871 protein-coding genes, 18 tRNA genes, 1 other RNA gene and 10 pseudogenes (2 of these 900 cut by a window edge) are annotated in these 914,590 nt (G+C 61.3%); 522 read left to right on the forward strand and 378 right to left on the reverse strand.

The features are described 5' to 3' along the window. From HJD22_RS10640 to HJD22_RS10675, 8 genes are all read left to right on the forward strand, one after another. On the forward strand, nt 1–528 hold the 3' end of the coding sequence (locus HJD22_RS10640) for a urate hydroxylase PuuD (protein ID WP_208655273.1). It extends 678 nt beyond the left edge of the window; the window shows 528 of its 1,206 coding nt (coding positions 679–1,206); its start codon lies off the left edge, out of view; its stop codon occupies nt 526–528. An 81-nt stretch (nt 529–609) separates the two neighbouring features. Then, entirely contained in the window at nt 610–1,362 is a 753-nt protein-coding gene (locus HJD22_RS10645) for a GntR family transcriptional regulator (RefSeq protein WP_208656845.1), read from the forward strand. 305 nt (nt 1,363–1,667) lie between these two features. Next, nucleotides 1,668–3,299, forward strand: a complete 1,632-nt coding sequence (locus HJD22_RS10650; RefSeq protein WP_208655272.1) for an ABC transporter substrate-binding protein — start codon at nt 1,668–1,670, stop codon at nt 3,297–3,299. Nucleotides 3,300–3,352: 53 nt separating this feature from the next. Beyond that, on the forward strand, nt 3,353–4,306 hold the full coding sequence (locus tag HJD22_RS10655; RefSeq protein ID WP_208655271.1) for an ABC transporter permease: 954 nt from the start codon (nt 3,353–3,355) through the stop codon (nt 4,304–4,306). Between the two features lie 18 nt (nt 4,307–4,324). After that, nucleotides 4,325–5,221 (forward strand): ABC transporter permease, encoded by an 897-nt coding sequence (locus HJD22_RS10660; RefSeq protein ID WP_208655270.1) that lies wholly within the window; start codon nt 4,325–4,327, stop codon nt 5,219–5,221. Further along, a complete protein-coding gene (locus HJD22_RS10665; protein ID WP_208655269.1) occupies nt 5,218–6,303 on the forward strand; it encodes an ABC transporter ATP-binding protein in 1,086 nt (361 codons plus the stop codon). Before HJD22_RS10660 ends, HJD22_RS10665 begins: the two co-directional genes overlap by 4 nt. Beyond that, a complete protein-coding gene (locus tag HJD22_RS10670; RefSeq protein ID WP_208655268.1) occupies nt 6,300–7,322 on the forward strand; it encodes an ABC transporter ATP-binding protein in 1,023 nt (340 codons plus the stop codon). The genes HJD22_RS10665 and HJD22_RS10670 overlap by 4 nt, the downstream gene beginning before the upstream one ends. 43 nt (nt 7,323–7,365) lie before the next feature. After that, nucleotides 7,366–8,028 carry an aspartate/glutamate racemase family protein gene (locus HJD22_RS10675; RefSeq protein WP_208655267.1) on the forward strand — a complete coding sequence of 221 codons (663 nt, stop codon included), beginning with the start codon at nt 7,366–7,368 and terminating at the stop codon, nt 8,026–8,028. A 96-nt stretch (nt 8,029–8,124) separates the two neighbouring features. On the opposite strand, the gene HJD22_RS10680 is transcribed toward HJD22_RS10675, so the two are convergent. Next, nucleotides 8,125–9,810, reverse strand: a complete 1,686-nt coding sequence (locus tag HJD22_RS10680; RefSeq protein WP_208655266.1) for a catalase — start codon at nt 9,808–9,810, stop codon at nt 8,125–8,127. A 327-nt stretch (nt 9,811–10,137) separates the two neighbouring features. Here HJD22_RS10680 and puuE point away from each other — a divergent pair, with 327 nt between their 5' ends. The 9 genes from puuE to HJD22_RS10725 all read left to right on the forward strand — a co-directional run bounded on the left by puuE (nt 10,138) and on the right by HJD22_RS10725 (nt 20,480). Further along, on the forward strand, nt 10,138–11,076 hold the full coding sequence (gene puuE / locus HJD22_RS10685) for an allantoinase PuuE (RefSeq protein ID WP_208655265.1): 939 nt from the start codon (nt 10,138–10,140) through the stop codon (nt 11,074–11,076). Between the two features lie 135 nt (nt 11,077–11,211). Continuing rightward, nucleotides 11,212–12,054 carry a MurR/RpiR family transcriptional regulator gene (locus HJD22_RS10690; RefSeq protein ID WP_208655264.1) on the forward strand — a complete coding sequence of 281 codons (843 nt, stop codon included), beginning with the start codon at nt 11,212–11,214 and terminating at the stop codon, nt 12,052–12,054. 266 nt (nt 12,055–12,320) lie between these two features. After that, complete coding sequence (locus tag HJD22_RS10695; protein WP_208655263.1) at nt 12,321–13,925, forward strand: ABC transporter substrate-binding protein; 1,605 nt, start codon at nt 12,321–12,323, stop codon at nt 13,923–13,925. A 15-nt stretch (nt 13,926–13,940) separates the two neighbouring features. Beyond that, entirely contained in the window at nt 13,941–14,894 is a 954-nt protein-coding gene (locus tag HJD22_RS10700; protein ID WP_208655262.1) for an ABC transporter permease, read from the forward strand. 172 nt (nt 14,895–15,066) lie between these two features. Beyond that, nucleotides 15,067–15,918, forward strand: coding sequence for an ABC transporter permease (locus HJD22_RS10705; RefSeq protein ID WP_208656844.1), 852 nt, complete (start codon nt 15,067–15,069; stop codon nt 15,916–15,918). Between the two features lie 11 nt (nt 15,919–15,929). Then, entirely contained in the window at nt 15,930–17,027 is a 1,098-nt protein-coding gene (locus tag HJD22_RS10710; protein ID WP_208655261.1) for an ABC transporter ATP-binding protein, read from the forward strand. A gap of 107 nt (nt 17,028–17,134) precedes the next feature. Further along, nucleotides 17,135–18,139 (forward strand): ABC transporter ATP-binding protein, encoded by a 1,005-nt coding sequence (locus HJD22_RS10715; protein ID WP_217267752.1) that lies wholly within the window; start codon nt 17,135–17,137, stop codon nt 18,137–18,139. 191 nt (nt 18,140–18,330) lie between these two features. Then, a complete protein-coding gene (locus HJD22_RS10720) occupies nt 18,331–19,551 on the forward strand; it encodes a CapA family protein (RefSeq protein ID WP_208655259.1) in 1,221 nt (406 codons plus the stop codon). Between the two features lie 653 nt (nt 19,552–20,204). Next, a complete protein-coding gene (locus HJD22_RS10725; RefSeq protein WP_208655258.1) occupies nt 20,205–20,480 on the forward strand; it encodes a transposase in 276 nt (91 codons plus the stop codon). 233 nt (nt 20,481–20,713) lie between these two features. Here HJD22_RS10725 and HJD22_RS10730 read toward each other — a convergent pair. Continuing rightward, nucleotides 20,714–20,914: pseudogene (locus HJD22_RS10730) on the reverse strand (transposase); the annotation flags it as partial. Nucleotides 20,915–21,001: 87 nt separating this feature from the next. Between HJD22_RS10730 and HJD22_RS10735 the strand changes: the two are divergent. From HJD22_RS10735 to HJD22_RS10750, 4 genes and pseudogenes are all read left to right on the forward strand, one after another. After that, nucleotides 21,002–21,217 (forward strand): annotated as a pseudogene (locus HJD22_RS10735) (transposase); the annotation flags it as partial. An 18-nt stretch (nt 21,218–21,235) separates the two neighbouring features. Continuing rightward, a pseudogene (locus tag HJD22_RS10740) lies at nt 21,236–21,839 on the forward strand (IS630 family transposase); the annotation flags it as partial. 107 nt (nt 21,840–21,946) lie between these two features. Beyond that, nucleotides 21,947–22,783: a bifunctional allantoicase/(S)-ureidoglycine aminohydrolase gene (locus tag HJD22_RS10745; RefSeq protein ID WP_208656843.1), complete on the forward strand. Its 837-nt coding sequence runs from the start codon at nt 21,947–21,949 to the stop codon at nt 22,781–22,783. 17 nt (nt 22,784–22,800) lie between these two features. Beyond that, nucleotides 22,801–23,289, forward strand: a complete 489-nt coding sequence (locus tag HJD22_RS10750; RefSeq protein ID WP_208655256.1) for an ureidoglycolate lyase — start codon at nt 22,801–22,803, stop codon at nt 23,287–23,289. A 2-nt stretch (nt 23,290–23,291) separates the two neighbouring features. Here the strand turns inward: HJD22_RS10750 and HJD22_RS10755 are convergent, their stop codons facing one another. The 4 genes from HJD22_RS10755 to HJD22_RS10770 all read right to left on the reverse strand — a co-directional run bounded on the left by HJD22_RS10755 (nt 23,292) and on the right by HJD22_RS10770 (nt 27,656). Then, the gene (locus tag HJD22_RS10755) at nt 23,292–24,785 is read right to left on the reverse strand and encodes a sodium:solute symporter family protein (RefSeq protein WP_208655255.1); all 1,494 of its coding nucleotides are present in this window, start codon (nt 24,783–24,785) and stop codon (nt 23,292–23,294) included. Between the two features lie 136 nt (nt 24,786–24,921). Beyond that, a complete protein-coding gene (locus tag HJD22_RS10760) occupies nt 24,922–25,314 on the reverse strand; it encodes a RidA family protein (RefSeq protein WP_208655254.1) in 393 nt (130 codons plus the stop codon). Nucleotides 25,315–25,346: 32 nt separating this feature from the next. Further along, nucleotides 25,347–26,789, reverse strand: a complete 1,443-nt coding sequence (locus HJD22_RS10765) for an amidohydrolase family protein (RefSeq protein WP_208655253.1) — start codon at nt 26,787–26,789, stop codon at nt 25,347–25,349. A 3-nt stretch (nt 26,790–26,792) separates the two neighbouring features. Further along, nucleotides 26,793–27,656, reverse strand: a complete 864-nt coding sequence (locus tag HJD22_RS10770) for a MurR/RpiR family transcriptional regulator (RefSeq protein ID WP_208655252.1) — start codon at nt 27,654–27,656, stop codon at nt 26,793–26,795. Between the two features lie 115 nt (nt 27,657–27,771). Here HJD22_RS10770 and HJD22_RS10775 point away from each other — a divergent pair, with 115 nt between their 5' ends. From HJD22_RS10775 to HJD22_RS10830, 12 genes are all read left to right on the forward strand, one after another. Then, the gene (locus HJD22_RS10775; RefSeq protein WP_208655251.1) at nt 27,772–29,004 is read left to right on the forward strand and encodes an amino acid deaminase; all 1,233 of its coding nucleotides are present in this window, start codon (nt 27,772–27,774) and stop codon (nt 29,002–29,004) included. Nucleotides 29,005–29,161: 157 nt separating this feature from the next. Further along, the gene (locus HJD22_RS10780) at nt 29,162–30,358 is read left to right on the forward strand and encodes a CaiB/BaiF CoA-transferase family protein (protein ID WP_208655250.1); all 1,197 of its coding nucleotides are present in this window, start codon (nt 29,162–29,164) and stop codon (nt 30,356–30,358) included. A gap of 35 nt (nt 30,359–30,393) precedes the next feature. Next, a complete protein-coding gene (locus HJD22_RS10785; RefSeq protein WP_208655249.1) occupies nt 30,394–31,197 on the forward strand; it encodes an enoyl-CoA hydratase in 804 nt (267 codons plus the stop codon). A gap of 62 nt (nt 31,198–31,259) precedes the next feature. Beyond that, complete coding sequence (locus tag HJD22_RS10790) at nt 31,260–32,249, forward strand: tripartite tricarboxylate transporter substrate binding protein (protein ID WP_208655248.1); 990 nt, start codon at nt 31,260–31,262, stop codon at nt 32,247–32,249. Between the two features lie 133 nt (nt 32,250–32,382). Then, the gene (locus HJD22_RS10795; protein WP_208655247.1) at nt 32,383–32,823 is read left to right on the forward strand and encodes a tripartite tricarboxylate transporter TctB family protein; all 441 of its coding nucleotides are present in this window, start codon (nt 32,383–32,385) and stop codon (nt 32,821–32,823) included. A gap of 28 nt (nt 32,824–32,851) precedes the next feature. Further along, nucleotides 32,852–34,366 carry a tripartite tricarboxylate transporter permease gene (locus tag HJD22_RS10800; RefSeq protein WP_208655246.1) on the forward strand — a complete coding sequence of 505 codons (1,515 nt, stop codon included), beginning with the start codon at nt 32,852–32,854 and terminating at the stop codon, nt 34,364–34,366. Between the two features lie 2 nt (nt 34,367–34,368). After that, nucleotides 34,369–34,800 carry a PaaI family thioesterase gene (locus HJD22_RS10805; RefSeq protein ID WP_208655245.1) on the forward strand — a complete coding sequence of 144 codons (432 nt, stop codon included), beginning with the start codon at nt 34,369–34,371 and terminating at the stop codon, nt 34,798–34,800. After that, nucleotides 34,793–35,569: a sulfite exporter TauE/SafE family protein gene (locus tag HJD22_RS10810; RefSeq protein WP_208655244.1), complete on the forward strand. Its 777-nt coding sequence runs from the start codon at nt 34,793–34,795 to the stop codon at nt 35,567–35,569. The genes HJD22_RS10805 and HJD22_RS10810 overlap by 8 nt, the downstream gene beginning before the upstream one ends. Nucleotides 35,570–35,613: 44 nt before the next feature. Further along, entirely contained in the window at nt 35,614–36,303 is a 690-nt protein-coding gene (locus HJD22_RS10815) for a GntR family transcriptional regulator (protein ID WP_208655243.1), read from the forward strand. Nucleotides 36,304–36,347: 44 nt separating this feature from the next. Further along, a complete protein-coding gene (locus HJD22_RS10820; RefSeq protein ID WP_208655242.1) occupies nt 36,348–37,256 on the forward strand; it encodes a dihydrodipicolinate synthase family protein in 909 nt (302 codons plus the stop codon). A 17-nt stretch (nt 37,257–37,273) separates the two neighbouring features. Then, nucleotides 37,274–38,458 carry an alpha-hydroxy acid oxidase gene (locus HJD22_RS10825; protein ID WP_208655241.1) on the forward strand — a complete coding sequence of 395 codons (1,185 nt, stop codon included), beginning with the start codon at nt 37,274–37,276 and terminating at the stop codon, nt 38,456–38,458. A gap of 31 nt (nt 38,459–38,489) precedes the next feature. Next, on the forward strand, nt 38,490–39,641 hold the full coding sequence (locus tag HJD22_RS10830; protein ID WP_208655240.1) for a mandelate racemase/muconate lactonizing enzyme family protein: 1,152 nt from the start codon (nt 38,490–38,492) through the stop codon (nt 39,639–39,641). 172 nt (nt 39,642–39,813) lie between these two features. On the opposite strand, the gene HJD22_RS10835 is transcribed toward HJD22_RS10830, so the two are convergent. Both HJD22_RS10835 and serA read right to left on the reverse strand, forming a co-directional pair. After that, entirely contained in the window at nt 39,814–40,770 is a 957-nt protein-coding gene (locus HJD22_RS10835) for a rhodanese-related sulfurtransferase (protein WP_208655239.1), read from the reverse strand. A 147-nt stretch (nt 40,771–40,917) separates the two neighbouring features. After that, a complete protein-coding gene (gene serA, locus HJD22_RS10840) occupies nt 40,918–42,168 on the reverse strand; it encodes a phosphoglycerate dehydrogenase (RefSeq protein WP_208655238.1) in 1,251 nt (416 codons plus the stop codon). 314 nt (nt 42,169–42,482) lie between these two features. On the opposite strand from serA, the gene HJD22_RS10845 reads away from it, so the two are divergent. From HJD22_RS10845 to HJD22_RS10865, 5 genes are all read left to right on the forward strand, one after another. After that, nucleotides 42,483–42,752 (forward strand): exodeoxyribonuclease VII small subunit, encoded by a 270-nt coding sequence (locus tag HJD22_RS10845; RefSeq protein WP_208655237.1) that lies wholly within the window; start codon nt 42,483–42,485, stop codon nt 42,750–42,752. Next, nucleotides 42,749–43,639 (forward strand): (2E,6E)-farnesyl diphosphate synthase, encoded by an 891-nt coding sequence (gene ispA / locus HJD22_RS10850; protein WP_208655236.1) that lies wholly within the window; start codon nt 42,749–42,751, stop codon nt 43,637–43,639. Before HJD22_RS10845 ends, ispA begins: the two co-directional genes overlap by 4 nt. Before the next feature lie 16 nt (nt 43,640–43,655). Continuing rightward, entirely contained in the window at nt 43,656–45,563 is a 1,908-nt protein-coding gene (gene dxs / locus HJD22_RS10855) for a 1-deoxy-D-xylulose-5-phosphate synthase (protein ID WP_208655235.1), read from the forward strand. Nucleotides 45,564–45,949: 386 nt separating this feature from the next. Further along, a complete protein-coding gene (locus HJD22_RS10860; protein WP_208655234.1) occupies nt 45,950–47,299 on the forward strand; it encodes an NTP/NDP exchange transporter in 1,350 nt (449 codons plus the stop codon). Further along, nucleotides 47,296–48,240, forward strand: coding sequence for an aldo/keto reductase (locus tag HJD22_RS10865; RefSeq protein WP_208655233.1), 945 nt, complete (start codon nt 47,296–47,298; stop codon nt 48,238–48,240). The genes HJD22_RS10860 and HJD22_RS10865 overlap by 4 nt, the downstream gene beginning before the upstream one ends. 149 nt (nt 48,241–48,389) lie before the next feature. Here HJD22_RS10865 and HJD22_RS10870 read toward each other — a convergent pair whose 3' ends face one another. After that, the gene (locus HJD22_RS10870) at nt 48,390–48,728 is read right to left on the reverse strand and encodes a hypothetical protein (RefSeq protein WP_208655232.1); all 339 of its coding nucleotides are present in this window, start codon (nt 48,726–48,728) and stop codon (nt 48,390–48,392) included. Between the two features lie 161 nt (nt 48,729–48,889). Between HJD22_RS10870 and HJD22_RS10875 the strand changes: the two genes are divergently transcribed. Continuing rightward, nucleotides 48,890–49,522, forward strand: coding sequence for a glutathione S-transferase family protein (locus HJD22_RS10875; RefSeq protein ID WP_208655231.1), 633 nt, complete (start codon nt 48,890–48,892; stop codon nt 49,520–49,522). A gap of 20 nt (nt 49,523–49,542) precedes the next feature. Here the strand turns inward: HJD22_RS10875 and HJD22_RS10880 are convergent, their stop codons facing one another. Continuing rightward, nucleotides 49,543–50,202, reverse strand: a complete 660-nt coding sequence (locus HJD22_RS10880; RefSeq protein ID WP_248730216.1) for a hemolysin III family protein — start codon at nt 50,200–50,202, stop codon at nt 49,543–49,545. A 2-nt stretch (nt 50,203–50,204) separates the two neighbouring features. After that, entirely contained in the window at nt 50,205–50,840 is a 636-nt protein-coding gene (gene ribA, locus HJD22_RS10885; RefSeq protein WP_208655229.1) for a GTP cyclohydrolase II, read from the reverse strand. A gap of 221 nt (nt 50,841–51,061) precedes the next feature. Between ribA and hemE the strand changes: the two genes are divergently transcribed. From hemE to phnE (HJD22_RS10940), 11 genes are all read left to right on the forward strand, one after another. Further along, the gene (gene hemE, locus HJD22_RS10890; RefSeq protein WP_208655228.1) at nt 51,062–52,129 is read left to right on the forward strand and encodes a uroporphyrinogen decarboxylase; all 1,068 of its coding nucleotides are present in this window, start codon (nt 51,062–51,064) and stop codon (nt 52,127–52,129) included. A gap of 20 nt (nt 52,130–52,149) precedes the next feature. Next, the gene (locus HJD22_RS10895) at nt 52,150–52,524 is read left to right on the forward strand and encodes a VanZ family protein (RefSeq protein WP_254280821.1); all 375 of its coding nucleotides are present in this window, start codon (nt 52,150–52,152) and stop codon (nt 52,522–52,524) included. Between the two features lie 254 nt (nt 52,525–52,778). Then, the gene (locus HJD22_RS10900; RefSeq protein ID WP_208655226.1) at nt 52,779–53,807 is read left to right on the forward strand and encodes an amino acid ABC transporter substrate-binding protein; all 1,029 of its coding nucleotides are present in this window, start codon (nt 52,779–52,781) and stop codon (nt 53,805–53,807) included. 115 nt (nt 53,808–53,922) lie between these two features. Continuing rightward, nucleotides 53,923–55,113: an amino acid ABC transporter permease gene (locus HJD22_RS10905; protein ID WP_217267845.1), complete on the forward strand. Its 1,191-nt coding sequence runs from the start codon at nt 53,923–53,925 to the stop codon at nt 55,111–55,113. 9 nt (nt 55,114–55,122) lie between these two features. After that, on the forward strand, nt 55,123–56,223 hold the full coding sequence (locus HJD22_RS10910) for an amino acid ABC transporter permease (RefSeq protein WP_208655225.1): 1,101 nt from the start codon (nt 55,123–55,125) through the stop codon (nt 56,221–56,223). A gap of 68 nt (nt 56,224–56,291) precedes the next feature. Next, a complete protein-coding gene (locus tag HJD22_RS10915) occupies nt 56,292–57,020 on the forward strand; it encodes an amino acid ABC transporter ATP-binding protein (protein ID WP_217267846.1) in 729 nt (242 codons plus the stop codon). A gap of 12 nt (nt 57,021–57,032) precedes the next feature. Further along, complete coding sequence (locus HJD22_RS10920; RefSeq protein WP_217267847.1) at nt 57,033–57,428, forward strand: Rid family detoxifying hydrolase; 396 nt, start codon at nt 57,033–57,035, stop codon at nt 57,426–57,428. Between the two features lie 402 nt (nt 57,429–57,830). Then, complete coding sequence (phnD, locus tag HJD22_RS10925; RefSeq protein ID WP_208656841.1) at nt 57,831–58,826, forward strand: phosphate/phosphite/phosphonate ABC transporter substrate-binding protein; 996 nt, start codon at nt 57,831–57,833, stop codon at nt 58,824–58,826. A gap of 55 nt (nt 58,827–58,881) precedes the next feature. Beyond that, nucleotides 58,882–59,688 carry a phosphonate ABC transporter ATP-binding protein gene (gene phnC, locus HJD22_RS10930; RefSeq protein ID WP_208655222.1) on the forward strand — a complete coding sequence of 269 codons (807 nt, stop codon included), beginning with the start codon at nt 58,882–58,884 and terminating at the stop codon, nt 59,686–59,688. After that, nucleotides 59,675–60,493, forward strand: a complete 819-nt coding sequence (gene phnE / locus HJD22_RS10935) for a phosphonate ABC transporter, permease protein PhnE (RefSeq protein ID WP_208655221.1) — start codon at nt 59,675–59,677, stop codon at nt 60,491–60,493. The genes phnC and phnE (HJD22_RS10935) overlap by 14 nt, the downstream gene beginning before the upstream one ends. Then, a complete protein-coding gene (gene phnE / locus HJD22_RS10940; protein ID WP_208655220.1) occupies nt 60,487–61,296 on the forward strand; it encodes a phosphonate ABC transporter, permease protein PhnE in 810 nt (269 codons plus the stop codon). The genes phnE (HJD22_RS10935) and phnE (HJD22_RS10940) overlap by 7 nt, the downstream gene beginning before the upstream one ends. Before the next feature lie 16 nt (nt 61,297–61,312). Here the strand turns inward: phnE (HJD22_RS10940) and HJD22_RS10945 are convergent, their stop codons facing one another. Continuing rightward, on the reverse strand, nt 61,313–61,798 hold the full coding sequence (locus tag HJD22_RS10945; protein ID WP_208655219.1) for a hypothetical protein: 486 nt from the start codon (nt 61,796–61,798) through the stop codon (nt 61,313–61,315). A 275-nt stretch (nt 61,799–62,073) separates the two neighbouring features. Here HJD22_RS10945 and fdhF point away from each other — a divergent pair, with 275 nt between their 5' ends. The 5 genes from fdhF (at nt 62,074) to HJD22_RS10970 (ending at nt 70,185) form a co-directional block, all read left to right on the forward strand. After that, entirely contained in the window at nt 62,074–65,049 is a 2,976-nt protein-coding gene (fdhF, locus tag HJD22_RS10950; RefSeq protein WP_208655218.1) for a formate dehydrogenase subunit alpha, read from the forward strand. After that, nucleotides 65,049–65,534 (forward strand): DUF1641 domain-containing protein, encoded by a 486-nt coding sequence (locus tag HJD22_RS10955; protein WP_208655217.1) that lies wholly within the window; start codon nt 65,049–65,051, stop codon nt 65,532–65,534. The genes fdhF and HJD22_RS10955 overlap by 1 nt, the downstream gene beginning before the upstream one ends. A gap of 20 nt (nt 65,535–65,554) precedes the next feature. Continuing rightward, the gene (locus HJD22_RS10960; protein ID WP_208655216.1) at nt 65,555–65,983 is read left to right on the forward strand and encodes a host attachment protein; all 429 of its coding nucleotides are present in this window, start codon (nt 65,555–65,557) and stop codon (nt 65,981–65,983) included. Nucleotides 65,984–66,176: 193 nt separating this feature from the next. Next, nucleotides 66,177–68,066, forward strand: coding sequence for a methyl-accepting chemotaxis protein (locus HJD22_RS10965; RefSeq protein ID WP_208655215.1), 1,890 nt, complete (start codon nt 66,177–66,179; stop codon nt 68,064–68,066). Then, entirely contained in the window at nt 68,056–70,185 is a 2,130-nt protein-coding gene (locus HJD22_RS10970; protein WP_208655214.1) for a methyl-accepting chemotaxis protein, read from the forward strand. The genes HJD22_RS10965 and HJD22_RS10970 overlap by 11 nt, the downstream gene beginning before the upstream one ends. A gap of 29 nt (nt 70,186–70,214) precedes the next feature. Here the strand turns inward: HJD22_RS10970 and HJD22_RS10975 are convergent, their stop codons facing one another. Next, nucleotides 70,215–71,141: a LysR family transcriptional regulator gene (locus HJD22_RS10975; RefSeq protein ID WP_208655213.1), complete on the reverse strand. Its 927-nt coding sequence runs from the start codon at nt 71,139–71,141 to the stop codon at nt 70,215–70,217. A 196-nt stretch (nt 71,142–71,337) separates the two neighbouring features. On the opposite strand from HJD22_RS10975, the gene HJD22_RS10980 reads away from it, so the two are divergent. After that, nucleotides 71,338–72,114, forward strand: a complete 777-nt coding sequence (locus HJD22_RS10980; protein WP_208655212.1) for a ferredoxin--NADP reductase — start codon at nt 71,338–71,340, stop codon at nt 72,112–72,114. Nucleotides 72,115–72,175: 61 nt separating this feature from the next. Here the strand turns inward: HJD22_RS10980 and HJD22_RS10985 are convergent. From HJD22_RS10985 to HJD22_RS11000, 5 genes and pseudogenes are all read right to left on the reverse strand, one after another. Continuing rightward, nucleotides 72,176–72,593: pseudogene (locus HJD22_RS10985) on the reverse strand (integrase core domain-containing protein); the annotation flags it as partial. A gap of 11 nt (nt 72,594–72,604) precedes the next feature. Further along, nucleotides 72,605–72,738, reverse strand: a pseudogene (locus tag HJD22_RS17850) (IS3 family transposase); the annotation flags it as partial. A gap of 122 nt (nt 72,739–72,860) precedes the next feature. Then, a complete protein-coding gene (gene glnK / locus HJD22_RS10990; RefSeq protein WP_208655211.1) occupies nt 72,861–73,199 on the reverse strand; it encodes a P-II family nitrogen regulator in 339 nt (112 codons plus the stop codon). A 144-nt stretch (nt 73,200–73,343) separates the two neighbouring features. After that, nucleotides 73,344–74,594 (reverse strand): ammonium transporter, encoded by a 1,251-nt coding sequence (locus HJD22_RS10995; RefSeq protein WP_208655210.1) that lies wholly within the window; start codon nt 74,592–74,594, stop codon nt 73,344–73,346. A gap of 91 nt (nt 74,595–74,685) precedes the next feature. Next, entirely contained in the window at nt 74,686–75,024 is a 339-nt protein-coding gene (locus HJD22_RS11000) for a P-II family nitrogen regulator (protein WP_208655209.1), read from the reverse strand. A 275-nt stretch (nt 75,025–75,299) separates the two neighbouring features. Here HJD22_RS11000 and HJD22_RS11005 point away from each other — a divergent pair, with 275 nt between their 5' ends. Both HJD22_RS11005 and HJD22_RS11010 read left to right on the forward strand, forming a co-directional pair. Then, nucleotides 75,300–75,641 carry an accessory factor UbiK family protein gene (locus tag HJD22_RS11005; protein ID WP_208655208.1) on the forward strand — a complete coding sequence of 114 codons (342 nt, stop codon included), beginning with the start codon at nt 75,300–75,302 and terminating at the stop codon, nt 75,639–75,641. A gap of 61 nt (nt 75,642–75,702) precedes the next feature. Continuing rightward, nucleotides 75,703–77,211 (forward strand): YifB family Mg chelatase-like AAA ATPase, encoded by a 1,509-nt coding sequence (locus HJD22_RS11010; protein ID WP_208655207.1) that lies wholly within the window; start codon nt 75,703–75,705, stop codon nt 77,209–77,211. Between the two features lie 13 nt (nt 77,212–77,224). Here the strand turns inward: HJD22_RS11010 and HJD22_RS11015 are convergent, their stop codons facing one another. Continuing rightward, the gene (locus HJD22_RS11015) at nt 77,225–77,716 is read right to left on the reverse strand and encodes a hypothetical protein (protein WP_208655206.1); all 492 of its coding nucleotides are present in this window, start codon (nt 77,714–77,716) and stop codon (nt 77,225–77,227) included. Continuing rightward, nucleotides 77,713–78,711 carry an alpha/beta hydrolase gene (locus tag HJD22_RS11020; protein WP_208655205.1) on the reverse strand — a complete coding sequence of 333 codons (999 nt, stop codon included), beginning with the start codon at nt 78,709–78,711 and terminating at the stop codon, nt 77,713–77,715. The genes HJD22_RS11015 and HJD22_RS11020 overlap by 4 nt, the downstream gene beginning before the upstream one ends. 207 nt (nt 78,712–78,918) lie before the next feature. On the opposite strand from HJD22_RS11020, the gene HJD22_RS11025 reads away from it, so the two are divergent. Both HJD22_RS11025 and HJD22_RS11030 read left to right on the forward strand, forming a co-directional pair. Beyond that, the gene (locus HJD22_RS11025; RefSeq protein WP_208655204.1) at nt 78,919–81,093 is read left to right on the forward strand and encodes a malate synthase G; all 2,175 of its coding nucleotides are present in this window, start codon (nt 78,919–78,921) and stop codon (nt 81,091–81,093) included. A 136-nt stretch (nt 81,094–81,229) separates the two neighbouring features. Beyond that, nucleotides 81,230–81,643 carry a PaaI family thioesterase gene (locus HJD22_RS11030; RefSeq protein ID WP_208655203.1) on the forward strand — a complete coding sequence of 138 codons (414 nt, stop codon included), beginning with the start codon at nt 81,230–81,232 and terminating at the stop codon, nt 81,641–81,643. Here the strand turns inward: HJD22_RS11030 and HJD22_RS11035 are convergent. Continuing rightward, the gene (locus HJD22_RS11035; RefSeq protein WP_208655202.1) at nt 81,619–82,011 is read right to left on the reverse strand and encodes a DUF423 domain-containing protein; all 393 of its coding nucleotides are present in this window, start codon (nt 82,009–82,011) and stop codon (nt 81,619–81,621) included. The genes HJD22_RS11030 and HJD22_RS11035 overlap by 25 nt on opposite strands. A 105-nt stretch (nt 82,012–82,116) precedes the next feature. Between HJD22_RS11035 and thiS the strand changes: the two genes are divergently transcribed. The 3 genes from thiS to trmB are packed head-to-tail and all read left to right on the forward strand — an operon-like array spanning nt 82,117 to nt 83,939. Continuing rightward, complete coding sequence (gene thiS / locus HJD22_RS11040; protein ID WP_208655201.1) at nt 82,117–82,317, forward strand: sulfur carrier protein ThiS; 201 nt, start codon at nt 82,117–82,119, stop codon at nt 82,315–82,317. A 42-nt stretch (nt 82,318–82,359) separates the two neighbouring features. Next, on the forward strand, nt 82,360–83,157 hold the full coding sequence (locus HJD22_RS11045) for a thiazole synthase (RefSeq protein ID WP_208655200.1): 798 nt from the start codon (nt 82,360–82,362) through the stop codon (nt 83,155–83,157). A gap of 35 nt (nt 83,158–83,192) precedes the next feature. Beyond that, nucleotides 83,193–83,939, forward strand: a complete 747-nt coding sequence (gene trmB, locus HJD22_RS11050; protein ID WP_208655199.1) for a tRNA (guanosine(46)-N7)-methyltransferase TrmB — start codon at nt 83,193–83,195, stop codon at nt 83,937–83,939. A 210-nt stretch (nt 83,940–84,149) separates the two neighbouring features. Here trmB and HJD22_RS11055 read toward each other — a convergent pair whose 3' ends face one another. Next, the gene (locus HJD22_RS11055; RefSeq protein ID WP_208655198.1) at nt 84,150–85,064 is read right to left on the reverse strand and encodes an AEC family transporter; all 915 of its coding nucleotides are present in this window, start codon (nt 85,062–85,064) and stop codon (nt 84,150–84,152) included. A gap of 118 nt (nt 85,065–85,182) precedes the next feature. Here HJD22_RS11055 and HJD22_RS11060 point away from each other — a divergent pair, with 118 nt between their 5' ends. Both HJD22_RS11060 and HJD22_RS11065 read left to right on the forward strand, forming a co-directional pair. Then, nucleotides 85,183–85,695, forward strand: coding sequence for a hypothetical protein (locus tag HJD22_RS11060; protein WP_208655197.1), 513 nt, complete (start codon nt 85,183–85,185; stop codon nt 85,693–85,695). After that, on the forward strand, nt 85,692–86,291 hold the full coding sequence (locus tag HJD22_RS11065; protein ID WP_208655196.1) for an SCO family protein: 600 nt from the start codon (nt 85,692–85,694) through the stop codon (nt 86,289–86,291). The genes HJD22_RS11060 and HJD22_RS11065 overlap by 4 nt, the downstream gene beginning before the upstream one ends. A gap of 3 nt (nt 86,292–86,294) precedes the next feature. Here the strand turns inward: HJD22_RS11065 and HJD22_RS11070 are convergent, their stop codons facing one another. The 6 genes from HJD22_RS11070 to HJD22_RS11095 all read right to left on the reverse strand — a co-directional run bounded on the left by HJD22_RS11070 (nt 86,295) and on the right by HJD22_RS11095 (nt 91,833). Continuing rightward, the gene (locus HJD22_RS11070) at nt 86,295–87,338 is read right to left on the reverse strand and encodes a PHB depolymerase family esterase (protein ID WP_208655195.1); all 1,044 of its coding nucleotides are present in this window, start codon (nt 87,336–87,338) and stop codon (nt 86,295–86,297) included. Nucleotides 87,339–87,342: 4 nt separating this feature from the next. Next, nucleotides 87,343–88,029 (reverse strand): FKBP-type peptidyl-prolyl cis-trans isomerase, encoded by a 687-nt coding sequence (locus tag HJD22_RS11075; protein WP_208655194.1) that lies wholly within the window; start codon nt 88,027–88,029, stop codon nt 87,343–87,345. Nucleotides 88,030–88,132: 103 nt separating this feature from the next. After that, nucleotides 88,133–89,416 carry a TRAP transporter large permease gene (locus HJD22_RS11080; RefSeq protein WP_208655193.1) on the reverse strand — a complete coding sequence of 428 codons (1,284 nt, stop codon included), beginning with the start codon at nt 89,414–89,416 and terminating at the stop codon, nt 88,133–88,135. A gap of 28 nt (nt 89,417–89,444) precedes the next feature. Next, on the reverse strand, nt 89,445–90,017 hold the full coding sequence (locus HJD22_RS11085; protein ID WP_208655192.1) for a TRAP transporter small permease: 573 nt from the start codon (nt 90,015–90,017) through the stop codon (nt 89,445–89,447). A gap of 181 nt (nt 90,018–90,198) precedes the next feature. Further along, nucleotides 90,199–91,212 (reverse strand): TRAP transporter substrate-binding protein DctP, encoded by a 1,014-nt coding sequence (dctP, locus tag HJD22_RS11090; RefSeq protein WP_208655191.1) that lies wholly within the window; start codon nt 91,210–91,212, stop codon nt 90,199–90,201. Nucleotides 91,213–91,311: 99 nt separating this feature from the next. Then, the gene (locus HJD22_RS11095; RefSeq protein WP_208655190.1) at nt 91,312–91,833 is read right to left on the reverse strand and encodes a TIGR02444 family protein; all 522 of its coding nucleotides are present in this window, start codon (nt 91,831–91,833) and stop codon (nt 91,312–91,314) included. Nucleotides 91,834–91,896: 63 nt separating this feature from the next. Here HJD22_RS11095 and HJD22_RS11100 point away from each other — a divergent pair, with 63 nt between their 5' ends. Further along, the gene (locus HJD22_RS11100) at nt 91,897–93,846 is read left to right on the forward strand and encodes an ATP-binding cassette domain-containing protein (RefSeq protein WP_208655189.1); all 1,950 of its coding nucleotides are present in this window, start codon (nt 91,897–91,899) and stop codon (nt 93,844–93,846) included. 3 nt (nt 93,847–93,849) lie between these two features. On the opposite strand, the gene dtd is transcribed toward HJD22_RS11100, so the two are convergent. The 3 genes from dtd to thiD all read right to left on the reverse strand — a co-directional run bounded on the left by dtd (nt 93,850) and on the right by thiD (nt 96,159). Continuing rightward, nucleotides 93,850–94,287 (reverse strand): D-aminoacyl-tRNA deacylase, encoded by a 438-nt coding sequence (dtd, locus tag HJD22_RS11105; protein WP_208655188.1) that lies wholly within the window; start codon nt 94,285–94,287, stop codon nt 93,850–93,852. A gap of 78 nt (nt 94,288–94,365) precedes the next feature. Continuing rightward, the gene (locus HJD22_RS11110) at nt 94,366–95,211 is read right to left on the reverse strand and encodes a universal stress protein (RefSeq protein WP_208655187.1); all 846 of its coding nucleotides are present in this window, start codon (nt 95,209–95,211) and stop codon (nt 94,366–94,368) included. Between the two features lie 135 nt (nt 95,212–95,346). Further along, nucleotides 95,347–96,159, reverse strand: coding sequence for a bifunctional hydroxymethylpyrimidine kinase/phosphomethylpyrimidine kinase (gene thiD / locus HJD22_RS11115; RefSeq protein ID WP_208655186.1), 813 nt, complete (start codon nt 96,157–96,159; stop codon nt 95,347–95,349). Nucleotides 96,160–96,222: 63 nt separating this feature from the next. Here thiD and HJD22_RS11120 point away from each other — a divergent pair, with 63 nt between their 5' ends. Beyond that, on the forward strand, nt 96,223–96,654 hold the full coding sequence (locus HJD22_RS11120; protein WP_208655185.1) for a YqaA family protein: 432 nt from the start codon (nt 96,223–96,225) through the stop codon (nt 96,652–96,654). A 35-nt stretch (nt 96,655–96,689) separates the two neighbouring features. On the opposite strand, the gene HJD22_RS11125 is transcribed toward HJD22_RS11120, so the two are convergent. The 5 genes from HJD22_RS11125 to HJD22_RS11145 form a co-directional block, all read right to left on the reverse strand. Continuing rightward, nucleotides 96,690–98,093 (reverse strand): TRAP transporter large permease subunit, encoded by a 1,404-nt coding sequence (locus HJD22_RS11125; RefSeq protein ID WP_248730229.1) that lies wholly within the window; start codon nt 98,091–98,093, stop codon nt 96,690–96,692. Nucleotides 98,094–98,104: 11 nt separating this feature from the next. After that, nucleotides 98,105–98,656, reverse strand: a complete 552-nt coding sequence (locus tag HJD22_RS11130) for a TRAP transporter small permease subunit (protein WP_208655184.1) — start codon at nt 98,654–98,656, stop codon at nt 98,105–98,107. A gap of 111 nt (nt 98,657–98,767) precedes the next feature. Continuing rightward, nucleotides 98,768–99,568 carry an endonuclease/exonuclease/phosphatase family protein gene (locus HJD22_RS11135; protein ID WP_208656839.1) on the reverse strand — a complete coding sequence of 267 codons (801 nt, stop codon included), beginning with the start codon at nt 99,566–99,568 and terminating at the stop codon, nt 98,768–98,770. Nucleotides 99,569–99,600: 32 nt separating this feature from the next. After that, the gene (locus HJD22_RS11140) at nt 99,601–100,233 is read right to left on the reverse strand and encodes a thiol:disulfide interchange protein DsbA/DsbL (protein ID WP_208655183.1); all 633 of its coding nucleotides are present in this window, start codon (nt 100,231–100,233) and stop codon (nt 99,601–99,603) included. Between the two features lie 211 nt (nt 100,234–100,444). Beyond that, nucleotides 100,445–101,062 (reverse strand): cytochrome c, encoded by a 618-nt coding sequence (locus HJD22_RS11145; protein ID WP_208655182.1) that lies wholly within the window; start codon nt 101,060–101,062, stop codon nt 100,445–100,447. A 273-nt stretch (nt 101,063–101,335) separates the two neighbouring features. Here HJD22_RS11145 and yihA point away from each other — a divergent pair, with 273 nt between their 5' ends. Beyond that, entirely contained in the window at nt 101,336–101,962 is a 627-nt protein-coding gene (gene yihA / locus HJD22_RS11150) for a ribosome biogenesis GTP-binding protein YihA/YsxC (RefSeq protein WP_208655181.1), read from the forward strand. Between the two features lie 81 nt (nt 101,963–102,043). On the opposite strand, the gene HJD22_RS11155 is transcribed toward yihA, so the two are convergent. The 6 genes and pseudogenes from HJD22_RS11155 to argH all read right to left on the reverse strand — a co-directional run bounded on the left by HJD22_RS11155 (nt 102,044) and on the right by argH (nt 107,438). Then, on the reverse strand, nt 102,044–102,976 hold the full coding sequence (locus HJD22_RS11155; RefSeq protein WP_248730218.1) for a tyrosine recombinase XerC: 933 nt from the start codon (nt 102,974–102,976) through the stop codon (nt 102,044–102,046). After that, on the reverse strand, nt 102,969–103,688 hold the full coding sequence (locus HJD22_RS11160) for a DUF484 family protein (RefSeq protein ID WP_208655179.1): 720 nt from the start codon (nt 103,686–103,688) through the stop codon (nt 102,969–102,971). Before HJD22_RS11160 ends, HJD22_RS11155 begins: the two co-directional genes overlap by 8 nt. Before the next feature lie 37 nt (nt 103,689–103,725). Beyond that, on the reverse strand, nt 103,726–104,559 hold the full coding sequence (gene dapF, locus HJD22_RS11165) for a diaminopimelate epimerase (protein ID WP_208655178.1): 834 nt from the start codon (nt 104,557–104,559) through the stop codon (nt 103,726–103,728). Then, on the reverse strand, nt 104,559–105,836 hold the full coding sequence (gene lysA / locus HJD22_RS11170; protein ID WP_208655177.1) for a diaminopimelate decarboxylase: 1,278 nt from the start codon (nt 105,834–105,836) through the stop codon (nt 104,559–104,561). The genes dapF and lysA overlap by 1 nt, the downstream gene beginning before the upstream one ends. Nucleotides 105,837–105,916: 80 nt before the next feature. Beyond that, nucleotides 105,917–106,033: pseudogene (locus tag HJD22_RS18110) on the reverse strand (lipoprotein); the annotation flags it as partial. A 1-nt stretch (nt 106,034) separates the two neighbouring features. Beyond that, nucleotides 106,035–107,438, reverse strand: coding sequence for an argininosuccinate lyase (gene argH / locus HJD22_RS11180; protein WP_208655175.1), 1,404 nt, complete (start codon nt 107,436–107,438; stop codon nt 106,035–106,037). Between the two features lie 264 nt (nt 107,439–107,702). Here argH and hemC point away from each other — a divergent pair, with 264 nt between their 5' ends. The 5 genes from hemC (at nt 107,703) to HJD22_RS11205 (ending at nt 112,710) form a co-directional block, all read left to right on the forward strand. Beyond that, nucleotides 107,703–108,650 carry a hydroxymethylbilane synthase gene (gene hemC / locus HJD22_RS11185; RefSeq protein ID WP_302051026.1) on the forward strand — a complete coding sequence of 316 codons (948 nt, stop codon included), beginning with the start codon at nt 107,703–107,705 and terminating at the stop codon, nt 108,648–108,650. Further along, on the forward strand, nt 108,631–109,440 hold the full coding sequence (locus tag HJD22_RS11190; RefSeq protein ID WP_208655174.1) for a uroporphyrinogen-III synthase: 810 nt from the start codon (nt 108,631–108,633) through the stop codon (nt 109,438–109,440). Before hemC ends, HJD22_RS11190 begins: the two co-directional genes overlap by 20 nt. Before the next feature lie 7 nt (nt 109,441–109,447). Further along, nucleotides 109,448–111,106: a uroporphyrinogen-III C-methyltransferase gene (locus HJD22_RS11195; protein WP_208655173.1), complete on the forward strand. Its 1,659-nt coding sequence runs from the start codon at nt 109,448–109,450 to the stop codon at nt 111,104–111,106. Beyond that, the gene (locus HJD22_RS11200) at nt 111,103–112,326 is read left to right on the forward strand and encodes a heme biosynthesis HemY N-terminal domain-containing protein (protein WP_208655172.1); all 1,224 of its coding nucleotides are present in this window, start codon (nt 111,103–111,105) and stop codon (nt 112,324–112,326) included. Before HJD22_RS11195 ends, HJD22_RS11200 begins: the two co-directional genes overlap by 4 nt. 84 nt (nt 112,327–112,410) lie before the next feature. Continuing rightward, nucleotides 112,411–112,710, forward strand: coding sequence for a CNNM domain-containing protein (locus HJD22_RS11205; RefSeq protein WP_208655171.1), 300 nt, complete (start codon nt 112,411–112,413; stop codon nt 112,708–112,710). A 92-nt stretch (nt 112,711–112,802) separates the two neighbouring features. On the opposite strand, the gene HJD22_RS11210 is transcribed toward HJD22_RS11205, so the two are convergent. Then, on the reverse strand, nt 112,803–114,509 hold the full coding sequence (locus HJD22_RS11210) for a potassium/proton antiporter (RefSeq protein WP_208655170.1): 1,707 nt from the start codon (nt 114,507–114,509) through the stop codon (nt 112,803–112,805). Between the two features lie 288 nt (nt 114,510–114,797). Next, the gene (locus HJD22_RS11215; protein ID WP_208655169.1) at nt 114,798–117,149 is read right to left on the reverse strand and encodes a mechanosensitive ion channel domain-containing protein; all 2,352 of its coding nucleotides are present in this window, start codon (nt 117,147–117,149) and stop codon (nt 114,798–114,800) included. A 573-nt stretch (nt 117,150–117,722) separates the two neighbouring features. Between HJD22_RS11215 and HJD22_RS11220 the strand changes: the two genes are divergently transcribed. Together HJD22_RS11220 and crcB are read left to right on the forward strand one after the other, a co-directional pair. Then, nucleotides 117,723–118,139 (forward strand): CrcB family protein, encoded by a 417-nt coding sequence (locus HJD22_RS11220; RefSeq protein WP_208655168.1) that lies wholly within the window; start codon nt 117,723–117,725, stop codon nt 118,137–118,139. Continuing rightward, nucleotides 118,136–118,561 (forward strand): fluoride efflux transporter CrcB, encoded by a 426-nt coding sequence (gene crcB / locus HJD22_RS11225; RefSeq protein ID WP_248730219.1) that lies wholly within the window; start codon nt 118,136–118,138, stop codon nt 118,559–118,561. Before HJD22_RS11220 ends, crcB begins: the two co-directional genes overlap by 4 nt. Nucleotides 118,562–118,606: 45 nt before the next feature. On the opposite strand, the gene HJD22_RS11230 is transcribed toward crcB, so the two are convergent. Continuing rightward, nucleotides 118,607–119,155, reverse strand: a complete 549-nt coding sequence (locus HJD22_RS11230) for an ATP-dependent zinc protease (RefSeq protein WP_208655166.1) — start codon at nt 119,153–119,155, stop codon at nt 118,607–118,609. Nucleotides 119,156–119,423: 268 nt separating this feature from the next. On the opposite strand from HJD22_RS11230, the gene HJD22_RS11235 reads away from it, so the two are divergent. The 3 genes from HJD22_RS11235 to HJD22_RS11245 all read left to right on the forward strand — a co-directional run bounded on the left by HJD22_RS11235 (nt 119,424) and on the right by HJD22_RS11245 (nt 122,377). Next, a complete protein-coding gene (locus HJD22_RS11235; RefSeq protein ID WP_248730220.1) occupies nt 119,424–120,149 on the forward strand; it encodes a hypothetical protein in 726 nt (241 codons plus the stop codon). Nucleotides 120,150–120,999: 850 nt separating this feature from the next. Beyond that, nucleotides 121,000–122,022, forward strand: coding sequence for a hypothetical protein (locus HJD22_RS11240; protein WP_208655165.1), 1,023 nt, complete (start codon nt 121,000–121,002; stop codon nt 122,020–122,022). Nucleotides 122,023–122,038: 16 nt separating this feature from the next. Next, a complete protein-coding gene (locus HJD22_RS11245; RefSeq protein ID WP_208655164.1) occupies nt 122,039–122,377 on the forward strand; it encodes a hypothetical protein in 339 nt (112 codons plus the stop codon). A gap of 347 nt (nt 122,378–122,724) precedes the next feature. On the opposite strand, the gene HJD22_RS17990 is transcribed toward HJD22_RS11245, so the two are convergent. The 16 genes from HJD22_RS17990 to smpB all read right to left on the reverse strand — a co-directional run bounded on the left by HJD22_RS17990 (nt 122,725) and on the right by smpB (nt 140,622). Further along, complete coding sequence (locus tag HJD22_RS17990; RefSeq protein ID WP_283101629.1) at nt 122,725–122,850, reverse strand: hypothetical protein; 126 nt, start codon at nt 122,848–122,850, stop codon at nt 122,725–122,727. Nucleotides 122,851–122,882: 32 nt separating this feature from the next. Then, the gene (locus tag HJD22_RS11250; protein WP_208655163.1) at nt 122,883–123,119 is read right to left on the reverse strand and encodes a transposase; all 237 of its coding nucleotides are present in this window, start codon (nt 123,117–123,119) and stop codon (nt 122,883–122,885) included. 92 nt (nt 123,120–123,211) lie between these two features. After that, on the reverse strand, nt 123,212–124,075 hold the full coding sequence (locus HJD22_RS11255) for a hypothetical protein (RefSeq protein WP_208655162.1): 864 nt from the start codon (nt 124,073–124,075) through the stop codon (nt 123,212–123,214). Continuing rightward, nucleotides 124,065–125,774 carry an AAA family ATPase gene (locus tag HJD22_RS11260; protein WP_248730221.1) on the reverse strand — a complete coding sequence of 570 codons (1,710 nt, stop codon included), beginning with the start codon at nt 125,772–125,774 and terminating at the stop codon, nt 124,065–124,067. Before HJD22_RS11260 ends, HJD22_RS11255 begins: the two co-directional genes overlap by 11 nt. 197 nt (nt 125,775–125,971) lie before the next feature. Further along, complete coding sequence (locus HJD22_RS11265; protein ID WP_208655161.1) at nt 125,972–129,163, reverse strand: type I restriction endonuclease subunit R; 3,192 nt, start codon at nt 129,161–129,163, stop codon at nt 125,972–125,974. Between the two features lie 20 nt (nt 129,164–129,183). Then, complete coding sequence (locus HJD22_RS11270) at nt 129,184–130,119, reverse strand: GIY-YIG nuclease family protein (protein ID WP_208655160.1); 936 nt, start codon at nt 130,117–130,119, stop codon at nt 129,184–129,186. Next, complete coding sequence (locus tag HJD22_RS11275) at nt 130,116–131,489, reverse strand: restriction endonuclease subunit S (RefSeq protein WP_208655159.1); 1,374 nt, start codon at nt 131,487–131,489, stop codon at nt 130,116–130,118. The genes HJD22_RS11270 and HJD22_RS11275 overlap by 4 nt, the downstream gene beginning before the upstream one ends. Further along, nucleotides 131,486–133,468: a class I SAM-dependent DNA methyltransferase gene (locus HJD22_RS11280; RefSeq protein ID WP_208655158.1), complete on the reverse strand. Its 1,983-nt coding sequence runs from the start codon at nt 133,466–133,468 to the stop codon at nt 131,486–131,488. Before HJD22_RS11280 ends, HJD22_RS11275 begins: the two co-directional genes overlap by 4 nt. 433 nt (nt 133,469–133,901) lie before the next feature. After that, entirely contained in the window at nt 133,902–134,033 is a 132-nt protein-coding gene (locus tag HJD22_RS17995) for a hypothetical protein (protein WP_283101630.1), read from the reverse strand. 280 nt (nt 134,034–134,313) lie between these two features. Continuing rightward, nucleotides 134,314–135,231 carry an AAA family ATPase gene (locus tag HJD22_RS11285; protein WP_208655157.1) on the reverse strand — a complete coding sequence of 306 codons (918 nt, stop codon included), beginning with the start codon at nt 135,229–135,231 and terminating at the stop codon, nt 134,314–134,316. A gap of 82 nt (nt 135,232–135,313) precedes the next feature. Then, the gene (locus HJD22_RS17855) at nt 135,314–135,556 is read right to left on the reverse strand and encodes a hypothetical protein (RefSeq protein ID WP_248730222.1); all 243 of its coding nucleotides are present in this window, start codon (nt 135,554–135,556) and stop codon (nt 135,314–135,316) included. 281 nt (nt 135,557–135,837) lie between these two features. Further along, on the reverse strand, nt 135,838–136,050 hold the full coding sequence (locus tag HJD22_RS11295; protein ID WP_208655156.1) for an AlpA family transcriptional regulator: 213 nt from the start codon (nt 136,048–136,050) through the stop codon (nt 135,838–135,840). Between the two features lie 380 nt (nt 136,051–136,430). Continuing rightward, nucleotides 136,431–137,816 carry a MobV family relaxase gene (gene mobV, locus HJD22_RS11300; protein WP_208655155.1) on the reverse strand — a complete coding sequence of 462 codons (1,386 nt, stop codon included), beginning with the start codon at nt 137,814–137,816 and terminating at the stop codon, nt 136,431–136,433. 409 nt (nt 137,817–138,225) lie between these two features. Then, the gene (locus tag HJD22_RS11305; protein ID WP_208655154.1) at nt 138,226–139,434 is read right to left on the reverse strand and encodes an integrase arm-type DNA-binding domain-containing protein; all 1,209 of its coding nucleotides are present in this window, start codon (nt 139,432–139,434) and stop codon (nt 138,226–138,228) included. A 271-nt stretch (nt 139,435–139,705) separates the two neighbouring features. Further along, nucleotides 139,706–140,085: a transfer-messenger RNA gene (gene ssrA, locus HJD22_RS11310) on the reverse strand. A 45-nt stretch (nt 140,086–140,130) separates the two neighbouring features. Beyond that, complete coding sequence (gene smpB / locus HJD22_RS11315; protein WP_208655153.1) at nt 140,131–140,622, reverse strand: SsrA-binding protein SmpB; 492 nt, start codon at nt 140,620–140,622, stop codon at nt 140,131–140,133. A gap of 130 nt (nt 140,623–140,752) precedes the next feature. On the opposite strand from smpB, the gene HJD22_RS11320 reads away from it, so the two are divergent. Continuing rightward, on the forward strand, nt 140,753–141,187 hold the full coding sequence (locus tag HJD22_RS11320; protein ID WP_208655152.1) for a type II toxin-antitoxin system RatA family toxin: 435 nt from the start codon (nt 140,753–140,755) through the stop codon (nt 141,185–141,187). Continuing rightward, nucleotides 141,177–141,503 (forward strand): RnfH family protein, encoded by a 327-nt coding sequence (locus tag HJD22_RS11325; protein WP_208655151.1) that lies wholly within the window; start codon nt 141,177–141,179, stop codon nt 141,501–141,503. Before HJD22_RS11320 ends, HJD22_RS11325 begins: the two co-directional genes overlap by 11 nt. 5 nt (nt 141,504–141,508) lie before the next feature. Here the strand turns inward: HJD22_RS11325 and HJD22_RS11330 are convergent, their stop codons facing one another. Next, nucleotides 141,509–142,039, reverse strand: a complete 531-nt coding sequence (locus HJD22_RS11330) for an outer membrane protein assembly factor BamE (protein ID WP_208655150.1) — start codon at nt 142,037–142,039, stop codon at nt 141,509–141,511. 72 nt (nt 142,040–142,111) lie between these two features. Here HJD22_RS11330 and fur point away from each other — a divergent pair, with 72 nt between their 5' ends. Then, entirely contained in the window at nt 142,112–142,555 is a 444-nt protein-coding gene (fur, locus tag HJD22_RS11335) for a ferric iron uptake transcriptional regulator (RefSeq protein WP_208655149.1), read from the forward strand. Between the two features lie 100 nt (nt 142,556–142,655). Here the strand turns inward: fur and recN are convergent, their stop codons facing one another. Continuing rightward, nucleotides 142,656–144,329 (reverse strand): DNA repair protein RecN, encoded by a 1,674-nt coding sequence (gene recN / locus HJD22_RS11340; protein ID WP_208655148.1) that lies wholly within the window; start codon nt 144,327–144,329, stop codon nt 142,656–142,658. A 230-nt stretch (nt 144,330–144,559) separates the two neighbouring features. Between recN and grpE the strand changes: the two genes are divergently transcribed. The 10 genes from grpE to greA all read left to right on the forward strand — a co-directional run bounded on the left by grpE (nt 144,560) and on the right by greA (nt 157,273). Next, nucleotides 144,560–145,189, forward strand: a complete 630-nt coding sequence (grpE, locus tag HJD22_RS11345) for a nucleotide exchange factor GrpE (RefSeq protein WP_208655147.1) — start codon at nt 144,560–144,562, stop codon at nt 145,187–145,189. Between the two features lie 134 nt (nt 145,190–145,323). After that, the gene (dnaK, locus tag HJD22_RS11350; RefSeq protein ID WP_208655146.1) at nt 145,324–147,246 is read left to right on the forward strand and encodes a molecular chaperone DnaK; all 1,923 of its coding nucleotides are present in this window, start codon (nt 145,324–145,326) and stop codon (nt 147,244–147,246) included. Between the two features lie 91 nt (nt 147,247–147,337). Further along, nucleotides 147,338–148,489 carry a molecular chaperone DnaJ gene (gene dnaJ, locus HJD22_RS11355; protein ID WP_208655145.1) on the forward strand — a complete coding sequence of 384 codons (1,152 nt, stop codon included), beginning with the start codon at nt 147,338–147,340 and terminating at the stop codon, nt 148,487–148,489. Between the two features lie 198 nt (nt 148,490–148,687). Continuing rightward, complete coding sequence (locus HJD22_RS11360) at nt 148,688–149,929, forward strand: FAD-binding oxidoreductase (RefSeq protein WP_208655144.1); 1,242 nt, start codon at nt 148,688–148,690, stop codon at nt 149,927–149,929. Nucleotides 149,930–149,972: 43 nt separating this feature from the next. Next, the gene (locus HJD22_RS11365) at nt 149,973–150,254 is read left to right on the forward strand and encodes a DUF2218 domain-containing protein (RefSeq protein WP_208655143.1); all 282 of its coding nucleotides are present in this window, start codon (nt 149,973–149,975) and stop codon (nt 150,252–150,254) included. After that, on the forward strand, nt 150,251–151,159 hold the full coding sequence (locus HJD22_RS11370) for a DMT family transporter (protein ID WP_208655142.1): 909 nt from the start codon (nt 150,251–150,253) through the stop codon (nt 151,157–151,159). The genes HJD22_RS11365 and HJD22_RS11370 overlap by 4 nt, the downstream gene beginning before the upstream one ends. Before the next feature lie 83 nt (nt 151,160–151,242). Continuing rightward, complete coding sequence (gene dapB / locus HJD22_RS11375) at nt 151,243–152,049, forward strand: 4-hydroxy-tetrahydrodipicolinate reductase (RefSeq protein ID WP_208655141.1); 807 nt, start codon at nt 151,243–151,245, stop codon at nt 152,047–152,049. Between the two features lie 319 nt (nt 152,050–152,368). Continuing rightward, nucleotides 152,369–153,514 carry a glutamine-hydrolyzing carbamoyl-phosphate synthase small subunit gene (gene carA, locus HJD22_RS11380; protein ID WP_208655140.1) on the forward strand — a complete coding sequence of 382 codons (1,146 nt, stop codon included), beginning with the start codon at nt 152,369–152,371 and terminating at the stop codon, nt 153,512–153,514. A 55-nt stretch (nt 153,515–153,569) separates the two neighbouring features. Then, nucleotides 153,570–156,800: a carbamoyl-phosphate synthase large subunit gene (gene carB / locus HJD22_RS11385; protein ID WP_208655139.1), complete on the forward strand. Its 3,231-nt coding sequence runs from the start codon at nt 153,570–153,572 to the stop codon at nt 156,798–156,800. After that, nucleotides 156,797–157,273, forward strand: a complete 477-nt coding sequence (greA, locus tag HJD22_RS11390) for a transcription elongation factor GreA (protein WP_208655138.1) — start codon at nt 156,797–156,799, stop codon at nt 157,271–157,273. Before carB ends, greA begins: the two co-directional genes overlap by 4 nt. A gap of 85 nt (nt 157,274–157,358) precedes the next feature. Here greA and yhbY read toward each other — a convergent pair whose 3' ends face one another. After that, nucleotides 157,359–157,685 (reverse strand): ribosome assembly RNA-binding protein YhbY, encoded by a 327-nt coding sequence (gene yhbY / locus HJD22_RS11395; protein ID WP_208655137.1) that lies wholly within the window; start codon nt 157,683–157,685, stop codon nt 157,359–157,361. Nucleotides 157,686–157,820: 135 nt separating this feature from the next. On the opposite strand from yhbY, the gene rlmE reads away from it, so the two are divergent. The 8 genes from rlmE (at nt 157,821) to HJD22_RS11435 (ending at nt 164,542) form a co-directional block, all read left to right on the forward strand. Then, a complete protein-coding gene (rlmE, locus tag HJD22_RS11400) occupies nt 157,821–158,501 on the forward strand; it encodes a 23S rRNA (uridine(2552)-2'-O)-methyltransferase RlmE (RefSeq protein WP_208655136.1) in 681 nt (226 codons plus the stop codon). Nucleotides 158,502–158,689: 188 nt separating this feature from the next. After that, on the forward strand, nt 158,690–160,672 hold the full coding sequence (gene ftsH / locus HJD22_RS11405) for an ATP-dependent zinc metalloprotease FtsH (protein WP_208655135.1): 1,983 nt from the start codon (nt 158,690–158,692) through the stop codon (nt 160,670–160,672). A gap of 170 nt (nt 160,673–160,842) precedes the next feature. Further along, nucleotides 160,843–161,634: a dihydropteroate synthase gene (folP, locus tag HJD22_RS11410; RefSeq protein WP_208656834.1), complete on the forward strand. Its 792-nt coding sequence runs from the start codon at nt 160,843–160,845 to the stop codon at nt 161,632–161,634. Continuing rightward, nucleotides 161,631–162,977, forward strand: coding sequence for a phosphoglucosamine mutase (gene glmM, locus HJD22_RS11415; RefSeq protein ID WP_208655134.1), 1,347 nt, complete (start codon nt 161,631–161,633; stop codon nt 162,975–162,977). Before folP ends, glmM begins: the two co-directional genes overlap by 4 nt. Nucleotides 162,978–163,076: 99 nt before the next feature. After that, nucleotides 163,077–163,826: a triose-phosphate isomerase gene (tpiA, locus tag HJD22_RS11420; protein ID WP_208655133.1), complete on the forward strand. Its 750-nt coding sequence runs from the start codon at nt 163,077–163,079 to the stop codon at nt 163,824–163,826. A 4-nt stretch (nt 163,827–163,830) separates the two neighbouring features. Beyond that, a complete protein-coding gene (gene secG / locus HJD22_RS11425) occupies nt 163,831–164,190 on the forward strand; it encodes a preprotein translocase subunit SecG (RefSeq protein WP_208655132.1) in 360 nt (119 codons plus the stop codon). A 28-nt stretch (nt 164,191–164,218) separates the two neighbouring features. Then, nucleotides 164,219–164,305: transfer RNA gene (locus HJD22_RS11430), tRNA-Leu, on the forward strand. Between the two features lie 118 nt (nt 164,306–164,423). Beyond that, nucleotides 164,424–164,542, forward strand: a tRNA-Met gene (locus HJD22_RS11435). A 168-nt stretch (nt 164,543–164,710) separates the two neighbouring features. Here HJD22_RS11435 and HJD22_RS11440 read toward each other — a convergent pair. The 4 genes from HJD22_RS11440 to HJD22_RS11455 form a co-directional block, all read right to left on the reverse strand. Next, a complete protein-coding gene (locus HJD22_RS11440; protein WP_208653690.1) occupies nt 164,711–165,724 on the reverse strand; it encodes a tyrosine-type recombinase/integrase in 1,014 nt (337 codons plus the stop codon). Next, a complete protein-coding gene (locus HJD22_RS11445) occupies nt 165,721–165,948 on the reverse strand; it encodes a DUF4224 domain-containing protein (RefSeq protein WP_208653689.1) in 228 nt (75 codons plus the stop codon). The genes HJD22_RS11440 and HJD22_RS11445 overlap by 4 nt, the downstream gene beginning before the upstream one ends. Before the next feature lie 108 nt (nt 165,949–166,056). After that, complete coding sequence (locus tag HJD22_RS11450; protein WP_208653688.1) at nt 166,057–166,428, reverse strand: hypothetical protein; 372 nt, start codon at nt 166,426–166,428, stop codon at nt 166,057–166,059. After that, a complete protein-coding gene (locus HJD22_RS11455; RefSeq protein WP_208653687.1) occupies nt 166,421–167,230 on the reverse strand; it encodes a hypothetical protein in 810 nt (269 codons plus the stop codon). The genes HJD22_RS11450 and HJD22_RS11455 overlap by 8 nt, the downstream gene beginning before the upstream one ends. Nucleotides 167,231–167,321: 91 nt before the next feature. Here HJD22_RS11455 and HJD22_RS11460 point away from each other — a divergent pair, with 91 nt between their 5' ends. Beyond that, entirely contained in the window at nt 167,322–168,227 is a 906-nt protein-coding gene (locus HJD22_RS11460; protein ID WP_208653686.1) for a hypothetical protein, read from the forward strand. A 60-nt stretch (nt 168,228–168,287) separates the two neighbouring features. On the opposite strand, the gene HJD22_RS11465 is transcribed toward HJD22_RS11460, so the two are convergent. Continuing rightward, nucleotides 168,288–169,736 carry a DNA cytosine methyltransferase gene (locus HJD22_RS11465; RefSeq protein WP_248730231.1) on the reverse strand — a complete coding sequence of 483 codons (1,449 nt, stop codon included), beginning with the start codon at nt 169,734–169,736 and terminating at the stop codon, nt 168,288–168,290. A 50-nt stretch (nt 169,737–169,786) separates the two neighbouring features. Between HJD22_RS11465 and HJD22_RS11470 the strand changes: the two genes are divergently transcribed. Further along, nucleotides 169,787–170,668 (forward strand): hypothetical protein, encoded by an 882-nt coding sequence (locus HJD22_RS11470; RefSeq protein WP_208653684.1) that lies wholly within the window; start codon nt 169,787–169,789, stop codon nt 170,666–170,668. A 105-nt stretch (nt 170,669–170,773) separates the two neighbouring features. Here the strand turns inward: HJD22_RS11470 and HJD22_RS11475 are convergent, their stop codons facing one another. The 12 genes from HJD22_RS11475 to HJD22_RS11530 form a co-directional block, all read right to left on the reverse strand. Beyond that, nucleotides 170,774–171,304, reverse strand: coding sequence for a hypothetical protein (locus HJD22_RS11475; RefSeq protein ID WP_208653683.1), 531 nt, complete (start codon nt 171,302–171,304; stop codon nt 170,774–170,776). A gap of 69 nt (nt 171,305–171,373) precedes the next feature. Continuing rightward, complete coding sequence (gene ssb, locus HJD22_RS11480; protein WP_208653682.1) at nt 171,374–171,907, reverse strand: single-stranded DNA-binding protein; 534 nt, start codon at nt 171,905–171,907, stop codon at nt 171,374–171,376. Nucleotides 171,908–171,951: 44 nt separating this feature from the next. After that, nucleotides 171,952–172,749: a DUF2303 family protein gene (locus HJD22_RS11485; protein WP_208653681.1), complete on the reverse strand. Its 798-nt coding sequence runs from the start codon at nt 172,747–172,749 to the stop codon at nt 171,952–171,954. Beyond that, the gene (locus HJD22_RS11490) at nt 172,746–173,111 is read right to left on the reverse strand and encodes a hypothetical protein (RefSeq protein ID WP_208653680.1); all 366 of its coding nucleotides are present in this window, start codon (nt 173,109–173,111) and stop codon (nt 172,746–172,748) included. Before HJD22_RS11490 ends, HJD22_RS11485 begins: the two co-directional genes overlap by 4 nt. A 46-nt stretch (nt 173,112–173,157) precedes the next feature. Then, nucleotides 173,158–174,120 (reverse strand): hypothetical protein, encoded by a 963-nt coding sequence (locus HJD22_RS11495; RefSeq protein ID WP_208653679.1) that lies wholly within the window; start codon nt 174,118–174,120, stop codon nt 173,158–173,160. Further along, on the reverse strand, nt 174,113–174,886 hold the full coding sequence (locus HJD22_RS11500) for a hypothetical protein (protein WP_208653678.1): 774 nt from the start codon (nt 174,884–174,886) through the stop codon (nt 174,113–174,115). The genes HJD22_RS11495 and HJD22_RS11500 overlap by 8 nt, the downstream gene beginning before the upstream one ends. 10 nt (nt 174,887–174,896) lie before the next feature. Then, nucleotides 174,897–175,193 (reverse strand): hypothetical protein, encoded by a 297-nt coding sequence (locus HJD22_RS11505; RefSeq protein WP_208653677.1) that lies wholly within the window; start codon nt 175,191–175,193, stop codon nt 174,897–174,899. Next, the gene (locus tag HJD22_RS11510; RefSeq protein WP_208653676.1) at nt 175,190–175,462 is read right to left on the reverse strand and encodes a hypothetical protein; all 273 of its coding nucleotides are present in this window, start codon (nt 175,460–175,462) and stop codon (nt 175,190–175,192) included. The genes HJD22_RS11505 and HJD22_RS11510 overlap by 4 nt, the downstream gene beginning before the upstream one ends. After that, nucleotides 175,449–175,637: a hypothetical protein gene (locus HJD22_RS11515; protein WP_208653675.1), complete on the reverse strand. Its 189-nt coding sequence runs from the start codon at nt 175,635–175,637 to the stop codon at nt 175,449–175,451. The genes HJD22_RS11510 and HJD22_RS11515 overlap by 14 nt, the downstream gene beginning before the upstream one ends. Continuing rightward, complete coding sequence (locus HJD22_RS11520) at nt 175,634–175,843, reverse strand: hypothetical protein (RefSeq protein ID WP_208653674.1); 210 nt, start codon at nt 175,841–175,843, stop codon at nt 175,634–175,636. The genes HJD22_RS11515 and HJD22_RS11520 overlap by 4 nt, the downstream gene beginning before the upstream one ends. 1,238 nt (nt 175,844–177,081) lie before the next feature. Then, nucleotides 177,082–177,291 (reverse strand): hypothetical protein, encoded by a 210-nt coding sequence (locus tag HJD22_RS11525; RefSeq protein WP_208653673.1) that lies wholly within the window; start codon nt 177,289–177,291, stop codon nt 177,082–177,084. 5 nt (nt 177,292–177,296) lie between these two features. Then, on the reverse strand, nt 177,297–177,968 hold the full coding sequence (locus HJD22_RS11530; RefSeq protein WP_217267754.1) for a LexA family transcriptional regulator: 672 nt from the start codon (nt 177,966–177,968) through the stop codon (nt 177,297–177,299). 84 nt (nt 177,969–178,052) lie between these two features. On the opposite strand from HJD22_RS11530, the gene HJD22_RS11540 reads away from it, so the two are divergent. From HJD22_RS11540 to HJD22_RS11700, 33 genes are all read left to right on the forward strand, one after another. Further along, a complete protein-coding gene (locus tag HJD22_RS11540) occupies nt 178,053–178,232 on the forward strand; it encodes a Cro/CI family transcriptional regulator (protein WP_208653672.1) in 180 nt (59 codons plus the stop codon). Between the two features lie 58 nt (nt 178,233–178,290). Then, the gene (locus HJD22_RS11545) at nt 178,291–178,617 is read left to right on the forward strand and encodes a hypothetical protein (RefSeq protein WP_208653671.1); all 327 of its coding nucleotides are present in this window, start codon (nt 178,291–178,293) and stop codon (nt 178,615–178,617) included. 19 nt (nt 178,618–178,636) lie between these two features. Then, the gene (locus tag HJD22_RS11550; protein ID WP_208653670.1) at nt 178,637–178,843 is read left to right on the forward strand and encodes a hypothetical protein; all 207 of its coding nucleotides are present in this window, start codon (nt 178,637–178,639) and stop codon (nt 178,841–178,843) included. 165 nt (nt 178,844–179,008) lie between these two features. Continuing rightward, nucleotides 179,009–179,851, forward strand: a complete 843-nt coding sequence (locus HJD22_RS11555) for a replication protein (RefSeq protein WP_208653669.1) — start codon at nt 179,009–179,011, stop codon at nt 179,849–179,851. Beyond that, nucleotides 179,851–180,672 (forward strand): ATP-binding protein, encoded by an 822-nt coding sequence (locus HJD22_RS11560; protein ID WP_208653668.1) that lies wholly within the window; start codon nt 179,851–179,853, stop codon nt 180,670–180,672. The genes HJD22_RS11555 and HJD22_RS11560 overlap by 1 nt, the downstream gene beginning before the upstream one ends. Then, the gene (locus HJD22_RS11565) at nt 180,672–180,974 is read left to right on the forward strand and encodes a hypothetical protein (protein ID WP_208653667.1); all 303 of its coding nucleotides are present in this window, start codon (nt 180,672–180,674) and stop codon (nt 180,972–180,974) included. The genes HJD22_RS11560 and HJD22_RS11565 overlap by 1 nt, the downstream gene beginning before the upstream one ends. A 97-nt stretch (nt 180,975–181,071) precedes the next feature. Continuing rightward, on the forward strand, nt 181,072–181,518 hold the full coding sequence (locus HJD22_RS11570; protein WP_217267755.1) for a recombination protein NinB: 447 nt from the start codon (nt 181,072–181,074) through the stop codon (nt 181,516–181,518). After that, nucleotides 181,515–181,832, forward strand: coding sequence for a nuclease domain-containing protein (locus tag HJD22_RS11575; RefSeq protein WP_208653666.1), 318 nt, complete (start codon nt 181,515–181,517; stop codon nt 181,830–181,832). Before HJD22_RS11570 ends, HJD22_RS11575 begins: the two co-directional genes overlap by 4 nt. Beyond that, nucleotides 181,829–182,170: a DUF3310 domain-containing protein gene (locus tag HJD22_RS11580; RefSeq protein WP_208653665.1), complete on the forward strand. Its 342-nt coding sequence runs from the start codon at nt 181,829–181,831 to the stop codon at nt 182,168–182,170. Before HJD22_RS11575 ends, HJD22_RS11580 begins: the two co-directional genes overlap by 4 nt. After that, a complete protein-coding gene (locus HJD22_RS11585; protein WP_208653664.1) occupies nt 182,167–182,370 on the forward strand; it encodes a hypothetical protein in 204 nt (67 codons plus the stop codon). Before HJD22_RS11580 ends, HJD22_RS11585 begins: the two co-directional genes overlap by 4 nt. Continuing rightward, the gene (locus tag HJD22_RS11590) at nt 182,370–182,711 is read left to right on the forward strand and encodes a DUF1064 domain-containing protein (RefSeq protein ID WP_208653663.1); all 342 of its coding nucleotides are present in this window, start codon (nt 182,370–182,372) and stop codon (nt 182,709–182,711) included. Before HJD22_RS11585 ends, HJD22_RS11590 begins: the two co-directional genes overlap by 1 nt. A gap of 144 nt (nt 182,712–182,855) precedes the next feature. Then, the gene (locus HJD22_RS11595; protein ID WP_208653662.1) at nt 182,856–183,449 is read left to right on the forward strand and encodes a hypothetical protein; all 594 of its coding nucleotides are present in this window, start codon (nt 182,856–182,858) and stop codon (nt 183,447–183,449) included. 44 nt (nt 183,450–183,493) lie between these two features. Further along, nucleotides 183,494–184,039 (forward strand): YfbU family protein, encoded by a 546-nt coding sequence (locus HJD22_RS11600; protein ID WP_208653661.1) that lies wholly within the window; start codon nt 183,494–183,496, stop codon nt 184,037–184,039. A gap of 190 nt (nt 184,040–184,229) precedes the next feature. Beyond that, nucleotides 184,230–184,493, forward strand: a complete 264-nt coding sequence (locus tag HJD22_RS11605) for a DUF3892 domain-containing protein (protein WP_208653660.1) — start codon at nt 184,230–184,232, stop codon at nt 184,491–184,493. An 84-nt stretch (nt 184,494–184,577) separates the two neighbouring features. Next, a complete protein-coding gene (locus tag HJD22_RS11610; RefSeq protein ID WP_208653659.1) occupies nt 184,578–185,213 on the forward strand; it encodes a glycoside hydrolase family 108 protein in 636 nt (211 codons plus the stop codon). Nucleotides 185,214–185,260: 47 nt separating this feature from the next. Beyond that, nucleotides 185,261–185,578: a hypothetical protein gene (locus tag HJD22_RS11615; RefSeq protein WP_208653658.1), complete on the forward strand. Its 318-nt coding sequence runs from the start codon at nt 185,261–185,263 to the stop codon at nt 185,576–185,578. Beyond that, nucleotides 185,575–186,051 (forward strand): 3TM-type holin, encoded by a 477-nt coding sequence (locus tag HJD22_RS11620; protein ID WP_208653657.1) that lies wholly within the window; start codon nt 185,575–185,577, stop codon nt 186,049–186,051. Before HJD22_RS11615 ends, HJD22_RS11620 begins: the two co-directional genes overlap by 4 nt. Nucleotides 186,052–186,076: 25 nt before the next feature. Then, on the forward strand, nt 186,077–186,460 hold the full coding sequence (locus tag HJD22_RS11625; protein ID WP_208653656.1) for a Gp49 family protein: 384 nt from the start codon (nt 186,077–186,079) through the stop codon (nt 186,458–186,460). A 116-nt stretch (nt 186,461–186,576) separates the two neighbouring features. After that, nucleotides 186,577–187,152 (forward strand): hypothetical protein, encoded by a 576-nt coding sequence (locus tag HJD22_RS11630; RefSeq protein WP_208653655.1) that lies wholly within the window; start codon nt 186,577–186,579, stop codon nt 187,150–187,152. Next, nucleotides 187,145–187,855, forward strand: coding sequence for a terminase family protein (locus HJD22_RS11635; protein ID WP_208653654.1), 711 nt, complete (start codon nt 187,145–187,147; stop codon nt 187,853–187,855). The genes HJD22_RS11630 and HJD22_RS11635 overlap by 8 nt, the downstream gene beginning before the upstream one ends. After that, entirely contained in the window at nt 187,852–188,112 is a 261-nt protein-coding gene (locus HJD22_RS11640) for a hypothetical protein (protein ID WP_208653653.1), read from the forward strand. Before HJD22_RS11635 ends, HJD22_RS11640 begins: the two co-directional genes overlap by 4 nt. Then, nucleotides 188,109–188,825, forward strand: coding sequence for a hypothetical protein (locus HJD22_RS11645; protein ID WP_208653652.1), 717 nt, complete (start codon nt 188,109–188,111; stop codon nt 188,823–188,825). The genes HJD22_RS11640 and HJD22_RS11645 overlap by 4 nt, the downstream gene beginning before the upstream one ends. Nucleotides 188,826–188,837: 12 nt before the next feature. After that, nucleotides 188,838–191,015: a hypothetical protein gene (locus HJD22_RS11650; protein ID WP_208657047.1), complete on the forward strand. Its 2,178-nt coding sequence runs from the start codon at nt 188,838–188,840 to the stop codon at nt 191,013–191,015. Next, nucleotides 191,008–191,208 (forward strand): hypothetical protein, encoded by a 201-nt coding sequence (locus HJD22_RS11655; RefSeq protein WP_208653650.1) that lies wholly within the window; start codon nt 191,008–191,010, stop codon nt 191,206–191,208. Before HJD22_RS11650 ends, HJD22_RS11655 begins: the two co-directional genes overlap by 8 nt. A gap of 58 nt (nt 191,209–191,266) precedes the next feature. Then, complete coding sequence (locus tag HJD22_RS11660) at nt 191,267–192,202, forward strand: hypothetical protein (RefSeq protein ID WP_208653649.1); 936 nt, start codon at nt 191,267–191,269, stop codon at nt 192,200–192,202. A gap of 19 nt (nt 192,203–192,221) precedes the next feature. Then, nucleotides 192,222–193,214 (forward strand): N4-gp56 family major capsid protein, encoded by a 993-nt coding sequence (locus HJD22_RS11665; RefSeq protein WP_208653648.1) that lies wholly within the window; start codon nt 192,222–192,224, stop codon nt 193,212–193,214. Nucleotides 193,215–193,297: 83 nt separating this feature from the next. Next, nucleotides 193,298–193,714, forward strand: coding sequence for a hypothetical protein (locus HJD22_RS11670; protein ID WP_208653647.1), 417 nt, complete (start codon nt 193,298–193,300; stop codon nt 193,712–193,714). Nucleotides 193,715–193,717: 3 nt separating this feature from the next. Beyond that, nucleotides 193,718–194,365, forward strand: coding sequence for a hypothetical protein (locus HJD22_RS11675; protein ID WP_208653646.1), 648 nt, complete (start codon nt 193,718–193,720; stop codon nt 194,363–194,365). Beyond that, complete coding sequence (locus tag HJD22_RS11680; RefSeq protein WP_208653645.1) at nt 194,362–195,822, forward strand: hypothetical protein; 1,461 nt, start codon at nt 194,362–194,364, stop codon at nt 195,820–195,822. The genes HJD22_RS11675 and HJD22_RS11680 overlap by 4 nt, the downstream gene beginning before the upstream one ends. Then, nucleotides 195,782–196,768 (forward strand): hypothetical protein, encoded by a 987-nt coding sequence (locus HJD22_RS11685; RefSeq protein ID WP_208653644.1) that lies wholly within the window; start codon nt 195,782–195,784, stop codon nt 196,766–196,768. The genes HJD22_RS11680 and HJD22_RS11685 overlap by 41 nt, the downstream gene beginning before the upstream one ends. Continuing rightward, nucleotides 196,768–197,709 (forward strand): hypothetical protein, encoded by a 942-nt coding sequence (locus tag HJD22_RS11690; protein ID WP_208653643.1) that lies wholly within the window; start codon nt 196,768–196,770, stop codon nt 197,707–197,709. Before HJD22_RS11685 ends, HJD22_RS11690 begins: the two co-directional genes overlap by 1 nt. Nucleotides 197,710–197,720: 11 nt before the next feature. Continuing rightward, on the forward strand, nt 197,721–198,140 hold the full coding sequence (locus tag HJD22_RS11695; protein ID WP_208653642.1) for a hypothetical protein: 420 nt from the start codon (nt 197,721–197,723) through the stop codon (nt 198,138–198,140). Beyond that, on the forward strand, nt 198,137–198,442 hold the full coding sequence (locus HJD22_RS11700) for a hypothetical protein (RefSeq protein ID WP_208653641.1): 306 nt from the start codon (nt 198,137–198,139) through the stop codon (nt 198,440–198,442). The genes HJD22_RS11695 and HJD22_RS11700 overlap by 4 nt, the downstream gene beginning before the upstream one ends. Here HJD22_RS11700 and HJD22_RS11705 read toward each other — a convergent pair whose 3' ends face one another. Further along, nucleotides 198,443–198,919: a hypothetical protein gene (locus HJD22_RS11705; RefSeq protein ID WP_208653640.1), complete on the reverse strand. Its 477-nt coding sequence runs from the start codon at nt 198,917–198,919 to the stop codon at nt 198,443–198,445. It abuts the gene before it with no gap. Between the two features lie 32 nt (nt 198,920–198,951). Between HJD22_RS11705 and HJD22_RS11710 the strand changes: the two genes are divergently transcribed. From HJD22_RS11710 to HJD22_RS11735, 6 genes are read left to right on the forward strand one after another with little or no spacing between them, the layout of a single operon-like run. Next, on the forward strand, nt 198,952–199,485 hold the full coding sequence (locus HJD22_RS11710; RefSeq protein ID WP_208653639.1) for a hypothetical protein: 534 nt from the start codon (nt 198,952–198,954) through the stop codon (nt 199,483–199,485). Nucleotides 199,486–199,500: 15 nt separating this feature from the next. After that, nucleotides 199,501–199,803: a hypothetical protein gene (locus HJD22_RS11715; protein WP_208653638.1), complete on the forward strand. Its 303-nt coding sequence runs from the start codon at nt 199,501–199,503 to the stop codon at nt 199,801–199,803. Between the two features lies 1 nt (nt 199,804). Beyond that, nucleotides 199,805–200,896, forward strand: coding sequence for a hypothetical protein (locus tag HJD22_RS11720; RefSeq protein ID WP_208653637.1), 1,092 nt, complete (start codon nt 199,805–199,807; stop codon nt 200,894–200,896). A 10-nt stretch (nt 200,897–200,906) separates the two neighbouring features. Then, the gene (locus HJD22_RS11725) at nt 200,907–201,488 is read left to right on the forward strand and encodes a hypothetical protein (RefSeq protein ID WP_208653636.1); all 582 of its coding nucleotides are present in this window, start codon (nt 200,907–200,909) and stop codon (nt 201,486–201,488) included. Next, nucleotides 201,488–202,144 (forward strand): hypothetical protein, encoded by a 657-nt coding sequence (locus HJD22_RS11730; RefSeq protein ID WP_208653635.1) that lies wholly within the window; start codon nt 201,488–201,490, stop codon nt 202,142–202,144. The genes HJD22_RS11725 and HJD22_RS11730 overlap by 1 nt, the downstream gene beginning before the upstream one ends. Nucleotides 202,145–202,163: 19 nt before the next feature. Continuing rightward, nucleotides 202,164–208,955 (forward strand): hypothetical protein, encoded by a 6,792-nt coding sequence (locus HJD22_RS11735; RefSeq protein WP_208653634.1) that lies wholly within the window; start codon nt 202,164–202,166, stop codon nt 208,953–208,955. Here the strand turns inward: HJD22_RS11735 and HJD22_RS11740 are convergent, their stop codons facing one another. The 3 genes from HJD22_RS11740 to HJD22_RS11750 form a co-directional block, all read right to left on the reverse strand. After that, nucleotides 208,956–209,417: a hypothetical protein gene (locus tag HJD22_RS11740; RefSeq protein WP_208653633.1), complete on the reverse strand. Its 462-nt coding sequence runs from the start codon at nt 209,415–209,417 to the stop codon at nt 208,956–208,958. Nucleotides 209,418–209,895: 478 nt separating this feature from the next. Next, nucleotides 209,896–210,366, reverse strand: a complete 471-nt coding sequence (locus HJD22_RS11745) for a DUF2335 domain-containing protein (protein ID WP_208653632.1) — start codon at nt 210,364–210,366, stop codon at nt 209,896–209,898. A gap of 567 nt (nt 210,367–210,933) precedes the next feature. Further along, on the reverse strand, nt 210,934–211,224 hold the full coding sequence (locus HJD22_RS11750; protein WP_208653631.1) for an Arc family DNA-binding protein: 291 nt from the start codon (nt 211,222–211,224) through the stop codon (nt 210,934–210,936). Between the two features lie 86 nt (nt 211,225–211,310). On the opposite strand from HJD22_RS11750, the gene HJD22_RS11755 reads away from it, so the two are divergent. The 3 genes from HJD22_RS11755 to HJD22_RS11765 all read left to right on the forward strand — a co-directional run bounded on the left by HJD22_RS11755 (nt 211,311) and on the right by HJD22_RS11765 (nt 212,608). Beyond that, nucleotides 211,311–211,484: an Arc family DNA-binding protein gene (locus HJD22_RS11755; RefSeq protein ID WP_208653630.1), complete on the forward strand. Its 174-nt coding sequence runs from the start codon at nt 211,311–211,313 to the stop codon at nt 211,482–211,484. A 16-nt stretch (nt 211,485–211,500) separates the two neighbouring features. After that, the gene (locus tag HJD22_RS11760) at nt 211,501–211,779 is read left to right on the forward strand and encodes a hypothetical protein (RefSeq protein ID WP_208653629.1); all 279 of its coding nucleotides are present in this window, start codon (nt 211,501–211,503) and stop codon (nt 211,777–211,779) included. Nucleotides 211,780–212,398: 619 nt separating this feature from the next. Next, on the forward strand, nt 212,399–212,608 hold the full coding sequence (locus tag HJD22_RS11765) for a hypothetical protein (RefSeq protein ID WP_208653628.1): 210 nt from the start codon (nt 212,399–212,401) through the stop codon (nt 212,606–212,608). Nucleotides 212,609–212,811: 203 nt separating this feature from the next. Here the strand turns inward: HJD22_RS11765 and HJD22_RS11770 are convergent, their stop codons facing one another. The 4 genes from HJD22_RS11770 to HJD22_RS11780 form a co-directional block, all read right to left on the reverse strand. Next, entirely contained in the window at nt 212,812–214,089 is a 1,278-nt protein-coding gene (locus HJD22_RS11770) for a Y-family DNA polymerase (RefSeq protein ID WP_208653627.1), read from the reverse strand. After that, complete coding sequence (locus HJD22_RS11775) at nt 214,086–214,526, reverse strand: LexA family transcriptional regulator (protein WP_248730234.1); 441 nt, start codon at nt 214,524–214,526, stop codon at nt 214,086–214,088. The genes HJD22_RS11770 and HJD22_RS11775 overlap by 4 nt, the downstream gene beginning before the upstream one ends. Nucleotides 214,527–214,794: 268 nt before the next feature. Next, complete coding sequence (locus HJD22_RS18115; RefSeq protein WP_367947654.1) at nt 214,795–215,151, reverse strand: hypothetical protein; 357 nt, start codon at nt 215,149–215,151, stop codon at nt 214,795–214,797. After that, the gene (locus HJD22_RS11780) at nt 215,048–215,755 is read right to left on the reverse strand and encodes a hypothetical protein (protein ID WP_217267756.1); all 708 of its coding nucleotides are present in this window, start codon (nt 215,753–215,755) and stop codon (nt 215,048–215,050) included. The genes HJD22_RS18115 and HJD22_RS11780 overlap by 104 nt, the downstream gene beginning before the upstream one ends. On the opposite strand from HJD22_RS11780, the pseudogene HJD22_RS11785 reads away from it, so the two are divergent. Both HJD22_RS11785 and HJD22_RS11790 read left to right on the forward strand, forming a co-directional pair. Further along, nucleotides 215,756–216,178: pseudogene (locus HJD22_RS11785) on the forward strand (TrbI/VirB10 family protein); the annotation flags it as partial. Beyond that, nucleotides 216,175–216,389, forward strand: a pseudogene (locus HJD22_RS11790) (DUF2274 domain-containing protein). The pseudogenes HJD22_RS11785 and HJD22_RS11790, both read left to right, overlap by 4 nt. Nucleotides 216,390–216,439: 50 nt before the next feature. On the opposite strand, the gene HJD22_RS11795 reads toward HJD22_RS11790, so the two are convergent. Genes HJD22_RS11795 through HJD22_RS11810 form a run of 4 tightly spaced genes read right to left on the reverse strand, consistent with a single transcriptional unit; the run spans nt 216,440 to nt 224,231 of the window. Further along, nucleotides 216,440–217,471, reverse strand: coding sequence for a Wadjet anti-phage system protein JetD domain-containing protein (locus HJD22_RS11795; protein WP_208654679.1), 1,032 nt, complete (start codon nt 217,469–217,471; stop codon nt 216,440–216,442). Between the two features lie 24 nt (nt 217,472–217,495). Further along, complete coding sequence (locus HJD22_RS11800) at nt 217,496–221,932, reverse strand: hypothetical protein (RefSeq protein ID WP_208654680.1); 4,437 nt, start codon at nt 221,930–221,932, stop codon at nt 217,496–217,498. Nucleotides 221,933–221,934: 2 nt separating this feature from the next. Next, nucleotides 221,935–222,759, reverse strand: a complete 825-nt coding sequence (locus HJD22_RS11805; protein WP_217267757.1) for a hypothetical protein — start codon at nt 222,757–222,759, stop codon at nt 221,935–221,937. A 2-nt stretch (nt 222,760–222,761) separates the two neighbouring features. Then, the gene (locus tag HJD22_RS11810; RefSeq protein WP_208654681.1) at nt 222,762–224,231 is read right to left on the reverse strand and encodes a hypothetical protein; all 1,470 of its coding nucleotides are present in this window, start codon (nt 224,229–224,231) and stop codon (nt 222,762–222,764) included. Between the two features lie 154 nt (nt 224,232–224,385). Here HJD22_RS11810 and HJD22_RS11815 point away from each other — a divergent pair, with 154 nt between their 5' ends. After that, nucleotides 224,386–225,279: a WYL domain-containing protein gene (locus HJD22_RS11815; RefSeq protein WP_208654682.1), complete on the forward strand. Its 894-nt coding sequence runs from the start codon at nt 224,386–224,388 to the stop codon at nt 225,277–225,279. 166 nt (nt 225,280–225,445) lie between these two features. Here HJD22_RS11815 and HJD22_RS11820 read toward each other — a convergent pair whose 3' ends face one another. Continuing rightward, nucleotides 225,446–225,787 (reverse strand): hypothetical protein, encoded by a 342-nt coding sequence (locus tag HJD22_RS11820; RefSeq protein WP_208654683.1) that lies wholly within the window; start codon nt 225,785–225,787, stop codon nt 225,446–225,448. Between the two features lie 460 nt (nt 225,788–226,247). Between HJD22_RS11820 and HJD22_RS11825 the strand changes: the two genes are divergently transcribed. The 5 genes from HJD22_RS11825 (at nt 226,248) to HJD22_RS11845 (ending at nt 228,484) form a co-directional block, all read left to right on the forward strand. After that, nucleotides 226,248–227,225, forward strand: coding sequence for a biotin--[acetyl-CoA-carboxylase] ligase (locus tag HJD22_RS11825; protein WP_208654684.1), 978 nt, complete (start codon nt 226,248–226,250; stop codon nt 227,223–227,225). Then, nucleotides 227,222–228,061 (forward strand): type III pantothenate kinase, encoded by an 840-nt coding sequence (locus HJD22_RS11830; protein WP_208654685.1) that lies wholly within the window; start codon nt 227,222–227,224, stop codon nt 228,059–228,061. Before HJD22_RS11825 ends, HJD22_RS11830 begins: the two co-directional genes overlap by 4 nt. 103 nt (nt 228,062–228,164) lie before the next feature. After that, nucleotides 228,165–228,248: transfer RNA gene (locus tag HJD22_RS11835), tRNA-Tyr, on the forward strand. Nucleotides 228,249–228,307: 59 nt separating this feature from the next. Then, a tRNA-Gly gene (locus tag HJD22_RS11840) sits at nt 228,308–228,381 on the forward strand. Nucleotides 228,382–228,409: 28 nt separating this feature from the next. After that, nucleotides 228,410–228,484, forward strand: a tRNA-Thr gene (locus tag HJD22_RS11845). Nucleotides 228,485–228,633: 149 nt separating this feature from the next. Here HJD22_RS11845 and hisC read toward each other — a convergent pair. Then, on the reverse strand, nt 228,634–229,686 hold the full coding sequence (hisC, locus tag HJD22_RS11850; protein ID WP_208654686.1) for a histidinol-phosphate transaminase: 1,053 nt from the start codon (nt 229,684–229,686) through the stop codon (nt 228,634–228,636). A gap of 108 nt (nt 229,687–229,794) precedes the next feature. Here hisC and HJD22_RS11855 point away from each other — a divergent pair, with 108 nt between their 5' ends. From HJD22_RS11855 to mnmH, 6 genes are all read left to right on the forward strand, one after another. Continuing rightward, nucleotides 229,795–230,679 (forward strand): AEC family transporter, encoded by an 885-nt coding sequence (locus HJD22_RS11855; protein ID WP_208654687.1) that lies wholly within the window; start codon nt 229,795–229,797, stop codon nt 230,677–230,679. Between the two features lie 103 nt (nt 230,680–230,782). Continuing rightward, a complete protein-coding gene (locus HJD22_RS11860; protein WP_208654688.1) occupies nt 230,783–231,883 on the forward strand; it encodes an alkene reductase in 1,101 nt (366 codons plus the stop codon). A gap of 120 nt (nt 231,884–232,003) precedes the next feature. Then, entirely contained in the window at nt 232,004–232,453 is a 450-nt protein-coding gene (locus HJD22_RS11865) for a copper resistance protein NlpE N-terminal domain-containing protein (protein WP_208654689.1), read from the forward strand. Nucleotides 232,454–232,571: 118 nt separating this feature from the next. Further along, on the forward strand, nt 232,572–233,948 hold the full coding sequence (gene radA / locus HJD22_RS11870) for a DNA repair protein RadA (protein WP_208654690.1): 1,377 nt from the start codon (nt 232,572–232,574) through the stop codon (nt 233,946–233,948). Between the two features lie 44 nt (nt 233,949–233,992). After that, nucleotides 233,993–235,030 (forward strand): selenide, water dikinase SelD, encoded by a 1,038-nt coding sequence (gene selD / locus HJD22_RS11875; protein WP_208654691.1) that lies wholly within the window; start codon nt 233,993–233,995, stop codon nt 235,028–235,030. Beyond that, nucleotides 235,027–236,118, forward strand: a complete 1,092-nt coding sequence (mnmH, locus tag HJD22_RS11880; protein WP_208654692.1) for a tRNA 2-selenouridine(34) synthase MnmH — start codon at nt 235,027–235,029, stop codon at nt 236,116–236,118. Before selD ends, mnmH begins: the two co-directional genes overlap by 4 nt. Here the strand turns inward: mnmH and HJD22_RS11885 are convergent. Then, a complete protein-coding gene (locus HJD22_RS11885) occupies nt 236,098–236,787 on the reverse strand; it encodes a type 1 glutamine amidotransferase (protein ID WP_208654693.1) in 690 nt (229 codons plus the stop codon). The two genes, mnmH and HJD22_RS11885, sit on opposite strands and share 21 nt — an antisense overlap. A 67-nt stretch (nt 236,788–236,854) precedes the next feature. Between HJD22_RS11885 and HJD22_RS11890 the strand changes: the two genes are divergently transcribed. Further along, entirely contained in the window at nt 236,855–237,151 is a 297-nt protein-coding gene (locus HJD22_RS11890; RefSeq protein WP_208654694.1) for an MGMT family protein, read from the forward strand. 28 nt (nt 237,152–237,179) lie between these two features. Then, nucleotides 237,180–237,770 carry a YjaG family protein gene (locus HJD22_RS11895; RefSeq protein ID WP_208654695.1) on the forward strand — a complete coding sequence of 197 codons (591 nt, stop codon included), beginning with the start codon at nt 237,180–237,182 and terminating at the stop codon, nt 237,768–237,770. 15 nt (nt 237,771–237,785) lie between these two features. On the opposite strand, the gene HJD22_RS11900 is transcribed toward HJD22_RS11895, so the two are convergent. From HJD22_RS11900 to hisB, 5 genes are all read right to left on the reverse strand, one after another. Beyond that, the gene (locus HJD22_RS11900) at nt 237,786–238,307 is read right to left on the reverse strand and encodes a hypothetical protein (protein ID WP_208654696.1); all 522 of its coding nucleotides are present in this window, start codon (nt 238,305–238,307) and stop codon (nt 237,786–237,788) included. A gap of 14 nt (nt 238,308–238,321) precedes the next feature. Beyond that, entirely contained in the window at nt 238,322–239,095 is a 774-nt protein-coding gene (hisF, locus tag HJD22_RS11905) for an imidazole glycerol phosphate synthase subunit HisF (protein ID WP_208654697.1), read from the reverse strand. 3 nt (nt 239,096–239,098) lie between these two features. Next, the gene (hisA, locus tag HJD22_RS11910) at nt 239,099–239,860 is read right to left on the reverse strand and encodes a 1-(5-phosphoribosyl)-5-[(5-phosphoribosylamino)methylideneamino]imidazole-4-carboxamide isomerase (protein WP_208654698.1); all 762 of its coding nucleotides are present in this window, start codon (nt 239,858–239,860) and stop codon (nt 239,099–239,101) included. 72 nt (nt 239,861–239,932) lie between these two features. Beyond that, nucleotides 239,933–240,574 (reverse strand): imidazole glycerol phosphate synthase subunit HisH, encoded by a 642-nt coding sequence (hisH, locus tag HJD22_RS11915; RefSeq protein ID WP_208654699.1) that lies wholly within the window; start codon nt 240,572–240,574, stop codon nt 239,933–239,935. A gap of 82 nt (nt 240,575–240,656) precedes the next feature. Then, complete coding sequence (gene hisB / locus HJD22_RS11920) at nt 240,657–241,250, reverse strand: imidazoleglycerol-phosphate dehydratase HisB (RefSeq protein ID WP_208654700.1); 594 nt, start codon at nt 241,248–241,250, stop codon at nt 240,657–240,659. A gap of 190 nt (nt 241,251–241,440) precedes the next feature. On the opposite strand from hisB, the gene HJD22_RS11925 reads away from it, so the two are divergent. The 7 genes from HJD22_RS11925 (at nt 241,441) to HJD22_RS11955 (ending at nt 247,541) form a co-directional block, all read left to right on the forward strand. Next, nucleotides 241,441–243,801, forward strand: coding sequence for an AsmA family protein (locus tag HJD22_RS11925; RefSeq protein WP_208654701.1), 2,361 nt, complete (start codon nt 241,441–241,443; stop codon nt 243,799–243,801). Nucleotides 243,802–243,890: 89 nt separating this feature from the next. Then, on the forward strand, nt 243,891–245,003 hold the full coding sequence (gene mutY, locus HJD22_RS11930) for an A/G-specific adenine glycosylase (RefSeq protein ID WP_208654702.1): 1,113 nt from the start codon (nt 243,891–243,893) through the stop codon (nt 245,001–245,003). Further along, a complete protein-coding gene (locus tag HJD22_RS11935) occupies nt 245,000–245,272 on the forward strand; it encodes an oxidative damage protection protein (RefSeq protein WP_208654703.1) in 273 nt (90 codons plus the stop codon). Before mutY ends, HJD22_RS11935 begins: the two co-directional genes overlap by 4 nt. Nucleotides 245,273–245,362: 90 nt before the next feature. Continuing rightward, nucleotides 245,363–245,438: transfer RNA gene (locus HJD22_RS11940), tRNA-Phe, on the forward strand. A gap of 6 nt (nt 245,439–245,444) precedes the next feature. After that, nucleotides 245,445–245,519: transfer RNA gene (locus HJD22_RS11945), tRNA-Gln, on the forward strand. Nucleotides 245,520–245,576: 57 nt separating this feature from the next. Next, nucleotides 245,577–245,652, forward strand: a tRNA-Thr gene (locus HJD22_RS11950). Nucleotides 245,653–246,875: 1,223 nt separating this feature from the next. Continuing rightward, nucleotides 246,876–247,541, forward strand: coding sequence for a fumarylacetoacetate hydrolase family protein (locus HJD22_RS11955; protein ID WP_208654704.1), 666 nt, complete (start codon nt 246,876–246,878; stop codon nt 247,539–247,541). A gap of 87 nt (nt 247,542–247,628) precedes the next feature. Here HJD22_RS11955 and speA read toward each other — a convergent pair whose 3' ends face one another. The 3 genes from speA to HJD22_RS11970 all read right to left on the reverse strand — a co-directional run bounded on the left by speA (nt 247,629) and on the right by HJD22_RS11970 (nt 250,892). Next, nucleotides 247,629–249,551: a biosynthetic arginine decarboxylase gene (gene speA / locus HJD22_RS11960; RefSeq protein ID WP_208654705.1), complete on the reverse strand. Its 1,923-nt coding sequence runs from the start codon at nt 249,549–249,551 to the stop codon at nt 247,629–247,631. Further along, nucleotides 249,548–250,510 carry a homoserine kinase gene (locus HJD22_RS11965; RefSeq protein WP_208654706.1) on the reverse strand — a complete coding sequence of 321 codons (963 nt, stop codon included), beginning with the start codon at nt 250,508–250,510 and terminating at the stop codon, nt 249,548–249,550. Before HJD22_RS11965 ends, speA begins: the two co-directional genes overlap by 4 nt. Before the next feature lie 97 nt (nt 250,511–250,607). Continuing rightward, nucleotides 250,608–250,892 carry a DUF2782 domain-containing protein gene (locus HJD22_RS11970; protein ID WP_208654707.1) on the reverse strand — a complete coding sequence of 95 codons (285 nt, stop codon included), beginning with the start codon at nt 250,890–250,892 and terminating at the stop codon, nt 250,608–250,610. Between the two features lie 227 nt (nt 250,893–251,119). On the opposite strand from HJD22_RS11970, the gene polA reads away from it, so the two are divergent. After that, the gene (polA, locus tag HJD22_RS11975) at nt 251,120–253,936 is read left to right on the forward strand and encodes a DNA polymerase I (protein ID WP_208654708.1); all 2,817 of its coding nucleotides are present in this window, start codon (nt 251,120–251,122) and stop codon (nt 253,934–253,936) included. Between the two features lie 56 nt (nt 253,937–253,992). On the opposite strand, the gene HJD22_RS11980 is transcribed toward polA, so the two are convergent. The 5 genes from HJD22_RS11980 to hisD all read right to left on the reverse strand — a co-directional run bounded on the left by HJD22_RS11980 (nt 253,993) and on the right by hisD (nt 260,126). Next, nucleotides 253,993–255,063, reverse strand: a complete 1,071-nt coding sequence (locus tag HJD22_RS11980; protein ID WP_208654709.1) for an ABC transporter ATP-binding protein — start codon at nt 255,061–255,063, stop codon at nt 253,993–253,995. After that, nucleotides 255,060–256,667, reverse strand: coding sequence for an iron ABC transporter permease (locus HJD22_RS11985; protein WP_217267758.1), 1,608 nt, complete (start codon nt 256,665–256,667; stop codon nt 255,060–255,062). The genes HJD22_RS11980 and HJD22_RS11985 overlap by 4 nt, the downstream gene beginning before the upstream one ends. A gap of 145 nt (nt 256,668–256,812) precedes the next feature. Next, nucleotides 256,813–257,811 (reverse strand): iron ABC transporter substrate-binding protein, encoded by a 999-nt coding sequence (locus HJD22_RS11990; RefSeq protein WP_208654710.1) that lies wholly within the window; start codon nt 257,809–257,811, stop codon nt 256,813–256,815. Between the two features lie 243 nt (nt 257,812–258,054). Next, the gene (locus HJD22_RS11995) at nt 258,055–258,810 is read right to left on the reverse strand and encodes an SDR family NAD(P)-dependent oxidoreductase (RefSeq protein ID WP_208654711.1); all 756 of its coding nucleotides are present in this window, start codon (nt 258,808–258,810) and stop codon (nt 258,055–258,057) included. 2 nt (nt 258,811–258,812) lie between these two features. Then, entirely contained in the window at nt 258,813–260,126 is a 1,314-nt protein-coding gene (hisD, locus tag HJD22_RS12000; protein WP_208654712.1) for a histidinol dehydrogenase, read from the reverse strand. A gap of 311 nt (nt 260,127–260,437) precedes the next feature. Here hisD and HJD22_RS12005 point away from each other — a divergent pair, with 311 nt between their 5' ends. Then, nucleotides 260,438–261,469: a LacI family DNA-binding transcriptional regulator gene (locus HJD22_RS12005; RefSeq protein ID WP_208654713.1), complete on the forward strand. Its 1,032-nt coding sequence runs from the start codon at nt 260,438–260,440 to the stop codon at nt 261,467–261,469. A gap of 18 nt (nt 261,470–261,487) precedes the next feature. On the opposite strand, the gene HJD22_RS12010 is transcribed toward HJD22_RS12005, so the two are convergent. The 3 genes from HJD22_RS12010 to dctP (HJD22_RS12020) form a co-directional block, all read right to left on the reverse strand. Further along, nucleotides 261,488–262,819 (reverse strand): TRAP transporter large permease subunit, encoded by a 1,332-nt coding sequence (locus tag HJD22_RS12010; protein ID WP_208654714.1) that lies wholly within the window; start codon nt 262,817–262,819, stop codon nt 261,488–261,490. Continuing rightward, complete coding sequence (locus tag HJD22_RS12015; protein WP_208654715.1) at nt 262,816–263,316, reverse strand: TRAP transporter small permease subunit; 501 nt, start codon at nt 263,314–263,316, stop codon at nt 262,816–262,818. The genes HJD22_RS12010 and HJD22_RS12015 overlap by 4 nt, the downstream gene beginning before the upstream one ends. 104 nt (nt 263,317–263,420) lie before the next feature. Further along, on the reverse strand, nt 263,421–264,521 hold the full coding sequence (gene dctP / locus HJD22_RS12020; protein ID WP_208654716.1) for a TRAP transporter substrate-binding protein DctP: 1,101 nt from the start codon (nt 264,519–264,521) through the stop codon (nt 263,421–263,423). A gap of 325 nt (nt 264,522–264,846) precedes the next feature. Between dctP (HJD22_RS12020) and HJD22_RS12025 the strand changes: the two genes are divergently transcribed. Together HJD22_RS12025 and HJD22_RS12030 are read left to right on the forward strand one after the other, a co-directional pair. Beyond that, complete coding sequence (locus tag HJD22_RS12025; RefSeq protein WP_248730235.1) at nt 264,847–267,060, forward strand: tRNA(Met) cytidine acetyltransferase TmcA; 2,214 nt, start codon at nt 264,847–264,849, stop codon at nt 267,058–267,060. Between the two features lie 92 nt (nt 267,061–267,152). Further along, the gene (locus tag HJD22_RS12030) at nt 267,153–268,622 is read left to right on the forward strand and encodes an aminoacyl-histidine dipeptidase (protein ID WP_208654717.1); all 1,470 of its coding nucleotides are present in this window, start codon (nt 267,153–267,155) and stop codon (nt 268,620–268,622) included. 143 nt (nt 268,623–268,765) lie between these two features. Here the strand turns inward: HJD22_RS12030 and HJD22_RS12035 are convergent, their stop codons facing one another. The 3 genes from HJD22_RS12035 to HJD22_RS12045 all read right to left on the reverse strand — a co-directional run bounded on the left by HJD22_RS12035 (nt 268,766) and on the right by HJD22_RS12045 (nt 271,218). After that, nucleotides 268,766–269,329, reverse strand: coding sequence for a type 1 glutamine amidotransferase domain-containing protein (locus HJD22_RS12035; RefSeq protein WP_208654718.1), 564 nt, complete (start codon nt 269,327–269,329; stop codon nt 268,766–268,768). A 137-nt stretch (nt 269,330–269,466) separates the two neighbouring features. After that, nucleotides 269,467–269,940 (reverse strand): Dps family protein, encoded by a 474-nt coding sequence (locus tag HJD22_RS12040; RefSeq protein WP_208654719.1) that lies wholly within the window; start codon nt 269,938–269,940, stop codon nt 269,467–269,469. A 141-nt stretch (nt 269,941–270,081) separates the two neighbouring features. After that, nucleotides 270,082–271,218, reverse strand: a complete 1,137-nt coding sequence (locus HJD22_RS12045; RefSeq protein WP_208654720.1) for a glycerate kinase — start codon at nt 271,216–271,218, stop codon at nt 270,082–270,084. A gap of 152 nt (nt 271,219–271,370) precedes the next feature. Between HJD22_RS12045 and HJD22_RS12050 the strand changes: the two genes are divergently transcribed. From HJD22_RS12050 to HJD22_RS12065, 4 genes are all read left to right on the forward strand, one after another. Next, nucleotides 271,371–271,940 (forward strand): hypothetical protein, encoded by a 570-nt coding sequence (locus tag HJD22_RS12050; RefSeq protein ID WP_208654721.1) that lies wholly within the window; start codon nt 271,371–271,373, stop codon nt 271,938–271,940. After that, on the forward strand, nt 271,928–272,296 hold the full coding sequence (locus tag HJD22_RS12055) for a hypothetical protein (protein WP_208654722.1): 369 nt from the start codon (nt 271,928–271,930) through the stop codon (nt 272,294–272,296). The genes HJD22_RS12050 and HJD22_RS12055 overlap by 13 nt, the downstream gene beginning before the upstream one ends. A gap of 95 nt (nt 272,297–272,391) precedes the next feature. After that, nucleotides 272,392–273,069 carry a DUF1007 family protein gene (locus HJD22_RS12060; RefSeq protein ID WP_208654723.1) on the forward strand — a complete coding sequence of 226 codons (678 nt, stop codon included), beginning with the start codon at nt 272,392–272,394 and terminating at the stop codon, nt 273,067–273,069. Beyond that, nucleotides 273,057–274,073, forward strand: a complete 1,017-nt coding sequence (locus tag HJD22_RS12065; RefSeq protein WP_208654724.1) for a nickel/cobalt transporter — start codon at nt 273,057–273,059, stop codon at nt 274,071–274,073. The genes HJD22_RS12060 and HJD22_RS12065 overlap by 13 nt, the downstream gene beginning before the upstream one ends. On the opposite strand, the gene HJD22_RS12070 is transcribed toward HJD22_RS12065, so the two are convergent. Beyond that, on the reverse strand, nt 274,070–274,501 hold the full coding sequence (locus tag HJD22_RS12070) for an HIT domain-containing protein (protein ID WP_208654725.1): 432 nt from the start codon (nt 274,499–274,501) through the stop codon (nt 274,070–274,072). The genes HJD22_RS12065 and HJD22_RS12070 overlap by 4 nt on opposite strands. A 97-nt stretch (nt 274,502–274,598) precedes the next feature. Here HJD22_RS12070 and HJD22_RS12075 point away from each other — a divergent pair, with 97 nt between their 5' ends. The 4 genes from HJD22_RS12075 to HJD22_RS12090 all read left to right on the forward strand — a co-directional run bounded on the left by HJD22_RS12075 (nt 274,599) and on the right by HJD22_RS12090 (nt 276,268). Next, entirely contained in the window at nt 274,599–275,345 is a 747-nt protein-coding gene (locus HJD22_RS12075) for a sulfite exporter TauE/SafE family protein (RefSeq protein WP_208654726.1), read from the forward strand. Between the two features lie 101 nt (nt 275,346–275,446). Next, a complete protein-coding gene (locus HJD22_RS12080; RefSeq protein WP_208654727.1) occupies nt 275,447–275,578 on the forward strand; it encodes an entericidin A/B family lipoprotein in 132 nt (43 codons plus the stop codon). A 116-nt stretch (nt 275,579–275,694) separates the two neighbouring features. Further along, nucleotides 275,695–275,826, forward strand: a complete 132-nt coding sequence (locus HJD22_RS12085; RefSeq protein ID WP_208654728.1) for an entericidin A/B family lipoprotein — start codon at nt 275,695–275,697, stop codon at nt 275,824–275,826. A 112-nt stretch (nt 275,827–275,938) separates the two neighbouring features. Then, nucleotides 275,939–276,268 (forward strand): I78 family peptidase inhibitor, encoded by a 330-nt coding sequence (locus tag HJD22_RS12090; RefSeq protein ID WP_248730236.1) that lies wholly within the window; start codon nt 275,939–275,941, stop codon nt 276,266–276,268. 3 nt (nt 276,269–276,271) lie between these two features. Here the strand turns inward: HJD22_RS12090 and HJD22_RS12095 are convergent, their stop codons facing one another. Further along, nucleotides 276,272–277,222: an ion transporter gene (locus HJD22_RS12095; RefSeq protein WP_208654729.1), complete on the reverse strand. Its 951-nt coding sequence runs from the start codon at nt 277,220–277,222 to the stop codon at nt 276,272–276,274. Between the two features lie 182 nt (nt 277,223–277,404). Then, nucleotides 277,405–277,917, reverse strand: a complete 513-nt coding sequence (locus tag HJD22_RS12100; protein ID WP_208654730.1) for an acyl-CoA thioesterase — start codon at nt 277,915–277,917, stop codon at nt 277,405–277,407. Between the two features lie 126 nt (nt 277,918–278,043). Here HJD22_RS12100 and HJD22_RS12105 point away from each other — a divergent pair, with 126 nt between their 5' ends. Then, complete coding sequence (locus tag HJD22_RS12105) at nt 278,044–278,370, forward strand: hypothetical protein (protein WP_208654731.1); 327 nt, start codon at nt 278,044–278,046, stop codon at nt 278,368–278,370. Between the two features lie 78 nt (nt 278,371–278,448). Here the strand turns inward: HJD22_RS12105 and HJD22_RS12110 are convergent, their stop codons facing one another. The 5 genes from HJD22_RS12110 to HJD22_RS12130 all read right to left on the reverse strand — a co-directional run bounded on the left by HJD22_RS12110 (nt 278,449) and on the right by HJD22_RS12130 (nt 283,906). Then, entirely contained in the window at nt 278,449–279,759 is a 1,311-nt protein-coding gene (locus HJD22_RS12110) for a short-chain fatty acid transporter (RefSeq protein WP_208654732.1), read from the reverse strand. 47 nt (nt 279,760–279,806) lie between these two features. Further along, the gene (locus HJD22_RS12115) at nt 279,807–281,147 is read right to left on the reverse strand and encodes an MATE family efflux transporter (RefSeq protein WP_208654733.1); all 1,341 of its coding nucleotides are present in this window, start codon (nt 281,145–281,147) and stop codon (nt 279,807–279,809) included. A 2-nt stretch (nt 281,148–281,149) separates the two neighbouring features. After that, nucleotides 281,150–281,398, reverse strand: coding sequence for a YfhL family 4Fe-4S dicluster ferredoxin (locus HJD22_RS12120; RefSeq protein WP_208654734.1), 249 nt, complete (start codon nt 281,396–281,398; stop codon nt 281,150–281,152). Nucleotides 281,399–281,455: 57 nt separating this feature from the next. After that, nucleotides 281,456–281,935, reverse strand: coding sequence for a pantetheine-phosphate adenylyltransferase (gene coaD, locus HJD22_RS12125; protein WP_208654735.1), 480 nt, complete (start codon nt 281,933–281,935; stop codon nt 281,456–281,458). A gap of 90 nt (nt 281,936–282,025) precedes the next feature. Continuing rightward, a complete protein-coding gene (locus HJD22_RS12130; RefSeq protein WP_208656800.1) occupies nt 282,026–283,906 on the reverse strand; it encodes a beta-ketoacyl synthase in 1,881 nt (626 codons plus the stop codon). A gap of 351 nt (nt 283,907–284,257) precedes the next feature. Between HJD22_RS12130 and HJD22_RS12135 the strand changes: the two genes are divergently transcribed. From HJD22_RS12135 to glnE, 4 genes are all read left to right on the forward strand, one after another. Then, nucleotides 284,258–284,935 carry a tRNA (guanosine(46)-N(7))-methyltransferase TrmB gene (locus HJD22_RS12135; RefSeq protein ID WP_208656801.1) on the forward strand — a complete coding sequence of 226 codons (678 nt, stop codon included), beginning with the start codon at nt 284,258–284,260 and terminating at the stop codon, nt 284,933–284,935. Nucleotides 284,936–285,015: 80 nt separating this feature from the next. Continuing rightward, nucleotides 285,016–286,464, forward strand: a complete 1,449-nt coding sequence (dacB, locus tag HJD22_RS12140) for a D-alanyl-D-alanine carboxypeptidase/D-alanyl-D-alanine-endopeptidase (RefSeq protein ID WP_208654736.1) — start codon at nt 285,016–285,018, stop codon at nt 286,462–286,464. An 85-nt stretch (nt 286,465–286,549) separates the two neighbouring features. Then, entirely contained in the window at nt 286,550–286,921 is a 372-nt protein-coding gene (locus HJD22_RS12145) for a diacylglycerol kinase (RefSeq protein ID WP_208654737.1), read from the forward strand. Nucleotides 286,922–287,016: 95 nt separating this feature from the next. After that, on the forward strand, nt 287,017–290,034 hold the full coding sequence (glnE, locus tag HJD22_RS12150; RefSeq protein ID WP_208654738.1) for a bifunctional [glutamate--ammonia ligase]-adenylyl-L-tyrosine phosphorylase/[glutamate--ammonia-ligase] adenylyltransferase: 3,018 nt from the start codon (nt 287,017–287,019) through the stop codon (nt 290,032–290,034). 73 nt (nt 290,035–290,107) lie between these two features. Here the strand turns inward: glnE and acnA are convergent, their stop codons facing one another. Then, complete coding sequence (gene acnA / locus HJD22_RS12155) at nt 290,108–292,864, reverse strand: aconitate hydratase AcnA (RefSeq protein WP_208654739.1); 2,757 nt, start codon at nt 292,862–292,864, stop codon at nt 290,108–290,110. A 305-nt stretch (nt 292,865–293,169) separates the two neighbouring features. On the opposite strand from acnA, the gene trxB reads away from it, so the two are divergent. Continuing rightward, entirely contained in the window at nt 293,170–294,123 is a 954-nt protein-coding gene (gene trxB, locus HJD22_RS12160; protein WP_208654740.1) for a thioredoxin-disulfide reductase, read from the forward strand. Nucleotides 294,124–294,186: 63 nt separating this feature from the next. Here the strand turns inward: trxB and HJD22_RS12165 are convergent, their stop codons facing one another. After that, complete coding sequence (locus tag HJD22_RS12165) at nt 294,187–294,423, reverse strand: SlyX family protein (protein WP_248730241.1); 237 nt, start codon at nt 294,421–294,423, stop codon at nt 294,187–294,189. Between the two features lie 131 nt (nt 294,424–294,554). Between HJD22_RS12165 and HJD22_RS18000 the strand changes: the two genes are divergently transcribed. Continuing rightward, nucleotides 294,555–295,046 (forward strand): cold-shock protein, encoded by a 492-nt coding sequence (locus HJD22_RS18000; RefSeq protein ID WP_208654742.1) that lies wholly within the window; start codon nt 294,555–294,557, stop codon nt 295,044–295,046. A 53-nt stretch (nt 295,047–295,099) separates the two neighbouring features. On the opposite strand, the gene HJD22_RS12175 is transcribed toward HJD22_RS18000, so the two are convergent. Then, a complete protein-coding gene (locus tag HJD22_RS12175; RefSeq protein ID WP_208654743.1) occupies nt 295,100–295,834 on the reverse strand; it encodes a FadR/GntR family transcriptional regulator in 735 nt (244 codons plus the stop codon). A gap of 127 nt (nt 295,835–295,961) precedes the next feature. On the opposite strand from HJD22_RS12175, the gene HJD22_RS12180 reads away from it, so the two are divergent. Both HJD22_RS12180 and HJD22_RS12185 read left to right on the forward strand, forming a co-directional pair. Beyond that, nucleotides 295,962–296,492 (forward strand): gluconokinase, encoded by a 531-nt coding sequence (locus tag HJD22_RS12180; RefSeq protein ID WP_217267759.1) that lies wholly within the window; start codon nt 295,962–295,964, stop codon nt 296,490–296,492. 21 nt (nt 296,493–296,513) lie between these two features. Further along, nucleotides 296,514–297,899: a GntP family permease gene (locus HJD22_RS12185; RefSeq protein ID WP_208654744.1), complete on the forward strand. Its 1,386-nt coding sequence runs from the start codon at nt 296,514–296,516 to the stop codon at nt 297,897–297,899. 87 nt (nt 297,900–297,986) lie between these two features. Here HJD22_RS12185 and HJD22_RS12190 read toward each other — a convergent pair whose 3' ends face one another. The 7 genes from HJD22_RS12190 to map all read right to left on the reverse strand — a co-directional run bounded on the left by HJD22_RS12190 (nt 297,987) and on the right by map (nt 305,789). After that, nucleotides 297,987–298,373, reverse strand: coding sequence for a hypothetical protein (locus HJD22_RS12190; RefSeq protein WP_208654745.1), 387 nt, complete (start codon nt 298,371–298,373; stop codon nt 297,987–297,989). A 23-nt stretch (nt 298,374–298,396) separates the two neighbouring features. Continuing rightward, nucleotides 298,397–299,557, reverse strand: coding sequence for a succinyl-diaminopimelate desuccinylase (gene dapE / locus HJD22_RS12195; RefSeq protein WP_208654746.1), 1,161 nt, complete (start codon nt 299,555–299,557; stop codon nt 298,397–298,399). A gap of 59 nt (nt 299,558–299,616) precedes the next feature. Further along, entirely contained in the window at nt 299,617–300,642 is a 1,026-nt protein-coding gene (gene dapD / locus HJD22_RS12200) for a 2,3,4,5-tetrahydropyridine-2,6-dicarboxylate N-succinyltransferase (protein ID WP_208654747.1), read from the reverse strand. A 31-nt stretch (nt 300,643–300,673) separates the two neighbouring features. Further along, entirely contained in the window at nt 300,674–301,015 is a 342-nt protein-coding gene (locus tag HJD22_RS12205; protein ID WP_208654748.1) for a Spx/MgsR family RNA polymerase-binding regulatory protein, read from the reverse strand. After that, nucleotides 301,012–302,214, reverse strand: coding sequence for a succinyldiaminopimelate transaminase (gene dapC / locus HJD22_RS12210; protein ID WP_208654749.1), 1,203 nt, complete (start codon nt 302,212–302,214; stop codon nt 301,012–301,014). The genes HJD22_RS12205 and dapC overlap by 4 nt, the downstream gene beginning before the upstream one ends. Nucleotides 302,215–302,313: 99 nt before the next feature. Beyond that, nucleotides 302,314–304,989: a [protein-PII] uridylyltransferase gene (locus HJD22_RS12215; protein ID WP_208654750.1), complete on the reverse strand. Its 2,676-nt coding sequence runs from the start codon at nt 304,987–304,989 to the stop codon at nt 302,314–302,316. Nucleotides 304,990–304,997: 8 nt separating this feature from the next. Beyond that, a complete protein-coding gene (map, locus tag HJD22_RS12220; protein WP_208654751.1) occupies nt 304,998–305,789 on the reverse strand; it encodes a type I methionyl aminopeptidase in 792 nt (263 codons plus the stop codon). A 303-nt stretch (nt 305,790–306,092) separates the two neighbouring features. On the opposite strand from map, the gene rpsB reads away from it, so the two are divergent. The 18 genes from rpsB to tilS all read left to right on the forward strand — a co-directional run bounded on the left by rpsB (nt 306,093) and on the right by tilS (nt 326,685). After that, a complete protein-coding gene (gene rpsB / locus HJD22_RS12225) occupies nt 306,093–306,824 on the forward strand; it encodes a 30S ribosomal protein S2 (RefSeq protein WP_208654752.1) in 732 nt (243 codons plus the stop codon). 157 nt (nt 306,825–306,981) lie between these two features. Further along, a complete protein-coding gene (tsf, locus tag HJD22_RS12230) occupies nt 306,982–307,851 on the forward strand; it encodes a translation elongation factor Ts (RefSeq protein ID WP_208654753.1) in 870 nt (289 codons plus the stop codon). A gap of 116 nt (nt 307,852–307,967) precedes the next feature. Continuing rightward, nucleotides 307,968–308,726, forward strand: a complete 759-nt coding sequence (gene pyrH / locus HJD22_RS12235) for a UMP kinase (RefSeq protein WP_208654754.1) — start codon at nt 307,968–307,970, stop codon at nt 308,724–308,726. 4 nt (nt 308,727–308,730) lie between these two features. Next, the gene (gene frr / locus HJD22_RS12240) at nt 308,731–309,288 is read left to right on the forward strand and encodes a ribosome recycling factor (RefSeq protein WP_208654755.1); all 558 of its coding nucleotides are present in this window, start codon (nt 308,731–308,733) and stop codon (nt 309,286–309,288) included. Nucleotides 309,289–309,339: 51 nt separating this feature from the next. Further along, on the forward strand, nt 309,340–310,095 hold the full coding sequence (gene uppS / locus HJD22_RS12245; protein ID WP_248730237.1) for a polyprenyl diphosphate synthase: 756 nt from the start codon (nt 309,340–309,342) through the stop codon (nt 310,093–310,095). Then, entirely contained in the window at nt 310,088–310,885 is a 798-nt protein-coding gene (locus HJD22_RS12250; RefSeq protein WP_208654757.1) for a phosphatidate cytidylyltransferase, read from the forward strand. Before uppS ends, HJD22_RS12250 begins: the two co-directional genes overlap by 8 nt. Before the next feature lie 7 nt (nt 310,886–310,892). Further along, a complete protein-coding gene (ispC, locus tag HJD22_RS12255; protein ID WP_208654758.1) occupies nt 310,893–312,119 on the forward strand; it encodes a 1-deoxy-D-xylulose-5-phosphate reductoisomerase in 1,227 nt (408 codons plus the stop codon). A gap of 2 nt (nt 312,120–312,121) precedes the next feature. After that, nucleotides 312,122–313,480 (forward strand): sigma E protease regulator RseP, encoded by a 1,359-nt coding sequence (rseP, locus tag HJD22_RS12260; protein ID WP_208654759.1) that lies wholly within the window; start codon nt 312,122–312,124, stop codon nt 313,478–313,480. A gap of 171 nt (nt 313,481–313,651) precedes the next feature. Then, complete coding sequence (gene bamA, locus HJD22_RS12265; protein WP_248730238.1) at nt 313,652–315,985, forward strand: outer membrane protein assembly factor BamA; 2,334 nt, start codon at nt 313,652–313,654, stop codon at nt 315,983–315,985. Nucleotides 315,986–316,022: 37 nt separating this feature from the next. Next, on the forward strand, nt 316,023–316,526 hold the full coding sequence (locus HJD22_RS12270) for an OmpH family outer membrane protein (RefSeq protein WP_208654760.1): 504 nt from the start codon (nt 316,023–316,025) through the stop codon (nt 316,524–316,526). A 48-nt stretch (nt 316,527–316,574) separates the two neighbouring features. After that, a complete protein-coding gene (lpxD, locus tag HJD22_RS12275) occupies nt 316,575–317,615 on the forward strand; it encodes a UDP-3-O-(3-hydroxymyristoyl)glucosamine N-acyltransferase (protein WP_208654761.1) in 1,041 nt (346 codons plus the stop codon). Nucleotides 317,616–317,718: 103 nt separating this feature from the next. Beyond that, a complete protein-coding gene (fabZ, locus tag HJD22_RS12280) occupies nt 317,719–318,162 on the forward strand; it encodes a 3-hydroxyacyl-ACP dehydratase FabZ (RefSeq protein ID WP_208654762.1) in 444 nt (147 codons plus the stop codon). After that, on the forward strand, nt 318,159–318,929 hold the full coding sequence (lpxA, locus tag HJD22_RS12285; RefSeq protein ID WP_208654763.1) for an acyl-ACP--UDP-N-acetylglucosamine O-acyltransferase: 771 nt from the start codon (nt 318,159–318,161) through the stop codon (nt 318,927–318,929). The genes fabZ and lpxA overlap by 4 nt, the downstream gene beginning before the upstream one ends. A gap of 2 nt (nt 318,930–318,931) precedes the next feature. Further along, a complete protein-coding gene (lpxB, locus tag HJD22_RS12290; protein WP_208654764.1) occupies nt 318,932–320,131 on the forward strand; it encodes a lipid-A-disaccharide synthase in 1,200 nt (399 codons plus the stop codon). After that, nucleotides 320,118–320,798, forward strand: a complete 681-nt coding sequence (gene rnhB, locus HJD22_RS12295; RefSeq protein WP_208654765.1) for a ribonuclease HII — start codon at nt 320,118–320,120, stop codon at nt 320,796–320,798. The genes lpxB and rnhB overlap by 14 nt, the downstream gene beginning before the upstream one ends. Before the next feature lie 13 nt (nt 320,799–320,811). Then, nucleotides 320,812–324,312: a DNA polymerase III subunit alpha gene (gene dnaE, locus HJD22_RS12300; RefSeq protein ID WP_208654766.1), complete on the forward strand. Its 3,501-nt coding sequence runs from the start codon at nt 320,812–320,814 to the stop codon at nt 324,310–324,312. Between the two features lie 122 nt (nt 324,313–324,434). Then, nucleotides 324,435–325,388, forward strand: coding sequence for an acetyl-CoA carboxylase carboxyl transferase subunit alpha (gene accA / locus HJD22_RS12305; RefSeq protein WP_208654767.1), 954 nt, complete (start codon nt 324,435–324,437; stop codon nt 325,386–325,388). A 4-nt stretch (nt 325,389–325,392) separates the two neighbouring features. Beyond that, nucleotides 325,393–326,685, forward strand: coding sequence for a tRNA lysidine(34) synthetase TilS (tilS, locus tag HJD22_RS12310; RefSeq protein WP_248730239.1), 1,293 nt, complete (start codon nt 325,393–325,395; stop codon nt 326,683–326,685). Here tilS and ppx read toward each other — a convergent pair. Beyond that, entirely contained in the window at nt 326,665–328,203 is a 1,539-nt protein-coding gene (ppx, locus tag HJD22_RS12315; protein ID WP_208654769.1) for an exopolyphosphatase, read from the reverse strand. The genes tilS and ppx overlap by 21 nt on opposite strands. Nucleotides 328,204–328,679: 476 nt before the next feature. Between ppx and rho the strand changes: the two genes are divergently transcribed. The 7 genes from rho to HJD22_RS12345 all read left to right on the forward strand — a co-directional run bounded on the left by rho (nt 328,680) and on the right by HJD22_RS12345 (nt 335,300). Continuing rightward, entirely contained in the window at nt 328,680–329,939 is a 1,260-nt protein-coding gene (gene rho / locus HJD22_RS12320; RefSeq protein ID WP_208654770.1) for a transcription termination factor Rho, read from the forward strand. A 91-nt stretch (nt 329,940–330,030) separates the two neighbouring features. Continuing rightward, on the forward strand, nt 330,031–331,533 hold the full coding sequence (gene ubiD / locus HJD22_RS12325; protein ID WP_208654771.1) for a 4-hydroxy-3-polyprenylbenzoate decarboxylase: 1,503 nt from the start codon (nt 330,031–330,033) through the stop codon (nt 331,531–331,533). Continuing rightward, the gene (locus HJD22_RS12330) at nt 331,533–332,312 is read left to right on the forward strand and encodes an FAD-binding oxidoreductase (protein ID WP_208654772.1); all 780 of its coding nucleotides are present in this window, start codon (nt 331,533–331,535) and stop codon (nt 332,310–332,312) included. The genes ubiD and HJD22_RS12330 overlap by 1 nt, the downstream gene beginning before the upstream one ends. After that, nucleotides 332,313–333,023, forward strand: a complete 711-nt coding sequence (folM, locus tag HJD22_RS12335) for a dihydromonapterin reductase (RefSeq protein WP_208654773.1) — start codon at nt 332,313–332,315, stop codon at nt 333,021–333,023. A 40-nt stretch (nt 333,024–333,063) separates the two neighbouring features. Then, the gene (locus tag HJD22_RS18005; RefSeq protein WP_283101659.1) at nt 333,064–333,189 is read left to right on the forward strand and encodes a hypothetical protein; all 126 of its coding nucleotides are present in this window, start codon (nt 333,064–333,066) and stop codon (nt 333,187–333,189) included. Nucleotides 333,190–333,641: 452 nt separating this feature from the next. Continuing rightward, nucleotides 333,642–334,715, forward strand: a complete 1,074-nt coding sequence (locus HJD22_RS12340) for a 3-deoxy-7-phosphoheptulonate synthase (RefSeq protein WP_208654774.1) — start codon at nt 333,642–333,644, stop codon at nt 334,713–334,715. 72 nt (nt 334,716–334,787) lie between these two features. After that, complete coding sequence (locus tag HJD22_RS12345) at nt 334,788–335,300, forward strand: DUF3087 family protein (RefSeq protein WP_208654775.1); 513 nt, start codon at nt 334,788–334,790, stop codon at nt 335,298–335,300. An 8-nt stretch (nt 335,301–335,308) separates the two neighbouring features. Here HJD22_RS12345 and ppk1 read toward each other — a convergent pair whose 3' ends face one another. Then, nucleotides 335,309–337,501 carry a polyphosphate kinase 1 gene (gene ppk1, locus HJD22_RS12350; protein ID WP_208654776.1) on the reverse strand — a complete coding sequence of 731 codons (2,193 nt, stop codon included), beginning with the start codon at nt 337,499–337,501 and terminating at the stop codon, nt 335,309–335,311. Nucleotides 337,502–337,542: 41 nt separating this feature from the next. Further along, nucleotides 337,543–338,550, reverse strand: a complete 1,008-nt coding sequence (gene hemB / locus HJD22_RS12355; protein WP_208654777.1) for a porphobilinogen synthase — start codon at nt 338,548–338,550, stop codon at nt 337,543–337,545. Nucleotides 338,551–338,793: 243 nt separating this feature from the next. On the opposite strand from hemB, the gene elbB reads away from it, so the two are divergent. Next, nucleotides 338,794–339,456 carry an isoprenoid biosynthesis glyoxalase ElbB gene (elbB, locus tag HJD22_RS12360; protein ID WP_208654778.1) on the forward strand — a complete coding sequence of 221 codons (663 nt, stop codon included), beginning with the start codon at nt 338,794–338,796 and terminating at the stop codon, nt 339,454–339,456. A 70-nt stretch (nt 339,457–339,526) separates the two neighbouring features. On the opposite strand, the gene tatC is transcribed toward elbB, so the two are convergent. The 13 genes from tatC to HJD22_RS12425 form a co-directional block, all read right to left on the reverse strand. Further along, a complete protein-coding gene (gene tatC, locus HJD22_RS12365; RefSeq protein WP_208654779.1) occupies nt 339,527–340,321 on the reverse strand; it encodes a twin-arginine translocase subunit TatC in 795 nt (264 codons plus the stop codon). After that, a complete protein-coding gene (gene tatB, locus HJD22_RS12370) occupies nt 340,318–340,812 on the reverse strand; it encodes a Sec-independent protein translocase protein TatB (RefSeq protein ID WP_208654780.1) in 495 nt (164 codons plus the stop codon). Before tatB ends, tatC begins: the two co-directional genes overlap by 4 nt. Nucleotides 340,813–340,818: 6 nt before the next feature. Further along, nucleotides 340,819–341,076 (reverse strand): Sec-independent protein translocase subunit TatA, encoded by a 258-nt coding sequence (gene tatA / locus HJD22_RS12375; protein WP_208654781.1) that lies wholly within the window; start codon nt 341,074–341,076, stop codon nt 340,819–340,821. Nucleotides 341,077–341,111: 35 nt separating this feature from the next. Next, complete coding sequence (locus HJD22_RS12380) at nt 341,112–341,453, reverse strand: phosphoribosyl-ATP diphosphatase (protein ID WP_208654782.1); 342 nt, start codon at nt 341,451–341,453, stop codon at nt 341,112–341,114. A gap of 33 nt (nt 341,454–341,486) precedes the next feature. Further along, entirely contained in the window at nt 341,487–343,109 is a 1,623-nt protein-coding gene (gene ubiB, locus HJD22_RS12385) for a ubiquinone biosynthesis regulatory protein kinase UbiB (RefSeq protein WP_208654783.1), read from the reverse strand. Beyond that, nucleotides 343,106–343,729, reverse strand: a complete 624-nt coding sequence (locus HJD22_RS12390; protein WP_208654784.1) for an SCP2 domain-containing protein — start codon at nt 343,727–343,729, stop codon at nt 343,106–343,108. Before HJD22_RS12390 ends, ubiB begins: the two co-directional genes overlap by 4 nt. Then, the gene (gene ubiE / locus HJD22_RS12395) at nt 343,726–344,472 is read right to left on the reverse strand and encodes a bifunctional demethylmenaquinone methyltransferase/2-methoxy-6-polyprenyl-1,4-benzoquinol methylase UbiE (RefSeq protein WP_208654785.1); all 747 of its coding nucleotides are present in this window, start codon (nt 344,470–344,472) and stop codon (nt 343,726–343,728) included. The genes HJD22_RS12390 and ubiE overlap by 4 nt, the downstream gene beginning before the upstream one ends. Before the next feature lie 94 nt (nt 344,473–344,566). Next, nucleotides 344,567–344,950 (reverse strand): gamma-butyrobetaine hydroxylase-like domain-containing protein, encoded by a 384-nt coding sequence (locus HJD22_RS12400; protein WP_208654786.1) that lies wholly within the window; start codon nt 344,948–344,950, stop codon nt 344,567–344,569. Between the two features lie 136 nt (nt 344,951–345,086). Beyond that, a complete protein-coding gene (gene hslU, locus HJD22_RS12405) occupies nt 345,087–346,409 on the reverse strand; it encodes an ATP-dependent protease ATPase subunit HslU (protein WP_208654787.1) in 1,323 nt (440 codons plus the stop codon). Nucleotides 346,410–346,419: 10 nt separating this feature from the next. After that, complete coding sequence (hslV, locus tag HJD22_RS12410; protein ID WP_208654788.1) at nt 346,420–346,938, reverse strand: ATP-dependent protease subunit HslV; 519 nt, start codon at nt 346,936–346,938, stop codon at nt 346,420–346,422. Nucleotides 346,939–347,058: 120 nt separating this feature from the next. Next, nucleotides 347,059–347,760, reverse strand: coding sequence for an SPOR domain-containing protein (locus HJD22_RS12415; protein ID WP_208654789.1), 702 nt, complete (start codon nt 347,758–347,760; stop codon nt 347,059–347,061). Between the two features lie 3 nt (nt 347,761–347,763). Further along, entirely contained in the window at nt 347,764–349,449 is a 1,686-nt protein-coding gene (argS, locus tag HJD22_RS12420) for an arginine--tRNA ligase (RefSeq protein WP_208654790.1), read from the reverse strand. Nucleotides 349,450–349,578: 129 nt separating this feature from the next. Continuing rightward, nucleotides 349,579–351,819, reverse strand: a complete 2,241-nt coding sequence (locus HJD22_RS12425) for a primosomal protein N' (RefSeq protein ID WP_248730240.1) — start codon at nt 351,817–351,819, stop codon at nt 349,579–349,581. A 173-nt stretch (nt 351,820–351,992) separates the two neighbouring features. Between HJD22_RS12425 and rpmE the strand changes: the two genes are divergently transcribed. Further along, entirely contained in the window at nt 351,993–352,205 is a 213-nt protein-coding gene (rpmE, locus tag HJD22_RS12430; RefSeq protein ID WP_208654792.1) for a 50S ribosomal protein L31, read from the forward strand. A gap of 245 nt (nt 352,206–352,450) precedes the next feature. Continuing rightward, the gene (locus HJD22_RS12435) at nt 352,451–353,719 is read left to right on the forward strand and encodes a malic enzyme-like NAD(P)-binding protein (protein ID WP_208654793.1); all 1,269 of its coding nucleotides are present in this window, start codon (nt 352,451–352,453) and stop codon (nt 353,717–353,719) included. Nucleotides 353,720–353,802: 83 nt separating this feature from the next. On the opposite strand, the gene HJD22_RS12440 is transcribed toward HJD22_RS12435, so the two are convergent. After that, nucleotides 353,803–354,552 (reverse strand): YdiY family protein, encoded by a 750-nt coding sequence (locus HJD22_RS12440; RefSeq protein WP_208654794.1) that lies wholly within the window; start codon nt 354,550–354,552, stop codon nt 353,803–353,805. A 108-nt stretch (nt 354,553–354,660) separates the two neighbouring features. Next, complete coding sequence (locus tag HJD22_RS12445; protein WP_208654795.1) at nt 354,661–357,186, reverse strand: penicillin-binding protein 1A; 2,526 nt, start codon at nt 357,184–357,186, stop codon at nt 354,661–354,663. A 235-nt stretch (nt 357,187–357,421) separates the two neighbouring features. On the opposite strand from HJD22_RS12445, the gene pilM reads away from it, so the two are divergent. The 13 genes from pilM (at nt 357,422) to eno (ending at nt 374,964) form a co-directional block, all read left to right on the forward strand. Continuing rightward, nucleotides 357,422–358,480 (forward strand): type IV pilus assembly protein PilM, encoded by a 1,059-nt coding sequence (gene pilM / locus HJD22_RS12450; RefSeq protein ID WP_208656804.1) that lies wholly within the window; start codon nt 357,422–357,424, stop codon nt 358,478–358,480. After that, entirely contained in the window at nt 358,477–359,034 is a 558-nt protein-coding gene (locus HJD22_RS12455; RefSeq protein ID WP_208654796.1) for a PilN domain-containing protein, read from the forward strand. The genes pilM and HJD22_RS12455 overlap by 4 nt, the downstream gene beginning before the upstream one ends. After that, on the forward strand, nt 359,031–359,648 hold the full coding sequence (locus HJD22_RS12460) for a type 4a pilus biogenesis protein PilO (protein WP_208654797.1): 618 nt from the start codon (nt 359,031–359,033) through the stop codon (nt 359,646–359,648). Before HJD22_RS12455 ends, HJD22_RS12460 begins: the two co-directional genes overlap by 4 nt. Further along, nucleotides 359,645–360,181: a pilus assembly protein PilP gene (locus HJD22_RS12465; protein WP_208654798.1), complete on the forward strand. Its 537-nt coding sequence runs from the start codon at nt 359,645–359,647 to the stop codon at nt 360,179–360,181. The genes HJD22_RS12460 and HJD22_RS12465 overlap by 4 nt, the downstream gene beginning before the upstream one ends. A gap of 44 nt (nt 360,182–360,225) precedes the next feature. Continuing rightward, entirely contained in the window at nt 360,226–362,283 is a 2,058-nt protein-coding gene (gene pilQ, locus HJD22_RS12470) for a type IV pilus secretin PilQ (RefSeq protein WP_208654799.1), read from the forward strand. Then, complete coding sequence (gene aroK, locus HJD22_RS12475; RefSeq protein WP_208654800.1) at nt 362,283–362,825, forward strand: shikimate kinase AroK; 543 nt, start codon at nt 362,283–362,285, stop codon at nt 362,823–362,825. The genes pilQ and aroK overlap by 1 nt, the downstream gene beginning before the upstream one ends. Before the next feature lie 2 nt (nt 362,826–362,827). Further along, complete coding sequence (gene aroB / locus HJD22_RS12480) at nt 362,828–363,934, forward strand: 3-dehydroquinate synthase (RefSeq protein WP_208654801.1); 1,107 nt, start codon at nt 362,828–362,830, stop codon at nt 363,932–363,934. Nucleotides 363,935–364,353: 419 nt separating this feature from the next. After that, nucleotides 364,354–368,808, forward strand: a complete 4,455-nt coding sequence (gltB, locus tag HJD22_RS12485; protein ID WP_208654802.1) for a glutamate synthase large subunit — start codon at nt 364,354–364,356, stop codon at nt 368,806–368,808. Between the two features lie 37 nt (nt 368,809–368,845). Further along, the gene (locus HJD22_RS12490) at nt 368,846–370,279 is read left to right on the forward strand and encodes an FAD-dependent oxidoreductase (RefSeq protein ID WP_208654803.1); all 1,434 of its coding nucleotides are present in this window, start codon (nt 368,846–368,848) and stop codon (nt 370,277–370,279) included. Between the two features lie 125 nt (nt 370,280–370,404). After that, a complete protein-coding gene (locus HJD22_RS12495; RefSeq protein WP_208654804.1) occupies nt 370,405–370,959 on the forward strand; it encodes a cupin in 555 nt (184 codons plus the stop codon). Between the two features lie 112 nt (nt 370,960–371,071). Next, nucleotides 371,072–372,733, forward strand: coding sequence for a CTP synthase (locus HJD22_RS12500; RefSeq protein WP_208654805.1), 1,662 nt, complete (start codon nt 371,072–371,074; stop codon nt 372,731–372,733). 17 nt (nt 372,734–372,750) lie between these two features. Beyond that, nucleotides 372,751–373,602, forward strand: coding sequence for a 3-deoxy-8-phosphooctulonate synthase (kdsA, locus tag HJD22_RS12505; protein WP_208654806.1), 852 nt, complete (start codon nt 372,751–372,753; stop codon nt 373,600–373,602). A gap of 66 nt (nt 373,603–373,668) precedes the next feature. Beyond that, complete coding sequence (gene eno / locus HJD22_RS12510; RefSeq protein WP_208654807.1) at nt 373,669–374,964, forward strand: phosphopyruvate hydratase; 1,296 nt, start codon at nt 373,669–373,671, stop codon at nt 374,962–374,964. A gap of 605 nt (nt 374,965–375,569) precedes the next feature. Here the strand turns inward: eno and fdxA are convergent. Then, nucleotides 375,570–375,893, reverse strand: a complete 324-nt coding sequence (fdxA, locus tag HJD22_RS12515; RefSeq protein WP_208654808.1) for a ferredoxin FdxA — start codon at nt 375,891–375,893, stop codon at nt 375,570–375,572. A gap of 188 nt (nt 375,894–376,081) precedes the next feature. Then, nucleotides 376,082–378,664 (reverse strand): DNA mismatch repair protein MutS, encoded by a 2,583-nt coding sequence (gene mutS / locus HJD22_RS12520; RefSeq protein WP_208654809.1) that lies wholly within the window; start codon nt 378,662–378,664, stop codon nt 376,082–376,084. Between the two features lie 121 nt (nt 378,665–378,785). Between mutS and HJD22_RS12525 the strand changes: the two genes are divergently transcribed. From HJD22_RS12525 to HJD22_RS12555, 7 genes are all read left to right on the forward strand, one after another. Then, the gene (locus HJD22_RS12525; protein WP_208654810.1) at nt 378,786–379,295 is read left to right on the forward strand and encodes a CinA family protein; all 510 of its coding nucleotides are present in this window, start codon (nt 378,786–378,788) and stop codon (nt 379,293–379,295) included. A gap of 98 nt (nt 379,296–379,393) precedes the next feature. Then, a complete protein-coding gene (recA, locus tag HJD22_RS12530; protein WP_208654811.1) occupies nt 379,394–380,452 on the forward strand; it encodes a recombinase RecA in 1,059 nt (352 codons plus the stop codon). A gap of 3 nt (nt 380,453–380,455) precedes the next feature. Continuing rightward, nucleotides 380,456–380,920 (forward strand): regulatory protein RecX, encoded by a 465-nt coding sequence (locus HJD22_RS12535; protein WP_208654812.1) that lies wholly within the window; start codon nt 380,456–380,458, stop codon nt 380,918–380,920. Nucleotides 380,921–381,081: 161 nt separating this feature from the next. Beyond that, entirely contained in the window at nt 381,082–383,694 is a 2,613-nt protein-coding gene (gene alaS / locus HJD22_RS12540; RefSeq protein ID WP_208654813.1) for an alanine--tRNA ligase, read from the forward strand. Between the two features lie 99 nt (nt 383,695–383,793). Further along, nucleotides 383,794–385,044: an aspartate kinase gene (locus HJD22_RS12545; RefSeq protein ID WP_208654814.1), complete on the forward strand. Its 1,251-nt coding sequence runs from the start codon at nt 383,794–383,796 to the stop codon at nt 385,042–385,044. 170 nt (nt 385,045–385,214) lie between these two features. Continuing rightward, nucleotides 385,215–385,403, forward strand: a complete 189-nt coding sequence (gene csrA / locus HJD22_RS12550; protein WP_208654815.1) for a carbon storage regulator CsrA — start codon at nt 385,215–385,217, stop codon at nt 385,401–385,403. Nucleotides 385,404–385,549: 146 nt separating this feature from the next. Then, a tRNA-Ser gene (locus tag HJD22_RS12555) sits at nt 385,550–385,642 on the forward strand. 239 nt (nt 385,643–385,881) lie between these two features. Here HJD22_RS12555 and HJD22_RS12560 read toward each other — a convergent pair. Then, nucleotides 385,882–385,958 (reverse strand) — tRNA-Arg (locus HJD22_RS12560). A 74-nt stretch (nt 385,959–386,032) separates the two neighbouring features. Then, nucleotides 386,033–386,109: transfer RNA gene (locus HJD22_RS12565), tRNA-Pro, on the reverse strand. Nucleotides 386,110–386,294: 185 nt separating this feature from the next. Here HJD22_RS12565 and folD point away from each other — a divergent pair. From folD to HJD22_RS12595, 6 genes are all read left to right on the forward strand, one after another. Next, nucleotides 386,295–387,161, forward strand: a complete 867-nt coding sequence (folD, locus tag HJD22_RS12570; protein ID WP_208654115.1) for a bifunctional methylenetetrahydrofolate dehydrogenase/methenyltetrahydrofolate cyclohydrolase FolD — start codon at nt 386,295–386,297, stop codon at nt 387,159–387,161. Nucleotides 387,162–387,219: 58 nt separating this feature from the next. After that, nucleotides 387,220–387,690 (forward strand): S-ribosylhomocysteine lyase, encoded by a 471-nt coding sequence (locus HJD22_RS12575; RefSeq protein WP_208654116.1) that lies wholly within the window; start codon nt 387,220–387,222, stop codon nt 387,688–387,690. Nucleotides 387,691–387,722: 32 nt separating this feature from the next. Beyond that, on the forward strand, nt 387,723–388,436 hold the full coding sequence (mtnN, locus tag HJD22_RS12580) for a 5'-methylthioadenosine/S-adenosylhomocysteine nucleosidase (RefSeq protein ID WP_208654117.1): 714 nt from the start codon (nt 387,723–387,725) through the stop codon (nt 388,434–388,436). 176 nt (nt 388,437–388,612) lie between these two features. Then, nucleotides 388,613–388,975, forward strand: coding sequence for a flagellar protein FlaG (locus HJD22_RS12585; RefSeq protein WP_248730243.1), 363 nt, complete (start codon nt 388,613–388,615; stop codon nt 388,973–388,975). Between the two features lie 90 nt (nt 388,976–389,065). Beyond that, a complete protein-coding gene (locus HJD22_RS12590) occupies nt 389,066–391,870 on the forward strand; it encodes an EAL domain-containing protein (RefSeq protein WP_208654118.1) in 2,805 nt (934 codons plus the stop codon). 59 nt (nt 391,871–391,929) lie between these two features. Then, on the forward strand, nt 391,930–392,973 hold the full coding sequence (locus HJD22_RS12595; protein WP_302051015.1) for an asparaginase: 1,044 nt from the start codon (nt 391,930–391,932) through the stop codon (nt 392,971–392,973). Between the two features lie 6 nt (nt 392,974–392,979). Here the strand turns inward: HJD22_RS12595 and fliE are convergent, their stop codons facing one another. After that, a complete protein-coding gene (fliE, locus tag HJD22_RS12600) occupies nt 392,980–393,309 on the reverse strand; it encodes a flagellar hook-basal body complex protein FliE (protein WP_208654120.1) in 330 nt (109 codons plus the stop codon). A 248-nt stretch (nt 393,310–393,557) separates the two neighbouring features. On the opposite strand from fliE, the gene fliF reads away from it, so the two are divergent. The 13 genes from fliF (at nt 393,558) to fliR (ending at nt 405,057) form a co-directional block, all read left to right on the forward strand. Further along, nucleotides 393,558–395,312: a flagellar basal-body MS-ring/collar protein FliF gene (gene fliF / locus HJD22_RS12605; protein WP_208654121.1), complete on the forward strand. Its 1,755-nt coding sequence runs from the start codon at nt 393,558–393,560 to the stop codon at nt 395,310–395,312. Continuing rightward, nucleotides 395,305–396,315 (forward strand): flagellar motor switch protein FliG, encoded by a 1,011-nt coding sequence (gene fliG, locus HJD22_RS12610; protein ID WP_248730244.1) that lies wholly within the window; start codon nt 395,305–395,307, stop codon nt 396,313–396,315. Before fliF ends, fliG begins: the two co-directional genes overlap by 8 nt. After that, the gene (fliH, locus tag HJD22_RS12615) at nt 396,308–397,069 is read left to right on the forward strand and encodes a flagellar assembly protein FliH (protein WP_208654122.1); all 762 of its coding nucleotides are present in this window, start codon (nt 396,308–396,310) and stop codon (nt 397,067–397,069) included. Before fliG ends, fliH begins: the two co-directional genes overlap by 8 nt. Next, complete coding sequence (fliI, locus tag HJD22_RS12620) at nt 397,066–398,457, forward strand: flagellar protein export ATPase FliI (protein ID WP_208654123.1); 1,392 nt, start codon at nt 397,066–397,068, stop codon at nt 398,455–398,457. The genes fliH and fliI overlap by 4 nt, the downstream gene beginning before the upstream one ends. After that, nucleotides 398,457–398,918, forward strand: coding sequence for a flagellar export protein FliJ (gene fliJ / locus HJD22_RS12625; RefSeq protein ID WP_208654124.1), 462 nt, complete (start codon nt 398,457–398,459; stop codon nt 398,916–398,918). The genes fliI and fliJ overlap by 1 nt, the downstream gene beginning before the upstream one ends. A gap of 70 nt (nt 398,919–398,988) precedes the next feature. After that, nucleotides 398,989–400,356, forward strand: coding sequence for a flagellar hook-length control protein FliK (locus HJD22_RS12630; protein WP_208654125.1), 1,368 nt, complete (start codon nt 398,989–398,991; stop codon nt 400,354–400,356). A gap of 191 nt (nt 400,357–400,547) precedes the next feature. Next, entirely contained in the window at nt 400,548–401,033 is a 486-nt protein-coding gene (fliL, locus tag HJD22_RS12635; RefSeq protein ID WP_248730245.1) for a flagellar basal body-associated protein FliL, read from the forward strand. Nucleotides 401,034–401,096: 63 nt separating this feature from the next. Then, entirely contained in the window at nt 401,097–402,143 is a 1,047-nt protein-coding gene (gene fliM / locus HJD22_RS12640; RefSeq protein WP_208654127.1) for a flagellar motor switch protein FliM, read from the forward strand. After that, a complete protein-coding gene (gene fliN / locus HJD22_RS12645; protein ID WP_208654128.1) occupies nt 402,136–402,636 on the forward strand; it encodes a flagellar motor switch protein FliN in 501 nt (166 codons plus the stop codon). Before fliM ends, fliN begins: the two co-directional genes overlap by 8 nt. After that, entirely contained in the window at nt 402,633–403,190 is a 558-nt protein-coding gene (gene fliO, locus HJD22_RS12650) for a flagellar biosynthetic protein FliO (protein WP_340163044.1), read from the forward strand. Before fliN ends, fliO begins: the two co-directional genes overlap by 4 nt. Nucleotides 403,191–403,234: 44 nt before the next feature. Next, nucleotides 403,235–403,954 carry a flagellar type III secretion system pore protein FliP gene (fliP, locus tag HJD22_RS12655; RefSeq protein WP_208656741.1) on the forward strand — a complete coding sequence of 240 codons (720 nt, stop codon included), beginning with the start codon at nt 403,235–403,237 and terminating at the stop codon, nt 403,952–403,954. Nucleotides 403,955–403,988: 34 nt separating this feature from the next. After that, entirely contained in the window at nt 403,989–404,258 is a 270-nt protein-coding gene (gene fliQ / locus HJD22_RS12660) for a flagellar biosynthesis protein FliQ (RefSeq protein WP_208654129.1), read from the forward strand. A gap of 7 nt (nt 404,259–404,265) precedes the next feature. Beyond that, complete coding sequence (fliR, locus tag HJD22_RS12665; protein WP_208654130.1) at nt 404,266–405,057, forward strand: flagellar biosynthetic protein FliR; 792 nt, start codon at nt 404,266–404,268, stop codon at nt 405,055–405,057. Between the two features lie 10 nt (nt 405,058–405,067). Here fliR and HJD22_RS12670 read toward each other — a convergent pair whose 3' ends face one another. The 14 genes from HJD22_RS12670 to flgB form a co-directional block, all read right to left on the reverse strand. Then, a complete protein-coding gene (locus tag HJD22_RS12670; protein WP_208654131.1) occupies nt 405,068–405,430 on the reverse strand; it encodes a flagellar protein FlhE in 363 nt (120 codons plus the stop codon). Nucleotides 405,431–405,483: 53 nt separating this feature from the next. Next, nucleotides 405,484–405,810, reverse strand: coding sequence for a flagellar protein FliT (locus HJD22_RS12675; RefSeq protein ID WP_208654132.1), 327 nt, complete (start codon nt 405,808–405,810; stop codon nt 405,484–405,486). 39 nt (nt 405,811–405,849) lie between these two features. Continuing rightward, a complete protein-coding gene (fliD, locus tag HJD22_RS12680) occupies nt 405,850–407,202 on the reverse strand; it encodes a flagellar filament capping protein FliD (RefSeq protein WP_208654133.1) in 1,353 nt (450 codons plus the stop codon). Between the two features lie 88 nt (nt 407,203–407,290). Then, on the reverse strand, nt 407,291–408,208 hold the full coding sequence (gene flgL, locus HJD22_RS12685; RefSeq protein WP_208654134.1) for a flagellar hook-associated protein FlgL: 918 nt from the start codon (nt 408,206–408,208) through the stop codon (nt 407,291–407,293). A gap of 17 nt (nt 408,209–408,225) precedes the next feature. Beyond that, nucleotides 408,226–409,863 (reverse strand): flagellar hook-associated protein FlgK, encoded by a 1,638-nt coding sequence (gene flgK, locus HJD22_RS12690; RefSeq protein ID WP_208654135.1) that lies wholly within the window; start codon nt 409,861–409,863, stop codon nt 408,226–408,228. A 77-nt stretch (nt 409,864–409,940) separates the two neighbouring features. Further along, the gene (flgJ, locus tag HJD22_RS12695) at nt 409,941–411,017 is read right to left on the reverse strand and encodes a flagellar assembly peptidoglycan hydrolase FlgJ (RefSeq protein ID WP_208654136.1); all 1,077 of its coding nucleotides are present in this window, start codon (nt 411,015–411,017) and stop codon (nt 409,941–409,943) included. Beyond that, the gene (locus HJD22_RS12700) at nt 411,017–412,150 is read right to left on the reverse strand and encodes a flagellar basal body P-ring protein FlgI (protein WP_208654137.1); all 1,134 of its coding nucleotides are present in this window, start codon (nt 412,148–412,150) and stop codon (nt 411,017–411,019) included. Before HJD22_RS12700 ends, flgJ begins: the two co-directional genes overlap by 1 nt. A gap of 22 nt (nt 412,151–412,172) precedes the next feature. Further along, the gene (locus HJD22_RS12705; protein ID WP_208654138.1) at nt 412,173–412,862 is read right to left on the reverse strand and encodes a flagellar basal body L-ring protein FlgH; all 690 of its coding nucleotides are present in this window, start codon (nt 412,860–412,862) and stop codon (nt 412,173–412,175) included. A gap of 45 nt (nt 412,863–412,907) precedes the next feature. Continuing rightward, a complete protein-coding gene (gene flgG / locus HJD22_RS12710; protein ID WP_208654139.1) occupies nt 412,908–413,690 on the reverse strand; it encodes a flagellar basal-body rod protein FlgG in 783 nt (260 codons plus the stop codon). A gap of 15 nt (nt 413,691–413,705) precedes the next feature. Then, nucleotides 413,706–414,461, reverse strand: a complete 756-nt coding sequence (locus HJD22_RS12715) for a flagellar basal body rod protein FlgF (protein WP_208654140.1) — start codon at nt 414,459–414,461, stop codon at nt 413,706–413,708. A 26-nt stretch (nt 414,462–414,487) separates the two neighbouring features. Continuing rightward, nucleotides 414,488–415,741: a flagellar hook protein FlgE gene (gene flgE / locus HJD22_RS12720; RefSeq protein WP_208654141.1), complete on the reverse strand. Its 1,254-nt coding sequence runs from the start codon at nt 415,739–415,741 to the stop codon at nt 414,488–414,490. Nucleotides 415,742–415,756: 15 nt separating this feature from the next. Then, nucleotides 415,757–416,443 carry a flagellar hook assembly protein FlgD gene (locus tag HJD22_RS12725; RefSeq protein WP_208654142.1) on the reverse strand — a complete coding sequence of 229 codons (687 nt, stop codon included), beginning with the start codon at nt 416,441–416,443 and terminating at the stop codon, nt 415,757–415,759. 3 nt (nt 416,444–416,446) lie between these two features. Beyond that, a complete protein-coding gene (gene flgC, locus HJD22_RS12730; RefSeq protein WP_208654143.1) occupies nt 416,447–416,854 on the reverse strand; it encodes a flagellar basal body rod protein FlgC in 408 nt (135 codons plus the stop codon). Between the two features lie 17 nt (nt 416,855–416,871). Continuing rightward, nucleotides 416,872–417,285 carry a flagellar basal body rod protein FlgB gene (gene flgB, locus HJD22_RS12735; RefSeq protein WP_208654144.1) on the reverse strand — a complete coding sequence of 138 codons (414 nt, stop codon included), beginning with the start codon at nt 417,283–417,285 and terminating at the stop codon, nt 416,872–416,874. 204 nt (nt 417,286–417,489) lie between these two features. Between flgB and flgA the strand changes: the two genes are divergently transcribed. From flgA to HJD22_RS12755, 4 genes are all read left to right on the forward strand, one after another. Next, nucleotides 417,490–418,200, forward strand: coding sequence for a flagellar basal body P-ring formation chaperone FlgA (gene flgA / locus HJD22_RS12740; RefSeq protein WP_208654145.1), 711 nt, complete (start codon nt 417,490–417,492; stop codon nt 418,198–418,200). Between the two features lie 66 nt (nt 418,201–418,266). Continuing rightward, entirely contained in the window at nt 418,267–418,557 is a 291-nt protein-coding gene (gene flgM / locus HJD22_RS12745) for a flagellar biosynthesis anti-sigma factor FlgM (protein ID WP_208654146.1), read from the forward strand. Beyond that, nucleotides 418,557–419,009 (forward strand): flagella synthesis protein FlgN, encoded by a 453-nt coding sequence (locus HJD22_RS12750; protein ID WP_208654147.1) that lies wholly within the window; start codon nt 418,557–418,559, stop codon nt 419,007–419,009. The genes flgM and HJD22_RS12750 overlap by 1 nt, the downstream gene beginning before the upstream one ends. Nucleotides 419,010–419,142: 133 nt before the next feature. Further along, complete coding sequence (locus tag HJD22_RS12755) at nt 419,143–420,717, forward strand: GGDEF domain-containing protein (RefSeq protein WP_208654148.1); 1,575 nt, start codon at nt 419,143–419,145, stop codon at nt 420,715–420,717. Nucleotides 420,718–420,723: 6 nt separating this feature from the next. Here HJD22_RS12755 and HJD22_RS12760 read toward each other — a convergent pair whose 3' ends face one another. The 3 genes from HJD22_RS12760 to HJD22_RS12770 all read right to left on the reverse strand — a co-directional run bounded on the left by HJD22_RS12760 (nt 420,724) and on the right by HJD22_RS12770 (nt 422,159). Further along, nucleotides 420,724–421,401, reverse strand: a complete 678-nt coding sequence (locus HJD22_RS12760) for a TVP38/TMEM64 family protein (RefSeq protein ID WP_248730246.1) — start codon at nt 421,399–421,401, stop codon at nt 420,724–420,726. Nucleotides 421,402–421,473: 72 nt separating this feature from the next. Beyond that, the gene (locus HJD22_RS12765; protein ID WP_208657048.1) at nt 421,474–421,626 is read right to left on the reverse strand and encodes a hypothetical protein; all 153 of its coding nucleotides are present in this window, start codon (nt 421,624–421,626) and stop codon (nt 421,474–421,476) included. Nucleotides 421,627–421,748: 122 nt separating this feature from the next. Then, nucleotides 421,749–422,159 (reverse strand): SRPBCC family protein, encoded by a 411-nt coding sequence (locus HJD22_RS12770; RefSeq protein WP_208654149.1) that lies wholly within the window; start codon nt 422,157–422,159, stop codon nt 421,749–421,751. 201 nt (nt 422,160–422,360) lie between these two features. On the opposite strand from HJD22_RS12770, the gene queC reads away from it, so the two are divergent. From queC to HJD22_RS12790, 4 genes are read left to right on the forward strand one after another with little or no spacing between them, the layout of a single operon-like run. Then, nucleotides 422,361–423,107: a 7-cyano-7-deazaguanine synthase QueC gene (queC, locus tag HJD22_RS12775; RefSeq protein ID WP_208654150.1), complete on the forward strand. Its 747-nt coding sequence runs from the start codon at nt 422,361–422,363 to the stop codon at nt 423,105–423,107. Beyond that, entirely contained in the window at nt 423,100–423,744 is a 645-nt protein-coding gene (gene queE / locus HJD22_RS12780) for a 7-carboxy-7-deazaguanine synthase (RefSeq protein WP_208654151.1), read from the forward strand. Before queC ends, queE begins: the two co-directional genes overlap by 8 nt. After that, nucleotides 423,744–424,598, forward strand: coding sequence for a 6-carboxytetrahydropterin synthase (locus HJD22_RS12785; protein WP_208654152.1), 855 nt, complete (start codon nt 423,744–423,746; stop codon nt 424,596–424,598). The genes queE and HJD22_RS12785 overlap by 1 nt, the downstream gene beginning before the upstream one ends. After that, on the forward strand, nt 424,595–424,861 hold the full coding sequence (locus HJD22_RS12790) for a YkgJ family cysteine cluster protein (RefSeq protein WP_208654153.1): 267 nt from the start codon (nt 424,595–424,597) through the stop codon (nt 424,859–424,861). Before HJD22_RS12785 ends, HJD22_RS12790 begins: the two co-directional genes overlap by 4 nt. A gap of 16 nt (nt 424,862–424,877) precedes the next feature. Here the strand turns inward: HJD22_RS12790 and HJD22_RS12795 are convergent, their stop codons facing one another. Both HJD22_RS12795 and HJD22_RS12800 read right to left on the reverse strand, forming a co-directional pair. Further along, complete coding sequence (locus tag HJD22_RS12795) at nt 424,878–428,777, reverse strand: AAA family ATPase (protein WP_208654154.1); 3,900 nt, start codon at nt 428,775–428,777, stop codon at nt 424,878–424,880. 44 nt (nt 428,778–428,821) lie between these two features. After that, entirely contained in the window at nt 428,822–429,460 is a 639-nt protein-coding gene (locus HJD22_RS12800; protein ID WP_208654155.1) for a tRNA-(ms[2]io[6]A)-hydroxylase, read from the reverse strand. 373 nt (nt 429,461–429,833) lie between these two features. On the opposite strand from HJD22_RS12800, the gene acnB reads away from it, so the two are divergent. From acnB to HJD22_RS12825, 5 genes are all read left to right on the forward strand, one after another. Continuing rightward, on the forward strand, nt 429,834–432,437 hold the full coding sequence (gene acnB, locus HJD22_RS12805) for a bifunctional aconitate hydratase 2/2-methylisocitrate dehydratase (protein WP_208654156.1): 2,604 nt from the start codon (nt 429,834–429,836) through the stop codon (nt 432,435–432,437). Between the two features lie 281 nt (nt 432,438–432,718). Then, nucleotides 432,719–433,831, forward strand: a complete 1,113-nt coding sequence (locus HJD22_RS12810; RefSeq protein ID WP_208654157.1) for a cobalamin-independent methionine synthase II family protein — start codon at nt 432,719–432,721, stop codon at nt 433,829–433,831. A 22-nt stretch (nt 433,832–433,853) separates the two neighbouring features. Next, complete coding sequence (locus HJD22_RS12815; protein ID WP_217267760.1) at nt 433,854–435,176, forward strand: MFS transporter; 1,323 nt, start codon at nt 433,854–433,856, stop codon at nt 435,174–435,176. A 120-nt stretch (nt 435,177–435,296) separates the two neighbouring features. After that, complete coding sequence (rraA, locus tag HJD22_RS12820) at nt 435,297–435,785, forward strand: ribonuclease E activity regulator RraA (RefSeq protein ID WP_208654159.1); 489 nt, start codon at nt 435,297–435,299, stop codon at nt 435,783–435,785. Nucleotides 435,786–435,884: 99 nt separating this feature from the next. Continuing rightward, the gene (locus HJD22_RS12825; RefSeq protein ID WP_208654160.1) at nt 435,885–437,759 is read left to right on the forward strand and encodes a glycerophosphodiester phosphodiesterase family protein; all 1,875 of its coding nucleotides are present in this window, start codon (nt 435,885–435,887) and stop codon (nt 437,757–437,759) included. Between the two features lie 34 nt (nt 437,760–437,793). Here HJD22_RS12825 and ggt read toward each other — a convergent pair whose 3' ends face one another. Both ggt and ppsA read right to left on the reverse strand, forming a co-directional pair. Beyond that, nucleotides 437,794–439,560, reverse strand: a complete 1,767-nt coding sequence (ggt, locus tag HJD22_RS12830) for a gamma-glutamyltransferase (protein ID WP_208656744.1) — start codon at nt 439,558–439,560, stop codon at nt 437,794–437,796. A gap of 212 nt (nt 439,561–439,772) precedes the next feature. Beyond that, nucleotides 439,773–442,145 (reverse strand): phosphoenolpyruvate synthase, encoded by a 2,373-nt coding sequence (ppsA, locus tag HJD22_RS12835; RefSeq protein ID WP_208654161.1) that lies wholly within the window; start codon nt 442,143–442,145, stop codon nt 439,773–439,775. Between the two features lie 248 nt (nt 442,146–442,393). Between ppsA and HJD22_RS12840 the strand changes: the two genes are divergently transcribed. Then, nucleotides 442,394–443,227 (forward strand): pyruvate, water dikinase regulatory protein, encoded by an 834-nt coding sequence (locus tag HJD22_RS12840; RefSeq protein WP_208654162.1) that lies wholly within the window; start codon nt 442,394–442,396, stop codon nt 443,225–443,227. A gap of 7 nt (nt 443,228–443,234) precedes the next feature. Here the strand turns inward: HJD22_RS12840 and HJD22_RS12845 are convergent, their stop codons facing one another. The 5 genes from HJD22_RS12845 to HJD22_RS12865 all read right to left on the reverse strand — a co-directional run bounded on the left by HJD22_RS12845 (nt 443,235) and on the right by HJD22_RS12865 (nt 449,085). Further along, nucleotides 443,235–444,440 (reverse strand): CaiB/BaiF CoA-transferase family protein, encoded by a 1,206-nt coding sequence (locus HJD22_RS12845; protein WP_208654163.1) that lies wholly within the window; start codon nt 444,438–444,440, stop codon nt 443,235–443,237. Nucleotides 444,441–444,466: 26 nt separating this feature from the next. Next, a complete protein-coding gene (locus HJD22_RS12850) occupies nt 444,467–445,645 on the reverse strand; it encodes an acyl-CoA dehydrogenase (protein WP_208654164.1) in 1,179 nt (392 codons plus the stop codon). A 108-nt stretch (nt 445,646–445,753) separates the two neighbouring features. Further along, nucleotides 445,754–446,653 carry a 3-hydroxyisobutyrate dehydrogenase gene (mmsB, locus tag HJD22_RS12855; RefSeq protein ID WP_208654165.1) on the reverse strand — a complete coding sequence of 300 codons (900 nt, stop codon included), beginning with the start codon at nt 446,651–446,653 and terminating at the stop codon, nt 445,754–445,756. Nucleotides 446,654–446,710: 57 nt separating this feature from the next. Continuing rightward, nucleotides 446,711–447,862, reverse strand: a complete 1,152-nt coding sequence (locus tag HJD22_RS12860) for an enoyl-CoA hydratase/isomerase family protein (RefSeq protein ID WP_208654166.1) — start codon at nt 447,860–447,862, stop codon at nt 446,711–446,713. A 56-nt stretch (nt 447,863–447,918) separates the two neighbouring features. Next, nucleotides 447,919–449,085: an acyl-CoA dehydrogenase family protein gene (locus HJD22_RS12865; RefSeq protein ID WP_208654167.1), complete on the reverse strand. Its 1,167-nt coding sequence runs from the start codon at nt 449,083–449,085 to the stop codon at nt 447,919–447,921. Nucleotides 449,086–449,356: 271 nt separating this feature from the next. Here HJD22_RS12865 and HJD22_RS12870 point away from each other — a divergent pair, with 271 nt between their 5' ends. Then, nucleotides 449,357–449,809, forward strand: coding sequence for a MerR family DNA-binding transcriptional regulator (locus HJD22_RS12870; protein WP_283101665.1), 453 nt, complete (start codon nt 449,357–449,359; stop codon nt 449,807–449,809). Between the two features lie 41 nt (nt 449,810–449,850). Next, nucleotides 449,851–451,584 carry an AMP-binding protein gene (locus tag HJD22_RS12875; protein ID WP_208654168.1) on the forward strand — a complete coding sequence of 578 codons (1,734 nt, stop codon included), beginning with the start codon at nt 449,851–449,853 and terminating at the stop codon, nt 451,582–451,584. An 83-nt stretch (nt 451,585–451,667) separates the two neighbouring features. Here HJD22_RS12875 and HJD22_RS12880 read toward each other — a convergent pair whose 3' ends face one another. The 4 genes from HJD22_RS12880 to HJD22_RS12895 all read right to left on the reverse strand — a co-directional run bounded on the left by HJD22_RS12880 (nt 451,668) and on the right by HJD22_RS12895 (nt 454,585). Continuing rightward, nucleotides 451,668–452,246 (reverse strand): hypoxanthine-guanine phosphoribosyltransferase, encoded by a 579-nt coding sequence (locus HJD22_RS12880; RefSeq protein ID WP_208654169.1) that lies wholly within the window; start codon nt 452,244–452,246, stop codon nt 451,668–451,670. Next, nucleotides 452,239–453,303 carry a beta-N-acetylhexosaminidase gene (nagZ, locus tag HJD22_RS12885; protein WP_208654170.1) on the reverse strand — a complete coding sequence of 355 codons (1,065 nt, stop codon included), beginning with the start codon at nt 453,301–453,303 and terminating at the stop codon, nt 452,239–452,241. Before nagZ ends, HJD22_RS12880 begins: the two co-directional genes overlap by 8 nt. 87 nt (nt 453,304–453,390) lie before the next feature. Beyond that, on the reverse strand, nt 453,391–453,912 hold the full coding sequence (locus tag HJD22_RS12890; RefSeq protein ID WP_208654171.1) for a L,D-transpeptidase: 522 nt from the start codon (nt 453,910–453,912) through the stop codon (nt 453,391–453,393). Between the two features lie 4 nt (nt 453,913–453,916). Further along, nucleotides 453,917–454,585 carry a TetR/AcrR family transcriptional regulator gene (locus HJD22_RS12895; protein ID WP_208654172.1) on the reverse strand — a complete coding sequence of 223 codons (669 nt, stop codon included), beginning with the start codon at nt 454,583–454,585 and terminating at the stop codon, nt 453,917–453,919. 185 nt (nt 454,586–454,770) lie between these two features. Between HJD22_RS12895 and lexA the strand changes: the two genes are divergently transcribed. Both lexA and dinB read left to right on the forward strand, forming a co-directional pair. Next, entirely contained in the window at nt 454,771–455,430 is a 660-nt protein-coding gene (gene lexA, locus HJD22_RS12900; protein ID WP_208654173.1) for a transcriptional repressor LexA, read from the forward strand. 15 nt (nt 455,431–455,445) lie between these two features. Then, entirely contained in the window at nt 455,446–456,525 is a 1,080-nt protein-coding gene (gene dinB / locus HJD22_RS12905; protein WP_208654174.1) for a DNA polymerase IV, read from the forward strand. Between the two features lie 14 nt (nt 456,526–456,539). Here dinB and HJD22_RS12910 read toward each other — a convergent pair whose 3' ends face one another. Both HJD22_RS12910 and purU read right to left on the reverse strand, forming a co-directional pair. Then, the gene (locus HJD22_RS12910; protein WP_208654175.1) at nt 456,540–457,211 is read right to left on the reverse strand and encodes an energy-coupling factor ABC transporter permease; all 672 of its coding nucleotides are present in this window, start codon (nt 457,209–457,211) and stop codon (nt 456,540–456,542) included. Nucleotides 457,212–457,229: 18 nt separating this feature from the next. Further along, nucleotides 457,230–458,084, reverse strand: coding sequence for a formyltetrahydrofolate deformylase (gene purU / locus HJD22_RS12915; protein WP_208654176.1), 855 nt, complete (start codon nt 458,082–458,084; stop codon nt 457,230–457,232). Nucleotides 458,085–458,320: 236 nt separating this feature from the next. Between purU and HJD22_RS12920 the strand changes: the two genes are divergently transcribed. Then, nucleotides 458,321–459,916: a ribonuclease J gene (locus tag HJD22_RS12920; protein ID WP_208656746.1), complete on the forward strand. Its 1,596-nt coding sequence runs from the start codon at nt 458,321–458,323 to the stop codon at nt 459,914–459,916. A 72-nt stretch (nt 459,917–459,988) separates the two neighbouring features. Here the strand turns inward: HJD22_RS12920 and HJD22_RS12925 are convergent, their stop codons facing one another. From HJD22_RS12925 to mobA, 7 genes are all read right to left on the reverse strand, one after another. Next, on the reverse strand, nt 459,989–460,279 hold the full coding sequence (locus tag HJD22_RS12925; protein ID WP_208654177.1) for a hypothetical protein: 291 nt from the start codon (nt 460,277–460,279) through the stop codon (nt 459,989–459,991). A 170-nt stretch (nt 460,280–460,449) separates the two neighbouring features. Next, the gene (gene moaA, locus HJD22_RS12930) at nt 460,450–461,439 is read right to left on the reverse strand and encodes a GTP 3',8-cyclase MoaA (protein WP_208654178.1); all 990 of its coding nucleotides are present in this window, start codon (nt 461,437–461,439) and stop codon (nt 460,450–460,452) included. Then, nucleotides 461,436–461,888, reverse strand: coding sequence for a molybdopterin synthase catalytic subunit MoaE (moaE, locus tag HJD22_RS12935; protein ID WP_208654179.1), 453 nt, complete (start codon nt 461,886–461,888; stop codon nt 461,436–461,438). The genes moaA and moaE overlap by 4 nt, the downstream gene beginning before the upstream one ends. Before the next feature lies 1 nt (nt 461,889). After that, nucleotides 461,890–462,687 (reverse strand): cyclic pyranopterin monophosphate synthase MoaC, encoded by a 798-nt coding sequence (moaC, locus tag HJD22_RS12940; protein ID WP_208654180.1) that lies wholly within the window; start codon nt 462,685–462,687, stop codon nt 461,890–461,892. Between the two features lie 12 nt (nt 462,688–462,699). Then, a complete protein-coding gene (gene glp, locus HJD22_RS12945; protein WP_208654181.1) occupies nt 462,700–463,968 on the reverse strand; it encodes a gephyrin-like molybdotransferase Glp in 1,269 nt (422 codons plus the stop codon). Further along, nucleotides 463,965–464,543, reverse strand: a complete 579-nt coding sequence (mobB, locus tag HJD22_RS12950; protein WP_208654182.1) for a molybdopterin-guanine dinucleotide biosynthesis protein B — start codon at nt 464,541–464,543, stop codon at nt 463,965–463,967. The genes glp (HJD22_RS12945) and mobB overlap by 4 nt, the downstream gene beginning before the upstream one ends. 80 nt (nt 464,544–464,623) lie before the next feature. Beyond that, on the reverse strand, nt 464,624–465,250 hold the full coding sequence (gene mobA, locus HJD22_RS12955) for a molybdenum cofactor guanylyltransferase MobA (protein WP_208654183.1): 627 nt from the start codon (nt 465,248–465,250) through the stop codon (nt 464,624–464,626). Nucleotides 465,251–465,420: 170 nt separating this feature from the next. On the opposite strand from mobA, the gene HJD22_RS12960 reads away from it, so the two are divergent. After that, nucleotides 465,421–466,002, forward strand: coding sequence for a cupin domain-containing protein (locus HJD22_RS12960; protein WP_208654184.1), 582 nt, complete (start codon nt 465,421–465,423; stop codon nt 466,000–466,002). 67 nt (nt 466,003–466,069) lie between these two features. Here HJD22_RS12960 and HJD22_RS12965 read toward each other — a convergent pair whose 3' ends face one another. The 8 genes and pseudogenes from HJD22_RS12965 to HJD22_RS13000 form a co-directional block, all read right to left on the reverse strand. Next, nucleotides 466,070–467,314 carry a uracil-xanthine permease family protein gene (locus HJD22_RS12965; protein ID WP_208654185.1) on the reverse strand — a complete coding sequence of 415 codons (1,245 nt, stop codon included), beginning with the start codon at nt 467,312–467,314 and terminating at the stop codon, nt 466,070–466,072. A 121-nt stretch (nt 467,315–467,435) separates the two neighbouring features. After that, nucleotides 467,436–467,630, reverse strand: a pseudogene (locus HJD22_RS12970) (hypothetical protein); the annotation flags it as partial. Nucleotides 467,631–467,762: 132 nt separating this feature from the next. Continuing rightward, nucleotides 467,763–468,392 (reverse strand): uracil phosphoribosyltransferase, encoded by a 630-nt coding sequence (upp, locus tag HJD22_RS12975; protein WP_208654186.1) that lies wholly within the window; start codon nt 468,390–468,392, stop codon nt 467,763–467,765. A gap of 169 nt (nt 468,393–468,561) precedes the next feature. After that, nucleotides 468,562–469,251, reverse strand: coding sequence for a uracil-DNA glycosylase (gene ung / locus HJD22_RS12980; protein WP_208654187.1), 690 nt, complete (start codon nt 469,249–469,251; stop codon nt 468,562–468,564). 16 nt (nt 469,252–469,267) lie between these two features. Next, complete coding sequence (gpt, locus tag HJD22_RS12985) at nt 469,268–469,756, reverse strand: xanthine phosphoribosyltransferase (RefSeq protein ID WP_208654188.1); 489 nt, start codon at nt 469,754–469,756, stop codon at nt 469,268–469,270. 45 nt (nt 469,757–469,801) lie between these two features. Further along, nucleotides 469,802–470,347: an adenine phosphoribosyltransferase gene (locus tag HJD22_RS12990; RefSeq protein WP_208654189.1), complete on the reverse strand. Its 546-nt coding sequence runs from the start codon at nt 470,345–470,347 to the stop codon at nt 469,802–469,804. A gap of 25 nt (nt 470,348–470,372) precedes the next feature. Beyond that, nucleotides 470,373–471,677, reverse strand: coding sequence for an NCS2 family permease (locus tag HJD22_RS12995; RefSeq protein WP_208654190.1), 1,305 nt, complete (start codon nt 471,675–471,677; stop codon nt 470,373–470,375). 221 nt (nt 471,678–471,898) lie between these two features. After that, nucleotides 471,899–472,531, reverse strand: a complete 633-nt coding sequence (locus tag HJD22_RS13000; protein WP_208654191.1) for a riboflavin synthase subunit alpha — start codon at nt 472,529–472,531, stop codon at nt 471,899–471,901. A gap of 394 nt (nt 472,532–472,925) precedes the next feature. Here HJD22_RS13000 and HJD22_RS13005 point away from each other — a divergent pair, with 394 nt between their 5' ends. From HJD22_RS13005 to HJD22_RS13020, 4 genes are all read left to right on the forward strand, one after another. After that, nucleotides 472,926–473,969: a methionine ABC transporter ATP-binding protein gene (locus HJD22_RS13005; protein WP_208654192.1), complete on the forward strand. Its 1,044-nt coding sequence runs from the start codon at nt 472,926–472,928 to the stop codon at nt 473,967–473,969. Continuing rightward, on the forward strand, nt 473,950–474,603 hold the full coding sequence (locus HJD22_RS13010; RefSeq protein WP_208654193.1) for a methionine ABC transporter permease: 654 nt from the start codon (nt 473,950–473,952) through the stop codon (nt 474,601–474,603). The genes HJD22_RS13005 and HJD22_RS13010 overlap by 20 nt, the downstream gene beginning before the upstream one ends. A gap of 123 nt (nt 474,604–474,726) precedes the next feature. Beyond that, on the forward strand, nt 474,727–475,560 hold the full coding sequence (locus HJD22_RS13015; protein ID WP_208654194.1) for a MetQ/NlpA family ABC transporter substrate-binding protein: 834 nt from the start codon (nt 474,727–474,729) through the stop codon (nt 475,558–475,560). A gap of 86 nt (nt 475,561–475,646) precedes the next feature. Next, on the forward strand, nt 475,647–476,111 hold the full coding sequence (locus HJD22_RS13020; protein ID WP_208654195.1) for a GAF domain-containing protein: 465 nt from the start codon (nt 475,647–475,649) through the stop codon (nt 476,109–476,111). Nucleotides 476,112–476,181: 70 nt separating this feature from the next. On the opposite strand, the gene HJD22_RS13025 is transcribed toward HJD22_RS13020, so the two are convergent. Together HJD22_RS13025 and glpK are read right to left on the reverse strand one after the other, a co-directional pair. Further along, nucleotides 476,182–476,306: transfer RNA gene (locus HJD22_RS13025), tRNA-Val, on the reverse strand. Nucleotides 476,307–476,384: 78 nt separating this feature from the next. Next, entirely contained in the window at nt 476,385–477,881 is a 1,497-nt protein-coding gene (gene glpK, locus HJD22_RS13030; RefSeq protein WP_208653937.1) for a glycerol kinase GlpK, read from the reverse strand. A gap of 123 nt (nt 477,882–478,004) precedes the next feature. Here glpK and HJD22_RS13035 point away from each other — a divergent pair, with 123 nt between their 5' ends. Next, nucleotides 478,005–478,763 (forward strand): DeoR/GlpR family transcriptional regulator, encoded by a 759-nt coding sequence (locus HJD22_RS13035; RefSeq protein WP_208653938.1) that lies wholly within the window; start codon nt 478,005–478,007, stop codon nt 478,761–478,763. A 178-nt stretch (nt 478,764–478,941) separates the two neighbouring features. Continuing rightward, nucleotides 478,942–480,453 carry a glycerol-3-phosphate dehydrogenase gene (gene glpD, locus HJD22_RS13040; RefSeq protein WP_208653939.1) on the forward strand — a complete coding sequence of 504 codons (1,512 nt, stop codon included), beginning with the start codon at nt 478,942–478,944 and terminating at the stop codon, nt 480,451–480,453. A 5-nt stretch (nt 480,454–480,458) separates the two neighbouring features. Here the strand turns inward: glpD and HJD22_RS13045 are convergent, their stop codons facing one another. Both HJD22_RS13045 and HJD22_RS13050 read right to left on the reverse strand, forming a co-directional pair. Next, nucleotides 480,459–481,391 (reverse strand): AEC family transporter, encoded by a 933-nt coding sequence (locus HJD22_RS13045; protein WP_217267761.1) that lies wholly within the window; start codon nt 481,389–481,391, stop codon nt 480,459–480,461. A 140-nt stretch (nt 481,392–481,531) separates the two neighbouring features. After that, nucleotides 481,532–482,911 (reverse strand): aspartate ammonia-lyase, encoded by a 1,380-nt coding sequence (locus HJD22_RS13050; protein ID WP_208653940.1) that lies wholly within the window; start codon nt 482,909–482,911, stop codon nt 481,532–481,534. 141 nt (nt 482,912–483,052) lie between these two features. On the opposite strand from HJD22_RS13050, the gene HJD22_RS13055 reads away from it, so the two are divergent. Next, entirely contained in the window at nt 483,053–483,577 is a 525-nt protein-coding gene (locus tag HJD22_RS13055; protein ID WP_208653941.1) for a carboxypeptidase-like regulatory domain-containing protein, read from the forward strand. A 9-nt stretch (nt 483,578–483,586) separates the two neighbouring features. On the opposite strand, the gene HJD22_RS13060 is transcribed toward HJD22_RS13055, so the two are convergent. From HJD22_RS13060 to HJD22_RS13070, 3 genes are all read right to left on the reverse strand, one after another. Next, a complete protein-coding gene (locus tag HJD22_RS13060) occupies nt 483,587–484,546 on the reverse strand; it encodes an alpha/beta fold hydrolase (RefSeq protein ID WP_208653942.1) in 960 nt (319 codons plus the stop codon). A 63-nt stretch (nt 484,547–484,609) separates the two neighbouring features. Beyond that, nucleotides 484,610–485,311, reverse strand: coding sequence for a DnaA regulatory inactivator Hda (gene hda, locus HJD22_RS13065; RefSeq protein WP_208653943.1), 702 nt, complete (start codon nt 485,309–485,311; stop codon nt 484,610–484,612). Then, nucleotides 485,308–486,402 (reverse strand): AI-2E family transporter, encoded by a 1,095-nt coding sequence (locus HJD22_RS13070; protein WP_208653944.1) that lies wholly within the window; start codon nt 486,400–486,402, stop codon nt 485,308–485,310. The genes hda and HJD22_RS13070 overlap by 4 nt, the downstream gene beginning before the upstream one ends. A 125-nt stretch (nt 486,403–486,527) precedes the next feature. Here HJD22_RS13070 and purM point away from each other — a divergent pair, with 125 nt between their 5' ends. Continuing rightward, nucleotides 486,528–487,616, forward strand: a complete 1,089-nt coding sequence (gene purM, locus HJD22_RS13075) for a phosphoribosylformylglycinamidine cyclo-ligase (protein ID WP_208653945.1) — start codon at nt 486,528–486,530, stop codon at nt 487,614–487,616. Continuing rightward, nucleotides 487,613–488,356, forward strand: a complete 744-nt coding sequence (purN, locus tag HJD22_RS13080) for a phosphoribosylglycinamide formyltransferase (RefSeq protein WP_208653946.1) — start codon at nt 487,613–487,615, stop codon at nt 488,354–488,356. The genes purM and purN overlap by 4 nt, the downstream gene beginning before the upstream one ends. An 82-nt stretch (nt 488,357–488,438) precedes the next feature. Here purN and dcd read toward each other — a convergent pair whose 3' ends face one another. From dcd to HJD22_RS13105, 5 genes are all read right to left on the reverse strand, one after another. Beyond that, the gene (gene dcd, locus HJD22_RS13085; RefSeq protein WP_208653947.1) at nt 488,439–489,005 is read right to left on the reverse strand and encodes a dCTP deaminase; all 567 of its coding nucleotides are present in this window, start codon (nt 489,003–489,005) and stop codon (nt 488,439–488,441) included. A gap of 88 nt (nt 489,006–489,093) precedes the next feature. Further along, the gene (gene apbC, locus HJD22_RS13090; protein ID WP_302051027.1) at nt 489,094–489,897 is read right to left on the reverse strand and encodes an iron-sulfur cluster carrier protein ApbC; all 804 of its coding nucleotides are present in this window, start codon (nt 489,895–489,897) and stop codon (nt 489,094–489,096) included. A gap of 129 nt (nt 489,898–490,026) precedes the next feature. Beyond that, the gene (locus tag HJD22_RS13095) at nt 490,027–491,013 is read right to left on the reverse strand and encodes a hypothetical protein (RefSeq protein WP_208653948.1); all 987 of its coding nucleotides are present in this window, start codon (nt 491,011–491,013) and stop codon (nt 490,027–490,029) included. A 172-nt stretch (nt 491,014–491,185) separates the two neighbouring features. Next, nucleotides 491,186–491,599, reverse strand: a complete 414-nt coding sequence (gene arfB / locus HJD22_RS13100) for an alternative ribosome rescue aminoacyl-tRNA hydrolase ArfB (protein ID WP_208653949.1) — start codon at nt 491,597–491,599, stop codon at nt 491,186–491,188. Between the two features lie 50 nt (nt 491,600–491,649). Then, the gene (locus HJD22_RS13105) at nt 491,650–492,237 is read right to left on the reverse strand and encodes a hypothetical protein (RefSeq protein ID WP_208653950.1); all 588 of its coding nucleotides are present in this window, start codon (nt 492,235–492,237) and stop codon (nt 491,650–491,652) included. A 385-nt stretch (nt 492,238–492,622) separates the two neighbouring features. On the opposite strand from HJD22_RS13105, the gene HJD22_RS13110 reads away from it, so the two are divergent. After that, nucleotides 492,623–493,663, forward strand: a complete 1,041-nt coding sequence (locus HJD22_RS13110) for a serine hydrolase (RefSeq protein WP_208653951.1) — start codon at nt 492,623–492,625, stop codon at nt 493,661–493,663. Nucleotides 493,664–493,675: 12 nt separating this feature from the next. Here HJD22_RS13110 and HJD22_RS13115 read toward each other — a convergent pair whose 3' ends face one another. Then, the gene (locus HJD22_RS13115; RefSeq protein WP_208653560.1) at nt 493,676–493,897 is read right to left on the reverse strand and encodes a hypothetical protein; all 222 of its coding nucleotides are present in this window, start codon (nt 493,895–493,897) and stop codon (nt 493,676–493,678) included. A gap of 195 nt (nt 493,898–494,092) precedes the next feature. Next, entirely contained in the window at nt 494,093–496,186 is a 2,094-nt protein-coding gene (locus HJD22_RS13120; RefSeq protein WP_208653952.1) for an ATP-binding protein, read from the reverse strand. A gap of 220 nt (nt 496,187–496,406) precedes the next feature. Between HJD22_RS13120 and HJD22_RS13125 the strand changes: the two genes are divergently transcribed. Further along, on the forward strand, nt 496,407–497,321 hold the full coding sequence (locus HJD22_RS13125; protein WP_208653953.1) for a YihY/virulence factor BrkB family protein: 915 nt from the start codon (nt 496,407–496,409) through the stop codon (nt 497,319–497,321). 8 nt (nt 497,322–497,329) lie between these two features. Here the strand turns inward: HJD22_RS13125 and HJD22_RS13130 are convergent, their stop codons facing one another. The 11 genes from HJD22_RS13130 to HJD22_RS13180 form a co-directional block, all read right to left on the reverse strand. Beyond that, a complete protein-coding gene (locus tag HJD22_RS13130) occupies nt 497,330–497,554 on the reverse strand; it encodes a lipopolysaccharide assembly protein LapA domain-containing protein (protein WP_208653954.1) in 225 nt (74 codons plus the stop codon). 42 nt (nt 497,555–497,596) lie between these two features. Beyond that, nucleotides 497,597–498,202 carry an exopolysaccharide biosynthesis protein gene (locus HJD22_RS13135; RefSeq protein WP_208653955.1) on the reverse strand — a complete coding sequence of 202 codons (606 nt, stop codon included), beginning with the start codon at nt 498,200–498,202 and terminating at the stop codon, nt 497,597–497,599. Further along, a complete protein-coding gene (locus HJD22_RS13140; protein WP_208653956.1) occupies nt 498,199–498,660 on the reverse strand; it encodes a TerB family tellurite resistance protein in 462 nt (153 codons plus the stop codon). The genes HJD22_RS13135 and HJD22_RS13140 overlap by 4 nt, the downstream gene beginning before the upstream one ends. A gap of 56 nt (nt 498,661–498,716) precedes the next feature. Beyond that, nucleotides 498,717–499,241 (reverse strand): DUF1269 domain-containing protein, encoded by a 525-nt coding sequence (locus tag HJD22_RS13145; RefSeq protein WP_208653957.1) that lies wholly within the window; start codon nt 499,239–499,241, stop codon nt 498,717–498,719. Between the two features lie 131 nt (nt 499,242–499,372). Further along, nucleotides 499,373–500,134: an ABC transporter permease gene (locus HJD22_RS13150; protein WP_208653958.1), complete on the reverse strand. Its 762-nt coding sequence runs from the start codon at nt 500,132–500,134 to the stop codon at nt 499,373–499,375. Next, the gene (locus HJD22_RS13155) at nt 500,131–501,126 is read right to left on the reverse strand and encodes an ABC transporter ATP-binding protein (RefSeq protein WP_217267762.1); all 996 of its coding nucleotides are present in this window, start codon (nt 501,124–501,126) and stop codon (nt 500,131–500,133) included. Before HJD22_RS13155 ends, HJD22_RS13150 begins: the two co-directional genes overlap by 4 nt. A gap of 100 nt (nt 501,127–501,226) precedes the next feature. Then, the gene (locus HJD22_RS13160; RefSeq protein ID WP_208653960.1) at nt 501,227–501,505 is read right to left on the reverse strand and encodes a peptidylprolyl isomerase; all 279 of its coding nucleotides are present in this window, start codon (nt 501,503–501,505) and stop codon (nt 501,227–501,229) included. A gap of 97 nt (nt 501,506–501,602) precedes the next feature. Next, a complete protein-coding gene (locus HJD22_RS13165) occupies nt 501,603–502,754 on the reverse strand; it encodes a serine hydrolase (protein WP_248730249.1) in 1,152 nt (383 codons plus the stop codon). Next, on the reverse strand, nt 502,751–503,890 hold the full coding sequence (locus HJD22_RS13170; protein ID WP_248730250.1) for an acyltransferase family protein: 1,140 nt from the start codon (nt 503,888–503,890) through the stop codon (nt 502,751–502,753). Before HJD22_RS13170 ends, HJD22_RS13165 begins: the two co-directional genes overlap by 4 nt. A 34-nt stretch (nt 503,891–503,924) precedes the next feature. Then, the gene (locus tag HJD22_RS13175; RefSeq protein ID WP_208653961.1) at nt 503,925–505,037 is read right to left on the reverse strand and encodes a phosphatidylserine/phosphatidylglycerophosphate/cardiolipin synthase family protein; all 1,113 of its coding nucleotides are present in this window, start codon (nt 505,035–505,037) and stop codon (nt 503,925–503,927) included. 49 nt (nt 505,038–505,086) lie between these two features. Beyond that, a complete protein-coding gene (locus tag HJD22_RS13180; protein ID WP_208653962.1) occupies nt 505,087–505,251 on the reverse strand; it encodes a hypothetical protein in 165 nt (54 codons plus the stop codon). 102 nt (nt 505,252–505,353) lie between these two features. On the opposite strand from HJD22_RS13180, the gene HJD22_RS13185 reads away from it, so the two are divergent. After that, the gene (locus HJD22_RS13185) at nt 505,354–506,070 is read left to right on the forward strand and encodes a YebC/PmpR family DNA-binding transcriptional regulator (protein WP_208653963.1); all 717 of its coding nucleotides are present in this window, start codon (nt 505,354–505,356) and stop codon (nt 506,068–506,070) included. Between the two features lie 133 nt (nt 506,071–506,203). On the opposite strand, the gene HJD22_RS13190 is transcribed toward HJD22_RS13185, so the two are convergent. Next, the gene (locus HJD22_RS13190; RefSeq protein WP_217267763.1) at nt 506,204–507,523 is read right to left on the reverse strand and encodes a ferric reductase-like transmembrane domain-containing protein; all 1,320 of its coding nucleotides are present in this window, start codon (nt 507,521–507,523) and stop codon (nt 506,204–506,206) included. 305 nt (nt 507,524–507,828) lie between these two features. On the opposite strand from HJD22_RS13190, the gene HJD22_RS18010 reads away from it, so the two are divergent. Beyond that, nucleotides 507,829–509,529 (forward strand): methyl-accepting chemotaxis protein, encoded by a 1,701-nt coding sequence (locus HJD22_RS18010; protein WP_208653964.1) that lies wholly within the window; start codon nt 507,829–507,831, stop codon nt 509,527–509,529. A 77-nt stretch (nt 509,530–509,606) separates the two neighbouring features. Here the strand turns inward: HJD22_RS18010 and HJD22_RS13200 are convergent, their stop codons facing one another. Then, on the reverse strand, nt 509,607–511,376 hold the full coding sequence (locus HJD22_RS13200) for a bifunctional diguanylate cyclase/phosphodiesterase (RefSeq protein ID WP_208653965.1): 1,770 nt from the start codon (nt 511,374–511,376) through the stop codon (nt 509,607–509,609). A gap of 502 nt (nt 511,377–511,878) precedes the next feature. On the opposite strand from HJD22_RS13200, the gene HJD22_RS17880 reads away from it, so the two are divergent. Continuing rightward, complete coding sequence (locus HJD22_RS17880) at nt 511,879–512,556, forward strand: Tar ligand binding domain-containing protein (protein WP_248730251.1); 678 nt, start codon at nt 511,879–511,881, stop codon at nt 512,554–512,556. Beyond that, nucleotides 512,504–513,517: a methyl-accepting chemotaxis protein gene (locus HJD22_RS17885; protein ID WP_248730252.1), complete on the forward strand. Its 1,014-nt coding sequence runs from the start codon at nt 512,504–512,506 to the stop codon at nt 513,515–513,517. Before HJD22_RS17880 ends, HJD22_RS17885 begins: the two co-directional genes overlap by 53 nt. Nucleotides 513,518–513,607: 90 nt before the next feature. Here the strand turns inward: HJD22_RS17885 and HJD22_RS13210 are convergent, their stop codons facing one another. After that, on the reverse strand, nt 513,608–514,162 hold the full coding sequence (locus tag HJD22_RS13210) for a DUF421 domain-containing protein (protein ID WP_208653966.1): 555 nt from the start codon (nt 514,160–514,162) through the stop codon (nt 513,608–513,610). A gap of 242 nt (nt 514,163–514,404) precedes the next feature. Here HJD22_RS13210 and HJD22_RS13215 point away from each other — a divergent pair, with 242 nt between their 5' ends. Further along, nucleotides 514,405–515,685, forward strand: coding sequence for a Zn-dependent hydrolase (locus HJD22_RS13215; RefSeq protein ID WP_208653967.1), 1,281 nt, complete (start codon nt 514,405–514,407; stop codon nt 515,683–515,685). Between the two features lie 61 nt (nt 515,686–515,746). On the opposite strand, the gene HJD22_RS13220 is transcribed toward HJD22_RS13215, so the two are convergent. From HJD22_RS13220 to HJD22_RS13230, 3 genes are all read right to left on the reverse strand, one after another. Next, the gene (locus HJD22_RS13220) at nt 515,747–518,107 is read right to left on the reverse strand and encodes a DNA polymerase II (RefSeq protein WP_208653968.1); all 2,361 of its coding nucleotides are present in this window, start codon (nt 518,105–518,107) and stop codon (nt 515,747–515,749) included. A gap of 148 nt (nt 518,108–518,255) precedes the next feature. Beyond that, nucleotides 518,256–519,089: a penicillin-insensitive murein endopeptidase gene (mepA, locus tag HJD22_RS13225; RefSeq protein WP_208653969.1), complete on the reverse strand. Its 834-nt coding sequence runs from the start codon at nt 519,087–519,089 to the stop codon at nt 518,256–518,258. A gap of 34 nt (nt 519,090–519,123) precedes the next feature. Continuing rightward, complete coding sequence (locus HJD22_RS13230) at nt 519,124–520,341, reverse strand: S9 family peptidase (protein WP_248730253.1); 1,218 nt, start codon at nt 520,339–520,341, stop codon at nt 519,124–519,126. A gap of 231 nt (nt 520,342–520,572) precedes the next feature. Between HJD22_RS13230 and HJD22_RS13235 the strand changes: the two genes are divergently transcribed. From HJD22_RS13235 to HJD22_RS13300, 14 genes are all read left to right on the forward strand, one after another. Further along, nucleotides 520,573–520,713: a hypothetical protein gene (locus tag HJD22_RS13235; RefSeq protein WP_208657049.1), complete on the forward strand. Its 141-nt coding sequence runs from the start codon at nt 520,573–520,575 to the stop codon at nt 520,711–520,713. Nucleotides 520,714–520,929: 216 nt separating this feature from the next. Continuing rightward, the gene (locus HJD22_RS13240) at nt 520,930–522,129 is read left to right on the forward strand and encodes a saccharopine dehydrogenase family protein (RefSeq protein ID WP_208653970.1); all 1,200 of its coding nucleotides are present in this window, start codon (nt 520,930–520,932) and stop codon (nt 522,127–522,129) included. 5 nt (nt 522,130–522,134) lie between these two features. Further along, nucleotides 522,135–523,286, forward strand: coding sequence for a carboxynorspermidine decarboxylase (gene nspC / locus HJD22_RS13245; protein WP_217267849.1), 1,152 nt, complete (start codon nt 522,135–522,137; stop codon nt 523,284–523,286). Between the two features lie 129 nt (nt 523,287–523,415). Then, nucleotides 523,416–525,458 (forward strand): methionine--tRNA ligase, encoded by a 2,043-nt coding sequence (gene metG, locus HJD22_RS13250; protein ID WP_208653971.1) that lies wholly within the window; start codon nt 523,416–523,418, stop codon nt 525,456–525,458. A gap of 366 nt (nt 525,459–525,824) precedes the next feature. Next, nucleotides 525,825–526,088: a hypothetical protein gene (locus HJD22_RS13255; protein WP_208653972.1), complete on the forward strand. Its 264-nt coding sequence runs from the start codon at nt 525,825–525,827 to the stop codon at nt 526,086–526,088. A 39-nt stretch (nt 526,089–526,127) separates the two neighbouring features. Next, nucleotides 526,128–526,709, forward strand: a complete 582-nt coding sequence (rsxA, locus tag HJD22_RS13260; RefSeq protein WP_208653973.1) for an electron transport complex subunit RsxA — start codon at nt 526,128–526,130, stop codon at nt 526,707–526,709. A 46-nt stretch (nt 526,710–526,755) separates the two neighbouring features. Next, on the forward strand, nt 526,756–527,406 hold the full coding sequence (rsxB, locus tag HJD22_RS13265; protein WP_208653974.1) for an electron transport complex subunit RsxB: 651 nt from the start codon (nt 526,756–526,758) through the stop codon (nt 527,404–527,406). Then, a complete protein-coding gene (rsxC, locus tag HJD22_RS13270; RefSeq protein ID WP_208653975.1) occupies nt 527,399–529,168 on the forward strand; it encodes an electron transport complex subunit RsxC in 1,770 nt (589 codons plus the stop codon). The genes rsxB and rsxC overlap by 8 nt, the downstream gene beginning before the upstream one ends. After that, nucleotides 529,165–530,259, forward strand: coding sequence for an RnfABCDGE type electron transport complex subunit D (locus tag HJD22_RS13275; RefSeq protein WP_208653976.1), 1,095 nt, complete (start codon nt 529,165–529,167; stop codon nt 530,257–530,259). Before rsxC ends, HJD22_RS13275 begins: the two co-directional genes overlap by 4 nt. Further along, nucleotides 530,256–530,951: an RnfABCDGE type electron transport complex subunit G gene (locus HJD22_RS13280; protein ID WP_248730254.1), complete on the forward strand. Its 696-nt coding sequence runs from the start codon at nt 530,256–530,258 to the stop codon at nt 530,949–530,951. The genes HJD22_RS13275 and HJD22_RS13280 overlap by 4 nt, the downstream gene beginning before the upstream one ends. After that, the gene (locus HJD22_RS13285; protein ID WP_208653977.1) at nt 530,948–531,652 is read left to right on the forward strand and encodes an electron transport complex subunit E; all 705 of its coding nucleotides are present in this window, start codon (nt 530,948–530,950) and stop codon (nt 531,650–531,652) included. The genes HJD22_RS13280 and HJD22_RS13285 overlap by 4 nt, the downstream gene beginning before the upstream one ends. A gap of 23 nt (nt 531,653–531,675) precedes the next feature. Continuing rightward, nucleotides 531,676–532,314 (forward strand): endonuclease III, encoded by a 639-nt coding sequence (gene nth / locus HJD22_RS13290; protein ID WP_208653978.1) that lies wholly within the window; start codon nt 531,676–531,678, stop codon nt 532,312–532,314. A 63-nt stretch (nt 532,315–532,377) separates the two neighbouring features. Beyond that, nucleotides 532,378–533,460, forward strand: a complete 1,083-nt coding sequence (locus HJD22_RS13295; protein WP_208653979.1) for a hypothetical protein — start codon at nt 532,378–532,380, stop codon at nt 533,458–533,460. Nucleotides 533,461–533,476: 16 nt separating this feature from the next. Next, the gene (locus HJD22_RS13300; protein WP_208653980.1) at nt 533,477–534,232 is read left to right on the forward strand and encodes a YdcF family protein; all 756 of its coding nucleotides are present in this window, start codon (nt 533,477–533,479) and stop codon (nt 534,230–534,232) included. A 22-nt stretch (nt 534,233–534,254) separates the two neighbouring features. On the opposite strand, the gene HJD22_RS13305 is transcribed toward HJD22_RS13300, so the two are convergent. The 5 genes from HJD22_RS13305 to HJD22_RS13325 all read right to left on the reverse strand — a co-directional run bounded on the left by HJD22_RS13305 (nt 534,255) and on the right by HJD22_RS13325 (nt 539,596). Next, the gene (locus HJD22_RS13305) at nt 534,255–535,262 is read right to left on the reverse strand and encodes an ArsA family ATPase (RefSeq protein ID WP_208653981.1); all 1,008 of its coding nucleotides are present in this window, start codon (nt 535,260–535,262) and stop codon (nt 534,255–534,257) included. A gap of 48 nt (nt 535,263–535,310) precedes the next feature. Further along, nucleotides 535,311–535,610, reverse strand: a complete 300-nt coding sequence (locus HJD22_RS13310; protein WP_208653982.1) for a cory-CC-star protein — start codon at nt 535,608–535,610, stop codon at nt 535,311–535,313. A gap of 20 nt (nt 535,611–535,630) precedes the next feature. Continuing rightward, a complete protein-coding gene (locus HJD22_RS13315; RefSeq protein WP_208653983.1) occupies nt 535,631–537,307 on the reverse strand; it encodes a carbon starvation protein A in 1,677 nt (558 codons plus the stop codon). A 182-nt stretch (nt 537,308–537,489) separates the two neighbouring features. Next, nucleotides 537,490–538,155, reverse strand: coding sequence for a glutathione S-transferase family protein (locus HJD22_RS13320; protein ID WP_208653984.1), 666 nt, complete (start codon nt 538,153–538,155; stop codon nt 537,490–537,492). A gap of 85 nt (nt 538,156–538,240) precedes the next feature. After that, complete coding sequence (locus HJD22_RS13325) at nt 538,241–539,596, reverse strand: Gfo/Idh/MocA family protein (RefSeq protein WP_217267764.1); 1,356 nt, start codon at nt 539,594–539,596, stop codon at nt 538,241–538,243. 174 nt (nt 539,597–539,770) lie between these two features. Between HJD22_RS13325 and HJD22_RS13330 the strand changes: the two genes are divergently transcribed. The 5 genes from HJD22_RS13330 to HJD22_RS13350 all read left to right on the forward strand — a co-directional run bounded on the left by HJD22_RS13330 (nt 539,771) and on the right by HJD22_RS13350 (nt 546,502). Continuing rightward, nucleotides 539,771–540,142, forward strand: coding sequence for a response regulator transcription factor (locus HJD22_RS13330; RefSeq protein ID WP_208653985.1), 372 nt, complete (start codon nt 539,771–539,773; stop codon nt 540,140–540,142). Continuing rightward, nucleotides 540,142–542,232 carry a 3'-5' exonuclease gene (locus HJD22_RS13335; protein ID WP_208653986.1) on the forward strand — a complete coding sequence of 697 codons (2,091 nt, stop codon included), beginning with the start codon at nt 540,142–540,144 and terminating at the stop codon, nt 542,230–542,232. The genes HJD22_RS13330 and HJD22_RS13335 overlap by 1 nt, the downstream gene beginning before the upstream one ends. Continuing rightward, nucleotides 542,229–542,426, forward strand: a complete 198-nt coding sequence (locus HJD22_RS13340) for a hypothetical protein (protein WP_208653987.1) — start codon at nt 542,229–542,231, stop codon at nt 542,424–542,426. The genes HJD22_RS13335 and HJD22_RS13340 overlap by 4 nt, the downstream gene beginning before the upstream one ends. 8 nt (nt 542,427–542,434) lie before the next feature. Then, nucleotides 542,435–545,191 (forward strand): sensor histidine kinase, encoded by a 2,757-nt coding sequence (locus HJD22_RS13345; protein ID WP_208653988.1) that lies wholly within the window; start codon nt 542,435–542,437, stop codon nt 545,189–545,191. A gap of 174 nt (nt 545,192–545,365) precedes the next feature. After that, nucleotides 545,366–546,502: an EAL and HDOD domain-containing protein gene (locus HJD22_RS13350; RefSeq protein WP_208653989.1), complete on the forward strand. Its 1,137-nt coding sequence runs from the start codon at nt 545,366–545,368 to the stop codon at nt 546,500–546,502. A 43-nt stretch (nt 546,503–546,545) separates the two neighbouring features. Here the strand turns inward: HJD22_RS13350 and HJD22_RS13355 are convergent, their stop codons facing one another. The 3 genes from HJD22_RS13355 to HJD22_RS13365 form a co-directional block, all read right to left on the reverse strand. Next, entirely contained in the window at nt 546,546–547,682 is a 1,137-nt protein-coding gene (locus HJD22_RS13355; protein WP_208653990.1) for a DUF294 nucleotidyltransferase-like domain-containing protein, read from the reverse strand. Between the two features lie 159 nt (nt 547,683–547,841). Beyond that, entirely contained in the window at nt 547,842–548,147 is a 306-nt protein-coding gene (locus HJD22_RS13360) for an HlyU family transcriptional regulator (protein WP_208653991.1), read from the reverse strand. A gap of 72 nt (nt 548,148–548,219) precedes the next feature. Beyond that, on the reverse strand, nt 548,220–549,440 hold the full coding sequence (locus tag HJD22_RS13365; RefSeq protein WP_208653992.1) for an argininosuccinate synthase: 1,221 nt from the start codon (nt 549,438–549,440) through the stop codon (nt 548,220–548,222). A gap of 157 nt (nt 549,441–549,597) precedes the next feature. Here HJD22_RS13365 and rnt point away from each other — a divergent pair, with 157 nt between their 5' ends. Further along, complete coding sequence (rnt, locus tag HJD22_RS13370) at nt 549,598–550,263, forward strand: ribonuclease T (protein ID WP_208653993.1); 666 nt, start codon at nt 549,598–549,600, stop codon at nt 550,261–550,263. 55 nt (nt 550,264–550,318) lie between these two features. Here the strand turns inward: rnt and HJD22_RS13375 are convergent, their stop codons facing one another. Together HJD22_RS13375 and HJD22_RS13380 are read right to left on the reverse strand one after the other, a co-directional pair. Beyond that, entirely contained in the window at nt 550,319–550,957 is a 639-nt protein-coding gene (locus HJD22_RS13375; RefSeq protein WP_208653994.1) for an HPF/RaiA family ribosome-associated protein, read from the reverse strand. Nucleotides 550,958–551,172: 215 nt separating this feature from the next. Then, the gene (locus tag HJD22_RS13380; RefSeq protein ID WP_208653995.1) at nt 551,173–551,523 is read right to left on the reverse strand and encodes a Grx4 family monothiol glutaredoxin; all 351 of its coding nucleotides are present in this window, start codon (nt 551,521–551,523) and stop codon (nt 551,173–551,175) included. A 153-nt stretch (nt 551,524–551,676) separates the two neighbouring features. Here HJD22_RS13380 and argF point away from each other — a divergent pair, with 153 nt between their 5' ends. Then, complete coding sequence (gene argF / locus HJD22_RS13385) at nt 551,677–552,597, forward strand: ornithine carbamoyltransferase (protein WP_208653996.1); 921 nt, start codon at nt 551,677–551,679, stop codon at nt 552,595–552,597. Between the two features lie 25 nt (nt 552,598–552,622). On the opposite strand, the gene rmuC is transcribed toward argF, so the two are convergent. Then, nucleotides 552,623–554,074 carry a DNA recombination protein RmuC gene (gene rmuC / locus HJD22_RS13390; RefSeq protein ID WP_208653997.1) on the reverse strand — a complete coding sequence of 484 codons (1,452 nt, stop codon included), beginning with the start codon at nt 554,072–554,074 and terminating at the stop codon, nt 552,623–552,625. A gap of 296 nt (nt 554,075–554,370) precedes the next feature. Here rmuC and HJD22_RS13395 point away from each other — a divergent pair, with 296 nt between their 5' ends. Further along, nucleotides 554,371–554,763 carry a hypothetical protein gene (locus HJD22_RS13395; protein WP_208653998.1) on the forward strand — a complete coding sequence of 131 codons (393 nt, stop codon included), beginning with the start codon at nt 554,371–554,373 and terminating at the stop codon, nt 554,761–554,763. A 104-nt stretch (nt 554,764–554,867) separates the two neighbouring features. On the opposite strand, the gene HJD22_RS13400 is transcribed toward HJD22_RS13395, so the two are convergent. Then, nucleotides 554,868–554,943, reverse strand: a tRNA-Ala gene (locus HJD22_RS13400). 285 nt (nt 554,944–555,228) lie between these two features. Between HJD22_RS13400 and uvrY the strand changes: the two genes are divergently transcribed. From uvrY to HJD22_RS13450, 10 genes are all read left to right on the forward strand, one after another. Further along, nucleotides 555,229–555,879 (forward strand): UvrY/SirA/GacA family response regulator transcription factor, encoded by a 651-nt coding sequence (gene uvrY, locus HJD22_RS13405; RefSeq protein ID WP_208653999.1) that lies wholly within the window; start codon nt 555,229–555,231, stop codon nt 555,877–555,879. Between the two features lie 57 nt (nt 555,880–555,936). Further along, nucleotides 555,937–557,751, forward strand: a complete 1,815-nt coding sequence (gene uvrC, locus HJD22_RS13410; RefSeq protein ID WP_208654000.1) for an excinuclease ABC subunit UvrC — start codon at nt 555,937–555,939, stop codon at nt 557,749–557,751. 61 nt (nt 557,752–557,812) lie between these two features. Beyond that, on the forward strand, nt 557,813–558,361 hold the full coding sequence (gene pgsA / locus HJD22_RS13415; RefSeq protein ID WP_208654001.1) for a CDP-diacylglycerol--glycerol-3-phosphate 3-phosphatidyltransferase: 549 nt from the start codon (nt 557,813–557,815) through the stop codon (nt 558,359–558,361). A gap of 74 nt (nt 558,362–558,435) precedes the next feature. Then, nucleotides 558,436–558,506, forward strand: a tRNA-Gly gene (locus HJD22_RS13420). Beyond that, a complete protein-coding gene (locus HJD22_RS13425) occupies nt 558,474–563,735 on the forward strand; it encodes a hemagglutinin repeat-containing protein (protein WP_208657050.1) in 5,262 nt (1,753 codons plus the stop codon). The genes HJD22_RS13420 and HJD22_RS13425 overlap by 33 nt, the downstream gene beginning before the upstream one ends. A gap of 92 nt (nt 563,736–563,827) precedes the next feature. Beyond that, nucleotides 563,828–564,769: an ABC transporter permease gene (locus tag HJD22_RS13430; RefSeq protein ID WP_208655999.1), complete on the forward strand. Its 942-nt coding sequence runs from the start codon at nt 563,828–563,830 to the stop codon at nt 564,767–564,769. Continuing rightward, on the forward strand, nt 564,769–565,662 hold the full coding sequence (locus tag HJD22_RS13435) for an ABC transporter permease (RefSeq protein ID WP_208655997.1): 894 nt from the start codon (nt 564,769–564,771) through the stop codon (nt 565,660–565,662). The genes HJD22_RS13430 and HJD22_RS13435 overlap by 1 nt, the downstream gene beginning before the upstream one ends. Next, nucleotides 565,659–567,497 (forward strand): ABC transporter ATP-binding protein, encoded by a 1,839-nt coding sequence (locus HJD22_RS13440; RefSeq protein WP_254280822.1) that lies wholly within the window; start codon nt 565,659–565,661, stop codon nt 567,495–567,497. The genes HJD22_RS13435 and HJD22_RS13440 overlap by 4 nt, the downstream gene beginning before the upstream one ends. A gap of 157 nt (nt 567,498–567,654) precedes the next feature. After that, nucleotides 567,655–567,909 carry a hypothetical protein gene (locus HJD22_RS13445; protein ID WP_208656511.1) on the forward strand — a complete coding sequence of 85 codons (255 nt, stop codon included), beginning with the start codon at nt 567,655–567,657 and terminating at the stop codon, nt 567,907–567,909. A 218-nt stretch (nt 567,910–568,127) separates the two neighbouring features. Beyond that, complete coding sequence (locus tag HJD22_RS13450) at nt 568,128–569,273, forward strand: glycosyltransferase family 4 protein (protein ID WP_208656510.1); 1,146 nt, start codon at nt 568,128–568,130, stop codon at nt 569,271–569,273. A 119-nt stretch (nt 569,274–569,392) separates the two neighbouring features. Here HJD22_RS13450 and HJD22_RS18015 read toward each other — a convergent pair whose 3' ends face one another. Next, the gene (locus tag HJD22_RS18015; protein WP_283101670.1) at nt 569,393–569,515 is read right to left on the reverse strand and encodes a hypothetical protein; all 123 of its coding nucleotides are present in this window, start codon (nt 569,513–569,515) and stop codon (nt 569,393–569,395) included. An 829-nt stretch (nt 569,516–570,344) separates the two neighbouring features. After that, nucleotides 570,345–570,497, reverse strand: coding sequence for a hypothetical protein (locus tag HJD22_RS13455; protein WP_208656509.1), 153 nt, complete (start codon nt 570,495–570,497; stop codon nt 570,345–570,347). A gap of 146 nt (nt 570,498–570,643) precedes the next feature. Here HJD22_RS13455 and HJD22_RS13460 point away from each other — a divergent pair, with 146 nt between their 5' ends. The 8 genes from HJD22_RS13460 (at nt 570,644) to HJD22_RS13495 (ending at nt 578,955) form a co-directional block, all read left to right on the forward strand. Beyond that, nucleotides 570,644–571,252, forward strand: coding sequence for a hypothetical protein (locus tag HJD22_RS13460; RefSeq protein ID WP_208656508.1), 609 nt, complete (start codon nt 570,644–570,646; stop codon nt 571,250–571,252). Next, a complete protein-coding gene (locus HJD22_RS13465) occupies nt 571,246–571,425 on the forward strand; it encodes a hypothetical protein (protein ID WP_208656507.1) in 180 nt (59 codons plus the stop codon). Before HJD22_RS13460 ends, HJD22_RS13465 begins: the two co-directional genes overlap by 7 nt. A gap of 1 nt (nt 571,426) precedes the next feature. Next, nucleotides 571,427–572,893 (forward strand): sodium:solute symporter, encoded by a 1,467-nt coding sequence (locus HJD22_RS13470; RefSeq protein ID WP_208656506.1) that lies wholly within the window; start codon nt 571,427–571,429, stop codon nt 572,891–572,893. Between the two features lie 29 nt (nt 572,894–572,922). Further along, entirely contained in the window at nt 572,923–574,125 is a 1,203-nt protein-coding gene (gene pncB / locus HJD22_RS13475) for a nicotinate phosphoribosyltransferase (protein ID WP_208656505.1), read from the forward strand. 60 nt (nt 574,126–574,185) lie between these two features. Continuing rightward, nucleotides 574,186–574,389, forward strand: coding sequence for a hypothetical protein (locus HJD22_RS13480; protein ID WP_208656504.1), 204 nt, complete (start codon nt 574,186–574,188; stop codon nt 574,387–574,389). Nucleotides 574,390–574,422: 33 nt separating this feature from the next. Continuing rightward, nucleotides 574,423–574,653, forward strand: coding sequence for a hypothetical protein (locus HJD22_RS13485; RefSeq protein ID WP_208656503.1), 231 nt, complete (start codon nt 574,423–574,425; stop codon nt 574,651–574,653). A gap of 530 nt (nt 574,654–575,183) precedes the next feature. Further along, entirely contained in the window at nt 575,184–576,164 is a 981-nt protein-coding gene (locus HJD22_RS13490; protein ID WP_208656502.1) for an SDR family oxidoreductase, read from the forward strand. 73 nt (nt 576,165–576,237) lie between these two features. Beyond that, nucleotides 576,238–578,955: an AsmA family protein gene (locus HJD22_RS13495; RefSeq protein WP_283101671.1), complete on the forward strand. Its 2,718-nt coding sequence runs from the start codon at nt 576,238–576,240 to the stop codon at nt 578,953–578,955. A 16-nt stretch (nt 578,956–578,971) separates the two neighbouring features. On the opposite strand, the gene HJD22_RS13500 is transcribed toward HJD22_RS13495, so the two are convergent. Next, nucleotides 578,972–580,030: a LacI family DNA-binding transcriptional regulator gene (locus HJD22_RS13500; protein WP_208656500.1), complete on the reverse strand. Its 1,059-nt coding sequence runs from the start codon at nt 580,028–580,030 to the stop codon at nt 578,972–578,974. A gap of 142 nt (nt 580,031–580,172) precedes the next feature. On the opposite strand from HJD22_RS13500, the gene ltnD reads away from it, so the two are divergent. The 11 genes from ltnD (at nt 580,173) to HJD22_RS13555 (ending at nt 591,222) form a co-directional block, all read left to right on the forward strand. After that, nucleotides 580,173–581,111, forward strand: coding sequence for an L-threonate dehydrogenase (gene ltnD / locus HJD22_RS13505; RefSeq protein ID WP_302051013.1), 939 nt, complete (start codon nt 580,173–580,175; stop codon nt 581,109–581,111). Beyond that, entirely contained in the window at nt 581,108–582,406 is a 1,299-nt protein-coding gene (otnK, locus tag HJD22_RS13510) for a 3-oxo-tetronate kinase (RefSeq protein ID WP_208656499.1), read from the forward strand. Before ltnD ends, otnK begins: the two co-directional genes overlap by 4 nt. Then, nucleotides 582,403–583,050, forward strand: a complete 648-nt coding sequence (otnC, locus tag HJD22_RS13515) for a 3-oxo-tetronate 4-phosphate decarboxylase (RefSeq protein ID WP_208656498.1) — start codon at nt 582,403–582,405, stop codon at nt 583,048–583,050. Before otnK ends, otnC begins: the two co-directional genes overlap by 4 nt. 18 nt (nt 583,051–583,068) lie before the next feature. Beyond that, nucleotides 583,069–583,863: a 2-oxo-tetronate isomerase gene (gene otnI, locus HJD22_RS13520; protein WP_208656497.1), complete on the forward strand. Its 795-nt coding sequence runs from the start codon at nt 583,069–583,071 to the stop codon at nt 583,861–583,863. An 82-nt stretch (nt 583,864–583,945) separates the two neighbouring features. Next, nucleotides 583,946–584,908, forward strand: a complete 963-nt coding sequence (denD, locus tag HJD22_RS13525; protein ID WP_208656496.1) for a D-erythronate dehydrogenase — start codon at nt 583,946–583,948, stop codon at nt 584,906–584,908. A gap of 71 nt (nt 584,909–584,979) precedes the next feature. After that, the gene (locus HJD22_RS13530; RefSeq protein ID WP_208656495.1) at nt 584,980–585,972 is read left to right on the forward strand and encodes a TRAP transporter substrate-binding protein; all 993 of its coding nucleotides are present in this window, start codon (nt 584,980–584,982) and stop codon (nt 585,970–585,972) included. A 57-nt stretch (nt 585,973–586,029) separates the two neighbouring features. After that, complete coding sequence (locus tag HJD22_RS13535) at nt 586,030–586,626, forward strand: TRAP transporter small permease (protein WP_208656494.1); 597 nt, start codon at nt 586,030–586,032, stop codon at nt 586,624–586,626. Continuing rightward, nucleotides 586,623–587,897: a TRAP transporter large permease gene (locus HJD22_RS13540; RefSeq protein ID WP_208656493.1), complete on the forward strand. Its 1,275-nt coding sequence runs from the start codon at nt 586,623–586,625 to the stop codon at nt 587,895–587,897. The genes HJD22_RS13535 and HJD22_RS13540 overlap by 4 nt, the downstream gene beginning before the upstream one ends. A 10-nt stretch (nt 587,898–587,907) precedes the next feature. After that, nucleotides 587,908–589,368, forward strand: coding sequence for an aldehyde dehydrogenase family protein (locus HJD22_RS13545; protein ID WP_208656492.1), 1,461 nt, complete (start codon nt 587,908–587,910; stop codon nt 589,366–589,368). Nucleotides 589,369–589,401: 33 nt separating this feature from the next. Beyond that, complete coding sequence (locus HJD22_RS13550) at nt 589,402–590,280, forward strand: NAD(P)-dependent oxidoreductase (protein WP_208656957.1); 879 nt, start codon at nt 589,402–589,404, stop codon at nt 590,278–590,280. A 30-nt stretch (nt 590,281–590,310) separates the two neighbouring features. Then, complete coding sequence (locus HJD22_RS13555; RefSeq protein WP_208656491.1) at nt 590,311–591,222, forward strand: DMT family transporter; 912 nt, start codon at nt 590,311–590,313, stop codon at nt 591,220–591,222. A gap of 6 nt (nt 591,223–591,228) precedes the next feature. Here HJD22_RS13555 and araD1 read toward each other — a convergent pair whose 3' ends face one another. From araD1 to HJD22_RS13585, 6 genes are all read right to left on the reverse strand, one after another. Then, nucleotides 591,229–592,224 carry an AraD1 family protein gene (gene araD1, locus HJD22_RS13560; protein WP_208656490.1) on the reverse strand — a complete coding sequence of 332 codons (996 nt, stop codon included), beginning with the start codon at nt 592,222–592,224 and terminating at the stop codon, nt 591,229–591,231. Between the two features lie 42 nt (nt 592,225–592,266). Beyond that, the gene (locus HJD22_RS13565) at nt 592,267–593,550 is read right to left on the reverse strand and encodes a TRAP transporter large permease (protein ID WP_208656489.1); all 1,284 of its coding nucleotides are present in this window, start codon (nt 593,548–593,550) and stop codon (nt 592,267–592,269) included. A gap of 3 nt (nt 593,551–593,553) precedes the next feature. Next, nucleotides 593,554–594,117 carry a TRAP transporter small permease gene (locus HJD22_RS13570; RefSeq protein WP_208656488.1) on the reverse strand — a complete coding sequence of 188 codons (564 nt, stop codon included), beginning with the start codon at nt 594,115–594,117 and terminating at the stop codon, nt 593,554–593,556. Between the two features lie 93 nt (nt 594,118–594,210). Continuing rightward, a complete protein-coding gene (locus tag HJD22_RS13575; RefSeq protein WP_208656487.1) occupies nt 594,211–595,287 on the reverse strand; it encodes a TRAP transporter substrate-binding protein in 1,077 nt (358 codons plus the stop codon). Nucleotides 595,288–595,447: 160 nt separating this feature from the next. Continuing rightward, the gene (locus tag HJD22_RS13580; protein WP_248730259.1) at nt 595,448–596,872 is read right to left on the reverse strand and encodes an FAD-binding oxidoreductase; all 1,425 of its coding nucleotides are present in this window, start codon (nt 596,870–596,872) and stop codon (nt 595,448–595,450) included. A gap of 45 nt (nt 596,873–596,917) precedes the next feature. Then, entirely contained in the window at nt 596,918–598,081 is a 1,164-nt protein-coding gene (locus tag HJD22_RS13585) for a fumarylacetoacetate hydrolase family protein (RefSeq protein ID WP_208656486.1), read from the reverse strand. A gap of 197 nt (nt 598,082–598,278) precedes the next feature. On the opposite strand from HJD22_RS13585, the gene HJD22_RS13590 reads away from it, so the two are divergent. The 8 genes from HJD22_RS13590 (at nt 598,279) to nanR (ending at nt 606,277) form a co-directional block, all read left to right on the forward strand. Continuing rightward, complete coding sequence (locus HJD22_RS13590; protein ID WP_208656485.1) at nt 598,279–599,043, forward strand: SDR family NAD(P)-dependent oxidoreductase; 765 nt, start codon at nt 598,279–598,281, stop codon at nt 599,041–599,043. Continuing rightward, the gene (gene pdxA, locus HJD22_RS13595; protein WP_248730260.1) at nt 599,040–600,032 is read left to right on the forward strand and encodes a 4-hydroxythreonine-4-phosphate dehydrogenase PdxA; all 993 of its coding nucleotides are present in this window, start codon (nt 599,040–599,042) and stop codon (nt 600,030–600,032) included. Before HJD22_RS13590 ends, pdxA begins: the two co-directional genes overlap by 4 nt. Next, nucleotides 600,029–601,195: a four-carbon acid sugar kinase family protein gene (locus tag HJD22_RS13600; RefSeq protein WP_208656484.1), complete on the forward strand. Its 1,167-nt coding sequence runs from the start codon at nt 600,029–600,031 to the stop codon at nt 601,193–601,195. The genes pdxA and HJD22_RS13600 overlap by 4 nt, the downstream gene beginning before the upstream one ends. A 173-nt stretch (nt 601,196–601,368) precedes the next feature. Further along, nucleotides 601,369–602,364 carry a sialic acid TRAP transporter substrate-binding protein SiaP gene (locus HJD22_RS13605; RefSeq protein ID WP_208656483.1) on the forward strand — a complete coding sequence of 332 codons (996 nt, stop codon included), beginning with the start codon at nt 601,369–601,371 and terminating at the stop codon, nt 602,362–602,364. A gap of 62 nt (nt 602,365–602,426) precedes the next feature. Beyond that, nucleotides 602,427–602,975 (forward strand): TRAP transporter small permease, encoded by a 549-nt coding sequence (locus HJD22_RS13610; RefSeq protein WP_208656482.1) that lies wholly within the window; start codon nt 602,427–602,429, stop codon nt 602,973–602,975. A gap of 12 nt (nt 602,976–602,987) precedes the next feature. Further along, nucleotides 602,988–604,367, forward strand: coding sequence for a TRAP transporter large permease (locus HJD22_RS13615; RefSeq protein ID WP_208656481.1), 1,380 nt, complete (start codon nt 602,988–602,990; stop codon nt 604,365–604,367). A gap of 14 nt (nt 604,368–604,381) precedes the next feature. Further along, the gene (locus HJD22_RS13620) at nt 604,382–605,458 is read left to right on the forward strand and encodes an Ldh family oxidoreductase (protein ID WP_208656480.1); all 1,077 of its coding nucleotides are present in this window, start codon (nt 604,382–604,384) and stop codon (nt 605,456–605,458) included. A gap of 96 nt (nt 605,459–605,554) precedes the next feature. Further along, nucleotides 605,555–606,277: a transcriptional regulator NanR gene (gene nanR / locus HJD22_RS13625; RefSeq protein WP_208656479.1), complete on the forward strand. Its 723-nt coding sequence runs from the start codon at nt 605,555–605,557 to the stop codon at nt 606,275–606,277. 68 nt (nt 606,278–606,345) lie between these two features. On the opposite strand, the gene HJD22_RS13630 is transcribed toward nanR, so the two are convergent. From HJD22_RS13630 to HJD22_RS13640, 3 genes are read right to left on the reverse strand one after another with little or no spacing between them, the layout of a single operon-like run. After that, nucleotides 606,346–607,986, reverse strand: coding sequence for a UxaA family hydrolase (locus tag HJD22_RS13630; protein ID WP_208656478.1), 1,641 nt, complete (start codon nt 607,984–607,986; stop codon nt 606,346–606,348). A 27-nt stretch (nt 607,987–608,013) separates the two neighbouring features. Next, nucleotides 608,014–608,859, reverse strand: coding sequence for a fumarylacetoacetate hydrolase family protein (locus HJD22_RS13635; protein WP_208656477.1), 846 nt, complete (start codon nt 608,857–608,859; stop codon nt 608,014–608,016). 50 nt (nt 608,860–608,909) lie between these two features. Next, nucleotides 608,910–609,659, reverse strand: coding sequence for an SDR family oxidoreductase (locus HJD22_RS13640; protein WP_208656476.1), 750 nt, complete (start codon nt 609,657–609,659; stop codon nt 608,910–608,912). Nucleotides 609,660–609,911: 252 nt separating this feature from the next. Between HJD22_RS13640 and HJD22_RS13645 the strand changes: the two genes are divergently transcribed. Continuing rightward, nucleotides 609,912–611,720 carry an IlvD/Edd family dehydratase gene (locus HJD22_RS13645; protein ID WP_208656475.1) on the forward strand — a complete coding sequence of 603 codons (1,809 nt, stop codon included), beginning with the start codon at nt 609,912–609,914 and terminating at the stop codon, nt 611,718–611,720. 593 nt (nt 611,721–612,313) lie between these two features. Beyond that, a pseudogene (locus HJD22_RS17890) lies at nt 612,314–612,437 on the forward strand (Crp/Fnr family transcriptional regulator); the annotation flags it as partial. 153 nt (nt 612,438–612,590) lie between these two features. Here HJD22_RS17890 and HJD22_RS13655 read toward each other — a convergent pair. Beyond that, nucleotides 612,591–612,667, reverse strand: a tRNA-Pro gene (locus HJD22_RS13655). Between the two features lie 170 nt (nt 612,668–612,837). On the opposite strand from HJD22_RS13655, the gene HJD22_RS13660 reads away from it, so the two are divergent. Then, complete coding sequence (locus HJD22_RS13660) at nt 612,838–613,203, forward strand: CidA/LrgA family protein (protein ID WP_208656473.1); 366 nt, start codon at nt 612,838–612,840, stop codon at nt 613,201–613,203. Next, nucleotides 613,200–613,928, forward strand: a complete 729-nt coding sequence (locus tag HJD22_RS13665) for an LrgB family protein (protein ID WP_208656472.1) — start codon at nt 613,200–613,202, stop codon at nt 613,926–613,928. The genes HJD22_RS13660 and HJD22_RS13665 overlap by 4 nt, the downstream gene beginning before the upstream one ends. A gap of 8 nt (nt 613,929–613,936) precedes the next feature. Here the strand turns inward: HJD22_RS13665 and HJD22_RS13670 are convergent, their stop codons facing one another. Then, on the reverse strand, nt 613,937–614,302 hold the full coding sequence (locus HJD22_RS13670; RefSeq protein WP_208656471.1) for a hypothetical protein: 366 nt from the start codon (nt 614,300–614,302) through the stop codon (nt 613,937–613,939). Between the two features lie 145 nt (nt 614,303–614,447). On the opposite strand from HJD22_RS13670, the gene HJD22_RS13675 reads away from it, so the two are divergent. The 5 genes from HJD22_RS13675 to HJD22_RS13695 all read left to right on the forward strand — a co-directional run bounded on the left by HJD22_RS13675 (nt 614,448) and on the right by HJD22_RS13695 (nt 619,036). Continuing rightward, nucleotides 614,448–614,621 carry a DUF2970 domain-containing protein gene (locus tag HJD22_RS13675; RefSeq protein ID WP_208656470.1) on the forward strand — a complete coding sequence of 58 codons (174 nt, stop codon included), beginning with the start codon at nt 614,448–614,450 and terminating at the stop codon, nt 614,619–614,621. Nucleotides 614,622–614,752: 131 nt separating this feature from the next. Beyond that, nucleotides 614,753–615,871 carry a cytochrome c oxidase subunit II gene (gene coxB / locus HJD22_RS13680; RefSeq protein WP_208656469.1) on the forward strand — a complete coding sequence of 373 codons (1,119 nt, stop codon included), beginning with the start codon at nt 614,753–614,755 and terminating at the stop codon, nt 615,869–615,871. A 56-nt stretch (nt 615,872–615,927) separates the two neighbouring features. Beyond that, complete coding sequence (gene ctaD / locus HJD22_RS13685) at nt 615,928–617,562, forward strand: cytochrome c oxidase subunit I (RefSeq protein WP_208656468.1); 1,635 nt, start codon at nt 615,928–615,930, stop codon at nt 617,560–617,562. Nucleotides 617,563–617,612: 50 nt separating this feature from the next. Continuing rightward, nucleotides 617,613–618,179, forward strand: coding sequence for a cytochrome c oxidase assembly protein (locus HJD22_RS13690; RefSeq protein WP_208656954.1), 567 nt, complete (start codon nt 617,613–617,615; stop codon nt 618,177–618,179). Further along, entirely contained in the window at nt 618,176–619,036 is an 861-nt protein-coding gene (locus HJD22_RS13695) for a cytochrome c oxidase subunit 3 (RefSeq protein WP_208656467.1), read from the forward strand. Before HJD22_RS13690 ends, HJD22_RS13695 begins: the two co-directional genes overlap by 4 nt. Nucleotides 619,037–619,045: 9 nt before the next feature. Here HJD22_RS13695 and HJD22_RS13700 read toward each other — a convergent pair whose 3' ends face one another. Continuing rightward, nucleotides 619,046–619,237, reverse strand: coding sequence for a DUF2909 family protein (locus tag HJD22_RS13700; RefSeq protein WP_208656466.1), 192 nt, complete (start codon nt 619,235–619,237; stop codon nt 619,046–619,048). On the opposite strand from HJD22_RS13700, the gene HJD22_RS13705 reads away from it, so the two are divergent. The 4 genes from HJD22_RS13705 (at nt 619,236) to cyoE (ending at nt 622,607) form a co-directional block, all read left to right on the forward strand. Further along, on the forward strand, nt 619,236–620,000 hold the full coding sequence (locus tag HJD22_RS13705; RefSeq protein ID WP_208656465.1) for an SURF1 family protein: 765 nt from the start codon (nt 619,236–619,238) through the stop codon (nt 619,998–620,000). The genes HJD22_RS13700 and HJD22_RS13705 overlap by 2 nt on opposite strands. Beyond that, complete coding sequence (locus HJD22_RS13710; protein WP_208656464.1) at nt 619,997–620,521, forward strand: hypothetical protein; 525 nt, start codon at nt 619,997–619,999, stop codon at nt 620,519–620,521. The genes HJD22_RS13705 and HJD22_RS13710 overlap by 4 nt, the downstream gene beginning before the upstream one ends. Nucleotides 620,522–620,644: 123 nt before the next feature. Further along, on the forward strand, nt 620,645–621,694 hold the full coding sequence (locus HJD22_RS13715; protein WP_208656463.1) for a heme A synthase: 1,050 nt from the start codon (nt 620,645–620,647) through the stop codon (nt 621,692–621,694). Then, complete coding sequence (cyoE, locus tag HJD22_RS13720; protein ID WP_208656462.1) at nt 621,687–622,607, forward strand: heme o synthase; 921 nt, start codon at nt 621,687–621,689, stop codon at nt 622,605–622,607. The genes HJD22_RS13715 and cyoE overlap by 8 nt, the downstream gene beginning before the upstream one ends. A 62-nt stretch (nt 622,608–622,669) precedes the next feature. On the opposite strand, the gene HJD22_RS13725 is transcribed toward cyoE, so the two are convergent. After that, nucleotides 622,670–624,133 (reverse strand): DASS family sodium-coupled anion symporter, encoded by a 1,464-nt coding sequence (locus tag HJD22_RS13725; protein WP_208656461.1) that lies wholly within the window; start codon nt 624,131–624,133, stop codon nt 622,670–622,672. Between the two features lie 698 nt (nt 624,134–624,831). Here HJD22_RS13725 and HJD22_RS13730 point away from each other — a divergent pair. The 9 genes from HJD22_RS13730 (at nt 624,832) to ihfA (ending at nt 633,603) form a co-directional block, all read left to right on the forward strand. Continuing rightward, a complete protein-coding gene (locus HJD22_RS13730; protein WP_208656460.1) occupies nt 624,832–625,299 on the forward strand; it encodes a DUF2489 domain-containing protein in 468 nt (155 codons plus the stop codon). 328 nt (nt 625,300–625,627) lie between these two features. After that, entirely contained in the window at nt 625,628–626,329 is a 702-nt protein-coding gene (locus tag HJD22_RS13735) for an OmpA family protein (protein ID WP_208656459.1), read from the forward strand. 195 nt (nt 626,330–626,524) lie between these two features. Further along, on the forward strand, nt 626,525–628,423 hold the full coding sequence (gene thrS, locus HJD22_RS13740; protein ID WP_208656458.1) for a threonine--tRNA ligase: 1,899 nt from the start codon (nt 626,525–626,527) through the stop codon (nt 628,421–628,423). Between the two features lie 30 nt (nt 628,424–628,453). Beyond that, nucleotides 628,454–628,993: a translation initiation factor IF-3 gene (gene infC / locus HJD22_RS13745; RefSeq protein WP_302051034.1), complete on the forward strand. Its 540-nt coding sequence runs from the start codon at nt 628,454–628,456 to the stop codon at nt 628,991–628,993. A gap of 94 nt (nt 628,994–629,087) precedes the next feature. Then, nucleotides 629,088–629,282, forward strand: a complete 195-nt coding sequence (rpmI, locus tag HJD22_RS13750; protein ID WP_208656456.1) for a 50S ribosomal protein L35 — start codon at nt 629,088–629,090, stop codon at nt 629,280–629,282. 34 nt (nt 629,283–629,316) lie between these two features. Then, entirely contained in the window at nt 629,317–629,670 is a 354-nt protein-coding gene (rplT, locus tag HJD22_RS13755; protein WP_208656455.1) for a 50S ribosomal protein L20, read from the forward strand. Nucleotides 629,671–629,813: 143 nt separating this feature from the next. After that, nucleotides 629,814–630,833, forward strand: coding sequence for a phenylalanine--tRNA ligase subunit alpha (gene pheS / locus HJD22_RS13760; protein WP_208656454.1), 1,020 nt, complete (start codon nt 629,814–629,816; stop codon nt 630,831–630,833). A 37-nt stretch (nt 630,834–630,870) separates the two neighbouring features. Beyond that, nucleotides 630,871–633,249, forward strand: a complete 2,379-nt coding sequence (gene pheT, locus HJD22_RS13765) for a phenylalanine--tRNA ligase subunit beta (protein WP_208656453.1) — start codon at nt 630,871–630,873, stop codon at nt 633,247–633,249. 48 nt (nt 633,250–633,297) lie between these two features. Then, nucleotides 633,298–633,603, forward strand: coding sequence for an integration host factor subunit alpha (gene ihfA / locus HJD22_RS13770; protein ID WP_208656452.1), 306 nt, complete (start codon nt 633,298–633,300; stop codon nt 633,601–633,603). An 86-nt stretch (nt 633,604–633,689) separates the two neighbouring features. Here ihfA and HJD22_RS13775 read toward each other — a convergent pair whose 3' ends face one another. Next, nucleotides 633,690–633,899: a DUF2788 domain-containing protein gene (locus HJD22_RS13775; RefSeq protein ID WP_208656451.1), complete on the reverse strand. Its 210-nt coding sequence runs from the start codon at nt 633,897–633,899 to the stop codon at nt 633,690–633,692. A 169-nt stretch (nt 633,900–634,068) separates the two neighbouring features. Here HJD22_RS13775 and HJD22_RS13780 point away from each other — a divergent pair, with 169 nt between their 5' ends. Beyond that, nucleotides 634,069–634,533 (forward strand): flavodoxin, encoded by a 465-nt coding sequence (locus tag HJD22_RS13780; protein WP_208656450.1) that lies wholly within the window; start codon nt 634,069–634,071, stop codon nt 634,531–634,533. A gap of 1 nt (nt 634,534) precedes the next feature. Further along, nucleotides 634,535–634,900, forward strand: coding sequence for a hypothetical protein (locus HJD22_RS13785; RefSeq protein WP_248730261.1), 366 nt, complete (start codon nt 634,535–634,537; stop codon nt 634,898–634,900). A gap of 45 nt (nt 634,901–634,945) precedes the next feature. Here the strand turns inward: HJD22_RS13785 and ppnN are convergent, their stop codons facing one another. Continuing rightward, nucleotides 634,946–636,310 (reverse strand): nucleotide 5'-monophosphate nucleosidase PpnN, encoded by a 1,365-nt coding sequence (gene ppnN / locus HJD22_RS13790; RefSeq protein WP_283101672.1) that lies wholly within the window; start codon nt 636,308–636,310, stop codon nt 634,946–634,948. Nucleotides 636,311–636,475: 165 nt separating this feature from the next. Here ppnN and HJD22_RS13795 point away from each other — a divergent pair, with 165 nt between their 5' ends. Further along, entirely contained in the window at nt 636,476–637,399 is a 924-nt protein-coding gene (locus HJD22_RS13795; protein WP_208656449.1) for a LysR family transcriptional regulator, read from the forward strand. 78 nt (nt 637,400–637,477) lie between these two features. On the opposite strand, the gene gcvP is transcribed toward HJD22_RS13795, so the two are convergent. Together gcvP and gcvH are read right to left on the reverse strand one after the other, a co-directional pair. Further along, a complete protein-coding gene (gene gcvP / locus HJD22_RS13800; protein WP_208656448.1) occupies nt 637,478–640,372 on the reverse strand; it encodes an aminomethyl-transferring glycine dehydrogenase in 2,895 nt (964 codons plus the stop codon). An 81-nt stretch (nt 640,373–640,453) separates the two neighbouring features. Further along, a complete protein-coding gene (gene gcvH, locus HJD22_RS13805) occupies nt 640,454–640,846 on the reverse strand; it encodes a glycine cleavage system protein GcvH (RefSeq protein WP_208656447.1) in 393 nt (130 codons plus the stop codon). 546 nt (nt 640,847–641,392) lie between these two features. Here gcvH and HJD22_RS13810 point away from each other — a divergent pair. Next, nucleotides 641,393–642,784, forward strand: a complete 1,392-nt coding sequence (locus HJD22_RS13810) for a sodium:alanine symporter family protein (protein WP_208656446.1) — start codon at nt 641,393–641,395, stop codon at nt 642,782–642,784. Between the two features lie 68 nt (nt 642,785–642,852). Continuing rightward, on the forward strand, nt 642,853–643,965 hold the full coding sequence (gene gcvT / locus HJD22_RS13815; RefSeq protein ID WP_208656445.1) for a glycine cleavage system aminomethyltransferase GcvT: 1,113 nt from the start codon (nt 642,853–642,855) through the stop codon (nt 643,963–643,965). A 129-nt stretch (nt 643,966–644,094) separates the two neighbouring features. Here gcvT and HJD22_RS13820 read toward each other — a convergent pair whose 3' ends face one another. The 5 genes from HJD22_RS13820 to HJD22_RS13840 form a co-directional block, all read right to left on the reverse strand. Continuing rightward, nucleotides 644,095–645,252 carry a glycosyltransferase family 1 protein gene (locus HJD22_RS13820; RefSeq protein ID WP_208656444.1) on the reverse strand — a complete coding sequence of 386 codons (1,158 nt, stop codon included), beginning with the start codon at nt 645,250–645,252 and terminating at the stop codon, nt 644,095–644,097. Nucleotides 645,253–645,356: 104 nt separating this feature from the next. Beyond that, on the reverse strand, nt 645,357–646,214 hold the full coding sequence (locus HJD22_RS13825) for a M23 family metallopeptidase (RefSeq protein ID WP_208656951.1): 858 nt from the start codon (nt 646,212–646,214) through the stop codon (nt 645,357–645,359). An 11-nt stretch (nt 646,215–646,225) separates the two neighbouring features. Then, nucleotides 646,226–647,098 carry an acyltransferase gene (locus HJD22_RS13830; RefSeq protein WP_208656443.1) on the reverse strand — a complete coding sequence of 291 codons (873 nt, stop codon included), beginning with the start codon at nt 647,096–647,098 and terminating at the stop codon, nt 646,226–646,228. Nucleotides 647,099–647,182: 84 nt separating this feature from the next. Then, nucleotides 647,183–648,748: an AMP-binding protein gene (locus HJD22_RS13835; RefSeq protein WP_208656442.1), complete on the reverse strand. Its 1,566-nt coding sequence runs from the start codon at nt 648,746–648,748 to the stop codon at nt 647,183–647,185. 48 nt (nt 648,749–648,796) lie between these two features. Beyond that, the gene (locus HJD22_RS13840; protein WP_208656441.1) at nt 648,797–649,723 is read right to left on the reverse strand and encodes a LysR family transcriptional regulator; all 927 of its coding nucleotides are present in this window, start codon (nt 649,721–649,723) and stop codon (nt 648,797–648,799) included. 152 nt (nt 649,724–649,875) lie between these two features. On the opposite strand from HJD22_RS13840, the gene HJD22_RS13845 reads away from it, so the two are divergent. From HJD22_RS13845 to HJD22_RS13855, 3 genes are all read left to right on the forward strand, one after another. Further along, entirely contained in the window at nt 649,876–650,574 is a 699-nt protein-coding gene (locus HJD22_RS13845; protein WP_208656440.1) for a CoA transferase subunit A, read from the forward strand. Nucleotides 650,575–650,603: 29 nt separating this feature from the next. After that, on the forward strand, nt 650,604–651,260 hold the full coding sequence (locus tag HJD22_RS13850) for a CoA transferase subunit B (RefSeq protein WP_208656439.1): 657 nt from the start codon (nt 650,604–650,606) through the stop codon (nt 651,258–651,260). Nucleotides 651,261–651,549: 289 nt separating this feature from the next. Further along, nucleotides 651,550–652,851: an MFS transporter gene (locus HJD22_RS13855; RefSeq protein ID WP_208656438.1), complete on the forward strand. Its 1,302-nt coding sequence runs from the start codon at nt 651,550–651,552 to the stop codon at nt 652,849–652,851. Nucleotides 652,852–652,886: 35 nt separating this feature from the next. On the opposite strand, the gene HJD22_RS13860 is transcribed toward HJD22_RS13855, so the two are convergent. Further along, on the reverse strand, nt 652,887–653,654 hold the full coding sequence (locus HJD22_RS13860; protein ID WP_208656437.1) for a DUF1338 domain-containing protein: 768 nt from the start codon (nt 653,652–653,654) through the stop codon (nt 652,887–652,889). A 107-nt stretch (nt 653,655–653,761) separates the two neighbouring features. After that, nucleotides 653,762–654,586 carry an inositol monophosphatase family protein gene (locus HJD22_RS13865; RefSeq protein ID WP_208656436.1) on the reverse strand — a complete coding sequence of 275 codons (825 nt, stop codon included), beginning with the start codon at nt 654,584–654,586 and terminating at the stop codon, nt 653,762–653,764. Between the two features lie 134 nt (nt 654,587–654,720). Here HJD22_RS13865 and hybE point away from each other — a divergent pair, with 134 nt between their 5' ends. Then, nucleotides 654,721–655,188: a [NiFe]-hydrogenase assembly chaperone HybE gene (gene hybE / locus HJD22_RS13870; RefSeq protein ID WP_208656435.1), complete on the forward strand. Its 468-nt coding sequence runs from the start codon at nt 654,721–654,723 to the stop codon at nt 655,186–655,188. 112 nt (nt 655,189–655,300) lie between these two features. Beyond that, nucleotides 655,301–656,080 carry a 3-hydroxybutyrate dehydrogenase gene (locus HJD22_RS13875; protein WP_208656434.1) on the forward strand — a complete coding sequence of 260 codons (780 nt, stop codon included), beginning with the start codon at nt 655,301–655,303 and terminating at the stop codon, nt 656,078–656,080. Nucleotides 656,081–656,126: 46 nt separating this feature from the next. On the opposite strand, the gene HJD22_RS13880 is transcribed toward HJD22_RS13875, so the two are convergent. Beyond that, the gene (locus tag HJD22_RS13880; RefSeq protein ID WP_208656433.1) at nt 656,127–656,666 is read right to left on the reverse strand and encodes a response regulator transcription factor; all 540 of its coding nucleotides are present in this window, start codon (nt 656,664–656,666) and stop codon (nt 656,127–656,129) included. Between the two features lie 34 nt (nt 656,667–656,700). After that, nucleotides 656,701–657,975: an ATP-binding protein gene (locus HJD22_RS13885; protein ID WP_208656432.1), complete on the reverse strand. Its 1,275-nt coding sequence runs from the start codon at nt 657,973–657,975 to the stop codon at nt 656,701–656,703. 157 nt (nt 657,976–658,132) lie between these two features. On the opposite strand from HJD22_RS13885, the gene HJD22_RS13890 reads away from it, so the two are divergent. The 4 genes from HJD22_RS13890 (at nt 658,133) to HJD22_RS13905 (ending at nt 661,453) form a co-directional block, all read left to right on the forward strand. Beyond that, the gene (locus HJD22_RS13890; RefSeq protein ID WP_208656431.1) at nt 658,133–658,390 is read left to right on the forward strand and encodes a hypothetical protein; all 258 of its coding nucleotides are present in this window, start codon (nt 658,133–658,135) and stop codon (nt 658,388–658,390) included. A gap of 117 nt (nt 658,391–658,507) precedes the next feature. Continuing rightward, nucleotides 658,508–660,097 (forward strand): peptide chain release factor 3, encoded by a 1,590-nt coding sequence (locus tag HJD22_RS13895; RefSeq protein WP_208656430.1) that lies wholly within the window; start codon nt 658,508–658,510, stop codon nt 660,095–660,097. 103 nt (nt 660,098–660,200) lie between these two features. Beyond that, nucleotides 660,201–660,686 carry a large-conductance mechanosensitive channel protein MscL gene (gene mscL, locus HJD22_RS13900; RefSeq protein ID WP_208656429.1) on the forward strand — a complete coding sequence of 162 codons (486 nt, stop codon included), beginning with the start codon at nt 660,201–660,203 and terminating at the stop codon, nt 660,684–660,686. A gap of 5 nt (nt 660,687–660,691) precedes the next feature. Then, nucleotides 660,692–661,453, forward strand: a complete 762-nt coding sequence (locus HJD22_RS13905) for a TatD family hydrolase (protein WP_208656428.1) — start codon at nt 660,692–660,694, stop codon at nt 661,451–661,453. Between the two features lie 50 nt (nt 661,454–661,503). Here the strand turns inward: HJD22_RS13905 and HJD22_RS13910 are convergent, their stop codons facing one another. Further along, a complete protein-coding gene (locus HJD22_RS13910; protein WP_208656427.1) occupies nt 661,504–662,550 on the reverse strand; it encodes a folate-binding protein YgfZ in 1,047 nt (348 codons plus the stop codon). A 152-nt stretch (nt 662,551–662,702) separates the two neighbouring features. Here HJD22_RS13910 and HJD22_RS13915 point away from each other — a divergent pair, with 152 nt between their 5' ends. The 6 genes from HJD22_RS13915 to HJD22_RS13940 all read left to right on the forward strand — a co-directional run bounded on the left by HJD22_RS13915 (nt 662,703) and on the right by HJD22_RS13940 (nt 669,455). Beyond that, nucleotides 662,703–662,894, forward strand: coding sequence for a hypothetical protein (locus tag HJD22_RS13915; RefSeq protein ID WP_208656426.1), 192 nt, complete (start codon nt 662,703–662,705; stop codon nt 662,892–662,894). Then, the gene (locus tag HJD22_RS13920; protein WP_208656425.1) at nt 662,894–663,292 is read left to right on the forward strand and encodes an OsmC family protein; all 399 of its coding nucleotides are present in this window, start codon (nt 662,894–662,896) and stop codon (nt 663,290–663,292) included. Before HJD22_RS13915 ends, HJD22_RS13920 begins: the two co-directional genes overlap by 1 nt. A 45-nt stretch (nt 663,293–663,337) precedes the next feature. Further along, nucleotides 663,338–665,368: an excinuclease ABC subunit UvrB gene (uvrB, locus tag HJD22_RS13925; RefSeq protein WP_208656424.1), complete on the forward strand. Its 2,031-nt coding sequence runs from the start codon at nt 663,338–663,340 to the stop codon at nt 665,366–665,368. A gap of 117 nt (nt 665,369–665,485) precedes the next feature. After that, nucleotides 665,486–666,991: a fumarate hydratase gene (locus tag HJD22_RS13930; protein WP_208656423.1), complete on the forward strand. Its 1,506-nt coding sequence runs from the start codon at nt 665,486–665,488 to the stop codon at nt 666,989–666,991. Between the two features lie 101 nt (nt 666,992–667,092). Further along, the gene (gene cls, locus HJD22_RS13935; RefSeq protein ID WP_208656422.1) at nt 667,093–668,514 is read left to right on the forward strand and encodes a cardiolipin synthase; all 1,422 of its coding nucleotides are present in this window, start codon (nt 667,093–667,095) and stop codon (nt 668,512–668,514) included. Between the two features lie 23 nt (nt 668,515–668,537). Beyond that, nucleotides 668,538–669,455: a LysR family transcriptional regulator gene (locus HJD22_RS13940; RefSeq protein WP_208656421.1), complete on the forward strand. Its 918-nt coding sequence runs from the start codon at nt 668,538–668,540 to the stop codon at nt 669,453–669,455. Here the strand turns inward: HJD22_RS13940 and HJD22_RS13945 are convergent. After that, nucleotides 669,452–670,555, reverse strand: coding sequence for a bifunctional nicotinamide-nucleotide adenylyltransferase/Nudix hydroxylase (locus HJD22_RS13945; protein ID WP_208656420.1), 1,104 nt, complete (start codon nt 670,553–670,555; stop codon nt 669,452–669,454). The two genes, HJD22_RS13940 and HJD22_RS13945, sit on opposite strands and share 4 nt — an antisense overlap. 157 nt (nt 670,556–670,712) lie before the next feature. Here HJD22_RS13945 and HJD22_RS13950 point away from each other — a divergent pair, with 157 nt between their 5' ends. Both HJD22_RS13950 and HJD22_RS13955 read left to right on the forward strand, forming a co-directional pair. Then, complete coding sequence (locus HJD22_RS13950; protein ID WP_208656419.1) at nt 670,713–671,618, forward strand: YihY/virulence factor BrkB family protein; 906 nt, start codon at nt 670,713–670,715, stop codon at nt 671,616–671,618. A gap of 26 nt (nt 671,619–671,644) precedes the next feature. Continuing rightward, the gene (locus tag HJD22_RS13955) at nt 671,645–671,917 is read left to right on the forward strand and encodes an acylphosphatase (protein WP_208656418.1); all 273 of its coding nucleotides are present in this window, start codon (nt 671,645–671,647) and stop codon (nt 671,915–671,917) included. A gap of 16 nt (nt 671,918–671,933) precedes the next feature. Here HJD22_RS13955 and HJD22_RS13960 read toward each other — a convergent pair whose 3' ends face one another. From HJD22_RS13960 to HJD22_RS13970, 3 genes are read right to left on the reverse strand one after another with little or no spacing between them, the layout of a single operon-like run. Then, nucleotides 671,934–672,875 (reverse strand): nucleoside hydrolase, encoded by a 942-nt coding sequence (locus HJD22_RS13960; protein ID WP_208656417.1) that lies wholly within the window; start codon nt 672,873–672,875, stop codon nt 671,934–671,936. A 20-nt stretch (nt 672,876–672,895) separates the two neighbouring features. After that, nucleotides 672,896–673,828: a ribokinase gene (locus HJD22_RS13965; RefSeq protein WP_248730263.1), complete on the reverse strand. Its 933-nt coding sequence runs from the start codon at nt 673,826–673,828 to the stop codon at nt 672,896–672,898. 47 nt (nt 673,829–673,875) lie between these two features. Continuing rightward, entirely contained in the window at nt 673,876–674,820 is a 945-nt protein-coding gene (locus HJD22_RS13970) for an NAD(P)-dependent oxidoreductase (RefSeq protein ID WP_208656415.1), read from the reverse strand. A 196-nt stretch (nt 674,821–675,016) separates the two neighbouring features. Here HJD22_RS13970 and HJD22_RS13975 point away from each other — a divergent pair, with 196 nt between their 5' ends. The 13 genes from HJD22_RS13975 to HJD22_RS14035 all read left to right on the forward strand — a co-directional run bounded on the left by HJD22_RS13975 (nt 675,017) and on the right by HJD22_RS14035 (nt 685,718). Then, nucleotides 675,017–675,295 carry an FmdB family zinc ribbon protein gene (locus HJD22_RS13975; RefSeq protein ID WP_208656414.1) on the forward strand — a complete coding sequence of 93 codons (279 nt, stop codon included), beginning with the start codon at nt 675,017–675,019 and terminating at the stop codon, nt 675,293–675,295. A 74-nt stretch (nt 675,296–675,369) separates the two neighbouring features. Then, a complete protein-coding gene (aspS, locus tag HJD22_RS13980) occupies nt 675,370–677,151 on the forward strand; it encodes an aspartate--tRNA ligase (RefSeq protein WP_208656413.1) in 1,782 nt (593 codons plus the stop codon). A gap of 112 nt (nt 677,152–677,263) precedes the next feature. Then, the gene (gene ruvC / locus HJD22_RS13985; protein WP_208656412.1) at nt 677,264–677,809 is read left to right on the forward strand and encodes a crossover junction endodeoxyribonuclease RuvC; all 546 of its coding nucleotides are present in this window, start codon (nt 677,264–677,266) and stop codon (nt 677,807–677,809) included. Nucleotides 677,810–677,905: 96 nt separating this feature from the next. Beyond that, nucleotides 677,906–678,511, forward strand: coding sequence for a Holliday junction branch migration protein RuvA (gene ruvA, locus HJD22_RS13990; RefSeq protein ID WP_208656411.1), 606 nt, complete (start codon nt 677,906–677,908; stop codon nt 678,509–678,511). Between the two features lie 36 nt (nt 678,512–678,547). Next, complete coding sequence (ruvB, locus tag HJD22_RS13995; RefSeq protein ID WP_208656410.1) at nt 678,548–679,585, forward strand: Holliday junction branch migration DNA helicase RuvB; 1,038 nt, start codon at nt 678,548–678,550, stop codon at nt 679,583–679,585. Beyond that, a complete protein-coding gene (gene ybgC, locus HJD22_RS14000; protein WP_208656409.1) occupies nt 679,582–679,977 on the forward strand; it encodes a tol-pal system-associated acyl-CoA thioesterase in 396 nt (131 codons plus the stop codon). The genes ruvB and ybgC overlap by 4 nt, the downstream gene beginning before the upstream one ends. A 25-nt stretch (nt 679,978–680,002) precedes the next feature. Then, a complete protein-coding gene (gene tolQ, locus HJD22_RS14005) occupies nt 680,003–680,692 on the forward strand; it encodes a protein TolQ (RefSeq protein WP_248730264.1) in 690 nt (229 codons plus the stop codon). A gap of 12 nt (nt 680,693–680,704) precedes the next feature. Beyond that, nucleotides 680,705–681,145: a protein TolR gene (tolR, locus tag HJD22_RS14010; protein WP_208656408.1), complete on the forward strand. Its 441-nt coding sequence runs from the start codon at nt 680,705–680,707 to the stop codon at nt 681,143–681,145. A 6-nt stretch (nt 681,146–681,151) separates the two neighbouring features. After that, a complete protein-coding gene (gene tolA / locus HJD22_RS14015; RefSeq protein ID WP_208656407.1) occupies nt 681,152–682,273 on the forward strand; it encodes a cell envelope integrity protein TolA in 1,122 nt (373 codons plus the stop codon). Further along, the gene (gene tolB, locus HJD22_RS14020) at nt 682,273–683,568 is read left to right on the forward strand and encodes a Tol-Pal system beta propeller repeat protein TolB (protein WP_208656406.1); all 1,296 of its coding nucleotides are present in this window, start codon (nt 682,273–682,275) and stop codon (nt 683,566–683,568) included. The genes tolA and tolB overlap by 1 nt, the downstream gene beginning before the upstream one ends. Before the next feature lie 34 nt (nt 683,569–683,602). Next, entirely contained in the window at nt 683,603–684,136 is a 534-nt protein-coding gene (gene pal, locus HJD22_RS14025) for a peptidoglycan-associated lipoprotein Pal (protein WP_208656405.1), read from the forward strand. Between the two features lie 30 nt (nt 684,137–684,166). After that, nucleotides 684,167–684,928, forward strand: a complete 762-nt coding sequence (ybgF, locus tag HJD22_RS14030; protein WP_208656404.1) for a tol-pal system protein YbgF — start codon at nt 684,167–684,169, stop codon at nt 684,926–684,928. A gap of 28 nt (nt 684,929–684,956) precedes the next feature. Continuing rightward, nucleotides 684,957–685,718 (forward strand): YciK family oxidoreductase, encoded by a 762-nt coding sequence (locus HJD22_RS14035; protein WP_208656403.1) that lies wholly within the window; start codon nt 684,957–684,959, stop codon nt 685,716–685,718. Nucleotides 685,719–685,726: 8 nt separating this feature from the next. Here the strand turns inward: HJD22_RS14035 and HJD22_RS14040 are convergent, their stop codons facing one another. Together HJD22_RS14040 and ubiG are read right to left on the reverse strand one after the other, a co-directional pair. After that, a complete protein-coding gene (locus HJD22_RS14040; protein WP_208656402.1) occupies nt 685,727–686,386 on the reverse strand; it encodes an HAD-IA family hydrolase in 660 nt (219 codons plus the stop codon). Then, the gene (ubiG, locus tag HJD22_RS14045; protein WP_208656401.1) at nt 686,383–687,114 is read right to left on the reverse strand and encodes a bifunctional 2-polyprenyl-6-hydroxyphenol methylase/3-demethylubiquinol 3-O-methyltransferase UbiG; all 732 of its coding nucleotides are present in this window, start codon (nt 687,112–687,114) and stop codon (nt 686,383–686,385) included. The genes HJD22_RS14040 and ubiG overlap by 4 nt, the downstream gene beginning before the upstream one ends. Nucleotides 687,115–687,430: 316 nt before the next feature. Between ubiG and galU the strand changes: the two genes are divergently transcribed. Next, a complete protein-coding gene (galU, locus tag HJD22_RS14050) occupies nt 687,431–688,321 on the forward strand; it encodes a UTP--glucose-1-phosphate uridylyltransferase GalU (protein WP_208656400.1) in 891 nt (296 codons plus the stop codon). Between the two features lie 6 nt (nt 688,322–688,327). Next, nucleotides 688,328–689,647: a nucleotide sugar dehydrogenase gene (locus HJD22_RS14055; RefSeq protein WP_208656399.1), complete on the forward strand. Its 1,320-nt coding sequence runs from the start codon at nt 688,328–688,330 to the stop codon at nt 689,645–689,647. Nucleotides 689,648–689,732: 85 nt separating this feature from the next. On the opposite strand, the gene HJD22_RS14060 is transcribed toward HJD22_RS14055, so the two are convergent. Further along, nucleotides 689,733–690,311: a superoxide dismutase gene (locus HJD22_RS14060; protein ID WP_208656398.1), complete on the reverse strand. Its 579-nt coding sequence runs from the start codon at nt 690,309–690,311 to the stop codon at nt 689,733–689,735. A gap of 170 nt (nt 690,312–690,481) precedes the next feature. Between HJD22_RS14060 and HJD22_RS14065 the strand changes: the two genes are divergently transcribed. Genes HJD22_RS14065 through msrA form a run of 4 tightly spaced genes read left to right on the forward strand, consistent with a single transcriptional unit; the run spans nt 690,482 to nt 697,874 of the window. Beyond that, on the forward strand, nt 690,482–691,345 hold the full coding sequence (locus HJD22_RS14065; RefSeq protein WP_208656397.1) for a hypothetical protein: 864 nt from the start codon (nt 690,482–690,484) through the stop codon (nt 691,343–691,345). Between the two features lies 1 nt (nt 691,346). Next, nucleotides 691,347–693,203 carry an autotransporter assembly complex family protein gene (locus HJD22_RS14070; RefSeq protein WP_208656396.1) on the forward strand — a complete coding sequence of 619 codons (1,857 nt, stop codon included), beginning with the start codon at nt 691,347–691,349 and terminating at the stop codon, nt 693,201–693,203. Continuing rightward, nucleotides 693,167–697,234 (forward strand): translocation/assembly module TamB domain-containing protein, encoded by a 4,068-nt coding sequence (locus tag HJD22_RS14075; protein WP_248730265.1) that lies wholly within the window; start codon nt 693,167–693,169, stop codon nt 697,232–697,234. Before HJD22_RS14070 ends, HJD22_RS14075 begins: the two co-directional genes overlap by 37 nt. 4 nt (nt 697,235–697,238) lie before the next feature. After that, the gene (gene msrA / locus HJD22_RS14080; protein ID WP_208656395.1) at nt 697,239–697,874 is read left to right on the forward strand and encodes a peptide-methionine (S)-S-oxide reductase MsrA; all 636 of its coding nucleotides are present in this window, start codon (nt 697,239–697,241) and stop codon (nt 697,872–697,874) included. On the opposite strand, the gene HJD22_RS14085 is transcribed toward msrA, so the two are convergent. The 3 genes from HJD22_RS14085 to can all read right to left on the reverse strand — a co-directional run bounded on the left by HJD22_RS14085 (nt 697,855) and on the right by can (nt 701,005). Further along, nucleotides 697,855–698,895 carry a hydrolase gene (locus tag HJD22_RS14085; protein WP_208656394.1) on the reverse strand — a complete coding sequence of 347 codons (1,041 nt, stop codon included), beginning with the start codon at nt 698,893–698,895 and terminating at the stop codon, nt 697,855–697,857. The two genes, msrA and HJD22_RS14085, sit on opposite strands and share 20 nt — an antisense overlap. Before the next feature lie 115 nt (nt 698,896–699,010). After that, nucleotides 699,011–700,321, reverse strand: coding sequence for a Xaa-Pro dipeptidase (gene pepQ, locus HJD22_RS14090; RefSeq protein ID WP_208656393.1), 1,311 nt, complete (start codon nt 700,319–700,321; stop codon nt 699,011–699,013). Nucleotides 700,322–700,348: 27 nt separating this feature from the next. Beyond that, complete coding sequence (gene can / locus HJD22_RS14095) at nt 700,349–701,005, reverse strand: carbonate dehydratase (protein WP_208656392.1); 657 nt, start codon at nt 701,003–701,005, stop codon at nt 700,349–700,351. A 167-nt stretch (nt 701,006–701,172) separates the two neighbouring features. Between can and gorA the strand changes: the two genes are divergently transcribed. The 10 genes from gorA to yidD all read left to right on the forward strand — a co-directional run bounded on the left by gorA (nt 701,173) and on the right by yidD (nt 710,238). After that, nucleotides 701,173–702,534, forward strand: coding sequence for a glutathione-disulfide reductase (gene gorA, locus HJD22_RS14100; RefSeq protein WP_248730266.1), 1,362 nt, complete (start codon nt 701,173–701,175; stop codon nt 702,532–702,534). 249 nt (nt 702,535–702,783) lie between these two features. Beyond that, nucleotides 702,784–703,359: a diaminobutyrate acetyltransferase gene (gene ectA / locus HJD22_RS14105; protein WP_208656390.1), complete on the forward strand. Its 576-nt coding sequence runs from the start codon at nt 702,784–702,786 to the stop codon at nt 703,357–703,359. A gap of 68 nt (nt 703,360–703,427) precedes the next feature. Beyond that, nucleotides 703,428–704,693 carry a diaminobutyrate--2-oxoglutarate transaminase gene (gene ectB, locus HJD22_RS14110; RefSeq protein ID WP_208656389.1) on the forward strand — a complete coding sequence of 422 codons (1,266 nt, stop codon included), beginning with the start codon at nt 703,428–703,430 and terminating at the stop codon, nt 704,691–704,693. Nucleotides 704,694–704,832: 139 nt separating this feature from the next. After that, nucleotides 704,833–705,228, forward strand: coding sequence for an ectoine synthase (locus HJD22_RS14115; protein ID WP_208656388.1), 396 nt, complete (start codon nt 704,833–704,835; stop codon nt 705,226–705,228). Between the two features lie 344 nt (nt 705,229–705,572). Next, nucleotides 705,573–706,337 carry an ATP-dependent zinc protease gene (locus HJD22_RS14120; protein ID WP_208656948.1) on the forward strand — a complete coding sequence of 255 codons (765 nt, stop codon included), beginning with the start codon at nt 705,573–705,575 and terminating at the stop codon, nt 706,335–706,337. Nucleotides 706,338–706,397: 60 nt separating this feature from the next. Continuing rightward, nucleotides 706,398–707,903, forward strand: coding sequence for a UUP1 family membrane protein (locus HJD22_RS14125; RefSeq protein ID WP_208656387.1), 1,506 nt, complete (start codon nt 706,398–706,400; stop codon nt 707,901–707,903). A gap of 11 nt (nt 707,904–707,914) precedes the next feature. Further along, nucleotides 707,915–708,892, forward strand: coding sequence for an alpha-L-glutamate ligase-like protein (locus tag HJD22_RS14130; RefSeq protein ID WP_208656386.1), 978 nt, complete (start codon nt 707,915–707,917; stop codon nt 708,890–708,892). Between the two features lie 72 nt (nt 708,893–708,964). After that, a complete protein-coding gene (locus HJD22_RS14135; protein WP_208656385.1) occupies nt 708,965–709,402 on the forward strand; it encodes a transcriptional repressor in 438 nt (145 codons plus the stop codon). Nucleotides 709,403–709,438: 36 nt separating this feature from the next. Further along, nucleotides 709,439–709,888 (forward strand): phosphoribosyl-AMP cyclohydrolase, encoded by a 450-nt coding sequence (gene hisI, locus HJD22_RS14140; protein ID WP_208656384.1) that lies wholly within the window; start codon nt 709,439–709,441, stop codon nt 709,886–709,888. A gap of 2 nt (nt 709,889–709,890) precedes the next feature. After that, entirely contained in the window at nt 709,891–710,238 is a 348-nt protein-coding gene (gene yidD / locus HJD22_RS14145; RefSeq protein WP_208656383.1) for a membrane protein insertion efficiency factor YidD, read from the forward strand. Nucleotides 710,239–710,333: 95 nt separating this feature from the next. Here the strand turns inward: yidD and HJD22_RS14150 are convergent, their stop codons facing one another. Both HJD22_RS14150 and HJD22_RS14155 read right to left on the reverse strand, forming a co-directional pair. Beyond that, nucleotides 710,334–710,768: a SufE family protein gene (locus HJD22_RS14150; RefSeq protein WP_208656382.1), complete on the reverse strand. Its 435-nt coding sequence runs from the start codon at nt 710,766–710,768 to the stop codon at nt 710,334–710,336. Between the two features lie 2 nt (nt 710,769–710,770). Continuing rightward, nucleotides 710,771–711,997: a site-specific integrase gene (locus HJD22_RS14155; protein ID WP_208656381.1), complete on the reverse strand. Its 1,227-nt coding sequence runs from the start codon at nt 711,995–711,997 to the stop codon at nt 710,771–710,773. A 209-nt stretch (nt 711,998–712,206) separates the two neighbouring features. Here HJD22_RS14155 and HJD22_RS14160 point away from each other — a divergent pair, with 209 nt between their 5' ends. Next, nucleotides 712,207–713,172 carry a DNA-binding protein gene (locus HJD22_RS14160; RefSeq protein ID WP_208656380.1) on the forward strand — a complete coding sequence of 322 codons (966 nt, stop codon included), beginning with the start codon at nt 712,207–712,209 and terminating at the stop codon, nt 713,170–713,172. A gap of 33 nt (nt 713,173–713,205) precedes the next feature. Here the strand turns inward: HJD22_RS14160 and nfuA are convergent, their stop codons facing one another. After that, on the reverse strand, nt 713,206–713,796 hold the full coding sequence (nfuA, locus tag HJD22_RS14165) for a Fe-S biogenesis protein NfuA (RefSeq protein ID WP_208656379.1): 591 nt from the start codon (nt 713,794–713,796) through the stop codon (nt 713,206–713,208). 201 nt (nt 713,797–713,997) lie between these two features. Here nfuA and metH point away from each other — a divergent pair, with 201 nt between their 5' ends. From metH to HJD22_RS14180, 3 genes are all read left to right on the forward strand, one after another. Beyond that, nucleotides 713,998–717,711, forward strand: a complete 3,714-nt coding sequence (gene metH / locus HJD22_RS14170; protein ID WP_208656378.1) for a methionine synthase — start codon at nt 713,998–714,000, stop codon at nt 717,709–717,711. A gap of 150 nt (nt 717,712–717,861) precedes the next feature. Continuing rightward, nucleotides 717,862–719,517 (forward strand): nitrite/sulfite reductase, encoded by a 1,656-nt coding sequence (locus tag HJD22_RS14175; RefSeq protein ID WP_208656377.1) that lies wholly within the window; start codon nt 717,862–717,864, stop codon nt 719,515–719,517. After that, nucleotides 719,507–720,046, forward strand: a complete 540-nt coding sequence (locus tag HJD22_RS14180; RefSeq protein ID WP_208656376.1) for a DUF934 domain-containing protein — start codon at nt 719,507–719,509, stop codon at nt 720,044–720,046. The genes HJD22_RS14175 and HJD22_RS14180 overlap by 11 nt, the downstream gene beginning before the upstream one ends. Nucleotides 720,047–720,129: 83 nt before the next feature. Here HJD22_RS14180 and smrA read toward each other — a convergent pair whose 3' ends face one another. Further along, nucleotides 720,130–720,717 carry a DNA endonuclease SmrA gene (gene smrA / locus HJD22_RS14185; RefSeq protein ID WP_208656375.1) on the reverse strand — a complete coding sequence of 196 codons (588 nt, stop codon included), beginning with the start codon at nt 720,715–720,717 and terminating at the stop codon, nt 720,130–720,132. Nucleotides 720,718–720,864: 147 nt separating this feature from the next. Between smrA and HJD22_RS14190 the strand changes: the two genes are divergently transcribed. The 5 genes from HJD22_RS14190 to pdxH all read left to right on the forward strand — a co-directional run bounded on the left by HJD22_RS14190 (nt 720,865) and on the right by pdxH (nt 723,541). After that, on the forward strand, nt 720,865–721,278 hold the full coding sequence (locus HJD22_RS14190) for a gamma-glutamylcyclotransferase family protein (protein ID WP_208656374.1): 414 nt from the start codon (nt 720,865–720,867) through the stop codon (nt 721,276–721,278). A gap of 130 nt (nt 721,279–721,408) precedes the next feature. Further along, the gene (locus HJD22_RS14195; protein ID WP_208656373.1) at nt 721,409–721,762 is read left to right on the forward strand and encodes an arsenate reductase family protein; all 354 of its coding nucleotides are present in this window, start codon (nt 721,409–721,411) and stop codon (nt 721,760–721,762) included. A 23-nt stretch (nt 721,763–721,785) separates the two neighbouring features. Next, complete coding sequence (gene wrbA / locus HJD22_RS14200) at nt 721,786–722,406, forward strand: NAD(P)H:quinone oxidoreductase (protein WP_208656372.1); 621 nt, start codon at nt 721,786–721,788, stop codon at nt 722,404–722,406. Further along, a complete protein-coding gene (locus HJD22_RS14205; RefSeq protein ID WP_208656371.1) occupies nt 722,406–722,798 on the forward strand; it encodes a DUF2069 domain-containing protein in 393 nt (130 codons plus the stop codon). Before wrbA ends, HJD22_RS14205 begins: the two co-directional genes overlap by 1 nt. A 104-nt stretch (nt 722,799–722,902) precedes the next feature. Continuing rightward, nucleotides 722,903–723,541, forward strand: a complete 639-nt coding sequence (pdxH, locus tag HJD22_RS14210) for a pyridoxamine 5'-phosphate oxidase (protein WP_208656370.1) — start codon at nt 722,903–722,905, stop codon at nt 723,539–723,541. 57 nt (nt 723,542–723,598) lie between these two features. On the opposite strand, the gene HJD22_RS14215 is transcribed toward pdxH, so the two are convergent. Then, nucleotides 723,599–726,346 (reverse strand): bifunctional acetate--CoA ligase family protein/GNAT family N-acetyltransferase, encoded by a 2,748-nt coding sequence (locus tag HJD22_RS14215; RefSeq protein WP_208656369.1) that lies wholly within the window; start codon nt 726,344–726,346, stop codon nt 723,599–723,601. Between the two features lie 103 nt (nt 726,347–726,449). On the opposite strand from HJD22_RS14215, the gene HJD22_RS14220 reads away from it, so the two are divergent. Together HJD22_RS14220 and HJD22_RS14225 are read left to right on the forward strand one after the other, a co-directional pair. Then, the gene (locus tag HJD22_RS14220) at nt 726,450–727,397 is read left to right on the forward strand and encodes a histone deacetylase family protein (RefSeq protein ID WP_208656368.1); all 948 of its coding nucleotides are present in this window, start codon (nt 726,450–726,452) and stop codon (nt 727,395–727,397) included. 108 nt (nt 727,398–727,505) lie between these two features. Further along, nucleotides 727,506–728,132, forward strand: coding sequence for a helix-turn-helix domain-containing protein (locus HJD22_RS14225; protein ID WP_208656367.1), 627 nt, complete (start codon nt 727,506–727,508; stop codon nt 728,130–728,132). A 9-nt stretch (nt 728,133–728,141) separates the two neighbouring features. On the opposite strand, the gene HJD22_RS14230 is transcribed toward HJD22_RS14225, so the two are convergent. Continuing rightward, entirely contained in the window at nt 728,142–728,978 is an 837-nt protein-coding gene (locus HJD22_RS14230) for a formate dehydrogenase accessory sulfurtransferase FdhD (protein ID WP_208656366.1), read from the reverse strand. Nucleotides 728,979–729,073: 95 nt separating this feature from the next. Here HJD22_RS14230 and HJD22_RS14235 point away from each other — a divergent pair, with 95 nt between their 5' ends. From HJD22_RS14235 to glp (HJD22_RS14285), 11 genes are all read left to right on the forward strand, one after another. Further along, nucleotides 729,074–729,502, forward strand: coding sequence for a DUF3305 domain-containing protein (locus HJD22_RS14235; RefSeq protein WP_208656365.1), 429 nt, complete (start codon nt 729,074–729,076; stop codon nt 729,500–729,502). After that, complete coding sequence (locus HJD22_RS14240) at nt 729,499–730,119, forward strand: DUF3306 domain-containing protein (RefSeq protein WP_208656364.1); 621 nt, start codon at nt 729,499–729,501, stop codon at nt 730,117–730,119. The genes HJD22_RS14235 and HJD22_RS14240 overlap by 4 nt, the downstream gene beginning before the upstream one ends. A 134-nt stretch (nt 730,120–730,253) precedes the next feature. Continuing rightward, a complete protein-coding gene (locus tag HJD22_RS14245) occupies nt 730,254–731,951 on the forward strand; it encodes a 4Fe-4S binding protein (protein ID WP_208656363.1) in 1,698 nt (565 codons plus the stop codon). A 4-nt stretch (nt 731,952–731,955) separates the two neighbouring features. Continuing rightward, nucleotides 731,956–732,612 (forward strand): molecular chaperone, encoded by a 657-nt coding sequence (locus HJD22_RS14250; RefSeq protein WP_208656362.1) that lies wholly within the window; start codon nt 731,956–731,958, stop codon nt 732,610–732,612. Between the two features lie 41 nt (nt 732,613–732,653). Beyond that, on the forward strand, nt 732,654–732,884 hold the full coding sequence (locus tag HJD22_RS14255) for a twin-arginine translocation signal domain-containing protein (RefSeq protein ID WP_208656361.1): 231 nt from the start codon (nt 732,654–732,656) through the stop codon (nt 732,882–732,884). A 35-nt stretch (nt 732,885–732,919) separates the two neighbouring features. Further along, nucleotides 732,920–735,772 carry a formate dehydrogenase subunit alpha gene (locus tag HJD22_RS14260; protein WP_208656360.1) on the forward strand — a complete coding sequence of 951 codons (2,853 nt, stop codon included), beginning with the start codon at nt 732,920–732,922 and terminating at the stop codon, nt 735,770–735,772. A gap of 64 nt (nt 735,773–735,836) precedes the next feature. Beyond that, nucleotides 735,837–736,472, forward strand: a complete 636-nt coding sequence (gene fdh3B / locus HJD22_RS14265; protein WP_208656359.1) for a formate dehydrogenase FDH3 subunit beta — start codon at nt 735,837–735,839, stop codon at nt 736,470–736,472. Between the two features lie 9 nt (nt 736,473–736,481). After that, a complete protein-coding gene (locus tag HJD22_RS14270) occupies nt 736,482–737,555 on the forward strand; it encodes a formate dehydrogenase subunit gamma (RefSeq protein WP_208656358.1) in 1,074 nt (357 codons plus the stop codon). Nucleotides 737,556–737,637: 82 nt separating this feature from the next. Continuing rightward, nucleotides 737,638–737,955, forward strand: coding sequence for a DUF1244 domain-containing protein (locus HJD22_RS14275; protein ID WP_208656357.1), 318 nt, complete (start codon nt 737,638–737,640; stop codon nt 737,953–737,955). Further along, a complete protein-coding gene (gene moaB / locus HJD22_RS14280) occupies nt 737,952–738,482 on the forward strand; it encodes a molybdenum cofactor biosynthesis protein B (protein WP_208656356.1) in 531 nt (176 codons plus the stop codon). The genes HJD22_RS14275 and moaB overlap by 4 nt, the downstream gene beginning before the upstream one ends. Continuing rightward, the gene (glp, locus tag HJD22_RS14285; protein ID WP_208656355.1) at nt 738,475–739,719 is read left to right on the forward strand and encodes a gephyrin-like molybdotransferase Glp; all 1,245 of its coding nucleotides are present in this window, start codon (nt 738,475–738,477) and stop codon (nt 739,717–739,719) included. The genes moaB and glp (HJD22_RS14285) overlap by 8 nt, the downstream gene beginning before the upstream one ends. 15 nt (nt 739,720–739,734) lie before the next feature. On the opposite strand, the gene HJD22_RS14290 is transcribed toward glp (HJD22_RS14285), so the two are convergent. From HJD22_RS14290 to hrpB, 7 genes are all read right to left on the reverse strand, one after another. Next, on the reverse strand, nt 739,735–740,298 hold the full coding sequence (locus HJD22_RS14290; RefSeq protein WP_208656354.1) for an ACP phosphodiesterase: 564 nt from the start codon (nt 740,296–740,298) through the stop codon (nt 739,735–739,737). A 7-nt stretch (nt 740,299–740,305) separates the two neighbouring features. Next, a complete protein-coding gene (locus HJD22_RS14295; RefSeq protein ID WP_208656353.1) occupies nt 740,306–740,659 on the reverse strand; it encodes a TusE/DsrC/DsvC family sulfur relay protein in 354 nt (117 codons plus the stop codon). Then, nucleotides 740,659–740,949 (reverse strand): sulfurtransferase complex subunit TusB, encoded by a 291-nt coding sequence (gene tusB, locus HJD22_RS14300; protein ID WP_208656352.1) that lies wholly within the window; start codon nt 740,947–740,949, stop codon nt 740,659–740,661. Before tusB ends, HJD22_RS14295 begins: the two co-directional genes overlap by 1 nt. Nucleotides 740,950–740,986: 37 nt before the next feature. Beyond that, the gene (locus tag HJD22_RS14305; RefSeq protein ID WP_208656351.1) at nt 740,987–741,382 is read right to left on the reverse strand and encodes a DsrE family protein; all 396 of its coding nucleotides are present in this window, start codon (nt 741,380–741,382) and stop codon (nt 740,987–740,989) included. A gap of 12 nt (nt 741,383–741,394) precedes the next feature. Continuing rightward, entirely contained in the window at nt 741,395–741,787 is a 393-nt protein-coding gene (gene tusD, locus HJD22_RS14310; protein ID WP_208656350.1) for a sulfurtransferase complex subunit TusD, read from the reverse strand. A 73-nt stretch (nt 741,788–741,860) separates the two neighbouring features. Then, nucleotides 741,861–742,529, reverse strand: a complete 669-nt coding sequence (locus tag HJD22_RS14315) for a Bax inhibitor-1/YccA family protein (RefSeq protein WP_208656349.1) — start codon at nt 742,527–742,529, stop codon at nt 741,861–741,863. Between the two features lie 143 nt (nt 742,530–742,672). Further along, nucleotides 742,673–745,156: an ATP-dependent helicase HrpB gene (hrpB, locus tag HJD22_RS14320; protein WP_208656348.1), complete on the reverse strand. Its 2,484-nt coding sequence runs from the start codon at nt 745,154–745,156 to the stop codon at nt 742,673–742,675. A gap of 73 nt (nt 745,157–745,229) precedes the next feature. On the opposite strand from hrpB, the gene HJD22_RS14325 reads away from it, so the two are divergent. Genes HJD22_RS14325 through arsJ form a run of 3 tightly spaced genes read left to right on the forward strand, consistent with a single transcriptional unit; the run spans nt 745,230 to nt 747,899 of the window. Continuing rightward, entirely contained in the window at nt 745,230–745,580 is a 351-nt protein-coding gene (locus tag HJD22_RS14325) for a metalloregulator ArsR/SmtB family transcription factor (protein ID WP_208656347.1), read from the forward strand. A 52-nt stretch (nt 745,581–745,632) separates the two neighbouring features. After that, complete coding sequence (locus HJD22_RS14330; protein ID WP_208656346.1) at nt 745,633–746,658, forward strand: ArsJ-associated glyceraldehyde-3-phosphate dehydrogenase; 1,026 nt, start codon at nt 745,633–745,635, stop codon at nt 746,656–746,658. A 2-nt stretch (nt 746,659–746,660) separates the two neighbouring features. After that, complete coding sequence (arsJ, locus tag HJD22_RS14335) at nt 746,661–747,899, forward strand: organoarsenical effux MFS transporter ArsJ (protein WP_208656345.1); 1,239 nt, start codon at nt 746,661–746,663, stop codon at nt 747,897–747,899. Between the two features lie 10 nt (nt 747,900–747,909). Here the strand turns inward: arsJ and HJD22_RS14340 are convergent, their stop codons facing one another. Continuing rightward, nucleotides 747,910–748,539, reverse strand: coding sequence for a TetR/AcrR family transcriptional regulator (locus HJD22_RS14340; RefSeq protein ID WP_208656344.1), 630 nt, complete (start codon nt 748,537–748,539; stop codon nt 747,910–747,912). 234 nt (nt 748,540–748,773) lie between these two features. Between HJD22_RS14340 and xdhA the strand changes: the two genes are divergently transcribed. The 4 genes from xdhA to guaD are packed head-to-tail and all read left to right on the forward strand — an operon-like array spanning nt 748,774 to nt 754,844. Continuing rightward, a complete protein-coding gene (gene xdhA, locus HJD22_RS14345) occupies nt 748,774–750,237 on the forward strand; it encodes a xanthine dehydrogenase small subunit (RefSeq protein WP_208656343.1) in 1,464 nt (487 codons plus the stop codon). Beyond that, nucleotides 750,221–752,656, forward strand: coding sequence for a xanthine dehydrogenase molybdopterin binding subunit (gene xdhB, locus HJD22_RS14350; protein ID WP_208656342.1), 2,436 nt, complete (start codon nt 750,221–750,223; stop codon nt 752,654–752,656). Before xdhA ends, xdhB begins: the two co-directional genes overlap by 17 nt. Then, nucleotides 752,643–753,494 carry a xanthine dehydrogenase accessory protein XdhC gene (gene xdhC / locus HJD22_RS14355; protein ID WP_208656341.1) on the forward strand — a complete coding sequence of 284 codons (852 nt, stop codon included), beginning with the start codon at nt 752,643–752,645 and terminating at the stop codon, nt 753,492–753,494. The genes xdhB and xdhC overlap by 14 nt, the downstream gene beginning before the upstream one ends. A gap of 36 nt (nt 753,495–753,530) precedes the next feature. Then, nucleotides 753,531–754,844, forward strand: coding sequence for a guanine deaminase (gene guaD / locus HJD22_RS14360; protein WP_208656340.1), 1,314 nt, complete (start codon nt 753,531–753,533; stop codon nt 754,842–754,844). A 1-nt stretch (nt 754,845) separates the two neighbouring features. Here the strand turns inward: guaD and HJD22_RS14365 are convergent, their stop codons facing one another. Together HJD22_RS14365 and HJD22_RS14370 are read right to left on the reverse strand one after the other, a co-directional pair. After that, nucleotides 754,846–756,102: an ArgE/DapE family deacylase gene (locus HJD22_RS14365; protein WP_208656339.1), complete on the reverse strand. Its 1,257-nt coding sequence runs from the start codon at nt 756,100–756,102 to the stop codon at nt 754,846–754,848. Then, entirely contained in the window at nt 756,095–756,778 is a 684-nt protein-coding gene (locus HJD22_RS14370) for a GntR family transcriptional regulator (RefSeq protein ID WP_208656338.1), read from the reverse strand. The genes HJD22_RS14365 and HJD22_RS14370 overlap by 8 nt, the downstream gene beginning before the upstream one ends. Before the next feature lie 152 nt (nt 756,779–756,930). Here HJD22_RS14370 and HJD22_RS14375 point away from each other — a divergent pair, with 152 nt between their 5' ends. The 6 genes from HJD22_RS14375 to HJD22_RS14400 all read left to right on the forward strand — a co-directional run bounded on the left by HJD22_RS14375 (nt 756,931) and on the right by HJD22_RS14400 (nt 764,600). Next, on the forward strand, nt 756,931–758,481 hold the full coding sequence (locus HJD22_RS14375; protein WP_208656337.1) for an ABC transporter substrate-binding protein: 1,551 nt from the start codon (nt 756,931–756,933) through the stop codon (nt 758,479–758,481). Between the two features lie 74 nt (nt 758,482–758,555). After that, on the forward strand, nt 758,556–759,533 hold the full coding sequence (locus HJD22_RS14380) for an ABC transporter permease (protein WP_208656336.1): 978 nt from the start codon (nt 758,556–758,558) through the stop codon (nt 759,531–759,533). Further along, a complete protein-coding gene (locus HJD22_RS14385; RefSeq protein ID WP_208656335.1) occupies nt 759,530–760,363 on the forward strand; it encodes an ABC transporter permease in 834 nt (277 codons plus the stop codon). The genes HJD22_RS14380 and HJD22_RS14385 overlap by 4 nt, the downstream gene beginning before the upstream one ends. 20 nt (nt 760,364–760,383) lie before the next feature. Continuing rightward, nucleotides 760,384–762,000: an ABC transporter ATP-binding protein gene (locus HJD22_RS14390; RefSeq protein WP_208656334.1), complete on the forward strand. Its 1,617-nt coding sequence runs from the start codon at nt 760,384–760,386 to the stop codon at nt 761,998–762,000. Between the two features lie 39 nt (nt 762,001–762,039). Continuing rightward, a complete protein-coding gene (locus HJD22_RS14395) occupies nt 762,040–763,467 on the forward strand; it encodes an FAD-binding oxidoreductase (protein WP_208656333.1) in 1,428 nt (475 codons plus the stop codon). A 20-nt stretch (nt 763,468–763,487) separates the two neighbouring features. After that, nucleotides 763,488–764,600, forward strand: coding sequence for a histidinol-phosphate transaminase (locus HJD22_RS14400; RefSeq protein ID WP_208656332.1), 1,113 nt, complete (start codon nt 763,488–763,490; stop codon nt 764,598–764,600). 79 nt (nt 764,601–764,679) lie between these two features. Here the strand turns inward: HJD22_RS14400 and HJD22_RS14405 are convergent, their stop codons facing one another. From HJD22_RS14405 to HJD22_RS14435, 7 genes are all read right to left on the reverse strand, one after another. Then, complete coding sequence (locus tag HJD22_RS14405; RefSeq protein ID WP_208656331.1) at nt 764,680–765,702, reverse strand: cytochrome-c peroxidase; 1,023 nt, start codon at nt 765,700–765,702, stop codon at nt 764,680–764,682. Between the two features lie 138 nt (nt 765,703–765,840). Next, on the reverse strand, nt 765,841–766,845 hold the full coding sequence (locus HJD22_RS14410) for an adenosine deaminase (RefSeq protein ID WP_208656330.1): 1,005 nt from the start codon (nt 766,843–766,845) through the stop codon (nt 765,841–765,843). A gap of 75 nt (nt 766,846–766,920) precedes the next feature. Beyond that, complete coding sequence (cydC, locus tag HJD22_RS14415; protein WP_208656329.1) at nt 766,921–768,639, reverse strand: thiol reductant ABC exporter subunit CydC; 1,719 nt, start codon at nt 768,637–768,639, stop codon at nt 766,921–766,923. Then, nucleotides 768,636–770,342 carry a thiol reductant ABC exporter subunit CydD gene (cydD, locus tag HJD22_RS14420; RefSeq protein WP_208656328.1) on the reverse strand — a complete coding sequence of 569 codons (1,707 nt, stop codon included), beginning with the start codon at nt 770,340–770,342 and terminating at the stop codon, nt 768,636–768,638. Before cydD ends, cydC begins: the two co-directional genes overlap by 4 nt. A 2-nt stretch (nt 770,343–770,344) precedes the next feature. After that, on the reverse strand, nt 770,345–771,355 hold the full coding sequence (gene cydB / locus HJD22_RS14425) for a cytochrome d ubiquinol oxidase subunit II (RefSeq protein WP_208656327.1): 1,011 nt from the start codon (nt 771,353–771,355) through the stop codon (nt 770,345–770,347). A 3-nt stretch (nt 771,356–771,358) separates the two neighbouring features. Continuing rightward, on the reverse strand, nt 771,359–772,771 hold the full coding sequence (locus HJD22_RS14430; protein WP_208656947.1) for a cytochrome ubiquinol oxidase subunit I: 1,413 nt from the start codon (nt 772,769–772,771) through the stop codon (nt 771,359–771,361). 337 nt (nt 772,772–773,108) lie between these two features. Then, the gene (locus HJD22_RS14435) at nt 773,109–774,089 is read right to left on the reverse strand and encodes a calcium/sodium antiporter (protein WP_208656326.1); all 981 of its coding nucleotides are present in this window, start codon (nt 774,087–774,089) and stop codon (nt 773,109–773,111) included. A 160-nt stretch (nt 774,090–774,249) separates the two neighbouring features. Between HJD22_RS14435 and HJD22_RS14440 the strand changes: the two genes are divergently transcribed. The 5 genes from HJD22_RS14440 to HJD22_RS14460 all read left to right on the forward strand — a co-directional run bounded on the left by HJD22_RS14440 (nt 774,250) and on the right by HJD22_RS14460 (nt 780,734). Next, a complete protein-coding gene (locus HJD22_RS14440) occupies nt 774,250–775,563 on the forward strand; it encodes a paraquat-inducible protein A (protein ID WP_248730273.1) in 1,314 nt (437 codons plus the stop codon). Next, nucleotides 775,563–777,233: an intermembrane transport protein PqiB gene (pqiB, locus tag HJD22_RS14445; protein WP_208656325.1), complete on the forward strand. Its 1,671-nt coding sequence runs from the start codon at nt 775,563–775,565 to the stop codon at nt 777,231–777,233. The genes HJD22_RS14440 and pqiB overlap by 1 nt, the downstream gene beginning before the upstream one ends. Before the next feature lie 17 nt (nt 777,234–777,250). After that, nucleotides 777,251–777,835 carry a membrane integrity-associated transporter subunit PqiC gene (locus HJD22_RS14450; RefSeq protein ID WP_208656324.1) on the forward strand — a complete coding sequence of 195 codons (585 nt, stop codon included), beginning with the start codon at nt 777,251–777,253 and terminating at the stop codon, nt 777,833–777,835. Between the two features lie 173 nt (nt 777,836–778,008). Continuing rightward, nucleotides 778,009–779,328, forward strand: coding sequence for a DEAD/DEAH box helicase (locus HJD22_RS14455; RefSeq protein WP_208656323.1), 1,320 nt, complete (start codon nt 778,009–778,011; stop codon nt 779,326–779,328). Nucleotides 779,329–779,477: 149 nt separating this feature from the next. Further along, nucleotides 779,478–780,734, forward strand: coding sequence for an EAL and HDOD domain-containing protein (locus HJD22_RS14460; protein ID WP_208657051.1), 1,257 nt, complete (start codon nt 779,478–779,480; stop codon nt 780,732–780,734). A 57-nt stretch (nt 780,735–780,791) separates the two neighbouring features. On the opposite strand, the gene HJD22_RS14465 is transcribed toward HJD22_RS14460, so the two are convergent. Next, the gene (locus HJD22_RS14465; protein WP_208656321.1) at nt 780,792–781,490 is read right to left on the reverse strand and encodes an RNA polymerase sigma factor FliA; all 699 of its coding nucleotides are present in this window, start codon (nt 781,488–781,490) and stop codon (nt 780,792–780,794) included. 213 nt (nt 781,491–781,703) lie between these two features. Here HJD22_RS14465 and HJD22_RS14470 point away from each other — a divergent pair, with 213 nt between their 5' ends. Beyond that, entirely contained in the window at nt 781,704–782,270 is a 567-nt protein-coding gene (locus tag HJD22_RS14470) for a histidine phosphatase family protein (RefSeq protein WP_248730267.1), read from the forward strand. 40 nt (nt 782,271–782,310) lie between these two features. Here the strand turns inward: HJD22_RS14470 and HJD22_RS14475 are convergent, their stop codons facing one another. The 23 genes from HJD22_RS14475 to fliD (HJD22_RS14585) form a co-directional block, all read right to left on the reverse strand. Beyond that, nucleotides 782,311–782,802: a hypothetical protein gene (locus tag HJD22_RS14475; RefSeq protein WP_208656320.1), complete on the reverse strand. Its 492-nt coding sequence runs from the start codon at nt 782,800–782,802 to the stop codon at nt 782,311–782,313. A 13-nt stretch (nt 782,803–782,815) separates the two neighbouring features. Beyond that, nucleotides 782,816–785,137 carry a flagellar biosynthesis protein FlhF gene (flhF, locus tag HJD22_RS14480; protein ID WP_208656319.1) on the reverse strand — a complete coding sequence of 774 codons (2,322 nt, stop codon included), beginning with the start codon at nt 785,135–785,137 and terminating at the stop codon, nt 782,816–782,818. Beyond that, nucleotides 785,134–787,218 carry a flagellar biosynthesis protein FlhA gene (flhA, locus tag HJD22_RS14485; RefSeq protein WP_208656318.1) on the reverse strand — a complete coding sequence of 695 codons (2,085 nt, stop codon included), beginning with the start codon at nt 787,216–787,218 and terminating at the stop codon, nt 785,134–785,136. The genes flhF and flhA overlap by 4 nt, the downstream gene beginning before the upstream one ends. After that, nucleotides 787,215–788,381, reverse strand: coding sequence for a flagellar biosynthesis protein FlhB (gene flhB / locus HJD22_RS14490; RefSeq protein WP_208656317.1), 1,167 nt, complete (start codon nt 788,379–788,381; stop codon nt 787,215–787,217). The genes flhA and flhB overlap by 4 nt, the downstream gene beginning before the upstream one ends. A gap of 135 nt (nt 788,382–788,516) precedes the next feature. Further along, nucleotides 788,517–789,200, reverse strand: a complete 684-nt coding sequence (gene cheZ / locus HJD22_RS14495; protein WP_208656316.1) for a protein phosphatase CheZ — start codon at nt 789,198–789,200, stop codon at nt 788,517–788,519. Between the two features lie 53 nt (nt 789,201–789,253). Then, the gene (gene cheY / locus HJD22_RS14500; RefSeq protein ID WP_208656315.1) at nt 789,254–789,643 is read right to left on the reverse strand and encodes a chemotaxis response regulator CheY; all 390 of its coding nucleotides are present in this window, start codon (nt 789,641–789,643) and stop codon (nt 789,254–789,256) included. A 63-nt stretch (nt 789,644–789,706) separates the two neighbouring features. After that, complete coding sequence (locus HJD22_RS14505) at nt 789,707–791,437, reverse strand: methyl-accepting chemotaxis protein (protein WP_208656314.1); 1,731 nt, start codon at nt 791,435–791,437, stop codon at nt 789,707–789,709. A gap of 53 nt (nt 791,438–791,490) precedes the next feature. Then, on the reverse strand, nt 791,491–792,552 hold the full coding sequence (locus tag HJD22_RS14510; protein WP_208656313.1) for a chemotaxis response regulator protein-glutamate methylesterase: 1,062 nt from the start codon (nt 792,550–792,552) through the stop codon (nt 791,491–791,493). A 162-nt stretch (nt 792,553–792,714) separates the two neighbouring features. Beyond that, nucleotides 792,715–793,596 (reverse strand): CheR family methyltransferase, encoded by an 882-nt coding sequence (locus HJD22_RS14515; RefSeq protein ID WP_208656312.1) that lies wholly within the window; start codon nt 793,594–793,596, stop codon nt 792,715–792,717. After that, on the reverse strand, nt 793,593–795,782 hold the full coding sequence (locus tag HJD22_RS14520) for a methyl-accepting chemotaxis protein (RefSeq protein WP_208656311.1): 2,190 nt from the start codon (nt 795,780–795,782) through the stop codon (nt 793,593–793,595). The genes HJD22_RS14515 and HJD22_RS14520 overlap by 4 nt, the downstream gene beginning before the upstream one ends. Before the next feature lie 77 nt (nt 795,783–795,859). Further along, on the reverse strand, nt 795,860–797,578 hold the full coding sequence (locus tag HJD22_RS18020) for a methyl-accepting chemotaxis protein (RefSeq protein WP_302051012.1): 1,719 nt from the start codon (nt 797,576–797,578) through the stop codon (nt 795,860–795,862). Between the two features lie 198 nt (nt 797,579–797,776). Continuing rightward, nucleotides 797,777–797,944, reverse strand: a complete 168-nt coding sequence (locus HJD22_RS14530; RefSeq protein ID WP_208656310.1) for a hypothetical protein — start codon at nt 797,942–797,944, stop codon at nt 797,777–797,779. Nucleotides 797,945–798,263: 319 nt separating this feature from the next. Further along, the gene (gene cheW, locus HJD22_RS14535; RefSeq protein ID WP_208656943.1) at nt 798,264–798,749 is read right to left on the reverse strand and encodes a chemotaxis protein CheW; all 486 of its coding nucleotides are present in this window, start codon (nt 798,747–798,749) and stop codon (nt 798,264–798,266) included. 5 nt (nt 798,750–798,754) lie between these two features. Beyond that, complete coding sequence (gene cheA, locus HJD22_RS14540; protein ID WP_208656309.1) at nt 798,755–800,875, reverse strand: chemotaxis protein CheA; 2,121 nt, start codon at nt 800,873–800,875, stop codon at nt 798,755–798,757. A 30-nt stretch (nt 800,876–800,905) separates the two neighbouring features. Next, on the reverse strand, nt 800,906–801,847 hold the full coding sequence (gene motB / locus HJD22_RS14545) for a flagellar motor protein MotB (RefSeq protein ID WP_208656308.1): 942 nt from the start codon (nt 801,845–801,847) through the stop codon (nt 800,906–800,908). Continuing rightward, nucleotides 801,844–802,719, reverse strand: a complete 876-nt coding sequence (motA, locus tag HJD22_RS14550) for a flagellar motor stator protein MotA (RefSeq protein ID WP_208656307.1) — start codon at nt 802,717–802,719, stop codon at nt 801,844–801,846. The genes motB and motA overlap by 4 nt, the downstream gene beginning before the upstream one ends. Nucleotides 802,720–802,890: 171 nt before the next feature. Continuing rightward, nucleotides 802,891–803,478: a flagellar transcriptional regulator FlhC gene (gene flhC / locus HJD22_RS14555; protein WP_208656306.1), complete on the reverse strand. Its 588-nt coding sequence runs from the start codon at nt 803,476–803,478 to the stop codon at nt 802,891–802,893. Between the two features lie 3 nt (nt 803,479–803,481). Beyond that, a complete protein-coding gene (flhD, locus tag HJD22_RS14560) occupies nt 803,482–803,811 on the reverse strand; it encodes a flagellar transcriptional regulator FlhD (RefSeq protein WP_208656305.1) in 330 nt (109 codons plus the stop codon). Nucleotides 803,812–804,151: 340 nt separating this feature from the next. Next, on the reverse strand, nt 804,152–804,439 hold the full coding sequence (locus tag HJD22_RS14565) for an EscU/YscU/HrcU family type III secretion system export apparatus switch protein (protein ID WP_208656304.1): 288 nt from the start codon (nt 804,437–804,439) through the stop codon (nt 804,152–804,154). Next, entirely contained in the window at nt 804,436–805,743 is a 1,308-nt protein-coding gene (locus HJD22_RS14570) for a flagellar hook-length control protein FliK (RefSeq protein ID WP_208656303.1), read from the reverse strand. Before HJD22_RS14570 ends, HJD22_RS14565 begins: the two co-directional genes overlap by 4 nt. Continuing rightward, entirely contained in the window at nt 805,740–806,153 is a 414-nt protein-coding gene (locus tag HJD22_RS14575) for a flagellar protein FliT (protein WP_208656302.1), read from the reverse strand. The genes HJD22_RS14570 and HJD22_RS14575 overlap by 4 nt, the downstream gene beginning before the upstream one ends. Then, nucleotides 806,150–806,587 (reverse strand): flagellar export chaperone FliS, encoded by a 438-nt coding sequence (gene fliS, locus HJD22_RS14580; protein ID WP_208656301.1) that lies wholly within the window; start codon nt 806,585–806,587, stop codon nt 806,150–806,152. Before fliS ends, HJD22_RS14575 begins: the two co-directional genes overlap by 4 nt. A gap of 46 nt (nt 806,588–806,633) precedes the next feature. Further along, nucleotides 806,634–807,992, reverse strand: coding sequence for a flagellar filament capping protein FliD (gene fliD, locus HJD22_RS14585; protein WP_208656300.1), 1,359 nt, complete (start codon nt 807,990–807,992; stop codon nt 806,634–806,636). A 245-nt stretch (nt 807,993–808,237) separates the two neighbouring features. Between fliD (HJD22_RS14585) and HJD22_RS14590 the strand changes: the two genes are divergently transcribed. Beyond that, nucleotides 808,238–808,744 carry a hypothetical protein gene (locus HJD22_RS14590; RefSeq protein WP_208656299.1) on the forward strand — a complete coding sequence of 169 codons (507 nt, stop codon included), beginning with the start codon at nt 808,238–808,240 and terminating at the stop codon, nt 808,742–808,744. A gap of 47 nt (nt 808,745–808,791) precedes the next feature. Here the strand turns inward: HJD22_RS14590 and pyrC are convergent, their stop codons facing one another. Continuing rightward, nucleotides 808,792–809,838: a dihydroorotase gene (gene pyrC, locus HJD22_RS14595; protein ID WP_208656298.1), complete on the reverse strand. Its 1,047-nt coding sequence runs from the start codon at nt 809,836–809,838 to the stop codon at nt 808,792–808,794. A 232-nt stretch (nt 809,839–810,070) separates the two neighbouring features. Between pyrC and HJD22_RS14600 the strand changes: the two genes are divergently transcribed. Then, nucleotides 810,071–810,442: a hypothetical protein gene (locus HJD22_RS14600; RefSeq protein ID WP_248730268.1), complete on the forward strand. Its 372-nt coding sequence runs from the start codon at nt 810,071–810,073 to the stop codon at nt 810,440–810,442. A gap of 107 nt (nt 810,443–810,549) precedes the next feature. After that, on the forward strand, nt 810,550–811,254 hold the full coding sequence (locus HJD22_RS14605) for a hypothetical protein (protein ID WP_208656296.1): 705 nt from the start codon (nt 810,550–810,552) through the stop codon (nt 811,252–811,254). A gap of 25 nt (nt 811,255–811,279) precedes the next feature. On the opposite strand, the gene HJD22_RS14610 is transcribed toward HJD22_RS14605, so the two are convergent. The 4 genes from HJD22_RS14610 to HJD22_RS14625 all read right to left on the reverse strand — a co-directional run bounded on the left by HJD22_RS14610 (nt 811,280) and on the right by HJD22_RS14625 (nt 816,289). Then, a complete protein-coding gene (locus tag HJD22_RS14610) occupies nt 811,280–812,203 on the reverse strand; it encodes an OmpA family protein (RefSeq protein ID WP_208656295.1) in 924 nt (307 codons plus the stop codon). Then, entirely contained in the window at nt 812,196–813,062 is an 867-nt protein-coding gene (locus HJD22_RS14615; RefSeq protein WP_208656294.1) for a motility protein A, read from the reverse strand. The genes HJD22_RS14610 and HJD22_RS14615 overlap by 8 nt, the downstream gene beginning before the upstream one ends. 121 nt (nt 813,063–813,183) lie before the next feature. Beyond that, on the reverse strand, nt 813,184–815,154 hold the full coding sequence (locus HJD22_RS14620) for a M1 family metallopeptidase (protein ID WP_208656293.1): 1,971 nt from the start codon (nt 815,152–815,154) through the stop codon (nt 813,184–813,186). Next, on the reverse strand, nt 815,147–816,289 hold the full coding sequence (locus tag HJD22_RS14625) for a ChaN family lipoprotein (RefSeq protein ID WP_217267765.1): 1,143 nt from the start codon (nt 816,287–816,289) through the stop codon (nt 815,147–815,149). Before HJD22_RS14625 ends, HJD22_RS14620 begins: the two co-directional genes overlap by 8 nt. Before the next feature lie 207 nt (nt 816,290–816,496). Between HJD22_RS14625 and HJD22_RS14630 the strand changes: the two genes are divergently transcribed. From HJD22_RS14630 to HJD22_RS14640, 3 genes are all read left to right on the forward strand, one after another. Beyond that, nucleotides 816,497–819,475: an EAL domain-containing protein gene (locus HJD22_RS14630; protein WP_208656291.1), complete on the forward strand. Its 2,979-nt coding sequence runs from the start codon at nt 816,497–816,499 to the stop codon at nt 819,473–819,475. A 575-nt stretch (nt 819,476–820,050) separates the two neighbouring features. Continuing rightward, complete coding sequence (locus HJD22_RS14635) at nt 820,051–820,659, forward strand: PRC-barrel domain-containing protein (protein WP_208656290.1); 609 nt, start codon at nt 820,051–820,053, stop codon at nt 820,657–820,659. Nucleotides 820,660–820,811: 152 nt separating this feature from the next. Then, complete coding sequence (locus tag HJD22_RS14640) at nt 820,812–821,060, forward strand: hypothetical protein (protein ID WP_208656289.1); 249 nt, start codon at nt 820,812–820,814, stop codon at nt 821,058–821,060. A gap of 12 nt (nt 821,061–821,072) precedes the next feature. Here HJD22_RS14640 and HJD22_RS14645 read toward each other — a convergent pair whose 3' ends face one another. Both HJD22_RS14645 and HJD22_RS14650 read right to left on the reverse strand, forming a co-directional pair. Further along, on the reverse strand, nt 821,073–821,408 hold the full coding sequence (locus HJD22_RS14645) for an AzlD domain-containing protein (RefSeq protein WP_208656288.1): 336 nt from the start codon (nt 821,406–821,408) through the stop codon (nt 821,073–821,075). Then, a complete protein-coding gene (locus HJD22_RS14650) occupies nt 821,405–822,121 on the reverse strand; it encodes an AzlC family ABC transporter permease (RefSeq protein WP_208656287.1) in 717 nt (238 codons plus the stop codon). The genes HJD22_RS14645 and HJD22_RS14650 overlap by 4 nt, the downstream gene beginning before the upstream one ends. A 172-nt stretch (nt 822,122–822,293) precedes the next feature. On the opposite strand from HJD22_RS14650, the gene HJD22_RS14655 reads away from it, so the two are divergent. Beyond that, on the forward strand, nt 822,294–823,790 hold the full coding sequence (locus HJD22_RS14655) for an FAD-dependent oxidoreductase (protein WP_208656286.1): 1,497 nt from the start codon (nt 822,294–822,296) through the stop codon (nt 823,788–823,790). A 153-nt stretch (nt 823,791–823,943) separates the two neighbouring features. Here the strand turns inward: HJD22_RS14655 and HJD22_RS14660 are convergent, their stop codons facing one another. Beyond that, on the reverse strand, nt 823,944–825,065 hold the full coding sequence (locus HJD22_RS14660; RefSeq protein ID WP_208656285.1) for a glycosyltransferase family 9 protein: 1,122 nt from the start codon (nt 825,063–825,065) through the stop codon (nt 823,944–823,946). A 92-nt stretch (nt 825,066–825,157) separates the two neighbouring features. Here HJD22_RS14660 and HJD22_RS14665 point away from each other — a divergent pair, with 92 nt between their 5' ends. Then, on the forward strand, nt 825,158–825,853 hold the full coding sequence (locus HJD22_RS14665) for a glycosyltransferase family 25 protein (protein ID WP_208656284.1): 696 nt from the start codon (nt 825,158–825,160) through the stop codon (nt 825,851–825,853). A 36-nt stretch (nt 825,854–825,889) separates the two neighbouring features. Here the strand turns inward: HJD22_RS14665 and HJD22_RS14670 are convergent, their stop codons facing one another. From HJD22_RS14670 to HJD22_RS14680, 3 genes are all read right to left on the reverse strand, one after another. Next, on the reverse strand, nt 825,890–826,762 hold the full coding sequence (locus tag HJD22_RS14670) for a diacylglycerol kinase family protein (RefSeq protein WP_208656283.1): 873 nt from the start codon (nt 826,760–826,762) through the stop codon (nt 825,890–825,892). Between the two features lie 84 nt (nt 826,763–826,846). Next, nucleotides 826,847–828,508 carry a GMC family oxidoreductase gene (locus HJD22_RS14675; protein WP_208656282.1) on the reverse strand — a complete coding sequence of 554 codons (1,662 nt, stop codon included), beginning with the start codon at nt 828,506–828,508 and terminating at the stop codon, nt 826,847–826,849. 44 nt (nt 828,509–828,552) lie between these two features. Further along, complete coding sequence (locus HJD22_RS14680; RefSeq protein ID WP_208656281.1) at nt 828,553–830,064, reverse strand: CoA-acylating methylmalonate-semialdehyde dehydrogenase; 1,512 nt, start codon at nt 830,062–830,064, stop codon at nt 828,553–828,555. A gap of 125 nt (nt 830,065–830,189) precedes the next feature. On the opposite strand from HJD22_RS14680, the gene HJD22_RS14685 reads away from it, so the two are divergent. Next, entirely contained in the window at nt 830,190–831,116 is a 927-nt protein-coding gene (locus HJD22_RS14685; RefSeq protein WP_208656280.1) for a LysR family transcriptional regulator, read from the forward strand. Nucleotides 831,117–831,295: 179 nt separating this feature from the next. Here the strand turns inward: HJD22_RS14685 and HJD22_RS17910 are convergent, their stop codons facing one another. The 3 genes from HJD22_RS17910 to HJD22_RS14700 form a co-directional block, all read right to left on the reverse strand. Continuing rightward, nucleotides 831,296–831,583 (reverse strand): general stress protein, encoded by a 288-nt coding sequence (locus tag HJD22_RS17910; RefSeq protein ID WP_208656279.1) that lies wholly within the window; start codon nt 831,581–831,583, stop codon nt 831,296–831,298. A 343-nt stretch (nt 831,584–831,926) separates the two neighbouring features. Next, a complete protein-coding gene (locus tag HJD22_RS14695) occupies nt 831,927–832,187 on the reverse strand; it encodes a hypothetical protein (protein ID WP_208656278.1) in 261 nt (86 codons plus the stop codon). A 35-nt stretch (nt 832,188–832,222) separates the two neighbouring features. Further along, a complete protein-coding gene (locus HJD22_RS14700; protein WP_208656277.1) occupies nt 832,223–833,641 on the reverse strand; it encodes a sigma-54-dependent Fis family transcriptional regulator in 1,419 nt (472 codons plus the stop codon). Between the two features lie 163 nt (nt 833,642–833,804). Between HJD22_RS14700 and speB the strand changes: the two genes are divergently transcribed. The 4 genes from speB to HJD22_RS14720 all read left to right on the forward strand — a co-directional run bounded on the left by speB (nt 833,805) and on the right by HJD22_RS14720 (nt 839,423). Next, on the forward strand, nt 833,805–834,755 hold the full coding sequence (gene speB, locus HJD22_RS14705; protein ID WP_208656276.1) for an agmatinase: 951 nt from the start codon (nt 833,805–833,807) through the stop codon (nt 834,753–834,755). Nucleotides 834,756–834,798: 43 nt separating this feature from the next. Continuing rightward, the gene (locus tag HJD22_RS14710; protein WP_248730271.1) at nt 834,799–836,184 is read left to right on the forward strand and encodes a YjiH family protein; all 1,386 of its coding nucleotides are present in this window, start codon (nt 834,799–834,801) and stop codon (nt 836,182–836,184) included. Nucleotides 836,185–836,195: 11 nt separating this feature from the next. Continuing rightward, nucleotides 836,196–837,806, forward strand: coding sequence for a 5-guanidino-2-oxopentanoate decarboxylase (locus HJD22_RS14715; RefSeq protein ID WP_208656275.1), 1,611 nt, complete (start codon nt 836,196–836,198; stop codon nt 837,804–837,806). 171 nt (nt 837,807–837,977) lie between these two features. Continuing rightward, a complete protein-coding gene (locus HJD22_RS14720) occupies nt 837,978–839,423 on the forward strand; it encodes an aldehyde dehydrogenase family protein (protein ID WP_208656274.1) in 1,446 nt (481 codons plus the stop codon). A gap of 108 nt (nt 839,424–839,531) precedes the next feature. On the opposite strand, the gene HJD22_RS14725 is transcribed toward HJD22_RS14720, so the two are convergent. The 7 genes from HJD22_RS14725 to gyrA all read right to left on the reverse strand — a co-directional run bounded on the left by HJD22_RS14725 (nt 839,532) and on the right by gyrA (nt 849,947). Next, nucleotides 839,532–839,912: a histone-like nucleoid-structuring protein, MvaT/MvaU family gene (locus tag HJD22_RS14725; RefSeq protein WP_208656273.1), complete on the reverse strand. Its 381-nt coding sequence runs from the start codon at nt 839,910–839,912 to the stop codon at nt 839,532–839,534. Nucleotides 839,913–840,176: 264 nt separating this feature from the next. Continuing rightward, on the reverse strand, nt 840,177–841,856 hold the full coding sequence (gene rpsA / locus HJD22_RS14730) for a 30S ribosomal protein S1 (protein WP_208656272.1): 1,680 nt from the start codon (nt 841,854–841,856) through the stop codon (nt 840,177–840,179). A gap of 186 nt (nt 841,857–842,042) precedes the next feature. Beyond that, nucleotides 842,043–842,744 (reverse strand): (d)CMP kinase, encoded by a 702-nt coding sequence (cmk, locus tag HJD22_RS14735; RefSeq protein WP_208656271.1) that lies wholly within the window; start codon nt 842,742–842,744, stop codon nt 842,043–842,045. Then, nucleotides 842,741–845,041: a bifunctional prephenate dehydrogenase/3-phosphoshikimate 1-carboxyvinyltransferase gene (locus HJD22_RS14740; RefSeq protein ID WP_208656270.1), complete on the reverse strand. Its 2,301-nt coding sequence runs from the start codon at nt 845,039–845,041 to the stop codon at nt 842,741–842,743. The genes cmk and HJD22_RS14740 overlap by 4 nt, the downstream gene beginning before the upstream one ends. 2 nt (nt 845,042–845,043) lie before the next feature. Next, nucleotides 845,044–846,135, reverse strand: coding sequence for a prephenate dehydratase (pheA, locus tag HJD22_RS14745; protein WP_208656269.1), 1,092 nt, complete (start codon nt 846,133–846,135; stop codon nt 845,044–845,046). Between the two features lie 22 nt (nt 846,136–846,157). Continuing rightward, the gene (gene serC / locus HJD22_RS14750; RefSeq protein ID WP_208656268.1) at nt 846,158–847,237 is read right to left on the reverse strand and encodes a 3-phosphoserine/phosphohydroxythreonine transaminase; all 1,080 of its coding nucleotides are present in this window, start codon (nt 847,235–847,237) and stop codon (nt 846,158–846,160) included. Continuing rightward, the gene (gene gyrA, locus HJD22_RS14755; RefSeq protein WP_208656267.1) at nt 847,221–849,947 is read right to left on the reverse strand and encodes a DNA gyrase subunit A; all 2,727 of its coding nucleotides are present in this window, start codon (nt 849,945–849,947) and stop codon (nt 847,221–847,223) included. The genes serC and gyrA overlap by 17 nt, the downstream gene beginning before the upstream one ends. A gap of 201 nt (nt 849,948–850,148) precedes the next feature. Between gyrA and HJD22_RS14760 the strand changes: the two genes are divergently transcribed. The 5 genes from HJD22_RS14760 to HJD22_RS14780 all read left to right on the forward strand — a co-directional run bounded on the left by HJD22_RS14760 (nt 850,149) and on the right by HJD22_RS14780 (nt 856,459). Next, complete coding sequence (locus HJD22_RS14760; protein WP_208656266.1) at nt 850,149–851,117, forward strand: recombination-associated protein RdgC; 969 nt, start codon at nt 850,149–850,151, stop codon at nt 851,115–851,117. Continuing rightward, nucleotides 851,114–852,307: a 1-acyl-sn-glycerol-3-phosphate acyltransferase gene (locus tag HJD22_RS14765; RefSeq protein ID WP_208656265.1), complete on the forward strand. Its 1,194-nt coding sequence runs from the start codon at nt 851,114–851,116 to the stop codon at nt 852,305–852,307. The genes HJD22_RS14760 and HJD22_RS14765 overlap by 4 nt, the downstream gene beginning before the upstream one ends. Before the next feature lie 117 nt (nt 852,308–852,424). Further along, nucleotides 852,425–853,606, forward strand: a complete 1,182-nt coding sequence (locus HJD22_RS14770; protein ID WP_208656264.1) for a cation diffusion facilitator family transporter — start codon at nt 852,425–852,427, stop codon at nt 853,604–853,606. Nucleotides 853,607–853,728: 122 nt separating this feature from the next. Then, complete coding sequence (locus HJD22_RS14775; RefSeq protein ID WP_208656263.1) at nt 853,729–854,469, forward strand: transglutaminase-like cysteine peptidase; 741 nt, start codon at nt 853,729–853,731, stop codon at nt 854,467–854,469. A gap of 67 nt (nt 854,470–854,536) precedes the next feature. Then, nucleotides 854,537–856,459 (forward strand): EAL domain-containing protein, encoded by a 1,923-nt coding sequence (locus HJD22_RS14780; protein WP_208656262.1) that lies wholly within the window; start codon nt 854,537–854,539, stop codon nt 856,457–856,459. Here HJD22_RS14780 and HJD22_RS14785 read toward each other — a convergent pair. The 3 genes from HJD22_RS14785 to HJD22_RS14795 form a co-directional block, all read right to left on the reverse strand. Beyond that, nucleotides 856,452–856,781, reverse strand: coding sequence for a tryptophan synthase subunit beta like protein (locus tag HJD22_RS14785; protein WP_208656261.1), 330 nt, complete (start codon nt 856,779–856,781; stop codon nt 856,452–856,454). The two genes, HJD22_RS14780 and HJD22_RS14785, sit on opposite strands and share 8 nt — an antisense overlap. 102 nt (nt 856,782–856,883) lie before the next feature. Further along, nucleotides 856,884–859,226 carry an Ig-like domain-containing protein gene (locus HJD22_RS14790; protein ID WP_208657052.1) on the reverse strand — a complete coding sequence of 781 codons (2,343 nt, stop codon included), beginning with the start codon at nt 859,224–859,226 and terminating at the stop codon, nt 856,884–856,886. A 438-nt stretch (nt 859,227–859,664) separates the two neighbouring features. Then, on the reverse strand, nt 859,665–860,492 hold the full coding sequence (locus HJD22_RS14795) for a Tim44 domain-containing protein (RefSeq protein ID WP_208656590.1): 828 nt from the start codon (nt 860,490–860,492) through the stop codon (nt 859,665–859,667). Nucleotides 860,493–860,592: 100 nt separating this feature from the next. Here HJD22_RS14795 and HJD22_RS14800 point away from each other — a divergent pair, with 100 nt between their 5' ends. Beyond that, nucleotides 860,593–861,165 carry an isochorismatase family protein gene (locus tag HJD22_RS14800; RefSeq protein WP_208656591.1) on the forward strand — a complete coding sequence of 191 codons (573 nt, stop codon included), beginning with the start codon at nt 860,593–860,595 and terminating at the stop codon, nt 861,163–861,165. Nucleotides 861,166–861,174: 9 nt separating this feature from the next. Here HJD22_RS14800 and yaaA read toward each other — a convergent pair whose 3' ends face one another. Both yaaA and HJD22_RS14810 read right to left on the reverse strand, forming a co-directional pair. Further along, a complete protein-coding gene (gene yaaA, locus HJD22_RS14805; RefSeq protein WP_208656592.1) occupies nt 861,175–861,954 on the reverse strand; it encodes a peroxide stress protein YaaA in 780 nt (259 codons plus the stop codon). Between the two features lie 98 nt (nt 861,955–862,052). Further along, on the reverse strand, nt 862,053–863,084 hold the full coding sequence (locus HJD22_RS14810; RefSeq protein ID WP_208656593.1) for an NADP(H)-dependent aldo-keto reductase: 1,032 nt from the start codon (nt 863,082–863,084) through the stop codon (nt 862,053–862,055). A 218-nt stretch (nt 863,085–863,302) separates the two neighbouring features. Here HJD22_RS14810 and HJD22_RS14815 point away from each other — a divergent pair, with 218 nt between their 5' ends. Next, the gene (locus HJD22_RS14815; RefSeq protein WP_208656594.1) at nt 863,303–863,818 is read left to right on the forward strand and encodes a tetratricopeptide repeat protein; all 516 of its coding nucleotides are present in this window, start codon (nt 863,303–863,305) and stop codon (nt 863,816–863,818) included. 105 nt (nt 863,819–863,923) lie between these two features. Continuing rightward, nucleotides 863,924–864,448: a hypothetical protein gene (locus tag HJD22_RS14820; protein WP_208656595.1), complete on the forward strand. Its 525-nt coding sequence runs from the start codon at nt 863,924–863,926 to the stop codon at nt 864,446–864,448. Here the strand turns inward: HJD22_RS14820 and HJD22_RS14825 are convergent, their stop codons facing one another. The 8 genes from HJD22_RS14825 to HJD22_RS14860 are packed head-to-tail and all read right to left on the reverse strand — an operon-like array spanning nt 864,449 to nt 869,106. Further along, nucleotides 864,449–865,423 (reverse strand): NAD(P)H-quinone oxidoreductase, encoded by a 975-nt coding sequence (locus tag HJD22_RS14825; RefSeq protein ID WP_208656596.1) that lies wholly within the window; start codon nt 865,421–865,423, stop codon nt 864,449–864,451. 30 nt (nt 865,424–865,453) lie between these two features. After that, nucleotides 865,454–866,005 (reverse strand): TIGR00730 family Rossman fold protein, encoded by a 552-nt coding sequence (locus HJD22_RS14830; protein WP_208656597.1) that lies wholly within the window; start codon nt 866,003–866,005, stop codon nt 865,454–865,456. 52 nt (nt 866,006–866,057) lie between these two features. Next, entirely contained in the window at nt 866,058–866,579 is a 522-nt protein-coding gene (locus tag HJD22_RS14835; protein WP_208656598.1) for a DUF501 domain-containing protein, read from the reverse strand. After that, a complete protein-coding gene (locus HJD22_RS14840) occupies nt 866,560–866,877 on the reverse strand; it encodes a hypothetical protein (RefSeq protein WP_208656599.1) in 318 nt (105 codons plus the stop codon). Before HJD22_RS14840 ends, HJD22_RS14835 begins: the two co-directional genes overlap by 20 nt. A 27-nt stretch (nt 866,878–866,904) precedes the next feature. Next, the gene (ybaK, locus tag HJD22_RS14845; protein ID WP_208656600.1) at nt 866,905–867,372 is read right to left on the reverse strand and encodes a Cys-tRNA(Pro) deacylase; all 468 of its coding nucleotides are present in this window, start codon (nt 867,370–867,372) and stop codon (nt 866,905–866,907) included. After that, on the reverse strand, nt 867,369–867,779 hold the full coding sequence (locus tag HJD22_RS14850; RefSeq protein WP_208656601.1) for a thioesterase family protein: 411 nt from the start codon (nt 867,777–867,779) through the stop codon (nt 867,369–867,371). Before HJD22_RS14850 ends, ybaK begins: the two co-directional genes overlap by 4 nt. A gap of 50 nt (nt 867,780–867,829) precedes the next feature. Beyond that, nucleotides 867,830–868,642 (reverse strand): hypothetical protein, encoded by an 813-nt coding sequence (locus tag HJD22_RS14855; protein WP_208656602.1) that lies wholly within the window; start codon nt 868,640–868,642, stop codon nt 867,830–867,832. A gap of 38 nt (nt 868,643–868,680) precedes the next feature. Further along, nucleotides 868,681–869,106: a hypothetical protein gene (locus HJD22_RS14860; RefSeq protein ID WP_208656603.1), complete on the reverse strand. Its 426-nt coding sequence runs from the start codon at nt 869,104–869,106 to the stop codon at nt 868,681–868,683. 52 nt (nt 869,107–869,158) lie between these two features. On the opposite strand from HJD22_RS14860, the gene HJD22_RS14865 reads away from it, so the two are divergent. Beyond that, nucleotides 869,159–870,334, forward strand: coding sequence for a MalY/PatB family protein (locus HJD22_RS14865; RefSeq protein WP_208656604.1), 1,176 nt, complete (start codon nt 869,159–869,161; stop codon nt 870,332–870,334). Nucleotides 870,335–870,345: 11 nt separating this feature from the next. On the opposite strand, the gene HJD22_RS14870 is transcribed toward HJD22_RS14865, so the two are convergent. Next, complete coding sequence (locus tag HJD22_RS14870) at nt 870,346–871,278, reverse strand: tetratricopeptide repeat protein (protein ID WP_208656605.1); 933 nt, start codon at nt 871,276–871,278, stop codon at nt 870,346–870,348. 130 nt (nt 871,279–871,408) lie between these two features. Between HJD22_RS14870 and HJD22_RS14875 the strand changes: the two genes are divergently transcribed. After that, nucleotides 871,409–872,170, forward strand: a complete 762-nt coding sequence (locus tag HJD22_RS14875) for a DUF3750 domain-containing protein (protein WP_208656606.1) — start codon at nt 871,409–871,411, stop codon at nt 872,168–872,170. Between the two features lie 259 nt (nt 872,171–872,429). Here the strand turns inward: HJD22_RS14875 and HJD22_RS14880 are convergent, their stop codons facing one another. Next, on the reverse strand, nt 872,430–873,404 hold the full coding sequence (locus HJD22_RS14880; RefSeq protein ID WP_208654465.1) for an alpha/beta fold hydrolase: 975 nt from the start codon (nt 873,402–873,404) through the stop codon (nt 872,430–872,432). An 89-nt stretch (nt 873,405–873,493) separates the two neighbouring features. Here HJD22_RS14880 and HJD22_RS14885 point away from each other — a divergent pair, with 89 nt between their 5' ends. From HJD22_RS14885 to HJD22_RS14905, 5 genes are all read left to right on the forward strand, one after another. After that, entirely contained in the window at nt 873,494–875,506 is a 2,013-nt protein-coding gene (locus HJD22_RS14885; protein WP_208654466.1) for an NADPH-dependent 2,4-dienoyl-CoA reductase, read from the forward strand. Nucleotides 875,507–875,635: 129 nt separating this feature from the next. Then, nucleotides 875,636–876,685 (forward strand): low specificity L-threonine aldolase, encoded by a 1,050-nt coding sequence (locus HJD22_RS14890; RefSeq protein ID WP_208654467.1) that lies wholly within the window; start codon nt 875,636–875,638, stop codon nt 876,683–876,685. 256 nt (nt 876,686–876,941) lie between these two features. After that, the gene (locus HJD22_RS14895; protein WP_208654468.1) at nt 876,942–878,864 is read left to right on the forward strand and encodes a PrkA family serine protein kinase; all 1,923 of its coding nucleotides are present in this window, start codon (nt 876,942–876,944) and stop codon (nt 878,862–878,864) included. Nucleotides 878,865–878,887: 23 nt separating this feature from the next. Continuing rightward, nucleotides 878,888–880,168: a YeaH/YhbH family protein gene (locus HJD22_RS14900; protein ID WP_208654469.1), complete on the forward strand. Its 1,281-nt coding sequence runs from the start codon at nt 878,888–878,890 to the stop codon at nt 880,166–880,168. A gap of 24 nt (nt 880,169–880,192) precedes the next feature. Beyond that, entirely contained in the window at nt 880,193–881,752 is a 1,560-nt protein-coding gene (locus HJD22_RS14905; RefSeq protein WP_208654470.1) for a SpoVR family protein, read from the forward strand. A gap of 79 nt (nt 881,753–881,831) precedes the next feature. On the opposite strand, the gene HJD22_RS14910 is transcribed toward HJD22_RS14905, so the two are convergent. Further along, the gene (locus HJD22_RS14910) at nt 881,832–882,146 is read right to left on the reverse strand and encodes a high-potential iron-sulfur protein (protein WP_208654471.1); all 315 of its coding nucleotides are present in this window, start codon (nt 882,144–882,146) and stop codon (nt 881,832–881,834) included. Between the two features lie 389 nt (nt 882,147–882,535). Here HJD22_RS14910 and HJD22_RS14915 point away from each other — a divergent pair, with 389 nt between their 5' ends. After that, a complete protein-coding gene (locus HJD22_RS14915; RefSeq protein ID WP_208654472.1) occupies nt 882,536–882,952 on the forward strand; it encodes a CopD family protein in 417 nt (138 codons plus the stop codon). A 58-nt stretch (nt 882,953–883,010) separates the two neighbouring features. Here HJD22_RS14915 and HJD22_RS14920 read toward each other — a convergent pair whose 3' ends face one another. Next, nucleotides 883,011–883,472, reverse strand: a complete 462-nt coding sequence (locus HJD22_RS14920; RefSeq protein ID WP_208654473.1) for a DUF2231 domain-containing protein — start codon at nt 883,470–883,472, stop codon at nt 883,011–883,013. Here HJD22_RS14920 and coxB (HJD22_RS14925) point away from each other — a divergent pair. The 5 genes from coxB (HJD22_RS14925) to HJD22_RS14945 all read left to right on the forward strand — a co-directional run bounded on the left by coxB (HJD22_RS14925) (nt 883,464) and on the right by HJD22_RS14945 (nt 888,773). Next, nucleotides 883,464–884,582: a cytochrome c oxidase subunit II gene (coxB, locus tag HJD22_RS14925; RefSeq protein WP_340163046.1), complete on the forward strand. Its 1,119-nt coding sequence runs from the start codon at nt 883,464–883,466 to the stop codon at nt 884,580–884,582. The genes HJD22_RS14920 and coxB (HJD22_RS14925) overlap by 9 nt on opposite strands. Continuing rightward, the gene (ctaD, locus tag HJD22_RS14930) at nt 884,579–887,107 is read left to right on the forward strand and encodes a cytochrome c oxidase subunit I (protein WP_208654475.1); all 2,529 of its coding nucleotides are present in this window, start codon (nt 884,579–884,581) and stop codon (nt 887,105–887,107) included. The genes coxB (HJD22_RS14925) and ctaD (HJD22_RS14930) overlap by 4 nt, the downstream gene beginning before the upstream one ends. Further along, the gene (locus HJD22_RS14935) at nt 887,107–887,454 is read left to right on the forward strand and encodes a hypothetical protein (RefSeq protein WP_208654476.1); all 348 of its coding nucleotides are present in this window, start codon (nt 887,107–887,109) and stop codon (nt 887,452–887,454) included. The genes ctaD (HJD22_RS14930) and HJD22_RS14935 overlap by 1 nt, the downstream gene beginning before the upstream one ends. A 106-nt stretch (nt 887,455–887,560) precedes the next feature. Further along, nucleotides 887,561–887,836: an Lrp/AsnC family transcriptional regulator gene (locus tag HJD22_RS14940; protein ID WP_208654477.1), complete on the forward strand. Its 276-nt coding sequence runs from the start codon at nt 887,561–887,563 to the stop codon at nt 887,834–887,836. 79 nt (nt 887,837–887,915) lie between these two features. Then, entirely contained in the window at nt 887,916–888,773 is an 858-nt protein-coding gene (locus HJD22_RS14945) for a DNA/RNA non-specific endonuclease (protein WP_208654478.1), read from the forward strand. Nucleotides 888,774–888,909: 136 nt separating this feature from the next. Here HJD22_RS14945 and HJD22_RS14950 read toward each other — a convergent pair. The 3 genes from HJD22_RS14950 to HJD22_RS14960 all read right to left on the reverse strand — a co-directional run bounded on the left by HJD22_RS14950 (nt 888,910) and on the right by HJD22_RS14960 (nt 889,289). Next, nucleotides 888,910–888,996: transfer RNA gene (locus HJD22_RS14950), tRNA-Leu, on the reverse strand. Between the two features lie 45 nt (nt 888,997–889,041). Then, a tRNA-Leu gene (locus tag HJD22_RS14955) sits at nt 889,042–889,128 on the reverse strand. A gap of 74 nt (nt 889,129–889,202) precedes the next feature. Continuing rightward, nucleotides 889,203–889,289 (reverse strand) — tRNA-Leu (locus tag HJD22_RS14960). 271 nt (nt 889,290–889,560) lie between these two features. On the opposite strand from HJD22_RS14960, the gene rnr reads away from it, so the two are divergent. The 18 genes from rnr (at nt 889,561) to HJD22_RS15050 (ending at nt 905,924) form a co-directional block, all read left to right on the forward strand. After that, nucleotides 889,561–891,969 carry a ribonuclease R gene (rnr, locus tag HJD22_RS14965; protein ID WP_208654479.1) on the forward strand — a complete coding sequence of 803 codons (2,409 nt, stop codon included), beginning with the start codon at nt 889,561–889,563 and terminating at the stop codon, nt 891,967–891,969. A gap of 46 nt (nt 891,970–892,015) precedes the next feature. Next, nucleotides 892,016–892,807, forward strand: a complete 792-nt coding sequence (gene rlmB, locus HJD22_RS14970) for a 23S rRNA (guanosine(2251)-2'-O)-methyltransferase RlmB (protein WP_208654480.1) — start codon at nt 892,016–892,018, stop codon at nt 892,805–892,807. A gap of 131 nt (nt 892,808–892,938) precedes the next feature. After that, entirely contained in the window at nt 892,939–893,337 is a 399-nt protein-coding gene (gene rpsF / locus HJD22_RS14975; RefSeq protein ID WP_208654481.1) for a 30S ribosomal protein S6, read from the forward strand. Nucleotides 893,338–893,363: 26 nt separating this feature from the next. Continuing rightward, nucleotides 893,364–893,591: a 30S ribosomal protein S18 gene (gene rpsR, locus HJD22_RS14980; RefSeq protein WP_208654482.1), complete on the forward strand. Its 228-nt coding sequence runs from the start codon at nt 893,364–893,366 to the stop codon at nt 893,589–893,591. Nucleotides 893,592–893,603: 12 nt separating this feature from the next. Continuing rightward, on the forward strand, nt 893,604–894,455 hold the full coding sequence (locus HJD22_RS14985; protein WP_208656770.1) for a hypothetical protein: 852 nt from the start codon (nt 893,604–893,606) through the stop codon (nt 894,453–894,455). A 16-nt stretch (nt 894,456–894,471) separates the two neighbouring features. Continuing rightward, nucleotides 894,472–894,918: a 50S ribosomal protein L9 gene (gene rplI / locus HJD22_RS14990; RefSeq protein WP_208654483.1), complete on the forward strand. Its 447-nt coding sequence runs from the start codon at nt 894,472–894,474 to the stop codon at nt 894,916–894,918. Nucleotides 894,919–895,056: 138 nt separating this feature from the next. Then, entirely contained in the window at nt 895,057–896,445 is a 1,389-nt protein-coding gene (gene dnaB / locus HJD22_RS14995) for a replicative DNA helicase (protein ID WP_208654484.1), read from the forward strand. 78 nt (nt 896,446–896,523) lie between these two features. After that, nucleotides 896,524–896,823 (forward strand): hypothetical protein, encoded by a 300-nt coding sequence (locus HJD22_RS15000; protein ID WP_208654485.1) that lies wholly within the window; start codon nt 896,524–896,526, stop codon nt 896,821–896,823. A 120-nt stretch (nt 896,824–896,943) separates the two neighbouring features. Then, complete coding sequence (locus tag HJD22_RS15005; RefSeq protein WP_208654486.1) at nt 896,944–897,246, forward strand: DUF6482 family protein; 303 nt, start codon at nt 896,944–896,946, stop codon at nt 897,244–897,246. A gap of 147 nt (nt 897,247–897,393) precedes the next feature. Further along, on the forward strand, nt 897,394–898,467 hold the full coding sequence (gene hemH / locus HJD22_RS15010) for a ferrochelatase (RefSeq protein ID WP_208654487.1): 1,074 nt from the start codon (nt 897,394–897,396) through the stop codon (nt 898,465–898,467). Nucleotides 898,468–898,683: 216 nt separating this feature from the next. After that, nucleotides 898,684–901,035, forward strand: a complete 2,352-nt coding sequence (locus HJD22_RS15015) for a putative monovalent cation/H+ antiporter subunit A (protein WP_208656771.1) — start codon at nt 898,684–898,686, stop codon at nt 901,033–901,035. Next, nucleotides 901,028–901,459: a Na+/H+ antiporter subunit B gene (locus HJD22_RS15020; RefSeq protein ID WP_208654488.1), complete on the forward strand. Its 432-nt coding sequence runs from the start codon at nt 901,028–901,030 to the stop codon at nt 901,457–901,459. Before HJD22_RS15015 ends, HJD22_RS15020 begins: the two co-directional genes overlap by 8 nt. Before the next feature lie 45 nt (nt 901,460–901,504). Next, nucleotides 901,505–901,852, forward strand: coding sequence for a Na+/H+ antiporter subunit C (locus HJD22_RS15025; protein ID WP_208654489.1), 348 nt, complete (start codon nt 901,505–901,507; stop codon nt 901,850–901,852). Beyond that, nucleotides 901,849–903,411 carry a Na+/H+ antiporter subunit D gene (locus HJD22_RS15030; protein WP_208654490.1) on the forward strand — a complete coding sequence of 521 codons (1,563 nt, stop codon included), beginning with the start codon at nt 901,849–901,851 and terminating at the stop codon, nt 903,409–903,411. Before HJD22_RS15025 ends, HJD22_RS15030 begins: the two co-directional genes overlap by 4 nt. After that, the gene (locus HJD22_RS15035) at nt 903,408–903,881 is read left to right on the forward strand and encodes a Na+/H+ antiporter subunit E (protein WP_208654491.1); all 474 of its coding nucleotides are present in this window, start codon (nt 903,408–903,410) and stop codon (nt 903,879–903,881) included. Before HJD22_RS15030 ends, HJD22_RS15035 begins: the two co-directional genes overlap by 4 nt. Before the next feature lie 26 nt (nt 903,882–903,907). Continuing rightward, nucleotides 903,908–904,177 carry a monovalent cation/H+ antiporter complex subunit F gene (locus tag HJD22_RS15040; RefSeq protein WP_208654492.1) on the forward strand — a complete coding sequence of 90 codons (270 nt, stop codon included), beginning with the start codon at nt 903,908–903,910 and terminating at the stop codon, nt 904,175–904,177. Further along, nucleotides 904,170–904,574 (forward strand): monovalent cation/H(+) antiporter subunit G, encoded by a 405-nt coding sequence (mnhG, locus tag HJD22_RS15045; protein WP_208654493.1) that lies wholly within the window; start codon nt 904,170–904,172, stop codon nt 904,572–904,574. The genes HJD22_RS15040 and mnhG overlap by 8 nt, the downstream gene beginning before the upstream one ends. A gap of 51 nt (nt 904,575–904,625) precedes the next feature. Continuing rightward, on the forward strand, nt 904,626–905,924 hold the full coding sequence (locus HJD22_RS15050; RefSeq protein WP_208654494.1) for a lytic murein transglycosylase: 1,299 nt from the start codon (nt 904,626–904,628) through the stop codon (nt 905,922–905,924). 6 nt (nt 905,925–905,930) lie between these two features. Here HJD22_RS15050 and HJD22_RS15055 read toward each other — a convergent pair whose 3' ends face one another. Next, entirely contained in the window at nt 905,931–906,644 is a 714-nt protein-coding gene (locus HJD22_RS15055) for a 16S rRNA (uracil(1498)-N(3))-methyltransferase (RefSeq protein ID WP_208654495.1), read from the reverse strand. Between the two features lie 104 nt (nt 906,645–906,748). On the opposite strand from HJD22_RS15055, the gene phaR reads away from it, so the two are divergent. From phaR to coq7, 6 genes are all read left to right on the forward strand, one after another. Next, the gene (gene phaR, locus HJD22_RS15060) at nt 906,749–907,192 is read left to right on the forward strand and encodes a polyhydroxyalkanoate synthesis repressor PhaR (protein WP_208654496.1); all 444 of its coding nucleotides are present in this window, start codon (nt 906,749–906,751) and stop codon (nt 907,190–907,192) included. A gap of 105 nt (nt 907,193–907,297) precedes the next feature. After that, nucleotides 907,298–908,587: a phosphoribosylamine--glycine ligase gene (gene purD / locus HJD22_RS15065; protein ID WP_208654497.1), complete on the forward strand. Its 1,290-nt coding sequence runs from the start codon at nt 907,298–907,300 to the stop codon at nt 908,585–908,587. A 46-nt stretch (nt 908,588–908,633) separates the two neighbouring features. Further along, nucleotides 908,634–909,074, forward strand: a complete 441-nt coding sequence (locus tag HJD22_RS15070; protein WP_208654498.1) for a thioesterase family protein — start codon at nt 908,634–908,636, stop codon at nt 909,072–909,074. Further along, nucleotides 909,074–909,946: a phosphoribulokinase gene (locus HJD22_RS15075; protein ID WP_208654499.1), complete on the forward strand. Its 873-nt coding sequence runs from the start codon at nt 909,074–909,076 to the stop codon at nt 909,944–909,946. The genes HJD22_RS15070 and HJD22_RS15075 overlap by 1 nt, the downstream gene beginning before the upstream one ends. Nucleotides 909,947–909,971: 25 nt before the next feature. Beyond that, the gene (locus HJD22_RS15080; protein WP_208654500.1) at nt 909,972–910,313 is read left to right on the forward strand and encodes a histidine triad nucleotide-binding protein; all 342 of its coding nucleotides are present in this window, start codon (nt 909,972–909,974) and stop codon (nt 910,311–910,313) included. Nucleotides 910,314–910,368: 55 nt separating this feature from the next. Then, nucleotides 910,369–911,010: a 2-polyprenyl-3-methyl-6-methoxy-1,4-benzoquinone monooxygenase gene (coq7, locus tag HJD22_RS15085; RefSeq protein ID WP_208654501.1), complete on the forward strand. Its 642-nt coding sequence runs from the start codon at nt 910,369–910,371 to the stop codon at nt 911,008–911,010. A gap of 82 nt (nt 911,011–911,092) precedes the next feature. Here the strand turns inward: coq7 and HJD22_RS15090 are convergent, their stop codons facing one another. Genes HJD22_RS15090 through HJD22_RS15100 form a run of 3 tightly spaced genes read right to left on the reverse strand, consistent with a single transcriptional unit; the run spans nt 911,093 to nt 913,252 of the window. Beyond that, on the reverse strand, nt 911,093–911,539 hold the full coding sequence (locus tag HJD22_RS15090; protein ID WP_208654502.1) for an OsmC family protein: 447 nt from the start codon (nt 911,537–911,539) through the stop codon (nt 911,093–911,095). Between the two features lies 1 nt (nt 911,540). Further along, the gene (murU, locus tag HJD22_RS15095; protein ID WP_208654503.1) at nt 911,541–912,230 is read right to left on the reverse strand and encodes an N-acetylmuramate alpha-1-phosphate uridylyltransferase MurU; all 690 of its coding nucleotides are present in this window, start codon (nt 912,228–912,230) and stop codon (nt 911,541–911,543) included. Continuing rightward, nucleotides 912,227–913,252, reverse strand: coding sequence for an aminoglycoside phosphotransferase family protein (locus HJD22_RS15100; protein ID WP_208654504.1), 1,026 nt, complete (start codon nt 913,250–913,252; stop codon nt 912,227–912,229). The genes murU and HJD22_RS15100 overlap by 4 nt, the downstream gene beginning before the upstream one ends. Before the next feature lie 153 nt (nt 913,253–913,405). Between HJD22_RS15100 and HJD22_RS15105 the strand changes: the two genes are divergently transcribed. Next, a protein-coding gene (locus HJD22_RS15105) for an LPS-assembly protein LptD (RefSeq protein ID WP_208654505.1) crosses the window boundary here: on the forward strand, nt 913,406–914,590 show its beginning. It continues 1,254 nt past the right edge of the window; the window shows 1,185 of its 2,439 coding nt (coding positions 1–1,185); the start codon lies at nt 913,406–913,408; the stop codon falls past the right edge of the window.

Raw genomic sequence — 914,590 nt, forward strand, 5'->3', positions numbered from 1 at the left:
AAGCGTGGCAAGCAGCGCTCGGTGCACAACACCTACTTCACGCTGCCGGTGGTATTGCTGATGCTCAGCAACCACTACTCGTTCCTTTATACGCACCCCCACTCCTGGCTCATCATGTCACTGTTCATCCTGGCCGGGGCATTGATTCGCCAGTTCTTCGTGCTGATGCACATGGGCAAGACCCGGCCCGCCTATCCTGCGGCGGGGGTTGCGCTCATCGCGGCGGCCTTCTGGGTGGCGATGCCCCATGGCCAGGGAACCGGCAGGGCGGGGGAGGGCCTCGAAGCCCCCTCGATGGCCGAGGTGAGCACGATCATCGAGGCGCGCTGCGTGCAGTGCCACTCCCAGAGCCCAACTCACCCCAGCTTCGCCTCGCCCCCGGCCGGCATCGCCTACGACAGCGAAGCGCAGATAGGGCGCCAGCGGGAACAGATTCAGCAGGTGGTGGCGAGTGGCTACATGCCGCTTGGCAACATGACCAACATGACCGACGAGGAGCGCGCCGCGATCGCTGCCTGGGCAGAGTGACGCTGAACAGAGTGGACGTCTCGCCGTCGGCAAGCTGTATACAATGAATCCCTCATGCATAGCGATGGAGAAGTGCCCAACATGACCGAGCGTCACTCAGCCCCCGGCGTCACCGCCGCCAAGGCCGAACCCAAGGCCCGGCGGCTGGGCAAGAATGGCGATGGTGCCGAGCGCCACGATGCCATCTACCGTTCGATCAGCGATGCGATCATCGAGCACCGCCTCAAGCCGGGGGCACGACTGCGCGAGGATGCGCTGTCGGAGGTGTTCGGCGTCAGCCGCACCGGCATTCGCAAGATACTTCAGCGCCTGGCGCTGGAGCAGCTGGTGACGCTCACGCCACGGCGGGGGGCCAGCGTCACGCGCCCCACGGCGGATGAAGCCAAGGATGTCTTCGATGCCCGCCAGATGATCGAATGCGGTTTGATGCCGGAAGTGGCAAGGCGCATCAGCGAGGCCGATGTGCGTGAGCTGCGCGACATGGCAAGCCGGGAGCGCCAGGCCCTGCGTGCAGGTGAGCAGAGCGTGGCGATCAAGCTCTCGGCGGCCCTCCACGAGCGCCTGGCCGAGCTTTCCGGCAATGCCACGCTTGCCGAGTTCGTCGGCCGGCTCTGCTCGCGCTCGTCGCTGATCCTTGCCGTCTATGGCAACTCAGGTCATCTGGGCTGCGAATCCCACGATCATGAGGATCTCATCGGCCATCTCGAAAAGGGCGACGGCGAGCGTGCCAAGGCGTTCATGGGTCGTCACCTGAAGACGATCGAGGCATCGCTGACGATTGTCGAGGAGGAGGAGGCCGCGCCGGACCTGAGACGGATATTTGGACAGGCGTAACGCCTGATTACCAGGCAACTTGGATGCACCATCAAGAAATATTTGCCGTCCACGTTGTGCCATGGAGGTGCGCCTGCGCCACTCTTTCTCATCGTGGTGCCATGAGTTGAGCATGGCGGTAGAGGAGATTCTTGCATTGATGGTTCTCAACTGATTGTTGTATACCAAAAATAGGTAATTTGTATTTGTTTATGGCGAAGGCCATTCGTCGCGTTGAGGTTTTTGGCCTCTCTCTTGCATATCAGCTGAAAGGCGCGTGTCTCTAGGCGCCTGTCCGGCGAATCCAAGAGAGAGAGAACAACAATATGGTCTACAAGAATATTGCGCAGACCTGGCGCCATACCCGTAACGCTACCGCACTGTCACTCGGGGTTGCGGTGTTGGCAATCCCGGGACTGAGCCAGGCGGAACAGACGCTACGCATCGCCATGACCGCCTCGGACATACCGCTTACGACCGGCCAGCCCGACAGCGGCTTCGAGGGCTACCGTTTCCTGGGTTATACCGTCTATGACGCGTTGATCAACTGGGATCTCTCCTCCGCCGAGGAGATCAGCGGTCTAACCCCCGGATTGGCGGTCTCCTGGGAGGTCGACGAGGAGGATCCGCGGGTATGGAACTTCGAGCTGCGTGAGGGGGTGACGTTTCACGATGGCAGCGAGTGGAACGCCGATGCGGCGATTTGGAACCTCGACAAGATCTACGATGAGGATTCGCCCCAGTTCGACGCGCGCCAGGCAGGCAACGTGCGTGGACGCATTCCCGCCATGGATCAGTACGAGAAGGTCGACGATTATGTCCTGCGTTTCACCACCAGTGAACCGGATGCCTGGTTCGCCTATCAATTGAGTTTCCTGCTCTTCTCGAGCCCGGCACAGTGGGAAGCGCTTGGCGGCGATTGGGACGAATTCGCTCGCCAGCCCTCCGGAACTGGGCCCTTCAAGCTGACTCGCCTGGTGCCGCGCGAGCGCGCCGAGCTCGAGCCCAATGCCGACTACTGGGATGCCGACCGGATCCCGCAGATCGACCGCGTGGTGCTGATTCCGATGCCCGAGTCTAGCTCGCGCACCTCGGCGCTGCTCTCCGACCAGGTCGACTGGATCGAGTCGCCGGCGGCCGACGCGATACCGCGTATGCAGTCGCAGGGCATGACCATTACCCGCAACCCCTATCCACATACCTGGCCGTATCAATTCTCGATGCTCGAGGGCAGCCCGTGGCGCGATATCAATGTACGCAAAGCGGCCAACCTGGCGGTCGACCGCGAAGGACTGCAGGCGCTGCTGGGCGGGATGATGGAGCCGGCGGTGGGTATCGTCACTCCCGATCATCCATGGTTTGGTGAGCCCGAATTCGAGATTCGCCACGATCCAGAGGAGGCGATGCGCCTGCTGGCGCAGAGTGGCCATGGGCCCGACAATCCAGTGCGCGCGCGAGCGCTGATCTCGACATCGGGCTCCGGTCAGATGCAGCCCCTGGCGATGAACGAATATATCCAACAGAGCCTGGCCGAGGTTGGCATCGAACTCGAGTTCGAGGTATTGGACTGGGAATCGCTGTTCCCGAACTGGCGTCACGGCGCCGACCACGCGACCAGCCGCGGCGCCCACTCCACCAACGTCTCCTTTGCCTGGCTCGACCCATTCAGCGGCTTCTATCGCTTCATGCACTCCAGCCTGGCGCCGCCCAATGGCTTCAACTGGGGCTACATGAACGACCCCGAGTATGATCGCCTGCTCGACGAAGCTCGGGTGACCTTCGATCAGCAGGCCCAGGATGCCATTCTTGCCGAATTCCATGCCCGCCTGGTCGACGACGCCGCCTGGTTGTGGGTCGCCCATGATGTAGGCCCACGTGCCATGCATCCAAGGGTCCAGGGCTTCGTTCAGGCCAAGAACTGGTTCCAGGACCTGACTCCGGTCTACCTCGAAGAGTAAGTCGTCTCAGGCATTGCAGTACACGCTGCGATGCCTGAGCGCATGGAGTTCTCATGCCGATCTATTTTATCAAGCGGGTGCTCTACATTATCCCCATCGCCCTGGCGGTCAGCTTCTTCTGTTTTTCGCTAGTGCATCTCTCGCCCGGCGATCCAATGGATGCCGTGGTTTCCGCCGATGCGCCTCGTGAGGTCGTTGCCATGGTGCAGCGCGCCTATGGCTTCGACCGGCCGCTGCCCGAACAGTATGGGCGCTGGGTATTGCGCGCGGTGCAGGGTGATCTTGGGCTGTCGGCGGCCAATGGACGAGCCGTGACCGCGGAAGTGTTCGGCGCCCTGCGCAACACCCTGCGCCTGGCGATCGCCGCTTCGCTGATCGGCTTCACCCTGGGCTGCGCATTCGGCACCCTGGCCGGCTACTGGCAGGGATCGCCGCTCGACCGTCTGGTCACCGGGTTTGCCGTGGGCGGCGTCAGCGTGCCGCACTACTGGCTTGGCATGCTGCTGGTCATCGTCTTTTCGGTCGAGCTCAACTGGCTGCCCTCGTCCGGCGCCGGGCCGGGCAGCTCAGGCGACTGGAACTACGAATGGGCCTACCTGCGTCACCTGATCCTGCCGGCGGTGACGCTATCGGTGATTCCCATGGGGGTGGTGACGCGCACCGTACGCGCCATGGTGGCCGAAATCCTCAATCACGATTTCGTCGAAGCGCTGCGGGCCAAGGGCCTGGCCGAGACACGTGTGTTCCTACATGTGGTCAAGAACGTGGCTCCCACCGCCATGGCGGTCATGGGACTGCAACTCGGCTACCTGCTGGGCGGTTCGATCCTGGTCGAGACGGTGTTCTCCTGGCCCGGAACCGGTCTGCTGCTCAACAATGCCATCTTCCAGCGCGACCTGCCGATTCTGCAGGGCACCATCCTAGTGCTGGCGATCTTTTTCGTACTGCTCAACCTTATCGTCGATCTGGCCCAGGCGCGCCTGGACCCGCGTATCCAGCGCAATTGATCGCCAAGGAGTTCTGCCATGCCCCCTACCCTCGATGCGACTGCCGCGGTTGCCATTGAGCCGATTCCAGCTCCCGCCAAGGGTTACTGGCGGGCCGTGTTCGGCCGGTTGCAGCATGATCCAGTGGCTATGGCGGCCGGCATCATCTTGCTGGCCATTCTTCTGGCGGCGTTGCTTGCGCCTTGGATTTCGCCCTCGAATCCCTACGCCACCAGCATGCTCAACCGGCTCAAGCCGATCGGTACACCGGGCTTTCCGCTGGGAAGCGATGAGCTGGGTCGAGATGTGCTCTCCAGGCTGATACACGGTGCGCGGCTGTCGCTCTTGATTGGCGTGATGCCGGTGATCAATGCCTTCGTCATCGGCAGCAGTATCGGGATAGTCGCCGGCTTCGTTGGCGGACGCACCAATACCGCGATCATGCGTGTAATCGATGTCTTCTACGCCTTTCCAGCGGTACTGCTGGCGATCGCCCTGGCCGGCGCCCTGGGGGCGGGACTGGTCAACTCGCTTTTCTCGCTGACGGTGGTGTTCATTCCTCCCATCGCCCGTGTCGCCGAGAGCGTCACCACCCAGGTACGCAACTTCGACTACATCGAGGCGGCACGCGCCAGCGGCGCACGCAGCCTGACGATCATCCGCCGTCATGTGCTCGGCAACGTGCTGGGGCCAATCTTCGTCTACGCCACGTCGTTGATCAGCGTCAGCATGATTCTAGCCTCGGGGCTCTCCTTTCTCGGCCTGGGGGCCCGCCCGCCGATGCCGGAGTGGGGCTTGATGCTCAACACCATGCGTGACGCCATCTACGTCAACCCCTGGGTCACGGTATTGCCAGGAGCGATGATCTTTACGATATCGATCTGCTTCAACATGCTCAGCGACGGGCTGCGCTCCGCCATGGAGGTCAAGCTATGACAGCGACTCAAGCGGCCACGGAGATACCCGACCGTCATGCCGCGCGGGACCGTGGCGGCAAGGCGCAGCCGCTGCTCAGCGTGCGCGGCCTCAAGAAGCACTTCGTGATCCAGCGTGGCGGTCTTGGTCGACAGGAGAAGCGCGTGCATGCCGTGGACGGCGTCGATTTCGATCTGCGCAAGGGCGAGACGTTGGGCATCGTCGGCGAGTCGGGTTGCGGCAAGTCGACCACCGCGAGGCTGCTGATGCGCCTGCTGACGTCGGATGCCGGCGAGACGATCTTCGATGGCGATCCGGTGGGCGCACGCGGGGGCATTTCGGTGCGCGACATGCGTCGCCAGGTGCAGATGGTATTCCAGAACTCCTACGCCTCGCTCAATCCACGCATGAGCGTCGAGGATTCGATTGCCTTTGGCCCCGAAGTGCATGGGCTGGGCCGTGGCGATGCGCGTCGCCGGGCCCGCAAGCTGCTCGATCAGGTGGGATTGTCGCCAGCACTATACGCCAGCCGCTATCCCCACGAGCTCTCCGGTGGGCAACGCCAGCGTGTCAACATAGCCCGGGCGCTGGCGTTGGAGCCGCGTCTGTTGATTCTCGATGAGGCGGTCTCGGCACTCGACAAGTCGGTGGAGGCGCAGGTGCTCAATCTGCTGGTCGACCTCAAGCAGGAGTACGGTCTGACCTATCTGTTCATCTCGCACGACCTGAACGTGGTGCGCTACATCAGCGACCGGGTGATGGTGATGTATCTGGGCAAGGTGGCGGAGATGGGCGATACCGAAGCGATCTACCGCGCTCCCGCCCACCCCTACACACGTGCACTGATGTCGGCCATGCCGTCGATGGATCCCGGCAGACGAACCGAGAAGGCGCCACTTGCCGGCGATCCACCCAATCCCATCGATCTGCCGCCCGGCTGCCGTTTCTGTCCGCGTTGTCCTGTCTCGGTAGATGCTTGCCAGCTCGAGGAGCCGCCGCTTCTTGCGTGCGGCGAGAATCACCTGGCCGCCTGCCTGCGGGCCGACGAGGTGATGGCCGGACGTGCCAGTGCCCGGACCGTTGCCGAGGAGCATGCATCATGAGCCTGGTTGCCGAAAACTTGGTGTCCACCTCCCAGCCTCGAACCGCCCAGCGGCTGGTGGAGATCTCCGGGCTCGAGGTGCGTTTCCAGTCTCCCGGCCGTCAGGTTCACGCTGTCAATGGCGTCGACCTGACCCTCGAGCGCGGCGAGATCCTCACCATCCTCGGCGAGAGCGGATCCGGCAAGAGCGTCACGTTGCGCAGCCTGATGCGCCTGCTGCCCGAGCGGCGTACACGCATTCAGGGACGAGTGAGCGTCGATGGTCAGGATGTTTTGGCGATGTCGCGTCGCGAGCTATCGCGCTTTCGTGGACGTACCGCGTCGATGATCTTTCAGGAGCCGATGCTCGCCTTCGACCCGGTCTTCACCGTGGGCGAACAGATCGCCGAGACGGTATGCCGGCATGAGGGAATCAGTCGCAAACAGGGGCTGGCGCGAGCGCTGGCACTTTTCGAGCTAGTGCGCATCCCCTCGGCGAAGCGGCGTCTGTCCAACTATCCCCATGAACTCTCCGGTGGCATGAGCCAGCGGGCAATGATCGCCTTGGCGCTCTCTTGTCGCCCGAAGTTGCTGCTCGCCGACGAGCCGACCACGGCGCTGGACGCCACGGTGCAGATCCAGGTCCTGCTGCTACTTCGCGAGCTGCAGCGCGAGCTCGGCATGTCGGTGATCTTCGTCACTCATGACATGGGCGTGGCCAACGAGATCTCCGACCGTATCGCGGTGATGTATGGAGGAAGGATTGTCGAGACCGGCAAGGTCGGCGAAATCATCGGGCAGCCTCGACACCCCTACACGCTGGGGTTGATGCGCTCGCGCGCCTCGGGCGAACTACGCGGCCAGCGCCTCGAGGCGATTCCCGGAGCGCCGCCCGATCTGGCGATGCTGCCGTCGGGCTGCGCTTTTGCGCCGCGTTGCCCTCACGCCACCGACGAATGCTCGCGAAACGTACCCGCCGCCCGGGAGCTGAGCCCCACCCATTGGGCGGCGTGCAAGCGACTGGAGCTGACGGCTCCTTGATGCAGCGCTTGAGCCGGGCATGCGCTCGGATAAGGACAAATGGATGCGGCTTCTTTTACTCAATGGCAATACCAATATCGCCATGACGGGGCAACTGGCCGGCCATGCCCGTCTGATGCTGGGCGACGCAGTAGAGGTGGTTGAGGCTACCGCCCGCGAGAGCGTGCCCTACATCACCTCCCGGCGGGAGTGCGCCCTGGCGGCAGGGTCGACCTTGGCGCTGGTCGAGCGGCATCTGGCGGAAGGCGAGTTCGACGCCATTTTGCTTGCTTGCTTTGGCGAACCCGGCATGGCGGCGGTGCGCGAGATCACTCGTGTGCCCGTGGTGGGAATGTTGGAGGCGTCGCTGCTCACCGCCTTGCAGCTGGGGCAACGCTTCTCGATCGTGACCCCAGGGCAGCACTGGCCGCGCATGATCGAAGATGTGCTCAACGATCTTGGGGTCGGGCGGCGCTGCCTGGGCATCGATGCGGTGACGATAGACGATCTGCAGCTTCCCAAACAGCGCGAGCAGGCGCGTATTCGGCTAGAGGCTGCCATACACGCTCAGCTGGACGCACTTGCACCTGATGTCATTATCGTCGGCGGGGCGGCATTTGCGGGACTGGCCCCCGAGCTGCCGACACGTGACGGGACGCGGCTGCTGGACTGTTTCGATGCCGCCTTGGTACAGGCTCGAGCATTGGGGCATTTATCCGCTTGCTAGCGTAAGGCAAAGCGCAAAAAACCGGATGCCTGAGGCATCCGGTTTCATTTGGCGATGCACCGATAGCGCCAGGTTACCTGGCGCTATCGGGTGGGCTTAGCCCTGGCTGGTGTAGGGATGGCTACCCAGCTTGCCGCTCAGTACTTCCTCGGCGCTTGCCTGATAGTTCTGCACGGAGCTGGTCCACTGGCCCCAGACCTCGGAGTCGATCTTGTCTCCGTTGTTGCCCAGGTTCTGCAGGCGACGCTGATCTTCGTCGGTCAGCACCTGCTTGGGCAGCGGCTCGAGATGCTTGATGTCGTCGACCGACATGCCCAGCTTCTCGGCGACACGGCTACCGTACTGATCGTGCACCAAGAAGAAGTGCCACAGCATGCGTTCCTGCACGTCGCGCTCGCACTGGTTGAGCAGGTTGCCCATATTGTTGATCAGGTCGTCACGCTCCCAGTCCATCATGGTATTGAAACGGCCGCGTGGTTGGATGTAGTCGTTGCGACGCTCGAGCACGCTGCGCGTCAGCTGGCCACGAATTTCCGGCGAGTTGTTCGGCTCTTCGCGCTTGGACTCCTGCAGGCCGTTGTGGATCGACGGCTCGAAGTTGATGTGCGGGTTCTGGCCCGGAGCGAGGTCGACGCCGTAGGACATCTGGCCGCCGCGCTGGTTGGTATGCACGCGGCCCTGCACGCCCTTGGGCTGGTTGACCGGCAACTGCAGATAGTTGGGGCCGACGCGGTAGCGCTGGGTATCGGAATAGGAGAAGGTACGCCCGACAAGCATCTTGTCGTCGGAGAAGTCGAGACCGTCGACGAGTACGCCGGTACCCATGGCGATCTGCTCGTTCTCGTTGTGGTGATCCTCAACGTTACGGTTCAGGGTCATCACGCCGATCTTGCACAGCGGGAAATCGTTCTCCGGCCAGATCTTGGTGTCGTCCAGCGGGTCCCACTCCAGCTCGGGATGCTCGTGGTCCTCCATTACCTGCACGTAGACGTCCCACTGCGGGTATTCACCACGCTCGATGGCCTCAAAGAGGTCCTTGGAGGCGGAGCCCAGGTCCTGGCCCTGAATCTTGGCTGCTTCCTCGTCGGTCAGGCTGGCCACACCGCAACGCGGGTGGAAATGGTACTTGACCAGGACGGTGTCTCCCTGAGCATTGACCATCTTGTAGGTATTGACGCCGAAACCTTCCATATGACGGTAGGTTGCCGGGATGCCGCGCGGGCTGAACAGGTGCGTCAGCATGTGCATGGATTCGGGCGTCTGGCTCATGAAGTCGAAGATGCGGTTGGCTTCCTGGCGGAAGGTGACCGGGTCGGGCTTCAGCGAGTGGATGACGTCGGGAAATTTGACCGCATCGCGGATGAAGAATACCGCCAGGTTGTTGCCGACCAGGTCCCAGTTGCCATCTTCGGTGTAGAACTTGACGGCGAAGCCGCGCGGATCGCGAGCGGCTTCCGAGGAGTCGCGTCCGCCGATAACGGTAGAGAAGCGGATCGCCAGGTCGGTCTTCTTGCCGGCCTCCTGAAAGAGCTTGGCACGTGTATACTTGGACGCCGGCTCGTCGCCGATCATGCCGGTCGCCTCGAATTCGCCGTAGCACACGAAGCCGCGAGCGTGCACGACGCGCTCAGGGATACGCTCACGATCGAAATGGCTGATCTTCTCGAGGAACTGGTAGTTCTCCAGCGTGGCTGGACCGCGGCTGCCGACGGTACGCTGGGACTGGTTGTTGGTGATGGGATGGCCCTGGCGGGTTGTCAGAACCTTATCCTGCTTATCCATACCACGCTCCTTTATCTAGCGTTACTAGCGTTGCTTTTTCCCTTGGGTAACCCCAAAGTCTGGTCACTATATGCTCGGATTCACAAAGCGTAGCATGCCAGACGGTACGTGATAGCCTTACTTTCTTTATGACTATCATTGGGATATTCAATCGCTGGAATATTCGCCGAGAGCCCTCCCTCATAGCGTTCCGGCGCGACAGAGGTCGATGCTTGCAAGTCATCTGAATACATCTTAACGTCTTGTTGTATACGCTTTGTGCGGTAGGGCAGGTGCCGATCGCGCATATCAATTAAGGCGCAAACAATAAAGCGAAGGAAGGGCAGCATGGGCGCGAGAGGGACATCTTATCCCCGAGATCTGATCGGCTACGGGCGCAATCCGCCCGAGGCCAACTGGCCTGGCCGAGCACGGATCGCCGTGCAGTTCGTGCTCAATTACGAGGAGGGAGGCGAGAGCTGTGTGCTGCATGGCGACAGCCACTCCGAGCGGTTCCTTTCCGAGATCGTCGGTGCCGAGGCCTACCCTGAGCGCCACATGAGCATGGAGTCAATCTACGAGTATGGCTCGCGGGCTGGCGTATGGCGGGTACTGAATGAGTTCGAGCGTCGCGGCCTGCCGCTCACCGTGTTCGGTGTGGCCATGGCACTGGAGCGTCACCCCGAGGTGGCCCAGGCCTTCCAAGAGCTGGGACATGAGATCGCCTGCCACGGCTGGCGCTGGATCCACTACCAAGGCATGCATGAGAATGTCGAGCGCGAGCACATGCGCCGCGCCATCGAGATCTTCCAAAACCTCTATGGCGAGAAGCCACTGGGCTGGTATACCGGTCGCGATAGCCCCAATACCCGGCGGCTGGTGCTCGATGAGGGTTCGTTTCTGTACGACAGCGACTACTATGGTGACGACCTGCCGTTCTGGAGCCGCCAGCAGGACAGCCAGGGCGAGGCGCACGATCATTTGATAGTGCCCTATACCCTGGATACCAACGACATGCGTTTCGCCACGCCCCAGGGGTTCAACACCGGCGAGCACTTCTTTACTTACCTGCGCGACGCCTTCGACGTGCTCTATGCCGAAGGCGAAGAGACCCCGAAGATGCTCTCGGTAGGCCTGCACTGCCGGCTGATCGGTCGCCCAGGGCGCTTCCGCGCACTGCAGCGCTTCCTCGACCATATCGAGGCCCACGATCGCGTGTGGGTGTCCCGCCGCGTGGATATCGCGCGGCATTGGGCCGAGTATCATCCGGCGCCGAAAATCCGCTAAGGCTGGTGGTTCGTCGTACCGGGAGATTCGGACGTCATATCCCGTGGAATTGATGGTCGGCGCTGGGAGTGCCTGCTGTGCGATACTTGTCGGTCCGCCTTCCCAGGCACATCTATCGTCGATTGACAGGTTGCTATGACGCCACACATCGGTCAGCGGATCACGGCGCAGTATGCCGAATTGAGCGCGCAGGAGCAGCGCGTGGCCACTTTCATTCTCGATCACTTCGATGATCTGGCGGTATACAGCGCCGCCGATCTGTCACGTTTGACAGGAGTGTCGAAGTCGACGGTCAGCCGCCTCTTCAAGCGCCTCGGCTTCGATAGCTTTCGCTCTGTCAAGGAGCATGCTCGTCAACTGCGCAGTCTGGGCATGCCGCTGGTCACCAATGCCAATGCCATGGGCGTCGATAGCGAGCCCTTCAAACGCCACTTCAAACGCGAGCAGGAAAACTTGCAACGCTGCCTGATGGGCATCGAGACGCACACCTTCGAGGCCATCGTGCACGCTCTGGATAGCGCACGCCAAATCATCGTGGTTGGGCTCCGCAATGGCTATCCGCTGGCCATGCACTGTCGCCAGCAACTGATCCAGGCGCGTGAACGGGTCAGACTCGCCCCGGAGCCTAACCAGTCTCTTGCCGAGGAACTGGTGGGACTGGGAGAAGAGGACTTGGTGGTCCTCTTCGGTTTCCGGCGTCGCCCGCGGATCTTCGAGACATTGATGGAGATGCTGGGCACCATGCCCTGCCGGGTATTGTTGATCGCCGATGCCACGGCGGCGGAGTTCGACAAGCAGGTCGACTGGCGGCTGGAGTGCTCCCTCGATAGCGTTTCCGCCTTCAACAGTTATGCTAGTGCCATGAGCCTAATCAGCCTGTTGGCCAATGGTTTGTTGCATTACCGTCTCGCCCAGGGCCGCTCGCGTATCGATGCCGTGAGCGATCTCTACCAGCAACTGGGTGAACTTGCGCCCTGAGCTTGGAGCTTCTCCCCACGCCTTGCGCGCCATAACGGTGCGCAAAATCACTCAGAATCACCATTGAAGTGCCTCTGGCGGGCGCCAATGACATTCGTGGTGGCACGGACCGAAGCCTGCGGCCAGCCAGTGGTTTGCCTAAACAGAGAATCATGAATTCTTGGCACACTTGTTGCTTGTAATGAAACGAAAGTTTCTGATTTTCTATTTATGATACATTTGTCCCACAAATCATGAACAATTCCTGTCGCTGATAGGGGGTCGTAATGAAACGAGGGTATATCAAGCTGTTGGTAGCCATCTCGGCGAGCACTGTTCTCAGTGGTCCATTGATGGCAAGTGAAGAAACGGTGCTTCGAATAGGCATGACGGTGTCTGGTATTCCACAGACAACTGGGCAAGCAAATCAAGGTGGTGAAGGCCATCGCTTCGTTGCGTTGCAGCTCTACGATGCATTGGTAGCCTGGGATCTTAGACACTCCGATGAGCCAGCTGAACTTGTTCCGGGCTTGGCGAAATCATGGGAGGTCGACCCGGATGATCCTACGCGTTGGTTGTTTACGCTTCGCGAAGGAGTAGAATTTCATGATGGGTCCGTGTTCAATGCGGATTCAGTAATATGGAATTTCGATAAAATTTTCAAGGAAGACGCTCCGCAATATGATGCTAGGCAGGCGTCCCAAGTCTTGAATAGAATTCCAGGAGTGGATAGCTACGAGAAAATTGGCGAATACAAGATTGCTATTACAACGCCCTACCCCGATAGCCAACTTCCCTATCAATTAACGTGGTTCATGATTTCCAGTCCCGCCCACTTTTCTGAAGTAGGCAACGACTGGGATGCCTTTGCAGAGCAGCCATCCGGCACGGGGCCATGGACCTTGGATAATATAGTTTCCAGGCAGCGAGTTGAAATGATTCGCAATGAAAACTACTGGGATAAAGAGCGGATCCCTCAGACAGATCGTCTTATTCTGGTCCCCATGCCCGAACCAACCACGCGGACTGCTGCGCTACTTTCCGGCCAAGTTGACTGGATCGAGGCGCCCTCGCCAGACAGTATTCCACGCCTTGAGTCGGCTGGTATGCAGATTGTAACTAATATTTATCCACACGTATGGCCATGGACGTTTAGTCATATCGAGGGATCACCATGGAATGACATTAACGTGCGCAAGGCAGCGAATCTGGCAATCGACCGGGAGGGGCTCGTCGAGATGCTTGGAGGGATGGCTGCACCGAGTTATGGACAAGTTCCGCGTGAGCATCCTTGGTATGGAAATCCAAATTTCGACATCCGATATGATCCAGATGAAGCCAGGAGATTACTTGCCGAGTCTGGCTATAGTCAAAGCAATCCGGTAAATGTGACAGTTCTGATTTCACCCAGTGGTTCTGGACAAATGCAGCCACTCCCAATGAACGAATATATTCAGGCAAATCTTTCCGAGGTGGGAATAAATGTTGACTACCAAGTAGTTGAATGGACTGCGCTGAGGAATGTATCGCGAGTTGGGGCACAAGCTCCGGAAAGCCGTGGCATTCATGCATTTAACCATAGCTATGGTACTTCAAGCCCTTTTGAGGCATATACTCGATTTTTTCATAGTGCAATGGTTCCTCCGCATGGAAGAAATTGGGGGTATACGATAAACAATGAAATTGATGAACTGCTTGATGAAGTGCTTGTCACTTTCGATCCTGATGAGCAGGCTCAACTCTTGGCACGTGTCAATGAAATTTTAGTAGATGACGCGCATTGGTTGTGGGTGGTTCATGATGTGAGTCCTCGGGCACTTTCGCCAAGAGTTAGTGGGTTCATACCACCACAGAGCTGGTATATAGACTTGACGAATGTTGTCGTTAAATAGGTAAGGACGATTTTGATGTGGTCATATTCCCTGTACCGTTTGATTTATGCCATTCCGATTGCACTGGCTGTTTCTGTCATTGTATTCGCTTTAGTCTACATTGGGCCAGGGGATCCCCTTGATGCTGTTCTTCCCGATGAGGCAAGCGTTGCAGATATTGAGCGTATTCGTGCTCACTATGGCTTCGACAAACCGCTACCCGCACAATACGGTATCTGGTTATGGAACGCGGTGCAGGGCGATTTAGGTAAATCCATTGGTTCGGGCCGCCCAGTGATGAAGGAGGTTATTGATGCCGCTAAGAATACAGCCATCTTGGCAGCGTTCGCTTTCTCACTCGGCTTCCCGGTTGCAGTCGCTATCGGTGCACTTGCAGGTTATTACCATGGTGGCTGGTTAGATCGTGTTCTTAGTGCTGTGAGCGTAACTGGAATTAGTATTCCACATTACTGGCTTGGTATGGTGCTTGTGACGCTCTTTGCGGTTGAGTTTGGCAACCTTCCCGCTATGGGTATGTCACCCTATGATAGTTCCGGCTGGGCATTCGATACCGAACATTTTCGGCATCTGATTCTCCCTTTATTGACAATTTCCGCAATTCCAATGGCAATAGTTGCTCGCGTGACCCGTGCTTGTGTCGCCGAAACAATGGCTTCCGAGGTGACACAGGCACTAAGGGCAAAGGGGCTCAACGAGCCAGCCGTTTTCCTCCATGTCCTGCGTAACGCGGCTCCTACGATTATGGCAGTGATGGGATTGGAAATAGGAAATTTACTGGGTGGATCCATTTTAATAGAGACGGTTTTTGCTTGGCCTGGTACGGGATTTCTTCTGAATGAGGCTATTTTACAGAGAGATTTACCAGTACTACAGGGAGCCATACTACTCATGGCCCTGTTTTTTGTAGTCCTGAACCTCATGGTGGATTTGATGCAAAACATTATCGATAGAAGAATCCAGCGCGCATGATACGGGTTTTTTTCGGCAGTTGCACGGATTGAAAACGTTTCGTGGGTGCATGACTTGAGCGGAAAAAATGATGAGTCATGCAGAGAGGCTGAACTATGAATCCCAAGGCAGAAAGATGAAAGCAAATATAACTAGTCCATATATCAAAGACGAAGGGGCTGGAAGCGAAAGGATGGAGCTCCCAGCACCACGCTATTGGAAACGTGTCGTACGGCATCTTCTCAGGGACCCTGTCACCATAGGCTGTACTTTGATAATTGTGGCAGTTGTAGGAGCGGCCATCGCAGCGCCTTTCATTGCTCCGGCCAATCCGTTTGAGGCATCCATGATGAACAGGCTTCAACCCATCGGCTCTGAAGGTTATTTGCTGGGCACGGACCGTTTGGGACGAGATATCCTGTCTCGTTTGCTTTATGGAGGGCGGGTGTCATTGATCATGGGGATTGCTCCAGTACTTTTAGCCGTGCTCATCGGCGGTGGAATGGGAATACTGGCAGGTTACGCTGGTGGTTTCATGAATACTGTCATCATGCGTACTATGGATGTCTTCTATGCGTTTCCGTCAATCCTGCTGGCCATCGCTATTGCTGGAGCAATGGGGCCGGGAATCTCTAACGGAATAATCGCATTGACATTGGTATTTATTCCACCAATGACTCGTGTGGCGGAGAGTGCTGCCACTCAAATTCGCAAACATGATTATATAGAAGCAGCCCGAGCTGCTACCTCGTCACATTATAGAGTACTACGAGTACATGTGGTTGGAAATGTCGTTGGTACTATCTTGGTCTATGCGACGAGCCTAGTGAGTCTCTCTATCATAATTGCCTCGGGCCTCAGCTTTTTAGGTTTGGGAGTGAGTCCTCCTAACCCGGAATGGGGTTTGATGCTGAGCGATCTCCGTGAGTCGATCTATTTCAATCCTTGGGTGGCGGTGCTTCCGGGATTAATGATCTTTGTGACTTCCGTCAGCTTCAATCTCCTGAGTGATGGATTAAGAAGTGCAATGGATATTAGATTGTGAGAGGTGACAATATGGCCGTCAATGTGGGAAGTAATAGCCAGCACCAATTGGAAGAGCATGCCCGTGGTGGTCCTGCGCAACCCTTATTAATAGCGAATAAGCTTAAGAAACATTTTCCTGTCAGATCTAAAGCGTTTACTAGCCGGAAGATGGTTCGAGCGGTGGAAGGCATCAGCTTCTCAATAGATAAAGGGGAAACGGTTGGGATTGTTGGAGAATCGGGCTGTGGGAAATCCACCACTGCCCGATTGATAATGGGCCTTGTTTCCGCTGACGACGGTGAGCTGATTTTCGATGGAGACCCGGTAGGATGCAGAGGCGGGTTAAGCTGGGAGAAATACCGACGCCAAGTCCAGATGGTTTTTCAGGATTCGTATTCGTCTTTGAATCCTAGACTGTCGGTGGAAGATAGCGTGGCGTTTGGCCCACAAAGTAATGGTATCAAAGCACACGAAGCGATAGAAAAATCACATATATTATTGAGGAAAGTGGGGCTTAATGTAGGGCTTTATAGTCGCCGTTTTCCTCATGAATTATCGGGAGGGCAGCGACAGCGGGTCAACATCGCGCGTGCTCTAGCGCTTAAGCCAAGGTTGTTGATTTTAGATGAAGCCGTATCTGCATTAGATAAATCTGTTGAGGCGCAGGTTCTTAATCTGCTGGTGGAATTGAAGAATACGCTTCAATTGACATACTTGTTTATCTCCCATGACCTCAATGTTATCTATTATATTTGTGACCGGGTCCTCGTTATGTATCTCGGTGAGATTGTCGAGATTGGTCCTGTCGAAGATATATATAGAAACCCGAGACACCCTTATACGCGTGCGCTTTTGGCGTCGATGCCAAGCATTGGTGCAGGCCAGCGGCGCAGTGAGCCACCATTGTTTGGCGATCCACCTAATCCAATAAATCCACCTTCAGGGTGCCGGTTTCATACTCGTTGTGAGTTTGCAGATCGTACCTGCTCGGAACGCACTCCTGAGCTGCAATTCGTTTCCCTGAATGAAGTGAATGCTCATAAATCTCATTTAGTGGCTTGCCATATGTACAATAAATATAGTGAGAATCCGCAAGCGGAAATAAAAAATATTATTGCTATGGGATAGATGTAAGTAAAAGTCATTTTCATAGGCTGGTGTGAATATTTGCTGTATGGGGATAATTCCATCATTGGTATATCTTCCATATTGGTATGTCCTCCATAGGAAGGGATATGAAAAGTGCAGCGTGGGAAGATATCGACGAAAAAGGTATCGATCAAGTTCGTGTTACGAACTTGATGGTGGGGTTCGTGCAAGAAAACCGGGTAATTCGTGCCGTCAATGATATCAGTTTCGAGATAAAAAAAGGCGAGGTTCTGTGCCTATTGGGGGAATCGGGTTCAGGAAAAAGTGTCACTTTGCGCGCCTTGCTTGGCCTACTACCCAAGCAGGCAAATGTCACTGGAAATGTGGTGATTTCGGGGCACGATGTGCTTGCTTTACGGGGTCAGCATTTAAGGGACTACCGTGGCGCAGTGACCTCAATGATATTTCAGGAACCCATGAATGCGCTAGATGCGGTCTTTCCTGTTGGGTTTCAGATAGCGGAGACCGTGAGAAGGCATATGAAGGTATCTCGTCGGGCAGCGAAACAGCGTGCCTTGGAATTGATGAGGTTAGTACAGATCCCGTCTCCTGAACGAAGATACTACGCATACCCGCATGAATTGTCTGGCGGCCTCAGGCAGCGTGTAATGATTGCCGTTGCGCTTGCTCCCGAGCCTTCGTTCTTGTTAGCGGATGAGCCCACTACTGCTTTGGATGCCACCGTCCAGATCCAAATTTTGCTCTTGCTTAGAAAACTGGTAGATGAGTTGGGCATGAGCATGGTTTTCGTAACTCACGACCTTGGGGTGGCTGGTGAAATTTCAGATAGGATTGCGGTGATGTATGCCGGACGCTTCGTGGAGATTGGCCAAACTCATGAAGTGGTAAAGGAACCTATGCATCCCTACACCGTAGGGTTACTAAATGCGACTATAACGCCCGCGCATCGTGGACATTTACTCACTCCGATCCCTGGTGAACCGCCGGATCTTGCCGCTCTGCCCCGCGGTTGTAGCTTCTCTCAGCGTTGTGCACATGTGTCGGATAAATGTAGCGAAAAGGTACCCGATTTTGAGCGACGGGAAGAGGGTAGATACATACGTTGCATAAAAGAAATGTCGCTTGAATGAGCACAGCAGAATCTTGTCTTTCTTACGAGTACTACGATGCACGGCATTCCCATGGTGCAATTGGATATCTTTGTCGAGGGGCACTGACGCTCCCGGCAGCCATCGACCTAAGCGAGCAGCGGTATCAGAAGAGAGAAAGGATAAGACCAAGGTGAAGTATTATGATTTATCCGAAAAGGAGGTAGAAGCTAGTGAGTAGAAACATTAAGGAAGTAAAGCTTGCCATGGTGGGTCAGTCATTGGTCGAACACAAAATCGAGCCTCATGATGCCGATGGTTGGGTTGAGTTAGAAGCAATACTTAAAGAGGCTGACTTTTCCTTCACTAATTTGGAGGTTACTGTCAAGGGAGATAGGGAGAGCTGGCCTATGAAACCACTCGATTGGTGTACACGTCCTGATGCTTCATCTTTGGACTGCCTAAAGAAATTGGGGTTTAATGTACTCTCTCTTGCAAATAACCACGCTTGGGATCTTGGCCCCACAGGGGTATTGGATACGATTGAGTTAGTAGGAAAGGAAGGCTTCAAGCATGCTGGAACAGGTGTTTGTCTAGAGGATGCCGAAGCCCCGGTATTTGTCGATACACCAGGTGGTAGAGTCGCTCTTATTGCGATGGCATCAGGCAATCTTCCTGAGCAAGCTTTTGCAACGGCAAAAGAAAAACTTGGCTCGCTCGCTCGTCCCGGTGTGAACCCCATTTTGGTGCGGGATATCCATGCTGTGCCCAGGCAGGAGTTTGAACGGTTAGCGGCAACGCTTGCGCCACTTGGGTACGCCCCGGACGCCGATGGGTATATCCAGGTCGGAGAGCAATGGTTCGCCGAAGGGGAGCGACATGAAATTAAACGAGTTATTGACGCGGAGGATCGAGCTCGCCATCTCCGTCTGATAGCCGAGGCAGCGGAACAAGCCGATATCGTTCTGGTATACTTGCACCAGCACCATTGGGAACAGGAGTGGCAGCAGGTGGGGGAGTGGTTACAGGATTTTGCCCACGACTGTATAGATGCCGGTGCCCATGGCTTCCTCGGTCACGGTGTCCCCATGTTACAGGCTGTGGAGATCTATAAGGAAAAACCGATTTTTTATAGTCTTGGCAATTTTATCTTCCATCCGACTGCGGGACCATCTTACTGGCCTGATCACAGATGCTGGCAAAGTGTCATAGTTGAGGCGAGTTTTGCTGATGGCAGCTGGCAAGAGTTGAAGCTGCATCCCATTACACTCGGCAAGGAGGATATCATCGTGAATCAAGATATGTCCGATCCCTCCCGACTTTATCCTCTTCCGGCAGAGGGCCGTTACGGACAAAGTATTCTCGAACACTTGCGTGATTTATCTGCTCCTTTTGATTGTCGTATAAATGTCAACGGCGATGTGGGGGAAGTTTTGCTGCGAGAGGTAGGATAAGGGGCACATGATAACTCAGTATAACGATTCATGTTTAATTGACCCGAGGTAATTCGGGGGCCTATCTCCGGTATATGATGCACTCGCGTCGCGTCTCCTTCGCCAGGAAGGAGTCGCGGCGGGGAGTATTTAGATGTTTGGTCCCGTGAAGTAATGGTTGGAGCATTATAAAATTTCTGGGGCTCTTTCTGCCATTGATCAAGGATAAATCCAATCGGCGTCTTGCTCTTGAGCGCCCTGAGTGGTCGGGCACTGTTATAGGCCCCATAGGTAATCATCCAGGTGGGACTGGAGCTGATCAAGCGAGATGTAATGCCTGAATTCATAGAATAACTGCAGCACTTTGGACCACACGGTAGAGGCAGGAGGGCCAGCACCGGTACCCTCCCTGCTTTACCAATGGAATGGTCCGCCCCACCTATACCGGCGCTGCTGCGCCACACTGTACTGATAGGTAACGGGGCTATAGCCCTATCGGAGGATGAGGAGAGCATTTCATGACCATTACCCGAGTCGGTGTCGATATCGTAAACTCTGTCTTTTATGTGTATGGCGTAAACCGCCATGATCAGGCTCAGTGGCGCGGGAAATATTCACGTGATAAGTGACTGGGTGCCATCGTCAAGCGAGTCCCCGCTGGCGGCGAAATCGGCATGGAAGCCTATGCCTCCTCTCACTACTGGGCGCGTGCACTCCAGGCATGTGGCTATCATGTCAAGCTGATCGCGGCTCAGTTCGTGAAGCCCTACGTCAAGAGCAACAAGAACGACCGGGTCGATGCCGAGGCCATCTGTGAGGCCATGAGCCGGCTGACTATGCGCTTCGTGACGGTCAAGACGGCGCTCAACAAGATGTTCAGGCCGCGCACCGCATCCGCGAAGAGTTGGTTCAGCAGCGCACAGCCAAGGCCAACTAGATCCGTGGCCTGAGTGGGCGAATATGGACTGGTGGCGCCAGTTGGCATCGGTCAACTGCGAGCGGCTCTGCCACGCTGGCTGAAAGATGCCGAGAACGGCTTGACCGATAGCTTTCGCCTCCTGCTCGCTAGACTCGCCGAGGACCTGTGCTACTTGGATGATCGCATTGCCTCTGTCACGGAGCGCATCGCGCATCACGCCAAAGCTGACCCAGTGGCGAAAAGCCTGATAACTCTTCGAGGTGTCTTGAGTCGGGCGTTCTCGGTCTCCAGCTCGCGCAGGCGCTTGGCCTCCGAAATCTCCATGCCGCTGTACTGGGCCTTCCAGCGGTAAAGGGTCTGCTCGGTCACGCCGTTCTGCCGGGCCAGCTCGGCGATCGAGACACCACGCTCGTTGGCCTTGAGGATACTGATGAACTGCTCTTCGGTATGTCGGTTACGCTTCATCGTGAGATCTCCTGCTATGAGGATAACGTAGCGGAAAACTCACATTGGCGGTGGACCGGTTACTGGGGGAAAGGTCAGTACGACATGGCAATCAGCAGCGGCATTGAGGCCCTGGGACGCTTTGCCAAGCGGCTGGCTCCCTATCTGGGCATCATGTCCAGTACCCGGCACCGGCTGAACACCAACGTGCTGGAGGGCATGAACAATCGGATCAAGGTCATCAAGCGGATGGCCTATGGGTATCGGGACACGGCGTACTTCTTTCTGAAGATCCGTGTCGCGTTTCCCGGCAAAATGAGATGAACCATAAAAAATCGTCATAGTTTCAAGCGTATTCGGCGCTCACTGAAGGGACGGCGTGATGAAACGGATTTTCGCAACACTTAGCGCCTCCTGAAGGCGCTTCACGAGCGTGAGGATCGAGGCGAGCACGAGCTGTATTACTTTGACAAGTCGGGCTTTTCGCAGTCATCGTCGGTGCCTTATGCGTGGAGCCCTATCGGTAAGCCCTGGGAGGTGACGGCTTACTCACACAGTCGCAGGCTCAACGTATTGGGGTTTCTCAGCCGGCAAGGGAAGTTGGTTCACCCTACCACCACCGAACCCGTCATGACGGAAACGGTAATTGCGGCATTTGACCAGTTTGTGTCCCAGAAAGATTCCGATACCTTCCGGTGGTGGTGCTGGACAATGTCAGCATGCATCGTTCCAGGGCCTTTAGATGCAAGATGCAGGAGGGGATGTCGCATCGTGTGCACTTGGTCTACCTATCCGCCTACTCGCCGGAATTGAACCTGATTGCGATCCTGTGGCGGCAGATGAAGTACCCTGGCTGCCCTTGAGCGCCTACCTCTCATTTGACCACCTCTGTAATGATGTGCGCCGCTTGCTTGGTGGCTACGGAAGTAGAGCGCTCGATTATTAATGAATGGCCACGTAGTAGATCACTTGCCCCAGCCTCTCTCGTGAGTTATTTTGGAAATGATTTCCATAATATTCCTTGCCGGCCGGGTGCCCACCTGAGGATTCATGATGACCAAGCGAAGCTACTACGCGCCCCATGGCGGCCATCCGGCTCAGACCCAACTGCTCTCCGACCGTGCGGTGTTCACCGAGGCCTACGCGATCATTCCCAAGGGGGTGATGCGCGATATCGTCACTAGCAATCTGCCTTTCTGGGAGAAGACCCGGCTATGGGTGCTGTCGCGGCCACTGTCGGGATTCGCCGAAACCTTCTCCCAGTACATCATGGAAGTTGCCCCTGACGGCGGCAGCGACAGGCCCGAGCCCGATCCCGCAGCGGAAGGGGTGCTGTTCGTGGTGGAGGGGCAGCTGACGTTGACGCTCTCGGGTGAACGGCACCTGATGCAGCCGGGCGGTTATGCTTTTATTCCACCGGGAAGCGACTGGCAGGTGTGTAACGACACCGATGCCGCGGTGCGCTTCCACTGGGTGCGCAAGGCCTACGAGTGCGTCGAGGGCATTGAGGTACCCAAGGCCTTCGTCACCAACGAGAACGACATCACACCTCGGGAGATGCCGGGCACCGAAGGGCGCTGGGCGACCACGCGCTTCGTCGATCCCGATGACGTGCGCCACGACATGCACGTCAACATCGTCACCTTCCAGCCGGGAGGCGTGATCCCCTTCGACGAGACCCACGTGATGGAGCATGGCCTCTACGTGCTCGAGGGCAAGGCGGTCTACCATCTCAACCAGCAGTGGGTGGAAGTGGAGGCCGGCGACTTCATGTGGCTGCGCGCCTTCTGCCCACAGGCTTGCTATGCCGGCGGTCCGGGGCCGTTTCGCTACCTGCTCTACAAGGATGTGAACCGGCACATGAAGCTCACGCCCTTTGGCGCCCGTTAAACGGGTAGGGAGAGACCATGCTTGAACTCAAGGCCCAGCCACTGACCCCGAAGGCCTTCGCGGCGTTCGGTGACGTCATCGATACGCGATGCGCCGATTACTTCGAGATCAATGCCGGGCGTACCCGGCGTTATCACGATCTGGCCAGGGTCGAGACGCTCGGTGAAGGGGCACGTCCGCTGATCAGCATCTTCGTCAGCCAGCCGGTAGCGTTGCCCCTGGAACTCGACTTCCTTGAGCGTCATCCGCTGGGCAGCCAAGCCTTCATGCCGCTGCACCAGGAGCGCTTCGTGATTGTCGTCGCACCGCCGGGCGAGACGATCGATTCACACGCGGTGAGGGCGTTCGTCACCGATGGGCATCAGGGCGTCAACTACCGTGCCGGTACCTGGCACGCCATCCAGTCGGTGCTCGACCGCGAGGGCGAATTCCTGGTCGTCGATCGTGGTGGAGAGGGCAACAATTGCGAGGAGTGCCCTCTCCTGTTGCGGGTCTTGCTGGACTGAGCTCAAGGGGTAGTCGAGGCAGCCTGGGTCAGTGCCACATCGGGGGCCTGCTCCATCCGCTCGCGCTCCTGATCGAGCAGCGCCAAGGCCTGCTCCGGGGTGACGCGTGAGGCGGGGGTCAGCAGGGTGATCGTCACGCCGGCAAGGAGGGCCGCGAGCACCGCAGGAATGCTGGGATTGCCCCAGAAGGTGCTCCACTCGGCATTGGCGATGACGGTCAGCGAGGTCACCGAGGCGGTAACCAGAGTCGCCACGGCGCCCTGCCAGTTGTAGCGTGGCCAGAAGCGTCCCAGCATGCCGCATACGAATAGCCCCGAGAGAATGGTCGAGATCATCCGGGTGATATAGGTGATGACGTTGTCCGAGGTGAGGGCGAAGATCAGCGCAAGACCGATGGTTGCCACCAGCGCCAGGCGCGAGAAGCGCACCACGTTGCGCGCTGCCGGCGTACGCCCGGTAAAGAGGAGGCAGATGTCGCGCATCAGCGTCGAGACGCCGGCGATGGCATCGGAGCTGGCACTCGACATGGTCGCCGACAGGCCCGCGACCAGCAGCAGCAGACCCAGTCCCAGCGGCAGTATCTCGGTGGCCAGGAAAGGGAAGGCGAAGTTGCTATTTTCAAGGCCCGGATTGAGCGCATGCGTGGCCATGCCGATGATTGCCGGAATGATCGAGAAGCCCAGGTAGAGCACGCCGGTGATGACGAAGGAGCGCCGCACCGATGCCACCGACTCGCCGGAGTAGATGCGCTGGCGAAACGACGGCGTGGCGAGTACGCCGATGGCGATCACCGCCGCGAGCGACAGCGCGGGCAGCGCGCCGATCTTGTCGATCCCGAGGAAGCTGGTGGCGGCGACGTCCATGCTGGCGGTCAGCCCGCCGAAGCCGCCGACTTCGACCAGGGCAAGGATCGCCATGAGCATGAAGCCCGCAAACAGCACCACGGCCTGGACGGTATCGGTCCAGATCACCGCGGTATAGCCGCCGATTACGCAGTAGACACCGAAGCCCAGCGCCACCAGTACCTTGGCTAAGCCCAGGTCGATACCCGCCATCCACGAAAGATAAAGACCGCCGCCGAGGATGTGCGCCCCCAGCCAGCCGATGCAGGCGACATAGATCAGCAGCGCCACCACATTGCGGACCAGGCGATTGGCGCCGACATAGTAAGCCAGCTCCTCGCTCATGGTCATGAAGCGCAGCTTGCGTACCGGGGCGAAGCACCAGGCCAGCAGCAGCACGCCCGTTGCCCCGCCGATACCATACAGAGCGCCTGCCCAGCCATTGGCGTAACCGAAGCCCACTGCACCCATGCTCGAACCGGTACCGACCATCGTCGCCACCGTAGTTCCAATGGTCAGGAACAGCGGAACGCTGCGCCCGCCCAACAGGAAGTCGTCGCCGGTGCCGCGTTTATGACGCGATATCCACCAGCCGAACCCGATCATGACGAGAACGTACGCCACGAAGGCGCCGAGGAAAATTTGACTGTTCATGTTAGCCTCTTATCGTTGTTGTCCGGTCGTTGCCGCGACCGGCTGAGCAATGCTTGAACGCGTCGGGTTCCATATCGAAAGCTTGCCCGTACGCGCCCCGTGCCGTGCCCCTTGCCGGGGGCGCGGCACACCTTCTTCAGGCCCGGTCGGCCCTGAAGCACTTCACGTCGACCTCCACCTTGCAGTCCACCACCAGGTCCTGAACGCTGCAGATGCGCGCCGGCGGATTGTTCGAAAAGAGCTCGCTGAACACCTTGTTGAAGGACGAAAAGTAGCGGGCATCGGTAAGCACGGCGGTGACATGCACCACATCCTCCACGCCATAGCCCGCCTCGTGCATGATCGCCAGGCAGTTGTCGAACGCCAGGCGGGTCTGCTCGATAATGCCACCCTCCACCACTTCGCCATCGGTCATCGGTGTCTGGCCGGAAACGTACAACCATCCGCCAGCCTCGACGGCGCGGGCGAAGGGCAGCTTCTGGCCCCCGGTGCCAATGCCACCCTCGGTGCCATATCGGGTAATGCTCATGCTTCCTACCTCCATGAATTGGCGAATCGCCATCAGATGCGTTGTCGGCGGCGCAGCATGCGCCCGCCTCTATTTCCGGTTGGCTGTCCCTGCCGATAGCCGATCACCCCATTGACCATGACCAGCTCGATGCCGCGAGCCGGTGAGATAGGAGTGTCGTAATCGGCGATATCCTCCAGCGTGTCGAGATCGAACAGGGTGAGGTCGGCATAAGCGCCCTCACGGATCACGCCACGGTCGATCAGTCCGAAGTTGGCAGCCGACAATCCCGTCATCTTGCGGACCGCCTCGGCGAGCGACATCAGGCCCAGATCGCGACTGTAGTGGGCCAGGACCCTAGGGAAGGCGCCCCAAAGGCGGGGGTGGGGATGCGGGTCGTTGGGCAGGCCGTCGGAACCCACCATCGATAGGGGGTGAGCGAGTATCTGGCGCATGTCCTCCTCGCTCATGTTGTGATAGACCGCCCCGGCCGGCTGCAGGCGCCTTGCAGCGTCATGCAGCGGCATTCCCCAGTCGGCGGCGATGGCCTTGAGCGGGCGTCGGGCCTGCTCTGGATGAGGCTCCGACCAGGTGATGGTGATCTCGATCTCGTCATTGACCTGACCCAGGTCGAGTGTCGAGGAGCCTGCCGTGTAGGGGTAGCAGTCGCAATGCACGCACTGCTGGCGTGCTGCCGTTTCCAGCTTGGCCAGCGCCCGCGGTGCGCCACCCCAATTGCCGGCACCGGCGCACTTGAGATGCGAGATGACCAGCGGCACCTGGCCTTCTCGGGCAGTGGTGAAGGCTTCGTCCATGGCGCCGGGCAGGCCGGCGAACTCATCCCGCAGATGGGTGGTATAAAGCCCGCCGGCTCGGCCCACGGCGGCTACCAGGGATGTCATTTCCGCCCTGGGGGCATGGAAGGCGTTGCGGTAAGCGAGCCCCGAGCTCAGCCCCAGCGCCCCCTCGTCGAGTGCCTGACAGAGCATGAGCCACATGGCGGCGATCTCCTCTTCGCTTGCGGCACGCGCAAAGTCGTCCATCACCTGGCTGCGCAGGCTGGTATGTCCTACCAAGGCTGCCACGTTGACGCTGGGCGTGGCGGCATCCACGGCCTCGGCATAGGCGGCGAAGCTTGGATAGCGGAAGTCCTCGGCGCGACCCAGCAGGTTCATCGGGTCGGGCACATCGCCGCTTAGCGTGACCGGGCTTGCACTGATGCCACAGTTGCCCACCACTACAGTGGTTACGCCTTGAGAGAGCTTGGGTAGCATCTCGGGGGTACGGATCACATTGGTGTCGTCGTGGGTATGCACGTCGATGAAGCCGGGGCTCAGATATCTATCCCGTCCATCGATTGTGATGTCAGCCGTGGCCAGGGTCAGCTGGCCGATAGCGGCGATGCGCTCGCCACGAATCGCGACATCTGCAGTAAAGGCATTCGCGCCAGTGCCATCGAGTACGTGAACGCCACGAATCAGTACGTCATAGGGCATGGGTCAGTCTCCCAGCGGCTGACGATTGTCGCCGCTGCGATGGGCATCCAGGGTGATCTTAAGGCGTCGCAACTTGTCACGGCTGCGGTCGCGATGGCGCATGGCAAGCTCAAGTGCCAGCACGTCGATGGCGGCCAGCATGGCGTAGCGCGAGGCAGACGGGTGATAGATGAAATCAGTCTCGCGTGAGGCGATCGGCAGCACCACATCGGCGATCTCGGCAAGCGGCGAGCCACTGGCGGTGATCGCCACGACTCGGGCCCCATAGTGGCGGGCAATCTGGGCGGACTCGATCATCTCGGGAGTGAAGCCGGTAACGGAGAGCACCGCGACCACATCGCTTGGGTCAAGTGTCGAGGCGACCATGCGAGGCAGCAGCGACTGTGGGTAGGCGCTGATCGCGTAGCCAAGCCGCACCAGCCTGAACTGCATCTCCTGAGCCAGCATGCTGGAGCCGCCGCCGGCACCGAAGACCAGGATCTGACGTGCGTTGTCGAGATGCTCGACCGCACCGGCAAGATCGGCCTGGGCCATCAGGTCGCGATTGACGGCAAGCGTCTGGGTGGCAATGTCGTATACGGCACTGGAGCCATCGGCTTCGCTGGCATCCTGGATGAAGCGACGTCCGGCTGCCAGGGCCCGGGTCAGGCGGGTCTTGAGGTCGCGCACGTTCTGGCATCCCACGGCGCGAGCGAAGCGTGTCACGCTGGCGTCGCTGACACCGGCGCGGGTGGCGATCTCGCTGATGCTGGCCTCGGTGATGAAGTCGATATCGTCATGAATCAGTGCGGCGACCTTCTTCTCGGCATCGCGCAGTCCAGCGAAATGGGCCGTAATATGGGAAAGAATATCGGTGTCTTGGCTCACCGTGTGCTCCTTGAACTTGCCTGACGCCAACGCTATGTTAGTTTCTAACACATAGTCAAATTTTCGTGAAAATAAAGAACGTGGCTGCACAGGCCAACCGAAATGGAGAGAGGAAATGCGCGACCATGATGACGCCCCGATTGTCTGGCGCTACGACAAGGGGACGGTCGAGAGCGGAGGCGACCTGCTTTCGGGGGTGAGTCTACCGGCGGCGGTGATTCGCGAACCGGCGCTGCGCCACAACCTGCTCTGGATGCAGCGCTTCGCCGATGCGCATGGCGCGCACCTGGCGCCACACGGCAAGACCACCATGGCGCCGGCCCTGTTCAGGCGCCAGCTCGAGGCCGGCGCTTGGGGCATCACCTTGGCCACGGCGCCGCAGTGCCGGGCGGCCTTCGCCCACGGTGTCCAGCGGCTGCTGATGGCCAACCAACTCGTCGGCATGGCCAACATGGCGATTGTCGCCGAGCTGATCGCGGCGGGTGCAGACTACTACTGCCTGGTGGATAGCATCGAAAATGTTCGTCAACTGGGCGCATTCTTTGCCGCCCGTGATCTGCGTCTGCAGGTATTGATCGAGCTGGGTGTCGAGGGGGGGCGCTGCGGCTGCCGCGATCAGCTCCAGCTCGAGGCGCTGGTGGAAGCTATTGCCGGAGAGCCCGCCCTGGCGCTGGTGGGTATCGAAGGATACGAGGGCGTGATCGCCGGAGACGATGAGGTCGCCTCGGTGCGCGCTTACGGCGAACGACTGGTGGAGACCGTGCGCGCGCTGCGTGCCAGCGGCGTGCTCAGCTGTGAGGCGCCGATCGTCACCGCTTCCGGCTCCAAGTGGTTCGATCTGATTGCCGAGGCGTTCGATAATGCGGAGCTGCGCGAACACTATACGCCGGTACTCAGGCCGGGCTGCTACGTGGTCCACGACCACAAGCTCTACGCCGGGGCCATGGCCGACGTGAAGGCCCGCCATCCACAGTTGCAGGGGGAGCTGCAGTCGGCCCTGGAAGTGTACGCCCATGTGCAGTCGCTGCCCGAACCCGGCCTGGCGATCGTCGCACTGGGCAAGCGCGACATAGGTCACGAACCAGACCTGCCGTTGCCGCTACGCCTCTATCCGCTGTTCTCTCGTCCCGAGGCGGCAACCTTGCCGCTGGATGTCAGCAATTGGCATGCGAGGCATATCATGGACCAGCATCTCTTCCTCGAGATTCCCCAGCAAGCCGCACTTGCGGTCGGCGATGTCATCGCTTTCGGCACCTCGCACCCCTGCCTGACCTTCGATAAGTGGCGCCAGCTGTTGCTAATGGATGACTCTCTTAAAGTTATTGAAGTTATGCCCACCTTTTTCTGAAAAATAGTTTTTATATAAAAAGCCATGAAGTCGATTTATCGAATTCATGGCTTTTCATGCGACCAATGTATAAGAACTTAAGTTTTGTTACTCATTGACCTCCTTGGGAAGCGATGATAGTTTTTCGTAAACTGTTAACAATTTACAAGAGGTTGTCATGTCAAAAATCGAAGCGTCGAGCGCGCTCAAGCGGTTCCGGGTACTTGATCTTTCACGTGTGAGAGCAGGCCCTACTTGTGTCAGAATGCTTGCTGACTTTGGCGCAGATGTAATCCGTATTGAACCGCCTATGGGTGTTGACCCCAATGCCAATATGTTTGCCGATGTACGTCTTGGCGGTGACTTCCAGAATCTCAATCGAAATAAGCGTTCGTTGACTCTTAATCTCAAGAAGCCAGAAGCTAAGGAAGTTCTATATAAGCTGGTCGAAGAGGCCGATGTGATAGTAGAGAACTGGCGTCCCGATGTTAAAGAACGCTTGGGAGTTGATTACGAATCATTAAAAAAAATTAATCCACGGATTATTTTAGCGAGTATTTCCGGCTTCGGACAAACGGGCCCATACGTGAAGCGGCCAGGCTTTGACCAAATTGTTCAGGGTATGGGTGGGATGATGTCGGTGACTGGCTTACCAGGACAGGGGCCGGTGCGGGCGGGAATCGCTGTGGCTGACTCTAGCGCTGGATTATATACCGCACTGGGTATTATGACCGCCCTTCTGGAGCGTGAGCAGTCAGGAGAAGGCCAGTGGGTGCATACCTCATTGCTGCATGCCCAGATTGCTATGCTAGATTTCCAGGCGGCACGTTATCTCAATGATGGTGATGTGCCGGTACAGGCAGGTAACGATCATCCCACAAGTTGCCCTATGGGGCTGTTCCACGGCAACGATGGCGATTTCAACATCGGGGTCTCAGGCGACGGTCAGTGGGTGCAGTTTTGCAATGCGCTAGAAAAACAGGAGTGGAACGACGATCCTCGCTTCAAGACGGTCAAGGATCGTCGCGAGCATCGTCAGGAACTCAATACACTGATTCAGGAAATATTTTCCACCCAAAGCGTCAGCTACTGGGTTGAGCGCCTGAATACCTTCGGTGTGCCGTCTGGCCCGGTCTATACGGTGCCGGAAATGTTCGAGGATCCGCAGATCCAGCACCTCGGCGTTTATCAAGAAGTCGACGATAGCGATATCGGCAAGAAATACTTCATTACTCAGCCGGTCCATCTCTCGCGCACTACCGCCAACGTGGCCAAGGTGGCACCCAAGTGGGGAGAGCATACCGATGAAATTCTCAGTGAGCTGTCTTATTCACAAGAAGAGATCAACCATCTGTATGAGATTGGCGCTGTCTAACTAACCAGCCTGATATATCACGAGGAAGCACAACCATGAGTGCCCAAGAAAAACTGCCTGGCTACATCGATACTTCTCTGGATGGTGGCGTGCTGCGCATCATTATCTGTAATGAAAAGCGTTTTAACGCCATGTCATTGGACATGTGGAAAAACCTCGCCAAGGCGGTTACGGATGCCCAGAGCAATGATGACGTACGCGTCATCGTGCTGCAGGGGGCCGGTAAGAAAGCCTTCATATCGGGCGCCGACATCAGCGAATTCAAGGATAAGCGCAGCGACAAGGCGCAGGCACAGCACTATGCCGACAGCGTCAACGCCGCTCAGTCTGCGCTACGCAGCAGCCGCAAGCCGACGATTGCCGCCATCAAGGGTATCTGCATGGGCGGCGGCATGGGCCTGTCGCTCTCCTGTGACCTGCGCTACAGCACCGAGACGGCCAAGTTCTGTATGCCGGCGGGCAAGCTCGGCGTGGGATATGCCTACGAAGGTATCAAGCGCTTTGTGGATATTGTTGGTGCCTCGCGCACGGCAGAACTGTTCCTGACCGCCCGCACCTTTAGCGGTATTGAGGCAGGCAGGATCGGTTTGGTTAACGAAGTGTTCAGCGAGGAGCATTTCGACAAGATTGTCGGTGAGCGTATCACCACCATGGCCGGCTACGCCCCGCTGACCATGCATGCGGTCAAGACCGGTATTCGTTGTGTGCTGCAGGAGGACAATGCTCCGTCAGTGGAAGAGGTCAGTCGCATGGTAGTGGCATGTTTCGAGAGTGAAGACTATCGGGAGGGCCAGGCCGCATTCAAGGAGAAACGTAAACCCAACTTTAAAGGCAAGTAAGCGTTACTAAGAAGTACAAACTCATTATTACCCATAGATCCAATAATAATCGGGAGTACGTCATGCACAACGCCAAGCTGAAGAAGACAGGTACCACGCTCGCCACTGCCATTGTACTCGCTGCCGGTGGCCTAGCTCTGACCAGCAGCCAGGCCATCGCTGATAGTTGGGAGCCTGAAGAGCAGCTGAATGTCACCATTGCTTTTGGCCCAGGAGGAGGCAATGACGTGCTGTCGCGCACGCTGATCGATATCCTCGAAAAGTACGATCTTTACCCCGAGAATATCGTTGCCACCAACCGCCCGGGGGGGAGTGGTGCGGTGGGCTGGGGTTACGTTTTTAATCAGAAAGGCAACCCCTACCATCTTTCCACTACCAGTGGTAGCTTCATTGCCACCCCCCTGCAGGCCGACACCCCTTGGGACACCATGTCGTTTACCCATATCGCGCTGATGGCAGCGGATGATGCAGTATTGATTGTCAACGGTGAAAGCGATATTCAGGACTTCGATGATTATCTCGAGTGGGCGCGTGAAAACCCACCGGTGGTGGGCGGTATCGGCTCGGTCAACAGTGATTTCATCGTCGCCCAGCTGCTCTCACAGGAAGCTGGCTACGACTACGACTATGTGCCTTTCAATCAGCAGGGCGAGCTCACCACGGCGCTGCTCTCGAAATCGCTCGATGCCATGGTGGCGACTCCTGGTTCGGTGATCGGCCTGATCGAGTCTGGCGATTTCCGGGCGCTGGCCTTTAGTGGCGAAACGGTTCCCGATGCGCTGGAGGGCGTGCCTTCCTTCAAAGAGCTCGGCTATGGCGATGCCGCAGTGGCCATGCCGCGCGGCCTGATTATGCCACCGGGGGTGCCGGAAGAAGCCCGCGACTGGTGGATCGACACGATTGCCAAGGTGGTGGAAACCCCCGAATGGGCGGAATATGTAGAGGCTAACTTCCTTACAGAGAATGTTCAGTTCGGGGACGACTTTACTGAATTTCTGGAAAACGCCATCAATAACTTCGAGACCATTCTCACTGAAACTGGCGCAATTTAATTCAGTACTTGGTAAGTTTTATTAGATGCATGTCTCGGCCATGTGCCAACATGGCCGGGATCATGAAGACGCTGAACAAGGCGACATTGGGATGGTGTCGTCTATCTCGCAGCAGCCTCAGTGAGACGTACCCATGAGACTCTTCTTCTATCTTTTTATTCTGGTAGTAGCTGTTTGCTACACCTATATGGCATTTTCCGACCTGACCTTCCTGACAAATCGCGGGCGGATGGGGCCGGGCTTCTTCCCGAGAATTCTGGGGATAAGCATGGTTGTTGCCATGCTGTTGGTGATCTTGAGCGATATCAAGAATAAGGCGCTATTTTCCGGAGCTCAGGATAACCAATACCAAGATGCGGCTGTGTTAATCGGTTTATCGCTGACCTTTGGTGCGCTGCTGATGGTGCTTGGCTATGTCATCGCAATACCCGCCTATATTGGTGCCACGCTTTACTACTTCAATCGCGGGAAGCATAAAACAAATGCCGCTATCACGGTGGCAGTGCCGGTTGTAATCCATTTCCTGTTTGGCGCCCTATTGAACGCATCACTGCCGCGCGGCCTGTGGTGGTAGCCCACAACCAATAGACAAGGGTATCGCAATGGAAATCTTTGACAATTTGTTGATGGGCTTATCGATAGCCATCACTCCCGTAAATCTGCTCTACCTGCTACTCGGTGCAATGATTGGCATGATGATTGGTGCCATTCCGGGCTTCGGGCCCTCGGCGGGTATTGCCATTCTATTGCCCGTCACCTTCAGCATGGACCCCATCGGTGCGGTCATGATGCTGGCGGCCATTTACTATGGCGCCATGTACGGCGGCACAATTACGGCGATCCTTCTCAATACCCCCGGCGATTCGACCACTGTAGCATCGACATTTGACGGGTTTCCGCTAGCCAAGCAAGGACGTGCTGGGCCGGCGCTGGTGATGCAGGCCTGTGCTTCCTTCACCGGTGGGACCATCGGCGTGATCCTGATCACTCTGCTAGCGCCAATGTTTGCTATGGTCACGCGCAGTTTCGGTCCGCCGGAATTCTTCCTGCTGTGCCTGATGGGTATCCTAACCCTGGTAGCACTGATGTCGGGAAACTGGATCCTGGGGCTTGTGTCGGCGCTGATCGGTTTCGCGCTGGGCACGGTGGGTGTCGATCTGGAGACGGGGCATCAGCGCTTCACGTTTGGCTCCACTGAACTGATTGGCGGTATCCATTTCATTCCCGTGGCCATCGGCTTGTTCGGGATAGGAGAGCTCTTCCACGCCTTTTATAGTGGGGCTCACAAAAGTGGCACCGGCGGAATCGTCGAGTACCAGAACGAAGAGCGTTTCTGGCCGACCAAGAAGGATTTCCGCGAGAGCAAGTTCACCATGCCGAGAAATTCGGTGCTCGGCTTCTGTATCGGTCTGATTCCTGGTGCTGGAGCGACCATCGCCTCGCTAATGGCCTATTCATTGGAGAAATCGCTCTCCAGTACGCCAAAGAAGTTTGGTCAGGGAGAGATGCGAGGCTTGACGGCACCCGAGTCGGCCAACAACGCGGCGTCCTCTGGGGCAATGGTACCACTGTTAACCTTGGGGATCCCCGGATCGGCCTCTACCGCTGTGTTGCTGGCGGCATTCATCATGTGGGGGCTGCGCCCCGGGCCGCTGCTGATGGCAGAGAATCCCCAGTTTGCTTGGGGACTTATCAGCAGTATGTATCTAGGCAATATGGCGCTGCTGGTGATAAGCATCTTCGCCATCCCACTGTTCGTCTATATCATCAAGGCGCCCTATCGCATTCTGGCCCCACTAGTGTTGGTTGTCTGTGTAATGGGTACCTTCAGCGTCAATGCCAGCATGATCGAGGTATTCATTATGCTGGTTGCCGGGGTGATCGGCTTCCTCATGAAACGATTCGGCTTTTCGCCGGCTGCGGTGGTATTGGCGCTGGTGCTCGGGCCGATGGCGGAGGAGTCGCTGCGTCAGACCCTGATCATCAGCCGAGGCTCGTTCGATATTTTCTTCCTGCGGCCGTCGTCAATCTACATCATGGGGTTCTTTGTCGCGGTAATTCTCTCCGGCATTCTGCTCAACACCTATCGCAAGAAAGCCAATGTCCAAGGAGCCTAAGCATGATCGATGAAGAAAAGGTAAGACTCGTATTCGAGGAGGCGCTTACCACCCAGGAGCCGGCCTTCGAGAAGTTCTTCCTGGCCAAGTTCATGCAGCTCTCAATCACCTACACCAATGAGGTATGTAATGTGGTGTTACCTGTCGAGCCTCACCTCTACAACCCTCAGGGTAGTTTGCACGGTGGGGTTCTGGCACTGGCGATGGACGTCTCCATGGGGCATCTCATTCATCATGCGATGGGGGCGGGGGGCAGTACCATAGAAATGAAGATCCAGTATATGCGGCCGGCTACAGTGGGGGCGGTGCGACTCGAGGGCTGTTTCATCAAGAAGGGTCGCAACGTCTCCTTCCTTGAATCGCGCGCTTTTGATGAAACAGGTAAGTTGGTTGGCATGGCCACTTCCACCTGGAAGATGCCAGCCTATGGCTAGCCTGTTCGCGCTATTGGATGGTCTCTCACCGCTTTCTGGAGGCGCCAATGCGCTGTTGATCCTGCTGAGCCTGGCGACGGCATGGATGACCAGCGCCTTCGGTATCGGCGGAAGCGCCCTGCTGATCATGTCGATGGCGCAGATCATGCCGCCAGCGGCAGTGATTCCGGTGCATGGCATGGTTCAGCTAGGCGCCAATGGAAGTCGTTTCATATTTACCTGGCGTGACGTTGACTATCGACGTCTTGCGGCTATCGTACCTGGTATTCTGTTCGGGGCTTTGATGGCTTCCTGGCTACTGATTCGCTTGCCCTCAGGAATGTTGGAGCTAATCATTGCCAGCTTTATGATTTTTATGTGTTGGGGACCTTCGCTTCCATCGCGAGCGGTAGGGATGGGGGGAAGCTTGTTGATGGGGGCGCTAACGACTTTCTTATCCAGTTTTGTGGGTGCTGCCGGATCGGTAGTAGCTGCGTATCTCAAGCATATTAGCCCCGAGAGGCTGGTTCGCGTAGCGACATTCTCGGCGGTCATGACGTTGCAACACTTATCCAAGGCATTCATTTTTGGTATTGCCGGATTCATTTTTTTTGACTGGCTACCTTTGATGATTGCTATGATAGTTGTAGGCTTTCTGGGCACTTGGGCAGGGTTGAAAGTTCTAAGCAAAGTCACTAACAATAGCTTCGATTTCATAATGAAAATATTGCTGACGCTATTGTCCGTCCGTCTTCTTTGGGTAGCTTTCGAGAAGTTAGTGTTGATATAAATTTATCGATATTGACACCACTGTTATTTGTGAGTGAGGGCGTCATGGATCCTGTGCTTGAATCGGCCAACATTATTACAGAGCGTAAGGCTTCGTCATTGACGACGATAGTCGCGGAAGAGCTTGAAAAGTTAATTTTATCAGGTTATTTAAAGCCTGGAGAGCGACTTAATGAAATGCGTCTGGCAGAAAAATTCAATGTTAGTCGGGGAATAATCCGCGAAGCACGGCGTGGTCTGGAACGTGCTGGGCTGGTGAATAGCCTGCCCAATCGTGGCGTGTTCGTGAAAAAAGTCACTCGTGAAGAATATGTCGAAAATAGCGAGGTAAGAGCTCTTATTACTGCTTTTTTATGCGGTAAAGCAGCAGAAAATGCGGACGATGAAGAAAAACGTGAACTACAAGTTAAGCTAGTTGAAATGGGAAAGTCTGCGGCATGCGATGATGCGGACACCTATTTCCATCTCAACTTGGACTTCCATGAATTTATCCTCAAAGTGGCCAATCATCAGCGAGCCAGTGCGATATATCGTGACCTAGTGAAAGACTCTTTGTTGGCGCGGAAGTATTTACTTCAGGGGGCGGTGGTGATGAGCAAATCCCATGAGGAACATACCGAAATTGTTTCCGCCATCGTCGCCAATGATAAGGCCCGGGCTTATCAGGCGGGGCTTGAGCATACCAGTAAAGGGCTGGCGCGATGGTTGGAGCGCCAGCACGACGTTGGGGGTTGATCCCAGTGGCGACTCTTACAATGATAATGAATTAGGAGAATATGATGAATTCCAGCAGCGCCAAAGGAAAGGTGTGGTCACCGGTAGTGACCCCGTTTCAGCACGACCTGTCACCTGATCTTCCGCGCTACATCGAACACTGCCGATGGCTGGTCAACAATGATGTGGGCCTGGCCGTCTTCGGTACCAACTCTGAAGCCAACTCTCTGGCGGTATCCCACAAGCAGCAGCTGCTCGACGCGCTGGTCGGGGCGGGTGTACCGGGTAGCCGCCTGATGCCGGGCACCGGCAGCTGCGCCATCGAGGATGCCGTGATGCTCAGCCGGCATGCCCTTGAGGCGGGCTGTCACGGAGTGCTGATGCTGCCACCGTTCTACTACAAGAACGTACCGGACGAGGGCCTCTATCGTTACTTTGCCGAGGTGGTCGAGCGGGTCGGCGATGCGGCGCTCAAGATCTATCTCTATCACATACCACCGGTAGCCCAGGTACCGATCAGCCTTGGCCTGATCGAGCGGCTGCGCAAGGCCTATCCCGAGACCTTCGTCGGCATCAAGGACAGCTCGGGGGACTGGGGCAATACCCGTGCCATGATTCGCCAATTCGCCGCTGATGGCTTTCAGGTTTATGCCGGCAATGAGCGCTTTCTACTACAGACCATGCGTGAAGGGGGCGCGGGTTGCATCAGCGCCACGGCTAACGTCAACGGACGTGCCATCGTGGCGCTGGCCCAGCGGTGGCAGGAGCGCGATGCCGACCAGGCGCAGCTGGCGCTGAATGTTACACGCGAGATTTTCGAAGGTTTTCCGATGATTCCCGCGCTCAAGTCGGCGATTGCCGACTTCCGCGACAGTGATGACTGGTGTCGGGTGCGTCCGCCGTTGGTGGCATTGAATAAGACGCAGCGCCGCCAGCTTGCCACCGCGCTCAACGAGCACGGCTTCTCCATGTGAGTTCAGGGAACCCTTCGATGACGCATCGCAACCGCAAGCTGGCAGGCATCCTTAATCTTCACGACTTCGAGGTGGCGGCCAGAAAGAAACTACCCCGACCGATCTTTGGCTATGTATACAACGCCGCCGAGGATCGCAAAACCTATCAGGCCAATCGTAGCGCCTTCGACGACTACCGCTTCGTGCCGCGCACCTTTGTCAACGTGGCATCGATTTCGCTCGAGACCACGCTGTTCGGCGAGACCCACCAGGCACCGTTCGGCATAGCACCGATGGGTATCAGCGCCATTTCGGCCTATCGTGGTGATCTGGTGCTGGCCCAGGCGGCGGCTGCCGCCGACATCCCCATGATTCTCAGCGGTTCTTCACTGATCCCCATGGAAGAAGTCGCCGCCACCGGCGGCACCGACTGGTTTCAGGCTTACTTGCCGGGTACGCCGGATGCAATCGAGGCACTGATCAAACGCGTCAAGCGCGCCGGTTTCCACAATCTGGTAGTGACCCTGGATTATCCCGTTCCCCCCAACCCCGAGCACAATATCCGCAGCGGCTTCTCATCTCCGCTCAAGCCCACTGCGCGGCTGGCTGTGGATGGTCTGCTGCGGCCGCGCTGGCTGCTAGATACCTTCTGCCGCACGTTGCTGCGCCACGGCATCCCGCACTTCGAGAATAACTACGCCCAGCGTGGCGCACCGATCATCTCGCGACACGTGGCCCGCGACTTTTCCGGCCGCAGCCACTTCGACTGGGAGTACCTCGACCTGGTGCGCCGGCTCTGGCCGGGCCACCTAATAGTCAAAGGCATATTGCATCCTGAGGATGCGGTGCGTGCGCGTGACGCTGGGGTCGACGGCATTATTCTTTCCAACCACGGCGGGCGCCAACTGGATGGCACCATCTCGCCGCTGCAGGTGCTGCCACAGGTGGTGGCCGACGTGCCGGATATTCCGATCATGATCGACAGCGGTTTCCGTCGCGGCAGCGATGTGATCAAGGCGCTGGCGCTGGGTGCCAGCTTCGTGTTCCTCGGGCGGCCCTTCAACTACGCCGCGGCCTGCGCTGGCGAGGACGGGGTACGCCATGCGGTGACCCTGCTGGCCGATGAGATGCGCCGCGACATGGCTCTGCTCGGCGTCACTGAGATCAGCGGCCTGAGCCGCGAGCATCTCTACGAGACCAGCCGCCTGGCCACGGGCGCCTGACCTCGACCATAACCGATCAGGAAGCCTTGCCATGCGTATTACCGACATTCGCGCCTCGATCCATGCCTTGAACGTTGATGTGCCCGGCGTCGGGGTCTCGGTGGAGCGGCGTGTGTTTGTGTTCGTCGAGGTCGAGACCGATGCCGGCACTACCGGGTTCGGACTGACCGGCGCCATGCTGCCGGCCGCGGTAGTGGCCTGCATCGAGCACCACCTCAAGCCGGCACTGCTCGGCATGCCAGCGCTATCTCGCGAGCGCATCCATGCCCACGTCTGGCGCAAACTCAATATTCGCGGCTATACCGGGGTGATCTCCAACGCGCTATCGGCCATCGACATCGCACTGTGGGATGTCTGGGGCAAGTGGGAGCAGCGCTCGATTCACGAGCTGATCGGAGGCTATCGCGACTGGGCGCCGACCTATGCCACTTTCGGCTATCCGTTCTTCGATACCGATCAGCTCGCCGAGCACGCCAAGCGCTTCCTTGCCGATGGCCATCGGATGCTCAAGATGGTAGTGGGGGGTGATCCATCACGCACCTGGAAGGATGACGTGGAGCGAGTGCGCTGCGTGCGCGAGGCGATCGGTGCCGACGCCGACCTGATCATCGACGCCAACTGCTGGTTCGATCCGTTCGAGGCGCGCCAGCTGGCCCAGGCGGTGGCCGACTGCCGGCTGCTGTGGTTCGAGGAGCCGATCCAGCAGAACGACGTGCGTGCGCTGGCCGATTTGCGAGCCCAGATCAGCATGCCGTTGGCGGTCGGCCAGATGGAGGGAAACCGCTGGCGCTACCGCGAGTTCATTGCCGAGCGGGCGGTGGACATCATCCAGCCCAACGTGATCTACAACGGCGGCTTCACCGAATCGATCAAGGTCGCGCACATGGCCCAGGCCTTCAACATGCCGATGACCAACGGCGGCGGCTGGCCGATCTTCAACATGCATCTGCTATGCGGCCTGATGAACGGCGGTGCGGTGGAGTTTCACTACGGCATCTGGCAGGTCGGCAAGCACTTCTTTCATGGTACGCCCGATCCCGAGAACGGTCACATGCAGCTGTCGGGCGCCCCGGGACTCGGCTTCACGCCTGACTTTGACGCGCTTGAGGCGGCGCGTCTCGATGCCACCCAGCTAGCAACAGCAGCAAATCACGATGCTCATGGTTATCGCCTGCGCGGGTGAATGGCCACTCTGTGCACGATAATATCTTTTATGATTGGCCGCTAGACGATCTGCTACATGATCAAGCTGTAATAGATTGACGCTTGGTAACATGCACTTCGCTTCGGCCACCTGCGTTTGTTCGTGAGTGTGATGTCCAAATTAAAATTAATAGTGCTATGGGCCCAACAAGTTACTCGGCTCTCTCCTTCATCACACGCGGATCACGGCCGATGGGGTGCGGCTCGCCGCGCTGGCGAGCCAGTTCGATCTGCTTCTGGCGCTCACGCGCGGCGGCGCGAGTCTTCTCGGGCAGCGAGTCCCAGCAGTGCGGGCAGCTCACTCCGGGCTGGTAGCGGCCGGACTGCATCTCCTCGGCCGAGACCGGCATGCGGCAGGCGTGACACTGCTCGAAGTCACCTTCGCTCAGGTCATGCCGCACCGTGACCCGGTTGTCGAACACGAAGCACTCGCCGCGCCACAGCGACTGTTCCTCGGGCACCTCCTCGAGATACTTCAGCACCCCACCCTTGAGGTGATAGACCTCCTCGAACCCCTCGCCGAGCATGAAGCTCGAGGCTTTCTCGCAGCGAATGCCGCCGGTGCAGAACATCGCCACTTTCTTGTGCTTTGCCGGATCGTAGTGCTCGCGAACGTACTTGGGAAATTCGCGAAACGATTTGGTTTTGGGGTCGATGGCGCCCTCGAAGGAGCCAATGGCCACCTCATAATCGTTACGCGTGTCGATCACCAGCACCTCCGGATCGGAGATGATGTCGTTCCACTGGCTGGGTTCGACATAGGTGCCGACTCGTTGGTTGGGATCGATGCCATCGACGCCGATGGTCACGATCTCCTTCTTCAGCTTGACCTTGGTGCGGTAGAAGGGGGGCTCATCGCACAGCGACTCCTTGTGATCGATGTCGACCAGTCGCGGATCGGCTTTGAGCCAGGCGAGCAGGGCATCGATGCCCTCTCGGGTGCCGGCCACGGTGCCATTGATGCCCTCGTTGGCCAGCAGCAGGGTGCCCTTGACGCCGTTGGCCTGCATCACGTCGAGCAGCGGCTCGCGCAGGGCCTGGTAATCCTCGAGGGTGACGAACTTGTAGAGTGCCGCGACGACGATGCGCGGTGTATCGATAGTGCCCATGCTCGCTCCAGGTAGTCGTCCTCGCAAAGGACGGACCGGGTATGTGAAGCGGCATATTCTACGTCACGGGCGGCTATGCTGCAGCCCTTGACGACAAGGCCCCGCGCATTGGCGGGGCCTATCGGTCAAACGAATCGAGGCGAGGTTTCAATCCTGGAAGTTGGTCTCGGAGTAGAGCGTGCGCAGGCGCAGGGTGTGCTCGACTTGCTTGAGCGTGTCCAACGCCTGGGGGCCGTAGGCCTTATCGACATCGATCACCACGTAGCCGACCTTCTCGTTGGTCTGCAGGTACTGGCCGGAGATGTTGATGCCGTTCTCGGATAGCACGCGGTTGATCTCGGATAGCACGCCTGGCACGTTCTCGTGGATGTGCAGCAGACGGTGCTTGTCCGGGTGCGCGGGCAGCGCCACTTCGGGAAAGTTGACCGAGGTGACCGTGGTGCCGTTGTCGGAGTAGGTGATCAGCTTCTCGGAGACCTCGATGCCGATGTTCTCCTGGGCTTCCAGTGTCGAGCCACCCACATGAGGCGTCAGGATGACGTTCTCGAGGCCGCGCAGCGGGCTCTCGAACTCCTCGTCGTTGCCCTTGGGCTCGACCGGGAAGACGTCGATCGCCGCACCCAGCAGCTTGCCGCTCTTGAGCGCCTCGGCCAGTGCTTCGATCACCACCACGCTGCCGCGGGAGGCGTTGATCAGAATGCCGCCCTGCTTCATCAGCGCGATCTGTTCGGCACCGATCATCCAGCGCGTGGAGGGCAGCTCTGGTACATGCAGGCTGACCACGTCGGCACGTGCCAACAGCTCCTCGAGGCTCGCCACCTGGCGGGCATTGCCCATGCCAAGCTTGGTGACCACATCGTAGAAGATCACGTCCAGACCAAGGGATTCGGCGAGCACCGACAGCTGGGCGCCGATGCTGCCGTAGCCGACGATACCCAGCGTCTTGCCACGCGCCTCGTGGGAGTTCTTGGCCGACTTCAGCCAGCCGCCCTGGTGGGCGCGGGCGCTCTTCTCGGGGATGCCACGCAGCAGCATGATCGCCTCGGCCAGCACCAGCTCCGCCACCGAACGAGTATTGGAGTAGGGGGCATTGAAGACCGGAATGCCGCGGGTGAGGGCAGCATTGAGGTCGACCTGGTTGGTGCCGATACAGAAGCAGCCCACCGCCGTCAGCTTTTCGGCGGCGTCGAAGACGCGTTGGGTCAGCTGAGTACGGGAGCGGATACCGAGAAAGTGAACATCACGAATCTTGTCGATCAGTGTGGCTTCGTCAAGCGATGTCGGTAGATGCTCGATATTGGTGTAACCCGCGTTCAGCAAGTTGTCCACCGCGCTCTGGTGGACGCCCTCAAGCAGCAGGATCTTGATCTTGCTCTTGTCCAGGGACGTTTTGGCCATGGTCGAATCAACCCTTCCGGCGGCTGGTGCCGCTTGCGATCAGTATATTGGTTAGCCTGTCGGCCCGCCCTCCCGTGGTGGTCGGGCATGGCATGCAACAGGGGCACTATCCTAGCACAGCGGGGCCTCGGCTCGGCCGCATGGCAAGATGAAAATGCACGTGGCTGATAGTGAATGCCATGCATGTCGCCGCGATATCGCCAAGAGGCAGACGACCACCGGGGGGGAGCGTGTATACTCTGCTATCTATTTCGATTTGTCCGGGCACGGTGGCCAAGGAAGCCTGCCCGCATCGATAAGCGAGAAGAGGTGTCATGCCAGACAAGCCCCTTGACAAGCCCACGGCGCGGCAGGATTTCGCCGCGACGCTCGATCATCTGGAGTCGCTGGTGGCCCGCCTCGAGTCCGGCGAGCTCTCCCTTGAAGAGTCGCTCTCCGCCTTCGAGCAGGGCGTGCGCCTGACCCGTGATGCCCAGCAACGCCTCGACGATGCCGAACTCAAGGTGCGGCGTTTGATCGAGCAGCCTGACGGCACGCTGCAGGAGGCGCCTTTTGATACGCCTGATGAGGAGATGCGCGGGTGATCACCGAGACGCAACCGCTGGTCGAGCGGCTGGCCGGCGATCGTGCCCGTGTAGATGCCCGGCTCGAGGCACTGCTTTCGGCAGACGAGGCGGTCTCGCCGGCGCTTGAGGCGGCCATGCGCTACAGCGTGCTGGGCGGCGGAAAGCGCCTGCGTCCGGTGCTGGTGTATGCCGCCGGGCGCGCCCTTGGCGCGTCGGAGGCGATGCTGGACGGCCCGGCCGCGGCCATCGAGCTGATCCACGCCTACTCGCTGGTCCATGACGACCTGCCGGCGATGGATGACGACGACCTGCGCCGGGGCCAACCCACCGTGCACAAGGCGCATGGTGAAGCCAATGCGATACTCGCCGGCGATGCCCTGCAGGTACTGGCCTTCGAGGCGCTGGCCGGGACCGAGCACCCGCGGCTTGCTGCGCTGGTCCGTACTCTCGCCCAGGCCTCGGGCCGGCGGGGCATGGTGGGAGGTCAGGCACTCGACCTCGCCGCCGTGGGCGTTCACCCCGATGCCGACGCGCTGATGCGCATGCACCACTACAAGACCGGCGCGCTGATTTGCGCCGCGCTGCGCTTGGGCGGGCTGATCGCCGTCGACGAGAGCGATCCGGGCCTGGCAGCGCTGGAGCGCTACGGCCTGGCGATCGGCCTGGCCTTCCAGATACAGGATGACATCCTCGACGTGACTGGCGACACCGCCACCCTAGGCAAGACCTCCGGCGCCGACGCGGCGCGCGACAAGCCGACCTATCCGGCCCTGCTTGGCCTGGAGGGCGCCCGCGCCAAGGCCCGCGAGCTGCTCGACGACGCGCTGGCGGCGATCGCGCCGCTGGGTGAGCGCGGCATGCCGCTGGCCGACCTGGCTCGATACATGATCGAGCGCGACCATTGAGACGACCGATATCCCCATGAAGCTGTTCGACGAAATTCCCGCCGAGCGTCCGGCCACGCCGCTGCTCGACACGCTGGATACCCCCGTGGCGCTGCGGGCCATGACCCCGTCCCAGCTGCGGCAGGTGGCCGATGAACTGCGCGCCTACCTGCTCTATAGCGTGGGTTGCAGTGGCGGTCATTTTGGCGCCGGGCTCGGTGTCGTGGAGCTTACCGTGGCGCTTCACCATGCGCTGGAGACACCCTACGACCGTGTCGTCTGGGACGTGGGGCACCAGGCCTATCCGCACAAGATCCTGACCGGTCGACGCGAGGCGATGCCGCGCATTCGCCAGTATGGCGGGTTGGCGGCGTTCCCGCGCCGCGCCGAATCGGAGTACGACACCTTCGGTGTGGGGCATTCCAGCACGTCGATCTCGGCGGCGCTGGGCATGGCGCTCGCCGCCCGCGCACGCGGCGAGAAGCGACGTGTCTGCGCGGTGATCGGTGACGGTGCGCTCACCGCCGGAATGGCCTTCGAGGCGCTGGCGCATGCCGGGCACGTCGATGCCAATCTGCTGGTGGTGCTCAACGACAACGAGATGTCGATCTCCGAGAATGTCGGCGGCATCGCCAGCTATCTGGCACGTATCCTCACCAGCAAGCCCTACACCGCGATGCGCGAGAACAGCAAGCGCGTGCTCTCGCATCTGCCCGGTGCACTTGAGCTCGCCAAGCGCACCGAAGAGCACGTCAAGGGCATGGTCAGCCCGGCCACGCTGTTCGAGGAGATGGGCTTCAACTATATCGGCCCGATCGACGGTCATGACCTGGCGGAGCTGGCCCATACGCTGCGCAACATGCGCGATCTGGAGGGCCCCCAGTTCCTGCATGTCAGGACCCGCAAGGGACGCGGCTTCCAGCCCGCCGAGGCCGATCCCATTGGCTACCACGCCATCACCAAGTTGGAGAAGAGCGTCGAGCCGCCGCCGGTCCCAAGCAGTCCCGCGCCGAAGAGACCCAAGTACTGCAACGTGTTCGGCGACTGGCTGTGCGACATGGCAGCCGTCGATCCGCGGCTGATCGGCATCACCCCGGCGATGCGTGAAGGCTCGGACCTGATCCGCTTCTCGCTCGAGTATCCGGAACGCTACTACGATGTGGCGATTGCCGAGCAGCATGCTGTCACGCTTGCCGCCGGCATGGCTTGCGAGGCGATGAAGCCGGTGGTGGCGATCTACTCCACCTTCCTGCAGCGTGGCTACGACCAGCTGATCCACGATGTGGCAGTGCAGAACCTCGATGTCACCTTCGCCATCGACCGTGCCGGCCTGGTCGGCGAGGATGGCCCTACCCATCACGGCAGCATGGACCTCTCCTTCCTGCGCTGCATTCCCGGCATGGTGATCCTGGCACCGGCCGACGAGGCCGAATGTCGCGCCATGCTGTCGGCGGCCTACCATCACCCGGGGCCGGCGGCGGTCCGCTATCCGCGCGGCAGCGGACCGGGCGTGACGATACCCGAGCATCTCGAGCCGCTTGAGATCGGCAAGGCCGAGGAGCGGCGCAAGGGCAGTAGGGTGGCGCTGCTCGCTTTCGGCAGCCTCAACACGGCAGCAGCCGAGGTTGCCAAGCGGCTCGATGCCACGCACATCAACATGCGCTCGATAAAACCGCTTGATCGAGGGGTGATTATTGCCGCGGCGGGCGAGCATGAGCTGCTGGTCACCCTGGAGGAGAACGTGATCGCCGGTGGTGCCGGAAGTGCGGTCAACGAGCTATTGGCAAGCGAAGGCGTACAGGCGCGAGTGCTCAACCTGGGCTTGCCGGATGCTTTTGTCGAGCATGGCAAGCCACAAGAGTTGCTCGAGGAGTGCGGATTGACGACCGAAGGGATCGTCAAGGCCATCGAGCAGCGGTTCGCCGCATCAAGGGGCATCTCCTAATGTTGCGCTGCAATGGCGCAACAGGGCGAAAGAAGACTTCATTTGGTGCGTCGTTACTCGCCATCGAGGGCTTCTTTTCCAGCCGAATTGGCCTGATTTTAAATTAAGACATTGTTTTTTAAAGGAAGAAAAAAAAGCGGCACGATTTTCGTAAGGGTATAGACGTAGGTCAGGAGGAGAATCGGACAGTGTACTCCTCGTCATGGCCTGACCCCTTTTCAACGTCGCACCCCATCGGGTCGCGATATACCGAGTGAGCTGGCGTGCTCCCCTAGTCCCCTTCGGGGGGCTTTTTTTTGTCCGAAAATTGTCAGGAGTTCCCCTGCGCAGCCTGGCGGTGTAGGGTCGAGTCAACGAGGTCACTTCTACGGTGGCGGTGCCATGGCATGACGATCCTCCTTCCTCGCTTGTTCAATGTACGTCGCGAAGAGCTCCCTTCGGTGCTGCTCGCGGTGCTGTTCTTCTTCTGCGTACTGACTGCCCTGATGGTGCTGCGGCCAGCCCGCGAAGCGCTTGGCCTGCGAGGGGGCATCGATGCGGTACGCTGGCTGTTCATGGGCACTGCGCTGGTCACGCTGATGATCAACCCTTTGTTTGGCTTACTGGTCAGTCGCCTGCCGCGCATGCGCTTCATCACCGCCACCTATGCGTTCTTCTCTTTCACGCTACTCGCCTTCTACCTGACCATGACACTTACGCCGGAGGTGATCGGCATCACTACCGGCCAGCTGTTCTATGTCTGGTTCAGTGTCTTCAACCTGTTTGTGACCATGGTGTTCTGGGCACTGATGGCGGATCGCTTCTCGCTGGAGCAGGGCAAGCGCTTCTTTGGACTGATCGCGGTGGGAGGAACCTGTGGCGCCATCTTCGGCCCCTGGCTCGCTTCACGACTGGCCACTCCCCTGGGCACGCCCGCCTTGCTGCTGATATCCATCGGCTTTCTGTTGCTGGCACTGGGAGCCGCCTGGGGCATCGCTCGGCTGCAGCCGTTGCATCCGCGGCAGGGCACCGGCACCCATGCCACGTCCATCGTCGATGAGCGCGAACTCATCGGCGGCAGTGCCTGGGAAGGGCTGCGTGCGGTCTTCCGCTCGCGCTACCTGCTCGGCATCGCGGCCTATGTGGTCATTCTTGCCATCATGGCTACCTTTCTCTATTTCACCCGATTGCAGATGGTCGCCGCCCTGGGCGAGGATCTGGACCTGAGAACCACGATGTTCGCGCGCATCGATCTGATCACGCAGGTCGCGACATTGGTGATGCAGGCCCTGGTGGCCGGCCACGTGATGAAGCGGGCCGGGGTGTCGGTCACGCTGGCGCTGCTGCCGCTCACGGCGGCACTTGGCTTCATAGGCCTCGCGATTGTCGGATCGCTGGCAGCACTGATCGTCTTCGAAGCAGCCTTTCGTGCCGTGCAGCGTGCGCTGATGCGCCCGGCACGCGAGACGCTCTACACGGTCACCAGCCGCGAGGACAAGTACAAGTCGAAGGCCTTTATCGATACCTTCATCTATCGCGGCGGAGACGTGGTGGGCGCGCAGCTGGAAGGGATGCTGGGCCGGCTGGGCATGGGACTTGCCGCCGTGGCCAGTGTTGCCGTGCCATTGGCACTGGCATGGGCAGCCCTCGCCCTCTGGCTCGGCCGCACGCAGCAGCGTATCGCCCTGGCGCCACCGGAGAGTGCCGAAATCGGCACTGACGCCATCAACCCTAGCAGACAGCGGAGTGCGCCATGATCTCTCGTCGTGATTACCTGAAACTCAGCCTGGCCGCAGGTGCCGCGCTGGCCATCAATCCCGCGCTGTCATGGGCCGAGGAGCGTGAGCTTGGCCTGATCACTCGCGCCATTCCCTCGTCTGGCGAACGTCTTCCCGTGGTGGGGCTTGGCAGTTCCGCCACTTTTGCCGATGTGGCGCGAAGCGAGGATGTCGCGGCGCTGCGCGAGGTGTTCCAGGCAATGGTCGACAACGGCGGCCGGCTCTTCGATACCGCTCCCGGCTATGGGGCCTCCGAGGAGGCGGCCGGTGAGATCGCCGATGAACTCGGTATCACCGATACGCTGTTCTGGGCCACCAAGCTCAATGTCGCCGGGCGCGATGGCGGGAGTGCCGATCCATACGAGGCTCGGGCGCAGATCGAAGCCTCCTTCGCACGGTTGAAGAAACCCACACTCGATCTGATTCAGGTTCACAACCTAGGCGATGTGCCGACTCAGCTCGGCCTTCTCAAGGAGCTGCGTGACGCGGGACGGGTGCGCTACATTGGCGTGACGACCACCTTCCCACGCCAGTACGACGAGCTCGAGCAGATCATGCAGCACGAGCCTCTCGACTTCATCGGCGTCGATTACGCCATCGACAACCTAGCCATGGAGGAGCGCATCCTGCCGCTCGCCCAGGAACGGGGTATCGGTGTGCTGGTCTATGCCCCCTTCGGGCGCACACGGTTATGGGAGCGCGTGAGCGGACACGAGGTGCCGGAATGGGCAGCACAGTTCGATGCTCACTCCTGGGCCCAGTTCTTCCTGAAATTCGTCATAGCGCATCCCGCCGTTACCGTGGCAACGCCCGCCACCAGCCGCACCCGCCACATGATCGACAACATGGGGGCAGCCCTTGGCGACTTGCCGGACGAGGCGATGCGCAGGCGGATGATTGCCCATATAGAGAGCCTGTAATTGCCTCTGTCGAGACAGTAGGGTCATCCCATTATCACCATGGCGGTGATAATGAGTATTACAAAAAAAAGGCCGCCTCCAGTGTCGCAAGCGGCCTCTTTTATCGATCAATCAACTGTCGTTAATGGATAGTTGGTTTTGAGATCACATCACGTATTGTCGTCTTCCTCGAACCAATTGTCGTCGTCATCGCCGTTGTCGTCCCAATCGATATCGTCGGCATCGCCGCCGCCGCGGCGCTCGGCCCCGCCTGTGGGACTCCCCGCACCGGCATCGGCTCCACCCGCTTGTGAGCTGCCGCCACTGGCAGTATCGGAGCCCGTCTCGGTACCCAAGGTGCCGGCACCCTGGGACTCGTTTTCCTGGGTCTCGATCTGCTGATCGTCCCGGTCGGTATCGTTGTCATCGGCAAAAGCCAAGGGGCTTGCCAACAATCCGAAAGAGAGACCGAGAACGGCGAGCTTATTATAAAGATCGTTATTCAACATGGCGTGCACCTCCATTTGCGGAAATCGAATAAGCGACGCATCTAAAACAGGCCAGCAGTACGGCTTCAGGATGCGTTATTACACTGTAGAAGGTCTTATCGAGAGCACCAGCCAGTGATACGGTTGTTCGATCCAACATGATGGCGCCAGGAGATCTGTCGATGATAACCCTGTACTTCTTTCCCTCGTCCCGCTCGTTGCGGGTGGCCTGGACGCTGGAAGAGCTGGGGCTCGATTACGAGTGCCGACACATCGACATGGTAGCTGGTGAAGGTCAGGAGGAGGTGCACCTAGCAAGGCATCCTGACGGCAAGGTGCTGGTGCTGGAGGAGGGCGATCGGACGCTGTTCGAGTCGTCGGCGATCTGCCGCTACCTGGCCGAGCGCCATGGTGAACCGGGTGCTCTCCTGCCGGAGTCACTCGAAGCACGCGCCGCAGTCGATCAGTGGATGAGCTTCGTGATTGGCGAACTGGAGCAGCCGCTCTGGACCCAGGGCAAGCATAAGTTTGCCCTTCCTCAGGAGCGGCGCGTACCGGCGATACTGCCCACTGCGGCCTGGGAGTTCCAGCGCGCTCTGGCAGCCCTCGAACGGCGCTTCGACGGCGCGGGGTGGCTGGTGGGAGAAACGTTCACCCTGGCGGACCTGTTCGTTGCCCACACCCTGAGTTGGGGAGCCAGGTTCAAGAACCGCCTGCCGCCGGCGCTGGATGCCTACCGCGAGCGCTGCCTCTCCCGCCCCGCCCTGGCCAGAGCCATGGCACGCGAGAAGCAGGCCGCCCCGCAAGCCGAGTAGTCTGGGTTCGCAGGACTCGTCTACGCCTCGAAGGGCAGTACTGCGGTGTAGACCGCGAAGTAGTGGCAAACGCTGCCGGCGAGCACGAACAGGTGCCAGATGACATGGTTGTAGGGGATCGCGCGAATGGCGAAGAACACCACGCCCAGCGTGTAGGTGATGCCGCCAGCGGCGAGCAGCACGATCCCGGTACTCGACAGGCTCGCGGACATCTCGCCGCTGGCCAGTACGATCATCCAGCCCATGACCAGATAGATGACTACACGGAAAACCGTAAAGCGCTGTGGCCAGAGCAGCTTGCAGGCGATGCCGGCAAGCGCCAGGCCCCACACCGCGGTGAACAGCGTCCAGCCGGTGGGGCCGCGCATGTTGACCAGCAAGAAGGGGGTGTAGGTGCCGGCGATCAGCAGGTAGATGGCGCAGTGGTCAAGCATCTGGAACAGCTGCTTGAGGCGCGGATGGCGGACACCGTGGTAAAGCGTCGAGGCGGTATAGAGCAGCACCAGGCTCACGCCGTAGAGGCTGATCCCCACGAGCTTCCAGGGATCGATATTGGCGGCCAGGCTGGCCAGCACCAGCAGCACTACCACGCCGGCCAGGCTGAGCGCGGCCCCCACGCCGTGGCTGATGCTGTGTAGCAACTCCTCGAGACGGCTGAACTCTTGGGAAAGCTGGTTCATGGTCATTCCTTGCGTTCGATATCCACATCGGACGCCTGGGTGAAATCTCCGAGCGCCATCATATGGCCGAGCTTGCCGGCCTTGGTGGCCAGATAGTGCTCGTTGTGCGGGTTGAGGCCGGTGGTGATCGGCAGCCGCTCGGCGATCGTCACTCCGTCGCGGGTCAGGGCATCCACCTTGCGTGGATTGTTGGTCATCAGTTTGAGCGATGCCACGCCCAGATGTTCCAGCATCGGCACGCAAAGATCGTAACGCCTGAGGTCGGCACCAAACCCCAGGCGCTCGTTGGCCTCGACGGTATCCAGCCCCTGGTCCTGCAGGTGGTAGGCGCGGATCTTGTTGAGCAGGCCGATGCCGCGTCCTTCCTGACGCAGATACAGCAGCACGCCGCGCCCCTCGTCGGCGATGCGCTTGAGCGCCTCCTGCAGCTGGTAGCCACAGTCGCAGCGCATCGAGAACAGCGCATCGCCGGTCAGGCACTCCGAATGCACACGTCCCAGCACTGCCTCGCCGTCGTCGATCTCGCCAAGTGTCAGGGCGATATGATCCTTGCCGGTGGCGTCATCCTCGAAGCCATGCATGATGAAAGTCGCCCATGGCGTGGGCAGTTGGGAGGCGGCGATGAATCGGATCGTCACGGAAAACCTCGATGCTGAGCGACGGCGTGGCCGGCGAATTGAGGAGGCCATTCTAGCAGGTTCGCCGTCCCCGCTCACGGCGGCAGGGTAGTACGCCGCCGAAAGCGACGAATGTAGTGATGAATAATGGCTATAGGTGGGGGGAGTACTGTCACGAATCAAGCCGCCGGCGGCGTCATTGGGTACAATGCGCACAAATTCGCAAGCACCGAGTCTATCTCATGTCTCTCAAGAACGATCGCTTCCTGCGCGCCCTGGCCCGTCAGCCGGTGGACCGCACTCCGGTATGGATGATGCGCCAGGCAGGTCGCTACCTGCCGGAATACCGCGCCTCACGCGCCGATGCCGGCAGCTTCATGGACCTGTGCCGCAATCAGGAACTGGCCTGCGAGGTCACCCTGCAGCCACTAGAGCGCTATCCGCTGGACGCCGCCATTCTCTTCTCGGATATCCTGACGATCCCCGATGCCATGGGCCTTGGGCTCTATTTCGAGACCGGCGAGGGGCCGAAATTCCGCAAGCCGGTGCGCAGTGCCGAAGACGTGGCTGCGCTCAAGGCCCCGGATGCCGAGCGCGATCTCGACTACGTGATGAACGCGGTGCGCACCATTCGGCATGAGCTGAATGGTCGGGTGCCGCTGATCGGCTTCTCAGGCAGCCCCTGGACGCTTGCCACCTACATGGTAGAGGGCGCCTCGAGCAAGGACTTCCGCCATGTGAAGTCGATGCTCTACGGCAACCCCGACGCCATGCACGAGCTGCTCGACCTCCTGGCCACGGCGGTGACTGACTACCTCAACGCGCAGATTCGCGCCGGGGCCCAGGCGGTACAGATCTTCGACACCTGGGGCGGCGTGCTCTCCACCCCGGCCTATCTGGAGTTCTCGCTGCGCTACATGGAGCAGATCGTTGCCGGATTGATCCGCGAGCACGATGGGCGTCGCGTGCCCGTTATCCTGTTCACCAAGAATGGCGGCCAGTGGCTCGAGCATATCGCCGGTGCCGGCAGCGATGCGCTGGGACTCGACTGGACCACGGAACTCTCCGACGCGCGCGAGCGGGTCGGGCATCGGGTCGCGCTGCAGGGCAATCTCGACCCCAACGTGCTGTTCGCCAAGCCGGCGGCGATCCGTGCCGAAGTGGCACGAGTGCTGGATAGCTACGGAACGGGGCCGGGCCACGTCTTCAACCTGGGCCACGGGATCAGCCAGTTCACCGATCCGGATCATGTCACCGCGTTCATGGACGCCTTGCATGAGCTGAGTCCGGCCTACCATCAGGGCGCATGACCATGGCCCAGATAAGAACAATGATGACGTACTGGCACGACCGGCGTCGCCTGTGGACGGTCATGGCAGCGATCGCGGCCGTGGCGATCGCCGTGGGCAGCCTGACCCCGGGCAGCGACATGCCGAGCAATCTGCCGTGGGACAAGTTCAACCACTTCGTCGGCTATGCCGGCCTGGCCGGGCTGGTCGGGCTTGCCGGAGTGCGGCTTAGCCTGACGCTGGTGCTCGTGGTGCTCTACGGCATTGCCATCGAGTATGCGCAGATTCCGGTGCCCGACCGTAGTGGTGGTGACTGGCTCGATATCTTCGCCAATAGTCTAGGCGCGACGAGTGCCGTAGCAGTGCTCTACTTGTTTCGGCGCGGCTTTCTCGGCCGAGGAGATGAGACCGAGTAACGCCGTCGCTGCCTTGGTGCACTATTAACGTCTTGTTGCACCAGAGTTTGCACCGTTTTGAGGCGCGAATAGGCCCGGCCAGAGTGCCGGGCCTTGTCAAGTCTGGGCAGAACCGCGCTTTTACCTGCTTTTTCTGCGTTGAATAAGAGTTATCGCCAGCGTCTCACGTTATTGGAACACTCTTTGCTATGGTCTTGGCACATGCTTATACAGGCGCATGTCCAAATTAATGACTATTACGTGAGGGATTCTCCATGTCACACAAGAATAACAAGCTCATGCTGCTGACTTCCGCCGCCGTGCTGGCTGCCGGTGCTTCCGTCAGTGCATCGGCCACCACTCTGCAAGATACGCTCAGCCGTGGAGCGGTGCAGTGTGGCGTCAGCGACGGCCTGCCCGGTTTCTCCGCGCCGGATGACCAGGGCGAGTGGCAGGGCATCGACGTTGACGTCTGCCGTGCGGTGGCCGCTGCGGTCTTCGGCGATGCCGAAGCCGTGCGCTATGTGCCATTGAACGCGGTCGAGCGCTTCACTGCCCTGCAGTCTGGCGAAGTCGACTTGCTGTCACGCAACACCACCTGGACCACCACCCGCGACACCACGCTGGGTCTGAACTTCACCGGCGTTAACTTTTACGACGGTCAAGGCTTCATGGTCTCCACCGACCTGGGCATCTCCAGCGCGCGCGAGCTCGACGGCGCGGCGATCTGCATCCAGTCCGGCACCACCACCGAGCTGAACTTGGCCGACTACTTCCGTGCCAACGACATGGAGTTCGACCCGATCGTCTTCGATACCTCCGAGCAGACCGTAGGCGGTTTCCAGGCGGGCCGTTGCGACGTGCTGACCTCCGACACTTCCCAGCTGGCTGCCCTGCGCATTCAGCTCGACAATCCCGATGGCGCCGTGGTGCTGCCGGAGGTCATCTCCAAGGAGCCGCTGGGTCCAGTGGTTCGTCAGGGCGACGATCAGTGGCTGAACATCGTCAAGTGGTCGCTGTTCGCCATGCTCAATGCCGAAGAGTACGGCATCACCAGTGAAAACGCCGACGAGATGCGCGATTCAGAGAACCCCGATATCGCTCGCCTGCTGGGCCAGGATGGCAACTACGGCGAAGGCATGGGTCTGGACGCCGATTGGGTCTATAACATCGTCAGCCAGGTCGGCAATTACGCCGAAAGCTACGACCGCAACGTGGGTATGGATTCTCCGCTGCAAATCGAGCGCGGGATCAATGCTCTGTGGACGGATGGCGGCATCCAGTACGCCCCGCCGGTACGCTAAGCGTCCCGCCTGATGCACCGGCGCCCGCCGGTGCACGTACGGCCTCTTCCGCCAGGCCACCCGGCCTGGCGGATAGCCCATGACTCAAGCACCACTCCTGGCGGAGACGATGTCCATGCCTGCTCGACCCAAGGTGGCCCATACCGGCCCCAACCCCCCGCTATGGCGCGATCCCGCCAAGCGGGCTTTGCTGTTTCAATTGCTGCTGATCGCGGCAGTTGTGGCTTTTCTGCTCTATATCGTTGGCAATACGCAGGACAACCTTGCCGCGCGCGGCATCACCACCGGCTTCGGTTTTCTCGACAGAACCGCAGGCTTTGGCATCAGCCAGACCCTGATCGACTACTCGTCGCAAAGCACCTATGGCCGTACCTTCGTGGTGGGCTTGCTCAACACCCTACTGGTCGGTGGACTTGGCGTGCTGGCAGCGACCATTGTCGGCTTCATCGTGGGGATTGCCCGGCTGTCACCCAACTGGTTGATTGCAAGGCTTGCCAACGCCTATATCGAGATCTTCCGTAACATCCCGCTGCTGCTGCAGATCTTCTTCTGGTACTTCACGGTGCTGCGTGCCGTCCCGAGCCCACGCGATAGCTTGTCGCTGGGCGAGGTGGTGTTCCTCAACGTGCGCGGCCTCTTTCTGCCCAAGCCGCTGTTCGAGTCCGGCTTCGGGCTGATTCCGCTGGCGCTGGGCATCGCAGTCGTGGCCAGTGTGGTGCTGATCGTCTGGAACAAGCGCCGCCAGGAAGCGACCGGCAAGCGGCTACCCGCCGGTTGGATCGCTCTGGGACTGATCATTGGTCTGCCGCTGCTGGTACTGTTGGGAACCGGGGTGCCGGTGACCTGGGAAGTGCCGGAACTGCGCGGCTTCAACTTTCGCGGCGGTGTCACCGTGATTCCCGAGTTCCTGGCCCTGTGGTTGGCGCTGACGATCTATACGGCCTCGTTCATTGCCGAGATCGTACGCTCCGGTATCCAGGCGATCTCCCACGGTCAGACCGAGGCGGCCCAGGCGCTGAGCCTGCCGCAGGGGTTGGTGCTGCGCCTGGTGGTGGTGCCGCAGGCGATGCGCGTGATCATCCCCCCGATGACCAGCCAGTACCTCAACCTGATCAAGAACTCCTCACTGGCCACTGCGATCGGCTACCCCGACCTGGTCTCGGTCTTTGCCGGTACCACGCTCAACCAGACCGGGCAGGCGATCGAGGTCATCGCCATGACCATGGCGGTCTACCTGACCATCAGCCTGCTGGTATCGATGTTCATGAACTGGTTCAACGCCCGCGTGGCGCTGGTGGAACGCTAGGAGAGCGCCATGACAATTCAACACAAAATGATCGAGGCGCGACCGGCTCCGACCCATACCATTGGCCCGGTCGCCTGGCTGCGGGCCAATCTGTTCAGCGGCCCGGTGAATACTCTCTTCTCGCTGCTGGGCCTCTACCTGCTCTATCTGATACTGGTACCCATCATTCAATGGGCATTCATCAATGCCGACTGGATTGGCACCAGCCGGGAGGATTGCTCGCGCCAGGGGGCCTGCTGGGTATTCATCAATGCACGTTTGAGCCAGTTCATCTACGGCCTCTATCCGCGTAGCGAGATCTGGCGGGTCAACCTGACCTTCGCCCTCTTCGCGGCACTGATCGCCTGGCTGGTGATTCCGCGCCTGCCTTACAAGCGATGGGTCGTGCTGGTCACGCTGCTGGTGTTCCCGGTGGTCGCCTTCTTCCTGCTCTATGGCGGCAGCTTCGGCCTGCCGGTGGTCCAGACGCATCGCTGGGGCGGGTTGATGCTGACCCTGATACTGGCCGTGGTGGGCATGGTCGGTGCGCTGCCGATCGGCATCCTGCTGGCGCTGGGGCGGCGTTCGAAGATGCCGATCGTCAAGAGCTTCTGTGTGATCTTCATCGAATTCTGGCGCGGTGTTCCGCTAATCACAGTGCTGTTCATGGCCTCGGTGATGCTGCCGCTGTTCATGCCCACCGGCATGGGAGTCGATCGGCTGATCCGCGCGCTGGTGGGTATCACGCTGTTCCAAAGCGCCTATATGGCGGAAGTGATACGTGGCGGCCTGCAGGCCATCCCACGTGGACAGGAGGAAGCCGCGGCAGCGTTGGGCATGGGGTATTGGAAGCGTACGGGATTGATCGTGTTGCCCCAGGCGCTGAAGATGATGATCCCCGGGATCGTCAACACCTTCATCTCGCTGTTCAAGGACACCACCCTTGTGATGATCATCGGCCTGTTCGACCTGCTGGGCATCGTCCAGGCAGCGCTCGCCGACTCCCGCTGGCTGGGGTTCTCGCTGGAGGGCTACATATTTGCAGCGTTTATCTTCTGGATCTTCTGTTTCAGCATGTCGCGCTACAGCCAGTATCTCGAACGCAAGTTGCATACCGGACATAAACGTTGAGCCTCGGCGTCTAAGGATAAAAAGTCATGAATGAAGCAACCGCAACCCCCCAGGCCGACGCCACCCCCATGGTCGAGATGCGTGGCGTCAACAAGTGGTATGGCGACTTCCACGTGCTGCGCGATATCGACCTGACCGTCAGACGTGGCGAGCGGATTGTCGTGTGCGGCCCTTCGGGGTCGGGCAAGTCGACGCTGATACGCTGCATCAACCATCTCGAGGAGCATCAGCAGGGCGAGATCGTGGTCGGCGGCATGGCGCTCACCCAGGACGTCAAGCGTATCGAGCAGATTCGCCGTCGCGTGGGCATGGTGTTCCAGCACTTCAATCTGTTCCCCCACCTGACCGTGCTCGAGAACTGCTGTCTGGCGCCGATGTGGGTACAGAAGAAGTCGCGTCGCGAGGCCGAGGCACGCGCCATGCAGTATCTCGAGCGTGTGCGTATCGCCGAACAGGCACGCAAGTATCCCGGGCAGCTCTCCGGTGGTCAGCAGCAGCGTGTGGCGATCGCCCGCTCGCTATGCATGCACCCCGAGGTGATGCTGTTCGACGAGCCGACCTCGGCGCTCGACCCGGAGATGATCAAGGAGGTGCTCGATGTCATGGTCGAACTTGCCAGGGAGGGCATGACCATGATCTGCGTGACCCACGAGATGGGCTTCGCCAAGACCGTGGCCGACCGGGTGATCTTCATGGACCAGGGGCAGATCATCGAGGAGAACGCGCCGGAGCCCTTCTTCAACAATCCGCAGTCGGAGCGTACCCAGCTCTTCCTGAGCCAGATCCTCGGCCACTGAGGTAGCGACATGATAGACAAGCAGTTCATTGCCCGGGCTCCGCAGCCCATCGCGCCCTTCTCGCATGCCTGCCGGGTGGGGGATCTGGTCTTCATCACCGGGCAGATGCCCACGGTGCCCGAAACCAACGAGATGCTGCTGGGCACCTTCAGCGAGCAGACCCACCGGGTGATGCAGAATCTGGCGATCATTCTCGAGGAGGTGGGCAGTGCCTTCGAGTATGTGGTTCAGTCGCGGGTCTTCATCACCAACATGGGTCATTTCGATGAGGTCAACGCCGTCTATGCCAGTTACTTCGCGCAGCCGCTACCGACCCGGACCTGCATCGGCGTGACAGGGCTCGCCGGCGGGGCGGATGTGGAAGTGGACATGATCGCCTGGATTCCACCGACAATGCCTACGGCCTGACCCGTATTGCCGATGGCCCCCTTGCAGAGCGCCTGGCTGTCACGGCCAAGGCGCTTTGCGTCTCTTTACGCTCTCGTTCGTAACGGACAAGTACCGTCTGCGTGACCTCACGCAAATTTTTGCATGGCGGAGCGTTCAACTTTGGTCCAAGTCGAGTCGGCTCGATAATGTTCGCTTTTCATTGGCAACTGGCGGCAATGCCGCGCCGTGTCTGGCTCCCCTGTAATCACGCTCATGCAGCACCTCGCGTGAGGCTCAATGGGGTTCAGGGAAAGCAATTGACATATTTGTGACACACCCTAGATTGGGGGTATTTTCGAAAACAATCATTTATTTCTCCTGATGTTGAGTTTCGAAAACCCGAGTTTGTATAAGAACAACCCCAAGGGGCATGCCATGAAAATGTCTGTTTCAACCAATAAGCCAGTGATCAAAACCCTGGCAGCGACTGCCCTGTTACCGCTCTCGCTGCTTGCCCTGTCGCCTGCCTATGCCGAGTGTGAGCGCGGCCATCTGGATACGATCTTCTGCGACGAGGATGGCGACATGGTCGCCGACCGTCCGGCAGACGAATCCCAATGGTCCAATCCCGATACGCTGATATTTGCCTATACCCCGGTCGAGGATCCGGCCATCTACTCGGATATCTGGCAACCCTTTATCGATCACCTCGAGGAGGTGACCGAGCGGCGTGTGCGTTTCTTCGCCGTGCAGTCCAACTCGGCCCAGGTCGAGGCAATGCGTAGTGGACGCCTGCATATCGCCGGCTTCTCCACTGGGCCCACGCCCTTTGCGGTCAACCTGGCAGGCGCGGTGCCCTTCGCGCTGATGGGCTCCGACAATGGCCAGTTCGGCTATACCCTCCAGGTGTTCACCCACGTCGACTCGGATATCGAGGAGATGGAGAACCTCAAGGGCAAGCGGGTGGCGCACACCTCGCCGACCTCCAACTCCGGCAACCTGGCGCCTCGCGCCCTATTCCCCGAGCTGGGTATCGTCCCCGACGAAGATTACGAAGTGGTCTATTCGGGCAGCCACGACCAGTCGATGCTGGGCGTTGTCGCCCGCGACTACGATGCCGCCCCAGTGGCCTCCGAAGTGGTCGAGCGCATGGCCGCCCGAGGGCTCTACGACGAGGAGGAGGTGCGGCTGATCTATGAATCGGACCGCTTCCCCACCACGTCCTACAACTACGCGCACAACCTGCATCCGGACCTGGTCGAGAAGATCGAGGAGGCCTTTTTCAGCTTCGATTTCGCCGGCACCGAGCTTGGCGAGGAGTTCGAGGGCGTCGACAAGTTCATCCCCATCAACTACCAGGAGCACTGGGAGGTGATCCGCACCATCCAGGCGGCCAACGACGTGCGCTACACGCGCGAAGGGCTGGAGCAGGAGTAAGCCTGGCCTGCCGTGAGGCCGGTCATGATGGATGGTCGTTCAAGAGGGGTGGGGAATGCTGGAAATCTCGAAACTGGTCAAGCGCTACGGTCATGACGAGCCGGTGCTCAAGGAGCTGGACCTGAAGGTGGAAGGCAATAGCGTGATTTCCATCGTTGGCGCCTCGGGGGCGGGCAAGAGCACCATGCTCAGGTGCATCAATCGGCTGGTGGAGCCCACCTCGGGCTCGATCAAGCTCAACGGTACCGAGCTGGTCAATCTGCAGGGCAGTGCCCTGCGCAAGGCACGGCGCAAGATCGGCATGGTCTTTCAGGGCTTCAACCTGCTCGATCGCCTGACGGTGATGGAGAACGTGCTGGCCGGTCGGCTTGGCTATGTCAGCCTCTATCAGGCGCTCTCGCGGCGCTATCCCCAGGCCGATATCGAGCGCGCCTTCGCGCTGATGGAGCGTGTCGGCATCGCCCACTACGCCAACAAGCGTGCCGATGAGCTGTCGGGGGGCGAGCGCCAGCGGGTCGGTGTGGTGCGGGCACTGATGCAGGAGCCGGAGGTGCTGCTGGCCGACGAGCCTACCGCGTCGCTCGATCCGCGCACTTCCGAGCAGATCATGATCCTGTTGCAGAGCTTGGCCAGCGAGCTGTCGCTGCCGGTGCTGATCAACATTCATAACGTCGCCCAGGCCAAGACCTACACCGAGCGCATCGTCGGGCTGCGCCACGGCAAGATGATCTTCGATGGTGCCCCCGCCGATTTCACCAAGGATGCCTTGGAGGCGATCTACGGGGGGATCGAAGCACCCGAGGAGGAGCTCTCCATGACCGCGCTTCAGTCTACGCAAGGGGTGGTGCATGACCAAGTCTGACGACAGTGTGGCAGCAGCCCCGCCACGTACCTGGCGCAAGCCCCCCTTCATCGCAAGCCCCGTGCTGCGCTACGGCCTGTGGCTGGTGGTGGTGGTCTACTTGGTATGGGCCTTCGCGACGCTGCCGTTCAACTGGGATCGTATCGCCGAGGGGCTGCCGCGCGCCGCGCGCATTTTCGGTGGTGGCTTCCCGCCAAGCTTCGAACGTGGCGGCCTGCTGCTCACCGGTTTCAAGGAGAGCTTCCAGATTGCCATTCTGGCGACCCTGCTCGGTGTGCTGCTGTCGATCCCCTTCGCGGTGATGGCGGCAAAGAACATCGCCCCCAAGCCGATCTACCTGCTGGGGCGTGCGGTGATCATCATCTCGCGCAGCTTCCATCCGGTGATCGTTGCGATCCTGTTCGTGGCCGCGGTGGGCTTTGGGCCGCTGGCGGGAATTCTGACCCTGACGCTCTACTCCATCGGCTTCGTCGGCAAGCTGCTTGCCGAGGAGATCGAGGAGATCGACTGGGGCCAGGTGGAGGCGATGCGCGCCGCCGGGGCGGGCTACCTGGCGACACTATTCTATGCGGTGTTCCCGCAGATCCTGCCGCGCCAGGTGGGACTCTCGATGTATCAGCTCGACAGCAACCTGCGCGCCTCCGCCGTGGTGGGCATCGTCGGGGCCGGCGGTATCGGCGGCACCCTGATGAATGCTTTCGGACGTTACGACTATGACTTCGCCTTCGCCATCCTATTGATCATCATCGCGGTGATCCTGGTCAGTGAAGGCATCAGCGGCTGGGTGAGGAAGAAGATATGGTAGATCATGCCGGCACCTTGGCCGATCGTGTATGGCAGCGCTACGACCGCAGGGAGCGGCTGATTCGCTACGCCGTCTTGCTGCTGACGCTGATGCTGATGGTCTGGGCGGTGCGAGACATCGATATCTTCTGGCCCTGGGTGTGGGATGCGCCGAATCAGATCTCGGGGCTAGGCGCGCGCATGTGGCCCCCAGACCCCACCGGCCTGGCGCGGATCGTCAGTGCGCTAATCGAGACGGTGCATATCGCCACGCTTGCGACCATGCTGACCATCTTCATCGCACTGCCGGTTGCCTATATCGCGGCGCAGAATACCACCCCCAACCGTGCCTGCCTGTGGCTTGGACGCTTCATCCTGGTCTCCAGCCGTTCGGTGAACACCATCATCTGGGCCCTGCTGTTCGTGGCGATCTTCGGCCCCGGTGTGCTGGCCGGCATTCTGGCGATCATGTGCCGTTCGATCGGCTTCATCGGCAAGCTGATGGGCGAGGCGATCGAGGAGATCGATCGCCGCCCGGTGGAGGCGATGGAAGCCACCGGTGCCTCCAAGCTCAAGGTGATCGCCTATGCCATCGTGCCCCAGGTGATGCCGGCGTTTTTCGCCATCGTCATTCTGCGCTGGGACATCAATATCCGAGAATCCACGGTGCTGGGGCTGGTCGGTGCCGGCGGGATCGGGGTAATCCTGCAGGGCTCGATCGACACTTTCGCCTGGCCCACCGTGGCAACCATCCTGATTGCCATCGTGGTGCTGGTATTGATTGGCGAGACAATCACCAGCCTGCTGCGCAGCAAGGCGCTATGAGAGCTAACAAAAGGCGTTATAGACGAGGCTCCTTGCGGGCCGGGGCCTTGTCGATGGCTTTCGCCTTGGGCTCCTCCTGGGAACGACGCCGGCCCACGGTAGCCGGTTGAGTGACCCGGGCCTCGCCGAGCACGGCATCGTCACCCTCTTGATAGCGCGCCGCACTGGTCCAGGATTCATTGGTATCGTGTACCGCCGGGCGTCGCTCATAAGAGCGAGTCACTACCGCACTCGGGGCGAATCCCTGGCGCATGGCCGACATATAGTGTGGAAGCATCACCAGTTCGGCCAACAGACGAGTGCCCAACATGACCAGGAGCATCACACCGACGCCGAGCAGCATCGCCGGCCAGGCCTCGGACCACGCCACGGTGGAGAGCCAGGGGCTGTGGAACGCCAGCCAGACACCGCCACACAGTAGCCAGCTCAATTGAGCCGCGACATGAACGAAGACTACGCTGCGGCGCGATAGCGGGCGTTGCAGCAAAAGCAGGGTGCGCATCGATGTTACTCCAGTGAAGCCGCCATCCTGGGATGTCGACTCGGTCGCGTCCAGACTTCCTTTGCCCGAATCATACCAGTTTCCAGCGCTCCGGTAGCGCCTCGACATGGCAAAGCGTTTCCTGCCGCCAACTTAGACAACTTCCAACGCTTTTACTACGGTTTGAAGATGAGGTGGGTTGGCGCCCGCTGAGCCAGGACGCGTTTCCCGGTCTTCGATCGAGAAATTAAAGAGGTTCGATAATAACAGTCGAACGCTAGGAGGAAAGGAGTCCAATGAGCGATACCAAGGATTGCACAATCATCTACGATGGGAAGCCCCTGACAGGCAAAGCAGACAGGCCACTCATCGAATTTCTCGAAGCGAATGATATCGACCTGCCCCATGTCTGCTACCACCCATCACTGGGCGCGTTGGAAACCTGTGATACCTGTTGGGTCGAAGTGGATGGTGCCCTGAAACGTGGCTGTACCCTGACAAGCGCCGATGGCCTGACAATTTCCAGCCAGGATCAGCGCGCCCGGGCGGCCCGGGAAGAGGGGATGGACCGCCTGCTGGGCAAGCACGAACTCTACTGCTCTGTATGCGAGCACAATACTGGTGACTGTACCCTTCATGAAACCCTGGCGGCGATGGATGTGCCCATCCAGCGTTACAAGTTTCGCCGCAAGCCCTACGAAAAGGATGAGTCCGGCCCCTTCTATACCTACGACCCTGACCAGTGCATTCTATGCGGCCGTTGCGTGGAGGCGTGTCAGAACGTCGAGGTCAACGAGACGCTGACCATCGACTACTCGATGGAAAATCCCCGCGTGCTTTGGGATGGCGGCCATTCGGTCGACAATTCGAGCTGCGTGCATTGTGGGCATTGCGTCACTGTCTGCCCCTGCAACGCGTTGCTTGAAAAGAGCATGCAGCCCGATGCCGGCCCGTTCACCGCGATGCCGCAAGAACTCAAGCGGCCGATGATCGAGATCGTCAAGCGGCTGGAAGAGACCATCGGTGCGACACCGATCACCGGCCTCTCCAATATCGACAAGTATTGGCGTCAGCCGGAGATCAAGCGCACCAAGACAGTGTGCACCTACTGCGGGGTGGGCTGTGCCTTCGAGATGTGGACGCGTGATCGGCACATCCTCAAGGTCCAACCGGTTGCCGAGGCACCGGCCAACGGCATTTCGACCTGCGTCAAGGGCAAGTTCGCCTGGGATTTCGTCAACAGCGAAAAACGCCTCACCATGCCCTTGATCAGAGAGAACGGTCGCTTTCGCGAGGCGAGCTGGGATGAAGCTTTGGATAAAGTCGCCAAGGGACTGTTGGATGCCTGCGACACCTACGGTCCAGAGAGTGTCGGCTTCATCGGCTCGAGCAAGGCGAGCAACGAAGAGGCCTATCTGACCCAGAAGATCTCGCGACTGATCATCGGTACCAACAACGTCGACAACTCCTCGCGCTACTGCCAGAACCCGGCCACCAAGGGGCTGTTCCGTACCGTCGGCTACGGCGGCGATGCCGGCACCATACAGGATCTCGAGAAGGCCGAGGTGATCGTCATCGTGGGTAGCAATACCGCCGAGAATCACCCCGTCATCGCCTCGAAGATCAAGGCTGCGCGCAAGCGGTATGGCCACAAGCTGATCGTCGTCGACCCACGTATGCACGAAATGGCCGAGCGCGCCGATATCTTCCTGCGTCCCAAGATAAGTACGGATCTGATCTGGGCCTCGGCCCTGTCACGTTATATGTTCGACAACGATCTGGCTGACTGGCCGTTTCTCGAGCAGCACGTCAATCAGGTCGAGGAGTACCGCGAGTCGATCGAGCCGTTCACCCTAGAATTCGCCGAGGAGATGACCGGTATCTCCAAACAGGAGCTGATCGACACGGCGGAAATGATCGGACGTGCCAAGAGCGTCAGCCTACTGTGGGCGATGGGCATCACCCAGCACAGCCACGGAGCGGACATCAGCACGGCACTCTCCAATCTGCTATTGGTAACCGGCAACTATGGCAAGCCCGGCACCGGGGGCTATCCGATGCGTGGCCACAATAACGTGCAGGGGGCGAGCGATTTTGGCTGCCTGCGCAACATGTATCCCGGCTACGAGAAGGTCAGCGACGCGGAAGCGCGCAAGCGCTGGGCCGAGGGTTGGGGGGTGGCGCCCGAGCAGCTCTCCGACGAGGTGGGCATGGGCAACTTCCTGATGGTGCAGGCTGCTCAGGAGGACAGGATCAAGGCGATGTACATCATCGGCGAGGAAACCGCCTTTGCCGACGCCGATTCGCATAACGTGCACACCGCCTTCGAGGAGCTCGACTTCATGGTGGTGCAGGACATGTTCCTGAGCCGTACCGCCGAGTTCGCCGATGTGGTGCTGCCGGCCTGTCCAAGCGTCGAGAAGGAGGGAACCTTCGTCAATACCGAGCGGCGCATTCAGCGCTTCCATCAAGTGATGCCACCGTTGGGCGATAGTCGTCCTGACTGGGAGATCCTGACCGAAGTGGCGGCGCGTATGGGCCACGACTGGGGTTACACCCACCCTTCGCAAATCATGGAGGAGTGCGCCCGTATCTCGCCGCTGTTTGCCGGCGTGACCTACGAACGGCTGGAGGGGTGGAAGTCGCTGCTGTGGCCGGTGGCGGCGGATGGCACCGACACGCCGCTACTCTATACCGACGGCTTCCCCACCGAGGATGGCAAGGCGACGCTCTTTCCCCTCGAGTGGCAGGCGCCCGAAGAGGATGCCGACGACGAATATGATCTGATGCTCGACAACGGTCGCATGCTCGAACACTTCCAAGGTACCAACCAGAGCGGGCGTACCGACGGCATCTGGCATCAGTCACCCCACGGCTTTCTTGAAGTCAGCCCGGAGCTTGCCGCCGAACGCGGTATCGAGGAGGGGACTTGGCTGCGTGTCACCTCACGCCGCGACAGTGTGGAAATGCCCGCCGTGATTACCGATCGTGTACGAGGCAAGACGGTCTTTCTGCCCATTCACCACGGCAAGATCGGCATCAACGCGCTGACTGGTGAACACCACGACCCCGATGTACATACTCCGGCCTACAAGGAGACTGCGGTCAAGCTGGAGGTGCTGGACAGGGAGCGCCATGAGCCGCCACTGCCGCCCCACAATTTCCGCTTCGGGAGGCGCACGCCGAGCGAGGGGGTGCCCGTCGAAGTCAAGTGGATGAAGCAGGATTATGCCGAGCCACCCAAGCATCAATCTCGTCCGGAGAAAATGTGATGGCAGAACGAATCTATCAGGACTTTACGCCGCCCAAGATCGGCCCGGATGCGCACGATGAATTGGAGCGGCTGCTGCAGAGCATGCATGAGCATGGCGTATTGCGCTTTGCCAACGATGTAGTGGTAGCCAATCCTCAGATCGCCAAGGTAGTGGTCAACGGACTAAGCAAGGAGGGCACTCTCAACGCCATACAGAATCTCTCGGCGCTGGCAATGGCGCTCTCGACCATTCCGCCCAACCAGTTCTACAAGGTGGTCTTTGCTCTGCGCGATGCCATGGGTGAAATTGGTGAGCACCACCAGCAGGACGAGAAGGGCGATTCCCCTGGCGTGAGTGGTGCCTACCATATGCTCAAGGACGAGGAGCTCTGGCAGGCAGTGACGCCATTGATCAAGGGGTTGAAAGCCTTTGGAGCCGGTCTCAACAAGGAGGTCGACAAGCCGATCTCGGATTTCACCGGCAAGCCGACGGAAGGTCCTTAGGCAGCGCACAAGGAGCGATTATGACGACCTATATCGTAGTAGCAGATTCCGCACGGGCACGTATCTTCACTCGAGACGCCCTGCAGCTGGAGGAGCAGGAGAGTTTGGTGCATGCCGAAGGGCGAATGCATGAAGGGGATCTCGTTACTGACAATCGCGGCGACGTTCACGAATCGACCTCCACCACGTCGCGAGCCGCGGGTAACGAGGATGCGGCCTCCAAGCGCTTCATCGAGCTCTTCGCCAAGGAGCTGGCCGAGCATATCTACAAGGCCAGGGTAGAGAACAAGCTCTCCAAGCTGATTCTGGTCGCGCCGCCTAAGTTTCTAGGCCTTCTACGGGAGAAGCTGGATGCCACGACAAGCAAATTGATCATCCACACGCTCGCCAAGGATCACTCCAAGGCGAGCCTGGACGACATCCAGAAAGCGGTCAGCGACTTGCGCTGATTTAAAGAAGCCTTGTTTCGATAGACACGCCGGCATGTGCAACACATGCCGGTTTTTTCATGTGTCGTCTTGGGCGCCGCCCCGAGCTGTAAACTAGACATTGGTTAAAGTCTGGCCCGTGCTAGCCGATAAAACGAATAAAGCCGGCTCACCGAGAGCCGGGGTATAACGATTCCCTAGCTGCGAGACTCCAATGCTGACCTCCCTTCGCGTTCGTATTCTTATCACCACCGTAGCAGTGATTGTACTCGCCCTGTTGATCAACAGTATGGGCAACTATTTTACCGTAAAGTCTCATAACGACGAGCAGGTGGGAAGCCAGCTCGTTTCCGTTTCCCATGGGCATGCACTGGCGATCAGCGAGTGGCTATCTTCGCGTACTCACATGATTGAGGCTGCCCGCACTCCCATGGATGGCGACTCGCCAGTGGAGGCATTGGTACAGCTAGCCGAGTCTGGAGGGTTTCTGTCGACCTATCTGGGTATGCCCGACGGCAGATTGATCACCTCTGATGGCTGGGTGCCCCCCGCTGATTATGATCCACGCGAACGTGGCTGGTACCTCGATGCCACTCAGCAGGACCAGAGCATCGTCTCGCTCCCCTATGTGGATGCCAGTTCCGGCGGCCTTGTGGTGACTTTCGCCACCCCAGTCAAGCGTGGCAATACGCTGATCGGGGTGATTGGCGGTGATGTAGTCATTGATAGCGTTATCGCGGGTGTGGCGGCCATACGACCAACGCCTTCAAGTTTCGCTTTCCTGAGCCGTGGCGGTGAGACATTGATCGCCCACCCGGATGCCGAGCTGACGCTTGAGTCCGTGACCCGCCTGAGTCCTGATCTGACCCCACAGGTCATTGCACAATTGGGGCATGAGGGGGGCTGGCGAGCCTTGGAGATTGGGCAGCGAGACAAGCGTCTTGCTGTCACCCCGATTGCCGGTAGCGACTGGGAGCTCGGTGTGGCAATGGACGAACGCGAGGCCACCGCCGGGCTGCGTGCAGTGCTTGGAACCTCAACGATCATTCTGGTGCTGGTGGTACTGGGTGCTTCCCTGATGTTGGGGGCAGTATTGAAGATCGTCTTCCGCCGCCTGCAGGTGGTGCGCGATGCCATGGAGAACATCGCCAGCGGTAGCGGTGATCTGACAAAACGCCTACCCGACGAAGGACATGATGAAGTGGCTCATATCGCCGATGCCTTCAACCGCTTCGTGGCCAAGATGGAAAGTGTGCTGATGACCATCCGCGACAGTAGCGAGTCGGTACGCGTGGCGGCAAGCGAAATCGCCCTCGGTGGCGAAGATCTATCGCGCCGCACCGAGAACACGGCCTCCAGCCTGCAGCAGACCTCGGCGTCAATGGAGCAGCTCACCAGCACCGTGGAGCACACGGCAGAGTCCTCACGCCAGGCCAACCAACTCTCCCAATCGGCCTCACAGGTCGCCTCGCGGGGCGGCGAAGTGGTCTCGCAGGTGGTCAACACCATGAGCGAGATCAGTGCCTCCTCGCGGCAGATCGCCGAGATCGTCACAGTGATGGATGGCATCGCCTTCCAGACCAACCTGCTGGCGCTCAATGCCTCGGTGGAGGCGGCGCGTGCCGGCGAGCAAGGACGTGGCTTTGCGGTGGTCGCCGGTGAGGTTCGGCAATTGGCCGGGCGCAGTGCCGATGCCGCGCGCGAGATCAAAACATTGATCGCAACCTCGGTGTCGCGCACCGAGGAAGGAGCCGAACTGGTACGCACCGCCGGTACCACCATGGACGAGATCGTCGAGAGTGTCACTCGGGTAGCCGACGTGCTCGGCGAGATCACGGCAGCGACCAGTGAGCAGAGCCAGGGCATTGGTCAGGTCAACGTGGCAATCTCCGAACTCGATCGCATGACCCAGCAGAACGCGGCATTGGTGGAGGAGTCGACGGCGGCGGCCGAGCAGCTCAAGGAGCAGTCTGATCGGCTGGCCATGGCGGTCGGGGCCTTCACACTGTCGCAACATCACACCGAACACTTGGCATTGGCACTGCCCGGCGGCTCGGTTCCAAGAGTCGAATCATTGCCCAAGGAGCCTGCCAGTGCGTTTTAAATCGATCCGCAGCTTCGTCGTTATCCTGGCCGGCGCCTGCCTGCTGGCGGTAGTGGCCGCATTGGTGTTCTATTCGCTGTTCGCCTCGGCGCGTACCCAGGAGACGGTAAGTACGCGTACTCAGGCCTTGCTCGAAGAGGCTGCCGACGAGCGGCTCTCGGCTCTGGCCGCCGCCGAAGCGGGCCTAATCCAGCGTGAACTGGACCAGGCGCTGCTGCTGGCAACACAACTCGCCCACACCAATGCCCTGATGGGCGGGCGGGACGAGAACGGCAGACGCCAATTGTCGCTGAGTCGGCGTGAACTCTCCAATCTGGTGCGCAATACCGTTGCTGAAAACCCATCGCTGCTCGACGCCTTCATCGGCTGGGAGCCCAATGCCTTTGGGCACGATGCGCTGTTCGCCGGTCTCGAAAGCGAAGGCTATGACGACACCGGCCGCTTCATGCCGTGGTGGTATCGCACCGAGCAGGGGGCGATCGAGGTACTGCCGCTTGGCGATACCATGGAGAGCGAGACGCTCCAGCCCAGCGGGATTCGCGAAGGCGAGTATTACCTCTGTCCCCGCGAGACGCTGGTCCCCTGCATCATCGACCCGGCGCCCTATGACTACGCCGGCCAGACGCTGCTGGTCACCTCCTTCAACGTTCCAATCCTGGTGAATGGCAACTTTCTTGGTGTCGCTGGCGTCGACCTGTCGCTGGACTTCATCCAGGAGCTGCTTACCCAAGCCAACCAGTCACTCTATGACGGCGCCGGCGAAATGGCGCTGGTTGCCGGCCAGGGTGGTTTGGTCGCCTACACGCGCGACCCCAGCCTGCTGGGCGGCCCTGCCGCCGACGCGTTCGGTGGCGCGGTCATGACTCACATCGAGGAGGCGCAGCGCCAGCACGTGACGCTTGGCATGGTGGAGGATGGCATGATCGAACGCTACTGGCCTTTCACGATCGGCGACACCGCTACCCCTTGGGTGCTGATGGTGCGACTACCGGAGAGTGCCGTGCTGGCGGAGCTGACCGCACTGCAGAACACCATGGATGAGCAGCAGCGCGCCGACATGGCCGGCATGACCGTGGTCGGCCTATCGCTGGCGGGACTGGGGTTGGTGGCCCTGTGGCTGGTGGGCAGCACCATTTCGCGGCCTCTCCGGCACCTGGCCGAGCGGATGCGCGATATCGCCTCGGGCGGCGGCGATCTCACCCAGCGCCTACCGGTCAAGGGGCGTGACGAGAGCGCGGCGCTGGCGGCCCAGTTCAATGCCTTCGCCGACAAGATCAACGCGGTACTGCTCGATGTGCGTGACAGCAGCGAGTCGGTGCGCATGGCGGCCACCGAGATTGCGCTCGGCGGCCAGGACCTCTCGAGGCGTACCGAGAATACCGCCTCAAACCTGCAGCAGACCTCGGCCTCCATGGAGCAGATCACCAGTACCGTGGAGCACACCGCAGCGTCGGCAAGCCAGGCCAACCAGCTCTCGCTTTCGGCCTCCGAGGTCGCCACGCGGGGCGGCGAGGTCGTGGCCCGGGTGGTCACGACGATGGATGACATCACCGACTCCTCGCGGCAGATTGCCGAGATCGTCACGGTGATGGACGGTATCGCCTTCCAGACCAACCTGCTGGCGCTCAATGCCTCGGTAGAGGCGGCACGCGCCGGCGAGCAGGGCCGTGGCTTCGCCGTGGTTGCCGGCGAGGTGCGTCAATTGGCCAGTCGCTCGGCCTCCGCCGCTCGCGAGATCAAGACCTTGATCGAGACCTCGGGACACAAGGTCAACGCCGGCACCGAGCTGGTACGCACCGCCGGTCTCACCATGCACGAGATCGTCGAGAGCGTGACCCGCGTGACCGACGTGCTCGGCGAGATCACCGCAGCGGCGGGTGAGCAGAGCAAGGGCATAGTCCAGGTCAATCAGGCGGTGGCCGAGCTGGACCGACTGACGCAGCAGAACGCGGCCTTGGTGGAGGAGTCAACGGTGGCGGCCGAGCAGCTCAAGGATCAGTCGCTACGGCTGGCCGAGGTCATCGGGGGCTTCACGCTTGCCGAGCGGAATGCGACATCGGGCGCGCCTCAGCTGAACCCCCCCTCACACAACGAGAGGCCACCGCTGGCACTGCACTGACATGGGACGTCGCTCCGCCATGCGTCGTGTCAGGGGGTATAGGGCAGGTCGATCTCATCGCTGCAAGTGACACCTTCGGTCATCTGGCGACACAGGCGCAAGAATTCGCGCATGCCGGTGGTCAGGTACTTGTGGCGGTGCCAGATGAAGCTGAACTGGCGCTTGAGGTCGAGTTCTGGTGTGGCGATCTGTACCAAGCTGCCGCGGCGGAAGGCATCGCGCAGCGCCAGGCGCGACACGCAACCGATACCAAGCCCGGACTCCACGGCGCGCTTGATGCCTTCGGTGTGTTCGAGTTCGAGCAGGATATTGAAGCGCCCGCGGCGGTGCCGGGCGGCATGTTCCAGTGTCAGGCGCGTGCCGGAGCCCTGCTCGCGCATGATCCAGTCGGCGCGCAACAGCTGATCCATGTCCACGCTGCCGGCACTTGCCAACGGATGGCGCGGTGAGCAGAAGATCGCCAGCTCATCCTCCACCCAGGGCTGCATTACCACCTCTTCGTGCTGACAGTCGCCCTCGATCAGCCCCAGGTCGAGTTCATGCTGCACGATCCGCTCGATGATCCCGCTGGTGTTGCGCACCTGGAGCCGTACCCGGCTATCGGGATGGCGCTGCATGAAGTCGCTGATCAGCAGTGTGGCAAGGTAGTTGCCGATGGTCAGTGTCGCACCGACGTCGAGCGAGCCGATGCCGCGTTGCCCGCGCAGCAGCTCCTCGATCTCTTCGGCGCGGTCGAGCAGGGCCACCGCCTTGGGCAGCAGCTGGAAGCCGAGGGCGTTGAGCTTGAGGCGCTTGCCGATACGGTCGAGTAGTTGACAGTCGAACTGCCGCTCGAGTTCGGCAAGGGCAGTGCTGGCGGCCGATTGCGACAGCGCCAGCGCCCGGGCGGCATGCGAGACGCTTTCATGCTGGGCAACGGCCACGAAGACTTCAAGTTGGCGCAGGGTATAACGCATAACGACTCCGATCCATATCTGCTTAATGAATATATCTTATCCATAATAGTCATTTTACAGATAAGGGCGAGGCTCTTAGAATGAGTGACAACCTATAGCGGTGGCGTTATTCGATATTGAAATAGATAGCGCATTGACAGCGGATCGGAAGTATCGAGACCGCCATCCACATGATGTGTCTTTTAAGGAGCCGGTCGTGAGCAAATTCGCCCTTGAAGAGGTTCTTAGCGTCCACCATTGGAACGACACGCTGTTCAGTTTCCGCACTACGCGTGAACGCAGCTTGCGCTTCAAGAATGGCCAGTTCGTGATGATCGGCCTGGAAGTGGCGGGCAAGCCGCTGATGCGTGCCTACTCCATCGCCAGTCCCAACTACGAGGATCACCTCGAATTCTTCAGCATCAAAGTGCCGGATGGCCCGTTGACGTCACGCCTGCAGCACCTTCAAGTGGGCGATCAGATCATGGTCAGCCGTAAGCCCACCGGAACACTGGTCACCGATGATCTGCTGCCGGGGCGCAATCTCTATATGCTCTCCACCGGTACTGGGCTCGCGCCATTCATGAGTCTGATCCAGGACCCCGAAGTCTACGAGCGCTTCGAGAAGGTCGTGTTGATCCATGGGGTACGTAGCGTCAGCGAACTCGCCTACGCCGATTTCGTCACCAAGGAGCTGCCAGCACACGAATATCTTGGCGAGGAGATTGCCGAGAAGCTGGTCTACTACCCCACGGTGACTCGCGAGGAGTTCCACACCATGGGCCGCCTTACCGACCATATCCGTAGTGGCAAGCTTTTCGAGGATACCGGCCTGCCGGCGCTGGACCCCAAGCAGGATCGTGCCATGATCTGTGGCAGCCCGGCGATGTTGGATGAGACCAGTGGCCTGCTTGACGATCTTGGCTTCAAGATCTCGCCACGGATGGGCGAGCCTGGCGACTATGTGATCGAGCGCGCCTTCGTGGAAAAATAGCCAGGCAGACGTTTTTGCAGTGTCTAGTCCTAGAATAAGTTGACACCTCTTTGTGCCACAGCGCCCGATGCACTGCATCGGGCGTTTTGTATTTCAGGGCCAGATGAGGCTGGTCCCGGTTGTAGCTCTCGATCGATTCGTCGACTATTACGCGTGCCTGATCCAGGTTCCTGGGACGCAACAGCAGGAACTCCGTTTCAAAATACCGTTTACTCGCTCCGCCAGGGCATTCTGGTAACAATCATAGTCAAACTCTCATGCACATGGTGCCCGACGATCTTGCGCGAGTAGGCGTTATCATTCATCAAGCTCACATAGCTCATGCCCGAGGGCGTCGGTAAGTAAGTGATATCCGCCACCCTTGGGGCGACTGGCCACCACTTGCCCAAGACCACATTTGAGCAGCTTGGGATGACGCCGGAAGCGATGATGACTGAAAGTGCTTTGTGGTAGGCCCGGGGTCGAGGGATCAATAGGCGGTGCCCGCAATTGAGCGGCCTTGAATACCGTAACGGGCCTGAGCCTGTTTATAGGTCAGTTCGCCGCTTTCTATCTGATCTACGACCGACTGTTTAAAACCAGAGTGTAATCTTGCTGGGTCCGTCGTTTAGCTCGTTGATCCATCACGTTCTCCCAAAAGGCAGGTCGGAACGTGTCAACTCTATTCAAGACGGGTCACAGACAAGGAAAAGGCCCGCATGGCGGGCCTTTTTTCATGGCAGCTGGCACCATCATGCAGTGGCGCGTCAGACCGCATCCTTGCCGGTTTCGCCGGTACGAATACGAATGACCTGCTCCAGTGGCGAGATGAAGATCTTGCCGTCGCCGATCTTCCCGGTATTGGCGACCCGCGTAATCGCATCGATCACCTTCTCGACCATGTCATCGTCAACCGCGACCTCGAGCTTCACCTTGGGGAGGAAGTCGACCACATATTCCGCGCCACGGTAGAGCTCGGTATGGCCTTTCTGGCGCCCGAAACCCTTGACCTCTGTGACGGTAATGCCCTGAACGCCGATCTCGGAAAGGGATTCCCGAACGTCGTCGAGCTTGAACGGCTTGATGATGGCAGTCACCAGTTTCATGATCTTTCTCCTCGCATCCTGTTGACGGGGGAAGCCCCGATTCCTGCGGCGTTGGCTAGCAAGCATACACCGCTTGATGGGAGATTAAAAAAGGCCCCCCGAAGGGGGCCAGGGGAGCACGCCAGCTCACTCGGTCTATCGCGATTACTTCTTTGCGACGTTGAACTCGGGGTAGGCCTCCAGACCGCACTCGGCCAAGTCGACCCCTTCATACTCTTCCTCTTCGCTGACCCGGATACCCATCACCGCCTTGATAATCAGCCAGACAACCAAGCTAGCGATGAAGACCCAAGCGAAGATGCCAATGATGCCGATGATCTGGGCGCCGAAGGAAGCATCGCCATTGCTCATCGGTACCACCATGACGCCCCAGATACCGACCACGCCGTGAACCGAAATGGCACCGACCGGATCGTCCAGTTTCAGCTTGTCCAGGGTCACGATCGAGAACACCACGATCAGACCACCAATGGCACCGATGATGACTGCGCCCAAGGCGGTAGGGGCCAGCGGTTCAGCAGTGATCGCGACCAGACCGGCAAGGGCACCGTTCAGGGCCATGGTCAGGTCAGCCTTGCGGAACCACAGCTTGGCGAGGATCAGGGCGGTAATCACGCCACCGGCGGCGGCGGCATTGGTATTGACGAATACCTGAGCCACGTTGTTGGCCGAGATACCATCGGAGAGCTTCAGCTCCGAACCGCCGTTGAAGCCGAACCAGCCCATCCACAGGATGAAGGTACCCAGGGTGGCCAGTGGCAGATTGGCGCCGGGGATGGCGTAGATGGCGCCATCCTTGCCGTACTTGCCCTTGCGCGGACCCAGTACCAGGACCCCGGCCAGGGCGGCAGCAGCGCCTGCCATGTGAACGATACCGGAACCTGCGTAGTCGGAATAACCGAGGCTATCCAGCCAACCTTCGCCCCAGGTCCAGTAGCCGGAAATCGGATAGATGAAACCGGTCATCACCACGGCGAAGGCCAGGAACGACCATAGTTTCATGCGTTCGGCCACGGCACCGGAGACGATCGACATGGCGGTCGCCACGAACACGACCTGGAAGAAGAAGTCGGAACGCATGGAGTAGTAGGGTGCGTCCTCACCGCCGGCAGTGATGGCGTCCAAGGTATTCTCATCACCGATCAAGAAGCCCAGGTTAGGCAGGAAGCCGCCGCCGGGACTAGAGTACATGAGGTAGTAGCCGACCAGCAGATACATGGTACAGGCGATGGCAAACAGCGCGATGTTCTTGGTGAGGATTTCAGCGGTATTTTTCGAACGCACCATGCCGGCCTCGAGCATCGAGAAGCCGGCGGCCATCCACATCACCAGTACACCGCATATCAGAAAGTAAAAAGTGTCGAGCGCGTAAGTCAGCTCTGTGAATTCTTCCATTATGTTCTCCTGAGCCCGCGTTATTTCTAAGTGTTCGCGTTGGCATTTCTTATTGCTTGACGACCCTGTGTACCCTATTCGCTATCCGGGATTAGACGGCATCGCCGCCGCGTTCGCCGGTGCGAATCCTGATCACATCTTCGAGTGGGGTGACGAACAACTTGCCATCACCGATCTTGCCACTGTTGGCCGCCGTGCGGATGGCGTCCAGCACACTCTCCAGGCGGCTGTCATCGACGGCCACCTCGACCTTTACCTTGGGCAGGAAGTCGACGACATATTCCGCTCCACGGTAGAGTTCGGTGTGGCCCTTCTGGCGGCCGAAGCCCTTGACCTCGGTGACGGTAATACCCTGGACGCCATTGTCAGCCAGTGCCTCACGTACGTCATCGAGCTTGAATGGCTTTATAATGGCAGTAACGAGTTTCATCCCGTATCTCCATGTTTTTAAATAGATGGCGTGCGAATAGGCTTGCGCCTGATTGGTACATAGCGTGAAACGTGCCATTGTTTTTATCTTCCCTAATAAAACAGTGGGTTAATCTTTTTGCTGCATTGCAAAAGGTGTAAACCATGTTATTGAAGCTGGGCTTGTGCACATCAATGGTGCGACGAATATTGCTGGCGCTCCATAGCGGCGCATACGCGTTCGGGTGAGCTTGCGTATGCTGTACTAGAAGGATTTACGGACGACAGGAGATTGCCATGAGCAGGAACGACTTTATCAGCCGCTTTGCCCAACAACTGGGCGAACGCCTGCAGGACGCTTCGCATGCGCCTGAAGAGCTACAGAAAAGCATGCAGCATCTCGTACGAGGTGCGGTGGACCGGCTAGAACTCGTATCGCGCGAGGATTTCGATATCCTGATGGAGGTGCTGCAGCGTACCCGCAGACGCGTCGAGGCGCTGGAGCGCCAGGTGACGGCACTGGAAGCCTCTCTTGCCGAGCGCGATGCCGGCGCTTCGGTCAGCAAGACGCTTCCCGGGGCAATGCAAGAGGACCACGACCCTGCGGAGGATGCCGGGGCGGGAGAAGCGTCCCGCTGACACTTGCCGTCCTCGCCTAATCACGGCATAAACGATGATTTAGCATAGCGAGGGCGAGCGGATGACCTTGGCCATCATCAATACCCGGGCGGGTGTAGGCCTCGAGGCGCCCAACGTGGCGGTCGAGGTGCATCTGGCCAACGGGCTGCCGGGGTTGACCCTGGTCGGCCTGCCCGAGACGGCGGTGAAGGAGAGCCGCGAACGGGTGCGCAGCGCCCTGGTCAATGCTGGTTTCGAATTTCCCAATACCCGCCGCATCACCCTCAATCTGGCTCCCGCCGACCTGCCCAAGGAGGGCGGGCGGTTCGACTTGCCGATCGCGCTGGGCATTCTGGTGGCCTCGGGTCAGATCCCCGGCGTGGCGCTCGCGCAGGTCGAGTGCCTGGGTGAGCTCGCCCTCGATGGCAAGCTGCGTCAGGTGCCGGGGGTATTGCCGATGGCACTGGCGACACGGCGCGCCGGTCGGCGCCTGATCGTACCCCGTGGCAACGCCGATGAAGCCGCTCTGGCCGGCGGCCTTGAGGTGCTCCCCGCCGAGCATCTACTCGATGTCGTGGCTCACCTGCTGGGGCAGACACCGATCGTGCCCCACCGCCTGGCCGAGCCCCCCACGCTGCTGGATACTCACATGGACCTTGGCGAGGTGCGGGGCCAGCATCAGGCGCGTCGAGCGCTGGAGGTCGCCGCTGCAGGCGGGCACAACCTGCTGTTTGCCGGCCCTCCCGGCACCGGCAAGACCATGCTGGCTAGCCGTCTGCCGGGCATCCTGCCTCCGCTGACCGACGATGAAGCCCTGCAGGTCGCAGCAATCCGCTCGGTGAGCGGTCTGCCGCTGCGCGAGGATTGGGGGCGCCGGCCGTTTCGCTCCCCCCACCATACCGCCAGCGCGGTAGCCCTGGTCGGGGGTGGCTCCAGGCCGCGCCCCGGCGAGATCTCGTTGGCCCACCATGGCGTGCTATTCCTCGACGAGCTGCCCGAATTCAGCCGCAGCGTGCTGGAGGTGATGCGTGAGCCCATGGAGTCGGGAACGATCTCCATCTCCCGGGCCAACCATCAGCGGCGTTATCCGGCGCGCTTCCAGCTCGTGGCGGCAATGAATCCTTGTCCCTGCGGCCACCTTGGCGATCCGCGCAAGCGCTGCAGCTGCTCTCCGGCGCAGATCCAGCGCTACCAGGCGCGGCTCTCGGGGCCACTGCTCGACCGTATTGACCTGCAGGTGGAAGTGCCGGCGCTGCCGCCTGAGCAGCTCACCTCACAGCAGGCCGGTGAAAGCTCTTCGGTAGTGCGTGAGCGGGTGCTGGCGGCGCGGGCAATACAGGCCCGGCGCGGTGCTCTTAACGCTCATCTGCCGGGGCGGGAACTGGAAAGTGCCTGTGCTCTAGACTCCGCCACCCGAACCTGGCTGGCCAGCGTGCTGGAGCGTCTGAACCTCTCGGCGCGCGCCTACCATCGTGTGCTTCGGGTGGCACTCACGCTTGCCGACCTGGCCGGCGAAGCTCAGCCCGGGCGGGCGCATCTGATGGAAGCGATCGGCTATCGCCAGCTCGATCGCATGCTCAAGTCGGCATAGCAGGCCGCGGCGGCTACAGCGCAGTGACATCGAGCGCACCCTGAAGGTGCGCCTCCCACTGCACCAGGGGCTCGCCGGGACGGCGTAACGTCACCGTCAGCTGGTAGGGCAGCAGCTCACGATCGGTCAGTCTGAGCAACGGGCCGTCGGCAACGAGCTGCGACTCGAGCAGCCACTGATTGTCCAGCATTCCCGTTTCTCCCATCTCCGGTGTCCAATTGAGCACCTGGGGGCTGTCGGGCTGGGCGAGCAGGGAGCGTGTGAAGCTTTCGCTGAAACGCTGACCATCGATGTGCAGACGCGCCTCGATCTCCGGCTCGGCCAGCAGCAGTACGATATCCGCCGTAGGCCGCTGCCATACCGGCTGCTCGAGCAGCCTGGCACTGGCGCGCTCGCTGAGTCCGAACAGGGCCTGGCGCAGCGTGGCGGGGCGCTCCGGCGCGCCGGCACAGGCCGCGAGCAGCAGGCAGAGCATCACCACGGCAGCAGCTCTTAGAAGCGTCATGAGGCAGAGCGCTCCTTGACGCCCGCCTGGGCGGCATGGGTGACCTGTATCCCAAGCAGGTAGTTCTCCAGTTCGAGAAATAGTGCCTGGCGAATCTCCTCGGCCTCGTTGACCAGATGGTGGCGGGCGGTGGGGTGACGGTAGATATGGGCATTGGGAAACTTGCGCCCCAGCACCTCGAGGTTCCAGGCCCAATCAACGGTCAGGTCCTGCTCGCCCTGCAGGATCAGGATAGGCAGCTCACTTGTGGGCAGTGCCATCAGGCGTGGCATCCAGCGGCGCATGGCGCCGACCCAGGTCAACGTCAGATGCTCGGACTGCAGGGGATCCTTCTCGCGCAGAAAGAGGCTGAACTCATCGTCCGACGAGTTGACGCGGTACTTTCTCGGCAGGGTGCGGATGAAGGGGCGTGCCAGCAGGTGCAACCAGCTGGAGCGCGGCCAACCGCTGGGCCGCACCAGAGGTGCCAGCAGGGCAAGTCCTGCCCAGCGTGTCTCCTCGCCATGACCCAACGCATCCGTCGCTAGGATGGCCGCCCCGGTGCTCTGACCGATTCCCACCCAGGGGTGCGGCGTCACCCCCTGCCGCGAGAGGGCCTCCTTCAGGGCTTCCAGGCAGGTCCCGTAATCGTCGAAGTCGTTGATCGAGGCGCGCGCCCCGCTGGAGAGCCCATGCCCCGGGAGATCCCACAGCACCACGTTCCAGCCCTGGCACAACAGCAGTTCGAGCAGATGGCGATAGAGGCCCAGATGGTCGAAATATCCATGCACCACGAAGGCGGTACCGCGTGGCGAGGCGGGGCACCACACCTGGGTCCAAAGGCGGAATTCGGGGGTTTCGACAAAACCGGCATGCAGCGTCACCTGCTCGCAGAGCAGTGGCGCGAGTCGATAGTGGTCGAGATAATGACCGAGGTGTTCCGTCCATGGCTCGGTGCCGGACCTGGAGACAGGTTCCACTGGCCCGAGGGTGTGCAGCGACGCAAAAGCGGTCATCGATCCCTCCCTCATCATGTCTCCATGCTAGCGCTCACTGTGTTTGCAGACCATGTTTCTGAGACGGCCTTCATCATTTGGTCGAGTCGTGAAGACCCGCTCGTTTTTTTCCATTAGTATGTGGAAGCTATTTCCACAAAATTCCATCGTTGCGAGTCCGCAACGATTCGATCGCCTTCAGGGCGGTCAGCGCATCAGGAGACTCCCATGACAGAACGTGTCAACCGTCACCGCCTGCAGGTGGCCACCGAGCTCGATCGCTTCATCAACGACCAGGCGCTGCCTGGCACCGGCATCGATGCGCAGGCCTTCTGGGAGGGCGTGGACGCACTGTTCCACGATTTGACCCCGAAAAACCGGGAATTGCTCGCCGAGCGCGATCGCCTCCAGCAGGAGCTGGACAACTGGCACCGTCAGCACCAGGGGCCGGTGCACGACATGCCTGCCTATCGCGATCTTCTCAAGCAGATCGGCTACCTCGTCGACGCGCCGCAAAAGGTGAGCGCCACCACCTCCAATGTCGACCCCGAAGTGGCCGAGATCGCCGGTCCGCAGCTGGTGGTGCCGGTGAGCAATGCGCGCTATGCGCTAAATGCCGCCAATGCCCGCTGGGGCAGCCTCTATGATGCGCTCTACGGCACCGATGCCATCAGCGAGGCGGATGGCGCCGAGAAAGGCGTGGGCTACAACCCTACGCGAGGCGCCAAGGTCATTCAGCGCGCGCGTGAGGTGCTCGATAGTGCAGCACCGCTGGAGAGCGGCTCGCACCGCGATGCAGCCAACTACGCGCTGCGTGACGGCAAGCTGGTGGTGACCCTGGATGGTGGCAGCGAGACCGGCCTGAAGCAGCCGGAAAAGCTGGCCGGCTATCAGGGGGACCTGGACTCGCCCAAGGCGATCCTGCTCACCAACCATGGCCTGCATTTGGAGATCCAGTTCGACCGCACCCATCCGATCGGCAAGACCGATCCGGCCGGCGTCAAGGATCTGCTGGTTGAGTCCGCGTTGACCGCCATCATGGATTGCGAGGATTCCGTTGCCGCCGTCGATGCCGAGGACAAAGTGTGCGTCTACGGTAACTGGCTTGGCCTGATGCGTGGCGACCTGGAGGAGCAGGTCGAGAAGAACGAAAAGGTGATCACGCGGCGTCTGCATGCCGATCGCGATTACACCACGCCGCAGGGTGGCACGCTGACCCTGCCGGGCCGTTCGCTGATGTTCGTACGCAACGTCGGCCACCTGATGACCACCCCGGCCGTGCTTGATGCCGAGGGCAATGAACTGCCCGAGGGCATCCTCGATGCGGTGATGACCGGCCTGTTGGCGTTGCATGATCTGAACAAGGGTGACGACCAGCCGCGCAACTCCCGCGCGGGCTCGGTCTACATCGTCAAGCCCAAGATGCATGGTCCCAAGGAGGTCGCCTTCGCCAATGAGCTGTTCGGCCGTGTCGAGGATATCCTGGGCATGGAGCGCGATACGCTCAAGATGGGCATCATGGACGAGGAGCGTCGCACCACCGTCAACCTCAAGGCGTGCATCAACGAGGCCACATCGCGAGTGGTGTTCATCAATACCGGCTTCCTCGACCGTACCGGCGACGAGATGCACACTGCCATGCAGGCCGGACCGATGATCCGCAAGGGCGACATGAAGGGCGCCAAGTGGATCGCCGCCTACGAGCGCAACAACGTGCTGGTCGGCCTGGCCTGCGGCCTGCGCGGCCGCGCCCAGATTGGCAAGGGCATGTGGGCGATGCCGGATCTGATGGCGGCCATGCTCGAGCAGAAGATCGGCCACCCCAAGTCCGGCGCCAATACTGCCTGGGTGCCGTCGCCGACTGCCGGCACGCTGCATGCGCTGCACTACCATGAGGTGGATGTCAGTGCCATCCAGCAAGAGCTCGAAGGCCAGGGCGACGTCGACCTGCTCGACGATCTGCTCAGCGTGCCGGTGACCGAGAGCGCCGACTGGTCCGACGAGGAGATCCAGCAGGAGCTCGACAACAACTGCCAGGGCATCCTCGGTTACGTGGTGCGCTGGGTCGAGCATGGAGTGGGCTGCTCGAAGGTACCCGACATCCATGACGTGGGGCTGATGGAGGATCGCGCCACGCTGCGTATCTCCAGCCAGCACCTGGCCAACTGGCTGCACCACGGCGTGGTCAGTGCCGAGCGAGTGCGCGAGACGCTGGAGCGCATGGCCAAGGTGGTCGACGAACAGAACGCCAAGGATTCGGGCTATACCGCCATGTCGGCGGATTTCGAAGCCTCCACGGCGTTCAAGGCAGCTTGCGATCTGGTGTTCAAGGGGCGTGAGCAGCCCGCTGGCTACACCGAGCCGCTGCTGCACCACTGGCGCGCGGTACACAAGGCGAAGTAATCCCGGCGCGAAAGTGCCCAATCCATGCCCTGCCGCGAAAGCGGCGGGGCATGTTCGTTTCTATCGCCGCCGCGTCCTCGTTGCGCTATCTTGAGGCCCAACGACCATCTTGACGCTGCGTCCGCCAGGAGAACCCATGACCGTCATGACCGCCGCCGCCATCGAGGAGTTTCTCGACGAGGTCTTTCCGCATCGCCAAGGCACCATCGAGGGCGTCGACGAGATGCGCGCCACCATGAGTCTGGCCATTGAAGACGAGCATCTGCGCCCCGGGGCCTGTGTCTCGGGTCCGAGCATGATGGGACTGGCCGATGTCTGCCTCTACGTGGCAATCCTTGCCCAGATCGGCCCCGAGCCGATGGCGGTGACCACCGACCTGAACTGCCATTTTCTGCGCCGTGCACGTGGCGATCGGGATTTGATCGCCAATGCTCGTATCATCAAGCTGGGCCGGCGGCTGGCCGTGGGCGAGGTGGAGCTGTTTTCGGCCAGCGACGAGGCGCCGGTGGCGATCGTCACGGCGACCTACGCGCTGCCCGACTCCGACTGACCCCGCCAGGCGCACCAGGCCAGCGTCAACCACCCCGCGATGAAGGATACGCCTCCCAGCGGGGTGATCATGGCGATGCCGCGAGTACCGGCGAGCGCCAGCAGATAGAGCGAGCCCGAGAAGAGCACGATGCCCAGCGCCCATAGCGACAGCACCAGGCGCTGGCCGGCGAGCGGTGTGCGGGATCGCCAGGCAAGCACAGCGAGTATCGCCAGGGTGTGCCAGAACTGATACTGCACACCGGTCTCGAAGGCGGCCAGCAGGCGCGGCGTCAGCTGGCCCTGCAGCCCATGGGCGCCGAAGGCGCCGGCCATCACTGCCGTGGCGCCGCTGATTGCCATCACTACCCACCAGACCCTGTCGCGCATTCCAACCTCCCGTACGTGGTGATCAATCGCGCATTACCGTACCCCGCAGGCCGCGAACAGGCTACAATAATGCCCCCTGAATATCGTGATTCGCTGGAGGTCGTTATGCAGATCCAGCTCAACGGCGAGGTGAGGGAGCTCGACGGCGAGGTGACGCTCCTCGAGCTCATCGAGTCCCTCGATCTTGCCGGTCGACGCATCGCCGTCGAGGTCAACGAAGAGATCGTGCCACGCAGCCAGCACGTCAGCCAGCGGCTGGCCGAGGGCGACCGCGTGGAAATCGTACACGCCATCGGCGGCGGTTGAGCGCGGGTGGCCAACGGCGGTGCTAACCGCATCGGAGAGACCATGTCTGACTTTCTACAGGACCTGCCATTGCGGGTGGCGGGTCGCGACTTTACGTCGCGCCTGCTGGTCGGTACCGGCAAGTATCGCGATTTCGACGAGACGGCAAAGGCCATCGAGGCCAGCGGTGCCGAGATCGTCACCTTCGCCGTGCGACGCACCAACCTGGGACAGAATGCCGACGAGCCCAACCTGCTCGACGTGATCTCCCCCGAGCGCTTCACACTGCTGCCCAATACCGCCGGCTGTTATACGGCCAAGGATGCGGTGCGCACCTGCAAGCTGGCCCGCGAGCTGCTCGATGGGCATCGGCTGGTCAAGCTCGAGGTGCTGGGCGACGACCATACGCTCTACCCCAACGTGGTCGAGACGCTGAAGGCCGCCGAGGAGTTGATCGACGACGGCTTCGACGTGATGGTCTACACCAGCGACGATCCGATCGTGGCCCGCGAACTCGAGCGCCTGGGCTGCTGCGCGATCATGCCGCTGGGCTCATTGATTGGCTCCGGCCACGGCATCCAGAATCCGCACAACATTCGCCTGATCGTCGAGCAGGCCCAGGTGCCGGTACTGGTCGATGCCGGTATCGGTACCGCCTCGGATGCCGCCATGGCCATGGAGCTCGGCTGCGAGGGCGTGCTGATGAACTCGGCAATCGCCCACGCGCGCCAGCCGGTACTGATGGCGGCTGCCATGAAGAAGGCCGTCGAAGCCGGGCGTGACGCCTTCCTGGCCGGGCGCATGCCGCGACGCCAGAGTGCCGAGCCCTCCTCACCCTTTGCCGGCCGCATCAACGCCTGATATTCGCTCACTGCGACGAGACCGACTGCAACGCTATGACTGATTCACGCAACGACACCCCGGACCAACAGGCACCTTTGGCAAGCGAGGAAGCGCCCCTGCATCGACGCGGCATCAAGAGCTATGTACTGCGCGCCGGACGCATGACGGTGGCTCAGACCCGCGGCTTGGAGGAGGTGTGGCCACGCATGGGCCTGACCCTGGCGGCGGGCCGTCAGGATCTCGATGGCCTGTTCGGTCGCCAGGCACCGCGTGTAGTGGAGGTCGGTTTCGGCATGGGCGCCTCGCTGATCGAGCAGGCCGAGCGCCATCCGGAGCGGGACTTCATCGGTATCGAGGTTCACGCGCCAGGGGTCGGCAAGCTGCTCGACGAGGCCGACAAGCGTGGCCTTTCCAACCTGCACGTCTATCGTGAGGATGCGCTGCGCGTCCTTGATGAGTGCATCCCCGAGGCGAGCCTCGATACCCTGCAGCTCTTCTTTCCGGATCCGTGGCCGAAGAAGAAACACCAGAAGCGTCGCATCCTGCAACCGGCCTTCGCCGAGCTGGTGCGAACCCGCCTCAAGCCCGGTGGGCTGTTCCACATGGCCACCGACTGGGAGCACTACGCCGAGCAGATGGCCGAGACCATGGCCGCCGCCCCGGGGTATCGCAACCTGGCCTCGGCGCAGACGGCACCCTTCGTGCCGCGCCCGGATTTTCGTCCCCTGACAAAATTCGAGGCTCGCGGCGAGCGGCTTGGGCATGGTGTGTGGGATCTGATCTTCGCCCGCAGCGAGTAGCTGCGGCCAAGCTGCCGACCAGTTTCTGCCGTCATTTTGAGCAAAAAAACGCCACCCAAGCGGGTGGCGGTAAGACCGTGACTAGCTAGATGAGGAGAAACCATGGCAGAAAACCTGACATTCTCTGCGATGGGTGGCGTTTGGCGACGCCACATTTTCAAGATAATAATTCTCATTCCCCGCGTCAAGCGTAACGAGAATCTTTTTTATTTAACTCACCAGTTTTAGCCATAGCGGCAGGCTCACCATCGCCAGCAGTGTCTGGCCGGTGATCAGCGCGGCCATCAATTCGGCGTCGCCGCCCATCTGGCGTGCAAGAATATAGGCCGATGTTGCTGTGGGTAGGGCGGCAAACAGCAGCGCCACATCGCGGCTGATCGGGTCGAGTCCCAGGGTCAGCGCAATGATCAGCACCAGGGCCGGCATCAGCACCAGCTTGATGGCATTGGTCACCCAGACGCCGAGGTCCAGGCACAACAGGGCGCTTGGTTTTAGTGCCACTCCCACCGCCACCAGACCCAGCGGCAGCGCGGCGCTGCCGAGCAGAGCGACGCTGCTGGCGCTCCAGCCGGGCAGGCCGATGCCGCTCACGTTGAGCGCGATACCGATCAGGCAGCCAACGATCAGTGGATTTCTCACCAGTGCCAGCAGGCTCTTGCCCAGGCTCGAGGGGCCCAGCGTACCGGCAGCGATAAAACTGATCACGCACAGCACATTGACCACCGGCACCATCAGCGCCACGGCAACCGCTGCGACCGTGGCACCGGCACTGCCATGCAGCGCACTGGCGCCGGCCACGCCGACGTAGGTATTGAAACGCAGGGCGCCCTGAAATACCGACGTGAATGCTGCGGCCTCCAGGCCTAGCCGCGTGCGAAGCGACCACAGCAGGATGCCAAACAGCAGCATGGCGCCAAGCAGGGCGAGGGCGACGCGCGCGATGGGCACCTGGGTGACATCGGCCTCGGCCAGGTTGGCAACCAGCATGGCGGGAAACAGCAGATAGTAGATAAGCCGTTCGAGCTGCGGCCAGAAGTCGCCACTGGGTAGCCGCCGCCAGCCTAAGGCGGCACCCAGCAGGATCAGTAGAAACAGCGGTCCCAGCGCACTTGCCACACCATTCATGGTGTCTCCTTTTTTATCGATACCCGTGGGCTGCGACAACCTTTCACGGATCATCTTGCAACGAACACTGATAAGCTTATCGCCATTTCCCGTTACACTGGAGTACTCCGTCGCCGCCATGTCGACTTCACTACCCTCCAAGGAGGAGGGAGCACCCCGCTCGCCCCTCCTGAACCTGCTGATCCTGGTGACGCTGGCGACCATGGTGGTGGCGCTCTGGTACCTGGCCGATTACTACCTGCGCGGCAGTAGCCAGGAGGTGACCTGGTTTCCTCCCAGTTCCTCCTGCGACTTGCACCAGGCGCCTTGCGAAGCAGCGCTAGGCCTGCAGGCGCGCCTCTCCCTGTCGCTCGAGGGGGAGCTGAGCCCCTTGGCGATACTGCCGATGGAGGTTCGTCTGAGCGGAGTACATGCCGATGCAGTCACGGTCGAGCTGGTGGGGCGTAACATGAGCATGGGCATCAACCGCTTTCCGCTGGAGGCGCTTGGTAATGGTATCTTCCGGGGAGAAGGGCAGATCGGCATCTGCACGGAGGAGAGCATGCCCTGGCGGGCCCAGGTGATCATCGAGACGCCGGCCGGGCGCAAGGGGAGCTGGTTCGATTTCGAGGTGAAAAGGAGTGCGGCATGATGGGACAGAAACGCTGGCTGGGGCTGGGAGCGGTACTGGTGGTGGGCATTGCCATCGCGTTATGGAGTTTGATGCAGCAGCGGACAGGCGCCAGTAATGGAGAGCCGCGTGGGGGCGACATTGCGCTTGCCTCCACTCAGGGTAACTTCTCCCTGGCGCAGCTCGAGGAGGATCAACTCGCGGTGCTGTTCTTTGGCTACACCTACTGCCCGGACGTCTGTCCGATGACCCTGGCGGTGGTGCGTCAGGCAATGCAGCGCATGGAGAGCGAACTCACCGAGCGGGTCGTGCCGCTGCTTGTGACTGTCGACCCTGCACGCGACAGCCTGGAGCGGCTGGAGGAGTATGTGGGCTTCTTCGGCGAATCGTTCATCGGTCTACGCGGCAGCGAGGCGCAGCTCGAAGATGTGACCGAGCGCTACGGCGTCTTCTGGCGCAAGGTCGACATGCAGGACTCCGCCATGGAGTACACCGTCGATCATAGCTCGTCGATGTATCTGGTCGACCGGCACGGCACGATCCGTCAACGAGTCCTCTACTCGCCCACGCCCCATGCGCTGATCACGGCGCTGGAGCATGAACTCGAGGCAGGGTGAGGCTCACTCGCGCGGCGCATCATCCGGCTTGATCAGTTCCTCGACCATGGCCGCGATGGCGTTGACCTGACGCCCCTGGCGGGTGTCGTGGGTCGGGCTCGGCTGCCAGGTACTCTCCTCGAAGCCCCACCAGTCCCAGCAGGCCTGTGGGTTGGGCAGGCTCGGCGCCGCCTGGGGGTAGAGTACCACCAGCCGGTTGCTCTCGGCCCACTCGTTGAGGCCGCTGTGACGCACGAAGCTCGTGTCGATCTGCTCATGGCTCATGTTGCAGCCATGCAGCGCGACCACCAGCCCGCAAGACTCCCCCGTTTCGCATGCCTGGGGAACATAGAGATAGCCCTGCTCATCGAAGGCTCGCCCTGTATGGAAGGCGCTCTGGTCGAACGACTTGAGGCTAGCCTCCGAGGCTGGCTCGGGAGCGTCGAGATCACCATATAGCCAGTTCAAGGCCTTGCCGGCGCCATCGAGATCGCAGGCCAGCAAGTGAGGGCTGCCCCCCCGCTGGCAGTCGGCCAGATCGGTGATATGGGTAAGCCCCGTGCCGCCCACTGGCCAGCCATGCGCCACATCCGATGTGTGCTCGACGCGTAACTGTTCGGGGCTTGCCAGCCACTCCCGATACTGCTCCGCCAGCAGCTCGCCAAGCTCGGGCGCTACCACCTCATCGGCTTGGCCGTGCCAAAGATAGACGCGCTGACGGGCCAGATCATCGCGATTGCCCACCAGCCCCTCGGCCAGGTAGCGGTCGTGGCGATTCAAGAGCTCGGGTACGCTGGGTAGCCCCAGGCGCGTCCCCATGCACTGACCGAGCGCTAGGCGCAGGCTGCCTTGTGCGCAACCCCAAGGGCCCGCGGCAAATGCCGCAAGCCCGCTGAAGCGCTCGGGAAAGGCGGTGGCAAGCTGGGTCGCCATGTACCCCCCCGAGGAGACCCCCATCACGCTGATGGCATCGCGATCGATAGCGAGTGACGGCAGGTCGGGCGCCTCTTGGGCCACTGCCGTGCCGCCAAGGCCGAGCGCAAGCAGCATGGCGGTGGTGCGCGCCATGCGTTTAGTCTTCAATGTCGAGCAACTCTACCTTGAAGATCAGCGTTTCGTTGGGGCCAATGGGGCCGCCGGTACCTGCCGGGCCGTAGGCGATATCGGAGGGCAGATAGATCATCCAGGCATCGCCGACGCTCATCAGCTGCAGTGCCTCCTGCCAGCCTTCGATCACCTGGTTGACCCGGAAGCTGACCGGTTCGCCACGCTGGTAGGAGCTGTCGAACACGGTGCCGTCGAGGAGCATGCCCTCGTAGTGCACCTCGACGCTGTCCTGCGGGCCGGGGCTTGCGCCGTCACCCGATTCCAGCACTTCGTACTGCAGGCCCGATTCGGTTACTTCGACCTCGTCGCGCTCGGCATTCTCGGCAAGGAACGCCTCACCCTCCGCGAGGTTGGCTGAAGCGATATGCTGGGAGGCGGCTTCTCGTTCGGCCATCGCCTGTTGCTGGAAACGGGTCAGCGCTTCCGCCATCTCCTGCTCGCTCATGGCCAGCTCGCCGTCGGCGTAGACATCCTCGATCGCCTGGGTGAAGGCCTCGATATCCAGATCGCTGACATCCTGTGCCAGGCTCTGGCCAAGGGTCACCCCCAGGCTGTAGCTGAGCTTGCCCTGCTCGCTTTCCGGCGCGGCCAGCGCAAAGGGGGCGGAAACCAGGAGAGTGCCGAATGCCGCTGCGGTCACCAGTGTTTTCATGAAACGTCCTCAGTCGATGTATACCGTTCTCGGACTCTATCAGGACGCAATGGTTTCCGCACCCGGCAGACATTGCTAACTGGGTGCAGGGCAGGCGAGTTCATCAGCGGAAGGCCATGTCTCTCAAAAACAGGGCGATCTGCGGGAACATGATCAGCAGTGCCGCCGCCAGCACCAGCATGAACACGAAGGGTGGCGTGCCGCGAATCACCTCCCAGTAGGGCCGTCGGAAGATGGCGATGGCGGTGAAGATGTCGCACCCGAAGGGTGGCGTCGCCGAGCCGATGGCCACCTGCAGTGTGATCAGGATACCCACCAGCACGGGGTCGAGTCCCGAGGCGGCAATCGCCGGGGCAAAGATCGGCGTGAGCACCAGGATTACCACGATCGGGTCGACGAACATGCAGGCCACGAAGAAGGCGATGGAGATCGCGATCAGCACGCCGACGGGGCCGGCCTCGTTGATGCCGAAGGTTTCGAGCACCGCCTGGGGGATCTGGGCAAAGGAGATGATCCACGAAAAGCCATTGCCCACGGCCACCAGGATGAAGACCACGGCGGTGATCAGCCCGGTCGACTTGGCGATGGTGTAAAACGCCGACGGCTTCATCGAGCGGAAGATCGCGAACTCCAGAATCACCGCATAGAGCACGCAGACCGCCGCAGCTTCGGTGGGGCTGAACACCCCGCCGTAGATCCCGCCGACGATGATCACCGGAAAGCCCAGCGGCCACAGCGCCTTCTGCACTGCCGAGAGGCGCTCGCCCCAGCTCGCCTTGGGTTCGGTGGGCACCTTCATTATCGTGGCGTAGAGGATGCAATAGGCCGAGAACATGAAAAGAATCAGCAGGCCGGGCCCGATGCCGGCGATGAACAGCTCGCCGATCGAGGTACCCGAGATGACCCCGTAGATGATCATGCCGATGCTTGGGGGAATCAGGAAGGCGATGTCGCTTGAGTTGATGATCAGCGCCAGCGTGAACGAGTCCTTGTAGCCCGCCTTGAGCATGCGCGGGCGCAGGGGCGAGCCGACCGCCACCACGGTGGCCTGGGTCGAGCCGGATACCGCGCCGAACAGCGTGCAGGAGGCGGCGGTGCTGACCGCGAGTCCGCCCTTGATATGCCCAACGAAGCTCATGACCATATTGATCAGCCGGCTGGCAGACTGGCCGCGGGTCATGATATCCGCCGCCAGGATGAACATCGGTACCGCGATCAGGGCATTGGGCCGAATACCGCCCATCATCTGCTGAATCAACGTCTCCATCTGGCCGGTGCCGCCAAAGGTCATGTAGAAACCTACGAAGGCGGCCGTGACCAGAGGAATCATCATCGGGAAGCCGAGCAGCAGCAGCACGATCATTATCGAAATAATGATGGTTGTCATGATTGTTCTCCTCTCAGAGTGCTCAACTTCACGCTTCCTTATCCGTGTAGCTGTCCGTGACATGGGTGGAGAGATAAACCTCGGAAGAGGTGAGATTCTTGAGGCCTGTCAGTAAATATTGAATGCCGGTAACGGAAAAGCCGACCGGAACCCATAGGTACATCCACCACACGGGAATATTCAGGGAAGGCAATACCCGGCCTCGGCCATAAATGGTCTGGATATAACCGATGGAGTAGTAGCAGAGTGCGAACATGACCATGGCGGTGAACAGTGAAATCACGATCATCAGCACGCGCCGCCCCCCCGTGGGCAGCATGTCATAAAAGGCCGACATGCGAATGTGCCGGCCATGGCGTGCCGCGTAACCGATACCGGCAAAGGTGATCATCACGATCAGGATGCGATTGACCTCCTCAGAGAAATGGAGGCTCTCACCGAATACGAAACGGCCGACGACATTGCTGACGGTATTGATTGCCATGAGAATCACGCCAAGTGCCAGAATCACGCCTTCGGCGCGGCTGATTCCAGTGTCGATCCAGCCGATGATGCCGGGCAGGGTCGAGCGGTATTGCGTTTCGGACTCTTCGTCGTACATGGGCATCTCCCTGAGACCTTCCCTACTCCTTGCTTGAGGATTACGCATAACGGCGTTGGAAAGCCAGGATTCCTTCAACGTTGATAAGAGTGGGCTCTCGGGGCGGAGGAGAGCTGCGGTAATGAAAAGAGGGTAGCCCTGCGGCTACCCTCTGATCGGCCCTGCATCGTTGTGCGGGCGCTTAGTTGGAGACGTCTTCCAGGTCCGTCTTGAACTGCTCGAGCAGCTCGGCACCGCGATCGCCGGTCATCTCGATGAAGCGCTCCTCGACCTGCGGGGCGCGCTCACGGAACGCCTGGATCTCATCCTCGTCGAGACGCGTCACGGTCACTTCATCGGAGGCTTCCTGAATCTGCTCCAGTGACTGGTCGGCAAGCCCCGAGATGTGCTCGAGAATGTGCTCGTAGGCCGCTTCCGAAGCGTCACGCACCAGCTGCTGGTCCTCCTCGTCCAGTCCTTCGAAGAAGTCCTGGTTGGCCATCATGGCAGTGGTGAACCAGCCATGACCGGTGAAGATCAGATGGGGGGAGACTTCATAGAGCCCGCCGGACTCGATCCAGAAGATCGGATTCTCCTGGCCCTGGATCACGTTGGTCTGCAGGCCGCCGTAGACTTCGCCCCACGGCAGCGGCGTGGGCGTCGCTCCGAAGGCGCGATAGGTCTCCGAAAGCAGCGGGTTGGTCATGGTGCGGATATTCTTGCCGCGCAGCTCGTCCGGGGTGCGGATCGGCTCATCAAGGGTAATGACCATCTCGCCTTCCGGATACATCTTGAGCAGCTCCAGCCCCTGTTCGGCATAGAGCTCAGGGAACGTCTCGTTGATCGCGGTGCTGGTGTTGAAGAACTCGATGACGGTCTCTTCATCGGTCGGCAGCAGGTAAGGAATAAAGAAAATCTGCGCTTCGGGGATCAGCGCGCCGGTAAAGCCGGGAGATTGGTTGACGAACTGCAGGATGCCGGCCTGGGTCTGCTCCATGATGTCATCGGATTCGCCAAGCTCGCCGAAGCGATAGACTTGTACGGTATGGTCGGAATTCTCCTCCACATACTCCTTGAACTTCATTGCGAAGACATCCTGGACATCGCCCTCGAACTCCTCATGGGCATAACGCCAAGTGTCGGAGTATACGGCCGCCGACATGCCGAGCAATAGTGCGCCAATACTGGCCGAAGTCAGTAAATTACGTACCTTCATTATTATGTTCCCCTAGCAGGTTGAACCAGCAAAAAGGTATCCATGCTGGCATTGTACTGATAAAAAATACGCACTTATGCTTTCAGGCTAGCGTGGGGATTAGTGACGGTCAAGGCGCGTTTCCAAGGTTTTCAGTGCCCAAAGATGCGTTTTTTTCTGCTTGGGTAGCCACTGTGCCAAGCGCTCGGCAAGCGTGGGATCCTGCGCTTCCAGGCAGCGAATGCCTTGCCCGGCTTCGCTCAAGCGTTGCAGCTGATAAAGGGTTTCTCGCTCGCAGAGCAGCTCGGCGCGCTTGAGTGCGGCCCGTAACTCGGCGAGCGATGCAGAGTGTTGGGCAGATGCCTTCAGTTGGCGGCGTCGCTGACGCAGCGGCTGGGTCATCTGGGTCTGCCAGCGGCGCACCTCGCCAAGCGCGACCTCGACCCCTTTGGCAGGTGTGAGGCCGTGCAGCTGCAGCCAGCAGATCCACAAAAGTTCACAGACATCGCCCCCCGCCTCATCCTGCAGATGAAGACAGGCATCAGCCACGCCTTCGCGCCCATAGAATGCAAGCGCATGCTCCCATAGCGGTCGTGCCTTGAGAGAAGCCCGCATCCTCTCGCACAATTGGGTAGAATCCATGGCGCGTCTCGCTGTCGTCCTGCCGTGCGTCAGGTCACCATCATTTTATCACTGGAGTCGGGCATGATCGCACTGCGCCAACTTTCGTTGCAACGCGGCACCCAGGCGTTGATCGAGGGAGCCGAGCTGACCCTGCATGCTGGCTACAAGGCCGGAATCGTCGGTGCCAACGGGGCCGGCAAATCGAGTCTGTTCAAGCTGTTGCTCGGCGAACTTGCCCCGGACAAGGGGCATGTCGAGATGTCGGGCGGTCAGCGCATCGCCCATATGGCCCAGGAAGTTGCCGCACTCGATCGGGCGATCGTCGACTATGTACTCGATGGCGATGCCGAACTGCGCGCCACCGAGCGGGCGCTGGTCGATGCCCGGGCGGCGGGCGACGCGCATCGCGAGGCCGAACTGCACGGGCGTATCGAGGCGCTCGATGGCTATAGCGCCCCCTCGCGCGCCGCGCAACTGCTGGTGGGGCTGGGCTTTGGCCAGGCCGACCTCGAACGCCCATTGTCGGCCTTCTCGGGGGGCTGGCGGATGCGCGTCAACCTCGCCCGCACCCTGTTCATGCCCTCCGATTTGCTGCTGCTCGACGAGCCCACCAACCACCTCGATCTCGATGCCCTTCTATGGCTCGAGCAGTGGCTCAAGCGCTATCCCGGTACGCTGCTGCTGATCTCCCATGACCGCGATTTTCTCGATGCCGTGTGTGACCACATCGTGCACTTCGATCAGCAACAGCTGACGCTCTACCGCGGCAACTATTCGCTGTTCGAGCGGGTGCGGGCCGAGAAGCTCGCCCAGCAGCAGGCCGAAGCGGCCAAGCAGCAGGCGCGGCGCGAGGAGATCGAGAGCTTCGTGGCTCGCTTCCGTGCCAAGGCCACCAAGGCGCGTCAGGCCCAGAGCCGGCTCAAGATGCTCGAGCGCATGGGAACCATTGCGCTTGCGCATGTCGACTCGCCGTTCCACTTCAGCCTCCCCTCCGCCGACAAGACCTCGCATCCATTGCTGGTGCTGGAGGACGCCCGGCTGGGCTACCCCGCCGAGGGCGCTGGCGGGGCCGAACGGGTGCAGCTCGACAACGTCAGGCTGACCCTGCTGCCGGGTAGCCGGATAGGTCTGCTCGGTCCCAACGGGGCCGGCAAGTCGACGCTGATCAAGTCGCTCACCGGTGAGCTTCCGCTGCTGGCCGGCAAGCGTGTTCCCGGCGAACACCTGGCGATTGGCTACTTCGCCCAGCACCAGCTCGAGAAGCTCGACCTGAGCAGCACACCGTTCATGCATGTCCAGCGTCTATCGCCTCGGGCCAGCGACCTGGAGATCCGTAACTTCCTGGGTGGCTTCGGTTTTCAGGGCGACGCCGTATTCGGCGAGGTGGCGCGTTTCTCGGGAGGCGAGAAGGCGCGTCTGGCGCTGGCGTTGGTCGCCTGGGAGAAGCCCAATCTGCTGCTGCTCGATGAGCCCACCAACCATCTCGATCTCGACATGCGCGAAGCGCTGACCGAGGCGCTGTCGGCGTTCGAGGGTACCGTGATCCTGGTCTCCCACGACCGCCACCTGCTGCGTGCCAGCGTCGACGAGTTCTGGCGAGTGGCCGACCACCGGGTCGAGCCCTTCGATGGCGATCTCGACGACTACCGACTATGGCTCAAGGAGCGACTCGAGGAGGAGCGGCGCGAGGCGCGCGCCGACAAGAACGAGCGCCAGGACGATGCCGTACCCCGCGACGACCGCAAGGCGCAGCGCCGTGCCGCTGCCGAACTTCGGGAAAAGCTGCGTCCGTTGAAACGCGATCGCGATCGAGCCGAGGCCGAGATGGCCAAGCTCGAGGCGTTACTGGAGGAGGTCGAGAGCGAGCTTGCCGATGTCGAGCTCTACACCGACCCGGCACGCAAGGGGACGCTGACGGCTGCGCTCGCACGTCAGGGCGAGCTCAAGGCACGACTGGAGGTCGCGGAGCAGCAGTGGTTGGCGGCCGAGGAGGCGCTGGAGCGACTCGAGGCGGAGCTGACGGACTCGTGAGGGCTAGCTCTCAAGCAGGAAGGTCACCGGTCCGTCGTTGATCAGTTCGACCCGCATGTCGGCGCCGTACTCGCCGCTGTCGACGCGGGGCCAGGCGGACTCGGCACTCTCCACCAAGTAGTTGAACAGGCGCTTGCCCGCTTCGGGGGGCGCTGCGCTGGAAAAGCTCGGTCGCAACCCCTTGCCGGTATCGGCAACCAAGGTGAACTGCGAGACCAGCAGCAGATCGCCACGCGCCTGCTGCAGGTTGAGGTTCATCTTGCCCTCGATATCGCTGAAGACCCGATAGTTCAGCAACTTGTACAGCAATCTGTCGGCTTGCTGCCGATCATCGTTGCGCTCCACACCGATCAGGGCAAGCAGGCCATGATCGATGGAGGCGATGCGCCGGCCATGGACATCGACGCTGGCACGCCTGACGCGTTGGATGAGCGCTTTCATGATGACTCCTCGCTCGCCATACTGATACATTAGGTAATTAGTGTATCAGTATGACACAGGCCGACCGCAGGAGACACGTCACCAGGCGCGGCACACCATGATGTCGCAGTGGGGCTCGGCAAGCAGCTGTTCGGTGAGGTGACTCTGTCGTCCCAGCTGGCCGCGGCTGCCCATCGACAGCAGATCCGGCGGTTGGCGCCTGAGGCGATTCATCAGCACCTCGAGCGGATCGCCCTGCTCGAGTTCGAGCTGCAGGTCGGGCACATCCTCGAGTTCGGCCATGATCTGCTCCACTTCACGCTCCAATTGCTGGCGCAGACGCGCCACTTCGCGATCGCGCCAGCGTGCATAGTCGCTGTTCGAGCCGAGCTCACGTTCGCCGGGAACGTTCCAGGCATGCAGCAGCGTCAGCGAGGCCTCGGGATAGCGCTTGAGTGTTTCGCGCAGGGTGTGGCGACAGGCCAGGGAGAAGTCAATCGGCACCAGGATGTTCTGCCACTCCTGGGTCGCCAGGTGGCTGACCGAGAGTACCGGACAGGGCGCGCTACGCAGCACGCGGGCAAGCGTGGTGCCACTCACCAGATCGGGCTGACCGCGCTTGCGGTGCGTGCCGAGAATGATCATGTCCACCGAGCGGTCGTGCGCCTCGCGGATGATCTCGGCATAGGGCGAGCCGGCAACGATCTGGATCAGCGTGCTGGGCTCGACGAGGGCATAATCCTCGCGCAGATCGGTCATCGTGCGCTGGATCTCCTCTACCAGTAACGGCTCCAGATCGCGTAGCGCCTGGCGTGGCAGATGAGGATCGAGAACATGGAGGATGTCGAGACGCGCACCGCTCTCATTGGCCAGGCGAATGGCGCGAGCGAAGGCGGAGCGATTCTCGGCGGAGAGGTCACAGGCGAACAGTAGCGTCTGAGTCATGGTGTGTTCCGTTTCTCAGTTGGCTTGGCGCGCAAGCCTGGCTCGACAGACGGTCACTCCTCAGCATGGCGCCACTCTTCACGCTTCGCAAGTCACGGGTGCAACTCGGCTGGTTCGGTGCCCCTCATGACTCTCTCACCACCAGTGATGGAAATGGTGCACCGGGCCATGGCCGCTGCCAACGCGTAGCCTGTCGCTCGCTTCCAGCGCGGCGTTGAGCCACTGCTTGGCGCTATTTACGGCGCAAGTGAGCTTCTCGCCGCGGGCCAAGCAGGCGGTGATCGCCGAGGAGAGCGTGCAGCCGGTGCCATGCAGGTTGTCGGTATCGATGCGTGGTCCGTCGAGCCAGTAAACGCCGTCCGCTCCGGCGAGCAGGTCGGGGCAGCGCTCGCCCTGGAGATGGCCGCCCTTGAGTAGCACCCGGCCGGCGCCCAGGTGGTTCAGGGCCGGCAGCATCGCCTCCATAGCATCGGTGTCTCGTGGGGTATTGCACTCCAGCAGTACTGCCGCTTCCGGCAGGTTGGGGGTGATCAGGTCGGCCAGTGGCACAAGAATGTCGCGCACTGCCCTGATGCCGGCATCGTCGACCAGAATGTCGCCACTCTTGGCGACCATCACCGGATCGAGCACCACCCAGCGCGGACGCCGCCGGTTCAGGGCGTCGCGAATCACCTCGGCGACCTCGCGACTGGCGACCATGCCGATCTTCACCGCATCGATCTCGATATCGGCGAACAGCGTCTCGAGCTGCTCGGCGATGAACGCTGGCGGTACCGGGTGGACGCCGGTCACACCTCGCGTGCTCTGGGCAGTCAGCGCGGTGATCACGCTGGTACCATAGGCGCCCAGCGCCGAAAAAGTCTTGAGATCGGCCTGGATACCGGCGCCACCACTGGGGTCGGAGCCGGCGATGGTCAGGGCATTGGGTATGCAAGGAGAGTGGGGCATCGGCATGCGACCGCTATCGGTAAAATTGAATTCTAGCCTACTTCAGGCACTCTCGGAGGCGTCATGCTGAGTCTGTTTCTGGTGGCGCTGGCGAGCGCCACCCTTCTGCCGGGGGGCTCCGAGGTATGGCTGGCGCGACAGTGGTGCGTCGGTCAGCCGGCCCTGGCGCTATGGCTGGTGGCGACCAGCGGCAATACGCTGGGGAGCCTGATCAACGTCTGGATGGGCCGCTATGCGCGGCGCTTCCAGGATCGGCGCTGGTTTCCCGCCTCGCGGTCGGGGCTTGAGCGAGCGGAGCGCTGGTATCACCGCTTCGGCGAGTGGAGCCTGCTGCTCTCCTGGGCGCCGCTGATCGGCGACCCGCTCACCGTGCTGGCCGGGGTGTTCCGGCTGCCCTGGTGGCGGGCGGTGCTGCTGATCCTGATCGCCAAGGGGGCGCGCTATGCACTGGTGCTCTACCTGGCCCACCTCTGGCTGCTGCCGCTATGCCAGTAGCACGGAAGCCGCTCTTGCCGCTCCTGTGATACTGATTAGAGCACCGAGGGGAGCCAGGTAGCCAGCCCCGGGAACAGCGCCAGCGCCCCGAGCATGGTCAGCTGCAGCAGGATGAAGGGGATCACTCCGCGGTAGATCGCCGTGGTCGGCACCGAGTCGGGCGTTACGCCGCGCAGATAGAAAAGCGCGAAGCCGAACGGCGGCGTCAGGAACGACGTCTGCAGGTTGACGGCGATCATGATGCCCAGCCAGATCGGATCGATACCCATGGCCAGCAGCACCGGGCCGACGATCGGCACTACCACGAAGGTGATCTCAATGAAATCTAGGATGAAACCTAGCAGGAAGATCACCAGCATCACCACCAGCGTGGCGCCAACCACGCCCCCGGGCATCGCCTCGAACAGCTCGGTGACCAGCTCCTCGCCGCCATAGGCGCGAAAGACCAGCGAGAAGAGGGCGGCACCGATCAGGATCAGGAATACCATGCTGGTCACATGGGTAGTGGTACGCAGCACGTCCTTGAGCACCGCAACGTTCAGGCGACGCTTGGAGAGTGCCAGCAACAGGGCACCGAAGGCGCCTACCGCCGAGGCCTCGGTGGGCGTGGCGAAGCCCCCCAGAATCGAGCCGAGCACGGCAACGATCAAAAAGACCGGCGGCACCAGCCCCTTGAGCAGCAGCGGCCAGACGCTGCCCTGATGGTTGAGCTCCTTCATCAGTTGCTGGCGGTCGGCGGGAGGAGCCATCTGCGGCTTGAGCCAGGCGACGATAGTGATGAAGACGATATAGGCCATCACCAGGATCAGGCCGGGGACCAGTGCGCCGATGAACAGGTCGCCTACCGAGAGTGTGCGCGGGCTCCAAACGCCCATCGCCAGCTGTGCCTGCTGATAGGCGTTGGAGAGCACGTCGCCTAGCAGCACCAGGGCAATGGAGGGAGGAATGATCTGGCCGAGGGTGCCGGTCGCACAGATCGTGCCGGTGGCGAGTGCCGGCGAGTAGCCGCGCTTGAGCATGGTCGGCAGCGACAGCAGGCCCATGGTCACCACGGTGGCGCCGACGATACCGGTCGAGGCCGCCAGCAGCATGCCGACCAGCACCACCGAGATACCCAGCCCACCGCGCAGCGAACCGAACAGCATCGCCATGGCGTCGAGCAGCGTTTCGGCGATACGTGACTTCTCCAGCAGCACACCCATCAGCACGAACAGCGGCACGGCCAGCAACGTCTGGTTGGTCATGATGCCATAGAGCCGGTTGGGCATCGCCGCCATGAAGTTGGCCTGGAAGGGGACCGCCACCCCCATGCCGTCGAGCATGAGGCCCAGCCCGGCGAAGGCCAGGGCGGTGCCGGCCAGCGACAGCGCGACCGGGTAACCCAGCATCAGTACCAGACACACCGTGGCGAACAGGAAGAAGGGCATGTAGACGAGCAGATTTTCCACGACTACAGCACCTCCTCGTGCTCGTGAATCTTAACGGCGGGCAGGTGACCGCGGAGTATGAGTATTTGACGGATTATCTGGGCGATGCCCTGGATCAGCAGCAGCGCCATCATCACCAGGATGAGGCTCTTGAGCAGATAGACGGCCGGAATGCCGCCATCGGAAGAGCGCTCCAGGATCGCCCAGCTGCTTCTGACGTAGCGCAGGCTGCCAATCGCGATGAACAGCACCACCGGCAACAGCAGGAACACGCTGCCGGCAAGATCGACCCAGGCGCGGCCACGCGGCGACAGCCGGCGGTAGAAGATATCCACTCGCACGTGACCGTCATGCTTGAGGGTATAGGCGGCGGCCAGCATGAACACCATGGCATGCATGTACATGACCGACTCCTGCATGACGATGCTGTGCATGCTGAACACGTAACGCAGCACGACGATGGCGAACTGCACCAGCATCATCACCAGTACCAGCCAGGCAACGGACCGGCCGATGATTTCCGTGAAGGCGTCGAGCCATGAGAGCAGAGGGGGCTCGCGATTCGCGCGGTTCATGAGGCCTCTCGATTAGCGCTTGTTAGATTGGGTGGCGCGATATCATCGCTGATTACAGCGCTAGCGTCACCCTTTCCTGCGGTATCCTGCGACGAGAGGTGGCGCTGGCGCCTAGCCGGGCATGGCACTGCTGTCGTCCAGGGCGGCCTGGCAGGCATCGGGCAGACGTATGTCGACAGCGATCGGTAGATGGTCGGAGAAGAGTTGATCGAGTACACGCACGTCGTCGGCGGCGATCGAGCTCGAGATCAGGATATGATCCAGCGCGCGACGCGGCTGCCACGAAGGATAGCTGAGCAGCGGGCGAACCGGATGCAGCGGCAGCGATGCGCAGAAGCGCGAGTGTGCGTTGAGCTGGTCCGGCGTGCAGTTGAGATCGCCCATTACCACCACGTGACGAAGCGGGGTGATGATCTCGCTCAGATAGTCGAGCTGGCGTACGCGGGCACGATGGCTCAGCGCCAGATGGGCGACGAAGAGGTGCAGGGCATCGTCACCTTCACCATAGCGGGCATGAATGGCACCGCGCCCGGGCAGGGTGCCGGGTAGGCGGTGCTCTTCGATCTTAGCCGGGTGAAGACGCGAGAGTAGACCATTGCTGTGCTGGGCGACCCGCCCCAAGTTGCGATTGAGTTGCTTGAAGTGGTGGGCGAAGCCCGCCCGGCTCGCCAGGTACTCGACCTGATTGACGTTGCCGGAGCGGAAGCTGCCGCCATCCACCTCCTGCAGGCCGACGATATCGAACTTGCCGAGCACTTCGCTCATCAAGTCCAGCCGTCCGGCCCGCTTGGGGTGCGGAAAGAAATGCTGCCAGCTGCGCGTGAGGTAGTGATGGTAAGCCGATGTCTGGATGCCCACCTGTAGATTGAAGGTGAGCAGGCGCAGGTGGCCCGGTTCCCGCTCCATCATCATGCTCTCCAACCCGCTCACGACACCGCTCACCGTTACTCGCCCCTTTCGTCACGTACCCGTTCGATCAGTGCGCCGGCAATCTGCGGCATGTTCTCAAGGCTCCCCGCCGTCGACGGGCTGACCACATAGCGGCCATCGACGATCAGCGCTGGCACGCCCATCAGCTGGAATTCACGCATCCGCGCATGGGCCTGGTTGACCTGGCTCTTGACGCCGAACGAGCCGAGCGCCGCACGCGCCTCCTCCTCGCTGACACCGTAGTCGCTGAAGAATGTCGCGACATCATCGACGTCGGTCAGCGACCGACCCTCCTGATGGATGGCGTCGAAGAAGTCGGCGTGCACCTGCTCAAGAATGCCCAGCTCCTCGGCCGCGTAGTAGGCCGCAGCATGCTTGTTCCAGTCACCGCCCATGGTCGCCGGCATATGGATTACCTCGACGTCATCGGGAAGCTCCTCGAACCAAGGCGTGACATGCTCCTGCAGACGGTAGCAGTGTGGACAGCCATACCAGAACGCTTCGGTCACTTCGATCTGTCCTTCGTCAACGCGGGTGGAAACCGGGTTGTCGAGTACCGTGTAGTGCTGGCCCTCGACCAGGGTCTGGGCCGACACCAGCGTGGAGAAACCGAGGCCCGCCAGGGCTACCATCAATGTCTTGAACATCTACTTCTTCTCCTTGATGAGGGAAGCGACATGCCTAGCGCAGTCGCCATCGTCCCGTGTGCTGTCTGTTGGAGCGGCGGTGCAGCGCTCGGTTCCCGTGCAAATCGTGAAACAAAACGTCACTCCACTTCAACCCAATGAAGGAAGGCGGCCAAGGCCGCCTTCCTTCATGCGTCGGACAGACCGCCTCTCGCTACAGTGCCGCTACGAATCAGTTATGCAGACCGTAGATATAGTTGGCCACCGCTTCCATGTCGGCATCGCTCATCTTGGCGGCGATATCGCGCATGATCGCATTGGGGTCGTTGGCACGCTCGGCGTTGGCGAACTCCTGCAGGGAGGAGACCGTGTAGGCCGGGAACTGGCCCGAGAGCGCCGGATAGACGGCACTGCCGATGCCTTCACCGGTTGGGGTGTGGCAGGCCGCACAGGCGGGTATGCCCTTGGACATATCGCCGGCGCGGTAGAGCTCCTGGCCGCGGGCGATCAGCTCGTCAGCCGCTTCGGCCTGGCCGATGTTGGGCTCCTGCTGAGCATAGAAAGCCGCTACATCATGCGCATCCTGATCACTGTAGTTAGCGACGATACCGGCCATCTCTGGCACCACCCGATTACCGTCACGAATGTCTATCAACTGCTTGGCGATATAGGAGGCCTGCTGCCCGGCGATATGCGGGAAGGAGGGGGAGGGGCTGATCCCCTCAGCGCCATGACAGGCCGCACAGACCTGTGACATGGCACGTCCAGCGGCGGGATCGCCATCTATCTCTGCGTGGGCCACGCCAACGGCGCCCATGGTAATTGCCAGGCTTGCCAGTAACTTTCTCATCGCTAATCCACTATGCCGTTTCGTTGTTAACCGGTACGTACCCTGGGTGCCGCCCAGCTTTCTCGAATCCGAAACTGGACTTGCCTTCGCTCGGCAGCGCCCTGAGTCGTTCCGGGTTCGCTGCCAACAAGAGCACGGTGGTACACTAGCGTGCCCCAGGTCGCAGACAAAAGACATCGCATTATAACGAATCCCCGGGATAACGTGAATGCACCTGCCCTGCGCCCGCGCCTTTCATAGGTCTTATCTCTTACGCCAGGATCCCGCCACGTCATGTCGCATATCAATTATCAAACCGCCTGCTTCCTGACCAGTGCCGCCACCCTGGCCCAGTGCCCGCCTGACAGCGGCTCGGAAGTCGCCTTCGCCGGGCGCTCCAACGCCGGCAAGTCGAGCGCCATCAATGCCCTGACCCAGCACAAGGCGCTGGCCAGAACCTCCAAGACGCCGGGACGTACCCAGTTGATCAACTTCTTCAGTCTGGCCGGCGGCGAGAGCCAGCGACTGGTGGATCTGCCCGGCTACGGCTTCGCCAAGGTGCCCGAGCAGGTCAAGCTCGAGTGGCAGCGCCACTTGGCCGACTATCTTCAGCGCCGCCAGTCACTGCGAGGCCTGGTTCTAGTGATGGACGTGCGTCACCCGCTCAGCGAATTCGACGAGACGATGCTCGGCTGGGCCGACGAGCAGGACATGGCCGTGCATATCCTGCTGACCAAATCCGATAAGCTCAAGCGGGGCGCGGCCAAGGAGTCGCTGCAGAAGGTGCGTAACCGCCTGCGTGAATGGGAGGATCTGGTCAGCGTGCAGCTCTTCTCCTCGCTCAAGCGCGAGGGGCTCGACGAAGCGCGCCAGCGTCTCGACCAATGGCTGGCCGAAGATCCAGCCCCGCAGGCGCAGTAACATACCCTTGAGCCTGTCTGCGCGGCAGCTCGAAAATGCCTGCCCAACGCGGCGCGGTGGGTGCTGCTGCATGTAGGTGGTTCAGGGCGCGCTGTCGTCGCTATCGCAAAGACGTCGGGCACGGGGGTGGGCGGCATCGTAGCTGGCGGCCAGGTGCTGCCAGTCGAGCCGGGTATAGATCTGGGTCGTCGAGAGGTTGACGTGTCCGAGCAGCTCTTGGACGGCGCGCAGATCCTGGCTCGACTCCAGCAGATGGCTGGCGAAGGAGTGACGCAGACGGTGCGGGTGCAGATGCTCCGGCAGGCCGCGACGGCGCGCCAGCTCGGCCAGGCGCAGCTGTATGGCTCGGTGGCCGAGCCGGCGCCCATGCTGGGCGACGAACAGCGCCGGCTCCCCCGGGGCGGCCAGGCCATCGCGCAGCTCAAGCCAGCTCGCCAGGGCCTGGCGAGCGCGCCCACCCACCGGTACCTGGCGGGGCTTGCTGCCCTTGCCGATCACGCGCACGCGTTGTGCCTGCAGGTGGGCGACATCCAGCGCGGCCAGCTCGGCCAGGCGCAGGCCGCTGGAATAGAGCAGCTCGAGCATCGCCTGGTCGCGCCGCGCGAGCGGCGAGTCGTCATGGGGCGTATCGAGAAAGCGGCCGAGCAGGTCGATATCCACCGGATGTGGCAGATGGCGAGGCTGGCGCGGTGCCTGGGTCAGGCTGACCGGGTTGTGGGAAAGAATCGCCTTGGCCACCAGATGGGTGCAGAAGCGCGACACGGCGGCACGCCGACGGGCCAGGCTGCGCGGCGCCAGCCCGCGGCTGCGCTCGCTGCCCAGGAAGCGTCTCACCAGACCGATCTCCAGGGCGCTCCACGTGGTGAGGCCGGCCTGCTCTGCAAAGCGCGCCAAGGCGTCGAGATCGCGGCGGTAGGCGGCTACGGTGGCGGGACTCGCGGTTGCCGCGAGCTCACCCAGGAAGGCCTCGGCCTGCTCGGCCAGCGGCGAGGCGTGCAAGACACTATCAGGCACTGTTGCCGCCATGGCGCACCAGCAGGCGTGCCACCACGTCGCCCAAGTACTCGGTGAACAGGGTGTCGAGGGTGGCACGGAAGTGCTCCGGATCGGGGCTCGCCAGTACCAGGTAACCCAACGGTTCACCCAGACACAGCCGTGTCACGGCGCAGGAACCGCCCTGCCGTGGGACCGGTACGTGCGGTAGCAGGCGCTTCCAGTCGGTACAGGTGAGCCGGGTACAGCGACTGGTGCGCCCATCGAGCAAGGCGGCCAGGCGCTGGCCGGCGGCATTGTCGAGCACATGGCGCGGTGCTTGAGGGGGGTGAGGCTCGTGATCGGTGAGGCTCGCCGGGCACCACAGTGCCACCGCCGGGGTCTTGAAGCGTTCGCTGAGCTGGGTGGCCAACGCCTGGCCCATGGCGTCGCTGTCCTCGGCCTCCAGCAGGGCCAGCACCATCTCGCGGATGCGCCGGTACTGGCCCTCGTTGTGGCGTGCCGAGTCGAGCAGCTGCTCGAGTCGCCACTCGGCGCTCTCGGCACGCTGGCGCAGGTCGTGCACCAAGCGTTCGAGCAGCGAAGTGGTGCCCTGGGTGCCGGGGTGGGGCACCTTGAGCTGCTGGAGCAGTCCTTCGCGACCGACGAAAAAATCGGGATGACGGGCCAACCATTGGGCGACTCGGTCGGGGTTCAGTGTCTGGCGCGGTTCGGGAGCCGGAGCGCGAGCCATGAAGATACCTCCTGTCGCAAACGTACAGTGTGTGACGTCAGGCCAGTGCGACGCGGCCGTCAAAAACGCGTTCGGCGGGCCCGGTCATGCGTAGCGGTGCTTCACCGTCTGCCCACTCGATACTCAAGTCGCCACCCGGCAGGTGCACCGTGACCGGACTTGCGAGCAGGCCCTGGCGAATGCCGCTGGCCACCGCCGCGCAGGCCCCGGTACCGCAGGCCAGTGTTTCGCCCGAGCCGCGCTCGAAGACCCGCAAGCGAATCTCATGGCGTGACACGACCTGCATGAAGCCGGCATTGACCCGCTTGGGAAAGCGCGGATGACGTTCGATCAGCGGCCCCAGGTGAGCGACCGGCGCCTCATCTACGCTCTCGACCTGCAGTACGGCATGTGGATTGCCCATCGACACCACGCCGATCTCCAGGCGCTGCCCCGCCACATCCAGGGAGTGCAGGGGCGCGTCCGCTTCGGCATCGAAGGGCAGCGCCTGCGGGGCAAAGCGCGGAACGCCCATGTCCACGGTCACGCGGCCATCCTCCTCGACCTCCAATGTCAGCGGGCCGCCGCTGGTCTCGACGCGGATGCAGTGCTTATGGGTCAAGCGCTGGTCGCGCACGAAACGCGCAAAGCAGCGTGCACCGTTGCCGCAGTTCTCCACCTCGCTGCCATCAGCATTGAATATCCGATAGCGGAAGTCCATGTCCGGGTCCAACGGCGGCTCGACGATCAGCAACTGATCGAAGCCGATGCCGAAGTGGCGATCGGCGAGTTGCTGGATCTGCTCGCTGCGCAGCCGGGCACGCTGGGTGACCAGGTCGATCACCATGAAGTCGTTGCCAAGCCCATGCATCTTGGTGAAATGCAGCAGCATCAGTCGCTCCCCTCACCGCCGGGAAGCAGCGACTCGCCGGCCCACAGTGCCTCAAGAGGCTCGCGACGGCGCACCAGGTGGGCCTGGTCGCCATCGACCATCACCTCGGCAGGCTTGGGGCGGCTGTTGTAGTTCGAGGCCATCACGAAGCCGTAGGCGCCGGCCGAGCGCACCACCAGCAGGTCGCCAGGCGCAATCGCAAGGGCACGATCCTTGCCCAGGAAGTCGCCGGTTTCGCATACCGGGCCGACCACATCGTAGTGCTGTGTCTCGCGCGACGTGCGGGTGTCGGCCGGCAGAATCTGCTGCCACGCCTGGTAGAGCGCGGGGCGGATCAGGTCGTTCATGCCGGCGTCGACGATGGCAAAGTTCTTCTCCTCGCCGGGCTTGAGGTATTCGACCCGAGTCAGCAGCACGCCGGCATTGGCGGCAATCGAGCGGCCTGGTTCGAACAACAGGGTCAACGGCCGGCCCCCTTCCCAGCGTGAGAGGCGCTCGAGCAGCGAGGCGGCGTAGTCGAAGGGCGCCGGGGGTTGTTCGCCCTGGTAGGGCACGCCAAGTCCGCCACCAAGGTCGAGATGCTCGATCTCGATGCCGCGGGCATGGAGCTTGTCGAGCAGCACCAGCAACCGGTCGAGGGCGTCGAGAAACGGCGAGAGTTCGGTGAGCTGGGAGCCGATATGGCAATCAAGCCCCACCACTTGCACGTTGGCCATCGCGGCAGCCGTTTCATAAACCGATAGCGCTTCGTCCACGGCGATGCCGAACTTGTTGGCCTTGAGCCCGGTGGAGATGTAGGGGTGGGTCTTGGCGTCGACATCGGGATTGACGCGCAGCGACACCGGCGCCAGCTTGCCGAGCCTGCCGGCCACGGCGTCAAGTCGCTCGAGTTCGGGCAGCGACTCGACATTGAAGCACTTGATGCCGACCTCCAGAGCCCGGACCATCTCCGCTTCCTGCTTGGCGACGCCGGAGAAGACCACCTTGGCGGGGTCGCCACCTGCGGCCAGCACCCGCTCCAGCTCGCCCAGTGAGACGATGTCGAAGCCGGCGCCGAGTCTTGCCAGCAGGTTGAGCACCGCGAGGTTGGAGTTGGCCTTAACCGCGTAGCATATCAGGTGCGGGTGATTGCCCAGAGCCTCGGTATAAGCGCGGAAGTGACGCTCCAGGGTGGCGCGGGAGTAGACGTAGCAGGGGGTGCCGAAACGCTCGGCCAGCTGCGACAGCGGGACATCCTCGGCATACATTTCACCGTTGCGGTATTCGAAGTGGTCCATGCTCAGCTCTCTTCATCGGGCGTTTCGTCGTCAGGCTCGGATGCGGGGACGGTGTGGGTGACGTCGCCCTGAGGGTCGTAGCGCTCGGCTGCGCGGGGGTCGTCGGGTGGGTAGAGGGGGCCCTTCTGACCACATCCCGCCACCATGAGCAGCGCCAGTGCCAGCACCGCGAGGCGTGATCTCCCGGCGCTTTTCATGTCAGTGCTTCTCATCGAGAGCCGCCAGTGCATCCCGGGCGCGCTGCGCCGCGGCGCGTACCTGGTTCGGGGCGGTGCCACCGATATGGTTGCGCGCCGCCACCGAGCCCTCCAGTGTCAGTATCTCGAACACGTCCGCGTCGATCTGATCGGAGAACTGGCGCAGCTCCTCGAGGCTCATCTCGGCCAGGTCGCGCTTCTCGCGAAGGCCGAAGGCGACCGATTGACCGACGATCTCATGAGCGTCACGGAAGGCGACACCCTTGCGCACCAGATAGTCGGCAAGATCGGTGGCGGTGGAGAAGCCGCGCCGTGCGGCTTCCTTCATGCTGTCTGGCTTGGCCACGATGGCCGGCACCATGTCGGCGAATGCCCGCAGGCACCCCTTGACCGTGTCGAGGGTATCGAACAGCGGCTCCTTGTCCTCCTGGTTGTCCTTGTTGTAGGCCAGCGGCTGTGACTTCATCAGCGTCAGCAGCCCCATCAGGTGACCGTAGACGCGCCCGGTCTTGCCACGCACCAGCTCCGGCACGTCGGGGTTCTTCTTCTGTGGCATGATCGATGAGCCGGTACAGAAGCGGTCGGGCAGATCGATGAAGTCGAACTGGGCGCTGGTCCACAGGATCAGCTCCTCGCTCATCCGCGACAGGTGCATCAGCAGGATGCTGGCAAAGGCGGTGAATTCGATGGCGAAGTCACGATCGCTCACCGCGTCCAGCGAGTTCTCGGCGGGGCGGGTAAAGCCGAGCAGCTCGGCGGTGACGTGGCGATCGATCGGATAGGTGGTGCCGGCAAGGGCCGCGGCGCCCAGCGGCATCACGTTGACCCGGCCCCGGCAGTCGCGCAGGCGCTCCTGGTCGCGGGCGACCATCTCCTGCCAGGCCAGCAGGTGGTGGCCGAAGGTGACCGGCTGGGCGGTCTGCAGATGGGTGAAGCCGGGCATGATGGTATCGGCCTCGCGGTCGGCCAGCTCGATCATCCCTTGGCGCAGGCGTGTCAGTTCGGCATCGACCGCGTCGATCTCGTCACGCAGGAAAAGACGGATATCGGTAGCCACCTGGTCGTTGCGCGAACGGCCGGTGTGAAGCTTCTTGCCGGTGATGCCGATCTTGTCGGTCAGGCGTGCCTCGATATTCATGTGCACGTCTTCGAGCTTCATCGACCACTCGAACTCGCCGCGCTCGATCTCTCCGGCGATCTCGTTGAGGCCCTCGACGATGGCGTCACGCTCGGCCTCGCTCAGTACCCCGACCCCGGCCAGCATGGTGGCGTGGGCGATGGAACCGCGGATGTCGTGGTGCGCCAGGCGCTGGTCGAAACTCACCGAGGCGGTAAAGCGCTCGACAAAGGCGTCGGTGGGTTCGCTGAAGCGTCCGCCCCAGGACTGGTTGGTAGACTTCGTCATCAACTGGGATCCTGCATGTTTGTCATGAAGAGTGGCATGAATGATCGGCATCAATCGTCTGCAAGCGCCTATGGTCTGGAAGTGTACCAGAGTCCACGCCACTGGCCACGCCGGCCAAGCGGGCGGGACGATTACGGACGTGGCGTTTTTCCTCCATGGGCCAGTGCATTATGATGGTGTCATGAGCAGAGGGCGTCGGCCCTTTTGTGCCTACCTTAACCAGGGGCTATCGATAGCGGCAGCCCCTGCCGATGGGAGATTGATGTGGCTGCCATTTCCACGCTGCGAATCGCCACCCGCAAGAGCCTACTGGCCTTGTGGCAGGCTGAGCATGTCCGCGACCGACTGATGGCCGAGCATCCTGGGCTCCAGGTAGAGCTGGTGCCGATGTCCACCCGGGGCGACGTGATTCTCGATACTCCGCTGGCCAAGGTCGGCGGCAAGGGGCTTTTCGTCAAGGAGCTCGAAGAGGCGATGCTCGACGGTCGTGCCGATATCGCCGTGCACTCGATGAAGGATGTGCCGATGCACTTCCCCGAGGGGCTCGGCCTCTCGGTGATCCTGCCGGGAGCCGAACCCACCGATGCCTTCGTCTCCAACGACTACGCCTCGCTGGACGCGCTGCCCGAAGGGGCGCGCATTGGTACCTCGAGCCTGCGCCGCGGTCTGCAGATGCGCGAGCGGCGTCCCGACCTCGAGATATTGAGCCTGCGCGGCAACGTCCAGACGCGGTTGGGCAAGCTCGATGCTGGCGAATTCGATGCGATCATCCTCGCCACCTCCGGCTTGCGCCGCCTGGGACTGGGCGATCGCATCGCCATGGAGTTGCCGCCGGAGGTGTGTCTGCCGGCCTGTGGCCAGGGGGCACTGGGCATAGAGTGCCGCAGCGACGACGCCGAGATCATCTCACTGCTGGCGCCTCTCGACGACCCGGATACTGCCACCCGCGTACGCGCCGAGCGGGCCATGAACACCCGCCTGGAAGGGGGCTGTCAGGTGCCCATCGGGGGGCATGCGATCTTCGAGAATGATGGGCATACCTTGTGGCTACGTGCCTTGGTGGGCAACCCCGACGGCTCGCAGGTGCTGCGCGCGGAAGGGCGGGGCAACGCCAGTGAACCCGAAACGCTGGGTATTCGCGTCGCGGAGGATCTGCTCGATCAGGGGGCCGGTGAGATCCTCGCCGAGATTTATGGCAGCGAAGAGTTCTGAGTTCCGACCGCGCGTCCTGCTGACTCGCCCCGGCGAGCGCGGCCAGCGCTTGGCCGAGGCGTTCTCGACACACGCTGTCGAGGCGCTGGCCCTTGACGTGATGTCCCACCAGTTGCTTCCTGAAACACCGGCCCAGCGCAGTATCTGGTTGGATATCGATCAGTATCGGCGCATCGTGGTGGTCAGCCCCTTCGCCGCCGAGTGCCTGGCCGATGCGCTGGATCGCTATTGGCCACAGCTGCCGCTGGGGCCGAGCTTCTATGCCGTGGGTGCCGCCACGGCCGAGGTCCTTCACCAACGCCTTGGCGTTAGGGTGCATGTACCGATGCCGGAGCGGGGAGAAACCAGCGAAGCCTTGCTGGCGCTGCCCTCCCTGGCTGCTCTTGATGAGCAGAAAGTGCTGCTGGTGGCGGGGGAGGGGGGGCGGCCGCTTTTGGCTGAGGCTCTGGTCGCACGTGGTGCTCAGTTGGCGCGCCTGGCACTCTATCGGCGCGTCTTGTTGCCGCCCGAAGGCGAGGCCAGGGAGTGGCTGGCGCAGGGCGACTACGCCGCACTAGTGATCTCAAGCGGTGAAGTGCTCGAATATCTGGCAGGATGGTGTGGGTCGAAGGCGTTGAACCAACCGCTAATCGTGTCCAGTCGCCGTTTGGCTACACTGGCAGACAGCCTGGGTTTCGCTGAGGTGCGCGTCGCGGGGGGCGCATCGGTCGCCGCCCTGATGGCAGCGGTGCTGAGTGCCTGCGACCTGGATGACGCAGAAGACGATCATGACGATCTAGAAAAGGGCTAGCGACAAGATGAGTAAGCAACCAAATGATCAGGACGAAAAGCAAACGTCATCCGATGCCACGCCACAGGCTTCTGCCAGTGCCAACAGCGGTGTCAATAAAGGCGCCGACAGCGACGCCAAGCGCACCGATGAGACGCATGCCGTCGCCTCGGGTGCCAGCGCTGTCGCCAAGCCTGATGATAAAGCCAAGTCTGACGAGAGCGGCAAGCCCGACAAGCCCGAAAAGGGCCGTTCGGAAGCGCGCTCGCGTCGCCGTCGCGGCCGGTCCGGCGGCGGCTCATCGTCCGATTCATCAATCGCTGCCGCTCCCCCGGGCGCTATTCTCGCCGATACTAGTAGTGCCGAACTGGCCCGTGCCGAGCAGGGCGAGCCGGCCACGGTGAGTCCGAACACGTCATCGAATGCCAGCACAGCGGAACCGGCCAAGCCCAACACTGGCAAGCCGGACTCAAACACGCCGGGTAAGGATAAACCTGCCCAGGATAACGTGGCCGACCCGCAGAAGAAGGTTCCGCCCAAATCGCAAAGCGACGAGACCAAACCCGCCGGTACGGCGGGCGTTGGCGGTGGAAGCGGTCGATCGGGAGCGGGGGGGCCGCCACGCGACACGCGCCGCGGTGGCGGCAAGTTCGGTCTGGCGGCACTGGTGCTGGCGATCGTGGTCGGAGCCGCCTTGATGGTATTTGCCTGGCAGGCCTGGGAGCGCCTGGATGCCCAGCAGCAGCGGCTGGCCGAGCTCGAGTCGGGCCAGCAGGCCAGTGGCGATAACATCAGCGAGATCGAGTCGCGTCTCGGGCAGAGTGCCGATCAGCGCGACGCAGCCCTCGACGAGGCGCTGCAGAGCATGCGTCAGGAGTTCGGCAGCTATCGCGAGGAGGTCAACGAGACTCTCGATCGCGTACTCAGTGAGCTTTCCAGCGTGCAGGAGACCGACGAGCGCGAGTGGCTGCATGCCGAAGCGGCCTATCTGTTGCGCCTCGCCAACCAGCGTCTGCAGCTGGAGCGCGACGTGGAGGGCTCCGCCGCGCTGCTGCGCACCGCCGATGCTCGCCTGGTCGATGCCGACAACCCCGCGCTCATGCCGATACGTCGCGCGATCGCCTCCGAGCTGGCTGAGCTCGACGCCGTGCCGCGTATCGATCGTACCGGTCTCTACCTGAGTCTCGATGCCCAGCAGCAGCAGCTTTCGCGCCTGCCGCTGAATCAGGATATCGAACAGCTCGCCGCCGCGCCCGGCGATGATTCACCGCCTACGGGCACCTGGCAGCAGCAGCTTTCGCGATTCGGTGGCGAGCTGCGCGATCTGGTCACCGTGCGTCGACACGACGAGGCGCTCGAAGCGCTGATCTCGCCCCAGCAGGAGTCCTATCTGCGCCAGAACGTGCGTCTGCTGGTCGAGCAGGCCCAGCTGGCGCTGCTGCAGGAGGAGCAGACGCTCTACGAGGCCAGCCTCGACAAGGCGATGGAGCTCGTCGAGCGCTACTACGATACTGACCGCGACGGCGTGCAGCGCTCGCTCGAGCGATTGAGCGAGCTGCGCGATGCGAGCATACGCCCCGAGCTGCCGGACATCAGTGGCTCCCAGCAGGCGTTGGCGGAGTTCATCGAGCGGCGCTTCAATGGCGGGACGGCCGAGGAGAATGGCGGCCAGGGAGATGACGCATGAGAAAGCTGATCCTCCTGATCGTCATCGGGCTGGCGCTCGGGGCGCTGTTCGGTCAATTGATGGTATCGGTGCCTGGCTACTGGCTGATCCGGGTCGGCGATACCTCGGTGCAGACCTCCTTCTGGTTCGGCCTGATACTACTGTTGGCCGCCTTCATGGTGCTTCACTTCACGTTACGCATCTTCAGCCGCATGCGCCGCCCGGTGAGTCGGCTCAAGTTGTGGAATAGCCGCACACGCAATCGCAACGCCATGAAGCGTACCGTCAAGGGGCTGGTGGCACTGGCCGAAGGGCGCTGGAAGCGCGCCGAAAAGTCGCTGGTCAAGGCTGCCGACGACTCCAGCACGCCGCTGGTCAACTACCTATCTGCTGCTCTGGCGGCGCACTACCAGGGTCGCTACGAGCAGGCCGATACCCTGCTCAAGCGCGCCCATCTCTCCACCGAAGGCGCCGACAGCGCGGTGGGCATGTTTCAGGCCCAGTTGATGCTCGACCGTCAGCAGTTCGAGGAGGCCCTGGCCATTTTGACCCGGCTCGACAATCAGGTCCCTGGCCATCCTCAGGTGTTGAAGCTGCTCAAGCAAGCTTATCTCAGCGTCAATGACTGGGACGGCTTGCGCCGCCTCACGCCGCGGCTCGCTTCCCAGCAGCTGATTGCCCAGGAGGAGCGCCACACCCTCGAGCAGCGCGCCTACCGCGAGCTGCTGATCGATGCGGCGCGCAGCCCCAACGATGTGGAGCGTGCGCGCAACTTATGGGCAGACATGCCGGACTACCTGCGTGGCGATGTCGAGCTGGTGGTGTTATATGCCGAAGCGCTAGTGCGCGGTGGCGAGGAGGCGATCGCCGAGCGCTTGCTGCGCCACTCGCTCAAGGAGCACTGGGATTCTCGGCTGGTGCTGCGCTATGGCCTGCTCAACGTGGATGCGGCGCGTCAGCTGGTCTATGCCGAGAAATGGCTGCAGGAGCGGCCCAACGATCCGGACCTGCTGTTAACTCTGGGTCGGCTGTCGCTACGCAATGCATACTGGGGCAAGGCCCAGGAGTACTTCGAGGCAAGCCAGCGTCAGCGCCCGAGCGGTGTGGTATGTGCCGAGCTGGCTCGGCTGTATGCCAACCTGGGTGAGCACAACAAAAGCCAACTCTACTATCGTCAGAGCGTGGAGCTGCTCGACAAATCGCTCCCCTCACTTCCCCAGCCCAGCGACGACAATCCCTGAATTTCACTCATATTACTTGCTCTCCGGGCGCCGCAAGGCGCCTTCTTTATATACTGCCCGTATGTCGTTCGCGGCGGCGCTCAGGTGGCCTTCCTGCTCGGCGAAGCCTACATTGCCATCGACTCGGCGATCATGACCGTACTAATCCGGGTACTGTCAGAAATCCTCCCGAAGACCTTGGGCGCGACTGATTGGTGGGCAATGACTCCATCTCTCCCACCAATTCTGAAATTCATGATCGTCATTATGGGTCCTTTCATCTGGCTGACTGAACTCATTAACAACCGGCTTGGGAAGTCGAAGACCGATATCGTTCATAATATGCGCACTTACGCCAAGCAGAAATGGTTGAAGCGCCTCAAACGCGATGAGCCGACTCGCTGAACCTGACGTATGGGCATCAATCAACCCAGCGTAATGCTGCCCAAGAGGCTACAAAGAGATAGCCTCGCATGACCTCGGAAAGGTACCTAAGCTCAGTAGAAGCGTACGCCCACCTTGACGACCTTGTCGCCCTGCACTTCGCTGACCACCCAGTGGATGCCGTGCCAACTCACATTATCGCCTACCACGGGATGGCCGCCGACGCGTGTGGCAATGAACTCTCCTAATAACAGTTCCCCCTCCCCGGGCGTGATCGACAGACCATAGGCTTGAGCAATATCCACCAGCTTGGCTTCGGCATTGATGGTGAAGGGACCAAAGAATTCTTGTGTCTTCTTGAGCCGCGCTTCTCCGCTGAACAGCCGGTTTAAGGCGGGCAGATCCTCGTTGCGTCCGATGACACAGACCACATCCTCTAACTGTAGCCGGGTGCTGCCCTTGGGGTGCAACATGGTGTGTTCGCGGAAGAGGGCAGAGATCAAGGCACCCGATGGGAAGCGGAGCATGCGGATCGGCGCATCATTCAGGGTCGGGTTCTCGACTCGATAGACATACATCTCATAGTCGTTCTCGGGCAGGATGCCAAGGGGGCCACGATGATTGGGCTCAACACCGGGAGGTACCTCCACTTTCATCCAGCGGGCCATCAAGGAGATGGTGCCTCCCTGGATCAATAGCGACATTAGTACGACAGCGAAGGCGGCATTGAAATAGAGTGAGGCATCCTCGACGCCGCCAATGACAGGGAAGATCGCCAGTACGATGGGAACCGCACCTCGAAGGCCCACCCAGGAGATGAAACCGATTTCATGCCAACGGAACTTGAAGAACGGTTTGACCGATATGAGAACGGCCAATGGGCGAGCCACGAAGATCAGTGCCAGACCGACGATCGAGGCTGGTAGCGCGTACTCGAGCAGGTCGGCCGGATTGACCAGCAACCCCAGCACCAGGAAGAGGCCGATCTGGCTCAGCCAGGCCAGGCCATCGTTCACAGGAAGAATGAAGTTGAGATGTTTGCCCGGCTGGTTGCCGATCATCAAGCCGGTGAGATAGATGGCCAGGAAACCGCTACCCCCCAAGTGGCTGGTCAGGCCGAATACGCAGAAGCCCAAAGCCAAGGCGAGCAGCGCGTAGAGCCCTGCGGCCAAGTCCACCCAGCGGATCAGGCGGGCGGCCAGTAAGCCACCAACTACCCCGATTGCCATGCCGACCCCGAACTGTTGCACCAGGAATAGCAAGGTGTCTAGGATCCCACCCATATCCCCTACCAATAGCTCAATGAGCATGATGGTGAGGAAGATCGCCATGGGATCGTTGGTGCCGGATTCGATTTCCAAGGTGGCGCTGACACGCTCGTTAATATTTACGCCTTGGCCATTGAGCATCGAGAACACCGCGGCCGCGTCGGTCGAACCGACGATGGCCCCTATCAGCAACCCCTCGATCAGGCTGAGGTTGAAGATCCACATGGCGATCAGCCCGGTGATGCCAGCGGTCAGAAAAACCCCGACGGTGGCCAAGGACATTGCGGGCTTGAAAGCGGCACGAAAGGTAGAGAGTCGTGTACGTAGCCCGCCATCCAGCAGGATCAGGGCCAGGGCCAGATGGCCGATGATGAAGGCCATCGAATAGTCGTCGAAGCGAATGCCCAGCACGCCCTGTTCGCCAGCCAGCATTCCCAGGGCGAGAAAGATGACCAGCAGCGGCAGGCCGAATAGCGACGAGAGTCGGCTGGCCAGAATGCTCAGCGCAAGAAGAAAGCCGCTGAGGAGAAAAAGAGTATTGATGGAATCCATGCGCCGAACCTTGATCGGTGATGGCCGCCAGTATGACACATCCACGTGAACCTCAACGGTAGTCAGGGCGCTATAACATGAGGTGTCTCGTAGCTCAATGGCGATATCCTGAAGCGGCCTGAAAGTAACTATTTAATTTATAATAAGTTGTAATGCGTTTTGGCAAGGGCAGGGAAGTCGAAGAGGCTCTGGTGCATGTCGGAGCGGACACATTTTTCAAGCCATATTCTGCCAGTTCGACTCCCTCGACTTCGGTCGCCGGAGCCGGGTGGAGCCGCTCCAGGCTCATCAATCCTCGTCGAAGTTCTCCCCGGTCTTTGGGTTGGGTCTGGCGCGGGGATCGAAGCGGTCATCCGTTTGGCTGCCGGCCGCTTTCGGCTGGCCGGCGGGGCTTCCGTCGATAGTGAAGTTTTGCTGCATGACGCGCAGATTGGCGGGCGGTGCCGAGCCGGTCTTGTCCTGGCCGAAGTAGAGCGTGGTATGCGGGAAGGGTATCTCGATGCCCTTGGCGTCGAAGTGCAGCTTTACCAGCCGGTTGTAGGCGCGACCAATGCCCCAATGGGTGCCTGGCTTGGCCTTGATGCGCACGCGAATATTCACCGAACTGTTGCCCAGCGCGACGACCCCCGCCACCTCCAGCGGCGCGACGATATTCATCTTGTGTTCCTCGTCGGCGGCCAGCTCGTCGAAGGCCTCGCGCAGGGCGATGATGGCCTCGTCGATGTTCTCGCGATAGGCGATACCGTATTCACCGACGTGGTAACCGAAGTCGCGCATGAAGTTGGACACCGTGTCGACACTCGAGAAGGGGACGATATGGTAGGTTCCCGACAGGTCGCGAATGCCTACCGAGCGGATGCTGAGGCGTTCCGCGGTTCCGGTGATGCCGCCGGCCGTGACCACGTCGCCGGTATTCATGGCATTTTCGATCTGAATGAAGATCCCGGTGATGATGTCCTGGACCAGCCTCTGGGCACCGAAGCCGATCGCCAGCCCCAGTACACCGGCACCGGCGATGAGCGGCCCGATGTTGATGCCGACCTGCGCGAGCACGATCATCAGCGTCATGGTGACCAGAGCGATCGCCAAGGCATTGCGAAACAGCGAGAGCAGTGTCTTGGCGCGCGGGTCGGGCTCGCCGGTCCCCGTTTCGGGGTTGAGCTTGTGCTCGATCAGACTGGCGAGCGCCAGCCACGCGGTGACCGCCAGCATCAGGATCACCGCGACACTGATGGTCCTGCCGACGATGGTGCGGCCCAGGTCGGAGGCGTACCAGGCGGCGAGATTGAAGACGCCCCAGACGTTCAGCACCAGCATGACGACAATGGCCAGGATGACGAAGCGGATGAAGCGCAGCGCATTGGGGATATAGGAGTTCAATCGGGGTTCCAGCAGCGGCAGCTTGCGCCGCAGGTCATCGGAGAGCGTGATGTGGTGGCCGATCGTCTGGGTCAGCAGACTGGAGATGAGGATGCCGGCTCCCGCCAGGAGGATGGTGTAGAGCGAGGCCTGCATGACGAAGGGCAGCGCGTCCGCGGGGCGGGCCAGCGTGATGACCAGCACCATCAGGAAATAGAGAATCGCCAGCCAATGCCAGATATGGGCCAGCAACTGCAGCGAAAAGCGGGTGGCGCCGAGGCTGGAGCGTTCGGCGATCGCCTCGAGGCCATGACGAAGCTTGAGCCGGTTCGTGAGTACGAAGGTCACGCCGTAGAAGAAGGCACCGAGCATCAGCAGGGTACCGACCGCCTCGCCCAGAGCGGGAGATAGATAGGCATTGATCAGCGGTACCACCGCCATCAGACCGTAGCCGACGATACCGATCAGCCGCGCGATCCAGCGATTCCAGTAGGAGGCTTCCTCGGAGGAGATGGGCAGCAAGCGCAGCCGGTCGTAACGCGACGAGAAAAGCATGCGCACCGCCGCCTTGAACAGCTCGATGATGAGGAAGGCATTGAGGAACAGCGAGGCACGGATCGAGAGCTCGCCGGTCTCGCCGATGACGAAGGTGGCGAGCAAGTTACCGCCGACATAGGCGAGCGCGACGACCAGCACGTCGACGACCGCCGCCATGGCGACGGCCAGGACCAGGCGCACCAAGGGCGTCATGCCGCCGCTCTGCAGCGACCACTGATTGAGGCGGGTAAACACCTGCCTGGCCAGGCGGCGGAAGCCGAGGAAGAGCGCGAAGGTGGCGATGATCACCAGCGCTAGGTTGATCGTCGCCGTGATCAGCCCATCCAGATCGAACGCTCCGTCGCCGGGCTGGCCCCGGAACAAGGCATCGATGGCGGAGACCATGTTGGTGAACTGACTGCCAGCGTAACTGGCGATGCTGCTGGTGGCTTCGGCCAGCCGTCGAGGAAGCGAGACCTCCTGGGCTGCCTGGCGGCTGGCAATTATCGCCTCGGCGGAAATATTGCCCTCGAGCCCGGCAACGCTCTCCTGTTGGGCCAGACCACGCAGCTCTTCTATGAGTCGGTTGCGCGACGTATCGTTTTCTAGCAGATCGGCCAGAGTGGAGTAGGCCGGAGAATCGGGGGGCGGATCGGGCTGCTGAGCCTGAGCGGGGAGGCAGGTCAGCAGTAGGGCGACCAATAGCCCGCTTAGCAGCAGGAAGAGGTGACGTGGATACAGCACGCTTTAATCTCCATGAATCAGCGTAGTCAGGGGGGCTTATGACATTGCGGCGAGTGCCATCACAAGCATGGCATCTCATCCCAGACAAGCCATGAGGTATGGCGTCATGATCGCCAGCCCGCTTGAGTCTAGCAGTTTCTATACAGCAATTATGCATCTCTAATCTCTTATGCCATACTTCATAAGTCGGTCTTTGGCCGAAAAATGCGGTAAGAGCAGCAAGGATGCGCCCGGACTTTCGAGCACGGGCGGTGCGAAGGGAGAAAAAGGATGTTGAATGTATCGCTTGAATTACGTTGTAACGTGTGCGGTAACGATCGCTTCACGATCCCTACCCTAGATGATCTCGATACCGATATTCGCTGCGTCGAATGCCTGGCGTTCAAATGCCACGCCGACGAGCTCGAGCATCACATGATGATGGCCTCTTCACGCCGGCCATCACCATTTCGGGACATGGGGCGATCTCACGCTCGCTGACTCCTGTTTTGGCAAGCAGGCAGTAAACGCTTACCACCCCTTGCGGGTGGTTTTTTGTGCCAACGCGAAGAAAGAAGAGTCTAGAGACGTTTCATGCCAACAACGCTAGGCCCACTGCTAGTGGTGACAATAGGCGGTGCCTTGGGGGGAGTGCTGAGAGTCTGGCTGACAGCACGCATCACTGCTCGCTGGGGGGAGGGCTTTCCCTGGGGCACTCTTGCTGTCAATACCAGTGGTGCCCTTCTGCTCGGCCTGCTGGTGGGGGTGACGGATGCGACTCCGGCCGGGGCGGTAACCGGGCTATGGCTGCTGCTGGCGGTCGGCGTGCTCGGCAGCTATACCACGGTCTCCTCCTTCAGCCTGCAGAGCCTTGCGCTACTGCAGGGTATGCGGCCCTGGCAGGGGGTGGCCAATGTGGCGGCATCGCTTGGTGGTTGCCTGCTCGCCGCTGCCGTGGGTATCGGCACAGGCCAATGGCTCGTGTCGTTGCTGGCGGGAGGCAACATGTGAGCGACACGCAACGTTTCTATGCCGCCGTCGCGCTGGGCAGCGCCCTGGGCGCCATTGCCCGCTACCTGGTATCGATCGGGCTTCTCTCCCTGCTGGGGCCTGGTTACCCTTGGGGTACCCTTGTGGCGAACGTGCTGGGGTCGGTGTTGATCGGCCTGGTATCGGTGTGTACTCAGGAGGGTGGGCGCTTTCGATCATCACCGCTATTGCGTCAGTTTCTGATGGCGGGATTTTGCGGTGGCTTCACCACCTTCTCCATCTTCAGCCTGGAAGTGGTAAGCCTGGCGGATCAGGGCGAGTGGCGGCAGGCAGCGGGGTATGTCGTGCTGTCACTAGGACTGTGGATGGGCGGCGTGGTGTCTGGCGTACGCCTAGGCACTCGCTTGAACCGCCGCCACGCCCAAGCTTCCTGCGGGGAGTAGCGCTGGCAGTGCCTGGCTTGGGCGCTGCCACCGCTCATGCCCGTCTCAGGCGTCCTCGTCATCCGAGGTATAGCGCTTGACCTCGGCATCCTCGCCGCACTCGGGGTCGATCAAGAAAGTGTTCTTCACATCCAGTAGCCCCAGGTGTTCGATAGTGCGACGTCCAAGCAGTAGAGGATAGAGCATCTCGCTGCGATCGCGCAGGCCAAACTGTTCTTCATAAATCGTATCGCCCAGGCAGATTTCCATCAGTACCACCTGACGCTCGGAGCGGCCACCTGCGCCTCGCACGGTGAGATCGCGATAGAGCGGACGTTCGAGCACTTCGGAGAGCGTCTCATCGCTGCTCTCGTCATCGAGCTCGAGGCGGAAGCGTACCCACTCCTCTCCCTCCTTCTCGAAAATCTCGATATCGCGAGCATCCAGCGATGATGTCAATGCGCCGCTGTCGAGCTTGGCCTTGACCACCACGCCCCAAGGCTCGACCGAGGCCCTCTCCACCCAGCCAAACACCTTCTCCTCCTCTGCGCTTGCCAGGCTTGTACCCATCAGCAGCGCACCGGCGAGAACCGAACTCCATATTTCCTTATACATTAAGCCTCCTCAGCAATGGCGTCCTCGAAAGCCGGACGGCCGAATCATTCCATTGCTTGGGAAGAGGTGCAAGGAGCAGAGCGGGTGTCTCCTGGCGCGGGTCAGAAGTTGGTGCAGTGTCAACGGCGGCACTCGTCTACACTTTCGGCATGGCTAAGACATTGACGTACCCAAGCGATATCTTCGAACTTGCCTTCGGTTCAAGTGACTTGAGCCCTGCTCCACATATGACGGTACCGAGTGCCCTTGGCCACCGAGGGCGTGCCGAATGACCATGCTCGTGCAAGCATGCTTCGTCTTGAGCCTCTCCCTCGTGCATCTGTTTGCCGGCAAGCTTCATTACCAGAACAAGATTCCACGCAGCGCTTGGCTCTCGTTTGCGGGCGGTGTCTCGGTGGCCTATGTATTCATTCATATATTCCCGGAGCTCCAGGAAGCGCAACAGACATTGGGTGATCAGGGCGTCATCGGCTTTATCGAGCATCACGCCTATCTTGTTGCCCTGTTCGGGCTGGGCGTCTTCTATGGACTCGAGTGTTGGGCTAAGAAACATCGCAAGAGGGCGGAGGCCGAAGACCCTGGACAGGAGAGCGACACGGGCGTCTTCTGGATTCATATCGGCGCCTTTGCCCTTTACAACGCCTTGATCGGCTATCTATTGGTCTTTCGCGAAACCGCCTTTCTGGAGATCCTGTTCTTCTTTCTTGCCATGGGCTTCCATTTTCTAGTCAACGATCATGCACTGGCTCAGCATCATCGCCATGCTTACCTGAGCAAGGGGAGGTGGGTGCTCTCAGCGGCGGTGGTTGTCGGTTGGGGAATCGGGTGGCTTATCGAAGTGAGCGAGGCGATCACCAGCACACTCTATGCACTGTTGGCCGGAGGCTTGGTGCTCAACGTCATGAAGGAGGAGTTGCCGGAGGAGCGCCAAAGCCGTTTCTGGCCATTCTGCATCGGCGCGACCCTGTGTTCGATGCTGCTGATCGCGATATGACCACCGACGGCCATGGCTGCTCCAATCCGGCCTCTTTTATCGATTGGCACACCACTGCATGTAGACGCCTTTGGTATCTGGACTCCCCCAGCGCCTGTGTCGATCCACGCCGAGCATCTCCTCCCTATTCCATTGGTCGACCCGGTCGCAGTATCGCCGCTGTTCCGAGGTGAGATCATCGGCGGACAAGGGCTTGGATTTGACCTCTGTCGAAGTCATGTTCAACGCGACAGCCCCAGCGGTCACTACACAAGCCGCAACCACAGCGAGAGTTTTCATCATTATGCGTCCCTGCAGTATGATTTGGTTTGATCAATTTTCGGTAAGTATAGTCAACCAAGGAGTAATTACAAACGGTTGCAGGCGTGTCGCCATTAGCGAACACTTAATTGGCTGGGAGGGCGGCAAGAAGCTTTAGCGTATGCCATGAACGAAAAAAGCACCCGTAGGTGCTTGATTCGTATGCTTGATTGGTGGAGGCGGCGTCCATCTAATTCGGCTGGTAAATAACTGAATAAACAAAGCTATTGTTATTTTTATTTATTTTTATGCCCCCAAATATGCCCCTTAAGGTATGCTCTGCTCATGCCCGGCCAATGAGTTCGCTTCACGCTGGAGGCGGCAGCCTAGCCCTTTGGCTTACCTCAGTGGAGCTGCTTGACTGGCATCCAAAATATTGACCATAATCTCGTTGTTGCTTGGTCGCCTTGTCCGATGCTGCTTACATCCAAGGCCCGCAACGAGCCCCACCCGTAGCACCCGTTGTGCCCGATGCAATCCTTTTTGCCAGCATTGCACACGGCCCCCAGCAGTCGTGTCTGGCAAATAACCCTCCAAGGGAGGATGCATCATGGCATCTATCGCAATGCGCGTGGCGCAATCAGCAGCCAGTGCTATCCAGGCAGAAAATCTGCCGCTACAGTTACAAAATTGCCAGCAGTTTATACAAGCTGCGCTCCTCGGTCGCGGTGTCTCGAGCTTCGAGGACATGAAGAGGCTGGGTATCCCCGTCGTAATCGATAAAGGCCAGGAAAACGTCGCGAGTAACGCATTTTCAACGTGGGGGCGTGTCCTGCGTGACGATATTGTGTCCGAGCGTGCAGATAAAGCTCTACGCCGCGTTTACGAGCGTTCGCGCAAGCCTCTGCCAGACCCGGTGGAATTTCAGTTCCAGAAACTGAGAGTGGCCGCCATCATCACAGAGCACATCCGCCAGCATGGGCTTTTCGTCTATACACAACGGCTACTGTTCGCCCCGGCATTCAGGTCGATCGGCATGGGCTTGCTCAAGGAAATGAAACTTCCCGAGCTTCCTCCCTCCTCAGCGAGCTCCGCTATAGCATGTGACCTCCTGCCTGCTTTACCTTCGCACAACCTTAAGGAGCACCTGCTCTTCCTCGGTGGGCAGCACATGCGAGGGTTCGGTTTGCCGTTTGGCTCATTCGCAAAATGGGTCTCTGAAAACGAGCCCACCCTAGTCGAGTTTCCGGCACCTGATCTTAAGCCGGGTCGCATGGCACGCAAGGATCTCTTCTATGAGCATCCGAAGCATCCGAAGCATCCGAGTGCAGAGCTAGGTCTGGGCTTCTTTCTCGCTGTTACGAAAAATCAAATCCCCGAGAATATCAGCATCGTGACGCCATTACTTCAGCACAGGCAGGCCGAGGGTTACCCACAGCAGCCGTGGAGAGCTGAGTTCACGAGCGAGGGCATAAGCAAAAGGTTCATAAGCGCCGTCGAGCGTAAGCGGCTTGAGGCTGCGCTCTCGAATTTTGGCGGTCAAAGCGCACGCCTGAAGGTCTGTCCGAGCTGCTCGGAGATATACTCCGATGACAGGAACGACCTTAATCTGCGCTGCAGCTGCACTCACTAGCCCTAGGGAGAAGATCATGGCAAACGACGTAATGCTGAATAGTGCCGATCGTTCTATCGACGGTGAGGTCCGCGATCTTCTGGGTCTAGCGACAAGCCTTGAAGCGCTGGGCGTACGAAAGGCGGAGACTGATGGGAACGTGCGCTATGTGCGTGATGCCCAGACCGGGGACATGATAGTTGCGGGGCGCGACGTGATCGTGAAGAAAACGAATGCTACGCTAGGCGTGCTGATAGCGTTACCGGATGCTTCTCAGGATGAAGTGCTGGCTGATCTAGAGTCCTTCACTCAGGAAATGCGTGGTACCGTGGTAGGCCGCAGCCAATCCTGGGTATCGCAGCGAAAGCCAGGCTGAGTGCAAAAAGATAGGTAACCGAGGCGGGAGCCTTTACGGAGCTGCTCCCGCTTTTGTCGATCAATATCGCTGAAACAGTACTATAGGTCCATGGCGGCAATTAAATGCGAGTGATTCGATAGTCTGTAGCCTGTTCCGTTGCTCAACTGGCAATCTGAACCGATAAGCCTAGGCCCCGGCTGAACGAAAGCCTGTTCCTTTGCTTGGGCCATTGGGTGTCCTGCGATTGCCAGCTGCTTTTCATCCGCACTAAGTTGCGATCTAATGCCGACGGCGATGTGTTGAACATGATTGGCTAATGATGTCGCTATACGGTGACTTAGTGCTCTGGACTCCATCCGCCAACTTTAGCGGGCTGCCGCTGTGATGCCTTCATGCTCGGTCAGTTTCGGGATGGACATGCGGATGGACATGCTCATGGGCGGTGCCTTCTTCTTGAGGATGGCTTCCTTACGCTCTGCGGGGTAATGCATGTTGATCACCTCTCATTTCGTTTAGGTGACAACTACGTTAACAGATAGGGATTTTCGGTCACGCCGATCAAGAAGGCCTGAGACATGTCGCTGCCCACCTCGACCACATTGTCTTGGGCGCCGCCATGCTCCGCCTGGAAGGCGCTGAATGCTGTGATGTCGGCCTTGCCATGCCCAGGAACGTCGAAGATCATCGTTTCCTGCTGACACTGCATGTCGAGGAACACCGTGATATAGCGCTGACCTCGTCGAAAGGCTGTTTCGTCCACGCCGACAGCGGTCGAGTGCGATAGGTCCAGCTCCTAGCCCAGTTCAGGGGGTGAATTCCACATCCAGCGACGAAGAGCCTGTACAAGCTCGGCTACAGATGCCGCGGAAGCTCTCCATTCTCCAGGTAATGCAATAGTTTCTGATCTTCCAAAACTGACCGATAGAATACGGCCTCCCAGCGATTAATCGAAACATACTCTTCATGCTCTAAGAACATATCCACTTTTTCTCTAAAAAGCATTTTTCGATTGCCGTTACGATGCATCATGGCATTTTTAAGTAACTGGATATATTTTTTTCTGCTAAACTCTTTTAGCCTTCTGTTTATGCCAACCCCTTCAATATGGTTGCTTGCTAAATCATGTAAGTCTGCAGGGACGCCATCATGAATACGTATATTAAAGGAGGGAGTTTTAAAGGGTTCGTAAAAATCTATTTTAATCAAAGGGAATAAAATATCGTCGTAGTAGGGGTGAAGAAATTTTTTTCCACCTTCATCTGTTACCCACTCTGTTCCCTTTTCTTCCTGACAGATAGTGCACATCGGTGTCAGGTTATGCAGAAGGACAGAAAACTCGGGGAATTCTGTTTTAGGAAGGTAGTGATCAAGGGTTGTTGGAGTTCCCGACTCACCGCATGAAGGGCAGAAAATAAGATCATGATTCCGCCTCATTTTATAAAGATTTGAGTGAAGCCAGCTCCCCTTTTGCGGATAGTACAAATTGATTAACGATTTTTTTCTGTCTTTGGCTTGCTGTTGGTCATCAGTATACATGCACAAAGCAAGAGGATGGACGACGGCAGGATCCCCCTCATGTGCAATATATATTGAGATGTTTCTCCACCAATCCTCTCTTATTCGATTGTAGAAATCCTTAAAATGAACTCTTTCGCGAAAAGCTACTTCAAATACCTCTGCGGGAGCAAGCTCTGGAGCGACAGCCTTACTTACCATTTCCTTCCTCCAAGCCAGTCAGTTTCATTATTATCTCTTCGTTAATCTCTTCCCCTAGTTCATCAATAACCCTCTTGGCACTACCATATTCGATAAGTTTTTCTTCAAGCCACTCGTCAAAAGGTTTGCTCAAGGAGGAGTCACCAAAAACATATGAAGATATCCTTTGCATATCTCCCCCGAATGTCTCGAAAGGGGGTGAGGTTACAAGCAATCCATCTTCTATCTCGTGGAAAACATGCACGCACTTAGTTGGGATCTCTCTTGCGATAGTTAGCGAATGAGTGGCAAGTATTGCTTTTGACTTAAATGAGGACAATACTTTTTTTAGCATTGATATAAATTTAATTTCAAATGTAGGGTGGAGAAAAAGTTCGGGCTCATCAATAACGACCAAACTATCCCTTCTTATCTCTCCAGCAATGTTAATAACTATGTAGCAAAACAGCCTCTGGCCTGAGCTAAGTTCAATTTTTTTACCTTGCCTGACAAAGACAACGCCTTCCCTGTAATCGATCCTATCTTCATAATCAATTATGTCAAAGCTTAGCTCTTCGTGTGTTTTTCTGTCTAGTTCTAAATACTGCTCGCCGCCCATCTTAAATAAGTATTCCGGGAGGAAAGGATTGTTTTCATCAAGGCCGTCTTTAAGCTTTACAGCCAGCTTTTCGCAGCCTAAAGCTTCTTTCAAAACAGTGCTAATAACATTAAATTTGCCTATCCAGTTAGGCATAAAGCCAAGCTTTTCATCATCTTTAAGTGCTTTGATCAGGGAGGTCACCGAATCGGTCGCCGGTAAATTGTGGTTAACGCGGATTTTTTCCACGCCATCTTGCTCAAGTCTTTTCTTAAAACCAAAATATTTATAAGCATTCTTCTCAATTAAATTTTCATCTTCAATATCTAGAACAAAGTTCTCAAATGGGCTATAAGAAACGAGTATAAGTTTTGATAAGTTAGGGAATCCATCAAAAGGGACATGATCTAAACGTTCAAGTTCAGTCTTGCTTCCACTATCAATGCCAAGCCAGTACTCAACCAAAGATTTAATGCAATGAGACTTGCCAACTCCATTCGCACCAATAAGTACATTAATGTCATACGGAAGAACTGCAGAGTTAAACATGAAATTGACAGGCTGTACGCTGCCCTCTCTCGTCCTAATATTAAGAGTGAAGTCGCTTATTGATGAGTCGCCGTGCTCTTCGAATATTCGCCAGCCATCTCTATATGCCTTTTTCGCACCTGCTTCTCTTAATAGAGATGTTATAAATTTATCATCTTTCACAAGGCTTTCTATTGATGGGTCATTTTCAATTTTTTCTAAATAGCCAGCATCCCTGAGATTAAGAAGAACTTCTTTTGCCTTTTTTGCCTCAAGCTTTCCGAGGAGAGCTGAATAAAAGTCCACGTCACTTGGAACGGATATATATTCTTTGTTCGGAATTGGAAACTCCCCATCCCAGCTCTCGTTAGAAATCTCCTCAAGGTATATCGCTGTGTCATCTACATCTTCAATCATTATTTTTATAGCAAAAGAAAAGATTTTATCTCCATTTACAAATACTGCAGCATTAAGGGTTGTTCTGTACGAATAATCATCCCAGTTGTTATAAGACAGAACAACAGCATCGCCCCATTCATGTGGGAGCATAGGTGATTGCTTCCAACCTCTTCCCGCCTGGTAAAAAACTTTCAAGCTCCGCCCCTCCACTAAAAAGCAATTTCATAGATAGCCAAATGGCGCCTTGTGTCAAGCTAGATGTCTTTAGTCATGGGGAAAAAATTAAAATCATGACTTTAGTTACTTTTATCGCCGAGACAGAAAGACGACACAACAACAGCCCATGACAAATAGCAAGCATTCGGAGACAGGCTTTCATTAAACCCATGAATTCATGTGATTAACTGCACATCTCCCCCAGTCCTCCCCGCGAGCAGCTTCAGAATCAACAGCGCAAACTGCCGCCCGGTCTCCTCGTCCTCCAGCAGCGGCATGCTGAGCTTCTCGTGATCGCTCATGGCGTCGAGTACGGCGTCGGTGACCCGTTTGGGGAACAGGCCATGCATAATCTGATCTTCGCTGTGATTACGCATCTGCGCCATGACGGCCTCGTCACGCTCAATACGATCGGCAATGCCGTTGGCGAAGTGCAGCTTGTCATCATCGCTGACTTCAGCGCCGTAAAGGTCGTTGAGCTTGTCGATAATTTCGGCCAGGCGCTGCTTCTCGGGGTCGTGGGGCTTGCCTGAGCCAACTTCACTGACCGGCTTGAGGCCGTAGTCGCCTTCTTCCTCCTCAAGCCGTAGCTGATGCTCAGCGCGCTTGGTGAGGCGGTAGTGGGTCAGCTCCAGCTCGGAGACGTCGATACCCTCCTCGTCGAGGCGATCGACACGCAGCAGCGGGTGCAGGTGCTTGGCGTAGACGCTCAGTTGTTCGAGCTCGCGGTCGTCAAAGTGGACGATCTGCGAGAGGAACTCGTAGGCACGCACGAAGCTCTGCAGGTTCTTGCGGAACAAGTCAAGCTCGTCACGGGTGGTACCGGCGTCCTTGAGCTCCTGCTCGGCACGGTGCAACCCGGTCTTGTCGCTATTCTTTTCCGCTTGTCGGCGTGCTGCCTGCCAGGTCTGGATCTGGTCGGTCATCGCCTTGTAGCGCGTCGTGAAGCGGTCCTTGGCCGGCTGGCAGTAGTAGCTCAGCTTGCTGGCAGCCGCCTTGGGATCGAAGAACGCCTTGGCGAAGGCTTCCACTTCCGCCCAGTGATAGATGCCTGCGTCATCCAAGTTTTTCTGCAAGTCGTAAACGACGTTGGCATCCGAGACATCAGCGAGCTCGGCCTTGCGGTAGTAGGGCGCGAACGACTCGCGGATCTCCTCAGGCTCGTTGAAGAAATCGAGGATGAAGGTCTGCTTGCCGGGAAAGGTGCGGTTGAGGCGCGAAAGGGTCTGCACGCAGTCCACGCCATGAAGCTTCTTGTCCACGTACATGGCGCAGAGCTTGGGCTGATCGAAGCCGGTCTGGAACTTGTTGGCGGCGATCATCACGTTGTAGTCGTCGGTATCGAACGCGTCGCGCAGGTCGCGCCCCTTGAGGCCGGGGTTGAGCAGGGTGCTGGTCTCGGTGACTTCCTCCGGGATCGCCTCGTCGGGCAGCACGCTGCCCGAGAACGCCACCAGCGGGTGCACGTCCTGATAACCTTTCTCCTCCACGTAGGCGCGCATGGCCAGCGTGTAGCGCACCGCCTCCTGGCGGCTGGCAGTGACCACCATGGCCTTGGCCTGGCCATCAATCAGGTGCTTCACGTTCTCGCGGTAGTGCTCAACGATCACCTCGACGCGCTGCGAGATATTGTAGGGATGCAGACGCACCCAGCGCGCCAGTGTACGCGAGGCCTTCTTCGATTCGACTTCCTGGTCCTCACCATCCGGATGCGCCAGCTTCCAGGCGGTGCCATAGGTGGTGTAGTTCTTGAGCACGTCGAGGATGAAGCCCTCCTCAATGGCCTGACGCATGGAGTAGAGATGAAACGGCTCGGGCTTGTTGTCGTTCCCTGCCGGCAACTCGGGATCGGGCGGGCGCCCGAACAGCTCCAGCGTCTTGGCCTTGGGCGTGGCGGTGAAGGCGTAATAGCTGATACGGGCGCTGGGCTGGCGGGCCGCCACGGCGGCATCGAGCAGCTCCTCGGCGCTGATTTCACCCGAGTCGCTATCCTCGTCATTCTCATTCTGACTGGCGCCCAGCAGGGCCTTGAGCTTGGTCGCCGAGGAGCCGGTCTGTGACGAGTGCGCCTCGTCGGCAATCACCGCATAGCGGCCATCGGCCAGCTGCGGGCGCTTGTCGAGGGCATCGAACAGCGCCGGAAACGTCTGGATGGTCACGATGATGATGCGCGTGTTGTTGGCCAGCGCCTCGGCGAGCTGCTCGGACTTGCTCTGGTTGCCCACGTCGCGGGTAATCGGACACACCACGCCGCGGGCATGCTCGAACTGGTAGATGGTGTCCTGCAGCTGGCTATCGAGCACCGTCCGATCGGTGACTACCACCACCGAGTTGAACAGCTTGCTGCCGTCCGCATCGTAGAGATTGGCCAGCTGATGTGCGGCCCAGGCGATGGAGTTGGATTTGCCCGAGCCGGCACTGTGCTGCACCAGATAACGCTTGCCCGGTCCTTCGCGGCGGGTGGCGTCGAGCAGCTGGTTGACCACATCCCACTGGTGAAAGCGCGGGAAGATCAGCGTCTCCTTGGTCTGGCGCCGGCCATGGAAGTCCTCGCTGATCTTCTGCTCCAGGTGCAGGAAACGGCCCAGGATCTTGAGCCAGGCCTGGGGCTGGAAAATTCGCTCCCAGAGATAAGCCGTGGCGTAGTGGTTCTCGTCCGGTGCGGGCGGATTACCGGCACCGCCATCTTCCGTGCCCTGGTTGAATGGCAGGAAAAAAGTGTCCTTGCCGGCGAGCTTGGTGGTCATCGCCACCTCGTCCTGGCTCACCGCGAAATGCACCAGCGCGCCGCGCTTGAAGGTCAGTAATGGCTCGGGCTTGCGTGTCACCGGGTCCTTCACCGGGCGATCCTGGCGGTACTGGCGCTTGGCGTTCTCCACCGACTGCTTGAACTCGCTCTTGAGCTCCAGCGTCGCGGTGGGAATGCCGTTGACGAACAGCACCAGATCCAGGCGCGGGTTGTAGCCGTCACGGAAGTGGGGCGAGTAGGAGACTTCCGGCACCACGCGCAGGCGGTTGGCCTGGTAGCGCGCCAGCGAGTCAGGGTTCATGGCATGATCGGGCTGGAAGCTGCACAGGTCGATCTTGATGCCCGGCACCTTGAAGCCATGGCGCAGCACCTCGAGCGTGCCATGACGCTCCAGCTCGCGCACTACCGCCTTGATCAGCGTCGCCCCGGGGTTCTGCGGATTGTTTTTGCAGAGCTTCTCCCACCGGCCCGGATACGCCTCGCGGAAGTAGCCGAGCAAATCTTCGGGATAGAGGGCATTGGTCCGGTCGTAACCGCTGGCCGAGCCTGCTTTCCAGCCGCCGGTAGCCATGGCGTCGATGATGTCCTGCTGAAACTGGTGTTCCCTGCTATCGGCCATTCCGGCTCCTTGTTATTGAGTTATTGCGGTGCTGCTTCCGCTGCCGGCTCGACGGCACTGACCTGCTGGTCCTGCCATTCTCCGTAGGTCTGGCCGGTGCCCTCGACTTTCCAAACAGTACGGCCATTGACGTTGTAGCCGGCCACGATGGCGCCAGCGGCGCTGGGGCTGGAGAAGGCTTGATCCTTTGTGAAACGCCGCAGACCGTTGCCCGCATCGACGAGTACGCCCTCATCGCAGAGTTGGGCAAACAGCGTGTGGTATCCGGTTGCCTTGGCCTCCCATTGAGCGCGTGTCAAAGAGCCTTTCATGACGAAGAATTCGCCTTCGTATTCCTGTGCACTGGCGTGGATGCTTAGCTTGGGAATCTGCATGGCGAGTCGTGGTGACCCGGCCATATCTGAAGCCGTTTCCGCATGCTTTTCGGGACCATGGGAGTCGCGCAGGAAGTCGAACCCCAACACCGGCAATACGGTACGGATCTGCTCGATGAAAAACGCCATATCCGCCCGATCGGATTCCGGCAGGTTGCCATAATCGTGAGCGGTGCCATTGACCAGCTTGCAGCGCCCTACATCACCGGCATTCCTGATCAGCAGGCTCTCCAGGTACTTTATGTGCGCCTTAGTCAGGTTCTGGTCCTTGCTGGTGATCAAGCAGACCTTCTCCCAGAAATCCTTGCCGCCCTGGCCTTCGGGGCGGTTATGTTGCTTCAAGCGAGTGCCGACATCGTCGCTCTCGCCGATATAGACCAGCGGGCGCAGGCTATTGTCCGGGTCCGGGCCAACCAGAAAATAGATACCGGTGCGCCCACACTCGGAGCGCTGCACCAGTTCGCTGAGCTTGGTGCGTGGTCCGGTGAGCACGTGGCCGGTCCAGTTCATGATTTCAGCGGTGAGCAGGCCGTTGGGCGTACCATCGACTAGAAACAGGCGAATGCTGCGGCCCTGGGTCATAGCGCCTCCGTACTAGTGCTTTCTTCCCGAGCCTCGGTTGTTTGCGCTGGGGGTTGCCAACCCCGCACATCGATCTTGCCGGTGACGGCGGCAGAAATTAGGGAGGAGCGGCGCTCTTGTAACAGTGAGATTGCAAAGCTCGTTTTGTTAATGAGTTGCTCAAGCCGTGAAGTGAAGTCAGAAACTCTATTGACAATTTTATTTTGCTCTTGCAAACAAGAAGGGGCCGCAATCCACGGCGAAAGCACATCCGAGTTGGAAAGATTTGCTTGTTTTGTTCCTGATGGAAGTGAGTATATCTGATTCAAATAGCTTTCAGACTGAAGCAACAAAAGTAGGAAAGCTGGCTCCATCTTCCCTGATAAAGGAGTTATCTTAGCAACTCGCTGGTTTAGCAAGCTAGGCTCGTCTAAATCATACATTACAGCAAATCCATAGTCTCTTTTGCCAAGAGTTCCTGTAAGAGACATCAGCAGATCACCCCTTTTCACTTCAAAGTTCTTGTACTTTTCGCTGCTCGCCACTGGAATGTAGATAGGCTCTCGATTAAGTTGGAGTTTGCTTTGATAAAGATTTCCGATCCGAATTAGTTGAACGCCAGACTCAGAGAATTCATTGCTGTTAAACGCATAACCGCCACTAATTGCCGATACGTGTTTTACTTTACCTACTTTCCAATGCGCCGGCACGTCCCCTAGCCACTCCACGCCGGAATCCTTCATTGGCACATCGGGATCGAGACCTTTGGTCACGGCATGCGAAATCACCGCCTGGCGCTTTTCCTTGAGCAGTTCGATCAGGAGCTGCTGCTCTTCCACCAAGGCGTCGATGCGGGCGGTTTCATGGTCGAGGAAAGTGGCAATTTTAGCCTGTTCGTCCTTTGGCGGTAATAAAATTGGCATACGAGAGTGCTGCTGGGGCTCAAGGTCCCATTGATTCACTCGGATACCTTTTGAATTAGAAAGGTAACCTGAAATATATTCTTTTGAACGCATCAGGTGATGCAGATAGCGCGACACTTCATCATTCAAATTTGCATAAACATGGTACGCAGGGCTTACAATTCCTCTTATATCCGTTATAGCCACAGAGCCCTGCCAAGCTTTCATTTTATTGATAGCAAGGTCACCTTTATCAACGAGTTGGTAGCTATCCAAATCGTCAGACGGCTTGTTGAAGTTATCATCCCTCGATGATTTTGGAACAACACCATAGTCCCGGTATATAGAGAGGAGCTCCTCATTTTTGAAGCCTGTTCTCTTAACACGCTGAAACAGCGTCCAAAGCGGCTTAAGTTCCCAATGACTCGGCACTTCCCCCAGCCACTCGACACCGGAGTCCTTGTATTTGGGGTACTTCGGAAACGTCATGCCGACAGCTCCTCGATCATCGCCTTGATCCGGTCGGTGCAGGCTTTCAGGTCGGCGTCGATCTCTTCCAGCGGGCGCGGCGGCACGAACTGGTAAAAGTGTCGGTTGAACGGGATCTCGAAGCCGACGATGCCGATACGCCCATCCAGTTCGTCGCGCTTGTCCTTGTCGATCCAGGTATCCGGCACGTGGGGCTGTACTTCGCGCTCAAAGTAGTCGAATACCGACTCGTCCAGCGGCACGTTCTCGTTATCGCGCAGGCTGGTGTCTGGCTCGGGGTTGCCGTTCTTGTCGGTACAGATCTCGGCTTCCGGATCGCGCTCGGACAGCGCATTGAGCACTGCCTTGAGCGCTGGGGCGCCGAGCTTGATCCCTTTGCTCTTGATGGCGGCTTTCAGTGCCTTGGTAAAGGCGTTACGGTTGCGGTAGAGCGTATCCTCATCCAGCGTTCGGCACGCCGTCAGGATCGCCTGCTGCTCGGCCTCATCAAGCTTCTGGATGGGCTTCTCGTCGAGAATCCGCTCGATGCGCTCGGGACTGGCCTGGAAGTTGAGCCGCAGCGGGCGCTCCACGGTGATGCGCCGGTAGCCGAAGGCCTCGACTGGGAAGATCTTGCTCTCCTCGGTCTCCTCGAATGCGCCAAACAGACGCACGACCTCCTCGATGTTGCGGTCGTCGATGAACTGGCGCTTGCTGCCCAGCGACTTGCGCATCTTGGTGTGGCGCTCGGTGGCGTTGATCAATTGCACCTTGCCCCGGCGCTCGTCCGGCTTGCTGTTGGAGAGGACCCATACGTAGGTGGCAATGCCGGTGTTGTAGAACATGTCGGTGGGCAGCGCGACGATGGCCTCGACCAGATCATGCTGGAGCAGATAACGGCGAATCTCGGACTCCCCGCTGCCGGCCCCGCCGGTGAACAGCGGCGAGCCATTGAGGATGATGCCGATGCGTGAGCCGCCACCCTCGCGGGGGTCGCGCATCTTGCTGACCAGGTGCATCAGAAACAGCAGCGAGCCATCCGAGACGCGCGGCAGGCCGGGACCGAAGCGGCCGTCGTAACCACGCTGCTTGTGCTCGTCGGTGACCTGCTTCTGGACCTTCTTCCACTCCACACCGAACGGCGGATTGGCGAGCATGAAGTCGAACTTCTCGCCGGCCAGCTGATCGTCGGCGAGCGTGTTGCCGAGCTTGATCTGCGAGACGTCCTGCCCCTTGATCAGCATGTCCGCCTTGCAGATGGCGTAGGACTCGGGGTTCAACTCCTGGCCATGCAGCGAGACGGTCACGTCCTCGCTGACCTGTTGAATGTAATCGTCGCTCTCGGAGAGGAAGCCGCCCGTGCCCGCGGTGGGGTCGTAGACGGTGACGATGCGGTGCGGACGCAGCTTGTCGTCGCGCCCGGTGAGCGCCAGCGAGGTGGTCAGGTGTACCACGTCGCGCGGGGTGAAGTGCTCCCCGGCAGTCTCGTTGGAGCTCTCGGCGAACTTTCGGATCAGCTCCTCGAAGATCACGCCCATGCCGTAGTTGCTGATCCGATCCGGGCTCAGGTCGATGCTGGCGACGCGCTGCACCACCTGATAGAGCAGGTTGTTGGCACTGAGCTGCTGGACGAAATCCTCGAAGTGGAAGTGCTCGAAGATCTCGCGGGCATCCTGGCTGAACGCCTGCACGTAGCTCATCAGGTCGTCGGCGGTCTGGGTGTCGGAGAGCGTGGCTAGGCTCAGGGGCGAGGCGTTGAAGAATTGCTGGCTGGCGGCACGCAGCAGCAGCTTCTCGCGTACCGCATCCGGCTTGCTGGCGTGTTCCCGAGCTGCGTCCAGCACCTTGGTCTTGGTCGGCTCGAGCACACACTCCAGGCGGCGCAACAGCGTGAACGGCAGGATGATGCGACCGTACTGGGACTGCTTGAAATCGCCGCGCAGCAGGTCGGCAACGGACCAGATGAAGGCGGCCGTCTGGGAATGGCTTTCGGTATGCAAGGTGAACCCCGGCTTGGCTGTGCTGATGCTTTTGTGTTAACGCCATGATACACAGCAAAAGGGCGCTAAGGGCAGAGTGAGCTAGAGCCGGCTCATGATTGAGCCATTGTAGTCTGGGCAACGACCACCTCATTATTTGCGTCTGCCTCACCGGCCTGATCGGCGACCGTGTGGATCATGCCGACCAGGTGTCTCAGTTGGGCACGGGCCAGCCCGGCCTAAGCCCCTTCCGATAGCTTTGCGTCTATGCGTTTGGCCTGCTCGATCTCAGGCTGGTTTGAAGGCGACAGGCCTCGTGAATGGCGTCATCAATCAACAAGAGATGGCACCTCCATTTCCGCTCCCCAGCTGCACTAAAGAGAGTAAGCTGCGGTTGGCTGCGCGCCTGCCTGCATTCTCCTTGCGATGCTCCTTGAGCTCAGCGGCAGCAACCTCATGCCACCGCTGAACGTAGCGGCACGCCACTGGTGCCAAGCGGCTGGGCGGCAAGCTCATTAGCTGTGCCCAGACGTATTCTCGGTCTTTTCTCACCATCGGTACCCGGCTGGCGATCCATACGATCCATTCGAGCCTTCCAGCCCCCTCGGCGGGGGGGCCAGGGGTGGCAACTCCGGTTGCCTCGATAGGGGGTGGAAGTTGCACGCCTGACAACTCGTCGGTTGTCTGGAGGTTGGCATCCTTGTTACCTCTGATCTTATGTAACCTGCTGATAGCAATAGCTTGGAGATCATTGGTTGCCGTTGGGTTGCATGAGGCGTTGCTATCACTCCGCCCTTCATCGGCTGAAAGTTGCCAGTTGCCTGCCCTAGGGGGCGCAACTGGCAACTCGGGATGCGGGGCGGCCATCATTTGTCCCCCTTGTCATTGATCAGCAGTCCGGCCTCCCTGGCCTTACGGGCGTATTTGGAAACGGTGCCCTTATTGACCTCCAACTCGATGGCCACATCTTTCTGGCTCAACCCTTCATTGAGCCGATCCACCACACGGTCGAATGTACTGTCGTTGAGATGCTGCCACCCCCATGTGCTGCCATTCTCGTCGCTGACCAGCGTCACCTCACGGGCCTTGGCATCGTCACCATAGAACGTCCGGTTTTTCTCGAAGTGCAGTTCGAAGTGGGCGCCCTGAGGCGTGTCATCACCTTTGGCGTATCTGAGGGCGATCACCGTATCGAGTACGTCCTCACGGCGGCTGGATCCCCGTTGTTGCCCACTTTTGCCGGCATGATGGACGAACATCACGCTCTTTCCCATGGCCCGCATTCGAAGCGCCCAGCCCTGTACCGACAGCCAGCTCTCGCCCTCGTTTTCCCTGCCAGAGCGGCAGAGGGTGGCAATGTTATCCACCACGATCAGGTCGGCGGCATCGCTGTGGGGCTCAAGAAGCAACTGACCCTCCGGGGTGGAAAGGTCAGGCATCGGCCGGAAGTCAGGCTGCATGTCTGGTGTAATGATGTTCAGGGAGCCAGGGGCGCTCACCACAAAGCCGTTGGCCACTCCGGCCGCCAGCCGCTCCTGTAAGGCTACAGCCGGCATCTCTCCATCGAGGTAGAGCACGCGCACAGGGGCCGGCGCCTGCCAGCCAAGAAACTCTCGGCCACTGGCTGCTGCCAAAGCGGTGTAAATAGCGAACCAAGTCTTTCCAATGCCCCGGGGCGCGTAGACCATGGCTAGCCCTGATTTGGGTAGCCATGGATCCAATAACATCTTCCTCGGCGGTATATCCGTGGCCAGGAACTCTCCTAACTCGATGGCTGACACCATGGGAGCTAGGTCCTCCGACTCCTTCGCTTGGCGCTCGTCCGCCCACCGATCCAGCTGAGAGACTGCGCGATCAAGTGCCGATTCAGACATGACAGCCCACCTCATTGGCAGCGCCGCGCAGACGTCCTGCGGCCTTGGCCAAACGCTCCTCGTCTGCTGGCGCCAGCACTTGGCCGGTGCGTACAGCCTCGGCAGCGAGCATCACCACCAGCGCCTCGCGGGCAACGGCAGCGAGCACATCGCGCGGCACCCAGCGCTCCCCAGGACGCTTGCTGGTGCGAAAGGCAGCGTTGTTGCGCCTAGGGAACAGCTCGTGCATCGCCATGCCCACAGCGCTGAGAACATTAACGGTCGGACAGCCAACAAAACACTTCACCAGGATTGTGCCGTCTTCGGTCTCGCGGATGGCCAGGCTAGGGGAGCGGTCATTGTGCGCAGGGCAGCAGGCTAGCCAGCGCCCGGTGCCGTTGATTTTTACCTTGTCCAGATTGGACAGCAGCCGATGAATATCAGCACCGAGAGCGCTAGTGTTTCCCTGAGCCCTGTTGTAGTCAAAGCCTGGTGCCCGCAACTCCCTAGAGGCAGATGCTATTGTTTGTGCCGTCATTACTGCACATCCTCCCCACTTTGCCTGGCCTCGTGGCGCTCGCAGATCCGATTGGTGATCCATTCATCAACCTCGTGCTCCACCCAGGCAACGCCCCTGCGGCTCACCTGGACCGGTGCGGGAAATTCTTCGGTGTCAATAAGTCTATAGAGCGTCGAATTGCTAATTGCGCAGCGCTGCAGCACTTCTGCTCGACGAATCAGGTTGGGCATGTCGCATTTCCTAGTTATGAATGGGATCGAGCCGTTTGTTACTGACTCACCTATCCATAAGGGGTTTTTTTCTAACTAACTCGACAAGAGGGTCTGTAGAGCGGAAGGCAGGGAGATTTACCACCGTTTTTTTTGCAGGCTTATATCAATGAGGCTTCAGCGCTTCATCAGCCTCCGCATATAACTGCTGATGGAAGTAGGCCCACAGCATCCGCTCATGGTCGTCCAAGCGAAGTTAGGCCACCTTGGTGGGATTGGAGAGCTACACGGGGAATTGTGTCGCGTCATAGGCCTTGTCCAAGGTGGCTAGCAGGCCCTAGAAGGGGTCGCCTTCCGTGGTCGAGGATGGCTGGCAAATGGATACCTCGCGCAGCGCGGCCTCAGCGCCCGAACGATGAGCGCGGCTGAGGGCTAGCCGGGGCCGCCTCTTGAGCGCTGTCCGTCGATGTCTTGGGGGCTTCCCCTTTAACTAAGGCGCTCCCCTTCGGCGTCAGAGTGCCGTCCACCTCCAACAGGCCGCTCTCCGACCAGGCTTCCAGCGTTGTCTCCAGATCGTCGCGGGCCACAGCCAAGCGCCACGCCCGCACGCGCTCGCCGTCCTCCATCCGGGCCAGGGCCTCCGGGGCCAGGCGGTACAGCCGGGCGGCACGCTCATCCTCGAGGCGCTGGCGTTTCGCACGCTTCACTTCCTGGCGGCGGAACTCCTCACGGTTGCGGGCCTCTTCGGCCTCACGGCGTAGGCGGCGGCATTGACGAACGAATCCCTTAATCTTGGCGACTTCCTCATCAGACAGGCCGTCCACCAGCTCCGAGAGGCGCTCCCGGGTCCGCTGATGGGTTTGGCGCTCCTTCTCCAAGGCGGCCTCCGTGCGCCGGGCGGTCTCCTCCATCTCGTTCGCACGACGACGCTCGATGTCGGCCGTCGCTGCTCTGGCTACCGTAGGCGCGTAGTGTTCGACCACGAAGGCGCTCACCCTGGCAGCGTGCTCCTCGGGGCTCTCTTTACCCCACAGCAGCCCTTGGCGAGCCAGGTCGTCGGGCGACAGGCTCAGGTTCACGTCCAGGCCGCGGGCCAGGGCTTGGTGATAGGCTTTGGTGGTGACGTGGGTGGCCGCAGAGTGACGCAGCCCCCGACGAAGCCCGTGTGGGATAGCCACCTCCTCGGCGAACCTTGTCTGGAGCTCACGCAACTGGTCACGGCGGCCCATGAAATGCGTCGCGCTCAATGCCGTGCGGGCCGGCACGGGGAAGGTCTTCGGGCCCCGGATCCATTCGCCACGTTGCTTTCCCAGGATCACGTTACGCGTGCGTGTGGTCGCCGCGTAGTTCACCAGGGGGACGGCATAGACCACCATGTGGGGGGTTTTCTCGTCTAACTGGATGTTCACGCCTACGATGTTGCCAGCACCGTGGCGGGCCTCTAGGAAGGCCAGGGCGTCGCGGAAGTACGAACGCCACTCAACAGGGCCCCCCTGTTCGGCGAATGCCTCATGGGGGCCAGACACTAGGTATTCGATGATCAGTACGGAATCGGTAGCCACGTTATCAGCCAGCTCCAGGCGATTACGGATCGCGGCGCGTAGCTCCTTGGGGCTCGATACTGGCCGCCAGTCCTCGTTCAGGTGCGTCCTAGCCTTTTCGGCGTGTGGTACTGGCATCGTGCGCCAGGTGTGGGCGGCGCTGGCCCCTAACTTTTGGCTGTTGAGCTTCGTCGCGCGGATGACGGCGTTGTTGCAGGTGGTTGTAGTCTTCATGCGAGCTGCCATGATGGCCCTCCGTGTCGCGTGGTTGAGATCTAGAGGGCCGGTATGTCCGTCACCCTCATATCTCTATAAGGGGTATAGGACGGTGCTACGCGATGAAGGGGTCGTACTGGTTGGTTACCAACCCATGCCTCCGGGGTGTCACAACAGTTGAGCCCCCTAGGGTTGGGTAATTCGACAGGAGATAGGCACAACGACGGGCAGCACTAGGGGTGAAGCACTGTCGCCTGTTAGGTAGGGAAGAGCGCGACTGTGGGGGGCGACTTGGCAGCTGGAGAATCCTAGGGCGGTTGAGCTACTCAGACTGAAGCCCCGTAACTCACTAGGGCTGTCGTGTGAAACGGGGCAGGTTTGATAGGGCGTTGCAATGCCCTTCCCCATGCAGGATGAGGGCTGCCATGCCTGCCCATACTCATGTAACTGTTTCGTTTGCTCGAAGTGCATCGAGGTAATCGGCCCAGCTTTGTAGCATTTCGCGGCGCTGATCCAAATACTTGGTCCGGTTATAGGCGCGGCCGTTGCTGTCCTTAACTGCGTGTGCCAACTGCTGTTCGATGTAGTGCTCGGGATAATTCAGGCGCTCGGCAAGGATCGTCCGAGCCATCGCTCGGAAACCGTGTGCTGTCATCTCACCCTTGAAGCCCATGCGGTCTAGGGCGGCCTTGATCGTGGCATTGCTCATCGGGCGCTTGCTGCTGCGAATGCCCGGAAAGACATATTCGGTGCGCCCGGTCAGACCATGCAGTTCTCGCAGGATCGCCACCGCTTGGTAGGGCAGGGGGACAATGAGGGGCTGGCCGGTTTTGCTGGCTTCAAAGGTCCAAGTTGCTTCTTCCAGACCGATGTTGGCCCACCTGGCCTGTCGCAGCTCACCGGGGCGGGTGAAGACCAGCGGCGCCAGCTTCAAAGCGGCGATGGTGGTGGGTTGGCCACCGTAGCCGTCGATAGCACGCAGGAGCTCGGCCACCTCCTTCGGGTCGGTCAAGGCCGCGTAGTGCTTGGTCTTGCTGGGTCGTAGCGCGCCGCGCAGGTCCGGGGTTGGGTCACGCTCCACCCGCCCAGTGGAGATGCCGTAGCGAAAGACCTGGCCGCAGAGAGTCTTCACTCGGTGCGCGGTCTCGATATGGCCACGCTCCTCGATGCGGCGCAGGCAGCCGAGTAGCTCGGGAGGTGTGATCTCGGATATTGGCCGTTTGCCGAGAAGAGGGTAGGCATCACGTTCCAGACGACGCTTATTGCGCTGGTAGTGCTCGGGCACCACGTCATGCTGATGTACCTGCTCGAGCCATTCAGTAGCTACGGCCTCGAACGTGTTGGACGCGGCGTGTTCCCCTAACTGTTTGATGATTCGCTTGGTTGAGCTGGGATCAATACCTTGAGCCAGCTGGCGCTTTGCTTCGTCACGCGCTGCGCGGGCTTCCACCAGTGAAACCTCGGGATAGACGCCAATCGCCAAGCGCTTTTCCTTCCCGGCTAAGCGATACTTCAGGCGCCAGTACCTGCTGCCGGTCGGTGCGACCTCCAGATAGAGGCCTCCGCCGTCGGCCAGCTTGAAAGTCTTATCCCTAGGCTTGGCGTTACGAACAGCAGTCGCGGAAAGCTTGTTGATCTGTCGGCTCATGGGGGCACCTCGACATGGCGGTGGTCACATGCCCCCATGCTAGTGCCCCCAACTGAGGACAGGCTAACCAGCAGCCAGGCGCCTATTGGCGCGGGTTCTGGCTGATTTGGGGGCATCAGGTTGTTTGGCTTCGACGTATGCCCCCAGATATGCCCCCTTTGGTGGGGGCATGTCAAGACACGTTATGGAATGTCCAGACAACAAAAAAGGGCCCGGAGGCCCTTTCTAGTGCGGTTTCAGAGATGTTTTGGGATGTCCTGAAACCTGATATTGGTGGAGGCGGCGGGAATTGAACCCGCGTCCGCCGGTACTCGCTCTTCGGCTCTACATGCTTAGGTCCGTCTTTTGATTTAACGATATGGACTCCGACGAGCAGGATTCCATACCGCGATTCTTCAAATGTTTAGCGATTGACGTGAAGACACCACCAATCGCGATCCTATCATCTTTAGCTCGTATCCCCTCCGCGATGAATAGGCACATCGCTTTGGGGCCAGGCTAACTACAGCAGGGGTTTAAGCTGCCAGAGCGCCTTGAGCGTAGTTTTCGTCGTTTGCGACTATTAAGTTGTGATGTTGGATTTACGAGATACATCACGCTCTCGGCATGCACCTAGGAGGTTGTCACCAGCGTCGAAGCCATGTCGCCCCCATAGTTACCAGGCGATTCTATCAGCCTGGATATCCTTATGACCAGCTACTCCTTGTTTTGTTCCCGCATGATGCGTCCCTTCTGGCGGGTCCAGTCGCGATCCTTCTCGGTAGCGCGCTTGTCGTGCAGCTTCTTGCCCGTGACCAAGGCCAGCTCGCACTTGATCAGGTTCTTCTTCCAGTAGAGCTTGAGTGGGACGCAGGTATGCCCTTTGTCCTGGGTACGCGAGAAGATTTTGGCGATCTCCTTGCGATGCAACAATAGCTTGCGTGTGCGGGTCGGATCGGCGATCTCATGGGTGCTGGCTGTATTCAGAGGGGTAATGTGCGTACCCAGCAGCCAGGCTTCGCCATTCTTGATCAGAATATAGGTATCGGTGAGCTGGGCCTTGCCGGCACGCAGGCTCTTGACTTCCCAGCCCGCCAGGGCCAGGCCCGCTTCGAAGGTCTCGTCTATGTGATACTCGAAACGAGCCTTCTTGTTCTGGGCGATGACGGAGCTGCTGGGACCGTTGCCCTTGCCCTTTTTGTTGGCCATGGAACCTCATATATCGATGCGCCTTGTCGACTCCCCTTCGAGATGGGGGGAAGCGTGCTAACATTCAAGGCCTGAAGAAATAGCCGTACATGATACGCTCAAGGACCTATAAAAGTCAGTGGAGAGGTAAATGCCGACGGTCAATCGATCCGCCCTGGTGCGGCACTCCCCGAAGCAGATGTTCGATCTCGTTAACGATTTCGAACGCTATCCCGAATTTCTGCCGGGCTGCCGACGCACACGTCTCATCGAGCGCAGCGACACTCACCTGGTCGGCGAACTGACGCTTGCCAAGGCGGGTGTCGAGCAGAGCTTCACGACACGCAACGATCTCCATGAGCCGGAAAGGATAGAACTCTCTCTGGTCAGTGGCCCTTTCCGTCGGCTGCATGGGCGCTGGCAGTTCACGCCGATGGGCGAGAATGCCTGCAAGGTCAGCCTGGAGATGGATTTCGAGTTTGCCAACCGGCTGCTGGGAATGGCATTCGGCAAACTGTTCCAGCAGGTCGCCGGGCAGCTGGTCGAGGCCTTCACACGGCGTGCGGATGAGGTCTATGGCCGCTGAGAGTGGCGAGAACTCAGCCAGCGCCATTTCGGTCGAGGTAGCCTTCGCGCTGCCCGAGCGGCAGAAAATCGTGACGTTATCGGTGGCCCCCGGCACGACTGCGGAGCAAGCGATCGTCATGGCCGGCTTGCCACGCTTTTTTCCGGAACTGCCATGCGATGCATTCAAGCATGCCCCGTTGGGGATCTTCGGCAAGCGGCTGCGCAATACGCAGCAAGTGCTGCAGCCCGGCGATCGGGTCGAGGTGTATCGACCGCTTGCCATCGACCCCAAGGAGGCTCGGCGGCAACGCGCCTCGCAGAACGAGACGCGTTAGGCGGGCTACCTGATCAGCGTATCATCGATGGGCTCTACTCCGGCAGGCTCGCTCAGGTCGGGCTCCCGCTCGGCTGGCGTTCCCCCCGCAGGCACTACGGCAGGCCCTGGCTCGGGGCTGGTTTGCGGCGTATGGGGGGTGAGTTGCTCCTCGGGTCCCACTCCTTCAGGTGCCGGTCCCGGCCCGACTTGCGGTGTCAGGTCGATGTCGCGGGAAAGATCGCCAGTCGTGGCGATATCCACCAATCGCTCATTGGCGAAGGTCAGGGTGACGCGGCGCTGCTGTACGTCGCCATAGGCCTCGTCGAGGCGGAACAGATAATCCCACTGATTGGCATCGAAAGGTCCTTCCAGCAGGGGGTTGCCCATCACGGAGCGCACCTGGTCCCGGCTCATGCCGGGCTGCAGTTGTGCGACCATTGTCTGGTCCACCAAGTTGCCCTGGGGCAGGTCGCGCTTGTAGACGCCGAGATAGGTGCATCCACCCACTAAAGAGAGGGTGAAGGTAAGAGTGACGATCTTAATCAGCTTTTGCATTTGGGCCTGTTCTTCACTATCGTTGACTCGGTTGATCATACCCGACCCTACACGTTACTGCGAAGAGCAACCATGGCCGATCAGAACCATGAACTGCGCAAGGCGGGTCTGAAGGTGACCTTGCCTCGCGTCAAGATACTCCAGATCCTCGAGAACGCGCCTGGACAGCACCATCTTAGTGCTGAAGATGTATATAAGTCCCTGCTCGATGCAGGCGAAGACGTCGGCCTTGCCACGGTTTATCGAGTGCTTACCCAATTCGAGTCGGCTGGTCTGGTAATCCGCCACAATTTCGATGGTGGTCATGCACTGTTCGAGTTGACGCAGGAGGAGCACCACGATCACATGGTGTGTCTCGAAAGTGGCGAGATCATTGAATTCTTCGATGAGACCATCGAGCGTCGTCAGCAGGAGATTGCCGAAGAGCACGGCTTCGAACTCGTCGATCATGCCTTGGTACTCTATGTACGCCCCAAGGGTTCCAAGGCGACACGCCAGGAAAGCATCAAGAAATAAAATCATTCGTATTCAAAAAAACGTTCGTACGCAGCATCAGACATCATGCGAAAACGCCGGCCTCGGGCCGGCGTTTTCGTTTGTGCTGAGTGAAGGGAAGCTAGTGCCGGGCGCCTTGGCTGGCATCGAGCATCTCGCGGGCATGTGCCAGGGTCCGTTGCGAAAGCTTGACGCCGCCCAACATGCGCGCTAGCTCGCGGACACGTCCGGCCCCGTCCAGAATCATCATCTGGGTCAGGGTGGCGTCCGCCTCGACCTGCTTCTCGATATGCAGATGCTGATGCGCCTGGGCGGCTACCTGAGGCAGGTGGGTGACGGTCATCACCTGGCCGGCCGCGCCGAGACGTTTGAGCAGCTGGCCGACGATCTCGGCGGTGGCGCCGGAGATACCCACGTCGACTTCGTCGAAGACCAGAGTGGGGATGGTCGAGTGATTCGCCGCCACCACCTGAATGGCCAGGCTGATGCGTGACAGCTCGCCACCTGAGGCGACCTTGCTCAATGGCCTGGGCGGCTGGCCGGGGTTGGCACTGATCAGGAAGCATGCGCTATCCAGCCCCTCCGGAGCGGGTGTGTCGCGCGCCTCCACCGCGACCTTGAACGTCGCCTTGCCCATCGCCAGAAAAGCGAGTTGCTCTTGCACTTCGCTGGCCAAGCGATCGGCAGCCTGACGGCGTGTCTCACCGATAGCGCGCGCCTTCTCCCGCCAGGCGTCGCGCAGCGTCTCGACCTCGGCGCGCAGCGATTCGAGATCGTGCTCCCCCCCCTCCAGGTCGGCCAGTTCCGCTTGCAGGCGCTGGTGCAGATCGGTGAGCTCCTCGGGCATCAGATGATGTTTGCGTGCGATGCGATGCACTTCGCTCAGGCGCTCCTCGACCCAGGCCAGCCGCTCGGGGTCGAGTTCGGTGGTGTCGACAAAGCGCTGCAGCTCGCGGCTCGCCTCTTCGATCTGGATGCGTGCCTCATTGAACATGGTCAGCGCATCGCCGAGGCTGCCTCGGCCGCTGCCGGGCTGGTTGCTCAGGCGCGTGACGGCCTGAGTCAGCAGGCTCAGGGCGCCACCGTCGTCGTTGTCGCAGCACTCCACGGCGAACTGCGCCTCGCGAAGCGTCTCCTCGGCATGTGCCAGGCGCTCCTGCTCCTCTTCGAGTGCGGCAAGCTCGCCCTCGGCGAGTGCCAGCTGGTCGAGCTCCTCGACCTGATAGCGCAGTAACTGACGGCGGGCCTGGATTTCGTCGCCATCCTCGGCCAGGCGCTTGAGCTGTCGCCGCTTGGTGTGCCACTGGCGGTAGATGGCTGTCAGCTCGTCAACCGCCGCACTATGGCCCGCGAAGTCGTCGAGCAGGCGCAGGTGGGTCTCCTCGCGCAGCAGTGCCTGATGGGCATGCTGGCCATGGATCTCGATGAGATGTTCGCCCAAGGACTTGAGGTCGGCGATGGTGGCCGGTTGCCCGTTGATCCAGGCCTTCGAGCGTCCGGAGGCGGTGATCACCCGGCGCAGCAAGCAGTCATCATAGGGCAGCTCGCGCGCCTCGAGCCAGGCGCGGGCCTCGGGTAAGGCGGCGATGTCAAAGCGTGCCGAAAGGTCGGTGCGCTCGCTGCCATGGCGAACGCTGCCGGCATCGGCACGCTCGCCCAGGCACAGGCCCAGTGCGCCGAGCAGGATGGATTTGCCCGCGCCGGTCTCTCCGGTAATGGCGGTCATGCCTCCCTGGAGTTCCAGGTCGAGGCTATCGACGATGGCGTAATCGCGAATCGCAAGTTGTACCAGCATGGCCGCCTCCCTCTCTATATACCGTGGCCCCACATCGATGTGTCGCCAGCGTCCCTGGCGCTCTGTGCGTTTATACAGTAGTCGATGCGTGCCGACAATGCTCGCCCGCTGTCGTCGATGCGGTGCCTTGAGTTCGCAGGGAGTACCCCCATATAGGCGGATAATTCGCTACCTCATGCGATTGAATGCCAAGGCGGCCGTAGGCCGTCGTTCGATGTCAGGAGATGACCATGGCCAAAGAACCCCAGACGCCGTTGGATGACGAAATGGAGCGCGCCGCCGAAACTCAGCCGGTAGAGGGCGAGGTGCTGGATGCCGACGATGCGGCAGAGGCGCTCGAGCAGGACGATGTGGAGATCGATCCGGCCACAGACGCGTCGGCCGATGTCGATGGCGACGCGTTGTATGCGCGCGTCGAGGAGCTCGAGCAGAGCGTGGCCGAGGCCAAGGACCAGGCGCTGCGCGCCGCCGCCGAGGCGCAGAACGTGCGTCGGCGGGCCGAGCAGGAAGCCGACAAGGCGCGCAAGTTCGCATTGGAGAAGTTCGTCAAGGAGCTGCTGCCGGTGGTCGACAGCCTGGAGAAGGCCCTTGAGACCATGGCGGATGGCGCCAGCGACGTGCATCGCGAGGGGGTGTCGATGACCCTCAAGCTGCAGCTCGATGTGCTGAACAAGTTCGGTGTCGAGGCCGTGGAGCCGCATGGCGAACCGTTCGACCCGCAGTTTCACGAAGCGATGGCCATGGTGCCCAACCCCGAGCTTGAGCCCAACACCGTCATGGACGTGATGCAGAAGGGCTACCTGCTCAACGGTCGCCTGGTGCGTCCGGCGATGGTAGTGGTCAGCCAGGCGGCGGGCTGAGACGCGCAAATTGGGTGCCGGCTCTTGAAAAGCGCACAGCGGCCCCCAGATAAACGACAACTCCGCGGCGTAGGCCGCAGAACATGACTTCAGATCAGTTAGATCAGAGCCAAGCAACGAATTGAGGATTTCCTATGGGACGCATCATCGGTATTGACCTGGGGACAACCAACTCCTGTGTCGCCGTTCTCGACGGCGATAGCGCCAAAGTGATCGAGAACGCCGAAGGTGGCCGCACCACGCCGTCCATCATTGCCTACACCGATGATGGCGAGACGCTGGTGGGTCAGGCTGCCAAGCGCCAGGCAGTCACCAACCCGCAAAACACCCTGTACGCGATCAAGCGCCTGATCGGCCGTCGCTTCAAGGACGACGTCGTCCAAAAGGACATCAAGATGGTGCCCTACAAGATTGCCGAGGCCGACAATGGCGACGCCTGGGTGGAAGTGAAGGGCAAGAAGCTGGCACCGCCGCAGGTCAGCGCGGAAGTGCTGAAGAAGATGAAGAAGACCGCCGAGGATTACCTGGGTGAGGAAGTGACCGAGGCGGTGATCACCGTGCCGGCCTACTTCAACGACAGCCAGCGCCAGGCGACCAAGGATGCCGGGCGTATCGCCGGCCTCGAGGTCAAGCGCATCATCAACGAGCCGACCGCGGCGGCATTGGCCTACGGCATGGACAAGGCGCGCGGCGACAAGACCATCGCGGTGTACGACCTGGGCGGCGGTACCTTCGATATCTCGATCATCGAAGTGGCCGATGTCGACGGCGAGACGCAGTTCGAGGTGCTGGCCACCAACGGCGACACCTTCCTGGGTGGCGAAGACTTCGACATGCACCTGATCAACTACCTGGTCGATCAGTTCAAGGCGGACAGCGGCATCGATCTCTCCGGCGACAACCTGGCCATGCAGCGCCTCAAGGAAGCCGCTGAGAAGGCCAAGATCGAGCTCTCGAGCGCCCAGCAGACCGACGTCAACCTGCCATACATCACGGCCGACAACACCGGGCCGAAGCACCTCAACGTCAAGGTGACCCGTGCCAAGCTGGAGTCGCTGGTGGAGGAGCTGGTACAGCGCTCGCTCGGTCCGTGCAAGACCGCACTGGCCGACGCGGGTCTCTCCGCCTCCGAGATCGACGACGTGATCCTGGTCGGCGGTCAGACGCGCATGCCGATGGTGCAGAAGAAGGTGGCTGACTTCTTCGGCAAGGAAGCGCGCAAGGACGTCAACCCGGATGAGGCGGTGGCCGTGGGTGCCGCGATCCAGGGCGGCGTGCTGGGCGGCGACGTGAAGGACGTGCTGCTGCTCGACGTCACCCCGCTGACGCTGGGCATCGAGACTCTGGGTGGCGTGATGACGCCGTTGATCGAGAAGAACTCGACCATCCCGACCAAGAAGACCCAGACCTTCTCGACCGCGGATGACAATCAGACGGCCGTGACCATTCACGTGCTGCAGGGCGAGCGCAAGCAGTCCAGCGGCAACAAGTCCCTGGGCCGCTTCGATCTCAGCGACATTCCGCCGGCACCGCGCGGCGTGCCGCAGATCGAGGTCGCCTTCGACATCGACGCCAACGGTATCCTCAACGTCTCCGCCAAGGACAAGGCGACCGGCAAGGAGCAGTCGATCGTGATCAAGGCCTCCAGCGGGCTGTCGGATGATGAGATCGACCAGATGGTGCGCGACGCCGAGGCGCATGCCGACGAGGACAAGAAGTTCGAGGAGCTCGTGGCGCTGCGCAACCAGGCCGACGGCATGATCCACGCCGCGCGCAAGACCCTTACCGAGGCCGGCGACAAGGCTAGCGAAGAGGACAAGCAGGCCATCGAAACGGCGGCAAGCGAGCTGGAGGAGGCGCTCAAGGGCGACGACCCGCAGGCGATCCAGTCCAAGCTGGATGCCCTGACCGAAGCCTCCGGACAGCTGGCTCAGAAGATGTACGCCGAGCAGGCCGAAGGCGTCCAGCCGGGCGGCGGCGATACCGGCGAGAAGAAGGAAGATGACGTGGTCGACGCCGAGTACGAAGAAGTCAACGACGACCAGAAAAAGCAGTAACCACGACATCTGCACCACGGATGACGCCAGCGCGGGGGCCTGACTCCCGCGTTGGTGTTTCCGCGGTGTCGCTAGGGAGGCGGACAGACCCATGTCCAAACGTGACTATTATGAGGTGCTCGGCGTCGAGCGCGGGGCCGATCAGAAAGAGATCAAGAAGGCCTATCGACGCCTGGCCCAGAAATTCCATCCGGACCGTAACCCGGATGACGACACGGCGGCGGAGAAGTTTCGCGAGGTCTCCGAGGCCTATGAAGTCCTGATCGATGGCGAGAAGCGCGCGGCCTACGACCAGTTCGGTCATGCCGGCGTCGATGGCCAGGGGGGCGGCTTCGGTGCCGGTGGCTTCGGCGGTGGTGCCGGAGCCGGCGGATTCAGCGACATCTTCGGCGATGTGTTCGGTGATATCTTCGGCGGTGCCGGTGGCGGGCGTCGCAACCCGAACGCCCCGGCGCGCGGCTCCGATTTGCGCTACAACCTCGAACTCGATCTCGAGGATGCCGTGGCCGGTACCAACGTCGACATACGCGTACCGCGTCATGTGGACTGCGGCCGCTGTGACGGCGAGGGTGCCGAGCCGGGCTCTACCAAGGAGACCTGCCCGACCTGTGCCGGCCATGGCCAGGTGCGCATGCAGCAGGGCTTCTTCGCCGTGCAGCAGACCTGCCCGACCTGCCACGGCAGCGGTCAGCACATCAAGGTGCCGTGTCACAAGTGCAATGGCGAAGGGCGCGTGCGCGAGACGCGTACCCTGTCGGTGAAAATTCCGGCGGGCGTCGATACCGGCGATCGCATTCGTCTCAACGGCGAGGGCGAGTCCGGCATGAACGGCGGCCCGGCCGGGGATCTCTACGTGCAGGTGGCGATCAAGCCGCACCACATCTTCCAGCGCGACGGCCGCCACCTGCAGTGCGAGGTGCCGATCAACTTCGTCGACGCCGCTCTCGGGGGCGAGCTCGAGGTGCCGACGCTGGATGGTCGGGTCAAGCTCAAGATCCCGCCCGAGACCCAGACCGGCAAGCTGTTCCGGCTGCGTGGCAAGGGCGTCAAGCCGGTACGTGGCGGCCCGGCCGGCGACCTGCTGTGCAAGGTGGTGCTGGAGACGCCGGTCAAGCTCAGTGAGGAGCAGAAGGAGCTGCTGCGCAGGTTCCAGGAGAGCCTGGGCGAGAGCAACAGCCACTCACCGAAGAAGAGCGGCTTCTTCGATGGCGTGAAGAAGTTCTTCGAGGACATGAAGCCGTAAGGCCACTGTTGTCCGCCTTGGCCCAGCCCCGTCACTTCCGAGTGGCGGGGTCTGTTTTTGCCTGGTAGCACGCCATGGCTTGGCTATTCGGCTGGGCCGTAAAATGTTGTTATGCTAATTGCTAATGAGTAGTCCCTTCATCTGGTACGGCGCGGTGTCAGCAGGTAACGCCTGGTGTGCCCCGTAAGGACAGACAGCATGGCACGCGAAATTCTCGTCCTGGGTGCCGGCATGGTCGGTACCTCCATCGCCTTTCATCTGGCTCGTCGCGGACACTCGGTCACCCTGGTCGATCGTCGCCCACCGGGAGAGGAGACTTCCTTCGGCAATGCCGGCATCATCCAGCGCGAGGCGGTGCAGCCGCACGCCTTTCCGCGCGACATGACCACCCTGCTGCAGGTGCTGCCCAACCGGCGTATCGATATCCGCTATCACCCCAGGGGCATGCTGGCGGCGGCGGGTCCGCTGTTCCAGTACTGGCGACACTCGGCGCCCGGCCGCTATGCCGATATCGTCCCCGAGTATGCCTCGCTGATCATGCGCTGCACCGACGAGCACCAGCAGATGATCGAGGCGGCAGGCGCCGAGGCGCTGGTGCGTCGCGAGGGTTGGCTCGAGGTCTTTCGCACCCAGCGCGTGTTCGATGCGGTGCTCGACGAGGCGAAGCGCAACCAGCAGCGTTTCGGTGTCAGCTACGAGATGCTGGACCGCGCGGCGCTCAAGGCCAAGGAGCCGCACCTCGCCGACGCGCTGCTCGGTGCCATCCACTGGACCAACAGCTGGACGGTGATCGACCCAGGCGCCTTGGTGCAGGCTTACGCACGTGCCTTCGAGGCCGAGGGTGGACGCTTCGAGCAGGCCGAGGTCACGTCCGTGGAGCAGGCCGGCAGCGGCTGGCGCCTGACCACGCCAAGTGGCACCCTCGAGGCACAGTCGCTGGTGCTGGCGACAGGTCCCTGGGCGCACGACGCGCTGAAGCCGCTGGGCTATCGCCTGCCGATGTTTCCCAAGCGCGGTTATCACATGCACTACACGATGCGCGAGCCGGCCAGGCTCAGCCACTGGGTGATGGACTACGAGTCGGGGTATCTGCTGGCACCGATGCGCGCCGGTATCCGGCTGACCACGGGGGCCGAGTTGACCACCCTCGAAGGGGAGGCGCGCCATGGCCAGTTGGAGGCCGCCGAGCGAGTGGCGCGCCAGCTGTTGCCGCTGGGCGAGCGGCGCGACCCCGAGCCGTGGCGCGGCAATCGCCCCTGCATGCCGGACATGAAGCCGGTGATCGGCCCTGCGCCCCGGCACCCCGGGCTCTGGTTCGCCTTCGGCCATGGCCACCAGGGGTTTACCCTGGGACCTGTCACCGGGCGCCTGATCGGCGAGATGATCGATGGCGAGTCACCCTGTGTCGATGTGGCGCCATTTCGCGCCGAACGCTTCTGACGGCCGTAGCCGATCGATAACTCACGAATGAACTGGAGGAGCAATGCCCACTACCCGCGCCGAGATCGCCACCCCCTCCGGGGCCAAGTTGATCCATCGCCTGTGCAAGCACTGGGCCCACAAGCTGAAGGTCGAACATGAGGGTGCCTACGGGCGGGTCGAATTCGATAAAGGCGTGTGCCTGATGACGGCCGAGGAGGAGCAGCTGAACGTCGTCATCGAGGCCTCGGACGAGGCGAGCCTGACGCGTTTGGAGGAGGTGGCCGCCAGCCATCTCGAGCGCATGGCGAACCAGGAGACGCTGGAGATCGTCTGGCACCGATGAGCGCTTCCTCTTCGCCGCGGCGTGCCCATCTCGGCATGCTGCTGTGGGCCCTCCTGGTGGGATTCTCCTATCCGGCGGTGGGCTTGATCGGCGAGGCACTGCCGCCGATGCTGCTCACCGCACTGCGCTTCGCGATCGCCTCGCTTGCGTTGTGGCCGCTGGCGCGGGGCGCTCGCGAAGGCTGGCCGGGGTGGCGCACGTTGTCGCTCTATGCGCTGATGGGGCTGTGTCTGGCGGGGTTCTTTGCCGCCATGTTCTGGGCGGCGCATCGTGCCACGGCGGTCTCCATGGCCACGTTGTTCGTCAGTGTGCCGCTGCTGGCGTTCACGCTGGGCCTGGGGGCGCGGGTGGAACGCCTCGCCTGGCGATTGCCCTCGATCCTGACGCTGGGGGCTGTCGGTGCGCTGGGGCTGGCCTGGGCGGAATCGCGAGACAGTGCGGGTGGGCTTCAGTTCGGCACGGGCGAGGCGGTATTCTTTCTCGGCTGTGTCTCCTCGGCGCTCTATCCGGTACTCAGCAAATGGGGCATGGCCAATGGCTGGCTCTCCCGCTCCGCCTCGGTGCGTACGTTCTGGAGCCTTTCCCTGGGCGGAGTGCTGGTCGGCATCGCCGGGCTCGTGCTCGAACCAGTCTCGGCACTGCTTGCCATGACCGTCCAGGATCTGCTGGTGGTGGCCTATCTGGGGCTCTTCTCCAGTGCCATGACCTTCTGGCTGCAGCAGCGCGCTACCGCCATACTGACGCCGGGCGGGGTCACCGCCTACAGTTACCTGGTGCCCTTCGTGTCGATGCTGGTGCTGTTCCTCCAGCAGCCCGATCAGATTGGCTGGCGATGGTTGCCGGGTAGCCTGCTGGTGGTGCTGGCCATCGTCCTGCTGCTGCGTTCCGAGCGTCACACGGACTGATATCTGCCAGAGCGACTCATCCAAACCTGGCGCCTGTCGCTTATACTGGCGCCCTTCGCCCACTACCCTAAACAGGAGTCCGCATGACCCGTATCGCCATTGTCGGCGTGGCCGGCCGCATGGGCCGCAATCTTGTCGCTGCCGTCGAGCAGGACCCCGACGCCCGACTTGCTGGAGGCACCGTCAAGCCGGGCAGCACACTGGCCGGGGCCGATATCGGCGAGCTCTCCGGCATGGGCAGGCTTGGCATCGTCGCGGCGGAGTCGCTGCAAGCGATCGGCGACGACTTCGACGTGCTGATCGACTTCACCTCTCCCCAGGTGACGCTCGCCAACCTGGCGTTCTGCGCCGAGCACGGCAAGCGCATCGTGATTGGTACCACCGGCCTGAACGAGGCCGAGCTCGCCGAGCTCGACGGCTACCACGACCGGGTGGCGATGGTGTTTGCGCCGAACATGAGCGTGGGCGTCAATCTGACCCTCAGGCTGCTCGAGACCGCCGCCAAGGCGTTGGGCGACGAGGGCTACGATATCGAGGTGGTCGAGGCGCACCATCGCCACAAGGTCGATGCCCCCTCCGGGACGGCGCTCAAGATGGGCGAAGTGGTCGCCGAGTCGCTGGGCCGTACCCTGAAGGAGCATGGCGTTTTCGCCCGCGAGGGGCAGTGCGGTCCGCGTTCGGCGCACGAGATCGGTTTCGCCACCGTACGTGCCGGCGATATCGTCGGCGAGCATACGGTGATGTTCGCCACCGAAGGCGAGCGCATCGAGATCACCCACAAGGCATCGAGCCGCATGACCTTTGCCCGCGGCGCGGTGCGCGCGGCGCGCTGGGTGGCCGAGCAGCAGGCAGGACACTACGACATGCAGGATGTGCTGGGCCTGAAGTGACCAGGCCGGGTTGGGCTGGAGGAGGCGTTCGGCGGGCCGCATCTGCAATGGCGGGCATCTGGGGTAGCCGTGACGGGCGGAATCCTGTAACATTCCAAAAATTTTGGCCGGGCGCCGGATGAAGAGTCTGCATCAGCGCTTGTTGAATCGGCCCACAGGCAGTTTGGCAATCACAACAAGCGGGATGAAACCGATCTATTTCGGGTTTCGTCCCGCTTTTTTACGAGTCAAGCGCCGGTGTGGCCGGGCCCGCCAGATGAACCCTCTGATGAATCAGCAGTCTCGTCAGACGATCATACGAGTATGGGAGGAAGTTGCATTGAACAGACCCGCGATACTGGCCTTGGAAGATGGCAGCGTGTTTCACGGCACCGCTATCGGCGCCGATGGGCAAACCAGCGGTGAGGTGGTGTTCAATACGGCCATGACGGGGTACCAGGAGATTCTCACTGATCTCTCCTATACCCGACAGATCGTTACGCTGACCTATCCGCATATCGGCAATACCGGCATCAACCCCGAGGACAGCGAGTACGACCGCATTGCCGTCGCCGGCCTGGTGATCCGCGACCTGCCGCTGATGGCCAGCAACTTCCGCAGCGAGCGGCGCCTGGATGACTATCTCAAGAGCCAGAAGATTCTCGGTATCGCCGATATCGACACGCGCCGGCTGACCCGCCTCCTGCGAGACAAGGGCGCGCAGAACGGCGCGATACTTGCCGGCCCCGAGGCCGAGGGCGACGATGCCGTGGAGCGCGCCCTGGCCGCGGCCCGCGCATTCCCCGGGCTCAAGGGCATGGACCTCGCCAAGGAGGTTTCCTGCAAGGAGGCCTACGAGTGGAGCGAGGGCGAGTGGGAGCTGGGCAAGGGCAATGTCGATACGGGCGGCAGCGAGCGCCCCTACCACGTGGTGGTCTACGACTACGGCATCAAGTACAACATCCTGCGCATGCTCGCCTCGCGCGGCTGCCGGATCACGGTGGTGCCAGCACAGACGCCGGCAGGTGAAGTGTTGGCGATGCAGGCCGACGGTATCGTACTGGCCAATGGCCCCGGCGATCCCGCGCCCTGCGACTACGCGATCAAGGCGATTCGCGAGATTCTCGAGACCGATACGCCGCTGTTCGGCATCTGTCTCGGGCATCAGCTGCTGGCGCTGGCTGCCGGTGCCAAGACGGTGAAGATGAACCATGGCCACCATGGGGCCAACCATCCGGTACTCGATATCGATACCGGGCGCGTGCTGATCACCAGCCAGAACCACGGCTTCGCCGCCGACGAGACCAGTCTGCCGGCCAACGTGCGCGCCACCCACCGCTCGCTGTTCGACGGCACGCTGCAGGGTATCGAGCTGACCGATCGGCCCGCTTTCAGCTTCCAGGGGCACCCGGAAGCGAGCCCCGGGCCACACGATCTGGCGCCGCTGTTCGATCGTTTCGTCAGCATGATGACCGCGCGCCGTTGAGCGTGCCGAGTCTCCGATTGCGTCGCCGTCTGTCCATTTTCTAGCGGGAACCGTCATGCCCAAACGTACCGACATCAAAAGCATTCTGATCATTGGCGCCGGCCCCATCGTCATCGGCCAGGCCAGCGAGTTCGACTATTCCGGCGCCCAGGCCTGCAAGGCGCTGCGCGAAGAGGGTTACCGAGTCATTCTGGTCAACTCCAACCCGGCCACCATCATGACCGACCCGGTGATGGCCGATGCCACCTATATCGAGCCGATCACCTGGCAGACCGTCGAGAAGATCATCGAGGCGGAGCGCCCCGATGCGCTGCTGCCGACCATGGGCGGCCAGACCGCACTCAACTGCGCGCTGGATCTCGACAAGCACGGCGTGCTGGAGAAGTACGGCGTGGAGATGATCGGTGCCAATGCCGATGCCATCAACAAGGCCGAGGATCGCGACCTCTTCGACAAGGCAATGAAGAACATTGGCCTGGCATGCCCCAAGGCCAAGGTGGCGCACTCCATGGACGAGGCGTGGGAGATCCAGGCCGAGCTGGGCTTCCCCACCATCATCCGCCCCTCCTACACCATGGGTGGCTCCGGCGGTGGGGTGGCCTACAACAAGGAGGAGTTCGAGGAGATATGTACGCGCGGTTTCGAGCTTTCCAACAACCATGAACTGCTGATCGACGAGTCGCTGCTGGGTTGGAAGGAGTACGAGATGGAGGTCGTTCGCGACAAGAACGACAACTGCATCATCGTCTGCGCGATCGAGAACTTCGATCCCATGGGCGTGCATACCGGCGACTCCATCACCGTGGCCCCGGCGCAGACGCTGACCGACAAGGAGTATCAGGTCATGCGCGATGCATCGCTTGCGGTGCTGCGCGAGATCGGCGTCGAGACCGGCGGCTCCAACGTGCAGTTCGGCGTCGATCCCAAGACCGGGCGCATGGTGATCATCGAGATGAACCCGCGGGTCAGTCGCTCCTCGGCACTGGCCTCCAAGGCCACCGGTTTCCCGATCGCCAAGATCGCCGCCAAGTTGGCGGTGGGTTACACCCTGGATGAGCTCAGCAACGACATTACCGGCGGCGCTACGCCGGCCTCGTTCGAGCCGTCGATAGACTATGTCGTCACCAAGATTCCGCGCTTCACCTTCGAGAAGTTCCCCCAGGCCAACGATCGTCTCACGACCCAGATGAAGTCGGTGGGCGAGGTGATGGCGATCGGGCGCACCTTCCAGGAGTCGCTGCAGAAGGCGTTGCGTGGTCTCGAGACAGGCAATGATGGTCTCGACTCCATCGTGACCGATTTCACCGGTGAGGCCATGGCGCGTATCAAGGGCGAGCTGCAGGCCGCCGGCGCCGAACGGATCTTCTACATCGCCGACGCCATGCGTGCGGGCATGAGTCTCGATGAGATCTTTGCGCTGACCAACATCGATCCCTGGTTCCTGGTGCAGATCGAGGATCTGGTGCTGCGCGAGCAGGCGCTGGTCAAGCGCTCGCTTACCGAGCTCGACGCCCGTGGCATGTTCCAGCTCAAGCGGCGCGGCTTCAGCGACGCACGCCTGGCGAGCCTGCTTGGGGTCTCCGAGCAGGCGCTGCGCAACACGCGCCACAAGATGGGCATCCGCCCGGTCTACAAGCGCGTCGACACCTGTGCCGCCGAGTTCGCCTCCGACACTGCCTACATGTACTCCACCTACGAGGAGGAGTGCGAGGCCGAGGTCTCCGATCGCAAGAAAATCATGGTGCTCGGCGGCGGGCCGAACCGTATCGGCCAGGGTATCGAGTTCGACTACTGCTGCGTACACGCCGCCTTCGCCATGCGCGACGATGGCTATGAGACCATCATGGTCAACTGCAATCCGGAAACCGTCTCCACCGACTATGACACCTCGGATCGCCTCTACTTCGAGCCGGTGACCCTCGAGGACGTGCTGGAGATCGCCGCCAAGGAGCAGCCGGTCGGGGTGATCGTGCAATTCGGCGGCCAGACACCGCTCAAGCTGGCCCGCGACCTGGAGGCGGCCGGCGTGCCGATCATCGGCACCACGCCAGACGCCATCGACCGTGCCGAGGATCGTGAGCGCTTCCAGCAGATGATCGACAAGCTGGGCCTCAAGCAGCCGCCCAACGCCACCGCGCGCAGCTTCGAGGAGGCCTTTGCCAAGGCCGAGGCGATCGGCTACCCGCTGGTGGTGCGGCCAAGCTACGTACTCGGCGGGCGTGCCATGGAGATCGTCTACGGCGCCTCCGAGCTCGAGAACTACATGACCCATGCGGTCAAGGTCTCCAACGATTCACCGGTGCTGCTCGACCACTTCCTGAATGCCGCCATCGAGGTCGATATCGACGCCGTCTCCGACGGACAGCAGGTGGTGATCGGCGGCATCATGCAGCATATCGAGCAGGCCGGGGTGCACTCCGGCGACTCGGCATGCGCGCTGCCGCCCTACTCGCTGCCCGCCGACGTTCAGGACGAGATGCGTGAGCAGGTCAAGAAGATGGCCGTGGAGCTTGGCGTCGTTGGCCTGATGAACGTGCAGCTGGCCTGGCAGGATGGCGAGATCTACGTCATCGAGGTCAATCCGCGAGCCTCGCGCACCGTGCCCTTCGTCTCCAAGTGCATCGGCATATCGCTTGCCCAGATCGCGGCGCGCTGCATGGCGGGCACCACGCTGGCCGAGCAGGGCTTCGAGCGCGAGATCGTGCCGCACTTCTACAGCGTCAAGGAGGCGGTCTTCCCGTTCAACAAGTTCCCGGGAGTCGATCCGATCCTGTCGCCGGAGATGAAGTCGACCGGCGAAGTGATGGGTAGTGGCGACACTTTCGCCGAGGCCTTCTACAAGGCACAGCTGGGCGCGGGCGAGGCGATCCCCAAGCTCGAAGGCGAGCGCAAGGCGTTCCTCTCGGTACGCGACCCGGACAAGGAGGGCGTTATCGAGGTGGCAAAAACTCTGCTAGGCTTGGGTTTCTCGCTATGCGCTACCCGCGGTACCGCCGTCTCTCTAGAGGCTGCCGGGCTGCCCGTGGAGACCGTCAACAAGGTCTTCGAGGGGCGTCCGCACATCGTCGATATGCTGAAGAACGATGACGTGGCCTATATCGTCAACACCACCGAAGGTCGCCAGGCAATCAGCGACTCTTCGGTGATCCGTCGTACGGCGCTTGCCCGCAAGGTGCCCTATGCCACGACTTTGGCAGGCGCCAGAGCGGTGTGCATGGCATTGGAGTACGGCAACGAGATTACCGTGCGGCGGCTACAGGAACTGCATGCAGGAGCAACGCAATGAACAAGGTCCCGATGACCGTCGCAGGCGAAGCCCGCCTGCGTGAAGAGCTCGAGCAGCTCAAGGGCGTCGAACGGCCCAAGGTGATCAACGCCATCGCCGAGGCGCGCGAGCATGGTGATCTCAAGGAGAATGCCGAATATCATGCGGCCCGCGAACAGCAGGGCTTCATCGAAGGGCGCATCCAGGAGATCGAGAGCAAGCTCTCCACCTCCCAGGTGATCGACGTCACCAAGCTGCCGCGCACCGGTAAGGTCATCTTTGGCGTGACCGTCGGGCTGCTCAATCTCGACACCGACGAGCAGGTGCGCTACCGCATCGTTGGCGAGGACGAGGCCGACATCAAATCGGGCAAGATCTCCGTTACCTCGCCCATCGCCCGTGCCCTGATCGGCAAGGAGGAGGGCGATGTGGTGGTGGTACAGACTCCCGGCGGCGAGGTGGAGTACGAGATCGAGAGTGTCGAGCATCTGTAGCCCTACCCGGCTGCAGAGGCAACGCGACGAGGCCGCCCAATGGGCGGCCTCGTCGTCAGTGGTATCGATACGCTAGGCGTGTCGCTCAGTGACGCCCGTGATGATTCTCGAAACGGGTGACATTGGAGAGCTTGGGGTTGGCCTTGGGGTTCCTGCGATAGAGCAGCGCCATCTTGCCGATGGTCTGTATGCGCTCTGCACCACTCTGGGCGATGAGCTCCTCGAGCATGGCGCTGCGCTCGTCGCGCTCGGCGATGGCGAGCTTGATCTTGACCAGTTCGTGGTCGTTCAGGGCACGCTCGAGTTCGGCAATCACGCCCTCGGAGATGCCGTTTTCCGAAACCGTGACCACCGGATTGAGGTGATGGCCGATGCTGCGGAATGCTTTCTTTTGTGCCTGTGACAAGCTCATGGTATCTTGGCGGTCCAGTTGCGCTGAACCCGCCATGGTACGGCGAAAGTGGCGCTAGCGAAAGCCTCGTTATCGTACGATTTCCGTTTTCCCTCGACTCACCCTTGATCCGCCATCCGATACACAGGTGATGCCGTGGTACGCTCCACCAGTTCCAGCAAGACCCCCTCCTCCCGCGCTAGCGCCGGGAAGAGCGGTAGCGCGAGCAAAACCAGTGCCAGTTGGCTCAAGGAGCACTTCGACGACCAGTACGTGCAGCGCAGTTGGCAGGATGGCTATCGCTCGCGTGCAAGCTACAAGCTTCTCGAGCTTGATGAGAAGGCCAAGCTGTTTCGGCGCGGCATGAGCGTGATCGATCTGGGCGCGGCCCCGGGGGGCTGGAGCCAGGTCGCCGCCGAGAAGGTCGGCGACAGTGGGTTGGTGATCGCCTCCGACATCCTCGAGATGGATGCGCTGGTCGGGGTGGAGTTCGTGTGTGGCGACTTCACCGAGGAGGAGGTGCTCGAAGCTATCCTCGCCACCCTCGCGGGGCGCCCGGTGGACCTTGTGATGTCCGACATGGCCCCCAATATGAGTGGTATGGCTGCCATCGATCAGCCTCAGGCGATGTATCTCGTCGAGCTGGCGCTGGATCTGGCGCGCCAGACACTGGCTCCCGGCGGCAACTTTTTGGCCAAGGTGTTTCAGGGGGAAGGGTTCGACGACTATCTGAAGGAGCTGCGCAGCAGCTTCGCCAGGGTAGTGACGCGCAAGCCCGATGCCTCACGCGCTCGCTCGCGAGAGGTCTATCTGCTGGCGGAGAAGTTTCATGGCTGATGGCAGGTGTCATCGGCTCAATCTGACAAGTGAATAGGCGTACTCTAACGCTCCGATAGAAAGACAGGCGTCGCGAAATGTGTCAGTGTCACGAACTAAGGTGGCCTGATGATTGAACATATATGCGGGCCTTAGTGTCGGAGTGTTACGCCGCTTGGCAGTTCGTTTTCAGCAATGAGGGTACTCCCTTGAATGATATGGCGAAGAACCTGATCCTGTGGTTGGTCATCGCGGCAGTACTGCTGACGGTGTTCAACAACTTCAATGTGGACACCTCGCCGCAGTCCATGAACTATTCGCAGTTCGTGCAGCAGGTACAGAACCAGCAAATCCGCAGCGTGACCATCGATGGCTATACCATTACCGGTGAGCGTGCCGATGGGTCGCAGTTCCAGACCATCAGGCCGGCCGCCGAGGATCCGCAGCTGATCAACGATCTGCTGAGCAACAACGTCACGGTGGTCGGCCGTGAGCCGCAGGAGCAGAGCTTGTGGACGCGGTTGTTGATCGCCAGCTTCCCGATCCTGATCATTCTGGCCATTTTCATCTTCTTCATGCGTCAGATGCAGGGCGGTGCCGGTGGTAAGGGCGGGCCGATGAGTTTTGGCAAGTCCAAGGCCAAGCTGCTCTCGCAGGATCAGATCAAGACGACCTTCGCCGATGTCGCCGGCTGTGACGAGGCCAAGGAGGAGGTCGAGGAGCTGGTCGACTTCCTGCGTGATCCGACCAAGTTCCAGCGCCTGGGCGGGACGATTCCGCGCGGCGTGCTGATGGTCGGTCCACCGGGTACCGGTAAGACGCTGCTCGCCAAGTCGATCGCCGGCGAGGCCAAGGTGCCGTTCTTCTCGATCTCCGGTTCCGATTTCGTCGAGATGTTCGTCGGCGTCGGTGCCTCGCGGGTACGCGACATGTTCGAGCAGGCCAAGAAGCAGGCACCCTGCATCATCTTCATTGACGAGATCGACGCCGTGGGCCGTTCGCGCGGCGCCGGCATGGGCGGCGGCAACGACGAGCGCGAGCAGACGCTCAACCAGCTGCTGGTGGAGATGGATGGCTTCGAAGCCAACGAAGGCATCATCGTCATCGCTGCGACCAACCGCCCCGATGTGCTTGACCCGGCCTTGATGCGGCCGGGCCGTTTCGATCGTCAGGTGGTGGTGGGGCTGCCCGATATCCGCGGTCGCGAGCATATCCTGGGCGTTCACCTGCGCAAGGTGCCGCTGGCCGAGGACGTCAAGCCGGCCTTGATCGCTCGCGGTACGCCGGGCTTCTCCGGCGCCGATCTGGCTAACCTGGTCAATGAGGCGGCGCTGTTCGCGGCCCGCCGCAACAAGCGTCTGGTCGGCATGGAGGAGCTGGAGCTGGCCAAGGACAAGATCATGATGGGCGCCGAGCGCAAGTCGATGGTCATGACCGACAAGGAGAAGCTCAACACCGCCTATCACGAATCTGGTCACGCGATCATCGGCCTGGTGATGCCGGAGCACGACCCAGTCTACAAGGTCACTATCATTCCGCGTGGCCGTGCGCTGGGTGTGACCATGTTCCTGCCCGAGCAGGATCGCTACAGCCTGTCGCGTCAGCAACTGCTCAGCCAGATCTGCTCGCTGTTCGGCGGCCGTATCGCCGAGGAGATGACGCTTGGCCCGAATGGGGTCACTACCGGTGCCTCCAACGACATCAAGCGTGCCACCGAGCTTGCCCACAACATGGTAGCCAAGTGGGGCCTCTCCGACGAGATGGGGCCGCTGATGTACGATGAGGATGAGTCGCATCAGTTCCTGGGTGGCCCCGGGCAGGGTGGCAGCAAGCTGCGTTCCGGTGAGACCACCACACGGCTGGATAAGGAGATCCGTCGGATCATCGACGAGTGCTATGCACAAGCCCAGCAGATCCTCGAGGACAATCGCGACAAGCTGGATGCGATGGCCGAGGCGTTGATGAAGTACGAGACCATCGATGCCGATCAGCTCAAGGACATCATGGAGGGTCGCCCGCCCCGTCCGCCGAAGGATTGGGATGACGATGCCGGGACGCCGTCGCCGATCGTCGACAAGCCGGAGGCCTCGAAGCCCGAGGAGCCGACAGTGGATGATGGCGATGAAGAGGAGGGCGAGAGCGATAGACGGCGTCGCCCCTCCGATCCGCTGGGCGGGCCAGCGGGCAGCTGATTGCCAGCCATGTGTCACTCCATCAAGGCGCCCTTGGGCGCCTTGATGCATTTCCGTCTCACCCCCCGGGCCTGTTAAAGTGGTGATTTCAGCAGGGCCCCGATATGAGCGACACTAACGCCGTCTTGCACTGCGGTCGGCACCGCCTCGATCTCTCCTATCCCCGCGTGATGGGGATTCTCAACGTGACTCCCGACTCCTTTTCCGATGGCGGGCGACACATCGCCTTGGATGATGCTCTGCGCCATGCCGAGCGCATGCTGGCGGAGGGCGCCGCGATCATCGATGTCGGCGGCGAGTCGACTCGCCCAGGCTCTGTATCGGTCTCCCCCCAGCAGGAGCTGGACCGAGTGGCGCCGGTGGTGGAGCGGCTGGTGCGCGACCTCGATGCACTCGTTTCGGTGGACACCAGCACTCCCGAGGTGATCGAGCAGACCGCGGCACTGGGAGCTGGCATGATCAACGACGTGCGCTCCCTGCAGCGTGAAGGCGCCCTGCTGGCGGCGGTCAGGAGCGGACTGCCGGTGTGCTTGATGCACATGCTTGGCGAGCCCGGCGACATGCAGAAGTCGCCACACTATGATGATGAGGTGGAGATCGCCGTGGCGGCCTTCCTCAAGTCGCGTATCGAGGCATGTGAGGCGGCTGGGCTGCGTCGTGAGCGTTTGATTCTCGATCCGGGTTTCGGCTTCGGCAAGACGGTCGAGCACAATCTGCGCCTGCTCAACCGCATGGCGCAGCTCAAGACATTCGGCATGCCGCTGCTCGTTGGTATGTCGCGCAAGAGCATGATCGGAAAGGTGTTGGAGCGGCCAGTCGAGGAACGCCTGGCCGGTGGAATCGCTCTGACCGCGCTGGCGGTGGAGCGAGGTGCAAGGATTATTCGCGTTCACGATGTCGGCTCCAGCGTGGATGCGGTCAACATGACCTGGGCCGTGCTTAAGGAAGGCTTCGATACATGAGTAGACGCTACTTCGGCACCGATGGCATTCGCGGCACTGTCGGTGACTACCCCATTACCGCCGACTTCATGCTCAAGCTGGGCTGGGCAATGGGACGCGTGCTGGCCGAAGAGGGCCGCTCGAAAGTGTTGATCGGCAAGGACACGCGCATCTCCGGTTACATGTTCGAGTCGGCGCTGGAGGCGGGGCTCTCCGCCGCCGGCGTCGATGTCTCGCTGCTCGGGCCGATGCCAACTCCCGGTATCGCCTACCTGACCCGCACCTTCCGTGCCGATGCCGGCATCGTCATCTCCGCCTCGCACAACGCCTTTGCCGACAATGGCATCAAGTTCTTCTCCGCCGAGGGTACCAAGCTGCCCGACGCACTGGAGACGCGGATCGAGGAGATGCTCGACCAGCCTCTCACCACGGTGAAGGCGGCCGAGCTGGGCAAGGCAGTGCGCATCAACGATGCTGCCGGGCGCTATATCGAATTCTGCAAATCGACGATTCCCGACCGCCTCAGCCTGCATGGGCTGAAAATCGTGCTCGACTGCGCTCATGGTGCCACCTACCACATCGCACCCAGCGTATTTCGCGAGATGGGGGCCGAGGTGAGCGTGATCGGTGCCAGTCCCGATGGGCTCAATATCAACCAGCAGGTTGGCTCGACCTATCCTGCCGCGCTACGGGCGGCGGTGATTCAGCAGGGTGCCGACCTGGGGGTCGCCTTCGATGGCGATGGCGATCGCGTTCTGCTGGTGGATGCCGACGGGCGTGAGGTCGACGGCGACGACATTCTCTACCTGATCGCCCGCGACCGGCATGCACGGGGCGACTTGGGCGGCGGCGTGGTCGGCACGCTGATGTCCAACTTCGGGCTGGCCGCGGCCCTCGAGCAGATGGGCGTGCCGTTCGAGCGCGCCAAGGTTGGCGACCGTTACGTGATGGAGAAGCTCGACGCCAACGGCTGGATGCTGGGAGGCGAATCCTCGGGCCATATCGTCTGCCGCCATGTCCAGACCACGGGAGACGGCATCGTCTCGGCGCTGCAGGTAGTGGCGATCATGGTGCGTAAGGGGGTGTCGCTAGCACGCCTGCTGCAGGGCTTCGAAAAGGCGCCCCAGGAGCTGGTCAATGTGCGGCTGAAGGCGACGACCGACCGTCAGGCACTGCTGGCAAGCGAGGCGCTGAAGCAATCCGTGGCCGCAGTCGAAGCCGAGCTTGGCGACGAAGGCCGCGTGTTGCTGCGCCCCTCGGGTACCGAGCCACTGATTCGAGTCATGGTAGAGGGGCGCCCGCACCTCGATGTGTCCGGTCTTGCTCGCCGCTTGGCGGCGGATGTCGAGACGCTGCTCGACTGAGATTCATGGCACCTGCGGCGCTAACTGGTTGTCAGCCGCAGGTTGTCATGCTAGGGCTGCTCCTATACCATTTCGCTCCACCTTGAAAGAGGATAGCCCATGCGCATGCCGCTGATTGCCGGAAACTGGAAGATGAACGGCTCAACCGAGTTGGTCGAGTCATTCGGACGCGCCTTTTCCGACGCCGCTCTGCCAGCGCCGTTGGAGATCGCCATTTTTCCTCCGTTTCCCTATTTCGAGGTGGCGAGGCGGGTTTTCTCCGAAACGCCGGTGCTGCTTGGTGCCCAGACGCTCAATCCGCTTCACTCCGGGGCGCATACCGGCGAGGTGAGCGGCAGGATGCTCAAGGAGTTCGGCGTCGCCTATGCACTCGTCGGTCATTCCGAACGTCGCCAGCTCTATCGTGAGAGCGACAGACAGGTATACGATCGCCTGCTCGCTGCGCTCAGCGCCGATATCAACCCCATTCTCTGTGTGGGCGAGACGCTGGAAGAGCGTGATGCCGGCCGTACCCGGGACGTCGTGCTGCGCCAGGTCGGTTATGTCATGGCGCTGCTCGAACCCGAGCAGCGCGCCAGGGTGACGATCGCCTACGAGCCGGTCTGGGCGATCGGTAGCGGGCGTACGGCAACGCCCGAGCAGGCTCAGGAAGTCCTGGGCGAGATCCGCGCCTATCAGGCCAGCTTCGACAGGGATCTTGCCGCAGGGCTGCGCCTGCTCTATGGCGGCAGCATGAATGCAAGTAACGCGGCTGAGCTATTGTCCCAGCCGGACATCGACGGCGGCCTGGTGGGCGGTGCCTCACTCAAGGTCGACGATTTCCTAGCCATTTGTCAGTCAGCAGGTTGAAATCATGCAAGTTGCCATTCTCATGATCCATGTGGCGATCGCCATCGCCCTGGTTGTGCTCATTCTGCTGCAGCAGGGCAAGGGCGCCGAGGCCGGTGCGGCCTTTGGTGGTGGTGCCTCTCAGACCGTGTTTGGCTCGCGGGGCTCGGGTGGCTTCCTGTCGCGCTTCACGGCGGTGTTGGCGGCCTCCTTCTTCGCGACCTCCATGGCGTTGGCCTACTTCGCCTCCGAAGCAGGGCAGGCACCTGAGGCGGGAATTCCTGATGCACGCTTGATCGAGCAGCAAAGAAGCATTCCGACGCTTGACGATCAGGCCAACGACGTGGATAATGCCGCGCCAGTGCTTGAGGAAAGCGGTGAGTAAACGCCGTACTTAATCTAGCACCCCCATTGCCGAAGTGGTGGAATTGGTAGACACGCTATCTTGAGGGGGTAGTGACCTTACGGTCGTGCGGGTTCAAGTCCCGCCTTCGGCACCATCTGTAGCAGATGTCTCGTAATGTAAGGTCATCTGTTTCAGCAGTTAATCTGTATTGCGGCAACCCCGGCCATCTTGACGTAGTAGGTGCTGGGGAATATAATTGCCGACCTGTGATGCGGGGTGGAGCAGTCTGGTAGCTCGTCGGGCTCATAACCCGAAGGTCATCGGTTCAAAGGTCTTGAAAACCGGCAAGGGTGAAAGCCCTTCCAGGGTTCGAATCCCTGTCCCTCCGCCACTTTATTCAAGGGAATCAGCTATTTAGCTGGTTCCTTTTTTGCTTTCTGAGGGTCGAAAAAGGGGCAAAGTATAACGCGGGGAACACATGCCGTTATACTGATCGACCTGGACCGGCAAGGAATAGACGAAAGTCTGATCCGACCGGCAATGAATGGCATGCCAAAGTCTACTCTACGATGAAGGCGTCGGCGCCCAGCGCGGATACCTTGAGCACCTGCTTGGCGCGCAAATAGATCTCGGTGGTGCGGCGATCGCTATGCTGAAGATTGGTCTGCACGTCGATGCCCTGGCGCTCGGCGTCGGTCGCGTGCTTAGCGCGAAGGTCATGTTCGGTGAATCGCTCGATCATGCCTTCTGTCATCGCTTTCTTCATTCCGTACTGCCAGCGTGAGTGGAACTGATCCTTGTTGTAGGGCATGCCGTCTCGCTTGCAGAACAGGGTAGGGCCTTGTCGCCCGCGCGATAGGTTGTCCGCCTTGATCTCATCCACGAGCTTTCCGAGCTCGTCGTCCCACGCGATCACAGCCTGCTTCCCCACCTTGCTGGTGCGCAGCAGGATGCCGTCTGGCCCAAGCTGATCGAGACGCAGGCCCAAGAGATCCTTCTGGCGCAGCCCGGTCTTGTACTTGAGCAGGGCGTAGCGGCGCACCCAGGGGGAGGTGAAGCGCAGAAATCGGGCGAATTCAGCATCGGTGACATAGCGGTCCCGCGGCTTGAGCTTGAACTTCGCTACCGGGTCGGCCGGGTTGTGCTCAAGGACTCCCCAGCGCTGGGCGAAGCGGAAGATGTGCTTGAGCAGTGAGAGTTCGTGATTCGCTTGCGTCTTGGACTGCGCGCCCCGTGCATCCATGTAGCGGTAGACATCGTGGACGGTGATGTCCTCCGGCTCGCACTCAGCGAATACCAGGCGCAGCCGCTTGAGTTCGTCGAGATTGGACTTCCGTGTCGCGGGGCTGGGCTTCGCCGGGATGATCTCCGCTTCGTACTTGTCGAAGAGCCTTCCCATTCCCGCCTTGGGGAACAGTCTCGGTGCCCAGGCGTTATACTCCGCCCGTGCGTCTTCGACGGTTTCACCCAGCCTGATCCATGACTTGCCGACCAGCGCCTTCTGCCGTGCGTTGCACTTGTATCGCCAGGCGCCGCTTTTCCAGTAGACGCGAGGAATGCCGACTTCGCTCATGCGCCCAGCGCTCCGATGTTCGGGCGCTTGCGGTCCTGGTTGGCCGGCGCGCTGCCGCAGAACACTTCCTCTACGTGGCGCCGCCCGACCAGCACCTGGCCGGCTTCGTTGTCTTTCCAGCGGATTCCCATGCGTTCCAGCGCTTCGCGCTGCTCCTTGCCTCGTTTTCGCCCGGTGAGCTGTTCGAGCTCGTCGGGCGTCAGGAAGAGTGTTCTCATCGCCATGATGACCTCTATGCGTCTGATCAAAAAGGCGCTGCCAGGGCCTGGAAGCGCGCATTAAAAAACCGCCTCATGGGCGGTGGGTCTCGATATCGGTATAGCGATATCGACTCATGGGGTGGGGCGGGTACACGGCATGCCGAAGTGCTCCATCAGATCGCATGTTGCCTGCTGAGCGTGATACCGCCCCTTGGCTTTCACGAAGGCCAACGCCAGGCGGCGGGTTTCCGCCAGGCTCTCTTGTGCGTTGCTGGCCAGTTCCTTCTCCGCGGCATCCAGCATTGAGTTGAGAGTGGTCTTCTCATGCTCGAGCTCCTCGATGCGCTGGCAGAGCTGCTCATTGACGTGATCATCCTTGCCGCCGAATACCGCCACGCTGCCGGCCAATACCATCTGCTGATCGATCGAGAGCGGGCAGCCGGCCCGCTTCATGGTGTTTTTGATCATGTCGGAGGGGGTGGCAATTTCCGCGTGGCTATTCATGGTTGCCTCCTTGGGCTTGGCGGCGTCGGTAATGACGTGCTCGGGCTTTCAGCCATAGCTGCGTCGAGGTATCTATTGAATCCTCTGCGGCAGATTCCAACGCCTCCGCCTGCCACTGGGCTTTCAGGTGCGCGAGGGCTTGGCGGAACTGTTCGACATAGTGCTCCCGGCTGCGGGCGCCCCAACTACTCACCATACATTCGGGTTCCGGATCCTCATCTGGATAATCGGCGTCGGGCTCCCCCGGTATCATGAGGAAAGCGTTCTCAATGCTGTGCAGATAGTCGGCGAAGCGGCGCATATTCTCGATATTCGTGACGATCACGCTTGTGCGGTGGCGATTCTCGTTGTGGGGCGGGAACCCAAGGGCATCGGCGACCGCCTCCACATGCGCCGCCAGGGCGAGGCGTTCCCGCAGGATATGCTCGACAGCATTGAGCGCGGGTGCTGGCCCCATGCCGCCACCGGTATCGAGCCCGACGATTTCCTCGAGGCGCTGCCAGGCTTCGCACATCGCACGGAATCCCGTCGCCTCACGGTCCGCACGTTTCAATGCTGCATCACGCTCTTTCACAACCAATCTGGCAATTGCGACTAAATCGCACATGCTTGGATTTTCAGCGTCATGTCCTAATGCACTAGCAAGATCCATTTTCAGCCGCTGATGCTCAGTCGCTTCCAGCCGATCGGCAGCGGAAGATGCCTTTGCCGTGACCCGTGTGCCGCACACCGTACACCGATGCTCGCAGGTGTAGGTGCCCGGCCATTTCTCGCCGCAGGTGCGGCATTCGAGCTCGTTCATCGCAAAGTCCTCATGGCTCATTAAAGAATTGAAGTTTTCTGCCGATATGCTAATCAAGTCTTAATTTATGATCTTGGGTATAGGTAGGCATATGGCTAATCAAATTGAACATGCGTGGTATAGCCCTACATGGGAATATGACGAAAATGATTACCAATCATTGATAGAAAATCATATTGTCATCTCTATAGAACAGTATTCGAGTGAGATGCATGGCTTCTTATTCTGTCCGCTATGCCACACCCCCTTATCTAAATCACCATCAGAAAAAATGCATTTCAGTAACGGACGAAGTGCCCACTTCAAGCACCTACCATCCTTTTCTCACATCCGGTGCGCCCACCGGTCTCTAAGAGCACAGGGACTCAAGTTCGATTCTGAAGAAGATGCGCGCCGAGCCATTGATGACGAACAACTCGCTGTAGTACATGAGTTCATCAAGGAGAAGCCGGTAGCCATAGAAAATGAAGCAGACCCTTATGACCAGTCCCAAGTTGAGGATATGGACGGTCCGCTAGCAAACTTTCCCATATCTAGGCATCGCGGAGAGCATTTCATAGTTCCCACGCGCATTAAAACTGTACATGGCATATGCCGAAGATTTGATCATAATCTGGAGCGCTACTACGTTCTTCCTGGCATGACCAACCCAGTTCAGCTTCGGTCTCTGCTACGGGACGCATCAAAAATAGAAACAACGATTGAAATACCCGCTCTTTATTACGGAGTAATCACCAACATCAACTCACCTTTTAAACGCCCCCATAATGTGGCAATGATAATGGTCAGCTATTCGGGAGGGCACGCTGATTTCTGCATAAAAACTACAAACGCTTCTGCGAAGGAGCATGGCATTGACAATAACTCTAAGGGAAGATATGTGATGTTTTTTGGTCCAATAAGCACCAATGGTGTTGGTCTATGCTTCAACAACCCTGGCTGGGGGGAATACTCCATCTTACCCGAAAAGTACAACCATCTTATTGAAAACCTTTAATCTAGAATAATAGCTGGTGCGGTTATCGTTAAAAGCCGCCTCAGTGGGCGGCGGGTTGGTCTATGCAGCCACGGCAGGCGCTGCCATGAACTTTTTCTCGTGAGCGAAGTTTGCTTCCACGATGGCCTTCGCCAGAGGCGGGCAGACGCTGTTGCCGATCAGGCGCACCTGGGCGTACTTCGGCACTGGTCGGCCATCGACCTCTGCGAATTGGTAGCTGGCCGGGAATCCTTGGGCGGCAGCGAGTTCGTGCGGCTGGAGCATGCGCATGCCAAGGTCGACGATGGCGTATTGCTCGCCGTCTATGGTGACGGTGACCAGGCCGAAGCGGTCACGGGTGGGCATGGTGTGCAGGGGCTCGCCCGGGCCCTGGCCGACGCCTTTGCCGTAGTACTTCACAAGGAAGGCCGTCACTGCTGCAGCGTGAGTGCCCCCGGCGCAGATGGTCGGCATCGGCTGGGCAATGTCGCTACCGCCTCGCTCGCTGCCCTTGAGGTTGAGCAAGCTCACGGCTACCGGTGCGTTGTGGTCGGTAGCGGTGATGGTGGGCAGTGGTTGGCGAAGGTCAGCGCCGACCACGCCGCCGTAATGCTTGGCCAGGAATGCCGAAACTAGGGCATGCTTCTGACCGCCTGCAACGACCGTGTCCAGCGGGCGATTGAGGTCAAGCACGCGCGGACTCTGGCCGGGACGTTCGCCGTAACCTGTCTGCACCATGAACGGCTCGGCATTCTCCACCACGTACCGCATCACGCCTTTGGCGATCCGCTTGAGCGTGTTCTCTGCCAGCGGCCGGTCACGGTCGAAGATCGACGGGCAGGGGATCGACCAGTCGATACACTCCGCAGCTGTACGCCACGGCTGCAGCTTGCCCCGGCGTACTGCTGGCGTAGCCGGGTCGCCATGGGTGGGCTTGGGCCACACGATCGGCAGGCCATCGCGCCGGGCGATCAGGAACAGTCGCTTGCGGATGGTCGGGGCGCCGTAGTCGCAGGCCCGCAGGATCTTCCAGTCCACTTGGTAGCCGTGGCGCTTGAGCATCCGCACGAAGCCACGAAAGGTTAGGCCCTTGCGCGCCGGATCCGGTACGACCTGGCCCATGCCGTTCTTGGTCAGCGGCCCCCAGTCGAGGAACTCTTCGACGTTTTCCAGTGCGATGACCCTGGGCTTCACCTTGGCCGCCCAGCGTGCCGCTACCCATGCCAAACCGCGCACGCTCTTGCTGACAGGACGGCCACCCTTGGCCTTGGAGTGGTGGCGACAATCAGGGGAGAACCATGCCAGTCCCACCGGGCCATTGACGGCCTTGGCGGGATCGACGTCCCACACGTCGGCAACCGAGTGAGCACTGCCGGGGTGATTGGCGGTATGCACCGCAATGGCGGTGGCGTCGTGGTTGATGGCGAGATCCACCGGGCGGCCCAAGGCCTGCTCGATTCCTTCGGAGGCACCACCGCCGCCGGCGAAGTTATCGACCACCAATTCATGGCCAAAGAGATTTAGATTCAAATGTAATTCCCCTATCATGTTGAGGTCTTTACAGATAACCGGAGGAGCGCATGGCCCAGTTAATTTTATTAGGAGCAGGGGCCAGTTTTGGCAGCGAAGATGCCGAGCCAAGACCTCCATTAGGCAACTCTTTGTTTGATTGTTTAGAGAAAAGAAATGGTATCGCCTCGACCTTTCCTGAAGAATTGAAAATCGAGTTTAGGAAAAATTTTGAGATAGGCATGGCTAAGTATGATGAGTGGAGTAGCCGTAATATAATGCAGTTCCAGCGAGAACTTTCGTCATTCTTGGCGGAGTTTAGCCCGAGCCCCAACAATACGTATATTAAGATGCTTTCTACGCTGGGGGTTAAGAGGTTTGTATACTGCTCTTTAAATTATGACCTTATGCTAGAACTCGCTGCATTGAGACTGGGCATGGCAACAACTTATTCGCAAGAAAAAGGGCATGGAATGAGACTGTTGAAAGTACATGGGTCTTCGAATTTCTGGCCTGCTCTGCCTCCACGCTATTTCTCCAATTCAACCTTCAAAAACAATGGAATCGACTTGGAAGTCGGGATAAAGCCTGTATCTCAGGAAGATGCTTTATATAAGTCTTTAACGGAAAACAGTATTGCCCCAGCAATGTGTGTTTATGCAGAGGGGAAGCGCGCCAACGTTTCTAGCACATACATAAAAAAACAGCAGGAAATGTGGTTTCATCAGCTGGAGAAAAGTCCTCGTATATTCGTTAGCGGTGTCAGGGTTAATGCTAACGACGACCATATCTGGGGCGCAATAGGCCGAAGAAAGTTAGATGTATACTATTATGGTTTAGAAAACGATCATGATGAGTTCATCGATTGGAAAGCGCAGCATGAAAAAAAGAACGCCTTTTTTAAGTTAGCCGATTTTTCCCAAGCAATTGATTTTATAAACGCTAGAATTTAATCATCACTCGCTCAGAGACTGATTGAATTCGTTGCCGCGTGACGTGCGGCGTACGGCCACCGCCTCCAGCCTTCCAGGGCTGGCTGCGCTGGGTGATAAGATCGATCAAGCCGCAGAATGGCGACCTGGTTTCAAGTGGAATTGCGGAAGCGGGGGGTGATCGGCATTGGCCGCTTCCCCGTGTTCGTCATGCCAGGCCTTATGGCAGGGCGGGCATAGCCAGCGAACATCAAGCTGGCGTAGGTAGTCGTCGTGGTGGGCGTGGATTCGCCCTTTGCTTGTCCCGCATCCCTCGCAGGAGCTTTTTCGCTTGAGTCGCCCATCGTGCAGCGCCTTGCTGACCCGGTTATGGGCCTGAAGCTTGATCGGGTTGCGCTGGCGGTACTTCGAGGTACCGCGTTTGATGGCCTCTTTGCCCTCGGGTGTCTTTTGGTAGCGCTCCCTGGCGGTAACGCGATGAGGAAGCATGGCTCGTTGTCGGTCGTACTGACGGTAATAGCCGATATTCTCTTCCCTGTTCTGGCGAACCCTGGCCTTGCGGCACTTCTTGCAAGTGGTGTCTCGCCTTCCGTCTCGACCTGTCTTATAAAACCCATCAAGCGGCTTTTCCTCGCCGCACTTATGGCATGTCTTCATGAGACATCCTCCATGCAGATACAGAAAAGGCCGCTCAGTGGCGGCCTATATGGTCAGTTAACGAGCCAGTCAGAACGGGATCTCTGAGTCAAAGTCGTCGAAGCTGCCCGGATTCGGCGCCCCGTAGTTCGCCTGATTGGCCTGGCCTTGGGGTGGGCGCTGGTTATTGCCTTGTTGCCCCTGCTGGGGAGCCCCGGCTTGCTGGCCATAGCCGCCCTGAGGTTGACCGCCTCCGTATCCGCCTTGCTGCCCGCCCTGGCCGCCGCTGCGGGTGTCGAGCATCTGCATGTCATTGGCGACGATCTCTGTGCTGTAGCGGTCCTGGCCGTCCTGGCCTTGCCACTTGCGGGTTTGCAGGCGGCCTTCGATGTAGATGCGCGAGCCTTTCTTGACGTACTGCTGGGCGATCTCGGCGAGCTTGTTGAACAGGATCACGCTATGCCACTCGGTACGTTCCTGCTTCTGGCCGCTCTGCTTGTCGGTCCAGCTGTCAGTGGTGGCGATGCGCAGATTAGCCACCGGTTTTCCCGATGGCATGAATCGGACGTCAGGGTCCTGACCAAGATTGCCGATCAGGATGACTTTGTTGACGCCTCTGGCCATAAGTTCGTCCTTCTAATAGAAGGGCCCCGCAGGACCCCATGAGATCAAGGGTTGAAGGTGCCGAGCAGGCATTCGCACTCAGGCAGGGTGCGAGTGATATCGCCAGCGAACTCCTTGGCGATTTCCTTTTCTGCTGACTCTAGCGCCATGGCGCGCAAGCGGAAGCTGGGGCCGCCCTTGGTGATCGTGGCCACGCGCATGGCAAAGTCACGCTCTGCCAGGCCCTCGTAGGGGGGCAGCGTCCAAGTGATGACCGTGGGCAGCCGCTCGGCCTGCTTCACGGTGACCTTGTTCATGACGCCGATCTGCGAGCTGTGCTCCTGCTTCTCGCTGTCGATGCTGGTCAGGTCATCGATCGATACCTTGCGGAAGGCGTGAATCACCTTGCTCTTCTCAAGCTTCTCGCCGTTCTTGTTGAGGAAGGTCATCAAGTGACCCCAGTCCTCGATCAATTCGACCATCTTCTCTTGGTCATAGGAGGAACCGTCAGCGACGTGGAAGGCGGCGAATTCTGGCGTCTTCGGCAGCGTGAGGGTGGCACTGTGCTCGCAGTGCCCCGGCGCGGCCTGACCGCCAATATCGAGGAAGGTGCGGGCGGCCATGCGATCCTGGTCAATGAATACCGGCACGCCTGCCGACGCCCAGATTCCCACGTAGCGAAGGAACGCGGCCAAATCCTGCGTCTGGTACTTCCCGCGGAACCGGCGGCGGTGGGGCTGGTACTGCTCGAGGTCGGCGAGGTTGAACTGGTCGCCCATGATCAGGGCGTTTCCCTCGGCGACTTCGGTCCCCGTCTTGTGGGACTGTTCGAGGTGCTGCAGCGCTTCTTTGGTCAGACTCATTGGTCATTCTCCTGCGTCTGGTGCTTGATCTTGCGATGCGGATGGCCGAAGGCATCCAGTTGGTTTTTCGGCTCCAGCGTCATCTCGCCGCCTTGGTTTACGTACATCACCGTTTCGGTGGTGTGAGTCTCTGACTGATCGCCGTGAGCGGTCGGGATCTTGAAGGCCAGCTTGTGCAAGATGGCGCACTGCGTGCCCTTGCCGATGTTGTTAACCTCGAAGTCAATGCTGACCTTGGCCTTCTTCTTTGGGTTGTCGGTAGCGGCTGCAGCGGCATGGCTCAGGATGACGCCCAGGCGTTCAGCCAATACGCCGCCGTCCAGGTCCTCAATGAACCTGGATACATCTGTTGGATGGGACATTGCGGGTACCTCGTGGGGAAGAAGGGGCCACCTGGCCCCGGGGTGGTTAGGCGGCCTTGAGCGAGGCCATGGCGATGTCGTAGCCGGTCCAGTTGTCCACGCCGGCATCCAGCAGGGCGTAGAGCTTCACCTGGTCTGAGAGCAGCTGCTCGTATTCCTTCTTCGTGATGGTGACCGTCTCGGGTTGGGCGATCTGGCTGGCCGGCTTGAAGTTCGCTGCGTCGGCATTGAGGCGGCTGGTGTCGATCGGTTGGTGCGCAGCGGACGGGCTCTCCTCGACAGGCTCGGCCGGCTGTTCAGCTTGCGCCTTGGCTGCTTCCTGTTCGGCCTTGAATCGGCGCAGCTCTTCGAGTTCGGCCTGCTCGGCGGCGCGTCGCTCCTCTTCCTCCCGCAACTGGCGGCGCTGGGTCTCTATCTCGGCTTGCTCCGCCGCCATGCGCTCACGCTCAAGGGTGGAGGCGTGAATGTCGGCGATCTTACGGATTACCTCTGCTCGAGCGTCTTCCGCTTCGTTTGTCACATCGAAATAGTCACCGGTATTGATACGCTCCGCGGCTTCATGAAGATCGGCCAGAGCGTTGGAATCGAGCCCCTGCGCGGTGTCAAGGAACGACCATATTTCCCTCTGGATTCGCTCACGCAACCGTGCAATGCGTTCTTCCTTCTTCCGCGCCTCGGCTTCGTCTACGTCGCGCTTGGCGTTGCGGTGTGGCCCTTCGAGCTGTTCGATCTCCCCGATCAGCCCCTTGGCATATTGGTTGACCTGTTCGATGAAGTCGCGATGGGGCTTGGTGATCGCCAGGCGGGCCTTGTCGGTACCAGTGCGGTACTTGGTCAGCTCCTTGAGCGAGGTCTTGCCTCGCTCGTAACCTTCCTTGCTGGTGTAGTCCGGCACGGTGCCGTGCTTGGCGCGGAGCTCGGCCATGGCGGCCTCGACGCGGTTGAGCTCCACCAGTTCGCTGGCATAGGCCTGGGGTGAAGTGTCGAGTTTCTCTGCTGCGTTACCCATGGGTCGTTTCCTCTTGTGTCTGTTTGCGTTCGGCGTGGACGCGCTCAATGCCGTCCTCGGCGGCCTTGCGGATCATGTCGGAACCGCGTGCAGGACCGACCCGGGCGACGCTGGCCCGGTCGGTAATCCGTTGGAGCATGGTGTCCGCTGCAAGCTGGATGCTGCGTGGGTGAGGGATCTTGGTGCGCAGGGTGTCGCACTCGCGCTTGAGCCAGTCGGCGTACTCGTCGCGATACTTCTGCAGCTCGGCATCGAAGTCTTCGGCCTTCTCTAGGCGCGTCTCGGCTTCGCGGAGTTTCACGTACCCCTGATCATCGAACAGGCCGGTGTAGATATCAGCAGCAAAGCCCAGCAGGGAAAGGCACTTCTTCATGGCGTCGGTGACCGACTTCTTGGGCGCCTCGCCATCGGTGATGAACTTGCCGTTGTTGGTCATGTAGACCGCGCGGGTATGGCCGAACTGCGTGACCTCGCCGCGCTTCCCTTCCCACTCGTACCAGAGCGTCAGCTGGCAGGTGTGGGTCTGCTCATAGCCGATGACCTGTTCTTTCAGCATCACCGGAGCGCCCTGGTCGAAACGGTCAACGTCGATCCGGTAACCCCATCCGATCCCGACAGTGCCGAAAATTTTCGTGGCCAGCTTGACCATGTGCATGGTGTCGATGGCGGTGATGTTCTGGCCATTAACCTTGGCGGGCTTGACCGCATCGGTAGGCGTCTTCTCTACCCGGCTCCATATCGCCAGGTGGTCGTTTGTCTGCGTCATGGTTGCCTCCTCACGCCGCGTAGCTCACGGCCTCTTCGTATTGGTCTTCGGCTACCTGCTTCGCCCAGGCCTTGAGCTCCGCCCGGCCGTCATCGGTGGTGATGTAGTGCTCGATCAGGTGGGCGATGGTGGTGCCGAGCGTGAGCTTGTCGTACCAGCAGCCCAGCAAGCCCTCGTCACGGACATGCTCGGCGAAGGAGAGCAGGGCATCGGGGTTGCACTCTTCAACGGCCTGGACGATCTCGGCGGCACGCTGCGATACGTCGAAAGGGTGGCCGCGGGTGGGGATGTTGACGATCATGTTCATGCCGCCTTCTCCTGCCGGTTTAACGCAATCCAACTCGCTAGCATGTCGCGCTGCTGGGCCAGGGTGGTGCCGAGCTCTTCGGGCAACACCACTTCGCTGTCGTGCAGCGGCTGGGAATTGTCGTCGATCACTCGCACCCAGCTGGTGATGATCCCGAAGCTCGGCATCGGCCGAGTCTCGTGGTAGACCGTGCGGCCCGTTTGCTCGCCGGCAGCCAGTGCTAGGCTCTGGATCTGCTGCAGCAGTTCGCGCTGTTCAGTCGTGATCATTGAGAAACTCCTGACAGGTGGACGGCACGTCCTCAAATGGAATGAGCTCGATGGTGATTCGGTACATGCGGCCATGCAGCAAGAAGGGCTCGCTGGTTCTGTCTCGTCCGTGATCGATCAGCATCTGCTGGGCCAGGGCGGATTGGGCAACGTGGCGGGGGATGGCGTGCTTCATGACACCCTCCATAGCTGCAGCAGGGGCGGTTTCTGGCCGTTGCGCCGTTGCACGTACTCCGCCTCACGCCGGGCGTTCTCGACCTGCTGAATGCTGGCCGGGCCGCTGTCGAGCACGCGGCGGGCGAGCTCGACGGGGCGTGCGGTTAATCGTGAGTGGGTGCCCAGCCGGAACCGGGCAACATCTGCTGTTTGGATCGTGTTCATGGCTGGACTCCGGAATAAAAAAGCCCTCTGGTGAGGGCAATACGCAGGGAATTGATGAGGCGATGCGTCACCAGCATCGATAAGCAGGCTCCACCGGGGCGCTACCCCCGCTTACTTCCGGGCCGTGGTTTTTACGTACACGTCCGCCGATTCGGACACAGGACGTTTTCCCGGTCTTTCCTATCCCGACGGTGCAGCTCGCTTGAGCACGGAACCTGCTTATCGATGGCCCCTGTTGCCAAGGGCCAGCATTCCCACGTCATGGCATCGCTTTCTGCCGTGCTGCCTGCACCTGCTGGGGGCTAGCCTCTCGGCATGGCCCAGCAGCCCGCTAGGGCGTGACGTGATCGCCTACACGGCACTTGCCGGTAGTCGCCCCTGTATTCCTGGGGAAGGATTGATAGCGGATTTAAAGAGCGTCGGCCTGGTAGGGCCGTGTGTTGCTACCTACGCTTCCAACTTTAAGCATGCTTAAGTATCTCGTCAAGCTTCTGCTGAAAACAATTTCAGAATGCTTAATTCCAGGAGGCAAAAAACCCGCCTCGGTGGGCGGGTTGGAGAAGCTGCTAGAGGTCAGAAGCAGCGCTTTGCTATGTCAGGCACTGGCTCTTGCTGGGGTAAGTCGATGTTGTCAATCAATTCTTCAAGATGCTCAACATAACAGTTGCAGATTTGGTGTGCCTTTCGCTTCCCATAACCTAAAGTGCGCATGCTTTGGATGCAGTCTTCTCGATCCTCTGCAAGGAGCTGCTCTCTTGTAGGTGGCTCGACCGGTGCAGCTACAGCCAACGTGAAAAGCATGGAAAAGAGCATAATTATCACCCATTGCAGGCACAGCCACGAGGCTGGCGACAGGTATAGCTACGGCTGATGCATGAGTTGCCGCATGCTTTTCCTTTACGGCATACCCTGCAACAACCTTGGGCGAGCATGAGGCTGCCACTATCCATTTCCTGGATTTCGACGCAGTCACCGTCGAGTTGGAGCTCTTGGGTAAGTGCTTGAACAGAAGAAGCTGGACTATCCGCTTGGTGATCGATGGATTGCGGGGGAGGTTGGGCTGCCTGAACTGCGAACGAAAAGAGGAGAGCGGTGCATAACACCACGATGCGCTGAAGCATAGTCTGGTCCCTTGCGTATGAGTTATATAGGCCACTTCGTTTGGGTGGCTTCATACCAAGAATAGCAGGAAATAAAAAACCCGCCCCGGTGGGCGGGTTAGGAGAAGGAGTGGTTTATTACGGTGCTAGGTTGCGGCAAATCCGAGCAATACCGGAATCCATGCCGGATGCTTGAACACGCTCGATGTAATAGGCCAGGCAATGATCAAAGCTTTTGAAGGCCTCAGCAGGCCCCACTGCCATCTGTGGCGCAGTCAACCTACCAGCAGTGAACCCTATGGCAAGTGCGATCATGATCACACCTATTGCTTTGATATCAATGTTCATTCCAACTACCTCAACCTCATCTCGGCGATGACAACGCCTATTACCTGGCAATTTCCGTTGATCCTAACGTAGGGCTCGTTCCAAGCAGGGTTCAATGCCTTGAGCATGCGGCCACTGCCAGGTTCCTCAATGTACCTTTTGAAGGTCGCCTCGCCTGTGTCGGTCATTACTGCAATGACATCCTTCCCACTTTCCGGGAAGCGCTCGGGATCGACGAAGATGAGTGTTCCCGGCATGTATTCAGGCACCATGGATTCGCCCACTACGCGCAGCACATAGGTACGGTCGCTGCAGGGGATAGGGCAGGGCCAGTGCGGGGCTTCTGACAGGTCAAGGGCAATGTCTCCTGCTTCGGTCCAGGCGCCCGCTTGTACCCAGGCGATCTCCGGTACGAACCTTGCGCTCGGTGGCCCAGGAAGGACATTGGCAGCGCTGTACCCCGTTCCTGGATCTGACACACCTTGCGGCAACATTTCTCCCTTTCCATCGACAAGCCAGGTATATGACACGCCAGTAGCTCTCGCCAGCTTGAGCAAGTTCTCAGCCTTTGGAGCCTTAGTGTCTGCGTTCATCCATTGGGTTACAGCAGAGGGTGAGACATTGCAGAGCTTAGCGATGCCTGACTTTGTCATCTTGCTGTGCCGGATAGCAGTTTCGATGCGTTGCGTGATTTTCATTTAAGCAAGCTTAACCATTATCACATTCAGCATGCTTGCGATATTATCTTTAGCATGCTTAAATCTCACTAAAAGGAGGAGGCTATGACGACCTCGGAAGCTATCAAGCACTACGGCGGTAAAAAAATCGAATTGGCGCGAGCGCTTGGACTTTCCCCATCCGCCATAACGCAGTGGGGGGAGAGCGTACCCATTTTGCGCCAATACGAACTTGAGCGCCTGACTAAAGGGAAGCTCAAGGTCGATAAGCCAGCTGCCGCCTAATCACCCACCCGCCTGCCTGTGAAGGCCGCGACCCTCAGAAAACAGCAAGGGAAAACACATGGATCGTTACCTCACAGAAGATCGTCGCCGCAAGGCTGAAGGGGAGCACCTGGAGCATCCAGTTCGGGTCCGATTTACCGATTCCGAGCTTGATGAGCTGCAGGCTGCAGCGGCGATGCAGACCGGTGGGCGCCTCGCGCCGTATCTGCACGACCTGATTCTCGAGGCACACCAAGCCCGCAAAGAACGGCACGCGCAAATGCTAGCCGACCTGGCAGAGGGCAAGCCGCTCAGTGCTGAGTCCCGCGAGGCTGCGACCCTGATGCTTCAGCGCATGGCTGAGATCGGCCTGATGCGCAGTGTGCATCAGCAATTAACGGCCTGACAGGCCCCAGGAGGTGCACGTGTATGACCGGGAAATGGCACAGGCTGCGCTGCAACGCATGAGCATCGAGCATCGCTCAATGGCTGAGGCAAAGGCGAGGGCTAGGGGAGTGTCGGCGTGTGACGTGGTGCTGGAAGAGGCGCTGCTGGTATCGCAGGAGCTCGCCAGTGATGCGTTGTTCGCGCTGAGACAACAGCAGGCTCGCCCAACCCTTCGAGTGGTGTGACACCAAAACGAACAAGCCCCGACGGTGGTGGGGACCAATGCCGGGGCTTCAACAAAACATGAGGTTATCGTAATGGAAACAGCACAGGTTTACCAGTTCCCACCGCGTCGTGATGACGCCGTATCGTCGGGCCCTGATAGTTCAGTCCCGGCAAGGAGTCCGCAGGTGGAAGACGGATTCACTCGAATCGCCAATGAACTGCTCGAAGGCATCATCGGCGCCCCACTGACAGATCGTGAGCGTCGTGTTGTGCTGGCCATCGTTCGATTGACGTATGGATGGAATCGAAAGGCCGGGCGCATCTATGCCGAAGACGTTTCCGAGATCACCAATCTTCACGAGTCCCGTTGCTCGAAAGTGATCTCCGAATTGGTGCGACGTAAGGTGATTTTTCGCCAAGGCGGAAGCCGTTCACCGATCACATTGAACAAGGATATGGGGCAGTGGGAAGCGTCAACCGGCTCAAAACGGCAGGCTCCGACGAAAAGAGCCGAGTCGGCCCAAAATGAGCCGATTGAACCGGCCCAAAATGAGCCGACCTTTAAATACAGGAAAGACAAACCCCCTCTCACTTCGTTCGAGGGGGAGGGCACGCCTGAGAAATCGACCCCACCAGAATCGACCAAGCCGAAACGCGCCTCGGTGGCAAAGCTCGATCTGGAAAACCTGCCCGATGGGGTGACCCGTGAAGCGGCGGAGGGATTCATCGAGCATCGCAAGGCGCTCAAGAAACCCCTGACGCAACGGGCGCTCATGCTGGCCCTGGGCGAAGCGGTGAAGGCGAGTCAAGCCATTCCCGGGTTATCACCCGATCAAGCCATCGACGAGACGATCCTGGCCGGCTGGCAGGGCGTGAAGGCTCAGTGGCTAATCAACCGCCTGGGTGGCCAGGGCGCTCAGCTGCCAGCCCGCAAGGATGGCCGCATGGGCTTTGCCCAGCCCAGGGCAACCGGGACCTACACGCAAGGCAACGATGATGAACTGCCCGATTGGGCGAGGGGGATCTGATGACCGTCCCGATGACAACCACGCCTGCGATTCGTGGCCACCTGGCGGGGATCCTGTCCGGTACCGCGAAGACCCGCACAGCGTCGTGCCGAATCCACGGTGAGTACCAGTCCACCCAGATGCCGAACGGCCAATTCTCCGAGTGCGACCAGTGCGTGATGGACCAGGCCAAGGGAGCCGGCCAGGCAGACGTCGAGCAGGCAGGTGCCGCCGCTTCGCTGCGCAAGCTCGAAAAGCTGCGCGAGGGCTCGATGATCCCACGGCGGTTTCAGGCCAAAACGCTCGAGTCCTTCGATCACGGCAACAGCCGCGACAAGGCCCACCGCCTAGCGGTATGTCGTGCCTACGTCGAGAAGTTCGGGGAGCGCCTGGCCCAGGGTGGCGGGCTGATCTTCACCGGCGGTGTCGGTACCGGCAAGAGTCACCTGGCCTATGCCATCGGCAATGCGCTGCTCGCCCAGGGTTACCGGGTGATGGGCATCGATGTCTACGAGCTGATCGATCTCATCAAGGAGCGCGCCTTCGGCAAAAAGGAATCGAGCGAGCGCGACGCCATCAAGGCCTTCGTAACCGGGCTCGATCTCCTGATGCTCGACGAGATCGGCGCCCAGCTGGGCACCGAGTGGGAGCGGCTGATGCTCTTCAAGATCATCAACGAGCGCTACAAGCAGCAGCTGCCCACGATCCTGATCAGCAACATTGACCGGGAGGAGCTTGGCGCTTACCTGGGCGAACGCATCATCGATCGCATGCAAGAGGGCGGCGGCACCACGCTGACGCTCGATTGGGACAGCTATCGCAGCCAGAAAGGAGCCGTCTAATGGGAACCGTCACCGAACTGCGCCGTTCAACTCGGCGCCTGAACAACCCCGAGTCACAGCTCGGCCGTGTGCACCTGGTACTGCGAGACGCCACGCGCTGGCTGCAGCTGCACCAGATCAGCGAGGCGATTCTGGCCCGGTTCGGGAAGATGGATAGCCACGCGGCGATCTCCGCCCGGATCCGGGAGTTGCGTGCCAACGGCAAGATCATCGTCCGCCGCGAGGTGGCCGGCCACGGCAATACGAGGCCCTGCGAGTACAAGCTGATTGAGGGGCATACCGAGGGAGGGGATGCGGCATGAATGGCTCCATCAAGCTGGCCTTGGCCTCCGCTGGCCTAACTGCGGTGCTGTTCGCCCAGGTGGCGCTGCTGCACTTCATGGTGTCCGGGGGTGCGGCATGAGCCAGGATCTCGAGTTCACCATCACCAGCCCCAACGACCTGACGCCGATCATGAACCGGGCATGGCAGGCGGTGACCAAGGGCCTCCCGGCCGGACCGGTGGTGGTCAAGCTGGGCCGACCGAACAGCAAGCGCACGCTGAGCCAGAACGCGAAGCTATGGCCGATGCTGTCGGACCTTCATAGCCAGGTGGAGTGGTACGGGGAGACGCTCACTCAGGAAGAATGGAAGGACGTCATGACCGCCGGGCTCAAGCGTCAGCGGGCGGTGCCTGGCATCGATGGCGGGTTCGTCGTGCTGGGCGCGCACACCAGCAAGATGAACAAGCAGGAGTTCGCCGATTTGATCGAGGTGATCTATGCCTTCGGCGCCGAGCGCCAAGTGGCATGGAGTGAGCCAGCGTTGCGGGCCTTCGAGCACTACAGGGAGGCGCAGGCGGCATGAAGATCAAGAGCAATGCAATACGGCAAGCCGCCCGGGCTGAGCGCTGCACATTCGAGATCGTTGGGGTGTGCAACGGGGATGAGGCGACAACCGTCTTTGCCCACCTGCCCGATGAGACCAACGGCATGGGCACCAAGTCCTGCGACTTATCTGGGGCCTTCGGTTGCAGCGCCTGCCATGACGCGATCGACGACAGAACGCAGCCGATGATCGCCGAACAGGAGCGAGAGTGGTACATGCGCCGGGCCCAGACACGGACCTGGCGGCGCCTGATCGAGCTGGGGGTGATTACCATCAAGGGGGCGAGGTCATGACGCACCACTGTATGACGTGTGGCGAAAGCGATAAGCATGGATTCGGGTGCGATGAAGCATGGCCCGAGGCGCGCGTTGACGCTATCGGGCAGAACGGCAACGAGGGTATTCACTACCTCAAGCAGCCCCGCTATCAGGATCAGAAGGGCGATGACTGGATCGATGAGTTTGCCCGCACCGCCACCGCAGATGAGTTTCGAGGGGCGATGCGCTTCACCATCGGTAAGTACAACAGACGCGCGGGTAAGAAGGACGCCCTGCTGAGCGAGATCCGCAAGATGGAGGATTATTGCCGCCGCTGGGCAGAGTACGAGCAACGCCTGGAGGGGCAAGCATGATCATGATCTCAAGCAAGGCAGGGAAGAGGCTGGCCAGGGCGCGAGCTTCAGAGCTGGCGGCGCTTAACCATTGGGCCAAATATCCGAGCCAAGAAAATTGGGAGGTATGGCAAAAGACGCAGATCGAGAGAGCATCTGCGGGTAGCGAGCTGGCTGACGAGTTGATTGCAGACCGTCACCACCAAGCGGAGGGCGACTGATGCGAGACCTCGCCCTGGGCCGAATGAAAGCCGGTCACATGAACAAGACCGAGACGGAGTATGCCGCAACGCTCGAGCAGCTGCGTTTCACTGGGGAGGTGGCGTGGTACCGCTTCGAGGGCCTCAAGCTGCGCCTGGCTGACAACACGTTCTACTCGCCCGACTTCGCCGTTATGCGCTCGGATGGGCTGATGGAATGCCACGAGGTGAAAGGATTTTGGCGGGATGATGCCAGGGCAAAGATCAAGATCGCCGCAGAGCTATACCCGTTCCGCTTCCTGGCGGTACAGAAGCAGAGCAAGAAGGCAGGCGGGGGATGGAAGACTGAGGTGTTCGAATGAGTGATCAGCACCGGGACCACCCGCGAGACAGCCGCTACTGCAATAAGCCCAGGCGGCGATAGGCAACACTGAGCAGCAACAAGCAACAAAATAGGCAACATAGGCAACAGGGGAACGGGAATGCGATATAGCTCAGCACGCCAAATGATATTTCAGGCATACCAGACCCAGCGTGACAGCGTGCTGGCCGGTGCGATCCAGCGGGCACGATGGGGCGTTGACGTGCAGATGAGCCAGCGAAACAACAACGACTGGCGCATCGTGCATGGACTCGAGGCCGGGGCGGTGATCAGTCGCGTCGAGTCCCAGCCGGCACACTTGCAGGCAATGGCTCGCTACTGCTTCGGGCCATTCACTCGGGAGGAGCTGGTGGAGGACGCCGAGACGGTCCAGCTCGCACTCTACCGCAAGCTGCTGGCCGATGGCGTGAAGCTGCCAGGGCAGGGGAAGGGAAAGCCCTCCACCGAGCAGCTCGAGACGCTGCGCTACCTGTGTGCTGCTGCACTGTTCCATCACAGTCAGGTGACATGGCCGTACTCACGCCCAGGGCTGGCCACGCCCAAGGTCGTGCAGGGATTCATGCTGGATGAGTACGGGGTCGAGGTTGATGTGCGTTTCTGGACGCGTACCGATCGCTCGACCTGGGGCGCGGTGTGGGAGCGGTTGCTGCGTGTTCTGGATAACTGGGAAGCCGAGGCGTTGGCGCCGGTGGCTGCGTTGGTGCCGGTGGCGGCATGAGTGATAGATTGAACCCTCACTCTCCCTTATCAAGGTACGCGCGCATGGAATTAACTTTTACCCCGGCTGAACGCCTTTCGTTGCTTATGCAAGCCGATCAATTAGAGGCGAGCGGCGTATCCCACGACATAGATCCTGCTTTCGTTAAGAAAGCGCTTTATGGAGGTCATGACTGGGCTTTGGCTTGGGAAATGTCTGGCGTGTTTGGCATGTACGATATCGAGACGCCAGGCCACGTATCATTTGTCGCTGATGTCCTCGACATGTGGGAATTTATTGAAGAGTCTTACGAGGTTCTTGATCCATCAGATAGAGACGACTTGAAGCGGGAACTCTCGGGTAGCGCTATTCTTCCTCCAAAATTCCCAGGATTCGATGGGAATAATGAATCGGAATACATGAGCGTGGCGAGCTTTCTGGTGAACGATATGGGAAGATTTTCTGAATCGTTCCGAAGCCGTAGTTTGAACTCACATTATCCCGCAGTAGATGGATATCGCAGGATGCTTCGAGTATTCGACTCGGTGCGCGAACGGTTAGGCACTAGAATGCTGAATAGGGATGAGCTTGCGTCAATCCTCGGGGCGTAGAGTGCTTGCCACCTGCATCCGTTTCGCTTACTCTTTCCCCATGATCCGATTCTTCGCCCTGGCTTCCGCCGGGGCGTTCTCGTCTGGCCTTACCCGAGAACGCTTACACCCAAGGTCCGCTTTCCATCTCCTGTCATTTTCGTGCAGCCTATTCCGGCGGTATGAGAAAACTAATAACAGGAGAAGCTACATGGCTGATCGCAGGGTTATAGCAACAGGTAAGGATGGAAGGGGGAATATCACGAGGCTCTGCAATTCAAGGCAATTGTGGTCTTCAAGATCAACGAAGGATGCGATCTCAGACATAGAAAGAGGTGAGCACACCTACTATGTCGAAGACATATGGAATCGTCGTGCTGATGTGCATGTAGTAGGAACCGGGGCGAGCAAATATCTTCGCACCGATCCAGACTCATCGTGCTCAAACAATCTAGATAATCTTCCAGATTGCTGACGCTGAACCACTATTGATCATAGGCCCTGCCAGTCCGGCGGGGCCTTCTCGTTTCTACTGTCGTGAGACAGCAGGTAGGTATTCATGTCCAGCACCCTCAAGCAGCGGCTGGTCGCCTCGGTCATCGACCGAGAAGGCGGCTATGTCGATCACCCGTCAGATAGGGGCGGGCCAACGAACTATGGGATCACCCAAGCAGTCGCTCGTGAGTATGGCTACATCGGGCATATGCGCGACCTGCCCAGGGCAACCGCAGTTAGGATCTACGAGGCACGTTACTGGGATAGCATCTCACTTGAAGCCATCGCGCCGATCTCCACGGCGCTTGCCGAGTATCTCTTCGACTTCGGCGTGCACTCAGGCCCAGGCCGGTCTGGCCGAGAGCTGCAGCGAAACCTAAACGTCCTCAACAACCGGGGAAGAGACTTTCCTGATCTTACCGTTGATGGTGCGGTCGGGCCTCGAACCATTGGCGGCCTCGAGGCGTTCCATCGGCGCCGAGGGGCGAGTGGCGTCAACGTGTTGGCAGAATCAATCAACGGTATTCGCATCTCCTTCTGCCGCGATCTCGCCGAACGGGACGAGAGGCAGGAGGATTTTGTTTTCGGCTGGTTCCGGAGGATCGTCGAGTTGCGCTCGGAGGTGGAGGGCAACGTCGGCGAAAGGCTGGCCGTGTCGATTTACAGCGAACTGGACGCGGAAGTCGGATCGTTCCGCTGATCACATAATGAATAATCCGTCGGTACGCAGACCCACAAGGAGGCGGGATGGCAGATAACGGTCCCGATACCACGGTGAGGTCGAAACCCATCATGGAACGTCACCTTCAAACGATGTTGCTGGCCATCGCCACGATGCTGATTGGCTGGCAAGGCGTGACTACCTTCAATCTCAGCCAGACCAGTGCTCGGCAGGATGAACGGATCGTGCACCTTACCCAGCAAGTGTCAGAGATACACCGCGAGCTGAGAGATCAGCGCGACAATTACGTCACGTTTAACGAGGCCGACAGGCGGTTTCGCGAGCACCGTCACGAGCTCGACGCCATCAATAGCCGGGTGCGCGCCTTGGAGGAAAGCCGATGAGGTGGGCCGATGTTAAAACGACAGTTGGCAAGGTGGCGCCGGCATTGGGTGGTGCGCTGGCGGGTCCAGGCGGTGCAGTTTTGGGTGGAATGGCAGCGCGTGCGCTTGGCGTTGAGGCTACCCCGGAGGCTGTGGCGAAGGCGATTCATACCGACCCGGAAGCGGCAGTAAAGCTTGCCGAGATCGAGGCGGAGACACGTCGCGCCACGCTGGAGGCACAAGCCAAGGTGATCGTTGCCGAGGCACAGGGACAGTCATGGCTACAGCGCAACTGGCGTCCAATCCTGATGCTCACCATCACGGCCATTGTGGCCAACAACTACATCCTCGCGCCGTACCTGGGCGCGATGTTCGGATCATCGCTCACGCTCGATCTGCCTGAGCGACTATGGGATCTGATGACCCTGGGCGTGGGGGGGTATATCGCAGGCCGTACCGGCGAAAAGCTGATGCATGAGTACAAGAGCCGGTAAGAACACCCATAAAAGGAAGATTTCAATGCAAGACAACGACAACCAGATCGAGCAGGAAATCCAGGCCAAGGGCCTAACCGCGCCGCGTGTCACGCCGGCTGATATCGAGACGAACATCGCCAGTGAGCACTACTTCACGGCGGGGCAGGCCGAACGTTCGATCAAGATCGTCCGATCAGGCACCTTCGCTGGTGGTGATGCCCCCGAACCTCCGAAGGCCCTCGACCTACTGACCTTCTGCGTCCTGGTGCTCAAGAACGGCTTCACCGTTACCGGAGAGTCCGCCTGTGCCAGCCCCGAGAACTTCGACGCCGAAGTGGGCCGCAAGATTGCTCGGGCCAATGCCGTCAACAAGATCTGGCCGCTGATGGGTTATCACCTCAAGCAGCGACTACACGAGCAGCGCTGACAGAATCCCCGCAAGGGGTAGGGCCACGCCGTGAGGCGTTACCCACCTTTTCGCGGCACGTCGTGAGACGCCCGCACCTTACATGGAGGCGCCGCTCGTGAGAGCCGCGCAATGTGATGGCAAATACACGATACGACTGGGAGGCCATTCAGGCGGAATATCGCACCGGGCGATTCAGTCTTGCTCAGCTTTCCCAGCGACACGGCCCCAACCGGGCATCGATCAGCCGCAAGGCGAGCGCTGAGGGCTGGCAGAAGGATCTGACCGGGGCAGTACAGCAGCGCACGCGGGAGAAGCTCAGCCGACCGGAGTCTGCGCCGCCTGACGCGCCGGATGTCGAGATCATCGAGGCGGCGGCGAGCGAGAACGCGACCATCGTTCGTGGCCATCGCGAGATACTCACTCGGTGGCGATCAATTGCCAGCGGCTTCGCGCAGCGCATGCAGGAGCAGCTCGACCGGGGCAAGCGTGAAGCCCAGCTGGGCACAGGTGACGTGATCGAGATCGACCTGGACCTCGAGTACATCGGCCGGTGCATGGGCTACGGCACTCAGGCGGTGGAGCGCGTGGTCAAGCTCGAGCGCCAGTCCTACGGGCTCGACGTGGAAAGCGACGACCTGCCACCCGAGCGTGAACTGACCGACGACGAGATCGAGGCCAAGATCGCCAGGCTGCAGGGCGGCGATGAATGAGCGATCCCGCAAGCTGGCCCTGCTGCGGCTGCTCGAGGAGAGGGCCAGGCGCAAACGCTACAACCTGATCGAGTCGCTCTTCCCCGATGAGGGCCCGCTGCGTCGTGCGCTCTATCCCAAACACATGGAGTTCTTCCGTGCCGGGGCCATTCACCGGGAACGGCTTTTCCTCGCTGCCAACCGGGTAGGCAAGACCATCGCCGGCGGTGGCGAGATGACCTATCACCTCACCGGCCACTACCCACACTGGTGGGAGGGGCGCCGCTGGGACAGGCCTGTCGAGGCCATGGCCGCCGGCGACACCAGCCAGACCACACGCGACATCATCCAGACAAAGTTGCTGGGCGGGCTCTACGGCACCGACGAGCTCGGCACCGGACTGATTCCCCGTGCCTGCATCGGCAAGCCCACACCCTCACGTGGCATTGCGAACCTCTACGAAGAGATACCCATCAAGCATGTCACTGGCGGCTGGTCGCGGCTCAAGCTGCGCAGCTACGACCAGGGGCGGCGGATCTTCCAAGGGACCGAACTGGACATCTTCTGGCCCGATGAAGAAGTGCCGCTCGACGTGTACGAAGAAGGCCTGGTCCGCACGATGACCACGCAGGGCATGATCATGATGACGTTCACGCCGCTGCAGGGCCTGACGCCGCTGGTGGTGTCGTTCCTTGAATCCAAGCATGAGCAGGAGCCGGTATGACTGACTATTCACCCGAGGTGATGGCCAACGCCAAGCGCGCCATTGCCCGCCTGGACATGCCGCCAGCCAGCGCCCAGTTCATCAAGCACAAGACCGAGGTGGAGAAGCGCATCGAGGCCCTGGTCAAGGAGCGCGGCATCGAGCGCGGCACCCTTGGCCTGCGCATTGCCCGCAAGATGGACAAGGGCGCCTATCACGGCCAGGTGCTGACCATCGCCGGCGCCACGTTCCCCGTAGAAGACCCTGCCCAGAAATGAGCCGCTATGTGGTCCAGGCGGGCTGGAACAACGTTCCCCATCTATCCGAACAAGACAAGGCCGACCTGATGAAGTCTCTCTCACCGCACCAGATCAAGGCGCGCTCCGAAGGCGTGCCCAGCCTGGGGGCCGGGGCGATCTACCCGGTGCCCGAGGAGGACATTATCTGCGAGCCGTTCCAGATTCCCAGCTGGTGGGCACGCATCTACGGCCTCGACGTGGGCTGGAACAAGACCGCCGCGGTGTGGGGCGCCTGGGATCGCGACACCGACACGCTCTACCTGAACAGCGAGCACTACCGTGGCCAGGCCGAACCGAGCGTGCACGCCAAGGCCATCAAGATGCGCGGCGAATGGATCCCCGGAAACATCGACTATGCCGGCACCAACCAGGGCGACGGCAAGCGCATCATGACGCTCTACGAAAACGAAGGGTTGATCCTGCAACCGGCGAACAAGGCCGTCGAAGCGGGATTGCTCGAGATGCTCGATCGGCTCTCTACCGGACGGATCAAGGTGTTCTCCACGCTCCAGCACTGGCTCGCCGAGTACCGGCTGTACCGGCGCAACGACAAGGGCCGCATCGTGAAGGAGAACGACCACCTCATGGATGCCACGCGCTACCTGATCATGGGCCTGCAGCACGCGACCACGCGCCCGGTCGAGCGCCACAACCAGATCATCCAGCCAGGCGACCCCACCGCCGGTTACTGAGCAGGTACCCCTATGCAGAACGACGCGACTGTCGAGATGACAGACGACGAAGCCAGCGCCGCCCAGAAGGCCGAGATGGAGGAGCTGCTCAACGCGATGGGCAACAAACTCCACGGGCTGGCCCATGACCAGGTGTCGGCCAAGCAGCAGATCGAGAACCGCTGGCTCTCCGACCTGCGTCAGTACCACGGCGAATACACTGCCGATGAGTTGAAACGCATGACGGCCAACGGCGGCAGCCGCGTGTTTGTTAACCTGACCCGCAACAAGACCCGGGCGGCGCAGGCGCGGCTTTCCGATATGCTGCTGCCCAACGATGACCGCAACTGGGGCATCAAGCCCACGCCTGTGCCATCGCCCACGGGCGGCATGTATGACAAGGCCACCATGGTCGATCAGATCGAGCAGGCCGCCAAGGCCATGTCCGAGCAGATCGCCGACGACTTCACCGAGGCGCACTACAACGCCATCGCCCGCGACGTGATCGCCGATAGCTGCCTGCTGGGTACCGGCGTGCTGAAAGGCCCGACCGTGGTCAATCGCACCCGCCGTGCCTGGGTGACCGACGAATATGGGCAGAGCGTGATGGAGGTCCAGCAGGAGTATCGTGCCGGGCTTGAGCACGTCAGCCCCTGGGACTTCTTCCCCGACATGAGCGCCGCCCACATGGGCGAGGCCGAGTTCGTCTTCGAGCGCAAACTGATTAACCGCAAGCAGCTGCGCGAATTGGCCGAACTGCCCGGCGTGATGCACGACCAGCTACGCCGCGCACTCGACGATGTCGATGGCCATCATATCAGCCAGGATCGCCGCGACGATCTGCGCGCCATTACCGGGGTGGATGCGGTGACCGGCGACAAGCGCTGGGAACTGTGGGAATACTGGGGGCCGCTCGACAAGGAAGAGATGATCGCCGCCGGCGTCGAGGGCATCGACGACGACCCGCTGATCGAGTACACCGGCTGCGTGCTGATGGTGGGGCCGCATGTCATCAAGGCGGCCATGAACCCGCTGGATAGCGGCGACCTGCCGTACTCGGTGTGCAACTGGGAAGAGGATGGCTCGTCCATCTTCGGTTTCGGCGTGCCCTTCCTGATGCGCAACCCCCAGCGCGTGGCCAACGCCGCCTGGCGGATGATGATGGACAACGCCGGGCTATCCTCCGGTCCGCAGATCGTGATGAAGAAGCGCAGCGTGGAGCCGGCCGATGGCGACTGGACGGTGCGCCCGCGAAAGCTCTGGTATGACACCGGCGAAGGCCAGGTGGGCGATGCGTTCCAGGTCTACAACATTACCAGCCAGCAGGGCGATCTGTTCGCGATCTTCCAGCAGGCCCAGCAGATGGCCGACACCGAGACGAACCTGCCGATCCTGATGCAGGGCGAGGGGGCCAGCGGCGGCCCGGGCTCGCAGACCGCTACTGGCATGCAGATGCTGATGAACAACTCCAACATCGTGCTGCGCAGCGCGGTGAAGAACTTCGACGATGGCATCACCGAGCCCACCGTGCGCCGCTTCTACGACTGGCACATGGCCTACTCCGACGATCCGGCGATCAAGGGTGATTTTGATATCGTGGCCCGCGGCTCGAGCGTGCTGATTGCCCGCGAGGAGCAGCAGGAAAAGCTGATGATGCTCAGCCAGATCGCGGCCAACAACCCGATATTCGCCAACATCACCAACTGGACGGGGCTTTACAAGGAGATCCTGCGCACGCTGCAAGTGCCGGTCGATACCGTCACGCACACTGACGAAGAGATCGCCGAGAAGGAGCAGAATCAAGGCCAGGGGCCGCCGCCCGAGGTGCAGGCCAAGATGGCCGAATTGCAGTTGAAGGAACAGGAACTGCAGCTCAAGGCACAGGAGTTTCAGGCCAAGCAGCAGCGCGACCAGTACGAGATGCAGCTCAAGGCTCAACAGCAGCAGTGGGAGCAGGAGTACAAGGCCGCCGAACTGCAGACCCGGCAGGAGAAGGATCGCCAGGAGCTGGCATTGAAGGAAGGCATCACACTGGCGCAGCTCGAGGCCAAACTGGGGCTTGAGAGCCAGAAGCTCGAGCTCAAGATGCAGGAGACGGCCGCCAAGTTGCAGACCGAGCGCGACAAGGTCGCGGCGACCATCACAGAGCGCCAGAACGACCGCATGGCGCGACGCGAAAACATGGCCCAGGGGTTCGATAGCTATGGCTGAGATCGACAAGCACAGCGATACCTGGCGAGCCGTTACCGACTGGGCGCATGCCAAACACCAGCGCGCCGTCGATGCCCTGATTGCTGGCAGTCCCGGCGACGACAAGCTGCGCGGGGAGATCCGCGCGATCGATGAGCTGCTTGAATTGACCGGCAAGCCACCGCCACCGGTGCCCGCCGCCCACTACGAATAACCCAGGCCCGCCATGTGGGGGCCTTTTCATGACCACCTGCCGCTCGGGAGAGCCGCCCATGTCAGACCACGCCGCTGAACAGCAGCCGCTGGACCGTCAGACCGATACCGATGACACCAGCTTCGACGATGCCTTCGCTGAATACTCGAACCGGGGCCGTGGTGATCGCGATGAGTACCACCGCGACGCGCCAGAGCCCGACGAGGATCAGGCACCAGAGCCCGATCACGGGAAGGACGACGAAGCGCCGGCAGAGTTAAGTGAGGGCGATGAAGCCCAGGCCAGTGACGACGACCTCAAGGCCCGCCTGCAGCAGCTCGAGCACAGCGAGCGTAGCCAGCGTGGCCGGGTCGGGGCACTGAGCCGACAGCTACAGGAACGTGACCGAATCATTGCCGAGCTCAAGGGCCGGCAGGCTGCCCCGCAGCCGACACCGAGCAAGACGGGCGAGTCAAAGGACGTGCAGGACCAGAAGCAGGCCATCGCTGACGAGCATGGCGTTGACGACTGGGACGCCTTCCGCAACGACTTCCCCGATATCGCAAAGGCGCTCGATTCCCGCTTTGAGCATATGAGCCGGATGGAAGAGCGCATCAACTCGCGCCTGGAAGAAGTCAACGGCGCGATTCAGCCCATTCAACAGCAGGCCCACGAACAGCACCTCGCAGGTCAATTTGCCGCGCTCGAAGCCCGGCATGCGGACTGGCGTGAGGTGGTCAGTGCGCCCGCGTTTCAGCAGTGGCTGGAGCAACAGCCGGAGTGGATGCAAAAGCAAGTGGAGTCCGAGAACGCCGACGATGCGTCCGCGCTGCTCGACATCTACAAGGGACTGCACCCGCCCCCCGGTGAAAGCCGCAACGATACGCGCGAACAGCGCAACAACCGCCTGGCGCAGGCACAGACGGTGTCACGCCGTGGATCGCCGCGCCCAAGTGGCGCCCCCGATGACTTCGAAGGGGCATTCAACCACTTCGCATCCAAACGAAACCGCTAAGACCGTGAGGTACTGAGCAATGGCAACAACTGAATACGGCGATATCTCCCAGCGCACCGCCGCCTGGGCCGCCACCGAAGCCCTGTCCCACGCCGAGCCCATCCTGGTGCTCTCCAAGTTCGGGCAGAACAAGCCGCTGCCGAAGAACAAGGCCGATACGGTGAAGTTCCGCCGCCCGGTGCCGTTCCCGGTGGTCACCACACCGCTGCAGGAAGGCGTGACGCCGACCGCACAGCAGATGCAGTACGAGGACGTGACCGTCCAGATCAAGCAGTGGGGCGCCGTGGTCGAAATCACCGATTACGTCAACGACCTCGCCGAGGATCCGGTGCTGGCCGATGCCTCCGTGCTGTGTGGCGAGCAGGCGGCCGAGACTATTGAGATGCAGACCTGGGGTGCGCTCAAGGCTGGCACCAACGTGTTCTACGCCAACGGCGACACTCGCGGCGCGGTGAACTCCGCGGTCAGCCTGGGCAAGCAGCGCGCGATCACCCGTTCGCTCAAGGGCAACCGGGCCAAGAAGATCACCAACATGGTCGGCGGCAGCCCGAACTACTCCACCGAGCCGGTGGATGCGGCCTTCATCGCCTTCGCGCATACCGACCTCGAGTCGGACATCCGCGATATGGAAGGCTTCACCCCGACCGAGAAGTACGGCTCCATGAAGGCGCTGCCCTACGAGATCGGCAAGGTCGAGGACGTGCGTTACGTGCTCTCACCGGTGCTCGACAAGTGGGAAGATGCCGGCGGCGCGGCGGGCGAGATGGTCTCGTCTGGCGGCGACAATGCCGACGTCTATCCGGTGGTGTACATCGGCAAGGAGTTCTACGGCCTGATCCCGCTCAAGGGCGCCAATGCCATCAAGCCGTCGGTGATCAATCCCTCCACCGTCTCCAAGTCCGATCCGCTCGGCCAGGTCGGGTATGTCGGCTGGAAGACCTATTACGTGGCCAAGATCCTCAACGAAGGCTGGGGTGCGCGACTGGAAGTGGCAGCCTCCAATCTGGAGTAAGCCATCAAGGCATTAGCAAGGCATGAACGAAGCCCGCCACCCGGCGGGCTTTCTCTTTCCCGACATACCGTGAGGTATCGACCGTGTCTGAACTCAATACCGCAGAAATGACCCGCGAGCAGCTTGAAGCCACCGCCAACGACCTGGGCGTCAAGTTTCAGGCCAACACCGGGGATGACACCCTGCGCGGCCGTATTAACGAAGCGCTAGGCAACCCTGAACCTGGGCCCACCAAACCGGATCAGGAACCCGCCAAACCAGCGGCCAAGGCCAAAGCCAAGCAATACAAGATCATCGTCTCGACCCACGATCAGGATAAGCAGCCTGTTCAGGTGGGCGTGAACGGCCGAATGTACGTGATCGAACGCGGCAAGGAAGTGACCGTGCCCGCCGCCGTGGTCGAGGTGCTGCGCAACGCCGTGCAGGACATCTACGACCCCAAGACCATGAAGAAATCGCACGTCAGCTCCTACCCCTTCCAGGTGAAGGGCGAGGCCTAAGCCATGACCTTCCTCGAACTCTGCCAGCGGCTGCGCCAGGAGGTGGGCGCAGCCGGCACAGGGCCTGCGGCCGTCACAGGCCAGCATGGTGAATACGCACGCCTGATCGGCTGGATTCAGCAGGCTTGGATGGAGATCCAGACCCGGCGCACGGACTGGCGGTTTTCCTGGGCGGAAGGTGAGGTCGAACTCGAAAGCGGCTATCGCGACTATGCGCTACCCGATGACTTTGCCCGGTTTATACCGGGGACCATCTACCTCGACGACAGGCAGCTGACGTTGCTGCCCTATAGCGAGTTTCGGCGCCGGTTCAGGAAAGCTGCACCGGAGCGCCCCAGGCACATCACGGTCACGCCGGGGGATGTCATGCGGCTAGGAGGTGCGCTCACTTTCGATGGCATGCCAAGTGAGGATGAAACGCTCTCGTTTGAGTACTTCCGCAAACCGCAGGTGCTGAGCGCCAATGGCGACACACCTCGGCTACCGGAGGAGCATCATATGGCCATCGTCTACCGCGCGATGACGCAATACGGTCTGTACGAGAATGCGCCGGAAGTGATCCAGCAAGGCGCATCGAATGAAGCACGCTTGATGAACGAGATTGAGCGCAGCCAGTTGCCGGCAGTTGTATTGCCAGGCGGTTTGGCATGAGCCGCTCGGCCTATATCCGTCTGGGAGGCGGCATCGATATGGTCACGCCGCCGGAGCAGTTGCCTCCCGGTGCCGCGATTTCCTGCATCAACTACGAGTGCCCTGTCACTGGCGGTTATCGGCGCATCGACGGCTACACTCAGCAGGGCCCCGTCGTTCCCGGCGAAGGCCCAATATTGGGCGTGGTGACATTCGACGACGCGGTCTATGCCGTGCGCAAGAACGAGGGCGCCGATACCGCCACACTCTACCGCCTGAACGGTGAGGCGTGGGAATCGGTCGGCGCGGTGCACAACGGCCGCCACGAGTTCGATGAAGGAAACGCTTATGCCACGGAGGCGGGGCGTGCCTTGTACGGGGTTGGCGGCGGCAAGCCGTTCGAGCTGATGGCTACCGGCGAGTTCGCCACGCTCGACAACGCGCCCAGCGGTGCCAGGTTCATCGCTCTGCACAAGAATCATCTGTTCCTGGGCTTCCAGGCCGGCAGCCTGCAGTTCAGCAACATCGGCGACCCGGCCAACTGGGAGGCCGATACCGGCGGAGCAGGAGAGATCGGCACTGGTCAACGCCTCACCGGCTTGCTGCGCGGTGTCGGCGGAGTGCTGCATGTGCTGTGTCGCGACAGCGTTCAGACGCTTCGCTTCACCAGCGCTGAGGATTCGCTGCTCGAGGTGACCGTTCCCAATAGCGGGGCACGCACCCACTCATGTCAGTCTCTGATGATGCCGTACTTCGTCAACGAACGAGGTATCACAACATTGGAGGCCACCCAGCACTTCGGCGACTTCACCTCCATGCAGCCGGGGCGCAAGGTCGAACCGTTATTCGTTGGCGATGGGCTATCCAACCGTGTGAAGGCCAGCGCTGTGTCCAAGGCCAAGGCCCAGTATCGGGTCTGGTTCGATAACGGCACCGGCCTCTACATGAGTGCCAATGGCATCACTGTCGTAAAGTTTCCCCACCAGGTCGAGGTCGCGCACACCGGCGAGCTATCCAACGGGCAGGAGCAGATCCTGATCGGCGACACCACCGGCCATGTCTTTCGGCTTGACCAAGGCAACAACTTCAACGGCGAGCCGATCGAAGCGTTCCTCACCCTGGCCTTCACTGACCTCAAGTCACCCAGCGTACGCAAGCGCTTTCATCGCGCCTTCTGGGACGTGCGTAGCGGTACGGATGCGCGGATATCGATACAGCCTGACTTCGGCTATGGCCGCAACGAAACGGCCAGGCCACGGCGCGAGTTCATGGACTACATGCTGGGCGGTGGCCTTTGGGGAACCAGCCGCTGGAACGAGTTCGTCTGGTCGGTGCCCTTGCTGGGCCAAGAGCCGATGGATATCACCGGCACCGACACGAGCATCAACTTCACCATTCATTCCCAGTCGGACGGCTCTGCCCATGAGCTGCTGGGGTATGACATCCACTACGATCTTCGGAGGCAGCGCCGTGGGTAATCCCTATTTCGATAACAGCGATCCGGGGCAGCGCTTCCAGCCCGGAACCGTGGCGGATGGCGAGGCGGTAGACGAGAAGTTCGACGCTATCGCCACGGGCCTTGATGCCGCCTACGTCGATACGCGGCGCGCCCTGAAATTCCCCTATGAAGAAGGGCAGCCGAGCCAAGAGTTCACGGCCAGCGCCCTGCAGCGGCGCAACCGAGTGCTGGGGTTCGATGGCGAGGGCAACCTGGCGTTGGTATCGGGCTTCTACTACCGCCAGGACTGGCAGCCGAACACCGACTACTTCCTGAATGACGTGGTGCGAGATCCGGTCACAACCAACCTCTACGTCTGTATTTCTCGCCACAAGTCAGGCGCTTCTAGCGACTTCAACAATGGTGTGCGTTGGTATCTCGCCATTGACGCCGATCTGGTTTATCGAACAGGGCAGGAGGCGCAGATCGCAGCTGCACTCGCGCGCGCATGGGCATCGCAAGACCCAGGGCCGGTAGGCGGCACGGCCTACCAGTCTGCCAAGACCTATGCGCTGGATGCCCGTGGGAGCGAAGCGGCTGCACGGGGCTACCGTAACGAAGTGCAGTCCGCCGAGTTGCGCGTGAAGACACTGGAGCAGAACGCCCGCGCCGCCGAGTCCAGCACAACCCAGCAAGCCAGCAATGCCTCCAGCTCCGCATCTGCTGCTGCCTCCAGCTTGTCCAGCGTGCAAACGCTCGAGCAGAGCGTGACGAACAAAGCTCAACAGGTGGCCACCGATGCCCAGACAGCCAGCGACGCCGCCACCAGCGCGGAGTTGGTGAGCCAGCGCATCAAAGACACCACCACCATGGACTTTCTCAATTTCGAGCTGAGCGGTCCTGACCTGATCGCGCACTTCGCCGGTTACGGCGATGACAGCCAATTCTCGATCAACGCCGCCGGTGAACTGGAGGTAACCCTGTAATGCCGACTCTCAACCTTGGACGCGTGCGCTTCAACTGGAAGGGCGCCTACGACTCCGCTGCCAGTTACCTGGAATATGACGTTGTCCGCGACGATGGCCAGAGCTATGTGGCGACCCAGGACGTGTCCGACACCGACCCCGGCCCGAATGAACCCGGTGGCGAAATGTTCTGGGACGGTACGCTGCTGCGCGGCGATGACTATAACGATGCCCGGGACGAAGCCATTCAGGCCGCATCCAACGCATCAGGCAGCGCCACAACCTCGGAAGAACACGCCACAGCAGCGGGTGAGGCTGCCACCGCCTCCGCAGAGGCGCGAGACAAGTCGCGGGAATGGGCCGAGAGCGACACCGAGCCTGAGCCCGGTAGCAAGTCAGCAAAGGCCTGGGCAGAAGAGGCGGCAACCCATGGTGATCCGAATGCGTTCCAGATCATTGCCGACGAAACCGAGGATACGCGCGCGCTGCGAGAGTGGGCGGCTCAGATATTGGCCAATCAGCAGAAAGGCAACAATAACGCGCAAGCGCTCAGTGAGCACCAGTCTGCGGCTAACCCACATGCTCAGTACGCACGACTTTCAGCTGAAAATGACTTTGCTCAGATGCCTACGGTCGGTGGTGCACCGATAGTCGAAAGCGATAGTAATGACAACGGAGAGTGGACCCGTTGGGCGGATGGGACTCAATTTATTCAAGCTAGTTCGCGACAAGTCATAAATATCGGAGAACCCGTCGGCGGCATATACCGATCCGGTATACTTCAAGTTGTATTCCCCCAGCCGTTTCTCAGCAACTCAAGATATAACCCGTGGGGCCATGCAGGAACGTCCGTATGGCTGGGATTCTCTCGAGTGTCATCAAACACACTTGATGTTCTAGCATATTCCACCCAGGTAGAAAATACGGGAGTAGTTATTTCGGCAAAAGGTTACTTCAAGTAAGAGGGCAGCATATGAAAGCTAAATTTTTGGCGACTGGCGCAGCACCTGACTATTACACGCTGAGTGGTGAGACCGTCGCCGCCCACAACAAGGGCATGACCGAGGAATATAATCTGTCCGACTTTCCTGAGGGTGGACTATTTCAAAGTGCAGACCCGGTGGATGGAGTGCCAGCGATACTCAATGTTGAACGTGTCAATGGTGACCTTTACGTCACACTTTGCCAACAAGTAATCGCCAGTCAATACCCAGACCTAAAGGCCCATTGGCGCGGGCAGCAAGTGTTAGATTCCGCTGACTATGACCCCGATACTTGCTATGTGACGCCCACGGGCCTATCTGGCGTGTATGACTACGAGATTGTGCGCGGCAAGGACGTGGCTGGCGTTGAGGGATGGACAGTGCGTCGTAAAGCAGAGGAGCCAGCATGATGGGCAACGTGAACTGGATCACACCCGAGCAGCAAGAAGCCGAGGCGCTCGACGTCTGGCGGGCTTCTACTGTCGTCTCTCGCTTCCAGGCGCGTGCCGCGTTGCGTGAGGCGGGATTAAGAGATCAGGTCGAAACGATCATCGCTGATCCCAATACCAGCCCGATCATCGTCGATGCATGGAACGACGCCCAGGAATTCCGCCGTATGAGCCCAACCATCCAAGCGCTTGCCGGCGAGCTTGGTCTTGATGACGAGGCGGTAGATCAACTCTTTAAGCAGGCTGCGCAGATCGAGGCGTGATTACTCGCTCTCGTCCAGCCCTCTGCTAGCGCGCTCTCGGCGTTCGTAGTGGCGGATGATATCCGAGGCTGGATTTTTGACATCTTGATCGAAACGCCTGAGCAGTGAACCTATAACGCTGACCTCTTTGTCAATTCGCTGGGAGTGCTTGAAAATGGCGTCGTTTAAACGCTCACGCTCCTGCTGCTCGGACCAGAACTGATCTCGTGTAATTTCCTGATCGCCGATGAGGAACGTATCTTTCTCACCGAATCGCGCCTGAAGCTTTCCTTGTGCGACATGCTCGTTATAGCTCTCTTGGAAAGAGACAAGCCTTTGCGCGCGCATAAAGAACTTCGTGCGATTCAGATAAAGAGAAATGCCCTCCCATAGCAGGTAGTCCCTAACGACCAGCGCAAGTGGCTTAAAAACAACGGCGATGCCAAACGTCACTATGCCGACCAAGGCAATTTTGACCACAGGGATCGTCAACTCCATTACCCACCTCTCGTAATGTGAAGGAGGCCATCATGGCAACTTCCACCGGCCTGGATTCCGTCCAAGGCCAACTCAGCTCCATGCTCGACGGCAACTCGCCGCTGATGAAGCAGGCCGCCACCATGGGAAAGCAGCAGGCCAATCAGCGCGGGCTGCTCAACAGTTCCATGGGTATTGGCGCATCTCAGGGCGCGATGATCAACGCCGCGATGCCGGCCGCGCAACAGGATGCCGGATACCGGCAAACCCTGGGGCAAATGGACCGCAGCAACCAGCACGCGCTGGGGCAGATGAAAGAGCAGCACGGCAATGACATGAACCAGCTATATGGCACGTCTACAGCCAACGCTTGGGGCGTGATGAGCAACAACATCACCGACATTGTCGCGCAGTCCATGGATGCGATTAACCAGATCCAGGGAAACAGCGATATCTCTGCCGAGAACAAGACCAAGATGATCAACCAGATCACGTCGATGCGCGATACCGACATTAAGTTCCAGCAGTCGCTGTACTCCAACCTGAGCGGATTCCTGAAAGGGTCCGGCGTCTTCCCCAAACTTTAATCGAGAGGTGAGCCCATGTCGTGGACGACAGCAGCAAGCAATGCCTTGAACAGCATTGGCACCTACGCCACCAACGCTTTCGAGTGGCTGGACGACAACCCCACCGCGGCAAACGTGATCGGCGGCGTTGCCTCCGGTGCCGGCACCTACTACGCGCAGAAGCAGCAGCAGAACAAGCAGATGGACTTCCAGCGCGAAATGTACGGCCGGCAGCGCAAGGATCAGATGGCGAACCCCGGAGAGATCGGCGATTACAGCAGCCACGCCAGCAGCCTGAGCAAGGGGCTTCTGAGTCACGGCATGGTGACGGGAGGCTGATATGACGAGAGCAAGCGGCGCAGGGGGCGGCGGCTACGGCGGTGCAGTAGGTGCCGGTGTCGGCGCTTCGGCCAGTGGCGGTCGCTCTGGTGGTAATACCGGGGGGAACACGGGCGGTGGCTTTGGTAACGAAGTCGCCACGTCAGGATCGGGCGGGGGATACGGCGCCGGCCACAACAGCACCAGTGGCGGTAATACGGGCGGTTCGTCGTCTGGTGGGCTCTACGGCAACGCCGATACTGGTGGGGTAAGCGCCGGGCAAGAGGCGGGGCTTGGGACGAACGAAGGCCGGGCGAGTACGCGGGCAGGGGATCGGACGGTGGGGGGCAAGGGGCTCTATGGCGAGGTTGATACCTCACCTGGTGCCAGTGTTACGTCAGGCTCGGTCACTTCCGGTGCCTTGGCTGACTTCGGCGACTATGCCGCTCTCGCCGAGAAACAGTTCGGTGGCTGGCAGAACGAGGTCGATTACGGTGGCGATGAGGGCTATGGCCCTAATTCCTCCAGGGCGCTGACTCAGGCTCATGAAGATGCTGGGCTGACCGCTAGGCTCGACAGTGAGGCGCGTGGCGGTCTCTTGAGTCGTGGGCTTAGCCTGGCGGGCGGATTGTTTGGTGGGCCGGTTGGTGGCCTTGTCGGCGAGGGAATGTCCGCCATCAATTCAGGGCGCCATGTCGCTGGTGAAATGGCCCGACTCAACGAGCAGCTTGGTACGCACCATAACGAGTCGCTAGGACACCATGCGGGACGACACGCACGGGGCGCGCTGGCCGGAGCCGCCACTGGCATGGTGGGTGGTCATGCGCTGGCAGGGGTGGGTGCGCACGCCGCCGGGGTGCCAGGGGCAATCGGTGGGGCAGTGGTGTCGGGGGTTGCGGCTGATGCAGCGCATAACCACGCCATGGGTGCCACGCCTGGCGGATCTCCAAATGCCCCTACAGCCAACGATGGTACCGGGCCCACTGGCGGCCTGCTTGCCAGCGGCATGCCCGCCCAGCGTTCTCAGCCCGCCATAGCGGCGCCAAGCTTCGGCGTCGGTAACTTCAACAATTACGCCTCATACGCCGAATCCTTCTTTTCCAACTTCGCATAGGTGACTCGACATGGCAGGACTGCTCAACCAGGGCATGGCCCCGCAACAGCCGCAAGGTGAACGTCAACCACAGGGCGCACCGCAACCGCCCCCACGGGAGCCACAACAGGGCCAGGACGCCAGCGTCAACTACGAGCCCGATCAAGGCCAGCAGATGTATCAGGTGCTGACCGAGGCGATGCTGGAATCGCTCTATGCTGGCGAGGGCGCAGAACAGGTACTGGCCAGCCACGAAGATGTCGTCGAGGCCATGGGCCAGGTGATCGCCACCACCATGCTCACCGCGCACCAGGCGCTGACCGATGATGGCAGCACAGTGCCACCTGGCATCATGTTCCAAGCGGCCATGGAAGTGGCCAAGGCCGTCGGCGAGATGGCCGTGCATATGCAGCGCCTGCCGGCAGAGGGCAACGGCGAGGAGATCGAGGCCGCCTTCATGATGGCCCTGGCCCGCTTCGGGCAGATGGCCGATGACCTGAGCCCCGCCCAGAAGCAGCGCTATGCCGAGCTGATCGGCGCCCTGCGCGATGCCAAGCAGGAGAGCCAAGGCCAGGCACCGGCAGATGAACCGATGACGCAAGGGGGTATGTGATGGCACTTGGACTTTTGGCCGGCGCGATTGCCGGCGGCGGCCAGGCGGTGCAGGAGAACGCCCGCTCGCGCATCGACGAACTCAAGCAGATGCGGCTCAAGGAGATGGATCAGAAATACCAGACCAGCGAACGCGAGGCATCGCAGGACTTCACCGCCGGCGAGAATCAGAATAACCGCCAGCACCAGACCAGCGAGCGACTGGGCGGCCAGCAGTTCACGTCTGGCGAGAATCAGGCCAACCGCCAGAGTCAACGCGAGCTGACCGGCATGCAGGTGGGGGCGGCCAACCAGCGCGCCAATGCCGGCGGCTGGCAGCTGGTACCGACCGATGATGGCGGCATGATGCGCTACAACACCATCACCGGCGAGACGGCGGAAGCGCCCCAGGGGCTACTGGCCAGTGGCATTACAGGTGGAAAGATGTCAGATCGAGAAAAGGACGCTATGGCTACGCTGCGCAGCCAGTACCGCGACCTGGCTGGACAGTATGATTCAATGGGTGACGTAGGAGAAAAGCAGCAGGTTCAAGAGCGCTTGAATCGGGTCTATTCCCAAATGGAACGCATCAATCCTCTGCTCGCCAGAGAGATCGCCGGCGAGGCAGACGGCGGTGGTATCATGAGCGTGGATGACTTCATGAAACAGTTTCAGTGACCTGCAGAGGGAGCCGCGTGTGAACGCCGCCAACCGTCCTCGCTGGAGCGATATCGCTCAGCACCCCAGCTTTCAGAATGCCAGCCCCGAGAAACGCCGCGAAATGCAGCAGGGGTATTTCCAGCAGTTCATCCAACCGAGCATTCCAGAAGGCCTGGACGCGTCGGCGGTGCACAGCCAATTCCTTGAGATGTCATCGGCAGATCTCGGCGACACCTCGCCGGGCGTGCTGTCGTATGTTGCGCGCACCCCCCAGATGGTGGCCGAAGGTGCGGTAGGCTCGCTGTCTGCCGCTGCCGAGGGCGTGGGCGTTATCGGCGAGCAGATGGGCCGGGTCGAGTCCGATCGGCGCGTAGACGAAGCCCTGCAGCGACTGGACACCACTGAGCGCAACTATGCCGAGGCGCTGGAGGGAACGAACGAGCAGTTCCGCGACCGCGTGACAGCCAACTTCGAACGCGACCTCGAGCGCCGCCAGCAAGAGCTTCACGACGCCATAACCGATTGGGCCGAGCGTGAGCCCAGCCAAGTGGCGCAATTCTTCCGTGACCGTGGCACCGACCTGCGCGAACTGGCTCAGGAGATCGGCCCGGACGAGGAGTTCGACGGGCTCTATCGTGAACTGGCGAACGGGGTGGGCTCAATGCTCACCTACATGGGCCCGGGCATGGTGGCGGGGGCTTTGACCCGTGGCGCAAGCACCGGCGCGCAGATGGCGGCTGGCCTCACGGCGGCGGGCGCCCTGGCCGGGCCTTCTGGTGTTTCCGACCAGTACAACCGGGCCATTGCCGCGGGGCAAAGCGAGGAAGAAGCGCTCGAGGTGGCCATGCAAGGCCTGCCGGGTGGTTTGATCCAGGTGGCGCCATTGGCCTCGATCATTCGCCCACTACCTGCCGAGCTGCAAGGCAAGGCCATCGGCCAGCTCTATGGCATCCTGCGCACCGCCGGCAGCGAGTTCGTGGTGGAGAACGCCGGCGCGATGCTGCAGAACCTCGTCGAGCAGTCGTACAACGAGGAGAAAAGCACCTGGGACGACACGCCATACCAAGGCCTGGTGGCCGGTGGCTCTGCCGCCATTCTGCAGGCTGGCGTTCAGGCCCTGACCCGTGGCCGGGGGATGAGCGCATCGCCGGGCCGTGCCGGTGAGCAGCGAGGACCTGACGCGCCCAGCCCCGACGCTGTGCAAGAGGAGGCTGCCGAGGTTGCCGCCGAGCCACAGGCCGCACCGGAAACCGATCCCACATGGGCGCAGGCCTGGCAGGAGCAGGGAGTAGCACAACCCGCCGAGAACCTGCCCGACACCACCATCGAGATACAGCCTGGCCAGCAGGAGGACAGCCTTTCCGCGCTGATCCGTACGCCGCTGGCGCAACTCGACCCCGCCAGCCAGCAGACACGTGACCAGATCCTCGCCGGCGACGGCTATGCCTTGCTGCGCGAACGTGCCGAGGCAACGGGCAACCCCGATCTGGTGGCCAGCGTGGACCGCATGCAGGTATCCGCCATGGAGGCCAATGCTGCCCCCGATGCCGCTACCGCGCAGGCCTTGCTCGAGGAGTCTGCCCAGCGCTACCAGGCGGTGACGGCAGCGCTCCAACAGCCGCCCAGCGAGGCACAGCGCCAAGCCAGTCAGCAGCAGTTCAAGACGCAGTCCATCGCCGCCGCCCGCGAACAGGTGGCCGCCCAGGGTGGCGATGCGCTGGCCCAGACGGTGGCCGGCGAGGCCGCCGAGCAGCAAGCGGTAGGGCAGGTACAGCAGGAGGAAGCCAGCCGCCCGCGCGTGGCGCCGGATACCGGTGCGCTTGGCCAACAGATTCAGCAGGCCATGGCCACCGCCGATCAGCTGGCGGATGCTGCCCGCACCTCTGGTCAGCAGACCAGTACCCGCCAGCGCAACCTGAACATGGTCATCGGGCGCGCGGAAACCGCATTCGAGCAGGGTAATTACCCGCAGGCCGAGAGCCTGCTACGCCGTGCCGACGCCATTGCCAACGACCTGGGCGGCACCATCCAGCAGGCGCAGCAGATCCAGCAGGCGCCCCCGGCTGAACAGCCGGCTGCTGCTAATGTGCCGCAGGCGGAGACAGCGTCTCAGGGCGAGCTGGCCATTCAGCCGCTGCCTGCGCAGGACGTCGCGACACCCCCGCAGGTAAGTGAGCAACGCCCGGCAGTAGCCGCTACAACCCAGCAACAAGCATTGCGCTCCAACGGCGAGCCCTTCGCCACCGAGCGCTCTGCCATGGCCAGCGGCGCGGCCCGTCGGGCGCAGGCCCAGGGCCAGATCGTGGAAGCGGTGCCGGTAGAGGGCGGCTTCGCCGTTCGTATGCAGGATGCTGCTCAAATAGCGGAAGCAACGGGCGAAACTGCGCAGGATGCCTTCGAAACGATTCGCGGCGACTCCATCGATAGCGAATGGACGGAATTCTCCGACACATCAGGCACGCTCAATATACCCCGTACCGACATGCCCCAGATCAAAGCGGAGCACCGTGGCGCGCTGGCGAACTTCCTCTCGGCTCGTGGGATCGTCAGCAGTGAAGAGACTGTGCCGGCACGCTCCCTTCACCCGACGCAGCGGGAATTCTCTGAGGAGCGTGTTCAGGCAGCCAAGGACCGAGAGGGTGGCGATCGTGCAATCCTTGTGTCGGCAGATGGCCATGTCGTCGACGGCCACCACCAGTGGCTGGCAAGGGCCGATCAGGGCCAGGACGTTCGTGTAATCCGCCTTGATGCGCCAATCGAGCAGGTGCTGGAAGCGGCACATACGTTTCCGAGCAGTGAGACGGACGGAGGTGCGACTAACCGCGAAGCGCCTGCCCAGGAGAGCTTCACCGCCGATGAACAAGCGATCCAGCAAGATGGCCAGGACTCCTTGTTCAGCACTCGCGAAGCCGAGCCGGTCGCGACGACAACGCCCCTCGCCGAGGACATTCGCGCCGAGATCGCCCGACTGCCGGAGCTGGCCGAGGCGGTGGTCATTCAACACCCCCGCGAGCTTCCCTCCAATGCGCTGCTCAGCATGGCCATGCGTGGCGTGAACGCGCGCGACGTGCGTGGCATGTACTTCGGGGGCGATCTGTATGTCATCGCCAGCAACCTCGAGAGCGTCGAGGAAGGCGTTCGCGTGGCGATTCATGAAGCGGTTGGACACAAGGGCGTGCGCGGCGTGCTTGGCGCCGAGCTTGAGCCGGTGATGCGCGAGGTGTACCGCACGCTACCGCTGGACCGCCGTGGCCGTGAAGCGCTGCAAGAGGTGCTTGATGCCTATACCTTCCTCGATCGCAACAACCCCGACCACCAGATCACCATCGCCGAGGAGATGATCGCCCATCTCACCGAGAAGGGCTGGACCCCCGGCCCGGTGCGGCGCGCCATCGCCAAGATTCGCGAGCTGCTGCGCCGCTACTTCCCCAACATGCGCTGGACCGATACCGATGTGATGGCCCTGGCCGAGCGCTCGCGGGAGTACCTGCGCCGGCAGCAGGAGGAGGCGGACGGGGCGACGGACTTGGATGCAGTTGATTCAGAGGTAGACAGCACCCAGTCAGATAGCGATACCGCTGGATCATCAGAAAGCGATGCTCTGATGAGCATGAGGTCACAGAGCTCGGCACCTGGTGAAATGCGTGCGGCAATCGAGGCGCTGAAAGGCGTGGGCCGCCCCATCGTGCTGAACAGCGCTGACAACCTGGCACTCAACGTAGCACTTGAGTCCACCGTCTCCGGAGTGAACCCGCAGGATGCCGTGGCGTTCTACCATGGTGATGACCTATATGTGATCGCCGGCAATGCCGGGAGCCCGGCTCAGGCGGTGCGCGCCACACTGGCCACGGTGATCAGCCGCAATGGGCTGCGTGAGGTGGTGGGCAACCGTGTCGATACCGTGCTTCGCGACGTATATCGCCAGCTCCCGGGCAGCCAGGCGGGCCGCGCGGCAATGCGCGAGATCCGCGCCGAGTACGATTACCTCGATCAGAACCACGATGCCGACCGCATGGCCCTGACGACTGAGCTTGTCGCCCGGATGAACGAGCGCGGCGACGCCCCTGGCTTTATCCGCGAGGCCGGTGAGCGGCTCGACGCGCTGTTGCAGGAGGCCTACCCCGAGGCCGGTTTCTCGACTGGCGACGGCGTGGCCATGGCGACGCACAGCCGCCATCACCTACGCCAGCAGCAAACTGACTTCGGTGAGAAGCGCGCCCCTTATGCGCTGCCGTTCGTGTTCAGCGCCCAGGATGGAGCAGGACGCGGCACACTGCTGGACCTGAATACCCAGGTGGTGGACGAAAACGGCGACATCGTCAGCGATGCACGGGTGGATACTTCGTGGCAGTCAGTGAAGAAAGTGGGGCAGGGGTTTTTTGAATCAGCCACCGATCGCCTTCGCCGCAGCCGTTCGCCGGTGCTGGTGGAGCTGGCCACGCGCGTGGATGCCTATTTCGACCAGGCCGAGGCCCGGCTGGGTATGGTCAACGGCATGCTGCGCGAGCCCCTCAAGAAGCTACGCACCCTCAACCCGCTGCAGCGCAGCCGAAACATGACCGCGTTCGAGCAATACATGCGCCACCGTGACAACGGCCGGAAGGCGCAGGCTGACGCCATCGCCGCCGACAACCCTGCCGTGACCGAGCTGGCCGAGGCGGTGGATGCGATGTTCGATGAGGTGGGTACGCTCAACCAAAACGTGAAGACGCCCCAGGGCACCGGCATGCGCGTATTCGACAGCCGCACTGGTGCCTTCCGCAAGATCGGCAAGGTCAAGAAGGGCGAATTCTGGCCCCGGGCGATTCGGCCCGAGGTGCAGCGCGTGATGCACGACCCGACCAGCAACACGAAGCTGTGGCACGAGCTGCTCGATGCCCTCATCGACGAGGGCAAGGCTGAAAGCCGCAAGGAGGCCGCCGAGTACCTGCGCGGCAACAGCGGGTATTTCAGCAGCGAGATCGCCAGCGACTATTTCGCCGGCATCGAGAAGGCCCGAGGCGAGAAGCTCCCGGAGATCTTCTACGACTACCGATTCGACGTGGTGAGCAACTATGCCCGCAAGTGGTCGAACCGGATCAGCCAGGTGGAACAATTCGGCCAGAAGATTGGCCCCATGGCCAAGGATGCCTTCGAGGAAGCAGTCAGCGTTGCCCGTGACCAGCAAACCAAAGACTATATCGGCGCCCTGGCCGATCGGGTCTATAACCGCCGGCCAATAGATGGGTACCACGAGGGCATGGCCATGGCGAACCTGGCGGCCACCGGCCTGCAGCTGGGCAACCCCGGCACAGCCACGCTCAACATCATCGGTGGCACCCAGCTCAACGTGCAGATGTTCGGCAGCAAGCGCATGGCCAAGGCTTATCTCGAGCTGGCGACCGAGTTCAGAGATGTATACCGGGAGGGTGTGGAGCTCGGCATTCTCGGCAAGGACGTGCTCAACATCCTGCGCGATGCCGACAACCGCAATGCCGAATACATGGATGCCAATTCACGGGCAAAAGAGGGGCTGAGCAAGTTCGCAGCCTTCACAATGAAATGGGGGGGCTACACCGGTACCGAGCAAGTGATTCGTGCTACCGGCATGCTCGCTGCCCGGGCCCAGCTGCTGGATGCACTGAAAGTCTGGAACACCAATCCTTTTTCCCGTGATGCTCGCACCTATCGTGCTTTCATGGACCGCAACCGTATCGACGTGGGCAAGCTGATCCGCGAGAACGGCAAGGGCGAGGAGTCCGCCAAGTACCTGCGCCTGATGGTCAACATTCCTCAGGGCAGCTACCGAGTGGACCAGACCCCTCTCTACGTGGACACGCCTATTGGACGGTTCATGTTCAAGTATCAGAAGTTCGGCACGCAGGTGAGCCGACTGTTCTGGCAGCAGAAGCTCAAGCCGATGATGGACACGTGGGCCGACCCGTCGGCGACGAGCATGGATCGTGCTCGGGCAACTCTGCCTATCCTCCAGTGGTTTGGCTGGTCGATCATTGGCGGTGGCGCCATCCTGTCGGCTCGCGGGGCGATGTTTGGTTATCTGAATCCAGGGCCCGAGCTTGAGGAAATCGCCAAAGCCATGGAAGACGATGACATGATGTCGTGGCTTGGCATGGTAGCGGCCAAGGCTCATGCGAACATGATAGCCGGCAGTGCCTACGGCTTCTTCGGCAACTACATTCAGATGGGTCTCGACATCGCCGATCAGCAGCGGGTGAAGAACCCATTCGAGCCGCCCGGCCTGGCGCCAGTGGATGCCGCCGTGGAGCTTGTTCGCCGTGGACTCGAGCAGGGTCGATTCCCCTATGCTTCCGATTTTGAGCAAGTGGCAGAGCGAAATGTGTCGTTATACCGGGCGAGTAAGCGAGGTTTAGCGGCTATTGGTCGCCAGGCAGGCGTAGAGGCGGACTTCATTGCGCTAGAGCAAGCTCGTCGCGACCTGCAATATGTGCGCAAGGCGGCGCGGCGATTTGCTGATGACACTGGTATCGATGCCACTCGCACTGCAACCGGGCGGTTCGGCCTGACAGAGAATACCGCGGCGAACCGCAAGATCGTGGATGCCCTATTGATCGGCAATGGCCGTCAGGCGCGACAGTTGGTGATGGAGGAATTACGCAGTCTTCCGAAGGACGAGCGAAACCGCCGGCTGCAGTCCATCCGATCAACTGCGCGTGCGCGTCAGCCAGTGCAGCTGGGAGGCCCGGCCAGCCAGGAGGAAGTGGCAGCATTCCGGGCATGGGCGAAGCAGCGGCTTCCGCCATCACGCGCCCAGCTTGTCGAGGAAATGATTGTTGGATATGAAAGATCGACGCGACAAGCAGGTCTGTAACTATTGCAGGCGGGCTTCAATGAAGGCCCTGGCTGACCGAGTGTCGGACAGGGCTTTTCGATCCCATTCATCGAATTCGACCTCCCATTGGAGATCGGTAATTGCGTCGGCGAGATCCCTTAGTTCAGCGCTTGCCATGTAAGCGTATTGGCCGCTGATATCAGGATACTCGTCGAAGTATTCATCTGCTGTCTTTCTGGATTCGTCGATCTTCTTTTGAAGCCGAGCTTGGGGGGCTTCATGCCTTTCCATAGAGTCTTCGAGATATTGAATGCGGTATCTCGCCTTATCAAGCTGTCCTTTCCAAAACCGTTCTTGTTGAAGCGTGGCCCGCGCCTGATTCAGTACGCCCTCTATTTGCCCATAGGCATCTACTACCAGCTTGTCAGGCTGGGAGATCGTGAGGTATCCAATGAATAGCGCGCCCCCGCCAATCAGAAGCGCTACGCGAGAAGCGGCCATGACTATCTCCTTGGCTATAGGCTCATCATATTCTGTCTGGAATGATGTGGCGAGGGCCTGCTATCACTATCTTGGCGCTGAGTCCAGCTATTCAGGCAGCCTTCGAGCATGGCCTTGGAGAGTTCCGTAGCATCGTGTTGGGCGTTGTCAGATGTCGGAGGCAATGAGGCATATAGAAAGTTGGCGATACCCTTGAGTTGGTTTCTCAATCCACCTTCATCTAGCTCAGCATGTAGGCTATCTTCCAGTCGCTCCAGCTCCATACCATCGTAGTAGTCGGTGACGACAGCTTGTACGAACTCGGGGTGGATGTAACAGTGGTCCGGAGAGCCTTGAGCGATCGCGTGCGTCGCTAGAGTGACGGCCAGAGCGGTCCCTGCGACCACTGGTAGGTTTCTCATTATTTCCCTTATTGATGACTCACGAAACCATCGTATCGCATCAATAAAGGGGAGGCGAGGGCCTTAGAATGGGAGTGTTACTGCCTTTTCCTCACTTTGATAAATACAGTGGCGACTGCTGCCACGCCACCAAGCCCTAAGGCTGATGCTGCGAACTCATGGCCGTTTAGCCCGAGCAGGGCGGTGATGCCGAGAAAGGACAGGCCCAATATAAACGCCATCCACTGGCCACGGCGAATCTCCAGGATGGTGGCATCTTGTGCTCTGATATTGGAGTCTGCCGTGCAAATGTTGGATTCAGTGACTTTGGTGTTGATCTCGAGCTGCTTTCTTTCCTGCTCAAGACGGTGTGCCTGTTGATTTTCAGCAAGTGCGAATATGCGATCTGCTGCCCCAGGCATAATGCGATCGTAATATTCTACCTCCTGCGCGGGAGGTATTGGGGCAGAGGTAGCGGTCACTGACTTCTGCGTCAAAAGGTTTTGATTCGCTTTAGGGTCGCTGGCCTGCTGAATCAATTCTACATACTTCCTGTAGCCGTTCGTCATATTGTTGTTGGTACTCTTCTATCCCCATGCGGAGGTCTACGCCAACGGCACAGAAGTCCCCCCAGATGGCCTCCTGGTCGCTGCGCATGTCGCTTTCGATAGACACGGGGCTGACAGCCTCTACCTGCCCACGCTGCTGACGCGGTGAGATGGATACGATGCTGGCTATCGATTCTTTCAGGCTATCCATGTTCATGGTCGCCTCCCGGTTAAAGCATAATTCAATGATTCAGTATAGTCCTTCGAATGGTCTTCGTCTTCTATGCCCAAGGTAGAGCGTAGAAAGACCATCGCTAACCCTACTGCCACCTGAGCTATTCCGGCCGCTCCTCGCGGGCGGTCTTCTCCTGTAGCAATTCTTCAAATCGTCTGGCAGCTCCTAGAAATAGCCGTCGGGCTGGAAGCTGTTTCTACCTGGCCAGGATCTCTTCATCGAACATCGGCGGTGGGTGCACAGCTTTCTCTCATCGAGTGAGTCGTCCCTGACTCGTGCTGCCTGTCCTTCACCACTTCACTGTAGCAAACCGGCCGCAGGGCCTGAAAGGCCCGCATTTAACTCTTCGGCGTTTACACCTCGTCGCCTTTCAGGCCGCGCAGGCGTGCGTCCAGTTCCTTACGCATTAGGTCAAGCTGATTCGTCATCAACTCCATTACCGCAACTAGTTCGCGTGCCTCTTGATCGTGACGCGGCTGAACAGTGCCCCCGTCCTTGATCGCGCCCTCTCGCATGAAGCTTTCTCTAAGGCGCGCGGAGACCTCCGCAGTCTGAGACCGGTTGTTCTTCTCGGCGGCTTCCTTGATAAGTGCGCGTAACTCTTCGGAAAGCCGTACATTAAACTGAGGGTTAGGATCTTTCATGTAGCGAAGGTGTAGCACTGTGCTACATCGGTCAAGATACCAGTGTGCTAGCTTCTTGTTAATGAAATGCTAGTCAGGAGTCCATCATGACCGTTACTGAGCAGACCAACATACGCCTGCCCATTGGTATAAAGGAGAGGCTGAGACGTGAAGCGAAGCGCAATCACCGCAGCTTGAACGCGGAGATATCCTACCGCCTGGCTGAGTCGCTCAGCGCTCAGGAAGAGCCTAAATGGAAGGGACGCGACCAGAAGCCATAACCGTACGCAGGTAGCCATGAAGATGAGACGAATCAGCAGGGCTTCCCGAGAGAAGCATCCTGGCTATTGGAGCCGACGCCGTGGATCGGAGATCGGCACCAACCAGGTCGAGCGACTGGAAGCGCTATGCTTCCATGCCAAGTGGATGGCGAACCGATGGCAGCGCGAGCTAGGCCCGGCACTCCAAGCGCTAGGAAGCCGACATGCGCAGGAGTGCCATGAGCACATTATTGGTGCAGCGCGCCTGGCGCATACCATGCAGCGTGCCGCCGGCACTATGCCGCCAGGCTTGTGAGTCGCTTTCTACAAGGCCGCCCAAGGGCGGCTTTTTATTGCAGTATTGCAATATTTCACGGTTGCATTGAAGCACGGATGTATCAGTGCAGAGGTATGAAGAATTAAGGAATTAACGCACTACCAGTTTTCTGGAAAACTGGAAAACAGGAATTGCAATTTTACTGGAATGCTCGAATGTTGGGTGGTGTAATATTCCTTGGAAAATCCCGCCACTCATGGGTTTAGTTACCCTCAAGGTCATTTATTCTACGCCTTATAAGTAATGCTAACTTGTGCAAATGTGCCTTTGTGCAAAAATGATTTTGTATAGAGAATAGTGGATTTATTTTTTTTGACGAGGGCTTGCAACGTGACGAATTTTGGAATTAATCTGATTGCGCACCAGATGACCCGAGCGCGATACGACCAGATTGGAGGTAGGTATGACGCAACGCAGGCTGCACACCAGGTGCAGAAAAACAGATGAGGCCCCAGGCGTTGCAGCGCCTAGGGCCTCGGTACAGACCCGACGTGCATATATCAGGACTGCGAATAATCAGTCTACGGGGTGTAGACCAAATTTCAACCGCTGGTTGATTTTACGGCACCCCGGTTACTGGAGGCGCAGGACAGGCTGCGTGATTCTGGATACAGGTCAGGCCGCTGAATTGCGACTGCTCTGCTATAACGCGAAATGGCTGTTCGGCCGCTGGCAGCGTGAATTGGGGCCCGCTCTACAGGCGCTGGGCAGCCGGCATGCCAACGAATGCCACGAGCATATCGTCGAGGCGGCTCGGTCTGCGCATTCAATGCAGCGCGCCACCGGTGCGCTGTCGTCAGGGGTCTGAGTTATTCCGGCCGCTCATCACGAGCGGCCTTTCTCTCAACAGTTCCTCGAGCCGCCTGGCGGCCTCTCTGCACACCCGGCTGGCGGGTTTCGAGCGCAATTTTGCCAGGATCTCATCATCTGACATGGGGGCTGGGTACATGTCTGTCTCTCGTGTGCTAGATCACTACTCAATATCACTGGCATTCACCCGGCGCAACCGGGTCAGTCTCCCCTGACGGAAGGTAGTTCGTCCCATCGCGTTGACCATCTAGATGTGCGGTTGGCACAGCGCAGGTGCCATGCAGCACCAGGGCTAGGCATTCCCAGTCTGACGACGCCCCGTCCCATGCGCTGGTTCAGCATATCCATCGTTTGCATGAGGCGCTCGGCTCGGGCGCGATCGGCGTCGCTTTGCGGTGTGTCGAAGAGCGAGATCTGCTGGCGATTTTTGTCCGCCAGGTCCATCAACATCACGCCGCCTTTCATAAAGGCATAGCCAGGCTGGTAGATCTGATCCAGCGCATGGCGGGCAGCGGCGAGGATTGGCCGGCTATCATCCGTGGGGCGCTCAAGCTCGACGATCATGCTCGGCGAGTACTGTGGATCGAAGCGATGGGGGTTGGTCTTCAAAAAGACCATCACGGCTCTGGCCAAGCTGTTTTGCTGGCGGAGCTTTTCTGCCCCGCGCTGGGCGTGCTGCCGGATCGCCTGGCGTATCTCGCCCAGGTCTCGAGTCAGCTTGCCAAAGCTGCGCGATGTCATGATCCGCTGCTTGGGCTCGTCGGCATCGTTCATCTCGATGCACGGGATTCCCTTGAGTTCCAGCACAGTGCGCTCGAGCGTGACCGAGAAGCTCTTGCGGATGCGCTTTGGCTCAGCATTTCGCAAATCCCAGGCATTGTGAATGCCCATCACCGCGAGGCGCTCGACAAGGCGCCGGCCGACGCCCCAGATATCACCAGGCTCGGTGCGCTGCAGCAGGCCTTTTGTCTCGGCACTGTCAGGGGAAATGATGCAGACCCCGTCATAGGCAGGTATCTTCTTCGCCGCCCTGTTTGCGAGCTTGGATAGCGTTCGGGTGGGTGCCACGCCAATGCAGACCGGAATCCCTGTGCCGCGTCCGATCCTCTGGCGTAGCTCCAGGCATCGCTCTCTCAATGGGCCTATCTCGAATCCGTCGAAGCGTGCGAACATTTCATCGATGCTATACGGCTCTATCGCGGGAGAGTATTCGCGGATTATCGATTGCACCCTGCCGGACATGTCGCCGTAGAGCTCATAGTTCGAGGAGAGCAGCACTATCTTGCCCTGGCGCACCAAGTGCTGCAGCTCAAACGCCGGGGTGCCCATCTCGACGCCGAGCGCCTTGATCTCTGCTGACCGAGCGATCACGCAGCCGTCATTATTGCTGAGCACACCTACGGCCTTGCCCTCGAGCGCTGGGAGGAAAACTCGTTCGCACGATACGTAGAAGTTGTTGCAGTCGATGAGTGCGATCACTGGCGAAGGCTCCGTATCACGTGAGTGACGACGCCGATCACCTGACAATCGCAATTTCGGGGAGAGATGGGCTTGTAGTTCGGGTTACCGGAGAAGAGGAGAGGGATGTTGCCCTGCATGAGCTTATAGCGCTTGACCATGATCTCCCCATCCACGCAGACCACAATGTCTTGATCATGGTGAGGGCGTAGGGAGCTATCGACGACGAGCAGGTCCCCAGGGTAGATATGGTAGTCGAGCATACTGTCGCCATCGACGGTGGTGATAAAGGTGCTCAAGGGGCGCCTGACAAGCAGCTCATTGAGATCCATCGTCCGGCCTTCATAGTCTTGGGCCGGCGACGGAAACCCACTAATGCCCGCGCGGGTCAGTGTCAGGGGGAAGGGGAGATAGGCACGGGGCGGAGCAGGGTGGGCTGGGATGAGTGTCATTGGCATGATGGCCTCCTCTTACTGATACTGGTGATCCATACAGTATCTCGAAGAAGCGACGGGGGGAACCAGAAGGCGTGAAAAATAGGCGGGAACGAGTCAAAAGGCCATGAGTATAACGGGAAAGCGTTATACTGATGATCTCTAGCTAGTTGATTATAAAAGGGAATCAAGCCGTAATAGCCCGGTCTTGAAAACCGGCAAGGGTGAAAGCCCTTCCAGGGTTCGAATCCCTGTCCCTCCGCCATGGCGAAATACAACCAATTGGAAAACTCTAATCAGCAGTGCAACTAAAAGCGGGAGCTTTACATTCGCTATTGGGGCTGCGCGCTCCAACAAGGAGCACCTCCGCCTCCGTCGGCGCCCCCAAAGCCTTGAGGACATCGCGAGCGAGTATTTGAAGACTTATTCTGTAGTGCTCTTGGTATCCCCACATGAAAAGGTTGATGACTCGACCACCCATACTTAGCTCCACCTGCTTGCAGGCCGCACTGTCTTCACGGCGAATTCCTGTTTTTTGGCATCCCTCACCAAGTATTCCAGAGATCAATGCTGGCGTTGATAAATGTCTCCGCGTCAGAGCTTTCCCAACAAGTTGGCGTTCCACTACGGAGCAGGTAGTACTGCTCATTGGCACACACTAATTTAGTCTTGTCCGCTTCATTCTGGATCCAATTTATTGCGTTGACGAAGGAGTCCGCATAGCTGGAACTGAATTTGTCGCTCGGCACGTTATAGAGCAAGCCTTCAAGGTAGTATGATGGGGCGATTCCAGGTTGCAATGTGCCGTTATCAACGAGCTTGCTTCGAATATTCTTCAGGACGCGAACCATAGGTTTGAGCCATTGATTGCTGCCCTGATGCTTAACGGTCAGGTTTTGCGAATGCTGCTTCGGATAGTTGGCAATGAGTTCTCCTGCTCCATTGAAGAAACAGATACCCTCGATGTACTGCGCGTCATGGATGCTCTTGAAATTCCAATAACGCCGGAACTGCATCGCCGCGATGACATCGGCTTTCCGTCTGCTGCCATTCGCCGCTACGGCAATGGCCTTGTCTCCGACCTTGACGTCGGAGCCAAAACGGTCAGTAAGCGCCTTTATCACATCCTTCTTGTACTGGTCATATGCGTAAGTGGCCGGAATACGTGCCTGGTCATATATCGCTTTATCTTCAGGTGAAAGCGATGTCAGATCGCTGTAGTAGACATCGTCGAGTCGTATAACCACATCCACATCACTTTCCGACAGACCCGCGTGCAGGTGGTGTGGAACCGGGTGATCCTGCCGGACACGTCTTCGCTGATGCTGGACAACCTGGTCGGCACCGACCCGGCCGGGTATGCCGGCCTGGAGGATGGTGTCGATTGGCATTGGGATCGCATCTTCGCCGGTGCCGTGCTGACCACGCTGCTGGGCGTCGGCGCCGAACTGGCGGCCCCGGAGAACCGCCAGGACGGCGACCGGATCATCATTGCCGGCCGCGACAGCCTGCAAGACACGGTGAATCAGGTCGGCCAGGAAGTGACGCGCCGCAACCTCAACATCCAGCCCACGCTGACCAGCCGGCCTGGCTTGCCGGTGCGCATCATCGTCAGTCGGGATCTGGTGCTGCGGCCTTACCAGCCGGTAGCCTTCAATGGAGGAGCTTCAAAATGAGCACGACACGCAAGCTGCGGTTGGGGCCGCTGCCCAAGACCGAGATCAGCAAGCTGACCTTCGCCTGCCCAGCAAGCTTGAAGGCCGATCTGGACCGCTACGCAGCGCTGCACGCGCAGACCTATGGCGAGGCGGTCGATGCGGCGACGTTGATCCCGTATATGTTGGAGCGGGGGATCGAGGGTTCAAGAGAACAATCGCCACGACCTGAAGTAGGGGCTATGAAATTTTGGAAAAGGGGAAGATTGTTGCCTGACCGCCTCAGCTGTCGGTCACACCTTCTTGAGGCAGTCGCTGGTGGGTTGCCATTAGCGACTTCATTTCTCGTACAACAAAGCACGGCATCCAGTCGCACAGCGACTCAAAATCAAACCGTTCGTTGTTGGCATTTCCTTCAGGCGTGACTAGACGATTGAGGATCAGCTTATCATAGAGCCACTCATCCAATTGCAGACTGATACCGTAGGCATCAAGCAGCTTGCAGCGTAGTTGATAGGCAATTTTCAAGCCCGCAACATCCAGGTCACCAAAATAGAGTAGTTGCTTTATCTGTTCTTCCTCAAGAAGTTGTGACACGCACTCTGCTTGGCCTGACACTTTGTTACCCGCGCCGTAAATTACCAGTGACCAGCGTGTCTGGTCGCGATTGATTTGGCACAACCGGTAATACACATCGGAGTTTTCAACGATGACAGCCGGGAGGTTGGGGTGGCCTGATGATTCATACGGTAGCGGCGGTGCCCGTCGAATGGCACCCATGTCAGCCAGAGTCAGGGAGACATGCGTCCAGCCGTTGGGCGGCATGGAATCCAGTGCTTTTTCATCCCCAAAGATCAGCAGCGCCCGCTCGCGGTGTCCGAGCGTGTCAGGAAACAGCGGTTTGCCGTACTCGGTCTGACGAAACAGGTACGCATTGAGCTGCTGCAAGCGTTCCTTGATCGGTGGTGTGAGCTGCCCTGTAATGCGTTGCGCCAACCAGGGATGCCAGGCGACGTCTGGCGCCGTCTTCGCAGGGGCTGCGGTGCCTTCGTAAACAAAGACGTTTGGCAGGCGGAGGCCTCGCCAATAGGTCTGCCAGCTGGCTTCGCGCTTGGGCTGAGCTCGCCAGTCACCCTCGAGCAGTTGCGCAATCGCCTGATCCAGCAGGTCGGGGGTGTCATGGCTCAAGGCTTCCTGGTGGTGTGCGCGCAACACCTCATCCAGTACCGCCTTGGCCTTCACCGTGCGAGCCCCCTTGCCGGCAGCAAGACAGTGTCTGTTGGTGGTTGACTCCAGTCGGGATAGCCACGTCATTACGTCACTCATAGCACGCCTACCTTACAAGACCGTAACGGGCTGTGGTTTGGCGACCAAGGAGGCCGCCCACAACGCTTGGCGGTCGTTATCAACAGTCACCAGATCACGCCGCTTCAGCTTCTGAACCTTGTTCAGGAAGAGGTGGTTATCAAACATCGACTGGGCATTTTCGTCCGAAATACCGGTCAAGTAGATGAGCTGGATATTGTAGGCCTTGGCCATCTGCGTCTGAATTCGCATCAGGTCATCGGCATTCGATTTGCCCAGCGGGTTGTCGGCCAGCAAGAAGCCTGCACTCGAAATACCCGTGTCGTACTCTCGCACCTTGCCGACCGTCACAAACAACAGGAAAGCGGATGTGAGTCGCTGCCCCCCAGAGCCCTCCAGCCGAGTGATATGGGTCCATTGTGGCCGACTGGCGTTCGTCTTCAACAGACGTACCTCCAGCGCCCCTTCGCCGAACACCGACTGAACCAGATCGGCCGTCAGGGTGTCCCTGTTGGGCGCGCGGGGCACCTGACCCTTGGCGATCCAGTATTGTAAGCGGGCACTGGCAAAGCCCCTGAGATCGGTGGTGAGGTCATTCAGCCGGTCCGTTATTTTCACAATGGGACGGCCGGGCAGAACGGGGCAGTCGTCCGGGATTCTGACTGACTTGGCACGCTTGAGCAGCTTAATCGCCCCTTCCAGATGAGCGGTCAGGTGGGTAACGGTCAGATCAATCGAGCGCTGAAACTGCTCCAGGCTATCCTGCACTGCGTCAAATACCTGCGTGATCCCCGTGCCGACCCGATCCAGATCGCCCAGCACCTCGTGATAGGTCGCGATCGCATCCAGTTGTCGCAAGTATTCCTGGCTGGCACGAACGTCCGGGTCCTTGGCCGATTCTTCTTCGATCCGTTTGCGGAAGTGTCCCCAGACTGTGGCTACACGTACATCTTGTTGCTTCAGCGTTTCTTTCAACTGCGCGTACGTTTGGCATTGGGTACGCAGTGTATCGGCATACTCAGCGATGTTCAGGATCTTGGCAGGCAGACCCGCCGCTGAGGTCGGCGTGATGGGCTGGATCATTGCCTGAGCTGTTTTGGCGCTCTGTAGCTGCTCCTTCACATCCTCGATCTTTTTCGACTGGAGCGTCTGCTGTTCCTGCAGGCGTTTGAGCTGGTGCTTGGTTTCATGGAGATTGTCGACGATTTCGACTAGAGACGTCCGGATCGCTTCGATCTCGGTGGGCTGCGCTTCCCACACAAAGCCTTCGTCCAGCGCCTCGCGCGCCTCCTCGCATTTCTCGGTCAAATTATGCAGAGTGGCCTGCGCCGTAATCTGACGCTGCGTGAATTGCCGCTGCTGCGTCTCGAGCTGCGCAATGCGGTCGTTAATCAACGCCAGATCACTGATGGCCGCCGTTTTGATCGCATCCGGATGCGCTTGGTAGGCTGAATGTGCTGACAGCCGATCAAATGCGTCACGTTGCGCCTGCTCAGCATCTTTCCGCTGCTGCTTGAGCGCCGTTACCTGATCGCCTTGGGCTGCCTCTAGCAATTGCTTGTGCGCCTGAGCGGCCGCCTCATGCGCATTTTGAGGGCTCCGATCGGCGACACCCTCGGTCGCCGTAATCCCCGAATAGAATGCATTGTTGCGCAGGCGGTCCCACTCGCCGATCTGTATGCTGATTCGGGTGCTCTCGGTGCGCTTGATCTCCGCAACCCGGTCTTTCTGCACCAGTTCATCACTTTGGTGCTCGAGGGCTTCTTTGCTCCGCTGAATCTGTCCGGCCAGTTGATCCAGCTTAATCATCGCGGCTTCGTGTGCCGCCCATTCCGTGTCAACAAACCGAGTCAGCGTATCATGCACTTTTTCGGCTTGACTGCGCTGCTTCTGGGCGCTTTCAAATTGCGCTTGAGCTTGCGCTTTTTCGCCGCGCAGTTTCTGCTCATGCTGCTGTGCCTGCTCCAGTTTGGCATCGGCTTGTGCTAGTGCTGAGCGGGCCTGATCGTGCTGTTCAATCAGGCTCGACCAATGTCTGCCGTGTTGGTTGTGGTGCAGGCGCCAATCACTCATGAAGGACTCCAGTGTATTGAGGGCACTTTTCGCTGCCTTCACACTGGCCTCTTGTGAAGCCACAATGTTCTCTAGCTCCTGCAGCCGTGCTTCGTAGGCGGCCTGGCTATAGCCGTGCTTGTCGGGGTTTGAGAGCACGACCTGTACTGAGTCGGGCGTCATTCCTCGGAGGTCTTGCGCTTCATCCAGCCGATGAATGGCGACGGGCCCCCCTTTCCAGGGCAGTGCCTCACTGATTTCGCTGACCTGAGCGAATGTCGCTTCATCGAGTGTGACTAGGCTCAGATACCGGCCCGGGTTTTGGTCAATCACCGCAGCGATGCGCTGCGCATCGTCGTTGAAGGCGGAAGCCAGGTAGTGAGGGAAGGCCCAAATCTTGTCTCGCGCAATGCCCGCCGCATAAAACGCCTTGAGCGCCTGATTAATTTGCTTGGTGACCAGTTCGTGGCCCGTGAGCTTTAACTCATTCAGTTCGTGCTGGGCTTCCAGCAGGCGCTGTTTCATCCCATTCAGCGTTTGCGTGTCTGCGTTCAACACCTCGCTGATCTGCGATCCGCACAGCGCGCTGTGCCAGTTGGTATCCTCAAGACCAAGGGCGCGCTGGGTCGGCGCGGGGAGCGCCTGATAGCCTTCGGCCAAAGCCCGTGCGCTGTCTACTGCCGCCAGGTGCTTTTGCTCTGCGTGGGTGAACGCCTGCTGGGCTTGGCTTTGTGCCACCGAGGCCTTTCCCACCACCTGCTGATGCGCTTCCAGCGCCTGCTCGGCCTTACCTGAGGCGATCTTGGCTTGAGCCTCGACCTGCTCTGAGTCACGCAAGACCGACCCCTGTCGGTGCTGGGCGGCCGCAGGGGTTTCCCCTGTCTGGATCAGCCCCTCTTCGCACAGCGCATCCCGCCGTGATTCGCCTTTGCGCTTGTCCTGCCGGCACTGGTTGCTCTCCGACTCCAGGCTGCCAAGCTTCTTCTGCAGCTTGCCACAGGACTGCTTGAGGGCGTCGCTTTCCTTGTAGAGCTGTGTCAGCGCCTCCGTGATCTCGACCTCCTGCTGGCGATGGTCGCTGATCGCCAGCTCCAGCACGCCCAGCGCCTCGCCAGCGGTGCGCTCGAAGATCACCTGCAGGGGTTTTTCTGTTTCGCTTTGGAAAACCTTCAGGTCCTCATCCGCCTGGAGGTACGCATCTTGAGCCTTCGCATAGGCTTTGTAGTCTATGGCGGTGCGTGTGATCTGCAACTGACGCTGACAGGTGTCGGCCTCGTCTTGGAGTGCGGCGACTTTGGCTTGCTGTTCGTTGAGCTGATGCAGCGCGAAATCGTGCTCAAGCAGGGCCTTGCGCTTGCCTTGCATGTCGCGGTGAGACGCTGTCTGGTCAATCTCTTTCTGCAGTCTTTCCACTTGTTCTCCGAGCCGGGCTTGCTCTGTCTGAGTGTCCTCAATAAAGGCCGTGAGATCACGCATCGTCTCGCGGAAGCCGTCATCCATCTGCCGTTGCTGCGTCTGGGCGCTTTCCAGCTGTCGGGCCGGCTCAATAAACGCCTGCCAGTTCGCCAGCACATCCCTCAGGAAGGATTCGTTACGGCGAATCGCTTCCAGCTCACCCTGGCGCTCGACCTCGTGCGCCACCAGTTCACGCAGCTGCTCTGTGGTGTTCTTGGACATGGTGCATTCGAAGAAGGCGCCGAGGAAATCTTGCTCAGTTTTGTAATCAATGAACTTGGTCAGTCCGCCCTCTTCGGAGTTGAAGGTGACCATCGTTTTGATGAGATCAATATTGATCCGCTGCTCCAGCAAAAACGCGCGCCATTCTTTGATCACCCGGGTTTTGCGCCAGTGCACACCGCCGTCGCCACCCGCCTTGAGATTGAGCCAGCCGTCAAAGCTGTGCAGGGTGTTGGCGTAGGGACGCAGCTCGGGATTGTGCTCGGCGCGCGAGTATGAGGGCACTTCGTCAAACGGGGTGTCCAGCAGGGAGTCGGGCGCGTCACAGATAAACAGAACGCGGTCTACATCATCTCCACGGCGCTGGTGGGCGTGTCCCAGCAGCAGGGTTTGGCCGGTTTCATTGACCATCTCCACCAGGATGACAGACAGCTCCTGATGGAAGTAATTGCGGTAGTGGTATTCACTCTGGCGACGATTGGCCAGGTACTGGGTGAAGTCGTTGACGGACGCCTCAAATACCGATAACAGCAATGCGATGTAGGTGGACTTGCCGCCTCCGTTCACCAGTTGCTGATAGGTGCTGGTCACGGCCTTCGCGTTCTTGGCGGGGGTGCTGCGTGCTGCGCCAGCAGGCTGATCGGCCGCCTGAGCCAGGCCAATGTAGTCCAGCGTGAGGTCTTTGTAGAAGGCCTCTTCGTGGCCCGCACCATCCATATAGACCCGTTTAATCAGCCACATGACTAGACCTCCAGCGAGTGTTGAGTGTTAGCGGTTTCGACGAGGTCGGGCGGCTGCTCCCCTGTCGCGGGATCTATATCCATCACAAAGCGCACTGTCTCTTCGATGCCGGTATGGCGCAGATAGTGTTTGAGCTTCTGGGTCGGGTACCAGTCGGATTCTCCCGACAGGCTGCTGTCCTCGGCCAGGAAGCCTTCTTCCTGCAGCAGCTGTATCCAGCGCATCGCCATTTCCGTTTGCGAGCGGATACTGGAGACGCGCCCCACCTTCTCGTCGTGGATGCGGGGGATGCGTTCTTCCTGCACAAACCGGGCAGCCAAGAGCAGGCCGTCCACCGCATCGTCGTCCTCAGCTTTGCGTTGAGCGATCACCTGGTCGGCAACGTCGTTGAGCTTGATCACCACCGAAGCGGCATTGGTGCCGCTGGTTTGACCGGACTCGACCCGAACCGCATCGGGATTGGGAAACATATCAGCCAGCAACGCGATCAGGGTTAATCCCGCGAAGAGGCGCTGTTCCTTGCGCTCTTTGCTCATTTGCTCGGCTACGGTTTCAGGCAGCAGGCGCTTATTCAGCCAGCCCAGGGTGGGGGCATAAGGGCCACGACCATCCGTAGTCAGCAATACCCCGTATGTCTCGTGGATGCCGAGGTAACGCAATTTCATGCCGGCCGCGACGCCACGGATAATTTCAGAGAACAGAACGTCGCCCTGGAGATCCAGTGCTCGCTGAATCGGCTCATCCCCCATCTTGTACCCCAATGAACTCATGATCGCCTGCGTGGCGATCTCGGCGTAGCGTTTAGCCTGTTGATGCATGTCGTACATAACTATTCCTCAAAGGGCAGTGCGGGGGCGGCTGTCAGTAGAATGATATTGTCAGCCCGCCAGAGCGCTGTTTCGATAGGGTCGTCGTCCACATCCACCTCGATGGTGGGGTCGCTGTTGGCCGCTAAGCTGCCGATGTGGAGCAAGCAGACCTGTTGCTCCAGTTCGGACAATTCGCCGTTCGCGTAGGCGTCAAACACATCAGCAAAACTGACGCGACCCCGATCCTTCAAACGGTCACTAACCCAGTCGCTGCAGTGCCTAACTACCGAATCTGGAATACCGCGCAGGGTGGCTTCAATGGCAACGGGCTGCTCGGTGGGGTCCTGGATCTCGCGCGGAAGCACTTGCTCGAACTGATCGAGATACAGGTTCAGCACTGCCTCAAGGTCGAGCAGGGTGTGTAGGTCGTCATCCTGGCTTCTGGGAGCCAGCAGGCGCGCGACCAGCTCATCCATTCCTTGTTCGGCGGTCGCTGGGGCATGGGCCAGTAAGGGCTTGAGTGCACCTTTTTCCAGAGTCTCCCGAAACAGGGTGTTGTCTCTGGGAATGATTAGCTTCAGGCGAGCCCGCTCAAAATCCTTGTTCACGTCGTGCAAGCGATCTTGATAGCTCAGCGTGAAGGCGCTGACCTCGGCAAAAATCTCCTGCGCCTTGCGCAGCTTGTGTAGCTTGTCGGAGTGCAATTCCGAGCGTCCATCAGCCAGCATTTCGGTAATGGTCGACAGGGTGTTCTGAATATGCTCCAGCACTTCCTGAGTCTTATCAAAGGAGTCGCTGAGTACGGGACGGATATCATGCGCATAGGATGTACTCAAATCACCCGACTGGGCGGCGCGTACTTTCATCCGCATCCCAATCAGGTATTGCTCCAACTGCCGCTGGGTTGACTGGATCTGCTGTACCGCCTTATCGATCTCGCCACGACGGATGGTTTTGAGCGTTCGCCAAGCCAGAATAGCAGCACGCTCTATCGGCGTTTCGTCCAGACGCAGAGTGTAGAACAACATTCCTTCATCGGTCAGTGACCAGAGAATGTCATCGGAGCTGATTACCTGATCGTGGCGTATCAGGCGAACCACCTGCTCATCTGAATGAACTCGCTCGATGAAGTCGTAGTATCGGAGACGGAAAGGGTCTTTGATCGCCGCAAAAACCCTGCCTGCCACCAGCTCGTAATCGGACGATCTCTGTTCTGGATACGCCTCCGCCAGATGCTCAATCAAGCAAAATTCCGCCTCTTTGCGGGTCATGCCCGGTTGGCGCTCACGGTCAGCGTAGTAAAGCATGGCGTCGAAGAGGTGCATGATGGCAGCGAGGGCATCAAAGTCGATTCCGTCGAACGGCTTACGCTGTAGGGCGCTATAGATTGAATCCAGCGTCCGCACGACTAGCAGCGCATGAGACTGAATGGTTAGCTCACGACGCGCCATGGATTCATTACGAGCCTGCTCCAGAAACTCTAGCGACATAATCTCCTCCAACTGAGAGGAATTACTATAGTGCAGGATGCTGGTTTATGCAAAGTAACTTTGCTATTTATTATAAAGTTACAATATTATTTGTCTTGTTTCCGGTCACCTTCTATACTTGGTCCGCACATCAGATTGAAACTGAATAGCCCGTATGCATTACTCAACGTTTCTCGATAAGCACAAAACATCTCTCAGTCACGCGCAGTGGTTGCGTTTACGCTATATCGAGCGTCAGTTGCTGTGGGAGCGAAAAGTCACTTCGCGCATGATTGCGGAAGAGTTTGGTGTCTCGCCGCAGCAGGCCCGTACCGATGTTCGAGCCTACCTGGAGTTAGCGCCAAGTAACGTTCTCGAGCAATGCGGTGGCCGCAAGGGGTATTTTCCCAGCGCTACGTTTTCACCTGTTTTACTGGGGGATAATGACTTGGTATGGCGTGCGTCGGCGGAGTTTCAACCACCGCAAGCGGCCCATGCGCAGGAAATTCCGATCATCCATCGCGCAGTACCTAGCCGCACGCTGGCGGTTTTTCTGTCTGCGATCGAACAGCAGGGCCAGGTACAAGCGACCTATGCGTCAATGGAAAACCCGGAAGGCACGTCTCGCACACTAACTCCCACGGTCATTATCACCGTCAATGGGCGTCAGCATGTGCGTGCCTATGACTGGGGTAGCTCGGCGTTTAAAGACTTTGTTTTGGCGCGATTCCTGGGCTTGCCGGAACTGATTGCCCCAGCAATAACCCCGGAGCATGAAGACACGGCGTGGGAGGTCGCGATCCCTGTGCGCTTTATTGTCAATCCGGCTTTAAGCAAGACGCAGCAGGGGGTGATTGAGCGGGACTATCTGCTCGATCCACGTGAGTTCAGCATTCGTGCGCCGATGATTTTTTATTTGTGTCCCGAGAACAACTTGCCTAAAACCGACGATGAGTATGCACAGGCTACTGATCCCGGCGGTCAAGGCCCCTTTGTCTACCCTGTTCTCGCTGTGCACGCCCAAACAGGTGAGCCCATTCACAAGTACCGCCATGCAGGCGAGCGATAGCCCTTCTGTTTGCTAATTTGTTGCCATGTGCTGTTACTGGGCGGGTGGTGACTTGAGTAGCCGTACTGGCGGCGTACAGAATTAAAAGCCCACCATGAAAGAATTCATGGTGGGCTTCATTATGGATCCTGGGGGCTAACACCTTGGCCGTGAGGCCCCGTTATTTTTACGTCGGTAACAGCCCGTCCGGAGTCTTAGCCCTGGATGGCGATGTTGAACCATCGGCCAGTTCGATCAACCCGCTTGTCTCGGATTTCGTCATCGCCGGACGAGTGCGGTTTGCGTGGAAGAACTTCGCAACAGACTGAACGTCGGTGGCGGTAAAGGTCTCCGGATCGCTCAGATTGTTTCGCTGCGAGTTTTCTGTCAACTGAGCGGCGATGGCTGAGTCCGCGACGCCCTTTTTTCGCGCAGATACGACGCGCGCAGCAGAATGCCCAGCACGGTCAATCTGATCGCTCGTCAACGTTTCCCAAATGTCGACGGCCTTATCAAGTTTCTTGCCCATGGACCGCCCCCTTATGCCGAATGGTCGAGTAAAGCCATCAGCTAGATGGCAGCATGGTGTCTGACACTACTGTAGCCTACGAGCCACTACGCTACCATGACAAAGTTTACCGCTACTGCACGATCCTGCTCGCTTTCTTGGGGCTCCTATATGGCTCCCTGGCCACAACGCTGCACTTCCTTCAAGCGGCCAGAGACAGAGCTAACCTCTTGCTCCGCATATGGTTTTAAGTCTCGTGTTTCTTTCACGAAAGGCTTGATGTCGGCCATTTTTTATGGCCGGGGGGGGATAGGGCAGATTGGCCAGCCACCATGCCCACCGCCGCGATACGGACCAGCATCTCTTGCCTGCCCCAGGGTGTCTGCTTATGCAGCAAAAAGCTAACCACTTTGGTCGCTAACGTTCCCGGCGGTGGGTGGCATCCGATAGAATGGGCGTTTTCCCATCAAGGGCAGTTGTCATGACCATTGGTGAGCTGATTCGCTTGATGAGCGACGGCGATTTTCATTCCGGTGAGCAGTTGGGCGAACAGCTTGGGGTGTCGCGCACGGCGATCTGGAAGCAGCTCAAGAAGCTCGAGGCGATGGGAATTCCACTGGAAGCCGTCAAGGGGCTCGGCTATCGATTGGCGGAGCCCATGGAGCTGCTGGAGGGTTCGACGATTGTCGCTCACCTGCCGAGCCATGGCCGGCGCCATCTCGCCCGCCTTTTCGTCAAAGAGAACCTGCCCTCGTCGAATCTTTTCCTTCGTGACCGTTTTACTCAGGGTGCGGGGCATGGCGAGGTGTGCCTGGCGGAGTCGCAGACGCAGGGGCGCGGTCGGCGTGGTCGCTCCTGGGTCAGCCCATGGGGAAGGGGGCTGCTGATGTCGCTGGGATGGCGTTTCGAGAGTGGGGCCAGCGTTCTAGAGGGTCTGAGCCTCGCGGTCGGTGTGGTGGTGGCCGAGGTGCTCGAGCGACATGGCTTGAAGGTAATGCTCAAGTGGCCCAACGACGTATTGCTCATGTGCGATGGGAAGCCACACAAGCTGGCGGGCATACTGCTTGAGGTAAGTGGCGACCTAGAAGGGCCATGCGAGGTGGTGATCGGCCTGGGGCTCAACGTGACGTTGCCGGCCGAGCGCAGTGGTATCGATCAGCCCGTGGCGGCGGTACATGACGTCGCTCCCCAACTTTCCCGCAATCAGTTGGCAGCTGAGTTGATCACGGGGCTTCTCGAGATGCTGGTTCGCTTTGAACAGCAGGGCTTTGCTGCCTGGCAGGAGGCCTGGAGTCAGCGTAATGCCCATGCTGGACAGGAGGTGGATGTGATACAGGGTGACCGACGTCGGGTCGCGAGAGTGGAGGGCATCGATGGGTCGGGAAATCTCATGGTGACGAGTGAAGGCAGAGTTGAGCGACTGGCAGGTGGCGAAATCAGTGTGCGTGGCCGCCAATGATTCTGGATCTCGACATCGGCAATACACTCTCCAAGTGGCGCCTCAAGGATAGCGACAGCAGTGAGATCCGCTCGCGTGGTGCGGTCTGGACGCGTGAAGAGTGGCGGCCGGGCTCGGATATCCCTGACCTGGACGTGGTCGAGGCAGTGCGTATCTCGAGTGTGGCGCGGCAGGCGGTTCTTCGAGAGACCGTGGCCCTGCTGCATCGCCGGGTAGGGGTGGTGCATGTCGCGCGCTCCGTGCCCGAGGCACTTGGGGTGATTAACGGCTATCGAGACCCGGCCAGGCTGGGGGTGGACCGCTGGATGGGGGCGCTGGCCAGCTACCAGCTGGTGGGCGGCTGCTGCAGCGTTGACTGTGGCAGCGCGATTACCATCGACTTCGTGTTACCGGGAGGGCGACACCTGGGAGGATATATCTTGCCAGGCTTGCGGCTAATGAAGGAGAGCCTGAAGCTTGGCACCCGCAATGTGGCAATTGACCCGGACAGTGAAGCCGATGAGTTACTTGCGCCAGGCAGGAATACCGTGGAGGCGGTCAACCATGGTATCTTCATGGCAGCGGTGAGCGCCGTAAACCGCATCTACAGCGAGGTGTGCGATCGTGAAGGGGTGGCATTGCCCTTGCTGCTGACGGGGGGCGATGCTCGCGTCGTCTCGCAGGGCCTGCGGGTTCCCCACGCCCTGTGGCCTGACATGGTGTATGGTGGCCTGGAAGCGTGCTTTCCGATGACAGTGGCCGAGAGGGCGGGCAAGATGTCGGGCGCACCGGAGGTGCCGGCACCGGTTGCCCTGGAAAAAATTCGCGCAAGCCTTGCATTATCCCTGCTGCTTTGACACAATTTCGCGCGTTCACAGTGACCAGCCAGCTGGTAGGTTGGAATTTTGCTTGCTAAGCAGTTGACAGCATTGTGAAAAGCGGTAGAATTAGCCGCGGCCTGGAGGGGTTCCCGAGTGGCCAAAGGGAGCAGACTGTAAATCTGCCGCGAAAGCTTCGAAGGTTCGAATCCTTCCCCCTCCACCAGTTTCGCCGAGACGCCTTGTCGTTCGTGATAGTGTGAGTTCGGCAGCGAAAGTGGATAGGCGGGTATAGTTCAATGGTAGAACCTCAGCCTTCCAAGCTGATGGTGCGGGTTCGATTCCCGCTACCCGCTCCAGTACTGATGTGTGGTATTGCGTAAGTTTGCTCATGTAGCTCAGGGGTAGAGCACACCCTTGGTAAGGGTGAGGTCGACGGTTCAATTCCGTCCATGAGCTCCATATTGTAGAGACGAGCATGGCTTGTCTTGTGCCGAAAACTCTGGCCTCATGGCCGGAGTTTTTCCGTTTCTGAATTAGAGAGCACTCCTTTACCGTAATTGTCTCTTTGCTTCGCGGGCTCGCCACGGCGAGCCCGCGAAGCCGGTAAATCAAGTAATCAATATCTCTAACGCCTCAATCAGGCTATCCATCTCGTCATCGGTACCGATGGAGATGCGCATGAAGTCACGCAGCATATCGGTATTGAAGTGACGTATCAGAATGGCGCGCTCGCGAAGGCCGAGAAAGAGCTGGCCGGCGTCATAGTCGGGATGACGAACCAATACGAAGTTGGCCTGGGACGGCAGTACCTCAAAGCCGAGTGCCTCCAGCCGACGGCGTGTGCGCTCGCGGGTAATGATGACTTTCTCCCGGGAGGCCTCGAAGTGGGCGCTGTCCTCGAGCGCGGCCACGCCCACGGCACTGGCCAGGCTGTCGATGGGATAGGAGTTGAAGGAGTTCTTGACCCGCTCGAGCCCCTCGATCAGTTCTCGTGAACCGATCGCGTAGCCCAGCCGGATCCCAGCCAGGCTGCGCGACTTCGAGAAGGTGCCGGTGACCAGCAGGTTAGGGTAGCGCTCGATCAATGGCACCGCACTCTCCCCTCCAAAATCCACGTAGGCTTCATCGACCAGCACCACGCACTCGGAAACGCGCTCGAGCATTGAGGCTATGGCTGTACGGCCGTGACCATGCCCGGTGGGGGCATTGGGATTGGCGAAGATCACACCACCGCTCTTGGGGTCGATATCATCCAACGGCACCTGCCACTCATCAAGCGGTAGGGTCCGGTAGTCGATGTCGTATAGACGGCAGTAGACCGGATAGAAGCTGTAGGTGATATCCGGCATCGAAAGTGGCCTCTCCTGACAGAAGAATGCCTGGAAGGCGAGGGCCAGCACCTCGTCCGAGCCGTTGCCCACGAATACCTGCTCAATCTCGACACCGTGCTCCCTGGCAAGGGCGCTGCGCAGTGCCATCGCTTCGGGGTCTGGGTAGAGTCGCAGATGATCGGTGGGGTAGTCGCGTAGTACCTGTCCTACGCCGGGCGCGGGTGGATAGGGGTTTTCATTGGTGTTCAGCTTGATCAGGCGCTCACGGGGCTGCTCTCCAGGGACATAGGGAGTCAGCTCGCGAACGGTGGGGCTCCAGAACTTGCTCATGGTCACTCGCATTGGTGGGCGGTTAGCACTTTGGTCATGTTGACCCGGCCCGGTGAGCCGCGCAAGCGAAGGCTGTGCTAGCCTGGCTGCCCATCAAGGGAGTAGGTCATGATTGCACAGATTCTCGCCACGCTCTTGCCAGTGTTTCTGATTGCTGGCTGCGGTGCCCTTTACGGCTACTTTCGTACTCCGGATATACGCGGTCTCAATACGCTCAATATGGAGTTGTTCGTCCCGTTGCTGGTGTTTTCGGTGCTTGCCGACCGTCAGGCTCCGCTCCAGGAGTATGCCGGGCTGGCGGTTGCCGCGGCCGTGGTGGTGCTGGGCTCGGGCGTCCTGCTGTGGCCCTTGGCGCGCTGGTGGCGACTGAATATCAAGACCTTCCTGCCGCCGATGATGTTCAATAACTCGGGCAATATCGGTATACCCTTGTTGGTGCTGGCCTTTGGCGAGACGGCACTGCCGGCGGCAGTGGTGCTGTTCATCGTCGAAATGATGCTGCACTTCACCGTGGGGCTTTACATGCTCAGCCCGGCAACACCGCTGTGGCGACTTCTGCGCATGCCAATCGTACTGGCGAGCATTGCCGGACTGAGCGTCAATCTGGGCGGTGTGCCGCTACCGGGATGGCTGATGGAAGCCATGCAGATGCTGGGGGGCGTCAGCATTCCGTTGCTGCTATTTGCATTGGGTGTGCGAATGTTGGATATCGACTTCAGTGACTGGCGGCTCGGTACGCTGGGGGCGGTGCTCTGCCCGCTGAGTGGATTGATACTGGCCGCGCCACTGATCTGGCTACTGGATCTGCAGGGGCTCCAGGCAATTTCACTGTGGGTCTTCGCGGCGTTGCCGCCCGCGGTACTCAACTACTTGGTGGCCGAGCAATATGGCCAGGAGCCGCACAAGGTGGCTTCGATAGTGCTGATCGGTAATCTTGGCAGCCTGATCGTGATGCCGTTGGTGCTTGGCCTGCTCTTCGTTTACGCATATTAGTGGTGTAGCAGCGGCTCCCGAGTGGAAGGAATTCGTGCGGTAGGGGTTGATTAGTGTACTAACGACCCTATCTCTAGTACACGTTCGATCAATGGAGAGAGAGATGAATTACCCTACCCTGCTTTCACCGCTGCGCATGGGGCAAGCGGAACTGCCCAATCGCGTGATCATGGCGCCACTGACCCGCTCACGTACCCCCGATGCCGTTCCCGGCGAGCTGCAGCAGGAGTACTACGCCCAGCGCGCCAGTGCCGGCATGATCATCAGCGAGGCGACCAATATCTCGCCCACGGCACGCGGCTACGTCTATACCCCCGGAATCTGGAGCGATGATCAGGTAGAAGGCTGGCGAGGCGTGATCGATGCCGTGCATCGCGAGGGGGGGCGTATCGCACTGCAGCTGTGGCATGTGGGGCGCATCTCCCATGAGATGGTGCAGCCTGAGGGGCAGGCGCCGGTCGCTCCCAGCGCGCTGCGTGCCGAAGGCGCCAATTGCTTCGTCGAGTTCGACGATGGCAGTGCCGGTCAGCACCCCACCAGTACGCCGCGAGCCCTTGAGACGGAGGAGATTCCCGGCATCATCGAGGACTACCGGCATGCGGCGCGCAATGCCAAACGAGCTGGTTTCGATATGGTCGAAGTACATGCGGCCAATGGCTACCTGCTGCAACAGTTCATGGCCACCGGTTCCAACCAGCGCAGCGACCGTTATGGTGGCAGCGTGGTCAATCGTGCCCGCTTGGTGCTCGAGGTGGTGGATGCCGTCAGCGAGGTGATGGGCGCCGATCGGGTGGGCATCCGTCTGTCCCCCTTTATCGAGATCTTCGGCTTGAGCGACGACGAGCCGCAGCAGATGATCGACTATCTTGCCGCACAATTGGCCGAGCGCAAGATCGCCTATCTGCACATCAATGAACCGGACTGGACCGGCGACGGGCCCAAGCTGCCGGAGGGGTTTCGCCGTTCGCTGCGTGACCAGTTCCCCGGCACATTGATCTACTGCGGCCACTATACCGCTGAGCGTGCCGAGCGCCTGATCAGCGAGGGACTGGCGGATGCCGTGGCGTTCGGGCGCCCCTATATCGCCAATCCGGACCTGGTCGAGCGCTTCGAGCGCGATGCCGAGTACAACGAGCCGGATCCGGCCACCTTCTACGGTGGCGGTGCCGAGGGTTATGTCGATTATCCGCGTCTCCAGGCCTAGCAGGAGCGCTGATTTTGCCTTCCTGGGCGCGCGGAACTGTCCGTGCGCCGCTCTTGTCGTTATGCTGTGAAGTAGATGTCGCGTTTTGCGACACTTGACCCATTGGTTAGGAGGACTCTCATGCAGATCAGGACATTGCTGGCCGGTTCCGCCATGCTCGCCATGCTGGCTGGCTGTGCCACTGGCCCGACGGAGCCCGGCGCGCCAGATGCCGCGATGGATGACGTAGCGACCTACCATGGCACGCTGCCATGCCGTAATTGCGCGGGTATCGATATCGAGGTTCAAATGATGGGCGATGAGTATGGCGACATCGACGAGCGCACCTTCACGCTCGAGGCCAGCTATCGTGAGCATCCTCAGAGCCCTCCGGATGAAAACTATACGGGTAATTGGGAAGTCCTGAGCGGCACCGCTTCCGATCCCTCAGCGACAGTCTACGAGCTGACGCCGGATGGCGAAGGACAGATCTACTACTTCCTGCGTGTCGATGACGCCACGCTCGAGCTGATCGACCCCCAGCGTCGCCAGTTCGAGAATAATGAAATGCTGCAGTTACAGCGTCAGTAATTCGTGCAACAGCCCTACCTGGCGGCCTACGGGCCGCCTTTGCATTTCTGGTCTGGTCCTGCCTTGCTCATCGTGAGAGTGCGGTAGAATGGCCATCATTTTCTAGAGAGCGGGCGACATGGCCAAAGCGAAGAGTGCCTTCGTCTGCACCGAGTGCGGTGCCGAATACAGCAAGTGGCAGGGGCAATGCGCGAGCTGCCGGGAATGGAACACGCTAAGCGAGATCCGTCTCGCTCCTCCACGCCCTGGTGCCGCGCCGGCGGCAACCGCCGGGCGTAGCGGCTATGCCGGGATCGTCTCGCGAGACGTCATCGATCTTTCTGCCGTGGACCTCTCCGAGGTGCCGCGTTTCTCCTCGACCTTCGGCGAGTTCGACCGTGTGCTGGGTGGGGGACTGGTGCCGGGATCGGCGGTACTGCTCGGCGGCAACCCCGGGGCGGGCAAGTCGACCCTGCTGCTGCAGACCGCCTGCAAGCTGGCGCAACACAAGCGTGTGCTCTACATCACCGGCGAGGAGTCGCTTTCCCAGGTGGCGATGCGCGCGCACCGCCTGCAACTGCCCGTTCAAGGGCTCAAGATGCTTGCTGAAACTAGCGTCGAGACGATCCTCGGCGTGGCCGAACGCGAGCGCCCCGAAGTGCTGATCATCGATTCGATCCAGACCATGCACCTCGAGGATATTGCTTCGGCGCCGGGAGGCGTGGCACAGGTGCGCGAGTCGGCGGCGGCGCTGACTCGCTTTGCCAAGCACTCCAATACGGTGCTGCTGCTGGTCGGGCATGTCACCAAGGATGGCTCCCTGGCCGGCCCCAAGGTGCTCGAGCACATGATCGACGCCTCGCTGCTTCTCGAGGGTAGCGCCGATACTCGCTTTCGCACCCTGCGCGGCCAGAAGAACCGCTTCGGCGCGGTCAATGAGCTTGGGGTCTTCGCCATGCTCGAGCATGGTCTAAAAGAGGTGAAGAACCCCAGTGCCATCTTCCTGTCACGCAGCGAGGAGCAGAGTGCCGGCAGCCTGGTGATGGTGGTATGGGAAGGCACGCGTCCGATCCTCGTCGAGGTGCAGGCGCTGGTGGACGAGTCGGCACTGGGCAATCCCCGGCGCGTGGCGGTGGGGCTCGACCCCAACCGCTTGGCCATGCTGCTCGCGGTACTGCACCGCCATGGCGGGTTGTTCACCGGCGATCAGGACGTCTTTCTCAACGTGGTGGGGGGCGTGAAGGTGCTCGAGACCAGCGCGGACCTGGCGGTGCTGCTGGCGGTCGTCTCCAGCCTGCAGAATCGGCCGCTGCCGCGGGAGCTGGTGGTGTTCGGCGAGGTTGGTCTCTCAGGTGAGATCCGCCCGGTGCCCAGTGGTCAGGAGCGCATCGTCGAGGCCGCCAAACATGGCTTTACCCGCGCCATCGTGCCCCGCGGCAATGCGCCCAAGAGCGCACCAGCGGGAATGGAGGTGATCGCCGTCGACAAGCTGGCTGAGGCGATCGAAGCCTTATAGCCTGTGATCAGAGTGCCTATACGGATAAACGCAAGGAGAGCCTAATGAGTACCATTCGCTTGACCCAATATAGTCATGGAGCCGGTTGCGGCTGCAAGATCGCCCCCGACGTGCTCGACGCTATTCTGGCCAAGGCAGGTCCTAGCTCGAATCTCGAGCGGCTGATCGTCGGTAACCAAGGGCGTGAGGATGCCGCCGTCTATGACCTGGGCGACGGCCGTGGAATGATCGCCACCACCGATTTCTTCATGCCGATCGTCGACGATCCCTTTGATTTTGGCCGTATCGCCGCGACCAATGCCATCAGCGATGTCTACGCCATGGGCGGCACACCGGTGATGGCACTGGGTATCCTCGGCTGGCCACTCGACAAGCTGAGTGCCGATATCGCCGGCGACGTGGTGGCCGGCGCTCAGGCGGTATGCCGTGAGCTGGGGCTGGCACTGGCCGGAGGCCACTCCATCGACTCCCAGGAGCCGATTTTCGGTCTTTCCGTCAATGGTCTGGTCGACCTCGAGCATCTCAAGCTCAACAAGGGGGCCAAGCCCGGCGATCTGCTCTACCTGACCAAGCCGCTTGGCGTCGGCATGCTCACCACCGCCGAGAAGAAAGGGCTACTGCAGGAGGGGCACCACGACCTGGCTCGCGAGACCATGCTCAAAGCCAATAGGATCGGTATCGACCTGGCGCGGGTCGAGGGCGTTCACGCGATGACCGATGTCACGGGATTTGGTCTGGCGGGGCACCTTGGAGAGATCTGCAGTGCCAGCGGCGTGGCGGCGCGCATCGACTTCCGACGCCTGCCGAGGCTTGCCGAGGCCGAGGCCTATCGCCGGCAGGGCGCAATACCCGGCGGCACGCTGCGCAACCGCCAGGCGCTGGGCGAGCGTCTGCCAGGCATGGATGAGCCGCACTGGCAGTGGTTGTGCGATCCGCAGACCTCGGGCGGCTTGCTGATCGCGGTCGATCCCGCCTGGTCCGATGATGTGGAGAGCATCGGGCGCACGCACAAGATCGCACTCGAGCCTTTCGGTGAGATTATCAAGGCGGAAGGTCCCGCCCTGATCGAGGTTCGTGGATGAGCCTACCGCTCGTCGAGCCGGAACTCGGCTTACTGCGTGAATCACGTCTGCTTATCGATGTACGTGCCCCGGTCGAGTTCGCGCAAGGGGCGCTGCCCGGGGCCATCAACCTCCCGCTGATGGATGACGAGGAGCGCCGACAGGTGGGACTGACGTATAAGCAGTCGGGCCAGCAGGCCGCCATCGCCTTGGGCGAGCGATTGGTGGCGGGACGGATCAAGCATGCACGCACCGATGCCTGGCGCCATGCCGTGAGCGAGAGCCCCGAGGCGATCCTCTACTGTTTTCGTGGTGGGCTGCGCTCACAGATCGCCCAGCAGTGGTTGGCCGAAAGTGGTGTGGAGCGACCGCGCATCCGTGGCGGCTGGAAGGCGATGCGCCATCAGCTGTGCTTGCGTGTCGACGCCGCTGCCGAGCGGCCGATGCTGGTGGTGGGAGGCTTGACCGGTTGTGCCAAGACGGCACTGATCCAGCGTCTCGACAATGGCCTCGATCTTGAGGCATGCGCACGTCACAAGGGGTCGGCCTTCGGCCGCCACCCGCTGCAGTCGCCATCGCAGATCGATTTCGAACATGCCATGGGCATGGGGCTGCTGGGCATCGATGGCCCCTGCGTGGTCGAGGACGAGTCGCGCCATATCGGCGCGGTCAATGTCCCCCTTGCCTTCTGGCGCACCATGGAGCAGGCCCCACGTCTACGTGTCGAGATGCCGCTGGATTGGCGCCTGGCCCAGATCCGTAAGGATTATATCGACGATCTGTGGGAGGTCTATCGCCGCCAATACGGGGAGTGGCTAGGCTGGTCATTGATGCGCAAGCAGCTCTCCTCGGCGCTGGCACGGCTCAGGAAGCGCCTTGGTCATGCACGCCTTCAGCGCCTTCAGCGCTTGCAGGCGCTGGCCTTCCGCGAGCATGCGCGGGGCGACCGCCAGGCCCATGAAGCCTGGCTTGCGCCGCTGCTCACGGAGTACTACGACCCGCTCTATCGCCATCAGCTCGAGAAGAGCGAACATGAGTTTCTCCACGTGGGCGACTGGGAGAGCTGTCTGGCGGCAGCGCGCGAGTGGTCAGAACGTCACGCTACCTAGCCAGCGCAGCAGGACCCGGTCGAGCAGCGAGGCGAGCTGGTCGAAGCGGCGTGGGCTCTCGAGGATCTGCTCGCGAGACTGGACATAGGCGGTACTTCCCGTAGCGTTTGGCGGGGTGTGATCGAGCAGGGCGGCCGCACTTTGCGCAGTCGCTTCCAAATGGCACTGCAGGGCGATCACGCGACCGGCGTCCCAGGAGAACCCTTGTAACGGGCTTGCCTCGCTGCCACCCAGCGGCAAGGCGCCGTCAGGTAGCCCGAAGATATCGTGATGCCACATGAAGGCATCGAACTGTTCGGGTAGATCGAAGGCGCTCTCCGGTGCCAGGTCGACACGATGCCAGCCGATCTCGGCATAGGTGCCTCGCGAGGTGATGGCGCCGAGGCCCTCGGCGATCAGTCGGGCGCCGAAGCCGAGGCCCAGCACCGGCTTGCCGCTCTTCAGCGCGCGGGCGATCAACTTGCGCTCGCGCTTGAGCCAAGGCGCATCGCGCTCGGTGAGATCCATCGGGGCATCGAGGATGATCAGGGCATCGCAATCCTCCAGCCGCGGCGGTAGCTCACCGGCATGCAGCCGACAGCCGTTGTAACTGTGGCCCATGCCGGTCAACCAGTCGGTGAGGCGGGCGGGGCCGATTCGATCGTCGTGTTGCAGGAAATAGATATGCATGATGATTCCATGGTGAACAGAGGCGCGGGACTCGTCCAGTGTCTTCCCGGTCAGGCAGGGCGATAACATGGCCAGGCCTGAACTGCTTGAGCAGATTTACACTATTGTGGCGCAGATTCCGCCCGGACGGGTGACCACTTACGGCCGTGTGGCGAAAATGACCGATGGTGCCACCCCACGCATGGTGGGTTCGGCGATGCGGCACCTGCCGCCGGGGCACGGGCTTCCCTGGCATCGGGTCATCAACGCCTCGCGGCGGGTCACCGAGCATGATGGGGCTGACCGCCAGCGTAGCAAGTTGCGCAATGAAGGTATCCTGTTCGACGCGCGTGGCCGTATCGAAGCCGATCATCTATGGCCATGATGCGCTTCATGTAATGCAAGGAGATTCAATGAGCCCCACTGCTGGAGGTTTCAATCAGCGCCTGCGCCAGCTCGACGAGCGCCAGGCGTTGGCATTCATGGCGGCCCTCTGCGAGCGACTGCTGCCCAATTACCGGCTCTATGCCGAGACTGCCGGGGTGGGTGATCCGGCAGGGCTGCGTGTGATTCTCGACCTGGTCTGGGAGCGGCTACTGGTCAAGGAGGCGAAGATCGACTTCGACCGCCAGGCCGAGAAACTCGCCGAGCTGGAGCCGCCGGCCGAGGATGACAGCTTCGGTGCGCGACGCGCTCTGGATGCGGTGGTGGCGCTCTCGTCGATACTCGACGTGTTGCGTGGCGGGTCGCCCGAGGCGGTCTTCGAGGTCAGTCTCGCCTCGCGTGGCGGGGTGAGGTCCTTCATCGAGCTCACCGAGGGCGAGGAGGACGATGTCCGCCTGGCCGCCCTGGTGCGCGAACACCCGTTGATGGCCGATGAGCGCGATTTCCAGGAGGCTGTGCTGGAGGCGGTGGAGAGCCCGCTTGATCGCGACGCGCTCAAGTCCCTGCGGCAGCTTGGGCGTAACGGCGGTATCAGCAATCTGGGCCTCTCTTGTGACTAGGCCCAGCCAGCCGTGCTAGAAGCGCACCCCGCCGAGCACCATCATTCCCGCCGTACCGAACACGATGAGATCCGCCTCGATGGGTCCCCAGCGCATCCCGACGCTGGGCAGTAGCGCGGGGGCGGTGCCGTAGCGGTTGAGCGGGATGTTGTCCCGGTATTCACCGCGGTAGCCATGCAGCAGGCCGCCGGTCAGCTTGCCGCGGATCTCGAAATTCTCCGAGGGTTGCCAGAAGGGGAATTCGCGGCCCACGTAGACGTAGAACGACTCCTGATCGTGCGAGTTGATGAAGCGAGCGCCACCGGCCAGCCAACGATCGGGAGTGTGCAGTTCGAGGCTGATCAGCTCCTGATCGTTGTTGTGGCTGGGATCGGGGCTGAAGTGACGGGTATAGAGGCTGGTCTGCACTAGTACATGATCGAGCTGATAATCGATATCCAGCTCAGGGAAGAAGGCATGGGCACTCGGTGCCTGAAGCCCGGCGATCAGGCCCAGGGCAACGATGGGGTAGCGCCAACGCGTGGCGAAAGGGTTCATGCAAGCTCCTTGAGCTAGAGGCGCATCTCGATGCCATGCTTCATCATGTGGCGCTTGGCATCGGGAATGCTGTATTCGCCGAAATGGAAGATACTGGCGGCGAGTACCGCATCGGCGCCCCCCTCGGTGACACCGGCGACCAAATGGTCGAGGTTGCCGACCCCACCAGAGGCGATTACCGGCACGCTCACCGCGTCGCTGATCGCACGCGTCACGCCCAGATCGAAGCCCGCCTTGGTGCCGTCGCGATCCATGCTGGTCAGCAGCAGCTCGCCTGCGCCCAGCTCGACCATCTTGCGTGCCCAATCCACGGCGTCGAGCCCGGTGGGCTTGCGTCCGCCATGGGTGAAGATCTCCCAACGAGATGGCTCGCCCTCCTGGGAGACCTGCTTGGCGTCGATGGCGACTACGATGCACTGGCTGCCGAAACGCTGGGTCGCCTCGAATACGAAATCGGGATTGACCACGGCGGCGGTGTTGATCGACACCTTGTCTGCGCCGGCGTTGAGCATGGTGCGAATATCCTCACAGGTGCGAATGCCGCCCCCCACGGTCAGTGGAATGAACACCTCACCGGCGATACGCTCGACCATCTCCACGGTGGTGCCGCGATTCTCGTGACTTGCCGTGATATCGAGGAAGGTGATCTCGTCGGCGCCCTGCTGGTTATAGCGCTTGGCGATCTCCACGGGATCGCCGGCGTCACGTATGCCGACGAAGTTGACCCCCTTGACGACGCGGCCGGCGTCAACATCGAGGCAGGGGATGATGCGCTTGGCCAATCCCATGTTTCAGCTCCCTGATTGCTGGCTTGAGGGGTTGTCCAGTGCGTCGCTCAGGCGCTGCGCCTCGGCGAGATCCAGGCTCCCTTCGTAGATGGCACGCCCGGTGATGGCGCCGAGAATGCCGTCGCCGGCGACCTTCGCCAGGCCGCGAATATCGTCGAGGTTGGTTACCCCTCCCGAGGCGATCACCGGCAGGCCGCTTTCACGGGCAAGTTCCGCCGTGGCCTCTATGTTGACCCCGGACATCATGCCGTCGCGGGAGATGTCGGTATAGACGATGCTCGATACGCCATCGTCGGCGAAGCGCTTGGCTAGATCGATGGCCTTGACGCTGGAGACCTCGGCCCAGCCGTCGGTGGCCACGAAGCCGTCCTGGGCATCGAGCCCGACGATGACATGACCCGGAAATGCCTTGCACATCGCGGTGACGAAGGCCGGATCCTTGACCGCCTGGGTGCCGATGATCACATACGACACGCCTGCGTCGAGATAGTGCTCGATGATCGCCGCGGAGCGAATGCCGCCACCGATCTGGATCGGAAGTGCGGGGTAGGCGCGGGCGATGGCGGTGACCGCCTCGCCATTGACCGGCTTGCCCTCGAAGGCGCCATTGAGATCGACCAGGTGCAACCGCCGGGCACCGGCCTCTACCCAGCGCGTGGCCATGGCCAGCGGATCGGCGCCATAAGTGGTCGAATCCTCCATGCGGCCTTGCTTGAGGCGGACGCACGAGCCGTCCTTGAGATCGATGGCGGGTATTACCAGCATGTCGTTTCCTCGCAGCGCCGAAGCGCGGTGGTGCCTTGTTCGGTCAGGGCGGTGGGCGTAGGCAATCGGTGATCAGGGATTCCAGTGCACGAAGTTTTCCAGCAGCTTGAGCCCTGCCTCGGCGCTCTTCTCGGGATGGAACTGGGTCGCGAATACCGGCCCCTTACCTACCGCGACGTGTGCGCGGGTGTCGCCATATTCGGTGACGCCGAAGATCGCCGAATCATCGGCGGCATCGACATAGTAGCTATGCACGAAATAGAAGCGCTCGCCATTTTCGATGCCGGACCAGAGCGGGTGTTCGTGATACTGCTCGATCCGATTCCAGCCCATGTGGGGCACCTTGAGGCGCTTGCCCTGGGCATCCTGCATGTCGCTGGCAAAACGGCGAACCCGGCCGGGCAGAAAGCCCAGACAGGCGATGCCGTCATTCTCTTCGCTGTCGTCGAGCAGCATCTGCTGGCCGACACAGATGCCCAGCAGTGGCTTGTCGGCACTGGCCAGCAACTCCAGCACCAGCCCCTTGAGCTCGCTGCGCTCGAGCTCGCCAATACAGTCACGGATGGCGCCCTGACCTGGCAGCACCAGTCGCGTGGCGCCACGAATACAGCGCGGATCACGCGTCACCACGACGTTCTCGTGAGTGACATGCTCGAGAGCCTTGGCGACGGAATGCAGGTTGCCCATTCCGTAATCGATGACGGCGATGGTCATGGTGCGCTCCTTGTGGCGGATTGAGCTGGCCGCGCCTGGTGCCGGCCATGGTTCCCGACGACGGCAAGCGCCGGCCTGGCGATTACAGTGAACCCTTGGTTGAGGGCATGCGGCCGATCATGCGCGGATCCTCGGCGACGGCCATGCGCAGCGCGCGACCGAAGGCCTTGAAGATCGTTTCGGCCTGATGGTGGGCATTGAAGCCCTTGATGTTGTCGATATGCAGCGTGACCTGGGCATGGTTGACGAAGCCCTGGAAGAACTCCCAGAACAGCTGGGTCTCCATGCGACCGATGGTGGCACGCGTGAATTCGACCTCCATGAACAGTCCTGCCCGGCCCGAGAAGTCGACCACCACGCGGGAGAGCGCCTCGTCGAGCGGCACGTAGGCGTGACCATAGCGGTAGATGCCACGCTTGTCGCCGATCGCCTTGGAGAAGGCCTGGCCGAGGGTGATGCCGAGATCCTCCACCGTGTGGTGGTCGTCGATATGCAAATCACCCTGGGCCGTGATATCCAGGTCGATCAGGCCATGACGTGCCACCTGATCGAGCATGTGATCGAGGAAAGGCACACCGCTTTCGCCGCTCAGATGCCCCTGGCCGTCGAGATTCACGCTCACCGTGATCTGGGTTTCCTTGGTGTCGCGTGAAACCGTGGCGCTACGCTCGGACATGACAGTGATTCTCCTGCTGACGAAAGACAACGGTCGGCCGCTAGGGTTCGCACTCTGGTACGGCTTGCGGGTCGAGCCCAGCATTATAGTGAATCGCCCCCCCCATCCGCTACAATGCTCGACGCTGACGGCCAACTGGCCGGATGGCACCTATTTCGAACTTGGCCCGCCGGGTTCACGGAGGAGATGCATGAGAGCGTTACTACGGACCCTGCTTGCCGTTATCGGAGTGCTGGGCCTGGTCGTCGTCGGGGCGGTGGTCTATGTCACCACCTTTTTCGATCCCAACGACCTCAAGCCGCGCTTGATCGAGGTCGTACGGCAGCAGACGGGGCTTGAACTGTCGCTGGAAGGCCCACTCTCGTGGTCATTCTACCCGCGTCTTGGGGTCAGCGTGGCCGACGCCGAGGCTTGGCTGCCCGACCAGACGATGGTGGAGGAGGAGCCATTCGTGGCCTTCCAGAAGGCCGAGGTCAGCCTGGCCTTTGCGCCGCTGCTGAGAGGGGAGATCGCCATCGATGGCCTGACCCTGGACGGCATGCGGCTCAACCTGGAGCGTGACGAGGAGGGGCGGGACAACTGGAGCGTGCTGCTCGAGCGGCTCAATGAGCGCAGCGAGGAGACCGCCGATGCACTCGCGCCCGCCTCGGCCGGGCCTGGTCTCAGAAGCGGCGATGCCGGCATGTCGGTGGCCCTGGATATCGCCAGTGTACAGGTGCGCGAGAGCCAGGTGCGCTTTCGCGACTGGCAGGAGGAGCTCCAGCTCCAGGTGGCTGCGCTGAACATCAGCGGAACCAACGTCAATCCGCAACGCGCCTTCCCCTTGCGGGCCTCGTTCCGGCTCTCCACCTACAATCAGATACCCTGGCAGGAGGATGACGAGGCGACGCCGGACATGGTCAGTAGCGTCACGCTGGAGAGCCGTGTGCGACTGGGACTGGAGGATGGTCGCTACGTTTTCGACAATCTGGTGGTGGACACCACCACCACCCTGACCGAGTACGAGGAGCGTCGCCAGCAAATCAACCTGCGGGCGCAACACGTGGTCGCCGAACCCGAGGTGGAGCGCTATCTGGTGGAGGGTGGCAGGCTCGAGTCGAGTCTCTCCCATCCGGCCCTGGGTGAGCGGGCGCTGGCCTTGTCCCTCGCCTTCATGGCCGATGCCGACCTAGCCGAGGAGCAGTTGCGTCTACGCAACCTGGAGCTGACCGGTCCCGATGGGCTTGCCCTCACCGGCAGCCTCTCGGCAAGCCAGCTGTTCTCGAATCTACAGTATGCAGGCCAGGTGAGCCTGGCGCCGCTGTCGCTGCGACCCTGGCTTGCGCGCTTCGATTTGCTGCCCAATACCGCAAGCGATGCTGCCTTCAGCGATGTGGCCCTGACAAGCCCGCTGCAGGGCAATCTCTCCCAGCTTGCACTCAGCAATCTGACGCTGGTACTCGATGACACCACTTTTACCGGCCCGCTGCGTGTCGGCTTGACGGGGGATGAGCTGAGTTTCAACCTGCAGGGCGATCACCTCGACCTCGATCGTTATTTACCCGTCGATCAGACATCGGCGGGAAGCGCCATGCTCAATCGGCTGGTCGGAATCGAGTCGGCCTACGCCGATGAAGAGGATGAGACATTCGCTCTCGATTGGCTGGCGCCACTCGAACTTGACGGCGAACTCTCCCTCGACCGGCTACAGCTCAACGGTCTCGATCTTCAGTCGGTCTATCTGGTGGCCCAGGGCAGCGAAGGCCACCATCGCCTCGAGACGTTCGAGGCGCGACTGTACGATGGCCGCCTGGCGCTCACCGGCGAGCTCAACCTGCGCGAGGAGCCGGCGCGTTGGGCGTTCGCGCCGCGCCTCGAACGGGTGCAGATCGTACCGTTCTATGAAGCGCTGGGCGATGGCGATCCCTCTCCATTGCGGGGGCGGCTCAATCTCGATGGCGAGCTTACCGCTCGGGGCGACAGTGTCGATCTGATGACTCGCACGCTCAACGGCCGTCTGGCGGCCAGGATCGACGATGGTGCGGTTCTCGATGTCAATGTCTCCCAGGAGCTGTGTAGTGCCGTCGCCCTGCTCGAAGGCGAGGAGACCAGTCGCGAATGGAGTGCCGATACGCGCTTCGATAGCGCCCAGGCCACCTTCTTGATCAATGATGGGGTGGCTCGCAACGACGATCTGGACATCAGCATTCCCGGTATCTCGCTGAGCGGTGAGGGCGAGGTGAATCTGGCCACCAGGCGCTTCGACTATGGAGCCGCGGCGCGTTTCGTCGATACCGCCGATGCCGCCTGCCGAGTCAACCCACGGCTGGAGAGAGTGCTGCTGCCGGTGCGCTGTGAGGGCTCACTGGAGGAGGAAAGCGGCGAATGGTGCCGTTTCGATCAGCAGGCCTTTCAACGCGCGATAGCCGAGCTGATTCGCGAAGAAGCCTCGCAACGAGCGGCGGGCGAAATTCAGGAACGACTGGGAGGGGCGCTGGAACAACTCGATGAACGTCTCGGTGAAGGGGCTTCTCGGGAACTTCGCGATACCTTGCGCGGTCTACTTAATTGAAAGCCAGTCCCTGCGCCGACGTCACCGTCGGCGCTTTTTTATGCCTGGCGCTTTACCCTAGCCTTCTTATCAAGCGTTTGGATCTATCCATGAGTGACCTAGCGATAGCGCTCCCCCCTGAAGAATTCCAGCGCCGTCTGATGGCCTGGTTCGACCAGCATGGCCGCAAGAGCCTGCCTTGGCAGCGCGACAAGACACCCTATCGAGTATGGGTCTCCGAGATCATGCTGCAGCAGACCCAGGTGGCCACGGTGATCCCCTATTACGAGCGCTTCATGGCGCGCTTCCCCGACGTCCACTCGTTGGCCTCGACCTCTCAGGACGAAGTGCTGCACCTGTGGACGGGATTGGGTTACTACGCGCGTGGGCGCAATCTTCACAAGGCGGCCAAAGTGGTGGTCGACGAGCATGCTGGCGAGTTCCCCGTGCATAGCGTCGAGGCGATGTCGACATTGCCCGGAATTGGTCGCTCCACCGCAGGCGCCATCATCAGTATCAGCACTGGGGCGCGGGCGGTCATTCTCGATGGCAACGTCAAGCGCGTGCTGGCCCGCCTGCATGCAGTGGAGGGCTGGCCGGGTCGGCCCACCGTGGAGGCCCGGCTGTGGCAGTTGGCCGAGCGCTACACGCCCGAGAAGCGCCTGGCCGACTACTCACAAGCGATGATGGATCTGGGGGCGACCCTGTGTCGGCGTGGCCAGCCGAGCTGCCTGCTGTGCCCCTTCGAGGACGCCTGCCTTGCCCATCGGCGTGGCGAGGAGAGACGCTTCCCGGAATCCAAACCGAAGAAGGCCCTCCCCGAGCGCAGCACCATCATGCTGATGCTGCATGATGCCCAAGGGCGGGTCATGCTGGAGCAGCGACCCGGCACCGGGATCTGGGGGGGGCTATGGTGCTTTCCCCAGTTCGATGACCCGGTGGCGCTTCAGGCCTGGCTCGACATTCAGGCCCCGCGAGCGGTGCTGGAACCGGCCTGGAACGCGCTTACCCACACCTTCAGTCATTTCCGGCTGTCGATCACCCCACAACCGGCATGCTGTACAGCGCCAAGCGCGGTGGGTGAGGGGGAGCGCCTCTGGTATAACCTGAACGAGCCTGTCAGCATCGGCCTGGCCGCGCCGGTCAAGGCGCTTTTGGCCAGCCTGGCGCGACACATCCCGGATACAGCACAACCGTTTCATGACCAGGAGAGAGCCCAATGAGCCAAACCGTATTCTGTCGCAAGTATCAGCAGGAACTTGAGGCATTGCCTTTTCCCCCGCTGCCGGGCAAGCGGGGCCAGGAGATACAGGCCACGGTCTCACGGCGTGCCTGGGAGGAGTGGCAGGCCCTCCAGACTCGTCTGATCAACGAGAAGCACCTCAACATGCTCGAGCCCTCCGCCCGTGAGTATCTGATGGAGCAGATGGAGCGCTTTTTCGATAATCGCGATACCGATCAGGCAGAGGGCTTCGTCCCACCAAGCCAGTGAAACCGCGATCTGATCGGGCTGACATCCTTTTGAATTAAAAAGGCTTGACGGAAAGAAAGCTTTCTAGTTAAATACGTCTCCGTTGGCAGCGGCCAGATAGCTCAGTTGGTAGAGCAGGGGATTGAAAATCCCCGTGTCGGCGGTTCGATTCCGTCTCTGGCCACCAATCTGCTGGGGTATCGCCAAGTGGTAAGGCACCGGTTTTTGGTATCGGCATTCCCAGGTTCGAATCCTGGTACCCCAGCCACGCCAACCTAATTTCAAAGCAAGAAGCATGTGTTGCACGATAGCGAGCGTCGCCCGCGCCGGCATAGCTCAGTTGGTAGAGCAACTGACTTGTAATCAGTAGGTCCCGGGTTCGACTCCTGGTGCCGGCACCAAAAAAACGCTTTCGTATCAAGCACATGAATTTTAAAAAACCGCCTGTCGAGGCGGTTTTTTGTTTGTCTGGAGCCATGCTGGCCATCCGCTCTGTTGCCCACCGCTACGCCTCAGCGTGGTGCGATTTTTGTCCTATATCTCTTACAAGATAGACAAATATAGGTTAATAAACTTGCCTTCATGCACTGCCATACTGTGTTCAGGCAAGGAAGCGATGCAGGGAAGCGGGACCAGGATGGTTCGAGACTCAAGGATGCACGAACAGGATGTTTGTGAAGAGCATGACAAGGAAGCGACGTTCAAGCCCGGCCTGTGAAGGTCGGGCTTTTTCTGATCTGACGGGAGCGGCTGGAGTCGAGGAGATCGGGCGTGCTGATGATGGTCATTGTTATGGTGGACTTTCCCCCGCTCATGGCTTACATTGCCTGTCGCTTATTTCTTACATTAAGCATATTGCATATTTAGTGCGTCTGGTTGCTCTGCGATGCATTTGCCTGTCCCTTTCGACACGAATGCGTTTTGCGCTGGCTACTCAAGGCCAGCGTTTTTTTTGGTCGTCCGCCTAGGTGATATTCTCTTCCCAAGCGCTGCCGTGTGGCATAAGTATTTTTTTGCTTAATTTTTTTATTGATAACCTGGGTTAATGATTGTCGAAAGCGAGAGTGGCATAGTGTATTCCATAGAGCGACGGATCGCTCTTCAGGGAGTGACGAGCAGGGACGCTCGACGGCTCAAGGATGCACGCACAGGATGTTCGTGGAGAGCATGACACGGAAGTATCGATCAAAGCCCGGCCTCGATTAGGCCGGGCTTTTTTTGCTCGTTGCTCGTTGCTCGTTTGCTCGCGTCTGCTCTGCCGACCGTGCAACGCCCGCTGACTTGTGCCGACCTGCACTCCCATCTACGCTTAAAAGGCTATCAGGAATTTTGGACCTCAAGGCCAAAGACAAGGAGAGTTACATGTTGAAGTTTCTTGCGAGCACTGCCGGAATCATTTTTCTCATCGGCCTATTGGTCGTCATCGGGTTTTTCATGCTGATTTTCTAGACTCTGATCGAATGGTGTCACGCCCATTAGCATGATTCTCCTGGAACGAAGCGTGGCATGAGGCGTATTGTCGCGTCTGGCATCTGGACTGTGTCCTCCGCTGCGGTAGACTGTAGCGTTATTCAGTCAGCGGCAGTGTCGTTGCCGCCTTTTTTTGCCAGGAGAACATCCCGCCATGCGCTTCGTTCCTCGTTTTACCGATGGTCAGGAATTTCCCCATGCGCTGGGCAAGATTGTTTGCGTCGGCCGGAATTACGCTGATCATGCCAGGGAACTGGATAATCCGGTGCCCAGCGAGCCACTGCTTTTCATCAAGCCCTCGACCTGTGCGGTTCCCCTTGACGAGCCCATCGACGCGCCTTTCTCTCGCGGCGATGTACATTACGAAACGGAACTTGCCCTGCTGATCGGCGAGACGCTCTCCCATGCCACTGCCTCGGAGGCCGAGCGGGCCGTAGTGGGTATTGGTGTGGCACTGGATCTTACCCTGCGCGATGTTCAGGCGCGTCTCAAGGAGCAGGGGCAGCCGTGGGAGATCGCCAAGGGTTTCGATGGCGCCTGCCCCCTGTCGCCTTTCCTGGCGATTCAGCGCGTGCCCAACTGGAGTGCGCTGGCGTTCAGCCTGGATATCGACGGCGAGCGCCGCCAGAGTGGCGAGGGCTCCGATATGATCTTCCCGGTGGCTACGCTGCTTGCCGAGATGAGCCGACACTTTACGCTGCTGCCGGGCGATGTGGTGCTGACAGGCACCCCTGCCGGAGTGGGCGAGCTGCCACGCGGTGCCGAGCTGCGCTTCAATCTGACCGGCGGTTTGGAAGTGGTGACCCGCGTCGTGGATTGATACCGCTACAGGGAACACGGTCCTCATGAAAAACGCCCCGTGGTGCTCACAAGGGGCGTTTTTCGTAACGGCACTCTGCGTGGTGGCTCACTCCAGGTAGGTATATCCTTCCAACCCCGCAGTGAGATACTCGAGGAAGCGCTCGCGCTCCTCTGCCTCAAGACCGCTGACGGCGAGCTGGTGTGCCAGACGCTCGCGTAGCACGTCGGCATCGAAGTTCACGTGATCGAGCACCTCGGCGACGGTATCGCCCTGAATGGCGTGTGATAGCATCCAGTTGCCCTCGGCGTCGAGGGCGGCATCCACCGAGTCGGTATCGCCGAACAGGTTATGCAAATCGCCGAGAATTTCCTGATAGGCGCCCACCAGGAACATACCGAGCAGCTTCTCTTCCCCTTCGTGCCACTCCGGCAGCGGTAGGGTGGATTCCACTCCCTGGCCATCGACATAACTGTCGATGCGTCCATCGCTGTCGCAGGTGATGTCCTGAATCACGCCGCGACGGCTGGGCGGACGGTCCAGGCCAGTCAGCGGTAGTACCGGGAAGATCTGTTGGATGCCCCATACATCGGGGACCGACTGGAACAGCGAGAAATTGACGAACAACTTGTCGGCGAGCTTCTCGGCGAGTTCGTCGCCGATCTCGCGATGGGCGCGGTTACGCCCGTCGAGGCGCGAGCGCACTCGGGCGCAGGCGGCGAAATAGACCGCCTCACCCTCGGCGCGGGCCTCGAGTCCGATCAATCCCAGCAGGAAGCGCTCCTGCAGCTCACCCATGGCTTGCACCAGGTCGTGATAGGCCTCGACCAAGCCGCGTGGTTCATGCATGCCGGTCAGGCGCGAATGCACCTCCCACAGCTCGTCGACCTGCGGGTCTCCATGCACTTGGCGCGATGGCAGCTGCTCGCCGATGCGCTCCTCACCGATCACGTTGGCGATCAGTACGGCATGATGCGCCGTCAGTGCCCGGCCCGATTCGCTGATCAAGTGCGGGTGCGGCAGTCCCTCGGCTTCGCAGGCCTGACGGAAAGCCCACACGACGTTGCTGGCGTACTCGCGCATCGAGTAGTTGATCGAGCAGTAGCTGCGCGAGCGGGTGCCTTCGTAGTCGACACCGAGGCCGCCGCCGACATCGACGGTGTCCACTGGTGCGCCCAGCTCACGCAGGCTCTGATAGAAGCGGGCGCATTCGCGCAGGCCGCGTTGGATGTCACGAATATTGGCGATCTGCGAGCCGAGGTGGAAGTGCACCAGTTGCAGGCTGGCAAGCGAGCCGGCTTCGCGCAGGCGTTCGACGACGCCGAGGAGCTGGCCGGCGGTAAGCCCGAACTTGGACTTCTCGCCGCCTGTGTTCTGCCACTTGCCCTTGCCTACCGATGAGAGTCGTGCACGCAGGCCGATGCGTGGCGTCACGTCGAGTTCGCGGGCCTCCTCAAGTATCAGCTCGAGCTCTGAGAATTTCTCGACTACCAGGTAGACGCGGTGACCGAGCTTTTCACCCATCAGCGCCAGGCGCACATACTCGCGGTCCTTGTAGCCATTGCAGACGATGACTGAGGGACCGTCGCCCGAGAGCGCAAGCACTGCTAGCAGTTCCGGCTTGCTGCCGGCCTCGAGGCCGACACGGTCACGGCCGCGCTCCTGGGTGGCGAGTATCTCCTCGACCACCCGGCGCTGCTGGTTGACCTTGATCGGATAGACCGCCGTGTAACCGCCGTCATAACGCTCTTCGGCCATGGCCGCATCGAAGGCGGCACACAGCTGCTCGACGCGGTCGTGCAGAATATCGGTGAAGCGCACCAGCAGGGGCAGGCGTAGCCCCGCCTCGCGCACCTGCTCGACCAGCTCGTCCAGCGGCAGGGCGGGGCCTTCGGCTTCGCTACCCAGCGGGCGCACCACGGTATGGCCACTGTCGTCGACATCGAAGTAACCACTGCCCCACTGGTCGATATTGTAGGTACGGCGGGCTAGCTGGGACGGGCTTAGCAGCCCGGCATCGTTGAGGCTCATGCAGGACTCCGGTCGGGGAGCGGGAGGGCGCCGCGGGAGAGGCGTTCGAGCAGTATGCGGCGAAACTGCTCCGGGTCATGGGGTGTCAGGTCGTGGGCTGGCGGGTCGACATACACCACCAGCAGACGCGATAGCCAGTAGCGCAGCGCAGTCATGCGCAGCATCATCGGCCAGGCTGCGCGCTCGGCATCGCTCAACTCACGGCGTGCCTGGTAGGCGCCGAGAATCACTGTATAGCGTTCGGCATCGAGACTGCCATCGGCTTGGGTCGCCCAGTCATTGATCACGATGGCCAGATCGAAGAGAAGATCGCCGGTGCAGCCGTTGTAGAAGTCGATGATGCCACCCAGCCGCTCGCCCTCGTACAGAGTATTGTCGCGAAACAGATCGCCGTGCAGGGCGCCCTGGGGCAGGTCCGGCGCACCGCCGAAGAACTCCTGATAGGCATCCACCTCGTCGCTCATCAACAGCTGATCCTCTGGCGAGAGATAGCCCAGCACGCGGTGATGCATGGCAACCAGCCAGTGCAGGTCGCGAGGATTGGGGCGATGCCCGTCGAAGTGGCGCGAGACGGCATGCATATGGCCAAGCGCGTAGCCCAGCGCACGGCACTGTTCGAGGTTCGGGGCCTTGGGATATTTGCCAGGCAGGCGCGGGAACAGCAGCGCCGGCTTGCCGGCCAGGCTCTGCAGCGCGATGCCTTGATGGTCATGCAGCGGGCCGGCAACCGGCAGCCGATGATCGGCAAGATAGTCGAGCAGATCGACGAAGAACGGCAGCTCGTCATGATCGCCCTGTTCGAACAGCGTCAATACCAGCGCGTGGCGGTCGGTCGTGACGAAGTAGGTGGTGTTTTCCGTGCCGCTGGGCACGCCTTCGAGCTGGGTCAACGTGCCGGCATCGAAGCGCATAAGAAATTCCGCGACCTGAGCCTCGCTCAGCGGAGTGAATACGGCCATGTGTCTCTCGCCCCGGGGTTACCAAGCGGCACATTGTACCGTCTTGTCGTCGCTATGCACGAAAACTGTGGTGCAAGCACCTCTGCCCGCGACTGTGCTAGCGCGGCGGGAGAACCCAGCCGGGCGCGCGGATATCGGTGCCGCTCTCGCGGGCGAAGTTGCCGTTGCCATCGTGATCCATCAGATGGTAGGCCTGGCCGCTGGCCGTGCGGATCTCGATGGCATAGAGGTGGCCATTGATGCGGTACTCGCGAATGGTATCCCCCCCCTCCTGACGCGTGGTGACGGTGGGGGCAGGAGCGGATTGCGCGACTACCGACGCGGCACCCAGCATCAGGCAGCTGCCCAAGAGCAGGGCGGTCAGAAACCGGGAAATATACATGATGACCTCCAGGAAATACGGCCAATAGCCAGGCACCGCTATGACAACGTCGGAGCACGAATGATTCACCATGAACGCTGAGCGGGGCAGCTGTCATCGTCAGCGCAAGATACGCCAGGAACGGGGCCTGTGAAAGAGGAGACCAGGCGTGGCGTGCAGGATGCCTGACGCACGGCGACGAGCTGCGTATCATGGGCCCAACGACACGCTCAACGGATATGTTCGCCATGGCTGCAACCCCCATCGTTCTCGTCGACGGATCCTCTTATCTCTATCGCGCCTTCCATGCGCTGCCGCCGCTGACCACTTCCCATGGGCAGCCTACCGGGGCGGTCAAGGGCGTACTCAACATGCTCAAGAGCCTGATTCGCCAATATCCGGATAGCCCCATGGCGGTGGTCTTCGATGCCAAGGGCAAGACCTTTCGCGACGATCTGTACGAGCAGTACAAGGCGCACCGGCCGCCGATGCCCGACGATCTGCGCAGCCAGGTCGAGTCGCTGCACGCCTGCGTGAAGGCGCTGGGTTTGCCGCTGCTGTGCATCGAGGGGGTCGAGGCCGATGACGTGATCGGCACCTTGGCGCGTCGGGCCACCGAGGCTGGCCGTGACGCGGTGATCTCCACCGGCGACAAGGACATGGCGCAGCTGGTCAATGGGCATATCACCCTGGTCAACACCATGAAGGGCGAGACGCTGGATGTGGCCGGAGTGGAGAGCAAGTTCGGCCTGCCGCCCGAGCTGATCATCGATTTCCTGGCGTTGATGGGCGACAAGGTCGACAACATTCCCGGCGTGCCGGGGGTCGGCGAGAAGACCGCGCTGGGTCTGCTGCAGGGCATGGGTGGTGGGCTCGATACCATTTACGCCGACCTCGAGCGGGTCAAGACGCTCGACTTCCGCGGCGCCAAGACGCTGGCCAAGAAGCTCGACGAGCATCGCGAGCAGGCGTTCCTCTCCTACCAGCTCGCGACCATCAAGACCGACTGCGAGCTGCCGGTGGGGCTTGACGATCTCGGCATCGCCCACCCCGATCGCGAGACGCTCAAGCGGCTATATACCGAGCTCGAGTTCAAGGCCTGGCTCTCTGAGCTACTGGCCGGCAAGGACGAGGGGGTGGATGATGTTCCCGGCGGGGTGGGCGTCAGTTCCGGTGCTGCGCCCAAAGGGGAGAGCGGCGACTCGACCAGTGCCAGCTTCGACTTCGACGCGCCGCCGGAGAGCGTGGCCGCGTGCAAGAATCACCTGCTCCTGACCCAGCAGGAGCTCGATGGCTGGCTGGCGCGGCTGGATGCCTGTGAGGCATTCTGCTTCGATCTCGAGACCAATAGCCTCAACTACATGGAGGCCGAGATCGTCGGCGTTGGCTTGGCATTGGAGCCCGGCGAGGCGGCCTACATTCCACTCGCCCACGACTATCTCGACGTGCCCGATCAGCTTGATCGCGATAGCGTACTGGCCACGCTCAAGCCGCTGTGGGAGGACCCCAAGCGCGGCAAGATCGGCCAGAATCTCAAGTACGACATCTCGGTGCTGTCCAACTACGGCATTCACGTCAAGGGCGCGCTCACCGACACCATGCTCGAATCCTACGTACTCAACTCCACCGCCACGCGCCACGACATGGATTCGCTGGCACTCAAGTACCTGGGCCACAAGACCGTCAGTTTCGAGGATATCGCTGGCAAGGGGACCAAGCAGCTTACCTTCAACCAGATCGATCTCGAGCAGGCGGTGCCCTACGCCTGCGAGGATGCCGACATCACCCTGCGGCTGCACTGTGCGCTGCGCCCGCGCATCGAGGCCGAAGGGCGCCTGGCCGAGGTGCTCGATACGCTGGAGCGGCCATTGATCCCGGTGCTGTCGCGCATGGAGCGCACCGGCGTGGCACTGGATGCCGAGCGTCTGCACACGCAAAGTCAGGAGCTTGCCGAGCGCATCCGCGAACTGGAGAGTCATGCTTTCGAACTCGCCGGACGCGAATTCAACCTCGGCTCGCCCAAGCAGCTCGGCCAGATCCTGTTCGAGGAGCAGAAGATCCCGGTAATCAAGAAAACTCCCAAGGGAGCCCCCTCCACCGCTGAGGCGGTGCTCGAGGAGCTGGCGCTAGACTACCCGCTGCCCAAGGTGATCATGGAACATCGTGGCCTGGCCAAGCTCAAGTCGACCTACACCGACAAGCTGCCACTGCTGATCAACAAGCGCAGCGGGCGGGTGCATACCAGCTACCATCAGGCAGTCACCGCCACCGGGCGGCTCTCGTCGTCCGACCCCAACCTGCAGAACATTCCCATCCGTACCGAGGAGGGCAGGAAGATTCGGCAGGCCTTCATCGCCCGCCCCGGGTATCGTATCGTCGCCGCCGACTACTCGCAGATCGAGCTGCGCATCATGGCGCATCTCTCCGAGGATGCGGGGCTGCTCTCGGCCTTCGCCGAGGATCGCGACATTCACACCGCTACTGCCGCCGAGGTGTTCGGCGTGGCGCTCGACAAGGTCAGCGGCGATCAGCGGCGCAGCGCCAAGGCAATCAACTTCGGGCTAATCTACGGCATGAGCGCCTGGGGGCTCTCCAAGCAGCTGCATATCGAGCGCGGCCAGGCGCAGACCTATATCGAGCGCTACTTCGACCGCTATCCCGGTGTGGCGCGCTACATGGACCGTATCCGGGCCCAGGCCGCCGAGGACGGCTTCGTCGAGACGGTGTTCGGTCGGCGCCTCTATCTGCCCGAGATTCGTGCCCAGAATCACGCTCGCCGCCAGGGGGCCGAGCGCACCGCGATCAATGCGCCGATGCAGGGCACCGCCGCAGATATCATCAAGCGGGCCATGATTGCCGTCGATGCCTGGTTGCAGGACGAGGCGTGCATGTTCGATGCCTGGATGGTGATGCAGGTCCACGACGAACTGGTCTTCGAAGTGAAAGAGGTCCAGGTCGAAGGTTTCATCGACGCGGTCAAGGGGTACATGCGCGACGCCGCCGAGCTCAAGGTGCCGCTGGTCGTCGAGGCGCAGAGCGGCGCCAACTGGGACGAGGCGCACTAGCGTGCCGGTTCTGCTGGTCTAACGCCACCGTCATGCGGTGGCGTTTCAATGAAGGATCAGTGCTTGAGCACCGTAGCGGTGCGCTGTGGCTCCAGGCACACCTGCTCTCCCACCTTCCATAGCAGATGGCTTGGGGTAATGGCGCAGAAGCGCTGGCCGCGCTGCTCAAGCAGATAGAAACAGTCGTGGCCGCGGAACTCTCGCTCCATGATGGTCGCTCCTTGACCGTCCGGAGCGGGGGAGAGTGCTAGATGCTCAGGGCGCAGCGAGACGCGTACCGGGCCTTGACTTGCCGGGGTGATCGCCACCGGGCCCAGCGCCGTGTGGGCGATCTCGCCATCGGCCTCGCCATCGAGCAGGTTGGTGTGACCGAGAAATTCAGCGACGAAGGCGCTCGCAGGATGTTGATAGACACGTTCGGGGCGGTCGATCTGGATCAACCGGCCGGCATGCATCACTCCCACCTTGTCAGCAAACGATAGCGCCTCGGCCTGGTCGTGGGTGACTAGGATCACCGAGGTACCCGCCGACTTGAATAGCCGGCGTACTTCCTTGCGCGTCGACTCGCGCAGCGCCGCATCCAGGTTGGAGAAGGGCTCGTCGAGCAGCACCAGTTGCGGCTCGGCGGCCAGTGTCCTGGCCAGGGCCACGCGCTGCTGTTGGCCACCGGAGAGTTCGTCCGGCATGCGCTCGGAGAGATCGGCAAGGCCCACCAGGTCGAGCCACTCCCGCGCCTTGGCCGGGCGCTTGTGACGCGGCAAATGGCGCATCGCAAAGGCGACGTTCTGGCCAAGGGTCATGTGCGGGAACAGCGCATAATCCTGGAATACGATGCCGATGCGTCGTTGCTGTGGTGGCTGGTCGAGAACGCTTGCGCCGCGCAGGATGATGTCGCCCTCATCGGGATGCTCGAAACCGGCGATCATGCGCAGCGTGGTGGTCTTGCCGCAGCCGCTGGGGCCAAGCAGGGCAAGTATCTCACCGTTGCCCAGGCTGAAGCCCACCCGCTCCACGGCGAACGCGTCCTGGGCACGGTAGCGCTTGCTCAGGTTGTCGATCGTCAACAGCGGATCGGTGGCGGGGCGTGATGAGCGCTCCTTCGTCACGTGGCGGTTGAGCGCGGTCATCGCTTGCCCTCCTTGGTCAATAGCATGGCGACGGAGAGGCTTGAGAACACTACGATGGCGGCGGCGAAGGGGGCCGCTTCAGCGAGCATGCCTTCCGAAGTTCGAGTGAATACGGTCACGGCGAGAGTGGTATAGCCGGTAGGGGCGAGCAGGAAGGTGATCGGCAACTCCTTCATGCACAGCACGAACACCAGCACCACCCCGGCCAGGATGCCGCGCCTCAGGCGCGGGAAGATCACCCGGAAGAAGGTGGCGATCGGCCCGTGGCCCAGCGAGTGCGACGCCTCCTCCATGCTCGGTCGGGTCTGAAGCAGAGCGTTGCGGATCGGGCCCAGGGCGAGCGCCAGCGAGGCCATCGCCCAAGTCACGATCAGCAAGGTGAGCGTCTGATAGAGAAACGGTGCGGTGCGCAGCGAGAAGAACACCATGGCCAGCGCCAGCGTTAGGGGTGGCAGCGCATAGCCGATATAGGCCGAACGCTCGATCAAGCTAGCGGCCCGGGAGGGGTAGCGCACCGTGAGATAGGCGATGGGCAACGCGAAGGCGGCGGCGAGCAGGGCGGCCGGCAGCGCGGCGCCAGCCGAGCGCAGGAAGGTGGCGGGCACCCGGGCGAAGAAGCTGATCTCCGGTGGCGAGAGCAACAACCAGTAGCCGAGAATCAGGGCGGGAAGACCGATCGAGGCGCCGAAGATCAACAGCAGGTAAGGGTAGGCGACCCAGCGCATCCGCCCCAGGCGCACCGGCTTGACGGGGCGCGCCACGCCGGTGCCCACCCGGGCTAGCTTGCGCTTGACGACCAGGCTATCGAGCATCACGAAGCTGGCGGCGAGCGCCAGCAGCATGATCGACAGCCAGGCCGCGTAGATGCGATCGAAGGCGCCGGAGTACTGGGTGTAGATCGCGTAGCTGAAGGCCTCGTAGCGCATCAGTGCCACGGCGCCGAAGTCGCCCAGCACGTAGAGCGTGATCACTAGCCAGCCGGCCATCAGCGAGGGGGCCAGATGGGGCAGGATTACGCGCAGAAAGACGTCGCGACTGCCATAGCCGAGGCTCTTGGCACTCTCCTCCAGATTGCCGTCCAGCCCGGCCAGGGTCGCGCGCAGATTGAGAAACAGATAGGGGAAGGTATAGAGCGACAGTGCCAGTGTAGCCCCGAAATACCCTTCGATACGCGGCAACTGCCAGCCGGTGAGCTGAGCGAGCACGCCGTAGTTGCCGCCCAGGCCGATCAGCGCGTAGGCCATTACGTAGCCGGGTACCGCCAGGGGAATCACGCCGAGAACGGTCAAGGCGCGTTTGAAGCGAATGTCGCTGCGTACCACCAGCCAGGCCAGCGGCAGCGCCATGAAGGTGGTGAGGATGACGACGCCCAGCGCCAGGGTGAGCGTATTGATCAACAGCGTCAGGTTGCGTGGGCGAAACACCAGGTGAGAGAGGGTGGCCATATCGGCCTCGGCAGCGCGCAGAGCCAGATAGAATAGAGGGACCAGCATGATGCCTGCGGCCAGCAGAGAGGGCAGCAGAATATGCAGCGGCACATGACGACCCATGCTGAACGCTCGGAATCGTCTGGGAGCGGTGCTGGCGAGCGGTGTCTGGTTCATCCTACCTCGAAACGTCTGCGGACAGCGCTAGCGGTGTTCTCGTCTACCGGTGCTCGCGTATCGGTATCTTCGTAAATGCGCATGGCCAAGGCGACGATGCCGCCTTGGCCATGACTATCCATGTACGCCTGTCGTGTAGGAGCGCTTAAAGCAATTCGGCATCACGTAACAGGTTTAGCGTCCCTTCGAGATCGTCCAGATCGTCCAGATCGATCTCGGGGCTGACGTCTAGCAGACGATCGAAATCCTCGAGTTCCGGGTTCTGGATGACGTCGCGAGTCACCGGATATTCATATACGTTGCCGGTGAAGTACTGCTGGGCGGCGGGCGAGAGCAGGAAGCGCACGAAGTCGATGGCGGCTTCCTTGTTGTCGCTGCTCTCGAGTACGCCAATGCCCGCGACATTTACCAGATTGCCGATGTCGCCTTCGCTGAAGAACGCCTGCTCGACCGGAAAATCACTGTCGTTGGCCAGGAACCGCGGCAAATAGTAATTGTTGACGAGGGCGAAGTCGATTTCCCCATCGGCGATACCCTGTACCTGGGTGGCGTTGTTGCGGAAGGTGACGGCGCCGTTGTCACGCATGCCCTCGAGCCACTCCAGGGTGCGCTCGTCGCCATGCTCCACACGCATGGCAGTCACGAAGGATTGGAAGGATCCATTGGTCGGTGCCCAGCCGACCCGGCCTTCATACTGCTCCTCGACCAGATCGAAGGCGCTGTCGGGAAGCGCCTCCTCGTCGACGCGTTCCGGCGAGTAGGCCACCACGCGCGCGCGCCCGCTGGCCGCTACCCAGTTACCGGTTTCGCTGGTGTAGATGGTCGGCAAGCCTTCATAGATGTCGCCGGGCAGCTCGGCCAGCAGGCCCGCCTTGCTGAGGGCGCCCATGGCACCGGCATCCTGCCCCCAGTAGAGATCGGCCGGCGAACGCTCCCCTTCCTCTTGCAGCAGCACCGCAAGCTGTGCCGTGTCGCCATAGCGCACGTTGACGCTGATACCCGTGTTTCTTTCGAACTGGGCGATGATCGGTTCCGCCATCGACTCGCCCCGCCCCGAATAGAGAGTCAGGTCGTTGGCGGAGGCCAGCGGGACGGCGAGCAGGGTGGCCAGGATCGTGGCGGTTGGCGTGAGGAGTTTAGCCATCTTGTGTATCCATTGAGTTGCTGAGTCGTCACCTGCCGGAGCGCCTAGCGTGGCGCGTCGTGCAAGTATGAGAAAGGTGTTCTCACCATAACAAAACCCGGCATGAATACAAATGATAATGATAACCAAAAAGTCGTCTTGCTGGAGACCTGCCGATACCGGCAAGAACTGCGCCGGCACAAGCACCGGCGCAGGAGGACAGGACGCGTGGCGTCTGGCTCATCGCTTGGGTCGAGCCACAGTTCAGTGGGCGGTCCAGCCGCCATCCACCATCAATGCGCTGCCCGTGACCAGTGCGGACGCGGGTGAGGCGAGAAACACCACTGGCCCCATCACATCCTCGATCTGGCCCAGCCGGCCCAGGGGAATCTTGGTCAGCACGTCATCGAGAAAGCCCGGCTGCTCGAAGAAGGGCTTGGTCATCGGCGTCTCGATGAAGGTCGGGCAAAGAGTGTTGACGCGAATGCCGCGAGGGCCAAGCTCCACCGCCATGGCGCGGGTCATGCCCTCCACGGCTGACTTGGAGGCGCAGTACAGGCTGCGATTGACCGCTCCTACATGGCCCATCTGCGAGGAGACGTTGATGACGCTGCCGCCGCTTGGCATATGTTCCGTCACCCATTGGGTGAGAAAGTAGGCGGCCCGCACATTGAGATCCATGACCGCCGCGTAATCCTCGTGAGTGACGTCGCCGATCGGCTTGGGGCGATTGGTGCCCGCATTGTTGACGAGAATATCGAAGCGGCGCCCCTTGAGGACCTGGCGTACGGCTTGATCATCGGTGACGTCCAGCGGCAGAGCTTCGGCGGCGAGGCCTGCTGCCTGCAGAGCCTCGACCAACCCCTCGAGCTCTGCCGGGCGACGGGCCATCAGAGTAACCCGAGCACCGGCCTGCGCCAGGGCACAGGCCACCGCCAGGCCGATGCCCTTGCTGGCGCCGGTGATCAGAGCGCTGCGCCCGTCCAGGCGCAGGCTCGGGGTTTGTGGCAGGGCAACCATGCTTACTGCGGCTCTACGGCAGAGGCATAAGGCACGTCACGCTTGCCGTAACGGCGCACCCGCTCGTTGGCCTGCTCGCCATGACCGGCAAAGCCCTCGAGGGCGCACAGGCGTGAGCAGTAGGCGCCAATCTCGGCGGATGCCTCATCGCTCAGCACGCGCTGATAGGTGCAGGTCTTGAGGAACTTGCCAACCCACAGGCCCCCGGTGTAGCGAGCCGCCTTCTTGGTCGGCAAGGTATGGTTGGTGCCGATCACCTTGTCGCCATAGGCCACGTTGGTGCGCGGCCCGAGGAACAGGGCGCCGTAGTTGGTCAAATTCTCGAGGTAGTAGTCGGGGTCCTCGGTCATGACCTGAACGTGCTCGTAGGCCATGTCGTCGGCGACCTGCAGCATCTCCTCATGACTGTCGCAGACGATGATCTCGCCGTAGCTCTCCCAGGCTTGGCGGGCGATCTCAGCGGTGGGCAGCTTCTGGAGCAGCTCCTCGATGGCCGCCATGGTCTTCTTGGCCAGCGTCTCGGAATTGGTGAGCAGGGCGGCCGGCGAGGTTGGCCCGTGCTCCGCCTGGCCCAGCAGGTCGGTGGCGCACAGCAGGCCGTCGACGGTCTCGTCGGCGATTACCAGGGTTTCGGTGGGGCCGGCGAACAGATCGATGCCCACGCGTCCGAACAGCTGACGTTTGGCTTCGGCGACGAAGGCATTGCCCGGACCGACCAGCATGTCCACCGGGTCGATGCTCTCGGTACCGATCGCCATGGAGCCTACGGCCTGCACGCCGCCGAGTACCAGGATCTCGTCGGCACCGGCCATGTGCATGGCGGCCACGATGGCCGGGTGTGGCTTACCCTTGTAAGGCGGAGCGGCGGCTACCACGCGCTTGACGCCGGCGACCTTGGCGGTCAGCACGCTCATATGCGCCGAGGCGACCATGGGGTAGGCGCCGCCGGGGATGTAGCAGCCCACGGCATTGATGGGAATGTGCTTGTGACCGAGGATGACGCCGGGGCTGTTCTCCACCTCGACAGGCTGCATGGAGGCGAGCTGGGCTTCGGCGAAGCGGCGGATCTGCGCCTGAGCGAAACGGATGTCTTCCAGATCCTGCTTGGACACTTCCGACATGGCTCGGTCGATCTCCTCCGGGGACAGGCGGAAGGCGGCGGGTGACCAGTCGTCGAACTTCTCGGAAAGCTCGCGCACGGCGGCATCGCCGCGCGATTCGATGTCGGTAAGCGTCTTCTCGACGGTTTCACGGACCTTGCGATCAGCTTCGGCGCGGACTTCGACGGAAGCCCCTGATTTGAGATGGCGCACCATGGTGTATGCTCCTTCCTTCGAAAAAGGGGTGAGATGAGGCGTCCAGCCTGGACACCAAGTGTTGGATAATCAGGCTAGACGCCTTTGCATACGAATGCAATGTGCTGGAAAATAGCTTGGAGTAGTTGCGCTATTAATGTAACTTTTTGAATATAAAATAAAAAAATGCAATGCTTAGAATGAGAAAGTGCAGACCTTAGACTAAGGTGTTAGCCACTGGTGGCCCTGCCGGCGCTGCGTTGACGCTAGGCGGTATGGCGCTGAGCTGCGGTACAATGCGGCGCATATCGCCGGCCGACCATGAGGAAACGATGAAGAAACGCCCCGTCACTTCCCGTGACGTAGCAGCGCTTGCCGGCGTGTCGCAGTCGGCGGTGAGCCGTTGCTTCTCTCCCAACGCCAGCATCTCCGACAGGACGCGTCAGAAGGTACTGGAGGCGGCGAAGACGTTGGGTTACCACCCCAATCGTATTGCTCGCTCGTTGATCACACGCTCGTCTCGCGTCATTGCCGTGGTGATGTCCCAGCTCGACAACCCCTTTTACTCATTGGCGATCGACCGTGCGTCTCGCTACTTTCAGCGTGAAGGCTTCCACCTGCTGCTGTTCATGGTCGGCGAGGATGGCGAGTCGGAGGGCGTCATGGCGGAAATCCTGCAAAGCCAGGCCGACGGCATCCTGATGCTCTCGGCGTCGCTCTCCTCCTCGCTTGCCCAAGAGTGCGCGGATCGCAACATTTCCGTGGTCGTCATCAACCGTACCGTTGACTTCGCTGGCGTCAGCCAGGTTTCCAGCGACAACTACGATGGCGGCTACTGGGTCGGCAGCTTTCTGGCGGCCGCCGGGCACGAGCGCATCGCGTTCATTGCGGGACTCTCCAGCTCCTCCACCAGCGAATATCGGCGCAAGGGTTTCATGGAGGGGTTGGCCGCCGCGGGCAAGTCGTGCTTCGCCATCGAGCGGGGAGATTATCAGTTCGATCTGGCCAGGGCGGCCACGCGCCGGCTGTTTTCCAAGCCGCCTTGGCCCGATGCCATCTTCGCTGCCAACGATTACATGGCGATTGCCGTCATCGAGACGCTACGCGACGAACTCGGTCTGGGCGTACCTCAAGACGTCTCGGTGGTCGGGTTCGACGATATGCCCATGTCCGCCTGGCCCAGCTACCGGTTGACCACAGTTCAGCAGCCACTGGAGCGCATGGTGACCGAGGCGGCCGAGTTGCTGCTCGAGCAGGTTCGCGAAGGTTCGGTCAGCGCCGTGCACAAGGTCATGCCGGTCGTGCCCATCCTCCGGGAGAGCGCCAGGCGTCCGTCGCTCATACTCAGCGACGGACACCTCTAGGAGGGCGTCAGGGCGCGATCAGCGCAGCATCACGCTCGGCAAACCGGTGATCAGCCAGGGGAAGAAGGCCATCAGCAGGCAAGCCAGTACGATCAGTGCACAGAACGGAATCACTGCCTTGTAGAGATCGACGATCTCCACGCCGGGTGGGGCCACCCCTTTCAGGTAGAACAGTGCATAGCCGAACGGCGGGGTCAGGAAGGAGGTCTGCAGCACCACCGCCACCATCACCACGAACCACAACACGTCGACCCCCATCTGGCTGACGATGGGCAGCATGATCGGGAAGCTCAGCAGCACGATGCCGGTCCAGTCAAGGAACATGCCCAGCACGAATACCAAAAACAGCATCAGGATCAGCGCACCGGTGGTGCCGCCAGGCATCGCCAGCACCAGCTCGCTGATGACGTTCATTCCGCCGCCCCGAGAGAAGACTCCGGTGAAGGCCGTGGCTCCCACCAACACCAGCATCACCATGGTAGTGGTCTTGCCCGATTCGATCAGCGTGCGGTAGCAAGTGCTGGCCTTGCGATCGCCGAAGATCAGGAATAGCACGAAGGCGATGAATACGCCGATGGCCGAGGCCTCGGTCGCCGTGGCGATACCGGTGAATAGTGCCCCAAGCACGCCAAGGATCAGCGACATGGGAGGGAGTACATACTTGCCCAGCATCACCAGCAGGGTGCCGGTGCTGGTCTCGGCGCGCTCCTCGGCGGGGACACGTGGCCCGTAAGAGGGCTTGAGGTAGCAGATTACCAGCACGTAAAGCGCATACATCGCGCCGAGCAGCAGACCCGGCACCAGGGCGCCGGCGAACAGCGCCCCCACCGAAACCGGTGAGTAGCTGGCCATCAGGATCAACATGATGCTGGGCGGAATCAGGATGCCCAGGCAGCCGCTGGCCATGATCACGCCGGTGCTGAGCTCCTTGTTGTAGCCATACTTGAGCATCGGCACCAGGGCGATCATGCCCATGACGGCAATCGAGGCGCCGACGATGCCGGTGGTGGCGGCCAGCAGTACCGAGACGATGACTACGGTCAGTGCCAGGCCACCACGCAGGTTGGCCAGCAGCAGGCGCATCGTCTCGAACATCTTCTCGGTGACGCCCGAGTCGTTGAGGAAGCGCGCCATCAGCACGAACAGAGGAATGGCCACCAGCACGTAGTTGTCCATGGCATTGCCATAGATATTGTTGATGATGGTACCCAGCACACGCTCGCCGGGGCCCAGGTAGGCACCGATCACCGCCACGCCACCAAGCACGAAAGCCAAGGGGTGGCCCATGAACAGGCCGACCAGCAGGCCGCCGAACATGACCAGGGTAAGCATTTCTGGACTCAGGTTCATGCCGCCTCCTCGCGCAGCTGCTGTATGGCACGGATGACGATGGCCATTGCCTGCAGCAAAATCAGCACTGCGGCCACCACGATCACCCCCTTGATCGGATAGACCGGGATCGACACCATGCCATAGGTGGTTTCGCCGCGGCTGAAGGAGCGCATGAAGAAGCTCCAGCCGAACGACAGCAGCATCCAGATGAAGGGGATGAAGAAGATCAGGTAGCCCAGTATCTCGATGGCCGCCTGCTTGCGCCGCGCCAGCAGGCGCTTGAGCACATCGACCTCGACGTGGGCGTGGTGACGCAGCCCGTAGGCGGCCATCAGCATGAAGTGAGCGCCGAACAGCATCTTGGTGATGTCGAAGGCCCAGTCGCTAGGGCGGCCCGTGAAGTAACGCAGCGCGATGTCGTAGAGCACCACCAGGGTGATGACGGCGATCAGCGGAGCGACGATGCGACCGAACCACTCGTTGAGGGTGTCGATCGCCTTGGCGATGGCGTGCATGATTGGTCTCTCCGAAACGTTCCCGATAGCGAAGCACACCGGGAGAGGGCGCCGCCCGGCATGCTTCACGACACGATGGCGGGGTCAGCCGACCCCGCCGCTGTCTATAGGCAGGCTTCGAGTTCCTCGATGTCGGGGAGGTTGTCCATGGTGCGGCTCATGTTGTAGGGCACCGAGATGTCCCGCCATTTCGCATAGTCATTCAGGTAGGTGACCATGGAGTGATAGACCTTGGCGTGCATGGGATGCTCGCAGGCCCCGCGCAGGATGACTTCATTGGTGATGTCCTGAATGCGCGCCAGGTCCTCCTCGGAGAACTGGTTGATCTCGACGCCGGCATCGATGAAGCGCTGAGTGGCATCGGTCGATTCGCGCTCGGACCAGGCCAGGGCCCAGGCCATGGTGGCGTCGGCGGCGATCTTAAGCTTCTCTTGGGTCTCCTCGGAGAGCGCGTCCCAGGCGTCGCGATTGATCATGACGCCGAACACACTGGCGGATTGGTGCCAGCCGGGCGTGGCCCAGTAGTCGGCGACCTCGGCGAAGCCGGCATTGTAGTCGACGCCTGGCGTGGCGAATTCGCCGGCATCGATGACGCCGCGCTCGATGGCCTGATAGACCTCGCCGCCGGCCAGGGTGACCTGGGAGCCGCCGAGCTGCTCAAGCACTCGGCCCTGGTCGCGGCCGGAGAGCCGCAGGCGCTTGCCGTCGAGATCCTCGATGCTCTGTATCGGCGTACGGCCCATGAAGCCCGACTCGTTGTTGAGCGCGGCGTAGGGCAGGTAGACCATGTCGTATTCGCCGTAGACCTCCTGATAGAGCTCGAAGCCGCCCCACTGCTGGATCCAGTTGATGTAATCGACGGCATTGAACAGGCTGGTGGTGGTGGCGAGTGGCGAGAAAGCAGGATTGAGACCGGCCCAGTAGCCGGGCCAGTCGCCGGCGGCTTCGATACTGCCGGTTTCGGTGGCATCGAACACCTCCGTGCCTGGCATCAAGGTGCCTCCGGCACGAAACTCGATCTGCAGCTCATCGCCGGCCAGCTTATTGACCAACTCGGCCCAATGGCGATCGATCTGAATCAAGTCGAGATTCTCGGGCCAGGTGGTGGTCATGGTCCACCGCTCCTGAGCCTGGGCGGTGGAGAGCGCGGTCAGCGCAATGCCGGCAGCCAGTCCGGTAAGGGCGTACTGGGTCAACTTTGTCATGGTGGTGCTCCCAACAGAGTTATTATGCTTGTGTCGTGAGAAACGGGCCTGGCAAGCAGTGGGGGACGATCATGGCGCGGCCAGTGCCCATGCACATTATCACGCGCTTGATAGAGGCTAGCAGAGATAAGCTTACGATAACGTTAACTGCAGATTTGACTGCGCTTGAGAGTCGTTCTTGTATGTCATGAGCGGTGGCTTGGAAGATTTGGGAAAACAAGGATTTATCGTAATCGTCCCCACGGCTTAGGGTGTGAAGGGCGTTAGCCTGCATCGTTGAAAATATGGCAGCAAATAGACTAAAGAAGGACTTCAGGAGCCTGAGATGCCCGATTCCCCTCCCTTGCTTATGGTGCAAGCATGCCCTGCATTCAAGTGCTGGATGTCGCGCTTGGCCGAGCGCCGCTGGCGAGGGCTGGTTTGGCTGCAGGGCGAGCCAGACGAAGCCCAGCACCAGGCGCTGGCGTTGTGGCGCGAAAGAGAATGGCGCATGCCATTGTGGGTGGGTGCAGCCGCCCCGGCACCACTAGAGAATGCTGCTTGGCTGCCTGCGGCCAAGGCGCGGACCCGGCTGGGCAGTGAGCATGAGCTGGTGGTCTTCGATGCCTGTTCGGAGGGTTCGGGATTCGATCCGGAAGCCTTTGGGGCGTTGACTGGCACGCTTATCGCCGGGGGGGTGCTGGTACTGATCACCCCCTGCGACTGGGGCTCGCGCCCCGATGCCGACTATGCCCGTCTCGCCGAGCATCCGCATCGCTGGGAAAGCCTGCCGGCGCGCTACCTCAAGCGCCTGGGGCGCACGCTCGACGAAGCGGATTGCGTGGTCCGCTGGACGGGGACGGGCGGGCTGACGCTACCCGAGCTGGCGCCGCTTGCTCACCCCGCGTCCGACGGTCACGACACGCTCGACCCCGACTGCGCCACGCCGGATCAGGCGCAAGCCGTCGCCCGGCTGCTACGCCTGAGGCGACGACGGCCTCTGGTTCTGACGGCAGACCGGGGGCGCGGCAAGAGTGCTGCGCTGGGTATCGCCTGTGCGCGCTGGCTGGCACAAGGGGAGCGCGAGGTGCTGGTGACCGCACCGCGCCCTTCGGCGGTCGAGACGCTATTCCAGCACCTGCAGGTTGGCTGTCCACAGGGGGAGCGGCACGGCAATCATTTCGTCTGGCAGGCGTCGGAGCGCGAGCAGCGCTACGTGCGCTTCATCGCCCCGGATGCTCTGGCTGATGACAGCGGCGAGGTATCAGGTGGCCTGGGCAGCCTGCTGCTCGTGGATGAGGCCGCGGCGATTCCCGCTGCGCTGCTGGGGCAGTGGCTTAAGCGATTTCCGCGCATCGCCTTTGCCACCACGGTTCATGGTTACGAAGGCTCGGGGCGCGGATTCGCGCTGCGCTTTCGCCACCATCTCGAGCGCCATGCGCCCGAGTGGCGGGAGTATCGGTTGGAGCAGCCGATTCGCTGGGCAGCGGACGATCCGCTGGAGCGCTTGACCACCCGGCTGTTGATGCTGGATGCCGAACCCAGGTTGCTTGATTCTGTGACACCTTACGAGCCCTGGCAGGTGGCGCGCTGGAAACGCTCGGAGCTGCTGGCCGACGAGCTTCGGCTAAAGGCGATCTTCGGGCTGCTGGTGCAGGCGCACTACCGTACCCAGCCCAGCGATCTTCGCCGCCTGCTCGATGGCCCTGGCATCACCATTTCCACGCTTGAGCGCGATACGCGGTCATGGGCCGTGTCGCTATGCGTGGAGGAGGGTGGTTTCAATGCCACGCTGGCCGAGCAGGTCGCGCTTGGCGAGCGTCGTCCGCGTGGCCATCTGCTGGCCCAGTCGCTGGCCGCCCATGCCGGCAGTCGTCGGGCGCTGATGGCGCGAATTAGGCGGGTGATGAGGATTGCCGTGCACGACGACATACGCCGTTGTGGCCTGGGTCGACAGTTGATCGAGGCTGAGCTGACCCGGGCTCGTCATGATGGTATCGACCTGCTCGGAGCGAGCTTCGGTGCCGAGCTCGGGTTGCTGGCCTTCTGGCGTCAGGCGGGTTTTCGCTTCGTGCGCCTGGGGCTGTCGCGCGAAGTCTCGAGCGGCGAACACGCCTTGATGGCGGTCCACCCTACCAGCGACGCGGGCAGCCAGTTGACTGACGATCTCGCCGAACGCTTTCAGGCACTGCTGCCAACGCTATTGACGTTCGAGCTTCGCCACCTCGACCCGTGGCTTGCGCTGGCCCTGCTCAGCGACGGCGAGACACCGGCTCTCGATACCGCCCAGCGCTGCGATGTTCTCGATGTGGCGCGCGGGCATCGGGAGCTTGCGCTGGCGCGTCCCGCCTTGCAGCGTCTGCTGTTGCGAGGGCTGACCAGTGGCGCGGCGCATGACGAGGATGGTTGGTTGATGGTGGCGCTACTGTTCCAGAATCGCGAGATGCGCTGGCTGGCGGAGAGGCTGGGTCTCACTGGACGGCGCGAGGTACAGCAGCGGTTGCGTGAGGCGGTGTCGCGCTGGTTGATCTGGTCGGAAGTGCAAGAGCCTCCGGCATGAAACGGTGATTCGCGTGAAGGTTGCCGTTTTCATCTTTCCCTTGGCCGGAGGGGCCGGTAAGGTTAGGCGGTTACCCTTCATGCAGAACCGCTATGAACGCTTATCTCGAACAACTCTCTCCGTCGCTGGTGTGGCGTCATTTTCGTACCCTCTGCGATACGCCGCGCCCCTCCGGGCATGAAGCCGCACTGGTGGCGCGCCTCGAGCAGTGGGCCGATGCCAAGGGGCTGCGCCACGACCGCGACGCCTTCGGCAATCTGCGTATCAGCAAGCCGGCTACCCCCGGACACGAGCACTCTCCCGGGGTGATTCTCCAGGGCCATCTGGACATGGTCGCCCAGGCCAATGCCGACCATCCTCACGACTTCACCCGCGACCCCATCGAGACCTACATCGCCGATGGCTGGCTGCATGCCAAGAACACTACACTTGGTGCCGACAACGGCCTGGGCGTGGCGGCGTCACTGGCGATCCTCGATGAGGATGACTTGGTGCATGGCCCGCTCGAGGCGCTCTTCACGCTCGAGGAGGAGACCTCGATGGGCGGTGCGCTGGGTCTCGCCGAGGAGTGGCTGGAGGGGCGAATCCTGCTCAATCTCGATTCCGAAGATCGCGGCCAGGTCTATATCGGCTGTGCCGGTGGCGCCGACGTGGTGGTCGAGGCGCAGCTCCCCACGAGTGCGCTGGGCGAGGATGAACAGACCTGGCAGCTTGCACTGACCGGGCTGGTCGGCGGTCACTCGGGGATCGATATCCACAAGGGGCGTGGCAACGCCAACCGGCTGCTGGTGCGCGCCTTGCGGGAGATGGAGAGCAGCGGTGCACGCCTGGCCGAATACCATGGCGGTACGCTGCGCAATGCCTTGCCCCGCGAAGCTTTTGCCACCCTGGTGGTTCCCAGCGACGAGGTCGAGGCGATCAAGGCACGCCTCGAGGCACTTGCCGAGGTACTGCGTGCCGAGCTCTCCGGGGTCGATGAAGGCGTGACGCTCTCGCTGAGCCGTCGTGAGAGCGAGGCTGCCGAGGCGCTCACGCTCACCGCGTCCCATCTGCTGGTCAATGCGCTGCATGCCGCGCCCTATGGTGTCGAGCGGATGAGCGTAGAAGTGCCAGGGGTGGTCGAGACCTCCAACAACCTAGGTGTGGTCACGCTTGAAGAAGGGCATTTTTATCTGTGTGCGCTGGTGCGCTCGCTTCGCGACAGCGCCCTTCATGACATGGCGGACCGCTTTACCGCGCTGTTCAACCTGATCGGCGCGAAGACCCGCGCCGAGAACGTCTACCCAGGCTGGACGCCGGATCCGGAGAGTTCACTGCTGGCGCGCTTCCGCCGGCTGCACCAGCAGCAGTTGGGCAGCGACCCCGAGGTCAAGGTCGTGCATGCCGGGCTCGAGTGCGGCATTCTCGGTGGCAAGTACCCGAGGCTCGAGATGATCTCCTTCGGGCCGCTGATTCGCGGTGCGCACTCCCCCGACGAGCGTGTCGAGCTGGCCTCCGTGGAGGAGTTCTGGACAGTGCTGAGAGCGTTGATCGAGGACTTGGCCAGCGGTCACGCGGCGTGATACCAGGAACAAGAGGCGTCGCGAGCGATAGGGCAAGCGGCAAGTGTAAAGCACGGTGATAATAAAGAAGCGCCCGCCAGTAACACTGGCGGGCGCTGTCGTTGTATGCGCAGAACGCAGGCCAGGCAAGCGGCAAGAGTGCCTTAGGCGTGCTGGCCGCGGTGCTTCCCTTCGCCGATTTCCTCGATCAGCTTGCTGCAGAAAGCCTCGAGATCCTTGGGCGTACGGCTGGTGACCAGTCCACTGTCGACCACCACCTCTTCATCGACCCAGTTGGCCCCGGCATTCTTGAGATCCTGGGCGATGGTGGGTACCGAGGTCAGCTTGCGCCCCTCGACCACGCCGGCATTGATCATGATCCATGGCGCGTGGCAGATGGCGCCAACCGGCTTGCCGGCCTCAAAGAAGTGACGGACGAAGGTGAGCGCTTGCTCATCGGCGCGCAGGTTGTCCGGGTTGAACAACCCGCCGGGTAGCACCAGTGCACGGTAGTCGGAGGCGTCGGCTTCATCGAGCGCCTTGTCCACCTCGTAGTTCTCTCCCCAATCGGTCTCGGCCCAGGCGCGAATGGCTCTCTTCTCGGGGGCGATCACCTCCACCGTAGCGCCTGCTTCCAGCAGTGCAGCCTTGGGTGAGGAGAGCTCCACCTCTTCAAAACCGTCGGTGGCGAGAATGGCGATGCGCATACCGTTGAGTTCGTTGCTCATGGCTACCTCCTTGCGGCGCATTGAGCGACACGCTATCGGACGTGTCGTGGATGACGATGCTTGATGCTAATGACAAGCAATCACGCTTGGTGACTGTAAGAATAGAAGAGGATGCCGCCACGACAAGCGCTTTCGGCTCAGCCAAGATAGGCGTTGAGCATCCACACGGTCTTTTCCTGCTCACGGATATAGTCGCCAGCCTGGGCGGCGGTGCCTTCATCGTCGGCATCGGAGGCCAGGGCAAGCACCTCACGCTGCAGCTCGATCAGGGTCTGATAGCCTTGCAGGATACCGCGTACACAGGTTTCTCCGTCGTGAACGTGCTTGTCTTCCTGAATCGAGGCGATCTTGACGTAGTCGCTGTAGGCGTGGACCGGCTCATGACCCAGCGTCAGGATACGCTCGGCGACTTCGTCGACCTTGGTCAGCAGGTCGGTATAGAGCTCTTCGAACTTGTCGTGCAGCTGAAAAAACTGGGTGCCTTTCACATTCCAGTGATAGCCACGCACGTTCATGTAAAAGATCTGATAGTTGGCCAGCAGGATATTGAGCTTCTCCGCCAGCTGCGTGGCGCTACTCTCATGCAGGCCAATCGAATTGGTCTCGGACATGGGTGTTCCTCCTTGATTCCAATGAATAAGCTTTCCTCAATGTAGGGCAAGACTCCATGAACCGTAAGTGAATCCTCGCCATCACTGCCATAGGGCTTGGCAATAAGCTTACCCATCATATGCAGACGAACCGGTAGCGTTTCAAGGGCGGGTGGCCGACAGCAGTCTGGCCAGACTTTCGGCTCGATCGCTCAGCAGCGTCGAGCAGCGCGCGAGCGCCTCGTCGAGAGACATCGGGCCGTCGGCCAGCGCGAAGGCGGCAGTGATACCCTCGGCGGCGCTGGCCTGCCAGTTGTCGCCGAGCTTGCCAGCCAGCGCCACGCAGGGCACCCCTCTGGCCTTGGCGGCACGCGATATGCCGATGGGGGTCTTGCCGGCCATGCTCTGGCCGTCCAACTGGCCCTCGCCGGTGATGACCAGGGCCGCCCCCTCAAGCAGCCCCTCGAAGCCGACCTGCTCCATTACCAGTTCGATGCCCGGACGCAGCGTGGCGCCCAGGAAGACCCGAGCAGCAAAGCCCATGCCACCTGCAGCGCCAGCGCCGGGAAGGTCGCGATCGTCGCGTCGCAGCGTATCGGCCACACGCCCGGCAAGATTGGCCAGGGCCTGGTCGAGTCGGGCTACCTCGTCATCCGTTGCTCCCTTCTGCGGGCCGAACACGGCGCTGGCGCCTTGCTCGCCAAGCAGCGGGTTGTCGACATCGACGGCGGCCTCGACCTTGAGCCCCGCGAGACGCGAATCGAGCCCGGAGAGGTCCAGCTGCGCCAGTCGCTCGAGAGCGGCACCGCCCGGCGGCAGCGTCTTGCCCTCGGCATCGAGCAGCCGGGCGCCAAGCGCGGTCAGCATGCCGGCACCCGCGTCATTGGTGGCGCTGCCGCCCAGGGTCAGCAGCAGGTGCTCGGCGCCGGCGTCCAGCGCCTCGCTGATCAGCTGGCCGACGCCATACGTGGTGCTGTGCAGTGCGCTGCGCTCATCACGAGCGATCTGCTGCAGACCGCTCGCTTCGGCCAGTTCGATGAAGGCGCGGCGCGTCTCGCCATGCCAGCCCCAATGCGCCATGATCGGGCGACCAAGGGCATCCTGAACGCGTGCCTGGCGGCGCTCGGCGCCGGTGGCTGCCAGCAGCGCAGCGAGGGTGCCTTCGCCACCATCGCCCATGGGACATTCGATGCACTCTGCATCGGGTAGTGCACGCCGGATGCCCTTCGCGATGGCGGCGGCGGCCTCGTGAGCCGGTAGGGCATCCTTGTAACTGTCAGGGGCGATCAGGATTTTCATGGGCGCTCTCTTGTCATGGCGATCGAATGGACGCGCTTTGAGCTTATCCTATGTTGCTGCAATGATGAAAAATCCATGGATATGGGTACCAGGACTGCCAGAAGTGATCCTGGCGCGTAAACTGAGAGGAGATCTACTGGGAGATTAGGCTAATGCGCTGCTGGCAACGAGTGTTAAGCGTGGCGGGGGCGGTAGTGCTGACGGGTTGCGCCACTAGCCCCACGAGCCTGCCAAGCCATGCCACGCCACCCGCGAGCGAGTGCCGCTGGGCGCTGTCCGACGAGGGTGGGGTCGCCCATGTCCGACGGGTGGTGGCGGCTCTCGAGGCGGAGGGGTATTCGATACGTCATACCGATACGACGCTGCGAGTGGTGAGTGCCGAGCGTAGCCGTATCCTGCCCGGGTATGGCGTCAACTTCTATGAGGCCTGGCCGCGTACCGGCGTATTCGGCAGCTATGGCATCGGCCGAGGCGGGCGCAGCAGTATCGGCTTCGGGACCTCGATCGGTGGCGGCAGCTATCGCTTCGCCCCGGATGCCACGCGCGTCGAGCAGCTCTCGGTCGTCGCCCCTGACGGCTGGGTTCAGGTCTCCGCCGATATCCGTATTCTCGACCCCGATGGGGTGGTGCGTGAGTCGCGCAGCGCCACCACCGCGTCGTTCTGCTCGGCACTGCGGCAACGTATCGAACAGCCCCGGGAGGCGACGTCATGGGACGAGTGACAGAGACGATCGCGATCGTCACGGTGGTGCTGACGCTGGCGGCCTGCGCCACCAGCCCGGCGAGGGTCGAGCCACGTGCCTTCACTCTGGCGGTAAGCACCGAACGGGCCCTGGCAGAGGCGGTGGAGATGCTGGCCGAACGTGGCTATGTGATCCGCTATGCCGATGCCGAGCTGGGCCGTGCAGAAGCGGATCTAGCGGCTTGGCCGGGTTATCGCCTGAATCTGCAGGTGGATGACACGCCCCAGGGGGCATATATCTCGTTCACCGGGCGACGTGGCAATCAGCCGCTTGAGCCGGTGAGCCTCGACCCGCTGTTGGTGGAACTTCAGGCCAGGCTGGGGCTCGGCCCCTAGTCGATCAGCGCTAGCGAGCCGTCGCGACATTGACAGCCATGGCCATGGACGGCATCTTCTCGGCGTCATCACCGCCATTCGCCCAGGAGGAGTGCATGCCTCAGCGCCATGCTTTGAGATCACTGTGGTCGACTGTCCTTATGGGCCTTGTCACGGCTCTGCTGCCTGCTCTCGTTCAGGCTCACCCCCATGGCTGGGTAGATCTGGGGGTGCGGGTCATCATCGATGAGCAGGGGCAGGTCGAGGCATTGCATCAGCGCTGGAGAATGGATCCTTTCTATAGTTTGGTGATTCTCGAAGAGCTGGGGAGTGCGCAGGGCAACGATAGCCTGGACGCACGGCTCGACCAGCTGGGCCTGGATATCCGCAACAATCTCGCCCCACAGCACTACTACACCGAGGTGACTCATGCAGGCGAGCGTCTCGCCCTGGGCGAGGTCAATGACTATACCGTCATGGAGCGTGACGGCCGCGTCGAGTTCATCTTCCTGCTGCCCCTGGCGCAGCCTGTCGCCCTGGGCGAGGAGGCGCTGCGCTATCAGATCTTCGATCCCAGCTACTATATCGAGCTGCTCCATGAGGAGGAGGGCGACACCCCCCGCGCGGATGCGCTGGTGGTGAGCGGCGATCACGACTGCACGACGCAGATCGTGCCCGCCGACCCCGATCCCGAGCTGGTCATGCAAGCCGCCATGCTCGATGTCACCGACCAGGCCGAGCCGGGGCTTGGCCGCTATTTCGCGGAAACCGGGGTGGTCAAATGCGGCAGCTAAGCACTCCTCGTCTGCTGTGGGGGCTCGCGATTCTCCTGGTGGCCGTTGCGGCAGTATGGCTGGCACAAGGAGGAGCGCAGAGTCTTAGCCTGCAGATCGTCGCCTGGCAGCGGGCGTTGCATCGCGCACTGACTCTCGCCATCACGGAGCTCTCCGGGACCCCTTCCACGGGAGCATGGATGACGCTGCTGGGAATCAGCTTCGGCTATGGTTTCTTCCACGCCGCCGGGCCCGGTCACGGCAAGGCGGTGCTTGCCACCTATCTGCTCTCCCAGGGCGGCGCCACACGCCGGGCGCTATTGCTCTCCTGTGCGGCTTCGCTGCTGCAGGCCCTGGTGGCCATCGGGCTTGTGGTCATTCTGGTGCACGGACTGGGCTGGATGACGCGCCAGGCCATGGGCTCGGTAGCCTGGGTCGAGCAGACCAGTTTCATCATGGTCACGTTGCTGGGGGTGTGGCTCTGCTGGCGTGCCCTGCTTCAGTTGCGGCGTGGCCACATGGCCGACCGGCATGCTCACCATGATCACCAACACGACCATCACCACGCTCATGATCATTGTGGCTGCGGCAGTGCCCATCATGTCGATCCCGCCCAGGCGGCGGATTGGCGCACGGCCTTGGCGACGGTGGTGGCGATCGGCATACGCCCCTGTAGCGGTGGGGTGCTGCTGATGGGGGCCGCCTCGCTGCTCGGTCTGTTCTGGGTCGGCGTGGCGGCGGTGCTGGTGATGGCGGCAGGCACTGCGCTTGCAGTATCGATGCTGGCACTTGCCAGCGTCATCGCGCGTGACTGGGCACAGCGGCGGCTGGCCGGCCGGCAAACAGGGCAGCGTGCTCAACGTCTCTTCGGCTGGGCGGCGCTTGGGGGAGGGATGGCGATCGTGATGCTGGGGCTATCGCTCTCGTTGGCCGGTGCGACCAACCCGACAGGCGTGCCGCTGCTTGGCGAGCCGCCAGGACAGCAAGCCGGCGACTCCGCACCGCGCAACACACCGTTTGGCTAGCGGCCTATCACTCCTTTCTCTCCCTCGATCACAGCCAACGCGAGGTCGCGCATGCTGGTCTGCTGTTGAAGGTCGTAAGGCTGCGCCTGACCGTGTCCCCATACCGGGGCAGGCCAGGCGTCGTCGTCATGCTTGCGTACGATCACATGCAGGTGCAACTGGGAGACCACGTTGCCTAGGGTGGCGAGATTGAGCTTGTCGCCCTGCAGTGCCTGCTTCATTCCTTGGCCCAATGCCGTCGCTTCGCGCCATAGCTGCGCCTGATCCTGCTCGCTGAGTTCGAACACCTCGCTCACGTCCGAGCGGCGCGGCACCAGCAGCAGCCAGGCGAAGCGGGCGTCATTCATCAGACGCACCTGACATAGCGGTAGTTCGGTTATCGGCAGACTGTCCGCTTCTAGGCGGGGGTCGAGTGTGAAATCGCTCATTGAGGCCTCTCGAGCATTGGCTTAGGGTTCGGTTGTAGCGCGACGGAGCGAGAGACGCCAGCGGAGAGCTTCACTAGATAACGATAGGAACGGCTGCATGACATTAGAGGAAGGGGTGGCGTTGGCGGTCATCGGCATGGTGGCTGGCTTCATCAATGTGCTCTCGGCGGGGGGGTCGATGCTGACCCTGCCGATGCTGATGTTTCTCGGTCTGTCGCCGCAGGAGGCCAATGGCACCAACCGTATCTCCATCGTGCTGCAGAGCGTGGCGGCGATAGGCAGTTTTCTGCGCGCCGGGGCGAGTCATATCGGCCTGAGCCTGCGTTTATCGGTGCCGGCCGTCATCGGCTCGTTGCTGGGTGCCTGGCTCGCCATGCAGGTCAGCGATGCGCTGTTCGAAGCGGTCCTGATTGCGGTGATGGCGGGGAGTGCCGTGGTGATGCTGCTGCCACAGCCACGTCTCGATACTCGCCCACTGACCCGCGAACGGCTGACTCCAAGCATCTATCTGGCAATGTTCATAATCGGTCTATATGGCGGATTCATCCAGGTCGGCGTGGGGGTGCTGTTCATCATTGTGCTCTATCGCATGCTCAGGATCGATCTTGCTCAGGTCAATGTCTTCAAGGTCTTCATCATTCTGATGTACATGCTCCCGGCACTGGGACTGTTCATCTTCTACGATCAGGTGCGCTGGGGTATCGGCATGGTGCTGGCGCTGGGCAGCATGGTGGGCGCCTGGCTGGGCGTGAAGGTCAACATGGGGCCGCGAGGCGCGTGGTGGATCAAGTGGCTTACGCTGATGATCATCGCCGCGATACTGCTGCGTCTGGTGCTCGGATAGCGCTCACGCCTCCTTGAAAGATAAAGTCCCCCAAGCGGCGCCACAATGCTAAATTGACGTGGTAGTAGGTAATTCAGGTTCTACCATTTGAGGATACTGTAATGAAGCGTTCCGTTGCGATGCTAATGCTTGTCCTGATCAGCCTGATATTATTGAGTGGCTGCAATACGATTCGGGGCGCGGGCGAAGACATCGAGCAGGGTGGCGAGGCGATTCAGCGCTCGGCCAGCTAGCGGGCAAAGGTCAGCACCGAGCGCCTTGTGCAGTAAGCGGCAAAGCCTGTTAGGCTAGAATATACATTGCTTCACTGAAGGAATGCATTGATCACTGACGTTAAGGAGGACGTACCATGAAAAAGATTATCGCACTGAGCTTCGCCCTACTGGTTACCGCAGGTGCACTGGCGGGTTGCAATACCATGGAAGGTGCTGGCCAGGATGTCGAGCGTGGCGGCGAAGCGGTGCAGGACGCTGCCAACTGAGCAGGGTGGATGTTCACTGCACGTTGAGAGCGGGCGAACCCATGGGGTTCGCCCGCTTGCTTGTGATCGGAAAGAGGCGTTGTGATACGTCATACCCACTACAGGAATCGTCATGTCGTTCATGAAACTTGCCCTGCCCCTCGGCGCTGCTCTCCTGCTTTCGGCCTGTGCCACCCCGCCCCAGCCGATCCAGCGGGACGAGGCGCCACTGCCGCCCACCGTGACACCGGCCAACCGCGACGATTGCGATGCACGCTCGTCCCAAGATCGTATCGGCCGTGCCTATGACGAGGCGCTGAGTGCCTCCATCCTTGCCGAGAGCGGCGCCGAGCGCCTGCGGGTGCTGCGTGCAGGCGACATGGCGACCATGGATCATCGTCCCGACCGTCTCAATATCCGCCTCGATGAGAATGACAGAATCGAGCAGATCGGTTGCGGCTGAGGATCACTCGTAGCGCTCCTTCCAGCGCTGCCGCTCCACCTGTCCCTTGATCACCTCGATCATGTCGATCATCACCTGCTCGGTGACCATGTCGCTGTGGTGGTCGACCTTGAGCCAGGCCTCGAAGCCACTGTCGGCGACACGCTCGACGAGCTGGCCGAACGCCGGCGACTTGAGCCCCTCGGCCGCCTCGTGGACTAGCCGGCAGGCGATATCGCTGAGCGAGGCGTCCAGTGCATTGGCCACCTGCCCTCCCATTGGCAGACGTCTCAGGCGCTTGATCTCAGGGCTCTCCGCCAGGGTCCGCCCGATCAGCGCGCTGACATAGCGCATCAGGTCGCTGCGGTTGCGCTGATAGGCGCTGCCTACCATGTCCTCCATACGCTGGCTGATCTCATGAATGAGTTGCTGTTTGCGCGGCATGATCACATTGTCGATCATCTTCTCGGTCAACGAGTCGCTGGCACGGATCTGGTCCTGTACGTTGTCGAGCAGGCGCAGCGCGATCCGGTCGGAGAGCTCCTCGAGCAGAATATCGTAGTACTTGGCATAGATCGCATAGAGCCGCCAGTTGTGAATATCGATCATGTTCAGACGCTGCAGGCGATGCAGCAATGAGATGATGCGCAGCACCCTGAGCAGGCGGAACCCGCCCACCGGAATGCAACCCAGCACGTCGTACCAGTGCACGAACGGGTAGAAGAACCAACGATGGTAGCGGCGCTCTAAGATCGCCACTGCCCAGCCAAGCAGCACGTCGAGCACGAACACGGCAACGAATGCCAGATCGATGGCGATGAAATTGGCGTGTATGTTGCGCTCGTAGAGGCCATGCAGTCCCGGCGCCACGGCCTCGAAGGCGCTATTCAGCGGCGAGATCAGAAACAGCGCATCGAACAGCAGCAGTGCCAGGTTGACGACCACTAGCACGATGACCAGCAGATCCCAGGCCATGTGGGCCTGCTCTGCTCGCCGGCTCAAGGGCCGAGGTGCCGGAGAGGAGGCGCCTCCGGACGGCTTGCGAGATTTCCTCGAAGAGACTCGTGTGGTCGGCGATGTCATGGCACCTCCTTGTGCTTGCGGGCAAAAACGGGCGCTGGTATCTCTCCTGCGGCATAGTCAATATGGCTTCACACCTAAGTGGAAAAGCTCCTGACATGATTCTCGTGGGCACGCAGCGCCTCCTCCTCGGCCTGCTTGCGCATCTTCTTGCGCAGTGCAGCCTTCTCGAAGCGCAGCCTTTGCAGCGGTGTCTCCAATGCCAAAGGCGGCACCCGGGTCGGCACGCCACTCTCGTCGACGGCCACCATCGAGAGATAGCAGCTATTGGTATGGCGAATCACCTTCTCGCGAATGTCCTCGGCCACCACCTTGACGCCGATCTCCATGGAGGAGCGGCCGACATGGTTGACCGAGGCGAGAAAGGTCACCAGCTCGCCGACGTGGATCGGCTGCTTGAACAGCACCTGATCCACCGACAGCGTCACTACATAGCTGCCCGAGTAGCGACTGGCGCAGGCGTAGGCGACCTCATCGAGCTTCTTGAGGATCGCGCCACCGTGGACCTTGCCGCTGAAATTGGCCATGTCCGGTGTCATCAGCACGGTCATCGACAATTCATGCTGGCGAGGAAGGTCATCAAAGGTCATGCTCTAGATCCATGGGTTGAATAGTCTGCATAGGTTTACCATGTTTTGACTATGCATGAACGCATGGCGTGGGCGTAGCAGGGAGGCCCATGTCACTGGAGTATGGCTCAAGCAAGGAGGCCAATGATGAAAACAGCATTCCGAGTCGGTGTCGATGTCGAGACAACCGCAAGCGAGAAGGTGGGGACCGTGGATGTGCTCGGCAACCACTATCTGCGCATTGTGGCGGAGGATGGATCGTTCCGCTGGATACCCTATGCGCGGCTGGAAACGGCCGACGATGATCGGCTGTGCTTGATCGACGACCCCGACGACAAGCTCGGCGCAGTACTTACCTCACCGCCGCTGGGCGAGGATGGCGCCAATATCGACCCCGATGCCGAGGTCGACGAAGCGAGCGCCGATTCGTTTCCGGCCAGCGATCCGCCCGCCTACACTCCCGACAAGCACTGAATGACCGGCGCCGCTTCATCGACACGGCCATGCAAGCGATTGCATGGCCGTGTCGTGAGTGGCGAGGCGTCGGCCTGGCTAGAAGTAGGTCAGGCCGATACTGATGATCACACCGGTCACGAACAGCTGGATCAGGCAGAAACCCATGATGTCCTTGGCCTTGAGTCCGGCAATCGCCAATACAGGAAGCGCCCAGAAGGGCTGTAGCAGGTTGGTCCAGGCATCGCCCCAGGCGACCGCCATGGCGACCCGCGCCACATCGGCACCCAGCGCTTCGGCAGCAGGCAGCATGACCGGCGCCTGAACGGCCCATTGGCCGCCCCCCGAGGGCACGAAGAGGTTGACGATACCGGCACTGATGAACGACCAGAAAGGCAGCGAGGTTTCGGTGGCCAGCGATACCAGGCTCTCCGACATCGTTTGGGCCAGCCCCGACTCCACCATCACCGCCATAATGCCGGCATAGAAGGGAAACTGGATGACGATACCCGCTCCTCCCTTGATCGCCTCATGCAGGCTGGTGAGCAGGCGACGCGGGGTGCGATGCAGCACGATGGCCAGGAACAGGAACAGGAAGTTGACGATGTTTAGGTTCAGGCCGCCACCGCGCAGCAGGAAGTGGTCGAGCAAAAACAAAAGCCCCGGAATGCCGACCAGCCAGGCCAGCACGTGACTGTTCTCCAGGCGGTCGGCAGGGCGCAGCAGGTCGATTGCGACCTCGGGTGGGTCCTCCAGCAGCTTGGGGTCGACATAGACGCTGTCCTTCTCGTCGGGCAGCATCATGCGGTTGACCATCGGAATGGCAATGAACAGGCAGACCACGATTGCCAGATTGAAGAAGGCGAATATCGTGCTGCCGGTGCCGATCACCCCGATACGATCGGCAGTGAAATGGCCATCGGTGGCGATCGTCAGTGGGATCGAGCCGGCAAGCCCACCATGCCAGACCACGAAGCCGGTATAGGCGCTGGCAATCAGCAGCCGGTAGTCGACGCGGATCAGGCGCGCCAGCTCCTTGGCGAACAGCGCACCGACCACCAGACCGAAGCCCCAGTTGATCCAGCTGGCGGCAAGCGAGACCAGCGTCACCAGGATGATGGCGCTGCCGGGATCCTTGGCAAGCCCGGCGAGGCGCTGCAGCAGGCGCTTGACCGGTAGCGAGCTTGCCAGCATGAAGCCGGTGACCAGCACCAGCAGCATCTGCATCGAGAACGACAGCAGCCCCCAGAACCCGTCGCCCCAGAAACGCATGACCGCCAAGGGGGACTGGCGCTCAACGCCGATTGCTGCCGCGCCGGCCACCAGCGTCAGCAGCAGCACGAAGATGAAAGGATCGGGCAAGTAACGCTCGACCAGCCTGACGGCGGGGCGCGACAGGAACTTGAGCATGATGGTTTCGCTTTTTGTTGGTGAGGTTTCGGTAACGTACCTGAAAGTTAACGCAAAGTATTATCGACCTTGGTCGGCTCGCGCCAGCGGGTTTGTCGATAGTGCAGATAGTAGGCGCCGAGTACCGCCGAGCGCACCACGGCGAAGGCGGTCAAGGCCAGCCACAGGCCATGGTTGCCAAGCCCCTGGGTCAGCCACCACAGCGGCAGGTAGGCCGCCAGACCGATGAAGATGCTATTGCGCATCTCGCGGGTGGCGGTCGTGCCAATGAATACACCATCCAGCAGATAACTCCATACCGCGATCAGCGGCATCGCCGCCATCCAGGGCAGATACTCGGCGGCGGTGGCACGCACTTCGGGTAGCCCGGTCAGCAGTGCGATCAGTGCCTGGCCGCCCAGCGCAAAGGCCAGACTTGCGATGGCGGCGGTAATCAGCGAGAAGCGTGCCGAGGCGCGCACGGCCTGGCCGAATTCATCCCACTGCCGTCGCCCCACGGCCCGCCCCGTCAATGCCTCGGCGGCGTGGGCGAAGCCATCCAGGGCGTAGGAGGTGAGCATGATGAACTGCAGCAATACGGCGTTGGCGGCGAGTACCGTATCGCCCTGGCTGGCACCCTGGGCGGTGAAGAACGCCATGGCGAAGAGCAACCCCAAGGTGCGCACGAAGAGATGGGCGTTGACCTGGAAGAGCTCGGCATAGGCCGAGAGCCTGAGCAGTCGCTCGCGCAGGAAGCGACCCTCGAGCAGGCGCAGCTGGCGCAGCACCAGCCAGCCACCGAAGGCCAGCGCCGTATAATCGGCGATCACCGTGGCCCAGGCCACACCATCGCTGGTCATGCCCATACCGACCACGAAGAGCAGGTCGAGCAGAATGTTGACGCTGTTGGTCAGCACCAGGATGGCCAGCGTGACTCGAGAGTTCTGCTGCCCGAGGAACCAGCCGAGTATCGCGTAATTGGCCAGCACCGCTGGGGCCGAGAGGATGCGGATCGAGGCGTATTCGCGGGCAAGTTCGGTCGCCGCTGCGCTGCCGTCGAGCAGCCACAGGCCAAGCTCGATCAGCGGGGTGGCGAGTACGATCAGCGCCACGCCGATGGCGCCGGCCATCATCAGCGACTGGCCGAGCAGGTTGCGCACCTCGCTGTCGTTCTCGCGGCCCGCCGCCTGGGAGGTCAGCCCAGTGGTGCCCATGCGCAGAAAGCCGAACCCCCAGTAGAGAAAGCTGAACAGGGTGGCGCCCAGCGTCACGCCGGCCAGATAGCGCGAGTCCGGCAGATGGCCGACCACTGCGGTATCCACTAGCCCAAGCAGCGGCACGGTGATGTTCGACAGGATGATCGGCCAGGCCAGTAGCCAGATGCGGTGCCCGGGGGCGCGTAGGGCCACGGTCAGGCGGCGGTGATGAGGTGATATTTCTTCATCAGCTCGTCGTGGCTTTCGCTACGGGCCGGGTCGAGGGGAATGCAGTCGACGGGGCATACCTGCTGGCACTGCGGCTCGTCATAATGGCCGACGCACTCGGTGCACAGGTTGGGGTCGATCACATAGATCTCCTCGCCTGGCGAGATGGCGCCGTTGGGGCATTCGGGTTCGCAGACGTCGCAGTTGATGCACTCGTCGGTGATCATCAGTGCCATGGGGCTACCTCAATAATGTCCTGGGCAATGCATAACGGATAAGACCTAGCGCAATGCTCAGGTATTGTAATGCCTATCGAGCGCTTCGACGACCTTGGGGTGCACGTGGCGGGAGACATCGCCGCCCAGCCGGGCGATCTCGCGCACGATGGTCGAGGAGATATAGGAGTTCTCGACGGCGGGGGTCAGGAACACACTCTCCACATGCGGAGCTTGGGCGCGATTCATGTTGGCCAGCTGCAGCTCGTACTCGAAGTCCGAGACCGCGCGCAGCCCGCGCAGGATGATCCTTGCCCCCTGCTGCTCGAGAAGGTCGGTGAGCAGACACGAGAAGCCGGTGACCTCGACGTTGTCGAGCGGGGCGGTGACTTCGCGCGCCAGCGCCACGCGAAGGTCGAGATCGAGCTTCGGCTGCTTGCCGGGGCTGGCCGCGACCGCGATCACCACCTTGTCGAACATGCGAGCGGCACGCTCGATGAGATCGTAGTGGCCATTGGTGATGGGATCGAAGGTTCCAGGATAGACCACGATGTTCATGAGCAGCACCCGTGCCGGTGGGAGGCGTTGATCGACAGGCGACTAGGGTAACCAAAGGCCCGCTAGGCGACAATCACCGTGCCGGCTTCTTCACTCATCGAGACGGCCAAACGGGTTGTGCGGCGCCAGCGAGACCGGCTGGGCATAGCCCGGAATCACGATACGCTCGGCACTGATATCAAGCTCTTCTCCCTCGAGCACACCTTCGCCGAAACGGTAGAGCGCCCGGAAGTGACCATGGTCGGCTCGGGCTTCATGCGCTTTGCTGATGGCGAGCGTGGCATTGCGGCGCTCCTTCCAGGCATCGATGGCTGTCTGGCCATGGCGCTTGATCAGCAAGCGTTCGGTGGCATCGGGCGAGAGCACAAGGCCAGTGGCATTGTTGCCGCCGAATCCCTTGGCATTGATGAAGGCGGCATCGGCATCGAAGGCCTGGGGCGTGCGCGAGAAGCGCAAGCGATCGGCATGTACGTCGCTTGCCACGGCGTTCAGGGTGGGAATGCCAGGCAGCAGGCCGTGTTCGAAACTGCCCAGGGCGCTGGCGAGCTGGTCGCCGGCGGCACTGCCCTGAGAGTGGCCGATGAATGCCTTTATCGCCACCACCGGCCAGTCGTCAATGGCGTAGGCGTTGGCCACGCGGTCGAAGACGTGGGACTCGGTCACGCGATTCTTCGGGGTACTGGTGCCATGGGCGTGCAGGAAGCTGCGCTCCCTCACGGCGCGCATGCCGAGAATGTCGCCGGCCAGCGAGACGGCCTTGCCCAGGGTGATGTAGTTGCCGATGCCGGGGGCGGAGATGGAGCGCTTCCAGCCATCGGCGTTGGCGAAGACCGCCGGTACGCTGCCGAGTATCTGCGCCCCGACCTCGAGCGCCAGGGCGTCGTCCATCAGCAGCACGAACTGGCTCGCCTCGGCAATCGTGAAGCCGCAGTTGCGCGCAAAGGGGCGGCAGGCGCGCTGGTAATCGGCATCGGTCAGCAGCGACAGGGCATCCAGTGCCTTGAGACTGTCGTCGTCGGCGAGCGCGCCCATGGCGCGAAAGCCCTCGATGACCTCGGGTGTGATGGGAGCGTCCGCCGTTCCCACCATCACTACCCGGCGTCGGCCGCTGACGATATCCTCGACACCCAGACGCAGGTTGTAGAGAAAGCTGGCGCAGGCCCCCTGCACCGCCCCGGTGGCGCCGACGCTGCCTAGGACATAGGCGTTGAGAAAATCGGCCGGCATCTGGCCGTAACCCAGCGGCATCTGCTTGGAAGTGGCGCGGTTGCCCGAGACGAAGCTCTTGAGTAGCCCACCCCAGCCCTGATCGTCGAGCTGACCGATCGAGTTGCCGGCATAGACGGCAATGGCGTCGGGGTCGAGCCTGGCGGAGAGTGCCTCCCACTCGAGCCCGCTCTGGCCAAGGCAGTCGGAAGCGCCGAAGATCGTCATCGCCAGTCCGCGCGGGTGGTGCACGCTTCGGTAGAATCGGCTCGGCTCGAAGCCGCTGGGTAATTGACCAGCGGCGCGCACCTGAGCGGGACGGCGCTCCGGGAGCATCACCTCAAGCGCCCCGGCGGGCACACTCACTTCGAGCAGATGACGGTCGATTTCACGTACCTGCCAAGTCTCCGGCAGCGAGTCGGGCAGCTGGCGTCGGCGTATGCGAAACGTCAGCGGGGTGTCGAGTGCCAGCTGCGCCTGACGGTTGGCAGCGATCCCCTCCTCGTTGAAGGCGGGGTCCTCGATGCGGCGAATAAGGGTATGATCGAGCACCTGCTGACGATAACGAGCGGCGATCTCCTGAGGATCGAGTGCGTGGCCGCTGGCATCCGTCCACTCACCATCCAGGCTCTGGTTGGCCAGGCGCATCATTGCCGCCAGGGCCAATAGGGTGCGCTCCTGTTCGTCTTGGGGCAAGGCATCGAGGACCGTGCGACGGTAGGCCTGATGGCCTGAGGTTCTGCCGGCAGCGTTGACTCCGCCCATACCGACGATCACCGGTAACTGTGACAAGCCGCGTCCCTCGTTATGCTGTTGGTATCTACGAGTCTTTCGAGTGTCGCGATGATAGCACCGGGTTCGGCGTGTCGTCATGCCAGCCACAAGCCCGCAGACAGAGAATTGTTGAAACAGATGTTTGAAACGAACCATTGAAAAAGCTAGGATAAAACGGCTGTTTGAGTCATACGAGTTGGTATTGGCGCTTCTCCTGAGGAAGCGCCATTTTTTTGGCTGACGTGAGCGAGCGAGGAAGCGAGGGTGTGCAAGAGAGCCGGCTCGCACCCTGCGTTGGCCCTGTTACCATGGGAATTTAGGCAATTGAGTGGCCTTGCTCTCATGCATGTCGATTCACGCTTCATCTCCACCAATCAGAGTGGCCCCCACGACGATCTGACGCGCCGTGTCGAACGGGCCTTCGCCACGCCCTGGCGCAAGCCGGTCGCCGAGCATACCCGGCAAGCCTTCGATGCGGCACACGCGTGGCTTTCGCAGCATGGCGCACCGCTGGTGCTGGACGCTGGCTGCGGTGTGGGACTCTCGACCCGGGCGCTGGCGCAACGCCATGCCGGCCATGCGGTGATCGGCGTCGATCGCAGTGCCGACCGCCTGTCACGCAACCATGGGCCGTTGCCCGACAATGCCCTGCTGGTACGCGCCGACCTGGTGGATTTCTGGCGCCTGGCACTGGCCGCGGGATGGCAACCCGAGCACCACTATCTGCTCTATCCCAACCCCTATCCCAAGTCCGCCCATCTCAAGATGCGCTGGCATGGGCACCCGGTGTTGCCGCATCTGCTGGGGCTGGGCGGTCGCCTGGAGCTGCGCTCCAATTGGCGCCTCTATGTCGAAGAATTCGCCCTGGCCGTGGCGCTGGCCAAGGGAGTGCAGGCGACGGTCGACCAGTACGTGCCGGGAGACGAGTTCCTGACGCCCTTCGAGCGCAAGTATCACGTGAGCGGCCAGGCGCTATGGCGCCTGCAGATCGAATTACCTCACGCTAAGATTTTTTATTGAAAAAGATCGCACTTTGCGGCCTGTCTCGAGTCAGAGACGGCGCCACGACCGCTTTTCCTGTCACTGCTCTGGACCGCTTCATGTCACGACTGCTCATCGCGCTGCTATGCCTATTACCACTGTCTGCTCATGTGCAGTCTCAGGCCGCTGGTTTTCCGCAACTCTCGCGTCTCACCGATAACGGCTTTCTGATCAGCGCCGAGGCACGCCTGCTCGGAGATGCGACAGGTCCGGGGGAGGTGCTCGGCCGCATCGAGCCGGATCGCCAGCTCTCACCAGCCTCGGTGACCAAGATCTACCTGTCGGCGGCGGCGCTGGAGCGTTGGGGGCCCCAGCACCGCTTCACCACCCGGCTGGTCACGACGGGCAACGTGGATGGTGAAGGCATCCTGCAGGGCGACCTGATACTCGAGGGCGGCGGCGATCCGGGGCTGGTCTCGGAGGACCTGTGGCGGCTGGCACAGCAGCTGCGCCAGCGCGGCATTCGCGGCATCAATGGGCAGCTGGTGGTCAGCCAGTGGCGTTTCGGGCCGATGGCCTGCATTACCACCGATCGCTGCGAGACCCGTGAGCGCTCGACCAATACCTACAGCGCGCTGCTCTCCTCGGCGGGGGTCAACCATGGCCACTGGTGCATGAGCGTGATGCCCGCGGCCCAGGCTGGCGCGCCGGCGCGTGTTGCCAGCTGCGACACCGTCGAGCCGCTCACGCGGGTCACCAATCAGGTCACCACCGTGGCCTCCGGTGCCACCGAGCTGAGCGCCGAGCGGACCACCGATGCGCTCGGCGATACCATGGTGCTGCGTGGCCAGATCGTCCTGGGTGCCTCGCCGCGCGAACTCTATCGGGCCAGCTCCGACCCGGCCTTGCAGACCGCGCAGGTCTTGGGCGCGCTGCTGTCGCAAGCGGGTATCGAGGTGGCCGATGGCCATGTCACCACCACCGAGCGCCCCTCCACCTCCGCTCGCGAACTCGCAAGCCTGGCGGGGCGGCCGTTGCAGGAGCTGCTGCTTGCGACCATGAACTACTCCAACAACTACATGGCCGATGTGCTGAGCCTGAACATGGTGGCCGAACCGCAAGGTTCGCTGCTCCAGGCCGGCGAAGCGCTCGAGCGCTATGTCGCTGGACTGCCGGGACACGGCCCGGTGGCGTTGCAAAGCGGCAGCGGCCTTACCACTGGCAATCGCACCTCGGCGACCGGGGTCAATGCCTTGCTCGAGCATGTCTATCACCGCGCTGCCCTGTTCCCGAGTCTGTCGGCCAGCATGCAGGCCCCGATCAACGGGCCGATGCGTTTCACTCGCAGGGGCAGCGAGCGCTTCCAGAACGGTGTGATGATCAAGACCGGTACGCTCAACCAACCCATTTCGGTACGCGCGATCGGTGGCTACTTCCGCACCGATAGCGGCCAGTGGGGGGTATTCAGCGCGCTGGTCAACGGTACGTCGCAGACCCCTTACCTGACCTGGGGGGAAGTGCTCGATCCGCTGGCGGCGGATCTCGACGAGATGATCCGTGGCCACTAGCGCCATGGGTCAAGCGTAACCGCTTTTGCTACTATTGGCGGGCCATCCATCCGGACGGTGCCGATCCATTACTCAAGAGCAGACCATGAAACCTGGGCATACCGGCTGGCGTCACCTGGTCAATTCGACTCGTTATTCGTTCAAGGGTCTCAAGGCGGCCTTTCACAACGAGACTGCCTTTCGCCAGGAAGTCGCTCTGAGCATGGTCATGCTGCCGCTGGCGATCTGGATCGGGCGCGTCCCGGTCGAGTGGATACTGCTGGTGGGCAGCGTGCTACTGGTACTGATCGTCGAGCTGCTCAATAGCGCCGTCGAGAATGTGGTCGATCGGATTGGTATCGAGCATCACGAACTCTCGGGGCGTGCCAAGGATATCGGCTCGGCGGCAGTGATGCTGGCGCTGCTGCTGGCCGGCATGACCTGGGCACTGCTGATCTGGCAGCGCTTTTTCAGCTGACAAGCATGCCAGGCATCGCAAGGGGTGCCGCCGGGCAGGTGCCTTCGCTATGCTGGTAGCAGACACGCTCCCAGCCCGCTGATCGCGAGACGCCCATGGCACTGCCAACGCCGTTTGAGAAATCGCCCTTTCTGCCCATCGACGAGATGCCACAGACGCTGCATGCCGCTCTGGCGCGCAGCGAGCAGCGCCTGTCCGAGGCGTTGGCCCAAGCAGATGCCCAGGCTGAGCGCCAGCAGTTAGCGCTTGTCAGCACCTACTGGAACAGTCTGGACGCAGGTCGCCGCGGTGAGCTTGCGCGAGTGGTTGCGATCTCCTCCTTCGCCGCCGAGACCCTGGTGCGCCATCCCGACTGGCTTGAGCAGCTCGACGCCGGCGACGAGCTCGAGCGTGCCCCCGAGGCGTCGCTGCAGGCCGAGTGGCTCAATGAAGCGCTTGCCCAAGCTCATGACGAGGCGGCGATGCAGACGGCGATACGCCGCTTCCGGCGGGCACGCATGCTGGGTATCGTGTGGCGCGACCTGAATCGCCCTGACGGCTATGACATGTGGAGCACCGCGGCGAGCGTGTCACGGCTTGCCGAGATTTGCCTTTCGGGGGCGCTTGGCTGGCTGGAGGCGCACTTCGCGGTGCGCTGGGGGGTGCCGGCACCGCGTAGCGATGGCGAGCCGCAGCGCTTGGTGGTGCTGGGCATGGGCAAGCTCGGTGCCGGCGAGCTCAATCTCTCCTCCGATATCGACCTGATCTTCGCCTTTCCGGAAAAGGGCGTGAGCCAGAGCGGCAAGCGCGAATACGACCATCAGGAGTACTTCACCAAGATCGGCCAGAAGCTGATCACCGCACTCGATGCGATGACCGCCGACGGCTTCGCGTTTCGTGTCGACATGCGCCTGCGCCCGCTCGGCGACGGCGGCCCCCTGGTCGGCAGTTTCGCCATGCTGGCCAGCTACTATCAGGATCAGGGCCGAGAGTGGGAGCGCTACGCGTTGCTCAAAGCGAGGCCAGTGGCGGGCGATCTCGAGGCAGGACGTGCGTTGCTGACGAGCCTCAGGCCCTTCGTCTACCGCCGCTATCTGGACTTCGGCGCCATCGAATCGCTGCGCGAGATGAAGGAGATGATCAATCGCCAGGTCAAGCGCCGCGGCATGGATGACAACATCAAGCTCGGCCGCGGCGGTATCCGTGAAGTGGAGTTCGTGGTTCAGGCGTTTCAGCTGATTCGCGGCGGTCGCGACACCGAACTGCAGGTCACCTCGCTCAGGGAGGCACTCAAGCGCCTGCCACCGCTCGACCTGCTGCCCCAGGCGGTGGTCGACGAGCTCGAGCCCGACTATGTGTTCCTGCGCGATCTCGAACATGTCATCCAGGCGCTCGAGGATCGCCAAACCCAGGCTCTGCCCGAGGATGAACCCGACCGCGAGCGAGTCACCCTGGCGCTCGGCATGACGGAGTGGCCGGCACTGGTCGCCCGCCTCGACGAGGTACGCGACAGAGTGCGCCGGCATTTCGACTCGGTGATCTCCGACCCCGAGGAGGAGGCCGACACTGCGCCAGGCGAGGCGAGTGGCAACGAGCGCGACATCGAGGCGTGGCGAGCGCTATGGAAGCGCGAGGCGTATCAGGAGATGGATGACGACGCCGTGATACTGCTCGGCAACGCCGGCTTCGCCAAGCCCGAGGTGGCCGCCAGGCGCCTGGTGTCGCTGCGCCATTCGCGGGCGGTGCAGAGCATGCAGCGCATCGGCTACGAGCGGCTCGATGCGCTGATGCCGATGCTGCTCGCCGCGGTGGCCGATAGTGAGGCGCCGGACAGCGCGCTTGAGCGGGTGTTGCCGCTGATCGAGGCGGTGCTCAGGCGTACCGCCTATCTCGCCCTGCTGCGCGAAAATCCCCAGGCGCTCGAGCATCTGATGCGGCTGTGTGCGGTCAGTCCCTGGATCGCCGAGCAGCTGGCGCGCTACCCGATCCTGCTCGACGAGCTGCTGACTCCCGCGACGCTCTATACTCCCGCCGACAAGTCGCGGCTGGCCGACGAGCTGCGCCAGGCCCTCGGGCGCATCCCCGAGGATGACGAGGAGGCGCTGCTCGAGGCGCTACGCAACTTCAAGCACGCCAAGGTATTGCATGTCGCGGCCTCCGACATTGCTGGTGCCCGCGCGTTGATGAAGGTCAGCGACTACCTGACTTATATCGCCGAGGTGGTGCTCGAACAGGTATTGGCAATGGCCTGGAAGCACCTGACGCGCAAGCATGGCCATCCGCAGCGCCGCGACGGCTCCAAGGGTGATGGCGGCTTCATCATCGTCGGCTACGGCAAGCTTGGCGGCATCGAGCTTGGCTACGGCTCCGACCTCGATCTGGTCTTCATCCACGATGCCGACTCCCAGGGCACGACCGATGGGCCACGTGCCGTCGACAACGCCGTGTTCTTCACTCGTCTGGGCCAGCGCATCATCCATCTGCTGACCGCGGTGACGCCGGCCGGTGCTCTCTACGAGGTCGACATGCGCCTACGCCCCTCGGGCAATGCTGGCTTGTTGGTCACCACGCTGGACGCATTCGCCGACTATCAGCGTCAACAGGCCTGGACCTGGGAGCATCAGGCACTGGTGCGCTCCCGGGTGGTGGCCGGAGACCCGGTACTGGCCAAGCGCTTCGAGGCGCTGCGAGGCGACATCCTCGGCCAGCCGCGCGATAGCGATGCGCTGCGCGAGGAGGTGGTCAAGATGCGCCTCAAGATGCGCGAGCACCTCGGCAGCAGTGCGGCCGTTCAACAGCAGGGGCGTTTCGACCTCAAGCAGGATGCCGGCGGCATGATCGATATCGAATTCCTGTGTCAGTACGCGGTACTGGCGCTGGGTGCCGAGGCTCCGGAGCTGCTGCGCTTCAGCGACAACATGCGCATCCTCGAGACGCTGGAGGAGAGCGGCAAGATGCCCGCCGACGATGCCCGCCGTCTGCGCGAGGCCTATCTCGCCTACCGCCACACCACTCACCGCGCGGCCTTGACCAAGACCGAGCGATGGGTGGATATCCAGGAGGTCGAGCAGCACCGTCAGCATGTGATCGCCTTGTGGCAGCGCTGGATGGAGTCGTCCGCCGCAGAGAGCTGAACACAAGCGGGCCCCGTCACGACGGGGCCTGCAGGTTATGGTTGGTGGCTGAGCTCGGTTGCTCAGTGGTGGCTCACGCCGCGCCGATCATCTTGCGCAGCACGTAGTGCAGGATGCCGCCATGACGGTAATACTCGAGTTCGTTGGCGGTATCGATGCGGCACAGCGCCTCGAGCTTTTTCTCACCCTTGTCGCTCTTGATCGTCACCTTGACCTTGCCACCCGGAGTCAGCTCGCTCAGGCCGGAGACCGAAATCGTCTCGTCGCCGGTGAACTGCAGGGACTTGCGATCCTCCCCTTCGGGGAACTGCAGCGGCACCACTCCCATGCCGATCAGGTTGGAGCGGTGGATGCGCTCGTAGGATTCGGCCAGTACTGCGCGCACGCCCAGCAGGCGCGTGCCCTTGGCCGCCCAGTCGCGTGAGGAGCCGGAGCCGTACTCCTTGCCGGCAATGACCACCAGCGGCGTGCCCTGCTCGGCATACTTCATGGCGGCGTCGTAGATCGCCAGCTGTTCGTCGGAGGGGACGTGGCGGGTGTAGCCACCCTCGACGTTGTCAAGCATCTCGTTGCGGATACGCACGTTGGCGAAGGTGCCGCGCATCATCACCTCGTGGTTGCCGCGCCGCGAACCATAGGAGTTGAAGTCCATGGGCTTGACGCCATGCTCCTGAAGGTAGTGTCCGGCGGGGCTGTCGGGCTTGATCGAACCGGCCGGTGAGATGTGGTCGGTGGTCACCGAGTCGCCAAGCATCGCCAGGATGTGCGCGCCTTCGACGTCGTCGATCCGGGCCGGGGTGCGATCCATGTCTTCGAAGAAGGGCGGATGCTGGATATAGGTGGATTTCGAAGACCACTCGTAGACTTCGCTCTGCGGCACGTCGATGGCCTGCCAGGTCTCGTCGCCGTCGAAGACCTCGGCGTACTCTTTGCGGAACATCTCGGTCTTGACCTTCTCCACCGCTTCGGCGATTTCCGCCTGGGAGGGCCAGATATCCTGCAGGAATACTGGCTTGCCGTCCGATCCCTGGCCCAGCGGCTCTTTGGTCAGATCAAGACGCACGTTGCCGGCCAGGGCGTAGGCCACCACCAGCGGCGGGGAGGCCAGCCAGTTGGTCTTGACCAGTGGGTGCACGCGGCCTTCGAAGTTGCGGTTGCCCGAGAGCACCGAGGCCACGGTCAGATCGCCGGCATCGATGGCTTTCTCGATCGCCTCGGGCAGCGGGCCGGAGTTGCCGATGCAGGTGGTGCAGCCGTACCCGACCAGATCAAAGCCGAGCTTGTCGAGATCCTCCTGGACGCCACCGGCGGCGAGGTACTCGGTGACCACCTTGGAGCCCGGTGCCAGCGAGGTCTTGACCCAGGGCTTGGTGGTCAGGCCCTTGGCCGCTGCCTTGCGGGCCAGCAGACCGGCGGCCATCATCACGCTGGGGTTGGAGGTGTTGGTGCAGGAGGTGATCGCGGCGATCACCACGGCACCGGGGTTGAGCTTGAACGACTCGTCATTGATCTCACACGCTTGGCTGTCCTCATGCTCATAGTCGCCGTGGCTGAAGTGTGACTCCATATCGGCGGGCTGGCCGCCTTCGGCTTGCCAGCGGGACTTTTCGGTAGCCGGCGCGTCCGGCGTCTCGATTCCCATCAGGGTTTCGAAGGTCGCCTTCATGTCGGAGAGCGCGACACGGTCCTGAGGGCGCTTGGGGCCGGCCAGACTGGCTTCCACCTCGCTCATGTCGAGGTGCAGGGTATCGGTGAAGATTGGCTCGGTGCCGGGCTCGCGCCACATGCCCTGGGCCTTGGAATACGCCTCGACGAGCGCGACCTGGGCATCGTCGCGGCCGGTCAGGCGCAGATAGTTGAGCGTCTCGTCATCGACCGGGAAGAAGCCGCAGGTGGCGCCATACTCCGGTGCCATGTTGGCGATGGTGGCACGATCCGCCAGCGGCAGGTCGGCGAGGCCATCGCCGTAGAATTCGACGAACTTGCCGACCACGCCCTTCTTGCGCAGCATCTGGGTCACCGTCAGCACCAGGTCGGTGGCGGTGATGCCTTCACGTAGCTTGCCGGTCAGCTTGAAGCCGATCACTTCGGGGATCAGCATCGATACCGGCTGACCGAGCATGGCGGCCTCGGCCTCGATGCCGCCCACGCCCCAGCCGAGTACGCCAAGGCCATTGATCATGGTGGTGTGGGAGTCGGTGCCTACCAGAGTGTCGGGGTAGGCGAAGGTCTTGCCATCCTCCTCCTTGGTCCACACCGTCTTGCCCAGGTACTCGAGGTTGACCTGGTGGCAGATGCCGGTGCCCGGAGGCACCACGCGGAAGTTGTCGAAAGCTTCCTGGCCCCAACGCAGGAATTCGTAGCGCTCGCGGTTACGCTCCATCTCGAGGATGACGTTATCGCGAAAGGCGGTGGCGTTGCCGAAGTTGTCGACCATGACCGAGTGGTCGATGACCAGATCCACTGGCGAGAGCGGATTGATGCGTGCCGGATCTTCGCCGAGCTTCTCCACGGCGGCGCGCATCGAGGCCAGATCGACCACACCGGGGACGCCGGTGAAATCCTGCATCAGTACGCGCGCCGGACGGTAGCCGATCTCGCGGGTCGAGCGCGCCTCCTTCTGCCAGTCCACCAGGGCTTGCATGTCCTCCTGTGAGGCGCTCTCCTCGTTGGCATAACGCAGCTGGTTCTCCAGCAGAACCTTGAGCGTCACGGGCAGTCGAGAGATGTCACCAAGCTTCTGTGCCGCCTGGGGCAGGCTGTAGTAATGGTAGGTCCGCTCACCCACGGTCAGGGTGGCAAGCGAATCCGGTGTGGTGTCGGTGCTCATGGTCTTCTCCTTAGAAAGGCGAAAAGTCGTCCATCCAGGACATCCTTATCACATGGTTATGATAGTGGGTGTTTTCAAGCGTAGCCGTGCTTGGCCCGTTCGTGCCAAGACCGGTGATGCATTACGTCTATCGACGTGATTGCCAAAGCGCTCTTGAAAGGCCGTTCCACGGCCCTCAACTTGGTAGGCACATGTCGATGAGCATGAGCCACTGCCGGGACCGCTAGGGTCTCTTCTGGTATATTGCCCGCCGCAGAGGTCTTTTCGTCACTCTTATTATCCTCAGTACGAGTCAGAGGTTGCCCATGAGCGAAGTGCGCCACGAACGCCTGATCATTCTCGGTTCAGGCCCGGCCGGATACACCGCGGCGGTCTATGCCGCCCGCGCCAACCTCAAGCCGCTACTGATCACCGGTATGCAGGCGGGTGGCCAGCTGACCACCACCACCGATGTCGACAACTGGCCCGGCGACGATACCGGTGTACAGGGGCCTGAGCTGATGGAGCGTATGAAGCGTCATGCCGAGCGCTTCGACACCGAGGTACTGTTCGACCACATCAATGAGGTGGAGCTGCGCCAGACACCCTTCACACTGAAGGGTGACAGCGGCACCTACACCTGCGATGCCCTGATCATCGCCACCGGGGCCAGTGCACGCTATCTGGGCCTGCCTTCCGAGCAGCAGTTCATGGGCCAGGGTGTATCGGCCTGTGCGACCTGCGACGGCTTCTTCTACAAGAATCAGGAAGTCGTCGTGGTGGGTGGCGGCAATACCGCCGTGGAGGAGGCGCTCTATCTCTCCAACATCGCCTCCAAGGTGACGCTGGTGCATCGCCGTGACAGCCTGCGTGCCGAAAAGATTCTGCAGGACAAGCTCTTCGAGAAGATCGAGAACGGCAACATGGCGGTGGAGTGGAATCACACCCTGGGGGAGGTGCTCGGTGATGGCAGTGGCGTGACCGGTGTGCGCCTCAAGTCCACCCTCGATGATAGCGAGAAGGTGATCAATGCACCGGGGCTGTTCATCGCCATCGGTCACACCCCGAATACCGGACTCTTCGAGGGCCAGCTCGAGATGGTCGACGGCTATATCAAGGTGCGCTCCGGGCTGCAGGGCAATGCCACTGCCACCAGCGTACCGGGCGTGTTCGCCGCTGGCGATGTCATCGATCATGTCTATCGCCAAGCGATCACGTCGGCCGGCAGCGGTTGCATGGCCGCCCTAGATGTCGAGCGCTATCTGGACGGGATCGACTGATTTTAGGCAACAATCGCCGCTGAAAACCCGCCAAGGCGGGTTTTTTGGGCTTTCGTTTGTTCTTTAGTAGTGGGGAGGCACTTCATCGTGCGGGTTGAAGAGGTCATCCTGCGGCGCCGATCGCTGCTCCCGCAGGCGCTCTTGCATCAGCTCATTGAGCCGCACGAGCTCGGCGAGCCGCTGTTCCTGGTGCGCCACGGCGCGATCAAGCTCGTCAAGCCAGTGCTCCTGATAGGCGCTGCGGTTCTCCAGTTCTTCCAGGCGCGCCTCGAGCCGAGCGAGCGAGTCGCCATAAGGCATGTTAGAATCGGCGCGTTGCGTGTTGCCGTTCATCGCTTCACCTGCAGTGCGTAATCCGTGTCCGCGACAATGGTCCGGGACGCATTCATCATCAGTCATCTCCACCATCACAACAAGAGAACTTGAGGTCCATGAATCGTAAGGTCTTACTTCGTTCTAGTCTGATTAGTCTGTTGCTCGCCGCTCTCGCTCCGCTCCTCATCGCTCTGTTCATCTCCTTTGTCGGAGGGCCACTATCCCGCCAATTGATGGCGACACTCCAGCTCGGTGGCGTTACCGGGGTCTATCTTGCCTCGGCGCTGGCCGTGTTTCTGCTGCTGCTGGTCGCGAATTTCGCAGTGAGTGCAGCAGTCTCGCAGTCCGGATCACCCCACACCTCGCAACGCCTCGCGCGAGAGGAGGGCGAGGAGGAGGATGACCGCGAGATCGGCGAGGTCAAGTGGTTCAACGTCAACAAAGGGTACGGCTTCATCACTCGCCACAATGGCGATGACGTGTTCGTGCATTTTCGTGCCATACGCGGCAAGGGGCACCGTACCCTGGCCGAGGGGCAGAAGGTGCGTTACCACATCATCGAGAACGAGCGTGGCCTGCAGGCCGATGATGTCACCATCATCACCTGAGCCGTCGCAGTCTTGGTATCAACTAGCGCCCCGCTTCGTGCGGGGCGCTGTCGTTATGGCGCCTCCTGAACCATCGCCGAGCGCACCTCGGTCAATAGACTGCGCATGGCGAGTTCGGCCTGGACGGGATCGCCGTTGGCCACCGCCTGGGCGACGGCGTCATGAAGGTCGAGCGCCTCGGGTACCGGATGGGCGGGCATCATGCCGAGCTCGGTGCGCCCCTTCAGCACGATCGTGACCACATGGGTGAGGGCGGCGAACATCTCGTTGCCGCTGGTGGCTAGCAGCAAGCTATGAAAGGCGATGTCCTGCTCGAGGAAGCGCTGCAGCTCTCCGGCTTCGCCCAGTGCGCGCATGGTATCGGCGATCTCCACCAGCTGGCGTCGTTCGCTGGCGCCGGCCATGCGCGCCGCGCTGGCGGCGGCCAGCGGTTCGACGGCGATACGCAGCTCGGTCAGCGAGCGCAGCTGATCGTCGCGCCCCGCGCTCGACAAACGCCACCAGATGACGCGGGGGTCAAAGACCTGCCAGGCCTCGGCGGGCTGCACGATGATGCCAACGCGGCGTCTCGAGATCACCAGGCCCAGCGATTCCAGCAGGCGCATCGCCTCGCGCGCCACGGTGCGTGAGACACCAAGGCTGGCGCCGATACCTTCCAGCGTCAGCACATCGCCGGGGCGAAGCTCGCCACGGATGATCCTCAATCCGAGAGAGTCGACGGTCGAGTTGTGCAGCGCAGGGGCACGCAGGCCCTCCCTTTCTTGATATGGCTCAAGGTCGATATGCATATAAGACTTTTGTAGTATGTTTGGCGCGCTTTTAAAGGTGCTACCTTTCGGCGTGAAAGATAATACTTAATGCCGGCGCTCACTTGAGTATAGCACTGGCCAGACATGCCCACGAGCGGGAGAATTGATGACTGTTATACGACCAGCGGAGCCCTTGTGCCTGGTGGTGATGGGAGTTTCCGGCGTTGGCAAGACCACCACCGCGGAAGGCCTGGCCACCCGGCTTGGCTGGACGCTGGCTGAAGCCGACCAGTTCCATCCGCAGGCCAATATCGACAAGATGAGTGCCGGTACTCCCCTCAACGACGAAGACCGGGGGCCTTGGCTTGCCACCCTGCGCGATTGGGTGTCCGCACAGGCTGATGCAGGGGAGTGCACGGTGGTGACCTGCTCTGCTCTCAAGCGCCGCTACCGCGATCTGCTGCGTGGAGCGCGCTGCCAATTGCGCTTCGTGCACCTGATGGCCGATGCCGAGAATATCGCTGAGCGACTCGAGCAGCGCCGCGGCCATTTCATGCCCGGCTCACTGCTGGGGTCGCAATTCGCCGACCTGGAACCGCTCGCCGATGACGAGAGCGGCGTCTCGGTCTGCGTCGACCTGCCCCCCGATGCGCTCGTCGAGCGCGCCCTGCAAACGCTTGGTCTCGCGACGCGCTAACCATCTCAAAGGAACACGCTTATGACCCCCGATGAGTGGCAACAGACCATGGAAGCCGGTCCGCTACTGGGCATCGCCGTCGTTGCCATTGCCGTGCTGCTGGTTCTGATCATCCGCTTTCGCATGCACGCCTTCCTGGCGCTGATCCTGGTCAGCCTGCTGACCGCCTTCGCTGCCGGCCTGCCCTTCGACCAGATCGTGCCGACGCTGACCTCCAATTTCGGCGCAACCCTGGGTAGCGTAGCGCTGCTGGTGGGGCTTGGCGCCATGTTGGGACGCCTGGTCGAGGCGAGTGGCGGGGCTCAGGCGCTGGCCGATACGTTGATCGAGCGCTTCGGTGAGCAGCGTGCACCCCTGGCGCTGGGCATCGCCTCGCTGCTGTTCGGCTTCCCGATCTTCTTCGATGCCGGGCTGGTGGTGATGCTGCCGATCATCTTCACCGTGGCGCATCGCCTGGGCGGTGGCGTGCTGCGCTATGGCCTGCCGGCGGCGGGTGCCTTCTCGGTGATGCATATCTTCGTGCCACCTCACCCCGGCCCGGTGGCGGCCGGCGAGTTACTCGGCGCTGATATCGGCCTGGTGATGCTGCTCGGCCTGGCGGTGGCGATTCCCACCTGGTACGTCACCAGCTACCTGTTCGGGCTATGGGCCGGCAAGCGCTTCGTGCTGCCGGTGCCGGAGATTCTCACCGGTGGCGGCGATATCGAACGCGACACCAATCCGCCACCCACAGGCACCGTGATCGCCATGCTGCTGCTGCCGCTGTTGCTGATCTTTGCCAATACCGGCCTCGATACGCTTCGCGCAATCGGCTGGGTCGACGAGCAGGCTGGCTGGTACGCCCTGGCGCGCACTCTGGGGGCGACACCGGTTGCGCTGCTGATCACCGTTCTGGTGGGCTGTCATGTACTGGGCACGCGTCGCGGTCGTGGCCGCGAGCTGGTCGAAAAGTTGCTGGATTCGGCGCTGGGGCCGGTCTGTGCGATCATCCTCATTACCGGGGCGGGTGGCATGTTCGGCGGTGTGCTGCGTGCCAGTGGCATTGGCGATGCACTCTCGGATGGCCTGACGGGGCTTGGCCTGCCGGTGATTGCCGCGGCCTACCTGATCGCCACGGCGCTGCGCATTGCCCAGGGCTCGGCGACGGTGGCGTTGATCACGGCCGCAGGCCTGGTGCAGCCGGCGGTGATGCTGGCCGGCTACAATCCGGTCGAGTCCGCCGCGGTGGTGCTGGCGCTGGCCGCGGGCTCGGTCACGGCAAGCCACGTCAACGACTCCGGTTTCTGGCTGGTGGGGCGCTTCTTGGGAATGGACGTCAAGACCACCCTCAAGACCTGGACAGTCATGCAGACCACCATCGGCTTGATGGGCTTTGCCCTTGCCTGGCTGATCTTCGCCATCGCCTGACCCCTGCTGCAGAAACCACGAGACCGCCCCGACTTGCCGGGGCGGTCTCTTCGCTAATCATGTCTTTCCATGCCTCGCCTTACGAACTCAGTGCCCCGAATCGGGCCAGGTGAAGGCCTCCTCAGTGCCATCCGGCAGCACTCGCCAGAAGCGGTCGGGATCATCACCCGGCTGCCAGCCGCCTAGCGAGCAGCGTACCTCGCAGCCCAGCGCGGTGCTGGCATCGCGGGCACAGTCGACATCTCTCGGCCAGGGGGTGGTGTTGCTGTCCAGCCATAGGCTGGCAAAGCTGTCGGCGGCCTTCTCCACCACCAGTACCGGGATTCTGATCCCCTCCAGGTGGCCCACGGTGCGCCACTGATGCTTGCCGGCGGGTGTCAGCGGTGAGGCATCGAGGCGCTCGGCAAGCCAGGCATCGAGGGCTTGGATGTCGGCCGAGGCCAGATAGATCTCGATATCCGGATAGCGTTGCATGGCAGAACCTCGAAGTTGGGCGTTCAAGCGAACAGGCGTCTGAGAACAGCCTCGTAAATGTCGCTGAGTACGTCCAGGTCGGCGGCACGGACACGCTCATCGACCTGATGGATGGTGGCGTTGAGCGGTCCCAGTTCGACCACCTGGCTGCCCAGAGTGGCGATGAAGCGCCCATCCGAGGTGCCGCCTGTGGTGGAGAGCATGGGGCGTCGGCCCACGACTTCCTCGACCCCCGCGACGGCGGCTTCGACGAGCTCGCCTTCGGCGGTGAGGAAGGGCTCGCCGTTGAGTGTCCAGTCGAGCCGGTAGTCGAGCCCATGGGCGTCGAGGATCGACACGATGCGCGCCTTGAGCTGCTCGTGAGTGACTTCGGTTGAGTAGCGGAAGTTGAAGACGACTTCGAGATCACCGGGGATGACGTTGGTGGCGCCGGTACCGGCACGGACATTGGAGATCTGGAAACTGGTGGCGGGAAAGAAATCATTGCCATCGTCCCAGTGCTCGCGGGTCAGAGCGGCCAGGGCCGGCGCCGCGTCATGGATCGGGTTGCGCGCCAGGTGCGGGTAGGCGACATGTCCCTGGATGCCCTTGACATGCAGCACGCCGCCCAGCGAGCCGCGCCGGCCATTCTTGATCATGTCGGCCAACGCTTCGCTGGAGGAGGGCTCGCCGACGATGCAGTAGTCGAGCCGCTCATGGCGCTCGCGCAGATGCTCTACCACCGCACGGGTGCCATCCACCGCTGGCCCCTCCTCGTCGGAGGTGATCAGAAAGGCGATCCTGCCGGCATGATCCGGATGAGCGGCGACGAAGCGCTCCACGGCGGTGACCATCGCCGCCAGGCTGCCCTTCATGTCGGCAGCACCGCGTCCGCGCAGCATGCCTTGCGCATCGATACAGGGCTCGAAGGGCGGGTACTCCCAGTGCACGTCGGGGCCGCTGGGCACCACGTCGGTGTGGCCGGCGAAGGCCAGTACCGGCCCGTGATGGCCGCGCACCGCCCAGAAGTTCTCCACGTCGCCGAAGGGCAGGCGCTCGACATGAAAACCGATTCCCTCGAGTCGCTCGATCATCACCGTCTGGCAGCCGGCATCGTCGGGAGTAACCGACGGGCGGCGTAGCAGGTCGAGGGCAAGCGATAGCGTCGGCGAAAGGGCGTGAGGCGCGTTGGCGGAAGTGGACATGCGCATTCCTGATGGCGAAAGGAGTTGGGCCAGCGACTTGGCTGGCCCGGAAAGGTGAATCAGTTGTGCGCGTGCAGCGCCTCGTTCAGGGCGATGGCACTCTTGTTGGTCAGGCACTCGATACGGCCGTTGGTCGAGTTGCGACGCAGCAGCAGGTCGTCCTGGCCGGCCAGCTCGCGGGCCGCCACGACCTTGACCTCCTGTCCCTGATCGTCGAGCACGGCGACCTTGGCGCCAGCGGTGATGTAGAGCCCGGCTTCGACGGTACAGCGATCGCCCAGCGGGATGCCGATGCCGGCGTTGGCGCCGATCAGGCACCCCTCACCGACCTTGATGACGATGTTGCCGCCACCGGAGAGCGTGCCCATGGTCGAGCAGCCACCGCCGAGGTCCGAGCCCTTTCCGACCATCACGCCGGCGGAAATGCGCCCTTCGATCATCCCCGGACCTTCGGTGCCGGCATTGAAGTTGCAAAATCCTTCATGCATCACCGTGGTGCCTTCGCCGAGATAGGCGCCCAGGCGCACGCGTGCGGTGTCGGCAATGCGGATGCCCTTGGGCACTACGTAGTCGGTCATCTTGGGAAACTTGTCGACACAATCCACCGACAGGGTGCGGCCGGCAAGGCGCGCCTTGAGGCGGCGTGCCGGTAGCTCCTCGATGTCGATGGCGCCTTCGTTGGTCCAGGCGATGTTGCGCAGCAAGCCGAACATGCCGCTGAGGTCGACCCCATGGGGCTTGACCAGGCGATGCGACAGCAGGTGCAGCTTGAGGTAGACCTCCGGCACGCTTTCGGGGGGGGTGTCGCTGTCGAGGAAGGTGGCCACCAGCGGGCGCTGGCTTGTCGCCAACACATCGGCAAGTTCCGCCTGTTCGCCGTGGCCGGCTTCCTTGAGTGCCTGCCCAAGTGCGGCGCAGTGTTCGGGCAGGAAGCTCACCGTGGTATTGCCCATGGGCGCCTCGAGCGTGCGGCGGGCGGCCTCGACGAGGCTCGCTTCGGGCTTAAAAAGCGGCGCTGGATAGTAGATCTCCAGCCAATCGCCTTGGGTATTCTGGGTGCCGATTCCAAGCGCGAAGCTCAGCATGGGAGTCTCCTTTGAAGTGTCATGTCAGGGATCAGGCGTGCAGGTCGGCATAGTCGCCATCGCGATAACCGACCCGGATCTCGTTGCCGGTATCCAGCAGCGGGCGCTTGAGCAGCGTGGGGTTGGCCGCGAGAACGCGCTTTGCCTCACTGTCGATACGCGCTTTGTCGGCGTCGTCGAGCTTGCGCCAGGTCTGGCTCTGGCGGTTGATCAGGGACGCTAGCGGCACCTGCCCGAGCAGGTGGTCGAGCAGGGCGTCGTCAAGACCATTCTGGCGCAGGTCGTGAAAGCGATAGGCGACGCTCTGGCTGTCGAGGGCCTTGCGCGCCTTGCGGCAGGTATCGCAGTTCTTGATGCCATAGAGGGTGGTCATTTCGCATTCCTTTCGACGAAGCGGCGTATCCGGCGCGCCGCCTCCACGGTCGCGCCAAGCTCGGCGACCAAGGCCAGGCGTATCCGGCCAGCGCCCGGGTTATCGCCACCGCTACCCAAGCGCCCCATGTAACTGCCCGGTAGTACGCTGACGTGCTCTTGGGCATAAAGCTCGCGGGTGAAGCGCTCATCCTCGCCGCCGGCAACCGCCGGCCACAGGTAGAAGCTCGCGCAAGGCTTGGGAAAGGCCATGACCGGGGCGAGAATATCGGTTACGGCGGAGAATTTCTCGCGGTAGGCGTCACGATTGGTGCGCACATGCGCCTCGTCGCGCCAGGCGGTGATCGAGGCATGCTGCAGCGGCAGCGACATGGCGCAGCCATGATAGGTGCGGTAGCGCTTGAAAGGGGTGAGCAGACGGATATCGCCGGCGACGAAGCCCGAGCGCAGCCCCGGCAGATTGGAGCGCTTGGAGAGCGAGTGGAACACCACGCAGCGGTGGTAGTCGTCGCGCCCGAGCAGTGCACAGGCCTGCAGCAGCCCGGGTGGCGGAGCGGCCTCGTCGAGGTAGAGTTCGGAATAGCACTCGTCGGAGGCGATGATGAAGTCGTGGGTATCGGCCAGCTCGAGCAGGCGCTGGAAGTCGGCCAGCGGCGTCACTGCTCCGGTGGGGTTGCCCGGTGAGCAGATGAATACCAGCTGAACATCGCGCCAGGTATCGGCACTTACCGACTCGAGGTCAGCACGAAAGCCATGCTCGGCGCGGCAGTCTAGGTAGAGCGGTTGGCCGCCGGCGAGAAGGGTGGCGCCTTCATAGATCTGGTAGAACGGATTGGGCATCGCCACCTTGGCCGGGCGGGTGCGATCCAGTGCTGCCTGTACGAAGGAGAAGATCGCCTCGCGAGTGCCATTGACCGGTAGCACCTGGGTATCGGCATCAAGGGACTTGAGACCGAAGCGTCGTATTGTCCAGTCGGCGATCGCCTCGCGCAGCTCCGCCAGGCCGTTTGTCGCCGGGTAGCGGGCCATCTCGTGTTGATGAGCATGTAGCGTTTCGAGCGCCTCGCCGTAGGGGGCGTGCTGGGGCTCGCCAATGGTCAGCGGGATGTGCGCCAGCGCGTCGGGAGGCGTCACCGAGGCCTTCAGGGCTGCGAGCTTCTCGAACGGATAGGGCTTCAGGGCATCAAGATCGGGGTTCATGGTTGTCCTGGTGGCGCGAGAGGCGCTGATGAATCGAGCAGGCGATTATAGGGAAGGCGCCGAGCTCGCTCAAATCCCGCCCTATCGCCCGACTTGCCGCTATACGCTGAGCATCTCGACCAGACGGGCACGCAGGCACTCCTGACGTTCGGCATCGGTCAGTGGCGCACCGCGCTTGTCGGTAATGTAGAAGACGTCCTCGACGCGTTCGCCCAGGGTGGCGATCTTGGCTGCCGAGAGGGCGATATCCTGCTCCATGAAGATCCGGCCGACCCTGGCCAGCAGGCCGGGGCGGTCCGGGGCCACCAGCTCCAACATGGTGCGCTCATTGGCCGGGTCCTGCTCGATCGTCACCTGGGTCGAGACCTTGAAGTGCTTGAGCTGGCGCGGCGTGTGCCGGGTGACGATCTGCGGATAGTCGTCCGGGTCGTCGAGTTCTTCGACCAGGTGGCGACGGATGCCTTCGATGTGCTCGGAGTCGCGAATCGCCTCGCCATCGTCATCGAGCACGATGAAGGTGTTGAGGGTCCAGTCGTTGCTCGAGGTGGCGATGCGCGCATCGTGGATCGACAGCCCCAACTGCTCCATGGCCGCGGCGGTGGCAGCGAACAGATCGTCCACCGAGCGGGTGTGGATGAAGACTTTGGTGCCGCCCTCGTTCATGTCCTCGGTAGGGACACTGATCAGTATCAGCGGCAGGGGCGAGCCGCCGTGGGCGAGAATGCCCTGGGTCTGCCAGGCGATCTCGCTCGAGGAGTACTGCAGGAAATAGTCCTCACCCAGCGACTCCCAGAGCGCCTCGACTCGCTGGCCATCGATGCCGATGGCGGCGAGCAGTCCCCAGGCTTCCTGGCGCGTCTCGCGCACCCAGTCGTCGCGATCGAGTGGGTTCTCAAGCCCGCGGCGCAGCACGCGCTTGGTCTCGGCGTGCAGCTGGCGCATCAGCGAGGCGCGCCAGCCATTCCACAGCGTTGGATTGGTGGCATTGATGTCGGCCACCGTCAGCACGTAGAGGTAGTTGAGGTGCACCTCGTCGCGCACCTGGCGGGCGAAGTCGCGGATCACGTCGGGGTCGGTGATGTCGCGCTTCTGGGCGGTCTTGGACATCAGCAGGTGGTGCTCGACGAGCCAGCTCACCAGGCGGGTGTCGCGGCTGGTGAGGCCATGGCGCTCACTGAACGCCTCGACGTCACGAGCGCCGAGGATCGAGTGGTTGCCGCCACGCCCCTTGCCGATATCGTGATAGAGTCCGGCGATCCACAGCAGCTCGAGCTTGGGCAGCTGGTGAATCAGCGCGGCGGCGACGGGAAATTCCTGGCGCGCCTCGGGTTTGCGGAACTGATGAATGAACTTGAGCAGGCGCAGCGTATGCGCGTCGACGGTATAGATGTGGAACAGGTCGTGCTGCATCAATCCGACTGCCCGGCCGAACTCCGGCAGATACTTGCCGAGCACGCCGTAGCGGTTCATGCGACGCAGCTGGCGGGCGACGTTGCCGCTGGAGCGCAGCAGCTCCATGAACAGGCTCTGGTGGCGCACGTCGTCGCGAAACAGCACGTCGATTCGGTGGCGATTGTCGCGGATCAGGCGGATGGTCGAGGCGCGCACCCCTTCGATCTCCGGATGCTGGGCCATCAACAGGAAGAGCTCGAGCAGGGCCGCCGGCCGGCGGTGGAAGACCCGCTCGTGGCGCACCTGGATATAGCCGCCCTTGATCTCGAAGCGGGGGTTGAGCGGCCGTGTCTCGAGTGCCTCGTCGGCGCGCAGGATCACCTCGTCGAAGTGCTGCAGCAGCATGTCATTGAGCCCGGCCAGTGCAGTGACGTGCCGGTAGTAGCGCTTCATGAACTGCTCCACGGCCAGCCGCTCGGGGGTGTCGTGGTAGCCGAACAGCTCGGCGATGGCGCGCTGATGATCGAACAGCAGGCGGTCCTCGGCGCGGTCGGTGAACATGTGCAGGGCGTAGCGTACCTGCCACAGGAAGGCCTGACCCTGGCTCAGGATACGTAGTTCGGCATCGTTCATGAAGCCGCTGGCAACCACGTCCTCGTAACGCAGGTTGCCGAAATGGCGCTTGGCCACCCAGCCGATCATCTGTATGTCGCGCAGCCCCCCGGGAGAGCTCTTGATGTTGGGCTCGAGATGGTATTCGGTATTGTTGTAGCGGTAGTGGCGGCTTATCTGCTCCTGCCACTTGGCTTCGAAGAAGCGATCCGACGCCCATAGCCGCTCGGTGGAGAGACGCTCGCGCATGCTCTCGCGCAGCCGCTCCGGCCCGGCCAGGGTGCGCGTCTCGAGCAGGTTGGTGATTACCGTGACGTCGTCACGCGCCTCGCGCTCGCAGTCGTCGAGGGAGCGCACGCTCTGGCCGATCTCGAGACCGATGTCCCACAGGAAGGTGATGAACTCTGTCAACGGCTCGCGGTAGGGGGTGTCGTCGTCGTGCTCGAGCAGCAGCAGCAGGTCGATGTCGGAGTGCGGGTGCAGCTCGCCGCGACCATAGCCGCCCACCGCAAGCAGCGCGATGCCGTCGTCGGGCCAGGCATGCCGCGACCAGGCGACCTGCAGCAGGCGGTCAAGGCACCAGGCGCGGCCATGCACCAGGTCGCGTATGTCGGCACCGGCGCGAAAGCGCTCGTCGAGGCGAGCCTTGATCTCGCGCAGTGCCGCCTTGAAGGGGGCGATGGGCGAGCGGCTGCCGGCCAGCTCGGCACGCAGCTGCGCCTCGTCGAAGAGGCTCTCGTCGGGTTCGAAGCGATAGTGATGAAGGAGCATGGGCCGATCTAAGCTTCGAGGAAGCTCAGATCTTCCTCGCTGCGAGCGGTGAGCACCTCGACGCCGCTGGCAGTCACCAGCAGGGTGTGCTCCCACTGGGCCGACAGACTCTTGTCCTTGGTGACCGCCGTCCAGCCGTCGCGCAGCACCTTGGTGCGGTAACCGCCGACATTGACCATCGGTTCGATGGTGAAGCACATGCCCTCGGCCAGTGCGATGTCCGCCTCCGGGGCATAGCCGTCGTAGTGCAGCACCTGGGGCTCCTCATGGAAGCCGGCACCGATGCCATGGCCGCAGAAGTCGCGCACCACCGAATAGCCATTGGATTCGGCGTGGTGCTGGATGACCCGCGCCAGTTCTGAGAGTTTGACGCCCGGCTTGACCAGGGCGATGCTCTTGTAAAGACACTCCTGGGTGACCCGGCACAGCCGCTCGCCCTGAATGGTCTCGCCGATCACGAACATCATGCTGCTGTCGCCGTGGTAGCCATCGGCGGTCTTGACGGTAATGTCGAGATTCATGATGTCGCCCTTCTTGAGCTTGCGGGCAAAGTCCGGGAAGCCATGGCAGACGACATGGTTGAGCGAGGTGCATGTCGACTTGGGGAAGCCGTGATAGTTGAGCGGTGCGGGAGTCGAGCCCAGCTCGTCGACGATGAACTCGTGGCACAGCCGGTCGATCTCGCCGGTGCTGATCCCTGCCTGCACGTGCGGCGTGATCATCTCCAGCACGCGCGCGGCCTGGCGCCCGGCTTCGCGCATCTTGTCGATCTCTTCGGGTGTCTTGATGGGAACGTTCATGGAGTCTCGAATCAGGGGGGGTTGGCGCGGCACATCGATGGCACCGAAAGGCCATGACGATGCGCGACGACTTCATCTTGATATTGATCTATGGTATAAAGCCGCGCGCTTTCCTGCAACGCTGTGCCGATGGCAAGGAACCCTAACAGGGATCGTGCCGGTCGCCCAGTCTGCGGGGCGCAACTGAAACGCCTAATACACACATGCACCGACACATGTTCCCGGGTGCCGTCGCGGCGAAAGGCCGGACGGTCGGATCCATGGGGTGCGTGGAGGCCTAACCCGATAGTCCAGGAGTCATCCATGTCTCAAGTCAATATGCGCGACCTGCTCAAGGCAGGGGCCCACTTCGGCCACCAGACCAAGTACTGGAACCCGAAGATGAGCAAGTTCATCTTCGGCGCACGCAACAAGATCCACATCATCAACCTCGAGCACACCCTGCCGGCGCTCAACGAAGCGATCGGCGTGGTCGAGAAGATGGCCGCTTCCAACAACAAGATCATGTTCGTCGGCACCAAGCGCAGCGCGAGCAAAATCATCAAGGAAGAAGCCAATCGCGTCAGCATGCCCTTCGTCAACCATCGCTGGTTGGGTGGCATGCTGACCAACTACAAGACCATTCGTCAGTCCATCAAGCGTCTGCGCGAGCTCGAAGCGATGCATGAAGACGGCACCTTCGACAAGCTGACCAAGAAAGAAGTGCTGATGGCGACCCGCGAGCAGGAGAAACTCGAGCGCTCCGTGGGCGGTATCAAGGAGATGGGCGGCCTGCCCGATGCGCTGTTCGTGATCGACGTCGACCACGAGCGCATCGCGATCAACGAAGCCAACAAGCTGGGCATTCCGGTCATCGGTGTGGTCGATACCAACTCCAATCCGGACGGCGTCGACTACGTGATCCCGGGTAACGATGACTCCATCGGCGCCATCCAGATCTATGTCAAGGCCATCGCCGATGCCTGTGCCCGGGCGAAGGAAGGCCGTCCCGACGAGTTCGTCGAGGTCTCCGAGACCAACGAAGTCGCCGAGTAAGATAGTCGCGGCTGGCCAAGGCAGCCTGGCTGACCATCATCGGTCCGCGGCTGTCTTCGGCTCGATGCACAAGGGGGGCCTGGCCCCCTTTTTCCACCCCGCAGGGTGGGAAGGCTCAAGCGAATACCGACGTTGACACACATTCAGAGGTAATGACATGGCAGCTATCAGCGCGTCTCAAGTGAAGGAACTGCGCGAGCGCACCGGGCTCGGCATGATGGAGTGCAAGAAGGCACTGACCGAAGCCGGTGGCGATATCGAGAAGGCCATCGATGACCTGCGCAAGAACTCCGGTCTCAAGGCCGCCAAGAAGGCCGGTCGTACCGCCGCCGAGGGCGCCGTTGTCACTCGCGTGGCGCAGGACGGCAGCTATGGCGTGATGGTCGAGATCAACTCCGAGACCGACTTCGTCGCCCGCGACGACAACTTCAAGGCGTTCGCCGACAAGATTGCCGAGGCCTTCTTCACCGCCAAGAGCGAAGATGTGGCCGCGGTCATGGCGGGCGAGCTGGAGGCGGTTCGCGAGCAGCTGGTCCAGAAGATCGGCGAGAACATCAGCGTACGCCGCTGCATGGTGCTCGAAGCCACTGACGGTGGTCTGGTGGGCGAATACGTCCACGGCGGCCGTATCGGCGTGCTGACTCTGCTCAAGGGCGGCAACAGCGAAGTAGCCAAGGATGTCGCGATGCACGTCGCCGCGATCAATCCGGCCGTGGCGCGTCCCGAGAACATGCCGCAGGAGCAGCTCGACAAGGAGAAAGCGATCATCCTGGCGCAGCCCGACATGGCTGGCAAGCCCGAGCAGATCGCCGAGAAGATGGTCGAAGGCCGTCTGAAGAAGTACCTGGCCGAGAACAGCCTGACCGAACAGCCTTTCGTCAAGGATCCCAACCAGACCGTCGCCGAGTTCGTCAAGGCAGCGGGCGGTGAGGTGCTTGGCTTCGCCCGCTTCGAAGTGGGCGAGGGCATCGAGAAGGAAGAGGTCGATTTTGCCAAGGAAGTCATGGAACAAGCTCGCCGTAGCTAAGGTCCGACTTCGTGGTACGTATGGCGTGCGCAATAGCGCACGCCATCGCGTATCCGGCTGCTGAATGCCAGCCATGTATTCCTTCCCGTCCGTCGATGCCACCCAGGAGACCTGTCATGTCCAGTATCCCCGAGCAAAGCACCAAGACCGAGCGAGGCGCCAAGTCGAAGTACAAGCGCATTCTGCTCAAGCTATCCGGCGAAGCCCTGATGGGCGAGCACGATTTCGGTATCGACCCCAAGGTGCTCGATCGCATGGCGCTGGAGATCGGTCAGCTGGTCGGGATCGGCGTGCAGGTGGGTATCGTGGTGGGCGGCGGCAACTTGTTTCGCGGTGCGGCGCTCAATGAAGCGGGCATGGACCGGGTCACCGGCGACCACATGGGCATGCTGGCCACGGTGATGAACGCGTTGGCCATGCGCGACGCGCTGGAGCGCTCCAACATTCGTTCGCGGGTAATGTCGGCGATCCCGATGAGCGGTGTCGTGGAGCACTATGATCGCCGGACCGGCATTCGCTACCTCACCTCGGGAGACGTGGTATTGTTTTCCGCCGGTACCGGCAATCCCTTCTTCACCACCGACTCGGCGGCCTGCCTGCGCGGCATCGAGATCGATGCCGACGTGGTGATCAAGGCCACCAAGGTCGATGGGGTCTACGACAAGGATCCGGTCAAGTACAGCGATGCGGTGAAGTACGATCGTCTGACCTACGACGAGGTACTCGACCAAAAGCTGGGTGTCATGGATTTGACCGCCATTTGCCTGGTGCGTGACCATGACATGCCGGTACGCGTATTCGACATGAACAAGGCCGGCGCACTACTGAATCTGGTGGTGGGCGGCACGGAAGGCACTCTGATCGACAGAGGGTAGAACAGTGATCAACGATATCAAGAAAGATGCGCAGAGCCGCATGACCAAGAGCCTGGAAGCGCTTCAGGCCAACTTCCACAAGATTCGCACCGGGCGTGCCCATGCCAGCATCCTGGATGCCGTCATGGTCGACTACTACGGTAACCCAACGCCGATCAACCAGGTGGCCAGCGTCAATGTCGAGGACGCCCGTACACTGACCGTGATGCCCTGGGAACAGAACATGGTACCCAAGGTCGAGAAGGCGATCATGACCTCGGATCTGGGTCTCAACCCCGCGTCGGCGGGCAATGTGATTCGCGTGCCGATGCCGATGCTGACCGAGGAGACTCGCAAGGGTTACATCAAGCAGGCGAGAGCCGAGGCCGAAAACGCCCGGGTGGCCGTGCGCAACGTGCGCCGCGATGCCAATGGCGACCTGAAATCGCTGCTCAAGGAGAAAGAGATCTCCGAAGATGACGAGCATCGCGCCGCCGACGAGATCCAGAAGCTGACCGACAAGCACATCGCTGAGGTCGACAAGCTGCTGGAAGCCAAGGAACATGACCTGATGCAGGTCTGAAGGCTGCCGGGCGCGTGGCGCCCGGCACTTTTTCCCTCCATGCGAGACTCCATGACGTCAACGTCTTATGAAGTCCATCATGAAGGAGAGCCACGCCATGTGGCGATCATCATGGATGGCAATAACCGCTGGGCCCGCGCCCGAGGGCTCTCCGGGGTGCGAGGTCACCGCGCGGGAGTGGAAGCCGTGCGTGCGGTGATCCGCCGCGCCGCCGAGCGCGGCATCGAGACCTTGACCCTGTTTGCCTTCTCCAGCGAAAACTGGAAACGTCCCATCGCTGAAGTCGATGCGTTGATGGAGCTTTTCCTGTTGGCGCTGAAGCGCGAGGTCAAGAAGCTCCACGAACACAATATCCGCTTGACGATCATCGGCGAGCGCGAGGGCTTCTCCCATTCGATCCAGAAGCATATCGAGCGTGCCGAGTCGCTGACCCGGGACAATCACGGCATGCATCTGGTGATCGCTGCCAATTACGGCGGGCAGTGGGATATCGCCCAGGCGGCAAGGCGTCTGGCCGAGCAGGTCGCCGAGGGTAAGCTGACCCCGGAACAGGTGAGCGAGCAGCGCCTGGCCAGTGAGCTGTGCCTGGCGGATTGCTCGCCAGTGGATCTGTGCATCCGGACCAGTGGCGAGCAGCGGCTCTCCAATTTCCTACTGTGGCAGCTCGCCTATGCCGAACTCTACTTCTCGCCGCTGCTGTGGCCGGACTTCGATGGCGCCGCCTTCGATCAGGCCGTCGAGAGCTATCAGCAGCGCCAGCGACGCTTCGGCATGACTCACGAACAGATCGAGGCCCAGGGTGCTTAGACAGCGAATCATCACAGCCCTTTGGCTGGCGCCACTGACGCTGATTGGGCTCTTCGTTCTGGAGGGTGGCGCCTTCGCCCTGTTCACCGGCCTTGTGGTGGTGCTGGGTGCCTGGGAGTGGGCCAATCTGGCCGGTATCGAGGCCCCCCGCCTGCGGCTGGGCTACGCGCTGGGGCTGGCGGCGCTGATGCTTTCGATGTGGCTCAGCGGTGCGGCGCTGTCTATCTGGCCGCTATGGCTGGCGGTACTGGTGTGGCTTTGCAATCTCTATTGGGTCGTGCACTATCCCGATCGCCAAACGCAGTGGGGCGCATCTGTCAGGCGTCTGGCGTTGGGGGTGGCGGTGCTGTTGCCTTGCTGGGTCGGCTTCCAGTGGTTGCGCGGCAGCGGTGCGGAGTGGTTGCTGTTCGTGCTGCTGCTGGTATGGAGCGCCGATAGCGGAGCCTATTTCGCCGGTCGCGCCTATGGCAAGCGCAAACTGGCGCCGCGGGTCAGTCCCGGCAAGTCCATGGAAGGGGTGGTGGGCGGGCTTGTGGCGGTCACCCTGCTGGCGTTGATCTTCGGCGTCTGGCAGAACCTCGGTGTCGGTCAGGGACTGGCACTGGTGGTCATTACCTGGATCGTCACGCTGGCTTCGGTGCTCGGAGATCTGTTCGAAAGCATGCTCAAGCGCTTTCGCGGGATCAAGGATTCAAGCGCGCTGCTGCCGGGCCATGGCGGCGTGCTCGACCGTATCGACAGCCTGACGGCCGCCATACCGTTGTTCGCTCTGCTTACCCTGTGGATGTGATCTGCCCATGCCGGAGACTCCCTCTACTTCCGCCTTTTCAGGCGCTGTTCAGACCGTCACGATTCTCGGTGCCACCGGCTCGATCGGCACCAGCACTCTGGATGTGATCGCGCGCCATCCCGACCGCTACCGCGTGCATGCGCTGACCGCCCACACCTCGCGGGAGGAGCTGGCGCAGCTGTGCCTCGTGCATCGGCCCGGGGTGGCGGTACTCTCGTCCGAGCGCGATGCCGGCTGGCTACGCGAGCACCTCAAGAGACAAGGCCTCGACATCGAGGTGCGCTGTGGCGAAGCGGCGCTGGTCGAGGTCGCGAAGGCGTCCGAGGTCGATGTAGTGATGGCGGCCATCGTCGGCGGGGCGGGGCTTCTGCCGACGATTGCCGCGGTGCGCGCCGGCAAGCGGGTGCTGCTCGCCAACAAAGAGGCGTTGGTGATGAGCGGGGCGCTGTTCATGGAGGCGGTCGATCGCCATGGCGCCACGCTGTTGCCCATCGATTCCGAACATAATGCCATTTATCAGTGTCTACCTGTCGATCACCGTGGCGGTCTCAAGCGACTGGGGGTGTCGCAACTGCTGCTGACAGCCTCAGGCGGCCCCTTTCTCGGCTGGCAGGCCGCCGACCTGGTGACGGTAACCCCCGAACAGGCCTGCGCGCATCCCAACTGGTCGATGGGTCGCAAGATTTCGGTGGATAGCGCCACGTTGATGAACAAGGGGCTCGAGCTGATCGAGGCGTGCTGGCTCTTCGATGCCAGGCCCGAGCAGATTCAGGTGGTGGTTCACCCGCAAAGCGTGATTCACTCGATGGCGGCCTATCACGATGGATCGGTGATCGCGCAACTGGGCAATCCTGACATGCGCACGCCGATTGCCTACGGTCTGGCCTGGCCCGAGCGGATCGACGCAGGCGTCGAGGCCCTTGACCTGTTCCAGATCGCCAGGCTCGACTTTCAGGCGCCCGACGAGGCTGCTTTCCCCTGCCTGACGCTTGCTCGACAGGCGATGGCGGCGGGGGGCACCGCGCCGGCGGTACTCAATGCCGCCAATGAAGTGGCGGTGGAGGCTTTTCTCGCCGGGCGGCTGAGTTTCACCGGTATCGCGCAGGTCGTGGCCCAGGTGCTGGATGAGTGCCCGGTCTCTCCGGCAACGGAGCTTGCGGTGATCCTCGCCGAGGATCGTCATGCCCGGGCCGCAGCGGCGGTGTGCGTGGCGCGGCATTGTCAGGAGTGGTAAGCATGGGCGTGATTCAGAACATACTGGCGGTCATCGTGGTCCTGGGGCTGCTGATCACCTTTCACGAGTACGGTCACTTCTGGGTGGCCAGGCGCTGTGGTGTCAAGGTGCTGCGCTTCTCGGTGGGCTTCGGCAAGCCCCTCTGGTCCAGGGTCGACCGGCATGGCACCGAGTTTGCCGTGGCCGCGATTCCCCTGGGTGGTTACGTCAAGATGCTCGACGAGCGCGAGGCGCCGGTCGCTCCCGATGAGCTGGATCAGGCCTTCAATCGCAAGAGCGTCTGGCAGCGCATCGCGATCGTTGCGGCCGGCCCCATAGCCAACTTCCTGCTGGCGATCGCCGCCTACTGGTTGCTGTTCGTTGCCGGAATCACTACGGTGGCTCCGGTGGTGGGTAGTGTGTCCCCCGACTCGCCCGCCGAGCAGGGCGGTCTGAGGTCCGGTCATGAGATCGTCGCCGTGCAGGGCGAGCGCGTGCGCTCCTGGGAGGAGATCAACCTCAAGCTGGTCGCGGCGATCGGCCACAGTGGCGAGTTCAGGATCGAGGCGCGCGAAGGGGCGCAGGCCGCCGCGCAGGAGTATCGGCTGCCGGTGGAAAACTGGCTGGCTCGCCAGGAGCAGCCCCAACCGCTACTGAGCCTAGGAGTGACGCCCTGGCGTCCCGCTTTCCCGGCGGTGCTGGGCCAGGTGCTGGAGGGTGAGGCTGCCGCCGAAGCGGGGCTCGAGCCGGGTGACCGGGTGGTCGAAGTGAATGGCCAGCCGGTGGAAGACTGGATGCACTTCGTCAATACCGTGCGTGCCAATCCCGGCGAGCCGCTCGCGCTGCTCATCGAGCGTGCCGGCCAGCAACGCGAACTGGCATTGACGCCTGGGCGTAGCGAGCTCGAGGAGGGTGCCGCCATTGGTTATATCGGTGCCGGCGCGCAACCGGTGGAGTGGCCCGAGGAATATCAGCGCGAGATCCGTTATGGTCCGCTGGCGGCCATCGGCCAGTCGCTGTCGCGCACCGGCGAGATGTCGCTGCTGACGGTGGACGCCATACGCAAGATGCTGGTCGGCTTGATCTCACCCTCCAATCTCTCGGGGCCGATCACCATCGCGCAGTTCGCCGGCGACTCGGCGCGCACCGGGATGGAGGCGTTCATCAGCTTCCTCGCCTACCTGTCTATCAGCCTGGCGGTGCTCAATCTGCTGCCGATCCCAGTGCTTGATGGCGGCCATCTGATGTATTACGCCATCGAGGCGGTGCGCGGCAAGCCCGTCTCCGAGCAGGCCCAGGCGGTGGGCCTGCGGATTGGACTGGCAATGGTGGGGAGCCTGATGTTGATGGCGCTCTATTTCGATATCATGCGCCTCTGGTAGCGAGGGACCTTTGCCAAGGCATGTCAACGATGCTGACCATCGCGTATGTTTTCCGGGAATCGCCGGGCTAGGGAGGCTGGAGGAAGGTGCTCCGGCTTGTCAGAAGCCCGTACTAATGTATATGGTGCCTGCTCCACAAGCGGGCAGACCAACTTCGAGCGAATCGACTGCATGAAACTCAAGAACATCGGATTGGCGGCGTTGTTGCTTAGCGGCGCCCAGCCAGTGCTGGCAGACACCTTCAATGTTTCCGACATTCGCGTAGAGGGACTGCAACGTGTGTCCGCCGCCTCTGTCTTCAATGCGTTCCCGGTCAGTACCAACGATTCGGTCGACGAGCGCGACCTGGCTCAGGCGGCGCGCGCGCTCTTCGGTACGGGACTGTTCGATGACGTGCAGCTGGCCCGCGATGGCGATATCCTGATCATCCAGGTGGTGGAACGTCCCTTCATCACTGCCCTGAACATCACCGGCAACTCGCAGATATCGGAAGACGATCTACGCAATGGTCTGCGTCAGGCCGGGCTTGCCGAAGGCCAGGTACTGCAGCTCTCCACGCTCGAGGAGATCCAGCGCGAGCTGGAGCAGGTCTATCAGGCGCAGGGGCGTTACAGCGCGCGTATCAGCACCAATGTCGAGGAGATCGACCGCAGCCGCGTACGTGTCAACGTCGATATCAACGAAGGCGCGGTGGCCAACATCCGCCAGATCAACATCGTGGGCAATCAGGCATTCGACGACGACACGCTGCGTGACGTGTTCGAGCTCAACGATCGTCCCGGGCGCTTCTTCGGCTGGTTCTCCCGCGACGAGTACTCGCGTGAAGCGCTATCGGGCGACCTGGAGCGGCTGCGTTCCTACTATCTCGATCGTGGCTACGTGAACTTCAACATCACTTCGACCCAAGTCTCGATCAGTCCGGACAAGACGCAGATATTCGTCACCGTCAACGTCGATGAGGGGCAGCAGTACCGTCTTGGCGAGATTCGCTTTGCCGGCAACATGCCAATCTCCGAGTCCGAGGCGCGCGAGCTGGTGACGGCCGAGCGCGGCGAGATATTTTCGCGTCGCGACATTACCGCTTCCTCCGAGGCGCTGCGCTCGCGCCTGGGCGCCGAAGGGTTCGCCTTTGCCAACATCGACAGCCGTCCGCAGATCGCCGCGGACGGCGATACCGTCGATGTGATCTTTACCGTCAATCCCGGCCAGCGTGCCTATGTGCGGCGCATCAATTTCATCGGCAACACCACCACCGAAGATGAAGTGCTGCGTCGCGAGATGATCCAGATGGAGGGCGCGCCTGCCTCCACCGAGCAGATCAGCCAGTCCCGCCAGCGCCTCGAACGGCTTGGCTTCTTCCGGCAGGTCGACGTCGACACCCAGCCGGTACCGGGTGAGAACGACCTGCTCGACGTCACCTACAACGTCGAGGAGCAGCCCTCCGGCTCGATATCGGCCAGTGTCGGCTTCTCGCAGAGTGCCGGGGTGATCTACGGCGCGGCACTCTCCCAGAACAACTTCCTGGGCACCGGTAACCGGGTCAATGTCGGGGCGCAGCGCAGCGACACCTTTACCAGTCTCAACTTTGGCTTTACCGACCCGTACTGGACGCTGGATGGCGTCTCGCGGGGCTACAATCTTTTCTATCGCGAAACCGATTACGAAGATTCCGATATCTCGACCTACTCCACCGACGCTTATGGCGCTGGCATCAACTTCGGTTACCCGATCAACGAACTGGCGCGTCTCAACTTCGGTGTCAGCGTCGAGGACCTGTCGGTCCAGACCTACAACGATACCGCGTCGGAAATCGTTCGCTACGTCGAGGAGCAGGGCAGCGACGCCCAGAGCCTCAAGCTGACCGCCAGTTGGACGCGCAACAACCTCAATCGTGGGATGATGCCGACGGCGGGCAACTACAACCGTGTCTCGCTGGAGACTGCTGCACCGGGCAGCGATGCCGAGTACTACAAGCTTCGCTATCGCGGCCAGCAGTTGTTCGAACTCAACAATGACTGGTCGCTGAAATTCGGCACCACGCTTGGCTATGCCGACTCGGTGGGTAACGACCCCTACCCGTTCTACGAGAACTTCTTCTCCGGTGGACTGGGTTCGGTGCGCGGTTTCACCGGTAACACGCTGGGACCGAGAACCTCACCTCGTGGGGGCGGCAACGATCGTACCTTGGGCGGCAACGTACTGGTCGAAGGCTCCGTCGAGCTGCTCTTCCCGCTGCCTTTCGTCGACGACCAGCGCTCGCTGCAGACAGGCTTCTTCATCGATGCGGGCAATACCTTCCTCACCGATTGCTACGAGGTGCTGGAAGGCGACCAATCGCGCTGCGAGTCGGGTGTCGATCTGGGCGAGTTACGTTACAGTGCAGGCATCGGACTCTCCTGGCTGACGCCGGTGGGCCCGCTGACCTTTAGCATCGCCGAGCCGCTCAATGACAAGGACGGCGACGATACCCAGTTCTTCCAGTTCTCGCTTGGCCAGACCTTCTAAGGCTCGTTGAATTGGTTCGAATACCAGGAGTGACCGAATGCGTAAGTTGACAGGAATCGTGTGTCTTGGCTTATTGGGAACCTTCGCCATGTCGAGCCAGGCTGCTGATATTGCAGTGCTGGATTGGCGGGAAGCGCTGCTGGCGACCAATGCTGCACAGCAGTCGATGTCGCAATTGCAGAGCCAGATCAGTAGCCAGCAGCAGCAGGCCCAGACCCTCGGTCAGGAGCTACAGCAGCTGCAACAACGCATGCAGCGCGATGGCGCGGTGATGTCCGATTCCGAGCGCCAGACGGCGCAACAGGAGCTGCAGCAGAAAGGGTCTCAATTCCAGCAACTGCGCGGTCAGATCATCCAGACACAGCAGCGCGCCGAGCAGGAATTTCTCGAGCAGTCCCAGGCCAATCTGGAGCGGGCCGTCGATCAGGTGATCGCGCGCCACAATGTTCAGATCCTGATCGATCGAGAGGCAGTCGTTCACAGCGCACCTGGCCTCGACCTGACCGATGAGGTCACGCAGATCCTCAATTCGCTGAACTAAACGTCGGCGCGATTGGATCGAATAACCACAAACCAGAACGAATGTCCCATGAACGACGCCAACACACACTGCTATACGCTGGAGGAGATCGCCGAATGCCTGGGCGCGCGGTTGCTGGGCGATGGCGGTCGGCGGGTCAGTGGTCTGGCCACGCTGGGTGAAGCGGGGCCTGAGGACATCACCTTCCTGGCCAACAAGGCCTATCTCAAGCACTTGGCCAAGAGCCGGGCGGCGGCGGTACTGCTGCACCCCAATCATATCGCCGATTGTCCTACCGCGAGCCTGGCGCTGGATAATCCCTATCTGGGCTATGCCAAGCTGTCACGGCTCTTCGATCCCTTGGCGATGCGCCAAGCGGTCGGCATTCATCCGAATGCAGTCATCGCTGACGGCGTCACTCTCGGGCAGGATGTTCAGGTCGGTCCACAGGTCGTCATCGAAGAGGGTGTGACGCTGGGTGACCGTGTCGTGGTCGGGGCGGGCTGCGTGATTGGCGCCGGCAGCAGCATCGGAGAGGATTCCCGCCTGCACCCTAATGTGACAGTCTGCCATGGGGTCGTGGTCGGTAAGCGGGCGATCCTGCAGAGTGCCTGTGTCATCGGTGGCGACGGTTTCGGTTTCGCCCACGACGGCAGCCGCTGGCACAAGATCGCCCAGCTGGGTGGCGTGGTGATCGGCGATGACGTGGAAGTGGGAAGCTGCTCGAGCATCGATCGGGGGGCACTTGGCGACACCGTGATTGGCGATGACGTCAAGATCGACAGTCAGGTGCAAATCGCACACAACGTCCAGATCGGCGACCACACCGCGCTTGCGGGTTGTGTCGGGATCGCCGGTTCCACCAAGGTCGGCCGGAATTGCATGCTGGGTGGCGGGGTGGGCCTGGCAGGACACTTGACGATCTGCGACGGCGTTCAGGTCACGGGCATGAGTCTGGTCACCAATTCGATCCATGAGCCGGGCATCTACTCCTCGGGCACCGGTGCCATGAGCAATGCCCAGTGGCGCAAGAATGCGGTGCGCTTCAAGCAGCTCGACGATATCGCCAAGCGGCTTGCGCGACTGGAAAAGGGTCGGCCTGACCGTTGAGTCATCGAGACTCAGGCGTATAATCCCTCTTCATCGCGTGGGGCTCCCGCTATTGGCATGCTCGCCCGAGGGCGAGCATTTCGTTATTTTAGAGGTTGTATCGATGGTAATGGACATCAACGAGATCCGTGAGTATCTACCCCACCGCTACCCCTTCCTGCTGGTGGATCGCGTGGTGGAGATCGAGCTTGGCGAGTCCATCTCGGCCTATAAGAACGTCAGCATCAACGAGCCGTTCTTCAATGGGCACTTCCCGCACCATCCGATCATGCCGGGCGTGCTGGTCGTCGAGGCACTGGCCCAGGTATGCGGTATCCTGGGTTTCAAGACCGTCAACAAGCTGCCGGCGGATGGCTATGTCTATTACCTGGTGGGCAGCGACAATGTCCGTTTCAAGCGCCCGGTGATGCCTGGTGATCGTTTGCACCTGACTGCCAAGGTGATCCGCGAGAAGCGAGGCATCTGGAAGTTCGCCTGCCGGGCGACGGTCGAGGACGAGCTCGTCTGTGAAGCCGAAATCATCTGTGCCGAGAGGAAGGTTTCTTGATACATCCAACTGCCATCGTTGACCCAAAGGCCCGCTTGGCCGAGGACGTTGAAGTCGGCCCCTTCACGGTGATCGGCCCCGACGTGGAGATTGGCCCAGGTAGCCGCATCGGCCCGCATGTCGTGATCAAGGGGCCTACCGTACTGGGTGCGCGCACGCAGATATTCCAGTTCGCCTCGGTGGGCGAGGATTGCCAGGACAAGAAGTACGCCGGTGAGCCGACCCGCCTGGTGATGGGTGATGACAATGTCATTCGCGAAGGCGTGACCTTGCATCGCGGCACCGTTCAGGGGCGCGAGGAGACCACCATCGGCAGTCGCAACCTGTTCATGGCCTACGCCCATGTCGGGCATGACTGCATCATCGGCAGCGACTGCATCCTGGCCAACCAGGTGACCTTGGCGGGACATGTCACAGTGGGCGATTTCGCCATTCTCGGCGGGCTCGCGGCGATCCATCAGTTCTGCTATTTCGGCACTCACGCCATGGCCGGCGGCGGTTCGATCATCACCAAGGACACGCCCGCCTACGTGATCATCAACGGCAACCCAGCGCACTCGCATGGCCTCAACCTGGTCGGTCTCAAGCGCCGTGGCTTCTCCCGCGAGGCGATCAATGCCCTCGTCGACGCCTACAAGCGGGTCTACCGCAAGGGACTGACCGTGGAGCAGGCGCTGACCGAGATCAAGGCACACTATACGACGCTGCCGGAGATCGATACCTTCGTCGCCTCGATCGAGGTCTCCACCCGCGGTATCACGCGCTAGGCATGCGTAGCACGCCACTCAAGATCTATCTGGTGGCCGGCGAGATATCCGGCGACATTCTCGGCGCGAGCCTGATGCGTGCGCTCAAGGCGCGCTTCGGAGAGGTCGAGTTTCGCGGTATCGGTGGCACGCGCATGATCGATGAGGGCATCGACAGCCGTTTTCCGCTGGAGACGCTGTCGATCATGGGACTGGTCGAGGTACTCAAGCACCTGCCCGAACTGGTCAAGGTGCGCCGCGCGCTGCGCCGCGACGCCCTGGCCTGGCAGCCGGACATCATGATCGGCATCGATGCGCCGGACTTCAATCTCGGCCTGGAGCGCCAACTGCGCGGGGCGGGCCTGACTACCGCCCACTATGTCAGCCCCACCATATGGGCCTGGCGGCAGGGGCGGGTCAAGGGGATCGCGCGTTCGGTGGATGCGGTGCTCACTTTTCTGCCGTTCGAAGCGGCGTTCTACCGCGACCATGCCGTGCCGGTGGCCTTCGTCGGTCATCCGCTGGCCGACGAGGTGGCGCTTGAAAACGATCGACAAGCCATGCGTACGGCGCTGGGGCTCGATGACCAGGCCCAGGTACTGGCGGTGCTGCCCGGTTCGCGTGCCAACGAGATACGGTTTCTCGCCGACACTTTCTTCACCGCCGTGGAGCGGCTGTGCGCCGAACGTCCCGCCCTGCAAGTGGTGATTCCGGCAGCCAGCGGGCAGCGTCATCGTGAACTCGAGGCCAAGCTACAGGAGTATCCGGCGCTCGCCTCCCGGGTGGTGCTGCTCGATGGCCAGTCCCGCGAGGCGATGATCGCCAGCGATGCCGTGCTGCTGGCGTCGGGGACGGCGGCGCTCGAGGCGATGCTCTGCCACCGGGCCATGGTGGTCGCCTACCGTATGGCGCCCTCCACTCACTGGCTGATGAGCCGTCTGATCAAGACGCCCTGGATCTCGCTGCCCAATCTCATCGCCCAGGAGATGATCTCCCCTGAGCTGATCCAGGACGATGCCAATGTCACTGCAATTGCCGAGCAGCTTGCGGCACTGCTCGATGACGATGAGCGGCGCCAGGCCCTCGAAGCGCGCTTCGCCCAGATGCATGCCGGCTTGCAGCGAGGAGCCAGCGCGCGGGCGGCCGAGGCGGTGGAGGCCCTGATCGATGGGTGCCCGCTTCCGGCAAGCGTGGCGCCGGAGAGAATGGATGATGATGCGTGACTATCCTCCGCTGGTGATCGACTACCCCGGGCAGTGGCTGGCCGGGGTAGACGAGGTCGGCCGCGGCCCGCTGGTCGGCGCGGTGGTGGCTGCAGCGGTGATTCTCGATCCCGCCCGACCCATCGAGGGGCTAAATGACTCCAAGGCGCTCTCCGCCAAGCGTCGCGAGGCATTGAACCTCGCCATTCGCGAGCGGGCCCTGGCCTTTGCGGTGGCCGAGGCCTCGCCTGCCGAGATCGATGTGCTCAATATCTATCATGCCACCCATCTGGCCATGCGCCGCGCCATCGATGCACTGTCGCCCGCCGCCGAATATCTACTGGTGGACGGCAACAGGTTGCCCGGCCATCCCCTGCCGGGCCAGGCGGTGGTCAAGGGTGATGCTCGACATCCCGCCATTGCCGCCGCGTCGATACTGGCCAAGGTGGCCCGCGATGCGCAGATGGTCGCACTCGACGCCCTACACCCTGGCTATGGCTTTTCCCGCCACAAGGGGTACCCTACGACGGAGCATCTGGCTGCACTGGAGAGGCTGGGGCCGCTGTCCGAGCATCGCCGCTCCTTCGCGCCGGTGAAGAGGCAACTGGAACTGTTCGAACACGTGCCAGCCGTTACCGCCGCCTCCGTCAGCCAAGACCTGGCCGTCACTCTTGCCATCACCGATTAGTCACGAGTCCGCTATGACCACGCTCTTCGTTCATCTTCGCGTCCACAGTGAGTACTCGCTCGTCGATGGTCTGGTGCGCTTAAAGCCCCTGGTGGCCAGCACCGTCGAAATGGGCATGCCCGCCTGCGCGGTGACCGACGAGGCCAACCTGTTCGGCCTGGTCAAGATCTACAAGGCGTCCCAAGGCGCCGGCCTCAAGCCAATCATCGGTGCCGATTTATGGCTCGAGAATGGCCATGACGAGGGGCACCCCTATCGGCTGACGCTGTTGGCCATGAACAACGATGGCTACCGCAACCTCACCGAGCTGATCTCCCGCGGCTGGATGGAGGGGCAGCGCCAGGGGCTGGCGATTCTCAAGAAGGAGTGGGTGTTTGCTCAGAGTGAGGGTTTGATCGCCCTCTCCGGTGCCCGGGAGGGGGAGGTCGGGCGTCATCTGTTGGCGGATCGCCAGGACGAGGCGCGCGCGCTGCTCGATGAGTGGAACGCTCACTTTCCGGGACGCTACTATCTCGAGCTGCAGCGCACCTCGCGGCAGTACGACGAAGAGTGCCTGCATCTCTCGGTGGCGCTTGCCACCGAAACGGGCACCCCGGTGGTGGCGACCAACGAGGTACGCTTTCTCAAGCGCGAGGACTTCTGGGCTCACGAAACCCGGGTCTCGATCGGCGAGGGCAAGGCGCTCAACGACTCGCGCCGCGAGCGGCGCTACAGCGAGGAGCAGTATCTCAAGAGCCCGCAGGAAATGGCCGAGCTGTTCGCCGATATCCCCGAGGCGCTCGAGAACAGCGTGATGATCGCCGCACGCTGCAACGTCGAGGTGCGCCTCGGCGAGATCTTCCTGCCGGAGTTCCCGATCCCCGCGGGCATGACTCAGGACGAATACTTCCGCAAGGTCTCCCACGACGGTCTCACCGAGCGCCTCGATTTTCTTTATCCGATCGCCAAGCATCCCCGCGACAGCGATGAGTGGGCCAAGATCGAGGCGCAATACCGCCAGCGCCTCGATTTCGAGCTCGACATCATCATTCAGATGGGCTTTCCCGGCTACTTCCTGATCGTCATGGACTTCATCCAGTGGGCCAAGGACAACGACGTGCCGGTGGGACCGGGACGCGGCTCCGGGGCAGGCTCCTTGGTCGCCTACGCGCAGAAGATCACCGATCTCGACCCGCTGGAGTACGATCTGCTGTTCGAGCGTTTCCTCAACCCCGAGCGCGTCTCGATGCCCGATTTCGACGTCGACTTCTGCATGGAGAAGCGCGACAGCGTCATCGACTACGTGGCCGAGCGCTACGGGCGCAACGCGGTGTCGCAGATCGTCACTTTCGGCACCATGGCCGCCAAGGCGGTGGTGCGCGACGTGGCCCGCGCCCAGGGCAAGCCCTATTCGCTCGGCGACAAGCTCTCCAAGCTGATCCCCTTCGAGGTCGGCATGACCCTGGGCAAGGCGATCGAGCAGGAGCCGGCGCTCAAGGAGTACCTCGACGGTGACGAGGAGGCCCAGGAAGTCTGGGACATGGCGCGCAAGCTCGAAGGCATCACCCGCGGTACCGGCAAGCATGCCGGCGGCGTGGTGATCGCGCCGACCAAGCTCACCGACTTCTCGCCGCTGTTGTGCGACGAGGAGGGCAACGGCCTGGTGGTGCAGTTCGACAAGAACGACGTCGAGGAGGCGGGGCTGGTCAAGTTCGACTTCCTTGGCCTGCGCACGCTGACGATCATTGACTGGGCGCTGGAGATGGTCGACAAGGTGCGCGCTACCCAAGGCCAGGCGCCACTCGATATCACCACCATCCCGCTGGACGATGCGCCGACCTTCGAGATGCTCAAGCGCGCCGATACCACCGCGGTGTTCCAGCTCGAGTCGCGGGGCATGAAGGAGTTGATCAAGCGCCTGCTGCCCGATTCGCTGGAGGACATGATCGCCCTGGTCGCACTGTTCCGCCCCGGCCCCCTGCAGTCGGGCATGGTCGATGACTTCATCAACCGCAAGCATGGCCGAGCCGAAATCTCCTATCCGCATCCGGACTACCAGCATGAGCTGCTCAAGCCGGTGCTCGAGCCCACCTACGGCATCATCCTCTACCAGGAACAGGTGATGCAGATCGCCCAGGTGCTGGCGGGCTACAGTCTGGGCCAGGCTGACATGCTGCGCCGCGCCATGGGCAAGAAGAAGCCCGAGGAGATGGCCAAGCAGCGCGCGGGGTTCATGGAGGGGTGCGCGACCAACGGCATCGACAAGGAGCTGGCGGGTAACATCTTCGACCTGGTGGAGAAGTTCGCCGGCTATGGCTTCAACAAGTCGCACTCGGCGGCCTACGGCCTGGTCTCCTACCAGACCGCCTGGCTCAAGTCGCACTATCCAGGGCCGTTCATGGCCGCGGTGATGTCCACCGAGATGGACAACCTCGACAAGGTGGTGCCGTTGATCGAAGAGTCGCGCCGACTCGGACTCACCGTGACGCCACCGGACGTCAATGTCGGCGGCTACAAGTTCACCGTCGATGACGAGGCTCGCGTGGTTTACGGCCTGGGAGCGATCCGTGGCGTCGGCGAGGGGCCCATCGGCGCCATCGTCGAGGCACGCGCCGAAGGCGGCCCGTTCAGCGACATCTTCGACTTCTGTCGGCGCATCGATCCCCGGCGCTTGAACAAGCGCACCCTTGAGGCGCTGATACGCTCAGGCGCGCTGGACAATCTCGGGCCCAGCCGGGCGGTGCTCAGCGCTACCATGGAACCGGCGCTCAAGGCCGCCGCGCAGAGCCTCAGCAACCAGAGCCTGGGCATGGTCGACATGTTCGGCGAGGCGTTTGTCGACGAGCAGGCCGGCGACTGTTACGCCGACTATCTGCACGCGCGTGAGTGGAGCGACAAGGAGCGCCTGGCTGGCGAGAAGGAGACCCTCGGGCTTTACCTCACCGGCCATCCCATCGATGAGTACGAGCAGGAGCTCAAGCGCTTCGTCTCGACGCGCATCAGCGACCTCAAGCCCTCGCGCGAGCCGCAGCGTGTCGCCGGGCTGGTGGTGGGCATGCGCACCATGAAGTCCAAGCGCGGCGATACCATGGCCTTCGTCACGCTCGACGACCGCACCGGGCGGATCGAGGCGTCGCTGTTCGGCGAGCTGTTCGAACAGCTGCGTGGGCGACTCGACACCGAGCAGGTGCTGATCGTGGAGGGTGAGGTCTCAAGCGACGACTTCTCCGGCGGCCTGAGGCTGCGCGGCAAGGAGATCACGCTGATGGTCGAGGCGCGCAGCAAGTTCGGCCAGGCGGTGGAACTGTCGCTGGATGGCTCGCGCGCCAACGGCCGCCTGATCGCCAGCTTGCGTGAAAGCCTCACCCCGCATCGCGATGCCCAGGGCCTGCCGGTGCGACTGCGCTATCGCAACGGTCAGGTGAGCGGCTGGCTGGAGCTGGCCGACGAGTGGAAGGTGGCGCCCTGCGATGAACTGCTGACCGCGCTGCGCGAGGTCGAAGGGCAGGACGGGGTGCGCCTCAAGTACCGCTGATTCCGATGGTGACAGACATTGCGCTGCCTTGCGCCACACGGCCAAGCTGCGATAATGCCCGACACTTAGCATTTCACGACAGCCATGGCCGACATGGCCTGACTCCAACAAGCTGAAACTCTATGAATCCCAACTACCTAGATTTCGAACAGCCCATTGCCGAGTTGCAGGCCAAGATCGAGGAGCTGCGGCTGGTCGGCAACGACAGCAAGATCAATATCAGTGAAGAGGTGGCAAGGCTCCAGGAGAAGAGCCAGAAGCTCACCGAGCAGATCTTTCGCGATCTGAGTGCCTGGCAGGTGTCGCAGCTGTCGCGTCATCCGCAGCGCCCCTATACCCTCGACTACCTCGGCTACGTCTTCGAGGATTTCGATGAGCTGCATGGCGACCGTCATTTTTCCGATGATGCCGCCATCGTCGGCGGCGTGGCGCGCCTCGACGATCGGCCGGTGATGGTGATCGGCCACCAGAAGGGGCGTGACGTGAAGGAGAAGGTGCGGCGTAACTTCGGCATGCCGCGCCCTGAGGGCTACCGCAAGGCGTGCCGCCTAATGGAGATGGCCGAGCGCTTCAAGATGCCGGTGTTGACCTTCATCGATACGCCGGGGGCCTATCCCGGCATCGACGCCGAGGAGCGCGGTCAGTCCGAGGCGATCGCCTACAACCTGGCGGTGATGTCGCGGCTCAGGACGCCGATCGTCGCCACCGTGGTGGGCGAGGGCGGCTCAGGCGGGGCACTGGCCATCGGTGTGTGCGATGAGCTTGCGATGCTGCAGTACTCCACCTACTCGGTCATCTCGCCGGAGGGTTGCGCCTCGATCCTGTGGAAGAGTGCCGAGAAGGCTCCCGATGCCGCCCACGCCATGGGTATCACCGCCGAGCGGCTCAAGGAGCTGGGCTTCGTCGATACACTGATTCCTGAGCCGCTGGGCGGCGCACATCGCCATCCGACGGTCACCGCCGAACGGGTCAAGGAGGCGCTGCTGGCAAGCCTCGATCGTCTGCAGGCGATGGATACCGACGCCCTGATCGCGCGCCGCTACGAACGGCTCATGAGCTATGGTGCCCCGGCATAAGCCAATGTCATTGCAAGCGCTGATCGATCACGCCCTGGCGGAAACCCCGCCGGGGCGTGTCGTTTGGGTGGCCCTCTCCGGTGGTCTGGACTCCTCGCTATTACTCACGCTTGCCGCCGACGCCTGTCGACGCCATCCCCGTACGCTCAGGGCCCTGCATGTCAATCATGGCCTGCAGGACGCCGCTGGCGATTTTGAGACGCACTGTGGCGAGCTCTGCTCGCGCCTCGGCGTGTCGCTGACGGTCGAGCGGGTCCAAGTGTCGATGAGTTCCGGCCTGGGGCTCGAAGGCGCCGCCCGCGAGGCGCGCTACGCGGCGTTTGCCCGGCATGTGTCGGTGGGCGACACAGTATGGCTGGCCCAGCATCGCAACGATCAGGCCGAGGGCTTCCTGCTCGCCGCACTACGTGGCAGCGGGGTGCGCGGACTGGCGGCGATGCCGGCAAGCCGGGACTGGCAGGGCCGACAGCTGGCGCGCCCTCTGCTGGGTAGCACACGGTCTGAGCTGGAGCGGGAAGCTGACTGCCGCAGGCTTAGCTGGGTGGAGGACCCGAGCAATGCCGAGTCGGCCCTGGATCGCAACTTCCTGCGTCACCGCTTGCTGCCCCTGATCGAGACGCGATGGCCCGGGGGGCAGGCGTCGTTGGCCCGCTCGGCGGCATACGCAGGCGAAGCCGACGCCCTGCTCGAGGAGCTTGCCGAGCTCGATCTTGCCGCTTCGGGAGACAGTCCGGGGTGGCTGCCGCTGGCGACCCTGTCTGATCTCTCGGCGGCGCGCCAACGCCTGCTGATCCGCCACTGCTGCACGTGCCTGGGCCTGCCGCCGCCGCCGGCGGCACGGCTTGCCACGCTACAGGCACAGCTGGACGCGCGCCGCGACAGCCAGGTTCACGTTCACTGGCCGGGGGGGGAGGCACGCCTCTGGCGCGGGGCGCTTTATCTTGCGGCGCCGCGCCGGTCGCTTGAGCCCGACTGGCAGCGCGCCTGGGATGGCCAAGCGGCGCTTGCCACGCCTATCGGTTCGCTGAATCTGGTGCTCGAGAAAAAATCAGGCGGGCCGGTCGAGCTGTGCCTGCGGCCACGCCTTGGCGGCGAGACGCTGCAGATGACGGGGCGAGGGCGACGCGACCTCAAGCGCCTGCTGCAGGAGCGGGGAGTACCACCCTGGCAGCGCGGGCAGCTCGTTGTCGCCTGGCATGAAGCGCATGTAGTGGCCGTATTCGTGCCGGGCGAGCGCGAGCCGTTACTGTGCGCCGAGGGGTGGCGATGTCGGCCGCTAAGCTTGGCTCAGGGCTAGCGTCAGGCTAAAACCGGCCGCCTGCTGGTAGACGCTCTCCTGCTCGAGATCGTTGGTCAACAGGGCGTGCTCGCCAAGCGCCTGCCCCAGCGTCAGCACCAGCGCCTCACCCTGCGCCTGCAGCTGAAAGCCGAGGGTGGCCTGTTCGGGACGCGAGTGGTTGAGGATCACCGCCAGACGCAGCAGGCGTGCCAGCCGCGAGTAGGTCGTGCGCAACGAGGCCGGCAGGGCCTCGAGCTCCTTGCCGGGAAACTTGCGCCGGTGCGAACGGACCAGAAACGCCAGCGCCTGCTGTTCAGGGCGCGAAAAGCCGGTCAGATCCGAGTGCGCCAGTAGATAGGCGCCATGGCGGTGGAACTGACTGTGCGATATCGCCAGCCCCACCTCATGCAGCTGGGCCGCCCAGTCGAGGAACTGGGCCTGCTCCTCGCTGATCTCCCAAGCCTGGCTTACCTGTGCCAGCAGCTCGCGTGCGGTGGTGGCGACATGCTCGGCCTGGCGCGCATCGACATCGTAGCGGCGACGCAGCGTGGCCATGGCCTGGCGGCGTGAATCCTCCGGGCTGTTGCGCCCAGCCAGGTCATAGAGCACCCCTTCACGCAGCGCACCGTCCGAGTAGCGCATGCGCTCCAGGCCGAAGGCTTCGAATATCGCACACAGGATCGCCACGCCGGCGGGGAAGACGCTGGCGCGATCCTCCTTGAGCCCCTCCATGGCGACCTGCTCGAGCTGCTTGCACTTGATCAGGCGCCTGCGCAGTGCCAGCAGGGCATCGCGCGCGATCGTGCCATCATCGCTCTCGCCACTGGCGATGAGTACCGCCGAGACGGCCTTGATGGTGCCACTGGAACCGACCGGGTCCTGCCAGCCAAGCTCGAGGTAATGGCGGCGGATGTTGGCCAGTTCCGACAGGGCGGCGAGTTCGGCCCGACGAAAACGCTTCTCGCTGATCTCGCCGTCCGGGAAGAAGCGTCCGGTGAAGGTCACGCAGCCCATGTGCAGGCTTTCCAGCGCCAGGGGTTCGAAATTCTCGCCGATGATGAATTCGGTGGAGCCGCCGCCGATATCGACGATCAACCGGCGGCCATGCACATCGGCCAGCGCATGGGCCGCACCGAGGTAGATCAGCCGCGCCTCTTCCCGGCCGGCGATGATCTCGATACTGTGCCCAAGCAGTGCCTCGGCGCGATCGATCAGCGTCTGGCTGTTGGTGGCGGCGCGCAGGGCATTGGTGCCGACCACGCGCAACTGCCCGGCGGGGGTGTCGCCAATGAAGGGGGCGAAGCGGCCAAGACAGTCGATGGCGCGCTGCATGGCCTCCTCGCTGAGGTGGTCCTGATCGTCCAGGCCGGCCGCGAGCTGCACCTTTTCTCCCTGCTTGGCGACGACCTGCAGTTCACCGTCCTGGTAGTTGGCCACCAGAAGATGGAAGCTGTTGGAACCTAGATCGATAGCGGCGAGACGGCGAGGGGCACTGGCCGCCTCCGGCATCCTGCGCATGGCCGTGTCACGGGTCATGAGTTGTCCTTTGGTCGTGATCTCCCAAGGTTGCGATGCACCGGTGGCCTTGTCAATCGGCCCCTGGCTCGGCTTCGGCTCCACTTGGCTCGAGAGAGGCGCCTGGCCGAGCATGACGATAGTCGATGACATTGCCCCTTGCGTTTGGCGCGCCGCTTGACTAACATCGGGTCGTTCGCCTGTTCCGAAGTCTTCCCGACCGCGTCGCGGTCAACTCCAAGTCGTCAGACAGCCCGCTGATTCCGTTCAGGATGCTGGGTATCGCATGTTGAACCGCTAATCAGGCGACACGAATATCGCTTCCCTCGCTCTTGCTTTCGTCCATGACGTTTCCTGCTGGAACTGCCGACTGGCGAATCAATCTTGAGAGTGGATGCCTCCCGGGCTCTGAACGCACCACGCGGCGTTTCGTCACCGCCTCCTGTCTTATTCCGGCGCAAGTCGCCCGCTGACACGAGCAATTTCTGAACAATCCGATGAATCTTACCGAACTCAAGCAAAAGACCGTTCCTGAGCTGTTGGAAATCGCCCAGGAGATGGGCATCGACAATCTTGCCCGGTCACGCAAGCAAGACATCATTTTTGCCATCTTGAAGAAGCACGCCAAGAGCGGCGAAGACATCTATGGCGATGGGGTGCTGGAAATCCTGCAGGATGGCTTCGGCTTTCTGCGCAGCGCCGACAGCTCCTACCTCGCCGGCCCCGATGATATCTACGTCTCGCCCTCACAGATCCGCCGTTTCAATCTGCGCAAGGGTGACTCCATCTCCGGAAAGATTCGTCCGCCCAAGGAGGGGGAGCGCTACTTCGCCCTGTTGAAGGTCAACGAGATCAACTTCGACAAGCCGGAGAACGCCAAGCACAAGATCCTGTTCGAGAACCTCACCCCGCTGTTCCCCGACGAACGCCTGGTGATGGAGATCGGCAACGGTTCCACCGAAGACCTGACCTCGCGGATCATCGATCTCACCGCGCCGATCGGCAAGGGCCAACGTGGCCTGATCGTCTCGCCGCCCAAGGCGGGCAAAACGTTGATGTTGCAAAACATCGCCACCTCGATCACCCGCAACAACCCCGAGTGTCATCTGATCGTGCTGCTGATCGACGAGCGCCCGGAGGAGGTGACCGAGATGTCGCGCACGGTGCGCGGCGAAGTGGTCGCCTCGACCTTCGACGAGCCGCCGGCGCGCCACGTGCAGGTCGCCGAAATGGTGATCGAGAAGGCCAAGCGACTTGTCGAGCACAAGATGGACGTGGTGATCCTGCTCGACTCGATCACTCGCCTGGCGCGCGCCTATAACACCGTGGTGCCCTCCTCGGGCAAGGTACTGACCGGTGGTGTCGACGCCCACGCCCTCGAGAAGCCCAAGCGCTTCTTCGGTGCGGCGCGTAACATCGAAGAGGGCGGCAGCCTGACCATCATCGCCACCGCGCTGGTCGACACCGGCTCGAAGATGGATGAGGTGATCTTCGAGGAGTTCAAGGGTACCGGCAACATGGAGGCGCACCTCGATCGCAAGCTGGCCGAGAAGCGTGTCTATCCGGCGATCAACATTCGCCGTTCCGGGACTCGCCGCGAGGACCTGCTGGCCTCGGAAGACGAGATGCAGCGCATGTGGATCCTGCGCAAGCTGCTCAATCCGATGGAAGACACCGCCGCGACCGAGTTCCTCATCGATCGCTTGAAGGATACCAAGACCAATCTCGAGTTCTTCGAGGCAATGAAGCGCCGCTAGCCACAAGTCGCTAGACATAAGAGGTACGGCGGCAACTAGAGGGGCAGCATGCTATGCTGCCCCTCTGTCGTTCAAAAGTCGGGAAAGCCCTGTGAAATATAAGGACTTGCGCGAATTTATCGCCGCTCTGGAGGAGATGGGAGAGCTTACGCGCGTCACTGCCGAGGTCGATCCCTATCTGGAAATTACCGAGATATGTGATCGCACGTTGCGGGCGGGTGGGCCTGCGTTGCTGTTCGAGAACGTCAAGGGGCATGACATGCCGTTGCTTGGCAACCTGTTCGGCACGCCGAGGCGCGTTGCCCTGGGGATGGGCCAGGACTCCGTCGAGGCGCTGCGCGAGGTGGGCAAGCTGCTCGCCTTTCTCAAGGAGCCCGATCCGCCCAAGGGTTTTCGTGATGCCTGGGACAAGCTGCCGATCTTCAAGCAGGTAATGAGCATGGGACCCAAGGTGCTGCGCTCGGCGCCGGTACAGGAGCGGGTCTACGAGGGCGATGCCGTCGACCTAGACCGGCTGCCGATCCAACACTGCTGGCCGGGCGACGTGGCGCCGCTGATTACCTGGGCGCTGGTGGTCACCAAGGGGCCGCACAAAAGCCGCCAGAACCTGGGCATCTATCGTCAGCAGAAGCTTGGCCGCAACCGCCTGATCATGCGCTGGTTGTCGCATCGCGGCGGGGCGCTGGATTTCAAGGAGTTTCAGCAGGCCAACCCCGGCAAGCCTTTTCCGGTGGCGGTGGCGCTGGGCGCCGACCCGGCCACGATCCTCGGCGCAGTGACCCCTGTGCCCGATTCGCTCTCAGAATACGCCTTCGCCGGGCTTCTGCGCGGCTCGCGCACCGAGCTTGTGAAGTGTGGCCATGCCGACCTCGAGGTACCTGCCTCCAGCGAGATCATCCTCGAGGGCTTCATCTACCCCGACGACATGGCGCCGGAAGGACCCTATGGCGACCATACCGGCTATTACAACGAGGTCGAGCACTTCCCGGTGTTTTCCGTGGAGCGCATCACCATGCGCCGCGACGCTATCTATCACTCCACCTACACCGGGCGTCCGCCCGACGAGCCGGCGATCCTTGGACTCGCACTCAACGAGGTCTTCGTGCCTATCCTGCGCAAGCAGTTTCCCGAGATCGTCGACTTCTATCTGCCGCCGGAGGGGTGCTCCTACCGGATGGCGGTGGTGACCATGAAGAAGCAGTACCCCGGCCATGCCAAGCGGGTGATGATGGGCGTGTGGAGCTTCCTGCGTCAGTTCATGTATACCAAGTTCGTGGTGGTGCTCGACGATGATGTCAGCGCCCGGGATTGGGAGGACGTGATCTGGGCGATCACCACACGCATGGATCCGGCCCGGGATACCGTGATGGTCGAGAACACGCCCATCGACTATCTCGATTTTGCCTCTCCCGTGGCGGGGCTCGGCTCCAAGATGGGGCTGGATGCGACCAGCAAGTGGCCTGGCGAAACCGATCGTGAGTGGGGCGCGCCCATCGTCATGGATGAGGGCATCAAGGCGAGCGTCGATGCCCGATGGGATGAGCTGGGTATCGTGCTGCCCATGACCGGCCGCGATTCGTACAAGAGGTTGTGATGACGGCAACCACAAGGACGCTGACCTGCCAGATTGCAGCACTGGAAGACCTCACACCCGACGTGTTCCGGGTTCACCTGGAGGGGCGTGCCGAGGCGATGGCGCATGCGCCGGGACAGTATCTCGAACTCAGGCTTGACGAGGATACCTGGGTGCCATTCTCCATCGCCAATGCCCATAGCGGCGACGGTATGCTGGAGCTGCACATTCAGCACTGGCCCGAACGCAGCAACTCGGCTCGCCTGCGCAGGCTGATGCAGCATGCCGCGCGGCTCACCCTGCGCCTGCCGGGAGGAGAGTGCATACTCGACCCCGATAGCGAGCGACCGCTGCTGCTGGTCGCCGCGGGTACCGGTTTCTCGCAGATGAAGTCGATCGTCGAAGCGGCACTTGCCGCCGATCCCGAGCGGCACATCGAGCTGTGGTGGGCAGCACGTGAGCGGCGTGAACTCTATCTGGAGAGCCTGGCACGTCACTGGGCGTCGCACTATCCCAACTTCCATTTCCATGGGGTCGCCGAGGCCGACATGCCGGTGGATTTCGAGGCATTGCGTGTGACTGGTCACCGTGGGCGCATCGATGCGGTACTCGGACGTGAGCTGCCAAGCGTCAAGGGCCGGGATGTCTATCTCTCCGGTTCGCCGGGGATGGTCTATGCCTGCGTCGATGTACTGGCGTCACTCGAGCTCGAGCCCTCGCGGGTCTTCTCGGACGTGTTCGGCTATGCCCCGCGTGAGCCCTTGGTGCCCACGCTCGGCAGCCTGATTCGGAGAGAGTGAATGAGTGCCTCGCCGATCCTGATTACCGGTGGCTCGCAGCGCCTCGGGCGCCACTGCGCCGAGCGTCTGCTCGACGATGGTCACCCGCTGATCGTCAGCTATCGCCGCGAACGCCCGACCCTCGACAGGCTGCGCGAACGCGGTGCGCTGACCCTGCATGGCGATTTCTCAAGCGAAGCAGGCATCGAAGATTTCATCGCTCGCCTCAAGGAGGCGACGCCATCGCTGCGGGCCATCGTGCACAATGCAAGCGATGGGTTGCCGGACTTGCCGGGCGAGGAGGGCGCCACGTTCGAGCGGCTGTTTCGCGTGCATATGCTGGCGCCCTACCTGATCAACCTCAAGTGCCGTGAACTGCTCGAGGCGTGCAGCGAACCGCAGCGCGACATCGTGCATATCACCGATTACGTGGCGCGCAAGGGCTCGCCAGACCATGCCGCCTATGCCGCCACCAAGGCCGGGCTGGAAAACCTGGTCCTCTCCTTTGCGGCCATGTATGCCCCTCTCATTCAAGTCAACGCTATCGCCCCGGCACTGATCATGCTCGGTGAGCAGAGCGATGAGACCCACGTCGACATGGCCAGGGTCAAGTCGGCCATGCAGATGATCCCAGGTCCAGGGGTGATCTACCAGGCACTGCGCTATCTACTCGATAATCGCTACGTCACCGGCACGACGCTTGCGGTCGATGGCGGGCGTCACCTGCGCTAGACTTGCCTCCCCTGACGAAATAATCCACATGGAGATGGACATGACGGTTCACGACGAGAACTTTCGAGATCCGAGCGGCTTGTTACCGATACTTCTGGGCCTGGTGGTCTTCGTGAGCATGACCTGCCTGCCGGCCACGATCAGGATGGTGCAGCTCTTCAGTTGAAAAAAGTGGCTTGCCAAGCGCAATGGGCCGTGTAGGATAAAAAAGAGTTTCAGGAGGCAGCGATGACCATGACACCCCTCTACAACGCCTATGTTCAGCGGACGGCCGATACTGGTCTGTCGGCTTGGCGTGACTATCGGGGCTATTGGTTTAGCGCTGGCGTGCCGGCGATACGGTCGAACTGACCCATCGCGAGGCACGCCCCACACGGGGTTGCCTCCACCACCTTTTCAGAACCCCCGGTCGGCAACCCGACCGGGGGTTTTGTCATAGGAGAGATATCATGTCCGACCGTTACGCTTTCACCGCCCCGCAGCCTGTCGCCACCTACTATACCGGCGATGTCTATTGGCGATTTAGCGTCATCCGGTCGGCTCAATCCGCCACCTCCGGCCGGGAGATCATCGGTGGCACACCTATCCGATGTTCGACATCCTGCCCGAGGTAACAGCATGAATGCGCCACTAACCCTACTCGACGCCCCCCCTTCGACCGCCGAGTCGGCTCGTCTCGATAGTGAACAGATACCTCTTCCCACGCCGCGTGAGCTTGCCGAGCGTTTTCCGCTGGATGAGGTGATGTATCAACGCGTCGCCCGGCAGCGCCAGGCCATTCAGGCCATTCTCGATGGGCACGACGACCGCCTGCTGGTCGTTGCCGGCCCCTGCTCCATACACGCCCCCGAGGCGGCGCTTACCTATGCCGAACGCCTGGTCGAGCTCGCCTCGAGGGTCGAGGATAGGCTGCTGCTGGTGATGCGCGTCTATGTCGAGAAGCCGCGTACCACCATTGGCTGGAAAGGCCTCGCCTACGACCCGCGCCTGGATGGCAGCGACGACATGGCACATGGCCTGGCGGTGTCACGCAAGCTGATGCGGGACGTCGTGGCGCTAGGCCTACCGGTGGCAAGCGAACTGTTGCAGCCGATGGTGGCCCCCTACCTGGAGGATCTGCTCTCCTGGACGGCGATCGGTGCGCGTACCACCGAGTCACAGATCCATCGGGAGCTGGTCAGTGGCCTGGGCGCTGTGGTGGGCTTCAAGAACGGTACCGACGGTGGGGTCGAGATTGCCCTGGATGCCATGCGCGCCAGTGCGCATCCGCACCGCCACATTGCCCTCGGCGCCGATGGCCAGCCGGTGATGCGCTCCACGCCCGGCAATCCGCATACTCATGTCGTGCTGCGTGGCGGCCATGGCGCGCCCAACTATCAGGCCCCTGCGGTGGCGGCCTGTCGCCGTGCACTGATCGAGGCTGGCCTGGCGCCGCGTATCATGGTCGACTGCAGCCATGCCAATTCGCGCAAGGACCATCGACGCCAGGAAACGGTGCTGCTAGACGTGCTGGCCCAGCGACTGGCCGGCGATACCAGCCTGATGGGGGTGATGCTCGAGAGTCATCTGCACGAGGGGCGGCAGGCCCTCGATGCCGCCACGCTGCGCCATGGGGTGTCGATTACCGATGCCTGTATCGGCTGGGAGCAGACCGAGGCGTTATTGGATCATATCGCTGTCCGGCTGCGCTGATTTACCCAAGGGCGGGTTCACGGGATAATCGAACCATGTCGACACCCGCCCCGAACGCAAGGATGACTCGTTGTGACGTTCCGCTTCGAAACGCATGATCCCGAGATTTACCGTCGCAAGGCGCGCCTGATCAGCATCGCCATGGCGGCGCAGCTGATCGTTTTCGGTCTGCTGTTTTCGCAGCTGTTGACCGCCACCTTCGGTTCGAGCTTCTGGCTCAATGCACTGGGGGTGCTGCTGGGGCTGGTCGTCACCAGCCTGACCTTCGCGGTGTTGAGGGAGCGTCCCTGGATGCGCGAGATGCGCTATGTCTGGCAGCTCAAACATCATCTCTCCCAGGTCAGCAGCTATCTGTCGACGCTGCGCCAGGCGGTCAAGGAGGACAACCCCAATGCGCTGGGTATCCTGAGCTTCTACCACCAAGGCATGGCGCAACTGGCCGAACTCAACGGTCGCACCACCGACGACGATGCCGAACGGCTCGCCGAGCGGCTCGAGGTGCGCAAGCGCCGCGAGGAGAAAGGGCTGCCGGAAGAGGTCGACCATTACGACCCACAGGATCTGCGCGCCTTCAAGCGCGGCTAGTCACTCGCTTACGGCTTGGCGGCATAGGCGTATAGCAGCGTCTCCTGGGCACTGATCGGTGCGCCCTGCGCTGCCTGCTTGAGATAGCTGCCATCCGGCTGGAGGTGCCAGCTCTGGCAGTTGTCGACCAGATAGGTCTCCAGGTCCTTGCGTATCCGTGCCGCCAGCTTCCTGTCGAGCAGCGGAAAGCAGGTCTCCACGCGATGCAGCATGTTGCGCTCCATGAAGTCTGCGCTCGAAGCCCACACTTCCTCCTTGCCATCGTTATGGAAGTAGAAGACCCGGCTATGCTCGAGAAAGCGTCCGATGATCGAGCGCACCCGAATGTTCTCCGAGACGCCTGCAATACCTGGCCGCAGGCAGCACATGCCGCGAATGATCAGATCGCACTCCACGCCGGCCCGAGAGGCGCGGTAGAGTGCGCGGATCAGCCTCGGCTCGGTCAGCGAGTTGCACTTGATGATCAGATGGGCACGCTTGCCCTGTTCGGCATGGCTCGCTTCACGATCGATCATCGCCAGCATTCGATCATGTAGCGTGAAGGGAGCATGCAGCAGGGTCTCGATACGCCGTGCCTTACCCATTCCCGAAAGCTGCTGAAAGACCTTGTGTACCTCCTCGCAGAGCGTCTGGTTGGCGGTGAGCAGGCTGTAGTCGGTATACACCCTGGCGGTCTTGGAGTGGTAGTTGCCGGTGCCCAGGTGGGCGTAGTCGCGCAGCTTGCCGCGTTCGCGACGTACGATGTGCACCATCTTGGCATGGGTCTTGTAGGCCATCACTCCATAGATGACGATCGCCCCGGCCTCCTGCAGGCGCGAGGCGAGCTGCAGGTTGTCGGCTTCGTCGAAGCGTGCCCGCAGCTCGACTACCACCGTTACCTCCTTGCCGCTGCGTGCGGCGTCGACCAGTGCCGAGACGATCGGTGAGTCGGCGCCGGTGCGATAGAGCGTCTGCTTGATGGCCAGCACCGCTGGATCACGTGCCGCTTCGGCGAGGAGTTCCTCGACCGGGGCGAAGGATTGGAATGGATGGTGGAGCAGGATGTCGCCATTGGCGATCACGTCGAATAGGCAGACGCCCTTGCGGATCGCCTTGGGCAGGCCGGCAACGAAGGGCCGATAACGCAGCTCGGGGCGATTGACGTCGGCCAGTACCGCCATCAGCCGGGTCAGGTTGACTGGCCCCCGCACGCGGTAGAGATCCTGCTCATCGAGCTCGAACTGTTTGAGCAGAAAGGTGGCAAGCTCCTCGGGACAGTCATCGGCGACCTCAAGGCGCACGCCCTTGCCGTAGCGCCGTGCCAGCAGCTCGCCACGCAGTGCCGAGGCAAGATCGGAGACCTCGCCGGTGTCCACTGCCATGTCGGCGTTGCGCGTCAGGCGAAACTGGTAGCAACCACATACCGCCATGCCGGGGAACACCTCCTCGGCATGGGCGTGGATGATCGAGGAGAGAAACACATATTCATCGAAACCCGTCTCGCAGCAGTGGCCGGGCAGGGCGATCAGGCGTGGCAACGAGCGTGGTGCCGGCAGGATTGCCAATCCCCCCTCGCGGCCGAAGGCGTCGCGCCCCTCGAGCTGGACGATGAAGTTGAGGCTCTTGTTGACCAGCCGCGGGAAGGGGTGCGAAGGGTCCAAGCCGATGGGGCTGATCACCGGCATGATCTCGTTGTCGAAATAGTCGCGCACCCAAGTCTGCTGGTCCGACGTCCACTGCTCGCGGCGCCTGACGCGCAGACGCTGCTCCTCAAGGGCGGGAATCAACTCCACGTTGAGTATGCGGTACTGACGCTCGACCTGAAGATGGGTAAGGCGGGAGATTTCGTCGAGTATCTGGCGTGGCAGACGGCCGTCATCGCCGCTGTCGTCGCGGCCCAATGCATGGCGGTGCTTGAGCCCTGCCACGCGTATCTCGAAGAACTCATCCAAGTTGGAGGAGAAGATCAGCAGGAAGAACAACCTGTCGAGCAGAGGATGCGAGGCATCGAGAGCCTGTTCGAGTACCCGGACATTGAACTGCAGATGGCTCAGCTCGCGATTGAAGTAGAGCGCTGGGTCGTCGAGGTCGGCATCGGGCGGGGCCTTGGGATGAAGGCCGCTGCGGGTGTGGTTGACCCGCAGCGGAACGATCTCGCTGCTGCCCGTGTCGGAAGGCTCCAGCGCCTCCCCCCGCGACGACTGACCGTATGACGCTTCCATTTCGCCTCCATGAGAGTCAACGGAAGGTCATGCCCTCCGGCTTATTGTGTGAGCAGGCGTGCCGCGCGCTTGGCGAAATAGGTCAGCACGCCATCGGCGCCGGCACGCTTGAAGCACATCAGCGATTCGAGAATGATGCGGTCGGCGTCGAGCCAGCCCTGGTTGAAGGCTGCCATGTGCATGGCGTACTCACCGCTGACCTGATAGGCGAAGGTGGGTACCTTTAGCTCGCGCTTGACGCGTGCCACCACGTCCAGGTAGGGCATCCCGGGTTTGACCATCACCATGTCGGCGCCTTCGGCAATATCGAGTGCCACTTCGTGTAGCGCTTCGTCGCTGTTGGCCGGATCCATCTGGTAGGTGGTCTTGTCCGCCTTGCCGAGATTGCCCGCGGAGCCCACCGCATCGCGAAACGGGCCATAGTAGTGCGAGGCGTACTTGGCGCTATAGGCCATGATGCGCGTGTTGTGCAGCTGCTCCTGCTCGAGCACGCCACGAATCGCCGCGATGCGGCCATCCATCATGTCCGATGGGGCTACGATATCGGCGCCGGCCTCGGCATGGGAGAGGGCCTGCTTGAGCAGCGTCTCGACGGTACGGTCGTTATGCACGTAGCCCGACTCGTCGAGGATGCCGTCCTGGCCATGGCTGGTGTAGGGGTCAAGCGCCACATCGGTGATGATGCCGAGCTCCGGGCAGGCGGCCTTGAGCTCGCGCACGCTGCGCTGGACCAGGCCCCCGGCGTTATACGCCTCCTCGGCGAGCTCGCTCTTGAGCTCGGCATCGATCACCGGAAACAGCGCGATGGCGGGGATGCCCAGCGCGTAGGCTTCGCGGGCCTCCTCGATCAATAGATCCAGCGACAGTCGCTCGACACCGGGCATGGAGGGAACCGCCTCACGACGTTCGCTCCCCTCGAGAACGAAGACTGGCCAGATCAGGTCGGCAGGCGTCAGCGTCGACTCGCGCATCATGCGTCGGGAGAAGTCGTCGCGACGCATGCGGCGCAGCCGAGACGCGGGAAACTGTCGGGGTGTGGTGATGCTCAATAGAATTCTCCGGTCATGTCCTGGCCGACCGCTGCGTGCATCTTCGCCGTCGATTGTGACGCCATGATGACAAGGTTCGGCCACTGGTTGAGGCAGTGGCGCTGGACAGGCTTGTGCCCGCCTGCGATCGTCTGAGTATACCAGCGGGAATGGCGGAAAAGCGCGGCTTGTGGCGCGTCAAGGGAGTCACTAGAGTATGGGATTACCTGGGGCGCGCTGCGTCAGGCATTCGAGGAGAACTGCATGAGCAAACAGGTGGCGATCATATTGTCGGGCTGCGGGGTGCAGGATGGCGCGGAGATATACGAGAGTACCCTGGCCTTCTTGCGTCTCGACCAGTTGGGGATCGGTTACCGCTGCTTCGCACCGGACATCGCCCAGGCGGGGGTCGTCAATCATCTTACCGGGGAAGCCGCCGAGTCGGATAATCGTAACGTGCTGACCGAGTCGGCGCGTCTGGCGCGTGGCGAGATCGACGCTCTCGAGGCGCTCGATCCTGACGTGTTCGATGCGCTGCTGCTGCCCGGCGGTTTTGGCGTGGCCAGGAATCTCTCCAACTTCGCTGAAGCGGGCGTCGAGATGGAGGTGCTGCCGCTGTTGAAGGAGAAGGTGCTGGCCTTCCACCAGGTGGGCAAGCCGCTTGGCCTGATGTGCATCGCCCCGGTGCTGGTGCCGCGCCTGCTGGGGTCGGGCATTCCCGTGACCATCGGTCACGACCCGGCGATTTCCGGGGTGATCAGCGCCATGGGTGGGCTGCACCGCAGCTGTAAGGTCGACGATATCATCGTCGATTTCGAGAACAAGGTCGTCACCACGCCGGCCTACATGTTGGCAGAGCGCATCAGTGATGCCGCCAAGGGCATCTTCAAGCTGGTCGACAAGCTCGATGAGCTGAGCAACGACTAGACGCAAGCGCCAGCGAGCAACAAGAAAAACCCGCCAGCATGGCGGGTTTTTTCGGCCATGACGGTGCGCTTCAGTGGCGTTCGGTCTCGCCGCGCGAGGCGTTGTTGTTCTCATCGTCGGCACGCTTGCGACGAACCAGGCGGCCGAACAGGATGCCGACTTCGTAGAGCAGGTACATGGGCACGGCCAGCAGACTCTGGGAGATGATGTCCGGCGGCGTCAGCAGCATGCCGATGACGAAGCAGCCGAGAATGACATAGGGACGCTTCTTGGTCAGACTGTCGACTGTGGTGATGCCGGTGAAGATCAGCAGGAAGGTGGCGATGGGAATCTCGAAGGCGACGCCGAAGGCGAAGAACAGCTTGAGCACGAAATTCAGGTACTGGTTGATATCGGTCATCACCGCCACGTTCTCGGGCCCGGTCTGGGTGAAGAACTGGAACAGCAGCGGGAAGACGACGTAGTAGGCGAAGGCCGCGCCGCCATAGAACAGCAGTACGCTGGAGGCGAGCAGCGGGATGGCCAGGCTCTTCTCGTTGTCGTAGAGCCCCGGTGCGATGAAGGCCCAGGCTTGGTGCAGTACGAAGGGCACGGCGATGAAGACCGCCACCACCAGGGTCAGCTTGAAGGGTGCCAGGAACGGCGAGGCGACCTCGGTGGCGATCATCTGGGAGCCGGCGGGCAGCAGCCCCATCAGCGGCTGGGCCACGAAGGTATAGATCTCGTTGGCGAAGGGGTAGAGGCACAGAAAGATCACCAAGATCGCCACGACGCTGCGCATCAACCGCGAGCGCAGCTCGATGAGATGCTCGATCAAGGGCGCCTGGGCCATGTTCTGGTTGTCGCGAGGTGAATCGTCGCTCATCGGGAGGTGGAGTCCTTGTCGCTGGGCGGCGCAGCGCCATCTGACGTGTCGCTATCGGCAGTCGAATCGCGCTCCGCCTTGCGCTCAAGCGCCTGGTCCAGACGGCTGGTGGCGGACGCAGGCGGCGTGGCGGCAGGCTCCTGGGAAAGTCGCTGATCGGCCGGGGGCGTCTCCTGGACAGCCTGGCCGGACGCCGCCTCTGAGGAGGGTTCGGCGGATGCCTTGCGCTCCGGCTCGGCGATACTCTCCACGTCACGCTTGACCTTGTTCAAGCTCTCGTCGAGTTTCTTCTGCTGCTCATTGAGCTTTTGGCGCAACTCCTCCGCCTCGAGCTGGGAGGTGATCTCGCGCTGCATCCCGGAGACTGTACGTTTGATCTTGCCGATCCACAGCCCCGCGGTGCGCGCCGCCTTGGGCAGGCGCTCGGGGCCCAGCACCAGAAGGCCCACCACACCGATGATCAACAGTTCGAGAAAGCCGATATCAAACATGGGCAATTACTTGCGCTCGTCGTGATCTTCGACCTTGCGTTCGGCCTTCACGTCGTAGGTGTTGCCCGGTTCGTCATGCTCGACACGCGGCTTCACGGCCTCCTTGTCGCCGTTCTCCTTCTCCTCCTCGTGCATCGCCTTCTTGAAGCCCTTGACCGCGCCGCCTAGGTCGCCGCCCACGTTGCGCAGCTTCTTGGTGCCAAAAATCAGGATGATGATGCCCAACACGATCAACAACTGCCAGATACTGATGCCACCTAACATAATGAATCTCCGATCTTGCTAAAATGAGTCTTGAGTCAGGGCGTCGGCGTGCGGGAGGCCTTTTCATCCAGCCCGGAGGTGCCGAAGCGGCGAGACAGTTCATCAAGTACTGCCTGGTGGTCGATGCCCAGATGCGACAGCATCACCATGCTATGAAACCACAGGTCGGCGGTTTCGGCGACAAGCGCTTGGCGCTGCGCCTCGCTGCCATGCTCGGCGTCCTTCGCCGCCAGCAGGGTCTCGGTGGCCTCCTCGCCCAGTTTTTCGAGCACCTTGTTGAGTCCCTTGTGGTGCAGCGATGCCACATAGGAACTCGAGGGCTTGGCATCACGCCGTTCGGCGAGCACTTCGGAGAGCCGATTGAGAATCTCGCTCATTGATCATCATCCTCTATCGGGTGAGTCCTTGGGTCAATTCCAGGCCAGCAGCAGGATGCCCAGCGCAGCGGCGACCAGTACCGGCCAGGGCTGCTGGGCGGCCCAGTTGAACAGGGGTTGCCAGGCCAGCGCCAGGGCCAGCAGCAGCAGCGCGAAGCGCAGACGGCGTCCGCCGCGGGTGAGGCGCGTCAGCTGGCGATCGACGCCGACCAGCGAGTCGGCCTGGCGCTTCATCTGCTTCTGCTCGTGATCGACCTTGGTGAGGGCGTGATGCATCAACCCTGGCAGCTCCGGCAGCTGGCGAGAGAGCTCCGGGGCCTGTCGCTTGAGCGACTCCCACAGTCCGCTGGGGCCGGAGCGCTCCTTCATCCACTCCTCGAGGTAGGGCCTGGCGGTACTCCAGAGATCGAGGTCGGGATGCAACTGGCGCCCCAGACCTTCGATATTGAGCAGCGTCTTCTGCAGCAGCACCAGCTGCGGCTGGACTTCCATATTGAAGCGCCGGGCGGTCTGGAACAGCCCCAGCAGTACCTGGCCGAAGGAGATGTCCTTGAGCGGCTTTTCGAGGATAGGTTCGCAGACGGTGCGGATGGCGGCGGCGAACTCGTTGGCACGGGTGCCTTCCCCGACCCAGCCCGACTCGATGTGCAGTGCGGCGACCTCGTAGTAATCCTGGTGGAAGAAGGCCAGCAGGTTGCGGGCCAGATAGTCCTGATCCTCGCGGGTCAGGCTGCCGACGATCCCGCAGTCGATAGCGATGTACTTGGGATCGCCGGGGTTCTCAAGCGAGACGAAGATGTTGCCGGGGTGCATGTCGGCATGGAAGAAGTTGTCACGAAATACCTGGGTGAAGAAGATCTCCACCCCGCGCTCGGCAAGTTTCTTGAGATCGGTGCCCTGAGCCCTCAGGGCCTCGATATCGGCCACCGGTATGCCGCGAATCCGCTCCTGGACCATGACGCGGCGGCGCGTCAGCGGCCAGTGAATGGCGGGCACCTGAAGCAGTGTCGAGTGCTTGAAATTGCGTTTGAGCTGGGAGGTGTTGGCTGCTTCCTTGCGCAGGTCGAGCTCGTCGAACAGCGTCGATTCGTAGTCGGCCACCACCTCCACCGGGCGCAGACGGCGCGCTTCAGGAATGCGCTGCAACAGATGCGCGACACGATACATCAGCGCCATGTCCTGACGCATCACCCGGTCGATGGCGGGTCGGGTGATCTTGACCACTACATCCTCGCCGCTGTGCAGACGCGCCGAGTGCACTTGGGCGATCGACGCCGAGGCGAGCGGGTTCCGGTCGAACTCGGCGAACGCCATCTCGAGGCTCATCTCGAGCTCCGATTCGACCAGCGCCACGGCGGCATTGCCGGGGAAGGGCGGCACCTGATCCTGGAGGCGCTTGAGCTCGTCGGCGATATCGGGCGGCAGCAGGTCGCGGCGGGTGGAGAGCATCTGGCCAAACTTGATGAATACCGGCCCCAACGACTCCAGGGCCAGGCGTAGCCGCGCGCCCTGCGAGCGCTTGCCGATAGGCAGGATGCGCAGCGGCGAGAGGATGAACACCAGCCTCAGTAGCCAGGGCAGGCGCGCCAGCGGCAGCAGGGTATCCAGGCGGTAGCGCGTCACCACCCAGAAGATGCGCAGTAGCCGCAGACTCATCGGGACGTCTCCTCGTTGATCAGACGCCGTAGCCGGGCGAGTCTCGCCTCCAGGCGGTCGGTGGCGACTTCCAGCTCGGTCAACAGATCGCGGGCGGTCTCGAGCTGCTGCTGGCCAGGCAGTAGCTTGGCCTCCTCGAAGACGAACTCGCTGATATCGACGCGCAGGTGCTGGCCGCTGCGACGCAGCCACTCGGCCAGCCGTCGGCCCCTCTCGGCCACCTGATGGGCGGGGGCGCCGCCCAGCAGCGTGGCCAGCCACCCCTCCCAGTCGAGATCGAGATCCAGCAGCAGGTCGCGGGTCGCCTCCAACAGCGCGGTACGCCCGCGCACCTCCAGGCGCCCGCTCAACATCAAGCGCTCAATGGATTCACCGCTCGCCAGGGCGGCGAGGGCGCCTGTGGAGAGCGTGGCCCTGGCATCGACGTGCTTCTCATCCATGGCATCGGCCCGCTGCAGATGCAGCCCATGCTCATGGAACTGGATCAACACCTCCCTATGCGGCGTTTCCAGACATATCAACAGGCGTGAGCCGGCAAGCCTGGCCAGGCGCGCCGGCGCAGCCGGATCACGCTTCAGCAGGGTGTTGAGGGTGCGCTCCAGGCTGGCCAGCAGTATCACAACTTGATGCCGCGATGCAGAGCGACGATACCGCCGGTCAGATTGTGGTACTCGACCCGTTCGAGGCCGGCCGCTTCCATCATCCCCTTGAGGGTCTCCTGATCGGGGTGAACGCGGATCGATTCGGCCAGGTAGCGGTAACTGTCGGCATCGCCTGCCACCAAAGCGCCCATGCGGGGCAGCAGGCGGAAGGAGTACTCGTCGTAGACCCGGGAGAGCAGCGCACTGGGTGGCTTGGAGAACTCCAGCACCAGCAGGCGGCCGCCGGGCTTGAGCACACGTGTCATGGAGCGCAGTGCAGCGTCCTTGTCGGTGACGTTACGCAGGCCGAAGGCGATGGTGATGCAATCGAAGCTGTTGTCGGGAAACGGCAGGCATTCGGCGTTGGCCTGGACGTACTCGACGTTGCCGCCAACCCCATGGTCGATCAACTTGTCACGCCCGACCCGCAGCATCGATTCGTTGATGTCGGCCAGCACCACGCGACCGCGTGACCCGACCAGACGCGAGAATTTCAGCGTCAGATCGCCGGTGCCACCGGCGATATCGAGCACGTGATGACCCGGGCGTACGCCGGCTCGCTCGAGCGTTAGCCGTTTCCAGTAGCGGTGGATGCCCATCGACATCAGGTCGTTCATCAGGTCGTAACGCGCCGCGACCGAGTGGAATACGTCGGCGACACGGGAAGCCTTCTCCTCGACAGGCACTTCCTGATAACCGAAGTGGGTGGTGCGCTTTTCCATGAATCATCCCTAGCCTAGGCGGTAATCGGGCAACGAACGCTGTCGCGGCGTCGGCAAATGGCGATAGTGTAGCGCCCCGCCTGCGCTCAGACCATCACAGCTCCTTGAACTGGATGGTTTGCGGTGCGCGCGAGGCGCCGGCCTCCTCCAGCCGTCTGAGGTAATCGGCCCAGTTGGTGCGTTCGTCGGCCGCTAGCGCATAGAGGTAGTCCCAGCTGTAGAGGCCGCTGTCGTGGCCATCGTCGAAGTGCAGCTTGAGCGCGTAGTGGCCGGTCTGGGTGATGTTCTGCAGGCCGACATCCTTCTTGCCGACCTGCAGCACGGCGGTATCCGGCCCATGGCCACGTACCTCGGCAGAAGGCGAGAAGACGCGTAGATACTCGACGCTGAGCCGGTAGCTCTCGCCGTTCGGGTAGCCCAGCTCCAGCTCGCGGGCCTTCTTGTGGTAGTGCACCTTGGTGGGAATGGGAGCATCCATGGCTGTTTCTCCAGCTCGCTGAGTAGCATTGGTACATTCACGCGCGAAGCTCATATTTCAGGAATGAAAAATGCAGTGCCCAAGGTTGGGGCCACAGCGCACTTCGCGCGGGGATGTGACTGATGCCATGTTCCGGTTAGAGAATATAGCGCGACAAGTCTTCGTCCAGGGCCAGCTCGCCGAGCTGGGAGTTGACGTAGTCGGCATCGATGATCAAGGGGCCGCCCAGGTCGCCGCCCTTGTAGGAGGCTTCTTCAAGCAGCCGCTCCATCACCGTGTGCAGGCGGCGCGCCCCGATGTTCTCGGTACCCTCGTTGACCTGCCAGGCGATCTCGGCGATGCGCTGGATGCCATCATCGGTGAACTCGATCGCCAGGCCGTCGGTGGCCAGCAGCGCCTGGTACTGCTTGGTCAGCGCCGCGGAGGGCTCGGTGAGGATGCGCTGGAAATCGTCCGGCGTCAGCGCGTTGAGCTCGACGCGGATCGGCAGACGCCCCTGCAGCTCGGGAATCAGGTCCGACGGCTTGGCGAGGTGGAAGGCGCCTGAGGCGATGAACAGAATATGGTCGGTCTTGACCATGCCGTACTTGGTCGACACCGTCGAGCCCTCGATCAGCGGCAGCAGGTCGCGTTGCACGCCTTCGCGGGAGACCTCGCCACCGCTGGACTGCCCGCTGCCCTTGGCGACCTTGTCGATCTCGTCGAGGAACACGATGCCGTTCTGCTCCACCGCCTCGATGGCACGCCGCTTGATCTCCTCGTCGTTGACCAGCTTGGCGGCCTCCTCGTCGCGCAGCAGCAGCCGAGCCTCCTTGACCGTCACCCGCTTGGTCTCGGATTTCTGCTTGCCCATGTTGGCGAACAGGCTCTGCAGCTGGTTGGTCATCTCCTCCATGCCCGGCGGTGTCATGATATCGATGCCCGGCCCCTGGGGCGTGACCTGAATATCGATCTCCTTGTCGTCGAGCTGGCCCTCGCGCAGCTTCTTGCGAAACAGCTGGCGGGTCGAGCTGTCATGCCGTGGCGCCTCTTCCTGACCGCGCGGCGGCGGCAGCAGGGCGTCGAGGATGCGATCCTCGGCGGCATCCTCGGCCTTGTTGCCCACCTCGGCCTTGGCCTGCTCGCGCACCAGCTTGAAGGAGACCTCGATCAGGTCGCGGATGATCGACTCGACGTCGCGCCCCACGTAGCCCACCTCGGTGAACTTGGTCGCCTCGATCTTGATGAAGGGCGCATTGGCGAGTTTGGCCAGGCGACGGGCGATCTCGGTCTTGCCGACCCCGGTGGGGCCGATCATCAGGATGTTCTTGGGCGTCACTTCGTGGCGCAGGGTCTCGTCGAGCTGCATGCGCCGCCAACGGTTGCGCAGGGCGATGGCCACGGCGCGCTTGGCATCGTGCTGGCCGATGATGAACTGGTCGAGGGCGTGAACGATCTCGCGGGGGGTCATCTGAGTCATGGTGCCCGTCCTAAAGCTCTTCGAGGGTGATGTTGTGGTTGGTGAAGACACAGATGTCGCCGGCGATCTCGAGGGATTTCTCGGTGATCTCGCGGGCCGACAGCTCGGTGTTCTCCAACAGGGCGCGAGCAGAGGAGAGCGCGAAGTTGCCCCCCGAGCCGATGGCGATGATGCCGCGCTCGGGCTCCACCACGTCGCCATTACCGGTGATGATCAACGAGGCGTTCTTGTCGGCCACCGCGAGCAGTGCCTCGAGTCGGCGCAGGGCGCGGTCGGTACGCCAATCCTTGGCCAGCTCCACGGCAGCCTTGACCAGATGGCCCTGATGCTTCTCCAGCTGCGCCTCGAAGCGCTCGAACAGCGTGAAGGCGTCGGCTGTGCCGCCAGCGAAGCCGGCCAGAACCTGACCGCGATAGAGACGCCGCACCTTGCTGGCATTGCCCTTCATCACCGTGTTGCCCAGCGACACCTGGCCGTCGCCGGCGAGTGCCACCTTACCGTCGCGGCGAACGGATACGATCGTGGTCATGTTGATGGCTCCATAAAGACGTGAGCTTGGACATGCGGGCAACGACGCGGGAAATCAACCGTGGCGCCAGGCCAAAACGCCGCATGGTCCACTACGTTAACGACGTAAAACGTGCCGGGATCAGTTCTGCAAGCGAATCATCAGCGGCTCGATGCCCTGGGTGATCATCAGGTCCTGGGCGCGATTGAGCTCGCGGGTGTCCTCGTAGGGGCCGACCTGAACGCGGTGCCAGGTATCGCCATCGCTGGCCTCGACTTCGCTGATCTGCGCAAGCAACCCGAAGTCGCGCAGCCGGCCCGCCAGGCGCTGGGCATCGCCGGACTCGCGGAACGAGGCGGCCTGCAGCATGTAGCGACTGTTATTGGCGGTTGGCGCTGGGGCGGGTTCCGGTGTGGCGGCAACCGCCTCGGCCTCGCTTGCCGTGCTCTGCGCCAACTGGATGGCGATCGGGTCGACCTCCGCCTGGCCCGGTTCGGCACGTGCCACGGCGGGTGGTTGCGGGGGTGGCACGACGACTTCCGAGCGCGGCGCGATCACCTCCGACTCCGGCAGCAGGGTGTAGAACTCGAAGGTCGGCATGCGCGGCTCGCTGGCCGCGGAGCTGCCCTCCGGTGCCTGGGAGGACTCGGTCGGCGTGGATGGCTTGGGCAGTACCGTGGCCAGGGGCGTGGGAGCGGAATCCTGTACGTACTGGGCCAGGAAGAAACCCGCCACCAGGCCGGCGATGCCCCACAACCAGCCCGGGATGCCGCCCCGGGCTGGCTTGGGCTGGCGCCGGCTGTTCGTGGCGCCGCGTTTCTTGGGAGTCGGGCGACGGGCCATGGCTTACATCTCCTCGGGAGCGCTGACGCCCAGCAGGTCCAGGCCGTTTCGGATCACCTGGCGCGTGGCGAGCCCGAGAGCCAGGCGCGCGTTGCGCAGGGCCGCGTCGTCGACCATCACCTTGACGGCGTTGTAGCAGGTGTGGAAATCGGCAGCCAGCTCCTGCAGGTACTGGGCGACCTGCTGCGGTTCGCGCTTCGCGGCAGCATGCTCGACCACCTCGGGGAAGCGCGCCAGGCGATTCATCAGCGCCTTCTCCTGCGCCTCCTCGAGCAGCGCCAGGCTGGCCATGGCCTGTGCGTGGTCGAAGTCGTGGCCTTGCGCCTGGGCCTTGCGCACTACGCTGCACACTCGGGCGTGGGCGTACTGAATGTAGTAGACCGGGTTGTCGTTGGACTGCGAGCGCGCCAGGTCGATGTCGAAGGTGAGCTGCGAGTCGGCGCGGCGCGCGGCGAGGAAGTAGCGCGTGGCGTCGCGGCCGACCTCGTCGATCAGGTCGCGCAGCGTGACGTAGCTACCGGCGCGCTTGGAGAGCTTGACCTCCACTCCTGAGCGAGTCACCAGCACCATCTGGTGTAGCACATAGTCAGGCCAGCCCTTTGGAATGCCCGTCTCCAGCGCCTGCAGGCCGGCACGCACCCGGGTCACCGTGGAGTGGTGGTCGGCGCCCTGCTCGTTGATCACCTGCTCGAAGCCGCGCTGCCACTTGTCGAGGTGGTAAGCGACGTCGGGCAGGAAGTAGGTATAGCCGCCGTCGCGTTTGCGCATCACGCGGTCCTTGTCGTCACCGAAGTCGGTGGTGCGCAGCCAAAGGGCGCCATCGTCTTCGTAAGTGTGACCGCCCTCGATGAGCCTTTCGACCGTGGCCTCGACCTTGCCCTCTTCGTAGAGTGAGGATTCGAGGAAGTAGACGTCGAAGGCCACGCCGAAGGCCTTGAGATCGAGATCCTGTTCGCGGCGCAGGTAGGCCACGGCGAAGTCGCGGATCGCCTCGAGATCGTCGGGGTCGGCCTTGGCGGTGACGTGACGGTCGTCGGCATGCACCGTGTCGCCGGCCAGGTAGCTCTGCGCGACGTCGACGATGTAGGCGCCGCGGTAGCCGTCCTCCGGCCAGCTCGCATCGTCAGGGCCGAGGCCCTTGGCGCGTGCCTGCACGGAGCGGGCCAGGTTGCTGATCTGGGCACCGGCGTCGTTGTAGTAGAACTCCCGGGTGACGTCGAAGCCGGTAGCCTCGAGCAGGCGGCAGATCGAGTCGCCGATTGCTGCGCCCCGGCCATGGCCGACGTGCAGCGGTCCTGTGGGGTTGGCGGAGACGAATTCGACCTGCACCTTCTGACCCTGGCCGATCATGCTGCGACCAAAGGTATCGCCGGTCTCGAGCACGGCGGGAATGACCTGGGCGACGGCATCGGTGGCGGCGAAGAAGTTGATGAAGCCGGGGCCGGCTATCTCGGTCTTGAGCACGGCATCGGAGGCCGGCAGTGCGGCGACCAGCGCCTCGGCCAGGTCGCGGGGCTTGCGCCCTGCCGGCTTGGCGAGCATCAGCGCCAGGTTGGTGGCATAGTCGCCATGCGCCTTGTCCTTGGTGGGATCGACCTTGATGGCGGGAGTGACGTCGTCGGGCAAGTCGCCCTGCTGCTTGAGCGTGACAAGCGCTTCGTCGAGCAGCGCGATAATCGTCTCTTTCATGAAATCCTGATGTCCTGTGACTCTGGCGTGGCGCCCGGTGGCTGCCGCGCGTCGACGGCCCGAATAGGCATGGCCGGCCATTATCGGCAATTGCGGTGCGGCTTTAAACCCATGACTCAAAACCTGGGCTCAGCTCAATGTCTGCGGATCGATGTCCAGCGACCAGCGTACGCGTCGCGCCTCGCGGCGGCTTTCCAGCCAGGCGATCAGCCAGGCGCTGGCTTCGTGCAGCTTGCTGCGTTGCTCGCCGCTCAGCATTAGTTGCACATGGTAGCGCCCCTGGCGTCGCTCCATGGGGGCTGGTACTGGGCCCAGGCAGTGAATGCCCGCCCCCGGCGCGAGCCACTCGCGCAATGCGTCGCCGGCGCTTGCGGCCAGTGCGTTGGCATCGGCCTCGCGGGCGCTCTCGAAGCGTGCCAGGGCCATGAAGCGGAAGGGCGGCAGGCCCGCGGCGCGGCGCTCTTCGAGCAACTGCTCGGCGAGTGCGTCGTAACCGTGCTCGGCGAGCAGGCGCAGGTGCGGGTCGTCACTATGCAACGTCTGCACCAGCACCCGGCCGGGGTGTTCGGCTCGTCCGGCACGTCCGGCCACCTGCACCAGCAGCTGGGCGCTCTGCTCGAGCGCCCTGAAGTCGCTGGCGTAGAGGCCGGCATCGGCATTGATCACCACCACCAGCGTGACATGGGGAAGGTGATGCCCCTTGGCCAGCATCTGGGTGCCGACCAGCAAGCAGGGCTCGCCGCCTCGCACCTCCGTGAGCATCTTCTCGAGCGCCTCCTTGCGGCGGGTGCTGTCGCGATCGATGCGGTACACGGGGACGTCGGGAAACAGGGTGGCAAGGGTCTCCTCGGCGCGCTCGGTACCCGCTCCCAAGGGACGCAGGTCGCCACTGTCGCACTTGGGGCAGGCGTCCGGCAAGGCATGCTGGGTGTCGCAATGGTGACAGACCAACTGAGGCGGATGGCGGTGCAGGGTCAGCCGTGCGTCGCAGTGGGTGCACTCCGCCATCCAGCCGCACTCATGGCAGGCAAGCGTCGGAGCGAAGCCGCGGCGGTTGATGAATGCCAGTACCTGGTTGCCGGCAGCAAGCGTCGTGCGAATGGCATCGATCACCGGCGCGATCATGCCGCCCTGGCGCGGCCGTCCGCGCAAATCGACCAGCTCCAACTGGGCCGGACCATGGCGGCTGGCGCGCCGGGTCAGCCGCAGGTGGCGGTAGCGGCCGCTGCGCGCCTGGGCAAGGCTCTCCAGCGAGGGCGTGGCACTGCCCAGCACCAGCGGAATGCCATGCCGGTGGGCACGGATCACCGCCAAGTCGCGTGCGTGGTAGCGCAGACCGTCCTGCTGCTTGAAAGAGCCGTCGTGCTCCTCGTCGACGATGATCGCGCCGGGCCTTGCCAGCGGAGTGAAGATTGCCGAGCGGGTGCCGATGATGATCGGCGCGCGTCCGCTGGCGGCGGCCAGCCAGGCCTCCAGGCGCTCGCCATCGGAGAGTCCGGAGTGCAATGCCACCACCGGCACCCGGAAGCGCTTGCGAAAGCGATCGAGGGTCTGGGGGGTGAGACCGATCTCGGGCACCAACACCAGGGCCTGTCGATCACGGGCGATGACCGACTCGATCAGCTGCAGGTAGACCTCGGTCTTGCCACTGCCGGTGACGCCATGCAGCAGGCAGGGGTGGTAGCGGTCGATCCCTTCATGCAGTTCGGCCAGCACGCCGGACTGTTCGCGATTGAGGCTCAGTGCCGCTTCGGCCAGGCGGCCCGCGGTGGGCGTGGTGCCGCCAACTGCCGCCTCCTCCACGCGCTCGGCAAGGCCCTTGGTGACCAGGCCGTCGAGTTGTTGGCGAGTGAATGCCAGGGCGATGATGGCGCGGGTGACCAGGCCGCGTGGATGCTGGCGCAGCAGCTCGAGCAACTCCCCCTGGCGGCGCGCGCGACCCAGCTCGTCGGCGGACGTGACCTGGCCCTTGGCAGTGAGATGCCAGCGCTCCCGGGTGCGCGCCTCGAGCGGACGGCCCTGACGCAACAGCAGCGGCAGGGCCTGGTGCAGGGTGTCGCCCAGCGAATGCTGGTAGTAGCGGGAGGTGAAGTGGCAGAGCCATAGCCAGTCGGCGGGCAGGGGGGTGTCATCGAGCCAGCCGCTGACCGGCTTGAGTGCTTCCAGGGCGAAGTCGCTGTGATCACGGCACTCGATGACGATGCCCATCACCTCGCGGCGTCCGAACGGCACGCGTACCCGTATGCCTGGCTGCCAGCCCCCTGCGGGTGCGCTGCTGCCGGGGCGGTAATCGAACAGGCGGCGCAGCGGGGTCGGCACGGCGATCGCCAGAACCCGGGGAGGCAATGAGGGAAAAGAGGGAGTGGGCAATTGGCCTCCGCTGCGGGTTCTGCTAGAATGTCCGGCCTCCAGGGTCCGGGCTGGTTTCCCGCGGGCTTGGTTCGACCGGTGTGTCGATTGGTTTCGTACGTTCATACAGACAACCCGTATGCGGTGCCTGGCAGAAGATCAGGTGGCGGCATACTGCTCCATGAGGCTTCAAAATGAAACAAGGTATCCATCCCGAATACAAGAAGGTGTCAGCGGTCTGCTCGTGCGGTGCGACCTTCGACATTGGCTCCACCTCCGGCCAGGATTTCAACTTGGACGTCTGCTCGCAGTGCCATCCGTTCTATACCGGCAAGCAGAAGCAGGCCACTACCGGCGGGCGCGTCGAGCGCTTCAACAAGCGCTTCGGTGCCGTCAAGCGCGGCTGATACGCCTCGTGAAGCAAAAACCCGCCCTGGTGGCGGGTTTTTTTGTGGCAAAAAACGCCTTTCTTGCGTGGCGATAAGCTTAATGTTATGCCGTGGTCATTTGGTATAAGTTACGCCAAATGGCTGTGAAAGGACGCTAACGTGTGCAGAAAATGCTTTAATGAGAGCAACTTGGTCAAGTTGTGAGGGGGCTGTTTTTTCTATATTCTGACCGGACACCTATCGTGATACGACTGGACATCAGAATGACTGACGCCAAAAAAGCAGCACTGGACTACCACGCTCACCCCATCCCCGGAAAGCTCTCGGTCGAGCTGACCAAGCCGACCACCTCGGCAAAGCACCTGTCGCTCGCTTACAGCCCCGGCGTTGCCGAGCCGTGCCGCGAGATCGCCAAGGATCCCGAAAATGCCTATCTCTATACTGGCAAGGGCAATCTGGTCGCGGTGATCTCCGATGGCTCGGCGATTCTCGGACTGGGCAATCTTGGTCCGCTCGCCAGCAAGCCGGTCATGGAAGGCAAGGGCGTACTGTTCAAGAAGTTCGCCGGGATCAACTCGGTGGATATCGAGGTCGATGCCGAGAGCCCGCAAGCCTTCATCGATACCGTTGCACGCATTGCCGATACCTGGGGGGGGATCAACCTCGAGGACATCAAGGCACCGGAGTGCTTCGAGATCGAGCGCACGTTGATCGAGCGCTGCAACATTCCGGTCTTTCACGACGATCAGCACGGTACCGCCATCGTGACCGCTGCCGGGATGCTCAATGCCCTCGATATCGCCGGTAAGTCCATCGAGAGTGCCAGGATCGTCTGCCTGGGGGGCGGCGCGGCGGCAATCGCCTGCATGAAGCTGCTGGTGGCCTGCGGCGCCAAGGCCGAGAACATCTACATGCTCGATCGCAAGGGAGTGATTCACAGCGGGCGTGAGGATCTCAACCAGTACAAGGCGATGTTCGCCACCGAGACCGACAGGCGCACCCTGGACGATGCCATCGATGGCGCCGATGTGTTCGTCGGGCTCTCCGGCCCCAACCTGCTGTCGGCGGAGCAGCTCAAGAAGATGGCGGCCAGTCCGGTGGTGTTCGCCTGCTCCAACCCCGACCCGGAGATCCATCCCGATGTGGCCAATGCGGCGCGCGACGACGTGATCATGGCGACCGGCCGCTCCGACTATCCGAACCAGGTCAACAACGTGCTGGGCTTCCCGTTCATCTTCCGCGGCGCCCTCGACGTACGTGCAACGCGTATCAACGAGGAGATGAAGGTGGCGGCGGTGCATGCATTGAAGGATCTGGCGCGCGAGCCGGTGCCCCAGGAGGTGCTGGACGCCTACGAGAGCACAAATCTCTCCTTCGGGCGTGGCTACATCATTCCCACGCCGATGGATCCGCGCCTGCTGGGGGCGATCTCCTCGGCGGTGGCCCAGGCGGCGGTGGATTCCGGCGTGGCGCGCAAGCCCTACCCGTCGCACTACCCGCTGACCGGCGTCGATCAGGTCTACGGTGACTGAGCGCAGACTCACTGAGGTAGTGATCTGATAAGAAAACGCCGCCCCTGACCGAGTCAGGGGCGGCGTTTCTGTCAGAGCCTTCGCTACCAGTTGTAGACTAGCGAGGCGCTGGTGGTGTGGTCGGTGCTGTAATCGGCGGTATCCGGGGGTTGCGAATCGTGGCGAATCTCATGGGAAAGGCGCAGCGCGAGCCGGGAGTTGAGACGGGCGGTGAGAGCCGAGTAGGAGCGCGAGGTGATGTTGTCGTCAGTCGCCTCCACCGAGAGTTGCTGGGCCAGCGAGGCGATGGGCGAGAATTCCCAGCGGTAGTCCAGCGCACCATAGGCGACCGCCTGGTCCTCGTTATCGTCATCGCGCACGACATCGTGTCGATAGCCGGGGCCCGCCTCCAGGGAGAGCTGCTGGGAGTCGGTATCGATCACCTGGCGCCCATAGCCGCCGATGGCGGTGAGCTGACGGTCGTAACCGCTGAAGCGGTCGCGCTCCCAGCGTGCGAAGCCGAACAGGTAGTGGGGACCTTCGAGCTCGTAGCGCTCGCGGAGCGAACCCAGATAGCGTTCGGCAGTGGTACCCTCGTTGTTCGCGACATGGCGGACTTCGCCGCGCAGGCTGTGCGTCCAGCGGCCCGTCAACCAAGTCAGGTTGCCCTTGGCGATCAGCGTCTGGCTGTCGGTATTGCCTGACAGGCGCGTGTAGCCGAGCTCGGCATTGCCGCTGAAGATGGCAGCGTCCTCGGCGGGCGCGGGTGGCGAATAGAAAGGCCGACCAAGCGCTGCCAGGGGCACCAAGGCGATTACCCATCCAGCCAGCCAGACCGGCAATTGACGCGGCATGTTGAAGCTCCCTGTTGCCTTAAGGTGTGAAACCCTCGCGCGCGATACCCGAAACGATCAATGACAGTGGGGCGGCCAAGAGCCGCCCCGATCATTGCCTTCTATTGTTTAGAAGATCGCTTCGTAGGTGCCGGTACCCTGCGAGCCGCTGCTGTCTTCCAGCTCACGGCTGACGCTGCGAGGCTGGTAGTCGGGCAAGTAGTCGGGATGGAACATCTCGGTAATCCCGCCTGGTTGATCGCTGTGCAGGCGACGCCCGGTATTGGGGTCGATGCGAGCCTGCACGATTCCGGCGGGAGTCTCCGGCATCGCTTCCGGCGTGCCCTCCAGCGCGTTACGCATGAAGTCGATCCAGATCGGCAGGGCGGCACGACCCCCATATTCGCCAGTGGATTCGTTGTTGTCCTTGCCGATCCATACGGTGGCCACGAGGTTGTCATTGTAGCCGGCAAACCAGGCGTCACGCTGCTCGTTGGTGGTGCCGGTCTTGCCGACGATGTCGCGACGACCGATCTCGAGCGCGGCGCGGCCGGTGCCGCTCTCGATCACGTCACGCAACATGGTGCGCAGGATATAGACGGAAGCGGGATCGGCGACGCGCTCGGCCAACGGGTAGCGCTTGCCGTCGATCTCGACCTCGGTGGCTCCTTCGGTGCATTCGCGGCAAGCCACCCGGGGCAGCGCCTCGTCGATCACATTGTCGTCATTGCCACGCGTGACGCGCTCGACGAACCAGGGCGATACCTGAAATCCGCCGTTGGCCAGCACTGCATAGGCGTTGGTCATTTCGACCGGTGTCAGCGAGGCGCTACCGAGGGCCAGCGACAGCCCGTGGGGCAGACGACCCTCGGAGAAGCCGAAGCCTTTGAGGAACTCGATGGTGTTATCCAGCCCCAGGCTCTGCAGGATGCGCACGGTGACCAGGTTGCGCGACTGTGCCAGCGCCACGCGCAGGCGGGTCGGACCGAGGAAGTCGCCGCCGGAGTTGACCGGACGCCAGATGTCGTTGCTGCCATCCTGCACCACTACTGGCGCATCATTGATAACAGTGGCCGCACTCATGCCATCCTGCAGGCCCGCCAGGAAGACGAAGGGCTTGAAGATCGAGCCCGACTGGCGTTGTGCCTGGGTGGCGCGGTTGAACTTGCTGGCATTGAAGCTGAAGCCGCCCTGCAGGGCGAGAATGGCGCCCGTATCGGGGTCGAGCACGACGATCGAGCCTTCGGCATCGGGGCGCTGGGAGAGACGCCAGCTACCCTCTTCATGCTGCAGGATGCGCACCAGATCGCCACGGCTGGCAATCTGAGCCGCCGAGCTCGGCTCGGGCCCGCGACTGAAGGCGCTGCGATACTCGCGCGCCCAGCTCAGGCCTGCCCAGTCGAGGGTGATGAGCTCGCCGTTGCGGTCGAGCACGCGCATCTCACGCCCTTCGCTCTCCACCACGATCGCCGGCTGCAGGGGGCCAAAGCCTGGCGTGCGCTCGAGCATACGCAGCCAATTGCTGACGTCACCGTCGATGCCTTCGACTCGGGTCTGGCTGCTCTGTGCCGCCTGGCGCGCCGTCTCCATGACTTCGGGTGACTCGGAGAGCTCCTCCTCCAGGCCGCGTCGTTCGGTGCGCTCCTGCGCCTCGACCAGGCTCGAGGGGATGCCGCTATCCTCCGCTCCGCGCCAGCCGTGGCGGGTGTCGTAATCGATCAGGCCGCGCGTGAGCGCGTCGCGCGCATGGGGCTGCAGGCGGCTGTCGAGGGTGGTGTGGACGCGGTAGCCGCCGGTATAGGTGTCGTCACCATAGCGCTCCATGGCGAACTGGCGTGCCATTTCCGCGACGTAGGGCGCATCGACTTCCACCTGAGCGGCGAAGCGGCGGGCCGTGATCGGGGCCTGGACCGCCTCTTCATAAGCGGCCTGATCGATGTAGCCCAGGTCGCGCATGCGGTAGAGAATCCAGTTGCGGCGAATCAACGAGCGCTCCGGATTGGCCAGCGGGTTGAAGGAGGAGGGGGCCTTGGGCAGGCCGGCGATCATCGCTTTCTGTGCCAGGCTCAGCTCGCTCAGGGACAGGTCGTAGTAAGTCTCCGCCGCCGCCGCGATCCCGTAGGCGCGATTGCCCAGGAAGATCTTGTTGACGTAGAGCTCGAAGATCTCCTCCTTGGTCAACACCTGCTCCATCTGCAGCGCCAACAGGATCTCGCGGATCTTGCGGGTGAACGTGCGGTCGAGCGTCAACAGATAGTTACGCGCCACCTGCATGGTGATGGTGCTGCCGCCGGACTGAATGGCGCCACCGCTTGAGACTAGCTCCACGCCGGCACGAGCCAGGCCGCGGGGGTCGACGCCGGGATGCTCGAAGAAGTTGGCGTCCTCGGCGGATAGCAGGGCTTGAACCAGATCCACCGGGATCTCGTCGAACTCCACGGCGATGCGTCGCTCCTCGCCATACTCGCCGATCAATTTGCCGTCACGGGTGAAGATGCGCAGAGGCGTATGCAGCTCGAAATCCTGCAACTGGCGAACGTCGGGCAGCCCCGGCGCAAAATAGAGCGCGGCACCCACCACGCCAAGCACGCTCGCGGCGCTCAAGGAGAGCACCAGCCAGAGCAAGGAGATGACAAAGGTTCTAATCAACTTCATGGAGAGACGTACCCGTGATGGTCGGTCGTGGAGCGGCAGCGGCTACGACGCAGAGCGAGAAGGCATTATATGAACTCGCCACCGATGCGACCAGCGTAGAAGCGGAAACAGCATGACAATTATGTCGGCCTGGAAATATCATGTAATCTCATGGGAAAGTCTGGCAACCAGACTGATTCAAATCCGATAAGAATGAAAAAAGCCACTACGCAAGTGGCGCAGGGGTCTCTAGGTGGTGCGATTGAAGCGCTCCGGCGCCGGATGGATCGGTGTCGACATCACGTCGGCGACGGTCAAATTGATCGAGCTCAAACGCACGGCTTCCCAATATCAGGTGGATAGCTATGCCGTGCGGCCCCTTCGCGAAGGCGCCGTTATCGAGCGCCGTATCCGCGATATGGACGCCGTGGTCGAAGCGCTCAAGCGCGCCGTCGAGCAGGCGCGCCTGACCTCTCGCCGCGCCTGCGCGGCGGTACCCGCCAGTGCCACCATTACCAAGACCCTCACCTTTCCTGCCTCGCTCAACGATGACGAGATCGCCGCACGCATTCAACTTGAGTCCGACAAGCATATTCCATTTCCGTTCAGTGAGGTGGCCTTCGATTTTCAGCGACTGGGACTGAATGCGCGCTATGGCGATCAGCAGGATGTGCTGCTGGTCGCCTGTCGCCAGCGGGATGTCTCCCAACTGACCGAGGCCCTGCTCCAGGCCGGACTGGAACCGGCAGCGGTGGATGTCGAAACCTTCGCCATGGAGCGTGCCTTCGCCGAACTGCGCCAGCAGCTCCCCGGGCCCGAGAGTGACGACTGCGCGGCGCTGATCGACCTTGGTGCCAACATGAACGCCTTCCATGTGTTGAGTCATGGGCGCATCACCTACAGCCGCGACACGGTATTCGGTGGCCGGCAACTGACCGAGGATATCCGTAGTCGCTACGGTCTCAGTTACGAAGAGGCGGGGCTAGCCAAGAAGCGCGGAGGCTTGCCGGATGACTACGTTGCCCAGGTGTTGACGCCCTTTCTCGATACCGTGGTACAGCAGGTGGGACACTCGCTGCAGCTCTACTACACCGCTGGACGCAAGCATGAGGTCAAGCGGCTGATCCTGGCTGGTGGCTCCAGTGTGATTCCTGGCCTCAGCGAGCGGCTGGCCAGCGACAGCGGCATGGAGGTGGTGATCGCCAACCCCTTCTTGGGCATGAAGGTCAACTCGCGTATCGACATCCATACCCTCTCCGATGATGCGCCAGCCATGCTGACTGCCTGCGGACTGGCGATGCGGGGGCGCAAATGAGTATCGAGATCAATCTGCTGCCTTGGCGGGAGCGCGCCCGTGAACGGCATAACCGGCGCTTCTTCGTCGCCCTGGCGCTGATGGTGGTGTCGGGTGTCGCGGCGGGGGGCACAGTCATCGCCTACTATCAGGATCGGCTCGATACGCAGCGTGAACGCAATGCGCATATCCAGGCCCAGACCGCCAGCTTGAACCGCGACATCCGCGCCATCGGCGAACACGAGGCGGCACGCGAGCGAATGCTCGAACAGATCGGTGTCTTCACGCGCCTTCAGGTCGGGCGTCCGCAGACGGTCTACGTCTTCAACCAGCTAGTGGAGAGCCTCGAAGAGGGAGTTCACTACACTCAGCTCTCGCGACAGGGCAATACGCTGCGTCTGTCGGGGCTTGCCGAGAGCAACCGCCAGGTCTCCAATCAGCTGCGCTCGTTGGCGGCCGCCTCGGCACTCGACATCCCGGTGCTCTCTGAGGTGGAGGCCGAGGAGAGCGGCAGTCGCCGGCGTTTCAGTCTCAGCGTCACCCAACACATGCCGGCTCGGGAGGAGGCGCCATGAACGTCTCGGGCGAGTGGCGGCGACTGCGCGAGCTGGATTGGCGGGAGCTCGACATAAAGGAGGCGGGGGGCTGGCCCTGGTCGCTGCAGCTGGCCTGTTGTTTGCTGGCAGCGGGCCTGGCTTTCGCCGGCATGCACTGGTATCTGGCCGCACCCAAGGCCGGGGAGCTGGCCATTGCCGAGCGCCAAGAGCGTGAGCTTCTGAGCGATTACCGCAGCAAGGCGGCGCAGGCGGCCAATCTGCCGACCATGCGCGAGCAGGCGGAGGAGCTCGACAACCGTTTGCAATTCCTGCTCAAGATGTTGCCTACCGGGGCCGAAATACCTTCATTGATAGACAATATCAGCGAGACGGCCATCGACAATCAGCTGACCATCGACGTGATACGCCTGCGTACTCCGGTGGAGCGGGAGTTCTACATCGAGCAGCCCTTCGATATCCAGGTGCAGGGCGACTATCACCGCATCGCCGCCTTCCTGGCCGGCGTGGCGGGGCTACCGCGGATCGTGACGCAGCATGACTTCACCCTGGCGCCGGCGGGTCCAGGCCAGCTGCGTCTGTCGATGCTGGCAAGTACCTATAGCTACCACACCGACACCGAGGTGTTGCCATGAGGCCAGCTCGCTGTCTGGGCTCGCTGCTGGTCATCCTCGGCATGGCGGGGTGCGCCGATCCGGATATTGCCGGGCTGGATCGCGAGCTCGACGCGCTGAGGCGCAACCCGGGTGAGTTGGTGGTTCCCGCGTTGCCGGAAGTGCCGAGTTACCAGTCGCTCAGCTACGACCAGGGCGACCAGCGCAGCCCGTTTATTTCGCGGTTGCCTGCCGATAACCCGGCCGCCGTATCCGATGGGCTTGCCCCCGACCTGCAGCGTCCCCGCGAGCCGCTGGAGGAGTACTCACTGGAGGCGCTGACACTGGTGGGCATCCTGACGGTGGCCAATCAGCCCTCGGCATTGATCAAGGCGCCAGGCGGGCAGGTGCATCGTCTGCGCATCGGTAACCACCTGGGCGCTGACAATGGACGAATCGTGGCCATTACCCACCACTCGGTGCAGCTGGTCGAACTCGTCAACGATGCCCGGGGTGGCTGGATGGAGCGCACGCAGCAGCTTGCATTGACACAAGAACATGACCGGCGCCGCTGAGCTCGACAAGTCGAGCCGGTAAGGCGCCAGCAGGGGACGTCACAATGAATATCATCAGCCGTACGGCGATCATCGTATCGCTGGCACTGGCGGCGCTGCCCGTGTGGGCCGCGTCGGCCCTGACCGAGCTGGAATTTCGCCAGGGCGCGTCGGGCGAGCTTGACGTGGAGATGCGCTTCAGCGGTGGCGTTCCCGAAGTGCGGGGCTATCGTCTCGACGATCCACCGCGGCTGGCCATCGACCTGATGGAGACGACGAGCCAGATCGAGCGGCGTCGTCAGGAGCTCAATCTGGCCGGGGTCGAGAGCGTCACGACCCTGGAGGCGGGCTCGCGCACGCGGCTGGTCTTCGCTCTCGATGGCCCGCTGCCCTACAATACCAGCCAGCAGGGCGATCTGCTGCGTCTCTCCATTGGCAATGCCTCCACCGCAGCGGCCGGCACCTCGCCGCCTGCCCAGACGGCGGTGGAGGCTGCGCCTGTCGCCCCCGTCAGTCGCCAGCCCAGCATCGAAGAGATCGACTTTCGGCGCGGTGGTGAGGGCGGCGGGCGTCTGATCGTGACCTTCGACCGGGCCGGGATCGACGCCCGGGTGCGTGAAAGCGGCAATCGCATCATTGCGGAGCTAAGAGGCGTCACGCTTCCCGACGACCTGGATCAGGTACTCGACGTCAGCGATTTCGGCACGCCCCTGGTGCGTGTCACGCCCCAGACTGGCCGCGATGGCGTGACCCTGACGCTGGAGGGCACCAGCGACTTTGCCATGCTTTCCACCCAGAGCGGACGTGAGCTGGTGATCGAGGCGCAGCCGGTCTCGCCGGTCGAGCGTGAGACGCGTGAGCGTCAGCGTTTCCCCTATACCGGGGAGCGCATCACCCTCAACTTCCAAGACATCGAAGTGCGCTCGGTACTGTCGATCATCGGCGAATTCACCGGCTTGAATCTGGTGGCCAGCGACAGCGTCTCGGGTAGCGTGACGCTCAATCTGCAGGAAGTGCCCTGGGACCAGGCGCTGGATCTAGTGCTCAAGAGCCAGGGGCTCGCCAGCCGTCAGGAGGGTAACGTGATCGTCGTGGCGCCGGCGTCCGAGCTGGCCAATCTCGAGCGTCAGGAGATCGAAGCGCGCAGCCAGATGGAGACCCTGGCCCCGCTGATCACGGAGTTTCTCCAGGTGCGTTATGCGCGTGCCGCCGACCTGGCGGCGCTGCTGCGCGGCGACGGTGGCTTCGGGCTATTGACCGAGCGTGGCCGGGTCAGTGTGGATGTGCGTACCAATACATTGCTGATTCAGGACACCGCCGATCAGCTCCAGCAGATCCTGCGCTCCCTCGAGCAGCTCGACGTCGCCGTGCGTCAGGTGCAGATCGAGGCGCGTATCGTGATTGCCCGCGACAGCGCCACGCGGGAGCTGGGTGTGAGCTGGGGTGCGCAATCGACCAGAGGATTCCAGCTGGCAGAGGATGGCACATACGTTGGCCGAAATATTAATCCGGGCAGCCTCAACCGGGCAATGGGTGGGCTGGCCGTGGACATGGGGAATGCCACCAACCCTCTGAGCACCTTCTCCTTCGGCTATCTGTCGGGTGACGTCTTGCTCGATCTCGAGCTGCGCGCACTGGAGAGCGAGGGCAAGAGCCAGACGATCTCCCAGCCCCGTGTGATCACCGCCAACCAGCGCACCGCGATCATCAAGCAGGGCACCGAGATCCCCTACCAGGAGGCGACCTCGAGCGGTGCCACCAGTACCGAGTTCAAGGAGGCGGTGCTGTCGCTTGAGGTGACGCCGCAGATCACGCCGGACAACCGCATCATCATGGATCTGGTGATCAACAACGACACGGTCGCCAATCAGACCTACGATGGTGCGCCCGCCATCGACACCAATCAGATCGAGACGCAGGTGCTGGTCAACAACGGTGAAACCGTGGTGCTGGGCGGAATTCTGACCACCGAGCAGATCCGCAGCCTGTTCAAGACGCCCTTCTTCGGCGACCTTCCTCTCATCGGTAACCTGTTTCGCTATACACAAGACTCCAGCGAAAAGGTAGAGTTGCTAGTATTCATCACTCCTCGAATCCTAGAGGACGGTCTGGCGCTTCGCTGATGCAGGATTTACCCAACCTTATCTTGATCGGTCCCATGGGGGCCGGAAAAAGCACGATCGGCCGCCTTCTGGCGGCCGAACTGTCGCGTGAGTTCGTGGATAGCGATCACGAGATCCAGGCTCGCTGCGGTGCCGATATCCCTTGGATATTCGATGTCGAGGGCGAGCTGGGATTTCGCGAGCGCGAAGAGCAGATGATCGACGAGCTCACCCGTCGCTCCGGCCTGGTGATCGCCACCGGGGGCGGAGCCGTGCTGCGCGAATCGAATCGGCGTGCCCTGCGCGAGCGGGGCTCCGTCATCTACCTCTATACCACCGTCGAACAGCAGCTCAAGCGCACCGCCAAGGATCGCAACCGGCCGTTGCTGCGCAACGGCAACCCCGAGGAGATCCTGCGTGGAATGTTCGCCACCCGCGATCCCCTCTATCGGGCCACCGCCGATCTGCTGGTGCGCACCGACCGTCGCGGCCCGCGAGCGGTGGTCGGCGAGATCATGCGCCGCGTCACGCGGCTGGTGGATCCACTGCAATGCAAGGCGTGAACATGTCCCAGTCACCCGTACCCCCCGTCACCCTGAACGTCGAGCTTGGCGAGCGTCGCTACCCCATTCATATCGGCTCGGGCCTGCTGGGAGACGACCGCTGGGTCGCGCCCCACCTGGTCGGCAAGCAGGTCATGATCGTCACCAACGAGGTGGTGGCGCCGCTCTATCTCGAGCGCTTCAAGCAGGGGCTGCCGCAGGGGCTGGAGGTGCGCGAGGTCATTCTGCCCGATGGCGAGGCCACTAAGACGGTGGAGTCGTTATCGCGGATCTGGGATGCGCTGATCGCGGCGGGCTTCAATCGGCGCTGCACCCTGGTGGCGTTGGGCGGTGGAGTGATCGGCGACATGGCCGGCTTCGCCGCGGCGAGCTACCAGCGTGGCGTGGCCTTCATTCAGGTACCGACCACGCTGCTCTCCCAAGTGGATTCGTCGGTGGGCGGCAAGACCGGCGTCAACCATCCGCGCGGCAAGAACATGATCGGTGCCTTCTGGCAGCCGAAGATGGTGCTGATCGATACCGATACCCTGGCGACCCTGCCCGAGCGGGAGCTGTCCGCGGGCCTGGCCGAGGTGGTCAAGTATGGGCTGATTCGCGATGCCGATTTCCTGGCCTGGCTTGAGGCGCAGATGACGGCGCTGCGTGGGCTCAATGAGACGGCGCTGCGCGAGGCGATCTATCGCAGTTGTGCCCTGAAGGCGGCTATCGTCGCCGAGGACGAGACCGAGCAGGGAGTGCGGGCCCTGCTCAACCTTGGTCACACCTTTGGGCACGCCATCGAGGCGCACCAGGGCTATGGCAACTGGTTGCATGGCGAAGCGGTGGGGGCCGGGATGATGATGGCCGCCGCGCTCTCCTGCCGGCTGGGGTGGCTGTCGGCGGCCGAGGAGGCGCGTGCCCACGCCGTGATCGAAGCGGCCGGTCTGCCGTTGATGGCGCCGGCGCAGATGTCGGCGCAGGACTTTCTCGAGCGCATGCGGCTCGACAAGAAGAACGTCGATAGCCGAATGCGGCTGATCCTACTCCAAGGGCTTGGCAATGCGGTGATCGATGACGAAACGCCCCACGGGCAGCTCGAGCGCTTCCTCGACGAGTTTCCCCGCCGCTGAGCTACCAGAGAGTCGCTGACAATAACCCCCGCGTTCATCTGCGGGGGTTTTGCGTTATAGGGGTGCTTGCGATCTCTCTGACACGATTCGCATGCCATATGCACGATCGGCATGGGGGGAAAGGTGAAAATTAGACCAAAGTATTATCCTAGGGGACTGCGTGGTAGGGGTGAGCTAAGCCTTTGAAGGCTTTGGGGTTTTATTTCCAAGGGAAGCCTAAGAGCGCGATTTTGCAATGTTTTTTGGGAACCTGAAGGTGCGGGAGAATTGCGCTGGAGGGAAGGGCTGGCTATGCTGACCGGCCTTTTTATCTCAGAATGGCAGCTCAAAAACCCTTATAAAATAACAAGAAAAACCGGTAATTATGCCTCGCCTTCTTTCTGAATACAAGCTTACGAATTTTCTGTGAGGGCACGCCCATGAATAGAGGTCTCCACCAGCCTGGTGAGTTCCGCGACAACTGCGGCTTCGGCTTGATCGCCCATATGGAAGGCCAGGCGAGCCACGATCTGTTGAAGACGGCAATCGAGTCGCTGACCTGCATGACCCACCGCGGTGGCATCAATGCCGATGGCAAGACCGGCGATGGCTGTGGGCTGCTGCTCTCCATGCCCGACGCGTTCATGCGCGGTGTGGCCAGCGATGAGCTGGGGATAACGCTTGGCGAGCAGTACGCGGTAGGCAGCGTCTTCCTGCCCGACGACGACGTTCGTGAGGCCGACGCCCGTGACACTTTTGAAGCCGAATTGCGTGAGCGCGGGCTCGAGGTGCTCGGCTGGCGCAGCGTTCCCCACGATTCGAGTGTATGCGGCCCCATCGCCCAGGCGTGCCAGCCCAGGATCCGTCAGATCTTTGTCGCCCCCAATGCCGAGCGCAGCGACGACACGCTGTTCAACGTCGATCTGTTCATGGCGCGCCGCCGCGCCGAGCAGAAGCTTGCCCGCGAAGAGGACTTCTACGTCAGTTCGCTCTCCTCCAAGGTCATCTCCTACAAAGGATTGATGATGCCGGAGGACCTGCCGACCTTCTATCTTGATTTCGGTGACGAGCGCATGGAGATCTCCATCGCCGTCTACCACCAGCGTTTTTCCACCAACACCGCGCCGCGCTGGCCGCTGGCGCAACCGTTTCGCTTCCTCGCCCACAACGGCGAGATCAACACTATCGAGGCGAACCGCAACTGGGCCAACGCGCGCAAGGCGAATTTCGTCTCCGAGCTGCTGCCCGACATCACCGAGCTCGACCAGGTCGTCAACACCGAGGGGTCCGACTCCTCGAGCATGGACAACATGCTCGAGGTGCTGATGACCGGCGGCATGGAGCTCTACCGCGCAGTGCGCCTGATGGTGCCGCCGGCATGGCAGAACGTGGAGAGCATGGATGGCGACCTGCGAGCCTTCTATGAGTATAACTCGATGCACATGGAGGCTTGGGACGGCCCGGCCGGCATCGTCGTGACCGACGGCCGCCATGCGGTGTGCATGCTCGATCGCAACGGCCTGCGTCCGGCGCGCTGGGTGATTACCGACAACGGCTACATCACCGTGGCCTCCGAGATCGGCATCTGGAACTACTCGCCCGAGAGCGTGGTGGCCAAGGGCCGTGTCGGGCCGGGCCAGATCCTGTCGGTGGATACCCACACCGGCGAGGTACTGCATACCGACGATATCGACGAGCGGCTCAAGAGCGCCTACCCCTACAAGCGCTGGCTTAACGAGAACGCCAGTTACCTCGAGTCCTCGTTGACCGAGCTGGCGCGTTTCCAGCCGATGGAGATCGATGAGCTCGGCATCTACCAGAAGATGTTCCTGGTCACCAACGAGGAGCGCGACCAGATCCTACGTCCGCTGGCCGAATCGGGCCAGGAGGCGGTCGGTTCGATGGGCGATGACACGCCGATGGCAGTGCTCTCGAGCCAGCCGCGGCCGTTGACCGACTACTTCCGCCAGAAGTTCGCCCAGGTCACCAACCCGCCCATCGATCCGTTGCGCGAAGCGATCGTGATGTCGCTCGAGACCTGCATGGGTGCCGAGCTCAACGTCTTCAAGGCCACACCCGAGCATGCTCACCGCCTGATCCTGACCACGCCGATACTGTCGCCGCGCAAGTTCATGGCATTGACGCATCACGAGGACGAGGCCTTCGCCAGTGACACGCTGTCGCTGGGTTACGATCCCGAGTCGCTCGGGCTCAAGCAGGCCATCGTCTCGCTCTGTCAGCAGGCCGAGGAGTCGGCGCGCAGCGGCAAGGTGGTGCTGGTGCTCTCGGACTGCGGACTGACCAAGGGGTATCTGCCGATTCACCCGGCACTCGCCGTCGGCGCGGTGCACCACCATCTGGGCGGCAAGGGGTTGCGCACCCACGTCAATATCGTCGTCGAGACCGGCTTCGCCCGCGATTCGCACCAGATGGCGGTTCTTTTCGGGGTTGGTGCCACGGCGGTCTATCCCTATCTCGCCTACCAGGTGATGGCCGACATGCAGCGCACCGGCGACCTGGTGGGCAACCCGGCGGATGCTCGCGAGAATTATCGCAAGGGCATGCAGAAGGGGCTGCTCAAGATCCTCTCCAAGATGGGCATTTCGCACATCGCCTCCTATCGTGGTGCGCAGCTGTTCGAGGCGGTGGGGCTCTCGTCGGAGGTGATGGAGCTGTGCTTCCCGGGCATGGCCTCGCGTATCGAGGGAACCGGCTTCGCCGAGCTGCAGTTGCAGCAGGAGCTGCTGGCGCGGGAGGCGTGGATTGCGCGCAAGACCACGCGTCAAGGCGGCTTCTACAAGTATGTCCATGGCTACGAGTACCATGCCTACAACCCGGATGTGATCAAGGCGCTGCAGGCCGCCGTGCAGGAGGGCGACTACGCCAAGTGGAAGCAATACGCGCAGCTGGTCAACGAGCGGCCGGTCGCCACCATCCGCGACCTGCTCAAGCTCAAGTTGTCCGAGCAGCCGATACCGCTCGACGAGGTCGAGCCGGTGGAGTCGCTGATTCCGCGCTTCGACAGTGCCGGGATGTCGCTGGGAGCGCTGTCGCCGGAGGCCCACGAGGCGCTGGCCCAGGCAATGAACGAGGCCGGCGGTCGCTCCAACTCCGGCGAGGGGGGCGAGGATCCAGCGCGCTACGGCACCATCCGCTCCTCCAAGATCAAGCAGATCGCCTCCGGACGCTTCGGGGTCACCCCGGCCTACCTGGCCAATGCCGAGGTGCTGCAGATCAAGGTTGCCCAGGGCGCCAAACCCGGCGAGGGCGGCCAGCTGCCGGGCAGCAAGGTCAACGAGCTGATCGCACGGCTGCGCTATGCGGTGCCCGGCGTCACCCTGATCTCGCCGCCGCCGCACCACGATATCTACTCCATCGAGGATCTGGCCCAGCTGATATTCGATCTCAAGCAGGTCAATCCCGAGGCGCTGGTCTCGGTCAAGCTGGTCTCCGAGCCGGGGATCGGCACCGTCGCCACCGGCGTGGCCAAGGCCTATGCCGACCTGATCACCGTCTCGGGCTATGACGGCGGCACCGCAGCGAGCCCGCTGACCTCGATCAAGCACGCCGGCAGCCCCTGGGAGCTGGGCCTGCCCGAGGTGCATCAGGCGCTGCGCATCAACGGGCTGCGCGACAAGATCCGCCTGCAGACCGATGGAGGCCTGAAGACCGGCCTCGATGTGGTCAAGGCGGCGATTCTCGGCGCAGAGAGCTTCGGCTTCGGCACCGCGCCGATGGTCTCGCTGGGCTGCATCTACCTGCGCATCTGCCACCTCAACAATTGTGCCACCGGCGTCGCCACGCAGAACGACTATCTGCGCGACGAGCACTTCCGCGGCACGGTGGACATGGTCAAGAACTACTTCCGTTTCGTTGCCGAAGAGGCGCGTGAGATCATGGCCTCACTCGGCGTGAGCCAGTTGACAGACCTGATCGGACGCACCGACCTGCTCGAGAAGATCGAAGGGCTGACCAGTTCGCAGCGCAAGCTCGAACTCGGCCCGCTGCTCGGCAACGACTGGGTGCCGAGCGATGCACCGCGCTTCTGTCAGGTCCAGCGCAACATGCCGCATGACTTGGCAACCAAGAACGAGGAGATTCTCGATGCGCTCAAGGAGAGTATCGAGCACAAGTCGGGCGGCGAGTTCAGCTTTACCATCAGCAACTGCGACCGCTCGGTGCCGGCGCGGGTCTCAGGCGAGGTGGCCAAGCGCTACGGCGAGGCGGGCCTCGAGGATGCACCGATCACCCTGCGACTGACCGGGGTGGCGGGGCAGAGCTTCGGCGTATGGAACGCCCGCGGCCTGAACATCTATCTCGAGGGCGATGCCAACGACTACGTGGGCAAGGGGATGAACGGCGGCAAGCTGATCATCACACCGCCCAAGGGCAGTCGCTTCGAGAGCCACAAGACCGCCATCGTCGGCAACACCTGCCTGTATGGCGCGACCGGCGGCAAGCTGTTCGCCGCGGGTACCGCCGGCGAGCGCTTCGCGGTGCGCAACTCCGGTGCCCATGCCGTGATCGAGGGCGCGGGGGATCACTGCTGTGAATACATGACCAGCGGCCTGGTCTGCGTACTTGGCGATACCGGCCTCAACTTCGGTGCCGGCATGACCGGAGGCTTCGCCTATGTGCTCGATCAGGATCGCAGCTTCGTGGATCGCTACAACCATGAGCTGGTCGAGATTCACCGGGTGAATACCGAGATGATGGAGGCATATCGTCGCCATTTGCGTGAAGTGATCCAGGAGTACGTGGCCGAGACGCAATCCGTGCGGGGGCAGGAGATTCTGAGCAACTTCTCGGACTATATCCGCCACTTCTGGCTGGTGAAGCCCAAAGCGGCAAGCCTGAACGGCCTGCTGGCCGAATCACGCCGGCGGCCCGAGTAGCCTCGGCTGCTCGATCGAGATAGAGGAGAAACACAACATGGCTAACCGTTTATCCAACGATTTCCAGTTTATCGATGTGGCTCGCCAGGACCGCCCGAAGAAGGATGCCAGGCTGCGGGCCAAGGAGTTCACCGAGATCTATGAACCGTTCCGCCCTCAGGATGCCGCGAGTCAGGCACATCGCTGCCTGCACTGCGGCAATCCCTACTGCGAGTGGAAGTGCCCGGTCCACAATTACATTCCCAACTGGCTGAAGCTGGTCAGCGAGGGCAATATTCTCGAGGCCGCGGAGCTATCGCACCGCACCAACACGCTGCCGGAGGTGTGCGGGCGCGTCTGCCCCCAGGAGCGGCTGTGCGAGGGTGCCTGCACTCTCAACGACGGCTTCGGTGCGATCACCATCGGCTCGATCGAGAAGTATATTGCCGAGACCGCCTTCGCCATGGGCTGGCGCCCGGACATGTCCAAGGTGACCTGGACCGACAAGCGCGTGGCGGTGATCGGCGCCGGACCTGCAGGGCTTGGCTGCGCCGATATCCTGGCGCGCAATGGCGTAAAGCCGGTGGTCTACGACCGCTATCCTGAGATCGGTGGCCTGATCACCTTCGGCATTCCCGAGTTCAAGCTCGAAAAGCACGTCATGAAGCGTCGCCGCGCGATCTTCGAGGAGATGGGCATCGAGTTCCGTCTCAACGTCGAGATCGGGCGTGACATCGAGTTCCAGCAGCTCCTCGACGAATACGATGCCGTGTTCATGGGCATGGGCACCTACAAGTACATGCAGGGCGGCTTCCCCGGCGAAGACATGCCCGGCGTGCACAAGGCGCTCGACTTCCTGATCGACAACATCAACCACAACCTCGGCTACCACGTGGCGACCGACGAGCACGTCTCGATGAAGGGCAAGCGTGTGGTAGTGCTGGGCGGCGGCGACACCGCCATGGACTGCAATCGCACCTCGATCCGTCAGGGGGCTTCCAGCGTGACCTGTGCCTATCGCCGCGACGAGGGCAACATGCCCGGTTCCCGGCGCGAGGTGGCCAGTGCCCGCGAGGAGGGCGTCGAGTTCCTGTTCAACCGCCAGCCGGTGGCAATCGTCGGCGAGGAGAAGGTCGAGGGCGTCAAGCTGGTGCGCACGCGGATGGGCGAGCCCGACGAGAAGGGCCGTCGCCGCGCCGAGGTGGTGCCGGGCTCGGAGGAGGTGCTCTCCGCCGACGCGGTGATCATCGCCTTCGGCTTCCAGCCCAGTGAAATCGCCTGGTTCGAGACCCACGACATCCAGATCGACGACCGCGGACGGGTGGTGGCCAAGGAGCAGGGCAAGCTCGATAAGGGCAAGTTCGCCTTTCAGACCAGCAACGAGAAGGTCTTCGCCGGCGGCGACATGGTGCGCGGCTCCGACCTGGTGGTGACCGCCGTCTTCGAGGGTCGCCAGGCCGCCGAGGGGATTCTCGACTACCTCGAGGTGTAACCCACCACTGCTTGTGATAGGCGTTCGCCCTGGCCACTGGCCGGGGCGTTTTCGTTTGCACTCTCCTCCCGGCCGCGAGCTCTTCTAGACTCAAGGTATCTCACATCGACAAGAGGCGGAGCGATATGAACGACGCGTTGGCATCATTAGGGCTGTTATCCCCGGACGAGAGGCCCGTTGCCCCCGAGCAGTTGACCTTCGATGACGATGGCCGCATTCCCAACACTCGTCTGGCGACGCTGCATTTTCGCTCGCGGGGCGTCGACCCTGCGCTGGACCAGGAGGCGTTGGCGCAACGCTTCGCGAGCCTATTTACCGCCCATGGCTGGAAGCCGAGCTGGCGCGGGGGCGTCTATGACTATCATCACTATCACTCTATCGCGCACGAAGGCTTTGGTGCGCTTGCCGGCTGGGGACTCCTGCGCCTGGGGGGCGAGGCGGGGCGTGATGTGGAGGTGCGCGCAGGTGATGTCCTGGTGCTGCCCGCCGGTACGGGGCATTGCCATGTCCAATCCAGCGATGACTTTCTGCTGCTTGCGGCCTATCCCGTGGACCAGCCCGAACTCGACCTGCTGCGGGCTGACCCGGCCGAGCATGATGCGGCGGTGACGCGCATCGCCAAGGTGAGCCGTCCCCAGTACGATCCGCTGGGGGGCACCATGACGCAGTGGTGGCGCTGAGCCTGTGCCGTAAAGGCCAAAATTGAGCGCCGGGGTCGAATCTGCTACTCTGTCGACCCATCCTGGCGTGGTTTCCTTCTGCGCCTTCTGATCACGTTTCGACAGGTTCTTCATGACACGATATATCTTCGTGACCGGCGGCGTTGTGTCCTCTCTCGGCAAGGGCATTGCGTCGGCTTCGCTGGCGGCGATTCTCGAGGCTCGCGGCCTCAAGGTCACCATGCTCAAGCTGGATCCCTATATCAATGTCGATCCCGGCACCATGAGCCCTTTCCAGCATGGTGAGGTATTCGTCACCGAAGATGGCGCTGAAACCGATCTCGATCTGGGGCACTACGAGCGCTTCATCCGCACCAAGATGACCCAGGGCAACAACTTCACCACCGGCCGCGTCTACGAGAACGTGCTGCGAAAGGAACGCCGCGGCGATTACCTGGGTGGCACGGTGCAGGTGATCCCGCACATCACCGATGAGATCAAGCGGCGGGTCTACGAGGGTGGCGAGGGTTTCGACGTGGCGCTGGTCGAGATCGGCGGTACCGTCGGCGATATCGAGTCGCTGCCGTTTCTCGAGTCGATTCGCCAGATCAGAAGTGAGCTTGGCGCCAACCGCGCGATCTTCATGCACCTGACGCTTGTGCCCTATATCAAGACCGCCGGCGAGACCAAGACCAAGCCGACCCAGCACAGCGTCAAGGAGCTGCGCTCGATCGGTATCCAGCCTGACATCCTGATCTGCCGAAGCGAAGTCGAACTCGAGGAGAGCGAGCGGCGCAAGATCGCGCTGTTCACCAATGTCGAGGAGCGTGCGGTGGTGCCGCTGCAGGATGCCGATACCATTTACCGCATTCCGCTGATGCTGCACGAACATGGTCTTGACGAGATCGTCTGCGACAAGCTGCGCCTCGAGGCGCAACCGGCCGACCTCGCCGAGTGGATTCATGTCCTCGACGCCAAGCTCAATCCGCTCAAATCGATCAACATCGCCATGGTCGGCAAGTACATGGAGCTGCTCGACGCCTACAAGTCGCTCAACGAGGCGCTGATCCATGCCGGCATCCAGAGCCGGGTCAAGATCAACATCGACTACATCGATGCCGAGATCATCGAGCGCCAGGGCACCGAGCGGCTGGCCGGCAAGGATGCCATTCTGGTGCCGGGCGGCTTCGGCGAGCGCGGCGTGGAGGGCAAGATCGCCACGGCCCGTTATGCCCGCGAGAACAAGGTGCCCTATCTCGGCATCTGCCTGGGCATGCAGGTGGCGGTGATCGAGTTCGCCCGGCATATTGCCGGTTGGGAGGACGCCAACTCCACCGAGTTCACCCGCGATACTCTGCATCCGGTGGTGGGCCTGATCACCGAATGGATCAACGCCGAAGGCAAGATCGAGCTGCGTGACGAGGCCTCCGACCTGGGGGGCACCATGCGTCTCGGCGGACAGCTCTGTCACCTCAAGGCGGGCTCCAAGGCGCGTGAGGCCTATGGGGCCGATGAGATTGTCGAGCGTCACCGCCACCGCTTCGAGGTCAACAACCAGTTCATCGACGAGCTGGAGAAGGCCGGGTTGATCGTCTCCGGCAAGAGCGTCGATCAGTCGCTGGTCGAGATGATCGAGCTGCCCGATCACCCCTGGTTCGTGGCGTGCCAGTTCCACCCGGAGTTCACCTCAACCCCGCGTGACGGCCATCCGCTGTTCTCCGGCTTCGTCAATGCCGCGCTTGAGCACAAGAACGTGCGGGCCCGCCTGCATGCTCAGGCGCAACCCCAGGGCTGAGAAGCAAGGAGTCGATTATGAGCGATCAGGAGAAGATCATTGAATTCGCCGGCCTTAGGGCCGGCAATTCATTACCGCTGATGCTGTTTGGCGGCATGAATGTACTCGAGTCCCGCGAGCTGGCGCTCGAGGTTGCCGCGGCCTATGTCGAGGTCACGTCCAAGCTCGGTATCCCCTATGTATTCAAGGCGAGCTTCGACAAAGCCAACCGCAGTTCGATCCACTCCTATCGTGGCCCCGGCCTCGAGAAGGGGCTTGAGGTCCTCGCCGAGGTGAAGTCGCGCTTCGGTGTGCCGGTCATCACCGACGTTCACGAGCCCTGGCAGGCGGCGCCCGCCGCCGAGGTGGCCGATATCATCCAGCTGCCGGCGTTTCTGGCGCGCCAGACCGACCTGGTGGTGGCCATGGCAGCCACTGGTGCCGTGATCAACATCAAGAAGCCGCAATTCCTGGCCCCCCAGGAGATGCGCCATATCCTCAGCAAGTGCCGCGAGGCCGGTAACGACCGCTTGATTCTTTGCGAGCGCGGCTCGAGCTTCGGCTACAACAATCTCATCGTCGACATGCTGGGGTTCGGCGACATGAAGCAGACCGGCTACCCGCTGTTCTTCGATGTCACCCATTCGCTGCAGCGCCCCGGCGGGCGTGCCGACAGTGCTGACGGCCGGCGCGCCCAGGTCGCGGAGCTGGCGCGGGCCGGCGTTGCCGTAGGGCTTGCCGGGCTGTTTCTCGAAGCGCATCCGGACCCGGACGCCGCGCTGTGCGATGGTCCATGTGCGCTGCCGCTGGACCAGCTCGAGCCGTTCCTTACCCAGCTCAAGGTGCTCGACGACCTCGTCAAGGGGTTTGCGCCACTGGAGATTACCTGAGCGCCGCCACGCGCAACCGAGCCCGATTCATTGCCACAACCGTTGATTGATTAAGGACGATACAACATGACCACTATTGTCGATATTCGCGCCCTCGAGGTTCTAGACTCCCGCGGCAACCCCACCGTTCAGGCCGAGGTCGTGCTGGAGAGTGGAGCGAAGGGGGTGGCCTGCGCCCCGAGCGGCGCCTCCACCGGCTCCCGCGAGGCGCTTGAGCTGCGCGATGGCGACAAGTCCCGCTATCTGGGCAAGGGCGTGCTGAAGGCCGTGGAGGCCGTGAACGGCAAGATTCGCGATGCGTTGCTTGGCATGGATGCCAACGACCAGCGCAAGCTTGATGGGGCGATGCTCAAGCTCGACGGCACCGACAACAAGGCAAGCCTGGGGGCCAACGCCATTCTCGCCGTGTCGCTGGCTGCCGCCAAGGCCGCCGCTGCCGACAAGGGCGTCGAGCTCTATGCGCATATCGCCGAGCTCTATGGCCAGCCGGAGTCCTTCAGCATGCCGGTGCCGATGATGAACATCCTCAACGGTGGCGAGCACGCCGACAACAATGTCGATATCCAGGAGTTCATGGTTCAGCCGGTGGGGGCGACCAACTTCCGCGAAGGCCTGCGCATGGGGGCGGAGATTTTCCACGCGTTGAAAAAGGTGCTCACCGCCCGCGGTCTGGCCACTGCCGTGGGCGACGAGGGTGGCTTTGCCCCCAACCTCTCCTCCAATGCCGAGGCGCTCGAGGTCATTCAGCAGGCGGTCGAAGATGCCGGCTATCAACTGGGGCGTGACGTGACCCTGGCGCTCGACTGCGCCTCTTCCGAGTTCTACAAGGATGGCCAGTACGACCTGGCGGGTGAAGGCAAGGCCTATGATGCCTCGGGCTTCGTCGACTACCTGGCCGAGCTGTGCGACCAGTATCCGATCGTCTCCATCGAGGATGGCATGGACGAATCCGACTGGGATGGCTGGAAGGCATTGACCGACAAGCTTGGCGATCGCGTGCAGTTGGTCGGCGATGATCTGTTCGTCACCAACACCAAGATCCTCAAGCGCGGAATCGATGAGAAGATCGGCAACTCGATCCTGATCAAGTTCAACCAGATCGGCTCGCTCTCCGAGACGCTGGAGGCGATCAAGATGGCGCAGGATGCGGGTTTCACCGCGGTGATTTCGCACCGTTCCGGCGAAACCGAGGATACCACCATCGCCGACCTGGCCGTGGGTACCTCGGCAGGTCAGATCAAGACAGGCTCACTGTGCCGCAGCGACCGCGTCGCCAAGTACAACCGCCTGCTGGTGATCGAGCAGCAGCTCGGCGACAGGGCGCGTTATCCGGGGCTGGCGGCGATTAAAGGACAAGGATAGACACTTAGTATGAGGGCTCTCCATGCGCGGGGTTTACTCCCCGCGTTGAGTTTTGTTACCTTGACATTATATTCGTGATCCTTGTAACATTAAGAAATCGATTTTTACCTCCTCTGCGTAATCTATCACTTCATTTGATGTAAGAGATTACGGACAAGAGGAGCGTCTTATCGCTTGCTCGATACGTATGACGGTTCTCTTGCAGGGCATTGCCGATCGGTAATGACCTGATTTGCATCGATTCAATTTGCCTTGCTTTACCCTCCTTGTTGTGCAGCGTTTTGAGAAACGTTGTTTCTCATCCCTTGCCCCCTGTTTGAGTCTTGCCTCCTACCTGCCACACTTCATTCAGGACATGGAGAGGCAGTCGCTTTTCCGGCAGGATGCATCGGGATGCAGAAATGGTGAGCCAGGTGCGACATGATGTCGCCTCCGGGCAGGGAAACCAAGGGAGAAAGAGCGGAGGGAACTGCTCAAGGAGTGGCTAGGAGCGGGCGACCTTCGGGTCGCCCTTGTCGATTGATCGACCAGCCAAGCAGCCCGTCAGGTAAATAACGACGCCGAATGCCTCGCATTCGGCGTCGCCATGTCTGGCGTAGCGGTTTTCAGCGTTCGAGCTGCTCAAGCTTGCCCGGCTTGCCGTCCCACTCCTCGGCGTCGGCTGGCGGATCCTTCTTCTCGGTGATGTTTGGCCACACCTCGGCGAGTTCGGCATTGAGCTCGATGAAGGCCTGCTGCCCCTCCGGTAGCTCATCTTCCGAGAAGATCGCCTCGGCAGGGCACTCCGGCTCACACAAGGCGCAGTCGATACACTCGTCAGGATGGATGACCAGGAAGTTGGGGCCTTCGTAGAAGCAGTCGACCGGGCAGACCTCTACGCAATCGGTGTACTTGCACTTGATGCAGTTCTCGGTGACGACGAATGTCATGTGACTTCCCCTCGGTCGTTTTCCTGACGGCGCTCGGTTGCCTGCCGATACCGTGAATAGGGTTATAAGCACGCTGCTCTATATAAGCGGCCATTCTAATGGCGACATATTCTAGTGGTGTCGCCAGGGCCCAGCAAGACGCCGTGACAAACGCCTTTCGATCATTTTGGCATGAGGTCATGCCCACTTCATATGCGTTCCCGCCAAGCGTAGAGCAATTCGAGTGCCTGGCGCGGAGTCAACTCATCCATGCTGAGGGCCGAAAGCTCCTCGATCAACGGGTGGGGCGCCGTGGCAAACAGGTCGTTCTGGATCGGCGTGGCGTAGCCATCGGCGGGTGCCGTGGAGATGGAGGGACGGCCATGATCCACCTCATGTTGCTCCAGCTGAGCCAGCTTCTCACGGGCCCGCGCGATCACCCCCTGGGGCACACCGGCAAGCTGTGCGACCTGAAGTCCGTAGCTCTGGCTTGCCGGCCCCTCCTCGACGCGATGCATGAAGACGATCCCATCGCGGTGCTCGGCGGCCGTCAGATGCACGTTGGCCACTCCCTCGGCCTGTTCGGGCAGGGCGGTCATCTCGAAGTAGTGAGTGGCGAACAGCGTGAAGGCGCGGGTCCGGGTCAGATGCTCGGCACTCGCCCAGGCCAGTGACAGGCCGTCGAAGGTACTGGTGCCGCGGCCGATCTCGTCCATCAGTACCAGGCTCAAGTCGGTGGCATTGTGCAGGATGTTGGCGGTCTCGGTCATCTCGACCATGAAGGTCGAGCGACCGCCTGCCAGGTCATCGCTGGAACCGATGCGGGTGAAGATGCGATCCACCGGGCCGATCTCGGCATCGTCGGCGGGCACGAAGCTGCCGGTATGGGCAAGCAGGGTGATCAGTGCCGCCTGGCGCATGTAGGTCGACTTGCCGCCCATGTTGGGGCCGGTGATCACCAGCATGCGACGCTTGTCGTCGAGTATCAGGTCGTTGGGCACGAAGGGTGCCTCGCTGACCCGCTCCACTACCGGATGCCGGCCGCCGTGAATGGCGATGCCCGGCGTCTCGGCGAGTCGAGGGCGGGTGAAGTCGAGCACCTGGGCGCGTTCGGCGAAGCTTGCCAGCACATCCAGGGTGGCCAGGGCACGGCTGCTGGCCTGGAGCTGGTCGAGTTCGGCATTCAGGGTGTCGAGCAGGGCATCATAGAGCAGCTTCTCGCGGGCAAGGGCGCGTGACTTGGCCGACAACGCCTTGTCCTCGAACTCCTTGAGCTCGGGAATGATGAAGCGCTCGGCGTTCTTCAGCGTCTGGCGACGTTGGTAGTCGATCGGTATCTCGCGGGCCTGGGCGCGGGGGATCTCGATATAGTAGCCATGCACGCGGTTGTAGCCGACCTTGAGCCCGGCAAGGCCGGTACGCTCGCGCTCGCGGGTCTCGAGCTTGATCAGGTAGTCGCCGGCGTGCTCGGCCAAACCGCGGTACTCATCGAGCTCTGCATCGAAACCGTTGGCAATCACCCCGCCGTCGCGAATCACCACTGGCGGATTGTCGACCAGCGCACGGGTCAGGGTCTCGGCAAGTTCAGGATAGGGGCGAATATGGCGGCGCAGCGCATCCAGCGTCGAGCCTTCGGCGAATTCGCCCAGCGACGTCTGCAGGACGGGAAGTGCATTGAGTGCATCGCGCAGGCGGGCCAGGTCGCGGGGCCGGGCGCTATAGAGCGCGACCCGGGCAAGGATGCGCTCGACATCGCCGATCGCGCCAAGCGTGTCGCGCAGTGCCACAAACGCCTCACGCTCCAGCAGCAGGGTAACGGCGGCCTGGCGCTCGCCCAGTTGGGCGCGATCGCGCAGCGGGCGGTTGAGCCAGCGCTTGAGCAAGCGCGAGCCCATGGCGGTGGCGGTGGTGTCGAGCACGTTGGCCAGGGTGTTGTCGGGGCTACCGCCGAGGTTGATGTCGATCTCTAGGTTGCGCCGGGTGGCGGCGTCGATCACCACCGCGTCGTCGCGGTTCTCCACGCCAATGGCGGTGACGTGGGGCAGCCGCGAGCGCTGGGTATCGCGGGCATACTCGATCAATACTCCAGCGGCGGTCAGTGCGGCACGCAGATGGGCACAGCCGAAGCCGCGCATATCCTGCACGTTGAACTGATCGCACAGGGTGCGCGTGGCGGCGTCGAGATCGAATAGCCAGTCACTCTGGCGGCGCACGCCGTTGCGCCCGGCAAGTGCCGGGGGAAGATCGATGCCGTCGGCCACCAGCAGCTCGGCGGGGGCGAGGCGCTGGATCTCGGCGAGCATGTCGGCTTCGCCCTCCACCTCGAGCAGGCTGAAGCGCCCGCTGGAGAGCTCCAGCCAGGCTAGCCCCCAGCAGTGGCCAGCAGGGTGCAGGGCCAGCAACAGGTTGTCGCGGCGTGCATCGAGCAGCGCCTCGTCATACAGCGTGCCGGGGGTGACGATACGCACCACCTTGCGATCCACCGGCCCCTTGGAGGTGGCGGGGTCGCCGATCTGCTCGCAGATCGCCACCGATTCGCCGGCCTTGACCAGCCTTGCCAGGTAGCCCTCGGCACTGTGGTAGGGTACGCCGGCCATGGGGATCGGCTTGCCGGCCGACTGGCCGCGGCTGGTCAGGGTGATGTCGAGCAGGGCGGCGGCACGTCTGGCGTCGTCGAAGAAGAGTTCGTAGAAGTCGCCCATGCGATAGAACAGCAGCACGTCGGGGTGCTCGCGCTTGATCTTCAGGAACTGGGTCATCATCGGCGTGTGCTGCACGCTGGCCTGAGACATGGGAGTCCTTGATACTTGAGTGGGTCGTAAGGCCTTGCAGCGACCCTGCGGTCGCTGCGAAAAGCCACTATTCTACGCTGACCAAAGCGATCCGTCAGTCTGTCGATAGCAGGAGAAACCCATGTCACTCCCCGCCAATAACCTTGAAAGCCTTGCCCCGGCCGCGCTTGGCGAAAGGCTCGGCGAGCTGTGTCGCGCTCGGGCGATCAACGTGACCACTGCGGAGTCGTGCACCGGCGGCGGGGTGGCCTGCGCCATCACCGCCGTGGCTGGCAGTTCCGACTACTTCGAGACTGGTTACGTGACCTATAGCAATGCCGCCAAGACGCGCCTGCTCGGCGTACCTGGCGCGTTGATCGAGCGCTGCGGTGCGGTCAGTCGCGAGGTGGTCGAGGCGATGGTGGCCGGTGCCTGTCGCGACAGCGGTGCGGCGTTGGGGGTGGCGATCAGCGGCGTCGCTGGCCCCGGTGGTGGCAGCGAGGAGAAGCCGGTGGGCACGGTATGGCTAGCCTGGGGCAGTCATGACCAGCAGCAGGCCGAACGCCATCACTTCCCTGGCGACCGCGAGGCCATCCGCCACCAAGCGGTACAGCTTGCCCTCGCCGGACTGATCGCGCGGCTCGAACGCTAAAAAATTGCGAGAACGGTAGGCGCGCCGCGCTTTTTTCTCCATAATACTGTGCAGTCATACAGTGCTCAGTTCCCTCTCGTCATCGTAGGAGGCCCTTAATGGCTCAGGACGATAATCGCTCCAAGGCGCTCAACGCCGCTCTTTCCCAAATCGAACGCCAGTTCGGCAAGGGTACCGTGATGCGGCTGGGCGATACCCCGCGCGTCGTCATGCCGTCGGTATCCACCGGCTCCCTGGGGCTGGATATCGCACTGGGCATCGGCGGGCTTCCCTATGGTCGGGTGGTCGAGATCTTCGGCCCGGAATCCTCGGGCAAGACCACCCTGACGCTGTCGGTGATCGCCCAGGCCCAGAAACAGGGCAAGACCTGCGCCTTCATCGACGCCGAGCACGCGCTGGATCCGAGCTATGCCGAGAAGCTTGGCGTGAACCTCGATGACCTGCTGGTCTCGCAGCCCGACACCGGTGAGCAGGCGCTCGAGATCTGCGACATGCTGGTGCGCTCCGGCGGCGTCGACGTGATCGTCATCGACTCGGTGGCCGCGCTCACCCCGCGTGCCGAGATCGAGGGCGAGATGGGCGACTCCCACGTCGGCCTGCAGGCACGTCTAATGTCCCAGGCGCTGCGCAAGGTGACCGGACACATCAAGAACGCCAACTGCATGGTGATCTTCATCAACCAGATCCGCATGAAGATCGGCGTGATGTTCGGTAGTCCGGAAACCACCACCGGCGGCAATGCGCTGAAGTTCTACGCCAGCGTGCGTCTGGATATCCGCCGTACCGGTTCGGTGAAGCAGGGCGACGAGGTTACCGGCAACGAAACCCGCGTCAAGGTGGTCAAGAACAAGGTGGCGCCGCCGTTCCGCCAGGCCGAGTTCCAGATTCTCTACGGCAAGGGCATCTACCATGCCGGTGAGGTCGTCGATCTGGGCGTGCAGTGCAACCTGATCGACAAGGCGGGCGCCTGGTACAGCTACAAGGGCAACAAGATCGGTCAGGGCAAGGCCAACGCCGCCCAGTTCCTCGAGGACAATCCGGCGATCATGGACGAGATCGAGACGCAGATTCGCGGTCAGCTGCTGGCCACCGTCGAGCCGAAGGCCGAGACCGAATCCGCCGTTCCCGAAGCGAGCGGCGAGGACGACCTGCTCTAACTCATGCTTGGCACTTCCGACAGGGGCGATTCCTCTCCCCGTGACGATGCCATTCGCCTGCTGGCAAGACGCGACTACTCACGCTTCGAGTTGCAATCGCGCCTTGCCGCCAAGGGACATGCCGACAGCGAGGTGTCGGCATGTCTCGATCAGCTCGCCGAGCAGGGGCTGCAATGCGACCAGCGCTTTCTGGAAAGCTTCCTGCGTTCGCGTGTGTCGCGCGGACAGGGTCTGCTCAAGATCCGCGCCGAGCTTGGCAAGCGAGGCGTCTCCCGCGAATTGATCGCCCAGGCCCTGGCTGAGACCGATCAGGACTGGTACGCGCTGGCCTGCGAGACCCTTGCCAGACGCTTCGATGGCCCCGGCGGCGACCCGCGCGAGCGTGCCCGTCGCGAACGCTTCCTGGCCGGCCGCGGCTTCGATTTCGACCAGGTTCGCCATGCCTTGGCCAATGCCTGGAACGATTGACCCATTTCCCCGCATCTCTCCCGCTGAAAGTTCCTTGACGACTGCGTTATACTACTGCCCTTTGTGTCGGCGTGGTCGCGCTCAGTTGTGCTTCGCGCCGGTTTGCCTGGCCGGAGTACGCCTGCCTGGCGTGCCAAAATGCTTATCGTCACGGATACTTTATGAAAAGCGCAGACATTCGACAGGCCTTTCTGACTTTCTTCGAGGAGCAGGGCCACACCATCGTGCCGACGAGCTCGCTGGTGCCGGGCAACGACCCGACGCTGCTGTTCACCAACGCCGGCATGGTGCCGTTCAAGGATGTCTTTCTCGGGCAGGATCCGCGCCCCTACGTACGTGCGACCTCGTCCCAGCGCTGCGTGCGCGCCGGCGGCAAGCACAACGACCTGGACAATGTCGGCTATACCGCAAGGCATCACACCTTCTTCGAGATGCTCGGCAACTTCAGCTTCGGCGATTACTTCAAACGTGACGCCATCCGCCTTGCCTGGACATTCCTCACCGAACGCCTGGGGCTGCCCGCCGAGAAACTGTGGGTCACTGTATTTACCGAGGATGATGAGGCCTACAGCATCTGGGCAGACGAAATCGGCGTGCCTCACGAACGCATCGCGCGTATCGGCGCGAAAGACAATTTCTGGCAGATGGGCGATACCGGCCCCTGTGGGCCCTGCTCGGAGATATTCTATGATCACGGTCCCGAGGTGTGGGGCGGACCTCCCGGCAGCCCTGAGGAGGATGGCGACCGCTACATCGAGATCTGGAACCTGGTCTTCATGCAGTTCGATCGCGATGCGGCCGGCAACTTGAATCCGTTGCCCAAGCCCTCCATCGATACCGGCATGGGGCTCGAGCGCGTCGCCGCGGTGCTGCAGGGCGTGCACTCCAACTATGAGATCGACCTGTTCCAGAACCTGCTCAAGGCCGCGGCAGAGGCGACCGGTCACGGCGATACCACCGCGCCGTCGCTGCGCGTGATCGCCGATCATATCCGCTCCTGTGCCTTCCTGATTGCCGATGGCGTGCTGCCCTCCAACGAGGGGCGCGGCTATGTGCTGCGCCGGATCATTCGTCGCGCCATTCGCCACGGCCACAAGCTCGGTGTCAGCGAGCCCTTCTTCCACAAGCTGGTGGTAGCACTGGACGCCGAAATGGGCGAGGCCTATCCGGAGCTTCGCGAAGCGCGTGCCCAGATCGAACGCATACTGCTCAAGGAGGAGGAGCAGTTCGCCCGCACCCTCGACCACGGAATGGGGTTGCTCGAAGGGGCGCTTGCCGATCTTCAGGGCGACGTGCTGCCGGGTGAGACGGTATTCAAACTCTACGACACCTACGGCTTCCCCTATGATCTGACCGCCGACGTGTGCCGCGAGCGCGGTGTCACCCTCGACGAGGCGGGCTTCCAGCGCGAGCTTGAGGCGCAGCGCGAGCGCGCCCGTGCCGCCAGCCAGTTCGGTGCCTCCTACGAGGCGGCACTGGAGCTCGAGGGAGAAACCGCCTTTACCGGCTACGACCGTCTCGAGGACAGCGCCACCATCACCGCCATGCTGGATGGCGAGGGCAATGCCCTGGCGGCCCTCGAGGAGGGGCAGAAGGCGGTGATCGTGCTCGGCCGGACGCCCTTTTACGGCGAGTCCGGCGGCCAGGTGGGCGATAGCGGCTATCTGATCGCCGAGGGCGGGCGCTTCCAGGTCACCGATACCCAGAAACAGAGTGGGCACCACCTGCACCACGGCGTCATGATCGAGGGCTCGCTCAAGGTTGGCGCCATCGTCACGCCGCGTGTCGATGCCTCGCTGCGCGCCGCCACGGTGCGCAACCACTCCGCCACACACTTGCTGCACAAGGCCCTGCGCATGGTGCTGGGCGATCATGTGCAGCAGAAGGGCTCGCTGGTCAGTGCTGAGCGGCTACGCTTCGATTTCAGTCACTTCGAGGCGATGACGGCCGAACAGCTGGCCGAAGTGGAGGCGATCGTCAATGCTCAGATCCTCGCCAACGCCGAGACCCGCATCGAGCAGATGAGCCTCGAGGCCGCCAAGGCCAAGGGGGCCGCGGCGCTGTTCGAGGCCAAGTACGCCGATAACGTACGGGTACTGACCATCGGCGCCGATGACTTCTCCATCGAGCTGTGCGGGGGCACTCACGTGACCCGCAGCGGCGATATCGGCTGCTGCCATATCGTCTCCGAGGCCGGCATCGCCTCGGGCGTGCGACGCATCGAGGCGATCACCGGCGAGGGGGCTCTGGCCTACTTCCTCGAGCAGGAGGCCCGTGTGGCACGGATCGGCGAGCGCCTGAGGGCCAAGCCGGAGCAGGTCGAAGGTCGCGTCGAGTCGCTGATCGAGCGCAACCGCGGCCTCGAGAAGGAGCTGGAGCGGCTCAAGGCCAAGCTGGCCAGTGCCGCCGGCAGCGACATGCTCAGCGATGCACTCGAGATCGCAGGGGTGAAGCTGCTGGCCAAGCAGCTCGAGGGTGTCTCCGGCAAGGAGCTGCGTGGCGTGCTCGACCAGCTCAAGAGCAAGCTCGGCTCCGGCGTCGTGGTGCTGGGGGTGGCCGACGGCGATAGCGGCAAGGTCAGCCTGATCGCCGGTGTCACCGACGATCTGACTGGCCGCGTGCGGGCCGGCGACCTGGTCAATCATGTTGCCGCCCAGGTTGGCGGCAAGGGCGGCGGGCGTGCCGATATGGCCCAGGCGGGCGGCAGCGACCCCGCCGGGCTGCCCCAGGCGCTGGCAAGCGTGCCGGAGTGGCTGGCCGCCAGGCTCGATTGACGACCAAGGGCTGGCCACAGGCCCAGCCCTGCTTGTGGCGTTGGCCGACGCACAGGGTTGCTTGACGTACTCATTTACTGACTACCAGGACAATCGCATATGGCGTTATACGTACAGAAATTCGGAGGCACCTCGGTGGGCTCGGTCGAGCGCATCAAGGCCGTGGCGGAGAAGGTCAAGCGCTTCCGAGAAGAGGGACATCAGATCGTGGTCGTAGTCTCGGCGATGAGCGGCGAGACCAACCGCTTGATCGGCCTGGCGAGTGAAATCAACGACGAACCCACGCCTCGCGAGATGGACATGCTGGTTTCCACCGGCGAACAGGTGACGATCTCGCTGCTGGCCATGGCGCTGCACAAGCTCGGCGTCCCGGCAACCTCCTATACCGGCGCTCAGGTCGGCATCATGACCGATAGCGCGCACACGAAGGCGCGTATTCAACGGATTGAAACCGATGACATGCGCGAAGATCTGGACAACGGCCAGGTCGTGGTCGTGGCGGGCTTTCAGGGCGTCGATGGCGAGGGCAACATCACCACCCTTGGGCGCGGCGGGTCGGATACCACTGGTGTGGCGCTGGCCGCGGCGCTCAAGGCCGATGAGTGCCAGATCTACACCGATGTCGACGGGGTCTACACCACCGACCCGCGCGTCTGCTCCAAGGCGCGCCGGCTGGAGACGATCACCGTCGAGGAGATGCTCGAGCTTGCGAGCCTCGGCTCCAAGGTGCTGCAGATCCGTGCCGTCGAATTCGCCGGTAAATATAACGTGGCGCTACGTGTGCTCTCCAGTTTCGAGGATGGTCCCGGCACGCTGATCGTCGCTGACACAGATGAAGAAGAGGATTCCATGGAAGAACCGCTGATCTCCGGTATCGCCTTCACCGCCAACGAGGCCAAGCTGACCCTGCTCAATACGCCGGACGTGCCGGGCGTGGCGTCACGTATCCTTGGGCCGATCGCCGATGCCAATATCGAGGTCGATATGATCGTGCAAAATGTGGCCCCGGTAGGCGACTACACCGATTTCACTTTCACCGTGGCCAAGGGCGACTACAAGCACACCATGCGCATCATTCAGGATCAGGTGATCCCCGATCTGGGCGGTGGCGAGCTGCGTGGTGACGATAACATCGCCAAGGTCTCCCTGGTGGGTGTCGGCATGCGCTCCCATGCCGGTGTGGCGTCAAAGATGTTCCGGGTCCTGGCCGATGAGAATATTAATATCCGCATGGTCTCGACGTCGGAAATCAAGATTTCCGTTGTGATCGATGAAAAGCAGATGGAATTGGCGGTGCGTTCCCTGCACACTGCCTTCGGTCTGGACCAGGACGATATTGAACAGGAATAAGGCATTTAAATTTTGCTTATAGCTTCTACGCTATGAATAGCAGGAAGCTAAAGCATCGGGGTGGCGCTTATATTCAACGCTGCTTATGATTTTTAATTGCCTAGTACTATTAGGCTTGAAGTAATGAATTTTTGCATTCCGTTGCAGGAAGTCTGAGAAGGAGATCAGCTATGCTCATCCTGACCCGCCGAGTTGGAGAGACCCTAATGATCGGCGACGAAGTCACCGTGACCGTATTGGGCGTCAAGGGTAATCAGGTTCGTATCGGTGTCAATGCACCTAAGGTTGTGTCGGTCCATCGCGAAGAGATCTATCAGAGGATTCAGCGCGAGAAAACCGAGGGAGAGTCTCAGGCCTGAGGCAGGCCTGTTGACATCAGGTTGTCGCCCGGGCCGGTAAGGTGGGTCACTTGCCGGCTTTTTTGGATCTGGTCGTTTAGAAAAAATTGCCGTTAATGATGGACAGTGTGCTTTAGAAACGGTAACATACGCGCCGTGTCGATGAGGGAGAGGTGGCCGAGTGGCTGAAGGCGCTCCCCTGCTAAGGGAGTATGGGGTTTATAGCCTCATCGAGGGTTCGAATCCCTCCCTCTCCGCCATTGATGTTAAAACATCATCGATACAAGCGTTTCGAATTCGAAGCGTTGCAGTGGATGATCAAGCGCCCGTAGCTCAGCTGGATAGAGTACCTGACTACGAATCAGGGGGTCGGAGGTTCGAATCCGGGATCGAACCCACGACCACCGGAGCCACAATCCGGGGCTCTACCACTGAGCTACATCCACCATAAACGCCAACTGCATCAAGCCAGCTCTGCTCGACCGCCGCCACGACCAGGTGGCACGCCCAGCAGGACTCGAACCTGCAACCTACGGCTTAGAAGGCCGTTGCTCTATCCGGTTGAGCTATGGGCGCATCTACGGCCTCAACACTCTTTGCCGACCCGCCGACACACGCTGCAACTCTACCACCGTTGCACGATATCGACATGGTCGGGGTGGAGGGATTCGAACCCCCGACATCCTGCTCCCAAAGCAGGCGCGCTACCAGACTGCGCTACACCCCGCCGACATATCGCACGGCCTTGACGGCGGCATAACCGGCCCGTCAATGCGAGGCGTATTCTACGGATCTTTCTCCGCAGGTCAAGCCTTTAGCGAGACTCGCCTGGATTATCGCGCTTTGACTACGGCGCCTCTCATGCGAAAATCCTCCCCCTCGGACTCTCTCATGCTCAGGGGATATAGACAGATGACCGCCCAATTGATCGATGGCAAGGCCATTGCCGCTCGCGTTCGCCGCCAGGTTGCACAGCAGGTGGAGGCACGTCGCCAGGCGAACGCTCGCACTCCCGGTCTCGCCGTGATCTTGGTCGGTGATGACCCAGCGTCCGATGTCTATGTCCGCACCAAGCATCGCGCTTGCGAGGAGGCCGGCATCCTCTCTCTGCGCCATACGCTCCCCGCCGAGACCACCCAGCAGGAGCTGGAAGCGTTGATCGACAAGCTCAATGCCGATCCCACCGTCGATGGCATACTGCTGCAGCTCCCCCTATCCGACCATCTCGATGCCCGTCCGATGCTCGAACGCATCCTGCCGCACAAGGATGTCGACGGATTCCACCCTTACAACCTTGGCCGCCTGGCTCAGCGCCTGCCGATGCTGCGCCCATGCACACCGAAAGGAGTGATGACGCTGCTGCATGAGAGCGGCATCGAGGTACGCGGCCTGAATGCGACGGTGGTCGGCGCTTCCAACATCGTCGGCCGCCCCATGGCGCTCGAACTGATGCTGGCCGGCTGCACCACCACGGTGTGCCACCGCTTCACTCACGACCTGGAAGCGCATGTGCGTCGCGCCGACCTGCTGGTGGTTGCCGTGGGCAAACCCGGCGTGGTCAAGGGCGAGTGGGTCAAGGAAGGAGCGGTGGTCATCGATGTAGGGATCAACCGCACCCACGAAGGCCAACTGAAGGGGGATGTCGATTTTGCAGCGGCGGCCGAGAGAGCGGGTCATATCACTCCGGTACCCGGAGGCGTCGGCCCCATGACGGTCGCCTCTCTGCTCGAGAATACGCTGTTTGCCGCCGAGCTGCATGACGCCATGCAAGCACGGTAGCGGTGCGCTAGACTAGTCGCCTATTCACGTCAAAGTCATGTCAGTGCCGGAGGCCCCCATGAGCGAACAGCAGAAGATGAATGTCGAGAGCTTCAACCTCGACCATACCAAGGTCAAGGCGCCCTATGTCCGCCTGGCAGGCGTCAAGGCCGGCCTGAACGGCGATGAGATCCACAAGTATGACATGCGCATATGCCAGCCCAATCAGGAGCATATGGAGATGCCCGCGCTGCACTCGCTGGAACACCTGATGGCGGAGCTGTCACGCAATCATACCGATAAGATCGTCGATATCAGCCCCATGGGCTGCCAGACCGGCTTCTATGTCGCATTGATCAACCACGACGACTATGACGATGTACTTGACCTTCTCGAAAAGACGCTCGAAGACGTACTCGGCGCCGACGAGGTCCCTGCCTGCAACGAGATGCAGTGCGGCTGGGCAGCCAGCCACAGCCTGGAAGGTGCCAAGCAGATCGCCCGTGGCTTCTTGTCCAAGCGTAACGAGTGGACCCAGGTCTTCTCCTGAGTCACCACTCAAGCCCGATAATAAGGTTTCTCATGAAGACGATTGGCATCATAGGCGCCATGGCAGAGGAAGTTGAGTTGCTGGCCTCCCGACTGACGGAACACGAGACGCGACAGCACGCCGGATTCATCTTTCACACCGGCAGCTTGCACGACGTGAAGGTCATAATCTTGCAATCCGGCATCGGCAAGGTCAACGCGGCGGTAGGCACCTCCCAGCTGCTCGACAAGTACCAGCCCGAGGCGATCATCAACACCGGTTCGGCGGGCGGCTTTGGCGAAGACTTGGCGATAGGGGACGTGGTCATCTCCTCCGAGGTTCGCCACCATGATGTGGATGTGGTTGCGTTCGGCTATGATTATGGCCAGGTGCCCCGCATGCCTGCGGCCTATCTTCCAGACCCTCGCCTGGTTCAGGCAGCACGAGAGTGCAGCAAGCGCCTTGATGAATTGAGAATAGTCGAGGGCCTGATCGCTACCGGCGACAGTTTCATGTCCTGTCCCGAGAGCGTCAAGAAGACTCGCGAGCGCTTCCCCGCCATGCTTGCCGCCGAGATGGAAGCCGCCGCCATCGCGCAGACCTGCCATCTCTACGACTGCCCCTTCGTGGTGATTCGTGCGCTTTCCGATATTGCCGGACAGGAATCCGACCTCTCCTTCGCCCAGTTCATCGATCAGGCAGCCACCCACTCAGCAGCCCTTGTCGACGCCATGGTAAAGCACCTCGGCACCTCATCTACCAACTGAATCCCCTATCTCGTCCGCTCCGACATCATCTGTCAGTAACGAAACGACTACCCTCTGCCGACCAGGCTTCCCCTGGTCCGCCTGGAGCGGGCTGCTTTTCAAGCAAGATTAAAGTTTGACTCTCGTGCGCCGATAGCCTTTGACGACAATGTTCATGGCTGGGAACGAGGATCTGTATGAGCGACATGATCAATGACTTGAGTGACGCAACGCGCGCACTGACGACACAGCAGCGGCTTGACACCATGCTGGCCCAACTGGGCACTCGCCAGGTGGCTACCATAGAGACTGAAGCCGTGCGCGGCGCAGCAGCGCCAACGACGGTGGCTGAGCTATTCGAGCCTCTTCAGCGAATTAATGAAGTCATGCGCTCTTATGGTGTCGAATTTGACCTGAATGAGTTCGAGAACCGCACCGTCACCCGCATCATCGATCGCGATACCGGCGAAACCATACGCCAGATTCCCAGCGAGGAAGTGTTGAGAATTGCCGAATCCCTGAGCCAGCTTCAAGGACGGCTCATACAGCTCGAGGCTTGACGAGGAAACAAGCTTATTAAATAAGGATTTTCTGAATAAGCTTGTTGTGATTTTGCTGGCGGAAATATTATGGATTGATCAGGAGCGGATATGCTTGACCTGCCCCCCCGTACCAGCTACTGGCAGTTTGATGAGAGCGAGCGGTTGGCTGCGCTGCAGGACTTAGAGATACTCAATACTCCATGCGAAAGGGCCTTCGACGACCTGGCCCACCTGGCCTGCCGCCTTTTTGATGTGCCCATTGCACTTATCAGCCTGATCGATGATCAACGCCAATGGTTCAAATCGACGGTCGGTACCGATATATGCGAGACAGCGCTGGATGACGCACTAGGTGTACAGACGATGCGCACCCCCGACGGCATCGTCGTTGAGGATGCCAAGCGTGATCCCAATGTCAGTAATTCTCTCCTGGTTGCCGGCAGTCCCTGCATCCGCTTTTATGCAGGAATGCCTCTTTATGGCGCCAACAAGCTTCCAATAGGAACACTCTGCATCATCAGTCCCGAGCCGCGGGAATTCGCCCCCAAGGAACGGCTTATCCTCGAGCGTCTGGCCGACCTAGCCAGCTTGCTCATCATACAACGCAAGCCGGACCACCGCCGACCCGGCGATGCTAAAGGTAGGCTTAGCCTGGCAGCGCTGACAGAACGGACTGAACAGCATTTTCTCAAGGGGATGCCACCACGCCTGGTATTGCGCGAAATACTTGATGGACTATTGGCGCTCACCTCAAGCGAGTTTGGCTTTGTGGCAAGCTGCACGGAGGAAAGCTCAACACAGACATTTCATGTAGAGGGACTCTCAGCTCATCACGTCACCCCCCTTATCCAGGAGTTATTCATCACTGCTCCAGGAAATTTCGCTACTGACACGGCCCATCCAAGTCTGAATGGAGCGCCGTTCGGTAGGGTGGTCAGGTTACTTAGCAACGATGACCTATCCCATCCCCTTTTCAAGAAACTCCTGGCGCCTGCGCTTCAAGTGAATGCTGCGCTGGCGATCCCCCTGTTTGATAGTCACGTCATGAATGGCGTATTGATACTGGCCAATCCCACCCAGACCAGCAATCCCGAGCAAGACGGCAATCTCATGGCACCGCTCCAAGCGCTGGGATCTAGACTGATTCATGCCATCCAGGCCGAGCGGCTCATGAAGGCATTGGCTGCCTCACTCGAGGAAGTGCATGCCACGCTGAGCGTGAGTGCCGACCTCGTCATGATCATCGACGAGCGAAGCCGGTCGATCCGATACGCCAATCAGGGGGCTGCTGACCTACTGAATTGTGATAGGGCTAACCTCATGCGTCGTGATCCGTGCGACCTGGTAGAGGATGGCAGTGCGCTCGCCACGGTACTGGCACAGGTACAAAATGAGGCAGTAGAGCGCATCGATATCTCGCTGCTGACCCCAGAAGGGCCCAATATCCCCGCCCAGGCCGCCATCCAGCGCATTCGCCATAAAGATAGCGGGCAAGTCAATCTGGTCATGGTGGCACGCGATCTTCGGGATACGCTTCAGGCTCAGCGCAAGATCGACTGGATCAACGAGCATGATGCACTGTCCGGCCTGCTCAACCGCCATGGATTTCTTCATCAACTCAAGCAACGGCTCGCGCGCGAGAAGCGAGGGCGCCTTAGCCGCCACTATATCGACATGGTGCTGGTGCTGGGGGTCGATCGTTTCAGACGCATCAATGAGGCGCACGGCACGGCCAATGCCGATGCCATACTGGTGGCGCTGAGCGAAAGGCTCGTCAGTCTATTGCTGGATCACCCTGAGGCTCTTCTTGCTAGGCTCGGCGGCGATGAATTCGCCATTGCCCTCAACGTTTCCGATGAGCATGAAGCATGCCGAATCATTCAGTGGGCGCAACAGAGCATCGACGACACCCCCTTTTCGCTGCCGTCGCGTCACGAAGTCGAGCAGTTGCATGTGACGGCCAGCGCGGGAATCGCCCTGCACCGGAACACTCCCGGGGACTCGAGCGATGCCGGAGAGCTGCTGCGTCAGGCCAATGCGGCCCTGAGGCGCGCCAAGAATCAGGGGCGCGGCTCCACTTATCACTATCTTCCTGGCATGCTGGACGAGGAGAATCGTCATCAACATATCGAGCAGCGACTGGCGGGTGCACACGAACGCTGCGACCTCTATCTACACTACCAACCCATCTGGCGCCTAGAGGATCTCTCCTCCCCCACTGGAGCCGAAGCTCTGCTGCGTTGGCGCGACGATGAACTGGGACAGATCGGTCCCGATCTCTTCGTACCGATTCTTGAGGAGAACGGCGACATGCTGGCGATCGGACGTTGGATTCTCGCCTCCGCCCTTGACGCCATGGCCGCGTGTCAATCGCGTCGTCCCGATCACTTTGTCAGCGTCAATGTCAGTGCCGTTCAGTTGATGAATGATGACGATCTGGCAAGTTTCGTCATCGATTCCCTAAAGCGCCGAGGGCTACCGGCAAGCGCTCTTGAGATCGAGGTCACGGAAACGGCCTTGATCCAATCCCCAGGACGCGTGAAGCGACAGCTGCATGACCTGCATCAGGCCGGCATCTCCATCGCGCTAGATGACTTCGGCACAGGCTTTTCATCGCTCTCCCATCTCAAACAGTTCCCCTTCGATACCGTCAAGATCGATCGCTCCTTCATTGCCGGCCTGCCCCACTCCGTCAAGGATCGCGCGATCGTCGAATCGCTGATGCGGCTTTGCCAAGGTTTCGAACGCCATGTCTGCGCCGAGGGCATAGAAACCCTCGAGCAGCTCGACTATCTGCGTGATCTGGGATGCGACCGCGCCCAAGGCTATGCCTTGGGCAAGCCGACACCACAACTGCAGTTTCGAAAGAACGCACGAGAAAATGACAAGGCAGCGAAGTCCACTCTCGCATGACAAGCGCCACTCTTCGGTTATCATGCACGGCATCCCTCAGTCTCGATAAGGACCCTGCCGTGCTTCCACTAGCTCAGCGCCCGTTACTCGTTATCTACACCGGGGGAACGCTGGGCATGGTGTCGAGCCCACGAGGATTGGTGCCAGGTAACGATTTCGAAGCGCGACTACGCCAGGCACTGGATACGCTGCCACCGGCACGGCGACAGACACTATCTGAATTCACGTTTGTCGAGACCCCGCATCCCATCGACTCCAGTGCAGCGACACCCGCCACCTGGGCGCAGCTGGCCAGGATGATCGCCGAGCGCCACCAAGACCACTCGGGGATAGTGATTCTGCATGGCACCGATACGTTGGCCTGGACTGCAAGCAGTCTCGCCTACCAGCTTCAGGGCATCGCCCTGCCGGTCGTGGTCACCGGTGCCATGCAGCCTCTGGAAGCGGTGGATTCCGATGCGCTCGACAATATCGAGGCAGCGCTGCGCTTTGCCGCCCATCCCGACCTTCAGGAGGTCGCCTTGTGCTTTGCCGGCAAGCTGATGCGCGGAGTGCGGTCACGCAAGTGGCATACCCGTGACAGGGACGCCTTCAGCAGTCCCAACTACCCCCTGCTCGGCGAGGTGGTATCACATCAGGCAGTGATCTATCGCAACCGAGGGCTGGCCGTCCAGCAGCGCGGCGCACCCCGCTTCGAGCTACTCGATTATTCAGGCCAGGGAGCCTCGGTGGTACGCGTGACGCTGTGGCCCGGTATCGCCGCCTGGCAGATCGCCGCCTGGCTGGAACAGCCGCAGGTGAGAGGAGCCCTGCTGGAAGTCTGGGGCGGAGGAAACATTCCGGAGAGCCCGGCCCTGCTGGATGTACTGGCACAGGCCACGGGGGAAGGGAAGCTAATTGCAGCCATCAGCCAATGCCCTCATGGGCATATCGAGATGAGCGACTATGCCGCAGGTCAGGGACTTGCCGCTGCAGGAGTACTGTCAGGCGAAGCCATGACCCCCGAGGCGGCCATGACGAAGCTCATTCACCTTCTCGCCCAGCCCTTGGACGACCAGGACCGGCGGCAGCGCTTCATGACGCCGCTAGCGGGTGAGCGCTGAGCCAAGTTACACCTGCATGTTCATGACATCCTTGTAGGCGGTGACCAGCCGGTTACGCACCTGTACCCCCATCTGGAAGGCCACGCTGGCCTTCTGCATGTCCACCATGACGTCATTGAGCGCCACATCGGGATCACCGGACTGAAAGGCAGTGGCCTTGGCACTGGCAGCCTGCTGCAGCCGGTTGATGCGCTGGATCGAAGATTGCAACTCGCTGGCAAACCCCCCCTGGCCCACAGCAGTGGAGAGATGCTGTCCCTTGGGCTGCAAGCCGCCGGCCTGAGTAGCCAGTGCATGCATCTGGGACAAGGCTGACTGAATTGCAGGTGTACTCATGACGGAGAACTCGATGATGGGTTGCAGGCAAGCCTATCAAGGTAACGCCCAGGACCAAAGCATCAATTGACCCGCAAAAGTCCGGCTTTTCTTTCCTTTACCCTTTACCAGGCTGCGCATAATGGCGTTCATCACACGACCGCCTGCCAGCATGACCGGCAGCGACCCAGACGTAACGTGGAGCCGGATGGCGAAATGACTTCTGTATTCCATAATGAGCAGCAGCGGACACTCCTCGGAGGAGGCGAATGAGCGACGCCTCCAGGACGACAGGCGCCTCTACCGTTGGTGCCGCACAACCCGCCTCCGCAACCGCTGAGACGGCAGGCCGTGCCACTACTAGCCAGCTCCTCGATCAGATGCGCGCCAACCCCCTGGTGCCGCTGCTGATCGCCGGTGCCGCCGTGGTCGCCATCGTCATCGCACTGCTGATGTGGGCAAGCAGCCCCGAATACCGCGTGCTCTACAGCAACCTGAATGAAGCCGATGGTGGCCGCATCATCGGTGAGCTCGACCAGCGCGGCGTCGCCTATCGCTTCTCCGAGGGCGGTCAGACACTGCTGGTCCCAAGCGATCAGGTTCATACCCTACGCCTGCAACTGGCCGAAAAAGGGCTGCCGCAAGGTGGCAACGTCGGCTTCGAGTTGATGGACAATCAGGCCTTTGGCGTCAGCCAGTTTGCCGAGCACATCAACTTCCAGCGCGGCCTCGAAGGTGAGCTGGCTCGCTCCATCGAGTCACTCGGGCCGGTCACGCGAGCACGCATCCACCTGGCCATGGCCAAGCCCTCGGTCTTCGTTCGTGATCGCGAACCCGCCAAGGCGTCCGTGGTACTCACGCTGCATGCCGGCCGCTCCCTTAGCGATGGTCAGGTCAACGCGATCATCCATATGGTGTCGAGCAGCGTTTCTGAACTCGCCGCCGATGACGTCACGGTAATCGACCACACCGGTCGACTGCTCTCCAAGCCCGGTGGCGCCGCGCGTGACCTCGATGGCACCCAGCTCAATTACATCGAGGAGGTAGAGCGCTCCTACCAGCGGCGTATCGAAAACATTCTCGCGCCGATTCTCGGCAGCCAGAATCTGCGCGCCCAGGTGGCAGCCCAGATCGACTTCTCCAGCCGCGAGGAAACCTCTGAGCGCTTCGGCCCCAACCAGGCCCCCAACGAAGCCGCCGTACGCAGCTCGCAGTTGAGCACCTCCTACAGTGGAAGCGACGATATCGCACGGGGCATCCCCGGCGCCTTGACCAATACGCCTCCCGGCGCGGCGCCTTCACTGATCGAGCTTCAGGAGACCGACGAGGACGGCGAGCCGATCAACGACCCGACGCAGCCGCCGAGCAACTTGCGTCATGACAATGTCGTAAACTACGAGGTCGATCGCAACATCGCCCATATCCAGCACCGTCGCGGCCAGATCGAGCGTCTCTCGGTGGCCGTCGTGGTCAACTATCGCGAGGAGCGGGACGCCGAGGGCGAGTTGGCCCGCGTACCGCTGAGCGATGCCGAGCTGAACCAGATCAATCGCCTGGTGCGTCAGGCCATGGGGTTCTCTGAAATTCGCGGCGACGAGATCGAAGTGGTCAACAGCCCTTTCACCCTGGAGCGCGACGAGACCATCGAATACGCATGGTGGGAGTCACCCGAAATCCAGGCACTGGCACTGACTCTGGGTCGTTACCTGCTGGTGGCCTTCATCGCCCTGCTGCTCTACCTGCTGATACTGCGCCCCTTGATCAAGCGCCATACCCAGCAGCCCGTGCTGGCCAACGCCGCGCTCGAGCCAGGCTTCCGGGCAGTCGTCGGCGACGATGACGAGAATGAACAGGAAGCGGCGAAGTTTGGTGAAGGTGATGACGAGCGTGGCGATACACCGCTACGCAAGCGCCGCAAGTCGAACGACTATGAGCAGAACCTCAAGGATGCGCGTGAAATGGCTCAGGAAGATCCTCGCCTGGTGGCAATGATCGTACGCAGCTGGATGAACAAGTATGAATAACGCAGCCCCTCTCAAGATGAGTGGTGCCCGGCGCAGCGCAATTCTGCTGCTGGCACTCGATGAAGATAGCGCCGCCGAGGTATTCAAGTACCTCTCGGCCAAGGAAGTGCAGGCCGTCAGTCACGAGATGGCCAATCTCGATCAGATCTCGCATGAAGAGATGCGCCTGGTACTATCCGATTTCCATACCGAGTCGGAGGAGTTCACCGCCATCAACCTGCACTCGAGCGATCACATCCGCTCGGTGCTGACCAAGGCGCTGGGCAGCGAGCGCGCCTCCAGTCTGATCGAGGACATTCTCGAGAGCAGCGGCACCTCCTCCGGCATCGATTCGTTGAATCTCATGGAGGCGTCGCTGGTATCCGAGATGATTCGAGACGAGCACCCGCAGATCATCGCCACCATCCTGGTGCACCTGGAGCGCCACCAGGCCGCCAGCATACTCGAGCTGTTCGACGACAAGCTGCGCAACGACGTGGTACTGCGGATCGCGACCTTCAGCGGCGTGCAGCCTGCCGCCCTGCAGGAGCTCACCGAGGTATTGGGTGGCATGCTCGACGGCCAGAACCTCAAGCGCAGCAAGATGGGCGGCGTGAGAACGGCGGCCGAGATCCTCAACCTGATGAACTCCAGCCAGGAAGAGATCGTCATCGAAACGGTACGCGCCCACAGCGAGGATCTCGCCCAGAAGATCATCGACGAAATGTTCCTGTTCGAGAATCTTCAGGATCTCGACAACCGCGGCATTCAGCTGGTGCTCAAGGAGATCGATACCAACTCGCTGGTGGTCGCGCTCAAGGGCGCTCCCGAGGCGCTGGTCGAGAAGTTCCTGCGTAACATGTCTCAGCGTGCCGCCCAGTTGCTGCAGGAAGACATGGAGGCCCGCGGACCGATCCGGGTATCGCAGGTCGAGGCCGAGCAGAAGGCCATCCTACAGGTGGTAAGACGTCTGGCGGATACCGGCGAAATCGTGCTTGGCGGTGGAGACGATACCTATGTCTAACGCGCCTCCGCCTTCAGGAAGCGGCAGGCGCGACGATAGCTGGCGCCGCTGGCAGATGGACGAATTGGGCACGCCCCAGCGCGATCAGCAAGCGCGCGAGAAAGCACGGCATAATGCGATCCGTCAACAGGCCTTCAAACGGAATGCCGAATTCGAGGCACTCCGAGAACAGGCCCGCGAGGCCGCTCGCAAGGAGGGCTTTGAAGCGGGCCGCGCCGCCGGCTATGAGGAGGGCTACGCCCAAGGCTTGGGCGAAGGGCGTGCCGCCGGTGAGCAGGAACTGCAGCGTCAGGCGCACGAAATACTCTCGCCCCTTGCCCCGCTTTCGAACGGCTTCAAGGAGGCATTGAGTCGTCTCGATGACGATATCGCGGCTGACCTGGTCGACCTCGCCCTGGCGACCGGACGCCAGTTGGCCGGCGATGCCCTCAAGGCACACCCGGAACAGGTACTGGAGATCGTCCGCGAACTTCTGCATTCAGAGCCGAGCCTCACCGGTCACCCGCGACTGTGGCTGCATCCCGATGACCTGGCGCTGGTCCAGGCGCACATGGGCAATGAGTTTTCCGCCGCCGGTTGGAAGCTTCAGCCCGATGCCCAGATCAGCCGTGGGGGATGTCGCGCCACCAGCGTCAGTGGCGAGCTGGATGCCACCTGGGAGCGTCGCTGGCAAAGCATCACGGATCAGATTCGCCAGCGTCAGCCCCGCATAAGCGATCCTGACGACGCCTCCGGTGAGGAGCAGGCATCATGACCCAAGCCAGCACGAATCCACATCACGCCCACTGGCGGCAGACGCTTTCCAGCGTCACCGAGCGCATCACGGTGGTACCGCCCTATCGTGCCAGCGGACGGATCATTCGCGCCACCGGCATGGTGCTCGAAGCCGTGGGCCTGCAGGTGCCGCTCGGCAGCGCTTGTCGTATCGAACTCTCTTCACAGCATGCGGGCCAGGACGAGCGTTATGCCGAGGCGGAAGTGGTCGGCTTCGCCGGCGAGAAACTATTTCTCATGCCGTTGGCCGAGATTCACGGCCTGGCGCCCGGAGCGCGCGTCTTCCCGCTAGGCGACCGGGGTACCGGCAGCGCTCGCCGCTTTCCCTTGGGCGATTCCCTGCTGGGGCGCGTGGTCGATGGCAATGGCCGTCCGCTCGACGACAAGGGCTCTCTTGCGGACGCCTGTCATGACACGCTTGCCACGCCATCACTCAACCCGCTGTCTCGTGCGCCGATAGAAGAGCAGATCGATGTCGGCATCCGCGCCATCAACGCCCTGCTCAGCGTAGGGCGTGGACAGCGCATGGGACTGTTTGCCGGCTCCGGCGTGGGCAAGTCGATGCTGCTTGGCATGATGGCTCGCTATACCCAAGCCGACGTGATCGTGGTCGGCCTGATTGGTGAGCGTGGCCGTGAGGTACAGGACTTCATCGATAACATTCTCGGTGAAGAGGGTCGCCGCCGGGCCGTGGTCGTCGCCGCCCCGGCAGATACCTCGCCGCTTCAGCGTCTACAGGGAGCGGCCTATGCCACTCGCCTGGCAGAGGGGTTCCGCGATGCAGGACGCAACGTGCTATTGATCATGGATTCGCTGACGCGCTATGCCATGGCGCAGCGCGAAATCGCATTGGCCATCGGCGAGCCACCAGCAACCAAGGGTTACCCACCCTCCGTGTTTGCCAAGTTGCCGAGTCTGGTCGAGCGCGCCGGAAATGGCAAGCGTGGCGGCGGATCGATCACAGCCTTCTATACCGTGCTCACCGAAGGTGACGACCAGCAGGACCCGATTGCCGACTCGGCACGGGCAATACTCGATGGGCATATCGTGCTCTCCCGCTCGCTGGCGGAATCGGGCCACTATCCGGCAATCGACATAGAAGCGTCGATCAGCCGCGCCATGACCGCTATCGTGTCACCGGAGCAGCAGCGTCAGGCGCAGCAGTTCAAGCAGCACTTTTCACGTTACCAGCGTAATCGGGACCTGATCAGCGTTGGCGCCTACAGTCCAGGCCACGATCCGCGCCTCGATCAGGCCGTACAGCTCTATCCGCACCTGGAAGGCTTTCTGCAACAGCGTATCGATGAACGTGCCGAGATATCCCAGGCGCAGCTGGCGATGTCGGCACTCGTTGGAGGGGCGAATTGATGCAGCAGCAGCCTCTGGACATCCTGATCGGGCTGGCCCGCGAATCGCGCGACAATGCCGGACAGACGCTAGCCAGCGAAAGACGCTCTCAGCAACAGACCAAAGAGCAGGTCGACACGTTGGGCCGCTACCGTCTTGAGTATGCACAGCGCCTACAGCAGGCGATGCACGATGGTATCGACCCTGCCACCATGCATAACTATCAACAGTTTCTCGCCTCGCTTGATGCAGCGATCGTTCGCGCCAAGAAGGCCCTCGAAGAGCAGCAACAACGGGTCATGGCCAGTCAACACCACTGGCAGCAGGAGCAGAGCAAACTCTCCTCCTACGATACCCTCGCCTCGCGCCGCCAGATGCAGGCCAGGCAGCATGAGAACCGCCGCGAGCTTCGCAGTAGCGATGAGTCGACCGCCATCTCTCTGGCACGCAGGCGCGCAAGCGATCCCAACGATACATACTGAACGATAGCGTCGATGCGTCGCATCGCCGGTACGCCCGAGGTTCTCGGGCATGCCTGAGACAGGAGGCAAAATGGATATCACGACACTACTGGCCATGGCCACAAGCAAGGCCCCCTCCCAGTCGACTCAGGTCGGCGCCACACTGGACACCGGCTTCGCCCTGGCGCTGCAGCAGGTGGCCCATCAGACGGCAAGGCAAGGGGGGCCCATGCCTGCTGCTGCTGGCGAAGCCACCACCGCAAGCGTCGATGGCGCTGCCGTCGGTCCGGATTCGCTCGAGCTCATGCCAGACGAGCCGGAGGGAGCGGCGCTGCCTATCGCCCTTACCCCGCTGGCTGAGAGCATCGCTCGTGCCGGCAATGCCGTGTCGAAAACGGATGACCTTGGGCGCTCCGCTGAACGTCAAGAGGCAATGCCGAGCAGCGATGCATCACTCTCCCATGAATACGAGCTATTGCGTTCTGCCGAGGAGGATCAGCTGGCCGAGATTCGTGAACGCATGGCACTGATCGCCGGTGCCGGTCTGGCACCCGCCTCCTCTGAAATGGTGACGGCAAGCCAGTGGGGGCGCGAGGCCTCGCTCCAGCAGCTTCAAGGCCGTGCCATGCCGACAGCGCAACTGAGCGATGTCCCCTCGACCAAGGCAGCGAGTATATCGTCAGGATTGTCTTCAGGGTCGTATTCACTGGCAGGGGATGAACTGCTGCTCGATCCCGCCCAGCAGCGGCAGGGCTCAGGCACCGCGCCACGTGAGATGGCAGGCAACTATCGTGCGGCCGATGCTCAGCTCAATGCCGCCCCCATGCCTAGCATCAATGCCCAAGGGGAAGTGAAACTTGAGGCCACGCCGATAGGTGGTACTCAATTCAGCGGCCGTGGTGACTTCAATCAGCAAAGTGCTACCAGCGTTGCCGATACTGGCCTCGCCTCGGCAATTCCCGGCGCTTCGAGCGCTGCTCAGAGCACCTCTCCAGGTGTCGCGGGCGCCCCAACCGCCGCCCTGGCTGCCCCTGTCGCCAGCCAGCCCTGGGGGCAGCAGCTGGGCCAGCAACTGGTACGTCTTGCTCAAGGCGGCGATCAACGGGTCGAACTGCGCCTGAATCCCGCTGAGCTCGGTCCGCTCTCTATCACGTTGAAGATGAGTGAGCAAGGCGCCCAGGCCCAGTTCCTCTCGAACCATGCCCACGTCAGGGCCGCCGTCGAGCAGGCCATTCCGCAGCTGCGTGAAGCCCTTGAGGAGCAGGGGATATCGCTTGGTGAAACGATGGTGGGCGAGCACTCCCAAGGGCAGCAGGAGCAGCCGTCATTTGCACGCCAGAGCGAGCGCTCATCCAATATCTCATCTGGCACAGCCAACGGCGATGCTGATATCAACGATATCGGCACTCACCAAACGGTCGATCCCTTGCTCGAAGGGCGTGTCGATCTGTATGCCTGAGAGGCCCCCCACCTTCATATTCCCCTGCTTTCGCCGATATGACTCACGTAGCATGAGCAAACCAGGAGGCCAAAGCGTGAAGATGGGCGCTTAAGGTCGGCCTTTTCAAACCATGGCGATGGCTCGGCTATCGCCATAATTGTCTCTGGATCGGACCATAGCTGGTCGACTAATTGATGGTGGCAAACACAATGGCAAAGACTCGTACTGAAGGTGGCCGTAAGCCCTGGTGGATCATCGGCATCCTGATCATTCTCTTCTCCATGGGCAGCTCCGCGGCCATGTTCTACTTCATGGACGGTCGCAGCGGCGATGCCCCCAGCGCAGCGCAGGTTCAAGTCGAAGCGCCTCGCGCCGCCGAGCCAATCTTCGTCAACGTCTCCCCCTTCACCGTGAACTTGCAAAGCCGTCACTACGATCAGCGCCTGCTTTACATGGGGCTGTCGCTGCGGGTTGGCGATGTCGCGACACAAGAGGTGATCACTACCCACATGCCACAGGTACGTAGCCGACTTCTCATGCTGCTCTCTAGTCAGGAGGCCGAAACGCTGACCACGCCGGAGGGCAAGCAGGCGCTCACCAACGATATCCTGGCACTGTTCGACCAGCCCTTGACCGATCCGCAACCGTTCTTGACGATCAACGACGTGCTCTACACCGACTTCATTGTCCAGTAGAACGCTTTCTCTCGTCGTCGCCAGACGGTCATTTCCCTGAGTCCGACAGAAGCGCATAGCCACATGTCCCAAGACGATCTGCTCTCGCAGGAAGAGATCGATGCCCTTCTCAAGGGTGTCAGCGGTGAGGAAGACGCCGCTCCGACCGATAACGACGGCGCACGCGTGCGTCCCTACGATCCGGCCACTCAGCACCGGGTGATCCGAGAGCGCCTGCATGCGCTGGAGATCATCAACGAGCGTTTTGCCCGGCACTTCCGGATGAGCCTGTTCAACCTGCTCAGACGTAGCGCCGATATCACCGTCGATGCGGTCAAATATCAAAGTTACAGTGAATTCGCCCGCAACGTTCCGGTACCGACCAACCTGAACTTGATCGCCCTCAAGCCCTTACGAGGCTCAGCCTTGGTGGTATTTCCTCCAAGCCTGGTGTTCATGGTGGTCGACAATCTGTTCGGTGGCGATGGACGCTTTCTTACCAAGTCCGAGGGGCGTGAGTTCACGCATACCGAGCAGCGCATCATTCGCCGCCTGCTGGCACTTGCTATCGATGCCTATCAAGAGTCGTGGCGCTCGGTCTACCCTCTCGAGGTCGACTTCCTGCGCTCCGAGATGCAGGTGAAGTTCGCCAACATCACAAGCTCTCCCAACGAGATCGTGGTGAACAGCACCTTCCATCTCGAAGTCGGCAACTTGAGCAGCGACTTCCAGATATGCATGCCCTACTCGATGATCGAGCCACTGCGCGACCAGCTCAGCGGACCGCTGACCGATAGCCATCCTGAAGAGGAGCGCCAGTGGGAGCAGCGCATGGCCGGCGAGATCAAGCAGTCACATGTCGAGTTGATCGCCGACTTCGTCGAAGTCTCGAGCTCCATCGGACGTGTGATGTCGCTCAAGAAAGGCGACGTGCTCTCCATCGAGTTGCCCGAGATCGTTACCGCTCGTGTCGACGGCGTACCTGTCATGAAGTGTGAATATGGCAGCCAGCAGGGCCAGCGCGCATTACGTGTCCACGAGTTGATCGAACACGCCCCGTCATCCAAGTCGGCCAAGGAAACTTTCGTCAAAGGGTCAACGCCGCAAGCCAAGGAATCGAAACATGACTGATCCCAAGAACCCCGATCAGAACGCCTCCAATACGTCACAAGCGCCGCTTGAGGATGACTGGGCCAGCGCCATGGCGGAGCAGCAAGACAACAGTGCGAGTGATGACGACCCTTGGGCGGAGGCATTGGCCGAGCAGGGCGCCAGCGAACCCGAGGTGGCACCACCCCAGGTGGAATCCGCCGGGGCGCAGGTGTTCAAGCCCCTGGACAAGGGCCAGAGCGGCGGCGCCATGCGCGACCTCGAAATGGTGATGGACATTCCCGTCAAGCTCACCGTCGAGCTGGGCCGTACGCGCATCACCATCAAGCAGCTCCTCGAGCTGGCCCAAGGGTCGGTGATTGAGCTCGAAGGACTCGCCGGCGAGCCAATGGATATCCTGATCAATGGCTATCTGATCGCTCAGGGAGAGGTCGTGGTCGTTGATGACAAGTACGGGATTCGCATCACGGAAATCATTACCCCTTCCGAGCGAGTGCAGAAACTCAATCGATGAGCGAGCTGCTTTCCACCACCGCACTCGACGCTGCTCAGCAAGTCGCCCAGAGGGAGGGAGGCCAGCTGGCCCCCGTCATGGAGCGCTCCTACTTCGACAGGCCACTCCTGGAAAGCGCGACAGTGGATACGGCCACTGCCAGCGGCGATACGCTGCTGGGCATGGCCGCGATGGGCAAGACTGCCGCCGCACTGGCGCTGGTGATCGCCATCATCCTGCTATGCAGTTATTTGCTGCGCCGGCTGGGGCCCAATCGCCACTTTCAGAATCAACGCCTGAAAGTCGTTGGCAGCACGGCGGTGGGTAGTCGCGAGCGTGTGGTCATCGTCGAGGTGGAAGACACCTGGCTGGTGTTGGGCGTCGGTGGAGGACAGGTGAACAAGCTGCATGAACTGTCGGCACCCATCGAACCGGCGCGGAGTGTCACTCCCCCGGATCCCGAGAAAACAGGCGCGGAGGCGACGAGCTTCGCTGGCCGCTTCGCTTACGCGCTGAAGCACAATGCAACACAGACACTGGGCCGAGCGCGCCATCGCTCACGGGGAGAGTCGTGACCCATATCGTCAATCGCCACGCTGCGGCCTGCTGTCTCGCGTTACTGGCCCTGCTGCTAACGGCGCTGCCTTCGACGGCGCTTGCCCAGGCAATTCCCGGACTGATCAGCGAGCCTACCGGCGATGGCGGCCAGCAGTGGTCCATCCAGCTGCAAACCCTGCTGCTGCTTAGCTCGATGGCCTTTCTTCCGGCCTTGCTACTGATGATGACCGGCTTCACCCGTATCGTCATCGTATTGAGTTTGCTACGTACCGCAATGGGTACACAGTCGGCGCCGCCCAACCAAGTTCTACTGGGACTGGCACTATTCCTGACCTTTTTCGTGATGTCGCCGGTGTTTTCTCAGGTCTATGAGAGTGCCTGGGTACCGCTCTCTAACAATGACATCAATTTCGAGCAATTCTTGACCATTGGCAGCCAGCCTTTCCGCGAATTCATGCTGGCGCAGACCCGTGAGCCCGACCTGGCACTATTCGCTCGGCTGGCTGATGTCGGCCCTATGCAGGGGCCTGAAGACGTGCCCATGCGAGTACTGATGCCGGCATTCGTCACCAGTGAACTCAAGACCGCCTTTCAGATCGGCTTTACCATCTTCATTCCGTTTCTGATCATCGATCTGGTGGTCGCCAGCGTCCTGATGTCGCTGGGCATGATGATGGTGCCGCCGGCAACCATCTCCCTGCCCTTCAAACTGATGCTGTTCGTGCTGGTAGATGGCTGGCAATTGATCATCGGCTCACTGGCTGAAAGCTTCTACCTATGACGCCCCCTACGCTACCTGACAGGAGCGCAGCAACATGACCCCCGAAGTGGTAATGAGCATGGCCTACCAAGGCATGCGCGTCACGTTATTACTGGCCGCGCCTCTGCTGATCACGGCCCTATTGACGGGTCTGATCGTGAGTCTCTTTCAGGCAGCGACCCAGATCAATGAAATGACGCTCTCCTTCATCCCTAAGATACTGGGTGTCTTTACCGTGCTTGTTCTCGCCGGACCGTGGCTACTCAAGTTGATCACCGATTTTACTCGCGATCTGTTCACCAACATTCCGCTGATGTTGATCTAGCCTTGCCATGGTAGAGGTCACCTTTGCCCAGCTCCAGGCCTGGTTACTGCTATTCTTCTGGCCTTTCGTGCGCATCTCGGCTTTCCTGATGGCTTCGCCGCTGCTTGGCCACTCAAGCGTGCCTAACCAGGCTAAGATCGGCTTGGCGGTTCTGCTCACGGTCGTGGTCGGCCCTACCTTGCCACCCCTGCCCGATGTACCGATGCTCTCCTGGGCCAGTCTTGGCATCATGATCGAACAGATGCTGATCGGTATCGCCATCGGTTTGACCATGCACGTCATGTACGCTGTGGTTCAGGCAGCAGGTGAATTCATAGGACTTCAGATGGGTCTGGCGTTCGCCACCTTCTTCTCGCCGGACACGGGCGCCAACACCATGATCCTGTCGCGGCTATTCTTCATGATCACGCTGCTGATGTTCCTGGCCTTCAATGGCCATCTCATCCTGATCGAGATTGTCGCCTCCACCTTCTTCATGCTGCCGATAGGCATGGGTGGCTTCAATGCAAGCGCCTTCGAGCTGCTTGTGCGCTTTGGCGGCACCATTTTCGCGTCGGGGATGCTACTGGCCCTGCCGCTGGTAGGGCCGCTACTGATCATCAACCTGTCGATGGGCATTCTCAACCGTTCAGCACCGCAGCTGACGGTCTTCAATATCGGTTTTCCCGCCTCGCTTACCGTCGGGCTGTTTCTGCTGATGGTGCTGATGTCCGATATCGGACGATTCCTTCAACGACTGTTTGGCGATAGCCTGCTGTTTCTCAGGCAACTGCTCGATGCCATGGCCCCGCTGAGCTGACGGCCATTGATCAATGGTAGTTGACGATAAGTTGCAGCTCGCGCACCTCGACCATCTTCTTCTGGCCCTGGGGCAGCGCGAAACGAAAATGCATCGGTCGGGTGGCTGAGCGCCCAGCCAGAGCAAGGCTGCTGCCTCGCGCCTGATTGAGCGTAATGCAGTCATTCTCCTGGCACAGCCAGGCACGCACCTGGGTACCGGGTGGCAGGCGATACTGCCAACTGACGCTATGGATTCGCGCCCCACGTGACACGGCGCTGCCATCGGAGAACTGCATGGGCGCAGAGTGCGTCTCTCTCTCGGCCATGGCCACACGCACACTCGGTGCCGAAACCACCCAGCTGCCGGAGGCCATAACGCCCAAGGGCGCCATCAAAGCGCCCGCAATCACCCACCGCAACATCGCCCCGCGGTACGTTCTACCCATCACTGGCTGTGAGCGCCATAAGCGCGATGCAATTTGCCCTGTCGGCGCGTAATATTCATCAGGCGACTCAACTCCTCACGACGAGACCCCATCAACTTGCGGATCTCGCGATCGTGTTCGAGAAGCTCACCGAGCAACTGCTGCTTGCGTCGCAAGATAGTGGGATCCTGCTGAGGCGTCGCGTCGGCGTTCTGTACGCGCTCGAACTGCTCACGATACTCAGCCTCGAGATCGGTCAAGGCATCCCAATCGGAGCGCTTCAGCGCTTCCAGTAATCGTGCGGCGCTTGACAGCAGAGACTGATAACTGGCGATCATCTCACTCATGGGATATCCCCTACTGTCTTGCCGCATATCAACGACCCACTATGACCGATTGAGCTGGGCATTCATCATCTCGAACTGCTGGGTCAGGTAGTCACTTGTCTGATTCATCTGGGCAATCATCATATCCAGCTGAGTAAATTGCGTCCTATAGCGCGACAGAGTCGTCTCGATCTGCTGTTCGGTACGACTATACTGCTGGTCCAGTCGATCGATCTTGGATTCAAGACCGCTGACTGCATTATCCAACTGCCCTCCATCCGCCAGTGTCCGACCCAGCATGTCATCGAGCTGCTTGGCTAGACCGGAGGTATTGCCGCTGCCGACAAAGAATTTTTCTACTGCAGTAGGATCGCTTGCGATCACCTCATCGAGCTTGGCGCTGTTCAGTTCCAAGGTACCATCGAGCTTCAAACTGATGCCCATTTCATGCAGCCAGTTGAAGCCGTCGTCTCCCTCGACTCCCCCATTCAGCACGCCTCGCAGCTGGCTTTCGATACTGCGTAGCGTACTATCGCCTAAAAGCTCACCAGCCGCTCCCGTTTCTGCATTGAAACTGGTGAGTTGATTGATGGTCGTGCGCAGCGCGTTATAACTATCGACAAAATCAGAGATCGCCTGCTTGGCGACATCGGTATCCTTTCTTACTGTAATCGTCGAGTTGCCAGTATCCATAAGACTCAGGGTGACACCCTGGATAGCCCCGTCGACCATATTGGACTGACTGGTTATTTCAACATTGTTGACCTTGAGCTTCGCATCGAGTGCGGCCACTTGCGTATCTGCATCCAACGCAAGCTCACTTCCCAAGGTGCCGAAATCAACGTTGGTGATCGCAGCGTCGGTTCCCGTCTCGCTGGAAGCCAATACCAAGCGGTAGCCTTCTTCGCTACCATCGTTGATGATCGAGGCGCTGACACCACCATTCTTGGCATTGATGGCGTCGCGTATCTCTGCGAGCGAGCTCGCCTCCTCATCAATTTCCACTTCAAGCGTGTCGCCATTACCGAAGGTAAAGGTGAACGTGCCAGCACCTAATTGGGTGGTGGTATCGGCGACACCCTGCGTTGCGACACTAGAGGCTTGCGCAAGCTGCATCACTTCGACCTGGTACTGCCCCGGTACGGCGTTGGCGCTTGCTGCGGCCTGCACACTATCGCCACGAACATCACTGCCCACTGCTTGGAAAGTCGCGGGGTCGTTGAGTGCAGCAGTGGCGGATTGCAGATTGCCAAGCGCCCCTTCTAGCTGACCATAGGCCGATATCGTTGCCTGATGACTCTCCTGCTGCTTGACGATGGGCTCGAGTTTCGAGCGCTCGGCCGCTTCAAGATCATCGAGCAGGCCGTTCAGGTCAAGGCCCGAGCCGATCCCCAGGGAGGTGATGGTGCTCATATGGCTTCCTTTATTGCGTCAACCGCATTCCTGTCCAGCGCCCGCTATTCATGCCAGTGGCGCCAAGAGTGTCACTGCCGTCGGGTAATTACATATAGTTGAACAGCGATAGGCCCTGGATACCCACGAACGTCTGTTGGGCCGCTTGCAACCCTACCTGACGCATCGAGTAGTCGGAAATCGCCTTGTTGTAGTCGAGATCAACGAGATCAGAGCGCGTCTGCTGGTAGTTGAGCATGCGGTTATTACCAACAGAATCCAGCACATCGAGTTCATTGAGCCTTGCACCCACCGAGGCGCCTATCGTGAGCACGTTATCCAGGCTTGCATCGAACTCACGCAGCGCACTGTTCATCGCCTCATTGAACGCTTCCTGATCCTCCGGTGTCACGATCGGCGTTTCGAGTGCCGCGATGGCCTTCTCTAAAGTCGTGAAGACATCGCCAAAAATAGCCGCTCCGTTCTCCTGCACCGGCATCTGGCGTGTAGGGTCGACCTGCAGTGTCTGGGTATTGTCATCACCCTGGTATTCGACAAAATCAGGGCCATCATCGACACTGGCCATTTTGAAGGGTGGCTCGTCATTCTTGAACCCTCCAAACAAATAGTCGCCATTACCATTGGTGGTATTGGCCAGACCCAGCATGGTCTGATAGATACCGTCGAGTTCACTAGCAATAGATTGCCTGTCGGCATTGCTCAGCGTGCCGTTGTTACCCTGTACTATCAGCGTACGAGCGCTGGTAATGCCATCGGTCACACTGTTGATGACACTGGCGGTCTGCGATAGCGTGTTTTTCGCCATTATCCGCGTATCGGTATATTGCTGCGTCACGGCAATCGACTGTGAAACGCCAAGTGCTCGTGAAGCTGCTTGAGGATCGTCGGAGGGGTTGACGACCCGGCGGCCCGTGGCCATCTGCTGGCTGATCTTGAGAAACTCGCTCTGCTGGCGATTCATCGACGAAGCGCTCTGCTCGAACATGGTAACGGTACTAATACGCATCGTAGTGACTCTCCGAATCAGGTCCGCAGACCGAGAATGGTGTCGAACATCGTCGTCGCAGTCTCGATCACGCGTGCATTGGCCTGGTAGAACTGCTGATAACGCATCAGGTTGGCCGCCTCCTCGTCGAGATTGACACCGGACTCGGACTGCTGCACCGCACGCAGCTGATCGGTCAGCCCTTGCTGCATCTGTAAATTGGCCTGCACGACATTGGTCTTGTTGCCGATATCACTGACCATGGAGGCATAGGCTTGATTGAGCGTGGCATTTCCCGCCACCAGCTTCTGGTTTTGCAACCCCTGTAGCGCCAAGGCATTACGGTTGTCCCCTGCCCCCGACACGCTGCCATCATTGAGTTGACCTGCCGCAATCTTGGCAGGGTCATTGATCAGCGTTTCGACACCACCGGCTGCCCGACGCACCGGCTGCACTTCGTAACGGTCGCCTGCTACCAGGCCGCCCTCGAAGGTGAGTTCGACTCCGCCGAAGCTCAACGTATCGTTTTCGAAGGTGGCTTCGACGATCTGTCCGCTATCCTTGCGTACGACCTGGAACGTCGGCTCACCACCGTCCACGCCCGTTACCGTCACGGTATAGTCCGCCGTGGTCAATTTCGATACATCGCCAAAAACGACGGAAGCCTGGGCGCCATTCACGGCATTCTTGCCATGCGCATAGACTTGCGGCGAACCTAACGAGAAAAACGCCTCGCCAAGATTGCCATTGAGATCGACCCCCTGCTCATGCTGCGCATTGAAACCAGCGACGAGCGATACGGCCATCTGGCCTAGCTGATTCTGAGCCTTGTCGAGCGCCTCGGAACGGAAGCTCAGCAGACCACCCATCGTCCCGCCCTTGATGGCCGTCTCAGGCAGGGCGACGATATTGTTCGACGCATCCCGATAGCCAACGACAGTTCGCTGGGGATCGTAGGGGGATGCCATCGCCTCGAGCTGATAGTTGATGGTGCCGGACACAAGGGGCTGCCCCCCGGCCAGATTGAGGTTGTAGCTCCCACCATCCTGAACGACGAGCTGCACATCGATATGCTTGCTCATCTCGGCCACGAGGTTATCGCGCTGGTTGAGCAGATTATTGGGCGCTACACCCGTCCGCGCCGTCGCTAGCGTAATCTCTTTGTTGAGCTTAGCGATTTGCTCGCTGAGCATATTAATCTGTTCGACTTCCCCGGAGATCTGACCATTGACGCCTTTTTGCATATCCTGCAAATAGCCATCGAATGCCCGCATTTGCGCACTCAGCGTTTCGGCGGTACCGATAACCCCTTGCCGAGCGGCAGGATCGGAGGGCGATGAGGAGAGGTCACCAAGTGCAGAGAAGAAGTTCTGCATCAGCGGGGCCAGGCCAGCTTCATCATCGGCCAGTAGATTATCGATCTGGCTGATCTGCGACTGGTAGGCGGCAAGGGCCGAGCTGGCGCTGGTCGAGGCATTCAGCTGGTTCGCCACGAAGGTGTTGAACTGGCGCTGGACATCATTGACACGCACGCCCGAGCCGGTCGGACTTTCACCTAGGATCACCAGCTCACGGTTGTATCCGGGGGTATAAACATTGCTGATATTGTTGCTAGTGGTGTAAAGCGCACTTTGCGCCGCATTGAGGCCACTGACACCGATCGCGAACATGCTCATGCTGGATTCCTTAACCTGTTATCACTGCTTATCGACCCCGGGGCGAGAATCTTTAGCCATCCGCTAATCAGGCCCAATCAATAGGAGAAAAAGACGCCGGCCAGCGAGCGTTCGGGCAATGGTTCGACCGCTCCCATAGTGTTCATCACCGCAATCAGCTTGCTCGCGTAGCGCGGATCCGTGGCGTAACCGCCACTCTGCAAGGCGTAGGCAGCCTGCTCGGCATTCGCGGCAGTGACGACTCCCGCATAACGCGGGTTGTCACCGATCAGCCGCGCATAATCGGTGAAGGCCTCTTCATACGAGCGATATGCGCGGAAGGTATCCTTCATCTGGGTGCGCTGGCCGTTGATGTATTCATGGGTAGTGATGTCGGTGGTCGCCCCCTGCCAGCGGCTGCCCGCCTTGATGCCGAAGAGGTTGTAGCTGTTGCCCCCGCCAGACGTGGGGATCTCGTGGCGTCCCCAGCCCGTCTCGAGTGCCGCCTGGGCCAGGATCAGCTCGGCCGGCACGCCCGTGGCACGACTTGCGGCCTGTGCGGGCTGAGCCAGCTTGTCCATGAAGCGCTGCACATGCTCGGCGCGACTGCCTTCTCCGGTTTGCGTGGGGCGCGATACTGTCTCGGTTCGGGGGGCAGCACTCGGCTCGGCGACAGCCTGTCCCGGAAGCTGGACATTCAGCTCATCCATGAAGCTTGGAGGCCTGCGTGCATCGATCTCGCCAAGGAAATCCTGTTCGGGGGGCAATGCATTGCTGCCATGCATGGCATCGCTCAGCACGCGCGGTGTACCGCGGGGAATGCCGGCAATCAGCTCATCCGCCTGAGTGCGCGCCACACTCTGTACCGGCACCAGGCCGCGCCCTTCCAGCTGGTTGATCAGCTGCTCGGCAAGACCGAAGCCGCGCCCCGCCAGATGTTGCGACCACTGCTGGTCAAGCAGCGAATTGTAGAATTCGCTCTGCTGGCTGCTAAACAGATCCGACTGCGGCGATGCCTCGCGCATGCTCTTCAGCATCATGTTCAGAAACAGCGCCTCGAACTGCCGGGCGGCCTCGGGCAGGCCAGCGCTGGGGTCACGACGTGCCGTGTGCTGCAGCCTCTGGATGCCCTGGGTATCGAGGGCGAACTGACCCCCAAGATCATGCGCATTCATCAAATGATCTCCAGATCGGCGCGCAGCGAGCCCGCCGCCTTAAGCGCCTCGAGGATCGACATCAGATCGGCTGGGGTGGCTCCCAGTGCATTGAGCGCATTGACCACATCCACCAGGTCCGCCCCCTCCACCATCTGCAGGAAGGCGTCCTGCTGGTAGATCTCGATATTGGCGTCAGGCACGACCACCGTCTCTCCCGCCCCGAAGGGTGCCGGCTGGCTGACACCGAAGCGGGTATCGATGATGATCGACAGATTGCCATGCGCGACGGCTGCACGGCGCAGGGTCACGCTCGAGTTGAGCACCACCGAGCCAGTGCGCGAGTTGAGCACGACCCGCGCCGGCGCCTCGGTCGGCGTGACCTGCAGCTCCTCGATACGCGCCATGAAGTTGACTCGATCGTTGGCATCGTTCGGTCCTTGGAGGCGAATCGTGCGGCCATCCTGAGCGGCGGCGACCGGCCAGCCAAAGGCGCCATTGATTGCAGCCACGACGCGTTGAGCAGTCCCAAAATCCGCCTGCTTGAGCTGCAGATCCAGAATACCGCCATTGGCTCCAAGGCGCAGCGGTACCTCACGCTCGACCATGGCCCCGCCTGCGATGCGCCCACCGGCCAACTGGTTGACCTGCACGCTACTGCCCCCTGCCGCCGCGCCCGCACCGCCTACCAGCAGGTTGCCTTGGGCGATGGCATAGGTATCGCCATCGGCACCCTTGAGCGGTGTCATCAACAGTGTGCCGCCACGCAGGCTTCGCGCATTTCCGATGGAGGAGACATTGACGTCGAGCCGCTGGCCAGGCTGCGAGAAAGGCGGCAGATCGGCCGTGACCATCACCGCAGCGACATTGCGCAGCTGCATGTTGGTGCCTGCCGGCACGGTAATGCCCATCTGCGAGAGCATGTTGGTCAGGCTCTGGCCGGTAAAGGGAGCCTGCATGGTCTGGTCGCCAGTCCCGTCGAGTCCCACCACCAGGCCATAGCCGACCAGAGCGTTGTCACGTACGCCAGCGAAGGTCGCAAGCTCACGCAACCGCTCGGCCTGGGCCGGAATGACCAGGCCCAGCCACAGCACCGATATCAGCACCAGTCGCAGCAGACCCCGCACGAGCGGCAAAGAAGGGAAAGAGAGCATGCACATAGTCAGTCGATCCCGATCAGAATGGCGACACATTGAGGAAGAAGCGCTGCAACCACCCCATGTGCTGTGCTTCGTTGATGTAACCATCGCCAACGTACTCGATGCGTGCATCAGCGACCTGTGTTGAGGGCACGGTATTCTGGCCAGTGATGGTGCGCGGGTTGACCACCCCGGAGAAGCGGATGAACTCGACTCCCTGGTTGATGGCGATCTGCTTTTCACCGCGCACCCGCAGGTTGCCATTGGCCATCACGTCAAGCACCGAGACGGTGATCGTGCCAGTGAAGCTGTTGTTGGCCTGGGATCCACCGCCGCCACTGAAGGCACTGGTACCGGTGAGATCGAAGCCATACTCCTCGAGGATATCCAACACATCGGGCACCTGAGCGATATTGAGCCCAGACGAACCGGTACGGTTGGCATTGCTCTGGGCGTTCTTGCTGGCGCTCACCTCTTCGTCAAGAACGATGGTCAGGATATCGCCGACCATGCGGGGACGACGATCCTCAAACAGCGGATGGCTGCCCCGATGCGCCTGATAGATGGAACCGTTGGGCTCGGGCGGCAAGCGGTCGGGTATCATCACCTGCTCCTGCTCACCGACGACCGAAGGGCGCGGCATCTGCGCGCAGCCCGCCAGCACCGATACGATCAGTGCCAGGCTCAACAGGCGCCAATTACGCCAGGGGGAAGTCCACCGCTTCATATTGCGCTCCGCTTGGATCCGTACTGCATCGCCATCGACGACGGGTTACAGCTGGGCGAGGCGAGCCAGCATCTCATCGCTGGTCTGCACCGCCTTGCTGTTGATTTCATAGGCACGCTGGGTCTGGATCATGCTGACCATCTCCTCCACCACATTGACGTTGGAGGTTTCCACATAGCCCTGGAACAACCGACCCGCACCATTCATTCCCGGCATGGACTCATTACGCGGACCCGATGAAGTCGTCTCCAGGTAGAGGTTGCCGCCGATGCTCTCGAGCCCCGTCGGGTTGACGAAGGTGGAGATGGTAATCTGGCCGATCTGGTTGCTCTGCGTGGTACCCGGCTGGGTGACCGTGACGATGCCATCCTCGCCGACACTCAGCGAAAGCGCGTTATCGGGGATGATGATCGCCGGCTCCATCGGATATCCGTTGGCAGTGACCATCTGGCCGTTCTCATCGATCTGGAAACTGCCATCCCGGGTATAGGCGGTGGAGCCATCGGGCAGCAGGACCTGGAAGAAGCCCTGGCCATTGATCGCCAGATCGCGCGAGTTCTCGGTATTCTGCAGCCCGCCCTGGGTATGCAGACGCTCGGTGGCGACCGGGCGCACCCCAGTGCCTACCTGCAAACCGGAAGGCAGGCGATTCTGGACATCGTTCTGCGCACCGGGCTGACGCAGGTTCTGATAGAGCAGGTCTTCAAATACCGCCCGCGAGCGCTTGAAGCCATTGGTGCTCACGTTGGCAAGGTTGTTGGAGATCACATCCAACTGCACCTGCTGAGATTCAAGACCGGTCTTGGCGGTCCAGAGTGAATTGATCATGCGTATAGCCTCTGTTTACCCTTGGATGGAGAGCAGGTTGTTGGCGCGCTGAGCGTTCTCATTGGCACTGTCGATGACCTTCATCTGCATGTCGTAGCGCCTGGCTACGTCGATCATCGCCACCATGCTCTCGATGGCGCTGACGTTGCTGCCCTCCAGCGTCCCGCTGACCAGACGCGCCTCTTCATTGGCCTGGAGGATGCCGGGTTCGCCCTCCTCGTTCAGCGGTGGACGGAACAGGCCATCATCGCCGCGGTTCATGGCCACGTCCGGAGTCACCAACTTGAGGCGGCCGACATCCACCAGGGCATCAGGGTCTTCGCCTGCGCCGATCGCACTCAAGGTGCCATCCGCACCTATCGAGACGCTGGAGCCCAGCGGCACGATGATCGGGCCGCCCTCGCCCATCACCGGACGCCCGGTGATCAGCACCACACCATTGCCATCCACCTGCAGATCGCCACGCCGGGTATAGGCCTCGCCACCATCAGCGGTCTGCACGGCAAGCCAGGCATTGCCCTTGAGGGCCACGTCCAGCTCACGGCCGGTCGACATCATCGGCCCCTGTGAAAAATCCGAACCAGGTGTGGTGGCAGCTACCGACACGCGGGTCGGCAACGCACCATCGCCCTGCACCGGCACGGCGCGCATGGCATGCAGCTGGGCACGGAAGCCGGCGGTCGATACGTTGGCCAAGTTGTTGTTGACCACTGCCTGCTGGGTCATGCTCTGCTTGGCGCCGCTCATCGCGGTATAAAGGATGCGATCCATAGGTCAGTTCCCCCGTTCAGCCGTCATCAACGCAGGTTGATGGCGGTCTGCAGGAGTTCATCCTGAGTCTTGATGGTCTGGGAGTTGGCCTGGTAGGCGCGCTGGGCGACGATCATGTCGACCAGCTCCTGGGACATGTCGACGTTGGAGCTCTCCAGCGCCCCGGCCTGCAGGCCACCCAGCAGCCCGGTACCCGGCGCGCCGACCAGCTCCTGTCCCGAAGCGGCCGTGGCCACCCAGGCGTTGTCGCCCACCGGTGTCAGTCCTTCGGGGTTGCGGAAGTTCGCCAGCACGATCTGACCGGCCGCCAGCGACTGCTCGTTGGAGTAGTTACGCATCACTGTGCCATCGTTCTCGATGGTGATGCCAACCAGGGCACCCGAGGTGTAACCGTCCTGGGTCAGGGAACTGACCGTGGAGGTGTTGGCAAACTGGGTCGCGCCCGACAGGTCGAGATTGAACGCCAGCGGTGCCGCGCCGGGGAGGTCATCGAACACGACATCGAAGTTATCGGCGCCGCTCAAGCTACCGCTGGTATCGAACGTCAACAAGCTAGCTGCGGTAGGAGGAGTAGTGGTCAAATCCTCATTTTGTGTAACCTGTATCGGCTCATCGACACCCGCGAGTTTGGCCTGCACTTCCCAGGCGCTGCCATTGGCAGCTTCACTCACCTTGGTGAAATAGAGCGTCATGTTGCGGGCGTTGCCCAGCGAGTCGTAGACCGTGGCATTGGTGGCGTAGCTGTAGCTGGCGGGGTTGCCCATGTCGAACTGGGTAGCGGCCCGATCGATAATCGCTTCGCCGGCATTCAGGTTCATGCCGATATCCACTTGGTTGGTGGCCTGAGCAGGGATGTCGTCCGCCGGCACGCTCAGTGCCACCGGTGCACCACCGACCTGGATATTGCCATCGGCATCCGCGGGGTAGCCCATGATGTTGGCGCCCTGGGAGTTGATCAGGGCACCGGCCGCGGTCATGGTCAGCTGGCCGTTGCGCGAGTAGACCACCTCGCCATTGGGCTGCTGGAAGCGGAAGAAGCCGTCACCGGCGATGGCCAGGTCGAGGTTACGACTGGTCGCCTCGATATTGCCGGCGTTGAAATTCTGCTGCACTCCGGCGACCTGGGTACCCAGGCCGATACGGCTATTGGCATAGACGTCGGCGAACTGCACACTGGAGCTCTTGAAGCCCACCGTCTGGGAGTTGGCGATGTTGTTGCCGATGGCACCCAGCTTGGTGGCGGAAGCGTTCAGACCGCTCAATGCTTGTGAAAAACTCATGATCTTTCCTCGAAGTTAGAGAATCTGCTTGACGTCACTCAGCGCGACCTGACCATACACAGCGCCCAGGTCGAGGCGCACGCTACCGTTCTGGCTGGGCGTCACACCCCCCACCACGGCGTAGTTGAGCGTATCGACGGCGATCGCCTTGTCATCGCTGGTCGCTTCGATACTGACGCGATAGCTGCCCGCCGTTACCTGCTGGCCATCACTGCTCTTGCCGTCCCAGCTGAAGGATTCGACGCCAGCGCTGACCGGACCGATGTCGTACTGATTGATCACCTGGCCACTGGCATTGGTGATCGTGACCTTCACATTCTCGGCCGACTGTGCCAGCTCGACGCCGAAGGGCGTGCTGTAGGCCTGCCCCGACTCGTCGATAGCCAGCTGGATGCGGTCGCCCGGCACCAGTACGCCTTGCCCGATCAGGCCGGAGGCCTGGAGCATCTGGCTGGCATCGATTTGAGAGGTGATCCCCTTCAGAGTGGTCTCGAGCTTTTCGATCCCGGCGACGGTATTGATCTGTGCGATCTGCGAGGTCAGGTTATGATTGTCCATCGGATCAAGCGGATCCTGATGCTGCATCTGGGTGATCAACAACGTCATGAAATCGTTCATGATGTCATTGGAAGCACTCTGATTCTTGCTCGTACTGGTGGTATTCAGGCTGTTGAGCACGCTGTTATCGATCGTGTTACTCACGGCTTAGCCCTCGCCCAGCGTCAATGTCTTGAGCATCATCTGCTTGCTGGTGTTCATCACCTCGACGTTGGCCTGGTAGGAGCGCGACGCAGAGATCATGTTGACCATTTCATGGACCGGCTCGACGTTGGGCATGGTCACATAGCCCTCCTCATTGGCCAGCGGATGCTCGGGACGGTACTCCAAGCGCATCGGGCTTGGGTCATCGACCACTTGAGAGACTCGCACCCCACCGGTGCCGTGACGCCCCTGCGCCTGTGTCTCGAACATCACCTGCTTGGCGCGGTACGCCTGGCCATCCGGACCGGCCACGCTATCGGCATTGGCCAGGTTGCTGGCGGTAACGTTCATGCGCTGCGCCTGGGCGCTCATCGCCGAACCGGATATATCGAATACGGAAAACATCGACATCGTGTGACTCCTGCGTATTATTCGGGCTGCATCGCGGTCTTCAGACCCTGGATACGGCTGTTGATCATGGTCAGGGCGGCCTGGTAACGCACCGCGTTATCGGCGAATTGGGTACGCTCGCGGTCCATATCCACAGTGTTGCCATCGAGACTTGGCTGATCCGGGATGCGATACAGCAACTCCTGAATGGCAGGAGCGGAACTCCTGGCCTCTATGTGCCGGGCCGAGGTGGTGGCGAGTGCCATACCGCTGCCACTCTGGCGGCCGCTCTCCATCACCCGAGACAGTTCGCGGGAAAAGTCCATGTCACGCGCCTTGTAGTTGGGCGTATCGGCATTGGCGATATTGCTTGCCAGTACCTCATGACGCTCGGCACGGAGGTTCAAAGCCTCCTGATGAAAGCGCAGGGCACCATCGAGCTGATCGATCATCCATTGAACCTCCGTCTTGCGTGACCGGTGCGGCCACAGGGGTATTGGGTCAGCGTGAAGATTAGATGAACGGCTGTCCTGGCAAAGCCGCAAACAGACCGTGAATCCCGCTTCATTTTCGACGATGCATTCTGGTGCCAATGCCTAGAATCGTGATCCTTGCTCATTCACTCCTTCTCGCGGCAGACCGCGCTGGAGAGTCCTATGTCTTGCACCACTCTTGCCTTGCGCTGGTCCCTATCGCTGCTTGCCTGCCTGCTGGGCCTTGCCCTTGCATTGAGCGCCGAAGCCAACAGCACCGCCCAGACCGAGCTGACCGATCGGGTTAACGCCTTCCTTTACGAGCAGAGCCAGTCGCTGGGAAGCGAAGTGCATATCGAAGTTCACCCCCCATCGGCGCACCTTCCGGCCTGCATCGATCCGCAGCCCTTCCTGCCGCATGCCAATGCCACGCTTAACGGTCGTGTCTCGGTAGGGGTACGCTGCGGTGACCAAGGAGGGCAGGTGCGCTATATGCAAGCAACGGTGACTGTGATTGGCGAGTACGTGACCGTTCGACGCGACCTCGCTCCCGGCACGATTCTCGATGCCGGGATGCTGGAACTGCGCGAAGCCTCAATGGGACGCATGCCCCGCGATGTCATTACCGACATGAGCCAGGCGGTAGGCCAGCAGGCCGCCAGACCCCTGCGCGAGGGCATGCCGCTGACGTCTCAGCTGTTGCGGGAAATTTACCTGGTCGAGCGTGGCGCCAGGGTTCGCATCGAAGCGAGTGGCAGCGGCTTCTCCATCAGCCGTGAAGGCGAGGCGCTGGATAGCGGTGCCATGGGCAGCGAAGTCCGGGTACGCCTCGATAACCGCGACATGTTGAGAGCCCGGGTCAGCGGCCACAATCGTCTAGAAGTGATTTACTAAATTCGATTCAAGTTCATCGTTTCCTGGCCGATACTAGAGGAAAGGCATGAACCAAAGAGGCTTCCCGTGAAAATCGATAGCTCCCATCCGCTGAATCGCACCAATCAGAGTGAGTTGAGCGGCGCTCCCAAGAGCACACCCAGCACCGCCGGCAGCAAGGCCAGCACACCGGCGGCAGTCACCCATTTGAGCCAGTCCGGCGCTAACAGCAGCCAGGATATCGATAGCGCTCGTGTCGAGGAGATACGCCAGGCAATCAGTGAGGGCCGCCTGGAGATCCACGCCGAGCGCATCGCCGATGGTCTGCTAAACAGCATCCGCGACATGCTCAACGACAATTCAGGTTCCTCACGCTAATGAGTCTCGCCGCCCATCTCACCCGCCAGCATCAGCGCCTCGAGGCACTGGTAACCAGTTTGCTCGAGGAGCGTGAAGCCCTCATACCGGGGCAGATCGATGGGCAGCGTCTCAATGGCATCGCCACCATCAAGCAGGAGCTGCTCGCTGAACTTGATCAGCTCGAGGCTCAGCGGCGAAAGGCCCAGCATAAACTCGGCTATGCCGATGGTCTGTCAGGCGCAGAAGAGGCGGCACGCGATTACGACTGCCTCGGCGAGTGGAGTAAGATGCGCGAGCTCACCGAACGTGCGCGGCGTCTCAACGAACTCAATGGCGAATTGATACAAGGCCGACTACGCCTCAATCAGCGCACACTCAACTTTCTACACGACGTGACAGGCAAGACGTTGTATGGCCCCGATGGCCAAGCTCCGCGCCAGCGCTTTGCCAACGTCTCCTCCAAGGTCTAGACCACGACGTTTGCGAACTTGACGAAGCGCGTCAACTCATCAATAGTCGACAATGAATTTTACCTAAAACATACGCGCTATTACTTAACCTTACAGTTAAAAGGCGACAGCGGCATTGAAGGGAGCATAAGGAGTGTTGCAAACCGCCGACCCTTTGAAGCGTAATAGCACCAGTTTCGCCAACACCTTTACGGATTTGCCCGACACACTGCGTGACCAACTTGCGCTCGTCTCTCCTCTGCCCTCGCTCCCCTCATCAGTCCTGAAGGTCATCAATTTAGCGCAGTCGGCAGACAGCGGTCTGCATGAGTACGCCTCTGCCATCGAACAGGATCCCGCATTGACACTGCGCCTGCTCTCCATGGCCAACAGTGTCTTTCATGCTCCCGCCCTGCCCACCGTCACCTGCCAGGATGCGGTATCCCGGCTCGGGCTGGATGCGACGCTATCGATAGCGCTCGGGTTTGGCCTTGCCAACACCTCCCTGCCGAAGGACGATAGCCGCCTCGATCTGACTCACTTCTGGCAACGCTCACTGCTCGCAGCCCTCATTGCCCAGCGCCTTGCCCGCTACCACCGCCTGCCCACGTCAGGGTGCGCCTTTACTCTTGGCTTGCTGCAAGACATTGGCATGCTCGCGCTGGATGCATGCGTCCCAACACTCTATGGAGAGCTGTACGAGAGCAGCGACGATCATGTTTCACTTTGCAAGCGTGAGAGAGCGTTATGGGGATGCGACCATGCATTGATAGGGGGCTGGCTAGCGGCCCAGTGGCAACTTCCCGCCAGGCTGGTCAAGGGAATTACCTCAAGCCATGCCAATCTCGAAGAGGAGAGTCTTCTTCAGCGCTGCATCATCGCTTCCGGCACGATGGCCGACGCCTGGCTGGCACCGATCCCCGCACTCGAACTGGCCGTGGTACTGCCGCAAATCACCCATGCCCTGGCCCTCGATGACGTCACTTTCGATCAGTTGGTGGTGTCGTTGCAGATCGAACTGCCCCGCCTTTCGACCCTGATGGCGCTGACCCAACCATCAGGTTTCGATGCCCGCCAGATTCTGTTCGAGGCAAAGCAGCTGCTCCATACCCACAGCCTGCGGCTAAACAAGCAACTGACCATCCAACAAAAAGAGCTCCAGAAGCTCAGGGATAGCCACGCGGCGCTCGATCAGCGTGTGCGCTTCGATGGCCTGACGCGCCTCTATAACCGGCCTTATCTCGAAAAGCTGCTTGGCGAACATTTTGAGCGGGCACGTTGCAATGCCATCTCACTGGCCGTGATCTTCATCGACCTGGACCACTTCAAGAAGCTCAACGACGAGCATGGCCATCGACTGGGAGATGAGGTACTGAAGGCATTCGCCGAGTTGCTCAAGGAGCAGCTAGACGAACAGATATTGGGAGGGCGTTATGGAGGCGAGGAATTTCTCCTGTTCATGCCAGGTGCAGGCAATGCTCAAGCGCTCGAGGTTGCCGAGCGCTTGAGCCACCGCTTGGCAGAGCGCCCTTTGGCCGATACTGGTACCCGCCACCTCTATGTCACCGCATCGATCGGCATTGCTAATCTCGACGATGGTGACTTCGCCGATGTCTTCGACTTGATTCATGCCGCCGACCAGGGCATGTACCTCTCCAAGCGTGGCGGGCGAGCGAAGATCTCCCTCTACCAGCCGAGTGTCTCCCCCGCCTCCCCTCCCAAAGCATGAGCAGAATCATTCACTGCGCCTGCGCTCGACCCGACGACGCACCCAGGCGCCCATGAGTAGCAGCAGTGTCAATGCTATCAAGGGAAGCAGGACATCGATGCTAAAGGCATCTCCGCTCTCCACCGCCTCTAGTGCACCATGTATAGCGCTGGCGTAGACCGCCCACTTGACGCCTAACCCAAGCAGTGCCGCCACGACAAAGGTACCTAGCGGCAGCCTGAGCAGACCCGCCGCATAATTGATGACGGAGTGAGGAAAGCCGGGAAGGATACGAAAGGCGCATTGAGTGAAGGCATCGCTACGCTCACTCATCAGCGTCATGATACGTTTGGTAAGTCCCTTGGGCGTCATGCGCTGGCGAAAGCGAGCCGCCAGCCAGTAGGCGCCGAGCGCCCCCCCAAGGCTACCGATGAGTAGCATCAGAGTAGCAATCCAGGGCGGATGAAACGGTGCGATCAACCATAGCCCGATACTGCCCGGCAGACCCACTGCAAGGGTTACCGCCATGATCAGCATCACTGCCAGCATGGTAAGGGGGTGATGGGAGGCCTCCTCGGCCCAATGCCGGAAGGCACTCAGATCCGGCGACTGCCATATCCAAAGCAGGATCGCCATGATCAACGACCCACCGATGGCGATCCAACGCCACTGAAATCTCGCCTCACTGTCTCTTGCCCGACTCATGTCCCCACCGGATATATCGAATGCGGCCAATGGTGACATGAATCGGGGCCACGCTCCATCACGCTGGCGCGACTAGCTTGCGGAAGTCTCCTCTTCTCGCTCATCAAGGACAGCGACGGCATTCGCTTCCTGACGTTCTGCATTCAGGATGCGCAGATCGAGATAGTGCAGCACGCCCAGTTGAGCGAACAGGACAGTAAAGCAGAGCAACACGCCTTTCCACATGGTAGGTGGCCATCATCAGCAGGAAGCCGGGGCTTCGACATGTGCAGTGTAATCCGCTCTCGACAGCGGCAGTAGTCCTATTTTGCCCTCACGCAGGTCTACCACTCCGCTCCCACGTCTCGCTATAGCCTCGCCTCGACACGCTCGAGTATCTGCCGGCCGACCTTGGCTACCAGGGGTTTGGCCGCACGATTGACCGTGCTCTGCACCAGGCGATTCTTGATGTGATAGCTCACGCTCAGCGACACCTCGGTACCCTCCGGCACTGCCCGCAAGCGATAGCAGCCTTCATTGCGCACCCCATCGAGCGACTCCCAGGCCAGCCGCTCGGGTGCACTTTTCTCGGTGATCGTTACATCGAAGGTCCAGTCCATCCCTACTGCACGAATGTGCCAGCGATAGCGCTGATTCCCAAGCGGCTCGACGGCCTCGATCAGGTCCGAATAATCCGCGAAGTCCTCGACGCGTTCGAGCAGAGCGAACACCCGCTCGGGCGGGGCATGCACAATGGCCGTATGTTCAATGGTCGCCATAAGCTATCCGGTTGTTGAATCTCCCATGAGAGTAACCATGAGTGGCGCCAACGGCTAGCCTTGCGTTGCGTGCTGGCCACTGTTCATCGGCATCGCTACAATGCCCACCTCGCCCGGACCGGATCCCGGGCCTGCACCACGCCAACGCCCCATTGCGGAAGGCAAGTGCAGCATCATAAATTCTCCGCAGAAGGCTCCGTCATGTCTTGTCCCTCTAACGCTTCTCCCGCTGCCCACCCTCGCGCTGTCGTGATCTACTCCGGCGGCATGGACTCCTATACCGTATTGCATCGTATCCTGAAGGAAGGCTATGAAGTGCATGCCCTGTCGTTCGACTACGGCCAACGCCACGCCTGTGAACTCGACGTCGCCCGGCGCGTCTGCCAGCGTCTCGGAATTGCCCATCAGGTCATCGATATTCGCGCCATCCATGGGTTGATCGACAATTCGGCACTGACCGATGCCAGCCGCGCCCTACCTGCCGGCGAGTATGACGGCAGCAACATGGCAGCCACGGTGGTGCCCAATCGCAACATGATCCTGCTATCGCTGGCCATTGCCCAGGCGGTCAACATCGGAGCTGACAAGGTCTTCTATGGCGCTCATGGAGGTGATCATGTGCTCTATCCCGATTGCCGCCCTGAGTTCGTCGAGCGCATGAACGATGTTGCCGCTATCGCCAATTTCGACGCCATCCAGGTCGTGGCACCCTACCTGCATGTCAGCAAGACCGATATCCTGGCCGACGGGCTGGCCATGCAGCTCGACTACTCGCAGACCTGGACCTGCTATCTGGGCGGCTCACTGGCATGTGGCGAGTGCGGCAGCTGTCAGGAGCGCTTGGCGGCCTTCAGAGACAATGACCGCGAGGATCCGTTGAGCTATTTCCGGCGGCCTGAGTCTTCCACGGCGGTGCCGGAGCCTGGCAGGAGCGGCAAGGATGTATAGCGTCAAGGAAGCCTTCTATACCCTTCAGGGAGAAGGCGCCCAGGCGGGTCGAGCCAGTGTGTTCTGCCGCTTCAGCGGCTGCAATCTCTGGTCTGGCCGTAGCAGGGATCGACAGGCGAGCATTTGCCGATTCTGCGATACCGACTTCATCGGCACCAATGGCCCCGGCGGCGGCCGCTTTGCCACAGCCGAGCATCTGGCGGTTCACCTGGCCGCACTTTGGCCCGATGACGCAGGCAGTGCGATCCCCTACGCAGTATTCACTGGCGGCGAGCCGCTTCTGCAGCTGGACACGCCGTTGATCGACGCCATGCATGAGCATGGCTTCGAAGTCGCGGTGGAGACCAACGGTACCCTGCCCGCGCCCAGAGGCATCGACTGGCTATGTGTCAGCCCCAAGGGAACAAGCGAGCTGAAGATCCTCTCCGGTAATGAACTCAAGCTGGTCTATCCGCAGGCGGATGCTCCTCCAGAGCGGTTCGAATCCTTGGCATTCGACCATTTCTATCTTCAGCCCATGGATCTGCGCCCCCAGGGAATCGCCAACGATACGCTGTCGGATACGCTGGACTACTGCCTGACATCTCCCCAGTGGCGCCTTTCAATGCAGATACACAAGATTGCAGGATTCGCCTGATGACACTGTTCGTTAATCGCCTGACCCAAATGGATGTCAGTGTATGGTGCCCGAAGCGCGGTCTGACCGGCGCCAGCTGGCATGTCGATGTCGAGCTCGATGGCGAGCTGGGCGAAGATGGCATGCTGTTCGACTTCGGCGAGGTCAAGCCTTGGATCAAGTCGCGCCTCGACAGCGGCGCCGACCATACCTTGCTGGTCCCGACCCGCGCGGCGGGAATCAGCGTGCAGGAGTGTCAGGAAGGCCTGTCGATTCGAACGCGGCTGCCCTATGTCATGGAAGTTCGCGGCCCGCGTCAGGCCTTTACGCTTCTGCCGTGGCAGGAGATCACCCCCGATCGGCTGGCGGAGCATTTCGCGCATGAGATGATGCGACGCCCACCGCCACGAGTGAATGCCATCCGCTTGAGGTTACGTGACGAGACCATCGCCGGCGCCGCCTATACCTATAGTCATGGGCTGAAGCGCCATGCCGGCAACTGCCAGCGTATCGCCCATGGGCATCGCTCACGGCTGGTGATCTGGAAAAACGGTCAGCGCGACCCGGCGCTCGAAGCCCGCTGGGCCGCCATTCTCGATGACCGCTACCTGGTGGACGTCGAAGATATTGTCGAGCGAGGCGAGGCGGAAACGGTTGATCAGAGCTTGTTGACCACGCGCTACCGCTCCGCACAGGGGCGCTTCGTGCTGCGCTTGCCCAAGGCGCGTTGCGAGATACTTCCAACGCCCACCACCGTCGAGCACATCGCCGCCTGGCTTGCGGAGAGGATTGCCAGGGAAAGCGGCGCATCGATACGCGTCCAGGCTTTCGAAGGAGTCGACAAGGGTGCCTTCGCCGAGGCCCAGGGGCGATGACGGAACACAGCGCGAACGGCTGCCGCCCTGGCTGCGGCGCCTGCTGTATCGCACCCTCGATCACCTCGCCGATACCGGGCATGCCCCATGGCAAACCAGCCGGAGTTCGCTGCATTCAGCTCGATAAACGCAACCTGTGTCGTCTGTTTGGCCAGCCACTGCGTCCCACCGTGTGCCACCTGTTCGATTACGATGACGAGCTATGCGGCGATAGCCGTCTCCAGGCGCTTGAGCGCATCGCGGCGCTGGAGCTTGCCACCTGAGCAGCGAAAATCCGCTCTACGAATGCACATCCAGCACCCTGGTGGAGCGCTGATCGAGCAGGCTATGCCAGCGCAGCAGCACCGGCGCATCACAGTGCGACACCTCACCCAATAGATGGCGAAACTCTTCACGCGCGGCGCAATCGCGAGGATCGATCAGTGTCAGCCAGAGCTCCAGAGCGTTGAGTTGCTGATGGAGATTTTCATGCTCGCGCGCTTGGGCCAGGGCCTGCTCCGCCAGCCGGCGGATCGTCTCGCGCGGCCTGCCCTGCTGGTGATGAAGACGCGCCAGTTGAATGGCCAGTTCCGGCAAATAGAGCGAACCGCGCTCCTGAGCCACCAGCAGACAATGGTCGAGATAATCCTCGGCGCGCGCGAGCTCGCCCAGCGCCACGCATGCATCCACGTACCACAACACAGGGCGCGTATAACGATCGCGCCCCGTCACCTCGTTGAACTCCTCCATCCCCATTTCAAGCATGGTCAGTCCCTCACGGTCTCCCGCCAGGGCCCGCTGCCAGCCCAGCATGCTTTGTGACGACATCTGCCAGAGATGTAGATCGGGCGTGCCCGTCAGATCGAACGCACGCTGCGCGCGCACGCCAGCAAGATGAATATGTCCCAACTGGCGATAGACGGCCGCGGCGAATAGCAGCGCCATCGCCAGTGACCCGGGATGATTGAAGCATTCGGCAAGCCGAATGGCCGCTTCCGTCTGCTGCTCTGCACGGTGGTAGTCACCACGCAGGCACAGCGCCCATCCCTGGAAACAGGCCGCCGCCACCTGGGGGTGGTCCGAGAATGGCAGCCACTCGATCAACATGGACTGATTGAGCGGATCGATCTCTTCCAGATGGTCGTACGCCTGGCGAATGCGCCCGGCCCAGTACTCGCAATTGGCGCGGGCATAGGCGGCAAGACGCTGATAGCGCGGCTCCTCGAGGCGTGCGGCAAGGCCGGCAAGAGTCGAGGCGAGCGCAAACGCATCGGCGTGGGCATGCCGCTGGCTGCAGCCAACCCATAGCCCCCAATTGACCAGGAAGCGCTGCTCCAGATCAGCTTCCTCGTCGCTCTCGCTGCCCGCGACGCTGTCCATCAGTACACGGGCACGCACGAAGCTCTCATGGGCCGTGGGCGAGCCATGGCCCTCCAGCGCAAAGGCTGCCTGGCCTCTTACCGTCAGCAGGCTGATCTCGCGTTCGTTCTGGTCGGCGACATGACGCAGACTGGCCAAGCCGAAATCGGCCATCTTCAGCGCAGTACGGTTGGCACTGACCTTGAGTGCCTCCCTCGCTGCCAACTCGAAATAGCGTGCACCCCGCGCATAGTGGCCACTGCGCCGTAGATGGGTGGCGAAATCGCCAGGGTGGCGGCTGATCCAGACCGGGTGATGCTCCTCGATCAGCACAACCACCTGGCGATGGATACGGACCCGCATGTCACGGGGACAGGAGAGATAGGCGGCCTCCTGCAGCAACTGATGACTGAACTGATAATCGAACTCCTTGGAGTTGGCGCAGGGCTCGATCACTTCGAGCCGGCACATCAGCTCGAGCGCCTGTCTGAGGCGCACGCTCTCCCAGCCGCTACACTCGCTCAGGAAGTCGAGGCGGAACTGCCGACCGAGCACCGCTGCCACGTGAGCGATTTCGCGATCGCTGTCCAGCTGATCGATACGGCTGGCCAGCAGCCCCAGCAAGCCATGTGGTAATTCATCGATGTTAACGCTACGCCCCTCTCGTCGCCCCACATCGAGGCGCCGGCAGATCTCCTGCAGATAGAGCGGCACCCCATCGCAGCGTTCGATCAGCTGCCCTCTCAGCCGAGGGCTGAGATGCAACCGATAGCGCCTGGCCAACTGGGAGAGCAAGCGCGAGGATTGCAGATTGTCGAGCCGCCCCAGCACGACCTGCTGATCCCAGTGCAACTTCATGGGCAGCGCTTCGCGGCCATGATGGCTGGCCACCACCAGCAACGAACAATTGATCGGCAGACGTGCCTGGAGGCCGGCTAGCACCTTGAAGGAGGGCTCATCGAGCCACTGAAGGTCATCGATGATCAGAACCAGAGGGCGCTCGTCGGCAAGCTTCTCGATCAAGCGCTGCATCAGTCCCACGACCAGCTCCAGCGCCTCGCCATTGTGTGCATGCGCCATGGCCTCTTCTGACTCGCGAACGCCTAGTGCCTCTTCGAGAAGCTGACGTCGCGCCACGTCCACGCCAAGCTCGGGAAGTTCCTCGAGCAGCCGCGCCAAGTTCTCGGCGCCGAGCTCCTGATCAAGGTGCCAGCGCAGCAATGCTCGCGCCACACCATAGGGCGACTGCACGGAAAGCCTCGTGGTCGGCTGCCAGCAGACACTCACGTCGCGGCTCTGTTCGAATTGGCGAAACCCCACCAGCAGCGCCGATTTGCCCATCCCGGAAGCGCCACGCACCAGCACGCACTGACGCAAGCCGATCCCGGCACGCGCCAGGGCGTCTCGCAGCTTGCGCAGTGCCGACTCGCGGCCCACCAGGCTCGGCGGGAGTGCCTCTCGCCCTCCTTCGTTGGTTCCCAGCACCAAGGCACGCAGCCGAACTCGCCCATCGCTTGCCACCAGGCGCGAAGAGAGGCGCGGTTGTAGGTCCAAGGCCGGTGGCATGTGTTGGCTCGCCTCCTGTGAGATCACAAGCTCACTCCCGATAGCTGCGCTCATCAGCTCCAGGGAGCCCTGGGTGACCTGTCCTAGCGGATCGACCAGCTGCCGTTCGGGCAGGTAGGCGACACGTCCGCTATTGAGACCCGCGGCCAACTCGAAGCTGGGTGCGTCGCACTCACCGCTCCAGCGGCGCACGCACTCGTCGGGCAGCGCACGACGGCAGTGTTCATACAGCGCGACCAGCTCGGCCAACTGATGAGCTGGTCCATGCGTACCGAAACAGGCCAGCCCCAGCCCACCGGTGGCACCGGGAAGCCAGAACCCGCCAAGGTGATGGCACTGCTGCTCAAGCCAACGCAACAGTTCAAGCTGCAATGAAAGGCAGGCACGGGTTTCTGTCCGATCTTGCCAATCGCCCTTGAGTCTCAGACGAATCGCCATGACCGAGAGCTGACGATGCTCTATCTCCTCATCGCGCAGCGGCGCGCCTTCCACCGACAATGCCCTGGAGTAGGCACCCTGGGGAGTGAGCATCTGGGTATCGCTCTTGCCATCCGACCAATAACGGGCAAGCTGTAGGAAACCCGGCTCCGGTTGTTGGCCCGAGAGTGCCAGCAGCTGCAGGAAGGCAGTGTACTGCTCATGCGCGGCCGCCGGCTGGCCCTGCTCCGCCAGTTGGCGTACCAATCGCTCGTGGAAGGGGCCGTAACCGGAAAAACGACTGACCAAGAGACGCAACAGCGACTCCGGCACCTCCGACTGTGCCTCGAGCACCCTTTCGGCAAAGGCGATGACACGCTGACGCCACTCGTTACGCAGACGTAACAGCCAGCGCTGGAACTCGGCACAGGACGAGAGCTGCAGCTCCTCGACCAGATCGCCGCGATAGCCCTCGAGAACCGCTTCGAGCGAGGCGATATCGGGCGGTGCCTTGAGAAGCTGCTCCAGCGCTTCGATATCGAAGCGCCAGCTCTCCGGCTTGCGAAAGGCGATGGTCTGACGCGACACCACCAGCACCCGGTCGGCCTCTTCGCCCAAGGACTGTCGCAGACAATGCAGTGCGTGACGCAGGTTGGTGCGACCCGAAGAGAGCCCTTGATCCGGCCAAAGCAGCTCGGCCAAGGTGGCGCGGTTTACCGGTTGCGAATGGAGCAGTAGATAGACCAGCAGCGCCTTGACCTTGTCATAGCTGAACTGGGAAAGATTGTCCTCACCGAGCGTCAGTGAAAAGTGGCCAAACAGGGACAACTGCTCGTTGGTGGATGTTTCCCGTATCATCTTGGTTCCTGCGTTGTTGCAATGTCTGCAGCGACCCTGAGCGATCAGGCGGCTGCCGGAAGCCCACTGTGGAAACGAAACACGTCGTCCTCGGTGACGATCAGCCGGGCCTCGCACTCACCGAAGAAGGCAATGCGCTCCTCCAGCGCCTGCGCGGCACTCTCTTCGGTATAGAGACGCGCCAGCATCAGGTAATCCTCATAATGGCGTCCTTCCGACTTGACCAGACTTCGATAGAACCTGGCAAGGTCGACATCCAGATGCGGTATCAGGCGCGCAAAGCGCTCACAACTGCGCGCTTCTATATAGGCGCCTATGATCAGGATATCGACTAAGCGGCCAGGATCTTCAGCGCGCACATGCTTGCGAAGCCCTTCGGCATAACGCGAGGCGCTGAGATGGCGATACTTCACCCCCCGCTCCTCCATGACCTTGACCACCTGCTCGAAATGCAGCAGCTCCTCGCGGGCCAGCTGCGACATCTTGGTCAGCAACAGCGGGCGATCGACATAGCGATACATCAGGCTCATAGCGGTAGACGCCGCTTTCTTCTCACACTGGGCATGATCGATCAGCAGCAGATCCTGGTGCTCCAGCGCCTCAGCGATCCAGGCATCGGGGGTAGGACAGCCCAGAAACTGCAGCAGGGACTCTGGAATCAAGCTTTCGGTATCGTCTTGCATACTATATTCCGACCATTGATGTGCATTTGCCGGCACGCACCTGTGTGCCGCCTGGCCTGAGCGGCGACGTTCAACGCCTCACTCAATACGCTATAAAAGGGGTGACAGATCTCAGGCCCCACCTGCGGCTCATCTTACCGTGTCGTGCATGCGACGGCACCTGCCTTAGCCTTGCGGCACTGCCCGCAGACCAAAGTTCTAGCTGGCTCAAGCGGTGCCCGCTTAACATTGTCGACAGTTTCACGTAGAATTCCCTGCGCCTGACCACAGAATACCGCAAGCACCAGAACGGTCGATTTCGCCGACATTGGACACTTTTGGCATCAATAGCGAAGTCCGTTTTGGCATAGAAACTTGATGAGGGCCCCCTATCGTGCTTGAAGCTTATCGCCAACATGTCGAGGAACGTGCCGCCGAGGGCATCCCGCCGAAGCCGCTGAATGCCGAACAGGTCTCCGCGCTGATCGAACTGCTGAAGAACCCGCCTGCGGGCGAGGAGCAGTTCCTGCTCGAGCTGATCACCGACCGCGTTCCTCCCGGCGTCGATGAGGCCGCCTACGTCAAGGCCGGCTTCCTGACCGCCATCGCCAAGGGCGATGACAGCTCACCGCTGATCGACAAGATTCACGCCGTCAAGCTGCTGGGCACCATGCAGGGTGGCTACAACATCGTCACTCTCGTAGAACTGCTCGACAACGACGCACTGGCCAAGGAAGCGGGCGAGCAGCTCAAGCATACCCTGCTGATGTTCGATGCCTTCCACGATGTCGCCGAGCGCGCCAAGTCAGGTAACGCCGTCGCCAAGGACGTGCTGCAATCCTGGGCCGATGCCGAATGGTATCTGGCCAAGCCCAAGCTCGATGAAAAGGTCACCCTGACCGTATTCAAGGTCTCCGGCGAAACCAACACCGACGACCTTTCCCCCGCTCCCGACGCCTGGTCGCGCCCCGACATTCCGCTGCATGCCAATGCCATGCTCAAGAATGTCCGTGAAGGCATCGAGCCTGAACTCCCCGGCACCAAGGGGCCGCTGACCCAGATCGAAGCAGTCAAGGCCAAGGGCTTCCCGGTCGCCTACGTGGGCGACGTAGTGGGTACCGGCTCCTCGCGCAAGTCCGCCACCAACTCGGTGCTGTGGTTCTTCGGCGACGACATCCCCTACGTGCCCAACAAGCGCGGCGGTGGCTACTGCTTCGGCGGCAAGATCGCGCCGATCTTCTTCAACACCATGGAAGATGCCGGCGCCCTGCCCATCGAGATGGACGTCTCCAAGATGGAGATGGGTGACGTCATTGACGTCTACCCCTACGAAGGCAAGGTCTGCAAGCACGGCACCGACGAGGTATTGACCACCTTCGCGCTCAAGACACGCGTGATTCTCGACGAGGTGCGCGCTGGCGGCCGTATCCCCCTGATCATCGGTCGCGGCCTCACCGACAAGGCCCGTGCCGAGCTCGGCCTGGGTCCTGCCGATGTCTTCAAGACCCCTGAGCAACCCACCGATACCGGCAAGGGCTACACCCTGGCTCAGAAGATGGTCGGCAAGGCATGCGGCATGGAGGGCGTACGCCCTGGCATGTACTGCGAGCCGAAGATGACCACCGTCGGTTCCCAGGACACCACCGGCCCGATGACGCGCGACGAGCTCAAGGATCTCGCCTGTCTGGGCTTCCAGGCGGATCTGGTCATGCAGTCGTTCTGTCACACCAGCGCCTATCCCAAGCCGGTCGACGTGGAGACCCACCACAGCCTGCCCGACTTCATCATGAACCGTGGCGGCGTCTCGCTGCGCCCGGGCGACGGCATCATCCACTCGTGGCTGAACCGCATGCTGCTCCCCGACACCGTCGGCACAGGTGGCGACTCACACACACGCTTCCCGATGGGCATCTCCTTCCCGGCGGGCTCCGGCCTCGTTGCCTTCGCCGCCGCCACTGGCGTGATGCCGCTGGACATGCCGGAATCGGTACTCGTGCGCTTCAAGGGCAAGCGCCAGCCCGGCGTCACCCTGCGTGACCTGGTCCATGCGATCCCCTATTACGGCATCAAGCAGGGCCTGCTCACCGTGGCCAAGGCGGGCAAGAAGAACGCCTTCTCCGGTCGCGTGCTGGAGATCGAAGGACTAGAGGAGCTTACCGTCGAACAGGCCTTCGAGCTTTCCGACGCCTCCGCCGAGCGCAGTGCTGCGGGTTGCACCATCACGCTCTCCGAAGAGAGTGTGACCGAGTACCTGAAGTCCAACATTACCCTGCTCAAGTGGATGATCAGCAATGGCTACGGCGACGAGCGCACCATCAGCCGCCGCATCGACGCCATGGAAGCGTGGCTGACCAGCCCGAGCCTGATGCGTGCCGACGCCGATGCCGAGTACGCCGAAGTGATCGAGATCGATCTCGACGAGATCAAGGAGCCAATCCTCTGCGCGCCGAACGACCCGGACGATGCCCGCCTGCTCTCCGAGGTGGCTGGCGAGAAGATCGACGAGGTGTTCATCGGCTCGTGCATGACCAACATCGGCCACTTCCGTGCCGCCGGCAAGCTGCTCGAGAAGCAGCCGGCCGGCAGCCTGAAGACGCGCCTGTGGCTGGCACCGCCGACCAAGATGGACCAGCACCAGCTCACCGAAGAGGGTTACTACGGCATCTACGGTCGCGCCGGCGCGCGCATGGAGATGCCGGGTTGCTCGCTATGCATGGGCAACCAGGCGCGTGTAGCCGCCAAGTCCACCGTCGTCTCCACCTCGACGCGCAACTTCCCCAACCGCCTGGGGGATGGTGCCGATGTCTATCTGGCCTCGGCTGAGCTTGCCGCCATCGCAGCGGTTGAAGGACGCCTGCCAAGCGTGGAAGAATACCAGGGCTACATGGGACAATTCGACGCGATGGCCGGTGAGATCTATCGTTACATGAATTTCCATGAAATCGAGGAGTATCAGAAGATCGCCTCGAACGTGATTCCTGTCGCTCAGGAAGCCTGATCAAGGCCCTGAAGACCGAGAAGCACACCCTTCGTCGCCGATGCTCGCAACATCGATGGTTGCGGTCCTAGGGCCGCAATCAGCGCCGATGACCGAAGCGCCCCGCCCTGTGCGGGGCGTTTTTTATTGCCTGCCGATTTCTCACGGGGCCATGAACCGTGCATGATGAATCTCGCTCATGCTGAGCTGAAAAATCATCGTTCGTCATTCGCCTAGTAGATTTGTGATCATGGTACGCCTATGCATTAGTTACCGATCATATTAGTCGTTTGGAGTTCTCGATGACCACTGCCACCCCTCCTCCCTTCCGCGCTGACGTCGTCGGTAGCCTGCTGCGCCCCGAGACACTCAAGACAGCACGCGACCAACAGCAGGCCGGCGTGCTTGATAGCCAAGCGCTGCGCCGCATCGAGGACGAGGCGATTCGTCATGTCGTCGACTGCCAATGCCAGACCGGCTTACAGGTAGTGACCGATGGCGAACTGCGTCGTGCATGGTGGCATTTCGACTTCTTCGAGGGGCTAGAGGGAGTAGAGGGCTATGACGCCGATCAAGGCATTCAGTTCACTGGCGTTCAGACCAAGTCGCGCAACGTACGCGTGGTGGGCAAGCTCGGCTTTGGCCACCATCCCATGCTCGAGGACTTCAGGTTTCTCAACAGCGTGAGCCAAGGGGCCACACCGAAGATGACCATCCCGAGCCCCAGCGTGCTGCACTTCCGGGGAGGACGCAAGGTGGTCAGTCGCGATGCCTACCCGGATATCGAGGGATTCTTCGATGATCTGGCTCAAGTATACAAGCAGGCGATTCAGGCCTTCTATGAAGCCGGCTGCCGCTATCTTCAGCTCGACGACACCGTCTGGGCTTACCTCTGCTCAGATGATCAGCGTGCCCAGATCCGCGAGCGCGGTGACGATCCCGACCAGTTGGCTCAGACCTATGCTCGCGTGCTGAATACCGCGCTCGAAGACAAGCCTGACGATCTGGTCGTCGCCATGCACGTCTGCCGCGGCAATTTTCGCTCCACCTGGATCTCCGAGGGCGGTTACGAACCAGTGGCCGAACTGCTGTTCGGTTCGGTCAACATCGATGTGTTCTTCCTTGAGTACGACTCCGAGCGGGCGGGCGGCTTCGAGCCACTGCGCTTCATCAAGCCAGGCCACCAGAAAGTCGTGCTGGGGCTGATCACCACCAAGAGCGGTGAGCTGGAAGACGTCGAGGAGGTGAAAACGAGGATTCACGAAGCTGCACAGTTCGTCAGCCTCGACCAGCTCTGTCTGAGTACCCAGTGCGGTTTCGCCTCCACCGAGGAGGGCAATGCCATAACCGAAGAGCAGCAACAGGCTAAGTTGCAGCTGGTCGTGCAGATCGCCAAGGAGATATGGGGCGAATAGCGCTCCTTTGGTCATGAATGCCATGAAGCTACGCCACGCAGTCGATAACGGTCCCATGTCCGCTTTTCAGTGGCAGGCCATCGCCATCTGCTTCTTGCTCAACGCCATCGATGGACTGGACGTGCTGGCCATGGCCTTCACGGCATCCGCCGTCTCCCATGAGTGGGGGCTCTCCGGTGCAGAGCTTGGCATGCTGCTCAGCGCGGGTATCGTCGGCATGGCGATCGGCTCGGCACTGATCGCGCCCTTCGCCGACACTTATGGGCGCCGTCCATTGATCATGTTGAGCCTGTTGCTTTCCGGCACCTGCATGACGCTCTCGTTCTGGAGCCCGAACCCGCAATCGCTGGCGGTGCTGCGGGTATTGACGGGCATCGGGGTCGGCACGATTCTCGCCAGCGCCAATGTCCTGAGCAGCGAGTACGCCAACCGCCGCTGGCGCGGGCTGGCAATAAGCCTGCAATCGGTGGGCTTTGCGCTGGGCGCCACCCTGGGCGGACTACTCGCCACCTATCTCAATGATACGCTGGGCTGGCGCTACGTGTTTCTGACAGGAGGCCTGCTTACCTTGCTGGCGCTACTGGTCGTGGCTGTTCAATTGCCAGAATCGCTGGACTTCCTGCTGCACAAGCGCCCTGCCCAGGCACTGGCGCGGGTGAATACCCTGGCAAGCAAGCTCAAGCAGCCCAGTCTTGCGCAACTCCCAGAGCAGAGTGCCGAGGTGTCGCGACACTCAAACTACCGCCAGCTGTTCGATTCGCGAAACCTCACCACCACCCTGCTCCTTGGCATGGCGTTCTTTCTGGTGATGTTCAGCTTCTACTTCGTGATGAGCTGGACGCCCAGGCTACTGGAGGCGGCGGGACTCTCCGCCGAGCATGGGATCGCCGGTGGCATGCTGTTGAACCTTGGCGGAATGGTTGGCGCGCTGCTGATGGGAGTCGGCGCGAGCCGAATCAGGCTCAGTGCCATTCTACATGCCTTCCTGCTGCTCACCGCGATCATGCTAGTGGTCATGGTTCCTGCGGCCCAGTTCCTGGCCCTGGCATTAAGCGTCGGCTTCTTTATCGGCCTGCTGCTCAACGGGGCAATTGCCGGCCTCTATACCACGGTTCCCCAGAGCTACGACGCTGCCATACGTGCCAGTGGCGTCGGCGTCGTGCTAGGCTTCGGCCGTCTCGGTGCGATCGTCTCGCCGCTGGTCGCCGGGGTACTGCTCGATGCCGCATGGCAGCCCGCACGGCTCTATGCCCTGTATGCCGGCGCACTGCTTCTGGCACTTGGGGTGATGCTGATGTTTCATGCACATGTCAGGCCGAGACTCTCCCGGGAAAACACTGTCTGACGCTGCACGGGCATGAGGAGGCTTGAGGAAATTCGCATTTGGTCCTATAGGCAAGGAGCGCTCTTTCACTCGACTATGCCATGATGACAAGCCATCCCGAGTAGGTCACAAGGAGCGACCATGGACCACATCATTACCCCCGATATCTGCGACGCCCATCCTGAAGTGGCGGTGCTTGACCCGATCTTCGCCAACTATGGTGGTCGCGAGGCCTTCTGCGGCCCGATTCGAACCATCAAGTGCTTCGAAGACAACTCGCTGATCAAGCAGGCCGTTGCCGAGCCCGGCGACGGTGCGGTGCTGGTCGTCGATGCCGGTGGCTCGAATCGCTGTGCCATGCTCGGTGACATGCTGGCCGAACAGGCCGTGGACAACGGCTGGGCGGGGGTGGTGATGTATGGCTGCGTACGTGATGTCGATGTACTGGCCGAGATGGAGCTTGGCGTTCAGGCCATCGGTGCACACCCTCGGCGTAGCGAGAAACGCGGCGAAGGAGTGCGCGATATTCCTGTCACCTTTGCCGGCGCCACCCTGCATCCCGGCCAGTGGCTATATGCCGACAACAACGGCATCGTGATCGCGGAGCAGCGCCTGCCACTGAACGGCTAGGCACACTCGTGCTATACAACAGGCATGGCATTTCACTCGCGATATTGTCAACACACCAGCGCGATGACAGGCTAACGGTTTAGCTGGAAACGGAACGCCATGCTGTCGCTCACCCAACTCAACCGCGATCTCCTGCGCGCCCTGCGTGAGCATCTGCGCCCCCTGGTCGCCTATCACCTCTTCTTCACCCTGCTCGCCTCGGCCGTTCTACTGCCGGCGGTGGCCTGGACGCTGACCTCGCTACTGGGGCGTTTCGGGCGTCCCGTCATTACCGATAGCGCCCTGCTCGATATTCTGATCTCGCCCGGTGGGGGCCTCTGGCTAATGTCCGCCATCGCCCTTATCTTCGTAGTTCTTTATCTGCAGCAGGCGGGCATGATCCTGGTTGCGGTACGCCATCGAAGCAATCATTACCGACTGGCCTGGGAAGCGTTCTGGAGCAGCCTGCGACGGTTCCCGGCGCTGTTCGGGCTAGTGGTAGTGCAGGTGGGCACCCACCTGCTGCTATTGCTGCCCGTGGTACTAGCGATCGCCTGGCTCTATGGCGTTTTCCTGGGCGCTCTTGATCCGTACTACATTCAGCGGGTGCGGCCGCCAGCGCTCTGGCAATTCCTGGCTGCGTGCCTGCCGATCGTACTCGTTTGGATGGCGCTCGCCGCGACGCTTTACTTTCGCTGGATACTCGCCCTGCCGGCGCTGGTACTGGAGTCGCTGACGCCCCTGCAGGCGCTCTCTCGCAGCAGGGAGCTCACGCGCGGGCGCAAGCGCCATATCGCCCTTGCCGTCATCCTCGTACTGCTGCTGATCATCGCGCTGCCGGTACTCTTCACCTGGCTCTATGATCGGCTCGGCACACCGCTACTTTGGCAATTGCCGGAGCGCAACGCGGTGCTGATACCGGCCATGCTCCTCTACCTGAGCGGCTATGTCCTGCTGACCCTGGCCATCACCTTTCTAGGGATAGCCATCAATAGTCTGCTGGCAGCGTGCCTCTACCTGCGTCTTGCACATCAGCAACCCAGGCCTGCCTCTCCGCCGCCGGATGCGCATCCGGGACGCCTCGCCTGGGCGGTGGAGATCGCAGTGGTGGCCTTTGCCATCAGCCAGGCATGGCTGATCGTCAATAGCTTCGAGCTGCGCGATGACGTTCTCATCACGGCTCACCGTGGAAGCTCCATGGTCGCACCGGAAAACACGTTAGCCGCCATCGACCAAGCGATCGTGGATGGCGCCGATTACATCGAGATCGATGTCCGCCTGACCGGTGATGGGCAGGTGGTGCTCTATCACGATCGCAGCTTGCAGCGCCTGATCGGCGACGCCCGCAATCTCGGTGAGGTTACGTTCGAGGAGTTGCAGCTCTTCGATGTCGGCAGCTGGTTTGGCGATGCTTTCGTTGGCGAGCGTATTCCGCTCTTGGGCGAGGCGTTGGCGCGTACGCGCACGACAAGCCCACTGATGATCGACCTCAAGCCCGACACGGGCCGCGAGATCGACCTGATCGAGGCCGTGATCGAGGATTTGCATCGCGAGAATGGCGCCAGAGAGGAGTGCCGGACCCAGAGCGCCACACCGGAGCAGTGTGGCGGCCAGGACGTGCGCGACGAGGTGTTGATGGCGACCATGTCACTGGCGCTGGCAAGCGAGATCAAGGCGCGCGAACCACAGCTGCATGTGACGCTGTTGGCACAATTCGTGCTGCCCGGCACCCTGGATCGTACCCGCTTCGATGCCCTTGGCCTGCGCCACAACCGTGTCACCGAGGAGGAGGTGCGCATCGCCCGCTACCATGGCTATGAGCTGCACGCCTGGACGATCAATGACCGGGCCCGCATGTCCCAACTGATCGACATTGGGGTCGACAATATCATTACCGACCGACCCGACCTGCTCGCCGAACTGCTCACCGACCGCCGCGAGCTCAGCGATGGCGAGCTGCTGCTCGTCAAGCTGCGTAATTGGCTACGCAGCTAGAACGGGGCGCTTTGCCGGCCAAGGCGCGGGAGTGTCAATCCCCCATCACCGTTCCTTCGCGGCGCGGGTCGGCACCGCCGAAGTAACCCTCCTCGACACGCTGGATCGCCTGCAGTCCACTGGTCAGCTCACGTTCGCTGACCTCATGGCCGAGCGCCTGAAGCGCCTCGAGGGTCTCCGGCGGGAAACGACCCTCCTCGAGTGAGACGGGTCCGCCAAGCGTGATTGCATGGGGCAGGTTGAGCGCCTCTTGGGCATCGAGCCCCCAATCCAGCATAGCGACCAGTGCCTTGGCGGTGTAGTGAATGATTGCTGCACCTCCGGGGGAGCCCAGACTTGCCACGAGATCGCCGCTATCACGCTCGAATACCAGCGTCGGGCTCATGCTCGAACGCGGCCGCTTGCCCCCCTCGACCCGATTGGCAATCGGGTTTTCCTGGCCATCCTCGTGGGTGAAGGAGAAATCGGTAAGCTCGTTATTGAGCAGATAGCCGCCATCAAGTCCCGTGCCGCCATCGGCCATGATGCGCGAACCGAAGGCCGCCTCGATGGTGGTCGTCATGGCAATGGCGTGGCCATTCTCATCGACGATACTGATGTGGCTGGTGCCGTACTCGGGCTGGTTGGGCTGAACCGCCCAGGCGGTCGTGACCTCGCCCGGCTTGCCCGGCTCGGCGCCATCGCTACCCATGCTCTCCTGCGCCTGGATGAGCGCTGCGCGACCGGAAAGGTAATAGGGGTCGAGCATGCTGTTCCAATCACTACCCGGAGCATCGACGAAATCCGGATCGGCGATGTACTTGCCGCGATCGGCAAAGGCCAGCCGTGACGCCTCGAGGAACTGGTGCAGCCACTCGGTACTTGGGCGATCCCCCTCGAGCGGCTGCTCGACCTCGGGTAGATGCTCCAGAATACCGAGTATCTGCATGATGGTCAGATGCCCCGACGAAGGAGGTGGAAAGCCGCAGATCGACCACTCTCGCCAATCGGTGCACAACGGGTCGCGCTTCTTCGCTGCGTAGGAGGCCATGTCCTCAAGACTCAAGGCGCCAGGACGTTGCGGGTGATTCTGCACGCGCTCGACCAGATCCTCGGCGATCGCCCCGGTATGCAGCGCCTTGCTGCCATGCTCGGCCAGCTCTCGCAGAATCGCTGCCAGGGCAGGATTCTTCAGCTCATGACCAACGCCAAGGGGTTCACCATCCTCGTCGTAATAGAAATGTCTTGCCAGCTCGTCGTCGCGCAAGCGCTCCTCGCCTTCCAGCATGGCGTGCAGCCGCCGGCTCACGGGAAAGCCCTGCTCGGCCAGGGCTATCGCCGGCTCGAACAGCTCGCTCCAGGCAAGCGTGCCATGGGTCTCGTGCGCCAGTTCCAGCATCCGTACCACGCCGGGAACGCCGACCGAAAGCCCACTGGCGGCGGCCTCCATGAAGTCCAGCGGCTCGCCATCCTCATCGAGAAACAGCGTGCCCTCCGCCTCGTCGGGCGCGGTTTCACGACCATCGAAGGCGGTGACACTCCCGCCATCGAAATGCATCAGAAACGCCCCGCCGCCTATCCCGCTCGACTGCGGCTCGACCAGGGTCAGTACCATCTGCACGGCGATGGCCGCATCGATGGCCGAACCGCCGGCCTGGAGCACCTGGTAACCCGCGTCCGTCGCCAACGGATTGGCGGCGGCAACGGCGAAGCGCTCGGTGGCCCAGCCGGGTTTCTCCTCGTAACCGGAGCCCGCTTCCGGGGCGATCTCGGGAGTGGAGTACTCGAAGGCACTCTCGGCGTTTTCGGCACTTTCGGCCATCGCCGAGAGTGGAAGAACCAGCAGCAGCGCAACACCGGCGGGAGCCAATACGCGATAAGGCAAACGAGAACAGCGCGTCATGGTGATACTTCCTTGTAGCGGCAAGTTAGGAATACAGCATAGGCGAGCGAAGCGAGACGGGGAACCCTCCCATCAACGACTGCGCCCGGCCGATGGCCGGGCGCAACGCTAGAGGCTGATGCGAGCGATGATCAGGCCAAGGTTTCACCCGCCAGCATGAACCATGTCTCGAGCACTGCATCGGGATTGAGCGACACCGAGTCGATGCCCTGCTCCATCAGCCATTTGGCCAGGTCGGGATGATCCGACGGCCCCTGGCCGCATATACCGACGTACTTGCCCTGCGCCTTGCACGCCTGGATGGCCATTGCCAACAGCTTCTTCACGGCGGGATTACGCTCGTCGAAGAGGTGGGCAACGATACCCGAATCGCGGTCGAGCCCGAGCGTCAGTTGGGTCAGATCGTTGGAGCCGATGGAGAAACCGTCGAAATACTCGAGAAACTCGTCGGCGAGCAGCGCATTGGCCGGCAACTCGCACATCATGATCACCTTGAGACCGTTCTCGCCACGCGACAGGCCGTTGGCCGCCAGCAGGTCGACGACCGCCTTGGCCTCGTCGGGGGTGCGCACGAACGGCACCATGATTTCGACATTGTCCAGTCCCATCTCGTCACGCACACGCTTGAGCGCTTGGCACTCCAGCTCGAAACAGGGGCGGAAGGCGTCGGAGATATAGCGTGAGGCACCCCGGAAGCCAAGCATCGGATTCTCTTCGCCCGGCTCGTAGAGCTTGCCGCCGATCAGGTTCTCGTACTCGTTGGACTTGAAGTCCGACAGGCGCACGATGACCCGCTTGGGATAGAAGGACGCCGCCAGCGTCGAGACACCCTCCACTAACTTGTCGACATAGAAGCTCACCGGATCGGTATACCCGGCAGTGCGCAAGTCGATGCTCTGCTGCAGGTCCTGAGGCAGACGATCGTACTCAAGCAGCGCCTTGGGGTGCACGCCGATCATGCGATTGATGATGAACTCGAGCCGCGCCAGCCCAACGCCGGCATTGGGCAGGCTGGCGAAACCGAAGGCACGGTCGGGGTTGCCGACGTTCATCATGATCTTGAATGGGATCTCGGGCATGGCATCGACGCTCGAGGTCTTGCACTCATAATCCAGAAGCCCCTCGTAGATATGCCCGGTGTCGCCCTCGGAGCAGGAGACCGTGACTTCGCGGTCGTCGCCGAGCACCGAGGTGGCATCGCCACACCCCACCACGGCGGGAATACCCAGCTCGCGGGCAATGATCGCCGCATGGCAGGTACGGCCGCCGCGGTTGGTGACGATCGCCGATGCACGCTTCATGATCGGCTCCCAATCCGGGTCGGTCATGTCGGTCACCAGGACGTCGCCCGGCTTGACCTTGTCCATCTCGTCCGGCGAGAGGATCACCTTGACCGCTCCGCTGCCGATGCGCTGACCGATGGCGCGACCAGAGACCAGCGTGCGCCCCTTCTCCTTTAGGTGGAAGCGCTCGAGTTTGCCGCCCTCGAGCTGGGAGACCACGGTTTCGGGACGCGCCTGGACGATGTAGAGCTTGCCGTCATCGCCATCCAGCGCCCACTCGATGTCCATGGGGCGCCCGTAGTGCTCCTCGATGATCACCGCCTGGCGCGCCAGGTCCATGACCTGCTGGTCATCGATGCAGAAGCGGCCACGCTCGGCCAGCGGCACATCGATCGTAGCCACCGACTTGCCCGCGCTGGCCTCCTCGGTATAGATCATCTTGATCAGCTTGGAGCCTAGCGTGCGACGCAGCACCGCCGGGCGCCCGGCCTTGAGCGTCGGTTTGTGTACATAGAACTCGTCGGGATTGACCGCCCCCTGAACCACGGTTTCGCCAAGCCCCCAGGAGGCCGTGACGAAGACTGCATCGCGATAGCCGGACTCCGTATCCAGCGTGAACATGACGCCTGACGCACCGGTCTCGGAGCGCACCATCTTCTGCACGCCGGCGGAGAGCGCCACGTTCTCGTGGGCGTAGCCACGATGCACACGGTAGGAGATCGCCCGGTCGTTGAACAGCGAGGCGAACACCTCATGCACGGCACGCTTGATGTTGTCGAAGCCTTCGATATTGAGGAAGGTCTCCTGCTGGCCGGCAAAGGAGGCATCGGGGAGGTCTTCGGCGGTGGCCGACGAGCGCACGGCCGCCTTCAGGTTAGGGTGCTGATCCGCCAGGCGCCCATAGGCCTCACGCAGCGCCGCCTCGAAGTTGGGCGGCAGCGGCGTCTCGATCACCCACTGGCGGATCTCGGCACCGACCTTTGAGAGCTCGTTGACATCATCGACGTCGAGGCGGGCAAGCGCGGCATTGATCCGCTCATTGAGCCCCTCGTGAGCGAGGAATTCACGATAGGCCTGCGCGGTGGTGGCGAAGCCGCCCGGCACGCTTACCCCGACTTCGGCGAGATTGGAGATCATCTCGCCAAGCGAGGCATTCTTGCCGCCGACACGCTCGACGTCGTCCATTCCCAACTGGTCGAACCACAGAATGTACTCTTCCACGAGACCCCCTTGTTCTTTGTCGGCGATGCGGGTGCGGTATGTTAGCAGCGCACGTCGCTAATATTCGTTTGGCGACACCCTATCAAGCGGCGGTCATATTCGCCATTAGTCTAACAGCGAAGTCAGGGAAGGTTTTTTACAACAAACGTCGAAAATCGAGCTTTCCTGTAGTCGCAGCACTGAAAGTACAGTTGCCGAAACGTTTGCCAGGATCGACAATCGGCCGATGTCCAGCCGAGAGAAGCCTCATGACGCGTACCGCCTTCTTTATTTCCGACGGCACCGGCATCACCGCCGAAACCCTGGGCAGAAGCCTGTTGGCCCAGTTCGAGAACATCGATATCCGAATGATCACCAAGCCCTATATCGACACCACCGAGAAAGCCCAGTCGCTGGTGGATATCATCAACTCCACGGCGGTGCGCGACGGCGCTCAACCGATCATCATCGACACCATCGTCGATGAAGCGATCCGGCAGGTGATCAGCACGGCGAGTGGCTTCAAGGTGGATGTCTTCTCGACGTTTCTGGCACCACTGGAAGAGGAGCTGGCGACGCATTCGAGCTATAGCGTGGGACGCACCCACGCCATTGGCCACGACGACACCTATATGAACCGCATCGACTCGGTGCACTTCGCCCTGGATAACGACGATGGCGCACGCACGCATCAATACGACAAGGCGGATATCATTCTGGTCGGCGTGTCACGCTGCGGCAAGACTCCTACCTCGCTCTATCTCGCCCTGCAGTTCGGCATTCGCGCCGCCAACTACCCCTTCACTGAGGACGATCTCGACGAGGATGGCAGCCTGAAGCTGCCTCCCTCCCTCGCCCCCTACCGTCACAAGCTGTTCGGTCTGACCATCGACCCGCGCCGCCTGGCCGCCATTCGCAGCGAGCGTCGGCCAAACAGCCGTTACTGTTCGATGGACCAGTGCATGCAGGAAGTGCAGCAGACCGAAGGGCTCTACCGGCAGATGCATATTCCCTATATCGATACCACGCGCTTCTCGATCGAGGAGATCTCGACACGCATGATCGCCGAGACAGGGCTCAACCGGCGCTTCAATCCCCGCTAGACGATGCTCAAGAGACGATGCCCTGGGCGCGAAGTGTGGCAATCTGCGTCTCGCTGAGCCCCATCCCGGCCAGCACGCTGTCACTGTCCTGGCCCAGGGCTGGCGGTGCTCGATGACTGGTCTGCGAGTCACCATCGAAGCGCAGCGGATTGGCGATCTGCGGCACCGTCATGCCGTCACGCTGTAGCGAGGTCACCATACCACGATGGCGCACCTGGGGATCGCTCAAGGCCTCGGATACGCTGTTGATCGGACCGGCGGGAATCCCCAGCGCCTCGAGTTCGGCAAGCCACCGATCGCGCTCGCGGCTAGCCAGTCGCTCGGCCACCATCGGCACCAGCAGCTGGCGATTGGCGACCCGCATGGCATTGGTGGCAAACCGGGTATCGCCTGCCCACTCGGGATGCCCCAGCAGTTGGGCAAGACGAGCGAACTGGCTATCGTTGCCTACCGTCAACACTAGATAACCGTCGGCACAGGCAAACGCCTGGTAGGGAACGATATTGGGGTGGGCATTGCCATGGCGCTGCGGATCGCGTCCCGAGACCAGGGTATTGAGCGCCTGGTTGGCAAGGGTTGCCACCTGCACATCGAGCAGCGCCACGTCCACGTGGCGGCCACGCCCGGTGCGCTCACGCTCATTCAGGGCGGCCAATACCCCGACCGTGGCATAGAGCCCGGTCATTACATCGGTGATCGCCACCCCGGTCTTCATCGGCATCGCCTCAGCGTCGCCGGTCACGCTCATCAGCCCGCCCATCGCCTGGATCATGAAGTCGTAGCCGGCACGATGCGCATAGGGGCCATCCTGGCCAAAGCCGGTGATCGAGCAGCCGATCAGGCGCGGATTGCGCTTGGACAGGCTCGCGTAGTCCAGGCCATAGCGCTTGAGCCCGCCCACCTTGAAGTTCTCGAGCAGGATGTCGGCACGCCCGGCCAACGCCTGGACCAGCGCCTGCCCCTCGGGGTGGGTGATATCCACGGCCAGCGACTGCTTGCCACGGTTGGCACACAGGAAATAGGCCGCCTCGCGGGAGTCTGCCGCGCTATCCTCAAGCCACGGCGGCCCCCAGCTACGCGTATCGTCGCCCTGGCCCGGCCGTTCGATCTTGATCACCTGAGCTCCCAGGTCGGCGAGCAGCTGTCCCGCCCAAGGGCCGGCGAGCACCCGCGACATGTCGAGTACCAGACACCCCTCCAGTGGTCCGCTCATCGGCCCGGGCTCCGCTTGGCTCACCCTCATGAGAAGGCCTGAATTCCGGTCTGGGCGCGGCCGAGGATCAACGCATGGATATCGTGGGTGCCTTCATAGGTGTTGACCGCCTCGAGGTTCATGGCGTGGCGGATCACGTGGTACTCGTCGGCGATGCCATTGCCGCCATGCATGTCGCGCGCCACGCGGGCGATATCCAAGGCCTTGCCGCAGTTGTTGCGCTTGATCAGCGAGATCACCTCCGGCACCAGCTGACCTGCATCGATCATGCGGCCTGCGCGCAGCGAGGCCTGCAGGCCAAGGGCGATCTCCGTCTGCATGTCGGCGAGCTTCTTCTGGATCAGTTGATTGGCGGCCAGTGGGCGTCCGAACTGCTTGCGATCCAATGTGTACTGGCGCGCCGCGTGCCAGCACGCTTCGGCCGCGCCCATCGCCCCCCAGCTGATACCATAGCGGGCACGGTTGAGACACGAGAACGGCCCCTTGAGACCGGTTACCCCCGGCAGCAACTGCTCATCGCCGATCTCGACATCGACCATCGAGATCTGGCCGGTGACGGAGGCGCGCAGGCTGAACTTGCCTTCAATTTTGGGTGCAGTCAGACCCTTCATGCCCTTTTCGAGAATGAAGCCCCGCAGCACGCCCTCGTCATCCTTGGCCCAGACCACGAACACATCGGCGATCGGCGAGTTGGTGATCCAGGTCTTGGCACCATTGAGCTTCCAGCCTCCCTCGACCTTGACGGCACGAGTGCTCATGCCGTTGGGATCGGAACCATGATCCGGCTCGGTCAGACCGAAGCAGCCGACCCACTCCCCGCTCATCAGCTTGGGCAGGTACTTCTCGCGCTGCGCCTCGCTACCGAAGGCATGGATCGGATACATCACCAAGCTCGACTGGACACTCATGGCACTGCGGTAACCGGAGTCGACACGCTCGACTTCGCGAGCGATCAGCCCGTAGCTGACATAGTTGAGACCGGCGCCGCCGTAGCCATCGATGGTCGCGCCGAGCAGGCCAAGCTCGCCCATTTCGGTCATGATCTCGCGGTCGAAGCGTTCGTGGCGGTTGGCCTCGAGCACCCGCGGCAGCAACTTCTCCTGGCAGTAGTCCTGGGCGGTCTGCTGCACCATGCGCTCGTCTTCATCGAGCTGATCGATCAGGCGGAACGGGTCTTCCCAGGTCATGGGGGTAATCTGGCTCATCGGGAACTCCAGGGGGACGAAATGGGTATTGGACGGCTAAATAATTTCTACATTATTACTAAATGTAGAACATAAAGCCGCCCAATACTAGCCCCGGCGGGAGGGGGACTACTTGGGCGCGTGCCGATAGAGACGCTGGATACTCGAAAAATCGAGCCCTCCACTGCCCTGGGCTGTATGAAGTGCAAACAGGTTGCGGGCCTGGGAGCCCATCGGCACCGCCGATTTCGACCCCAGCGCCAGCTCCCAGGCTAGCCCTAAGTCCTTGGCCATCAGATCGGTGAGAAACCCGCCCTGATACTCCTTGGAGGCCGGCGCGGACTCCATCACCCCCGGCCAGGGGTTATAGACGTTGAGCGCCCAGTTGCCGCCGCTGCTCTGCTTCATTATCTCGGAGAGCACCGCAGGATCCAGGCCATTCTCGACACCCAGCGCCAGGGCCTCGGCCGTGCCACTCATCAGTATCCCGAGCAGCATGTTGTTGCAGATCTTGGCTACCTGACCAGCACCCACGCCTCCCGCATGGAAGATATTCTTGCCCATCGCTTCCAGTATCGGCTTGGCTCGCTCGAAGCCGCCCTGCTCTCCGCCAACGATGAACGTCAGGGTGCCGGCTTTCGCCCCGCCCACGCCACCGGAGACGGGCGCATCCAGGTAGGTCAGGCCGCGTTGCGCCGCCGCCTCGCCCACCGCCCGGGCGTCGCCTGGCGCGATGGTCGAGGCATCGATGATCAATGGCGAGCCCGTGAGCGATTCGAGCAATCCGGAGGATTGCTCACCTCCCAGATAGAGCCCCTTGACATGCTTGCCCGCCGGCAGCATGGAAATGACCACTTCGGCCTTGGCCGCGGCGGCCCGGGCGCTCTCGCCACGCGTGGCGCCCTGACTCTCGAGCGACTGCATGGCGCTCTCCACCAGATCGAAAACGCAGACGTCATGGCCGGCATCTAGCAGATTGCCGGCCATCGGCGCTCCCATGTTGCCAAGACCAATAAATGCGATGCGCATAATGCTACTCCTGTTCAGTGCGTTGTGATTGTTGTCAGGCGCGTCGTGGCGACACGCTCAAGGGTAGGAACCATCTTTGTTGCCAAGCCCTCGCAGCGGGTGCGAGTCTGCTGGCCAGAGAGGTGCGAGCAGTGCCGTCACATCGCCTGCGGGCACCGACTCGACATCGACATGCGACCAGTGCGGCTGTTTGTCCTTGTCGATCAGCAGGGCGCGCACCCCTTCGGCGAGATCCCCCTCGGTGCAACAGCGCACCGACAGCGACAGCTCCTCACGAAATGTCTCGACCAGGCTACCGTGCCGGTGACGCTCCAGCATGCGCCATACCAGGTGCGCACTGAGCGGGCAGCCCGCCGCCAGGCGCGCCCGGTTGGCGGCAAGCCAGCTCTCGTCACGGCTATCGTCGAGAATCCGCCGGCAGGCATCGGCGACATCGGTGCCAGCCGTCAAGGCCTGCAGGTGATCGAGGTACGGCCATAGCTGGGCGCTGGGCGCCTGCTCACGCACCTCTACCTCATCGAGCACCCGGCTTACGGCGCGATGAGCATCGCTCGGCAGCCCCCTGCCATAGTCGGCGTCGGCCAGCGCCTGCTGCAGATCCGCATGGCGCTCACGCGGTATCAGTCGGTCGGCAAGCCCCAGGTCGAGTGCATCGCGGGCATTGAGCTGCGCTCCTGTCAGGCCGAGATAGGCGCCTACACCGGGTGGCATGCGGCTGAGGAACCAGCTCGCCCCGATATCGGGATAGAGACCGATGCTGATCTCGGGCATCGCCAACCGTGACGACTCGGTCACCAGCCGATAGCCGGCACCCGCCATCAGCCCCATGCCCCCCCCCATGACGATGCCGTCTGCCCACACCAGCAGCGGCTTTGAGTAGGTATGAATACGGTAATCGAGGGCGTACTCGGCACTGAAGTAGGCTTCGGCGAAGGCGCGTGCCTCGGACATGTCATCGCCGCCAGCGGTGATGCTGCGATACAGCGCAACGATATCGCCACCGGCGCAGAAGGCCTTGCCACCCGCCCCCTCCAGCCATACCGCCACTACCTGCGGATCGCCCTCCCAGGCCTCCAGCCGTTCGGCAAGCTGTTCGATCATCTCGAGCGATAGGGCGTTGAGCGATGCAGGGGCATTCAGCGTCGCCACGCCTATCCGGTGATCGTCCTGCGTAGGTAGTTCATTGAAGCGTACTGCGAGTTCCGGCATCGGCATGCGTCTCCAGGCCAGGCGGTAGAAGAACAACTTGCATCAACATAGCGTGATTACGGCATCGCCTCGATCATGCCATCGGCGAACAGGCACCTTGCGATGATCAGGCGCATGATCTCGTTGGTGCCCTCGAGAATCTGATGCACACGAGTGTCCCGCACCAGCCGCTCAAGCGGATATTCGCGGATATAGCCGTAACCGCCGTGTAGCTGAAGCGCCTCGTTGCAGACCTCGAACCCCATGTCGGTGGCCATCCGCTTGGCCATCGCACAGTACGTGGTGGCTTGCGGATCCTGGCAATCGAGTCGCCAGGCGGCGTGGCGCACCATCAGACGAGCTGCCGTGAGCTGGGTGGCCATGTCGGCCATCTTGAACTGCAGTGCCTGAAAGCTCGCCAGCTCACGCCCGAACTGCTTGCGATCACCCAGGTAATTCCTTGCAAGCGTCAGCGCCTGTTGCGCGGCGCCAAGCGAACAACTGGCGATATTCAATCGGCCGCCGTCGAGGCCGCGCATCGCCATCTTGAAACCTTCACCCTCCTCCCCCAAGCGATGGCTGGCCGGCACGCGCACCTCATCGAAGCTCACCAGCCGGGTGGGCTGGCTCTTCCAGCCCATCTTCTCCTCGTTCTTGCCGTACTCGATGCCACCACTGTCAGCCGGTACCAGAAACGCCGAGATCCCCCCGGCACCACTATCGGGTTCGCCGGTTCTCGCCATCACCACCAGCGCATCCGTCGCCCCGGCGCCGGAAATGAACATCTTGCTGCCGCTGATGAGATAGTCATCGCCCTGACGTAGCGCCCGGGTTCGCAAATTGGCGGCATCCGATCCTGCGCCGGGCTCGGTCAAGCAGTAGGAAGCGAGTCTGTCGCCAACGATCAGCGCGTCGAGCCAGGCTTCACGAAGCGACTCGCTGCCCCAACTGGCCACCATCCAGCTGGCCATGTTGTGAATCGTCAGGTAGGCCGTGGTCGAAATGCAGCCCTGGGCAAGCTGCTCGAAGATCAGGCTGGCATCGAGTCGTGACAGCCCCAACCCCCCGCGCTCCTCGGGAATATAGATACCCAGAAAACCGGCATCGCCGGCACGCTTGATGACGTCGACCGGAAAGTGCGAGCGAGCATCCCAGTCGGAAGCATGCTCCATCAGCTCGGCCTTGGCGAAATCGGCAGCGGCCTGTTGCAGCGCTTTCTGATCTTCGGTCAATGCAAAGTCCATGACGTGGCCCTCAGGCGAGTTGTTATCGGCGGCGCTTGTTCGCCTTTGTCGACAACCAACCTAGCACTTGCTCGGTTACGTGCAAGTCACCCCTTGGTCTAAGGAGATCATGGCTCCCAGCCACTTTACGTTAACGTAAACTAGCGCTAGGCTAGCCTCATATGTCGACTCGCGACTGCCATCAGACGGGCAAGCTGCTTGGAAAGCGGCATAAGGATACGACATCATGTCGGCCGAACGTTCGACCCGTCTGTTAGAGAGGAAGCCACGCATGAGCCGTACCAATCCGCCGTCCAGCGAACTTGCCAGCGACATGGGGCCTCTAGCCCTGCAACGCCGAACCTATTCGATCGGCGAGCTGGCCAAGCTGTTCGAGGTGACCCCTCGCACGATTCGCTTCTACGAGCAGGAGGGGTTGCTCGAGCCCGAACGGCGGGGGCAGACACGCATCTACCACGAGAAGGATCGGGTACGCCTCAAGCTGACGCTGCGCGGCAAGCGCCTGGGCTTTTCACTGGCCGAGATTCGCGAAGTCATCGAGCTCTACGACGCGATGCCCGATGGCAATGCACGGCAGCTGCATCGCCTGCTTGAGATACTCGCCGAGAAGCGCAGCGACATGGAGCGACAGCTTGAGGATATCCGCCTGATGCAACGTGAACTCGACGATGTCGAGATGCGCTGTCGGGAAGCCCTCTCCTCACTATCGGCTACCGCAACCTAGACGACGTTCGTTCTTAATTCAACAACAAGACGGGCCACGCCATGACAGACCGACACGCCAGCACTCACGCAAGCGAGACACCAACGCCAGCCGCCCCGGGCAGCTATGTGAGCGGGATCAGCGATACGCCCCTCAAGGGTCAGACCATCGGTGACTGCTTCGACGAGATCGTCGAGCGATTTGAAAAGCGCGATGCCCTGATCAGTTTGCACCAGGGGCTTCGCTACACTTGGCGCGAACTGCAGGCAGCCGTCAACGAGGCGGCACGTGCACTGCTGGCGTTAGGGGTGAACAGAGGCGATCGCGTCGGCATCTGGTCGCCCAACTGCGCCGAGTGGACCATCACCCAGTTCGCCACCGCCAAGATCGGTGCCATCCTGGTCAATATCAACCCGAGTTACCGTACCCATGAGCTGGAGTATGCACTGAAGCAGTCGGGCACCTCGACATTGATTCTGCAGGGCGTCTTCAAGGCTTCCGATTATGTGGGAATGATCGGCGAGCTGGTGCCCGAGTTGAGCCAGGCACGCGAGAGTACGATGGAGATCTCGAGCCAGCGCCTGCCCTCGCTCAAGCGCGTGGTCTGCCTGGATGCGGCGCGCGTCCTGCCCGGCATGCTGAGCTGGAGCCGTCTGCTCGAATATGCAAGCCAGGTCGATGATCAGCGCTTGGCAACGCTGCAGGCCGAGCTGCAGTTCGACGAGCCGATCAACATCCAGTACACCTCGGGGACCACCGGGGCGCCCAAGGGCGCGACGCTGTCGCACCACAACATTCTCAACAACGGCTTGTTCGTTGCCCGCGCCATGAATCTCACCGAGGCGGATCGCGTGGTGATCCCGGTGCCGCTCTATCACTGTTTCGGCATGGTGATGGGCAACCTGGGCTGCATGACCCATGGTGCCGCAATGATCTATCCCGGCGAGGGTTTCGATGCTGAGGCCGCCCTCAAGGCAGTGGCCGCTGAGAAGGCCACGACGCTCTATGGCGTACCCACGATGTTCATCGCCGAGCTTGAACACCCACGTTTCAAGGAGTTCGATCTCTCCAGCCTGCGCACCGGCATCATGGCCGGCTCGATCTGCCCCATCGAGGTGATGCGCCAGGTCATCGACAAGATGCATATGCAGGACGTCACCATCTGCTATGGCATGACCGAGACCAGCCCGGTGAGCTTCCAGACCAAGACCGATGCGCCGCTAGAGAAGCGCGTGACCACGGTGGGTACCATCCACCCCCACCTCGAGGTCAAGCTGGTCGACCCTTCTAGCGGGGCGCTGGTGCCACGTGGTGAAAAGGGCGAGCTATGCACGCGCGGCTACAGCGTGATGCTGGGCTACTGGGAGAATGCCGACGCCACCTCGAAGGCGATCGACACTGCCGGCTGGATGCACACCGGCGATCTGGCGATCATGGATAAGGAAGGGTATGTGGCGATCGTCGGCCGCATCAAGGACATGATCATTCGCGGCGGCGAGAACATCTATCCACGCGAGATCGAGGACTTCCTCTACACCCATCCGGCAATCTCCGACGTACAGGTCATTGGCGTACCCGACGAGAAGTATGGCGAGGAAGTGATGGCCTGGGTCAAGTTGAGCGAGGGCGAGAGCCTCGACGAAGAGGAGCTCAAGGCGTTCTGCAAGGGCAAGATCGCCCACTACAAGATCCCGCGCTACGTGAAGTTCGTCGACGCCTTTCCGATGACTGTCACCGGCAAGATCCAGAAGTTCAAGATGCGCGAGGCCGCGACTCACGAATTGGGTCTCGACTAGACGAGCCATCATCATCCGCTCGAATGCCTGTCTCGAGTGCGGCTGTTGCCAGCCGCGCTCTTGGAAAACAGCCTTGGCCCTTGTCACAGTCCCTTGGGCGCAAAGATACCCGGCGCATTGCGCCAGTAGCCCTTGTAATCCATGCCGAAGCCGAACACATAGCGATCGACCACCTCGAGGCTACAGTAATCTGCCTTGAGGCCGGGCACCGCCTTGCGCTCGTGACGCTTGTCGACCAGCACCGCTGTGGAGATGCTAGCCGCGCCGGCGTCCGTGCAATATTGGAGAATGGCGGCAAGCGTCGCCCCCTCGTCGAGTATATCGTCGACGATGACCACATGGCGCCCAGCCATAGGAATCTCCGGCGACACACGCCAGAACAGCTCGCCCCCCCGCAATCCGCCGCGATAGCGGGTCGCATGCAGGTAATCGACTTCCAGTGGGAAGCCCAGCCGGGTCAACAGATGCCCGGTGGTGATCAGGCCGCCATTCATCACGCAGTAGAAGACCGGCAACTTGTCGCCCAGATCAGCGGTGATCTCCTCGGCCATGCGGTCGAGGGCTCGCTCGACCTCCTGCTGACTGATCAGGCAATCCGCATGTTCCATGACTTCGCGCATGCTGGCGAGGGAGTCGTTAAGATCGAAATCGAGTTTAGCCATTGTCTTCCTGATGGGAATTGCTTGCAGAGGAGTCGATCTTGTTCGGAGCGGGATGCAGGGCTTCGAGCCGTGCATGGACGCGACGCCAGCGTGAAAGAGCCGGCAACGCGTCGAGACTGGGTCGGGCGCGCCCATAGCGCAGTTTGGCAGGACGCTTGGTGAGCCGTCCCAGGCAGGCATCGAGCGCCTCGATGGCGGCAGCGCGATCATTGCACACCAGCGCCATGTTGCACCCCGCCTCGAGCGCTGCCAGCGCACGATCCCCCGCGCTGCCCGCCACGCCGGCAGCGGCCATCGAGAGGTCATCGGAGAAGATCGCCCCTTTGAACCCGAGCTCTTCGCGCAGAAGGCCAATCCAGCTGCGCGAGAAGCCGGCGGGCTTGTCATCAAAGGCGGAATAGACCACATGCGCGGGCATGATGCCATCGAGCCGCGAGGCGAGCGCCGCGAAAGGAATCAGATCGTGTTGGCGCAGCTCATCAAGCGAGCGGGCATCGACGGGACACTCATGATGAGAGTCGGCGGCGACTCCGCCATGGCCGGGGAAATGCTTGCCGATCGCGACCATGCCCGCATCGTGAAGGCCGGCGATGAAGGCGCCCCCCATCCGGGCGACCGCCTGGGGGTCGGCGGAGAAGCTGCGATCGCCGATCACCGTCGAGGTCCCGCCGTCGACATCGAGCACCGGAGCGAAGGTGACATCGAGCCCACAGGCAGCCATCTCCATGCCCAGCAGCCAGCCGGCATCCTGGCAGTGATGGAGTACCGTCTCGGCGTCCTCCTCATAGCCCTGAGTGAGCGCTGCCATGGAGGGCAGGCGAGTCACCCCGTGGCGCAGCCGCTGCACGCGACCGCCCTCCTGGTCGATGGCCAGCAGCAGATCGGGACGTACACGCCGTATCGCGGCACACAGCGCCTGTACCTGCGCGGCATCCTCGGTATTGCGGGAAAACAGGATGACGCCTCCTACTTCGGGACGCCTGAGCAACTCAGCTTCTTCTCGGCGAAGCCTAGTCCCCTCAAGATCCAGCATCACCGGCCCGACAGGTTGAGTCATGAGCATCTTCCTTAGCTGAGAAGGAGGCGATTCTAGACCAATGCCTCGATTGACAACAATGCGGATTGTGCACCGCACTCAGACCGCTCAGTCGTGAATCCACACTGGGGTACCAGGCACGGCCACATCGAACACGTCGAGCAGTGCTGCGTCCCGCAGGCGTATGCAGCCATGCGATGCGGCCATTCCCATGGGCTCCTCGGGGGGGGTGCCATGCAGATAAATATAGCGTCGCTGGGAGTCGCAGCCGCCGCCGCGGTTGCGGCCTCGCTCGAGCCCGCACAGCCAGAGAATGCGCGTCAAGATCCAATCCCGCTCGGGATGGGCCTCGGCCAGCGCCGCATCGAAAACTTCGCCGGTGGGACGACGGCCACGAAATACCGCCCCAGGCGGTTGTCCCGCCCCGATGGCGGCACGAACGTAGTGCCAGCCAAGCGGTGTCTGGTTGCTACCCTCCCGCTGGCCTGTGCCGGCACTGGCGCTGGAGATGACATGCTCGGCGCCGCGCGCCTGGCCTTGCCAGATCCATAGCCGCTGGGTGACAAGATCGATCTCGAGCCAGGGTTGCCGAACCGGAGGGAGCTCGCTGATACGCGGTGTCGTGATCATCTTGTCATACCGCCGTCGAGAGTTCCTGTGATGGGGTCTCGGGTAGCGGCGCCTGCATGGCCGCCACCACCACCGGCCGCAGGCGACGAACCAGTTCCCGGACCGTGACAGGCTCGTTGTAATCCTTCTCGGAGATGTCCCGCAGCGCATCGAGTCCCGACAGGGTAAAGATCACGGTACCCAGCATGAAGTGCAGACGCCAGAAGCGCTCGGCATCCGGCAGCTCCGGCGTGGCCTTGCGTACCAACTCCGTGAAGCGGGTGAAAACGCTGCCGTAGTGCTCCTGAATATAGCGCCTAAGATGCCCTTGTGCCTGGCTATAGGCCAACCCCAGCAGGCGCATGAAAACTTTGAGACTGTTGCGCTCGGCGGGAACCTCCAGCACCGAACGCGCCATGGTCTCGAGAAGCTCCTCGAGCGGTATGATGCCGTCCTGATGGCGGTTTTCGAGTTCATCGAGCGCCGCATGGAAGCGCTCGGTGAAGGGGTCCAGATAGCGGGCGAACACGGCCTGTATCAAGGCTTTCTTCGAACCGAAGTGATAGTTCACCGCCGCCAGGTTGACCTTGGCCTTGCTGGTAATGTTGCGCAAGGAGGTTTCGGCAAAGCCACGTTCGGCAAACAGCACCTCAGCAGTGTCCAGAATACGCGTTACGGTATCGTTCTGAGCCATGGGCTTGCCTCTTAGCGATGATAAACGATTGTTTTAAACGTTTTAGGATTCTACGCCCCCTTAAAAAAACTCACAATTATCGCGTTTTCAAACGCAATCACCGCAATGGGTGCTGACAACACGCTCACTTACTGGATACAATCCCATGCTGTATACTTAACCAAACTCGATATCGCGGAGGCTCCATGACTCGCCCCCTCACGCCGCGCCAGCAAAATGTCTATGACTTCATCGTCAAGACCATGAGCGAACTTGGCTATCCTCCGACCCGGGCCGAGATCGCCAGAGCACTGGGGTTTCGTTCGCCCAATGCCGCCGAGGAGCACCTGCGCGCACTCGACAAGAAAGGCGTGATTCGCATGGTGGCCGGCACCTCGCGCGGCATCCGCCTGCCCGCCCAGGAGCCAGCGCCCAGCCCCGCTATCGAGGCCGAACCGGCCACAAGCGCCGGGTTGCCCATCATCGGCGAAGTCGCCGCCGGCAGCCCGATCCTGGCCGCGGCACATATCGATCGCCACTGCCCACTGCCGCCTGAATTCTTCACCCCACGCGCCGACTACCTGCTGCGTGTGCGGGGTCTATCGATGCAAGATATCGGCATTCTCGAGGGAGACCTACTGGCAGTACATCGCACCAACCGTGTTCGCGACGGTCAGATCGTCGTTGCCCGTCTCGATGAAGAGGTCACTGTAAAACGCTTCAAGCGCCAGGGGCACACGGTGTGGCTGACCGCCGAGAATAGTGACTTCATGCCGATCGAGATCGACCTACGCCACCAGGCATTGGAGATCGAAGGTATTGGCGTCGGCGTGATTCGTGGCGGCAATGGCCAGGCCCTCAACTGATCCCACTTCCTCTACATGAAGAAGATCCTGCACGCCGACTGCGACTGTTTTTACGCCGCCGTCGAGATGCGTGACAATCCGGCACTGCGTCACGTGCCACTGGCAGTGGGTGGTGCCGCGGAGCGACGCGGCGTCATCGCTACCTGCAACTATCCTGCCCGGGCCTACGGAATCCATTCAGCGATGCCCACCGCCAAAGCGCTGCGCCTGTGCCCTGAACTGGTACTGCTGCCTGGCGATTTTGAACGCTACCGCGGCGTATCTCGCGACATACAAGCGATCTTTCAAGAGCTGACTCCCCTCATCGAACCGCTGTCGCTGGATGAAGCCTATCTCGACGTCACCGAAGTCGAGCGCTTCCAGGGTAGTGCCACCTGGATGGCCCAGTGGCTCAAGCAGGAGACACTGAAACGCACCGGCATCACCGTGTCGGTGGGAGTCGCCCCCACCAAATTCCTAGCCAAGATCGCCAGTGACTGGAACAAGCCGGATGGCCTATGCGTGATTACCCCTGATGAGGTCGACATCTTCGTCAGTGCCCTGCCGGTCAAGCGGCTGCATGGTGTGGGACCGGCCACCGCCGCCAAGCTCGATGCCATGGGAATCGTGACTTGCGAGGATTTGCGAGGCTGGCCGATAGACACGCTGCTCGAGCGTTTCGGCAAGTTCGGACGGCGCCTTTATGAACTCTCCCGTGGCATTGATGAGCGCGACGTGCGCACCGAGCGCGAGCGCAAGTCAATCAGCGTGGAGAACACCTTCGATCGCGATCTTCCCGACCTCGACGCTTGCCGCTCCGCCCTACCCCCCTTGCTTTCGCGCCTGGAAGAACGCCTCGCCCGCCACGGCCATCCCCCCATCGACAAGCTGTTCATCAAGCTGCGCTTCGACGACTTCAGCCTCACAACCATGGAGACTGGCGCCAGCCGTACCAGCGCGGAGTGCCTGGCGGTCCTGCTCGAGCAGGCCTGGAAGCGCGGCCGGCGCCCGGTACGTCTGCTCGGGGTGGGCGTGCGCCTGATTTCCGGCGAAGCCCAGCGCCAGTTGACGCTATTCGACGCAGGCGGTAGTCCGCCTGCGCCTCATTCAGGCTAAACGGGGCGAGCGCATCATTTGGTATCGATATAGCGGTGGGAATTGAAGGTGGCCACCCATTCAGGATGGTAGACCACCAGGATGCTCAGCAGCATGCCGGTAATGAACGCCTCGGAGGGCATCAACAGCGGCAGGAAAAGGGCGTACTCCTGAACCAGAAACCAGGCCTGGGAGTCGTTTGCCCCCAGCCCAACGAGCACTACGCCTGTCAGACCACTCGCGAGGGTGGCAAGGGCAGGACCGAAGAAACCACAGACGAACACGTACACCGGCAAGCTGTCGGGGAGAAAGCGGTCGACGAGGCGCCAGATCACCACCACCACCAACGCTGGCACCACACCGCTCATCAGAATATTGATACCAAGAAGCGGCCAGGCGACCTTGCCGATCGCCACCATGGCCAGGTTGACGATCAGGTTGATCGCAAGCGCTAGCGGCACCTTGAAGATCAGGGTCAGCAAGGCAGTGAAGACCAGGTGCAGCGTCAGCCAATCCACCGCCTGGGCCCGCAATTGCCACATCAGCACGACCGCCAGACAGGCCGCCATCCAGCGATGCTGAAGCCCGCTGCTGCCGAGCAGCTCGCGCCAGGGGCGCTGTGCTCCGGCAAGCGTCAGCATGAGCAGGCTTATCGCGCCGGTCAGCCATAGTATCCAAGGGTGAAAGACAAGTTGTGCAAACGTCATCGGCTTCCTTTGCTCTTGTCAGGCGAAGACCACCGTCTTGTTACCATGGATGAGCACGCGATCCTGCAAGTGCCAGCGTAGACCGCGCGCTAGTACCGACTTCTCCACGTCTCTGCCGACACGCACCAGATCCCCGGCCGTATGGCAGTGGCTCACCCGATGGATATCCTGCTCGATGATCGGGCCGGCATCCAGCTCCTCGGTGACATAGTGGCACGTCGCCCCGATCAGTTTCACGCCACGTTCGTAAGCCTGGTGGTAGGGCTTGGCCCCCGCGAACGAGGGCAGGAAGCTGTGATGGATGTTGATCACACGTCCCGCATAACGCTGGCATAGCCCCGGCGGCAGGATCTGCATGTAGCGCGCCAGGACCACGGTATCGGCGTTGGCCGCTTCGACCAGCCGTTCCACCTCGGCAAAGGCACCCGCCTTGTTGTCACGCTCGACGGGCACGTGGTGATAGGCAATCCCGTGCCACTCCACCAGCGCACGCAGGTCCTCATGATTGGAGATCACGCAGGGAATGTCACAATCGAGCTCGCCCGCCGTCCAGCGATAGAGCAGATCCACCAGGCAGTGCGACTCGCGCGACACCATCAGCACCACGCGCTGGCGCCGCGCTGTGTCGGTCAGGGCCCACTGCATCTCGAATTCACTGGCGATATCGGCAAACGCAGTGCGCAACTCATCGATCCCGAGGGCCACGGAGTCCGCCAGAATTTCATAACGCATGAAGAAGCGCCCCGTGGCCAGGTCGGAGTGCTGACTGGCTTCGGTGATCGAACCGCCCTGCCGGGCGATGAAGCTCGAGACCCGCGCCACGATCCCGACACGATCGGGGCAAGAGACCACCAGGCGATAATAGTCTGACATCAAGATAACCATCCATTAACAAAACAGCAGCGAAGTGGTCAGGCCACCAAGATCAATATTGTAACGAATTCAATATCATCGGAACACGCGCGTTGTGACGATAGGCGCCCTTCCCGTATGATGAAGTTTCTCTCTCAAGGCCCGTGTCGATCATGTTGCAACACCGCGTAGAGATTCGCCGACGCCCGCGCCCTCCCCTGCACTTTCTGCCGCTGGGGGGGTGTGGTGAGATCGGCATGAACCTCACGCTATACGGTTATCACGAACAGTGGATCGCCGTGGACTGCGGCATGATGATTCGCCAGGACCTGCCGGACAGCCCCCTTCAGGTGCCCAATCTCGCCAGCCTAGCATCCCTTGGCATAACGCCCCGAGCCTTGATCATCACCCATGGTCACGAGGATCACATCGGCGCAGCGGCCTGGCTCTGGCCACAGTGGGGCTGCCCCATACACGCCACGCCTCTGGCCGCCGGACTGCTGCGCGCCAAATTCCACGAGCGGGGCCTGTCGAGCGATGCGATCCATGTCATCGAGCCTGGCGAAGCGCTGGAGTATGGCCCCTTTACCCTACGCTACCTGCCGTTGCCTCACTCGATTCCGGAAAGCTGTGCGCTGCTCATCGTCACTCCACATCACAAGGTTCTCCACACGGGAGATTGGAAGCTCGACCCGCAGCCACTGATCGGCGCACCGGCAAATGAAGAGGCGTTCCGCGCCCTGGCTCCCGTCGATCTGCTGATCGGCGACTCCACCAACGCACCAACTCCCGGCCATTCGCGCAGTGAAGGCGATGTCGCAAGCGCCCTTGAGCGCACCCTGGAGAGCTGTCCAGGTCGCGTGATCGTCTCCTGCTTTGCCAGCAACCTGGCTAGGGTATTGGCGATCAGTCGAGCCGCGCAGCGTACCCACCGTCGTGTCAGCCTGATGGGACGTTCCATGGAGCGCATGGTGGCCATTGCACGTGGTCTGGGTTATCTCGAGGATATGCCACCCCTGGTGCCGTTGCGTGATCTGGGCTATCTCCCCCCCGAGGAGGTGCTGGTGATCGCCACCGGCAGCCAGGGCGAACCGCGTGCAGCACTTTCGCGACTGGCGGAGAACCGTCATCCCCATTTCGAATTGATGGCCGGGGATACGGTGATCTTTTCCGCCAAGGCCATTCCGGGCAACGAACGCTTGATCGGGCGGTTGCAAATTGCGCTTGAACGTCTTGGTGTCACGGTCTTCGAAGAGCGGGGGCATCCGGAGCTGCACGCGTCCGGCCACCCCGCTCGCGATGAGCTCACGACCTTCTACGAGTGGGTAAAGCCGCGTATGCTGCTACCGGTACATGGCGAGCAACGACATCAGCAAGCCCATCAGGAGCTAGCCGAGGCGCTGGGCATCGCGGCACCGTTGTGTCCCGCCAATGGCGACCTCATTCGATTCGATGGCGAGAATCTCGAGCTTGAGGGGCGCTACCCTCAGCCTCCGTGCATCGTCTCACAGAATGATGTCGCACCGCTTCCTGGGCTCAATGACAAGGCCCCACGGCATGGACGACATGGCACCCTTTTTCTGGCGCTATCGGTTGCCGCTTCACGAGATGGCTGGTCGCGTGTTGGGCGGCCAGTCATGGACTCCAGTGCCTCAACGGCGCTCGACGAGGTGGCGTTCATCGATTGGCTCGATGCGCTCATTGAGGAAAACGAAGCAGAAAACCTCGCCGATCTTCGCAAGCTGTTGCAGCCCCGTATTCTGGACTATCTCGAGGAGCGTCTGCGCCACCTGCCGGAAGTACATTTACAACTCTTCGCGGCCGAGCATAACGAGATTTCGCTGCGCGGCTGATCCAGAAAAGCAAAAAGCGAACCGAAGTCCGCTTTTATGAATGTGTTCCCAGCGCCCTGAATCATGACCCCGTCAGGAGGACTTGGCACTCTTGGGTGGACGGCCGCGACGGCGCTTGGGCTGTTCGCCGACAAGATCGTCCAGAGAGAGGCCGGCATCGTTGATCGCTTCACGAATCTCCGCCAGCTTGCGCTCCTTCATGATCTCCTCTTCATGACGCTGAGAATCCTCTTGCTGCTTCTGCTCGATGACCTCGCCAATCACCTCCGCAAGCTTGTGCAACTGCTCCATGCTCAGTTGGCGCGCCGCAGCGCGGGCGACGTTCTTATTACGGGCGATGCGCTCCAGAGTTTCGGAAGACATTAGCCTCCTCCATATTGAGAATCATGAAACGGGGACAAGCAATCCTTGATAAAAAGTATATGCCTATCCCCCCTCTTGGCAAGGAAAAGAGACAATAGCAATTTGGCAATGAGGTTCAAATAATCGGGTAAAAAAGCGCGGGCAACATGACAGATGAGCCGGCCTCAGGCCTAGCCACCTGTCATATTCATAAAGCGAACGACCTGGACATCGCCGTCGGTCGTGAAGTGGTGTCGCTCGGGCTTGAGTGGCATTGCCTCGATAATTCGTGTCTTGAGCGCCTGCATATCGCCCGGATGGCGACGCATCACCTCACGCAGATCCACCGAATGCTCATTGCCAAGGCACAACAGCAAGCGCCCCTCGACTGTGACCCTGACACGATTGCAGCTGGAGCAAAAATTGTGACTGTGTGGTGAGATGAAACCGATACGCGAGTGGCTATCGGTCATGCGAAAATAGCGCGACGGTCCCGGCGTCGTTTCAGGAGTCGCATACAGCGCGTGGCGCTGCTCAATGATCGCCTGGACTTCGTCGCTCGAATAGAAGGTTTCCGCCCGGGAGTGATCGGAAACGTCACCCAGCGGCATCTCTTCGATGAAGCTGATATCGAGCCCCTCGCTGCGAGCAAACTCGACCAGATCGAGCACCTCATCGTCATTGCGCCCCTTGAGAATGACGGCATTGAGCTTGATGCGCTCGAATCCTGCCGCCTTTGCGGCCCTGATACCAGCAATGACCTTATCCAGATCGCCGGTACGAGTGAGCTGGCGAAACTTGGCGCCATCCAGTGAATCGAGGCTGATATTGAGACGATCGAGCCCCCCGTCGCGCAGCGCCTGGGCATGCTTCACCAACCCTGCCCCATTGGTGGTCATGGCAAAGTCATTGAGCCCAGGCAAACGCCCGATGTCGCTTACCAGTTGCTCGACACCTCGCCTTACCAGCGGCTCTCCGCCGGTAAGGCGCAGCTTCTCGACGCCAAGTTCGGTAAAGGCCCGAGCCAACATGGCGATCTCTTCCAGCGTGAGCACCTGAGCACGCGGCAGAAAAGTCATCTCCTCGCTCATGCAGTAGACACAGCGAAAATCGCAGCGATCGGTAATCGAGATGCGTACGTAGGTCACACGACGATTGAAATCGTCGATCAGGGTGTTCATGCCTCCTCCCAACGCCTGGCGTCGTGTAGGTCACGCTCCCGTTCCGATACCCAGTAGTGGCCGTCGCGGGTATGCTCCTTCTTCCAGAAAGGCGCGTGTGTCTTGAGATAATCCATAATGAAGTCGCACGCCTCGAAAGCGTTCCTCCGATGGGCACTCGCCACCGCAACCAACACGATGGGATCTCCCGGAGCGAGTTTCCCGACCCGATGAATGACACGTACGTCATTGACCTCCCAGCGCCTCTTTGCCTTGTCGACGATGGCGCCTAGCGAGGCTTCGGTCATGCCGGGGTAGTGCTCGAGCGTCAATGCGACGACATCCGGATGTTCGTTGAAATCCCGCACCAGGCCAGTAAAACAGACCACGGCACCAATATCGCGGCGCCCCTGGGTCATGGCCTGCTGCTCGGCTCCCGGATCGAACGGAGCCTGCTGCACTCGAATCATGTCAACCTCCCGTGACCGGGGGAAAGAAAGCGACCTCATCGCCATCGGTGAGTGGCGTATCGTCGCCTCCCATGACCTGATTGATGGCACACAGGACGCGCCGCTCCTGGAGCGGCAAGAAACGCCGATCGCGCTCGATCAGAGCCGCCTTGAGCCCTCCGACGTCCAGAGTCGGCAGAGAGTCGAACGAAATGTCCAGTTCGCTCACGCCCAGTCGTTCACGTAGTTCGGCCAGGCATTTGACCCGGACGGTGGGAATCTCGCCTGGCATACCCACCCGGATCTCCCCCTCAAGACAGTCATCGGTGACGATCGGTTCAACCCGCTCCTGACGATGGTAGTCGCCGGACTTGCCGCCAGTCTTGGAGAGAAGCTGGATACCGCCGATTCGCATCTCCTTATCGACCGCCTTGCACATATCATAAAGGGTCAGGCAAGCCACCGAGACGGCGGTCAGCGCCTCCATCTCCACCCCGGTACGGCCATTGAGGCGACACGTCGCGGTAACGCCCACGCGACTGTTCTCGCTATCCAGCTGGAATTCGATGGCCACCTTGGAGAGCGCCAACGCATGGCATAAGGGAATCAGCTCATGGGTACGCTTGGCCGCCTGAATTCCGGCGATACGTGCCGTGGCCAGCACATCACCCTTGGGCAGGCCGCCTTCGGAGAGCAGCGAAAGCGTCGCCGGTGCCATGCTGATATGACCGCAGGCGACTGCCTCGCGGCGGCTCTCGGCTTTGTCGGCGACATCGACCATATGGGCCTCGCCGCGGGCATTAAGGTGAGTCAGGCTCATGCTGGTCATGCCTCATGTAAGACTATCGAAAGGTTGCAGTGTCACGGACTCGCCCATCGTCACTCCGTCACGCTCGGCATCGATCTCGATCAGGCAATTGGCGGCTACCATAGAAGAGAGTATACCGGAGCCCTGATGCCCGGTACTTCTCACCCATAGTCGCCCCTGGTCGTCGCCATGAAAGATGCCACGCAGTAAATCCACCCGTCCCTGTCGGCTGGGCAGAGCCTCCTCGGCGAGAGCGGTGAGGCGCATCGGCTGCCAGTGCGTCTCGCCCTGGAGCTGACGCAAAACCGGCTGTACGAACTGCAGGAAGGTGACCATCACGGCAACCGGGTTGCCGGGGAGTCCGAAAAAGGGCACTTGGCGCGCCCCCAGCCTGCCGCAGGCCAGGGGGCGTCCAGGGCGAATGGCAATGCGCCAGAATCCAAGATCGCCGACCTCGGCCAGGGCACGCTTCACCCAGTCCGCCTGGCCGACCGAGACGCCGCCACTGGTAATCACCATATCGCTCTCCTGGGCAGCCCTCTCCAGTGCCTGTACCAACTGTTGGTGATCGTCAGGCAGAATGCCCAGATCGATGAGCTCGACCCCCAGCCCTGTCAGCAGGCCGCGCAGCGAGAAGCGGTTGGCATCGAAGATCCCCGCCGAAGGCAGTGGCTCGCCAGGAGCCGTGACCTCGTCCCCCGTGGAAAAGATCGTGACCCGAGGGCGCCGATGTACCTGGGCCTGCGCCAGCCCCAGCGAGGCGAGCAAGCCTAGATGCTGAGGCTTGAGGCGTGAGCCTGCAGGTAGTGCCAGACTGCCCTGGGCGACATCCTCGCCGGCCTGACGGACGTTCTGGCCGCGCTTGACGCGCTCGGCGCGGGCCACGCGCACGCGCGTGCCGGTGTCCGACTCAAGCGTTTCGAGCTGCTCGCTCATGATGACCGTGTCGGCCCCCTCTGGCAGCGGCGCCCCGGTAGTGATACGCACCGCTTCGCCGGTGGGAAGTCTAGCGCCATAGGAGTGACCGGCCAGCACCTCGCCCGCCAGCGGCCATGTAGCGGGACGCAAAGCCTCCTCATCGGGCCAGGCCAGCGCGATGCCATCCATGGCGGCATTGGTGTTCTGAGGTACCGCAATGGGCGAGTGTATCGCCTGTGCCAATACTCGTCCGGGCAGCTCGACAAGGGCCACGCTCTGCGCCGGCAGGGGCTCTGGCACGAGCTGGCGTACCGCCACCAACGCCTCCTGGACGCTCAGCATACGCTCGCCAAGCTCGAAACAGGAGAGTGTCATATTCGCGTCTCCATACGGCTGCCGGTGCGCGCCCTGGCCTCGGCCGGCCAGCGTGAAGACCAGGCCGCGATCCAGGCGCTCACTTCATCGATATCGTTCATATCCAGCGCGTCGACGTCTGCCGGGAGAGCCAGCGGTTCTGCGCTTGCCACCGCGCGAATCCAGGGGTCCTGTTCGACCAGTAGCGGCTTGCCTACCGCCTGGCGATATAGCTCCAGCTTGGGCAGTGGCCATTGCTTGAAGCCCTCCACCAGCACCAGGTCAGGGCGCAGCGGCTCGACTTGCTCGATCAGCATTGCCAGATCCGGCTCCTGCTGGTCTGGAGTCTCCATTATCAGGGCGAAGCGGGCGCGGGAAGCGACCAACATCGGGGCGGCTCCCGCTTGGCGCAGGCGATGGCTATCCTTACCCGGCTGATCGACCTCGAAGGTATGGTGAGCGTGCTTGATGACCGCTACCTTGAGGCCCCGCTCACCCAGCCTTGGCAGTAGCGCCTCCAGCAGGGTGGTCTTGCCGGTGCCGCTCCAGGCCGCAATCCCGAGCAGGGGAAGATGCTCTTCGAATGTCAACGTCATGGCGTTCCATGGAGTCACGTGCGTTTCCAGGGACGCGGAAACGCTTGATACAGTGTGTTCAGACGCATCGAGAGTGAGCGTCACTCTTGTTGTTGCGGATGCAGACGCCCTTCCAGCAAGGCCTTCTCTTCCACATTGTTGAGATTGGCGAAATTCTCAGGGCAGTCGCTGAAATCGACATGGCAAAAGGGGTGGCGGGCATACCAGCGGTCGATCTTGCGCTCACCCTGAGCCAGCGCCTCGCCCAGATCGTCGGCCAGCGAACGACGAATAAGCGCCACGACCGGATGGGCACGCTCGCCATCATGGGCCAGAGCGATATCACCATCGCCCCTCCCCTTCACCATGCGCTCGACCAGGTTCATTGGCAATGCGGGGGTGTCGCAGGGCACCACCAAAACCCAGGGTGTCGTGGCCGCCATCAAGCCACTCCAGATTCCCATCAGGGGCCCCTGGAAACCGCCCTCTCGATCGGTGACGACACGACACCCTTGGCGTTGATAAATATCGAGATTGCGATTGGCGTTGATCAGGACTTCGTCGACATGTCTCTCCAGCCGTGCCAGGACATGCACTATCAATGGTTTACCGGCAAACGGCTCGAGCCCCTTGTCACGCCCACCCATCCGCCGCCCCTGACCACCGGCAAGGATCAACCCGCTCAATGGCTCGGCATCCCGCTTTTGACTAGCGCGCGTTTTTTCCATGCACTCAAGCTACCACTTTTCAAATTGAACCCCAATCAGGGGTAATCTAGACGACCATGACGGTTACCTCACGGTTCGCCTTTCTCAAAATGCGCTGTCCGCTTTCACCTTATCATTGCGGAGGCGAACCGGTATCATGCCGTCAAATATGCTCAACGGGGATTGGCATCATGAGTGGCTTCGACGTCGGCAATCGGCTGAAACAATTGCGACTGAGCCGGGGTCTTTCCCAGCGTGAACTCGCCAAACGCGCCGGTGTGACCAATAGCACCATTTCGTTGATCGAGCAGAATAGTGTCAGTCCCTCGGTCAGCTCGCTGAAGAAGATCCTCGATGCACTACCGGTCTCGATCAGTGAATTCTTCGCCGGCGAGGAGACCAGCCAGTCACAGGTCTTCTACCGCGCCGATGAACTCACCGAGATCAGCGATGGCAAGCTCTCCTGGCGCCTGGTCGGCGCCCGCCGACCCAATCGCAGCATGTCGATACTCTATGAGCGCTACCCTCCAGGCGCCGATACCGGCGAAGAGATGCTCGAGCATGCCGGCGAAGAGGGCGGCGTCATTGTCGCTGGCACTATCGAGTTGACCGTCGATGGTGAGGCGAGAGAACTCGGCATAGGCGATGCCTACTATTTCGACTCCCACTTGCCCCACCGCTTTCGCAATGTCGGTCACGCAGAGTGCATCATCGTCAGTGCCAATAATCCGCCATCGTTCTCGGATGGCGGTGGCGAGCAGCATCATACCTGAGGCTCATAGGGCACCCAACTGCGCCCTGCCTCTGCGCTGCTCAAGCTCCTAACTATCCCCTTTACTCTCACTCTCCTTCCCGAGCGGGCGGCAGGATGAGATTGAGCACGATGCCTATGATCGCCGCCAGGCTGACGCCCTGGAGGGTGAACTGACCGCCGCCCAACTGCATGCCGCCGATACCGAAGACCAGAATCAACGACACCACCACCAGGTTGCGCGGTGCGGTCAGCGATTGACCGGCACGCACCAGGGTATTCATGCCGACAACCGCGATCGAGCCGAACAGCAGCACCATGATACCGCCCATGACCGGGCCGGGAATGGTCTGCAGCAGCGCACCGAGCTTGGCCACGAATGCCAGAATGATGGCGATCACTGCCGCGACCACCATGATCCTTGGATTGAACGCTCGGGTGAGCATCACCGCGCCCGTCACTTCGGAGTATGTCGTATTGGGCGGTCCACCGAACAGCGCCGCCGTGGAGGTAGCCAGGCCATCACCCAGTAGCGTGCGGTGCAGGCCGGGTTTTTCGAGGTAATTCTTACGGGTAACCGAGCCGATCGCCACCATGTCGCCGATATGCTCAACCGCCGGAGCGACCGCCACCGGGATCATGAACAGGATCGCCGCCCAGTGAAACGTCGGTGCGGTAAAGCTCGGCAGCGCCAGCCAACCCGCCTCGTGTACCGGCGTGAAGTCGACCAGCCCCATGGCCAGGGCGAGCAGATATCCCGTGGCGATGCCGCCCATGATCGGGATCAGGCGCAGCACGCCGTGCCCAAATACCGCCAGCACCAGAGTAACCAAGAGGCTGATCATCGAAAGGGTGATTGCCTGGCCGTAGCCTATGTGATCGCTTGTCTCGCCACTCGCCATGCTGACCGCCACTGGCGCCAGGGCCAGGCCGATCACCATGATCACAGGCCCTACCACCACCGCAGGCAGCACCCGATTGAGCCAGCCGGTGCCCTTGATTCTGACAAGCTGCGACATGGCGACGTAGACCAGGCCCGCCGCGAACAGGCCACCAAGCGTTTCGGAGACGCCGAAGCTCGCCACCGAGCCCTGAATGGGGGCGATAAAGGCAAACGACGAAGCGAGAAAGACCGGCACGCTCTGACGGGTCACCGCATGGAACACCAGTGTGCCCGCCCCCGCGGTAAACAGCGCCACGCTCGGATCGAGTCCGGTCAACAGCGGCACCAGCACCAGGGCGCCGAAGGCCACGAACAGCATCTGTCCACCGGTCAGCAGGGTTCGCAATGCGGATTCTCGCGGCTCTTGAGCGGCCGCCGTTCGATCAGTCATGAAAAGCTCCCTATTGCTTCGTTATCCGCAGGGTCTTGGAAGAGATGTGCCCCGCGCATTCGCGGCGCAGTCTACTCCATAACCTATTGCCCGAGGAATTGCGCTGCGACGCGACCCGTCCTGGCGCCAGGTTCTGCCACCACAGCGGTGCCATGCGCGGGTAATCGGGAACGTTGGTCCCGGTGGGCGTCAAGTTGGGATTGCCTTCGTCATCCATCACGGCGACATCGGGACTGACCATGTCGGCAGTGAAGGTGGTGTACCAGAAGATCTGCTGCGCGATATTGCCCTGCGCCGGTACCGGGCCGGCCTCACCGCTAAGCCAAGTACGCAGTGGACGATGAGCCAAGCGAGATATTCGATTTCGAAAACCACGCCTGCCAAGGAAATCGAATGTTTCGAGGCATCACCGACTCGACCTCCGAAGGGAAGCCGATCCGAATCGGCTTTAACGTGTGCCGAAGATCTTGTCGCCGGCATCGCCAAGGCCAGGCACGATATAGCCATGCTCGTCGAGCCGCTCGTCGACCGCGGCCGTATAGATCTCGACGTCAGGGTAGGCTTCCTGTACTCGCTTGATGCCTTCCGGGGCGGCGACCAGCACGATGACCTTCATCAAGGGGCAGCCACGCGCCTTGAGCATGTCCAGCGTGGCGACCATGGAGCCGCCAGTGGCGAGCATCGGATCGATGACGATCGCCAGGCGCTCATTGAGATCGTTGGTGAACTTCTCGAAATAGGGGACCGGCTCAAGCGTCTCCTCGTTACGATAAAGCCCCACCACGCTGATACGGGCACTGGGGATCAGGTCGGTGACACCATCGAGCATGCCGAGACCGGCCCGCAGAATCGGAACGATGGTGACCTTCTTGCCCTTGAGCTGCTCGACGGCGATAGGTTCGCCGTTCCACCCCTCGATGGTGGACGATTCGAGTTCCAGATCCTGGGTCGCCTCATAGGTGAGCAGTTTGGCCACCTCACCGGCCAGTTCACGAAAGCTCTTGGTGCTGATGTCGGCAGTACGCATCAGACCCAGCTTGTGCTTGACCAGTGGATGGTTGATGGCATGAACGCTCATGGCGGTGGCCTCTCTGTGGGGGTCGGATAGCTGGCGCTGCGCAGGATCGCTGCGGGCCGGCAAATGCGCGCATTCTAGCTTGATCGGGCAGGCAAGTTAAGGCCTGCCCCCCGTGGCGTCAGGCTAGCCTGACGAGACCCGATTGCGCCCCGCTCGCTGAAGTGGACACTTACGCGGGCTGGACAGGGAGTTGCCAATCGATGGCGCCGCTTCCTCGCGATTGGAGGAAGTCGTTTGCCTGAGAAAAGTGGCGCTGGCCGAAGAAGCCACGATGAGCCGACAACGGCGAGGGGTGCGGCGAATGCAGCACCAGGTGGCGCTTGCGATCGACGAAGGAGGCCTTCTTCTGGGCGTAACTGCCCCACAGCAGAAAGGCGACGCCCCCGCACTGCTCATTGATCACCTCGATGGCGCGGTCGGTAAAGGTCTCCCACCCCTGGCCCCGGTGAGAACCGGCGCTGCCCTGCTCCACCGTCAACACGCTGTTGAGCAGCAGCACGCCCTGTCGCGCCCAGTGCTCGAGGAAGCCGTGGTTGACCGGCGTGAAGCCGACGTCCTGGGCCAGCTCCTTGTAGATATTCTGCAGCGAGGGGGGCGTCGGCACGCCAGGGCGCACCGAGAAGCAGAGCCCATGGGCCTGGTTCGGCCCATGGTAGGGATCCTGCCCCAGGATCACCACTCGTACCCCGTCGAGAGGCGTGAGCTCGAAGGCGCGGAACCAGTGCGACGAGTGCGGGAAGATCACCTTGCCGGCACGCTTCTCCTGGCGAAGAAATTCACGCAACGCCGCCATGTAGGGCGATTCGAATTCAACGCCCAGGTGACGGTTCCAGCTCTCGGGAAGCGGTGACCCTGTCATGCTCGGCTCCTTGCCGTTAGCGGGGCTGGCTACGCACCTGATCCACCAGCGGCTCGACATAGGCGATGCCCATGTCCCAAGGGAACTGAATCCAGCAATCCTGTGCCACCTCGGTCAGGTACTGGTCGACGAGCGGCCGCCCTTCTGGTTTGGCATAGATCGTGACGAAGTGTGCCCTAGACAGCATTTCACGTACCTTGCGCGCGGTCTTGCCGGTATCCACCAGGTCATCGACCAGCAGCCAGCCATCGCCGTCATGGTCGACTCCCTTCATCACGTCAAGCCCCCCCTGATCCATGCGGTCATAGCTCTTGATGCAGACCGTATCGATCAGACGAACGTTGAGCTCACGGGCAATCAGTGCGGCGGGAATCAATCCTCCCCGGGTAATCGCAATAATACCCTTGAAATCACGCTCGACGAGCTGATGACACAGCGAGCGCACGTCGCGATGGAGCTGGTCCCAGGAAACGGTGAAGTGCTGCTGATAACGATTGGCGCTCATGGTGGCTAACCCGCTGACAAGAACTGGAAGAAGTGGCGAGGACGATCACTCGTCCTCGGTAAAGGAGCAAACCGCGAACACGCCATAGCCTGCTTCACGGATCTTGGCCGAGCCCCCCAGCTCCGGCAGATCGATGATGGTTGCGGTTTCCACCACATGGCCACCGCTGCGCGTGATCAACTTGGCGGCAGCCAGCATGGTACCGCCGGTGGCGATCAGGTCGTCCATCACCAAGATGCGGTCGTTCTCGCGAAAGGCATCGGAGTGGAGTTCGACCTCGGCCTGACCGTACTCTAGAGTATAGGTCTCGCTGATGGTCCTGAACGGTAGCTTGCCCTTCTTGCGCACCGGCACGAAGCTGCAGCCCAACTCGTAGGCCAGCGGTGCCCCGATGATGAAGCCCCGCGCATCAATGGCGGCGATGGCATCCAGGTCCATCTCCTGGTAGCGGTGCACGAAGCTGTCGATCAGCTTGCGAAAGGCACTGCTGTTCTGGAGAAGCGGCGTGATGTCACGAAAATTCACCCCGGGCTGTGGCCAGTCGGGGACGGTACGAATCACGGACTTTATATAGTCACCGTAGATGCTCATCGCAGGTTCTATCCAGTAGTAGTGGTCAGTCGAGGAAAAGGAACTTAAGAACGAACAAAATCGCCAGAATCACCACCGCCGGGTTGAGATCCTTGAAACGCCCGGAGAGAGCCTTGATCGCGACATAGCTGATGAAGCCCAGCGCGATGCCTTCGGCGATCGAGAAGGTCAACGGCATTGCCAGCGCAGCGATCAGTACCGGTGCGGCATCAGTAGGGTCATCCCAGTTGGCATGCGCAAGGCTACCGGCCATCAGCACCGCCACGTAGAGCAGCGCTCCGGCCGTGGCGTAGGCGGGAATCGAGCCTGCCAGCGGCGCGAAGAACAGACTGATAAGAAACAGCCCCCCCACCACCACCGCCGTCAGGCCAGTGCGTCCGCCCGAGGCGATGCCCGCGGTGCTTTCGATGTAACTGGTGGTGGTCGAGGTACCAAGCACCGCACCTGCCATGGAAGCGGTGCTGTCGGACATCATGGCCCGACCGAGTCGTGGCAATTTGCCCTCCTTGTCGAGCAGCTTGCCGCGATGCGCGACCCCCACCAGCGTGCCCGAGGTGTCGAACAGATCGACGAACAGGAAGGCGAAAATCACGCTGAGCATCGCCACGTCCAAGGCGCCGAGCAGATCCATCGCCATGAAAGTCGGGGCGATCGACGGCGGCATCGACATGATTCCGCCATACTGGTTATGGCCAAGCAGCATGGCCATCACCGTCACCCCCAGGATGCCGATCATCACCGCCCCGGTCACCTTAAGGTAGGAGAGCGCGGTGATCACGAAGAAGCCCAGCAGGGCGTAGATCGCAGCGGGCTGCGACAGGTCACCGAGCGCAACGTAGGTGGCCGGATTGGCGACAACAATACCGGCGTTCTTCAGTGCGATCATGGCAAGGAACAGACCGATACCCGCAGCGATACCCAGGCGCAGCGAGAGCGGAATCGAGTTGATGATCCACTCGCGCACCTTGAAGATGCTGAGCAGCAAAAAGCACAGGCCCGAGAAGAAGACCGCGCCGAGGGCCGCTTCCCAGGTGTAGCCCATTCCCAGCACCACGCCGTAGGTGAAGAAGGCGTTGAGCCCCATGCCCGGCGCCTGGGCAATGGGATAGTTGGCCCAGATACCCATGATCAGACAGCCGATGGCAGCGGCAAGACAGGTCGCGACGAAGACCGCGCCATAGTCCATGCCGGCTTCGGAGAGAATGCTGGGATTGACGAAGATGATATAGGCCATGGTCAGGAAGGTAGTGATCCCGGCGATGACCTCGGTACGAACATTGGTATTGTTTTCGGCCAGTTTGAAGTGGTCGTTAAGCAAGCGTTTCAACATCGGCTCAATCCTGCGCTTGGACAAACGTGTCCGGATGCGAGAAAAGCCGCACATGGTACCCAAAGGCGTTCGACGATGCGAGACGCCTGGCACATGGCGACCAATTGTTATGGTCCCGGCACTTGGCCGGGTACCGCCTATCTTAAGCAAGCACTGCGCCGACTCCAGCCATTTTGCCAACGAAAACTTGACGAAGTGGTCAAATCGATCGTTTTAACTCGTCATTGGCTTATAGGGCGGCTGGCCAAAACGCGCTCCACCGTTTCGACGATCACCTGTGTCTGAGGATCGATCTCGATGTTGACGAGATCGCCCGGCACACGCTGCCCAAGGGTGGTACGCGACAGCGTCTCGGGAATCAGATTGACGCAGAAGCGAGGCGTGGCGCCGGTTTCCCGGCGCACCTCGCCAATCGTGAGGCTGATGCCATCGACACCGACATAGCCCTTGTCGAAGAGAAACCGGCTAACCAGATCGGGAATGGCGAACCACAGCCGCCGGTTATTGGGCGCCTCCTCGAGCTCGACGAGTTCGGCCATCGCCATCACATGTCCTGACATGGCGTGCCCACCGATTTCGTCGCCGAAGCGGGCCGCGCGCTCTATATTGACGCAGTCGCCCTCCTGCAATGCACCAAGATTGGTCAGACGCAACGTTTCTCGCATCAGATCGAAGCTGACATGCGCGCCCTCGATTGCGGTGACCGTCAAGCAGACGCCATTATGGGCAACCGAGGCCCCGATCGTCAGCCCTTGACGAAGCGTCTCGTCCAATGCCACCACATGGATACGGAAATCCTGCTTCTCGATGACCGACACCAGCGTAGCCGTGCCTTGTACGATTCCAGTAAACATCCGAATGGCTCCCAGCGGGCGGTTTTGTTGCGTAGTCTAGAGATAGAGAGGTGGGGGCGTCTATTCTCGACGCGCCTCGCACTGGAACATGGCATGTTTTTTAATCGTAAAGTGCGATTTTTCAGCAAAATCTTCTATAAAGAGTTGGCTATCAGGGCTCTTATACCAAAGTCGTTGACACCTCATATACCGCCCACTACCATTCAGCACACATATTTCAGGCGCCGATTTGAACCCGGATTGCGGGCGCCCTCGCCATCGGTATAGCCGCTGGCGGGAAGTGCAGCTAAAAGGGTGTGTCCAGCGTTGATGGCCACCCGCCAGGGTGGCTTTTTTTTGCCGCCTGAGCCGCCCAGCCCCACCGGGATCTTCCGCCCAGCCACGCGACGGAATCATGATCCGACTCAATAACGTAACCAAGACCTATGGTAGTGGCCCCAGTGCCGTAGAGGCACTCAAGGACGTGAACCTGCACGTGCCCGAGGGGAGCATCTATGGCGTCATCGGCCTCTCTGGCGCCGGCAAATCGACACTGATTCGCTGTGTCAATCTGCTCGAGCGGCCGACCTCGGGCAGCGTCGAAGTGGGTGGCCAGGAGCTGACCGCGCTCAGCGGCAGTGCCCTCAATCAGGCGCGCCATCAGATCGGCATGATCTTCCAGCACTTCAATCTGCTCGCCTCACGTACCGTATTCGCCAATGTCGCTCTCCCGCTGGAGCTGATGGGCGTCAAGAAGAGCGATATCCGCGAACGCGTAGCGCCACTGCTCGAGCTGGTCGGTCTCGCCGACAAGACGGATCAATACCCGGCACAACTCTCCGGTGGCCAGAAGCAGCGTGTCGCCATCGCACGGGCCCTGGCCAGCCGCCCCAAGGTGCTACTGTGCGACGAGGCCACCTCGGCGTTGGATCCACAGACCACCGGTTCGATCCTGGAGCTCTTGCAGGACATCAACCGCCGTCTGGGGCTGACCATTCTATTGATTACTCATGAGATGTCGGTGGTCAAGAGCATCTGCCATCGTGTCGGCCTGATCTCCGGCGGGAAGTTGGTGGAGGAGGCGGAAGTCGGCGACTTCTTCACCGCACCGAGCACCCGGCTGGGCCGCGACTTCATCAATCAGTTCCTGCAGCTGGAGCCCCCGCAAGCGCTGGTCGCTCGCCTTCAGGCACAGCCCGGTGAACATACCCACCCGGTGGTGCGCCTAGCCTTTTCCGGGGATGCCGTGGCCACACCATTGATTTCACGGCTGGCGCGGGAGTGCGGTGTCGATGTCAGCATTCTCCAAGCCAAGGTCGAATCGATCCGTGAACGCACCCTGGGCTTGATGATTGCCGAATTGATCGGCTCGGCGCAGAAGACCCGCGCAGCGATCGACTATCTCGAAAGTCATGATCTACACGTGGAGGTATTGGGCCATGTCCAACGCGATGCTTGAGCTGATCTTCCGGGCAACGCTCGACACTCTCTATATGGTGGGAATAGCGGGACTAATCTCCGCCCTGCTGGGCGTGCCGCTCGGCGTGCTACTGTATGTCACCCGCCCTCGGCAGATCCTTGCCCAGCCGGTTCTGAACCGTGTGCTGGGCATGGTGACCAACATTGGCCGCTCGGTCCCCTTCATCATTCTGATGGTAGCGATCATTCCCTTTACACGCATGATCGTCGGAACCTCGATCGGCACCAATGCGGCCATCGTCCCACTGACCATTGCCGCCATTCCCTTCGTTGCCCGCCTGGTCGAAGGGGCGCTGAACGAGATATCGCCGGGCCTGATCGAAGCCGCCCAGTCGATGGGCGCCACCCCCTATCAGATCATCACCAAGGTGCTGCTTCCCGAAGCCAAGGGGGGGATCATCACCGGCCTGACCATCACCGCGGTCACCCTGGTCAGCTATTCGGCAATGGCCGGCGCAATCGGTGGCGGCGGCCTGGGCGATCTGGGCATCCGCTATGGCTACAACCGCTTCGATCCCACGGTCATGCTGATCACCGTGGTGATCCTGGTGGTCATGGTGCAGGGCTTCCAGAGCCTTGGCGACTATCTGGTCCGCCGCGCCGATCACAAATAACTCACAAATCAGACGGCTTATGGTCCCCGATCATGGCGTGAGTCATGACTTGCAACGCAACAAGGCCGCCCCGATATTCCAGCGGCCAACATTCGCTTCCAAGGAAGCTTCAGGAGAGAACACATGCGAGACACGCTGACCCACCTTCTACGCCCGAGCCGTCTGCTGGGTGCCGCCACGCTGCTCGGCGCTGCCCTCCTGGCAGGCTGCGGTGACGACTCCAATGGCGATGGCGGTTCGATCCGCATCGGCACCGTCGCCGGTCCCGAGACCGAGGTGATGGAGGTCGCTGCACGCATCGCCAAGGAGGAGTACGATCTCGACGTCGAGATCATCGAGTTCACCGATTACATCTCGCCCAATGCCGCCCTCGCCGATGGCAGCCTGGATGCCAATGCCTACCAGCACGAGCCCTACCTGCAGAGCATGGTCGAAGATCGCAACTATGACTTCGCCATTGCCGGGCGCACCTTCGTCTATCCGATAGGGGCCTACTCCGAGCGCCACGCCAGCATCGACGACCTTCCCGAGCGCGCCATGATCGCCCTGCCCAACGACCCGTCGAACGAAGGCCGCGCACTGATCCTGATGCACAACGAAGGCATGATCGAGCTCGACGATCCCAACAACCTCGAAGCCACCCCGATCAACGTGATCAGCAACCCGCACAACTTCCGCTTCCGTGAAATCGAGGCAGCACAACTGCCGCGGGTGCTGCCGGATGTCGATCTGGCCTTCATCAACAACACCTTTGCCCAGCCCGCCGGTCTCAACCTGGCCGACGATGCGCTGCTCCGCGAAGGCCCCGAGTCCCCCTACGTCAACCTGATCGTGGTGCGCGGTGGCGACCAGGAGCGCGAGGAGATCCAGCAATTGGTCAGCGCCTATCAGCGCGATGAAGTGGCCGCAAAGGCCGAAGAACTGTTCCAGGGCAGCGCCATTCCTGGCTGGGAGTGAGTCAGCGCTAATCCAGTCCACACGAGCCGGCGATGTCGCCGGCTCGTTTCGTTAAAGCGAAACGGCAACCGAAACAGGAGCCGACGATGATCGACTACTCCTTACTTGCACGGCAGCTCGTATCTCTGCTCGACAGCCGCGACGCCCTCGTCAACAGCGCCCAGACCTGCGCCTTCATCATGCAGGAGATCCCCGACCTCAACTGGGCCGGCTTCTATCTTCAGCGTGAGGAGAACGTGCTGATGCTGGGCCCTTTCCAAGGCAAACCCGCCTGCAATCCCATCCCCTTCAGCAAGGGGGTATGCGGCATGGCGGCGCGTACGCGCCAGACGCAGCGCATCGAAGATGTACACGCCGTGGCCGACCACATCGCCTGCGACGCGGCATCGCGCTCCGAACTGGTCGTGCCGATAGTGGTGGGAGAGCGACTATGGGGCGTGCTCGACTTGGATAGCCCACGCCAGGGGCGCTTCATGCATGAGGATCAGACGGGCATTGAAGCATTGGTAGCGCGCTTCGCCGCCGCCACGGATCTCGAATTCTGGCCCTGAGCATTGCCGCGCCTGACAATCCGAGCACATACGAAAACACCCCGAGCACTGACGCTCGGGGTGTGGAGTCTGGTAGGACCAAGCGGATTTGAACCGCTGACCTCCACGATGTCAACGTGGCGCTCTAACCAAGGATTTGAACCGCTGACCTCCACGATGTCAACGTGGCGCTCTAACCAACTGAGCTATGGTCCTACTGTCTTGCCTGACAACGGATGCGTATTCTACGGCTTCGCGTCAGGAATGCAAGTATCTAGTAAAAATTCCCACTGATCATGAGGTTGGAGATGCCGACTTGACGCGCCCCACTGCATCCAGCCAGCCCCTATAGAGTCGTTCGCGCTCCTCCTCGCCCATTGATGGTGTAAAGGTGCGCTCGCAGCGCCATAGCCTGGCAATCTCATCGAGATCCTTGTACCAGCCAAGGCGCAACCCCGCCAGATAGGCGGCCCCCAGTGCCGTCGTCTCAAGCACCGTGGGTCGATCCACCTTAACTCCCAGCATGTCGGCGAGAAATTGGATCAGCCAGTTGTTGCTGACCATGCCACCGTCGACACGCAACGTATCGGTGGTGGCTGCCATGTCGTCACTCATGCACACCTGTAGATCGCGAGTCTGGTAGCACACCGCCTGGAGGCCGGCCGCGACGATCTCGGCAATGCCGGTATCGCGGGTCAGCCCGAGAATCGCCCCCCGCGCCTGGGGATCCCAGTGAGGCGCCCCAAGGCCGGTAAAGGCCGGGACCAGATAGACGCTATGACCGGCACGAGTCTGTCCCGCCAGCGCTTCGGTCTCGGTGGCCTCGGCGAACAGCTTGAGACCATCGCGCAGCCACTGCACGGTCGCCCCGGCAACGAAGATGCTCCCCTCCATGGCATAGGTCGGCTTGCCATTCAGCCGATAGGCGATCGTGGTCAGCAAGCGATTGCGCGAGGTTTCGGCCTTCTCCCCGGTATTGACGACCAAAAAGCAGCCGGTCCCATAGGTGCTCTTGCCCATCCCAGGTTCGAAGCAGGCCTGCCCGAACAATGCCGCCTGCTGGTCCCCCGCCACGCCGGCAATCGGGAGCGGTCGTCCCAGAAACGACGCCTCGGCGGTGCCGAAATCGTCACTCGAGTCCTTGACCTCGGGTAGTAGCTTGGCGGGAATCCCGAACAGACCGAGCAGGTCGTCATCCCACCGCTGGGAATGGATATTGAACAGTGCCGTTCGCGAGGCGTTGGTGGCATCGGTGACATGTTGCCTGCCGCCGGTGAGGCGCCAGATCAGGAAGGTGTCGACGGTGCCGAACGCCAGCTCGCCGCGTTCGGCACGCTCCCGCGCGCCGTCGACATGCTCGAGTAGCCAGGCCAGCTTGGAAGCCGAAAAGTAGGGGTCGATCAATAGCCCCGTACGCTCCTGTAGCAACTTGCCATGTCCGGCATCACTAAGTCGCTGACACTCGCTTGCCGTGCGCCGATCCTGCCAGACGATGGCATTGTGCAGCGCCTTGCCTGTCTGCCGGTCCCACAGCAGCGTCGTTTCGCGCTGATTGGTGATGCCGATGCCGACGATCTCCTCGACGCCAATACCCGCCTGCTCGAGGGTATCGCGGCAGGTCCTCTCCACGCTCGTCCAGATATCCTCGGGATCGTGCTCGATCCAGCCATCGCGGGGAAAGTGCTGAGGAAACTCGTGCTGCGAGGTGGACACGGGCTGCCCCGAGCGGTCGAAGAGAATCGCCCGCGAGCTGGTGGTGCCCTGGTCGATAGCAAGCAGATAGTTGGCCATGGAGAACCCTACGTCTCGATGTTCGTTTATGATCATCAAGGGTAATGCAATGCGTTCGAAATGCTCTAGGACTTTCGGCGCCTATCCAAGCTGCTTACAATGAGCCATCCACTGGGAGCGCACATGAACCAACAACAACGCCAGGATGCCATCGTCGAACTCGTCAAGCGGCAGGGATATGCCACGATCGAGCAGCTGACCAGCGATTTCGACGTCACGCCCCAGACCATACGCCGCGATCTGAACAATCTTGCCGCCGAAGGGCTGATCCGCCGGGTCCATGGTGGCGCAGGACTCGAATCGAGTACCGTCAATACCGCCTACAGCACCCGCAAGACCCTCAACCTCGACGCCAAGCGACGTATCGCGACGATGCTGGCAAGCTTCATACCCAATGACGCCTCACTGTTCATCAACATCGGCACCAGCAACGAGATCGTGGCCGAGGCGCTGAAGGAGCATCGCGGACTCGAGATCATTACCAACAACCTGAATGTGGCCGCCGCCCTTCAACACAAGGAGGACTTCACGGTGATCGTCGCCGGAGGTCAGGTGAGGTCGCGTGATGGCGGGATCATCGGCGAGGCGACCATCGATTTCATCAATCAGTTCAAGGTCGATTTCGGCATCATCGGCATCAGTGGCATCGATGAGGATGGCTCGCTACTCGAATTCGACTATCAGGAGGTGCGTGTCGCTCAGGCGATCATTCGCAACTCGCGCCAGGTCTACCTGGCTGCCGATCACTCCAAGTTCCACCGCAACCCCGTCGTTCGACAGGGCAACATTTCCCAGCTGGATGCGCTGTTTACCGACCGCCGGCCCAGCGATGGCATCTGCCGGTTGCTCGAGAGCAACGACGTCGCCCTGCATATCGCCTGACCGGGCTCCCCTCACCTGACGCGCTACCCTCTCTTTGTCAGCTCACCGCACCGCTTCATCAGCGCATATCATGGACACTCCATGGCGCTTTCTCTTGCGTGATGTTCGATTCAGGCTAGAATGTTTTCGTAATCGAAAACACTAAGCTTGATAGCGAACATCCCTAGGAGGGGCGCCCATGGCTGCAAGCCCAACTTCAGCGCTTCTGGATCTGTACATCATCGGTGGCGGCATCAATGGTACCGGCATCGCCAACGATGCGGCGGGACGAGGCCTGGCGGTCGGACTCTGCGAGCAGGCGGACCTGGCAAGCGCCACCTCCTCGGCCAGCAGCAAGTTGATCCATGGCGGTTTGCGCTATCTCGAGCATCGCGAGTTCCGCCTGGTCAGAGAAGCACTGCGCGAACGTGAGGTGCTACTGAAGAAAGCCCCACACATCGTTTGGCCACTGCGCTTCATCCTGCCCCATCAGCCACACTTGCGCCCGGCCTGGATGATTCGCGCCGGACTCTTCCTCTACGACCACCTAGGCAAGCGCGACAGCCTACCCGGCTCCAGGCGGCTGCGCTTCGATAGCAGCAGCCCACTCAAGCCAACCATCACCCAGGGCTTCGAATACTCTGACTGCTGGGTCGACGATGCGCGGCTGGTGGTGCTCAATGCCCTGCAGGCGCAGCAGCAGAGTGCCGAGATTCTAGTGCGGACGCGCTGTATCGATGCCCGACAGGAGCAGGATCATTGGCACATCACCCTTGAGGATCGCGATACCGGCAAGCAATTCGTGCGCCATGCCAAGGTGCTGGTCAATGCCGCTGGCCCATGGGTGGAGTCCTTCATCCGCGGCCAGACCACGCGCCAGTCGCGCTACGGGATTCGCATGATCCAGGGCAGCCACCTGGTGGTACCCCGTCTGCATGACGATGAACGCGCCTACATCCTGCAGAACAAGGATGGCCGCATCGTCTTCGTACTGCCCTATCAGCAGGGCTTCAGCCTGATCGGCACTACGGATCGGCGTTATACTGGCGATCCAGCCAAGGTGGCGATCACCCCTGAGGAGACCGACTATATTCTTGAGGTGGTAAACGATCACTTCCAGCAAGCACTCACCCGGGAAGATGTCGTGGCCACCTACGCTGGCGTACGCCCACTCTGCGACGATGAGTGCGCCGACCCCTCCGCCATGACCCGTGACTATACGCTTGACCTCGACAGGCGACCGGGCGAGCCGCTGATGCTGTCGGTATTCGGCGGCAAGATTACGACCTATCGCAAGCTCGCCGAAGCGACCATGCAGTTGCTTGGCGAGACGTTCCCCGACATGGGGCCGGCATGGACTGCCCAGGCGCTTCTGCCGGGGGGCGATATCGGTACTCAAGAGGCGTTTGTCGCCCGGCTGCTGCGTGACTATCCCTTCCTGGGTGAAGCGAGAGCCAGACGCTTCGCCTCGAGCTACGGCAGTCTCTGCCTGCGGTTCCTTGACGGCTGCAGCAGCGAAGAGGCGTTGGGGGAGCACTTCGGTGCCGGCCTGACCGAAGCCGAGGTGGCCTATCTCACCGAAGTCGAGTGGGCGCACAATACCGATGACGTGCTATGGCGCCGTTCCAAGCTCGGTCTGCGTGTGAATCAGGCCGAACGTGAACGGCTCGATGCCTATATTGCCAAGTGCCGCCAACGTTGTGCCGCTTGACCCGCTTAGGGAAACAGCCACTGAGCCAGGAAGACGAAGAACGGCACGGTGACACAACTCAGCAGTGTGGAGACCAGCACGCCTTGGGCGGCGAACTCGGGCCGGTTGTTATACTGCAGTGCGAACAGCGCACTGTTGCGCGACATGGGAAACGCACTGGCAATCAGCAGGGCCTGGGCAACGGTCCCTTCAAGACCCACCAGAAAGATCACACCGATGGCGATCAATGGCGCCACCAGCAGACGTCCTGCCACCATGAGGAAAAACAGCGGTGAGAGCTCCTTGATCGCCGGATGGGCCACCTGAGCTCCCAGCACCAGCAGCGCCAGGGCGATGAAGGCATCCGATACCTGCTGCAGAGGCACCGTCAGCGGTGTCGGCAGCTCCCAGTCGAATAGATAGAAGGCGAGCCCCAGCAACAATGCATAGAGCACTGGCGCCTTGCCAAGTTCGAGCAGATTCTTTCCCAGGCTGGTCGTTTGCGAGGAGGCAGAAGTCATCACGCCGTAGGTATAGGTAAGCAGGTTCTGGAACATCAGCACCGTGATCTGTACCGAGACCCCGACTGGATTGCCCGCGAATACCAACTGACTGACCGGCAAGCCAAAGTTGCCGGAGTTCATCAACACAATGCCATTCTTGAACATAGGGACCAGTTCCCTATCCATCTTTGTCGCCTTGGCGAACAAAGCGGTAAGTGCTGCCAGGACAAGAAATTGCAGAATCAGGAAGCCACCAATCTCGAGCAGTTGCGAGACCTCCATCTCATTGCGCACGAGATTGTTGAACACCACCACCGGCAGGAACAGATAGGTCAGCAGGATGGAGAGTGTTGGCAAGTGAAAGCGGAACAGACGATGCAGGAAGGCGCCCATCCCCAGTAGAATGAAGATCGGCAGCATGATCTCCACGATGATTTCGCGCATGACCCACAGCATGTGTATCCCCGCTTGCTGAAAAGCCCGGGAGTATAGCTCATGAGCTGATGCCGATATACAAGCGGCGCAACCATCGGAATGCGCCGCAAATGTATTTCCTACACCTTAGACGTGTCGAGCCAGGACTCGACACGACAGGCTCAACCGGGAATGCCGCCTTCGGTTAGCTTGGCCGGATCCAACAGCTTTTCCAGCTCATCGCGGCTCAGGTCGGTCTCCTCCTGAGCCACATCGACAATCGGTCGTCCGGCCTGGTAGGCCTTCTTGGCGACGGCCGCGGCAGCGTTATAGCCGATGACCGAGTTGAGCGCCGTCACCAGGATGGGGTTGCGCGACAGCGGTGCCTGGATATTGTCCTGGCGAACCTTGAAGGTAGCGATGGCCCGGTCGGCCAGCAGCCGGCTGACGTTGCTCATCAGCTTGATCGAGGTGAGCAGATTGTTGGCGATCAGGGGCAGCATCACGTTCAATTGGAAGTTGCCGCTCTGCCCCGCCACCGTGATTGCCGTGTCCAGTCCAATGACCTGAGCCGCCGCCTGGGCTGCCGACTCGGGAATCACCGGATTGACCTTGCCGGGCATGATCGAGCTGCCGGGCTGCAGTGCCTCGAGTTCGATCTCGCCTAGCCCGGCCAGGGGCCCGGAGTTCATCCAGCGTAGATCGTTACTGATCTTCATCACCACGCAGGCGTAGCTGCGCAGATGGCCGGAGAGCTCCACGGCGGCATCCTGCGACGCCAATCCCGCAAAGAAACTGTCGTTGGGCGTCAGCGCCAGCCCCGTGTGTTGAGCAAGGGCATCGGCCATGCGCTTGGCGAACGCCGGGTGGGCGTTGATGCCGGTTCCCACCGCCGTGCCCCCCTGGGCAAGCCGCGAAAGTCGCCGCTGACCATCCTGCAAGCGTTCGATGGCCTGGGAGACCTGGCTCGACCAAGCGCCGAGCTCTTGGCTCATTCGCACCGGCATGGCATCCATCAGGTGGGTACGCCCGGTCTTGACCACTCCATCCACCTCGCTGGCCTTGGTATCGATCGCCGAGCGCAGATGCTCGAGTGCCGGCATCAGGCTCTCCTGAACCGCCAGCGCTGCCGACAGGTGGATCGCGGTGGGAATCACGTCGTTGCTCGACTGCCCCATGTTGACATGATCGTTGGGGCCGACGTCGAGATCACCCCGCGAAGCAAGGTGCGCGATCACCTCATTGACGTTCATGTTGGTCGAGGTGCCGGAACCGGTCTGGAACACGTCGATGGGGAACTGCTCGTCGTGCTTGCCGTCGAGAATCTCCTGAGCCGCCGTGACGATCGCCTCGGCGCGAGCGGCATCGAGCAAGCCCAGTTCTGCATTGACCTGGGCCGCCGCCAGCTTGATGCGTGCCACGGCATGGACAAAGGCGGCCGGCATCGGCTGGCCACTCACCGGGAAGTTGTTGACCGCACGCTGCGTCTGGGCACCGTAAAGCGCCTGGGCAGGTACCTGCAGCTCGCCCATGCTATCGCGTTCGACACGACTATCGCTCATGACCCTCTCCTGAAGCTTATCCGTCCATGGCATCATGTACGCCGTCCGGCGCATCGCATCATGCCTCGAGTGCAACACCAGCTTATACATTGTAGTAACCCCTTGCGCTTTCAAGGGACAGGGGCCAACAGGGAGAAAAAGATGAAATATTGGATCGTTTTGCTGGCCGTAAGCGTCGTCGTCAGCGGTTGTCAGATCGTCGACCCCGCCCCCTCGCCGCGTATCGATGTGATCGATATCGGCGAGGATGCCGCTCCCGAGGATCGCGTCACGCCTGGGCGCGTCGCCCGTGAGGTCGCCTTTCCCGAACGCGAGTACGCCGCACTGGAAAAACAGGGCAACGCCGCCATTACCGGCCGTCTGACGCTGAACGGCAGCGCGGGTAGCAACGCAAACGTTGCCGTGGCGCCCGTCACCACCTACTCGGCGGAGGCCGCCGAGAAGGCGCTGGCCGGTCAGGCCGTTGAGCCGGCCGATCCGCGCGCCCAGGCCTTCACCCGCCAGACGCGTACCAATGCCGATGGCAACTTCACCGTCAACGGTCTGCCTGCAGGCGAGTACTATGTCTCGGCCAGCATCACACCGCCAGGCGGCCAGCCACGCGTCGTCATCAATCAGGTTCGCGTCGGGGCGGGCCAAACCGTCAGGGTCAACCTGAGCCGCTGAGCGTCAGGTTCATGGCAGCGGCGAGATAGCCGCCGTCATGCGGCGGATGAACGCCGCCGTCCTGCCGGGATGGGTAAGTGGCAGCATATGACCGGCCCCCGACACCACCTCCTTGTCCAGCTGGACAAGCTGGGAGGTCAAGGGGAACAGGTTGTCGTCGGGATCGAGGAGGTTGTCGTCGGTGCCGTAGAGCACGCCGACCGGCATCGCCAGCTCGCCATAACGCTGCGTCATTGCCGGCAGAGCATGGTTAACGGCGACCAGGTCCAGCGATGACGTATAGGAGTGGGAGGGCCGCAGCGCCAGCAACCCACCACCGCGCTCGGCGAAATCGCCAGGCGGTCGTTGCGGGGAGAAGGCGCGATTCAACATCGTCTCACCCATTGCCAACCCCATCGGGGTCGCCAGGGTCCATGCCATCACACGGCGCAGCGTGGCCGATTCGGTTGCCATCGGCTGGAAGGAGGCAGGTATCTGCTGCTTGCGCGTCAGTGGCGCCAATAGTGCCAACCCGCCTACGCACTCGGCGTGGTCGAGGGCCAGCTTGAGGGCCAGCGTCCCTCCCAATGAGTGGCCGACAATCAGCGGCGACTCGATCCCCTCCTGGCAAATGAAAGAACTGATGGCCTGAGCCTGCCTACCCAGTGCCGCCGCCTCGTCGCCACGTCGCGTGGAATAGCCCGCACCGGGTCGGTCGATGGCGACCAGGCGATACTCGTGCGAGAGATGATCGAAGAGCGAATAAGTGAAGTGCTGCAGAGCGCCACCCAGCCCATGCAGCAGAATGATCACGGGACCCTCGCCCTTCTCGACCACATGAAGCCGAGCACCGTCGACATCGACGAAGCGCCCCTGGGGCGGCACCTGCGCTTCCACGCGGCGGGCGGTCCATGCGGTGAAGGCGGCCGAGGCCACTCCCAGTGCGGCAATCGAGCCGATACTCCTGATAACCCAAGAGGCGCGCGTCATGCATGACTCTCCCTAGCTGTAGCGACCCTCCTACTCTAGTCGAACATCGCCGAGGAGGGGCGTCTACCAGTCGAGAGATTGCTTGACGAAGGGGATGGTCAACTTGCGCTTGGCCGAGAGCGAAGCGCGATCGAGCGTCTCCAGGGCGTCGAACAGATCGCTCAGCCGACGCGGACCGCGGTGCAGAATATAACGTGCTACCTCATCGGGCAGCTGCATTCCCCTGGCCTGAGCGCGCAGCCGAAGGGCCTCGATGCGACCGGCATCATCAAGCGGCTTGACGTGAAACGTCACCCCCCAGCTCAGCCGAGAGGCCAGGTCGGGCAGCTTGACGTCGAGATGACGCGGTGCGGCATTGCTGGCCACCAGCAGGCGTTTGCCTGCATCGCGCAGCCGATTGAAACAGTGGAAGAGCGCCTCTTCCCAGCGCCGCCGTCCAAGCACTTGGTCGAGGTCATCGATGGCCAGTAGATCGAGCCGCTCGACATCCTCGAGGATGTGCGGAGGAAAGTGGCCAAGCTCGGCCAGGGGCAGATAGAGGGCTCGACTGTCTCGATCCCCTGCTTCGTGGCAGGCCGCCTGAAGCAGGTGGCTGCGCCCGACCCCCTCGCCGCCCCACAGCAACAGGAAGGACTCGCCCTGCGCGTCGAGTTGTTCTCGCAGCGCCTTGACCAGCGCGGCGTTGTCGCCGGCCAGGAAATTACCGAAGGTAGCGTCATCGCGCATACCCACGCCGAGGGGCAATTGCCCGGACCCGGGTGTCATCGAGGCTCCTCGTCAATGCCGTCAGTCTGCTCGGCATCATATAACGTACTGTTCTTGTAGCGCTCTTCAAGCTCTCGCAAGAGTACCATGATGATCGCCGCCGCTGGCAACGCCAGCAGCACCCCGGTCATGCCGAACAGCGTCCCGCCCGAGAGCACCGCGAAGATCACCGCCACCGGGTGCAGGCCGATCTTGTCGCCGAGCAGCTTGGGCTGCAACACGGCACTTTCGACGGCCTGGCCGATGCTGAACACCGCCACCACACCGAGCATTGCAAGCCAGCTGCCGTACTGGAAAAAGGCCACGATAAGCGCCACGGCAAGCCCGACGATGAAGCCCAAGAACGGTACGATACTGGCAAGTCCCGCCAGCAGACCGATCAGCAGGCCGAAGCGAACCCCCATCAGCGTCAACCCCAGCGCATAGATTACCCCCAGGCACAGCATGACCAGCAACTGGCCGCGCACGAACGCCGAGAGCACCTCGTCGCAACGCCTGGCCAGGCGAGTCACCTCCGGCTCCCACTGGCGGGGTAGCAAATTGCGCAGGTTGCCGATCAGGCGATGCCAGTCCAGCAACAGATAGAAGGTCACCACGGGTATCAGCGCCACATAGGTGACCCAGGTCAAAAACGCCATGCCCGAGCGCCCCACGTGACCGAGCAGCTGGGCCGCAGCGCCACCGGCTTGCTGCCAATGCTCGGCAAGCGTCTCTTGCAGATTGTCGAGCTCACCGGTCAGATCGTACCCGGTCCACGCCTGGACCTGGGGAGCGAGAGTGTTTTGCACCCACTCGATGATCATCGGTATCACCTCACCGAGCTGCCCGAACTGACGCACCGTCAGCGGGATCAGAATCAGCATGGCAAGCGAAAGCAGCAGTATCAGCACCAGAAATACGCCGCACACTGCCAGTGGGCGCGACCATCCCCAGCGCTCGAGACGGTTGGTCAACGGGTCGCTGAGATAGGCAATGACCATCCCGGCGAAGAACGGCATCAGTATCGCCTCGAGCTGGAACAGCAGCCATACCAGGCCCACCGCCCCCGCCAAGATCCACCACTGTCTATGCACCGCGCCCTGCTCCGCCATCGACATTTCCTTACTGATTAAAGACCCATCCACCGCTCGCCAGCAATGCGAGCCGCAACAGGTGATGCTACAATCCCTGGCTAATTTTTTAGCCTCTTTCCCGCCGCATTACGACAGGACTCGTCATGACCCGCAGCTCGTCCGACTCCTCCCAGCCTTCCAAGCGCCCGACATCGATCAGTTACAAGGATGCCGGCGTGGATATCGACGCCGGCAATGCCCTGGTGGAACGCATCAAGGGTGTGGCCAAGCGTACCACTCGCCCCGAGGTGATGGGTGGATTGGGCGGCTTCGGCGCCCTGTGCCAGCTGCCCAGTGGTTATCGCGAACCTGTACTGGTCTCCGGCACCGACGGTGTCGGCACCAAACTGCGCCTGGCGATGGACCTCGGTCGCCATGACACCATCGGTATCGACCTTGTCGCCATGTGTGTCAATGATCTGGTGGTTGCCGGTGCCGAACCGCTGTTCTTCCTCGACTACTATGCCACGGGCAAGCTCGATGTGGACATCGCCGCCGACGTCGTGACCGGCATCGGTGAAGGTTGTGCCCAGTCAGGCTGTGCGCTGGTGGGCGGCGAGACCGCCGAGATGCCCGGCATGTACGAAGGAAGCGACTACGATCTGGCCGGCTTCTGTGTCGGCGTCGTGGAGAAATCCGAGATTCTCGATGGCAGTATGGTCGCCACGGGCGACGTGCTACTGGGGCTGGCCTCTTCCGGACCGCACTCAAATGGTTACTCGCTGATTCGCAAGATCCTTGAGGTCAGCGATGCGTCGCTCGACACCGACCTTGATGGCGTGACGCTCGGCGATGCGCTGCTCGCCCCCACCCGCATCTACGTCAAGTCGCTGCTCTCGCTGATCAAGCAGAGCGACGTGGAGGTGCATGCCCTTTCCCACATCACCGGTGGCGGCCTGCTCGAGAATATTCCCCGCGTGCTGCCAGAAAACCTGACCGCGCGCATCGACGTCACCGCCTGGCAGCGCCCGGCCGTGTTCGACTGGCTCAAGGCTCAGGGTAACGTCGATGAGCACGAGATGCACCGGGTGCTCAACTGTGGTATCGGCATGGTGGTAGCGGTTCGTGCCGATCAGGCGGATCAGGCGATTGCCCACCTCGAGCAGCAGGGCGAGCGCGTCTACCGCCTGGGCGAGATAGCGCAGCGCGAGGGCGACGAAGAGCAGGTGCGTCTGGAGAACCTCGAAGCATGAGCAGCGAGCAGTACGAGAGCGATACCCTCAACGGCTTCACGCCACAGAGCGCCGAGACGCCCCGGGTAGTGGTGCTGATCTCCGGCAATGGTAGCAACCTGCAGGCGCTGATCGATGCCCAGTCCTACGGCGAACTGGGAGGCGAGATCGCTGCGGTGGTCTCCAACAAGGTCGATGCCTTTGGGTTGAAGCGTGCCAAGGAGGCCGGCATTGCCTCCGTGGCCCTGCCACACCAGGAGTATGAGAGCCGCGATGCGTTCGATGCTGCGTTGATCAAGGTCATTGAGCGCCATGAACCCGATCTGGTGGTGCTGGCCGGGTTCATGCGCATCCTGTCGCCGCGCTTCGTGCAGCGTTACGAGGGGCGCCTGCTCAATATTCACCCCTCGCTGCTGCCCGACTACCGGGGCTTGAATACCCATGCTCGCGCGCTGGCCGATGGGATCACCGAGCACGGCGTCAGCGTGCACTTCGTCACCGATGAGCTCGATGGCGGCCCGGTGGTGATTCAGGCAGCCGTCCGGGTCGAACAAGGCGAGAGCGTTGAGAGCCTGCAAGCCAAGGTGCACGCCCGCGAGCATTTGATCTACCCTATCGCCGTGAAGTGGTTCCTGGAGGGAAGATTGCAACTCGGCCCCCAGGGGGTGACCTTCGATGGCATGCCGCTACCGCCGCAGGGGCTGCGCATGTCGCATGCCGATGCAGCGGAAGAGCTCGACGAGGACGTCGACGACAACTGATCTGATGATGACTGACCATACATCTGCCAGAGACGAACGCCGGGCAAGCCCGGCGTTCGTGCATCATGTCGATTGAAAGTGGTCAGGTTCTGGGCAGCGTCACCCCCCGCTGGCCCATGTACTTGCCGCCGCGATCCTTGTAGGAGATGTCGCAGATCTCATCGGATTCGAGAAACAGCATCTGCGCGACCCCTTCATTGGCGTAGATCTTGGCCGGCAGCGTGGTGGTATTGGAGAATTCTAGCGTCACGTGTCCTTCCCACTCAGGCTCGAGGGGTGTGACGTTGACGATGATCCCGCAACGCGCATAGGTCGACTTGCCCAGGCATATCGTCAATACGCTGCGCGGGATGCGGAAGTACTCCACGGTGCGGGCTAGCGCAAAGGAGTTGGGCGGGATGATGCACACATCGCCCTTGACGTCGACGAAACTCTTCTCGTCGAAGGCCTTAGGATCGACCACGGCGGAGTGGATATTGGTGAACACCTTGAACTCGTCGGCACAGCGCACGTCGTAGCCGTAGCTGGAGGTGCCGTAGGAGATCACCCGTTGGTCGTTGACGTAGCGCACTTGGTCGGCCTCGAAGGGCTCGATCATGCCGTGCTCTTGTGCCATACGGCGAATCCAGTTATCGGATTTGATGCTCATCGAGGCGTCCTTGGAAAGACAAGAAGAACGAAAAGGGCCGTCATGATAACGGCCCTTGGCGTATCGGAAAACCGAAATGGACGCGCCATCAATCGCCGAAGGTGATGCTCGGCCCCTCCTGCTTCAGATCGTCGACGCCGTCGGCCACCGCACGGGCAATGGCACGGAAAGTCTGCGCGGTCTCGCTCTCGGGATCGGCCATCACCGTGGGGCGACCGCTATCGGACTGTTCGCGGGTCGAGAGCTTCAATGGCAGCTGGCCAAGCAGCTGAGTCTGGTACTGGCTGGCAATACGCTCGCCGCCGCCCTCGCCGAAGATCGGTTCGCTGTGGCCACAGTTGGTGCAGACGTGCAGACTCATGTTCTCGACCACGCCCAGTACCGGCACATTGACCTTGCGGAACATCTCGATGCCCTTGCGCGCATCGAGAAGCGCAATGTCCTGCGGTGTGGTAACGATCACCGCGCCCGCCACCGGCACCTTCTGCGCTAGAGTCAACTGGATGTCACCGGTACCCGGCGGCATGTCGATGAACAGGTAATCGAGATCGTCCCACGCCGTTTGGTTGAGCAGCTGCTGGAAGGCACCGGCGACCATCGGTCCCCGCCACACCATCGGCTCGGTGACATCGACCATGAATGCCATCGACATGGCCTGGATGCCATGGGCTTCTAGCGGCGTGAAGCTGTTCTCGCCCGCCGCCTGGGGACGCACTCCCTCGCCGATGCCGAGCATCTGCGCCTGGCTGGGACCATAGATATCGGCATCCAGCAGCCCGACCCGGTATCCTTCAGCGGCCATGGCGAGTGCCAGGTTGACGGTGACGGTCGATTTTCCTACGCCTCCCTTGCCCGAGGCCACGGCGACAATATGCTTTACCCCTTCGATCACGATTCGCTCCTGATTCGTCGATTCTCCGGCTCGGCCGGTCATGCCGACAGTATACCTGCTTGTGCCAGCCTCCCATAACGACGACGGCGAGCCATGCTCGCCGTCGCGTTACCTAGTGCCGCACACCTGTTACTGGTTGGTAGCCTGGGGCTGCTCAACTTGTTCAGTTTCCTGCTCAGCACTCTGCTGATCAGCGTTCTGCTCAGCTTCTTCGCGGGTCGCCTCGGCTTGCTCGGCAGTGTCACCCGCGCGCTGTGCGGCCTGGTCCAGGTCCTCGCCCAGCGCATTGAGCTCATCGCGCCAACTGACCAGTTGTGCCTCGAGACGCTGGAGCTGCGCCGTGCGCTCTTCGGTTCTGGAGGAGAGCTCCTCCAGCCGTGCCTCGGCCTCTTCGACCTCGCGCTGCGCGACCTCGTAATTGCTCAGGGTCTCCTCCAGGCCCGTCTCGACGTGCTCGAAGGTCTGCCTGGAGGCGTCGACCTGGCCTTCCAGCTCCGAGAGCTCCTGCTCGCGAGCCTCAAGCTCGGAGGAGAGCGCTTCAAGGCGCTCCTCGCCATTCTCGATCTGGCTATTGAGTTCGGCATGCCGCCCTTCAGCCTCGGCGATTCTTGCCTCGATCTCGTCGAGTTCGCTGCGCGCTTCATCGCGCGCCTCTCCCGCCTCTTGGGCCTGCTCGCGCAGTGCCTCGAGCTGAGCCTCATGCTGCGCGAAGCGCTCCTCCATCTCTTGAAGACTCGACTGCTGCTCTTCCAAGGCAGCATTGCGCTCCTCGAGACGCTGTTCGGCCGCAGCGACCTCTTCATCGAGACGCACCTGCTGGTCACGTGCCGCTTCGGCCTGCTCCTCGCGCTCGCTCCTGGCCGCCTCGATCTGCTGTCTCAATTCGGCAAGCTCGCTCTCGGCATCCTCGAGCGAAGTCTGCGCCTCGGTGAAGGTCGCAAGTTCACTTTGTAGGGCGCGGTTCTGCTCCTCAAGCGTGGCCACGCGACTCTCCAGCTGGTCGCGCTCCTCTCGCGCCGTATTGGCATTGCTGCTCGCGATGATCGCAAAAATCAGCGCGACAATGGCCACCGCCAGCATGATGCGTACGCGCGTGTCACGAAAGAGCTCGTTCATCGTTATGGTTGATGTTGGTTGCGATGTGGGTTCCGCCATCTTCGTGTCCCCTTCCTTATCGTCTACTCAACCGGGCTTGCGCCTCGGCGCCAGTATCCTACCTGCCTCATCAGCATACACACTTCCGTAACGCACGGAAAAGCAACTTGACAATCCAGCCGTTCCACGTCGGTCAGCATTCGACCTTGCCACGCAACGATTTATTGCGGCTGCTCTTTTTCTTGCTATCCAGACGTCGCTGCTTGGCAGCGCGTGTGGGCTTGCTGGGAATACGCTTCTTCGGAGAGTAAAGCACGCTCTTGATCAGCGCTTTCAGGCGCATGAGCGCATCGGCGCGATTGCGCTCCTGAGTTCGATGCTCCTGCGCCTTGATGACGATCACACCGTCACGGCTGATACGCTGATCACTCAGCGCGAGCAGTTGCTCCTTGATACCCTCCGGCAAGGAGGAGGCGCGTATGTCGAAGCGCAGATGAATGGCCGAGGCCACCTTGTTGACGTTCTGGCCACCCGCCCCTTGAGCGCGTACTGCCTGCATTTCGATCTCGTGATCCGCCAGGAAGATGTTGCGTGACACTTCAAGCATTCGGCTTTTCCAGGATTTTATGGTTCTGCCCACTCGCGGCGCTTATTCTTTCAGCGTGTCTCAACGCTCCAGCGCGACAACCAGGGGGAGCCGGAGACGGTAATGTCCAACTGACGCAGCCAGTCGGCGGTTACCAGATTGGATTGATGCATCATCCAGTAGTCTTGCGGGTCGGGGACGAAGTCGAGATCATACCGCTCAGCATAGATGAGCCCGTCTCGTCCCGCTTCAAAACGTCTGTCAAGCCGCTCGCGGAGCGCTGCCACCTGCTCGGACTCCGCTGACAGCTGATAGACCTGCTCACGCCCTTCAGGCGTTACCTGAGGGGGCAAGGGAGGAGCATCGACCGGATACTCCTGCCGGCCTAACGCACCGCGCGTCGGCCACAACATGGCAACCATCCCACGCCAGGCGCCCTGCTCCTCTCTGGCATACCAGTCCCATTCGCCATAGGTATAACGCACCACCCCACCGTCGCTGCCTGGCAATACCAGACTCGAATGCCGACCATGATCGACAAGATAGAGGAGTTTGGGATTCTGTAGCTCTTGGGGAAGCGTCACACGGGCAGTACAGCCACTGAGCCATAATGCCAAAGGTAGTGCCAAGACGAGAGTGAAGCGACGCCTTGCCTTCATGCTTATTCGAGAACGTCTGCCAGTGACCTGTCACTGGTCACCGGCAAGACCGCTCCGCTCAGCGCAGTCCGAGCATGGACAGGATGAACAGCACGACGACGATCAGACCGATGATATAGATGATATTGCGCATATGGCTCTCCTTGCTGGCAAAAAAGTCATGTGGCCCCTATATCGTCCTGATAAGGTTATCCACTCGATTAGCCGATCCGTATGAACGGTGACTGACCCATAGTGTAGCGCCCATCTCGAATCATGCCATCACCTGAGTTATCACTCCTTTCATCACCAACGCGAGCGAGGCCACGTATCTCGGAACCAATCGTTGCGCTGCGTCTCGAACGTTATCTCTACTATCGAAACCGCATGGCGGTAAGGAGACCCGATGCGCTTGCCTTTGATGATGTTGCCCTGCCTGAGCCTCGTGGCACTGCTGAGCTTGAGCGCCCCGGGTCATGCCGGCGATGAGCCTGCTGAGACGCTGTCGGCTAGCGCGACGCTGGACCGTTCGGTGCTGGACGCAGCCGCCGAGCGTGCCGGTACGCTTGAGCGACTTCACGCCCTGGTCATCGCTCATGATGGAGAAGTGGTGCTGGAACATCACCAGGGTGGCGCTGGCGTCTCCCAGCCGGCCAATATCAAGTCGCTCTCCAAGACGGTACTCGCGGCGCTGGTCGGCATTGCCATCGAACAGGGTATATTCAAGGGCGACGACCAGCCCATCACCGAGCCGCTCGGCCCGCTGGTGCCGACGCGTGCCGACCCCCGAGTAGAGACGATCACCGTGGGCAACCTGCTCTCGATGCAAGCCGGTCTCGAGCGCACCTCAGGAAGCTTCTACGGTGCCTGGGTCGCCAGTCCCAATTGGGTCGACTATGTCCTGACCCGTCCCTTCATCGATGAGCCCGGCGGTGAAATGCTCTACTCGACCGGCAGCAGCCATCTGCTCTCGGCGGCGCTGACCCAGGCGAGTGGCGAGGATACGCTCACGCTGGCACGCCGATGGCTTGGCGAGCCACTGAATATCACCATTCCCGCCTGGCCTCGCGATTCTCAAGGGATCTACTTTGGCGGCAATGACATGCTGCTCTCACCATTGGCCCTGGTACGGATCGGCGAGCTGTATCGCAACGATGGCGTACTGGATGGTCAGCGCATCCTGCCCGACGGGTGGGTGGAGAGCTCCTGGCAGCCCCGTGGCAGATCAAGCTGGACCCAGGAGGAGTACGGCTATGGCTGGTTCAGCATCGAGCTTGGCGGCGAACGAGTCCATTACGGGCGTGGCTTTGGCGGACAGGCACTCTATGTGATACCCGAGCGCGGACTGACCATTGCCATGACCGCCGACCCGACGCCTCCCTCATCGGGGAGCTATCAGCGCCGCCTGCACCAACTGGTGGAGGAGTTGCTTCTGGCGATGCACTGAGCGTCGGTTGGCTCACTGGTCCCACTGACCGCTGCGTTTCATCTTGCCCCAGCCGTGCTTGCGGTGGGAAAACCACTGCCATAGGCCTCGGCAACGCCACCCCATGCCGATCGCCACCAGCAGGAATATCGTCAGTGCCGCCGGCGCCTCCGTCCAGCAGACACCAGCATTCAGGATGGAGGTGCGCCGCAGGCTGGCATTGGCGACATAGTCACCGGGCAGGCTGCGCTGCACGCGCAAGTCGACTTACCATCGGGGAGGAAATCGGCACCGAAGGTCATGCCCGCCTCGGGCTGCAACGGCTTGGGCGGTCAACATCAATACCGGCACCTCTTGCCAAGCCGACAACTCACGCAGACACCCAAGTACCTCCAACCGTCAGAATCAGCAATGAATCCTGCGCGGTAGGCTCCGTGGGAGTCGGAGTCGTCATGAACCCTCCTCTGCACTGGGTGAAGCAATGTCGGCGACGCAAGGCAGGCGCACCTGGAAGCAAGTCCCCTTGCCCGGCGTCGATGTAAAACCGATCTCGCCCCCCTGCTCGACGACCAGCGAGCGGGTGATTGCGAGTCCAAGACCGGTGCCGCCGGTACGCCGCCTATCGGAGGAGTCGGCCTGGGCAAAGCGGTCGAAGACTTTGGACTGGAACGTCTCGGGAATTCCGTGCCCCCTATCGGTAAGGCGAATCTCGAGCCATGGGCTGGCGGTATCAGCCTCCGCCCTGGAAGTGCGGCGGATGCCGACCGAGACCCGCCCACCCCGTGGAGAGTGCTTGCAGGCATTGGAGAGCAGGTTGGACATGACCTGGGCGAAGCGGTCCGGATCGATCTCGACGATGCCATCGGCAAGTTCGCCATCTAGATGTAGCGATATGCCGAACTCCTCGGCGTAGGGAGCATTATCCAGTAACGCTTGCCTGACCAACGGCTGCAGTGCCAGCAGTCGGGTATGGAAGGTCAGGTGGCCCGACTCGAGCTTTTCGATATCGAGGATATCGTTGATCAAGCGCACCAGACGTTCGCTGTTCTTGTGGGCAATCTCGACCAGCGGCTGGCTCGGCTCAGGCAACTGCCCCTCCATGCCACTGCTGAGCACGTCCAATGCCCCACGAATGGCAGTAAGAGGAGTGCGCAGCTCATGACTGACGGTGGCGATGAACTCGGCCTTCATGCGCTCCATCTGGCGCCGCTCGGTGATGTCCACCGCCACGGCGAGCAGATAGCGGCTGGAATCGGAGAGCGTCAGCGTGCGCTTGAGCAACTGCAGCCCGCGCACCTGACCGGTGACGTCTTGCACCTCCACCTCGGGCACGCGCAGCTCGGCACGCCCGGCCAGCAACCCACTATCACCGGCAAGCAGCGGCAAAAGCAGATTGCCACGCGTCAACTCCGCCGGACGCAGCCCCTCCAACTGCTCCGGCTCCATGCCCAGAAAATGGGCAAAGGCCTGGTTGCAGAGCAGGAAGCGACCCTGGATATCGCGGGCAAATATCAGGTTCTCGTCGGCATCGACTACGCTGCGCAGAAAGGCCTGCTGGTCGCGCAGACGGCGGCGGCTACGCAGCCGGTCGGTCACATCTCGGGAAATGGCCAGATATTCACCGTCACTGGTGGGCAGGATGCGCACCTCGAATTCACTGCCCCCGTCATGCCACAGGAAGGTATGCAATACCGTGCGGTCCTCCGTTGCGGCAAGCCGTGCCAGCAGCTCCTGCCCAAAGGCTTCGGAAACCGACGGCGGAGTCGCTTCAACATCCAGTCTTGTCACGCTATAGGGCGGGTCGATGCGATACAACTCATCGGGTACCGCCTGCAATAGTGCGGCGAGTCGTGCCTCGCGATGTTCTGCATCGCGCATCAACGAGTGGCGAAGATGCAGATTACGGTTTATCGAAATGAAGGCCGCAACGAAGAGCACGGCGATCAGCAGCGCACCGAGGATATCCAGCCACTGCGCACGCTCGGCTTGCTGCTCGGCACGCTGAATGTCAGCCGCGAGGCGTTCACGCTCGGTCGACATGAACTCCTCTAGCAGGTCGCGCAGCTGATCGGTAGTCTGACGCCCGCCGGCTGCCAGCACCCTCAGAGAGGCGGCTTCGAGCCCGTCCGACTCGCGCACCGCAATGTTGGCCGAGGCAATCGCCTGGCGCCGTTCGATCAGACGATCGAGGCTGGCAAGCCAGCCGGAGTTGATCTCGGGACGGTCATCGAGCAGCATACCTAGCCTGGCGCGCTCATCGGCAAGCCGGGTCCTGGCCTGGTGATAGGGTGTGAGATAGTTCGCCTGGCCGGTGATCACATAACCCCGCTCTCCAGTCTCGATCGCCTGGGTCGAGGTGAGTAACTCCTGGATGACGGTGATCAACTCGAGTCCTGAATTGACCCTGGCGTTGGCATCCAGCAGCGCCTTCTGAATGCGCAACCCCTGCACCCCCATGCCGATCATCAGCACCACTCCAAGGCCGAAGGCCAGATTGTGCCAGAGGGTGGCGGGAAACTTCCGTGTTAGCTTGACCGTATCCATGGACTCTCGCTGGTGTCATTGACCTGCTGCTTGTACGCTCTCGAAGCGATATCTTGTCGCAGCCAGGCTTGCATTAAGTTCCGGTTGATTTCGGCAGGGCGGTACGACATCGACGAACCAGCGACAATCGTAACGACACTCGTAAAATAACTCACTCTGCCACAGATGAGTTTATCACCCACTATGCACTGATAATGGTGACGCGGGATATAAGGATGCCATGCAACCAATACGAGAGTGGCGATTGATCAGAACGCGGCATCTGGCCCGTTTCGTCTGGCGGGTACTGGGCGCTTTTCTACGTAACCGGGGGATTCTTCTGGCGGGCGGTGTCGGCTACAACGTGATGCTCTCCATCGTGCCGCTGCTGGCGCTGCTTAGTGTGCTGTTGACCCATGTGGTCGACGAGCAGCACCTGATCGGGGTGATCGCGATCCAGACGCAACATCTCGCCCCGGCCCATGCCGGTATCCTGCTCGAAGCGGTGGAAGCGCTGCTCGACTCTCGCGATGCCATCGGGATGCTGGGGATACTGGTGCTGCTGCTGTTCAGCTCGTTCGCCTTTCGCATGCTGGAAGATGCCATGGCGATCATCTTTCATCAGCCCGACAACCCGAGCCGCCGCAGCTTCTGGGTCTCGGCCATACTGCCCTATGCCTTCATGCTGGTGTTGGGCTTCGGCTTGATGGGCCTGACCCTGCTGGTCTCCATGGCGACGGCGCTTAACACGCTCGTCTCGGCGATCTTCGGCAACGGCCTGCCCCTGGCCGGGGTCTCCATGGCGATGCTCAATACGCTGAGTTTCGTCGGTATGTTCTTCATGTTCAGCGCGATCTACAAGATTCTGCCGGTAGTGCGCATCTCGGTGCGTCGCGCGCTGGTCGGCGGCTTCGTGGCGGCACTGCTGTGGGAGGGAGTACGCCTGCTGCTGGTGGTCTATTTCGCCAACATCTCCTTCGTCAACGTGGTCTACGGCTCGCTCGCCACCCTGATCGTGGTACTGCTTAGCCTCGAGGTGGGGGCGATCATACTGCTGCTCGGTGCCCAGGTGATCGCCGAACTCGAGCGCAGCGCCAGGGCCGGCGTGCCCTGGCATGTCAACCCGCGCCAGGCGGTGATCACCCGTGTGGACTAGCCGAAGGATCAGCGGCGTTCCTGCGGCGATTGCCGGCGCAGACGCCGCCAAAGCGCAATCAGACTCTTGCCACTGATCATCCCCAGCACGTAGACCAGCAACAGCAGCAGAGCGAGCGGCAACGAGACGCTCCAGGTCAGGAAGTTGGCCTCCACTACGCCGATGTTCTGCACGAACAGAATGATCACCACCAAGGTGATCACGATCTTGAGTGTCAGGAGAAGCTTGTCCATGTGGCTCTCTCTTTGCCTTGCTCTTCTATCTTGTCGCTTCGCTCAGACCAGCTGGTTGAACACCAGGACCAGCGTGCTCAGCGTGACCAGCATGGCGACCATCACCAGCAGCCCATCCTTGGCCATCAGCCCCAGCCCGAAGAGCGCCAGCGCCAGGCCAGCGGCGTTGGCGCTGAAGGGCACCAGCTCCATGGGTGGCATGGCCAGGGCGATCAATACGCAGAAGATGGCGACGATCCGCACCCCCTTGTGGCTGAGCATCCAGACCAGGCGATTCTTGAGCAGATAGTCGATGCCGCGTGCCGGCTTGCGCATCCAGCCCAGGGCCTTTGTGAACTTGTCACTGGCAATCGAGCGATTCAGCATCAGCTTGGGAAGCCAGAAGTGATCGCGCGCCATCAGCAGTTGTACCGATACCAGCAGGATGATGGCGGCCGCCAACGTCGGCAGGCCGGGTATGCCGCTGATCACCGGCGCCAGGGTGAGCAGGCCCGCCACCAGCAGCAGCGGGCCGAATGAGCGACGCCCCACCGCCTCGACGATATTGTCGATGCTCACCTCGTCGCGCTCGGCACTCATCTCCTCGAGCAGGTCGAGCAGCGCCTCGAAGTTCTTGGGCGAATCGGTTGGCGCATCGTTTGAAGTCATTGCCTCTCCAGCCGCGACTGTACTTCCAGCTTGGCGCGAATGAAGTCGCTGTGGCCGACATGCAGCAGGTCCGACAGACGCCGGATGCGGTGCTCCTCCAGAGGGTCGAGCTCGCCATCGGCATAGGCGAGCTGCCACATCAGTTGCACCAGTTCATAGCGGGAGTCGTAGCCGTAGTGCTCCTTGATCAGGCTGACGAACTGGTAATGGTCCACCGCCTCCTCCACTTCCTGTTGCGCCAGGCTCATCAACTCCTCGACCGCCTCGTCGGTCAGGTGATAACGGCGAACCAGCATCTCGCGCAGGGTAGCGAGCTCGGCGTCGCTGGTCTGGTAGTCGGCCCGCATCACCTCGCAAAGCAGCGCGGCGCTGGCCAACTCCAGCGTCAAGGGGCGATCTTGGCGGGTATCGGGTTCGGACAGGGCGCGCTGAAAGAATTGCTGAATCGAATCAAGCATCAAGTGTTCTCCAAAGGCGTCCGACCTTCGACATTGATCAGACGTCTTGCGTTCGATTATTCGCCCTCGCCCAGGCCCTGCTTTCTGTCGCGAGGCCTGACCTTGTCGATGACCACCTCGGGATGGTGACGGCGAATCACACGCTTGAGCTCCTCCTCCCGCTCATCCTCGACATCGACCATCATCAGCATATTGCCCCGCCGCATGGACTTCTCGAACTGGCTCACTTTCACGTCACGCACCGAAACCCCAATCATTGCGCTGGACCAGAGCCCGAAGGCCCCACCGAAAATCCCCATCCCGATGGCCAATAGAAAGATATTGGTATCGGCCATGATGAAATGGATGATGATGCCCAGCACCACGCCCATTGCCGCACCGAGCACCACACCTCGCTTTGACGCTTTGGCCACATCAGAGGTCTGGCGCAGCGTGGCATTGGGTAGCCCCTCCCGCTCCAGCGGCTTCCAGTCTTTGCCAACGATATGCATCTCCTCCTTGCTCAGGCCCATGTCGCTGAGTTCGTGGGCGATCTCTCTGGTAACGTTTTTGTCCGGCGTAAGAAAGTAGAGGCGTTGCATGGGTCGCTCCCGAAGCTGAGTGTTGTTGGTGTTATTGCTGTCGTGATGCTGCGCTGCTCGTTACAGCGTTGCCGATGTTGGCGATTACGGCAAGCTGAGCACATAGCGCCGGGAATGGCGGCGCGCCGGATTCAAGGTTTGAGGCGGTAGCCAGTCTTGAAGATAAATCCAACCGCCGCCAGGCAGATCGCCAGAAACAGCAGAATCATGCCAAGACTCGCGATCACGCTGACATCGCTGATGCCATAGAAGCTCCAGCGAAATCCGCTGACCAGATAGAGCACCGGATTGAATAGCGTCAACGCCTGCCAAAACGGTGGCAGCATGTCGATCGAATAGAAGCTGCCGCCGAGGAAGGTCAATGGGGTGATGATCAGTAGCGGTACCAGTTGCAGCTTTTCGAAGCCGTCGGCCCAGATGCCGATGATGAACCCCAGCAGGCTGAAGGTGATGGCGGTGAGCACCAGAAACAACAGCATCCACACCGGATGCGCCACCTCCAGCGGTACGAAGAAGCCCGCCGTAGCCAGAATGATCAAGCCGAGCAGCACGGATTTGGTCGCCGCCGCCCCAACATAGCCCAGCACGATCTCGAAATAGGAGATCGGCGCCGAGAGCAATTCGTAGATCGATCCCGAGAACTTGGGAAAGAAGATGCCGAAGGAGGCATTCGAGACGCTTTGCGTCAGCAGCATCAGCATGATCAGTCCGGGCACGATGAAGGCTCCGTAACTGACCCCCTCAATCTCGCTGATGCGCGAGCCAATGGCGGCGCCAAACACCACGAAATAGAGCGAGGTCGAGATGACCGGCGACACGACGCTCTGCAGCAGGGTTCGCCTGATACGCGCCATCTCGGCACCATAAATGGCGAGAACCGGACGGTAATTCATGAACGCTCCTTGACCAGGTCGACGAAGATATCCTCAAGCGAGCTTTGCCGAGTATGCAGATCCTTGAAGGTAATGCCTGCGCTGTGCAACGCACCGAGCAACAAGGTGATGCCGCCATCGTTGCCGGCGCCGCGTGCGGCATCGTAGGTGTAGGTCAGCTCACTACCATCCTCGCTCAAGGCAAGCGGATAGGACGCAAGCGAGGCAGGCAGCGCCGACATCGGTTCATGCAAGTGCAGTGTCAGCTGCTTGCTGCCGAGCTTCTGCATCAGCCTCTGCTTCTCCTCCACCAGGATGATCTCGCCACTGCTGATCACCCCGATGCGGTCGGCCATCTCCTCGGCCTCCTCGATGTAATGAGTGGTGAGGATGATCGTGACCCCGCTGTCGCGCAGCCGCCTCACCACTTCCCACATGTCGCGACGCAGCTCGACATCGACGCCTGCGGTGGGCTCATCGAGGAACAGAATCTTCGGCTCGTGGGAGAGCGCCTTGGCGATCAGCACCCGGCGTTTCATGCCACCGGAGAGTGTCATCAACTTGTTGCCACGCTTGTCCCATAGCGCAAGCGACTTGAGCACACGCTCGATGTGCGCAGGATCCGGGGCCTTGCCGAACAGACCGCGGCTGAAGCTGACCGTGTCCTGCACGGTTTCGAAGGCCTGGTTGGTCAGCTCCTGCGGCACCAGACCGATGCGCGAGCGTGCCGCCCGATAATCGGTGACGATGTCATGCCCATCGACCAGCACCTGCCCCTCGCTTGCGTTGACCAGGCCACAGATGATGCTGATCAGGGTAGTCTTGCCCGCGCCATTGGGGCCCAGCAAGGCAAATATCTCGCCACGTCGAATCTCCAGGTCGATATGCTTGAGTGCATGAAATCCCGAGGCGTAGGTTTTCGACAGATTCTGCACAGAGACGATGGCGGGGGCTGCCTGGCGCTGCTGTCCATCCTCGGCCAGAGAGCCGGCGGCATCGAAGTAACGGTTCATCGACAGTGATCCATGCGCAAAGGTGACACGACATGCGGTTCTGCAGCGCAATCGCGCCGCGGCATTCATGGCCGTACTGAGTGCACGGCCATGGCAGGCGTTACGAGCGGCTGGTGATTTCGAGTAGATGGTAGCCGAACTGGGTCTTGACCGGTCCATGTACCTTGTTCAGCTCACCGCTGAACACCACTTCATCGAATTCGCGAACCATCTGACCCGGTCCGAAACTGCCGAGATCCCCGCCGCGACGGCCGGATGGGCAGCTGGAGTGCTCCTTGGCCACCTCGGCGAAGTCCTTGCCGTTCTCGATCTCTTGCTTGAGGGTTCCACACTTGGCTTCACTGTCGACCAGAATGTGACGCGCGGTTGCCTTGGCCATGACGTTCTCCTGAGTAGGCGTGCTTCGTTGATAATGGCCTCATAGCTTACCACGCTCAGTGGCCAGCATGCCGCTACCGGCACGCTCGGATGTCGCGCTAAGGCCGCCCCGTCACCCCGGAGCTCCTCACCGCTGCGCCGATCTCGGCCAGCGCCTGCTCGGCGCGTCCCCCCGACAGCGGACCACGGGTGCAGGTGACAATGACCACTCGCGGCGGCGGCTCCTGCAAAGCAGGGGGCGAGAGACCCATCGGCGCGATATCCTGGGTCAGGATACCCGCATCGCAGATGCGGCGATGCTGGGTCCCGGTCTTATGGGCGAAGCTCAGCTCGCCTGGCAGCCCCAGCTTCAGGCGGCGCTCGCCAGAGCGCGTACGTCGCATGATCGAGAGCAGCTCCGCCGTGCTTGCGGGTGATAGTGCCCGCCCCTTGCTGAGCGAAGCGAGCATTTCGCCGAAGGCGCTCAACTGACCGCCATTGAGCCCAGTGGCCTCATAGGCATCGAAGGCCTGATCCATGTCCGCCATCTGCAGCGCATCACGGCTCACCCCTAGGCGGATGCGAAACGCTTCGATACGCTGCGCCATGTTGCCGGCCTGGCGCAGTGCAATGAAATCCCGCCCGCTGAGCTCGAAGGCGCGAGGGTGCATGGCGCCATACAGATGACGTCTTACATCCACCAGAGTAGTGATCTCGCCCAAGCGCTCATGCGCTTGCTCCTCCGATGACGATATCAACGACCGAGCACGGCGATTGATCGCCTCGAGCCCGACATGGTGTATCAGCATATCCGAGGCGGTGTTGTCGCTGACGGTGAGCATCTGCTCAAGAAGGAACTCGACCAGCAGCGGCGTACCGGGAGCCTGCCAGTTGGTCTGACCGGCCCCATCCACGTAATCGCTTTGCCGGAGCACCAGAGAATCATCGAGCGCCAGCTCACCACGCTCGATGCGGGCGAACACCTCGATGGCCACCGGCACCTTGATCAACGAGGCCAGATACCACCACTCATCCCCGCGCCAGGAGTAGCTCTCGTCGGTATTGAGATCCTGCACATAGACGCCGAACTCCCCGGGAAAGCCGGCCTCCAGCTCGGCCAGGCGTGTCTCCAGCGTACTTTTCCAGGTGACAGGAGCCTCCTCGTAGAGGCTCGCCGGTGCTGCTTGGCCAGGCGTGGCCGCCACGACCGTCACAGGAGGCAGCCAGGTCAGTGCCAACATGAGCACGGGAGCGAAGAAACAGCATTTCATGAGCGCGCTTCGATCCAGGCGGTGAGTTTGATCCATGCAGCCGTTGCCAGAATCAGTAGCCCGCCGATACCGAGCACCTGCGGATAGCTGAAGGCCTGCCAGTAGCCGAGCAGAAACCTCAGGATCAAGAAAATTACCACGATATGGAAGATGAAGGCCTTCAGGGCATCCGAGCCGACGATCGTGATGGGGCGCAACCAACGCGCCAGACGCTCGCCCCCGAGCAGTGCCAGAGCCAGGATCACCAGTGCGCCTCCCACGCTGAACAGCATGAAGCGCAGCTCCGGGGGATGTTTTCCGATATTGCGCGCCACCGCCAGCCACTGCTCGTCCAACTGCGCAGCGGAGAGTGCCAGGAAGCCCAGCAGCATCGTCACACCCATGCCACCAATCGCCAACACCAGTCGACGTCTGAATGGTGGCTGCCAGTAGCAGCGCAATACCGCCTCGCCAAGTAGCAAGCCGGCGAAGATCAATGGCGCGCGGCTCAGCTGGCCCCAGGTGTAGTGGTCGGGATGATCGACCAGCAGTGCCTGCAAAAGCGGATTGCCCCAGAAGTGGAAATGCTCAAGCAACAGCCAGGCAAGCCCGGTCATCACGCCGATGCTCAACAGCCGTGACCAGAGCGGCGCCCTCATCCATAGCGGCAGAATCAGGGGCACCCACAACAGAGCGATGGCGTAGAAGCCGAGAATTTCCACCCAGATCGCGAAACGCTGATAGAGCAGCGTGTCGAGAATATCCCCCGGACCATAAAGGGGAAGCATCTCGATCACCGTCAGCGCCTTGTACCAGAACAGTACCACCAGCGCTCTTACCCATAGCTTCAGCCGGCGGCGTGGCCAGCTTTCACTGCCCACATGGGGCAGAAAGGCCACCGCCAACGCGATACCGAACACCAGAATGAACAGCGATGAGGAGAACTTGGTTACCAGATGAATCGGCACCATGCCCCAATCGGGCACCAGTGACAGCCCAAGCAACCCCGTCACGGTATGGCTGAGGATCATCAGTGCGATGGCGACACCACGTGCCAGGTCAATGGCCTCGATTCGCCCCTGTCCTTTGGGCAACTGTGGCGCTTGCCTTAACAGCGCCATGCCCATCATGCCATCCGCTCGCCTCTCTTCATCCATGTCATGTCGCCCTCATCGCACGGCTTGATTGCGGCTAATGGAGAAAGGTGAGCCATGCGCTCACCTTGCCCGACGCCTGCACGCGTAATTTATGACCAACAGGTCGCCGCTCCCACGTATGCTCCTGCACTTCTTTACTTTCGTCGAGCTGAGTCTCGAATAGCTCAGCGAGCTCCGCCACGAAGCGGTCATTTTCCACCTCCTGGTTGGCTTCCAGGTTCCAGCGCAGGCTCCAGTGGTCGAAATTGCATGAACCAAGCGTGCACCACTCATCGACGATCGCGTACTTGGCATGAGTGAACCGGGCCTGGTACTCATGGATTTTTACCCCGGCACGCAGCAGAGGCGCATAGTAGGATTGGCCTGCATAACGCACGCTGGGGTGATCGTGACACTTGCCCGCCACCAGCAGGCGAACATCCACCCCCCGCTTGGCCGCGGCGATGAGGCTACGGCGCAGGCTGCGTGTGGGCAGGAAATAGGGAGTACATAGCCAGGCGCGCCGGGACGCGGAAGCGATACGCTGCTGCAGGGAGTAACGAATCGACTGCTCGCGATGACCATGTCCCCAGAGCACACGGCCACGCATGTCACCCGCATGCTCTTGGTCGAGCCGGGAACTGGCCGTACCAACCTCGTCCTCCCCGGTCAGCCGCGTCAAGGGGGAGTGGCAAAGCGACATGAACAATGCATGCCACTCTTCGACTACCGGCCCTTCGGCTCGCATCGCCAGATCGAACCAATCAAGCGTCTCGTCGGAGATACAGTAGCCCCCGCAGTAGGCCCGCTTGCGGTCCACCAGCAGTAGCTTGCGATGATTGCGTGTGAGGTTGCCATGAAGCCGCCCGACCGAGAAGGGGTTGAATACGTAGAGAAGCACGCCTGCCGCTCTCAGGCGTTCGCGATCTCGCGAGATAAAATCCTTCGACCCCACTCCATCGAGCAGCACCCTGACCAGCACGCCCCGCTTGGCTGCGCGTATCAGCGCCGCGACAAAGCGCTCGGCAAGCTGCCCTGAGCTCATCAGGTACTGCTCGAACAGCACCGACTCTTTGGCCTCATCGATGGCCGATAGCATCTCGGGGACATAGCAGCCATGCCCCGGTAACAGCGTAAAAAGATTCCCGTCGCGCCATCCTTTGCGCATTATCGCCCTCCTTGGCTAGGTTGCTTTCATTGAGACATAAACGGCGTCTTCATTTCCAACGCCTCTCGCAGTAGGAACCGGCGTTTTCGGTTCGCACTTCGGGGTTGGCCGGACGCTCGCCACCTACCCGCAGGATGTCGGGATTGTCGGAGGTGTAACGCGGAGCGATAGTGTTGCTGGCACAGCCGGCTGCCAGGGCAGCGAAAAGCATCATCCGAGGCGTTCAGATACCTCACAAATAGCCGTCGCGACAATAGCCCTGAGCCATCACTGTGAGTAAAATCGGCGCTCTAATCAATGAATATGGGATAGCACGATGGGCAGGGCCTTCCAGAACCGCAAGGAATCCATGGCCAAGACGGCCGCCGCCAAGACCAAGGTTTACAGCAAGTATGGTCGCGAGATCTATGTATGCGCCAAGTCCGGCGGCGTCGATCCCTCCGGCAATCTCACCCTGCGCGGATTGATCGAGCGTGCCAAGAAGGATCAGGTGCCCTCGCACGTAATCGACAAGGCACTCGACAAGGCCAGTGGCGTGGGCGGAGAGGACTTCGCCACCGCCCGCTACGAAGGCTTCGGCCCGGGCAACTGCATGGTGATCGTCGACTGCCTGACCGACAACCCCAACCGCACCTTCGGCGATGTGCGCGCCTGCTTCACCAAGACCAAATGCAAGATCGGTACGCCAGGTAGCGTCAGCCACATGTTCGATCACTGCGCAATTCTCGCCTTTGCCGGTCAGGACGAAGAGGCGGTACTCGAAGCACTGATGGAAGCCGATGCCGATGTCACCGACATCGAGAACGAAGAGGGCCAGCTTACCGTGTTCGCCCCGCATACCGAGTATGCCAAGGCCAAGCAGGCATTGATCGACGCCTTTGGCGATCTCGACTTCACCATCGATGAGATCCAGTTCCTGCCCCAGACCACGACGCCGGTCGAGGGCGAGGACGTGGCCATGTTCGAGAAGTTCATCGACATGCTCAACGAACTCGACGACGTTCAGAACGTCTACCACAACGCTGAGCTTTGAAACGACACGCTAGCCTGCCAGGCCCATGGCCACCAGTAGGGCGATGAGCGTCAGCAGGATCGAGATGACAACCCCGATACGGCGAGCGTAGAGATGTATCATGAGCCGCTCCTGTTTGGTTGTGCCCTTCACTTCACACGAGATCGAAGTGATCGGAATTGATGCGCGTCGGTGAGACACCGACGCTGCGCAGCGCCTTCTCGGTGGCGTTCATCATCGGCGCCGGCCCGCAGATGAAGTACTCCCGTCGCCCATCGTCGGCGGGCAAGCGTCGCGTTATCAGCGCCTCATCGATGAAGCCGCTCTCCCCCTCCCACCCTTCTGGCGGCTGATCGATGACGTGGATCACCTCCAGATCCAATGCCTTGGTCAATTCATCGAGCTCCTCGCGATAGGTGGCCTCCTCCCAAGTCTCGTTGGCATAGACCAGCCACAACGGCATCTTCACACTCCCGTCGCGGTAGGTCCGCAGCATGCTCATCATCGGCGTCACGCCGATGCCGCCAGCCATCAGCACGATACCCGAGGGGTTGTGAGGATCGGAGACGAAGTCACCGTAGGGCCCCTCCACCCAGGCAAGGCTGCCTGGCACGACATCGGGCAGCGAGCAGGTGAAATCGCCAAGGCACTTGGCGGTGATGCCGATACGCCCCGGCTGGGCCGCCGATGTCGAAATGGAGAAAGGGTGCTGCTGAAGCGAGAATGGCGTCTTGCCGAGCGTGATCCACAGATACTGTCCCGCTTTGAAATCGAGCCGATGGTCGCCCTGCGGCTCGAACGTCAGGCTCACCGCATCACCGCGTTCGGCGTGATTGACCACCACTCGCCAGGGACGACGACGCATCCGCATGACTCGCAGAAGACGGGAGTCCAGCAGCAAGCCCAGGGGAATTGCAAACAGCAGGATCAATAACAGCTGGATGGCAACCCCGGCGGTAAAATGGCTCACCATCAGGGCGTGCCCCAGCCCACCGGCTACCACGAACAGCGCAAGCGCCCCATGCAGTGCCCGCCACCACTCGTAGCTCAGTCCCAAGCGCTTGCGCCACAGCGAGCTCACGATCAGCACGCTGGTAGCGAGCACGATGAGAATCAGCGCCATGGCACGCAAGGTCTCCTGACGAGGATCGAGATACTCCACATAGTCGGGATTGGAGAACATCATGACGGCGGGGTGCACCAGGACAAGCACCAGGGCGAAGATGCCAAGCTGGCGATGGACCTGCAGCATGTTGTCCAGCCCCACCCCCGAGCCGAACCAGCGATGGCGGCCTGATATCACCAGTTGCATCGCCAGCACCCCCAGCGCCAACAGCCCAAGCATCGAGCCGAATTCAACGCCGACACTGCGTTCGCCTTCAGGGAGAACCAGCAGCGCCAACGCCATCGGCAGCAGTGCCAATAACATATAGAACGTGACCCAGAGCAGCGTACGCCGAATGACGGGGTTCACTTACACCTCCTCCTTGTGTTGAATATTCGAAGCTTGCTAAACAATTCGATTAGTCTCTCCTTAAAACAATGACTTTCCAAGTATTTACTAAATACAAACGGCAGTTTTATTTAAAAATTAGAGATTTTTATCATCTTATAAATTTTTAGCATTCTTTCTTCTAAAGCCCCTCATAACCCTGCCGATAGCAACGTTAACGATGGGCAATCCAAACACCCAAATGAGAATAATAATTATCACCTGGAAACGACATACCGCATTACTTAACCACCTGCTGATATACAGCGTGTATATGAGGGAAAATTATGAATCGAACCTTGAGTAATCTCTCGGTTAAAACAAGTCTGGCAATCGTGCTTGCTCTGTTCTCAGCACTTATCGTGCTCGTGGCTGGGCTGGGCTATCAATCCGGCAGGTTAGGCACGGCAGCATTGCATGAAATGGATCGCATCGGGATTAACGATCTGTATTCCGTCAATCGTGGCCAGCTCAGTGTAGCTGATACTCAACTGTTCTTACTTAATTCGTTGGATGCCCGAAATGAGGGACAGGATGCACTGGCGGACAATTACCTGAATATTGCAATTAGGAATATGGAGGCCGCTCAGCGGCATTTCGCGCACTATCAATCCACTCCCAAGACTGAAGATGGGAAGGATGATGTCATACGGATCCTGAGCTCATTCAGCGAATTATTGCAGCAGGGCCTGATCCCTCAACAGGAAGCACTTCAGCGCCAGGATGAGAGTGCCTTTCGTGCAGCCAAGCGGACAGGTGATCAGCTCAACCAGGCCTTTATCGCGGCTGTCGAAGAGTACATCGAGCATGCAGAAGCCTACAGCGCTACGCTTATGGTGGAGTACGAGCGTGAGTCGACCCTGTTCGGTTATATCGAACTGGCCTCCCTCGTCCTGGCTGGTATCATCGTAGTAGTGGTCTGGGCTGGCATGACTCGTATTGTCATTCGTCCCCTCGAGGAAGCAGTGATCCATTTCGAACGCATCGCCCAGGGTGACCTTTCACAAAAAATTGCCGACCGCGGCCGCAACGAGATCGGCCAACTCTTCTCCGCCATGGGACATATGCAGACCGGGCTCTCCAGAACCGTCTCAGGTGTGCGCGACAGCAGCGGCTCGATTCATGTCGGCGCTCGGGAGATCGCACAGGGTAACAACGACCTCTCCTCACGTACCGAGGAGCAGGCCGCGGCCCTGCAGCAGACCGCCGCCAGCATGGAGCAGCTGACCGCCACGGTTAAGCAGAACGCTGACAACGCACGCCAGGGCAGCACGCTGGCCCGCGACGCCTCCCTGACAGCCGGTCGTGGCGGTGAGGTAGTCGATCAGGTCATCGTCACCATGCACGGCATCGCCGACAGCTCAAGGAAGGTTACCGATATCATCAGCGTGATCGATTCGATCGCCTTTCAAACCAATATCCTGGCGCTGAACGCGTCGGTGGAAGCGGCGCGTGCCGGCGAGCAGGGCCGTGGCTTCGCCGTGGTCGCAAGTGAAGTCCGCAATCTGGCAAGCCGCAGCGCCGAGGCCGCCAAGGAGATCAAGCAGCTGATCGACGCCTCGGCCAACCAGGTCCATCAGGGCTCCGAGCTGGTGGAAAGCGCCGGCAGCACCATGCGCGACGTGGTCGCCTCGGTCAGGCGCGTCACCGATATCATGGACGAGATCTCGGCTGCATCTCAGGAGCAAAGCGAAGGTATCGAGCAGGTCACACAAGCGGTCTCGCAGATGGATCAGGTCACCCAGCAGAACGCTTCGCTGGTAGAGCAAGCCTCTGCGTCGGCGGCCTCTCTCGAGGAGCAAGCTGCGTTGCTGGAAACCGCCGTGGCCACCTTCCGTCTTTCGAACGAGAAGCCAGCTCGCGCCACGGCGGTTGTTCGAGCGCAGCTTCCCTCTCACGCTAGCCACGCTCCGGCCGCGGCCTCCGCCAAGGCAGTCAGCAAATCCAAGACTGCCCGCAGTGCAGAGCCCGAGTGGGAAGAGTTCTGATCTGAAGGAGTAATGTCGCAAAGCCCGGATGCCATCGGTATCCGGGCTTTTTCCATTCTCCATTTTCACATGGCGGCTCACTCCACCCGCGCTTGCGGATAGCCCACCGCCAACCATGACTGGAACTCATCGGGGGTGAGCGGCTTGGCAATCAGGTAACCCTGCACTTCATCGCACTCGAGCTGGGCCAGGCGCTGATAGGTCTCGTCATTCTCCACCCCTTCGGCCACCACGAGATAGCCAAGCTCATGCGCAATTCCGATCATCGCCTTGACCAGCGTCTGGCTACGCGGCTCGCTGCACAACCCGATGATGAAGGATTGGTCGATCTTCACGACATGGGCATGCACCTCCTGTAGATAGGAGAGCGTGCTGTAGCCTGTACCGAAGTCATCGATGGCGATCTTGATGCCAGCCGCAATCAATGCCTGCAGCTGGGCACGCGCCACGCACCCCTTGCCAAGCAGAGCGCTCTCGGTGAGCTCAAGCTCCAGTGCCGCTTTCGGCAGGCCATGGTGCTCCATCAGCGCAAGCAAGCGCTGCGCAAACGCCTCATCCCCGAGACAGGTGGCCGAGACATTGATCGAGATACGCAGGGTGTGGCCTTGATAATGCCATAGCGCCGATTGCTCGATGGCCGAGTGGACCATCCAGTCGGTCAGCGGCCGCGCCAGTGGCGTATGCTCGATCAGCGGGATGAACTCCGCCGGCGAGATCTCGCCAAGTACCGGATGACACCAGCGCAATAGCGCTTCTGCCCCTAGGCAATTGCCACTCTTGACCTCGACACGGGGCTGATAGACGAGCCTCAGCTGATCGCCGGCCTGCAGTGCCGGGCGGATATCGTTGAGCAGGGCAAAGCGTCGTTGATAGCCGGCATCGAGCGACATCGAATAGATACTCGCGCCGCTCTCGGCCCGTCGTGCGTCCTGACAGGCGGAGAGCGCCGTGCGCAGGACGTCGCTGGGTTCGGCCTCACCCAGACGAAACGGCGATATGCCGATGACGGGATGGATGAGCACCGTTACGATTCTGGCAGAATTGAGATCGATAAGCTGCTTGCGTAGACGCAGCGCTTCATTTAGCAGCCCCTCCTCGTCCGTCGCTTTCACCAGATGCACGAACTGACACTGGCCTATGGCATAGAGCCGGCTGGTGGGATCGAGGACACGCTGCAAGCTGAACCCGGCATCACGCTCCACATCGTCCAGATAGTTGGGTCCCATTACCCGGTGCAAGGTGCTTATCTCGATGCTATCGACAAGCTCTGTCAGGAAAGCACAGTAGAGCGTGCTTGGCTCCTCCTTGGCCTTGGCCTGCAGATCCTCGGTGAATTGGCTTCTATTCGGGAGACCAGTGAATGGGTCGATCCTGCTCAAGGAATGCTGAAGCTCGATCTGCGACATGATCATCGATGCAAGATCGGCCAGTGCCGTGCGCTTTGCCTCACTCACCTCACAAGGCTCGAGACCTGCAACGCACAATGCCCCAAGGGCAACCCCCTCCTGGGTCAACAGTGGGGCGCCGGCATAAAAGCGCAAGCCCGATCTCACCAGCGGGCCATCTCGATACGCTTCGCTTTTCAACAAATCTGGCAGGATCAATGGTTTGCATGATCGGGCGATTTCCGCACAAGGTGCTTTGAATCGTGCAATGCCTTGCTGCTCAATCCCGATGCGAGACTTGAACCATTGCCGATGCTCATCCGCCAGAGAAATCGCGGCAATCGGTGTGTTGAAGAGCTGGGAGGCGAGACGAACGATACGATCGAAACTTTCATGAGGCGAGGTATCAAGCAGACTAAGCTGCCTAAGCGCTTGCAGGCGTGCTGGCTCTCTATCACTCATGGGCAAGTTTATCTCGGTATAACAAGGCTAATTGTTACTCTCTACGGTTGAGATCGTGGTGTGGATCTCAATGCCCTCTAACGCAATGACCAAGCCAGGCGGTAGGCGACTATTTTCCGTTAGCTCCCTATACAAAGCAATCCTCTTTCCCTCCCTTTGAGATCACTAGTTTTTCCCTTCTTTCACGAGAGAAAAAATGAGTATCACCACCACCTTTCATGAATCTCCCCAATATCCATACTGCTAACCCATCAGCAAGCACTAGCTCTTACGAGACCGCTTAATTAGATATTATTTATGATATTCATGGTCGCCACCACCGATCAAGCTTACGTTACATATAATGAAAAAAAGCTACTTTTTGCTTAGTTTATCTTGCCATAGGCCGATAAGTAGAAAACAGGCAGCAAGGGGCTGCCTGTTCCGAGAGAGATGTGAGGAAAATATCAAAAAATGAAAAACATATCGGTCAGTAATAGGGTTGACCCTGGCTCTAGGCATCATGGTACTGATGATTGTCGCCATCAGCGCCATGGGATTTTATTCGAATAGTGTCAGCTCAAAGGCGATAAAAAAAGAGCTTTCCGAGATCAACGTAACCAAGGCGACTGCCATCAACAGAGCGCAGGTCAACCTCTTACGGCTGAGGCTCATTCTTGGGCGCTATGCCGATATCGATGTAGCCGACCAGAATAGTGAAGCGACGACCGCACTGCTGCAACACGCCAGGGATGCCGCCAGCGAGGCACAACGACGCTACGACGAATTTGAAGCAGTGCAATTGCCGGAAGGGGATTCCAGAGCTACCTATGTTGCGGCTATCGCATCGGCTTACGATACCGTCATGAACAGCATGCTGATCCCTTATCTTTCCAGCATGAATCCTCAGGAATTCAAGCAGCAACAAGCGCAGATCGTCGAAGCCTCGTCCAAATTTGACGCTGCCGTTTTAGACTTTATCCGCTTCGTCGAGGCGCGGGGTACTGAACTGATCGCCGCCGATGCCCGCTCCAGCCGAGATGCCGAAGTCGCCTCCATCGTGTTATTGATACTCTCTCTGCTCGCCACACTCCTCGTACGTAGGGCAATGATGCAAACCGTCGTGACTCCCCTGCAAGGCGGCAGTCATGCATTTCCAGCGTCTTGCCAAGGGCGGCCTGACCGTACAGATCGAGGATAGAGGCCGCAATGAAATCGGTCAGCTCTTCGGTGCGCTTAAGGATATGCAGGAGAAGCTGAGCCAGCTCATTTTGACGTTGCGTAGCAGTAGCGACAGCGTCTTTACCGGTGCGGGAGAAATCGCCTCCGGAAGCCAGGATTTGTCATCACGTACCGAGGAGCAGGCCGCCGCCCTTCAGGAAACGGCCTCGAGCATGGAGGAGATGGCCGCGACAGTGCGTCAGAACACCGACTCAGCCATCGAGGCGGATCGCTTGACATCGAATGCCTCGAAAACGGCGGAATCGGGCGGCCAGGAGGTCGAACGCACAGTCCAGATCATGCGCGAAATCGCGGACAACTCTCGCAAGATAAACGAAATCGTCGCAGTGATCGACTCCATCTCGTTTCAGACCAATATCCTGGCGCTGAATGCTTCCGTAGAGGCCGCTCGAGCGGGAGAGCAAGGCCGAGGTTTTGCGGTCGTGGCCCAGGAAGTGCGTTCACTCGCCAGCCGGAGCGCGGACTCGGCCAAGGAGATCCGCACCATGCTCGAAGAGACGGCAACCCGGATCGCGGCCGGTGCGGAACAAGCCGAGCGTAGCGGCAGGACAATCAATGAAACCGTCAGCTCGATTCGTCAAGTCTCCTCGCTGATGAATGAAATCTCGACCGCCACTCGTGAACAGAATAGCGGCATAGAACAGATCAATGTGGCGATAACGCAGATGGACAACGTGACACAGCAAAATGCCTCGCTCGTCGAGCAGACCAATTCGGCAGCCGCATCACTGGAAGAGCAGGCCAAATACCTGGCCGAGCTGATCGCTACCTTCAAGGTCAATGGACAGGCGAGCCCGCAGGCCAGGGTGGCCCGAGCCAAGAAGCCGACGCTCGATTATGTCTCGTTGCCTGCATCCGCCCCGAGGAGCAAAACCGCGAGCCGAGCCGAAGCAACGGCGGAGGAGTGGAGCGAATTCTAAAAGAGGCACGCGCCAGCCACTCTCACTAAGCAAGTGATACCCAGCATCGAGCCACCTTGCTATTGAGCAAGGTGGCTCGCGCGCCTAGCGTCACTTCCGACCGGTGGAAACGTCGAGCCGATTTATTCCCGGCGCTTTGACCCCTTCCAGGCTCGACTCCCCAGACGTGACACCCTGCCCTACGACGCTGAATGAACCATCGGTTTCCAGCACCACCGCCTCCACCTCGTTCATCGTCGCCTTACCCGAGGCTCGCATCGCCGCCCTCACCTCATCCTCTGTCACGCGGGCTCTCTTCAACGCTGCGGGCAGATAGTTGCCTTGGTAAAAAAGCAACGCCGGCTCGCCGGTCACGAGCTTGCGCACCCAGCGCTGGCGAACGCTGCTCCAGGTTACCAGGTACTGCATACCCACCAGCAAGGCAAACGCCAACGTCCCCTGGGCCAGGGTCACCTCCTTGCTGAGCATGACCGTCGCCATCACCGAGCCGAGGGCGACGGTGACCACCAGGTCGAAGGCGTTCATCTTGGAGAGCGTGCGACGTCCGGAAATACGCAGGAGAGCCACCAGGCTCGCATAACCCAATAGGCCCAGCATCAGGGTGCGCATGAGCGCCTGCCAATTATCGTAAAAGATGGGATCCAAAACTGCCTCCTCGTTATCCAACCATCAGCGTAGCCTCTTGGCCGAGCCCTGCCTTGACGGAAACTCGTTCGCGGGCTAAAAAAGAGGCATAGTGCATGCAAGCCTTCGTTTGCCCCCTCTTGCCTAGCCTCTTGTCTATCCACCTGCTCCTGCCCCTCATTAGCATCATGGGTTAGCACCATGGCATCGTCGCAGTAGCATAGTGATGCCGCGATAATCTCCAACAATGACAAGGAACCGTAATGACCGATATAGCCATGAACCAGCCAACCATCGATGGCGAGCGTCTCTGGAAATCGCTGATGGACCTCGCCAAGCTCGGTGCCACTCCCAAGGGAGGCGTCAATCGCCAGGCAATGACCGATCTCGACCGCCAGGGGCGCGACCTGTTCATCGAGTGGTGTCGTGCCGAGGGGTGCAGCGTCCGAATCGATGCCATCGGCAATATCTTCGCTCGCCGCCCTGGCAGCGACCCTCATGCCAAGAGTGTGATGATTGGCAGCCATATCGATACCCAGCCCACTGGCGGTAAATACGATGGCACCTTTGGGGTGCTGGCCGGGCTCGAAGTGATCCGCACGCTCAACCAGCATGGCGTTACCACCCGTGCCCCGATCGAGGTGGTCGCCTGGACCAATGAGGAAGGATGCCGCTTTGCCCCCTGCATGATGGGCTCCGGCGTGTTCGCCGGCCAGCTCTCTCTCGAGGAGATGCTTTTGCGCACCGATGCCGAGGGCATCACCGCTGGCGATGCCCTGCAAGCGATCGGCTACGTCGGCAGCGACAAGGTCGAGCCCAGCGAGATCGCCGCCTACTTCGAAGCGCATATCGAGCAGGGGCCGATTCTCGAGGATACCGGTACAACCGTTGGTGTGGTGATTGGCGCGCTGGGTCAGAAGTGGTTCGACCTGACCCTGACCGGCAACGAGGCTCATGCCGGCCCCACGCCGATGAATTTGCGCAATGACGCCCTGCTAGGGGCCGCCGAGCTGGTGCAGGCCGTCAACCGGATCGCCGAGCAGCATCAGCCTCATGGCCGCGGCACCGTGGGTTGCCTCAACGTGCATCCCGGCTCGCGCAACGTGATTCCCGGGCAGATCAAAATGACCATCGACATGCGCCATCTCGAGCCGGCAAAACTCGACTCCATGGCAGAGGCGTTGACTCAGACCATCAATGAGGTCGCTGCACGCCATGGGCTCAAGGCAGAGCTGACCCCCACCGCCGACTTCCCTGCGGAGAATTTCGACGAAGCGTGCGTGCAGGCCGTCCGTGAAGGCGCCCAGCGGCACGGCATCTCGCATATGGATATCGTCAGCGGGGCCGGGCACGATGCCATCTTCATCGCCCGGATCGCGCCTGCGGCGATGATCTTCGTGCCCTGCGAGAAGGGCATCAGCCACAACGAGAGCGAGAGTGCCGAACCCGATGACCTGGCCGCGGGTTGCAACGTGCTGCTGCATGCGGTGCTCAAGGCGGCGGTGGACGAAACCACGCAACAGCCGATGGCGACCAGCGCCTGAATCAAGTGATCGCATGCGATGGGCGCCGGCAACGCAGGCGCCCTGCATGTCATGCCAATACTTAGAAAAGCCCCAGCTGCTGATCGATCAACGCCGTGAAGTCGTCGCCGACGAAGGGCAGGATGGCATCGGCGATCGGTTGCAGCTGGCGTGTCACATAGTGATGATAGTCGATGGCCGAGCGGCGTATCTCCAGGGGCTCCGGCCCCGACAGGGTGATCACGTAGCTGATCCAGCCACCGCTCTGATACTGTTTAGGCCGGCCCAGCTGGGCGTTGTATTCATCGGCCATCCGCGCCGCGCGTACATGGGGAGGCACGTTGCGCCGGTAGTCATCCAGTCTGCGCCTCAGCCGCTTGCGGTAGATCAGGCGCTCGTCGAACTCACCGGCAAGCGTGCGCTTGACGTAGTCGCGCAGATAGTCGCGGTGCGGCTCACCAGTGAATATCCGCCGGTAGAGCTCCTGCTGGAAGGTCTTGGCCAGCGGCGACCAGTCGGCGCGTACCGACTCCAACCCCTTGAAGAGCAGCCGCTCGCTCCCATCAGCCTCTCGGACCAGTCCCGCATAGCGTTTCTTGCTGCCCTCCTCGGCACCGCGAATGGTAGGCATCAGGAAACGACGGAAATGCGTCTCGAACTGAAGCTCCAACGCACTCTCCAAGCAATAGGCATGGCGGAGGTGCTCACGCCACCACTGATTGGTGTGGTCCGTGAGGTGCCGTCCGATCGACTGGGCTTGCGGTTCCTCATGCACCTCGCCAAGCCAGACGAACAGCGAGTCGGTATCACCATAGATAACGGTATATCCCCGCGCCTCGATCAATTCGCGAGTGCGTCGCATGATCTCGTGACCACGCAAGGTAATCGATGAGGCCAGGCGCGGGTCGAAGAATCGGCAACCCCGTGACCCCAGCACACCATAGAAGGAATTCATGATGATCTTGAGCGCCTGGGAGAGCGGTGCATTGCCTTCGCGCTTTGCCGCCTCACGGCCTTCCCATACTCGCGCCACCATCTCGGGCAAGGCGTGCCGGGTGCGGGAGAATTGCGCGCCACGAAAGCCTGCCACGGCGGCGTCGGGCTCGTGCAACCCTTCCACCAGCCCCACCGGGTCGATCAGGAAAGTGCGGATGATCGACGGATAGAGGCTCTTGAAATCGAGCACCAGCACCGAGTCGTAGAGACCGGGACGTGAGTCCATGACGAAGCCACCCGGACTCTCCTCACCTGCCCGCCCTCCAAGCGTTGGCGCGACGAATCCCAGCCGGTGCATGCGTGGCAGGTAGAGATGCGAGAACGCCGCGACCGAGCCGCCACTGCGGTCGGTAGGCAAGCCAGTGACCACGGCGCGCTCGAGCAGGAAGTCGATCAACCTGGTCTTCTCGAATATGCGGGTGACCAGTTCGCAATCCTTGAGGTTGTAACGCGCAAGAGCCGGCTTGTCCTCGGCGAACATGCGGTTGATCTCGTCCATACGCTGGTAGGGGTTGTCGATCGCCTTACCTTCACCAAGCAGTTGCTGGGCAACGTTCTCCAGGCTGAACGAGGTGAAGTGCCAGGTCGCCTGGCGTAGCATCTCGATGCCATCGATGATCAGCCGACCAGCGGCCGAGGCGAAGAAATGATTGGCGTTGCTGCCATGGGCCCGCCACTCCATCGGCTCGCCACCGCGTCCAAGCAGCAGCGGCACACCACATTGCTCGGCATGTCGCTGCAGAATGCGCAGATCGAACTGCACCAGATTCCAGCCGATGATCGCATCCGGATCATGCCGGGCAATCCAGTCGTTGAGTCGCGCAAGCAGCGCCTGACGAGTGTTGCAGTATTCGAGAGCGAAGTCGCAATGGGTATCGGCGTGATGCTGGGCCGCGCCGAGCATGTAGACCTGGCGCTCACCGCACCCTTCCACGGCGATGGAGTAGAGCTCACCCCGCTCGCTGGTCTCGATGTCAAGCGAGGCAAGCCTGAGCCGAGGACGATAGTCAGGAGCGGGCTTGAGCTGTGTCGCGGTCGGTGTCCCCCCACCATCCGCCTCGCTCGTAAACCACACCGGTGCCGTGATGAAGCGCTCCATCAGGTAGCGGTCAGGCGGGCGAATATCGGCCTCGAACATCTCGATTCCCGCCTCGCGAAGTCGCCTCTCGATATTCAGCAACTGCCGATACTGCCGGCAGTAGAGGCCGAATACCGGACGGTGGTCGAAATCGCAAAGGGAGAGTTCTCGAAGCTCGAACTCGCGCTCGCCACGCAGCAGTTTCTCTGCGCGCTCACGCTGCTCGCTGGGAATGAAAGCCACCGAGGGCTGGGCCGACAGGCGTACCTGACGCGGACCGTCGTCGGTCGCCAACCAGAATGCTATCTCGGTCCCCGCGGGCGTATCGCGCCAGTGCCGGGTCAGCACGAAGCCCTGCTGTCGTTCCACCGCGCCCCCTCGTTACGCCAATCGGTGTGGCATGTTACTGGCTAGGGCGAAGGTTGTCGCCGATCCTACGCACGATCATTACGCCGCTGACAACCGACCCAGGACGTCTGGGCCGGTTGCCGAGGAACAGCTGAAGTAAAGGGACCGGTTACTGGCTCAATACCGCAGCGCAGGCCGGTGGCAGAGTACGCCCCGGGCTTGGATAGACCTCCGGTCGCGGCGTCGGCGCAAATGCCTGGCAGCCTTCACCGGGCGGCGGCTCGGGCTGGTCGACACACTCTGTGGCACCCGCTGGGCAGCGCAGGCGAACATGCAGGTGCTCATCGTGGGAGTGCCAGGGTCGGATCCGGCGCAGCCAGGAGCGGTCGTCCCATTCACGCTCGCAGAGGTCACGCTTGACCGCGCCATCGACGAATATCCGCGCCACTCGAGGGTCATCCGCCGCCAGGCGTATCAAGGTGGCATGTTCATCGCTCCAGCGCTCATCGACGCGATTGGTGACGGGATCGACCAGAATCGGCTGATCGAGATCCTCGCGCTCGCTGCGCTCCAGCCTGGGCAGATCGAGGCGAAACCAGATATCGACATCCAGCCCGCTCTGGTGGCTGACATGCCCGTATGGCATCGGGCCACCCCGCGGCTGCGCCATGTCACCCACCAGTATCGGGCCGAACCCGGACTCATCGACTCGATGGCCGAGATTGTCGATGTAATCGATCAGCATGGGATGGCCGTAATGGCGGTTGCGGTCCATGTCCACCGCCTGATAGCCAACGCCCTCCGGGGGAAGCTGCTCGGCCCCGACCAGGCAGGCCCCGCCATGATGGCCGATGATGCGGGGCTCGCCGGGCAACGGCTCGGTGACATCGGCCCAGTCATCGGCGGCAAGGGCAGTGGTGCTTGCAAGCCCACAGGCGGCGGTGAGAGCAAGCAGCGTTGCAGTCGCGCTTGCCAGACGTCGCGGGGAGCGAAAACAAAGCATAGATAGAGCATCCTCGTTGATTAAACTTTTCCACTCAGCGTTGTTGTCGAGCAAGCCACTCGAGCCCGGGGCGATAGAGCATGTCGTGCTCGCCATCGAAGAGCACAAGCTCGGCAAGCCCTGACTGCAGATAGAGCAGTACCGGTGCGTCGGCTTCATCGAAACGAGCGAAATCGCGCTGCTCGTGCTCCGAACGCTCGGCGAGCGCCTGCGGCACCTCGCCACTCGCCATGAGCTCATCGATCTGCTCCTGCGGAATGCGATCCTCCTCGGCCGCCAGGCCGTTGAAGGCGTTCAACGCCTGCTCAGGCGGCACGGTATCGTCATCGATGCCATGCGCGATCAGCACACGAATGTCGCCTGCCACTTCAGGTAGGCGCGCGCTGGCACTGCGTTGGATGCACTCGTCATGGGCCTCGCTGCCTTCGCTCGGCTCGCCGCCACACGCACTGGCAATCTCATCGGCGTACTTCTCGCCACGCTCGGCATTCCACCCATACCAGGTCACCAGGTTGTAGACAGGCACCCACGCGGCCACGCCAGCGAATACATCTGGGTTGCGGCTGGCCAGATGCAGCGCATTGAGCGCTCCACCGGAGTAGCCAAGAAGGTAGATGCGCGACTCATCGATGTTGGCATTGTCACGCGCGTATTCGAGGGCATCCTCCATATCGGATATGACCAGCTCGGAGGCCGTTGACTCGGGACGGCCATCGTTCTGACCACGGAAATCCGGGTGAATGAAGACCCAGTCATTGGCCACGGCGAACTGCCCCAAGGGAATATCGATGTTCTGAAGGTAATTGGTGCTCCAGCTGTGGAGCACCAGCAGCAGCGGCTTCTCTTCGTCGGAGCCGGAGTCATAGTAGAGCGCCGGCTGACTGGCCTCATCGACCGATGAGGTGATCTCGATATCCTGGATATCCGGAATATACTCCTGCCAGACCGACAGCTCGGCATCGATGGTGGTGCCTGGGAAATCACTGGCGAGGAGATGCTCGCTTGGATGCTCAAGCGTTACCTCAACAGGATCGTCGGCGCCGAGCAGGGTGCCCGGCTCGGGCTCGGTGGCCAACGCCGCCCCAGACGAGGACAAACCGACGAAGGCGGCAAGACCAAACGCAAAGCGCCAAGCGCCTTCCGAATGGCCACATTCCGAGGGCAGGTCCAGCACCTGGCGTGAATCTGTGAGGTCATGGTGATATGTGGCATGCCCTTGCGGTAAAGGCGACGTATGGTTCGACGTTTTCATGGTGGCTCTCCCTGAGATTGTCTTTATCCTGCGTCGGCACCCCGCCTCATGGCGGCAATGAGTTGGCTCTTACGAGTAGGCCTCGAAAGGACCCGCATCCAATACGTTAGTTAACAAGGTAGTATAAGGAGGACGGCCTTCCCATAAGGTGAGCGGTTTTACCTGGCTGCCATCTCCCGCTGGCCTACTTTTTGATGACAATGACGTCATGACACGCCAGCGAGACGACTGATGGTAAAAGCAACCGCCCTTGCCTTGCTGATGCTAGGCACCTCCCTTGCGACCAGTGCCCATGCCCCACCAAATGAGGCACTGGCGGAAGCGGCCAGAAACGTGACCTTCTATGATAATTGCATGCAGCGTCGTGAGTGAGCGCCGAAAGAGGGTTCATCGCCCTTGCAGCAGGCAATTGCCTCAAAAAAAACTTGAGCCTTGTTCTCGACTTGGCCATCATCTGCGCCCTCTTACCGGGCTCATGGGGGCTGGGTGAGACCATGACCAAGGTGACATCGGGCCAGTGTGATTTCCCTTATCGCACAAGACCGATTAGCCTCGACCCCTGTTGAATTTCGATTTGGAGGCGAACGCATGAGCAAAGCCTTGATTATTGGCGCCGGCGGCGTCGGTGGTGTCGTGACTCACAAGTGCGCGCAGCATCCCGAGGTGTTCCACGAGATCTGTCTGGCCAGTCGCAACGAAGCGAAGTGCAAGGCGATAGCCGAGCAGCTCGACCGCCCCATCCAAACCGCCCAAGTCGATGCCGACGATGTCGAAGCGCTGGTCGCGCTGATCGAGTCGTTCAAGCCGGACGTGCTGATCCATGTGGCCCTGCCCTACCAGGACCTGACCATCATGGAGGCCTGCCTGCGTACCGGCGTGCCCTATCTCGACACCGCCAACTACGAGCATCCGGACGAGGCCAAGTTCGAGTACAAGGAGCAGTGGGCCTTCCACGACCGCTACGTCAAGGCGGGCAACATGGCCACCCTGGGCTGCGGCTTCGACCCGGGCATGACCAACATCTACTGCGCCTACGCCCAGAAGAACCTGTTCGACGAGATCCACCGCATCGATATCCTCGATGCCAATGGGGGCGATCACGGCTACCCCTTCGCCACCAACTTCAACCCCGAGATCAACATTCGCGAGATCACCGCGAATGGCCGCTACTGGGAAAAAGGCGAGTGGATGGAGACCCCGCCGCTGGCCGAGAAGCGCAAGTTCGACTTCGACGGCATCGGCGAGAAGGACATCTACCTGCTCTATCACGAGGAGCTGGAATCGCTGTCCCGTAACATCAAGGGGCTGGAGCGCATCCGTTTCTGGATGACCTTCTCCGAGAGGTATATCACTCACCTGAAGGTCCTCGAGAACGTCGGCATGACCAGCATCGAGCCGATCGAGGTCGATGGCTGCAAGATCTCCCCGCTGCAGTTCCTCAAGGCGGTACTTCCCGATCCAGCCTCGCTCGGCCCGCGCACCAAGGGCAAGACCAACATTGGCATCATTGCCGACGGCATCAAGGGCGGCAAGCGGCGCAAAGTGTACATCTACAACATCTGCGACCATGAGGAGAGCTATGCGGAAGTAAAGTCGCAGGCGATCTCCTACACCACCGGCGTGCCAGCAGTGACCGGTGCCATGCTGATGCTCCAGGGCATCTGGAAGGGCGAAGGCGTATTCAACGTCGAGCAGCTCGATCCGGACCCGTTCATGGAGCGCATCGGCGAGATGGGCCTGCCGTGGCAAATGGTCGAGCTCGATCCGGACCACGACCCGCTGGCATGAGTGGCATGATGAGCCCCGACTTCGATATCCACGCCTGTCCGTCGCCGGCCTACGTGGTCGACGACACCCTGCTGCGCCGCAACCTGGAACTCCTGAAGGAGGTTCAGACGCGCAGCGGGGCGAAGATTCTGCTCGCCCTGAAGGGCTTCGCCATGTGGGATACCTTCCCGCTGGTGAGCCAATATCTGGTCGGCACCACCTCCAGCGGACAGGATGAAGCCCGCCTCGGCGCCGAGCGCTTCGGCGGCGAGGTGCACGTCTACTCGCCGGCCTTCACCGACGAGGAGATGGGTGTGGTACTGCACTATGCGGACCACATCAGCTTCAACTCGCCGGGGCAGTGGCGGCGCTTTCGCGACGTTGTCGCGGCGGCACCGCGCCAGGTCTCCTGCGGCTTGCGGGTCAATCCCGAGCACTCGACCGGCGAGGTAGCCCTCTATGATCCCTGTGCCCGGGGTTCGCGGCTTGGTACGCGGGCGGTGCACGTCACGTCGGAAGTACTGGACGGTCTGGAGGGGCTGCACTTCCATACGCTCTGCCAGCAGAACAGCGATGCTCTAGAGGCGACGCTTACCGCATTCGAGGAGAGGTTCGGGAAGTATCTGCCGAACATGCGCTGGGTGAATTTCGGTGGTGGGCACCACATCACCCGCGCCGTTTACGATGTGGAGCGGCTGGTTCGGGTGATCCGCGATTTCAAGGCGCGCCATCCCCATCTCGAGGTCTATCTGGAACCGGGCGAAGCGATCGCCCTGAACACGGGCTTCCTGGTGTGCAGCGTGCTGGATATCGTCGACAACGACGGTCCCATCGCCATTCTCGACACCTCCGCCACTGCGCACATGCCGGACGTACTGGAGATGCCCTACCGACCCGAGATCATCGGCGCCGGCGCACCGGGCGAGAAGGCCCACTCCTATCGCCTGGGCGGCACCACCTGCCTGGCCGGCGACGTGATCGGCGACTACTCGTTCGATGCACCGCTCGCCATCGGCGACCGGATGGTGTTCACCGATATGGCTCACTACACCATGGTCAAGACCACCACCTTCAACGGCATGCGCCTGCCGGCGATCTGCCGGGTCGACGAGACCAGCCGTGAAGTGCGCACGGTCAGGACCTTCGGTTATGAAGACTACATGCAGCGCCTGAGCTGATCCAGCGAGGGCGCCTGCTGCAGAACGCGGACGCCCCCGGCTGGCAGTGCGCATGGCCCACCTGCGTGCAGTGGCGGCGGAAGATCGCTACAATCGAGGGTCTGATTTTCTTGGAATTCCAGAGCCGACATGTCGAATAGCGAAAGCGCCCAGCGCAAGATCCTGGTCACCAGTGCCCTGCCCTACGCCAACGGCTCGATCCATCTGGGTCACCTGCTCGAGTACATCCAGACCGATATCTGGGTGCGCTTCCAGAAGAGCCGCGGCAACGAGTGCCATTACGTGTGTGCCGACGATGCCCATGGCACGGCAATCATGCTGCGTGCCGAGATGGAGGGCATCACCTCCGAGCAGCTGATCGAGCGGGTCTCCCGGGAGCACCAGGCGGACTTTGCGCGCTTCGGCGTCGCCTTCGACAACTATCATTCAACCCACTCCGACGAGAACCGCGTCCATAGCGAGCGCATCTACAAGGCACTGCGCGACGCCGGGCACATCAGTACCCGGGACATCGAGCAGATGTACGATCCGGTCAAGGGCCTGTTTCTGGCCGACCGCTTCATCAAGGGTACCTGTCCCAAGTGCAGAACGCCGGACCAGTATGGCGACAACTGCGAAGCGTGCGGCGCCACCTATACACCGGCGGAACTGATCGACCCGGTGTCGGCGATCTCCGGCGTCACCCCGGAAGTCAGGAGCTCCACCCACTACTTCTTCAAGCTCCCCGATTTCGAGGAGTTCCTCAAGCAGTGGACGCGCAGCGGCCGCGTGCAGACGCAGATCGCCAACAAGCTGCAGGAGTGGTTCGAGGCGGGGCTCAACGAGTGGGACATCTCCCGCGACGCGCCCTACTTCGGCTTCGAGATCCCCGATGCTCCGGGCAAGTACTTCTATGTCTGGCTCGATGCGCCGATCGGCTACCTGGCAAGCTTCCAGAACCTCTGTGATCGCGAAGGGATCGACTTCGACGCCTTCTGGAGAAAGGATTCCGATGCCGAGGTGTACCACTTCATCGGCAAGGACATCGTCTACTTCCATGCGCTGTTCTGGCCGGCGATGCTCGAAGGCGCGGGCATGCGCACGCCCACCGGCGTCAACTGCCACGGTTTCGTCACCGTCAATGGCGCCAAGATGTCCAAGTCGCGCGGTACCTTCATCAAGGCCGAGACCTACGCTGAGCACCTGAATCCGGAGTATCTGCGCTACTATTTCGCCGCCAAGCTCACATCAAAGGTCGACGATCTCGATCTCAATCTCGAGGATTTCGCTGCGCGGGTAAACTCAGACCTGGTCGGCAAGGTGGTGAATATCGCCAGCCGCTGCGCCGGCTTCGTCAACAAGCTCGGCAATGGCAGGCTCTCTCTGCACTGTGCCGAGCCCGAGCTGGTGGCACGCTTCATCGCTGCCGGTGACGAGATCGCCGACGACTTCGAGGCTCGCGAGTTCGGTCGCGCCATGCGCAAGGTGATGGAGCTCGCCGACGAAGCCAATACCTACATCGCTGACAAGGCGCCTTGGGCACTCGCCAAGCAGGAGGGCCGTGAGCAGGAGGTGCTCGATATCTGCTCGGTAGGCATCAACCTGTTCCGCCAGCTGATGGTCTATCTAGCGCCGGTGGTGCCCAAGATGGCTGAAGAGGCACGCCTTTTCCTCACGCTCGACAGCCTCGCCTGGCACACCCGCCAAGAGGTACTGCTCGGCCATGGGATCGCCAAGTTCAAACCGCTGATGACGCGCATCGAGCGCGACCGCATCGAGGCCATGATCGAGGCCTCGAAGGAGGATCTGGTGGAAGAGCAGAAACTCAAGGACGCCCCCAAGGGGCCGCTGGCCGAGGCGCCGATCGCTGATGAGATCGCCTTCGACGACTTCATCAAGGTCGATCTGCGCGTCGCACGCATCGCCAAGGCGGAGTACGTCGAGGGCGCCGACAAGCTGCTCAAGCTCACCCTTGACTTGGGCGGCGAGACGCGCACGGTGTTCTCCGGCATCCGCTCGGCTTACGCTCCCGAGGCGCTGGAGGGGCGCCTGACGGTGATGGTCGCCAACCTGGCGCCGCGCAAGATGCGCTTTGGCCTCTCCGAGGGCATGGTGCTGGCCGCCGGCAATGATGATGGCATCTATCTGCTGGAGCCGCATTCGGGTGCCGAGCCGGGTCAGCGGGTGACATAACACAACTCCTCGCTTACATCGCTAGAAGCAAAAGCGCGCAGTCGGACTGCGCGCTTTTTCGTCTGTCTGCCTCTTGGGTGTTCCTGGACCTCGACCTCGTCCCTCACCGGGTGGTGGGATTCAATGCCGAGAATCTGTTCACTTCGTGTCCCGATATCATCGGGGCGTGCGGCTGGGCGTCCGCGCTGATCAGCTTGATACAGCAGAGAATCCCCGGCTCGATGAAGGCCCCCATACCTGGTTGATCTCGTTTCCCGAACTGGCCATGGTCGGCGTCTCGCCCATCTACCGAAGCCACCATGAGGGACCGCCGGCAGGCTGGCTCGCCATGCTCAGGCCGCTCTCCGATATGTGGGTGGAAAACCCGTGGAAGACCTGGCGCTGCCTCATGCCACCTCGTTCGAGCAGCCGTTCGTCAGCGTCGGAGCTGCCATCGCCACGCCGGGACAAGCACTCGATCAGGCCATGCTGATGCGCCGCGCCGATCATGCGCTCTACAGTGCCGAAATCGCATCACGACGGGCTGAGGTGCGTCAAACAAACGCACCTCGGCAAGCCATCGACATCGGCATGTGGTATCCGTGCCACCGCCCGGAAGCGTATAATGCGTGGCTGCTCGCACTCGCCTGAGCGTTCAGGCAGCCCGTAACGTCTCGGCAATGGCCCGCAATGACCGAATACTTCCTGATCCTTGTCAGTACGGCATTGGTCAACAATTTTGTGCTGGTGCAGTTTCTCGGCCTGTGCCCCTTCATGGGCGTGTCCAGCAAGCTGGAATCGGCTGTGGGCATGGCAATGGCAACCACCTTCGTGCTGACGCTCTCGTCGGTGGCAAGCTACCTGACCTTTCACTATCTGCTGGCCCCGCTGGGTCTCGAGTACCTACGCATCATCGCCTTTATCGTGGTGATCGCAGCGGTCGTGCAGTTCACCGAAATGATGGTGCGCAAGACCAGTCCACTGCTGCATCAGGTGCTCGGTATCTTTCTGCCGTTGATCACCACCAATTGTGCGGTGCTGGGCGTGGCGCTGTTGTCGCTGAATCGTCAATCCAGCTTCATGCAAGCCACCCTATACGGCTTCGGTGCGGCACTGGGCTTTTCGCTGGTACTGGTGCTGTTTGCCGCCATGCGCGAACGCCTGGCAGTGGCTGATGTGCCACGCCCCTTTCGCGGTGCGGCCATCGCCATGATCACCGCAAGTCTCATGTCGCTCGCCTTCATGGGATTTTCCGGGCTGGCCCAGCGCTAACGCCATCACGAATCGGCATAGAGCCTCAAGGAGACCCTGACTGCAAATGATCGTCGATCTGATCGCCGAAAACACCATTGTTGCCACCGTGCTGGCTCTGGTCGGTCTTGCGGCAGGCTTCGGAGCGCTACTCGGATTTGCCGCCGAGCGCTTCCGGGTGGAAGGCGATCCAGTGGTCGAGCGCATCGATTCCCTGCTGCCGCAAACCCAATGCGGTCAGTGTGGCTACCCTGGCTGCCGCCCCTATGCCGAAGCGATCAGCCAGGGCGATGAGATCAACAAGTGTCCACCGGGCGGGGAAGCCACTATCGTCGCCCTGGCCGATCTGCTGGGGCGCGAGATCACACCCCTTGATGGCGATCGCCAGGATCTCCCCCAGGTCGCCTATATCCGCGAGGCGGAGTGCATCGGCTGCACGAAATGCATCCAGGCGTGCCCGGTGGATGCCATTCTTGGCGCGGCCAAGCTGATGCATACGGTGATCATCGATGAGTGCACCGGTTGCGATCTGTGTGTGGAGCCCTGCCCAGTGGATTGCATCGAGATGCGGCCCCGTGAACTTGGCCTGCATGAGTGGCAGTGGCCCCGGCCGAAAGGCCCCGGGCACCTGCCACTCGCGGCCCAGATCAGCCCAAGCGTGATCGCAAGCGACCGCAGCCCACGCAATCGTCGGACAGCGGAGGTGCATCATGGCTAATGCCTTCGATTTCCCCGGTGGCATCTACCCCCCCGAGCGCAAGACACTATCGAACCAGCAACCGCTCGTTCAGGCACCGCTTCCCCATCGGGTGGTCCTGCCGCTCAATCAGCATATCGGGGCACCGGCCGAACCCTGCGTAGCGCTTGGCCAGCGGGTACGCGCTGGCGAGCGTGTGGCGATCCGCCAAGGGATGGTCTCGGCGGACGTGCATGCAAGCCTCACCGGCACCGTCACCGCCATCGAGCCGCGTCCGGTACCCCACCCCTCCGGCGGGCGGACGCCATGTATCGTGATCGAGGCGACCCAGCCCGGCGACCGAGAAGATCCCGGCATTCGCCTCGACCCGCTTGAGTGGCGCGACTGCGATGAGGCGACCCTACTCGCCAGGCTGGATCGCTCCGGCATCGTGGGCATGGGTGGCGCGGGCTTTCCTACCCAGGTCAAGGCCCGCGTACGCCAGCATCATCTCATCGACACCCTGGTGATCAACGCCGCCGAGTGCGAGCCCTACATCACTGCAGACGATCTGACCCTGCGCGCCTATCCGCATGACGTTCTGGAAGGGGCGCAACTGCTCGCTCACCTGAGCGGTACCCAGCGTATCCTGGTGGGTATCGAGGACAACAAGCCCGAGGCGATCGAAGCGCTCAAGCGAGCGTTGCGCGACGCCTCGAGCGATGCTCTGCCCGTCGAGATCAGGGCGATCCCGACTCGCTACCCAAGCGGTGGCGAGCGCCAGTTGATCAAGCGCCTGCTCGACCGTGAAGTGCCGGGCGGCGGCCTGCCCGCCGAAGTCGGTGTGCTGTGCCACAATCCCGGTACGCTGCTTGCGGCGATACGTGCCGTGCGCGATGGTCAGCCGATGATTTCGCGCGTGGTGACGCTGACCGGCGAAGCGCTGGCGAGCCCCGGCAATGTCGAGGCGCGGCTGGGTACCTGCATGCACGAGCTGTTGACCTTTGCCGGGCTTCGCGAGTCACGCCTCGAGCAGCTGATCATGGGCGGTCCGATGATGGGCTTCCCCCTGCCGCAAACCGGCTTGCCGCTGGTCAAGAGCGCCAACTGCCTGATCGCAGCCACCGCCGAGGAGCTACCTGCCCCACCGGCCGAACTGCCCTGCGTCCGCTGTGGTGCCTGCGAACAGGCCTGCCCGGTGGGACTGCTCCCCCAGCAGCTCTACTGGTACTCGAAAGGCGGCGAGCACGACAAGGCCGAACGCTTCAATCTCTTCGACTGCATCGAGTGCGGCGCCTGCAGCTATGTCTGCTCCAGCCACATTCCCCTGGTGCAGTACTTCCGCGCCGCCAAGGGCGAGATACGCGCCCACCGCGACGACATGCGCCAGGCCGAACACGCCAGGCACCGCTTCGAGTTCCGCCAGGCCAGGATCGCCCGCGAGGAGGCGGAGAAGTTGACCAAACGTCAGGCACGCGCCAGGGCCAGCACCTCCCAGCGCATGCACGCCGTCACCCAGGAGAGCCGGCAGGACGCGGCCGTAACCCCTCACGCGCAAAGCGACAGTGCGGCCGGTCAGGAGGAGCTCAAGTCGCTGCGTATCGCCCAAGCCGCCAGCAAGGCGGCGCTGCGCAAGGCAGAAAAAGCGCTCGCACGCGCCAGCCACTCCGGCGATAGCGACGAGGCGCTGGCCGATCTCGAGATACAGCTGGCCACGGCCAGGGAACACCTTGCCGCCACTGAGGCGCGCCTGGCCACCCTTCGCGAGGCGGCCACGTCCGAGACGCAGGAGCCCTTGCCATGAGCCTGATGCATGCCAGCGCCGTCTCCTCGCGCCGCCCCTCCTCGACGTCGGCTGCGATGGCCTGGGTACTGATCGCGAGCGTACCTGGGACTGCCACGCTGACCTGGTACTTTGGCTGGGGGGTATTGACCAATGTGCTGCTGGCGATGGGCCTGGGAGTGGCGCTTGAAGCGCTCGTACTCAAGCTGCGCGGGCGCACGCCAAGCACGGTTCTGCGCGACAACAGCGCACTGGTCACTGGCCTGCTGCTTGGCATCTCACTGCCGCCCGGTTCGAGCTGGTGGCTGCTCGCAGTGGGCATGGTGGCCGCCATTGTGGTGGCCAAGCAGCTATACGGCGGGCTGGGACAGAACCCCTTCAATCCGGCCATGGTCGGCTATGCCCTGCTGCTGATCAGCTTCCCGGTACCGATGTCGCACTGGATGGCCCCCCATGGCCTGTTTGGTTCCGAGGCGCTCTCGTTACTGGACGTGCTGCGTCAGGTCGCTGGCCTGACAGGCCAGCAGAGCCTGGATGCGATCAGCGGCGCCACTCCATTGGATGCCTTCAAGTACCGCCCCGAGGGGACGATGGCTCATGAGTTCTGGGCCAGCGACCCGCTGCCGGAGGGCGCGCTGGAAGCCGGTCGCGCCTCGGCGCTGGCCTGGCTGGCCGGGGGGGCGCTGCTGTTCTATCGACGGCTGATCAGCTGGCATATCCCGCTGACGATGCTCTCGACCATTATGCTGATCGCCACGCTGCTCTACATGATCGATCTCAGCCGGTATGGCTCGCCGCTGTTTCATCTGCTAGGCGGTGGGACAATCTTCGCTGCTTTCTTCATTGCCACCGACCCGGTCAGTGCCGCCGCCAGCCGACGCGGCAAGTTGATCTACGCTGCCGGTATCGGCGTGCTGGTAATGGTGATCCGCACCGCCGGCAGCTACCCGGATGCCATCTCCTTCGCCGTGCTGCTGATGAACTTCGCCGTGCCCTTCATCGACTACTACACCCGCCCCCGGGTACAGGGCCACATCAGGGAACGCCGGATGGCCAGGACCCAGCGCATTGCCACTACCACGCTCGAGGACGAACGGGAGATGCCACGATGAGCGCCCCCTCCTCGCCCAGGCTGCCATCCAAGCCTTCATCTCAACCCCCGCGCAGCATGGCCCGTGCCATGCTGCGTGGGACACTCGGGCTTGCGCTGTTCGCCGTCGTCACCGCCGTGGTGGTGGCGGGCACCCGAGCGCTGACCGAGAAGCGCATCGCCGACAACTACCATGCGGCCCAGTACCGCTTGCTTGGCGAGATGCTTCCTGTGGAGCTGCAGGACGTATCGGTGACGGCGCTGCTCGACAATACCCTCACCCTGCCCCCCACCCGTGCGCTGGGGCAACGTGAGCCATTTACCGCCTGGCGGGTTCGCCGCGGCGAGCACGCGGCACTGATCGTGCCGGTGATCGCCCATGGCGGCTACAGCGGCGATATCGACATGCTGTTGGGAATCGATCAAAGCGGCCGTCTCAGTGCGGTTCGCGTGGTGAGGCATCAGGAGACGCCAGGGCTCGGCGACAAGATCGAGCGGCGCAAGAGCGACTGGATCACCAGTTTCGATGGCCGCTCGTTGGACAATCCCACTCTCGCCGAGTGGTCGCTTGCCCGCGACGGCGGCGAATTCGACGGCTTCACCGGGGCCACCATCACGCCTCAGGCGGTGATCATGGCAGTACGCCACAGCCTGCAGTGGTTCGCCTTCGATGGCCATCGCCTGCTGCGCGAGGAGGCTGAGAGCGACTCATGAGCCAGTTCAACGAACTCGCCCGCAATGGGCTGTGGCGCAACAACCCGGCACTCGTGCAGTTGCTGGGGCTGTGCCCGCTGCTGGCAGTGACCAGTAGCGTGGTCAATGCGCTGGGGCTCGGTCTCGCCACCCTGCTGGTGCTGGTCGGCTCCAACCTGTCGGTATCGCTGATTCGCCATCATGTCCCCGATCATATTCGCCTGCCGGCCTTCGTGATGATCATTGCCGCCTTCGTCACCTGTGCCGACCTGCTGATGGCCGCCTATACCTACGAGCTGCACCAGATATTGGGCATCTTCATTCCCCTGATCGTCACCAACTGTGCGATTCTGGGCCGCGCCGACGCCTTCGCCTCGAAGCATCCACCCCTCCCCGCCGCCACCGACGGCCTGATGATGGGACTCGGCTTCGCCCTGGTGCTGGTGCTGCTTGGCGCGCTGCGCGAGCTGTTCGGCCAGGGCACGCTGCTGGCCAATCTGGACCTGCTGCTGGGGCCGGCGACTGCCGACTGGCAACTCACCTTGTTTGCCAACTACGAGCTCCTGTTCCTGGTGCTGCCTCCCGGTGCATTTTTTGCCGCCGGGCTGCTGATCGCCCTGAAGAACGTCATCGACGATCATCTGGCGCAGCGCCACCAGGCCCGGCACGGCGATCAGCCCAGGCAGAGCCGCCGCGTGCGGGTCACCGGTACCATCCGATAGAGAAGAGCGACGAGAGAAGCGCGATGAACACCCACAAACGCCATGAGATCTTCGCCCGGCTGCGCGAGCACATGCCCGAGCCCACCACCGAACTGCGCTGGAGCAGCCCATTCGAGCTGCTGGCGGCGGTTCTGCTCTCCGCCCAGGCCACCGACGTGGGGGTCAACAAGGCCACCGCCCGGCTCTATCCCGTGGCCAATACCCCTCAGGCGATCATCGATCTGGGCATCGACGGGCTCAAGGAGCACATCAGGACCATCGGCCTGTACAATACCAAGGCCGAGAACCTGATGAAGACCTGTCGGATCCTGGTCGAGCAGTACAACGGCGAGGTGCCTCAGACCCGCGCTGCCCTCGAGTCGCTGCCCGGAGTGGGCCGCAAGACCGCCAACGTGATCCTCAACACGGCCTTCGGCCAACCGACCATCGCCGTGGACACCCACATCTTCCGGGTCTCGAACCGCACCCGCATCGCCCCGGGCAAGGATGTGATCGAGGTGGAGAAGAAGCTGATGCGCCACGTGCCACGGGAGTTTCGCCAAGATGCCCACCACTGGCTGATCCTGCACGGCCGCTACACCTGCGTGGCGCGCAAGCCACGTTGCGGCAGCTGCCTGATCGAGGATCTCTGCGAGTACAAGGACAAGACCGAGATCGCCTAGCGTTTCCTCCGGACGGCGGACATGGCAGGATAACCGCTCATAACAACAAGATGGGAACTTGCCATGCACATACACGATCGTCCCATCGACGAGCGCCTGGAGTGGCTGATGGCACTCTCGCGCCAGCACTCGCAGACCTACTCGAGTCCCACGGCATGCCTCGCCCGGGAGCGCTACCTGGCCAACCACCCCACCCGCATCGTGGTCATGAAGTGCATGGATGGCCGTATCCATATCCCCCATGCCACGCGCACGCCGCTGGGGATCATTCGTCCGTTTCGCAATCTTGGCGGCATCTTCCATCTCGGCTGGCCCTATCTCGGCGAGATGCTCACCGACAGCGTGAGCGAAGCGACCCGCGCCGGTCATGGCGTGCTGATGCTGATCACCTACCACTTCTCGCGCGGCGAACGTGCGCGCGGCTGCGCCGGCTTCGGCTGCGATGTCCTGGCCGCACTGGCTCACGCGCGTCAGATACGCGCCCAGGCGGAGACTCTCTTCGGCCACGATCACCGCCACGTCTATCCGCTGGTATGCGGTTTCGAGACCGACAGCGACGCGCTGATCGTGCATGGAGACGACGACGCTACGCTCGACATGAATGACCTGGCGCCTGGCAACGCACCGGACCTCGACCGCAGGCTGGCCACGCTGTGCCAGGACATGCCGGGTGACATTCGTCGCGATCTGCTGCCCCTGCTGATCGGCAATCTCGACCATGTCGACTCGCTGCGCGGTGTGGCCCGCGAGCTCGACATCGAGCACCGCGAATGGGTGATCTGCGTGGGACGCGGCTTCGATTTCCTTCACGTACCCAATACCGCTCTGATCGTCGGCCCCTACAGCCCGGACCTCTCCGGGCCCATCGGTACCGCGGCAACGATCATTGCCTCGAACATGGCCACCGGGCGCATTCCCGACGACGGTTTCATGCTGCTCGCCTCGACGCCCTATCAGGATATCGGCGTCGACCGTGCCCGGGCCGAGCTGAAGTCGCGCTTCCTTTCGGACTTTGCCTGCGAGGTGATACAGCGAGAACACCCGCGCCTGGCTCGACGCATGTTGCGGCGAACTGCAGTGGTCCACTGGCCGACCCGGCGCCTGGAGGTGCTGGATACCGACGACTCACGGCAGCACGAGTGGTAGATAAAGGAGGCGTGATATGGAGTGGCTGAAATATCTGTTATTGCCACCGCTGGTCAATGTGCTGCTGGTGGTACTCGGCTTGCTGCTGTGGCCGGTTCGCAGCGGGCTTGGCCTCCTGCTCATCCTGCTTGGCTTCATGAGCCTGCTGCTGCTCGCCACACCGCAGGTCAGCCATGGCCTGCGCCAGGGGCTCGAGCACTACTTGCCGCCAACGCCAGACGAACTGCAAGAGGCCGAGGCGATCGTGATCCTCGGCGGAGGCCGCGACTACGGTGCCGTGGAATTCGACTGGGGCGATGCCCCGAGCAATGCCACCTGGCGGCGCCTGGCCTATGGCGTGAAGCTGCATCGCGACACTGGATTGCCGATTCTGGTCAGCGGCGGGCGCGTGCATGACGAGCCGAGCAGCGAGGCCAGCCTGATGGCGGCAGCGCTGCGTGAGATATTCGACGTAGCGGTCGAATGGGAGGAGGACCAAAGCCGCAATACTGCCGAGAACGCCCGCTTCAGCGCCGACCTGCTGTCAAGCGATGGCATCACCCGAGTGGTGCTGGTCTCGCAATCCTGGCACCTGCCCCGCGCCGTGGCGGAGTTCGAGCGTACCGGACTCGACGTGATGCCGGCACCGACGGAGTTTGCAAGCCAACCGGGGCAAGGGCTGCATGCCTGGCTACCCCGCGCCTATCACCTGCGCCACAGCAGCCAGGCACTGCATGAGTGGCTGGGACGCGCCGTGCAGGCGCTCCGCCAACGGATCTTGAACCGTCCTTGAACCGATAATGCAGCGCGGACGACTAGAAGCCGAGTGTCTCCAGACGGTCGGCAAGCTCGTCGAGTACCTCGATACCCTGTACATCGGTCGGCAGCATCGCCAGGCGTGGTCGTGGCAAGTGCGCCAGCTCGCCGTCGATGCGCGCCAGATAGGAAGCCTCCTGCTCGCGCCGCGCGCGCAGGAATTCGCCATCCGCCTCCTCCGGAATCACCCGATTGACCAGCGTCCCCGCTACCGGAATCTTTACCGCTTCAAGCGCCTGGACGGCACGCACCGTTTCGAGGATCGGTAGCCGTTCCGGCGTCATCACGAATAGGAAACTGCTCTCGTCGGGATTTTCGATACGTCGCCTCGCACGGTGAAAGAGGCGTCGACGATTGAGCAGCGTCTGCGCCACGTCGCGGGTACGCTCGTCGAGGTCGCTGAAGGCTTCCTGTTCGGGATCGTCAAAGGGCGTGGTCACGTCGCGTCCGCTCTTGGGCGTAAGGTGCTTGAGCACGCGGCCAAGCTCCTCGGACTTGCGATTGTGCGCCAGCAGGCCGTCGGTCCAGGCCGCCATCGCCTCGGGTAGCGTCAGCAGGCGTAGCGTATGACCGGTCGGTGCGGTATCGAAGATGATCAGGTCATAGGGCAGCTCATCATCGGTCATCAGCCGTGCCAGGCGCTCCAACAGTGCCGCCTCCTGGGTACCGGGGGACTGCCGGGTCAGGCGCATCTGGCGCTCTAGCTCGGCCATCATCTCCGGTGCAGCGTAGCGGCGCATCTGCTCGGTGACACGCCGCAGGTGAGCCTCGACCTCGATGTCGGGATCGATCTCCATGGCATCCAGGTTGGGCAACAACCGCGTCGGCGCATCGCCGAGCTCGCGATCGAACACATCGCCCAGGCTGTGCGCGGGGTCGGTGGAGACCACCAGCACGCAGCGCCCGCGACGCGCGGCGAGCACGGCAAGCGATGCTGCCACCGTGGTCTTGCCCACGCCCCCTTTGCCGCCTACCCACAGCAGCCGGCGTTCAAGTATTTGCTTCATGAGAGCCTCTTCAACGCGAAGGCCGGCTCAGCCGGCCTTCGTTGCCATCTAGCAGCAGCGAAAATGGTCCAGAGGCGAATGCTCCATCCCCATCCGCCGATGCCAATCATGGAACCGCTCAAGCAGCAGCGGTTGCAACTCCAGCGTGTAGTAGGCGGCGGGGTTGGGCACCCCCATCATTTCTGAAAACACCAGCAGCATGAACAGGTCGTCCTCGTCGCGTCGCGCCCGGGCAATAGCCCCGCGGTAGCGCGACGAGTAGACCTCCTCGGCGAAGAAACGGGCCTGGCTAAGCCAGGCCCGTATCCTTTCGAGAGGATCATGACCGGAGTCACGATCATCGTGCATCACGTTCTCCTCGGTAGGCGTCACTTACCCTGATTGGCGATCTCCTGGCGCTGGCGCTTGAGCGCCGCACCGCACTCGAGCGAAACCAGGATCGCCGCGATCAGGATGACACTGCCCAGAATCAGCAGGAAGTAGTTGCCCGCTTCATAGAAGCCGCGCAACTGGGTCAACAACGCCAGCACCGTCATCACCAGCAGGAAGCACAGCGGCACCAGGGTATACCAGAGCGGCCGCTTGAGGCGCATCAGGATGACCGTGATCACAAGCAGCGTTAGGCCGGCCAGCAGCTGGTTGGTGGTACCGAACAGCGGCCAGATGAGCATGCCACCGGTGCCGCCGGCACCGCCCGCACCGAAGGCCAGCAGCAGGCAGGAGCCCACGGCAAGCAGGGTGGCCGGCGCCGGCTTGGTCATCCACTTCAGGTTATAGATGGTACCCCACTCCTGGAAGATGTAGCGCTGCAGGCGCAGGCCGGTGTCCATGGTGGTACCGGCGAACAGCGCTGCCATCACCGTCAGCAGGGTTGCCGCCGTCACTTCCGGAAGCCCCAGGCCGTTATGGATGATATAGGCGCCACCCTGAACGAAGGCGTTGACTCCACCCTGGCCGAAGCCGGTGTACATCGCCTGCCAGTCGGCCAGGCTCGCGAAGCCGGCCGTCGCCACCAGGATCGCTGCCAGCGCCAGCATCCCCTCGCCCACCGCACCGAAGTAGCCGACGAAGCGTGCATCGGGCTCCTTGTTGAGCTGCTTGGAGGTAGTACCGGAGGAGACCAGGCCATGGAAGCCGGAGATTGCGCCGCAGGCGATGGTTACGAACAGCAGCGGCAGCAGCGAGGGCGTCCCGGCCGGCACGTTCGAGTTGAACATCGGAGCGACCATGTTCGGATTGAGGAACACGATGGCGCCATACAGCACCAGCAGCCCCACGAACAGCTGCAGGCCATTGATGTAGTCGCGCGGCTGCAGCAGCACCCACACCGGCAGCAGCGAGGCGACCGCGGCATAGCCGAACAGCAGCAGAATCCAGACGGCGTTGCCGGACATGCCGGCAATTTCGGCAGGCATCTGCAGCGGTACCGAGGGGCCGATGAAGATCAGGGCGTAGAGGGCGATGACGCCCAGTACCGACACCACCGGCAGGCTGAGAATGCGGCGGTAGATCAACTGGCCGATCACCAGTGCCACCAGAATCGCGCCCCACACCGGTACCACGGCGGTGGAGAAGTTCATCATCAGACCCGAGATGACCACCGCGAATACCGCGTTGACCATCAGCAGGACCAAGAAGATGACGATCATGAACAGGCTGCGTGCCCGCGTGCCGACCACGTCGCCGGTGAGCGCACCGATCGACTTGGCCTTGTTGCGCACGCTGGCCCAGATCGCGCCGGAATCGTGTACCCCGGCGAAGAAGATGGTGCCGAACACCACCCACAAAAAGGCCGGCAACCAGCCCCAGATCACGGCGATCGCAGGACCGACAATGGGCGCGGCGCCCGCCACCGAGGTGAAATGGTGCCCCCACAGCACGAAGCGGTTGGTCGGCACGTAGTCGACCCCGTCCTCGAACTCATGCGCGGGCGTTCTAAAGTCGGGATCGAGTCGAAATATTTTCTCGGCAATGAACTTGGAGTACAGGAAGTATCCAAGCGCCATGGCAACCAGGCCAACGACCAGTAGAATAATGGCACTCATCTGAGCGGCTCCTTCTTTTTTAATATCATCAGCCTTGGTCACCTGACGTACGGCATGACGACCACCCCGTCATCATGGGGGGTAAGCGTGAGGAAAACCATTATCCATAAGGCGTTATCACGCGCATGTGGCCGAAAGTCGAATGCGCATGGGCAACGCTTGTCAGCGCGACGACCCGCTGTTCATAGGTCTCCAAGTTCCCCGCCCCGGGCCGTTGCCCGCTGGTAGGCGGGGCGTTGCCTGATGCGGTCGATGAACTCGGCCAGATGGGGCGCGCCGTCGAGGCCTCCCCGCCCTTGCAGGGCCAGTATGGGAAAGCTCATCTGGATGTCGGCGGCACTGAAGCGCTCGCCGGCAAACCAGCTCGATCGCGCAAGTTCGCTCTCCCAGAAAGCCTTGAGCTGGCGTATCTGCGGGTCGAGAAATTGCTTCATCACGCCCTTCGCCAGCAGCTTGCCGATCGGGCGTATCACGCCCGGCACCGGCGGCTTGTCGAGACGCGAGAAGACCAGGCGCATCACCAATGGGGGCATTGCCGAACCCTCGGCGTGGTGCAACCAGAAACGGTACCGCAACCGCTCCTCGCTGCCCGCCGGCGGCATCAGGGTGCCATGATCGAAACGCTCGAGGAGGTACTCGATGATCGCTCCCGACTCCGCCACCACGCGTTCGTCATCGACGATCAACGGCGACTTGCCAAGCGGATGGACCTGCTCGAGCGCAGGCGGGGCCAGCATCGTCTTGGGATCGCGCCGATATTCGACCAGCGAATACTCCACGCCCAGCTCCTCGAGCAACCACAGGATCCGCTGGGAGCGGGAATTTTCCAGATGGTGGACCTGAATCATGGCCATCTCATGCAGTGGAATTCAGCGGGCAGCATGACGCGACACCGGGCGGCGCGCCACACTGGCGTTTCTCGAAAGTCGGCGTTCAGCCACCGTGATCGTCACTGGTGCGCACCAGCTCCTCGGCGGAGCGACGATAATCCGACTCGATACGCACTGGCCTTCCCGAGGTGGCGGAGGCGTAGATTGCACGCATCAGGTGGATGTCCTGCATGCCCTCCTCGCCAGGCGTCTTGGGTGACCCTCCTTCGCGCACCACCTGGGAGAGATGATCCATCTCGGCGGCGAACTGGCTGATCTCCTGGATATCGAGGCTCTTTTCTCCCTCATCGGTAAGAATTCTCAGCTCATGCTGGTAGTAGTCCGACATCGGCTCGAGAGTCAGCGTGCCGTCAGTACCGAACACGCTGGCCATGTTGTGCTGGGCAGTGGTGAACGAGGAGGTGCAGGTGGCAAGCAGCCCGCTCGGGAAGCGCAGCTGGAAGGTGACCGAGTCCTCCACCTCGGCGAAGCGCGGGTCATCCTCGGGGCTGGAGATCATTGCCGACACCTCGATGGGCTCCTCACCGGAGAGGTAGCGCGCGGCCTGCAAGGCGTAGATGCCGATATCGTAGAGCGAGCCGCCGCCGGCCATCTCCTTCCTGAGCCGCCACTGGCCTCGCGGCTCCTCCGGGTCGACCGGTGAGCCGGCATTGAGCGTCATCAGGCGTAGCTCGCCCAGGGCACCGTCCTGAATCTGGCGGATGGCCTCGAGGTTATGGGGCTCGTACTGCTCTCGATAGGCGATCATCAGTTGGCGATCGTTCTCGCGACAGGCGTCTATCATCGCCTGACACTCCTGCTCATCCATCGCCATCGGCTTTTCGCATAGCACATGCTTGCCAGCCTTGGCGGCACGAATGGTGTACTCGGCGTGCATGTTCACCGGCAGGATGATGAAGACGATATCGATCTCGTCGTTATCCGCCATGCTGTCGTAATTGTCGTAGTCGTAGAGATTCTCCTCGTCGACACCGTAGCGGCTCGCCACCTGCTGGGCCTTGTCCCGGTCGCCACTGACCAGTGCCACCAGCCGCGAATGCTCCGACTCGCCAAAGGCGGGCAGTATCTGGTTGAGGGCGAAGTCCCCAAGACCGACCACCGCCCATCCCAGTCGGCGCTTCGGCTCGACGGGATAGCGCTGTTCGATCTCAGGCATTGGCCGTCCGCGTGCCGAGGGCGAGACGGCGCTCACCTCCTCCGGCGGCTGTGTACCGTTGCCCAGTTCGAAGGTCTCCCCTCCCAGTTCGGCGGAAGAGAGCGCCGCACCCTGGGTGCCGGCATCGCCGGCGCTTTGAGCCATCGCGGGCCCCACGGCACCCATGGCCAACAAGGCACCACCGGACCCCTGCAGAAAACGGCGGCGGCTCGGGTCGAAGGTGGCATCGGAAGAATCGCTCATGCGAGAAGCTCTCCATGTCGGTTGATTGTCATCCCTGACGGCGATCGAACCACGCAGGGCGGTCGATCTGAATCGAGACGTTTTTTCAGCCTAGACCAATTTATAGGGTCGTTCGGCGCCCGCTTTGCGTATCGTTGAGCCAGGCAAACTTTCCGATTCAACAAGGAGCCCGATATGGCTCGCGTACTGGTCGTCGACGACGAACCCAATATCGTGCTTTCGCTGGAGTTCCTGATGCAGCAGGCCGGCTTCGAGGTAGTGACCGCCGACGATGGGGAGAGTGCGCTGCAGAGTGTCGCCGACGCCATGCCGGACCTGCTGCTGCTGGACATCAGCCTGCCGGGCATCAGTGGCTTTGAGGTCCTCGAGCGGCTGCGCGCGCAGTCAGCCTACGCCGAACTGCCCATCATCATGCTCACCGCCCATGGTCGCGAGGTCGAGCGCGAGAAGGGATTGGCGCTAGGCGCCGACGACTACATCACCAAGCCCTTCTCCACCCAAGCGCTGGTCGACAAGGTGCAGGCGCTACTCGACGAGGCCGGCTGATGGGCACCCGGCATCAACCCGGCCATTTGCCCAAGCGCCAGAGCCTGCTCGGGCTATGGTTGCTGTTAAGCGGCATCAGTCTGTTCGGCGGCGCGGCCTTCGCGCTATGGCTCGACAGCCTGTTTCACCCCACCGGGCTGGCTCGGCTGGCACTGTGGCTGGGCTGCTTTTCCGGGGGTGGCACCATCTTCCTGGTCGGGTTGCTGCTCGAACGGCAGCTCTTCACCCCGCTGCGCCACCTGCAGGTCCAGCTGGCGCGACTGGTGGCCAACCCCGATGCCCGGGACGACTACCCGCCGGAGGGCTGGCTACGCGGGCTCGGCCCGGACCTGGTGCGCGTGCGCGAGGCGTGGCGCGCCGATCGCCGAGCGCTTGCCACCGCCCATACCGAAGGCGCCCGCAGTGCAGTACGCATTCGCCTGGAGCTGGAGTCGCTGCTGCAGGTACTCGACACTCCTCTGTTGCTGTGCGATCAACACCGCCGCCTGCTGCTGTTCAATCACGCCGCCGAGACGCTGTTCGAAGGCCATCCCTGCCTGGGGCTTGGCAAGCGTCTGGAATCGCTTATCGATACGGCGAGCCTGACCGATGCCCTGGCGCGCCTACCCAGCGACGGTGCTCCTCGCGAGCTGTTGGTACCCTTCGATGATCGCTGGCTGTGCTGTGTGCTGCGCCGAGTGCCGCAAAGCGATGGCGAGACGCTGCTGACCCTGACCGATACCACGGCGAGCCTGACCGGTGATCTGGGCAATCGGGTAGCCCTGGCCAAGCGACTCCCCGCCCTGCGCCGCCACAGCGCAGGACTTGCCAGCGCCGCCGAGGCGCTGACTCGTCTAGACGACGCCTCGCTCGATACAGCGCTGCACCGCCGTCTGACCAGGGTAATCGGTGAGGAGAGCGACGCCCTGGGCAGGGAACTCGAAGCGTTCGGCCAGTGCGTGGATGAGCTGCAGCAACAGGGCGAACGGCTGGTACCGATCTGGTCCAACGATCTTTGGCAAACGCTCAATGAGCGTATCGCCGGCAGTAGCGGCGTCGGCCATGTCACGCCAATCGGCATGCCGGCCTGGCTCAAGGGCGACGCTTGCGCGCTGCTGGCGATGCTCGAAACACTTATCCAGCACCTAATCGAGGCACTACCGGCGGATCGGAAACGGCTCCCCCTTGAGGGCGAGATCTGCCTGGGCAACAAGCGGGTCTATCTCGATCTGGTCTGGCGCGGCGTACCGCTGGCTCAACATGCGCTGAGCGATTGGCAGGAGACGCGGCTGGCGTCGCTACCGTTGGCCCCCAGCATTGGCGATATGCTTAACCATCATGGCAGCGAGCTTTGGAGCCTGGCCGACGGCGATGGCGAGCACGCTCGCCTGCGCCTGCCACTACCGGCACTGGAGCGGGTCGGGGCACCGCCTCCCGCCAAGCCCGCCCGCCCTGAGTTCCACGACTTCGGCATCGCAGACCTGCCCCCCCCCGATGCCGAATTGGCAGTAAGGCCACTTCGCGCACTGGAGATCGTCTCCTTCGACACCGAGACCACCGGCCTCGAATTGCGCCGCGACGACACGGTGGTAAGTCTCGGTGCCTGTCGCATCGTCAATGCGCGTCTACTGGCCAATGATACCTTCGATCAGCGGGTCGACCCAGGCCGGCCGATACCACCAGCCAGTACCGCCATCCATGGACTGACCGACGCCGACGTCGCCGGCGCCCCTCCGCTCAATGTGGTCCTGCCGCGCTTTCGCCGCTATGTCGGTGACGCCGTGCTGCTCGCCCACAATGCCGCCTTCGACCTTCTGGCCATTCAGCCCCCTGGCGCCAGCGAGGCCTTTTCGATGCCGGTACTCGATACCTTGTTGTTGTCGCGGGCTCTCGACTCCGGCCTCGACGGTCACGACCTGGACACCCTCGCCAGCCGCTTCGACCTCAGCATTGCCGAAGGCGCGCGGCACACCGCGCTAGGTGACGCTCGGCTCACCGCCAAGCTGTGGCTCGCCCTGCTGCCACGCCTGGAGGCCCGGGGCATCGTCACCCTCGAGGACGCCCTGCAGCTTCAGGCCGGGGCCTTCGACCGCGAAGACGCCAGCGCATGAAAACGCCGCGTCTCGGCGAGCGGCTCGTCGCGCTGATCGTCCTTGCCGCGCTGCTCTTTTCACCGCCGCTGATTCTGGTGATCGACCGCCCTGGAGCCACAGGCCTGTCGTGGCTGGCGCTCTATCTGTTCGTCGCCTGGGCGGCCATCATCGCCCTGGCCGCCTGGCTGATGGAGCATCGTCATGACGACTAGGGCGCGCCATGCGCACTGACGCCCTGGTGCTGGGGGTGGCCTTCGGCTATCTAGCGCTGCTGTTCGTGATTGCCGCCTGGGGCGATCGCCGTGCCGAGCAGGGCCGCTCGCTGATCGGCTCACCGACCATCTACGCGTTGTCGATCGCCGTCTACTGCACGGCCTGGACCTTCTACGGAAGCGTGGGCCGTGCCGCCGAGCATGGCCCGAGCTTTCTGCTCATCTACCTGGGGCCGACGCTTGCGATGCTGGCAAGCCCGTTCATCATCCGCAAGATGGTGCGTATCGCCCGCGTGCAGCGCATTACCTCGATCGCCGACTTCATCAGTGCCCGCTATGGCAAGAGCGGAGGACTGGGGGCCCTGGTCGCGCTGATCGCGCTGATCGGCATCACCCCCTACATCGCCCTGCAGCTCAAGGCAATCACGCTCAGCCATGCGGTGCTGATGAACTACCCCGACCCACCGGAGCTTCGCCTGGCCGAGGAGAGCTTCTGGATCGACAAATCGTTCTGGGTGGCACTGGTGCTGGCGGTCTTCATCATCCTGTTCGGCACCCGCCATCTGGATGCCAGCGAACGTCATGAAGGCATGGTGGCGGCAATCGCCTTCGAGTCACTGGTCAAGCTGGTGGCCTTCCTGGCGGTGGGCATCTTTACCCTGTTCGTGCTCTTCAACGGTCCCGCCGACCTGTTCGCCCGTGCCACGGATCAGCCTGAGCTACGCGCGATGCTGAGCCTCGAGGCGGTACCGGGTGGGGCAATCGGCTGGGTCGGCACCTTGGTGCTGGCCTTCCTCGCCTTCCTGACGCTGCCGCGCCAGTTCCAGGTATTGGTGGTGGAGAATGTCGACGAACGTCATCTCAAGCGCGCCAGCTGGCTCTTCCCGCTCTACCTGCTGGCGATCAACCTGTTCGTGATTCCCATTGCCCTGGCCGGCATGCTGCTGGGCGATGCCGGCAGCGACCCCGACAGCTTCGTGCTGACTTTGCCGCTCTCCGCCGGCCTTGAAGGGCTGCCGCTGCTGGTGTTCATCGGTGGCTTATCGGCCGCCACCGGCATGGTCATCGTCGAGACCATCGCCCTCTCCACCATGGTCAGCAACCACCTGGTGATGCCGCTGCTGCTTCGATCGAGCCGCCTGAATCGTGTCTCTCGCTCGAGCGGCGAACTCTCCGGCTGGCTACTCGGCATCCGCCGGGTCGCCATCGTATTGATCCTGCTGCTGGGCTATCTCTATCATGCACTGATCGGCGACTCCTACAGCCTGGTGACCATTGGCCTGGTCTCCTTCGCCGCCGCCGCCCAGTTCGCCCCGGCGCTTCTGCTGGGGCTCTACTGGCGAGGCGCTACCCGCATCGGCGCCGGCCTGGGTCTTACGGCGGGTTTCCTGGTATGGGTCTACACCCTGCTGCTGCCGGGCTTTGCGCAATCCGGCTGGCTGGAGGCGGGCTTCGTCGAGCAGGGGCCGTGGGGCATTGCCTGGCTGCGTCCCTATGCGCTGCTTGGCCTAGAGAATGCCGACATCTATAGCCACTCGCTGCTGTGGAGCCTGCTTGCCAATGTCGGCGTGCTGGTCGGGGTATCGCTGTTCACGCGCCAGAGCCGACTCGAGCAGACCCAAGCAGCACTCTTCACCGAAGCGCTGCACTCGGGCCTCAGCTATGCCTCGCTCTGGCAGGGCCAGACCACGCGCGGGGAGCTGCAATCGCTGCTCGCCCGCTACCTGGGCGCCAATGCCGCGGCCAGGGTCTTCGAAGGCGTGGAGGCGACAGACGATGCGCAGAGCGTGCCCTCGGAAGTGATCGCCCGTGCCGAGCAGGCACTGAGTGGCGCCTTGGGCAGCGCCTCGGCCAGGGTACTGATCAACTCGGTGGTGCGGGGCGAAGCACTCGACCTGGAGGCAGTGTTGAGCATTCTCGACACTACCTCGCAGACGCTCGAGTACAACCGCCGTCTGGAGCAGAAGTCCAATGAGCTGGCGCGCATCGGCGAGGAGTTGCGCGCCGCCAACGAGCGACTACGCGAACTCGACCGCCTCAAGGATGAGTTCGTGGCCATGGTCAGCCATGAGTTGCGCACTCCGCTGACCTCGATCCGCGCCTTCGCCGAGATCCTGCGTGACGGCAAGGCGCTGCCCGACGACAAGCGCAACCATTTCCTGGAGGTGGTGGTGCTGGAGAGCCAGCGCCTGTCGCGGCTGATCGAGGAGATACTCGATCTGGCACGCCTCGAGAGCGGTCGTCTCACGCTCAATCCCCAGCCGCTGGATCTGGCCGCACTGACGCGTCACAGCGTCTCGGCCGTGCAGCGCCTGCAGGAGGAGCTCGGCGTCGCGCTCGAGGTCGAGATCGCGCCTGACGAGGCCTGGGTCATCGGGGATCCTGACCGCCTGGAGCAGGTGATCATCAACCTGCTCGATAACGCCAGCAAGTTCGCCGCCGATGAGTCGCCTCGGGTGCTGCTGCGTCTGACGACATCAATGGAGGGGGTACAGCTCGCCATCGAGGACAACGGCCCCGGCATCGCCGAGGAGGAGCGTGAGCGGGTGTTCGAGAAATTCCACCAGCTCAAGCAGCATGGCGCCAGCAGCGGCAAGGCGCGCGGCCGTCCTCGCGGCAGCGGCCTAGGGCTGCCGATCAGTCGCGGCATAGTGGTCAATCTGGGCGGGCAGCTCTGGGTAGAGAACGCCACCACGCTCGATGGCGCCTGTCTGGTAATGGAGCTGCCAAGTATCCCCCGTCCTTCTCCGCCAACCCCCAGCTAGTCGGGAAGCGCTCATCATGGCCTTAAGTTAACCGCTCTCGAGCCGATGAAACGTCAAGGAACGCGTTTATCCAGAGCAAGGGCCCGCATGACACAAGGACCGCTTAATCCCAAAAAGCTCCTTCTGGCTTCACAGCCTATTTTCGATCGCTGGGATAACATCCACGGTGTCGAGATGCTTTATCGCAACGATCAGGGACTGAGCGTGCTGGAGGTCGGTGAAGAGATCGCCACGGCAGAAGTGATCTACCACCTCAGCACTGCCATCTCTCGACGAGTCGGGTTTTTCAAGGCCCCAGCCTTCATCAATGTCACTGCCGAGTTCCTGTTATCACGTCACTGCTTGCCACTTCCTCCAGAGCATGTCGTGTTCGAGCTGGTCGAACGGATCACTCCCACTCCGGCGTTGGTCGAGGCCGTTCGCCTCTTTCGTCAGCAAGGATATCGCTTCGCGCTGGACGACTTTGCCTTTATGCCTGAGTGGTATCCACTGCTTCCCCTAGCCTCGTATATCAAGGTGGACATTATGATGCTCTCGCCTTCGGAGGCGATGAGTCATCGGCAAGCGCTTGCCAAGCTACCAGTGAAATGGATTGCCGAGCGAATCGAGACGCGAGAAGAACGCGATGCCTACCTGGATATCGGATTCGACTTTTTCCAAGGCTATTTCTATGCCAGGCCTACGCCAATTTACGGCAGGAAGATCCCGTCCTCGACACTCCAGACGACGTTGCTGCTCAATGCACTTTGGCGGCCCGAGCCGAACGCCGGGAAGATCATCTCTCTCATTCAGTCCGATCCGGCGCTCGCCATGAAGCTGACACGTATCGCCAATAGCGCCTACTATCGGCAGCACGACAAGATCCGCTCGATGCATGACGTCGTGGCTCGCCTCGGCTTTCGGCAATTATCCAGTTGGGTAGCGATCATCGGGCTGCTTGGCAACGTACCTTCCGAACACGCCAACCTGGTGTTGACGCGCGCCAAGGCTTGCGAGCTTCTGGCCCAGCAAGAGCAGTTGAGCGGTTCGAATGCCTACTTCATCGGTCTGCTATCCGCCACCGAGCTATTGCTTGGCATACCCAGCGAAGAGTTTCTCGACTGTCTCGAGCTCGACACGAAAATAACCGCTGCCATACTTCTGCGCGAGGGCGCCTACGGCAACGTGCTCAAGCGTATCGAGGCCACCGAGCGCCTCTATGCCATGCGCCAGCTGGCATCACACGGCGAAGATCCTCGCCTGTACGATATCTATCTCGATGCCCGTCATGCCGCGTTCGAGCTGTTGACCGCCCTATCGCCGAATGGATGACTGAGCCGCAAGGCAGAGACAAGAGGTAAGCGAAGTACAGCGCTTAGCTGCCGGCGCGCTCCTGCGCCAGCCGCACGAGGCGGCGTATCGTCTTTAGGTCGTGGCGCAGCAGCAGCTGGCTCGCCTCGTTCATCTCGCGCATGTCGACCCAGCCGTCGGCCTGGCGACCCATCGCAAGGCTGGCCATCTGATGCTCGAGCAGCACGGCCTGTAGCCGGTCCAGCGCACCTTGCAGAGACTCGGCGCGGCTTGCGTTCAGGCCACCCGTGGCGACCAGCTCCATCAGCCGCGTGCGGGTATCCACCCCTCTGCAGCCCCGCGCAAGCGCCAGCAGTCGTACGCCACTGACGAGCGGCATGAGGCCCTGGCGCTTGAGCTCGATGGCGCTCTCATGGGGCGCACCCTCACCATCCCCGGCGACACGTCCCAGACGATCCAGCGCGACCGGCGTCTCATCTAGCAGGCTTGCCATCTCATCGAGAAACAGGTGCGCACACGGCACCAAGTCACTCACCTTCGCGCGCAGCGCATCGGCAAGCAAGGCGTCACCATGTGCCACTTGGAAATCGAAGAGGGTATTGGCTTGCTGAACGCGCTTGGTGCGGCGCTCCGCCGTCCATATTTCGAGCTGTTCATACCACTCGGAGAGCCGCTTGCGCCACATCGGCCAGCGTGCCATCACATGACCATTGCATAGCGGAATCCCGGCCTTGTCGAGCCGTTCGGTAAAGCGCTCGCCCAACGACTGGAAGTAGCCATCGATCTCGCTATGCCGGGCATCGGGATAGTCCTCGACGATCATGGCATTGTCCTGGTCCGGCCCCAGCAGGCTCTCGTGACGCGCCCCCGACCCCAGAATCAATACACAGTAGTTCACAGGCGGCGGGCCCCAGCCCTCCCCCCGCATATCTCCCAACGAGAGCTCGATGGCTTGGCGATAGAGATGCGAGTTATGGTCGCTGAGCAGTTGACTGATGCGACTGGCCGGCACATCGAGACGAAGCAACGCCTCGACCAACACAGGTTGCCAGGCCTTGGCCTGCGCCAGCGTCTGCGAAGGCCCCAGGCGCATGAACGCATCGCGCAAGGGCGCCAGAAGTGGCGGCCAACTGGCATGATCGGGTGGGATGCCCTGGGCGAACAGCGCTCGCCAGGGTGAAGCACGGTGCAGCAGGCGCATGAGGACTCCTCGGGACGTCACTGCAGTGTACCGTCCCATTCGCTCAAAGCCGCTTGTACCAAAGCCGCATATCGTCAACGCAGACCATCATGAAAATGGCGCCCCGCAGCATGCTTTCACGTGCCGCGAAGGCGCCATTGGCGTTAGAGACCGGGCGGCTTAACGTTTGAAGATGTCGTCGCCCATATCGTCGAGGAAGCGCTGCGCCTTGGTGACCATCAACTGATCGCAGGCATCGCGTCCAGGCACCGTGTCGGAGCGCTCGAAGCGGTGTTCGAGCATCTCATCATCCCGTTCACCGCCAGAGGCGGGCTTACGAATCCAGCCGCTGACGCGAAATTGACCGTCACGCTCCTGGGGATCGGAGATGATCAGATAGCCCTTGTACTCCACCGGCTCGGCCTCGCGGGAGGAGGGTTTCCCCTCCGGCGTGCCGAACAGGCCGGAAAAGAGTTTCTTCAGCATGGCCGTACCTCGCCTGTCATCTCTCTATCGATCACCCACCGTCGCCTCACCTCACTCCATCATTTCATCACTTCAGTCCTGCTTGCGCCCCTTTCCGGCGGCAATCCGCAGGCGCAGGGCATTGAGCTTGATGAAGCCTTCGGCATCCTTCTGGTTGTAGGCGCCGGCATCGTCCTCGAAGGTGGCGATGGACTCGTCGAACAGCGACTGCTCGGACTTGCGACCCACCACGGTGGCACTGCCCTTGTAGAGCTTCATGCGCACCACGCCGGAGACGCTCTTCTGGGTCTCGTCGATGGCGGCCTGCAGCATGCGTCGCTCCGGGCTCCACCAGTAGCCGTTGTAGATCACCTCGGCGTACTTGGGCATCAGCTCATCCTTGAGGTGCGCCTCCTCGCGGTCGAGCGTGATCGACTCGATGGCGCGGTGGGCACGCAACATGATGGTGCCGCCAGGCGTCTCGTAGCAGCCGCGCGACTTCATGCCGACGTAGCGGTTCTCTACGATATCAAGACGGCCGATGCCATTGTCGCCGCCGAGCTCGTTGAGCTTGGCCAGCACTTCATGAGGCTTGAGCGCTTCGCCATCGATGGCGACGATATCGCCTTTCTCGTAGGTAAGCTCGACGTAGGTGGGCTGCTCCGGCGCCGCTTCCGGCGAGACGCTCCAGCGCCACATGTCTCCCTCGGCCTCGGCCCAGGGGTCTTCGAGAATGCCGCCTTCGTAGGAGATGTGCAGCAGGTTGGCGTCCATCGAGTAGGGGGACTTCTTCTTGCTCTTGGAGAAGTCGACAGGAATGTCGTGCTCCTCGCAGTAAGCCATCAGCTTCTCGCGGGAGGTTAGGTCCCACTCGCGCCACGGTGCGATCACCTTGACGCCGGGCTTGAGCGCGTAGGCGCCCATCTCGAAGCGCACTTGGTCGTTGCCCTTGCCGGTGGCACCGTGGGAGATGGCGTCGGCACCGGTCTCGTTGGCGATCTCGATCAGGCGGCGGGCGATCAGCGGGCGGGCAATGGAGGTGCCCAGCAGGTACTCGCCCTCATAGAGGGTGTTGGCGCGGAACATCGGGTAGACATAATCGCGCACGAACTCCTCGCGCAGATCCTCGATGTAGATTTCCTTGACGCCTAGGGCCTGGGCCTTGGCGCGCGCCGGCTCCACTTCCTCGCCCTGGCCGATGTCGGCGGTAAAGGTCACGACTTCGCAGTGGTAGGTTTCCTGCAACCACTTGACGATAACGGATGTATCCAGGCCGCCTGAGTAGGCAAGCACGACCTTTTTGACATCGGACATTCCGGGCTCCTGCTGACTGATTGGCTGTGGCTGGGATTATAGCGCCCTTGTTCGCCTGCGAATACCGCGCAGGGCAAGCGCTCATCAAAGCTGTTAAACTCTCGCCCAGCCAAAGCGGACAACCGCCAGGGACTCATTTATTAGAAGGGAGAGGGGCATGGTCGAGGCAAGCGCCCGCGATCTGATGGCTCAACGTTTTCGCAGCTATCTGCCAGTCGTTGTCGACATCGAAACCGGAGGATTCGATGCCCAGCGCGACGCCATTCTCGAGATTGCCGCAGTGACGCTAAGCATGGACCCGGAAGGCAACCTGTTGCCCGATGCCACCTACGCGTTTCATATCGAGCCCTTCGAGGGAGCGAATGTCGAGCAGTCCGCACTGGACTTCACCGGCATCAAGCTGAACGATCCCCTGCGCAAGCGGGTGGCGCTTTCCGAAGCCGAGGCGCTGGGCGAGATCTTCCGACCGATACGCAAGGCAATCAAGGCCAACCAGTGCTCCCGGGCGATCCTGGTTGGGCACAATGCCGCCTTCGATCATGGCTTTCTCAATGCCGCAGTCAACCGCTGCGGGGTGAAGCGCAACCCCTTCCACCCTTTCTCGAGCTTCGATACCGCCACCCTCTCTGGCCTGGTCTACGGCCAGACCGTACTGGCGCGGGCATGTCGCGCTGCCGGCATCGAATTCGATAACTCCTCGGCCCACTCGGCACGCTACGACACCGAACGCACCGCCGAATTGTTCTGTGCCATCGTCAATCGCTACAAGGATCTGGGCGGCTGGGGCCTCGCCCTGCGCGAGCAGGGGCTCGAGGAGAGCTGACCAGAATGGAGGGGAAAGATTCGCCGCCCCTGCCTGACGGCAGGGGCGCTCGCTGCTAGTGGCGTGTCTCCCACCCCGCCGGCATATCGAGATCGTCATCCTGACCGCCCGACCCGCCAACCCCCGGCTTGTCGATGATCTGTACCGAACTCGCCTGAAGACCCTCTTCGCCCTCCTCGGGCGAGAAACGCACACGCGTGCCCACCGTCAGACGATTGAAATCGTTGTGTAACACGGCGTTCTGGTGAAAGTAGAACTCTTCGCCACTCAAGCTCTTGAGAAAGCCGTAGCCATCCGTTTCGAACAGGCGTGCCACGCTGGCCACCGTGGGGAGCGGACCATCGCCCGCCTGGGGACGTTTCGTCTTGCCGTCGCGTTTGGCGCTCTGCTTCTTGAGTTGCTTCTCCATCGCTTCGAAGGCGCTGCGAATGATGGGGCGCAACTGGACCTGTGGGTCGGTCACCTTATCGCTCTTCTCGGCAACAAGCTCCCCCTTGGCGGGTAGCGTGACCTCGATCAGAGCGCGATAGGGATTCCCTGTACGGTGAGGATTCTGGGTCTGCTCGATGACCACTCGGCACGACACCATGTCATTGCTGAAATGCTCGAGCTTCTCGACACGCGTCTTGATGTAATCATCAATCCATTCGGAGCGCGACACGTGGTTGTAGGAAATCTCTAACGGTACCTGCATTAGATTGCCTCCTGGCAATGCCACTGGTGAGCGATGCATTTCGAAAGCTACACCGTCAGCGTGGTAGTGCCGGTGGCGGATTTCAATATCCTTCAATAAAGGCTTTGGTGACATTGCGTATCCATACACCGCTGCTGCCATGCAATATCATGAAGCAATAAACAAAAAACCCGCGAGTGATCGACTCGCGGGCCTAGACATCTAGCGAAAGAGAATCAGGCGCCGTCGCCCTGCTCCGCCGCATTCGCCTTGGCGGCAGCTTCCTTGATCATCGGCTCCAGCTCGCCGCTCTGGTACATCTCGATCACGATATCGCAGCCACCAACCAGCTCGCCATTGACCCACAACTGCGGGAAGGTGGGCCAGTTGGCCACCTTGGGCAGTTCGGCGCGAATATCGGGGTTATCGAGGACGTTGACGAAGGCGAAACGCTCGCCGCAGGCCATCAGTGCCTGTACGGTCTGCGCCGAGAAGCCGCACTGGGGTAGCTGCGGCGTGCCTTTCATGTAGATGAGGATGGGGTTTTCGCTGATCTGCTTCTGAATGTTCTCGATGGTGCTGCTCATGATAGGAATCCTTTGCGTTGCTTGGCTTTTCGCTACTCACCATTCTACTGGTGACAGCGTAGCGAATACACCCCTCTCCTCCTAGGATGGCATGCGCATTGCGCAACACTTGGGGTCTGGCTAGGATGGTGGTTTTTCTCGCGGAGCGACACCATGGCGACTCGCCATTTCCTGACCCTGCTCGATCTTTCGCCGGATGAACTGAGCCACCTGATTCATCGGGCCATCACCATCAAGAATGGTCTCAAGACGCATGGCCCCACCTACACGCCATTCTCCAACCGCACCCTGGCGATGATCTTCGAAAAATCGTCGACACGCACGCGGGTCTCGTTCGAGACGGCCATGACACAGTTCGGCGGGCATGCCTTGTTTCTCTCATCGCGCGATACCCAGCTCGGCCGCGGCGAGCCGATCGGCGATACTGCGCGGGTGCTCTCGGAGATGGTCGATGCAGTGATGATTCGTACCTTCTCGCATGCCGGTCTCGAAGAGTTCGCCTCTGCCAGCAGCGTGCCCGTGATTAATGCTCTCTCCGACGACTATCACCCCTGCCAGCTGCTGGCCGACGTGATGACCTGGACCGAGCTGCGCGGTAGCGTACGTGGCAAGACCGCCGTGTGGGTCGGTGACGGCAACAACATGTGTCACTCATGGGTCAATGCCGCCCGCCAGTTCGATTTCCAGCTACGTATCTGCTGTCCGCAAGGGTATGAGCCGCGTCAGGATATCCTTGCTGCCGCAGGCGATCGTGTCTCCCTCGTTCGCGACCCGCTTCAGGCCGCAGCGGATGCCGATCTTATCACTACCGACGTGTGGGCCTCGATGGGCCAGGAGCAGGAGCAGGCCAAGCGCGAAGCCGCCTTCGCCGGTTTCCAGGTCACCGAAGCGCTACTCGACCGCGCAGCCAAGGACGTGCTCTTCCTGCACTGCCTGCCGGCGCACCGCGGCGAGGAGATCAGCGAAACACTGCTCGACGACCCCCGCGCCGTGGTCTGGCAGGAGGCCGGCAACCGTCTTCATGCACAGAAGGCGCTACTCGAATTCCTGATGCTCGGCCGCGTCGACACCTGAATCGCACCGCGACCAGACGAGCGAATTACCATTGCCGGGTGCAGGCCGGCGCTCCACCATCCTCGCCGGGCCCGGCGATGGCACGCATCTCCTCTGGTGGAGCGAGTTCTAACTTGGCTCGCTCCAGCAACTCGGCGGGAAGCTCCTTCTTCACCGCCACGCCCAACTCCTGAAACTCGGCAGTCTGCTTGATGAGATTGCCGCGGCCATGGACCAGCTGACTCATGGCGCGATCATAGCTGTCCCGGGCGCCGTTGAGCTTCTTGCCCACCTCCTCCATGCTCTCCAGGAAGAGGCGCAGCTTGCTGTAGAACTTCTCCGCACGGTCGGCAAGCTCGGCACTGTGCTTGCTCTGATCCTCGAAACGCCATAGCTGACGCACGATATTGAGACTGGTCAGCAGCGTGGTCGGCGTGGCCACAAGCACATTGTGCTCGATGGCACGCTGAAAAAGCGTTTCGTCATGGCGCAGCGCCTCGACATAGGCCGACTCCACCGGGATGAACATCACTACCACCTCAGGAGAGTTGAGTCCCGGTAAGTCATAGTAATGGCGATCGGCCAATTCGTTGATGCGATCGCTCACCGCCCGGGCATGTTCGCCCAGTGCCTGGCGCCGCTCGATCTCGTCTTCGCTGTTCACATAGCGCACGTAGGCGGCAAGCGACGTCTTGGCATCGATGACCAGATGCTTGCCCTGGGGGAGATAGACCAGCGCATCCGGGCGCTTGCGCCCCTCGTCGGTAGTGAAGCTCACCTCGCGCTGGTAATCCTTGCCCGGGCGAAGGCCGGCACTCTCCAGCACATTCTCGAGCATCAGCTCGCCCCAATTGCCCTGCACCTTCTTCTGCCCCTGCAGTGCCCGGGTCAGCTTGTCGGCCTGATCGGTGATCTCGCGGTTCAGGCCCTGCAGGTGCTGAAGCTCGGTGCGCAGGCTGGCGCGCTGCTCGGTCTCGTGGCGATGAAGCGTCTCGACCTGCTCGCGAAACCCTTTCATCTCGGCCTGAATCGGTAGCAGCAAACCAGTGATGTTCTTCTGCGACAGTTCGGAGAAGGCCCGTCCCTTGCGCTCGAGGATCTCATTGGCCAGATTCTCGAACTCCTGTCGGAGCTGGTCACGACTCTCCCGCAACAGTGCGAACTGCTCATCGAAGTGCTGCTGTTTCTGCTCGAGTGTGGAGGTGAGTTCGGCATGACGCGACTGCAGCTGTGAAAAGGACGCTGCGGTTTGCCGGTGGACCCCTTGTTCCTGCTGCCACCACTGCTGATAACGGTCGCGGCTTTCGCAAGCCTCATCACGCTGCGTTGTGGCCATCATCAACTCTTCGCGCAGAGCGGCGAGTCTCTCCTGCAAAGCATCGTGGCGTAGCCGATCGCCATGGCCGCGACGTGCCGCGAGGGTGCCAACCAGCGCATAGGCGAGCATAAAGCCGATTAGCGCGGCCAAGGCCGTCAGCAAGTAGGGCGAATCAGGCATCGACTCTCTCCTGGGTTATCGGACGACTTTCTTTGCCCAATGATCGCATGAACGGGACTGGGTTACCTCCCGGCATGCTCGATCGTCGTCAGCTTCCCACTGCCCTCTCGTCGCGTTACTCTCCCGTTACGCACAGGGAAACGAGATGAACGAATGCTTGGCTTCTCAAGCACCTATTGACTGATGGACAAGGCGAGAAGCGACGCCCCCCCCAGCCCAGAGGATGACGTGGAATACCTCGCCACTCACGTCTTCACGAGATGGCAAAGGAAGCGGGTATAACGTCTGGTGACCTGATGGCAGCTATGCGCAATCAGCCCTTGGTCAACGGCAAGCCAGTGCATGCTTATATTGAGAGCCATAAGCACGACATCGATATGATGCTCGAATGTTGCCAAGCCATCGAGAACGTCTACTGGTCGCATGAAGGGTACAAGATCGGCCCCGAGCCGGCTTACTTCGAACGAGTCGCCATTCTCTATCGTAAAAGCAAGAACTATTCCAGGGAGGTGGCAATCTGCGAACGCTGGATAGCGATGGCGGAAAATTTTCAAGCGTGGCTGGGCGAGAACCCGGAGATGAGAAGAGCGGACGTTACGCAAGGCTCCCGTTCAAAGAATATCTATGAACGACTTCCCAAAGCCCAGGAATTGCTAAAAAAGCAGCGGGAAAGAGCGGTAGATGAATAAACAGGCTCACAGGACTGAAGTGTAATTCACCGCCTCGGTCGCACGATAAGCACGAAAAAGCCTCCTAGCAGAGTGAGCTAAGCGGCTGTTTCATATGTTCTTTTTGGTGGAGCCTAGCGGGATCGAACCGCTGACCTCAACACTGCCAGTGTTGCGCTCTCCCAGCTGAGCTAAGGCCCCACATGAGCTTCAGTAAAGACAACCCCTGAAACCGAGCGGTATGTTAGGCAACGTCTTCGACAGAGTCAATAGCCGCAGGATATAAAAGCGACCCAGCTCATACAATGCCATAGTAAGCAATTTAGGGTATGGCAAGCAGCATTAATAAAAGATAACATAATTGGTTCGTTGAAGAGCTTGGCTAATCGTCTCACCCCATTAGACCAACGTACGAGTGCTGCTTCAGACATCTTCTTGGTTACAAAAAGCCTTTAGTCGCTCGGACACAGCCAATCGGGAGTCACCTTGATCAAGGTTCTCGTCGCAGACGATCATCATCTGGTACGCACCAGCATCGCCCGCCTGCTTGACAGCGAAGAGGGCATCACTGTCATTGGCGAAGCCGTGAGCGGGGAAGAGGCGGTCAGCAAGGCGCGCCTGCTTAGGCCCGACATCGTGCTGATGGACATCCGCATGCCGGGTATCGGCGGACTGGAAGCCACCCGCAAGATCGCCAAGGGCATGGCCGACATCAAGGTGCTTGTGCTCACTGCTTTCCTCGAAGAGACCTTCGCCCAACGACTACTGGATGCAGGTGCCAGCGGCTTCATTACCAAGGGAGCCGAACTGAGCGACATGGTACTGGCGATTCGCAACATCTTCGCCGGTCAGCGCTATATCAGCCCCGAGATCGCCCAACGTCTGGCACTGACCCGCATGGACGCGCAGGAGAACCCCTTCGATGCGCTGTCGCACCGGGAGCTGCAGGTGACGATAATGATCGTCAATTGCCAGAAGGTCAGCGAGATTTCCGATCGTCTGTTCCTGAGCCCGAAGACCGTCAATACCTATCGCTACCGCATCTTCGAAAAGCTTGGCGTGCACTCCGATGTCGAGCTGACGCATCTGGGCCTGCGCTACGGTCTGGTAGAGGGATATCAGCGCGAAGAAGTCTGACCAGCCTTCGGTGTCGATCTGTTATGCTAGGACGACGTTTTCGATCCGATCCAGCGCATGAGTTTCGACGCCAAACATTTTCTCAAGACCGTCAGTGAAGCCCCTGGCATCTACCGGATGCTGGACGCCGATGGTGAAACCCTGTATGTCGGCAAGGCCAAGCGCCTCAAGGCTCGCCTGGCGAGCTATTTTCGTGGCGCGCTGAATGCCAAGACCCAGGCATTGGTGGGTCGCATCGCCGATATCCAGGTCACCGTGACTCGTACCGAGACCGAGGCACTGCTGCTCGAGCAGACCCTGATCAAGGAAGCGAGGCCCCCCTACAATATCCTGCTGCGCGACGACAAATCCTACCCCTTCGTCTTCGTCAGCGATCGCCACCCCTTCCCGGCACTGGAGTACAAGCGCGCCCGCGCGCGGCGCGAAGGAGGACGCTACCTAGGCCCCTACCCCAGCAGCATGGCGGTGCGTGAAAGCCTGTCGCTGATGCAGAAGATATTCCAGATTCGCAATTGCGAGGATAGCGTTTTCTCTCACCGCACCCGTCCGTGCCTGCAGTACCAGATTGGTCGTTGCACCGCGCCCTGTGTCGGCCATATCGACGAGGCGGACTATCGGCGCGATCTTCAACATGCCGTAATGTGTCTGGAGGGCAAGAGCGAGCAGGTGACGGATCGACTCACCGCCGACATGGAAACCGCCAGCAGCGAATTGAATTTCGAGGAGGCCGCGCGGCTGCGCGACCAGATTCAACAGTTGCGCAGCCTGCAGTCCCGCCAGTTCGTCGACAACGATGCCGGCGATGCGGACATCTTCGCCCTGGCTGAACGCCCCGGCATTTTCTGTATATCGGTGCTGACGGTGCGTCAGGGACGCATGCTCGGTGCGCGCCACCATACTCCAAGCAACGGCCTCGACCTCGCCCCCGAGGCGCTGCTTGGCGAATTCGTCAGCCAGTTCTACCTGGGACAAGGGCGCGAGCTTCCCGGCGAAGTGATCACCTCGCACCCGCTACCGGATGCCGATCTGCTGCAAGAAGCGCTTTCGACACTGGCCGGCAAACGGATCCGGCTCGTCTACCAAGTACGCGGTCATCGTGCCCAGTGGCAGCAACTGGCGCGCACCAACGCCGAGCAGTATCTGGCAACACAGCTGGCCAGCCATACCCAGATGAGCCGACGCTTCGAGGCACTGCGCGCAGCGCTGGGGCTCGAGGAGACACCCCAGCGCCTGGAGTGTTTCGATATCAGCCATAGCCATGGCGAGGCAACGGTGGCGTCCTGCGTGGTATTCGACCCCCAAGGGCCGGTCAAGTCGGACTATCGCCGCTTCAATATTGAAGGCGTGGCGGCAGGCGACGACTATGCGGCCATGCGTCAGGCACTTATGCGGCGCTTCAAGCGCCTGCAGGAGGGGGAAGGTAAACGACCCGATATCCTGCTGGTGGATGGCGGCAAGGGTCAGCTGAACATGGCGCGCGATGTCTTCGCCGAACTCGGCATAAGCGACATCCTACTGCTAGGCGTTGCCAAGGGCACCACCCGCAAGCCTGGGCTTGAAACCCTGTTCGTCGAGACCATCGAGCGAAACCTCACTCTCGACAGCGGCTCGCCTGCCCTGCATCTGGTGCAGCATATACGCGACGAGTCGCACCGTTTTGCCATCACCGGCCACCGCACCAGGCGCGACAAGGCAAGACGCACCTCGACCCTCCAAGAGATTCCCGGCATAGGCCCCAAACGGCGCCGGGAACTGCTGCGCTATTTTGGCGGTCTGCAGGGAGTGCGCCACGCCAGCCAGGACGATCTGGCCAAGGTGCCGGGCATCAGTGTCGGCATGGCCAAGGCAATTCATCAGGCCTTGCATGGATGAACCCGCCGAACCCCGATAGAATATGGCTTCACGTCCACCGGCAAGGAATTGCGACGCAACGATGAATATCCCCAACATTCTTACGCTAGCGCGCATTGCGTTCATTCCTCTGCTGGTCGTCATCTTCTATCTGCCGTTCGCCTGGAGCATGCCCCTGGCCGCTGGTCTGTTTGCCTTGGCGGCCATCACCGATTGGCTCGATGGCTATCTTGCGCGTCGCTGGAACCAGAGTACCCCCTTTGGTGCCTTCCTCGACCCCGTGGCCGACAAGCTGATGGTTGCCGTGGCGCTGGCCCTGCTGATCGAGCGCTACGAGGCGGTCTGGCTGACGCTGCCGGCACTGGTCATCATCGGCCGCGAGATCGTCATCTCGGCATTGCGTGAGTGGATGGCGGAGATGGGCAAGCGCGGCAAGGTCGCCGTCTCCTGGATCGGCAAGGTCAAGACTGCCCTGCAGATGGCCTCGATCTTCCTGCTGCTGGGGTTCTCTCCCGGTACCACCATCGCCCAGCTCGGAGTGCTCACGCTGTTCGTTGCCGCCATCCTTACCCTCTGGTCGATGGCCCAGTATCTGCGGGCGGCCTGGCCCCACCTGAGCCGTTCGATGTAATGCAGACGGCATGAATCGGACAATAAGCGATTGACACAAAGCGACTTATCCTTATAATTCGCTCTCGGGTCAGGCGGGAATAGCTCAGTGGTAGAGCACAACCTTGCCAAGGTTGGGGTCGCGAGTTCGAATCTCGAATACCCAGGGGCAGTGGCGGGCCAAGCGTATCGACGTTGCCGCCAGCGGCCTGGACAACACCAAGGGCCTGATCAGCGCCCATGGCGGCGCGCTTAACGCCCAGGTGGCGGAGCTCGATAACACGGAGGGCCGCCTTGAAACCGCCGGCGATCTGACCCTCGATATCGCCGATGTGCTGATCAACGAAGCGGGCGAGATCGTGCATGCCGGTAGAGGCGAGGCCCGAATCGACGCCACGCATATAGCCGGCCGTGATGGCTTGATTGCCAGCCAAGGACGCCTTGCACTACGCGGCGAGGATATCGCCCTGGATGGTGCCACCACCAGCGCCGGGTCCATCGTCGTCGAGGCCGACCGCTTCAGCCACCGCCAGGGCGAGATGCAACAGTTCGGCGATGCCGATGAGCTGACACTTAACGTCGTCCAGTCGCTGGATAACGCCGAAGGGCTGATCGCCAGCAACGCCGGGCTCGATATCACCACCGGCGACATGAATAACCGGGACGGCATCCTGCAAGCCGTTGCGGACCTGCGCCTGGATACCGGCGACATGAACAACCATCGCGGCGAAGTCGTCACCGCAGGTCACCTTACCCTCACCGTCTCTGGCGATATAGACAACCGCGATGGGGGCCTGATCGGGGAGCAGGGCATCGCGCTACGTGCGGCATCGCTGGACAATCGCTCAGGAATGCTCGGTGCACTGCAAGGCCAACTGACGGTTGAGGCAGGGGCGCTCGACAACACCCAGGGTCGGGTGGAAACCGCAGGAGACCTGTCGCTTGATATTGCTGGTACCTTGATCAACCAAGATGGTGTGATCGTGCATGCCGGGGACGGCAAGGCACGGATCGACGCCACGCGTTTAGACGGCAGCGATGGCCTTATCGCCAGCCAGGGTTCGCTGATGCTGGCGGCCGATACTATCGATTTCAATGGCGCCGTTACCAGTGCCAAGCAAATTGCCGTGCAGGCCGGGCGACTAAGTCACCAACGGGGTGAGATGTCGCAGTATGGCGATGATGGCGAGCTGCTGTTGGCGATTCGCGAAGAGCTGGATAATCGAGAGGGATGGATCGTTAGCCACGCCGATCTTTCGATCGATGCCGGCGACCTCGTCAATCGCTCAGGCATGCTGCAGGCGGCGGGCGACATGGACCTGGACAGCGGTGAACTGGACAATCGGCTAGGGGAGGTCCTCACCGGCGGGCGCTTGACCCTCGATGCCGACGGAGGACTCGACAACAGCGGAGGCCGTGTGGTGGCCACGCGGGACGCCACGCTATCGGCCACTTCTCTCGTCAACGTCGATGGCCTGATTGCATCCCTCGAGGGCGATCTCGCCCTGAACATCGACGGGGCAATCAACAACCGCCGTGGCCACCTCGAAGCAGGTGGCGAACTGGCCTCGCTCAGCCTTGGTCTCGACAATCGCGACGGTGAGATCGTCGCCACCCGAGGCGATATCGATACCCTTGAGCAGCGCCTGGACAACCGTGGTGGTCTGCTTGCCGCCCGGGAGTCGCTCGATCTGGCCAGCGGCGAGTTCGACAACGCTGGCGGTACGCTGCAAGCGGGTGGCGATCTATCCCTCGACACTCACGGCCAAGCACTACGCAATAGCGACGATGGCACGATCCTTGGCGAGGGCGGAGTGGCGCTGACGGCAGGGAGTCTCGACAATACGGCAGGGTTGATCGGGGCAGGCACCGTCCTCGATCTCCAGGCCGATACCATTGTCAATTACAACGGCGGCGCACTACTGAGCGAAGCCGATATGAGCGTGACGAGCGCCAGTCTTGACAACCATGGCGGCCAGCTCCAGGCCCTGGGGGACATGAGCCTCGACGTCCATGGCACGCTGGGTAACCAGAATGGCTTGATTCGCGCCGGCAAGACGCTGGAGGTAAGCGCGGAACGGGTAATCAATCGCGATACCCAAGGCGCCGGCCAGGGTATGGAAGCGCATACGCTTCGCCTGGAGGCCAAAGAACTCGACAACCGCCAAGGCGCCATTCGCACCGACAAGTTGGCTGATCTCCAGGTAGAGGCGGGCGTGAACAACCGCAACGGCCTGATCTCCTCCCTCGATACCCTGGCCATACGGGCCAATGACATCGATAACCGCGATGGCACCCTGATCGCAGACCGATCCCTCGATCTGACGACGGCCCGCTTGGCCGGCGATGGCCGGGTGCTGTCACTGGGCGATCTGGCCCTGCGGCTGGCCAGCGATTTTACCCTCGCCGAGGATGGCGAACTGATGGCGGCGGGTGATCTCCATCTTGCCACCTCAGGCACGATCGACAACCGGGGCAGGCTCCGGGCCGGTGATACGCTCTCCATCGAGGCCCAGCGTCTGAACAATACCGCCTCCGGCGAGCTCTCCGGCACCACCACCCATATCGATGCGGGACACCTGACCAATCGTGGCCTGATCGACGGCGTGGAGACCCATATTGCCGCCGATGTGCTCGACAACCTCGGCAGCGGGCGTATCTACGGCGACCGGCTGGGAATCGAGGCAGGCACTCTTAACAACGATAATGAAGATGGCCAGGCCGCGGTGATCGCAGCCCGCGAGCGACTGGACTTGGGCGTGGGCACCCTGATGAATCGCGATGACGCGCTTATCTTCAGCGCTGGCGATATGGCCATCGGCGGCTCGTTGAACGCCAGCGGCCAGGCCTGGGGGCAGGCCGGGCGGGTGCATAATGCCAGCGCGACCATCGAGGCGTTGGGTAATCTAAGCCTGTCTACTGCACGGCTAGATAATACCAATGAGCACTTCGAAACCGAGTTGGTGCGGGTGGCGGATTTACCAAAAGGGATTTATATCCAGCCGCAGGGATGGGATGAGAAGTTACCGATAGGTGCATTTACTTGGGAGAATACTGGCAACTATGGGCGTTATCGTCATCGAGAGACAGGCGTAATCGTCTCGAGCTGGACGGAATACAATATCGAAGGTACTCAATACGAAAGCCAGGTGGTGCGTTCTCGGCCAGGGCAGATATTGGCAGGCAAAAATATTCATCTTTCCGGGGGCGATTTAATTAATGATAAAAGCCAGATTGTGGCCGGAGGCATAGTATCGAGTGATCTTAATAGCCTGAGCAATATCGAGGCGACGGGGCAACGGATATTCGATGAGGTAGGTACGAGGCGACAGAGTTCGACTTATACAAGGACGGAGTGTGGAGGAGAGAATGGGTGCGCTCCTGAAACGTTCACATATCGCCATTACAGCGACTGGGAACCCCATACGGGTCAATCCTCCGAGACATTCCTTCTGCCTGCCAGTGAGGTGCGAGAAGGTGGCGCATTCTCCGGCAGTGGAACGCAACTAGCCGCCCGTAATGCCGCCTCTCTTTCCACCTCGGCCCAAGGAGCACATGGCGCCCAGGTAAGTCTCCAGGCCAATAGGCCGGGTGCTACCGTTATCGAAGTGCCCGTCTTGCGTCAGCCTGCGGCTAACGCCGAAAGCAGCCTGGCGCTCGGTGACTGGATAGCGAGCGTGAGGGGGGACCTCGAAGGGTTGGCCGCCATGCCGGCAGATATTCAGAGGCTGGTGGCGAGCCATCACTCTCTCGACGAGGGGGATGTCGAGCGGTTGACGGCACTTCTCAACGACATGGTGGGGCGATCCTCGGCGAGTCCTGCGGATGCTGCACCACTCGGCGTGATCCGCAGCGTGATGCCCACTATCAACCTGCCGGCCAACAGCCTCTTCCAGGTCAATCCCGCACCTACGGCTCACTATCTGGTCGAGACCGATCCTCGCTTCACCAACCAGCGTGAGTGGTTAGGGTCGGACTATATGCTCAATGCCCTGCAGAGTGATCCGAGCACGACCCATAAGCGCCTGGGCGATGGCTTCTACGAGCAGCGCGTGGTCAACGAGCAGATCATGCAACTGACCGGCCAGCGTTATCTGGCAGGTCATGGAAATGATGGCGATCAGTACCGAGCACTGATGAATGCTGGCATTACCTTCGCCGAGCAGCATGGCTTGCGTCCCGGCGTGGCTTTGACTGCCGAGCAGATGGCCCAGCTCACCAGCGATATTGTCTGGCTGGTCGAGCAAACCGTGACCCTAGAGGATGGCTCCACCGTCACTGTCCTGGTACCCCAGGTCTATGTCCGGGTTCGCGAGGGTGACCTGCAAGGCGATGGCACCTTGATTGCCGGGAACTCCCTGGCGCTGGATGTGAAGAACGACATTCGTAATACGGGCACCCTGGCCGGCCGTGAGCTCGTCTCGCTGACGGCGGAGAACATCGCCAACCTGGGCGGCCGTATCGGTGGTAATCGGGTCGACCTCGACGCACGCAACGATCTCGACAATATCGGTGGCCAGATAGCCGCCGGCGACTCACTGGCGCTGCAGGCTGGCCGTGATCTGACGCTGTCCAGCACCTCGGAGCGCCTGGCCGGGCTGTACGTCACCGAGGCTGGTGGCCGCTTGAGCGCCACCGCTGGCCGCGACCTGAGCGTCGTCGGTGCCGACCTCGACAGCGCCGGTGATCTTCGGCTCGGCGCCGGTCGCGACCTGGATATCACTAGCACCCTGAGCCACGAGACGCGCTGGGGTGGCATAAGCAAGCGCAGTGAACTGGAGCGTGAAGCGAGCTTGTCGGCAGGTAACGACCTGATACTCGACGCCGGGCGTGATCTCACCCTCACGGCGGTCGACGTCAGTGCCCAGGGCAGCGGCCTGCTCAGTGCCGGTCGCGACCTGAGCCTCGAGACATTGACGACGCAAGAGCGCTTTAGGACACGGCGCAATAAGAGCCGGGAGAGTGAAGAGATCGGCACCCAGTTGGAGATCGGCGGCAGCCTCGCGCTCCTCGCCGGGCAGGACATCACCGCGCGTGCCGCCCAGCTCAATGCCGGTGACGATCTGACCCTCTCCGCCGGCCGCGATATCAGTCTCGACGCCGGGCGCTCCCAGCAGTACGACGAGACGCGCCGGGGGCGTACCCACACCATCGACAGCCAGACCCGGGTGCAATCCACCACCCTCGATGCCGGTGGCGACCTGCTCTTGCAGGCCGGTAACGATCTGCGCCTGACGGCCAGCCAGTTGCAGGCCGGTGGCAGCGCAGCCCTGATGGCCGGTAACCGGATCGACCTGCTCACCGCCCAGGAGGAGGACTACTCCCTCTACGAGTACCGCCGCAGCGGCAGCTCGACGGCGTACTCAAGGGCCCCGTGCCGGTGTTCTGGAACCTGACCAAGGGCGAGTGAGGCAGTGCCGGTGCGCGGCTTTGCCCGCACCGGCCCGACCCTTCGCCAACGCCCACCCACAACAACAGAGGGCGCTGCATGTTCGCTTACTTCATTCGCCGCCTCCTGGCCTCGATCCCGGTCATGCTGGTGGTGGCACTATTCGTCTTTTTGCTGCTGCGCCTCTCGCCGGGCGATCCCGCAGCGATCATTGCCGGCGACATGGCAAGCCCCGCGCAGCTGGCCAATATCCGCGCCGCGCTGGGGCTCGATCAGCCACTGCATATCCAGTTCTTCGTCTGGCTTGGCGAGCTTGCGCGCGGCGACTTCGGCACCTCGCTGATCTCCCAGACCCCAGTACTGACGATGATCGGCCAGCGCCTGGAGCCGACCCTGAGCCTGGCGCTGGTGGCGATACTGTTCACCGTGCTGATCGCGGTGCCGCTTGGCGTGATTGCCGCCTGGCGGCATGGGCGCTTTCTCGACAACCTGGTGATGTCGGCCTCGGTGATCGGCTTCTCGGTGCCGGTGTTCGTGATCGGTTACCTGCTGATCCAGCTGTTCGCCCTCGAGCTGCGCTGGTTGCCAGTCCAGGGCTTCCGTAGCCTCGGTGATGGCCTCGGCCCCTTCGCCAGTCGCATCGTGCTGCCGGCGCTGACGCTGTCGTCGGTGTATATCGCGCTGATCGCACGCATGACGCGGGCCAGCATGCTCGAAGTGCTCGACGAGGACTACATCCGTACCGCCCGCGCCAAAGGCCTGGCCGAGCGTGCGGTGCTGTTCCGCCATGCGCTGCGCAACGCCGCGGTACCGATCCTCACCGTGATCGGCACCGGCTTCGCGCTGATGGTCTCCGGGGTGGTGGTCACCGAGAGCGTATTCAACATTCCCGGCCTTGGGCGGCTGATCGTCGATGCCGTGCTGGCCCGTGACTATCCGGTGATCCAGGCGCTGATCCTGCTCACCGCCGGGCTCTATGTGATCATCAACCTGCTGATCGACCTCTCCTACGCCATCACCGACCCGAGGATCCGCTACTGATGCACGCCTCGCCCTCCCACCTTGGCCTGGCCCCCGAGGGGCGCGGTGTCAGCCGCCTGCTGTCGCGACTTGGCCAAACCCGCCCGCGCGGCACCACCCTGGCTGCCGGTATCGTCCTGGTGCTGATCGTCGCCATCGCCGTGTTCGCCCCGTGGCTTGCCAACCACGACCCGCTGGCGCTGTCGCCGGCCAATCGTCTGCAGCCGATGGGCCGCGAGTTCTGGCTCGGCACCGATCCCTATGGCCGTGACCTCTTCTCACGCATCGTCTACGGCGCCCGGGTATCGCTGATGGTCGGCCTCGGGGTAGCGCTGGCCAGTGTCGCCATCGGCCTGCCGCTGGGCCTGCTGGCCGGCTACTTCCGCGCCCTCGACGCGGTGCTGATGCGCATCATGGATGGATTGATGGCGATTCCCGGCATCCTGCTCGCCATTGCCATCGTCTCGCTGACCAGCGCCACGCTGTGGACGGTGATGATCGCCATCATGGTGCCCGAGATCCCCCAGGTGGTGCGTCTGGTGCGCTCGCGGGTGCTAGCCACTCGCGAAGAGACCTTCGTCGAGGCCGCGGTACTGATGGGCACCTCCACCCCCCGGCTCTTGTGGCGCCACCTGATGCCCGGCACCCTGGCCCCGCTGATCGTACAGGGCACCTACATCTGCGCCTCGGCGATCCTCACCGAAGCGATCCTCTCCTTCCTGGGCGCCGGGATCGGCACCGAAACCCCCTCATGGGGCAACATCATGTCCGAAGGGCGAGTCTACTTTCAGCTCAAGCCCTCGCTGATCTTCTGGGCTGGGCTGCTGCTGTCGGCCTGCATCCTGTCGATCAACCTGCTCGGCGACAGCGCCCGCGATGCGCTCGATCCGAAGATGAAACGGAGGATGGCATGATGGCCGACACCCCGATACTTGAAGTCGAGAAGCTCATCGTCGAAACCGCCGGACGCCGGCCCACGCGCATTCTCGACGGCGTCTCCTTCACCATTGGCGCCAGCGAGACACTGTGCCTTGTCGGCGAGAGCGGCTCGGGCAAGTCGGTCACCTCGCTTGCCACCATGGGCCTGCTGCCCCCCGGTGCGCTGATCGCCCGCAGCGGCCAGATCCGGCTCGCCGGCGAAGCACTGCTCGGCGCCGAGCCCGCCCGGCTGCGTGCCCTGCGCGGCCAGCGCATGGCAATGATCTTCCAGGAGCCGATGACCGCCCTCAACCCGGTGCTGAGCGTGGGCCGCCAGCTCGACGAAGTGCTGTGCCAGCACACGTCGCAGACGGCGCAGCAGCGCCGCGCCCAGGTCCTCGAGGCGCTTGCCCAGGTCCATCTGCCCGACATCGAGCGCATCTACAGCAGCTATCCTCATCAGCTCTCCGGCGGCCAGCGTCAGCGCATCATGATCGCCATGGCGCTGCTGCTTGGCCCCCAGTTGCTGATCGCCGACGAACCCACCACCGCCCTCGATGTCACCACCCAGCACCAGATTCTCGCCTTGATCAAGGAGCTGCAGCGCAAGCATGGCACCGCGGTGCTGTTCATCACCCACGACATGGGCGTCGTGGTGGACATCGCCGATCGCGTCTGCGTCATGCACCAAGGCCAGCTGGTCGAGAGTGGCTCGGTGAGACAGGTGCTCGGTGCCCCCCAGCAGGCCTACACTCAGCGCTTGCTCGCCGCCGTGCCCAGCCTCATCCCGCGCGCGCCGCGTGACGTCACCCGTCACAAGACCGTGCTCGAGGTGCAGTCGCTCGAAAAGGTCTTCAACGCCCGCCAAGGACTCATGCGCTGGCTGCGCAAGGCCGCGCCGCCGACCCGCGCCGTGGACGGTGTCAGCTTTCAGCTCAAGCGCGGACGCACGCTGGGCATCGTCGGTGAGTCGGGCTCCGGCAAATCGACCCTGGCACGTTGCGTGATGCGCTTGATCACACCCACCGGTGGCGCCATCCGCGTCGACGGCAAGCAGATCACCGACCTGCCCAAGGCGATGCTCAAACCACACCGCAAGCGCATCCAGATGATCTTCCAGGACCCCAACCGCTCGCTCAACCCGCGCATGACGGTGGGCCAGAGCCTGATCGAAGGTCCCACCAACTACGGCATGACGCGCCGTGATGCCCTGGCGCGTGGGCGCGAGCTGCTCGAGCTGGTGGGGCTGCCGGCCGATGCTATCGACCGCTATCCGCACCAGTTCTCCGGCGGGCAGCGCCAGCGTATCGCGATCGCCCGGGCGCTGGCCATGGAGCCCGAGGTGATCGTCGCCGACGAAGCGGTGTCGGCCCTCGACGTCTCGGTACAGGCCCAGGTACTGACGCTGCTCGACGAGATCCAGGCCCGCCTCGGTATTGCCATGCTGTTCATCACCCACGACCTGCGGGTGGCCGCGCAGATCTGCGACGACGTGCTGGTGATGCAGCACGGCCGGTTGGTCGAGTATGGCCCGGCGGCGCAGGTACTGGGCCAGCCCCAGGCGGAGTACACGCGGCGACTGATGGAGGCGGCCCCGGGGCGTGGCTGGGATTTCATAGCCGGGGCGCCGGTGGCGGTCTTGAAAACCGGCAAGGGTGAAAGCCCTTCCAGGGTTCGAATCCCTGTCCCTCCGCCACTCACCATAATTGTCAGAAAAGGCATCAGCTACTCAGCTGGTGCCTTTTTTCGTTTCTGCCAGGCAGCTCTAGAGGATAAAGAGGGAGATGCCTCGCGTTATGTTGCTGGAGCTGTAGCGGCAAGGAGTGGATGAAAGCCGAGGGTGGCCGTAGTGGCGATTGACCTTTGGAAGGGGCTGGCTTTTGATCCTCCATTGAGTAGCAATGGTTTTATTAGACTTCCTGAACTTACAGTTAGGAAAGGGAGATGCTAGCTTAAAAATGACAAGAGTAATAAAAAGGAGGTGTGCAATGATTGGTACATTTGAATTCTCAGCAATCAGCCAGAGGGGCGAGCCTGCCACGTTGGTCGCCTTCGCTCAGTTTACCCCCGACCCCGAAGCGCCGTTGAATGGGGATGAATCCTTTCTGCTAGGTCAGATCAGGCTGGCGACGAAGGATGGGCGCGTCGTGGATTACGTCGAGGGAGAGTTGATCAGCCTCGAGGATGGAGAGATATTCATTCCTGGGGACGAGATGATCTTCGATCTCTTGTCAATAGCATGATGGCGTCTCTGCAGGGCGCAAACGGATCGACATCTTAGGAGCTGAGGTCGCCAGCGATGCTGATACAATTCTTTAATAACTAATATTTAACATTTTCAATGATGGCGAGTATGATGAGAAATAATTACTGTTTTTCATGCTCGCCTGCACCGTTGATTAGTGCAAGCAGGGATGCATCATTGGGTCGCTCTAGCTTTTGTTATGTCTGGCAGAAAGTTATGGATAACGTAATCGCGGTATATAACGGCTCCATGGAAAAGGGATGCTGGATTCGCCTAAAAAGGCTTGCTCATTTCCTGGCGAGTCGAGGTTGCAAAGTGCATCTTGTCGTGCCTTTGAGTTTTGATGTGGGTACTCACAAGAATTTGAAAAAAGTATCCATCAGGGAAGGACAAGATGATTCGCTTGGCATCAATAAGACGATATTAGCGATTAAAAGCGCTTTGATGGCAAGGCGATTGGAAAAAGAGTTGGGCGGTCCGGTGATATCCTTCGATACCCGTAATGGGTTGAGTTTTCTTTTTCCCCGCACGGGCGCTCTAAGGCATCTTTTTATACGGGGCGAAACTAAGTATCAAGCCAAGTATAATGAACCCTACCTGTATGGTTTGTTTATCAGAATTACTGATGGGCTGGTTAAGTTGCGGGCCGACTCTGTCGTCTATAATAATTTATTTTCCATGCGGCGAGACTCAAGCTTACTTGCTCGATCAATGCCTTTCATTACACGCATCTCTAATGATTCCAATGCGCTGGCACAGTGCAGGTTCAAGAGAAATAACCAAGATTTTACCATGGGCTACTGCGGGCAGCTCTCGCAGCGCAAGAATGTCGAGTTTCTCGTCCAAGCATTTTTGCTAGTAAGAGAGCAGTTTCCTGCAACCCTGATCATCAAGGGCAACTGGGAAGAGCATGGATGGACCAAGAAATATTTGGATAAGAATAGCTACCCCGATATAGCCTTCAGTAGTTGGGATGGTAATGTCGATGATTTTTATAGGGAAATAGACTTGTTTGTGCTCCCGTCGCTGTTTGATGATTTCTCGAATGCGGCAGTCGATGCTATCACCCAGGGTATTCCTGTTCTGTTATCCAATACGGGGGGAAGCCCCGAGATGGTAGAGAATAATGGCAAGCTTCTTTTTGATTTGAACGATGGGCAGGCCTCCCTTGCGGAGAGAATCGAATATGCAATGATAAATTATCAGGAGATGTGTCGAGAAGTGGGTGGGCTTGCAGCAAAGTATACGTTCAGCTGGGAAGAGGAAGTCTTCGCCTACTTGCGGTTCGTGCATAATGCGAAAGAGAGTGGTTTGACAGGTGATAAGTGCAAAAAAGGCAATGACCAGCCACTCATACGCTGAACAATATGTGCTAAAGTGTCTGCATTGGTGTCTTGGGTCGGCGAAAGCATGCCCCTGCAATATCTGAGCATGCTGCCACATATTCAACGTTGCATAAGCCCAATGCAGTCAGTGAAGCGTTAGGCTGTAGACGTGCTCGATGCAGATATAATCTCGGCGGTATCGAGCCACTCGGCCAATGCAAGTAGAATATTGTTTTCGCTTAATGCGGCGTTGCCCCAGTGGCGGTAGATTTCACTCATTCATCTCGCTCCTCTCTGTCATGGCGTATCGACGGCCCTTTCTTGAATCGGCCGTAACGCGTAAATCTTGAGTGTTGCCATGACGTGCTAGCCGTTTCTAATGGAGAAGCAGGTAACGAAACGATAGCCGACTAGTGAGCGGCGGGCCCAAATTCAGGGCCTCACCGCTGCTGAAGGAGGGGAAGCTGATGATGCGCTTCGCTAGCGGGTACGTGACATTGCCGTTAGCGCCTACCTGTTCTTGGATTTCCCTCACGGCTCTGCTGTTTGCCAAATACTCGCTTGAGGGCACGCTTGGCTTTCTCACGGTTTTCCCGCTTTCTCAGCCAATTGGCTATAGCGAGTCCAATCATGCGTTTCATCACGAACTCCTTTTCGGTCGATTCTGGATTAGACAATCCCGAACTCACTCTTCTGTATGGGGGCAATAGCCGACCACGTCAAGTGGCTGGCTTGATGATCGGCAATGAGCGGTACGGCCCGTTAGCAAAATTTGGTATCCCGAATGCAGAGTAGGATGTTTCCAAGGCTACCTGAGGATTATCTTTTCAAGATTACAAGGAGAGCGATGGCGGCGAGCCGCATTTAAGGTTGTCAGGGCTTCATTCCAATGAAATGCTTTTCAAGGAGCTGGATAGGTTGGAAGAGGCCCATGCCACGCTGAACATGGAAATGGTGGGGGCATTCGTTGAAAGGGCTGCCGCTTTATCGCGTCACGGTTGGAGAAGGGGATCAAATGCTGATGATCGTGACCCAGCAGCATGGCGATGAGCCACTGCCGAACCGCGCCCCGGCGACTGATTGCACCGGAGCTCACGGTACTTTTAGGTTACCAGCGGCGGTCATCATGAAAATCGTCTTGGAAGTCTTCACGTCCTTGGACCCTGTTCCACGCCTGCTTGGCTTGCCGCTCCAATTTTTCCCGGTTCTCAGGCTTGCGTAGCCAGTAGGCGGCAGCGGCCAGTAAGAGAATACGTATCATCGATGATCTCCTTATCTATTTGATGTACCTACAATGTTATGTATGGATGACGAGGCCCGAGGAGTCAAGACAAGCGTGAGTGGCGTCGCTGTGCAACGCTGAGGGGATCACGATCGGCATAGGAATCAAGCGAATAAGGAGGTTGCATGAGTGCATCATTGATGACGCGCACGTACGAGGGGCGAATGCCTGCCAAGCCACTCATCGAGCAAAGCACGCTCTGGCTGCCGGTCGAGCACCATATCGAAGGGGTGTTCGAAAATCGCGAGGCTCAGACCACGGTCACGTATGCCATGGCGCAGGGGGCACTGGCCGAGGAGACCCTGGCGCTGGCCGAGGAGTATCAGCGGCTCCACCGCCAGGCGAAGTGTTGCCCGGACCCAAGTCAATATTTCGTCATGCAGGAAATGCCCTCCCTGCCATCAGAAATAGGCACTCCCGTCGAGCGGGCGGGCTGGCAGCTCTATGCGTGGGGCGACGAGATGTATGCAAGCCGCCCCCTGACCCAGAGCGCCCATGTGGCTTATTACCAGTTTTTGCCCAAACGTCCGGCCCACTCCTGTGCCGAGGCGCTTGGACATTTCGAAGCCGAGATCGTCGCTCATGGACGTGTCCGCATCAGGTTGCAGCAGACCAACGAGCAGATGCGTACCAACGCCCGAGTGCTGCGTAATCAGGCAGTAGATTGCTTGGCTTCACGTGGCAAGGAGTCCAAGGGGGCGTCGCAGACAGCGGGGGGCGGAGAATCATGCTGAGGAGTCGAGGCATCTGGCTGCTATGGAGCGTCGTTCTACTGTGCTATCTGGTGCCCTATACGTTTTTGAGCGGCGTTCAGGCGTGGTACGGCAGCTTTCTCTTCTGGATGCTCGCCGGGCTGGCGGTGATCGTGCTGAACGTGCTATTGACGCAGGACTTCAAAGGGAAATGACATGTCCGTTTCCCTGATATGGTGGTCGATCACCCTCTACCTGGTGGCTGCAATCGCGATTGCCATGCTCTCTCGGCAGGGCAGGGCGGAGAGCATGACGGACTACTTCCTCGGCAACCGCCAGATGAGTGGGGTGGTCTCCGCGCTGAGTTACAGTGCCACCACCTATAGCGCGTTCATGATGGTCGGCCTGGCGGGGTTGACCTACGCCGGTGGGGTCGGGGCCTTGGGCTTCGAGATCATCTATTTTGCCGGCGTTTCGCTGGTGGCCATCTTTGGCCCTCGGTTTTGGAAAGTGGGCAAGGCGTTCGGTTTTGTCACGCCAAGTGAGATGCTGGGGCACCGTTATGCGAGTAGAGGCGTGGCCGTGACGGTGGCGTTCTCCAACTGTGTCTTTCTGATTCCCTACGCAGCGGTACAACTTGCCGGGGTCGGTTACCTCCTGCAGGGCACGACCGATGGTGCCATTCCCTTCACGACAGGGATCATGATCGCGACAGCGCTTGCCATCCTCTTTTCCTATGTTGCAGGCATCCGCTCGGTCATGTGGACCGACTCACTCCAGGCCATCATGATGGTCGTGGCCTCGACGCTGGTGACGCTGCTTGTCATCCGGGGACTGGGTGGCTTTCAGAGGATGTTCGATAGCCTGGCGTCGGATCATCCTCAATCACTGGTGGTGCCTGGCGATGGCCTGTTCAGTTTCGTCACCTTTCTGGGACTGACCATTCCCTGGTTCTTCTTCAGCCTGTCCAACCCGCAGGTCAGCCAGCGACTGTTCATGCCGTCGTCACTTGCCTCGATGCGCACGATGCTGATTGGCTTCTTGCTGTTCGGCTTCATTTACACCATGGTCTCTGTCCTGTGGGGACTGTCAGCCATCGTGGCCTTTCCAGGACTCGAGAATGCCGACCTGGCCACGCCTGCGCTGCTCGGCTCAGATCACGTGCCGCCCTTGCTTGGAGTGATTGTCATGATCGGAATCCTGGCGGCGGCAGTATCCACCATCGATTCGATCATGATGACGTTATCCTCGATGATGGCGCGCGATGTCTATGGCAATCTCAAGCCGGGGGCCAGCGAGAAGCGCCAACTCATGATCGGCAAGATAGTGATTCCAGTGATTGCCCTGATGGCGCTTGGCTTTGCGGAGCTACAATTGAGCATGATCGCGGTGCTCTCCGTCGCGGCATCGTCGGGGCTAGTCGCCACAGTGCCGGCGATCATCGGCGCCTTCTATTGGCGACGTGGCACAGCGCTTGGGGTGCTGGTCAGCGTCATCGGGACCAGCGCCTTCGTGCTCTTCGTCTATGCCATCGGAAACTCGTTTCTCGGACTCCCGGCGGGAGTATGGGGGATTGTCGTCGCATCACTGCTCTTCGTAGGCGTCAGCCTTGTGAGCGTGCCACCTGCTGCCGTTGCGAGGGAGTTCCTGGAGCCTCGACCCAGGCATGCCGAGAAACGCTAGTGATACTTTTCATCGAATATGGACGCATCATGGAAGCTACCTACCGTGCCCCTGGGCCCATCATCACCTCACTTCTCGATACCGACTGGTACAAGCTCACAATGATGCAGGGGGTACATCATCAGTATCCCAACGCCAGCGTGACATGGGAGTTTCGCTGTCGTAATGCCGAGGATCTGAAGCCATATCTGACCGAGATTCGCGAGCAGATCAATCGCTTGGCCAGCCTTCAATTGACTAGGGAGGAATCTGCCTATCTCAGCACGATTCCTTACATGTCGCCCGATTTCATTCGCTTCCTTGAGCTCTACCGCTTTCGGCCTGAGTACGTCGAAGTGGGAATGGAGGGAAGCGAGCTCTGTATCGTCATCGATGGCCCGTGGTCTCACAGCATTCTGTTCGAAATCGTGATCCTGGCGATCGTCAGCGAGGTACGCAATCACGCGCTCTTTCCCGAGATCAAGATCGAGCAGGCGGTGGAGCAGCTGCGTCGCAAGCTCGCCTCGCTGAACGATAACTTCACTCCCAAACAGTTGGCGGGCTTCAATCTGGCCGACTTCGGCACTCGACGCCGCCTCTCGCAGCCGGTGCAGGAAGCCATCGTGCTGGTGCTCAAGGAGGAGTTTCCGGGCAATTTCGTCGGTACCAGCAACGTCGATATCGCTCGGCGCCACGACATCTGCCCAATGGGCACCATGGCGCACGAATGGATCATGGCGCATCAGCAGTTGGGCAGCCGGCTGGTGGATAGTCAACGGGCCGCACTGGAAGCCTGGGTACAGGAGTATCGAGGTTATCTGGGTAGCGCACTCACCGACACGATCACCCTCGATGCGTTTCTGAATGACTTCGACCTCTACTTCGCCAAGCTATTCGATGGGCTGCGTCATGACAGTGGCGACCCGCTTCAGTTCGCCGAGAAGTGTATTCGCCACTATGAAGGGCTGGGTATCGATCCGATGACCAAGACGCTGATCTTCAGCGATGGTCTCGATTTCGATAGGGCCATGCAGATAAAAACTGCGCTGGAGGGGCGAATCAGGACCAGTTTCGGGATCGGTACCAGCCTTACCTGCGACGTGCCAGGCATTCATCCGATGAATATCGTCATCAAGATGGTGTCATGCAACGGTCAGCCGGTCGCCAAGATATCGGACGCGCCGGGCAAGACCATGTGCCGAGATGAAGGCTACGTCAAATACTTGAAGAGCGTTTTTAGCGTGCAACATTGAATCGATCGGCAAGGCAAATTCTACGCCATACTAAACGGCACGAACCTGAGGGAGTAGACGATGCAGATATTGGCCATCATCGATGATGACAAGCAGAAGGATCTCATTGCGATCACGCTGGAGAAACTTCCTACCGTCGACGACGAAATTCGTGTTCGAGATCACGACATGACGGTGATGCAGATCATCGAGCTGGAAGGCGTCGCGTCATACCAGCATGCCATCGTGGTTCGTCAGGCGATCAAGCTCTCCAACCTGCTCTGATCGCGTCATTCAACCGCTCGAAGGAGAGAGTCGATGCAGGAAGTCCATTTCAACGGATTTACGGCCAGAAGCTGTGCCACCGACGATTGTGGCGTGATTACCGCAACCATCGATGTGGAGAGAGACGATGGCGACAGCGCGGTCTACAGCCATGACGTCTCGCCTGGCCAGACATTCGATACTCTGCAGGAGGCCAAGGCGCTGGCGACGGAAAAATTGGTGCAGCTGAAGGGGATCGATGATGCAGGAGAGTTGATTTTTTAATGCGATCATTCTTGTGAGAGGTGTCAGCCTTTTTCTTGACGACCTGTAGTCTTGCTGTCATACCATTAGTGGTAGGTTGCATGTTCACTCACTCGGAGGCAGGACGCAATGCTGAACAAGACCAGGAGTGTAACGTGCCCCCACTGCCATCATGCGACCGCTTGGCGAGGAGCGCCTGCGCCTGACGACATGCTCGTCTGCCACCACTGTCGCTCATCGCTCGGTAGCTATGATGACTACATACACGCTCTGGTACGTCAGGAAGTCCAGCGCGTCATGGTCAGGTATTCTCGTAATACCGATCAAGCCTCCTCTGCCTGCGGCAACGCGATCAAACCGTGTAACACATCCTTGCCAGGCCAGCGCCCCCATCTTCGATAAGTCGCTCTCTTGATGCGCGTGTAGCCTCCTCTGTGACCCCGAGCCTGTCATGAGGTCGATAGGTCTGTCCCTACGCCAACTTTCGACTACGTTAAAAAGACATATTCCCACAGCAGTGGATGCTGACATCACCCAGACAGGAGAGGGGTATGCCTTTGCAGGATATGCTAAACGCCGTGGTCGTGATTACGGGCGCTTCTAGTGGCATTGGACGTGCCACGGCACATGAATTTGCCCGTCAGGGGGCTGCGTTGTTTCTGGCTGCCCGGGACAAGCAAGCGCTACATGACGTGGCTCAGGAGTGCCATCGCTTCGGCGGTCAGGCAAGAGTCGTGGTCGCCGATGTCACCAGTACACAAGACATGGAGCGCCTGGCACGCACCGCCATGGAAACGACTGGACGGATTGACGTATGGGTCAACAACGCCGGCATTGGCGTACTCGGCGCTTTCGAAGACATACCGCTCGATGCGCACGAGCGCGTCGTCCAGACCGACCTGCTCGGCTATCTTCGCGGAGCTCATGCCGTGCTGCCCTATTTCAAGCGTCAGCGGGCAGGCATTCTGATCAATAATATCTCCCTGGGTGGATGGGCCCCGCAGCCCTACGCAGCCTCCTATAGCGCTGCCAAGTTCGGCCTGCGCGCCTTCGCGGAGAGCTTGCGCGGTGAACTGCATCGCTGGCCCGATATCCATGTCTGCAATCTCTATCCGGCGGTCATGGACTCGCCGGGCTTCCGCGACGGTGGCAACTATACCGGGCGTGTGCTCAAGCCGGCTCCCCCTATCTATGATCCTCGCCTTACGGCTCGCGCCATCGTTAGCGTGGCCAGGCGCCCGCGACCTAGTGTCTATGTAGGATTTCCCGCCGTGCTTGCGCGTCTTGCCCATGGCCTGCCCGGCTACTACAGCCAGGCGAATGCCGCCCTAGTAGAGTTCGCCCTGCGCAGAGCGAGACCCCTGGCGATCTCCTCGGGCAACCTGTTTGCCCCGCCCAGTGGCGAGCGGCGAGTCGATGGAGGTTTCCGCTCGACGCGCAAACGCCGCAATGCGGCCGTCATGGCATTGATGGCCGCATTGGCGGGTCTCTGTCTCTATCGTCGTAGTCGGCGTGACGCTCAGCGCGAGTAAGCCATAAGTGGCGCAGGGAAGCGTAGGCCTTCGACCCGCTTCGGGCACATGATCAAGACATGTTGGCTAAGGCATGTTGTCTAAGGAAGGTAACGTGACAAGAGCGGTTAAATGGATAGGCGCCGTCGTGGGCTTGTTACTTCTGCTGCTGGTCGCCATCGTCCTGTTTCTCGAGTCGGCATGGATGAGGGGCTGGCTCGAGGGCCAGGCCAGCGACCGGTTGGGTGGACGCGAGGTCGAGATAGGCGAGCTGGATATCGATTGGGGCAGTCCACTCACGGTGCGATTGCAGGCGCTGCGCATCGCCAACGTCGATTGGGCCGAGCCAGAGGAGATGGTTCGCCTGGATGAGCTGGCCATTGCGATTGCCCCAGGCGCACTCTTCAGGGGGGAGGTAGAGCTCAAGAGCGTACGCGTCGAGCGCCCCGAGATTCACCTGGTAAGACGAGACGATGGCGTCTCCAACTGGGACGATCTCGTCCAGGCGCTGGACGAGGAAGAGCAGGCCGATACGCAGGAGGGGCCTGCCTTCTGGCCCGAGTCGTTCGCTGTCCGCCAGGGACGACTGACTTACCGTGACGTAGGGCTGGATACCCAGCTCGACGTCATCTTTCAGACGCCTGATGAAACGATCGATGAGCTACGCCTGGCACTGGAGGGTGAGGGGCGCTTGCAGGAGGAGCCGCTGGCATTCACTGCCATGGCGAGTTATGAGGGCAGGCAGCAGCGAGGCCGCATCGAGGAGCTGGAAGGCCATGTCGGGGCAAGCGCGCTTGCGGGTGAGCTTGCGCTGGATCTTGGCCGCGATACTCCCTATGTCATGGCTCGGCTAGATGCCGACGAGCTGGATCTGAATCGCTGGGGTGTACTGGATGCGCGCGTCGATGAGCAAGCCGCGCCGGATGATGTCACGGCCGAGGAAAGGCCCGCTCAGGAGGAGGTCCTGCCCGGGCAAGCGTGGGATCGCCAGTTGGCTGACGCACTGGGCTTTCTCGATGAGTTAGAGGGGCAGCTCGATCTCTCCATTGCCCGCCTGATCTATGCCGATCAGACCTTGAGCGAGGTGGTGATCGAAGGCCAGCTCGAGCAGGGACGCCTCACCGTTGAGCGTCTGCATGCGCTGCAGGCGACGGCAGGCGAGGAGCAGGGCGCGCTCGATGCCAGTGGGTGGATAGCGGTTCGCAATCAGCGGCCGGCTGCGGAGCTGGAGGCTCGCTTCGACCAACTCGACCTGACGGCAGCACTTGCGCCCTTGGGTCTTGACGACCTGGGTACGCTAGATGGCCGTCTCAACGCTAGGATGCTCGAGAACGAACTGGTATTTGACGATAGCGCGCTGGATTACCAGGGGCCGGCTTACGGAATAGCGTTGTCGGTGCGTGCCGACTCCCAACCCATTGAGGGTGCCGATAGGCCAGGCGTCCATCTGGTAGGCGATGCTACCTACGAGGGAGAGCCATTCGCGTTCGACCTGCTGGTAGGCTCGCTTCTGGATCTCACCGATGATGAAACCGCTTATCCCGTGTCAGGCGAATTGAGTACGGGCGACACCACGCTCTACGTGAATGGCCATCTTGAACATCCATTCGAACTTGCGGCGGTGGTGGGCGATTTTCGGCTCGAGGGTCCCACTCCTGCGCAGCTATCGGGGCTCGTCGGCATCGAGCTGCCAGAGCTGCCGGCGTACCGGGTCAGTACCCACCTGGAATATCGTGACGATCTGTTGCACCTGCAGGGACTCGAAGGAGGCGTGGGAGGCAGTGATGTCGCAGGCGACATTCGTGTGCAGCTGGGTGAGCAGCCGATGATATGGGCAACGCTGAGTTCCGAGACCTTCGATTTCGATGATTGGCTGGACTGGATGGAGGAGGAGATCGAGGAGCAATCAGGGCTCTTCTCCGACGATCCTTGGGAGGTCGATGCGCTGCGGGGCGTGGATGCCGAGGTGGAGTACCGGGCCGCCAACGTTCAGGCAAACTATGTTCCCCTCACCGATGTAAACATGGTGATGCTGCTGGAGCGGGGCATATTGACCCTTGAACCACTGCAGGTCGGTCTGGGAGGAGGTCAGGTGACCTCCTGGCTTACGCTCAACGCACAGCAGGAGGCACTGTCAGGTGATCTGCGCATCGAAGTCGACCAGGTCAATCTGAAGCCGCTGCTTCGCGAGGCCGGCATTCCAGAGGTCGCCGAAGATACCATTGGCACCATCGGCGGACTGAGTGAACTCAGTTTCGAAGGCCGCTCGCTGGCGGAGGTGATGGCGGGGCTCGATGGCACGTTGGAACTGGCGATGTCCCAAGGCTGGTTGGATATTTTGGCTGCGGAGCTTTTGCCGCTCAATGTCGGCAATGCGCTGGTCGAGGCGTTGGCCGGTTCGGGGCAGGTCGAACTTCAGTGCAGTTACCTGAAGCTAGTCGCGGACGATGGCCTGGTCAGGCTGGACGAGTTTTTCATGGCGACCGAAGGTGCCCATCTCGTCGCTGCCGGTGCCATCAATCTCGATACCGAGGCGATGGATATGGCTTTCGAGGGGCACAACAAGGACTTCACCATCTTCACGGCCAACTCGCCGGTGGAGCTTGAAGGGCCGCTGGAGGACTTGAACGTGAATGTGGTGACCCCCGAATTTCTGGCACGGGGGTTGGCGTCCATGCTTGGAGCGTTGGTGGCTCCGCCAGCTGCCATCCTGCCGTGGATCGACTTGGGCGGCGGCGAGGAGGTAGGCATGGGGTGCGATCAGGCCCTGGCGGAGTACCACAGTGATGCTCAGGCGCCGAGCCTCGAGTGAGAGGTGTTGCTGGTGGCTAGGTGCTTTCACCGATCAGCAGGGTGAAGCCGACGTCGTGCTGGCACGGCGATCTCGACGCGCCTGGCAGGCGATCCAGCCGCTCCAGCCGCTCCAGCCGCTCCAGCACCTGCTGCGCTGCCAGGCGCCCCATCTCCTTGCGAGGCGACTGGATGGTCGTCAGGCGTGGAGTGACGTGCTGCCCTAGCGGCAGACCATTGAAACCTGCGATGGCAATGTCCTCAGGGACCTTCAACCCGAGTCGCTGGGCATGTAGTAGGGCGCCGGTGGCCAAGTCGTCATTGGCGAAGTGAATGGCATCGGCCTTGGGGTACCGCTCGATCACCTCCGTCAGTGCCGCCGCCCCCGCATCGAGACTGCTCATTCGCTCCAGTTCGACCAGCGGCATGGCAAGGCTGGTTTGGCGCATCACTTCACGGTGACCCTCGAAGCGCATCTGTGCTCGGTAATCCTTGGCAAGGCAAGCTCCCCCATAGACGATATTCCGATAACCTCGTTCGAGCAGATGCCGGGCCATGCACCGGCCCGCCGCGCGATGATCGAGGCCGACATTCAGGTCGAGTGCGTCGCCAAGTTCCATGATCTCCATGACCGGTCTGTCTGAGTTCTTCAGCAGGCCGTGGCAAGCCGTGTTATGACGTAACCCCGCCGTGACGAGCGCCGAACAGGACCAGCCGAGGAATGTCTTGACCAGTTGGTACTCACGCTGCAGGTCGTAATCGGTATTGCCCAGCAGGATCTGGTGACCCTGTGCCTCGAACGTCTCCTGAAGTCCTCCCAGCACCTCGATGAATACCGCATTGGCTAGTGATGGAACGATTACCGCGATGAACGGCGAGCGCGCCGAGGCGAGGCTTCCGGCCACCAGGTTGGGGACATACCCCAGCCGTTCGATGGTGGCGAGTATCCTGGCGCGGGTCGTGTCGTTGACCCGGTCGGGAGTATTGAGGGCTCGCGATACCGTGATTGCTGAAACGCCGGCCGCCGCAGCGACCTGCTGCAGGGTGACCTGGTCGGACCCGCGACGTCTTCGCACAGCATCGTTTGGTATAGACATTGGTCGCGCTCCCCTGTGCTCGGCTTGCCGACCGGGTTCCGGTCAACTACAAGAATGGTAGCGCTAACATCACAACACGACAAAGCGCTTATGCTGATACCGTCGGTGAGTGATGGCGCCTATGGCTTGAGGAGATCGCAGCGTGAATGACGAAACCGCAATAACGCCAAGCGTTGGCGTCATTGGACTTGGCGCCATGGGAATGGGCACGGCGCAAGCCTTGATCGAACATGGCCTGAGTGTCATCGGCTGCGATGTCTCCACCGCCGCCCGTGAGCGCTTCGCATCGTGCGGTGGACGCAGTGTCGACACGCCGGCCGAGCTTGCCCAGTGCGGTATCGTACTGCTGGTCGTGGTCAATGCCGACCAGGTGGAACAGGTGCTGTTCGGTGAGCAAGGACTGGTAGGCAGGCTCGCGCCGGGTAGTCTGGTGATCCAGTGTGCAACGGTCGCGCCAAGCTTCGCCCGCGAGTTGGGCGAACGGCTGGCGGGCAAAGGGTTGGGCATGCTCGATGCACCCATCAGCGGTGGCGTGGCGAAAGCGCGGGCGGGCACGCTCTCGGTCATGGCCTCCGGAGCGGCCTCGATGTTCGACAAGGCCGAGCCGGTGCTCAAGGCGATGGCCGAAACCGTCTATCGGCTTGGCGATTCCCCGGGCGCTGGCTCGAGCATGAAGCTGGTCAACCAACTGCTGGCCGGTGTGCACATTGCCGCCGCCGCAGAAGCCATGGCGCTCGCTATCCGCATGGGGCTGGCGCCGGAAAGGGTGTACGAGGTGATCACCCATTGCGCTGGCAACTCCTGGATGTTCGAGAATCGTGTGCCACATATTCTCAGTGGCGACTATACGCCTCTTTCCGCCGTGGATATCTTCGTCAAGGATCTCAATATCGTGCACGACACTGGGCGCGAGCTTGCCATGGCGTTGCCGGTGGCGGCGAGCGTGCTGCAGCAGTTCACCGCCGCCAAGGGAGCCGGTTTCGGTCGCGAGGACGACGCGGCGGTGATAAAGGTCTATCAGCGCCTGTCGGACATCGAGTTGCCCGCCGCAGCCAACGATGCCGATGGAGCATCGATATGAGCCTTGTGCTTGGCGCCATCGCCGACGATTTCACCGGCGCCACCGATCTGGCCAATAATCTGGTGCGCGCAGGCATGCGCACCCTGCAAGTGATCGGCGTGCCCCGGGAGCTGCCGGCGCTGGATGAGGTGGATGCGGTGGTGATCGCTCTCAAGTCCCGCTCCTGTGCCGTCGCGCTGGCCATCGGCGACTCCCTGGCCGCGCTTGAGTGGCTGCAACGGCAGGGCGCTCGGCAGCTATTCTTCAAGTACTGCTCGACCTTCGACTCCACCGATGAAGGCAACATCGGCCCCATCGCCGATGCACTGCTAGAGCGCCTTGGCGCCGACCAGACGGTGTTCGCTCCCGCCTTCCCGATCAATGGCCGCACGGTCTATCAGGGGCATCTCTTCGTCGGCGACCGGCTGCTCAACGAGAGTGGCATGCAGCATCATCCTCTCAACCCCATGCGTGACCCCGACCTGGTCAGGGTGCTGACGCGCCAGAGCGCCCATCCGGTGGGATTGGTGGATCGTGGGGTGATCGGACAGGGCGTCGAGGCGGTAATCGACCGCCTGCGCACGCTTGCGGCACAAGAGGTACGCCACGTCATCTGCGATACGCTCGACGAGTCGGAACTCGAGGTGCTGGCTGGCGCCGTGGTGGACTTTCCCCTGGTCACTGGTGGCTCGGGATTGGGCCAGGCGATGCCGGAGCAGTATCGCCGCCGGGGCTGGTTGGAGGCGGTCGAGCAGGCGGGCCGCCTTGCGCCGGCTCATGGCTGCGCCCTGGTGCTGTCGGGAAGCTGTTCCCGGGCCACGCTGGGCCAGGTCGACCATTTTCTCGCACGCCATCCGGGATTTGCGCTGGACCCCATGGCCCTGGCCGAAGGGGGCGATCACCTTCACTCGGCGCTGGCGTTCGCGCGTCAGGCGTTCTCCCGCGATTCCGACATGCCGGTGCTGATCTATGCCAGCGCCGAGCCCGAGCGGGTCAAGGCCGCGCAGCAGGCCTTGGGCACGCAACGTGCGGGGCAGCTGGTCGAGCAGGCACTGGGCGAACTGGCCCGCACGCTGACCCGGGAGGGCGTCGGACGTCTGGTGGTGGCCGGTGGCGAGAGTGCTGGCGCGGTGGTCTCGGCGCTTGGGGTCAAGGTGATGCGCATCGGCGAACAGATCGACCCCGGCGTGCCCTGGACCCAGGCGCGTCTCGAAGGCGTCGAGGCGCCACTGTCGCTTGCGCTCAAGTCCGGCAACTTCGGGCAAGAGGATTTCTTCACTCGCGCCTTCACGGCGTTGCCGAGGGGGGAGGCATGAGCCGAGCGGGGGAGCATCGCCTGCGCGAGCAGATCATCGAACATGCCAGGTCGCTGTTCGAGCGCGGCTTGACCATGGGTTCCAGTGGCAATATCAGCGTGCGCCTCGACGATGGTGGTTGGCTGATGACGCCCACCAATGCCAGCCTGGGCCGGCTCGATCCCGCGCGTCTCTCGCGCCTCGACCGCGACGGTCGCCTGCTTGAGGGCGACAGGCCAACAAAGGAGCGCTTCCTGCACATGGCGATGTATAGCGAGCGGCCCCAGTCCGGAGCGATCGTGCACCTGCACTCAACGCATTCGGTGGCTGTTTCCTGCCTGCCCGGGATCGATCCGTGCGACTGTATCCCGCCACTGACGGCGTATTACGTGATGCGCGTCGGCAAACTGCCGCTGGTGCCCTATCACATTCCCGGCGACGAGGCGTTGGGCGATGCCGTGCGCGGCCTGGCCGGGCGCCACAGTGCAGTGCTTCTGGCCAACCATGGCCCAGTGGTCGCCGGCAAGTCGCTGGAAGCGGCCGTCTACGCCACCGAGGAGCTCGAGGAGACCGCCCGGCTGTTCCTGCTGCTGCGCGGACTAAACCCGCGTTGCCTGACCGCCGAGCAGGTCGGCGAACTCGAGGCGCGCTTCCCGCGCGACTGACTGCAAGAGGACGAGACGATGATTCGACTGGCCGCCAATCTCAGCATGCTGTTCAACGAGCATGACTTTCTCGATCGATTCGCCGCGGCGGCAGAGGCCGGCTTTAGGGGTGTCGAATACCTCTTTCCCTATGCGCATGCACCTGAGGAGATCGCGACGGCCCTGCGCGAGGCGGGGCTGACCCAGGTGCTGTTCAATCTCCCCCCCGGCGACTGGGAGGCGGGCGAGCGGGGCCTGGCCAGTCTGCCGGGGCGGGAAGCGGAGTTTCGCGACTCGTTGATCGAGGCGCTGCGCTATGCCGAGGCGCTGGGCTGTCCCCAAGTCCATGCCATGGCCGGGCTGCTGCCGCAGGATGCTGATCACGAGACCATTGCCGCGCATCAGGCCACCTACCTGAGCAACCTTCGCTTGGCTGCGGGCGAGGCGGCAAAGGCGGGGTGTGACGTGCTGATCGAACCGATCAATATCCGCGACATGCCGGGCTACTTCCTCTCCCGTCAGCACCAGGCCATGGCCATGCTCGATGAGATTGGTGCCGACAACCTCAAGCTCCAGTTCGACCTGTACCACTGCCAGATCATGGAGGGCGACCTGATTCGCCATCTGGAGAGGCAGTTTACGCGTATCGCCCATGTACAGATCGCCGGTGTACCGGATCGCCATGAGCCCGACCAGGGCGAGGTCAATTTCCCGGCGCTACTCGAACGGCTCGAATCACTGGGCTATGAAGGATGGATCGGCTGTGAATATCGGCCTGCCGGTACTACCCGCGAGGGGCTTGGCTGGGGGCGGGCCTATGGCCTGACGCCATGAGCCGCCAGGCGGTAAGCCAACGTCCGTCCAGATGACATGAATCGACAAGTGTCAGGAACGACAAGAACAACAGGAGAACGTCATGCATATCGTCATCACCGGTGCCGCCGGGTTTCTCGGCCAGCGCCTGCTCATGGAGCTGCTCGAGCGAGGCGAGCTCGATGGACAACCCATCAGCGCGATCACGTTGGTCGATCAGGTGACACCGCCTGCGCCGAATGCCCCAGGAATCGAGATTGCTTCGCTGGCACTGGATATCGTCGACACCGGAGCGCTGGATGGGGTGCTCGCCTCCCGGCCGCAGGTGATCTTTCATCTGGCGGCAGTGGTCAGCTCGGCTGCCGAGGCGGATCTGGATCTCGGCATGCACGTCAACTTCGATGCCACCCGGGCGATGCTGGAGGGGTGTCGTGAGCATCGACTCTCGAGCACACGCCTGATCATGGCGAGCTCGGTGGCTGCCTATGGCGGCGATATGCCGGAGCGGCTCGACGACATGACCGCGTTGCAGCCGCAGACTTCCTACGGCACCCAGAAGGCAATGTGCGAACTGCTGATCAACGACTACAGTCGCCGTGGCCTGATAGATGGACGCGTGTTACGTCTGCCCACCATCGTCATCCGGCCTGGGAGGCCCAATGCGGCGGCCTCCAGCTTCGCCTCCAGCATCCTGCGCGAACCGCTCAACGGCGAGCCGGCGGTCTGCCCGGTATCCCCCGAGCAGGAGCTGTTCGTCATGTCACCGGGCAAGGTCATCGAAGCGCTCATTCATGGCGCCGAAGTGCCCGGCGAAGCGCTTGGCCTGTTTCGTGCCTTTGTGCTGCCCGGTATCACCGTCAATGTCGGTGAGATGCTCGAGACGCTGCGCGACGTCGCGGGCGAGGAGACGCTGGCACGGGTGCGACACGAGCCGGATGCCAAGATCCGTGCCATTGTTGCCGGCTGGCCGGGGCGTTTCGACGCCGCCAAGGCCCGGCAACTGGGGTTCAGCGGCGACAAGAATTTTCGCGAGATCATCGAAGCGTTCGCACGCGAGCGTTCGTGAGCAGAGGGGCTCGTCACATCGCAGTGAACGAACCCAATACCCACCCTCACAATAATAAAGAGGGCATTATCATGACCCATCATGTTGCACGCCACGCACTCAACGTCGCCATCGGCGGTATCACTCTGGCCGGCCTGGCCCTGCAGGCTCAGGCGGCCACCGAGGTCAGCGTTGGTTATGCGATCTCAAGCGACTCCCACTACGGCGAAGGATCGCGCGCCTTCAAGGAAACCCTCGAGCGCCTGAGCGATGGCGAGTTCACGGTCACTGACCACCCCAGCGGCTCACTGGGGGGCGAGCGCGCGATGATCGAGGGGCTGCAGATCGGCACCGTCGATATCGTCATCACCTCCACCGGGCCGCTGGGCAACTTCGTACCCGAGACCTATGTCCTCGATCTGCCGTTTCTGTTCGACAGCTACGACCAGGCGCGCTGCGTGCTCGATGGCGAAACCGGCCAGGAGCTGCTCGACAGCATGACCGAGCATGACCTGGTTGGCCTGGCCTGGTCGGAAAACGGCTTTCGCCACATCACCAACAGCCGGCGCGCCATCAACTCCCCCGAGGATGTGAGCGGGCTCAAGATCCGCACCATGGAGAACCGCATCCATCAACAGGCCTTCCAGCAGATGGGCGCGAGTCCCACGCCCATGGCAATGCCGGAACTGTTCACCGCGCTGCAGCAGGGCACCGTGGATGGTCAGGAGAATCCGGTCACGGTGATCGTGGCCGCCAACCTGTTCGAGGTGCAGGACCAACTGTCGCTGACCGGGCACGTCTACTCGCCGGCGATCATGCTCGGCTCGCCAGTCCTGCTCGATAGCCTGAGCGATGAGCAGCGCGAGTGGTTCCATGAGGCGGCCCGCGCCGCAGCCGAGGCGACGCGGGCCGAAGTCTCGCGCCTGGAGGAGGAGGGGGTGGAGCTGCTGCGCGAGCGCGGTATGACCGTCAATACCGAGGTCGACCCCGAGCCCTTCCAGCAAGCCGTTCAATCGGTTCATGACAGCTTCGTCGAGCAGTACGGCAGCGAGATGCTCGAGCGTATCCAGGCCAGCAGCTGTTGATTGCCCTCCATACGGGCGGCTATCCGGCCGCCCCTACCACTGGATGAGATAAGCGCCATGGTGTCCTGGTTTCTGCGTGCAGAGCAGCTGCTGACTCGGCTGGCAATGCTGATTGCCATCGCGATGCTGGTCGTGTCGGTATCGCTTGGATTCTATCAGGTGTTGACCCGCTTTCTGTTCAACGCCCCCTCGACCTGGTCGGAAGTGCTATCGCGGGCAACCATGATCTGGTGCGTATTCATGGGCGCCGCCGCCACCTTTCGCGGCGGCTTCATGATGTCGGTGGAGGTGATCTACAAGCTTGTGCCCAGGCGCGCCCTGCTGACGCTGGAGTTGCTCGTCGGGGCCTGTTCATTGCTGGTGCTGGGCGTGCTGATCTATTACGGCATCCAGATGACCCAGCGCGTCAGCAATCAGACCCTCTCGGCACTCGAAGTGTCGATGTCGTGGGCCTATGCCGCGATTCCCGTGGGCAGTGGCTTCGCCATGCTTTCGGTGATCGCTCGGCTGGTGGCTCAAGCCACCGGGCGAGAGACACTGGGTCCCGATCATGACGAGACACCGGAGTTGAGTGCCGCCCAGATCGAACAGGCCGCTCGGGCGCTCGATACGCTGGCCCCGGTAGACAAGCGGCCAGGGGAGGTGCGCTCATGAACCTGGTGATCGGGCTGTCGCTACTGATTCTCTTTGCTGTTGGCGTGCCGATCGCGATCTCCATTCTGCTGGCCTCGATCATCGGCATCGAGTTCTTCTCACGGCTGCCGCTGGTGATGGTGCCCCAGCAGATGTTCGTGGGCCTCGACCACTTCCCCTTGATGGCGATTCCGTTCTTCATCCTGGCCGGCAACCTGATGGCCGCCGGTGGCATCTCCAATCGCCTGGTCGATCTGGCCAAGTCGATCGTCGGTGGGGTGCAGGGCGGCCTGGCGATGACCTGCGTACTGACCTGCATGATGTTCGCCGCGGTATCGGGGTCGAGCGTTGCCACCACCTTCGCCATCGGCGCGATCCTGATTCCGGCGATGGTCAAGCATGGCTATCCCAAGCCACTGGCTGCCTCGATCCAGGCCTCCTCGGCGGAGCTTGGGGTGTTGATACCGCCGTCGATTCCACTGATCCTGTTCGGTGTGAGCACCAACACCTCCATCGGCCAGCTGTTCATCGCGGGCATCGGGCCGGGGTTGCTGATCGGCTGTGCCCTGCTGGTGTTCCTGTATGTGTTCTGCAAGCTGCGCGGCTATGGCCTGCGCGACCGCGAGGATCGCAGCGACTTCGTCACGGCCTTTCAGCGCGCCTGGGCGGCGATGTTGATGCCGGTGGTGGTGATCGGCGGCATCTATGGCGGCATCTTCACGCCTACTGAGGCCTCGGCGGTGGCGGTATTCTACGCCCTGATCGTCGGCGGGCTATTCTACCGCGAGCTCAAGCCTCGCGATCTGGGGCCGATCCTGCGCCAGAGCATCATCTCCACCGCTGCGGTGATGCTGATCATCGCCGCCGCCTCGCTGTTCAGCTTCCTGATCAGTCGCACCGGGCTGCCTGGCCAGGTGGCAAGCTGGGTCACCCAAGTCTTCGATAGCCCCTGGGCCTTCCTGCTGGCGGTCAACGTGCTGCTGCTCGGTGTCGGCATGTTCATCGAGACCGGCGCGGCGATTCTGGTGCTGGCGCCGATTCTCACGCCGATAGCCATTCAGTTCGGGGTTCACCCGGTGCACTTCGGGTTGATCATGGTGGTCAACCTGGCGCTTGGCATGATCACGCCGCCGCTAGGCGTCAACCTGTTTGCCGCCTGCGCAGTGGCCCGCATCTCCATCGACACGATGCTGCCGCATCTGGTGCGTTTCGTGCTGGTAGTGCTGGCTTGCCTGATGGCGATCACCTACATGCCCTGGATCTCCATGGGGCTGGTCAACTTGCTCTACTAGGAGAGACGTCATGCCAGAGTTACCCCAGATGCCGCTGCAACGTGCCCTGATCGGAGGGCAGTGGGTGGCGACACATGCCACCCTAGAGGTCCAGGCCCCGGCCCGCGGCGAGCCGATTGCATGCATCGCCCGCTGTCAGCCAGCGGAGATCGACGAGGCGGTCAAGGCCGCTTGCCTGGCATTCGAAGGTGAGCTTGGCGAATGGTCGCGCTGGGCGGCGCGACGGCGCAGCGAGTGGCTGCTTGCTTTTGCGTCGATCATCGAGTCCGACCACGAGCGGCTGGCGGCTCTCGAATGCGCCGATACCGGCAAGCCGATCAGCCAGGCGAGAGGCGATATCGCGGCCTGCGCCCGCTATTTTCGTTTCTACGGCGGTGCGGCAGACAAGCTGCATGGCGAGACGATTCCCTTCGACAATGACTTCGCCGTGATGACCCTGCGTGAGCCGTTCGGCGTCTGCGCCCAGATCATCCCCTGGAACTACCCCGCGCAGATCTTCGGTCGCTGCGTGGCGGCGGCACTCGCCGCAGGCAATACGGTGGTCCTCAAGCCTGCCGAGGAGGCCTGCCTGAGCGTGCTGCGGCTGGCCGAGCTTGCCACCGAGCATGGCTTGCCTGCCGGCGTGCTGAACGTGGTGCCGGGTCTGGGCGGCGAGGCGGGTGCGGCCTTGGCATCGCATCCCGACATCCACCATCTCTCGTTCACTGGTTCACCCGAGACCGGCACCCTGGTCGCACAGGCGGCGGCGCGCCATCATGTCCCGGTGACGCTCGAGCTTGGCGGCAAATCGCCCCAGCTGCTGTTCGCCGATGCCGACATGGAGGCAGCGCTGGAGGCGGTGGTGCGCGGCATCATTCAGAATGCCGGCCAGACCTGCTCCGCCGGAAGCCGGCTGCTGGTGGACGAGGGTTGTCATGAGGCGGCGATGGCTCGGCTGATTGAGCGTTTCTCTGCGCTTCGCTGCGACGCCGGCGAGGCGGATACCGATTGCGGCCCGCTGATCAATGGCCGGCAGAAGGAGAAACTGCTGACGCGGCTGGCGGCTGCCGAGCGTGACGGTGTTCGCGTCGCCGCCCGAGGGCGGTTGGCAGACACGGCACCTCCCCAGGGCCACTTCGTGGTACCGCAGTTGCTTGCCGATATCCCCGATGGCCATGAGGTTCTGCGCGACGAGCTGTTCGGGCCCATACTGGCGGTACAGACCTTTCGCGACGAAGCGCAGGCGCTGCAGCTGGCCAATGCCACCGACTTCGGGCTGTGCGCGGGGATCTGGACCCGTGACGGCGGGCGTCAATTGCGCTTGGCGAAGGGCATTCGCAGTGGCCAGGTGTTCGTCAACAACTACGGCGCCGCGGGTGGCGTCGAACTACCGTTCGGCGGAATCGGGCGCTCCGGCCATGGTCGCGAGAAAGGCTTTGAGGGGCTCAGGAGCTATACCCGCATCAAGACGGTGGCCATTCGTCATGGCTAACCACCAATGGTACAGATGAGGAGAGCCATGAATATGCATCATTCCTGCAAGGTGGGACTTGTCGGTGTCGGGCTGATGGGGCATGGCATCGCCCGCAACCTGCTTTGCCATGGTCATGCGCTGACGTTTCTCGATCACCCCGGCAACCAGCCGGTGGAAGATCTCCAAGAACAGGGGGCGGTGAGCCGACAGAGCGGTGCCGAGGTGGCGGCCCGGTCCGATATCGTGATCCTGTGCGTCACCGGAACGCCGCAGGTCGAGGCGGTGCTGTTCGAGCCCGGGGGCGTGCTTGAGGGGCTGGCGCCGCAAGCTATCGTCATCGACTGCTCCACGGCACTGCCCAGTTCGACGCTGATGATCGCCGAGCGCGTCGCGGCTCAGGGCGGGCGGTTTCTCGATGCAGCCATGACGCGCACTCCCAAGGAGGCCGAGGAGGGGCGCCTGAACCTGATCGTGGGGGCGCCCGAGGCGCTGTTCGATGAGGTGCGGCCACTGCTCGAGAGCTTTGCCGAGAACATCGTCCATGCCGGGGCGGTGGGCGCCGGGCATACCCTCAAGCTGCTGCACAACTATGTCTCGCTGGGATTCTCGGCGGTGCTGGCCGAGGCCACGGCGGCCTCCAGGCGAGCGGGGATCGAGGATGCCGCCTTGCTCGAGGTGCTTGGCAAGGGCGGTGGCGGCGGAGTGATTCTCGAGCGGCTGCGTCCGTTCATCGAGGCTGGCGATCCCTCCGGCTTTCGTTTCAGCGTCGCCAATGCCAACAAGGACATCGGCTACTACCACGCCATGACCGACGAGTTGAAGGTGGCGCGTGGCGTCGCGGCGGCGGTACATGAACTCTACCGCTCGGTCGAGGATCAGGGGCTCTCGGTGCCGGAGGTGATCGGCGTGTTGCAGGAGAAGGGGCACTGACATGAGAGGCCGCATCGAGAGTCATGCTCGATGAGCGCGTGGCAGGCGCTTTCGCTGCGCCAGCAGGGACTGCTGCTGACCGGGGGCGGGGCGCTGATCATGTCGCCCGATGCCCTGCTGATCAAGTTGATTGCGCTGCCCGATGCCGAGATTCTCATGTGGCGCGGCTTTCTCTCGGCATTGGGGTTTCTGCTGATCGTGGTGGCGCGCCACCGTCGCGGCACCTGGCAAGCCTATCGTCGTTGCGGCTGGACCGGAGTCGCGGTGGCATTGCTGTTCAGCATGACGACCTGCGGTTTCGTACTGGGCAATCAGTACACGCGAGCCGGCAATGTGCTGATGATACTTGCCGGGGCGCCGCTGATCGCCGCGGCGCTCTCCCGGGTGATCTTGAAGGAACGCCTGCCGCGTCGCACCTGGCTTGCCATCTGGCTCTGCATGACGGGTATCGCACTGATAGTGCTCGACGACGCGGGAGTCGGCTCCTGGCTTGGCAATGGGTTTGCACTGTTGGCGGCGACCACCCTGGCGATCAATTTCACCCTGTGCCGGACACGACCTGGTGTCGACATGAGTCCCATGCTGACGTTTGCCGGACTGATCGTGGGTATCGGTGCGGCACTGGTGGCGACTTCCGACGTAGCACTCGCCATGCCATCGCCGGACCGGCTACTGCTGGTGGTATTGCTGTGCCTGGTGATCGTACCCTGTGGCGTTACCCTGCTGCAGCGCGGGCCGCTCTATCTACCGGCGGCCGAGGTGGGACTTCTGCTGCTGCTCGAGGTGGTGGTGGGCACCCTGTGGGCGTGGTGGCTGCTGGCCGAGCGGCCCACGCCGGTGGCCTTGCTGGGCGGCAGCCTGGTGCTTGGCACGTTGACGGTGAAGGGGCTGTACGAGCGGCACCTGGAGCGACGGGTGCCTTCCGCGGTCGTCGTGGAGTGAATCTCCTCACAAAGGGCGAATGCCGATCGCCTCGTGCTGGGCTTCGAAACGCAGCGGATTGCGCAGTGGCCGTCCGAACTCGGGCAGGCTGATCTCGAAACGGTCGCCTGGGCGGGTCTGGATGCCATCGGCGAAGCTCAGTGTCGCGGTACCGAAGAAGTGCAGATGGACATCGCCAGGTCGTCGGAAACCGGGATACTTGAAGTGGTGATGCTCCAGGTTGGCGAGACTGTGCGCCATGTTGGCCTCGCCGGTGAGAAACGCTCTCTCCCATAGCGTCTTGCCGTCGCGCACGATGCGGCTGCTGCCCTGTAGGTGAGAGGGCAGCCCGCCGATGAGCAGCTCCGGCCCGACGCTGCAGGCCCGCAACTTTGAGTGGGCAAGCCACAAGTAGTTGAAGCGTTCGGTGACGTGATCCGAGAACTCGTTGCCGATCGCGTAGCCGATGCGCCAAGGGGAGCTATCGGGCCCGATCACATAGAGTCCGACAAGCTCCGGCTCTTCGCCGGCATCCTCGGCGAAGGCGGGAACGGGTAGCTCCGCCTCTGGCGCTACCACACAGCTGCCGTCACCCTTGTAGAACCACTCCGGCTGGGCGCCCACCGTGCCATCGGCCGGCTTGCCGCCCTCCACGCCGAGCTTGAACATGCGCATGGAGTCAGTGAGCTGGCTCTCGTCATCCATCAGCTGCTTGGCATGCATGGCCGAGCGGGTATCGGCACTGCCCAGGTGTGTCAGCCCGGTACCAGTCACCAGACAGTGGGCAGGATCGGGGTGAGTCAGTGGTGGCAGCAGGCGGCGCTCATCGATCAGGGGCTGGTAGTGCTCGGTCACCGTTCCCAGGCGTCGTTCGAGGGCCTGTTGCAGGGAGTGGTTTTCATCGATGGCGGCCTGGGCCAGGGCGTAGGTGCCACCCACGATGTCGATCGGGCGTACCCGCGTGTCGCTTTCCACCAGCGCAACGCGTAGCTGTCCCTGATCGAGATACTGTATCAGACGCATGCGGTGCCTCGCTTGTCGTTGTTGTCGTAATCGTGCCGTAGCTTAATTGCCGCGAACGGCGGTCAAATCGGGCAACCAGGTTACGATTCCGGGGAAGGCGATCAGGATCACCAGCACTACCAGCAGTGCGGCGTAATAGGGCAGCATGGCGCGCACTAGTGACTCCATCGACACCTTGCCCACTCCGCAGCCCACATAGAGACAGGTGCCGACCGGCGGGGTCAGCAGCCCGATGCCCAGGATGAAGGCCATCAGCACACCGAAATAGGCCGCATCGACACCCGCCGAGGTAACGATCGGCGTCAGCATCGGGGCCATGATGACCATCGCCGGAGTCAGGTCCATCACGAAGCCTACCAGGAGCAGCAGTGCAGCGACGATCAACAGCAGCATGAACGGGTCGCTGGTCAGTGCCTGGACCTGGCGCACCAGGGTCTGCGGCACCATATTGATGGTCAGGAACCAGGCGATTACCGTGGCGAACGCCAGTAGCAGCAGCACCATGCCAGTCAGACGGGCGGTGCGTATCAGCATGCCCCATAGATCGCGCACACTGATTTCACGGTAGAACATCAGCGAGATGAGCAGCGAGTAGAGCAGCGCGGCCACCGCCGCCTCGGTGGCGGTGAATACGCCACCGATGATGCCACCGATCACGATCACCGGCAGGACCAGGGCCAGCCAGGCGGCCTTGAAGGTCTGCCACAGCACGTCCAGGCGGAATTTGCGGGTCTGCCCCGAATGCTCGATGCTGGCCATGATGAAGGTGGTGACCATCAGGCCGAAGCCGATCAACAGCCCCGGCACGATGCCGGCAATGAATAGACGGCTGATCGAGGTCTCGGTGACGATACCGAACAGGATCAGCGGGATCGATGGGGGAATGATGATCCCGATGACCGAGGAGACGGTATTGATCGCGGTGGCATGAGGCGCCGAGTAACCCTGCTGCTTCATCGACGGGATCATCATCGCGCCGGTGGCGGCGGTATCGGCCACGGCCGAGCCGCTGATGCCGCCGAAGAACATCGAGCCGGTGATGGCCACCTGGCCGAGTCCACCGCGGATGAAACCGACCAGCGCGCCGGCCAGGTCCATCAGGCGACGCGCGATGCCGCCGGTGCTCATTACCTCGCCGACCAGGATGAAGAAGGGGATGGCAAGCAGTGGAAAGCTGTTGACGCCGCGTATCGACTGCTCGATGAGTATCGACAAAGGAATATCGGAGAGAACCGCCATCACCACCGCCGCGATGCCAAGCCCGAAGGCGATCGGCAGACCAAGCGCGATGGTGGCGAACAGGATACCCAGGAAGATCCATAGCATGGACTAGCTCCTCGATCCGACAATGATGGCCAGGCTTTGCCAGGCGCGCCACAGTGCCACGGCGGCGATGAATACCGCGCAGATCACCAGCGAGACGTTGATCAGGTTCCACGGCACCCCGAGGATGGCGGTGCGTCCGGTCGAGCGGGAGATCACCACATAGCCGCCCCAGATGATTACCCCCATGAGTGCGGTGATGATCAGGTGCTGGATCAGATAGAGCGCATGGGCACCTCGTGGCGACAGCTTGCGCACCAGGAAATCCACGGCGATATGTTCGTAACGCGCAAAGGCCGCCGCCGCGCCGATGAAGATCAGCCAGATGAACAGCATGCGCGCCAGCTCGTCGGCCCAGGGCAGAGAGCGATTGAAAAAGGAACGTCCAAGCACGTTGGCCGAGACCGACAGGATCAGTGCCACGAGGATGGCCGCGATCAGCTGCTCCATGGCGAGGGTTATCCAGCGAAACAGCGCGGGTCCCTTGCGTGCCTCGAAGTCGAACTCGAGGGGCTCGCGGTTGGGGTCCTCGAGATAGGCGGTCGGGTCGTCGGGCGGTATTGACCGCATGGGTGAATTGTCCATAAGCGACTCCGAAAGAGTGGTCATGTCACCGGAGGGGCTCCGGTGACATATGGCGACAAGTGTGGCTCGGCTATTCGATTACTGGCCCATCGCCTCTTCGGCAATACGCTGGATATCGGCAATCAGCTCTTCGCCGATACGCGGTGCCCATTCGTCATAGACAGGCTGCACAGCCTCTTGAAAAGCGGCGATCTGCTCATCGTTGAGCCGGGTGATTTGCATGCCACGCTCCTCGAGTTGATCGCGGGCCCAGTCGTCGTACTCGGTCGCCAACTGGATCTCGTACTCCGCGGATTGGCGTGCGGCCTCCTGGACCAGTTCCTGATAGGTCGGATCGAGACGGTTCCAGGTGCGTTCGGAGATCATCAGAATGAATGGCGTGTAGACGTGGCGCGTCTCGGAACCGTAGTCCTGAACTTCATGGAAATTGGAGGTGAGAATCGTGCTCCACGGGTTCTCCTGTCCATCGACCACGCCTTGCTCCATTGCCGAGAAGAGCTCGCCGAAGGCCATCGGGGTGGGGTTGGCGCCCAGTGTCCGCCAGATCGCCAGGTGGACGGGATTCTCCATGGTTCGCACGCTCAAGCCGCGCACCCCGAGACCGGCGACATCATCGGGCGACTCGATCGGGCGCGCACTATTGGTGAGCTGACGGTAGCCGTTCTCGGAGAAGGCCAGCGCCTTGATGCCCGAGCCTTCAAAGGCGTCGAGCATTCCCTGAGCGACGTCGCTGCGCATCACTTCGATGGCGGCTTCGCGGGTGGGGAGCAGGAAGGGTAGATCGAATGCCGCCAACTCGGGCACGTAGGTGGTGGCCGGGGAGGAGGAGGGGTAGGTCATGTCGAGCGTGCCGGTCTGCAGCATCTCCATCATCTGTACGTCATCGCCCAGCTGGCTGTTGGGGAAGATATTGACGGTCAGCCGCCCTTCGCTGCGCTGCTCCAGGATCTCGGCGAAGTACCGGCTGGAGAGGTACTGTGGCGAGGTCTCGGCAAGGCCGATACCCATGCGGATGTTATGGCTGCCGTGATCCCCGACGGTATCGCCCTCGATGGCGGGAGGGTCCGACAGATCGGGAGTCTGGGCGTGGACGATGCCCATGCCGAGAGCGACGGCACCGGCTAGAGTGAACGTGCTGCGCCAGAAAGGTGTCATGGCGTGATCTCCTTGAGTGGCGAATTATGGGTTGTTCCACTGCTGTGCCTCGGCCTGAGGCGTCTTTGCTTGCCAAACGAGGGGCGATGCCCGGGGTTGTGACAATTGGTACTATGATTGAGCGTGTGCTTGTATGACTATTATCCAATAGGGTTAGGCGTCAGCGCTGAGCCGGCAGGATTCGACCGGAATTCATCAGGCCATTGGGATCGAACATCGCCTTGAGCCCTTCGGCAAGTTCACGCTCGACCGGCGAGAGACGGGATAGATAGGCGGTCTGCTTGGTACGCCCGATCCCATGCTCGGCGCTGATACTGCCGCCGAACTCATCGAGCACGTCGAAGATCAATTCTTCAAGCTCATGCAGATGCTGGCGCTTGGCTCCGTCGTCAAGCAGTGGCGGCGGCAGAATGTTGAAGTGCAGGTTGCCATCCCCGACGTGCCCATAGGCGATGATCTCGGCCTCGGGTGAGGCCTGGGTTACTGCCTGCGCGGCACGCTCCATGAAGGCACCTATCGCCGTGATCGGTACCGAGATGTCGGTACGCAGATGCACGCCGCGGCGGCGCTGCCCCTCCAGCATGCTCTCGCGGAACTGCCATAAGTGTCGTGACTGCGTCTCGCTGCTCGCCAATGCCCCATCGAGGATCAGCTCCTTCTCCATGCCCTGCTCGAGCAGCTGCTCGAGCATTGCGCCCAGATTGACAGGCCCGGTGGCGGCCACTTCCATGAGAACATACCAGGGATAGGCCTCATCCATGGGATCGCTCAACTGGGGAGAGGCCTCGAGGGCCAGCTCGATGCAGCGTCTGGGAATCAGCTCGAAGGCGGTGAGCAGATCGCTGCAGTCGCGTCTGGCAAGGCCATAGAGGGCGATGACCGCATCGGCAGAGGGGGCGGCAAGCATTGCGGTGCGTGTCTGGTCCGGCAGGGGAGTGAGCTTGAGTACCGCAGCGGTGACGATGCCCAGGGTACCTTCGCTGCCCAGGAACAGCTGACGCAGCGGGAAACCGCGGTTGTCCTTGTGCAGGGTATGCAGGCCATTCCAGATGCGTCCGTCGGGCAGCACCACCTCGAGTCCCAGGACGAGTCCGCGCATCATGCCGTGACGCAGCACATTGAGCCCGCCGGCATTGGTGGCGACGTTGCCGCCGATCTGGCAGCTTCCCTGAGCGCCCAGGGAGAGGGGGAAGTCGCAATCATGCTCGGCGGCGGCCTGCTTGACGCTCTCCAAGATGCAGCCGGCATCCACGGTCATGGTGAAGCCGAAGGCGTCGATCGCACGAATCCGGTTCATGCGCTCCAGGCTGATCACCAGCTCCCCGCCATCGTGGTCCGGCAGCGCCCCTTCGACCAACCCGGTATGGCCCCCTTGCGGCACCATGCGGATGGCGTGCGTCTGGCACAGGCATACCACCTCTGCTACCTCCTCGGTCGAGGCGGGGCGAACCACGGCGAGTGGCATGCCCCGCCGGTCGCCGGCCCAGTCGCTAATGTAGCGTGCTTGCTCGTTCGGGTCGCGGATCACGGCACGCTCGCCGAGTCGCTGGATCAATCGGTCGATGGCATCTGCTGCTGCGTTCACGTTGGATTCCTGTTGTCCGGTCCTGGCGGTACTGTGGCTCAGCCCTTACCTTTGTGCCAGATGCTGCATGAGCTGGCGAATTCCGAAGGTCCAAGGCGGCAGCTGGTCGCTGCGGCCGACATCGTTGACCAGGGCGCCGAGCGCGGGGGTGGCGATGGTGACGCGATCGCCCAGGTGATGAGTGAAGCCTTGGCCCTGAGTGTCTCGATCCTTGATGGGGGAGAACATGGTGCCCAGAAACAGCATGAACCCATCGGGATACTGATGATGGGAGCCGATGGTCTGAGCGACCAGATTGAGCGGGTCGCGGCTGATCTCGCGCATGTCGCTCGAGCCCTCAAGCAGAAAGTCGTCATCGCCCCCCTCTATCCTGAGCGAGACTTCACACTCGCGCAGTGTATCGAGGGTGAATCGAGCGTCGAGAAGTCGGATGAAGGGGCCGATCGAGCACGAGGCGTTGTTGTCCTTGGCCTTGCCCAGCAGCAGTGCGCTGCGCCCTTCCACGTCGCGCAGGTTGACGTCGTTGCCAAGGGTCGCACCGCGCACCTGGCCATGGGAGTCCACCGCCAGCACGATCTCCGGTTCGGGGTTGTTCCATTGCGATGCCGGATGCAACCCGACGCTTGCCCCGAGCCCCACCGCCGAGAGTGGCTGGGCCTTGGTGAACACCTCGGCATCCGGGCCGATGCCGACCTCCATGTATTGCGACCAAGCGCCCCGCGCCTGCAGCGCCTGCTTGAGTGACATCGCCTCGGGCGAACCCGGGGCAATACGTGACAGATCGGTACCGATCACCTCCTGAAGTTCGCCGCGAAGCGCGGTTGCCCTGGCCGGGTCGCCGCCAGCCTGCTCCTCGATGACACGCTCGAGCAGGCTGACCGCGAAGGTGACGCCGCATGCCTTGATCGCCTGTACGTCGCAGGGCGCCAGAAAATAGGGGGCCTGCTGAGGGTGCTGCAGTGAATTGGCGAGCAGCGTCTCGACCGCCCCAAGCGACTCTCCTTCAACGTGACGCACGCACTCGACCAGGTCTTCACGCTCCAGCAGGTCGGCCATGGTCGGGCCGGCATGGGTGATATCTATTACCTTGCCATTGCGCACCGCCACCAGGGCCGGGCCAGGAGTGGCGCTCTCCCGCCAGACGCGCCCCACCAGCAGCGCGTTTTCATGATCCTCGGGCAGTAGCGTTCGTGGCGAAGGGGGTGTCATGGATTCGTCTCCCTGAAACGGTGCGAGGCGAAGCTGGTGCCTGGTCAGGGTTCGCCTATAGTGGTGATTACCTGTCTTGGTATGACAGGTATGCTATCAACAAGACTATAGCAAGGGGCTTCTGCCTTGCTAGCCATAACACTCAATAAATCGGGCCGGGCCGGGCCGGTTCTCGTGTAGAGCACAGGAGCGTAAGCATGTTCGAGGAACTCAAGGGCAAGCGGGTATTGATCACCGGCGCGAGCAGGGGGATCGGAGCGGCGGTGGCACGCCGTCTAGGCGCGCTGGGGTGCCATGTCGCGGTGCACTATCACGCCAGTGAAATGGCGGCCAGTCAGGTGGTCGAGGAGATTCGCTCGGCGGGCAGCGAGGCGTTTGTCCTCAAGGGCGATGTCAGCCGTTCGCAGCAGGCCGTGGCCGTCGTCGACGGGGCTGCCGAGCGTCTGGGTGGACTGGATCTGCTGATCAACAATGCTGGCGACATGCTGGGACGCGTAGCGCTTGGCGATATCGATGATGCGCACTACGACAGGGTCATGGATCTCAATGCCCGCTCGGTGGTGATGGCCAGCCGTGCGGCACTGGCTCACTTCAAGCGTCAGGGCGTGGGTAACATCATTCACACCACCTCGATCGCAGCGCGTAACGGCGGTGGCTTCGGTGCGGGCCTCTACGCCTCGTCGAAGGGGTTCGTCAGCACGCTGACGCGCTCCATGGCCAAGGAGCTGGCGGCGGACAACGTGCGCGTCAACGCCGTGGCGCCGGGCACCATTGCCACGGATTTTCATGAGCGCCACTCCAACGCAGCGCATCTCGATGCCGCGCGCGTCTCGATCCCCCAAGGGCGCCTCGGCAGTGCCGAAGAGTGTGTCGGTGCCTACCTGTTCCTGGCGACCGATGCCTTGAGCGGCTATGTCACGGGGCAGGTCATCGAGGTCAATGGCGGGCAGCTGATGCCATGAACGAGCCGACCTTCGAGCTTGTCGTCACCATGGGCGACCCGGCCGGGGTAGGGCCGGAGATCATCTGCCGGGCGGTGACGAAGATGGACGACGACGCTCGCGCCTCGACCCTGTTGGTGGGCGACCAGGCGACCTTTCGTCGTGCCGCGGAGCTCATCGACAGCGAACTCGTCATGCAGCCGTGGGTGCCTGGCGATGCATTGCCAGCGCCAGGCGGCGTGGCGGTATTTCCCGTCGAGCGCGCCGACAGTGGTGAGGTGCCCGATGGGCAGATCAGTGCCGGCGGTGGCGACATGGCCTTTCGCTTCGTCAAGGCGGCCGTGGCGCTGGTCGAGTCGAAGCACGCCGGCGTGATCGTCACCGCGCCGCTCAACAAGGCAGCCTTGCATGCTGCCGGCCATCACTACGACGGCCATACCGGGATGCTTGCTTCACTGACCGGCGCGCCATCCTCGTTCATGCTGCTGGCCTCCGAGACGCTCTCGACCCTGCACGTGTCGACCCACGTTTCGCTGCGCGATGCCATCGACAGAGTGTCGTCCGAGCGCATCGACGCCACCGTGCGCGCCGGTCATGCCCATCTCGTCTCGCTGGGATTGGCGCAGCCGCGCATCGCGGTGGCGGGGCTCAATCCGCACTGTGGCGAGGGGGGCATCTTCGGTGATGAGGATGAGCACATCATCGCACCGGCTGTCGAGGCGCTTCGAAGCCAGGGGTTGGACGTTCACGGGCCCATCTCGGCCGACACAGTGTTCTATCGTGCCTCGAGAGGTGAGTTCGATCTCGTGGTGGCGCAGTATCACGACCAGGGGCACATCCCGGTGAAGCTGATCGCCTTCGATACCACCGTCAACGTCAGCCTAGGGCTTCCGGTCATGCGCACCTCGGTGGATCACGGCACCGCCTTCGATATCGCCTGGAAGGGTGTGGCGGATGCCACCAACATGGGGGCGGCCATCGCTTACGCTCGCCGCCTGGCGATACGGTGAACGCGCCGCGCTGTCGGTTGGCCATCGTGGCCGATGACCTGACCGGCGCACTGGACGGCGCGGCTCCCTTTGCGGTGCGCGGGGCCAGCACTCGCGTCGTGGTGTCGCTCGAGCGACTCGAGGCTGCCCTGGCAAGCTGGCGGAATGCCTTGCCGCAGGTGATCGCCGTCAATCTCGAGTCGCGCCATCTTGAGGCGCAAGAGGCGGCATCGCGGGTGCGGCGAGCGGTCGAGCTTCTCGCCGAGATTGAGCCCGCGCAGTGGTTCAAGAAAATCGACTCGACCCTGCGCGGTCAGGTAGTCGCCGAATGCCTGGCGATGCGTGAGGCCTGCGCCCTCCCTCTGCTGCTGGCCCCGGCGGTGCCCGCCCAGGCGCGCACGGTTAAAGATGCTCAGGTCTATGTCGATGGCCTGCCGCTGGCAAGCACCGTCTATGGTCGCGATGCTCGCTCGGTACCGCCAACCGAGCCCCTCGATGAACTCTTTGCACCACATGGCGTGGCGCTGTTGCGGCATGCTCCATGCTCGCAGGCCAAGCTGCCATTGAGCGATTGCGTGGTCGATTCGACAAGCGATGCCGACCTGGCACAGCTCTACGATGCGATGGCCGATGATCCGGGCAAATGGTTGCTGGCGGGCGCCTCGGGCCTGGCCTCGGCCATGGCACAGCGCATGTTCGGCAGGATTCGGGCCAGCCGTCGGTATTTCGATGCCTCCATCGAGCGACTTTATGTGGTGGGGTCGCGGTGCCCGCATGCGCTGGAACAGCTCGACGCGCTCATGTCGAGCTGCGATGAGCTACAGATCATCGAGGCGCTGGCGCCTCCTTCCAGTGTCGAGCATGCGCAATGCGTGGTGGTGATTCCCGGTGGAAACGCCACCCATCGTGATGCCGACGAGGTTGCCCAGACACTGGCCGAGCGAGTCGCTGACGCCGTCGAACATTGGCCGCTGGGGCAGGGGCTGCTGTTCGTGACCGGTGGCGATACTGCGCTTGCCGTGTTGCGACGCCTGGGAGTTGCCTCGATCACGGTCGAGGGGGAGTGGGCGCCGGGAGTGGTGCTTGGCTATCTTGATGGCGACCGGGAGCGTGCAGTGATTACCAAGGCGGGCGGATTTGGTGAAGCCGACCTGCTGGTCCGTCTCGAAGCCAGCCTGAAGTAACGCTGGCGATGTGAGGAATGCGACCAAAGATAATCTCGTCCCGGTTGCGCCTCTTTCAGCCACGGGCTAATTTTTCATAGTTGGTATGATACGTATACAGCACGACAAAATAACAGGCTTCGCATCTCGTCATGCCAGATCACAAGACGTCCGAAACAAAGGAGAACAACAATATGCAACTGATGAGTCAATGCCAGATCGCTCGCTGGGTATCCGCCACGCTATTGGTGGCGGGGGTGGGGCTCGCAGGCGGCGCAGCCGCCGCGGAAAACCTGCGTTTCGCGCACGTCTATGAAACTTCCGAGCCCTTCCATCAATGGGCGCTGTGGGCAGCCGACGAGATCGAGGAGCGCACCGATGGGCGTTACACCATGCAGGTGTATGCCGCCTCCTCGCTAGGCAAGGAGGAGGATATCAACGAAGGCCTGCAGCTGGGCACGGTGGATATCATCTACACTGGTACCCAGTTCGCCGGGCGCTTCTACGGCCCGATCGGGATTGCTGGCGCCGCCTACATGTTCCGCAATTTCGACCACTGGCAGGCCTATGCCGACAGTGAACTGTTCGAGGAGATCTCGCAGGGGTACCAGGGCGCGACCGGTAACGTCCCCCTCGCGCTCAACTACTACGGAGAGCGCCACGTCACAGCCAACAAGGCGATCAATACCCCGGAGGACATGAGTAATCTGCGCATTCGCGTTCCCAATGCGCCGCTCTACATGATGTTCCCTCGCGCGGCGGGCGCCAACCCGACACCGATCGCCTTCGATGAGGTCTATCTGGCCCTGCAGCAAGGTGTCGTCGATGCCCAGGAAAACCCGCTGCCGACGATTCGTGCCAAGGCGTTCCATGAGGTGCAGGAGCACATCAACCTCACCGGCCACATCACCGACTCACTGATCACCATCGTTGGCGGGCCACGCTGGAATCAGCTCTCCGAAGAGGACCGCGAGATATTCCGCGAGGTCTTCCAGGAAGCCGCTCGCAACAATACCCAGGAGATCGTCCAGGCCGAGCAGGAGTTGATCGCCTGGTTCGAGGAGCAGGGCAATACCGTCAATCAGGTCGATCGCGCCCCGTTCCGCGAGGTCGTCGAGCCGCAGCACCTGGGCGATGCGGCCACCTGGGACGAGGAAACCTACGATCGGCTGCAGGCCATCGGTCAGTAACGTTTCCTCCATGAGTGAATCCTTCCCGCCTGCCATGTCAGGCGGGAAGAGGGAGTCCTGCCATGTCGGACAAGCATCCAAGCGCTCATTCGCAACCACAATCCCAGGTCCTCGATCCCATGACCGATTTCGGCAGCATCTTCGAGGAGGAGGAGTTCCGTTTCCGCGACTACTGCATCGAGGATTACCTATCGCTGGTGATCTTCTGGGTATTGATCCTGGTGGTTTTTCTGCAGTTCTTCACGCGTTACGTCATGGGCGATTCCACGACCTGGACGGAGGAGATCGCTCGCTATCTGCTGATCGGCGTGGGCTTCGTGGGTAGCGTCATGGCAGTGCGCAAGGGCTCGCACATCATGGTGGAGTTCTTCTACCACTACATGCCCGATTGGCTGGCCCGGCTATTGACCCATGCGGTGGCGGCAGTGAGCCTGATCTTCTATGTCGCCATGGCGTGGGTCGCCTTTCGCCTCGCGGGTAGGACCGGCGGCATGATGATCTCGGTGGATCTACCCAAGAGCATCATCTACTACACCGTGTCCGCTGCCTTCCTGCTGATGGCGGTGCGCTGCCTGCAGCATGCCATTCGACGTTATCGCCATAACGAATAGGGGCCTTATCGCATGTCTCAGCTCTCCCTGGTACGTTGGCACAAGCCCATCGTGACGCCCCTGCTGTCGGTGCTCGCCATCCTCGGATGCGTGATCCTCGCGGTGATGGGCTACTACGTCTCCTTCCTGTTCTTCTCGCTGTTCACCATGCTGGTACTGGGGGTGCCGATCGCCATCAGCCTGGCCGGCTCCTGCCTGCTGTTCGTAACGATCAGTGGCCAGGTGCCGGACATCGTGGTAGCGCACCGCATGATCAACGGTATCGACAGCTTTCCGCTGCTGGCCATTCCGTTCTTCATCTTCGCCGGCAGCCTCATGAACAATGCCGGCATCACCGAGCGCATCTTCGACTTCGCCAAGGCGTTGATGGGCTGGATGCGTGGTGGGCTTGGTCATGTCAACGTCGGCGCGAGCATCGTCTTCTCCGGCATGTCGGGCGCAGCGGTAGCCGATGCCGGCGGGCTAGGCATGATCGAGATCAAGGCGATGAAGGATGCCGGCTACGACGAGGAGTTCGCGGTAGGCATCACCGCCGCCTCATCGACCATCGGCCCGATCATTCCGCCCAGCCTGCCGATGGTGATCTATGGCGTGATGGCCTCGGCATCGGTCGGTCAGCTGTTCGCCGCGGGGCTGGTGCCGGGCCTGCTGATGGGGGTCATCCTGATGCTGATGATCTTCTTCCTGGCCCGCCGGCGCGGCTATCAGCGCGATGCGACGTTCTCCATGGGTGTGTTGGGCAAGACCTTCGCTGCTGCGTTCCTGTCGCTGATGACACCGGTCATCATCGTGGGGGGCATCATCACCGGGGCCTTCACGCCAACCGAAGCCGCCGTGGCCGCGGTCTTCTATGCGCTGCTGCTCGGCGTGGCTGTCTACCGAACCCTGACATGGCGCAAGCTGCTCAAGGTAAGTATGGAGACCATCGAGACCACCGCGGTCATCCTGTTCATCGTCGCCTCCGCCTCGATCTTCGCCTGGATACTCACCAGCAATCAGGTCACCCAGAACGTGGTCGCCCTGATGGGACCCTTTGCCGACAACAAGGTGGCGGTACTGCTGATCACCAATCTGGTCCTGATCGTGGTTGGCTGCTTCATGGAAACCATCGCCGCCATCACCATCCTGGTCCCCGTGCTGCTGCCACTAGTGGTAGCCGTAGGGGTGGATCCGGTGCATTTCGGCGTGATCATGGTGCTCAACCTGATGATCGGCCTGCTGACGCCACCCGTGGGTATGGTGCTCTATGTGTTGTCGCGGGTGTCGAACATCTCGTTCGAGCGCTGCATGCGCGGCACCCTGCCGTTTCTGATTCCGCTGTTCATCACGCTGCTGTTGGTGACCTTCATTCCGGCCATCTCCATGTGGCTTCCCACACTGGTCTACCGATAAGCGAGAAGCGAACGATGCCTGACCTGAACAGGGAGTTCCGTGTTGCCGTCGATGACCTCACGCGATTCATGAGTAAGGTGCTCGAGGCGTCCGGTGCCGATGAACCATCGACTCAGGCGGTCACCAGGGCGCTGGTCACCGCCTCGCGAATGGGCACCGACAGTCATGGCTTGCGCCTGTTGCCGCATTATGTCGCGGCTTTGCAGGGGGGCAGGATCAACCCGCATCCCGAGATGCGCTTTGCCAGGCGGCTGGCGGCCACCGGTTATCTCGATGCCGACGACGGCCTTGGCCATCTGGCCGGTTATGCCGCCATCGACCATGCCATTGCCATGGCGGGGGAGGTGGGCATCGGTGCGGTGGCAGTGGGCCGCTCCTCGCACTTCGGGGCCGCCGGATGCTACTCCCTGGCCGCCGCCGAGCGCGGCTACATTGCTCTGAGCGTATGCAATTCCGATCCGTTCGTGCTGCTCCATGAGGGGCGACAGCCCTTCCATGGCACCAATCCGCTGGCCTTCGCCGCTCCGGTCGATGGGCAGGTACCTTACCTGCTGGACATGGCCACCAGCGCGATCCCCTGGAATCGCGTGCAGCAGTATGGCGCAATCGGTCGTGGCTTGCCTTCCGAGGTGGCCGCCGATGCCGAGGGCAACGTGACATGCTGGCCCCACGACGTCTCCGCGCTGCTGCCGCTGGGGGGCAGTGCCTTCGGCTTCAAGGGGGCGGGACTGGGTGGCATGGTGGAGATATTGAGCTCGACGCTCTCGGGAATGCTCAACGGCTTTCGCCTGTTGCCGATGAATGGCGACGACATGGCGACGCCCCGAGGGGTCGCCCACTTCTTCCTGGTCATGAAGCCCGATGCCTTTGCCGAGCGCGATAGCTTTCAGGCCTGCATGACTGCCTATCTCGACGACCTGCGTTCGCAGCCGGCCCTTCCCGGTGCGGAAGTGCTGGCCCCGGGTGATCGCGAATGGCGATGCCAGGCGCAGCGCGACGCCCATGGCATTCCCCTGGATAGTGCCAATCAGCGAGCGTATGCAGAACTGGCAGAGCGTTTCGGCATCGAGCCGGTGAAAAGCGTGGCGTAAACGCCGAGGGCAAGCGTGATGCGGTAAGATGGGCGCAACGAATCGAGGTGCGCCTTGACAGGGTGCCTGCCAGCTAGCAAGAGAAGAGGTTGATCGATGAGCAGATACCGGGTGGAGCGCAAGACGCTTTCCGAGCAAGTGGCCGAACAGCTCGAGGCGGAGATTCTCGAGGGGCGACTGAGCGAGAACGACCAACTCCCCTCCGAGCGGGAACTCATGGAGCAGTTCGGTGTCGGCCGGCCCGCGGTGCGCGAGGCGCTCTTCCACCTTCAACAGCTCGGACTGATCGCGATCAACAGCGGTACCCGTGCGCGTGTCATCCGTCCGACCGCCGAAGCCGTGATGGCAAGGCTGTCGGGGGTGACGCGTCAGCTGCTGACGAAGCCGGAAGGGCAGCAGTACTTCCAGGAAGCTCGCGCCATGTTCGAAATCTCCCTGGCCCGTTATGCTGCGCGCCACGCCAGTGACGAGGATCTCGACCGCCTGCGCTCAGCACTGCAGGAGAATCGCGATGCGATCGGCGACGAGGCGCGTTTCAAGCGCTCCGACAACGACTTCCATGGCGTGCTGGCCAGCATCGGGCGCAACCCCATCTTCGACGCGATCCATGTGGCGCTCTCCGAATGGCTCGACGATCGGCGCGCTCAGGTACTCCAGCAGAAGGACGAGGACAAGGCGGCACTGGCCGCTCATGGCGAGATCATAGAGGCCATCGAGTCGAGGGATCCTGATGCCGCCGAGGCGGCGATGCGTCGCCATCTCGATCGCCACTACGGTACCTACATGAAGCTCAAGAAGCGTCTCAACAAGGCCTCCTGAACTGTCGTCGTCTGAAGGACTGCTTGCCCTGCCACCCATGCTACGCCGACCTCCCTGTCGGCGACTCGTTACAGCGATACGCCACGTTTCCATGGTATGAAGTCGTACTGGGCAAGCCGCACCGCACGCGGCTGGTAGCGCCCCGAGGCGGTGTCGATGCACAACTTGAGCAGTTCGTCGGCCAGCTCGTCGATCTGCGCCTCGCCAAGGATGATCGGCCCCGCGTCGAAATCGATGATGTCCGCCATGCGTCTGGCAAGCTCGCTGTTGCTGGAGATCTTGAGCACCGGCGCGACGGGATTGCCGGTGGGCGTGCCAAGGCCGGTCGTGAACATGATCAGGTTAGCGCCCGAACCGGTGAGGGCGGTGGTGGACTCCACATCATTGCCCGGCGTGCAGAGCAGGTTGAGCCCCTTGCGCAGCATCGGCTCTGTGTAGTCGAGCACGTCGACCACGGGGCTGTCGCCGCCTTTCTTGGCTGCACCCGCCGACTTCATGGCATCGGTGACCAGCCCGTCGCGGACGTTGCCCGGCGAGGGGTTCATCGAGAAGTCGGCGCCCACCGTGGCGGCATGCCGCTGGTAGGCGGCCATCAAAGTGCTGAAACGCTCGGCCACCGCATCGCTGCGGCAGCGAGCGATCAACTCATGCTCCACGCCGCACAGTTCAGGGAACTCACTGAGGATTCCGCTGCCGCCCAGTGCCACCAGGCGATCGGTGACGGCGCCGACGAGCGGGTTGGCCGAGAGGCCGGAGAACCCATCGGAGCCGCCGCACTCCAGACCGATGGTGAGCTCGGAGAGCGGCGCCGGCGTGCGCGCGACTCGATTGGCCTCGGCCAGGCCGTCGAAGATGGTGGTTAGCGCCTGGCGGATCAGCTGCTCCTCGCTGCCGGTTGCCTGTTGGTCGAGGTAGTGAACGGGCCTGAGCCCCTCGGGGTCGCGCTCGGCGACTGCCTTGGCGAGCATCTTGATCTGCGCCTTCTGGCAGCCGAGGCTCAGTACCGTGGCACCGGCAACGTTGGGGTGACAGATGTAGCCGGCGAGCAACCGGCACAGCGCCTCGGCGTCATCGTCGGTACCGCCGCAACCCAGGGTATGAGTCAGAAAGCGCACCCCATCGATGTTGGGAAACAGCCTCTCCTGTACCGGCGGCGCTTCTGGCGCCGAGCTAGCGCCGTGCAGCAGGTCACGTGCCATGCGCTTGTAGTCTCGGTAGGGATCGTCGCCCAGGGCCTCGGCTACGCACTGTCGCAGTACCTCGATATTGCGGTTCTCGCAGAACACCAGCGGCACCACCAGCCAGATATTGGCGGTACCCACACGGCCATCGGGGCGCTGATAGCCGTCGAAGGTGACCCCCTGGAAGGCGCTCACATCAGGTGCTTTCCAATGGTCGCGCTGGCCCAGAGGGCGGCTGTTGTCGGTGGAGTGCTCGATATTGTCGGTGGTGATGGCGCCACCTTCGGCGATCGGCCGGGTGGCGCGGCCTACCGTGACGCCGTACATGATCACCGTGTCGCCTGCTTCCAGCGCCCGAAGGGCGAATTTGTGCTTGTGACGGATGCTCTCAGCGAGGCGAATGACGCGACCGTCATCCTCGATCTCAGTGCCTGCCGACAGATCCTGAAGAGCGACTCGCACGTTGTCTGCGCCGTGCACACGCAGGCTGGGCAGTCGCAGGGCATCGCTGGCGATGGTCTGGCTCATGGCATCTTCCCTCCGGTTGCGTGCGATTCACTCATCGGCCACGACATGTTGCTGTTGCTCGCCAAGCCCTTCGATTCCCAGACGCATGCGCTGTCCCGGGGCGAGATAGCGGGGCGGCTTCTGGCCCATGCCTACCCCGGGCGGGGTGCCGGTCGAGATCACGTCACCCGGTTGCAGACTCATGAAGCGACTGAGATAGCTGATCAGGAACGGCACCTTGTAGACCATGGTGCGGGTATTGCCGTCCTGGTAACGCTGGCCATCGACCTCGAGCCACATGTCGAGCTGATGCGGATCGTCAATCTCGTCGGGGGTGACCAGCCATGGCCCCATCGGGCCGAAGGTATCGCACCCCTTGCCCTTGTCCCAGGTGCCGCTGCGCTCGAGCTGGAACTCACGCTCCGAGACATCGTTGATCACGCAGAAACCGGCGACATGCGAAATGGCATCGGCCTCCTCGATATGGCGTCCGCCCTTGCCGATCACTACTCCGAGTTCCACTTCCCAATCGGTCTTCTTCGAGCCCCGGGGGATGATGACCTCATCATTGGGGCCACAGATGGCGCTGGTCCACTTGTTGAAGATCACCGGCTCGGGCGGTACTTCGGCACCCGTCTCCGCGGCGTGGTCGGAGTAGTTCAGGCCAATGCAGATGAACTTGCCCACCCGCCCCACGCAGGGGCCGATACGCGTATCGTTAAGTACCTTCGGCAGTGTGTCGGGATCGAGGCGAGCCAGTGATGCAAGGGCGTGCGGATCGAGGTGCTCGCCCGCCAGGTCGTCGATAAGTTCGGAGAGGTCGCGAAGCGTGCCATCACGGTCGAGCAGAGCGGGGCGTTCCTGTCCCGCGGGGCCATAGCGAAGCAATTTCATTAATGCGGTTTCCTTCTTGTCTGGGTTTTCGAGCCGGCATGGGTCTGTTGTCAGTTGATCCAGCCGCCATCGATGATCTGGACGGTGCCGGTGGTGTAGGCCGATTCATCGGAGGCGAGATAGGTGGCCAGGGTGGCGATCTCCTCTGGCTTGCCCAGGCGCCCGAGAGGCTGGCGAGCCATGAACTCACGGTAGACCTCCTCCACCTCGCGACCCTGTTGTGCCGCCTGGGCCTGGATTCGTTCACGTAGCGAGGGGGATTCCACCGTGCCTGGGCAGATGGCATTGCAGCGGATGCCGCGGCTGATGTAGTCGGCGGCGACCGACTTGGTCAGCCCGATGACGGCTGCCTTGGTGGTGCCGTAGGCGAAGCGATTGGGCACCCCCTTGAGGCTCGAGGCGACCGAGGCCATGTTGATGACGCTGCCGCTGCCAAGTTCGAGCATGCCTGGCAGCAGGCTGCGGATCATGCGGTACATGGCAGTGACGTTGAGCGAGAAGGAGAATTCCCAGTCGCGTTCGTCGCACTCGAGCAGCGCGCCGCTGGCCACGTGGCCGGCACAGTTGAAGAGTATATCGAGGGCGGGTACCTCTGTGGCGAGCGCGGCGATGGCACTGGCATCGAGTACGTCGAGTCGACGTATTTCGATGCCTGGCATCGAGGCAAGGCTCTCGAGCTTGGCGACATCGATATCGGTGGCGATTACTCTGGCCCCCTCGCGGGCGAAGTGCAGGGCGGTCTCTCTGCCGATCCCCTGGCCGGCGGCGGTGACCAGTGCGGTCTTGTGCTGAAGTCGCATGGCGGTTCCATCGTTTATTGGTCTTGTGGGAACGAGTCGTCACCGCCTGCAGTCTTGCACAAGACATCATGCTGTATGATAGGCTGATGGCGTGACGATCATTCCGAGTATGAAGCACTTTTCACGCTTTGCAACTCGGCAATAAGGAGGGGGCGTTGCTTAGCCGGAGGTGACATGCTACCTATCATATGATCCTGCCATCCTGCCTTGAGCAGGAGCGCCTTGCTTCCATTGTACGGACAGGATGATCCCATGACACAAAGACAACAACGCCTCACGCCCCAGCAACTCCGATCGCGCTGGTGGTTCGACAACCCTGAGCATCCTGGCACCACGGCGATCTGCATAGAACGCTACATGAATTACGGGGTGGCGTTGGAGGAGCTGCGTAGCGGCAAGCCGATCATCGGCATCGCCCAGTCGGGCTCCGACCTCACCCCTTGCAACCGCCACCATATCGAGCTGGTCAAGCGGGTGAAGGATGGCATTCGTGCTGCCGGAGGCGTGCCCTTCGAGTTCCCCATGCATCCGATTCACGAAAACGTGCGGCGCCCCACCGCGGCGCTGGATCGCAACCTCGCCTATCTGGGCCTGGTCGAGATCATGCACGGCTACCCACTCGATGGCGTAGTGCTGACAACGGGGTGTGACAAGACCACGCCGGCCTGCCTGATGGCGGCGGCCACGGTCAATATTCCTGCCATCGTGCTCTCCGGTGGACCGATGCTCAACGGTTGGCGGGGCAGCAGCGAGCGCGTCGGCTCCGGCACCATCATCTGGGAGCTTCGCAAGCGTCTTGCCGCCGGTGATATCGGATACGAGGAGTTCCTAGCGCGGGCCACGGACTCGGCACCCTCCGTGGGGCACTGCAATACCATGGGCACTGCCTCGACCATGAACTCCATGGCCGAGTGCCTGGGCATGAGCCTGCCGGGCTCGGCGATCATTCCCGCGCCTTACAAGGAGCGCTCGTCCGTCGCCTATTACACCGGGGAGCGGATCGTCGAGATGGTCTGGGAGGATTTGCGGCCTCTGGAAATACTGACCCGCGAGGCGTTCGAGAACGCCATCATGGCCTGCTCGGCATTGGGCGGTTCCAGCAACGCCCCCATCCACGTCATTGGCATTGCTCGACATGCCGGCATTGAACTCACCAATGACGATTGGCAGCGCCTGGGGCATTCGATTCCGCTATTGAGCAACGTCATGCCCGCCGGCGCTTATCTGTGCGAAGAGTTCTATCGCGCGGGTGGCGTGCCTGCGGTTCTGCGTGAACTGCAACGTGCCGGCCACTTGCATGACAATATGTTGACCGTCAATGGTCGTACCCTGGGAGAGAACATCGAAGGGTGCGACACCCAGGATGAGGAGATCATCCGGCGCTACGAGAACCCGTTGGTCGAGCATGCAGGGTTCATCAACTTGAAGGGCAACCTGTTCGACTCCGCATTGATGAAGACCAGCGTGATTTCGGCGGAGTTCCGTCAGCGCTACTTGAGCAACCCTGATGACCCCGAGGCCTTCGAGGGGCCGGTCGCGGTCTTCGATGGCTCCGAGGATTACCATGCGCGAATCGATGATCCTGCGCTTGGCATCGACGAGAACACCATTCTGGTCATGCGTGGCGCAGGCCCGGTAGGCCACCCCGGTGGGGCGGAGGTGGTCAACATGCAACCGCCCGAGGCGCTGATCAAACGCGGTATCGAGTCGCTGCCGTGCCTGGGCGATGGGCGCCAGTCCGGTACCTCCGGGTCGCCCTCGATTCTCAATGCCGCGCCGGAAGCCGCAGTCGGTGGCGGGTTGGCACTGCTTGAGAGTGGCGACAGGGTGCGAATCGACCTGCGTAAAGGGGAAGCAAATCTTCTGATCAGCGAAGAGGAGTTGACTCAACGTCGTGAACGGTTGGCATCCGAGGGAGGCTATCGCTATCCGCCCCATCAGACACCCTGGCAGGAGATACAACGCAGCCTGGTCGAGCAGCACGATCGCGGCATGACGCTGATACCTGCCACACAGTATCGCGACGTGGCGCGTACCAGCACGCCACGAGACAACCATTGACGCTGATGATCGATACCATATCGCCACAGGAGATGTTCCGCTGACGGTTTTTGACGTTGAACTGATAAGCTTTTGTTTTTATTGGAGCAGACTCAACCCAGGTTAAGGGAATTGTCATAAAGGCTTGTTAGAGTGCAGGTGCGTAAACAAGGCAGGAGGCCTTTATGCTTAATATCTCAAGGAAAGTTACGTGCCCCGAATGCAGTGGAAGCAATTTCTGGAAGGGGGATCCCAAGCCCACGGACGATCTTCACTGCCGTTACTGCAGTGCGTTCATCGCCAAATACGATGATTACATCTCCAATCTCGTTCGAGACGAAGCCGCGCGCATGCTGGCGCAATTCGTCGAGTCCGATTCCGAGCAGGATCTCGCCACGCTCAAGTATGCGCTGTCGCATCCCGAGCATCGCAGGGCCAGTGTCTGAGCCTGATTGCATGGCCTAGCATGACGATACTATCTGCCTAGAAGCAGAACGGGTAGTATCGCGCAGAGCCGACAACGAAAACCGCCGCTAACGGATCATGCCGAGGTGACGGTTTCTTTAGGAAAAGAGTAAAAGCCGTAGAGCAGACACTGTGGCTAGGCTTCATTCCTCACCGCTGCCTTCTGGCGCGAGACGTTGATCGATGTCTCGATTTTTCGTGAGTGGCTACTCAACACTGCTCAGCGCGAGGCCTATAACCGAATGGCCCATCTTTTCTGAGTTTCTGTTACGAGGCGCAGCGCAGCTTGAGCCTCAAGGCGGGAGGAGATCGTTTGATCGGCTGTTGGCATGGAGTGGGCTGGCAGACGAGAGGTGTTTGCCGAGATTCCAACAATGAAAAACCGCCACTCGGCCTGATCCGTTAGTGGCGGTTTTTTTGATGTCTTGGTCGGAGCGACAGGATTCGAACCTGCGACCTCTGCAACCCCATTGCAGCGCGCTACCAAGCTGCGCCACGCTCCGACTATCTCGTTGCCACGCTCGTTTAACCTGACCGTGCCGTGAAGACGAGGCATATACTAGCGTGGCTCGATAAAAATGGAAAGACTCTTTGCGCTTTTCTTTCAAATGCTTGTCGCCTTCCGGGCTGGCTCCTGTAATCTTGGAAGCGGATTGCATCAAGGAGAGGGGAGATGCCACTGATCGCTGGGATGTGCATTTTGCTGGGTTGCCAATTCGTGGGCGAGTCGCTGGCGCGTGGCCTTGGCGTACCTGTGCCTGGACCGGTGCTGGGAATGGTGTTTCTACTGCTGATATTGATCATCCATGGACGTGTGCCCACCGGGCTGAGAATGATGGGTGAGGGCCTGCTTCGCTACCTGACGTTGCTCTTCGTGCCGGCTGGTGTCGGTATGATGGTGCATTTCGACCTGATTCGCTCTGACTTCTGGACGCTGGCCATCACCTTGGTGGTATCCACTGCGATCACGCTTGCGGTAACCGCCAAGGTGATGACATGGCTCAATGGCCGTCTGGTAGATGAAGGAAAGCGCAGGTGAATGTCGTCGCGCTGGACCAATTGTGGGTCTATCTCTCGGGCAATCCTCTGCTATCCCTGCTGGCGACACTGGTCGCCTTCTTTGCGGCTGGGCATATCAATCGCTGGCTAGGAGGAACGACACTGCTGCATCCGGTCGTGTTGAGCATCCTGCTGCTGATTGGCTTTCTGCAATTGACCGGGGTGGATTACGCCACCTACTTCGAGGGGGCGCAATTCATTCATTTTCTTCTCGGCCCGGCAACAGTGGCATTGGCCATTCCTCTCTACGACCATCGCGAGCGAGTGCGGCGCTTGTTGGCTCCCGTGCTCCTTTCCTGCGTGGTGGGTATCACGGTGGCCGTGAGCTCGACTCTTGGCATTGCCTCTTTGATGGGCGCTGACTCGGCTACGCTATTTAGCCTGGCGCCGAAATCGGTCACTTCACCCATCGCCATGGGCATTGCCGAACAGCTCGGAGGAATTCCCTCATTGGCGGCCGGCTTGGTGCTGCTCACAGGGTCGGTCGGCTGTGCGTTAGCCCCTTGGATCTTTCGTGCCCTGAAAGTAACCGATCCCACTGTGCAGGGGTTCACCATGGGGCTCGCTGCGCACGGTTTTGGTACCGCGCATAGTTTTGCGTCACTGGGAGCAGTGGCAGGGGCTTTTGCCGGCCTATCGATGGGCCTGACCGGACTATTGACGGCATTCCTTCTCCCGTTGATCGCACGTCTCGCAGGTTTGTAGCTCGGGCATCACACTTCTTCCCAGAGCTGCTGGCGAAACTCCTCTGATAAGCTGGCGACTCGGTTCATTCTCGTCACCGATGCCTCGTGCATCTCGCCGAGGATATCTTGGTAGCAGGTTGTCAGTCCGGCGGAACTCGATTGTATCGGTGACATGAAACATTCGGCCAATCTCATGTTGGCCGAAAAACAGGCAAGCATGAACTCGGTTTCACCTTCGATGATTTTGGCGACCGTGTTGAGCATGGCGTCATGAAACTTTAGTAGAGGCATTGCGTCGTTTGGCCATTCGGGTACCCAGTACGCCAGCATGTTACCGCTGGGCAGGGGGGCTGCAGGAAATAGAGGAAATTGAGCTGCGGTCATTTTTTCCATAAATCAATCACAATAGTTTAACGATCAAATCCAATTTTAGTATAGAACATGGTGCGAAGGAGCAATGAATTGTTGCTTGGATAGGTGAGTGGCGATATGAGCGTGCACTCTTCTTGTCTCAGACATTGGTCTTAAGGGGTTGGGTATGTGGTCAGTGGTCAAGTCCGTACTAGCAGCTTTTTTCGGAGTGCAGAAAGAGAGCCAGCGGCGCCATGATTTTGAGCATGGAAAGCCTATGCACTTTATTATCATGGGTTTAGTGATGGGGTTGGTGCTTGTCATTTTGGTTGCGGGGGTTGCAATGCTCGCGGCGCGATGAAGTCCAGCATGTGCCGCTGCGAGCAAGGGCGATTAAATAGGGAGTACATGCAAAGCAAATAATCTTTCTATACTCCCTCTAAAGCGCCAGTATTGCGCGATGGACACAATCACAATAATTAGGAGGTGCAGATGCGCAAGACGCTCGCTTTTAGCAAGGGTGGGTTAGCGCTCTTGGGACTGATGACTGCTGCACATGCTCAAGCCTGGAATATGCCTGTCGGGGTGACGGACCTTAGTGCTGATATCTATAGGCTGCATATGACCATTTTCTGGATATGCGCAGTCATCGGCATTCTGGTCTTTGGGGTGATGTTCTACTCGCTGTTCAAGTTCAGGCGCTCCAAGGGCGCCAAATCCTCCAATTTTCATGAGAATACCATCGTCGAAGTTCTCTGGACTGCCGTGCCGCTGCTGATTTTGGTAGGCATGGCAGTGCCTGCAACGGCGACGCTGCGCCAGATGTATGACACCTCCGATGCCGATCTGGATGTCATGATCACCGGTCAGCAGTGGCGTTGGCGCTATGAATATCTTGGCGAGGATATTGCGTTCAACTCCAGTATGAGTACGCCCAGAGAGCAGATAGCGGGCGCTGAGGAACGGGGAGAGCACTACCTGCTTGAGGTAGATGAGCCCCTGGTTCTGCCGATCGACCGAAAGATACGCTTCCTGATGACGGCGGATGACGTGATCCACTCTTGGTGGGTGCCTGACTTTGCCGTCAAGCAGGACACTATTCCCGGCTTTGTTAACGAGAACTGGGTACGTATCAACGAACCCGGCATCTATCGAGGCCAGTGCGCGGAATTGTGCGGCCGCGACCATGCCTTCATGCCGATCGTGGTGCATGCCGTCGAGCAGGACGAGTTCGACAGCTGGCTGGAGGAGCGCCGTGAGGCCAGCGCTCAGGAGGCGGGTGCGGTCGATCGTGAGTGGGAGCTTGCCGAATTGATGGAGCGTGGAGAGGCGGTCTACCGCTCGATCTGCGCGTCATGCCACCAGCAGGAAGGACAGGGCATGCCCCCGGCATTTCCGGCCTTGGCTGGAAACGATCACATCCTCGAAGACACCGAATGGCATATCGAAACCGTGCTCAATGGGGTGTCGGGCACTGCCATGCCGGCATTTCGCAGCAATCTCAACCCGGTCGAATTGGCAGCAGTCATTACCTACACTCGTAATGCCTGGGGTAACGACACGGGCGATGAGATACAGCCATTGGCCATCGCCGAACAGCTAGCGCAATAGCACCGCGGTGACGCGTTCTTCTCTCTGCCCTACGACAATGACAATGGAGATGTGCGATGGCTCCTAAACTGCCGCCCAACCCTAGCTTGCAACACGCCAGTACTGCCGCTGCCGGTGGTCATGCTCATCAGGAGCATTCTCCGCCGCATGGCATCGTGCGCTGGCTGCTCACGACCAATCACAAGGAGATCGGCACACTCTATCTGATCTTCTCGCTGGTAATGTTCTTCATCGGTGGCATCTTTGCGCTGGTAGTACGTGCCGAACTCTTCCAGCCTGGCCTGCAGCTGGTGCAGCCGGAATTCTTCAATCAGATGACCACCATGCATGGGCTGATCATGGTCTTCGCAGCGGTGATGCCGGCCTTTACCGGCCTGGCCAACTGGATGATTCCACTGCAGATCGGCGCACCCGACATGGCTTTGCCGCGCCTCAATAACTTCAGCTTCTGGCTCTTGCCAATCGCCTTCACGTTGCTTCTGTCTACGCTGTTCATGCCTGGAGGTGGCCCCAACTTCGGCTGGACCTTCTACGCGCCATTGTCCACCACCTACGCACCACCCTCGACCACTTTCTTTATCCTGGCGCTGCACATTGCCGGGATCAGCTCGATTCTGGGCGCCATCAATATCGTCGCCACCATCCTCAACATGCGCACTCCGGGGATGCGCATGATGGATATGCCGCTGTTCGTCTGGACCTGGCTGATCACCGGGTTCCTGCTGATAGCCGTGATGCCGGTGCTGGCGGGGGTGATCACGATGATGTTGATGGACATCAACTTCAACACCAGTTTCTTCAATGCCGCAGGCGGCGGCGATCCAGTGTTGTTCCAGCATCTCTTCTGGTTCTTCGGCCACCCCGAAGTCTACATCATGATCCTGCCGGCTTTCGGTATCGTCTCGGCAGTCATCCCCACCTTCGCGCGCAAGCGCCTGTTCGGCTACGCCTCGATGGTCTATGCCACGGCCTCGATCGCGATCCTCTCGTTCCTGGTTTGGGCGCATCACATGTTCGTGGTCGGGCTGCCGCTCGTCGCGGAGCTGTTCTTCATGTACTCCACCATGCTGATCGCCGTGCCTACCGGGGTGAAGATCTTCAACTGGCTCACCACGCTGTTCCGGGGGTCGATCACGTTCGAGACGCCGATGCTGTTCTCCTTGGCGTTCGTGGTGCTGTTCACCATCGGCGGCTTCTCGGGGTTGATGCTGGCAATCGCCCCGGCGGATTTCCAATACCACGATACCTACTTCGTGGTGGCCCACTTCCATTACGTGCTGGTCCCCGGTGCCATCTTCGCGATTATCTCCGGGGTCTACTACTGGTTGCCGAAGTGGACCGGTCATTACCCTAGCGAGAAACTGGGGCACTGGCACTTCTGGCTATCTGTGATCGGGGTCAATCTCACCTTCTTTCCCATGCACTTTGCCGGGCTTGCTGGCATGCCGCGCCGCATCCCGGATTACGCGCTTCAGTTTGCCGATTTCAACATGATCTCGAGCCTCGGCGCCTTCCTGTTCGGTGTCTCCCAACTGCTGTTCGTGCTGGTGATCATCAAGTGCGCTCGCGGCGGCATCAAGGCGCCAGCCAGGGCTTGGGATGGTGCTGGGGATCTGGAGTGGACAGTACCGAGCCCGGCGCCGCTGCACACCTTCGAAACGCCACCGAATTTCAAGCCGGCGGAACATTGAAGCGCTGCGTGGCGCTGACGTTTCAAGGTCGCGTAAGGAGAGGTAACATGATGAATCCGGTTCAGCGTACCGTATTTCGCTCGGTACTCATTCTTATGGGCATGTTCGCCTTCGCCTTCGCCCTGGTGCCGCTATATGACGTCTTCTGTCGTATGACGGGCATCAACGGCAAGGTGGATGAGCGGGCACAATCCCTGGTCAGCGAAGAGGTGGATACCTCACGCTATGTGATGGTGCAGTTCATCACCCGCTCCGGCAGTGGCTTGCCATGGCGATTGGAGGTGGAGCATCGACAGGTGCGCGTTCACCCCGGCCAGCCTACGGAGATCTATTTCGCCTTCAGCAACCAGAGCGACGTGGCGCAGTCGGGACGGGCCGTACCAAGCGTGTCGCCGTCGATTGCCTCGCGCCATCTGCGCAAGGTGAACTGTTTCTGTTTCGATGAGCAACGCCTGGAAGCCGGTGAAAGGGTAGAGATGCCGATGGTATTCCAGCTCGCTCGGGATCTTCCTCCGGAGGTGAACACGGTGACACTCGTCTATACGCTCTATCCCGTTTCGAAAGAGGAATCTCAGCTACAGGCGCGCATGGTGCCTGAATCAGGAGGTGACGCATGAGCGGTGGCAGCTACTATGTTCCGGCAACCAGCAAGTGGCCTGTGCTCGGCTCCGTTGCCCTGGGCATCATGATGATCGGTACCGGCATGACGCTGGTCTACGGCAATGGCATGCCGGTCATGGCTCTGGGGTTGATCGCCGTTCTAGCCGTCATGGGGCTGTGGTTTAGGGATGTCGTGCTGGAGTCCCGCCAAGGACTTTACGACACCCAGATGGACCGCTCGTTTCGCTGGGGCATGGGGTGGTTCATCTTTTCTGAAGTGATGTTCTTCGCGGCCTTCTTCGGTGCATTGTTCTACATCCGTATGTTCGCCTTGCCCTGGCTGGATGGCGAAGGGGCGAAAGGGGTGGCAGCATTGCTGTGGCCGGACTTCTCAGCAACCTGGCCGTTGATGGCTCCTCCCGATACGGCCATCAGTGGTCCGCGGGAAGTGATGAATCCCTGGCAGTTACCACTCGTCAATACGCTGATTCTCGTCGCCTCGAGCATTACCCTGACGATCGCACATGAGGGCCTGAAGGAGGGGCATCGCGAGACGTGCCGCAACTGGCTCTTCGGCACCCTCATGCTGGGTTTTGCCTTTATCGTCATCCAGGGCGTCGAGTACTACCAGGCCGTGACTCACTACGGCATCACGCTACAGGCGGGTATCTATGGCGCCACGTTCTTCCTGCTTACCGGCTTTCATGGCCTGCACGTCACGATCGGGGCGATCATTCTTTCGGTGATGTTGGTGCGCATAGTGCAGGGTCATTTCTCGAACGATAACCATTTTGCCTTCGAGGCTTCCTGTTGGTACTGGCACTTCGTCGATGCGGTGTGGATCGGACTCTTTCTGTTCGTTTATGTCTTCTGAGGTGCAACGTCACGTCGCCAGATCGCCAAAATAGAACCCATAGATCAACAGGACAACGAGAAGCACCGCCATGGCGACACGCAGCTTGAGTGAAGCCAGTACGCGGCGTGACGCATGGTGATCACGAAGCAGAAAGCCGGCGCCAGCGGCAAGGCTTGCCAGCATGACCATAAAGGCAGCGGCTATCAGGACTTTGAGCATGAAGCACTCCATCAGTGAGCAGGGGAATCGTTGTTCAGGCAAGTGGCCGCGCAATATCAAGCGGCAAGTCGCTTGGTGGATATTATGGTTGTTTCTGGTGATTCTGGGAGCAATGCTCGGTATTTGGCAATGGGAAAGGGCTGTCGATAAACGCGACTATCTCTCTCGGCTCGAGGCTGCACCGGAACTGCAAGCACCCCATGCCACCCCTCCCGAAGGGGCCCGGATACACGTAAGCGGCGTATATTTGCCTGAGCAAACTCGCTTTCTCGACAATCGCGTGCTCAACGGCCAGGTGGGCGTTGCGGTCTTGACGCCGCTGCTGAGTGGCGATGGCAGGCTCTGGCTGATTCAACGAGGTTTCATGCAGACCGGTCCGGTTAGGACGACGCCCATGGTCACGACGCCCGAAGGCGAGGTTGAGCTTGTAGGGCAGTGGCAAGCCGCTACCCCAACCACCATGTTGTTCGGACCCAACGAGGAGGGTGTGCGTCTTCAGCAGCTGGCGCTGGCACCCTGGCAGTCGCTGGGTGAGTTTGCACACGATGGCTGGCTGCATCTCGACGAGGGCGCCGGACTGCTTGCGCCCTGGTGGAAGCCCAATGTAATGCCGCCCAGTCGCCATATTGGCTATGCCATTCAGTGGTGGGGACTGGCCTTGGCCGCACTTGCGATCATGTTGATCGGCGGACGCCGCCTGAACCTCGATGCCAGACACGCTGATGCATGTTCCTCTTCAACGCTACCTGAGTCTCGGCCATGACATCATTGAATCGACAACGTCTTAAGCTGGCGGCGCTCATTGCCCTGTTTGCTGCTCCGATGCTCGCAGCATGGGCCATGGTGGAGTGGCGTGTCGGCATTCCCGAGCAGCGCTTGGCTCATGGCGAACTGCAGCCCGACATCCCGCCTCTCGCGGAGTGGCCTCTCGCCGAACCGCCGGTACAGGAAACGGGGGACTGGCTGATGGTCTTCGACTGCTCGGTGCCTTGTGATGCTCATGCCGACCAGTGGTGGCGCTTGCATCGTGCGCTGGGTCGTGAGGCGCCCCGGATAAGTAGACTTCGGATCGACGCAGATGAGGAGGCGTCGAAAGAGACGTTGCCGGGCGAAAGCAATGCATTATGGTCGGCGCGCCCTGCCTGGCTCGATGCAGGGCAACTGTGGGTGTTCGATCCCCATGGCCAGCCGGTGCTGAGCTATGCCGCAAATACTGATCCACGTGACATATTGAGAGATATCGGGCGTCTATTGAAGATGAACCCTGACTCGAGAGCGAACTGAACTGCCTGGCTATTATTGCTAAGTTATTGTTGAGGCTTGTGGAATTGCCAAATACGCTTTAGCGTTGCGTTGTGCAAATAGCTTCATGCGGGCTCAGGGAAAGGGTGAAAGAGGAGAATGGCCATGGAGAAAGTCGAGGCCAGGCTCACGCTGTTGAAACGGCTGAGCCTTGCAGGGGTTGTGTTCACTGTCATGGTGATTCTCGTGGGGGTATGGACACGTCTCGTCGATGCGGGGCTTGGGTGTCCCGACTGGCCCGGCTGTTATGGGCGCCTGGTGGTGCCCGACGCGACGCGAGCCGAGCTGCATTCGCCGGATGCACCACTGGATAGCTTCAAGGCCTGGGTGGAGATGATCCATCGCTATATCGCCTCCGGCCTTGGCTTGCTCGTGCTGGCGTTGGTCGCCCTGGGAGCCAAGCTTCGCCATTACCGAGGTTTTCCCTGGACACTCAGTTTGGCGCTGCTGGGAATGATCCTGCTGCAGGGGGCCTTTGGTGCCTTTACCGTGACACTGAAGTTGTGGCCTCAGGTAGTGACGCTTCACTTGTTGGGCGGGTTGAGCGTCATGTTGCTGTTTCTCTGGCTGCACTTACGCTTGCGCAGCATTTCCCCTCTGTACAAAGGTGGGCAGGTCGGGCGGCGGTTGACGCCGCTGTGGGTTGCGGCGCTGCTGCTTTTGCTTTTCCAGCTGGCGCTGGGGGGATGGACCTCGAGCAATTATGCCGGCATTGCCTGCCAGGGGTTTCCGACCTGCAATGGTCAGTGGTGGCCCGAGATGGATTGGAGCGAAGGGTTTCATCTCACTCAGACGGTAGGCCCCAATTACCTGCATGGGCAGCTGCATGCCGATGCGAGAACGGCAATCCACGTTGCTCATCGCCTGGGCGCCCTGGGCCTTGGGCTGGTTCTGCTGCTGTTGGCCTGGCGTCATTGGCACCTGCCTCATATGCGGCCCTGGATGGTCGGCTTATTGGCCGGTTATGGGCTACAGGTGGCCTTGGGAATCGCCAACGTGCTGTTCTGGTTGCCATTGAGTCTCGCCATGGCGCATACCGCCGGGGCGGTATTGCTGGTGGTAGTGATGGCGCTGGCCGTATGGCATTGGCGCAGGCCGGAGTCGCTGTCGACCAGTGATAGTAAAGAAACACATAAGGAGTGGGCCCATGCGTAATGCCGTGATCAACCAAACCGAGAGCGTATGCATGCAGGCGAACTGGGAATGGCGTGACCTGATCACGCTCTGCAAGCCTCGCGTTGTCGTCGTGATGCTAGCCTGCGTGCTGGTCGGCATGGCGCTTGCAACGCCGACACTGCCAGACCTGGATGTCGTCATATTCGGCCTGCTAGGCATCGCGCTTGCGGCAAGCGGGGCTGCAGCCTACAACCATGTGCTTGATCGCCGGCTCGACGCCATGATGGTGCGAACGTCGCGACGTCCCCTGGCAACCCGCAGGCTGCCCACTGTCTATGCGCTGAGCTGGGCAACGCTGTTGTCAGTCTCTGGCGTCGGCCTGCTGCTGTGGCAGGTCAACGCCTTGACTGCTTGGCTGACCCTGGCCTCGCTGATTGGCTACGCCTTGATCTACACCGCCTTCCTCAAGCGCTCAACGCCGCAGAACATCGTCATAGGTGGTGTCGCCGGTGCGACGCCTCCCTTGCTGGGTTGGACTGCCGTCTCAGGGCAGGTCGGTGCCGAGCCACTGCTTTTGCTGCTGATCGTGTTCGCCTGGACGCCCCCGCATTTCTGGGCGCTGGCCATCCATAAGCGTGACGAGTACGCCAACGCGGGAATCCCCATGCTGCCTGTCACTCACGGGGTGGCATTCACGCGTCTGCAGATCTGGCTCTATGGTTGGCTGACCGTGGCGGCAACGCTGCTGCCGTTCGTGATCGGCATGAGCGGAGCGATCTATCTGGTAGGGGTGATGGCGCTCAATTTGCGCTTCATGCACTGGAACTGGAAAGTATGGCGTGACCTCGACCCCTTGGCACCGATCAACGCCTTCTGGTTCTCCATTCGCTATATTCTCGGTGTCTTTGCCGTGCTCCTGCTCGATCACTATGCAGGCTATTGGATACTCTGAATGGTGCGGTGTTAGGACGATAAAAAGGTCGGCACTGCCGACCTTTTTAGTACGTTGTCATTTCACCAGAGCAGATCTATCAGCAAATAAGCCATTAGCGTAACGATGATCGTGCTCATGATGTTCAAGGCAAACCCCGCCTTGATCATGGACTGGATCTTCATATGCCCCGTGGCGAATACGATCGCATTGGGAGGCGTTGCTACAGGCATCATGAAGGCACAGCTTGCCGCAATCGCGGCAGGTACCGTGATCAGCAACGGCGACATGTCCATCGAAAGCGCCAGGGCGCCCAGCAGCGGAAGGAACGCGGCCGCGGTTGCGGTATTCGAGGTCACCTCGGTGAGGAAGATGATCACTAGCACTACCAGCGCCACCATGAGCAGTATCGGCAATGCGCCAAATAGGCCCAGTTGCTCGGCAATCCATTCGGCCAGTCCCGAACTGCTGATTGCACCAGCAAGCGCAAGGCCGCCACCGAATAGCAGAAGAATGCCCCAAGGAACATTCTTGGTGTCGTCCCATACCAGAATGCGCTCACCGGGCTGATTGCCGCTCGGAAGCAGGAACAGGCTCAAGCCGGCGGCGATGGCGATGGTGGTATCCGACAACCAGTCGAGTCCCGCATCGTTGATCAATGGCCGAAAGACCCACGCCAGGGCGGCTAGCAGGAAAACGGCACCGACGCGCTTCTCGGCCGAGGTCATGGGACCCAGTTTATTCAGCTCTTCGTTGATCATGTCGCCGCCATTGCTGCCGGCATCGAGCGAGAAGCCGGTTCTGGTCAGCCACCACCAGGCAGCGAGCATCATCACCGCACTGATGGGAAGTCCTACCAGCATCCACTGAGCAAAGCCGATGTCGATGCCGCGGCTATCGCTCAAATACCCCGCCAGCAGTGCATTGGGAGGCGTGCCGATGAGTGTCGCCACACCGCCGATACTGGCCGAGTAGGCGATGGCCAGCAGCAGTGCCGTGGCATAGCGCGAAAGCTCCCGTGGGTCGTTGTCTCCCAGCAGATTGACCACCGAAATGCCGATCGGAAGCATCATGATCGCGGTGGCGGTATTGGAGACCCACATGCTCAAAAAACCCGTGGCCAGCATGAAACCAGCGATCTGTCGCCTCGGCTGATATCCCACGAGCTTGAGAACAATCAATGCAATACGGCGGTGCAACTCCCAACGCTGCATGGCGATGCCGAGCAGAAAGCCGCCGAGGAAGAGATAGATGATGGGGTTGGCATAGTGGCCTGTGGCAGTGCCTATACTGCCGATACCGAGAGCCGGTATCAGTACCATGGGCAGCAGCGAGGTCGCCGGAATGGGAATGGCTTCCGTCGACCACCATGTCGCCATGAGCAGGCCCAACCCGGCACATAGCCAGGCCGTTTCCGACATGCCTGCCGGCGCTGGTAACACGATTGTCAGTAGTAGCCATGCCGGGCCGAGCCATAAACCTATGCGCGCGGCCATGGCAGCATTGTTGGGGGGAGGAGCGTTCGTTTGCGATGTAGGGGATGACATTGAATCTCCCTAGCGTAGCTAGCGGTGAGGGTGACTGATATCGTAGTGCTTTTATTATCTAGTTGGTCTATCTCGATGGCCTAGGCTGAACGGACAAAAGTTAGTCTAGCATCTGCCATGAGCAGCATATTTTCTTGCAGACGGTCATTGTCATTCGGCAGGGGATATTGATGGAATCTCTCCTTTCGCGCAATGCGTTACGCAGACTTTGGCTAGCCGCACGCGCGATCATGACTACTTGGGGTGGGAGGGGCAAAAGTAGACGCTTGATGCCATTGACATGGCCAGTGGTCGCCGATAGCGGTGGATGCCCGCTGTTCTCCCCGTGTGCTGGTCAGCCGCTCACATCTCGATGCAGTGACGCAACGCTGGCTCTTACGTCTGCCCTATGCATAGTGCACTGCCGGAAGTGCACTCAATTGTTGGGTTGCCGAAGGAAGAGGGTGATATTTATCCACGCTTTTCTCCGATGGCCGAATGGGAGAGTGCTGCGGGACAGGCGGTGCTGGAGCGGGTTGGTAGTGCGATATTGCATGTCAGACGCTTGACATGCCTCGATACAAGCGCAAGGCGTCGAACCTTTCCTTTGTCGCCTGTGCCTCGCTCGGGAGAGTGGCACAAGGCGCATGAGAATAGCCTCGTTGGGAGGGACGATTGAGGCGCGTATACTGCAACGACGTTTCTTGTGGATTATTGATATGAATTCGACGCTATTGATCGTCATTACAGTTGTGGCCGTCGCCACCATCATTGCCCTTGCCGTCTATGCCTGGACGTTGTGGAAGGAAGTGAGGCGTCGCGATGCGTTTAGAGAGGATGAAGTGCGTCGTGCCCACGAGCAGTGTCTAATGAGCCTGGATGCGATAGCCGATGGGATGTTGAAGGATCAACTCAATCTCACCGAAGGTGCGTTGCGATGTAAGGTATTGCTTGAAATCATCGACCCCGTCCTGCTTGAGCGAGAGCATTTTCAGGTTTTCGCTCAAGTGCATGAGTTGACGCAACATCTTCATACTCATTCGTCACGCAAGGCATTAACGCCTCGAGAACGCTTCAAGGAGGATCGTGAGCGTCTAAATGTCGAGTCCGAGCATGAGGAATCCTTGAAGAAGGCTGCTAAGGCGGTGCGGGACTTCACGTTACACTGGCCTAAAAGCAAGTATTGACATTGCAGATTGGCTCTGTGACGTACTTGACTTCGAGTGCGGAACCTTCTCTCAATGCTATACAAGGGTTAATTTCTCTTTCCATGTTGTATAATTTACTTGAGTGTGGCATTAAATAGAGGCTGAATTGGCATGTGCTGGGGAGAGTCTTTGCATCTAATGTGACCAAGCCTCACAGCATATGAGCACTAGCCGAAATGGCGTAAATGTGCTTTCCTTTTTTTAGCAGGGCCAGCTACGATTGGTCTGCTTTCGGGGTTCTGTTGGATAGGGACCTGCTGTGTAACTAATTCGTTACGACTAGCGTTGTGTTAAGAAGGAGTCTTACATGAAAAAATCAACGACTGGCTTTCTACTCGGTTCCGCCCTGGTAATCGGGTTGTCCGGCTGTGCGGCATCTGGCCCTACCGGTGGTCAGCCTGCGGGCCAGACAGCTAACACTACTACCACTGGAGGTGGCGCCTGGTATCAGCATCCAGCTGTCTGTGGTCTGGCTGGCGGTCTGATCGGCGGCAGCATCGGTTATGCCACAAGCGGTAGCTCCGATGAAGAGACCGGGGCGGCTGTAGGTGGCGCTGCAGGTGCTGCCATTGGCGCTCTGCTGTGTGCCGATCGCACCCCTGAACCGACTCCGCCGCCTCCGGCACCGGCTCCCGAGCCGATGCCTGAACCTGCGCCAGAGCCCGAGTTCGAGCCTGTTGTGCTGAGCAGCGAAGTCAACTTCGAGTTCGACTCTGCTGACCTGCGTCCCGAGGCCAGCATGATGCTGGACGAAGTGGCTCATCGTCTGCGTGAAAACCCCGAATTGCGTGTCAGCATCGAAGGCCATACCGACTCCGTTGGTAACCCGCAGTACAACGTTGGGTTGTCTCAGCGCCGTGCGGATTCCGTCAAGGCTTACCTTGTCAACCAAGGCATCGATCCGAACCGTATGAATACTACGGGCTATGGTGAAGAGCGTCCGGTTGCCAGCAACGATACGCCGGAAGGCCGTGCAGAAAACCGTCGCGTCGAAATCGATCGTCAATAACTATCGCCGCTCTTCGAGCAGCGATGCCTAGCAGGGGCGCCATATGGCGCCCCTGCTGGTTTTGGGGTGTGGCGAAGCGTCGTGTGCTTCTGTTACGCTGCCCCGCTGGATGCAACCCGCTATTTGCTGTTTTTCATATACCCATTGCAACATGTGATCCCTGGTATGGATCACCACTGTGCTTAAGGATTTTTAATGCCCATCGTCACTTTGCCTGACGGCACTCAGAAAACCTTCGACTCTCCACTCAGTATCATGCAGCTGGCCGAATCCATAGGACCGGGCTTGGCCAAGGCCTGCGTGGCGGGGAAGATCGATGGCATGCTGGTCGATGCCGCCGACACGATAGATCACGATGCCCAGGTGGCGATCATTACCAGCCGTGACGAGGAGGGGCTCGAGATCATTCGCCACTCCTGCGCTCACCTGATCGGGCACGCGGTCAAGCAGCTCTATCCTGATGCCAAGATGGCGATCGGACCGGTCATCGACGATGGCTTCTATTACGATATCGATTTCGGCCATTCGGTGACGCCAGAGGACTTGGGTGCCATCGAGAAGCGCATGCAGGAGCTGATCTCGCAAGAGTATGACGTCGTGCGTGAATACGTTCAGCGAGGCAAGGCGCTGGAGACGTTCAGCCAGCGCGATGAACCCTATAAGCAGGAGATCGTGAGTGAGATACCCGAGGGGGAGACGATTCGCCTCTATCACCATGAAGAGTATACTGACATGTGCCGGGGGCCCCATGTGCCCAACACTCGCCATCTCAAGTCCTTCAAGCTGACCAAGCTTGCCGGCGCCTACTGGCGCGGTGACTCCAGCAAGCCGATGCTGACACGTATCTATGGCACCGCTTGGGGCGACAAGAAGCAGCTCAAGGCCTATCTGCATCGTCTCGAGGAGGCGGAGAAGCGTGATCACCGCAAGCTGGCGCGCAAGCTCGACTTTTTCCATATGCAGGAGGAAGCGCCTGGCATGGTGTTCTGGCACCCCAAGGGCTGGACGCTATGGCAGGCCGTCGAACAGTACATGCGTAACGTCTACAAGGAGAGTGGATACCAGGAGATTCGCTGTCCTCAGATCATGGATGTGTCGCTGTGGAAGAAGTCCGGTCACTGGGACAATTACGCCGAGAACATGTTCTTCACTGAATCGGAGAAGCGAGAATATGCGCTGAAGCCGATGAACTGCCCGGGGCATGTGCAGGTCTTCAACTCCGGGTTGCGCAGCTATCGGGAGCTGCCGGTCCGTTACGGCGAATTCGGCGGTTGTCACCGTAACGAGCCGTCCGGCGCGCTGCATGGTATCATGCGAGTGCGTGCTTTCACCCAAGACGACGGTCACGTCTTCTGTACCGAGGCGCAGATCGAGTCTGAGGTCACTGCCTTCCATCGCCAGGCATTGAAGGTGTATGGCGATTTCGGTTTTGACGACATCGCGGTGAAGATCGCGCTGCGTCCCGAGAAACGCCTTGGTAGCGACGATGTCTGGGATCGTGCCGAGGAGGCACTGCGTGCAGCGCTGGCCGCGTGCGATGTCACGTGGCAGGAGCTGCCGGGTGAGGGCGCCTTCTATGGTCCCAAGATCGAATATCACATGAAGGATTGCCTGGGTCGCGAATGGCAGGTCGGCACCATGCAGGTCGACTTCATGATGCCGACTCGGCTCGGGGCGCAGTACGTCACCGAGGAGGGCGATCGCAAGGCGCCGGTGATGCTCCATCGCGCCATCGTTGGCTCCATGGAGCGCTTCATCGGTATTCTCATCGAACATTACGCAGGAGCGATGCCGCTATGGCTGGCGCCGTCCCAGGCCGTGGTGCTCAATATCACCGATTCGCAGCGCGAATATGCCCATAATCTGGAACAGCGGCTGCAGAAAATCGGCTTGCGCGTCAAGGCGGACTTGAGGAACGAGAAGATCGGCTTTAAAATCCGGGAGCATACGTTGCAGAAAGTTCCTTATCTCCTGGTAGTGGGTGACAAGGAAGTCGAGTCCGATGCTGTTGCCGTGCGCACTCGCAGCGGTGAGGATCTCGGCACGATGAAGGTCGAAGACCTCATGTCCCGGCTCATTGCCGAGCGCGTGTAATACAACGTCAACCAATACGGAGATGTAACGATCAAGCGGAATACTCAACGCGGGCGTCCCCAAGACAAGCGCCCCCCAATGAACGAGCGTATCAGCGAAGACGAAGTCCGTCTTATTGGCGCCGAGGGTGAGCAGTTGGGTGTCGTGCCCACCAGTGAAGCCCTCGAGCAGGCGGAAGCCGCTGGTATGGACCTCGTACAGATATCCAACGCCGATCCGATCGTCTGCAAGATCATGGATTACGGCAAATTCGTCTTCGAGCAGAAGAAGCAGAAGTCTGCTCAGAAGAAGAAGACCAAGCAGATCCAGGTCAAGGAAGTCAAATTCCGTCCTGGCACCGACGAGGGCGATTATCAGGTCAAGTTGAAGAACCTGATTCGTTTCCTGGAAGGTGGCGACAAGGGCAAGGTTACGCTACGCTTTCGCGGTCGTGAGATGGCACACCAGGATATCGGCCGCAAGCTGATGGAGCGTGTTGCCGCCGATCTCGACGAGCTGGCGAATGTGGAGTCCTTCCCCAAGATGGAAGGGCGCCAGATGATCATGATTCTTGCCCCCAAGAAGAAGTGACCCGCGGGCAGGTTAACGGGTAAGCGAGCCTACCTAGCGCAGGCTTGGCTTACCGGCCTTGGGTTTTCTGAAAATATCGAGCGGAGTTTTTCTCGTGCCGAAAATCAAGAGTAACAGTGGCGCTGCAAAGCGCTTCAAGAAGACCGCTAATGGCTTCAAGCACAAGCAGTCTTTCCGTAGCCACATCCTGACCAAGAAGTCCACCAAGCGGAAGCGTCACCTGCGTGGAATGAAACAGGTACACGAAGCTGACAAGGCACTGATTCAGCGCATGCTGCCGAATCTGTAAGCTGGTCGACTACTAATCACGTCAGGAGAAAGCTATGTCTCGTGTCAAGCGTGGCGTCGTCGCACGTCGCCGTCACAAGAAAGTATTGAAACTCGCCAAGGGCTACTACGGCGCTCGTTCGCGTGTATTCCGCGTTGCCAAGCAGGCGGTCATCAAGGCAGGCCAGTATGCCTATCGCGACCGTCGCAATCGCAAGCGCCAATTCCGGGCGCTGTGGATTGCGCGTATCAACGCGGCAGCTCGCCAGAACGGCATGTCCTACAGCCGTTTCATCGCGGGCCTGAAGCAGACCGGCATCGAGATCGACCGTAAGGTTCTTGCCGATCTCGCCGTTCACGAAAAAGCTGCCTTTGCTGCCATTGTCGAAAAGGCCAAGGCTGCTCAGTAAGTGACGGTGCCGATGCCGCCACAGGTAGGTGGGCATCGACGCGTGACGTGAACGTCGCAGGGGAAGAGCAGCCGCTCTTCCCCTGTTTTTATTATGTGACCCTGATTTGGCTTGTTAGGCCAACAGTATTCGGAGCTCAACGGATGGACCATCTTCCCACTCTGGTCGCCGAGGCACGAGCTGCCATCGAAGGCGCCCAGGACATGGCAGCGCTGGATGACGTGCGGGTACGTTATCTTGGCAAGAAGGGCGAGATAACGGCCCTGCTCAAGGGATTGGGTAAATTGCCGGCCGATGAGCGCCCGGCCGCGGGCGAACGGATCAACGAGGCCAAGCAGATACTGGGTGGTGAGCTCGATACCCGCCGGCAGTGGCTGCAGCAGCAAGCGCTGGACGCTCGCCTCGTCGCTGAGCGGTTGGATGTCACCCTGCCTGGGCGTGGTCAAGGCAGCGGCGGTCTCCACCCTGTCACGCGTACGCTTGAGCGTATCGAGGGGCTATTCACCCGGATCGGTTTCGATGTGGCGGTGGGACCGGAAATCGAAGACGACTACCACAACTTCGAAGCGCTCAATATTCCTGCCCACCATCCGGCGCGGGGGATGGCCGATACCTTTTACTTCGATGCCACACGTCTGCTGCGTACCCATACCTCACCGGTCCAGGTGCGCACCATGAAGTCCCAGGAGCCGCCGATTCGCATCGTCTGCCCGGGACGCGTCTATCGCAGCGACTCCGATCTGACTCATACGCCGATGTTCCACCAGGTCGAAGGTTTGCTGATCGACGAGAAAATCAGTTTTGCCGACCTTAAGGGAACCATCGAGGATTTCCTAAAGGCGTTCTTCGAGCGTGACGAACTCGCGGTGCGCTTTCGCCCCTCCTATTTTCCCTTCACCGAGCCCTCGGCAGAAGTCGATATCCAGTGCGTGATGTGTGGCGGTGATGGCTGTCGCGTCTGTTCCCACAGTGGTTGGCTGGAGGTGATGGGCTGCGGGATGGTCCACCCGGAGGTGTTCCGCCACTCGGGAATCGATGCTGAGCGCTATACAGGCTTTGCGTTCGGCATGGGTGCCGAGCGTCTGGCCATGCTGCGCTATGGGGTCAATGACCTGCGTTTGTTCTTCGACAACGATCTGCGCTTCCTGCGTCAGTTCAACTGAGCGTCGCTTTGTCCGCTATCAGGAGACAGGATCTTTCATGAAATTTTCCGAACAGTGGCTGCGTCAGTGGGTTGATCCTGACATGACGACCCAGGTGTTGGCCGATCAGATCACCATGGCAGGCCTTGAGGTCGATGCTGTGGAGCGTGTGGCGGCAGCGTTCAGCGGCGTGGTGGTGGCCGAGGTGAGGGAGAAGCGGCCACACCCCGATGCCGACAAGCTAAATGTTTGTCTTGTCGACGATGGCAGTGACGAGCCTGTCCAGGTCGTGTGTGGTGCGCCAAATGTCGAAGTGGGCCAGAAGGTGCCTTTTGCACGCGTCGGCGCGCTGTTGCCTGGCGACTTCGCGATCAGGCAGGCCAAGCTGCGTGGTGTCGAGTCGCGGGGCATGATCTGCTCGGCCTCCGAGCTTGGCATGGCCGAAGAGACCTCCGAGGGTATTCTCGAGCTGCCCTTCACCGCGCCGGTGGGTGATGATTTTCGTCGCTGGATGGGCCTCGAGGACAGCACCATCGAGGTCGACCTGACCCCCAACCGAGGGGATTGTCTGAGCGTCATGGGGATGGCGCGTGAGGTCGGCGTACTCAACCGCCTGGCACTGACCGGGCTCGAGATCGAGGCCGTGCCAGCGACACACGAGCGTACGCTGCCCGTGCAGGTGTTGGATGCCGAGCGTTGTCCGCGCTATGTTGGCCGCGTGATCACGGGTGTCGACGTCACGGCTGAGACACCATTGTGGATGGTCGAGCGGCTGCGCCGAAGTGGTGTGCGCGCCATCGATCCGGTCGTGGATGTGACCAATTATGTGATGCTCGAGCTTGGGCAGCCGCTGCACGCCTTTGACCTGGCCAACATTCATGAACGCATCGAGGTGCGCCTGGCAACACCTGGCGAACGCCTGGTACTGCTCGATGGCCAGGAGATCGCGCTGCGTGACGATACCCTGGTGATTGCCGATGCGCGTGGCGCCTTGGCCATGGCTGGTGTCATGGGGGGCGAGCACTCGGGGGTCAATGCCGAGACGCACGATATTTTCCTCGAGTCAGCGTTTTTCTCACCGCTGGCGATCGCTGGCCAGGGACGCCATTACGGGTTGCATACAGACGCCTCGCACCGCTTCGAGCGTGGTGTCGATCCGCTGCTGGCTCGCCAGGCGGCGGAGCGTGCCACCCAGCTGCTGCTTGAGATCACCGGTGGGGAGGTTGGCCCGCTGATAGAGGTGGCAAGTGAAGAGCATCTGCCCAAGACGCGCCGTGTCTCGTTGCGCGCGGAGCGCCTGAAGCAGGCGCTTGGGATGACCATGAGTCCCGCCGATGTGGAGGATATCTTTACGCGTCTTGGGATGCAGGTAGAAGGGCATGCCAAGGGCTGGAACGTGATCGCCCCGAGCTGGCGCTTCGATATCTCCATCGAGGAGGATCTCATCGAGGAGCTGGCACGTATTCACGGCTACAACCGCTTGCCGGTCCGCCGTCCGGCAGCACGACTTGGCCTGCGTGCCGATGACGAAACTCGTCAGCCCTTGGCGCGCATCCGCCGCCAACTGGTGGCGCTTGGGTATCAGGAGGCGATCACCTACAGCTTCGTGGCACCGGATTTGCAGAAGGCGTTGCATCCCGAGGTGGTATCGCCGACTCTCGCCAACCCTATCTCAAGCGATATGGCGGTGATGCGCTACAGTCTGTTTCCTGGGCTGATCAAGGCGCTCGAGCACAATCTCAATCGTCAGCAGAGTCGTGTGCGCCTGTTCGAGACGGGATTGGTGTTTCGCGGTGATCTCGATCAGCTCGAACAGACCGCGATGCTGGGTGCCTTGGTGTGCGGAAGCCGAGACCCCGAAGGGTGGACGGCGAGTCGTGCCAGTGTCGATTTCTTCGATCTGAAAGGTGATCTCGAGAGCCTGCTGGCTCTGGGCGATGCGTCGGCATGGCGCTTCGAGCCGGCGCAGCACTCGGCGCTACATCCAGGCCAAACGGCACGGCTGCTCTATCGCGGCGAAGAGGCGGGCTGGATCGGTACCCTGCATCCCGCAGTGCGTAGCCAGCTAGGGCTAAGGCATGATGCGGTATTGTTCGAAGTGCGCCTAGATGCACTGAGACAGGGTATCTTACCGGTATTCCAGGCGCTGTCGCGTTACCCGGAAGTGCGTCGCGATCTCGCCATGCTGGTGGATGAGGATCAACCGGTCCAGGCACTGCTCGATTGCCTGCATGAGCAAGCCGGCGAATGGCTGTCCGAACTCAATCTCTTCGATGTCTATCAGGGGCAGGGGGTCGCCGATGGTCGTAAGAGTGTCGCCTTGGGCTTGACCTGGCAGCATCCTTCGCGCACGCTCAATGACGACGAAATCAATCAGTTAGTTGATGCAATCGTCACCGAGTCTCGACAACGTCTAGGCGCGGAACTACGAGGGTAGCGTCATTCGACGCTTGGGATTGCGACTGTCCACCACGAGGGGAACATCATGGGGGCGTTGACCAAGGCAGAATTGGCAGAGCACCTGCACGTTGAACTAGGCCTATCCAAGCGTGAGGCCAAGACGATGGTAGAGGCTTTTTTCGAGGAAATCCGCGGCTGCCTGCGTGAAAACGAACAGGTCAAGTTGTCCGGTTTCGGCAACTTCGATCTGCGCGACAAGCGCGAGCGGCCGGGGCGCAATCCCAAAACGGGGGAAGAGATTCCCATTTCTGCCAGGCGAGTCGTCACCTTTCGTCCCGGACAGAAGCTCAAGAGTCGGGTCGAAGGCTTCGAGGGGACACCCGATATCTGAGCCTTCAACCCTTGAAGGCTGGTGTTGAAATGACGATACCCCGCCCTGGCGGGGTATCGTTTTTTTGCTTGCCGCTTGTCACATGGCTAGACGCCGCCAGCGCTCTCCATCAGGTAGGTGATCACTACCTTGAAGAGGTAGCCCAGCATGCCGGCGCCAAGCACCAGGAACAGCATCAGTGTGCCGAACTTGCCGGCTTTTGACTTGCGGGCCAGGTCGAAAATGATGAAACACATGAAAAGCATCAGACCGCCGATGAGTAGCGGGGTGACCCATCCGTCAATGATCTCCTGCATGGCTGCTCCCTGAGGCCAAAGCGCCATTATAACCGTCGTGTGTCGACAGTGCAGCGCTTCGAGACTAGATGGCACATGCTCTTAGGAGAGAAGAACTTGCTGCTCACTGATACGGCAAGCGCACGGGTTATGCTAGTATCCGACTAAATTTCCCAAGCAAAGCAAGGCCATGTCTAAACTCAAGATATTCGTAGGCACCATGTATGGCGGCGCACTGGATGTCGCCGATCAGGTCAAGCCGCTATTCGAGCAGGCGGGCTATCAGGTCGAGATACTGGAGCAGCCGACACTGGATGATCTGATCGATGACGCCCCCGATCTGGCACTGTTCTGCGTCTCCACGACGGGAAGCGGTGACTACCCGGGGGGGCTCGTGCCGCTGACGCGGGCGCTGAATGATCGAAGCCCTTCGCTTGCATCGCTTCGCTATGGCGTGATTGCCTTGGGCGATAGTTCCTATGGCGATACCTTTTGCGGTGCTGGGCGTAGTCTGGATGCGCTTCTTCATGAGTTGGGTGCCCAGCGGCTTGGCGAGCGCCTGGAAGTGGACGCCATGGAGACCTTCATGGCCGATGATGCCGCGTTGCCGTGGGCCGAGGCGTGGATCGAAGAACAACGGTTGAAGGTCGATTGACGTGGCGACAGCGAATCCGCAACGCCTGAGTGTGATGCTTGGCCTGCTGGCGGTGTTTCTGGCCTCCTTGCCTCGCTACCTGGCAGGCGGGCATGAGACCCGACTATCGCTGATACTGATGATGGCCGCAGTGGTGACGGCAGTGGTCATCGTTCATTGGCGCCTGCTCTCTTCCGAGGGCAAGCGACGCACGCCCGGTCTGTTGAAGCGCTTGGGATTGTCTCTTCTGGCCGGCCTTGCGGCCATGAGCCTCTGGCACGCCTTGTTCAGTGCCTGGGTGGGGTGGGAGATCGCTCTCTCGCATGGCGCGACCCTTGGGCTTCTCCTGCATGTCATGGTGCTGTGGTGGCGGCGCGAGCCTGAATGAAATCGAAAAAAACGCCCCGAAAGGGGCGTTTTTGGCGTAAGGCGGCTACTGCAGTACGTAGCAAGGGATGTAGCGGGTGCCCGGCAGTTTCATCCGCCCCTGGGCGACGAAGGAGTTGAGCAGGTCATCAAGGCGAGTCATCAGCTCTGGCTCGGCATGCAAGCGGAAAGGGCCGTGCGCCTCAATGGCGAGAATGCCCGGCTCCTTGACGTTGCCCGCGACGATCCCGGAGAAGGCGCGCCTGAGATTGGCGGCCAGCTCGTGTACCGGCTGGCCGTGATGTAGCGCAAGTCCGGCCATCGCTTCGTGGGTCGGTTCGAAGGGTTCCTGGAAGTTGCGCTGGATATTCAGGCGCCAGTTATAGTAGAAGGCGTCGTGATGCGTGCGCCGGAAGGTGGTGACCTCATCGATCCCGTAACGCATGGTACGAGCGACGCCCTCGGGATCGTCGATATGGACGCGATAGAGCTCCCGGACCTCCTCGCCAAGGGTATAGACGAGAAATTCATCGATGCGCTTGAAGTAGTCGGCCGAGCTGGCCGGGCCAGTGAACACCACCGGGAAGGGCATCTCCCGGTTGTCGGGATGCAGCAGGATGCCGAGCAGGTAGAGAATCTCTTCGGCGGTTCCTACGCCACCGGGGAAGACGATGATGCCGTGAGCGACGCGCACGAAGGCCTCCAGGCGCTTCTCGATGTCGGGCATGATCACCAGTTCGTTGACGATCGGGTTGGGCGATTCGGCGGCAATAATTCCAGGCTCGGAGATGCCAAGATAGCGCCCATGCCTGCGGCGCTGCTTGGCATGGGCCACGTTGGCTCCCTTCATTGGCCCCTTCATGGCCCCAGGCCCGCAGCCGGTGCAGATATCCATTTCGCGTAGCCCGAGGTGATAGCCAACGTCCTTGGTATATTCATACTCCTCGCGGGAGATCGAGTGTCCTCCCCAGCAGACCACTAGGCTGGGGTCGCGGGAGGGCTGCAGGGCGCCGGCCTTGCGCAGGATATGGAAAATGGCATTGGTGGTCCCCTCGCCAGTGTCCAAATCGAAACGCTTCTGGGTCTGGATCTCGTTGTAGACGTAGACGATATCGCGCAGTACCGACGAGAGCAGCTCGCGTATGCCGCGGATCATCTTGCCATCCACGAAGGCATCGACGGGAGCATTGGTCAGCTTGAGGCGAATGCCGCGATCCTGCTGGATCACTTCGATATCGAAGTCATGGTAAGTTTCCATGACCTCGCGACCATCGTCGGTGGGATTACCGCAATTGAGCACGGCCAGGGCGCAGCGTCTGAGCAGTTCATGCAGACCGCTGGTCGACGTGTCGCGCAGCCGGTTGACCTCATGTTGGGAGAGGACTTCCAGGCTGCCCTCCGGCGAGATGATGGTGGAGATGGTTTCTGGCATGGAGGCTTTCCTTGTCATGCTGCGTCGTGTCTATTGAGGGCGATGCTAACATCTAACATGGTTGCCGGTAATGCCGTAGCGCTGCGTAACTGGCTGAAATCTGTTAGAATCGCAGACATGTGATTCGACACTTCTTTCCATCGCCAGTGAGCCAGCCGCTGCGCCATGTTCAACGCTCAGTACTTTCGTACCTTTATCACGCTGGTCGAAACCGGCAGCTTTACGCAGACGGCGCGTCGCCTCGACATGACGCAGCCCGGGGTCAGCCAGCATATTCGCAAGCTCGAGCAGTATCTCGATAAATCACTGCTCAACCGCTTCGGCCGGAAGTTCACCTTGACCGAGGAGGGCCGGCGTACCCATGAGTATGCAATCAAGCTCTTTGCGGAGCACGAGCACTTCCGCCACTCCCTGGATAACGACTCCCTCGACTCCGGCGAGTGCCGAATCGCCTCGCCCGGAAGTGTGGGCGGGATGTTCTACCCCTTTCTGCTCAGCTATCAGCAGATGTATTCCGGGCTTACGGTGAGCTACAGCTTTGCCTTCAATCATGAGATCGTTCAGGGCCTGCTAGCCGGTCATTACGATCTGGGAATCGTGACCGAACTCTCCAAGCATCCCGATCTACGCTTCGAGCCCTGGCATCAGGAGCCGTTGTGCTTATTGGTGCCTGCGGACTTTACCGGCACCACGCTCAATGATCTGACCGGGCTTGGCTTTATGAACTACTCTGACGGCATCCATCACGCCAGTCTGGTGCTACGGGCCAATTTCCCCGATGAATTCCGCGGCATGAACCGCTTGCCGCTGCAGGGCTTTACCAATGAGGTCTCGCTGGTACTCGACGCCGTGGCGCGTGGCTTGGGTTTTACCGTGGTGCCTCGTCTGGTGCTTGAGACTTCGCCTTGGCAGCGCCAAGTCAAGGAGTTGATGCTGCCGCATACGGTGCATGAGACGTTGCACGTGGTCACCCAGGCTGGCAAGGAGACGCCGCGGCGTTATGCCAAGCTGCTCGAGGATTTCCGCGAACAGCGTCGCCAGACGCTCTATGGCTACGCTCAGGAGCCTGATTTCGACCCCGAGCGGTAACGAATGAGACAGCCAACAAAAGCCCCGGCATCTGCCGGGGCTTTTCGTTGCTTTGTCGTGTGACTTCGACTCGCAATTTCAGTCGCGATAGGCGTCGATACTTGGACAGGAGCAGATCAGTTGCCGATCGCCATGCACGTTATCGACACGATTGACCGCCGGCCAGTACTTGGCTGCCTTGACGGCGTCCGAGGGAAAGACGCCGGTTTCGCGGGAATAGGGGCGCTTCCACGGCTCATCCATCAGGTCGGCCATGGTGTGAGGGGCATGAATCAGCGGGTTGTTGTCCGCTGGCCAGTCGCCGCGCTCCACCCGGGCAATCTCCTCGCGAATGCTGATCATGGCATCGCAGAAGCGGTCGATCTCGTAACGGGACTCCGACTCGGTCGGTTCCACCATCAACGTGCCGGGTACCGGGAAGGACATGGTAGGCGCATGGAAGCCATAGTCCATCAGACGCTTGGCGATATCCTCCTCGCTGATCCCGGAAGCAGCCTTGAGAGGACGGATGTCGATGATGCATTCATGGGCGACGGTGCCGTTGATGCCGCGGTAGAGCACCGGAAAGTGAGACTCGAGGCGACGTGCGATGTAGTTGGCGTTGAGGATCGCAAGCTCGGTTGCTTCGCGCAAACCGCGTGCCCCCATCATCTTGATGTAGGCCCAGGAGATCGGCAGGATCGAGGCGCTGCCAAAGGCCGCCGCCGAGACCGCGCCGCACTCTTCGTTGACGCCGGCAATCGGTGTCACCACGTGGTTGGAGACGTAGGGCGCCAGATGCGCCTTGACGCCGATCGGGCCCATGCCTGGCCCGCCGCCGCCATGGGGAATGCAGAAAGTCTTATGCAGGTTGAGGTGGGAAACGTCGCCGCCGAAGTCACCGGGGCGGCATAGGCCGACCTGGGCATTCATATTGGCTCCATCGATGTAGACTTGGCCGCCATGCTCATGAACGATCTCGCACGCCTCGCGCACTTCCTCTTCGAACACCCCATGGGTGGAGGGGTAGGTGAGCATGATCGCCGTGAGCTGGGAGCTGTACTGCTGTGCCTTGGCCCGCAGATCATTCAGATCGATGTTGCCGTTATCGTCGCACTCGACCACCACTACCTTCATCTGCGCCATTGCCGCGGAAGCCGGGTTGGTGCCATGTGCGGAACTGGGGATCAGGCAGATGTCGCGATGGCCCTGTCCCTCGGCTGCCTGGAATCGACGAATGGCAACCAGGCCGGCGTATTCGCCCTGAGCGCCGGAATTGGGCTGCATCGAGATATGGTCGTAGCCTGTTATCTCGACCAAAAATGCCGCCAGTTCATCGATCATCTGCCGATAGCCGGCGACCTGTTCCTGGGGAGCGAATGGGTGGATTTGGGCGAACTCAGGCCAGGTGATCGGCACCATCTCACTGGTGGCGTTGAGCTTCATGGTGCATGAGCCGAGCGGAATCATCGCCTGGGTCAGTGACAGATCCTTGTTCTCGAGCCGCTTGAGGTAGCGCAGCATTTCGGTTTCGCTGCGGTAGCGCCGGAAGGTGGGATGTGTCAGGAAATCCGATTCGCGGCGGCATGGGCCGGGAATGCCGCTAATGGCACCGGCGAGAATCTCTTCGTCAAGCGTCGCGACCGAAAGCCCGTGCTCCTCACCGAGCAGCACGTCGAACAGCGCATCGAGATCGTGGGAGGTGGTGGTCTCGTCGAGGCTCACGCCGATATCGCCGCCCTCAAAGTAGTGCAGGTTGATCTCCCGGGTCATGGCTCGACCATGAATCTTGCCGGCATCGACGCCGGTCAGACGAAGGGTATCGAACCAGCTGTCGAAGGCGAGCGGGACGCCTTTACGCTTGAGGCCTTCGGCAAGAAGCGTCGTCAGGCGATGGATGCGCGAGGCGATGATACGCAGCCCTTCGGCGCCATGGTAGACGGCATAGAAGCCGGCGATGTTGGCCAGCAATGCCTGAGCGGTACAGATGTTGGAGGTGGCCTTCTCACGGCGAATGTGCTGTTCGCGGGTCTGCATGGCCATGCGCAGCGCCTGGTTGCCTCGGGCATCCTTGGAGACACCGATGATCCTGCCCGGAATCGAGCGCTTGAGGGAGTCGGTGGTGGCGAAGAAGGCCGCGTGCGGGCCGCCGTACCCCATCGGTACGCCGAAGCGCTGGCTATTGCCGACGACGATGTCGGCACCCATGGAACCGGGCTCACGGAGCATTACCAGGGCCATGATGTCGGCGGCCACGCATGTCATGATGCCGTTATCGCGCGCCTTAGCGAGCAGCGGTGCGAGATCGTGTACCTGGCCGCTTGCGCCCGGATACTGTAGCAGTGCGCCGAACACTTCCTGCTCACCGAGGCTTGCCATTGGCGCGACGATCAGCTCGAAACCGAAGTAGTGTGCTCGGGTGCGTACCACGTCGAGCGTCTGCGGCAGCACGTCGTCGGCGACGAAGAAGGCGTCGCTCTTCGACTTCTTGTTGGCCCGCTTGCACAGCGCCATGGCCTCCGCGGCGGCGGTGGCTTCGTCGAGCAGCGACGCATTGGCAAGCTCCATGCCGGTGAGATCCATTACCATCTGCTGGAAATTGAGCAGACCCTCCAGACGCCCCTGGGCGATCTCAGGCTGGTAGGGAGTGTAAGCGGTATACCAACCGGGATTTTCCAACACGTTTCGCTGGATGACCGCTGGCAGATGAGTGTTGTAGTAGCCTTGACCGATGTATGTCTTGAAGACCTTGTTCTGCCGTGCCAATCGCTTGAGGTAGTCCAGCGCCTCGGCTTCGGTGCGGGGTCCGTCTAGGTTGAGCTCGCGCCCCAGGCGGATGCTGCGGGGTATGGTCTGCTCGATCAGTGAGGCGAGACTGTCGATATTCAACTCGGCCAGCATGGGCGCGACATCATCGGCGCCAGGCCCGTTGTGGCGATGGATAAAGGCGTCGTGTCCGGCCAGTTCGGCCAGGCGTCGAGTGTCATAAGCCATGAAGCACCTGTGGTATAGAGGGGCGGTCATCCCCAGGTAGTAAAAGAGACGACGAGCGAGAGGATCGCTCGTCGCAGAGCATCACTCTTCGGCTTCGACGAGCGAAGTGTAGGTCTCGGCATCAAGCAGGGCATCGAGTTCACTGCTATCGCTGATGCGCACCTTGACGATCCAGCCATCCTCATAGGGTGATTCATTGACTGTCTCGGGGGCCTCTTCCAGTGATTTGTTGACTTCGACGACGTCGCCGGTCACTGGGGAGTAGAGATCCGAGGCGGCCTTGACCGACTCGATCACACCAAATTCATCACCTCCCGCAAGGGACTGGCCGACCTCGGGAAGTTCCACGAACACCACATCGCCCAGCGCTTGCTGCGCATGGTCGGTAATGCCCAGGGTCACGGTGCCGTCACCGTTATCCAGTACCCACTCGTGGCTATCGGTATAGCGTAGGTTCGAAGGGATGGAGCTCATGATGTTTTCCTATGCGAAAAGATTTTCTGTATTGGGGAATCGTACCCGGATTCTCGTTGTTTGGCGAGTTGTCGCACGCACTACAAGATCGCCAACAATGACCACCCGCCTAAGGTTGGCTATCTTTTGGAACATCGTCCAGCCCTTGGTCTATCGGCATGGCCTTTTTTACATGACCGCTTGTCGATACTTCTTGTCGATGTCGCATGGCAGCTAGGCTTATCGCGATCCAAGCCTCGAAAACGCGTCTACCACACGCTTTTGACTTGTCTTCGCTATGCCAGATATAAGCGAAAGGCGTGCTTTATTCTTGCTGAGTTTCCTATAAGATAATTTTTTCTTATTTTGTCTTGAGAAAAACCTTAGCCAAGAATTCCAATCGGTGGAGTGTGGTTGGATAGTTATCCGTTATGTGCAGTTTTTATTATCGACTACTAGAGCGCTTGCGGAGCATTCCGCTATGGTAGGCGGGTTCGGTTCGGCACGCCGGCAAGCGCCATGTAGAGATGTCGGTGGCAAAAACAATCAAGACAGGAGTAAAGAACAATGGAAACCTTGACCAGTCTCTTCAGCGCGGTCAATGCCGTGGTGTGGGGACCACTGATGCTGGTATTGCTGCTTGGCGTGGGGGTTTACCTCCAGCTAGGCCTGAAACTGTTGCCCATTCGTAAGTTGGGCATGGGGTTCAGATTGCTGTGGCAGGGGCGAGACAGCAAGGCTCAGGCCGGCGGCAAGTCTGATCAGGATGGAGAGATATCCCCCTTCAACGCGTTGATGACGGCACTCTCTGCCACCATCGGCACGGGGAATATCGCCGGTGTCGCAACCGCCATTGCACTGGGTGGCCCTGGTGCAGTGTTCTGGATGTGGATTACCGCGCTGGTCGGCATGGCCACTAAATTCGCCGAGGCGGTGCTGGCGGTGCGTTACCGCGAAACGGACGATACCGGCAACCACGTCGGTGGCCCGATGTTCTACATCAAGAATGGTCTGGGCCATAAATGGATGTGGTTGGGTAGCGCCTTTGCCTTTTTCGGCGCAGTGGCGGCGTTCGGCATCGGCAATACCGTGCAGTCCAACTCCGTGGCCGATGCGCTGGACTCGAGCTTCGGCATTCCACACTGGCTAACTGGTGTCGTGATCATGGTCTTGGCAGGGGCGGTCATTTTGGGAGGGATCAAGCGCATCGCCAAGGTGGCGGGAAAGCTGGTGCCGTTGATGGCCTTCGCTTACATTGCCGCAGGGCTCGTGGTGCTGATCATCAATGCCGGGCAGATCGGCGAGGCGTTCCGCCTGATCTTCTATTACGCCTTCAACCCTATTGCGGCCGCCGGCGGTTTCGCAGGGGCCGCGGTGATGGCAGCGATTCGGTTCGGCGTTGCCCGCGGGATATTTTCCAACGAAGCGGGGCTTGGTAGCGCCCCCATTGCGCATGCCGCAGCGCGGACACGCAATCCGGTGCGCCAGGGGCTGATCGCGATGCTCGGCACCTTCATCGATACGATCATCGTCTGCACCATCACTGCGCTTGTCATTCTCACCTCGACTGCATGGATCGCCGGTGAAGAGGGGGCCTCGCTGACGGCGCTCTCCTTCGAGGCGGCACTGCCGGGAGTCGGCAACCATATCGTGGCGATCGCCTTGGCCGTATTTGCCTTCACGACGATTCTGGGCTGGTCCTTCTATGGCGAAAAGTGCTTCCAGTTCCTGTTCGGCACCCGCTCGATCATGCTCTATCGTGTATTGTTCGTGCTGGCGATTCCGTTGGGTGCCATGGCGCAGCTTGGCTTCATCTGGCTGATGGCCGATACCTTCAATGCTCTGATGGCAATCCCCAATTTGATCGCTCTGGCCTTGCTCTCGCCAGTGGTCTTCAAGCTCACTCGCGACTTCCTCGACGGCAAGACGATTCTGCCGGGCGAAGAACTCAAGCACTAGCCAGCCCGTGCTGCTCGCGTTTCTCTACGGGCAGCACGCTTCTTGTAACCGCGTAATGGACCGATGCCATGACACAACTCAACAAGACGCCGCTTCATGACCTTCACCAGGAGCTGGGCGGCAAGATGGTGCCCTTTGCCGGGCATGAGATGCCGGTACAGTATCCATTGGGTGTCAAGAAGGAGCATGAGCACACCCGCCAGGCGTGTGGCCTATTCGATGTTTCCCACATGGGGCAGCTATTGATTCATGGCCCGTCACCTGCCGAGGCGCTGGAGACCCTGGTGCCGGCGGATATTCTCGGGCTGCCCGAGGGAATGCAGCGCTATGCGCTGTTCACCGGCGAGGAGGGCGGGATACTAGACGATCTGATGGTGGTCAATGCGGGTGACCATCTCTACCTGGTGGTCAATGCCGCTTGCAAGGATCAGGATATTGCGCACTTGCGCATTGGCTTGGGACATAACCATGAGCTGGAAGTGCTGGAGAGGGGCTTGCTGGCCCTGCAGGGACCTGACGCGGCCAAGGTGATGCAGCGCCTCTGCCCGGCCGCCTGTGAGATGCGATTCATGCAGCATGGACGTTTCAAGATCGATGGCATCCCTGTGTGGATCAGCCGCAGCGGCTATACCGGCGAGGATGGTTTCGAGATATCGATTGCCGCGGAGCAGACCGAAGCGGTGGCGCGCCGTATGCTTGCCGAGCCCGAGGTCGAAGCGATCGGTCTGGGTGCGCGCGACTCACTGCGCCTCGAGGCGGGTCTATGCCTCTATGGGCATGATATCGATGCCACTACCACGCCGGTAGAGGCGGGTCTGATCTGGGCCATCGGTAAGCCTAGGCGTCACGGCGGCGAGCGTCCCGCCGGTTTCCCGGGTGCCGACATCATACTTCACCAGGTGGATGCCAAGAGCCATCAGCGCAAGCGAGTGGGGCTTTTAGGAGAGGGGCGCGCGCCGGTACGTGAGGGCGCCGAGCTGTTCGACGGCGATGGTCAGCGTATCGGTGAGGTGACGTCAGGCGGCTTTGGCCCAAGCGTCGGCAAGCCAGTGGCGATGGGTTACGTTGAGTTGACACATGCAGAACCCGGCAATGTGATCTATGCCGAGGTGCGTGGCAAACGCCTGGCGATGGTGGTAAGCAAGATGCCCTTTGTTACTCCCGGTTATTACCGCGGTTGAGAGTGGTATCTCTCTTTTATACCGTTATCTTGTAGCAGCCACCACTGGCGTAGATGTAGCGGTGGTATGTCGAGCAAGATTTCCCAATCGAAACGCTGGCACAGAGGCCACTCCAGCAGGTCGAGGTGCTCAAAGACGGCAGGCGTTCGTGACACTCTCATGTTGGCTCTCCTGAGCTGCGTTCAGTACATCGAGGAATCCGTCGGCAACCTTTTCCCAGCGCCTGCTGGTGGCGCGAAGACGTGCCGAGCGACCTAGTTGGCCATACTGAGCCGGGGATTGGCAGAGCGTGACGGCGGATACGATGAAGGCAGCATCGTCACCTAGTGGCACTGTAATGCCGTGGCGATTGGACTCGATCAGTTCGGCGGCCGCGGCATGCTTGAAGGCGACGACCCCAAGCCCGCTGGCCATGGCTTCGGCGACGACATTGCCATAGGTTTCGGAGCAGGAGGGGAACAGGAACATGTCGGCACTGGCGTAGTGGCGCGCCAGTGTATCGTTGTCTATGAAACCGGTGAAATGTGTATTGGGAAGCCGCCGCTGCAGTGAAGCACGCAGGGGACCATCGCCCACCACGACGCTGACCATATCCGGCCGGGCGAGATGCATCACCAGCAGGGTGTCGACCAGCAGATCGAGATTCTTCTCTTTGGCCAGGCGGCCCACATGCAGCACGACGGGCTGATGCTCACTTGCCCCCCAGCTTTTTCGCAACGCCTGTTCGCGTTTGGCGGGGGTGAAGTGATCGCCATCGATGCCGCGTCCCATCACCTGAACATTGTCGAAACCCTGCTTGGCCATCGCTTCTGATTGGGCAAGGGTAGGCACCAGCGTCGCGTGGGTGCGGTTATGAAAATGACGTAACGCACGCCGTACCGGACCCTTTAGCCAACCAAGGCCGTAGTCGCCCATGTAATGGTCGAAGTTGGTGTGAAAACCGCTTACCACGGGAATCGACAACTGTTTGGCCACTTTCAATGCCGACCAGCCCAGTGGTCCTTCGGTCGCGATGTAGATCACATCGGGGCGCTGTTCGTGGCAGAACGTGATCAGTGCCGAGGTGCTGGGATAGCCGAACTGAACGGCGGAGTAGCGCGGCAGGTGAAAGCCGCGCACCTGCAACTCAGCGTCGACTCCTGGGGCCTTGGTGTCATTCTCGGGACGTGGCCGCACCAGCAGCAGCTCCACCTGTCGGTGGCGCAACTCCCGGCTCAAATGTCCCAGGGTATGGGCTACACCATTGATATCCGGCGACCATGTTTCACTGACCAGGCAGAGGCGCATGGCGCTCTCCTTGTGCGATTTGAGTCAGTGTCGGTTCTCAAGATGACAACGCGCTTAATGCTGCGTGACGTTTGCATGACGCTTAGAGCGAAAGGGCGCATCGGCTATCGCAGCACCCGGCGCGGGTCGATGGGCTTTCCACCCTGGCGTAGATCGAACAGCAGGTCGTGGCGCTCCGTTGCATTGCTCAAGGCCACCCTGCACAGCGCCGTACCCTGGCGGATGCGCTGTCCCGCCTCGACCATCACGTTGTCGCAAAGCGCATAGACGCTTTGCAGATCGCCCTCATGATGGATGATCACCACCTCACCGAGTTGGCGCATGCTGCCGGCGAAGCGCACCTCGCCCTCGGCGACGGCCTTGGCCTGCTGTCCGCTACCGGTGGTTAGAAGCATTGGCTGAAGCGTACCTCGACTGTCGGGACCGAACTGGCGCGTCACACGATAATCGTCCAGCGGCCAGGGCCAGTTGCGAGCACTGCTTGGCAGATTGGCCGGTGCTGGCGCCGGGCGAGGAGCCGAGGCTTGAGCGGGGCGGCTTGTACCTGAGCTGCTCGAACCACTGCTGGCAGCGACGGCGCTACCCCCGAGCGGCACCGAGACGACCTGGCCAACACGCAGGCGGTCAGGCGACTGTCCCGGATTGGCGGACTGGATGCGCTGTGGGGTGGTGCCGAAACGTCGGGCAATGGCCGAGTAGGTGTCCCCAGGACGAATCTGATAGCGGTAAGGACCGCCTGCTGGTGCCCGCTCCTGCTGAGTGGGCACCAGCAGGCGCTGGCCCACGGCAAGGCGTTGTGGGTCGACCCCGGGATTGAAGCGCGTCAAGCGCTCGAGCGGTACGTTGGCGCGTGTCGCAATGGCGCCCAGTGTGTCGCCACGCTGGACGGTAACCCAATCGCCACTGATGCCTTCGAGCCGCTGAGGGGCGGAGGGCGCGCTGGAGCAACCGGAAAGCAGCATCAACAGCACGATCAGGAATAGGTGTCCAGCGTGCGGTCCTTCTCCAGCCACAGGGCGTTGAGCCATTTCTGAAAGCGTTCCTTATAATGCGGATCCTGATGGTAGTCGCCCCCAGGCATCCAGCCGGGGACATCGAGGCAGCGAATATGGCAGCGTATCAGGCGTTCCTTGCCGCACAGATAACCCCAGAAAGTGGGGCGCGGGTTGGTATAGCTGAGCGTGGCATCGAGAATGCCGCTAAGCCGATCTCCCATTAGGCTTACTACCTGTGCCGTTCCGCCAGCACGCGGGCGTAGCAGGTGGCGATAGGGGCTCTCCTGCGTTTCGCGCTTTGCTGGTGTGAAGCGGGTGCCCTCGACGAAATTGTAAACCGCGGTAGGCATTTCCTGGGCACGCTTGCACATACGCTCGGTCGCTTCCCTGTCTCGCTTGGCGAGAGCGGGGTTGCGCGCCATCTGTTTACGGCTGTAGCGGCCCATGAACGGGAATTCCAGTGCCCACCAGGCCAGGCCGACCACAGGGACCCAGATCAGCTCTCGCTTGAGAAAGAAGCGTGGCATGGGAATGCGCCGATGCAGTGCCATCTGTAGCACGAAGATATCGGTCCAGCTGCGGTGATTGGAGATCACCAGCCACCATTGCTGAGGTGAGAGCCCTTCGGGCAGACTCAGCTCGAGCTGGGGTTTGAGCCAGTGGCGCATCCACCATAAATTGGCGCCGATCCAGTTGAGCGCCACGGCATTGAGCCCTTTGAGCACCCACAGGCTCAACCGACGGGTCGGCGCGATCAGCTTGAACAAGATCAGAACGAAGAGCGGTATCGTCCAAATCAACGTACAGAGTACCAGCAATACTGCGCTGACGAGCCCCTTCAGGGTCGACATGCCCTCTCCTCGGTGATGCAAAAAAGCTAATGCTACTGCAAGTTTGCCAAGCTGCCCAGCGTGGCTGAGCAGCCTGTGTTGCACTCATGGCTGCGAATGAAGGATCACGCCATCCTGCGGGGTGATCTCAGCCTGGGTGCCCTGAGACCAGGTCCCTGGAAAGCGCTCGAAAAAAGCCCTGACGAACTGTTCGCCCTGCGGGTCGCCCCAATAGCCGGTGGGCATCGATGGGAAGGGCCGCGTGCAAACCAATTCGCCCGGCTCACCCCGCAGGGGATGGCCCGCGTCATCGAATACCTCCACGGCCATCCCTAGTCCCCGGCCCTGAATTTCGCCACGATGAACCGGTCGCATCGGGCAGCCCAGCGCAAGGCTCGCGCCAGCAGCACTATCGGCCGACAAAGTGGCGAAGTGCAGCTCTTTCTTGATATTGCGATAGACATAGTCGAAGGAGTCGGCAGAATACGGCCCCGTCGCGAGCAGAAGCCGTAGCGGGGAGAGGTCGCGTTCATGACATGGATGCAGCTTCGCCTCTTCCCACTCGATGAGCTGGCAAGCTTCGATGGCGAGAACCGTGACCCCTTCGTTAGCGACGATATCCCACACGGCATGCCGTGCGCTTGACGTTGTACCATCTTCGAAGGAGTCGAAAAGCACCAGACTTGCACCACTCGCCAGGGCGGAGAGCTGCCAATGCCATGTCATCGAGCCGCAGGGGGTGTAAGCGAATAGTCTGTCCCGTTGCTGAAGGTCGTGATGAAGTCGTTGCTCCTTGAGGTGTTGCAGCAAGGTGCCCCCGGCGCTGTGAATCAGGGTACGGTTTATGCCCGTGCTGTCGGTAAGGCACTCGAGGCGGTAAGGATGATCGAAAGGGTGGGGGGCGAAGGAGAGCTCCTCCGCGGGATTGTTGAGATAGTCGATCCAAGCCACTGCCTTTGCGATGCCATGCGTGTCGGGTTCGCTACCTGAACGAGAAAAAAGCACCATCTGATTGAGCGATTCGACATGCTCGCAGATTGACAGCAGCTGCGACCAAGCAGTGTGGGTCTCGTTACCTGGAGACTGACCATCGCTTGCGAACAGGACCTTGGGCTCGATCTCGTTGAGCCACTCGATGAGCGGCTCCGTATGAAGATCTAGTGGGCAGGAGCACCAGATGGCGCCGATGCTCGCTGTGGCGAGTAGCCCAATGACTGCGTGTTCGCTCGTGGGCGTCATGCCGACCACACGATCGCCAGGCTCCACGCCCCCTTGCAGCAGGGAGTGAGCGGCGCGAGCTACCTGTGAATAGAGCTCGGCATAGCTGATCTGGTACCGGTTCAATCTGTGGTCGTAGAGGATCAACGCGGGATGCTCATCGCATCGCCATAGTAGATTGGCCGTCATGTTGAGACGTGCCTGGGGGAGCCAGCGTGCACCGGGCATGTCGTCGGGGTGCTCGAGGATCGTCTCGCCCTTGGCCTCGGCGATGATATTGGCCTCATCCCAGAATAGCGACCAGAAACGTTCCAGGTTCGCCACACTCCACTCATGAAGTTCCGAGTAGTGCTCAAGCGACAGCGCGTATCGCTCATTGACACGTTGCATCAACGCATTCATCTGGCTCGACTCGATGGCGGTTTGGCTGGGATGCCAGAGTGCCTCGGGCATACCGTCTCCTCCCTGGTGTGTCTTGCCTTGATTCATGCCAAGCGGTCTCTAGAGAGTAGCAGTGCTTGGCCGACGCCGTGCCGTTTCCCCAGCCCCAGCTGCCGTATCGCTCAGCACTTCCTGCAGCGCCTGGGCAGCGACGGATAGTTTGTGATGCCATGGCGTCACCACCCCTATCGGACACTCTACGATGGGCTGCTCCAGCGCCACGCACCGAGCGCCCAGCTGCATCATCTGGGCAGCGCACAGGGCCGGCACCGCACTCACGCCAAGTCCGCTTGCCACCATGTTGCCCACGGTGACCAGCTGGTGGCTCTCGAATGCTACCGGTAGGGGATCTCCCTGGGCCGCCAGCTGCTGCTCCAGCAGATGTCGTACCATCGAGGGGCGCTGCAGGGTGATGAAGTCATGCTCGAGCAACGTCGACCAGGCGATGCGCTTGCACTCCGCCAGGGGGGAATCCTTCGCGACCAGCGCGACGAAGCGCTCGGTGAACAGTGGGGTGAAGTGCAGCCCGCTCTCCTCGTCAGGTTCGAAGGCGATGCCGAGCTCCACCTGCTGGCGATGCACCATGTCGATGACGTGTTCGTTGATGACATCGTGAACGGTCACATTGATGCGCGGATAGCGTTCTCGGAATGCCATCAACACACCGGGAAGAAGATTGCAGGCAAAGGAGGGCATGGCGGCTATCGCTACGCGACCCAGCTGCAGTGTGAAACGTTGACGCATCGCCTCCTCGGTGTCTTCCCAGTCGGCCAGCAGGCGTTTGGCGAGGGGCAATAAGGACTCACCCTCGGGCGTCAGGTTCACGCTGCGCGTGGTGCGCATCAGCAGACGCCCTCCCAGCGACTCCTCCAGACCCTTGATGGCCAGGCTCAGTGCCGGTTGGGAGAGATGCAGGCGTTCGCACGCCTGTGTGAAACTCAAGGTCTGCGCCACGGCGAGAAAGGCTCTAAGCTGTTTGACAGTCAAGACGGTTGCCTCCAAGCATGGAAATCTTTTATTTGTCATTATAATTAATTGATAAGAATAACAAACTTAACAAATAGATTAAGACGAACAAGACTGGACGATGACCACACACGCATCACACAAGCCATTCACAACACGTCGAGGCGGATGACATGTCGGGATTCGATAAGCGAGTGAGTACCTACGAAGAGGCCATGGAGGGAATCGAGAGCGGTATGACCGTTCTTGCCGGCGGGTTCGGCCTGTGCGGTATCCCTGAAAACTTGATTGCCGAGATCAAGCGGCGCGGGGTCAAGGACCTCACCGTGGTCTCCAACAACTGTGGCGTCGATGGCTTCGGTCTGGGACTGCTGCTGGAGGATCGCCAGATCAAGAAGATCCTGGCCTCCTACGTTGGCGAAAACGCCCTGTTCGAGCGTCAGATGCTGGATGACGAAATCGAAGTGGTACTGACGCCACAGGGTACCCTGGCCGAGAAGATGCGTGCTGGCGGCGCTGGCATCCCGGCCTTCTACACCGCCACCGGCTACGGCACGCCGATTGGAGAGGGCAAGGAGGTGCGTGAGTTCAATGGCCGCCATTATATCCTGGAAGAGGCGATCACCGGGGACTTCGCCATCGTCAAGGGGTGGAAAGCCGACCGCTACGGCAATGTGGTCTATCGCCATACCGCCCAGAACTTCAACCCCATCGTCGCCACGGCGGGGCGTATCACGGTGGTCGAGGTGGAAGAGATCGTCGAGCCGGGCGAACTCGAACCGAGCCAAATCCATACGCCCGGCATCTATGTCGATCGCATCATCCAGGGCAATTTCGAGAAGCGTATCGAAAAGCGCACGGTTCACAGCTGAAAGACACCGATGACAAGAGGCAATCGATAATGGCACTTTCCCGCGAACAGATGGCTCAGCGCGTCGCGCGCGAGCTGAAGGATGGTTTCTACGTCAACTTGGGCATCGGTATTCCCACACTGGTGGCCAACTACGTGCCCGATGGGATAGATGTGATGCTCCAGTCCGAGAATGGCCTGCTTGGGATGGGGCGCTTTCCGACCGAGGAGGAGGTCGATGCGGACATGATCAACGCCGGCAAGCAGACCGTGACGGCGCGACCCGGTGCAGCGATCTTCTCCTCCGCGGAGTCCTTCGCGATGATCCGAGGCGGTCATGTGGACCTGACCGTGCTTGGCGCCTTCGAAGTCGATCAGCAGGGCAACATCGCGTCCTGGATGGTACCGGGCAAGCTGATCAAGGGCATGGGCGGCGCCATGGACCTGGTGGCAGGCGCCGACAATATCATCTGCACCATGACCCATGCCTCCAAGCATGGTGAGTCGAAGCTGCTGGAGAAGTGCACGCTGCCATTGACCGGTGCGGGGTGCATCAATCGTGTATTGACCGATCTTGCCTATCTCGAGATCGAGAATGGCGCCTTCGTGCTCAAGGAGCGTGCGCCGGGAGTCAGTGTCGACGAGATCATCGCCAAGACGGCGGGAAAGTTGATCGTCCCGAACCATGTCCCCGAAATCGTCTTCTGAAATTGACGATCGACCCAAGGGTCTCGCTCAAATGAGAGAGGCCCTTTTAGTAGCATCTGAATTCCCGCGATTGATGAAAAACTGACCATTGTGAGAAGTCACTTGTGCTTCTCAGGCAAGGGCGAGGTTGTGCAGGCGCTTTGCACAGGATTATCCACAAGATTTGTGAATAACTTGGAGCCTCTTGAATGACTGTAAATCTCTCATCGGTCAGCTAGTGTGCCGGCTAGACTCATGACGCATCATTCGGGCCAGGGAGATGCTCCGATGCCACCAAAAAGGAGACTTCGTGCGCAGCTTGCCGGCGACTCTTCCCATACTTTTTCTCTGCGAAATCAGCTTTCTGCTTGGGCATGGCCTGATCATGACCCTGCTTGGTGTGCGCATGTCGCTGGAGGGCTTCCCCTCTCAGATGGCGGGCCTGTTGATGTCGAGCTTCTCGCTGGGGTTCGTGCTGGGCAGCTATCTGCTCGAGAAGCATATCCGTGCGGTGGGTCATATCCGTGTCTTTGCCGCCTGTGCGGCGCTGCTTGCGGTTACCGCCATGCTGCATGGGTTATGGGTCAACCCCTGGGCCTGGCTGATATGGCGACTTTTTGGCGGGGTCGCGACGGCTGGCCTACTGATGGTGATGGAGTCGTGGGTATCGGGGGAGTCAACTAACGACAATCGTGGTCGGGTGCTCGCCTGGTACATGGTGATCTCGACGCTATCGCTGGCCGGCGGGCAGTGGATGCTCAATCTTGCCGACCCCGGCACCGCCGTGCTCTTTTCGGTGGCGGGTATCCTGTTTGCGTTGTCGTTGGTGCCACTTTCGATTCATCGCATCCATGGCCCCAGCCGGGCAAGCGATGTCACGCCGCAGAAGATCAAGCTGGGTGAACTCTTCAAGCGTGCCCCGGTGGGGTTGGTGGGGGCGTTCACCGCTGGCCTGATGGTGCAGTCGTTTTTCGCCATGACGCCTTTCTACGGCCAGGAGATCGGCCTGAGCACCGCTCAGACCGCGCAGTTCATGGCCATTACCACGCTGGTGGCCTTGGCCGCGCAGTGGGGGCTGGGGCGGCTTTCCGATCACTTCGATCGGCGTAAGGTGATCCTATGCATGGCTGCTACCATGGCAATTTCAGGTGCATTTATCTCGGTGGCGGCGCGGGTCGACTTCACGATGCTGATCGTCGTGGCCTGCTTTCATACCGCCATGCTGCATACGCTCTACTCGCTGAGCCTTGCGCATACCAATGACTGGCTGGCGCCCGGCGAAATCGTCGCCGCTAACGCCAAATTGATGATCTGGTACGGTATCGGCTCGATCATCGGCCCCTTCAGCGCCTCGCTGGTGATGCAGATGGTTGGGCCTGATGGCCTGTGGCTATTCCTCGGTGCGGCGGCCTTGATGTTGGCGATCTTCGTGCTGATTCGCTTGCGTGGGCATTACGAGGTGCCCGATGAGATAGAGCAGGAGCCGTTCGTGGCGGTACCGGTAATGGAGACGCCGCACTATCTCAGCGAACTCGACCCGCGCCATGAACCGCAACAGTATGAGCTCGACCTGCAGCTCGAGCCGTTGGCTTATATCGATAGCGAAGCATGAGCTTCGCGCTAACCATTCGACCCGAACGGGCTCGTTCATGCGATCTTGCAGCGTGTGTGCTGAGGCAGCAGCAACTCGGCGGCGCGCTCCTGGCTTCCCGGCAGGCAGCGTTGAATCAAGGCCAGACCGCCCAGGTCGATGCGGTGCTCATCGCCATCGGCAAAGACATGGCGCTGGGGGCAGGTGGGGTAGTAACGATAGTCGAGTAGATGCGATATGGGAAAGATGCCCTGCTGACGCATATTGTTGCTAAACAAGCCGGCTTGCTGCAGTCGTTCGTCGAGCTCGGCCATTGCATGTCCCAGCCCCATGCAATCGAAGCCGGCATGGTGCAGCCGTGGCCCCGCAACGGCAAGCCAAGCGGCCAACGGGTGGGCACGCTCAAGCAATCGATAGGTCTCCCAATCGGGCATTGGCCAGGGGCGACCGCGACACAGCAAATTCTGCCCGCGACAATCCTCGGGATGTGCCTGGTTCACCAGCGCCGTGAGACGCTCGAGAGGCGTACGGGTCAGGGTGCCGAGTTGCAGTTCACAGAGCACCAGCCAACTGCCATCGTCGGGAGGGGAGAGAAGTGTGATCAGCAGGCCGCGGTCGGCCATGGCATGGCGGTCCACACAGCGGTAGCCGAAGTGCTGCAGTGCTGGCAGCAGGGCCGATGTGGAGAATCGCTCGTGGTTGAGTGTCAGCAGGGCAAGATACTCGGGTGTGCTCTCTACGGGCCAAACCCGCAAGGCACCCAATTCGGGATGCAGATGAATATAGTCGAGCCATAACTGCTGGAGAAATTCCTGGCGTTGCATGAGCGTGCTCCCCTCGCTATCTACTGCAAGCGTAGTGCGAGGAAATGAGTCGTGCAGGAGAGCTTTCAACGCCAGAGGAACGCTTGTGACGCTAGCTCAAGGTAGTGTCACATTGGCGTCCAGTGACGGTCCTCGTCGGCACGCTTGAGCAGGGAGGCGAGCTCACCATGGATGTCAGGAGCGCTGGCAATGATGTTCTCGCCATAAAGGTCAACCGGAATGCCCTTGGGGCAGGGGTAAAGATGTCCGGTCCGGGCACCGGCTTCGCGGGCGATCAGCAACCCAGCGGCGAAATCCCAGGGCGAGACGCTTTCGTAGTAGGCATCGAGACGCCCACAGGCGACGTTGCATAGATCCAGCGCCGCCGAACCGTTGCGGCGGATATCCTGACAGTGCGCCAGTACCGCTGCCACGCGGCGCATCAATGGGGCGCGCCCATCGCGGCGATAAGGGAAACCAGTCGCAACCAGGCTACGCGCCAGGCTCTCCGCCTGAGCGACGCGAATTCGCTCGCCATTGAGATAGGCCCCTTCGCCGCGAATCGCGGTAAAGGTTTCGTTCAGGAAAGGGGCATGCACCACGCCAAGTTGCGTTTTGCCGTTCTCGACCCAGGCGATCGAGACGGCAACATGCGGCAGACCGTGGGCGAAGTTGACGGTACCGTCGATGGGGTCGATTACCCAGAGCGGTCCTGGCTGGTCGAGAACCTCGCGCTCGGGGGAGAGCTCCTCGGTCAAGCGCGCCTCGCCAGCAAAATGCTCATCCAGTTGCTCGGCAATCATGGTGTCGACGGCGACATCGACATCGGTGACGAGCTCACTGCCATGCTTGTAGCGCTGTGAAAAGCGTCGGTCCTGTCGCGCTTCGACGATATGTTGGCCGGCCTGCTGGGCGATACGCACGGCTATCTCAAGACGATGGGTGAGTTGCATTGCCTCTCCTTGTCGTTCATCACGCGGGTCATGTTGCTTCGCAATAAGCATCAGTCTAACAGGCCATACGGTAACTGACGTCCCGCGGCGAGATTCGTATACTCCCCCTTCACCCACCATAGGATAACCACGCCATGCAGGTCTTGAGCGCCGAGCACTACGCCCGCCTTCAACGGCTGGCGCGCCTCTACCAGCAGCGCCATGCCAAGGAGATCAAGCGCCATCCGCGCCGCAATCCCCATCTGACGGTCGATATGCTCTGCTTTCAGCCGCTGCCCGATGGCCGGCCCGAAAAGGGCGAGCTGGTGGGGGCCTTGCTGACCCCGGTATCGCTGTCGCTTGCGGTGGTGACGGCCCAGCCCAGGCCGATCCCCTTCCCAGAGCATGAAGGGAGCGAGTGGCTGGTCGGGCTTGCCAATGGCCGTTACCCTTTCATTCTGGAAACCCTCGGTGAGAGCGAGTGGCTATGGCACTGCTCGCTGCTCGACGATGTGAGCGATATCGACACGCTTCAGGAGGCCAATCGCCTCGCCCAGCAATTGATCGAGCGTGTCATGAGCGAGCCTGGCCCGTCACCGACCCAGTCCTCGACCGGTCGCTAGGGCACTGCTGGCCGAGCCAGTGCGTAAGGGCCTATGCTTAAGCGTCTGATTAACGCTCACACCGGACGCACTCGTTGCTACGGCGTAACCATCTCATGGACAGGAGAGCTTGATGAACCCAACCACGACGCATGCAACGACACCTCGTGTCGCCCTGGTGACCGGTACCACTACCGGTATCGGTGCCGCGGTGGTAAAGGCATTTTGTAACCAGGGCTTTCAAGTGCTGGCGGTGGATTTCAACCCGGATGGTCAGCGTGTGGCCGATGAGGCGGGAGCGGCCTTCTTTCAAGGCGATCTGACCGATCCCGAGGTGTGTCGCGGTGCAGTTGCCGATGCGGTCAAGCGCTTCGGGCATATCGACATCGTGGTCAACAATGCGGGCATCCAGCATGTAGCCAATATCGAGGATTTTCCTGAAGCCAAGTGGCGCCAGATCATCGATCTGATGCTGGTGGCGCCCTTCCTGCTGACCCAGGCAGCTTGGCCCTACATGCGCAAGGCAGGATGGGGAAGGATCATCAATATCGCCTCGGTTCACGCCCAGGTCGCTTCACCCGGCAAGTCGGCCTATATCAGTGCCAAGCACGGCATGATCGGCCTGACCAAGACGGCGGGGCTGGAGGGAGCCGCCCACGGCATTACCGCCAATGCCATCTGTCCGGCCTACGTGAAGACGCCGCTGGTGGAGAACCAGATTGCCGACCAAGCCAAACTGCACGGCATGGGCGAGCAGGAGGTGATCGAGCAGATCATGCTCAAGAATGCCGCGATCAAGCGACTCATCGAGCCCGATGAGGTTGCCTCTCTTGTCTGCTACATGGCATCCGATGCCGCAGGTGCGGTGACGGGCTCGAGTTGGAACATCGATCTCGGCTGGACGGCTCAGTAAGTCGCTCTATGGCGTTTTGCCCAAGCGTGGTGCTAGCCCCGTCAGGCTAGCGCCGTACCGGTCGCTTCTGCAACTTTCGCTGAAGCGTTCGGCGGTGCATGCCCAAGGCCCTGGCGGTGGCGGAGATATTGCCATCATGCTCTTGAAGGACCTTCTGGATGTGCTCCCAGGTGACGCGGTTGATCGAAGGGGGATTGTCGGCGACTTCGGCATCCGGATCGCCGCTCTGCTTGTCGAGAGCGGCGAGAATCTCGTCCGCATCGGCCGGCTTGCAGAGGTAATTCACCGCGCCGAGCTTGATCGCCTCCACGGCGGTAGCGATGCTCGAGTAGCCGGTCAGCACCACGATGCGACACTGCGGTACTACCTCAAGCAGTTCCGGCAGGAGTTTCAGCCCCGAGCTGTGCTCGAGCTTCAAGTCCAGCGTGGCGATATCCGGACGTGTCTGGCCTGCCAGAAGCAGTGCTTCCTCTGCATTGGTGGCAACCGCCACATCAAAGCCGCGCCGGGCCATGGCGCGTTGCATCACATGGCAGAACATTTCATCGTCATCGACGATCAACAGGCGTTGTGCGAGCTCTTGCATGGTGTCCTCATGAGATAATCCAGCCAGTGCATCCCTAGCCCTGGCCGGCATTCAGGCGCGGCAGCTTCACCTCGGTGAGCGTCCCGCCTTCCTGATGATTGTACAGGCTGACGCCCCCGCCAAAGCGGTTGATGGTGGCGTGCGTCAGGAACAGCCCTATTCCCATGCCCTTGCTCTTGGTGGAAATGAAGGTATCCCCCAGCTGGTCGGCAATCGACATCGCGATTCCGGGGCCGTGATCGCGAATATCGATGATCACTTCATCGGCGCTCCAGTCCAGGCTGATCGCCACGTTCTCTGGATTGGCGTCTGCCGCGTTGTTGAGCAGGTTGGTGAGCGCCTGTTCAAGTGTGGTGTCGACGGCGAGATAAGGGGGGCCGCGCTTGTCGGCAATCTCCAGGCGATGGCTGACATCCGGACGCAGCACCAGCCAGCGCTGCACGACCTGGGATAGCCACTCGCTGGCCATCTGGCGCTCCGGCTCGGCCAGGCGGCGGCGGTCGGCATTGGCGACCAGTTGCTGCAGGCGTAGCTTGCAGGTATCGACCTGGGTGCGCAGCAGGTCGATGTCCTCGCGCAGTGCCGCATTGTCCCGTGCATCCTGGCGCATCTCGCTGAGTAGCACCGCCATGGTCGAGAGCGGGGTGCCAAGCTCATGGGCAGTGCCCGCGGCCTGGGTCGCCACCGCCAGCACCTGCTCGTTGCGCAGCGCCGCCTCGCGTGTGCGCGACAGCGTCTGATCGCGGCGCCGCAAGGCATGCGCCATCTTGAAGATGAAGAACGTCACCAGCCCTGCCGAGAGGCCAAAATTGAGCCACATGCCAAGCACATGCAGGCTGATGTTGCCAGCGATCATGCCGTGGCTGAACTGCGGCACCGGCTCGAAAAACAGCATCAAGAAGGTGTAGCCGGCCATGCCACCGCAGGCGATGATCCAGGCATAGAGCCAGGGCAGCGTGGCCGCGGCGATGGTGAGCGGTACCAGATAGTAGTTGATAAACGGATTGGTGGAGCCACCGGTGAAGTAGAACAGCAAAGTCAGCCCCGCAATATCGGCCAACAGATGCAGCAGGTATTCGGTATCGGTCACCGCGCGGGGTCGCCCCAAGCGCCACCAAGTGGCGACGTTGATCAGGCCCATGGCGACGATGACGCTGATCACCGGCATCACGCGAAGCTGGAACCCCAACACCTCGATGCCGAACATGATCGCGGCGAGAAAGCCGGTCCAGGTGATGCCGCGCACGAAGGTCAGACGCACCAAGTTGCGGTTGGGTGTCGAGAGCGGCAGGGGCTGGGCTGGGTACATGAGCACTCCATGTTGGACTGCAGCCATCATACGCTATCGCGCAGGAACGCTCAGCCCATCGATACCTTCGGTCGGCATGGCTCCTTCCTGCCGGCACTCCGCCGGGTTGCCTGCTAGACTCAAGTAATCAGCATGTTAACTGCTTAAGGAGAGTCTCATGCAGGAGAAACGCGTACCCGAGTCCGAGCTGATCGAGCGGCTGCACCAGTGCATGGCCGGAGAGCGGGTGGTGATCGAGAGTGATGGCAAGCGCTATTCCGCACGTATCCAACATGTCGGCATGACCGGGCTCAAGGTGATCCCCGAGATGGCACTGGATCATAGCCACGGCGATCCCGGCGACGTGCAGGGGCATCATGTCGCCTACGACTCGGTTGTGGAGCTCGAATTCAAGGATGTCCATTACCGTCTTTGATCCGCCTCGTCACAAGGGCCTACACGACGCGGCCGCAACCCCGTAGAATTGTCGCCACGCAAATCCATTCGCGCCAGGCCATGGCTTGGTGCCTTGTTGTTGGTGACACCTACTCCAATGTCCGATCATGCCCTGGCCCACGAAGTCGATCTCAGACGTACCTTCGCCATCATCTCCCACCCCGATGCGGGCAAGACCACTATAACCGAGAAGATGCTGCTGTTCGGCAATGCCATCCAGCTGGCCGGGTCGGTAAAGAGCAAGCGTGCCGATCGCCATGCCACTTCCGACTGGATGAAGATGGAGCAGGAGCGGGGCATCTCGGTGACCACCTCGGTGATGCAATTCCCCTACAAGGGGCGCATCGTCAACCTGCTCGACACTCCCGGCCACGCGGACTTCTCCGAAGATACCTACCGGACCCTGACGGCGGTCGATTCCGCACTGATGATCATCGACGCGGCCAAGGGCGTCGAGGAGCGTACCATCAAGCTGATGGAGGTGTGCCGGCTTCGTACTACGCCCATTCTCACCTTCATCAACAAGCTCGATCGCGATACCCGCGACCCTATCGAAGTGATGGACGAGGTCGAGACGGTGCTCGATATCCAGTGCGCGCCGATGACCTGGCCGATCGGCATGGGGCGCCACTTCAAGGGCGTCTACCACCTCTACAATGACGTGATCCATCTCTATACCCAGGGGCAGGGGAGCCGCATTCCCGACGACAAGCGTATCGAGGGGCTCGATAACCCTGAAGTCGATGAGGTGCTCGGCGCCGAACAGGCCGAGGAGCTGCGCATGGAGGTCGATCTAGTGCGCGGGGCGTCCCACGAGTTTGATCTCGAGGCTTACCGCAGAGGCGAATTGACACCGGTCTACTTCGGTACCGCCATGGGCAACTTCGGCGTGCGCGAGATGCTCGACGGCTTCGTCGAGTATGCGCCGCCGCCGCAGCCCCGCGAGACCGATGCTCGTCAGGTCGAGGCGACCGACGAACGCTTCAGCGGATTCGTGTTCAAGATCCAGGCCAACATGGACCCCAATCACCGCGACCGTGTGGCCTTCCTGCGTGTCTGCTCGGGCAAGTACGAAAAGAACATGAAGATGCGTCACGTGCGCATCGGTAAGGACGTCAAGATTGCCGACGCCCTGACCTTCATGGCCGCCGACCGTAGCCAGGTCGAGGAGGCGTGGCCGGGCGACATCATCGGCCTGCATAACCACGGCACCATCCAGATCGGCGATACCTTCACGATCGGCGAGGACATGCGCTTTACCGGCATTCCCCACTTCGCCCCGGAGCTATTCAAGCGTGTGCGGCTCAAGGATCCGTTGAAGATGAAGGCGCTGCAGAAGGGCTTGCAGCAGCTGTCGGAGGAGGGTGCGACCCAAGTCTTCATGCCGTTGGACAACAACGATCTGATCCTGGGAGCGGTCGGTTCGCTGCAGTTCGACGTGGTGGCCCATCGTCTCAAGGAGGAGTACAAGGTCGACTGCCTCTATGAGGGGATCAACGTGCAGACGGCGCGCTGGATCTACTGCGATGACGCCAAGAAGCTCGATGAGTTCAGGCGCAAGGCGAGCAGCAACCTGGCGCTGGATGGCGGCGGTTATCTTACCTATATTGCGCCGACCCGGGTCAATCTGCAGATGACTCAGGAGCGCTGGCCGGAGATCCGTTTCAACGCCACCCGCGAGCATTGAAGGCTTGCCGGGTGCAGCGGGCTGGACCATGATCTAACCGGACGGCTGCCGCATGGAACCGCCCAGACGCGTTCCAATCGGCTGAATACAGGGAGAAATGCCGATGGCTTCCAAGTTTTTAAAGGAGTTCCGCGAGTTCGCGGTCAAGGGCAACGTCGTCGACATGGCGGTGGGCATCATCATCGGTGGGGCCTTCACGCTGATAGTGCAGAGTCTGGTCAGTAACGTCATGAATCCCCTGCTGGGCTTGCTGATCGGGGGAGTGGATTTCTCGAACTTCTTCATCGTGCTCAAGGAGGGCGAGACCGCCGGGCCCTACGCCACCCTGCAGATGGCGCAGGAGGTCGGCGCCGTGACGTTGGACTACGGGCTGTTCCTGAACGCGGTCATCAGTTTCATTATCGTCTCCTTCGCGGTGTTCCTGCTGATTCGTACCATTAATCGCCTGCGTCGGGAGGAGTCCACCGAGCCGCAGGCGCCGACGGACAAGGCTTGTCCCTTTTGCCTGTCGGCGATTCCGATCAAGGCGACACGCTGCGCTCACTGCACGTCGGCGCTTTCCGAGGGCGAACAGGAAAGGTTGTCCTAATTCTCATGCTGATCGATACCCACTGCCATCTCGACTTCTCCGACTTCGACGACGATCGCGAGTCGATGTTCGCCCGCGCCCATGCCGAAGGGGTAAGCCACTTTGTGGTTCCCGGGACCACTCGCGAGCGGTGGCCCGCGGTGCTCGAACTTGGCAATCGAGACGATGTCAGCGTATGTCTCGGCATGCATCCCTATTTCATGGACGAGCATGACGAGGCGGGGCTGACGGCGCTTGAGGAGGCGTTGGAGCACCATTCGAGCGTAGTCGCCATCGGTGAGTGCGGTATCGATGCGCGCTTCGAAACTACCCTCGATGCGCAGTGGAAGCTGTTCGACGCTCAGCTGCGGTTGGCCAAGAAACACCAGTTACCGGTCGTGGTGCACTGCGTGCATGCCAATGACAAGGTTGCCAAGCGCCTCAAGCAGATCGACCTGCCCGCTGGCGGCTTGATTCACGCCTTCGCCGGTAGCCCACAGCAGGCGGCGCGCTTCCTCGACCTGGGCTATTTGGTAGGGCTTGGTGGCGGAGTCACCTATGAACGTGCCCAGCGATTGCACCGGGCGGTCAAGAGCTTGCCGGATGATGGCTTCGTGCTCGAGTCGGATGCCCCCGACATGCCCTTGGCGGGCTATCAAGGGCAGCGCAATGAGCCAGCGCGACTCCCGCTGATCTGCGATACGGTGGCCGAACTGCGGTGCCAGAGTTCTGCACGTATCGCCGAGCTTGCCGCGCAAAATGCTCGGCAGATGTTCTCGTTCGAATAGCTTCTTGCACGAGAACTGGCCCGTCAGGTCGGGGATTGGTCAGCGGGTCGTCAAGAATTTGCCAGCTGTTCCGGATCGAGCCGCTCGAGGGGATAGGGTAGTTTGAGGCACTTGTAACGCTGCCCAAGGACCGCGAGTGGCTCCGTAATCTCCTTGGTACTCATGACCGCAAGGATCTCCGCCTGACCGTAGGCATCGAGTTCTGCCGCAATGGTCTCGCCATACGACTTGCCTTCAGCATCGACTATCGGGGTGCTGGTGGGAGGAAGTTCCGCTCCTTCGAGTTGGGCACGCATCAAGCGCTTCTTTACCTGACCGCGGAAGTGCGCACGCGCCACCACCTCCTGGCCGGTATAGCAGCCCTTCTTGAAGCTGATGCCACCTAGTGCTTCCCAGTTGAACATTTGAGGAAGATAGGCATCCTGCGTCTGCTGAGTGACCCACGCAATTCCTGCCTGGATATCATGCAACCCCCAGATCGCATTGCTGACAGGGGTGGCCTGGGGGGTAAGCGCCTGCCATACTCGCTCGACTTCATCGACGGGGGCGATGATCATCAACCGTGGACGAGTGCCGGGGTGGGCCAACGCCAGGATGGGGTGCTGCTTGGCCTGATGCCAGATCGCTGGTGGCACGATATCGAGCCGCGCCTCGAGCAGGGCGCGACTCTCCTGACCGATCATCCCCAGTAGTGCCAGATCGTCGCGCGGTTGCATCTCGATCTTGTAGAAGACCGCAAACTTGTCGAGGTGAGTTTTCAGGGGAACGATACGGTCAGCCGCCATCACCAGCCAGAAGCGCTGCTCATCGACTCGCAGCAGTTGCGCGTTGGCCAGCATGCGCCCCTTTGGCGTGCAGAAGGCGGTCAAGGGGGCGAACCGAGTGTCGGCAAGGCTGACCTGAGCACTGGTCTGGCCTTGAAGAAAGCGCTCCGCATCGCCACCTGCGACTTCCAGTATACCCAGGTGCACCAGCGGCGAAATGACCGTGGTATCCAATGCCTGACGAGCCTGATTCTCGGTCGGGAAATCCACGCGTTGGCTGCTGCCGCCCTCATCACGCGTCATTGCCCCAAGTCGGGCGCTCCAGTCGGTCATGCGGTCACTCCTTACAGATTTGGGCATCGGCTCTCATCATAACGCAATGGGGGTGCGGCGAGAGGTTTCAAGTACGCCGGAGTGCCTGCTCAGGCCATGCTAGACTCTCATCGAAGGATTTCCTTGTTGGGGCCTGCAGGCAGGAGAGATAGATGGCTTACGTTTCGTTGTCGTTCGAGGGTGTCGACAATGCCGATCTCATCAATCGTATTACCACGGCGTTGATGATGGTCGATGGTGTGGAGAGCGCCGAAGTGGGAAGACATGGCGCCGAAGTGGACGGGCGAGTACGCCGGGAGGAGTTGATCAGAACGGTGGAGCGCCTTGGCGTCAAGGTAAAGTGATGGCGATTTTCATAGTCAGCCAGCGTGACGGCAAGTTTCGCCAGCGTGTCGAAGTGACCGGTTTCGAGGCGCTCTTTGTCGATGCGCCAGCCATCGTCGGGGGAGGGGAGAGTGCACCGGATCCCCACGACTACTTCGATCTGTCGCTTGGCGCCTGCAAGGCGATTACTGCCCAGATGTATGCCTATCGCAAGGGCTGGCCGCTGGAGGGGGTGACGGTAACCGTGACCCGTGACGAGCGACGCGGTGTCTACCGCCTCGAGGTGAGCATGCAGTTCCATGGCATCGCTGATCCCGACCAATTGACGCGGTTGACCGAAATATCCGACCACTGCCCCATCCACCGGCTGATGACATCGGCGACAGTGGAGATCACCACCTTGGGAAATCAAGCGTAGCACTTATACCGTTATCTTTTATATTTCGACATCTTGGATTCTGCCATGAGCAAACCGTTTCGTCTGCAATCCAAATTTCAACCTGCAGGAGATCAACCCGCTGCCATCGATGGGTTGATCAAAGGGCTGGACGCAGGGCTCGCGCACCAGACGCTGCTTGGCGTTACGGGATCGGGTAAAACCTTTACCATGGCCAATATCGTCGAGCGCTTGCAGCGGCCGACCATCGTCATGGCGCCCAACAAGACGCTTGCCGCCCAGCTCTATGGTGAATTCAAGGCATTCTTCCCCGATAACGCGGTCGAGTATTTCGTTTCCTATTACGACTACTATCAGCCAGAAGCCTATGTTCCCTCGTCGGATACCTTCATCGAGAAGGATGCCTCGATCAACGACCACATCGAGCAGATGCGATTGTCGGCAACCAAGGCGCTGCTAGAGCGGCGCGATGCGTTGATCGTGGTCTCGGTATCGGCGATCTACGGCCTTGGCGATCCCGACCAATATCTCAAGATGCGCCTGCACTTCACACGTGGTGAACTCATCGACCAGCGCGCTTTCCTGCGCCGCCTGGCCGAGTTGCAATACACCCGCAACGACATGGATTTCCGGCGTGGCACCTATCGAGTACGCGGTGACGTGATCGACATCTACCCGGCCGACTCCGACGAGGAGGCGGTGCGTGTGGAACTGTTCGATGACGAGATCGACTCGATAAGCCTGTTCGACCCGCTGACGGGGGAGGTGCGCAGCAAGCCGCCGCGTATGACCATCTACCCCAAGAGCCACTACGTGACGCCCCGCGAGACGATCCTGGCCGCCGCCGAACACATCAAGAGCGAGCTGATCGAGCGGCTCGACTGGATGCGCAAGCACGATAAGCTGGTCGAGGCTCAGCGCCTCGAGCAGCGCACTCTCTATGACCTCGAGATGATGCACGAGCTTGGCTACTGTAATGGCATCGAGAACTACTCGCGCTATCTCTCCGGTCGCGCCCCCGGCGAGCCGCCCCCGACCTTCTTCGACTACCTGCCGGCCGATGCACTGCTGTTCATCGACGAATCCCACGTCAGCGTTCCCCAGGTGGGCGGCATGTACAAGGGCGACCGTTCGCGCAAGGAGACGCTGGTGGAGTATGGCTTCCGCCTGCCCTCGGCCCTCGACAACCGGCCGATGACCTTCGAGGAGTGGGAGCGCATCTGCCCGCAGACGATCTTCGTCTCGGCCACCCCCGGTCCTTATGAAGCCGCGCATGCCGGGCAGATCGTGGAGCAGGTGGTAAGACCCACCGGGTTGATCGATCCCGAGATCGAAGTGCGTCCCGCCAGCACCCAGGTCGATGACCTGCTGTCGGAGATACATCTACGCACCGAGGTGGGGGAGCGGGTGCTGGTCACCACGCTGACCAAGCGCATGGCCGAGGATCTCACCGAGTATCTCGACGAACATGACGTGCGGGTGCGCTACCTGCACTCCGATATCGACACCGTCGAGCGAGTCGAGATCATCCGCGACCTGCGCCTGGGCAAGTTCGATGTCCTGGTGGGGATCAATCTGCTGCGCGAGGGGCTGGATATTCCCGAAGTGTCGCTGGTAGCGATCCTCGATGCCGACAAGGAGGGCTTCCTGCGCAACGAGCGCTCGCTGATCCAGACCATCGGTCGTGCCGCGCGCAATGCGCAGGGCAAGGCAATTCTCTACGGCGACCGTGTCACCGCCTCGATGCGCCGTGCCATCGACGAGACCGAGCGGCGTCGCGAGAAACAGATTGCACACAACGAGAAACATGGCATCACGCCTACCACCGTGACTCGCTCGGTAGCCGATATCCTCGAGGCCGCCCAGGCACCTGGTAGAAAGAACAGCCGCAAGCGAGGCGAACGCCAGGTGGCCGAAGAGGCTGCCGACTACACCATGCGCGAGCTCAAGGCGATGTCGGTGGTGGAGCTGACCCAGGAAATCTCAAAGATCGAAGACGCGATGTTCGAGGCGGCCCAGAACCTCGAATTCGAAGAAGCAGCGCGCCAACGCGACCGTGTTCAAAAACTCAAGGCACGCTTGATCGAACTCAAGTGACGTTGGGCATCGCGCCTGCCGTTCCTCACGCGATGGGGTATAATCCAGCCGCTCAAGGTTCGCCGGCGCTCTGCCTGGTCCGGTGAATCGTTCATTATAATCAAGGAGTTTTCGATCATGACCGTGATCCGCCAGGATGACCTTATCCAGAGCGTGGCCGATGCCCTGCAGTATATCTCCTACTACCACTCCAAGGATTTCATCGATGCCATGCATGCGGCCTACGAGCGTGAGAAGAATCCGGCCGCCAAGGATGCCATCGCCCAGATCCTGATCAATTCGCGCATGTGCGCCATAGGGCATCGGCCCATCTGCCAGGACACCGGTATCGTCACGGTCTTCGTGAATGTCGGCATGGACGTGCGCTGGGACGCGCAGATGAGCGTCGATGACATGGTCAACGAAGGGGTGCGTCGCGCTTATACCCATCCCGACAATATATTGCGCGCCTCGGTGCTGGCCGATCCGGATGGCAAGCGGACCAATACCAAGGACAATACCCCGGCGATCATTCATCACAAGATCGTGCCCGGCAATACGGTCGAGATCCATGTGGCGGCCAAGGGTGGCGGCAGCGAGGCGAAGTCCAAGTTCGCCATGCTCAATCCCTCCGACAGCGTGGTCGACTTCGTACTGGAGCAGTTGCCCAAGATGGGCGCCGGGTGGTGCCCTCCTGGCATGCTGGGCATCGGCATCGGCGGGACCGCCGAAAAAGCCATGCTTCTCGCCAAGGAGTCGCTACTCGAGCCCATCGACATCCAGGACCTTCAGCAGCGTGGCGCCTCCAACCGTGCCGAGGAGCTTCGCTTGGAGCTCTACGACAAGGTCAATCGTAGCGGCATCGGTGCCCAGGGCCTGGGTGGCCTGACCACGGTGCTCGATATCAAGGTGATGGATTATCCGACCCACGCCGTCAACAAGGCAGTGGCGATCATTCCCAACTGCGCGGCCACACGCCATGTCCACTTCACGCTGGATGGCGCCGGCCAGGCGGTGCTACCGGTTCCCAAGATCGAGGATTGGCCCGAGATCACGCGCGAAGTAGGGGGCAATGTCAAGCGCGTCAACCTCGACACCATCACCTCCGAGGAAGTGCAAAGCTGGCTGCCGGGCGACGTGCTGCTGCTCAACGGCAAGCTATTGACGGGTCGCGACGCCGCCCACAAGCGCATCATCGATATGATGGGACGAGGCGAGCCGTTGCCGGTCGATCTCAAAGGGCGCTTCATCTACTACGTCGGCCCGGTTGATCCGGTGGGTGACGAGGTCGTGGGGCCCGCAGGACCCACGACCGCGACTCGTATGGACAAGTTCACCCGCGCCATGCTCGAGGACGCTGGCCTGCTCGGTATGGTGGGCAAGGCCGAGCGAGGCCAGCAGGCCATCGATGCGATCCGCGACAACAAGGCCTGCTACTTGATGGCGACTGGTGGCGCTGCCTACTTGGTCTCCCAAGCGATCAAGAAGTCACGTGTGGTAGGCTTCGAAGATCTCGGCATGGAGGCGATCTACGAATTCGAGGTGGAGGACATGCCGGTGACCGTGGCGGTCGATAGCCTGGGCGAATCGGTACATCGCACCGGTCCTGCCAAGTGGAAGGAGATCATCGCCGAGAGCGCTTGACGATATCGGCTGGTATCGCTTTGCCAGCCATTAGTCTGAACGGCGGCCCCTGCAGATAGCCGGGGCCGCTTTGCTTCGATGACCTGCCTGAAGGAGAGGCGATGACTTCCTGGTTGATCGGCATGGCCATTTTCATGGTCCACTTGCTGGGACTGCTGTCGGCCGTGCTGGCCCTGCTGTCGAGCCGTACCTCGCAAGGGGCGATCGCCTGGATCATTTCGCTGGTCACCTTTCCCTATGTTGCCCTGCCAGCCTATTGGATATTCGGCCGGCCACGTTTCTATGGGTACGTCTCGGCGCGTGGCGAGCGCGACACCGTGTTGCGTCGGGTGTTGATGCGCTACCGCGAGCAGGTGGAACCCTACCTGGCCGACTCGAACCTCGCCGAGGTGCGTGCCGTGGAGCACCTTGCCAAGATGCCTCTGACCAGCGGCAACCATGCCGAGCTATTGATCGACGGCGAGGCAACCTTCGAGAGTCTCTTTGCGGGTATCGATGCCGCTGAGGAGTACCTGCTCATTCAGTTCTTCATCATCCGGCACGATGCACTGGGGCTCGAACTCAAGCACCGCCTCGAGAGTGCCGCGGAGCGCGGCGTCAGGGTCTATTTCCTATATGACGAGATCGGCTGCCACAAGCTCAACGAAGGCTATCTGGTCGACCTGATCGATGCCGGGGTCGCGGTCAGTGCGTTCAACAACTCCAGCATGGGGGTACGCCACCGTTATCAGTTGAACTTCCGCAATCACCGCAAGGTACTGGTGGTGGATGGCCGCGAAGGGTGGCTTGGGGGATTCAATGTCGGCGTCGAATATCTTGGCCAGCACCGCCGTCACGGTCCCTGGCGGGACACTCACCTGAAACTCACCGGCCCAAGCGTATTGGGCCTGCAGGAGGCGTTCTGGGAGGATTGGCACTGGGCCACTGGCGATGTGCTTGGACTCTCCTGGGAGCCGCATGTGGCAAGCGAAGAGTGCCAGAATGTCGTGATTGTGCCCTCGGGCCCTGCCGATCGTCAGGAGACCGCCAGCCTGATGGTGCAGCATGCCATCCATAGCGCCAGGAAGCTGCTCTGGGTAACCAGCCCCTATTTCGTGCCCGATCAGGGGGTCCTCGACGCCCTGCGCCTGGCGGCGATGCGCGATGTGGACGTGCGCATCATGATTCCCGAGCGCCCCGATCACCTGCTGGTTTTTCTGTCGGCCTTCTCCTTTCTGCCCGACATGCTGCGCGCCGGCGTCAAGGTATTCCGCTACCAGCCCGGCTTCCTGCATCAGAAGGTGATGCTGATCGACGATCACACCGCCACGGTAGGGACGGTCAATCTCGACAATCGCTCGTTTCGTCTCAATTTCGAGATCACCGCCTATATTCCCGATCGGCGCTTTGCCGCGCAGGTCAGACTGATGCTGGAGAAGGACTTCACCCAGTGTCGGCGCATTTCCTACGAGGAGATACATGAGCGTCCGTTGTGGAAGAAAGTCGTATCACGCGCGGCCTATCTGCTGTCGCCCGTTCAATAGCTTCGGATTCCTAGGGAGGGATGGTGAACCTCGAGACCAAATGGCTGGAAGACTTCGTGGCCCTGGCCAACACGCGAAGCTTTTCCGCTTCGGCACGTCAGCGCCACGTGACCCAGCCGGCCTTCAGTCGCCGGATTCGCTCGCTGGAGCAGGCGGTGGGCGTCACTCTGGTCGATCGCTCCACCACACCGGTTGGCTTGACGCCGGAAGGACAGCTCTTCTTGGTGACGGCTCGCAACCTGGTCGAACAGCTCAACGAGTGCCTGGGGCGCCTGCGAGGTGTATCGATGGCCAATGAGGCACTTGATATCGTCGCTGCTCACTCACTGGCGCTGGCGTTCTATCCACAATGGATCTCGCGTCTGCAGCAGGGGCTCGGTGAGCTTCCCACCCGCCTGGTGGCGATGAACGTGGGCGATGCGATCCATGTGCTGCGTGAGGGCAATTGCGACCTGATGCTGGGCTACTACGATCCCTATGCCAGCATGCAGCTTGACGCGGAGGTCTTTCCCTCGTTCTCCATCGGGCAAGTCAAGATGATCCCGGTATGCCTCCCTAATGAGAAGGGGGAGCCGCGCTTCCCGCTCGCCGGAGAGGGTTCCATACCTTTTCTGGCCTATACCCAAGGCGCATTTCTCGGCAGCAGCGTACGCATGCTGTTGAAGAACGACCCGATCCGTTTGCGGCTGCGGACCGTGTATGAAACCGCCATGGCTGAAGGCTTGAAGGGGATGATGATGCAGGGGGTGGGCATGGCCTGGATACCCGATTTCTGCATCCGCGAGGAGCTTTCCAGCGGCCGGCTGGTACGCGCGGCCGGCAGCGAGTGGGACGTGGCACTGGAGATCCGCCTCTATCGTTGCTCGCTGGTGCACAAGCCCGGTGTCGAGAAGCTCTGGCGGCAGATGATGAAGCTGCCCCGCGATTTCCTTCAGGCCTAGCCGCTGAAGTCCGCCGGTAGCCCCAGAAAGTTCTGGATGATGAAGAAGTGATCCTCGAATAGCGTCTCGGGCTCAAGATCGGCCAGTGCCACCCAGCGGGCGTGATCGCCGCCCTTGACCGGCTTCAGCTGAGGCAACTGCTGCTCGGGGCGAAGCGCGAAATAGAAGGCCTCCGCAAGGGTACGCCCACGCCAGCTGCGATGCGGCTCGTCGAACAGGCGCTGCCCGCGCAGCGAGCCTTTCAGCACCGGCTCCGGCACCTTGAGCCGTAGCCGTTCACGCAGTTCGCGCAGACAGGCATCGAGCAGGCGTTCATGGGAGTTGACGAAGCCGCCGGGAAGGGCGAGCAGGCCCTTGCCCGGTGCAGCGGTGCGCTTGACCAACAGCACATGGCCAGACTGAACGACGACGGCATTGACCGTCACGAAGATCGGCGGGTAGGGCGCATCGACCCAGGCACTGCGATATTGATCGAGCAGACGCTGCTCTTCGATGAGCTGCAGAAAGGGCTGCGTGTCGGCGAAATCGCGCAGGGTGCCATGCACACTGGGAGGCAAGTCATGGGCCGCCCCGGTAGAGAGATAATCGCTTGCAGACGAGACGGAGCGAAGCAGCCTCTCGCGTATCTGGCTGGCCGAAATCCCCTCGACCAGCGGTACGCTGACCGACTCCCACTGCGGGAAGAGCGTCAGATAGTAGCTCGATTGGCCTCGGCTTGCCCCAATCAAGCCAATGCGGGGCAGGCGTCCATGACGAGGGCTCGCGATATCGCGCACCTTGCGCTGTACGTCGCGTACCCAGACATCGTCGTTGTAGAGCGCATCGAGCAGCGGCTCCACCTCCAGCCGCTCGTTGTCATCATCATCGAAGCAGCCCCGCAGCATCTGCTGACGCTCCTCGAAGCGCCAGGGGTTACGCAGCGAGCTCGCCTGCCAGGCCGAACCGACCAGTACGATCACCTGGCGCGATCGTTTGAGGGCCTCGTGGATGACCGCAATGTGGCCCAGATGCGGCGGCTGAAATCGCCCGATGAATACCAGGCAATCGAAATCCTGGACGATTTCCGTCGAAGCGGGGCGCGGCGGTATCGGTCGTGCCATGCAAACTCCTGAGTAAAGATTCGCTGCCTGTCGACAAGGCGTAATTGATTATCTTTTCTTGCGTCCATTGCTGCAATGCGTCATCCAAACCGCTGATTCTGCAAGATCATTCACGGTAACGTATGCTATGAAAAGACTCTGAACTCAAGGAACTGGCATGTTCAAGCATATCGCTCTTTTCTGGTGGCAAATCTTGCGTAACGCCGTAAGTCTATGGCTGGAACGCAACGCCTTCAGTTATGCCGGCTCCCTGGCGTTCTATACGCTTTTCTCCTTGGCGCCGACCATCATCATTGCCGTCACCGTCATTGGGGTGGTACTTGGCGAAGATGCAGCCCAGGGGCAGATCGTGGCCCAGCTGCAGGGGACCATGGGCGAGGAGGCGGCGACCGCCGTCGAACAGGCCGTCGCCCAGTCGCGTATCGAGCAGGCCGGTATCATGCCTACTCTGATAGGGATTGGCGCCTTGATGGTGGGCGCGACCACTGTGTTCGCCCAAATGCAGTTCTCGCTCAATACCATCTGGGACGTGGCGCCCAAACCTAGCGGCAACTCGGTATTGATCTTTCTCAAGAACCGCTTGTTGTCGCTGACGATCGTCCTCTCGATCGGTTTCATCCTGCTGGTGTCCCTGGTCTTTGGTGTGGCGCTTCGTGCCGCACTGCAATACGGGGACGACTATCTGCCGTTTGTAGGATTGCTTGCCAGCAGCGCCGAATTTCTGGTCTCGCTGGCCATGGTGGCGCTGCTGTTTGCCACGATCTTCAAGGTATTGCCCGATGTGGTGTTGCGCTGGAAAGATGTCCTGATCGGTGCCATCGTCACTGCAGTGCTGTTCGCCATCGGCCGTTCGGCGATTGCCACCTATCTCGCCTATACGGCAACGGCGTCGACGTATGGTGCCGCCGGGTCGGTGGTGGTCATCCTGCTGTGGGTCTACTACTCCTCGTTGATACTACTGTTCGGGGCAGCCTTCACGCGTTGCCATCTCGAGGCCCGGGGCAAGCCGGTGATACCACGCAATTCGGCAGTGGTGGTCAAGCATGAGCTGCAAGGCTACTGACTCACTGCAAGAATAGGGAGTGAGAAATGGACAAGTGCTGTATCAAGGCCATCGTGGTGGGCAAGGTGCAGGGGGTGTGGTTTCGCCGTGCCACACAGGAGCAGGCGCTCCAGCATGGCGTGACCGGTCATGCCAGGAATCTGCCCGACGGTCGCGTCGAGGTGGTGCTATGTGGTGCCTCGAGCGCGGTAAACGCCGTCACGCAATGGCTATGGCAGGGACCCACTGGCGCTCGAGTCACGCATGTCGAAATGGAAGGTATCGAGTGGCACGACACCAATACCTTCCGTACGCTCTAGCGCTGTCGCGGCGAGACTACGACAGGGTGTCGACGATCCACTCGATCACTGCATCGCCATTGGCGCCCAGGCACACCTCCACCAGTGGCGTGCGTGACCAGCGCTCGACGATGAAGTCGCGGCCCTGCGGCGCGAACACCGTCTGTCCCTCGGCGGGGCCCTCCGTGACTACCGAGAGGTGGCCATGCACGGTGGTGAAGAGCTCCGGCCTGATGAGCCAGGCCAGTGCACAGCTGTCGTGGGGACAGCAGCCGTCGATACCAAGCGCGCCACGGTAGAAATCGCTGTAGAAGGCATAGCTGTCGGCCAGCACTCTCCCCAGTTCCCCTCGGCCGGCGGCGATCTTCTCCATGGCATCAGGGGCCAGCACGCAGCGGTGCGTGGCATCCAGCCCCACCATGGTCAGCGGCCAGCCGGCGGTCAGCACCCGCGAGGCGGCGTGCGGATCGTTGAAGATATTGGCTTCGGCAACCGGCGTGACATTGCCGCCTTCCCTGATCGAACCGCCCATGACCACTACCTGTTTCACCCGATCGACGATGCTGGGGTCGAGCAGCAGGGCGGTTGCCAGGTTGCCGAGCGGGCCCACGGCCACCAGCGTCACCTCGCCCGGGCGGGCATTGACGGTGTCGACGATGAACTGAGGGGCACTGACCTCCAGCGCCTTGCCCTGAACCTCGGGAAGCGGGATGTTACCCAGTCCATTGGCGCCATGGATGAATGCCGGGGCAAGGTGCTTGGCGTTGACCAATGGCGCGGCGGCTCCCTGGGCAACAGGAATGGTCTGACCCGCCAGTTCGCACAGCAGCAGGGCATTGCGGGTCGCGGTATCGATTTCGACATTGCCGAAAGTGGTGGTCAGGCCGAGCAGTTCGATCTCGGGGTGGGCCAGGGCAATGGCGATGGCCTGGGCGTCATCGATGCCCGGGTCGGTATCGAAGATGATGGGATAGGACATGAAGACTCCTTTGGAAGCAATTAAGCGAGAGGTGTCGACTGCAATGGGGCCCAGCTGTCCATGGCGCTCTTGACCTCGTCGATAGTCGGGATGCTGGGTGCCGCACCCGGCCGCTGGACGCAGAGCGCCGATGCGGCACTGGCCAGTCGCAGGCAGTGCTCGGCCGATTCACCGGCTTGACGCGCGGCAAGAAAATAGCCGATGAAGGTATCGCCAGCAGCAGTGGTGTCGACCGCCGTGACACGGTGGGAGGGTAGCGAGAGGCGTTTGCCACCGCCCTGATAGCAGACGCCTTCGCTGCCCAGCGTCAGGACCAGCTCGCCATCCGGCAGTTGTCGAGAGAGCGCATCAAGCAGCTGCTGGGCGTCGCTGTCGGCTGGCAGGCCCGCCAGGTCGGCTGCTTCGACCCGATTGACGAACAGGCACTGGCAGTCAGCCAAGGGGAGCTGAATTACATCCGCGGTCATCGGGGCGGGATTGAAGGCGATCACCATCCCTGCCTCCCGTGCCCTGAGCATGACTCGTGCCAAGCCATTGCACTCATTCTGCAGCAACAACCCGTCGCCGGGCTGCGCCTGGGCAATCAGCGTATCGATGCGTCGGTCACTGAAGCCATGATTGGCGCCCGGATAAAGGATGATCGCGTTCTCGGCCGCGGCGTCGACTTGAATCAGCGCATGGCCGCTGGATTCATCGCAGAGCTCGACACCCTCGACATCCACGCCGGCTTCGACCAATGGCTCGAGCGCCCAGCGGTCCTGAGCGCTCAGTCGCCCCCAGTGGCCCAGCTTGCCGCCGGCACGCGCCATGGCTAGCGACTGATTGGCGCCCTTGCCGCCCAGCACCTGTCGGTAGCTGCTGCTGGTCAGCGTCTCGCCGGGTCTTACCAGGTGGGGCACTTGATAGACGTGGTCGATATTGATCGAGCCGTAGTTGTATAGAAAACTATTCACTTGCTTCTCTTGCATGTGATGTCCTGGCCTGGCCCTGTCGCGTTAATTCAAGAGGCGCCAATTTCACGCCACTGCTGGAGGTTCTCCACCGTCAGGTACACGATATTGGCGCGAGCTTCCGGCGTGATCCAGGCATTATGGGGGGTGACGATGAGATTCAGCGGCTCCCGAAGTGCCGCGATCAGTGCATGCCCGTCACGCGGCGGCTCTGCGGGCAGGGAATCGACACTGAGCCCCCCCAGATGACCGGCACGCAGGGAATCCAGCGCAGCGTGCTCGTCGATGATGCCGCCCCGCGCGCAGTTGACCAACAGGGCACCGGCTTTCATGCAGGCAAGGCGCTGAGCATCGAACAGATGGTGGGTGGCATCGCTCAGCGGACAGTGCAAGCTGACGATATCGGCATCGGCCAGCAAATCGGCCAGCGCCGGCCGAGCATCGTTGGCCTCGTTGCCCGGGCGGGCCGCGAAGGTGACCTGCATATCGAAAGCGCTGGCGAGCTGTGCTACACGGCTGCCAAGCTCGCCCTGCCCGACGATCACCAGCCGCTTGCCGGCCAGCTGCAAAGTAGTATGTCCCATCAAACAGAAGAAAGGGCTCTCGCCCCAGCCACCATCGACCACCTCGCGCTGATATAGCGGCAAACGGTTGGCCAGGGCCAACATCAGCATTAGCGTATGCTGAGCTACGCTTGCAGTGCCGTAGGCGGTCACGTTGCGCACTGCGATACCGCGTTGCCTGGCAGTCTCGGTGTCGATATTGTTGAGACCCGTGGCCAGCACGCAGATCAGCTTCAGTTCTGGCAGCGCCTCGAGCACCTCGGCATCGAGAACCACCTTGTTGACAATGGCCACTGTGGCCCCCTGGAGACGCGCCACGCGCTGGTCATCGCGGGTCAGGGCATGAATATCAAGCGCATCGACCTGATTGCGCAGGGGGCTCAGGTCGATATCATCGCCAAGAGTGGCGGCATCGAGAATCACGGCTTTCATTGGCGTCATCCTTCTGGTTGTCTTGTCGGCGTTCCGGCATTATGCCGCCTTGCCCGGTAGGGGGCGCAACACGCTATAATGCCGGGCTTGCCAGGCAGGCTTGGAAAGTGCGATTGGCGGCCTTATATCGCTGGGCGGTGGGCCGTGGCAAACGCCATCAAGCCCATGCGCTGTCGAATCAGGAGTGATGAGAACGATGCCCATCTATGAATATGAGTGCAAGGCCTGCGGCCACCGCATGGAGAAGCTGCAGAAGATCAGTGCTGATCCGCTGAGGGAGTGTCCGGCCTGCCAGGCACCCGAACTCAACCGGCTGGTCTCCGCCGCCGGTTTCCGGCTGGCCGGGGGCGGCTGGTACGAAACCGATTTCAAATCCGGTTCGAAGAAGAATATCGCCGGCGAAGGCACCTCGAGCGATTCGAGTGCCGCCAAGCCGGCAGCCACGGAGAGCCCAAAAGGCGGTGCCGCCGCCTGAGCAGGGCAAGCAGGCCGGCACAATGCCGGCCTGACCACGATTTCATTTGTTAACGCTACAGAACAGGATTTGACATGCGCAGCCATTATTGCGGCCAGCTGAACGAGACCCAGGTGGACGAGCAGGTCACCTTGTGTGGATGGGTGCACCGTCGCCGAGATCACGGTGGGGTGATTTTCCTCGACATGCGCGATCGCGATGGCGTCGCCCAGGTCGTGGTCGATCCGGACACCCAGGAGGCCTTCGCCACCGCCGACCGCGCCCGCAATGAGTATGTGCTGCGCATCACCGGACGCGTGCGCGTACGCCCGGAAGGCACCCAGAATCCCAACATGCCGACCGGCATGATCGAAGTACTGGCCAAGAAGGTGGAGGTGCTCAACACCGCCGCCACGCCGCCGTTCCAGCTCGACGAACATGGCAAGGTAGGCGAGGAAGTGCGCCTCAAGCACCGCTACATCGATCTGCGTCGTCCAGAGATGATCGAAAAGCTGCGCCTGCGCTCGCGCATTTCGCACAATGTGCGTGCCTATCTCGAGGGGCAGGGCTTCCTGGATATCGAGACCCCGATTCTGACCCGGGCCACCCCGGAAGGGGCGCGCGACTACCTGGTGCCGAGTCGCACCCACGCCGGCAGCTTCTTTGCGTTGCCGCAGTCGCCGCAGCTGTTCAAGCAGCTGCTGATGGTCTCCGGCTTCGACCGCTACTACCAGATCGCCAAGTGCTTCCGCGACGAGGACCTGCGCGCCGACCGTCAGCCCGAATTCACCCAGATCGACCTCGAAGCCTCGTTCGTCGACGAAGACGACATCATGGGCATCACCGAGACGATGATTCGCGGCTTGTTCAAGGAGGTTCTCTCGGTCGAGCTGCCCGAGTTCCCGCGCATGCCCTACAGCGAGGCGATGACGCGCTTTGGCTCCGACAAACCGGACCTGCGTATCCCGCTGGAGCTCACCGATGTCGATGATTTGATGCAGCAGGTCGACTTCAAGGTCTTTTCCGGTCCCGCCAAGGCTGACGACGGCCGCGTTGCCGCGCTCAAGGTGAGCGGTGGCGCCAAGCTGTCGCGCAAGGAGATCGACGACTACACCAAGTTCGTCGGCATCTACGGTGCCAAGGGGTTGGCCTGGATCAAGGTCAACGAACGCGCCAAGGGGCTCGAAGGGCTGCAGTCGCCGATCGTCAAGTTCATGGAGAACGTGGTCGAAGCGCTGCTCGATCGGGTCGAGGCGAAGGATGGCGACATCATCTTCTTCGGTGCCGACAAGACGCGTATCGTCAACGAGGCGCTGGGCGCGCTGCGCGTCAAGCTGGGTGAGGACCTGAACCTCTACACTCAGGCCTGGGCACCGCTGTGGGTGGTCGACTTCCCGATGTTCGAGGCCGACGACAACGGTCGTCTCTCGGCACTCCACCACCCGTTCACCGCCCCCTCGTGCACCCCGGAAGAGCTCAAGGCCAACCCGGCGACGGCGCTCTCGCGTGCCTACGACATGGTACTCAACGGTACCGAACTGGGTGGCGGCTCGATCCGTATCCACGACCAGGCTATGCAGCGCGTGGTCTTCGAGGTGCTCGGCATCGGCCAGGAGGAGGCCGAGGAGAAGTTCGGCTTCCTGCTCGACGCACTCAAGTTCGGCGCACCGCCGCATGGCGGTCTGGCCTTCGGCCTCGACCGTCTGGTGATGCTGATGACCGGCGCGCGCACCATCCGCGAAGTGATCGCCTTCCCCAAGACACAGAGTGCGGCGGATCTCATGACCGACGCGCCGGGCGAAGTGAGCGCAGATCAGCTCAAGGATCTCAATATCCGCCTGCGTCAGAAGGCCAAGCCGGACGCCACCAGCGAGTGAAATCGGCACCCACTGCTGGCGTTTGGCCAGCCTTGGCTATTATTCCTAGTATGATCACGAGATCGGCGCCCGGCGGGCGCCGATCTCGTATCCGTCACCCGGAGAGCGTCACATGTTGATTCTGGGGATCGATCCCGGCTCGCGAATCACCGGCTATGGCGTGCTCGACGTGAGCACGTCGACGCCGATCTATGTCGCCAGTGGCTGCATTCGTATCAAGGCTGACGACCTTGCCCAGAAGCTGGCTCAGGTCTATGCCGGTGTCAGTGAGCTGATCGCCGTGCATCGCCCCGGTGAATTTGCCATCGAGCAGGTATTCATGGCCAGCAATCCCGATTCGGCACTCAAGCTCGGCCAGGCCCGCGGTACGGCAATCGTATGCGCCGCCAATCATGGGCTGGCGGTAAGCGAATATGGGCCGCGCCAGATCAAGCAGGCGGTGACGGGAACAGGGAGCGCCGACAAGGTCCAGGTGCAGCACATGGTGACCGCCATCCTCGGCCTCTCCGCCACCCCGCAGGCTGATGCCGCCGATGCTCTGGCCATTGCCTTGACCCATGCCCACGCCCGGCTCGGGCTGGTGACCAAGGGTAGTTATGGTGGCCGACAGAGCCGCCAGACTCGTGGCAAGCGCTGGCGTGACTACCAGCCGGAATGACGGCCCAAATCGTTAAGAAACGCTGTTTGAAAGCGCTAGCAAGTCGACTTGGCGAACAGTATAGTGGGCCAGCAGTTACCCTAGGAATGGATAGGCATGATCGGACGCCTGCATGGCACTCTGCTGGAAAAACAGCCCCCGTGGCTGGTCGTGGACGTCGCCGGCATCGGCTATGAGCTCGAGGCCTCGATGAATACGCTGCTGGCCCTGCCGGGGGTGGGCGACGCCGTGCGTCTTTATACCCATCTGACGGTTCGCGAAGATGCCCACCTGCTCTATGGTTTTGCCCGCGAGCAGGAGCGTGCGCTGTTTCGTGCCTTGATCAAGGTCAATGGCGTCGGCCCCAAGCTGGCTCTGGCGATTCTCTCGGGAATGGAGGAAGCCCAGTTCATGCGCTGCGTGATGGATGACGACGCCAAGTCCCTGACCCACCTGCCCGGGGTCGGCAAGAAGACCGCCGAGCGCCTGATCATCGAGATGCGCGATCGCTTCCCGCACTGGAGCGGCGATGACCTGATCGGTGACGCAAGCGCTTCGGCAGCCCGCGCAGCCCCGGCGGATCCCCTGCAGGATGCCGAAGCGGCGCTGGTGGCGCTGGGCTACAAGCCAACGGAAGCCACTCGCATGCTGAGCGGGCTGGATGCCGAGCTCTCCACGGAGGGCTTGATCAAGGCCGCCTTGACCCGCAAGCTGGCAGGCTGACGTATGGGGATATCCTATTAACGATGAGTGAATACCATGCTTGACAGCGATCGCTTGATCGCTGCCCAGTCGCAACCTGGAGAGGGGCGTGTCGATCATGCCATCCGGCCGCGTCGTCTAGCCGACTACATCGGTCAGCCCGTAGTACGCGAGCAGCTCGATATTTTCATCAGCGCGGCTCGCGGGCGTGACGAGAGTCTCGACCATACGCTGGTCTTCGGCCCGCCGGGGCTTGGCAAGACCACGCTTGCCAATATCATCGCCGCGGAGATGGGAGTCGACATCAAGTCGACCTCAGGCCCTGTGCTCGAGCGGGCGGGTGATCTTGCCGCCATGCTCACCAATCTGCAGCCGGGCGACGTACTGTTCATCGATGAGATCCATCGACTTTCGCCTGTGGTCGAGGAGATCCTCTATCCCGCGATGGAGGATTTTCAGCTCGACATCATGATTGGCGACGGGCCCGCCGCGCGCTCGATCAAGCTCGATTTGCCGCGTTTCACGCTGGTCGGCGCCACGACACGGGCGGGGTTATTGACCTCGCCGCTACGTGACCGCTTCGGTATCGTGCAGCGTCTCGAGTTCTACAACATCGCTGAGCTGACCGAGATCGTCGCGCGCTCGGCGCGCCTGCTTGGGGTCGTGGCGGATCGTGAGGGGGCCGCCGAGATCGCGCGACGCGCCCGCGGCACGCCGCGTATCGCCAACCGGCTGCTGCGCCGCGTGCGCGATTTCGCGGAAGTCCGCGGCAATGGCCGTCTCGATGCCGCCATCGCCGATCAGGCACTCAACATGCTTCATGTCGATCGGCATGGTCTGGACCATATGGATCGCCGGCTGCTCCTGGCGATGATCGAGAAGTTCGATGGAGGGCCGGTGGGCGTCGATTCACTCGCGGCGGCAATCAGCGAGGAGCGCGATACCATCGAAGATGTCATCGAGCCCTATCTGATCCAGCAGGGATTCATGATGCGCACCGCACGAGGCCGTGTCGTGACGCGCCTGGCCTACCAACACTTCGGCTTCAGCATCGATGAGCGCGAGCCGCTGGCCGGCGAAGAGGGCTCGGCATGAGCGGTTTCAGTATGCCGATGCGGGTTTATATCGAGGATACCGATGCCGGTGGCATCGTCTATTACGTCAATTACCTGAAATTCATGGAGCGAGCGCGCAGCGAATGGCTCAGGCAGCTGGGATTCACCCAGCGGGAGCTGCTCGAGGCCGGCATCCAACTGGTGGTGCATCGCCTGGAGTGCCGTTACACGACGCCGGCGCGCCTCGACGACACCCTGCATGTGAGTGCCGATGTTGAGACGCACAGCGCCTGCCGCCTGAGTTTTCGCCAGCGGGTGATGCGCAACGAGGAACCGTTGTGTGACGCGCAGGTCGATATCGCCTGCATCGATGCCGTTCGCCTCAAACCGACACGCTGGCCAGCGGCAATCGCCGCGGCCCTAACCAAATAACCTGGCAAGACTGACGAGGATACCTGTGAACGACTCCATGTCCATTCCCCACCTGATCATGAGTGCCAGTACGGTCGTGCAACTGGTCATGCTGCTGTTGACGGTAGGCTCTATCGCCTCCTGGGTGGTGATCTTCCAACGCAGCTTCGTGATCAGCCGAGCCCGCAAGGCGCACCAGGCTTTCGAGGAGCGCTTCTGGTCGGGGGTGGATCTCAACGAGCTCTATCGCGAAACTCCCGCCGAGCAGGAGACCGTCGGCTCCGAGCATATCTTCCGTGCCGGTTTTCGTGAGTTCAATCGCCTGGCCTCCAAGACACGTAGCCCTCAGGCCATTCTCGAAGGCGTCCAGCGCAGCATGCGTGTCGCCTGGTCGCGCGAGGAGGAGCGTCTTAGCCTGCATCTAATATTCCTGGCTACGGTCGCGTCGGCCAGCCCCTATATCGGCCTGTTCGGAACCGTGTGGGGCATCATGGGCTCCTTCCAAAGTCTCTCGATGACGCAGCAGGCAACGCTCGCCACCGTGGCACCCTGGATCGCCGAGGCGCTGATCGCCACGGCCATGGGTCTGTTCGCAGCGATTCCGGCGGTCATCTTCTACAACCGCCTCTCGTCGGAGTCGGGCAAGCTGCTCGGCAAGTACGAGGATTTCGCCGAGGAGTTTCACTCCATCCTGCACCGCAACCTGCAGGGCCGCGCCGACAACGACGCCGCCTGAGGGAGCCGACTCATGAATGGACCATTCAACCGCGGCGGTAGCCGCAAGCCGATGGGCGAGATCAATGTGGTCCCGTTCATCGACGTCATGCTGGTGCTGCTAGTGATCTTCATGATCACTGCGCCGATGCTGACCCAGGGCGTTCAGGTGGATCTGCCTCAGGTGACCTCCGAGCCGATCGAGGATATGGAGGACCGCGATCCGATCATCGTCTCCGTCGATCGTGAAGGGCAGTATTACATTTCGCTGGGTGACGACGAGACATCCGTATCGCTCGATGAGCTTGCCGATCGCGTGATCATCATTCTCGATCGCCGCCCCGATACGCCGGTGATGGTGCGGGGCGACCGCAGCGTTCCTTATGGCCAGGTCGTCACCTTGATGAGCACGTTGCAGGTAGCCGGGGTGGCCAATGTCGGTCTGATCTCTGAGCCGCCATCCGGGGAGAATTGAGGAAACATGGCCAGACACGAGGCACGTGTAGGCTATGGCCTGCCCACGCTGCTCGCCATCGGCCTGCATGTGCTGGTGGTGCTCTTCAGCGTGATCAGTTTACCGTCGAGCGATCCTGAGCCGACGTCATCGTCGGTGGTGCAGGCGACCCTGATCAGCACCGAGACGACGACCGATCAGGCGCAGCGGGCGGAGGAGGCGCGCGCGCGCGCCGCTCAGCGCCAGGCCGAGGAGGAGTCTCAGCGTCAGGCCGAAGAGCAGGCCGCCGCCGAAGCCGAACGCCAGCAGGCCGAAGCCGAGTCGGCGGCACGTCAGGCGCAGCAGGCCGAGCAGGAGGCTGAGCGCCAGGCCGTCGCCGAGGCCCGCGAAGCAGAGCGTCAGCAGGCCGAAGCCGAAGCCCAGCGGCGAGCCCAGGAAGCCGAACAACAGGCGCGTCAACGCGAGGAGCAGGAGGCAGCCGCCGCCGAGCGCCAGCGCCAGGCGGAGCAGCAGCGTCTCGCCGAGGAGGCAGAGCGTCAGCGCCAGGCTGAAGCCGAACGGGAGCGACAAGCGGAGGCAGAGCGCCAACGCCAGGCTGAAGCCGAACGGGAGCGACAAGCGGAAGCTGAGCGTCAACGCCAGGCAGAGGCAGAGCGCCAACGACAGGCTGACGCCGAACGAGAGCGACAAGCGGAGGCAGAGCGCCAACGCCAGGCAGAGGCCGAGCGGGAGCGTCAGGCAGAAGCTGAGCGGGAACGCCAGGAAGCCGCACGCCGAGCTGCAGAGGCAGCCAGCGACATCGACAGCCTGATTGCCGGTGAGCAGGAGTCGATCGCCAACGCGCGTCAGGCCGAGCAGGCGGCCAATAGCTTCCAGAATCTGGTACGCCGTGCGGTGGAGCAAGCCTGGACGATTCCGGCAGGCTCAGCCTCGGGGCTTGCCGCCACGATCAGCATTTCATTGCTGCCGACAGGGGAGTTGATCGGGGCTAACATTGTCCAAAGCAGTGGAGATAGTGCTTTCGATAATTCGGCTATCCAGGCCGTGCAGCGCGCCGCGCCGTTCCGCGAGATGCGGGATCTACCGCCGGCCGCTCAGAGCCAATTCAGACAGTTCAACTTGAGATTCCGACCCGGGGACGTACGCTGATGAAATCTTTTCTAAAAGTATGGCTGGCCAGCATGCTGTTGCTCGTGGCATTCCAGGTGCAGGCTCAGGCCAACCTGACCATTGAAATTACCCGTGGCAGCGACCGGGCCGTGCCCATTGCCATCGTCCCGTTTGCCGAGGATGGCGGGACGCTTCCTGAGGATATCGCTCGCATCATCAGCGATAACCTGGAGCGCAGCGGCCAGTTCGAACCTCTGTCGCGCAGCTCTCTCATCGCGTCGCCCACCTCGAGCGACGAGGTGCGCTATGGAGAGTGGCGAGCAGTGGATGCGAACTATCTCGTGGTGGGACGCGTCTCACGCGAGGGTAGCGGCTATCGCATACGCTTCGAGCTGATGGATATCTACGGCGCTCGGCGCATGATCGGTGAGGAGGTGACCAGCGGTAGCGGCGAGCTACGCAGCGCAGCTCACTACATCAGCGACCAGATCTTCGAGGCGATTACCGGCATTCGTGGCGCTTTCTCGACGCGTATCGCCTATGTTACCGCTCAGGGAGTCGGCGACAATATTCGCTTCGGGCTCTACGTCGCCGATGCCGATGGTCGCAATAGTCAGGAGATACTGACCTCCAGCGAGCCGATTCTCTCTCCGGCCTGGTCGCCGGATGGCAGAAAGCTTGCCTACGTCTCCTTCGAGACCGAGCGCCCGGCAATCTACATTCAGGATCTCGCCTCGAGCCAGCGCGTGCGCGCGACCTCCTTCAGCGGTATCAACGGCGCGCCGGCCTGGTCGCCGGATGGCCGTCGTCTGGCTATGTCGCTCTCCAAGGATGGCCAGCCCGAGATCTACGTCATGGATATCGCTGGGCGCAGCTTCGAGCGCATGACCAACAGCACTTCCATCGATACCGAACCGAGCTGGTCACCGGATGGCAGACACATTATCTTTACTTCCGATCGTAGCGGCGGCCCGCAGCTTTATCGGCTCGACGTGGGCAGCAAGCAGGTCGAGCGCATGACTTTTACCGGTAACTACAACGCTCGCGGCCGTTATTCTCCCGACGGTGAGGCGCTATTCATGATTCATCGCGGCAACAATGGCTATCAGGTCGCTCGCCAGGATCTGGCCAGCAATCGCCTGGTAACACTGACCGATACGCGCGCAGATGAATCTCCTAGTGTTGCACCCAATGGGACCATGGTAATCTTCGCCACCCAACAGGGTAACAACGGTGTGTTGGCAGCAGTCTCGTCCGATGGCAGAGCCTCGTTCCGACTGCCAGCGGCACAGGGTGACGTACGCGAACCCGCTTGGTCACCTTTCTTGAACTAATAGTGTGTCATTCAATCCTAGCAAGGAGTGGTAAATGCAATTCTCATCTTACGCCAAGGGGCTGGTCGTCGCGGTTTCACTCGCTTTCGTAGCTGGCTGCTCCAGCACTGGCGGAACTCAGGATGGGTCCATGGATGGCACCATAGGTGGCGCTGCGACTGGTCAGGGAGTGGGTACCGGTCAGGCGGGTGGAACCGGTCTCGGTGGTCAGTCCGGCCAGGCTGGTCAGCAGAACGGTATCCCCAATGTACGCACTATCTACTTCGATTTCGATCGCGATACCATTCGCAGCGAATTCGAGTCGGTCCTGAGGGCTCATGCCCAGTACCTGCGCGCCAATCCCAATGCGCGCGTTGTGCTGGAAGGCCATACCGACGAGCGTGGTACTCGTGAATACAACATGGCCCTCGGCGAGCGTCGCGCGAATTCCGTGCTTCGTTACATGAGCGTCCAGGGTGTCTCCCCGTCGCAGCTGGAAGTGGTCAGCTACGGCGAAGAGCGTCCGGCCGTGCGAAGCACCAACGAAGAGTCCTATGCCCAGAACCGCCGTGTGGTTTTCTCTTACTGATAGATGCCTCTGGCTTCAGTGGAGTGATAAATGAAACACAGCCTGAAAAGGCTGTGCGGCGCGGGAGCCCTGGTGCTCCCGCTGTCCGTTTGGGGGGCTCCCATCGTGGAGGACCTCTCGGCCCAGCCGCGCAGCTTCTATGAGCAAGCCGAAGTACGCGAACCTGGCGGCGGCAGCCTCATGCTGCTCAACCAGCTTCAAGAGAATCAACAGGAGATCCAGCAGCTGCGTGGTCAGCTGGAGGAGCTTCGTCACCAGCTCGAACAAATTCGTCAGCTCAACCAGGAGCGCTATCTGGATCTTGAGCAGCGTATCACTGCAGGAGGGGCTGGAGCGGGTAGCTCTAGCCGCGTCGACCAGTCGGCGGCGCAGCAGGTGGCGGCTAGTGGCGGTGCGTCCGCCGGTGGTGCCAGCAGAGATGCGCAGGTGGCATACCAGCAAGCCTTCCAGCAGGTCCAGGCACGCGACTTTCCCGCCGCCATTGCCGCCTTCGAGCGCTTTGTCGAGGAGCATCCCGACAGCAACCTGACCGCCAATGGCTATTATTGGCTGGGCGAGCTGCACTCCGCCGAGTCCAATCTGGAGCAGGCAGCGGCCGCCTTCCAGACGGTAATCGACGACTACGCCGACAGCAACAAAGTGCCGGACGCGCTCTACAAGTTAGGGCTGATGCGAGCACGTCAGGGTCAGCCGGATGCCAGCCGTGCACTTCTGACACGCGTTCGCGACGAGTTCCCCGACAGCAACGCGGCCGAACTTGCCAACAACTTCCTCAACCAGTCCGGCGTGTGACGTCGCTGCCTGATCGATAGGAGTCCCGATGAGTTGCATGATCGACTATCGTCCCGCCCCGGACCTGCTCAAGGAGCGTGTGATTCTGGTCACCGGTGCCGGAGACGGCATCGGCCGCGTGGCAGCCAAGGCCTACGCTGCCCATGGCGCGACGGTCATCCTGCTGGGCAGGACCATCGCCAAGCTAGAGAAGGTCTACGACGAGATAGAGGCCGCCGGAGGGGCCCAGCCAGCCATCTTCCCACTGAATTTCGAAGGGGCCACCCTCAAGGATTACCAGGAGATGGCCGAGACTCTGGATCGTGAGTTCGGCCGTCTCGACGGGCTTTTGCACAATGCGGGGCTGCTCGGGCGGCTGACACCGTTCGAACAGGCCAATCCGGCACTGTGGGAGCAGGTCATGCAGGTCAATGTCAATGGCCCGGTATGGATGACCCAGGCGCTGCTACCCTTGCTTCAAGCTTCGGAGGATGCCTCGGTGATATTCACCAGCTCCGGCGTGGGCCGCAAGGGGAGAGCATATTGGGGGGCCTATTCGGTCTCCAAGTTCGCCACCGAGGGCTTCATGGAAGTGCTCGCCGACGAGCTCGAGAACCTGACCTCGATTCGTGTCAATAGCCTCAATCCCGGCGCGACGCACACTCAGATGCGCAAGAATGCCTATCCTGGTGAGGATCCCAACGTGCTACGCACCCCCGATGGCATCATGCCGACCTACCTGTGGCTGATGGGGCCGGACAGTCGCGGCCACAATGGCCAACGCTTCGATGCTCAGCCGACGAAGCAGTAGTTATGGAATCAACGCTCCTGCAGTGCCGCCACCAGTGCTGCAGGAGTCTTGAACCATAGATCAGCGGGCCATGCGTGGATGTCCTCGCTCTCCTCCACATAACCATAACCCACCGCAACCGCCGTCATGCCCGCATTGCGCGCCGCCTGCATGTCGCGCAGATGATCGCCGATATACCAACACTCCTCGACGCCCCTCTCAAGCCGACGAGCGGCTTCCCATAACGGCTCCGGCGAAGGTTTCTTCACCGGCAAGTCATCGGCACATAGCAGCACGCCTGGCTCAAGGCCGAGCGCCTCGAGCAGCGGCTCGGTATAAAGGCGTGGCTTGTTGGTGACGATGCCCCACGCCCGTGGCGGTTGCGACCAGCGCTCCAGCAGCGCCTCGAGCCCCGCAAAGACGCGACTTTCCACCGCCACGTCGCGACCGTAGGCCTCGAGCAGAAAGCGGCGCGCCTCGGCATGTCCCTCGGCATCGCTGGTAAGCCCCAGCGCCAGGCTCACCAAGGCACTACCGCCATTGGAGACCTGGCCGCGAATACGTTCGAAGGGCATCGGCGGAAGCCCATGGTGGGCACGCAGCGCATTGGTGGCACGCGCTAGATCCAGCGCGGTATCGACCAGGGTCCCATCGAGATCGAACAGCAGGGCGCGGGGGGCGGCAGTCATGGCATATCCAGGCTGCAGTGGATCATGTAGTTGACCGAGACATCCCGGGGCGACAGCCTGTAGCGACGCGTGATCGGGTTGTAGACAAGTCCACTCTGTTCGCGCAGCTTGAGGCCTGTGGCACGACACCAGCCGGAGAGCTCCGCCGGGCGAATGAACTTGCGGTAATCGTGGGTGCCACGCGGCAGCAGCCGCAGCACGTACTCGGCGCCGAGAATCGCGAAGGCGTAGGACTTGGGATTGCGGTTGATGGTCGAGAAGAATAGCTGCCCGCCCGGCTTGAGCAGGCTTGCGCAGGCGCGCACCACCGACTCCGGGTCTGGCACGTGCTCGAGCATCTCCATGCAGGTAACGACATCGAACTCACCGGGATGCTCGGCGGCCATCTCCTCGGCACTGGCCTGGCGATAATTTACCACAAGGCCGCTCTCGAGCAGGTGCAGTCGCGCCACCGACAAGGGTGCTTCGCCCATGTCGATCCCGGTCACATGAGCGCCCCGATGCGCCATGGCCTCGGCCAGGATGCCGCCGCCGCAACCCACGTCGATCACTCTCTTTCCGGCCAGGCCGACCCGCGCATCGATGAAGTCGAGACGTAGTGGGTTGATGTCGTGCAGTGGCTTGAATTCACTCTGCTTGTCCCACCAGCGGCTGGCGAGCGCCTCGAACTTGGCGACTTCGGCCTGGTCGACGTTGACACGCCGCGCTGTCACATGCGGATCACTCATGCCTTGCCTCTCCTTCAGTTGTTGCCGCTTGGCCCATCAGGACATCTGGGTCACATTCTAACCGCTCCTATCACGCCTTGTCCGCTCATGGATGCCAGGCAGAAGTGCGGCCAGACAGACAAATGGATACATATTGTTTCATAATGAGAACAATCAGTTGCGCTGAAGGGCGACGAGACTTATAACGCACTATCGGTCGCAAGAGACTCGTCGCGCGCTGAACCGGGAGCGTATTGGCATTGTTTCCGCCGGTCCACGTCAGACTAACGTTGTGGCATACTTAAGTCGTCACTCACACAATCAGGAAGGATCCGACATGATACGCAAGGCCGTACTCCCTGTGGCAGGACTCGGTACACGTTGCCTACCAGCCTCCAAGGCTATCCCCAAGGAAATGATCACCATCGTCGACAAGCCGGTCATCCAGTACGTGGTCGAGGAGGCGATAGCGGCGGGAATCAAGGAGATTGTGCTGGTGACGCACTCCAGCAAGAGTGCCATCGAAAACCATTTCGACAAGCATTTCGAACTGGAAGCCATGCTCGAGGCCAAGGGCAAGCAAGAGCTGCTCGATGAACTTCGCAATATCATTCCCGACGACGTCAATATCATCAGCGTGCGTCAGCCCGAGGCGCTGGGCCTGGGCCACGCCGTACTCTGCGCTCGCCCGATCATCGGCGATGATGAGCCGTTCGCGGTGCTGCTGCCCGACGTGGTAGTCGACGACGACGGCCGTTTGCGCAACGATCTGGCCGGCATGGTCGATGCCTTCGAGAGCAGTGGCCTGGCGCAGATCATGGTAGAAAACGTGCCGCAGGACGTGGTCTACAAGTACGGCATCGTCGACATCGCGGGCGAAGTGCCGGCGGCGGGCCAGTCGGCGAAAATCTCAAGCGTGGTCGAGAAGCCATCGGTAGAGGAGGCGCCCTCGACCCTGGCCGTCATCGGTCGCTATCTACTGCCTGGTAGCATATTCCCACTGCTGGCCAAGACCGCGCCTGGCGCCGGTAATGAAATCCAGCTTACCGATGCCATCGATACGCTGCGTGAAACGGATGGCGTTGCAGCTTATCGCATGCAGGGTGCCACCTACGATTGCGGTCATCAGCTGGGTTATCTCGAGGCCACCCTGGCCCTGGCCAAGAAAAATCCCAAGTATGCGGAGGGCTTCGGCAAGCTGCTCAAGCGCTACGCTGCCGAGGAGTGATCATCGATGCGAGTCATAGTGCTAGGCAGTGAACTGGCAGCAGCCACAGCGGCCGCCGCGCTGGCAAGCGTGGGGCACCGTGTTGGCTGGATTCCCCATCCCCAGAACCCCTGGTCGTCACTCCAGAGCGAGGAGTGGCTTGGCCGGGAGCCGGAGCTCAAGAGCTATCTGGAATCGACACAGCGGGGCGGCTCGCTGGTCATTCATGACCAGTTGACCCATTTTTGCGAGAAGTTCGACGGCAATGACCTCGACATCCTGTGGTTGGCGCTTTCGCCGGATCAGCGCAGCGACGCCGAAGCCTATGTCGAGAAACTCGCCGCCGAGCAGTCCTCCCCGGTGGTGGTGATCAACAACTCCACCTTCCCGGTAGGCGAAACCGAGCAGCTCGAGGGATTACTGAGCGCCGGCCAGAGTGTGGTGGCACTTCCCGACATGCTCGAGGAGGGGCGCGCCTGGCACGCCTTCACCCGTCCGGCACGCTGGTTGCTGGGCTGTGAGGATGACCAAGCCATGGTGCAAGTGCATGAGCTGCTGCGCGCCTTCAATCGTCGTACCGACTCTTTCCAGCGCATGCCGCGGCGAGCCGCCGAGCTGACCAAGCTCGCCATCAACGGTATGCTCGCGACTCGCATCAGCTACATGAACGAGGTTGCGGGACTGGCCGACTCGCTTGGCGTCGATGTCGAGTACGTGCGACGTGGGATGGGCGCCGATCCGCGTATCGGTTACCAGTATCTCTATCCCGGCTGCGGCTTCGGCGGTCCCAACTTCTCCCGCGACCTGATGCGTCTGGCTGACGTACAGTCCGCCAGTGGCCGTCAGTCGGCACTGCTTGAACAGGTGCTCGATATCAACGAGCAGAAGAAGGAGACGCTGTTTCGCAAGCTGTGGGCTCATTTTCACGGCCAGTTGGAAGGGCGCACAGTGGCGATCTGGGGGGCGGCTTTCAAACCGGGTACGGCGCGCATCGATCACGCACCCGTACTCACGCTGCTTCGCGCGCTCTGGGCTCAGGGCGTCCATGTCCGTCTGCACGATCCCGCTGCTTTGGCAGCACTGCGCGAGGAGGTGGGCGAACAACCCTTGCTGACGCTGTGCGATGGCGATCCGTACAGCGCCTGTGAAGGGGCGGATGCATTGATGCTGATCACCGAGTGGAAGGTCTACTGGAATCCGGACTGGAATCGCCTCAGGCAGCTATTGAGCGAGCGCCTGGTGCTGGATGGGCGAAACATCTTCGATCCCGCCTATGTCGCCGCGCGTGGCCTGACCTATCGCGGAATCGGTCGGCGTGCCGATCCCCTCGACTTGCCCGAGCGCTAGGCTCAGCTCACCCTCCATCGAAGCCCCTTTCTAGGGGCTTTTCCTTGAAACAGCTCTTCACCTCTTGTCGCGCGTCAGGCCATCTTTAGGCATGGTTCAACGCCACGAAGTCCCAGTTGATCAGCCTCCAGAGACTTTCCAGATACTTGTCTCGGAAGTGACGGTAGTCGATATAGTAGGCGTGCTCCCACAGATCGATGCCCAGCAGCGGAATCTGCCGATGCGCAATCGGCGTATCGGCATTTGTCGTAGTGACGATCTCAAGCTTCCCGTCTAGGGACTTGATCAGCCAGACCCAGCCGGCCCCGAAATGCTGCATCGCTTGGGTGGTAAAGCGCTCCTTGAAGCCATCGAAGGAGCCAAATGCCGTCTCGATGGCCACGGCAAGATCGCCGCCTGGCGCGCCTTCGCCCTGGGGAGAAAGACAGTGCCAGTAGAAGGTGTGGTTCCAGGCCTCGGCGGCATGGTCGAAGAGCGCACCGGAACTGCTGGCGATCAGTGCCTCCAGCGATTTGTTATCGTCAGGCGTTCCGGCAATCAACCTGTTGAGCGTGGCGATACTCTCCTGGTGATGCTTGCCATGGTGATACTCCAGCGTTTCGCTGGAGAGAAGCGGCTCCAGGGCATGTTTCTCATAGGGCAGTGCGGGTAGTTCAAAGGCCATGGTGAGCTTCTCTTGTGCGCGCAGAAAACCTCATGATACCAGTCGCCTGCGTCAGTAGTGTCGCTACCTTTCCGCTCCTGCGGTATGCTCAACGTCGCGAGGCGTTACGCCTGATAGATACACCCAGACTGTACTGCAGTCATCAGATCCTTCCATGACAAGGAGTCCCTATGGCCGAGCGCCCTGAGGAAAAGCGCTTCTCGTCACCGATCGTGCCCGATGTCGATGCCAGCCTGACTGCTCAACATCTTCGCCATCACCATCGGCAGGCGGCGGTGTGGCCCCTGTGGTGCCTGATTCTGCTGCTCATGGCGGGAATCGGTGTCATGGCCTATTGGATATGGGAGGAGCGCCTCGCCATGCAACAGGAGCTCAGCCGCCTCGAGGGCCAGCTCTCCAACGTGCATGCCCGACTCGATGGCTTTTCAAGCGTCGAGGAGGGTGATCTCGATGACCTCAGCGATGAGATGGCCACGCTGAGCAGTGCCCAGCAGGCCATGCGTGAACGTCTCGAGGAGCAGGAGGAGCTGCTCGATTCGATACGTGTCGCGAGCGTGGATGAACAGGCCGTTGCATCGCTTGCCGGCCGCGTCGATTCCCTGGGTGAGGAACTTGCCAATCTAGAAGCGGTCGTGTCATCGGTGCGAGTATCCCTCGACTCCCTGGAGCAGGCCGGTGATGATGGGCGTGCCGCGCTGGCGGCGCGCCTGGGCAGCTTGGATGAAGCACTGAGCCGCCAGGAAACACACTGGGAGGAGGTTGCCGCGCTGCGTGAACGCCAGCAGGCCTTGGAGGCGAGTCTTGACGAGAGACCGCGTTTCTCACCTGAGACGGTCCAGGCGCTGGAAGAGGAGTTGGAGCAACTCGCTTCGACGATAGAGGCCCTCGTCTCCCAGCGCGAGAGTGACGATGAGGCGCTGACGTCGATGCGTGGGCGGCTAGGTTCCGCTCAGGCCGAGCTCACCGAAATGAGACAGTCGCTGCTTGCCAACAGCGCACAATTGGAAGCCCTGCAGAGCCAGCTTGGGAATTGATATGGACTATCGTGCGGTCTGGCGCCTGGGGGCGGTAGCGCTTTGCTTGCTGCTTCCCAAGAGCGCCATGGCATTGGATGCCCGTGTGGAAGGCCTGGAAGGCGCCGCAGCTGGCAATATCGTCAACTACCTGCAAGGGGTAGAGGCGCAGCAGTACACCAGAACCAGACTCGAGGGCGAAGTTCGCCGGCGTACTCAGGAAGCGCTGCGCGCCTTCGGCTACTACGAGCCCCAGATTCATCTGGCTTTCGATGGCGAACCGCCCCGGCGCGTCACGATCATGCTGGAACCCGGTCCGCAGGTGGTGATCACGGTACTCGACGTGGAGGTCGCCGGAGAGGCAGAGCAGGATCCCCCCTTTCAGGCGCTGCTCGATGCCTTTCCGTTGAGTGAAGGCGACCCTCTGCGCCATGCGCCCTACGATAGCCTGCGCAACCGCCTCTCGGCGCTGTCGCTTGAGCGCGGCTACTTCGATTCGCGCTTCAGCGACCGCCGCATGGAGGTGCGTCCCTGGGAGGAGAGCGCTCGCCTCTACCTGACGCTGGATAGTGGCCCGCGCTATCGCTTTGGCGAGGTTACCTTCCGGGGAAGCCAGATCGACGAGGATCGACTGCGTCGCATGCTGCCCTTCAACCCTGGCGATCCCTACCTGGCGGGCGAACTGGCGCTTTACAATCAGCGCCTGGGGCAGAGCAACTGGTTCAGTTCGATCACCGTGCGTCCGCGCCTCGATGGCGATGACGTGCTGGCGATGACGGCAGAGCCGGGCGGCTGGTGGCAACAGACCGAGCTGGTGGGTCTCGAGCAGCAGACTCCCGCGCTGCCAGGCCCGCGCCTGTCGCCTGCCGCATTGGCGGCCGTACAGTCGCTGCAGCCCCGCAATCGTGAAGTCCCCGTCGATGTCACCGTCACGCCAGCCGATCGCCACCAATTCGAGGTCGCGGTAGGCTACGCCACCGATGTCGGGCCTCGTACCAGCCTGTCCTGGAACCGGCCCTGGCTCAATAGCGCCGGACACAGCCTCAGCCACGAGCTCTTTCTGTCGGGTCCCGAGCAGCAGCTCACCGGCCAGTACGTCATGCCACTCGACAACCCGCTGCGTGACAGCTATCGCATGCAATATGGGTTTCGTCACCGCGACCATGAAGACACGCGCAGCCTTGAGGCCTCGCTGGAAGTAGCCAGACGTTGGGAGTTCGACAATGGTTGGGTACAGAGCGCCTTTGTGCGTACTACTTATGAGGACTACACCCAGGCCGGTATCGACGATGCGGTCTACCTGCTCTATCCCGGCATCAACTGGTCGCGTACCCGTACCCGCAACCCACGCTTCCCCACCTGGGGTGACCGTCAGGGCCTTACGCTTGAATACTCCGACTCCGCCTGGGGTTCCGGGGCTGATTTCCTGCGTATCACGGCGGATTCGCAATGGATTCGCATGCTGGGAGAGAACAACCGCTTCGTTGGGCGGGTGGGGGTCGGGGCGATGGAAACCGACGATTTCGAGAGTATTCCTCCCTCGCTGCGCTTCTTTGCCGGGGGGGATCGCTCGGTGCGAGGCTACGCCTTCGAGAATCTCGGCCCCCGCGATGAGCAGGGGCGCCTGCTCGGTGGCCAGCACGTGTTGACAGCCAGCCTCGAGGTCCAGCGTCGCATCACCGGCGACTGGTGGGGCGCGGCTTTTATCGATACCGGCAACGCCTTCAACGAGTGGTGGCCTGAAGAGCTCAATACCGGCGCGGGCCTGGGCGTGCGCTGGATTTCCCCTGTCGGGCCGATTCGCTTCGATATCGCCCATCCCTTCGATGATGAGGAGGATTCGTGGCGCATTCATTTCGCCATCGGGCCGGAGTTTTGAGGGGTAGGGCGCTGATATGGGCGCTACTTCGTCTGTTGTTGTGGTTACCATTGTGGCTGTTGGGCCTGATGATATTCGTCCTTGGCCTGATCCTCTCTCCGTGGGGGACTGGTGTGCTGCTCGACCAGGCGCAGCAGCGTGGCTGGCTTGAGTATCGTCAGGCGCAGGGCGCCCCCCTTGACCACCTGATGATCGAAGGGCTGCGTCTCGATGCCGGCCCTGCCAATGTGGCGATCGAGCGTCTCGAGCTGCGCTGGGCCGATGACTGCCTGCTCCGCGGTCGGCTGTGCATCGACAACCTCGCCGTCGAGGGGGCCCGCATCACGCTCTCGGCGCCCGACGGGACAGAGCCAGACGAGCCAGCGACGACACAACAGGGCGATGGCATGGGGGATATCCACCTGCCATTCCCGCTCGTGATCCGCACGCTGTCGCTTGTTGATGTCGATCTGAGACTGGCCGACGGTACGCATGTCGAGTGGAATCGTTTCACCTCGGGCCTCAGTACCCAGGGCGACAGCGTAGTACTGCGCCCGACCTACCTGACCGATGTTCGCGTCTCACTGCCGGTATCGCCTGGCTCGGCCCTGGCGCTATCGGTGGATGAGGCAGATGGCACCCGGCATGCCACGCTCTCTGCCGATGCCATTGACGCAAGCATCGCCGCACAGTCGCCACTGCCCGCCGTCGCCGCGCAGCAGCTGGAGGCGATCGCCAGCGTGCCACTCGAGGCACGTGATCGTCTTGCGCTGCCCGAGATCGATTTACCTCTGGAGATCGTGGTGCCTCAGCTGGTAGTCGAGAATGTCGAGCTTTTCGGGCCCATCGACTACCGCATCGAGCGCCTTGCATTGGCCGTGGCGGCGCGCGGCCACTCGGTGCGACTCAACACGTTCGATCTTCGCTCCAAGGATGCCCGTATCCGTTTGCGGGCAAGGGTCGAGCTGCGCGACGGCTACCCGCTAGAAGGGCGCCTGCTGACCGAGCTCTTCCTGCCCGAACTGATGCCCGAGCTTGCCGGGGAACGACTCGATCTACACTTCGCCGGCAGCCTTGCCGAGCTCGATCTACAGCTCGATGCCCAGGGCCCCGTGGCTGCCGAGGCAACCGCCCGGCTGAATGTGCTCGATCCCACGCTGCCCTTTCTGGTGACGCTGCGCGCCGACGAGGTGCAGTGGCCCTTGCCTGGCGCGGTAGCACCCCAGGAGGATGAAGCGGACGTTTCGCCATATCGTGCCGAGCAGCTGGTGGCGCGGGTAGAGGGAAATCTGCTCGAATACCAGGCGGCGCTGTCGGTGCTCGCTTCTGGCCCCGAAGTACCCACGGCTCGCCTGGCCCTCAATGGGCGTGGCGACCTGCAGCGCTTCGCCTGGACACCGCTATCGATAGCCCTCCAGCAGGGCGGTACACTGATCAGTCATGGTGAGGCGAGCTGGACGGAAGGGCTGCAGGCGACGACACATCTGCGCCTCAACAATCTCGATCCGGGACTTTTTACCGAAGCGGTCGAAGGGCGCTTGAGCGGTACCGCCGAGATCGCCTTCGCCCAGGCGCTGGAGCGCTGGCAGCTTGACATTCCCTCGCTTGCGATCCGCGGCGAATTGCAGGAGCTGCCTCTGGCGCTCGATGCACGACTCAGCGGCAATAGCGAGATGCAGTGGCATATCCAGCAGCTCGACTTCCGACAGGGCGACAATCGCCTGACTGCTGAGGGGCGCATTGATGAGCGTCTCTCGCTGAGTGGCGCCGTGAACGCACCGGCACTCGCCGCCCTATCACCGGAACTTGAAGGCAGCCTGCGTGGCGATTTCGATGTCTCCGGTACGTTTGAGGCGCCCCAGCTACGCCTAGATCTCATCGGTGAATCCCTCCGTCTCGCCGACAACCGTCTTGATGAATTGACGCTGCAGGCACGGGTGCAGGGGCTGGATGACCCCAGACTGGATATCCAGCTCGACATCGTTCGGCTGCTTGCCACCGGACAGCGCTTTTCCAGCGTCGAGATGAATCTTGAGGGACGACTCTCCTCCCATCAGCTGTCGTTTGAAGCGCTAGCAGGGCGCGGCATGCCGCTGTCACGAGCGGCACTCACGCTGGAGGGGGGCATGAATGCTGCCCGTACCCGCTATCGTGGCACCTTGACCCCACTTGAGATAGATGCCGAGCTCGCCGACATCCGGCTGCTCGACCCCCTCCTGTTCATCGTCAATCTCGAGGCGGGGAGCGTGCAGGCGCAACCTTTCTGCCTGGGTATCGAGCAGGGCGGACGACTCTGCGTCTCGGAACCGCTCAACGCCTCGGCCAACCAGGGCAGTGGTAGCGTATCGCTCGAGGCACTGCCGATGGTACTGCTCGAGGAGATGATGCCGGAGGGGTGGCAGCTGGGGGGCGAGACGGGCGCCGACATGCAGTTCAGTTGGGGGCGTGGCGGTGCGCAGTGGGCCATGCAGATGGAGCTGGCAAGCGATTTGGCCCTGCAGGGGCTCGACGTCTATGGCCAGCCATGGACGCTTCCCGCCTCACGTCTTCACCTCGATGTCGATGCCAACCAGGCGCGTGCGAGTGCCTCCCTGGGGCTCGACCTGTCCGAAGCGGGAGACCTGCATCTGGACGTGAGCATCGACGACCCCGTCAACCAAGGAGCGATGCAGGGCAGGCTGCGTCTCAACGCGATTCAGCTGTCGCCCTATCAGGCACTTGGTGCCGCCATCCAGCAGCTCGAGGGGAGCCTGAATGGCGATGTCGCCATTGCAGGCAGCCTGACAGCGCCAAGCCTGTCAGGGGACATTCGATTGCAGGGCTTGCAGGTGATCGGCGCCGATGTACCAGTTCAAGTACGTGACGGCGAGCTGCACGTGGCCCTCAATGACGACCGTGCCGATATTCAGGGCTTCATGACCGCCGAGGAGGGCCGCCTGGAAATACGGGGTGATGCGGCCTGGCCAAGCCCCGACGACTGGCGGGCAGCCATCACCCTGGATGGCCGCAGCGCACCGCTGCTGGCGGAGCTGCCGGATTTCGGGCGGCTGCGCATCGCACCCTATCTGGAGATCGATATCATCCCCTCGTTGCTTCAGGTGCGTGGCCGCGTCGATGTGCCCTGGGCCCGCCTTGTCATCGGCCAGATACCAGCCGCGGCGATTACCCCAAGCAGTGACGAGATCATCATCACGCGCCGCGACGAGATGCGTGCCCAGCGCGAGACCGAACGTGCCGCTGCCGAAGCCGCTGAGGAGGGCTTCGACGAGAGTGCCGCAAGTGTGCTGGCGGAGTCGGGCATGGCGATCGACGTGATGATCGATCTCGTGCTGGGTCCGGACATGCTGCTCGAAGCCTATGGTCTGGAAGCCGGATTGAACGGCAACCTCGAGGTCCGCCAGCAGGAGGGCCCTGTCCAGCTGTTCGGTGACGTCAACATGACCGACGGCCGTTTCCGTGCCTTCGGCCAGGATCTGCTGATTCGTCGCGGCCAGCTGCTCTTCAGTGGCCCCGCCGACCAGCCCTTGCTGCAGTTCGAGGCGATCCGCAATCCCGCAGTCACAGAAGATGATGTGGTCGCCGGCCTGCGTGTGACGGGTTCGGCCGAGGCACCCAATCTCGAGGTTTTCTCCGAGCCCGCGATGGATGAAGGGCGTGCGCTCTCCTATCTGCTGCGTGGTCGTGCGCCAGGCGACGGTGATGCCGACGGTGCCCTGGCCTCGGCACTGATTGGCTTGTCACTGTCGCGTACCGGTGGCGCGGTGGGTCAGCTGGGCCAGGCATTTGGCATCGACGACCTGGCACTCGAAACCGCAGGTACCGGCGAGGAGAGCCAGGTGGTGGTCAGCGGTCAACTGACCGAGGATCTGCGCATCAGCTACGGCATGGGCATTTTCTCTCCCATCGCCGAGCTGACGCTGCGTTACACGTTATGGCGAAATCTCTACTTGCAAGCCGTCTCGGGCGCCGCGCAGGCAGTCGATCTGGTGTATGGTTTCAGCCTGGGGCGCGCCGAAACGTCCCCTGAGTACTCGACAATGTCAGGAGAGTGACGCCATGTGGATACGAGAGAAGCCACGCATGATTACCGCCGATCAGGCACTGGAAGGGCGCGACACGCCACTTGAGATCAGTGGCATTCACTACGTCAGCGACCGCCCCATGTTGCCGCCGTACCCGGCGGGGATGCGCGACATCGTGCTCGGGCTTGGTTGTTTCTGGGGTGCCGAGAGGTTGTTCTGGGAGTTGCCTGGCGTCCATGTCACGCTGGTTGGTTATGCTGGAGGCTTCACGCCCAATCCTACCTACGACGAGACCTGCAGCGGCCTGACCGGCCACGCCGAAGTGGTGCGAGTGGTCTACGATCCCGAGCAGGCGTCGCTTGAACGTCTGCTGGAGGTGTTCTGGGAGTCCCACGACCCCACTCAGGGGTTGCGACAGGGTAACGATGTGGGCAGCCAGTACCGTTCCGCCATCTACTACCACGACGATCAACAACAGGAAGTGATCGAGCGTAGCCGCGAACGTTATCAGCGGGCGCTGAGTGCTGCAGGGCAAGGCGACATCACGACGCAGATCGCGCGCCTTGAGACCTTTTATGTGGCCGAGGAGCATCACCAGCAGTATCTGGCCAAGAATCCTGGCGGTTATTGCGGATTGAGGGGCACTGGCGTCAGCTGTCCAATCGACTAGCCGATGAGTAAGCTGGATTGGTGAAAACGTCGCGAAGCGAAGCCCAGTCCTGCAGTTGGCGCTCCACGCGCCTGGCAAGCCATGAGGTCAGACGCCCTCCGCGACGCTCCATAAACCCCACATGCCCACCTTGCCGTGCGATCTCTACGCGAACCGCCTCGGAGGGGAGAGGCAGTCGCTCGAACAGATCAGCGGGCATGAATGGGTCGTCATCGGCATGGATAATCAAGGTCGGCAGCTCGATATCGCCAAGCAGCGGGCCAGCCGAGGCGCGCCGGTAGTAGTCGCTGGCGGAGCTGAATCCATGCAGTGGTGCCGTTACTTCATTGTCGTACGCCCAGAAGCTGTCGAGCTCCTTGAGCTGATAGTGGGTGAGCGCAATTGGCAATCCCCCCATCGCCATCTTCGCGGATATCTTGCGCTTGAGTGCCTTGAGAAGATGGCGCTGGTAGACGCGTGCAAAGCCAATGTTGAGAGCATCGGCCGAAGCGGCCAGGTCGAGCGGCGGGCAGATGGCAATCGCACCAGCCAGATCGAGACCGTCGCCGCCCTGTTCAGCCACCAGCTTGACCAGTACGTTGGCGCCTAGTGAAATGCCGGAGGCCACCTTGATGGCATGCGGATAGCGCTGGGCGAGCTGGCCGATGACCCAGTAGGCATCGGCGGTATCGCCACTGTGGTAGGCGCGTGGCAGCCGGTTGGGCGCCTGACCACAGCCGCGAAAGTGCATCATCACCGCGCGCCAGCCCGACGCCGCGGCAACCGCGAGAAGCTCACGGGCATAAGGTGAGTCGAACGAGCCTTCTAGCCCATGGAAGAGGATGAACAGCGGGGCATCGGCGCTTGCCGGTGCGTCGCGTACCCATGAAAGCTCGACGAAATCGCCATCGGGCAGATTGAGAATCTCGGTGCATCGCGCAAGACGCCGCCTTGGCAGCAGCCTTGGCAGCAGGGTCTGGATGTGTCGGTTGCCCAGGCCTCTAGGAGCGACGAAGTCTGCCGAAACGATAATGCGCGACATGCCGGCCTCGATTCAGTAAGTCATTTCAGCTTAACGCGAGAATCGAGACAGGCAAAGCTGTGAACGCTGACCAATCGTCGTAGGCGACAATTCTCATTGGCTGGCAGTCATATCCTCAGCCATCGCCGGGCAGCGCGGTCAGGTTGTCAGGCCGTTGCGGCGTGATCCTGATATTGTCCTCAGTGCGAATCCCTCCATGGGGAATCAATCTTTCCACCAGCGTCCAGTCGATCGACTTGCCGGCATTGCCATCACGCAAGGGCTCGAGCAGCATGGGGATGAAGTAGAGTCCGGGCTCCACGGTTACCACCATCTCCGCGTCGAGCTCTCGTGTCAGTCGTAGCGCCGGCGACAGGGAGGGTGGCGGCAGAGGAGTGCCGTTGGCGTGGCGACGACCCGCAACGTCGTGGACCTGCAGACCCAACAGGTGACCTACTCCATGGGGGCAGAAGGCACGGGTGATGCCCTGCGACACGGCCGCCTCGGCGGAGCAGTGAACGAGACCCTGATCAACAAGTAATTCCCCGAGCATCGCGTGCATCCTGTCGTGCACCTCGACGAACGAAAGCCCTGGCCGTAGCAGGGCAATCAGCCGGTACTTGATCCGCTCCAGCTCTTCGACGAGTACTGCAAAAGGCGCGACGGCGTCCGGCCCCGTCCAGGTTCGGCTGATATCGGCACCATAGCCGCGAAAGCGATAGCCGGCGTCGATCAACATGGCGTGGCGCTTTGCGGCTGCCTCGCTCGCGTAGTGCTGATAATGAAGCACTCCGGCATGCTCATTGATACCGACGATGCTCTGATAGGGCAGCGTGGCCTCTCGCTGTCTGACGGCGACGAGATAGGCGAGGTGGATCGAAAGCTCATCGTCCCCGTCGAGAAAGGCAAGACGGGCCGCGTCGTGACCCCGCAGCGCCTGCCGATTGGCATGCCTCAGGCAGGCGATTTCATAGGCGCTCTTGCATACCCGAAGCTCATCCAACGCCAGGCAGAGCGGGTCGGGATTGAGATCTGCCGCCAGCGTTGCGGCGAGCTCGGCAGACACCTCGCCGATTACCGCCACGCGGCCCTCGGGCAGCCTTGGTGGCCTATCATCGCACACGTACTCGACGTGGAAGCATTCGGCCCAAGGCTCCTCGGGAAGGCGCAAGGGGAGGTGCCAGAAATCGGCTGGAGCATGAACCTGCAGCCGGAGTGAGAGGCCTGGCTGAACGACCAGCCAACTGGACTGCATGTCGGGAAGCGGCACCCAGTGCAGGAAATGGCCAAAGGCAGTAAAGGCAGGGTGCTGGTCATCGCCGAAATGGGCATGCGACCGACCGCTGAAAATCAGCACCGCATCGTAGCCGACGTTGTCCATTACCTCGCCATAGGCGGATTCCAGCCAGCGCAGATGGTCGAGCTGAAGGGAAAGGGTATCGTTCATGGACACTCCAGGTTGGGGCAGCAACGGCTAAGCATCGTTCTCGTCAGGTGTAAGACGATTCACTCGATAGAGCTGCGGCACCTGATCGAGCCCCTCCATGGTGCAGTCGAGATCCTTGACGCGGCCATCGCCAAGCCCATAGACCCACCCATGGACAGCCAGCGGCTGGCCGCGCTGCCACGCGCTCTGGATGATCTTGGTTCGACACAGGTTATCGACCTGCGCCTTGACGTTGAGCTCACAGAGACGATCGACCTGCTCCTCGGTTTCCAGTTCGCAGAGCTCCTTGCGGTGCCGACTGTAGAGCTCGCGTACCGAGTGCAGCCAGAAATCGACGATGCCATGCTCCCCTCCGGTCATTGCGGCGCGCACCCCGCCACAACCGTAGTGGCCAACGATGAGGATGTGTTTGACCTTGAGCACATCCACGGCATATTGCACGACCGACAACGCATTCATGTCGTTATGGTAGAGCAGGTTGGCTACGTTACGGTGAACGAAGACCTCGCCGGGCGGCAGATCGATGATCTGGTTGGCCGGTACCCGGCTGTCGGAGCAGCCGATCCACAGGTAGTCGGGCTGCTGCTGCTGCGACAGTCGCGAGAAGAAGTTGGGCTCCTGCTGACAAATGGTCTCCGCCCATAGGCGATTGCGCTCGAGAAGTTCCTGCATGCGTTCTTTCATGATGCTGTCCTAAAGTCGTGCATGAGCCACGGCTGATACCCGAGGCGGGGATCGCTTCTTTTACCGCTCTCCACCATGCCGGTCAACGTCTGCCGCGTCCTCCCGACATTGCCGTTTGACTGTTATCATGCCATCCATCTGCCCTTTTCATGATTCAGGAGAGCAACGTGTCCGACTATGACTACGACCTGTTTGTCATCGGTGCTGGCTCCGGCGGTGTACGTGCGGCGCGCACCGCGGCAGCCACTGGCGCCCGAGTGGCCGTGGCCGAGGATCGTTACCTGGGGGGAACCTGCGTCAATGTCGGTTGTGTACCCAAGAAACTCTACTCCTATGCGGCACACTTTCGCGACACCTTCGAGGAGAGTCGCGGGTTTGGCTGGAGCCTGCCCGGCGCGCCGCGCTTCGACTGGGCGACGCTGCGTGACAACAAGAGCGAGGAGATCAAGCGACTCAATGGCATCTACGGCCGACTGTTGGAAGGTGCGGGCGTCACCTTGATCAATGGCCGAGCCAAGATCGTCGATGCTCACACCATCGAGGTGGCAGGCGAGCGCATCAGTGCCGAAAAGATGCTGGTCGCGACAGGCGGCTGGCCCTGGATTCCCGACTTCCCCGGCAATCAATATGCCATCGACTCCAATCACCTGTTCGACCTGGAGAGCTTCCCCAAGCGCTTCCTGGTACTGGGCGGAGGCTACATTGCCGTCGAGTTCGCCAGTATCTTCAATGGGCTGGGGAGCGAGGCGCACCTAGTCTATCGAGGCGAGCTGTTCCTGCGCGGCTTCGATCGCGAGGTGAGGGAGTTCGCTCGCGACGAGATGGCCAAGAAAGGCGTCAATCTGCATTTCGAAGCCAACATCGAGCAGGTCGACAAGATCGAGGTTGGCTACCGGGTCAGCCTGACCAATGGTGAGCAGATCGACGTTGATGCCATTCTCGCGGCCACCGGCCGCAAGCCGCATCTACTGGGACTTGGGCTGGATGAACTGGGCATCGAACTCAACGCCGATGGCAGCATCAGCGTCAACGAGCGCTACGAAACTTCCATTCCCTCGATCCTGGCGCTGGGCGATGTGACGGGCGGACCGGAGCTGACGCCCATCGCGCTTGCCGAAGCCATGCACATGGCCAAGCACCACTTCTCCGACACGCCTCCCGCTCCCCTCGACTATCAAAACATTGCTACTGCAGTGTTCTGCCATCCCAACATCGGTACCGTTGGGCTATCGGAGGAGGAGGCTCGGGATCAGTGCGGCGAGATCCGTATCTATACCACCGACTTTCGCCCCATGAAGCATACCCTGTCCGGCAGTGATGAGCGCTGCTTGATGAAACTGATCGTCGACGATCGCAGCGATCGCATCGTCGGCGCTCATATGGTGGGCGAAGAGGCGGGCGAGCTGATCCAAGGTATTGCCATTGCTGCGCGCGCCGGCCTGACGAAAGAGGATTTCGACGCCACCGTGGGGATTCATCCCACCGCGGCCGAGGAGTTCGTGACCATGCGCAGCGTGACCCGACGCTGATTACGGCCGCCTCGGCCAGCCAATCTCAAAGCCACTTGAGCAGTGGCTTTTTTCATGCCTGTTTTCAGCGCGCTGCTAAACTGGAAGGCGACGGGACGGATTTTCTTCGGCTCTTGGAGCTTGGTCGACATGACCATGCAAATAACTCAAGGTTATGGATTGCGCGCATCTTGATAACCCGGCTCTTTGATTTGTGCATAAGCGCTTGTTATCATGATGTGCAAATTCGCCAACAGCGAAGCATAAGAGATGAACGTATCCATGCAGCCCTTTACTACCTCTGCTGATCTGGCCCGCCCCAGCGTGGCGGATGCCGTAGTCGGCAATACGTCACAGTTATATATCCGTAAACCCAATCCCGATGACGGTTGGGGTATCTATGAATTGGTCAAGTCATGCCCGCCGCTGGATGTCAATTCGGCTTATGCTTACCTGCTGCTGGCCACTCAGTTCCGCGACAGTTGCGCTGTTGCTACCAATGAAGAGGGGGAGGTCGTTGGCTTCGTCTCCGGCTACGTGAAGAGCAATGCCAGCGATACCTATTTTCTGTGGCAGGTAGCAGTGGGTGAAAAAGCGCGTGGAACGGGATTGGCGCGGCGTCTCGTGGAAGCGGTCATGAGCCGTCCTGAGCTGGCGGCGGTACGTCATCTGGAAACTACCATTACACCAGACAACACGGCATCTTGGGGCTTGTTCAAGCGCCTTGCCGATCGTTGGCAGGCCCCCCTTAATAGCCGGGAGTACTTCTCTACCGATCAGCTCGGCGGTGAGCACGATCCGGAAAACCTGGTGCGTATCGGCCCGTTTCAGCCCGAGCGCATCTGATCACTATTTGGCCTACCGAAAGCGTCCGGTAGGCGGCTTTCATGCAGACCCAAGACAGGAGGTCATCGATGCAGACCCAGATTCTCGAACGTATGGAATCGGAAGTTCGTACCTATTCACGCTCGTTCCCGGTGGTATTCACGCAAGCCAGAGGCGCCCGATTGACAGCTGAAAACGGCCAGGAATACATCGACTTCCTGGCGGGTGCCGGCACACTCAACTATGGCCACAATCATCCCAAGCTCAAGGAGGCATTGCTCGAGTATCTCGCAAGCGACGGCATCATCCATGGCCTGGACATGTGGACCAAGGCCAAGCGCGAATATCTCGAGACGCTGGAGGAGGTAATCCTCAAGCCACGCGGCTTGGACTACAAGGTTCACCTGGCGGGCCCGACTGGCACCAATGCTGTTGAAGCTGCGATTCGTCTGGCGCGCGTTGCCACTGGCCGTCACAACATCGTGTCGTTCACCAACGGTTTCCATGGCGTGACCATGGGGGCGCTCGCGGTGACCGGTAACCGCAAGTTCCGTGAGGCTACCGGCGGCATTCCCACCCAGGGCGCCTCCTTCCTGCCATTCGATGGCTACCTTGGCGAGAATGTCGATACCCTGGACTACTTCGAGAAACTGCTTGGCGACAATTCAAGCGGGCTGGACAAGCCGGCGGCCGTGATCGTTGAAACCGTGCAGGGGGAGGGTGGAATCAATCCTGCGGGGATCGAGTGGCTCAAGCGGCTACAGCAGATTTGCCAGGCCAATGAGATCCTGCTGATCGTCGATGACATTCAGGCAGGCTGCGGCCGTACCGGCAAGTTCTTCAGCTTCGAGCATGCAGGTCTCAAGCCCGACATCGTCACCAACTCCAAATCGCTTTCAGGGCTTGGCATGCCATTTGCCCATGTCCTGATGCGCCCGGAACTCGACAAGTGGAAGCCTGGTCAGTACAACGGCACCTTCCGTGGCTTCAGCCTGGCACTGGTCACTGCTGCCGCTGCAATGCGCCACTTCTGGAGCGACGACAAGCTCGAGCGCGATGTGGTTCGCAAGGGTCGCATTGTCGAGGAGCGTTTCCAGCAACTGGCGAGCTGGCTGTGCGAGAAGGGCATCACCGCGTCCGAACGTGGACGTGGCCTGATGCGTGGGCTCGATGTCGGCAGCGGCGTCAACGCTGACAAGATCACCGCCGAAGCCTTCAAGCGAGGCTTGATCATTGAAACCAGCGGTCATGCCGGGCAAGTGGTCAAATGCCTGTGCCCTTTGACCATCAGCGACGACGACCTGCTCGAAGGGCTGGATATTCTCGACGCCAGCACCAAGGCAGTATTCGGCTGATGCCTGCCTGCCATCCGTTGGATGCGGTATGGCATGGCGTGAACACATGTTACCTTCGCCATGACCCGACACGCTCGGGTCATTTTATTGAACGGCGTCCTTGGCCGTTCCGACTCCCGTCTATGGAAGGAAAATAGCGATGATCGTACGCAACCTCGAAGAAGCCCGTAAGACCGGCCGTCTCGTCCAGGCCGAGCATGGTCAGTGGGACAGTACACGTCTGATGCTTGCCGACGATGGCGGCAACTGCTCGTTCCACATTACCCGAATCTTTGAAGGTACCGAGACCCATATCCACTACAAGCATCACTTCGAGGCGGTGTATTGCATGGAGGGTGAAGGCGAAGTGGAAACCTTGGCCGATGGCAAGATCTGGCCGATCAAGCCGGGTGACATCTATATTCTCGATCAGCATGATGAACACCTGCTGCGTGCCACCAAGACCATGCACCTGGCTTGTGTCTTTACACCACCGATCACCGGCACGGAAGTGCACCGCGAAGATGGCTCCTACGCCCCGGCTGGCGAAGCTTGATCGCGCAGGATCATCGCTGTTTTCTTGGCAAGGCCTCGGCAAAATGCCGGGGCCTTGAGTTTCCGGGCTTGTCGATCACTCCTGCACGGGATCCAAGCTTCGCATAATGTATATTATGTTAAATCAAATATTCATGACACGCCACGACGCCTTGCCCACCTCGTTATGATTGGACAGCCGTATTGCGCTGTCCTTATCATGCTTGCCTAGTTACGAAGCCGTCAGGATCAACAATTACCATGTCTATCGGAATGCAGACTCGCCGCTCTCTTTCATTCGCTGCGTTACTGGCCGCTGCGCTGTCGCTTACCGGCTGCGCCCTGTCCGAAACACGCACTGAAAGTATGGGCGAAGCCGAGCCTTCCCTGGCGCGCGATGATTTCAATCTGCGCATCGACGAGCTCGAGCAGCGTCTCGTCGAACGCTGTGTTCAGCAGCACGCCCTATCCGAAAGGCAACAGCAACAGGCCTTCGACCTGTCAATGGAGGTTCGTGATGTCGGCAGCCTGGTCAGGCATTTGAGAGCGGATATCGAGAATCTCAACGTTGATTCGAACACCGAGCCGTCACAGTGCGTCGCCTCCCAGGAGACTCGATTCGATAACAGGGAGGTCCTCGGTCGCAGTGAGTGGATCGGTTTGCCAAGCGTTGGCACCTATCTCAAGGCGCGTATCGACTCCGGTGCCAACACCTCGTCGCTTTCAGCAAGCGAGATCACTCGTTTCGAGCGTGACGGCGAGAACTGGGTCCGATTCAAGCTGGCTTTAAGCGACGAGGACGTGGTCGTCGAACAGGTGCGTGATGAGTGGATCGAGGCGCCGGTCATTCGGCGTGTCAGAATACTCCAGGCGGCGGGAAGCGATACGCGCCCCGTGGTGAGCCTGCTGATGACGCTGGGACCGATTCGGGAACAGGTCGAATTCACTCTCAATGACCGTAGCCACCTCAACTATCCTGTGCTACTTGGCCGCCGCTTCATGATGGATATCGCCATGATCGACGTCGCCGAGAGCTACCTTCATCCGCGCCCCGAGTTTCCCGGCGGCCGTCCCGCCGAAGAGGCCGCCACGGATGAAGTCGACACCGAAGACAATGACGAAGAGGCCTAAGGCTGCCGTTGCCGCTTCAATGCGACTGCTCTTCGCGTGAAACTTTGACAAGGAAACTGCATGTCACGCCTGCCCTTCTATCTTCTTACCGGTTTCTTGCTGATCGCTGGCATTGCCTTGAGCGTGCATCGACACGTGCAGTTCGAAGTGCCCTGGACACCGGGCGAGCAGCGCCAGGTATGGGAAATCGAGGCGTTGGTCAACTTCAACGCCACGGGTGGCCCCGTGCTCGTCGACATGGCGCTCCCTTCACACCAATCGGAGTACCGGGTGCTCACCGAGAACACCGCCTCTTCCGGCTATGGTCTGTCGTTCATCGATAACCAGCGTGGACGTCGCGCCCAGTGGTCGATTCGTGAGGCGCAAGGTAGCCAACAGCTCTACTACTCCGTGCAGCTGCTGGTGGCGCCGGACTCCCGCCCTCCCTTGGCGCAGCGTCCACCGCTGCCACGCGATATCGCCTGGGAGCGTCCCTACGACAGTGTCGTCAGCCAGGTGATCGAGCGTGCGTGGCAGCGCTCCGCTACCCCGTTCACCTTTACTCGTGAGTTGATCCGCGATGTCGTCGGCGATCGTCAGGGCGAGAACTCGCGCTTGCTGCTGACCCAATATGACCCGGGCCCGCTGCTGGTCAGGCTGCTCAACGAAGCCGGCATTCACGCCCGCGAAGTCAATGGTCTGCTCCTCGAGGATGGCCGGCGTCGGCAGAGCCTGACCTCCTGGCTGCAGGTCTTCGACGACGAGCGCTGGGTGCTCTTCAACCCGGTGACTGGCGAGCAAGGCCGACCGGAAAACCTGCTGTTATGGGAGGATAATGGTCAGGCGGTCCTGGAGGTTCAGGGCGGGACCAACTCACGCATCAGCTTCTCGATGCTGCAGCATAACCAGCCGGCCGCAGCGGCCGTACGCAATCAGCTCTCAAGCGACACCCTACTGAACTTCTCGATCCATAGCCTACCTCTTGAGGAGCAGGCACTGTTTCAGACGATTCTGCTGATTCCCATTGGTGCTCTGGTGGTCGTGCTACTGCGTGTTCTGGTCGGCATCAAGACCTCCGGCACCTTCATGCCGGTACTGATCGCGCTGGCCTTCATACAGACCACGCTTGCCACCGGCTTGATCGGCTTTCTGTTGATCGTGGCGGTGGGGCTAGTGATACGCAGCTATCTCTCTCATCTCAACCTACTACTGGTAGCGCGAGTGTCGGCGGTGATCATCACGGTCATCGCCATCATCTCGATCTTTTCGGTACTCTCCTACCGCATCGGGCTCAATGCGGGTCTGACCATCACCTTCTTCCCGATGATTATCCTCTCCTGGACCATCGAGCGAATGTCGATCCTGTGGGAGGAAGAGGGCCCCAAGCAAGTGCTGATCCAGGGCGGCGGCAGCCTGTTGACGGCGGTGCTGGCCTATTTGGCCATGAACAACCCTTGGGTGCGGCACATCACCTTCAACTTCCTAGGTGTCCAGCTCATTCTGATGGCACTGATACTACTGCTTGGCAATTACACCGGTTACCGGCTACTGGAGCTGCGACGCTTCAAGCCGGTCACCAACGACTGAGGCGCTCGCGCATGTGGACGACACCCGGCAAGCTTCGCGCGAAAGGCATCATCGGCATGAATCGCCGCAACATTCGCTATATTGGGCGTTACAACAGCCGGCGCCTCTATCCGCTGGTGGACGACAAGCTCAAGACCAAGTTGCTCGCTCATGAGTACGGTATCACCACCCCTGCACTCATCGGCACCGTGAGTACCCAGTTCGACGTCAAGCACGTCACCAAGATGGTCGCCGGTCATGGCGGGTTCGTGATCAAGCCAGCCAAGGGTAGCGGCGGCAAGGGCATACTGGTGATCGAGCGGGTCGAGGGTGACAGCTACATCAAGCCGAGTGGAGCCAATCTGGGGCGCGAATCCCTCGAGCGGCATGTCTCCAATATCCTGTCCGGTCTTTACTCCTTGGGTGGATCGCCCGATGTCGCGGTGGTAGAGGCCCTGATCAACTTCGATGCCAGTCTAGCGGAATACACCTACGAAGGGGTGCCGGACATCCGCGTCATCGTCTTCAAGGGGTATCCGGTCATGGCCATGATGCGCCTCTCCACGGCGGCATCGGATGGCAAGGCCAACCTTCACCAGGGAGCGGTGGGCGTAGGGCTGGACATCGCCACCGGCACCGCCCTGCGCGGCGTCCAGCATGACCGCCCGCGTATCGATCACCCCGATACCGGGCATGAACTCTCAAGCCTGAAGATCCCGGACTGGGAGACGCTGCTGACCCTGGCCGCGCGCTGCTATGAGATGACCGGGCTTGGCTACCTTGGCACCGATATGGTCCTCGACCGCGATCATGGTCCCATGCTGCTCGAGCTGAACGCGCGCCCCGGCCTGGCGATCCAGATGGCCAACGGCGAAGGCCTTCGCCCCCGCCTCGATCTGATCGAGCGACAGCCTGAGGGCGTGGATATCGCGACACGCGTCGCCTTTGCCCGCCGCCACTTCGCGCGCAAGGGGGAGCTTCACGAAGCGGTGCAGGCCTGTCCGGCTTGACGATCTGGTCGCACCGCGGCCAGCCGCGTACTATGTCCGCACGTTATGCTCACTCTTGCTATCAGGCGCTCCATGTTCGATTCACGTCCCTTGATCCAGCAGGCCGAAAATCAGTGTCAGGCACGTGGCGTGCGCTTCACGCCGATTCGCCGTCGGGTGCTGGAGATGATTGCCGGTACCGACGGCGGTCTCAAGGCCTATGACCTACTCGACAAGCTGGCTTTGGAGCATGCCGCCGCACGTCCTCCGACGGTCTACCGAGCGCTCGATTTTCTGATCGAGCAGGGCTTGGTGCACCGCATCGAATCGCTCAATGCCTACGTCGCCTGCCCCTGCCCCGAGCATACGCACGGTTTTCAGCTATTGATCTGCCATAAATGCGGCCGCGTCGAAGAACTGCATCTTGACGACGTCAATGCTCAGCTCTCGGCTCGTGCTCGCGAGCTGGGCTTTTGCGTCGAACGTCAGACCATCGAACTGCTCGGCATATGTGACCGCTGCCTCACTTAAACTAAGCCGTCTCCCCTCGTCCAAGTCGGAATCGCCATGAGTCAACTCTTCAAGGCGCTCGAAAGCGCCGCTACCCAGACACGCTATCCTGCCGAGCAGATCATCGAAGCGATCAAGTGGAGTGGCGATGGGCTGCTGCCGACCATCGCCCAACAGCATGATAGCGGTGAAGTGCTGATGATGGCCTGGATGAATCGTGAATCACTGCTTGAGACGCTACGCACCGGGCGCGTCTGCTACTGGTCGCGCTCGCGGGGCAAGCTGTGGCGCAAGGGGGAATCTTCGGGACAGGAGCAGCATTTGAAGGGGGCACGCATCGACTGCGACGGCGACACCTTGCTGCTACTCGTCGACCAGACGGGGCCTGCCTGTCACAGCGGCCGGCGCAGCTGCTTCTATGTTGCCCTGGAGGGCGAAGAGGCGCGCGTCATCAGCGAGCCATTGATCGATCCCGACGCGCTCTATGGCGCCAAGTCCTCACGCTAGCCATGCTTCGCCCGCTGACGTGGCTACGCTACCCGCTCTCATTGAGTGCCCGTGGGCTCTCCCTGCTGATGATCGGGCTGCTGAAAGCTTATCAATATCTCATCAGCCCCCTGCTCGGCCCACGCTGTCGCTTCTGGCCAAGCTGCTCGAACTACGCCGTTGAAGCGATTCAGGTGCACGGGTCGTTCAAGGGAGGCTGGCTGGCCCTCAAGCGTATTGTCAAGTGCCACCCGGGACACCCGGGTGGCATGGACCCGGTGCCTGGTGGCCCCAGCGAACGGCTCTGTCGCGACGATCCCGAGCTCGACGAGCACTGCTGCCGCCCCAATGAACTCGACTCGGGGCAATGACTCCCCCTCTGTAGGAATCTTTCAGCCAAGACTGGGCCTTGCGCATTCTCGCGGGAACGCCAGCAGCATGTCACCGTGCCCCTCGCCTGCGGACATCAAGCGGAGGCGGCCTTCTTTTCGGCGACATCGTAGATACGCTTGAGCATCGCGTGCAGCCCGTTGCTGCGCGTCGGCGAGAGGTGTTGATCGAGCCCCAGCGCCTCGATGAAGCGCGGCTCTGTCGCCACGATCTCCTCGGCAGTACGGTGATTGTAGATGCGCAGCAATACCGCGATCAGCCCCGAGACGATGGCGGCATCGGAGGTGGCATCGAAGCGTAACCGCTCCCCTTCCAGTTCGTGGCGCATCCACACATTGGATTGGCAGCCCTGGATCTTCAGTTCATCGCTCTTCCACTCTGGCGGAAACGCAGGCAGCTGTTTGCCCATGTCGATAATGTACTGGTAGCGATCCATCCAATTGTCGAACATGGCAAATTCATCGACCAGCTCCTGCTGGGCAGCTTGTGGCGTCGCTTCCTGTGGTTTCATGATCACTCCTCGTTACGGTTGCCGCCAGTATAACGCGACTCCCCTTCCTGGGTCCGTTTCGCCCCCCCGACCAGGGTCGACTCGAGGCCGTGACTGGCCAGTTGTTCATGCCATTCCTCGGCCTCGGCGTGCAGATAGCGCGCCGTGGTATCCAGTCGCGAATGGCGTGCGCTCATGGCCAGATAACGCAGCTCCACCCCGTGTTGCGCCTGATGGGTAATCGCTGTATGGCGAAGCCAATGGGGCGTGGCCTTGCGCAACCTGCGCGCCATGGGTCGTAGGGCGTTATCCTCCTGCGTCTCCAGCGTATCGGCAGCATCGGCAAACGCCCTCTTTATCAGGCGATAGAGCTGATTGTCACCAAGGCCGCGCCGCCCATCGAGTGCGCGCAGCAGTGGGCTCGTGTCGGCCGGGTCGGGATGCGCAGGCAGGTCCAGAAAGCGTCGCCACCCCTCGAGCAGCGCGAGCATATCGGAGGGTAGCGGCACAGTGGCGGTCTTGCCGCCCTTCCCCGTCACCCGCCACCACCAGCGCCCCTCGCGCAGCAGGAAATCCCCCATCTGAGCGCTCGCTATCTCGCTGATGCGCGGCGCCAAGAGATAGGCGAAACCGAAGATCAGTCGCCGACGTTGCCAAATAAAGTCCTGACGGCAAGAGCCCTGCTCCGGCGTGTTGACCCACTGCCACAACCACTCCCACAGCGGCCGCTCAAGATAGCGCTCGATGCCCTGCTGGCGGTTGTCGAGACGACGGCGCTTGTCGCGCATCAGGCGAAACGGGTTGTGGCTCACCCAACCCGCCTCGCTCAACCAGCTGTAAAGCCCCTGCAGGATGACCAAGCTCTGGCGTCGGCTAGCATCTGAAAGCGGCTGACGAAACGGTTTCCAATCGGCTGCCTTGCGTGGCTGCGGCGGCCCTATCCACCGGCTGGCCGGCTGCGGATCGCTCAGGAACGCCTCGAAACTCGCCAATCGGTCACGCTTGAGATCGGCCAGGCTCAGCTGATGGTCCCCTAACCAGAGCAACAGCCGCTCGGCCTCCTTGCGATAGGCGCGAAACGTCTGCGGGCTATGGCGATATTCGCTTAGCCATTCGCCAACCGCCTCGATATCGCTGCGCGCCACGATATGCACATGGCCTGCCGGTAGCAGCGGCTCGGCCTCGCCACCATCCCACTCGAGCGCACCGTCACCGATAGTACTGACATTGACATGCTTGCCGCCCTGCATGGCCTGTTCTCTCGCTTATAAAGAGTGTATGAGGCGTAGTGTGCGTGGCGACTTAATATTATTCAAGATAATGCGGGTAATCATGAGTTATTGAAAGATAAGATAAAGTAAATTACGTAATACGTATAACGTAAGCATTTATCTTCTAGCCAAATGCGTTATGCTGGGCGTTTCTGGCATCATCCAGGCTTGGAATAAGGGAGGAGTCCATGGCGCGCAGTGGCGTTCAATACGAGGATGTGCAGAGGGCGATCGATACCCTGCTGCAGCGTGGCGAGAGCCCCGGCGTGCAGAAAGTGCGTGAATTTCTGGGCACGGGAAGCTTCACCACGATCAGCGAGCATCTTCGCCAGTGGCGCCTCAAGCGTGAGGAGAACCAGCTCGAACCTCTGCCTCAGGCGCTGCCGGAGCCCATTCAGCTCATGGTCGTAGAGCTATGGCGAAAGGCTCAGGAATCGGCGGGAGAAGGCCTTGCGCATTATCGCCAGGATGCCGACCGTCAGGTTGAGGCAGCGTTAGCCTCGGCGCGGGAAAGCGAGCGTCAGGCCGAGCATGCCGTACAACGGGAAAATGCCCTGACCGAGCACCTTCGACAGATCCAGACGGCCTTGGAGGAGCGCAGTTCGCGCCTGGCCCGAGTGGAAGCCGAGCGCGATACACTGCAGCAGCGCCACGAGGGGCATGTGCAGAAAGTGGCACGCCTAGAAGAGCAATTGACTCGGCTCCAGCAGCGCAATGAAGCGCAAAGCCTCGAGCATCAACAGGCCCAGGCGCAATTGAGCGAGCGACATCAGGCGCAGTTAACTCAGGAGGAGCAGCGTCACGAGGCAGCCGAGTCACGCCTGATGCAGTTGCTCGACGATGCCCGGCAGGAGCGTCAATCCCTCGAAAAGCAACACGCTCACCGCCAGTCACAGCTGGAATCGCGCCTGGCGGAGCGGGATCAACAACTACAGGAGCTGCGAACCATCCTTGCCGAACAGGAACGGCTGCAGCGTGAAGCGGCATGGCACAACCAGCAATTTCAGGACAAGAATAGGGAACTGGAGCAACATCTGTCGCGAATCGAAAGTGACCTGGCGGAGCGGGAAACCGCACTCGGGCAGTGCCGGGAGGCACTGCGAGAGGCCGAAGCCCGACTGGCAAGAACGCCCCTGCCGCCTCTGGTCTACTAGAAAGCCTAGCGGCATCTTGGAGGGCTCAATGATTCAGCGATAGTAAGCCTGGGTAGTGTCGGTGTGATCGGTAACGTCACGAATCCCGGCAAGCTCCGGAATCCTCTCGAGCAGGGTCTTTTCGACCCCATCCTTGAGCGTCAAGTCGACGGCGGCGCAGCCCTGACAGCCGCCCCCGAACTGCAACACCGCCACATTCTCCTCGGTCAACTGGATCAGTTTGATCTCGCCCCCGTGAGCCGCCAGGCCCGGGTTGATCTCGCTGTAGAGAATATAATTGACCCGATCCTCCAAAGGGCTATCGGCATTGACCTTGGGCATCTTGGCGTTGGGTGCCTTGATCGTGAGCTGACCGCCCATACGATCGGCATTGAAGTCGACCACGGCCTCGTCCAGGAACGCTAGGCTGTGCTTGTCGAGGAAAACCTTGATCTTGGAGAGTTCAAGTTTTTCGTCGGTGGGCTCTTCTTCCCCGGGACGGCAGTAGGCCAGACAGGTCTCGGCATAGGGCGTACCCGGCTGGGTGATGAAAATACGCACCGCGATCCCCTCGACATTCTGTTTTTCAAGCAGTTCGGCGAGATAGTCCTGTGCGCTATCGGTAATTTGAATGTTCTGAGTCATGGCGTCGTCAGTCCTGCATCAAGAAGGTTGATTCTTCCTCCATGGTAAGGAAAAGTCTCCGCTGGCACAATCCCGAGTGAAATACTAGGTTTTGTCTCCCTGCCCCGCAACGCCCGCTTTCTGATACCATGGATGCCCTTCGAGAACGCGAAAAAACGCGCCGACGATGCTTATATTTGATGCTGGAGAACATTCCTGACAATGGCCGCCGCTCCCTCCCCTCTGTCCACCGCGCTGACCCAGCGACTCGCCGATCGGATCCTGATTCTCGATGGCGGGATGGGGACCATGTTGCAAAACGCTCGCCTCGACGAAGCGGACTTCCGCGGCGAGCGCTTCCGCGACTGGCCTTCGGAGCTGAAGGGTAACAATGACCTGTTGGCACTGACTCGACCGGACGTGGTGCGCGAGATTCATCGCGACTATCTCGAGGCGGGTGCCGATATCGTCGAGACCAACACCTTCAACAGTACGCGTCTGTCTCAATCCGACTATGGCATGCAGGAGCTGGTGGTCGAGCTCAACCGTGAGTCGGCGCGCCTGGCTCGTGAGATATGCGACGCCGTCGGTGAGGCGACCGGCGTGCCGCGCTACGTTGCCGGCGTGTTGGGCCCGACCTCGCGTACCGCTTCACTATCGCCCGATGTCAACGATCCGGCCAAGCGCAACGTCACCTTCGATGAGCTGCGCGAGAACTATTACGAAGCCGCCGAGGCGCTGATCGACGGCGGTGCTGACCTGATCATGATCGAGACGATCTTCGATACGCTCAACGCCAAGGCGGCAATCTATGCCCTCGAGGAGCTGTTCGAGGCGCGTGGCGAGCGGCTGCCAGTGATGATCTCAGGCACCATCACCGATGCCTCCGGCCGCACCCTATCGGGACAGACCACCGAGGCATTCTGGAATTCGGTGCGACATGCCCAGCCGCTCTCCATCGGATTGAATTGTGCACTTGGCGCCGAAGAGCTGCGCCCTTACCTCGAAGAGCTCTCGAACAAGGTCGATACCTTCGTCTCGGCCCACCCCAACGCCGGCCTGCCCAATGAATTCGGCGAGTACGACCAGACGCCAGAGGAGATGGCGGCGATCGTTGCCGAGTTCGCCTCGAGTGGTCTGGTCAACGTCATCGGCGGTTGCTGCGGCTCGACGCCGGAGCATATCCGCGCGATTGCCGAAGCGGTAAAAGAGATGCCGCCACGTGCGGTTCCCAAGCGCCTCAGGGCCTGCCGACTCGCGGGTCTCGAGCCATTCAACATCGAGGCCGACTCGCTGTTCGTCAATGTCGGCGAGCGCACCAACGTCACCGGTTCGGCGCGCTTCAAACGGCTGATCGTCGAGGAGGATTTCACGACTGCGCTGGAGGTGGCGCTGGAGCAGGTGGAAAGCGGTGCCCAGATCATCGACATCAACATGGATGAGGGGATGCTCGAATCCCGCGACGCCATGGTGCGCTTCCTCAACCTGATTGCCGGCGAGCCCGATATCTCGCGGGTCCCGATCATGATCGACTCCTCCAAGTGGGAGATCATCGAGGCGGGCCTTAAGTGCGTACAGGGCAAATGTGTGGTCAACTCGATTTCGCTCAAGGAGGGTGAAGCCGTCTTCCGTCAACAGGCGACCGCCTGTCGGCGCTTCGGCGCCGCCGTGGTGGTCATGGCCTTCGACGAGGATGGCCAGGCCGACACCTTTGCGCGCAAGACCGAGATCTGCGAGCGCGCCTACCGGCTGCTGGTCGACGAGATCGGCTTCCCGGCGGAAGACATCATCTTCGACCCCAATATCTTCGCCATCGCCACCGGCATCGACGAGCACAACAACTACGCCGTCGACTTCATCGAGGCCACCCAGTGGATTCGCAAGCACCTGCCCCATGCGATGCTCTCGGGAGGCGTCTCCAATGTGTCGTTCTCGTTTCGTGGCAACAATCCGGTTCGCGAGGCGATTCACTCGGTCTTTCTCTATCATGCGATACGTGCCGGCCTGACCATGGGGATCGTCAATGCCGGCCAGCTCGCTGTCTATGACGACCTGCCCGCCGAGCTACGCGACGCCGTCGAGGATGTCGTGCTCAATCGCCGCGATGACGGCACCGAACGGCTGCTGGAGATCGCCGACAAGTACAAGGGTGACGGCAGCAGCGCGGAGAAGAAGGAGGATCTCGAGTGGCGAGGATGGGAGGTCGAAAAGCGCATCGAGCATGCCCTGGTCAAGGGCGTGACCGCCTTTATCGAGGCGGATACCGAGGAGGCGCGCGCCAAGGCTGCTCGCCCCATCGAAGTGATCGAAGGACCGCTGATGGACGGCATGAACGTGGTCGGTGATCTGTTCGGTGCCGGCAAGATGTTCCTGCCCCAGGTAGTCAAGTCGGCCCGCGTCATGAAGCAGGCCGTAGCCTACCTGATTCCCTACATCGAGGCGGAGAAGCGCGAGCTCTCTACAGAAGATCAGCAGGCCAAGGGCAAGATCGTCATGGCCACGGTCAAGGGGGACGTCCACGACATCGGCAAGAATATCGTCGGCGTAGTTCTTCAGTGCAATAACTACGACGTGATCGATCTTGGTGTGATGGTGCCGGCCGAGAAGATCCTGCAGACGGCACGCGACGAGAAGGCCGATATCATTGGCCTCTCCGGCTTGATCACCCCTTCGCTGGACGAGATGGTGCATGTCGCCAAGGAGATGCAGCGCCAAGGATTCGACCTACCCCTGCTGATCGGTGGCGCGACCACCTCGAAGGCGCATACCGCCGTCAAGATCGAGCCGCAGTACGACCACCCGGTCATCTATGTCACCGACGCCTCCCGTGCAGTGGGCGTGGCTAGCCGGCTGCTCGCCCCCAATCTCAAGGAAGCCTACGTCGCCGAGATTCGCCAGGAGTACCAGGGTGTACGCGAGCGCAATGCCAAGCGTCGCCCCAAGGCCGCCGATCTCGACTACGAACAGGCGCGCAAGCGCCGTTTCCGCACCGACTGGGCGAGTTACACCCCACCCAAGCCTACCTTCACCGGGCTCAAGGTCTTCGACGACTACGATATCCAGGAACTGGTCGAGCGCATCGACTGGACGCCCTTCTTCATGAGCTGGCAGCTAGCCGGCAAGTATCCGAAGATACTCGACGATAAGGTGGTCGGCGAGGCCGCACGCAATTTGTTCGCCGATGCTCAGACGATGCTCAAGACGCTGGTCGACGAGAAGCATATCCAGGCGCGCGGCGTGATCGGCCTATGGCCGGCGAACAGTGTCGACGACGACGTCATCGAGGTCTACGCTGACGAGACGCGCCAGGATATCGTGCATCGACTTCATCATATCCGTCAGCAGATGACCAAGAATCGCGACGGCATCTGTTACAGCCTTGCCGATTTCATCGCCCCCAAGGAGAGTGGTAAGCCAGACTGGATTGGCGGATTTGCGGTGACGACCGGGCACGGGGTCGATGAGCTGACCAAACGCTACGAAGCCGCCGGCGACGACTACAATGCCATCATGGTACAGGCCCTGACCGACCGGCTTGCCGAGGCCTTCGCCGAACGCATCCATGAGCGTGTACGCAAGGAGTTTTGGGGCTATGCTCCACAGGAGAGTCTCGACAATGATTCCCTGATCGCCGAGAAGTATCAGGGTATCCGCCCCGCTCCCGGCTATCCGGCCTGTCCCGACCACACCGAGAAGGCGACGTTGTTCCGCCTGCTCGATGCCGAACGCAACAGCGGTCTCGTCCTGACCGAGAACTTCGCCATGTGGCCGGCGGCAGCCGTCTCGGGTTGGTACTTCTCGCATCCGCAATCGAAGTACTTCTCTACCGGGAAGATCACCCGGGACCAGGTCGAAGCACTGGCCGAACGCAAGCAGATGCCGCTCGGCGAGCTGGAGCGCTGGCTGTCGCCGGTGCTCTCCTACGATGCGGATTGAATGCCTGCCGGGGCTTGTCCTTGGCCGTTCTTCATAACAGTTTCTTAATTTTCTATGATCATTTATTCTTTCAAAGAATATAGGAAGAGGAGTATCTTGCTCACCAAGCCAGTACTCCTTCATTCGCCCCGACTAGCAGGACACTCCTGAATGTATCGGTACGACACTTACGATCAGACGCTCGTCGACGAGCGCGTTGCCCAATTCCGTGACCAGATGGACCGCTATCTGGGTGGGCGTCTGCCGGAAGAGGAATTCCGTCCGCTGCGCCTGCAGAACGGCCTCTATATCCAGAAGCATGCGCCGATGCTGCGCATCGCCATCCCCTACGGCATGCTCTCGAGCCGCCAGTTGCGAGCACTGGGTGAAATCACGCGTCGCTACGACCGGGGTTACGGGCACTTCACCACGCGCCAGAACCTGCAACTCAACTGGCCGAAGCTCGAGGATATCCCCGACATCCTCGGCGAGCTCGCCCAGGTGCAGATGCACGCCATTCAGACCAGCGGCAACTGCATCCGTAATACCACCAGCGACCAGTTCGCCGGGATCGCCCAGGATGAAGTCGAGGATCCCCGCCCTTGGTGCGAGCTGATTCGCCAGTGGTCGACGCTGCATCCCGAGTTCGCCTATCTGCCGCGCAAGTTCAAGATCGCAGTGAGTGGCGCCGCCGAGGATCGCGCCGCCATCCAGGTGCATGATATTGGCCTGCGCCTGTGGCACAACGAGAATGGCGAGCTGCGCTTCCGCGTACTGGCCGGGGGTGGACTTGGTCGCACGCCGATGATCGGTGACGTGGTGCGCGAGGATCTCCCCTGGCAGCATCTGCTCACCTATCTGGAAGCGTGCGTTCGCGTCTATAACCAGTTTGGCCGCCGTGACAACAAGTTCAAGGCGCGCATCAAGATTCTGGTCAAGGCGTTGGGCATCGAGGAGTATCGTCGACGCGTCGACGCCGAGTGGGCGCACCTCAAGGATGGCTCGCAGACCCTCAACCAGGCTGCCGTGGATACCGCGCGCGCGCACTTCATCGAGCCTGAACGTCGCGAGATTGCAGAGCAGGCGATTGCCGACTTCGAACGCCTGCGCGGCGAGAATCGCGCCTTCTCGCGCTTCGTGACCAATAACGTCAGCGGCCACAAGGTGCCAGGCTACAAGGCCGTCACTCTCTCGCTCAAGCGTCGCGAGCATGCCCCCGGCGACATCACTGCCGATCAGATGGACACGGTGGCCGAGCTTGCCGATCGTTACAGCTTCGGCGAGCTACGTGTCACTCACGAGCAGAACCTGGTGCTTTCCGATGTCGCCGTCGATGAGATCGAGGCGTTGTGGCAGGAACTCGAAGCGCTCGGCATGGCGAACCCTACGGTAGGTACGCTCAACGACATCATCTGCTGTCCGGGAGGCGACTACTGCAGCCTCGCCAATGCAGTCTCGATTCCCATCGCTCAGGCGCTGCAGGAGCGCTTCGAAGATCTCGATTTCCTCTACGACCTGGGGCCACTCGACCTCAACATCTCGGGGTGCATGAACGCCTGCGGTCATCATCACGTAGGGCATATCGGCATTCTAGGCGTCGACAAGAAGGGTGAAGAGTATTACCAGATCTCGTTGGGCGGCAATGCCACTGACGACGCCTCGCTGGGCAAGATTCTCGGCCCCTCCTTCTACCGCGAAGACGTGCCGGACGTCGTCGACAAGGTGCTCAAGGTCTATGTCGAACAGCGCCATGAAGATGAGCGCTTCCTCGACACCTACCGCCGCATCGGCCTGAAGCCCTTCAAGGAGCGCGTTTATGCCAAATGATATCGACGCCGAGCCGCAATTCGTACTCGAGCGTACCAAGACCTTGATCAAGCTGGGGCAGCCCGAGGAGAACACCTGGGTCCTGTCGAGAAGCGAAGACGCGCTTCCACAGGAACGGCCTGCCATCGTGCCCGTCTCGCTATGGCTTGAGCACGGTGATCAGAGTGAGCTTGCGCCTTGGCTTGCAAGCGACGCCGAACTCTCAGCAGAGCTCGTCGAGCGCCTTGCCAAGGCGCCGCTGATCGCGATCGACTTCCCCACCTTCAACGATGGCCGGGGCTATACGCTGGCGAGGCTGCTAAGAGAGCGTTTTGGGTACCAAGGAGAAGTGCGTGCCATTGGCGATGTGCTGGTCGATCAGCTCTACTACATGAGTCGCTGTGGCTTCGATGCCTTGGCGCTTCGTGAAGATCAGCGACTGGACGATGCCCTGCGCGCCCTGGGTGCCTTCAGCGTCAGCTATCAACCGGGTGTCGATATCAATGAGGCACTTTTCGAGAGACGCCTGCGAGAGTCCAACCCAGGCTGATCTTCGCAAGTCGTGCCAGAAGTTAAACGCCCGGTCTGCCGGGCGTTATTGTGATAGCCCCCCTGCTCCCAAGCCTCTGCTCGTCAGCCCCGCCGTTTCTGCTGGCGCTCACGGTTGCGCGCCCTCGCCCGCTCCGATTTCCTGAGCATCACGTAGGTGGCGCCAAGGCCCCCATGCGCGGGCTGTGCCGATGAGTACGCCTGCACCTCCTCGAATTGACAGAGCCACTTGGCAAGGTAGGAGCGCAGGACGTTCGCCGGGCTCTCGGTTTCACGGCCTCGGCCATGCACGATCAACAAACTGCGAAGCTCATGTTGGTGAGCTTCACGGATAAAGGCAAACAGTTCGCGACGACACTCATGCAGTGGCCGTTTCAGGAGATGCAGGCGCGCTTCGGGAGGGTAACCGCCATGGCGCAAACGCTCGAGCACACCGGTCTGAATGCCATCGTGACGGTACTCGATAGGATCGTGTGCACCGATGAGATCGACGAAATCATCGGAGAGAAAATTGTCTTCACCCGCCATCGCCTGAGCGCGTTCGCGCCTGGCCAGCTGAGCCTCGCTTGGCATGCGACGGCGGCTCGCCCCGGTGTCTGCCCTGCCGCGGCCGCGCGATACAGGCTCCACGTCTCCCACCAGTGTCCGAAAGCTCACTTCGTCCTGATTCATGACGCGGCTCCTTACTTGTCTAGCTTGCGTTCCAAGCTCTGATGATAGCAAACCGGTCAAGGGTTCGCTGTTTCCCCTTGCCAAGCTATGACAGCATAGTAAGCGATTGAATTCCCGACTCCACGAAGCCAGACAAGGAAGACGTCGATGCGTAGCACAAGGCGTGCGTTATGGGTACTGGTAGCGCTGGCACTACTATTGGCCGGCTATCTTTGGGTGACTATGCTCAGCCCTTTCACCTACTCTCGCCCCGATCATCTGGCGGAGATCACGGAAGGTCAGCATGAGGTGTTCGTCTATGGCACGCTGCGCTATGCATCCGTGCGTTGGGTGGTCTATGGTCGAGCGGGCGATCCCGAGGAGGCGCGACTGCCAGGATATCGTCGTGAAGGACTCGATCTGGCGAGGGAAGAGAATGCTTATGTCGAAGGATTGCTGCTCGAAGTGGATGAGCAGGAGTTGGCACGTCTGGATCGCTACGAGCGACTGGGGATACGCTATCGACGCGAGTTGTTAGTGCTTGAAAATGGCAATATGGCGTGGGTTTATCTCAGGCTGTAATCGATTGGGCACAAAATAAGATAACGGTATAACTCTAGAGCGGTATCGGCATTTGCCCTTGTGGCCCCCACTCAGGACCTACTACAATGCTTCGCAATTGCTTGATTTAGCAACTATCAAGGCAACAACGATGACGAACATCACGCTATATCACAACCCTCGCTGTTCGAAGTCACGCCAGGCACTTGTACTGCTCGAAGCGCAAACCGGCACGGTAACGGTACATCGCTATCTCGAAGCACCCCTCGACTACACGGCATTGAGCGCGTTGTTGCAACGCCTCGAAGGAGAGTTGCGTGACCTCGTTCGCGTTGGCGAAAGCGCTTGGAAGTCCCTCGGACTGAATTTCGAAGATGAAGCAGCGGTGCTTGCCGCCCTTGCCCGTGAACCCAATCTGATGCAACGCCCGATCGCCGATGACGGCAAGCGGGCGATTGTCGGGCGTCCACCACAAGCCGTGCTCGCCCTGCTCGATTCCGACTAACACAACTTCGCCGCGGAGCGCCGATGAGCCCGACCACTCCTTATGTCCTGATCCTGTTCTACTCGCGCCATGGCGCCACCAAGACCATGGCCGAGCAGATTGCTGCCGGCGTGGAGTCCGTCTCCGGTGTCGATGCGCGGCTGCGCACCGTCCCGTCGGTCTCGGCCACCAGCCAGGCCGTGGAACCGGAGATTCCTAACGAAGGGGCGATCTATGCAAGCCTCGACGATCTGCGCGACTGCAGTGCCCTGGCGTTGGGCAGCCCCACACGCTTCGGCAATATGGCAGCCCCGCTGAAACACTATCTGGACGGTACCAGCGAGTTGTGGGTGAACGGCGCCTTGATCGATAAGCCCGCCTGCGCATTCACCTCAACCTCCAGCTTGCATGGCGGGCAGGAAGCCACCCTGCTCTCCATGCTGATTCCTCTGCTGCACCATGGAATGCTCTACGCAGGCCTGCCCTACAGCGAAACCGAGCTGTTCACCACTACCGGCGGCGGTACACCCTATGGCGCCAGCCATGTCGCCGGCAGCCGCAGCGACCAGCCTCTTGACGACCATGAGCGACGACTCTGCAAGGCCCAGGGGCGCCGCCTGGCACGCCTGGCGCTTGCTCTCACGACGCTGCGTGGGGATCGCTGATGCGCCAGCTCTTCGAAGAGTGGGAAACGCGGCATGGCCTGGATCGGCTCACCGAGCGCTCACGACAGGCAGTGCTCGCCGGCTATATCGCACTGCTGATCCTGCTCACGTACGGTGGGCTCAACGTGCATAGCGTTCAGGAGGGAGGCTTCACTCCCGTATTGGTAAGGGTGTTGCCGTTGATCCTGTTTCTGCCTTCGATTATGGGCCGCCGACCGCGGGGCCATGCTTGGCTTGCCTTTGTCAGTCTTCTCTATTTCATGCAGGGGGTGATGATCGCCACACTCCCGGGACAGGCACTGCTCGGCCTGCTCGAGATCGCCGCCTCCCTGACCCTGTTTGCCGGCAGCACGTGCTATGCCCGTTTTCGCAGTCGTCAGCAGCGTCAATAGCGCGGTCGTCACCGGGAAACCGGCATGAGATCAAGGTCGATGAAGATAGCGGTTGAGCCTTCTCCTTGTAGCGGCGAAGATGTAAAGAAATTCAGGAGGTCATCATGGTACGAGACATCGCTGATATAAGACGCGACTACGAGGGCGGACGTCTCGACGCGGCCACCACCCCCGCTTCGCCGCTTCCCCTGTTTCAGGAGTGGTTGAAGCTTGCGATGCAGGACGAAGCCGACGCCACCGCCATGACTCTGGCGACCGTCGATAGCCAGGGCCTGCCGCACGCACGCATCGTTCTGCTCAAGGGCTGTGAAGAGACCGGGATGGTGTTCTACACCAATTATCACAGCCACAAGGGGAGCGAACTGGCCAATGTGCCGCATGCCGCCCTGGTCTTCTGGTGGCCGTCGCAATCGCGTCAGGTACGTATCGAAGGCAGAGTCGAACAGGTGCCTGCCCAGGAGTCCGACAGTTACTTCTCTCGCCGCCCGCGTGGCAGCCAGCTGGGCGCCTGGATCGCCACTCAGAGCGTGGAGATACCCGACCGGCAGTGGCTCGAGGAGCGACAGAAGCGCTATGAGCAGGTCTATTCGGAACAGGATATCACCCGGCCCGCGCATTGGGGCGGCTATCGCCTAGTGCCGGAGATGGTCGAGTTCTGGCAAGGGCAGCCCGATCGCCTGCACGACCGGATCCGCTACCAGCTGCGCGACGAGCAGTGGTCCAAGTTTCGCCTCTCTCCCTGAGTTCCCTCCCATCGGCATCGGTCGCATCGCCTGTATCGGATGATGCGCCGATCCCTACTAGTCCAAGGCGCTCTCCAGACGCAGACGCTGCCAGTCGCTGGTCGGCTCGTTGAGCGGCAGGGTCACGTCCATCACCTGCTCCTCCATGTTGTAGCGCAGCCGGAAGCCAAGGTGTTTCATCAAGTTTCGCATGGGGAAATTGTCTGCCATTACCTTGCCGAACATCTCAAGCGTCCCCACCCCCTTGCAGTAGCGGATCATCTTGTTCATGAGCAGGCTGCCAAGCCCCTGCCCCTGCATGTCGTCGCGAATGATGATCGAGAACTCGGTGCGGATATTGTCCGGGTCATTCCAGACTCGCACCACCCCCAGCATCTGTCGGCTGCCATCGTCGCGCTCATGCTCGGCAATGAACGCCATCTGCCGGTCGTAATTGATCTGCGCCAGCATCGAGAGGTCGCGCTTGGTGAGATCGGCCTTGTGATGAAAGTATCTGAATCGAATGCTCTCCTCGGAGAGTTGAGTATGAAACGCAGTGATCAGCGGCGCGTCCTCGGCGCGGATCGGCCGTACCTCGACGTTCATGCCGTTCTTGAGCGTGATCCACTCCCTGAGCTCTTCGGGATAGGGCATGATCGCGTGACGGGCAGGCGTCCCCAGGTCCATGGCGAAGTCCACCGCCACCACGCCATCGCGGTTGAGCAGCACCGGATTGAGCTCCAGCCCCTTGAGCGCCGGCAGGTCGGAGGCCATCTGGGAAAGCTTGACCAGCAACTGACAGATACGCTGAAAATCCCGCTCGGGATCGCGGGAGTGTTCGCGTATCAGCTTGGCGGCGTGGGTACTCGACACCAGGTCATTGGCCAGCGTCATGTTGAGCGGCGGCAGTGCGACGTGCCGGTCGGCCAGTACGTTGACCTTGTAGCCGCCGATACCGAACACGATCACTGGGCCGAAGACGGGATCGCGCGTGATACCGGCACACAACTGCATGGAGTTCTTGCCGCGCTGCATCCCCTGCAGGCAGTACTCGTGGATCACGATGTCCGGCTGCCTTTGGTGGACCTGCTCGCTCAGCCGCCGCACCGCATCGGCCACTTGCTGCGGGGTGACGAGATCTTGGATCAGCCCCCCCGAGAGCCGGTGAGGGTGGCGGCGATAGCGAAACGGCATGCAATTGTTCTCGTGTACTACCTTCAGCGCCATGCCTTCGCTGAACTCGATCGCTGCGCTGGCCCCCTCCTCGGGTGTCGTCACGTACTGGCTCGATGCAGTGGGGATACCGTATGCTGCCAGTACCTGAGCGATCTCTGAGTGGGTAAGCGACTCCCGCCCCGCCTCCCGCGCCTTGTCGATCAGACCATGGCAGCGCGCCCGAATCTCGGCCGAGGTGGCAAATGGCAGACTTGGCGGCGTCTCCTGCAGCAGCGTCTGCACGCGCTGGTAATTGACCATGTGCATGAAGGCCTTGACTGCCTTCTCCGGCGAAGTGTAGGTCGGAATACCGGCCAGGTTGCTCTCGTGACGTGCCGACAACGCCTCCTCCAGCCCCATCCAACTGGTCAGCAGATTGCGCTTGAAGCGCTTGCGATTGGCGACGATCGCCTCCGCGGTGATCTTCGACGGCGCCTGACGCGTCGGTGCATGCACCACCAGCACCGCATCCACCCCCGGATCCGCGGCCACCACCTCCAGTACATCGACCATCTTCTCCGGCGTGGCATTGCCACTGAGATCGACGGGATTGCGCCCAGGCAACGTCATGTCGACATCGCGACGCTGCAGCGCCCGACGCGTCACCTCGGAAAACTCGGCAAGCTTGCCCCCCGCGATAATCAGCTTGTCGATGGCCAGCATCGCCGGCCCCAGCCCGTTGGAGACGATGGCGAGTCGATCGCCGCGCAATGGTTTCATCCGCGACAGCGTCTCGAGGGCATCGAACAGCTCGTCCGAGTCATCGACGCGTACCACTCCGGCGCGAGCCAGCGCCGCATCGAAGATCACGTCGCGATTGGCGATTCCCGGCGTGGGCGCAATGCCGGAGATATCCGATTCGGGCGTGCGCCCGCTCTTGATCGCCAGCACCAGGCGATGGCGGGACGCCTCGCGCAGTGCGGTCATCAGGTGCTGAGCATCGTGGGAGTGTTCGAGGTGCAGCAGGATCGCCTGGGTCGGCGCGTACTGGTTGATATAGTCGATCAGGTCGGGCAACAGCACATCGACGCTGTCGCCCAGCGTGACCAAGTGCGAGAAGCCGATGCCCCGGCCCGCTGCCCAGTCGATCATGGCACTGCCGAGCATCCCCGACTGGCCGAGATAGGCCACCTTGCCTGGCTTGACGGGCTGACTTGCATAGGAGGCATTGAGCTTGCGCCCCGGCACGATCAAGCCCATGCACTCCGGTCCCAGCACCCGGATGCCGCTGCGCCTTGCGGCCTGAAGCATGCGTTCGCGAATCGAGCGCCCCTCCTGCGCGGGATCATCGAGATAGGAGCCTCCGGTCAGCACCAGGGTGGCCTTGACCCCAAGGTTGCCAAGCTGCTCGATCAGCCTGGGCACGCTTCGCACCGGTGAGCAGATGATCGCCAGATCGGGCACCTCCGGCAGGTCGTCGACGCGCCTGACGCACGTCTGACCGAATACCGTGGCATAGCCCTTGGGATTGACCGCCCATACTTGGCCGGGGAACCCCGCCTCCTGCACATTGCGCAGTACCAGCCCGCCCAGGGAGTTGGGCTTTTCCGATGCGCCAATCACCGCCAGGGTGCGGGGCTCGAAGAAGTGACGTAGAAATCGCGTGCCCACCGGTCTCTCCTCACAAGGGGTTGTGACCATGTGTACGACTTATTGACACTGTCATGCAAGGTCGCAAGAAGTCTAAGGTCAATCATCCTCGCTGGAGTCTACGATGATTACCTCCTACATCACCCATCCACGATGCCTGGATCACCACATGGGGCCCGAGCATCCTGAGAGCCCGCTGCGACTCGAGGCGATCCGGGCCCGGCTGTCGCTGGCCGGCATTCTGCAGCAGACCATGCAGTCCGAGGCGAAGCCCGCCACCGACGAGCAGCTGGCGCGTGTGCATCCCGTGCGTCATCTCCAGTCGCTGGGCAAGTGCGTGCCCGAGCAGGGCATCGTCGCCATCGACGAGGGGGACACCATGATGAACCCGCACAGCTTGGAGGCGGCCAAAGTCGCCGCGGGCGCCGTCATCAGCGGAGTGAACCAGGTCTACCGGCACCAGGCCGACAATGTCTTCTGTGCCGTGCGGCCCCCGGGACACCATGCCGAAGCCACCGATGCCATGGGCTTCTGCTTCTACAACAACATCGCCGTGGGGGCGGCGCACGCACGAGCACAGTACGGTGCCCGCCGCATCGCCATCCTCGACTTCGATGTGCATCAGTGCAATGGCACCGTCGACATCTTCAAGGATGACCCGGAGATCCTGATCTGTACCAGTTATCAATTCCCTTTCTACCCCTGGCGCTATCTACGCAGCGAGAGCCATAACGTCATCAATACGCCGCTTGCGGCGGGTACCGACAGCGCCACCTTTCGCCAGGCCATCGAGGAGGATTGGCTCCCCGCCCTGCACGGCTTCAAGCCGGACCTGGTACTGGTGTCGGCGGGTTTCGACGCCCACCGCGAGGACCCCATGGCCGAGCTCTGCCTCGAGGATGAGGACTTCTATTGGGTCACCCGTCTGGCCATGGAGATCGCCGCCCTCTATGCCGACAATCGCTTGGTATCGGTACTCGAGGGGGGATATGACCCCATCGCACTGGGGCGCTGCGCCGAGGCGCACGTAAGAGCCTTACTTGGTCAGCCGTTCGATGATGGCGTTTCCTGAGCCGCGAAAATCACCTTACCCACGCCTTGTCGAGACCCTTGCGATTTCAAGTACTCTGCGGGCGGGATATGATAAGTTAACGGGAAATGTTTCCTATAGTGAACCGCAATGAGCATAACCGATCAGGAAACGGCCCTACGTATCGCCGATGGCCGCAAGCCCTTTGTCGAGCCGCTGCGTCTTGGCGAGCGCCTCAAGGAGATCCGCCTGGCCAACCACTGGACGCTGGAGGATGTCAGCCAGCGCACCGGCCTTGCACGCTCCACGCTCTCCAAGATCGAGAACGATCAGATTTCTCCCACCTTCACAGCCGTTCAGAAGCTGATCGGCGGACTGGGTATCGACCTTCCGCAGCTGCTCACCGCACCCAAGGCCCAGAGTCGCACCCTGGGGCGTCGCGACCTGACGCTGGTCGGCGAGGGCAAGCGCCACCCCACGCCTACCTACGAGCATGAGCTGCTCTCTTGGCAACTCGCCCAGAAACGCATGATCCCCTTCAAGACCATCGTTCGGGCGCGCCGCTTCGATGAGTTCAGCGAATGGGTGCGCCACGACGGCGAGGAGTTCCTGATCGTGCTCGAGGGCGAGATCCTGCTCTACACCGAGTTCTACGAGCCATTGCGTCTCGGTCGTGGCGATAGCATCTATTTCGACAGCGACATGGGCCACGCCTTGGTTTCGGTCAGCGATGAGGACGCTGTGGTGCTCTCGGTGTGCACTCCCGGCGATAGCTGAAGCGACAGATCAGCGGTCGCCCGGACGACGCTCGGGAATCGCATCGAGCTCGAGACGATGGGGAGCACCGATGGCCTGGAAATGCCGGCCCTTGGCCCGCGCCACCAGCAATACTCCGAAGCGTTCGGCGAGCTCCACCCCTTTCTGGGTGACGCCGGAGCGCGAAATCAGCACGGCGATGCCCATCTGGGCCACCTTGAGCACCATCTCCGAAGTCAAGCGACCGGTGGTATAGAAGATATCGGCGTGTGACGTGCCGCTCTGCTCGAGCCACTGCCGCCCGGCCAGGGTGTCCACCGCGTTGTGGCGTCCTACGTCCTCGACGAAATCGAGCACTTCATCCTGGCGACAGAGAGCGCACCCATGCACCGCCCCGGCACTGCGGTAGGTCTCGTTGCAGCTGCCAAGATGATTGAGCAGACGGTAGAGCACCGACTGCCTGAGCAGCGTCGCGGGCAACGGCGCAAGCCCGGTGCTCTCCAGCAGACGCCCGAACACGGTGCCCTGCCCACAACCGGTGGTCACGGTGCGACTCCCCAGTCGCTCCTCGAGATCGGCGGGCAACCGGCGTGTCACCACCGCAGCGGCTTCCACCTCCCAGTCCACCTGCACCGCGACCAGATCCTCCCTTTCATTAAGTAGTCCCTGATTGCGCAAGTAGCCCACCACCAGCGCTTCAGGCTCTGCACCAAGCGTCATCAGGGTGACGATCTCGCGCTTGTTGAGATAGAGCGTCAGCGCCCGTTCGGCGGCAATTGCCTGGCGGCGCGTCTCGCCATACTCATCGACCACCTCGATTTCGAGGGTGGTGGGCAGGCGCGCCCGACTCAAGCTGATGGCGGACATGTAAAAGACTCCCTATTCGCGGTTTTGACGGCTTGACCATCATCCCATCGCTGTCGCTTACTGTCTGCCCTTTCCAAGACCATCCGGGGACCATCATGTCGAGTGCCAGTCTTCGCCACTTGAGCCTCACCCTGGCGGGCGAGAACAAGACCGTCAACGGCTTCACGCTGATGCAGTGGCGCATCGCCCACTTCGCCCCTGGCGAACAGGGGCCCTACGTGCTCGATCTGCAGCTCTACATGACCGAGCGCACCGCCTACCGCTTCAACCTCAACTCCTCGAGTCCGCGCCTGTTCGTACGCTGCGGCTTCACCGGACGAGCGCCGGTGCCGGACGCCATTACCGCAAGCCAGGATGTGGCCGCCGCGTGGATGGATGGTGAGCAGCAGGTACTCGAAACGCCCATGCCGATGGCGCTCCAGGTATGGATCGAGGCCTATCTTGCCCATCACGGCGAAGGCCCCGACCCTGGCCGCAAGAAGAAGCGCAAGGGCGCCGGACGCGCGCGTGAGGATCAGCCATGACGCGCGCCGACACCCCCTTCAACCGTTGGTCGCTGCGCAAGCGCGGGCTCGACAACTCGGATGCCAAGCCTGACTCGCACGAGCGCGCTGGCATGGCTGACGACACCGCCGAGCAGCTGCCTGAAGAACATGGGGCATCAGCGCCGGAGCCGATCCGGGAGGCCGGGAGCAGGACGGAAGAGATCGACGCGCCTCCCCCCGAGGGGAGCCTCGATCACACCCTGCCCGACCCCGACAGCCTCGGTCCCGGAGCCGATTTCAAGGGATATCTGGTGCCGGGCGTCAGCGCCGCGCTCAAGCGCCGAGCACTCAGGCGCCTCTACACCACCGGCAACTACAACGTTCGCGATGGGCTTGACGACTACGACCTTGACTACAGCCAGATGGGCAAGCTTTCGGTCACGGCCAGTGCAAGCGTGCGCCAGTGGGGAAAGAAGGCCCTCGAAACATTCGAGGAGCGGGCGCACGCCCAGCCCCGAGGCGATGAGCAGTCGGCTGACGAATGCCCATGCGATGCGATGCCATCTGGCACAAGCGAGGAAGACAAGGTATCCTCCCCGCGCCGCACGGCCGGGATGTCAGGAGAAGAGTCACACAAGAATGACTCAAGCACCTGAAACTTCGGCCGATATCAGTTGCAGTAGAGGCGATTAGACTAACGGGGCATTTGCCTGAGCCAGCATTCGGCCAACACTGCATCACTGAGTCATACCTATAACAACGACATGACCGATCTGACCGATGAGAAGACATGAACCAACCTATCGCGTCACCCTCGCAGGGTTCGCAACACAATCGACTCGCCCGGACGGCTGCTCTTAGCAAGGTTTCCTGGCCTGTCAATCTCTCCCCCGCTACGGTCAGTTACCAGAGCCTGGGCCATTTGCTGATCATCGGCGGCGACGTCGAGTGCCGCACTGCACTGGCGGCCCTGCAAGGAGCCGAGACCGAACTGACATCGGTCACGCTGCTGCTCGACTCAGCGTCAGTTGGCTCTCAGGATCGGGACGTGCCGGGCGTGGCCAGCTATCGCATCGATATGGCCCGCCAAGGCATCGCCATTCGCGGTTATCTCGGTTGCTTCGAGGTCGAGCTCTCCCATGAGGGAGCCCCGGTCAATCTGGCCAAGGCAGTTCTCTCCCGCGATTACTTCGACCTGATCCTGGATCTTGGCAAGCATCCTTGCCTGACGCTCGAGCTGCCGCCGCCAGGTTATTTCGCCTGTCAGTTCGGCACACCGGCCTATACCGAGGCACTGGCCGCGCTGCCCGAACACATCGGCGAATTCGACAAGCCCAAGTATTTTCATATCGATCACGACATCTGCGCGCATGATGGACGCGGCCAGCGCGGCTGCACCCGCTGCCTGGAGGTGTGCCCCGCAGACGCCATCGCCAGCCGCCAGAAGCGCATCGAAGCGTGGATCGAGATTGACCCGTTCCTTTGCCATGGCGCGGGCAGCTGTACTACTGCCTGCCCTACCGGCGCCATCCAGTACCGGCTGCCGGAGCCGCACGCCCAGCAAGATTACGCGGCACGCCTGATCGAGGCCTATCGCGAATCGGGCGGTACACAGCCAGTCGTGCGCTTCGTCGAGCGCGCCTATCTGGACGAGGAGCTACCGCCCCCCGCCGGGCATATACTGGATATCCCGCTCGAGGAGCTTGGCGCGGCCGGGCTCGACCATTGGCTCGGCGCCCTGGCCGATGGCGCCTGCGAGGTGCGCGTGCAATGGGGGGCAAACCTGCCGGGAAGCATGATCGCACTGCTTGACGATCAGCTGGCCCAGGCCCGGACGATTCTCGATGCGCTCGGCCTCGAAGCAGGCCGCTTGACCACACTCGATGCCGGCGACAGCGAGCGACGCGACGAACTGCCAGCATTCAACGCGCTGCCCTCACGCTCGCGCAGCGCCAAGGCGGCGCACGGCAAGCGTGCCCGGCTCAACGATACCCTGGCCAGCCTCACCGCGGCTGGCCACCTCGATGCCCAACGCCATGGCATGCCCGACGGTGCGCCGTTTGGCGCAGTGGTCGTCGACAACGCCGCTTGCACGCTGTGCATGAGCTGTGTCTCGATCTGTCCCACGAAGGCGCTTGGCGGTGGCAAGGACAAGCCCCTGCTCAGCTTCCTCGAGGCCGACTGCGTGCAGTGCGGGCTGTGCGCCAGTGCCTGTCCCGAGGATGCCATCGCACTCATGCCGGGCTTCCTGGCCGCACCGCAACGCCTCGAGCGCCAGATCTGCAAGGAGGAGGCGGCATTCGAGTGCATCGTCTGCAGCAAGCCCTTCGCCACCGTCAGCACCATTGCCAGCATCAAGGCCAAGCTGGCCGCACACCCCTACTTCGCTGGCGATGCCATGGCACGCCTGGAGATGTGCGAGGACTGTCGCGTCAAGGATGTCTGGCACGAGATGGCTCGCAATCCCGACGCGCAACTGAAGGTATAGCCGTATGAGTCAAGCTTCCGACCCTCTCGCTTCTGAGCCTCTCGTATCGCGGATTGATGACGACAGCGACGCCCTGCGTGCCGATATCTATCGATTGCTAGCACGCCTGCTGGTCGCGCCACCCGACCTAGAACTGCTGACTTTCGTCGCAGGCCTTGTGGCCGATAAGGAGCCAGGCCCCCTGGCGAGCGCCTGGTCGGCGCTCGCCAGTGCGGCGAGCCAGGCACGGCTCGAGTCAATTGAGCGCGCGCATTTTCAGCATCTGGTAGGCGTCGTCCAGGGCGACGTGGTGCCCTACGCCTCCTGGTACCTCAAAGGAACGCTGATGGATGAGCCGCTGATCGCGATTCGTAGCGATCTGCGCAGGCTGGGGCTCGAGCGCAGCGAGCAGACCAAGGACCCCGAAGACCATATCGTCGCCCTGTGGGAAACCATGAGCTGGGTGATCGAGCATCGCCCCCACGAACAGGCCCATTTCTTCGACACCCACCTTGCCCCTTGGGCCGAACGCCTGATGGGCGATCTGGTACAAGTCGACACCCCTTTCTACGCCCGGCTGGGCCAGTTGGGTCAGGCCTTCATGGCCAGCGAACATGAGCGTTTTGCCGATCGGTCGCCTGTGCATGCTTACGAGCCTCACTCCAAGCACGTCCAGCGCTAGCAACGAAACGAACAAAGAAGAACATGAGAGGAGACCCTGACATGCCTGACAACCACCATCCCGAACAACACGGCTCAGAAGAGCACAACCCCGAACGCCGCCGTTTCCTGCGAGCCCTTGGCATGGGCACCGCCGCGGCCGGCGTAGGCGTGGCCATCGGCCACGTCACCCTGGCCCAGGCCGATGCCCCCCAGCAGGAGCCCCAGGATGAGTCGCTGCGCTATCGGGAAAGCGACCATATCCGAGCCTACTACGCCACCCTGCGTGACTGACGTTTTCGCGGATTCCCGTCAAGAGGAACATATACATGCGTTTAACTCGTAAGCAAGATATGCTCGCGAAGGCCGGCCTGGGCATCTCCCGGCGTCAGTTCCTGCAGCGCAGCGGTGCCGCCACTGGCGGCCTTGCCGCTGTCGGCTTCATGGGTAATTCCATGGTGCGCCCCGTCGAGGCGGCTGGTAAAACACTGGTTTCCGACGCCCCGATCGAGACCAAGCGCACCATCTGCTCGCACTGCTCGGTGGGCTGCGGGGTCTATGCCGAGGTCCAGGAAGGGGTCTGGACCAAGCAGCAACCCGCCTTCGACCACCCGATCAACCGTGGCGCGCACTGCGCCAAGGGCGCCTCGCTGCGTCAGCACGGCCACTCCACCCGCCGCCTCAAGTACCCGATGAAACTGGTCGCCGGTGAGTGGCAGCGCATGAGCTGGGAAGACGCCATCGACGAGATCGGCGACAAGCTGCTCGAACTGCGCGAGCAGCACGGCCCCGACAGCGTCTACTGGCTCGGCTCGGCCAAGTTCAGCAACGAACAGGCCTATTTCATGCGCAAGCTGGCCTCGCTGTGGGGCACCAACAATACCGACCACCAGGCACGCATCTGCCACTCCACCACCGTTGCCGGCGTGGCCAACACCTGGGGTTACGGAGCGATGACCAACTCGCTCAACGACATGCACAACAGCCGTGCGATCATCCTGATCGGCTCCAACCCCTCCGAGGCCCACCCGGTGGCGATGCAGCACGTGCTGATCGCCAAGGAGCGCAGTAACGCCGAGATAATCGTCGTCGATCCCCGCTTCACCCGCACCGCCGCCAAGGCCACCCAATACGTGCGCATCCGTCCCGGCTCGGACGTGGCCTACGTCTGGGGCCTGCTGTGGCACATCTTCGAGAATAGCTGGGAAGACCGCGAATACATCGAGCAGCGGGTCTATGGCATGGACGAGATCCGGGCCGAGGTGGCACAGTTCACCCCCGAGGTGGTCGAGGAGATCACCGGGGTGCCGGAAAGCGTGATGTTCGACACCGCCAAGCGCCTGGCCGACAACCGCCCCGGCTGCGTGGTGTGGTGCATGGGCGGCACCCAGCACACCACCGGCAACAACAACACCCGCGCCTACTGCATCCTCGAGCTGGCGCTGGGCAACATCGGCAAGTCCGGCGGCGGCGCCAACATCTTCCGCGGCCACGACAACGTGCAGGGCGCCACCGATCTGGGTCTGGGCAGCGACTCCCTGCCCGGCTACTACGGCCTCGCCGAGGGCGCCTGGCAACACTGGGCCAAGGTATGGGACGTCGACTACGAGTGGATCAAGAACCGCTTCGACGATACCGAATATGCCGACGGCAAGCCGATGTACACCAACGGCATCACCGTGTCGCGCTGGGTCGACGGCGTGCTCGAGGAGGACGAGAACATCTCCCAGCGCACCGCCCTCAAGGCGATGTTCTACTGGGGTCATGCGGTCAACTCCCAGACTCGCGGCCCGGAAATGAAGAAGGCCATGAGCAAGCTCGACATGATGGTGATCGTCGATCCCTACCCGACCGTCGCCTCCGTCATGCACGACCGTACCGACGGCGTCTACCTGCTGCCGGCCGCCACCCAGTTCGAGACCACCGGCAGCGTCACCGCCACCAACCGCTCGATCCAGTGGCGCGACCAGGTCATCGAGCCGATGTTCGAGTCCAAGCCCGATCACGAGATCATGTATCTCTTCGCCAAGAAGCTCGGCTTCGCCGACGAGATGGTCAAGAACATCCAGGTCGACGGCAACGAGCCGCTGATCGAGGACATCCTGCGCGAGATCAACCGCGGGATGTGGACGGTGGGCTACACTGGCCAGAGCCCGGAACGCCTCAAGGAGCACCAGAAGAACTGGCACACCTTCAGCTTCGAGCACCTGCGTGCCGAAGGCGGCCCCGCCGACGGCGACTACTACGGCCTGCCGTGGCCGTGCTGGGGCACGCCCGAGATCCGTCACCCCGGCTCGCCCAACCTCTACGACACCAGCGTCCCGGTCAAGGATGGCGGCATGGGCTTCCGCGCCCGCTTCGGCATCGAACGTAACGGTGTCTCGCTGCTCGCCGACGGCTCGGCTCCGATCGAGTCCGAGCTCGATGACGGTTATCCGGAGTTTACCGACCAGTTGCTCAAGGATCTCGGCTGGTGGGACGACCTGACCGACGAGGAGAAGGCCGCCGCCGAAGGCGAGAACTGGAAGACCGACATGTCGGGCGGCATTCAGCGCGTGGCCATCGAGCACGGCTGCACGCCGCACGGCAACGCCAAGGCGCGCTGCGTGGTGTGGACCTTCCCCGACGAGGTGCCCAAGCACCGCGAGCCGCTCTACACCACCCGCCGCGATCTGGTCGAGAAGTACCCCACCTGGGACGACTTCTCCTCGATCATGCGCCTGCCGACGCTCTACAGAAGCATCCAGGAGCGCGACACCTCCCGCGACTTCCCGATCATCCTCACCTCGGGCCGTCTGGTCGAGTACGAGGGGGGCGGTGAGGAGACCCGTTCCATGTCGTGGCTGGCCGAGCTGCAGCAGGAGATGTTCGTCGAGATCAACCCCGCCAACGCCAACGACATCGGCATTCGCGATGGCGACCAGGTATGGGTCGAGGGACCCGAGGGCGGCCGCGTCCTGGTCAAGGCGCTGGTCACGCCGCGCGTCGATCGCAACGTGGCGTTCATGCCTTTCCACTTCGGCGGCGTTTTCCAGGGCGAGAGCCTGCACGACCGCTACCCGGAAGGCACGGCGCCCTATGTACTGGGCGAATCGGTGAACATCGCCACCACCTACGGCTACGACCCGGTGACCTTGATGCAGGAAACCAAGTGCACCGTCTGCCGTATCGAGCGCGCCTGACACCGACGAGACTAAAAATACGACACGGAGCGGGTGACGCCCGCTCCGCGCCGAGGAGAATACCATGGCCCAAATGAAGTTCATGTGCGATGCCGAGCGCTGCATCGAGTGCAACGGCTGCGTGACCGCCTGCAAGAACGCCAATGATGTCGAATGGGGCATCCAGCGTCGCCGCGTCGTCACGCTCAACGACGGCGAGCCGACCGAGGTTTCCATCTCGGTGGCCTGCATGCACTGCGACGACGCGCCGTGCATGGCCGTCTGCCCCACCGACTGCTTCTACAAGACCGACGACGGCATCGTGCTGCACGACAAGGATCTGTGCATCGGTTGCGGTTACTGCCTGTATGCCTGCCCATTCGGCGCGCCGCAGTTTCCCAAGACGAACGCCTTCGGCGAACGCGGCAAGATGGACAAGTGCACCTTCTGTGCCGGCGGCCCCGCCGATTCCAAGGAAGAGGAGTACGAGAAGTACGGCTCCAACCGTATCGCCGAAGGCAAGTTGCCACTGTGCGCCGAGATGTGCTCGACCAAGGCGCTGCTCGCCGGCGACGCCCAGACGGTGGCCGACATCTTCCGCGAGCGCGTCGTACAGCGTGGCCACAAGGATGGTGCCTGGTCCCAGGTTAGCCGCCCCGGCCCTGACACTGCCGCGTATTCCATGGACAATCTGGCCTACGATGCCACCCGCCAAGGGTAAGGAGGCTCCATGTCCGTGTTAGCAAGTGTGTCAAGGCTTGCCGCGCCAGCTCTCTGGCGGCTGGTAGCCATGGCTCTGCTCTTGGTGCTGGCCCTTGGGGCAAGCACTCAGGCGCAGGCGCAGTCTGCCGATCCCGAGCGCGAGATCGGCACCGCCATGCCTGGAATCAATGCCGATATCTGGCGCCAGGTCAGAAGCGGCGAGGTCAACGAGAGCTTTCGTGACTCCCGTCATGACTCCACCTACAACCTGATCAACACGAGCGGCCAGACCTGGCGCATCATCCGCAACCGCTGGGTCTCGCCCTTCGGACTGATCGCGGTGGGCGGCATGATCGCTGTCATCACGCTCTTCTACCTGGTGATCGGCAGCAAGAAGCTCGGCGAACCGCGCACCGGCCGCAAGCTGCTGCGCTGGACGGTGCTGGAGCGTTCGCTGCACTGGACGATGGCCACGCTATTCATCGTCCTGGCGCTGACGGGCCTGAACCTGCTCTACGGCAAGTTCGTGTTCCGGCCGCTGTTCGGCGATGCCATCTGGGCCACGATGATCTCGTTGTCGAAGGTCTCGCACAACTACCTCGGCCCGCTCTTCGGCGTCCTGCTGATCATCGTGCTCGCCAAGTTCTTCAAGCACAACCTGCCGAAGAAGCACGATATCACTTGGATCAAGAAGGGTGGCGGGATGGTCGGCAAGGCCCACGTCGATGCCGGCTTCGCCAACGCCGGTGAGAAGCTGTGGTACTGGATACTGGCCACGGCAGGCCTAGCGGTGATCGCAAGCGGTCTGGTGCTCGACTTCCCCAATTTCGGCCAAAGCCGCGACACCATGCAGTGGGCCAACGTGATCCACGCCGTGAGCGCCCTGGGTCTGACCGCCATGGCCCTAGGCCATATTTATATCGGCACCATCGGCAGCGAAGGCTCGCTCGAGGGAATGGCCACCGGCTACGTCGACGAAACCTGGGCCAAGGAGCATCACAACCTATGGTATGAGGAGGTCAAGGATCGCGCGGTCGACGAGGCCGAACTGACGAACCGGCAATCTGGATTGGACGATAGTGCCGCCCAGCGACCCGGCTAAGCACACCGAACGCCTTTCGACACCGCCCACGGGCGGTGTCTTTTGTTATGCTTGGGCCGACGCTCTTTCCGAGGAAATTCTCATGCAACATCTTGACGATGCCACACGTACCGAACTGGAAGCGGCCGCCTTTCGCCACCTGCTCAAACATCTCGATGCCAACAAGGACGTGCAGAACATCGACCTGATGATCCTGGCCGACTTCTGCCGCAACTGCCTCTCGAAGTGGCTGGTGGCCGCCGCCGAGGAGCGTGGCGCCGAACTCGACTACGAGACAGCACGCGAACATGTCTATGGCATGCCCTACAGCGAGTGGAAGGTTCACCACCAAGCGCCGGCGACTCCCGAACAGCTCGCCACCCTCGACGCTCGCCAGCAACGCAAGAAGGAGCAGGCATGAGCGCGGATCCCGGCGCCTTCGTCCCGCTCAGCATTGCCGTGCTGACGGTTTCCGACACGCGCAGCGAAGAGACGGATCGCAGCGGCCAGTCGCTCGTCGAAAGACTTGAGAGTGCCGGACACCGCCTGGCCGACAAGCGCATCGTCATCGATGACGTCTACCGCATTCGCGCCCAGGTCTCGGCCTGGATCGCCGATCCGGCGGTTCAGGTGATCCTGACTACCGGCGGCACCGGCTTCACCGGCCGCGACTCCACCCCGGAGGCAGTCTCGGTACTGCTAGACAAGCGCATCGAAGGCTTCGGTGAGCTGTTTCGCCAGCTCTCCTTCCAGGAGATCGGTAGCTCGACCATCCAGAGCCGCTGCCTGGGGGGCTTTGCCAATGCCACCGTGGTGTTCTGTTTGCCCGGCTCCACCGGCGCCTGTCGCACTGCCTGGGATGGCATCCTGCGCGAACAGCTCGACAGCCGTCACAAGCCCTGCAACTACGCTAACCTGGTCATTCCCGGGCGGGGGCAGCATGGCTGAACAAGTGCTTGAGATAGGCGATGATAAAGGCCATGAGCTGCGCCCCATCGACGCGGCGCTTCACGCCATGCTGTCGGGACTCACCACGCTCCCCGGCCAGACGATAGCCCTCGACCAGGCCGGCGAGCGTATCCTGGCGCAGCCCTTGATCGCGCAGCTCGATGTCCCGGCGTTCGACAATAGCGCGATGGATGGCTATGCGTTACGCGCCGCCGACGCGGGCCAAGCGCTACCAGTCTCGCAACGCGTCGCGGCCGGTCAATCGGCCACTCCACTCGCCCTTGGGACTTGTGCACGCATCTTCACCGGTGGCGAACTCCCCCCTGGGGCGGATTGCGTGGTGATGCAGGAGCGTGTCGAGCGCCAGGCAGACCGAGCAGTGATACCCGCCGGCATCCCCATCGGCGAGAATGTGCGTCGGCGTGGACGCGACGTGAGCGCCGGAACGACGCTGCTCCCCGCCGGCACGCAGCTCAATGCTGCAGCGCTTGGCCATATCGCAGGCCAGGGATTCACTGACGTCACGGTCGTGCGCAAGCCGCGTATCGCCCTGCTCTCCACCGGCGACGAGATCGTCGATCCCGGCACGCCCCTCGCCCCGGGCCAGATCTACAACTCCAATCGGCCCATGCTCAAGCAGCTGCTCGAACGCTTCGGCACCGAGGTAGTGATGACCGAACGCGTGAGGGATGATTTCGACGCCACCTGCGAGATTTTCCGCCAGGCGGCCTCCCTAGCCGACGTGGTGGTCTCCACGGGGGGCGTGAGCGTCGGCGAGGAGGATCACGTCAAGGCGGCAGTCGAGCGACTGGGAAACCTCGACCTGTGGCGCCTGGCGATACGGCCCGGCAAGCCGCTTGCCATTGGTCGCCTCATCTCTGCCCAGGGTGGCGAGGTGCGTTTCGTCGGCCTGCCAGGCAATCCTGTCTCCACTTATGTCGGCGCCTGGCTGTTCCTGCGTCCGCTGATCGGCGCCCTGCTCGGCTGCCCGAGCATGGCATCACTGCCGCACCTCACGGCGCGCAGCGACTTTACCACCCAGACCCAGGCTCGACAGCACTACATGCGAGTCGCGCTCAGCTTCGACGAGACAGGAATGAAAGCCAGCGCCTTTCGCGACCAGAACTCTGGTGTACTCTCCTCCTGCATTCAGGCCGATGCCCTGGCGGTGATACCTCCCAATAGCGAGATCGTGCCAGGCGACATGCTTGCGTGTTTATGGCTGGTGGAGCATTGATCGTGCATTAACGGGTCAGGCGACGCCCAGTTCATCATACAACGAGGGCCAGAGTCGCTGGAAAGCCGCTTCCAGTGCGAGATAGTCGTGATCCAGCCAGGGGGCGAGTTCGGCTAGCCGATTGGGACCCGAGAGACGTCGTCCGATGCCACTGATGGCTCGGCAAGTAAAGGCGAAATCGGCGTAGCCGCGCAACCAGTCCTGCTCCACCAGTATCGGCATCATCGCGGCCAGCCGGGATGGTGCCCGGCGCTTGCCGAGCAGCGCATAGCAGCGCTCTATCAGGACGTGATGCTCATCGTGTGTGGCCAGTTTTCGCGCCAGGAAGTGATCCCACAACAGATCGAGGGCGATGGGGGCGTAGCGCCTCAGCCCGGGAGGCGCGCGACACAGCACCTCGCGTACCACTGGGTGTGAATCGACCCGTGCATCCACCAGGCGGTGATGGCGAATGCCGTCGGCGATCTCAGCCTCCCAGGCCGAGAGATCGCTCCCCTTCACTCCATCGGCGATCAGATTGCCGTACAGGAAGTCATCACTGCCACCATGGGCAAGCCAGGCGTGAGCGAGGAAGTTCATCTGTCCTTCACAGGCAGTTGGCGGGTTTGGGAAGCCCAGCCAGCCGTGCCGCCACCTTGGCCGGACTCTCCGGGAACAACCGCATCAGATGAAGTGACTTGCCCTTCTCCGGCCCCAGCGCCTGGCTCACCGCCTTGACCAGCGGGCGCATCGCAGGCGCCATCTCATAGCGAGCATAGAAATCGCGCAACACCTCGATCACCTCCCAATGCTCCTCGGTCAGAGTGCGTGACTCCTCTTCGGCTAGCCGGCTGGCGACCTGAGGCGTCCAGTCACTGAGATCGATCAAGTAACCTTCGGTATCCAAAGCCACCTTTTGATTGTCTATAATTAGATAACGGTATATTTCTGTCGATGCCATCAGAACCAACTCACCGTCTTGTCCGCCTCTTCCGTCAATGTCACGAAACCATCGACATCCACTACCATGACATCGGGATCGCAGCGCCCCTCTAGGCCGCGCGCGGCGAGATCTTCGCGCAGCGCATACAGACGCCCCTTGAGTTCCTCGAAGTGGCGTACCATCTGGGGTAGCGCCCCCTGAACGCCATCTTCGATCAGCAACAGCCGATCCTGCGGGCCCATGGCGCCAAGTACCTGCTGATAGACCCGGCTCGAGGTCGGCGAGCGGTTGAGCGTATGTAGAATCATGGGCGCCCTCTTCGTGTGTCCAGGTCCATCATGTCAATTAGAAGTTGAGTACCAGCAGGTGGCAGCGCAACGCCTGGGCCATCTCAACCGACGATACCGGCCGCACCGGCACGAACAGATCCTCGCGGTCCAGTCCGTATGCCGTCAGCGCATCGGCATCGACAAGCAGCGTCTCGATATCGTACATGCCCAGCATCTCGATCACCGGATGGGTACCCTTCTGCCCGAGGGCACCAGCACCCTGTTCCGTCAGTAGCGACAACACCCCCTCGCCGCTGAAAAGCAGCGTGACGTCGCGGCCGAAGGCGGCAGCCACTAGGGCAACGTCGAGACCCTCCTTCAACCAGCTGCTGCCATGCGGCGCATGGCGCAGGATCATCAGCAGATCGCCTGCCAGTGTTGGTGCATCACCCTGCTCGGTCGCGTCACTCATGGCTCACCATCGTCACGGAGAAAAGGTAATCAAGCGGTCATGAGTCAGGCCCGCCTCCACCAACTGCCCAAGGCCAGTAAGCTCGAACGGCGCCTCGAGGCTAAAGCCCTGCTTGCCATGGCGCGCCGCCTCTCGCTCGTCGAGAAGGCCGCGGCGCAGGCCGGCGGCAATGCATACCTGCAGTGACGTGCCATGCTTGTCGTGCAGGCGGCGCCAGCCGTCGACCAGATGCGGCTCGTCCTGGGGAGGCGCGGCCAGGCGAGCCGCGTTGTAGACACCATCATGATAGAAGAAAACCGTCTCCAGCCGATGGCCGCGGGCGATTAGGGCATCGGCGAAGCGCAATGCCGAATGCGACGCCTGGTGACTATAGGGTGCCCCTTGGACCAGTAAGGCATAGCGCATGGTGATTCCTCGACGGCCTGTCCACAAACGCGATGGCCCCGCCGAGGCGGGGCCATCGATCCAGCGTTACCTATCAATCGCTGTTCATGATACCCAGCAGCGACAGCAGGCTGATGAACAAGTTGTAGATCGAGACGTAGAGCGTGATGGTAGCGAGAATGTAGTTGGTCTCGCCGGCGCGATGAACGATCTCACTGGTCTGGAAGAGAATCGCCGCGGAGGCGAACAGCACGAAGCCAGCCGATACCGCCAGCGACAGCGTGGGAATGTTGAAGACCAGTGCCGCGACCATGGCCAGGATCAGCACGATGGCACCCGCCATCAGGAAGTTGCCCAGGAAGCTGAAGTCCTTCTTGGTCACCAGCGCCACGGCGGATAGGCCAATGAAGGTCGCACCGGTCATCGCCAGCGCCGTCATGATCAGTGCCGAGCCGTTGGGCAGCGTCAGATAGGCGCTGAGGATCGGTCCGAGGGTGAAGCCCATGAAACCGGTGAAAGCGAACGTCGCCAGCAGGCCTGCAGCCGAGTTGGCGGTCTTGTGGACCAGGAACATCAGCCCGTACGCACCAATGAAGAAGACGAAGATGTTCAGCCGCTCGATGCCCATGGCCATGGAGGCCCCGGCGGTCACCGCGGAGAACAGTAGAGTCATCGCCAGCAGGCCGTAAGTGTTGCGCAGGACCTTATTGGTGCTGACGGCACTCGCCTGATGATGTGTGACATGAGATTCTTGATAAGCCATCGATCGATGCTCCCTGTATTTGTCTATCGTGCAGTGGACAAGAATGCCGCCTGAGAGAGGCGGGTGCAATACCCAGCTACCAACGCTTTGAACGTCAGCACGCCTCGAGAGTTCCCAAAGCGGCACCGCGAGTTGACGAAACGTCAACGTTGGCGCGAGCCTATTTGCCGGGTTCGGGCCGTCGCCTCGGCGCTTAGCGGATCCTCAGGCCAGGGGTGCTTGGGGTAGCGGCCACGCATCTCCTTGCGCACCTCGAAATAGCCATTGCTCCAGAAGCCCGCCAGATCCCGGGTGACCTGTAGCGGTCGCCGAGCCGGCGAGAGAAGATGAATGACCACCGTCACCCGCCCCTCCACCAAGCGTGGCGTTTGCGCCAGACCAAAGAGTTCCTGCAACTTGACCGCAAGCACCGGCTCGCCGTTGCGATAGTCGAGGCGAATACGCGCACCGCTGGGCACCGCCAGGTGGGTGGGGGCCAGCAGATCGAGGCGTTGGCGCAGTGGCCAGGCGAGCCGATCGAGTAATGGCCGGGTCAGGGGAAGTCGATCGATCGCCTCCAGCCGGGTGATGCCATCCAGGTGCGGAGCGAGCCACTCCTCCAGGTCGTTCAGCAGAGCGCTCATCGACCAGTCGGGCCATGGCTCCTCTTTGTCGCCAAGCTCACCTCGCACCAGCGCCACGCGCCCCAGCAGTTGCTGCGCTTCTTCATCCAATATCAAGCTACCCCGCTTGCGCAGTGCCGCCAGCAGTGCGGTGCGCACCGCCTGTTCGGGAAGACGAGCCAGTGGGCGCCGCTCCAGCACCAACTCACCCAGGCAGCGTACCTCCTCACCCTGCAGCCGCCCCTCTCGCTCCGACCACTCGATTCGCGCACGCCACAGCGTGGTATCGGGAAGTAACGATGCCAGGCGCGCTAGATGCAACTGCGCCGCCCGATGGACAGTGGCCTGGGTCGCGTCACCATCAAGCTCCACTGCCACCAGTGCTTCGGCATGCGCCAGCGGATGCGACTCGGGCAGTACCGCTTGACCGCCACCGGCAAGCTTGAAGCGCCCAGGCTCGAGACGCAATGCCACTCGCTCCGGATAGGCTAGCGCCAGCAATTCTCCAAGCGGCGCCAGGCTTGTCACATCGAGTGGGCAACCGGCGCGCGTCGCCAAGCGCTGAGCATCACGGTACCACTGCCCCTCCTCGCCCTGGGCTCGGGCCTGGGGGCGATTTGCCAGGAGCGCGGCCAGATCGCGTTCATGACCACCTCGCTGCCCTACTCCCCGGCTCTCCAACAGCGCCACCAGCCAGCAGGCAAGTGGCAGCGCGTCGAACTCACCAGCACGTTCGAGCAGCAGCGCCAGGCGCGGATGGGACGGCCAGCGCGAGCAGCGTGCGCCCAGCCGCGTGAGAGCATGATCGGTGCCCAGCACCCCCAGGCGCTTCAACAACTCACTCCCTGCCTCGAAGCCCGCGACTGGCGGTGGGGTAACCCAGGCTAGCTGCCCTGGCTCCTTGACGCCCCAGCGTGCCAGCTCGAATGCCAGGCCAGCCAGGTCAGTCTGCAGGATTTCGGGCTCGCCATGGGCTGGCAGAGGCTGCTCCTCGGGCCACAACCGATAACAGTGCCCGGGTCCCTGGCGACCGGCACGCCCACGTCGCTGGTCAGCACTGGCGCGATTGATACGCCGTGTGGTCAGCCGCGTCAGTCCCGAGCGCGCCCGGTACTCGGGCACCCGTTCGAAGCCGCTGTCGATGACCACCCGCACACCGTCCACGGTGACGCTCGACTCAGCAATTGCCGTGGCCAGCACCACGCGCCGGCCGCCTGAGGAGTTGGCGCGCAGCGCTCGCTGCTGCTCCTCCAGCGGCAGGCGCCCATGCAGTTCGAACAGCTTCACCTCGCTTGGCAGCCCTTGCAGCGCACGGGCCAGACGGCGAATCTCGGCGACACCGGGCACTAAGACGAGCAGGTCGCCGTCGTGCCTGGTCAGAGCCTCTTGCACCACTCGGGCCTGCTGGCGGATCTCCGACTCTCGACTCGTCAGGGCTCGATAGTGGGTCTCGACCGGGTAGGCGCGTCCCGCACAGTCGATCAATGGTGTCGACTCGCCAAGCACCGTGCGTAATGAAGCGACATCCAGGGTGGCCGACATCACCAGCAAGCGCAGCTCCTCGCGCAGCCCCGCCTGAACGTCCAGCGCCAGTGCCAGTCCCAGGTCGGCCTCGAGACTGCGTTCATGAAACTCATCGAAGATGATGCCGGTCACGCCCTCAAGCATCGGATCGTCCTGCAGCATGCGCGTCAGCACGCCCTGGGTGACCACCTCCAGACGTGTCTCTGGCCCCACCCGGCTCTCTGCGCGTACGCGATAGCCGATCCTATCGCCGACCCGCTCACCGAGTGTCTCGGCCATGAAGCGTGCGGCCAGTCGCGCGGCGACACGGCGTGGTTCAAGCAATAACAGCCTGCCCCTACCTCCGATGCCCTGGCACCAAGGCTCGTCGAGCAGTGCCAGAGGAACTCGGGTGGTCTTGCCAGCGCCAGGTGCGGCCACCAGCACTACCCGTGAGTGATGAATCAGCGCTTGGCGAATCGCCTCGAGCTGGCCATCGATCGGCAGGGCTGCCTCTGTCATCGAATTGTCACCCCCTTTCATATACGATGTACCATATATATTGCTTACCACATATCACTGATCGGAGTAGGCCGTGAGCGAGAACGCCACCCAGTTCTTCAAGTGCCTGGCCGACGAGACGCGTCTGTCGATCCTGTTGTTGATCCAGGCCGAGGAGGAGCTCTGCGTGTGTGAATTCATCCATGTGCTCGACGCCTCCCAGCCGAAGATATCGCGCCATCTTGCCCAGTTGCGCAGCTGCGAGCTGGTGGCAGATCGCCGTCAGGGTCAATGGGTCTACTACCGTCTGCACCCCGAGTTGCCTGGCTGGGCACGGAACGTCCTCGAGAGCACTGCCAAGGGGTGCAAGAGCATCGTCGCCGAAATGCAGCGCAACCTGGACCGCATGGACAACCGCCCCGAACGCCGCAGCACCTGCTGCTGAGCGCCCCGTATCGAGTATCGCTTCGTCCGACAACTCATCCAAGGAGGTTCACATGACCCTCAAGATCGGCATCAACGGCTTCGGTCGCATCGGCCGCCTGGCGCTGCGCTCAGGCTGGCAGCGCGACGACGTCGAATTCGTTCAGATCAACGACCCGGGCGGCGACACGGCCACCCTCGCCCATCTGCTGGAGTTCGACTCGGTGCATGGCCATTGGGATGCGGGTAGCGGAGATGGTATCACGGCCGAACCGCACGCCCTGATCGTTGCGGGCAAGCGAATCGCCTGCAGTGCCAACCGCGAGATTGGCGACAGCGACTGGTCCGGCTGCGATATGGTGATCGAGGCCTCCGGCAAGATGAAGACCAGGGAGAAGCTACAGGCCTATCTGGACCAAGGCGTGAAGCGAGTGGTAGTCAGTGCGCCGATCAAGGAAGAGGGGGTGCTCAACGTAGTAATGGGCGTCAACGATCATCTCTTCGACCCCGCCAGCCACCCTATAGTGACTGCCGCGAGCTGCACTACCAACTGCCTGGCGCCAGTGGTCAAGGTGATCCTCGAGAAACTCGGCATCCGCCACGGCTCGATGACCACCATCCACGACATCACCAATACCCAGGTGATTCTCGACGCTCCGAGTTCTTCACAAAAGCCGGATCTGCGCCGCTCACGGGCCTGCGGCATGAGCCTGATTCCCACCACCACCGGTTCGGCCAAGGCGATCGGCGCCATCTTCCCGGAACTCGAGGGCAAGCTGAACGGCCATGCGGTACGCGTGCCACTGGCCAACGCCTCACTCACTGACATGGTCTTCGAAGTCGAGCGCGAGACCAGCGCAGACGAGGTCAACGCCCTGCTCAAGGAGGCGGCGCAAGGCGAGCTTGCCGGCATCCTGGGCTTTGAAGAGCGCCCGCTGGTGTCGATCGACTACCGCAGCGACCCGCGCAGCGCCATCGTCGATGCCCTCTCGACCATGGTCGTGGCCGGTACCCAGGTCAAGATCTACGCCTGGTACGACAACGAGTACGGCTATGCCAACCGAACCGTGGAGCTGGCCGCCAAGGTCGGCAAGGCCTGACCATGCTCACGTGTCTCGCCCGGCTCCCCCACGAGGTGCGTCAGTACTTGCTGGTGACCACTAACTACTGGGCGTTCACGCTTACCGACGGCGCCCTGCGCATGCTGGTGGTGCTGCACTTTCATCAGCTCGGGTATACCGCGCTCGAAGTGGCGCTGCTGTTTCTGTTCTACGAGTTCTTCGGCGTGGTGACCAACCTGGTCGGCGGATGGCTCGGTGCCAGGCTGGGGCTCAATCGCACCATGAACCTCGGCCTTGGTCTGCAGATCGTGGCGCTGGCGATGCTGCTGGTTCCCGCCGCCTGGCTGTCGGTCGCGTGGGTGATGGCAGCCCAGGCACTCTCCGGCATCGCCAAGGATCTCAACAAGATGAGTGCCAAGAGTGCGATCAAGACGCTGGTCCCGGCGGGAGGCGGCAACAACGCGCTCTACCGCTGGGTCGCCCTGCTCACCGGGTCGAAGAATGCGCTCAAGGGGGTAGGGTTCTTCCTGGGAGGGCTGCTGCTGTCGCTGGCCGGGTTTCGCGGCGCGGTGCTGCTCATGGCAGCGATGTTGTGCGCCGTGCTGGGACTCTCGTTGTGGCGTATGGGTGGCGAGCTGGGCCGCGCCAAGGTCAAACCCAAGTTCCGTGAGATCCTCTCCAAGAGCCGCGCGATAAACGTGCTCTCCGCAGCGCGCATGTTCCTGTTTGGCGCACGCGATGTATGGTTCGTCGTCGCCCTGCCGGTGTTTCTGGCCAGCGACTTCGGCTGGGACCACTGGCGCGTAGGGGCGTTCCTCGCCGCCTGGGTGATCGCCTATGGCGGCGTGCAGGCGATCGCCCCGCGCATTACCGGCACCCGCCACGCCGGGCGTGGCGCCGCCATCGGCTGGGCAGCGGCGTTGGCGGCACTCCCGGCGATCATCGCCCTGGGCCTCGCCTGGCAACCGGGGCTCTTCCTGCTCGGCGGGCTGATACTGTTCGGGGCACTGTTCGCGATCAATTCGAGCCTGCACAGCTACCTGATCGTGGCGATGGCACGAGAGGACGGCGTCTCGCTGGATGTCGGTTTCTATTATATGGCCAATGCCATGGGTCGGCTGATCGGCACGCTGCTCTCGGGCTGGATCTATATGACCGCTGGCCTCGCCGCCTGCCTGTGGGTCTCCTCGGCGATGCTGGCGGTGACGTTGGCGATCTCGTTTGCGCTACCACGAAGCGAGGCCTCGACAGCCATGACGAAATCGCCGCTGGTGAAATGAACCGGACGATTCATCTCACGCCGCACCCCTTGAGGATCACCCGGCAAAGGAAATCGGTGATGCGCCGGTAATCCTCATCGCCCAAATGTTGGCGGCCGGTAATGCCGAGCACCTGCGGCTCGAAGTCGGCATAGTGCTGCGTCGCCGACCAGATCAGGAAGATCAGCCATATCGGGTCGACCGGATCCATCAACCCGCGCTCGGCCCACTGCTCGAAGATCTCGGCGCGGGCCTCTACCCAGTCGCGCAGCTCGCCCTGCAGATACTCTGCCAGGAAAGGTGCGCCACCAAGTATCTCGGCGGCAAACAAGCGCGAGCCTTGGGGGTGGTCGCGGGTCAGCTGCATCTTGCTGCGAATGAAGGCTTCAAGCACCTCGGCGGGGTCATCATCGACGCTGATATCGTCGAGCATGACGTTCCAGCGCGCCATCATCCGCTCGAGCAGTGTCACATAGAGCTTTCGCTTGCTGCCGACGTAGTAGAGCACGTTGGACTTCGGCAGCCCGGCCGCTTCGGCGATCGCCTGCACACTCGCACCTCGGTAGCCGTGGCAAGCGAATACCCGCTCTGCCGCCTCGAGAATGGCCTTCTCGTTGCGCAGTCGCGTACGCGTCGCATCGGCTGTTCCCATCGATGTCATAAGCTCGGACTCTGAAAGGGAAAGCCTAAGCTTGCCGTAGCCCCCCTCACCCTGCAATGGGCAGCCAGGCGGTAATGTGCAAGTACGGGCTGAGTCTTCTCAGACTTGCACTTTCAACGCACTTGGGCCAGGATTTCGAGAGTTGACCATTTGGTCAGACTTGACTGTTGCGTCGTCTCCTTCGACCTTCAAACAATCACTATTCGAATAATAGCCAAGCTGGCGGGCCCCTTGATGATCGATTTCCACCTCAATGGCAGACGTCACTGCGCCGATGTCGCGCCAGACCTGAGTCTGCTCGAACTGCTGCGCACCCACCTCAACCAGACCGGTACCAAGGAAGGATGCGCCTCGGGCGATTGCGGCGCCTGCACCGTCGCCATCGGCGAGCCCGATGACGAGGGCAGGCTCATCTACCAGACGGCCAACGCCTGTATCGTCCCGGCGCATCAGGTGCATGGCTGCCATCTGGTCACGGTCGAGGGGCTAGCTCGCGGAGATGCCCTACATCCCGCCCAGGCCGCGATGGTCGAGTGTCACGCCAGCCAGTGCGGCTTCTGTACTCCGGGTATCGTCATGTCGCTGTTCACGCTGCATGAAGCGCAGCGTCACCAGCCGGCACCGCTTACCCAGGAGCGCCTGGAGGCGACCCTGGGCGGCAACCTGTGTCGTTGCACCGGCTACCGTCCGATCCGCGATGCGGCACTGTCGATGGAGCACCACCCCGACACCCATCCGCTGTGGGCCGACGATCCGGAATTGCCGATCAAGGTGGCTCGGCTGCACCAGGCACCGAGCCCCGAACACGCCTTCCAGGGACGCTATGGCGTGCCCCGAAGCCTCGAGGAATTGCGTGAGTTCAAGCGCGTCCGCCCGCAGGCACGGCTGGTCGCAGGCGCCACCGACTTGTGGCTCGAATCCACTCAGCAGCTCAAGGTGCTGGACGACATCATCGATGTCCGCCAAGTGCCCGAACTCACCGCCATCGAGGAGACCGACGAGGGGTGGTGGATCGGTGCCGCCGTGACGCTGAGCCGTCTCGAAACGCTGCTGGAGACTCACTTCCCCGCCTTCGCGCACCTGCTGCACCGCTTCGCCTCGCAGCAGATTCGCAACCGTGCCACCCTGGGTGGCAACATCGCCAATGCTTCGCCCATCGGCGACTCGCCTCCGGTGCTGCTGGCGCTCGATGCCCATCTGCGGCTCGACGGGGCGCAAGGGGAGCGAGAGCTGCCCTTGAACGACTTCTTCCTCGATTACCGCGTTACGGCACTCGAGGAGAGCGAGTTCATCCGCGCCATCTTTTTGCCCCGCCGCGACGACACCCAGGCGCTCAAGGTGTGGAAGCTCTCCAAGCGCCGTGAGGATGACATCTCCGCGGTGCTGGCGGCCTTCGCCTGGCGTCTAGAAGAGGGTGTCATGCGTGACGTTCGCCTCGCCTTTGGCGGCATGGCGGCGATTCCCCGTCGTGCGCCCGACGCCGAAGCGGCCCTGGAGGGCATGCCTCCAAGCCGCGAGGCCTTCGAAGCCGCCAAGGCGGCACTGCGCGGCGAGCTCCAGCCATTGAGCGACGTCCGCGGCTCCGCCGAGTATCGCCTGTTGGCCGCTTGCAACCTGCTCGAGCGCCTGCGCCTGGTACTCGCCGTCTCACAAGACAACCGCGACTCGGAGGTGATGCTCGATGCGTACGCTCACTGATATCGACGCAGACTCGGCCAAGGCGCGCCGGGAGCAGACCGGGCGCAACAAGGGCGACGGTCCACTGGCCCGCGAAGCGGAAATACCGCACACCCAGCATGGCAGCGCCGGCCACGGCTACAAGCACGAAAGCGCCGTCAAGCATGTCACCGGTCGTGCCGCCTATATCGATGATCTACCGGCCCCCGCCGACACGTTGCATGTCGCTGTCGGCCTCTCGCCGGTCGCCCATGGCAGGCTAACCCGGCTGGACCTGGAGCAGGCGAGACGCGCCCCCGGGGTAGTGGAGGCGATCACCTTCATCGATATTCCCGGCCATACCGACATAGGCCCGGTCTTCGCCGGCGATCCGCTGTTCGTCGATGACGAGATCAGCTATGTCGGCCAGACGCTGTTCGCGGTTGCCGCAGTGAGTTACCGCGCGGCTCGGCTGGCAGTGAGGGAGGCCATCGTCGAGATCGATGAGCAGTCAGCGAGTCTCGATCCCGTCGCCGCGGCCGAGCGCGAGGAGTTCGTTCGCCCCACCCACGTGCAGGGAAGCGATACCTGGCAAGCCGCTCTGGATGAGGCGGCACACGTGCTCGAGGGCGAGCAGTTCGTGGGTGGGCAGGAGCACTTATACCTCGAGGGGCAGGCTTGCCTGGTCACACCCACCGAGGATGAAGGGGTGATCGTCTACACCTCGAATCAGCACCCCAGCGAGACCCAGAAGCTGGTCGCCGAGGTGCTCGACATCCCCTTCCATGCGGTGACCGTGGAAACGCGGCGCATGGGCGGCGGCTTCGGTGGCAAGGAGACCCAGGCTTCACCCTGGACCTGCATCGCCGCCATCGTCGCCCGCCGCACCGGACGTAGTGTGCGACTGCGGCTGCCCCGCGCCGAGGACATGCGCGCCACCGGCAAGCGCCACCCCTTCCATAACCGCTACCGGCTCGGCTTCGATGCGCAGGGCGTGCTGCTGGGGGGCGACTTGACCCTGATCGGCGATTGCGGCTTCTCGCCGGATCTCTCCGAGGCGATCGTCGACCGGGCCATGTTCCATGCCGACAACGCCTACTCGTTGGGCCAGGCACGCGTCACTGGCCATCGTGCCAGGACGCATAAAGCCTCCAATACTGCCTTTCGCGGTTTCGGCGGCCCTCAGGGCATGATGCTCATCGAAGCCGCCATGGACGACATCGCTCGCCGCATCGGTGAGGACCCGCTTACCGTGCGCAAGCGCAACTTCTATCGCACAGGTCGTGATGTCACCCATTACGGTCAGCGCGTCGAGCAGCTTTCGCTGCTTCACGACCTAGTCGCGCAGCTCGAGGCTACGAGCGACTACTGGGCGCGACGCCGGGCAATCACCGACTTCAATGCCAGAAGCCCGATCGTCAAGAAGGGGCTTGCCCTGACCCCGGTGAAGTTCGGCATCTCGTTCACCGCCCAGCATCTCAACCAGGCCGGTGCGCTGCTGCACGTCTATACCGATGGCAGCGTGATGATCAACCACGGTGGCACCGAGATGGGACAGGGGCTGCACACCAAGATCTGCCAGGTGGTGGCACGGGAGCTGGGGCTGGATATCAAGCAGGTGCGCATCACCGCCACACGCACCGACAAGGTGCCCAACACCTCGCCCACCGCTGCCTCCAGCGGTGCCGACCTCAACGGCCAGGCGGCCCGCGACGCCGCCGCCAGACTGCGCGAGCGGCTGCTCGACTTCGCCGCCAGCCACTTCTACCAGGACGAAGGGGGGCTCGACCGCGAGGCGATGCGCCTGGAGCGGGGCTACCTGGTCGTCGACAGCGGCGATGAGAGCAGACGCATTGGCTGGGGCGAGCTGGTCCAGGCTGCCTATCTGGGGCGCATCTCGCTCTCGGAAAAGGGCTTCTACTCGACTCCCCTTATCCACTACGACCGCACCACCGCCAAGGGGCGCCCCTTCTACTACTATGCCTATGGCGCGGCAGTGAGCGAGGTGGCGGTGGACACGCTGACGGGCGAGTATCAGGTTACCCGCGTCGACATCCTGCATGACGTGGGCGATTCGTTGAATAGCGCCATCGATATCGGCCAGGTCGAGGGCGGCTTCATCCAGGGCATGGGCTGGCTGACCTGCGAGGAACTCAAGTGGAACGACGCGGGACGCCTGCTCAGCGACGGCCCGTCGACCTACAAGATTCCCGCCTTCGGCGATCTACCGTCGGTATTCAACGTCGAGCTGATGCAGGGCCACCCCAACTCCCAAGCCAGCATTTACCGCTCCAAGGCCGTGGGCGAGCCACCCTTCATGCTGGGAATTTCAGTGTGGTCGGCGCTGCGCGATGCGCTTGCCAGCCTCGCCGACTATCGCCAGAGCCCCCCGCTCGATACGCCGGCCACCCCGGAGCGGGTGTTGATGGCCGCCGAGGCGTTGCGCCATGCCCGCCCCTGATATGCCTTGGCACACCGCTCTGGATCGCTTGCAGCGCGAGGCAATCCCACACGCCCTGGCAAGCGTGGTCGGGGCAGCAGGCTCCACGCCGCGCGAACCCGGCGCCAAGATGGTGATCACCGCCGATCAGGTATACGACACCTTGGGCGGCGGCACTTTCGAGTTTCAGGTGATCGATGTCGCCCGCACCGCACTGGCTCGTCACGAGCAAGGTCCGCGGCTAGAGGCATTCTCCCTGGGCGGACGCAGCGGCCAGTGTTGTGGCGGCTTCGTCAATGTGCTGATCGAGGTGTTTGCCGGCGCCGAGATGCACGTCGCGCTATTCGGTGCCGGCCATGTCGGTCAAGCGCTGGTCGGCCTATTCGCCCCACTGCCATGGCGGCTAAGCTGGTTCGACAGTCGCGCGGGGGCCTTTCCCGAGCACTTGGTGCAGCAACCCAGGCTTAGCTGCCGACGGTGTATCGATCCAGCAGAATCGGTGGCAAGCCTGCCCGGCAGCTGCCATGCGCTGGTGATGACCCACGATCACGGCGAGGACCGGGCGCTGATCGATGCCCTGCTCAGGCGCGGCGATTGCGCCTCCATCGGCCTGATAGGCTCGGTGAGCAAATGGTCCAGCTTTCAGCGCCGCTTGCACGATATGGGCCACGAGCAGGCAAGACTCGACACAGTGCGTTGCCCCATTGGCATTGCTGGCGCCCAGGGCAAGCGTCCTTACGAAATCGCGCTGGCGGTTGCCGCCGAGCTGCTGACGCTCAAGCCGGGCGTCGACAAGCGCGAGCGCCGCGGTGTGCCCGCCGAGACGCTACGCCAGACCTTTACCCCTTCGTCGAGCTGATTGCCGCCTCGAACAAACGAATCTAGGAGTGAATCCATGACAGATACGCGTATCCTGCGCGGCCCCGTGCTGAGCTTTGTCGACGACCCCGGCGAGGAGGACCGCCCAGCCGAGGGCAGCGTGCTCTACCTCGAGGATGGCGCGGTGTGGATCAACGATGGCGTGATCCACGCCGTCGGCGACTACCGCGAGCTGGCCGCGCGTCTGCCCGAGGGGGTCGACGTCATCGACTACTCGGGCAAGCTGATCATGCCCGGTTTCATCGATAGCCATGTGCATTACGTGCAACTCGATATCATGGCCTCCTACGGGCGCCAGCTGCTCGACTGGCTCAATACCTACACCTTCCCCGAGGAGTGCCGCTTCGCCGAACGCGCCCATGCCGAGGATGTCGCCGAGGCCTTTCTCGACGAGCAGTTGCGGGCGGGCACGACCACCGCTCAGGTGTTCTGCACCTCGCATCCGGTCTCGGTGGAGAGCTTCTTCGCCGCCGCCCACCGTCGCGGCCTGCGCATGCTGGCAGGCAAGGTGATGATGGATCGCCACGCCCCGGCGGCCCTTACCGACACCGTGGAGAGTGGTGTACGCGACAGCGAGCGGCTGATCGGCGAGTGGCATGGCAAGGGGCGGCTAGGCTACAGCCTGACGCCGCGCTTCGCCCCCACTTCTACTCCCGAGCAGCTCGATGCCGTGGGCGGCATGCTGCGCAATGCGCCTGACCTGCACCTGCAGACGCACCTCTCCGAGAACCGGGGCGAGATCGAGTGGGTCGCAAAGCTCTATCCCGATGCTCCCGACTACTTGGGCGTCTATGAACGTTACGGTCTGGTCGGCCCGCGCAGCACCTTCGCCCATGGCATTCACCTGACGCAGGAGATGCGCCAGCGGCTGGCCTCGGCGGGAGCCAACATCGCCTTCTGCCCAACCTCCAATCTGTTTCTGGGCAGCGGCCTGTTCGATCGCCTGGCCTGTCGCGAGGCGGGACTCAACGTCACCCTGGCGAGCGACGTCGGCGGCGGCACCAACCTCTCGAGTTTTGCCACCCTTTCTGCCGCCTATCAGGTCGGCCAGTTGCTCGACCAGCCACTGACTGCCTGGCAGGGCTTCTACCGCCTGACGCTTGGCAATGCCCGCGCGCTGCATCTCGACCGCCACATCGGCTCACTGCGTGAAGGCCATGAAGCCGACATCGTGGTCCTCGATCCGCAGGCCACGCCCCTGCTGGCACGGCGCACCGCACGTACCGCAAGCCTCGATGAGCTGCTGTTCGCGCTGATGATCCTTGGCGATGACCGCACGATATTCGCCACCTGGGCCAATGGCCGCTGCGTGCATCAGCGCGACGGCTGAGTCATCCCGCCCAGCGGCACAGGAACAGCGCATAGGTCTTCAGGGTATGGCGGATCGACTCGATCTCGACACACTCGTCGACGCCATGGATGCGCTGTGCCACCGGCCCATAGCAGGTACCGGCCACACCGGCAGCGACATGGAAGGCGCGCAGGTCGGTGGTGCAGGTGGAGAGGTAGTGGCCAGGTTCGCTGTCGGTCAGCGAACGGTGGCACTGCGCCAGCAGCTGCACACCCGGGCTCTCCAGATCGACCAGATGCCCCTCGGAGCGGAAGCCGTGAAACTCGATGCGCGGGGGCGTGGCATCGCTGCCCAGCGCCTCATGGGCCTGCAGCACACAACGCCTTATCTGCTCCATTACCGTTTCGGGCGAGACATCCGGGGCGAAGCCGAAGCGCCCTTCAAGCAGCGCGTGCGCCGGCACGCTCGAGGCCCAGTTGCCCCCTTCGATGCGCCCGATATTGAGATTGAAAGGGTGCGTCAGGCCATCGTATGGTGGGGTGCGGGGGGCGGTATTGAGCTCCTCCTCGAGTGCCTTGAGCGCCGGGATCAGGGCCTGGAGACGCTCGATGGCGCTGCTGCCCGCCGAAGTGTCCAGCACATGCGCAGGCACGCCGTCGACGCGAATGCGAAAGCGGATGACACCGATCTGGCCAGTGTAGATCTGTGCACCGAAGGGCTCGGGTATCAGCACGAAATCACCGGCCAGGCCTCGGTTGACGCAGGCCAGGGCGCCATTGCCGGTGCACTCCTCCTCGATCACCGCCTGCAGCGTCAGGGGAAAGTCGAGCGTCTCGCCGGCCTGGCGATATGCATGCACCGCCATCACCATCGCGGCAATTCCCGCCTTCATGTCGCCGGCGCCACGCCCATACAACCAGCCGTCGCACTCCCACGGCTCCCAGGGTGGGCGAGTCCACATATCGATGGGCTCGGCCGGCACCACATCGAGGTGACCATTGAAGACAAGATGCGGCTTTGGCGAGTCAGGGTTGAGGCGCGCCACCACGTTGAAGCGGCCAGCGTTGGACCATTCGACCGGAGCATGGTGGGGATTGCGATAGAGTTCAGGGTCGTCGAGAGGAACGTGCTCGACCGGCAGTCCCAGTCGTTCGAACCACTTTTGCATGACCGCCAGTGCACCGTGCTCACGACCCAGCACGCTGTATTCGGCGATCAATTCGCGCAGCACGGTCAGCGTGTCGTCGAAGCACGCATCGCACTGCGCCAGCACGCGTTGCTCTCTCTGGTTAAGCATGTCCCCCCTCCTTTTCCGAGATTCCCTTGACCACGAAGTCGCGCGCCACGCCGATATGGAAATCGACCGCCTCGCGACACTGTCGCGCATCGCCGCTGGCCAGGGCCTCCACCAGCGCCCAGTGGCAGGTAGCGATGGTATCCGGGTCCTGGTGCGTCCGCCCGATCAGCGCAATGCATAGCCGCAGTTCGTGGGAGAGTTCCTCGAAGACCTTGAGCAGACGCTGATTGCCGGCAAATTCGATCACCATGCGGTGAAAGTTGAGGTCCTCCTCGATCTTGAGGCTGTCGTCGTTCTCCTGTGCGACCTCGCACATCATCTCGACCTGGCGACTGAGCGCATCGTGCATCGCCGGGGTGAAGTGCCCGATCAGCAATTGAAAGGCATGACGCTCCAGGCATAGACGCAGATCGAACACGTCGACCAGATCCGTACTGTCGAGCTTCCTGACGAAGAATCCTCGACGCGGCCTGGAGATCAGAAGACCACGGCTCTCGAGCAGACGTGCCGCCTCGCGCACTGGCGCCCGGCTGATGCCGAGGTCGCGCGATATCTGCACTTCGGAGAGACGCTCGCCGGGCTGAAAGCGCCGGGCGATGATCGACTCGGTGAGATAGTCCGTCACCTGTGCCACAAGGTTGTATTGCTGGATGCCGGCAAAGGGCTCGTTTCGCATACGGAAGATCTCGTCAACGCCATGTCAGTTCTGATTGAGAGTATGACGCATCTCGGTTCATGTCGACCGTCGGCTGTCGACAGCTTGGGGAGGCGCTGCTATGGTCAAAGACGAGCAGCATTCAGTCCAACCAAAAACAACGGATGAAGGACATGAAAACACCACTAGTCGCCGCCATGGCGTCTCTCGCCCTTGTCTCAACCTCTGCCCTTGCCGAACCCAAGTCGGGGGGAGTGATCAATACCATCATCCAGCCCGAGCCGCCGGGACTGGTGCTGGGCATGGTCCAGAACGATCCCACCCGCAAGGTGGCCGGCAATATCTACGAGGGGCTGCTGCGTTACGACACCGATCTCGAGCCAATGCCGCAGCTGGCCGAGTCCTGGGAGATCAGCGACGACGGCCTGACCTATACCTTCCACCTGCGCGAAGGGGTGACCTGGCACGACGGCGAGCCCTTCACCTCCGCCGATGCGAAATTCTCCATCGACGAGTTCCATCGCGAGCTCAACCCCAGCGCTCGTGCGGTGCTCGAGCATGTCGAGAGCATCGAAACGCCGGACGACCACACCATCGTCTTCACCCTCGAGCAGCCCTTCGGCCCCTTCATGCTCTCCTTCGAGGCCGGCACCTTCACCATGGTGCCCAAGCATGTCTATGAAGGCACCGACTACCGCGACAACGACGCCAATAGTCACCCGATCGGCACCGGCCCGTTCAAGTTCGACAACTGGGAGCGCGGCACGGTCATCCAGCTGGTGCGCAACGACGACTACTACGAGGAGAACCTCCCCTATCTCGATGGCATCAATTGGCACATCATTCCCGATGGCGCCTCCCGTGCCGTGGCCTTCGAGAACGGCACCGTCGATGTACTGCCCAATGGCACCGTGGAGAATTTCGACATCCCGCGCCTCTCGGCCATGGACAACACCTGCATGACCGAGGAGGGCAACGAGTACTTCAGCCCCTTCGCCATGCTATGGATGAACAATCGCGAGGGGCCAACCTCCGACAAACGCTTCCGCCAGGCGGTGATGTACGCCATGGATCGCGAATTCGCTCGCGACGTGTTGTGGAATGGCTTGGGCGAAGTTCCACTCTCGGCATTCGGCTCCAATGCGCGCTTCCAGCATGACGGCCTGGAGCCCTACGACCACGACCCCGAGCGCGCTCGTGAACTGCTCGAGGAGATGGGCTACGACGGCGAGGAGGTGAGACTGCTGCCGATTCCCTACGGCGAGACCTGGGTTCGCTGGGCCGAAGCGGTGCAGCAGAACCTGAGCGAGGTGGGCATCAACGTACGCACCCAATCCACCGACGTGGGCGGCTGGAACCAGCGCCTGGGCGAGTGGGACTACGACCTGGCCTTCACCTATCTCTACCAGTACGGCGACCCGGCACTGGGCATATCGCGGACCTACCTCTCAAGCAACATCGAGCGAGGCTCACCCTGGAATAACGTCGAGGGCTACGAAAACGCGCGTGTCGACGAGCTCTTCGAGTCGGCGGCCACCGCCTTCCCCGACGAGGAGCGTGAAGCGCTCTACCGCGAGGTGCAGGAGATCCTCCATGAAGACGTTCCGGTGGGCTGGCTGATGGAGCTCGGCTTCCCGACCCTCTACCGGTGCGACGTGCAGAACCTGGTCACTTCGGGGGTGGGGGTCAACGATGGCTTCAAGGACGCCTGGCTCGATCGCTGATCGACGCTTGACGGTGTGACGACCAGGGGCGGCGCTAGCCGCCCTTCCTCCCCTAGGCAGCCAGAGGCTCTCGCATGCTCTATGCCAGACTGATTGCGATGCGGCTGTTCAAGGCCGTGATCGTGCTGTTCCTTATCATCATCTTCAACTTCTTCCTGATCCAGATGGCACCGGGCGATCCTGCCGCCATCATGGCTGGCGAGGCGGGCGCCACCGACGAGCAGTTCCTGATGCAGCTGCGCGAGCGCTTCGGCCTCGACCAACCCCTCTATGTGCAGCTGTGGCGCTACGTGTCGGGGGTGGCCATGCTCGATTTCGGCTACTCCTATCGCCAGCAGATGCCGGTACTCGACCTGATCCTGGCCCGCTTGCCCGCCACCCTGCTGCTGACCGGCACCGCCTTCGTCCTGTCGCTGGCCCTGGGCATCGCTGCCGGTTCGCTGGCCGCGGCACGCGTCAAGAAGGTCTCGGGCTCGCTGATCATGGCACTGGCCCTGGTGTTCTACGCCACCCCGCTGTTCTGGATCGCACTGATGGCAGTGGTGCTGTTCTCGGTAACTCTGGGCTGGCTGCCCGCCTACGGCATGTATACGGTGGGCGCCGGCCATACCGGGTTTGCGCTGGTACTCGACGTGGCCAAGCATCTGGTACTGCCCGCCACCACCCTGGGCCTGTTCTTCATGGCCGTCTATACCCGTATGACCCGTGCCTCGATGCTCGAGGCCGCCCAGCAGGACTACGTCAAGACCGCGCGAGCCAAGGGTCTCAAGCCCGGTGTGATCCAGCGTCGCCACGTGCTGCGCAACGCCCTGCTGCCGATCATCACCCTCGCCGGTCTGCAGGCCGGCCAGATGGTCGGCGGCGCGATCCTCACCGAAACCGTCTTTGCCTGGCCCGGCATCGGCCGGCTGATGTACGAGGCGCTGCAGCAGCGCGACTACAACCTGCTGCTGGGCATCTTTTTCTTCTCGGCGGCACTGGTGATCGTCTTCAACATCATTACCGATCTGGTCTATCGCCTGGCCGATCCGCGCATCAAGGAGACGTCATGAACTTCTTCACCCGCTTCGCCCAGAATCGCGGTGCCCTGATCGGGCTCATCATCCTGGTCACTATCATCGTGATGGCGCTCCTGGCCCCGCTGCTCTATCCCGAGTCGCCGTGGCGCATGGTGCAGCGCCCGTTCCTGCCGCCCATGGAGGTGGAAGGCTTTCCACTCGGCACCGACACCATGGGGCGCAACGTCGCCGCCGGGCTGATGCATGGCGCCTGGGTCTCACTGCTGATCGGACTGGTCTCGACCACGGTGGCACTAGCCATCGGCGTGCCGCTGGGCGCCATCGCCGGCTACTATGGAGGCCTGATCGATGACCTGCTGATGCGCTTCACCGAGTTCTTCCAGACCATTCCCAATTTCGCGCTGGCCATCGTACTGGTGGCGATCATGCAGCCCAGCGTGACCTCGATCGTGCTGGCCATCGCCATCGTCAGCTGGCCACCGGTGGCGCGACTGGTACGCGCGGAGTTCATGTCGCTGCGCAATCGCGAATATGTCGAGGCGGCGCGACTCGTCGGCCAGACCAACCGCACCATCATTCTGCGACAGATCCTGCCCAACACGCTTTCGCCGATCATCGTGCTCGCCTCGCTGATGGTAGCCACCGCCATACTGCTCGAATCGTCGCTCTCCTTCCTCGGTCTTGGCGATCCCAACGTGATGTCCTGGGGCTACATGATCGGCGCGGCACGTACGGTGATCCGCCAGGCCTGGTGGCTGAGCTTCTTCCCCGGGCTTGCGATCCTGCTCACCGTGCTTGCGCTCAATCTTGTCGGCGAGGGTCTTGACGATGCCCTGAACCCCAAGCTGGCTCGCGAGCGCTAGGCGTACAGGAGAGAATAACCATGAACGAATCCGTACTCAGCATTCGTGGCCTGAGCCTGGCACTGCCCAAGGGGGCCGATCGGGAGTATGCCGTCGAGGAGGTCAGCTACGAGGTCGAGCGTGGCGAGATCATGTGCGTGGTGGGAGAATCCGGCTCCGGCAAGTCGATGGCCGCCAACGCCGTGATGGGGCTGCTGCCCAAGGGAGTGCGCGCCACCGCCGGCGAAGTGATGTTCGCTGGCCAGGACCTGCTCACCCTGACTGAAAAGCAGCATCGCGAGCTACGCGGCCTGCGCATCGGCATGATCTTTCAGGAGCCAATGACCGCCCTGAACCCGCTGATGCGCGTCGGCGCCCAGATTGGCGAAGTGTTCGAGGCGCACGGTAAATACCGAAGCCGGGAGCGCCAGGAGAAGGCGCTGGCCCTTCTCGAGGAAGTGGGCATTCCCCAACCCGACAAGGCGATTCGCGCCTATCCCTTCGAGCTCTCCGGCGGCCAGCGTCAGAGAGTGATGATCGCCATGGCACTGGCACTGGAGCCGGAGCTGCTGATCGCCGACGAGCCTACCACTGCACTCGACGTCACCACCCAGGCGCAGATTCTGCATCTGATCCAGGCGCTGCAGCGTCGCCGCGGCATGTCGGTGATGTTCATCACCCATGATTTCGGCGTGGTCGCCGAAATCGCCAACCGCGTCTGTGTCATGCGTTACGGCAGGATCGTCGAGCTTGGTCCGGCCCGTGACGTGCTTGATAATCCCCAGCATGAATACACGCGCTCCCTGATCGAGGCGATACCCAGCAACGTGATTCCCCAGGCGAGCAAGCAAGCGAGGCCGGCCCCACTGCTCGAGGTGAACGGACTGCAGAAGGTGTTCCGCTCCCGCGGCGGGCTCTTCAAGCCCTCCCGCGAAGTGCATGCGCTAAACGAAGTCTCCTTTACCCTGGCACCGGGCGAGACGGTGGGCATCGTCGGCGAATCCGGCTCCGGCAAGTCGACGCTTGGGCGCTGCGTGGTGCGCCTCGAGCGCCCCGACAGCGGGTCGCTCTCGCTCTCGGGCATCGACCTCTCCGCACTCAAGGGCGATGAGCTGCGCCGCGAGCGTAGGCGCGTGCAGATGATCTTCCAGGACCCCTACGCCTCGCTCAACCCACGTACGCGCATCGGTATGGCGATCGCCCAAGGACCGATCGCCAATGGCACGCCAAGGCGTGAGGCACTCAAGCAGGCCGGCGAGCTGCTCGATCTGGTCGGGCTGGGTGCGGCGGCCGCGGATCGTTTTCCCCATGAGTTCTCGGGTGGGCAGCGCCAGCGTATCGGCATCGCTCGGGCATTGGCGCTCGAGCCCGAATTGATCGTGGCCGATGAGGCGGTATCGGCGCTCGATGTGTCGATCCAGGCGCAGATTCTCGACCTGCTCGAAGAGCTCAAGCGCAAGCTCTCGCTATCGCTGCTGTTCATTACCCATGACCTGCGGGTCGCTGCACAGATCTGCGACCGCATCATCGTCATGCAACATGGCCGCATCGTCGAGCAGGGGACCGCTCAAGAGGTCTTCCTGTCGCCAAAGGAGGCCTATACACGCCAGCTGCTCGATGCCATACCCGGCCGCGAGCATGAACCCGCGCTGACCTAGCGGCAGTCGGTGCGGCCGAGCAATGAGGAAACGCCACGCATGCAAGCACTGTTGAACGAAATCCTGGAGGTTGTCGGTCCTACCGGTTTACTGATCGGCGAGGCCGTCAGCCAGCGCCAGGTAGATTGGATGACAGGGATCCCCTGCCGAGCCGGCGCCATCGTGCGGCCCGCCAGCACCGAGGCTCTCTCCCAAGTGATGAGGCTGTGCCATGCCGCACGGCAGCCAGTGGTGACCCACGGCGGTGTGACCGGCCTGGTACATGGAGGAGAGGCATCGCCACAGGAGATCGTCATCTCCCTGGAGCGGATGAACGCCATCGAGGCAGTCGATGTGGTGGGCGGCACGCTTACCGTTCAGGCAGGTGCGCCGCTGCAGAAGGTGCAGGAAGCCGCCGAGGCCCGGGGCATGCAGTTTCCGCTGGATCTCGGCGCCCGTGGCTCGTGCACCATTGGCGGCAATATCGCCACTAACGCCGGAGGTACGCGTGTCATCCTCTACGGCATGATGCGCCAGCAGGTACTCGGCCTGGAGGCCGTGCTCGCCGATGGCAGCGTGATAAGCTCGCTCAATCGCATGCTCAAGAACAATGCCGGCTACGACCTCAAGCAGCTGTTCATCGGCAGTGAAGGAACGCTGGGCATCGTCACCCGCGCGGTGCTGAAGCTACAGCCCATGACGACCAGCGCCCAGACGGCACTGGTTGCCGTGCCCTCCTTCGAAGCCTTGACCGGGTTGTTGCAGGCCATGCGCCATCGACTCGGCGGTCAACTGAGCGCCTTCGAGGTGATGTGGCAAAGTCACTACCGCCTGCTCACCGAGGAGAGCGGACGGCACGCAGCGCCGATCTCCACCGAGTATCCCTACTATGCGATCATCGAAGCGCAGGGCGTCGACGACGAGCGTGAGGCGCGACAATTCAACCAGGCGCTTGAGAGTGCATTCGAGGCGGGAGTGGTCAGCGATGCCGTCGTGGCCCAGTCCGAGACCCAGCGCCAAGGATTATGGGCGATCCGCGAGGATATCGAAGGGCTGATCCAAGGGCTCGCACCACTCTTCACCTTCGATATCAGCCTACCCATTCCGGACATGCAGGCGTACGTCGATCAACTCGAAAAACAGCTCCATTCACGCTGGCCGCAACGCGGGCGCATGGTGGTGTTCGGCCATCTCGGCGATGGCAACCTGCACCTATCGGTCAGCGTGGGCAGCGGCGATCGGGAGAGCCGACGAGCGGTGGAGCAGCTGGTCTATTCTCCCCTCTCCGAGCTGGGAGGTTCGGTCTCCGCCGAGCACGGCATCGGCCTCGAGAAACGCGACTATCTGGCGCTGAGCCGTACTCCGGAGGAGATCTCGTTGATGCGCCTGCTCAAGCAGGCGCTCGACCCCTTCGCGCTGCTCAATCGCCACAAGGTGCTGGGCCCGAGCGAGGAGCCGGTGCAAACCACGAATGAACGATCAATATGATAGCTGAGGACAGAAGCGACATGCCCCGTTTTCCCGACCACTTGCTCGGCGCAGGCCCCCACAACCCGTTCCCCGGCATCAAGGTGCTTGAGCGACGCCTGGGCAAGGAGATCCCCCATCGGCTGGGCTCGAACGAAGGGCTTGACATGCCTCACGCCGCGCTGCGTGCCCACTTCGGCGACGCCATGGTCGAGCATGTCTACTGCTATGGCGATGCCGAGGCACTGGGCGTACGCCAGCGCCTAAGCGAACAATTGGACATCTCCCTCGACGCCCTGCTGGTCGATGCTGGCGCCGACAGCCTCATCGCCCTTGCGCTGCGCACCCTGGCGCCCATTGGCAGCACCGTGGTCAGTGCCAGCGGCACCTATCCGACCTTCGCCTATTTCGCCCGGGGTCAGGGGTGCCGGCTGGTGGAGGTCGCCTATCAAGAGGCGCCCGGCCTGCTGGCGCCCGACCTGGAAGCGCTGATCGAGGCGGCCCACCAGGAACGGGCCGCACTGGTCTACCTGGCCAACCCCGACAATCCCAGCGGCCATTTGCATGATGACGCGGCCATACGCCGCCTGCGCGCCGAGTTGCCGGATAAGTGCTGGCTGCTGCTCGACGAGGCCTATCACGACTTTCGCGACGATGCTGCAAGCCCCTTCAGCCGCGAGGTGCTACCCGGCGTGATCCGCCTGCGCACGCTCTCCAAGGCGCATGGGCTGGCGGGGTTGAGAGTCGGCTACGCCATCGCCGAACCCGCTACCCTGGCGATGATGATGAAAGTGCGCATCCACTATGCGGTCTCGACGCTATCGCTGGCCGCCGCCGAGGTGGTACTCGACCATCCCGAGGAGAGCCGCGCCCATGTCGAGAGCGTGATCGAGCGGCGCGAGCGTCTCGCCAACCACTTTCTTCAGCTCGGTGCCGATGTGCTGCCCAGTGCCACCAACTTCATCGGCCTGCGACTGCCCGATGCCCAGCTTGCAAGCCAGATCCATACCGAGCTGCTGGAGGCAGGCAGCTTGATCAGCCGCCCCGCCAATCCCGCGCTGGGGCATATCCTGCGCATCACGGCGGTGGAGGATGCGCTGCGGCCAGGTCGCCTCAAGGCACTGGAAGAGACGCTCGACAAGCTATCCCGCTGATCGAAACCGGCATACCGACAAACGAAAACAGGGTGAGCATCGCTGCTCACCCTGTGTCGTTTACTGCGTCAGACGAGTGTCACTCGCTCGCTTCGGTCTCGAACGGCACCGGGCGCGGCGTATCGGCAGTTGACGGGGGCAGCGTCGGAAGTGCGAAGGCCGGCTGCTCGCCAGTCAAGGTACGCTGGAAGGCGACCAGCTGCTCGAGTTGCTCCTCATCGAGCTGACGGCCAAGCTGCAGGGTCGCCATGATGTCGGTGGCTTCTTCCAGCGTCCAGTAGGCGCCATCGTGGAAGTACGGGTAGGTGAGCTCGACGTTACGCAGCGTCGGCACCTTGAAGGACATGCGATCGCGATCCAGGCCGGTGACCTCGAAACGCCCCTGGGACGGATTGTTGGTCATGTACTCCTCGAACACGCCCATGCGCTGGAAGGAGGTACCGCCTACCGCAGGGCCATGGTGACAGCCGGCACAGCCGATCTGCTTGAAGAGCTCATAACCGGCCAGCTCCTGCTCGGTAATGGCCGCGTCATCACCCAGCAACCACTGATCGAAGCGCGAGTTGGGCGTGACCAGCGTCTCCTCGAACTCGGCGATGGCGTCGGTCACCTCATCGATGGTGATCTCTTCGCTACCGTAGATATCGGCAAACAATTGACGATACTCGGGAATCGACTGGATAACGTCGATCGCCAGCACGTGGGTGGAGGCCATCTCCATGGGGTTGGCAATCGGACCAGCCGCCTGCTCCTGCAGCGTCTCGGCACGACCATCCCAGAACTGTGCCATGAAGAGACTGGAGTTGAGCACTGTCGGTGAATTGATCGGCCCCTCCTGCCAATGGTGGCCAATCGAGGTCGGCAGGTTGTCGCTGCCACCCATGCTCAGGTTGTGACATGAGTTACAAGAGATGAACCCTGAACGCGACAGACGCGGGTCAAAGAACAGCTTCTTGCCAAGCTCGACCTTGAGGGGCTCGTCGGATACATAAGGCTCGATCGGCTTGATCGGTTCGCTGGCCACACGATCGGCGAGTACCGGGCCAGCCAGCCCCGCCCCCACACCCATGACCAGAGCCATTCCCCAGACGGTTGATTTCATTTTACTCTCCCTTGCTAGTCAAGTGGGGATTTTCCCCGGCAACCTTCTTCAGGTTTGCTTAATACTTGTTCCATTATGGGAGCTAACCAAGCCCAGGTTTTGACGTTCGTCAATTCTTGGGCCGAAACAGACCTATTATCAGACTTCCTCAACGACCCGGTCGAGCTCGGCCAGCAACTGCTTGCGTCGCGACTCCTCCATGAAGGCCACCTCGATGGCGTTACGTGCCAGATCGGCGAAGACCTCCTTCGACCAAGAGAAGCCACGGTAACAAGCTAGATAATTTTCCAGCACGCCGCCACCGAAGTACGCCGGATCGTCGGAGTTGAGGGTAACCACAAGGCCCGCCTCGAGCAGCTTAGGCAACGGATGCTCCTCGATGCGCTTGACCACCTTCAGGCGCACATTGGAGAGCGGGCAGACCGTCAGCGGAATACGCTCGCGGCGTAGGCGCTCCACCAGGGATGGGTCCTCGAGGCAGCGTACGCCGTGGTCGATGCGACAGACGTTCAGCAGATCCAGGGCCTCGCTGATATAGGCGGCCGGCCCCTCCTCTCCGGCGTGCGCCGCCCGGGGAATGCTCAACTGGCGGGCACGGGTGAACAGCTCGACGAAGCGCGAGGGCGGGTTGTTGCGCTCGGCACTGTCGAGACCGATCGCATCGAGCATCTCCCAGTAGGGAGCCGCCTGCTCGAAGACGCGCATCGCCTCATCGGCGGGGCGGTCGCGCAGGAAACTCATGATCAGCGCGGTGGACATGCCGTACTCGCGCTCAGCGTGCCGCCGAGCCCGGCTTAGCCCTTCAAGCTGGGTATCCAGGCTTATTCCCCGCGCGAGGTGAGCCTGGGGATCGAAGGAGAGTTCGATGTGCACGACGCCCTCGTCATGGGCGCGCCGGAAATAGTCCATGGCCAGGTCATAGAAATCCATCGAGGTCCTGAGCACCGCCATGCCTTGGTAATAGAGATCGAGAAAAGATTGCAGATCCTCGAACTCGTAGGCGGCACGCACTGCCTCCACCGAGTCATAGGGCAGCGCGATCCCGTTGCGCTCGGCCAGTGCGAACATCAGCTCTGGCTCTAGGGACCCTTCGATATGCAAATGCAGTTCCGCCTTGGGCAGACGCTTGAGAAACTCCTTCATGGCTTACTCCACCTCGATTGCATTCCTCATCCTGCGATATTTTGCCTAGCCACGTAAAGCGTTGAATCACAGAAACTATTCCTCACCAATCAACTTTCCATCGACGAGCGTCAATTGCCTTGTGATGCCGGGCAGTGAGGGGTGAGTGGGGTCCAGTTGATGCACGAGATAAAGCACAGTACGTCCCGCCAGCCAGTGATCGAGACGCGCTGCGATACGCGCCGCCAGCGGGGTATCCAAGCCGGAGAAGGGTTCATCGAGGATGATCACGGGAGCATCCAATAGCAGGATTCTTGCCAGCCCCAGGCGACGCGCCTGACCACCGGAAAGCTGCCTGCCCCCTTCCCCTACCGAGGTAGCGAGCTGTTGGGGCAAGGCGCGCGCCCACTCTGCCAACTCGACGAGTTCCAGCGCTTGCCACAACGCATTGTCGCTGGTATCGGCTCGGGCAAGGCGCAGGTTGGAGGCGATACTCTCCTGGAACAGCTCGACCCGCTGGGTGAGAAAACCGATACGCAAACGCAGCGCATCCGAAGAGAGCATGCGCACGTCGATGTCATCCACGCACACCTCACCGCGCTGCGGGTCCAGCAGTCTCGTCAACAGGTGAGCCACACTACTCTTGCCGGCTCCCGACGCCCCCAGCAGCGCAATACGCTCACCACGCTCTACCGTAAAGGAGATGTCGTCCAGGGCCGGCGTCAGGGCATCGGGATAGTGCAGTGAAACGCCCTTCAGGGCGAGCCTGGCAGGTTGCCGGGCCATCGCCTGTGGAGTGGCCGTCTGAGCAATGGCGCTGCGTGACTGCCCCAGCGTATTGAGCCGCCGCGCTGCCGCGCGGGTTGCGCCGAGCTGAGTGAACGCCGCAGGCAGCATGGCAAAGGCTTCGCCAAGGGCCAGCACGGCCAATGGCATCATCACCATCACGGGCCCCGAGAGGGCAGCCGCACTATACGCCAGTGCCGCCAGCCATAGCGCCAGGAGCATGCCAAGCCCAATGCCGAGCCCCACCAGGGCATTGCCCAGAGCCGTGACCTGGCCAAGCCTCAGCTGATCCCGATACAGCAGCGATTGATGCTGCTCGAGACGCTGGCGGTGGGTCGCCAGCGCGCCATAGCCGCGCAGTTCGGCAAGCCCCTGCAAATGCTCGATGGTATGGGCACGCAGGTGGTCGAGGGTAGCGACGCGCCGCTGGCTGGCATGCATGCCTAGCCACGCCTGCCCCGCTATCAGCCAGGCCCACAGCACAAGCATCGCCGCGCCCACCACGAGGCTCGTCACTGTCTCGAAGATACCGAGCAGCAGTGCAACGCCGAGCAGCGCCAGCAGCGCCACCAAGGGCGGCGCCATCAAGCGCAGGTAGAGGCTATCCATGGTATCGATATCCGCCGTCAGGCGGTTGAGCCACTCGCTGGCACGGCGCTTGGAAAGCGTATGGGCATCGAGCCTTGCAAGCACGCGGAACATGCCGCCACGCAGGTCGGCCAATAGCCGTAGCACCGTATCGTGGTTGTAGACCCGCTCGAGATAGCGCGACACGGTGCGTGTCACGGCGAAGAAACGGATGCCACCGCCAGGCACGTAGACATCCAAACTGGCGGCGACGCCCGCTGCCAGCAGCGCGCCGGTCAACGCCGTGGCGGTAATGAACCATCCCGATAACGCCAACAGACCGACAGCTGACGCTACCGTCAACGCGAGCAGCACGGCTCCGACGATCAAGCGACCGCGACGACGTGCCAGCAGCGCAAGCCAGGGACGCAGCTCGCGTCGCAAGGAGGTCAAAAAGGTCATTTTGATGCCTCCACAATCTGGCCCTGCTCCAGCCTGATGACCCGCGTGGCCATGGCCATCAAGGCCGGGTGATGCGTGGCAACGACCAAGGTGCGCCCCTCCTCGAGCAGTACCTTGAGCGCCTCGATCACACGGGCTTCGCTGTGGTGATCGAGACTCGCCGTCGGCTCGTCGAGCAGTACCAGCCTGGCCGGCGATAGAAACACCCGAGCCAGGGCCAAACGCTGGGCCTGGCCACCGGAGAGCCCCACCCCACGCTCCCCCACCGAGGTGGCCAAGCCTTGAGGCAAGCGCGCCATCAACTCACCGAGGGAGGCCTTCTCCAGCGCCTCGTGTAGCTGCGCGTCGCCGGTATCGGGCGATGCCAGACGCAGGTTGTCGGCAATGGTTCCCTGGACGATCAACGGACGCTGGTCCATCCAGGCGAATCCCCGCGGCGAGGCCACCGTCACCTGACCGCTCTCGGGCGCCACGAAACCAGCAATTACCTGCAGCAGAGTCGACTTTCCGGCCCCGGATGGCCCGGTAAGCGCCAAAATGGCTCCATGGGGCAGCGTTAGATCGAGCGGCCCAAGTACTCGGCCACGCCCGGCATGCGACACGCAGACGTCGCTCAGCCGCACCATGATGGACTCGTCTACGCGCGTGGCCTCTCCTTGCGCCACGACACAGGGCACCGTTGGAGGCGCCTCGGGCAACGGCTCGTTGAGAAGCGCCACCAAGCCATCGGCAGCGCCAAGGGCCGCGGCACGATCATGATAGTGCTGCGACAGGGTGCGCAGCGGCTGAAAGAACTCAGGCGCCAGCAGCAGGATCAACAACCCGCTGAACAGAGTGAGCTCCGGCGAGGGGCCATAATCGATATATCCAAGCAGCCCGAAACCGATGTAGATCGCCAAGACCGCAATCGCGATCGACGCGAAGAACTCAAGCACCGCGGAGGAGAGAAAGGCCAGGCGCAAGGTACGCATGCTGCGTTGACGGTAGTCATCGGCGGCGGCGAACACCTCCTCCCCCGCCTGAGCGGTACGGTTGAAGAGCTGCAGCGTGGTGATGCCGCGTACGCGATCCAGAAAATGCCCGGCCAGCCGCGTTACGGCACCGAACTGCTCGCGATTGAGTCGCTCGGCCCCCATTCCCACCAAGGCCATGAAGAGAGGGATCAGAGGAGCGGAGAGCAGCAGGAAGATCGCCGCCAGCCAGTCGAGCATGAGCACCACGACAAGGATCACCAGCGGCAGCAGCAGTGCCAGTCGCAACTGCGGCAGAAAGCGGGCAAAGTATCCCTCCAGCGCCTCGACCTGTTCGACCAATTGCCCACCAAGTCCAGCACTGTGGCGACTCGCCAGACGCACCGGCCCCAGCGCCTCGAGATGATCGAGCAGCGCATGCCTTGCCATGGTGCGAATCCTCAGACTGGTCTGCTGCGATAGCACCTCCTGGCACCATTGCGCCAGCGCCCGCAATACCAGCACAAGCACGAGTGCCGCAAAGCCCCATGCCAGCTCGAAGGGCGTCTTGCCCTCCACCAGTACCGCACTGATGATCCAGGCCAGCAACCCCATCTGGACAATCGTCGCCATGCCCACCACCAGACCGACCAGCATTGCCAAGCCAAGCAGGTGGCGCTGCTGGTCGGCCAGATCAGACAACCAGCGACGCGCGGTAAGGGACTCGGAGGCATCCTTGGACTTGCGCCCCATGCTCAGTGGTAGCCCTCACCAACCCTGACCTTGCCGCGAAAGACCCAATAGGACCAGAAGGTGTAGCCGAGCACGAAAGGCAGCACGAAGAGCACGCCAATCAGCAGGAAGAGCTGCGAACCCGGCGCTGATGCGGCATCCCAGATGGTGTAATCCGGCGGCACGATCATCGGCCACTTGCTTACCACCAGACCCAGATAGGTGAACAGGAACATGCCGAGCGTGCCCAGGAAGGGAATCAGTTCGCGACGCTGCCTGACCGCCCAGAAGACGCTGAACATGCACAGCAGTGCCAGTGCCGGCAACACCCAGATCAGGCGAATGTGACCGAACCAGCGCTCCCAGACCACGGGATTGACGAAGGGGGTCCAGAAGCTGATGATCACGAAGATCACCAGCACCGCCAGCAGTAGCGGCAGAGTCAGCTTGTAGGCCCAGGCCTGAATGTAGCCTTCGGACTTCAGAATCAACCAGGTGGTCCCCAGCAGCGCATAGCCGATCATGATGCCGATGCCGGTCAGGATGGTGAATGGTGTCAACCACTCGAATGGCCCGCCGACAAAGACGCCATTCTCGGTATTGAAGCCTTGGATGTAGGTACCGACGACTGCCCCCTGGGCGAAGGCGGCGATTGCCGACCCCCAGCTGAAAGCCCGGTTCCACCAGCGTCGATTACGCTGGTCACGGCGCGACTTGAAGCGTAGCTCGAAGGCCACGCCGCGAAACACCAACCCGGCGAGCATCAGAAATACGCCGATATAGAGCGCCGGCAAAAATACCGAGTAGACCAGCGGAAAAGCGCCGAGCAGTCCGGCACCACCCAACACCAGCCAAGTCTCGTTGCCATCCCATACCGGCGCTACCGTGTTCATCATCACATCTCGCGCATCTTCATCCGGGGCGAAGGGAAAAAGAATTCCAAGCCCCAGGTCGAAGCCATCCATGAGCACGTACATCATGATGCCAAAGCCAATGATGAGTGCCCATATCACTGACAAATCGAATGTTTCCATGACTCAGCCCTCTCCCTTGGTCGGATTTTCGTCAAAGGGAATATCAGTTGCCGACCACGGCCGCTTGGGACTCTCGAAGTCGTCGACAAGCGCCTCCTCATCCTTATCCTTCATGCCATAGCGAATGACCCGGGTGAGGTAATAGGTTCCGGCATAGAAGATCACGCCGTAGACCGACATGTAGCCGATGAGCGTGAACAGCGCCATGCCCCCGGTCAGCGACGGTGTCAAACCCTCGGCATGGGTGACCATGCCGTAGACAAGCCAGGGCGCACGGCCCGACTCGGTAGTGACCCAACCCGCCAGCACGGCAATGAAAGGCGCGACGGACATCAGCCTGAGCAGCTGCAGATAGGGGCGGGATTCATAGAGCTTGCCGCCGCGGCGCAGCCACAGGCCGGCCAGCGACACGGCGATCATCAGCAGCCCCAGGCCCACCATCAGGCGGAACGACCAGAACACCAGCCACACCGGTGGCTGCTCCTCGGGCGGTGCCTCGAGGATGCCGGGCACCTCGCCATACAGCTCATGGGTCAGGATCAAGCTCGCGAGATACGGTATCGCGATCTCGAAGCGGTTCTCCTGGCGCTGCTGATCCGGCCAGGCAAACAGCAAAAACGGCGCCCCTTCCAAGGTTTCCCAATTACCCTCCATGGCCGCCAGCTTGGTGGGTTGATACTCCAGGGTATTGAGGCCATGGAAATCGCCCATCAGCGCCTGGGAGGGGGTCAGCACCAGCAGCAGCCAAAGGCACATCGACAGCGCTTTCTTGTTGGCTTCGACATCCCGTCCGCGCAGCAGATACCAGGCACTCACGCCCGCCACCACGAAACCGCCGGTAATGAAGGATGCCAAGGCCATATGCCCCAGGCGGAACGGGAAGGAGGGGTTGAAGATCGCCTCGCGCCAGGAGGTGACATGAAAGGTGCCATCCACCAGTTCAACCCCGGCGGGGGTATGCAGCCAGCTATTGGCGGAGAGGATCCAGAAGGTCGAGATGAAGGTGCCCAGCGCCACCATGCAGGCGGCGAAGAGATGCACGCCCTGGGGCACCCTGCCTCGCCCGAACAGCAGCACGCCGAGAAATGCCGCCTCGAGGAAGAACGCCGTGATGACCTCGTAGCTGAGCATGGGACCTATGAAGTTAGCGGCGGACTGCGAGAAATTGCTCCAGTTGGTGCCGAACTGGAACGACATCACGATGCCCGACACCACCCCCATGCCGAATACCACGGCAAATCCCTTGGTCCAGAAGATCGCCAGACGCTCCCAGGCCTGATTCCCGGTCTTGTAGAACAGCGCATGCAACAAGGCGATGTAGGACGCCAAACCGATCGTGAAAACCGGAAAAATGGCGTGAAAGGAGACTACGAACGCGAACTGAATTCGCGATAAAAGTAGCGGATCAAGCTCCATATCACTCTCCCTAATGGGGCTTAGCAGTTGATCGTCATCGCCGCCGATGCGGAGGGGGCGGTGAATCACGAGCGCTTCCTGCGCAGGTGTCACCCACCTTGATTATCACTCGGGTTCGCCCAGGCGAACCGTTGCGCATTTCGATACGGCAGATTTCAGGGTAGCAGCGCTTGCCGTCGAGAGCGTCGTCACGATGACCGACATCTCGGGACAAGCGTAGACTTTCGTCATGTTACGGAGATAACCACTTGAATAGAAGGCAAGTTCGAGGCTCCCCCCTGTGTCGTGTCGTCGCATCTCTTGCCAGAGCCGCTTTTTGCTAAGCGCCAGGTTTATCTCAAGCCTGCAGCACGGTACTCACCAAATAGCCACTATAGGCCAGGAAAAGGAGCAGCAATCCCCCGCCCTCCCAGCGGTTGATACGCCCAGGACGCCCATGCCAACCCATGGCGAAAAAGGCCAGCAACAACGTCATCACTGCCATGACGACCCAGTCCCGCGTCAACACCTCGGCGCCGACGTCGATTGGGCTGATGACCCCAGCCAATCCAACGACGGCCAGCGTATTGAAGAGATTCGAGCCGACCACATTACCCAGCACAAGGTCATGCTCGCCTCGACGCAGCGCACTGATCGAGGAGGCCAGCTCGGGCAAGGAGGTGCCGATCGCCACCACCGTCAGGCCGATGATGAGATCGCTGATGCCGAAGGCCTGGGCGATCTCCACCGCTCCCCACACCAGGATGCGCGAGCCGACGATCAGTAATCCCAGACCGATCAATGTCCATGTCAGCGCCCGCGGCAACGACATTGGCCTGACCTCCAGGCTCTCCTCCGTATCACTACTCAGTGCATCCACACCAGCACCAGCTCGACGGCTCCTCCACAGGCTGAAGCCGATGAAAAGTGCAAGTAGGGTCAGCAGCACCCCCGCTTCACCAAGGCTGATAACGCCATCGCGTAACTGCCAGGCGGCAAGCAGGGTGGCTCCGCCCAGCACCGGCAGCTCCTGACGCAGGACCTGAGAGTGCACCGCCAGAGGCGATAACAAGGCGACCAGTCCGAGAATCAGCCCTATATTGGTGATGTTCGAGCCATAGGCATTGCCGAGCGCCAGGCCGGGATTGCCTTGCGAGGCTGCCAGTGCCGATACCAACAGCTCCGGAGCCGAGGTGCCAAAACCTATCACCAGCATGCCGATCAATAATGGCGACAGGCCCAGATGCCGCGACGTGGCTGCGGCCCCCTCTACGAAACGCTCGGCGCTCCAGACCAACAGCACCAGACCCACCAGCATGGCCACTAGCGGCAATAGCATCTTTTTAACGCTCCTGACAGGTTCATGAGTGGAAACGAAAAACACATTCGGCAACGAATGTTTAATTGCAGTGTCACAGTGGCATAATGCCATGAGTAGGGTAATTCTCATCCCTATGTTCACTTGCGCCAGGACGCCAATATTGCCCCCTGACCACCCGTTGACCGCCTCACATAGACCGTACGCGCAGGCGAGCTTCCAACGCATCTCGCGCCGGCGGCTACGCGCCTGCCATGAATGCGACCTGGTCGTATCGCTACCGCCGTTACGGGCCGGCGAGAAGGCTGACTGTCCACGTTGTGGGCATACCCTCGTCAAGCGGCACTTTCGTCCGGCCCAACGCAGCCTGGCCCTGGCGATCAGTGCTCTGATCGCCTTGATGATGGCCGTCTCCTTTCCTTTTGTCAGCTTCCAAGTTGGCGGCATCGGCAATCGCATCGAGCTCACCCAGACGGCGACCAGTCTCATCGGCTTCGATCAACCCCTGGTCGCCATCGGCGTGGCGTTGACCATCGTCGTACTGCCTGCCCTTTACCTGTGCGGCGTTATCTGGCTGCAGATCGGACTGCTGCAGAAAGACCCCCTGCCCTTCAGCCGCGGCATTGCTCGCTCCCTGGCGCACCTTCATCCGTGGATGATGGCGGATGTCTTCATCATTGGCGCCCTGGTGAGCCTGATCAAGGTAGCCGGCATGGCCCAGATCGAGCTGGGACTGGCGTTCTGGGCCTTCTGCCTGTTTGCGATACTGCTGCTCTATACCACCCAATCCATTGACAGTGATTGGATGTGGTTCTCGTTGGCCGGTGAGCCATTGGCTCCCGAAGGCACACGCACTGGCGAGACCGCCCAGGCGCAGCAGATGACTGGCTGCCCCACCTGCGGCCTGGTCAATCGACTCTCGCCTGCGGGTCGCGGCCAGTGTCAACGCTGTGGCGAGCGTCTGCATGCCCGCCTGCCGCAAAGCTTGCAACGCACCTGGGCACTGCTGGCAGCATCGGTGATCATGTACATTCCTGCCAATCTTTACCCCATCATGACCACCACTACGCTGGGCCAGAGCACGCCCTCTACCATCATCGGTGGCGTGATAGAGCTTTGGCAGATGGGGGATTGGCCGGTGGCCGCCGTGATTTTCGTCGCCAGTGTCGTCGTACCGGTGGGGAAACTGCTGGCACTCGCCTGGCTCTGCCTGATGGTCGGTCGCAGTCATGAGCTGAAGGGCGTCACTCGTACCCGCCTCTATCGCATCACGGAATTCATCGGGCGCTGGTCGATGGTCGATGTCTTCGTGGTCGCCATGCTGGTGGCGCTGATTCGTGCCGGTGCCCTGATGTCCATCACACCCGGCCCCGCCGCGTTGGCCTTCGGTGCCGTCGTGGTACTCACCATGCTGGCCGCCACCACTTTCGACCCCCGCCTGATCTGGGACAGCCCAAGCAGCAGGCCCGCCCGGAACGCGCAAGGAAACGTTTGATGACAGAAGAACAAGCGACACGCCCTAGCCCTCAGCACAGCGCCAAGCGCAGGCGGCAAAATCGTCTATCGCCGATCTGGATCGTGCCGATTGTCGCCGCTCTGATCGGTCTGTGGCTGATCTATGACAACTACACCAGCCGAGGCACCGAGATCACCCTGATCATGAGCAACGCCGAAGGCATCGAGGCGGGCAGCACATTGATCATGACGCGCAACGTCGAGATCGGTCGGGTGATCAGCGTGAGACTCTCCGACGATCTGCGCAGCACCGAGATCACCGCACGCATCATCCCCGATGCCGAGCGCATGCTGGTCGAGGATACGCGCTTCTGGGTGGTCAAACCGCGTATCGGTCGTGAAGGCATCAGCGGCTTGGGTACGGTGCTCTCCGGCGCCTACATTCAGTTGCAGCCTGGCGCGAGCGACACGCCACGCCGCGAGTACGAGGTTCTCGATCAACCACCTGTCGCACCCCAGGGTGCCGAAGGGTTGCGCATCAACCTGGCCAGTCAGCTAGGCAATTCACTGCGGGTGGGCGACCCCGTCACTTACCAGGGTTATACGGTGGGCCGGGTAGAGGATGCCAGCTTCGATCCCGAGGAGCGACACATGCGCCACCGGCTTTTCATCGAGAGCCCCTATGACGTGCTGGTCACCGAAAGCACACGCTTCTGGTCGACCAGCGGCATCGATCTGCGCCTCGATTCGGAGGGCTTTCGCGTCAATGTCGAATCCCTGGAAGCACTGCTTGCCGGTGGCGTGACCTTCGGTGTTCCCGAGGATGTTCCCCCTGGCCCCCCCGTGGCAGCTGAAACCTACTTCAACCTCTATGCCGATGAGGAGGCTGCCAAACAGGGTAGCTTCAATCACTATATCGAGTACGTGATGCTGATCGAGGATACCGTACGCGGCCTGTCGCGGGGTGCACCGGTTGAGTTTCGCGGTGTACGTATCGGCACAGTGGCAAGCGTGCCGTGGAAATTCAGCGCCCCACAACCCGGGTCGCGCCAACGCTTCTCGATTCCGATATTGGTGCGTATCGAGCCACAGCGCCTCGCCACGGATAACGATACCCTGCCAAACATGGACGAGTGGGAGGAGCGCTTCGAGCGTCTCTTCGATCTTGGATTGCGGGCGTCGCTGAGAACCGGCAACCTGTTGACTCAGGCGCTCTATGTGGATCTCAACTTCCAGCGCGATCAGGCCGGTACCTATGTCCCGGAGACCTTCGAAGAGCGTAAGGTGTTCCCCACCACGGCTGGCGGCTTTGCCCAGATCGAAGCCCAGGTGAGCGATCTACTCGAAAAGCTCAACGCACTTGAAGTCGAACCGATTCTCGCCGGGCTCGATCGCAACCTTTCCTCGTCGCAGGCCATGCTAGAGGAAATGCGTGAGCTGACCTCGAGCGTCCAGGCGATGCTCGATGATCCGGCGACCCGCGAAATGCCGCAGAACCTCAATAACACCATGGTCGAGCTGCGCCGAACGCTTGAAGGGTTCTCGCCAGACTCTGCCGCCTATCAGGAACTGACCCGCGCCATGGAGCGCCTGGAGAGTCTGATGCGCGACCTGCAACCGGCGGCTCGCACCCTGAGCGAACAGCCCAGCGCCCTGCTCTTCGAACAGCGCCGCGGCGAAGATCCGCAGCCCAGAGCGCCAAGGCAATGACCACAAGGAGACGCTCCATGACCCACTCCCGTGCATGGCTGATGGTGCTGACACTAGCGCTGCTGGTAGGCTGCGCTGGCACACCGAGCCCCAGTAACCGCTACACCCTGCCGAGCGAAAGCGTTGAGGCAACTCCTCTGGTCAGCGGCGCAACCCGCCACACGCTACTGCTCCGCCCGGTAAGGGTGGCGCACTACTTGAACAGCGATGGGATAATCCTGCAGCTTGATGACATCACCCTCAATCAGGCTCGCGAGCATCTCTGGGCCGAAGATATCTCCCGTCAGCTGGAGCGCGGCTTGCGCCAACGACTGAGCAGCCGACTACCCGATACGCGGGTGCTCGGCGATGGCACGCCTGACGCGGAAGCGCTCGTGCTGCGAGTCGATGTCGTACGCTTCCAAGGACACCATGACGGTTTCGCCGTCGCCAGCGGCGAGTGGCAGCTACGCAATCAGCGCGGCGAGCTACTGGCGCTGGAACCCTTCGAGGCCGTAACCGAGCTCGATGCGGATGGCTATCCGGCACTGGTCAGGGCGCTAGGACGCAGCTGGAGCCAGGTCGCCGACGGGATGGCCTCGCGCATCGCCGGGTTACGCTAACTCGGCGCCTTCCGACTTTTACTGCGCATCAACCATTTATCTGTCATCATAGGCAGCAACGGCACTTCATGGTCCCTTCTTGCCGTACCTGTCATCGTTTTTTCCACAGCCCAACCCGGGACTCGCGCCCTCTTCCAGAGGCGAGCGGCGGGGCTGTGTTATCCGGAGCATTCATGAGCTTTTCCGAACTTGGCCTGCGCGCCGAACTGTTGCGTGCGGTCGAAGAGCAGGGCTATACCATCCCTACCCCGATCCAGCGTCAAGCCATCCCTGCCGTGCTCAAGGGGGGCGACCTGCTGGCCAGTGCCCAGACCGGCACCGGCAAGACCGCCGGTTTCACGCTACCCCTGCTGCAACGCCTTGCTGACGGCCCTCGTCCCAAGACGCGCCAGATTCGCGCCCTGGTCCTGACGCCGACTCGCGAACTTGCCGCACAGATCGGCGAAAACGTCACTGCCTATGGCCGCTACCTCAAGTTGCGCTCGCACGTGATCTTCGGCGGTGTCGGTCAGCAGCCCCAGGTAGATGCCATCCGTCCGGGCCTCGACATTCTCGTCGCCACCCCGGGCCGTCTACTCGACCTTCATCAGCAGCGCCATGTCGATCTTTCGCAGGTCGAGACGCTGGTGCTCGATGAAGCCGACCGCATGCTGGACATGGGCTTCATCCACGACATCAAGAAGCTGCTGCGCCTGTTGCCGAGCAAACGACAGAACCTATTGTTCTCCGCGACCTTCTCCAACGAGATCCAGGCACTGGCCAATGGGTTGCTCGACAACCCCGCCATGATCGAAGTGGCACGCCGCAACACCACGGCGGAGCTCGTCGACCAGGCCATCTACCGCGTCGACCGCGAGCGGAAGCGCGAACTGCTGGCGCACCTGATCGAGCAGCATCAGTGGCACCAGGTGCTGGTCTTCACCCGCACCAAGCATGGTGCCAACCGTCTTGCCGAGCAGCTCTCCAAGCAGGAGATCCCGGCCATGGCGATTCACGGCAACAAGAGCCAGTCGGCACGTACCAAGGCGCTGGCGGCCTTCAAGGAGGGCAGTCTTCAGGTATTGGTGGCTACCGATATCGCCGCACGAGGCCTGGACATCAGCGAACTGCCGCATGTCGTCAATTTTGAACTGCCCAACGTCGCCGAGGATTATGTTCACCGTATTGGCCGTACCGGCCGGGCCGGCAGCGAAGGACAGGCAGTATCGCTGGTGTGTATCGATGAACATGGACTGCTTGCCGGCATCGAGAGACTGATCAAGCGCAATCTCGAGAAGCGTATCGAACCGGGCTTCGAACCCGACCCCAACGTCAAGCCAGAACCAATCGAGAACGGCCGACGCGGCCAGAGCAAGGGAGGCCGTGGCAACGACTCGCGTCAGCAGCGCCCAGCCCAGCAGCGACGTCAGGACGGCAACTCCTCGGCGCGCAGTGGTGAGGAGCAGCGAGCCCCCAGGCGCCGGCGGCGCACCACCAGACCCAAGCAAGCGTAATCCGCAACGGCCACCTCAGGGTGGCCGTTTCGATAGGTCACTGCAAAAGAGATAAATAAATTCTCTTATCTGCCGATAAAGACAGATGACCATCATCGTAATGCAAACCTGGCGCCATCTGCGCTTCAGGACTCAAGCAGGGAATGACCGTGGACACCATACTGCCGCTCAGAGAAGCCAGAGCCATGCTTACCCGTGAGGAGTCGGATGACTACTGTATTGCCCTGCAGCCGATATGCGACAGCGACTACCGGCATGTCGGCGATGAGCTGCTCTATCGCGCCAGCGCCAGTGACAAGACGGCAAAGATCGGCGATCCACTGGTTGCCACTGCCCGCGCCAGTAGCCTGGCGATCTATGAAATCGGTTTGCAGAAGCTAGTCGGCGAACGCTTGCTGTTTCTCAATGTCTCCCGCGAATGGCTGGAGCGGCCTGAGCTGCTGCCTCACCCTACCGAGCAGGTGATCATCGAAGTTCTAGAAAGCGTTTCCGTGAGCGATGAAACCATAAAGGCGCTGCACGCCATCAAGATCAAGGGATATCGCATTGCGCTTGACGAGGCATTCGTCAGGCAGCAGCCCTATGCACTGCTGCCGCTGGCCGACATCGTCAAAATAGATGTCAATCAGCCACTCAAGCTCGAACGGCTGGCGCTCTATCGCCGTCACGGCTGTAAGCTGCTTGCCGAAAAGGTGGAGGATCTTGAGCATTTCGAGCAGGCGCTCGATGAAGGATTCACCCTCTTCCAAGGTTTCTTCTTCGCTCGCCCTCATAATGTCACGATGGCCCGATCCCAGCGCCGCAGCAACAACAACATTCAGATACGGCTGATTCGAGAACTCTATCGTGACATGGTCAGCATCGACCGAATTGGCGACATGGTCTCGCAGGACCCTCATCTCTATCTGATGATAATGAAGCGCGCCAACTCCAGCTATTACGGTCAGAAAGGCTCCGCCAACCTGAAGCGCAGCCTGCAACTGCTTGGCCTCAATGAGTTACGCACCTTGGTCGCCACTATCATGCTGGCCCAGAACGGGCCTATCTGCCGCCTGACGATGCAGCACGCCTTGATCTGCGCCTACATGTGCAAATACCTGGCCGCCCCTTTCCGCCACATCGACGAGGACGACGCCTTTACGGCAGGCCTGTTCTCGCTGATGGATCGAATGCTGGGTATCGAGATGGTCAGACTTCTCGAAGAGGTGAGTCTCCCCGGCGAGATCGAGGATGCCTTGGTGACCAGCGGCGGCCCACTGGGCGCAATTTTGACGTTGGCCAAGGATTATCAGGCTTTCGAAAGCGATGCCCGAAACCAGACCATCAACAGACAACTGCGCGAGTGCTACCTGAAAGCCGTCGAGGAAACTCAGGCTCTGATGTCATCGCTAGGCAGCTCGGACTGAATTCTTCAAGATCCAGCTTCATCACAGCCTCAAGAGTGCAGCTTGCCAGCCTGTCGATTACACCGCCAGCTTGGCGCGCAAGCGGGACACCGCCTGGCTGTGCAGCTGACAGACGCGTGACTCGCTGACGCCCAGCACCGCGCCGATTTCCTTGAGGTTGAGCTCCTCCTGATAGTAAAGACCCAGCAGCAATTTTTCACGCTCAGGTAGCTGGTCGATGGCGCTTACCAGTCGTTCGCGCTGCTCGCCTTGCATCAATGCCGCAAAAGGCGAGAGTGGGCCGGTATCGTCGGCTTCCGGTTCCCGCCCCTCCGACACGATCTCCTCGAAAGGGAGTAACTGGCCACTGTTAGTATCGCCCAACAGCTGATGATACTCATCGAGCTCCATGTTCAGCTCGGCGGCCACCTCCCGCTCCTCCGCCGCCCGGCCAAGACGCTGTTCGGTTCGACGAATCGCTTCACCGAGCGCACGCGCGCTACGCCTCACGCTTCGGGGGACCCAGTCACGGCTGCGCAACTCATCGATCATGGCACCGCGAATACGTTGGCTTGCATAGGTCGTGAAGGTTGCGCCATGGGCGGCATCATAGCGGCTCAAGCAATCCAGCAGCCCCACCATGCCCGCCTGGATCAGGTCATCCAGTTCAACACTGGCTGGCAGCTTGACCTGCAATGCCAGCGCCTGACGTCGCACCACTGGCAAATATTGTTCCAGTAATGCGCCTTGATCTATCTTGCCCTGTGCCGTGTACATTGATCTCGCCTCGGGCCCTAGTCATATGACGGGTCGGCCAGTAATACTGCTGTTTCTACGGGACGACCCGTTATCTTTTTCAGTACCGCTGATTCACATTATTGCCGCTTACCCACCACGACCAAACCGGGAATACCCCTAGCCATGACCGGCTTTTCCCCGCTTTGCTCGGCGCAGTGGTAGCATTCATTTACCTATCTTGGAGCATGTTTTATGACCCCTTACCGCAATCGCTACCTACTGATGCGCCATGGGCACAGCCAGGCCAACCAGCAGGGAATCATCGTGAGCGACCCCCAGCATGGCCTTGGCGGTTTTGGACTCTCATCAAAGGGACAAGAACAGCTACGGGCCTTGCTAACGCATTGGCCCTGGCCCACGCCGACACGCATCATCCATTCGGATTTTCTTCGTACCACTGAAACTGCACGCTTTCTCGCCACACATTTTGGACTCGAAATGGCAATCGACACGCGTCTCAGGGAGCGCTTCTTCGGTAGTTTCGATGGTCAGTCGGACGAACGTTATCCGGACATCTGGGCAATCGATGCCACGGATGCCTGCCACCGCCATGCGGGAATTGAGAGTGTTAAAGCGGTTGCGACTCGCATGCGGGCTACCATCGATGAATTGGAGGCGCTTTACAGCGATGACGTCATCTTGCTGGTCAGCCATGGCGACCCACTACAGATTCTGCTGACGGCGCTAACCGAACGTCCCTTACGTGAACATCGCAAGAGAGAAGCACTACTTCCGGCCAGCATTACTCTGCTCGGTTAGATGCTGTAGAAATAGTAAAGATAACGGTATAAATCAGCCGTTACGCTAGGTCGAGCACCAGCAACCGTGTACCGAGATAGCCTTGAGCTGCCTGCTGCAAATTGTTAAGCAAGCCACTACGTGCGACCCGTTTTGATGGCAGTGCCAGCAGGCTCCTCGGCCCCTGATTGAGATGCAACTGTTTCAGCACAAGATAGGCACGGCGAAAGGCGTCAGGGTCGTCGCCTACCCAAAGCGCCCAACGCGGCTGCTGTTGGGCCAGGACCGCGACGTGGGGACTGTTCGACTCAATGGGCACCACCCGCCAGCTGCCGGATTCCCCCAGCCAGCGCTGCCCAGCGCCACGCCACTCGTCCAGAACGCGTTCGACCTGACGGGTCTGTATCGTGCTGGTCTCTGGCAGTCCCACCACCATCAAGGTGGAAACGGCCTGTACCGTGCGTGCAGGTTCCGCCTGTTTCGCTTCGACGATGCGCGGTTGCGCCTCGGCCCACTCTCTGAGGCCGGCTGCCTGATCGAATCCTATCGGCATCTCATTCACGCTATCAGCGCCCACTGCTGTCGTGAAGCCCATTGCCCATGGCACGAAACCCATCCTGGGCCAGGAAGAGATGGCAGAGCGCCTCAAGAAGATGGTTGGGGTGGCGCGGACGCTGCCCACCCAGCAGACCGAGCAGCTGAGCACGCACATCCATCGCCCACTCACTGGAATCAAGATCGAGGCGCAATGCCACCGCCGCCAGCGAAGAGGCGATTCTCAGGCGAAGATCGGCATCGGCACGGCCATGCCCCGCTTCTTGTATTTTCTGCCAGCCACGCCTGACCAGCACCGGCAGCTCGGCCGACAGCAATTGATGCTTGATGAGCTCGACACTGGTGTTCGACTCATCCGGTTCATACCGGCTGGAGAGCCAGAACTTACGTCCGATTGAGCGTCCGCTGTCAGTATTGACCAGCTCGCCCACCCACATCGTCATGTCTCCACCTGGGTCATGCGCCTCGGCATATTGGGCCTGCACCGGCAAGTAATTCAGGGCAAGCGACACCGGTTGGCCACGGTAACGAAACCGCAGCGGTGCAAGGGCCTTGCCTGCGCCAACTAGAGCGCCCAGCTCATGGCGCTCACCAGCGTAGCGTACGCGACTATTGCGCTTGGCCGCCGAGGCCCAGGGTAGCTGCCATCCTGCCAGCCACTGTGTGGCCGGCAGGTCCGGACAGCTAGCAAACACATGGCCGCAAGCGCCAAGCACATTGGAGGCCCACTCCAGCTGTTCACCGCTACCGGCGGGTAGTTCGTGGCGTGGCCAAGCGCTCGCGAGCAGCTCACCGTTGGCATTGACTGCCTGAACGGGCAATGCCCAGTCGCAGCCACTTACCTTGGCAGCACCCCATAGCATGATCAGGCCATTGGCCGCATGCCCCTCCTGAAGCGCAAGATCCGTGGCCAGATCGGTGAAACTTCCCACCGATTGCCGCTGGCGGGAATTAGGCAAGGAAGCCAGCTCCCAGCCGGCCTCGAGTAGGCTGAATCCTGCCTGACGCTGGCGCAGGCTATTAAGCACCGTCCCCAGCGTACGCCCTTGTCCCAGCAGTCCACGTGACATGGCATTGAAGCGCTGCGCCCGAGCGGGCACTGCATCGAGCATGGACGCATCCGGGGTGTAGGGGGACTCCTCCGCGACATCCAGCGCCTGAGAGACCAGCTTACCGGCATCGGCCAGGCTCAAATCCTCGGGCACCTTCTGGCCATGCGAAACGTAGTGCAGGCGCAAGCCGTGGCGCATCACACCATCGAGCAGCGGGCCAAGCTTTGCCGCCTCGTCGAGCTTGGTCATGATGCAATCGTCGAGGCGGTTACCCGCTGCACGGGCGGCCTGGCGATAGGTCACGATCACGTCCTCGAGCGTATCGCCGTGGCTCGCCGCATTGAGCAGCAGCATCAGGCGAACCGCCCGCCCGCTGCTCGAGAGCTGTGCGATCTGCTGCACCAGGCGCTGGTCGCGCTGGCTCATGCCAACGGTATCGATGATCACCAAATGCTTGTCGGCCAGGCGGCCAAGCAGGGCATCCAAGGGCGCATCGGCATCCTGAGCATGGACCTCGACACCAAGCAGCCCGGCGTAGATACGCAGCTGTTCATGGGCGCCGATACGGTAGCTGTCGGTCGTCACCAGCGCCACACCTTCCCGCCCATGACGCATCACATAACGGGCCGCCAGCTTGGCCGTGGTGGTGGTCTTGCCGATGCCGGTCGGGCCGACCAGAGCGATCACGCCACGCTCCTCAAACAGTGCCGCTTCATCTCCCGGCACAGTGAGGCGCGCGACCAGTTGACGCTGTAGCCACTGATCACGCAGCAGATCGTCCTGCTGAGCGTCGCCCTCATTAAGTTCGCGGGGCAAGCTCTCCAATAGTTCATTGGTGAGACGTGGCCCAACGCCAGCGATCCATAGCCGCTGGCGCAACCTTGCCAGCGGATCGGCGGCTTGAGGAGCAACGGGACGGTGTTGACGAGTCAACATGTCGCGCATCTCCTGCATTTCGCCCAGAAGCCGCTGACTCAGTGAGGCGAAATCCGACGCCTCGCTCGACGGGGCCGTCACCTGAGAGGAGATCGAACGCGCAGGCAGCGCTGCAGCAGGAGCGGACGAGGGGTAGGTGGCAGCGAGCCTAGCAGGCGTCGGACGCATCGCAGGCCGCTCGACCGACTCGGTCATGCGATCATGCGCCTCCTCGGCCAGTGCCAGCACCTCCACGCCCCCCTCGGTCTGGCGATTGGAGAGAATCAGGGCATCGTCACCCAGCGCCTCGCGCACCTGGCGCATGGCATCGCGACTGTTGGCCGCAACGAAGCGTCTTACACTCATTGTCTGCCTCCCACCGTGCTAGTGACCCGCAGCGTGCGATCATCGGGAATTTCAGCTTGGGACATGACCACCAGGTGTCGCAAGCGGCGGCGCAGGAAACGTGACAGCACGGCACGCAGCGAGTGCTGAACGACGATCACCGGCGGCTCACCACTGCTCTCCTGGCGAGTCAGCGCACGCTCCGCCTGATCCATCAAGGTCTGCGCCAGACCCGGCTCCAGCGCCCCGCCGTTGTTCAGCGCCTGCATCAGTACTTGTTCGAGCCCTGCATCCAGCCCGATCACATGCAACTCATCGCTACCGGGGAACCACTGCTGAGTAATTGCCCGGCTCAGTGCAATGCGTACCATGCCGGTCAGCTCATTGGCATCGCTCTGCTGCCCGGCATGCTCGGCCAGGGTATCGAGAATGGTACGTAGATCGCGGATCGACACCTCCTCATCGAGCAGGTTCTGCAGCAGGCGCTGCAGCACCGTGAGGCTGACAAGCTTGGGCACGACATCCTCGACCAGTGTCTTGTTATCCTCGCCCAGCTTATCGAGAAGCTGCTGAACCTCCTGGCGGCCCAGCATCTCGCTCGAATGCTGGTGAAGTAGGTGATTGAGATGCGTGGCGATCACGGTGCCGGCATCGACAACGGTATAGCCGAATACCTGGGCATGCTCGCGCTGACCGTTCTCGATCCACACCGCCGGCAAGCCGAATGCGGGATCCTGAGTTGGGGTGCCATCAAGCTGCCCCGAAACCTGGCCCGGGTCGATTGCCAACCATTTACCTGGATACGCCTCGCCACGCCCCATCTCGACTCCCTTGAGGGTGATCACGTAGGTATTGGGGCCAAGCTCCAGATTGTCGCGGATATGTACCACAGGGGGCAGGAAACCGACATCCTGGGCAAACTTCTTGCGCACGCTCTTGATACGCCCCAGCAGCTCCCCTTGTTGACGATGATCGACCAACGCAATCAGGCGATGTCCCACTTCCAGGCCCAGGGTATCGACCAACTGCACGTCGTCCCAACTCGCTTCCGGCGTTTCGGGGGCGGGCGGCGGTTCGGCATTGACCTCCTGCTTGATCAGCTGCTCCTCCTTGCGCCGCATCAGATACCAGGCCAGTCCACCCAGCAGAACGGTAAAGAGCAGGAAGACGAAGTTGGGCATGCCAGGCACCATGCCGAGCAATCCCATGACACAGGCCGCAAGGATGAGCACCTGGGGATTGACGAACAGCTGACTGATCATCTGCTGACCGACATCCTGGTCGGTATTGACGCGCGATACCGTGACGCCGGCAGCGGTGGAGATCACCAGGGCGGGAATCTGCGCGACCAGGCCATCGCCGATGGTCAGTAGCGTATAGGTGGTGGCCGCATCGCCGAAGGCCATGCCATGCTGCATCATGCCGATCATCAGACCGCCGATGATATTGACCACCATGATGACCAGGCCGGCCATGGCATCGCCACGCACGAACTTACTGGCGCCATCCATCGAACCGTAGAAGTCGGCTTCCTGCGAGACTTCGGCGCGTCGCTTGCGTGCATCTTCTTCACCGATCAACCCCGCGTTGAGGTCAGCATCGATGGCCATCTGCTTACCGGGCATGGCATCGAGTGTGAAACGTGCGCCAACCTCGGCGATACGCCCAGCGCCCTTGGTGATGACCATGAAGTTAATGATGACCAGAATCAGGAACACCACCAGACCTACCGCGAAATTGCCGCCGACCAGGAACTGACCGAAGGCTTCGATGACCTTACCAGCCGAGTCCCCCCCCTGATGTCCCTCCATTAGCACCACCCGGGTGGAGGCCACGTTGAGAGAGAGACGCAACAGCGTCGTGAACAGTAGCACCGCCGGAAAAGCCGCGAAATCCAGTGGCTTCTGGGTAAACATGCTGACCAGCAGCACCATGATCGCCAGCGCGATATTAAAGGTAAAGAACAGGTCCAGCGCGAAGGGCGGCAGCGGCAGGATCATCATCGACAGAATCATGATGATCAGGATCGGACCGGCCAGCAGCTTCATGCGCACGTCGCTCATCCAGTCACGACGTCCCAGGTAATCACTCAGCGCTCTCATCGAGGCTCCTCGGTTGACTCATCCTGCACCGCTCGGTCATCGAGCTCGGCAGGCACCGGCAGGTCGCTTGGCGTATCAGGCATGGCTTCGCCCTCCTCTTGTGCCCGCTTCAAACGGAACGCCCAGGCCAGCACTTCGGCCACGGCAGTGTAAAGTTCAAAGGGAATCTCACGATCGAGATCCACATGGTGATAGAGCGCCCGCGCCAATGGTGGGGCCTCGAGCAGCGGTACGCGATGCTCGAGGCCCAGCTCACGAATGCGTGCTGCCACGGCATCGGCCCCCTTGGCAACCACGCGTGGCGCAGACATCTTGCCGTCATCGTACTTTAGCGCCACGGCATAGTGGGTAGGGTTGGTGACGATGACATCGGCAGCGGGCACCTTGCTCATCATCCGATTACGCGCCATCGCCTGTTGCTGGGAGCGAATCCGCGCCTTCAGGTGCGGGTCACCCTCGGACTCCTTGTGCTCACGCTTGATCTCCTCCTTGCTCATGCGCATCTTCTTGGCGTGACTCGCCAACTGATAAGGTACGTCGATGAGGATCACCAGCAATAACGTCAGGACGATCAATCCGCAGGCCAGCGCCGCCAGTTGTAGTGCGCTTGCCAGCGCCTGTTGAACGGGCATGTCCATCAGCCCCATGAACTTGTCGCGATTGGCGCGCAGGAAGAGTACGGCAACCGTGCCCACCAGCACCGACTTGGCGATGGCCTTGGCCAGCTCGATCACTGCCTGAAGGCCAAACATGCGCTTCAATCCCTTGAAGAAATTGAGCTTGGAGAGCTGTGGTTTGAGCGACTTGGCCGAGATCAGCCAGCCTCCGAGCAGCGCCGGTGCCACCATCGCCACGACGGTGAGCAGCAGAAACAGCGGCAGCATGGCAATCAGCGTGCGCTGACCCAACGTATAGAAGTGAGCCAGCATCGGGATGACCTCGAACGCCTGGCGGCGTTCGAACAGGAATGCCTGCTCCATGACCAACCCCAACTGGTCGTAGAGCATCGCGCCCATGAACCACATGCCGGCAACGCCCCCGAGCAGCAACATGAAGGTGGTCAATTCACGCGATCGCGCAACCTGGCCCTCCTCACGCGCCTTTTCAAGGCGCCTGGGCGTGGCCGCTTCGGTCTTTTCCTGATCGCTACTCTCGTCGGCCATGGCCTTTCAGCATCATCCGGGGGGAGGTGGAGGATGCCATTGTCGAGAATGTCGCGGGGGAGCCATACGCGAAAAAGCGCGGCGAATCGTGCGTTAATTCACGACTACCGCGCAGGGAGGAAGGAAAGGAGGTGCCTAGAAACCCAGTTCGTCGAGCAGATCGTCGACCTGATCCTGGCTGCTGACCACATCGGGGCCATCGGGCTTGATCTGGGGGCCATTGAGCAGTGACTCCTCGCGTTTCTTGGCATCGGCCTGCCACTGGCCTTCGGCGCGCCGCTGCATCTGCTCTCGCTCATGCCCTTCCGGCACATTGTCGAGCAGCACCTGTACCAACTGATGCTCGATCGCTCGGATGACCTCCATCATCTTCTTGATCACCTGACCCGTCAGGTCCTGGAAGTCCTGGGCCATCAGGATCTCCATGAGTTCGGTGTTGGTGGCCTGGGTCTGCTTGGGCACGTGCACCAGATAGTCACGCGTATCGCGGACCAGCTGCTTGGCCTGGTCGAGCTCCATGGGATCCTCGAACCATGCCTGCCACTGCTTATCCAGCGTCTCGGCGCGAGCGCCCAGTTCATCCTGAATCGGCTGGGCCCGGTCGATGGCATTCAGTGCACGTTCGGCGGCCTGCTCGGTCATCGCCGCTACATAATTCAATCGGTCGCGGGCATCGGGGATCGCTTCGGCCGCCCTCTCTATCTCCTTGTCCAGCCCCAGTTCACGCATGCTTTCGCGCAGCATACGGGTGAGCGAACCGATCCGCTGCACCAGATCATCGGGGTGGGTTTGAGTCTGGTTGGCTGCATTACCACTCATTATTGTGTCTCCTGGCATTCGGCACCTGGGCTTTCATCGTCATCACCAGTGAATCACATACCCAACTTTTCGAAGATCTTGTTGAGCTTCTCTTCGAGAGTGGCAGCGGTAAAAGGTTTGACCACATAGCCGTTGGCGCCCGCCTGGGCAGCGGCAATGATGTTTTCCTTCTTGGCCTCGGCGGTCACCATCAATACAGGAAGGTGCTTGAGCGCATCATCGGCACGGATCTGCTTGAGCATCTCCAACCCGTCCAGGTTGGGCATGTTCCAGTCGGACACCACGAACTCGAATGCGCCGCTTCTGAGCTTGGCGAGCCCCTCCTGGCCATCCTCGGCTTCATCCACATTGGTGAAGCCAAGCTCCTTCAACAGGCCGCGAACGATACGGCGCATGGTAGGAAAGTCGTCAACCACCAGAATACTCATGTTCTTGTCGGCCATTTTAACTCCTCGTTACGTCATGGCTGTCAGGTTTGGTCGGCCATTGCCGACCCTCATGTCTTTCTAGAACTCTTCCCAATCGTCCTCAGTCACCAGCGCCTTGCGCTTGGTGTCCTGACTGGCGGGGGAGCTATGCGTCTCGGAAATCCGCTTCGGTGTCCTACCTGCTTCCGCTTGACTGAACGCTGGCAGTGCTGTCGCTCCACCATGACCAAGGGCGACCGAGGCGTGTTCACTCCCCGCAAGGCGGAACACCGCGACAGCCTGCTCTAGGCGATTGGCCTGCTCCTCCAGCGAGACAGCGGCAGCGGCAGCCTGCTGGACCAGCGAGGCGTTCTGCTGGGTCACTTCATCCATCTGGCTCACCGCCAGGGTGACCTGCTCGATACCGTCGCTCTGCTCCTGCGAGGCAGCGGAAATCTCATCCATGATGTCGGTGACCCGCTTCACGGAGGAGACCACCTCACGCATGGTCGCCCCCGCCTGCTCGACCAGGTTCGAGCCCTCTTGTACCTGTGCGGCTGAGCCCTCGATCAGCGTCTTGATCTGCTTGGCGGCATCGGCACTGCGCCCTGCCAGGTTGCGCACCTCGCCTGCCACCACCGCGAAGCCACGCCCTTGCTCACCGGCACGCGCCGCTTCCACCGAGGCATTCAACGCCAGGATATTGGTCTGGAAAGCGATGGAGTCGATGACACCGATGATGTCGGCAACTTTCTTGGAGCTACTGGTAATGCCCTCCATGGTGGTGATGACCTGCCCGACCACTTCGCCGCCACGGCCAGCAGTGGTGGAAGCTTCCAGTGCCAAACTACTGGCTTGACGCGCATTGTCGGCGTTCTGCTTCACCGTGGCGGTCAACTGCTCCATGCTGCTCGCAGTCTCCTGAAGCGATGCTGCCTGCTGTTCGGTCCGCGAGGAGAGATCGGCATTGCCGCTGGCGATTTCGCGTGTGCCGACATGGATGGAGCTACTACTGCCACGCACGGTACTGACGGTACTGGAGAGGCCCTGCTGCATGTCGCGCATGGCAGCGAAAAGACGGCTGATTTCGTTACGTCCCTCGACGCCGATCTGATGGGACAGATCCGCCTTGGCGATATACTCAAGATTCATAACCGCATCATTGATGGGGCGGATGATAATGCGGCGAAGCCCGATGTAGATCAGGCCAAGCAGAACCAGGGTGATCAACAATATCGCCCCGCCAATCCAGGCAAAGCGATCCGTCTGCGCATCGTAGCGACTCAATTGATCGGCCGTCATTTGCGAGGCGTAATCGAAGAAAGCGGTAGTGCTGGCAGCCAGTGCCTGACCCGGCTCGACGAGCTGCTCGCGTAGACGAGAGAAGCCAGGTGTATTCATTTGATCCACCGCATCGAGCTGCTCACGCGAGAGTTCCAGCACTTCGCGAAATGCCGCTTCGAGAATCTCGGCATAAGCTTGCCCCTGGGGAGCTTTGGGTGCCGCCATGAAATTTTCGAGGCGCTGTTCGGCGCGATTGAGCAGATCCTCTGCGATCGCCATCTCTTCATTCGCCGCTGCCATGCGCCCCAGCATGATCTGATTGAGGGACACCTCCAGGCTAACGCGGGCACTATTGAGCAGCGCATCGCCGCGATTGATCTGATTGAGCTGACGATCGCTTACCAGCGAGAGCCGCTGTATCGAGTCGTCTGCCCCCTTGGAAGCCACCACACCCAATACAGCAACCGTTCCAATGAACAGCGCAAACAAGACGAGCACACAACTCATGATGACGTTAATACTGAGATTGCGTAGTAATCGCAACATGACGGTTTCCCTTTGTGGATACTGGCTGTTTATTATCGTGATTGGTGTCTGACCTAGACGCGCTGGGCTCGTCCGGAGGCGGCCACCAGGGCCATCAGGCGAGAGGCGATGTCATCAAGGGTAACCACTTCACAGGCCCCACCCAGCGCAATCGCCTCGCGCGGCATGCCGAAGACCACGCAGCTCGCCTCGTCTTGAGCAAGCGTCACCGAGCCGGCGCGCCGCATCTCGAGCAGACCCTGCGCACCGTCTTTGCCCATACCCGTCAACAGCACGCCTATCGCATTGCGGCCGGCGGCCTTGGCGGCGGAGTTGAATAACACATCCACCGAGGGGCGATGGCGGTTGACCGGAGGTCCGTCGTCGAGATGGACCACATAGTTGGCGCCGCTTCGCGCAAGCGACAGATGCTGGTCGCCAGGGGCGATATAGGCGTGGCCAGGCAGCACCCGCTCGCCATGCTCGGCCTCCTTGACGCTGATACGGCATAACTTGTTGAGCCGCTCGGCAAAGGAGCGAGTGAATCCGCCGGGCATATGCTGGGTAATCATGATCGCCGGGCTATTGGCGGGCAGTGGCTCCAGCACATGGCGTATCGCTTCGGTGCCACCGGTCGAGGCACCAATGATCAACAACTTCTCACTGGAAATCAGCGGTGCCTTGAGTGCCGCGGGTGGCGGCGTATTGGCTCGGCGCGCTTGGCGTGGCCGCGACCTTGCCGCCGCCCGGATCTTCTCGGCGATCAGGTCCGAATAGTCGAGCATGCCGCTACGAATTCCCAGCGATGGCTTGGCCAGGAAGTCGACCGCGCCTAGCTCCAGCGCCCTCAAGGTGACTTCCGACCCCGACTGAGTCAGTGATGACACCATCAGTACCGGCATGGGCCGAAGCCTCATCAGACGCTCGAGAAAATCGAGCCCATCCATGCGCGGCATCTCTACGTCCAGCGTCAACACATCGGGATTATGCTGCTTGATCAGGTCACGTGCGGCGATGGGGTCGGGGGCAACCGCCACCACTTCCATATCGTCGTGCTCATTGATGATCTCGGTCATCAAGTCACGAATCAGCGCCGAATCGTCGACACACAACACTTTGATCCTGGCTGCGCTCAAGTCAGCTCTCCTTAAACCGTGTCGACGCAGCCGATGGCCAGCGCGACGTTCAACTTTCTAGATGGAGTTATCGGCAGCGGGGCTCTGCCCTTTAGCGATAAACCATAAACTCAATGCACTTGGCGCTGCGCATATATCCGCCTCACCGGCAGACGTTAGTTATTAACGGCGTGGTGGAGCCAGGACATAGACGGTCTGCCCCCGCAGCCGGAATGCGTCGCTGATATAGGAGAAGTTCTCGGAGTGACCGGCAAACAGCAAACCATCGGGTTTCAACAGCGGTGCAAAGCGTTCGAGAATCCGCGTCTGGGTCTGCTTGTCGAAGTAGATCATGACGTTGCGACAGAAGATCGCATCGAAAGGGCCCTTTACCGACCAGTTGGGCGCCAGCAGATTGAGAGGTTCGAACTCCACCATCTGGCTCACTTCCGGCCTGACGCGAGCAAGCCCGGCCCGTTCGCCACTGCCTTTTAGAAAGAAGCGCTTGATGCGCGCCTCGTCGAGCTTGCGCACCTGTTCCATGGGGTAGATTCCCGCTCGAGCGCGAGCCAGCGCCTCGGTATCGATATCGGTTGCGACGATCTTGGCATCCTTCGCCTTGGGACCCAGCGCCTCGAGCAGCGTCATGGCGAGCGTATAGGGCTCCTCTCCCGTGGAGGCCGCCGCACACCAGATACGTACCGGCCCCGGCAGCTTGACGACATGTTCGGCAAGTAACGGAAAATGGTGTGCCTCGCGAAAGAAGGCGGTGAGGTTGGTCGTCAGGGCATTGGTAAAGGCTTCCCACTCACGGGCAGCCGGTTGCCGTTCCAGACGGGCGAGATAGTCGCCAAAACGGGTCAGACCATGGTGACGCAGCCGTTTGGCGAGACGGCTGTAGACCATCTCGCGCTTGTGCTCCGCCAACACGATGCCGGCTCGCTCATAGATCAACTGACGGATGCGCGTGAAATCGCTATCGGTCAATTCCAGATCCCGCTCGAGGCTTCCCGGAGAGGACCAGGAGCCGGCTGCTTGAACCGGCGGTGCCTGAAATTCGCTCAAAATGCTTGCCACTCCTCAGTATCGGCAACCGTAGATTCCTTCGGTTGCCGAATCACACCCTGACTGGATGGAGGCAAGACCCCAGAGGGCTTACCCGGCCTGTTTTTGTTGCTGTCGTCCTTTAGCGGCAGAACCGGATGGCCCGCCACTTGGGTCACCTGCTCGGCACCTGACCCACCTAGCCGGAAGGCGGATACCGCGATCGAGAGCAGTCGCGCCTGCCGCTCCAGTTCGGCGGCGGCTTGGGCACTTGCCTGGACCCGCGCGGCATTCTGCTGAGTCACTTGGTCCATCTCGACGATGGCCTGATTGATCTCGGCAATGCCACCGTTCTGTTCCTCGGAGGCGGCTGTGATTTCACTCATGATGTCGTTGACACGAGTCGTCGTCATGACCACCGCCTCGATGGCGCCTTCCGCCCGCTTCACCACCTCGGCCCCGCCATTGATCTCTCTGGAGGAGGTATCGATCAGTGACCGAATCTCCTTCGCGGCATTGGCGCTGCGCCCCGCCAGGCTGCGCACCTCGTCAGCCACCACCGCAAACCCCCGCCCCTGCTCCCCTGCCCGTGCTGCCTCAACCGAGGCGTTCAAGGCAAGGATGTTGGTTTGAAAGGCGATCGAATCGATCGTATCTATGATATCGGCCATTTGGCGCGAACTTTGAGTAATTCGCCGCATGGTTTCGACCACCTGATTCATCAGATCACCCGTTTCGCGTACCCGAGTCGCATTTTCGGTGGCAAGACCTCCAGCCTGGCGGGCGTTATCGGTGTTCTGTTGAACGGTCGTGGTCATCTGCTCCATGCTCGACGCCGTCTGCTGTAGCGATGCTGCCTGCTGCTCGGTGCGAGAGGCGAGGTCATCGTTGCCAAGGGCAATGTCTCGGGCAGCGGGGGTGACGACACCGATTCCGCCCTGCACATCCGTCACGATACTGCCAAGGCTCTTGCGCATGATGTCCAGCGCGGCAACCAAGCGGCCAACCTCGTCGTTACGCTGACTCGGCACCTGGGCAGCAAGGTTCCCCGAGGCGATCTGCAGGGTGAAGGCGAGCGACTCGCGCAGCGGCCTGAGCAGCGCACGCATGGTCAGGGCGCCAATGATCACCATCACGACCAGACCCAGTGCGAGCAAGGAGAGCAGCGTGAGCCATACCAGCCGCTGCCCTTGCCGTGCTTCTGCGGCAAGACGCTGTGCTGCAGCCTGCTTTTCCGCCACCAAGACGTTGATCTCCTCGCCAAGGGCGGGCCCCACCACCTGCATGACTTCGGTATTGGCGACATAACCCGCGTAGGAGTCTCGTGTCTTGAGGCTATCGACGGCGGCGTGGATTCCATTCTCGATATAGTGCTCGATCCGTTCGCCGAAGAGGCGCACTTGTTCGCTCTGATTGATATCGCGCGCGCTGAACTGCGCCCAGACCTGGCGCAGCTCTGCGACCAGCTGCTCGCTTGCCGCCTCGACACTGGGAATGTCGGCCGATCGAGGGTTGCTGATGGGGCGCTCGAGCTGCTGGCGCCCTCGTGCCAGCAATTGATCGATACTTTGCAGCCTCGCGACATCTTCGAGGCCATCATCGTTGAGACGTTGCAAGCGCTCACCGGCAACCTGCAGGCCATACAGCCCGACCCCTCCGCTGACCGCCAGCAATGTGACCGCGACCCCCACCATGGCGACCAGCCGTGCACGCATGGTGCGCAGGTTGATCCGCCCTGCAACACCCGCCACGCCTCGCTTGCGCAATTGACCGCGATTGAGCGTTAGATGTCTGGCCCTGCCCTCGCGCATCTCGCGATAGGCCTGCTCCGCCTGTGCGATCGCCTCTCTCGTGGTCTTGATGCGCATCGAGGCGTAGCCCACTACGTTTCCCTCCTCGAGGATCGGCGTGACCCGCGCGTCGACCCAGTAGTGGTCGCCGTTCTTGCATCGGTTCTTTACCAGTCCATTCCAGCTTTTACCCGCCGCCAACGTCTCCCAGAGGTTGGCAAACGCCTCCACTGGCATATCGGGATGGCGCACCAGATTATGGGGCGAGCCGATCAGCTCATCCTGGCGGTAACCGCTGACCTCGACGAAAGCCGGGTTGGCATAAGTGATCCGACCTTTTAGGTCGGTGCGGGAAATCAGGAAATGACCCTCCTGAAGCTCGACTTCCCGCTGGGAAACAGGCTGGTTGTTGCGCATCGTTACGCTCCATGCAATAAAGCCTGCGCCAGCGCAGGCAGGTGTTAGTGTTGTTATGAGCGGTGCGTGCAATCTTGTTAGAACTCTTCCCAAGCCTCTTCTACTTGCGTATTTTTCGATGCCATCGTCGGCGGCCGGGTGTCAGGGGCCGAAGGCTTGCTCTCTTGTCGGAGCTTGACCGGCACTTGGACGGATGATGTCGGCGCCAAGCGCAACCCCTCACCGGGTGCCAGGCGAAACAGTGCCACCGCTTCACGCAGGCGACCGGCTTCGATCTCGAGTTCACTGGCCGCACTTGCCGCCTGCTGGACCAGCCCGGCGTTCTGCTGGGTGACCTGATCCATCTGAGTAATGGCCTGATTGACCTGCCCGATACCGTTACTCTGCTCCTGCGAAGCCGAAGCGATCTCCTCCATGATGTCGGTAACCTTGAGCACCGACTCGACGATGTCTTTCATGGTCTTACCGGCCTGATCGACCAAGGCGGTACCCGCCTCCACCTTAGCGACCGACGCTTCGATCAGTCCTCGAATCTCGCGTGCCGCTTCGCCACTACGACTGGCCAGGCTACGCACTTCACCCGCGACCACCGCGAATCCCCGCCCCTGTTCACCGGCGCGTGCCGCTTCCACCGAGGCGTTGAGCGCCAGAATATTGGTCTGAAAGGCGATCGAGTCGATGACCTTGATGATCTCGGTGATCTGCTGAGAGCTCTGGTTGATGTCGCGCATGGTATCGACCACCTCGCCCACCACCTCACCCCCGCGACTGGCCGTCTGCGAGGCCGTCGCCGCCAGCTGGCTGGCCTGACGCGCGTTGTCGGCATTATTGCCCACCGTCGAGGTCAACTGCTCCATGCTCGAAGCGGTCTCTTCGAGTGAGGCGGCCTGCTGCTCGGTGCGTGAAGAGAGATCGTTATTGCCTTGGGCGATTTCCTGGGCACCGGAGTAGATCGACTGGCTGCTGCCGCGAACGGCACCCACGGTTGTCGACAGGCTCTGCTGCATATGGGCCATCGAGGTAAATAGCTGGCCAATCTCGTTATTGCCGCGGGCTTCGATGGTCTCGGACAGATCGCCCTTGGCCATCTTTTCGAAGTGATCGACCACCCGGTGCAAGGGACGAATCACGTTTACGGTGACCCCCCACAAGACCACCACGATGGTCGACACGGAAACAAGCACGGCGATGATGATCGCCAGCTTGACGGTATTGGCGACACTGGAGAAATGCGCATAAAGCGTATATCCCTCGCTCTCCGCCGTCTCGAAGAACGTCACCGCATCGTTATAAAACCGATCGTTCAATGACGTGGTGAGATCACGCAGCTCCCTAAAACCGGCAAAGTCATCATTCACGAGCGCGACCTGCTGAGGCCATAGCGCTTGCTGCATGAGGGCGTTAAAGCTCTCGTCTAGCGTAGCGATCAAACCGGCGTGATGCTCGCGTGCCGGTAACGCCAGGAACGCCGCGAAAATCGCTTCGGCACGATCGAGCTCCAAGCCCATTTCACGAGCCTGTTCAAGCGTTTGATCGTTCGTTTCAAGCCGATGAGCCGCCTCGAGCAATTGCTCATTGATATGGTTCATGACGAGTTGGGTCGATAGCAATTGCGAATTGGCACGGTTAAGCGTGGATTGCTGATCGACGTTCACACTGTTCAAAGTGGCCAGAGACCGCTGACTGTAATTGACCGCATACAGGCCCAGTGCACTCAAAACCGCAATCAGTGTCGCAAAAACAACGAGTACCAGTGCCCAGCTGACCCGCACGGTCATATTGTCGAGTAACTTCACGTTATCCCCCCTCTTTATTTGCGACGATACCAAGTTCTCGCTCTCTCAGTGCATCATCACTGAGTCGACATGCTTGGCAAACTCATACGGGGAAGTTATCGGCCAACACGATCCAACTCTTTAGCGTGAAAGAAATTTTTCATAAAAAAACAGGAGGCCGAGGCCTCCTGTCGTGTACGCTTACATTCACTCACGCGATCACTGCCAAGTAGGTGCTTCCGGTGCCTGCAGGCGTGCCGGGGGCTCCCACTGATAATCCGTGGCAAGACCGCTGCCATCGGCGAGCTGGAAGCGTGCGATGTGCTGACGAAGTTGGCGACTCTGCTCGGCGGAGGCCGAAGATATCTCGCTGATTAGGGCGCTCAACTAGGTGATGTTATCCACCATTCCGGCGATGATTGCGCCGGTATCGCGCACCTGCTGGCTACGGTCGAGGTTTGGCGATCGGCATTAACACAGCCTGGTGGGTGAGGTCGCCATCGGCAATGAACGTCCCCACTTGCGTCGCATAACAGGGTCGCCACCCAGGCGCCTGGAGATATCGTGAATCACCAGGCCCATCGCAGCGTCAGCGGCAGGCCGATGACCAATAGGAGCAGCGCTGAGCGAGCAAGCCCCACAGTTTCTTCGTCGTTGTCAATAGTTGCATCAACAATCCCCTGTGGCAGTGCCACAATATTAAGTCTTATACACTCAGATGATCGACGAGGGCCATCTCATGGCTGGTGAGCAGCTTGTCGATATCCACCAGCACCAGCATGCGATCGTCGAGGCTGCCAAGCCCACTCAGATAGTCCGACGACAGGGTCACGCCGAACTCCGGTGCCGGCTTGATCTGCTCGGGCGTCAGGCTCATCACGTCGGAGACGCCATCGACGACGATACCCACGACACGCTCACCGACGTTGACCACGATCACGACGGTCTGGCCACCGTACTCGACCTTGTCGAGATGAAACTTGATACGCAAATCGACGATCGGCACGATGACGCCGCGCAGGTTGGTGACGCCCTTGATGAACTCCGGAGCGTTGGCGATGCGGGTCACGTTTTCGTAACCGCGAATCTCCTGCACCTTGAGGATATCGATGGCGTACTCTTCATCGCCCAGCGAAAACACCAGGAATTCGCGGCTATGGGCGTCTACAGCAGCGGCATTGGCGGAGCTCATGCTTGTCATGATGGTTCTACCTCCTTGAAAGGCACCAGTTTTTGGGATTCTGAAGCGAGGCGGTTCGCATGTCTCGCCTCCTTCTTGGTACGGCTCAAGCGATGCATGTCAGCAATGTCCAGAATCAGCGCCACGCTGCCATCGCCCAGGATGGTTGCCGCGGATACACCGGGCACCTTGCGATAATTGGTTTCAAGGTTCTTCACTACCACCTGCTGCTGGCCAACGAGATCGTCCACCAGCAGCGCATAACGACGCCCCTCGCCCTGCACGATCACGGCGATGCATTCGGTAAGCTTGGTCCGCGCCTCGGGCACATCGAGCACCTCCTGCACGGCGATAATCGGCAGATACTCGTCACGCACCTTGATCAGCAGGTCGTCGCCAGCCATGGCATAGAGATCGTCCTCGACCGGTTGCAGCGACTCGAGCACCGCTCCCAGGGGAAGGATGAAGATCTCCTCTCCCACCTTGATCGACATGCCATCCAGGATCGCCAGTGTCAGCGGAAGCACGATCCGCGTGGTTGTGCCGCCGCCAAGCCTGGAGGAGATCTCCACGTGACCGCCCATTCCTTGGATGTTGCGCTTGACCACATCCATGCCCACGCCGCGGCCGGAGACGTCGCTGACCTGCTCGGCGGTGGAGAAACCCGGCGCAAAGATCAGCTGCCATACATCGTCGTCGCTCATGGAATCGGAGACGCTCAGGCCGTTGGCTTTCGCCTTGGCCAGCAGCTTGTCACGATTGAGCCCGGCGCCATCGTCGATCACTTCGATGAGGATGTTGCCGCCCTGATGCTGGGCCGACAGCGTAAGCCTGCCGGTACGGGGCTTGCCCGCCGCCTCGCGCTGATCGGGACGCTCGATGCCGTGATCCAGGCTATTGCGCACCAGATGGGTCAGCGGATCGATGATGCGCTCCGTCAGGCTCTTGTCGAGTTCGGTGGACTTGCCCTCGGTGATCAATTCCACGTCCTTGCCCAGCTTGGCGGCCAGATCGCGAACCAGACGAGGGAAGCGACTGAAGACGTAGTCCATCGGCACCATGCGAATCGACATCACCGCTTCCTGAAGGTCACGGGCGTTGCGCTGCAGTAGGCTCATGCCATGTGCGAGTGCATTGTGTGCAACCCCTTCGAGCTCACTTGCCGTCTGGTCGAGCATCGACTGAGTGATGATCAGCTCACCGACCAGGTTGATGATCTGATCGACCTTATCGACGGGCACGCGGATCGAGGTCGTCTCCCCCACCGCCGGCTTTGGCTTGGGCTTGGCATCTGCCGGGAGGGTGGCCGCCGGCGCCTTGACCGCGCTCTGCTCGGTTGGCACCGGCGTCGCCACTTCAGCCGGGGGTGACACCACAGCCACTGCGGGCGACGCCCTTTCGGCCGCCTGGGCCTGGGTCGACTCGAGACGCCTTACCACGACCTGCTCGGCTTCGATGATGAAGCACATCACCGCTTCGATGTCATCAACACTGGCACTGGTATCGAGCACGACCAGACAGCGCGTGCCCTCTTCGCGTTGCGACACGATATTGCCAAGCTGACCCAGCTCCTCGACGAGCAGCTCGCGATCCTTGGCAGGAACATCGATCAATGCGACTTCGAGATGCGCGCCCTGCTCGACCTCGGCCGTGGACGTGTCGCCTACTGCCTCGTCTTGCTTGGGCATTGACGGCTCGACTGGCTCGCTTTTCTCCGCTGCCTTGGGTGCTGAACCCCCATCACCCTTGCCAAGCTCTTCCAGTGCCATCTGGCGCAGGGTATTGCAAATGCGCTCGAACGCTTCGGCGTCGGGCTCGGTCCCACTGCGATAGGCATCAAGCTGGTCGTGCAACATATCCTTGGTTTCCAGAAAGGTATCCACGATATCGCGACGAAGAGCCATTTCACCGCGGCGAGTATGGTCGAGCAGGTTTTCGAAGATATGCGTGGTCTGTTGCAGCACATCGAAGCCAAAGGTACCGGCGCCACCTTTGATGGAGTGCGCAGCGCGGAAAATGGCGTTGAGCTGCTCTGCATCCGGATCGTCGATATCCAGCTCGAGCAGATGCCGCTCCATCTCATTGAGAAGCTCTTCCGCTTCTTCGAAGAACGTTTCGTAAAATTCGGTGATATCCATGCGCATCCCCAAGGTATTGTCATCAAAGCGCTAGTCGCCGCTCAATGTATCCTGCAAGCCTTCTCTGAACTGCTCGACGGGGCTTGACTCGAGCTCGTCAGCCAGGCGCGATTGTTCAGGTGACGGCAGGCTACTGCCGCCGGGCAATCCCTGTGATTGGATGCTCTCGGCAGCACGTCGATCAAGCACTACCAGCGAGATGCGCCGGTTGTGCGCATCGCGTGGATCGCTGTCGGCCATCGGTACTCTGTCGCCCAGGCCCGCCACCCGCAGCAGCTTCTCTGGATCGAGACCCCCAGCCACCAATTCACGGCGCGAGGCATTGGCGCGATCCGTAGAGAGTTCCCAGTTGCTGTAGCCGCGATAGCCTCCCGCGTACGGCAAACTGTCGGTATGACCGCTGATGCTCAGCGGATTGGGCATCTCGTTGAGCAGCGGTGCGATCGTACGCAGCAGAACTCGCATGTAAGACGCGACCTGCTCACTGCCGATCTCGAACATCGGCCGCTGCTCGGTATCGACCAACTGGATGCGCAGACCTTCCGGTGTCATGTCAAAGCGTATCTGACGGCGCAGGTCCCGCAGCATCGGGTCCGCTTCGATCAAGGCTTCCATCCGCCGCTGGAGATCCCGAAAATTCCGCTGCTCATCGCTGGAGCGAGTCTGGGTGCGCATGTCGATCCGCATCCTCTCGCCTTCCATATAGACGGGATCGGGCCCGCCACCGGGAATCGCACTGTCACTGGCAGTGGGGCGATCACCACCGGCAATAGCCACCGCCAAGGGGGTCCTGAAGTACTCGGCCACACTCTCGAGCTGCTCTTCGGAGGCCGTCGAGAGAATCCAGAGCACCAGGAAGAGTGCCATCAGCGCCGTCATGAAATCGGCAAGCGCAATCTTCCAGCTGCCACCATGGTGACCATGGACGACCTTCTTGCGCTTGATGATGATTGGGCGGCGATCGTCGCTCATGCGCCACCCGCTCCAGTACTCTTGGATGAACGCACATGCTCTTCCAGTTCGCTGAAGGAGGGGCGCTCCGCGGTATGCAACGCCTTGCGACCGAACTCCACTGCCAGCTGCGGGGCATAGCCATTGAGACTCGCCAGCAGCGTGACGCGAATGCATTGCAGCATTTTCACTGCCTCACCCACCTGACGGTCGATGCGGCTAGAGAGTGGATTGACGAAGCCATACGCCAGCAGAATACCGAGGAAGGTGCCGACCAGGGCATGGGCGATCATGTACCCCATCTCGTCGGGACCTGCATCGGCAGCACTGAGCGCCTTGATTACACCGAGCACCGCCGCGACGATACCGAACGCCGGCAGACCATCACCCACCTTGGCCAGTGCATCGGCGGGAATGTGGGCCTCATGCTCGAAGGCCTCGATCTCATGCTCCATCAGCTCATCGATCTGATGCGGGTCCATATTGCCGCTGATCATCAGGCGCAGATAATCGGTCAGGAACCCCATGATCATGGGGTCACTCTGGATCTTGGGATACTCGGAAAATATCGCACTCTCCTGAGGAGCATCGATATCGCGCTCGATTGCCAACATGCCGTCCCGACGGGCTTTGCTCAGCAGCTTGAACTGCAGCGCCATCAACTCCATGTAGGTCGCTTTATCGTATTTGACCGTACGCTTGAGCTTCGATGCCGTGCGCAATGTCGCCTTCATTGCCTTGCCGTTATTGGCGGCAATAAATGCTCCTATCGCCGCGCCACAGATCATCAAGACCTCGGTTGGCTGGTAAAGTGGGCCCAAATGACCGCCTGCCAGCGCGTAGCCGCCAAAGACAGAGAAAGTAACGACAAGAAATCCAAGAGGTATCAGCACGACTGAAATCCTTTACTGCGGCAAGAGTGGCTTCACTCCAGTTATCGGCCAGCCCCCCTTGGGCTTGAGGGTTCAAGGATAAAAACTTGCCCCCACTAACGTCTGAAACGAAAGCGACCCCGTCAACTTCATCAAGGAAGTTGACGGGGTCGCAAGTCAAAGCGTGAAGTGTCAGGCCATGCGCAATACTGGCGTCATGACGACTTCACCCATAAGGGGAGCATCTCTCCTGGCAGCCTCCATACGCTTGCGTGTCTTGCCAGCCCGCGAAGGTGGCTGGCAGATACCGCATACGAACTCCTGACAGGGCGTATGGGCATGCGCAATGAAGGCACCGTGACAGCTCGTACATTTATTGAGCTCGAGCATGTCGCTTTCGAAGAACCTGACCAGTGTCCAGGCACGGGTCAATCCGAGGACCGGCTCGGCTTCGTCGAGCTCGACCTGCTCAAGATAGAGCCGGAAAGCTTTGACGAAGGCCTCCATGCGCTCGCAACCCTGATCGTTGGCGAGACGCTGATAAATATTGTAAAACAGCGAGGCATGAATATTAGGCAGCCACGTGACGAACCAGTCCGTCGAGAACGGCAGCATGCCCTTCGGCGGTGACATACCGCGCACTTCCTTGTAAAGCTTGATCAAGCGTGCACGACTCAGGTCGGTTTCGGTTTCCAATACCTGAAGGCGTGCGCCCAGCTCAATGAGCTCAATGGCCATCTGGACCTGCAGCATTTCGCTCACAAGACTCTTGTCAGCCATCTGTCAGGCCCTCGCACTTGCTGTTTGCATGCTGGGCATGGACGCCATCAGCAGTGCCGCATGCGTCTGTGCAAGACCCTGCTCGCGCTGGTTATGGGTCAGCTTCATCAGTTGCTCGGCATCCTCGACCCACAGGCGACACAGCAGCTGGTTGGTGCGGGACAGCTTGCTTAACTGTTTGGTAGAGAGCGATGAGAGCAAGTCGGCCATCTTGTCGCTGAGCTTGAGGCGAAACATTGCCGTGGCGCGGTCTTCTTTCAGCAGCCGCTGGACAAGTAACAGGTAGGAGAGGTTGATATCCTGAATTTCTTCCAGAACGTTATCGATAGTCATTTTCGTTACCCTGCGAGAAGTAGCATTTTTTGATTTTTTTAGAGCTCTATGGCCCTTTAACGCTAACGCTTGCCAAATGTTACAGTCTCATCCATGACCTATCCCTCTCCCTTGTGGCCGTTAATCGCCAGCAAGAGCAGTCTGAGGCTTTTTTATGAAAAATGCCAACCCCAGAGAACAATGTTTTCTAATAATTTTAGACTATGGTAATGGTCATTTTGTCCAATGTTTATATTACAAGGCTTTATAAGCCCTAATTGTTTCTTATGCAGATCATGGAAAACAAAAAAATACACAAAATTTCCGTTTAGACACCTTAAGCGGCTGCCTTTATGCCTGCTTACGCTCCTGTAACCTCTTCGGAAGAGAGCTCCCGAGCCCAGATCAGCAACTCGGCGATGACATGATAAAGGCTGGTGGGGATACGCTCATCGATATTCACTTGCATCAGCAAGCTGACCAGTTCCGGAGAGTCATGCACGAACATCCCCTGAGCATGAGCCTCGGCGACAATTCTTTCGGCAAGCTCACCGTAGCCTCTCGCCAATATCCTGGGAGCATTATCGCCATCCCGGTAGGCCAGTGCCACCGCCTGGCGGCGGCGTGCATCCGCCCCTGCGCGCCTCATGAGAGTTCCCCCTCGGACTTGAGATTGACACGTAACGCAACATCAGTGAATCCACGCGCCAGTAGACGCTGACGAAGGCGCTCCTGCCCCCCGTCAAGACGTTCCACTACCGCGCTGTTTTCGCAACTGAGCGTAACGGCGACCTTGTCCCGCTTGAGCCTCAGATCAACATCGATCTCACCAAGAGCAGGTAGCTTCAATGTCATCTCGGTATGCCAGGCTTGTTGATCGCTCCCCCCCCCCTCCTGTTCCGATGTCTGCCCATGGGTATGCTCATGCGACTCGGGCACATGAATCATCAACGCCATGAAAATACCTGACCAGACATCTCCTTCCCAACGCAGCACAGGAGACACCAGCATCTCCAGCTGATGTCTAACAACTCCTTGAAGCGCTTCGCTAAGCGGTTCCAGCGTCATTGGGGCGTGGCGCGCAAAGGTGTCGGCTGTAACGCTACCGGCCGAATCGGGCTTAACGCCATCACGCACCAGCATTGAAGTAAGGGCCGTATAGCCACCACTACTCAATGGCGATGATTGGGCTGTTAATGACGCAGGAGAATATGCAACAGTGGCCTCTGCCTTACCCGGGGACATCCCCCGATAGTTGTGATCGCTGGGGCTCAAGGGTAAGAATGGGGCAGAAAACTTGAGCACGCCGGATAACAGGCTTGAGCCAGCAGGGTTTATCGCCCCCTCCACTCGTATGGCCAAGCTGGGTTGAGGCGGCCCGCTCTCCTGACGTAGCAAGGCTGCATCAGAAGCCGCGGCACGCAGTGCTTGAGGGCGCGACATTTGCGGTTCGAGCTCAAGAGCCTGACGTGGCAGCTCTCCCCGATGCCAACGAGCGAGATGCGACTCATAAAACAACCCACTGGACTGAATGCTGCCCTGCAAGCGTTCGGCGAGTAAAACGGGATCACGCAACAGAGAGGGTGTTGATAGCTCTGGCGCAGCGATCAATGGTTGGGCGGGACGAAGCACCGAGGGGGGCGCTGGAAACTTGACCAATATGTCGGCGATGGTGCGTGCCGCCTGGCTGAATTGCGTCTGCGACGAGGCAGGGGGAGGCTCCTGCGCCGTAGCCGTACCGCTTGGGGCGGAATGATTACCGGCAGTGTTCACGGCATCTTGAATGACAGGCGAACGGCCATTCAATCGCGAATCGCTATGAACGGCGCGTGGTGCCTCGCCTGGGCTCATCGGCTTGACTGGCTCGTTGAGCACTTTAGGCGCGGGCAGATCCGCCCGCTTACCTAGTACCTGATGCAGCAGGGTATCGATGATCGGCGTGATGCCGCTCACAGCTTGCCTGCTGGAGAGTTACCTTGTGGGCCGCCCTGGCCAAACGCCTGGCTCGCTTCGATGACCTGCCCGGCACTGCCGCCATTGGATATACCCATCAGTTTTCCCAGCTCCTCGCGACGCGCAATTAGTCGCTTGCGCACTTCACAATCACGCTCCAAGATATGCTCAAGCAGCGCTGCCTTACGCTCGCGTCCATCGTCATCGAGCACAAGCCCACTCTCCATACGGTTGAGTCGCTCGACATCGATAAGGTAGAGCGACTCCTCCTGGACCACCGCAACCCAATCCTCCTGACGTGCCAGCTCGAGTATCCGCACAGAGCGCTCGTTCAAGGATTCATATCCCCGGAGCAACAGTTCCTGCGCCTTGACGAACGATGGAGTCTTGACGTTGTTCGTCATGGTCATTCGGTATCCGCTGATCTAACGGCTCCTGTGCGGTCACCTATCTCTTGCCAAGCGGAACTCAAATCCTCGAGCAAGCGATACGCTTCATCGAGACTCTGCATGTCATTGCGCAGGTTGGCGCCGAGCAGTAAGCGAGCAATATAGTCGTAAAGGGAGGCTAGGCGTTGGGCCAGCTCCCCCCCACGCTCAGCATCAAGCGCCGCTAGCAGGCCATTATTGACAATATCAAGAGCCTTCGAGATCGCCTTGCCCTTCTCTGCCACATTATTCGCCTGCATGTGCAGGCGAGCGGCGCGAATAGATGCCAGCGCGCCATCGAAGAGCATGACGATCAGTTGATGAGGGCTTGCCGACATCACGCCGCTCTCGACACCGACCCTGGCGTAGGCGCCTGCCCCTCGTGCATATGCGGCTGTGCCGCGTATGGCATTCATGATTGTTCCACCCCTGCTATCGAATGTGCGGACAAATGCTATTCACTTATTTCTTGCGACCAAGCTGAGCGTTCATTAGGTCGAACTGCTGAGTCAGATAACCGCTGGTCTGATTCATTCTTGCAATCATGCTGTCAAGCTGACTGAACTGTGAACGGTAACGCGCGATAGTGGCATCGATCTGCGTCTCCATACGCGCATAGCGCTGATCCAGACCCTTAAGCGTGGTTTCCAGGCCACTGGTAGCATTGCTCAACAGCCCTTTGTCACCCAGGATCTGGTCCAATGCGGTCACCAGCTTTCCTGCCATTCCCCCCGCCTTGGTGCCGCCGGCAAAAAAATCAGCCAAGGCCATCGACTCAGTGGCGATGATACCGTCGAGCTTGGCCTCATCGAGCTTCAAGGTGCCATCGAGCTGCAGCGTGATCCCCAGGTCGGATAGCATTCTCAACTGCCCCTCCTCGATCCCGCCCCCGATCACGCTGCGCAGCCGAGATTCGACACCGCGCAGGGTGCTGTCCCCAAGCAGATCACCCGCCACCCCGGTATCGGCGTTATAGCTCGTCAAGCCACGTATCGCCGTGCGCAGCGTGTTGTAACCTTCGACAAAGCCCTTTACCGCGTTCTTTATTTCATCACTGTCCCGATCGATCGCTATCGTCGAGGAGCTCCCTTCGGCATGGATTTCCGACAGGTTCAGCGTTACCCCCTGAATGGCACCCTCGACCTTGTTGGAGTGGCTGGTAATCGCTATTCCATTGACGGTGAGCTTAGCGTTCTGCCCCTTGATCACATCCCCTTCAAGGGCGAGGGCGTCATCTCCAAAGCCCTCGAACTTGACATCCTCGAGGCCGGCTTTTTCACCTGTTTCCGTAGAGGCGAAGGCCAGGCGGTACTGCTCACCATCGAAGACAATCGATGCCGACACCCCGGCTTCCTTGCTATTGACTGCATCGCGAATCGCTTCGAGCGAACTCTTCCCTTCCGCCACTTCTACAACCAAGTCGTCCTTGCCGCCAAAAGAGAAAGTAATCTTGCCAGCGCCCTGCGGGGCGGTTCGGCTATCAACGCCAGCCGTTGCAGCTGTGGCAGCCGTGGCCAGCTGATTCAAATTAACCTTGAAGCGCCCTGCAGGTGCATCAGCGCTGGCAACAGCGGCAACGCCACTTCCCGTCACCTTGCTGGTCACCGCAGAGAAGCGTTTCGCATCATTCAGCGTTGCCACCGCTGGCTGGAATTTCGAGAGTGCGCTCGACAGGTTCCCGAAGGCTGAAATCTTCGCCTGGGTGGTCTTCTTTTGTGTGGTGATCGGCGTGAGCTTGCCGCGCTCAGCGGCCTTGAGATCATCAAGCAAACCATTGAGATCAAGCCCCGAACCGATACCCAGCGAAGTAATCGTTGCCATCTTGCCCTTCCCCAGCAGAGAGATACGTTGTACCAGCCTCGTGCCAAGGTGACGTCGAGAAAAGGCACATGATGCACGGTCAATTCAAGTTATCGGCTTTTATGCACCAATCTTTAGCCAGGAGATGACAAATATGACTGGAGTCGAGGCATCGCATCAGGCAGGGATACGTGCCAAGCTGGAATACGTCGGATAGAGTATCCCTCTCAATGTCTCAATCCTTAACGCAGAGCTCAAGCTACCCTATGTTCGATTGGTTAAAACCAGCCAAACTGCCAACTCTCTGGGCCATCAAACAAATTGATGACCATGTCCTGCATCTATGCGGCAAGGCCCAAGTGGAAGGGAACCCACGCGTTCGAGAGACGTTGGTGGCATTGGAGCGTGAGCAGTTTCGTGGGCCGATTCGGATGCTCAATAGCGGACTGATACTCAATGCAGGGCTCTTTGAGGCGCTTATCCCCCTCGCCGATATCGAGTCTGGAGGGCTTGATCATGCCCGATGGAAGGGAAAGCACTTCCAGGTCTCCTGGGTTCCCCAGAAGATGTGGACCTACACGGGGCGCTTCACCACCGAGCCGGTGATGATCAATGGCGAACCTGGACTCGGCAGTGTCGAAGACGTCTCCGCCATCCGCAGCAAAGCGAGCCGCACAGAGCAGCCCCCCGCGACGATCATCAATTCGACATTCAGCCTGACGCCCAAGGACAGCCCAGAGCAGCATTCGGAACAGTGGCGCAAATCCAAGTGACGAGCGCTGACAAGAGTCAGCGCTACGGCCCAGCCGGCTTGTTCCTGTTAGTGACCCGAGCCTATCAGGCGCCAGAGCAAGCTTTCGCCCGCCTTCAACGGCACGATCGCCTCCCCGTCGGCATAGGGCAGCGTGGCAGGCAAGCTCCACTCCTCACGTGCCAGCGTGATTTGACGAGTATTGCGGGGCAAGCCGTAGAAGTCCGGGCCATGATGGCTTGCGAACCCCTCCAGCCGATCGAGGGCATCGGCCTCATCGAAGGCCATGGCATAGAGTTCCATGGCCGCGGGAGCGGTAAAGGCCCCAGCACAACCGCAGGCGGACTCCTTGGCGCCGCGGGCATGCGGTGCGCTGTCGGTACCTAGAAAGAACTTTTCCGAGCCCGAGGTCGCGGCAGTGAGCAGGGCCTGCCTATGTGTCTCCCGCTTGAGTACCGGCAGGCAGAAATAGTGCGGGCGAACGCCACCTACCAGCATGTGGTTACGATTGAAAAGTAAATGATGGGCAGTAATGGTTGCTGCCACGTTGGCGGAGGCCTCCTGCACGAAAGCGACGGCGTGAGCGGTCGTGATATGCTCGAATACCACTCTGAGGCCAGGAAAGCGCTTGAGTAGCGGCATCATCACTCGCTCGATGAATACCGCTTCGCGATCGAAGATATCAATATCGTGACTGGTCACCTCACCATGCACCAACAGGGGCAACCCAACGCGCTCCATGGCCTCAAGCGCCGACGCACAGCGAACGACATCCGTCACACCCGAATCGGAATTGGTCGTCGCCCCGGCAGGATAGAGCTTCACCGCATGTATCGCTCCACTAGCCTTGGCCCGCTCGATCTCCTCGGCTGGCGTATTGTCGGTGAGATAGAGCGTCATGAGAGGTTCGAAGTCACTCCCCCCGGGACGCGCTGCCAGAATTCTTTCGCGATAGGCCAACGCCTGATCGGTAGTGGTGACCGGCGGTGTCAGGTTGGGCATGATGATGGCCCGTCCGAATTGGCGAGCCGAATAGGCCAGCACCGCGTTCAACGCTTCTCCATCGCGTAGATGGAGATGCCAATCGTCGGGTTGAGTCAAGGTGATCCGATTCATAAGGCGCCTTCGATGGTATTGTCGCGGCGACAGTATACCGATTAACGCCTCCCCATGCTTGACGCTGGGCTGCACTTGGCCTCCCCGGCCAGGCTCACCTCGCTATTGCCGGAATGTGTCATACTTGATCATCGAGCTAAGGCCAGAGAGCCAAGCCATCGGTACGGGAAGGGATAGGGCTATGCTAGCAGTAAGGACTTCGGGCGATCTCATCGCGACGGTAGAAGGCGCCATGTGGCTGATATTGGCGTGGTCGATCAGCTATTCGGCGGCACGCGGCGTACCCTTGCCGACGGTCGCCACCTTGAGCCTGGTAGCAACGTTTATTTTCGTCGCCTGGGCCCATCGCCCCTTCCGCATCACGCTTCAGCGATACCGGATTCGCCGTCGCCGCACCGAAATGTTGATGCATATCGTTGCCCTGCCACTGCTGCTGGCCATGCTGCTGGGTGCCTCAACCGAATCCCTGCTTTTTCCCCTGAGCGGCATGCAGAAGATGCTGCTATTCAATATTCTGGCGACTGCCGGCTGGCTGGTATTCGGCATCACACTAATCGTGAAATATTTGCTGTTTCGATTCGGGCGGCGTCACACCCAATCCTGACACTGGCAGAACACACCATATCGCGCTAGCCTTGAGCAATCGGCTCCAGCCTATCTCGTTCTCGTCGATGTTCACTCTGATCGATGCGGCAAGTCACTCGGGCTAACATGATGCAACTACGACAAAAAGAAACCCTTGTCTTATTACTTGCAGCGATGCTCATGCTGCCGGCCACATTCGCCACCGCCGATGCAGAGCAAAGTGGCGAAGAAAAACGCAGCGACGCAAGCCAAGTCGATACTGGCCAGGAAAACGCGCCGTCACAGAGCAGCCATCAAGAAGCCACCCAAATATTGAGTGAACTCGAGTTATCGACCTCACCCATTGTCACTAATGAGGAAGTACTTGTCGTTCTGGACAACGGCGTGGTGCTCGACGGCAAGGAGCTCTCTTCTCTTGACGGCAATACATCAGGCTTTCGATTCAAGGCCGGCTATTCGCTTCCTCGCCTGCCCAGGCTCGATATCGGCGCTGAAATTGCTTATTTAGAGAGTGAAGAGACACCCGCAGCATTGGCAGGCCGCCAGATCTTGCTCAATACCACCACGCTGAATGGCGCCTTGACGGCAGGAATTCGTATTGGTCAGCTCACCCTGTTTGCCAAATCCGGGCTTGCCGAGTGGAGTGGAGAGACGGAAACCCACCTGGAGGAGAATATCGGCCGTCTTGGCGGCACTGCCCATATCTACGGGCTGGGAGCGCGCATGGAGTTTGGCGGCGGTGTTGTCGGACACCTGGATTATGAGCGCATCGATGCGCCCGTTCTTGAGCATCTCAATCTGACCACCGCCCGCCTCGCCTACTACTTCTGAGCGCATGCCGCTCAAGCCGCACCGATCACTCCAGATGAATGATCACTTCGACACGACGATTGCGTGCCCGCCCCTCCTCACTATCATTGCTTTCCAATGGACGAGTCGATCCGAAGCCTACCGCCTTTAGGCGAGACTCCGCTACCCCGGCCTGCGACAGATAGCGCAAAATCGCCGTGGCTCGCGAACTGGAGAGCTCCCAGTTGGAGGGAAACTGGGGAGTGCTGATCGGCCGGCTATCGGAGTGACCTTCCACCGACACCTCACCCGCATAACGCTGGATGATCTCCACCAGGCTCTCGATGACCTCACGCCCACTGCCCGTCAGCTGCGCCTCGGCGGAGGGAAACAGCAGATGGTCATCCACTCGCAGACTGATCCCTTCGGCAACATGGGAAACCTCCACGCCTTCAAGGCTGGGCAGCTGAGCAAGCGAGGCACGCTGGCGAGTGACCGCTTCCACCATCTGACTGGTCACCTGAATCACCTCGTCATCCAGCGCGGGCGTCTCGGTCGCAACTTGCGACATGGCGGGCTCATCGAGCACAACATGGCGAGATGGCGTCGAGCCCCGTCGGGCCACCCCTAGCGCAATGACCACCGCCTGAGGGCTAAGGCGACTCTCACTGGCATGAATCGTGGGTTCGAGAGGCGCCATAGCCATCGCTGGCCGTGAGGCGATCAATGCTCCTTCCGGCAACGGCACACCCAGCCGCAACGGTTCGGGAACCTCGGCCAATGACACTATCTTTCCCTCCTCTTCCAGCTCCGCCAATGCATCACTTCTCAACGCCGACAGGGAGAGCAGTATCACGAACAACGCGACCAGCAGGGTCATCACATCGATATAGCTGACCATCCATCCGCCAACGGAGTCATCCTCACTGTCGGCGGCAAGCAGTTGGTCGTAGTCGGCGGCCCCCCGCCGGGCAGGAACCGTACTAGGCATTCTTGGGCCTTGCCGAAGCGACACGACGCAAGCGATCGCGGAGTCTGGTGCCACGGTCTGGGGCGACATCCCCTACCTCGACCAGCAGCTCATCACGAATCTCGTCTTGATGGTTGACCATGAAGGATTTCAGCGTCTCTTCGATAAACGAAGGGAGGCGACGCCGAGACATTAGCGACACTCCCTCGAGAATCATGTTCATCGCCACCAGACGCTCTTCGGTGCGCCTTTCAAGCTTTACGGCGATCGGCTTGAAGATCAGGTTGGCCAGCAAAATACCGTAGAAGGTAGTCAGCAACGCCACCGCCATCCGCTCACCGATCACTCCCACCTGCCCCGCGTCCATCATTTCGAGCATATTGATCAGCCCCACCAGGGTACCGATCATGCCGAATGCCGGGGCATAAAGCGCCATGATCCGAAAGATCTGCGCCTCGGCTCGCTCTCGCGCTTTCATCCGCGCAATACGCCAACGCAACAGATCAAGGATCTCCTCTTCGCGCGTATTGTCGATCACCAATTGGATCCCGCTGCGCAAAAAGGGATTGCGCGTCTCGTTCAGTGCCGCCTCGACCGCCGGTACATTACCCGAAAACCACAGCCTCGCCAGTTGTACCAGCTCCTGGATATCCTCTTGCACATAGCTGTTCTCTCGCCGAAAAACCAGGCCAACCAGACGCACTACGCGCACCACTTCCTTCAGCGGATAACTGATGAAGGTAGCTGCCAAAGTGCCGGTCAACACAATTGCCAGGCCCGGCAGGTTGATGAACGACCATGGCGAGGCAGCACTAAGCAGCAGCACACTGGCCAGCATCAAGATACTGGCGCCAATTCCGATCAAGGTAGAAGGATTCATGAACCAGACCCGCCCGAGGTTACAACCATGTAGGTGGCATGTTACCGATGGGAGGGCTGCGCAAAGCATTGAATAGACGCCGAGAGCGGCGCTACTCCTACCTTAGGTTCAATGTCACTTGCTACTCGAACGAATGGCGCAGTGTCGCTTCGTCGAGTTCCCAAGTGCCGGCCTGCTCATCATCGCCGTCAGAGGCCTGGACCAGATAACTGCGGTGCCCATGGTGGCGAAGCGCCGTGACAAGACGGATCAACGCCGGGTTGTCATCGGCACTGACCACTGCCAGTCGCGTTCCCGGCACGGTCCACATCCGCGCTTGGCCTTGCCGGGCCATGGGTGTGGGAGGCGCAGGGACTCCCTGCTCCCTCAACCAGCGGATGACATCGTTGGTACCACCCACGACCAGCAGTGGAGTATCGGGGGAGAAGCGGTCATCAAGCGCTGGGGTTCGATCGAGCAGCGAGCGTCCGGCATTCTCGATACCAGGACGCGTGATCACCAGCCGAGTGTCTGAATCGAGGGTCAGAGTGCGAAAAATGGGCGGTGCATCCGGCATCTGGCGAAGCAGATGGTAATCGGGGTCCACCAGGAGCTGATCGGGCCGTGACGCCAGCGCAAAGGTGAACGTCTCCTGTCGCGAGTTGAGCATCACCTCTTGGCTCTGTGGACCCTGCTCAGTCAAGATCGTAAAGGGGATTTCAAGCGGCCATGGTTTATCACCTCCCCACTGTTCGAACGTGACATGCACGAACCAGCCTTCCGTATCGCGCTGCTCGCGTTGAGCATCTGCAATCTTCAGGACAGGCCTGCCGGGCTGGGTCACCCAGGCATCGAAGAAAGCCCCGAGATCGCGCTGCGCCGCCTCGGAGAAAATGGCCGCAAGATCGTCCCAACTGGCTACCTGGAACATGTACCGGTCGCTGAACCTCCTCAAGGCAGCATCGAACGCTTCTTCACCGACCTCTCTTTCGAGCATGTGAAAAAGCATGGCGCCGTGGTGGTACCCTATCAGCCGATCCGCACCACGAGAGCCGCTGCGGAAACTAACAAGAGCTCTTTCCGATTCCCAAGGCATTGCCGCCAGGTCCCTCAACCAGCGCTGCCGTGTCTCGCGTTCTTCCCCTCGCTGCCGTGCCAGTGCGTAATCTGCCAGGTACACCGTCAATGACTCGGCCCAGTTGCCCGATGGGTAATCCACTCTCACCCCGGTTCCCCACCAGCTGTGCATCAGCTCATGCGCCAGCGACGTTTGCGGAATGAATGGCAGGGGAATGACGCGCTCACCCAGCAGCGTAAATCCCGGAAAGGCCAACCCCACCGGGGCAGAGGAAGCGGCCATGGTAAAGCTGCTATAAGGGTAGGCTCCGAGCCGCTCGCTGAATTGCTCGAGATAGTCTGCCGCATGATCGAGATAGATGTCGGCGAACGCTTCATCGAGGCCGGGCGGAAACAGTGTCCGCACCAAAGTCCCTTCCACCTCTCGGCTACGCTCCTGCCAAAGCCCGAAGGTCAGTGTCACCTCATCGATGCGGGGATGGGTATAGTGCGCCCAGTAGCCCTGATCTTCCTCTATTGGTACATCGGCCAATGAACCAGTCGCCACTACATGGTAGCGGCTCGGCAACCAGACATGCAGGCTCAGCGAGAAATCACGCTGTTCCATTGGGGTCGGATACCAACCGGCACGGGGAGGAAGGATACCGCTATCCCCCTCCAGCAAGACTCGTGTCCCGACACTCTCTGGATCTGGCAGCGTGCCTTCCCATGCCAGGGTCACGATCTCGCTAGCGCTGGGAACATCGATGCGATAGCGATTGCGTCCAACCGCTATCACGTCCAAGACCTGATTGCCGAGGCGAGCCTCCCGCATCTCCAGCCCCTGCATGAGTCGAAATTCCCTTTCACCGGCAGGCCAGCTGGTGCTCATCTCGCCATGAATGGTTCTCGCCGAAGGATTGATTCGTAGCGTAATCGACTGTTCAGGAAGCTCGGCCTGGGCGGTGCCCCAGGGCAAGGCAAGCAGCAATAGAATAACGAGACCTGGCAATCTCACTACGCGACAGAGCTGACCAAGCGTCCTCACGTCACGCATCGCCAGCCACCGGGAAGCGTACCAGCAGCTCCACGACATTGCCTTCACGCACCACCTCCAGTGGCAGCAAGGTACCAGGGGGTTGTTGACGTATCAGCGCAATCAACTCAGCGGGGCTTGCCAGGCGCTTACCTGCCGCGCGGCTGATTATGTCCCCCGTAGCGAGCCCCGCCTGGCGGGCAAGCGAGCTCTCTCCCACCTCAAGCACACGAACTCCCCGCTCATCGGGGTCGATGAGAATCCCAAGCCGTACCGGTTGGGCGGGCTCATGCAGACCGCCTCCCACGAGACCGAACAGCACATCCGCCAACCCCTCGGGAGGGGGCTTGCAGCCAGGCCCGACATCCCAAGGTAGGAGCACTTGAGTATCGGTAATACCGAGATCTGCCAGTTGGAAGGGCACACCATGTCCATAGGCAAGGTGACCTTCGCCCATCAGGCCCACCACCAATGCCCCCTGCCCAGCCATCTCCGCCAAGCCACTGGCCATGGCACGATCCCATACCAGCTGCCCGGCAATGAAGCGCTCGGGATCGTATCCAGCATGTTCTCCCATGGGGTGTCTGGATAGCATCTCGATCAACGAATCGCGATATACCGCTGGTGGTGTGGCGGGCGGCGTCATGGCGTAACGCTCATCCTCGGGTACCGCATTCCACCCCTGTTCGGCTAGCCGCGAGCGTAGCTGCCGGTCGATATTGATGGCCACCATGGGTATGCGATGCTGGCGAGCAAAGTGAAAGATCGGTAGATAGAGAGCGGGATCATAGCCCCACGCCTCGTCCCATTGCGCCTGGTTGAGAAAAGCCTCTTCGCCCAGCTCACCTGCCACCCAGGCATCGAGCGCCGGCTGGGCCTGGCGAGGCAGCATTTCAAGACCGATGACCATCTCGCTGCGCCGCGCGTAGAGGCCCGCCAAGGTATGCAGTTGCCAACGGTGATGCTCCATTCGATCATGATGCTCACCAAGCAGTATCACTTCACGCGTTTCCAGCTGCGCCATCAATGCACTTGCCGCGATGGGCTCACCCTGACCCAGCCACCATTGCCCAGGCACGAGGCACACTGCCATGGCGCCAGTCGATAACAGCATTGTCCATGCCAATATCGCCGATCCCAAAGCCATCTTCTTCATACGCATCTCTCCAAGAGGCCTCTCATCCACAGGGGCGCCACCTCATCTTGCTAGTGTAACAGAGGGAGACACTGGCCCGCCCGATGCCAGCGCGCCAACGACGATTAACGTAGGTTAAGCTTCGCTTTTCACACTCTTGATTCAAGTGACAAGCACTACAATCGGCCCAAATGTACTAGCGAGGCCCTCCAAGCGGGGTCAGAGATTATGACGTCGGTGGTCAAAATCAACAATGAAGCGCAACGCCTGGTGGCACTTCGCCAACTGGGGCTGCTCGACACGCCGCCGGAAGAGCGCTTCGACCGGCTGACGCGGCTCGCCCAGAAATTCTTTGGCGTGGAGATGGCGCTGGTCACGCTAGTGGATATCGATCGTCAGTGGTTCAAATCACGCCTGGGGATCGATGTGGGACAGACCTCCCGCGACATCTCGTTTTGTAGCCATGCCATCCTCGGCCGGGAGATCCTGGAAATCCCCGATGCGCGATGCGACCCACGCTTCCATGCCAATCCGCTGGTGATCGGTGAGCCCTACGCTCGCTTCTATGCAGGTGCCCCGCTTTCGACGCGCGAAGGCCATCGTATCGGCACTCTCTGTCTCGTCGACAGCAGGCCGCGGCATCTGACACCAGACGAGCTCGCCAACCTGAGAGATTTGGCCGACTGTGTCGAGCAGGAAATCAACGAACAGCATGACGCACAGTTGCGTCATCAACTGCATCGCAGCGAAGCCCGCCACAATGTCCTGATCGACACCGCCTCCATCGGCACATGGGAGTGGAACCTGCAACGTGATGAGCTGGTGGTCAATACCCGCTGGGCAAGCATGCTCGGTTATGGCCTGGACGAACTCGAGCCGCTAGGGCTGAGACAATGGCAGGCGCTGACGCATCCGGACGATCTGACGTCAGCGCTGGCCAGGCTGAACCAGCATATCGCGGGTCAGCTCGACTACTACGACAGCCAGTTTCGCATGCGTCACAAGGGCGGCCACTGGGTCTGGATCCATGCGCGAGGACGCGTTTCGCACCGCGACGCCCATGATCGGCCGACCGACGTGATTGGCACCCATATCGATATTACCGAGGAGCGCAGCGCCGATGCCGCGGCCCGGGAGCTTTTGCAACGACTCAAGAAGCTCACCTCGAATCTTCCCGGCATGCTCTACCAATATCAACAGTGGCCCGATGGCCATGCTTGCTACCCCTATGTCAGCGATGGCGTCAGCTATCTGCTGGGTGTTAACGCAAGGGCGCTCGAAGCCGATGCCTCCCTGATGAAGCAAGCCATTCATCCAGAGGATATCGCACGGGTGTCCGCTGCCTGGCTGAAGTCAGAGAGTGCACTCACGCCAGTTTCCGAGCAGTTCCGAGTCGTCCACGCTTCCGGAGAGGCCCTATGGACGGAGAATTACTCCTCACCAGAGCGACTGGAAGACGGCAGCATTCTGTGGCATGGCTATATCGTCGATATCCATACCCGCAAGATGGCCGAAGCCGCGCTGATTGAGGAGGCTCGCCATACACAGACCATCATCGACAACATGGTCAACGGCATCATCACCATCGATACAAACGGCATCATTCAATCCTTCAACCCAGCCGCGGAAGAGCTGTTCGGCTATGGCCGTGACGAAATGGTAGGACAGGACGTCAAGCGACTCATGCCACCACCCTATCGGGATGCCCACGACAACTATCTGCACAACTACCAGACCACGGGGCTCGCTCGCATCATTGGTACTGGACGCGAAGTCGAAGGCATGCGCAAGGATGGCAGCAAGTTCCAACTGGAGCTTTCGATTTCCGAGATCAAACACGGCGACGAGACCATTTACCTCGGCATGGCGCGCGATATCTCCCAGCGCAAGGCAAGCGAAGAGGAGATCAACCGGCTGGCTTTCTACGACCCTCTCACCCTCCTGCCCAATCGTAGACTCTTTTCCGACCGACTGAAACAGGCGCTGGCCGCCAGCAACCGACGACGCACTCATGGTGCGCTACTGTTCATCGACCTCGATAACTTCAAGAATCTCAACGATACCGCAGGCCACGATATTGGCGATAAGCTGCTGCAACATGTCGCTAGCCGACTGAGCAGCTGCGTGCGGGAAGGCGACACAGTCGCTCGGTTAGGCGGCGATGAATTCGTGATCATTCTGGAAGGACTGAGCGACAGAAAAGAGATGGCAGCAAGCCAAGCCGAGCTGGTGGGCGAGAAAATCCGCACCCGCCTGAATGAACCTTATTCACTAGAGATACGTGACTACCAAGGGAGCCCCAGCATCGGCATCACGCTCTTCTTCTCCCACGATCAGATAGCGGAAGAGCTATTAAAGCAGGCCGATATGGCTATGTATGAAGCCAAGGCTGCCGGGCGCAATGCGCTCTACTTCTTCGATCCACAGATGCAACATGCCATCGAATCGCGCATCGCCATGGAAAACGAGTTACGCACGGCGATCCGGGAGGAGCAATTCACGCTCTATTATCAAAGGCAAGTGGATGCCGCCGGCAATGTCACTGGGGCAGAAGCCCTGCTTCGCTGGGAGCACCCTTACTTGGGCATGGTGCCACCCAACGATTTCATCCCTCTCGCCGAAGAGATGCGGCTGATCCTGCCTATTGGACAATGGGTATTGCGAACCGCCTGCCGCCAGCTAGCCACATGGGCCACGCGCCCAGAGACCCATCACCTGACGCTGTCAGTCAATATCAGTGCGCTGCAGTTCGCCCAAGCGGATTTCGTTGCTGAGGTGCTCAGTTCATTGGAACTCACCGGCGCCAACCCAGCCAGATTGAAGCTGGAGCTCACCGAGAGTCTACTCGCCTCCAACGTAGAGAACGTCATCATCAAGATGCATGCATTACAGGAGCGCAGCGTAGGTTTTTCACTCGACGATTTCGGTACAGGTTACTCATCGCTCGGCTATCTCAAACGCTTGCCTATCGAGCAACTCAAGATCGACCAGAGCTTTGTCCGCGACCTGCTCGAAGATCCGAGCGACGCCATCATTGCCCAGACCATCATTGCGCTTGCCGACAATATGGGGCTTGGGGTCATTGCAGAGGGGGTTGAAACCGAGGCCCACCGCCTCACACTAGCGAACATGGGATGCTTCACCTACCAAGGTTATCTATTCGGACGACCGATGGAAGCGAAAGCCTTCGAAGCATCGCTGCAATGATTGCTAAGCCAGACAAGCCAGACAAGCCAGACAAGCCATCAAAAAAGCCCCATTGAAGTATCGACAGATACCAAAATGAGGCTAAAAGCACAGCACGGACTGCTCTATTTGAGGCTAAACACCTCAATTCATGGTCCACCCATCATGTTTGCGTATCTATAAGGGGCATCAAGAAACGGATGGATGAACACCTAGCGTCATTAGACGATATCGTATTCATGATTGACGTGATAGGAGACATATCGCCCTCCTTGGCATGAGCTCACCTTTAATTAACTATTTACCAACTCCGTAATTTAACTTCCTTACGCTTTAAACCTAGCAAAGGTTGGGCGGGCTAACAAACTCGGATTCATCCTCCCTCCGGATTCCGCCACTTCTTGTAAGTATTTGTCGCGGCGTTTAGCTGTGCCACGCTGTGCAAGCACCTCAAGGGTGGGCTTCCAGCAAGCTCGATCCTCCCTAATCAGGGCAAAGCATGATGTTTAGAGTTATTAGTAACGCGTCTCTTGAGGTATTCGACTATCTTTGAAGAGCAGGCCGACTGAAATAGGCCATCTCTAAAGGAGAAGATCATGAAAAGGACAGCACTCGCCATTGCCATCGGGGCCATCTGCGCCGGACTTTCCACAGGGGTTCTCGCTCAGGAGGCGTCGGATGATGCCGATCTTAACGATAACGGAATGACTCAGGAACAGAACGATGCGCCCACGGTGACTGACGATCAGCCAGATGACACCGGAATGGAGGCAGACCAGCCAGATGACACTGGGATGGGTGCGACCCAGCCGGGGGCGGACGATACCGATGAGGGAATCACTCAGGACAATAACCAGCAAACGCAGGTTGGAGGCGATGACGACCTGATGTCGAAGCAGGTAAGCGATCTGGAAGGCATGACCGTGGTCAACCAGGATGGCGAGGATATCGGTAATATTCAGCATATCGCCCAGCACAATGAGACAGGCGATCTTTATGCAGTCGTATCGGTCGGCGGCTTATGGGGTATTGGTGCTACGGATATCGCACTTTCCATTGATGAAATGGAAGTTCAGGATGACCAATTGGTCATGAGCACTACCTATGGCGAGGATGAGATAGAAAGCTCCTCCGATGAGTACAACGAAGAGAATTATACCGAGCTCGATGGCGACATGACGCTTTCCGAAGCTCACCAGCAGTAAGCCCCGATACGCTTGCAGCATCGGAAGTATGATTTACAAGGGCAAGGCATGATGCCTTGCCCTTGCTATTTATCCCTATTCGAGTGATTCGCAAGACTAGCCCTGCTCTGCCATAGTCAGAGAACCGAAGGACAACGCATCAAGGAGGAGCCATGACTCGCACTGCACGAGTGGAGCCCATCAATGAAGAGCGAGAGGAGGCGATCATCGTCTCGGGATGGCGAGTGGTCGACGTCACCAACCCGGATCTGCCTCAGGAGATCTCCCGGCACGATAGTGAACCGCAAGCCATTCAGGCTGCGCGTCAGTTCGAAAACGACACCTCCAGTGAACCTGGTTCGGCTCCTGACGATACTCAGGATTATGATGCTTCGGACGTCAATGGCGGCAAGAATCTCTGACCAAGTGAACGATTAGAAGCTCAGCAGTGGGCCCAGCACACCATATGCCAGGGCCCCGCTCAGCGTGGCCAGGCCTATATTGCCTGTCAAACGCAGCAGTGCCAAAACCGTGGCGCAACCTAGAAACAGACGTAGCGTATTGACTAGATCCGGTTCTGGCCACCATAGGCCCCAGAGCGAAAGTGCGATCAACGAAGCGATGGCCGCCACACCAAGTGCTGCGAGCACCCGAGCAAGAAAACCCTGCGCACTCGCCAGGCGCCGGCCAAAGACCAGTGGAACGTAGCGAATCAGATAGGTGCCCACTCCCGCCGCAACGATCACCATGACCAGTTCTAGTACACTCATTTCGCCTTATCTACCCTATGTGGCACGCTACGCATGCCTCCAGCCAGGGCGCCCATCAACATGCCGATCAGCATCGCTGCTTGCCCCGGCAGCCATAGGAGCCCCACAAGCGTCACCGCTCCAGCCACTAGCACGACAGGCCATAGACGATGATGAAAGGCCTGCGCCAGCAGGGCGACGAAAAGCGCCGGCAGCACGAAGGCGAAGGTCTCCGCGATAATCCCCTCGCCTGTCGCCGATAACGCGCCCAATACGGCACCCGCTATCGTTCCGAACACCCAGGCAGTATAAGCGCCAGTAGCCACGCCCAGATACCAGAGGGGATTGAGGCGCCGAGAGGAACCCTTAGCCATGGCCGTGGCAAACACTTCGTCGGTCAGGCCAAACGCCAACAGCGGCGCCAACCGTTTCGGCAGCTTGGCCAGCCTTAGGGCCAGCGAGGGGCCATAAAAGAGATGACGGAGATTCATCATCAGCACCGCCGATAGCACCGCTAGCCCTCCACTACCCGCCCCCAGCATGGCGACCATCACGAACTGGCTTGCTCCAGCAAAGACCACAAGTGAGATCAGGACTGCCTGCCACGCGGCCAGCCCAGCTTGAACCGCCACCACCCCAAACGAGAAGGCGATGGGCGCATAGCCCACCACCAGAGAGAAACTGTCGCGCAGCCCTGCGCACCACTCTTGCCATGCTCCGGAGTCATTACTCACTCTATTTTTCCTAACATGCAATTTCTCGAATAAAAAAGGGGATTCTTTATAACGAAATGCTCTTCACGCAGCAACCGTAAGCCATATCATCAGCGATGCGCCAGGAGGGATTTGTCCAATTTAGCCTTGGCTTCTATATCTTAAGAGTTCACATCAAACGCATGGAGGCGTCATGAAATCTATCTGGAAAGAGGGATTAAACAATCCAGGCGACTATCCCACCCTGACCGAGAGTATCGAAGCCGATGTCGTGGTGATCGGTGCCGGTATTACCGGCCTTACCGTCGCCCAACAGCTGGCGCATCCCGGCAAGCGTGTGGTCGTGCTGGAAGCGCGCTCCGTGGGTGGAGGCTGTACCGGTGGTTCGACCGGCAATCTATATAGCACCCTCGCCTCGGGGCTCTCTTCGATCCGCAAGAAGTGGGATGACGAAGCGATTCGGGACGTGGTCGAGTCTCGAGCCGAGGCAATCGATCATATCGAGGCCACGGTGGCTCAATTCGGTATCGATTGCCAGTTCCAGCGCCGCCCGCTCTATCGTCTGCTCACCGATGTAGATTCCCAGAGCATGGAGTCTCTCGAGTCGGAGCGAGAGGCAATGACCCAGGCAGGCCTTCATGTAATGACGGAGGAGACGCCGCCCCTTCCCTTTCCCGTGACCCGAGGGTTACGGCTCGACAACCAGGCACAATTCAATGCCTTCCATTATGTACAGGGTCTGGCCAGAGCCCTTGGCGGGCTAGGTGTCACTCTCTATGAGCATAGCCCGGTTCGAGACATCGACTACAAGCGGGGCATCGTCGAGACCGATGGTGGACGGGTCATCGCAAAACATATCGTGCATGCCACGCACACGCCCAAGGGCGTCAATCTGCTGCAAACCGAGATGATCGCCTCACGCGAGTATGCCGTCAGCGCCAGACTCAACGATGGGTCCTACCCGGAGGGCATCTGTTTCATGCTCGACCCCTTTCACTCTCTGCGCAGTTATCAGCATCAGGGGGACACCTATGTCATGGCGATCGGTGAAAAGCACCAGACAGGCGAGGGTCAACCAGAGAGCGATCATTATCAGCAGCTACGCGCCTATCTCACCACTCACTTCAATGTGAAGGAGATCGAGTATCAATGGTCAGCCCAGCAGTACAGCTCCGCTGACGGCTTGCCTTATATTGGCAGAGCGCATATCAACGACCATACCTATGTCGCGACCGGCTTCTCTGCCGATGGCCTCACTTGGGGGGTGCTTGCCGGGATGGTCATTGGCGACCTCATACGGGGACGAGACAACCCCTGGCATCAACGCTTCGATGCAAGACGCTTCACGCCCCTCAAATCCGCCACACAATGGGCCAAGGAGAACGTTTCGGTGGCCAAGCACTTCGCCAAGGATTACCTGAGCGCGGAGAAGCTCAAAGCACTTGACGGAATCGTCCCTGGCCAGGCTACGGTCGCAACGATCGATGGTGAAAAGCTTGCCATCCATAGAAATGAAGCCGGAGAGTTTTCCGTTCTTTCGGCAGTTTGCCCGCATATGAAATGCCTGGTGCACTGGAACGAAGCAGAAACTTCCTGGGATTGCCCCTGTCATGGTAGCCGCTTCGATACCCAGGGCGAAGTCATCGAAGGCCCCTCCTACTCACCGCTGGAGAAGCGCCACTCATCCTGACGGGATGGACCATCATCTCGTTCTAGCCCCTTGGAGCGCGATCTGCGACATGAGGGACTAAGGATGCCATGAACCGCAAACGCCTTGGGCTGGAAGGCCCCCTCGGGAGCCTTCCACGACACAGCTGCTTCACGACCTGGAGCGGCTGTTGTCTCAGCTTTCCGAGCCGGCTGCCGTGCAGGGCAACCTCCGATCCAGTCCAATGCAGAAGTGGTGCAACTGTGTATTCGCGCTCATCCAATCTAGCTGATTGACATCCAGCGGTGTACTGGGCTCAGCGAGGAAATTGATCGAGCCGGGGTGACGGCTATGCCAATCATCGCGATCGGCAGGATCGTAAGGAAAGAGAACGAAGGAGGGCACATCGAGCCCATCCGCCAAGTGCACGGTTGCCGTGATACCCGATATCAGCCCATCGGAACGCGCGATCATGGAGATATTGTCATGAATCGTCTGGGTCTGGAGCAGACAAAAGACACGCTCATCGGCAAAGCGCCGACAAAACGCCTCCACCTCCTCTTGCTTTTCCGGGGCCGAGAGCATGCATATCTCGTGTTCCGGCAGTTCGGCAAGCACTCGCCTGGCCAAACGCTCGCAGGTCTCCATCGTCAAGCTTCTGGCCCGGCCCTTGCTGTAGGCATTCAGGCACAGGAACGGACGTGAGCGCTGCAGGACCAGGGTCTCCGCACGCCTTTCGCTCTGCTCGGCTCGCGGCACGATATAGCGGGTATCGACCTTTCGAGCACCGCAGCGAGTCAGCAGCTCGACATACTTATCGGCAAAGTGAAGCCCCTGTGTCGCATGTCCCAGCTTGAGATCGATGCGTGCCACGCTGTCATCGAGTCCCGCGATGTGACGAGTTCGCAGCCGGCTAAGCAAATACATGTCACGGTGCTTTACCAAGTGACTGAAATGTACCACCAAATCGATTTCGCCGATGCGCTGGGCAAGATCGCGCATCGCTGCCTTGGAGGGTTTGCGACGGGTTTCATGCACCCGATCCACGCCAAATTCCTCGAGAAACAACGGGGCCATCTCCTGGGTGGCGATGACTTCGATGGAGATGGTGGGATTGAGCTGCTTGAATTCGCGGCAGACAAAGGAGAACACGACCGAGTCGCCCCATTTGGCATCCCAACGAACGAAGACGATTCGCTCAGGTCTTTCGACTCGATCTATGGCAGGGCGCGTCACATCGTAACGGCGGCGACTGTGCTGTTGACGGATATTATCGCGCCACGCGCGTAATGTATTAACCACTTGACGAATGCTCATTGCCTTTCCCGGAGTAGCGCGATGAGTGATAACCTTGCAACGCTTGAGGTAAGCTTCGGTCTGTTTTGATATGACGAATAGGATAACAGCTCGTGTCTGACCTCCCTCCCGTTTTTGTCATCTCTCTTCCCGGCTCGCAACGCCGTGAAGTCATTCAGCGAACGCTGGAGAGCATTGACCTTCCCTTTCGATTCTGGGATGCAGTCCATGGCGGCAAGCTCAGTGCCGAACAAATCGCCTCAGTCGATACCGACTATACCCAGCGCGAGTGGGGGCATGGACTCAGCCCGGGCGAGATCGGCTGCGCGCTAAGCCATATCACGCTCTATGAACATATACGTGCAAGCGCGTACGAAGCGGCGATCGTACTTGAGGACGATGCCTGCCCCGTGGCAGGCTTCAAGGAGATACTGATCACCATGCTGGGCAAGCTTCCGACAAGAGCCGAACTCGCCTACCTGCATCATGGAAAGGCCAAGTCCTGGCCGATCAAGCGCACCCTGCCCCACGGCCTCAAACTGGTTCGTTATCGGTCACCCAGCGCTAAATCCAAACGCAACATCATCAGTACGCGAGGCTATTGGCTATCGTACAAAGGGGCTATAAAGCTGCTGCATCAAGCCTATCCGGTGCGAATGCCCTCCGATTACCTTACCGGTTATATCCAGCGCAGCGGCATCCACGCCTATGGCGTCGAGCCCAATTGCCTGATCGAAAACGATAGCATCTCGGAAATCGACATGATCAGCCAGCGTCAATATGGGGGTCACTTGCAACCAAAAGCGTAACGCACCTGGCATTCAAGACTTTGCATGATGCGTGGTTCAGGTGTGCATGATCTTTTCGCATGCCACTTCCAAGACAGCTGGACGGCATACTGCTGTTGCCTTCTCGATCTTGCCAATTACATCGCCATCTGCCGTCAGCGTCTTGGGACTACGTAACTCAATCTGGCATTCGCTCGCCTTGACATGGACAAGTGTCGAGCTGTGCTTGGAAACGCGTCCCAACAACCGTAACATGACGAAGGCACCAAGCAGACGCGCCCAGGAGCGAGGCCGCACCGCAACGATATCGAGTTGCCCATCATTGGCCGCAGCATTGGGGATACGCTGCCCTCCTCCATAGAAGGCTCCAGACGCCACCGCAATCGATAACCAGCGTCCTTCGATGATCTCGCCATCGTATGTCAAGCGTCCATGGAACCCCTGCTGCCCCCATAACTTTCTCATGAGCGCCGCCAGATAGCTGAATCGCCCGAAACGCTTCTTGTATTCGGAAAAAGCCTCACGTACCGGGATCGTACCAAGCCCGATGTGCGCCACATTGAGAAACAGGTGGCCATCTATCCATGCGACGTCGACCTTGGCGGTCTGCCCCGACACCGCCAGTCGACAAATGCTTTCGGCATCGTCCGGCAAGCCCAGATTGCGGGCAAAGTCGTTTGCCGTTCCCGAAGGTAATACCACCAGGGTGGCGCTGCGCTCCACACATAGAGCAGCGATACGACTGACGGAGCCATCCCCACCCGCGACAAGGAGGCGATCCCCTGCCTGAACCCCCTTCTCCCAGCCGGCATCGGAGAAATCCCGAACCAACAAATCCGAAAGGCCGACCGCTTGCAAGTGCTCTAACCAGAATGCCTGTCCTCGCTTCCCTTCACCCGCTTTCGCATTCGCGATCAACCAATTGCGCATTTCCGTATCCGCTTATCCTCGTATTGCACAAGAATAGGGACAAACGGGGCGGCATAGCAACCAGACATCGAAGCGGCAAGGAGTCTATTCCCCTCTTAGGATCCACCCCGCCGCTTTCTCGGCAATCATCAATGTCGGCGAGTTGGTGTTACCGCTGGTGATGGTCGGCATTACACCTGCGTCCACTACTCGCAGCCCCTTCACGCCACGTACGCGAAGGTGAGAGTCGACCACCGCCATGGGATCGTCGGCTCGCCCCATGCGCGTGGTCCCCGCCGGATGAAAGATGGTGGTAGCGATGTCGCCGGCCAGCCGCGCCAGCTCCTCGTCGCTCTGGTACTGCGTGCCCGGCTTGACCTCCTCTGCCTGATACTTGCTAAAGGCCGCCTGCTCGACGATACGCCGAGTGACGCGCAGCGAATCGGCGGCCACCTTGCGATCCTCCTCGCTGCTCAAGTAGTTGGGAGAGATGCACGGCGCCACTCGTGGGTCACGGCTCTTGATGCGCACGTGTCCGCGACTGGTGGGATTGAGATTGCAGACACTAGCCGTGATGGCTGGGTAGTCATGCAGCGGCTGACCGAACGCCTCCAGACTCAGTGGCTGAACGTGATACTCGATATTGGGGTGCTTATACTCGTCCGAGCTGCGAGTGAAGGCACCAAGCTGCGATGGCGCCATGCTCATCGGGCCGGAGCGTTTGAGCACGTACTCCAGCCCGATGAGCCCCTTGCCGAACAGCGTGGCGGCCAGGGTATTGAGCGTCTTGGCTCCGGTGACGCGGTAGACCGAGCGGATCTGCAGGTGATCCTGCAGGTTCTCCCCTACGCCTGGCAGTTCATGCACCAGCGGTATGCCATGCTGCCTGAGCAGCTCCAGCGGACCGATGCCGGAGAGCTGCAGGAGCTGGGGCGAGCCGATGGCCCCGGAGGCCAGGATCACCTCGCGGCGCGCCTTGACGCTGGCTGTCTCGCCCTTGCGCTCGACCTGCACTCCCGTACAGCGCGGCACGCCGTTCTCGCCCCGCTCGAACTCCAGGCGCAGCGCCAGCGTGGAGTGCCACAGGGTGAAGTTGTCGCGCTTCTGGCACACCGGCCTGAGAAACGCCTTGGCAGTATTCCAGCGCCAGCCCGAACGTTGGTTGACCTCGAAGTAGCCGACGCCTTCGTTGTTGCCGCGGTTGAAGTCGTCGGTCCTAGGAATGCCCGCCTCCTCGGCGGCCTTGGCGAAATCGTCGAGTACCTGCCAGCGAAAGCGTTGCCTTTCCACCCGCCATTCGCCGCCATGGCCATGAAAGTCGCGATGCCGCTCGTCGGCGTCGCCGCCCTCGTCCAGGCGGCAGTGATCCTCGTGCCTCATGAAGTCCGACAGGCAGTTCTCCCAGCGCCAGGCATCGTCGCCGGTCTCCGCGGCCCAGCTGTCGTAGTCCCGGGCCTGGCCGCGCATGTAGATCATGCCGTTGATGCTCGAGCAGCCGCCCAGCGTCTTGCCACGGGGATAGAGCAGCGTACGACCATTGAGCCCGGCATCCGGCTCGGTGCGAAACAGCCAGTCGGTACGCGGGTTGTTGATGCAGTAGAGATAGCCCACCGGAATGTGGATCCAGTGATAGTTGTCGCGCCCGCCCGCCTCGATCAGCAGCACCCGGTTATTCGGGTCGGCACTCAGGCGGTTGGCGAGCAGACACCCTGCGGTACCCGCCCCCACGACGATGTAGTCGAATTCCAGAGGTGAAGTCGTGCTCATGACGCACTCCGAGCTGGCGTAATATGACCGTCGTTATGAATGGCTTATTTCGACGTTGGCATGACGAACTCGGCACCCGCCTCGATGGAGTCGGACCAGCGCTGCATGATCGACTTCTGGCGTGTATAGAAGCGCACACCCTCCTCACCATAGGCATGCATGTCGCCAAACAGCGAGCGCTTCCAGCCACCGAAGCCATGCCAGGCCATGGGCACGGGAATCGGCACGTTGATGCCGACCATGCCCACCTCGATGCGCCGCCCGAACTCTCGCGCCACATGGCCGCTCTCGGTGAAGCAGCTCACCCCATTGGCGAATTCATGCTTGTTGATCAACTCGATTGCAGAGGCGATATCCGGCACGCGCACGCAGGCCAATACCGGGCCGAAGATCTCCTCCTTGTAGATGGTCATCTCGGGGGTGACGTGATCGAACAGACTCCCGCCCATCCAGAAGCCCTCGGCACAGCCGTCACCGGTCACGGAGGCATCGAGGTCGCGGCCATCGACCACCAGCTCGGCCCCCTCTTCCTCGCCCTTGGCGATATAGTCGGTGATGCGTTTATGCGCCGAGGAAGACACGATCGGGCCCATTTCAGCGTCGAGCTGCATACCGTTCTTTACCTTCAAGCTCTTGGCGCGTTCGGCCAGCCGTGGCACGATCTTATCGCCCGCCTCGCCGACCAGCACTGCCACGCTGATCGCCATGCAGCGCTCCCCGGCGCTACCGTAGGCCGCACCGATCAAGGCATCCACGGTCTTGTCGAGGTCGGCATCGGGCATCACCACCATGTGGTTCTTGGCCCCGCCCAACGCCTGGACGCGCTTGCCATTGCGGGCGCCGGTCTCATAGATCAGGTTGGCGATGGGCGTAGAGCCGACGAAGGAGAGCGCCTTGACATCGGGGTGCTCCAACAGTGCCTCGACCGCATCCTTGTCGCCCTGCACGACATTGAATACACCCTCCGGCAGCCCCGCCTGCTTGAGCAGGTCAGCGATCATCAGCGAAGGGCTGGGGTCAAGGGGACTTGGCTTGAGGATAAAGCTATTACCCGCAGCGATGGCCACCGGGAACATCCACATCGGCACCATCACTGGGAAATTGAACGGCGTAATGCCGGCCACCACGCCGAGCGGCTGACGCATCGTCCAGTTGTCGATTCCGGTACTGACCTGGTCGGTGTAGTCGCCCTTGAGCAGTTGCGGTATGCCGCAGGCGAACTCGACGATATCGATACCGCGCGCCACCTCGCCCTGGGCGTCGGTGAACACCTTGCCATGCTCGGCGGTGATGGCGCGAGCCAGGTCGTCCTTGTGTACGTTGAGCAGCTCGAGAAAGCGGAACATGACCCGTGCACGACGGATCGGCGGCGTATCAGCCCAGGCCGGAAAAGCGGCCTTGGCCGCCTCCACGGCGCTATCGACATCTTCACGGGTAGCCAGAGCCACCTGGCCGGTCACCTGACCGGTAGCGGGGTTGGTCACGTCCTGTCGGTTTTTTGCCTGGCCGGGGCTCACGTTGCCATTGATATGGTGATCGATCATGGTATGGGTCATGGCGTTCGTCTCTCTCGCTAAGTCAACATTCGGCCAGCCTATTCTTCTGACAGTATGGATCAATTGAGAAAATCGAAAGCCCGATATAAGCTCACCTTATAGCTTAGTTACTTCAGGTAGATGCCGTGCAAGACATTCAGTCACTTAGAACCTTTGTCTATGTCGCCCAGGAGGGTAGCGTGTCGCGGGCGGCAGAGAGGCTTCACCTGACGCAACCCGCCGTCAGCCTCAAGCTCAAGCAACTACAACATGTCCTGGGATTGACGCTATTCAAGCGCCGTCCTCAAGGGCTTGAGCTGACGGCGGACGGACACGCTCTGCTGCCTTCTGCCGAAAAGGCGCTGGCGGCCTGCCAAGCCTTCGAGCGCACGGCTCGCGCCATGCACGACACTCCCCGTGGACGCCTGCGCATCGGCACCATCGTCGATCCGGAGTTCATTCGTTTGGGGGCTTTCCTGCACCATCTAGTGGAGCGTGCTCCGCAGGTTCGTACCGAGCTTCACCATGGCATGAGCGGCAGTGTGCTGGAACGCGTACGCCGCGGTGAGCTTGATGTGGGTTTCTACTTGGCTCCACCAGGGGCCGGAGTGGAAGAGACAGAGGGGGTGGCCTTTCTCGAGCTTACTTACTTCGACTATCACGTCATTGCCCCAGCTGGCTGGGCCTCACGCATGGAGGGGGCCGACTGGTCTCGCCTGGCGACGCTACCCTGGATCGTCACGCCTCATGATTCCGCCCACCACCGGCTACTCGGCAAAGTACTAGAGCCACTTGGTATAACGCTCAATGAAGTGGCACGTGTAGATCAGGAAGCCTGCATGCTCGACCTGGTGCGTGCCGGCATTGGGCTTAGTCTGGCCCGAGATGCATTGGCGATGGCCGAACGTCAGGAGCGCGGCCTAGTGATTGCTCGCGCGATAAGAGTGCCCTGTGCACTAGTCTTCATATGGCCGAGAAATCGAAGCGAAGAATCTCTTATCGGCGCTACGCTGGAAGTACTGCAGCAAGTCTGGAAGGTAAAACACATCGACCGTTACGGTGAGTTACCGTAACGGCCAAATGATGACTCTTCTCGATTAGTGTGTGGATTTGGGATCGTCAATTATATCAAGCATTGATATATTGTACATTGGCCATGAAGCTTACTCTCCTGTAATAACCATGTTAAATAATAATGAGCTTCCATCCTTGGGCTTTGCCAATGCTATCAAAATCCCTACACTAGGGCTTATCAGCTATTGCGTCCGCCCTTCTTGCCGGCTTCAGAAGCTTTCTTGGGGTCATTGGCGAAGTTACCGCCGCTGTTCTGGCCACCTTTCTGACCAGCCTCGGAAGCCTTCTGGGGGTCATTGGCGAAGTTTCCGCCGCTATTCTGGCCACCTTTCTGACCAGCCTCGGAAGCCTTCTGGGGGTCATTGGCGAAGTTACCGCCACTATTCTGGCCACCTTTCTGACCAGCCTCGGAGGCGCGTTTCGGATCTTCTGCGAAATTACCAGAACCACCACGATGTTCAGCCATTTGATACTCCTTCTGATCTGTCCATAGTCCAGAAAACTAACTATTTCAGTTAGTTGATTACTCCTTCACAAGTCCAAGCCTTTAGAAGAAGCTGCGTCCATTCTTCAGTAAGCGCTCGTTCACTTCCGCTGTGACAATTTGAGGCTAGTAAAGGAAGTAGTGATCTCGCAAAGGGCAATTTGTTAAAAAATGCAATAAAAGATGAAGAAAGGTAGGAGACTAACTATTAGGATAAAAAAAGAGGCGTTCGCGATCGGAGTTGTTTCAATTCACTCTCGGTATTTCAATGACTTGACGATATATTGAGCGCTTGGCCAACGGAACGCTAAGAGTCATCCGTGGGTCAGATTCGGCCCAGCTTGACCAGCGTACGGATAAGCGTGCTGACTGAGTCGGCAGGTTGCGCATACTCTGCCATCAGTGCCTTGAGCCGTTTTTCGAAAATACGCTGTTTTTCGCGCTCCTGCTCACGCAGTCGTTCCGCATCGGCAAGCTCATTCGATACCGCAGCAGGTTTGGGCTTGCTGCCTTCCAACTCCTTTAGCGCATCGGCAAAGGCATCGTCGAGCTCACGAAACTTGCGAAGCTTTTCGCGCTCATCCATAGGTTTGTGGTTTTTCTGATGTCTCATTCGTATCGTTACTTGCGATGTGAAATATGTAGACCATGCTTTTTTAGCTTACGGACGACACTCGGTTGACTGATGCCGAGCCGCTTGGCAATCGCATAGGTACTGGGCAATTGTTGGCATAGCCGTTCGATAATGGCACGCTCGAGCTTATCCATGGCTTGTTTGAGCGTTTCGCCCCGCTCAAGCCCCGGCCTTTCAGTATCGAAGGAATCCCAAGCGGAAAGTATACCGCGTTCTGGCTCTGGTGTGAGTATCTGGGCGGCAATACTACCAATCAAGTCATTCGGAGAGGCCAACCAGGCGCGCTCCAACCAGTTTTCCAATTCACGTACGTTACCCGGCCAGTCGTGCTCCATCAATCGCGACCACAAGCTTGAGTGCAGCATCTTGGCTCTGCCATAACGGGCGTTCAAGCGTTCGAGCTGTAACTTGGCAAGCACTGGGATATCTTCGAGGCGGTCACGCAGTGCCGGCAGTGTGACAGGAATAACGTTGACCCGATAGTAGAGGTCAAGCCGAAAACGCCCCTCCTCCACACTTTGCGCCAGATCCTGATTGGTCGCCACGACCAAGCGGAAATTCACTCGCCGAGGCTGGGTATCGCCCAACCGAGTCAGGCTTCCATCTTGAATGACCTTTAGGAGCTTACTCTGCATGGCCAGCGGCAGCTCGCCGATTTCATCCAGGAACAGCGTTCCCCCCTCGGCCTGCTCAAGCAACCCTGCCCTGCCCTGACGAGTCGCACCACTAAAGGCCCCTGGCTGATAGCCGAACATTTCCGATTCGAACAGGCTTTCAGGAATCGCCGCACAGTTGATATCGATGAAAGGCGCGTCGCGCCGTGAACTCCAGCGGTGAAGTTGACGAGCGAAAGCAGTCTTGCCGACACCGGACTCCCCTAGCAGCAAGACCGTCGCATCGGTCGGCGCCACGCGTTTCAACAACGTGGCAGTCTCGCGCATTATGCCGCTATGAGCTTCAAGGTCATCGAGTTCCAGTTCGTCGGAAACAGCACCTGGAGAGGCACGTTTCAGATGGTCATTGAAGCGTTGCTGAAGCAGGGCATATTCGTCTTGTAGCCATTGCAAATCCGTCAGGTCCATCGACCGGCTCACCACCCGCTCGAGATTGCCATTGACGTACACCGGATGGGCCTGGGCAATGACACGTCGCCCGGTCCCGGCTTGCTGAGCCAACTGTGCAGGCCTGCCAGTATGAATCACCTCTAGACTTACCGAGGGCTTGAGGACTCCACTGTTGACTAGATCCTGTACGTGGCTTCTACACAAAGCCTCGCGGGACATCCCATAGACCGCCGCAGCGCCTAAGCTGACATCAAGCACTTTTCCCTGCCCATCGACAATGAAGAAGTGGTCGTGCGCAGTATCGATGATGGTCTTGAGAACCTGACTATCAATATGGCTCATGCGACTGCTCTCGATTCATTGATGCATCAATGATACGCAAATGAATCAATTGTCGATACAGCAATGTATCGATAGAAGAATTCAAGCGCAATATCATATGGTTAAGGATGGCATGAAATATGCATTAAAGAGAACACTTTGCCAACAACATGAAGGAATTCCAATGCCAGAGTTCAATCAACCGCTTGGGGGAAACGAGCTGCCTCGCTTCGGCGGCCCCGCTACCATGATGCGCCTGCCCAGTCAGCCGAGTGCCGCTGGCCTCGATGCCGCCTTCATTGGCGTACCGATGGATATCGGCACCTCCAATCGACCCGGGACCCGCCTTGGTCCGCGTCAGATTCGTGACGAGTCGCGGATGCTACGCCCGTACAACATGGCAACCCGCGCCGCGCCATTCGATAGCTTGCAGGTTGCCGATATTGGCGATGTCCCGATCAACACCTTTCATCTTCCCAAGAGCGTGGAGATCATTACCGCGTTCTATGATGAGGTACTCAAGCATGACTGCGTCCCGTTGACGCTAGGCGGTGAGCACACCATTACCCTGCCCATCCTGCGTGCCATTGCCAAGAAACATGGCCCGGTGGGACTGCTCCATATCGATGCCCATGCCGACGTCAACGATCATATGTTCGGCGAATCGCTTGCCCATGGTACCCCTTTCCGGCGCGCCCAGGAGGAGGGATTGCTGGCACGAGGGAAAGTGATACAGATCGGTCTGCGTGGCACCGGCTACTCCGCCGACGACTTCGATTGGTGCCGCCAGCAAGGATTTCGCGTGGTACCCGCAGAGGAGTGCTGGTACAGGTCGCTTACCCCTCTGATGGAGGAGGTGCGCGAGCAGATGGGTGATATCCCGGTCTATATCAGCTTTGATATCGATGGCCTGGACCCTTCAGTGGCACCCGGCACCGGCACGGTCGAAATGGGTGGGCTGACCTCTGCACAGGGACTTGAGATCGTGCGCGGCGCCTGGGGCCTTAACATCGTCGGTGGTGACCTGGTAGAAGTCTCCCCTCCTTACGACAGCAGCGGCAATACCGCACTGATGGGCGCCACCCTACTTTACGAAATGTTATGCGTGTTGCCAGGTGTCACCCGTCGTACTTGATCGACGATAACGCCCTCCAACGATAATAACGCAAGAGGTTTCCATGATGTCCTCACTTGATACGACCCCAGGCAACACACCGACCAACGGGTCGTTGAGCCTCAAAGGGCTACTGAAATTCCTGATCCCCTCGCTAATCGGCGTCAGCCTATTTCTCGTGCCCTTTGCGGTAGGCGATACCATCAATATCGGCATGGGGCTAATGGCCGACGGGCTCAAGGCGCTACTGGGCGATGCCCTGCCGGCCATCGCTGTCTTCGTGCTGAGCCTCTCGGTACTCATCACCCTACTGGTCAAGGTCGCCAAGCCGAGCTGGGCAAGGCAGGGCGTCTGGCACGACATGTTCGATGTCGGCCCGGTGTGGTTCGGCATGCGCCTGTTGGGTGCACTATTTGCCTTGATGACCTTCTTTCAGTTCGGTCCGCAGTTCATCACAGCGTCATTCACCGGCGGGGTGATGCTCAACGATCTTGCGCCGGTACTGCTGACCTTTTTCTTCTTTGCCGCGCTGCTGCTCCCCTTTCTGGTTGACTTTGGCTTCATGGAGTTCATTGGCAGCCTAGTGCGAAAGCCATTTCGGATCATTTTCGGCCTGCCGGGACGCAGCGCCATCGATGCCACCGCCTCTTGGATGGGCTCAGGCACGGTAGGGGTACTGATCACCACGCAGCAGTACGAGCGAGGCTACTACAGCCGACGTGAGGCATCGGTCATCGCCACCAACTTCTCGATCGTGTCGATCGCATTCGCCTTGCTGATCACCAGTTTCGTCGATATCAACCATCTCTTCGTGGAGTTCTATCTGACGGTGGTGGTTGCCGGCCTGATCGCAGCACTTATCGTACCGCGGCTGCCGCCGCTGTCGCGAAAGCCAGATACCTACCATGAGCCGGTGGGTTGCCAACTTGTCGAGAAGGGAACCGGCGACATGGGCGTCTTTCGCTTCAGCCTGCAGCAAGCCGTCAACCGTGCCGAGAAAGCACCCGGGCCACGAGAACTGGCACGCAATGCGTTGTTCAACGTCGCAGACATCTTCCTGGCTCTGCTGCCACTGGTCATGGCGATCGGTACCGTGGCGCTCATCCTTGCCGAATTCACCCCACTGTTCACCTGGCTCTCCTATCCCATGGTGCCGGTACTGGAACTGCTGCGCATACCCGAAGCCGAAGCCGCTGCCCCTGCCACCCTGGTGGGCTTCGCCGACATGTTCTTGCCGGCGGTACTGGCGACCAATATCGAAAGCGAGCTGACGCGCTTCGTGATCGCCTGCCTCTCCCTCACGCAGCTGATTTACATGTCGGAGATCGGCGCGCTCCTGATGAAGTCGAAGATTCCGCTCAAGTTTTGGGAGCTGCTGGTGATCTTCCTGCTGCGCACGGCAATCACACTGCCGATCATCGCCTTCATGGCGCACACCTTCTTCTTTTGAGGTAGCCGACAATGACCTGTGCGGAACTGCTGATACGCCTGCTGCGCGACACCTATGGAGTGGATACCGTCTTCGGCATTCCCGGCGTGCACACCATTGAACTCTATCGCGGTCTGAAGGACAGTGGCCTACGCCACGTCACGCCTCGCCATGAACAGGGGGCAGGCTTCATGGCGGATGGCTACGCCCGGGCCAGCGGCAAGCCAGGCGTCTGCTTCATCATCACAGGCCCCGGCATGACCAATATCGCCACCGCCATGGGCCAGGCACTCGCCGACTCGGTGCCGATGCTGGTGATCTCGAGTGTCAATCGGCGGGATACGCTAGGTCGCGGCCAGGGACGCCTGCATGAGCTGCCCAGTCAGCAACAGACATTGGCTGGCGTGGCTCGCTTCAGCCACACCCTGCTCGATCCCGCTGCGCTGCCCGAAGTACTGGCAAGAGCCTTTGCACTCTTTCTTGGCAGTCGCCCCGGACCGGTACATATCGAGATCCCCATCGACCTGTTTTCCCAATCGGTTCAACCTCCCTCTCATTGGCAGGCAGCGCGGCTCTATCGTGCCTCGCCCGACCCCGAAGGCCTGGCCAAGGCCGCAGAGTGGTTGCGAGAAGCCAAGCGACCGCTGGCATTACTTGGCGGCGGCTGCTGTGATGCTCTCAAGGCGGCACGCGAGCTGATCGAACGCCTCGATGCCCCCACGGTGACCACCATCAATGCCAAGGGCGTACTGGGCCGCCACCACCCCCTCGACCTAGGAGCGAACGCGGCCCTTCCGGCAGTGCGCGAGCTGGCTCGCAATGCCGATGTCATCCTGGCGGTAGGCACCGAGCTCGGGGAAACCGACTACGACGTGGTCTTCGACGACGGTTTCGCGCTCTCGGGACGCCTGATTCGTATCGATCTCGATCCCGAGCAATTGGTACGCAACCAGGCACTGGCGCTGGGGCTGGTGGGCGATGCAGGCCGCTCTCTCGAACAACTTGCCGAGCACTTCCCCGAGTCGCTGAAACGCGATGGCCATGAGCGCACCGCCCGGGCGCTTGCAGCACTAGCGCTTGCCGACGATCCCGCCTTCGCCCCCTTCGTCCCGCTCTATGACACGCTCGAGCAAGCCCTGCCCGAGGCACTGCTGGTCGGCGACTCCACGGCGCCAGTGTATGCCGGTAACCACCTGGTATCACAGCCGGCGCCACGCCGCTATTTCAATGCTTCGACCGGCTACGGCACCCTGGGCTATGGGCTACCCGCAGCCCTTGGTGCCCAGCTTGCAAAGCCGGCGCTGCCTGTAGTGGCGCTGGTGGGCGATGGCGGCGTGATGTTCACCCTCTCGGAGCTGGCCACGGCCGTCGAGGAGCGGCTGCCGATCATTATCGTGCTGTGGAACAACTCAGGGTACGAGGAGATCCGCCGCTACATGGATGCCCATGGGGTCGAGCGCGTCGGCGTGGATATCCAGGCGCCGGACTTCCAGGCGCTGGCGGAGGGCTTCGGCTGCGCGGCGCGGCGCGTGGCAAGCCCGCAGGCGCTGGCCGAGGCGCTCGCCTCCCGCCCGGCAGAAGGCCCGCTGCTTCTCGATGTGGATGCCCACGACTGGCAAGCGTCACTGGGGATCGCCAAGTAGCGTTCTCGGACGTCAACCAAAACCAAGAACAAGGAAACAAGAACAATGTCCACTTCCCAAGCCGCGGCCTTCGGCCGCGAGGCGTGACGCGCCTCTCTCGGCAGATCGATGCGTGCTCCCGGGGCACGCATCGTCGCCCGTCCCCTTAGGTGCCCTCTCAGGAGCAAGACCATGCAACGACTCGACCATCAATTCATCGACAACCGCTGGGTACCCTCCAAGGGCAGCCGTCTGCTTGCCGTGACCGACCCCTACCGCGAGGAGATCATTGCTGAGGTGACGGCGGGCGACGCCGCCGATGTCGCTGCCGCCGTCGCGGCGGCCCGGCGTGCCCTGCCGACCTGGCTGGCCCTCTCGGGTGCCGAACGGGCGCGCTATCTCGAGGGATTTGCCGAGGCGCTCATCCGACGTCGCGACGAACTCACGTACCTCTCGTCGACCAACAACGGCAAGGTGCTTGCCGAAACGCGGATCGACCTGGACGACGCCGTCGCCTGCTATCGCTACTACGCCGAGCAAGCTCGCGCCCTGGACGCTCGCCAGGGCGAGCGCGTCGACGTCGGCATGGATGGCGTCGAGGTACGCTGCTATCACGATCCGGCGGGCGTGGTCGGGTTAATCACGCCGTGGAACTTCCCGCTGGTCACAAGCGCCTGGAAACTTGCCCCGGCCTTGGCCGCCGGCTGCTGCGTGGTACTCAAGCCCTCCGAGGTCACCCCGCTCCCCGAGCGAGCGCTCGCCGAGATCGCCCAGGAGATCGCGCTTCCGCCGGGTGTACTCAACCTGTTGTTTGGCGATGGTGAAGGCGTCGGCGCCCCCCTCAGCCAGCACCCAGGGGTCGACAAGCTGTCGTTTACCGGCAGCAACCGTATCGGCGAAAGCGTCATGCGAGCCGCCGCCGCGTGCACCAAGGGTATATCGCTGGAGCTTGGCGGTAAATCTCCTATCATCGTGCTGGAAGACGCCGACCCTGAACAGGCTGCCGATTGGGTAATGGCGGGAATCTACTTCAATGCTGGCCAGATCTGCTCCGCAACCTCACGCCTATTGGTACATGAAAGCCTGGCGGAATCGCTCTATGCGGCATTGGCCAGGCGCATCGATGCGCTCACGCTAGGGGATCCACTGGAAGAAGGAACCCAAATGGGACCGCTGACCAGCATGCGACAACGCGATGCCGTCATGCAGTACCTCGCCGTGGCGCAACAGGAAGGGCTGGTGGCGGTACGTGACGCTAGCCATCGAGAGCTTCCTCGGCAGGGCTTTTTCCTGGCCCCCACCCTCTACCGTGACGTGCCGACGACCAGCCGACTGTGGCGGGAAGAGATTTTTGGCCCAGTACTCTGCGCCCGTCGCTTCAGCGATGAGGAGGATGCCATAACGCAGGCCAACGATAGTGACTATGGTCTTGCCGCGACCGTGATCAGCGGTGATGCAGCACGGGCAAGGCGACTTGGACGCCAATTGCAGGCGGGAAGTATCTGGATCAATAGTGAGCAACTGGTCTTGCCTCAGACCGGTTGGGGTGGATTCAAGCGAAGTGGCATAGGACGTGAACTGGGGCCTTGGGGCTTGGCTGCCTACTTGGAGGTAAAGCACCTCATCGGTACATCTTGAAACTGCCCATCCAGATTTCCTGGTTTAGAAGGGTAACTCGAGAAGCGAAGAGAAGACGAAAAAAAGCCGCCTGACAGGCGGCCTTTCATACTGGATCGGGTGCGAAGATTACTCTTCGATACGCACCAGCCAAGATTCGACGGTTTCGTTGCCAAACTCGTCTTTCCACGCCTTGAGTGTCTTGTGGTTACCACCACGGGTTTCCACCACTTCACCGGTATTAGGATTCTTGTATACCTTCATCTTGCGCTTACGACGCCCACCATTGCTGGCCGGCGCCTTGGGCGCTGAAACTTTGGCCTGCGTCTTTGGCTCGAGCAGATCGATAACGTCTGCTGCTGTCTTATCAAACTCGCTCATCAGCGCTTCGAGTTTCTGCTTGAACTCGAGCTCGGCCTTAAGGCGCTGATCGCTTTCCATGTTCTGTAATTCTTCGGTGAGCTGCTTAAGAAGCTGCTCTTTTTGCATGTAATCGCTAAGCAGTGACATGATATTTCCTGTTCAGATGTGCATAGGATGCGGCGACATTATTGCCTTACTTTTTTTATATGCCAAGAGGCTAACCTTAATTTACTTAAAATAAAAGCAATAATGACAACATGCAATCGATTACCTCACTCATATAAGACAATAGGAACTTACACCACGAGAGGTATCTAGTATGAGCATTGCCATGGGGGAGTTAGGGATAAAAAAACGCCGCCTCGATTAAAGGCGGCGTTTTTGATTAACCGATCAGCTGTTAGTCAGTGATCAGTCCTGACCCATCTGCTGCTTGATCAGATCACCGATAGTGGTCGGGCCGCCGGCAGACTCCGGCTCCTGCTCACGCATCTTCTTCAGGTTCTGACGAGTATCGTCCTGATCCTTGGCCTTGATCGAGAGGTTGATCGCACGGTTCTTTCGATCCACACCTACGATGCGGGCCTCGACGCTGTCGCCTTCGTTGAGTACGTTACGTGCATCTTCGACGCGGTCGGCGCTGATTTCAGACGCTTTCAGCACGGCGATGACATCAGTGGCCAGCTCGACATGGGCTTCCTTGGCATCGACTTCGACGACACGGCCGGTGACGATGGCACCCTTGTCGTTGACTGCCAGGTACTCGGAGACCGGATCGGTATCGAGCTGCTTGATGCCAAGCGAGATGCGCTCGCGCTCTGGATCGATTGACAGGATGACCGCCTCGGCTTCGTCGCCCTTCTTGAACTGACGCACGGCTTCTTCGCCAGTGTCGGTCCAAGAGATGTCGGAAAGGTGCACCAGACCGTCGATCCCGCCTTCCAAACCGATGAAGATACCGAAATCGGTAATCGACTTGATGCTGCCGGAAACGCGGTCGCCCTTGTTGTAACGGCTGCTGAAGTCTTCCCACGGGTTGGTGGTGCACTGCTTGATACCCAGCGAGATACGACGACGCTCCTCGTCGATGTCCAGCACCATGACTTCCACATCATCGCCGACCTGGACGACCTTGGACGGGTGGATGTTCTTGTTGGTCCAGTCCATTTCGGAGACGTGAACCAGCCCCTCGACACCTTCTTCCAGCTCGGCGAAGCAGCCGTAGTCGGTAAGGTTGGTGACACGGGCGTTGACCTTGGTGCCTTCCGGGTAACGCTCCTTGATGCTGACCCAAGGATCCTCGCCCAGCTGCTTCAGACCCAGGGAGACGCGGTTGCGCTCACGGTCGAACTTCAGCACCTTGACGTTGATCTCATCACCCACCGCCACGATCTCGGACGGATGCTTGATGCGCTTCCAGGCCATGTCGGTGATGTGCAGCAGGCCATCGACGCCACCCAGGTCCACGAAGGCACCATAGTCGGTGAGGTTCTTGACGATACCCTTGATCTGCTGACCTTCCTGCAGGGTTGCCAGCAGCGCTTCACGCTCGGCGCTGTTCTCGGCTTCGAGCACGGCACGACGCGAAACGACCACGTTGTTGCGCTTGGGGTCGAGCTTGATGACCTTGAAGTCCAGCTCTTTGTGCTCGAGGTGAGCGGTATCGCGCACCGGACGCACATCCACCAGGGAACCCGGCAAGAAGGCACGGATGGAGGCGACGTCGACGGTGAAGCCACCCTTGACCTTGCCGTTGATCACGCCCTTGACGATCTCTTCCTTCTCGAAGGCCGCTTCCAGCTCTTTCCACGCTTCGGCACGCTTGGCCTTCTCGCGGGATAGGCGGGTCTCGCCGAAACCGTCTTCGACGGCTTCGAGGGCGACGTGAACTTCGTCGCCAACGGCAATGGCGAGCTGGCCATTGTCGTCACGGAATTGGGCAGCGGGAATCTGGCCTTCGGACTTCAGACCGGCATTGACGGTGATCCAATCACCATCGATGTCGACGACGGTCGCCAATACGATGGCGCCCGGCTCCATGTTGATGTCTTGGAGAGACTGTTCAAACAACTCAGCAAAGCTTTCGCTCATGGTGTTCCTACGTGATCAACGTTGATAGCGGCTTACCGCGTTCTCCGCACCACCAGCAAGTGCGGGCCTACTGCAATGATCCCCGGGGACGTTGGCGCTGGTTCGACCTGGCTCGGCTCTCGGCGACCATTCAACTGGGTGCCTTGCCACGTCATGACATCTTGCCGGGGGCTCCGCAAGGGAGTGTCAGGTGTCGGGAATGAGGCCACGCTGGGCCAGCAACTCCGTCAACCGCTCCACCACTTCCGGTATCGTCAGGCGCGTGGTATCCAGCTCGGTGGCATCGTCTGCCGGTATGAGCGGAGCCACGCTGCGCTGCATGTCGCGCGCATCGCGTGCCTGAATCTCGTTTAAAAGACTCGATAGACTAGCAGCCACACCACTTTCCTGCAACTGTAGGTGCCTGCGACGGGCACGTTCCTCGGCACTCGCGGTCAGGAATATCTTGAGTTCGGCATCGGGAAATACCACGGTCCCCATGTCGCGGCCATCGGCGACCAGACCCGGCGGCGTCTGGAAATCGCGCTGGCGTTGCAACAGAGCTTGGCGCACCTTCGTCAATGCCGCCACCCGGGAGGCACGGTCGCCCGCCTGCTCGGTGCGTATGGCCCGCGTGACTTCGACACCCTCGAGCATCACCCGCGGTTCGCCTGCGTCGACCTGGAACTCGACATCCAGTCCAGCGGCAAGCCGCTCCAGCCCGGCCTCGTCATCCAGACCGACGCCATGCGTGGCGGCGGCATGGGCGGTCAACCGATAGAGCGCGCCGCTATCGAGCAGCTGCCAACCCAGGCGCTCGGCGACCAGGCGGCTGATGGTTCCCTTGCCCGCGCCTCCCGGGCCATCGATGGTCAGCACCGGCGCGGCGCGTCGATTGGTTGATATCATGCCTCCTCCTGGGAAATAGTCCCCATGGCCTCCGGCTGGACCTGCATGCCCACACTGCGAGCCAGTTCCACGAACCCGGGGAAGGAAGTGGCAACGTTGGCACAATCGTCGATGAGTATCTCTCCCCCGGCGCGCAGGCCGGCAACGACGAAGGCCATGGCGATACGGTGATCGCCGAGGCTGTCGATCCGGCCGCCGCTGTAGCTCGGCGCGCCTGCCGACTGATTCTGGGCGACACCGACGATATCGATACCGTCGTCGTATAGCGTGCAATCGACCCCCAGCGCAGCGAGGCCATCGGCCATTGCCTGCAGGCGATCGGACTCCTTGACGCGCAGCTCCTCGGCGCCGCGCAGCCGAGTGATACCGCCGGCGTTGGCCGCAGCCACGAACAGGGCGGGAAACTCGTCGATGGCCAGCGGCACCTGCTCCTTGGGAATATCGATACCCTGGAGCGGCGCGTAGCGGATGCGGATATCGGCCACCGGCTCGCCGCCTACCTCATGCTCGTTGGAGAGTTCGAGATCGGCCCCCATCGCCTTGAGGATGTTGATCACGCCAATGCGCGTGGGGTTGATGCCGACGTGCTCAAGCGCCAGATCCGCGCCGGGCGTGATCGCGGCCGCCACCAGGAAGAAGGTGGCCGAGGAGATATCCGATGGCACATCGATCGGCCCCGCATCAAGCTTGCCGCCACCTTGCAACCAGCAGGTATCGCCTTCGCGCACGACCGGATAGCCGAACCCATTGAGCATACGCTCGGTATGGTCGCGGGTCGGCGCTGGCTCGCGTACCCGGGTCTCGCCCTCGGCGTACATTCCAGCAAGCAGCAGGCAGGATTTCACCTGGGCACTGGCCATCGGCATGTCGTAGTCGATGCCCTTGAGCGGCTGACCGCCCTTGATGCGAAGGGGTGGACGCCCGCCTTCGCCGGTCTCGATCACCGCCCCCATCAGGCGCAGTGGATTGGCGACGCGCCCCATCGGACGCTTGGAGAGCGAGGCATCGCCGGTCAGTTCGGTATCGAAGGCCTGGCCAGCCAGCAGGCCAGCGAAGAGCCGCATCGCGGTACCGGCGTTGCCAACGTAGAGCGGCCCCGCCGGCGCCTTCAACCCGCGCATGCCAACGCCATGAATGGTCACGCGGCCCTGATGCGGCCCTTCGATGGCAACGCCCATCTCGCGAAAGGCCTGAAGCGTGGCCAGACTATCCTCGCCTTCGAGAAAGCCCTTCACTTCGGTGATGCCCTCGGCCAGGGCACCCAGCATGATGGAACGATGCGACACGGATTTGTCACCGGGGACGCGGATGCGTCCCGCCACGGCACCACCGGGCGCGACCCGGTAGCGAAGCTTGCTGTGCTGCATAGAGACGTCACTCATCTGATATCGCGCCTTGTTCAACAGGGTATCGAAATAGTGGCGAGCATGGCTGGCGCGATCGATGGTCGCCAGCATGGCATCGCCATCACCACGCTCCACGGCCTGGCGCAACCCGGCCAGGCCCGCCTCGAAATCATCAAGCGCACCCAGCACGGCGTCGCGATTGGCGGTGAATATATCGCGCCACATCACGGGATCGCTGCCAGCGATGCGCGTGAAGTCGCGAAAGCCGCCCGCCGCATAGCGGAATATGTCCAGACGCTCGTCCTGACGTGCCAGGGTGTCGACCAGGGAGAAGGCCAGCAGGTGAGGCAGGTGGCTGGTGCGCGCCAGCACCTGGTCGTGGCGCTCCACCTCCATCTCCAGTACCTCGGCACCGCACATCGACCATAGCGCACGCACCCGAGCCAGGGCTGCGGGGGCGGTATCGTCCTGAGGTGTCAGGATCACCTTGTGATGGCGATAGAGCTCGGGATTGGAGGCAGCAACGCCACTTTTTTCGGAGCCGGCGATGGGGTGACCCAGTACCATGAACGAGGGCAGGCGACCGAACGCGCGTATGGCGCTGTCGCGAATAGCCGCCTTGGTGCTGCCGACATCGGTAATCACGACATTCGGAGCGGCCTGATCGAGACATCCCGCCAAGGCGCTCATCACGCTATCCATGGCCAACACCGGCACCGCCAGCACGATCAACGAAGCTCCGGCAAGGGTCGGCTCGAGACGGGTGTCACCGCCATCGATGATACCCATCTCGATGCCGCGGGCGATCTCATCGCCGTCACGGTCACAGGCCCATATCTGGCCAGCGAACCCCTCCGCCTTGAGCCCCGCCGCCAGCGAGCCGCCGATCAGGCCCAAGCCAACGATCACTAGACGAGGCTCGTCGGCCAGGGTCGCAAGTGGCTTTGACATCGCTAGAGCACGCCCTGAGGATAGGAGCCCAGCACCTTGAGCTCGGCCGCACTCAGCTGCACCTCCTCGAGTACCGCTGCTACCTTGGCTTCGTCGCGATGCCCCTTGAAGTCGATGAAGAACACATAATTCCACACACCGCTGCGCGAGGGACGCGTTTCCAGACGCGTCAGATCGATGGCGTGGCGATGAAAGGGCTCGAGCAGCGCATGAAGTGCACCGGGCTGGTTGCGCATGGCAACGACGATCGAGGTCTTGTCCTCGCCCGACATCGGCACATCCTGATTACCGATGATCAGGAAGCGCGTGGAGTTGTCCGGGCGATCCTCGATCTTCTCGGCGATACGCTCCAGATCATAGAGCTTGGCCGCCATGTCGCCGGCAATCGCCGCACTGTGCCACTCGGTCTTGACCAGCCTGGCCGCCTCGGCATTGGAAGCCACCGGCACTCGCTCGGCATGTGGATAGTGAGCATCCAGCCATTTGCGGCACTGGGCAAATGACTGCGGGTGCGAATAGATCCGCGACACCTTCTCCTTGCGGGTGCTGCTCGAGACCAGCAGGTGGTGATGAATGCGCAGCACCACCTCGCCGCAGATACGCATCGAGGAGTCCATGAACGAGTCGAGGGTATGGTTGACCACCCCTTCGGTGGAGTTCTCCACCGGCACGACACCGTAATTGACGGCGCCCGCCTCGACCTCGCGAAACACCTCGTCGATGGCCGCCATCGGCAGGCTTCTGGCGCTATGGCCAAAGTGCTTGAGCGCCGCCTGCTGGGTGAAGGTGCCTTCCGGCCCCAGATAGGCGACCTTGACCGGCTGTTCGAGCGCCAGACAGGCCGACATGATCTCGCGGAACAGCCTCGCCATCTCCTCGGCATCGAGCGGCCCTTCATTGAGCGCCATGATACGGCGCAGCACCTGGGCCTCACGCTCGGGGCGGTAGAAAACCGCACTCGGATCGCTCTGGGTCTTGATCTCGGCGACCTGCTGGGCGCACCGGGCACGCTCGCTGATCAGGCGCAGGATCTCGCCATCCAGGCTATCGATGCGCACTCTGAGCGCATCGAGATTGATGGGGGTGTCACTCATTGGAAGTCCCCTTGATCTTGTATTAACCGCACCGCTTCTCGAAGTCGGCCATGAAGTCGATCAGGGCATACACGCCCTGCTCGGGTACGGCGTTATAGAGGCTTGCCCGCATGCCTCCTACGCTACGGTGCCCCTTGAGGTTGAGTAGGCCTACCTCTTCGGCCTGCTTGAGAAACGCTTCATTGAGCGCCTCGTCGGCAAGCACGAAGGGCACGTTCATGCGTGAGCGGTTACCCACCGCGATGGGATTGGAGTAGAAGTCACTGTCATCGATCGCCGCGTACAGCTTGGCTGCTTTGCGACGATTGATCGCCTCCATCGCGGCCAGCCCGCCAATGTCGTTCTTGAGCCACTCGAAGACCAGGCCCGCCAGGTACCAGGCATAGGTCGCCGGTGTGTTATACATTGAATCGTTGTCGGCCATGACCTTGTAATTGAACATCGTCGGCGTATCCGGCCTGGCGCGTTCGAGCAAGTCATCACGCACGATCACCAGCGTCAGCCCCGCCGGCCCGATATTCTTCTGCGCCCCGGCGTAAATCACACCGAACTTCGCCACGTCCAGCGGCGCCGAGAGTATCGACGAGGACATGTCGCATACCAGCGGTACCGCAACCTCGGGGATATAGTCGAATGCCAGCCCGCCGATGGTTTCGTTGTCGGTGTAGTGCAGATAGGCGGCATCATCGGAAAGCCGAATATCCCCCTGGGAAGGCACTGCCACGAGGGGCTCGTCACTAGCTGCGGCCACATGCGCGCCGGCCAGGTGACGCGCCTCGCTGATCGCCTTCTTGCCCCAGATACCGGTATAGAGATAGTTGGGGGTACCGCCATGACCGAGCAGGTTGTAGGGCAGCATGGCGAACTGCATCGACGCACCACCCTGCAGGAACAAAACTCGATAGTTGTCCGGCACGGTCAGCAGTTCGCGAAGATCCGCCTCGGCCTGACGAGCAATCGCCGTGTACTCGGCGCTGCGGTGGCTCATCTCCATCACCGAAAGCCCCAGGCCGCGGTAATCGAGCATCTCGTCGCGAGCGCGCTCGAGCACCCTGACGGGCAGTGCCGCAGGGCCAGCGCAGAAATTATAGTGTCGTGTCATCGGCCTCGCCATCCCGTGTGCTGCTTTGCTGTTGCTCCGACGCCGACGCGCCCGGCTGAGCGCCCTCTTCCAAGGAGTCGTCACCTGGAGTCTCTTCGCCTGGCTCGTCGACCCGCACGGTCTTGACCAGCTTCTCGTCATTGCCCAGACGAATCAGCATCACCCCCTGAGTGTTGCGCGAGGTGGCGGAGACTTCATTGACTCGTGTACGCACCAGGGTGCCGCGGTCGCTGATCAGCATCATTTCATCGCAGGCATAGACCTGCATGGCGGCAACCAGGGAGCCGTTTCGCTCGCTGGTCTGCATGGCGATCACGCCCTGCCCGCCACGCCCGCGCAGTGGGAACTCCTCGAGCCGGGTACGCTTGCCATAACCATTCTCGGAAGCCGTCAGGATATAGATCTGGCCGTTATCGCCGGAAGTGCCTTCGCCCTGAGTGTCCTCCTGCTCCTCATCGACATCGGCATCCGGGTCGATCTGCTGGGATTGCGGAATGATCAGGCTGATCACTTCCGCACCATCCAGCAGGCGCATACCGCGCACACCGCGGGCGGTACGCCCCATGGCGCGCACATTGCTCTCCTCGAAGCGGATCGCCTTGCCGTTGGAGGACAACAACATCACATGATCATTGCCCGAGGTGATCGCCGCCCCCACCAGACGATCGTCCTCATCCAGGTCGATAGCGATCAGGCCAACGCTACGTGGGCGCGAGAACTGATCGAGGGAGGTCCGCTTGACGGTGCCCTTGGCGGTGGCGAAGAAAATATAGCTATCCTCGCGATACTCGCGCACCGGCAGCATAGCGTTGATCGCCTCGCCTTCGTCCAGCGGCAGCAGATTGACCAGTGGCTTGCCCCGCGAGCCGCGACTGGCATTGGGCATCTCGTAGACTTTCAGCCAGTAGACCTTGCCCTTGTTGGAAAACAGCAGCACGGTGTCGTGGGTCGAGGCCACCAGCAGATGCTCGATGACATCCTCATCCTTCATGGCGGTGGCGGACTTGCCGCGCCCGCCGCGGCGCTGGGCCTGGTAGTCGGAGAGCGGCTGGGTCTTGGCATAGCCGCTGCGCGAGATGGTGACGACCATATCCTCTTCGGCGATCAGGTCCTCCATGCGCAGATCGAGGTGGCTGGCCTGGATCTCGGTGCGCCGGGCGTCGCCGAACTGGTCACGAACGGCGATCAACTCCTCGCGGATCACCTCAAGCAGCCGCTCGCTGGAGGCGAGTATCTCGGTAAGCTCGGCGATACGCTCGAGGATGGTCAAATACTCCTCGAGCAGTTTCTCGGTCTCGAGCCCGGTCAGGCGATGCAGACGCAGCTCGAGGATCGCCTGCGCCTGAGCAGGCGAGAGCCGATACTCGCTGCCAGTCTGATTGAGGCCTAGCCCGGCATCGAGATCCTCGGGCTTGCAAGAGGTGGCGCCGGCGCGCTCGAGCATCCCAGTGACCTGACCCGGCTGCCAACTCCTTGCCAGCAGCTTCTCCTTCGCCTCGGCGGCGGAGGGCGAGGCCTTGATCAACTCGATCACCTCATCGATATTAGAGATCGCCACTGCCAGGCCTTCCAGCAGGTGACCCCGCTCGCGTGCCTTGCGCAGCTCAAAGATGGTACGCCGAGTGACCACTTCACGACGGTGGCGAATGAACGCCTCGAGGATCTCCTTGAGATTGAGGATTTTCGGCTGGCCATCCTCGATCGCCACCATGTTGATGCCGAACACCGTCTGCAGCTGCGTCTGGGCGAAGAGGTTGTTGACCACTACCTCGCCACTCTCGCCGCGCTTCACTTCGATCACCACGCGCAAGCCATCCTTGTCGGATTCGTCGCGCAGCTCGGCGATACCCTCTATCTTCTTCTCTTTGACCAGCTCGGCGATCTTCTCGATCAGCCGCGCCTTGTTCACCTGATAGGGCAGCTCGCTGACGATGATATGATCGCGCCCGGTCTTGTCGTCATGCTCGATGGTGTGACAGGCACGCACGTAGATGCGCCCCCGACCGGTGCGATAGGCCTCGAGGATACCAGCGCGTCCATTGATGATGGCAGCGGTGGGAAAATCAGGCCCGGGAATGTACTCCATCAGGTCGTCGACGGTCAGCGTGTAGTCATCGATCAGGGCCAAACAGCCATTGATGATCTCGCCCATGTTGTGGGGCGGAATATTGGTCGCCATGCCTACCGCGATGCCGGACGAACCGTTGATCAGCAGGTTAGGCACTCGAGTGGGCAATACTTCGGGAATACGCTCGGTACCGTCGTAGTTATCGACCCAATCGACGGTCTCCTTGTCTAGATCGGCGAGCAGCTCATGGGCGAGCTTGGCCATGCGCACTTCGGTGTATCGCATGGCGGCGGCATTGTCGCCATCGATGGAACCGAAGTTACCCTGCCCATCGACCAGCACATGGCGCATCGAGAAATGCTGGGCCATGCGCACGATGGTGTCGTAGACGGCGCTGTCACCGTGCGGGTGATATTTACCGATCACGTCACCGACCACACGGGCGGATTTCTTGTAGGGTTTGTTCCAGTCGTTGCTGAGTTCATTCATGGCGAACAGCACGCGGCGATGGACAGGCTTCAGGCCATCGCGCACGTCAGGCAGCGCTCGGCCGATGATCACGCTCATCGCGTAATCGAGGTACGACTGCTTGAGTTCGTCCTCGATGTTGACTGGCAGAATCTCTCTGGCGATGTCACCCATGGGTCGTCGAATCCTTTGCACTGCGACAGGTTGGCGCTATGAGAGGTAGAAAAAAGCCTCATGATAGCAGCCGGGGATTATACCATCGCAGGCGCGCCAAAGGCAGCGCAGGAGCGCCTGGCCTCGCAGAACGATCTGCCCCACTGGCACCCCCGCCATCGTTTGGCCATAATGTGCCTCCCTTTTCATCCAGGACTGGCCATGTGGTTCAAGCACTTGCATCTTTACCGCCTGCACGACGCGCCTGATATCGCCATAGAAACGCTCGAAGACGCCCTCGCCGAGCAGGCGTTTCGCCCGCTGGGCGGTAGTGAAGCGACCCGCCTTGGCTGGCGGACGCCGGGTGGGCGCAGCAGCACGCAGTACGTGCATGAACTGCAGGGGCACCGGCTGCTCTCGGCACTGCGTCAGGAACGACTGTTGCCGGCAAGCGTGGTTCGCGAAGAGGTCGACGAACGCATCGCCGATCGTGAAGCCGCGGAAGGCCAGCCCCTTGGTCGTAAGGAGAAGCAGACGATCAAGGAGCAGGTCTATGAAGAATTGCTGCCGCGCGCCTTTGTCAGGAGCCAGAAGGTCGACCTGTGGTGGGACACGCGCCGCTCGTTGATCGGCGTCAACGCGTCGAGTCGCAAGCGAGCCGAGGAGATCCTTGACCTGCTGCGCCAGACCCTGGGCAGTCTCAAGGTGACGCCGCTGGCCAGTCGCACGCCTCCCGTGCGAGTCATGACGCAGTGGCTGGTCGACGCGCCGTCGCGCCCCACCATGCTAGGTCTTGGCGATCAGGTGGAACTCAAGGCGCAAGGCGATGACGGCGTACTGCGTGCACGTCAGGTCGACATGGAGAGCGATGAGATTCAAGCACTGCTCGAAGGCGGTCGCCAGGCAACGCGGTTGGCACTCGAGATCGAAGGCCAGCTGTCACTGGTGCTGCATGACGACCTGGCACTCAAGTCATTGCGGTTTGCCGATGCCCTGCTCGACGAGGCTTCTCAGGCCAACGACGGCGACGATGCAGCCCTACGCCTGGAGGCGGATTTCGTGCTCATGGCGCAGACACTTGGGCAGGTCAGCGAACAACTGCTCGAGTGGCTCGGTGGAGAAGCGGCTGCCAGCACGCCCGATGTCGACGCGCAACATGGTGCAACCAACAGTGTGGCCCTCTCAACGTGACAGACGAGAATACCCCTCCTTCACATGATGATCTTTCGCCGGCGGATCCGTACATCGACATCCGTCCCTATCTCGACCATGAGGTGGCCGAGGTACTGGCGCGCCTGGCCAGCGACACCGAACTGCTCGACGCCCTGACCCGCTTCAAGCTGCCACGCCTGGCACGCTTCGCGCCCAACCTGGCCAGGAGCATTGCCAGCATCGGCGTCCGCCGCGAGATCAAGGGCGTCGACAGCGTTCAGGAGTTTCAGTCGCGCATCGCCTCTTATATGTTGCGCATGATTCGCACCACCACCGAGACCTTCGAGGTCAAGGGCCTTGATCGCCTCGACCCCGATACCGCCTATCTCTTCATCAGCAATCATCGCGACATCTCTCTCGACCCCGCCTTCGTCAACTATGCGCTCTATCTGGCCGGGCGTAACACGGTGAGGATCGCGATCGGCGACAATCTTCTGCAGAAGCCCTATGTCAGCGACCTGATGCGCCTCAACAAGAGCTTCATCGTGCCGCGCAGTGCTCGTGGCAAACGCGCCATGCTGGCCGCCTATCAAACGCTGTCGGGGTATATTCGCCACTCCATCACCGAAGACAACCACTCGGTATGGCTGGCCCAGCGCGAAGGTCGAGCCAAGAGCGGCATCGATCGCACCGACCCTGCGATCATCAAGATGCTGACCATGGCCAGAAGGCAGCTGCAGAAGGATGTCCCCTTCGGTGATGCCATCAGCGAGCTGCGCATCGTCCCGGTATCGATCAGCTACGAATACGACCCCTGCGATCTGCAGAAGGCGCAGGAGCTCTACGCCATGCACACCGAAGGACACTACCAGAAGGTCGAGTTCGAGGATATTCGCTCCATCGTTGCCGGCATCACCGGCTCCAAGGGGCGTATCCACCTGACTTTCGGCACACCGCTGGGCAATGAATTCAATGATCCGGATGCGGTGGCCGCCGAGATCGACAGACAGGTATTGAGTGGCTACCGGCTATTTCCAAGCCATCAGCTGGCGCTTGAAGCCAGTGGCAAGGCGCCCGACCTGCTTTCACTCGAAGGCGTGACCGACGCCGACCGCGCTCGCTTCTCGGCAAGGCTCGCGCAGGCCCCCACCCACCTTCGTGACTGGTGGCTGGCGCAGTATGCCAACCCCACTCTCAATCGAGAAGGCCGGCTTGAATCGACCCGATAGATAAAAAGTACTAAATCAGTCCCATTTGATGATGAAGCCGTCGATGGGATTGATGTAGACTATTGCTCCTGACTAACGATTCGGAGCGCGGCCTGCCAAGGCCCAAGGAACGCGTCGATGGGCACTCTCCAACTTCCTCCATTGATGACCGCTCAGCACACACGCGAGGCGCATCGCGTCACGCTGATCGGTGCCGCCGTGGATGCCCTGCTGGGCATCGTCAAGGTGATTACCGGCATCATGGTAGGCTCGGTGGCCCTGATCGCCGACGGCATTCACTCCTTCTCCGACCTGATCACCGATGCCCTGGTGTTGATCGCCACACACTTCGGCCGCAAGGCGCCGGACCACAATCATCCCTATGGGCATGGGCGCATCGAAACGTTGGCGACACTGTGGCTCGGCAGCGTGCTGATCTTCGTTGCCGGCGGTATCGCCTGGGCCAGCCTGACTCGCCTGCTCACCGGCACCCAGGCCATGCCGCCCGGTCTCTGGGCCATCGTGCTGAGCGTAATTGCACTGTTCTCCAAGGAGTGGATCTTCCGCTACACCATGCGCGTGGCCAAACGAGTACAGTCGCGCCTGCTGGAAGCCAATGCTTGGCACTCTCGCTCCGATGCGCTCTCCACCGGTGCCGTATTGATCGGCCTGACTGCCGCGCAATTCGGCATCGGTTGGGTCGATGGCATCGCCGCGATCATCGTTGGCTTGATGGTCGGTAAGGTGGGCTGGAGCCTGGTGATGGAGGCCAGCCATGAACTGGTCGACACTGCCCTTCCCGACCAGCAGCAGCGCGACATGCAGGAGACCGTCACGCGGGTGCCTGGCGTGATGAGCGTGCATGACATGCGCACCCGTACCATTGGTGGCCGCATCCTGCTCGACATGCACCTGGTCGTCTCGCCACGCATCTCGGTCTCCGAAGCCCACGAAGTCGGCAACCAGGCCCATCGCAATCTGCACGACGCCTTCCCACGCCTCACCGACGTGACATTTCATATCGACCCGGAAGATGACTCCGATTTTCCCGATATCGAGCAGCGCCCCGGCCTACCGCTGCGCGACGATGTGGAAAAAGCCCTGCAGGCACGCTGGGCTCACTATCCCGCTTGGCGTGAGCGCATCACCATGAAGCTGCACTATCTCGACAACAAGATCGAGGCGGATCTCTATCTGCCTGCGGGCCTCAGCTGCCAGGTCGACTGCCTCTACAAGGCAGGTCTCGAGCTCGAGCGCAGTGCCAGTGACCTGGCGTGGCTGGGCTCGGTGCGGCTATGGCAGGGCACCGGCAAGTCTTAGTGCTGTTACTTTATCCCGTCATGGCGAGCGCCTTATCGGGCGAATTGGCTAAAGTTAGCTCATTCATGGGCGATATCATGACGACAAGTTATCGCTCTTAGCCGCCATGAGCCATTGCATCGATGCAATCTCCACCGCTCCGTCAGGGTTCTGCCGACGCGCCCGGCCATCAGGTGCGTACCCCTAGCATCGGGCGGCGCCACTTCATTGCCAGCCTCGGAGCACTGTTCGTGGGCATGGGGCTCGGAGTGGCGCCCCGTATGCTTTCCGCCAATTTCGATCCCTCCCGGCTACGCCAGGTCATGCAGTCGCGCTACGGCACCTCCGGCGTGCAAACCCTCGAGGAGTGGTTCGGGCTACTGCATCGCATGGCGGGCGAGACGATCGAGGCACAGTTGCAGGGTGTCAACGAGTTCTTCAATCGTCGTATCCGCTGGGTCGATGACAGTGAGAACTGGGGATATGAGGACTTCTGGGCCACTCCTCTTGAGGCGATGGGCAAAGGACAAGGCGACTGTGAGGAGTACTCGATTGCCAAGTACGTTACGCTCAAGCAACTTGGTGTGCCGGGCGAGCGGCTGCGACTGATCTATGTTCGTGCCCGTATCGGCCGCAGCCGAATCAGCCAGGCGCACATGGTGTTGGGCTACTACGCAACCCCCGACGCCGAGCCACGCATTCTCGATAACATCGTGCCCTCCATCACCCCCGCCAGCCAGCGCACCGACCTCGACCCCCTATTCAGCTTCAACAGTGATGGCCTGTGGGCGGGGGGGGCGACCCACTCGCGTGCCGATCCCGTACAGCGGCTGTCACGCTGGGGTAATGTGCTGTCGCGCATGCGCGATCAGGGGTTCCTATGATCGACCCGCCACACGACACGACTCGACGATCCAAGAAAAAGCGGAAACAGTGCAGGGAGAAATGTGAATGTCGCTGACCAAACAGCTCTGGCTAACCCTTCTGGCAATACTCTGCATCGCATTTTCCAGCAGTCTGCTGGTAGGGTTGAGCACGCTGCAGCGCTATACCATGCAGGAATTGCAGATCAAGAATGCCGACAATGCCAACGCCCTTGCCCTGACCTTGAGCCAGCTCGACAAGGATCCCGTGTTGATGGAGCTGCTGATTTCCGCACAGTTCGATACCGGGTACTACCGGCGTATCGAATTGCAGGATGTAGAGGGCAACACGATCGTGCAGCGTGAAGCACCGGAACAGCTCGATGATGTTCCAGGCTGGTTCGTCGAACGCCAGCGCTTCACCATCCAACCGGGCGAAGCCGTCGTGCAGAACGCCTGGCAACAGTACGGTAGTGTGAGCGTAGAGAGTCACCACAGCTATGCCTATCGCGCCCTATGGCACAATACCCAGCGTCTGGCGGGCTGGTTCCTGCTGGCGGCACTGCTTAGTGCCCTGCTCGGCTGGTGGCTCATACGCGCGATCCGCCGCCCGCTGCTTGCGGTGATCGAACAGGCCGACGCCATCAGCCAGCGTCGCTTCACGACCTCTCGCGAGCCTCGCATGCTGGAGTTGCGCCAAGTGGTAAGAGCCATGAATCGGCTCTCTGTCACAGTGCGCGACATGCTCAGTCAGGAGAGCCAGCTACTCGACAGACTCAGGAGCAAGCTACAACAGGACCCGGTGACAGGCGTGGCCAATCGGGACTATTTTCTTCAGCGGCTCAGCAACACGCTCAACGGCGAAAGCAGCCAAGGAGAAGGCGCGCTTGCCATACTGCGCGTGGTGCGTCTCGCCGAACTCAACCAACGATTGGGTCATCAAGCCACCGATGCCTTGCTCGCCACAGTGACACAGACACTTCACGGGTTGATCAATCCCGAGGAAGGTGGTGAGATCGGCCGCCTCAATGGCAGCGATTTCATCCTGATGCTGCCGGGCAGCGAGGAGTTGCCCACTGTTGCCCAGCGCCTGAGATCCGCGCTCGATTCAGTGGCGACGAGCGCCCCTTTCCCGATCGGTCTGCCCATGGCGCTCATGCATTACGACATCGATGACCAGCCGGGACACTTACTCAGCTGCCTCGACGGCGCCCTGGCACGCGCCAGCGAGGAGGGAGATATCGCCTGGGTAGCCGTTCCCGGCAGTGCCAAGCAGGCACTCTATACTACGCAGGAAGCATGGCGAGTCGCCATCGACCAGGCCATCGAGGAGGGGATCCGCTTCGCTCACTATCCCGTCCTCGACAAAGCGGGAAACACGCTTCACTTCGAGAGCCCCTCGCGCCTGAAGCTCAGGGACGAATGGCGACCCGCCGGCATTTTCCTGCCCTGGCTCTCCCGGTTATCGAAGAGTGTCGATTACGATCTCGCGGTCCTCCATGCCGCGCTCGTCTCTATCAAAGCGCAAGGCAAGCCGCTTGCGATCAACCTATCGCGATATGCCGCCAAGGAGAGCCGCTTCGCCCTACAAGCGAAACGTCTGCTTGCCCAATATCCCGCCGAGGCGGGCAATCTCTGGCTCGAGATTCCAGAGAGTGTCGTCAAACACGACCTCGACGGGTTTCGTGAACTTTGCCGTGAACTGCGACCCTACGGCTGCCACCTGGGACTGGAACATGTAGGTCCCAAGTTCACCTGTATCGCCGACCTGCACGACGTCGGCCTTTCCTATCTCAAGATCGATACGAGCCTGGTGGCAGATATCGCAGAGCAAGTGCAAAAACAGGCCGTGCTGAGGGGCATCACGACGCTTGCACACTCGCTCGGCATCACGGTGATCGGCGAAGGCGTTCAGAACGCAGCAGAGGCAACCCTGCTTCTCGAGCTGGGTCTCGATGGTGTGACGGGGCCTGGCGTCGTCACGCCCGACACCCCTGAAGAGATCAGATGATGCCCTGCTCCTCCTCGCCCATCAATCCGACATCATTCACCCGCTTGCGCAACGACTGGCGTGTCATTAGCTTGGTTCGCGCCGCCTCAGGCAGGTCGAGATAGCCGATTATCCCCTTGGCCACTAGCACCTCGATCACATCTTCGAGAACGCGGACGAACTCGGCATCCGAACTTTTCAGCGCCCCCTGCTCCGGCTGAAGCCCATGATTAACGAAGTGTTCGAGTTCAATCGAGCCGGGAGCGATGTACTCGTTGCACTCTGGAGTTGGCTCACGCCGCACCTGCTCGATTCTTCCCGTGGCATCACGCTTGATATACATAACCGCTCTCCGCTTCGTCCATCTGGCCGTACGTATCTTTCATAATGAGAAGCCCTGCCAGGCATTGCTGCCGGGCAGGGCTCTATCATCTCCCAGGCATGACTACTGATCGAGATGCTGCTCGCCTCGTCCGATCCTCTCGCTGATGGCATCAACCGAGCCATAGTCGCCCAGCGACGTGTGTTCGGACACACTCTGGAGCAGCGAACCCGTCTCAGCATCGGCAAGCAGCGAGGTTTCGCCTTCGTACTCTTCCGAAACGGGGAGATAATCCTCCATAGACTCTCCTTGATCGCTCACAAGCTCCCCGAGCGCAAGCGCGCCACTGCTTGGTTCAAGCACCATTGCATTTGAGAGCACGTCAGCCGGCACCACCTGATTCTCCTCCGCATCGGAGACAAGACTCCAGGCCAAGGTCTCAACGACAATGCCATCACCAACCAGATCCTCTTGGACACTGGTCGACGTGCTTGAGAGACTGGCACCTGCCCCGCTCTCCGGTACCGCCGTATCGACAGCGGGTGCGTTGATCACCACGCTTACCGGGGCGCTGGTATAACCGGCCTCATCGGTCACATGGTAGGCGTATTCCGCTGTCGGAAGTACCTTGAAGGAGATCATCTCGATGAAGTAGTCGCTGCTGTCATCGACCGCACGGCTCGCACCATCCGCATACTCGGTAGCGGTAAAGCGCAACTGATCGAAGACCACACCCTCCAGGCTGAAGGTGCCCTTCCCCGTACCACTTGTGACAAACCCGTTGCCCGGGGTGAAATCAATGTCGACGCCATCCAGCGTAGCACCGGGCTGATACCCGCTGAACGTCCAGCTGCCGATCTCCTGACCATCCAGATAGGCACTGACCTTGCCCACCTCGCCTTCACTGAATATCAGACGCGTCACAGTGATGGTGGCCTCGGTGGTCGCCTTGTCGAAATCGACCACGATCTCTTCCGAGCGGCCATTGCGGTGACCCAGCTGATTGGGTGCCTGCCCCTGGCGATTGCCTCCCAGCACACCAACACCCTCGGCGTTGAAGTGCAGTAGCTCATCATTCTTCGACCCATCGAAATCATAGGCGTAGATGTTAACGCCATGCTGCTCCATCGCCTTCAAGCTCTTGCCACTCACCGTCTTGGCACTGTGGTCCGCCACTGCCTGCCGAATCTCACTGGAGGTAGCAGCCCAGTAGAGCTGATCTCCCGTGCCGAATGACGGTGCCTGCTCCAAAGCATCGATCGCCACATAGCTGTTGCCCGTCTTCAGATAGAGCGTTCCATAACTGGGAAGCTGAGCTAGATGGAAAACGAGATCGCTCTCGTGGGTGGAGTCGTCGCTCCCTCCCAGAGAAGGGTTTACCTCTATCACCGAGGGGCGCTGCTTGCCGAGTTCCTCGGCATCGACACCTCCACCGACAGTGAAGGACTTGAAGATGATGGCGTCGCCATCGACACCCTCAGGCAGGTCATTATCGACAAGTTCGGCCGTGGTCAGGACAGGGTCGGCCAGGGGCGGTGCTTCGACATGGAAATTGCGCAGCTCCTGATGCTTTTCGATAGTCAGCGTCGCTTCACTCGATTCGCCAAGCGCACCTTCCACGCGATAGGAGAACGTATCCTGAACACGGATATTCGAGACCAGGAAGTCGCCGCCATCCTTCTCCTGGGTGTATTGCTCATCACCCTGCTCGTAAGGCAGACCTTCAAAAGCCAGGTACTGGAAGGCAACGCCGTCGAGATAGACCTCCACCGTGCCCTGGTTGTCGCTACCCGCCTTGGTCTTGAAACCCTCCATCCCGTGGCCGAACACGCCTTCACCAACCAGCTCGCCATCGGCATCGTAGGCATACCACTTGCCCAGCTCACCCGAGGCTTCATTTGCGTACAGCCGCGTGACATCGAATTCGGCACGGGTGGTCGAGCCGCCAAGATCGGCGATGAGCACATTCCCTTCATCCTGGATCTGGTCGGGAGTGTCGTGCTTGGCGTAACGACCCGTGCCCTTGACGCCCACTCCCTCGTCCGTGGAGGAGACCCTTGCCTGAGCAGCGGTATCGAGGGTAAAGAGGCCTAGCGATTCGAACGACTGATCCGCGTCATCGAACCCATAGAGCTTGATCGTCGAGGTGGAGCGATAGGTATAGCTTCCATCCTGATCGACGCTGAGTTCACCCAGGGTGCTCGCCACGGTGACCGAACCACCTGTCAAGGGCACACCGTCGACAGAGACCACACTCAGCGGATCGCCATCGGGATCGGTGTCGTTGCTCAACAGATGATCGCTCTCGTCGCTTGAAACCTCGTTGCCGTAAGCCACCTCGTTCACGTCATCGTTGGCATCGGGGGGAAGGTTGGTCGCGGGCTCTTCCGGCTCTTCCGGCTCTTCCGGCTCTTCCGGCTCTTCCGGCTCTTCCGGCTCTTCCCGGCCCGATCGCCAGGCATCCATCGCAACGCCCCGTGCTCACCGCACGGGGCTTTTTTATGGCCGGGAGTTTGGCTATTGCTTAATAAAATTTATCTAAACTATAAGAGAGCTTCTGGACTGGCTGTGTGCGTTCACCGATGTGCACGCCAGTACCATGCGTTCCGATGTGTTGTAGATATCATCATCCATGTGAGTCAAGAAGCACCATGTCAGTGCGAAAACTGCTAATGCTATAATGACGACCTTGCTGTTGAGAGGGTTGGTGGGCTGTGATAATCAAGGCCCGGCTGAAGAGGCTGATGAAAGTATCGACGAGGCGCTGGAGAGTGCCGGCGAGGGCATCGAGGAGATGGGGTTCAGGACTCCGCCGAGGAGGCTCGGAGTTGATCGTATCCTGCGTTTGGGCATAAAAAAGCCGGGCTGATACCCGGCTTTTTCGCTTACCAAAGCGGCTTGGGGTCAGTGGTGGGGGTTCTGCTCGATGCCTTGCACATACCAGGGGGCGCCATCACGCATGTCGCGAGTCAGGTGCCAGGTCTCATTGAATTCGTTCTGTTCGCCATTCTCGTCGATAATGCCATGGAAGATCACCGTGGCCTCGGCATGCTTGTCCAGCTCGCATACGTCACCCAGCTCGGCCAGCAGCCGCACGACTTCGGTGCGATTGTTGGCAGGATGACGCGCGCGCTCCTCGCGCAGCAGATTGTAGAGCTCGGGAGTGACATACTCCTGAATACTGCTCAGATCGTTGTTGTCCCAGGCACGCTGCAGGGTCGTGAAATGCTCCTTGGCACCGCCGAGAAAGCGCTCCTTGTCGAACCAAGTAGGCACACTGCCCATGGCACCGCCACCGAGTGCGGCGCCGCTCTGGAACGCCTGTGGCTGGGGAGTCTCGTGAGCGGGACTGCCTGAGGAGGGCGCTGCGGTTGCCGGCTGCCGGCGACGGGCCAGGAAGCGGAACGCCAGGAATGCCAGGCCGGCGATGAGCAGAATGTCCATCAGGCGGATATTGTCGAAGGCTCCGCCGAAGAACAGTGCGGCGAGCAGCCCGCCTGCCATTAACCCACCAAGCATGCCGCCCATCCCGCCGGCGCGGGTGCCTTGGGCGTTCTGCGCGCCACGTGGAGGCTGGCTGGCCTCGCGAGTCGGCGCTGCAGCGGGGCGATCCGCCGAGCGCGAGACGCTGCCGATGTTACCGCCGCCGCCCATGCGTCGGGCTTCGGCGTGCTCGACGGCCAGGCCGAAGCCCATCATTCCCACCATTAGCATGATAAAGAAGTTTCGCATCGTATCGGGACTCTCCGTATAACGGTAGGGATAGTAAGTGTTTGGACATTCTACTGATGATATTGGTTGCAAGGTAATAAAGTAATAAAAGGAGCGATTCATGCGTATCCGTATAGAGCAGAGCCTGATGTTGATCGTCGATCTGCAGGCAGGGCTTCTACCTGTTATCGATGGCGGCGAACAGGCGGTGGAGGAGGCCATCTGGTTGGGGGGGCTGGCGTCACAGTTGGAGGTGCCGGTATGGCTTACTGAGCAGTATCCGGAGGGGCTGGGTGCTAGTGACGAGCGCCTGCTCCAGGCCCTGCCCGACGCGCTCCGCTGGAGAAAGTCGCACTTCGGAGCGTATGATGAGCCTGATTTTGCCAGCGCGCTGGCCGCCAGCGGACGACGTCAGATCGTCATCTGCGGCAGCGAGGCGCATATCTGTGTCATGCAGACGGCACTTGGCCTGCTTGATGCCGGTTATGAGGTCTATTGGCTGGCGGAAGCCACGGCCAGCCGGCGCCATGCGGAGGCGCAGTTGGCCATGACACGTGTGAGCGGCGCGGGTGGAGTGGCGGTGAGCGCCGATATGGTGGCTTATGAGTGGCTGCACCGCTGCGATGATCTGCGCTTCAAGAACGTGCACCGGCAGTTTCTCAAGCCGCGCTCGGCAAGAGTGCTGCGCTTCTAAGCGTAGCGCTCAGGAGGCACCCTCCTCGCGGGTAAAGACTAACGTTGCGCCCTCCGACATAGCAACGTTGTAGCGATAGCCGGCCACATCGAACTCCTTCAGCGCCTTGGCGTCGTTGAGACGCTCACGAATGATCCAGGCGCTCATCAGGCCGCGTGCTTTCTTGGCATAGAAGCTGATGATCTTGTACTGACCACTCTTGGCATCCTTGAACACTGGGGAGATCACCTGGCTCTTGAGCTTTTTGGCATCGATGGCCTTGAAGTACTCATTGGACGCCAGATTGACCAGCACGTTGCTGCCGCTTTCGGCCACGGCCTTGTCGAGCGCCGAGGTGAGCGTTGCTCGCCAGAAGGCGTAAAGATCCCTGCCCACGGGGTTGTCGAGCTTGGTACCCATCTCCAGGCGGTAGGGCTGGATCAAATCGAGCGGGCGCAACAGCCCATACAGGCCGGAGAGAATACGCAGATGCTGCTGGGCGAAGCGATTGTCCTCCTCGCTAAAGGTATCGGCTTCCAGGCCGACATATACATCACCTTGAAAGGCCTGGGCGGCCTGCTTGGCATTGTCGAGATTAAACGGTGGTTGCCATTCGGTGAAGCGCGCGGCATTGAGGCCGGCCAGCTTGTCGCTGATGCCCATCAGTTCAGCAATCTGCTGTGGGGAGTAGTCCCGCAGGATCTCGATCAACTGCTGGCTCTGCTCGAGATAGTCGGGTTGGCTGTAGTGGCTCGTGCTGGGCGACGTCTCGAAGTCGAGCGTCTTGGCGGGGGAAATCACGCTGAGCATGCAATGCTCCTCTCATCAAGGTGACACGCAGTATACCAAGACACCGTGAGGGGCGGGGCTATCGGTGCGATAGCCCCTAAGCTGCTAGCCCTAAGCGATCAGGGGCAGGGGTTGGGCAGGCGTTTGTGGATGGCTTCGATGGCGTCCAGTACCTCCTGGTCGAGGCGCAGCGAATCGCTGCGCAGGTTGGCTTCGAGCTGCTCCATGGTGGTTGCGCCAATGATGGTGCTGGTCAAGAAGGGGCGAGAGTTGACATAGGCCAGTGCCATCTGGGCAGGGTCCAGCTCATGCTCGCGCGCCACCTGGACATAGGCGCGAGTGGCCTGCTCGGCGATATCGGAGGTGTAGCGCTTGAAGCGCTCGTAGAGCGTCAGGCGCCCCTTGGGCGGCCATGCGCCATCAAGATACTTGCCGGAGAGCACGCCAAAGCCGAGCGGTGAGTAAGCGAGCAAACCGACTCTCTCGCGATGAGCGATCTCGGCCAGGCCCACTTCGAAGCTGCGATTGAGGAGGCTATAGGGATTCTGCACGCTGGCAACCCGTGGCACCCCCAGACTGTCGGCAAGCTGCAGGCAGCGCATCACGCCCCAGGGCGTTTCGTTGGAGAGGCCGATGGCGCGGATCTTGCCCGACGCCACCAGCTCCTTGAGTGCCGAGAGCGTCTCCTCCAACGGGGTGGCATCCTCGTCATCATCGGGGGCATAGCCGAGCTTGCCGAAGAAGTTGGTATTGCGGTCGGGCCAGTGCAGTTGGTAGAGGTCGATATAGTCAGTGTTGAGCCGGGTCAGGCTGGCGTCGATGGCCTGCTGTAGGTGTTCGCGAGTCAGGCGCGGGCCGCCGCGGATATGCTCCATGCCTGGGCCTGCAGCCTTGGTCGCCAGGATGACGTCATCGCGTGCGCCACGCTGCTTCAGCCAGCTGCCGATATAGGCCTCGGTGCGCCCCTGAGTCTCCACCTTGGGCGGCACGGGATACATCTCGGCGGTATCGATGAAGTTGATGCCGAAGGCTACGGCGCGGTCGAGCTGTTCATGGGCTTCGGCCTCGCTGTTCTGCTCACCGAAGGTCATGGTGCCAAGGCATAGCCGACTAACATCGATGCCGGTGTCGCCGAGGGGTCGAATCTGCATTCGTCGCTCCAAGTAGAACAAGAGGTGATGAAAGCGAATGGTAGCCGGGCCATACCAAAGCGGCAAATTTAAGGGGTTGAGTCACTCAGGTGGGGGGCGTATGCTTGCCCCCCGTTGTTCGGCGGAGCCGGATAGCTACTAGCATTAGAGATGCGATGACAGGGCAAGGGAGCGCCGTAATTGTCATCCTTCGGTCACAGGAATAAAGGTTGTTTGCCATGACGCAGGCATCTTCACTGTTTACCCGTCTCGAGTATCGCCTGGCGGAGCAGCTTTTTCATACACCTTGGTTGCCGCGCTCGCCCCGCACGCAGCGCTTGACCATGCACTTGTTCAAGCGCTGCGCCGATGCGGGACATATCGCAGCGCTGTCACTTTATGGGCATATGCTGTTCCATCGCGCGCTGAGCCCCCAGGACAAGGCCAAAGGCGCCCGCTATGTACTCCAGGCCGCCCATGGCGGCGATGCGCGGGCCCAGTACCAAGCCGGTGCCATCTACGAGCATGGTTGCGCCCAGTATCCCTGTCGCGACGATCATGCCGTGACATGGTATGCGCGTGCCGGCGAGGCTGGCCACCCGCTGGCAGCGACGCGCCTGGCCCAGGCCTACCGGCTGGGGGAGTTGAGCCTGGCAGTGGATGCCCAGCGTGCCGAGTATTGGCAGTCCCTGGCGGACCAGCAGGTGTCGGGGGACGATCTGGAGGAGTTGCTCGTAGCCGGCACTCGCCACTGAATACGATCTGCCCTGGCTGGATCGGAACAGGCATTCATGAGACCCGCGGGTGCGCGACGAGGCGCCGTATCCGGCTCACAGGCCAACCATAGAGGATGCCGTCACGTGACGCTGCCCACCCTGCTTGATATCGAAGCGTCCGGATTCGGGCGCGGCAGTTATCCGATCGAGATCGGCTTGGCGCGCCCCGATGGCTCAAGCTGTGCCTTCCTGATCCAGCCGCTGGAGGAGTGGACTCATTGGGACCCTCAGGCGGAGCTGCTGCACGGCATCTCCCGTAACCGCCTGGTAAGAGAGGGGCATCAGGTCGTCGAGGTGGCACGCTGGCTCAATGACGAACTGGCCGAGCTGGGCGTGGCCTACAGTGATAGCTGGGGCTATGACAATACCTGGCTATCGCTGCTGTTCCATCATGCCGGCATGCTGTCGCGCTTTCGCCTCGAGGCGCTGCGGCGGATACTGTGCGAACGGCAATTGGCGCTTTGGAGCAGCACCAAGGAGGCCTTGATTCGCGAGTGCGGTATCCGGCGGCACCGTGCTGGCGAGGATGCCCGCTTGCTGCAGCTCACTTATGTGCATACTCGCGAACGTATCGCCGCTGAGGGCGGAAAGCACCGCCCCGGTATCTGATCAGCCTTCCTGCCCAACCGACAGCAGCACCTTGCCCAGGCTCGCATCGCTCGCGAGATACTCCATGGCCTGCTCTGCCCGTTCGACGGGATAGTGCCGATCGATGATCGGCATGACCTCGTCGCGCTCGAGCAGCGGCCAGACATGGGTGCGCAAGGCGGTAAGTATCTCGCCCTTGGCGTGCGCTGGCTTGGCACGCAAGGTGGAGCCGATGAGGCGTTGACGCTTCATCAGCATGCGTCCCAGGTCGAGTTCCGCCGTTCTCCCTCCCATCAAGCCGATCAATACCAGTCGGCCATCGGCGTTGAGTACCTGCTGGTTGTCAGCGAGATAACTGGCTCCCACTGGGTCGAGGATCATATCCGCACCGCCCCACGCCTTGACCGCCTCGACAAAGCTTCCCTGGTGCCGATTCCAGGCACCATCGGCACCCAGCGTACGGCAGGCATCGAGCTTCTCTTCATTGCCGGCGGTCACGAAGCAGGGGTGACCGAACGCCCGACATAGCTGGATCGCTGCCGTGCCTACGCCACTGGCACCGGCATGCAGCAGGACACGCTCCCCTGGCTTGAGGGCGCCCTCCATGAATAGGTTGAGCCAGGCGGTGGCGAATACTTCGGGCAGGGCGGCGGCCTCGCGCAGCTCCATTCCCCGAGGAATGGGCAGCACCTGATGATGGGAGACGACGACCTCCTCGGCATAGCCGCCGCCGGCCAGCAGCGCACAGACTCTATCACCGCGCTGAAGTCCCTGCACCGCAGGGCCGTATTCGCTGACGATGCCGCTGACCTCGAGGCCAAGGATGGTGGAGGCGCCGGGCGGCGGTGGATACTGTCCGGCACGCTGCATGAGATCGGCACGGTTCATGCCCGCCCAGACCACCCGCAGGCGCACCTCATCATCCTGCAGCGGTCCTGGGGCTGGCTGCTCACACCAGCTGAGCCGTTGGTCCTCTTCGATGGCAATGGCGTGCATGCTTCCTCCTTGAATGCACGAGGGGCGACCTCATTGAGCCGAGAGCTGCTGTTCCAGGAGATCCAGCAGGGCGCCGGGCTCGGTGGCGGACAGCAGGTTGGCACGCGTCCGCGAGGCAAGAAAGCCCTGTTCGACCACGTTGTCGAGAAAGCCTAGCAGGGGAGAGTAGAAGCCGCCGGTATCGAGCACGCCAATCGGCTTGGCGTGCAGTTCGAGATACTGCCAGGTCCACACTTCGAACAGCTCCTCAAGGGTGCCGATACCGCCGGGCAGGGCGATGAAGGCATCGGCGTGTGCTGCCATGCTGGCCTTGCGCTCGTGCATGTTGGCCACCTTGATCAGCTGGGTCAGCCCAAGGTGGGCCTGTTCCCGCTCGACCAGATGTTCCGGCATCACGCCGATCACTTCACCACCCTCGGCCATGACCGCATCGGCCAAGGCGCCCATCAGACCGATACGGGCACCGCCATAGACGAGGCCGTGACCACGCCGCGCGATCTCGCGCCCGAGCGTCTCGGTGGCGTTGCGGTATTGCTCTCCACGTCCCTCCCGGGACCCTAGATAGACACAGATATTAGCCATGCTGCCTCCTGAACGAGACGTTCAATACTATCAGCTCATGCCAGCGGTGTGTTCAGGCCAGCATGTCGGCGATGCCATACTCCTCGTCCAGCCACTGGCCAATGACATTGTCACCGCAAAGATGATGGGCGTACTGAGTATGCAGGCAACGCACCTGGTCCCAGTTGGCGATCCCGCCAATGCCACGCTCGCTCAGTAGCTGGCGATAACCCAGGCGCTGCGCCTCGCGTTGCGTGGCGGCAGGCATATACTTCCAGCGCAGCGCCACGTAGTCCTCGTGGCTGCGATGATAGGCAGCCAGAAACTCGGGCTCCTCCTGCAGGCGCGCCTCGAGCTGCTTGATCACGCCGCGCGCCTCGATGTGCGAGAGCTCGATCTTGAGGCGCTCCGAGCAGAGCCAGAACAGCGTCGGGAAGGGGTGACCATCGACGATGGACTCCATGCGCAGGACCAGTGGCGTACCCTGCCCATCGGTGGCCGCCAGGGCCTGTATGCCGCGCGGGGCGCGGCCCAGTTGCTGGGTGATGATCGCCAGTTGACGCTCATCGGGAGTGTTATTGGTCTGGATCACCATCAGGGGGGTCTCGCAGGAATTTGGTCGAGCGCCCCACGGCACGGAAGAAGGCCTGGTTGAGTTGCACGGGGCTTGGCACATAGCGCCAGTGCCGTTCGCAGTACTCCGCTCCGCGAGCCATCAGCACGTCGTAGAGGCGATTGAACGGGGCATCATAGTCGTAGGGGTCGGCTCCGAACAACCGGATATGAGGATAGTCGGCGAAACGCTCCATGAAGAAGCGTTCGAGATCGGCCTCGACGGCGCGATGCTGAGCGGTATTGTCGGGATCGAGCCAAAGAGTGTAACGGATCACCATGTGCGTCTCCCGGTTCGAGGCGTCGAATCAGCGCGAGATATCCGCTACCTTGGCCTGAGTCAGGCGCACGAGATCGTCATGCGACAAGCCGATCTCCAGGCCGCGCCGCCCCCCGCTGATGTGCACCAGGGCAAGCCGCTGTGCCCGCTCGTCGAGAAAGGTCGGTAGCCGACGCTTCTGGCCCAGCGGACTGATGCCGCCTACCACATAGCCGGTGACACGCTCGGCATCTGCAGGGTCGGCCATGGCGACCTTTCGGGCTCCCGCGGCACGCGCCAGTGCCTTGAGGTCGAGCTGACGGTCGACCGAGACGATGGCCACCACGAACCGGTCGCCGTCGAGGCGCGCCAACAGCGTCTTGAAGACGCTGCCTGGCGCGAGCCCCAGCGCCTCGGCGGCCTCCAGGCCATAGGCGGGGGCGCGAGCGTCGTGCGGATACTCCTTCAGGAAGTAGCTTACGCCACTCCGCTCCAGGGTACGAATTGCCGGTGTCACGTGGCGGTCTTGGCAGAGCTCTGCAGATGCGCCTCGAGCGCTTGGCGCAGCTCACCCTCGATGGCCATGGCGCGCTTGCCGGCATGGTCATAGTGCACCATTACCGTGTTGCCGAAGGCGGCCAGCGTGTGGTTCTGCCACGCCTCCTGGGTCACCGTGAAGGAGCTCGTGCCCAGGCGGGTGAGGTAAGTGCGAATCTCGACGTGCTGGCCATAGTAGAGTTCGGCCCGGAATTCGACATCGTAGCGTGCCAGGATCAGCCGCCACTGGCGCGGGTCCAGGTCGGGGGTGAACAGCCGAAAGATATCGGTACGTGCCTGTTCGAACCAGACCGGCAGATGGGTATTGTTGATATGCCCCAGCGCATCGGTGTCGGAGAAGGCGGGATCAAGGTGATGTGTGTACATGGCTTGGCTCTCGTGGAAAGTGCTCAGCATTGACACGCCTGACCCGACGGTCAAGGCCTCGTCGCGCTGCGATGGCTACGCCATGCCTGCCACTGCATCCAGGCCATCAGCCAAAGGCTGGCCACGCCAAAGCCGGCTAGGGTCCCCCATGCCAGGCCCAGGGGCTGGTAGGTGAGGGACACGCACAGGGCATAGCACAGCAGCGAACCGAGCCCGGCGGGATAATGCTTGATCACGGTGGCAACCGGTGCCACGCCGTGAGTTAGGTGCAGAATCACCAGAAACGGATACATAGTCACCGGAAAGGCGGCCATGACGCCGGCCCAGGCCGGTGGCAGTACATGGGCCAGGCCGGTAATCAGGAAGATGATCGCCGCTGCCAGCACTGCGCGAAGCGCCAGTATCGGCCAGGAGAAGGCACCGCCGGTTTTAACACGGTTCTCCGGTACCTGTCGGTAGAGCCAGGTGAATAGCACGATTGCGCCCAGCGTCGTCAGCGTCCCGGTAAAGCGAGTGAAGTCGACCAGCGTAAGCAGGCTGCTGACAATCAGCCAGGCCGCGAGGCCGCCTAGCGTGCCCCACAGGACGCCGGAGACCCCATCGCGCCGTCCACACGCCAGATAGCCAGCACCCAGCCCCAGCGTGGCAGTGAAGCCCGCCAGGGTATGCACGGCGCTTTGTGCGGCGAAGGCCGGCGAGATCTCCGCACCAATGAAAAAAAGCGTAATGGCGGTGCCCAGCGGATAACCGGCCAGCAGTCCGGCAACGCGTGTGCTGACCCGTACGGCTATCGCCGAAAGACCCAATACGATACTGATCGATACCAGCAGCTTGGTGAGCTGCCAGGAGAAAGGGACGTCCATCCACGTTTTCCTATGAGGGTAGGTAGAGAAACCGGTAGCTAGATCAGCCTCAGCCCCTGGGAATCGCGCCAAGCGGCATTCAGTGCTGGCGCCAGCGGGGCGGTGAGATGCGCCGGCAGCGCGTCGTGCGCGTCGTCCAGACTGGTGAACGAGCGGTTGCGAAGCCAGCAGTAAGCCCACGCCAGCGCCTCGGTTTCATCACGCGGCGTCGGACGTGACGGCAGTTGCATCAGCAGGAAGGTGGCGGCTCGCGCTGCCCATAGCGGTGGTATCCGGTCGCCGCTCCACTCGGCAAGCGTGGCGCCATCGGGTGTCTCATCCGGCTCGCCCAGCTTGGCGATGCGCGCGGTGTCGGCAAGGATGATCGCCAGCTGGTCGGGGGTGGCCTGACCCAGCATCAGCCAATGGCTCACCAGGCGAGACGTACCGCGCCTAGCCTTGGCATAGAAGAGGCTTTCAGGCATGTTCTTAATTCCTTGCGGGTTCATGATTCTGGTTAGTAATTGAGGAGGCGCCATGCGCTTCGATTTTGCCACGCCCATTGAGCGACGACATCCCGTTGCCGATAATCGTTCCGCTTGGCCATCCCAGAAGTGGCACCGCTACGGTGACGATGTGCTGCCATTGTGGGTGGCCGACATGGATTTTCTCTCGCCGCCTGCGGTGATAGAGGCGCTTCAGCGGCGAGTCGAACATGGCGTCTTCGGTTATGGCCGGGTCCCCGATTCTCTGCGCGAGGCCCTGTGCCATTGGAGTGCCGAGCATTATGGCTGGGCCATCGAACCCGAGTGGCAGCTCTGGGTGCCGGGCGTGGTGCCGGCCTTGCATCTGGCGAGTCTTGCCCTTACTCAGCCCGGCGAGGGCGTGCTCAGCGTCACCCCGATCTATCCCCCTTTTCTGCAGGTTGCACGGCGTACCGGACGGCTGCCCCAGACTGCCGCGCTGGCCGAGCCCGACGAGGAAGGGGGATCTTGGCGGCTGGATCTCGCGGCCCTGGAGGCGGCCATCACCCCCGAAACCCGGCTGCTGCTGTGGTGCCATCCACACAACCCCACCGGGCGCGTATGGAGTGAAGCGGAGCTGGCCGGCCTGGCGGAGCTTGTCGAGCGTCACGATCTGCTGATCGTTTCCGACGAATTGCATTGCGACCTGCTGCTGGATGAAGAAGCATGGCACCTGCCGCTGGCCAAGACCTTCCCGGCGCTGGCTTCGCGGATCATCACGCTGTGGGCTCCCTCCAAGACATTCAATCTGGCGGGCCTATCCAGTGCCTGTGCGGTGATCTCCGATGCCGACCTGCGCCAGCGCTTCGCCGAGGCGTGTCGTGGGTTGCAGCCCGATGTGAACGTACTGGGCCTGGTCGCCGCGGAAGTCGCCTATCGCGAGGGTGAGCCTTGGCGGTGCGAACTGATTGAGGTGCTGCGTGGGCATCGCAATACGCTGATCGAGCATATCGCGCGCTGGCCCGGCGTGAGCATGAGCGAGCCCCAGGCGACCTATCTGGCCTGGCTCGACCTGCGTGAGGCAGGGCTTGGGGAGTCGCCCCAGCAGGTACTGCTGGAGCGGACCGGGGTCGCACTCTCTGATGGAGCCGATTTCGGCCGATCGGGATTTGCGCGGCTCAATTTCGGCACCACCGCCCATCAGCTGAAAGAGGCGCTAACGCGCCTCGATCGGGTACTGCGGGAGTAGAGGGGTGGCCTTCAGTACATGAGGGCGAAGAGCCGACGTCGATAGCTGACGGTCAGGGGATGGTCGGCACCCAGGGCGTCGAACACGCGCAGCAGTGTCTTGCGAGCGGCGTCCTCGCCGTAGGCACGATCGGCTTTCATCACCGCAAGCAGCATGTCGAGACCCGCCTCGTAGTCGCCATCGGCGACAAGGCGCATGGCGCGCTTGAACTGCGCTTCGCTGTCGTCTCGACCTTCCAGCGCGGCAAGCTCTTCTGGGGAGGGCGCCTCCTCTCCGAACTCCAGGCGTGCCCGCACGCCACGCGCCTTGGGGGCGTCGCGATCTTCGGGAGGCAGGTTGTCGAGCAACGCCTTGGCGTCCGATGTATTGCCCTGCGCGAGTAGCGCGCCGGCCAGATCGATCTGGTAGTCGACCTGGGAAGGATTGGCCTGGACCAGTTGCTCGTAGATGGCGCGGGCGGTGGCGGCGTCGCCGGCCGCCAGTGCCGCTTCGGCCTGCTCCTCCGGGCTTGCCGGGATATCGGCGGGAGGCTGCAGATGTTGGGAGAGCCATTCGCGAATCTGCTTTTCGGGCAGGGCGCCGTTGAATTGATCGAACAGCTGCCCCTGCATGATCAACTTGACGTCGGGCACCGAGCGGATGCCGAGCTGTGAGGCGATCTGCGGATACGCCTCGATATCGAGCTTGGCGAGGATGAAGGCGCCATTGTATTCGCGGGCGAGCTTCTCGAGTACCGGCATCAGGTTCTTGCAGGGTTCGCACCAAGGCGCCCAGCAGTCCAGCACCACAGGCGTATGCATCGAGCCCTCCAGCACGATCTGCTGGAAATTGTTCATGTCGATATCGACGATGAGGCTGGCGGGGTCGCCGCCCCCTTGGGGAGCGGGTTGGGCGCTTTCGGGAGCGGTCAGCGGAGCGCCGCTGCGTGGATCGACAATGGGCATGACAGTAACCTTGAGGAGTATGAGCGGATTTCCTCGAAAGATGCGGGCCCAAGGGGCAGTAATCAAGCCCTCTCGTCGATGTGGGCCGAAACGGCAATCACTTTTCTCACTCTTGAAGGAGTCATGCTGGATGAGACACCCCTTGCGCTGGCTGGGAGGGGCGCTGCTGATGCTGTCGCTACTTCTGGCCGGCCCCTTCTGGCTGTTGGCCACCGAACAGGTTGCCCTGGATCGTCACTGGTCGAGCGCCGATCGCAGCTCGGCGGGATTGGCCCCCGAGGCCCACCGCGACGCGCCGGCGGTGGTGCAGGTCTACGCCGCCCGCGCCTTCCACTGGCGAGGCGCCTTTGCCGTGCATACCTGGATCGCCACCAAGGCGGCGGGGGAGAGCGACTATCGACTGCACCACGTATTGAGCTGGCGTCGTCCGACGGTGGTGTCGGGGATCGATAATCCCGACCGGGCGTGGTTCGGCAACCCGCCCGAGCTGTTGGCGGACTATCGGGGCGAGGCGGCCGAGCGGCTGATTCCGCTGATCGAAGCCGCCGTGGGCGACTATCCCGATCCCGATCAGTATCGCGCCTGGCCGGGACCCAACAGCAACTCCTTCGTGGCATGGATCATCCGTGAAGTGCCGGGGCTCGAGGTCACCCTGCCAGTCACCGCCATCGGCAAGGATTATCTGTTCGATGGTGTGATGGCCACCGCACCGAGTGGCACGGGGTACCAGCTGGCGATGGGTGGGCTGTTCGGCATCACCCTCGCCAGGGAGGAGGGTCTTGAGATCACCCTGCTAGGGCTGAGCCTGGGAATCGACTTCCTGAGGCCTGCGCTGAAGCTGCCAGGCATTGGCCGTATCGGTATGCCGGCCCCGATCAAGGGGGAGAGGTAAAAGCACAAAAAAGCCGACACTGGATGAGTATCGGCTTTCTCTAAATTGGTGGCGGGGACCGCTGAAGTTGAAACAAGAGCGAACCGATGACCTGCGGGTTATGAGCCTGACTTCGTTGGTTAGAATGCCGGCCTGTCACGCCGGAGGTCGCGGGTTCGAGTCCCGTCCGGTCCGCCACTATCGATGCAGCATTGCATTTCAGTTTTAGCGTATTGCGATATCAAACCCCGACATGTATCGGGGTTTTGTCGTTTGTCCCTTAGCGTTGCGTTCCCTCTTCCGCCTGCGGCTTGTTACGCTGCGACTCCTCCATCCACGCCTCGACCAGGGGAAAGACTTCCGCCATGGCTTGTGGGTGGGTCAGCATGTCCAGATGGCCATAGTCGCGAGAAAAGCCCTGCTGGCGTCCCAGCAGTACGAGGCGTTGCTCATGCGGGCCGCACTCTGCGGCAAAGCGTGCCACGTCATCCGGATGGCCAAGTGCGCGATCGTTCTGGCCCGCCAAATGCAGTGTGGGCGGCAATCCACCTTCGGCCAGGGCGGTGGTGTATTCGAAACCGTCACGGGCATCGACCCAAGGCCTGGGACGCACCCAATTGACCCCCTGGCGATGGCTGCCGGCATACTCGTCGTCGCTGCCCCAGCGTAGCGCCCGTGCTGGCAGGTAGCCACACACCCCACGCGCAATCGGTGCCACTCCCTTCCAGATCAGATCGACGTAGAGCAACCGCTGCAGCGTCCAACTGCACACGCTGCGCTTGGTGCCGAAGAAGCTCTGCGAGGTGACGAGATCGCGCAATTCGGTAAAGCGGGCCAGGCTCGAGGCGGTCAGCACGCCCCCCCAAGAGTGTGTGACCAGATGCAGCCAGGGGCTTCCCGAAAGCGCCAGGCAGGCACGAATGGCGGCGGGAATCTCGTCGACGATGACGTCGGTCTGGTCGAGTGCGATGCCGCGTGCCGGTGTTGGCGGGGCCTCGCCGCGCCCCCGCTGATTGGCTACGAAGACCTCATAGCCACGTGATGCCAGCCAGGGGGCGAGCCCCTTTCCGGAGCGGCTATGGAAGATACGCCCGGACTCGATTGCGCCGTGCCAGCACAGCACGCTGCCGCGGCTGGTTCCGGCAGGGCGAAAGCGCGTCAGATGCACGGCGCCGTAAGGCAATGCCACGTGATGCAGCTCGGGTTGCGGGTTGCGTGGGTGCGGCATGTCATCTGGGGAGGGGCTTGCGGCCATGGTCGGGATTGTCTCCTAGTGTCGCTTGGCTACACTCTAGTGCAAACTATCATACGTGTGTTTGAATTTTTGCTGAAACGAGGCCTGCCGTGACCGACTACCCGAATCTGTTCCGCCCCCTGGAGCTTGGCACCATCACGCTTCCCAATCGGGTACTGATGGGCTCCATGCACACCAATCTGGAAGAGACGCCCAACGGCTTTGCCCGCCTCGCTGCTTTCTATGCCGAGCGCGCCAGGGCGGGGGTGGGGTTGATCGTCACGGGGGGCATAGCACCCAATCCCGCCGGAGCGGTTTTCCAGGGAGCGGCCAAGCTGACCACGGAGGAGGAGGCCTTGGAGCACCGCCACGTGACGAGTGCCGTGCATGAGGCGGGCGGCAGGATCTGCCTGCAGATCCTGCATGCCGGACGCTACGCCTACTCCCCCGAGCTCGTCGCGCCTTCGGCGATTCAGGCGCCGATCAATCCCTTCGAGCCGCGGGCGCTGAGCACTCGCGAGGTCGAGGAGCAGGTCGAGGATTACGTGCGTTGTGCCCGGCTCGCCCACGATGCGGGGTATGACGGTGTCGAAGTGATGGGTTCGGAAGGCTACCTGATCAACCAGTTCATCGTCACGCGCACCAATGCCCGAGATGACGTGTGGGGTGGGACGTTCGAGAACCGCATTCGCTTTCCGGTGGAGATCGTCAGGCGCATTCGCGAAGCGCTGGGTCCCGACTTTCTGTTGATCTTCCGCCTCTCGATGATCGACCTGGTCGAGGAGGGCAGTAGCTGGGAGGAGGTAGTGGCGCTTGGTCGTGCCATCGAGCACGCCGGCGCCAGCCTGATCAATACCGGCATCGGCTGGCACGAGGCACGGGTGCCGACCATCGTCACCAGCGTGCCGCGGGCGGTCTTTACCGAGGTCACCCGGCGCATGAAGGCGGAGCTGTCGATCCCGCTGATCACCACCAATCGCATCAACATGCCCGAGGTGGCGGAGCGGGTGCTCGCCGATGGCCATGCCGACATGGTATCGATGGCGCGCCCCTTCCTGGCTGATCCGGAGTGGGTGCTGAAGGCTGCCGAGGGGCGCAGTCAGGAGATCAATACCTGCATCGCCTGCAACCAGGCGTGCCTGGATCACACCTTCCAGGGCAAGCTCACCAGTTGTCTGGTCAATCCGCGTGCTTGCCACGAAACCGAGCTCGATCTGACACCCGCCGAGGCGCCGCGCGACATCGCCGTGGTGGGCGGTGGCCCGGCGGGGCTTGCCACGGCAGTGGCGGCGGCTAGCCGCGGCCACCGGGTGGAGCTGTTCGAGCGCAGCGCTGAGCTGGGGGGACAGTTCAACTATGCGCGCAAGATTCCCGGCAAGGAGGAGTTCGACGAGACGCTGCGTTACTACAAGGTGATGCTCGGCAAGCTTGGCGTGCGCGTGCGACTCAATAGCGCGGCGGACGTTCATGTGCTCAAGGCGTTCGACGAGGTGGTGCTGGCCACGGGTGTACAGCCCCGCGAACTCGATCTGCCGGGTATCGATCACCCGCGAGTGATGGACTACCCCGCTGCGATCACCCATCCCGAGCGCGTCGGCCCGCGTGTCGCCCTGATCGGCGCCGGCGGGATCGGTTTCGATGTCGCCGAACTCTTGACCCATGTCGACCACCCCAGCTTCGGCCCCCAGGCCTGGTGCGACGAGTGGGGGGTGGACCTCCAGATGGAGAGTCGTGGTGGCCTGAAGGCGCCCCGACGACCACGGACGCCACGCCAGGTCTATCTGCTGCAGCGCAAGGCCTCCAAACCCGGCAAGGGGCTTGGCAAGACGACGGGCTGGGTGCATCGGGCATCGCTCAAGCATCGCGATGTCGAGACCCTGGCCGGCTGCGAGTATGTAAAGATCGACGATGCCGGCCTGCATGTCCGGGTCAATGGTGAGCCGCGCCTGCTCGAGGTCGATAGCATCGTGATCTGCGCCGGTCAGGAGTCGGTGCGCGATCTGCTCGAGCCGCTACGCGCCAGCGGCGTCTCGGTGCATGTCATCGGTGGCGCCTTCGAGGCGGCAGAGCTCGATGCCAAGCGTGCCATCGATCAAGGCATGCGCCTGGCCGCCAGCCTGTAAACGACTGGCACTGGGGCACTATCTCGGTGGTAGACTGACATGGCCTGTGATCCAGGCCATTTTTTCAGGTTCGCGATGGCACCCTGTCACGGACCGGAGATGACTGACACCGATAATAAGGAATATTTCATGCGACTCGAGTGCTCCCCCCGTTTCCTGGCCAGCGACAATACGTCCGGTATCTGTCCCGAAGCCATGGAGTATCTTGTCGAAGCCAATCGCTGCGACGATCTCGCCTACGGCAACGATATCTGGACCGACCGGGCCGCCGAGCGCTTTCGCGAACTGTTCGAGCACGATTGTGAAGTATTCTTTGTGTTCAACGGTACCGCAGCCAACTCGCTGACCCTGGCGGCCATGGGCCGCAGCTACCATAGCGTCATCTGTCATGAGCTGGCGCATATCGAAACCGACGAGTGCGGCGGTCCGGAATTCTTCTCCAATGGGGCCAAGCTGCTGACTAGCCCCGGGGACAACGGCAAGCTGACAGCGCAGGGAGTCGAGGCACTGGTGATCCGGCGCAGCGACATTCACTACCCCAAGCCGCGGGTGGTATCGCTGACCCAGGCCACCGAGGTGGGTACCGTCTATTCACGCAACGAGCTGCTGGCGATTCGCAGCGTGGCCGACAAGCATGATCTGCACCTGCACATGGATGGTGCGCGTTTCGCCAATGCCTGTGCCAGCCTCGACGTCTCGCCTGCCGAACTGACCTGGAAGGCGGGAGTCGATGCGCTGTGCTTCTCGGGCACCAAGAACGGCCTGGCAATGGGCGAGGCGATCCTGTTCTTCAATCGTGAGCTGGCCGAGGATTTCGCCTGGCGCTGCAAGCAGGCGGGGCAGCTCGCCTCCAAGATGCGGTTTATTGCCGCACCCTGGCTCGGACTATTGGAGAGCGGGGCTTGGCTGCGCAATGCCCAGCACGCCAATGCCATGGCCCGTTACCTGGCTGAGGGGCTGGCGAAGCTGCCGGGCATCGTGCCGATGTTCCCGACCCAGGCCAACAGCGTATTCGTCAATTTGCCGGCGCCGGTTGTCGAACGGCTGCGTGAGTGGGGCTGGACGTTCTATACCTTCATTGGCGCCGGCGGTGTGCGCTTCGTCTGTGCCTGGAACACCTCCGAGGAGCTGCTCGACACGCTGCTGAGCGATATTCGTCGGGCGCTCGAGTCGGCCTGACGATTTCCCTTCATCGACATGGCAAGGCAGCGCAACGCTGCCTTGCGTTCAAACTTCCTCCTGCCATTCAACGAACCCGGCCTGCGAATTGCGCTCTTATGGAGACAGGAGCATCGTGGGTGAATGAGCGTTGAAATCAAAAAAGCGTCTCGTTCGAACGCCAGCATCTAATTCTGACTACTCTGATAGTCATGCCACCTCATGCCGTGTGTTGCCCGGATAGCGGTAGAGGCTCTGTGCTTTAAGGAGGCTTTAGATGAGTATTTTCGATCACGTCCAGAATCGCTACGAACGCGTCCAGCAGGAGGAAATGAGCCTGCAGGAGTACCTTGAGTTGTGCCGTAGCGAACCTACGGCTTATGCCACTGCTGCCGAGCGAATGCTGGTCGCCATCGGCGAGCCGGAGGTGATCGATACCGCCAGAGACTCCCGACTGTCTCGCATCTTCTCCAACAAGGTGATCCGTCGCTACCCCGCTTTTGCCGAGTTCCACGGCATGGAGGAGGCCATCGAGCAGATCGTCGCCTACTTCCGTCATGCCGCGCAGGGGCTCGAGGAGAAGAAGCAGATTCTCTATCTGCTGGGCCCGGTGGGCGGCGGCAAGTCGTCGCTGGCCGAGCGTCTCAAGCTGCTGATGGAGCGCGTGCCGTTCTATGCCGTCAAGGGCTCGCCAGTGTTCGAATCACCGCTTGGGCTGTTCTCACCGGAGGAAGATGGCGAGCTGCTTGAGAAGGAGTTCGGCATTCCCAGGCGCTACCTCAAGAGCGTGATGTCGCCCTGGGCCTCCAAGCGGCTCAAGGAGTATGGTGGCGACATCTCGCGGTTCAAGGTGGTGCGCCTCTACCCGTCGCGGCTCAATCAGATCGCCATCTCCAAGACCGAGCCAGGCGACGAGAACAACCAGGACATCTCGTCGTTGGTCGGCAAGGTCGACATTCGCCAGCTCGAGCTCTACTCCCAGGACGACCCTGATGCCTACAGCTTCTCGGGGGGGCTTTGTAAGTCCAACCAGGGACTGATGGAGTTCGTCGAGATGTTCAAGGCACCGATCAAGGTGCTGCACCCCCTGCTGACCGCCACCCAGGAGGGAAACTACAACCCCACCGAAGGGATGGGGGCGATTCCCTTCGACGGCGTGGTGCTTGCCCACTCCAACGAGAGCGAGTGGCAGGCGTTTCGCAACAATCGCAACAACGAGGCCTTCCTCGATCGCGTCTATATCGTCAAGGTGCCCTACTGTCTGCGGGCCAGCGAGGAGGTCAAGATCTATCAGAAGCTCCTCGAGCACTCCTCGCTCTCCCAGGCGCCCTGCGCCCCGGACACGCTGCGCATGCTGGCACAGTTCTCGGTACTCTCGAGGCTCAAGGAGCCGGAGAACTCCAGCATCTACTCCAAGATGCGCATCTACGACGGCGAGAATCTCAAAGATACCGACCCCAAGGCCAAGTCGATCCAGGAGTATCGCGACAGCGCCGGGGTCGACGAGGGGATGGATGGTCTCTCGACGCGCTTCGCCTTCAAGATCCTCTCCAAGGTATTCAACTTCGATACCCACGAGATCGCCGCCAACCCGGTGCATCTGCTGTATGTGCTCGAACAGCGTCTGGAGCAGGAGCAGTTGCCGAAGGAGGCGCACGAGCGCTACCTGCGCTACATCAAGGAGTACCTGGCACCGCGCTACGTCGACTTCATCGGCAAGGAGATCCAGACCGCCTATCTTGAGTCCTATTCCGAGTATGGCCAGAACATCTTCGACCGCTACGTCACCTACGCCGACTTCTGGATCCAGGATCAGGAGTATCGCGATCCCGAGACCGGCGAGCTGTTCAATCGACAGTCGCTCAACGACGAGCTCGAGAAGATCGAGAAGCCGGCGGGCATCTCCAATCCCAAGGATTTCCGTCACGAGGTGGTCAACTTTGTGCTGCGGGCGCGAGCCCAGAACAATGGCATGAACCCCAGCTGGCAATCCTACGAGAAGCTGCGCGGCGTGATTGAGAAGAAGATGTTCGCCAACACCGAGGAGCTGCTGCCGGTGATCTCGTTCAATGCCAAGGCCTCGGTGGCGGACCAGCGCAAGCACGAGGATTTCGTGGCGCGCATGGTCGATCGCGGCTACACCGAGAAACAGGTGCGCCTGCTCTCCGAGTGGTACCTGCGGGTTCGCAAGTCGCAATGATGGCGTGATGCCGGGAGGTCAGCATGACCTATTTCATCGATCGTCGCGCCAATGCCAAGCACAAGAGCGCGGTCAACCGACAGCGCTTCCTCGACCGCTACCGCACGCATATCAAGCGGTCAGTGGAGGAGGCGGTCAATAGCCGCTCGATCACCGACATGGAGCGCGGCGAGAAGGTCTCGATTCCCACCCGCGACATCTCCGAGCCGGTGTTCCAGCATGGCCAGGGCGGCAACCGGACCATCGTCAATCCGGGCAATCGGGAGTTCGTCGAGGGTGATCGCCTGCGTCGCCCCGGTGGCGGTGGGGGGGGAGGTGGCGGTGATGGCAACGCCTCGAACCAGGGCGAGGGGATGGACGAGTTCGCCTTCAGCCTGAGCCGCGAAGAGTTCCTCGAATTCGTCTTCGACGGGCTTGAGCTCCCTCACCTGCAGCGCAAGCAGCTGGTGGATCTCGAGGAGGTACGCCCGGTGCGTGCGGGGATTTCCCGGGATGGCGTGCCGTCGCGAATCAATATCGTGCGTTCGATGCGTGAGGCCCAGGCCCGGCGCATCGCCATGCGTGCACCGATTCGACGAGCCCTGCGCGAGGCCCAGGAGGCGCTAGAGGTGGAAGAGCGCAAGGACTCGGTGCTTCGCAATCCGTCGCGCATCGCCGAACTCAAGGCCGAGGTCGAACGTCTCGAGAAGCGTCTCGAGTCGGTGCCGTTCATCGACACCTACGACCTTCGCTACAACAATGTGGTCAATCAGCCCCAGCCCTCCAACAAGGCGGTGATGTTCTGCATCATGGATGTTTCCGGTTCCATGACCCAGTCGCACAAGGACATCGCCAAACGCTTCTTCCTGCTCCTCTATCTTTTTCTCGAACGCAACTACGAGAAGGTCGAGCTGGTCTTCGTGCGCCACCATACCGCAGCCAAGGAGGTCGACGAGGAGGAGTTCTTCTACTCCCGGGAGACCGGCGGCACCATCGTCTCCAGCGCTCTGACGCTGGTCGACGAGATCATTGCCGACCGCTATCCGCCAGGGCAGTGGAATCTCTATGTGGCGCAGGCGAGCGATGGCGACAACTGGGACGACGACTCCACGACCTGCCGGGAGCTATTGCTCAAGTCACTGATGCCCCGCCTGCAGTACTACACCTATGTCGAGATCACGCCGCACGCACACCAGGCCCTGTGGGAGGAGTACCAGACGGTGGCTGCCGAGTTCCCCTCTCGCTTCGCCATGCGCCAGATCGTCGAGGCGGGCGATATCTATCCGGTTTTCCGCGAGCTGTTCCGGCGCCGTGCCAAGGCATGACGCCGCTGTGCAGGAGGAGAGAGCATGACGACACGACGCCAACCGGTTGCGACGGGGTCCGACTGGAACTTCGAGATACTCAACGAGTTCGAGCGCGAGATCGCGCGGCTGGCGGATGAGTATCGGCTCGACATCTATTCCAACCAGATCGAGGTGATCACCTCCGAGCAGATGATGGACGCCTACGCAAGTGTAGGCATGCCGGTGGGCTACCACCACTGGTCCTTCGGCAAGCAGTTTCTATCCGTGGAGCAGGCGTACCGGCGAGGTCAGATGGGTCTGGCCTACGAGCTGGTGATCAACTCCGACCCCTGCATCGCCTACCTGATGGAGGAGAATACCCTGATGATGCAGGTGTTGGTCATGGCACATGCCTGCTACGGCCACAACTCTTTTTTCAAGGGCAATTACCTCTTTCAGACCTGGACCGATGCCAGCTCGATCGTCGACTACCTTGTCTTTGCCCGTAAGTACGTGGCGGAGTGCGAGGAGCGGCATGGCGTGACGGCGGTGGAGCAGTTGCTGGATGCCTGCCATGCGCTGCAGAACTACGGCGTGGATCGCTACAAGCGACCCTCGCCGATCTCCGCGGAGGAGGAGGCGCACCGCCAGGCCGAGCGAGAGGTCTATCTGCAGTCCCAGGTCAATACCCTGTGGCGCACCATTCCCACTCCGGCCGGTAGCGAGGCGGGGCTCGATGTCGTCGACGAAGAGGATCCGCTGGGCCTGCATCGCAATGGCCGCTATCCCGCCGAACCCCAGGAGAACCTGCTCTACTTCATCGAGAAGAATGCCCCGCTACTGGCGCCCTGGCAGCGCGAGATCGTGCGCATCGTGCGTAAGATGGCGCAGTACTTCTATCCCCAGCGCCAGACCCAGGTAATGAACGAAGGCTGGGCGACGTTCTGGCACTACACGTTGATGAACCGCATGTACGACGAGGGGGTGGTGGACGAGGGACTGATGCTTGAGTTCTTGCAGTCGCATACGGCGGTGGTCAACCAGCCGGGCTTCGACAGTCCCTACTACAGCGGTATCAACCCCTACGCCCTGGGGTTCGCCATGTTCAGCGACATCAAGCGTATCTGCGAGGCGCCTACCGCTGAGGATCGCGAATGGTTTCCCGAGATCGCCGGCAGCGACTGGCTCAAGACGCTGCACTTCGCCATGCGCAACTTCAAGGATGAATCCTTCATACAGCAGTTCCTGTCGCCCAAGGTGATCCGCGATCTCAAGCTGTTCAGCGTGGTGGACGACGACGAGGATGAGATGCTGATGATTGGCGCCATTCATGACGATCGCGGCTACCATCGTATCCGCGAGGCGCTATCGGTGCAGTATGCCCTGTCGGTACGCGAGCCCAACATTCAGGTCTATGCTGCCGATATTCGTGGAGACCGTTCGCTGACGCTGCGCCACGTCCAGGATCGCCGCCGGCCATTGGCCAAGAGCGTCTATCCGGTGATGCGCCATCTGCACCAACTCTGGGGCTTCCCCGTCAAGCTCGAGTCGGTCGAGGAGGAGGAGATCGTTAGGCGCTATCAGTGGCCCCTGGCCGAGGATGCGACCCACGGTATTGAATGATACTGAGGTGTTGCCGAAAAACGCCGCTTACAGACAGCGGCGTTTCGGTGCTTGCGATCACTGCAACGCTGCGTGCCTGTCAGCCTTGGGCGACCCATGACTGGCACCAGCCATCCGGCTCGACGCTGTTCTGTGGGAATAGCTGGCAGCCTTCGTTGGCCTCCTGGAAGAACATGCAGTTGTCGCATGTTTCTCCCTCTTCGTAAGCGGGATGATCGCTCGCTTCGCTGGCCTCTTCCACATAGTTGAGCGCCTGGGCTTCGGGAGCCTCAGGGTCCAAGCGTGGCAGGGTTTCGGCAAACGCGTTCTTGGACATGATGCCGGCGCCTAGCGGCAGAGCGGCAAGGCCCAGCAAGCTGTTGCGCATGAAAATACGACGACTCTGATTAGCCATGGTTATTCCTCATTTGTTGTGGACTGCGCTGCCGGCCAAGGCAGCGATTCCGTCACGGTGGTATTGGGCGTTAACCGCCTCTTTTCATTGGTATCCTAGCGTATGGGGCTAGTCCATGCCATCGAACCGACTGGTTTCTTGGCGCACTTGGGGTATAACATTCGAACGATCCCTACGCGCTTAAAGCCGTGGCCCGACGTTCATGCTAGTGCATGATTCGTCCTCGGCGCGAGTATCAATGGACGATACGCGCCGAATGCGTCGTGATGGAGTCCCACCCGCCGTCCCTGCCCGGGAACGTTACCGCCCAAAGCACGTAAGAGGTTGGTGACGGGGCTAGGCTGGGTTAGGGTAGATGCTGATTTCGTGATGAGAGCAAGGATGCCGACATGCCATGGATCAAGATTTTGCATATCGCCACGCTGCTGTTCTGGTGTGGTGCCTTGCTATACCTACCGGCGCTGTTGCTATCCAGCGCAAGATCCTATGAGCCCTCGTCATTCAACGCCGAGGCGCCGCCGATCCCCCGCTTTCTGTTCACCAATATTGCTACGCCAGCCGCTCTTCTGGCGATCTTTTCGGGTACCTTGCTCTTCCTGGTCTATCGGATCACGGGAGGGTGGCTGGTCGTCAAGCTGGGGGCGGTAATGGGTATGGTTATGTGCCATGCCCTGTGTGGCTTCCTGCTGGTACGCCTGGAGCAGGGAAAGCCACGCGGCGTACGCATGGCGAGCTGGCTGGTGGCGTCATTCTCATCACTCATGATGCTGGCGGTATTGGTGCTGGTCTTGAGTGAGCCGTTTTGATTGAGCTTGGGACAAGGAGAACAGGATGCAGGATGCATTGCGGTGCGAGCGGCCCGGCCTAGTCGTCGAGCTCCACTCCCACGGCATGGTCGTAGACGAGCGTGCCGCCGAGAATGCCGGCCAGGGCGACCATCGCCGCCGTGAGCAGGGTCAGCGTCACGCCCCAAGGCAGAAGGTCGCTGGGCTCATGGTAGCGCCACAGCCAGTTGAGCGACGCCAGCGACAGCATCATGACGGCCATGATGGCGTGGCACCAGCCAATGACCAGACGGCGTATGTCTTTCACCGTGGCCAGATCGATGATCCCGAGCAGGCTGGCTACCCAGCCGCCGAGCGCGCCGACACCCGTCAGCCAAAGGCCGGCTCGGGCCCAGAAGAAATCCCCGGTGATCAGGTAGCCGAGATCGGTCAGGACCACCAGCAGCAGGGCGGCGATCGGAAAGTGAACGACGGTCGGATGAAGCGGGTGGCCGGCAATGGCGGCGCGGCTCTTGATCGAACGGGGCTGGGGTTGGGCCATGGTCGCGTCCTCTGCGAATGGTTGATCGACTTCCTGACTAGCATTCAACGCGCCGGATGCGTTGCGGTCAACCATCGAGGTGGTGTCGGGCGTCTCGCCCTGGTAAGCCTTGCGGTATCGATATTGGCCGGTTGCAGTGGCGAGTATTCGATTCTCGATCCCGCCGGTCCGGCGGCTCGCGACCAGTTCTGGGTATGGTGGGCGATGTTCGCGGTCAGCATGGTCGTCTCCGTCGTCATCTTTGCGCTGTGGATATTCACCTTTCTCAAGAAGTCGCACCCGCAGCGCACGCCCCGCGAGGAGCGCCGCATCGCCTTGCGCTGGATACTGGGCGGTGGCGTGGCGCTGCCGCTGGTGAGCATCATCGCACTGCTTACCTTCGGTGTGCCCACCGGCAAGCGGATGCTGCCGCTACCCTTGCCGGATGGTGAGACGGCGGAAGTGATCGAAGTGATTGGCCATCAGTGGTGGTGGGAGATTCGCTATCCCGGTGCCGAGGGCGAGACGGTGGTCACCGCCAACCATCTTGTCATGCCGGCGGGGGAACCGGTCGATTTCCATCTCACCAGCAACGATGTGATTCATGCCTTTTGGATTCCGCGCCTGGGCGGCAAAATCGACATGGTGCCGGCACGCGACAACTATATCCGCCTGGAGGCGGACTACCCGGGTATCTTCTCGGGGCAGTGCGCGGAATTCTGCGGTGCCCAGCACACCACTATGCAACTATTCGTCGAAGCGATGGAGCGCGACGAGTACGAGGCCTGGCTGGCTGCTCGGCAATCCCCTCCACAGCAGCAGGAGAGGCATGATGAAGCGCGCGAGGCATTCGTCGAGCACTGTGCGGGATGCCATCGGGTCGCAGGTCTGCCCCATGACATCCAGGCCAGCGGTCCCGTCTACCGCGGCATCGAGGGCCCCGATCTGAGCGACATCGGCTCGCGGGCGACGCTGGGTGCCGGCCGCCTGGCCATGGAGGAGGGGGCCATCGCCTACTGGCTCGAGCATCACCAGCTGCTCAAGCCAGGCAATCGCATGCCCGCGCACAATCATATTGATACCGAAACACTGCAGAGCATCGGTAGCTGGCTGGAGACCTTGACCCCATGAGCGACACCGCGAACGCATCCGACGCGCAGGATCCGCAACGTCTCCACGAAGGCTTGAACGAGGTCTGGGACAATCCGCGCGGCCTGAGGGCGCTAACGATCGTCAACCACAGTACCGTGGGCATGCGGTTCATGGTCACCGGCTTCGTGTATTTCCTGATCGGCGGTGTGCTGGCGATGCTGATCCGTGCACAGCTGGCCTTCCCCGACCAGGACTTCATGTCGCATGAGACCTACAACCAGGTCTTCACCATGCATGGCACGGTGATGATGTTCCTGTTTGCGATCCCGATTCTCGAAGGCTTGGCGATCTACATGATCCCCAAGATGATCGGGGCGCGCGACCTGGTCTGCCCCAGGCTGACAGCATTCGGCTACTGGTGCTATCTGCTCGGCGGGATCATCTTGACCTCGAGCTTGATACTCGAGATGGCACCGGCCAGTGGCTGGTTCATGTACACCCCGCTCTCCAGTGGCGAGTACTCTCCCGGGCTGGGCTCCGATTTCTGGCTGCTGGGTATCACCTTCGTCGAGATCTCGGCGCTGTCAGCTGGGGTCGAGCTGGTGGTGTCGATCCTGCGTACCCGGGCCAACGGCATGGCGCTGCACAAGATGCCGCTGTTCGCCTGGTACATTCTGGCCATGGCGCTGATGATCGTGGTCGGTTTTCCGCCGCTGATTCTCGGCAGTATCCTGCTCGAGCTCGAGCGGGCCGTCGGCATGCCCTTCTTCGAGGTCTCGGGCGGGGGGGATCCGATTCTCTGGGCGCATCTGTTTTGGCTGTTCGGCCACCCCGAGGTCTATATCATCTTTCTGCCCGGTGCGGGTATCGTCTCGACCCTGATTCCGGTCTTCGCCCGCCGCCCCATCGTCGGCTACGGCTGGGCAGTCGCTGCCGTCATCATCATGGGGTTCGTCAGCTTCGGGCTCTGGGTGCACCACATGTTCACGGTGGGCATCCCGCAGCTGGCGCTAGCCTTCTTCTCGGCCGCCAGCATGCTGGTAGCGATACCGACAGGGATTCAGCTCTTCGTCTGGCTGAGCACCTTGTGGCTTGGGCGGCCGGTGATGAAGTTGCCGATGCTATGGATTATGGGGTTTCTGGTGATCTTCGTGCTGGGCGGTCTCACCGGGGTGATGTTGGCACTGGTGCCCTTCGACTGGCAGGTGCATGACACCCACTTCGTGGTGGCGCACATGCACTATGTGCTGGTGGGCGGCATGCTGTTCCCACTGCTGGGTGGCTTCTACTACTGGTTGCCGCTGTTCTCCGGTCGCATGCCCTCCGAGCGTATCGGCAAGTGGGGCTTCTGGCTGATTTTCATCGGCTTCAATGTCACCTTCCTGATGATGCACCTGACCGGCCTGCTTGGCATGCGTCGACGCGTCTATACCTATGAAGCCGGAGTCGGCTGGGATCTGCTGAACCTGATCTCCTCGGTGGGAGGCTTCATGATGGCAGGGGGGGTCGCGCTCCTGCTGGTCGATCTCGCCCTGCACTTCCGTTTCGGTAAGAAGGCGCCGGACAACCCTTGGGGTGCCGATACGCTGGAGTGGTCCGTCTCCAAGCCGCCCAATCTCTATAACTTCGCCAGCCTGCCGCGTGTCGAAACCCGGCACCCGCTGTGGGAGCAAGCGGAGCTGATGCATACCATCCCCGAGGGACGCCACGATCTTGCCACCTACAGGCACGGACGGCGTGAAACCCTCGGCTGCGAACCGTTGACCGGCAAGGTGCGCGAGATCATTCACCTGCCGGGCAACTCCTGGCTGCCGCTGCTGGCCTCCTTGGCGCTTGCGGTGGTCTGTGTCAGCCTGCTGACGCGGGTATACTGGCTGGCCGGCATCGCCACGCTGGTGGCGATAGCCTTCTTGCTGCGCTGGTCTTGGGTGAATGGCGCTCATCCCAAGATCGCACCGGACGACTGGACTCGGCCGGGTGACCCGCCGCTGCACTCCCGGACCATGCAGGGACCCGGCACCTGGTGCATGTCGATCGCGCTGCTAGCCAATGGCTCCATCTTCATGTCGCTGCTGTTTGGCTGGTTCTACCTGTGGACGGTCGCGCCCGAGTGGCGCATGCCGGAAACGTCACCGCTTTCAATGCCGATGTTGGCGCTCGCTGGGGTGGCGGCAACCGCCGGCTCGCTATGGCTCGAGAAGCTCGTGCGCGGCCTGCGCCGGCGCGACGATAGTGGGCTTGCGATGGGCATGTTCGGTACTACCCTGCTTGGGGGCGTACAACTGGCGTTGCTGGGTGGCGTCATCTGGCAGGCGGGGCTGACACCTACCGCGACGGCGCACGACGCGGTGCTGCTGGTCGCGCTGCTCTACGTGATCATCCACGCCTCGCTGGGCACCGTGCTGACCCTGCTGCAGGGGCTGCGGGTGGGCTACGGCTACGTCAGTGCTCAGGTGCCCTATGAGCCAGCCATCGTGGCCATCCTGTGGCGCTACAATGCCGTCGTCTACTGGGTCCTCTTCATCTCCATTTCCGTCATGCCAACGCTCTGGGGAGGTGCCTGATGAAAGGGTTGCTGACACTGACGCATCCGCTGCACCTCGTCGTGGGTCTGACGATCTGGAGTATCTGGTTCGTCACCATTTATGGTGGCCTGTCGGTGGCCTGTTCGGTGGCGCCGCCTGCCCCAGAGCAGGATGCGATGACCTACATCAACGTCTCGGTGGGCGTGCTGACACTGCTGACGATGGCGCTGTTGAGCTGGCTGACCTGGGCAAGCTATCGGGCCGGGCAGCGCGTCATGGGGCGCGAGCGATTCATGGCGACCGTCTCCTCGGGGATCTATCTGTTCACGACCTTTGCCACACTGTTCACGGCGGCGCCAATCATCGGCCTGCCGCCCTGCCTGTGAGGGTAGGGTGAAGTGGTGGCGTTCTGTTGGCGCGATGGCGCTGCTATACTCGCGCCATCGCGCACTGGCCATACCGCAGTGCGCCACCACACAGGGGAGAGTGACCATGCAGAATGCCGTCATCCTGATTAACACCGACAAGGGCCAGGTCAAGGTCGTGGCCGAACGCCTGGCTGATGTCGAGGGGATCAGCGAAGTCTACTCCACCTGCGGTCGCTATGACCTGGTGGCCATTGCGCGCACCCGCGATTTCGAAAGCCTTGCCGAGCTCGTCACCGAGCGACTCAATCGGGTCGAGGGCATTCGTGATACCGAAACCCTCAATGCCTTGCAGGTGCACTCCCGCCACGACCTGGAGACGATGTTCTCCGTCGGCTGGTAGTTACCTGATCGGTACGATCGACGAGGTTGGCAGCGCAAGCGCTGGCGATACGCCCTGGGCATGATAAAAAGAAGCATCGATGAAAAAGCGGATTGCGGTATGGCGCAGGCAGGTGCGCAGCATAGGCATCAGTCTGATATTCGTCATGGTGGGGAGCGGTCTTTGGTATAGTCAGGAGCGCGACTATCGCGACCAGCTCAGTTGGATGGGCGTGCCGATCTGGCATGAACTTTCACCTACCAATTTTCACCGCGTACTGCGTAACGAGGGTTTTCTGGTTGGCTGGTCGGACGTTCGGGTCAATCCGCTATGGGTCAGCTATCGTCTACATGCGGTAGAGGAGCCGCGGGCTGGATCGCGACCCGACTTCCGGCGCGACTGGCGTACGCTCTGGCCTATCGCCACGGACAGCTATTTCGGCAGTGGCTACGACCGCGGGCACCTGGCCCCCAACTATGCCATTGCCGTGGTGCATGGCCGCGAAGCGCAGCATCAGACCTTCCTGATGAGCAATATCTCCCCCCAGCGCCCGGAACTCAATCGCCGCCTCTGGCAACGTCTCGAGGAGGTGGTGATCGACCGTTTCGTGCCGCGCTTCGGTGTCGTGCAGGTGATCACCGGCCCGGTGTTTCCCGAACGTTTCATGGACAATGTCTTCAATCGGGTGGGGCTGGTCGAGATTCCCGAGGCCTTCTACAAGATCATCGTGGTGCCGACGGAGCAGCCCATGGCGCTGGCCTTCATCATGCCCCAGGAGGTGCGGGGCGACGAGCCGCTGGATCGCTACCTGGTGAGTATCGATGAGATCGAGGCGCGTACCGGCCTCAATTTCTTTCCCAACCTGCCGGACGCGGCGGCACACCGCCTGGAGAGCCAGGTACGCATCGAAGGCTGGGCGCTTGATGAGGTGGCAAGGCTTCCCGCGCGCTTCGATTGAGCAATGAGGCACCCGAGCGATTGCCGCGAGATTGGGCGGCGCAAAGAAGCGTCACGCTAGCGATCTGTTCAGCGTTGGAAGTTGGCGGGGCAAGCGAGAGAGGGTCGGTTGCTCGAGAGAGTATGCACGATACGATTGGTGCCCAGGAGAGGACTTGAACCTCCACATCCGTAAGGATACTAGCACCTGAAGCTAGCGCGTCTACCAATTCCGCCACCTGGGCGTATCATGCAGCTCGTGTTCGGTTCGGCGAGCCATTGCCCTGCAATGGTGCCCAGGAGAGGACTTGAACCTCCACGTCCGAAAGGACACTAGCACCTGAAGCTAGCGCGTCTACCAATTCCGCCACCTGGGCGAACACAAGCGTTACTGCCAAGTCTGCTGCAAGATGGGATCTTCATCCCGCGACACCGATTGCACGAGTGTCGATGGTGCCCAGAAGAGGACTTGAACCTCCACGTCCGTAAGGACACTAGCACCTGAAGCTAGCGCGTCTACCAATTCCGCCATCTGGGCAAGTGGCGAGCATAATACCGATTCCGTTTGACAATGCAAGCCCGTGAAACGCGGCGGTGACACTTTTTCTCGTCTCGCTCAGGCGGGCATTTATACCGCCATACCAACTGGTGCACGATATCCCTATTCTGTGGAGCTTGAAGGGGAAAGCGTGGCAGATGGTTGGGTCGCGAGGCTCTCGGCGCTATACTGCGGTCATGACAATGAACCTACGTAGTATCGCCTCACGCCCGCGCCGTCTCGCTTATTCATATTCAAGGATGCCTTTAGCATGAATCATTGGACGCTTAGCGACGACCCTCACGCGGAACGTGAAGCTCACAAATATGACAATCCGGTACCCAGTCGCGAGTATCTTCTGGCGCGACTGGAAGAGTATGGCAAGCCCATCACCCACGAGAACATGAGCCGCATGCTCGGCCTCGAGGAGGAGGACCAGCTCGAGGCGGTGCGCCGTCGTCTGGCAGCCATGGAGCGCGATGGGCAGGTGCTGCGCGATCGGCGTGGCGCCTATGCGCTGATCGACAAGCTTGACCTAATCAAGGGCAAGGTGCTCGGCCACCGCGATGGCTTCGGTTTCCTGATCCGCGACGATGGCAAGAAGCCCGACCTGGTACTGCCGCCGCGCCAGATGCGTCGTGTCTTCCATGGCGATCATGTGTTGGCCCGGATCAGCGGTCGTGACCGCCGCGGACGCGACGAGGCGACCATTGCCGACGTCATCGCCCGCAATACCCAGACCATCGTCGGCGTCTACCGTCAGAACAGCAGCGAGTTCGGCGTGCTGATTCCAGAGAATGCCCGCATCGCTCAGGAAGTGATCATTCCGCATAGCGCAAGTGCGGGTGCCAAGGATGGTCAGATCATTTCGGCACGCATCGTCCAGCAGCCCGAGACTCGGGTGCAGCCGGTGGGCGAGGTGATCGAGGTGCTGGGCGAGCGCATGGATCCGGGGATGGAAATCGACATCGCTATCCGCAGCCATGATATCCCGGCTGAGTTCCCACCCGATGTGCTCGATCAGACCGCTGGCATCTCGGCCGAAGTGCTCGAGGAGGACAAGGCGCATCGCATCGACCTGCGCGACGTGCCGCTGGTCACCATCGATGGCGAGGATGCCAAGGACTTCGACGATGCCGTCTGTGCCTGGAAGACCAAGTCGGGAAGCTGGAAGCTGCTGGTGGCGATCGCCGACGTGTCGCACTACGTGCGACCGAGTACGCCGCTTGACCAGGAGGCGCATACCCGAGGCAATTCGGTCTACTTCCCAGGCCAGGTCGTGCCGATGTTGCCAGAGCTGCTCTCCAATGGCCTCTGCTCGCTGAACCCCAATGTCGACCGGCTGGCGCTGGTGTGCGAGATGAACATCTCACAGACCGGTGCGATCAGCCGTTACCGCTACTATGAGGCGGTGTTCCGCTCCCATGCGCGGCTGACCTATAACAAGGTCGGCACCATGCTCGATGCGCCCGATTCTCCCGAAGGCAAGGTGCTTTGCGAGGAGTACCGCGAACTGCTCCCCTCGCTGCACAGCCTGCACGAGCTCTACAAGCTGCTGCGGCAGTCGCGCACCGAACGTGGCGCGATCGATTTCGAGACCACCGAGACGGCAATCATCTTCAACGATGAACGCAAGATCGAGACCATCGTGCCGCGTACGCGCAACGATGCCCATAAGATCATCGAGGAGTGCATGCTGGCGGCCAACGTGGCCACGGCGCGCTTCCTCGACAAGCATGACCTTCCAGCACTCTATCGTATCCACCAGCCGCCCTCGCCGGAGCGTCTGGACAAGCTGCGGCTGTTCCTCAATGAACTGGGTCTGTCGCTGGGCGGGGGAGATGAACCCACACCCCAGGACTACCAGGCGCTGCGCGAGGTGATCAAGGATCGCCCCGACGCCGACATCATCCAGACAGTGATGCTGCGTTCGATGAATCGAGCCGTCTACTCGCCGCAGAATGAAGGGCATTTCGGCCTGGCCTATCCGGCCTACGCGCACTTCACTTCACCGATCCGCCGCTATCCCGATCTGCTGGTACACCGCGCGATCCGCTCGGTGATTCGCGGACCGCGCCAGACTGGCACGGTGCTGCGTGCCGAGGGGGCGCCGGTGGATCCGCCCAGCAAGTGGTGTCCCTACACCTTCGAGCAGATGCTCGAGCTCGGCGAGCACTGCTCGATGACCGAGCGACGTGCCGACGATGCGACTCGCGATGTCGAGGATTGGCTCAAGTGCGAGTTCATGTCCGACAAGGTCGGCGACGTCTTCGACGGCACCATCGCCTCGGTGACCCAGTTCGGCATCTTCGTGTTGCTCGATGAAATCTACGTCGAGGGGCTGGTCCACGTCACCTCGCTGCCTTCCGACTACTACCACTACGAGCCGGAGAAACACCGTCTCAAGGGTGAACGTTCCGGCGTCGGCTACCGCCTTGGCGATGGCGTCACGGTGCGTGTGGCGCGAGTCGATCTCGACGACCGCAAGATCGACTTCGATCTGGTCGATGACATGCCAAGGCCCAAGCGTACGGCGCGTCGGCGCAAGCCCGGAGCCGATGCCGAGGCGGCAGACGCGCCGGCGGACAAGCCTGCCAAGGGCGGACGTAAGGCCCGCGATGGCGGCGATGCCAAGGGGCCGCGACGCGGACCGCGCCGGCCACGTGGTGGCAAGCGTTGATCATCGGGCTGTCTTGTGGCTCGCCTAACTTCGGAAATGAGTGGATATGAAGCGACGTCCCGCGCGCCGGGGGCCTCAGGCGCCCGGCGGTCTCGATGCCATGTATGGCGTGCATGCAGTGCACGCCATGCTCGAGCGTGGCGAGGCGCCAAAGGAAGTCTGGGTGCAGGAGGGGAGCGCCGCGTCGCGCCTCGCCGAGCTGATCGACACTGCTCGTCGGATGGGGGCGAGAATCGCCACCCATCCGCGTGAAGCGCTCGACGGACTCACGCAGGGGGCGGCGCACCAGGGGGTCGTCGCCTTCTGCCCACCGCTGGCCTTCGACAGCGAAGAGTCGCTGTGGCTGCAGCTGGGTGCCTGGCCTCGGCCCGAGCCGCCGTTGCTGCTGATTCTCGATGGCGTCACCGACGTGCACAATTTCGGCGCCTGCCTGCGCAGTGCCGATGCCGCGGGTGTGCATGGCGTGATTGTACCCAAGGACAAGGCGGCACCGCTGAACGCCACGGTACGCAAGGTGGCGTGTGGTGCTGCCGAGTCGGTGCCGGTCTACCAGGTCACCAACCTGGCCCGAGCCATGGCGCGTCTCAAGGCGCTCGGGGTGTGGATCACCGGCACGGCCGGCGAGGCCGAGGCGAGCCTTTTCGATGCTGACTTCAGCGGTGCCATGGCGCTGGTGATGGGAGCCGAAGGCAAGGGCATGCGCCGCCTGACCCGCGAGGCCTGCGACGGTCTGGTCAAGCTGCCCATGGCCGGTCAGGTATCGAGCCTCAATGTATCGGTGGCCACCGGCATCTGCCTATTCGAGGCGGTGCGGCAGCGCCAGCTTGCAAGCACCTGATCGGATCACTACAATTACGCGGCTCGGTCGTATCGATGGCCGGGCGCCCACACCCAGAAAGTCACTCCTTGCTTCCCTTGGTGCCGCAATCGGCGGTCCATCAGGAAGCTGCCAAACCGTAAGGAGCTACCATGCGTCATTACGAAATCGTGTTCATGGTCCATCCGGACCAGAGCGAACAGGTTCCGGCGATGGTCGAGCGTTACACCACTCTCGTTACCGAGAGCGGCGGTACCGTGCATCGCCTGGAAGATTGGGGCCGCCGTCACCTGGCCTACCCGATCAACAAGATTCACAAGGCTCATTACGTGATGATGAACGTCGAGTGCAGCGGCGAGACTCTCGAAGAGATCGAGACGATCTTCCGCTTCAACGACGCCATCATTCGTAGCCTGGTCGTGCGTTGCAAGGAGGCCATCACCGAGGCTTCCCCGATGATGAAGCCAGCGGAAGAGAAGCGTCCGCGCCGCGAGGACCGTCCTCGTGAGCGTAACGAGAACGAAGAAGAAGAAACCGCTGAAGCCAACTGATTCCGCACGACCATAGGAGATTCACCATGGCACGTTTTTTCCGTCGCCGTAAATTCTGCCGTTTCACCGCTGAAGGCGTGAAGCAGATCGATTACAAGGATATCGATACGCTCAAGGCCTACATCACCGAAACCGGCAAGATCGTTCCGAGCCGTATTACCGGAACCAAGGCCCGCTACCAGCGTCAGCTCTCATCCGCCATCAAGCGGGCTCGCTACCTGGCGCTGTTGCCGTACACCGATAGCCACCAGTAAGCCAGGCGCGTGTTGCTGCCGATTGCCCGCTGGCTGATGCGCGGCACGCCATATGCGGCGGGTGCCGCGGCATTCGCCGCCGTGGTGCCTTGGCTGTTCTGGTTCAGCGCCGCGATTGCCGCACTGGTGACGCTCCGCCGCGGTCTAGCTCCGGCGATGCCGGTGATCCTGGCCGCTGCGCTGCCTTCCGGCTGGTGGTGGATGCAGGGCGATGCGATTCCGTTGGCCTGCGTACTGCTGGTCACGCTGATGGCGACGGTGCTGCGCTCGCGCATGCACTGGAGCGAATCGCTGATCGTCGGCATGCTGGCAGCCACAGCGATGGTGCAGCTGGGCCTGTTCTTGCCGCCCGGTGGCGCCGGCCCGTTACTCGAGCAGTTACGGCAGGGGTCGCCGGAAGTCGACCGCATGCTCACCGAGTTCGCCAACCAGGGCGTTCCCACCGAGCAGTTGGCGACACTGCTGATCGGTGGGGTGACGGGTCTGGTGGTGCTGCTCGCCTCGGTGGCCTGTCTGGCACTGGCGCGCAGTTGGCAGGCGGGGCTCTACAACCCCGGCGGCTTTCGCAGCGAGTTTCACGGCCTTCGCCTGGCGCCCAGGGAGATGATCGTTCTGGTGGTGCTTGGGGTGATCGGCATGGTACTGGGGCTTCCGGCGCTGTCCATGCTGGCCTGGGTACCGCTGCTGGTCGCGGGCGTGGCGCTGATACATGGTTTTATTGGTCTTAAGGGGATGAACGGGTTGTGGTTGGTAGCGTTCTATGTACTGCTGATAACCACCTGGCCCATGATTCTGATCGTGCTGCTGCTGGCCTTCATCGACACGTTCATGGATTTCCGTGGGCGACTGGCCCGCAGCGACTGACAAGAGGTTTAACGAGATGGAAGTCATTCTGCTCGACAAGATTGGCAAGCTGGGTGGTCTGGGTGACAAGGTCACCGTAAAGCCCGGTTATGGTCGCAACTACCTGGTGCCCTACGGCCTGGCCGTGCCGGCAACCCAGGACAACGTGCAGGCCTTCGAAGCGCAACGTGCCGAACTCGAAGCGCAGGCCGCCGACCGCAAGTCCGAGGCCGAGGCACGTGCCGCGCAGCTCAGCGAGATCGAGCTGTCGCTGGTCTCCAAGGCCGGTGACGAAGGCAAGCTGTTCGGCTCCATCGGTGCCCGCGACCTGGCAGAAGCGATCGCTTCCGCTGGAATCGACATCGCCAAGAGCGAAGTGCGCATGCCGGAAGGTCCGATTCGCCAGACCGGTGAGTATGACATCGCGCTGCAGCTGCATGCCGAAGTCAGTGCCAGCGTTCGCGTGGTGGTCGTGGCCGAGTAAGCCGCACCGCACCGAAGATGCTAGCAAAGGCGTGAAGGGGCAACCCTTCGCGCCTTTTTTATCGGCGCGCAGACGCGATAAGGTAGAATCGCCGATGTCCGCTTCCCCCCCGTTGATGCCCACTGTCGTGAAGCTGCCATGAACGAAACCGTCGCGCTCGATCAGGAAACTGCCGGACTCAAGGTGCCGCCTCACTCGCTCGAGGCCGAGCAATCGGTGCTGGGCGGATTGATGCTCGATAACCAGGCCTGGGATACCGTCTCCGAACGCCTGGTGGCGGGTGACTTCTATCGCTACGAGCATCGGCTGGTCTTCAATGCCATGCAGGCCCTGGCCGAAGCGAGCCATCCGCTGGACGTGGTCACGCTCTCCGAGGCGCTGGAGAATCGTGATCAGCTCGATACGGTGGGTGGGCTTGCGTATCTGGCCGAACTGGCGCGCAACACCCCCTCGGCAAGCAACATTCGCGCTTATGCCGATATCGTGCGTGAGCGTGCCACGCTCAGAAAGCTGATCCAGGCCGCCAACCAGGTCGCCGAAAGCGCCTTCGCACCCCAGGGGCGGCCTGCCGACGAGCTGGTCAACGAGGCCGAGCGGCTGGTGTTCCAGATCAGCGAGGAGCGGCCCAAGTCGGGCGGGCCGATCGGCATGAGCGAGCTGCTGGCCAAGGCAGTGGATCGTATCGACGAGCTATTCAACATGCAGGGCGAGATGAGCGGTCTCTCGACCGGATTTCGCGATCTCGACGACATGACCTCTGGACTGCAGCCTTCCGACCTAGTGATCATTGCTGGACGCCCCTCGATGGGCAAGACGACGTTCGCCATGAACCTGGTGGAGCATGCGGTGATCTCGAGCGACAAGCCGGTGATGGTCTTCTCCATGGAGATGCCCGCCGAGTCGCTGATGCTGCGCATGCTCTCCTCGCTTGGGCGCATCGACCAGACCCGTGTGCGTACTGGCCAGCTCGAGGATGAAGATTGGCCGCGCCTCACCTCGGCGGTCAATCTGCTCAAGGACAAGCAACTGTTCATCGACGACACCGCGGCACTCTCGCCCAACGAGATGCGCTCGCGGATCCGCCGCGTGGTACGCGAGAACGGCAACATGGGGCTGATCATGATCGACTATCTGCAGCTGATGCAGATCCCCGGCTTCTCCGAGAACCGTACCGGCGAGATATCGGAGATCTCGCGCTCGCTCAAGGGGCTGGCAAAGGAGTTCGGCTGCCCGGTGGTGGCACTTTCGCAGCTCAACCGCTCGCTTGAGCAGCGTCCCAACAAGCGTCCAGTGATGTCGGACCTGCGCGAATCCGGCGCCATCGAGCAGGATGCCGACGTGATCGCTTTCGTCTATCGCGATGAGGTCTACAATCCGGATAATCCCGACAATCAGGGGCTCGCCGAATTGATCATCGGCAAGCAGCGTAACGGTCCCATTGGCACGGTACACATGGCCTTCATCGGTAAGTACACGCGCTTTGAGGATCTGGCGCCGGACAGTTACGGTCAGCACTTCGGCGAGTGACGCGGGGAGGCGTTGAGCGTGCGGCCGGGCACCGTATAATGCCCGGCCTCTAGACAATGAAGCATTATAGGAGAGCACATGGCAGGTGGATTTCAGCGCGGCAATCGCAAGCGCGCACCCAAGCTGGAGGCGCGTGGCGAGTTGCAGGAGTTGGAGCGCGAGGGGCCTTTCAAGGAGTGGCTGGGCATGCCCGACCTGTACCGCTACCGGCTGGTGGTGGAGGGCGAGACCTACAGCTACCAGACCGAGGACGCCGAAGTGCCGGTCAAGGTCGGCGACCGGGTGGTGTTCCGCTACAAGGAGACCAAGGCGGGCAAGTGGGTCGACCGCAACTCGCTGGGCAAGGCCATCGACCCTTCGACTTACTCCGGAACCTGACGCACTGGACAGGGTCATAACGCTGACGCCGTACGGACACGACGTTGTCATGGGGCACATCCATGCTGTGCCCATTTACGCAGGCGCGTCAGCGACCCGTTATCCAGGAGCAATAACCCGATGGAACTCCAAGAACTAAAGTCCTTTGTCAGTCAGCAGGATAATTTCGAAGTGCGTGTCATCAGTCATGCCGGTAGCCGCTGTTATCAGGTCGAACTGGAGGACATGGAAGGACAGCGCCACATGCTCGAACAGCGTGGCAAGCCCAGATTGTTTCGTGCCCTCGACGATGTCTATCTCGAGCTCAAGCGGGCCGGCGTCAACCGCGCCTATCTTGTACAGCACGTCGCCCACGATGAGGTGATCGGGCATGAAGCGCGCTATCACGATCCGATCACATCGCGTATGCCGCTGGTGTTCTAGATGCGGACCCCGGAACAGGACGGATGGCGAGATATGTTGATCAGGAGTTATACAAATCACATTGATAGTATAGCTTGATTCCCCTTCCTCATGAGCTGACTGATAGAATGGGTCACACCCTTCGAGTCATCACGAGGAAACTAACGCATGTCATCGACCGAAGCTGATCTCGATCGTCCGGGTGAAGGGCGGCTCGCGTTTGCCGACCAGGCCCACCCCTCCGTTGCGCGCGCCAAGGTCGGCGTAGTACTGGCCAATCTGGGCACGCCGGATGCGCCCGACTACTGGTCGATGCGGCGCTATCTCAATGAATTTCTCTCCGACAAGCGTGTCGTCGACTACCCGTCGTGGAAGTGGCAGCCGCTGTTGCAGGGCATCATTCTCACCAAGCGCCCCTTCAGCTCCGGCGAAGCCTATCGCAGCATCTGGAACAACGAGAAGAACGAAAGCCCACTGCTCACCATCACTCGCGAGCAGGTGGGCAAGTTCGCCGCCAGCCTCAACGAGGCGTTCGGCGACCGTGTGATGGTCGACTTCTGCATGCGCTACGGCAACCCCTCCACCGACAGCGTATTGCGGCGCCTGCAGGCGCAGGGCTGCGAGCGTATCCTGTTCTTCCCGCTCTATCCCCAGTACGCCTCGCCGACCACCGCCACGGCCAACGATCACGCCTTCCGCACGTTGATGAAGCTCAAGTGGCAGCCGGCGATTCGCACCGTACCCGCCTACTTCGACCATCCGCTCTACATCGAGGCGCTCGCGACCTCGGTGGAGGAGGGCTATGCGACGGCCGAGGGGCGCCCAGATATCCTGGTCGCTTCCTACCATGGCGTGCCCAAGCGCTTCCTGCTGGAGGGCGACCCGTACCACTGCCACTGCCAGAAGACCACGCGCCTGCTCAAGGAGCGGCTGGGCTGGGACGACACCCAGATCGTCACCGCCTTCCAGTCGCAATTCGGTCCCGAGGAGTGGGTCGGGCCGGCGACGGTGGATCACGTCGCCGAACTGGCGCGTCAGGGCAAGAAGCATATCGCCGTGGTCTCGCCCGCCTTCGCCACCGACTGCGTGGAGACGCTGGAGGAGATCAATCAGGAGATCAAGGAGAGCTTCTTCGAGGCGGGCGGCGAGCGATTCACCTACATCCCCTGCCTCAACGACCGCGACGACCATATCCAGGCGCTGGTGAGCATCGCGCGCAACGAGCTGGCGGGGTGGGTATAGGGCGCAACCAAGACCGAGGGGGAGTAGCGAACATTTTGCGTGATCTTGTGATCGCTATTTCTTGCCAACTATCACGCTGATTCTATAGGCTTTGGTCCAATAAATTATTGGCCGCATGCCGCTACGTGGTTATCTGGCAGGCTTAGAAACGCGTGAAATGCGCTGTGACCGCCCTCGTTGCGCGGGTAGCGATGACGAAAAGGAGACTCCCGCGTGCTGCAACTTGCCGTGCTTTCAGGTTTTGTACTGGCCGCCTTCGCGCCTTTGGGGCAGCGGTGGTTCGCTGAGCGAGCCAGTGCCATCTTTGCTCTTTATCCGGCCATCGTCGCGCTCTGGCTGATGACACTGTTGCCCACCGTGATGGGGGGCGACGAGGTGCTGATCTACAGCCTGGAGTGGGTGCCTTCGCTCGGCATGAGCCTGACCTTCGTGCTCGATGGCCTGTCGCTGCTGTTCGCGCTGCTGATCACCATCATCGGTACCTTCGTGCTGATCTATGCCGGAGGGTACCTCAAGGGGCACCCCGATCTGGTGCGCTTCCATCTGGCGATCCTGGCCTTCATGGCCTCGATGCTGGGACTGGTGCTGGCCGATGGGCTGTTGACGCTGTTCGTGTTCTGGGAACTGACCAGCATCACCTCCTATCTGCTGATCGGCTTCAATCATGCCGACATCGAGGCGCGAAAGTCGGCTCGCCAAGGGTTGTTCGTCACCTTCGGCGGTGGCCTGGCGCTGATGGCGGGTCTGGTGCTGCTGGGCGTGGCAGGCGACAGCTGGTCGCTTCAGGAGATCAATCAGAGCGGCGACCTGCTGCGTGAGCATGCGCTCTACCTGCCGCTGCTGCTGTGCTTGCTGGGCGGCGCCTTCACCAAGTCGGCGCAGTTTCCGTTCCACTTCTGGTTGCCCAATGCCATGGCGGCACCGACCCCGGTCTCGGCTTACCTGCACTCGGCGACGATGGTCAAGGCCGGCATCTATCTGTTGGCGCGCCTGCACCCGAGCCTGGGCGGCACCGACGCCTGGGTCGGCATCCTCTCGGTGGTCGGTGCTGTGACCATGTTCACCGGCGCCTTCCTGGCGCTGCGCCACACCAATATCAAGAAGCTGCTGGCCTACTCCACGATCATGGCACTGGGTACCCTGACCATGCTGCTGGGGGTCGGCACCGATGGGGCGCTGGTCGCCTTCGTCACCTTCCTGCTGGCGCACTCGATGTACAAGGGGGCGCTGTTCATGGTGGCGGGCATTCTCGATCACGAGACCGGCACCAAGGATGTCACCGCCATGGGTGGGTTGCGCCATCTCATGCCGGTGACGGCAATCTTCGCCAGCATTGCCGCGCTCTCGCTTGCCGGGGTACCGCCGCTGTTCGGCTTCCTCGGCAAGGAGTTGATGTTCGAGACGGTGCTCGGGGCAACCCGCTTCGAGGTGCTGATCCTGATCCTGAGCTTCTGTGCTGCCTTCCTCACGATTGCGGTGGCGGCCATCGTGGTGATCCGCCCCTTCTTCGGCGAACGCCAGGAGACCCCCAAGCTTGCCCATGAGCCGCCGGCCTCAATGCTGGCCGGGCCAGTGGTGCTGGCGTCGCTGTCGCTGATCCTTGGTCTGGCGCCGGCACTCGCGGGGGTTGGCGTGGTCAGTGCGGCGGCTTCGACGGTGGCCGGTGAGCCCCTCGATTTCTATCTGGCGCTATGGCATGGCTTCAATCTCGAGCTGATGATGTCGATCGCCAGCCTGATTCTGGGCATCCTCGTCTTCCGCAACTGGGCGCGTATCCGGCGTGGCCTGTCACGACTCGATCCGATGTTCGCCAGGGGCCCCGAAGCCGGCTACGAGCATTTCCTGGACGGCATCGTCTCGGTCTCGGAGTGGCAGACACGAGTGCTGCAGAACGGTTACATGCGCAACTACATCATGGTGATGGTGGTCACCCTCAGCGTCTTGATCGGCAATAGCCTGCTGCTTCGCTACACGCCGCAGTTCGCCATCGAGCTCGACGTGCAGTTTCACGAGGCGATCGTGGCGCTGCTGATGGTCTCGGCGGCGCTGTTTGCCTGTGCCTCGCGCTCGCGCCTGGGGGCCGTGGCCTCGGTGGGTATCATGGGCTTCTGCATCGCCTTGACCTTCATTCTGTTCAGCGCGCCCGACCTGGGCATTACCCAACTGCTGGTCGAGACGCTGACCGTCATCGTGCTGATTCTGGTACTGTTCCGGCTGCCGCGCTTCGCCAGGCTCTCGACGCCGGTAGAGCGAGTGAGAGACATGCTAGTGGCGGGTTCGCTAGGTATCCTGATCATGATGCTGGTACTGGTCGTCGTCGACAGCAATCAGTTCGCTTCGATCTCCGGCTACATGATCGAGAACAGCGTGCCCTTGGCGCACGGTCGCAACATCGTCAACGTCATCCTGGTCGACTACCGTGCGCTCGACACCCTGGGCGAGATGTTCGTGCTCGCACTGGCTGCAATCGGCGTCTACGCCATGCTCAAGCTTCGCGCGCCGGAGGCGCCGCGTGGCCCCACCAGGAACAAGGCGGTCGCGACCCCCAAGGAGTCCAACGATGGTTAAGTCGGGCACGATCATCCTCAATACCGCGGCACGCCTGCTGATGCCGCTACAGCTGCTGTTCTCGGTGTTCCTGCTGCTGCGCGGGCACGATGAGCCAGGTGGCGGCTTCATTGCCGGTCTGGTGGCTTCCGGGGCCTTCTCGCTCTACCTGTTCGCCTTCGGCGTGACGGCGACCAAGTCGGTGCTGCGCATGGTCGATCCTCGCGATCTGATCGGCGTGGGTTTGCTGCTGGGGATGATCTCTATCTTCCCCGCCTGGTTTCAGGGCCAGCCCTTCCTGACCGCCCAGTGGTGGACGATACCGGGTGTCGACTTCTACGCCTCCACGCCGCTGATCTTCGATGTCGGTGTCTATCTGGCGGTGCTGGGCGCCATGCTGACCGTGATCATGACGCTGATGGAGGTGGACAAGGATGAACCTTGAGCGCGGCTTGCCGCTACCCTCATTGATTTCCACCAAGGAGTTGCCATGGAGCCCGTGATGGCACTGGCCATTGGCCTTTTGTATGCCATGGCCATCTACATGATGCTCAGGCGTTCGATCGTCAAGCTGGTGATCGGCCTGATGCTGCTCTCCAACGCCGCCAACCTGCTGATCTTCACCTCGGCTGGCATGGTACGCGGTGCGCCGCCGCTGATCGCCGAGGGAGCGCTGGGCCCTCCGGGAGGGATCGCCGACCCGCTGCCGCAGGCGTTGGTGCTGACCGCCATCGTGATCGCTTTCGGCGTGCTGGCGTTCGCCGTGGTGCTGATTCGCCGTGCCTACGAGATCGTCAAGGCCGATGACCTGGATAAGATGAAGGATACCGACACGTGAGGCCTGAAGTCGCACTGCCCATTATCATTCCGCTGCTTTCGGGAACCCTGTCGCTGCTGTTCTGGCGCTCGCGGCCCATGCAGCGCTTTCTCGCGGTGGCCGGTACCGCTGCGCTGCTCGTGGTGGCGATCTGGCTGATGGTGTCGGTACAACGCGACGGCTATGTGGTCATGCACATGGGTGGCTGGCAGGCGCCTTACGGGATCAGCCTAGTCGCCGACCTGCTGAGTGCGCTGATGGTGCTGCTGACCGGTATCATCGGGCTGGCCCTGGCGGTCTATTCTCTCTCCTCCACCGGCGAGGGGCATGAGAAGTTTGGCTACTATCCGTTGATGCACCTGCTGCTGGCCGGCGTGGCCGGAGCCTTCCTGACCGGCGATATCTTCAACCTCTACGTGTGGTTCGAGGTAATGCTGGTGGCCTCCTTCGCGCTGCTGATCCTGGGCGGGGAGAAGGCGCAGATGGAGGGGGCCATCAAGTACGTGACGCTCAACCTGCTGGCCTCGGTGATCTTCCTGACCGCGGTGGGCCTGCTCTACGGTATGCTCGGCACGCTCAACATGGCCGATATCGCCGTGCGCCTGGAGGAGGCCGAGAACCGTGCCATGGTCGAGGTGCTGGCGGTGATGTTCATGGTCGCCTTCGGCATCAAGGCGGCAGCCTTCCCACTCTTCTTCTGGCTGCCGGCCTCCTACCACACCCCGCCGGTGGCGGTGTCGGCACTCTTTGCCGGGCTATTGACCAAGGTTGGCGTCTATTCGCTGTTCCGCGTCTTCACTCTGATGTTCGACCAGTCGGTGGAGTACACCCATCAGATCATGCTGTGGGGGGCAGTCTTCACCATGGTCACCGGGGTGCTAGGCGCGGCGGCGCAGTACGAATTCCGGCGTATCCTGTCGTTCCACATCGTCAGCCAGATCGGTTACATGATCCTTGGGCTTGCGATCTTCACCCCGCTGGCGATTGCCGGGGGCATCTTTGCCACCGCGCACAACATCATCGTCAAGACCAACCTGTTCTTGATCAGCGGGATCACGCGCCGTCTGCAGGGCACCTACGAGCTGAAGAAGATGGGCGGGCTCTATAAGCAGGCGCCCTGGCTTGCGGTGGCGTTCTTCATTTCCGCCTTCGCGCTTGCCGGGGCACCGCCGCTGTCGGGGTTCTTCGCCAAGCTGGTGCTGGTGCGTGGCGGCCTGGAGGCGGAAGTCTACGTGGCCACCGGTATCGCACTGGCGGTTGGCCTGCTGACGCTCTACTCGATGGTCAAGATCTGGAATGAGGTGTTCTGGAAGCCGCTACCGGAGAACAACCTGGTGCCGGAGCCCGCCGCGGTGCCGCGAGGTGACGATGGGCGCCAGGTCAAGGATTCGCTGGGACTGATGTACCTGCCGGTGATGATTCTGGCGCTGTTCGCTCTGCTGATGGGGCTGATGGCTCAGCCGCTGGTGACGCTTACCATCGAGGCCGCCGAGCAGCTCCTCAATCCTCAAGGTTATATTGATGCGGTGCTGGGTGATGCACGGAGCCCGGCCCTCGACGCGATGGAGATGACGCCATGACGGGGGCGATCTGGAATCTCTTGCTGGCGCTTGCCTGGGTCGTGCTGAGCGGTGACTTCACGGGCCTCAATCTGGTCGTCGGCCTGGTGTTTGGCTATATCACCCTGGTGCTGATCGAACCTCAGGTGGAGGCGCTGAAAGGCTACTCGGCCCGGGTGCCGCGAATCATCATGTTCATTGGCTTCTTCATCAAGGAACTGATCCTTGCCAACCTTAGGGTGGCCTTCGATATCGTGACGCCGCCCTGGCACATGAAGCCCGGCGTCATCGCCATGCCGCTCAAGGCGCAGACGGAGCTCGAGATCACCATGGTCGCCAACCTGATCTCGCTGACCCCGGGCACCCTGAGCCTGGACGTCTCCGACGACAAGCGGGTGCTCTACATTCATGCCATGTTCCTCGACGACGAGGAGGAGTTGCGCCGTGGTCTCGAGGAGATGGAGCGGCGCGCACTCGAGCTGTTCCGCTAGGCTGACAAGAACGAAGAGGAGTGCTCTTGGATACCGTGATTCTGATAAGCCAGGTGCTGATGGGGCTGGCGATGATCCTGGCTTTCGTGCGACTGGTGCGAGGCCCGAGCTTGCCGGACAGAGTGGTGGCGCTTGAGTTGTTCTCCACCATCATCGTCGGTCTGGTAGGCACCTATGCCATCAAGTCGGATGTGGCGAGCTTTCTCGATGCCGCTATCGTCATCGCACTGATGGCCTTCCTGGCGGCGATTGGTTTTGCCCGCTTCCTGGAGCGTGGAGGACCACGTGATGATTGATGTAATAAAGGGAGCCCTGATCATTGCCGGCGCGCTGTTCATGCTGCTCGCTTCGCTTGGCATCCTTCGCCTGCCTGACCTGCTGACGCGCATGCATGCCACCACCAAGGCGGCGGCCCTCGGGGTGATCCTGGTGATGCTGGCGGTCGCACTGCATTTTGGCGAGGCGGGAGTGGTGGCGCGTGCCTTCGCGATCATCACCTTCATCCTGATGACCGCTCCGGTAGCGGCTCACGTGATTGGCCGCGCCGGTTACTTCGTGGGTTCAAAACTGTGGAGCGGGACGGTCAAGGATGAGTTGCGACCCAACTACGACCCTCTTACCCATGAACTGAAAAGCGGCATGGAGACCGAAGCCAACGCCGCTCGGACGGCCAAGGATACCGACGCCCCCTGACAGGGCGTGTGCTAGCTCTTTGCTCTGACAGCTACTGCCTCAAGGATCACCATGCGCAAACTCGTTCTGACCTCGTTGATGATTACCGCGCTGGCGGGGTGCCAGGCCACTCCCGGCGGCTCTCAGCCACTCGCTGCCGACCCCGCTTCCGGTATCGAAGCCTCGAACGACGAGGCGCGGCGGGGTGAGTCGAGTACCGCTCAGACGGCCAATGCAGCCCCCCAGGAAACGCCAGCGAACTTCGAGGCCTGGGTCGACTCCTTCCGCCGCCAGGCGCGGGCCGAGGGGATCTCCACGGCGACGCTCGACGAGGCCTTCGCCAACGTCCGCTATCAGCCACGGATCATCGAGCTCGACCGTTCACAGCCGGAGTTCGTGCGTCCGATCTGGGAGTATCTCGATAGCGCCGTCTCCTCGACGCGCATCAGCCAGGGGCGCCAGAAGCTCGATGAACATCGCGACACGGCCCACCAGATGGAGCAGCGCTACGGCGTACCCGCCGAGATCGTGGTGGCGATCTGGGGCATCGAGAGCAACTATGGCGGCAATTTCGGCAGCTTCTCTACCATCGATGCGCTGGCCACCCTGGGCTATGAGGGGCGTCGCCAGAGCTTCGCTCGTGGCGAGTTGATGGCGGCCCTGCGGATCATCGAGCAAGGCGATATCGCCGCTCAGCGTATGATCGGCTCCTGGGCCGGGGCCATGGGCCATACCCAGTTCATTCCCTCGAGCTTCGAGGCGTATGCGGTGGATGGAGATGGTGATGGCCGTCGCGACATCTGGGAGAGTATTTCCGATGTCATGGCATCGACCGCCAACTACCTGGCACGGGCCGGCTGGCAGCGTGGCCAGCCGTGGGGGGTGGAGGTCGAGCTTGGTGACGGCTTCGACTATGCCCAGGCCGATACGACTCGGCGCAGCAGTCGTGAATGGGCCGCGCATGGTGTGCGCCGAGTCGGTGGTGGCGCACTGCCGGAGTTCAGCGAGGCGACGGTGGTAGTGCCGGCTGGCGCCCAAGGCCCGGCGTTTTTGGTCGGCCCCAATTTCCGCGCCATCCTGCGCTACAACAACGCCACCAGCTATGCGCTGGCGGTGGGTACGCTGAGCGATCAGATCGCCGGACGCGGTGGGGTACAGCACTCCTGGCCACGCGATGAGCAGCCGCTGACGCGCAGTCAGGTCAGGGAGCTGCAGGAGCGCCTGAATGCGCGCGGGTTCGACACCGGCACCCCGGATGGGGTCTTCGGTCCCAATACGCGCAGCGGGCTGCGTGACTATCAGCGCAGCGAGGGCTTTACGCCAGATGGCTTCGCGACGCTGCGGCTACTCGAGCGCATGCGGGGTAACTGAGCAATCTCAAGCGAGGCGGGCGAGCAGGGCGACTACCGCGGTCTCCACGCGTAGAATGCGCTCGCCCAGGTGGATGCCCCGGCAACCGAGGTCGAGCAGGCGCTCCACTTCATAGGGGATGAATCCCCCTTCGGGTCCGACGAACAGGATCGCCGGCTCGGTCAGGCCGCGCGGGCAGTCGCTCGGCATGCCGGGGTGGGCGAGCAGGCCAAGACGCTTGGCGAGGCGCGTTGGCAGGCGATCCTCGACGAAGGGCTTGAACTGCGTCTCCAGAGTCACTTCCGGCATCCGGGTGTCGCGGGCCTGCTCCAACCCCAGCACCAGATGCTGGCGAATCTTCTCGGTAGCGAGTTCGGGCGATTGCCAGTAGCTCTTCTCGACGCGCCGGGTATGCAGCAGGGTGATGCGCTTCACGCCCAGCGCGGTGACATGCTCGAGAGTGCGCGCCAGCATGCGGGGCCGGGGCAGCGCCAGGACCAGCTCGATATCGAGCGCGGCGGGGGGGGGCTGGTCGAGCTGGGCGATGGAGAAGGTGGCCCGACCGGCCTCCAGGCCCAACAGGCGGCCGCGTCCGATCCTGCCGCCGACAACGCCCAGGGTCAGCTCGTCACCCACCCTTGCCCGGTGAACCTCATGCAGATGGCGCAGGCGGCGGGGGTCGCTGACGCAGGCCTGACCCTCATCGAGCAGGTCGCATTCTTCGAGTAGAATCAGGTTCATTTCATCTCCTGGTAGTGGATATTGGTCTGCCCGGGAGCGGTTTCATTTGCATGGCGGAAACGCAGGTGCACAATACAGCCAACAATGAGCCCAGGAGCAGCGCCGTGCGCGTAATACGAAAGTATGCCAATCGTCGTCTCTACGACACCGAACAGAGCCGCTACGTCACCCTGGAGGACTTGCGCGGATTGATTCTCGAGGAAGTGCCGTTTCGCGTCGAGGATGCCAAGAGTGGTGAGGATCTGACGCGTACCATTCTGCTGTCGATCATTATCGAGCAGGAGCAGGCCGATGGCGACGCGGAAGTGTTCTCCAACGATCTGCTGCAGCAGTTGATTCGCGTCTACGCCATGTCCCAGCCACTCCCGCTGGCGCGTTATCTCGAACAGGGCACGCGGCTGATGCTAGAACAGCAGAAGCGCATGCAGGACCAGTGGCAGCAGGCGATGCGCCACTCGCCGATGGAGTTCATGCGCGAGCTTGCCGAAGAGAACATGCGGTTCTGGCAAAAGACCATCAATCAAAACCGTCAGGACGAAGATGAGTGAAGCAGCAGCACCGACAGGTACCGGCCTTTCTGGCATACTGGCGGGCTTGATCGCTTCCCTCTGCGCCCATCGTTTGCACCTAACACAGTCAAGCAAGGTCTTTAGATGAAGGTTCTTATCATCGGCGGCGGTGGCCGCGAACACGCCCTGGCCTGGAAGGTCGCCCAGTCGCCGAATGTCGAGAGCGTTCATGTGGCACCGGGCAATGCCGGCACCCAGAGTGAGCCCAAGCTCACCAATCTCGACCTCGCCGCCGACGATCTGGCGGGATTGGAAGCCTTCGCCCGCGATCAGGAGATCGACCTGACCATTGTCGGCCCCGAGGCGCCGCTGGTCGCGGGCGTGGTGGATCGCTTCCAGGCCGCCGGGCTTGCCATCTTTGGCCCCAGCCAGGCAGCCGCCCAGCTCGAGGGCTCGAAGTCCTTCACCAAGGATTTCCTGGCCCGCCACGCCATCCCTAGCGCCGATTACGCCACCTTCACCGAGATTGTTCCGGCACTGGCCTATCTGGCCGAGAAGGGCGCGCCGATCGTTATCAAGGCCGATGGCCTGGCGGCTGGCAAGGGGGTGATCGTGGCCATGACCGAGCAGGAGGCCGAAGCCGCCGTGCGTGACATGCTCGAGGCCAACGCCTTCGGCGATGCGGGTGCCCGGGTGGTGATCGAGGAGTTCCTGAGCGGCGAAGAGGCAAGTTTCATCGTCATGGTCGATGGCGACAATGTGCTGCCGATGGCTACCAGCCAGGATCACAAGCGCATCGGCGAGGGCGATACCGGCCCCAACACCGGTGGTATGGGTGCCTACTCGCCGGCACCGGTGGTCACCGCCGAGGTGCACCAGCGCATCATGGACGAGGTGATCCTGCCCACCGTCAAAGGTATGGCGGCGGAAGGGCACCCCTATATCGGCTTTCTCTATGCCGGCTTGATGATTGATGAGCAGGGCGCACCCAAGGTGATCGAGTACAACTGCCGCTTCGGCGATCCCGAGACCCAGCCGATCATGCTGCGCATGCGCTCGGATCTCGCCGAACTGTGCCTGGCCGGCGCGCGTGGCGAACTCGCCGATGCACGCTGCGAGTGGGACGCGCGGGCCGCAGTCGGCGTGGTGCTGGCCGCCGGGGGTTATCCGAACGCCTATCGCAAGGGCGCTGCGATCGAAGGGCTGGAGGAGGCCGCCGCCACCGGGTGCAAGGTGTTCCATGCCGGTACCGCCCAGGACGACCAAGGTCGAGTCGTCACCAGCGGCGGGCGCGTGCTATGTGTGACGGCGCTGGGCGAGAGCGTCTCCCTGGCGCGCGACCTGGCCTATCGTGGCGTTGACGCCATCCACTGGCCCGAGATGTGCTGCCGTCGCGACATCGCCTATCGCGCCATCGCCCGCGAGGCCCGCTAGGGCTCGCGTTTACCTCGTCATGCCGCAAGTCGGCTCAGGGAGCGTCATGGAGCGCGTACACGTGGAATTTCCGACCGAGGCGATCCTGCATCGTCATGCGCTTTCGGTGCGGATAACCGACATGAACTATGGCCGTCATCTCGGCCATGATTCGCTGATCTCCCTGCTCCATGAAGGGCGTGTGGCAGCACTGAGCTCGCTTGGTCTGAACGAGTGGGACATCGATGGCTGCCCAAGCGTCGTCGCTGATCTTGCTGTGCAGTATCAGAGCGAGGCGCGCTGGCCCGATGAACTGATCGTCGAGACCGCGATTCCCGCACCGCAGGGCAAGGCGTTGATGGTCTACCACCGCATGCGACGCGCCCAGGATGAGCGCCTGGTGGCCACGGCCCGCGTGTCTCTACTGTTCATCGACCCCGAGCGTGGTCGTCCCGTCGTGGTGCCTGGCTCTCTGCGAGCCGCCCTGGCCGAACGGGGTGGCGACTGATGTCGCGGGAGTATCCAATCATCGCCGTGAGCGGCTCCTCGGGGGCCGGTACCACCACGGTGCGTCGTACCTTCGAACGGATGTTCGCGCGCGAGGACGTGCATGCCGCCTTCGTCGATGGCGACGCCTTTCATCGCTACACCAAGGATGAGCTGGCGCGTATCTTTCGCGAGGAGCCTGAGCGTACCGACGAGCTCTCCCACTTCGCGGTGGAGGCCAACCTGCTCGACCGGCTCGAGGCGCTGTTCCTGGAGTATGGCGAGCACGGTACCGGTACCTATCGTCACTACATCCACGCTGAAGACAAGCGCATGGTCGAGTGCGGCTATCAGGTCGGTACCTTCACCGAGTGGCAGCCGCTGCCATGCGGCACCGATCTGCTTTTCTACGAGGGTCTGCATGGTGGCCTGGTCACCGCCGAGCTCGACATCGCCCGGCATGTCGATCTGCTGGTCGGTGTCGCCCCGACCATGAACCTCGAGTGGATCCAGAAGATCGATCGCGACACCAAGCTGCGCGGCTATTCCCAGGAGGCGGTGATCGACACCATCCTCGGGCGTATGCATGATTACGTACGCTACATTCAGCCGCAATTCTCGCGCAGCCACATCAATTTCCAGCGTGTGCCCACGGTGGATACCTCCAACCCCTTCGAGGTGCAGGATATCCCCACCGATGCCGAATCCTTCGTGGTGATTCGCTTTCGCGACCCCTCGACGGTTGATTTCCCCTATCTGCTGGCGATGATTCAGGATGCCTTCATGAGCCGGCCGCACACGCTGGTGGTGCCGGGCGCGCGTATGCCGCTGGCCATGGAGTTGATACTCGCCCCGCTGGTGCGGCACCTGCTCGCCCAGCGGCGCTTTCGCTGAGCTCACTGCAACCCAAGGAGGCGTCATGGACTGCCTGTTCTGCAAGATCGTCAATCGCGAGATTCCCTCCGATATCGTCCACGAGGACGAACATGTGCTGGCCTTCAAGGACATCGACCCCAAGGCGCCGACCCACTGCCTGATCGTTCCCAAGAAGCACATCGCTACCTTGAACGATATCGAAGAGGGCGACCTGTCCCTGGTCGGGCGTCTGCAGTTTACCGCCGCCAAGCTGGCCGACAAGTTCGGCTTCGCCAAGGATGGCTATCGGGTGGTGATGAACTGCAATGAACATGGCGGTCAGACGGTCTACCATATCCACATGCACCTGATGGGTGGTCGCCGTTTCATCTGGCCGGCGGGCTAGCGGGCCCTTTCGGCCTTGGCCTCTCGATTGGCTGCTCATCTACTTGGAGACCACCATGCCGCGACATCTCTCCCGTGCCGATCACTGGATCGGCCAGTTCGACATCGTACTGCGCACCCTGGTGCCGCATGCCGCGCAGCCCTCTCGTCCATCGCCGGCGGGCGATGTCCGCGACGATGAGCTCAGCGAGCCCGAGCGTGAGCATGCCGTTGGCCTGATGCGCATCAATCACACCGGCGAGGTGTGCGCCCAGGCGCTCTATCAGGGCCAGGGTCTGACCGCCAAACTGCCCGATACGCGCAGCCAGATGGAGCAGGCGGCCCAGGAGGAGATCGATCATCTGGCCTGGTGCGATATGCGGCTGCAGGAACTCGATGGACGCACCAGTCTGCTCAACCCGGTTTTCTATGCCGCCTCGTTCGGGCTAGGCGCCATGGCGGGGGCGGTGGGCGATCGCGTCAGCCTGGGCTTCGTCGCCGCCACCGAAGAGCAGGTCGGTCGCCATCTCGACGATCACATGCGCGACCTGCCCCAGGGAGACCGACGCTCCCGGGCGGTGCTGGAGCAGGTGCGCGAGGATGAGGCCCATCACGAACGCTGGGCGCTGGAGGCAGGCGGGTCGCGCTTCCCGCTGCCGGTCAAGCTTGGCATGCGACTGATGTCTAAGGTGATGACCAAGAGCGTCTATCGGCTCTAAGTGCGCCTGATTCCGTCAACAAGGCCTCGCAGCATGCGCTGCGAGGCCTTTGCGTTGCATCGATCCTCGATCGAGCTGACGGTCACTGCGTCTCGGAACTGTCCGCCGAGCGTTCGTCAATGATGGTGTAGTCGTGCGTGATCTCCACTCCGCCCTTGGCGAGCATGATCGAGGCGCTGCAATACTTCTCGGCGGAAAGCGATACGGCACGCTTGACCTGGGCCTCCTTCAATCCACGCCCGGCTACCGTGAAATGCACATGGATCTTGGTGAAGACGCTGGGCACGCTGTCGGCGCGCTCGGCCTCGATCGTTGCCACGCAGTCGCTCACCGGGGCGCGCGACTTCTCGAGGATCTCCAGTACATCGAAGGAGGTGCAGGCGCCTAGGCCCATCAGCAGCATCTCCATGGGGCGCGGGCCGGTATTGCGGCCACCATGATCGGGAGGGCCATCGATCACCACGCTGTGGCCGCTGCCCGACTCGGCAACGAACTGGCGTCCATCGGTCCATTTGACGCTGGCTTTCATATCAGGATTCCTTTGTCTCGTCGCGCATTGAGGGGCGTAGCTTAGCATCGAGGGCGTGCAACCGCTCGGGAGTCCCGACATCGACCCAGGCACCGCCATGGCGATGGCCGCTCACCAGGCCATTGGCCATCGCCTGGCGAAGCAGTGGCGCCAGGGCGAAGGTACTCTCGGACTCGCCTGCCACCAGGGTGGGGTCGATCAGACTGAGCCCGGCGAAGGTCAGCCGGGGCGAGCCCTGGTCGTGTACCCGTCCGTCGTCATCGAGGTGAAAGTCCCCCCCGCGATGGTGGTCGGGATTGTCGACCAGCCACAGGTGCGCCAGGGCCTCGTGAAGCGTGGGCAGGGCGGTCAGATCATCGTCGCACCAGACATCGCCGTTGATCAGCAGAAACGGTGCCTGCCCGAGCAGCGGCAGGGCATGACGGATGCCACCGCCGGTTTCGAGAGGCGTCTGCTCATGGCTGAAGGCGATGTCGAGGCCATAGCGGCTTCCATCGCCGAGTGCAGTGACGATCTGCTCGGCGCGGTAGCTGACGTTGATCACCACCTCACGGAACCCGGCCCTGGCCAACCGCTCGAGATGGTGGACGATCAAGGGCTTGTCGGCGACAGGCAGCAGTGGCTTGGGGCAATGGTCGGTCAACGGACGCATGCGGTTGCCAAGCCCGGCGGCGAGGATCATCGCTTTCATGACAGTTGCGGCTCGCTCGTTTCTTGCGCCTGGAGCCTGGCGTGCAGGGCGGGGGTGAAGGTGTCACCGAGCCAGTGTCTAAATGGGGCGAATTCGTTATGGGGCGCCAGGCTGTCGTCGAGATGCGCTAGAAAGTGCGGTAGCCGTTCGAGGTAACCGAGCTTGCCATCGCGCAGGGTCAGGCGACAGAAGATACCGAGCACCTTGAGGCAGCGCTGGGCTGCCATGGCATCGGTCAGCAGCCGGAAGCGCCGGGTATCGACATCGGCCGATAGACGACCGGTGGCAATCGCGCCCTGGCGAAACGCCTCGACCCGGGCGGCAAAGGACGCCTCGTCGAAGCGCCAGTAGCGTCCGCGCAGCAGCGAAATCAGATCGTAACTCAAGGGGCCGGCCACGGCATCCTGGAAATCGATCAGATAGAGGCCGTCGGCTGCTACCATCAGGTTCATGGCGTCGTAGTCGCGGTGCACCGCCACCCGGGGCTGGGCGAGGGCGGTATCGATCAAGCGCTCGCGAATGGCCTGCCACTCGGGTGGCGTGGCGATGCCGAGCAGTCGCTCCAGGCACCACTCGGGAAAGAGATCCAGCTCACGGCCGAGCAGGGCGGCATCGTAGGCGGGGAGACCAGCTACCGGTGCCTGGGCCTGGAGCCGGGCGAGCAGCGTAAGCGCTCTGTCATAGCCCTCGGCAATGGCGCTATCATCCGTAAAGCAGCGCTGCAGCGGGGTATCGCCCAGGTCATCCAGCTCGAGAAACCCCTGCTCGAGATCGATGCCATGCAACTGGGGTACCGGCAAGTCCGCGTCGCGCCAGGCGTTGGCGATGGCCACGAAGGGGCGGCTATTCTCCTGCTCGGGGGGAGCATCCATCAGCATGCGGGTGGTGGCGTCGGGCAGGGTCAGGCGGTAGTACCGGCGAAAGCTGGCATCACCCGCCGCAAGCGTCAACGATAACGCCGTCTCGGGCAAGCCATGGCGTGCACAGGCCCACTGACGCAGGGAATCGAGGCGAGCCGACATAATCGCTCCTTGGTCACGTCTGGATATGGCTGATGAGAGCTGGTTGACGGACCGCTGCCCTCGCCGCATGCTGGCCCCCAGCGGGCACCTATGCCCACCGCCGGAGTGCGGCCTGTATAATACCGATTTCACACGTCAAGGACATCGAGAAACATGGGCAAGCGAAGCCATTGGACTGCCCTTGCCGGCATCATGACCGGCTCCGGAATGCTGCTGACGCCTGTTCATGCCGCGCCTCCCCCCTCCCCGCCAGGCTCGCTGCTCGACTGGCAGGCCTGGGGCGAGCAGGCGCCTGCCGATGCGCTGTGCCGAGGTCGCTACGTGATGCCCGATTACCGCCTTGCTGCCGGTGATCGCCCGGGCGAGGTAAGAACCGAGTCCGACGAGGCGCACTACGGCGCCGATGGGGAGATCATCCTTGGGGGCGAGGTGATTCTACGCCGCGACAACAGCCAGCTGGAATCGACCCAGGTACGCGTCAACGCCGAGCACGATCGCGCCTTCGCCTCGGGCCCGCTGGCGATACGCGACCAGGGGCTGCTGATACGGGGCAGTGCCGCCGAGATCTCGCTGGTCAGCGACGACGCCGATGTTGAGACCGCCCATTACGTGCTTCACGATCAGCGCCTGCGTGGCAATGCCCAGCGCCTCGAGCAGATCGAGGAGGGCCTGTTTCGCATGGATCAGGCCAACTTCACCACCTGCGATCCGGGCGACAATCTGTGGATGGTGGTGGGCAATGACGTGCTCATCGACCAGCGCCAGGGCTTCGCCACGGCGCGTCACGCGCGTCTGGAAGTGGGCGAAGTACCGGTATTCTACTGGCCCTGGGTACGCTTCCCCATCGACGATCGCCGCCATAGCGGCTTTCTGTGGCCGGCGCTGGGCCTGACCCGAGGTTCGTTCGACTACAGCCAGCCCTACTATTTCAACCTGGCACCCAACTACGATGCCACCCTCTCGCCGCGCTGGATCGCCGATCGCGGTCTGCTTCTGGGGGGTGAGTTCCGTTACCTCTATCCGACCGATGCCGGCCAGATAGAGGGGGCCTACATGGTCGACGACGACGGAGGCACCAGCCGCAATCCCAATGATCCGGAACGCACCTTCGCAGGCGAGGATCGCTGGTACGTCGACTATCGCCATCAGGGACGCTTCTCGCCCCAGGTGGGCTATAACCTGCGCTACGGCGCGGCCAGCGATGGTCGCTACTTCGAGGATTTCGGCAGCACGTTCGGTGAGCGCGATCTCAACTACCTGTCGCGTCTGGCGCAGATCGACTATCGCGGTGCTCTGTGGCAGCTCGATGCCCGAGCCCAGGGGTATCAGAAACTCGAG

Source organism: Halomonas sp. TA22 (genome assembly GCF_013009075.1).
In the GTDB taxonomy this organism is placed as follows: domain Bacteria; phylum Pseudomonadota; class Gammaproteobacteria; order Pseudomonadales; family Halomonadaceae; genus TA22.

Bases quoted from the DNA above. Each gene is read 5' to 3' on its own strand.
- moaA (WP_208654178.1), bottom strand. From the start codon at position 461,439: ATGAACACCCTGATCGACGATTTCAATCGTCGTGTGACCTACGTACGC.
- argH (WP_208655175.1), bottom strand. From the start codon at position 107,438: ATGACGAAGTCTACCAACCAGTCCTGGGGCGGACGCTTCAGCGAACCC.
- HJD22_RS13360 (WP_208653991.1), bottom strand. From the start codon at position 548,147: ATGCTGAAGAAACTCTTTTCCGGCCTGTTCGGCACGCCGGAGGGGAAA.
- HJD22_RS11030 (WP_208655203.1), top strand. From the start codon at position 81,230: ATGACCGTCATGACCGCCGCCGCCATCGAGGAGTTTCTCGACGAGGTC.
- mutY (WP_208654702.1), top strand. From the start codon at position 243,891: ATGAGTGACCTAGCGATAGCGCTCCCCCCTGAAGAATTCCAGCGCCGT.
- HJD22_RS12765 (WP_208657048.1), bottom strand. From the start codon at position 421,626: ATGTGGAAAGGCGTGTTGCTCTGCTTTACTGTCCTGTTCGCTCAACTG.
- HJD22_RS14190 (WP_208656374.1), top strand. From the start codon at position 720,865: ATGCGTAGCACAAGGCGTGCGTTATGGGTACTGGTAGCGCTGGCACTA.
- HJD22_RS11685 (WP_208653644.1), top strand. From the start codon at position 195,782: ATGACATCCACTACGATCTTCGGAGGCAGCGCCGTGGGTAATCCCTAT.
- trmB (WP_208655199.1), top strand. From the start codon at position 83,193: ATGACTGATTCACGCAACGACACCCCGGACCAACAGGCACCTTTGGCA.
- HJD22_RS13275 (WP_208653976.1), top strand. From the start codon at position 529,165: ATGAGCCTGATGCATGCCAGCGCCGTCTCCTCGCGCCGCCCCTCCTCG.
- HJD22_RS10665 (WP_208655269.1), top strand. From the start codon at position 5,218: ATGACAGCGACTCAAGCGGCCACGGAGATACCCGACCGTCATGCCGCG.
- pyrH (WP_208654754.1), top strand. From the start codon at position 307,968: ATGTCCAGTATCCCCGAGCAAAGCACCAAGACCGAGCGAGGCGCCAAG.
- HJD22_RS13230 (WP_248730253.1), bottom strand. From the start codon at position 520,341: ATGAAAACGTCGAACCATACGTCGCCTTTACCGCAAGGGCATGCCACA.
- HJD22_RS11575 (WP_208653666.1), top strand. From the start codon at position 181,515: ATGAAGATCAAGAGCAATGCAATACGGCAAGCCGCCCGGGCTGAGCGC.
- HJD22_RS18010 (WP_208653964.1), top strand. From the start codon at position 507,829: ATGAATCGAACCTTGAGTAATCTCTCGGTTAAAACAAGTCTGGCAATC.
- HJD22_RS10695 (WP_208655263.1), top strand. From the start codon at position 12,321: ATGAAACGAGGGTATATCAAGCTGTTGGTAGCCATCTCGGCGAGCACT.
- HJD22_RS11070 (WP_208655195.1), bottom strand. From the start codon at position 87,338: ATGGCGCGCACCACCGCCATGCTGCTTGCGCTCGGCCTTGGCGGCACG.
- HJD22_RS13310 (WP_208653982.1), bottom strand. From the start codon at position 535,610: ATGCACGATGATCGTGACTCCGGTCATGATCCTCTCGAAAGGATACGG.
- HJD22_RS11680 (WP_208653645.1), top strand. From the start codon at position 194,362: ATGAGCCGCTCGGCCTATATCCGTCTGGGAGGCGGCATCGATATGGTC.
- elbB (WP_208654778.1), top strand. From the start codon at position 338,794: ATGAGCAAACAGGTGGCGATCATATTGTCGGGCTGCGGGGTGCAGGAT.
- rpmE (WP_208654792.1), top strand. From the start codon at position 351,993: ATGAAACAAGGTATCCATCCCGAATACAAGAAGGTGTCAGCGGTCTGC.
- HJD22_RS14180 (WP_208656376.1), top strand. From the start codon at position 719,507: ATGCCAAATGATATCGACGCCGAGCCGCAATTCGTACTCGAGCGTACC.
- HJD22_RS18000 (WP_208654742.1), top strand. From the start codon at position 294,555: ATGAATCGTAAGGTCTTACTTCGTTCTAGTCTGATTAGTCTGTTGCTC.
- mnhG (WP_208654493.1), top strand. From the start codon at position 904,170: ATGATTGATGTAATAAAGGGAGCCCTGATCATTGCCGGCGCGCTGTTC.
- HJD22_RS12500 (WP_208654805.1), top strand. From the start codon at position 371,072: ATGACACGATATATCTTCGTGACCGGCGGCGTTGTGTCCTCTCTCGGC.
- dtd (WP_208655188.1), bottom strand. From the start codon at position 94,287: ATGAAAGCGCTCATCCAACGCGTCAGGCGTGCCAGCGTCGATGTCCAT.
- HJD22_RS10875 (WP_208655231.1), top strand. From the start codon at position 48,890: ATGATAACCCTGTACTTCTTTCCCTCGTCCCGCTCGTTGCGGGTGGCC.
- aspS (WP_208656413.1), top strand. From the start codon at position 675,370: ATGCGCAGCCATTATTGCGGCCAGCTGAACGAGACCCAGGTGGACGAG.
- HJD22_RS11500 (WP_208653678.1), bottom strand. From the start codon at position 174,886: ATGACGCAGACAAACGACCACCTGGCGATATGGAGCCGGGTAGAGAAG.
- HJD22_RS18005 (WP_283101659.1), top strand. From the start codon at position 333,064: ATGACGGTTCACGACGAGAACTTTCGAGATCCGAGCGGCTTGTTACCG.
- hemE (WP_208655228.1), top strand. From the start codon at position 51,062: ATGTCTCTCAAGAACGATCGCTTCCTGCGCGCCCTGGCCCGTCAGCCG.
- HJD22_RS12205 (WP_208654748.1), bottom strand. From the start codon at position 301,015: ATGACCACCCTCTATGGCATCAAGAACTGCGATACCTGCCGCAAGGCG.
- HJD22_RS11110 (WP_208655187.1), bottom strand. From the start codon at position 95,211: ATGACTCAGACGCTACTGTTCGCCTGTGACCTCTCCGCCGAGAATCGC.
- HJD22_RS10960 (WP_208655216.1), top strand. From the start codon at position 65,555: ATGACGACCTATATCGTAGTAGCAGATTCCGCACGGGCACGTATCTTC.
- HJD22_RS11285 (WP_208655157.1), bottom strand. From the start codon at position 135,231: ATGGTGTCAGCCATCGAGTTAGGAGAGTTCCTGGCCACGGATATACCG.
- HJD22_RS12750 (WP_208654147.1), top strand. From the start codon at position 418,557: ATGAGTCTCGCCGCCCATCTCACCCGCCAGCATCAGCGCCTCGAGGCA.
- metG (WP_208653971.1), top strand. From the start codon at position 523,416: ATGTCGAATAGCGAAAGCGCCCAGCGCAAGATCCTGGTCACCAGTGCC.
- dapE (WP_208654746.1), bottom strand. From the start codon at position 299,557: ATGTCCACTTCCGCCAACGCGCCTCACGCCCTTTCGCCGACGCTATCG.
- rpsA (WP_208656272.1), bottom strand. From the start codon at position 841,856: ATGAGCGAAAGCTTTGCTGAGTTGTTTGAACAGTCTCTCCAAGACATC.
- gcvP (WP_208656448.1), bottom strand. From the start codon at position 640,372: ATGGCTTATGACACTCGACGCCTGGCCGAACTGGCCGGACACGACGCC.
- HJD22_RS11085 (WP_208655192.1), bottom strand. From the start codon at position 90,017: ATGTACGACGAAGAGTCCGAAACGCAATACCGCTCGACCCTGCCCGGC.
- nanR (WP_208656479.1), top strand. From the start codon at position 605,555: ATGAGCAGATACCGGGTGGAGCGCAAGACGCTTTCCGAGCAAGTGGCC.
- HJD22_RS14150 (WP_208656382.1), bottom strand. From the start codon at position 710,768: ATGAAACCACAGGAAGCGACGCCACAAGCTGCCCAGCAGGAGCTGGTC.
- cydB (WP_208656327.1), bottom strand. From the start codon at position 771,355: ATGGAAACATTCGATTTGTCAGTGATATGGGCACTCATCATTGGCTTT.
- tilS (WP_248730239.1), top strand. From the start codon at position 325,393: ATGTCATTGCAAGCGCTGATCGATCACGCCCTGGCGGAAACCCCGCCG.
- HJD22_RS14290 (WP_208656354.1), bottom strand. From the start codon at position 740,298: ATGAACTTCCTCGCTCACGCCTGGCTTGCCCATGGTGGCAGTGATGAC.
- pdxA (WP_248730260.1), top strand. From the start codon at position 599,040: ATGAACGAGCCGACCTTCGAGCTTGTCGTCACCATGGGCGACCCGGCC.
- HJD22_RS13375 (WP_208653994.1), bottom strand. From the start codon at position 550,957: ATGCAGGTACCGTTAGAGATTTCCTACAACCACGTGTCGCGCTCCGAA.
- HJD22_RS14505 (WP_208656314.1), bottom strand. From the start codon at position 791,437: ATGTTGCGATTACTACGCAATCTCAGTATTAACGTCATCATGAGTTGT.
- HJD22_RS12960 (WP_208654184.1), top strand. From the start codon at position 465,421: ATGAGTGGCTTCGACGTCGGCAATCGGCTGAAACAATTGCGACTGAGC.
- HJD22_RS12180 (WP_217267759.1), top strand. From the start codon at position 295,962: ATGACTGTTATACGACCAGCGGAGCCCTTGTGCCTGGTGGTGATGGGA.
- HJD22_RS13235 (WP_208657049.1), top strand. From the start codon at position 520,573: ATGGTAAAAGCAACCGCCCTTGCCTTGCTGATGCTAGGCACCTCCCTT.
- yaaA (WP_208656592.1), bottom strand. From the start codon at position 861,954: ATGCTCAGCGTGATTTCCCCCGCCAAGACGCTCGACTTCGAGACGTCG.
- HJD22_RS12670 (WP_208654131.1), bottom strand. From the start codon at position 405,430: ATGGCGCCCTTGGGCGTTATGGCCTCCGGCAGCTGGGTGGTTTCGGCA.
- thiS (WP_208655201.1), top strand. From the start codon at position 82,117: ATGCAGATCCAGCTCAACGGCGAGGTGAGGGAGCTCGACGGCGAGGTG.
- HJD22_RS10865 (WP_208655233.1), top strand. From the start codon at position 47,296: ATGATCTCTCGTCGTGATTACCTGAAACTCAGCCTGGCCGCAGGTGCC.
- HJD22_RS13050 (WP_208653940.1), bottom strand. From the start codon at position 482,911: ATGAGCGATAGTCGTGTCGAACGCGATAGCATGGGCGAGCTGCAGGTA.
- HJD22_RS13630 (WP_208656478.1), bottom strand. From the start codon at position 607,986: ATGAGCCAGACCATCGCCAGCGATGCCCTGCGACTGCCCAGCCTGCGT.
- HJD22_RS13285 (WP_208653977.1), top strand. From the start codon at position 530,948: ATGAGCCAGTTCAACGAACTCGCCCGCAATGGGCTGTGGCGCAACAAC.
- glnK (WP_208655211.1), bottom strand. From the start codon at position 73,199: ATGAAACTGGTGACTGCCATCATCAAGCCGTTCAAGCTCGACGACGTT.
- HJD22_RS14905 (WP_208654470.1), top strand. From the start codon at position 880,193: ATGACGACACGACGCCAACCGGTTGCGACGGGGTCCGACTGGAACTTC.
- HJD22_RS14835 (WP_208656598.1), bottom strand. From the start codon at position 866,579: ATGGTGATCCAGACCAATAACACTCCCGATGAGCGTCAACTGGCGATC.
- HJD22_RS12185 (WP_208654744.1), top strand. From the start codon at position 296,514: ATGACCCCCGATGAGTGGCAACAGACCATGGAAGCCGGTCCGCTACTG.
- rplT (WP_208656455.1), top strand. From the start codon at position 629,317: ATGTCTCGTGTCAAGCGTGGCGTCGTCGCACGTCGCCGTCACAAGAAA.
- HJD22_RS13440 (WP_254280822.1), top strand. From the start codon at position 565,659: ATGATGGCCGACACCCCGATACTTGAAGTCGAGAAGCTCATCGTCGAA.
- HJD22_RS11820 (WP_208654683.1), bottom strand. From the start codon at position 225,787: ATGGGCAAGAAACTTGATAAGGCCGTCGACATTTGGGAAACGTTGACG.
- HJD22_RS11855 (WP_208654687.1), top strand. From the start codon at position 229,795: ATGATTGCACAGATTCTCGCCACGCTCTTGCCAGTGTTTCTGATTGCT.
- purU (WP_208654176.1), bottom strand. From the start codon at position 458,084: ATGTCAGACTATTATCGCCTGGTGGTCTCTTGCCCCGATCGTGTCGGG.
- HJD22_RS14675 (WP_208656282.1), bottom strand. From the start codon at position 828,508: ATGAGCACGACTTCACCTCTGGAATTCGACTACATCGTCGTGGGGGCG.
- HJD22_RS14125 (WP_208656387.1), top strand. From the start codon at position 706,398: ATGTCACGCCTGCCCTTCTATCTTCTTACCGGTTTCTTGCTGATCGCT.
- cydD (WP_208656328.1), bottom strand. From the start codon at position 770,342: ATGGGGCGCAAGTCCAAGGATGCCTCCGAGTCCCTTACCGCGCGTCGC.
- HJD22_RS12455 (WP_208654796.1), top strand. From the start codon at position 358,477: ATGAGTATCGAGATCAATCTGCTGCCTTGGCGGGAGCGCGCCCGTGAA.
- purN (WP_208653946.1), top strand. From the start codon at position 487,613: ATGAGCAGCGAGCAGTACGAGAGCGATACCCTCAACGGCTTCACGCCA.
- rseP (WP_208654759.1), top strand. From the start codon at position 312,122: ATGGGCGTGATTCAGAACATACTGGCGGTCATCGTGGTCCTGGGGCTG.
- HJD22_RS11275 (WP_208655159.1), bottom strand. From the start codon at position 131,489: ATGACGTTTCCGAAGTACCCCAAATACAAGGACTCCGGTGTCGAGTGG.
- HJD22_RS17880 (WP_248730251.1), top strand. From the start codon at position 511,879: ATGGTACTGATGATTGTCGCCATCAGCGCCATGGGATTTTATTCGAAT.
- HJD22_RS13715 (WP_208656463.1), top strand. From the start codon at position 620,645: ATGGAGAAAGTCGAGGCCAGGCTCACGCTGTTGAAACGGCTGAGCCTT.
- nagZ (WP_208654170.1), bottom strand. From the start codon at position 453,303: ATGACTCAACCTGTCGGGCCGGTGATGCTGGATCTTGAGGGGACTAGG.
- HJD22_RS13695 (WP_208656467.1), top strand. From the start codon at position 618,176: ATGAGCGGTGGCAGCTACTATGTTCCGGCAACCAGCAAGTGGCCTGTG.
- HJD22_RS11195 (WP_208655173.1), top strand. From the start codon at position 109,448: ATGAGTAAGCAACCAAATGATCAGGACGAAAAGCAAACGTCATCCGAT.
- ctaD (WP_208656468.1), top strand. From the start codon at position 615,928: ATGGCTCCTAAACTGCCGCCCAACCCTAGCTTGCAACACGCCAGTACT.
- HJD22_RS13500 (WP_208656500.1), bottom strand. From the start codon at position 580,030: ATGTCTATACCAAACGATGCTGTGCGAAGACGTCGCGGGTCCGACCAG.
- hybE (WP_208656435.1), top strand. From the start codon at position 654,721: ATGCAGGTCTTGAGCGCCGAGCACTACGCCCGCCTTCAACGGCTGGCG.
- otnC (WP_208656498.1), top strand. From the start codon at position 582,403: ATGAGCCGAGCGGGGGAGCATCGCCTGCGCGAGCAGATCATCGAACAT.
- HJD22_RS13860 (WP_208656437.1), bottom strand. From the start codon at position 653,654: ATGCAACGCCAGGAATTTCTCCAGCAGTTATGGCTCGACTATATTCAT.
- HJD22_RS15025 (WP_208654489.1), top strand. From the start codon at position 901,505: ATGGAGCCCGTGATGGCACTGGCCATTGGCCTTTTGTATGCCATGGCC.
- phnC (WP_208655222.1), top strand. From the start codon at position 58,882: ATGCTGGAAATCTCGAAACTGGTCAAGCGCTACGGTCATGACGAGCCG.
- HJD22_RS14220 (WP_208656368.1), top strand. From the start codon at position 726,450: ATGATTACCTCCTACATCACCCATCCACGATGCCTGGATCACCACATG.
- mepA (WP_208653969.1), bottom strand. From the start codon at position 519,089: ATGCTTTGTTTTCGCTCCCCGCGACGTCTGGCAAGCGCGACTGCAACG.
- HJD22_RS10775 (WP_208655251.1), top strand. From the start codon at position 27,772: ATGCGCGACCATGATGACGCCCCGATTGTCTGGCGCTACGACAAGGGG.
- flgL (WP_208654134.1), bottom strand. From the start codon at position 408,208: ATGCGTATTAGTACCGTTACCATGTTCGAGCAGAGCGCTTCGTCGATG.
- HJD22_RS10705 (WP_208656844.1), top strand. From the start codon at position 15,067: ATGGAGCTCCCAGCACCACGCTATTGGAAACGTGTCGTACGGCATCTT.
- HJD22_RS13775 (WP_208656451.1), bottom strand. From the start codon at position 633,899: ATGCAGGAGATCATTGACGGATGGGTCACCCCGCTACTCATCGGCGGT.
- HJD22_RS11740 (WP_208653633.1), bottom strand. From the start codon at position 209,417: ATGGCCGCTTCTCGCGTAGCGCTTCTGATTGGCGGGGGCGCGCTATTC.
- HJD22_RS13950 (WP_208656419.1), top strand. From the start codon at position 670,713: ATGTTCAAGCATATCGCTCTTTTCTGGTGGCAAATCTTGCGTAACGCC.
- greA (WP_208655138.1), top strand. From the start codon at position 156,797: ATGAACAAGGTCCCGATGACCGTCGCAGGCGAAGCCCGCCTGCGTGAA.
- HJD22_RS13690 (WP_208656954.1), top strand. From the start codon at position 617,613: ATGAATCCGGTTCAGCGTACCGTATTTCGCTCGGTACTCATTCTTATG.
- metH (WP_208656378.1), top strand. From the start codon at position 713,998: ATGGCCGCCGCTCCCTCCCCTCTGTCCACCGCGCTGACCCAGCGACTC.
- HJD22_RS12895 (WP_208654172.1), bottom strand. From the start codon at position 454,585: ATGGCTCAGAACGATACCGTAACGCGTATTCTGGACACTGCTGAGGTG.
- HJD22_RS13445 (WP_208656511.1), top strand. From the start codon at position 567,655: ATGATTGGTACATTTGAATTCTCAGCAATCAGCCAGAGGGGCGAGCCT.
- HJD22_RS11210 (WP_208655170.1), bottom strand. From the start codon at position 114,509: ATGGATTCCATCAATACTCTTTTTCTCCTCAGCGGCTTTCTTCTTGCG.
- rmuC (WP_208653997.1), bottom strand. From the start codon at position 554,074: ATGCCTGATTCGCCCTACTTGCTGACGGCCTTGGCCGCGCTAATCGGC.
- HJD22_RS13345 (WP_208653988.1), top strand. From the start codon at position 542,435: ATGCGCACTGACGCCCTGGTGCTGGGGGTGGCCTTCGGCTATCTAGCG.
- HJD22_RS13120 (WP_208653952.1), bottom strand. From the start codon at position 496,186: ATGGATACGGTCAAGCTAACACGGAAGTTTCCCGCCACCCTCTGGCAC.
- HJD22_RS14855 (WP_208656602.1), bottom strand. From the start codon at position 868,642: ATGGACGTCCCTTTCTCCTGGCAGCTCACCAAGCTGCTGGTATCGATC.
- gltB (WP_208654802.1), top strand. From the start codon at position 364,354: ATGAATAGAGGTCTCCACCAGCCTGGTGAGTTCCGCGACAACTGCGGC.
- HJD22_RS14600 (WP_248730268.1), top strand. From the start codon at position 810,071: ATGTGGCTGATATTGGCGTGGTCGATCAGCTATTCGGCGGCACGCGGC.
- HJD22_RS12010 (WP_208654714.1), bottom strand. From the start codon at position 262,819: ATGAACCTGAGTCCAGAAATGCTTACCCTGGTCATGTTCGGCGGCCTG.
- HJD22_RS14465 (WP_208656321.1), bottom strand. From the start codon at position 781,490: ATGTACACGGCACAGGGCAAGATAGATCAAGGCGCATTACTGGAACAA.
- HJD22_RS14470 (WP_248730267.1), top strand. From the start codon at position 781,704: ATGACCCCTTACCGCAATCGCTACCTACTGATGCGCCATGGGCACAGC.
- tatA (WP_208654781.1), bottom strand. From the start codon at position 341,076: ATGTTAGGTGGCATCAGTATCTGGCAGTTGTTGATCGTGTTGGGCATC.
- folM (WP_208654773.1), top strand. From the start codon at position 332,313: ATGAGTGCCTCGCCGATCCTGATTACCGGTGGCTCGCAGCGCCTCGGG.
- HJD22_RS15070 (WP_208654498.1), top strand. From the start codon at position 908,634: ATGGAGCGCGTACACGTGGAATTTCCGACCGAGGCGATCCTGCATCGT.
- HJD22_RS13730 (WP_208656460.1), top strand. From the start codon at position 624,832: ATGAATTCGACGCTATTGATCGTCATTACAGTTGTGGCCGTCGCCACC.
- pilQ (WP_208654799.1), top strand. From the start codon at position 360,226: ATGAATATCATCAGCCGTACGGCGATCATCGTATCGCTGGCACTGGCG.
- glp (WP_208656355.1), top strand. From the start codon at position 738,475: ATGGCTGAACAAGTGCTTGAGATAGGCGATGATAAAGGCCATGAGCTG.
- hisI (WP_208656384.1), top strand. From the start codon at position 709,439: ATGAGTCAACTCTTCAAGGCGCTCGAAAGCGCCGCTACCCAGACACGC.
- tolR (WP_208656408.1), top strand. From the start codon at position 680,705: ATGAATGGACCATTCAACCGCGGCGGTAGCCGCAAGCCGATGGGCGAG.
- HJD22_RS12795 (WP_208654154.1), bottom strand. From the start codon at position 428,777: ATGATACGGGAAACATCCACCAACGAGCAGTTGTCCCTGTTTGGCCAC.
- HJD22_RS11515 (WP_208653675.1), bottom strand. From the start codon at position 175,637: ATGAAGCACGCCATCCCCCGCCACGTTGCCCAATCCGCCCTGGCCCAG.
- pdxH (WP_208656370.1), top strand. From the start codon at position 722,903: ATGGTACGAGACATCGCTGATATAAGACGCGACTACGAGGGCGGACGT.
- HJD22_RS11365 (WP_208655143.1), top strand. From the start codon at position 149,973: ATGCCCACTACCCGCGCCGAGATCGCCACCCCCTCCGGGGCCAAGTTG.
- yihA (WP_208655181.1), top strand. From the start codon at position 101,336: ATGTCGCATATCAATTATCAAACCGCCTGCTTCCTGACCAGTGCCGCC.
- HJD22_RS11120 (WP_208655185.1), top strand. From the start codon at position 96,223: ATGCTGAGTCTGTTTCTGGTGGCGCTGGCGAGCGCCACCCTTCTGCCG.
- HJD22_RS12590 (WP_208654118.1), top strand. From the start codon at position 389,066: ATGCTTGACCTGCCCCCCCGTACCAGCTACTGGCAGTTTGATGAGAGC.
- HJD22_RS13340 (WP_208653987.1), top strand. From the start codon at position 542,229: ATGAAAACGCCGCGTCTCGGCGAGCGGCTCGTCGCGCTGATCGTCCTT.
- HJD22_RS13140 (WP_208653956.1), bottom strand. From the start codon at position 498,660: ATGCTTGATTCGATTCAGCAATTCTTTCAGCGCGCCCTGTCCGAACCC.
- HJD22_RS13105 (WP_208653950.1), bottom strand. From the start codon at position 492,237: ATGAAGGCAAGGCGTCGCTTCACTCTCGTCTTGGCACTACCTTTGGCA.
- hrpB (WP_208656348.1), bottom strand. From the start codon at position 745,156: ATGACAGAGGCAGCCCTGCCGATCGATGGCCAGCTCGAGGCGATTCGC.
- HJD22_RS13155 (WP_217267762.1), bottom strand. From the start codon at position 501,126: ATGAACCGTTACTTCGATGCCGCCGGCTCTCTGGCCGAGGATGGACAG.
- HJD22_RS13590 (WP_208656485.1), top strand. From the start codon at position 598,279: ATGTTCGAGGAACTCAAGGGCAAGCGGGTATTGATCACCGGCGCGAGC.
- HJD22_RS17885 (WP_248730252.1), top strand. From the start codon at position 512,504: ATGCATTTCCAGCGTCTTGCCAAGGGCGGCCTGACCGTACAGATCGAG.
- HJD22_RS13570 (WP_208656488.1), bottom strand. From the start codon at position 594,117: ATGCGGTCAATACCGCCCGACGACCCGACCGCCTATCTCGAGGACCCC.
- HJD22_RS13895 (WP_208656430.1), top strand. From the start codon at position 658,508: ATGTCCGATCATGCCCTGGCCCACGAAGTCGATCTCAGACGTACCTTC.
- HJD22_RS14640 (WP_208656289.1), top strand. From the start codon at position 820,812: ATGACTCGCACTGCACGAGTGGAGCCCATCAATGAAGAGCGAGAGGAG.
- queE (WP_208654151.1), top strand. From the start codon at position 423,100: ATGTATAGCGTCAAGGAAGCCTTCTATACCCTTCAGGGAGAAGGCGCC.
- HJD22_RS13175 (WP_208653961.1), bottom strand. From the start codon at position 505,037: ATGCGCAAAGGATGGCGCGACGGGAATCTTTTTACGCTGTTACCGGGG.
- flgK (WP_208654135.1), bottom strand. From the start codon at position 409,863: ATGAGCATGTTCGCGATCGGTGTCAGTGGCCTCAATGCGGCGCAAAGT.
- dctP (WP_208655191.1), bottom strand. From the start codon at position 91,212: ATGAAGGTACGTAATTTACTGACTTCGGCCAGTATTGGCGCACTATTG.
- HJD22_RS11475 (WP_208653683.1), bottom strand. From the start codon at position 171,304: ATGAAGACATGCCATAAGTGCGGCGAGGAAAAGCCGCTTGATGGGTTT.
- HJD22_RS13145 (WP_208653957.1), bottom strand. From the start codon at position 499,241: ATGCAACGCCTCTACTTTCTTACGCCGGACAAAAACGTTACCAGAGAG.
- HJD22_RS14810 (WP_208656593.1), bottom strand. From the start codon at position 863,084: ATGCAGATTCGACCCCTCGGCGACACCGGCATCGATGTTAGTCGGCTA.
- HJD22_RS10725 (WP_208655258.1), top strand. From the start codon at position 20,205: ATGGAAGCCTATGCCTCCTCTCACTACTGGGCGCGTGCACTCCAGGCA.
- HJD22_RS11640 (WP_208653653.1), top strand. From the start codon at position 187,852: ATGACTGACTATTCACCCGAGGTGATGGCCAACGCCAAGCGCGCCATT.
- HJD22_RS11745 (WP_208653632.1), bottom strand. From the start codon at position 210,366: ATGACGAACGGCTACAGGAAGTATGTAGAATTGATTCAGCAGGCCAGC.
- HJD22_RS15020 (WP_208654488.1), top strand. From the start codon at position 901,028: ATGGTTAAGTCGGGCACGATCATCCTCAATACCGCGGCACGCCTGCTG.
- HJD22_RS13020 (WP_208654195.1), top strand. From the start codon at position 475,647: ATGATCGACTACTCCTTACTTGCACGGCAGCTCGTATCTCTGCTCGAC.
- rsxB (WP_208653974.1), top strand. From the start codon at position 526,756: ATGATCGTCGATCTGATCGCCGAAAACACCATTGTTGCCACCGTGCTG.
- HJD22_RS10750 (WP_208655256.1), top strand. From the start codon at position 22,801: ATGCTTGAACTCAAGGCCCAGCCACTGACCCCGAAGGCCTTCGCGGCG.
- phnE (WP_208655220.1), top strand. From the start codon at position 60,487: ATGGTAGATCATGCCGGCACCTTGGCCGATCGTGTATGGCAGCGCTAC.
- HJD22_RS14430 (WP_208656947.1), bottom strand. From the start codon at position 772,771: ATGGAGCTTGATCCGCTACTTTTATCGCGAATTCAGTTCGCGTTCGTA.
- HJD22_RS14225 (WP_208656367.1), top strand. From the start codon at position 727,506: ATGAGCATAACCGATCAGGAAACGGCCCTACGTATCGCCGATGGCCGC.
- HJD22_RS14620 (WP_208656293.1), bottom strand. From the start codon at position 815,154: ATGCGTGACGTGAGGACGCTTGGTCAGCTCTGTCGCGTAGTGAGATTG.
- HJD22_RS14940 (WP_208654477.1), top strand. From the start codon at position 887,561: ATGCAGAATGCCGTCATCCTGATTAACACCGACAAGGGCCAGGTCAAG.
- HJD22_RS12920 (WP_208656746.1), top strand. From the start codon at position 458,321: ATGAACCTCACGCTATACGGTTATCACGAACAGTGGATCGCCGTGGAC.
- HJD22_RS13735 (WP_208656459.1), top strand. From the start codon at position 625,628: ATGAAAAAATCAACGACTGGCTTTCTACTCGGTTCCGCCCTGGTAATC.
- HJD22_RS12840 (WP_208654162.1), top strand. From the start codon at position 442,394: ATGACGCGTACCGCCTTCTTTATTTCCGACGGCACCGGCATCACCGCC.
- uppS (WP_248730237.1), top strand. From the start codon at position 309,340: ATGACGTCAACGTCTTATGAAGTCCATCATGAAGGAGAGCCACGCCAT.
- HJD22_RS14865 (WP_208656604.1), top strand. From the start codon at position 869,159: ATGCGCTTCGATTTTGCCACGCCCATTGAGCGACGACATCCCGTTGCC.
- ppnN (WP_283101672.1), bottom strand. From the start codon at position 636,310: ATGCCAGAAACCATCTCCACCATCATCTCGCCGGAGGGCAGCCTGGAA.
- HJD22_RS12190 (WP_208654745.1), bottom strand. From the start codon at position 298,373: ATGCAACGCTATCCGGATATCGAGATCTATCTGGCCTCGGCCGACATC.
- hisD (WP_208654712.1), bottom strand. From the start codon at position 260,126: ATGGTGCGCCATCTCAAATCAGGGGCTTCCGTCGAAGTCCGCGCCGAA.
- HJD22_RS12890 (WP_208654171.1), bottom strand. From the start codon at position 453,912: ATGATCACGACACCGCGTATCAGCGAGCTCCCTCCGGTTCGGCAACCC.
- HJD22_RS12060 (WP_208654723.1), top strand. From the start codon at position 272,392: ATGCCTCAGCGCCATGCTTTGAGATCACTGTGGTCGACTGTCCTTATG.
- purM (WP_208653945.1), top strand. From the start codon at position 486,528: ATGACCCGCAGCTCGTCCGACTCCTCCCAGCCTTCCAAGCGCCCGACA.
- HJD22_RS12035 (WP_208654718.1), bottom strand. From the start codon at position 269,329: ATGAGCAACGAACTCAACGGTATGCGCATCGCCATTCTCGCCACCGAC.
- HJD22_RS10715 (WP_217267752.1), top strand. From the start codon at position 17,135: ATGAAAAGTGCAGCGTGGGAAGATATCGACGAAAAAGGTATCGATCAA.
- flgA (WP_208654145.1), top strand. From the start codon at position 417,490: ATGTCTTGCACCACTCTTGCCTTGCGCTGGTCCCTATCGCTGCTTGCC.
- HJD22_RS14270 (WP_208656358.1), top strand. From the start codon at position 736,482: ATGTCCGTGTTAGCAAGTGTGTCAAGGCTTGCCGCGCCAGCTCTCTGG.
- HJD22_RS14790 (WP_208657052.1), bottom strand. From the start codon at position 859,226: ATGGATGCCTGGCGATCGGGCCGGGAAGAGCCGGAAGAGCCGGAAGAG.
- wrbA (WP_208656372.1), top strand. From the start codon at position 721,786: ATGAGCCCGACCACTCCTTATGTCCTGATCCTGTTCTACTCGCGCCAT.
- HJD22_RS12025 (WP_248730235.1), top strand. From the start codon at position 264,847: ATGCCCGATTCCCCTCCCTTGCTTATGGTGCAAGCATGCCCTGCATTC.
- HJD22_RS13660 (WP_208656473.1), top strand. From the start codon at position 612,838: ATGCCACTGATCGCTGGGATGTGCATTTTGCTGGGTTGCCAATTCGTG.
- HJD22_RS13480 (WP_208656504.1), top strand. From the start codon at position 574,186: ATGCAGATATTGGCCATCATCGATGATGACAAGCAGAAGGATCTCATT.
- HJD22_RS14230 (WP_208656366.1), bottom strand. From the start codon at position 728,978: ATGTCCGCCATCAGCTTGAGTCGGGCGCGCCTGCCCACCACCCTCGAA.
- dapD (WP_208654747.1), bottom strand. From the start codon at position 300,642: ATGCTGAGCTTCGCGCTTGGAATCGGCACCCAGAATACCCAAGGCGAT.
- HJD22_RS13005 (WP_208654192.1), top strand. From the start codon at position 472,926: ATGATCCGACTCAATAACGTAACCAAGACCTATGGTAGTGGCCCCAGT.
- murU (WP_208654503.1), bottom strand. From the start codon at position 912,230: ATGAAAGCGATGATCCTCGCCGCCGGGCTTGGCAACCGCATGCGTCCG.
- HJD22_RS13910 (WP_208656427.1), bottom strand. From the start codon at position 662,550: ATGACCGACTGGAGCGCCCGACTTGGGGCAATGACGCGTGATGAGGGC.
- HJD22_RS13300 (WP_208653980.1), top strand. From the start codon at position 533,477: ATGGAGTGGCTGAAATATCTGTTATTGCCACCGCTGGTCAATGTGCTG.
- serA (WP_208655238.1), bottom strand. From the start codon at position 42,168: ATGGCCAAAACGTCCCTGGACAAGAGCAAGATCAAGATCCTGCTGCTT.
- rsxA (WP_208653973.1), top strand. From the start codon at position 526,128: ATGACCGAATACTTCCTGATCCTTGTCAGTACGGCATTGGTCAACAAT.
- ubiG (WP_208656401.1), bottom strand. From the start codon at position 687,114: ATGAGTGATCCGCATGTGACAGCGCGGCGTGTCAACGTCGACCAGGCC.
- HJD22_RS13280 (WP_248730254.1), top strand. From the start codon at position 530,256: ATGAGCGCCCCCTCCTCGCCCAGGCTGCCATCCAAGCCTTCATCTCAA.
- HJD22_RS13350 (WP_208653989.1), top strand. From the start codon at position 545,366: ATGCTTTATCGCAACGATCAGGGACTGAGCGTGCTGGAGGTCGGTGAA.
- aroK (WP_208654800.1), top strand. From the start codon at position 362,283: ATGCAGGATTTACCCAACCTTATCTTGATCGGTCCCATGGGGGCCGGA.
- HJD22_RS13035 (WP_208653938.1), top strand. From the start codon at position 478,005: ATGAACCAACAACAACGCCAGGATGCCATCGTCGAACTCGTCAAGCGG.
- HJD22_RS10815 (WP_208655243.1), top strand. From the start codon at position 35,614: ATGGATCCTGTGCTTGAATCGGCCAACATTATTACAGAGCGTAAGGCT.
- HJD22_RS11580 (WP_208653665.1), top strand. From the start codon at position 181,829: ATGACGCACCACTGTATGACGTGTGGCGAAAGCGATAAGCATGGATTC.
- ppk1 (WP_208654776.1), bottom strand. From the start codon at position 337,501: ATGGAAGCGTCATACGGTCAGTCGTCGCGGGGGGAGGCGCTGGAGCCT.
- HJD22_RS11510 (WP_208653676.1), bottom strand. From the start codon at position 175,462: ATGATCACGACTGAACAGCGCGAACTGCTGCAGCAGATCCAGAGCCTA.
- HJD22_RS11520 (WP_208653674.1), bottom strand. From the start codon at position 175,843: ATGAACACGATCCAAACAGCAGATGTTGCCCGGTTCCGGCTGGGCACC.
- dapC (WP_208654749.1), bottom strand. From the start codon at position 302,214: ATGAACCCCGATCTTGATGCCCTGAAGCCCTATCCGTTCGAGAAGCTC.
- HJD22_RS11265 (WP_208655161.1), bottom strand. From the start codon at position 129,163: ATGGCCGATAGCAGGGAACACCAGTTTCAGCAGGACATCATCGACGCC.
- HJD22_RS14175 (WP_208656377.1), top strand. From the start codon at position 717,862: ATGTATCGGTACGACACTTACGATCAGACGCTCGTCGACGAGCGCGTT.
- HJD22_RS14245 (WP_208656363.1), top strand. From the start codon at position 730,254: ATGAACCAACCTATCGCGTCACCCTCGCAGGGTTCGCAACACAATCGA.
- speB (WP_208656276.1), top strand. From the start codon at position 833,805: ATGCCAGAGTTCAATCAACCGCTTGGGGGAAACGAGCTGCCTCGCTTC.
- HJD22_RS11525 (WP_208653673.1), bottom strand. From the start codon at position 177,291: ATGAACATTGATATCAAAGCAATAGGTGTGATCATGATCGCACTTGCC.
- HJD22_RS12105 (WP_208654731.1), top strand. From the start codon at position 278,044: ATGAAAACAGCATTCCGAGTCGGTGTCGATGTCGAGACAACCGCAAGC.
- HJD22_RS11240 (WP_208655165.1), top strand. From the start codon at position 121,000: ATGGCATCTATCGCAATGCGCGTGGCGCAATCAGCAGCCAGTGCTATC.
- gcvH (WP_208656447.1), bottom strand. From the start codon at position 640,846: ATGAGCTCCATCCCTTCGAACCTACGCTATACCGATAGCCACGAGTGG.
- HJD22_RS10835 (WP_208655239.1), bottom strand. From the start codon at position 40,770: ATGGGCACTATCGATACACCGCGCATCGTCGTCGCGGCACTCTACAAG.
- HJD22_RS13485 (WP_208656503.1), top strand. From the start codon at position 574,423: ATGCAGGAAGTCCATTTCAACGGATTTACGGCCAGAAGCTGTGCCACC.
- phnD (WP_208656841.1), top strand. From the start codon at position 57,831: ATGTCTGTTTCAACCAATAAGCCAGTGATCAAAACCCTGGCAGCGACT.
- HJD22_RS13865 (WP_208656436.1), bottom strand. From the start codon at position 654,586: ATGCAACTCACCCATCGTCTTGAGATAGCCGTGCGTATCGCCCAGCAG.
- HJD22_RS11615 (WP_208653658.1), top strand. From the start codon at position 185,261: ATGGCAGATAACGGTCCCGATACCACGGTGAGGTCGAAACCCATCATG.
- HJD22_RS14915 (WP_208654472.1), top strand. From the start codon at position 882,536: ATGCCATGGATCAAGATTTTGCATATCGCCACGCTGCTGTTCTGGTGT.
- HJD22_RS11135 (WP_208656839.1), bottom strand. From the start codon at position 99,568: ATGATGATGGAGCGGGAACCGGGCCACCTGCGCCTGCTCACCTTCAAT.
- mscL (WP_208656429.1), top strand. From the start codon at position 660,201: ATGGCTTCCAAGTTTTTAAAGGAGTTCCGCGAGTTCGCGGTCAAGGGC.
- mmsB (WP_208654165.1), bottom strand. From the start codon at position 446,653: ATGCGCATCGCATTTATTGGTCTTGGCAACATGGGAGCGCCGATGGCC.
- HJD22_RS11320 (WP_208655152.1), top strand. From the start codon at position 140,753: ATGCCGACGGTCAATCGATCCGCCCTGGTGCGGCACTCCCCGAAGCAG.
- HJD22_RS14405 (WP_208656331.1), bottom strand. From the start codon at position 765,702: ATGAAATCAACCGTCTGGGGAATGGCTCTGGTCATGGGTGTGGGGGCG.
- HJD22_RS14395 (WP_208656333.1), top strand. From the start codon at position 762,040: ATGCAAGCACTGTTGAACGAAATCCTGGAGGTTGTCGGTCCTACCGGT.
- HJD22_RS13705 (WP_208656465.1), top strand. From the start codon at position 619,236: ATGAAGCACTCCATCAGTGAGCAGGGGAATCGTTGTTCAGGCAAGTGG.
- HJD22_RS12090 (WP_248730236.1), top strand. From the start codon at position 275,939: ATGTCGTTCATGAAACTTGCCCTGCCCCTCGGCGCTGCTCTCCTGCTT.
- HJD22_RS11775 (WP_248730234.1), bottom strand. From the start codon at position 214,526: ATGCCAATGACACTCATCCCAGCCCACCCTGCTCCGCCCCGTGCCTAT.
- HJD22_RS12810 (WP_208654157.1), top strand. From the start codon at position 432,719: ATGACCACTGCCACCCCTCCTCCCTTCCGCGCTGACGTCGTCGGTAGC.
- fabZ (WP_208654762.1), top strand. From the start codon at position 317,719: ATGGTAATGGACATCAACGAGATCCGTGAGTATCTACCCCACCGCTAC.
- HJD22_RS13015 (WP_208654194.1), top strand. From the start codon at position 474,727: ATGCGAGACACGCTGACCCACCTTCTACGCCCGAGCCGTCTGCTGGGT.
- HJD22_RS12440 (WP_208654794.1), bottom strand. From the start codon at position 354,552: ATGCCGCGTCAATTGCCGGTCTGGCTGGCTGGATGGGTAATCGCCTTG.
- ruvC (WP_208656412.1), top strand. From the start codon at position 677,264: ATGTTGATTCTGGGGATCGATCCCGGCTCGCGAATCACCGGCTATGGC.
- HJD22_RS12715 (WP_208654140.1), bottom strand. From the start codon at position 414,461: ATGGATCGCATCCTTTATACCGCGATGAGCGGCGCCAAGCAGAGCATG.
- HJD22_RS17995 (WP_283101630.1), bottom strand. From the start codon at position 134,033: ATGGATCGTATGGATCGCCAGCCGGGTACCGATGGTGAGAAAAGACCG.
- HJD22_RS13545 (WP_208656492.1), top strand. From the start codon at position 587,908: ATGCCAGAGTTACCCCAGATGCCGCTGCAACGTGCCCTGATCGGAGGG.
- speA (WP_208654705.1), bottom strand. From the start codon at position 249,551: ATGAGCCTCAACGATGCCGGGCTGCTAAGCCCGTCCCAGCTAGCCCGC.
- HJD22_RS12465 (WP_208654798.1), top strand. From the start codon at position 359,645: ATGAGGCCAGCTCGCTGTCTGGGCTCGCTGCTGGTCATCCTCGGCATG.
- fliN (WP_208654128.1), top strand. From the start codon at position 402,136: ATGACTGATCCCAAGAACCCCGATCAGAACGCCTCCAATACGTCACAA.
- HJD22_RS11025 (WP_208655204.1), top strand. From the start codon at position 78,919: ATGACAGAACGTGTCAACCGTCACCGCCTGCAGGTGGCCACCGAGCTC.
- HJD22_RS11725 (WP_208653636.1), top strand. From the start codon at position 200,907: ATGGCAGGACTGCTCAACCAGGGCATGGCCCCGCAACAGCCGCAAGGT.
- polA (WP_208654708.1), top strand. From the start codon at position 251,120: ATGGCTGCAACCCCCATCGTTCTCGTCGACGGATCCTCTTATCTCTAT.
- cheW (WP_208656943.1), bottom strand. From the start codon at position 798,749: ATGAGCTCCGCCAATGCCGCTGCTGTAGACGCCCATAGCCGCGAATTC.
- lpxB (WP_208654764.1), top strand. From the start codon at position 318,932: ATGCGTAGCACGCCACTCAAGATCTATCTGGTGGCCGGCGAGATATCC.
- HJD22_RS11665 (WP_208653648.1), top strand. From the start codon at position 192,222: ATGGCAACAACTGAATACGGCGATATCTCCCAGCGCACCGCCGCCTGG.
- HJD22_RS11080 (WP_208655193.1), bottom strand. From the start codon at position 89,416: ATGACAACCATCATTATTTCGATAATGATCGTGCTGCTGCTGCTCGGC.
- HJD22_RS13620 (WP_208656480.1), top strand. From the start codon at position 604,382: ATGCCTGACCTGAACAGGGAGTTCCGTGTTGCCGTCGATGACCTCACG.
- HJD22_RS12120 (WP_208654734.1), bottom strand. From the start codon at position 281,398: ATGGCACTGATGATCACCGACGAGTGCATCAACTGCGACGTCTGCGAA.
- trxB (WP_208654740.1), top strand. From the start codon at position 293,170: ATGAGCGAAGTGCGCCACGAACGCCTGATCATTCTCGGTTCAGGCCCG.
- acnA (WP_208654739.1), bottom strand. From the start codon at position 292,864: ATGAGCACCGACACCACACCGGATTCGCTTGCCACCCTGACCGTGGGT.
- fliJ (WP_208654124.1), top strand. From the start codon at position 398,457: ATGCAGCAGCAGCCTCTGGACATCCTGATCGGGCTGGCCCGCGAATCG.
- HJD22_RS14055 (WP_208656399.1), top strand. From the start codon at position 688,328: ATGCGAGTCATAGTGCTAGGCAGTGAACTGGCAGCAGCCACAGCGGCC.
- HJD22_RS13435 (WP_208655997.1), top strand. From the start codon at position 564,769: ATGCACGCCTCGCCCTCCCACCTTGGCCTGGCCCCCGAGGGGCGCGGT.
- flgE (WP_208654141.1), bottom strand. From the start codon at position 415,741: ATGAGTTTTTCACAAGCATTGAGCGGTCTGAACGCTTCCGCCACCAAG.
- arsJ (WP_208656345.1), top strand. From the start codon at position 746,661: ATGCTCACGTGTCTCGCCCGGCTCCCCCACGAGGTGCGTCAGTACTTG.
- hisF (WP_208654697.1), bottom strand. From the start codon at position 239,095: ATGGGATTGGCCAAGCGCATCATCCCCTGCCTCGATGTTGACGCCGGC.
- HJD22_RS14410 (WP_208656330.1), bottom strand. From the start codon at position 766,845: ATGAAGGAGTTTCTCAAGCGTCTGCCCAAGGCGGAACTGCATTTGCAT.
- HJD22_RS13495 (WP_283101671.1), top strand. From the start codon at position 576,238: ATGTTGTCTAAGGAAGGTAACGTGACAAGAGCGGTTAAATGGATAGGC.
- HJD22_RS13185 (WP_208653963.1), top strand. From the start codon at position 505,354: ATGGGCAGGGCCTTCCAGAACCGCAAGGAATCCATGGCCAAGACGGCC.
- HJD22_RS12705 (WP_208654138.1), bottom strand. From the start codon at position 412,862: ATGAAGCGGTGGACTTCCCCCTGGCGTAATTGGCGCCTGTTGAGCCTG.
- HJD22_RS14385 (WP_208656335.1), top strand. From the start codon at position 759,530: ATGAACTTCTTCACCCGCTTCGCCCAGAATCGCGGTGCCCTGATCGGG.
- HJD22_RS14615 (WP_208656294.1), bottom strand. From the start codon at position 813,062: ATGAATCCTTCTACCTTGATCGGAATTGGCGCCAGTATCTTGATGCTG.
- fliM (WP_208654127.1), top strand. From the start codon at position 401,097: ATGTCCCAAGACGATCTGCTCTCGCAGGAAGAGATCGATGCCCTTCTC.
- HJD22_RS14780 (WP_208656262.1), top strand. From the start codon at position 854,537: ATGTCGCTGACCAAACAGCTCTGGCTAACCCTTCTGGCAATACTCTGC.
- HJD22_RS14065 (WP_208656397.1), top strand. From the start codon at position 690,482: ATGGCCGAGCGCCCTGAGGAAAAGCGCTTCTCGTCACCGATCGTGCCC.
- HJD22_RS11610 (WP_208653659.1), top strand. From the start codon at position 184,578: ATGTCCAGCACCCTCAAGCAGCGGCTGGTCGCCTCGGTCATCGACCGA.
- HJD22_RS11545 (WP_208653671.1), top strand. From the start codon at position 178,291: ATGGATCGTTACCTCACAGAAGATCGTCGCCGCAAGGCTGAAGGGGAG.
- HJD22_RS12045 (WP_208654720.1), bottom strand. From the start codon at position 271,218: ATGAAAATCCTGATCGCCCCTGACAGTTACAAGGATGCCCTACCGGCT.
- pqiB (WP_208656325.1), top strand. From the start codon at position 775,563: ATGACAGAAGAACAAGCGACACGCCCTAGCCCTCAGCACAGCGCCAAG.
- HJD22_RS14895 (WP_208654468.1), top strand. From the start codon at position 876,942: ATGAGTATTTTCGATCACGTCCAGAATCGCTACGAACGCGTCCAGCAG.
- HJD22_RS14450 (WP_208656324.1), top strand. From the start codon at position 777,251: ATGACCCACTCCCGTGCATGGCTGATGGTGCTGACACTAGCGCTGCTG.
- phnE (WP_208655221.1), top strand. From the start codon at position 59,675: ATGACCAAGTCTGACGACAGTGTGGCAGCAGCCCCGCCACGTACCTGG.
- HJD22_RS11690 (WP_208653643.1), top strand. From the start codon at position 196,768: ATGCCGACTCTCAACCTTGGACGCGTGCGCTTCAACTGGAAGGGCGCC.
- recN (WP_208655148.1), bottom strand. From the start codon at position 144,329: ATGCTGGTACAACTTGCGATTCGCGATTACGCCATCGTCGATAGCCTC.
- HJD22_RS10820 (WP_208655242.1), top strand. From the start codon at position 36,348: ATGAATTCCAGCAGCGCCAAAGGAAAGGTGTGGTCACCGGTAGTGACC.
- HJD22_RS13470 (WP_208656506.1), top strand. From the start codon at position 571,427: ATGTCCGTTTCCCTGATATGGTGGTCGATCACCCTCTACCTGGTGGCT.
- HJD22_RS14875 (WP_208656606.1), top strand. From the start codon at position 871,409: ATGAGACACCCCTTGCGCTGGCTGGGAGGGGCGCTGCTGATGCTGTCG.
- HJD22_RS11010 (WP_208655207.1), top strand. From the start codon at position 75,703: ATGACCTTGGCCATCATCAATACCCGGGCGGGTGTAGGCCTCGAGGCG.
- HJD22_RS11140 (WP_208655183.1), bottom strand. From the start codon at position 100,233: ATGTTCAAGACATTGATGGTAGCCCTGGCGGGCCTCGGTTTCTCCACG.
- HJD22_RS11755 (WP_208653630.1), top strand. From the start codon at position 211,311: ATGACCGTTACTGAGCAGACCAACATACGCCTGCCCATTGGTATAAAG.
- HJD22_RS14610 (WP_208656295.1), bottom strand. From the start codon at position 812,203: ATGCCTAGTACGGTTCCTGCCCGGCGGGGGGCCGCCGACTACGACCAA.
- HJD22_RS11445 (WP_208653689.1), bottom strand. From the start codon at position 165,948: ATGGCGATGAGAACACTCTTCCTGACGCCCGACGAGCTCGAACAGCTC.
- HJD22_RS12165 (WP_248730241.1), bottom strand. From the start codon at position 294,423: ATGCCTTATGGCGACTCGCTCGCTCGGCTCGAGGCGCGCCTGGAAGAA.
- HJD22_RS13885 (WP_208656432.1), bottom strand. From the start codon at position 657,975: ATGTACCCAGCCCAGCCCCTGCCGCTCTCGACACCCAACCGCAACTTG.
- HJD22_RS12525 (WP_208654810.1), top strand. From the start codon at position 378,786: ATGTCACTCCCCGCCAATAACCTTGAAAGCCTTGCCCCGGCCGCGCTT.
- fliD (WP_208656300.1), bottom strand. From the start codon at position 807,992: ATGGCAACGATTACTTCGCTGGGTATCGGTTCGGGGCTTGATCTCAAT.
- HJD22_RS14630 (WP_208656291.1), top strand. From the start codon at position 816,497: ATGACGTCGGTGGTCAAAATCAACAATGAAGCGCAACGCCTGGTGGCA.
- flgG (WP_208654139.1), bottom strand. From the start codon at position 413,690: ATGATCAATTCACTCTGGACCGCCAAGACCGGTCTTGAATCTCAGCAG.
- kdsA (WP_208654806.1), top strand. From the start codon at position 372,751: ATGAGCGATCAGGAGAAGATCATTGAATTCGCCGGCCTTAGGGCCGGC.
- HJD22_RS11965 (WP_208654706.1), bottom strand. From the start codon at position 250,510: ATGGCCGTATTCACTCCGCTGAGCGAGGCTCAGGTCGCGGAATTTCTT.
- csrA (WP_208654815.1), top strand. From the start codon at position 385,215: ATGCTCATCCTGACCCGCCGAGTTGGAGAGACCCTAATGATCGGCGAC.
- HJD22_RS13070 (WP_208653944.1), bottom strand. From the start codon at position 486,402: ATGGCGGAGCAGGGCGCGGTGCATAGACAGTGGTGGATCTTGGCGGGG.
- HJD22_RS10675 (WP_208655267.1), top strand. From the start codon at position 7,366: ATGCGGCTTCTTTTACTCAATGGCAATACCAATATCGCCATGACGGGG.
- HJD22_RS14565 (WP_208656304.1), bottom strand. From the start codon at position 804,439: ATGAGGCGCGCAGGGGCGGATGCACGCCGCCGCCAGGCGGTGGCACTG.
- HJD22_RS13550 (WP_208656957.1), top strand. From the start codon at position 589,402: ATGCATCATTCCTGCAAGGTGGGACTTGTCGGTGTCGGGCTGATGGGG.
- HJD22_RS13605 (WP_208656483.1), top strand. From the start codon at position 601,369: ATGCAACTGATGAGTCAATGCCAGATCGCTCGCTGGGTATCCGCCACG.
- HJD22_RS11190 (WP_208655174.1), top strand. From the start codon at position 108,631: ATGGCAGCGAAGAGTTCTGAGTTCCGACCGCGCGTCCTGCTGACTCGC.
- HJD22_RS12910 (WP_208654175.1), bottom strand. From the start codon at position 457,211: ATGACGTTTGCACAACTTGTCTTTCACCCTTGGATACTATGGCTGACC.
- HJD22_RS13890 (WP_208656431.1), top strand. From the start codon at position 658,133: ATGCAGGAGAAACGCGTACCCGAGTCCGAGCTGATCGAGCGGCTGCAC.
- gcvT (WP_208656445.1), top strand. From the start codon at position 642,853: ATGACACAACTCAACAAGACGCCGCTTCATGACCTTCACCAGGAGCTG.
- pheS (WP_208656454.1), top strand. From the start codon at position 629,814: ATGGACCATCTTCCCACTCTGGTCGCCGAGGCACGAGCTGCCATCGAA.
- moaC (WP_208654180.1), bottom strand. From the start codon at position 462,687: ATGAGCCTGACTCACCTTAATGCCCGCGGCGAGGCCCATATGGTCGAT.
- HJD22_RS14840 (WP_208656599.1), bottom strand. From the start codon at position 866,877: ATGGTGATCCGTTACACTCTTTGGCTCGATCCCGACAATACCGCTCAG.
- HJD22_RS11805 (WP_217267757.1), bottom strand. From the start codon at position 222,759: ATGTACGACATGCATCAACAGGCTAAACGCTACGCCGAGATCGCCACG.
- hda (WP_208653943.1), bottom strand. From the start codon at position 485,311: ATGACACCCGGGTCCGGGCAATTGCCCCTCGGCGTGGGTATGCGCGAT.
- tusD (WP_208656350.1), bottom strand. From the start codon at position 741,787: ATGCGCTATGCCTTACTGGTCCAAGGGGCACCCTATAGTCACCAGGCG.
- HJD22_RS10870 (WP_208655232.1), bottom strand. From the start codon at position 48,728: ATGTTGAATAACGATCTTTATAATAAGCTCGCCGTTCTCGGTCTCTCT.
- HJD22_RS12095 (WP_208654729.1), bottom strand. From the start codon at position 277,222: ATGGCCTGGGATCTGCTGGTCATCGTGCTAGTGGTCGTCAACCTGGCA.
- HJD22_RS12130 (WP_208656800.1), bottom strand. From the start codon at position 283,906: ATGGGCGGAGTCAACGCTGCCGGCAGAACCTCAGGCCATCAGGCCTAC.
- HJD22_RS11900 (WP_208654696.1), bottom strand. From the start codon at position 238,307: ATGAACCCTTTCGCCACGCGTTGGCGCTACCCCATCGTTGCCCTGGGC.
- ppx (WP_208654769.1), bottom strand. From the start codon at position 328,203: ATGACCCGTGACACGGCCATGCGCAGGATGCCGGAGGCGGCCAGTGCC.
- HJD22_RS14205 (WP_208656371.1), top strand. From the start codon at position 722,406: ATGCGCCAGCTCTTCGAAGAGTGGGAAACGCGGCATGGCCTGGATCGG.
- flhB (WP_208656317.1), bottom strand. From the start codon at position 788,381: ATGGCCGACGAGAGTAGCGATCAGGAAAAGACCGAAGCGGCCACGCCC.
- HJD22_RS14660 (WP_208656285.1), bottom strand. From the start codon at position 825,065: ATGAGCATTCGTCAAGTGGTTAATACATTACGCGCGTGGCGCGATAAT.
- HJD22_RS14890 (WP_208654467.1), top strand. From the start codon at position 875,636: ATGCGACTCGAGTGCTCCCCCCGTTTCCTGGCCAGCGACAATACGTCC.
- HJD22_RS11995 (WP_208654711.1), bottom strand. From the start codon at position 258,810: ATGGTTGCCCTGCCACAAACCCCGAGCCTGCGCCTGGACGGGCGCAGC.
- araD1 (WP_208656490.1), bottom strand. From the start codon at position 592,224: ATGCGTCTGATACAGTATCTCGATCAGGGACAGCTACGCGTTGCGCTG.
- HJD22_RS13530 (WP_208656495.1), top strand. From the start codon at position 584,980: ATGACCCATCATGTTGCACGCCACGCACTCAACGTCGCCATCGGCGGT.
- HJD22_RS14710 (WP_248730271.1), top strand. From the start codon at position 834,799: ATGATGTCCTCACTTGATACGACCCCAGGCAACACACCGACCAACGGG.
- HJD22_RS13565 (WP_208656489.1), bottom strand. From the start codon at position 593,550: ATGCTATGGATCTTCCTGGGTATCCTGTTCGCCACCATCGCGCTTGGT.
- rpsF (WP_208654481.1), top strand. From the start codon at position 892,939: ATGCGTCATTACGAAATCGTGTTCATGGTCCATCCGGACCAGAGCGAA.
- secG (WP_208655132.1), top strand. From the start codon at position 163,831: ATGCAAGTTGCCATTCTCATGATCCATGTGGCGATCGCCATCGCCCTG.
- tpiA (WP_208655133.1), top strand. From the start codon at position 163,077: ATGCGCATGCCGCTGATTGCCGGAAACTGGAAGATGAACGGCTCAACC.
- mnmH (WP_208654692.1), top strand. From the start codon at position 235,027: ATGAGCCTACCGCTCGTCGAGCCGGAACTCGGCTTACTGCGTGAATCA.
- otnK (WP_208656499.1), top strand. From the start codon at position 581,108: ATGAGCCTTGTGCTTGGCGCCATCGCCGACGATTTCACCGGCGCCACC.
- HJD22_RS12995 (WP_208654190.1), bottom strand. From the start codon at position 471,677: ATGTTGAAACGCTTGCTTAACGACCACTTCAAACTGGCCGAAAACAAT.
- HJD22_RS12145 (WP_208654737.1), top strand. From the start codon at position 286,550: ATGAAACCTGGGCATACCGGCTGGCGTCACCTGGTCAATTCGACTCGT.
- HJD22_RS14900 (WP_208654469.1), top strand. From the start codon at position 878,888: ATGACCTATTTCATCGATCGTCGCGCCAATGCCAAGCACAAGAGCGCG.
- HJD22_RS11540 (WP_208653672.1), top strand. From the start codon at position 178,053: ATGACGACCTCGGAAGCTATCAAGCACTACGGCGGTAAAAAAATCGAA.
- HJD22_RS15100 (WP_208654504.1), bottom strand. From the start codon at position 913,252: ATGTCGGCTCGCCTCGATTCCCTGCGTCAGTGGGCCTGTGCACGCCAT.
- HJD22_RS14380 (WP_208656336.1), top strand. From the start codon at position 758,556: ATGCTCTATGCCAGACTGATTGCGATGCGGCTGTTCAAGGCCGTGATC.
- HJD22_RS12055 (WP_208654722.1), top strand. From the start codon at position 271,928: ATGGGACGAGTGACAGAGACGATCGCGATCGTCACGGTGGTGCTGACG.
- HJD22_RS13010 (WP_208654193.1), top strand. From the start codon at position 473,950: ATGTCCAACGCGATGCTTGAGCTGATCTTCCGGGCAACGCTCGACACT.
- HJD22_RS11705 (WP_208653640.1), bottom strand. From the start codon at position 198,919: ATGGAGTTGACGATCCCTGTGGTCAAAATTGCCTTGGTCGGCATAGTG.
- smrA (WP_208656375.1), bottom strand. From the start codon at position 720,717: ATGAATCAGGACGAAGTGAGCTTTCGGACACTGGTGGGAGACGTGGAG.
- fliQ (WP_208654129.1), top strand. From the start codon at position 403,989: ATGACCCCCGAAGTGGTAATGAGCATGGCCTACCAAGGCATGCGCGTC.
- flhA (WP_208656318.1), bottom strand. From the start codon at position 787,218: ATGAGAGCGCTGAGTGATTACCTGGGACGTCGTGACTGGATGAGCGAC.
- HJD22_RS13335 (WP_208653986.1), top strand. From the start codon at position 540,142: ATGGGCACCCGGCATCAACCCGGCCATTTGCCCAAGCGCCAGAGCCTG.
- HJD22_RS11620 (WP_208653657.1), top strand. From the start codon at position 185,575: ATGAGGTGGGCCGATGTTAAAACGACAGTTGGCAAGGTGGCGCCGGCA.
- HJD22_RS11440 (WP_208653690.1), bottom strand. From the start codon at position 165,724: ATGAGCGAAGTCGGCATTCCTCGCGTCTACTGGAAAAGCGGCGCCTGG.
- denD (WP_208656496.1), top strand. From the start codon at position 583,946: ATGCATATCGTCATCACCGGTGCCGCCGGGTTTCTCGGCCAGCGCCTG.
- dapB (WP_208655141.1), top strand. From the start codon at position 151,243: ATGACCCGTATCGCCATTGTCGGCGTGGCCGGCCGCATGGGCCGCAAT.
- ybgC (WP_208656409.1), top strand. From the start codon at position 679,582: ATGAGCGGTTTCAGTATGCCGATGCGGGTTTATATCGAGGATACCGAT.
- fur (WP_208655149.1), top strand. From the start codon at position 142,112: ATGGCCGATCAGAACCATGAACTGCGCAAGGCGGGTCTGAAGGTGACC.
- HJD22_RS11560 (WP_208653668.1), top strand. From the start codon at position 179,851: ATGACCGTCCCGATGACAACCACGCCTGCGATTCGTGGCCACCTGGCG.
- HJD22_RS13325 (WP_217267764.1), bottom strand. From the start codon at position 539,596: ATGAGCGATTCTTCCGATGCCACCTTCGACCCGAGCCGCCGCCGTTTT.
- HJD22_RS11830 (WP_208654685.1), top strand. From the start codon at position 227,222: ATGATTCTGGATCTCGACATCGGCAATACACTCTCCAAGTGGCGCCTC.
- HJD22_RS11925 (WP_208654701.1), top strand. From the start codon at position 241,441: ATGAGAGCGTTACTACGGACCCTGCTTGCCGTTATCGGAGTGCTGGGC.
- HJD22_RS13835 (WP_208656442.1), bottom strand. From the start codon at position 648,748: ATGCCCGAGGCACTCTGGCATCCCAGCCAAACCGCCATCGAGTCGAGC.
- HJD22_RS13825 (WP_208656951.1), bottom strand. From the start codon at position 646,214: ATGCTGCTTTCCGGTTGCTCCAGCGCGCCCTCCGCCCCTCAGCGGCTC.
- HJD22_RS13945 (WP_208656420.1), bottom strand. From the start codon at position 670,555: ATGGCACGACCGATACCGCCGCGCCCCGCTTCGACGGAAATCGTCCAG.
- grpE (WP_208655147.1), top strand. From the start codon at position 144,560: ATGGCCAAAGAACCCCAGACGCCGTTGGATGACGAAATGGAGCGCGCC.
- flhC (WP_208656306.1), bottom strand. From the start codon at position 803,478: ATGGCTGACAAGAGTCTTGTGAGCGAAATGCTGCAGGTCCAGATGGCC.
- HJD22_RS10800 (WP_208655246.1), top strand. From the start codon at position 32,852: ATGGAAATCTTTGACAATTTGTTGATGGGCTTATCGATAGCCATCACT.
- HJD22_RS14160 (WP_208656380.1), top strand. From the start codon at position 712,207: ATGGCGCGCAGTGGCGTTCAATACGAGGATGTGCAGAGGGCGATCGAT.
- flhF (WP_208656319.1), bottom strand. From the start codon at position 785,137: ATGAGTGTAAGACGCTTCGTTGCGGCCAACAGTCGCGATGCCATGCGC.
- HJD22_RS12785 (WP_208654152.1), top strand. From the start codon at position 423,744: ATGACACTGTTCGTTAATCGCCTGACCCAAATGGATGTCAGTGTATGG.
- HJD22_RS14725 (WP_208656273.1), bottom strand. From the start codon at position 839,912: ATGTCACTGCTTAGCGATTACATGCAAAAAGAGCAGCTTCTTAAGCAG.
- HJD22_RS14625 (WP_217267765.1), bottom strand. From the start codon at position 816,289: ATGAAGAAGATGGCTTTGGGATCGGCGATATTGGCATGGACAATGCTG.
- HJD22_RS13830 (WP_208656443.1), bottom strand. From the start codon at position 647,098: ATGTCGACCCTGAAGGGGCTCGTCAGCGCAGTATTGCTGGTACTCTGT.
- cyoE (WP_208656462.1), top strand. From the start codon at position 621,687: ATGCGTAATGCCGTGATCAACCAAACCGAGAGCGTATGCATGCAGGCG.
- HJD22_RS11235 (WP_248730220.1), top strand. From the start codon at position 119,424: ATGACCATGCTCGTGCAAGCATGCTTCGTCTTGAGCCTCTCCCTCGTG.
- hisH (WP_208654699.1), bottom strand. From the start codon at position 240,574: ATGACCATCGCCGTCATCGATTACGGAATGGGCAACCTGCATTCCGTC.
- HJD22_RS15035 (WP_208654491.1), top strand. From the start codon at position 903,408: ATGACGGGGGCGATCTGGAATCTCTTGCTGGCGCTTGCCTGGGTCGTG.
- HJD22_RS14645 (WP_208656288.1), bottom strand. From the start codon at position 821,408: ATGAGTGTACTAGAACTGGTCATGGTGATCGTTGCGGCGGGAGTGGGC.
- HJD22_RS11710 (WP_208653639.1), top strand. From the start codon at position 198,952: ATGGCAACTTCCACCGGCCTGGATTCCGTCCAAGGCCAACTCAGCTCC.
- HJD22_RS14305 (WP_208656351.1), bottom strand. From the start codon at position 741,382: ATGAGTGACGCGACCGAGCAGGGTGATGCACCAACACTGGCAGGCGAT.
- HJD22_RS11860 (WP_208654688.1), top strand. From the start codon at position 230,783: ATGAATTACCCTACCCTGCTTTCACCGCTGCGCATGGGGCAAGCGGAA.
- HJD22_RS14775 (WP_208656263.1), top strand. From the start codon at position 853,729: ATGCAATCTCCACCGCTCCGTCAGGGTTCTGCCGACGCGCCCGGCCAT.
- HJD22_RS14250 (WP_208656362.1), top strand. From the start codon at position 731,956: ATGAGTCAAGCTTCCGACCCTCTCGCTTCTGAGCCTCTCGTATCGCGG.
- yidD (WP_208656383.1), top strand. From the start codon at position 709,891: ATGCTTCGCCCGCTGACGTGGCTACGCTACCCGCTCTCATTGAGTGCC.
- pheT (WP_208656453.1), top strand. From the start codon at position 630,871: ATGAAATTTTCCGAACAGTGGCTGCGTCAGTGGGTTGATCCTGACATG.
- HJD22_RS14195 (WP_208656373.1), top strand. From the start codon at position 721,409: ATGACGAACATCACGCTATATCACAACCCTCGCTGTTCGAAGTCACGC.
- xdhB (WP_208656342.1), top strand. From the start codon at position 750,221: ATGCGTACGCTCACTGATATCGACGCAGACTCGGCCAAGGCGCGCCGG.
- HJD22_RS14375 (WP_208656337.1), top strand. From the start codon at position 756,931: ATGAAAACACCACTAGTCGCCGCCATGGCGTCTCTCGCCCTTGTCTCA.
- HJD22_RS11730 (WP_208653635.1), top strand. From the start codon at position 201,488: ATGGCACTTGGACTTTTGGCCGGCGCGATTGCCGGCGGCGGCCAGGCG.
- HJD22_RS14695 (WP_208656278.1), bottom strand. From the start codon at position 832,187: ATGGATGAGCGCGAAAAGCTTCGCAAGTTTCGTGAGCTCGACGATGCC.
- HJD22_RS14260 (WP_208656360.1), top strand. From the start codon at position 732,920: ATGCGTTTAACTCGTAAGCAAGATATGCTCGCGAAGGCCGGCCTGGGC.
- HJD22_RS13450 (WP_208656510.1), top strand. From the start codon at position 568,128: ATGGATAACGTAATCGCGGTATATAACGGCTCCATGGAAAAGGGATGC.
- HJD22_RS14910 (WP_208654471.1), bottom strand. From the start codon at position 882,146: ATGGCTAATCAGAGTCGTCGTATTTTCATGCGCAACAGCTTGCTGGGC.
- HJD22_RS10710 (WP_208655261.1), top strand. From the start codon at position 15,930: ATGGCCGTCAATGTGGGAAGTAATAGCCAGCACCAATTGGAAGAGCAT.
- HJD22_RS12545 (WP_208654814.1), top strand. From the start codon at position 383,794: ATGGCGTTATACGTACAGAAATTCGGAGGCACCTCGGTGGGCTCGGTC.
- HJD22_RS11815 (WP_208654682.1), top strand. From the start codon at position 224,386: ATGCATTACTCAACGTTTCTCGATAAGCACAAAACATCTCTCAGTCAC.
- HJD22_RS13320 (WP_208653984.1), bottom strand. From the start codon at position 538,155: ATGATTCAGGTCCACCATCTGGAAAATTCCCGCTCCCAGCGGATCCTG.
- HJD22_RS13430 (WP_208655999.1), top strand. From the start codon at position 563,828: ATGTTCGCTTACTTCATTCGCCGCCTCCTGGCCTCGATCCCGGTCATG.
- rnt (WP_208653993.1), top strand. From the start codon at position 549,598: ATGGTCGAGGCAAGCGCCCGCGATCTGATGGCTCAACGTTTTCGCAGC.
- HJD22_RS10795 (WP_208655247.1), top strand. From the start codon at position 32,383: ATGAGACTCTTCTTCTATCTTTTTATTCTGGTAGTAGCTGTTTGCTAC.
- cydC (WP_208656329.1), bottom strand. From the start codon at position 768,639: ATGACCTTTTTGACCTCCTTGCGACGCGAGCTGCGTCCCTGGCTTGCG.
- HJD22_RS12415 (WP_208654789.1), bottom strand. From the start codon at position 347,760: ATGGCCCGTCGCCCGACTCCCAAGAAACGCGGCGCCACGAACAGCCGG.
- tolB (WP_208656406.1), top strand. From the start codon at position 682,273: ATGAAATCTTTTCTAAAAGTATGGCTGGCCAGCATGCTGTTGCTCGTG.
- HJD22_RS13125 (WP_208653953.1), top strand. From the start codon at position 496,407: ATGCAACCAATACGAGAGTGGCGATTGATCAGAACGCGGCATCTGGCC.
- ectA (WP_208656390.1), top strand. From the start codon at position 702,784: ATGAACGTATCCATGCAGCCCTTTACTACCTCTGCTGATCTGGCCCGC.
- HJD22_RS13975 (WP_208656414.1), top strand. From the start codon at position 675,017: ATGCCCATCTATGAATATGAGTGCAAGGCCTGCGGCCACCGCATGGAG.
- glnE (WP_208654738.1), top strand. From the start codon at position 287,017: ATGGCACTGCCAACGCCGTTTGAGAAATCGCCCTTTCTGCCCATCGAC.
- HJD22_RS12990 (WP_208654189.1), bottom strand. From the start codon at position 470,347: ATGAGCATCTACGGTGACTATATAAAGTCCGTGATTCGTACCGTCCCC.
- HJD22_RS10680 (WP_208655266.1), bottom strand. From the start codon at position 9,810: ATGGATAAGCAGGATAAGGTTCTGACAACCCGCCAGGGCCATCCCATC.
- rsxC (WP_208653975.1), top strand. From the start codon at position 527,399: ATGGCTAATGCCTTCGATTTCCCCGGTGGCATCTACCCCCCCGAGCGC.
- HJD22_RS13810 (WP_208656446.1), top strand. From the start codon at position 641,393: ATGGAAACCTTGACCAGTCTCTTCAGCGCGGTCAATGCCGTGGTGTGG.
- HJD22_RS12870 (WP_283101665.1), top strand. From the start codon at position 449,357: ATGAGCCGTACCAATCCGCCGTCCAGCGAACTTGCCAGCGACATGGGG.
- ihfA (WP_208656452.1), top strand. From the start codon at position 633,298: ATGGGGGCGTTGACCAAGGCAGAATTGGCAGAGCACCTGCACGTTGAA.
- HJD22_RS10785 (WP_208655249.1), top strand. From the start codon at position 30,394: ATGAGTGCCCAAGAAAAACTGCCTGGCTACATCGATACTTCTCTGGAT.
- cheZ (WP_208656316.1), bottom strand. From the start codon at position 789,200: ATGAGTGGTAATGCAGCCAACCAGACTCAAACCCACCCCGATGATCTG.
- HJD22_RS13200 (WP_208653965.1), bottom strand. From the start codon at position 511,376: ATGAGTGATAGAGAGCCAGCACGCCTGCAAGCGCTTAGGCAGCTTAGT.
- HJD22_RS11810 (WP_208654681.1), bottom strand. From the start codon at position 224,231: ATGTCGCTAGAGTTTCTGGAGCAGGCTCGTAATGAATCCATGGCGCGT.
- HJD22_RS13395 (WP_208653998.1), top strand. From the start codon at position 554,371: ATGGCAGCTATGCGCAATCAGCCCTTGGTCAACGGCAAGCCAGTGCAT.
- HJD22_RS11795 (WP_208654679.1), bottom strand. From the start codon at position 217,471: ATGACGTGGCTATCCCGACTGGAGTCAACCACCAACAGACACTGTCTT.
- fdh3B (WP_208656359.1), top strand. From the start codon at position 735,837: ATGGCCCAAATGAAGTTCATGTGCGATGCCGAGCGCTGCATCGAGTGC.
- guaD (WP_208656340.1), top strand. From the start codon at position 753,531: ATGACAGATACGCGTATCCTGCGCGGCCCCGTGCTGAGCTTTGTCGAC.
- HJD22_RS15005 (WP_208654486.1), top strand. From the start codon at position 896,944: ATGGAACTCCAAGAACTAAAGTCCTTTGTCAGTCAGCAGGATAATTTC.
- rraA (WP_208654159.1), top strand. From the start codon at position 435,297: ATGGACCACATCATTACCCCCGATATCTGCGACGCCCATCCTGAAGTG.
- HJD22_RS12100 (WP_208654730.1), bottom strand. From the start codon at position 277,917: ATGACCTTTGATGACCTTCCTCGCCAGCATGAATTGTCGATGACCGTG.
- HJD22_RS12175 (WP_208654743.1), bottom strand. From the start codon at position 295,834: ATGCATATCGACCTTGAGCCATATCAAGAAAGGGAGGGCCTGCGTGCC.
- HJD22_RS14295 (WP_208656353.1), bottom strand. From the start codon at position 740,659: ATGGCATCGACAGAAATATACCGTTATCTAATTATAGACAATCAAAAG.
- dnaK (WP_208655146.1), top strand. From the start codon at position 145,324: ATGGGACGCATCATCGGTATTGACCTGGGGACAACCAACTCCTGTGTC.
- mobV (WP_208655155.1), bottom strand. From the start codon at position 137,816: ATGGCAGCTCGCATGAAGACTACAACCACCTGCAACAACGCCGTCATC.
- HJD22_RS13170 (WP_248730250.1), bottom strand. From the start codon at position 503,890: ATGGATGAAGAGAGGCGAGCGGATGGCATGATGGGCATGGCGCTGTTA.
- coaD (WP_208654735.1), bottom strand. From the start codon at position 281,935: ATGAACATCGTGGTCTATCCTGGAACCTTCGATCCCATCACCAATGGC.
- glp (WP_208654181.1), bottom strand. From the start codon at position 463,968: ATGACACTCTCCTGTTTCGAGCTTGGCGAGCGTATGCTGAGCGTCCAG.
- HJD22_RS13060 (WP_208653942.1), bottom strand. From the start codon at position 484,546: ATGACGCGCGCCTCTTGGGTTATCAGGAGTATCGGCTCGATTGCCGCA.
- otnI (WP_208656497.1), top strand. From the start codon at position 583,069: ATGATTCGACTGGCCGCCAATCTCAGCATGCTGTTCAACGAGCATGAC.
- HJD22_RS11750 (WP_208653631.1), bottom strand. From the start codon at position 211,224: ATGAAAGATCCTAACCCTCAGTTTAATGTACGGCTTTCCGAAGAGTTA.
- HJD22_RS10780 (WP_208655250.1), top strand. From the start codon at position 29,162: ATGTCAAAAATCGAAGCGTCGAGCGCGCTCAAGCGGTTCCGGGTACTT.
- HJD22_RS14155 (WP_208656381.1), bottom strand. From the start codon at position 711,997: ATGCAGGGCGGCAAGCATGTCAATGTCAGTACTATCGGTGACGGTGCG.
- HJD22_RS11015 (WP_208655206.1), bottom strand. From the start codon at position 77,716: ATGACGCTTCTAAGAGCTGCTGCCGTGGTGATGCTCTGCCTGCTGCTC.
- HJD22_RS10975 (WP_208655213.1), bottom strand. From the start codon at position 71,141: ATGCGTTATACCCTGCGCCAACTTGAAGTCTTCGTGGCCGTTGCCCAG.
- HJD22_RS11005 (WP_208655208.1), top strand. From the start codon at position 75,300: ATGAGCAGGAACGACTTTATCAGCCGCTTTGCCCAACAACTGGGCGAA.
- hisA (WP_208654698.1), bottom strand. From the start codon at position 239,860: ATGCTGGTAATACCCGCCATCGATCTCAAGGACGGCTCGTGCGTCCGC.
- HJD22_RS11055 (WP_208655198.1), bottom strand. From the start codon at position 85,064: ATGAATGGTGTGGCAAGTGCGCTGGGACCGCTGTTTCTACTGATCCTG.
- argF (WP_208653996.1), top strand. From the start codon at position 551,677: ATGGCGACTCGCCATTTCCTGACCCTGCTCGATCTTTCGCCGGATGAA.
- fliR (WP_208654130.1), top strand. From the start codon at position 404,266: ATGGTAGAGGTCACCTTTGCCCAGCTCCAGGCCTGGTTACTGCTATTC.
- fdxA (WP_208654808.1), bottom strand. From the start codon at position 375,893: ATGACATTCGTCGTCACCGAGAACTGCATCAAGTGCAAGTACACCGAT.
- HJD22_RS12435 (WP_208654793.1), top strand. From the start codon at position 352,451: ATGACTGACGCCAAAAAAGCAGCACTGGACTACCACGCTCACCCCATC.
- ctaD (WP_208654475.1), top strand. From the start codon at position 884,579: ATGAGCGACACCGCGAACGCATCCGACGCGCAGGATCCGCAACGTCTC.
- rlmB (WP_208654480.1), top strand. From the start codon at position 892,016: ATGAAGCGACGTCCCGCGCGCCGGGGGCCTCAGGCGCCCGGCGGTCTC.
- upp (WP_208654186.1), bottom strand. From the start codon at position 468,392: ATGAGCGTTCATGCCATCAACCATCCACTGGTCAAGCACAAGCTGGGT.
- dinB (WP_208654174.1), top strand. From the start codon at position 455,446: ATGAAGAAGATCCTGCACGCCGACTGCGACTGTTTTTACGCCGCCGTC.
- HJD22_RS14035 (WP_208656403.1), top strand. From the start codon at position 684,957: ATGAGTTGCATGATCGACTATCGTCCCGCCCCGGACCTGCTCAAGGAG.
- cheY (WP_208656315.1), bottom strand. From the start codon at position 789,643: ATGGCCGACAAGAACATGAGTATTCTGGTGGTTGACGACTTTCCTACC.
- HJD22_RS13555 (WP_208656491.1), top strand. From the start codon at position 590,311: ATGAGCGCGTGGCAGGCGCTTTCGCTGCGCCAGCAGGGACTGCTGCTG.
- HJD22_RS10810 (WP_208655244.1), top strand. From the start codon at position 34,793: ATGGCTAGCCTGTTCGCGCTATTGGATGGTCTCTCACCGCTTTCTGGA.
- HJD22_RS13330 (WP_208653985.1), top strand. From the start codon at position 539,771: ATGGCTCGCGTACTGGTCGTCGACGACGAACCCAATATCGTGCTTTCG.
- HJD22_RS13845 (WP_208656440.1), top strand. From the start codon at position 649,876: ATGTCGGGATTCGATAAGCGAGTGAGTACCTACGAAGAGGCCATGGAG.
- pal (WP_208656405.1), top strand. From the start codon at position 683,603: ATGCAATTCTCATCTTACGCCAAGGGGCTGGTCGTCGCGGTTTCACTC.
- mutS (WP_208654809.1), bottom strand. From the start codon at position 378,664: ATGTCTCAGGCCAGCGTGCAGCACACGCCGATGATGACCCAGTTCCTG.
- HJD22_RS12535 (WP_208654812.1), top strand. From the start codon at position 380,456: ATGCTTGGCACTTCCGACAGGGGCGATTCCTCTCCCCGTGACGATGCC.
- HJD22_RS12080 (WP_208654727.1), top strand. From the start codon at position 275,447: ATGAAGCGTTCCGTTGCGATGCTAATGCTTGTCCTGATCAGCCTGATA.
- HJD22_RS14860 (WP_208656603.1), bottom strand. From the start codon at position 869,106: ATGCCTGAAAGCCTCTTCTATGCCAAGGCTAGGCGCGGTACGTCTCGC.
- HJD22_RS11330 (WP_208655150.1), bottom strand. From the start codon at position 142,039: ATGCAAAAGCTGATTAAGATCGTCACTCTTACCTTCACCCTCTCTTTA.
- HJD22_RS10790 (WP_208655248.1), top strand. From the start codon at position 31,260: ATGCACAACGCCAAGCTGAAGAAGACAGGTACCACGCTCGCCACTGCC.
- dnaB (WP_208654484.1), top strand. From the start codon at position 895,057: ATGAACGAAACCGTCGCGCTCGATCAGGAAACTGCCGGACTCAAGGTG.
- HJD22_RS14340 (WP_208656344.1), bottom strand. From the start codon at position 748,539: ATGACATCGATGGGAACAGCCGATGCGACGCGTACGCGACTGCGCAAC.
- HJD22_RS13930 (WP_208656423.1), top strand. From the start codon at position 665,486: ATGACCGTGATCCGCCAGGATGACCTTATCCAGAGCGTGGCCGATGCC.
- HJD22_RS17855 (WP_248730222.1), bottom strand. From the start codon at position 135,556: ATGGCGATGCACGAGCTGTTCCCTAGGCGCAACAACGCTGCCTTTCGC.
- HJD22_RS10845 (WP_208655237.1), top strand. From the start codon at position 42,483: ATGCCAGACAAGCCCCTTGACAAGCCCACGGCGCGGCAGGATTTCGCC.
- HJD22_RS11360 (WP_208655144.1), top strand. From the start codon at position 148,688: ATGGCACGCGAAATTCTCGTCCTGGGTGCCGGCATGGTCGGTACCTCC.
- HJD22_RS13045 (WP_217267761.1), bottom strand. From the start codon at position 481,391: ATGCTGTGGGTCATGCGCGAAATCATCGTGGAGATCATGCTGCCGATC.
- HJD22_RS12040 (WP_208654719.1), bottom strand. From the start codon at position 269,940: ATGTCCGAGACCAATTCGATTGGCCTGCATGAGAGTAGCGCCACGCAG.
- HJD22_RS13645 (WP_208656475.1), top strand. From the start codon at position 609,912: ATGACACAAAGACAACAACGCCTCACGCCCCAGCAACTCCGATCGCGC.
- HJD22_RS14870 (WP_208656605.1), bottom strand. From the start codon at position 871,278: ATGCCCATTGTCGATCCACGCAGCGGCGCTCCGCTGACCGCTCCCGAA.
- HJD22_RS17990 (WP_283101629.1), bottom strand. From the start codon at position 122,850: ATGCATTACCCCGCAGAGCGTAAGGAAGCCATCCTCAAGAAGAAGGCA.
- smpB (WP_208655153.1), bottom strand. From the start codon at position 140,622: ATGGCCAACAAAAAGGGCAAGGGCAACGGTCCCAGCAGCTCCGTCATC.
- rpsB (WP_208654752.1), top strand. From the start codon at position 306,093: ATGTCTCAAGTCAATATGCGCGACCTGCTCAAGGCAGGGGCCCACTTC.
- HJD22_RS12005 (WP_208654713.1), top strand. From the start codon at position 260,438: ATGAAGAAACGCCCCGTCACTTCCCGTGACGTAGCAGCGCTTGCCGGC.
- argS (WP_208654790.1), bottom strand. From the start codon at position 349,449: ATGAAAGAGACGATTATCGCGCTGCTCGACGAAGCGCTTGTCACGCTC.
- HJD22_RS14390 (WP_208656334.1), top strand. From the start codon at position 760,384: ATGAACGAATCCGTACTCAGCATTCGTGGCCTGAGCCTGGCACTGCCC.
- HJD22_RS13380 (WP_208653995.1), bottom strand. From the start codon at position 551,523: ATGAGCAGCACCATCGAGAACATTCAGAAGCAGATCAGCGAAAACCCC.
- uvrC (WP_208654000.1), top strand. From the start codon at position 555,937: ATGAGTTTCGACGCCAAACATTTTCTCAAGACCGTCAGTGAAGCCCCT.
- fliG (WP_248730244.1), top strand. From the start codon at position 395,305: ATGAATAACGCAGCCCCTCTCAAGATGAGTGGTGCCCGGCGCAGCGCA.
- HJD22_RS12850 (WP_208654164.1), bottom strand. From the start codon at position 445,645: ATGAGCCAGATTACCCCCATGACCTGGGAAGACCCGTTCCGCCTGATC.
- HJD22_RS11715 (WP_208653638.1), top strand. From the start codon at position 199,501: ATGTCGTGGACGACAGCAGCAAGCAATGCCTTGAACAGCATTGGCACC.
- HJD22_RS14715 (WP_208656275.1), top strand. From the start codon at position 836,196: ATGACCTGTGCGGAACTGCTGATACGCCTGCTGCGCGACACCTATGGA.
- cheA (WP_208656309.1), bottom strand. From the start codon at position 800,875: ATGGATATCACCGAATTTTACGAAACGTTCTTCGAAGAAGCGGAAGAG.
- HJD22_RS10995 (WP_208655210.1), bottom strand. From the start codon at position 74,594: ATGGAAGAATTCACAGAGCTGACTTACGCGCTCGACACTTTTTACTTT.
- map (WP_208654751.1), bottom strand. From the start codon at position 305,789: ATGAACGTTCCCATCAAGACACCCGAAGAGATCGACAAGATGCGCGAA.
- ubiB (WP_208654783.1), bottom strand. From the start codon at position 343,109: ATGAGTCTGCGGCTACTGCGCATCTTCTGGGTGGTGACGCGCTACCGC.
- selD (WP_208654691.1), top strand. From the start codon at position 233,993: ATGAGTACCATTCGCTTGACCCAATATAGTCATGGAGCCGGTTGCGGC.
- HJD22_RS13180 (WP_208653962.1), bottom strand. From the start codon at position 505,251: ATGATGCTTTTCGCTGCCCTGGCAGCCGGCTGTGCCAGCAACACTATC.
- HJD22_RS14590 (WP_208656299.1), top strand. From the start codon at position 808,238: ATGTTCGATTGGTTAAAACCAGCCAAACTGCCAACTCTCTGGGCCATC.
- hisC (WP_208654686.1), bottom strand. From the start codon at position 229,686: ATGAGCAAGTTCTGGAGCCCCACCGTTCGCGAGCTGACTCCCTATGTC.
- HJD22_RS11970 (WP_208654707.1), bottom strand. From the start codon at position 250,892: ATGTATATTTCCCGGTTTCTGACCGCCCTGCTCTTGGGCAGCTGCCTG.
- HJD22_RS13150 (WP_208653958.1), bottom strand. From the start codon at position 500,134: ATGAATTACCGTCCGGTTCTCGCCATTTATGGTGCCGAGATGGCGCGT.
- coxB (WP_208656469.1), top strand. From the start codon at position 614,753: ATGCGCAAGACGCTCGCTTTTAGCAAGGGTGGGTTAGCGCTCTTGGGA.
- HJD22_RS15000 (WP_208654485.1), top strand. From the start codon at position 896,524: ATGGCAGGTGGATTTCAGCGCGGCAATCGCAAGCGCGCACCCAAGCTG.
- HJD22_RS10760 (WP_208655254.1), bottom strand. From the start codon at position 25,314: ATGAGCATTACCCGATATGGCACCGAGGGTGGCATTGGCACCGGGGGC.
- HJD22_RS12050 (WP_208654721.1), top strand. From the start codon at position 271,371: ATGCGCTGCTGGCAACGAGTGTTAAGCGTGGCGGGGGCGGTAGTGCTG.
- dcd (WP_208653947.1), bottom strand. From the start codon at position 489,005: ATGAGCATCAAATCCGATAACTGGATTCGCCGTATGGCACAAGAGCAC.
- HJD22_RS11145 (WP_208655182.1), bottom strand. From the start codon at position 101,062: ATGAGAAAGTTACTGGCAAGCCTGGCAATTACCATGGGCGCCGTTGGC.
- HJD22_RS14740 (WP_208656270.1), bottom strand. From the start codon at position 845,041: ATGTCAAAGCCACTTGCGACCCTGGCCGACGAGCCTCGTCTAGTGATC.
- tsf (WP_208654753.1), top strand. From the start codon at position 306,982: ATGGCAGCTATCAGCGCGTCTCAAGTGAAGGAACTGCGCGAGCGCACC.
- HJD22_RS13365 (WP_208653992.1), bottom strand. From the start codon at position 549,440: ATGTCCGATGTCAAAAAGGTCGTGCTTGCCTACTCAGGCGGCCTGGAT.
- HJD22_RS13955 (WP_208656418.1), top strand. From the start codon at position 671,645: ATGGACAAGTGCTGTATCAAGGCCATCGTGGTGGGCAAGGTGCAGGGG.
- HJD22_RS13960 (WP_208656417.1), bottom strand. From the start codon at position 672,875: ATGTCCTATCCCATCATCTTCGATACCGACCCGGGCATCGATGACGCC.
- HJD22_RS10830 (WP_208655240.1), top strand. From the start codon at position 38,490: ATGCGTATTACCGACATTCGCGCCTCGATCCATGCCTTGAACGTTGAT.
- HJD22_RS12845 (WP_208654163.1), bottom strand. From the start codon at position 444,440: ATGAGCGGACCACTGGAGGGGTGTCTGGTACTCGACATGTCGCGGGTG.
- HJD22_RS11650 (WP_208657047.1), top strand. From the start codon at position 188,838: ATGCAGAACGACGCGACTGTCGAGATGACAGACGACGAAGCCAGCGCC.
- HJD22_RS13130 (WP_208653954.1), bottom strand. From the start codon at position 497,554: ATGGACAAGCTTCTCCTGACACTCAAGATCGTGATCACCTTGGTGGTG.
- fliE (WP_208654120.1), bottom strand. From the start codon at position 393,309: ATGAGTACACCTGCAATTCAGTCAGCCTTGTCCCAGATGCATGCACTG.
- HJD22_RS14830 (WP_208656597.1), bottom strand. From the start codon at position 866,005: ATGGCTAATATCTGTGTCTATCTAGGGTCCCGGGAGGGACGTGGAGAG.
- HJD22_RS13295 (WP_208653979.1), top strand. From the start codon at position 532,378: ATGCACATACACGATCGTCCCATCGACGAGCGCCTGGAGTGGCTGATG.
- HJD22_RS13635 (WP_208656477.1), bottom strand. From the start codon at position 608,859: ATGAAATTGCTTCGCTATGGCCCCGCGGGACAGGAACGCCCCGCTCTG.
- HJD22_RS10955 (WP_208655217.1), top strand. From the start codon at position 65,049: ATGGCAGAACGAATCTATCAGGACTTTACGCCGCCCAAGATCGGCCCG.
- mtnN (WP_208654117.1), top strand. From the start codon at position 387,723: ATGAAGACGATTGGCATCATAGGCGCCATGGCAGAGGAAGTTGAGTTG.
- HJD22_RS13640 (WP_208656476.1), bottom strand. From the start codon at position 609,659: ATGCGACTTCAGCACAAGACCGCACTGGTCACCGCCGCCGGCCAGGGG.
- HJD22_RS10805 (WP_208655245.1), top strand. From the start codon at position 34,369: ATGATCGATGAAGAAAAGGTAAGACTCGTATTCGAGGAGGCGCTTACC.
- HJD22_RS13135 (WP_208653955.1), bottom strand. From the start codon at position 498,202: ATGACTTCAAACGATGCGCCAACCGATTCGCCCAAGAACTTCGAGGCG.
- HJD22_RS11660 (WP_208653649.1), top strand. From the start codon at position 191,267: ATGTCAGACCACGCCGCTGAACAGCAGCCGCTGGACCGTCAGACCGAT.
- HJD22_RS13970 (WP_208656415.1), bottom strand. From the start codon at position 674,820: ATGAAAGCCGTGATTCTCGATGCCGCCACTCTTGGCGATGATATCGAC.
- HJD22_RS11700 (WP_208653641.1), top strand. From the start codon at position 198,137: ATGATGGGCAACGTGAACTGGATCACACCCGAGCAGCAAGAAGCCGAG.
- HJD22_RS12760 (WP_248730246.1), bottom strand. From the start codon at position 421,401: ATGAGTCGGGCAAGAGACAGTGAGGCGAGATTTCAGTGGCGTTGGATC.
- HJD22_RS13165 (WP_248730249.1), bottom strand. From the start codon at position 502,754: ATGAAATGCTGTTTCTTCGCTCCCGTGCTCATGTTGGCACTGACCTGG.
- HJD22_RS13465 (WP_208656507.1), top strand. From the start codon at position 571,246: ATGCTGAGGAGTCGAGGCATCTGGCTGCTATGGAGCGTCGTTCTACTG.
- dnaJ (WP_208655145.1), top strand. From the start codon at position 147,338: ATGTCCAAACGTGACTATTATGAGGTGCTCGGCGTCGAGCGCGGGGCC.
- coq7 (WP_208654501.1), top strand. From the start codon at position 910,369: ATGCCGCGACATCTCTCCCGTGCCGATCACTGGATCGGCCAGTTCGAC.
- HJD22_RS11220 (WP_208655168.1), top strand. From the start codon at position 117,723: ATGCCAACAACGCTAGGCCCACTGCTAGTGGTGACAATAGGCGGTGCC.
- HJD22_RS12075 (WP_208654726.1), top strand. From the start codon at position 274,599: ATGACATTAGAGGAAGGGGTGGCGTTGGCGGTCATCGGCATGGTGGCT.
- HJD22_RS14275 (WP_208656357.1), top strand. From the start codon at position 737,638: ATGCAACATCTTGACGATGCCACACGTACCGAACTGGAAGCGGCCGCC.
- HJD22_RS13490 (WP_208656502.1), top strand. From the start codon at position 575,184: ATGCCTTTGCAGGATATGCTAAACGCCGTGGTCGTGATTACGGGCGCT.
- HJD22_RS15050 (WP_208654494.1), top strand. From the start codon at position 904,626: ATGCGCAAACTCGTTCTGACCTCGTTGATGATTACCGCGCTGGCGGGG.
- HJD22_RS14935 (WP_208654476.1), top strand. From the start codon at position 887,107: ATGAAAGGGTTGCTGACACTGACGCATCCGCTGCACCTCGTCGTGGGT.
- HJD22_RS12825 (WP_208654160.1), top strand. From the start codon at position 435,885: ATGCTGTCGCTCACCCAACTCAACCGCGATCTCCTGCGCGCCCTGCGT.
- HJD22_RS11450 (WP_208653688.1), bottom strand. From the start codon at position 166,428: ATGAATAGCCACGCGGAAATTGCCACCCCCTCCGACATGATCAAAAAC.
- dctP (WP_208654716.1), bottom strand. From the start codon at position 264,521: ATGACAAAGTTGACCCAGTACGCCCTTACCGGACTGGCTGCCGGCATT.
- HJD22_RS12445 (WP_208654795.1), bottom strand. From the start codon at position 357,186: ATGAAGTTGATTAGAACCTTTGTCATCTCCTTGCTCTGGCTGGTGCTC.
- HJD22_RS11675 (WP_208653646.1), top strand. From the start codon at position 193,718: ATGACCTTCCTCGAACTCTGCCAGCGGCTGCGCCAGGAGGTGGGCGCA.
- HJD22_RS10670 (WP_208655268.1), top strand. From the start codon at position 6,300: ATGAGCCTGGTTGCCGAAAACTTGGTGTCCACCTCCCAGCCTCGAACC.
- dnaE (WP_208654766.1), top strand. From the start codon at position 320,812: ATGACCACGCTCTTCGTTCATCTTCGCGTCCACAGTGAGTACTCGCTC.
- HJD22_RS12925 (WP_208654177.1), bottom strand. From the start codon at position 460,279: ATGTCTTCCGAAACTCTGGAGCGCATCGCCCGTAATAAGAACGTCGCC.
- HJD22_RS12865 (WP_208654167.1), bottom strand. From the start codon at position 449,085: ATGGACTTTGCATTGACCGAAGATCAGAAAGCGCTGCAACAGGCCGCT.
- ubiE (WP_208654785.1), bottom strand. From the start codon at position 344,472: ATGGAAAAGCGCACCACCCACTTCGGTTATCAGGAAGTGCCTGTCGAG.
- nspC (WP_217267849.1), top strand. From the start codon at position 522,135: ATGATGAGCCCCGACTTCGATATCCACGCCTGTCCGTCGCCGGCCTAC.
- HJD22_RS13215 (WP_208653967.1), top strand. From the start codon at position 514,405: ATGACCGATATAGCCATGAACCAGCCAACCATCGATGGCGAGCGTCTC.
- HJD22_RS12380 (WP_208654782.1), bottom strand. From the start codon at position 341,453: ATGAGCGAGATTCTCAATCGGCTCTCCGAAGTGCTCGCCGAACGGCGT.
- HJD22_RS11485 (WP_208653681.1), bottom strand. From the start codon at position 172,749: ATGAGTCTGACCAAAGAAGCGCTGCAGCACCTCGAACAGTCCCACAAG.
- HJD22_RS11020 (WP_208655205.1), bottom strand. From the start codon at position 78,711: ATGACCGCTTTTGCGTCGCTGCACACCCTCGGGCCAGTGGAACCTGTC.
- HJD22_RS14655 (WP_208656286.1), top strand. From the start codon at position 822,294: ATGAAATCTATCTGGAAAGAGGGATTAAACAATCCAGGCGACTATCCC.
- HJD22_RS13780 (WP_208656450.1), top strand. From the start codon at position 634,069: ATGTCTAAACTCAAGATATTCGTAGGCACCATGTATGGCGGCGCACTG.
- hisB (WP_208654700.1), bottom strand. From the start codon at position 241,250: ATGTCCGAGCGTAGCGCCACGGTTTCACGCGACACCAAGGAAACCCAG.
- glpD (WP_208653939.1), top strand. From the start codon at position 478,942: ATGGCTGCAAGCCCAACTTCAGCGCTTCTGGATCTGTACATCATCGGT.
- HJD22_RS13355 (WP_208653990.1), bottom strand. From the start codon at position 547,682: ATGCGCCTGCTGCACCGTGCTTCACCCTGGCGAGCGCTGTTCGCCCAG.
- HJD22_RS14070 (WP_208656396.1), top strand. From the start codon at position 691,347: ATGGACTATCGTGCGGTCTGGCGCCTGGGGGCGGTAGCGCTTTGCTTG.
- HJD22_RS12065 (WP_208654724.1), top strand. From the start codon at position 273,057: ATGCGGCAGCTAAGCACTCCTCGTCTGCTGTGGGGGCTCGCGATTCTC.
- HJD22_RS14700 (WP_208656277.1), bottom strand. From the start codon at position 833,641: ATGAGCCATATTGATAGTCAGGTTCTCAAGACCATCATCGATACTGCG.
- HJD22_RS12400 (WP_208654786.1), bottom strand. From the start codon at position 344,950: ATGGATGCTCCCATTCCCACCAAGGTGCACTACCACAAGAAGGCCCGC.
- HJD22_RS12875 (WP_208654168.1), top strand. From the start codon at position 449,851: ATGACAGACCGACACGCCAGCACTCACGCAAGCGAGACACCAACGCCA.
- rho (WP_208654770.1), top strand. From the start codon at position 328,680: ATGAATCTTACCGAACTCAAGCAAAAGACCGTTCCTGAGCTGTTGGAA.
- eno (WP_208654807.1), top strand. From the start codon at position 373,669: ATGACCACTATTGTCGATATTCGCGCCCTCGAGGTTCTAGACTCCCGC.
- HJD22_RS14800 (WP_208656591.1), top strand. From the start codon at position 860,593: ATGCGTATCCGTATAGAGCAGAGCCTGATGTTGATCGTCGATCTGCAG.
- HJD22_RS11505 (WP_208653677.1), bottom strand. From the start codon at position 175,193: ATGAACATGATCGTCAACATCCCCACCCGCGGCCACCCTTTCGACGTA.
- HJD22_RS11825 (WP_208654684.1), top strand. From the start codon at position 226,248: ATGACCATTGGTGAGCTGATTCGCTTGATGAGCGACGGCGATTTTCAT.
- HJD22_RS12860 (WP_208654166.1), bottom strand. From the start codon at position 447,862: ATGCCGGAACTCGCAGTACGCTTCAATGAACTACCTACGCAGGACGAT.
- HJD22_RS13610 (WP_208656482.1), top strand. From the start codon at position 602,427: ATGTCGGACAAGCATCCAAGCGCTCATTCGCAACCACAATCCCAGGTC.
- HJD22_RS12495 (WP_208654804.1), top strand. From the start codon at position 370,405: ATGAACGACGCGTTGGCATCATTAGGGCTGTTATCCCCGGACGAGAGG.
- lpxD (WP_208654761.1), top strand. From the start codon at position 316,575: ATGAACGACGCCAACACACACTGCTATACGCTGGAGGAGATCGCCGAA.
- HJD22_RS13455 (WP_208656509.1), bottom strand. From the start codon at position 570,497: ATGATACGTATTCTCTTACTGGCCGCTGCCGCCTACTGGCTACGCAAG.
- HJD22_RS14825 (WP_208656596.1), bottom strand. From the start codon at position 865,423: ATGCACGCCATTGCCATCGAAGAGGACCAACGGCTCAGCTGGTGTGAG.
- HJD22_RS14920 (WP_208654473.1), bottom strand. From the start codon at position 883,472: ATGGCCCAACCCCAGCCCCGTTCGATCAAGAGCCGCGCCGCCATTGCC.
- HJD22_RS12700 (WP_208654137.1), bottom strand. From the start codon at position 412,150: ATGCTCTCTTTCCCTTCTTTGCCGCTCGTGCGGGGTCTGCTGCGACTG.
- HJD22_RS11065 (WP_208655196.1), top strand. From the start codon at position 85,692: ATGATGGGACAGAAACGCTGGCTGGGGCTGGGAGCGGTACTGGTGGTG.
- HJD22_RS18115 (WP_367947654.1), bottom strand. From the start codon at position 215,151: ATGAGCAGTACTACCTGCTCCGTAGTGGAACGCCAACTTGTTGGGAAA.
- HJD22_RS12085 (WP_208654728.1), top strand. From the start codon at position 275,695: ATGAAAAAGATTATCGCACTGAGCTTCGCCCTACTGGTTACCGCAGGT.
- gyrA (WP_208656267.1), bottom strand. From the start codon at position 849,947: ATGGGTGACATCGCCAGAGAGATTCTGCCAGTCAACATCGAGGACGAA.
- HJD22_RS12270 (WP_208654760.1), top strand. From the start codon at position 316,023: ATGCGTAAGTTGACAGGAATCGTGTGTCTTGGCTTATTGGGAACCTTC.
- HJD22_RS13160 (WP_208653960.1), bottom strand. From the start codon at position 501,505: ATGGCCAAGGCAACCGCGCGTCACATTCTGGTCGACAGTGAAGCCAAG.
- HJD22_RS11935 (WP_208654703.1), top strand. From the start codon at position 245,000: ATGAGCCAAACCGTATTCTGTCGCAAGTATCAGCAGGAACTTGAGGCA.
- ectB (WP_208656389.1), top strand. From the start codon at position 703,428: ATGCAGACCCAGATTCTCGAACGTATGGAATCGGAAGTTCGTACCTAT.
- ung (WP_208654187.1), bottom strand. From the start codon at position 469,251: ATGACAGGGTCACCGCTTCCCGAGAGCTGGAACCGTCACCTGGGCGTT.
- HJD22_RS14235 (WP_208656365.1), top strand. From the start codon at position 729,074: ATGTCGAGTGCCAGTCTTCGCCACTTGAGCCTCACCCTGGCGGGCGAG.
- HJD22_RS14315 (WP_208656349.1), bottom strand. From the start codon at position 742,529: ATGGCTTATCAAGAATCTCATGTCACACATCATCAGGCGAGTGCCGTC.
- HJD22_RS11895 (WP_208654695.1), top strand. From the start codon at position 237,180: ATGAGCCCCACTGCTGGAGGTTTCAATCAGCGCCTGCGCCAGCTCGAC.
- HJD22_RS13305 (WP_208653981.1), bottom strand. From the start codon at position 535,262: ATGAAGCAAATACTTGAACGCCGGCTGCTGTGGGTAGGCGGCAAAGGG.
- HJD22_RS14370 (WP_208656338.1), bottom strand. From the start codon at position 756,778: ATGCGAAACGAGCCCTTTGCCGGCATCCAGCAATACAACCTTGTGGCA.
- flhD (WP_208656305.1), bottom strand. From the start codon at position 803,811: ATGACTATCGATAACGTTCTGGAAGAAATTCAGGATATCAACCTCTCC.
- HJD22_RS13240 (WP_208653970.1), top strand. From the start codon at position 520,930: ATGAGCAAAGCCTTGATTATTGGCGCCGGCGGCGTCGGTGGTGTCGTG.
- nfuA (WP_208656379.1), bottom strand. From the start codon at position 713,796: ATGACTCAGAACATTCAAATTACCGATAGCGCACAGGACTATCTCGCC.
- HJD22_RS12135 (WP_208656801.1), top strand. From the start codon at position 284,258: ATGCATGTCGATTCACGCTTCATCTCCACCAATCAGAGTGGCCCCCAC.
- cls (WP_208656422.1), top strand. From the start codon at position 667,093: ATGACTTCCTGGTTGATCGGCATGGCCATTTTCATGGTCCACTTGCTG.
- pepQ (WP_208656393.1), bottom strand. From the start codon at position 700,321: ATGAACGATACCCTTTCCCTTCAGCTCGACCATCTGCGCTGGCTGGAA.
- nth (WP_208653978.1), top strand. From the start codon at position 531,676: ATGAACACCCACAAACGCCATGAGATCTTCGCCCGGCTGCGCGAGCAC.
- can (WP_208656392.1), bottom strand. From the start codon at position 701,005: ATGAAAGAACGCATGCAGGAACTTCTCGAGCGCAATCGCCTATGGGCG.
- pheA (WP_208656269.1), bottom strand. From the start codon at position 846,135: ATGAGTGACACCCCCATCAATCTCGATGCGCTCAGAGTGCGCATCGAT.
- HJD22_RS10825 (WP_208655241.1), top strand. From the start codon at position 37,274: ATGACGCATCGCAACCGCAAGCTGGCAGGCATCCTTAATCTTCACGAC.
- HJD22_RS14770 (WP_208656264.1), top strand. From the start codon at position 852,425: ATGGGCACTCTCCAACTTCCTCCATTGATGACCGCTCAGCACACACGC.
- HJD22_RS10910 (WP_208655225.1), top strand. From the start codon at position 55,123: ATGACAATTCAACACAAAATGATCGAGGCGCGACCGGCTCCGACCCAT.
- HJD22_RS11530 (WP_217267754.1), bottom strand. From the start codon at position 177,968: ATGAAAATCACGCAACGCATCGAAACTGCTATCCGGCACAGCAAGATG.
- fliL (WP_248730245.1), top strand. From the start codon at position 400,548: ATGGCAAAGACTCGTACTGAAGGTGGCCGTAAGCCCTGGTGGATCATC.
- HJD22_RS11100 (WP_208655189.1), top strand. From the start codon at position 91,897: ATGATCGCACTGCGCCAACTTTCGTTGCAACGCGGCACCCAGGCGTTG.
- hslV (WP_208654788.1), bottom strand. From the start codon at position 346,938: ATGACCACGATCGTATCCGTTCGCCGCGACGGTAAGGTGGCACTCGCC.
- HJD22_RS13110 (WP_208653951.1), top strand. From the start codon at position 492,623: ATGCGCTTGCCTTTGATGATGTTGCCCTGCCTGAGCCTCGTGGCACTG.
- pncB (WP_208656505.1), top strand. From the start codon at position 572,923: ATGGAAGCTACCTACCGTGCCCCTGGGCCCATCATCACCTCACTTCTC.
- HJD22_RS14120 (WP_208656948.1), top strand. From the start codon at position 705,573: ATGGGCGAAGCCGAGCCTTCCCTGGCGCGCGATGATTTCAATCTGCGC.
- carB (WP_208655139.1), top strand. From the start codon at position 153,570: ATGCCCAAACGTACCGACATCAAAAGCATTCTGATCATTGGCGCCGGC.
- fliI (WP_208654123.1), top strand. From the start codon at position 397,066: ATGACCCAAGCCAGCACGAATCCACATCACGCCCACTGGCGGCAGACG.
- HJD22_RS13670 (WP_208656471.1), bottom strand. From the start codon at position 614,302: ATGGAAAAAATGACCGCAGCTCAATTTCCTCTATTTCCTGCAGCCCCC.
- HJD22_RS11060 (WP_208655197.1), top strand. From the start codon at position 85,183: ATGTCGACTTCACTACCCTCCAAGGAGGAGGGAGCACCCCGCTCGCCC.
- HJD22_RS10745 (WP_208656843.1), top strand. From the start codon at position 21,947: ATGACCAAGCGAAGCTACTACGCGCCCCATGGCGGCCATCCGGCTCAG.
- dapF (WP_208655178.1), bottom strand. From the start codon at position 104,559: ATGCTGCTGCATTTCACCAAGATGCATGGGCTTGGCAACGACTTCATG.
- HJD22_RS12965 (WP_208654185.1), bottom strand. From the start codon at position 467,314: ATGACTGATCGAACGGCGGCCGCTCAAGAGCCGCGAGAATCCGCATTG.
- HJD22_RS11325 (WP_208655151.1), top strand. From the start codon at position 141,177: ATGGCCGCTGAGAGTGGCGAGAACTCAGCCAGCGCCATTTCGGTCGAG.
- accA (WP_208654767.1), top strand. From the start codon at position 324,435: ATGAATCCCAACTACCTAGATTTCGAACAGCCCATTGCCGAGTTGCAG.
- HJD22_RS14880 (WP_208654465.1), bottom strand. From the start codon at position 873,404: ATGGCCGCAAGCCCCTCCCCAGATGACATGCCGCACCCACGCAACCCG.
- HJD22_RS12630 (WP_208654125.1), top strand. From the start codon at position 398,989: ATGGATATCACGACACTACTGGCCATGGCCACAAGCAAGGCCCCCTCC.
- HJD22_RS14575 (WP_208656302.1), bottom strand. From the start codon at position 806,153: ATGACCATGACGAACAACGTCAAGACTCCATCGTTCGTCAAGGCGCAG.
- HJD22_RS13880 (WP_208656433.1), bottom strand. From the start codon at position 656,666: ATGCAAGAGCTCGCACAACGCCTGTTGATCGTCGATGACGATGAAATG.
- aroB (WP_208654801.1), top strand. From the start codon at position 362,828: ATGTCCCAGTCACCCGTACCCCCCGTCACCCTGAACGTCGAGCTTGGC.
- fliH (WP_208654122.1), top strand. From the start codon at position 396,308: ATGTCTAACGCGCCTCCGCCTTCAGGAAGCGGCAGGCGCGACGATAGC.
- HJD22_RS15075 (WP_208654499.1), top strand. From the start codon at position 909,074: ATGTCGCGGGAGTATCCAATCATCGCCGTGAGCGGCTCCTCGGGGGCC.
- HJD22_RS11885 (WP_208654693.1), bottom strand. From the start codon at position 236,787: ATGCATATCTATTTCCTGCAACACGACGATCGAATCGGCCCCGCCCGC.
- HJD22_RS14060 (WP_208656398.1), bottom strand. From the start codon at position 690,311: ATGGCCTTTGAACTACCCGCACTGCCCTATGAGAAACATGCCCTGGAG.
- HJD22_RS14850 (WP_208656601.1), bottom strand. From the start codon at position 867,779: ATGTACACACATCACCTTGATCCCGCCTTCTCCGACACCGATGCGCTG.
- HJD22_RS10965 (WP_208655215.1), top strand. From the start codon at position 66,177: ATGCTGACCTCCCTTCGCGTTCGTATTCTTATCACCACCGTAGCAGTG.
- HJD22_RS11460 (WP_208653686.1), top strand. From the start codon at position 167,322: ATGGCTAATCAAATTGAACATGCGTGGTATAGCCCTACATGGGAATAT.
- puuE (WP_208655265.1), top strand. From the start codon at position 10,138: ATGGGCGCGAGAGGGACATCTTATCCCCGAGATCTGATCGGCTACGGG.
- ispC (WP_208654758.1), top strand. From the start codon at position 310,893: ATGCCGGAGACTCCCTCTACTTCCGCCTTTTCAGGCGCTGTTCAGACC.
- HJD22_RS14680 (WP_208656281.1), bottom strand. From the start codon at position 830,064: ATGACCCATACCATGATCGATCACCATATCAATGGCAACGTGAGCCCC.
- HJD22_RS12110 (WP_208654732.1), bottom strand. From the start codon at position 279,759: ATGCTCAAGTTCCTGTCGCGCCCCGCCGTCAGGCTGGTCGAGCGTTAC.
- HJD22_RS14760 (WP_208656266.1), top strand. From the start codon at position 850,149: ATGTGGTTCAAGCACTTGCATCTTTACCGCCTGCACGACGCGCCTGAT.
- HJD22_RS14435 (WP_208656326.1), bottom strand. From the start codon at position 774,089: ATGCTATTGCCGCTAGTGGCCATGCTGGTGGGTCTGGTGCTGTTGGTC.
- galU (WP_208656400.1), top strand. From the start codon at position 687,431: ATGATACGCAAGGCCGTACTCCCTGTGGCAGGACTCGGTACACGTTGC.
- moaB (WP_208656356.1), top strand. From the start codon at position 737,952: ATGAGCGCGGATCCCGGCGCCTTCGTCCCGCTCAGCATTGCCGTGCTG.
- bamA (WP_248730238.1), top strand. From the start codon at position 313,652: ATGAAACTCAAGAACATCGGATTGGCGGCGTTGTTGCTTAGCGGCGCC.
- HJD22_RS13905 (WP_208656428.1), top strand. From the start codon at position 660,692: ATGCTGATCGATACCCACTGCCATCTCGACTTCTCCGACTTCGACGAC.
- folP (WP_208656834.1), top strand. From the start codon at position 160,843: ATGGGGATTCTCAACGTGACTCCCGACTCCTTTTCCGATGGCGGGCGA.
- HJD22_RS12585 (WP_248730243.1), top strand. From the start codon at position 388,613: ATGAGCGACATGATCAATGACTTGAGTGACGCAACGCGCGCACTGACG.
- HJD22_RS14520 (WP_208656311.1), bottom strand. From the start codon at position 795,782: ATGCGCAACAACCAGCCTGTTTCCCAGCGGGAAGTCGAGCTTCAGGAG.
- HJD22_RS13055 (WP_208653941.1), top strand. From the start codon at position 483,053: ATGAAATATTGGATCGTTTTGCTGGCCGTAAGCGTCGTCGTCAGCGGT.
- motB (WP_208656308.1), bottom strand. From the start codon at position 801,847: ATGAGCGACGATCGCCGCCCAATCATCATCAAGCGCAAGAAGGTCGTC.
- HJD22_RS11635 (WP_208653654.1), top strand. From the start codon at position 187,145: ATGAATGAGCGATCCCGCAAGCTGGCCCTGCTGCGGCTGCTCGAGGAG.
- HJD22_RS11605 (WP_208653660.1), top strand. From the start codon at position 184,230: ATGGCTGATCGCAGGGTTATAGCAACAGGTAAGGATGGAAGGGGGAAT.
- HJD22_RS10880 (WP_248730216.1), bottom strand. From the start codon at position 50,202: ATGAACCAGCTTTCCCAAGAGTTCAGCCGTCTCGAGGAGTTGCTACAC.
- HJD22_RS14605 (WP_208656296.1), top strand. From the start codon at position 810,550: ATGATGCAACTACGACAAAAAGAAACCCTTGTCTTATTACTTGCAGCG.
- HJD22_RS13710 (WP_208656464.1), top strand. From the start codon at position 619,997: ATGACATCATTGAATCGACAACGTCTTAAGCTGGCGGCGCTCATTGCC.
- fliF (WP_208654121.1), top strand. From the start codon at position 393,558: ATGAGCGACGCCTCCAGGACGACAGGCGCCTCTACCGTTGGTGCCGCA.
- HJD22_RS11305 (WP_208655154.1), bottom strand. From the start codon at position 139,434: ATGAGCCGACAGATCAACAAGCTTTCCGCGACTGCTGTTCGTAACGCC.
- queC (WP_208654150.1), top strand. From the start codon at position 422,361: ATGTCTTGTCCCTCTAACGCTTCTCCCGCTGCCCACCCTCGCGCTGTC.
- folD (WP_208654115.1), top strand. From the start codon at position 386,295: ATGACCGCCCAATTGATCGATGGCAAGGCCATTGCCGCTCGCGTTCGC.
- HJD22_RS11370 (WP_208655142.1), top strand. From the start codon at position 150,251: ATGAGCGCTTCCTCTTCGCCGCGGCGTGCCCATCTCGGCATGCTGCTG.
- HJD22_RS14400 (WP_208656332.1), top strand. From the start codon at position 763,488: ATGCCCCGTTTTCCCGACCACTTGCTCGGCGCAGGCCCCCACAACCCG.
- HJD22_RS13795 (WP_208656449.1), top strand. From the start codon at position 636,476: ATGTTCAACGCTCAGTACTTTCGTACCTTTATCACGCTGGTCGAAACC.
- HJD22_RS12575 (WP_208654116.1), top strand. From the start codon at position 387,220: ATGAGCGAACAGCAGAAGATGAATGTCGAGAGCTTCAACCTCGACCAT.
- HJD22_RS11985 (WP_217267758.1), bottom strand. From the start codon at position 256,667: ATGAACCAGACACCGCTCGCCAGCACCGCTCCCAGACGATTCCGAGCG.
- HJD22_RS11230 (WP_208655166.1), bottom strand. From the start codon at position 119,155: ATGTATAAGGAAATATGGAGTTCGGTTCTCGCCGGTGCGCTGCTGATG.
- HJD22_RS12070 (WP_208654725.1), bottom strand. From the start codon at position 274,501: ATGAGCGATTTCACACTCGACCCCCGCCTAGAAGCGGACAGTCTGCCG.
- mobA (WP_208654183.1), bottom strand. From the start codon at position 465,250: ATGGAAAAAACGCGCGCTAGTCAAAAGCGGGATGCCGAGCCATTGAGC.
- HJD22_RS11600 (WP_208653661.1), top strand. From the start codon at position 183,494: ATGGAATTAACTTTTACCCCGGCTGAACGCCTTTCGTTGCTTATGCAA.
- HJD22_RS11130 (WP_208655184.1), bottom strand. From the start codon at position 98,656: ATGAACCGCGCGAATCGCGAGCCCCCTCTGCTCTCATGGCTCGACGCC.
- HJD22_RS13850 (WP_208656439.1), top strand. From the start codon at position 650,604: ATGGCACTTTCCCGCGAACAGATGGCTCAGCGCGTCGCGCGCGAGCTG.
- gpt (WP_208654188.1), bottom strand. From the start codon at position 469,756: ATGAGCGCCAATCGTTATCAGCAGCACTTCACCGTTTCCTGGGACCAG.
- HJD22_RS13675 (WP_208656470.1), top strand. From the start codon at position 614,448: ATGTGGTCAGTGGTCAAGTCCGTACTAGCAGCTTTTTTCGGAGTGCAG.
- ybgF (WP_208656404.1), top strand. From the start codon at position 684,167: ATGAAACACAGCCTGAAAAGGCTGTGCGGCGCGGGAGCCCTGGTGCTC.
- HJD22_RS12460 (WP_208654797.1), top strand. From the start codon at position 359,031: ATGAACGTCTCGGGCGAGTGGCGGCGACTGCGCGAGCTGGATTGGCGG.
- HJD22_RS14115 (WP_208656388.1), top strand. From the start codon at position 704,833: ATGATCGTACGCAACCTCGAAGAAGCCCGTAAGACCGGCCGTCTCGTC.
- HJD22_RS14945 (WP_208654478.1), top strand. From the start codon at position 887,916: ATGAAAAAGCGGATTGCGGTATGGCGCAGGCAGGTGCGCAGCATAGGC.
- HJD22_RS11295 (WP_208655156.1), bottom strand. From the start codon at position 136,050: ATGCCCAACCTGATTCGTCGAGCAGAAGTGCTGCAGCGCTGCGCAATT.
- HJD22_RS14795 (WP_208656590.1), bottom strand. From the start codon at position 860,492: ATGCGAAACTTCTTTATCATGCTAATGGTGGGAATGATGGGCTTCGGC.
- fliD (WP_208654133.1), bottom strand. From the start codon at position 407,202: ATGAGCACCATCACCTCCCTGGGGATCGGCTCGGGCCTTGACCTGAAC.
- recA (WP_208654811.1), top strand. From the start codon at position 379,394: ATGGCTCAGGACGATAATCGCTCCAAGGCGCTCAACGCCGCTCTTTCC.
- HJD22_RS12215 (WP_208654750.1), bottom strand. From the start codon at position 304,989: ATGCTCCTTCATCACTATCGCTTCGAACCCGACGAGAGCCTCTTCGAC.
- HJD22_RS11570 (WP_217267755.1), top strand. From the start codon at position 181,072: ATGAGCCAGGATCTCGAGTTCACCATCACCAGCCCCAACGACCTGACG.
- HJD22_RS12815 (WP_217267760.1), top strand. From the start codon at position 433,854: ATGAAGCTACGCCACGCAGTCGATAACGGTCCCATGTCCGCTTTTCAG.
- HJD22_RS10690 (WP_208655264.1), top strand. From the start codon at position 11,212: ATGACGCCACACATCGGTCAGCGGATCACGGCGCAGTATGCCGAATTG.
- HJD22_RS14130 (WP_208656386.1), top strand. From the start codon at position 707,915: ATGTGGACGACACCCGGCAAGCTTCGCGCGAAAGGCATCATCGGCATG.
- flgB (WP_208654144.1), bottom strand. From the start codon at position 417,285: ATGATCGATCAGCTCGATGGTGCCCTGCGCTTTCATCAGGAGGCTTTG.
- HJD22_RS10945 (WP_208655219.1), bottom strand. From the start codon at position 61,798: ATGCGCACCCTGCTTTTGCTGCAACGCCCGCTATCGCGCCGCAGCGTA.
- HJD22_RS11955 (WP_208654704.1), top strand. From the start codon at position 246,876: ATGCGCTTCGTTCCTCGTTTTACCGATGGTCAGGAATTTCCCCATGCG.
- hemH (WP_208654487.1), top strand. From the start codon at position 897,394: ATGTCATCGACCGAAGCTGATCTCGATCGTCCGGGTGAAGGGCGGCTC.
- HJD22_RS12790 (WP_208654153.1), top strand. From the start codon at position 424,595: ATGACGGAACACAGCGCGAACGGCTGCCGCCCTGGCTGCGGCGCCTGC.
- ruvB (WP_208656410.1), top strand. From the start codon at position 678,548: ATGCTTGACAGCGATCGCTTGATCGCTGCCCAGTCGCAACCTGGAGAG.
- fliO (WP_340163044.1), top strand. From the start codon at position 402,633: ATGAGCGAGCTGCTTTCCACCACCGCACTCGACGCTGCTCAGCAAGTC.
- HJD22_RS11565 (WP_208653667.1), top strand. From the start codon at position 180,672: ATGGGAACCGTCACCGAACTGCGCCGTTCAACTCGGCGCCTGAACAAC.
- HJD22_RS14330 (WP_208656346.1), top strand. From the start codon at position 745,633: ATGACCCTCAAGATCGGCATCAACGGCTTCGGTCGCATCGGCCGCCTG.
- HJD22_RS11490 (WP_208653680.1), bottom strand. From the start codon at position 173,111: ATGTCCCATCCAACAGATGTATCCAGGTTCATTGAGGACCTGGACGGC.
- HJD22_RS11865 (WP_208654689.1), top strand. From the start codon at position 232,004: ATGCAGATCAGGACATTGCTGGCCGGTTCCGCCATGCTCGCCATGCTG.
- HJD22_RS11585 (WP_208653664.1), top strand. From the start codon at position 182,167: ATGATCATGATCTCAAGCAAGGCAGGGAAGAGGCTGGCCAGGGCGCGA.
- HJD22_RS11270 (WP_208655160.1), bottom strand. From the start codon at position 130,119: ATGACCCAGGGCCGCAGCATTCGCCTGTTTCTAGTCGATGGTACGCCC.
- HJD22_RS11200 (WP_208655172.1), top strand. From the start codon at position 111,103: ATGAGAAAGCTGATCCTCCTGATCGTCATCGGGCTGGCGCTCGGGGCG.
- HJD22_RS11990 (WP_208654710.1), bottom strand. From the start codon at position 257,811: ATGGCTAAACTCCTCACGCCAACCGCCACGATCCTGGCCACCCTGCTC.
- HJD22_RS10900 (WP_208655226.1), top strand. From the start codon at position 52,779: ATGTCACACAAGAATAACAAGCTCATGCTGCTGACTTCCGCCGCCGTG.
- HJD22_RS11470 (WP_208653684.1), top strand. From the start codon at position 169,787: ATGGCCCAGTTAATTTTATTAGGAGCAGGGGCCAGTTTTGGCAGCGAA.
- rplI (WP_208654483.1), top strand. From the start codon at position 894,472: ATGGAAGTCATTCTGCTCGACAAGATTGGCAAGCTGGGTGGTCTGGGT.
- ssb (WP_208653682.1), bottom strand. From the start codon at position 171,907: ATGGCCAGAGGCGTCAACAAAGTCATCCTGATCGGCAATCTTGGTCAG.
- dxs (WP_208655235.1), top strand. From the start codon at position 43,656: ATGAAGCTGTTCGACGAAATTCCCGCCGAGCGTCCGGCCACGCCGCTG.
- rnr (WP_208654479.1), top strand. From the start codon at position 889,561: ATGAATCATTGGACGCTTAGCGACGACCCTCACGCGGAACGTGAAGCT.
- flgJ (WP_208654136.1), bottom strand. From the start codon at position 411,017: ATGAATGCGCATGATCTTGGGGGTCAGTTCGCCCTCGATACCCAGGGC.
- HJD22_RS14670 (WP_208656283.1), bottom strand. From the start codon at position 826,762: ATGCGCAATTGGTTGATCGCGAATGCGAAAGCGGGTGAAGGGAAGCGA.
- glmM (WP_208655134.1), top strand. From the start codon at position 161,631: ATGAGTAGACGCTACTTCGGCACCGATGGCATTCGCGGCACTGTCGGT.
- HJD22_RS12030 (WP_208654717.1), top strand. From the start codon at position 267,153: ATGAACGCTTATCTCGAACAACTCTCTCCGTCGCTGGTGTGGCGTCAT.
- radA (WP_208654690.1), top strand. From the start codon at position 232,572: ATGGCCAAAGCGAAGAGTGCCTTCGTCTGCACCGAGTGCGGTGCCGAA.
- HJD22_RS12770 (WP_208654149.1), bottom strand. From the start codon at position 422,159: ATGGCGACCATTGAACATACGGCCATTGTGCATGCCCCGCCCGAGCGG.
- HJD22_RS11980 (WP_208654709.1), bottom strand. From the start codon at position 255,063: ATGACCGCGCTCAACCGCCACGTGACGAAGGAGCGCTCATCACGCCCC.
- HJD22_RS13920 (WP_208656425.1), top strand. From the start codon at position 662,894: ATGGCGATTTTCATAGTCAGCCAGCGTGACGGCAAGTTTCGCCAGCGT.
- fdhF (WP_208655218.1), top strand. From the start codon at position 62,074: ATGAGCGATACCAAGGATTGCACAATCATCTACGATGGGAAGCCCCTG.
- HJD22_RS11000 (WP_208655209.1), bottom strand. From the start codon at position 75,024: ATGAAACTCGTTACTGCCATTATAAAGCCATTCAAGCTCGATGACGTA.
- HJD22_RS11655 (WP_208653650.1), top strand. From the start codon at position 191,008: ATGGCTGAGATCGACAAGCACAGCGATACCTGGCGAGCCGTTACCGAC.
- HJD22_RS13820 (WP_208656444.1), bottom strand. From the start codon at position 645,252: ATGCGCCTCTGCCTGGTCAGTGAAACATGGTCGCCGGATATCAATGGT.
- HJD22_RS15080 (WP_208654500.1), top strand. From the start codon at position 909,972: ATGGACTGCCTGTTCTGCAAGATCGTCAATCGCGAGATTCCCTCCGAT.
- tatC (WP_208654779.1), bottom strand. From the start codon at position 340,321: ATGAGCGACGATTCACCTCGCGACAACCAGAACATGGCCCAGGCGCCC.
- HJD22_RS18015 (WP_283101670.1), bottom strand. From the start codon at position 569,515: ATGAGTGAAATCTACCGCCACTGGGGCAACGCCGCATTAAGCGAAAAC.
- HJD22_RS11160 (WP_208655179.1), bottom strand. From the start codon at position 103,688: ATGGCTCGCGCTCCGGCTCCCGAACCGCGCCAGACACTGAACCCCGAC.
- HJD22_RS14365 (WP_208656339.1), bottom strand. From the start codon at position 756,102: ATGCTTAACCAGAGAGAGCAACGCGTGCTGGCGCAGTGCGATGCGTGC.
- HJD22_RS14455 (WP_208656323.1), top strand. From the start codon at position 778,009: ATGAGCTTTTCCGAACTTGGCCTGCGCGCCGAACTGTTGCGTGCGGTC.
- rpsR (WP_208654482.1), top strand. From the start codon at position 893,364: ATGGCACGTTTTTTCCGTCGCCGTAAATTCTGCCGTTTCACCGCTGAA.
- HJD22_RS11035 (WP_208655202.1), bottom strand. From the start codon at position 82,011: ATGCGCGACAGGGTCTGGTGGGTAGTGATGGCAATCAGCGGCGCCACG.
- HJD22_RS13725 (WP_208656461.1), bottom strand. From the start codon at position 624,133: ATGTCATCCCCTACATCGCAAACGAACGCTCCTCCCCCCAACAATGCT.
- dacB (WP_208654736.1), top strand. From the start codon at position 285,016: ATGTCACGACTGCTCATCGCGCTGCTATGCCTATTACCACTGTCTGCT.
- ggt (WP_208656744.1), bottom strand. From the start codon at position 439,560: ATGGCCGAAAGTGCCGAAAACGCCGAGAGTGCCTTCGAGTACTCCACT.
- lysA (WP_208655177.1), bottom strand. From the start codon at position 105,836: ATGGACCACTTCGAATACCGCAACGGTGAAATGTATGCCGAGGATGTC.
- uvrB (WP_208656424.1), top strand. From the start codon at position 663,338: ATGAGCAAACCGTTTCGTCTGCAATCCAAATTTCAACCTGCAGGAGAT.
- rnhB (WP_208654765.1), top strand. From the start codon at position 320,118: ATGATGATGCGTGACTATCCTCCGCTGGTGATCGACTACCCCGGGCAG.
- HJD22_RS11595 (WP_208653662.1), top strand. From the start codon at position 182,856: ATGATATTTCAGGCATACCAGACCCAGCGTGACAGCGTGCTGGCCGGT.
- HJD22_RS10905 (WP_217267845.1), top strand. From the start codon at position 53,923: ATGCCTGCTCGACCCAAGGTGGCCCATACCGGCCCCAACCCCCCGCTA.
- pyrC (WP_208656298.1), bottom strand. From the start codon at position 809,838: ATGAATCGGATCACCTTGACTCAACCCGACGATTGGCATCTCCATCTA.
- xdhC (WP_208656341.1), top strand. From the start codon at position 752,643: ATGCCCGCCCCTGATATGCCTTGGCACACCGCTCTGGATCGCTTGCAG.
- HJD22_RS14240 (WP_208656364.1), top strand. From the start codon at position 729,499: ATGACGCGCGCCGACACCCCCTTCAACCGTTGGTCGCTGCGCAAGCGC.
- HJD22_RS14085 (WP_208656394.1), bottom strand. From the start codon at position 698,895: ATGTCGCGCATTATCGTTTCGGCAGACTTCGTCGCTCCTAGAGGCCTG.
- HJD22_RS11075 (WP_208655194.1), bottom strand. From the start codon at position 88,029: ATGAAAACACTGGTGACCGCAGCGGCATTCGGCACTCTCCTGGTTTCC.
- HJD22_RS13540 (WP_208656493.1), top strand. From the start codon at position 586,623: ATGAACCTGGTGATCGGGCTGTCGCTACTGATTCTCTTTGCTGTTGGC.
- HJD22_RS12675 (WP_208654132.1), bottom strand. From the start codon at position 405,810: ATGAGTGAGATGATCGCCAGTTATCAGTCTCTGCTGTCAAGCGCCGCA.
- HJD22_RS11630 (WP_208653655.1), top strand. From the start codon at position 186,577: ATGGCAAATACACGATACGACTGGGAGGCCATTCAGGCGGAATATCGC.
- HJD22_RS11455 (WP_208653687.1), bottom strand. From the start codon at position 167,230: ATGAACGAGCTCGAATGCCGCACCTGCGGCGAGAAATGGCCGGGCACC.
- HJD22_RS14135 (WP_208656385.1), top strand. From the start codon at position 708,965: ATGTTCGATTCACGTCCCTTGATCCAGCAGGCCGAAAATCAGTGTCAG.
- glpK (WP_208653937.1), bottom strand. From the start codon at position 477,881: ATGGCCAACTATCTGCTTGCTATCGACCAGGGCACCACCAGCTCGCGG.
- tusB (WP_208656352.1), bottom strand. From the start codon at position 740,949: ATGATTCTACATACGCTCAACCGCTCGCCGACCTCGAGCCGGGTCTAT.
- HJD22_RS13915 (WP_208656426.1), top strand. From the start codon at position 662,703: ATGGCTTACGTTTCGTTGTCGTTCGAGGGTGTCGACAATGCCGATCTC.
- flgC (WP_208654143.1), bottom strand. From the start codon at position 416,854: ATGTCGATGTTTTCCGTATTCGATATATCCGGTTCGGCGATGAGCGCC.
- HJD22_RS11695 (WP_208653642.1), top strand. From the start codon at position 197,721: ATGAAAGCTAAATTTTTGGCGACTGGCGCAGCACCTGACTATTACACG.
- lexA (WP_208654173.1), top strand. From the start codon at position 454,771: ATGACTCGCCCCCTCACGCCGCGCCAGCAAAATGTCTATGACTTCATC.
- HJD22_RS13000 (WP_208654191.1), bottom strand. From the start codon at position 472,531: ATGTTTACTGGAATCGTACAAGGCACGGCTACGCTGGTGTCGGTCATC.
- HJD22_RS17910 (WP_208656279.1), bottom strand. From the start codon at position 831,583: ATGGCTGAACATCGTGGTGGTTCTGGTAATTTCGCAGAAGATCCGAAA.
- HJD22_RS14815 (WP_208656594.1), top strand. From the start codon at position 863,303: ATGACGCAGGCATCTTCACTGTTTACCCGTCTCGAGTATCGCCTGGCG.
- yhbY (WP_208655137.1), bottom strand. From the start codon at position 157,685: ATGAGCTTGTCACAGGCACAAAAGAAAGCATTCCGCAGCATCGGCCAT.
- hslU (WP_208654787.1), bottom strand. From the start codon at position 346,409: ATGACTCAGATGACCCCCCGCGAGATCGTTCACGCCCTCGACCAGTTC.
- HJD22_RS14040 (WP_208656402.1), bottom strand. From the start codon at position 686,386: ATGACTGCCGCCCCCCGCGCCCTGCTGTTCGATCTCGATGGGACCCTG.
- thiD (WP_208655186.1), bottom strand. From the start codon at position 96,159: ATGCCCCACTCTCCTTGCATACCCAATGCCCTGACCATCGCCGGCTCC.
- msrA (WP_208656395.1), top strand. From the start codon at position 697,239: ATGTGGATACGAGAGAAGCCACGCATGATTACCGCCGATCAGGCACTG.
- HJD22_RS11255 (WP_208655162.1), bottom strand. From the start codon at position 124,075: ATGGTAAGTAAGGCTGTCGCTCCAGAGCTTGCTCCCGCAGAGGTATTT.
- HJD22_RS10655 (WP_208655271.1), top strand. From the start codon at position 3,353: ATGCCGATCTATTTTATCAAGCGGGTGCTCTACATTATCCCCATCGCC.
- HJD22_RS13315 (WP_208653983.1), bottom strand. From the start codon at position 537,307: ATGAGTGCCATTATTCTACTGGTCGTTGGCCTGGTTGCCATGGCGCTT.
- HJD22_RS11495 (WP_208653679.1), bottom strand. From the start codon at position 174,120: ATGGGTAACGCAGCAGAGAAACTCGACACTTCACCCCAGGCCTATGCC.
- HJD22_RS10765 (WP_208655253.1), bottom strand. From the start codon at position 26,789: ATGCCCTATGACGTACTGATTCGTGGCGTTCACGTACTCGATGGCACT.
- HJD22_RS10755 (WP_208655255.1), bottom strand. From the start codon at position 24,785: ATGAACAGTCAAATTTTCCTCGGCGCCTTCGTGGCGTACGTTCTCGTC.
- arfB (WP_208653949.1), bottom strand. From the start codon at position 491,599: ATGCTTGAAGTGTCACGCAACATCTTCCTGGCGGATCACGAGATCGAA.
- HJD22_RS10895 (WP_254280821.1), top strand. From the start codon at position 52,150: ATGATGACGTACTGGCACGACCGGCGTCGCCTGTGGACGGTCATGGCA.
- fliS (WP_208656301.1), bottom strand. From the start codon at position 806,587: ATGAATGCCATACGCGGCACAGCCGCATATGCACGAGGGGCAGGCGCC.
- HJD22_RS11800 (WP_208654680.1), bottom strand. From the start codon at position 221,932: ATGTGGCTGATTAAACGGGTCTATATGGATGGTGCGGGCCACGAAGAG.
- purD (WP_208654497.1), top strand. From the start codon at position 907,298: ATGAAGGTTCTTATCATCGGCGGCGGTGGCCGCGAACACGCCCTGGCC.
- HJD22_RS11760 (WP_208653629.1), top strand. From the start codon at position 211,501: ATGAAGATGAGACGAATCAGCAGGGCTTCCCGAGAGAAGCATCCTGGC.
- HJD22_RS13875 (WP_208656434.1), top strand. From the start codon at position 655,301: ATGAACCCAACCACGACGCATGCAACGACACCTCGTGTCGCCCTGGTG.
- HJD22_RS13585 (WP_208656486.1), bottom strand. From the start codon at position 598,081: ATGACACCCCCTTCGCCACGAACGCTACTGCCCGAGGATCATGAAAAC.
- HJD22_RS14635 (WP_208656290.1), top strand. From the start codon at position 820,051: ATGAAAAGGACAGCACTCGCCATTGCCATCGGGGCCATCTGCGCCGGA.
- HJD22_RS11245 (WP_208655164.1), top strand. From the start codon at position 122,039: ATGGCAAACGACGTAATGCTGAATAGTGCCGATCGTTCTATCGACGGT.
- HJD22_RS12340 (WP_208654774.1), top strand. From the start codon at position 333,642: ATGAATGCGCCACTAACCCTACTCGACGCCCCCCCTTCGACCGCCGAG.
- HJD22_RS13460 (WP_208656508.1), top strand. From the start codon at position 570,644: ATGAGTGCATCATTGATGACGCGCACGTACGAGGGGCGAATGCCTGCC.
- HJD22_RS10660 (WP_208655270.1), top strand. From the start codon at position 4,325: ATGCCCCCTACCCTCGATGCGACTGCCGCGGTTGCCATTGAGCCGATT.
- HJD22_RS11625 (WP_208653656.1), top strand. From the start codon at position 186,077: ATGCAAGACAACGACAACCAGATCGAGCAGGAAATCCAGGCCAAGGGC.
- HJD22_RS12015 (WP_208654715.1), bottom strand. From the start codon at position 263,316: ATGCACGCCATCGCCAAGGCGATCGACACCCTCAACGAGTGGTTCGGT.
- HJD22_RS14785 (WP_208656261.1), bottom strand. From the start codon at position 856,781: ATGTATATCAAGCGTGATGCCACGGGAAGAATCGAGCAGGTGCGGCGT.
- HJD22_RS14255 (WP_208656361.1), top strand. From the start codon at position 732,654: ATGCCTGACAACCACCATCCCGAACAACACGGCTCAGAAGAGCACAAC.
- ruvA (WP_208656411.1), top strand. From the start codon at position 677,906: ATGATCGGACGCCTGCATGGCACTCTGCTGGAAAAACAGCCCCCGTGG.
- HJD22_RS11645 (WP_208653652.1), top strand. From the start codon at position 188,109: ATGAGCCGCTATGTGGTCCAGGCGGGCTGGAACAACGTTCCCCATCTA.
- HJD22_RS10915 (WP_217267846.1), top strand. From the start codon at position 56,292: ATGGTCGAGATGCGTGGCGTCAACAAGTGGTATGGCGACTTCCACGTG.
- HJD22_RS11590 (WP_208653663.1), top strand. From the start codon at position 182,370: ATGCGAGACCTCGCCCTGGGCCGAATGAAAGCCGGTCACATGAACAAG.
- HJD22_RS12800 (WP_208654155.1), bottom strand. From the start codon at position 429,460: ATGCAAGACGATACCGAAAGCTTGATTCCAGAGTCCCTGCTGCAGTTT.
- alaS (WP_208654813.1), top strand. From the start codon at position 381,082: ATGAAAAGCGCAGACATTCGACAGGCCTTTCTGACTTTCTTCGAGGAG.
- HJD22_RS12880 (WP_208654169.1), bottom strand. From the start codon at position 452,246: ATGGCTAAACTCGATTTCGATCTTAACGACTCCCTCGCCAGCATGCGC.
- HJD22_RS11095 (WP_208655190.1), bottom strand. From the start codon at position 91,833: ATGGATTCTACCCAATTGTGCGAGAGGATGCGGGCTTCTCTCAAGGCA.
- HJD22_RS12330 (WP_208654772.1), top strand. From the start codon at position 331,533: ATGACGGCAACCACAAGGACGCTGACCTGCCAGATTGCAGCACTGGAA.
- HJD22_RS13535 (WP_208656494.1), top strand. From the start codon at position 586,030: ATGGTGTCCTGGTTTCTGCGTGCAGAGCAGCTGCTGACTCGGCTGGCA.
- HJD22_RS14720 (WP_208656274.1), top strand. From the start codon at position 837,978: ATGCAACGACTCGACCATCAATTCATCGACAACCGCTGGGTACCCTCC.
- HJD22_RS11890 (WP_208654694.1), top strand. From the start codon at position 236,855: ATGGCCAGGCCTGAACTGCTTGAGCAGATTTACACTATTGTGGCGCAG.
- moaE (WP_208654179.1), bottom strand. From the start codon at position 461,888: ATGATTCGAGTGCAGCAGGCTCCGTTCGATCCGGGAGCCGAGCAGCAG.
- thrS (WP_208656458.1), top strand. From the start codon at position 626,525: ATGCCCATCGTCACTTTGCCTGACGGCACTCAGAAAACCTTCGACTCT.
- xdhA (WP_208656343.1), top strand. From the start codon at position 748,774: ATGATCGATTTCCACCTCAATGGCAGACGTCACTGCGCCGATGTCGCG.
- HJD22_RS13615 (WP_208656481.1), top strand. From the start codon at position 602,988: ATGTCTCAGCTCTCCCTGGTACGTTGGCACAAGCCCATCGTGACGCCC.
- HJD22_RS10700 (WP_208655262.1), top strand. From the start codon at position 13,941: ATGTGGTCATATTCCCTGTACCGTTTGATTTATGCCATTCCGATTGCA.
- cmk (WP_208656271.1), bottom strand. From the start codon at position 842,744: ATGATATCAACCAATCGACGCGCCGCGCCGGTGCTGACCATCGATGGC.
- mobB (WP_208654182.1), bottom strand. From the start codon at position 464,543: ATGACGTTGACATTCGAAGAGCATCTTCCCCTGCTCGGGATTGCGGCC.
- HJD22_RS12490 (WP_208654803.1), top strand. From the start codon at position 368,846: ATGGCTAACCGTTTATCCAACGATTTCCAGTTTATCGATGTGGCTCGC.
- serC (WP_208656268.1), bottom strand. From the start codon at position 847,237: ATGACACGACACTATAATTTCTGCGCTGGCCCTGCGGCACTGCCCGTC.
- HJD22_RS11045 (WP_208655200.1), top strand. From the start codon at position 82,360: ATGTCTGACTTTCTACAGGACCTGCCATTGCGGGTGGCGGGTCGCGAC.
- HJD22_RS13095 (WP_208653948.1), bottom strand. From the start codon at position 491,013: ATGAACGAGCTCTTTCGTGACACGCGCGTACGCATCATGCTGGCGGTG.
- HJD22_RS11720 (WP_208653637.1), top strand. From the start codon at position 199,805: ATGACGAGAGCAAGCGGCGCAGGGGGCGGCGGCTACGGCGGTGCAGTA.
- HJD22_RS14475 (WP_208656320.1), bottom strand. From the start codon at position 782,802: ATGCCGATAGGATTCGATCAGGCAGCCGGCCTCAGAGAGTGGGCCGAG.
- HJD22_RS10650 (WP_208655272.1), top strand. From the start codon at position 1,668: ATGGTCTACAAGAATATTGCGCAGACCTGGCGCCATACCCGTAACGCT.
- HJD22_RS15055 (WP_208654495.1), bottom strand. From the start codon at position 906,644: ATGAACCTGATTCTACTCGAAGAATGCGACCTGCTCGATGAGGGTCAG.
- HJD22_RS10860 (WP_208655234.1), top strand. From the start codon at position 45,950: ATGACGATCCTCCTTCCTCGCTTGTTCAATGTACGTCGCGAAGAGCTC.
- HJD22_RS15090 (WP_208654502.1), bottom strand. From the start codon at position 911,539: ATGAAAGCCAGCGTCAAATGGACCGATGGACGCCAGTTCGTTGCCGAG.
- tatB (WP_208654780.1), bottom strand. From the start codon at position 340,812: ATGTTTGATATCGGCTTTCTCGAACTGTTGATCATCGGTGTGGTGGGC.
- tolA (WP_208656407.1), top strand. From the start codon at position 681,152: ATGGCCAGACACGAGGCACGTGTAGGCTATGGCCTGCCCACGCTGCTC.
- pgsA (WP_208654001.1), top strand. From the start codon at position 557,813: ATGAATATCCCCAACATTCTTACGCTAGCGCGCATTGCGTTCATTCCT.
- HJD22_RS13575 (WP_208656487.1), bottom strand. From the start codon at position 595,287: ATGACACCTTTCTGGCGCAGCACGTTCACTCTAGCCGGTGCCGTCGCT.
- HJD22_RS10645 (WP_208656845.1), top strand. From the start codon at position 610: ATGACCGAGCGTCACTCAGCCCCCGGCGTCACCGCCGCCAAGGCCGAA.
- HJD22_RS13700 (WP_208656466.1), bottom strand. From the start codon at position 619,237: ATGCTCAAAGTCCTGATAGCCGCTGCCTTTATGGTCATGCTGGCAAGC.